783 protein-coding genes, 22 tRNA genes, 12 rRNA genes, 1 other RNA gene, 8 pseudogenes, 3 riboswitches and 1 other annotated feature (1 of these 830 running past the window's edge) are annotated in these 922746 nt (G+C 57.5%); of the genes and pseudogenes, 510 read left to right on the forward strand and 316 right to left on the reverse strand.

Going from position 1 to position 922746, the window contains the following annotated elements; genetic code table 11:
- The 3 genes from metF to metB form a co-directional block, all read right to left on the reverse strand.
- Window positions 1–900, reverse strand: coding sequence for a methylenetetrahydrofolate reductase (gene metF / locus AB1748_RS01405; protein WP_111140422.1), 900 nt, complete (start codon window positions 898–900; stop codon window positions 1–3).
- 199 nt (window positions 901–1099) lie between these two features.
- Window positions 1100–3535 (reverse strand): bifunctional aspartate kinase/homoserine dehydrogenase II, encoded by a 2436-nt coding sequence (locus tag AB1748_RS01410; RefSeq protein WP_111140421.1) that lies wholly within the window; start codon window positions 3533–3535, stop codon window positions 1100–1102.
- Between the two features lie 2 nt (window positions 3536–3537).
- Complete coding sequence (gene metB / locus AB1748_RS01415; protein ID WP_111140420.1) at window positions 3538–4698, reverse strand: cystathionine gamma-synthase; 1161 nt, start codon at window positions 4696–4698, stop codon at window positions 3538–3540.
- 273 nt (window positions 4699–4971) lie between these two features.
- On the opposite strand from metB, the gene metJ reads away from it, so the two are divergent.
- Complete coding sequence (metJ, locus tag AB1748_RS01420; RefSeq protein WP_009088019.1) at window positions 4972–5289, forward strand: met regulon transcriptional regulator MetJ; 318 nt, start codon at window positions 4972–4974, stop codon at window positions 5287–5289.
- Between the two features lie 241 nt (window positions 5290–5530).
- On the opposite strand, the gene rpmE is transcribed toward metJ, so the two are convergent.
- Window positions 5531–5746 carry a 50S ribosomal protein L31 gene (rpmE, locus tag AB1748_RS01425; RefSeq protein WP_003851227.1) on the reverse strand — a complete coding sequence of 72 codons (216 nt, stop codon included), beginning with the start codon at window positions 5744–5746 and terminating at the stop codon, window positions 5531–5533.
- Window positions 5747–5972: 226 nt separating this feature from the next.
- Between rpmE and priA the strand changes: the two genes are divergently transcribed.
- The 6 genes from priA (at window position 5973) to rraA (ending at window position 13135) form a co-directional block, all read left to right on the forward strand.
- A complete protein-coding gene (gene priA / locus AB1748_RS01430) occupies window positions 5973–8168 on the forward strand; it encodes a primosomal protein N' (protein ID WP_111140419.1) in 2196 nt (731 codons plus the stop codon).
- Between the two features lie 164 nt (window positions 8169–8332).
- Window positions 8333–9370: a DNA-binding transcriptional regulator CytR gene (gene cytR / locus AB1748_RS01435; RefSeq protein ID WP_111140418.1), complete on the forward strand. Its 1038-nt coding sequence runs from the start codon at window positions 8333–8335 to the stop codon at window positions 9368–9370.
- Between the two features lie 153 nt (window positions 9371–9523).
- Window positions 9524–10525 (forward strand): cell division protein FtsN, encoded by a 1002-nt coding sequence (gene ftsN / locus AB1748_RS01440; protein ID WP_367395923.1) that lies wholly within the window; start codon window positions 9524–9526, stop codon window positions 10523–10525.
- Window positions 10526–10613: 88 nt separating this feature from the next.
- Window positions 10614–11144 carry an ATP-dependent protease subunit HslV gene (hslV, locus tag AB1748_RS01445; RefSeq protein ID WP_111140416.1) on the forward strand — a complete coding sequence of 177 codons (531 nt, stop codon included), beginning with the start codon at window positions 10614–10616 and terminating at the stop codon, window positions 11142–11144.
- A 10-nt stretch (window positions 11145–11154) separates the two neighbouring features.
- Window positions 11155–12492: an HslU--HslV peptidase ATPase subunit gene (gene hslU / locus AB1748_RS01450; protein WP_111140415.1), complete on the forward strand. Its 1338-nt coding sequence runs from the start codon at window positions 11155–11157 to the stop codon at window positions 12490–12492.
- Window positions 12493–12649: 157 nt separating this feature from the next.
- Complete coding sequence (rraA, locus tag AB1748_RS01455) at window positions 12650–13135, forward strand: ribonuclease E activity regulator RraA (RefSeq protein WP_111140414.1); 486 nt, start codon at window positions 12650–12652, stop codon at window positions 13133–13135.
- Window positions 13136–13189: 54 nt separating this feature from the next.
- On the opposite strand, the gene zapB is transcribed toward rraA, so the two are convergent.
- On the reverse strand, window positions 13190–13429 hold the full coding sequence (zapB, locus tag AB1748_RS01460; protein ID WP_003851242.1) for a cell division protein ZapB: 240 nt from the start codon (window positions 13427–13429) through the stop codon (window positions 13190–13192).
- Between the two features lie 393 nt (window positions 13430–13822).
- Between zapB and AB1748_RS01465 the strand changes: the two genes are divergently transcribed.
- From AB1748_RS01465 to glpX, 3 genes are all read left to right on the forward strand, one after another.
- Window positions 13823–14677 carry an MIP/aquaporin family protein gene (locus AB1748_RS01465; protein WP_367395924.1) on the forward strand — a complete coding sequence of 285 codons (855 nt, stop codon included), beginning with the start codon at window positions 13823–13825 and terminating at the stop codon, window positions 14675–14677.
- Between the two features lie 30 nt (window positions 14678–14707).
- A complete protein-coding gene (gene glpK, locus AB1748_RS01470; RefSeq protein WP_367395925.1) occupies window positions 14708–16222 on the forward strand; it encodes a glycerol kinase GlpK in 1515 nt (504 codons plus the stop codon).
- A gap of 95 nt (window positions 16223–16317) precedes the next feature.
- Entirely contained in the window at window positions 16318–17328 is a 1011-nt protein-coding gene (gene glpX / locus AB1748_RS01475; RefSeq protein ID WP_367395926.1) for a class II fructose-bisphosphatase, read from the forward strand.
- Here the strand turns inward: glpX and emrD are convergent.
- The gene (gene emrD / locus AB1748_RS01480; protein ID WP_111140700.1) at window positions 17318–18511 is read right to left on the reverse strand and encodes a multidrug efflux MFS transporter EmrD; all 1194 of its coding nucleotides are present in this window, start codon (window positions 18509–18511) and stop codon (window positions 17318–17320) included. The genes glpX and emrD overlap by 11 nt on opposite strands.
- Window positions 18512–18784: 273 nt before the next feature.
- Between emrD and fpr the strand changes: the two genes are divergently transcribed.
- A complete protein-coding gene (gene fpr, locus AB1748_RS01485; protein WP_367395927.1) occupies window positions 18785–19531 on the forward strand; it encodes a ferredoxin--NADP(+) reductase in 747 nt (248 codons plus the stop codon).
- Here fpr and AB1748_RS01490 read toward each other — a convergent pair.
- The gene (locus AB1748_RS01490) at window positions 19522–19956 is read right to left on the reverse strand and encodes a DUF805 domain-containing protein (RefSeq protein WP_293770509.1); all 435 of its coding nucleotides are present in this window, start codon (window positions 19954–19956) and stop codon (window positions 19522–19524) included. The genes fpr and AB1748_RS01490 overlap by 10 nt on opposite strands.
- Window positions 19957–20053: 97 nt before the next feature.
- Between AB1748_RS01490 and AB1748_RS01495 the strand changes: the two genes are divergently transcribed.
- Window positions 20054–20644 (forward strand): DUF1454 family protein, encoded by a 591-nt coding sequence (locus tag AB1748_RS01495; protein WP_111140728.1) that lies wholly within the window; start codon window positions 20054–20056, stop codon window positions 20642–20644.
- 120 nt (window positions 20645–20764) lie between these two features.
- Window positions 20765–21532, forward strand: a complete 768-nt coding sequence (gene tpiA, locus AB1748_RS01500) for a triose-phosphate isomerase (RefSeq protein WP_111140703.1) — start codon at window positions 20765–20767, stop codon at window positions 21530–21532.
- A gap of 26 nt (window positions 21533–21558) precedes the next feature.
- On the opposite strand, the gene AB1748_RS01505 is transcribed toward tpiA, so the two are convergent.
- The 6 genes from AB1748_RS01505 to cpxP all read right to left on the reverse strand — a co-directional run bounded on the left by AB1748_RS01505 (window position 21559) and on the right by cpxP (window position 27039).
- A complete protein-coding gene (locus AB1748_RS01505; protein WP_111140704.1) occupies window positions 21559–22332 on the reverse strand; it encodes a CDP-diacylglycerol diphosphatase in 774 nt (257 codons plus the stop codon).
- A 142-nt stretch (window positions 22333–22474) separates the two neighbouring features.
- Complete coding sequence (locus tag AB1748_RS01510) at window positions 22475–23464, reverse strand: sulfate ABC transporter substrate-binding protein (protein WP_111140705.1); 990 nt, start codon at window positions 23462–23464, stop codon at window positions 22475–22477.
- Window positions 23465–23607: 143 nt separating this feature from the next.
- Window positions 23608–24570, reverse strand: coding sequence for a 6-phosphofructokinase (gene pfkA, locus AB1748_RS01515; protein WP_111140706.1), 963 nt, complete (start codon window positions 24568–24570; stop codon window positions 23608–23610).
- A 205-nt stretch (window positions 24571–24775) separates the two neighbouring features.
- A complete protein-coding gene (gene fieF, locus AB1748_RS01520; protein WP_111140707.1) occupies window positions 24776–25678 on the reverse strand; it encodes a CDF family cation-efflux transporter FieF in 903 nt (300 codons plus the stop codon).
- 242 nt (window positions 25679–25920) lie between these two features.
- Window positions 25921–26076 (reverse strand): general stress protein, encoded by a 156-nt coding sequence (locus AB1748_RS01525; protein ID WP_003851267.1) that lies wholly within the window; start codon window positions 26074–26076, stop codon window positions 25921–25923.
- Window positions 26077–26529: 453 nt separating this feature from the next.
- The gene (cpxP, locus tag AB1748_RS01530) at window positions 26530–27039 is read right to left on the reverse strand and encodes a cell-envelope stress modulator CpxP (RefSeq protein WP_367395928.1); all 510 of its coding nucleotides are present in this window, start codon (window positions 27037–27039) and stop codon (window positions 26530–26532) included.
- 148 nt (window positions 27040–27187) lie between these two features.
- Here cpxP and cpxR point away from each other — a divergent pair, with 148 nt between their 5' ends.
- The 3 genes from cpxR to trmL are packed head-to-tail and all read left to right on the forward strand — an operon-like array spanning window position 27188 to window position 29771.
- Window positions 27188–27886, forward strand: coding sequence for an envelope stress response regulator transcription factor CpxR (gene cpxR / locus AB1748_RS01535; protein WP_111140709.1), 699 nt, complete (start codon window positions 27188–27190; stop codon window positions 27884–27886).
- Window positions 27883–29262, forward strand: coding sequence for an envelope stress sensor histidine kinase CpxA (gene cpxA / locus AB1748_RS01540; protein WP_111140710.1), 1380 nt, complete (start codon window positions 27883–27885; stop codon window positions 29260–29262). The genes cpxR and cpxA overlap by 4 nt, the downstream gene beginning before the upstream one ends.
- Window positions 29263–29297: 35 nt before the next feature.
- Window positions 29298–29771, forward strand: coding sequence for a tRNA (uridine(34)/cytosine(34)/5-carboxymethylaminomethyluridine(34)-2'-O)-methyltransferase TrmL (trmL, locus tag AB1748_RS01545; protein ID WP_111140711.1), 474 nt, complete (start codon window positions 29298–29300; stop codon window positions 29769–29771).
- On the opposite strand, the gene cysE is transcribed toward trmL, so the two are convergent.
- From cysE to AB1748_RS01570, 5 genes are all read right to left on the reverse strand, one after another.
- A complete protein-coding gene (gene cysE / locus AB1748_RS01550) occupies window positions 29768–30589 on the reverse strand; it encodes a serine O-acetyltransferase (protein WP_111140712.1) in 822 nt (273 codons plus the stop codon). The genes trmL and cysE overlap by 4 nt on opposite strands.
- 67 nt (window positions 30590–30656) lie before the next feature.
- A complete protein-coding gene (gpsA, locus tag AB1748_RS01555; RefSeq protein ID WP_199560018.1) occupies window positions 30657–31673 on the reverse strand; it encodes an NAD(P)H-dependent glycerol-3-phosphate dehydrogenase in 1017 nt (338 codons plus the stop codon).
- A complete protein-coding gene (secB, locus tag AB1748_RS01560) occupies window positions 31673–32143 on the reverse strand; it encodes a protein-export chaperone SecB (protein WP_111140714.1) in 471 nt (156 codons plus the stop codon). The genes gpsA and secB overlap by 1 nt, the downstream gene beginning before the upstream one ends.
- A 38-nt stretch (window positions 32144–32181) precedes the next feature.
- A complete protein-coding gene (gene grxC, locus AB1748_RS01565) occupies window positions 32182–32436 on the reverse strand; it encodes a glutaredoxin 3 (RefSeq protein WP_111140715.1) in 255 nt (84 codons plus the stop codon).
- A 19-nt stretch (window positions 32437–32455) separates the two neighbouring features.
- Window positions 32456–32887, reverse strand: a complete 432-nt coding sequence (locus AB1748_RS01570) for a rhodanese-like domain-containing protein (protein ID WP_111140716.1) — start codon at window positions 32885–32887, stop codon at window positions 32456–32458.
- Between the two features lie 252 nt (window positions 32888–33139).
- Between AB1748_RS01570 and envC the strand changes: the two genes are divergently transcribed.
- From envC to AB1748_RS01590, 4 genes are all read left to right on the forward strand, one after another.
- Entirely contained in the window at window positions 33140–34441 is a 1302-nt protein-coding gene (gene envC, locus AB1748_RS01575; protein WP_111140717.1) for a murein hydrolase activator EnvC, read from the forward strand.
- A 3-nt stretch (window positions 34442–34444) separates the two neighbouring features.
- Window positions 34445–35347 (forward strand): divergent polysaccharide deacetylase family protein, encoded by a 903-nt coding sequence (locus tag AB1748_RS01580; RefSeq protein ID WP_367395929.1) that lies wholly within the window; start codon window positions 34445–34447, stop codon window positions 35345–35347.
- Window positions 35348–35451: 104 nt separating this feature from the next.
- Window positions 35452–36681: a glycosyltransferase gene (locus tag AB1748_RS01585; protein WP_111140719.1), complete on the forward strand. Its 1230-nt coding sequence runs from the start codon at window positions 35452–35454 to the stop codon at window positions 36679–36681.
- Window positions 36674–37585, forward strand: a complete 912-nt coding sequence (locus AB1748_RS01590; protein WP_111140720.1) for a hypothetical protein — start codon at window positions 36674–36676, stop codon at window positions 37583–37585. Before AB1748_RS01585 ends, AB1748_RS01590 begins: the two co-directional genes overlap by 8 nt.
- Window positions 37586–37613: 28 nt before the next feature.
- Here AB1748_RS01590 and tdh read toward each other — a convergent pair whose 3' ends face one another.
- Both tdh and AB1748_RS01600 read right to left on the reverse strand, forming a co-directional pair.
- Window positions 37614–38642, reverse strand: coding sequence for an L-threonine 3-dehydrogenase (gene tdh / locus AB1748_RS01595; protein ID WP_367395930.1), 1029 nt, complete (start codon window positions 38640–38642; stop codon window positions 37614–37616).
- Window positions 38643–38652: 10 nt separating this feature from the next.
- Entirely contained in the window at window positions 38653–39849 is a 1197-nt protein-coding gene (locus AB1748_RS01600; RefSeq protein WP_293770612.1) for a glycine C-acetyltransferase, read from the reverse strand.
- A gap of 230 nt (window positions 39850–40079) precedes the next feature.
- Here AB1748_RS01600 and rfaD point away from each other — a divergent pair, with 230 nt between their 5' ends.
- The 11 genes from rfaD to coaD all read left to right on the forward strand — a co-directional run bounded on the left by rfaD (window position 40080) and on the right by coaD (window position 51305).
- A complete protein-coding gene (gene rfaD, locus AB1748_RS01605) occupies window positions 40080–41012 on the forward strand; it encodes an ADP-glyceromanno-heptose 6-epimerase (protein WP_367395931.1) in 933 nt (310 codons plus the stop codon).
- Between the two features lie 17 nt (window positions 41013–41029).
- Complete coding sequence (rfaF, locus tag AB1748_RS01610; protein ID WP_111140724.1) at window positions 41030–42085, forward strand: ADP-heptose--LPS heptosyltransferase RfaF; 1056 nt, start codon at window positions 41030–41032, stop codon at window positions 42083–42085.
- Window positions 42073–43050 carry a lipopolysaccharide heptosyltransferase RfaC gene (gene rfaC / locus AB1748_RS01615; protein WP_367395932.1) on the forward strand — a complete coding sequence of 326 codons (978 nt, stop codon included), beginning with the start codon at window positions 42073–42075 and terminating at the stop codon, window positions 43048–43050. The genes rfaF and rfaC overlap by 13 nt, the downstream gene beginning before the upstream one ends.
- Window positions 43047–44123 (forward strand): glycosyltransferase family 9 protein, encoded by a 1077-nt coding sequence (locus AB1748_RS01620; protein WP_293770524.1) that lies wholly within the window; start codon window positions 43047–43049, stop codon window positions 44121–44123. Before rfaC ends, AB1748_RS01620 begins: the two co-directional genes overlap by 4 nt.
- 9 nt (window positions 44124–44132) lie before the next feature.
- Window positions 44133–45137 carry a glycosyltransferase family 8 protein gene (locus tag AB1748_RS01625; RefSeq protein WP_367395933.1) on the forward strand — a complete coding sequence of 335 codons (1005 nt, stop codon included), beginning with the start codon at window positions 44133–44135 and terminating at the stop codon, window positions 45135–45137.
- A gap of 286 nt (window positions 45138–45423) precedes the next feature.
- On the forward strand, window positions 45424–46410 hold the full coding sequence (locus tag AB1748_RS01630) for a glycosyltransferase (protein WP_233499017.1): 987 nt from the start codon (window positions 45424–45426) through the stop codon (window positions 46408–46410).
- Between the two features lie 73 nt (window positions 46411–46483).
- Window positions 46484–47560 (forward strand): putative lipopolysaccharide heptosyltransferase III, encoded by a 1077-nt coding sequence (gene rfaQ / locus AB1748_RS01635; protein ID WP_111142155.1) that lies wholly within the window; start codon window positions 46484–46486, stop codon window positions 47558–47560.
- Complete coding sequence (locus AB1748_RS01640) at window positions 47553–48686, forward strand: glycosyltransferase family 4 protein (protein WP_288477685.1); 1134 nt, start codon at window positions 47553–47555, stop codon at window positions 48684–48686. Before rfaQ ends, AB1748_RS01640 begins: the two co-directional genes overlap by 8 nt.
- A gap of 92 nt (window positions 48687–48778) precedes the next feature.
- Window positions 48779–50053, forward strand: coding sequence for a lipid IV(A) 3-deoxy-D-manno-octulosonic acid transferase (waaA, locus tag AB1748_RS01645; RefSeq protein WP_111142157.1), 1275 nt, complete (start codon window positions 48779–48781; stop codon window positions 50051–50053).
- The gene (locus AB1748_RS01650) at window positions 50053–50829 is read left to right on the forward strand and encodes a glycosyltransferase family 2 protein (protein WP_111142158.1); all 777 of its coding nucleotides are present in this window, start codon (window positions 50053–50055) and stop codon (window positions 50827–50829) included. The genes waaA and AB1748_RS01650 overlap by 1 nt, the downstream gene beginning before the upstream one ends.
- Window positions 50826–51305, forward strand: a complete 480-nt coding sequence (gene coaD, locus AB1748_RS01655) for a pantetheine-phosphate adenylyltransferase (protein ID WP_111142159.1) — start codon at window positions 50826–50828, stop codon at window positions 51303–51305. The genes AB1748_RS01650 and coaD overlap by 4 nt, the downstream gene beginning before the upstream one ends.
- Here the strand turns inward: coaD and mutM are convergent.
- The 4 genes from mutM to radC form a co-directional block, all read right to left on the reverse strand.
- Complete coding sequence (mutM, locus tag AB1748_RS01660) at window positions 51302–52111, reverse strand: bifunctional DNA-formamidopyrimidine glycosylase/DNA-(apurinic or apyrimidinic site) lyase (protein ID WP_293770545.1); 810 nt, start codon at window positions 52109–52111, stop codon at window positions 51302–51304. The genes coaD and mutM overlap by 4 nt on opposite strands.
- A 69-nt stretch (window positions 52112–52180) precedes the next feature.
- On the reverse strand, window positions 52181–52348 hold the full coding sequence (gene rpmG, locus AB1748_RS01665) for a 50S ribosomal protein L33 (RefSeq protein ID WP_001051798.1): 168 nt from the start codon (window positions 52346–52348) through the stop codon (window positions 52181–52183).
- A gap of 11 nt (window positions 52349–52359) precedes the next feature.
- The gene (rpmB, locus tag AB1748_RS01670; protein WP_111141478.1) at window positions 52360–52596 is read right to left on the reverse strand and encodes a 50S ribosomal protein L28; all 237 of its coding nucleotides are present in this window, start codon (window positions 52594–52596) and stop codon (window positions 52360–52362) included.
- 240 nt (window positions 52597–52836) lie between these two features.
- On the reverse strand, window positions 52837–53493 hold the full coding sequence (radC, locus tag AB1748_RS01675; RefSeq protein ID WP_111141477.1) for a DNA repair protein RadC: 657 nt from the start codon (window positions 53491–53493) through the stop codon (window positions 52837–52839).
- A gap of 180 nt (window positions 53494–53673) precedes the next feature.
- Between radC and coaBC the strand changes: the two genes are divergently transcribed.
- From coaBC to slmA, 3 genes are all read left to right on the forward strand, one after another.
- Complete coding sequence (gene coaBC / locus AB1748_RS01680; RefSeq protein ID WP_293770548.1) at window positions 53674–54894, forward strand: bifunctional phosphopantothenoylcysteine decarboxylase/phosphopantothenate--cysteine ligase CoaBC; 1221 nt, start codon at window positions 53674–53676, stop codon at window positions 54892–54894.
- A complete protein-coding gene (gene dut / locus AB1748_RS01685; protein ID WP_293770550.1) occupies window positions 54872–55330 on the forward strand; it encodes a dUTP diphosphatase in 459 nt (152 codons plus the stop codon). Before coaBC ends, dut begins: the two co-directional genes overlap by 23 nt.
- Window positions 55331–55449: 119 nt before the next feature.
- On the forward strand, window positions 55450–56046 hold the full coding sequence (gene slmA, locus AB1748_RS01690; RefSeq protein ID WP_313655808.1) for a nucleoid occlusion factor SlmA: 597 nt from the start codon (window positions 55450–55452) through the stop codon (window positions 56044–56046).
- A 33-nt stretch (window positions 56047–56079) separates the two neighbouring features.
- Here the strand turns inward: slmA and pyrE are convergent, their stop codons facing one another.
- Both pyrE and rph read right to left on the reverse strand, forming a co-directional pair.
- On the reverse strand, window positions 56080–56721 hold the full coding sequence (gene pyrE, locus AB1748_RS01695; protein WP_111141473.1) for an orotate phosphoribosyltransferase: 642 nt from the start codon (window positions 56719–56721) through the stop codon (window positions 56080–56082).
- Window positions 56722–56770: 49 nt separating this feature from the next.
- A complete protein-coding gene (gene rph / locus AB1748_RS01700) occupies window positions 56771–57487 on the reverse strand; it encodes a ribonuclease PH (RefSeq protein WP_111141472.1) in 717 nt (238 codons plus the stop codon).
- Between the two features lie 150 nt (window positions 57488–57637).
- Between rph and AB1748_RS01705 the strand changes: the two genes are divergently transcribed.
- The gene (locus tag AB1748_RS01705) at window positions 57638–58822 is read left to right on the forward strand and encodes a NupC/NupG family nucleoside CNT transporter (RefSeq protein ID WP_111141471.1); all 1185 of its coding nucleotides are present in this window, start codon (window positions 57638–57640) and stop codon (window positions 58820–58822) included.
- A gap of 37 nt (window positions 58823–58859) precedes the next feature.
- On the opposite strand, the gene AB1748_RS01710 is transcribed toward AB1748_RS01705, so the two are convergent.
- Complete coding sequence (locus tag AB1748_RS01710; RefSeq protein ID WP_293770553.1) at window positions 58860–59288, reverse strand: DUF3574 domain-containing protein; 429 nt, start codon at window positions 59286–59288, stop codon at window positions 58860–58862.
- Between the two features lie 155 nt (window positions 59289–59443).
- Here AB1748_RS01710 and AB1748_RS01715 point away from each other — a divergent pair, with 155 nt between their 5' ends.
- From AB1748_RS01715 to AB1748_RS01740, 6 genes are all read left to right on the forward strand, one after another.
- Window positions 59444–60307, forward strand: a complete 864-nt coding sequence (locus AB1748_RS01715; RefSeq protein ID WP_111141469.1) for a YicC/YloC family endoribonuclease — start codon at window positions 59444–59446, stop codon at window positions 60305–60307.
- Window positions 60308–60730: 423 nt separating this feature from the next.
- Window positions 60731–61654 carry a kdo(2)-lipid IV(A) palmitoleoyltransferase gene (lpxP, locus tag AB1748_RS01720; protein ID WP_111141256.1) on the forward strand — a complete coding sequence of 308 codons (924 nt, stop codon included), beginning with the start codon at window positions 60731–60733 and terminating at the stop codon, window positions 61652–61654.
- Between the two features lie 190 nt (window positions 61655–61844).
- Window positions 61845–62987, forward strand: coding sequence for an alanine racemase (locus AB1748_RS01725; protein ID WP_367395934.1), 1143 nt, complete (start codon window positions 61845–61847; stop codon window positions 62985–62987).
- Between the two features lie 137 nt (window positions 62988–63124).
- Window positions 63125–63520: a polyketide cyclase gene (locus tag AB1748_RS01730; RefSeq protein WP_111141258.1), complete on the forward strand. Its 396-nt coding sequence runs from the start codon at window positions 63125–63127 to the stop codon at window positions 63518–63520.
- A gap of 773 nt (window positions 63521–64293) precedes the next feature.
- A complete protein-coding gene (locus AB1748_RS01735) occupies window positions 64294–64938 on the forward strand; it encodes an oligosaccharide flippase family protein (protein ID WP_111141269.1) in 645 nt (214 codons plus the stop codon).
- A gap of 409 nt (window positions 64939–65347) precedes the next feature.
- Window positions 65348–65965 (forward strand): trimeric intracellular cation channel family protein, encoded by a 618-nt coding sequence (locus tag AB1748_RS01740; protein ID WP_111141260.1) that lies wholly within the window; start codon window positions 65348–65350, stop codon window positions 65963–65965.
- Here AB1748_RS01740 and ligB read toward each other — a convergent pair.
- The gene (gene ligB, locus AB1748_RS01745) at window positions 65903–67654 is read right to left on the reverse strand and encodes an NAD-dependent DNA ligase LigB (RefSeq protein WP_367395935.1); all 1752 of its coding nucleotides are present in this window, start codon (window positions 67652–67654) and stop codon (window positions 65903–65905) included. The genes AB1748_RS01740 and ligB overlap by 63 nt on opposite strands.
- Before the next feature lie 239 nt (window positions 67655–67893).
- On the opposite strand from ligB, the gene gmk reads away from it, so the two are divergent.
- From gmk to AB1748_RS01780, 7 genes are all read left to right on the forward strand, one after another.
- Entirely contained in the window at window positions 67894–68517 is a 624-nt protein-coding gene (gene gmk, locus AB1748_RS01750; RefSeq protein WP_111141262.1) for a guanylate kinase, read from the forward strand.
- A 54-nt stretch (window positions 68518–68571) separates the two neighbouring features.
- Window positions 68572–68847: a DNA-directed RNA polymerase subunit omega gene (rpoZ, locus tag AB1748_RS01755; RefSeq protein ID WP_003851346.1), complete on the forward strand. Its 276-nt coding sequence runs from the start codon at window positions 68572–68574 to the stop codon at window positions 68845–68847.
- A 20-nt stretch (window positions 68848–68867) separates the two neighbouring features.
- A complete protein-coding gene (gene spoT, locus AB1748_RS01760) occupies window positions 68868–70973 on the forward strand; it encodes a bifunctional GTP diphosphokinase/guanosine-3',5'-bis pyrophosphate 3'-pyrophosphohydrolase (RefSeq protein WP_111141263.1) in 2106 nt (701 codons plus the stop codon).
- A gap of 3 nt (window positions 70974–70976) precedes the next feature.
- The gene (gene trmH / locus AB1748_RS01765; protein ID WP_367395936.1) at window positions 70977–71675 is read left to right on the forward strand and encodes a tRNA (guanosine(18)-2'-O)-methyltransferase TrmH; all 699 of its coding nucleotides are present in this window, start codon (window positions 70977–70979) and stop codon (window positions 71673–71675) included.
- Window positions 71672–73750: an ATP-dependent DNA helicase RecG gene (recG, locus tag AB1748_RS01770; RefSeq protein ID WP_293770565.1), complete on the forward strand. Its 2079-nt coding sequence runs from the start codon at window positions 71672–71674 to the stop codon at window positions 73748–73750. Before trmH ends, recG begins: the two co-directional genes overlap by 4 nt.
- A 103-nt stretch (window positions 73751–73853) precedes the next feature.
- Window positions 73854–75227, forward strand: a complete 1374-nt coding sequence (locus AB1748_RS01775) for an NCS2 family protein (RefSeq protein ID WP_293770567.1) — start codon at window positions 73854–73856, stop codon at window positions 75225–75227.
- A gap of 118 nt (window positions 75228–75345) precedes the next feature.
- Entirely contained in the window at window positions 75346–77025 is a 1680-nt protein-coding gene (locus AB1748_RS01780; protein WP_367395937.1) for an AsmA family protein, read from the forward strand.
- Window positions 77026–77056: 31 nt separating this feature from the next.
- On the opposite strand, the gene fabY is transcribed toward AB1748_RS01780, so the two are convergent.
- From fabY to typA, 5 genes are all read right to left on the reverse strand, one after another.
- On the reverse strand, window positions 77057–78004 hold the full coding sequence (gene fabY, locus AB1748_RS01785; protein WP_293770573.1) for a fatty acid biosynthesis protein FabY: 948 nt from the start codon (window positions 78002–78004) through the stop codon (window positions 77057–77059).
- Between the two features lie 59 nt (window positions 78005–78063).
- On the reverse strand, window positions 78064–78501 hold the full coding sequence (gene dtd, locus AB1748_RS01790) for a D-aminoacyl-tRNA deacylase (protein WP_367395938.1): 438 nt from the start codon (window positions 78499–78501) through the stop codon (window positions 78064–78066).
- Window positions 78498–79367 (reverse strand): virulence factor BrkB family protein, encoded by an 870-nt coding sequence (locus AB1748_RS01795; RefSeq protein ID WP_111142113.1) that lies wholly within the window; start codon window positions 79365–79367, stop codon window positions 78498–78500. The genes dtd and AB1748_RS01795 overlap by 4 nt, the downstream gene beginning before the upstream one ends.
- Window positions 79368–79376: 9 nt before the next feature.
- Window positions 79377–79967 (reverse strand): glucose-1-phosphatase, encoded by a 591-nt coding sequence (gene yihX / locus AB1748_RS01800; RefSeq protein ID WP_111142114.1) that lies wholly within the window; start codon window positions 79965–79967, stop codon window positions 79377–79379.
- Between the two features lie 210 nt (window positions 79968–80177).
- On the reverse strand, window positions 80178–82001 hold the full coding sequence (gene typA, locus AB1748_RS01805) for a ribosome-dependent GTPase TypA (RefSeq protein ID WP_111142115.1): 1824 nt from the start codon (window positions 81999–82001) through the stop codon (window positions 80178–80180).
- 437 nt (window positions 82002–82438) lie between these two features.
- Here typA and glnA point away from each other — a divergent pair, with 437 nt between their 5' ends.
- From glnA to glnG, 3 genes are all read left to right on the forward strand, one after another.
- Complete coding sequence (gene glnA, locus AB1748_RS01810) at window positions 82439–83848, forward strand: glutamate--ammonia ligase (protein ID WP_009088151.1); 1410 nt, start codon at window positions 82439–82441, stop codon at window positions 83846–83848.
- Between the two features lie 138 nt (window positions 83849–83986).
- Entirely contained in the window at window positions 83987–85036 is a 1050-nt protein-coding gene (gene glnL, locus AB1748_RS01815; protein ID WP_111142116.1) for a nitrogen regulation protein NR(II), read from the forward strand.
- Window positions 85037–85043: 7 nt separating this feature from the next.
- Window positions 85044–86453, forward strand: a complete 1410-nt coding sequence (gene glnG, locus AB1748_RS01820; RefSeq protein ID WP_128085010.1) for a nitrogen regulation protein NR(I) — start codon at window positions 85044–85046, stop codon at window positions 86451–86453.
- A gap of 40 nt (window positions 86454–86493) precedes the next feature.
- Here the strand turns inward: glnG and hemN are convergent, their stop codons facing one another.
- Both hemN and yihI read right to left on the reverse strand, forming a co-directional pair.
- Window positions 86494–87867, reverse strand: coding sequence for an oxygen-independent coproporphyrinogen III oxidase (gene hemN / locus AB1748_RS01825; protein ID WP_293770584.1), 1374 nt, complete (start codon window positions 87865–87867; stop codon window positions 86494–86496).
- Window positions 87868–88100: 233 nt separating this feature from the next.
- Entirely contained in the window at window positions 88101–88622 is a 522-nt protein-coding gene (gene yihI, locus AB1748_RS01830; RefSeq protein ID WP_367395939.1) for a Der GTPase-activating protein YihI, read from the reverse strand.
- A gap of 549 nt (window positions 88623–89171) precedes the next feature.
- Between yihI and yihA the strand changes: the two genes are divergently transcribed.
- Window positions 89172–89807 carry a ribosome biogenesis GTP-binding protein YihA/YsxC gene (gene yihA, locus AB1748_RS01835; RefSeq protein WP_111141987.1) on the forward strand — a complete coding sequence of 212 codons (636 nt, stop codon included), beginning with the start codon at window positions 89172–89174 and terminating at the stop codon, window positions 89805–89807.
- Between the two features lie 416 nt (window positions 89808–90223).
- On the opposite strand, the gene polA is transcribed toward yihA, so the two are convergent.
- The 4 genes from polA to AB1748_RS01855 all read right to left on the reverse strand — a co-directional run bounded on the left by polA (window position 90224) and on the right by AB1748_RS01855 (window position 95352).
- Window positions 90224–93010 carry a DNA polymerase I gene (polA, locus tag AB1748_RS01840; RefSeq protein ID WP_293770602.1) on the reverse strand — a complete coding sequence of 929 codons (2787 nt, stop codon included), beginning with the start codon at window positions 93008–93010 and terminating at the stop codon, window positions 90224–90226.
- 378 nt (window positions 93011–93388) lie between these two features.
- Window positions 93389–94018 (reverse strand): thiol:disulfide interchange protein DsbA, encoded by a 630-nt coding sequence (dsbA, locus tag AB1748_RS01845; protein WP_293770604.1) that lies wholly within the window; start codon window positions 94016–94018, stop codon window positions 93389–93391.
- Between the two features lie 26 nt (window positions 94019–94044).
- The gene (locus AB1748_RS01850) at window positions 94045–95031 is read right to left on the reverse strand and encodes a serine/threonine protein kinase (protein WP_367395940.1); all 987 of its coding nucleotides are present in this window, start codon (window positions 95029–95031) and stop codon (window positions 94045–94047) included.
- Between the two features lie 45 nt (window positions 95032–95076).
- Window positions 95077–95352 (reverse strand): YihD family protein, encoded by a 276-nt coding sequence (locus tag AB1748_RS01855; protein WP_111141983.1) that lies wholly within the window; start codon window positions 95350–95352, stop codon window positions 95077–95079.
- A 44-nt stretch (window positions 95353–95396) separates the two neighbouring features.
- On the opposite strand from AB1748_RS01855, the gene mobA reads away from it, so the two are divergent.
- Both mobA and mobB read left to right on the forward strand, forming a co-directional pair.
- Window positions 95397–95963: a molybdenum cofactor guanylyltransferase MobA gene (gene mobA / locus AB1748_RS01860; protein WP_293770608.1), complete on the forward strand. Its 567-nt coding sequence runs from the start codon at window positions 95397–95399 to the stop codon at window positions 95961–95963.
- 1 nt (window position 95964) lies between these two features.
- Complete coding sequence (mobB, locus tag AB1748_RS01865; RefSeq protein WP_293770610.1) at window positions 95965–96471, forward strand: molybdopterin-guanine dinucleotide biosynthesis protein MobB; 507 nt, start codon at window positions 95965–95967, stop codon at window positions 96469–96471.
- An 85-nt stretch (window positions 96472–96556) separates the two neighbouring features.
- On the opposite strand, the gene rrf (AB1748_RS01870) is transcribed toward mobB, so the two are convergent.
- From rrf (AB1748_RS01870) to AB1748_RS01885, 4 genes are all read right to left on the reverse strand, one after another.
- Window positions 96557–96672 (reverse strand): 5S ribosomal RNA (gene rrf, locus AB1748_RS01870).
- An 89-nt stretch (window positions 96673–96761) separates the two neighbouring features.
- Window positions 96762–99666, reverse strand: a 23S ribosomal RNA gene (locus tag AB1748_RS01875).
- A gap of 228 nt (window positions 99667–99894) precedes the next feature.
- A tRNA-Glu gene (locus tag AB1748_RS01880) sits at window positions 99895–99969 on the reverse strand.
- Between the two features lie 88 nt (window positions 99970–100057).
- Window positions 100058–101597 (reverse strand): 16S ribosomal RNA (locus tag AB1748_RS01885).
- Window positions 101598–102068: 471 nt separating this feature from the next.
- Between AB1748_RS01885 and mdtD the strand changes: the two genes are divergently transcribed.
- Window positions 102069–103532 (forward strand): multidrug transporter subunit MdtD, encoded by a 1464-nt coding sequence (gene mdtD / locus AB1748_RS01890; protein ID WP_255562777.1) that lies wholly within the window; start codon window positions 102069–102071, stop codon window positions 103530–103532.
- On the opposite strand, the gene rbsR is transcribed toward mdtD, so the two are convergent.
- The 7 genes from rbsR to AB1748_RS01925 form a co-directional block, all read right to left on the reverse strand.
- Window positions 103529–104512: a ribose operon transcriptional repressor RbsR gene (rbsR, locus tag AB1748_RS01895; RefSeq protein ID WP_367396310.1), complete on the reverse strand. Its 984-nt coding sequence runs from the start codon at window positions 104510–104512 to the stop codon at window positions 103529–103531. The two genes, mdtD and rbsR, sit on opposite strands and share 4 nt — an antisense overlap.
- A gap of 13 nt (window positions 104513–104525) precedes the next feature.
- Window positions 104526–105455 carry a ribokinase gene (gene rbsK, locus AB1748_RS01900; protein ID WP_111140933.1) on the reverse strand — a complete coding sequence of 310 codons (930 nt, stop codon included), beginning with the start codon at window positions 105453–105455 and terminating at the stop codon, window positions 104526–104528.
- A 61-nt stretch (window positions 105456–105516) separates the two neighbouring features.
- Window positions 105517–106392, reverse strand: a complete 876-nt coding sequence (rbsB, locus tag AB1748_RS01905; protein ID WP_111140934.1) for a ribose ABC transporter substrate-binding protein RbsB — start codon at window positions 106390–106392, stop codon at window positions 105517–105519.
- Window positions 106393–106417: 25 nt separating this feature from the next.
- Window positions 106418–107389, reverse strand: coding sequence for a ribose ABC transporter permease (rbsC, locus tag AB1748_RS01910; RefSeq protein ID WP_111140935.1), 972 nt, complete (start codon window positions 107387–107389; stop codon window positions 106418–106420).
- Window positions 107386–108894 carry a ribose ABC transporter ATP-binding protein RbsA gene (gene rbsA / locus AB1748_RS01915; protein WP_111140936.1) on the reverse strand — a complete coding sequence of 503 codons (1509 nt, stop codon included), beginning with the start codon at window positions 108892–108894 and terminating at the stop codon, window positions 107386–107388. The genes rbsC and rbsA overlap by 4 nt, the downstream gene beginning before the upstream one ends.
- Before the next feature lie 7 nt (window positions 108895–108901).
- Window positions 108902–109321, reverse strand: coding sequence for a D-ribose pyranase (rbsD, locus tag AB1748_RS01920; protein ID WP_111140937.1), 420 nt, complete (start codon window positions 109319–109321; stop codon window positions 108902–108904).
- 226 nt (window positions 109322–109547) lie between these two features.
- Entirely contained in the window at window positions 109548–109955 is a 408-nt protein-coding gene (locus AB1748_RS01925; RefSeq protein ID WP_111140938.1) for a YgiW/YdeI family stress tolerance OB fold protein, read from the reverse strand.
- A gap of 164 nt (window positions 109956–110119) precedes the next feature.
- Between AB1748_RS01925 and qseB the strand changes: the two genes are divergently transcribed.
- Window positions 110120–110791, forward strand: a complete 672-nt coding sequence (gene qseB, locus AB1748_RS01930; protein WP_111140939.1) for a quorum sensing response regulator transcription factor QseB — start codon at window positions 110120–110122, stop codon at window positions 110789–110791.
- Entirely contained in the window at window positions 110779–112119 is a 1341-nt protein-coding gene (gene qseC / locus AB1748_RS01935) for a quorum sensing histidine kinase QseC (RefSeq protein ID WP_367395941.1), read from the forward strand. The genes qseB and qseC overlap by 13 nt, the downstream gene beginning before the upstream one ends.
- A gap of 30 nt (window positions 112120–112149) precedes the next feature.
- Here the strand turns inward: qseC and kup are convergent, their stop codons facing one another.
- The gene (kup, locus tag AB1748_RS01940; RefSeq protein WP_111140941.1) at window positions 112150–114018 is read right to left on the reverse strand and encodes a low affinity potassium transporter Kup; all 1869 of its coding nucleotides are present in this window, start codon (window positions 114016–114018) and stop codon (window positions 112150–112152) included.
- Window positions 114019–114307: 289 nt separating this feature from the next.
- Here kup and ravA point away from each other — a divergent pair, with 289 nt between their 5' ends.
- From ravA to AB1748_RS02060, 24 genes are all read left to right on the forward strand, one after another.
- Complete coding sequence (ravA, locus tag AB1748_RS01945; RefSeq protein ID WP_111140952.1) at window positions 114308–115804, forward strand: ATPase RavA; 1497 nt, start codon at window positions 114308–114310, stop codon at window positions 115802–115804.
- Complete coding sequence (gene viaA, locus AB1748_RS01950; RefSeq protein ID WP_111140942.1) at window positions 115801–117261, forward strand: ATPase RavA stimulator ViaA; 1461 nt, start codon at window positions 115801–115803, stop codon at window positions 117259–117261. The genes ravA and viaA overlap by 4 nt, the downstream gene beginning before the upstream one ends.
- 71 nt (window positions 117262–117332) lie before the next feature.
- On the forward strand, window positions 117333–119471 hold the full coding sequence (ovoA, locus tag AB1748_RS01955) for a 5-histidylcysteine sulfoxide synthase (protein WP_111140943.1): 2139 nt from the start codon (window positions 117333–117335) through the stop codon (window positions 119469–119471).
- A 102-nt stretch (window positions 119472–119573) separates the two neighbouring features.
- Window positions 119574–120035: a transcriptional regulator AsnC gene (asnC, locus tag AB1748_RS01960; RefSeq protein ID WP_111140944.1), complete on the forward strand. Its 462-nt coding sequence runs from the start codon at window positions 119574–119576 to the stop codon at window positions 120033–120035.
- A gap of 153 nt (window positions 120036–120188) precedes the next feature.
- Entirely contained in the window at window positions 120189–120629 is a 441-nt protein-coding gene (gene mioC, locus AB1748_RS01965; RefSeq protein ID WP_111140945.1) for an FMN-binding protein MioC, read from the forward strand.
- Between the two features lie 432 nt (window positions 120630–121061).
- Window positions 121062–122951 (forward strand): tRNA uridine-5-carboxymethylaminomethyl(34) synthesis enzyme MnmG, encoded by a 1890-nt coding sequence (mnmG, locus tag AB1748_RS01970; RefSeq protein WP_111140946.1) that lies wholly within the window; start codon window positions 121062–121064, stop codon window positions 122949–122951.
- 47 nt (window positions 122952–122998) lie between these two features.
- Window positions 122999–123616, forward strand: a complete 618-nt coding sequence (gene rsmG, locus AB1748_RS01975; RefSeq protein ID WP_293773565.1) for a 16S rRNA (guanine(527)-N(7))-methyltransferase RsmG — start codon at window positions 122999–123001, stop codon at window positions 123614–123616.
- 709 nt (window positions 123617–124325) lie between these two features.
- Entirely contained in the window at window positions 124326–124706 is a 381-nt protein-coding gene (gene atpI, locus AB1748_RS01980) for a F0F1 ATP synthase subunit I (protein WP_111140948.1), read from the forward strand.
- An 8-nt stretch (window positions 124707–124714) separates the two neighbouring features.
- Window positions 124715–125533, forward strand: coding sequence for a F0F1 ATP synthase subunit A (gene atpB, locus AB1748_RS01985; protein WP_111140949.1), 819 nt, complete (start codon window positions 124715–124717; stop codon window positions 125531–125533).
- Between the two features lie 105 nt (window positions 125534–125638).
- Complete coding sequence (gene atpE, locus AB1748_RS01990; protein WP_003849523.1) at window positions 125639–125878, forward strand: F0F1 ATP synthase subunit C; 240 nt, start codon at window positions 125639–125641, stop codon at window positions 125876–125878.
- Between the two features lie 108 nt (window positions 125879–125986).
- Entirely contained in the window at window positions 125987–126457 is a 471-nt protein-coding gene (atpF, locus tag AB1748_RS01995; RefSeq protein ID WP_111140950.1) for a F0F1 ATP synthase subunit B, read from the forward strand.
- Between the two features lie 14 nt (window positions 126458–126471).
- Window positions 126472–127005, forward strand: coding sequence for a F0F1 ATP synthase subunit delta (gene atpH, locus AB1748_RS02000; RefSeq protein WP_111140951.1), 534 nt, complete (start codon window positions 126472–126474; stop codon window positions 127003–127005).
- Window positions 127006–127019: 14 nt separating this feature from the next.
- A complete protein-coding gene (gene atpA / locus AB1748_RS02005; RefSeq protein WP_003849532.1) occupies window positions 127020–128561 on the forward strand; it encodes a F0F1 ATP synthase subunit alpha in 1542 nt (513 codons plus the stop codon).
- Window positions 128562–128613: 52 nt separating this feature from the next.
- Window positions 128614–129480, forward strand: coding sequence for a F0F1 ATP synthase subunit gamma (gene atpG, locus AB1748_RS02010; protein WP_128084224.1), 867 nt, complete (start codon window positions 128614–128616; stop codon window positions 129478–129480).
- Between the two features lie 30 nt (window positions 129481–129510).
- A complete protein-coding gene (gene atpD / locus AB1748_RS02015; RefSeq protein WP_111141395.1) occupies window positions 129511–130908 on the forward strand; it encodes a F0F1 ATP synthase subunit beta in 1398 nt (465 codons plus the stop codon).
- Window positions 130909–130932: 24 nt separating this feature from the next.
- Window positions 130933–131352: a F0F1 ATP synthase subunit epsilon gene (locus AB1748_RS02020; protein ID WP_008926374.1), complete on the forward strand. Its 420-nt coding sequence runs from the start codon at window positions 130933–130935 to the stop codon at window positions 131350–131352.
- 160 nt (window positions 131353–131512) lie between these two features.
- Entirely contained in the window at window positions 131513–132883 is a 1371-nt protein-coding gene (glmU, locus tag AB1748_RS02025; protein WP_367395942.1) for a bifunctional UDP-N-acetylglucosamine diphosphorylase/glucosamine-1-phosphate N-acetyltransferase GlmU, read from the forward strand.
- A gap of 153 nt (window positions 132884–133036) precedes the next feature.
- The gene (gene glmS, locus AB1748_RS02030) at window positions 133037–134866 is read left to right on the forward strand and encodes a glutamine--fructose-6-phosphate transaminase (isomerizing) (protein ID WP_111141397.1); all 1830 of its coding nucleotides are present in this window, start codon (window positions 133037–133039) and stop codon (window positions 134864–134866) included.
- A 166-nt stretch (window positions 134867–135032) separates the two neighbouring features.
- Window positions 135033–136076 (forward strand): phosphate ABC transporter substrate-binding protein PstS, encoded by a 1044-nt coding sequence (gene pstS, locus AB1748_RS02035; RefSeq protein WP_111141398.1) that lies wholly within the window; start codon window positions 135033–135035, stop codon window positions 136074–136076.
- An 87-nt stretch (window positions 136077–136163) separates the two neighbouring features.
- Complete coding sequence (pstC, locus tag AB1748_RS02040) at window positions 136164–137126, forward strand: phosphate ABC transporter permease PstC (protein ID WP_013359566.1); 963 nt, start codon at window positions 136164–136166, stop codon at window positions 137124–137126.
- Window positions 137123–138013: a phosphate ABC transporter permease PstA gene (pstA, locus tag AB1748_RS02045; protein ID WP_111141399.1), complete on the forward strand. Its 891-nt coding sequence runs from the start codon at window positions 137123–137125 to the stop codon at window positions 138011–138013. The genes pstC and pstA overlap by 4 nt, the downstream gene beginning before the upstream one ends.
- Before the next feature lie 44 nt (window positions 138014–138057).
- A complete protein-coding gene (pstB, locus tag AB1748_RS02050; RefSeq protein WP_111141400.1) occupies window positions 138058–138831 on the forward strand; it encodes a phosphate ABC transporter ATP-binding protein PstB in 774 nt (257 codons plus the stop codon).
- A gap of 17 nt (window positions 138832–138848) precedes the next feature.
- A complete protein-coding gene (gene phoU, locus AB1748_RS02055) occupies window positions 138849–139583 on the forward strand; it encodes a phosphate signaling complex protein PhoU (RefSeq protein ID WP_009088225.1) in 735 nt (244 codons plus the stop codon).
- Between the two features lie 104 nt (window positions 139584–139687).
- Entirely contained in the window at window positions 139688–140929 is a 1242-nt protein-coding gene (locus AB1748_RS02060) for an MFS transporter (protein ID WP_111141401.1), read from the forward strand.
- Between the two features lie 116 nt (window positions 140930–141045).
- Here the strand turns inward: AB1748_RS02060 and xylB are convergent, their stop codons facing one another.
- Both xylB and xylA read right to left on the reverse strand, forming a co-directional pair.
- A complete protein-coding gene (gene xylB, locus AB1748_RS02065; RefSeq protein WP_293773548.1) occupies window positions 141046–142488 on the reverse strand; it encodes a xylulokinase in 1443 nt (480 codons plus the stop codon).
- Window positions 142489–142505: 17 nt separating this feature from the next.
- A complete protein-coding gene (gene xylA / locus AB1748_RS02070) occupies window positions 142506–143828 on the reverse strand; it encodes a xylose isomerase (RefSeq protein WP_293773545.1) in 1323 nt (440 codons plus the stop codon).
- A 343-nt stretch (window positions 143829–144171) separates the two neighbouring features.
- Here xylA and xylF point away from each other — a divergent pair, with 343 nt between their 5' ends.
- From xylF to xylR, 4 genes are all read left to right on the forward strand, one after another.
- Window positions 144172–145164, forward strand: coding sequence for a D-xylose ABC transporter substrate-binding protein (gene xylF / locus AB1748_RS02075; protein ID WP_111141404.1), 993 nt, complete (start codon window positions 144172–144174; stop codon window positions 145162–145164).
- Window positions 145165–145192: 28 nt separating this feature from the next.
- Window positions 145193–146713 (forward strand): xylose ABC transporter ATP-binding protein, encoded by a 1521-nt coding sequence (locus AB1748_RS02080; protein ID WP_367395943.1) that lies wholly within the window; start codon window positions 145193–145195, stop codon window positions 146711–146713.
- The gene (gene xylH / locus AB1748_RS02085) at window positions 146706–147890 is read left to right on the forward strand and encodes a xylose ABC transporter permease XylH (protein WP_111141088.1); all 1185 of its coding nucleotides are present in this window, start codon (window positions 146706–146708) and stop codon (window positions 147888–147890) included. The genes AB1748_RS02080 and xylH overlap by 8 nt, the downstream gene beginning before the upstream one ends.
- A gap of 93 nt (window positions 147891–147983) precedes the next feature.
- On the forward strand, window positions 147984–149162 hold the full coding sequence (gene xylR, locus AB1748_RS02090; protein WP_367395944.1) for a D-xylose utilization transcriptional activator XylR: 1179 nt from the start codon (window positions 147984–147986) through the stop codon (window positions 149160–149162).
- A gap of 52 nt (window positions 149163–149214) precedes the next feature.
- Here the strand turns inward: xylR and AB1748_RS02095 are convergent, their stop codons facing one another.
- From AB1748_RS02095 to AB1748_RS02115, 5 genes are all read right to left on the reverse strand, one after another.
- Window positions 149215–150348, reverse strand: a complete 1134-nt coding sequence (locus AB1748_RS02095) for an ROK family protein (protein ID WP_367396311.1) — start codon at window positions 150346–150348, stop codon at window positions 149215–149217.
- A gap of 201 nt (window positions 150349–150549) precedes the next feature.
- Window positions 150550–151290: a DNA replication protein DnaC gene (gene dnaC, locus AB1748_RS02100; RefSeq protein WP_111141084.1), complete on the reverse strand. Its 741-nt coding sequence runs from the start codon at window positions 151288–151290 to the stop codon at window positions 150550–150552.
- Window positions 151290–151826 carry a primosomal protein DnaT gene (gene dnaT, locus AB1748_RS02105; RefSeq protein WP_111141082.1) on the reverse strand — a complete coding sequence of 179 codons (537 nt, stop codon included), beginning with the start codon at window positions 151824–151826 and terminating at the stop codon, window positions 151290–151292. The genes dnaC and dnaT overlap by 1 nt, the downstream gene beginning before the upstream one ends.
- A gap of 107 nt (window positions 151827–151933) precedes the next feature.
- Entirely contained in the window at window positions 151934–152614 is a 681-nt protein-coding gene (locus AB1748_RS02110; RefSeq protein WP_293773530.1) for a hypothetical protein, read from the reverse strand.
- Window positions 152615–152689: 75 nt separating this feature from the next.
- Entirely contained in the window at window positions 152690–153376 is a 687-nt protein-coding gene (locus AB1748_RS02115) for an autotransporter domain-containing protein (RefSeq protein WP_293773527.1), read from the reverse strand.
- A 153-nt stretch (window positions 153377–153529) separates the two neighbouring features.
- Between AB1748_RS02115 and AB1748_RS02120 the strand changes: the two genes are divergently transcribed.
- The 8 genes from AB1748_RS02120 to AB1748_RS02155 all read left to right on the forward strand — a co-directional run bounded on the left by AB1748_RS02120 (window position 153530) and on the right by AB1748_RS02155 (window position 161847).
- Window positions 153530–154096, forward strand: coding sequence for a DNA-3-methyladenine glycosylase I (locus AB1748_RS02120; protein WP_367395945.1), 567 nt, complete (start codon window positions 153530–153532; stop codon window positions 154094–154096).
- Window positions 154097–154206: 110 nt separating this feature from the next.
- Window positions 154207–154869, forward strand: coding sequence for an OmpA family lipoprotein (locus AB1748_RS02125; protein WP_111141074.1), 663 nt, complete (start codon window positions 154207–154209; stop codon window positions 154867–154869).
- Between the two features lie 361 nt (window positions 154870–155230).
- On the forward strand, window positions 155231–156256 hold the full coding sequence (locus AB1748_RS02130) for a LacI family DNA-binding transcriptional regulator (RefSeq protein ID WP_293773519.1): 1026 nt from the start codon (window positions 155231–155233) through the stop codon (window positions 156254–156256).
- Between the two features lie 139 nt (window positions 156257–156395).
- Window positions 156396–157136, forward strand: a complete 741-nt coding sequence (locus AB1748_RS02135; protein WP_367395946.1) for a sugar phosphate isomerase/epimerase — start codon at window positions 156396–156398, stop codon at window positions 157134–157136.
- Window positions 157137–157148: 12 nt separating this feature from the next.
- Window positions 157149–158111: a sugar kinase gene (locus AB1748_RS02140; protein WP_367395947.1), complete on the forward strand. Its 963-nt coding sequence runs from the start codon at window positions 157149–157151 to the stop codon at window positions 158109–158111.
- Between the two features lie 33 nt (window positions 158112–158144).
- Window positions 158145–159425, forward strand: a complete 1281-nt coding sequence (locus AB1748_RS02145) for an MFS transporter (RefSeq protein ID WP_111141066.1) — start codon at window positions 158145–158147, stop codon at window positions 159423–159425.
- A gap of 115 nt (window positions 159426–159540) precedes the next feature.
- Complete coding sequence (gene ghrB, locus AB1748_RS02150; RefSeq protein ID WP_367395948.1) at window positions 159541–160515, forward strand: glyoxylate/hydroxypyruvate reductase GhrB; 975 nt, start codon at window positions 159541–159543, stop codon at window positions 160513–160515.
- Between the two features lie 81 nt (window positions 160516–160596).
- Window positions 160597–161847, forward strand: a complete 1251-nt coding sequence (locus AB1748_RS02155) for a valine--pyruvate transaminase (protein ID WP_367395949.1) — start codon at window positions 160597–160599, stop codon at window positions 161845–161847.
- Here AB1748_RS02155 and AB1748_RS02160 read toward each other — a convergent pair.
- Window positions 161844–163295 (reverse strand): PLP-dependent aminotransferase family protein, encoded by a 1452-nt coding sequence (locus tag AB1748_RS02160; protein ID WP_111141061.1) that lies wholly within the window; start codon window positions 163293–163295, stop codon window positions 161844–161846. The two genes, AB1748_RS02155 and AB1748_RS02160, sit on opposite strands and share 4 nt — an antisense overlap.
- A gap of 157 nt (window positions 163296–163452) precedes the next feature.
- On the opposite strand from AB1748_RS02160, the gene AB1748_RS02165 reads away from it, so the two are divergent.
- From AB1748_RS02165 to AB1748_RS02190, 6 genes are read left to right on the forward strand one after another with little or no spacing between them, the layout of a single operon-like run.
- Entirely contained in the window at window positions 163453–164919 is a 1467-nt protein-coding gene (locus AB1748_RS02165) for a hypothetical protein (RefSeq protein ID WP_367395950.1), read from the forward strand.
- Window positions 164920–164936: 17 nt separating this feature from the next.
- Entirely contained in the window at window positions 164937–166211 is a 1275-nt protein-coding gene (locus tag AB1748_RS02170) for an acetyl-CoA carboxylase biotin carboxylase subunit family protein (RefSeq protein WP_367395951.1), read from the forward strand.
- Window positions 166199–166906, forward strand: a complete 708-nt coding sequence (locus AB1748_RS02175) for a class II glutamine amidotransferase (protein WP_128086284.1) — start codon at window positions 166199–166201, stop codon at window positions 166904–166906. The genes AB1748_RS02170 and AB1748_RS02175 overlap by 13 nt, the downstream gene beginning before the upstream one ends.
- 5 nt (window positions 166907–166911) lie before the next feature.
- A complete protein-coding gene (locus tag AB1748_RS02180) occupies window positions 166912–167712 on the forward strand; it encodes a hypothetical protein (RefSeq protein WP_288477292.1) in 801 nt (266 codons plus the stop codon).
- 29 nt (window positions 167713–167741) lie between these two features.
- On the forward strand, window positions 167742–168242 hold the full coding sequence (locus AB1748_RS02185) for a YbaK/EbsC family protein (protein ID WP_111141053.1): 501 nt from the start codon (window positions 167742–167744) through the stop codon (window positions 168240–168242).
- 21 nt (window positions 168243–168263) lie between these two features.
- The gene (locus tag AB1748_RS02190) at window positions 168264–169172 is read left to right on the forward strand and encodes an EamA family transporter (protein ID WP_111141051.1); all 909 of its coding nucleotides are present in this window, start codon (window positions 168264–168266) and stop codon (window positions 169170–169172) included.
- 120 nt (window positions 169173–169292) lie between these two features.
- Here AB1748_RS02190 and ibpA read toward each other — a convergent pair whose 3' ends face one another.
- Window positions 169293–169709 (reverse strand): small heat shock chaperone IbpA, encoded by a 417-nt coding sequence (gene ibpA / locus AB1748_RS02195; RefSeq protein WP_009088277.1) that lies wholly within the window; start codon window positions 169707–169709, stop codon window positions 169293–169295.
- A gap of 290 nt (window positions 169710–169999) precedes the next feature.
- Here ibpA and AB1748_RS02200 point away from each other — a divergent pair, with 290 nt between their 5' ends.
- A complete protein-coding gene (locus tag AB1748_RS02200) occupies window positions 170000–170368 on the forward strand; it encodes a YceK/YidQ family lipoprotein (protein WP_293773496.1) in 369 nt (122 codons plus the stop codon).
- On the opposite strand, the gene AB1748_RS02205 is transcribed toward AB1748_RS02200, so the two are convergent.
- From AB1748_RS02205 to dnaA, 7 genes are all read right to left on the reverse strand, one after another.
- The gene (locus AB1748_RS02205) at window positions 170343–171602 is read right to left on the reverse strand and encodes a DUF3748 domain-containing protein (RefSeq protein ID WP_111141089.1); all 1260 of its coding nucleotides are present in this window, start codon (window positions 171600–171602) and stop codon (window positions 170343–170345) included. The genes AB1748_RS02200 and AB1748_RS02205 overlap by 26 nt on opposite strands.
- A gap of 116 nt (window positions 171603–171718) precedes the next feature.
- Window positions 171719–172528 carry a sugar-phosphatase gene (yidA, locus tag AB1748_RS02210; protein ID WP_367395952.1) on the reverse strand — a complete coding sequence of 270 codons (810 nt, stop codon included), beginning with the start codon at window positions 172526–172528 and terminating at the stop codon, window positions 171719–171721.
- A 99-nt stretch (window positions 172529–172627) separates the two neighbouring features.
- Window positions 172628–173107, reverse strand: a complete 480-nt coding sequence (locus AB1748_RS02215) for a YhcH/YjgK/YiaL family protein (RefSeq protein ID WP_128086289.1) — start codon at window positions 173105–173107, stop codon at window positions 172628–172630.
- A gap of 193 nt (window positions 173108–173300) precedes the next feature.
- Window positions 173301–175709 (reverse strand): DNA topoisomerase (ATP-hydrolyzing) subunit B, encoded by a 2409-nt coding sequence (gene gyrB / locus AB1748_RS02220; RefSeq protein ID WP_111141690.1) that lies wholly within the window; start codon window positions 175707–175709, stop codon window positions 173301–173303.
- 18 nt (window positions 175710–175727) lie between these two features.
- Window positions 175728–176813: a DNA replication/repair protein RecF gene (gene recF / locus AB1748_RS02225; protein WP_111141692.1), complete on the reverse strand. Its 1086-nt coding sequence runs from the start codon at window positions 176811–176813 to the stop codon at window positions 175728–175730.
- A gap of 234 nt (window positions 176814–177047) precedes the next feature.
- Window positions 177048–178148: a DNA polymerase III subunit beta gene (gene dnaN / locus AB1748_RS02230; RefSeq protein WP_111141694.1), complete on the reverse strand. Its 1101-nt coding sequence runs from the start codon at window positions 178146–178148 to the stop codon at window positions 177048–177050.
- 4 nt (window positions 178149–178152) lie between these two features.
- Window positions 178153–179568 (reverse strand): chromosomal replication initiator protein DnaA, encoded by a 1416-nt coding sequence (dnaA, locus tag AB1748_RS02235; protein WP_293773483.1) that lies wholly within the window; start codon window positions 179566–179568, stop codon window positions 178153–178155.
- Window positions 179569–180165: 597 nt separating this feature from the next.
- Here dnaA and rpmH point away from each other — a divergent pair.
- From rpmH to AB1748_RS02265, 6 genes are all read left to right on the forward strand, one after another.
- Window positions 180166–180306, forward strand: coding sequence for a 50S ribosomal protein L34 (gene rpmH, locus AB1748_RS02240; RefSeq protein WP_003849659.1), 141 nt, complete (start codon window positions 180166–180168; stop codon window positions 180304–180306).
- A gap of 14 nt (window positions 180307–180320) precedes the next feature.
- A complete protein-coding gene (rnpA, locus tag AB1748_RS02245; protein WP_111141698.1) occupies window positions 180321–180680 on the forward strand; it encodes a ribonuclease P protein component in 360 nt (119 codons plus the stop codon).
- The gene (gene yidD, locus AB1748_RS02250; RefSeq protein ID WP_008926397.1) at window positions 180644–180901 is read left to right on the forward strand and encodes a membrane protein insertion efficiency factor YidD; all 258 of its coding nucleotides are present in this window, start codon (window positions 180644–180646) and stop codon (window positions 180899–180901) included. The genes rnpA and yidD overlap by 37 nt, the downstream gene beginning before the upstream one ends.
- 2 nt (window positions 180902–180903) lie before the next feature.
- Entirely contained in the window at window positions 180904–182550 is a 1647-nt protein-coding gene (gene yidC, locus AB1748_RS02255; protein WP_111141700.1) for a membrane protein insertase YidC, read from the forward strand.
- An 88-nt stretch (window positions 182551–182638) separates the two neighbouring features.
- Window positions 182639–184003, forward strand: a complete 1365-nt coding sequence (gene mnmE, locus AB1748_RS02260) for a tRNA uridine-5-carboxymethylaminomethyl(34) synthesis GTPase MnmE (RefSeq protein ID WP_367395953.1) — start codon at window positions 182639–182641, stop codon at window positions 184001–184003.
- Window positions 184004–184244: 241 nt separating this feature from the next.
- On the forward strand, window positions 184245–184835 hold the full coding sequence (locus AB1748_RS02265) for a malonic semialdehyde reductase (RefSeq protein ID WP_293773476.1): 591 nt from the start codon (window positions 184245–184247) through the stop codon (window positions 184833–184835).
- Window positions 184836–184895: 60 nt separating this feature from the next.
- On the opposite strand, the gene AB1748_RS02270 is transcribed toward AB1748_RS02265, so the two are convergent.
- Window positions 184896–185363 (reverse strand): helix-turn-helix domain-containing protein, encoded by a 468-nt coding sequence (locus AB1748_RS02270; protein ID WP_293773473.1) that lies wholly within the window; start codon window positions 185361–185363, stop codon window positions 184896–184898.
- 310 nt (window positions 185364–185673) lie between these two features.
- Here AB1748_RS02270 and AB1748_RS02275 point away from each other — a divergent pair, with 310 nt between their 5' ends.
- Complete coding sequence (locus AB1748_RS02275; protein WP_367395954.1) at window positions 185674–186423, forward strand: 4'-phosphopantetheinyl transferase superfamily protein; 750 nt, start codon at window positions 185674–185676, stop codon at window positions 186421–186423.
- A 37-nt stretch (window positions 186424–186460) separates the two neighbouring features.
- On the opposite strand, the gene AB1748_RS02280 is transcribed toward AB1748_RS02275, so the two are convergent.
- Entirely contained in the window at window positions 186461–187774 is a 1314-nt protein-coding gene (locus AB1748_RS02280; protein WP_367395955.1) for an NCS2 family permease, read from the reverse strand.
- A gap of 152 nt (window positions 187775–187926) precedes the next feature.
- Here AB1748_RS02280 and yieH point away from each other — a divergent pair, with 152 nt between their 5' ends.
- Window positions 187927–188604 (forward strand): 6-phosphogluconate phosphatase, encoded by a 678-nt coding sequence (yieH, locus tag AB1748_RS02285; protein ID WP_111141591.1) that lies wholly within the window; start codon window positions 187927–187929, stop codon window positions 188602–188604.
- On the opposite strand, the gene AB1748_RS02290 is transcribed toward yieH, so the two are convergent.
- Window positions 188597–189592 (reverse strand): acyltransferase, encoded by a 996-nt coding sequence (locus AB1748_RS02290; RefSeq protein ID WP_367395956.1) that lies wholly within the window; start codon window positions 189590–189592, stop codon window positions 188597–188599. The two genes, yieH and AB1748_RS02290, sit on opposite strands and share 8 nt — an antisense overlap.
- 218 nt (window positions 189593–189810) lie before the next feature.
- Between AB1748_RS02290 and glyQ the strand changes: the two genes are divergently transcribed.
- The 5 genes and pseudogenes from glyQ to AB1748_RS02315 all read left to right on the forward strand — a co-directional run bounded on the left by glyQ (window position 189811) and on the right by AB1748_RS02315 (window position 205303).
- Window positions 189811–190722 carry a glycine--tRNA ligase subunit alpha gene (gene glyQ / locus AB1748_RS02295; RefSeq protein ID WP_003849680.1) on the forward strand — a complete coding sequence of 304 codons (912 nt, stop codon included), beginning with the start codon at window positions 189811–189813 and terminating at the stop codon, window positions 190720–190722.
- Between the two features lie 9 nt (window positions 190723–190731).
- Window positions 190732–192801: a glycine--tRNA ligase subunit beta gene (gene glyS, locus AB1748_RS02300; protein WP_367395957.1), complete on the forward strand. Its 2070-nt coding sequence runs from the start codon at window positions 190732–190734 to the stop codon at window positions 192799–192801.
- 455 nt (window positions 192802–193256) lie between these two features.
- Window positions 193257–194896: pseudogene (locus AB1748_RS02305) on the forward strand (ShlB/FhaC/HecB family hemolysin secretion/activation protein).
- A 58-nt stretch (window positions 194897–194954) separates the two neighbouring features.
- A complete protein-coding gene (locus AB1748_RS02310) occupies window positions 194955–205058 on the forward strand; it encodes a hemagglutinin repeat-containing protein (RefSeq protein ID WP_367395958.1) in 10104 nt (3367 codons plus the stop codon).
- Window positions 205055–205303 carry a hypothetical protein gene (locus tag AB1748_RS02315; RefSeq protein ID WP_288477248.1) on the forward strand — a complete coding sequence of 83 codons (249 nt, stop codon included), beginning with the start codon at window positions 205055–205057 and terminating at the stop codon, window positions 205301–205303. The genes AB1748_RS02310 and AB1748_RS02315 overlap by 4 nt, the downstream gene beginning before the upstream one ends.
- Window positions 205304–205362: 59 nt before the next feature.
- On the opposite strand, the gene AB1748_RS02320 is transcribed toward AB1748_RS02315, so the two are convergent.
- The 3 genes from AB1748_RS02320 to AB1748_RS02330 are packed head-to-tail and all read right to left on the reverse strand — an operon-like array spanning window position 205363 to window position 206174.
- Window positions 205363–205686 carry a hypothetical protein gene (locus tag AB1748_RS02320; RefSeq protein WP_367395959.1) on the reverse strand — a complete coding sequence of 108 codons (324 nt, stop codon included), beginning with the start codon at window positions 205684–205686 and terminating at the stop codon, window positions 205363–205365.
- Entirely contained in the window at window positions 205683–205907 is a 225-nt protein-coding gene (locus AB1748_RS02325; protein WP_293770711.1) for a SymE family type I addiction module toxin, read from the reverse strand. The genes AB1748_RS02320 and AB1748_RS02325 overlap by 4 nt, the downstream gene beginning before the upstream one ends.
- Window positions 205908–205934: 27 nt before the next feature.
- Window positions 205935–206174, reverse strand: a complete 240-nt coding sequence (locus AB1748_RS02330; RefSeq protein ID WP_293770709.1) for a hypothetical protein — start codon at window positions 206172–206174, stop codon at window positions 205935–205937.
- Between the two features lie 355 nt (window positions 206175–206529).
- Between AB1748_RS02330 and AB1748_RS02335 the strand changes: the two genes are divergently transcribed.
- The 3 genes from AB1748_RS02335 (at window position 206530) to AB1748_RS02345 (ending at window position 208508) form a co-directional block, all read left to right on the forward strand.
- A complete protein-coding gene (locus AB1748_RS02335) occupies window positions 206530–207231 on the forward strand; it encodes a glycosyltransferase family 9 protein (protein WP_367395960.1) in 702 nt (233 codons plus the stop codon).
- 18 nt (window positions 207232–207249) lie between these two features.
- On the forward strand, window positions 207250–207792 hold the full coding sequence (locus AB1748_RS02340) for a glycosyltransferase family 9 protein (RefSeq protein ID WP_367396312.1): 543 nt from the start codon (window positions 207250–207252) through the stop codon (window positions 207790–207792).
- Window positions 207793–207926: 134 nt separating this feature from the next.
- Complete coding sequence (locus tag AB1748_RS02345) at window positions 207927–208508, forward strand: hypothetical protein (protein ID WP_367395961.1); 582 nt, start codon at window positions 207927–207929, stop codon at window positions 208506–208508.
- Window positions 208509–208739: 231 nt separating this feature from the next.
- Here AB1748_RS02345 and AB1748_RS02350 read toward each other — a convergent pair whose 3' ends face one another.
- The 5 genes from AB1748_RS02350 to fdnG are packed head-to-tail and all read right to left on the reverse strand — an operon-like array spanning window position 208740 to window position 214896.
- Window positions 208740–209351 carry a glutathione S-transferase gene (locus AB1748_RS02350; protein WP_111141321.1) on the reverse strand — a complete coding sequence of 204 codons (612 nt, stop codon included), beginning with the start codon at window positions 209349–209351 and terminating at the stop codon, window positions 208740–208742.
- A 21-nt stretch (window positions 209352–209372) separates the two neighbouring features.
- Complete coding sequence (gene fdhE, locus AB1748_RS02355) at window positions 209373–210296, reverse strand: formate dehydrogenase accessory protein FdhE (RefSeq protein ID WP_111141320.1); 924 nt, start codon at window positions 210294–210296, stop codon at window positions 209373–209375.
- The gene (fdoI, locus tag AB1748_RS02360; protein ID WP_111141319.1) at window positions 210296–210937 is read right to left on the reverse strand and encodes a formate dehydrogenase cytochrome b556 subunit; all 642 of its coding nucleotides are present in this window, start codon (window positions 210935–210937) and stop codon (window positions 210296–210298) included. The genes fdhE and fdoI overlap by 1 nt, the downstream gene beginning before the upstream one ends.
- On the reverse strand, window positions 210937–211833 hold the full coding sequence (fdxH, locus tag AB1748_RS02365; RefSeq protein WP_111141318.1) for a formate dehydrogenase subunit beta: 897 nt from the start codon (window positions 211831–211833) through the stop codon (window positions 210937–210939). The genes fdoI and fdxH overlap by 1 nt, the downstream gene beginning before the upstream one ends.
- Window positions 211834–211845: 12 nt before the next feature.
- The gene (gene fdnG, locus AB1748_RS02370; protein ID WP_367395962.1) at window positions 211846–214896 is read right to left on the reverse strand and encodes a formate dehydrogenase-N subunit alpha; all 3051 of its coding nucleotides are present in this window, start codon (window positions 214894–214896) and stop codon (window positions 211846–211848) included.
- 438 nt (window positions 214897–215334) lie between these two features.
- Here fdnG and fdhD point away from each other — a divergent pair, with 438 nt between their 5' ends.
- Complete coding sequence (gene fdhD / locus AB1748_RS02375) at window positions 215335–216102, forward strand: formate dehydrogenase accessory sulfurtransferase FdhD (RefSeq protein WP_233499006.1); 768 nt, start codon at window positions 215335–215337, stop codon at window positions 216100–216102.
- Here the strand turns inward: fdhD and AB1748_RS02380 are convergent.
- Window positions 216099–216875 carry a DeoR/GlpR family DNA-binding transcription regulator gene (locus AB1748_RS02380; protein ID WP_367395963.1) on the reverse strand — a complete coding sequence of 259 codons (777 nt, stop codon included), beginning with the start codon at window positions 216873–216875 and terminating at the stop codon, window positions 216099–216101. The genes fdhD and AB1748_RS02380 overlap by 4 nt on opposite strands.
- Before the next feature lie 206 nt (window positions 216876–217081).
- Here AB1748_RS02380 and AB1748_RS02385 point away from each other — a divergent pair, with 206 nt between their 5' ends.
- The 3 genes from AB1748_RS02385 to AB1748_RS02395 all read left to right on the forward strand — a co-directional run bounded on the left by AB1748_RS02385 (window position 217082) and on the right by AB1748_RS02395 (window position 220464).
- Window positions 217082–218422 (forward strand): aspartate aminotransferase family protein, encoded by a 1341-nt coding sequence (locus tag AB1748_RS02385; RefSeq protein ID WP_111141314.1) that lies wholly within the window; start codon window positions 217082–217084, stop codon window positions 218420–218422.
- A gap of 261 nt (window positions 218423–218683) precedes the next feature.
- A complete protein-coding gene (gene sodA, locus AB1748_RS02390; protein ID WP_111141313.1) occupies window positions 218684–219301 on the forward strand; it encodes a superoxide dismutase [Mn] in 618 nt (205 codons plus the stop codon).
- Window positions 219302–219495: 194 nt separating this feature from the next.
- Window positions 219496–220464, forward strand: a complete 969-nt coding sequence (locus AB1748_RS02395) for a VirK/YbjX family protein (protein WP_111141312.1) — start codon at window positions 219496–219498, stop codon at window positions 220462–220464.
- 8 nt (window positions 220465–220472) lie between these two features.
- On the opposite strand, the gene AB1748_RS02400 is transcribed toward AB1748_RS02395, so the two are convergent.
- The 6 genes from AB1748_RS02400 to AB1748_RS02425 all read right to left on the reverse strand — a co-directional run bounded on the left by AB1748_RS02400 (window position 220473) and on the right by AB1748_RS02425 (window position 227688).
- The gene (locus AB1748_RS02400; protein ID WP_111141311.1) at window positions 220473–220835 is read right to left on the reverse strand and encodes a YibL family ribosome-associated protein; all 363 of its coding nucleotides are present in this window, start codon (window positions 220833–220835) and stop codon (window positions 220473–220475) included.
- 104 nt (window positions 220836–220939) lie between these two features.
- Complete coding sequence (gene mtlR, locus AB1748_RS02405) at window positions 220940–221485, reverse strand: mannitol operon repressor MtlR (protein WP_199560031.1); 546 nt, start codon at window positions 221483–221485, stop codon at window positions 220940–220942.
- Window positions 221486–221549: 64 nt separating this feature from the next.
- Window positions 221550–222698: a mannitol-1-phosphate 5-dehydrogenase gene (gene mtlD / locus AB1748_RS02410; RefSeq protein WP_293770690.1), complete on the reverse strand. Its 1149-nt coding sequence runs from the start codon at window positions 222696–222698 to the stop codon at window positions 221550–221552.
- A 93-nt stretch (window positions 222699–222791) separates the two neighbouring features.
- On the reverse strand, window positions 222792–224726 hold the full coding sequence (locus AB1748_RS02415) for a PTS mannitol transporter subunit IICBA (RefSeq protein WP_111141308.1): 1935 nt from the start codon (window positions 224724–224726) through the stop codon (window positions 222792–222794).
- Between the two features lie 430 nt (window positions 224727–225156).
- Entirely contained in the window at window positions 225157–225876 is a 720-nt protein-coding gene (locus AB1748_RS02420) for a DUF3053 domain-containing protein (protein WP_111141307.1), read from the reverse strand.
- A gap of 213 nt (window positions 225877–226089) precedes the next feature.
- The gene (locus AB1748_RS02425; protein WP_367395964.1) at window positions 226090–227688 is read right to left on the reverse strand and encodes a gamma-glutamyltransferase family protein; all 1599 of its coding nucleotides are present in this window, start codon (window positions 227686–227688) and stop codon (window positions 226090–226092) included.
- A 730-nt stretch (window positions 227689–228418) separates the two neighbouring features.
- Between AB1748_RS02425 and AB1748_RS02430 the strand changes: the two genes are divergently transcribed.
- Window positions 228419–228715: an HTH-type transcriptional regulator gene (locus AB1748_RS02430; protein ID WP_010257438.1), complete on the forward strand. Its 297-nt coding sequence runs from the start codon at window positions 228419–228421 to the stop codon at window positions 228713–228715.
- A gap of 47 nt (window positions 228716–228762) precedes the next feature.
- Here AB1748_RS02430 and AB1748_RS02435 read toward each other — a convergent pair whose 3' ends face one another.
- Window positions 228763–229350 carry an HD domain-containing protein gene (locus tag AB1748_RS02435; protein WP_293770683.1) on the reverse strand — a complete coding sequence of 196 codons (588 nt, stop codon included), beginning with the start codon at window positions 229348–229350 and terminating at the stop codon, window positions 228763–228765.
- A 62-nt stretch (window positions 229351–229412) separates the two neighbouring features.
- Between AB1748_RS02435 and AB1748_RS02440 the strand changes: the two genes are divergently transcribed.
- From AB1748_RS02440 to AB1748_RS02515, 16 genes are all read left to right on the forward strand, one after another.
- Window positions 229413–229877 (forward strand): MarR family winged helix-turn-helix transcriptional regulator, encoded by a 465-nt coding sequence (locus AB1748_RS02440; protein ID WP_111141304.1) that lies wholly within the window; start codon window positions 229413–229415, stop codon window positions 229875–229877.
- A gap of 95 nt (window positions 229878–229972) precedes the next feature.
- Entirely contained in the window at window positions 229973–230401 is a 429-nt protein-coding gene (locus AB1748_RS02445; RefSeq protein ID WP_111141303.1) for an organic hydroperoxide resistance protein, read from the forward strand.
- 298 nt (window positions 230402–230699) lie between these two features.
- On the forward strand, window positions 230700–232391 hold the full coding sequence (gene eptB / locus AB1748_RS02450) for a kdo(2)-lipid A phosphoethanolamine 7''-transferase (protein WP_111141302.1): 1692 nt from the start codon (window positions 230700–230702) through the stop codon (window positions 232389–232391).
- A gap of 125 nt (window positions 232392–232516) precedes the next feature.
- A tRNA-Pro gene (locus AB1748_RS02455) sits at window positions 232517–232593 on the forward strand.
- A 1261-nt stretch (window positions 232594–233854) separates the two neighbouring features.
- The gene (gene dppA / locus AB1748_RS02460; protein WP_111141301.1) at window positions 233855–235465 is read left to right on the forward strand and encodes a dipeptide ABC transporter periplasmic-binding protein DppA; all 1611 of its coding nucleotides are present in this window, start codon (window positions 233855–233857) and stop codon (window positions 235463–235465) included.
- Window positions 235466–235635: 170 nt separating this feature from the next.
- Window positions 235636–236655, forward strand: coding sequence for a dipeptide ABC transporter permease DppB (gene dppB, locus AB1748_RS02465; protein WP_111141300.1), 1020 nt, complete (start codon window positions 235636–235638; stop codon window positions 236653–236655).
- A gap of 9 nt (window positions 236656–236664) precedes the next feature.
- Window positions 236665–237567, forward strand: coding sequence for a dipeptide ABC transporter permease DppC (gene dppC, locus AB1748_RS02470; protein ID WP_293770676.1), 903 nt, complete (start codon window positions 236665–236667; stop codon window positions 237565–237567).
- 12 nt (window positions 237568–237579) lie between these two features.
- Entirely contained in the window at window positions 237580–238566 is a 987-nt protein-coding gene (dppD, locus tag AB1748_RS02475) for a dipeptide ABC transporter ATP-binding protein (protein ID WP_111142070.1), read from the forward strand.
- Window positions 238556–239578: a dipeptide ABC transporter ATP-binding subunit DppF gene (dppF, locus tag AB1748_RS02480; protein WP_111142069.1), complete on the forward strand. Its 1023-nt coding sequence runs from the start codon at window positions 238556–238558 to the stop codon at window positions 239576–239578. The genes dppD and dppF overlap by 11 nt, the downstream gene beginning before the upstream one ends.
- Before the next feature lie 573 nt (window positions 239579–240151).
- Window positions 240152–240760 (forward strand): cellulose biosynthesis protein BcsO, encoded by a 609-nt coding sequence (gene bcsO, locus AB1748_RS02485; protein ID WP_111142068.1) that lies wholly within the window; start codon window positions 240152–240154, stop codon window positions 240758–240760.
- Window positions 240751–241554 (forward strand): cellulose biosynthesis protein BcsQ, encoded by an 804-nt coding sequence (bcsQ, locus tag AB1748_RS02490; protein ID WP_111142067.1) that lies wholly within the window; start codon window positions 240751–240753, stop codon window positions 241552–241554. Before bcsO ends, bcsQ (AB1748_RS02490) begins: the two co-directional genes overlap by 10 nt.
- A 49-nt stretch (window positions 241555–241603) precedes the next feature.
- Window positions 241604–243715, forward strand: coding sequence for a UDP-forming cellulose synthase catalytic subunit (gene bcsA / locus AB1748_RS02495; RefSeq protein WP_111142066.1), 2112 nt, complete (start codon window positions 241604–241606; stop codon window positions 243713–243715).
- Complete coding sequence (gene bcsB / locus AB1748_RS02500; RefSeq protein ID WP_367395965.1) at window positions 243712–246609, forward strand: cellulose biosynthesis cyclic di-GMP-binding regulatory protein BcsB; 2898 nt, start codon at window positions 243712–243714, stop codon at window positions 246607–246609. Before bcsA (AB1748_RS02495) ends, bcsB (AB1748_RS02500) begins: the two co-directional genes overlap by 4 nt.
- Window positions 246610–246620: 11 nt before the next feature.
- A complete protein-coding gene (locus AB1748_RS02505) occupies window positions 246621–250424 on the forward strand; it encodes a cellulose synthase subunit BcsC-related outer membrane protein (RefSeq protein ID WP_367395966.1) in 3804 nt (1267 codons plus the stop codon).
- A complete protein-coding gene (gene bcsD / locus AB1748_RS02510; RefSeq protein WP_111139433.1) occupies window positions 250424–250867 on the forward strand; it encodes a cellulose biosynthesis protein BcsD in 444 nt (147 codons plus the stop codon). The genes AB1748_RS02505 and bcsD overlap by 1 nt, the downstream gene beginning before the upstream one ends.
- A gap of 8 nt (window positions 250868–250875) precedes the next feature.
- On the forward strand, window positions 250876–251883 hold the full coding sequence (locus AB1748_RS02515; protein ID WP_111139434.1) for a glycosyl hydrolase family 8: 1008 nt from the start codon (window positions 250876–250878) through the stop codon (window positions 251881–251883).
- Between the two features lie 47 nt (window positions 251884–251930).
- Here AB1748_RS02515 and bcsG read toward each other — a convergent pair whose 3' ends face one another.
- Genes bcsG through bcsE form a run of 3 tightly spaced genes read right to left on the reverse strand, consistent with a single transcriptional unit; the run spans window position 251931 to window position 255314 of the window.
- Window positions 251931–253592 carry a cellulose biosynthesis protein BcsG gene (gene bcsG / locus AB1748_RS02520; RefSeq protein ID WP_111139435.1) on the reverse strand — a complete coding sequence of 554 codons (1662 nt, stop codon included), beginning with the start codon at window positions 253590–253592 and terminating at the stop codon, window positions 251931–251933.
- Window positions 253582–253779 (reverse strand): cellulose biosynthesis protein BcsF, encoded by a 198-nt coding sequence (locus AB1748_RS02525; protein WP_111139436.1) that lies wholly within the window; start codon window positions 253777–253779, stop codon window positions 253582–253584. Before AB1748_RS02525 ends, bcsG begins: the two co-directional genes overlap by 11 nt.
- Window positions 253776–255314, reverse strand: a complete 1539-nt coding sequence (gene bcsE, locus AB1748_RS02530) for a cellulose biosynthesis protein BcsE (protein WP_111139437.1) — start codon at window positions 255312–255314, stop codon at window positions 253776–253778. The genes AB1748_RS02525 and bcsE overlap by 4 nt, the downstream gene beginning before the upstream one ends.
- A 192-nt stretch (window positions 255315–255506) precedes the next feature.
- Here bcsE and bcsR point away from each other — a divergent pair, with 192 nt between their 5' ends.
- The 8 genes from bcsR to AB1748_RS02570 all read left to right on the forward strand — a co-directional run bounded on the left by bcsR (window position 255507) and on the right by AB1748_RS02570 (window position 270152).
- Entirely contained in the window at window positions 255507–255704 is a 198-nt protein-coding gene (bcsR, locus tag AB1748_RS02535; protein ID WP_111139438.1) for a cellulose biosynthesis protein BcsR, read from the forward strand.
- Entirely contained in the window at window positions 255704–256423 is a 720-nt protein-coding gene (gene bcsQ / locus AB1748_RS02540; protein WP_111139439.1) for a cellulose biosynthesis protein BcsQ, read from the forward strand. Before bcsR ends, bcsQ (AB1748_RS02540) begins: the two co-directional genes overlap by 1 nt.
- Window positions 256420–259002: a UDP-forming cellulose synthase catalytic subunit gene (gene bcsA / locus AB1748_RS02545; protein WP_367395967.1), complete on the forward strand. Its 2583-nt coding sequence runs from the start codon at window positions 256420–256422 to the stop codon at window positions 259000–259002. The genes bcsQ (AB1748_RS02540) and bcsA (AB1748_RS02545) overlap by 4 nt, the downstream gene beginning before the upstream one ends.
- Before the next feature lie 22 nt (window positions 259003–259024).
- Window positions 259025–261316: a cellulose biosynthesis cyclic di-GMP-binding regulatory protein BcsB gene (bcsB, locus tag AB1748_RS02550; protein ID WP_367395968.1), complete on the forward strand. Its 2292-nt coding sequence runs from the start codon at window positions 259025–259027 to the stop codon at window positions 261314–261316.
- Window positions 261309–264776, forward strand: coding sequence for a cellulose synthase complex outer membrane protein BcsC (gene bcsC, locus AB1748_RS02555; protein ID WP_367395969.1), 3468 nt, complete (start codon window positions 261309–261311; stop codon window positions 264774–264776). Before bcsB (AB1748_RS02550) ends, bcsC begins: the two co-directional genes overlap by 8 nt.
- Window positions 264777–264891: 115 nt before the next feature.
- On the forward strand, window positions 264892–266898 hold the full coding sequence (hmsP, locus tag AB1748_RS02560) for a biofilm formation regulator HmsP (protein ID WP_111139443.1): 2007 nt from the start codon (window positions 264892–264894) through the stop codon (window positions 266896–266898).
- Between the two features lie 225 nt (window positions 266899–267123).
- Window positions 267124–268413, forward strand: coding sequence for a dicarboxylate/amino acid:cation symporter (locus AB1748_RS02565; RefSeq protein ID WP_128086317.1), 1290 nt, complete (start codon window positions 267124–267126; stop codon window positions 268411–268413).
- Window positions 268414–268658: 245 nt separating this feature from the next.
- The gene (locus tag AB1748_RS02570; RefSeq protein ID WP_111139445.1) at window positions 268659–270152 is read left to right on the forward strand and encodes a pitrilysin family protein; all 1494 of its coding nucleotides are present in this window, start codon (window positions 268659–268661) and stop codon (window positions 270150–270152) included.
- Window positions 270153–270154: 2 nt separating this feature from the next.
- Here AB1748_RS02570 and AB1748_RS02575 read toward each other — a convergent pair whose 3' ends face one another.
- Window positions 270155–271027, reverse strand: a complete 873-nt coding sequence (locus tag AB1748_RS02575) for an alpha/beta hydrolase (RefSeq protein ID WP_111139446.1) — start codon at window positions 271025–271027, stop codon at window positions 270155–270157.
- Window positions 271028–271515: 488 nt separating this feature from the next.
- Between AB1748_RS02575 and msbA the strand changes: the two genes are divergently transcribed.
- On the forward strand, window positions 271516–273276 hold the full coding sequence (msbA, locus tag AB1748_RS02580) for a lipid A ABC transporter ATP-binding protein/permease MsbA (RefSeq protein ID WP_111139447.1): 1761 nt from the start codon (window positions 271516–271518) through the stop codon (window positions 273274–273276).
- 123 nt (window positions 273277–273399) lie between these two features.
- On the opposite strand, the gene AB1748_RS02585 is transcribed toward msbA, so the two are convergent.
- On the reverse strand, window positions 273400–274332 hold the full coding sequence (locus AB1748_RS02585; protein ID WP_111139448.1) for a sugar kinase: 933 nt from the start codon (window positions 274330–274332) through the stop codon (window positions 273400–273402).
- A 281-nt stretch (window positions 274333–274613) separates the two neighbouring features.
- Here AB1748_RS02585 and pdeH point away from each other — a divergent pair, with 281 nt between their 5' ends.
- Both pdeH and AB1748_RS02595 read left to right on the forward strand, forming a co-directional pair.
- Window positions 274614–275387 carry a cyclic-guanylate-specific phosphodiesterase gene (gene pdeH / locus AB1748_RS02590; protein ID WP_111139449.1) on the forward strand — a complete coding sequence of 258 codons (774 nt, stop codon included), beginning with the start codon at window positions 274614–274616 and terminating at the stop codon, window positions 275385–275387.
- 63 nt (window positions 275388–275450) lie between these two features.
- Window positions 275451–277511, forward strand: coding sequence for an AsmA family protein (locus AB1748_RS02595; RefSeq protein ID WP_367395970.1), 2061 nt, complete (start codon window positions 275451–275453; stop codon window positions 277509–277511).
- Here the strand turns inward: AB1748_RS02595 and ppiC are convergent, their stop codons facing one another.
- Complete coding sequence (gene ppiC, locus AB1748_RS02600) at window positions 277512–277793, reverse strand: peptidylprolyl isomerase PpiC (RefSeq protein ID WP_111139451.1); 282 nt, start codon at window positions 277791–277793, stop codon at window positions 277512–277514.
- A 75-nt stretch (window positions 277794–277868) separates the two neighbouring features.
- Between ppiC and rep the strand changes: the two genes are divergently transcribed.
- Window positions 277869–279890: a DNA helicase Rep gene (gene rep, locus AB1748_RS02605; protein ID WP_293770635.1), complete on the forward strand. Its 2022-nt coding sequence runs from the start codon at window positions 277869–277871 to the stop codon at window positions 279888–279890.
- A 47-nt stretch (window positions 279891–279937) separates the two neighbouring features.
- Here rep and ppx read toward each other — a convergent pair whose 3' ends face one another.
- Complete coding sequence (gene ppx, locus AB1748_RS02610) at window positions 279938–281422, reverse strand: exopolyphosphatase (protein ID WP_111139453.1); 1485 nt, start codon at window positions 281420–281422, stop codon at window positions 279938–279940.
- A gap of 6 nt (window positions 281423–281428) precedes the next feature.
- Window positions 281429–282721: an ATP-dependent RNA helicase RhlB gene (gene rhlB, locus AB1748_RS02615; protein ID WP_293770634.1), complete on the reverse strand. Its 1293-nt coding sequence runs from the start codon at window positions 282719–282721 to the stop codon at window positions 281429–281431.
- Between the two features lie 117 nt (window positions 282722–282838).
- Here rhlB and trxA point away from each other — a divergent pair, with 117 nt between their 5' ends.
- The 19 genes from trxA (at window position 282839) to AB1748_RS02710 (ending at window position 298581) form a co-directional block, all read left to right on the forward strand.
- Window positions 282839–283171, forward strand: coding sequence for a thioredoxin TrxA (gene trxA / locus AB1748_RS02620; protein ID WP_003851963.1), 333 nt, complete (start codon window positions 282839–282841; stop codon window positions 283169–283171).
- A gap of 352 nt (window positions 283172–283523) precedes the next feature.
- Window positions 283524–284783 carry a transcription termination factor Rho gene (rho, locus tag AB1748_RS02625; protein WP_003851960.1) on the forward strand — a complete coding sequence of 420 codons (1260 nt, stop codon included), beginning with the start codon at window positions 283524–283526 and terminating at the stop codon, window positions 284781–284783.
- Window positions 284784–285063: 280 nt separating this feature from the next.
- Window positions 285064–286143: a UDP-N-acetylglucosamine--undecaprenyl-phosphate N-acetylglucosaminephosphotransferase gene (gene wecA / locus AB1748_RS02630; RefSeq protein WP_111139455.1), complete on the forward strand. Its 1080-nt coding sequence runs from the start codon at window positions 285064–285066 to the stop codon at window positions 286141–286143.
- 29 nt (window positions 286144–286172) lie between these two features.
- Window positions 286173–287222 carry an ECA polysaccharide chain length modulation protein gene (wzzE, locus tag AB1748_RS02635; RefSeq protein ID WP_293770630.1) on the forward strand — a complete coding sequence of 350 codons (1050 nt, stop codon included), beginning with the start codon at window positions 286173–286175 and terminating at the stop codon, window positions 287220–287222.
- Between the two features lie 10 nt (window positions 287223–287232).
- Complete coding sequence (gene wecB / locus AB1748_RS02640) at window positions 287233–288363, forward strand: non-hydrolyzing UDP-N-acetylglucosamine 2-epimerase (RefSeq protein WP_111139463.1); 1131 nt, start codon at window positions 287233–287235, stop codon at window positions 288361–288363.
- A complete protein-coding gene (gene wecC, locus AB1748_RS02645) occupies window positions 288360–289619 on the forward strand; it encodes a UDP-N-acetyl-D-mannosamine dehydrogenase (protein ID WP_367395971.1) in 1260 nt (419 codons plus the stop codon). Before wecB ends, wecC begins: the two co-directional genes overlap by 4 nt.
- Entirely contained in the window at window positions 289616–290686 is a 1071-nt protein-coding gene (gene rfbB / locus AB1748_RS02650) for a dTDP-glucose 4,6-dehydratase (RefSeq protein ID WP_367395972.1), read from the forward strand. The genes wecC and rfbB overlap by 4 nt, the downstream gene beginning before the upstream one ends.
- A 19-nt stretch (window positions 290687–290705) precedes the next feature.
- Window positions 290706–291596, forward strand: coding sequence for a glucose-1-phosphate thymidylyltransferase RfbA (gene rfbA / locus AB1748_RS02655; protein ID WP_293770623.1), 891 nt, complete (start codon window positions 290706–290708; stop codon window positions 291594–291596).
- A complete protein-coding gene (gene rffC / locus AB1748_RS02660) occupies window positions 291565–292272 on the forward strand; it encodes a dTDP-4-amino-4,6-dideoxy-D-galactose acyltransferase (protein ID WP_111139457.1) in 708 nt (235 codons plus the stop codon). The genes rfbA and rffC overlap by 32 nt, the downstream gene beginning before the upstream one ends.
- Window positions 292259–293389, forward strand: coding sequence for a dTDP-4-amino-4,6-dideoxygalactose transaminase (rffA, locus tag AB1748_RS02665; protein ID WP_367395973.1), 1131 nt, complete (start codon window positions 292259–292261; stop codon window positions 293387–293389). The genes rffC and rffA overlap by 14 nt, the downstream gene beginning before the upstream one ends.
- On the forward strand, window positions 293389–294639 hold the full coding sequence (wzxE, locus tag AB1748_RS02670; RefSeq protein WP_111139459.1) for a lipid III flippase WzxE: 1251 nt from the start codon (window positions 293389–293391) through the stop codon (window positions 294637–294639). Before rffA ends, wzxE begins: the two co-directional genes overlap by 1 nt.
- Complete coding sequence (locus AB1748_RS02675; protein WP_111139460.1) at window positions 294636–295703, forward strand: TDP-N-acetylfucosamine:lipid II N-acetylfucosaminyltransferase; 1068 nt, start codon at window positions 294636–294638, stop codon at window positions 295701–295703. Before wzxE ends, AB1748_RS02675 begins: the two co-directional genes overlap by 4 nt.
- Window positions 295700–297043, forward strand: coding sequence for an ECA oligosaccharide polymerase (gene wzyE, locus AB1748_RS02680; protein WP_111139461.1), 1344 nt, complete (start codon window positions 295700–295702; stop codon window positions 297041–297043). Before AB1748_RS02675 ends, wzyE begins: the two co-directional genes overlap by 4 nt.
- 25 nt (window positions 297044–297068) lie before the next feature.
- Window positions 297069–297809, forward strand: coding sequence for a lipopolysaccharide N-acetylmannosaminouronosyltransferase (wecG, locus tag AB1748_RS02685; RefSeq protein WP_111139462.1), 741 nt, complete (start codon window positions 297069–297071; stop codon window positions 297807–297809).
- A 158-nt stretch (window positions 297810–297967) separates the two neighbouring features.
- A tRNA-Arg gene (locus tag AB1748_RS02690) sits at window positions 297968–298044 on the forward strand.
- 98 nt (window positions 298045–298142) lie between these two features.
- Window positions 298143–298218, forward strand: a tRNA-His gene (locus AB1748_RS02695).
- A 16-nt stretch (window positions 298219–298234) separates the two neighbouring features.
- Window positions 298235–298321: transfer RNA gene (locus AB1748_RS02700), tRNA-Leu, on the forward strand.
- 21 nt (window positions 298322–298342) lie between these two features.
- Window positions 298343–298419, forward strand: a tRNA-Pro gene (locus AB1748_RS02705).
- 32 nt (window positions 298420–298451) lie between these two features.
- A non-coding RNA gene (locus tag AB1748_RS02710) (RtT sRNA) lies at window positions 298452–298581 on the forward strand.
- A gap of 736 nt (window positions 298582–299317) precedes the next feature.
- Here AB1748_RS02710 and hemY read toward each other — a convergent pair.
- From hemY to hemC, 4 genes are read right to left on the reverse strand one after another with little or no spacing between them, the layout of a single operon-like run.
- A complete protein-coding gene (gene hemY, locus AB1748_RS02715) occupies window positions 299318–300514 on the reverse strand; it encodes a protoheme IX biogenesis protein HemY (RefSeq protein ID WP_111141998.1) in 1197 nt (398 codons plus the stop codon).
- Between the two features lie 2 nt (window positions 300515–300516).
- A complete protein-coding gene (gene hemX, locus AB1748_RS02720; RefSeq protein WP_111141999.1) occupies window positions 300517–301650 on the reverse strand; it encodes a uroporphyrinogen-III C-methyltransferase in 1134 nt (377 codons plus the stop codon).
- Between the two features lie 25 nt (window positions 301651–301675).
- Window positions 301676–302404 (reverse strand): uroporphyrinogen-III synthase, encoded by a 729-nt coding sequence (gene hemD / locus AB1748_RS02725; RefSeq protein WP_111142000.1) that lies wholly within the window; start codon window positions 302402–302404, stop codon window positions 301676–301678.
- Window positions 302401–303342, reverse strand: a complete 942-nt coding sequence (hemC, locus tag AB1748_RS02730; protein WP_111142005.1) for a hydroxymethylbilane synthase — start codon at window positions 303340–303342, stop codon at window positions 302401–302403. Before hemC ends, hemD begins: the two co-directional genes overlap by 4 nt.
- Window positions 303343–303658: 316 nt before the next feature.
- Between hemC and AB1748_RS02735 the strand changes: the two genes are divergently transcribed.
- The 10 genes from AB1748_RS02735 to AB1748_RS02780 all read left to right on the forward strand — a co-directional run bounded on the left by AB1748_RS02735 (window position 303659) and on the right by AB1748_RS02780 (window position 314453).
- Window positions 303659–306217, forward strand: coding sequence for a class I adenylate cyclase (locus AB1748_RS02735; RefSeq protein WP_293774076.1), 2559 nt, complete (start codon window positions 303659–303661; stop codon window positions 306215–306217).
- 147 nt (window positions 306218–306364) lie between these two features.
- Window positions 306365–306565, forward strand: coding sequence for a lipoprotein (locus AB1748_RS02740; protein ID WP_111142002.1), 201 nt, complete (start codon window positions 306365–306367; stop codon window positions 306563–306565).
- Window positions 306566–306593: 28 nt separating this feature from the next.
- Window positions 306594–307418, forward strand: a complete 825-nt coding sequence (gene dapF, locus AB1748_RS02745) for a diaminopimelate epimerase (protein ID WP_111142006.1) — start codon at window positions 306594–306596, stop codon at window positions 307416–307418.
- On the forward strand, window positions 307415–308119 hold the full coding sequence (locus AB1748_RS02750) for a DUF484 domain-containing protein (RefSeq protein ID WP_111142003.1): 705 nt from the start codon (window positions 307415–307417) through the stop codon (window positions 308117–308119). The genes dapF and AB1748_RS02750 overlap by 4 nt, the downstream gene beginning before the upstream one ends.
- A complete protein-coding gene (gene xerC / locus AB1748_RS02755) occupies window positions 308116–309021 on the forward strand; it encodes a tyrosine recombinase XerC (RefSeq protein WP_293774081.1) in 906 nt (301 codons plus the stop codon). Before AB1748_RS02750 ends, xerC begins: the two co-directional genes overlap by 4 nt.
- Window positions 309018–309734 carry a 5-amino-6-(5-phospho-D-ribitylamino)uracil phosphatase YigB gene (gene yigB / locus AB1748_RS02760; protein ID WP_111139768.1) on the forward strand — a complete coding sequence of 239 codons (717 nt, stop codon included), beginning with the start codon at window positions 309018–309020 and terminating at the stop codon, window positions 309732–309734. The genes xerC and yigB overlap by 4 nt, the downstream gene beginning before the upstream one ends.
- A 152-nt stretch (window positions 309735–309886) precedes the next feature.
- Window positions 309887–312049 carry a DNA helicase II gene (gene uvrD, locus AB1748_RS02765; RefSeq protein ID WP_128085406.1) on the forward strand — a complete coding sequence of 721 codons (2163 nt, stop codon included), beginning with the start codon at window positions 309887–309889 and terminating at the stop codon, window positions 312047–312049.
- 67 nt (window positions 312050–312116) lie between these two features.
- On the forward strand, window positions 312117–312173 hold the full coding sequence (ysgD, locus tag AB1748_RS02770) for a YsgD/CorL family protein (RefSeq protein WP_353887304.1): 57 nt from the start codon (window positions 312117–312119) through the stop codon (window positions 312171–312173).
- A gap of 176 nt (window positions 312174–312349) precedes the next feature.
- On the forward strand, window positions 312350–313303 hold the full coding sequence (gene corA / locus AB1748_RS02775) for a magnesium/cobalt transporter CorA (RefSeq protein WP_111139770.1): 954 nt from the start codon (window positions 312350–312352) through the stop codon (window positions 313301–313303).
- 97 nt (window positions 313304–313400) lie between these two features.
- Window positions 313401–314453 carry an AbrB family transcriptional regulator gene (locus AB1748_RS02780; protein WP_367395974.1) on the forward strand — a complete coding sequence of 351 codons (1053 nt, stop codon included), beginning with the start codon at window positions 313401–313403 and terminating at the stop codon, window positions 314451–314453.
- Here the strand turns inward: AB1748_RS02780 and rarD are convergent.
- Together rarD and AB1748_RS02790 are read right to left on the reverse strand one after the other, a co-directional pair.
- A complete protein-coding gene (gene rarD, locus AB1748_RS02785) occupies window positions 314424–315323 on the reverse strand; it encodes an EamA family transporter RarD (RefSeq protein WP_367395975.1) in 900 nt (299 codons plus the stop codon). The two genes, AB1748_RS02780 and rarD, sit on opposite strands and share 30 nt — an antisense overlap.
- 17 nt (window positions 315324–315340) lie before the next feature.
- Window positions 315341–315811 carry a thioesterase family protein gene (locus AB1748_RS02790; protein WP_111139764.1) on the reverse strand — a complete coding sequence of 157 codons (471 nt, stop codon included), beginning with the start codon at window positions 315809–315811 and terminating at the stop codon, window positions 315341–315343.
- 193 nt (window positions 315812–316004) lie between these two features.
- Between AB1748_RS02790 and pldA the strand changes: the two genes are divergently transcribed.
- From pldA to AB1748_RS02810, 4 genes are all read left to right on the forward strand, one after another.
- Window positions 316005–316883, forward strand: coding sequence for a phospholipase A (gene pldA / locus AB1748_RS02795; RefSeq protein WP_111139763.1), 879 nt, complete (start codon window positions 316005–316007; stop codon window positions 316881–316883).
- A 24-nt stretch (window positions 316884–316907) separates the two neighbouring features.
- Window positions 316908–318734 (forward strand): ATP-dependent DNA helicase RecQ, encoded by a 1827-nt coding sequence (recQ, locus tag AB1748_RS02800; protein ID WP_111139762.1) that lies wholly within the window; start codon window positions 316908–316910, stop codon window positions 318732–318734.
- A 12-nt stretch (window positions 318735–318746) separates the two neighbouring features.
- The gene (rhtC, locus tag AB1748_RS02805; protein ID WP_111139761.1) at window positions 318747–319370 is read left to right on the forward strand and encodes a threonine export protein RhtC; all 624 of its coding nucleotides are present in this window, start codon (window positions 318747–318749) and stop codon (window positions 319368–319370) included.
- A gap of 190 nt (window positions 319371–319560) precedes the next feature.
- Window positions 319561–320379: a DUF1460 domain-containing protein gene (locus AB1748_RS02810; RefSeq protein ID WP_367395976.1), complete on the forward strand. Its 819-nt coding sequence runs from the start codon at window positions 319561–319563 to the stop codon at window positions 320377–320379.
- Between the two features lie 58 nt (window positions 320380–320437).
- Here the strand turns inward: AB1748_RS02810 and rhtB are convergent, their stop codons facing one another.
- Window positions 320438–321061 carry a homoserine/homoserine lactone efflux protein gene (rhtB, locus tag AB1748_RS02815; protein WP_111139759.1) on the reverse strand — a complete coding sequence of 208 codons (624 nt, stop codon included), beginning with the start codon at window positions 321059–321061 and terminating at the stop codon, window positions 320438–320440.
- 112 nt (window positions 321062–321173) lie between these two features.
- On the opposite strand from rhtB, the gene pldB reads away from it, so the two are divergent.
- Together pldB and yigL are read left to right on the forward strand one after the other, a co-directional pair.
- Window positions 321174–322166, forward strand: a complete 993-nt coding sequence (gene pldB / locus AB1748_RS02820; protein WP_367395977.1) for a lysophospholipase L2 — start codon at window positions 321174–321176, stop codon at window positions 322164–322166.
- 52 nt (window positions 322167–322218) lie between these two features.
- Entirely contained in the window at window positions 322219–323019 is an 801-nt protein-coding gene (gene yigL / locus AB1748_RS02825) for a sugar/pyridoxal phosphate phosphatase YigL (protein WP_111139757.1), read from the forward strand.
- A gap of 49 nt (window positions 323020–323068) precedes the next feature.
- On the opposite strand, the gene glpT is transcribed toward yigL, so the two are convergent.
- The gene (glpT, locus tag AB1748_RS02830) at window positions 323069–324409 is read right to left on the reverse strand and encodes a glycerol-3-phosphate transporter (RefSeq protein ID WP_111139756.1); all 1341 of its coding nucleotides are present in this window, start codon (window positions 324407–324409) and stop codon (window positions 323069–323071) included.
- 374 nt (window positions 324410–324783) lie between these two features.
- Between glpT and AB1748_RS02835 the strand changes: the two genes are divergently transcribed.
- Window positions 324784–325644, forward strand: coding sequence for a carboxylate/amino acid/amine transporter (locus AB1748_RS02835; RefSeq protein ID WP_111139755.1), 861 nt, complete (start codon window positions 324784–324786; stop codon window positions 325642–325644).
- 615 nt (window positions 325645–326259) lie between these two features.
- On the opposite strand, the gene AB1748_RS02840 is transcribed toward AB1748_RS02835, so the two are convergent.
- Together AB1748_RS02840 and metR are read right to left on the reverse strand one after the other, a co-directional pair.
- Window positions 326260–326739 (reverse strand): DUF1456 family protein, encoded by a 480-nt coding sequence (locus AB1748_RS02840; RefSeq protein ID WP_111139754.1) that lies wholly within the window; start codon window positions 326737–326739, stop codon window positions 326260–326262.
- Window positions 326740–326822: 83 nt separating this feature from the next.
- The gene (gene metR / locus AB1748_RS02845; RefSeq protein ID WP_140917365.1) at window positions 326823–327749 is read right to left on the reverse strand and encodes an HTH-type transcriptional regulator MetR; all 927 of its coding nucleotides are present in this window, start codon (window positions 327747–327749) and stop codon (window positions 326823–326825) included.
- 144 nt (window positions 327750–327893) lie between these two features.
- Here metR and metE point away from each other — a divergent pair, with 144 nt between their 5' ends.
- On the forward strand, window positions 327894–330164 hold the full coding sequence (metE, locus tag AB1748_RS02850; RefSeq protein ID WP_367395978.1) for a 5-methyltetrahydropteroyltriglutamate--homocysteine S-methyltransferase: 2271 nt from the start codon (window positions 327894–327896) through the stop codon (window positions 330162–330164).
- 52 nt (window positions 330165–330216) lie between these two features.
- Here the strand turns inward: metE and AB1748_RS02855 are convergent, their stop codons facing one another.
- Window positions 330217–331050, reverse strand: coding sequence for a dienelactone hydrolase family protein (locus tag AB1748_RS02855; RefSeq protein WP_111139751.1), 834 nt, complete (start codon window positions 331048–331050; stop codon window positions 330217–330219).
- Between the two features lie 303 nt (window positions 331051–331353).
- Here AB1748_RS02855 and udp point away from each other — a divergent pair, with 303 nt between their 5' ends.
- The 10 genes from udp to tatD all read left to right on the forward strand — a co-directional run bounded on the left by udp (window position 331354) and on the right by tatD (window position 340805).
- A complete protein-coding gene (gene udp / locus AB1748_RS02860; RefSeq protein ID WP_111139750.1) occupies window positions 331354–332115 on the forward strand; it encodes a uridine phosphorylase in 762 nt (253 codons plus the stop codon).
- 88 nt (window positions 332116–332203) lie between these two features.
- On the forward strand, window positions 332204–333472 hold the full coding sequence (locus AB1748_RS02865; protein ID WP_111139749.1) for a tetratricopeptide repeat protein: 1269 nt from the start codon (window positions 332204–332206) through the stop codon (window positions 333470–333472).
- A gap of 84 nt (window positions 333473–333556) precedes the next feature.
- Window positions 333557–335056, forward strand: coding sequence for a DNA recombination protein RmuC (rmuC, locus tag AB1748_RS02870; RefSeq protein WP_367395979.1), 1500 nt, complete (start codon window positions 333557–333559; stop codon window positions 335054–335056).
- 75 nt (window positions 335057–335131) lie between these two features.
- Window positions 335132–335890: a bifunctional demethylmenaquinone methyltransferase/2-methoxy-6-polyprenyl-1,4-benzoquinol methylase UbiE gene (gene ubiE / locus AB1748_RS02875; protein WP_008926452.1), complete on the forward strand. Its 759-nt coding sequence runs from the start codon at window positions 335132–335134 to the stop codon at window positions 335888–335890.
- Between the two features lie 11 nt (window positions 335891–335901).
- Entirely contained in the window at window positions 335902–336507 is a 606-nt protein-coding gene (locus AB1748_RS02880) for an SCP2 domain-containing protein (RefSeq protein ID WP_111139769.1), read from the forward strand.
- Entirely contained in the window at window positions 336504–338141 is a 1638-nt protein-coding gene (gene ubiB / locus AB1748_RS02885; protein WP_111139747.1) for a ubiquinone biosynthesis regulatory protein kinase UbiB, read from the forward strand. Before AB1748_RS02880 ends, ubiB begins: the two co-directional genes overlap by 4 nt.
- A 109-nt stretch (window positions 338142–338250) precedes the next feature.
- Entirely contained in the window at window positions 338251–338505 is a 255-nt protein-coding gene (gene tatA, locus AB1748_RS02890) for a Sec-independent protein translocase subunit TatA (RefSeq protein WP_111139746.1), read from the forward strand.
- A gap of 3 nt (window positions 338506–338508) precedes the next feature.
- Window positions 338509–339174, forward strand: coding sequence for a Sec-independent protein translocase protein TatB (gene tatB / locus AB1748_RS02895; protein ID WP_367395980.1), 666 nt, complete (start codon window positions 338509–338511; stop codon window positions 339172–339174).
- The gene (gene tatC / locus AB1748_RS02900; RefSeq protein WP_111139744.1) at window positions 339174–339932 is read left to right on the forward strand and encodes a Sec-independent protein translocase subunit TatC; all 759 of its coding nucleotides are present in this window, start codon (window positions 339174–339176) and stop codon (window positions 339930–339932) included. Before tatB ends, tatC begins: the two co-directional genes overlap by 1 nt.
- 90 nt (window positions 339933–340022) lie before the next feature.
- The gene (tatD, locus tag AB1748_RS02905; protein ID WP_367395981.1) at window positions 340023–340805 is read left to right on the forward strand and encodes a 3'-5' ssDNA/RNA exonuclease TatD; all 783 of its coding nucleotides are present in this window, start codon (window positions 340023–340025) and stop codon (window positions 340803–340805) included.
- Here tatD and rfaH read toward each other — a convergent pair.
- Window positions 340802–341290: a transcription/translation regulatory transformer protein RfaH gene (gene rfaH / locus AB1748_RS02910; RefSeq protein ID WP_111139742.1), complete on the reverse strand. Its 489-nt coding sequence runs from the start codon at window positions 341288–341290 to the stop codon at window positions 340802–340804. The genes tatD and rfaH overlap by 4 nt on opposite strands.
- 269 nt (window positions 341291–341559) lie before the next feature.
- Between rfaH and ubiD the strand changes: the two genes are divergently transcribed.
- The gene (gene ubiD / locus AB1748_RS02915; protein ID WP_367395982.1) at window positions 341560–343044 is read left to right on the forward strand and encodes a 4-hydroxy-3-polyprenylbenzoate decarboxylase; all 1485 of its coding nucleotides are present in this window, start codon (window positions 341560–341562) and stop codon (window positions 343042–343044) included.
- Window positions 343045–343085: 41 nt separating this feature from the next.
- Window positions 343086–343787 carry an NAD(P)H-flavin reductase gene (fre, locus tag AB1748_RS02920; RefSeq protein ID WP_367395983.1) on the forward strand — a complete coding sequence of 234 codons (702 nt, stop codon included), beginning with the start codon at window positions 343086–343088 and terminating at the stop codon, window positions 343785–343787.
- 79 nt (window positions 343788–343866) lie between these two features.
- Here fre and fadA read toward each other — a convergent pair whose 3' ends face one another.
- Both fadA and fadB read right to left on the reverse strand, forming a co-directional pair.
- On the reverse strand, window positions 343867–345030 hold the full coding sequence (gene fadA / locus AB1748_RS02925; protein ID WP_367395984.1) for an acetyl-CoA C-acyltransferase FadA: 1164 nt from the start codon (window positions 345028–345030) through the stop codon (window positions 343867–343869).
- Window positions 345031–345040: 10 nt separating this feature from the next.
- A complete protein-coding gene (gene fadB / locus AB1748_RS02930; RefSeq protein WP_367395985.1) occupies window positions 345041–347224 on the reverse strand; it encodes a fatty acid oxidation complex subunit alpha FadB in 2184 nt (727 codons plus the stop codon).
- A 186-nt stretch (window positions 347225–347410) separates the two neighbouring features.
- On the opposite strand from fadB, the gene pepQ reads away from it, so the two are divergent.
- The 10 genes from pepQ (at window position 347411) to birA (ending at window position 358973) form a co-directional block, all read left to right on the forward strand.
- On the forward strand, window positions 347411–348742 hold the full coding sequence (gene pepQ, locus AB1748_RS02935) for a Xaa-Pro dipeptidase (protein WP_111139737.1): 1332 nt from the start codon (window positions 347411–347413) through the stop codon (window positions 348740–348742).
- A gap of 1 nt (window position 348743) precedes the next feature.
- Window positions 348744–349361 (forward strand): IMPACT family protein, encoded by a 618-nt coding sequence (locus AB1748_RS02940; RefSeq protein ID WP_367395986.1) that lies wholly within the window; start codon window positions 348744–348746, stop codon window positions 349359–349361.
- Between the two features lie 32 nt (window positions 349362–349393).
- Window positions 349394–350845, forward strand: coding sequence for a Trk system potassium transporter TrkH (trkH, locus tag AB1748_RS02945; protein WP_111139735.1), 1452 nt, complete (start codon window positions 349394–349396; stop codon window positions 350843–350845).
- A 17-nt stretch (window positions 350846–350862) separates the two neighbouring features.
- On the forward strand, window positions 350863–351396 hold the full coding sequence (hemG, locus tag AB1748_RS02950; protein ID WP_367395987.1) for a menaquinone-dependent protoporphyrinogen IX dehydrogenase: 534 nt from the start codon (window positions 350863–350865) through the stop codon (window positions 351394–351396).
- Between the two features lie 409 nt (window positions 351397–351805).
- A 16S ribosomal RNA gene (locus tag AB1748_RS02955) occupies window positions 351806–353345 on the forward strand.
- Window positions 353346–353431: 86 nt separating this feature from the next.
- Window positions 353432–353507: transfer RNA gene (locus tag AB1748_RS02960), tRNA-Glu, on the forward strand.
- A 211-nt stretch (window positions 353508–353718) separates the two neighbouring features.
- A 23S ribosomal RNA gene (locus AB1748_RS02965) occupies window positions 353719–356623 on the forward strand.
- A 90-nt stretch (window positions 356624–356713) separates the two neighbouring features.
- Window positions 356714–356829 (forward strand): 5S ribosomal RNA (gene rrf, locus AB1748_RS02970).
- 150 nt (window positions 356830–356979) lie between these two features.
- On the forward strand, window positions 356980–358017 hold the full coding sequence (gene murB / locus AB1748_RS02975; protein WP_367395988.1) for a UDP-N-acetylmuramate dehydrogenase: 1038 nt from the start codon (window positions 356980–356982) through the stop codon (window positions 358015–358017).
- Window positions 358014–358973: a bifunctional biotin--[acetyl-CoA-carboxylase] ligase/biotin operon repressor BirA gene (gene birA / locus AB1748_RS02980; protein WP_367395989.1), complete on the forward strand. Its 960-nt coding sequence runs from the start codon at window positions 358014–358016 to the stop codon at window positions 358971–358973. Before murB ends, birA begins: the two co-directional genes overlap by 4 nt.
- 42 nt (window positions 358974–359015) lie before the next feature.
- On the opposite strand, the gene coaA is transcribed toward birA, so the two are convergent.
- Window positions 359016–359963 carry a type I pantothenate kinase gene (gene coaA / locus AB1748_RS02985; protein ID WP_111142217.1) on the reverse strand — a complete coding sequence of 316 codons (948 nt, stop codon included), beginning with the start codon at window positions 359961–359963 and terminating at the stop codon, window positions 359016–359018.
- 744 nt (window positions 359964–360707) lie between these two features.
- Between coaA and AB1748_RS02990 the strand changes: the two genes are divergently transcribed.
- From AB1748_RS02990 to rpoC, 13 genes are all read left to right on the forward strand, one after another.
- Window positions 360708–360783, forward strand: a tRNA-Thr gene (locus tag AB1748_RS02990).
- 7 nt (window positions 360784–360790) lie between these two features.
- Window positions 360791–360875: transfer RNA gene (locus AB1748_RS02995), tRNA-Tyr, on the forward strand.
- A 190-nt stretch (window positions 360876–361065) separates the two neighbouring features.
- A tRNA-Gly gene (locus AB1748_RS03000) sits at window positions 361066–361140 on the forward strand.
- A gap of 5 nt (window positions 361141–361145) precedes the next feature.
- A tRNA-Thr gene (locus tag AB1748_RS03005) sits at window positions 361146–361221 on the forward strand.
- 108 nt (window positions 361222–361329) lie between these two features.
- Window positions 361330–362514, forward strand: coding sequence for an elongation factor Tu (tuf, locus tag AB1748_RS03010; RefSeq protein WP_367395990.1), 1185 nt, complete (start codon window positions 361330–361332; stop codon window positions 362512–362514).
- Window positions 362515–362745: 231 nt separating this feature from the next.
- Window positions 362746–363129 carry a preprotein translocase subunit SecE gene (secE, locus tag AB1748_RS03015; protein ID WP_111142233.1) on the forward strand — a complete coding sequence of 128 codons (384 nt, stop codon included), beginning with the start codon at window positions 362746–362748 and terminating at the stop codon, window positions 363127–363129.
- A 1-nt stretch (window position 363130) separates the two neighbouring features.
- Window positions 363131–363676, forward strand: coding sequence for a transcription termination/antitermination protein NusG (nusG, locus tag AB1748_RS03020; protein ID WP_003848088.1), 546 nt, complete (start codon window positions 363131–363133; stop codon window positions 363674–363676).
- A gap of 149 nt (window positions 363677–363825) precedes the next feature.
- Window positions 363826–364254 (forward strand): 50S ribosomal protein L11, encoded by a 429-nt coding sequence (gene rplK, locus AB1748_RS03025; protein WP_006121495.1) that lies wholly within the window; start codon window positions 363826–363828, stop codon window positions 364252–364254.
- Window positions 364255–364257: 3 nt separating this feature from the next.
- Window positions 364258–364962 carry a 50S ribosomal protein L1 gene (gene rplA, locus AB1748_RS03030; protein WP_009092662.1) on the forward strand — a complete coding sequence of 235 codons (705 nt, stop codon included), beginning with the start codon at window positions 364258–364260 and terminating at the stop codon, window positions 364960–364962.
- A gap of 357 nt (window positions 364963–365319) precedes the next feature.
- Entirely contained in the window at window positions 365320–365817 is a 498-nt protein-coding gene (gene rplJ, locus AB1748_RS03035) for a 50S ribosomal protein L10 (protein ID WP_028722878.1), read from the forward strand.
- A 66-nt stretch (window positions 365818–365883) separates the two neighbouring features.
- The gene (rplL, locus tag AB1748_RS03040) at window positions 365884–366246 is read left to right on the forward strand and encodes a 50S ribosomal protein L7/L12 (RefSeq protein ID WP_009092660.1); all 363 of its coding nucleotides are present in this window, start codon (window positions 365884–365886) and stop codon (window positions 366244–366246) included.
- 329 nt (window positions 366247–366575) lie between these two features.
- Window positions 366576–370604, forward strand: coding sequence for a DNA-directed RNA polymerase subunit beta (gene rpoB, locus AB1748_RS03045; RefSeq protein WP_111141251.1), 4029 nt, complete (start codon window positions 366576–366578; stop codon window positions 370602–370604).
- 129 nt (window positions 370605–370733) lie between these two features.
- Window positions 370734–374957 carry a DNA-directed RNA polymerase subunit beta' gene (gene rpoC, locus AB1748_RS03050; protein WP_111141250.1) on the forward strand — a complete coding sequence of 1408 codons (4224 nt, stop codon included), beginning with the start codon at window positions 370734–370736 and terminating at the stop codon, window positions 374955–374957.
- Window positions 374958–375011: 54 nt separating this feature from the next.
- Here rpoC and AB1748_RS03055 read toward each other — a convergent pair whose 3' ends face one another.
- On the reverse strand, window positions 375012–375194 hold the full coding sequence (locus tag AB1748_RS03055; protein ID WP_111141249.1) for a DUF1127 domain-containing protein: 183 nt from the start codon (window positions 375192–375194) through the stop codon (window positions 375012–375014).
- 171 nt (window positions 375195–375365) lie between these two features.
- Between AB1748_RS03055 and AB1748_RS03060 the strand changes: the two genes are divergently transcribed.
- Window positions 375366–376823 (forward strand): PLP-dependent aminotransferase family protein, encoded by a 1458-nt coding sequence (locus AB1748_RS03060; protein ID WP_367395991.1) that lies wholly within the window; start codon window positions 375366–375368, stop codon window positions 376821–376823.
- A 179-nt stretch (window positions 376824–377002) separates the two neighbouring features.
- On the opposite strand, the gene thiE is transcribed toward AB1748_RS03060, so the two are convergent.
- The 3 genes from thiE to rsd all read right to left on the reverse strand — a co-directional run bounded on the left by thiE (window position 377003) and on the right by rsd (window position 380409).
- A complete protein-coding gene (gene thiE / locus AB1748_RS03065; RefSeq protein WP_111141247.1) occupies window positions 377003–377638 on the reverse strand; it encodes a thiamine phosphate synthase in 636 nt (211 codons plus the stop codon).
- Between the two features lie 2 nt (window positions 377639–377640).
- Window positions 377641–379563 carry a phosphomethylpyrimidine synthase ThiC gene (thiC, locus tag AB1748_RS03070; RefSeq protein ID WP_367395992.1) on the reverse strand — a complete coding sequence of 641 codons (1923 nt, stop codon included), beginning with the start codon at window positions 379561–379563 and terminating at the stop codon, window positions 377641–377643.
- Between the two features lie 87 nt (window positions 379564–379650).
- Window positions 379651–379751, reverse strand: a riboswitch (TPP riboswitch).
- Window positions 379752–379902: 151 nt separating this feature from the next.
- Window positions 379903–380409: a sigma D regulator gene (gene rsd, locus AB1748_RS03075; RefSeq protein ID WP_111141245.1), complete on the reverse strand. Its 507-nt coding sequence runs from the start codon at window positions 380407–380409 to the stop codon at window positions 379903–379905.
- An 89-nt stretch (window positions 380410–380498) separates the two neighbouring features.
- Between rsd and nudC the strand changes: the two genes are divergently transcribed.
- From nudC to AB1748_RS03105, 6 genes are all read left to right on the forward strand, one after another.
- Window positions 380499–381269, forward strand: a complete 771-nt coding sequence (gene nudC / locus AB1748_RS03080) for an NAD(+) diphosphatase (RefSeq protein WP_111141244.1) — start codon at window positions 380499–380501, stop codon at window positions 381267–381269.
- Window positions 381270–381309: 40 nt separating this feature from the next.
- Window positions 381310–382377 (forward strand): uroporphyrinogen decarboxylase, encoded by a 1068-nt coding sequence (gene hemE, locus AB1748_RS03085; protein ID WP_111141243.1) that lies wholly within the window; start codon window positions 381310–381312, stop codon window positions 382375–382377.
- A 2-nt stretch (window positions 382378–382379) separates the two neighbouring features.
- Window positions 382380–383048, forward strand: coding sequence for a deoxyribonuclease V (gene nfi / locus AB1748_RS03090; RefSeq protein ID WP_111141242.1), 669 nt, complete (start codon window positions 382380–382382; stop codon window positions 383046–383048).
- A gap of 63 nt (window positions 383049–383111) precedes the next feature.
- Window positions 383112–383702 carry a YjaG family protein gene (locus AB1748_RS03095; RefSeq protein ID WP_111141241.1) on the forward strand — a complete coding sequence of 197 codons (591 nt, stop codon included), beginning with the start codon at window positions 383112–383114 and terminating at the stop codon, window positions 383700–383702.
- Window positions 383703–383890: 188 nt separating this feature from the next.
- The gene (gene hupA, locus AB1748_RS03100; protein WP_003850136.1) at window positions 383891–384163 is read left to right on the forward strand and encodes a nucleoid-associated protein HU-alpha; all 273 of its coding nucleotides are present in this window, start codon (window positions 383891–383893) and stop codon (window positions 384161–384163) included.
- A 69-nt stretch (window positions 384164–384232) separates the two neighbouring features.
- Window positions 384233–384895, forward strand: coding sequence for a DUF1481 domain-containing protein (locus AB1748_RS03105; RefSeq protein WP_367395993.1), 663 nt, complete (start codon window positions 384233–384235; stop codon window positions 384893–384895).
- A 31-nt stretch (window positions 384896–384926) separates the two neighbouring features.
- Here AB1748_RS03105 and purD read toward each other — a convergent pair whose 3' ends face one another.
- Window positions 384927–386207: a phosphoribosylamine--glycine ligase gene (gene purD, locus AB1748_RS03110; protein WP_367395994.1), complete on the reverse strand. Its 1281-nt coding sequence runs from the start codon at window positions 386205–386207 to the stop codon at window positions 384927–384929.
- Between the two features lie 19 nt (window positions 386208–386226).
- Window positions 386227–387816: a bifunctional phosphoribosylaminoimidazolecarboxamide formyltransferase/IMP cyclohydrolase gene (gene purH / locus AB1748_RS03115; RefSeq protein ID WP_367395995.1), complete on the reverse strand. Its 1590-nt coding sequence runs from the start codon at window positions 387814–387816 to the stop codon at window positions 386227–386229.
- 633 nt (window positions 387817–388449) lie between these two features.
- Here purH and AB1748_RS03120 point away from each other — a divergent pair.
- The 9 genes from AB1748_RS03120 (at window position 388450) to aceK (ending at window position 399781) form a co-directional block, all read left to right on the forward strand.
- A 16S ribosomal RNA gene (locus tag AB1748_RS03120) occupies window positions 388450–389991 on the forward strand.
- Window positions 389992–390064: 73 nt separating this feature from the next.
- A tRNA-Ile gene (locus AB1748_RS03125) sits at window positions 390065–390141 on the forward strand.
- 146 nt (window positions 390142–390287) lie between these two features.
- Window positions 390288–390363: transfer RNA gene (locus AB1748_RS03130), tRNA-Ala, on the forward strand.
- A gap of 208 nt (window positions 390364–390571) precedes the next feature.
- Window positions 390572–393477, forward strand: a 23S ribosomal RNA gene (locus tag AB1748_RS03135).
- Window positions 393478–393566: 89 nt separating this feature from the next.
- Window positions 393567–393682: ribosomal RNA gene (gene rrf, locus AB1748_RS03140) — 5S ribosomal RNA — on the forward strand.
- 179 nt (window positions 393683–393861) lie between these two features.
- Entirely contained in the window at window positions 393862–394791 is a 930-nt protein-coding gene (gene metA / locus AB1748_RS03145) for a homoserine O-succinyltransferase (protein WP_293774322.1), read from the forward strand.
- 262 nt (window positions 394792–395053) lie between these two features.
- Complete coding sequence (gene aceB / locus AB1748_RS03150; protein ID WP_293774320.1) at window positions 395054–396652, forward strand: malate synthase A; 1599 nt, start codon at window positions 395054–395056, stop codon at window positions 396650–396652.
- A 17-nt stretch (window positions 396653–396669) separates the two neighbouring features.
- The gene (gene aceA, locus AB1748_RS03155; RefSeq protein ID WP_367395996.1) at window positions 396670–397971 is read left to right on the forward strand and encodes an isocitrate lyase; all 1302 of its coding nucleotides are present in this window, start codon (window positions 396670–396672) and stop codon (window positions 397969–397971) included.
- A gap of 61 nt (window positions 397972–398032) precedes the next feature.
- The gene (gene aceK, locus AB1748_RS03160; protein WP_367395997.1) at window positions 398033–399781 is read left to right on the forward strand and encodes a bifunctional isocitrate dehydrogenase kinase/phosphatase; all 1749 of its coding nucleotides are present in this window, start codon (window positions 398033–398035) and stop codon (window positions 399779–399781) included.
- On the opposite strand, the gene iclR is transcribed toward aceK, so the two are convergent.
- Entirely contained in the window at window positions 399756–400583 is an 828-nt protein-coding gene (gene iclR / locus AB1748_RS03165) for a glyoxylate bypass operon transcriptional repressor IclR (protein WP_111142050.1), read from the reverse strand. The two genes, aceK and iclR, sit on opposite strands and share 26 nt — an antisense overlap.
- Before the next feature lie 190 nt (window positions 400584–400773).
- On the opposite strand from iclR, the gene metH reads away from it, so the two are divergent.
- The gene (gene metH / locus AB1748_RS03170) at window positions 400774–404457 is read left to right on the forward strand and encodes a methionine synthase (protein WP_367395998.1); all 3684 of its coding nucleotides are present in this window, start codon (window positions 400774–400776) and stop codon (window positions 404455–404457) included.
- Between the two features lie 135 nt (window positions 404458–404592).
- Here the strand turns inward: metH and AB1748_RS03175 are convergent, their stop codons facing one another.
- The 5 genes from AB1748_RS03175 to pgi form a co-directional block, all read right to left on the reverse strand.
- On the reverse strand, window positions 404593–406683 hold the full coding sequence (locus AB1748_RS03175; RefSeq protein WP_367395999.1) for a YjbH domain-containing protein: 2091 nt from the start codon (window positions 406681–406683) through the stop codon (window positions 404593–404595).
- Complete coding sequence (locus AB1748_RS03180) at window positions 406683–407426, reverse strand: capsule biosynthesis GfcC family protein (protein ID WP_293774310.1); 744 nt, start codon at window positions 407424–407426, stop codon at window positions 406683–406685. Before AB1748_RS03180 ends, AB1748_RS03175 begins: the two co-directional genes overlap by 1 nt.
- Window positions 407423–408070 (reverse strand): YjbF family lipoprotein, encoded by a 648-nt coding sequence (locus tag AB1748_RS03185; protein WP_367396000.1) that lies wholly within the window; start codon window positions 408068–408070, stop codon window positions 407423–407425. The genes AB1748_RS03180 and AB1748_RS03185 overlap by 4 nt, the downstream gene beginning before the upstream one ends.
- 187 nt (window positions 408071–408257) lie before the next feature.
- On the reverse strand, window positions 408258–408515 hold the full coding sequence (yjbE, locus tag AB1748_RS03190) for an exopolysaccharide production protein YjbE (RefSeq protein WP_111142061.1): 258 nt from the start codon (window positions 408513–408515) through the stop codon (window positions 408258–408260).
- A 566-nt stretch (window positions 408516–409081) separates the two neighbouring features.
- On the reverse strand, window positions 409082–410728 hold the full coding sequence (gene pgi, locus AB1748_RS03195; RefSeq protein WP_367396001.1) for a glucose-6-phosphate isomerase: 1647 nt from the start codon (window positions 410726–410728) through the stop codon (window positions 409082–409084).
- Window positions 410729–411108: 380 nt separating this feature from the next.
- Window positions 411109–411301: riboswitch (Lysine riboswitch) on the forward strand.
- Window positions 411302–411414: 113 nt separating this feature from the next.
- On the opposite strand from pgi, the gene lysC reads away from it, so the two are divergent.
- The 3 genes from lysC to panS all read left to right on the forward strand — a co-directional run bounded on the left by lysC (window position 411415) and on the right by panS (window position 414804).
- A complete protein-coding gene (lysC, locus tag AB1748_RS03200; protein ID WP_367396002.1) occupies window positions 411415–412767 on the forward strand; it encodes a lysine-sensitive aspartokinase 3 in 1353 nt (450 codons plus the stop codon).
- 234 nt (window positions 412768–413001) lie between these two features.
- Window positions 413002–413688, forward strand: coding sequence for an aquaporin Z (gene aqpZ, locus AB1748_RS03205; protein ID WP_304598438.1), 687 nt, complete (start codon window positions 413002–413004; stop codon window positions 413686–413688).
- A gap of 192 nt (window positions 413689–413880) precedes the next feature.
- Complete coding sequence (gene panS, locus AB1748_RS03210; RefSeq protein WP_367396003.1) at window positions 413881–414804, forward strand: ketopantoate/pantoate/pantothenate transporter PanS; 924 nt, start codon at window positions 413881–413883, stop codon at window positions 414802–414804.
- A 72-nt stretch (window positions 414805–414876) separates the two neighbouring features.
- Here the strand turns inward: panS and AB1748_RS03215 are convergent, their stop codons facing one another.
- The 6 genes from AB1748_RS03215 to AB1748_RS03240 all read right to left on the reverse strand — a co-directional run bounded on the left by AB1748_RS03215 (window position 414877) and on the right by AB1748_RS03240 (window position 421139).
- Complete coding sequence (locus tag AB1748_RS03215; RefSeq protein ID WP_111141931.1) at window positions 414877–416502, reverse strand: Na/Pi cotransporter family protein; 1626 nt, start codon at window positions 416500–416502, stop codon at window positions 414877–414879.
- A gap of 108 nt (window positions 416503–416610) precedes the next feature.
- The gene (locus AB1748_RS03220; RefSeq protein WP_111141933.1) at window positions 416611–417603 is read right to left on the reverse strand and encodes an ABC transporter ATP-binding protein; all 993 of its coding nucleotides are present in this window, start codon (window positions 417601–417603) and stop codon (window positions 416611–416613) included.
- Window positions 417604–417605: 2 nt separating this feature from the next.
- Window positions 417606–418391: an ABC transporter permease gene (locus AB1748_RS03225; protein WP_111141935.1), complete on the reverse strand. Its 786-nt coding sequence runs from the start codon at window positions 418389–418391 to the stop codon at window positions 417606–417608.
- An 11-nt stretch (window positions 418392–418402) separates the two neighbouring features.
- A complete protein-coding gene (locus tag AB1748_RS03230) occupies window positions 418403–419248 on the reverse strand; it encodes an ABC transporter permease subunit (RefSeq protein ID WP_111141937.1) in 846 nt (281 codons plus the stop codon).
- Window positions 419245–420057: an alkaline phosphatase family protein gene (locus tag AB1748_RS03235; RefSeq protein WP_111141939.1), complete on the reverse strand. Its 813-nt coding sequence runs from the start codon at window positions 420055–420057 to the stop codon at window positions 419245–419247. Before AB1748_RS03235 ends, AB1748_RS03230 begins: the two co-directional genes overlap by 4 nt.
- A 20-nt stretch (window positions 420058–420077) precedes the next feature.
- Complete coding sequence (locus AB1748_RS03240; protein WP_111141941.1) at window positions 420078–421139, reverse strand: ABC transporter substrate-binding protein; 1062 nt, start codon at window positions 421137–421139, stop codon at window positions 420078–420080.
- A 206-nt stretch (window positions 421140–421345) separates the two neighbouring features.
- Here AB1748_RS03240 and AB1748_RS03245 point away from each other — a divergent pair, with 206 nt between their 5' ends.
- The 4 genes from AB1748_RS03245 (at window position 421346) to ubiA (ending at window position 424026) form a co-directional block, all read left to right on the forward strand.
- A complete protein-coding gene (locus AB1748_RS03245; RefSeq protein WP_111141943.1) occupies window positions 421346–422053 on the forward strand; it encodes a UTRA domain-containing protein in 708 nt (235 codons plus the stop codon).
- Between the two features lie 71 nt (window positions 422054–422124).
- Window positions 422125–422535 carry a phosphate-starvation-inducible protein PsiE gene (gene psiE, locus AB1748_RS03250; RefSeq protein ID WP_111141944.1) on the forward strand — a complete coding sequence of 137 codons (411 nt, stop codon included), beginning with the start codon at window positions 422125–422127 and terminating at the stop codon, window positions 422533–422535.
- Between the two features lie 86 nt (window positions 422536–422621).
- Window positions 422622–423134 carry a chorismate lyase gene (gene ubiC / locus AB1748_RS03255; RefSeq protein WP_111141945.1) on the forward strand — a complete coding sequence of 171 codons (513 nt, stop codon included), beginning with the start codon at window positions 422622–422624 and terminating at the stop codon, window positions 423132–423134.
- Between the two features lie 10 nt (window positions 423135–423144).
- The gene (gene ubiA, locus AB1748_RS03260) at window positions 423145–424026 is read left to right on the forward strand and encodes a 4-hydroxybenzoate octaprenyltransferase (protein ID WP_111141946.1); all 882 of its coding nucleotides are present in this window, start codon (window positions 423145–423147) and stop codon (window positions 424024–424026) included.
- Between the two features lie 112 nt (window positions 424027–424138).
- On the opposite strand, the gene plsB is transcribed toward ubiA, so the two are convergent.
- Entirely contained in the window at window positions 424139–426562 is a 2424-nt protein-coding gene (plsB, locus tag AB1748_RS03265) for a glycerol-3-phosphate 1-O-acyltransferase PlsB (protein WP_293774337.1), read from the reverse strand.
- A gap of 128 nt (window positions 426563–426690) precedes the next feature.
- Here plsB and AB1748_RS03270 point away from each other — a divergent pair, with 128 nt between their 5' ends.
- From AB1748_RS03270 to AB1748_RS03285, 4 genes are all read left to right on the forward strand, one after another.
- Window positions 426691–427059, forward strand: a complete 369-nt coding sequence (locus AB1748_RS03270; RefSeq protein ID WP_013359773.1) for a diacylglycerol kinase — start codon at window positions 426691–426693, stop codon at window positions 427057–427059.
- A 105-nt stretch (window positions 427060–427164) separates the two neighbouring features.
- Window positions 427165–427779, forward strand: coding sequence for a transcriptional repressor LexA (gene lexA / locus AB1748_RS03275; protein WP_111140194.1), 615 nt, complete (start codon window positions 427165–427167; stop codon window positions 427777–427779).
- A gap of 100 nt (window positions 427780–427879) precedes the next feature.
- Window positions 427880–429202 (forward strand): MATE family efflux transporter DinF, encoded by a 1323-nt coding sequence (dinF, locus tag AB1748_RS03280; protein ID WP_111140195.1) that lies wholly within the window; start codon window positions 427880–427882, stop codon window positions 429200–429202.
- A 160-nt stretch (window positions 429203–429362) separates the two neighbouring features.
- Window positions 429363–429575, forward strand: a complete 213-nt coding sequence (locus AB1748_RS03285; RefSeq protein ID WP_111140196.1) for a CsbD family protein — start codon at window positions 429363–429365, stop codon at window positions 429573–429575.
- A 53-nt stretch (window positions 429576–429628) separates the two neighbouring features.
- On the opposite strand, the gene zur is transcribed toward AB1748_RS03285, so the two are convergent.
- Window positions 429629–430150: a zinc uptake transcriptional repressor Zur gene (gene zur / locus AB1748_RS03290; protein ID WP_111140197.1), complete on the reverse strand. Its 522-nt coding sequence runs from the start codon at window positions 430148–430150 to the stop codon at window positions 429629–429631.
- Window positions 430151–430598: 448 nt separating this feature from the next.
- On the opposite strand from zur, the gene AB1748_RS03295 reads away from it, so the two are divergent.
- The 3 genes from AB1748_RS03295 (at window position 430599) to pspG (ending at window position 433392) form a co-directional block, all read left to right on the forward strand.
- The gene (locus tag AB1748_RS03295; protein WP_111140198.1) at window positions 430599–431849 is read left to right on the forward strand and encodes a conjugal transfer protein TraF; all 1251 of its coding nucleotides are present in this window, start codon (window positions 430599–430601) and stop codon (window positions 431847–431849) included.
- Window positions 431850–431954: 105 nt separating this feature from the next.
- Window positions 431955–432947 (forward strand): tRNA dihydrouridine(20/20a) synthase DusA, encoded by a 993-nt coding sequence (gene dusA, locus AB1748_RS03300; protein ID WP_111140199.1) that lies wholly within the window; start codon window positions 431955–431957, stop codon window positions 432945–432947.
- Between the two features lie 178 nt (window positions 432948–433125).
- Window positions 433126–433392: an envelope stress response protein PspG gene (gene pspG / locus AB1748_RS03305; protein WP_111140200.1), complete on the forward strand. Its 267-nt coding sequence runs from the start codon at window positions 433126–433128 to the stop codon at window positions 433390–433392.
- 209 nt (window positions 433393–433601) lie between these two features.
- Here pspG and AB1748_RS03310 read toward each other — a convergent pair whose 3' ends face one another.
- Window positions 433602–434585: a quinone oxidoreductase gene (locus AB1748_RS03310; RefSeq protein ID WP_111140201.1), complete on the reverse strand. Its 984-nt coding sequence runs from the start codon at window positions 434583–434585 to the stop codon at window positions 433602–433604.
- 96 nt (window positions 434586–434681) lie between these two features.
- Between AB1748_RS03310 and dnaB the strand changes: the two genes are divergently transcribed.
- The 6 genes from dnaB to AB1748_RS03340 all read left to right on the forward strand — a co-directional run bounded on the left by dnaB (window position 434682) and on the right by AB1748_RS03340 (window position 439650).
- Entirely contained in the window at window positions 434682–436088 is a 1407-nt protein-coding gene (gene dnaB / locus AB1748_RS03315; RefSeq protein ID WP_111140202.1) for a replicative DNA helicase, read from the forward strand.
- Between the two features lie 129 nt (window positions 436089–436217).
- Window positions 436218–436697 (forward strand): Lrp/AsnC family transcriptional regulator, encoded by a 480-nt coding sequence (locus tag AB1748_RS03320; protein ID WP_128084961.1) that lies wholly within the window; start codon window positions 436218–436220, stop codon window positions 436695–436697.
- A 242-nt stretch (window positions 436698–436939) separates the two neighbouring features.
- On the forward strand, window positions 436940–437554 hold the full coding sequence (locus AB1748_RS03325; RefSeq protein ID WP_111140204.1) for a YitT family protein: 615 nt from the start codon (window positions 436940–436942) through the stop codon (window positions 437552–437554).
- A 40-nt stretch (window positions 437555–437594) separates the two neighbouring features.
- Window positions 437595–438788, forward strand: a complete 1194-nt coding sequence (locus AB1748_RS03330) for an amino acid aminotransferase (protein WP_111140227.1) — start codon at window positions 437595–437597, stop codon at window positions 438786–438788.
- 119 nt (window positions 438789–438907) lie between these two features.
- Window positions 438908–439327: a secondary thiamine-phosphate synthase enzyme YjbQ gene (locus tag AB1748_RS03335; protein ID WP_111140205.1), complete on the forward strand. Its 420-nt coding sequence runs from the start codon at window positions 438908–438910 to the stop codon at window positions 439325–439327.
- Window positions 439327–439650, forward strand: coding sequence for an MmcQ/YjbR family DNA-binding protein (locus tag AB1748_RS03340; protein ID WP_111140206.1), 324 nt, complete (start codon window positions 439327–439329; stop codon window positions 439648–439650). The genes AB1748_RS03335 and AB1748_RS03340 overlap by 1 nt, the downstream gene beginning before the upstream one ends.
- 48 nt (window positions 439651–439698) lie before the next feature.
- Here the strand turns inward: AB1748_RS03340 and AB1748_RS03345 are convergent, their stop codons facing one another.
- Window positions 439699–440763, reverse strand: a complete 1065-nt coding sequence (locus AB1748_RS03345) for an NAD(P)-dependent alcohol dehydrogenase (RefSeq protein ID WP_293774286.1) — start codon at window positions 440761–440763, stop codon at window positions 439699–439701.
- A 231-nt stretch (window positions 440764–440994) separates the two neighbouring features.
- Window positions 440995–443823: an excinuclease ABC subunit UvrA gene (uvrA, locus tag AB1748_RS03350; RefSeq protein ID WP_111140208.1), complete on the reverse strand. Its 2829-nt coding sequence runs from the start codon at window positions 443821–443823 to the stop codon at window positions 440995–440997.
- Window positions 443824–444046: 223 nt separating this feature from the next.
- Here uvrA and ssb1 point away from each other — a divergent pair, with 223 nt between their 5' ends.
- The 3 genes from ssb1 to AB1748_RS03365 all read left to right on the forward strand — a co-directional run bounded on the left by ssb1 (window position 444047) and on the right by AB1748_RS03365 (window position 446708).
- Window positions 444047–444586, forward strand: coding sequence for a single-stranded DNA-binding protein SSB1 (gene ssb1 / locus AB1748_RS03355; protein WP_111140209.1), 540 nt, complete (start codon window positions 444047–444049; stop codon window positions 444584–444586).
- A gap of 258 nt (window positions 444587–444844) precedes the next feature.
- The gene (locus AB1748_RS03360; protein WP_367396004.1) at window positions 444845–445672 is read left to right on the forward strand and encodes an AraC family ligand binding domain-containing protein; all 828 of its coding nucleotides are present in this window, start codon (window positions 444845–444847) and stop codon (window positions 445670–445672) included.
- A 76-nt stretch (window positions 445673–445748) separates the two neighbouring features.
- A complete protein-coding gene (locus tag AB1748_RS03365) occupies window positions 445749–446708 on the forward strand; it encodes a DMT family transporter (protein ID WP_367396005.1) in 960 nt (319 codons plus the stop codon).
- Window positions 446709–447633: 925 nt separating this feature from the next.
- Here AB1748_RS03365 and AB1748_RS03370 read toward each other — a convergent pair.
- Window positions 447634–448029 (reverse strand): transposase, encoded by a 396-nt coding sequence (locus AB1748_RS03370; protein WP_111140212.1) that lies wholly within the window; start codon window positions 448027–448029, stop codon window positions 447634–447636.
- 524 nt (window positions 448030–448553) lie between these two features.
- On the opposite strand from AB1748_RS03370, the gene AB1748_RS03375 reads away from it, so the two are divergent.
- Together AB1748_RS03375 and AB1748_RS03380 are read left to right on the forward strand one after the other, a co-directional pair.
- Window positions 448554–449810, forward strand: coding sequence for an oligosaccharide flippase family protein (locus tag AB1748_RS03375; protein WP_111140213.1), 1257 nt, complete (start codon window positions 448554–448556; stop codon window positions 449808–449810).
- Window positions 449811–449818: 8 nt separating this feature from the next.
- Window positions 449819–450769: an ATP-grasp fold amidoligase family protein gene (locus tag AB1748_RS03380; RefSeq protein ID WP_111140214.1), complete on the forward strand. Its 951-nt coding sequence runs from the start codon at window positions 449819–449821 to the stop codon at window positions 450767–450769.
- A 54-nt stretch (window positions 450770–450823) separates the two neighbouring features.
- On the opposite strand, the gene AB1748_RS03385 is transcribed toward AB1748_RS03380, so the two are convergent.
- On the reverse strand, window positions 450824–451105 hold the full coding sequence (locus AB1748_RS03385) for a YjcB family protein (RefSeq protein WP_111140215.1): 282 nt from the start codon (window positions 451103–451105) through the stop codon (window positions 450824–450826).
- Window positions 451106–451348: 243 nt separating this feature from the next.
- Complete coding sequence (soxS, locus tag AB1748_RS03390) at window positions 451349–451774, reverse strand: superoxide response transcriptional regulator SoxS (RefSeq protein ID WP_199560009.1); 426 nt, start codon at window positions 451772–451774, stop codon at window positions 451349–451351.
- Between the two features lie 101 nt (window positions 451775–451875).
- On the opposite strand from soxS, the gene soxR reads away from it, so the two are divergent.
- From soxR to AB1748_RS03410, 4 genes are all read left to right on the forward strand, one after another.
- A complete protein-coding gene (soxR, locus tag AB1748_RS03395; protein ID WP_111140217.1) occupies window positions 451876–452361 on the forward strand; it encodes a redox-sensitive transcriptional activator SoxR in 486 nt (161 codons plus the stop codon).
- 39 nt (window positions 452362–452400) lie between these two features.
- A complete protein-coding gene (locus AB1748_RS03400; RefSeq protein ID WP_111140218.1) occupies window positions 452401–453066 on the forward strand; it encodes a glutathione S-transferase family protein in 666 nt (221 codons plus the stop codon).
- Between the two features lie 336 nt (window positions 453067–453402).
- Window positions 453403–454752: an NCS2 family permease gene (locus AB1748_RS03405; protein ID WP_293774280.1), complete on the forward strand. Its 1350-nt coding sequence runs from the start codon at window positions 453403–453405 to the stop codon at window positions 454750–454752.
- A gap of 145 nt (window positions 454753–454897) precedes the next feature.
- Window positions 454898–456547, forward strand: coding sequence for a Na+/H+ antiporter (locus AB1748_RS03410; protein WP_111140220.1), 1650 nt, complete (start codon window positions 454898–454900; stop codon window positions 456545–456547).
- Window positions 456548–456589: 42 nt separating this feature from the next.
- On the opposite strand, the gene AB1748_RS03415 is transcribed toward AB1748_RS03410, so the two are convergent.
- A complete protein-coding gene (locus AB1748_RS03415; protein ID WP_111140221.1) occupies window positions 456590–457492 on the reverse strand; it encodes a LysR family transcriptional regulator in 903 nt (300 codons plus the stop codon).
- 103 nt (window positions 457493–457595) lie between these two features.
- Here AB1748_RS03415 and AB1748_RS03420 point away from each other — a divergent pair, with 103 nt between their 5' ends.
- The 3 genes from AB1748_RS03420 to AB1748_RS03430 all read left to right on the forward strand — a co-directional run bounded on the left by AB1748_RS03420 (window position 457596) and on the right by AB1748_RS03430 (window position 459392).
- Complete coding sequence (locus AB1748_RS03420) at window positions 457596–458021, forward strand: CidA/LrgA family protein (protein WP_111140222.1); 426 nt, start codon at window positions 457596–457598, stop codon at window positions 458019–458021.
- Window positions 458014–458709: an LrgB family protein gene (locus AB1748_RS03425; protein WP_111140223.1), complete on the forward strand. Its 696-nt coding sequence runs from the start codon at window positions 458014–458016 to the stop codon at window positions 458707–458709. Before AB1748_RS03420 ends, AB1748_RS03425 begins: the two co-directional genes overlap by 8 nt.
- A gap of 137 nt (window positions 458710–458846) precedes the next feature.
- Window positions 458847–459392, forward strand: a complete 546-nt coding sequence (locus AB1748_RS03430) for a YfaZ family outer membrane protein (protein ID WP_293774277.1) — start codon at window positions 458847–458849, stop codon at window positions 459390–459392.
- A gap of 64 nt (window positions 459393–459456) precedes the next feature.
- Here the strand turns inward: AB1748_RS03430 and AB1748_RS03435 are convergent, their stop codons facing one another.
- The 3 genes from AB1748_RS03435 to acs form a co-directional block, all read right to left on the reverse strand.
- A complete protein-coding gene (locus tag AB1748_RS03435; RefSeq protein ID WP_367396006.1) occupies window positions 459457–461112 on the reverse strand; it encodes a cation acetate symporter in 1656 nt (551 codons plus the stop codon).
- Window positions 461109–461438, reverse strand: coding sequence for a DUF485 domain-containing protein (locus AB1748_RS03440; RefSeq protein WP_111140226.1), 330 nt, complete (start codon window positions 461436–461438; stop codon window positions 461109–461111). Before AB1748_RS03440 ends, AB1748_RS03435 begins: the two co-directional genes overlap by 4 nt.
- A 139-nt stretch (window positions 461439–461577) precedes the next feature.
- Window positions 461578–463533, reverse strand: a complete 1956-nt coding sequence (gene acs, locus AB1748_RS03445; RefSeq protein WP_293774275.1) for an acetate--CoA ligase — start codon at window positions 463531–463533, stop codon at window positions 461578–461580.
- Window positions 463534–464118: 585 nt separating this feature from the next.
- Between acs and gltP the strand changes: the two genes are divergently transcribed.
- The 4 genes from gltP to AB1748_RS03465 all read left to right on the forward strand — a co-directional run bounded on the left by gltP (window position 464119) and on the right by AB1748_RS03465 (window position 469983).
- Window positions 464119–465420: a glutamate/aspartate:proton symporter GltP gene (gltP, locus tag AB1748_RS03450; protein WP_111141280.1), complete on the forward strand. Its 1302-nt coding sequence runs from the start codon at window positions 464119–464121 to the stop codon at window positions 465418–465420.
- Between the two features lie 426 nt (window positions 465421–465846).
- Complete coding sequence (gene murQ / locus AB1748_RS03455) at window positions 465847–466758, forward strand: N-acetylmuramic acid 6-phosphate etherase (protein ID WP_111141279.1); 912 nt, start codon at window positions 465847–465849, stop codon at window positions 466756–466758.
- On the forward strand, window positions 466758–468212 hold the full coding sequence (murP, locus tag AB1748_RS03460) for a PTS N-acetylmuramic acid transporter subunit IIBC (RefSeq protein WP_111141278.1): 1455 nt from the start codon (window positions 466758–466760) through the stop codon (window positions 468210–468212). The genes murQ and murP overlap by 1 nt, the downstream gene beginning before the upstream one ends.
- Window positions 468213–468438: 226 nt before the next feature.
- Entirely contained in the window at window positions 468439–469983 is a 1545-nt protein-coding gene (locus AB1748_RS03465; RefSeq protein WP_367396007.1) for a methyl-accepting chemotaxis protein, read from the forward strand.
- A 22-nt stretch (window positions 469984–470005) separates the two neighbouring features.
- Here AB1748_RS03465 and AB1748_RS03470 read toward each other — a convergent pair whose 3' ends face one another.
- A complete protein-coding gene (locus AB1748_RS03470; protein WP_111141276.1) occupies window positions 470006–470971 on the reverse strand; it encodes an AraC family transcriptional regulator in 966 nt (321 codons plus the stop codon).
- Window positions 470972–471075: 104 nt separating this feature from the next.
- On the opposite strand from AB1748_RS03470, the gene AB1748_RS03475 reads away from it, so the two are divergent.
- Window positions 471076–472263: an MFS transporter gene (locus AB1748_RS03475; RefSeq protein WP_367396008.1), complete on the forward strand. Its 1188-nt coding sequence runs from the start codon at window positions 471076–471078 to the stop codon at window positions 472261–472263.
- A 212-nt stretch (window positions 472264–472475) separates the two neighbouring features.
- Window positions 472476–472685, forward strand: a complete 210-nt coding sequence (locus AB1748_RS03480; RefSeq protein WP_003855705.1) for a DUF1471 domain-containing protein — start codon at window positions 472476–472478, stop codon at window positions 472683–472685.
- Window positions 472686–472972: 287 nt separating this feature from the next.
- On the opposite strand, the gene sbmA is transcribed toward AB1748_RS03480, so the two are convergent.
- Window positions 472973–474214 carry a peptide antibiotic transporter SbmA gene (gene sbmA, locus AB1748_RS03485; protein ID WP_288360250.1) on the reverse strand — a complete coding sequence of 414 codons (1242 nt, stop codon included), beginning with the start codon at window positions 474212–474214 and terminating at the stop codon, window positions 472973–472975.
- Window positions 474215–474490: 276 nt separating this feature from the next.
- Here sbmA and AB1748_RS03490 point away from each other — a divergent pair, with 276 nt between their 5' ends.
- From AB1748_RS03490 to AB1748_RS03500, 3 genes are read left to right on the forward strand one after another with little or no spacing between them, the layout of a single operon-like run.
- The gene (locus AB1748_RS03490; RefSeq protein WP_111141273.1) at window positions 474491–475225 is read left to right on the forward strand and encodes a gluconate 2-dehydrogenase subunit 3 family protein; all 735 of its coding nucleotides are present in this window, start codon (window positions 474491–474493) and stop codon (window positions 475223–475225) included.
- 2 nt (window positions 475226–475227) lie between these two features.
- Window positions 475228–477012, forward strand: a complete 1785-nt coding sequence (locus AB1748_RS03495; RefSeq protein WP_288360254.1) for a GMC family oxidoreductase — start codon at window positions 475228–475230, stop codon at window positions 477010–477012.
- Between the two features lie 10 nt (window positions 477013–477022).
- A complete protein-coding gene (locus AB1748_RS03500) occupies window positions 477023–478333 on the forward strand; it encodes a cytochrome c (protein WP_111141282.1) in 1311 nt (436 codons plus the stop codon).
- A gap of 87 nt (window positions 478334–478420) precedes the next feature.
- On the opposite strand, the pseudogene AB1748_RS03505 reads toward AB1748_RS03500, so the two are convergent.
- The 4 genes and pseudogenes from AB1748_RS03505 to AB1748_RS03520 form a co-directional block, all read right to left on the reverse strand.
- Window positions 478421–478619: pseudogene (locus AB1748_RS03505) on the reverse strand (MFS transporter); the annotation flags it as partial.
- Between the two features lie 186 nt (window positions 478620–478805).
- The gene (gene abgT, locus AB1748_RS03510; protein WP_367396009.1) at window positions 478806–480323 is read right to left on the reverse strand and encodes a p-aminobenzoyl-glutamate transporter; all 1518 of its coding nucleotides are present in this window, start codon (window positions 480321–480323) and stop codon (window positions 478806–478808) included.
- 160 nt (window positions 480324–480483) lie between these two features.
- Window positions 480484–481926, reverse strand: coding sequence for a M20 family metallopeptidase (locus AB1748_RS03515; RefSeq protein ID WP_111141270.1), 1443 nt, complete (start codon window positions 481924–481926; stop codon window positions 480484–480486).
- Window positions 481923–483236 (reverse strand): amidohydrolase, encoded by a 1314-nt coding sequence (locus AB1748_RS03520; RefSeq protein WP_288360259.1) that lies wholly within the window; start codon window positions 483234–483236, stop codon window positions 481923–481925. The genes AB1748_RS03515 and AB1748_RS03520 overlap by 4 nt, the downstream gene beginning before the upstream one ends.
- Before the next feature lie 113 nt (window positions 483237–483349).
- On the opposite strand from AB1748_RS03520, the gene AB1748_RS03525 reads away from it, so the two are divergent.
- Both AB1748_RS03525 and yjdN read left to right on the forward strand, forming a co-directional pair.
- Window positions 483350–484246 carry a LysR family transcriptional regulator gene (locus AB1748_RS03525; protein ID WP_111141867.1) on the forward strand — a complete coding sequence of 299 codons (897 nt, stop codon included), beginning with the start codon at window positions 483350–483352 and terminating at the stop codon, window positions 484244–484246.
- Window positions 484247–484318: 72 nt separating this feature from the next.
- On the forward strand, window positions 484319–484756 hold the full coding sequence (gene yjdN, locus AB1748_RS03530; protein WP_111141869.1) for a VOC family metalloprotein YjdN: 438 nt from the start codon (window positions 484319–484321) through the stop codon (window positions 484754–484756).
- A gap of 118 nt (window positions 484757–484874) precedes the next feature.
- Here yjdN and AB1748_RS03535 read toward each other — a convergent pair whose 3' ends face one another.
- The 3 genes from AB1748_RS03535 to AB1748_RS03545 form a co-directional block, all read right to left on the reverse strand.
- Window positions 484875–485741, reverse strand: a complete 867-nt coding sequence (locus tag AB1748_RS03535; protein ID WP_111141881.1) for a nucleoside-specific channel-forming protein Tsx — start codon at window positions 485739–485741, stop codon at window positions 484875–484877.
- Between the two features lie 275 nt (window positions 485742–486016).
- The gene (locus tag AB1748_RS03540) at window positions 486017–487372 is read right to left on the reverse strand and encodes a HAMP domain-containing sensor histidine kinase (RefSeq protein ID WP_111141871.1); all 1356 of its coding nucleotides are present in this window, start codon (window positions 487370–487372) and stop codon (window positions 486017–486019) included.
- Window positions 487369–488028, reverse strand: a complete 660-nt coding sequence (locus AB1748_RS03545; protein ID WP_111141873.1) for a response regulator — start codon at window positions 488026–488028, stop codon at window positions 487369–487371. The genes AB1748_RS03540 and AB1748_RS03545 overlap by 4 nt, the downstream gene beginning before the upstream one ends.
- A gap of 300 nt (window positions 488029–488328) precedes the next feature.
- On the opposite strand from AB1748_RS03545, the gene AB1748_RS03550 reads away from it, so the two are divergent.
- The 3 genes from AB1748_RS03550 to AB1748_RS03560 all read left to right on the forward strand — a co-directional run bounded on the left by AB1748_RS03550 (window position 488329) and on the right by AB1748_RS03560 (window position 491071).
- Entirely contained in the window at window positions 488329–488697 is a 369-nt protein-coding gene (locus AB1748_RS03550) for a helix-turn-helix domain-containing protein (protein WP_003855685.1), read from the forward strand.
- Between the two features lie 161 nt (window positions 488698–488858).
- A complete protein-coding gene (locus AB1748_RS03555) occupies window positions 488859–489755 on the forward strand; it encodes a LysR family transcriptional regulator (RefSeq protein WP_111141875.1) in 897 nt (298 codons plus the stop codon).
- Window positions 489756–489865: 110 nt separating this feature from the next.
- Window positions 489866–491071: an MFS transporter gene (locus AB1748_RS03560; RefSeq protein ID WP_111141883.1), complete on the forward strand. Its 1206-nt coding sequence runs from the start codon at window positions 489866–489868 to the stop codon at window positions 491069–491071.
- 55 nt (window positions 491072–491126) lie between these two features.
- Here AB1748_RS03560 and AB1748_RS03565 read toward each other — a convergent pair whose 3' ends face one another.
- Both AB1748_RS03565 and AB1748_RS03570 read right to left on the reverse strand, forming a co-directional pair.
- Window positions 491127–493514, reverse strand: coding sequence for a glucose/quinate/shikimate family membrane-bound PQQ-dependent dehydrogenase (locus AB1748_RS03565; RefSeq protein WP_111141877.1), 2388 nt, complete (start codon window positions 493512–493514; stop codon window positions 491127–491129).
- Window positions 493515–493790: 276 nt separating this feature from the next.
- Window positions 493791–494390: a hypothetical protein gene (locus AB1748_RS03570; RefSeq protein ID WP_233499015.1), complete on the reverse strand. Its 600-nt coding sequence runs from the start codon at window positions 494388–494390 to the stop codon at window positions 493791–493793.
- A gap of 391 nt (window positions 494391–494781) precedes the next feature.
- Between AB1748_RS03570 and AB1748_RS03575 the strand changes: the two genes are divergently transcribed.
- Window positions 494782–496023 carry an MFS transporter gene (locus tag AB1748_RS03575; RefSeq protein ID WP_288360264.1) on the forward strand — a complete coding sequence of 414 codons (1242 nt, stop codon included), beginning with the start codon at window positions 494782–494784 and terminating at the stop codon, window positions 496021–496023.
- A gap of 151 nt (window positions 496024–496174) precedes the next feature.
- On the opposite strand, the gene AB1748_RS03580 is transcribed toward AB1748_RS03575, so the two are convergent.
- Window positions 496175–497332 carry a Gfo/Idh/MocA family protein gene (locus tag AB1748_RS03580; protein WP_111141328.1) on the reverse strand — a complete coding sequence of 386 codons (1158 nt, stop codon included), beginning with the start codon at window positions 497330–497332 and terminating at the stop codon, window positions 496175–496177.
- A gap of 270 nt (window positions 497333–497602) precedes the next feature.
- On the opposite strand from AB1748_RS03580, the gene AB1748_RS03585 reads away from it, so the two are divergent.
- Together AB1748_RS03585 and AB1748_RS03590 are read left to right on the forward strand one after the other, a co-directional pair.
- Window positions 497603–498487 (forward strand): BadF/BadG/BcrA/BcrD ATPase family protein, encoded by an 885-nt coding sequence (locus AB1748_RS03585; RefSeq protein ID WP_288360268.1) that lies wholly within the window; start codon window positions 497603–497605, stop codon window positions 498485–498487.
- Between the two features lie 40 nt (window positions 498488–498527).
- Window positions 498528–499646, forward strand: a complete 1119-nt coding sequence (locus AB1748_RS03590; RefSeq protein WP_111141330.1) for an ROK family transcriptional regulator — start codon at window positions 498528–498530, stop codon at window positions 499644–499646.
- A 57-nt stretch (window positions 499647–499703) separates the two neighbouring features.
- Here the strand turns inward: AB1748_RS03590 and AB1748_RS03595 are convergent, their stop codons facing one another.
- Both AB1748_RS03595 and AB1748_RS03600 read right to left on the reverse strand, forming a co-directional pair.
- Window positions 499704–500795: an ABC transporter ATP-binding protein gene (locus tag AB1748_RS03595; protein ID WP_367396010.1), complete on the reverse strand. Its 1092-nt coding sequence runs from the start codon at window positions 500793–500795 to the stop codon at window positions 499704–499706.
- A 12-nt stretch (window positions 500796–500807) separates the two neighbouring features.
- Entirely contained in the window at window positions 500808–501407 is a 600-nt protein-coding gene (locus tag AB1748_RS03600; RefSeq protein WP_111141332.1) for a GNAT family N-acetyltransferase, read from the reverse strand.
- 550 nt (window positions 501408–501957) lie between these two features.
- On the opposite strand from AB1748_RS03600, the gene AB1748_RS03605 reads away from it, so the two are divergent.
- From AB1748_RS03605 to AB1748_RS03620, 4 genes are all read left to right on the forward strand, one after another.
- Complete coding sequence (locus AB1748_RS03605; protein ID WP_367396011.1) at window positions 501958–503289, forward strand: extracellular solute-binding protein; 1332 nt, start codon at window positions 501958–501960, stop codon at window positions 503287–503289.
- Window positions 503290–503346: 57 nt separating this feature from the next.
- A complete protein-coding gene (locus AB1748_RS03610) occupies window positions 503347–504219 on the forward strand; it encodes a carbohydrate ABC transporter permease (RefSeq protein WP_111141334.1) in 873 nt (290 codons plus the stop codon).
- The gene (locus AB1748_RS03615) at window positions 504219–505034 is read left to right on the forward strand and encodes a carbohydrate ABC transporter permease (protein WP_367396012.1); all 816 of its coding nucleotides are present in this window, start codon (window positions 504219–504221) and stop codon (window positions 505032–505034) included. The genes AB1748_RS03610 and AB1748_RS03615 overlap by 1 nt, the downstream gene beginning before the upstream one ends.
- 102 nt (window positions 505035–505136) lie before the next feature.
- Window positions 505137–506468, forward strand: a complete 1332-nt coding sequence (locus tag AB1748_RS03620) for a glycoside hydrolase family 28 protein (protein ID WP_367396313.1) — start codon at window positions 505137–505139, stop codon at window positions 506466–506468.
- A 1-nt stretch (window position 506469) separates the two neighbouring features.
- Here the strand turns inward: AB1748_RS03620 and AB1748_RS03625 are convergent, their stop codons facing one another.
- On the reverse strand, window positions 506470–507540 hold the full coding sequence (locus AB1748_RS03625; RefSeq protein WP_293774249.1) for a tartrate dehydrogenase: 1071 nt from the start codon (window positions 507538–507540) through the stop codon (window positions 506470–506472).
- A 64-nt stretch (window positions 507541–507604) separates the two neighbouring features.
- Between AB1748_RS03625 and AB1748_RS03630 the strand changes: the two genes are divergently transcribed.
- The gene (locus AB1748_RS03630; RefSeq protein ID WP_111141337.1) at window positions 507605–508543 is read left to right on the forward strand and encodes a LysR family transcriptional regulator; all 939 of its coding nucleotides are present in this window, start codon (window positions 507605–507607) and stop codon (window positions 508541–508543) included.
- 198 nt (window positions 508544–508741) lie between these two features.
- Complete coding sequence (locus AB1748_RS03635; protein ID WP_367396013.1) at window positions 508742–509836, forward strand: YncE family protein; 1095 nt, start codon at window positions 508742–508744, stop codon at window positions 509834–509836.
- A gap of 30 nt (window positions 509837–509866) precedes the next feature.
- Here AB1748_RS03635 and AB1748_RS03640 read toward each other — a convergent pair whose 3' ends face one another.
- The 3 genes from AB1748_RS03640 to AB1748_RS03650 all read right to left on the reverse strand — a co-directional run bounded on the left by AB1748_RS03640 (window position 509867) and on the right by AB1748_RS03650 (window position 512121).
- On the reverse strand, window positions 509867–510160 hold the full coding sequence (locus AB1748_RS03640; protein ID WP_111141339.1) for a DUF1330 domain-containing protein: 294 nt from the start codon (window positions 510158–510160) through the stop codon (window positions 509867–509869).
- Between the two features lie 10 nt (window positions 510161–510170).
- Window positions 510171–511034, reverse strand: a complete 864-nt coding sequence (gene yghU / locus AB1748_RS03645; protein WP_111141340.1) for a glutathione-dependent disulfide-bond oxidoreductase — start codon at window positions 511032–511034, stop codon at window positions 510171–510173.
- A gap of 208 nt (window positions 511035–511242) precedes the next feature.
- A complete protein-coding gene (locus AB1748_RS03650; RefSeq protein WP_293774244.1) occupies window positions 511243–512121 on the reverse strand; it encodes a sugar phosphate isomerase/epimerase family protein in 879 nt (292 codons plus the stop codon).
- A 340-nt stretch (window positions 512122–512461) separates the two neighbouring features.
- On the opposite strand from AB1748_RS03650, the gene AB1748_RS03655 reads away from it, so the two are divergent.
- Entirely contained in the window at window positions 512462–513487 is a 1026-nt protein-coding gene (locus tag AB1748_RS03655; protein ID WP_111141342.1) for a LacI family DNA-binding transcriptional regulator, read from the forward strand.
- A 295-nt stretch (window positions 513488–513782) separates the two neighbouring features.
- On the opposite strand, the gene AB1748_RS03660 is transcribed toward AB1748_RS03655, so the two are convergent.
- The 6 genes from AB1748_RS03660 to aspA all read right to left on the reverse strand — a co-directional run bounded on the left by AB1748_RS03660 (window position 513783) and on the right by aspA (window position 519534).
- Window positions 513783–513858: transfer RNA gene (locus tag AB1748_RS03660), tRNA-Phe, on the reverse strand.
- A gap of 107 nt (window positions 513859–513965) precedes the next feature.
- Complete coding sequence (locus AB1748_RS03665; protein WP_111141343.1) at window positions 513966–514541, reverse strand: transcriptional regulator; 576 nt, start codon at window positions 514539–514541, stop codon at window positions 513966–513968.
- 63 nt (window positions 514542–514604) lie between these two features.
- Window positions 514605–516332, reverse strand: coding sequence for a protein-disulfide reductase DsbD (locus AB1748_RS03670; protein ID WP_367396014.1), 1728 nt, complete (start codon window positions 516330–516332; stop codon window positions 514605–514607).
- Window positions 516308–516622: a divalent cation tolerance protein CutA gene (gene cutA / locus AB1748_RS03675; RefSeq protein ID WP_293774240.1), complete on the reverse strand. Its 315-nt coding sequence runs from the start codon at window positions 516620–516622 to the stop codon at window positions 516308–516310. The genes AB1748_RS03670 and cutA overlap by 25 nt, the downstream gene beginning before the upstream one ends.
- A 64-nt stretch (window positions 516623–516686) precedes the next feature.
- Window positions 516687–517988, reverse strand: a complete 1302-nt coding sequence (locus AB1748_RS03680) for an anaerobic C4-dicarboxylate transporter (RefSeq protein ID WP_111142143.1) — start codon at window positions 517986–517988, stop codon at window positions 516687–516689.
- A 109-nt stretch (window positions 517989–518097) separates the two neighbouring features.
- Window positions 518098–519534: an aspartate ammonia-lyase gene (gene aspA, locus AB1748_RS03685; protein WP_293774236.1), complete on the reverse strand. Its 1437-nt coding sequence runs from the start codon at window positions 519532–519534 to the stop codon at window positions 518098–518100.
- Window positions 519535–519862: 328 nt separating this feature from the next.
- Here aspA and AB1748_RS03690 point away from each other — a divergent pair, with 328 nt between their 5' ends.
- The 4 genes from AB1748_RS03690 to AB1748_RS03705 all read left to right on the forward strand — a co-directional run bounded on the left by AB1748_RS03690 (window position 519863) and on the right by AB1748_RS03705 (window position 523213).
- On the forward strand, window positions 519863–520324 hold the full coding sequence (locus AB1748_RS03690) for an FxsA family protein (protein WP_111142142.1): 462 nt from the start codon (window positions 519863–519865) through the stop codon (window positions 520322–520324).
- Window positions 520325–520550: 226 nt separating this feature from the next.
- On the forward strand, window positions 520551–520844 hold the full coding sequence (locus tag AB1748_RS03695) for a co-chaperone GroES (protein ID WP_009092502.1): 294 nt from the start codon (window positions 520551–520553) through the stop codon (window positions 520842–520844).
- Between the two features lie 49 nt (window positions 520845–520893).
- Complete coding sequence (gene groL, locus AB1748_RS03700) at window positions 520894–522543, forward strand: chaperonin GroEL (RefSeq protein WP_293774233.1); 1650 nt, start codon at window positions 520894–520896, stop codon at window positions 522541–522543.
- Window positions 522544–522865: 322 nt separating this feature from the next.
- The gene (locus AB1748_RS03705; RefSeq protein WP_111142265.1) at window positions 522866–523213 is read left to right on the forward strand and encodes a DUF4156 domain-containing protein; all 348 of its coding nucleotides are present in this window, start codon (window positions 522866–522868) and stop codon (window positions 523211–523213) included.
- Window positions 523214–523261: 48 nt separating this feature from the next.
- Here the strand turns inward: AB1748_RS03705 and epmB are convergent, their stop codons facing one another.
- Window positions 523262–524290, reverse strand: a complete 1029-nt coding sequence (epmB, locus tag AB1748_RS03710) for an EF-P beta-lysylation protein EpmB (protein WP_111142264.1) — start codon at window positions 524288–524290, stop codon at window positions 523262–523264.
- 43 nt (window positions 524291–524333) lie between these two features.
- Here epmB and efp point away from each other — a divergent pair, with 43 nt between their 5' ends.
- From efp to AB1748_RS03725, 3 genes are all read left to right on the forward strand, one after another.
- Window positions 524334–524900, forward strand: coding sequence for an elongation factor P (efp, locus tag AB1748_RS03715; protein ID WP_111142263.1), 567 nt, complete (start codon window positions 524334–524336; stop codon window positions 524898–524900).
- Window positions 524901–524951: 51 nt separating this feature from the next.
- Window positions 524952–525083, forward strand: coding sequence for an entericidin A/B family lipoprotein (locus tag AB1748_RS03720; protein WP_111142262.1), 132 nt, complete (start codon window positions 524952–524954; stop codon window positions 525081–525083).
- A gap of 102 nt (window positions 525084–525185) precedes the next feature.
- The gene (locus AB1748_RS03725; protein ID WP_003848302.1) at window positions 525186–525320 is read left to right on the forward strand and encodes an entericidin A/B family lipoprotein; all 135 of its coding nucleotides are present in this window, start codon (window positions 525186–525188) and stop codon (window positions 525318–525320) included.
- 52 nt (window positions 525321–525372) lie between these two features.
- On the opposite strand, the gene AB1748_RS03730 is transcribed toward AB1748_RS03725, so the two are convergent.
- Complete coding sequence (locus AB1748_RS03730) at window positions 525373–525900, reverse strand: lipocalin family protein (RefSeq protein WP_111142161.1); 528 nt, start codon at window positions 525898–525900, stop codon at window positions 525373–525375.
- Window positions 525901–526035: 135 nt separating this feature from the next.
- Between AB1748_RS03730 and epmA the strand changes: the two genes are divergently transcribed.
- Window positions 526036–527013: an elongation factor P--(R)-beta-lysine ligase gene (epmA, locus tag AB1748_RS03735; RefSeq protein ID WP_111142162.1), complete on the forward strand. Its 978-nt coding sequence runs from the start codon at window positions 526036–526038 to the stop codon at window positions 527011–527013.
- Window positions 527014–527165: 152 nt separating this feature from the next.
- On the opposite strand, the gene degS is transcribed toward epmA, so the two are convergent.
- The 3 genes from degS to zapG all read right to left on the reverse strand — a co-directional run bounded on the left by degS (window position 527166) and on the right by zapG (window position 530202).
- A complete protein-coding gene (degS, locus tag AB1748_RS03740) occupies window positions 527166–528227 on the reverse strand; it encodes an outer membrane-stress sensor serine endopeptidase DegS (RefSeq protein ID WP_111142163.1) in 1062 nt (353 codons plus the stop codon).
- A gap of 89 nt (window positions 528228–528316) precedes the next feature.
- Entirely contained in the window at window positions 528317–529690 is a 1374-nt protein-coding gene (gene degQ, locus AB1748_RS03745) for a serine endoprotease DegQ (RefSeq protein ID WP_111142164.1), read from the reverse strand.
- A 110-nt stretch (window positions 529691–529800) separates the two neighbouring features.
- Window positions 529801–530202 (reverse strand): Z-ring associated protein ZapG, encoded by a 402-nt coding sequence (gene zapG / locus AB1748_RS03750; RefSeq protein ID WP_111142165.1) that lies wholly within the window; start codon window positions 530200–530202, stop codon window positions 529801–529803.
- Between the two features lie 178 nt (window positions 530203–530380).
- Here zapG and zapE point away from each other — a divergent pair, with 178 nt between their 5' ends.
- The 5 genes from zapE to sspB all read left to right on the forward strand — a co-directional run bounded on the left by zapE (window position 530381) and on the right by sspB (window position 534034).
- The gene (zapE, locus tag AB1748_RS03755) at window positions 530381–531508 is read left to right on the forward strand and encodes a cell division protein ZapE (RefSeq protein WP_367396015.1); all 1128 of its coding nucleotides are present in this window, start codon (window positions 530381–530383) and stop codon (window positions 531506–531508) included.
- Window positions 531509–531735: 227 nt separating this feature from the next.
- Window positions 531736–532164, forward strand: a complete 429-nt coding sequence (gene rplM / locus AB1748_RS03760) for a 50S ribosomal protein L13 (RefSeq protein ID WP_111142167.1) — start codon at window positions 531736–531738, stop codon at window positions 532162–532164.
- Window positions 532165–532179: 15 nt separating this feature from the next.
- Window positions 532180–532572 (forward strand): 30S ribosomal protein S9, encoded by a 393-nt coding sequence (gene rpsI / locus AB1748_RS03765; protein WP_008925401.1) that lies wholly within the window; start codon window positions 532180–532182, stop codon window positions 532570–532572.
- A gap of 331 nt (window positions 532573–532903) precedes the next feature.
- A complete protein-coding gene (gene sspA / locus AB1748_RS03770) occupies window positions 532904–533545 on the forward strand; it encodes a stringent starvation protein SspA (protein WP_009092481.1) in 642 nt (213 codons plus the stop codon).
- 3 nt (window positions 533546–533548) lie between these two features.
- Window positions 533549–534034: a ClpXP protease specificity-enhancing factor gene (gene sspB / locus AB1748_RS03775; protein ID WP_293774222.1), complete on the forward strand. Its 486-nt coding sequence runs from the start codon at window positions 533549–533551 to the stop codon at window positions 534032–534034.
- Window positions 534035–534144: 110 nt separating this feature from the next.
- On the opposite strand, the gene AB1748_RS03780 is transcribed toward sspB, so the two are convergent.
- On the reverse strand, window positions 534145–535902 hold the full coding sequence (locus tag AB1748_RS03780) for a sulfite reductase subunit alpha (RefSeq protein ID WP_367396016.1): 1758 nt from the start codon (window positions 535900–535902) through the stop codon (window positions 534145–534147).
- A 184-nt stretch (window positions 535903–536086) separates the two neighbouring features.
- Window positions 536087–541618: a glutamate synthase-related protein gene (locus AB1748_RS03785; RefSeq protein ID WP_367396017.1), complete on the reverse strand. Its 5532-nt coding sequence runs from the start codon at window positions 541616–541618 to the stop codon at window positions 536087–536089.
- Window positions 541619–542508: 890 nt separating this feature from the next.
- Here AB1748_RS03785 and arcB point away from each other — a divergent pair.
- Window positions 542509–544842 carry an aerobic respiration two-component sensor histidine kinase ArcB gene (gene arcB / locus AB1748_RS03790; RefSeq protein ID WP_367396018.1) on the forward strand — a complete coding sequence of 778 codons (2334 nt, stop codon included), beginning with the start codon at window positions 542509–542511 and terminating at the stop codon, window positions 544840–544842.
- A gap of 887 nt (window positions 544843–545729) precedes the next feature.
- The gene (gene mtgA, locus AB1748_RS03795) at window positions 545730–546449 is read left to right on the forward strand and encodes a monofunctional biosynthetic peptidoglycan transglycosylase (RefSeq protein WP_111142245.1); all 720 of its coding nucleotides are present in this window, start codon (window positions 545730–545732) and stop codon (window positions 546447–546449) included.
- A gap of 3 nt (window positions 546450–546452) precedes the next feature.
- Here the strand turns inward: mtgA and npr are convergent, their stop codons facing one another.
- From npr to AB1748_RS03850, 11 genes are all read right to left on the reverse strand, one after another.
- Window positions 546453–546725: a PTS phosphocarrier protein NPr gene (gene npr, locus AB1748_RS03800; protein WP_003851116.1), complete on the reverse strand. Its 273-nt coding sequence runs from the start codon at window positions 546723–546725 to the stop codon at window positions 546453–546455.
- Entirely contained in the window at window positions 546722–547576 is an 855-nt protein-coding gene (rapZ, locus tag AB1748_RS03805; protein WP_111142246.1) for an RNase adapter RapZ, read from the reverse strand. The genes npr and rapZ overlap by 4 nt, the downstream gene beginning before the upstream one ends.
- Before the next feature lie 47 nt (window positions 547577–547623).
- Window positions 547624–548103, reverse strand: a complete 480-nt coding sequence (gene ptsN, locus AB1748_RS03810; protein ID WP_008925405.1) for a PTS IIA-like nitrogen regulatory protein PtsN — start codon at window positions 548101–548103, stop codon at window positions 547624–547626.
- Between the two features lie 154 nt (window positions 548104–548257).
- Window positions 548258–548545 carry a ribosome hibernation promoting factor gene (gene hpf, locus AB1748_RS03815; RefSeq protein WP_013359877.1) on the reverse strand — a complete coding sequence of 96 codons (288 nt, stop codon included), beginning with the start codon at window positions 548543–548545 and terminating at the stop codon, window positions 548258–548260.
- A gap of 21 nt (window positions 548546–548566) precedes the next feature.
- A complete protein-coding gene (gene rpoN / locus AB1748_RS03820; RefSeq protein WP_111139602.1) occupies window positions 548567–550000 on the reverse strand; it encodes an RNA polymerase factor sigma-54 in 1434 nt (477 codons plus the stop codon).
- 48 nt (window positions 550001–550048) lie between these two features.
- Window positions 550049–550774, reverse strand: a complete 726-nt coding sequence (lptB, locus tag AB1748_RS03825; protein ID WP_009092467.1) for an LPS export ABC transporter ATP-binding protein — start codon at window positions 550772–550774, stop codon at window positions 550049–550051.
- Window positions 550775–550779: 5 nt separating this feature from the next.
- Window positions 550780–551331: a lipopolysaccharide ABC transporter substrate-binding protein LptA gene (lptA, locus tag AB1748_RS03830; RefSeq protein WP_367396019.1), complete on the reverse strand. Its 552-nt coding sequence runs from the start codon at window positions 551329–551331 to the stop codon at window positions 550780–550782.
- Entirely contained in the window at window positions 551306–551878 is a 573-nt protein-coding gene (lptC, locus tag AB1748_RS03835) for an LPS export ABC transporter periplasmic protein LptC (protein ID WP_111139600.1), read from the reverse strand. Before lptC ends, lptA begins: the two co-directional genes overlap by 26 nt.
- On the reverse strand, window positions 551875–552441 hold the full coding sequence (kdsC, locus tag AB1748_RS03840) for a 3-deoxy-manno-octulosonate-8-phosphatase KdsC (RefSeq protein ID WP_367396020.1): 567 nt from the start codon (window positions 552439–552441) through the stop codon (window positions 551875–551877). Before kdsC ends, lptC begins: the two co-directional genes overlap by 4 nt.
- A gap of 13 nt (window positions 552442–552454) precedes the next feature.
- On the reverse strand, window positions 552455–553438 hold the full coding sequence (gene kdsD / locus AB1748_RS03845) for an arabinose-5-phosphate isomerase KdsD (protein WP_111139598.1): 984 nt from the start codon (window positions 553436–553438) through the stop codon (window positions 552455–552457).
- 16 nt (window positions 553439–553454) lie between these two features.
- On the reverse strand, window positions 553455–554435 hold the full coding sequence (locus tag AB1748_RS03850; RefSeq protein WP_293774208.1) for a calcium/sodium antiporter: 981 nt from the start codon (window positions 554433–554435) through the stop codon (window positions 553455–553457).
- A gap of 226 nt (window positions 554436–554661) precedes the next feature.
- Between AB1748_RS03850 and mlaF the strand changes: the two genes are divergently transcribed.
- The 7 genes from mlaF (at window position 554662) to murA (ending at window position 559467) form a co-directional block, all read left to right on the forward strand.
- Window positions 554662–555477, forward strand: coding sequence for a phospholipid ABC transporter ATP-binding protein MlaF (gene mlaF, locus AB1748_RS03855; protein ID WP_111139597.1), 816 nt, complete (start codon window positions 554662–554664; stop codon window positions 555475–555477).
- 4 nt (window positions 555478–555481) lie between these two features.
- Window positions 555482–556264 (forward strand): lipid asymmetry maintenance ABC transporter permease subunit MlaE, encoded by a 783-nt coding sequence (gene mlaE / locus AB1748_RS03860; RefSeq protein ID WP_111139596.1) that lies wholly within the window; start codon window positions 555482–555484, stop codon window positions 556262–556264.
- Between the two features lie 4 nt (window positions 556265–556268).
- Window positions 556269–556814, forward strand: coding sequence for an outer membrane lipid asymmetry maintenance protein MlaD (mlaD, locus tag AB1748_RS03865; RefSeq protein WP_367396021.1), 546 nt, complete (start codon window positions 556269–556271; stop codon window positions 556812–556814).
- 15 nt (window positions 556815–556829) lie between these two features.
- Entirely contained in the window at window positions 556830–557465 is a 636-nt protein-coding gene (gene mlaC / locus AB1748_RS03870; RefSeq protein WP_111139594.1) for a phospholipid-binding protein MlaC, read from the forward strand.
- A complete protein-coding gene (mlaB, locus tag AB1748_RS03875) occupies window positions 557465–557770 on the forward strand; it encodes a lipid asymmetry maintenance protein MlaB (RefSeq protein WP_111139593.1) in 306 nt (101 codons plus the stop codon). Before mlaC ends, mlaB begins: the two co-directional genes overlap by 1 nt.
- Window positions 557771–557883: 113 nt before the next feature.
- Window positions 557884–558141 (forward strand): BolA family iron metabolism protein IbaG, encoded by a 258-nt coding sequence (gene ibaG / locus AB1748_RS03880; RefSeq protein WP_003851098.1) that lies wholly within the window; start codon window positions 557884–557886, stop codon window positions 558139–558141.
- Between the two features lie 66 nt (window positions 558142–558207).
- On the forward strand, window positions 558208–559467 hold the full coding sequence (murA, locus tag AB1748_RS03885) for a UDP-N-acetylglucosamine 1-carboxyvinyltransferase (RefSeq protein ID WP_111139592.1): 1260 nt from the start codon (window positions 558208–558210) through the stop codon (window positions 559465–559467).
- 67 nt (window positions 559468–559534) lie between these two features.
- Here murA and AB1748_RS03890 read toward each other — a convergent pair whose 3' ends face one another.
- Both AB1748_RS03890 and ispB read right to left on the reverse strand, forming a co-directional pair.
- The gene (locus AB1748_RS03890; RefSeq protein ID WP_367396022.1) at window positions 559535–559819 is read right to left on the reverse strand and encodes a helix-turn-helix domain-containing protein; all 285 of its coding nucleotides are present in this window, start codon (window positions 559817–559819) and stop codon (window positions 559535–559537) included.
- A 235-nt stretch (window positions 559820–560054) separates the two neighbouring features.
- Entirely contained in the window at window positions 560055–561026 is a 972-nt protein-coding gene (gene ispB, locus AB1748_RS03895) for an octaprenyl diphosphate synthase (protein ID WP_293774202.1), read from the reverse strand.
- Between the two features lie 258 nt (window positions 561027–561284).
- Between ispB and rplU the strand changes: the two genes are divergently transcribed.
- The 3 genes from rplU (at window position 561285) to cgtA (ending at window position 563283) form a co-directional block, all read left to right on the forward strand.
- Complete coding sequence (rplU, locus tag AB1748_RS03900; protein WP_008925416.1) at window positions 561285–561596, forward strand: 50S ribosomal protein L21; 312 nt, start codon at window positions 561285–561287, stop codon at window positions 561594–561596.
- Between the two features lie 15 nt (window positions 561597–561611).
- The gene (gene rpmA / locus AB1748_RS03905) at window positions 561612–561869 is read left to right on the forward strand and encodes a 50S ribosomal protein L27 (protein ID WP_111139589.1); all 258 of its coding nucleotides are present in this window, start codon (window positions 561612–561614) and stop codon (window positions 561867–561869) included.
- Between the two features lie 241 nt (window positions 561870–562110).
- Window positions 562111–563283: an Obg family GTPase CgtA gene (gene cgtA, locus AB1748_RS03910; RefSeq protein ID WP_111139588.1), complete on the forward strand. Its 1173-nt coding sequence runs from the start codon at window positions 562111–562113 to the stop codon at window positions 563281–563283.
- A gap of 179 nt (window positions 563284–563462) precedes the next feature.
- On the opposite strand, the gene dacB is transcribed toward cgtA, so the two are convergent.
- Entirely contained in the window at window positions 563463–564896 is a 1434-nt protein-coding gene (gene dacB, locus AB1748_RS03915) for a serine-type D-Ala-D-Ala carboxypeptidase (protein WP_111139607.1), read from the reverse strand.
- A gap of 246 nt (window positions 564897–565142) precedes the next feature.
- On the opposite strand from dacB, the gene greA reads away from it, so the two are divergent.
- Window positions 565143–565619, forward strand: coding sequence for a transcription elongation factor GreA (gene greA, locus AB1748_RS03920; RefSeq protein WP_111139587.1), 477 nt, complete (start codon window positions 565143–565145; stop codon window positions 565617–565619).
- Window positions 565620–565725: 106 nt separating this feature from the next.
- Here greA and yhbY read toward each other — a convergent pair whose 3' ends face one another.
- The gene (gene yhbY, locus AB1748_RS03925) at window positions 565726–566019 is read right to left on the reverse strand and encodes a ribosome assembly RNA-binding protein YhbY (RefSeq protein ID WP_367396023.1); all 294 of its coding nucleotides are present in this window, start codon (window positions 566017–566019) and stop codon (window positions 565726–565728) included.
- Between the two features lie 127 nt (window positions 566020–566146).
- Between yhbY and rlmE the strand changes: the two genes are divergently transcribed.
- The 17 genes from rlmE (at window position 566147) to AB1748_RS04010 (ending at window position 584104) form a co-directional block, all read left to right on the forward strand.
- Window positions 566147–566776, forward strand: coding sequence for a 23S rRNA (uridine(2552)-2'-O)-methyltransferase RlmE (gene rlmE, locus AB1748_RS03930; protein WP_111139606.1), 630 nt, complete (start codon window positions 566147–566149; stop codon window positions 566774–566776).
- A 113-nt stretch (window positions 566777–566889) separates the two neighbouring features.
- On the forward strand, window positions 566890–568815 hold the full coding sequence (ftsH, locus tag AB1748_RS03935; protein ID WP_111139586.1) for an ATP-dependent zinc metalloprotease FtsH: 1926 nt from the start codon (window positions 566890–566892) through the stop codon (window positions 568813–568815).
- 78 nt (window positions 568816–568893) lie between these two features.
- Window positions 568894–569727, forward strand: a complete 834-nt coding sequence (gene folP / locus AB1748_RS03940; RefSeq protein ID WP_293774196.1) for a dihydropteroate synthase — start codon at window positions 568894–568896, stop codon at window positions 569725–569727.
- 2 nt (window positions 569728–569729) lie between these two features.
- Window positions 569730–571064: a phosphoglucosamine mutase gene (gene glmM, locus AB1748_RS03945; RefSeq protein WP_367396024.1), complete on the forward strand. Its 1335-nt coding sequence runs from the start codon at window positions 569730–569732 to the stop codon at window positions 571062–571064.
- A 217-nt stretch (window positions 571065–571281) separates the two neighbouring features.
- Window positions 571282–571620, forward strand: coding sequence for a preprotein translocase subunit SecG (secG, locus tag AB1748_RS03950; RefSeq protein ID WP_128083998.1), 339 nt, complete (start codon window positions 571282–571284; stop codon window positions 571618–571620).
- A gap of 37 nt (window positions 571621–571657) precedes the next feature.
- Window positions 571658–571744 (forward strand) — tRNA-Leu (locus tag AB1748_RS03955).
- 59 nt (window positions 571745–571803) lie between these two features.
- Window positions 571804–571880 (forward strand) — tRNA-Met (locus tag AB1748_RS03960).
- 211 nt (window positions 571881–572091) lie between these two features.
- On the forward strand, window positions 572092–572544 hold the full coding sequence (rimP, locus tag AB1748_RS03965; RefSeq protein WP_146240840.1) for a ribosome maturation factor RimP: 453 nt from the start codon (window positions 572092–572094) through the stop codon (window positions 572542–572544).
- Window positions 572545–572568: 24 nt separating this feature from the next.
- Complete coding sequence (gene nusA / locus AB1748_RS03970; protein ID WP_111139581.1) at window positions 572569–574056, forward strand: transcription termination factor NusA; 1488 nt, start codon at window positions 572569–572571, stop codon at window positions 574054–574056.
- Window positions 574057–574073: 17 nt separating this feature from the next.
- Entirely contained in the window at window positions 574074–576767 is a 2694-nt protein-coding gene (gene infB / locus AB1748_RS03975) for a translation initiation factor IF-2 (protein WP_111139580.1), read from the forward strand.
- Between the two features lie 65 nt (window positions 576768–576832).
- Window positions 576833–577240, forward strand: a complete 408-nt coding sequence (gene rbfA, locus AB1748_RS03980) for a 30S ribosome-binding factor RbfA (protein WP_367396314.1) — start codon at window positions 576833–576835, stop codon at window positions 577238–577240.
- Complete coding sequence (gene truB / locus AB1748_RS03985; RefSeq protein ID WP_111139578.1) at window positions 577240–578184, forward strand: tRNA pseudouridine(55) synthase TruB; 945 nt, start codon at window positions 577240–577242, stop codon at window positions 578182–578184. The genes rbfA and truB overlap by 1 nt, the downstream gene beginning before the upstream one ends.
- Before the next feature lie 131 nt (window positions 578185–578315).
- Window positions 578316–578585, forward strand: coding sequence for a 30S ribosomal protein S15 (gene rpsO / locus AB1748_RS03990; protein ID WP_003851063.1), 270 nt, complete (start codon window positions 578316–578318; stop codon window positions 578583–578585).
- 310 nt (window positions 578586–578895) lie between these two features.
- Window positions 578896–581031, forward strand: a complete 2136-nt coding sequence (pnp, locus tag AB1748_RS03995) for a polyribonucleotide nucleotidyltransferase (RefSeq protein WP_367396025.1) — start codon at window positions 578896–578898, stop codon at window positions 581029–581031.
- A gap of 129 nt (window positions 581032–581160) precedes the next feature.
- Window positions 581161–582045, forward strand: a complete 885-nt coding sequence (gene nlpI / locus AB1748_RS04000) for a lipoprotein NlpI (RefSeq protein WP_111139576.1) — start codon at window positions 581161–581163, stop codon at window positions 582043–582045.
- A 105-nt stretch (window positions 582046–582150) separates the two neighbouring features.
- Complete coding sequence (gene yrbN / locus AB1748_RS04005; protein ID WP_111139605.1) at window positions 582151–582207, forward strand: protein YrbN; 57 nt, start codon at window positions 582151–582153, stop codon at window positions 582205–582207.
- 16 nt (window positions 582208–582223) lie between these two features.
- Window positions 582224–584104: a DEAD/DEAH family ATP-dependent RNA helicase gene (locus AB1748_RS04010; protein ID WP_367396026.1), complete on the forward strand. Its 1881-nt coding sequence runs from the start codon at window positions 582224–582226 to the stop codon at window positions 584102–584104.
- A 55-nt stretch (window positions 584105–584159) separates the two neighbouring features.
- Here AB1748_RS04010 and AB1748_RS04015 read toward each other — a convergent pair whose 3' ends face one another.
- Window positions 584160–584906 carry an SDR family NAD(P)-dependent oxidoreductase gene (locus AB1748_RS04015; protein ID WP_111139574.1) on the reverse strand — a complete coding sequence of 249 codons (747 nt, stop codon included), beginning with the start codon at window positions 584904–584906 and terminating at the stop codon, window positions 584160–584162.
- Between the two features lie 174 nt (window positions 584907–585080).
- On the opposite strand from AB1748_RS04015, the gene AB1748_RS04020 reads away from it, so the two are divergent.
- Complete coding sequence (locus AB1748_RS04020; protein ID WP_367396027.1) at window positions 585081–586001, forward strand: AraC family transcriptional regulator N-terminal domain-containing protein; 921 nt, start codon at window positions 585081–585083, stop codon at window positions 585999–586001.
- On the opposite strand, the gene AB1748_RS04025 is transcribed toward AB1748_RS04020, so the two are convergent.
- The 3 genes from AB1748_RS04025 to AB1748_RS04035 all read right to left on the reverse strand — a co-directional run bounded on the left by AB1748_RS04025 (window position 586002) and on the right by AB1748_RS04035 (window position 589011).
- The gene (locus AB1748_RS04025; protein WP_367396028.1) at window positions 586002–587012 is read right to left on the reverse strand and encodes a luciferase-like monooxygenase; all 1011 of its coding nucleotides are present in this window, start codon (window positions 587010–587012) and stop codon (window positions 586002–586004) included.
- A gap of 115 nt (window positions 587013–587127) precedes the next feature.
- The gene (locus tag AB1748_RS04030; protein ID WP_111139571.1) at window positions 587128–588006 is read right to left on the reverse strand and encodes a U32 family peptidase; all 879 of its coding nucleotides are present in this window, start codon (window positions 588004–588006) and stop codon (window positions 587128–587130) included.
- Window positions 588007–588015: 9 nt separating this feature from the next.
- Window positions 588016–589011 carry a peptidase U32 family protein gene (locus AB1748_RS04035; protein WP_111139570.1) on the reverse strand — a complete coding sequence of 332 codons (996 nt, stop codon included), beginning with the start codon at window positions 589009–589011 and terminating at the stop codon, window positions 588016–588018.
- Between the two features lie 206 nt (window positions 589012–589217).
- On the opposite strand from AB1748_RS04035, the gene AB1748_RS04040 reads away from it, so the two are divergent.
- The gene (locus AB1748_RS04040) at window positions 589218–589742 is read left to right on the forward strand and encodes an SCP2 domain-containing protein (protein ID WP_111139604.1); all 525 of its coding nucleotides are present in this window, start codon (window positions 589218–589220) and stop codon (window positions 589740–589742) included.
- Window positions 589736–590242 (forward strand): GNAT family N-acetyltransferase, encoded by a 507-nt coding sequence (locus AB1748_RS04045; protein WP_111139569.1) that lies wholly within the window; start codon window positions 589736–589738, stop codon window positions 590240–590242. The genes AB1748_RS04040 and AB1748_RS04045 overlap by 7 nt, the downstream gene beginning before the upstream one ends.
- Here the strand turns inward: AB1748_RS04045 and AB1748_RS04050 are convergent.
- Window positions 590226–590519, reverse strand: a complete 294-nt coding sequence (locus tag AB1748_RS04050) for a GIY-YIG nuclease family protein (RefSeq protein WP_199559997.1) — start codon at window positions 590517–590519, stop codon at window positions 590226–590228. The genes AB1748_RS04045 and AB1748_RS04050 overlap by 17 nt on opposite strands.
- 75 nt (window positions 590520–590594) lie before the next feature.
- On the opposite strand from AB1748_RS04050, the gene AB1748_RS04055 reads away from it, so the two are divergent.
- On the forward strand, window positions 590595–591023 hold the full coding sequence (locus AB1748_RS04055) for a YhbP family protein (RefSeq protein ID WP_293774178.1): 429 nt from the start codon (window positions 590595–590597) through the stop codon (window positions 591021–591023).
- Between the two features lie 34 nt (window positions 591024–591057).
- Here the strand turns inward: AB1748_RS04055 and AB1748_RS04060 are convergent, their stop codons facing one another.
- On the reverse strand, window positions 591058–591579 hold the full coding sequence (locus AB1748_RS04060; RefSeq protein ID WP_111139567.1) for a type 1 glutamine amidotransferase domain-containing protein: 522 nt from the start codon (window positions 591577–591579) through the stop codon (window positions 591058–591060).
- A 145-nt stretch (window positions 591580–591724) separates the two neighbouring features.
- Here AB1748_RS04060 and AB1748_RS04065 point away from each other — a divergent pair, with 145 nt between their 5' ends.
- Window positions 591725–592360 carry an NAD-dependent epimerase/dehydratase family protein gene (locus AB1748_RS04065; RefSeq protein ID WP_111139566.1) on the forward strand — a complete coding sequence of 212 codons (636 nt, stop codon included), beginning with the start codon at window positions 591725–591727 and terminating at the stop codon, window positions 592358–592360.
- Here AB1748_RS04065 and nrdG read toward each other — a convergent pair.
- The 3 genes from nrdG to galR all read right to left on the reverse strand — a co-directional run bounded on the left by nrdG (window position 592352) and on the right by galR (window position 596212).
- Window positions 592352–592816, reverse strand: coding sequence for an anaerobic ribonucleoside-triphosphate reductase-activating protein (gene nrdG / locus AB1748_RS04070; RefSeq protein WP_367396315.1), 465 nt, complete (start codon window positions 592814–592816; stop codon window positions 592352–592354). The genes AB1748_RS04065 and nrdG overlap by 9 nt on opposite strands.
- On the reverse strand, window positions 592816–594954 hold the full coding sequence (nrdD, locus tag AB1748_RS04075) for an anaerobic ribonucleoside-triphosphate reductase (protein ID WP_293774175.1): 2139 nt from the start codon (window positions 594952–594954) through the stop codon (window positions 592816–592818). Before nrdD ends, nrdG begins: the two co-directional genes overlap by 1 nt.
- Window positions 594955–595210: 256 nt before the next feature.
- Entirely contained in the window at window positions 595211–596212 is a 1002-nt protein-coding gene (galR, locus tag AB1748_RS04080; RefSeq protein ID WP_111138561.1) for an HTH-type transcriptional regulator GalR, read from the reverse strand.
- A 190-nt stretch (window positions 596213–596402) separates the two neighbouring features.
- Here galR and AB1748_RS04085 point away from each other — a divergent pair, with 190 nt between their 5' ends.
- The 8 genes from AB1748_RS04085 to lplT all read left to right on the forward strand — a co-directional run bounded on the left by AB1748_RS04085 (window position 596403) and on the right by lplT (window position 613445).
- Window positions 596403–598676, forward strand: coding sequence for a molybdopterin guanine dinucleotide-containing S/N-oxide reductase (locus tag AB1748_RS04085; protein ID WP_367396029.1), 2274 nt, complete (start codon window positions 596403–596405; stop codon window positions 598674–598676).
- Window positions 598677–598954: 278 nt separating this feature from the next.
- Window positions 598955–600694, forward strand: coding sequence for a penicillin-binding transpeptidase domain-containing protein (locus AB1748_RS04090; RefSeq protein ID WP_367396030.1), 1740 nt, complete (start codon window positions 598955–598957; stop codon window positions 600692–600694).
- A gap of 425 nt (window positions 600695–601119) precedes the next feature.
- Entirely contained in the window at window positions 601120–602328 is a 1209-nt protein-coding gene (locus tag AB1748_RS04095) for an efflux RND transporter periplasmic adaptor subunit (protein ID WP_367396031.1), read from the forward strand.
- On the forward strand, window positions 602325–605549 hold the full coding sequence (locus tag AB1748_RS04100; protein ID WP_367396032.1) for an efflux RND transporter permease subunit: 3225 nt from the start codon (window positions 602325–602327) through the stop codon (window positions 605547–605549). The genes AB1748_RS04095 and AB1748_RS04100 overlap by 4 nt, the downstream gene beginning before the upstream one ends.
- Window positions 605546–608647: an efflux RND transporter permease subunit gene (locus tag AB1748_RS04105; RefSeq protein WP_367396033.1), complete on the forward strand. Its 3102-nt coding sequence runs from the start codon at window positions 605546–605548 to the stop codon at window positions 608645–608647. Before AB1748_RS04100 ends, AB1748_RS04105 begins: the two co-directional genes overlap by 4 nt.
- 3 nt (window positions 608648–608650) lie before the next feature.
- Window positions 608651–610018: an efflux transporter outer membrane subunit gene (locus AB1748_RS04110; RefSeq protein ID WP_111138549.1), complete on the forward strand. Its 1368-nt coding sequence runs from the start codon at window positions 608651–608653 to the stop codon at window positions 610016–610018.
- Window positions 610019–610107: 89 nt separating this feature from the next.
- A complete protein-coding gene (gene aas / locus AB1748_RS04115; protein ID WP_367396034.1) occupies window positions 610108–612255 on the forward strand; it encodes a bifunctional acyl-ACP--phospholipid O-acyltransferase/long-chain-fatty-acid--ACP ligase in 2148 nt (715 codons plus the stop codon).
- On the forward strand, window positions 612255–613445 hold the full coding sequence (gene lplT / locus AB1748_RS04120; protein WP_111138547.1) for a lysophospholipid transporter LplT: 1191 nt from the start codon (window positions 612255–612257) through the stop codon (window positions 613443–613445). The genes aas and lplT overlap by 1 nt, the downstream gene beginning before the upstream one ends.
- 49 nt (window positions 613446–613494) lie before the next feature.
- Here the strand turns inward: lplT and ridA are convergent, their stop codons facing one another.
- From ridA to argF, 4 genes are all read right to left on the reverse strand, one after another.
- Window positions 613495–613881, reverse strand: coding sequence for a 2-iminobutanoate/2-iminopropanoate deaminase (gene ridA, locus AB1748_RS04125; protein ID WP_111138546.1), 387 nt, complete (start codon window positions 613879–613881; stop codon window positions 613495–613497).
- Window positions 613882–613953: 72 nt separating this feature from the next.
- Complete coding sequence (gene pyrI / locus AB1748_RS04130) at window positions 613954–614418, reverse strand: aspartate carbamoyltransferase regulatory subunit (protein ID WP_010251684.1); 465 nt, start codon at window positions 614416–614418, stop codon at window positions 613954–613956.
- Between the two features lie 11 nt (window positions 614419–614429).
- Entirely contained in the window at window positions 614430–615365 is a 936-nt protein-coding gene (gene pyrB / locus AB1748_RS04135) for an aspartate carbamoyltransferase (protein ID WP_293774162.1), read from the reverse strand.
- A 303-nt stretch (window positions 615366–615668) separates the two neighbouring features.
- Window positions 615669–616676 carry an ornithine carbamoyltransferase gene (argF, locus tag AB1748_RS04140; RefSeq protein WP_111138544.1) on the reverse strand — a complete coding sequence of 336 codons (1008 nt, stop codon included), beginning with the start codon at window positions 616674–616676 and terminating at the stop codon, window positions 615669–615671.
- Window positions 616677–616837: 161 nt separating this feature from the next.
- Here argF and rraB point away from each other — a divergent pair, with 161 nt between their 5' ends.
- Both rraB and AB1748_RS04150 read left to right on the forward strand, forming a co-directional pair.
- A complete protein-coding gene (gene rraB, locus AB1748_RS04145; RefSeq protein WP_293774159.1) occupies window positions 616838–617251 on the forward strand; it encodes a ribonuclease E inhibitor RraB in 414 nt (137 codons plus the stop codon).
- A gap of 54 nt (window positions 617252–617305) precedes the next feature.
- Complete coding sequence (locus AB1748_RS04150; RefSeq protein WP_111138542.1) at window positions 617306–618067, forward strand: tRNA-(ms[2]io[6]A)-hydroxylase; 762 nt, start codon at window positions 617306–617308, stop codon at window positions 618065–618067.
- 34 nt (window positions 618068–618101) lie between these two features.
- Here the strand turns inward: AB1748_RS04150 and AB1748_RS04155 are convergent, their stop codons facing one another.
- The 4 genes from AB1748_RS04155 to pepA all read right to left on the reverse strand — a co-directional run bounded on the left by AB1748_RS04155 (window position 618102) and on the right by pepA (window position 623586).
- A complete protein-coding gene (locus AB1748_RS04155; RefSeq protein WP_111138541.1) occupies window positions 618102–618611 on the reverse strand; it encodes a GNAT family N-acetyltransferase in 510 nt (169 codons plus the stop codon).
- Window positions 618612–618690: 79 nt separating this feature from the next.
- A complete protein-coding gene (locus tag AB1748_RS04160) occupies window positions 618691–621546 on the reverse strand; it encodes a valine--tRNA ligase (protein WP_111138540.1) in 2856 nt (951 codons plus the stop codon).
- Window positions 621530–622009 carry a DNA polymerase III subunit chi gene (locus tag AB1748_RS04165; protein ID WP_367396035.1) on the reverse strand — a complete coding sequence of 160 codons (480 nt, stop codon included), beginning with the start codon at window positions 622007–622009 and terminating at the stop codon, window positions 621530–621532. Before AB1748_RS04165 ends, AB1748_RS04160 begins: the two co-directional genes overlap by 17 nt.
- A 65-nt stretch (window positions 622010–622074) precedes the next feature.
- Window positions 622075–623586, reverse strand: coding sequence for a leucyl aminopeptidase (gene pepA / locus AB1748_RS04170; RefSeq protein ID WP_111138538.1), 1512 nt, complete (start codon window positions 623584–623586; stop codon window positions 622075–622077).
- Window positions 623587–623854: 268 nt separating this feature from the next.
- Between pepA and lptF the strand changes: the two genes are divergently transcribed.
- The gene (gene lptF, locus AB1748_RS04175) at window positions 623855–624955 is read left to right on the forward strand and encodes an LPS export ABC transporter permease LptF (protein WP_111138537.1); all 1101 of its coding nucleotides are present in this window, start codon (window positions 623855–623857) and stop codon (window positions 624953–624955) included.
- The gene (lptG, locus tag AB1748_RS04180) at window positions 624955–626031 is read left to right on the forward strand and encodes an LPS export ABC transporter permease LptG (protein WP_140916847.1); all 1077 of its coding nucleotides are present in this window, start codon (window positions 624955–624957) and stop codon (window positions 626029–626031) included. Before lptF ends, lptG begins: the two co-directional genes overlap by 1 nt.
- Before the next feature lie 95 nt (window positions 626032–626126).
- Here the strand turns inward: lptG and AB1748_RS04185 are convergent, their stop codons facing one another.
- From AB1748_RS04185 to AB1748_RS04210, 6 genes are all read right to left on the reverse strand, one after another.
- Window positions 626127–627236 carry a M20 family metallopeptidase gene (locus tag AB1748_RS04185; RefSeq protein ID WP_367396036.1) on the reverse strand — a complete coding sequence of 370 codons (1110 nt, stop codon included), beginning with the start codon at window positions 627234–627236 and terminating at the stop codon, window positions 626127–626129.
- The gene (locus AB1748_RS04190) at window positions 627233–627991 is read right to left on the reverse strand and encodes a glutamine amidotransferase (RefSeq protein ID WP_367396037.1); all 759 of its coding nucleotides are present in this window, start codon (window positions 627989–627991) and stop codon (window positions 627233–627235) included. Before AB1748_RS04190 ends, AB1748_RS04185 begins: the two co-directional genes overlap by 4 nt.
- Before the next feature lie 12 nt (window positions 627992–628003).
- Window positions 628004–629083, reverse strand: a complete 1080-nt coding sequence (locus tag AB1748_RS04195) for a phosphotriesterase (RefSeq protein WP_111138533.1) — start codon at window positions 629081–629083, stop codon at window positions 628004–628006.
- A gap of 3 nt (window positions 629084–629086) precedes the next feature.
- Entirely contained in the window at window positions 629087–630088 is a 1002-nt protein-coding gene (locus tag AB1748_RS04200; RefSeq protein WP_199559960.1) for an ABC transporter permease, read from the reverse strand.
- A 22-nt stretch (window positions 630089–630110) separates the two neighbouring features.
- Window positions 630111–630857 carry an ATP-binding cassette domain-containing protein gene (locus AB1748_RS04205; protein ID WP_199559961.1) on the reverse strand — a complete coding sequence of 249 codons (747 nt, stop codon included), beginning with the start codon at window positions 630855–630857 and terminating at the stop codon, window positions 630111–630113.
- Window positions 630858–631235: 378 nt separating this feature from the next.
- Complete coding sequence (locus tag AB1748_RS04210; RefSeq protein ID WP_111138530.1) at window positions 631236–632258, reverse strand: LacI family DNA-binding transcriptional regulator; 1023 nt, start codon at window positions 632256–632258, stop codon at window positions 631236–631238.
- 324 nt (window positions 632259–632582) lie between these two features.
- Between AB1748_RS04210 and AB1748_RS04215 the strand changes: the two genes are divergently transcribed.
- Entirely contained in the window at window positions 632583–633533 is a 951-nt protein-coding gene (locus tag AB1748_RS04215; RefSeq protein ID WP_111138529.1) for a substrate-binding domain-containing protein, read from the forward strand.
- Here the strand turns inward: AB1748_RS04215 and AB1748_RS04220 are convergent.
- On the reverse strand, window positions 633526–634407 hold the full coding sequence (locus tag AB1748_RS04220) for a PfkB family carbohydrate kinase (RefSeq protein ID WP_367396038.1): 882 nt from the start codon (window positions 634405–634407) through the stop codon (window positions 633526–633528). The two genes, AB1748_RS04215 and AB1748_RS04220, sit on opposite strands and share 8 nt — an antisense overlap.
- Window positions 634408–634436: 29 nt before the next feature.
- On the opposite strand from AB1748_RS04220, the gene AB1748_RS04225 reads away from it, so the two are divergent.
- On the forward strand, window positions 634437–635282 hold the full coding sequence (locus AB1748_RS04225) for a BtpA/SgcQ family protein (protein ID WP_111138527.1): 846 nt from the start codon (window positions 634437–634439) through the stop codon (window positions 635280–635282).
- Window positions 635283–635374: 92 nt separating this feature from the next.
- Here the strand turns inward: AB1748_RS04225 and AB1748_RS04230 are convergent, their stop codons facing one another.
- The 3 genes from AB1748_RS04230 to AB1748_RS04240 form a co-directional block, all read right to left on the reverse strand.
- A complete protein-coding gene (locus tag AB1748_RS04230) occupies window positions 635375–636664 on the reverse strand; it encodes a DUF445 domain-containing protein (RefSeq protein WP_367396039.1) in 1290 nt (429 codons plus the stop codon).
- Window positions 636665–636690: 26 nt separating this feature from the next.
- The gene (locus tag AB1748_RS04235; RefSeq protein WP_293774143.1) at window positions 636691–638193 is read right to left on the reverse strand and encodes a helicase HerA-like C-terminal domain-containing protein; all 1503 of its coding nucleotides are present in this window, start codon (window positions 638191–638193) and stop codon (window positions 636691–636693) included.
- A gap of 117 nt (window positions 638194–638310) precedes the next feature.
- A complete protein-coding gene (locus AB1748_RS04240; RefSeq protein ID WP_293774141.1) occupies window positions 638311–639882 on the reverse strand; it encodes an ABC transporter substrate-binding protein in 1572 nt (523 codons plus the stop codon).
- A gap of 686 nt (window positions 639883–640568) precedes the next feature.
- Between AB1748_RS04240 and AB1748_RS04245 the strand changes: the two genes are divergently transcribed.
- From AB1748_RS04245 to AB1748_RS04255, 3 genes are read left to right on the forward strand one after another with little or no spacing between them, the layout of a single operon-like run.
- Entirely contained in the window at window positions 640569–641297 is a 729-nt protein-coding gene (locus AB1748_RS04245) for a gluconate 2-dehydrogenase subunit 3 family protein (protein ID WP_111138523.1), read from the forward strand.
- Between the two features lie 31 nt (window positions 641298–641328).
- The gene (locus AB1748_RS04250) at window positions 641329–643098 is read left to right on the forward strand and encodes a GMC family oxidoreductase (protein WP_111138522.1); all 1770 of its coding nucleotides are present in this window, start codon (window positions 641329–641331) and stop codon (window positions 643096–643098) included.
- A gap of 4 nt (window positions 643099–643102) precedes the next feature.
- A complete protein-coding gene (locus tag AB1748_RS04255) occupies window positions 643103–644362 on the forward strand; it encodes a cytochrome c (protein ID WP_293774135.1) in 1260 nt (419 codons plus the stop codon).
- 44 nt (window positions 644363–644406) lie between these two features.
- On the opposite strand, the gene AB1748_RS04260 is transcribed toward AB1748_RS04255, so the two are convergent.
- The 3 genes from AB1748_RS04260 to AB1748_RS04270 form a co-directional block, all read right to left on the reverse strand.
- On the reverse strand, window positions 644407–645075 hold the full coding sequence (locus AB1748_RS04260; RefSeq protein ID WP_367396040.1) for a MarC family NAAT transporter: 669 nt from the start codon (window positions 645073–645075) through the stop codon (window positions 644407–644409).
- A 15-nt stretch (window positions 645076–645090) separates the two neighbouring features.
- Window positions 645091–645726, reverse strand: coding sequence for a hypothetical protein (locus AB1748_RS04265; protein WP_293774133.1), 636 nt, complete (start codon window positions 645724–645726; stop codon window positions 645091–645093).
- Between the two features lie 129 nt (window positions 645727–645855).
- Window positions 645856–646359 (reverse strand): DUF2501 domain-containing protein, encoded by a 504-nt coding sequence (locus AB1748_RS04270; protein ID WP_367396041.1) that lies wholly within the window; start codon window positions 646357–646359, stop codon window positions 645856–645858.
- Window positions 646360–646897: 538 nt separating this feature from the next.
- Here AB1748_RS04270 and AB1748_RS04275 point away from each other — a divergent pair.
- The 17 genes and pseudogenes from AB1748_RS04275 to AB1748_RS04355 all read left to right on the forward strand — a co-directional run bounded on the left by AB1748_RS04275 (window position 646898) and on the right by AB1748_RS04355 (window position 661148).
- On the forward strand, window positions 646898–647299 hold the full coding sequence (locus tag AB1748_RS04275; protein WP_367396042.1) for a DUF2382 domain-containing protein: 402 nt from the start codon (window positions 646898–646900) through the stop codon (window positions 647297–647299).
- A 16-nt stretch (window positions 647300–647315) separates the two neighbouring features.
- Window positions 647316–648311, forward strand: a complete 996-nt coding sequence (locus AB1748_RS04280) for a YsnF/AvaK domain-containing protein (RefSeq protein WP_367396043.1) — start codon at window positions 647316–647318, stop codon at window positions 648309–648311.
- Between the two features lie 209 nt (window positions 648312–648520).
- The gene (locus AB1748_RS04285; protein WP_367396316.1) at window positions 648521–649552 is read left to right on the forward strand and encodes a DUF1176 domain-containing protein; all 1032 of its coding nucleotides are present in this window, start codon (window positions 648521–648523) and stop codon (window positions 649550–649552) included.
- 282 nt (window positions 649553–649834) lie between these two features.
- Window positions 649835–649919, forward strand: a tRNA-Leu gene (locus AB1748_RS04290).
- Window positions 649920–650107: 188 nt separating this feature from the next.
- A pseudogene (locus AB1748_RS04295) lies at window positions 650108–650352 on the forward strand (Arm DNA-binding domain-containing protein); the annotation flags it as partial.
- Window positions 650353–650725: 373 nt separating this feature from the next.
- Entirely contained in the window at window positions 650726–652843 is a 2118-nt protein-coding gene (locus tag AB1748_RS04300; RefSeq protein WP_367396044.1) for a DNA methyltransferase, read from the forward strand.
- A 4-nt stretch (window positions 652844–652847) separates the two neighbouring features.
- Window positions 652848–653810: a hypothetical protein gene (locus tag AB1748_RS04305; RefSeq protein ID WP_367396045.1), complete on the forward strand. Its 963-nt coding sequence runs from the start codon at window positions 652848–652850 to the stop codon at window positions 653808–653810.
- Between the two features lie 310 nt (window positions 653811–654120).
- A protein-coding gene (locus tag AB1748_RS04310) for an IS3 family transposase (protein WP_367396046.1) occupies window positions 654121–655241 on the forward strand; the annotation gives its coding sequence in 2 pieces (ribosomal slippage) (window positions 654121–654379 and window positions 654379–655241; 1122 coding nt in all).
- 76 nt (window positions 655242–655317) lie between these two features.
- Window positions 655318–655759 (forward strand): annotated as a pseudogene (locus AB1748_RS04315) (STM2901 family protein).
- Window positions 655753–656103, forward strand: coding sequence for a DUF1493 family protein (locus tag AB1748_RS04320; RefSeq protein WP_293774625.1), 351 nt, complete (start codon window positions 655753–655755; stop codon window positions 656101–656103). The pseudogene AB1748_RS04315 and the gene AB1748_RS04320 overlap by 7 nt, the downstream one beginning before the upstream one ends.
- 264 nt (window positions 656104–656367) lie before the next feature.
- A pseudogene (locus tag AB1748_RS04325) lies at window positions 656368–656562 on the forward strand (restriction endonuclease subunit S); the annotation flags it as partial.
- 226 nt (window positions 656563–656788) lie between these two features.
- Window positions 656789–657118, forward strand: coding sequence for an endoribonuclease SymE (gene symE, locus AB1748_RS04330; RefSeq protein ID WP_367396047.1), 330 nt, complete (start codon window positions 656789–656791; stop codon window positions 657116–657118).
- Between the two features lie 423 nt (window positions 657119–657541).
- A pseudogene (locus AB1748_RS04335) lies at window positions 657542–658376 on the forward strand (RNase A-like domain-containing protein).
- 2 nt (window positions 658377–658378) lie between these two features.
- Window positions 658379–658687 carry a contact-dependent growth inhibition system immunity protein gene (locus tag AB1748_RS04340; RefSeq protein ID WP_367396048.1) on the forward strand — a complete coding sequence of 103 codons (309 nt, stop codon included), beginning with the start codon at window positions 658379–658381 and terminating at the stop codon, window positions 658685–658687.
- Window positions 658688–658747: 60 nt separating this feature from the next.
- Complete coding sequence (locus AB1748_RS04345; RefSeq protein WP_367396049.1) at window positions 658748–659566, forward strand: CDP-diacylglycerol diphosphatase; 819 nt, start codon at window positions 658748–658750, stop codon at window positions 659564–659566.
- A gap of 412 nt (window positions 659567–659978) precedes the next feature.
- On the forward strand, window positions 659979–660563 hold the full coding sequence (locus AB1748_RS04350; RefSeq protein ID WP_293774635.1) for a DJ-1/PfpI family protein: 585 nt from the start codon (window positions 659979–659981) through the stop codon (window positions 660561–660563).
- 312 nt (window positions 660564–660875) lie between these two features.
- Window positions 660876–661148 carry a hypothetical protein gene (locus AB1748_RS04355; protein WP_367396050.1) on the forward strand — a complete coding sequence of 91 codons (273 nt, stop codon included), beginning with the start codon at window positions 660876–660878 and terminating at the stop codon, window positions 661146–661148.
- A gap of 172 nt (window positions 661149–661320) precedes the next feature.
- Here AB1748_RS04355 and AB1748_RS04360 read toward each other — a convergent pair whose 3' ends face one another.
- A complete protein-coding gene (locus AB1748_RS04360) occupies window positions 661321–661989 on the reverse strand; it encodes a YecA family protein (RefSeq protein WP_367396051.1) in 669 nt (222 codons plus the stop codon).
- A gap of 335 nt (window positions 661990–662324) precedes the next feature.
- Between AB1748_RS04360 and AB1748_RS04365 the strand changes: the two genes are divergently transcribed.
- On the forward strand, window positions 662325–663482 hold the full coding sequence (locus tag AB1748_RS04365) for a serine hydrolase (protein WP_233498958.1): 1158 nt from the start codon (window positions 662325–662327) through the stop codon (window positions 663480–663482).
- Window positions 663483–663613: 131 nt separating this feature from the next.
- Window positions 663614–664120: an RcnB family protein gene (locus AB1748_RS04370; protein WP_293774640.1), complete on the forward strand. Its 507-nt coding sequence runs from the start codon at window positions 663614–663616 to the stop codon at window positions 664118–664120.
- Window positions 664121–664238: 118 nt separating this feature from the next.
- On the opposite strand, the gene AB1748_RS04375 is transcribed toward AB1748_RS04370, so the two are convergent.
- Entirely contained in the window at window positions 664239–665684 is a 1446-nt protein-coding gene (locus tag AB1748_RS04375; RefSeq protein WP_366509753.1) for a PLP-dependent aminotransferase family protein, read from the reverse strand.
- Window positions 665685–665787: 103 nt separating this feature from the next.
- Between AB1748_RS04375 and AB1748_RS04380 the strand changes: the two genes are divergently transcribed.
- A complete protein-coding gene (locus AB1748_RS04380; RefSeq protein WP_367396052.1) occupies window positions 665788–666501 on the forward strand; it encodes a GNAT family N-acetyltransferase in 714 nt (237 codons plus the stop codon).
- 15 nt (window positions 666502–666516) lie between these two features.
- Here the strand turns inward: AB1748_RS04380 and AB1748_RS04385 are convergent, their stop codons facing one another.
- The 3 genes from AB1748_RS04385 to AB1748_RS04395 all read right to left on the reverse strand — a co-directional run bounded on the left by AB1748_RS04385 (window position 666517) and on the right by AB1748_RS04395 (window position 670395).
- Window positions 666517–667272 (reverse strand): hypothetical protein, encoded by a 756-nt coding sequence (locus AB1748_RS04385; protein WP_367396053.1) that lies wholly within the window; start codon window positions 667270–667272, stop codon window positions 666517–666519.
- Window positions 667273–667490: 218 nt separating this feature from the next.
- Complete coding sequence (gene opgB / locus AB1748_RS04390; RefSeq protein ID WP_367396054.1) at window positions 667491–669782, reverse strand: phosphatidylglycerol--membrane-oligosaccharide glycerophosphotransferase; 2292 nt, start codon at window positions 669780–669782, stop codon at window positions 667491–667493.
- A 223-nt stretch (window positions 669783–670005) separates the two neighbouring features.
- Window positions 670006–670395 carry a tautomerase family protein gene (locus tag AB1748_RS04395; RefSeq protein ID WP_111138490.1) on the reverse strand — a complete coding sequence of 130 codons (390 nt, stop codon included), beginning with the start codon at window positions 670393–670395 and terminating at the stop codon, window positions 670006–670008.
- A gap of 99 nt (window positions 670396–670494) precedes the next feature.
- On the opposite strand from AB1748_RS04395, the gene AB1748_RS04400 reads away from it, so the two are divergent.
- The gene (locus AB1748_RS04400) at window positions 670495–671412 is read left to right on the forward strand and encodes a LysR family transcriptional regulator (protein ID WP_111138556.1); all 918 of its coding nucleotides are present in this window, start codon (window positions 670495–670497) and stop codon (window positions 671410–671412) included.
- Here AB1748_RS04400 and AB1748_RS04405 read toward each other — a convergent pair.
- A pseudogene (locus AB1748_RS04405) lies at window positions 671389–672401 on the reverse strand (glycosyltransferase family 32 protein). The gene AB1748_RS04400 and the pseudogene AB1748_RS04405 overlap by 24 nt on opposite strands.
- A 505-nt stretch (window positions 672402–672906) precedes the next feature.
- Between AB1748_RS04405 and AB1748_RS04410 the strand changes: the two are divergent.
- Window positions 672907–673872, forward strand: a complete 966-nt coding sequence (locus tag AB1748_RS04410) for a WD40 repeat domain-containing protein (RefSeq protein ID WP_111138488.1) — start codon at window positions 672907–672909, stop codon at window positions 673870–673872.
- On the opposite strand, the gene AB1748_RS04415 is transcribed toward AB1748_RS04410, so the two are convergent.
- Window positions 673854–674408 carry a histidine phosphatase family protein gene (locus AB1748_RS04415; protein WP_111138487.1) on the reverse strand — a complete coding sequence of 185 codons (555 nt, stop codon included), beginning with the start codon at window positions 674406–674408 and terminating at the stop codon, window positions 673854–673856. The genes AB1748_RS04410 and AB1748_RS04415 overlap by 19 nt on opposite strands.
- Window positions 674409–674991: 583 nt before the next feature.
- On the opposite strand from AB1748_RS04415, the gene AB1748_RS04420 reads away from it, so the two are divergent.
- From AB1748_RS04420 to AB1748_RS04430, 3 genes are all read left to right on the forward strand, one after another.
- On the forward strand, window positions 674992–676380 hold the full coding sequence (locus tag AB1748_RS04420) for an MFS transporter (protein ID WP_111138486.1): 1389 nt from the start codon (window positions 674992–674994) through the stop codon (window positions 676378–676380).
- An 87-nt stretch (window positions 676381–676467) separates the two neighbouring features.
- A complete protein-coding gene (locus tag AB1748_RS04425; protein WP_111138555.1) occupies window positions 676468–677490 on the forward strand; it encodes a LacI family DNA-binding transcriptional regulator in 1023 nt (340 codons plus the stop codon).
- Window positions 677491–677501: 11 nt separating this feature from the next.
- The gene (locus AB1748_RS04430) at window positions 677502–678488 is read left to right on the forward strand and encodes a nucleoside hydrolase (protein ID WP_367396055.1); all 987 of its coding nucleotides are present in this window, start codon (window positions 677502–677504) and stop codon (window positions 678486–678488) included.
- A 139-nt stretch (window positions 678489–678627) separates the two neighbouring features.
- Here AB1748_RS04430 and AB1748_RS04435 read toward each other — a convergent pair whose 3' ends face one another.
- The 3 genes from AB1748_RS04435 to AB1748_RS04445 form a co-directional block, all read right to left on the reverse strand.
- Window positions 678628–679092: a YbaK/EbsC family protein gene (locus AB1748_RS04435; protein WP_111138554.1), complete on the reverse strand. Its 465-nt coding sequence runs from the start codon at window positions 679090–679092 to the stop codon at window positions 678628–678630.
- Window positions 679093–679186: 94 nt separating this feature from the next.
- The gene (fhuF, locus tag AB1748_RS04440; RefSeq protein ID WP_111138484.1) at window positions 679187–679981 is read right to left on the reverse strand and encodes a siderophore-iron reductase FhuF; all 795 of its coding nucleotides are present in this window, start codon (window positions 679979–679981) and stop codon (window positions 679187–679189) included.
- Window positions 679982–680152: 171 nt separating this feature from the next.
- The gene (locus AB1748_RS04445) at window positions 680153–681250 is read right to left on the reverse strand and encodes a GGDEF domain-containing protein (RefSeq protein WP_367396056.1); all 1098 of its coding nucleotides are present in this window, start codon (window positions 681248–681250) and stop codon (window positions 680153–680155) included.
- 219 nt (window positions 681251–681469) lie between these two features.
- Between AB1748_RS04445 and AB1748_RS04450 the strand changes: the two genes are divergently transcribed.
- Window positions 681470–681754, forward strand: coding sequence for a DUF1435 domain-containing protein (locus AB1748_RS04450; protein ID WP_111138482.1), 285 nt, complete (start codon window positions 681470–681472; stop codon window positions 681752–681754).
- Window positions 681755–681875: 121 nt separating this feature from the next.
- On the opposite strand, the gene AB1748_RS04455 is transcribed toward AB1748_RS04450, so the two are convergent.
- The 4 genes from AB1748_RS04455 to rsmC all read right to left on the reverse strand — a co-directional run bounded on the left by AB1748_RS04455 (window position 681876) and on the right by rsmC (window position 683378).
- A tRNA-Leu gene (locus AB1748_RS04455) sits at window positions 681876–681962 on the reverse strand.
- Window positions 681963–681990: 28 nt separating this feature from the next.
- Window positions 681991–682077, reverse strand: a tRNA-Leu gene (locus AB1748_RS04460).
- A 30-nt stretch (window positions 682078–682107) separates the two neighbouring features.
- A tRNA-Leu gene (locus tag AB1748_RS04465) sits at window positions 682108–682194 on the reverse strand.
- Window positions 682195–682346: 152 nt separating this feature from the next.
- Window positions 682347–683378, reverse strand: a complete 1032-nt coding sequence (rsmC, locus tag AB1748_RS04470) for a 16S rRNA (guanine(1207)-N(2))-methyltransferase RsmC (protein ID WP_111138481.1) — start codon at window positions 683376–683378, stop codon at window positions 682347–682349.
- Window positions 683379–683484: 106 nt separating this feature from the next.
- Here rsmC and AB1748_RS04475 point away from each other — a divergent pair, with 106 nt between their 5' ends.
- The 3 genes from AB1748_RS04475 to yjjG are packed head-to-tail and all read left to right on the forward strand — an operon-like array spanning window position 683485 to window position 685006.
- Window positions 683485–683895, forward strand: a complete 411-nt coding sequence (locus AB1748_RS04475) for a DNA polymerase III subunit psi (RefSeq protein WP_111138480.1) — start codon at window positions 683485–683487, stop codon at window positions 683893–683895.
- Complete coding sequence (gene rimI / locus AB1748_RS04480; RefSeq protein ID WP_111138479.1) at window positions 683867–684307, forward strand: ribosomal protein S18-alanine N-acetyltransferase; 441 nt, start codon at window positions 683867–683869, stop codon at window positions 684305–684307. Before AB1748_RS04475 ends, rimI begins: the two co-directional genes overlap by 29 nt.
- 18 nt (window positions 684308–684325) lie before the next feature.
- Window positions 684326–685006 (forward strand): pyrimidine 5'-nucleotidase, encoded by a 681-nt coding sequence (gene yjjG, locus AB1748_RS04485; RefSeq protein ID WP_293774664.1) that lies wholly within the window; start codon window positions 684326–684328, stop codon window positions 685004–685006.
- A gap of 87 nt (window positions 685007–685093) precedes the next feature.
- On the opposite strand, the gene AB1748_RS04490 is transcribed toward yjjG, so the two are convergent.
- Window positions 685094–685744: a YtjB family periplasmic protein gene (locus AB1748_RS04490; RefSeq protein ID WP_111138477.1), complete on the reverse strand. Its 651-nt coding sequence runs from the start codon at window positions 685742–685744 to the stop codon at window positions 685094–685096.
- Between the two features lie 107 nt (window positions 685745–685851).
- Here AB1748_RS04490 and serB point away from each other — a divergent pair, with 107 nt between their 5' ends.
- From serB to nadR, 3 genes are all read left to right on the forward strand, one after another.
- On the forward strand, window positions 685852–686829 hold the full coding sequence (serB, locus tag AB1748_RS04495; protein WP_367396057.1) for a phosphoserine phosphatase: 978 nt from the start codon (window positions 685852–685854) through the stop codon (window positions 686827–686829).
- Window positions 686830–686842: 13 nt separating this feature from the next.
- A complete protein-coding gene (gene radA, locus AB1748_RS04500) occupies window positions 686843–688225 on the forward strand; it encodes a DNA repair protein RadA (protein ID WP_128085969.1) in 1383 nt (460 codons plus the stop codon).
- A 75-nt stretch (window positions 688226–688300) separates the two neighbouring features.
- Complete coding sequence (nadR, locus tag AB1748_RS04505) at window positions 688301–689542, forward strand: multifunctional transcriptional regulator/nicotinamide-nucleotide adenylyltransferase/ribosylnicotinamide kinase NadR (protein ID WP_293774668.1); 1242 nt, start codon at window positions 688301–688303, stop codon at window positions 689540–689542.
- A gap of 45 nt (window positions 689543–689587) precedes the next feature.
- Here the strand turns inward: nadR and AB1748_RS04510 are convergent, their stop codons facing one another.
- Window positions 689588–690589 carry a zinc-binding alcohol dehydrogenase family protein gene (locus tag AB1748_RS04510; RefSeq protein WP_367396058.1) on the reverse strand — a complete coding sequence of 334 codons (1002 nt, stop codon included), beginning with the start codon at window positions 690587–690589 and terminating at the stop codon, window positions 689588–689590.
- Window positions 690590–690778: 189 nt separating this feature from the next.
- Between AB1748_RS04510 and AB1748_RS04515 the strand changes: the two genes are divergently transcribed.
- Entirely contained in the window at window positions 690779–691675 is an 897-nt protein-coding gene (locus AB1748_RS04515) for a LysR family transcriptional regulator (protein WP_367396059.1), read from the forward strand.
- Window positions 691676–691787: 112 nt separating this feature from the next.
- Window positions 691788–692165 carry a type II restriction endonuclease gene (locus tag AB1748_RS04520; RefSeq protein ID WP_111138471.1) on the forward strand — a complete coding sequence of 126 codons (378 nt, stop codon included), beginning with the start codon at window positions 691788–691790 and terminating at the stop codon, window positions 692163–692165.
- Between the two features lie 50 nt (window positions 692166–692215).
- On the opposite strand, the gene ettA is transcribed toward AB1748_RS04520, so the two are convergent.
- Together ettA and deoR are read right to left on the reverse strand one after the other, a co-directional pair.
- Window positions 692216–693883: an energy-dependent translational throttle protein EttA gene (gene ettA, locus AB1748_RS04525; protein WP_111141504.1), complete on the reverse strand. Its 1668-nt coding sequence runs from the start codon at window positions 693881–693883 to the stop codon at window positions 692216–692218.
- A gap of 167 nt (window positions 693884–694050) precedes the next feature.
- Window positions 694051–694815: a DNA-binding transcriptional repressor DeoR gene (gene deoR, locus AB1748_RS04530; RefSeq protein WP_367396317.1), complete on the reverse strand. Its 765-nt coding sequence runs from the start codon at window positions 694813–694815 to the stop codon at window positions 694051–694053.
- Between the two features lie 391 nt (window positions 694816–695206).
- Between deoR and rbsK (AB1748_RS04535) the strand changes: the two genes are divergently transcribed.
- From rbsK (AB1748_RS04535) to AB1748_RS04545, 3 genes are read left to right on the forward strand one after another with little or no spacing between them, the layout of a single operon-like run.
- Entirely contained in the window at window positions 695207–696124 is a 918-nt protein-coding gene (rbsK, locus tag AB1748_RS04535) for a ribokinase (protein ID WP_111141506.1), read from the forward strand.
- Between the two features lie 9 nt (window positions 696125–696133).
- Complete coding sequence (gene fucP, locus AB1748_RS04540; RefSeq protein WP_111141508.1) at window positions 696134–697459, forward strand: L-fucose:H+ symporter permease; 1326 nt, start codon at window positions 696134–696136, stop codon at window positions 697457–697459.
- A complete protein-coding gene (locus AB1748_RS04545) occupies window positions 697456–698469 on the forward strand; it encodes an aldose 1-epimerase family protein (protein ID WP_111141510.1) in 1014 nt (337 codons plus the stop codon). The genes fucP and AB1748_RS04545 overlap by 4 nt, the downstream gene beginning before the upstream one ends.
- A 7-nt stretch (window positions 698470–698476) precedes the next feature.
- Here AB1748_RS04545 and urtE read toward each other — a convergent pair whose 3' ends face one another.
- From urtE to atzF, 8 genes are all read right to left on the reverse strand, one after another.
- On the reverse strand, window positions 698477–699175 hold the full coding sequence (urtE, locus tag AB1748_RS04550) for an urea ABC transporter ATP-binding subunit UrtE (protein WP_111141512.1): 699 nt from the start codon (window positions 699173–699175) through the stop codon (window positions 698477–698479).
- A gap of 1 nt (window position 699176) precedes the next feature.
- Complete coding sequence (gene urtD / locus AB1748_RS04555) at window positions 699177–699968, reverse strand: urea ABC transporter ATP-binding protein UrtD (RefSeq protein WP_111141514.1); 792 nt, start codon at window positions 699966–699968, stop codon at window positions 699177–699179.
- Window positions 699965–701038, reverse strand: a complete 1074-nt coding sequence (gene urtC / locus AB1748_RS04560) for an urea ABC transporter permease subunit UrtC (RefSeq protein WP_111141516.1) — start codon at window positions 701036–701038, stop codon at window positions 699965–699967. The genes urtD and urtC overlap by 4 nt, the downstream gene beginning before the upstream one ends.
- On the reverse strand, window positions 701038–702603 hold the full coding sequence (urtB, locus tag AB1748_RS04565) for an urea ABC transporter permease subunit UrtB (RefSeq protein ID WP_367396060.1): 1566 nt from the start codon (window positions 702601–702603) through the stop codon (window positions 701038–701040). The genes urtC and urtB overlap by 1 nt, the downstream gene beginning before the upstream one ends.
- 77 nt (window positions 702604–702680) lie before the next feature.
- A complete protein-coding gene (urtA, locus tag AB1748_RS04570) occupies window positions 702681–703949 on the reverse strand; it encodes an urea ABC transporter substrate-binding protein (protein ID WP_111141526.1) in 1269 nt (422 codons plus the stop codon).
- 27 nt (window positions 703950–703976) lie between these two features.
- Complete coding sequence (locus tag AB1748_RS04575) at window positions 703977–704672, reverse strand: GntR family transcriptional regulator (protein WP_111141520.1); 696 nt, start codon at window positions 704670–704672, stop codon at window positions 703977–703979.
- Window positions 704669–708298 (reverse strand): urea carboxylase, encoded by a 3630-nt coding sequence (gene uca / locus AB1748_RS04580; protein ID WP_367396061.1) that lies wholly within the window; start codon window positions 708296–708298, stop codon window positions 704669–704671. Before uca ends, AB1748_RS04575 begins: the two co-directional genes overlap by 4 nt.
- A 2-nt stretch (window positions 708299–708300) precedes the next feature.
- Window positions 708301–710088, reverse strand: a complete 1788-nt coding sequence (atzF, locus tag AB1748_RS04585; RefSeq protein WP_293774693.1) for an allophanate hydrolase — start codon at window positions 710086–710088, stop codon at window positions 708301–708303.
- A 269-nt stretch (window positions 710089–710357) separates the two neighbouring features.
- Here atzF and sltY point away from each other — a divergent pair, with 269 nt between their 5' ends.
- Together sltY and trpR are read left to right on the forward strand one after the other, a co-directional pair.
- A complete protein-coding gene (gene sltY, locus AB1748_RS04590; protein ID WP_293774696.1) occupies window positions 710358–712277 on the forward strand; it encodes a murein transglycosylase in 1920 nt (639 codons plus the stop codon).
- 45 nt (window positions 712278–712322) lie between these two features.
- Window positions 712323–712643, forward strand: a complete 321-nt coding sequence (gene trpR / locus AB1748_RS04595; RefSeq protein WP_111141374.1) for a trp operon repressor — start codon at window positions 712323–712325, stop codon at window positions 712641–712643.
- Here trpR and yjjX read toward each other — a convergent pair whose 3' ends face one another.
- The gene (yjjX, locus tag AB1748_RS04600) at window positions 712644–713162 is read right to left on the reverse strand and encodes an inosine/xanthosine triphosphatase (RefSeq protein WP_111141373.1); all 519 of its coding nucleotides are present in this window, start codon (window positions 713160–713162) and stop codon (window positions 712644–712646) included. It lies immediately after the preceding gene.
- Window positions 713163–713365: 203 nt separating this feature from the next.
- Between yjjX and gpmB the strand changes: the two genes are divergently transcribed.
- Window positions 713366–714013: a 2,3-diphosphoglycerate-dependent phosphoglycerate mutase GpmB gene (gene gpmB / locus AB1748_RS04605; RefSeq protein WP_367396062.1), complete on the forward strand. Its 648-nt coding sequence runs from the start codon at window positions 713366–713368 to the stop codon at window positions 714011–714013.
- A 38-nt stretch (window positions 714014–714051) separates the two neighbouring features.
- Here gpmB and robA read toward each other — a convergent pair whose 3' ends face one another.
- Entirely contained in the window at window positions 714052–714933 is an 882-nt protein-coding gene (gene robA / locus AB1748_RS04610; RefSeq protein WP_111141371.1) for an MDR efflux pump AcrAB transcriptional activator RobA, read from the reverse strand.
- A gap of 194 nt (window positions 714934–715127) precedes the next feature.
- Here robA and creA point away from each other — a divergent pair, with 194 nt between their 5' ends.
- A complete protein-coding gene (gene creA, locus AB1748_RS04615) occupies window positions 715128–715601 on the forward strand; it encodes a protein CreA (RefSeq protein ID WP_111141370.1) in 474 nt (157 codons plus the stop codon).
- Between the two features lie 71 nt (window positions 715602–715672).
- On the opposite strand, the gene arcA is transcribed toward creA, so the two are convergent.
- A complete protein-coding gene (arcA, locus tag AB1748_RS04620) occupies window positions 715673–716389 on the reverse strand; it encodes a two-component system response regulator ArcA (RefSeq protein WP_111141369.1) in 717 nt (238 codons plus the stop codon).
- A gap of 609 nt (window positions 716390–716998) precedes the next feature.
- Between arcA and AB1748_RS04625 the strand changes: the two genes are divergently transcribed.
- The 5 genes from AB1748_RS04625 to thrC all read left to right on the forward strand — a co-directional run bounded on the left by AB1748_RS04625 (window position 716999) and on the right by thrC (window position 722724).
- Window positions 716999–717703 carry a tRNA/rRNA methyltransferase gene (locus tag AB1748_RS04625; RefSeq protein WP_111141368.1) on the forward strand — a complete coding sequence of 235 codons (705 nt, stop codon included), beginning with the start codon at window positions 716999–717001 and terminating at the stop codon, window positions 717701–717703.
- A gap of 187 nt (window positions 717704–717890) precedes the next feature.
- The gene (thrL, locus tag AB1748_RS04630) at window positions 717891–717959 is read left to right on the forward strand and encodes a thr operon leader peptide (protein ID WP_090964490.1); all 69 of its coding nucleotides are present in this window, start codon (window positions 717891–717893) and stop codon (window positions 717957–717959) included.
- Window positions 717898–718016, forward strand: a sequence feature (Thr leader region). (Overlaps the previous gene by 62 nt.)
- 26 nt (window positions 718017–718042) lie before the next feature.
- The gene (thrA, locus tag AB1748_RS04635; protein WP_367396063.1) at window positions 718043–720505 is read left to right on the forward strand and encodes a bifunctional aspartate kinase/homoserine dehydrogenase I; all 2463 of its coding nucleotides are present in this window, start codon (window positions 718043–718045) and stop codon (window positions 720503–720505) included.
- Window positions 720506–720507: 2 nt separating this feature from the next.
- Entirely contained in the window at window positions 720508–721437 is a 930-nt protein-coding gene (gene thrB, locus AB1748_RS04640; RefSeq protein WP_367396064.1) for a homoserine kinase, read from the forward strand.
- A gap of 3 nt (window positions 721438–721440) precedes the next feature.
- The gene (thrC, locus tag AB1748_RS04645; RefSeq protein ID WP_111141365.1) at window positions 721441–722724 is read left to right on the forward strand and encodes a threonine synthase; all 1284 of its coding nucleotides are present in this window, start codon (window positions 721441–721443) and stop codon (window positions 722722–722724) included.
- Between the two features lie 47 nt (window positions 722725–722771).
- Here thrC and yaaA read toward each other — a convergent pair.
- A pseudogene (yaaA, locus tag AB1748_RS04650) lies at window positions 722772–723544 on the reverse strand (peroxide stress protein YaaA).
- 209 nt (window positions 723545–723753) lie between these two features.
- Here yaaA and tal point away from each other — a divergent pair.
- From tal to AB1748_RS04665, 3 genes are all read left to right on the forward strand, one after another.
- Entirely contained in the window at window positions 723754–724707 is a 954-nt protein-coding gene (gene tal / locus AB1748_RS04655; RefSeq protein WP_111141363.1) for a transaldolase, read from the forward strand.
- A 125-nt stretch (window positions 724708–724832) separates the two neighbouring features.
- Complete coding sequence (gene mog, locus AB1748_RS04660) at window positions 724833–725420, forward strand: molybdopterin adenylyltransferase (protein WP_111141362.1); 588 nt, start codon at window positions 724833–724835, stop codon at window positions 725418–725420.
- Window positions 725421–725526: 106 nt separating this feature from the next.
- On the forward strand, window positions 725527–726837 hold the full coding sequence (locus tag AB1748_RS04665) for an MFS transporter (RefSeq protein ID WP_367396065.1): 1311 nt from the start codon (window positions 725527–725529) through the stop codon (window positions 726835–726837).
- A 28-nt stretch (window positions 726838–726865) separates the two neighbouring features.
- Here AB1748_RS04665 and satP read toward each other — a convergent pair whose 3' ends face one another.
- A complete protein-coding gene (satP, locus tag AB1748_RS04670; protein WP_367396066.1) occupies window positions 726866–727441 on the reverse strand; it encodes an acetate uptake transporter in 576 nt (191 codons plus the stop codon).
- A gap of 304 nt (window positions 727442–727745) precedes the next feature.
- On the opposite strand from satP, the gene dnaK reads away from it, so the two are divergent.
- The 4 genes from dnaK (at window position 727746) to nhaR (ending at window position 733227) form a co-directional block, all read left to right on the forward strand.
- Window positions 727746–729656, forward strand: coding sequence for a molecular chaperone DnaK (gene dnaK, locus AB1748_RS04675; protein ID WP_111142259.1), 1911 nt, complete (start codon window positions 727746–727748; stop codon window positions 729654–729656).
- A gap of 104 nt (window positions 729657–729760) precedes the next feature.
- On the forward strand, window positions 729761–730906 hold the full coding sequence (gene dnaJ, locus AB1748_RS04680) for a molecular chaperone DnaJ (protein ID WP_293774716.1): 1146 nt from the start codon (window positions 729761–729763) through the stop codon (window positions 730904–730906).
- A 203-nt stretch (window positions 730907–731109) separates the two neighbouring features.
- Window positions 731110–732288 carry a Na+/H+ antiporter NhaA gene (nhaA, locus tag AB1748_RS04685; RefSeq protein ID WP_111139365.1) on the forward strand — a complete coding sequence of 393 codons (1179 nt, stop codon included), beginning with the start codon at window positions 731110–731112 and terminating at the stop codon, window positions 732286–732288.
- A 30-nt stretch (window positions 732289–732318) separates the two neighbouring features.
- Complete coding sequence (gene nhaR / locus AB1748_RS04690; RefSeq protein ID WP_293774720.1) at window positions 732319–733227, forward strand: transcriptional activator NhaR; 909 nt, start codon at window positions 732319–732321, stop codon at window positions 733225–733227.
- A 38-nt stretch (window positions 733228–733265) separates the two neighbouring features.
- Here the strand turns inward: nhaR and rpsT are convergent, their stop codons facing one another.
- Entirely contained in the window at window positions 733266–733529 is a 264-nt protein-coding gene (gene rpsT / locus AB1748_RS04695; protein ID WP_006117633.1) for a 30S ribosomal protein S20, read from the reverse strand.
- A gap of 306 nt (window positions 733530–733835) precedes the next feature.
- Between rpsT and ribF the strand changes: the two genes are divergently transcribed.
- From ribF to dapB, 6 genes are all read left to right on the forward strand, one after another.
- Complete coding sequence (gene ribF / locus AB1748_RS04700; protein ID WP_111139367.1) at window positions 733836–734765, forward strand: bifunctional riboflavin kinase/FAD synthetase; 930 nt, start codon at window positions 733836–733838, stop codon at window positions 734763–734765.
- Window positions 734766–734794: 29 nt separating this feature from the next.
- Window positions 734795–737611, forward strand: a complete 2817-nt coding sequence (gene ileS, locus AB1748_RS04705; protein ID WP_367396067.1) for an isoleucine--tRNA ligase — start codon at window positions 734795–734797, stop codon at window positions 737609–737611.
- Window positions 737611–738117, forward strand: coding sequence for a signal peptidase II (lspA, locus tag AB1748_RS04710; RefSeq protein ID WP_111139369.1), 507 nt, complete (start codon window positions 737611–737613; stop codon window positions 738115–738117). The genes ileS and lspA overlap by 1 nt, the downstream gene beginning before the upstream one ends.
- A gap of 3 nt (window positions 738118–738120) precedes the next feature.
- Window positions 738121–738591: an FKBP-type peptidyl-prolyl cis-trans isomerase gene (gene fkpB / locus AB1748_RS04715; protein ID WP_111139430.1), complete on the forward strand. Its 471-nt coding sequence runs from the start codon at window positions 738121–738123 to the stop codon at window positions 738589–738591.
- The gene (gene ispH / locus AB1748_RS04720; RefSeq protein ID WP_111139370.1) at window positions 738572–739525 is read left to right on the forward strand and encodes a 4-hydroxy-3-methylbut-2-enyl diphosphate reductase; all 954 of its coding nucleotides are present in this window, start codon (window positions 738572–738574) and stop codon (window positions 739523–739525) included. The genes fkpB and ispH overlap by 20 nt, the downstream gene beginning before the upstream one ends.
- A 223-nt stretch (window positions 739526–739748) precedes the next feature.
- Window positions 739749–740561, forward strand: coding sequence for a 4-hydroxy-tetrahydrodipicolinate reductase (gene dapB, locus AB1748_RS04725; protein ID WP_111139371.1), 813 nt, complete (start codon window positions 739749–739751; stop codon window positions 740559–740561).
- Window positions 740562–740600: 39 nt separating this feature from the next.
- Here the strand turns inward: dapB and AB1748_RS04730 are convergent, their stop codons facing one another.
- Complete coding sequence (locus AB1748_RS04730; protein WP_367396068.1) at window positions 740601–740753, reverse strand: hypothetical protein; 153 nt, start codon at window positions 740751–740753, stop codon at window positions 740601–740603.
- A gap of 279 nt (window positions 740754–741032) precedes the next feature.
- Here AB1748_RS04730 and carA point away from each other — a divergent pair, with 279 nt between their 5' ends.
- The 5 genes from carA to AB1748_RS04755 all read left to right on the forward strand — a co-directional run bounded on the left by carA (window position 741033) and on the right by AB1748_RS04755 (window position 749495).
- Window positions 741033–742181, forward strand: a complete 1149-nt coding sequence (gene carA, locus AB1748_RS04735; protein WP_111139372.1) for a glutamine-hydrolyzing carbamoyl-phosphate synthase small subunit — start codon at window positions 741033–741035, stop codon at window positions 742179–742181.
- 14 nt (window positions 742182–742195) lie between these two features.
- On the forward strand, window positions 742196–745423 hold the full coding sequence (gene carB, locus AB1748_RS04740) for a carbamoyl-phosphate synthase large subunit (RefSeq protein ID WP_111139373.1): 3228 nt from the start codon (window positions 742196–742198) through the stop codon (window positions 745421–745423).
- A 241-nt stretch (window positions 745424–745664) separates the two neighbouring features.
- On the forward strand, window positions 745665–746804 hold the full coding sequence (locus AB1748_RS04745) for a porin (protein ID WP_111139374.1): 1140 nt from the start codon (window positions 745665–745667) through the stop codon (window positions 746802–746804).
- A 234-nt stretch (window positions 746805–747038) separates the two neighbouring features.
- Window positions 747039–747521, forward strand: a complete 483-nt coding sequence (folA, locus tag AB1748_RS04750; protein ID WP_367396069.1) for a type 3 dihydrofolate reductase — start codon at window positions 747039–747041, stop codon at window positions 747519–747521.
- Between the two features lie 90 nt (window positions 747522–747611).
- Window positions 747612–749495 (forward strand): PhoX family phosphatase, encoded by a 1884-nt coding sequence (locus tag AB1748_RS04755; protein ID WP_367396070.1) that lies wholly within the window; start codon window positions 747612–747614, stop codon window positions 749493–749495.
- A gap of 33 nt (window positions 749496–749528) precedes the next feature.
- Here the strand turns inward: AB1748_RS04755 and apaH are convergent, their stop codons facing one another.
- The 6 genes from apaH to lptD are packed head-to-tail and all read right to left on the reverse strand — an operon-like array spanning window position 749529 to window position 756332.
- Window positions 749529–750386, reverse strand: a complete 858-nt coding sequence (gene apaH, locus AB1748_RS04760; RefSeq protein WP_367396071.1) for a bis(5'-nucleosyl)-tetraphosphatase (symmetrical) ApaH — start codon at window positions 750384–750386, stop codon at window positions 749529–749531.
- A gap of 52 nt (window positions 750387–750438) precedes the next feature.
- On the reverse strand, window positions 750439–750816 hold the full coding sequence (gene apaG, locus AB1748_RS04765; RefSeq protein WP_111139378.1) for a Co2+/Mg2+ efflux protein ApaG: 378 nt from the start codon (window positions 750814–750816) through the stop codon (window positions 750439–750441).
- 3 nt (window positions 750817–750819) lie between these two features.
- On the reverse strand, window positions 750820–751641 hold the full coding sequence (gene rsmA, locus AB1748_RS04770; RefSeq protein WP_111139379.1) for a 16S rRNA (adenine(1518)-N(6)/adenine(1519)-N(6))-dimethyltransferase RsmA: 822 nt from the start codon (window positions 751639–751641) through the stop codon (window positions 750820–750822).
- Entirely contained in the window at window positions 751634–752626 is a 993-nt protein-coding gene (gene pdxA / locus AB1748_RS04775; protein WP_367396072.1) for a 4-hydroxythreonine-4-phosphate dehydrogenase PdxA, read from the reverse strand. Before pdxA ends, rsmA begins: the two co-directional genes overlap by 8 nt.
- Window positions 752616–753911, reverse strand: a complete 1296-nt coding sequence (gene surA / locus AB1748_RS04780) for a peptidylprolyl isomerase SurA (protein WP_111139380.1) — start codon at window positions 753909–753911, stop codon at window positions 752616–752618. Before surA ends, pdxA begins: the two co-directional genes overlap by 11 nt.
- Window positions 753912–753965: 54 nt before the next feature.
- Entirely contained in the window at window positions 753966–756332 is a 2367-nt protein-coding gene (lptD, locus tag AB1748_RS04785) for an LPS assembly protein LptD (protein ID WP_111139381.1), read from the reverse strand.
- 182 nt (window positions 756333–756514) lie between these two features.
- On the opposite strand from lptD, the gene djlA reads away from it, so the two are divergent.
- The gene (gene djlA, locus AB1748_RS04790) at window positions 756515–757324 is read left to right on the forward strand and encodes a co-chaperone DjlA (protein ID WP_111139382.1); all 810 of its coding nucleotides are present in this window, start codon (window positions 756515–756517) and stop codon (window positions 757322–757324) included.
- A gap of 58 nt (window positions 757325–757382) precedes the next feature.
- Here djlA and rluA read toward each other — a convergent pair whose 3' ends face one another.
- The 3 genes from rluA to polB form a co-directional block, all read right to left on the reverse strand.
- Window positions 757383–758036 carry a bifunctional tRNA pseudouridine(32) synthase/23S rRNA pseudouridine(746) synthase RluA gene (gene rluA, locus AB1748_RS04795; protein WP_293774744.1) on the reverse strand — a complete coding sequence of 218 codons (654 nt, stop codon included), beginning with the start codon at window positions 758034–758036 and terminating at the stop codon, window positions 757383–757385.
- A 41-nt stretch (window positions 758037–758077) separates the two neighbouring features.
- Window positions 758078–760984, reverse strand: coding sequence for an RNA polymerase-associated protein RapA (rapA, locus tag AB1748_RS04800; RefSeq protein ID WP_367396073.1), 2907 nt, complete (start codon window positions 760982–760984; stop codon window positions 758078–758080).
- A 153-nt stretch (window positions 760985–761137) separates the two neighbouring features.
- On the reverse strand, window positions 761138–763498 hold the full coding sequence (gene polB / locus AB1748_RS04805; protein WP_367396318.1) for a DNA polymerase II: 2361 nt from the start codon (window positions 763496–763498) through the stop codon (window positions 761138–761140).
- Window positions 763499–763667: 169 nt separating this feature from the next.
- On the opposite strand from polB, the gene AB1748_RS04810 reads away from it, so the two are divergent.
- Window positions 763668–764432 carry a DedA family protein gene (locus tag AB1748_RS04810; protein WP_111139386.1) on the forward strand — a complete coding sequence of 255 codons (765 nt, stop codon included), beginning with the start codon at window positions 763668–763670 and terminating at the stop codon, window positions 764430–764432.
- 5 nt (window positions 764433–764437) lie between these two features.
- Here AB1748_RS04810 and thiQ read toward each other — a convergent pair whose 3' ends face one another.
- The 4 genes from thiQ to sgrR form a co-directional block, all read right to left on the reverse strand.
- Window positions 764438–765139 (reverse strand): thiamine ABC transporter ATP-binding protein ThiQ, encoded by a 702-nt coding sequence (gene thiQ / locus AB1748_RS04815; RefSeq protein WP_367396074.1) that lies wholly within the window; start codon window positions 765137–765139, stop codon window positions 764438–764440.
- Window positions 765123–766733 carry a thiamine/thiamine pyrophosphate ABC transporter permease ThiP gene (gene thiP / locus AB1748_RS04820; RefSeq protein ID WP_111139388.1) on the reverse strand — a complete coding sequence of 537 codons (1611 nt, stop codon included), beginning with the start codon at window positions 766731–766733 and terminating at the stop codon, window positions 765123–765125. Before thiP ends, thiQ begins: the two co-directional genes overlap by 17 nt.
- Window positions 766709–767695: a thiamine ABC transporter substrate binding subunit gene (gene thiB / locus AB1748_RS04825; protein ID WP_367396075.1), complete on the reverse strand. Its 987-nt coding sequence runs from the start codon at window positions 767693–767695 to the stop codon at window positions 766709–766711. The genes thiP and thiB overlap by 25 nt, the downstream gene beginning before the upstream one ends.
- Before the next feature lie 46 nt (window positions 767696–767741).
- Window positions 767742–767844, reverse strand: a riboswitch (TPP riboswitch).
- A 35-nt stretch (window positions 767845–767879) separates the two neighbouring features.
- Window positions 767880–769547, reverse strand: coding sequence for an HTH-type transcriptional regulator SgrR (sgrR, locus tag AB1748_RS04830; RefSeq protein WP_367396076.1), 1668 nt, complete (start codon window positions 769545–769547; stop codon window positions 767880–767882).
- 252 nt (window positions 769548–769799) lie between these two features.
- On the opposite strand from sgrR, the gene AB1748_RS04835 reads away from it, so the two are divergent.
- A complete protein-coding gene (locus tag AB1748_RS04835; RefSeq protein ID WP_111139391.1) occupies window positions 769800–770978 on the forward strand; it encodes an MFS transporter in 1179 nt (392 codons plus the stop codon).
- Window positions 770979–771017: 39 nt separating this feature from the next.
- Here the strand turns inward: AB1748_RS04835 and leuD are convergent, their stop codons facing one another.
- From leuD to leuL, 5 genes are all read right to left on the reverse strand, one after another.
- Window positions 771018–771623, reverse strand: coding sequence for a 3-isopropylmalate dehydratase small subunit (gene leuD, locus AB1748_RS04840; protein ID WP_111139392.1), 606 nt, complete (start codon window positions 771621–771623; stop codon window positions 771018–771020).
- 3 nt (window positions 771624–771626) lie between these two features.
- On the reverse strand, window positions 771627–773033 hold the full coding sequence (gene leuC, locus AB1748_RS04845) for a 3-isopropylmalate dehydratase large subunit (RefSeq protein WP_293774757.1): 1407 nt from the start codon (window positions 773031–773033) through the stop codon (window positions 771627–771629).
- 4 nt (window positions 773034–773037) lie between these two features.
- Window positions 773038–774129, reverse strand: a complete 1092-nt coding sequence (leuB, locus tag AB1748_RS04850) for a 3-isopropylmalate dehydrogenase (protein WP_111139394.1) — start codon at window positions 774127–774129, stop codon at window positions 773038–773040.
- A gap of 2 nt (window positions 774130–774131) precedes the next feature.
- Window positions 774132–775694 carry a 2-isopropylmalate synthase gene (leuA, locus tag AB1748_RS04855; protein WP_111139395.1) on the reverse strand — a complete coding sequence of 521 codons (1563 nt, stop codon included), beginning with the start codon at window positions 775692–775694 and terminating at the stop codon, window positions 774132–774134.
- Between the two features lie 89 nt (window positions 775695–775783).
- The gene (leuL, locus tag AB1748_RS04860) at window positions 775784–775867 is read right to left on the reverse strand and encodes a leu operon leader peptide (RefSeq protein WP_111139396.1); all 84 of its coding nucleotides are present in this window, start codon (window positions 775865–775867) and stop codon (window positions 775784–775786) included.
- Between the two features lie 729 nt (window positions 775868–776596).
- Between leuL and ilvI the strand changes: the two genes are divergently transcribed.
- From ilvI to mutT, 22 genes are all read left to right on the forward strand, one after another.
- A complete protein-coding gene (gene ilvI, locus AB1748_RS04865) occupies window positions 776597–778321 on the forward strand; it encodes an acetolactate synthase 3 large subunit (RefSeq protein ID WP_111139397.1) in 1725 nt (574 codons plus the stop codon).
- A 2-nt stretch (window positions 778322–778323) separates the two neighbouring features.
- Window positions 778324–778815 carry an acetolactate synthase small subunit gene (ilvN, locus tag AB1748_RS04870; protein WP_009092152.1) on the forward strand — a complete coding sequence of 164 codons (492 nt, stop codon included), beginning with the start codon at window positions 778324–778326 and terminating at the stop codon, window positions 778813–778815.
- A 194-nt stretch (window positions 778816–779009) separates the two neighbouring features.
- Window positions 779010–780020, forward strand: a complete 1011-nt coding sequence (gene cra, locus AB1748_RS04875; protein ID WP_111139398.1) for a catabolite repressor/activator — start codon at window positions 779010–779012, stop codon at window positions 780018–780020.
- 496 nt (window positions 780021–780516) lie between these two features.
- Window positions 780517–780975 (forward strand): division/cell wall cluster transcriptional repressor MraZ, encoded by a 459-nt coding sequence (gene mraZ / locus AB1748_RS04880; RefSeq protein ID WP_111139399.1) that lies wholly within the window; start codon window positions 780517–780519, stop codon window positions 780973–780975.
- 2 nt (window positions 780976–780977) lie between these two features.
- Window positions 780978–781919: a 16S rRNA (cytosine(1402)-N(4))-methyltransferase RsmH gene (gene rsmH, locus AB1748_RS04885; protein ID WP_111139400.1), complete on the forward strand. Its 942-nt coding sequence runs from the start codon at window positions 780978–780980 to the stop codon at window positions 781917–781919.
- Window positions 781916–782236, forward strand: coding sequence for a cell division protein FtsL (gene ftsL / locus AB1748_RS04890; protein WP_003854764.1), 321 nt, complete (start codon window positions 781916–781918; stop codon window positions 782234–782236). The genes rsmH and ftsL overlap by 4 nt, the downstream gene beginning before the upstream one ends.
- 16 nt (window positions 782237–782252) lie before the next feature.
- Window positions 782253–784019 carry a peptidoglycan glycosyltransferase FtsI gene (locus tag AB1748_RS04895; protein WP_111139401.1) on the forward strand — a complete coding sequence of 589 codons (1767 nt, stop codon included), beginning with the start codon at window positions 782253–782255 and terminating at the stop codon, window positions 784017–784019.
- On the forward strand, window positions 784006–785493 hold the full coding sequence (murE, locus tag AB1748_RS04900) for a UDP-N-acetylmuramoyl-L-alanyl-D-glutamate--2,6-diaminopimelate ligase (RefSeq protein ID WP_367396077.1): 1488 nt from the start codon (window positions 784006–784008) through the stop codon (window positions 785491–785493). The genes AB1748_RS04895 and murE overlap by 14 nt, the downstream gene beginning before the upstream one ends.
- Window positions 785490–786848, forward strand: a complete 1359-nt coding sequence (murF, locus tag AB1748_RS04905; protein ID WP_111139403.1) for a UDP-N-acetylmuramoyl-tripeptide--D-alanyl-D-alanine ligase — start codon at window positions 785490–785492, stop codon at window positions 786846–786848. The genes murE and murF overlap by 4 nt, the downstream gene beginning before the upstream one ends.
- On the forward strand, window positions 786842–787924 hold the full coding sequence (gene mraY / locus AB1748_RS04910) for a phospho-N-acetylmuramoyl-pentapeptide-transferase (RefSeq protein WP_111139404.1): 1083 nt from the start codon (window positions 786842–786844) through the stop codon (window positions 787922–787924). Before murF ends, mraY begins: the two co-directional genes overlap by 7 nt.
- Before the next feature lie 2 nt (window positions 787925–787926).
- Window positions 787927–789243, forward strand: a complete 1317-nt coding sequence (murD, locus tag AB1748_RS04915; RefSeq protein ID WP_367396078.1) for a UDP-N-acetylmuramoyl-L-alanine--D-glutamate ligase — start codon at window positions 787927–787929, stop codon at window positions 789241–789243.
- Window positions 789243–790457 carry a cell division protein FtsW gene (gene ftsW, locus AB1748_RS04920; RefSeq protein ID WP_111139406.1) on the forward strand — a complete coding sequence of 405 codons (1215 nt, stop codon included), beginning with the start codon at window positions 789243–789245 and terminating at the stop codon, window positions 790455–790457. Before murD ends, ftsW begins: the two co-directional genes overlap by 1 nt.
- Complete coding sequence (gene murG, locus AB1748_RS04925; protein ID WP_367396079.1) at window positions 790454–791512, forward strand: undecaprenyldiphospho-muramoylpentapeptide beta-N-acetylglucosaminyltransferase; 1059 nt, start codon at window positions 790454–790456, stop codon at window positions 791510–791512. Before ftsW ends, murG begins: the two co-directional genes overlap by 4 nt.
- A gap of 70 nt (window positions 791513–791582) precedes the next feature.
- Window positions 791583–793058, forward strand: a complete 1476-nt coding sequence (gene murC / locus AB1748_RS04930) for a UDP-N-acetylmuramate--L-alanine ligase (RefSeq protein WP_111139408.1) — start codon at window positions 791583–791585, stop codon at window positions 793056–793058.
- The gene (locus AB1748_RS04935; protein ID WP_111139409.1) at window positions 793051–793971 is read left to right on the forward strand and encodes a D-alanine--D-alanine ligase; all 921 of its coding nucleotides are present in this window, start codon (window positions 793051–793053) and stop codon (window positions 793969–793971) included. Before murC ends, AB1748_RS04935 begins: the two co-directional genes overlap by 8 nt.
- 1 nt (window position 793972) lies before the next feature.
- Entirely contained in the window at window positions 793973–794812 is an 840-nt protein-coding gene (gene ftsQ / locus AB1748_RS04940; RefSeq protein WP_111139410.1) for a cell division protein FtsQ, read from the forward strand.
- Window positions 794809–796065: a cell division protein FtsA gene (ftsA, locus tag AB1748_RS04945; protein WP_003854739.1), complete on the forward strand. Its 1257-nt coding sequence runs from the start codon at window positions 794809–794811 to the stop codon at window positions 796063–796065. Before ftsQ ends, ftsA begins: the two co-directional genes overlap by 4 nt.
- A 71-nt stretch (window positions 796066–796136) precedes the next feature.
- Complete coding sequence (gene ftsZ / locus AB1748_RS04950; RefSeq protein ID WP_111139411.1) at window positions 796137–797291, forward strand: cell division protein FtsZ; 1155 nt, start codon at window positions 796137–796139, stop codon at window positions 797289–797291.
- Between the two features lie 101 nt (window positions 797292–797392).
- A complete protein-coding gene (gene lpxC, locus AB1748_RS04955; protein WP_111139412.1) occupies window positions 797393–798310 on the forward strand; it encodes a UDP-3-O-acyl-N-acetylglucosamine deacetylase in 918 nt (305 codons plus the stop codon).
- A gap of 299 nt (window positions 798311–798609) precedes the next feature.
- Complete coding sequence (secM, locus tag AB1748_RS04960; RefSeq protein ID WP_233498976.1) at window positions 798610–799116, forward strand: secA translation cis-regulator SecM; 507 nt, start codon at window positions 798610–798612, stop codon at window positions 799114–799116.
- A gap of 74 nt (window positions 799117–799190) precedes the next feature.
- Entirely contained in the window at window positions 799191–801893 is a 2703-nt protein-coding gene (secA, locus tag AB1748_RS04965) for a preprotein translocase subunit SecA (RefSeq protein WP_293774781.1), read from the forward strand.
- A gap of 165 nt (window positions 801894–802058) precedes the next feature.
- Entirely contained in the window at window positions 802059–802454 is a 396-nt protein-coding gene (gene mutT / locus AB1748_RS04970; protein ID WP_367396080.1) for an 8-oxo-dGTP diphosphatase MutT, read from the forward strand.
- A 30-nt stretch (window positions 802455–802484) separates the two neighbouring features.
- Here the strand turns inward: mutT and yacG are convergent, their stop codons facing one another.
- Genes yacG through coaE form a run of 3 tightly spaced genes read right to left on the reverse strand, consistent with a single transcriptional unit; the run spans window position 802485 to window position 804047 of the window.
- On the reverse strand, window positions 802485–802682 hold the full coding sequence (gene yacG, locus AB1748_RS04975) for a DNA gyrase inhibitor YacG (RefSeq protein ID WP_111139416.1): 198 nt from the start codon (window positions 802680–802682) through the stop codon (window positions 802485–802487).
- An 8-nt stretch (window positions 802683–802690) separates the two neighbouring features.
- A complete protein-coding gene (zapD, locus tag AB1748_RS04980) occupies window positions 802691–803434 on the reverse strand; it encodes a cell division protein ZapD (RefSeq protein ID WP_111139417.1) in 744 nt (247 codons plus the stop codon).
- Window positions 803435–803438: 4 nt separating this feature from the next.
- Window positions 803439–804047 carry a dephospho-CoA kinase gene (gene coaE / locus AB1748_RS04985; protein WP_111139418.1) on the reverse strand — a complete coding sequence of 203 codons (609 nt, stop codon included), beginning with the start codon at window positions 804045–804047 and terminating at the stop codon, window positions 803439–803441.
- Between the two features lie 234 nt (window positions 804048–804281).
- Here coaE and AB1748_RS04990 point away from each other — a divergent pair, with 234 nt between their 5' ends.
- Window positions 804282–805322, forward strand: coding sequence for a GMP reductase (locus AB1748_RS04990; RefSeq protein ID WP_293774786.1), 1041 nt, complete (start codon window positions 804282–804284; stop codon window positions 805320–805322).
- 26 nt (window positions 805323–805348) lie between these two features.
- Here the strand turns inward: AB1748_RS04990 and hofC are convergent, their stop codons facing one another.
- The 4 genes from hofC to nadC all read right to left on the reverse strand — a co-directional run bounded on the left by hofC (window position 805349) and on the right by nadC (window position 809439).
- On the reverse strand, window positions 805349–806548 hold the full coding sequence (gene hofC / locus AB1748_RS04995) for a protein transport protein HofC (RefSeq protein ID WP_367396319.1): 1200 nt from the start codon (window positions 806546–806548) through the stop codon (window positions 805349–805351).
- Window positions 806541–807926: a type II secretion system protein GspE gene (gspE, locus tag AB1748_RS05000; protein WP_111139421.1), complete on the reverse strand. Its 1386-nt coding sequence runs from the start codon at window positions 807924–807926 to the stop codon at window positions 806541–806543. Before gspE ends, hofC begins: the two co-directional genes overlap by 8 nt.
- Window positions 807913–808368 carry a prepilin peptidase-dependent pilin gene (gene ppdD / locus AB1748_RS05005; protein WP_111139422.1) on the reverse strand — a complete coding sequence of 152 codons (456 nt, stop codon included), beginning with the start codon at window positions 808366–808368 and terminating at the stop codon, window positions 807913–807915. The genes gspE and ppdD overlap by 14 nt, the downstream gene beginning before the upstream one ends.
- Window positions 808369–808542: 174 nt before the next feature.
- Window positions 808543–809439, reverse strand: coding sequence for a carboxylating nicotinate-nucleotide diphosphorylase (gene nadC, locus AB1748_RS05010; RefSeq protein ID WP_367396081.1), 897 nt, complete (start codon window positions 809437–809439; stop codon window positions 808543–808545).
- Window positions 809440–809636: 197 nt separating this feature from the next.
- Between nadC and ampD the strand changes: the two genes are divergently transcribed.
- The gene (gene ampD, locus AB1748_RS05015) at window positions 809637–810188 is read left to right on the forward strand and encodes a 1,6-anhydro-N-acetylmuramyl-L-alanine amidase AmpD (RefSeq protein WP_111139424.1); all 552 of its coding nucleotides are present in this window, start codon (window positions 809637–809639) and stop codon (window positions 810186–810188) included.
- Between the two features lie 16 nt (window positions 810189–810204).
- The gene (gene ampE, locus AB1748_RS05020; protein WP_111139425.1) at window positions 810205–811059 is read left to right on the forward strand and encodes a beta-lactamase regulator AmpE; all 855 of its coding nucleotides are present in this window, start codon (window positions 810205–810207) and stop codon (window positions 811057–811059) included.
- On the opposite strand, the gene AB1748_RS05025 is transcribed toward ampE, so the two are convergent.
- From AB1748_RS05025 to aroP, 3 genes are all read right to left on the reverse strand, one after another.
- Window positions 811041–812000 (reverse strand): family 43 glycosylhydrolase, encoded by a 960-nt coding sequence (locus AB1748_RS05025; RefSeq protein ID WP_293774792.1) that lies wholly within the window; start codon window positions 811998–812000, stop codon window positions 811041–811043. The two genes, ampE and AB1748_RS05025, sit on opposite strands and share 19 nt — an antisense overlap.
- Window positions 811997–813409 (reverse strand): glycoside-pentoside-hexuronide (GPH):cation symporter, encoded by a 1413-nt coding sequence (locus AB1748_RS05030; protein WP_111139427.1) that lies wholly within the window; start codon window positions 813407–813409, stop codon window positions 811997–811999. The genes AB1748_RS05025 and AB1748_RS05030 overlap by 4 nt, the downstream gene beginning before the upstream one ends.
- A gap of 196 nt (window positions 813410–813605) precedes the next feature.
- On the reverse strand, window positions 813606–814961 hold the full coding sequence (aroP, locus tag AB1748_RS05035) for an aromatic amino acid transporter AroP (RefSeq protein WP_111139428.1): 1356 nt from the start codon (window positions 814959–814961) through the stop codon (window positions 813606–813608).
- Between the two features lie 515 nt (window positions 814962–815476).
- Between aroP and pdhR the strand changes: the two genes are divergently transcribed.
- The 6 genes from pdhR (at window position 815477) to AB1748_RS05065 (ending at window position 823318) form a co-directional block, all read left to right on the forward strand.
- Window positions 815477–816241 carry a pyruvate dehydrogenase complex transcriptional repressor PdhR gene (pdhR, locus tag AB1748_RS05040; protein WP_111139429.1) on the forward strand — a complete coding sequence of 255 codons (765 nt, stop codon included), beginning with the start codon at window positions 815477–815479 and terminating at the stop codon, window positions 816239–816241.
- 101 nt (window positions 816242–816342) lie between these two features.
- Window positions 816343–819009, forward strand: coding sequence for a pyruvate dehydrogenase (acetyl-transferring), homodimeric type (gene aceE / locus AB1748_RS05045; protein WP_293774796.1), 2667 nt, complete (start codon window positions 816343–816345; stop codon window positions 819007–819009).
- A 14-nt stretch (window positions 819010–819023) separates the two neighbouring features.
- Window positions 819024–820931: a pyruvate dehydrogenase complex dihydrolipoyllysine-residue acetyltransferase gene (gene aceF, locus AB1748_RS05050; RefSeq protein WP_367396082.1), complete on the forward strand. Its 1908-nt coding sequence runs from the start codon at window positions 819024–819026 to the stop codon at window positions 820929–820931.
- A 160-nt stretch (window positions 820932–821091) separates the two neighbouring features.
- Complete coding sequence (lpdA, locus tag AB1748_RS05055) at window positions 821092–822516, forward strand: dihydrolipoyl dehydrogenase (protein ID WP_111140842.1); 1425 nt, start codon at window positions 821092–821094, stop codon at window positions 822514–822516.
- Window positions 822517–822715: 199 nt separating this feature from the next.
- A complete protein-coding gene (locus AB1748_RS05060; protein WP_233498998.1) occupies window positions 822716–822868 on the forward strand; it encodes a type II toxin-antitoxin system HicA family toxin in 153 nt (50 codons plus the stop codon).
- A 24-nt stretch (window positions 822869–822892) separates the two neighbouring features.
- Window positions 822893–823318 (forward strand): type II toxin-antitoxin system HicB family antitoxin, encoded by a 426-nt coding sequence (locus AB1748_RS05065; protein WP_111140843.1) that lies wholly within the window; start codon window positions 822893–822895, stop codon window positions 823316–823318.
- 178 nt (window positions 823319–823496) lie between these two features.
- Here the strand turns inward: AB1748_RS05065 and AB1748_RS05070 are convergent, their stop codons facing one another.
- A complete protein-coding gene (locus AB1748_RS05070) occupies window positions 823497–824402 on the reverse strand; it encodes a LysR family transcriptional regulator (RefSeq protein ID WP_367396083.1) in 906 nt (301 codons plus the stop codon).
- Window positions 824403–824507: 105 nt separating this feature from the next.
- Here AB1748_RS05070 and AB1748_RS05075 point away from each other — a divergent pair, with 105 nt between their 5' ends.
- The 3 genes from AB1748_RS05075 (at window position 824508) to yacL (ending at window position 828740) form a co-directional block, all read left to right on the forward strand.
- The gene (locus AB1748_RS05075; protein WP_111140845.1) at window positions 824508–825017 is read left to right on the forward strand and encodes a phenolic acid decarboxylase; all 510 of its coding nucleotides are present in this window, start codon (window positions 824508–824510) and stop codon (window positions 825015–825017) included.
- A 557-nt stretch (window positions 825018–825574) separates the two neighbouring features.
- Entirely contained in the window at window positions 825575–828172 is a 2598-nt protein-coding gene (gene acnB / locus AB1748_RS05080; protein ID WP_367396084.1) for a bifunctional aconitate hydratase 2/2-methylisocitrate dehydratase, read from the forward strand.
- Between the two features lie 190 nt (window positions 828173–828362).
- Complete coding sequence (gene yacL / locus AB1748_RS05085; protein WP_061061620.1) at window positions 828363–828740, forward strand: protein YacL; 378 nt, start codon at window positions 828363–828365, stop codon at window positions 828738–828740.
- 36 nt (window positions 828741–828776) lie between these two features.
- Here yacL and AB1748_RS05090 read toward each other — a convergent pair whose 3' ends face one another.
- The 5 genes from AB1748_RS05090 to AB1748_RS05110 all read right to left on the reverse strand — a co-directional run bounded on the left by AB1748_RS05090 (window position 828777) and on the right by AB1748_RS05110 (window position 834200).
- Entirely contained in the window at window positions 828777–829460 is a 684-nt protein-coding gene (locus AB1748_RS05090) for an SDR family NAD(P)-dependent oxidoreductase (RefSeq protein WP_111140847.1), read from the reverse strand.
- Entirely contained in the window at window positions 829457–830659 is a 1203-nt protein-coding gene (locus AB1748_RS05095) for an exo-alpha-sialidase (RefSeq protein ID WP_293774810.1), read from the reverse strand. Before AB1748_RS05095 ends, AB1748_RS05090 begins: the two co-directional genes overlap by 4 nt.
- 1 nt (window position 830660) lies before the next feature.
- Entirely contained in the window at window positions 830661–832076 is a 1416-nt protein-coding gene (locus AB1748_RS05100; protein WP_111140861.1) for a sodium:solute symporter family protein, read from the reverse strand.
- A 79-nt stretch (window positions 832077–832155) separates the two neighbouring features.
- Window positions 832156–833040 (reverse strand): dihydrodipicolinate synthase family protein, encoded by an 885-nt coding sequence (locus AB1748_RS05105; protein ID WP_367396085.1) that lies wholly within the window; start codon window positions 833038–833040, stop codon window positions 832156–832158.
- Between the two features lie 11 nt (window positions 833041–833051).
- Window positions 833052–834200, reverse strand: a complete 1149-nt coding sequence (locus AB1748_RS05110; protein WP_111140850.1) for an iron-containing alcohol dehydrogenase — start codon at window positions 834198–834200, stop codon at window positions 833052–833054.
- Between the two features lie 187 nt (window positions 834201–834387).
- Here AB1748_RS05110 and AB1748_RS05115 point away from each other — a divergent pair, with 187 nt between their 5' ends.
- Genes AB1748_RS05115 through AB1748_RS05125 form a run of 3 tightly spaced genes read left to right on the forward strand, consistent with a single transcriptional unit; the run spans window position 834388 to window position 837385 of the window.
- Window positions 834388–835644, forward strand: coding sequence for a four-carbon acid sugar kinase family protein (locus AB1748_RS05115; protein WP_111140851.1), 1257 nt, complete (start codon window positions 834388–834390; stop codon window positions 835642–835644).
- Window positions 835637–836617 (forward strand): D-threonate 4-phosphate dehydrogenase, encoded by a 981-nt coding sequence (locus tag AB1748_RS05120; protein ID WP_111140852.1) that lies wholly within the window; start codon window positions 835637–835639, stop codon window positions 836615–836617. The genes AB1748_RS05115 and AB1748_RS05120 overlap by 8 nt, the downstream gene beginning before the upstream one ends.
- 6 nt (window positions 836618–836623) lie before the next feature.
- Window positions 836624–837385 carry a DeoR/GlpR family DNA-binding transcription regulator gene (locus AB1748_RS05125; RefSeq protein WP_367396086.1) on the forward strand — a complete coding sequence of 254 codons (762 nt, stop codon included), beginning with the start codon at window positions 836624–836626 and terminating at the stop codon, window positions 837383–837385.
- Between the two features lie 46 nt (window positions 837386–837431).
- Here the strand turns inward: AB1748_RS05125 and speD are convergent, their stop codons facing one another.
- From speD to AB1748_RS05140, 3 genes are all read right to left on the reverse strand, one after another.
- The gene (gene speD / locus AB1748_RS05130; protein WP_111140854.1) at window positions 837432–838241 is read right to left on the reverse strand and encodes an adenosylmethionine decarboxylase; all 810 of its coding nucleotides are present in this window, start codon (window positions 838239–838241) and stop codon (window positions 837432–837434) included.
- Between the two features lie 28 nt (window positions 838242–838269).
- A complete protein-coding gene (speE, locus tag AB1748_RS05135; RefSeq protein ID WP_367396087.1) occupies window positions 838270–839133 on the reverse strand; it encodes a polyamine aminopropyltransferase in 864 nt (287 codons plus the stop codon).
- Between the two features lie 102 nt (window positions 839134–839235).
- Window positions 839236–839583, reverse strand: a complete 348-nt coding sequence (locus tag AB1748_RS05140; RefSeq protein WP_111140856.1) for a YacC family pilotin-like protein — start codon at window positions 839581–839583, stop codon at window positions 839236–839238.
- A 182-nt stretch (window positions 839584–839765) separates the two neighbouring features.
- Between AB1748_RS05140 and cueO the strand changes: the two genes are divergently transcribed.
- Window positions 839766–841376 (forward strand): multicopper oxidase CueO, encoded by a 1611-nt coding sequence (gene cueO, locus AB1748_RS05145; RefSeq protein WP_111140857.1) that lies wholly within the window; start codon window positions 839766–839768, stop codon window positions 841374–841376.
- On the opposite strand, the gene AB1748_RS05150 is transcribed toward cueO, so the two are convergent.
- Window positions 841377–842660: a cystathionine gamma-synthase family protein gene (locus AB1748_RS05150; protein WP_111140858.1), complete on the reverse strand. Its 1284-nt coding sequence runs from the start codon at window positions 842658–842660 to the stop codon at window positions 841377–841379.
- 234 nt (window positions 842661–842894) lie between these two features.
- Here AB1748_RS05150 and hpt point away from each other — a divergent pair, with 234 nt between their 5' ends.
- A complete protein-coding gene (gene hpt / locus AB1748_RS05155; protein ID WP_367396088.1) occupies window positions 842895–843431 on the forward strand; it encodes a hypoxanthine phosphoribosyltransferase in 537 nt (178 codons plus the stop codon).
- An 82-nt stretch (window positions 843432–843513) separates the two neighbouring features.
- On the opposite strand, the gene can is transcribed toward hpt, so the two are convergent.
- The gene (can, locus tag AB1748_RS05160; protein WP_111140860.1) at window positions 843514–844170 is read right to left on the reverse strand and encodes a carbonate dehydratase; all 657 of its coding nucleotides are present in this window, start codon (window positions 844168–844170) and stop codon (window positions 843514–843516) included.
- Window positions 844171–844278: 108 nt separating this feature from the next.
- Between can and AB1748_RS05165 the strand changes: the two genes are divergently transcribed.
- The 4 genes from AB1748_RS05165 to AB1748_RS05180 all read left to right on the forward strand — a co-directional run bounded on the left by AB1748_RS05165 (window position 844279) and on the right by AB1748_RS05180 (window position 847410).
- Entirely contained in the window at window positions 844279–845208 is a 930-nt protein-coding gene (locus AB1748_RS05165) for an ABC transporter ATP-binding protein (RefSeq protein WP_111140290.1), read from the forward strand.
- Complete coding sequence (locus AB1748_RS05170; protein WP_111140289.1) at window positions 845205–845975, forward strand: ABC transporter permease; 771 nt, start codon at window positions 845205–845207, stop codon at window positions 845973–845975. The genes AB1748_RS05165 and AB1748_RS05170 overlap by 4 nt, the downstream gene beginning before the upstream one ends.
- A gap of 11 nt (window positions 845976–845986) precedes the next feature.
- Window positions 845987–846157 (forward strand): hypothetical protein, encoded by a 171-nt coding sequence (locus AB1748_RS05175; protein WP_367396089.1) that lies wholly within the window; start codon window positions 845987–845989, stop codon window positions 846155–846157.
- A gap of 239 nt (window positions 846158–846396) precedes the next feature.
- Complete coding sequence (locus AB1748_RS05180) at window positions 846397–847410, forward strand: acyltransferase family protein (protein ID WP_367396090.1); 1014 nt, start codon at window positions 846397–846399, stop codon at window positions 847408–847410.
- Window positions 847411–847459: 49 nt separating this feature from the next.
- Here AB1748_RS05180 and panD read toward each other — a convergent pair whose 3' ends face one another.
- From panD to thpR, 9 genes are all read right to left on the reverse strand, one after another.
- Window positions 847460–847840, reverse strand: coding sequence for an aspartate 1-decarboxylase (panD, locus tag AB1748_RS05185; RefSeq protein ID WP_111140287.1), 381 nt, complete (start codon window positions 847838–847840; stop codon window positions 847460–847462).
- Window positions 847841–847887: 47 nt separating this feature from the next.
- Entirely contained in the window at window positions 847888–848742 is an 855-nt protein-coding gene (gene panC, locus AB1748_RS05190; protein WP_293774833.1) for a pantoate--beta-alanine ligase, read from the reverse strand.
- A 15-nt stretch (window positions 848743–848757) separates the two neighbouring features.
- Window positions 848758–849552, reverse strand: coding sequence for a 3-methyl-2-oxobutanoate hydroxymethyltransferase (gene panB, locus AB1748_RS05195; RefSeq protein ID WP_111140285.1), 795 nt, complete (start codon window positions 849550–849552; stop codon window positions 848758–848760).
- 83 nt (window positions 849553–849635) lie between these two features.
- A complete protein-coding gene (gene folK, locus AB1748_RS05200) occupies window positions 849636–850121 on the reverse strand; it encodes a 2-amino-4-hydroxy-6-hydroxymethyldihydropteridine diphosphokinase (RefSeq protein WP_367396091.1) in 486 nt (161 codons plus the stop codon).
- Complete coding sequence (gene pcnB, locus AB1748_RS05205; protein WP_293774913.1) at window positions 850118–851536, reverse strand: polynucleotide adenylyltransferase PcnB; 1419 nt, start codon at window positions 851534–851536, stop codon at window positions 850118–850120. Before pcnB ends, folK begins: the two co-directional genes overlap by 4 nt.
- A gap of 38 nt (window positions 851537–851574) precedes the next feature.
- Window positions 851575–852501 (reverse strand): tRNA glutamyl-Q(34) synthetase GluQRS, encoded by a 927-nt coding sequence (gene gluQRS / locus AB1748_RS05210; protein ID WP_111140282.1) that lies wholly within the window; start codon window positions 852499–852501, stop codon window positions 851575–851577.
- A gap of 73 nt (window positions 852502–852574) precedes the next feature.
- The gene (gene dksA / locus AB1748_RS05215; protein WP_111140281.1) at window positions 852575–853030 is read right to left on the reverse strand and encodes an RNA polymerase-binding protein DksA; all 456 of its coding nucleotides are present in this window, start codon (window positions 853028–853030) and stop codon (window positions 852575–852577) included.
- 247 nt (window positions 853031–853277) lie between these two features.
- Window positions 853278–853982 carry a DNA/RNA nuclease SfsA gene (gene sfsA / locus AB1748_RS05220; protein WP_111140280.1) on the reverse strand — a complete coding sequence of 235 codons (705 nt, stop codon included), beginning with the start codon at window positions 853980–853982 and terminating at the stop codon, window positions 853278–853280.
- A complete protein-coding gene (gene thpR / locus AB1748_RS05225) occupies window positions 853960–854517 on the reverse strand; it encodes an RNA 2',3'-cyclic phosphodiesterase (RefSeq protein ID WP_111140279.1) in 558 nt (185 codons plus the stop codon). The genes sfsA and thpR overlap by 23 nt, the downstream gene beginning before the upstream one ends.
- Window positions 854518–854547: 30 nt before the next feature.
- Here thpR and hrpB point away from each other — a divergent pair, with 30 nt between their 5' ends.
- The 6 genes from hrpB (at window position 854548) to fhuB (ending at window position 865760) form a co-directional block, all read left to right on the forward strand.
- A complete protein-coding gene (gene hrpB, locus AB1748_RS05230; protein ID WP_367396092.1) occupies window positions 854548–857031 on the forward strand; it encodes an ATP-dependent helicase HrpB in 2484 nt (827 codons plus the stop codon).
- Between the two features lie 98 nt (window positions 857032–857129).
- Complete coding sequence (mrcB, locus tag AB1748_RS05235; protein ID WP_367396093.1) at window positions 857130–859658, forward strand: bifunctional glycosyl transferase/transpeptidase; 2529 nt, start codon at window positions 857130–857132, stop codon at window positions 859656–859658.
- A gap of 199 nt (window positions 859659–859857) precedes the next feature.
- Window positions 859858–862056: a ferrichrome porin FhuA gene (gene fhuA / locus AB1748_RS05240; RefSeq protein ID WP_367396094.1), complete on the forward strand. Its 2199-nt coding sequence runs from the start codon at window positions 859858–859860 to the stop codon at window positions 862054–862056.
- Window positions 862057–862098: 42 nt separating this feature from the next.
- Window positions 862099–862893, forward strand: a complete 795-nt coding sequence (fhuC, locus tag AB1748_RS05245; RefSeq protein ID WP_367396095.1) for a Fe3+-hydroxamate ABC transporter ATP-binding protein FhuC — start codon at window positions 862099–862101, stop codon at window positions 862891–862893.
- A gap of 9 nt (window positions 862894–862902) precedes the next feature.
- Window positions 862903–863781, forward strand: coding sequence for a Fe(3+)-hydroxamate ABC transporter substrate-binding protein FhuD (fhuD, locus tag AB1748_RS05250; protein ID WP_111140274.1), 879 nt, complete (start codon window positions 862903–862905; stop codon window positions 863779–863781).
- Complete coding sequence (gene fhuB, locus AB1748_RS05255) at window positions 863781–865760, forward strand: Fe(3+)-hydroxamate ABC transporter permease FhuB (RefSeq protein WP_367396320.1); 1980 nt, start codon at window positions 863781–863783, stop codon at window positions 865758–865760. Before fhuD ends, fhuB begins: the two co-directional genes overlap by 1 nt.
- A gap of 240 nt (window positions 865761–866000) precedes the next feature.
- Here fhuB and hemL read toward each other — a convergent pair whose 3' ends face one another.
- Window positions 866001–867281: a glutamate-1-semialdehyde 2,1-aminomutase gene (gene hemL, locus AB1748_RS05260; protein WP_293774851.1), complete on the reverse strand. Its 1281-nt coding sequence runs from the start codon at window positions 867279–867281 to the stop codon at window positions 866001–866003.
- Window positions 867282–867484: 203 nt separating this feature from the next.
- Between hemL and erpA the strand changes: the two genes are divergently transcribed.
- Window positions 867485–867832, forward strand: a complete 348-nt coding sequence (gene erpA, locus AB1748_RS05265) for an iron-sulfur cluster insertion protein ErpA (protein ID WP_111140272.1) — start codon at window positions 867485–867487, stop codon at window positions 867830–867832.
- A gap of 30 nt (window positions 867833–867862) precedes the next feature.
- Here erpA and AB1748_RS05270 read toward each other — a convergent pair whose 3' ends face one another.
- The 3 genes from AB1748_RS05270 to mtnN form a co-directional block, all read right to left on the reverse strand.
- Window positions 867863–868114, reverse strand: coding sequence for a hypothetical protein (locus tag AB1748_RS05270; protein WP_111140271.1), 252 nt, complete (start codon window positions 868112–868114; stop codon window positions 867863–867865).
- Window positions 868115–868235: 121 nt separating this feature from the next.
- Window positions 868236–869030, reverse strand: coding sequence for a vitamin B12 ABC transporter substrate-binding protein BtuF (gene btuF, locus AB1748_RS05275; protein WP_111140270.1), 795 nt, complete (start codon window positions 869028–869030; stop codon window positions 868236–868238).
- Entirely contained in the window at window positions 869023–869721 is a 699-nt protein-coding gene (gene mtnN, locus AB1748_RS05280) for a 5'-methylthioadenosine/S-adenosylhomocysteine nucleosidase (RefSeq protein ID WP_111140269.1), read from the reverse strand. Before mtnN ends, btuF begins: the two co-directional genes overlap by 8 nt.
- Before the next feature lie 92 nt (window positions 869722–869813).
- Here mtnN and dgt point away from each other — a divergent pair, with 92 nt between their 5' ends.
- The 3 genes from dgt to AB1748_RS05295 all read left to right on the forward strand — a co-directional run bounded on the left by dgt (window position 869814) and on the right by AB1748_RS05295 (window position 874213).
- Entirely contained in the window at window positions 869814–871304 is a 1491-nt protein-coding gene (gene dgt / locus AB1748_RS05285) for a dGTPase (protein WP_111140268.1), read from the forward strand.
- A gap of 134 nt (window positions 871305–871438) precedes the next feature.
- The gene (gene degP, locus AB1748_RS05290; RefSeq protein ID WP_111140267.1) at window positions 871439–872872 is read left to right on the forward strand and encodes a serine endoprotease DegP; all 1434 of its coding nucleotides are present in this window, start codon (window positions 871439–871441) and stop codon (window positions 872870–872872) included.
- A gap of 183 nt (window positions 872873–873055) precedes the next feature.
- Complete coding sequence (locus AB1748_RS05295) at window positions 873056–874213, forward strand: CdaR family transcriptional regulator (protein WP_111140266.1); 1158 nt, start codon at window positions 873056–873058, stop codon at window positions 874211–874213.
- A 60-nt stretch (window positions 874214–874273) separates the two neighbouring features.
- Here the strand turns inward: AB1748_RS05295 and AB1748_RS05300 are convergent, their stop codons facing one another.
- The 4 genes from AB1748_RS05300 to map all read right to left on the reverse strand — a co-directional run bounded on the left by AB1748_RS05300 (window position 874274) and on the right by map (window position 879314).
- The gene (locus AB1748_RS05300) at window positions 874274–874666 is read right to left on the reverse strand and encodes a DUF3461 family protein (RefSeq protein WP_010254085.1); all 393 of its coding nucleotides are present in this window, start codon (window positions 874664–874666) and stop codon (window positions 874274–874276) included.
- 224 nt (window positions 874667–874890) lie between these two features.
- On the reverse strand, window positions 874891–875715 hold the full coding sequence (gene dapD, locus AB1748_RS05305; protein WP_111140291.1) for a 2,3,4,5-tetrahydropyridine-2,6-dicarboxylate N-succinyltransferase: 825 nt from the start codon (window positions 875713–875715) through the stop codon (window positions 874891–874893).
- A gap of 83 nt (window positions 875716–875798) precedes the next feature.
- Complete coding sequence (gene glnD, locus AB1748_RS05310; RefSeq protein WP_367396096.1) at window positions 875799–878453, reverse strand: bifunctional uridylyltransferase/uridylyl-removing protein GlnD; 2655 nt, start codon at window positions 878451–878453, stop codon at window positions 875799–875801.
- A 66-nt stretch (window positions 878454–878519) separates the two neighbouring features.
- Complete coding sequence (map, locus tag AB1748_RS05315) at window positions 878520–879314, reverse strand: type I methionyl aminopeptidase (RefSeq protein ID WP_111140264.1); 795 nt, start codon at window positions 879312–879314, stop codon at window positions 878520–878522.
- A 316-nt stretch (window positions 879315–879630) separates the two neighbouring features.
- Between map and rpsB the strand changes: the two genes are divergently transcribed.
- From rpsB to AB1748_RS05420, 21 genes are all read left to right on the forward strand, one after another.
- Window positions 879631–880356: a 30S ribosomal protein S2 gene (rpsB, locus tag AB1748_RS05320; RefSeq protein ID WP_139805878.1), complete on the forward strand. Its 726-nt coding sequence runs from the start codon at window positions 879631–879633 to the stop codon at window positions 880354–880356.
- 180 nt (window positions 880357–880536) lie between these two features.
- Window positions 880537–881388, forward strand: coding sequence for a translation elongation factor Ts (tsf, locus tag AB1748_RS05325; RefSeq protein WP_111142279.1), 852 nt, complete (start codon window positions 880537–880539; stop codon window positions 881386–881388).
- Window positions 881389–881545: 157 nt separating this feature from the next.
- Window positions 881546–882271 carry a UMP kinase gene (gene pyrH / locus AB1748_RS05330; RefSeq protein WP_128084920.1) on the forward strand — a complete coding sequence of 242 codons (726 nt, stop codon included), beginning with the start codon at window positions 881546–881548 and terminating at the stop codon, window positions 882269–882271.
- Between the two features lie 143 nt (window positions 882272–882414).
- A complete protein-coding gene (gene frr, locus AB1748_RS05335) occupies window positions 882415–882972 on the forward strand; it encodes a ribosome recycling factor (protein WP_111140582.1) in 558 nt (185 codons plus the stop codon).
- Window positions 882973–883083: 111 nt separating this feature from the next.
- Complete coding sequence (gene ispC / locus AB1748_RS05340) at window positions 883084–884280, forward strand: 1-deoxy-D-xylulose-5-phosphate reductoisomerase (RefSeq protein ID WP_367396097.1); 1197 nt, start codon at window positions 883084–883086, stop codon at window positions 884278–884280.
- A 181-nt stretch (window positions 884281–884461) separates the two neighbouring features.
- Window positions 884462–885214, forward strand: a complete 753-nt coding sequence (gene ispU / locus AB1748_RS05345) for a (2E,6E)-farnesyl-diphosphate-specific ditrans,polycis-undecaprenyl-diphosphate synthase (RefSeq protein ID WP_009091989.1) — start codon at window positions 884462–884464, stop codon at window positions 885212–885214.
- Between the two features lie 18 nt (window positions 885215–885232).
- Complete coding sequence (cdsA, locus tag AB1748_RS05350; RefSeq protein WP_128084921.1) at window positions 885233–886090, forward strand: phosphatidate cytidylyltransferase; 858 nt, start codon at window positions 885233–885235, stop codon at window positions 886088–886090.
- 12 nt (window positions 886091–886102) lie between these two features.
- Window positions 886103–887449 (forward strand): sigma E protease regulator RseP, encoded by a 1347-nt coding sequence (gene rseP / locus AB1748_RS05355; RefSeq protein WP_111140585.1) that lies wholly within the window; start codon window positions 886103–886105, stop codon window positions 887447–887449.
- A gap of 51 nt (window positions 887450–887500) precedes the next feature.
- The gene (bamA, locus tag AB1748_RS05360) at window positions 887501–889912 is read left to right on the forward strand and encodes an outer membrane protein assembly factor BamA (RefSeq protein ID WP_111140586.1); all 2412 of its coding nucleotides are present in this window, start codon (window positions 887501–887503) and stop codon (window positions 889910–889912) included.
- Window positions 889913–890021: 109 nt separating this feature from the next.
- A complete protein-coding gene (skp, locus tag AB1748_RS05365) occupies window positions 890022–890519 on the forward strand; it encodes a molecular chaperone Skp (RefSeq protein ID WP_003852644.1) in 498 nt (165 codons plus the stop codon).
- Between the two features lie 3 nt (window positions 890520–890522).
- Window positions 890523–891548, forward strand: coding sequence for a UDP-3-O-(3-hydroxymyristoyl)glucosamine N-acyltransferase (gene lpxD / locus AB1748_RS05370; RefSeq protein ID WP_111140587.1), 1026 nt, complete (start codon window positions 890523–890525; stop codon window positions 891546–891548).
- Window positions 891549–891699: 151 nt separating this feature from the next.
- Window positions 891700–892155 (forward strand): 3-hydroxyacyl-ACP dehydratase FabZ, encoded by a 456-nt coding sequence (gene fabZ / locus AB1748_RS05375; protein WP_003852639.1) that lies wholly within the window; start codon window positions 891700–891702, stop codon window positions 892153–892155.
- A 3-nt stretch (window positions 892156–892158) separates the two neighbouring features.
- Window positions 892159–892947 (forward strand): acyl-ACP--UDP-N-acetylglucosamine O-acyltransferase, encoded by a 789-nt coding sequence (gene lpxA / locus AB1748_RS05380; protein ID WP_111140588.1) that lies wholly within the window; start codon window positions 892159–892161, stop codon window positions 892945–892947.
- A 3-nt stretch (window positions 892948–892950) separates the two neighbouring features.
- Window positions 892951–894099, forward strand: a complete 1149-nt coding sequence (lpxB, locus tag AB1748_RS05385) for a lipid-A-disaccharide synthase (protein WP_111140589.1) — start codon at window positions 892951–892953, stop codon at window positions 894097–894099.
- On the forward strand, window positions 894092–894721 hold the full coding sequence (gene rnhB, locus AB1748_RS05390; RefSeq protein ID WP_367396098.1) for a ribonuclease HII: 630 nt from the start codon (window positions 894092–894094) through the stop codon (window positions 894719–894721). Before lpxB ends, rnhB begins: the two co-directional genes overlap by 8 nt.
- Before the next feature lie 28 nt (window positions 894722–894749).
- Entirely contained in the window at window positions 894750–898232 is a 3483-nt protein-coding gene (gene dnaE, locus AB1748_RS05395) for a DNA polymerase III subunit alpha (RefSeq protein ID WP_293774880.1), read from the forward strand.
- A 12-nt stretch (window positions 898233–898244) separates the two neighbouring features.
- Window positions 898245–899201 (forward strand): acetyl-CoA carboxylase carboxyl transferase subunit alpha, encoded by a 957-nt coding sequence (gene accA / locus AB1748_RS05400; protein WP_111140592.1) that lies wholly within the window; start codon window positions 898245–898247, stop codon window positions 899199–899201.
- A gap of 166 nt (window positions 899202–899367) precedes the next feature.
- Window positions 899368–901518 (forward strand): lysine decarboxylase LdcC, encoded by a 2151-nt coding sequence (locus AB1748_RS05405; RefSeq protein WP_111140593.1) that lies wholly within the window; start codon window positions 899368–899370, stop codon window positions 901516–901518.
- A gap of 63 nt (window positions 901519–901581) precedes the next feature.
- On the forward strand, window positions 901582–901971 hold the full coding sequence (locus tag AB1748_RS05410) for a VOC family protein (RefSeq protein ID WP_367396099.1): 390 nt from the start codon (window positions 901582–901584) through the stop codon (window positions 901969–901971).
- 52 nt (window positions 901972–902023) lie between these two features.
- Complete coding sequence (tilS, locus tag AB1748_RS05415) at window positions 902024–903340, forward strand: tRNA lysidine(34) synthetase TilS (RefSeq protein WP_367396100.1); 1317 nt, start codon at window positions 902024–902026, stop codon at window positions 903338–903340.
- Window positions 903340–903654: a cytochrome c gene (locus tag AB1748_RS05420; protein ID WP_111140596.1), complete on the forward strand. Its 315-nt coding sequence runs from the start codon at window positions 903340–903342 to the stop codon at window positions 903652–903654. Before tilS ends, AB1748_RS05420 begins: the two co-directional genes overlap by 1 nt.
- Window positions 903655–903687: 33 nt before the next feature.
- Here AB1748_RS05420 and rof read toward each other — a convergent pair whose 3' ends face one another.
- Together rof and AB1748_RS05430 are read right to left on the reverse strand one after the other, a co-directional pair.
- Window positions 903688–903948: a Rho-binding antiterminator gene (gene rof, locus AB1748_RS05425; protein WP_111140597.1), complete on the reverse strand. Its 261-nt coding sequence runs from the start codon at window positions 903946–903948 to the stop codon at window positions 903688–903690.
- Entirely contained in the window at window positions 903935–904135 is a 201-nt protein-coding gene (locus tag AB1748_RS05430) for a YaeP family protein (protein WP_111140598.1), read from the reverse strand. The genes rof and AB1748_RS05430 overlap by 14 nt, the downstream gene beginning before the upstream one ends.
- A 217-nt stretch (window positions 904136–904352) precedes the next feature.
- Here AB1748_RS05430 and arfB point away from each other — a divergent pair, with 217 nt between their 5' ends.
- A complete protein-coding gene (arfB, locus tag AB1748_RS05435) occupies window positions 904353–904763 on the forward strand; it encodes an alternative ribosome rescue aminoacyl-tRNA hydrolase ArfB (protein ID WP_111140599.1) in 411 nt (136 codons plus the stop codon).
- A gap of 41 nt (window positions 904764–904804) precedes the next feature.
- Here arfB and proS read toward each other — a convergent pair whose 3' ends face one another.
- From proS to metN, 6 genes are all read right to left on the reverse strand, one after another.
- The gene (gene proS / locus AB1748_RS05440) at window positions 904805–906523 is read right to left on the reverse strand and encodes a proline--tRNA ligase (RefSeq protein ID WP_111140600.1); all 1719 of its coding nucleotides are present in this window, start codon (window positions 906521–906523) and stop codon (window positions 904805–904807) included.
- 89 nt (window positions 906524–906612) lie between these two features.
- Entirely contained in the window at window positions 906613–907317 is a 705-nt protein-coding gene (tsaA, locus tag AB1748_RS05445) for a tRNA (N6-threonylcarbamoyladenosine(37)-N6)-methyltransferase TrmO (protein ID WP_111140601.1), read from the reverse strand.
- Entirely contained in the window at window positions 907314–907712 is a 399-nt protein-coding gene (gene rcsF / locus AB1748_RS05450) for an Rcs stress response system protein RcsF (protein ID WP_111140602.1), read from the reverse strand. The genes tsaA and rcsF overlap by 4 nt, the downstream gene beginning before the upstream one ends.
- A gap of 128 nt (window positions 907713–907840) precedes the next feature.
- Window positions 907841–908656 (reverse strand): MetQ/NlpA family lipoprotein, encoded by an 816-nt coding sequence (locus AB1748_RS05455; protein WP_111140603.1) that lies wholly within the window; start codon window positions 908654–908656, stop codon window positions 907841–907843.
- Window positions 908657–908687: 31 nt separating this feature from the next.
- On the reverse strand, window positions 908688–909341 hold the full coding sequence (locus tag AB1748_RS05460) for a methionine ABC transporter permease MetI (RefSeq protein WP_111140604.1): 654 nt from the start codon (window positions 909339–909341) through the stop codon (window positions 908688–908690).
- A complete protein-coding gene (gene metN / locus AB1748_RS05465; protein ID WP_111140605.1) occupies window positions 909334–910365 on the reverse strand; it encodes a methionine ABC transporter ATP-binding protein MetN in 1032 nt (343 codons plus the stop codon). Before metN ends, AB1748_RS05460 begins: the two co-directional genes overlap by 8 nt.
- A 188-nt stretch (window positions 910366–910553) precedes the next feature.
- Here metN and gmhB point away from each other — a divergent pair, with 188 nt between their 5' ends.
- The 6 genes from gmhB to AB1748_RS05495 all read left to right on the forward strand — a co-directional run bounded on the left by gmhB (window position 910554) and on the right by AB1748_RS05495 (window position 916726).
- Window positions 910554–911114 carry a D-glycero-beta-D-manno-heptose 1,7-bisphosphate 7-phosphatase gene (gmhB, locus tag AB1748_RS05470; RefSeq protein WP_111140606.1) on the forward strand — a complete coding sequence of 187 codons (561 nt, stop codon included), beginning with the start codon at window positions 910554–910556 and terminating at the stop codon, window positions 911112–911114.
- Between the two features lie 406 nt (window positions 911115–911520).
- A 16S ribosomal RNA gene (locus AB1748_RS05475) occupies window positions 911521–913060 on the forward strand.
- 88 nt (window positions 913061–913148) lie between these two features.
- Window positions 913149–913223 (forward strand) — tRNA-Glu (locus tag AB1748_RS05480).
- 228 nt (window positions 913224–913451) lie between these two features.
- Window positions 913452–916356: ribosomal RNA gene (locus tag AB1748_RS05485) — 23S ribosomal RNA — on the forward strand.
- An 89-nt stretch (window positions 916357–916445) separates the two neighbouring features.
- Window positions 916446–916561, forward strand: a 5S ribosomal RNA gene (rrf, locus tag AB1748_RS05490).
- Window positions 916562–916649: 88 nt separating this feature from the next.
- A tRNA-Asp gene (locus AB1748_RS05495) sits at window positions 916650–916726 on the forward strand.
- Window positions 916727–916909: 183 nt separating this feature from the next.
- Here AB1748_RS05495 and yafC read toward each other — a convergent pair.
- Entirely contained in the window at window positions 916910–917812 is a 903-nt protein-coding gene (yafC, locus tag AB1748_RS05500) for a DNA-binding transcriptional regulator YafC (RefSeq protein WP_111140116.1), read from the reverse strand.
- Window positions 917813–918060: 248 nt separating this feature from the next.
- Here yafC and AB1748_RS05505 point away from each other — a divergent pair, with 248 nt between their 5' ends.
- Window positions 918061–918852 carry an endonuclease/exonuclease/phosphatase family protein gene (locus tag AB1748_RS05505; protein WP_367396101.1) on the forward strand — a complete coding sequence of 264 codons (792 nt, stop codon included), beginning with the start codon at window positions 918061–918063 and terminating at the stop codon, window positions 918850–918852.
- A 94-nt stretch (window positions 918853–918946) separates the two neighbouring features.
- On the opposite strand, the gene mltD is transcribed toward AB1748_RS05505, so the two are convergent.
- Both mltD and gloB read right to left on the reverse strand, forming a co-directional pair.
- A complete protein-coding gene (mltD, locus tag AB1748_RS05510) occupies window positions 918947–920323 on the reverse strand; it encodes a murein transglycosylase D (protein WP_111140118.1) in 1377 nt (458 codons plus the stop codon).
- Window positions 920324–920394: 71 nt separating this feature from the next.
- A complete protein-coding gene (gene gloB / locus AB1748_RS05515; RefSeq protein ID WP_367396321.1) occupies window positions 920395–921150 on the reverse strand; it encodes a hydroxyacylglutathione hydrolase in 756 nt (251 codons plus the stop codon).
- Window positions 921151–921192: 42 nt separating this feature from the next.
- Here gloB and AB1748_RS05520 point away from each other — a divergent pair, with 42 nt between their 5' ends.
- Window positions 921193–921930: a class I SAM-dependent methyltransferase gene (locus tag AB1748_RS05520; protein ID WP_111140119.1), complete on the forward strand. Its 738-nt coding sequence runs from the start codon at window positions 921193–921195 to the stop codon at window positions 921928–921930.
- Here the strand turns inward: AB1748_RS05520 and rnhA are convergent.
- Entirely contained in the window at window positions 921912–922379 is a 468-nt protein-coding gene (gene rnhA / locus AB1748_RS05525) for a ribonuclease HI (protein ID WP_111140120.1), read from the reverse strand. The two genes, AB1748_RS05520 and rnhA, sit on opposite strands and share 19 nt — an antisense overlap.
- Window positions 922380–922433: 54 nt before the next feature.
- On the opposite strand from rnhA, the gene dnaQ reads away from it, so the two are divergent.
- Window positions 922434–922746, forward strand: the 5' end (the start) of a protein-coding gene (gene dnaQ, locus AB1748_RS05530) for a DNA polymerase III subunit epsilon (RefSeq protein WP_293770993.1). Its footprint extends 419 nt past the window's final position; the window shows 313 of its 732 coding nt (coding positions 1–313); it begins with the start codon at window positions 922434–922436; the stop codon falls past the right edge of the window.

Raw genomic sequence — 922746 nt, forward strand, 5'->3', positions numbered from 1 at the left:
TTATGCCGCCGCAGCAGCAGGCCGTACGCCCAGGGTGTGGCAGATGGCGTAACTCATTTCAGCCCGGTTCAGCGTATAGAAATGAAAATCTTTCACCCCCTCGCGCGACAGAATTTTCACCATATCCATGGCGATATTGGCCCCCACCATTTTGCGCGTCTCCGGATCGTTATCCAGCCCGGCAAACATTGCATGCATCCAGCCCGGCACACGCACATTAGTCAGTGTGGCAAAGCGTTGCAGCTGTCTGAAATTGGAGACCGGCAGGATGCCCGGCACGATTTCCACATCAATACCGGTCGCCACACAGCGATCGCGAAAACGTAAGTAGCTTTCCACGTCGAAGAAGAACTGGGTGATCGCCCGGCTGGCGCCCGCATCAATTTTGCGCTTCAGGTTAATCAGGTCAGCCTGGGCGCTTTTTGCTTCGGGATGCACTTCCGGATAGGCGGCGACGGAGATATCAAACTCGCCGACTTCTTTCAGCAGCGACACCAGATCGCTGCCATACATCTCCGGTTTGCCACTGCCGGGCGGCAGATCGCCGCGCAGCGCCACAATATGACGAATGCCATTGTTCCAGTAATCCTGTGCGATAGCGCGCAGCTCGTCACGCGTGGCATCGACACAGGTCAGATGGGGCGCTGCCTCCAGACCGGTACGATCTTTAATGCCTTTGATGATGCTGTGGGTGCGGTCGCGTTCCCCGGAGTTCGCGCCGTAGGTCACAGAAACGAATTTCGGCTTCAGGCTGCTCAGGCGATCGATTGAGCTCCACAGGGTCTCTTCCATTTCGTGGGTACGAGGCGGAAAGAACTCAAAGGAAACATTAATTTGCCCGTTCAGCTCTGCCAGGCTCTGGTTTAGCGCTTCGCGCTGATTAGCATGAAAGAAACTCATCCTGCACCCTCATCGATTAATAACCGGCCTGTAAACATCTACACGTTTAGACGTCCAGAAGTTCAAAATGACGCAATCTGCGTCTGCCGTCAACTTAAAAATAATCAACAGACGTGCGTCATTGTCAGCCAGCGTGAAGGTGGCTGCGCAGGGCAGAGGTAACACATTGAAAACAGGCGCCGAAGCGCCTGAGGAGGCGTTAAAGCAGTTGGGCGAGGCGATTAATGTCTGACTGAATAGCGCCTGCGGTGACATCCCGGCCCGCGCCAGGCCCGCGGATCACCAGCGGGTTATCCCGATACCAGCGACTCTCAATTGCGAAGACGTTATCACACGGCAGCAGCGAGGCCAGCGGATGCTCCGGACGGACCGCTTCGATGCCCACGCGCGCCTTGCCGTTCGCGTCAAAGCGGGCGACGTAACGCAGCACCAGATCCATCTCCTGCGCGGCTTCCAGTCGCTGCAGCATCTGTTCGTTCAGCTCTTCGCCGTTTTCAAAGAAGTGGTCAACCGAACCCTGCTGACAGTTGTCAGGCACCAGCGACTCCACCCGCACCTGATCCGGCTCGATGTTATAGCCCGCCTCACGCGCCAGGATCACCAGCTTACGCATCACATCCTGACCTGAGAGGTCAGCGCGCGGATCAGGCTCGGTTAATCCCTGCTGCCACGCCTGATCCACCAGCTCGGTAAAGGGCACGGTGCCGTCAAACTGCAGGAACAGCCAGGAGAGCGTCCCGGAGAAAATTCCGCTGATGGCCAGAATGGTATCGCCGCTGTCGCGCAGATCGCGCACGGTATAGTTGATAGGCAGACCCGCGCCCACCGTTGCGTTATAGAGCCAGTGACGTCCGGTTTTGGTAAAGGCATCCCGGATCTGCCGCCATGTCTGACTGTCGGAGGCCCCCGCGACCTTGTTGGCACTGATCACATGGAAACCGTGGCTGGCGAAGTCGAGATATTGCTGCGCCAGCGGGGTGCTGGCGGTGACATCCAGCACCACCAGATCATCAAACGGATGGGCGCGCATCCAGAGGAACAGCGACTCCTCATCGCGCTCCACGGCCTCGTCATCAAAGAAGGCGAGCGCCCGGCTGGCATCCAGCCCCTCATAGCTCAGCAGGCTGCGACGGCTGTCCGCCACGCCCGCCAGCAAAAATTCAAAGCCGGTACGCGCTGACAGTGTCTCCTGCTCACGGGCAAACAGCTCCAGCCAGCGCGAACCGATATTGCCTTTGCCAAACAGCATCAGGCCGATGCGCTTTTCAGCACGGAACAGCGACTGATGCAGCCCCTGGATCAGATGCCGGGTCGGCCCGACGCGCAGCACTGCCACCACGCTGATGTGCTCTTCTGACTGCCAGATGAACTCGATCGGCTGATCTTTTAACTGCTGCCAGAAGCGATGGGTATGCAGCGGGTTGCGGGTGACGCCTGCGCCAACCAGCGCCACCAGCGCCAGCCCGTCGCGCAGCTGCAGATGACCCGGTAAACCCGCGTCCTGCAGCAGCGCAAAGGCGCTGTTGACCACTTCGGAGGTATAGCAGAGTTGCAGAAGCTGGCGATCCGGATGCACACCAAATGCCAGCGGACGCAGCTGCGCTCGCTTCAGCAGCAGGTCGATCTCTTTATGCAGGATCGCGAAGTCATGCTGCTCCGGGAGCTGAATCTCGATCAGGCAGACATCGTCATGGCTGGTGACGATCCGCGCACCGGTACCGGAAGCCAGGACGCGTTCAATACGGGTAGACCCCTGCTCCGGCTGATAACTGCAACGCAGCTGCAGATCGATATCGCTGCCGGAGACCGGCTGCAGGGTGCGGGTGTGCAGCACCGGGGCCGCCAGGCGCGCCAGCTCGCTGGCTTCATCCAGCCTTAACAGCGGCAGCAGACAGGCGTCCGAAACTTTACGGGGATCGGCGCTGTAGACGCCCGCCACGTCGCTCCAGATGGTGACACGGCCGACACCCGCCAGCGCACCAATCTGTGTGGCGGAGTAGTCGGAGCCGTTGCGGCCCAGCAGCACCGTTTCACCGGCGTCGTTGCGGCTGATAAATCCGGTGACCACGATGCGCTTGTGAGGATGCTGCGCCAGCAAGGTCTGCAGCAGCGGCCAGGATTTGCCCTCATCCACCTGCGGCTGAGCTGCACGTTCAGCCCGCAGAAACTCGCGTGCATCCAGCCAGCAGGCCTGCAGATCGCGCTGGCTCAGCACCGCAGACATCAGGCGCGCCGACCAGATTTCACCATGTCCGACCACTTCGGCGTAGACCGCATCGGTGATCGGCGCATCCAGCAGGGCAGCCAGCTTCTCCAGATCGCGAATAAACGCGCCGATCAGCGGTTCCGCAACTTCAGCAGGCAGGAGCGCACTAATCAGCTCGCTCTGGTAGCGCCGTAACGCCTGTTGCACCTGGTGCGCAGAGAGGCGATCGCTCTGGCTCAGCGTCAGCCAGCTTATCAGCTGGTTGGTGGTTGAGCCGGCGGCAGAGACCACCATCAGGTCGCCCGGCTGGCTGTAGTCCGCCATAATGCTGGCAACGCGCTGGTAGCAGCGTGCATCGGCCAGGCTGCTGCCGCCAAACTTGTGCAACTGCCGGATATCTGGCGTTCCTGCGCCTGCTGAAATCATCATGCTTAACCCTCGGCTGCGACCCGGAATGCATTATCCAGATCGGCTATTAAATCTTCGTGATCTTCGATGCCGACAGAAACCCGCAGCAGCGTATCGGAAATGCCCGCTGCCGCGCGTGCTTCTGCTGACATCCCCGCGTGCGTCATGGTGGCGGTATGGGAGATCAGACTCTCCACACCGCCCAGCGATTCGGCCAGCGTAAACAGCCGCAACGCTTTCAGGAAGCGACGCAGCAGCGCCTCATCACCCTCGACCTCAAAACTCAGCATGGCACCAAAGCCGCGCTGCTGACGTACGGCATATTCGTGTCCGGCGTTCTCCGGCAGCGAAGGATGATACAACTTTTTCACCAGCTTCTGCTGCTGCAGATATGCCACAATCGCCAGGGCATTACGTTGCGCCGCCGCAATACGTGGTGCGAGAGTACGAATCCCGCGCAGCAGCAGATAACTGTCAAACGCCGCGCCGGTCACGCCGATATTGTTCGCCCACCAGGCCAGATCGGTCGCGTGCTGCGGATCGCGGGCAATCACCGCACCCGCAACCACGTCGGAGTGACCATTCAGGTATTTGGTGCAGGAGTGAATAACCAGGTCGGCGCCCAGCGCCAGCGGGTTCTGCAGGGCCGGACTCATAAAGGTATTGTCGACAACGCTGACGGCACCCGCCGCGCGTGCCGCCGCGCAAATCCCGCTGATATCGACCACGCGCAGCAGCGGATTGCTGGGGCTTTCAATCAGCACCAGCTTAGGTTTTTCATCCAGCGCCGCCTGCAGCGCCACCGGATCACCCTGATCGACAAATTTCACCCGATACGCGCCGCGTTTGCTCAGGCTGTCAAACAGCCGATAGCTGCCGCCGTAGCAGTCGTGTGGCGCAACCAGCAGATCGCCAGGCTTCAGGAACAGCGTACTCACCAGATGAATCGCCGACATGCCGGTATTGGTTAATACCGCACCCGCTCCCCCTTCCAGTTCCGCCAGCGTACGCTGAACAACATCACGCGTCGGGTTACCACGACGGGAGTAGTCATGCGCGCGCGGCTCATTGAAATCCAGGAAGTTATAGGTCGTCGAGAGGTGAATGGGCGGGACAACGCAGCCATACTGTTCGTCATCATTCAGACCGCTGCGCACTGCGATAGTTGCCGGTTTACGCGTCATGAGCGAATTGTTCCTGAAGAGTGAAGAAAATGTAGCACACAGGATATCACCCCTTAATTAGACGTCAATACATCTGGACATCTAAATGTCTTTGCGTATAGATTGAGCAAACCCGCAATAACCGCTAAAATTATGCGTCATCGCCTGGCGTTCCCCTCTGTGCAGCAGAGGTTGTGAGCGAAGAAAACCCGCCATATCAGGGGTCAGGCAGGAAAAAATCAGGCATAATCCGCTGATTTCCTCACATTTAACGTTTATTAATTAAGGTAACCCATGGCTGAATGGAACGGCGAATATATCAGCCCGTACGCTGAGCACGGTAAGAAGAGCGAGCAGGTCAAGAAGATAACGGTTTCTATCCCCTTGAGTGTGCTGAAGATTTTAACGGATGAGCGTACCCGTCGTCAGGTGAACAATCTGCGCCACGCGACCAACAGCGAACTGCTTTGCGAAGCTTTTTTACATGCTTTCACGGGCCAGCCGCTGCCGGATGACGTTGACCTGCGCAAAGAGCGCAGCGATGAGATCCCGGAAGAGGCAAAAGCGATCATGCGCCAGATGGGCGTCGATCCGGACACCTGGGAATATTAATCCGTCAGGCTCCTTCGCTTTACCCGTTTCAGAGAAGCAGGCTCCGCTCAGGGAGCCGCTTTCCTGACCCGCCCTGCTCCGCTTATGCCCGCTTCAGTTCACAATATTCAGACGTTCACGCTGTCGCCGGCCTGGTCAGGCTGCCGGGAGAGGGTTTTCGCCATCACGCAGACATAAAAAAACCCAGCCGAAGCTGGGTCTTTTCTGCCGCCGAACCCGCAGGTTCAGGTGCCTTTTAATCTTATTTTTTAGCGCCTGGCACGCTGAAACGCTTGTTAAAGCGGTCAACACGGCCACCAGTTGCCACTTCACGCTGCTTACCGGTATAGAACGGGTGGCATTTGCCACAAACGTCCAGGTTCAGTTCGTGAGTCAGAGTAGAACGGGTGTGAATCTCGTTGCCGCAGGTACATTTGATAGTAACTGCTTCGTATTTCGGGTGAATACCTTGTTTCATGGGAAACCTCATAAAAGGCCGTGTCGCTCTCCGTGCCAGGCGTTAACCTGCACAGCACCACACGCGGTTGAACGTAAAAGTGTATACTCCGGCCAGATCTTTCTCACCGAAGGCCGCATATTATACAGATAACTTTTGATTGCTGCAAATCTATCCTGAGATACCCGCCAGCCGGGTACAGCGTGTACACTAGCTTCCCCGATGATTGAGCCGGAAAGAGAGAGTTATGCCCGTCGTTCAGGTTGCCCTGCCCGTCCCGTTGCCCCGCCTGTTTGATTATCTGCCGCCGCAGGGCGCGCAGCCGGTCATTGGCGGCCGCGTGAGTGTGCCCTTTGGCAATCGAAAAATGATCGGCATCGTGGTCGCCTTCCGCGACAGCAGCGACCTGCCGGAAGCGCAGCTCAGGCGGGTCGGCGAGGTGCTGGATAGCGAGTCACTCTTTCCGCCCTCGCTCTGGCGCATTTTGAACTGGGCCGCGCACTACTATCACTCGCCGCAGGGCGAAGTCCTGAGCCACGCAATTCCGGTGCTGCTGCGTCAGGGGAAAGCGGCGCAGGATACTCCGCTATGGCGCTGGGAAATCACCGAGCTGGGCCGGGCGACCGCGCCAGAGAGCCTGAAGCGGGCGCCTAAGCAGCAGCAGGCGCTGGCGGCACTGCGTCAGCAGCCGCTCTATCGTCATCAGACTGGCGATCACGATCTCACCGACGCGACCCTGCAGGCTCTGCGCGCCAAAGGGCTGTGCGAACTGCATGCGCATCAGCCGGACCGGCATGACTGGCGGTCAACCTATGCCGTCAAAGGCGAGCGTCTGCGCCTGAATACCGACCAGGCGATGGCCGTCGGCGCCATTCGGGCCGATGATGAGAACTATGCGGCCTGGCTGCTGGCGGGGATTACCGGTTCCGGCAAAACCGAGGTTTACCTCAGCGTACTGGAGAATGTGCTGGCGCGCGGTAAACAGGCGCTGGTGCTGGTGCCTGAGATTGGCCTGACCCCGCAGACTATCGCACGCTTTCGTGAACGTTTTGATGCCCCCATTGATGTGCTGCATTCCGCCCTGAACGACAGCGAGCGGCTGGCCGTCTGGTTGCGTGCGCGACGCGGCGAAACGGCGATTGTCATTGGAACCCGCTCGGCGCTGTTTACCCCGCTGGCGCGTCCTGGCGTCATTATTATTGATGAGGAGCATGACAGCTCCTACAAACAGCAGGAGGGCTGGCGCTATCAGGCGCGCGACCTGGCTGTCTTCCGCGCGCATGAAGAGAACATCCCGATTGTGATGGGCTCCGCGACACCGGCGCTGGAGACGCTGCACAACGTGCGCAGCGGCAAATATCGCCAGCTCGACCTGACAAAACGTGCCGGTAACGCCAGACCGGCGCTGCAACAGCTTATCGATTTAAAGGGCGTGCAGCTGATCGGCGGCCTGGCTCCAGGCCTGATCGCGAAAATGCGCCAGCACCTGCAGGCCGACAACCAGGTGCTGCTGTTTCTCAACCGCCGGGGGTTTTCGCCCGCCCTGCTCTGTCACGACTGCGGCTGGATTGCCGAGTGTACCCGCTGTGACCGCTACTACACGCTGCATCAGCATCATCGCCAGCTGCGCTGCCATCATTGCGACAGCCAGCGTCCGCTGCCCAATCAATGCCCGCAGTGCGGTTCGACCCATCTGCTGCCGGTCGGTGTGGGCACGGAGCAGCTTGAGCAGCAACTCGGCACCCTCTTCCCCGGCGTGCCGGTGTCGCGTATCGATCGCGACACCACCAGTCGCAAAGGGGCGCTGGAGCAGCATCTGGCCGACGTTCACCGCGGTGGCGCACGCATCCTGGTCGGCACTCAGATGCTGGCCAAGGGCCACCACTTCCCTGACGTCACGCTGGTGTCGCTGCTGGATGTCGACGGTGCGCTGTTCTCCGCGGACTTTCGTGCGGCGGAGCGCTTTGCCCAGCTCTACACTCAGGTCGCCGGGCGGGCTGGCCGGGCGGGCAAACAGGGCGAAGTTCTGCTGCAGACGCATCATCCGGAGCATCCGTTACTGCAGACGCTGCTGCATCAGGGCTATCCGGCGTTCGCCCAACAGGCGTTACTGGAGCGACAGGCGGTTCACCTGCCGCCCTGGAGCCGCCATGCGCTGTTCCGCGCCGAAGATATGGATAACCAGCAGGCAGCAGAGTTTCTGCAACAGCTTCGCAACCTGCTGGAGGCGAGTCCGCTGAATGATCAGGCGATGTGGTTTATGGGGCCTCTGCCCGCGCTGCAGCCCAAACGCAGCGGGCGCTGGCGCTGGCAGCTGCTCTTACAGCACCCCTCCCGCCAGCGTCTGCAGCAGTTGCTGAGCAGCTCGTTACCGCTGGTTTCAACCCTGCCCGCCGCCCGTAAGGTTAAATGGACGCTGGATATCGACCCGACGGAAAGCTGATTTTTTCTGACACTGCGAGCGGGATCGAAAATTGTCGCTTAAGTCACAATTTTTATGCAAATTAAGTAACAACCGGCCGGGCAATCGTTAACAATGTTGCCCGGTTTGCTTTTATGTCAGGCAAAAACAGAATCGAACGCGCCATAACGCGTCAGGAGCATGTGTTGGAGCAGAATCAACAACCGCCCGCCGCCACGATGAAGGATGTCGCGGAACACGCGGGTGTCTCAACCGCCACCGTATCGCGTGCGCTGATGAACCCGGAGAAAGTCTCTGCGGCCACCCGCCAGAAAGTCGAGCAAGCGGTTGCCGCCGTTGGCTATTCGGCTCACGGTCCCGCGCGCAACGCACGGCGTAACGAGACGCGAACTATCCTGGTTATTGTCCCTGACATCTGCGATCCCTTTTTCAGCGAAATTATTCGTGGCGTTGAAGTCGCCGCTGCCGAAGAGGGCTATCTGGTCCTGATTGGCGACTGCGCCCATCAGAATCAGCAGGAGAGAACCTTTCTTAACCTGATGGTTACGCGGCAGATAGATGGCATGGTGCTGCTCGGTTCCCAGCTGCCCTTTGACGCCAGCATTGATGAGCAGCGCAATCTGCCGCCGATGGTGATGGCGAATGAGTTCGCGCCGGAGATGTCCCTGCCCTCGGTTCACATCGATAATCTGACCGCCGCCTTCGAAGCGGTGAATCATCTGCTACAGTTGGGCCACACGCAGATCGCCTGTATCGCCGGGCCGCAGGAGATGCCGCTCTGCCAGTATCGCCTGCAGGGCTACGTACAGGCGATGCGTCGCAGCGGGCTGACGGTCGATCCTGCCTATATCGTGCGTGGCGATTTTACGTTTGAAGCGGGTGTGGCTGCCATGAACCAGCTGATGACGCTGCCGCAGCCTCCGCGCGCACTGTTCTGCCACAGCGATATTATGGCGCTGGGCGCGATGAATCAGGCCAGACGCTGCGGCGTGCGGATACCGGAGGATCTCTCTGTGGTTGGCTTCGATGATATTGAGCTCTCCCGTTACTGCGAGCCGCCGCTCACAACGGTCACGCAGCCGCGTTACCAGATAGGCCGCGAAGCGATGCTGTTGCTGCTGGATGAGCTGAATGGCAAACGGGTGATCAGTGGCTCGCGGCTGCTGGATGCCGGTTTAACCATTCGGGGCAGCACAGCGCGCGCAAAAAAGCGTGAAAAATAAGCCTTTTCGTCTGATTCTTTTCAGTAGATTCTTAAGGCGAACACTGCTGGTCAAAGTTCCGACCCTTAAGTAACATGACGGACTCCTTGCCGGGCGCGTAAGCATCACTATTTCGCCCATCAGGCACTATTTTTGAAGGGTATAAGAACGAGAGTGGCACAAAAAGATTATGTAGGCCGCGGGCGTTCAACAGGGACGCGTCGCAAAAAAAGCCCCAGCCGTGGCAAAAAGAGCAAAGGCGGCTCGGGCATTTCTAAGTTGATGATTGTACTGGCGGTCGCAGTGCTGGTGACCTTTGCCGGTGGTTTATGGTTCCTGGCGCATCATAAAAAAGAGGACGTGCCGGTCATTACGGATCATAAAGCCAACGGCAATGGCTTACCGCCGAAGCCAGAAGAGCGCTGGAAATATATTAAAGAGCTGGAAAATCGTCAGATTACCGTGCCGACCCCTATCGAGCCTTCATCGGGTGGCGAAGTGAAGTCGCAGACACAGCTGACCGATGAGCAGCGTCAGCTGCTGGAGCAGATGCAGGCTGATATGCGTCAGCAGCCGACTCAGCTCAACGAAGTGCCGTGGAACGAACAGACGCCGGCGCAACGCCAGCAGACGCTGCAGCATCAGCAGCAGCTGCAACAACTGCAACGTCAGCAGCAACAGGTTCAGCAGCAACAGCAACGCCAGCAGCAGCAGGTTCAGCAGCAGCAACGTCAGCAGTTGCAGGCTCAGCAACAGCAGCAGCGTCAGCAGCAGTTACAGCAACAACAACTGCGTCAGCAACAGCAGCAGGCACAGCAACGCCAGCAGCAGCAGCAGCAGCAAAATGTACAGCGCCAGACGCAGCAGGCCGCGCCGATTACGCGTGAACCAGAGGCGCAGTCAAAACCGCAGGAAACGGCAAAAGTGAAACCGGCTGAAAAGGCCTCTTCACAGCGCTGGATGGTGCAGTGTGGTTCGTTTAAAGGCACCGACCAGGCTGAATCGGTCCGAGCCGGCTTAGCCTTTGAAGGTTTTGAAAGCCGGATTACTACTGGCGGCGGCTGGAATCGTGTGGTTATCGGTCCTTATAAAGATCGCGCCTCGGCCGACAGCACCCTGAAGCGCCTGCGCAGTTCCGGACACAGCGGCTGCATTCCACTCTCCATCGGGGGTTGAAACCCGTCAAACCCGCCCCATATCTGTTGCATGATACTCCGCGCCCGGTGCGCGGAGTCCTTTTCCGACTGCAACAAGGGGTCTGCCCGTGACAACAATAGTAAGTGTACGACGCAACGGCCAGGTAGTGATTGGCGGTGATGGCCAGGCTACGCTCGGCAATACCGTGATGAAAGGCAACGTCAAAAAAGTGCGTCGTTTATACAACGATAAGGTGATTGCCGGTTTTGCTGGCGGCACCGCAGACGCCTTCACCCTGTTTGAACTGTTCGAACGTAAGCTGGAAATGCATCAGGGCCATCTGGTCAAAGCGGCGGTGGAACTGGCCAAAGACTGGCGTACCGACCGTATGCTGCGTCGTCTGGAGGCCTTACTGGCCGTTGCGGATGAGTCCGCATCGCTGATCATCAGCGGTAACGGTGACGTCATCCAGCCTGAAAACGATCTGATCGCTATCGGCTCCGGTGGGCCTTTCGCTCAGGCAGCGGCACGCGCGCTGCTGGAGAATACCGAACTGGGCGCACGCGACATCGTTGAGAAGTCGCTGAACATCGCGGGTGATATCTGCATCTACACAAACCACAACGTTAATTTCGAAGAATTAACGTCTAAGGCGTAAGGGTATAAATATGTCTGAGATGACTCCACGCGAAATCGTCAGCGAACTGAACCGTTTTATTATCGGCCAGGACAGCGCCAAGCGCGCCGTGGCTATCGCACTGCGTAACCGCTGGCGCCGCATGCAGCTCGACGAAGAGCTGCGCCACGAAGTGACCCCTAAAAACATCCTGATGATCGGTCCGACCGGTGTCGGTAAAACCGAGATTGCCCGTCGTCTGGCGAAGCTGGCCAATGCGCCGTTCATCAAGGTTGAGGCCACCAAGTTTACCGAGGTCGGTTATGTCGGTAAGGAAGTGGACTCTATCATTCGCGATCTGACCGATTCGGCCATTAAGATGGTGCGCAGTCAGGCGATTGAGAAGAATAAATATCGCGCCGAAGAGATGGCTGAAGAGCGCATTCTGGACGTGCTGATCCCACCGGCTAAAAACAACTGGGGTCAGTCAGAACAGAGTGCTGAACCCTCTGCGGCGCGTCAGTCATTCCGTAAGAAGCTGCGCGAAGGCCAGCTGGATGACAAAGAGATTGAGATCGATCTGGCGGCCAGCGGGCCGGGTGTTGAAATCATGGCCCCTCCGGGCATGGAAGAGATGACCAGCCAGCTGCAGTCGATGTTCCAGAACCTGGGCGGCCAGAAGCAGAAAGCCCGCAAGCTGAAGATCAAAGAAGCGATGAAGCTGCTGATCGAAGAAGAAGCGGCAAAACTGGTCAATCCGGATGAGCTTAAACAGGACGCCATCGACGCCGTTGAGCAGCACGGTATCGTATTCATCGATGAGATCGACAAAATCTGTAAGCGCGGCGGCCAGAATTCAGGCGGCCCGGATGTGTCACGCGAAGGCGTGCAGCGCGACCTGCTGCCGCTGGTTGAAGGCTGCACCGTCTCCACCAAGCATGGCATGGTGAAAACGGACCACATCCTGTTTATCGCCTCCGGTGCGTTCCAGGTAGCCAGCCCTTCCGATCTGATCCCGGAACTGCAGGGTCGTCTGCCGATTCGTGTTGAGCTGCAGGCGCTGACCGTGAACGATTTCCAGCGCATTCTGACCGAGCCGAATGCCTCGATTACCGTGCAGTACAAGGCGCTGATGAACACCGAAGGGGTAAACATTGAGTTTACCGAAGAGGGGATTCGTCGCATCGCAGAAGCCGCGTGGCAGGTCAACGAAACCACCGAAAACATCGGTGCGCGTCGTCTGCATACCGTGCTGGAGCGTCTGATGGAAGATATCTCCTATGACGCCAGCGATCGCTCCGGTGAGTCTGTGACCATCGATGCGGAGTATGTCGGCAAGCATCTGGATGTGCTGGTGGCAGACGAAGACCTGAGCCGCTTCATTCTCTGATTCACCGCTTTATGCTTTTCAGAAGCCCAGCCCACCCGGCTGGGCTTTTTTGTGCATGTTCTTGATCGAACGATGCTTTTTTCATACTGATGATTTTGCCAACAATCTGCATATAGCGATATACTTACCTCTCCTGTGGCAAACAGACGAAACCCTTATGAAATACGATACATCTGAACTCTGCGATATCTACCATGAAGAAGTGAATGTTGTTGAACCGCTTTTTTCAAACTTCGGTGGGCGCACTTCATTCGGTGGTCAGATTACCACAGTGAAATGCTTTGAAGACAACGGCTTACTTTACGATCTGCTGGAAGAAAATGGCCGGGGTCGGGTACTGGTCATCGATGGCGGCGGCTCTGTCCGTCGGGCGCTGGTGGATGCGCAGCTGGCGCAGCTGGCGGCGGCCAACGAGTGGGAAGGGCTGGTCGTGTACGGTTCGGTGCGGCAGGTGGATGAGCTGGAAGAGCTGGAAATTGGCATTCAGGCCATTGCGGCGATCCCGGCTGGCGCAGCGGGTGAAGGGATTGGCGAAAGCGATGTGCGCGTCAATTTCGGCGGCGTCACCTTCTTCTCCGGCGACCATCTCTACGCTGACAATACCGGTATCATTCTGTCAGAAGACGCGCTGGACATCGAATAGCGCAGACATGAAAACGGGTGCCAGAGCACCCGTTTTTTCACGTCAGCTGAGGCTTCAAACCTCTTCCATTTTTCCCAGCAGCGCACGCAGACGTTCCTGCCACACATGCTGCTCTTCTTTCAGGTGCTGATTTTCACGCATCAGTGCATCGTGGTTGCCCGCAACCTGTTGCGCATCGTTACGCAGTGAGTTGTTCTGCTCTTTCAGCTCTTCGATTTCCATCTGCAACAGGGTGATGGTATCAATCGCCTGCTGTACTTTCGCTTCCAGTTTCTCAAACACTTCAAATGACATCTTTCTGACCTCTCCTAAATTCTGCAAGGCGTTGATGATGCCAGCTTAAGCCAGCAACGTTGTCCCGATTGTATGTAGCCTCACCCCGCAAGTCCAGCAACGTGGCCGCCGCGCGCGCAGTCTGTAACACTTTTCAGTCAATCCCTGAAACCGGGCGTCGCAGAAAACAGCCGTGGTCCGATCCCACGGCAACAGGGCGCGAATTGTGGTTAAAGAAAGCCGGAATACGCGAAATCGCGCATTTTTATGACACAGTACACAAAAAATGATTTCGCTATTTCTCGTTTATGTTCGTTAACGATAAATTCACATCAGCCCTACATCAAAGCTGGGTGACTCATGGACTGAGAACAAAAACTGATAAAATTTAACCTCGCTTCAGGAACCACTATTATGAGTCAGACAACTAACACGCTCAAAGGTCAGTGTATTGCCGAATTTCTGGGGACAGGCTTGATAATCTTCTTTGGCGCAGGCTGTGTGGCTGCTCTGAAACTCGCCGGTGCCGCATTCGGTCAGTGGGAAATCTGCATTATCTGGGGCTTAGCCGTCTCAATGGCGGTGTATCTGACCGCAGGCGTTTCAGGCGCACACCTGAACCCTGCCGTGACGGTCGCGCTCTGCCTGTTCGCCAGCTTCGACGGTCGTAAAGTACTGCCCTACATTCTGGCGCAGGTCGCCGGCGCATTCTGCGCGGCCGCGCTGGTTTATGGTCTTTACTACAGCCTCTTTTTCGATTACGAGCAGAGTCATCAGATGGTGCGTGGCACCGTTCAGAGTCTGGATCTGGCGGGCATCTTCTCTACCTATCCTAACCCGCACATCAGCGTCGGTCAGGCGTTCCTGGTCGAGATGGTCATTACCGCTGTACTGATGGCAGTGATTATGGCGCTGACCGACGATGGCAACGGCGTTCCGCGTGGCCCGATGGCACCGCTGCTGATTGGCCTGCTGGTTGCCGTTATCGGCGGCTCGATGGGTCCACTGACCGGCTTCGCCCTGAACCCGGCGCGTGATTTCGGACCGAAGCTGTTCGCCTTCATCGCAGGCTGGGGTAACGTGGCGTTTAGCGGTGGTAAAGATATTCCTTACTTCCTGGTCCCTGTTTTTGGCCCGCTGGTCGGTGCCTGCCTGGGCGCAGTAGGATATCGCACTCTGATTGGTCGCTACCTGCCAGGTATCGCGCAGGCACCTGCAGATGCCCCGGCAGACAAACCCGTTGCACGCGCTCAGCAGCGTAAAGCGTAAGTTTCACCTTTTATCATCAGGACTGAATTTATGACTACCACAACAGATAAAAAGTATATTGTCGCGCTCGATCAGGGCACAACCAGTTCGCGTGCCGTGGTCCTCGATCACGACTCAAATATCGTCGCGGTATCGCAGCGCGAATTTACCCAGATCTACCCGAAAGCGGGCTGGGTTGAGCATGATCCAATGGATATCTGGGCGTCGCAAAGCTCGACACTGGTAGAAGTGCTGGCGCACGCCGACATCCGCTCTGATGAGATTGCGGCAATCGGTATCACCAACCAGCGTGAAACCGCGATTGTCTGGGAAAAAGAGAGCGGCAAGCCGATCTACAACGCCATCGTCTGGCAGGATCCGCGCACTGCGGACTACTGTAACAAACTGAAGAAAGAGGGTCTGGAAGAGTACATCCAGCACACCACCGGCCTGGTGATTAACCCCTACTTCTCCGGCACCAAAGTGAAGTGGATTCTGGATCACGTTGAGGGTGCGCGTGAGCGTGCAAAACGTGGCGAGCTGCTGTTCGGCACCGTGGATACCTGGCTGGTCTGGAAAATGACGCAGGGTCGTGTGCATATCACTGACTACACCAACGCCTCCCGTACCATGATGTTCAACATTCACAAGCTGGAGTGGGATCAGCGCATGCTGGATATCCTGGATATCCCGCGTGAAATGCTGCCGGAAGTGAAGTCCTCCTCAGAGGTCTACGGCCAGACCAACATCGGCGGTAAGGGCGGCACCCGTATTCCAATCGCCGGTATCGCCGGTGACCAGCAGGCCGCGCTGTATGGCCAGCTCTGTGTTCAGCCTGGCATGGCGAAAAATACCTACGGCACCGGCTGCTTTATGCTGATGAACACCGGGACTGAAGCGGTAACCTCCACGCACGGCCTGCTGACCACCATTGCCTGTGGTCCGCGCGGTGAAGTGAACTATGCGCTGGAAGGTGCAGTGTTTATTGGCGGTGCCTCTATTCAGTGGCTGCGCGATGAGATGAAGCTGATCAGCGAAGCCGCTGACTCTGAATACTTCGCGATGAAAGTCAAAGATACCAACGGCGTCTACATGGTGCCGGCGTTCACCGGCCTGGGCGCGCCTTACTGGGACCCGTATGCCCGTGGCGCGATCTTCGGTCTGACCCGTGGTGCTAACTCCAACCACATCATCCGCGCGACGCTGGAGTCTATCGCTTATCAGACGCGCGACGTGCTGGAGGCGATGCAGAACGATGCCAACACCCGCCTGCAGGCGCTGCGTGTGGATGGCGGTGCGGTCTCCAACAATTTCCTGATGCAGTTCCAGGCTGACATTCTGGGCACCCGCGTTGAGCGCCCGGAAGTCCGCGAAGTGACCGCGCTGGGTTCTGCTTATCTGGCCGGTCTGGCCGTGGGCTTCTGGCAGGATCTGGACGAAGTGCGTGCGAAAGCCGTTATCGAACGTGAGTTCCGCCCGAGCCTGGAAACCACCGAGCGTAACTTCCGTTATGCCGGCTGGAAAAAAGCGGTTGCCCGCGCTCAGGCCTGGGAAGAACAGGAGTAATATCGGGGCCCGCGGCGACGATCGTCGCGGGCCTTTCCCCGCCCCACTGCCCCGCTGTGTTACACTGCCTGCCTGTTTTTTGTCAGGTAGATGCCATGAAACGAGAACTTGCCATTGAATTTTCCCGCGTAACCGAAGCTGCCGCCCTGGCGGGCTACCACTGGTTAGGACGCGGCGACAAAAATGCGGCCGATGGCGCGGCTGTCCATGCCATGCGTCATGTCCTGAACTCCATTGAAATAGACGGTCAGATTGTGATCGGTGAAGGCGAGATCGACGAAGCGCCGATGCTTTACATCGGTGAAAGCGTCGGTACGGGTCGCGGTGACGCGGTCGATATCGCGGTCGATCCAATCGAGGGCACCCGCATGACGGCGCTGGGTCAGGCGAATGCACTGGCCGTGATGGCCGTGGGCGACAAGGGAAGCTTCCTGCACGCCCCCGATATGTACATGGAAAAACTGATTGTCGGCCCGGCGGCGCGCGGCGCGATTGACCTCGATCAGCCTCTGGAAACCAACCTGCGCAATATTGCGATCGCGATGAACAAGCCGCTGTCGCAGCTTACCGTCTCCATTCTGGCAAAGCCCCGCCATGACGCGTTGATCGGCCAGCTCCAGCAGCTGGGGGTGCGGGTGTTTACTTTCCCGGATGGCGATGTCGCGGCCTCGATTCTGACCTGCATGCCGGACAGCGAAGTGGATGTGATGTATGGCATCGGTGGCGCGCCGGAAGGGGTGGTCTCTGCGGCGGTGATCCGCGCGCTGGACGGCGATATGCAGGGCCGGTTGCTGGCGCGGCATCATGTGAAGGGCGACAGCGCCGAAAACCGCCGGCTCGGTGAGCAGGAACTACAGCGCTGTGCAGAGATGGGCATCGAAGCGGGTAAAAAACTGACGCTGAGTGAGATGGCGCGCAACGACAATGTGGTGTTTGCTGCCACCGGCATCACCAGTGGCGAGCTGCTGAAAGGCATCACGCGTCAGGGCAATATCGCCACCAGCGAAACCCTGCTGATCCGCGGTAAATCACGCACCATCCGCCGTATCCAGTCGATTCACTACCTCGACCGTAAAGATCCGGCGCTCCATCCGTTTATCCTGTAACCGGCTGGTTGCCGCGCTCCGGCTGACGAGAAAGCGGCAACCAGCAGAGCAGCATCACCAGCGCGGTGAAGAACATCAGCATCCCCAGGCTGAACTGATCGCGCTGCGGCATCAGGGCAGAGAGCCAGGCCACCAGGCCCGATCCCAGGTTCTGCATCCCGCCAATCAGCGCGCCTGCACTCCCCGCCAGCCAGGCATAAGGCTCCATCGCACCGGAGGTCGCCAGCGGGAACAGCATCCCGGCCCCGAAGAAGAACAGCGCCGCAGGCACCAGCAGCGTCCAGATATTCATGATGCCAAACCATGCCGGGATCCACATCAGGATGCCCGCCAGCAGGCAGCTGTTCACACCCCACCACATCAGGCTGTGCCAGGAGCCCTGCTCGCGCCCGGCGAACCAGGCACCAAAGAACGCCGCCGGAATCGGCAGAATGAACAGGATGCTGACGGTCAGGCTGGGCAGGCCAAGCACGCCGCCGAGCAGTACCCCACAGCTCGACTCAAAGACGGCGATCCCGGCCAGTGCGCCAATCAGCAGCACAATGTAGCGGACGAAATTGACGTCACTCAGCAGGCGAACGTAGCGCCTGAAGAAAGGCGTGACTTCCCCGCTCTGAGGCCGGGTTTCCGGCAGCCAGCGCGCCATCGCGCCGGTGACGGACAGACAGAGCAGCAGCAGGAAGGCAAAGCAGGCGTGCCAGCCAAAGAGCTGGGTCAGCAGCGCGCCAATAACCGGCGCCAGCAGCGGGCTGACCAGAATCCCCATGTTAAGCAGGCTGTTGGCGCGGCGCAGCGCGTGCCCCTCATAGAGATCGCGCGGCATCGTGCGCGCCATCACGCCCGCCACGCCGGTTCCCAGCCCCTGAATCGCGCTGCCCAACACCAGCATGTCGAGCGATGTCGACATCAGCGCAGTGACCGCGCCGATCATAAAGATCAGCATGCCCGTCAGGATCACCGGACGCCGCCCGACGCTGTCCGACAGCGGGCCGTAGATCAGCTGGGATCCGCCATAGGTCATCAGATAGGCAGCCATCACACGCTGCAGCGCACCATCCCGCACATTCAGGGCATCCGCCATTACCGACATCGCCGGGACATAGATCGTCTGAGCCATCTGCCCGACGGCCACCAGCACAATGAGCATCACCAGCAGCGGGCGATTTTCCAGTTTACTAATCATGATTCTGCAAAATATCTTTCTGTGAAAGGAGGTTTAAGCAGCGGTTCACCCGCTGGTCACCAGATTATGGCGGGCAAAATATCAGGATTGCGTGACAAAGCGAGAGGCGGGCAAAAAGGGCCGGGGTTGCGGCTGTCAATTTTATGGGCCAGCCTGTAAAGACAATAGAACAGTTTGACGATTAGAGCCTTTGCCGCTCCGCAGACTGGCATTCTCAGCGGGCAGTCGCGAAAATAATGACCTGCCTGAATAATCAACAATCCGGGAGTGATTATGGCTGAATGGGTCAATGCGGAAGTAAAGGAAGTGAAAAACTGGACGGATGCGCTGTTCAGTCTCCGGGTCAACGCGCTCATCGATCCCTTTGTCGCCGGGCAGTTTGCCAAGCTCGCGCTGGAAATCGACGGTGAACGGGTTCAGCGCGCCTACTCCTACGTCAACGCCCCCAGCGATGATCTGCTGGAGTTCTATCTGGTTACCGTGCCGGACGGCAAGCTGAGTCCGCATCTTCAGGCGCTCCGGCCGGGCGACCCGGTGATGATTACCAAAGAAGCGGCAGGATTTTTTGTGCTGGATGAAGTGCCGGATTGCAAAACCTTGTGGATGCTGGCCACCGGCACCGCGATTGGTCCCTATCTGTCGATGCTGCAGCAGGGCGAGGGTCTGGAACGCTTTGAAAACATCGTGCTGGTCCATGCCGCGCGCTACGCCGCCGACCTGAGCTTTTTGCCGCTGATGCAGCAACTGCAGCAGCGTTATCCCGGCCGGTTGCGTATTCAGACAGTGGTAAGCCGCGAAGCGATCGCCGGATCGCTGACGGGCCGGGTGCCGGCGCTGATCGAAAACGGTGAGCTGGAGCGGGCGACCGGACTCACCCTGGATGCCGACAGCAGTCATGTGATGCTGTGCGGTAATCCGCAGATGGTGCGCGATACCCAACAGTTACTGAAAGAGACGCGCGGAATGCGCAAGCATCTGAAGCGTAAACCGGGTCATATCACCAGCGAACATTACTGGTGAGGCGCTGGCCGGTATCGCACCGGCTGGGTCGCGGCACCAAACCGGTTAGCGCCGGGGGTGCCGCGAAAGACGCCGAGATCGAGCAGCAGACCCGCCAGTAAGACAAACGGAATCGCGCGCCCCAGCAGCCAGGGCAGAATTCCAGGCAGCATGCTCCAGTTCCCCGCGACCAGCAACCAGGCCACGATCACCAGAAAGCCCCAGTAGCCGCGACGGTTACGGTCGTGCAGTCGTTTGACGATGACTGCGCTGGCGGGCCACAGCAGACAGACCACGCCGAAGGCCGCCATCTGGGTATCAAGCCAGTCGTTAGCGGCAAAGACAAACAGAAGCGTGGTGGCCAGCAACCAGACCGCCTGCCAGATCCAGAAATCCCGGCGCCCCAGTCGGCCACGCCAGGAAAAACACCATTGTTGTAACGTCATGCATTATTATCCAGAGAAAGAGAACCGCCGCGCTTTTGACCTCGCGGATAAAAACCGTTTTAATTTGCGCCTGAGTTTACGGGTTAGGATCGACAAAATGAAGAATTTGCCTGGCGCACTGCTGTTATCCTTTGCGCTGACGGTTCCGGTATTTGCCGCCGACCCGCCACCACAGGAGCGGGCCGATACGCTGCCTGCTGCCCCCTATCTGCTGGCGGGCGCACCCACTTTTGATATGACTATCGGCCAGTTTCGCGAAAAGTATAATCAGGCCAACGGGACGCTGATGCTGCCGGAGTATCGTGCCATCGATAATCGTGGGGATAAAAGCAACCTGACGCGTGCCGCCAGCAAAATCAATGAAACCCTGTACGCCTCGACGGCGCTGGAGCCGGGTACCGGCAAAATCAAGACGCTGCAGATTACCTGGCTGCCCCTGCCCGGCCCGGATCAGAACGCCTCACAGCAAAAGGCGCTGACCTACATGACCGCCATGCTGCGCTTCTTTGTACCGGGATTAAGTGCCGATGAGGGGCGGAAAAAGCTGGAGGCACTGCTGAAGGAGGGGAAAGATCTTCCCTACTTTGCCCGGGTGGAAGGCGCACTCCGTTTTGTGGTGGCGGACCACGGCGACAAAGGGCTGACCTTTGCCGTTGAGCCGGTCAAACTGGCGCTCGCCAGCCCCTGAGGAAGTGGCTGAAAATGACGAAAAGCAAAGCCATCGCAACATTTGATCTCTATACTGTCTGGCAGTCAACGCTGCCAGCTGGCAGCGATTTTTCATGTATCGCGTTATGCGGAGGATAGAATGCGACATCCACTGGTTATGGGTAACTGGAAGTTGAATGGCAGCAAGCAGATGACAGCTGAACTGATCGCCGGTCTGCGCAAGGAACTCTCTGGCGTTGAAGGTTGTGGCGTCGCGATTGCACCACCAGCGCTCTATCTCGAGCAGGCAAAACACGCTATCTCCGGCAGCCACATCGCCCTGGGTGCGCAGAATGTGGACGTTAACCTGTCTGGCGCCTTCACCGGTGAAGTCTCCGCAGAGATGCTGAAAGACATCGGTGCGAAATATATCATTATCGGTCACTCAGAACGCCGCACCTACCACAAAGAGAGCGACGAATTCATCGCGAAGAAATTCGCCGTGCTGAAAGCTGCGGGTCTGGTACCGGTGCTGTGCATCGGCGAAACCGAAGCGGAAAACGAAGCGGGTAAAACCGAAGAAGTCTGCGCGCGTCAGCTGGATGCTGTGCTGGAATCCCAGGGCGCAGAAGCCTTTAAAGATGCGGTCATCGCGTATGAGCCGGTCTGGGCTATCGGCACCGGCAAATCTGCCACCCCAGCGCAGGCACAGGCTGTCCACAAATTCATTCGTGATCATATCGCGAAGAAAGATGCGGCCATCGCAGAGCAGGTCATCATTCAGTATGGCGGCTCAGTGAACGACAAAAATGCGGCTGAGCTCTTCACCCAGCCTGACATCGATGGTGCGCTGGTTGGCGGTGCGTCACTGAAAGCGGACGCTTTCGCTGTCATCGTAAAAGCGGCAGCGGCGGCCAAAAACGCCTGAGTCTGAGGCGCTGAAGCAGAGGCGGCTCAGGCCGCCTTTTTTGTCGGCGCAATCAGCTGACAGCTGTGGTCCTGTAACTCCTCCGCCGATCCCCTGTTCAGCAGCAGCCAGTTCTGCTCAATCGTCATCAGCACCAGTCGCCCATCCCGTAATTCCGCCAGAGCCAGCCCATATTTTCCCATCTCTGCCCGCGCGGCAGGTTGTTCGTCTGCCAGCCGGATAAACGCACTCTGCTGCGCCAGCGCCTCCGGCGTCAGGGTACGCAGCCAGTAGCGGTGACTGCGCAGCGTGACGCGCTGCCACTGATCGCTGCGCGGCGGTGTCAGCCGGTCGAGCTGCTGACGCACATCGGCCCGCAGGCAGGAGAGATGAATGTGCAGCTGATTCTGCGTGCGCCCATAGTGGGCATTAATCGCCAGTGAGAGCACCCGGTCATCGACAGGCGAACCGTGACGCTGCGCCAGCAGGGAGCGTTCATGCCAGGCAAGGGCAAAATAATTGGGCGTGCCGGGATGGAGTAAGGTCGGGCTTTCGATGCCGCTGATCCTGTTGGTCGGGATCAGCAGATACTGCAGCGGCCCGTTGCGGTCTTTCAGCATCGCATAGTGCTGGCTGAGATCGACGCGCTGACAGGGTGCGGGATCGCCATGACGCTGCTGACCGGGCAGACATTGTTCGCTGACAATCTGCCACAGCGCATCGCTGTTCTTTTTGAAATGCATGGCAGCCGCCAGCATTCCCGCAATGACCAGCACCAGCAGACCGGCAGCCAGACGGGCTGCACGACGTTTTATCGGCATGATGACGCTTCCTGAATGGCTAAGCAGCCTGCATCCTCGCCTGGCAGGAAAAGAATGTCACGGGGTATTCGAATCAGAAGGGATCATCGGGGCGAAGAGGAAAGATCAGCGGTCAGCGCCAATCGGCGCTGACCACCAGAGATCAGGGTTTCATGACCTTGTCGTAGCTGCCGCCATCGGCAAAGTGCGCTTTCTGTGCCTGCGCCCAGCCGCCAAACTTATCCTGAACGGTAAACAGCTTCACCGGCGCAAAGGTGCTGGAGAATTTCTTCGCGATTTCAGCATCACGCGGGCGATAGTAGTTCTGTGCTGCAATCGTCTGACCTTCCGGCGAGTAGAGATACTTCAGGTAGGCATCGGCGACTTTGCGCGTCTCTTTTTCGTCCACCACTTTATCGACCACTGACACCGTCGGTTCCGCCAGAATGGATTCGCTCGGGGTGACAATCTCAAACTTATCTTTGCCCAGCTTATTCACCGCCAGGTAGGCTTCATTTTCCCAGGCGATCAGCACATCACCAATCCCGCGCTCCACGAAGGTATTAGTTGCGCCGCGTGCCCCGGAATCCTGCACCTCAACGTTTTTAAACAGCGCTCTGACGTACGCCAGGGCTTTTGCCTGATCGCCATTGTTGTGGTCCAGCGCCCAGCCCCAGGCTGCCAGGTAGTTCCAGCGTGCACCGCCGGAGGTTTTCGGGTTGGGGGTAATCACGGAGACGCCGGGTTTCGTCAGGTCGCTCCAGTCATGGATCCCTTTCGGGTTCCCTTTACGCACCAGGAAGACAATGGTCGAGGTATAAGGCGCAGAGTTGTCCGGCAGACGCTGTTGCCAGTTTTTATCGATACGTCCCCGCTCGGCAATGGCATCGACATCCGATTGCAACGCCAGCGTGACCACATCGGCACGAATGCCGTTGATGACGGAGGTCGCCTGCTTACCGGAGCCGCCATGTGACTGACGTACGACAACATTATCGCCGGTTTCCTGTTTATAGTGCGCACTGAACGCTTTGTTGTACTGTTCGTACAGCTCACGCGTTGGGTCGTAGGAAACGTTTAACAGCTGAATGTCTTTCGCCAGAACGCTGGTCGAGGCCAGCAACAGGGTAACGCCAATACTCCACTTGTTCATTACGCACTCTCCCAATGTCGTTATGGGCTAAGCGTGACATAAACCAATTGAGAGATTAAAGAATTAAAAATAAGCGGTTATAACTGCGAGGAATATAGAGCCAGACTGCCGGAGCGTGCTGTGCAGCACGCTCCGCCGTATGATCAGTAGAGTTTTTTCGCGGTGTCGAGCCAGTCACGCTTGAACGGACGCTTCATGTTTTCAATCGCGTCAATGATGTCGTGATGGACCATCTTCTCGTTCTGAATACCGACGCAGCGGCCGCCATAACCCTGCATCAGCAGTTCAATGGAGTAGGCACCCATCCGCGACGCCAGAATGCGGTCATAGGCGCAGGGCGCACCGCCACGCTGAATGTGACCCAGTACGGTCGAACGGGTTTCACGTTTGGTTTCTGTTTCGATGTAACGCGCCAGATCGTCGATATCGCAGATGTGCTCGGTAATCGCCACGATGGCATGTTTCTTCCCTTTGGCGATGCCCGCTTTGATCTCCGCCACCAGCTCTTCGCGGGTGTAGGGGAACTCTGGCAGCACGATGAACTCACAGCCACCGGCAATCGCTGCCGCCAGCGTCAGATCGCCACAGTAGCGGCCCATCACTTCAACGATAGAGATGCGCTGGTGCGAAGAAGAGGTATCACGCAGGCGGTCAATCGCTTCCACCACCGTTTCCAGCGCAGTGAAGTAACCGATGGTGTAATCTGTTCCGGCAACGTCGTTATCGATGGTGCCGGGCAGACCGATGCAGGGGAAGCCCATCTCAGTCAGTCGCTTGGCACCCATATAGGAACCATCACCGCCAATCACCACCAGCGCATCGATGCCGCGCTTTTTCATGTTCTCAATGGCGACCTGACGGATATCTTCGTTACGGAACTCAGGAAAACGCGCCGAGCCCAGGAACGTGCCGCCGCGATTGATCATGTCAGAGACGCTGTAGCGATCGAGGTTGATCATGCGATCTTCGTACAGTCCCAGATAGCCGTCATAGATCCCAAAAACTTCCAGTCCTTCACTCAGCGCGGAACGTACCACTCCGCGAATAGCTGCGTTCATGCCTGGGGCGTCACCGCCGCTGGTTAATACACCAATTTTCTTGATCATGACAACCTCTGGATTGTTCAAACTAAGGGTTAATCCTGCCTGTCGATCGCGGCAGACGGCCATTTATGACTCGCGCGACATGTGATGGCAGATAGTATATCAAAGGCTTGCTGCTGAATTGATTCAGGTCAGACAACTTTTCACTAATTTTTGCAGCAATGTTAACGCCAGGTCATACCTTGCGTATCAAATTGATTCAGTTGGGTTAAAAACCGGCAGAATCCTGTTTCTCGAACGGTACCACAGAACAGGGATCCTGATGGATAATTACGTCCGATCCGGGAAATTCTTTACGTAGCGCCTTCTCAACCTGATCGGCAACCCGATGCGCCTGTACCAGCGGCAGCTGATCCTCCAGCTCCAGATGAAGCTGAATAAATTTAGTCGGCCCGGACTGACGGGTGCGCAAATCGTGAACGCCCTGCACCTGCGGCCAGGTGGTGGCGAGGGTCAGGATCTGCTGCCGCTCCTCTTCCGGCAACGCGCGGTCCAGCAGCGACTGCACCGCCTCGTAGCCCATACGCAGCGCGCTGTAGAGAATAAACAGGCCAATCCCCAGCGCGAACAGGGCGTCTGCGCGCGCAAAGCCATAGCTGCTCAGCACCAGCGCAATCAGAATGGCACCGTTCATGATGACGTCCGACTGGTAGTGCAGCATATCGGCCCGGATTGCCTGACTGCGGGTTTTGCGTACCACCCAGCGCTGAAAGGCGACCAGGATCAGCGTCGAACTCAGTGCCACCACGGTCACCGCAATCCCGACGTCCGGTGCGCGCAGCACATTGGGGGAGGCCAGATGCTGCAGGCCGGTCAGAAACAGGAACAGGGCCGAACCGGAAATAAACATACTCTGGGCCAGCGCGGCCAGTGACTCCGCTTTGCCATGGCCGAAGGTATGATCTTCATCAGCCGGCTGCAGGGCATAGCGTACGACCAGCAGATTAGTGAGCGAGGCGGCGATATCGACCAACGAGTCCACCAGAGAGGCCAGCAGACTCACCGATCCGGTGTACCACCAGGCAAAGATTTTCACGAGTAACAACACAGAAGCAAGAATGGTAGCGGCAAGCGCAGCGCGCTTTACCAGTCGGCCATAAGAGGGTTGCATGCCAGTTTTCCTGTAGCGCATCGATGACGATGCGCACTCAGATGAAAGAGTGGCTGCAGTTTAACACCGGGAAGCGGAGCGTGCTCAGCAGGTCGCTCAGCCGGTCAGTTTCTTTTGACAGTGACAGGGTTTGAAAGGGAGAAAAAAACAAGCCCCGACCTCACAGAGGACGGGGCAGAGTGTCATACACATCAGGATCAGGCCATGCTCAGAGGCAGGCCCGCCCTAAGGAAGAGAGGCGATTACTTCTTGCCGCCTTTTTTCCCGGCTTCTGATGCTTTTTCACGATCGTTTTTAAAATTTCCGCCGCCGCTGTTCTGGCCGCCTTTTTTACCGGCTTCAGACGCTTTTTGCGGATTATCTGCGAAATTACCTGAACCACCACGATGCTCTGCCATAACTTACTCCGTTAATAGATTCATTCAGGACTACATAATGTGGTTGCTGCTCCCTGAGACTTCGCAAAGACACTGCATTTCCCTGCAGTGACAGAACTAAGTGTAGAGGGTGCGCCTGAACCGGCAAGCGTAACGCGGGATAAGCAACCCATTGATTAGTTGAATGAAAATCAAGAGGCGGGTCAGTAACTTATTGTCTTTCAGCAGGTTAGCCGGTTTCATCCGTCTGAAAAACCTACCGGTACGCTTAACGCGAAAGAGTGGCCCGTAAAGTCATAAATCGGCAGGACTGGCAAACAAACGTTAAACAGGCGCTAATAAAAAGCGGCTTTTGTTACAGAGTGATGATTCCTGTCAAAATAAAAAAAGTGAAAAAAAGATAAAAAAAACCCCCACCATCATGGCGGGGGAAGACAGGGATGTGTCTATGGCAAGGAAAACAGGGATACTATGTTACTGGTTACTGCTGGTACGACTCACTGCCTGCAGCGATGACGCTGGCTGCAATTTCGAAATATGGCGCAGCTCGTTAAGCCGCTGCTGATAATTCTGCTGAACCCTGGCCTGCTGGGCCGGCGTCAGCAGCTGAAACATCTGATTCTGTACGCGGGCCAGCTCAACCTGCTGTTTAACCTGAACACGGGCGATAACTTCCGCCTTTTCGCGGATGGCCGCTTCGTTAAACTGGTCTGCAGTGACTAATTCATGCAGTGCTGCAATATCGTCAATGTGAACGACCGGGCGCTCATGCCGGGCCTGTTGCATCAGGTCACGCATCTGCTGACGCTGCTCTTCCGTCAACTCGATGCCATCGAACATGTGGCTTTGCGGATTTTGCGTCATACTGCCTGTCGGCAATCCGCCATGATGCATTTCGTCAATCGTCGTCGCCTCCCGGGCACCTGCGCTGGCACCACTCAGCGCCACCGCTGAGGCAAGGACGACGGCGGTTAATGTGCGCATCGTGTACTCCAGTTCGTTCCGTTTTGCGATTCAACGAGAGCCAGTGTACGGCGACAGCTGCAAACATCCGTCAGGGGGTGTAAAACTACGTAAAGCGATGGATAGGTGCGCCAGGAACACGGTATTTTGCCTGCGGAGGGCTACAAAAATGAATAAAATCCTGTTGGTAGATGACGACCGCGAATTAACTTCGCTTTTAAAAGAATTGTTAGAAATGGAAGGGTTTGAAGTGGTGGTCGCCAGCGATGGCGAACAGGCACTGAACCTGCTCGATAACTCTATTGATCTGCTTTTACTGGATGTCATGATGCCGAAGAAAAACGGTATCGACACCCTGAAAGAACTGCGTCAGCAACATCAGACCCCCGTCATCATGCTAACCGCGCGCGGCAGCGAGCTGGATCGCGTACTGGGCCTCGAACTGGGTGCAGATGACTATCTGCCTAAACCCTTTAACGATCGCGAACTGGTGGCGCGTATCCGCGCTATTCTGCGCCGCTCGAACTGGAGTGAGCAGCAGCAGCAGCACGACAACAGCTCTCCTACGCTGGAAGTCGACTGCCTGCGCCTCAATCCGGGTCGCCAGGAGGCCAGCTTTAACGATGTGACGCTGGAGCTTACCGGTACGGAGTTCACCCTGCTCTACCTGCTGGCACAGCATCTGGGCCAGGTGGTATCGCGTGAGCACCTGAGTCAGGAAGTGCTGGGCAAGCGCCTGACCCCTTTTGACCGCGCCATCGATATGCACATCTCCAATCTGCGTCGCAAACTGCCTGAGCGTCACGATGGTCATCCCTGGTTTAAAACCTTGCGGGGCCGCGGCTATCTGATGGTTTCAGCGTCATGATAGGAAGTCTGACCACCCGTATCTTCGCCATCTTCTGGTTAACCCTGGCGCTGGTGCTGATGCTGGTGCTCATGGTGCCCAAGCTCGATTCACGACAGATGACCTCGCTGCTGGAGAGTGAACAGCGGCAGGGCATCATGATCGAGCAGCATGTCGAAGCTGAGCTGTCGCAGGATCCCCCTAACGATCTGATGTGGTGGCGTCGTCTGTTTCGGGCCGTGGAAAAGTGGGCACCGCCAGGTCAGCGGCTGCTGTTAGTGACCAGCGAAGGTCGGGTGATCGGTGCGCAGCATAATGAAATGCAGGTGATCCGTAACTTTATCGGCCAGTCTGACAATGCCGATCATCCGCAGAAAAAGAAGTATGGCCGTGTTGAGCTGGTAGGGCCTTTCGCCGTCCGGGATGGCGAAGATAACTACCAGCTTTATATGATCCGCCCGGCCAACAGTTCTCAGCTCGATTTCGTCAATCTGCTGTTTGACCGTCCCCTTCTGCTGCTGATCGTTACCATGCTGATCAGCTCGCCGCTGCTGCTGTGGCTCGCCTGGAGCCTGGCGCGTCCGGCACGTAAGTTAAAATATGCGGCCGATGAGGTGGCCAGCGGGAATCTGCGCCAGCATCCAGAGCTGGAGTCGGGGCCTCAGGAGTTTCTGGCTGCGGGGTCGAGCTTTAACCAGATGGTGAGCGCGCTGGAGCGGATGATGACCGGTCAGCAACGGCTGTTATCCGACATCAGCCATGAACTTCGTACCCCGCTGACCCGCCTGCAGCTGGCGACCGCACTGCTGCGCCGGCGTCAGGGCGAAAGTAAAGAGCTGGGCCGCATCGAAATGGAAGCGCAGCGTCTCGATGGCATGATCAACGACCTGCTGGTGCTGTCGCGCACCCAGCATAAAAATGCGCTGGTCAGCGAGGCGATGAAGGCGAATCAGCTGTGGAATGGGGTGCTGGAAGATGCGCGCTTTGAAGCTGAGCAGATGGGTAAGAAGATGGATATCCCCTATCCGCCTGGCCCGTGGCCGCTTTATGGCAACCCGCATGCGCTGGAGAGTGCGCTGGAAAATATCGTGCGCAACGCGCTGCGTTATTCCCACTCGCACATCAGCGTCAGCTTCTCGGTCGATATTTCCGGCATCACGGTGCATGTGGATGATGACGGTCCTGGCGTCAGCCCGGAAGATCGTGAACAGATTTTCCGTCCCTTCTACCGGACCGATGAAGCGCGCGACCGCGAGTCAGGCGGCACCGGTCTCGGCCTGGCGATCGTCGACACGGCCGTACAGCAGCATCGGGGCTGGGTAAAAGCCGATGACAGCCCGCTGGGCGGCCTGCGTCTCACCCTCTGGCTGCCGCTCTACTCCTCCGGCCGCCAATAATTTGCTAAGCTTCGGCCCCTGTCATCGGGGGCCTTATGCTTAACATTGTCTTGTTTGAACCAGAAATTCCGCCGAATACCGGCAATATCATTCGTCTTTGCGCCAATACGGGCTTTCAGCTTCATCTGATCCAGCCGCTTGGCTTTGCGTGGGATGATAAACGCCTGCGCCGTGCGGGACTGGATTACCACGAATTTACCGCAATTAAATTTCACGCTGACTATCCGGCGTTTATCGCCTCCGAGTCACCGAAACGCCTGTTTGCGCTGACGACCAAAGGGACGCCTGCACACAGCGCTGTCGCGTATCAGGCGGGAGATTATCTGCTGTTCGGACCGGAGAGCCGCGGGCTTCCGGCGGCGATCCTGGCGGCGTTACCGGCAGAGCAGAAAATCCGGATCCCGATGAGAGCCGAAAGCCGCAGTATGAACCTGTCGAACGCCGTTTCGGTGGTGGTTTATGAAGCGTGGCGCCAGCTGGATTATGCGGGCGCGCTGATTAAAGACTAGATGCCGTCGCCAAACTGAAAACCCGCCAGGCTGCCGTTGAAGTGCTGATCCATATCCATCGACGGCTTGTCGCTGCCGGGCTTGCCGACGATGCGTGCGGGCACGCCTGCTGCCGTGGTGTGCGGCGGTACAGGCTGTAGCACCACCGAACCGGCACCGATTTTTGCTCCTTTACCCACTTCAATATTCCCCAGAACTTTTGCACCGGCACCAATCATCACCCCCTCACGGATCTTCGGATGACGGTCGCCACTGGTTTTGCCGGTTCCGCCCAGCGTCACCGATTGCAGGATCGAAACGTCGTTCTCCACCACGGCCGTTTCACCAATGACGATGCCGGTGGCATGGTCGAGCATGATGCCATGACCAATGCTGGCCGCCGGATGGATATCAACGGCAAAGGAGACAGAGATTTCATTCTGCAGATAGACCGCCAGGGCGCGGCGGCCTTCATTCCACAGCCAGTGACCAATGCGGTAGGCCTGCAGGGCGTGAAAACCTTTGAGATAGAGCAGAGGCGTAGAGTATTTATCCACCGCCGGGTCGCGCTGACGCACGGCCTGAATATCGTATGCTGCAGACAGGATCATTGATGGATCTTCGCGGTAAGCCTCTTCGACGATCTCACGAATAGCGATGGCGGGCATTATCGGATTCGCCAGCTTATTGGCCAGCATATAACTCAGTGCACTGCCGAGATTTTCATGCTTAAGCAATGTCGCGTGAAAGAAGCTGGCCAGCATCGGCTCACAATCAGCCAGGGCGCGTGCTTCTGCTTTGATATTATTCCAGACCAGTTCTAACTCATCAGACGACATTGCTGTTTTCTCCCGATAAAAAAAGCGCCTGAATGGCGCTGCAGGTGATGATGCTACGCGTCCTGCGTTAGCCTGTGCTGTTTTCGTCCTTCCTTGTTCGTCCCAGCAGGCTCAATGCTGCATCTCTCGCCGGTTTTTCGCAATACAGTACCTGATAAATCTGCTCAGTAATCGGCATTTCCACGCCCATACGCGCAGCCAACGCTTTGACTTCTTTCGTGTTTCTGTAGCCTTCTACAACTTGTCCGATAATGCGTTGTGCGCTATCGACATCCTCACCCTGGCCCAGCATCATGCCAAAACGACGGTTGCGCGACTGGTTATCGGTGCAGGTCAGCACCAGATCGCCCAGGCCCGCCATCCCCATAAAGGTGGTGGGATCGGCACCTAACGCAGCGCCCAGACGGCTCATTTCGGCCAGCCCACGGGTGATCAGTGCGGTACGCGCATTCGCGCCAAATCCAATCCCGTCGGACATCCCGGCGCCAATGGCAATCACGTTTTTTACCGCGCCGCCCAGCTGTACGCCGATGAAGTCGGGATTATTGTAGACGCGGAAACTTTTTCCGCAGTGCAGCTTCTGCTGCAGGTCGTCGGCAAACTGCGCATCTGTTGCCGCCAGCGCAATCGCGGTAGGCAGGCCAGCAGCCAGCTCTCTGGCAAAGGTGGGGCCAGAGATCACAGCCAGCGGGATGGCATCGCCCACAATGTCGCGTGCCACATCCTGCAGCAGTCGTCCGGTCTCTTTTTCCAGCCCCTTGGTCGCCCAGACGATACGGGAGTCTGGTCGCAGATGCGGCTTGATCTGCTGCAGCACATCGCCAAACACATGACTTGGCACCACGATCAACAGGTCGCGGCTGGCGGCAATGGCGCGGGTCAGGTCAGGTTCAGGGGAGAGATTGTCGGGGAAAGGAACATCGGGCAAAAAGGCCGTGTTGCAGCGGTCTGTCTGGAGTTGCGCAAGGTGCGAAGGATTATGTCCCCACAACTGTACCGGATTGCCGTTACGGGCCAGCGTAATCGCCAGAGCGGTGCCGTAGGAGCCGGCACCGATGACGCTAATCGAAGCGTGTGTGGTCATCAGGCATCCTGATGGTGTTCAGCACCTTCTTCACCTTGCTGCTGCTGCAGGTAGTTCATGAACAGCGCATCAAAGTTAACCGGTGCCAGGTTCAGCTGCGGGAAGGTACCTCGTGATACCAGGCTGGTAATACATTCGCGGGCATACGGGAACAGGATGTTCGGGCAGTAAGCGCCCAGGCAATGTGCCATCTGCGTTCCTTCAATACCGCTGATGGTGAAAATACCCGCCTGCTGTACTTCACACAGGAAAGCGGTCTCTTCGCCCACGTTAGCGGTTACAGTCACACGAAGGACGACTTCGTACACTTCGTCAGCCAGCTGAGAAGATGCAGTGTCCAGATCCAGTTTAACGTCCGGTTCCCACTCTTTCTGGAAAACCTGCGGGGCATTAGGCGCTTCAAAAGAGATATCTTTGGTGAAGACGCGCTGAATCTGGAATTGCATTTCGTTGGTGTTATGTTCTGACATGTGACCAAATCCTATGTATGAGATTATCCGGCGTAAAATTACGCCTGCAGTAGGGGATCTAAACCTTCGCGATTATCGAGCGCGAATAAGTCGTCGCAGCCGCCGATGTGCTGCGCATCAATAAAAATCTGAGGTACGGTGGTACGGCCGCTACGCTTAATCATCTCTTCGCGTTTCGCCATGTCGCCATCGATAGGGATCTCCTGAAACGCGACGCCTTTTTGCGTCAGCAGCGCCTTCGCCCGATGGCAGTAAGGACAGGTGGCCTTGGTATACATTTCAACGTTTGCCATGCTCAGCACCTCTGTAGGATTATTTGCCGCGAACCAGTGGCAGGTTTTCGCCGCTCCAGCCGCTGATACCATCTTTCAGCACTGAAACCTGGGTGAAGCCTGCCGCGCTCAGGTGGGCAGCAGGATCGGCAGCGCTCTGTCCGGTTGCACACACCACAATTATGGGCTGTGCTTTGTGCTTTTCCAGTTCGCCCAGGTTGCCTTTTTTAATCTCAGCGGCAGCAATGTTCTGCGCGCCTGAAATATGCCCTCTGCGGAAATCGTCACGCGAACGCACGTCTACCACTACCGCGTCCTCTTTGTTAATCAGGCGGGTGGCTTCACCGCGGCTGATCGTTTTTACTTTAGAGAACATCCCTTTAACGGTAGTGACAATCACCATAACGAGTAAAACGACCCATGCGAGACTCAGGATGGGGTGATTGCTTGCAAACTGCATAATTTCTTGCATGAGGGGTAACGACTCCAGACCGGGCTAATAAGCTAAAACAAGGGTTCTGAGTATACCTGCGCCACTTCGCATGTACAGATGCTATGCGGCCAGAGTATCGATTTGTGCTCCATTTTCCAAAAAAAGTGGCTGAATAGCAAAAATGGCGTAAGGCTTAATCCATGTCGTTGTGAATGTGGACATAACCGGAAAAGCAAATGCCCGTGGGGAGCACTGGTAAGCGGCGGTTCATCGTGGAATAATCATTGGCCTATGAAGGGAAAAACAACCGTTTCGCACACAAGGACCCGTTCCAACGGCGATAACCTGCCGTTGTTCAGCCACCTGTCCAGCCTCTCCCTTAGCCTGCTTTGTGCGGGCGCACTGTTATTGCCTGCCGCAGCCCAAAGTGCGGAAGACAGCAAATCTCAGCTGCAATCCATCCAGCAAAACATTGCTGAGAAAGAGAAAAGCGTTAAAGCGCAGAAGGTGCAGCGCAGTAAACTGCTGGATCAGCTTCAGAGCCAGGAAAAAATCATCGCGCAGGCGAGTCGCCAGTTGCGTGACACCCGCAACAGCCTCTCCGCCCTGAATGACGAAATAAAGCAGCTTACCGCCTCTATTGCCCGCCTTGAGAAACAGCAAAGCCAGCAGGAAAACCTGCTGTCTGAGCAGCTTGATGCGGCTTTCCGTCAGGGCCAGCACAGCGGCGTGCAGCTTTTGCTGGGTGGCGAAGAGAGCCAGCGCAGCGAGCGCATTCTGGCTTATTTCGGCTATCTGAACGCGGCCCGTCAGAAAAGTATCGAATCGCTGCAAAAGACGCGTCAGGATTTAGATCAGCAACGCGCCGCGCTGGAGCAGAAGCAACAGCAGCAGAAAACCCTACTCGCCCAGCAGCAGAGTCAGCAACAGAAGCTGCAGCAGGCGAGCGACGCCCGTAAAAAGACCCTGACGTCGCTGGAAAGCGCGCTGGAAAAAGATCAGGCCGATCTGGTCGAGATGCGGCAGAACGAAAGCCGCCTGCAGGACAAGATCGCGCGGGCGGAACGCGAGGCACGCGAACGTGCCGCCCGTGAAGCGCGTGAGGCGGAAAAAGTACGTCAGCGTCAGGCGCAGGCGAAAGCCAAAGGCTCCAGTTATCAGCCGACCCAGAGCGAACGCGAACTGGTGGCCCGCACCGGTGGACTGGGTCGCGCAGGCGGACAGGCGATGTGGCCTGTACGCGGTCGCATCGAACATCGCTTTGGCGAACAGCTGCAGGGTGAATTACGCTGGAAAGGTCTGGTGATCGATGCGCGCGAAGGCACCGAGGTCAGGGCGATTGCCGACGGTCGTGTGCTGATGGCTGACTGGCTGCAGGGCTACGGTCTGGTCGTGGTGCTGGAGCACGGTAAAGGCGATATGAGTCTCTATGGCTACAACCAGAGTGCGCTGGTGAGCGTGGGTACGCAGGTGAAGGCAGGACAGCCTATCGCACTGGTGGGCACCAGTGGTGGCCGCGGTACCCCGTCGCTCTATTTTGAAATCCGACGTCAGGGACAGGCCGTCAATCCACTGCCGTGGTTAGGAAAATAGGTTTTGCTGCAACGTCGAAAGATCTCCCTTCTGTTAAGTGCCCTGCTGTTCAGCTTCGCTGCGCAGGCGGGTAAACTGGCCATTGTCATCGATGATTTCGGCTATCGCCCTGCCGAAGAGAACAAAGTCCTGCAGATGCCGCAGGCCATTTCGGTGGCCGTGTTGCCCAACGCGCCTCATGCCCATGAGATGGCGACCCGCGCGCATCAGGGAGGGCATGAGGTCCTGATCCATCTGCCGATGGCGCCCCTGAGCAAACAGCCGCTGGAAAAAGATACGCTGATGCCGGAGATGAGCAGCGACGAGGTGGCCCGCATCATGCGTAATGCGGTGAACAACGTGCCTTATGCGGTCGGTCTGAACAACCATATGGGCAGCAGGATGACATCAAGCCTGTCCGGTATGCAGAAGGTGATGCAGGCGCTGAACCACTACAACCTCTACTTTCTGGACAGCATGACCATTGCCAACAGCCAGGCCGTGCCGGCGGCTCAGGGCACCCAGGTCAGCGTGTTAAAACGCCGGGTCTTTCTTGATGACAGCCAGGACAGCAATGCCATCCGCCAGCAGTTCAGCCGGGCGGTGAAGCTGGCGCAGCGCGACGGATACGCCATTGCCATTGGGCATCCTCACCCTGCCACCGTGCGGGTCCTGCAGCAGATGCTGCCCACCCTGCCAGCCGATATTACGCTGGTTCGCCCCAGCCAGCTGCTGAACGAGCCGCTTCACAGCGCGTCCCGGACACCGGTGGCACTGGCCAAACCGGCGACACCTCGCTTCCAGCCTGCGGCGCTGTGTAAGCCGAAGCAGCCGCTGGCCCCAGTTCCGGCGACCCGCGCTCTGGCGGTCATCGGTGAGAGCCTGAACACCAGTCCGCTGTTTAAAACGCTGAAAAACCTGTTCTGAATGTACTATGAATGCTAAGTCTCAGGCTTAGCGTTCAATTATGCGCAGAAATTACTATAATCCTGGGTCGGGCAATAACGGGCTGTGCGGGAACAGTGATAGGGATGACGATTACTAAACAAAAAATCCTGCTGCTGGACAACGGCAGAGAGTGGGGCGGCGGCACCAACAGTATGCTGGAGCTGCTGAAACGTATCGATCGTCAGAAATTTGATATCACCTGCTGTTTTTATCATAACTACAGCCGTGGCAACGATGAAACCATTGAGGCCACCCTCAATGCACTGGCTATTCCGGTCTTTTTTATTCCGCAAATCAGACAGCCGCGCTGGGCAAAGTTTGTGAAAGAAGCCGCGCGTGCGCTGCTGTTTTTCAATAAAAAACTCAAAAAGCGCGCCATCGATGAGATCGATACGCGCTGGCGGGTCATTCCCAACGCCAGCAAGATCCATTCCCTGCTGCAGCTGGGGAAGTTTGACACCCTCTATATGAATAACCAGCCCAGCACCAATATAGAGGGCTACCTGGCGGCGCGCAGCCTGGACGTCGCGGTAGTGCAGCACTGCCGTATCGATCCGGTCCTGGAGCCACGGCTGGTCAGTATGGTGAATCAGAATTGTCAGGCGGTGATCGCCGTCTCGCAGGGCGTCAGTAAGACCCTGCGCAGCCACGGTGTTGATGCTGAACGCTGTTTCACCGTCAGTAATGCTATCGATATCCACCAGCCTCTGCCTGATCGCCTTGAGGTACGCCAGCGTTTTAAGCTATCCCCGTCGACGTTTGTCTTTGGCTCGATCGGCTCTCTGATATTACGTAAATCTAACCACCATATTCTGCAGGCGCTGGGCCGCTTTAAACGTGCTAATCCTCAGGCCGACTGGAAAATGGTGATCGTCGGGGCGGGTCCGGAACTGCAGCATCTGCTGCAACTGGCAACCGCCGAGAATATTCAGCATCACGTGGTCTTTACGGGCTTCCAGAACAATGCGCTGGATTACCTGACCGCCTTTGATACCTTTATTCTTGCCTCGCGCAGCGAGGGCTTACCGCGGGTGGTGCTGGAAGCGATGCTGGTAAATACCGCCGTCGTCGGCTCCCGGGTCGTCGGCACTGCCGAATTGATCAGTCATGACGAAACCGGGTTGCTGTTTGATTATGGCAACGTGGTGCAGCTGACCCAGCAGCTTACTGCGCTGTGGGAAGATGCGCATTTGCGTCAGCGCCTGATCAATGCGGCAGCAAAACGTGTCCGTGAACAGTACGCCATTGAAACCTATATCAGCGGTGTCGAGAATATCTTACAGAGCGTCACCAGAAAGAAACCTCATGCTTAACTTTTTGAATCCCCGATACCGTCACATCAGAGCGCGCCATAATCTGCCCTATTCGCATAAAGAGGTGCAGGGTTCGGTGCCGGTCACCTCTGTGGTGATCCCCTGTACCGGCGCGGACTATATCGAAGAAGCGCGGCTCAGCACCGATTTTGCGGCACGCTTTGCCACTCAGGTAAAAGAGATTGTAATTGTCAGCGATCAGCCCGCTCATGCCTTTGGCAGCCTGCCGGCGAAAACCCGCGTGGCAACGCTGGATGTGCCACATCGGGAAGCCTCCTATCGCTACAAGCAGATCTACCGCAGCCGTTTGATTAAGCTGCAGGCTCCCCTGCAGGCTGAGGGCGACGGCATTCTGATGATCGATTCCGACCTCAATCTGCTTAAAATGCCAGAGATCATGATGAAGCCGGGCCATCTCTACTCCAGCTTCCGTCAGGGAAAGATGATTGCCAAGCTGGCTGAAGCGCCCCAGGAGGCGATTCCCGCCTACTATCCGCACAGCGTCCGGCCTTATCTGGTGGATCACGTTAACGGAGCTTACCTGGCGGCCACCCGCGACGTCTGGCAGCGCATTTCACCGCTGTGGCTGACGCTATTTAATGATACCTGGAATTTGATGAACGACAGCCAGCCGCCGACCGATCAGCTGCCGCTCGCGGTGTTGCTGGACATGCTGGATATTAAAACCGTCAATCTGGGAGAATGGGCCAACTGGCCGGTCTCGAAAAAAATTGGCGGCCAGTCGGCGGTGATCCCCTCTGAAGTGGTAGGCGCGCATGGCGGATTCCCGTTGTCAGAGTGGCAGAAATACCTTGCCGATCCGCAGCAGCCGCTGAACTTCAAAGGCCAGGATTATACGCGCAAAGTGCGCTACCTGACCGACGAAGAGAAGAAGCGAAGCTGAGCAGGCGGCCGTCCCGGCGGCCGCTGCGTTAATCCCAGTTCAGTATCACTTTTCCCGAGCGCCCTGAGCGCATCTCATCAAAGCCCTGCTGGAAATCGTCGATGCCGAAACGATGGGTAATGATCGGGGTTAAATCGAGGCCGGACTGGATCAGCGCCGCCATTTTGTACCAGGTTTCAAACATCTCCCGGCCATAAATCCCTTTGATAAAGAGACCCTTGAAGATCACCTGATTCCAGTCGATCGCCATTTCACCCGGTGGAATGCCGAGCAGGGCAATCCGTCCGCCGTGATTCATCACCTCCAGCAGTGCGCGGAAAGCGGGCGGCGCGCCGGACATCTCCAGCCCGACATCAAAGCCTTCGGTCATGCCCAGCGCGTGCATCACATCACGGAGATCTTCATGCGCGACATTAACCGCGCGGGTGACCCCCATTTTTCGCGCCAGATCCAGACGATATTCGTTGATATCCGTGATCACCACGTTGCGTGCGCCAACGTGGCGACAGATAGCGGCGGCCATGATCCCGATCGGCCCTGCGCCGGAGATCAGCACATCCTCACCAACCAGATCGAAGGAGAGTGCGGTATGCACCGCGTTGCCAAAGGGGTCAAAAATAGCCGCCAGCTCGTCGGAAATGTTGTCGGGAATTTTAAACGCGTTAAACGCCGGGATGACCAGATATTCCGCAAAGCAGCCCTGGCGGTTTACCCCGACCCCCACACTGTTCCGACACAGGTGCGTGCGTCCGGCACGGCAGTTGCGGCAATGCCCACAGGTGATATGCCCCTCGCCCGAGACCCGATCGCCAATGGTGAAGCCTTTCACCTCCTGCCCGATAGCAACCACCTCACCCACATATTCATGGCCGACAATCATGGGCACCGGAATGGTTTTACGCGACCAGTCATCCCAGTTGTAGATATGTATATCGGTTCCACAGATAGCGGTTTTACGGATTTTAATCAGCAGATCGTTATGCCCCGGCTCAGGCACTGGCGCATCGTCCACCATCCAGATGCCCGGTTTCTTCTTCAGTTTGGCGAGTGCTTTCATAACCGACTCCTCAGGCGATGACGCCAAGTTGTTTGCCGATGCGGGTAAAGGCGGTTACCGCACGCTCCAGCTGTTGCTGAGTGTGCGCCGCCGAGATTTGGGTGCGAATACGAGCCTGCCCCTTCGGCACCACCGGATAGAAGAAACCGGTCACGTAGATGCCTTCCTGTTGCAGCAGGCGGGCAAACGCCTGGGCGACACGCGCTTCCCCGAGCATCACCGGGATAATCGCGTGATCGGCACCGGCCAGGGTAAAGCCTGCTGCCGTCATCTGCTCGCGAAAGAAGCGGGCGTTATCCCACAGACGCTGGCGCAGCCCGTCGCCTTCGCTGAGCAGATCCAGCACCCGCAGCGAGGCGGCAACGATGGCTGGCGCGAGGGAATTGGAGAACAGATAGGGACGGGAGCGCTGGCGCAGCCACTCCACCACTTCGGCTTTCGCGGCGGTGTAGCCGCCGGATGCGCCGCCCAGCGCTTTACCCAGCGTTCCGGTAATAATGTCGACCCGGCCCATTACGTCACAATATTCATGGGTGCCGCGTCCACTGTTCCCGACAAAGCCCACCGCATGGGAATCATCCACCATAACCAGCGCAGAGAACTCATCGGCCAGATCGCAGATTGCAGGCAGATTGGCGATCACCCCATCCATAGAGAAGACGCCATCGGTGGCGATCAGAATATGCCGCGCGCCGTTGTCACGCGCCGTCTGAAGCGCCGTGCGCAGCCCGTCCATGTCGTTGTTGGCATAACGGTAACGCTGCGCTTTGCACAGCCGGACGCCGTCGATGATAGAGGCGTGATTCAGCGCGTCAGAGATCACTGCATCCTGCGCATCCAGCAGCGTTTCAAACAGGCCACCATTGGCGTCAAAGCAGGAGGAGTAGAGAATCGCATCCTCCATCCCGAGAAACTCCGCCAGCCGCTTCTCCAGCGCCTTATGGTTGTCCTGAGTGCCGCAGATAAAGCGCACCGAGGCCATGCCAAACCCATGCGAATCCATTCCCTCTTTTGCCGCCTGAATCAGCGCCGGATGGTTTGCCAGCCCTAAGTAGTTATTGGCGCAGAAGTTAATCACTGCCGGGTCGTCGCCAACCGCAATCGCCGTCTGCTGGGCAGAGGTGATGATCCGCTCCTGTTTAAACAGTCCTTCCTGACGTGCGTCATCAAGCTGCTGACGAAGTTGTTGGTAAAATTGCGCAGGCATCATTGCTCTCCTCAGATGGCAAAAATCTGGCATATCTTACTGAACAGGCCGCATCTTCACGACAAATCGCCCAACAGAATGTCATTTTTGCAGCATAGTTCACGCCGCGAGGAGAGACGGACAAAGCGTTAAAGAGTCATCTGGCTGTCTGCACTCGGATGAAATGTTATGATGTGAGGTATTCGTGCGTGAAACCTCCTGTTTCACCCTACAACATTGAAGGTAATAACATGATTATCGTAACTGGCGGCGCGGGCATGATTGGCAGCAACATCGTCAAAGCGCTGAACAAACGCGGTCACACCGATATTCTGGTGGTGGATAATCTGAAGGATGGCACCAAATTTGCCAATTTAGTCGACCTCGACATCGTCGATTACATGGACAAAGAAGAGTTTCTGATCAGCGTGATTGCGGGTGACGACTTAGGCCCGATCGAAGCGGTATTCCACGAGGGTGCCTGCTCCGCCACCACCGAGTGGGATGGCAAGTACATGATGGAGAATAACTATCAGTACTCCAAAGAGCTGCTGCACTTCTGCCTTGAACGCGAGATCCCCTTCCTCTACGCCTCCTCCGCGGCCACCTACGGCGGACGCAACGACCATTTCATCGAAGAGCGCCAGTATGAGCAGCCGCTGAATGTTTACGGCTACTCCAAAATGCTGTTCGACCACTATGTCCGCCAGATGCTGCCGGAGGCGAACTCGCCGGTGTGCGGCTTCCGCTACTTCAACGTCTATGGCCCGCGTGAAGGTCATAAAGGCAGCATGGCAAGCGTAGCCTTCCATCTGAACACGCAGATCAGCAACGGTGAGAATCCAAAACTGTTTGAAGGCAGCGATGGCTTTAAGCGCGACTTCATCCACGTTGACGATGTGGCCGAAGTCAACCTGTGGTGCTGGGAGAATAATATTTCCGGCATCTACAACTGCGGCACTGGCCGCGCCGAGTCCTTCCAGGAAGTGGCTGACGCGGTGCTGAATTTCCATCAGAAAGGTCAGATCGAATACATCCCGTTCCCGGAAAAACTCAAAGGCCGTTATCAGGCTTATACCCAGGCCGATCTCACAAAACTGCGTGCCGCCGGCTACGACAAGCCGTTTAAAACGGTGGCGCAGGGCGTCGCTGAATATATGGTCTGGCTGAATCGCAACGCATAAAGGAAGCTGCTCCGGCGATGAAAATTCTGGTAATCGGCCCGTCGTGGGTCGGCGATATGATGATGTCGCAAAGTCTCTATCGCACCCTCAAAGCCGAACATCCCGATGCGGTGATTGACGTGATGGCACCGGCCTGGTGCCGTCCATTACTGTCACGCATGCCGGAGGTGAATCAGGCGCTGGCGATGCCACTCGGGCATGGCGCGCTGGAAATCGGCGAACGTCGCCGGCTGGGAAAAGTGCTGCGCGCCAGCCATTACGACCGGGCCTATGTCCTGCCTAACTCCTTCAAATCGGCGCTGGTGCCCTTTTTTGCCGGCATCAGACGGCGTGTGGGCTGGCGTGGCGAGATGCGTTACGGCCTGCTGAACGATTTGCGGGTGCTGGACAAAGCGGCTTTTCCGCTGATGGTTGAGCGCTATGTTGCGCTGGGCTACGACACCCCCGTTGCCTCGGCGGCGCAGCTGCCACAGCCGCTGCTGTGGCCCAGACTGCAGGTCGATGAGCAGGAGATGCGTGAAACGGCCGCCCAGTTCCGGCTTACCGCGACCCGCCCGATCATCGGTTTTTGCCCCGGTGCTGAATTTGGCCCGGCCAAACGCTGGCCACACTATCACTACGCCTCGCTGGCCCGTCAGCTGATTGCAGAAGGCTTCCAGATCGTGCTGTTTGGATCCGCCAAAGATCGTCCGACCGGCGAAGAGATTATCGCGGCGCTGCCTGAAGAGGCGCGCGGACACTGCCGGAATCTGGCGGGTGAAACCCAACTGGAGCAGGCGGTGATCCTGCTGGCGCAGTGTCGTGCCGTGGTCAGTAACGACTCCGGCCTGATGCACATTGCCGCCGCGCTGGACCGCCCGCTGGTGGCGCTCTATGGACCCAGCAGCCCGGACTTTACGCCGCCGCTGGCGCGTCAGGCGCGCATTATCCGCCTGATCACCGGCTACCACAAAGTGCGCAAAGGCGATGCTGAACAGGGTTATCATCAGAGCCTGATCGATATTCAGCCAGAGCGCGTCCACCAGACATTGCGTGAGCTGCTCGCGCCTCAGGAGGTGCCATGCACGTCCTGATCGTAAAAACGTCGTCGATGGGCGATGTGCTGCACTCCCTTCCGGCTCTCACCGATGCGATGCTTGCCATTCCCGGCATCCGTTTTGACTGGGTGGTGGAAGAGAATTTTGCTCAGATCCCTGGCTGGCATCCCGCGGTCGACAGGGTGTTGCCAGTCGCCATCCGGCGCTGGCGTAAACACTGGTTTGGCAGCCAGCAGCGTGAAGAGCGCGTGCTGTTTAAGCGTGCGTTACAGTCACGCCAGTACGATATCGTGATTGATGCGCAGGGGCTGATTAAAAGCGCCGCGCTGGTGACGCGCTTAGCCAAAGGGGTGAAGCATGGACAGGACAGCCGCAGCGCGCGTGAGCCGTTTGCCAGCTGGTGGTTTGACGTCCGCCATGAGGTGAGCAAGCAGCAGCACGCGGTAGAGCGGACGCGCGAACTGTTTGCCAAAAGCCTCGGTTATGAAAAGCCGCAGCATCAGGGCGACTATGCGATCGCCGGGCACTTCCTGCATCATCTGCCCGCCGACGCGCACCATTATCTGGTCTTTCTGCATGCCACGACGCGCGACAATAAGCACTGGCCGGAATCACACTGGCGGCAGCTGATTGCCCTGATGCAGCCCAGTGGACTGCGGGTGAAACTGCCGTGGGGTGCCGAGCATGAGCATCAGCGTGCGCTGCGTCTGGCGGAAGGGTTTGCGCATGTGGAGGTGTTGCCAAAACTGACGCTGGAAGCGGTCGCCCGACAGCTGGCGGGTGCCCGGGCGGTGGTGTCCGTCGATACCGGTCTGAGCCATCTGACCGCGGCGCTGGATCGTCCCAATCTCACACTGTATGGCCCGACCGATCCCGGACTGATTGGCGGTTACGGGCAGAATCAGCAGGCACTGAGTGCTCCGAATCATCATCTGGCGGAGCTGACGGCTGACACGGTGGCAGAGAGACTGCAGGCCGTTATTACGGAAAACACACCATGAACTATGTGCTGATCTATCTGTTGCTGCTGCCTTTCCGGGCGCTGATGCGGCTCTTTTACCGCCCGACCGGACGCAGCTTAATTATCCAGACGGCGAAGATTGGGGACTTTATTAATATCACCCCGATGCTGCGCGCGCTGGGTCAGTCTGAGCTGCTGATCAGCAAAGCGGTGGAGCCGCTGGCACGTCACGACGACACGGTCAGCCGCTATTTTCTGATCGAAGAGGCGAAGCGCAGCTTTTTGGCCAAACTGAAGCTGGCGTTCACCCTGATGAACCGCTATGACAACGTCTATCTGGTACAGCCAAACAGCGTGAACCTGTTTTTTGCGGCATTATGCAATGCGCCCAACCGGCAGTTTCTGCGCACTTACGTGCGCAAATCCTACCACTCAACCTTCTATCGCCGGGCCAGCGGCATTGTCGAACATACGAAAACGGACTTAACGCTCGACAGTTACCTGAAGCTCATCAACCGCGACTATCGCCACACCGATTTCCCCAAGCATGCGACCTCGCCGCTCTGGCAGCCGCCTGCGCCGCCTGCCGCGTTGCTGAACCCGCGCAGCGGCATTAAAATCGGCATCAGCATCTCTGCCGGTAACCGGGCTAAAACCATTCCGGCCACCGTCTGGCAGCAGCTGATGGCCTCGCTGTCTGACCTGCCCTGCACCTTTTATGTCTTTGGCCCGCCCGCTGAACAGCCCTGGCTGGATGAGTTACTGAGCCTGACCGGGCCGAAAGAGAATATTGTCAGCCTGATTGGTGAGCTAAAGCTGGAAGAGGTTCCGTGGGCCATCGCGCAGATGGATTTCTACATCTCCTCAGACTCTGGCAATGCCTATATCGCCGACGCGCAGCAGGTTCCGGTGATCATGCTTTACGGGCCGTGTGAAATCAGAGAACAGCGTCCGGTTAACAACGTGTTATTTATCGGACCCGATAATATTGCTGCCTCGACGTTCGTTTTTGCTACGCGTTTTAAGTTTGATCAGCCCGCTGAAAAATTATTCGGGTTGGATGACGATAAACTGACTAGAATACAAACGTTTATTACTCATAATCTGGAATAGTGAAGCGTAATGGCCATTACCCCTCTTGCTGACGCCGTTCAGCAAAGTCAGCTGCTGGTGAACACGCTCGCTGACATGGATGATAATCCGGTCCATGTTGCGTTTGGCATCAACCATGCCTACGCGCGTGGTCTGGGCATTACGCTGTTTTCACTTCTTTGCCATCATCCCGATACCGCTTTCCACGCCCACATTTTTTCCGATTCGCTGCGTGAAGAGGATGTGGAAAAGCTGCGTACGCTGGCGACCGGTCATCGGCTGGCAATTACGCTGCATATCTTCAACAGCGCCTGGGTTGATCAACTGCCTGCGGTGGGACGCTACCCCAAAAGTATTCACTACCGCTTCCTGATCCCTGAAACCGTGGCGCGCTACAGCGATCGGGTGATCTACCTCGACGCCGACACCCTGGTCGTCGGGGATTACTCGCCCCTGTTTACGCTGGATATCACGGACTACACGCTGGCGGCCTGCAATGACACGCCGCGGGCGCGGCAGAACCAGTGCGCGCGGCTGGGGCTGACGCACCATCACTATTTCAATTCCGGCTTTATGCTGATCAATATTCCACGCTGGCTCGACAGGCAGACCACGGCGCGCATTACTGACGTGCTGGTGACCCGCGGCGCCGGGTTTGGTTTCCCCGACCAGGATGCGCTGAATATTGTGCTGGAGGAGGAGATCCTGATCCTGCCGGATCGTTACAACCATATTTATGACATCATTGCCAACAAAGTCTGGGACCACTCCGGCGTACCCGACGACACCGTGATGATTCACTACACCGGCAAATGCAAACCCTGGCACGCCTGGGGGGGCAGCGATCTCTCCCGTCTTTACTACCGTTATTACCAGCGTTCGCCATGGGCCACGCAGCCGCTTGATGCGCCAAAGCATTACAAAGAGATCAAGCGCTTTGCCCGCATAAAGTGGCATCAGAAAGAGTACGCTGAAAGCATGAGCTGGATGATGAAATATGTCAGGCTGAAGTTTTTTAATCCGCGCCAGCCGTAGTGAGCCCCGGCGTGCAGGCGCGAAAGGAGGCCGGTTCTGTCAGCTATCACGCCTGCGAGCCCGACACAGAGATCGCTGGCTGATGCGTCCGCGCCTGCATCAGCCGGATGCGTAAAAAAAACGCACATAACACACTCCAGAGGTCGTGCGTGGCTTTTTAGTAAAGCAGGCTGGTCAGCCCGTTCTATAATCGCGACACTCCTGTTTTCATTCTGCTGATTTGGACATGATTTATGACGAGGCAACGCCCTTTCGCAGTGAATATCACGCTGGCGCAGAGAGTGTCATGAGTACTTCTCCTCTGCTGAGTATCATTACCCCGATGTATAACGCGGGCAGCATGTTTGATGAGTTCATGCGGTCACTGCTGGCGCAGACACTGACCTCGCTGGAAATTATTATCGTCGACGATGGTTCCACCGACGGCTCAGGCGAACGCGCCGACCACTATGCGCAGCATCACGCTCACATTCGTGTCATTCATCAGGAGAACGGCGGTGTCTCGCGGGCGCGCAATGCGGGACTGGCTATCGCGCGCGGAAAATATGTCACCTTCCCTGACGCCGATGATACCCAGCAGCCCGAGATGTACCAGACGCTGGTGACGATGGCAGAGGCGGACGATCTGGATGCGGCGCAGTGCAACGCCGAGTGGTTTTTCAAACACAGCCAGCGGGTAAAGCCGCTGATCCCGCTGGATCGCCTGCGCAGCACGCCGGTGCTGAGCGGTGCCGCCTGGCTCAACACTGCCCTGAAAACCCATCGCTATATGCATGTGGTCTGGCTGGGCATCTATCGCCGGGCGCTGATTGAGCAGCATCAGTTGCAGTTTGAACCCGGTCTGCATCATCAGGATATTCCCTGGACCACCGAATTTATGCTGCTGGCCAGTCGGGTGCGTTATACCGACGCGGTGCTCTATCGCTACTATATGCACGACGCCTCGATCAGCAATCGCAAACGGACAGGGGCGCGCAACGTTGAATATCAGCGTCACTACCTGAAAATCGCGCGGCTGCTGGAAGAGCTGAATATCCGCTATCGGGACCGCGTAAAAATCTACCCATCGTTTCACTATCAGGTGACCCATGAGGCGCTGAGCGTCTGCCACAGCGTGAGACGGGAACCCGACGAACAGGCCCGCCAGGCCATTATCGCAGATCTCTTTGCCAGCCGGACGCATCTGCGCATGCTGCGCAATGCCCGGGGCATCAAGCAGTGGTATCAGTTACTGCTGTGGCTGGGCCGGCTCTATCGCTGGCGGGCTAAATAACCGCTGAGGCTGGCTTTATCCTAAAAAGCGTTTGCCCTACAATCGGTTCACTGAATTCTGAGAACTCTTGTTTATGGCCAGCCTGACTCCAGCAAACATCTCACCCCAAAATATATTACTGATTAAGCTGCGCCATCATGGTGACATGCTGCTCACCACACCCGCGATTAATGCGCTGCGGGCGCGGTATCCGCAGGCCAGCATCGATGTGCTGCTCTATCAGGAAACCCGCCCGATGCTGGAAGCGCATCCGGCTATCCGCCATTTGCACGTTATCGATCGTAAATGGAAGCAGGAAGGCACCTGGCGCAAGCTGGGCCATGAGCGAGCCCTGATCCGCGCCATTCGTGATGCACAGTATGATCTGGTGATTAATCTGGCCGATCAGTGGCGCGCAGCCCTGATTACCCGGCTTTCCGGGGCGCCCGTTCGCATCGGGTTCGCCTTTAAAAAGCGGGATAACGCCCTGTGGCGATGGTGCCATAACCGCCTGGTGCCCACGCACAATCACAGCAAACTGCACACCGTTGAGCAGAATATGTCGGCGCTGGCGCCCCTGGGCATCAGCAGCGATGGCGCACGCGTGTCGATGCACTACAGCGAGGCAGACCGGCAGATCGTACAGGCCCGCCTGGCGGAACACCGGGTGACCGGCTCCTATATCGTGGTGCAGCCAACCTCGCGCTGGGGCTTCAAATGCTGGGAAGAAGAGAGCGTGGCCGCCACGATCGAACAACTGGCGCAGCCCGGCCGTAAGGTCGTGCTGACCGCCGGACCGGACAAGCAGGAGCTGGCCATGATTAACCGCATCCGGGCGCTCTGTGCGTCGCCGGACGTGGTGTCGCTGGCCGGCCAGTTCACGCTGCCGCAGCTGGCCGCGCTGATTGAGCACGCCCGGCTGTTTATTGGTGTCGACTCCGCTCCGATGCACATGGCCGCCGCGCTGAAAACGCCCTGCATTGCGTTGTTTGGCCCGACCAAACTGCAGCACTGGCGGCCCTGGGGCGACAACAATCACGTCATCTGGGCGGGCGATTATGGCCCGCTGCCCTCACCCGATTCTATCGACACCCGCACTGACCAGCGCTATCTGTCGGCGATCCCGGTGAAGGATGTGGTCGCGGCCGCAAGGAGTTACCTGAATGAGTAAGTTACGGCTGGCGATCGTCCGGCAGAAATACCGGCCGGATGGCGGCGCCGAGCGGTTTATCTCACGCGCGCTGGAGGCGCTGGGTAGCGAACAGCTCGACCTCAACATCATTACCCGCAGCTGGCAGGGCACGCCAAACCCTGACTGGCATCTGCATATCTGCAACCCGGCAAAGCTGGGCCGCATCTCCCGAGAACGCGGTTTTGCCCGCGCGGCCCGCGCCTGCTGGGAGCGGGAGCAGTTCGATATTGTGCAGAGCCATGAGCGCATCGCGGGCTGTGACATTTTCCGCGCCGGGGATGGCGTTCATCGCGTCTGGCTGGAACAGCGCGCCCGCATCGTCTCGCCCTGGCAGCGGCTGAGTGCGGCACTCAGTCCCTATCACCGCTACGTTCTGCAGGCGGAAGCGGAGATGTTTAACTCGCCGACGCTGAAAGCGGTGATCTGCAATTCGGAGATGGTGAAGCGCGATATCCTGCGCTGTTTCTCGCTTGATGCCGGCAGGATCCATGTGATTCACAACGCCATCGACGCCAGCCGTTTTCAGCCCGCTACGGAAGCGGCGCGTCAGGCGAGCCGCCAGCAGCTGGCGCTGCCCGCTGACGCCACCGTACTGATTTATGTCGGCTCCGGCTTTGAACGTAAAGGGCTGAAAGCGGCGATTCAGGCGCTGGCCGCCAGCGATCGCTATCTGATTGTGGTGGGTCAGGACAAGCAACAGTCACGCTATCAGCAGCTGGCCAGGCAGCTGAACTGCCTGGATCGGCTGCGCTTTGTCGGCGTCCGGCAGGATGTGCAGCCGTTTTATCACGCAGCGGATGGCCTGCTGCTGCCCACGCTCTACGATCCTTTCCCGAATGTGGTGCTGGAGGCGATGGCCTGCGGCTTGCCGGTCATTACCAGCACCGGCTGCGGTGGCGCCGAATTCATTACCGCCGGTCAGGAAGGCTTCGTCTGTGATGCGTTGGATATCAACGGGTTAAATCAGGCGGTGAACGCCATACCGGCACTTTCCCGCGATTCACGCATGGGCGACGCCGCACGGCGCAAAATTGAACCTTACGGCCCGTCGCGACTGGCGCAGGCGCTGACGTCGCTTTATCAGCAGGTACTGAGCGGCAACTGACAATCCGGGATGAGTGCATGCAGGGTTTCTGATAACATGCCGCCATCCGATTTTAATCTTTTTTCAGACGCGAACCTGCTGTAACGGTAACTATGACGACCATTTACACCGCACTGCTCTACTTAATTCAGCCACTGATCTGGCTGCGCCTGTGGCTGCGCGGTCGTAAAGCGCCGGCCTATCGCAAACGCTGGGCAGAACGCTATGGCTATTGCACCGGCAAAGTCGCGCCCGACGGCATCGTGCTGCACTCGGTCTCTGTGGGGGAAACCCTGGCCGCGATTCCGCTGGTGCGCGCGCTGCGTCATCGTTATCCGACCCTGCCGATTACCGTCACCACCATGACGCCGACCGGCTCCGAGCGGGCACAATCCGCGTTTGGCAAAGATGTTCACCATGTTTATCTGCCCTACGATCTGCCGGGGTCGATCAATCGTTTTCTGGATACGGTCAACCCCAGGCTGGTGATCATCATGGAAACCGAGCTGTGGCCGAACATCATCCGCATACTGCACCAGCGTAATATTCCGCTGGTGATCGCCAACGCCCGCCTCTCCGCCCGCTCGGCCAAAGGCTATCGCAAACTGGGCAAATTTATGCGCCGGCTGCTGCAGAGCATCACGCTGATCGCCGCACAGAACGCCGAAGATGGCGACCGCTTCCTGGGGCTGGGGCTGAAACGGTCCCAGCTGGCGATTACCGGCAGCCTGAAGTTTGATATTTCCGTCACGCCAGAGCTGGCCGCCCGCGCCGTAACGCTGCGCCGTCAGTGGGCGCCGCGCCGTCCGGTCTGGATTGCCACCAGCACGCACGAAGGCGAAGAAGCCATCGTGCTGGATGCGCATCGTCGCCTGCTGCAGACCTTCCCGGATCTGCTGCTGATCCTGGTTCCCCGTCATCCTGAGCGCTTTAACGATGCACGCGAACTGACGCAGGAACGTGGCTTCAGTTTTATCCTGCGCAGCAGCGGCGAGATCCCGTCCGGTGCGACCCAGGTGGTTATCGGCGACTCGATGGGTGAACTGATGCTGCTGTACGGCATTGCAGATCTGGCCTTTGTCGGCGGCAGCCTGGTCGAACGGGGCGGCCACAACCCGCTGGAACCGGCCGCACATGCCCTTCCGGTGCTGATGGGCCCGCACATCTGGAACTTCAAAGACATCTGCGGCAAGCTGCAGGAGGGCCAGGGGCTGATCACCGTTACCGACGTGGTGTCGCTGGAAAAAGAGGTCACTAATCTGTTGCAGGATGACGATTATCGCCGCTATTACGGACGTCACGCGGTAGAGGTGCTGCATCAGAATCAGGGCGCGCTTCAGCGCCTGCTACAGTTACTCGAACCCCATCTGCCACCGCGAGCCCACTAATGTCCGTACGCCAGCGTCTCTCCGTGGTGATGATCACCAAAAATGAAGCCGGGCTGCTGCCTGATTGCCTGGCCTCGGTCAGCTGGGCCGATGAAATTATCGTGCTGGACTCCGGCAGTGATGACGGCAGCACTGATATCGCGGCCCGGGCAGGCGCACAGGTCTACCGGAATGATGACTGGCAGGGCTACGGCATCCAGCGCCAGCGCGCGCAGCACTATGCCACCGGCGATATGATTCTGATGATCGATGCGGATGAGCGCGTCTCACCGGAACTGCGTGCTGCGATTGAGCAGGTGCTGGCTGCGCCGCCCGGCCGGACGATTTACAGCCTGGGCCGCAGCAATCTGTTTCTCGGACGCTTTATGCGGCACAGCGGCTGGTATCCTGACCGCGTGCTGCGGCTCTATCCGCGTACCTTCCGCTACAATGACAATCTGGTGCATGAATCGCTGCAGAGCGAGGGCGCACCGGTCGTGGCGTTGCCCGGTGACCTGCAGCATCTGACCTGCCGCGATCTGGTCGCTTTCCAGCGCAAGCAGCTGGCCTATGCCGAAGCCTGGGCAACGGAACGCCATCAGCGCGGTAAAGGATGCAGCCTCTTTTCCGTGTTCAGCCATACGCTGGGTGCCTTTGTGAAAACGCTGGTATTACGTGCCGGTTTTCTCGACGGAAAGCAGGGCTGGATTCTGGCGGTGGTTAATGCGCAGTATACCTTCAATAAATATTCAGCCCTCTGGGCGCTGAATCATGCTTCGGCAAAAGGGCGAGTATGACCACAAAAGCCATCTATCCCGGTACCTTTGATCCCGTTACGCTCGGGCACCTCGATATCGTGACGCGCGCCGCGCTGATGTTTGATCAGGTGATTCTGGCCGTTGCTGCCAGTCCCGGTAAAAAACCGATGTTCAGTCTGGATGAGCGCGTGGCGCTGGCCAGCGAGGTCGTGCGTCATCTGCCCAACGTCAATGTCGTCGGCTTCAGCGATCTGATGGCGAATTTTGCCCGTGAACAGCAGGCTAATGTGCTGGTGCGGGGGCTGCGTGCGGTGTCAGACTTTGAATATGAAATGCAGCTGGCGCAGATGAATCGTCATCTGCTGCCGACGCTGGAGAGTGTTTTCCTGATGCCGTCCGAAGGCTTCTCGTTTGTCTCATCGTCGCTGGTCAAAGAGGTGGCACGTCACGGCGGCGATGTCACCGCCTTCCTGCCCGCCTCTGTCCATCAGGCCCTGCTGGCTAAACTGGCTTAATGCTGACAGCGGGGGCACCAGTAAGTGCTGCGCTGCCCGTGCCTGCCGCTGATAATGGGTGTGCCACAGACGCGGCAGGGTTCACCGGCCCGATCATAGACCTGCAGCTGCTGCGCAAAATAGCCCGGCTTGCCATCGCTCTGTAAGAAGTCACGCAGCGTGGTGCCGCCCTGTTCGATGGAGCGTAACAGCACCGCTTTAATGGTATTGACCAGCAACTCCGCTTCGGCCTGCGACAGGCTGCCGGCGGCACGATCGGGAAGGATCCCGGCGGTAAACAGCGACTCGCTGGCGTAAATGTTGCCCACGCCCACCACCACTTTGTTGTCCATCAGCCACGGCTTGATCAGCGTTCGCTTGCCGCGCGACTTCTCAAACAGGTAATTCCCGTCAAACTGGCTGCTCAGTGGCTCAGGGCCGAGATGTGCCAGCACGCTGCTGCCCGCCAGATCGCTGCTCCAGAGCCAGGCCCCGAAGCGGCGCGGATCGGTGTAGCGCAGCACTTTGCCGTTGCTCATAACCAGATCAACATGGTCATGCTTTGCGGCAGGCAACTCTTCAGACAGCACGCGCAGGCTGCCTGACATGCCAAGGTGGATGATAATCCAGCCATGCGGCAGCTCCAGCAGCAGATATTTTGCGCGGCGCTGCACGCTGAGCACCGGCTGATCGCTCAGCGCCAGAATTTCCTGCGAAACAGGCCAGCGCAGACGTGAATTACGCACCACGGCGTGAAGGATAGTTTCACCGACCAAATGCGGCTCGATACCGCGGCGGCTGGTTTCAACCTCTGGCAACTCTGGCATATCCTCTCCTCAGCGTTTTACACAAACAAAAAACCCGGCCGGAGCCGGGTTTTTAGCAGAACACTAAAATTACTTAATTTTAGCTTCTTTGTAGATCACATGCTGACGTACAACCGGATCGAACTTTTTCAGTTCCAGCTTCTCTGGTTTAGTACGCTTGTTCTTCGTGGTGGTATAGAAGTGACCTGTACCAGCAGAGGAAACCAGCTTGATCTTCTCACGAATACCTTTAGCCATGATTCAGTTCCTTAGTACTTCTCACCACGGGCACGCATGTCGGCTAATACCGTATCAATGCCCTTTTTATCAATAATACGCATACCTTTAACAGATACACGCAGACTAACGAAGCGCTTCTCGCTCTCAACCCAAAAACGGTGTGAGTGCAGGTTCGGAAGGAAACGGCGTTTCGTCGCGTTCATTGCGTGGGAACGGTTGTTACCGGTCACCGGACGCTTTCCAGTTACCTGGCAGACTCGTGACATGTCTATTCTCCAAAAATCAAATCAGCTCGAGCTTTAAAAATTAGGTTTTGGCCGCCTCGTCAGGCTTGCAGCCCGCCAGGCGAGTTCCATGGAACCCGCTAAGCTGGCCTAACCGCCAAACCCGAGATTCTCAAAGGTGGCGTAGTATACGCCGCTCAGCCCAAGTGCTCAAGTCCCGAACAGATAAAGATCCCGAATGATCGGGCAAAAAGCCGCCACCTGGCGCGAAAATTCCCGCTATCAGAGCCATCCGCGCTCGGCGAAAGAGACATATTCGCCATGACCTATCACCAGATGATCCAGCAGACGGATATCAAGGAGCTGACAGGCTTCGCTGATTTTATGGGTCACCTCACGGTCTGCCCGGCTCGGTTCGGCTACGCCCGACGGATGATTATGCGCCAGGATCAGGGCGGCGGCATTAAGCTTCAGGGCTTCGCGGACGATCTCGCGCGGGTGAACTTCGACGCTGTTGATGGAGCCCGAGAACATATTCTGTGCCCGCAGCACCCGGTGCTGATTATCCAGGAACAGCGTCATAAAGATCTCGCGTTCCTGATCGGCTAACAAACTTTGCAGGTACTGCCGCGTAATCTGCGGATTTTCCATCACGCTTTCACGGGCAAGTTTGCTGGCGAAGAAGCGCTTCGCCAGTTCGGCGATCGCATGCAGCTGCGCCAGTTTGGCATCGCCGACACCTTTAATGCCGCTGAAGGCCGTTTTGCCTGACGTCATAAGCTGATAAAGCGAGCCAAAATCCTGCAACATCTGGTCAGCCAGCGCAATGACGTTCTGCCCTGGCGATCCGGTACGGAGAAAAATAGCCAGGAGTTCGGTATCGCTGAGCGAATGCGCGCCCAGCTTCTGAAGTTTTTCCCGTGGTCCGCTTATTTTCATATCTGCTCTCCCTGAGATACGCATCATCATGACCCATCCGAATGCGAACCGCTATGCGTGGCGATACGATCTACGAGGCGGCTCGCAAACGCAGCCTGTGAAAAGGCGTATCCGCGCTTTTGTGATAAAGTCCGTGCATTCGCCGCCACGAGCGGCTGAGAGCTTAGTGAGGCCAACATCATGATGGGATTAGCCGGCAAAAAAATTCTTCTTGGCGTCAGCGGCGGGATCGCTGCTTACAAAGCACCTGAACTGGTGCGCCGTCTGCGCGACCGCGGCGCGGATGTTCGCGTGATGATGACAGAGGGCGCGAAAGCCTTTATTACGCCGCTCAGCCTGCAGGCCGTGTCCGGCTATCCGGTCTTTGACGATCTGCTTGATCCTGCTGCGGAAGCGGCGATGGGTCATATCGAACTGGCCAAATGGGCCGACCTGATTGTGCTGGCACCAGCCACTGCCGATCTGATTGCCCGGGTCACTGCCGGTATGGCAAACGACCTGGTGACGACTGCCGTCCTGGCGACGGCCTCCCCCGTCGCGGTGGTGCCTGCGATGAATCAGCAGATGTATCGTGCGGCGGTTACACAGCAGAATCTGCAGAGTCTTGCGGTGCGCGGCGTGCTGATCTGGGGACCGGACAGCGGCAGCCAGGCCTGCGGCGACGTCGGGCCGGGCCGGATGCTTGATCCGCTGGCGATTGTTGACCATGCGGTGCAGTGGGCCGCACCCGTCAACGATCTGCAACATCTCAACATTATGATCACCGCCGGTCCGACCCGCGAGGCGCTGGATCCGGTGCGCTACATCAGCAATCACAGCTCAGGCAAAATGGGCTTTGCGATAGCCGCCGCCGCCGCCAGACGCGGCGCGCAGGTGACGCTGGTCAGCGGCCCGGTTACCCTGCCTGCGCCAGCGGGCGTGCGCCGCATTGATGTCACCAGCGCGCTGGAGATGCAGGCCGCCGTGATGGGCGAGATAGACAAACAACATATTTTCATTGCAAGCGCAGCCGTGGCAGACTACCGGGCGGCCGATATAGCGACCGATAAAATCAAGAAACAGGGCGGCGATGATACCGTCACGCTGAACCTGATAAAGAATCCCGATATTGTTGCCGGCGTCGCCGCCCTTCAGGAAAAGCGGCCATTCGTTGTCGGATTTGCGGCTGAAACACAGAATGTGGAAGAATACGCCCGGCAAAAACGGGTGCGCAAGAATCTGGATCTGATCTGCGCTAACGACGTCGCTAAAACCGGACAGGGGTTTAATAGCGATACCAATGCTCTTCACCTTTTTTGGCAGGATGGAGAAAAACGCTTACCGCTCAGCGATAAGTCGCTCCTTGGCCAACAATTAATAGACGAGATTGTCAGCCGTTATGATGAAAAAAATAGACGTTAAAATCCTGGATCCGCGTGTCGGCAAAGCGTTTCCCCTGCCGACCTACGCCACCTCAGGTTCTGCCGGGTTAGATTTACGCGCATGCATTGATGAGGTTCTCACTATCGCGCCAGGCACCACGACGCTGGTGCCGACCGGCCTGGCGATTCATATCGCCGATCCTGAACTGGCTGCGGTGATCCTGCCGCGCTCAGGTCTGGGCCACAAACATGGGATTGTGCTAGGCAATCTGGTGGGCCTGATCGACTCCGATTATCAGGGACAGCTGATGGTCTCGGTCTGGAATCGCGGTCAGGAGAGCTTCTCGCTGCAGCCTGGCGACCGCATGGCACAACTGGTCTTCGTGCCCGTGGTGCAGGCGGAATTTAACCTGGTAGACGATTTCGACGCCAGCCTGCGCGGTGAAGGCGGCTTTGGCCACTCAGGTCGCCAGTAACCCGCAATACCGACTTTCACTTACGCCCGTTATTTTTCCTCATCGCCATGGGACGCGTTCCTGTGGCAGATGCGTAGGTGTTGCCTGTTTTTAGGTAAATTTCAGGGGTTTTTAAGGTCATGGCAGAAAAAAAAGTCGCGAAACGGAATCGTCGCGAAGAGATTTTGCAGGCACTGGCGCAGATGCTGGAGTCCGGTGATGGCAGTCAGCGCATTACCACCGCTAAACTGGCGGCTACGGTAGGCGTATCCGAAGCGGCGCTCTATCGTCACTTCCCCAGCAAGACCCGGATGTTCGATAGCCTGATTGAGTTTATTGAAGACAGTCTGATTACCCGCATCAATCTGATCCTCAAGGATGAAAAAGAGACCATGACGCGCCTGCGTCTGATCGTCCAGTTGATACTGGGATTTGGTGAGCGTAATCCAGGACTGACCCGCATTCTGACCGGCCATGCGCTGATGTTTGAGCAGGACCGCCTGCAGGGCCGCATCAATCAGCTGTTTGAGCGCATTGAAGTGCAGCTTCGGCAGGTCATGCGTGAACGGAAGATGCGTGAAGGTGAAGCTTTTCAGGCTGATGAGGCGCTGCTGGCCAGTCAGCTGCTGGCTTTCTGTGAAGGTTTACTGTCGCGCTATGTCCGTTCTGAGTTTCGCTTCAGCCCTACCGCAGACTTTGAGGCACGCTGGCCGCTGATCGCCGTTCAGCTGGCCTGAGAGTAAAAAAGGCGGGCATCGCGCCCGCCTCGATTAAATCCCGTACGCCTTCTGATAAGCCCGCACCTGCGCCAGGTGATCGGCCATCTCCGGCTTCTCTTCCAGCCAGGTAATCAGATCGGCCAGCGTGATAATCGCGGTCACTTTGCAGCCGTAATCGCGTTCCACTTCCTGAATCGCCGACATCTCTCCGCGTCCGCGCTCCTGACGATCCAGCGACACCAGCACACCAGCCAGCGTGGCGTTGTGCGCGCCGATAATGTCCATCGACTCACGGATCGCCGTACCGGCGGTGATGACGTCATCCACCAGCATCACTTTGCCCTGCAGCGGGCTGCCCACCAGCAGACCGCCTTCGCCGTGATCTTTGGCTTCTTTGCGGTTGAAGCAGTAAGGCACGTCGCGGTCATGATGATCCGCCAGCGCCACCGCCGTGGTGGTCGCAATCGGAATGCCTTTGTAAGCCGGACCGAACAGCAGATCGAAATCGACCGCGCCATCGACCAGCGCCTGCGCGTAGAAGCGTCCCAGCAGCGCTAAATCCCGCCCGCTGTTAAACAGACCGGCATTAAAGAAATAGGGGCTTTTACGCCCGGACTTCAAAGTGAACTCACCGAACTTCAGCACCTGCTTGTTCAGGGCGAATTCAATAAACTGACGCTGCCAGGCTTTCATTTCTCACTCCTCAAATAAAGAAAAGGCGACTCTGTGGTCGCCTGTTACATCAATTTTCCAGCGCCGCTTTCTGCGCCTGAATCAACTCTTCAATGCCGCCGCGCGCCAGTGCCAGCAGCGTCAGCAGTTCGTCGTGGCTGAAGGGTTCACCTTCTGCGGTGCCCTGCACCTCGATCATGCGGCCATCTTCCATCATCACAACGTTCATGTCGGTTTCAGCGGCAGAATCTTCAACGTATTCCAGATCGCACAGAGCTTCGCCCCTGACGATGCCCACGGAAATGGCCGCAACCATCCCCTTCATCGGGTTCGCTTTCAGCTTGCCGCTGGCAACCAGCTTATTCAGCGCATCGGCCAGCGCCACACAGGCACCGGTGATGGAGGCGGTGCGGGTGCCGCCATCGGCCTGGATCACGTCGCAGTCGAGCGTAATGGTGAACTCACCCAGCGCCTTCAGATCGACGGCGGCGCGCAGTGAACGGGCGATCAGACGCTGGATCTCCAGCGTGCGGCCACCCTGCTTACCTTTTGCCGCTTCACGCGCCATACGGCTGTGGGTCGAGCGCGGCAGCATGCCATATTCGGCCGTGACCCAACCCTGGCCCTGGCCTTTCAGGAAACGCGGAACCCCTTCGTCTACGGAGGCAGTGCAAAGCACTTTCGTTTCGCCGAACTCCACCAGAACGGAACCCTCTGCGTGTTTGGTGTAATTGCGGGTCAATGTGACTGGACGCACCTGTTGTGCGCTACGGCCTGCTGGACGCATGGGTAATCTCCGGCTTGCTAATGATTGGCTGCGCATTATACGGACTTCCTTGCCCGCTGTCTCTTGCGCCGGTCCGGAGCAGCCATCAGATGAAATTCCCCGCCAGCTGTGGCTAAATGCGCGTTCCTTTCTCTCTGATAAAAAACACATATGGCCGCCATTCTTCATTTTCTGCTGGCGCTGGTGGTGATTTTCGCCCTTGCGCTGCTGGTCAGTCATGACCGTAAACAGATTCGCCTGCGCTTTATTATTCAACTGATTGTGGTGGAAGCCGTCCTGGGCTGGTTCTTCCTCCACTCCGCCGGGGGTCTGGCGCTGGTCGGCTCATTCGCCGGTTTCTTTGAAACGCTGCTGGGCTTTGCCGCACAGGGCACTGAGTTTGTGTTTGGCGGCATGAGCAAACAGGGGCTGGCCTTTATTTTCCTCGGCGTGCTCTGCCCGATTGTCTTTATTTCGGCGCTGATCGGTATCCTGCAGCACTGGCGTATCCTGCCACTGCTGATCCGTCTTTTCGGGACCCTGCTGTCGAAAATTAACGGCATGGGCAGGCTGGAGTCGTTTAACGCCGTCAGTACGCTGATTCTGGGTCAGTCAGAGAACTTCATCGCCTACAAAGGGATTCTGGGTGACATTCCGCCACGCCGCCTCTACACCATGGCGGCCACCGCGATGTCGACCGTGTCGCTGTCGATTGTCGGTGCGTATATGTCGATGATTGAACCGAAATATGTGGTTGCGGCGCTGCTGCTTAACATGTTCAGCACCTTTATTATCCTGTCGATCATCAACCCGATGACCCGCCAGGATGAGCAGCCTATCGCGCTGGAAAAACTGCATGAAGATCAGAGTTTCTTTGAGATGCTGGGTGAGTACATCCTGGCCGGTTTCAAAGTGGCGATGATCATTCTGGCTATGCTGATTGGTTTTATTGCCCTGATCGCCGCCGTTAACGCGCTGTTCGCCGCCCTGTTCGGCTACAGTTTCCAGCAGCTGCTCGGCTACCTGTTCTATCCACTGGCCTGGCTGGTTGGGATCCCTAAAGCCGATGCCCTGCAGGCGGCCAGCATTATGGCGACCAAGCTGGTGGCCAATGAGTTTGTGGCGATGATTGAGCTGCAGAAAGTGGCGGCAGGCATGAGCGCGCGCGGGCTGGGCATCCTGTCGGTCTTCCTGGTCTCCTTTGCTAACTTTGCCTCCATCGGCATCGTTGCGGGCGCCATCAAAGGCCTGAATGAGAAACAGGGCAATGTGGTGTCCCGTTTTGGCTGGAAGCTGGTGTATGGCTCTACGCTGGTCAGCCTGCTCTCTGCCGCGTTTGCCGGTCTGTTTATCTGACCACTCAACGGGCGGCGACGCTGCCGCCCTTTTCCCCTCAGAAACTGACACACACGGGCGCATCGACCCGCATCACCGACTCCTGACCAAACCGTTTCTTATAGAGGCTGCGTATTGCCTCGATAGCCTGGCTGGTGGCAGGATCGATCCCGTGGATAAGCATTAACGCTTTGCTGTTTTCGCGTGCCAGCTGGCCGTTTTCGCCCAGCCACTGCCCTCTGGCGTCATAGACCGACAGCCCCGATCTGAAGCGCGGCGTGACCTCGTTATCGACAAAGTTCATCCAGTCGAGCGAACTTACCCTGCCACCATCCGGTTTACTCAGTCCAAACCACAGCGTGGTCTGCATCATCATGTCGCCTCCCGCACAGATAGGTTGCGGTTTCGTAGGCGACGAGTGGTGGCGCGCCTGGCAGCCCGCCAGCAACAGAGCCATCACAACAGGAAGGGCAATAACGCGAGACATAGATCAGTTATCCTCACAAGGGGTCAGCGGTCATCATAAGTGGCTGCCGCGGAAAGCGGAAATGGTTCGTTATTTTCCTGTGAGGCGCTTATGCCTGTTATGCCGTGGCTCGCCTCGCTATACTTCACCTATCTTTCCGCAAATGAGTACCGCTTATGATCCGCAGTATGACCGCTTATGCCCGCAGCGAAGCCAAAGGCGAATGGGGCAGCGCCGCCTGGGAGCTGCGCTCTGTTAACCAGCGTTATCTGGAAACCTATATCCGTCTGCCGGAACAGTTTCGCGGGCTGGAACCGGTTATCCGTGAGCGCATACGTCAGCGCCTGACGCGCGGTAAAATCGAGTGCAACCTGCGCTATGACGCCGATCCCAGCGCGCAGGGCGAACTGATGCTGAACGAGACTCTGGCTAAACAGCTGGTGCAGGCGGCCAACTGGGTGAAAATGCAGAGCGACGAAGGCGCCATCAATCCGCTGGATATTCTGCGCTGGCCGGGTGTGATGTCCGCGCAGGAGCAGGATCTGGACGCCATCAATACGCAGCTGCTGCAGGCGCTGGATAACGCGCTGAATGATTTCATTGCGGCGCGCGAAAGCGAAGGCAGCGCACTGAAAGCGATGATCGAGCAGCGTCTGGAAGGCGTGTCGCAGGAAGTCAGCAAAGTGCGTGCGCAGATGCCTGACGTGATCAAATGGCAGCGTGAGCGCCTGGTCACCAGACTGGAAGAGGCGGACGTTCAGCTGGAAAACAATCGCCTTGAGCAGGAACTGGTGATGATGGCGCAGCGTGTTGACGTCGCCGAAGAGCTGGATCGTCTGGACGCGCATGTGAAAGAGACCTACAACATCCTGAAGAAGAAAGAGGCCGTTGGCCGTCGTCTCGACTTCATGATGCAGGAGTTCAATCGCGAGTCGAACACCCTGGCCTCGAAATCGATCAACGCCGATATCACTGCCTCAGCGATCGAACTGAAAGTGCTGATTGAGCAGATGCGCGAGCAGATTCAGAATATCGAGTAACTCCCTGCCTCACGTCCTGAACGAAGCGTCAGCAATGACGCTTCGTTCATCGCTCCCGCATCGGCTTTTAACATTCATTCGCAAATCGCAGCCCGCCCACGCCTGACGGGCCGCATTTTTACGTAAAGATAGATAAATAATCATTTCCGGACTCTTCCTGGCGTCTCATCTGACACGCTTTATCTTCCGGATAATCCTGCTTCAATCTGCTGAAATTTATCTGCTTTTTCTGGTCTGCATCCTTGTGATGCCTTCTGGCGACATCGCTCCATGAAACTGGTCAATCCTGTAGATTCCAGAGTTTCCCTTTCTTTGAAGGCACTTTTTGATAAAGTGCCGGTCGAAATCAGTACAGCTGTACCGCCTGGAGACTATGGAAGTGCTCTTTATGCGTTACGTCCATTTCTCTCATGAAGGTAGTTAATGAAAAACACCGGAAAATTTAGCAGTTCGCTGCTGCATCCGCGTTACTGGTTTACCTGGTTTGGCCTGAGCGTGCTCTGGCTTCTGGTCCAGCTTCCCTATCCTGTTCTTATGCGTCTCGGTGCCGGGGCGGGTAAGATCTCCCGTCATTTTATGCAGCGCCGCGAACGTATCACCCGTCGCAACATTGAACTCTGTTTTCCCGGTATCAGCGAAGAGAAAACGGAAGCGATGATTGCCGGTAACTTTGCGTCGTTAGGCATGGCGCTGGCTGAAACCGGTATCGCCTGGTTCTGGTCTGACCGTGCGGTCAGGCGTCTGTTTAACGTTACCGGCATGGACAATCTCTATGCGGCGCAGAACGAAAAACGCGGCGTGATGCTGATTGGTGTGCATTTTATGTCGCTGGAGCTGGGCGGGCGCATCAGCGGCCTCTGCCAGCCCATGATGGCAATGTATCGTCCGCACAACAATCAGGCGATGGAGTACGTGCAGACCAAGGGCCGGATGCGGTCGAACAAAGCGATGATCGACCGTCGCGACCTGCGCGGCATGGTCAATGCGCTGAAGCAGGGCGAGTCGGTCTGGTTTGCGCCGGACCAGGATTACGGCCCGAAAGGCAGCACCTTTGCGCCGCTGTTTGCAGTGGAGAAAGCCGCTACCACCAACGGAACATTTGTCCTGTCGCGCCTGGCGAAGCCTGCGATGGTGCCGATTATGCTGATCCGCAATCCGGACAATCATGGCTACCACCTGATCATCGAAGCGATGCTGGAAAATTACCCTCATACTGATGAGGTCGCAGCGGCAGCTTATATGAATAAGGTGATTGAAAATCAGATCCTGCGCGCGCCCGAACAGTATCTCTGGCTGCATCGCCGTTTCAAAACCCGGCCACCGGGTGAACAATCGCTCTACGTCTGAGTGAACGCATAAAGCAGGCCCCGCGCCTGCTTTTTTGTTTTTGTCCGCCGCCCTTTCCTCCGGCCACCCTTTTTTTCTGTTGGTATCGCCACTCGTGAACGCTTCGCTTCTCTGCCCGTTACCCGGCTGGCATCAGCACGCAAATTAGGGAATGATGGTGTCTCTTACCTCGTCATTGCCGGACAATCTTATGGATATCAACGATACACAGCAGTGGCAGCGTCCACTGATTGATGATCGCCTTACGCCCTATATTGAAGTGGATACCGCGCGGCTGGATCAGAACCTGCAGCAGATGCAGCGCAGGGCGAATGAGGCCGGTTTGGCGTTGCGGCCGCATATCAAAACGCATAAAAGCGTCTGGATTGCGCAGCGCCAGCTTGCACTGGGTGCCCGGGGCGTTACGGTTTCTAAGCCCAGCGAAGGCGTGACGTTTATTCTGGGTGGCGTGCGCGATCTGCTGCTGGCCTACCCGATTGTGCAGCCGCAGAGCGTGGCCGATTTGCTGCGCCAGGCAGTGCTGCATCAGGTCAGGCTCACCCTGATCGCGGACAGCGTTCAAGGTGTGGCGGCGATTGCTGAGGCCCGCCAGCAGCAACCGGCGTGCGAACTGGCGGTCGCGATTAAGGTGGATGTCGGATTGCATCGGATTGGTGTCAACCCGGACACCGATGAGGCGATAGTGATTGCTCAGGCGCTGAAGGATCACGGGTTACGCTTTGCCGGACTCCTTTCCCATGCCGGTCACGCTTATGGTGCCGGTCATGCCGCGGCGATTGCGGATATCGCCCGTCAGGAGGCCCACCTGATGCAGCGGCTTCAGGCAAAACTGCAGGCGGCAGGATTTACCGATTGCCCCCTCTCCGTGGGCTCAACACCCACCGCGCTGGCGGCAGAGATTGCGCCCTGCCTGGATGAAATCCGGCCCGGCAACTATGCACTCCTGGATCTCACCGCCTGCCGACTCGGTTTAAGCCGTGTCGACCAGCTGGCTATGAGCGTCATCACCCGCGTCGTAGCGGTGAACGACCACTTCGCGATTGTGGATGCGGGATCGAAGATGCTGAGTTCCGACAAAGGCCCACACGGCACCAATGCCAGCGGTTTTGGTATTGCCGTGGATGAAGCCGGCCACACGTATGAGGTGACGAAGCTCTCGGAGGAGCACGGTTTCCTGCTTTATCAGGATCGCCGCCCGGACGTCGGTTCGCTGCTGCGCATCTTTCCCAATCACAGTTGTGCCGTGATGGCGCAGTCGGACGGCTTTGTTCTGCGTCATTCAGACGGTCAGAGCGAAGCGCAGCCGGTTTCTGCGCGCGGCAATTTCATCTGAATCAGCGGCAGACAGCCTTATTCTGCTGTCTGCCGTTTGTACAGAACTCTGCTGACCCCACAGTTCTGCTGTTACAACGTTTTAACAAACCTGCCGCCATGCTTTAATGCCTTTTTCGCTTATCCTCCGGAGGTTATATGCTCTCCTCGCGTACGCTGAGTCTGACAATCCCCCGTCACTGGTTAGATCTGTATGAAACCATCTGGAAGCCGGATTTTTTTCCAAAGTGGGCGTCAGGGCTGACGCAGAGTGCTCTGGAGCCGGAGGGAAATCGCTGGCGTGCTAAGGGCCCGCTCGGCAGTGTGAAGCTGCGGTTCTCGCCCCACAATCCATTTGGTGTAATGGATCACTGGATTGATGGCGGTTCAGGAAAGGAGATCTACGTGCCGATGCGCGTAATCGCTAACGAACAGGGTGCTGAGGTGCTGGTGACGATTTATCGCCAGCCATTTACGTCCGATGAGAAATTTAAGCAGGATATTGAATGGGTTAGCAAGGATCTCGAAAAACTCAATCAACTGCTGACCCAATAAATCAATCACTTAGAACGGAGTTTTTCCTGTATTTATCACTGGTCGTTTATGAAAAAAACAGAAAAATTTCTGCAGATAAAGCATTACGCCCTCATCTGATTGTTGCTCCCTGTTAAGCATTGACCACCACTGCGGCTTAAGCATTGTTACCAGGGAAATTCCTGGTAATCTCTTCCGCCAGCAGGGTGATCCCCCGTGATTACAGGCCTCTTTACCTGTCGCGCCCGCTTTTCGCCTGTTGCGCATTCATTAATCATTAATCGTTGTTTATTTCCGCAGTGCTGAGGATTTAATATTTATCATGCATAAAGTGAAACCATTTATTTCTGCGGTAGCGTAATCAGACTTTTCTTATGGTGTTAAATTAAATAAAACAATGTATAAATCATTCCACACACAGCAATACCCATAATGATAAAGCACGAAAACGTCATGGACCGCTCAGCTTCTCTTTTGTTATCTGAATAAAAGGATGCTGAGAATGCCGCAGGGATGCGGGCAGGAGAATATAAAACGACAAAAGGATTTATTCGTGATCTGGCGGCATGCTCATCAGTAAAGGAGAATGCCGCCATGACACGACACAGACGCTTAACCGGGGAACCTTTTTATCCGGGTACTATTTTCAAACCGATAATAACACGGCAGGTCTGAAATAATTTTCAGAACGCAGGCCGGAAAATTGCACTAAAGAACGGTGTCACAGCAACTTCTGCTTGCCGTAACACAACTATTTAATTCTCACAGAGTCGCTGGGCTCTATCGAGTATATGATGGCAATACGTGAAAGCAGTCTTAATAGCGCAAAATGGTCTCTGCTCTCTTCAATCAAAATTATTGGCATCGGCGTCCTGCAACTCTCCTTGCTGGCGCAGATTCTGCAGGCGAATGAACTGAATCTGCTGGCAGTTGCCGTCATCGCCCTGCTGGCTGTGGATGCGCTGGCCGATCGCGGCTTCTGTAACAAGCTCATCCGCCGCTGTATGCTCTCGATCAACGACCTCTCTATAATCTACTGGGGTAATATGTTGATGGGGGTTGCGGTTTTTGGACTCTTATTTACCGGCAGTCATCTGCTGACTGCGCTATTTCATCAGCCTGAACTGGCCTTAATGCTGCAGATGGTCTCCGTGGTGTTTATTATCATTCCCCAGGGCCAGCATTATCGTGCGATATTACAGCGTGAGAAACAATATACGCGTATCGCGTTTGCCGAAACCTCTTCGGTATTAGCCGGGCTTGCGGTGACCTTATTTACCGTCTGGCTGACACCCTCCGTATTATGTGCGATCTGGGGTTACCTGGCGATGGCCTCTATTCGTATGCTGATTTACTGCTACTATGGTCGTTCCTGGTTCCAGCCGGAATATCATTTCAGCCTGAACGCATTTTTGAAAATTCGTGCACGAAACAAATAATAAAATAAGTCTGTATGGTGGGCTCTGAGCGTCGGAAACGATGCGTTGGCGTGCTGTTAACCAGCACGCCTTTTCTTTTTTATCGGCTGCATCATCTCTCTTTTCGATTCTGACTCTTCTCCGCTGTCCCGCTTTCTCTCTTTTGTCCGAATGAGTGCCTGCCTGAAGGCGAACCTGTTGTCGCTGTGTCCTGCTTCCAGCCCCGTCACTGAAACGTCAGGCATGCGTCTGCCCGGCATCACCGTTCTCTCCTGTCCCTGCCGCAGATGTTCTGCAAAACTCTTTCTATGCTGACGCCGGGGCGGGCTGGTATAAACTGCGCTCATCCCGGACGCCGGACGCCAGAAAGTCCCCGTCGCCGTCTCTCGGGCAATGCCGTCGCGTTGCCGCCGTTTTACCGGAGTCTGCTATGTTACTGACCGTTCTCTACATTATTGGTATTACCGCCGAGGCCATGACCGGCGCGCTGGCCGCAGGTCGCCGCAAAATGGATCTGTTCGGCGTCATTATCATTGCGTCAGTCACCGCTATTGGTGGCGGTTCGGTGCGCGATATCCTGCTGGGCCACTATCCGCTGGGCTGGGTGAAGCATCCCGAATACATCATGATTGTGGCGGCTGCCGCCGTTGTGACTACCTTTCTGGCACCGCTGATGACACATCTGCGTAAAGTCTTTCTGGTGCTGGATGCGCTGGGTCTGGTGGTCTTTTCCATCATCGGCGCGCAGGTTGCGCTGGATTCCGGCCACGCCATGATTATTGCCGCCATAAGCGCAGTGATCACCGGCGTCTTTGGTGGCGTACTGCGGGATATGTTCTGCAACCGTATTCCGCTGGTGTTTCAGAAGGAAATCTACGCGGGTATCGCTTTTGCCTCAGGCTGGATCTACATCCTGCTGCTGAAAACCTCGCTGGCGCATGAAGCGGTGATCATCATTACCCTGCTGTTCGGCTTTTTCGCCCGTTTACTGGCGCTGCGCTTCCGTCTGGGTCTGCCGATTTTCAACTATCCCCATCCCGAGCACTGAGCTGGCGGGAATGTCCTGCTGCTGCAGGAATGTTATCAGCGTCTGCAGCCGGGCATCATGAAACTGCTCCACCAGGCGATTTGCCAGCGCCGCGCCGACACCCGGTAATGTCTGCCAGGCCATCACATCCCGCGCTATCAGGCTCTCCCACTGCTGGTCAGGCAGGGCATTCAGGGCCTTGCGCGGCAGTGAAACGCCTGACGCCTCCACCCAGCGACGAAACGGCTGCTGCCGGGTGAGATTAAAACGGTGCCAGAGCTGTCCGGCACGTTCCGGCGACAATCCGGTTGCTGCGGCAATCTGCTGCGGGGTTAATACCAGCCAGCCGAACAGGTGAGTCATGCTGCCGCTTTCCAGCAGGCGCAGCCAGGTCCCGCGCTCAACGCCCGGAATATTCAGTACGCCTTTCTGGCTGAGCCAGCGTAGTTTCGCCAGCAGCTGCTTCTGACAGGTCGCACTGAAGGTAAAACAGCTCAGCGGGCTGTAACGTGATGCCTCAGGAGGGTGAGGAGGGTGTCGCTCTGCTACACGCCAGATTACCCGTTCCAGCCGGGGAATGCCCTGACCCGCCAGGCTCAGCGTGATCACATCCCCCGCGACGATATCGCTCTCCTGCCAGCGCCGCAGCGATCCGATGTTTACCCGCCTGACCGTCCGGTCATCCAGCTGTACCGGCTGCAGATTCAGCACCGCCGCGATTTTTCCGGTCCGGCCCACCGGAAAATCGACGGAGAGCACTTCCGTGCTGACTTCGGGCGGCTGATACTTCCAGGCAACGGCCCAGCTTCCCTCGCCCGGCAGCCAGCGTTGCCCCGCAGGGCGCTGGCTCTGATGGACCACGACACCATCAGTGACAAAGGGGAGCGCAGCATGAAACCAGCGTTCCCGCCAGGCGGCAACCTCCTCTTCATCCTTCACGCGGTGACTCCATCGGGCCGCCAGGCCAAATCCCCAGCGGCTGAGCTGCTGAAGGCGTTCTGCCATCGTCTCCGGGCCATCCGGCCAGGCCCAGATAAAAATGCCGAGCGACTTCAGCAGGGGAACACGCTGTTTACTCATCATGGCTCCGGCCACCTGTGAGCGCGCATTCTTACCGCCATCGACCGCCTGCCGATGATCGGTCATCAGCAGGAAGAGCTCACCCTGAAGGACCACATTCTCAAGATCGGTGTCGATTTGCAGCGGAATAGCCGGGATGGCGGCGGCTTTAGAGAGCCACTCTTCACCGCGCAACCCATCGCCACGACTCAGCAGCGATACCAGCCTGCCGTGACGATAGACCAGTGATACTGCGATGCCGTCGATCTTCGGCTGCACCCAGAGGTCGTGCCGACCCTGCATCCAGTAAGCCAGTGCCAGTTGGTCGCGCACCTTTTTAACGCCCGTATGCGCCACCGGATGCAGGTGCTCGCCCTGGTCCGGCAACTGCGGCGCATAAGCGGGCTGCTGCGGACTAAAGCAGTGCTGCCAGTGATTGAGTCGCTGCTGCAGCGCATCATAATCCGCGTCCACAACCGGACTCTGGCCCTGCCGATAGTAGGCATCATCCCAGTGTTGCAGTTGCTGCTGCAGTCGGCGCATCTCTTCTGTCGCCCGTATGGGGGTCCAGACCGGACACAGGGCGCTCTGCACAGGCCCTGTGACAATCCACAAAAGCGTTGCCAGCAGCACTCCGCTAACTCTTTTCATGCTCGCTCTCCTGAGGTTTTGGGGTATTCCACACCCCGGCCTCATGACCTGCCAGCGACCATATTCGGTTTCGCGAAGGCTACCGACGCAAACCGGTAAGATTTTCAGCGTGGCGACAGCGGATTGCGCGAAGATGCGCAAAAGTTGGCTGTTACCGCTGCGCAAACGCTGCGTGGCAGCGGGAAGCTGTGTATACTGGGCAGGAAATCGACTCCGCTTTTAATCAATTCAAGAAAACCATGGCTCAAGGCACGCTCTATATTGTTTCTGCACCCAGCGGCGCAGGTAAATCCAGCCTGATTCAGGCACTGTTAAAGACCCAGCCGTTGTATGACACGCAGGTCTCTGTTTCGCACACGACGCGCGGTATGCGTCCGGGTGAAGTCCATGGCGAACATTACTTTTTTGTTGAGAAACATGAATTCGAGCAGATGATCGCGGAAGATGCCTTCCTCGAACATGCCCGGGTTTTCGACAACTATTATGGAACCTCGCGCCATGCGATTGAGCAGGTGCTGGCAACCGGCGTTGACGTATTTCTGGATATCGACTGGCAGGGCGCGCAGCAGATTCGCGCCAGAATGCCGGGCGCACGCAGCATCTTCGTTCTGCCGCCTTCGAAAGAAGAGCTCGACCGCCGTCTGCGCGGTCGTGGCCAGGACAGCGAAGAGGTGATCACGCGTCGTATGGCTCAGGCCGTAGCGGAAATGAGTCACTACGCCGAATATGACTATTTAATTGTGAATGATGATTTCGATCTGGCGCTGTCCGATCTGAAAACCATTATTCGCGCAGAACGTCTGCGTATGGCGCGCCAGAAGGCGCGTCACGATGCTTTAATCAGCAAACTGTTGGCAGTCTGAATACAGTTTCAGTATGATGCGCAGTCATTTCTTCATCTGTGGAGTAGCACACCTATGGCACGCGTAACCGTTCAGGACGCAGTAGAAAAAGTTGGTAATCGTTTTGACCTGGTGTTGGTCGCTGCACGTCGTGCACGTCAGATGCAGGTAGGCGGCAAAGATCCGCTGGTTCCGGAAGAGAACGATAAGCCGACCGTTATCGCCCTGCGCGAAATCGAAGAAGGTCTGGTCACCAATCAGATTTTAGATGTGCGTGATCGTCAGGAACAGCAAGAGCAGGAAGCCGCTGAGTTACAGGCCGTTACCGCTATCGCTGAAGGTCGTCGTTAACAGCCACCTGCAGGTCGCCCTTGTATCTGTTTGAAAGTCTCAATCAGCTGATTGAAAAATACTTGCCAGAGGAGCAGATCAAGCGCCTCCAGCAAGCCTATCTTGTCGCACGTGATGCCCACGAGGGACAGACACGCTCCAGCGGTGAGCCCTATATCACCCATCCGGTTGCCGTAGCCTGTATTCTGGCGGAAATGAAGCTCGACCATGAAACCCTCATGGCCGCGCTGCTGCATGACGTGATCGAAGACACGCCTGCCACTTATCAGGACATGGAACAGCTGTTCGGTAAAAGCGTGGCGGAGCTGGTCGAAGGCGTTTCCAAGCTGGATAAGCTGAAATTCCGCGACAAGAAAGAGGCGCAGGCAGAGAACTTCCGCAAGATGATTATGGCGATGGTGCAGGATATCCGCGTCATTCTCATCAAGCTGGCTGACCGCACCCACAACATGCGCACCCTGGGTTCGTTACGCCCGGACAAACGTCGCCGCATCGCGCTGGAAACGTTAGAGATTTACAGTCCGCTGGCGCATCGCCTGGGTATTCACCATCTTAAAACGGAGCTGGAAGAGCTCGGTTTCGAAGCCCTTTATCCCAACCGGTATCGGGTGATTAAAGAGGTGGTGAAAGCCGCACGCGGTAATCGTAAAGAGATGATCCAGAAGATTCTTTCTGAGATCGATGGCCGCCTGCAGGAAGCGGGCATCCCCTGCCGCGTCAGCGGTCGTGAGAAGCATCTTTACTCGATCTACCGCAAAATGACGCTGAAAGAGCAGCGTTTTCACTCGATCATGGATATCTATGCCTTTCGCGTTATCGTGAAAGACCTGGATACCTGCTATCGCGTTCTGGGCCAGATGCACAGCCTCTACAAGCCGCGTCCGGGCCGCGTTAAAGATTACATCGCCATCCCCAAAGCCAACGGCTATCAATCGCTCCATACCTCCATGATCGGCCCGCACGGCGTGCCGGTGGAAGTGCAGATCCGCACCGAGGATATGGATCAGATGGCGGAAATGGGGGTCGCCGCGCACTGGGCATACAAACAGGCGGGCGAAAGTGGCACCACCGCACAGATTCGCGCTCAGCGCTGGCTGCAGAGCCTGCTGGAGCTGCAGCAGAGTGCGGGCAGTTCGTTTGAATTTATCGAAAGCGTAAAGTCCGATCTCTTCCCGGATGAGATCTACGTCTTTACGCCTGAAGGCCGCATCGTGGAGCTGCCCACCGGCGCCACGCCGGTGGACTTCGCCTATGCGGTGCACACCGATATCGGCCATGCCTGTGTCGGCGCTCGCGTTGACCGTCAGCCCTATCCGCTGTCGCAACCCCTGACCAGCGGTCAGACGATTGAGATTATCACCGCGCCAGGCGCCCGTCCTAACGCCGCCTGGCTTAACTTCGTCGTCAGCTCGAAAGCCCGCGCCAAGATCCGCCAGTTGCTGAAAAACCTCAAACGCGAAGACTCCGTGAATCTGGGTCGTCGCCTGCTCAGCCACGCGCTGGGCGGCAGCCGCAAACTGGCGGAGATCCCGGCTGAAAATATCCGGCAGGAGCTGGATCGCATGAAGCTGACCTCGCTTGACGACCTGCTGGCGGAAATCGGTCTGGGCAATGCGATGAGCGTGGTGGTGGCGAAGAATCTGTTGCAGGCTGACAGCAAGGCGATCAGCAGCAGCAAGCGCGGTAAGCTGCCGATTAAAGGTGCAGATGGCGTACTGATTACCTTTGCCAAATGCTGCCGACCCATTCCCGGTGACCCGATTGTCGCCCATGTCAGCCCCGGTAAAGGGCTGGTGGTGCACCATGAGTCGTGCCGGAACATTCGCGGCTACCAGAAAGAGCCCGAAAAATTCATGCCGGTCGAGTGGGATAAGGTCACCGAGCAGGAGTTCGTGGCGGAAATCAAGGTCGACATGTTTAACCATCAGGGCGCGCTGGCTAACCTGACGGCCGCCATTAATACGGCCGGTTCCAATATTCAGAGCCTGAATACCGAAGAGCGTGATGGCCGCGTTTACAGCGCCTTTATCCGCCTGACCGCACGCGACCGCGTCCATCTGGCGAATATCATGCGCAAAATCCGCGTGATGCCGGATGTGATCAAAGTCCACCGCAACCGTAATTAGTGCATGAACGATCAACGTTTTGCCCGGATACAGACGATGCTGGCCCTGCGCCAGCACGATCTCACGGTCTGTATGGAGAAGGTGCATAAGCCGCATAACGTTTCCGCTGTGATCCGCACCGCCGATGCCGTCGGCATCCATGAGGTGCATGCGGTCTGGCCCAGCGAGCGGATGCGCACCCAGGCTTCTGCATCCGCTGGCAGCAACAGCTGGGTCAAGGTCGTTACCCACCCCACTATCGGCGATGCCGTTAATCAGCTCCGTCAGCAGAAGATGCAGGTGTTAGCTACCCATCTCTCCGCTGATGCCGTAGATTTCCGCGAGATCGACTATACCCTGCCGACCTGCATCCTGATGGGTCAGGAAAAAACCGGTATCACCGAAGAAGCCCTGGCGCTGGCCGATCGGCAAATCGTGATTCCGATGGTGGGCATGGTGCAGTCGCTGAATGTCTCCGTCGCCTGCGCGCTTATCCTCTATGAAGCTCAGCGGCAGCGGCAGAATGCAGGACTCTACCTGCGCGACCACAGCCTGCTGGATGACGGAGAGCAGCAGCGCCTGCTGTTTGAAGGCGGCTTCCCGGTGCTGGCAAGAGTCGCAAAACAGAAAGGCTTACCCTATCCGCGCATCAATGCGCAGGGGGAAATCGACGCCGATCCCAGCTGGTGGGCGACCATGCAGTCAACCGGTAAACAAAGATGAAAGGCCGTCTGCTGGATGCCATCCCGCTCAGTACCCTGACTGGCGTCGGTGCCAGCCAGGCGGCAAAGCTGGCCAGGATTGGCCTGCACACCATTCAGGACCTTCTGCTTCACCTCCCGCTGCGTTACGAAGATCGTACCCAACTCTATGCGATTGACGATCTGCTGCCCGGCATCTGGGCCACCGTAGAGGGCGAGGTGCTGCACACCGACATCACCTTTGGCCGCCGCCGGATGATGGTCTGTCAGATCAGCGATGGCAGCGGCGTTCTGACGATGCGCTTCTTCAATTTCAACGCGGGCATGAAGAATAATCTCTCGCCAGGCCGTCGCGTCACCGCCTATGGCGAAATTAAACGCGGCCAGCGTGGCGCGGAGATTATCCACCCCGAATACCGCATTCAGGGCGAACAGAGCAATGTGACGCTGGAAGAGACCCTGACGCCGGTCTATCCCACCACCGAAGGGATTCGTCAGGCCACGCTGCGTAATCTCACCGATCAGGCGCTGACGCTGCTGGAGAGCTGCCCGATTGCCGAACTGCTGCCGCAGGAGCTGAGCAGCGGGCTGATCAGCCTGCCTGATGCGCTCCGCACGCTGCATCGTCCACCGCCCGATCTCAGGCTCAGTGAGCTGGAGAGTGGCCGTCATCCGGCACAGCGCCGGTTGATTCTGGAAGAGCTGCTGGCGCACAACCTCAGTATGCTGGCGGTGCGCGCCGGTGCGCAGCGTTACTATGCGCTGCCGATGCCGCCACGGCACACTCTCAGCGACCAGCTGCTGGCCGCGCTGCCCTTTTCACCCACCCGCGCCCAGGCGCGCGTGGTGACGGAGATAGAACAGGATCTGGCCAACGATTTTCCGATGATGCGGCTGGTGCAGGGCGATGTCGGCTCCGGCAAGACTCTGGTCGCCGCACTCGCGGCGCTGAATGTGATCGCGCACGGCAGGCAGGTCGCGCTGATGGCGCCGACCGAGCTGCTGGCTGAACAGCACGCCAGCAACTTCCGTCAGTGGTTTGCGCCGCTGGGAATTGAAGTCGGCTGGCTGGCCGGTAAACAGAAAGGCAAAGCCCGTCAGGCGCAGCAGGAGGCGATAGCCAGCGGTCAGGTGGCGATGGTAGTCGGCACCCATGCGCTGTTCCAGGAGCAGGTCCGGTTCAGCGGGCTGGCGCTGGTTATTATTGATGAGCAGCACCGGTTTGGCGTCCACCAGCGACTGGCGCTGTGGGAAAAGGGCGAAGAGCAGGGTTTTCATCCGCATCAGCTGATCATGACCGCCACGCCGATCCCGCGCACCCTGGCGATGACCGCCTATGCCGACCTGGATACCTCCACCATCGACGAGCTGCCGCCGGGACGTACGCCGGTGACCACGGTGGCTATCCCGGACTCCCGGCGTGATGAGATCGTGGCCCGGGTTGAGCACGCCTGTCGCGAAGGACGCCAGGCCTATTGGGTCTGCACCCTGATCGAAGAGTCAGACCTGCTGGAAGCCCAGGCGGCGGAGGCGAGCTGGGAATCGCTGAAAACCGCGCTGCCCGGCCTGAACATCGGGCTGGTGCATGGCCGGATGAAACCGGCAGAGAAACAGGCCGTCATGCAGGCGTTCAAGGCCAATGAGCTACAGCTTCTGGTCGCGACCACCGTTATTGAGGTAGGCGTGGATGTGCCTAATGCCAGCCTGATGATCATCGAAAACCCGGAGCGGTTGGGGCTGGCACAGCTGCATCAGCTGCGCGGACGCGTAGGCCGCGGTGCCGTGGCTTCTCACTGCGTGCTGCTCTACAAAGCGCCCCTGAGCAAGACGGCGCAGAAGCGTCTGCAGGTGCTGCGCGACAGCAATGACGGCTTTGTCATTGCCCAGTTCGATCTGGAGATCCGCGGCCCCGGTGAGCTGCTGGGCACGCGCCAGACCGGAAACGCCGAATTTAAAGTCGCTGACCTGCTACGCGATCAGGCGATGGTGCCGGAAGTGCAGCGCGTGGCGCGCCATATCCATCAACACTATCCCGAACAGGCCAGCGCCCTGATTGAACGCTGGCTGCCAGAGAACACCCGCTACACCAACGTCTGAATAAAATCCCGCTAATAGAGCCCTGTTATCCTCACGGGCAAACGATTGCTTTTAGCCTGCGGATGATTACAATCGCCACACACTTTTTCGGGAAGAACAGAAGATGTCCATCACTCCACAATCAGACCAGCCCTCCGCCAGGCACAGCGAACTGATTTACCGTCTTGAAGATCGTCCACCACTGCCGCAGACGCTGTTTGCCGCCGGTCAGCACCTGCTGGCGATGTTCGTTGCGGTGATTACCCCCGCGATTCTGATTTGTCAGGCGCTGGGCCTGCCCGCAGAGGATACCCGGCACGTTATCAGCATGTCGCTGTTTGCCTCGGGCGTCGCCTCGCTGCTGCAAATCAAAACCTGGGGACCGGTGGGATCGGGCCTGCTGTCGATTCAGGGCACCAGCTTTAACTTCGTCACGCCGCTAATCATGGGCGGGATGGCGCTGAAAAATGGCGGGGCTGACGTTCCCGCCATGATGGCCGCCCTGTTTGGCACGCTGATGGTCGCCTCCTGTACCGAAATGGTGTTGTCGCGCGTCCTGCATCTGGCGCGCCGGATTATTACACCGCTGGTTTCCGGTATCGTGGTGATGATTATCGGCCTGTCGCTGATTCAGGTAGGACTGACCTCGATTGGCGGTGGCTTCAGTGCCATCAGCGACCACACCTTCGGCGCGCCAAAGAATCTGATGCTGGCGGGGGCCGTGCTGCTGGTGATTGTGCTGCTTAACCGGCAGAAAAATCCCTACCTGCGCGTGGCCTCGCTGGTGATTGCGATGGCGGTGGGTTATCTGCTGGCCTGGGCGATGGGCATGCTGCCTGCTGCGGGCTTACCGGCCGATCAGCCGCTGATTGTGGTGCCTGCCCCGCTCTACTATGGTCTGGGCTTTGACTGGAATCTGCTTATCCCGCTGATGCTGGTGTTTATGGTGACCTCCCTGGAGACCATCGGCGATATCACCGCGACGTCCGATGTCTCCGAGCAGCCGGTCAGCGGCCCGCTCTATATGAAACGCCTGAAAGGGGGCGTGCTGGCGAATGGCCTTAACTCTTTTGTTTCCGCGCTGTTCAATACTTTCCCGAACTCCTGCTTCGGCCAGAACAACGGGGTGATTCAGCTGACCGGTGTGGCCAGCCGCTACGTCGGCTTTGTGGTGGCGCTGATGCTGATTGTACTGGGGCTGTTCCCGGCGGTCAGCGGTCTGGTGCAGCTGATCCCTGAACCGGTGCTCGGCGGTGCCACCATCGTGATGTTCGGCACCATTGCCGCGTCGGGCGTCCGCATCGTGTCACGCGAGCCGCTTAACCGTCGCGCCATCATGATTATCGCCCTGTCGCTGGCGGTGGGCCTGGGCGTTTCGCAGCAGCCGCTGATCCTACAGTTTGCGCCGGACTGGCTGAAAACCCTGCTCTCTTCCGGTATTGCGGCGGGCGGTATCACCGCGATCGTCCTCAACCTGATTTTCCCGCAGGAGAAGTAAGGCCACGGGCAGGCTCCGGCCTGCCTGCTAATTATTCGGATTTACATCCAGGCTGTTGAGCTGTAACGGGAATTCAGGCATAACAACCTCTCACCGGATTCAACTCGGGAAGGATGCAATGAAATTTCTTGGAAAGTTTTTCCTCACCCTGCTTTTGCTGCTGCTGTTCACCCTGGTGGTGATCTATGTTCTGCTGCAGACACACTGGGGTGCAGGCTGGTTCAGCCGTTGGGTGAGCGACAAAACCGAATGGCATCTCTCCCTGAGTAAAATTGAACACAATTTCTCTTCCCCCTCTCACATCATTCTGGATGACTTCAGCTTTGGTCACGACGGGCAGCCTGCGGTACTGGTCGCCAGACGGGTCGATCTCGGCCTGGCGCTGATCCAGTTCAGCGATCCGCTGCACTTCAGCAGCCTGGAACTGCGCGATGGCGAGGTGAATCTGGCCAATCTGACGCAGGGCAGCGCACTGCCGATTCAGGCCGACCGCCTGCAACTCAATAATATGCGTGTCGACAGCCCCAACACCGCGCTGCCGCTGCTCGCCCGCCAGGTGAATGGCGGCATCATGCCGTGGAAACCCGTTGCCCTAGATATGCTGGGCCGCGATGCCCGCTTCCAGATGAGCGCGGGCAGCATGACGCTGAATGAAGTACCGGCTGAAAACGTCCTGATCCAGGGCAGCGTTTCCCAGGGCCGGATGCGCATCGACAATATGGGGGCCGACCTGGCGCGCGGTTCCATGACCGGTAACGGTGAACGCGATGCCCGGGGCAACTGGAAGGTGAATCAGCTGCGCCTGAACGACATTCGTCTGCAGACCGCCAGCAGCCTGAAAGATTTTCTGCATAAGTTACAGGTGGTGCCCTCCCTTGCCATTACCCGGCTGGATCTGACCGATGCCCGCCTGCAGGGGCCGGACTGGGCGGTGACGGATCTTGATCTGACGCTGAGAAACGTGAACTGGCAGAACGATGACTGGCAGAGTAACGACGGTTCGCTGGCGCTGAATGCCAGCAACTTCATTAACGGCGGATTTGAACTCAACGATCCCATTATCAACCTGGATTTCTCCCCGCAGGGTGTGGCGCTGACCCAGTTCAGTTCACGCTGGGCGAATGGGGTGATCCGGGCTGACGGTGAATGGTCACGCAGCGACAAACGTCTGACGCTGAAAAACCTGGCGGTGGCCGGGCTGGAATATACCCTGCCACAGGACTGGCGCGACCGCTGGCAGGCCACGCTGCCCGCCTGGCTGGAGAGTGTCGAGGTGACGCGCTTCACCTCGAACCGTAACCTGATCATTGATATCAATCCGGCGTTTCCTTTCCAGCTGACCTCTCTGGATGGCACCGGCGAAAACCTGCGGCTGGCGCAGCAGCATCAGTGGGGGATCTGGTCAGGTAAGCTCAGCCTGAATGCGGCCGAGTCGACCTTTAACCGCACCGATCTGCGTCATCCGTCGATTACGCTGAGTGCCGATGCGCAGCAGATTCAGGTGACGGAACTGAGTGCGTTCAGCAATAAAGGCCTGCTGGAAGGCACAGCCACCCTGGGTCAGCAGCCTGCCCGGCCGCTGACGCTGCAGCTGACAGGTCGTGCCGTGCCGGTCAATGTGTTGCAGAACTGGGGATGGCCGGCGTTGCCGTTATCCGGTGACAGCAATATGCAGCTGCAGCTGCGCGCGGCGCTCGCCGCCGGTCAGCCGCTGCGTCCATCGGTTAATGGCACGTTATCTGTGGTAACTGACAGTCAGCAGGTGCAGCAGACGATGCAGGCGGGCGAGGTCCGATAATCCCATCGGGGCCGCATGGCGGCCCCGAACCTCAGTTGATTCGTGCGCCGGAACCGCCCTCCTCCAGCGGCCCGTCGGGATCGGCAGGCAGAACGATATAGACCCCTTCAAACACCGCGCCACGCTCATCATCTCCAAACAGCTCGACTTCAAGCTGCACGCGCGCTTTACGTCCGCGCGCCAGCCGGTCGAGATCGCCGCTTAAGGAGCCCAGGTCGGCAATGGCGCCCGGCCGTCCGCTGATGGGCTGGCTGTAGCGGATGTGCGCATCCGCCAGAATAATGGTGCCGCCAAGGTGACGCTCGCGCAGCAGCAGCCAGATTAATCCCCAGCCGGTCAGCGTAGCCAGTGAGAAGAGGCTCCCGGCGAACAGGGTATGATGGGGATTCTGGTTGCCCGCTTCCGGCATGGTGGTGATAAATTTCTGCCCGGTAAACTGCAGGATGCGCACCCCCATCTTCTCGCTGAGGGGGATGTGATCGTACCAGGCCTGTTGCAGCTGACCGCACCAGTCGGCGCGATGCAGGATATCGTCAAGGGTGACGACCGGTTTAATCATCAGGAAGTGACGTACCGGCGTAGTCTGCGGCGCGGTGATCTCGCCCTGATTGATGTAGCCCAGTTTGGCGAAGAAGGCGACAGCATCCTCACGGGCACTGCAGGTGACCCGCTTGACCCCCTCCTGACGCGCCACCGACTCCAGCGTCATCGCCACCAGCGTACCCAGGCCTTTGCCCTGCACCGAGGGGTGAACGGCCATAAAGCGGATTGCGGCCTCGTTGTCGGCATTGATATAGAGACGGCCAATGGCGACCGGGTTTCCCTGCTCATCAACCACCATCTGATGATGCGCCAGGGCATCCCACGCGTCACGTTCCGACCCCGGCGGCTGGCGCAGAGGTTTACGCAACATCTCCCAGCGGAACTGATAATAGATATCCAGCTCTTCCGCCGTCTGTGGCACACGAAGGTGATACATGTAATGTTTCTCCCGTTCGGAGCTTGCGTGGCCTGATCCCTGCCGCTCAGCTGACGATCTCACACCTGCAACCAGAACGTTACAGGACCATCATTCACCAGCGAAACCTGCATATCCGCGGCAAAACGACCGTTCGCCGTGGTGATGGCCTGCTGGCGACAGCAGTGGCTGAAGTATTCATACAGACGTTCCGCTTCAGTCGGCTCGGCTCCCCCTGAAAAAGAGGGGCGCATCCCTTTTTGCGTGTCTGCGGCCAGTGTGAACTGCGACACCACCAGCACGCTTCCGCCCGTCTGGCGGAGGCTCAGGTTCATTTTGCCCTGTTCGTCACTGAAGATGCGATAGCCCAGTACACGTTCTGCAAGACGCTCCGCACGCGCGTTGTCGTCGCCTTTTTCCACGCCCAGCAAAACCAGTAATCCGGCACCAATTTCGCCAACCACCTGCTGGTCGACGCTGACGCTGGCTCGCTGCACGCGCTGAATCAATGCAATCATGTTTCCTCGCGTTGTTCTTCTTTTTGCTGCTGTTTCAGCTGCCGGTAGTCGGCTAAGGTGACAGTTATCTCCGCACCCAGCAACACAATACACCAGGTCCAGTAGACCCAGAGAAAGAGAATCGGGATCACGGCCAGTACACCGTAGATCAGCTGATAAGAGGGGAACATCGTAACATAGAGCGCGAAGCCCTTTTTTCCCAGCTCAAACAGCGCACCCGCCACCAGCGCACCAATCAACGCATCGCGCGGCGGTACACGCTGGGTCGGAACGATGCTGTAGAGCAGCCAGAAGGCGAACCACGACAGCAGCAGTGGAAAAATACGCAGCATCTGATCGACCAGGCTGGTGACGCCGGTGGCGTTAATCCAGCGCAGCGACAGCAGATAAGAGCTGATCGCCAGGCTGGCACCGGCCAGCAGCGGACCCAGCGTCAGGATCATCCAGTAGACCGCGAAGGAGTAAACCATCGGCCGCTTCTTGTCGCTACGCCAGATGGTGTTTAACGCAGTATCGACCGAATGCATCAACAGCAGGGCGGTCACGATCAGGCCGATCGCCCCGACCGCCGTCATCCGGTTTACGTTGGCAACAAACTGCTCCAGATAACGCTGCAGCGTGTTGCCTGCGGCGGGCATTAAGTTGTTAAAGACGAACTGCTTCAGCTGTACGCTGATATCAGAGAAGACCGGAAACGCGGCAAACAGGGCAAACACCACCGCGATCAGCGGCACCAGCGCCAGCAGTGAGACATACGCCAGATTACCCGCCTGGGTCGTCATACCGTCTTCATCAATGCGTTTCCACAACAGCCGGAGCCACAGCCAGAAGGCATGCAGCCCGGGATGAAATTTATGTGACATCATGAGTAACTGTTAACCTGCAAACCAGTTGGGGACTGTCGAACTGTCAGTCACCAGTACACTTTCAATTCCCAGGGCGCGGGCCGCCTCTATATTGTCGGGATTATCATCAAAGAAGACCGCCTGATCGGCCGTCACCCCTTCCGCCGCCAGAACGTGCTGGTAAATCCGGGCTTCCGGTTTACGCATGCCCAGATCCTGCGACAGATAGAGCCTGTCAGCGGCCTGCTGCACATCCGGGTACTGCGTTGGCCAGAATTCACAATGCAGTCGGTTGGTGTTTGAGAGGATCACCACCCGATGGCCCTCTAGCCGCAGCCGGTTCATCAGCGCCAGGGTTTCCGGACGCACATCCACGAACACCGCCTGCCAGCCCGCAGCGAACTGCTCATAGCTCAGCGCGATCTCCAGTTTTTCACACAGCGCCAGTGCGAAATCTTCATCGCTGATCTCGCCGCGCTCATGCTGTTCAAATGCCTCATCCATCCGGAAATGGCTTTGCAGCGACGCCAGCGGCACACGACTCAGATCACTCCAGACACCCAGCACGCGGTTAAAGTCGATATCGATAATCACATTGCCTAAATCAAAGATATACAGCATGGTGTCTCTCCCTCGGTTCCCTGGACTATTCACTCTAGCGGCAAAAGTGCAGGCTGAACAGGCATCCGCGGAGAGAAAAGCGTAAACGCCGGAAGGCGAGCAAAACGCGCGGGAGTACAGATGAGCCGGGCGGGGTCCGGCTGAAAAAAGCGGGGCTTCAGGCAAAAAAAAAGCCCCGCATGGCGGAGCTTTTCTCAGTTAAAGGCGCAATTATGCGTCTTTAGAACCACGCGAAGCACGTTTACGGTCGTTTTCTGTCAGATGACGTTTACGGATACGCACTGACAGCGGCGTCACTTCTACCAGTTCGTCATCATCGATGAACTCGATAGCCTGTTCCAGCGTCATTTTCTGCGGTGGAACCAGGGTCGTGGCTTCATCCGTACCGGAAGCACGCATGTTGGTCAGCTTCTTACCGGTCAGACAGTTAACGGTCAGGTCGTTAGAACGGCTGTGAATACCGATGATCTGGCCTTCATAGACTTCTGCACCGTGACCCAGGAACAGCTTACCGCGATCCTGCAGACCGAACAGGGCGAACGCAACAGCTTTACCCTGACCGTTAGAGATCAGTACGCCGTTCTGACGCTGGCCGACTTCGCCCTGACGGATGTCATCGTAGTGGCTGAAGGTCGAATAGAGCAGACCGGTACCGGAAGTCATGGTCATGAATTCGTTACGGAAGCCAATCAGACCACGGCTTGGGATCACGTAGTCAAGACGTACGCGGCCTTTGCCATCCGGATCCATGTTTTTCAGGTCGCCTTTACGCTCGCCCATGGCTTGCATAACGGAACCCTGATGCGTCTCTTCGATATCCAGCGTAACGTTTTCGAATGGCTCCTGCTTACGGCCTTCGAACTCACGGAAGATGACTTTCGGACGGGATACCGCCAGCTCGAAACCTTCACGACGCATGTTTTCGATCAGAACAGAGAGGTGAAGCTCACCACGACCTGATACGCGGAACGCGTCAGCATCTTCGGTTTCTTCAACACGCAGTGCCACGTTGTGAACCAGTTCTTTGTTCAGACGCTCAAGGATCTGACGTGAAGTCACGTACTTACCTTCTTTACCGCAGAACGGTGAGGTGTTGACGTTGAAGAACATGGTAACGGTTGGCTCATCGACGCTCAGTGCCGGCAGCGCCTGCACGTTCTGTGGATCACAGATAGTGTCAGAGATGTTCAGCTCGCCCAGACCGGTAATCGCGATGATATCGCCCGCTTCGGCCAGATCGCTGTCGATACGCTCAAGACCCAGGTGAGTCAGGACTTTGCCGACTTTACCGTTACGGGTTTTGCCTTCGCTATCGATGATAGTGACCTGCTGGTTAGGCTTCACTTTACCGCGTTTGATACGGCCGATACCGATCACGCCCAGGTAGTTGTTGTAGTCCAGCTGAGAGATTTGCATCTGCAGTGGCGCTTCAACCTCAACCTGAGGCGGAGAAACGTGGTCGACGATCGCCTGATACAGCGGGGTCATATCGTCAGCCATGTCGGTGTGCTCCAGACCCGCAATACCATTCAGCGCAGAGGCGAAAATGATAGGGAAGTCGAGCTGCTCATCGGTCGCATCCAGGTTAACGAACAGATCGAAGACCTGATCCACAACCCAGTCCGGACGCGCGCCAGGGCGGTCTACTTTGTTGATAACCACAATCGGCTTCAGACCATGCGCGAACGCTTTTTTGGTCACGAAGCGGGTTTGCGGCATAGGGCCATCCATCGCATCTACAACCAGCAGCACCGAGTCCACCATGGACATAACGCGCTCAACTTCACCACCGAAGTCGGCGTGTCCTGGGGTATCAACGATGTTGATACGGTAGTCATTCCACTTAATGGCGGTGTTTTTTGCGAGGATGGTAATCCCACGCTCTTTCTCCAAATCATTGGAGTCCATCACACGCTCGGTTGCTTCGGTACGGGCATCAAAAGTACCGGATTGTTGCAGCAGTTTGTCAACCAGGGTGGTCTTTCCATGGTCAACGTGCGCGATGATGGCGATGTTACGCAAATTTTCGATCACAGCTTTGCCTCAGGCATTAGAAATAGCGCGCTATTGTACACGGATTAAGCGGAAGACTGAACACGATCACACTTTTCACTGAAAGTTTATTGCATTGGCGCAAATTCGCACTGTTCCCGGTGCAGAAAATGCACTAAGTTGGTCCTGCGCACCAAAATGGTGCTCAAAGTGCACTCATCAGCACCATCATGGTGCACTAAAACCATCGTGGTGCAGCGTCTTAATGACAAAAAGGTGCAGCACAAGGCGATTTAAGCAACATCAAAAAAGTTGGCACAGAATTCGCTTTAGTCTGTTTAAGCGTAAACGCCAGTCAGATGTCGGTTGAAGAGCGTGCCGGAAGAGGTGGAGCAGGAAGCAGTTTCCCGCCACGCCTTTCGGAAACGACGTTTCCTCGCCATGTAGATAATGAAAGACCATTTCCAGGAGAGTTGAGTATGTCCGCTGAACACGTTCTCTCGATGATGAACGAGCATGAAGTTAAGTTTGTTGACCTGCGTTTTACCGATACCAAAGGTAAAGAACAGCACGTTACGATCCCTGCTCACCAGGTTAACGCTGACTTCTTCGAAGAAGGCAAAATGTTCGATGGTTCCTCTATCGGCGGCTGGAAAGGCATCAACGAATCAGACATGGTGCTGATGCCTGACGCGACCACCGCGGTCATGGATCCTTTCTTCGAAGATTCTACGCTGATCATCCGTTGTGACATTCTTGAGCCAGGCACCATGCAGGGCTACGATCGCGACCCGCGCTCCATCGCCAAGCGTGCAGAAGATTTCCTGCGCTCTTCAGGCATCGCGGATACCGTGCTGTTTGGACCAGAACCTGAATTCTTCCTGTTTGATGATATCCGTTTTGGTTCATCAACCTCCGGTTCACATGTCGCTATCGACGATATCGAAGCCGCATGGAACACCGGTAAAGAGTACGAAGGCGGTAACAAAGGCCACCGTCCAGGTCTGAAAGGCGGTTACTTCCCGGTGCCACCGGTTGACTCATCACAGGACATCCGTTCTGCCATGTGTCTGACCATGGAGCAGATGGGCCTGGTCGTTGAAGCGCATCACCACGAAGTGGCAACCGCAGGTCAGAACGAAGTGGCAACCCGCTTCAACACCATGACCAAGAAAGCGGACGAAATTCAGATCTACAAATATGTCGTTCACAACGTCGCGCACGCTTACGGCAAAACCGCGACCTTTATGCCGAAGCCTATGTTTGGCGACAACGGTTCAGGCATGCACTGCCACATGTCCCTCTCTAAAGGCGGCCAGAACCTGTTTGCCGGCGATAAGTACGGCGGCCTGTCTGAAATGGCACTGTTCTACATCGGCGGTATCATCAAACACGCTAAAGCGATCAACGCCCTGGCGAACCCGACCACCAACTCCTACAAGCGTCTGGTTCCGGGTTACGAAGCACCGGTCATGCTGGCTTACTCAGCCCGTAACCGTTCCGCCTCTATCCGTATTCCGGTTGTTGCCAGCCCGAAAGCCCGCCGTATCGAAGCGCGCTTCCCGGATCCAGCGGCTAACCCATACCTGGCGTTCACCGCGCTGCTGATGGCTGGCCTGGATGGCATCATCAACAAGATCCATCCTGGCGATGCGATGGATAAGAACCTGTATGACCTGCCACCGGAAGAAGAAGCTGAGATTCCAAAAGTTGCAGGCTCTCTGGAAGAAGCTCTGAATGCACTGAACGAAGACCGCGAGTTCCTGACCCGTGGCGGTGTGTTCACTGACGAATCAATCGACGCTTACATCGAACTGCGTAAAACAGAGATGGACCGCGTTCGCATGACGCCACACCCGGTTGAGTTCGAGCTTTACTACAGCGTTTAACTGGTCAGACATTTTTGTTGCCGTGGAAACTTTTAGCCCATCTTCGGATGGGCTTTTTTCTCCGCGAATTCACCGTTCATTCGCGCCCTTTCAGGCTTAAAGAGTAAAATGCACCTATTTAGTGCAGAGGAACGTGGTATGGCAACTGGCTCTCTGCCCGATGCAGGGCAGATTCTCAACGCGTTGATCAACAGTATTCTGCTGGTGGATAACGATCTGGTTATTCATTACGCCAACCCGGCCGCGCAGCAGCTACTGGCGCAAAGCTCGCGCAAACTGTTCGGCACGCCGTTACCGGAACTGACCGGCTACTTCTCGCTGAATATTGAGGTGATGCGTGAGAGTCTTGAGGCTGGCCAGGGTTTTACGGACAGTGAAGTGACGCTGGTGGTTGATGGGCGGGCGCACATTATGTCGCTGACCGCCCAGCGGTTACCCGACGGCTTAATTCTGATGGAAATGGCGCCGATGGATAATCAGCGTCGTCTCAGTCAGGAGCAGTTACAGCACGCCCAGCAGGTGGCCGCCCGCGATCTGGTTCGCGGCCTGGCCCATGAGATTAAAAACCCGCTGGGTGGATTGCGCGGCGCGGCACAGCTCTTATCCCGTGCCCTGCCCGATCCCTCGCTGAACGAATATACCAAAGTGATTATTGAACAGGCTGACCGGCTGCGGAATCTGGTTGATCGTCTGTTAGGGCCGCAGCAGCCGGGTATGCACATTACCCAGAGCATTCATCAGGTGGCCGAACGCGTGGTCAATCTGGTGTCGATGGAGCTGCCGGAGAATGTCTCGCTGGTGCGGGATTATGATCCCAGCCTGCCCGAACTGCCGCACGACCCCGACCAGATCGAGCAGGTGCTGCTTAACGTGGTCCGCAACGCCCTGCAGGCGCTGGGTGATGAGGGCGGCACGATTATTATCCGCACCCGTACGGCTTTCCAGCTGACGCTGCACGGCACCCGTTATCGCCTGGTGGCACGTATTGATATTGAAGATGATGGCCCCGGCATTCCGGCCCAGCTGCAGGATACGCTGTTCTATCCGATGGTCAGCGGACGTGAAGGCGGAACCGGTTTAGGCCTCTCTATTGCCCGTAGCCTGATTGATCAGCATTCAGGAAAAATAGAATTTAACAGTTGGCCAGGACATACCGAGTTTTCGGTTTACCTGCCTATTCGCCAGTGAGGTTTCTATGCAACGAGGGATAGTCTGGATCGTCGATGACGATAGCTCCATCCGCTGGGTGCTTGAACGCGCGCTCACTGGAGCCGGTTTAAGCTGTGCGACCTTTGACAGCGCAGGCGAGGTGCTGGATGCCCTCTCAACCAAAACCCCGGACGTTTTACTGTCAGATATCCGCATGCCGGGCATGGATGGCCTGGCGCTGCTGAAACAGATTAAACAGCGTCATCCGATGCTTCCGGTCATCATTATGACGGCGCATTCGGATCTCGATGCCGCCGTCAGCGCCTATCAGCAGGGGGCGTTTGATTATCTGCCTAAACCTTTTGATATTGATGAAGCCGTGGCGCTGGTAGAGCGTGCGATCAGCCACTATCAGGAGCAGCAGCAGCCGCGTAATCAGCCGGTCAGCGGACCGACGACCGATATCATCGGTGAGGCCCCGGCGATGCAGGATGTCTTCCGCATTATCGGACGGCTGTCGCGCTCGTCGATCAGCGTTCTGATTAATGGTGAGTCGGGAACCGGTAAAGAGCTGGTGGCGCATGCGCTGCATCGCCATAGCCCGCGCGCCAAAGCGCCGTTTATCGCGCTGAATATGGCCGCGATCCCCAAAGATTTGATCGAATCTGAGCTGTTTGGTCACGAGAAAGGTGCCTTTACCGGCGCGAATCAGATCCGTCAGGGCCGTTTTGAACAGGCTGATGGCGGCACGCTGTTCCTGGATGAAATCGGTGATATGCCGCTGGATGTGCAGACCCGCCTGCTGCGCGTGCTGGCCGATGGCCAGTTCTATCGTGTCGGGGGCTATGCGCCGGTTAAAGTGGATGTGCGTATTATCGCCGCGACGCACCAGAACCTGGAACTGCGCGTGCAGGAAGGCAAGTTCCGCGAAGACCTGTTCCACCGCCTTAACGTGATCCGCGTGCATCTGCCTCCTCTGCGTGAGCGTCGTGAGGATATTCCGCGTCTGGCGCGCTATTTCCTGCAGGTCGCCGCCCGTGAGCTGGGTGTGGAAGCGAAGATTCTGCACCCGGAAACGGAAACGGCCTTAACCCGGCTGCACTGGTCGGGTAACGTGCGCCAGCTGGAGAACACCTGTCGCTGGCTGACGGTAATGGCAGCCGGTCAGGAAGTGCTGATTCAGGATCTGCCCGGGGAGCTGTTCGAATCGAGCACGCCGGAGAATCCGGTGCAGTCACTGCCAGACAGCTGGGCCACGCTGCTGGCGCAGTGGGCCGACCGCGCCCTGCGTTCCGGTCATCAGAATCTGCTGTCGGAAGCGCAGCCGGAGATGGAGCGTACGCTGCTGACCACCGCCCTGCGCCATACGCAGGGCCACAAGCAGGAAGCAGCCCGTTTACTGGGCTGGGGACGCAACACACTGACGCGCAAGCTGAAAGAGCTTGGCATGGAGTAAGCGGTTCAGGACGGGCTGGCAGGATTGCCGGCCCGTTTTTTCAGATCACGCGGGAGAACTGCTGCTGACGCGCTTTCTGACGCAGATAGCGATCAAAGCACATGCAGATATTACGAATCAGTAACCGGCCAATTCCCGTCACCTTCAGCCCTGTTGCGGTACATTCCACCAGCCCGTCAGCAATCAGCGGTTCCAGCAGCGCCAGATCCTCAGCAAAGTAATCCCTGAAGTCGATCCCCCACTGCGCTTCTGTGGCAGCAAAATCCAGCGAGAAGTGACAAATCAGCGTTTTAATCACATCACGCCGCAGGCAATCATCCTCGCTTAAGGTGAGACCGCGCCACAGGCCATTTCCCTGCCGTTCCACACAATCATACCAGGTATTGAGCTCTTTCTGATTCTGGGCATAACTGTCGCCAATCATACTGATGGCGGAGACGCCCAGCCCCAGCAAATCGCTGTCGCCCTGGGTGGTGTAGCCCTGAAAATTACGGTGCAGCTGCCCGCTGCGCTGCGCAATAGCCAGTTCATCCTGCGGCTTCGCAAAGTGGTCCATGCCGATAAACTGGTAACCCTGCTGCGTCAGGGTCGCGATGGTCTGCTGCAGAATATCCAGCTTCTGCTGCGCGGAGGGCAGTTCATCCTCTTTGATTTTGCGCTGCGCCGCGAACATCGCAGGCAAATGCGCATAGTTAAACACACTCAGGCGATCCGGGCTCAGCGCCAGCACCCGCTCCAGCGTCCAGGCGAAGCTGGCGGGCGTCTGCAGGGGCAGACCATAGATCAGGTCGATGCTGGTGGAGCTGAAGCCCTGTTCGCGGGCCCGCGCCACCAGGCCGAAAATCACCGCCTCGTCCTGCACCCGATTGACGCGCTCCTGCACCGCTTTATTGAAATCCTGCACGCCCATGCTCAGACGATTGAATCCCAGCGATCGCAGGTGATCGATCATATCCAGCTCAATTTCCCGCGGATCGACCTCGATCGACATCTCAGCCTCGTCGGTCAGCGTGAAGTGCTGTTTCAGCAGCGCCATCAGCCGCGAAACCTGGGCTTTGTCGAGAAAGGTAGGCGTCCCCCCGCCCCAGTGAAGCTGCGTAACCTGACGCTGACGAAACAGCGGCGCGCGCTGAATAATCTCCTGCTCAAGCACATCCAGATAGCGGTCAGCCTTATGGCGCTGACGCGTCACAAGCTTGTTGCAGCCACAGAAGTAGCAGAGACGATGGCAGAAAGGAATATGGACGTAGAGTGACAGCGGGCGATCCGGATAGCGTGCCACGGCGCGCCGGAAATCGGCTTCCGCGAACTGTTCGCTGAACTCCAGCGCGGTGGGATAAGAGGTGTAGCGCGGACCGGCGTAATTGTACTTTTCAATTAGCGCCCGATCCCAGTCAGTCTGCAGCGATGGCATGCTCACTCCTTCCGGTGACGTCGTCTGAGAGAAGGTCGCGAAGAAGAAGGGATGAAAGGTGAGCGGGATGAGACCCGACGTAAACGTTGCTTCAGACGCGACAGGCGTCGTAGTTTAAACAATAACCACAGCAGATAACATGTCGCCAGCAGCGCGAAAATTGATCCAGGCCAAAACATTGTCGTTTACCTGAAATGTGCGGCATGCGGGAACCACATGCCGATCAAATTGGCTTAATTGCCCTTCAGCAGGCGATACATATCTTCTTCTGCCTTGTCATCTTCGTCATCATCCATCACGATGCCCAGCTGCTCCATCAGTTCATCGATGCGATCCAGCGAGGCATCCAGCCAGCCCTGATCTTCAGCTGACAGCGTTTCGCCATTTTCCAGTCGATCCAGCAGCGCATCCAGACGCTCATCATTTTCCAGCTTCGCCAGCTCTTCCTCAGGCGTCAGACGTACTTTTTTCGCGGCGGGCTTTTCGACGCTTCTCTTTGGCTTAGTGGCCGTGGTCTTTCCGTCTGCAATCAGGGCGACCGGTTTTTTACTCCCGATGCGTGGGTCTTTCGCGCTGTCCGACTGACGCCCGCTGCTATTGGCAGGCGCTGCCGGATTCGCACGGCTGCCAGATGCGTGCCCGCGATGCTTTTTATCACGTTTGCGATCGCGCGCTTCGTTGTTGATTTCGTCACGCGATTTGCGTTTGGCTTTGCCGGCAGGTTTGCCGTGCGCAGCTCGTGCAGGTTGCTTCATAGTGTTCGGTCCCGGCTTTTTTATTCAGTATAGAATTGCGGCGAAATCTAGCAGAAACCAGACAAAGAAAAAAGGCGACAGCTCAAGCTGTCGCCTTATTTCATACCTTCATAAGAAGGAATCATGTTTTAAATCCTTTTTGGCTCGTAACATCCCGGTCAATCCCGCGCCTGCTCAACTCCTGAGCTATTCCTTATCCCTGTCCGGTCCTCTCCTCTGACCGCTTCCATTCCCTCGCTCATTGCCATCCTGACATCCCTGAGGCATCTTCCTGATGGGTGCTGCCGTGCACTGCACACTAATGTAGACCAACTGGTAAAACCCTCAAGTCGCCATCGAAAATAGTTCGTTCAAAAAAGAAACGAAAATATGTAATCAATTGAATTTTATATTTTTTTATTTTAAGTAATTAAAGTAAAAAGCGAAATAACCCGCAGCAGCTATGGCAAATATCTTACACAGTTTGTTAAAGAGATGTGATTGAGCACTTTCGCGCCATAACGCGTATAATCGCCGGCATTGCCTTAATGCGTTTTTTGGAGTGTCACCTTGTCTGAACTGAATTATCACGTTACCCACTTTGTCATGAGCGCGCCGGATATCCGTCATCTGCCTGCCGATACCGGAATTGAAGTGGCTTTCGCTGGCCGCTCAAACGCGGGAAAATCGAGTGCGCTGAATACGTTAACCAATCAGAAAGGTCTGGCGCGTACCAGTAAAACGCCGGGACGTACGCAGCTGATTAACCTGTTTGAAGTCAAAGAGGGCAAGCGTCTGGTCGACCTGCCTGGCTACGGCTATGCCGAAGTCCCGGAAGAGATGAAGCTGAAGTGGCAACGTGCGCTAGGGGAATACCTGCAAAAACGTCAGGCACTGAAAGGACTGGTCGTGCTGATGGATATCCGCCACCCACTCAAGGATCTCGACCGCCAGATGATTCAGTGGTCAGTGGAAAGCGGCATACCGGTACTGGTGCTGCTCACCAAAGCCGATAAACTCGCCTCGGGTGCCCGTAAAGCCCAGCTGAATGTTGTGCGTGAAGCGGCGCTCGGCTTTGCCGGAGATGTACAGGTCGAGCTCTTCTCATCGCTGAAGAAAATTGGCGTGGATAAAGTGCGTCAGAAGCTGGACAGCTGGTTTAACACGCTTGAACCGGCTTATGAGGATCAGGACGCCGAAGAGTAAGGCACTGCCCCGCGCTGCTGAAGCGACGCGGTGAAAAGCCCAATAAAAAACGCCCCAGTCACAGAATGACTGGGGCGGCTAAATTCAGCCAAATCCGATTACGTGAAGTAAAAGGTCTGAAAGATAGAACATCTTACCTCTGTACCCTACGCGACGAACTTTACCTGATTTTCTGTGCGTGACAAAGGCTTTTTTGTTGCTTACTTACATCAAAAAGGACTTTTTTTACCATGCTCGTCACAGAATTAGCGTTGCGATGTAGTTAAATGACGAGAAAAATGTTTAGCCGATAGGCAGTTAGAAAACCACTCGTGTGTCATACCAGCCTTCGCTCAGCTAAACCGGTTAACCCAACGATTTTCTTATACCTGAGTCCGGGTCGATCCCTCTCATCTGAACCGACCCGCAGCAGGCAATCAGTGGGCTTCGTCCCAGTTATCGCCCACGCCGACTTCCACCAGCAGCGGCACGTCGAGCCGCACGCTGCCTTCCATCAGCGCCTGGATTTTCTGGCTGGCCTCTTCAACCGCTTCCGCTTTGACCTCGAAGACCAGTTCATCATGAACCTGCATGATCATTCTGACGGTGTCATCGTTTTGCTGCTCAAGCCACGCATCAACAGCAATCATTGCCCGTTTGATGATATCTGCTGCCGTTCCCTGCATCGGCGCATTGATCGCGGCACGTTCGGCGGCTTTACGGCGAATGGCGTTGCCCGATTTAATATCGGGCAGCCAGAGCCGGCGGCCTTCCAGTGTTTCGACATAGCCTTTACTCGCCGCCAGCTGACGGGTGTTCTCCATATAGCGCAGTACGCCAGGATAACGTTCGAAGTAGAGATCCATATACTTCTTCGCTTCGCCCGCCCCGATATTCAGCTGACGTGACAGGCCAAAGGCGCTCATCCCATAGATCAGACCAAAGTTGATCGCCTTGGCACTGCGACGCTGTTCACCGCTGACCTTCTCCAGCGGCACCCCGAACACTTCCGATGCTGTGGCGCGGTGAATATCTTCGCCCTGAGCAAACGCGTCCAGTAACCCTTTGTCCTGGGAAAGGTGCGCCATAATACGCAGTTCGATCTGCGAATAGTCCGCAGCCACGATGCGATAACCTTTCGCCGCCACAAAGGCCTGACGAATCCGCCGCCCTTCATCATTGCGAACCGGAATGTTCTGCAGGTTTGGATCGGCTGAAGAGAGACGCCCGGTCGCGGTCACGGCCTGATGATACGAGGTGTGCACGCGCCCGCTTATCGGATTGATCATCTGCGGCAACTTATCCGTATAGGTCGATTTCAGCTTGGATAAACCGCGATGCTCCAGGATCACTTTTGGCAGCGGATAATCGAGTGCCAGCTCAGCCAGCACCTCTTCACTGGTGGAAGGCGCACCACCCGGGGTTTTCTTAGTCGGTTTGATGCCCTGTTTTTCAAACAGGATCACCTGGAGCTGTTTGGTGGAGGAGAGATTGAAGGGTTCGCCCGCCAGCTCATGCGCTTTTAACTCCAGTTCTGCCAGGCGTGCCGTCAGCTCTTTCGAGTGTTGCGCCAGTATGCCCTGATCGATCAATACGCCATTACGCTCTATCCGGGAGATCACGGTCAGCAGCGGCATCTCGATCTGCTCGAAAACGTTCTTCGGCCCCGCTTCTTTCTCCAGCTCTGGCCACATCTTCAGATGCAGCTGCAGGGTGACATCGGCATCTTCAGCCGCATAGTGCGAAGCCTGTTCCAGTGCAATCTGGTTGAAGGTCAGCTGATTTTTGCCTTTGCCGGCGATCTCCTGGAAGGTGATCGTCTTGTGGTGAAGCCAGCGTGCGGCCAGGCTGTCCATATCATGCTTGCCCACCACGCTGTTCAGAATGTAGGACTCAAGCATGGTGTCGAATCTGATGCCCGCCAGTTCGATGTCGTAGTTCTTCAGCACGCCACGGTCATACTTCAGGTTCTGACCCACTTTCCAGACGCTGTCATCTTCCAGCAGAGGTTTAAGCTGCGCCAGCACGGCCGCGCGATCCAGTTGATCAGGCGCATCGAGATAGTCATGGGCAACCGGCAGATAGGCGGCTTCCCCGGGGGCAATGGCGAAACTGATGCCAACGATGCTGGCGCTCAGGGTGTCCAGCGCATCGGTTTCCAGGTCAAAGGCAAAGACGTCGCTGTTTTTCAGCTTCTCCAGCCAGGTTTCAAACAGCGCCTGGTCCAGGATAGTGACATATCCTTCTGATGAGAGAACGCTGCGGGTTTCGACCGCAGGGGCTGGCTCATCGGCCAGGGCTTTCTGCGCCTGGGTGTTGCTCTTTTTGCCCTGCAGCCATTTGCCCTCCTGCAGATCGCTCAGCCAGCGTTTAAACTCATAACGGCTGAACAGAGCCTGCAGTGCCTCCACATCCGGTTCAGTGACCGTGAGCGCCTCGCACGGCTGCTCCAGCTCAACATCGGTCTTAATGGTCGCCAGCTGGTAGGAGAGAAAGGCCACATCGCGATTCTGTTCGAGTTTCGTCGCCATGGTTTTCGCACCACGGAACGAAAGATCGGCAACCTTATCCAGATTGTCATAGATCGTCTTCATGCTGCCCAGCCCCTGCAGCAGCGCCTGCGCGGTTTTCTCACCCACGCCCGGTACACCGGGAATGTTGTCCGAGCTGTCGCCCATCATGGCGAGGAAATCGATGATCAGCGCAGGGGGAACACCATATTTGTTCTCTACCTCTTCCGGCCCGAGAATGGTGTTTGTCATGGTGTTGATCAGCGTAATGCCTGGCGTGACCAGCTGGGCCATATCTTTGTCGCCCGTACTGATCAGCACCGGGAGACCTTTTTTCTCCGCTTCCAGCGCCAGCGTACCGATTACATCATCAGCCTCAACGCCGCTCACCGCCAGCAGCGGCAGCCCCATCGCCCGCACCATCTCATGGAGCGGCTCGATCTGCGCACGCAGATCGTCAGGCATCGGGGGACGGTGAGATTTGTAATGCTCAAACAGCTCGTCCCGGAAGGTTTTGCCTTTGGCATCGAACACCACAGCAACGTGACTCGGATTATATTGCGCCAGCAGGCTTTTCAGCATGTTGAGCACGCCGTACATGGCGCCAGTGGGTTCACCTGCACTATTGGTCAGCGGCGGAAACGCGTGATACGCGCGATAAAGATAGGATGAGCCATCAACCAGAATCAGGGGATTTTCTGCAATTTGCGCCATAAGTCTGTGTCGTCTTCGTTGCGATGAGTTGGGTTATAAGGATGCCACAACCTGGCAGAAATGGTGAACTAAGGCGTACCGCGCCAGGTTTTTTTCATGCTTCCGGAAGCCGGATCGCAACGATCGTTCTGTGGATAACTTTGTGCGTAAAAATTATAACGGCCTGCTTTTCAGGGATCCGTACAATTCAGCATCAAATAAAAACCAATACTTTCAATTGTTTATTTTATTTCCGTGACCCGATCGCTATTTTTAATAGCGCGATCCCTTGTGTGGATATTAAATTTATGCCCTGGAAATGGACAAAAAGCAGACGGATGTTCAAAAGCCCAAAAAAAACGCCAGCAGCGCTGACGTTTAATGGAAGGGTGAAGCCGATTACTTCTGGCTTACAAGGAATTTAACCACGTTCGCATAGTCCGCGACGAAATTATCCATAGAGCTGGTATCCAGACCGCCGTTGTTCACCATGTATTTGCCGTTGACGAACATGGCAGGCACACCGCGAAGATCCACATCCGCAGCGGCTTTCTGCTGCTGCGCTACCAGGGCTTTAACCGCAAAGCTGTTCCAGGCCGCATCATAATCCGCAGCAGAGATACCGGCCGCCTGGACAAAGGTCGCTTTCAGGCTGGCAGGATCGGTAATGGTCTGGGTTTTCTGGATGCCATCGAAAATAGGTGCCGTGACTTTATCTTCCACGCCCAGCGCCATCGCGACAGCCCAGGCCTGAGTTACGACCGGACCCAGATCGCCGCCAAGGAAATCAACATGATATTTCACCAGTTTAACGTCAGCAGGCAGATTCTTTTTCACCGCGTCATTGACGTGATAAATGCGTTCAAACTGATAGCAGTGCGGGCAGAAGAAGGAGAAGAACTCCATCACCTGAGGTTCGCCAGCTACCGGCTTCTGCAGATTCACATATTGTTTACCTTCAGTGAACTGGGCAGCAGACGCGCTGAATGCCAGCACTAAACCCATCAGTGCAAACCAAATTTTCTTCATCGTGAAAAAATCTCCTGACTACGTCATTAATATTGCGGTGTCAGCTGCAGAGGAGGTTCCTGCAACAGCTTCTCCTGCTCGGTAAAGAGTGAAATCTGCCTGCGCCAGAAATCTTCATCTGTCATCCAGGGAAACGCGCGCGGAAAAGCGGGATCCTCCCAGCGTCGGACAACCCAGGCCAGATAATAAACCATGCGCATGGCGCGTAAAGGCTCAATCAGTGACAATTCATTAATATCGAAGTCACTGAATTCGCTGTACGCCTCCAGCAGGATATCCCACTGAATACGCTGTTCCTGCCGGTCGCCGTTAACCAGCATCCAGAGATCCTGCACAGCGGGGCCGTTACGAGCGTCATCCAGATCGACGAATAACGGCCCGTCACGCCACAGGATATTACCCGGATGGCAGTCCCCATGTAATCGTAGCGGCTGCCACGCAGTGTGCCACTGTTGCTGCAGCGTGTTTCCCAGCTTATCGACAGCCTGTAGCAGGGGGGCTTTGAGCGATTCAGGAACGAGCAGAGCGCGCTCCAGCACCTGCCGGGGTTCATGCAGATATTCTTCCAGCCCTATAGCTGGCCGATGGCTGAAAAGGGCTTTACGCCCGGTCTGATGAATGCGCCCCAGAAAACGGCCAACCCACTCCATCTGATCTTCGTTGTCTGTCTCATACTGCCGCCCGCCGAGACTGGGAAAGACAGCAAAAAAGAAGCCCGCGTGACTGTGCAATGACTCGCCCTGCAATCGTAGCGGCGCGGCAACCGGCACTTCGTCAGCCAGCAGGTCATGCGCAAACTGATGCTCTTCCGCGATCTGTTCCGCACGCCAGCGCTGCGGACGGTAAAACTTTGCGACGTAGCGGCGTTTTTCATCATCGCTGAACTGGTAAACCCTGTTTTCATAACTGTTCAGGGCTGTCAGGCCTGATTCGACGCGGATCCCGGTCTCCCACAGCGCATCCAGAAGCACGTCAGGATTCAGAGTCTGGAAGTTAAAAGCAGCGTCGCTCATGATGTTACCTGTAGTTGCCCTTGCATTTAGCTGCCAAGGATAACATTACTCGTCCGGTTTAATGACCCCCCGTGCGCGCAGCAGGGCGGTTTTGAAATCAACTTCATAATCTTTTTTCAGGCCCGGAATCGCATCATCGCGGGCGGAGTCACGCATTTTGAGATGGTAAATTAATACATCGTCCGTTAATTCACTTAACGGGCCACGGAAACCAGATTCCTGAGCCAGTTTCTGCAAAAATGTGACCAGATTGAGGTCTGGCTCTTTTTGCCAGGCGGGTTGCAGCAGCGCAAGCAGTTCATTTAAACGATGACATTTCATTTCGTTTTCTCCTTTCACAACGACTTATCAGCGAGGGCAGACGCATGACGACAGTAACCGGCATCATTCTGGCCGGTGGTCAGGGCCGCCGTATGGGTGGTCAGGACAAGGGATTAGTGCAACTCAATGGCAGGCCGCTTTATGAGCATGTTCTTGAACGGTTCAGGCCACAGGTCAACATTGTCATGATTAATGCGAATCGTAATATTGATCGCTATCAGTTAAGCGGGTGTCGGGTGATTCAGGATCTCGTCGGGGATTATCCTGGCCCGCTGGCTGGCATCTATAGTGCATTGCGCGCTATTGATGATGAATGGGCAGCGTTCTGTTCCTGCGATACGCCAGCCATTCCGCTTAACTTTGTTGAAAAGCTGGCCGGACAGCGCGGAGCAGCACCGGCGGTCTGGGTTCGTTCGGCGTCGCGCGACCACCCGACGCTGGCCCTGGTTCACCGGAAACTGGCGGCACCGCTTCAGGCATATCTGGAGGCGGGTGAACGGCGTCTTATGCACTTCCTGCGCGACCATGGCGGTCATGCTGTTCAGCTGGATGATGATGAGTCGGCTTTCCGCAATATCAATACACCTGAGGATCTGAAGGAGAGACGCTGAGATGGCATTACCCCTGCTTGCTATTACAGGCTGGAGCGGAACCGGAAAAACGACGCTGCTACAGCAGGTGATCCCCCTGCTGGCCAGTAAAGGGATTCGCGCCGGGCTGATTAAGCATACCCATCATCAGATGGATATTGATACACCCGGCAAAGATAGCTATCTGCTCAGAAAGGCGGGAGCCCGTCAGGTCATCGTGGCAAGCGCGCAGCGGTGGGCATTGATGTGTGAGACGCCGGAAGAGCCCTCTGTTAATCTGCCTTATCTGCTGAGCCGCATGGATCCCTCTGTGCTGGAGATTGTGCTGGTCGAAGGCTTCAAAGATGAACCCGTGCCTAAAATTGTGCTCTGGCGCGCCGGGATTAAAGGAGGCGTCGGTGAACTGCTTGATGAGCATGTTATCGCGGTGGCCAGCGATCAGAAACTGGATCTGGCGCTACCCGTTCTGGATCTGAACAGCCCGGAAAACGTGGCAGATTTTATTGCTGAGTGGCTGAAAAAACGTTGAAGAAGGCGAGACTGATACGTTTTTCACGATCGACGGACGTAAAAAAGCCCCGCACTCGCGTGCGGGGCTTCTTCACTTGTACAGTGCCTGGCAGTTCCCTACTCTCGCATGGGGAGGCCCCACACTACCATCGGCGCTACGGCGTTTCACTTCTGAGTTCGGCATGGGGTCAGGTGGGACCACCGCGCTAAAGCCGCCAGGCAGATTCTGTCTTCCGCGCCGCCACAGGGCCGCGCAGATTATCCGGTTCAGGCTGAAAATCGTCTCTCAAAAAACGCCTCTGGCGTTGTAAGGTTAAGCCTCACGGGTCATTAGTACCGGTTAGCTCAACGCATCGCTGCGCTTACACACCCGGCCTATCAACGTCGTCGTCTTCAACGTCCCTTCAGGACCCTCAAGGGGTCAGGGAGAACTCATCTCGGGGCAAGTTTCGTGCTTAGATGCTTTCAGCACTTATCTTTTCCGCACTTAGCTACCGGGCAGTGCCATTGGCATGACAACCCGAACACCAGTGGTGCGTTCACTCCGGTCCTCTCGTACTAGGAGCAACCCCCCTCAATTCTCCAGCGCCCACGGCAGATAGGGACCGAACTGTCTCACGACGTTCTAAACCCAGCTCGCGTACCACTTTAAACGGCGAACAGCCGTACCCTTGGGACCTACTTCAGCCCCAGGATGTGATGAGCCGACATCGAGGTGCCAAACACCGCCGTCGATATGAACTCTTGGGCGGTATCAGCCTGTTATCCCCGGAGTACCTTTTATCCGTTGAGCGATGGCCCTTCCATTCAGAACCACCGGATCACTATGACCTGCTTTCGCACCTGCTCGAGCCGTCACTCTCGCAGTCAAGCCAGCTTATGCCATTGCACTAACCTCACGATGTCCGACCGTGATTAGCTGACCTTCGTGCTCCTCCGTTACTCTTTAGGAGGAGACCGCCCCAGTCAAACTACCCACCAGACACTGTCCGCACCCCGGATCACGGGGCCACGTTAGAACATCAAACATTAAAGGGTGGTATTTCAAGGATGGCTCCACGCAGACTGGCGTCCGCGCTTCAAAGCCTCCCACCTATCCTACACATCAAGGCTCAATGTTCAGTGTCAAGCTGTAGTAAAGGTTCACGGGGTCTTTCCGTCTTGCCGCGGGTACACTGCATCTTCACAGCGAGTTCAATTTCACTGAGTCTCGGGTGGAGACAGCCTGGCCATCATTACGCCATTCGTGCAGGTCGGAACTTACCCGACAAGGAATTTCGCTACCTTAGGACCGTTATAGTTACGGCCGCCGTTTACCGGGGCTTCGATCAAGAGCTTCTCCTTACGGATAACCCCATCAATTAACCTTCCGGCACCGGGCAGGCGTCACACCGTATACGTCCACTTTCGTGTTTGCACAGTGCTGTGTTTTTAATAAACAGTTGCAGCCAGCTGGTATCTTCGACTGGCTTCAGCTCCGGGAGCAAGTCCCTTCACCTACGCGCCAGCGTGCCTTCTCCCGAAGTTACGGCACCATTTTGCCTAGTTCCTTCACCCGAGTTCTCTCAAGCGCCTTGGTATTCTCTACCTGACCACCTGTGTCGGTTTGGGGTACGATTCTGTGTTACCTGATGCTTAGAGGCTTTTCCTGGAAGCAGGGCATTTATCACTTCAGCACCGTAGTGCCTCGTCGTCACGCCTCAGTGTAAAGTGAACCGGATTTGCCTGGAACACACACCTACACGCTTAAACCGGGACAACCGTCGCCCGGCTGATATAGCCTTCTCCGTCCCCCCTTCGCAGTAACACCGAGTACAGGAATATTAACCTGTTTCCCATCGACTACGCCTTTCGGCCTCGCCTTAGGGGTCGACTCACCCTGCTCCGATTAACGTTGAACAGGAACCCTTGGTCTTCCGGCGAGCGGGCTTTTCACCCGCTTTATCGTTACTTATGTCAGCATTCGCACTTCTGATACCTCCAGCATACCTCACAGCACACCTTCGACGGCTTACAGAACGCTCCCCTACCCAACAGCGCATACGCGCCGCTGCCGCAGCTTCGGTGCATGGTTTAGCCCCGTTACATCTTCCGCGCAGGCCGACTCGACCAGTGAGCTATTACGCTTTCTTTAAATGATGGCTGCTTCTAAGCCAACATCCTGGCTGTCTGTGCCTTCCCACATCGTTTCCCACTTAACCATGACTTTGGGACCTTAGCTGGCGGTCTGGGTTGTTTCCCTCTTCACGACGGACGTTAGCACCCGCCGTGTGTCTCCCGTGATAACATTCTCCGGTATTCGCAGTTTGCATCGGGTTGGTAAGCCGGGATGGCCCCCTAGCCGAAACAGTGCTCTACCCCCGGAGATGAGTTCACGAGGCGCTACCTAAATAGCTTTCGGGGAGAACCAGCTATCTCCCGGTTTGATTGGCCTTTCACCCCCAGCCACAGGTCATCCGCTAATTTTTCAACATTAGTCGGTTCGGTCCTCCAGTTAGTGTTACCCAACCTTCAACCTGCCCATGGCTAGATCACCGGGTTTCGGGTCTATACCCTGCAACTTAACGCCCAGTTAAGACTCGGTTTCCCTGCGGCTCCCCTATACGGTTAACCTTGCTACAGAATATAAGTCGCTGACCCATTATACAAAAGGTACGCAGTCACCCCATAAAGAGGCTCCCACTGCTTGTACGTACACGGTTTCAGGTTCTGTTTCACTCCCCTCGCCGGGGTTCTTTTCGCCTTTCCCTCACGGTACTGGTTCACTATCGGTCAGTCAGGAGTATTTAGCCTTGGAGGATGGTCCCCCCATATTCAGACAGGATACCACGTGTCCCGCCTTACTCATCGAGCTCACAGCCTGTGTGTTTTTGTGTACGGGAGTATCACCCTGTACCCTGCGACTTTCCAGACGCTTCCACTAACACACAAGCTGATTCAGGCTCTGGGCTGCTCCCCGTTCGCTCGCCGCTACTGGGGGAATCTCGGTTGATTTCTTTTCCTCGGGGTACTTAGATGTTTCAGTTCCCCCGGTTCGCCTTGCAGCACTATGTATTCATGCTGCAATGATGCACTGAGTGCACCGGGTTTCCCCATTCGGACATCGACGGCTGTAGCGGTTCATATCACCTTACCGTCGCTTTACGCAGATTAGCACGTCCTTCATCGCCTCTGACTGCCAGGGCATCCACCGTGTACGCTTGGTCGCTTAACCTCACAACCCACAGGCGTTTTTCAACGCTGCAGACTGCAAGCATTTGAGAGACCCGACCGTATCGCCTTGTCACCCCTTATTACGGAGGGATGACGCGCTACGTCGTTTCAATTTTCAGCTTGTTCCGGATTGTTAAAGAGCAAATATCTCAAACGCGCCTCCGCCGCTTACGCAGCCGAACCGGTTTTGAGATACTGTGGAGACACCTTTCACCTGTCACCAAGCAGGTGGCGTCCCCTAGGGGATTCGAACCCCTGTTGCCGCCGTGAAAGGGCGGAGTCCTAACCGCTAGACGAAGGGGACACGATAGTGTCACGACTTCGCAGCCGTCCTGCTCATTACTTTTTATCAGACAATCTGTGTGAGCACTGCGCGGAGAGGTATCTTAAGGTAAGGAGGTGATCCAACCGCAGGTTCCCCTACGGTTACCTTGTTACGACTTCACCCCAGTCATGAATCACAAAGTGGTAAGCGCCCTCCCGAAGGTTAAGCTACCTACTTCTTTTGCAACCCACTCCCATGGTGTGACGGGCGGTGTGTACAAGGCCCGGGAACGTATTCACCGTGGCATTCTGATCCACGATTACTAGCGATTCCGACTTCACGGAGTCGAGTTGCAGACTCCGATCCGGACTACGACGCACTTTGTGAGGTCCGCTTGCTCTCGCGAGGTCGCTTCTCTTTGTATGCGCCATTGTAGCACGTGTGTAGCCCTACTCGTAAGGGCCATGATGACTTGACGTCATCCCCACCTTCCTCCGGTTTATCACCGGCAGTCTCCTTTGAGTTCCCGACCGAATCGCTGGCAACAAAGGATAAGGGTTGCGCTCGTTGCGGGACTTAACCCAACATTTCACAACACGAGCTGACGACAGCCATGCAGCACCTGTCTCAGCGTTCCCGAAGGCACCAATCCATCTCTGGAAAGTTCGCTGGATGTCAAGAGTAGGTAAGGTTCTTCGCGTTGCATCGAATTAAACCACATGCTCCACCGCTTGTGCGGGCCCCCGTCAATTCATTTGAGTTTTAACCTTGCGGCCGTACTCCCCAGGCGGTCGACTTAACGCGTTAGCTCCGGAAGCCACTCCTCAAGGGAACAACCTCCAAGTCGACATCGTTTACGGCGTGGACTACCAGGGTATCTAATCCTGTTTGCTCCCCACGCTTTCGCACCTGAGCGTCAGTCTTCGTCCAGGGGGCCGCCTTCGCCACCGGTATTCCTCCAGATCTCTACGCATTTCACCGCTACACCTGGAATTCTACCCCCCTCTACGAGACTCAAGCCTGCCAGTTTCAAATGCAGTTCCCAGGTTAAGCCCGGGGATTTCACATCTGACTTAACAGACCGCCTGCGTGCGCTTTACGCCCAGTAATTCCGATTAACGCTTGCACCCTCCGTATTACCGCGGCTGCTGGCACGGAGTTAGCCGGTGCTTCTTCTGCGGGTAACGTCAATCGGCGCGGTTATTAACCGCACCGCCTTCCTCCCCGCTGAAAGTACTTTACAACCCGAAGGCCTTCTTCATACACGCGGCATGGCTGCATCAGGCTTGCGCCCATTGTGCAATATTCCCCACTGCTGCCTCCCGTAGGAGTCTGGACCGTGTCTCAGTTCCAGTGTGGCTGGTCATCCTCTCAGACCAGCTAGGGATCGTCGCCTAGGTGGGCCATTACCCCGCCTACTAGCTAATCCCATCTGGGTTCATCCGATAGTGAGAGGCCCGAAGGTCCCCCTCTTTGGTCTTGCGACGTTATGCGGTATTAGCCACCGTTTCCAGTGGTTATCCCCCTCTATCGGGCAGATCCCCAGACATTACTCACCCGTCCGCCACTCGTCACCCGAGAGCAAGCTCTCTGTGCTACCGTCCGACTTGCATGTGTTAGGCCTGCCGCCAGCGTTCAATCTGAGCCATGATCAAACTCTTCAATTTAAAGTTTGATTTGCTGGAACCAGTCCAGCGGTGCTCATCTGTAAAACGTCATAATGAATTTCATTATGTGTTCACTCGTGAGGCTTTGATATTTTTTTGCGTCCGGAGACGCTGATATCAATCCTGCGAGTGCCCACACAGATTGTCTGATAAATTGTTAAAGAGCAGTGCGAACAGTGCGTTAGCGTCCTGTCGCGAGGTGGCGTATATTACGCTTTCCTCCTTCAGAGTCAACCTCTTTTTTTCAGAAGTTTTCTCCGGCGGCGCAGTTTCCTGTGCCTTCAACGCGCTTCCCGTTGCCGGTGTGCCGTGTTGATGGAGGCGCATTATAGGGAGTTTCGCCGGGCTGACAAGCGTTTCTTTAAATTAATTTACTGAGCGCCTCTTTTTTAAACGAACGGCTTAAAAAGCGACATTTAATGGCCGAATAGCGCACAAATATCGCCATGAAACGTTGTAAAGAGACCTGATGTGGCTGAAGGCTGGTGCTATTATTTTGCTTCTTCTCGCAGGAAACCCCAGGAAGGATACTCAATGATCAGATCTGCGCGCAGCATGGCTGGTTTGCCATGGATAGCGGCGATGGCCTTTTTTATGCAGTCGCTTGATGCCACCATACTGAATACTGCCCTGCCCGCTATCGCCACCAGCCTCGACCGTTCTCCCCTCGCTATGCAATCTGCTGTTATCAGCTACACCCTGACCGTTGCGATGCTGATCCCGGTCAGCGGCTGGCTGGCCGATCGCTTCGGCACCCGCCGGGTGTTTATCATTGCGGTTTCCCTTTTTACCTTCGGATCACTGGCCTGCGCGCTGTCGCCAACGCTCCAGGTGCTGGTCATATCACGCGTCGTGCAGGGCATAGGGGGCGCCATGATGATGCCGGTCGCACGACTCGCGCTGCTGCGCGCCTACCCGCGCAGTGAACTGCTGCCGGTGCTCAACTTTGTGACCATGCCCGGATTAGTCGGTCCGATCCTGGGTCCGCTGCTGGGCGGCGTGCTGGTAACCTATGCGACGTGGCACTGGATCTTCCTGATTAATATTCCGATAGGCATCATGGGCATTGTCTACGCCCGTAAATATATGCCGGACTTCACTACCCCTAAACGCCGCTTCGACTTTTTCGGCTTTCTGCTGTTCGGAGCCGGACTGGTGATGATCTCGATCGGGATTGAGCTGTTTGGCGAACGCGTGGTTTCTGCCTGGCTGGCGGGCGGAATATTATTCAGCGGCATTGTGCTGTTGCTTCTTTATATCGTGCATGCCCGGCGTCACCCTTCGCCGCTGATTAATCTGCCGATGTTTAAAACCCGCACCTTCTCCGTCGGCATCGGCGGCAACATAGCATCCCGTCTCGGAACCGGCTGCGTGCCATTTTTAATGCCGCTCATGTTACAGGTGGGTTTTGGCTACTCTGCGATTATTGCCGGCTGCATGATGGCGCCTGTCGCCATCGGTTCAATACTGGCGAAATCGACGGTGACCCAGCTGCTGCGCTGGCTGGGCTATCGTCGCCTGCTGGTCGGCATCACAACGATTATTGGTATTCTGATCGCCAGCTTCTCTCTGCAGTCTCCGGCAGAAAGCATCATCGTGCTGCTACTTCCGCTGTTTATTCTCGGCATGGCCATGTCAACGCAGTTCACCGCCATGAATACCATTACGCTGGCCGATCTGGATGACGATAACGCCAGTGGCGGTAACAGCGTGCTGGCCGTGACGCAGCAGCTGGCCATCAGTTTTGGTGTGGCGGTCAGTGCAGCCGTGCTCCGCTTCTATCAGGAGTTTGAAACGAGCACCATTTCCCAGTTTCACGCCACGTTCCTGACGATGGGGGTAGTGACGGTGCTGTCGGCGCTGACCTTTATGCTGCTGAAAAACGGAGATGGACGAAATCTGATTAGCGATCGCGATAAGAAGAAAAAGCGTTAGACGGAGCCTCGCATGACCAGTTCCGGCGTCAGCACCAGCGTCTGCTGGCTGGCGTCGGGATGGCTGAGCCGGTAAAGCAGGGTATCAATCGCCAGTTCACCCAGCGCATCTTTGGGCTGATGAATGGTGCTGAGGGGCGGAGTGAGATAGCGCGCCAGTTCGATATCATCATATCCCATCACCGCCATCTGCTGCGGAACCTGTATGTCAGCCTGATAAAGTGCATGATAGACACCAACCGCCATCGCGTCGTTGCTGGTAAACACCGCCTGCGGTGGCGTTTCCAGCGACAGCAGTTCAACCATGCCGTTGTAGCCGCCCTGAAATTCAAAGTCGCCACTTACCACATAGCCAGGCAAAATCTCCAGGCCACTCTTTGTCATGGCGTTGCGATAGCCCTCCAGCCGCATACGCGCCGGGGTTTTATCCTGCGGCCCGGCGATACAGGCGATGCGGGTATAACCGCTGTCGATAAGGTGCTGCGTCGCCAGCTCGCCACCCAGCAGCGCGTTATCCTGAATGATGTCACCCCGCCCTTCAAAGGGTGCCCAGTCCATCATGACGGCCGGAATGGCGGGATAGCGGTTCAGGATGTCGGCCGACGGCAGATGACTTTCGGTGCACATGATCAGCAGGCCATCCACGCGCTTCTGCATCAGCGTTTCCAGGCTGCGGTTCATCCGCTCCTCGTCGCCCGCCGTGTTGCAGAGGACCAGGCTGTAGCCACGCTGGTAGCAGCTCTCCTCCACGCCCCGCACCACTTCAGCATAAAACGGGTTGCTGCTGGTCGTCAGCAGCATACCGATCGTGTGCGTCTGATTGATTTTCAGACTGCGCGCCAGGGCGGAAGGGGCATAATTGAGATGGCGTATCGCCTGCTCAACCTTCTCCCGTACACCGTCACTCACAAAGCGGTTGTTATTAATAACGTGCGAGACGGTGGAGGTGGAGACGCCCGCCAGCCGGGCGACATCTTTCATGGTGCTCAAGCGCTTAGCCCTGCTGCTGCAAAAATTCATCGATCTCCGCGCGCCACGGCACGGAGGGCTGCGCACCCGGTCGGGTGACGGCGATCGCGGCGGCGGCATGAGCAAATCGCACCGCGTCATACATCGGTTTCTGCTCCAGTCGCGCCGTAATAAAGGCACCGTTAAAGGTATCGCCCGCCGCAATAGTGTCGATGGCCTTTACGCTGAAGCCGGCAATACGCTGGCCCTCTCCCTGCTCGCTCAGCCAGACGCCGCGACGTCCCAGGGTAATCAGGACCGTATGGATGCCTTTGGCATGCAGCACTGCCGCCGCGCGCGCCGCATCGTCGTCGCTGTTGACCGCAATACCGGTCAGACTCTCCGCTTCGGTTTCATTCGGTGTGATGATATCGATTAACGCCAGCAGCTCATCGGAGAGCGGGGTGGCGGGCGCCGGATTCAGGATCACCTGGGTCTGATGCTGTCGGGCGAGTCTGGCAGCAGCCAGTACGCTCTCCAGCGGGGACTCCAGCTGCATTAATAGCGCATCAGCATCGGCGATCACCTGCTGATGACGCGTGACGTACGCGGGTGTCAGCGCCGCATTCGCGCCGGAGTAGATGCCGATATTGTTCTCACCTTCGCCGTTGACGAAGATCATCGCCACGCCTGTCGACTCACCCTCAACGATCCCGACCGGCGTGGTATCAATGTTGTCCTGCGCCAGCTGCTGACGGATACGTTCGCCGATGTCGTCAGCGCCCACACAGGCGATAAAGGCGATATCGGCACCCGCACGTCCGGCTGCGACGGCCTGATTGGCACCTTTACCGCCAAACGCAATCTGATAACCCTGCCCGATCACCGTTTCACCGGGACGAGGGAAGTGCGCCAGATTAAGGATGTGGTCAGCATTAATGCTGCCAAGAACGGCCAGTTTTGCGTTTTTGCTCATAGGGGAGTCCGGAATAAGTGCGCCACCGGAAGGGTGGCGCGGTGCCCTGCTTTTCTTTGAGTTATTGAGTGACCAGCTTCAGGTCGACCGGGTTGATCGCCTTCACCTTTTCACCCTTCAGCACTTTATCAGCGGTATCCACGCCGATCATGCCAATTTTGTCTGGCATCTGTGCCACGGTCGCAGACAGTTTGCCACCTTCGACGGCTTTCACGCCATCCGCGGTGCCGTCAAAACCTACCACGATCACACCGGTTTTACCGGCGGTCTGCAGCGCACGCAGTGCACCCAGCGCCATTTCATCGTTCTGAGCGAAGACAGCCTGCACATCCGGATGGGCCTGCAGCAGGTTCTGCATGACGTTCAGACCCTTGGTGCGGTCGAAATCAGCAGGCTGGCTGGCGAGGATCTGGAATTTGTGTGCATCTGCGGCTTGTTTGAAGCCTTCGCCACGTTCGCGGGCGGCAGACGTTCCGGCAATGCCCTGCAGCTCAATAATTTTGGCGTTTTCGCCCACTTTCTTCGCGATGTAGTCACCCGCCATTTTACCGCCGAAACGGTTATCCGAGGCGACGTGGCTGACAACGGTGCCCTGTGCGGCCACGCGGTCCAGCGTAATCACCGGGATCTTCGCCTGGTTCGCCATCTTCACGGCATTGCCTACAGCATCAGAATCGGTAGGGTTGATCAGCAGCAGTTTGGTGCCGCGCACCGTCAGATCCTGCACGTTCGCCAGCTCTTTCGCCGGGTTGTTCTGAGAGTCCAGCACCACCAGGTTGTAGCCCAGCTTGTCCGCCTCTTTCTGAGCACCCTCTTTCAGCGAAACAAAGAACGGGTTGTTCAGGGTTGAGACCACCAGTGCGATGGTATCTTTTGCCATCGCGCCGGTGCTGAGCGTTGCGCCAAGGATCGCAGCCAGTATGGTTAACTTTTTCATCTTGTTATCCTGTGTAAGGTCAGAGTTATTTACTGCTTTTATTATCCACCAGCACCGCCAGCAGGATGACTACCGCTTTAACGATCATCTGGTAGTACGAAGAAACACCCATCAGGTTCAGGCCGTTATTCAGAAAGCCGAGGATCAGCGCGCCAATCAGGGTGCCGAAAATACGCCCTTTACCGCCCGCCAGGCTGGTTCCGCCCAGCACGACCGCCGCAATCGCATCCAGCTCATAGCCGGTGCCTGCCGTAGGCTGTGCCGAGGAGAGACGTGCTACTTCGATCGTGCCCGCCAGCGCCGCCAGCATGCCACTCAGTGAGTAGACGATGATTTTGACGCGATTGACGTTAATGCCGGAAAGACGCGTTGCCGCCTCATTTCCGCCAAGGGCATAGATGTAGCGGCCCAGACGGGTGTGCTGCAGCATGTACCAGGCGGCGATGAAGACCAGCGCCATCAGCCAGACCGGCGCAGGAACGCCTAGCGGACGACCGATACCAAACCAGCCCAGCAGATCGGCATTGGCGCTGAAACCGGTGTTAATCGGGCTGCCATCGGTGTAGACCATGGTGACACCGCGCAGCAGCAGCATCATAACCAGGGTGGCGATAAACGCCTGTACCTTGCCGCGTGCCACAATCGTGCCGGTCACGCCGCCGATAGCCGCCCCCAGCGCCAGCGATGCCGCCACCGCGACGAGGGCATTCACTTCCATACCGACCAGCGAGGCGCCCACCGCACCGGTCAGGGCCAGCAACGACCCCACAGAAAGGTCGATACCGGAGGTCAGGATCACCAGCGTCATTCCCACCGCCATAATGGCGTTAACCGAGGTCTGCTGCAGGATGTTGAACAGGTTCGCTACGGTAAAGAAGTTCGGGCTCTGGCTGGCCACCACGGCGATCAGCACCAGCAGCGCAATCAGCGACTTCTGTTCAAGCAGCCAGCTTTTGCTAAACCAGCGACGGCTGGCAGGTAAAGTTTGGGTCGTCATACCACTAAATCCTCGCTGTGTTGCTTGCCTACGGCGGCGGCCATCAGGCTCTCCTGAGTGGCCTCTTCCCGGGTAAATTCGCCGCTGATACGGCCTTCATGCATCACCAGAATCCGGTCGCTCATGCCCAGCACTTCCGGCATCTCCGAGGAGACCAGGATGATGCTCAGCCCTTCGGCTTTAAACTGGTTAATCAGTTGATAGATCTCTTTCTTTGCGCCGACATCCACACCGCGCGTCGGCTCATCCAGAATCAGCACGTCCGGACGGGTCATCAGACCGCGGGCTATCGCCACTTTCTGCTGGTTTCCCCCCGACAGCAGGCCGATCGGCTGCTCCATAGAGGGGGTTTTGACGTTAAACAGCCGGATGAAGTCGCCCACCGCCAGCTGCTCCGCCGCATGTTTCAGGGTGCCGCCACCGTGACTGAAATAGCGAAGCGCCGTCAGCGACATGTTCTCTTTTACTGACATCCCCAGCACCAGACCATCGCGCTTACGATCTTCAGAGATGTAGACGATGCCGTTAGCCAGCCCATCCTGCGGTGAACGCGTGACCACATCCCGGCCATTGAGCCACAGGGATCCGGCCCGACGCGGCAGCGCGCCATAGAGGACTTTCATCAGTTCGGTCCGGCCCGCGCCCATCAGGCCAGAGATGCCCAGAATTTCACCTTTGCGCAGGCTGAAGCTGACATCCTCCACGCCCGGGCCGCTGACGTTCTCCACCCGGAGACGCACCTCGCCGGGTGCCTGGTCGATATGGGGGTATTGATCTTCCAGTTTGCGGCCGACCATCATCTCGATCAGGCTCTCTTCGGTCAGCGCGCTGACCGGACGTTCAGCGATAAACTGACCATCGCGGAACACCGTGACGTCATCGCAGATCTCAAAAATCTCTTTCATACGATGCGAGATATAGACGATGCCGCAGCCCTGCGCTTTCAGCTCGTTGATCACCCGAAAAAGCGACAGCGTTTCGGTATCGGTGAGCGCATCGGTCGGCTCATCCATGATGATCACTTTTGACTCAAAGCTCAGCACCTTGGCGATCTCAACCATTTGCTGATCGCCAATCGACAAATCGCCCACCAGCTTATGGCTGCTGAAGCGCAGATTGAGTCGCTTCAGCAGTGCATCGGCTTCGGCATACATCCGTGACCACTGGATACGGCCAAACGTCGTGACATATTCGCGACCGAGGAAAATATTCTCCGCCACGGTTAACTGCGGGATCAGGTTCAGTTCCTGATGGATAATGCCAATACCCGCTTCCTGCGAGGCCTTTGGCCCACTGAAACGGGTCTCTTTGCCCAGCCAGCGCAGCGTACCGGCATCATACTGATAGATCCCGGTCAGCACTTTCATCATGGTGGACTTGCCTGCGCCGTTTTCGCCCACCAGCGCCATGACGCGTCCGGCCCGGACATTCAGCGACGCGCCTTTCAGGGCTTTTACACCCGGAAAGGATTTTTCAATGCCGTCGAGTTGCAGTAAAGGTTGCATAGCCGCCTCAGAAGGTCACACCGGCGCTGAGGATGACATTCGCAAACGGAGAGCACTCTCCGCTGCGAATGACCGCCTGACTACGCTGCGTTTGTTGTTTGAATGTCTCATGACTGATGTAGCGGATGGTGATGGTATTTCCCTGGTGCTGTTGCAAGGCTTCGAGCACGGCGATCAGCGCGCCATGAAGTGACGGATTGTGCTGCTTAATCTCCTCGGCGATCAGGGCGCCCTCGACCTGCATCTCCAGTGCAACGGCATTCACCACCTGCATAAAATCGGGCGTACCCGGCGTGAGCGCCAGATCGATGCGCTGCGGTCCTGCCGGGATCGGCAAGCCTGCATCGGCAATCGTCAGCGTATCCGTGTGTCCCAGGCGGGCAATCACATGAGAGAGTTCAGCGTTTAACAGGCGACCTTTTTTCATCTTTTCACTCCACAGCGAAACGTTTCGCTTCCGGGAGTGTATGAAAAGCCGTCAACAACTCAATCAGCAGATCAAAAATCTGTGATCGCTATCGAAACGTTTCGCTTACGCGGAAGACAATTTGCGTTAAGGTGGGAAGGAGCCGGAAAAAAGGGGCCGCAGAGGCGGCCCGGCATGAACGGAGACTGTCGGTTGCGGTCGGTGAAATGAACCTGTACCGCGAGGGTTAAGGCAGCTTCTTAACCTGCTTTACATCCAGCTCAACGCTGTTGAAATCTTTATCCAGTTCACCCGTCAGCTCAACGTTGTCCTGCGGCGAAATGGTCTGCCCGTTCCAGTGCTTACGATCGATCTCCACCTTCATCGTCCCGGTCTGGTCACGGAACAGATAATCTTCATGGCCGATCTGCTTTTCCAGCTTGCCACGCACGGTGATCCAGCTGTCATCCTTCATCTCTTCCGCCTGCTTCACGGTCACGACGCTGGTGTGGTCGGCTTTGAATCCGCCCTGACCCTCTGCGGTCTGCGTCTGCGCGGCAGGTGCGCTGGGATCAACAAATCCGCCCTGCTGGGCAGCAAAAACCGGTGCGGAAGCCAGCATTACGACGGCCAGAATTGCAGCGTGCTTTTTCATGGTGTACCCCTTTTTTTAAGTCATGTTGCCGGTGTGAATGAGCCCAGTAGACCACAGGGTTCTTAACAGCTTCTTAAGCGTTAAAAATAAGCGCGCTGCGCCGGAATCCGCTGTACAAGCCGGGAGGGGCTTCGTATAAAACGCTATCAGCAGAGGGAGACGGGATGCGTATTTTACTGATTGAGGACGATCGCCTGATTGGCGACGGCATTAAGGCGGGGCTGAGTAAGCTGGGTTTCAGCGTGGACTGGTTCACGTCGGGTGAGGCGGGCTTTAACGCCCTGGCGGCAGCGCCCTGGGATGCGGTGATCCTGGATCTCTCGCTGCCTGAGCGTGACGGCCTTGATATCCTGCGGCAGTGGCGACAGCAGGGCAACGATGTGCCGGTGCTGATCCTCACCGCCCGCGATGCGCTCGACCAGCGGATCGAAGGGCTGCAGCAGGGCGCTGACGACTATCTGTGCAAACCCTTCGCCCTGACCGAAGTGGCCGCTCGCTTGCAGGCGCTGATCCGTCGCCGTCACGGCCAGCTGCAGCCTGAACTGCGTCACGGCAATGTGGTGCTGATCCCGGGCAGCCACAGTGTGATGTGCGATGGCGAGCCGGTTGCGCTGAAAAGCCGCGAACTGGCGCTGCTGGAACTCTTTCTGCGCAACTCCGGCCGGGTGCTGACGCGCAGCCAGCTGGAAGAGAAGCTCTACAGCTGGGATGCCGATGTCTCCAGCAACGCCGTGGAAGTGCATATCCATCATCTGCGTAAGAAGCTGGGCAGCCACTTTATCCGAACGCTGCATGGCGTCGGTTACACCCTGGGAGCCACCGGATGCGATCAATGAGCCTGTTTCTGCGGCTCGGCCTCGGTTTTGTGCTGCTGCTGGCGATCTGCTGGGGCAGTGCCAGCCTCAGCGCCTGGCATCAGACCCGCGAAACCCTGGATGAGCTCTTTGATACCCAGCAGATGCTGCTGGCCAAGCGCCTGCTGACGCTGGATTTCGCCTCGCTCGACAACGTTACACTGCCCACCACCAAAGCGATGCTGCGCCACCATCGCGGCGATCAGGATGACGACGCCCTGGCGTTTGCGGTCTTTACGCGCGACGGCAGGCAGGTGCTGAACGATGGTGATAATGGCCGCTATCTGCCGTTTGAGGCGGAGTATCAGGGATTTCACGAGGGGCAGCTCACCAACGATGACGATCGCTGGCGATTCGTCTGGCTGACCACCCCCGACAGGCAGTTCCGCGTGGTGGTGGGCCAGGAGGTGGAGTACCGGGATGACATGGCGCAGGATCTGATGCGCGCCAGCGTTCTGCCGTGGCTGATCGCACTGCCGTTTATGCTGCTGTTGCTGATCGCGCTGGTCTGGTCTGAACTGCGGCCACTGAAGACGCTGGCGCGACAGCTGGCGCAGCGCGCGCCGGATGACGACACGCCGCTGCAGGCTGACCGCGTGCCGAAAGAGGTTCAGCCGCTGATGGTCGCGCTTAACGGGCTGTTCAGCCGCATCAGCGCCATGGTGCAGCGTGAACGGCGCTTTACCTCCGATGCCGCTCATGAACTGCGCACTCCGCTGGCGGCGCTGCAGGTGCAAAGCGAGGTGATCCAGCTGACGGCAGATGATGAAGTGATGCGCACCCATGCGCTGCAGCAGCTGGATACCGGCATCATCCGTGCGACCCGGCTGGTGGATCAGCTGCTGACGCTCTCGCGGGTGGAAGCGGAGGATGCCCGCAGCGCCTTCGAACCGGTGGCGCTGAAACGCACGGTGCAGGAGACGCTGGCTGCCCAGCTGCCGCTGGCGCATAAAACGGGTGTCACCCTGCGGCTGCATGCGGAGGCCGATCCGCAGCTTCAGGGAAATCCGCTACTGCTGTCGCTGCTGGTGCGCAATCTGCTGGATAACGCCATTCGTTATACGCCCGCGGGCAGTGAAGTCGATGTGCGGTTAGGGGCAAACAGCCTGTCGGTGGAGGATAATGGCGAGGGGCTGAGCGACGCCGATCGGCAACGGCTCGGTGAGCGTTTCTGGCGACCGCCGGGTCAGGCAAAGAGTGGCAGCGGACTGGGATTATCGATCGTCCGCCAGATTGCGCAGCTGCATGGGATGCATGTCGCCTTCAGCCAGCGACCCGGCAGCGGACTCTGCGTCACGCTGCGCTGGTGAGCGCCCACCCCGTAAGGCGGGCGCGGCCGATCAAATCTCGACCTGGGTTCCCAGCTCGATCACCCGATTTGGCGGGATCTCAAACTGGTCCGGCGCACGGAGCGCGTTGCGCTGCAGTGCCAGGAAGAGTTTGCCGCGCAGGCGCAGATACCACGGACGTTTGCCGATGATCAGCGACTCGTGCGACATAAAGAAGGAGGTCTCCATCATGCGACAGTTCAGCCCTTCCAGCCCGCACCGATGGAAAATCTCCTCGACGTTAGGCGTTTCGCGCCAGCCGTAGCTCGCCACCACCCGCCAGAAGGTGGGCGACAGCTGCTCAATGGTGACGCGCCGCACGTTGTGAACGTAAGGGGCATCTTCTGTCCGCAACGTCAGCAACACGACCCGCTCATGCAACACCTTGTTGTGCTTGAGATTGTGCAGCATGGCAAACGGAATCACATTCAGGGCGCGCGACATATAGACCGCCGTGCCAGGCACCCGAACCGGCGGCGACTTCTCCAGTGAGGCGATCATCGCCTCCAGGGAGTTGCCGTGCTCATGCATACGGCGCAGCAGGCGGAAACGTTCGCTTTTCCACGTCGTCATAATGATAAACATCACCATGCCGAGACAGAGCGGCAGCCAGCCACCCGAAAAGATTTTCACCAGGTTCGCCGTAAACAGCGGCACGTCGATACAGAGCATCAGCACCAGGATGACGCCGACCGCCAGCTTATGCCAGTGCCAGTTTTTCACGGCCACGGTGCAGGAGAGGATCGCGGTCAGCACCATCGTGCCGGTTACGGCGATACCATAGGCCGCAGCCAGGTTGCTGGAGTGCTCGAAGCTGATGATCACAATCAGCACCGCAAAATAGAGCACCCAGTTGATGACCGGAATATAGATCTGGCCCGATTCCCGCTCAGAGGTGTGAATGATGCGCATCCCCGGCAGATACCCCAGGCGCACCGCCTGACGGGTCAGTGAGAAGACCCCGGAGATGACCGCCTGTGACGCGATAACCGTCGCCAGCGTTGCCAGAATCAGCATCGGGATCAGCGCCCAGTCCGGCGCCAGCAGAAAGAAGGGGTTCTTAATCGCTTTGGGATCGCTGAGTAACAGCGCACCCTGACCAAAGTAGTTCAGCACCAGCGAAGGCAGCACTACCGAGAACCATGCCAGCCGGATCGGCACTTTACCGAAGTGCCCCATATCGGCGTAGAGTGCTTCAACCCCGGTTATCGCCAGCACCACCGCGCCCAGGGCGAAGAAGGAGACCGATTTATAGTGCAGGAAGAACTCCACGGCATACGCGGGATTCAGCGCGTGCAGCACCTCCGGATTCTTCATGATGCCAAGACCGCCAAGCACGGCCAGCACCAGGAACCACACCAGCATCACCGGAGCAAAGAGTTTTCCCACCATGCCGGTGCCATGTTTCTGGATCACGAACAGCAGCGTCAGGACCGCAATCGACATCGGCACAATAAAGGGATCCAGCGACGGTGCGGCAATCTCCAGGCCTTCAATAGCTGACATCACCGAAATAGCCGGCGTGATCACCACCTCGCCATAGAAGAAGCTGCCGCCAATCAGGCCCATGATCACCAGTATCGCCGTGGCGCGCCCCCCGGTATGCCGGCCCGCCAGCGACATCAGTGTCAGAATGCCGCCTTCACCGGCGTTGTCGGCGCGCATCACATAACTGATATATTTCAGTGAGACCACCAGCACCAGCAGCCAGAAAATCAGCGACAGAAAGCCAAATACCGCTTCCCGTTCAACACCGAAGCCAAACTGTCCGGAGAGACATTCACGCAGGGTGTACAGCGGACTGGTGCCGATATCCCCGTAAACAACACCAATCGCGGCCAGCGTTAATCCACGAAGTGACTGCTTATTATCCGAGCTCATAGAGTTATCTTTTGTTGGAGTCTAAGAGGCGCAACACCCCTCGCTCAGGCCATCAAAAAGCGCACAGTATGCACGTATTGCCGAAAATTCCTATACCCGCTTCGCCTCTCAGTCCGGCTCACAGGGCCGTTTCAGGCGGTAAAGTCTCATTTAACGCCACTTTTAACCACGCAAACCTTCTGAAACAAAAAAGCTGACAGCTATCAACGCTTTCGCGCATGATGATCTATAGAGTAAGGCGCTTGCTTAAGCGCGGCGGCCCGACGATCGTAAGGATATTGATGTGATTATGGCTCAACCCCACCTTTTGGCAGAAAGAATTTCTCGCCTCAGCAATGCGTTAGAAAAAGGATTGTATGAGCGTCATCACGCCATTCGCCTCTGCCTGCTGGCGGCGCTGAGCGGTGAGAGCGTATTCCTGCTGGGACCGCCCGGTATCGCCAAGAGTCTGATTGCCCGCCGCCTTAAATATGCCTTTCAGCACGCCCGCGCCTTTGAATATCTGATGACCCGCTTTTCCACGCCGGAAGAGGTGTTTGGCCCGCTCTCCATTCAGGCGCTCAAGGATGAAGGACGCTATCAGCGTCTGACAAAAGGCTATCTGCCCGACGCGGAAATTGTCTTTCTGGATGAGATCTGGAAAGCCGGTCCGGCGATCCTGAATACCCTGCTGACCGCCATTAACGAACGCCGCTTCCGCAATGGTGACAGCGAAGAGAAAATCCCGATGCGGCTGCTGGTTACCGCCTCCAACGAGCTACCGGAAGCCGACAGCGGCCTTGAGGCGCTCTATGACCGGATGCTGATCCGTCTGTGGCTGGATAACGTGCATGAGAAGCAGAACTTCCGCAGCCTGCTGACCCACCAGCAGGATGAGCACGCCAATCCGGTGGCGGAATCGCTGCGCATCAGCGATGAAGAGTATGCGCAGTGGCAGCTTGGCATCAGCCAGGTCTCTCTGCCCGATGCGGTGTTTGAGCTGATTTATCAGCTGCGCCAGCAGCTGGAGAGCCAGCCCGCCGCACCCTACATTTCCGACCGTCGCTGGAAGAAGGCCATTCATCTGCTGCAGGCGAGTGCCTTTTACAGCGGGCGCAACGCCATTGCCCCTGTCGACCTAATCCTGCTGAAGGATTGTCTCTGGCACGACGTCGCCTCCATGCAGCTGCTGGAACGCGAAATCGATCAGCTGATGACGTTACACGCCTGGCAGCAGCAGTCGATGCTGCTTAAACTGCAGCAGATCAACGCGCGCCGCCTGGCGCTGCAGCAACAGCAGAGTATCGCCCAGGCGATCACCCTGGAGAAGCACAGCGGTATGTTCAGCCGCAAACCCCATTACGATATGCCGGAAAATCTCACCGATGAGCAGCTGACGCTGATGCTGCAGAAGCCGCTGACGCTGCACGATATGCAGGTGACGCATCTGGTGATCGCCCGTGACGCCCTGAATCAGTGGCTGCAGAAAGGGGGCGAGGTACGCGGCAAGCTGAACGGCATTGGCTTTGCCCAGAGTCTGGATTTACAGGTGGATGCGCAGCACTGTCTGGCGGTCCGGGATGTCAGCCTGCAGTCGTCGCGTCTCACCCTGCCTGGCGTCAACACCCGCGAGCCGCTGCCGGGTGAGATCAGTGAGGCACTGGATGCGCTGGAGAGCGAGCTGCGTTCCCAGCGCCATCTCTTCAGTCAGCATCAGCGCTGCCTCTTTATCAGCGATGACTGGCTGGCGCGGGTGGAAACCAGCCTGCAGGATGTGGCGGAACAGCTGAAACAGGCGCGTAAATGATCTCCGTGGAGACGCTCAGCACCCTGCTCTCGGTGGGGGAGACTGAACTGATTGAAGAGCTGATTATTGCTCTGCTGGCGTCTCCCCAGCTGGCGCTGTTTTTTGAAAAATTTCCCGGACTGAAAAAAGCGCTGCTGCGCGACGTGCCGCGCTGGCGCGCAGAGATCAATGCAGAACTCAAAGCTACGCCCGTTCCGGCGACGCTGGCGGAGGAGTTTCAGCTGTTTCAGCGGGTACAGCTGTTCAGCGATCGTGAATTCAGCCACCAGCTGGATACCACCCTTCAGGCGCTTGAAAGCCTGCCATCCCCTTTCCTTGATGAAGCACACCGGCTGCTGCAGCACGCGGAGACCCGTCAGCTCAGCAGCGCACAGCATCAGCTTTTTTTGCAGCGCTGGCGACTGAGCCTGACCTTACAGACCCTGACGCTGAATCAGGATTTGCTGGAGCAGCAGCGCGAGCGCCTGATGGCGGAACTGCAGCAGCGCATGGCGCTGAGCGGCCAGCTGGCACCGGTTCTCGGTGACGATGATGAAGCAGCCGCTGGCCGGTTGTGGGACATGAGCAAAGCGTCACTGCAGCCCGGCGACTATCAGCTGATGCTGCAGTATGGCGATTTTCTGGCGCAGCAACCGGAGCTGATGACGCTGGCCCGGCAGCTGGGACGCAGCCGGGAGGCCAAATCGGTGCCGTCACAGGAGGCCCCTCTGGAGGCCTTCCACCAGCTGGTGCAGGAGCCTGACGCCGTGCCGGAGGAGGTCAGCGGCATTCATCAAAGCGATGATGTGCTGCGTCTGCTGCCACCGGAACTCGCGGCGCTGAGCATCAGCGAACTGGAGCTGGAGTTTTACCGGCGGCTGGTTGAGAAACGGCTGCTGACTTACAGGCTGCAGGGTGACGCCTGGCATGAGAAGGTGACGATGCGTCCGGCCAGCCATCAGCAGCATGAAGAGCAGCCGCGCGGTCCTTTTATCGTCTGCGTCGATACCTCCGGTTCGATGGGCGGCTTTAACGAGCGCTGCGCCAAAGCCTTCTGTCTGGCGCTGCTGAAGGTCGCGCTGGCCGATCGTCGTCGCTGCTACATCATGCTGTTCGCGCATGAGGTGATTGGCTATGAGCTGACCGGCGATGACGGGCTGGAACAGGCGATCCGCTTCCTGAGCCAGCGTTTTCGCGGCGGCACCGACCTGGCCGCCTGCCTCTCCTCGGTGGTAACCCGAATGGAGGGCAGCCTGTGGCAGGAAGCGGATGCGGTGATCGTCTCTGATTTTATCGCTCAGCGCCTGCCGGAAGAGGTGATCGGCGCAATTAAAAAACGCCAGCGACATAATCAGCAACGTTTTCACGCCGTGGCGATGTCGGCCCACGGAAAACCCGGCATTCTGCGCATCTTCGACCATATCTGGCGCTTCGATACCGGCATGAAAAGCCGTCTGCTGCGCCACTGGCGCCGTTAAGTCATCTGACCGAAAAGCTTCTTTGCTATAGTAAATTACCGTTTCACTTACTCAGCAATCTGGAGCTTCCTGTGACGCTTGCTCAACCCCACCGCGATTTGCCAGCCCCGACGCGGACGTTATTGCTCTCCGGCCAGAACATTGAACAAAAACGTGCCGAATTGCTGGCCTATTTTCTTCAGACCTGGGAACAGTATGAAAGCCTGTTCACCTGTCTGGCCGATTCAAAGGCCTGGTTCAACAAAGCCATTCCGCTGCGCCATCCGTTGATCTTCTATTTTGGTCATACCGCGACGTTCTACATTAATAAGCTGATGGCCGGACGCCTGATCGACGCCCGCCTGGACGATCGCATCGAAGCGATGATGGCGATCGGCGTGGATGAGATGAGCTGGGACGATCTCAACGACAGCCACTATGACTGGCCGACCATTGACGCCGTGCGCGAATACCGCGGGCGCGTGAAGGCGCTGGTCAGCGATCTGATCCAGACCATGCCTGTTACGCTGCCAATCACCTGGGAAAGCCCGGCCTGGGTGATCCTGATGGGTATCGAGCATGAACGTATTCATCTGGAAACCTCCAGCGTGCTGATACGCCAGTTACCGCTTGAGTGGGTCCGGCCGCAGGCCGCCTGGCCGGTCTGTCCGATGGCGCGCCACCAGCGCGAAACCGTGCCCGCTAACAGCCTGCTGCCGATGCCCGGCGGCACCGTCACCCTGGGAAAAACCGACGATACCTATGGCTGGGATAACGAATATGGCCGTCAGCAGATCACGCTGCAGCCGTTCCAGGCGAGCAGGATGCTGGTCAGCAACGCGGAATATTTTGCGTTCGTCGAGGCTGGCGGCTATCAGGATCGCCGCTGGTGGGATGACGAAGGCTGGGGCTGGTGTCAGTTTGCCGGTGCGGTAATGCCGACCTTCTGGGTGGGCACGCCTGAGATGCCCGATCAGCTAAAACTGCGCCTGATGTGCGAAGAAGTCGCCATGCCGTGGGACTGGCCTGCCGAGGTCAATCAGCTGGAGGCGGCCGCGTTCTGTCGCTGGAAAGCGGCGCAGACCGGTATGGCCATTCAGCTGCCCTGCGAAGCCGAATGGGCGCAGCTGCGTGAGCAGGTGGCTGGCGATCAGCCGGACTGGGAGCGGGCGCCGGGCAATATCAATCTGGCGTACTGGGCTTCCTCATCTCCGGTCGATCTGTTCGCGCAGGGCAGTTTCTTCGATATCGTCGGGAACGTCTGGCAGTGGACAACCACGCCGACCAACGGCTTCGAAGGCTTTAAAGTCCATCCGCTTTACGACGATTTCTCTACCCCAACCTTTGATGGCAAACATTCGCTGATCAAAGGCGGCAGCTGGATCTCGACCGGCAACGAAGCACTGAAATCGGCTCGCTATGCGTTCCGTCGCCACTTCTTCCAGCATGCCGGTTTCCGCTATGTCGTCTCCACGCATCAGGAGACCATGGCGCTGAACCCCTATGAGTCGGATGCGATGGTGTCGCAGTATCTCGATTTCCAGTATGGTCCGCGCTATTTCGGTGTCGATAACTACGCCGAAAGCCTGGTCAGGCTGGCGCTGGAGCACACCCACGCGCGCGGCGAGGCGCTGGACATCGGCTGCGCCACCGGCCGCGCCAGCTTCGAACTGGCCCGCCATTTCGACCGGGTGACCGGCATGGACTATTCGGCACGCTTTATCGATGTGGCGCTGCAGCTGGCCAGCGGCGAAGATTTCCGTTATCTGCTGCCCCAGGAGGGCGATCTGGTCGAATATCGCCAGGTTCGCCTGAAAGATTTCGTCCCGGAGAGCGCACTGGCGCAGCGGATCCAGTTTGTGCAGGGTGACGCCTGCAACCTCAAGCCACAGCCCGATCGTTACGATCTGGTGCTCGCCTCTAACCTGATCGACCGTCTGCGACAGCCTGCGCGTTTCCTGCGCGACGTGACGCCGATGCTGCGGCAGGGCGGCATTCTGCTGCTTTCATCGCCCTATACCTGGCTGGAGGCGTTCACGCCGAAGGAGAACTGGCTGGGCGGCGTGCGCGAAAACGGCGAAGCGCTGACGACGCTACAGGCGCTGCAACGTCTGCTGGCGGCCGACTTCGAGCAGGTCGGCGAACCGCAGGATGTGCCCTTTGTGATCCGCGAAACGGCCCGCAAGTTCCAGCACACGCTGGCGCAGGTCACGCTCTGGCGTAAACGTTAAGTGAACCGGCAGCGGCGCCCGTCGCTGCCGGGAGTTGCCTGAATCGCTATTTTGCTGCACATTCACCCCTGTTACTCAAGCAGACCTATAACGAGGATGGCCATGGCCGAACACCTGCAGCTCGATAATCTGGATCGCGGCATTCTGAATGCCCTGCTGGAGAATGCGCGCACCGCTTACGCCGAGCTGGCAAAACAGTTTAACGTCAGCCCCGGCACCATTCATGTGCGCGTAGAGAAGATGAAACAGGCGGGGATTATTCTGGGCACCCGCGTGGATATCGATCCCCGCCAGCTGGGGTTCGATGTCTGCTGCTTTATCGGTATCATCCTGAAAAGCGCCCGCGACTATCCGGCGGCGCTGAGCAAGCTGAACGCGCTGGATGAGGTGGTTGAAGCCTGGTACACCACCGGCCACTACAGCATCTTTATTAAAGTGATGTGCCGCTCGATCGACGCTCTGCAACAGGTGTTGATCAACAAGATCCAGACCATCGATGAAATCCAGTCCACGGAAACCCTGATCTCGCTGCAAAACCCGATCATGCGCACCATCAAACCCTGATCCCTCTCGCCTGTGCATAATCTTATCCCTGACGAATGTGGCGGCTGACAACGGCTGCGTTCGCCTCTCCTGATCTATTAACCCTGTTGTCCACAGGTGGATCACCGCTTGATCACAGCGTACAATGCTCGCCTTAATGTCCGGGAGAGCAAGATGGCCGATATTACCTTAATCAGTGGCAGTACCCTGGGTAGCGCAGAGTACGTGGCTGAACATCTGGAAGAAAAATTACAGGATGCGGGCTTCTCAACGCAGATGCTGCACGGCCCGACGCTGGATGAGCTACCGGCCAAGGGGATCTGGCTGGTGGTCAGCTCCACCCACGGTGCAGGCGATATTCCTGATAATCTGCTGCCGCTCTTTGAAGCCATTCGTGACACGCAGCCCGACCTCTCTCAGGTGCGGTTCGGTGCCGTCGGACTCGGCAACCATGAATATGATCTCTTTTGTGGTGCGATCCGCCAGATTGAAGCACAGCTGATTGCCCAGGGTGCGCACCGGATCGGCGATCGTCTGGAGATTGACGTGCTGGAGCATGAGATCCCCGAAGATCCGGCGGAGGCCTGGCTGGAAAGCTGGAAAAGCGCGATCTGAAGGCGGTCGGGGATCGCGAAATCGTCACGATCCCCAGTGGAAGATGCTGAATTTATCCTTTTTCACTCTTTTGTTTTGTGGATAACTACCCCTCAATCGTGCGTATAACCGGTAGTTATCCAAAGAACAACCCGAGAACGTTTTTTGAGCTGTGGATAAGCGGGCTTTTTGATCCCAGCTTATACGGATCAGGATCACCGATCATTCACAGCTAACGATCCTCTTTATCCTGTTGTTTCTGCTCCTATTCTGACAGATATCCACAGGGGGACGGGATCCTAATAAGAGATCTAACAGAAAGATCATATACAGATCTAAGATCCTTTCTTTTAAAACCTGACGATCCCGCGACTTTCACCCCAGCCGGAATTTGAGTAGAATCCACGCCCCAGGACGACGATCCTGCACGTTAATTAACCGAGGTACCACTTCATGTTTTATCAGGATCCTTTTGACGTCATCGTAATTGGTGGTGGTCATGCGGGCACCGAAGCCGCAATGGCGGCCGCCCGAATGGGTCAGCAAACCCTGTTACTCACCCATAACATTGATACGCTTGGACAAATGTCCTGTAACCCGGCGATCGGTGGCATTGGCAAAGGACATCTGGTGAAGGAAGTGGATGCCTTAGGGGGTCTGATGGCCCGTGCGATCGACCAGGCGGGTATCCAGTTCAGGATACTAAACGCGAGCAAAGGGCCGGCCGTCCGGGCGACCCGTGCGCAGGCGGATCGCGTGCTCTATCGCCAGGCCGTGCGCACGGCACTGGAGAATCAGCCTAACCTGATGATCTTCCAGCAGGCGGTCGACGATCTTATCGTGGAAAACGATCGCGTCGTGGGCGCGGTCACCCAGATGGGCCTGAAGTTCCGCGCAAAAACCGTAGTTCTGACCGTCGGCACCTTCCTTGATGGCAAAATTCATATCGGTCTGGACAACTACAGTGGTGGTCGCGCTGGCGATCCGCCGTCCATTCCGCTGGCAAAACGCCTGCGTGCGCTGCCGCTGCGGGTGAACCGCCTTAAGACAGGTACGCCGCCGCGCATCGATGCGCGCTCCATCGATTTTTCGGTGCTGACGCCGCAGCACGGTGACAACCCGATGCCGGTCTTCTCCTTCATGGGCAGTGCTGCTGAACATCCGCAGCAGGTGCCGTGCTGGATCACCCATACCAACGAGAAAACCCATGAGGTGATCCGCAGCAACCTGGATCGCAGCCCGATGTACGCCGGGATTATCGAAGGGATCGGCCCGCGCTATTGCCCGTCGATCGAAGATAAGGTGATGCGCTTTGCCGATCGCAACTCGCATCAGATCTTCCTGGAGCCGGAAGGGCTGACCAGCAACGAGATCTATCCGAACGGTATCTCTACCAGCCTGCCGTTTGACGTACAGATTCAGATCGTCCGCTCGATGCAGGGCATGGAGAACGCGAAGATCGTGCGCCCTGGCTATGCCATTGAGTATGACTTCTTCGATCCGCGCGATCTGAAACCGACGCTGGAGAGCAAATTTATTCACGGCCTGTTCTTCGCCGGCCAGATCAACGGCACCACCGGTTATGAAGAGGCGGCTGCGCAGGGGATGCTGGCCGGTCTGAATGCGGCCCGTCAGTCTGCTGACAAAGAGGGCTGGGCGCCGCGTCGTGACCAGGCTTATCTGGGCGTGCTGGTTGATGACCTCTGCACACTCGGCACCAAAGAGCCGTACCGCATGTTTACCTCGCGTGCTGAGTACCGTCTGATGCTGCGCGAAGATAATGCCGATCTGCGCCTGACCGAAACCGGTCGTGAGCTTGGCCTGGTGGATGATGCGCGCTGGGCACGTTTCAATCAGAAGCTGGAAGCGATCGAACAGGAGCGTCAGCGTCTGCGTGATATCTGGGTTCATCCGAAGTCCGATCATGTGACAGATGTGAACAGGGTGCTCAGTGCGCCGCTGACCAAAGAGGCCAGTGGTGAAGATCTGCTGCGCCGCCCGGAAATGACCTATCTGAAGCTGATGACCCTGGAGAGCTATGGTCCGGCACTGGCAGACGAGCAGGCCGCAGAGCAGGTTGAGATCCAGGTCAAATATGAAGGCTATATCGCGCGTCAGCAGGAAGAGATCGATCGCCAGTTGCGTAACGAGAATACGCTGCTGCCGGTGGAGCTCGACTATCGTCAGGTCAGTGGCCTCTCAAACGAGGTGATCGCCAAGCTGAACGATCATAAGCCGACGTCGATTGGTCAGGCGACCCGCATCTCGGGCATTACGCCGGCGGCCATCTCAATTCTGCTGATCTACTTGAAAAAACAGGGTCTGCTGCGCAAAAGCGCCTGATCTGAAACGGGGCGAGGTAACTCGCCCCCGCTGAATGGACTTATGCTGTGATCAACACACTCACATCGCTGCTGAAAGCAGCCGGTATTTCCCTCTCCGATCAACAAAAACAGCAGCTGGTTGCCTATGTCGGCCTGCTGGATAAGTGGAACAAAGCCTATAACCTGACCTCGGTGCGCGACCCGCAGCAGATGCTGGTCCGTCATATCCTCGACAGCATCGTAGTGGCGCCGCATCTCAGCGGGTCACGCTTTATCGATGTCGGTACCGGCCCGGGTCTGCCTGGCATTCCGCTGGCTATCGTGATGCCGGATGCGCACTTCACGCTGCTCGACAGCCTGGGCAAACGGGTCCGCTTCCTGCGCCAGGTTCAGCATGAGTTAGGACTTACTAACATTGCTCCGGTTCAGAGCCGGGTTGAAGCGTTCCCCCCTGAGCCCCCTTTTGATGGCGTCATCAGCCGGGCGTTCGCCTCGCTGACCGACATGGTGAACTGGTGTCATCATCTGCCGGGTGGGGAAGGGCGCTTTTTCGCGCTTAAAGGCGTGCGTCCGGATGATGAAATTGCTGAGTTACCGGCGGGCTACGTTGCTGATGCGGTTATTAAGCTGCAGGTTCCGCAGCTGGAAGGCGATCGTCATCTGGTGATCCTTCGTCGGCAGTAAGAGCCTGCTGGTCAGGAACTGCACACTTTTCTGCCACTTCCGCGATCGGCTTTGTGGCAAAAAAGGGCAGATGATGCGCCATCAATAAAAGATTTTGATTAAGACGTAACGGTGTGAGGGTTAAAAGGGTGACGGAAATTATCCGAAAAGCTCTGTTACATTTAACGATTAATTCACATTTAGTTATCAGAAATATCACCTGTATAGCGGTGTGACGGAATAGAGGTAGTCACGGATGAAAATATATCGAGGTAATAACTTCGCGTACGTAATATGAATTTCACGTTTATCAGGCAACGTTCGATGTCAATAGCGTATTTTCTGTGAAAATTGTTCCGGAAAGGCTTTTTTAAAATCCTAAGCCAATGATTTAAAAGGGTTAAAACTTTTTGCGGATTGTTCTTAAATAGCGTGAAGATAAAACTCTGGCTGGCACAAGTGCTTATTATGTGATCTAAAGCACGCTTTAAAAGCCCGACAGACGAGAATTTTTGGCCAGATGAGGGTGAATCGCCGCAGGGTGATCTTTGGAAAAATAGCCCTCCGGAAAGAAATTTAAATAATTGTTCACCTTTTCGCTACTTACCGATTGAAATCGCAGGTGCGGCCCGTATAATTTGCACGGCTTTTGCTGCTTGACTCAACTGCGCAAAGGCAGTCTTATACGACACGCGACATACCCCTAACGGGGCAGGAGAGTATCAGCGTCATGTCAGTGTCTCTTTACAGTGTAAAATTCGCCCGAACGGTGCTGATGATTCAGCTGGTGACAATAGTCATCATCGGCGCACTCTTTGCTGTGAAAGATGTCATCTGGGGTGTCTCTGCTCTGGCTGGCGGTGCGGCAGCCTGGCTGCCAAACGTATTGTTTTTGTTTTTAGCCTGGCGCCTGCAGGGGCAACCCCCCGCTTCGGGGCGAGTCGCGTGGAGCTTCGCTTTGGGTGAAATAGCCAAAGTGTTTGCGACCATCATTTTGCTCATTGTGGCGTTGGGTCTATTCGGAGCGGCTTTCTGGCCGGTCGGGATAACCTGGTTATCGGTGCTGGTGGTACAAATGCTGGCACCGGCGGTAATTAACAACAAAGGGTAAGAGGCATCATGGCTGCAGGAGAAATCTCTACTCCGCAAGAGTACATTGGTCACCACCTGACACATCTTCAGTTGGACCTGCGTACCTTCGAGTTAGTGAATCCGCACGACGCTCCCGCGACGTTCTGGGTATTAAATATCGATTCCATGTTTTTCTCTCTGGTGCTGGGAGTTATCTTCCTGGTGTTGTTCCGTAGCGTGGCGAAGTCTGTCACCAGCGGTGTGCCAGGGAAAATGCAGGCGGCTATCGAACTGGTTGTCGGTTTCGTTGATAGTAACGTGCGCGACATGTATCACGGTAAGAGCAAACTTATCGCCCCGCTGGCTCTGACAATTTTTGTCTGGGTCTTCCTGATGAACTTCATGGATCTGCTGCCAATCGACCTGCTGCCATATATTGGTGAGCATCTGTTGGGGTTACCGGCGCTGCGCGTCGTACCGTCTGCAGACGTGAACATCACGCTGTCTATGGCGTTGGGCGTATTTATTTTGATTCTGTTCTACAGCATCAAAATGAAAGGCATTGGCGGCTTCACGAAAGAGCTGACGCTGCAGCCTTTTAACCACCCGATCTTCATCCCGATCAACCTGATTCTGGAAGGTGTGAGCCTGCTGTCTAAGCCTGTGTCACTGGGTTTACGACTGTTCGGTAACATGTATGCGGGTGAACTGATCTTTATCCTTATTGCCGGTCTGTTGCCGTGGTGGTCGCAGTGGGTGCTGAATGTGCCGTGGGCCATTTTCCACATCCTGATCATTTCGCTACAGGCTTTCATTTTCATGGTCCTCACGATTGTCTATCTGTCGATGGCATCTGAAGAACATTGATTTTTTTCTCAACACTACTTTCCCTCTTGATTTCGGGCGGCAGCGCACGTCGCTGAAGCCCGGAAGATGAAGGGAGCATTTAACTGAAACAAACTGGAGACTGTCATGGAAAACCTGAATATGGATCTGCTGTACATGGCTGCCGCTGTGATGATGGGCCTGGCGGCAATCGGTGCTGCGATCGGTATCGGCATCCTCGGAGGAAAATTCCTGGAAGGCGCTGCTCGTCAGCCTGACCTGATTCCTCTGCTGCGTACGCAGTTCTTTGTTGTAATGGGTCTGGTGGATGCAATCCCGATGATCGCTGTTGGTCTGGGTCTGTACGTGATGTTTGCTGTCGCCTAAAGCCCTTGTGTTCACTCAACGCACAATGTGCAGGGGTGAACGGATTCTGCCGCTTATCACAGCGATAACGGCAGAAAAGTTAAATACTCAATCTAGAGGCATTGTGCTGTGAACATTAATGCAACAATCCTCGGCCAGGCTATCGCGTTCATCCTGTTTGTCGCGTTCTGCATGAAGTACGTATGGCCGCCGATTATGGCTGCCATCGAAAAGCGCCAGAAAGAAATTGCTGAAGGCCTTGCTTCTGCTGAACGTGCAAAGAAAGATTTGGATCTCGCGCAGGCTAATGCGACCGACCAGCTGAAAAAAGCCAAAGAAGACGCTCAGGTCATTATCGAGCAAGCGAACAAGCGTCGCGCGCAGATTCTGGACGAAGCCAAAACCGAAGCTGAAAACGAACGTAATCGCATCGTGACACAAGCGCAGGCTGAAATTGACGCCGAACGCAAACGTGCGCGTGAAGAACTGCGTAAGCAGGTTGCGTTGCTGGCTATGGCTGGTGCCGAGAAGATCATCGAACGTTCCGTGGATGAAGCTGCTAACAGCGACATCGTTGATAAACTGGTCGCTGAACTGTAAGGAGGGAGGGGCTGATGTCTGATCTGATTACTGTAGCTCGCCCCTACGCCAAAGCAGCTTTTGACTTTGCTGTTGAGCATCAAAGTATAGAACGCTGGCAACAGATGCTGGCGTTTGCCGCAGAAGTGGCTCGCAATGAACAGATGGCTGATCTTCTTTCCGGTGCATTAGCACCTGAAGCGTTGGCAGCGTCGTTTAACGCAGTATGTGGTGATCAACTGGATGAACCCGCGCAGAACCTGATTAAGGTGATGGCGGAAAACGGACGTTTGACAGCGCTTCCGGCTGTACTGGCTCTTTACATCGAACTGCGTGACGCTCACGAAGCTACCGCTGAAGTCGATGTTATCTCCGCCAGTACGCTGAGTGACGACCAGCTGAATAAAATCAGCGCCGCGATGGAAAAACGTCTGTCACGCAAAGTTAAGCTGAATTGCAAAATTGATAAGTCTGTGATGGCAGGCGTGATCATCCGTGCGGGTGATCTGGTTATTGATGGCAGCGTACGCGGCCGTCTTGACCGTCTGGCTGACGTCTTGCAGTCTTAAGGGGACTGGAGCATATGCAACTGAATTCCACCGAAATCAGCGAACTGATCAAGCAGCGCATTGCTCAGTTCAATGTCGTGAGTGAAGCTCACAACGAAGGTACGATTGTTTCTGTAAGTGACGGTATCATCCGCGTACACGGCCTGGCCGATGTAATGCAGGGTGAGATGATTGCCCTGCCGGGTAACCGTTACGCTATCGCCCTGAACCTCGAGCGTGACTCGGTTGGTGCAGTGGTGATGGGTCCTTACGCTGACCTCGCCGAAGGCATGAAGGTTAAGTGTACTGGCCGAATTCTTGAAGTACCGGTAGGCCGTGGCCTGCTGGGCCGCGTCGTGAACACCCTGGGTGCGCCTATCGACGGTAAAGGCGCCATCGACAACGATGGTTTCTCACCGGTTGAAGTGATCGCGCCAGGCGTTATCGATCGTCAGTCAGTCGACCAGCCGGTTCAGACCGGTTATAAGTCCGTCGATGCGATGATTCCAATCGGCCGTGGCCAGCGTGAGCTGATCATCGGTGACCGTCAGACCGGTAAAACCGCGATGGCAATCGATGCGATCATCAACCAGCGCGATTCAGGCATCAAGTGTGTCTACGTTGCGATTGGTCAGAAAGCCTCAACCATCTCCAACGTGGTTCGTAAGCTGGAAGAGCATGGCGCACTGCAGAACACCATCGTTGTTGTGGCGTCTGCGTCTGAATCTGCTGCGCTGCAGTATCTCTCTCCATACGCCGGCTGTGCGATGGGTGAATACTTCCGTGACCGCGGTGAAGATGCGCTAATCGTTTATGATGACCTCTCCAAGCAGGCTATCGCTTACCGTCAGATCTCGCTGCTGCTGCGTCGTCCACCAGGTCGTGAAGCTTTCCCTGGCGACGTGTTCTATCTCCACTCCCGTCTGCTGGAACGTGCATCACGCGTAAGCGCTGATTATGTAGAACGTTTCACCAATGGCGCTGTGACAGGTAAAACCGGTTCACTGACCGCGCTGCCGATCATCGAAACCCAGGCGGGCGACGTTTCTGCGTTCGTTCCGACCAACGTAATCTCGATTACCGATGGTCAGATCTTCCTGGAATCGAACCTGTTCAACTCCGGTATTCGTCCGGCGGTTAACCCAGGTATTTCGGTATCCCGTGTGGGTGGTGCTGCTCAGACCAAGATCATCAAAAAACTGTCCGGTGGTATCCGTACCGCGCTGGCACAGTATCGTGAACTGGCGGCGTTCTCGCAGTTCGCTTCCGATCTGGATGATGCAACCCGCAAACAGCTGAGCCACGGTCAGAAAGTGACCGAGCTGCTGAAGCAGAAACAGTATGCGCCGATGTCTGTCGCGCAGCAGGGTCTGGTTCTGTTCGCTGCAGAGCGTGGCTACCTGAACGACGTTGAACTGGCAAAAATTGGCAGCTTCGAAGCTGCGCTGCTGGCCTTCGCCGATCGCGACCACGCTGAGCTGATGGCTGAAATCAACCAGTCTGGCAACTTTAACAACGATATCGAAGCGAAGCTGAAAGGCCTCATCGATACGTTTAAAGCAACCCAGTCCTGGTAATGTCTGGCGGCTTGTCTGAAAAGGCAGGCCGCAAGGCTTTGAGGAGAAGCTAATGGCCGGCGCAAAAGAGATACGAAGCAAGATCGGAAGCGTGAAAAACACGCAGAAGATCACCAAAGCGATGGAAATGGTCGCCGCCTCCAAAATGCGTAAAACGCAGGAACGCATGGCGGCCAGCCGTCCGTATGCAGACACCATGCGCAAAGTGATTGGTCACCTTGCGTTGGGTAATCTGGAATACAAGCACCCTTACCTGGAAGAGCGCGACGTGAAGCGCGTCGGCTACCTGGTCGTTTCAACAGACCGCGGGCTTTGTGGTGGTTTGAACATTAACCTGTTCAAAAAATTACTGGCGGATATGAAGTCCTGGTCCGATAAAGGCGTGCAGAGCGATCTGTCGATTATCGGTTCGAAAGGGGCGTCATTCTTCAGTGCTGTCGGTGGCAATATTGTGGCACAGGTCAGCGGCATGGGCGATAAACCTGCCCTGTCAGATCTGATCGGCCCGGTAAAAGTGATGTTGCAGGCCTATGATGAAGGCCGCATCGACAAGCTGATGATCGTCAGTAACAAGTTCAATAACACCATGTCTCAGACTCCGACCATCACCCAACTGCTGCCGTTAGCGCCAGCGGAAGGTGAAGAAGAGATGAAGGCGAAGACCTGGGATTACCTGTACGAACCCGATCCGAAAGCGCTGCTGGATACCCTGCTGCGTCGTTATGTCGAATCGCAGGTTTATCAGGGTGTGGTGGAAAATCTGGCCAGTGAGCAGGCCGCACGTATGGTGGCGATGAAAGCCGCAACCGACAACGGCGGAAATCTGATCAAAGAGCTGCAGTTGATTTACAACAAAGCTCGTCAGGCCAGCATCACCCAGGAACTTACCGAGATCGTCTCGGGGGCCTCCGCGGTTTAACCAGGTTTGGAATTAGGTAGAGGATTCAAGATGGCAACTGGAAAGATTGTCCAGATTATCGGCGCCGTTGTTGACGTCGAATTCCCTCAGGACGCGGTACCGCAAGTGTACAGCGCCCTTGAGGTGATGAATGGTGATGCGCGTCTGGTGCTGGAAGTTCAGCAGCAGCTGGGCGGCGGCGTAGTACGTACCATTGCAATGGGTACGTCTGACGGCCTGAAGCGTGGTCTGAGCGTCAACGACCTGCAGAAACCGATTCAGGTACCCGTCGGTAAAGCGACACTGGGCCGTATCATGAACGTTCTCGGCGAGCCAATCGATATGAAAGGCGACCTGAAAGAAGAAGATGGCAGCGCAGTAGAGATCGCCTCTATTCACCGCGCAGCGCCTTCTTATGAAGAACAGTCTAACTCGCAGGAACTGCTGGAAACCGGCATCAAGGTTATCGACCTGATGTGTCCGTTTGCCAAAGGCGGTAAAGTGGGTCTGTTCGGTGGTGCGGGTGTAGGTAAAACCGTCAACATGATGGAACTGATCCGTAACATCGCGGCTGAGCACTCAGGTTACTCTGTGTTTGCCGGTGTGGGTGAGCGTACTCGTGAGGGTAACGACTTCTACCACGAAATGACCGACTCAAACGTTATCGATAAAGTTGCCCTGGTCTATGGCCAGATGAACGAGCCGCCGGGTAACCGTCTGCGCGTGGCACTGACCGGTCTGACCATGGCGGAAAAATTCCGTGATGAAGGCCGCGACGTTCTGCTGTTCATCGATAACATCTACCGTTACACCCTGGCCGGTACAGAAGTTTCTGCACTGCTGGGTCGTATGCCATCTGCGGTAGGTTACCAGCCAACGCTGGCCGAAGAGATGGGTGTGTTGCAGGAGCGTATTACCTCCACCAAGACCGGTTCAATCACCTCCGTACAGGCCGTTTACGTTCCTGCGGATGACCTGACTGACCCGTCACCAGCGACCACCTTTGCGCACTTAGACTCAACGGTAACGCTGAGCCGTCAGATCGCCTCTCTGGGTATCTACCCGGCCGTTGACCCGCTGGATTCCACCAGCCGTCAGCTGGATCCGCTGGTTGTGGGTCAGGAGCACTATGATGTTGCGCGTGGCGTTCAGTCACTGCTGCAGCGTTATCAGGAGCTGAAAGACATCATCGCCATCCTCGGTATGGATGAGCTGTCTGAAGAAGACAAACTGCTGGTGGCACGCGCGCGTAAGATCCAGCGTTTCCTGTCTCAGCCGTTCTTCGTTGCGGAAGTATTCACCGGTTCACCGGGCAAATACGTTACGCTGAAAGACACTATCCGTGGCTTTAAAGGCATCATGGAAGGTGAGTTTGACCACCTGCCAGAGCAGGCCTTCTACATGGTTGGTGCCATCGAAGAAGCCGTGGAAAAAGCGAAGAAACTGTAATAACGGTTTCCCGGGAGGAAGATTATGGCTATGACTTATCACCTGGATGTGGTCAGCGCAGAAGAACAGCTGTTCTCTGGTCTGGTACAGAAAATTCAGGTGTCAGGTAGCGAAGGTGAACTGGGGATTTTCCCTGGCCATGCGCCGCTGCTGACTGCCATTAAGCCTGGAATGATCCGTATCGTGAAACAGCACGGCGAAGAGGAGTATATCTACCTCTCTGGCGGCGTGCTGGAAGTGCAACCGGGCAGCAGCACCGTCCTGGCCGATACCGCGATTCGCGGTACCGATCTGGATGAAGCGCGTGCTCTGGAAGCAAAACGCAAAGCAGAAGAGCACATGAACAGCAGCCACGGCGACGTGGACTATGCTCAGGCTTCTGCCGAGCTGGCGAAAGCCATTGCTAAACTGCGCGTGATCGAACTGACCAAAAAAGCGATGTAATCCAGCTTTATGCGTCACGAAATGCCAGCCCTCGGGCTGGCATTTTTTTTGTCTGACGGGCACGATCGGCCTGTTCGCCTAATTTCGGCCTGAGAAAAATGTAGTAATCTCAACCCCAAACCGCTTTACTTTCACCCGTAAAAATTCACTCAGGATGGTTATGTCTAACAGTGCGATGAGTGTGGTGATCCTGGCCGCTGGCAAGGGCACCCGTATGTATTCCGATCTGCCTAAAGTGCTGCACACGCTGGCAGGCAAACCGATGGTTCAGCATGTGATTGATGCCGCTAAAGGGCTGGGTGCGCAGCAGGTGCATCTGGTTTATGGTCACGGCGGCGATCTTCTTAAAGCGACGCTGACCGACAGCACACTCAACTGGGTGCTGCAGGCGGAGCAGCTCGGCACCGGCCATGCCATGCAGCAGGTGGCACCCGCGTTTGCCGATGATGAAGATATCATGATGCTCTACGGCGACGTGCCGCTGATTGCCGAGGCCACGCTGAAGCGTCTGCGTGAAGCAAAACCCGCGGGCGGCATCGGCTTACTCACCGTCGTGCTGGACGATCCCACCGGCTATGGCCGCATTGTGCGCGAAAACGACACTATCGTCGGCATTATCGAACAGAAAGATGCCAGCCCGGCGCAGCTCCGCATTAATGAGATCAATACCGGCATCCTGATCGCCAACGGCGGCGATCTCAAACGCTGGCTGGCGCAGCTCACCAACAACAATGCGCAGGGCGAATATTACATCACCGACATCATCGCGCTGGCGCATCAGGAGGGGCGGGTGATTAACGCCGTCCATCCGACACGCATCAGCGAAACCGACGGCGTGAATAACCGGCTTCAGCTGGCGACATTAGAGCGCACCTTCCAGGCGGAACAGGCGGAAAAACTGCTGCTGGCGGGCGTGATGCTGCGCGACCCGGCGCGGTTCGATCTGCGCGGCACGCTGACGCATGGCCGGGATGTGGAGATCGATACTAACGTCATTATTGAAGGCCAGGTCACGCTGGGCGCGCGCGTAAAAATCGGCGCGGGCTGCATCATCAGAAACAGCGTGATCGGTGATGACTGCGAAATCAGTCCCTATTCGGTGATCGAGGATGCCAATCTCGCGACCGCCTGTACCGTTGGCCCCTTTGCCCGTCTGCGTCCCGGCAGCGAGCTGGCGGCCGCCGCCCACGTAGGCAACTTCGTTGAAATGAAGAAAGCGCGCCTGGGCAGGGGATCAAAAGCCGGTCACCTCTCCTATCTCGGTGATGCCGAGATTGGCGACAACGTGAACATCGGCGCGGGCACCATTACCTGTAACTATGATGGCGCCAATAAATCGAAAACCGTGATTGGCGATGATGTCTTTGTGGGATCCGACACGCAGCTGGTGGCACCGGTCAGCGTGGCGGCAGGCACCACCATTGCGGCAGGCACCACCATCATGAAGGATGTGACTGAGGCGGGTCTGGTCTATAACCGCAAAGCGCAGAACCACAAAGCGGACTGGCAGCGTCCGGTGAAGAAAAAATAAAATTTTAACGGCCCGCTTTACGCGGGCCGGTGCAGTGCAGTGCCAGAACTATAATCCCCACTCTCTACAAGGCTCGGGGAACCGGCAACGCCGGATATCAGGTCGCATGACAACAGAAGTGGCGAAAAGCCATGTAGTCAGGAAAACATCATTATGTGTGGAATTGTTGGTGCAGTAGCACAGCGCGATATCGCAGAGATTCTGCTGGAAGGTCTGCGTCGTCTTGAGTATCGCGGATATGATTCGGCCGGGCTGGCCGTGGTCGATCGTCAGGGGCACGTGACGCGCCTGCGTCGTTTGGGAAAAGTGCAGAAACTGGCGGAAGCGGCCGAACAGCAGCCGCTGATTGGGGGCACCGGTATCGCGCATACGCGCTGGGCCACCCACGGTGAGCCGTCTGAGGCGAACGCGCATCCGCACGTCTCAGAGCACATCATCATCGTGCATAACGGCATCATTGAGAACCATGAGCCGCTGCGCGCAGAGCTGATCGCACGCGGCTACGTCTTTGCCTCCGAAACCGACACCGAAGTGGTGGCGCATCTGATCCACTGGGAGCAGAAGCAGGGCGGTTCGCTGCGCGAAGTAGTATTGCGTGTGATCCCGCAGCTGCGCGGTGCCTACGGTATGGTGATCATGGACAGCCGCGATCCGTCACTGCTGGTGGCCGCCCGTTCAGGCAGTCCGCTGGTTATCGGCCGTGGCGTTGGCGAAAACTTTATCGCCTCGGATCAGCTGGCCCTGCTGCCGGTCACCCGCCGGTTCATCTATCTGGAAGAGGGCGACATCGCGGAGATCAGCCGTCGTGATGTCACCATCGTCGATCGTGACGGCAGCATCGTGACGCGCGCGGAGATCGAATCGAACCTGCAGTATGACGCCGGTGACAAGGGCATCTACCGTCACTATATGCAGAAAGAGATCTACGAACAGCCGATGGCGCTGAAAAGCACCCTGAGCGGCCGGTTCAGCCACGGGCAGGTTGACCTCAGCGAACTGGGCGCGGGCGCAGAGGCGCTGCTGAGCCAGGTCGAGCATATCCAGATTATCGCCTGCGGCACCTCCTACAACTCCGGCATGGTGTCCCGCTACTGGTTTGAGTCGCTGGCAAACATTCCCTGCGATGTTGAGATCGCCTCGGAGTTCCGCTACCGCAAATCCGCGGTGCGCAGGAACAGCCTGCTGATTACCCTGTCGCAGTCCGGTGAAACGGCCGATACGCTGGCGGCGCTGCGCCTCTCGAAAGAGCTGGGCTACCTGGGGTCGCTGGCGGTCTGCAACGTGGCCGGTTCATCCCTGGTGCGGGAATCGGACCTGGCGCTGATGACCAAAGCGGGCACCGAAATCGGCGTTGCCTCCACCAAAGCCTTTACCACTCAGCTCGCGGTGCTGCTGATGCTGGTGGCCAAACTGGGCCGTCTGAAAGGGATGTCTGCCGACACCGAGCATGAGATCGTGCATGCGCTGCAGGCGTTGCCGAGCCGCATCGAGCAGATGCTGGCGCAGGATAAGCTGATCGAAAATCTGGCCGAAGGCTTCTCCGACAAGCATCATGCGCTGTTCCTGGGCCGTGGCGATCAATATCCGATCGCGATGGAAGGGGCGCTGAAGCTCAAGGAGATCTCCTACATTCATGCGGAAGCCTATGCGGCCGGCGAGCTGAAACATGGCCCGCTGGCGCTGATCGATGCCGATATGCCGGTGATCGTGGTGGCGCCTAACAATGAACTGCTGGAGAAGCTCAAGTCCAACATCGAAGAGGTGCGCGCGCGTGGCGGCCTGCTCTACGTCTTTGCCGACCAGGATGCAGGCTTCAGCGACAGCGACGGAATGAAGATTATCCCGCTGCCGCACGTCGAAGAGGTGATAGCACCGATCTTCTACACCGTGCCGCTGCAGTTGCTCTCCTATCACGTCGCCCTGATCAAAGGCACCGACGTCGATCAGCCACGTAACCTGGCGAAATCCGTTACCGTGGAATAAAAAAAGTGGGCCCCGTCGCGGGCCCGCTTCATTTCAGCGCACTGTCATATAACTGTCACATTTCGTACATTTCACTGTCATCAAACTGTCCTATTTTCCCTCCTGCAGCAATCACTGACTCTTACTAAAACGGCCCCGAGCCTGACTTTTCTCCCCTGGAGGGAACATGACACTGATGCGTAGCACCGTAGCCCGACTCCTCGCCACCACTTTCGCTGTAAGCGCGGTATCTGCTTTTGCGGCAACCGATCTCACCGGCGCAGGCGGGACGTTCCCGGCGCCGGTTTATGCCAAGTGGGCAGCAGAATATCAGCAAGCCACCGGTAGCAAGATTAACTACCAGGGTATCGGTTCATCTGGCGGCGTGAAGCAGATCATCGCCAAAACCGTGGATTTCGGTGCGTCCGATGCGCCGATGAAAGAGGAAGACCTGCAGAAAAACGGCCTGTTCCAGTTCCCGACCGTGATCGGTGGCGTGGTGCTGGCGGTGAACCTGCCAGGGATCAAGTCAGGTCAGCTGACGCTGGATGGCAAAACCGTGGGTGACATCTACCTCGGCACCATCAAAAAGTGGAACGACCCGGCGATCGCTAAACTCAACCCGGGCGTGAAACTGCCGGAAACCAACATCAACGTGGTACGCCGCGCTGACGGTTCAGGCACCTCTTTCGTCTTCACCAGCTATCTGGCGAAAGTGAACGAAGAGTGGAACAGCAAAATTGGTAAAGGCAACACCGTTAACTGGCCGGTGGGTCTGGGTGGTAAGGGCAATGACGGCGTCGCTGCCTTTGTTCAGCGTCTGCCGGGCTCAATCGGCTATGTGGAATACGCCTACGCCAAACAGAATAACCTGACCTACACCAAACTGGTGGATGCCGATGGCAAAGCGGTCGCGCCGAGCGAAACCAGCTTCAGCAATGCGGCGAAAGGCGCAGACTGGAGCAAATCGTTCGCCCAGGATCTGACCTTCCAGAAGGGGGCGGATGCCTGGCCGATCTCCTCAACCACGTTCATCCTGATCTACAAAGACCAGGCGAATGCGGCCAAGGGTGCAGAAGTGCTGAAGTTCTTTGACTGGGCGTTCAAAAGCGGCAGTAAAACGGCCACCGCGCTGGATTACGCTGCGCTGCCGGATAGCGTGACCGAACAGATTCGCGCGGCCTGGAAAGCCAACATCAAAGACAGCTCTGGTAAGGCGCTTTATCAGTAATGGACCGATCCTGACCGGACACTGCGCCGGTCAGACCCAACGGGCGGCGTGATGCCGCCCTGATAACTTCTGAAGACCGAGACTTTTATGGCTGCAACGAAGCCGGCATTCAAAGCCCCAGGCAAACAGGGTGACAGAATTTTTGGCGCGCTGGTCAGGCTGGCGGCGCTGATTGTCCTGTTACTGATGGGCGGCATTATCGTCTCCCTGATCATCTCCTCGTGGCCCAGCATCCAGAAATTTGGTTTCGCCTTTTTGTGGACCAAAACCTGGGATGCGCCCAACGAACAGTTTGGCGCACTGGTACCGATTTACGGCACCCTTGTGACCTCCATTATCGCGCTGATCATCGCCGTGCCGGTGAGCTTTGGCATCGCGCTGTTCCTGACTGAACTCGCGCCAGGCTGGCTGCGTCGCCCGCTGGGCACCGCCATCGAACTGCTGGCAGCAATTCCGAGTATTGTTTACGGCATGTGGGGCCTGTTTGTCTTTGCGCCGCTGTTTGCCGAATATTTTCAGACGCCGGTCAACGACGTGATGTCGGGCATTCCGATTGTCGGCGAGCTCTTCTCCGGCCCCGCGTTCGGGATCGGGATCCTGGCGGCGGGCGTGATTCTGGCGATCATGATCATCCCCTATATCGCCTCGGTGATGCGTGACGTTTTCGAGCAGACTCCGGTGATGATGAAAGAGTCCGCCTACGGCATCGGCTGTACCACCTGGGAAGTGATCTGGCGCATCGTGCTGCCGTTTACCAAAAACGGCGTGATTGGCGGTGTGATGCTGGGGCTGGGACGTGCGCTGGGTGAGACGATGGCGGTGACCTTTATTATCGGCAACACCTACCAGCTCGACAGCCCGTCGCTGTTTATGCCGGGCAACAGCATCACCTCGGCGCTGGCTAATGAGTTCGCGGAAGCGGAGTCGGGCGTGCACGTTGCGGCGCTGATGGAGCTGGGTCTGATCCTGTTTGTGATTACCTTTATCGTACTGGCGATTTCAAAACTGATGATTATGCGCCTGGCGAAAAGTGAAGGAGCGCGCTCATGACCACTATTGAAATTCAGGCGCGCGCCGAACTGGAAGCGTCACGCCGCAAAATGCAGGCCTGGCGCAGCACCAAAAATAAAATTGCGCTGACGCTGTCGATGCTGACGATGGCATTCGGGCTGTTCTGGCTGGTGTGGATCCTGTTCACCACCGTCACGCGCGGCGTGGATGGCCTCTCCTGGTCGCTGTTTACCGAATCGACTCCGCCGCCGAACACGGCAGGTGGCGGTCTGGCCAACGCCCTGGCGGGCAGTGGCTTACTGATTTTCTGGTCGACCTTCTTCGGTACGCCGCTGGGCATCATGGCCGGGATCTATCTGGCGGAATATGGGCGTAAATCCGCCCTGTCAGAGGTGATCCGCTTTATTAACGACATTCTGCTGTCGGCGCCTTCGATTGTGGTCGGCCTGTTCGTCTACACCCTCGTAGTGTCGCAGATGCAGCACTTCTCCGGCTGGGCCGGGGTGATTGCGCTGGCGCTGCTGCAGGTGCCGATTGTGATCCGCACCACTGAAAACATGCTGCGTCTGGTGCCGGACAGCATGCGTGAAGCGGCTTATGCGCTCGGCACGCCGAAGTGGAAGATGATCTCGGCCATCACCCTGAAAGCGTCGGTCTCCGGCATTATTACCGGCGTGCTGCTGGCGATCGCCCGCATCGCGGGTGAAACCGCCCCGCTGCTGTTCACGGCGCTGTCGAACCAGTTCTGGAGCACCGACATGATGCAGCCGCTGGCAAACCTGCCCGTCACCATCTTTAAGTTCGCCATGAGCCCCTTCGCCGAATGGCAGAGCCTGGCCTGGGCAGGCGTGCTGATTATTACCTTCTGCGTGCTGCTGCTGAATATTCTGGCGCGGGTCATTTTCGCCAAAGGTAAACACGGTTAATTTCCGGCGCGGCCCTGTGCGGCGCCGTATAAGAGAGATGAATTATGAGTATCGCGACAGCATCAGCCGGTAAGATCCAGGTCCGTAATCTGAACTTCTATTACGGCAGGTTTCATGCGCTGAAGAACATCAACCTGGATATCGCTAAGAATCAGGTAACTGCGTTTATCGGGCCCTCGGGCTGCGGTAAGTCGACCCTGCTGCGTACCTTCAATAAAATGTACTCACTCTATCCGGAGCAGCGGGCAGAAGGGGACATTCTGCTGGATGGCGAAAACATTCTGGCCACCCAGCAGGATATCGCGCTGCTGCGCGCCCGTGTGGGCATGGTCTTCCAGAAACCGACGCCGTTCCCGATGTCGATTTATGACAACATCGCCTTTGGCGTTCGCCTGTTTGAAAAGCTCTCGCGTGCCGATATGGATGAGCGCGTACAGTGGGCGCTGACCAAGGCAGCCCTGTGGAACGAAACCAAAGACAAGCTGCATCAGAGCGGTTACAGTCTCTCCGGCGGCCAGCAGCAGCGTCTCTGTATCGCCCGCGGCATCGCGATTCGGCCGGAAGTGTTGCTGCTGGATGAACCCTGCTCCGCGCTGGACCCCATCTCCACAGGCCGTATCGAGGAGCTGATCACCGAGCTGAAACAGGACTACACCGTGGTGATCGTGACGCACAACATGCAGCAGGCGGCCCGCTGCTCTGACCATACGGCTTTCATGTATCTGGGCGAACTGATTGAGTTCAGCGACACCGACACGCTGTTCACCAAGCCCGCACAGAAGCAAACCGAAGATTACATTACCGGCCGCTACGGCTGATCTGACAGGAGATCAACATGGATAATCTGAATCTGAATAAACACATCTCCGGTCAGTTTAATGCCGAGCTGGAGCATATCCGTACCCAGGTGATGATCATGGGCGGCATGGTTGAGCAGCAGCTGACCGATGCCATTACCGCGATGCATAACCTGGACGGCGAACTGGCGCAGCGGGTGATCGACGGCGACCAGAAGGTCAACATGATGGAGGTGGAGATTGATGAGGCGTGCGTGCGCATCATCGCCAAGCGTCAGCCCACCGCGATCGATTTGCGCCTGGTGATGGCGATCATCAAAACCATCTCCGAGCTGGAGCGCATCGGCGACGTGGCAGAAAAGATCAGCCGCACGGCGCTGGAGAAGTTTGGTCAGCAGCACCTGCCGCTGCTGGTGAGCCTGGAGTCGCTGGGGCGTCACACCGTGCAGATGCTGCATGACGTGCTGGATGCCTTTGCGCGCATGGATCTCAATGAGGCGATCACCATCTACCGCGAAGACAAGAAGGTAGATAAAGAGTACGAAGGGATTGTGCGCCAGCTCATGACCTACATGATGGAAGATCCACGCACCATTCCCAGCGTGCTGACGGCGCTGTTCTGTGCCCGTGCCATTGAGCGCATCGGCGATCGCTGCCAGAACATCTGTGAAATTATCTTCTATTTTGTCAAAGGTCAGGATTTCCGTCATGTCGGCGGCGACCGGCTCGACGAGCTGCTGTCGGGTGACGATGGCAGCAACCGCCCCTCCTGATAAAATCGATCCCTGCGCCTGAACGGCGCAGGGATAACCCTTTTCGATTGGTCACATCCTGAACTCTCTTTATAATTGCGACACTTTTCTTTCAGAGGTGCGCAATGATCTCCCCTTCTCCCCAATCTAAGCCGGGCGTGACGCCTGGCAAAGCGATGCTGGCTGCGGTCAGTGGTTATGCCATGGATGGATTTGACCTGCTGATACTCGGCTTTATGCTGCCGGCTATCAGCGTTTCGCTGGCGCTCAATCCATCACAGGCGGGATCGCTGGTGACCTGGACGCTGATTGGCGCGGTTATCGGTGGCATCGTCTTTGGCCATCTCAGCGATCGTTTTGGTCGCATCCGTATGCTGACCGTCACGATCCTGGTTTTCTCGATCTTTACCGGCCTGTGCGCAGTCGCGCAGGGCTACTGGGATCTGCTCGCCTGGCGGACGCTGGCAGGGGTCGGTCTGGGCGGCGAGTTTGGTATCGGCATGGCGCTGATTGCCGAAGCCTGGCCCGTGGAGAAGCGCAATCGCGCCTCAGCATGGGTCGGCATGGGCTGGCAGCTGGGCGTGCTGATGGCGGCCTTTATCACGCCCCCGCTGCTGGCGCTGATCGGCTGGCGCGGCATGTTCCTGGTGGGCGTTTTGCCTGCGCTGGTCTCCTTTGCCATCCGCCGTGGCATGGGTGAACCGGAAGCGTATCAGAAGCAGGTTAAGCATGTGCCGTCGCTCTCGTTTCCGGCGCGCCTGAAGCTGCTGGTGCGTGACCGCGCCACCGCCAAAGCCAGCCTCGGCATTTTTATCCTCTGCTCCGTGCAGAACTTTGGCTATTACGGACTGATGATCTGGATGCCGAGCTACCTCTCTTCCAGCTTTGGCTTCAGCCTGACAAAGTCGGGCCTCTGGACCGCCGTGACCGTCGTCGGCATGACCTTTGGCATCTGGCTGTTTGGCGTGCTGGCCGATCGCTTTGCGCGCTGGAAAATTTTCCTGCTCTATCAGTTTGGCGCGGTAGCGATGGTGGTGATTTATGCACAGCTCCGTGACCCGACCATGATGCTCTTTACCGGCGCCATCATGGGGATGTTCGTTAACGGCATGATTGGCGGCTACGGTGCGCTGATTTCCGATACCTTCCCGCCTCAGGTGCGCGCCACCGCGCAAAACGTTCTGTTTAATCTGGGGCGTGGCGTGGGCGGCTTTGGCCCGGTGGTGATCGGTCTGCTGGCGAGTCAGTTCTCGTTCACCGCAGCCATCACCCTGCTGGCGCTGATTTACCTGCTGGATATTGTGGCGACCCTGTTCCTGCTGCCGAAGAAGCAGGGGCAGGAAGACACGCTGGGCGCGATTGGCTGATGCAGTGATGAGAACGCGCCGGAAAACCGCTTTCCGGCGCTGCCATCCAGTCGGGCGCTGACAGAGAGAGCAGACTGCCAGGCTACCGTGCAGGCGGGCCTGGCAGCCCTGTGAGGTTAATGCATCAGCGGCAGGAGCTGCTGATAAAGGGCGGCAAAAGTCGCCCGGCGTGATGCGTAACCGGCCATCCTGGCCGGATCCGGCTGATGGCGCTGCACCCGCGCCGGTGTCGGCACGGTCACGCCGGGATCCAGCGCCTGCTGCGCCAGCCGTGCCGCACCCAGTGCGGGGCCAACTTCCCCGCCATGACAATAATCGAGCGTCTGACCGCTGATATCCGCCAGCATCTGACGCCACAGCGCACTGCGCGCGCCGCCGCCGATCAGCATAATGCTCTCAGGCTTAACGCCACACTCATGCACCACGTCGATCCCCTCCGCCAGCGCAAACCCGACTCCTTCCAGCACCGCACGAGCCAGCTCCGGCCGCCCGTGCTGGTGGGTGAAGCCGAAGAACGCGCCCCGGGCATTGGGGTTGTTATGCGGGGTACGTTCGCCGGAAAGATAGGGCAGAAACCACAGCGACGGCACATCATTGCGCGCGCGCTCAGCTTCAGCCAGCAGTTCAGGCACATCCCGGCAGCCGGTCAGCGTGGCTGCCCAGTCGAGGCAGGACGCCGCGCTGAGCATTACCGACATCAGGTGCCAGCGCTGCGGTAAGGCGTGACAGAAGCTGTGGACCGCACGCTGTGGGTTACTCAGGTAGCCGTCACTCACCACGAAATAGACGCCCGAGGTGCCCAGCGACAGCATCGCCTGACCCGGCTCCGTCATGCCGACGCCCACCGCGCCCGCCGCGTTGTCGCCGCCGCCCGCCGCCAGCGGCACCACCTTCATCTTCCAGCGGGTCGCCAGGTCCGCGTGCAGCGTGCCGGTCTGCGCATTGCCTTCACAGAGCTTCGGCATCTGATCGCGGCTGAGATCGCAGGCGCGCAGCATCACGTCGCTCCAGTCACGCTGAGCCACATCCAGCCACATCGTGCCGGCAGCATCGGACATATCGGTAGCAAAGTCGCCACTCATTCGCCAGCGCAGATAATCTTTGGGCAGCAGGACATGCGCAATCTGACTGAAAATAGCCGGTTCGTTCTGTTGTACCCACAGCAGCTTGGGCGCCGTGAAGCCGGGCATCATCAGGTTACCGGTGATCGTCCGCGAATCCGGCACTTTCTGCTCCAGCTCACGACACTGCGCCTCACTGCGTCCATCATTCCAGAGCATGGCGGGACGCAATACCCGGTTTGCGCTGTCGAGCAGCGTCGCCCCGTGCATCTGCCCGCTCAGCCCAATGGCCTGCACGGCCTGCAGATCCTGCTGCGCACTCAGCGCCTGCATCGCCACATCCAGCGCCTGCCACCAGCTCTCGGGATCCTGTTCGCTCCACAAGGGCTGCGGACGTGAAACCTGCAGTGCCGCCGTTTCCGTGGCCACCACGTTGCCCTGTGCATCCATCAGCACCACTTTGACGCCGGAGGTGCCTAAATCGATCCCGATAAACATGCTCTGCTCCTGAAGGTTTAGAAATCAAACAGATAGTGATTCACCAGATTTTCCAGCTGCTCCTGGCGTCCGCTCTGATGCTGCGGATTAAGCTGCTGCTGCTGAGCATGCGCCGCCAGCGTCGCCAGTGAAAACTCCCCTTTCAGAATTTGCTGGCCGAACTCACCATTCCAGCCGCTGTAACGCTGCGCCACACGCTTATCCAGTTCGCCATCGCTGATCATGCGAGCCGCGACCTTCAGCGCCAGCGCCATGGTATCCATCGCGCCAATATGGCCGTAGAAGAGGTCATATTTGTCCGTGCTCTGACGGCGCACTTTGGCATCAAAGTTTAAGCCACCGGTGGTAAAGCCGCCCGCCTTGAGGATTTCGTACATCACCAGCGCATTCTCTTCCACGCTGACCGGGAACTGGTCGGTATCCCAGCCGCACTGCGCGTCGCCACGGTTGGCATCCACCGAACCAAAAATACCCAGCGCAATCGCAGTCGCAATTTCATGATGGAAAGAGTGACCGGCCAGGGTGGCATGATTCGCCTCAACGTTGACCTTGATCTCTTTCTCCAGCCCGAACTGTTTCAGGAAGCCATAGACGGTAGCGACATCGTAGTCATACTGATGCTTGGTCGGCTCCTGCGGTTTTGGCTCAATCAGCAGCGTTCCCTGGAAGCCCGTTTTATGTTTGTGCTCCACCACCATCTGCATAAAGCGGCCAATCTGCTCACGCTCCTGACGCAGATCGGTATTCAGCAGGGTTTCATACCCTTCACGACCGCCCCACAACACATAGTTTTCGCCACCCAGCGTTTTGGTGGCCTGCATGGCGCTGCAGACCTGGGTGGCGGCCCAGGCAAAGACCTCTGGATCGGGATTGGTGGCGGCCCCGGCGCCGTAGCGCGGATGGGTAAAGCAGTTTGCCGTACCCCACAGCAGTTTCACGCCGGTCTCCTGCTGTTTTTCCAGCAGTTTATCGGTCATCGCGGCCAGGTTCTCTTTGTAGCTGCGCAGCGAATCCCCTTCCGGCGAAACGTCAACATCGTGGAAGCAGTACCAGGGGACATTCAGCTTATAAAAAAACTCAAAAGCGACATCGGCTTTGAGTTTTGCCTGCTGCAGTGCATCGCCGCTTTTGTGCCAGGGGCGATCAAAGGCACCGACGCCAAACATATCCGCGCCGTTCCAGCAGAAGGTGTGCCAGTAACAGGCGGCAAAGCGCAGGTGCTCCGCCATGGTCTTACCGAGGATCAGCTCGTCGGGATTGTAGTGACGGAAAGCGAGAGGATGAGTCGACTGGGTGCCTTCATAACGAACCCGATCGATCTGATCGAAATAAGCGTGCATGGTTTGCTCCTTAGCATCAGTACCCGAATGGTCTGCGTTGAAGCCCTATTTGACAGAGGCGACTGTCCCGGCTCAATTACGATATTTCACTCCGGGTTTCAGATAATTATTATTTGTGCGCTGAGTCGCAAATTATCCTTCTCTGATAACCGGGTTTTTAGATTTCTCACCTGTCCGAAAAAGGTGAAACCTCGATCGCGCTCATAAAAAAAGAAATAAACCAAAAAACGTAATAGCCGGATAAAAATCAGTAATTGCTGTAACCGGAAAAGAAGGGCAACAATTCATCCGCCTGGTTTATCGGCCTGAAACGACAATAGCCTCAACCTACAGGATAACCCTAATGAAGATGAAACATGCACTGTTAGCCGCCTGCGCGGCGCTGGCGCTGTTCAGCCAGACCAGCGTGGCAAAAGAAGTGAAGATCGGCATGGCGATTGATGATTTGCGACTCGAACGCTGGCAGAAGGATCGTGACATTTTCGTGAAACAGGCTGAAACGCTGGGCGCTAAAGTGTTTGTTCAGTCAGCCAACGGTAATGAAGAGACCCAGATGTCGCAGATTGAAAATATGATCAACCGCGGTGTCGATGTGCTGGTCATTATTCCCTATAACGGTCAGGTATTGAGTAACGTTGTCGCCGAAGCGAAACGGGAAGGCATTAAAGTTCTGGCCTATGACCGGATGATAAATAACGCCGATATCGACTTCTATATCTCTTTCGATAATGAAAAAGTGGGTGAGCTGCAGGCTGAAAGCATTGTGAAACAGGTGCCTCAGGGCAACTATTTTCTGATGGGTGGTTCACCGGTGGATAATAACGCCCGTCTGTTTCGTGCCGGACAGATGAAAGTGTTAAAACCTTATATTGATAAAGGCGCAATTAAAATTGTCGGCGATCAGTGGGTCGATGCCTGGCTGCCGGAAAATGCCCTGAAAATCATGGAAAACGCCCTGACCGCTAACGGAAACCATATCGATGCGGTGGTGGCTTCTAACGATGCCACCGCTGGCGGTGCAATTCAGGCGCTGAGTGCGCAGGGGCTGGCAGGAAAAGTGGCGATTTCCGGTCAGGATGCGGATCTTGCGGCGATTAAGCGCATCAAAGCGGGCACTCAGACCATGACGGTTTACAAACCGATTACCGAGCTGGCTACCGAAGCGGCGAAAATCGCCGTCGAGCTGGGCGACGGTAAAACACCTGCCAGCAACAGCAAGCTGAATAATGGCCTCAAAGATGTGCCGTCACGGCTGCTGAAGCCGATCCCGGTTAATAAAGACAATATCGAAAGCACCGTGGTGAAAGACGGCTTCCACAAACAGAGCGAACTCTGACCGCGCAGAGCGTGAGGGAGGACCATCTATGCTGCTGGAAATGAAAAACATCACCAAGCGTTTCGGGGCCGTAAAGGCGCTGAATGACATCAGCCTGCAGCTGGAGGCGGGCGAGGTGATGTCGCTGTGCGGGGAGAATGGTTCAGGAAAATCGACGCTGATGAAGATCCTGTGCGGACTCTATCCGCACGGCGATTTTGAGGGGCAGATTCACTTCTCTGGCGACGAAATTCAGGCGCAGACCATTCGCGATACCGAGCGTAAGGGCATCGTGATTATTCATCAGGAGCTGGCGCTGGTGCGGCAGCTGACGGTGATGGAGAACATCTTCCTGGGGGCCGAACTCAGTCGTTTCGGCATGGTGGATGACGAAACCATGACGCTGCGCTGTCAGCAACTACTGGCGCGGGTCGGGCTGAATGTCTCACCCGCCACCCGGGTCGGTGAGTTAGGCCTGGGCCAGCAGCAACTGGTGGAGATCGCCCGCGCGCTGAACAAGCAGGTCCGGCTGCTGATTCTCGATGAGCCGACCTCCTCCCTGACGGAGCAGGAGACGGATGTGCTGCTCGGCATCATCCGTAACCTGCGCGAACACGGCATCGCCTGCATCTACATCTCCCACAAGCTGAATGAGGTAAAGGCGATCTCCGACGTCATCTGCGTGATCCGCGACGGCCAGCATATCGCCACCCGACCGGCGGCGGGCCTGAGCGAAGATGACATCATCACGATGATGGTCGGCCGTGAGCTGACCACCCTCTATCCCCATTCGCCGCATCAGATTGGCGAACAGATACTGAAAGTCGAAAACCTCACCGCCTGGCATCCGGTCAATCGCCATATCCGGCGCGTCAACAATGTCTCGTTCACGCTCAGGCGCGGTGAAATCCTCGGCCTCGCCGGGCTGATGGGCGCGGGCAGGACCGAAACGGTGCAGTGTCTGTCTGGCGTCTGGCCAGGGCGCTGGCAGGGCGATATCTGGATCAATGGCCGTCAGGTGAACATCACTGATTGCCGCGCCGCCATTGTGCACGGCATCGCGATGGTGCCGGAAGATCGCAAAAAAGATGGCATCGTGCCACTGATGGCGGTGGGCAAAAATATCACCCTGGCGGCGCTGGATCAGTTCAGTCACCGGCTCTCCACGCTGAATGAAGCGCAGGAGCAGCAGGCGATTAACGAGGCCATCAGGCGGCTGCGGGTAAAAACCTCCTCTTCAGAACTGCCGATTGGCCGGCTAAGCGGAGGCAATCAGCAGAAAGCGATTCTGGCGAAGTGTCTGCTGCTGAATCCGCAAATCCTGATCCTCGATGAACCTACACGCGGCATTGACGTGGGCGCGCGTCAGGAGATCTATCTGCTGATTAATGCGCTGGTTCAGCAGGGTATCGCGGTGATTGTGATTTCTTCTGAACTGCCGGAAGTGCTGGGTCTGAGCGACCGGATTCTGGTGATGCATGAAGGGCAGATCAAAGCCGATCTGATTAACGACAATCTGACTCAGGAGCAGGTGATGGAAGCCGCCCTGCGGAGTGAACATTATGCTTAAAAGTGAAAGTACCCCAGGTCGCCTCTCCGGTACGCCGGGCAAGCCGTCACCGGGCCGATTCACGCTGCCCAATCTGCAGGTTCTGGTGATGCTGGGCGCGATCGTGCTGATTGCGCTGTTCTTTACCTGGACCACCGATGGCGCCTGGCTCAGCGCGCGTAACGTCTCTAACCTGCTGCGTCAGACCGCCATCACCGGCATTCTGGCGGTCGGCATGGTCTTTGTGATTATCTCAGCCGAGATCGATCTCTCCGTGGGTTCGATGATGGGGCTGCTGGGCGGCGCGGCGGCCATTTTTGACGTCTGGCTCGGCTGGCCGCTGCCCCTGACCATCGTGGTGACGCTGGTGATGGGGCTGCTGCTGGGCACCTGGAATGGCTGGTGGGTGGCCTACCGCAAGGTGCCCTCGTTTATCGTGACGCTGGCGGGGATGCTCGCCTTCCGTGGTGTGCTGGTCGGCATCACCGATGGCACCACCGTGGCGCCCATCACGCCGGGCATGTCGCAGATCGGTCAGAGCTATCTGCCAGGCGGCGTCGGTTTCGGCTTTGGCATCGCCGGTCTGGCGCTGTTTATGCTCTGGCAGTGGCGGCTGCGGCTGCGTCGTCAGCAGCTCGGGCTGCCACAGGGTGCAGCCAGCGGCACCGTGGGACGTCAGGCGATCACCGCCATCCTGGTGCTGGGTGCTATCTGGCTGCTCAATGACTATCGCGGCGTGCCTACGCCGGTGTTACTGCTGGCCGTGCTGCTGCTGGCGGGCATGTTTATGGCAACCCGTACCGCCTTTGGCCGTCGCATCTACGCCATCGGCGGCAACATCGACGCCGCGCGCCTGTCGGGCATTAACGTCGCGCGTACCAAGCTGGCGGTGTTTGCCATTAATGGGGTGATGGTGGCGATTGCCGGGCTGATCCTCAGTTCGCGACTGGGCGCTGGCTCACCCTCGGCGGGGAACATCGCCGAACTGGATGCTATCGCCGCCTGCGTCATCGGCGGCACCAGCCTGGCGGGTGGGGTCGGATCGGTGGCGGGGGCCGTTATGGGGGCTTTTATTATGGCCTCGCTCGACAATGGCATGAGCATGATGGATGTGCCGACCTTCTGGCAGTACATCGTAAAGGGCGCGATCCTGCTGCTGGCGGTGTGGATGGATACCGCCACGCGACGTCGGGTGTAATCGCGCGGGCGATCACATTGTGGCGCAAACAATTTTTTTGCCCCTTTCAGGCGTGTTATGCAATGCGCTGAGGATTTAAGGGAACGCGCCACCATGCATGATAAACGTTATCGCATTACGCTGCTGTTTAATGCCAACAAGGTGTATGACCGTCAGGTTGTTGAGGGCGTCGGGGAGTATCTGCAGGCGTCTCAGACTGACTGGGATATCTTCATCGAAGAAGATTTTCGCTGTCGCATCGACAACATCCGCGAGTGGCTGGGCGATGGGGTGATCGCTGACTATGACGATCGCTCCATCGAAACCCTGCTGTCGAACGTCTCTGTTCCGATCGTCGGCGTCGGCGGCTCTTACCATCGCCAGGAAGATTATCCGCCGGTGCACTATATCGCCACAGACAACGCCGCGCTGGTCGAAAAAGCCTTTCTGCATCTGAAAGAGAAGGGGATTAACCGCTTCGCCTTCTACGGTTTGCCCGTCTCCAGCGGCAAGCGCTGGGCGCAGGAGCGGGAACAGGCGTTCCGTAAACTGGTGGGACGCGAGCGCTATCAGGGTGTGGTTTATCAGGGGATGGAAACCGCGCCGGATAACTGGCAGCACGCCCAGAACCGGCTGGCAGACTGGCTGCAGACGCTGCCGCCGCAGACCGGCATCATCGCCGTGACGGACGCGCGGGCGCGTCATCTGCTGCAGGCGTGTGAGCATCTGAAGATTCCGGTGCCGGAGAAGCTTACGGTGATCGGGATCGATAATGAGGAGCTGACCCGCTATCTGTCGCGGGTGGCGCTCTCTTCGGTCGCGCAGGGCTCGCGACAGATGGGCTATCAGGCGGCCAAACTGCTGCACCGGCTGCTGGATAAACAGCCGCTGCCGCTTCAGCGCATTCTGGTGCCGCCGGTGAAGGTCATCGCCCGGCGCTCAACGGACTTCCGCTCGCTGCGCGATCCGGCGGTGATTCAGGCGATGCACTATATCCGCTTCAACGCCTGCAAGGGGATTAAAGTGGAGCAGGTGCTGGATGCCGTCGGGCTGTCGCGTTCCAACCTGGAGAAGCGTTTTCGGGATGAAACCGGCGACACCATTCATGCGATGATCCACCGCGAAAAACTGGAAAAAGCGCGCGAACTGCTGGCTTCTTCCTCACTCAATATCAATGAGATCTCGCAGATGTGCGGCTATCCTTCACTGCAGTATTTCTACTCGGTGTTCCGCAAAAGCTACGACACCACGCCGAAAGAGTACCGCCAGCATCACGGGGAGAATGTGCTGTAGCAGAGCGCGCCGGGTGTGAAGCGAGGCCTGTAAATCGGTGCGGCCCGCGCCACTAGATCAGCCGCTGCTCACTCTCCTCGATCACCGCCAGCGCCAGGCCGTTGGCCGGATCTATCCGGTTTTCGGGAAAGTGCAGCTGCGTGTGGGAAGCGGTAAAGGCCAGCGTGTTGCTCTGGGCCGTTTTGCGCACCGCCTGACAGAATGTCTCACTGACGTTCCACGGGCAATCGATGATGATGGTGGCCGGGTTGAGCAGCAGCATGATCTGACCCAGCGCGGCACCCAGAAAGCCGCCAGCCTGCGTCATCACCTCATCCACTACCCGCGTCGCACTGTCCCGGCTCTGCCAGCTCAGGCCTGGCTGGCGCTGCGCCAGCTGCTGATTGACGGCAGGTTTGCTGATCAGCGTTTCCAGACAGCCGCGGCGACCGCAGCTGCAACGCGGTCCGCCGGGCTGAACGATCAGATGTCCCGCCTCTCCGGCGGTCCAGCTGTGCCCGGTAAAGACGTCCCCGTGCTGGATCAGTGCACCGCCAATCCCTTCAGACACGCGCAGATAGAAGTGGCCGCTCTCTGTGGGTAATCCACACTGCTCCACCGCCAGCAGCGCCGCCGCTTTGACATTGTTCATAATGCGAATGGGCAGCTGAATCTGCCTGCGCAGCGAGGTCAGCAGGTCAACATCCTGCCATTCCAGCGGCAACGAGATATGCATCCAGCCGCGCCGGGGATCGACGATGCCCGGAAAGCCCAGGCCAATGCCGAGCAGATGGGGGTAACGCTCGGTGAGCTGGCGGCAGAGCGTGGCCAGCTCGGCCAGTAACCGGTTCGGGTTACTGGTGTCGGTTCGCAGCGTCTGTTCAGCCAGTACCTGAGAAAAGTAGTCACAGACCCGCCAGTGGATGACGTTGCGTTCCACCATCACGCCTGCGCTCTGCAGTTTTTCCGGCCGCAGCCGGATGCCGATCTTGGGCCGCCCGGCGGCCGCCACGCTGACCGGCCCCAGCTCCTCTATCAGCGCCTGCTCCAGCAGATCGTCAATGATTAACGACACGGTATTCTTGCTGAGCGCCAGCGCCTCCGCCAGCTCCTGACGCGACGTGACTCGCTGTTTACGCAACCGGGCCATCACGCGTTTCTGATTATTCAGTCGCAGTAGTGCAGGGCCTTTGCCGTTCGTTTTCATCACGGGTTCACCCAACAGAGGAGTAAACATTGAGTTTATCAGCCCCTGCGCGTTCTATACCCCACACTTTTGCGGCCTGTTTCACACAACAGAAGCGCCCCTGGCCGGGAGCGTGACCGCGATCGGATTGCCGGGTCAGCCTGCGGTTCCGGCAGATCCGGCACGCGGTCGCCGCAAGCCAGCCGCGTTATCCGGCGGGGATTAATATTCGTCGCCGCGCACCCGACTGCGATAGCTTTCCCAGTCAAAGCGAACCCACAGGCTGTTGCCCAGGCGCATACGGTCCATCACGCGTTCACCCAGCAGGGCATTCATGCCCGCATGATCGAGGTTGGAGAGCATACCGGTCGGCCGTTTCGACGAGGAGCGGCGGTCGACGATCTGGTTGATAATCACCTTCTCGTAGCGCGATTCGCTCTGCATACCAATCTCATCGATGACCAGCAGATCAACACTGCTGAGATCCTGAATCAGACGCTCTTCGGTGATGCCGCTGCTGCCGCTAAAGGTGCCCTTCATGCTCGACATCAGGTCGGCGACCGTCACGATCAGCACACTTTTTCCGCGCAGGATCAGGTCGTTGCCGATCGCGGCGGCCAGATGGTTTTTACCCGTACCCGGGCGGCCTGAAAAGACAAAGCTGGCGATGCTGCCATCAAATTCAGCGGCGTACTGACGCGCCAGCTCCAGGGCTTTGCGCTGTCCCTCGTTTTCGACCCGGTAATTGTCGAAGGAGCAGTTGATATGCAGTTCCCGAATGCCGGAACGGCCCATCACGCGCTGCATTTTCATTGCGCGGTTCTCACGCACAATCGCCTCTGAACGCAGGCGACCCTGCTCCTGGTTCCACGCCAGCAGCTCTTCACCATTGGCGAATTTCGGCCGGGTACCGGCGGGCATCATTTTTTTCAGACGGTTAAAGAGATCGTCGGGCGTTTTCATTATTCACCTCGGAAACCATCGGGAATAGTACGGTCAGGATCGGGCAACTGCGTGATATCACGCTTCGGCTGCCCGCCGCTGGCGACGCGATTCATCTGGATGCTGCGTGCCAGCTTCTGCTGCCACTGCACATGGTGGAACATCCGGCCTTCCGCCTGCCAGTAGGCGACAAAGGCCGCCAGCTCGGCGGGCGTCACCGGTTCACTCAGCGCCACGCCCCAGATGGCGGCCTGACGCGTAAAGTCGGCATCTGGCTGCCAGCCCGGATACATGGCGAACTTCCCGGCCGGTGTGTGGAGTGGGGCGGGCGTATCGTCATACAGGCTGTCATCCAGCGCCACATCGTTTGGCTGCCGGGCGGCGGCTTCCAGCGCCAGCAGCTCCGCCAGACGCGCCGGGGTGATGGCATACATCACCGGCGCGTAGTTATCTAACACCGCCAGCGTGCCCTTTTCCGCCTGCTGGAGGGCAGTCAGCGGATCCTGTCGGAAGGCATCCAGGCCAATGAGCGTTGAAGTTAAGATTTTAGCTGACATGAAAAGACCTGAGGTTAACAAACACCTTGCGCCGGGAAACGGTCGCCAGCGCAGAAGGGGATATTGTACCTTTTTTAACGAGGGGGATCGCTTAAAAAGGGCCGTGATCAGTGCGAGGTGGCCGGAGGCGCAGCGTGGCGGGCCGGTGCGGATTCAGCGGCATGCAGGCTGACGGCTGTGGCGGCGGGACGGGTTTGCCATAAATAGCGAACCGAAGCGAGCCAGCAGAGGCTGTATCCCAGCAGTTCGGTGCCCTCTTCGGCCATGTTTTTCACTGCGCGGTTGTAATCGCCCGGCATCAGGTGCTGCCACAGCGCATGAATCCCAAACAGCCGTGAGAAGACCAGGACCACCAGAAAGCCGGAGGCCATCACCGGCCAGCTGCGATGCTGCACCAGCGCCGCCAGCCCCTTTATGGTCTGTTTCGGCGTGCGCAGCGCCACGGCCAGTGAACCTGCCGTCATGGCCAGCGCAAACCAGACCCAGCTGCCGTGCTGAATAGTGTCAAAGACGAAATCGAGTTCGCGGATCAGCATGCAGCTGTAAAAGCCAGCCACTAAGGTCAGCCCCCCACGCTGGCCAGCGCGGCCGCGGGCCGCAATGAAAAACAGCGCGGCGATGATCGCCAGCATCAGTTCCTGCGTGGTTTCGGTAAAAGAGGTTTCGTGCAGGGCATCGTTCATCCAGGCGACATCAACGTAGACAGGAATGATAGTCAGGGCGAGAACCAGAGCGGCCAGCAGGAAGACCACAATTTCGCGGCCAATAATTGTCAAATCGTTGCGCATAATGTTACCGGTATAATGATTAGCAGCCTCATTATATTTTAATCATCCGGTCGCCTTTCTCTTTTTATGCCCTGCTCAGAAGCTGGCACTGAAGCCAAAGCTGTAGAGTTGCTGCTCCTCGTTATTCAGCGCTTCGCTCTGTGAAAAGGAGGCAAATGCCGCCAGATTATCATTCAGAGGCAGCTGCGCCCCGATACTCAGGTCGATGCCATTGCTCTGATCTGAGCCGCTGGTGATGTCGCGCCCGACACTCTGCGGCGTATCGGCCAGAAAATAGTGATAACTTACCTGCGCCCAGGGCGCTATCCATCCCTGCTGCGAATCGATGCGCCAGCCAACGCTGGCGCTCTGCTCACGGCTCTGCGGATCGCTGTAGTCGCATTGCAGGCAGTTCGTCTGCTGCGGGTCAACTGCATACTGCGCCACCGGCCCGGTGGTGAAGGAGGAGGAAAGGGGCAGATCAATGCCAGCCCGGTAGCGTTTTCCCAGAGGTGTGGTGCCTGCGCTGCCGGTTTCGCTGTGCAACGCGATCGGTGAAGCCGTGGGGGAGTTGATGGCGGCCTCAAACAGGGCGCGGCTGTCATCGCTGAAGGCGAGGGGCGTCAGGGCAATTTTTTCGGCCAGAATCGTGTCGTAGTCGGGCAGCAGATCGGGGTGCTGAGGCGCGGGAGCGCCTCCGCGGGCAAACGTCGGTTGCGATAAGATTAATAGCCCTACAGCACAGCAGGTCCGCAGACCTTTTCCACCGCTTTCTGGCAACATCTTTTCTCCAGGCAGAGCTGAAGTGGTTATCCAACGTTCTGATCAAATTCCGAGCTGTCTCTGTTATTTACCCGGTGTTCGTTTAACTATCAACCGATTAATTCTAAGATCAAGCGGACCGCTAAAATATTCTCGTCATAAAGGAAAAAAGCGATGCAACGATGTGGTTGGGTAACGCAGGATCCCCTCTATCTGGCTTATCACGACAGGGAATGGGGTGTGGCACAGAGAGACAAACATGCGCTGTTTGAGATGCTCTGTCTGGAGGGACAGCAGGCGGGATTATCCTGGATTACTGTGCTGAAAAAGCGCGAAAACTACCGGATGGCGTTTCATCAGTTTGATCCCGCGGCCATCGCGCAGATGGATGCCGCAGCGATCGACGCGCTGATGCATAACAGCGGCATTATTCGCCATGCGGGTAAAATTGCGGCCATTATTGCCAACGCCCGGGCTTTTCTTGAGATGGAAGCCAAAGGCGAGGATTTCGGCCACTTCGTGTGGCAATTTGTCGATAACGTGCAAATCGTTCACCATCATCCCGATTACCGCCAGGCGCCCGCGACCTCAGAGCAGGCCATAGCGCTCTCGAAAGCGCTGAAGCAGCGTGGTTTTAAATTCATCGGCCCGACAATTTGCTACTCCTTTATGCAGGCCTGCGGGCTGATAAACGATCATCAGAGCAACTGTTTCCGCCATCCTGACAACCAGAAAGGCTGATTCCTGACAAATCAGGATTTTTCCGCACTACATTGCCTGGTCACAGGCGGCATAATCGTGCCACTTATGGGAAAGGTTTTTCCCGGTTTCTCGAATGTAAGGGAACAGAAATGCAGAAGAAATTAATCGCCATCACCTTGTTATTAAGCGGCAGTCTGGCCCTGCCAGGTTGTACTACTAATCCCTACACCGGCGAATCTCAGGCGGGCAAGTCAGGCGTGGGCGCAGGTCTGGGGGCGTTAGTGGGTGCCGGTGTCGGCGTGCTCTCTTCGTCGAAAAAAGATCGCGGTAAGGGTGCTCTGATCGGTGCCGCAAGTGGTGCCGCGCTGGGCGGTGGCGTCGGTTACTACATGGATGTGCAGGAAGCCAAACTGCGCGACAAGATGCGTGGCACCGGCGTCAGCGTGACCCGTAACGGCGATAACATCATCCTGAATATGCCAAACAATGTGACGTTCGACTCCAGCAGCAGCAACCTGAAACCGGCTGGCGCGAACACGCTGACCGGTGTGGCGTTAGTGCTGAAAGAGTATCCGAAAACCGCGGTAAACGTCGTGGGTTACACCGACAGCACCGGCAGCCGTGCACTGAACATGCGCCTGTCACAGCAGCGTGCTGAAAGCGTGGCCAGCTCACTGATCACGCAGGGCGTTGCCAGCGACCGCCTGCGCACTCAGGGTGCAGGCCCGGATAATCCGGTTGCCACCAACAGCACCGAAGCCGGTAAAGCGCAAAACCGTCGCGTTGAGATCACCCTCAGCCCGCTGGGCTAATCGCGGTCGCCCCCGTCCGGGGGCGCTCGCTGTTCTGCGAAACTCACTCTCAGCGTCTGTCTCGTTTCTGTAAACAGGGCCAGCTGAAACCTGAGCGTAAACCGTTCTGAACGACACAGCCCTTTTTACCGCCTTTCTGCACTTCCCCTTTCGCGATCAAAGCCAGCCACGCACGGCTATCCCCCATCCTCTCCTGCCTCTTCATCTGGCTGAACAGGTGCTGGAAAATCTGCGGCGGCTGATGACCGGCCTGCCGTCGAAAAAGTAAACACGCCGGGCAGCAATTTCCGGCGCAGCACTTTTTGCACCGGGCCTGGCTTGTGCTAGTCTCTGCCTGGTTTCTTATTTCGCAGGATATCTCATGAAAATCAGGCCGCCTCGCGCCACCATCAGCGATGTTGCTCGCGCGGCACGAACCGGAAAAACCAGCGTTTCGCGCTATCTGAATGGCGAACTGCATCTGCTCTCTGCGGATTTAAAAGCGCGGATCGAGCAGGCTATTGCCGATCTCAGCTATCGCCCCAGTCAGATGGCACGCGGCCTGAAGCGCGGTCGTACCCGGCTGATCGGTCTGATTATTGCCGATATTACCAACCCCTATTCTGTGGATGTGATGAGCGGGATTGAAGCCGCCTGCCGCGAGCAGGGCTTCACGCTGCTGATGTGTAACACCAACAATGAAGTGGATCTGGAACAGCACTATCTGCAACTGCTGAGCAGCTATCAGGTGGAGGGCATTGTGGTCAACGCGGTCGGCATGCGCGAAGAGGTGCTCAATCACCTGCAACAGTCGCTGCTGCCGATGGTCCTGATTGACCGCAAAATCCCCGATTTTCCCTGCGATGTGGTGGGCCTGAATAATGCCGAAGCCGCCAAAACCGCCACGCGCCATCTGGTGGAGAATGGCTACGAGGCGCTGCTGTTTCTCAGTGAGCCGCTGGGCAGCGTCAACACCCGCCGCGAGCGCCTGCAGGCTTTTCGTCAGCTGCTGGGCTCGCATCCACAGGTTGCGCATGAAAATGCGGAGGTCCCGCTGCATCAGCCTGCCGCGCTGGACCAGGCGCTGCTGACATTCCGGCAGCGTCACGCCGGCAAACGCTGTGCTGTGATGGTCGCCAACGGCGCACTGACGCTGCAGGTAGCGCGATCGCTGCAACGGCTCAATCTGCACTGGGGTCGCGATATCGGGCTCCTCGGGTTCGACGAACTGGAGTGGGCGGCACTGGCGGGTGTCGGGATCACCACGCTGAAACAGCCTACCTGGCAGATTGGCTTCAGTGCGCTGGAACGGCTGATAGCGCGCATAGAGGGCAGCGATTTGCCGGTTGCCGAACAGGTTTTCTCTGGCGAACTGATCGTTCGCGGCTCCAGCCAGCCTCTGGGCTGAAATTCAGATTTAACCTTTCCTTTACGTGCTCGCTTCGTGAGCACGATCATAATTTCACAGTTTGCTCCTTTGCTTTGGAACCGGTTCCATTTAGGGTTTTTCTATTCGTTATGGGCAGCCATCTGCCATGGAGTAGAACATGAAACCTGACATCATCGTGGTGACCGCCGCCTATGGCCATGCTCAGATCGCCGCGCTCGGCGGTCAGCATGCGCTGCTGCCGATTATTCAGCAGGCGGGCGCTGACGGCGTCGAAATTCGCCGCGAGTTGCTTGATGACGCGGCACTGGCGACGCTGCCGTCGCTGGCCCAGGCGGTGGCGCAGCATCAGCTCCACGCCAGCTATTCGGTGCCCGATACCCTGTTTTGTGACGGCGGCGAAATCAATCCGCGCATAACTCACTACGTTGAAGAAGCGCGCCAGTTAAACGCGCAGCGACTGAAGCTGGCGCTGGGCGACTTTACCGGTGCGCTGCCACGCGACACGCTGCTGGCCTCGCTGCCGTTTCAGCTGACGATAGAAAACGATCAGACCGAACAGGGCCGGCTGGCCCCGACGGTGGCGTTTTTTACGGCGGTCAGGGAAGCCGGGCTGGCCATTAACATGACCTTTGATATGGGCAACTGGTGCTGGACCGGTGAGGATGCCGGTCAGGCGGCAGCATTGCTGGCCGCGCAGGTGGGCTATGTGCATGTCAAAGCCGCAGTGCCGCATCAGGAGAGCTTCCGGGCGATTGCGCTGGATGATGCTGACGACTGCTGGCTCGCCCTGCTGCAACAGCTACCGGCTACCGCGCCGCGCGGCATTGAATTTCCGCTCGAAGGCGACGATCTGACTGCGGTGACACGCCACTATGTGTCGCTGCTGCGTAACGTGTAAGGAGTAAAGATAATGACGCATCACACTATGCATCATAACGGTCCGCTTGATGTTGTCACGATTGGTGAGGCGATGGCGATGTTCGTCGCCCGTGAAACCGGCGACCTGGCCGCAGCAGAGACCTTTGTGAAACGTGCCGCGGGCGCAGAGCTGAATGTCGCAACCGGCCTTGCCCGTCTTGGTCTGAAAGTGGGCTGGGTCAGCCGCATCGGCGATGACGCCTTTGGCCGGTTTATCTGTCAGCAGCTGGAAAAAGAGGGGATCGACCACGCCCGGGTGACGGTCGATTCGCGCTATCCCACAGGTTTTCAGCTGAAGTCCAAAGTCGATGATGGTTCCGACCCGCTGGTGGAGTATTTCCGTAAAGGTTCGGCGGCCAGCCATCTGTCGGTTGACGATTTCGACGCGGACTATTTCGGCTCGGCGCGTCATCTGCACCTGAGCGGTGTCGCGGCGGCGCTGTCAGAGAGCTCGCTGGAACTGCTGAAACACACTGCGAAAGAGATGCGGTCGCGCGGTAAAACGATTTCGTTTGATCCTAACCTGCGGCCGGTGCTGTGGCGCAGCGAAGAGGAGATGCGTAAGCAGCTCAACCTGCTGGCAGAGTACGCCGACTGGGTGCTGCCAGGCGAAAAAGAGGGACTGATCCTCACCGGCTATCGTCAGCCGGAGGCGATCGCGGATTTCTATCTCGACAAGGGCGTGAAAGCCGTCGTGATAAAAACCGGGTGTGACGGTGCCTGGTATAAAACGGCCCAGGGTGAACAGGGCCAGGTGGCGGCGGTCAGGGTTGAAAACGTGGTGGATACCGTCGGGGCGGGTGATGGCTTTGCGGTAGGGGTGATCAGCGCCCTGCTGGAAGGTCAGTCGCTGCCGCAGGCGATCCGTCGCGGAAACAAAATTGGTTCGATGGCGATTCAGGTTATTGGTGACAGCGAAGGTCTGCCGACGCGTCAGCAACTGGGCGATGTGTAGTCAACGCCCCCTCTACAGACACAGGAGTTCCCGATGAAAAAGCAGACAATCGCGCCAAAACGGTGGTGGTTCATCATGCCCATCGTGTTTATCACCTACAGCCTGGCCTATCTCGACCGGGCCAACTTCAGCTTCGCTTCTGCTGCCGGGATTAATGATGATCTTGGCATCACCAAAGGCATGTCCTCGCTGCTGGGGGCGCTGTTCTTCCTGGGATACTTCTTCTTCCAGATCCCGGGGGCGATTTATGCCGAACGCCGCAGCGTGAAGAAACTGATTTTCTGGTGCCTGATCCTGTGGGGCGGCTGTGCCTCCCTGACCGGGGTGGTCAGCAACATTCCGATGCTGGCGGCAATCCGCTTTATCCTGGGCGTGGTCGAAGCGGCCGTAATGCCGGCAATGCTGATCTACATCAGCAACTGGTTTACCAAATCGGAACGCTCCCGCGCCAACACCTTTCTGATCCTGGGGAACCCGGTGACGGTGCTGTGGATGTCTGTGGTTTCCGGCTATCTGATCGAATCTTTTGGCTGGCGCGAGATGTTCATCATCGAAGGGATTCCGGCGGTGATCTGGGCGGTGGCCTGGTGGTTCCTGGTGCAGGATAAACCTTCGCAGGCACGCTGGATGAGCGATGCCGAGAAAGCGGCGCTGCAGGCTGAACTGCAGAAAGAGCAGGAGAACATCAAAGCGGTGCGCAACTACGGCGAAGCGTTCCGCAACCGCAACGTGATCATTCTCTGCCTGCAATACTTTGCCTGGAGCATCGGCGTCTATGGCTTCGTACTGTGGCTGCCGTCGATTCTGCGTAACGGGACCCAGATGGGTATGGTGGAAGCGGGCTGGCTCTCTGCGGTGCCTTATCTGGCCGCGACTATCGCGATGGTGGTGGTCTCCTGGGCGTCAGACAAAACCCAGAACCGTAAGCTGTTTGTCTGGCCGCTGCTGCTGGTCGGGGCGCTGGCGTTCCTCGGCTCCTGGCTGGTGGGATCGAACAATTTCTGGATGTCCTACACCCTGTTAGTGATCGCCGGTGCCGCGATGTATGCGCCTTACGGCCCGTTCTTCGCCATTATTCCTGAGATGCTGCCGCGCAACGTCTCCGGTGGCGCGATGGCGCTGATCAACAGCATGGGTGCGCTGGGGTCGTTTATCGGTTCGTGGATTGTCGGCTATCTTAATGGGGCTACCGGCAGCCCGGCGGCCTCCTACATCTTTATGGGATCAGCCCTGCTGGTGGCGGTGTGGCTGACGCTGATTGTGAAACCGGCGCAGAACACAGCGCCGCCGCTGCAGAGTGCAAAACCGGCCTGAAAGCGTAAGCGCTGAAGGGGGCTGACCCGGCGTCAGCCCACCGGCGCAACAATGCGTCTCTGTTTCTCCGGGCGGCCTGCAGGCCGCCCGCTACTTATTGATCGGGAGCGACCGAATGAAACCCGCTGTAATTCTCTACAAAAAACTGCCTGACGATCTCTATGCCCGCCTGGCTGAACAGTGTGACGTGACGGAAATCAGTGACCTCTCGCCAGAAAATCAGCAGCAACACGCTGAGGCGTTCCGGCAGGCCGAGGGGCTGCTGGGATCGGGCGGTAAAGTGAACGGGGACCTGCTGGCAAAAATGCCGAATCTGCGCGTCTGCTCCAGCGTCTCGGTAGGCTATGACAATTTTGATGTCGAGGCGCTCAACCAGCGTAACGTGGTGCTGATGCACACCCCGACCGTTCTGACCGAAACCGTTGCGGATACCATGATGGCGCTGGTGCTGAGCACGGCGCGCCGCGTGCCGGAGCTGGATGCCTGGGTCAAAGCGGGCCACTGGCAGAAGAGCATCGGCCCGGCGCAGTTCGGCATCGACGTGCATCATAAAACCCTGGGTATTCTCGGCATGGGCCGTATCGGCATGGCGCTGGCGCAGCGCGCCCACTTTGGCTTCGGCATGAACATCCTCTACAACGCACGCCGTGAACATGAAGAGGCGCAGACGCGCTTTGGCGCACGGCGCTGTGACCTGGAGACGCTGCTGAAAGAGAGTGATTTCGTCTGCATCAGCCTGCCGCTGACGCGCGAAACGCACCATCTGATCGGTGCCGCTGAACTGGCGCTGATGAAGCCGGATGCGGTGCTGATTAACGCCGGTCGCGGGCCGGTGGTGGATGAACAGGCGCTGATCGCCGCGCTGCAGGCGGGCAAGCTGCACGCCGCCGGACTGGATGTGTTTGAGCAGGAGCCGGTCGCTGCCGACTCTCCGCTGCTGTCGCTGCCCAACGTGGTCACCCTGCCGCACATCGGTTCTGCCACGCATGAAACCCGTTACGGCATGATGCAGGATGCAGTGGAAAACCTCATCGCTGCGCTCGGCGGAAGCGTCGATAAAAACTGCGTTAACCCGCAGGCGCTGAAGTAATCCTCACGCCTTTCCATTGCGCCCGCCGATGGCGGGCGTTATGGTGGACCCCCGATTCGCTATCACAAATATTTAACCGCTATGTCCTTTTCTCAGTTCGGCGACAAATTTACTCAACATTCCGGCATCTCACGTCTGATGGAAGATATGGGCGCGGGCCTGCGTACGCCTGACACTATCATGCTGGGCGGCGGTAATCCGGCGCAGATCCCGGCCATGAACGACTACTTTCAGCAGCTGCTGCTGCAGATGCATGAGGAAGGCAAACTCAGCGAGGCGCTCTGTAACTATGACGGCCCGCGTGGTAAGGCGACGCTGCTGGCGTCGCTGGCAGCACTGCTGAGCGAGCAGCTTGGCTGGCCGATCACTGCGCAGAACATCGCCCTGACCAACGGCAGCCAGAGCGCCTTCTTCTATCTGTTTAATCTGTTTGCCGGTCGCCGGGCCGATGGCAGCAAAAAGCGGGTGCTGTTCCCGCTGGCGCCGGAATATCTGGGCTATGCGGATGCCGGTCTGGAAGAGGGGCTGTTTGTCTCGGCGAAGCCGAACATTGAGCTGCTGCCGGAAGGGCAGTTTAAATATCATGTCGATTTCGAACATCTGCCGATGAACGATGAGGTCGGGCTGATCTGCGTCTCGCGTCCCACGAACCCCACCGGCAACGTCATCACTGACGATGAGCTGATGCAGCTCGATGCGCTGGCGCAGCAGCATGATGTGCCGCTGCTGATCGACAACGCCTACGGCGTGCCGTTCCCCGGCATTATCTTCAGCGAGGTCCGTCCGCTGTGGAATCCCAATATCATCCTCTGCATGAGCCTGTCAAAACTCGGCCTGCCGGGCGCGCGCTGCGGCATCATCATCGCTGACGAGAAGACCATCTCGGCGCTGAGTAACATGAACGGCATCATCAGCCTGGCGCCAGGCAGTATCGGCCCGGCTATCGCCCACGAGATGATCGGTCGCGGCGATCTGCTGCGTCTCTCTGAAGAGGTGATTAAGCCGTTTTATCAGCAGAAGGTGCAGCAGACCCTTGCAATCCTGCGACGCTATCTGCCGGAAGATCGCTGCCTGATCCACAAGCCGGAAGGGGCGATTTTCCTCTGGCTCTGGTTCCGCGATCTGCCGATCACGACAGAACTGCTTTATCAGCGCCTTAAGGCGCGTGGCGTGCTGATGGTGCCGGGCCACTTCTTCTTCCCCGGCCTGGAGCAGGCGTGGCCGCACACCCATCAGTGTATGCGGATGAATTATGTGCCGGACGCGGAGAACATTGAGCGGGCGGTGCAGATTCTGGCGGAAGAGGTCGAAATCGCCTGGCGCGACAGCTAATCCAGCGGCGTGCTTAACGACAGCTGGCACCACTGTGCCAGCTGCTGAATCGCCTGTTCCACCTCCCGGTTCCAGCCGAACCCGGCATTGAGCCGGAAGCAGTGATCGTAACGCGGGTCGGTGGCGAAAATGTGTCCCGGCGCAATGCCGATCCCCGCGTTGCGCGCTTTCAGAAACAGCTCGCGGACGTTCAGCGCCTGCCGGGGCATCTCCACCCACAGCACGTATCCCCCTTCCGGATCGGACACCCGGGTTCCCGCCGGAAACTCCCGCAGCACCGACTGGCGCATTTCATGGATCTGCCGCGCCAGCTCGCGCCGCAGCTTGCGCAGGTGAGCGTCATAGCCGCCGCTGCGCAGCAGCTCCGCCACCGCCGCCTGCGACAGCACCGAGGTGCCCATGGTCGAGGTATATTTCAGCGAGGCGATTTTACGCATGTAGTTGACGCTGTGAACCCAGCCGATACGGATGCCGGGCGCCACGGTTTTCGAGAAGCCGCTGCAGAGAATGGCGTTGGGGCTGAAGGCGCGCATCGGAAAGGGACGCCGCTCGCCAAAGGCGGTATCGCCGAAGATATCATCCTCAATGATCACCACATCGTTTTCATCGGCCTGGCGGGCAATATAGGCTTTCTGCTCGTTGGGAATGCTCTTGCCCAGCGGGTTGTTGACGTTACAGAGGGTAAGAAAGACCCGCACCGCCCGGCGCTGAAACAGCCCGGTCAGCTTCGCGACATTGATATATCCCTCCGGGCCGGCTTCCACCTCGATCACCCGCAGATTGAGGTTATGCAGCATCTGCAGCAGCACGAAATAGCAGGGTGACTCCACCGCCACCACATCTCCCGGCTGGGTGGTGGCCCGCAGCGACAGGGAGATTGCCTCAATGCAGCCGTTGGTGATCAGGATATCGTCGGCGCTGATATTGCAGCCGTAATCGACCGCGCGGCGGGCAATTTCCGTTTTCAGCGGCGCATAGCCGGTGCCCTTGACCGTATTGCCGAGCAGGGCCGGTTTGCTGTAGCCCATCTGACGCATCAGCAGGCCGAGGCGCCTGACCGGATAGAGCGCGCTGTCGCCGTTAGCCAGGTCGAGCCGCACCCGGCAGTCTGAGCCGAGCATCGCCAGGTGCAGTTCGGTCTGCTCATCGAGCGGGGCGATGGCGCGCGGCTGTTCGCTGACGGCCGGCAGCTGGCGCGCCAGGGGCCGCTCCGGCGCAACGAAAAAGCCCGATTTCGGGCGGGCAACGGCGTAGCGTTCATCCTCCAGCGTGCGCAGGGTTTTCAGCGCCGTGGTCAGGCTGACATTGTACTGGGTCGCCAGCGTGCGCACCGACGGCAGACGGCTGTCGGGCGCCAGCGAACCGGCATGAATGGCCTGCTTGATCTGTTCGGCTATCTGGCGGTAACGACTGCGCTGACTCTCCTGCTCACCGACAACATCGGCCATCTGTTCCACCCCATATCGCGCTGATCTGTGCATATTCAACAGAGTACATTCAAAGTACTTTAGGCTGCATCTCTTAATTATTCATGACGCTAAACAGCCCGGCGGTGCCGGGTTCAGGCCACCGCGTGGTGCCGTTCACCTGAAGGAAATGTGAGAAATGAATAATCTGCCCGCCATGATGAAAGAGATTGAGACGTATCTGTCACCCGCCATTATTGCGTCGGCGCAGCGTTGTGCGGCCCGTCTGCTGGCGGTGTTACCCCGGACGCGGCAGCCTGAGGAGAACCGGGTGCTACTCGCCTATGGCGGGGGAAAAGACAGCAGCTATATGGTGGCCTGGGTGCGTTACATCCAGGGGCTGATCTGGCAGCAGCAGGGCCGCACCTTCTCGCTGCGGGTCAGCACCAACCGCCATGCGGGGATGAATCAGAGCGTGATGGAGAATATCGACCGCGTTTATCAGGCGCTGGCCATGCACGACGATGAGCGGGTGGAGTGTCTGGTGGTGGATGGCCTGCTGATCCGGCCTTTCAGCCGGGACCTGCCGATGCCGGAGAGCGTGCGGCAGCAGAATCGCAACGATGTGCTGATGAATGGCCACCGGTTTCGTGCCGATGCCCGCTCGACCTTCTGCAACGCCTGCAACCTCAGCATGGTGAACTCCTTTGGCCTGGCGGCGGACTACAACGGCGGCGTGGATCTGATTATCACCGGTGACTCGCCGCAGGAGCAGGCCGCCTATCTGGCCTGGGCGCGCCATCTTTCACGCCTGTTTGATGCGCCGGTGGCGGACAAAAGCCGGGGCTTCAGCGGGTTTCTGCAGACGCTGGACGGCGTGGCCGGCCGCTACTTCAGCGAGGTGTATGGTGCCGATCAGCTGACGCCTGCGCACCGCATTACCCATCAGCTGGCGCGCGATCCGCTGTTTTTCAATATCTATCAGGACACCGCCTATGAGGCGGGCGCGCACTGGGCGCTGCTCAGCGATTTTATGGGCTTCCGGTTTGATGCGCTGATGTTCAGTTTTTCTGAATCCGACTGCGGTAATCCGACGCTGATGGCGCACCTGCGCGGTCTGCGGGCCGAAACGCTGCTGCAGCGCAGCTATGGTGAAGGGATCCGGGAATATGTGCGTTTTGCGCTGGCGCTGATGGTGAAGAAAGAGTTTCCACCCGTGCTCATCGACGAGATGGCGGCGCGCTATCAGGATGAGGCCGCCATCCAGCGGCAGCGGCAGCGCGCTAGCGCGTTTGCGCGGGAGGCGTTTGATCTGCGCGACGAACAGCTGATCTGCCTGATCTACTCCCCCTTCCTGGGACAGGGCGCGCAGCTCGGTCAGTGGCTGGCGCAGCAGCAGATTCCGCTCGATGAGGCGGCTATCCGCGACCTGCTCGATCAGCGCAGCGACGATCTGGCGCTGGCCCGGCAGCTGATGCAGCGCTCCGGCATGACGCTGTCGCAGATGCGGCACTGCTGGCAGAGCAGGCCGGTCAACTCGCTGCTGGAGGGAAAAAGTGACGATCCGCTGTCGCGCGTCCTGCGCTTTGATCCCCACAAGGCGGTGATTCAGGTCAGTAACGGTGTGCTGAACGACATCGTGACGGAAATCATTTCCGGGCGTTAACCCGGTAAGGCAAGGCGATGAAGAAGATTTTCCTGCAAATTGGCGCCACCCGCGACGGACTTAACCCCTGGTGTGCGGTGGCGAAGCGCGACGGGTACGTTACCGTGCTGGCGGAGATGGGCGACTTTATTGATTACCAGTCGATTAGCCTGGCGCTGCCGTTTGATCTGATCATTCGCCTCGACCGCCCTGAAAACCCGTGGGAGGTGATGCAGGCCTGTCTGCACGCCGGTTTACTGGTGCATCCGACGGTGGTGCTGGCGGGCTTTGAAGCCTATAACACCAGTGCCGGACGGCTGCGTGAGATGCTGGCCGGGCCGGACGCGCCCGCCGCCTTTATCCCGCTGGATAAATATGCGCAGCGCATGGCGCTGAAAAAAGCCTGGCCGCGCTTTCCGCAGCCGGAGTTCCGCTTTTTCGCCTCGCCGCTCAGCATTCTGGAGGCCGGGCAGGCGCTGATCTATCCCTGCGTGGTGAAACCGGTGGATGGCGGCGGCGGGCTGGGTATCTGGCTGGTCGAGCACGCGGGCCAGCTGCACAGCGTGGTGCAGAAGCTGGTGCAGACCATGAACTACGGCGGGCGCGGCTTCAGCGGCTTTATCGTGGAAAGCGCGCTGACGGGCACGGAATTTTCGCTGCAGGGCGTGGTGCATCAGGGCGCGCCTCAGGCGCTGACCTGCTGTCAGAAAGTGATTGAACAGCCGCGGGATGCGGAGGGCTGCGTCAGCTTCTGCGAGTCGGGGCATGTGGCGATGGCGGCGACGGCCCTGCCTGCGTCGTTCATCAGCCTGATGCGCTTCTGCTGTGAAACCTTTGGCTACCGTCAGGGCGCGTTTCACATCGATTTTATCGTGGTCAACGGCGTACCCCATTTTCTGGAGATGGGGTTCCGGCTCTCTGGCATGGGGGTGGCCGCGCTGGTGCAGGCGGTGACGGGCGTCAACTGGGCGGAGATCGCTTTCCGGCTGGAGGCGGGCGGCACGTTGCCCCGCTTTGCGTTTGCCGGCTCCGGCGCGGTCGGTCAGCTGCGGTTACGGCAACCGGCGCAGCTGCAGGCGGCCGAACGCTGGATCGACGACCATCAGCAGGGCGCGCTGCTGCCCGTCCTCAGATTGCCTGCGTTGCAGGTTTCGCCCCGTTCATCGCTCTATGCCGATCTGACCCGCCATGCGGGCATTCTGGCAACGTTCAGCCTCTCCGCAACCTCGCGGGAACCCATTATGACCACGTTTCAGCAGATCGTTGACGCTCAGCCCGTCAGCGCAGGGAGAGACAAAGTATGTGCAGGATGATTATGGCGCACGGCCGGTTCGACAGCGCGCAGATTCTGGAGGCAGCGCGCGCCATGAGCTGTGGCGAAAGTGCCGATCACGATGGCCCGATAAAGTCGCACCCCAACGGCTGGGGCTGTCTGTGGCTCGACGCGGGGGAGATCCGCACCCTGCACGGCACCGGCCCGTTCGCCGACGCGCTGCCGGGGATTGATGTGGATCGCCTGCGCAGCCGGTTTCTGGCGGTGCATGTCCGCCACGCCACGCTGAGTAAAAATCAGGGAATGGCGTTTTCTCATCCGCTGTGGCGCAACAGCGGCGGACATCAGTGGTACATGATGCATAACGGTTTTCTGCCGACGATCTATCGCCACCTCGGCCTGGCGGCGTCGCGCTTCGATTCAGAAGAGTATCTGCATTATCTGGTGGACGCGATCACGCCCGCCGATTTCACCCGCGACTATCTGCGCGCAAAAATGGCGCAGGTTGAGCCGGGCGGCAGCGCGGGCAATGCCATTTTCGTTACCCGCGACAAAGCCTGGGCGTGGCAGTGGTATCCGCACGACACGCCCTGGCCCGACTATTTTACGATGCACTTTCAGCAGCAGGAGGATTGCACGCTGATCGCCTCTGAACCCGTAGTGATACCTGGCAGCGCCGGTAACTGGCGGCGAATGAACAATCATGAACTCTATGAGATACCGTTTAGGGAGTGATAAAGATGGCAATTTTCAATCAGTTCCGCGTGATTAATCCCAACATGTTTGTGGAATCGACCTGGCTGGATGACATCGTGACCGCCAGGGTGCCGCTGCTGGTGCTGCGCAATTTTCTGACCCCTGCGGTGCGTGAGGCGGTGGTGGCTGACCTGCAGCAGTGCCGGGAGAAGATCCGGGTTTCCCACTATCCCAACGGCGCGCTGACCACGCTTGGCCCCTTTCTGGCACGCCACACCGCCGCCCCCGATAACTACTTTACCGAACTGCGCGATATCCAGCCGTCACTGCCCGCCTCGCTGGAGACGCTGCGTGAGCAGATCTACCGCTGGGTTGAGCATGCGCTGCGGCTGGAAAGCCTGCGCGTCGCCCATGAGCCGGGGAAAGGTGACTACGCCGGTTCTATCGTCCGTTTTCACGCCGATGGCGTCGCGAACCCGCTGCATAACGACAATATCGTGCGCGATGCGGCCGCCACCTCGCTGGCGGTGACGAACATCCTGCATCAGCTCAGCTGCGTGGTCTGCCTGCAGGAATGCAGTGCGGGCGGAGCGCTGCGCATCTTCAACAAAAAGTGGGCGCCGGAGGATGAGCAGTTCAAGACGGCCGGTGAGCTGGGGTATCGCCGCGGGGTGATCGAAAACAGCGAAATTTGCGAATTTTCGCCGCGCAGTGGCGATATTTATCTGTTTAATCCCGCTTTTTATCATGAGATCGATCGGGTCGACGGGGACACCCGCATCACGATGGGGTTCTTTTTCGGGCTGACCGACAAAAAGATGAAACACGCTATCGCCTGGAGCTAAGCCGGGCTGTGCCAGAAGAGGAGAAGGGAATGACGACGTTTGAAAAAATTACTGCGCTGCTGGATCAGCATCAGGCCAGCTACCGGGTGGTAGAACATGCGGCGGTCGGGCAGACCGACCAGATCAGCGCGATACGCGGCAATGCGCTGAGCCAGGCGGCCAAGGCGATGGTGCTGGAGGTCGTGATGCCCGACGGTGCGCCATCGCGTCCGTTGCTGGCGATTGTGCCGGGCGACTGCCGGATCAATTTTAAAAGCGCGGCGCGCGCCATCGGCGGTAAAAAATCCTCTTTTGCCGATCCGGCAGAGGCGCAGGCGCTGACCGGCTGTGTGATGGGGGCGGTGCCGCCCTTTAGTTTTGATGACCGGCTGGCGCTGCGGGTGGATACGCGGCTGCAGCAGGCCGGCACGCTGTGGTTTAACGCGGGCGAGCTGGAGAGATCGATCGCGCTGGCGGTGGATGACTATTTTCGCATCGTGGGGGAGGCGTGCTGCGCTGATATCGCCACCCCGATCGCGATTACTGCCTGAGGGCGGAACAAGGAGTTTCTGATGTCGGTTAAAGATATGTTGTTAGCGTTGTGCGTCGTGGTGGCATGGGGCGTAAATTTTGTGGTGATCAAACTGGGGCTGCAGGGCATGCCACCTTTCCTGCTGGCCGGATTGCGTTTCACTCTGGTCGCGTTTCCCGCCATTTTCTTTGTGCGCCGTCCGCCGATCCCGCTGCGCTGGCTGGTGGTTTACGGGATGACCATCAGTTTTGGTCAGTTTGCCTTTCTGTTTCTGGCGATTCAGCTCGGTATGCCCGCCGGGCTGGCCTCGCTGGTGCTGCAGGCGCAGGCCTTTTTTACGCTGCTGCTGGGGGCGCTGCTGCTGGCGGAGAAACTGCGCTGGAATCACATCACCGGCATTATCATCGCCACGCTGGGGATGTTTATGCTGGCAACGTCGGGAATGGCCGGGCGGGTCAGCGCCGGGATTACGCTGACCACGATGATGCTGACGCTGTCGGCGGCGCTCTCCTGGGGGCTGGGCAACATCACCAATAAGATCATTATGCGGAACCGCAGCGTGCCGATCATGTCGCTGGTGGTCTGGAGCGCGCTGGTGCCGATCCTGCCTTTCTTTGCCTGCTCGCTGCTGTTTGATGGTCAGGCCGCGATCGTGGATAGCCTGCTGCATATCGACCTGCAGACCGTGCTGGCGCTCTGCTATCTGGCGTTTATTGCGACCGTGGTGGGCTACGCCATCTGGGGAAACCTACTGAGTCGCTACGAAACCTGGCGCGTTGCGCCGCTGTCGCTACTGGTGCCGGTGGTGGGGATCGTTACCGCGGCGCTGGTGCTGGATGAGCACCTCTCCGGGCAGCAGATGCTGGGGGCGCTGGTGATTATTCTGGGGCTGCTGATCAACGTGTTTGGTGGCGTGCTGGGGCAGCGTCTGGCGATGCGAACGCAGTAGCCAGTTAACTATCGCCGCGGCGTCAACCCTCTGGGGCATGGCGTACAGGCCCCGCGCCCGCTGACATAAAAAAAACGCCGCTAACGCGGCGTTTTTCATCGTGCTCTCTGACTCACACGATTACTTCAGAATCTCAATACGGCGTGGTTTCGCCTCTTCCGGCACCAGACGTTCAAGGTCGATGCTCAGCAGACCATTTTCGAGACGGGCGTCGCGGACCACGATGTGGTCGGCGAGCTGGAATTTGCGCTCGAAGTTGCGTTCGGCAATGCCCTGATACAGGTATTTGCGCTCGGCCTGCTCTTCAGGATGAGCACCCCGCACCGTCAGCACGTTATCGTGCGCCGTGATATCCAGTTCGCTCTGAGAAAAACCGGCCACCGCAATCGTGATGCGATAGTGGTTTTCATCGACCAGTTCTACGTTATAAGGAGGATAGCCGCCGTTGCTCTGATTCTGGTTAGATTCGAGCAGGTTAAACAGGCGATCAAAACCGATAGCAGAGCGATAAAGTGGGGTGAGATCAAAATTACGCATATTAAGACTCCTGAAATTCAGCAAGTTTTGGCAACCTTCCACTATTGGACAGGCTGGATACGGCACCTCATCCTCCCTTACGGCAACGATGAGTGCGTCCGTACACTAAAAATGGGTATCAGAAGGGGATTTTCAAGAGGGCAAAACGCAATTTTTTTCGCCAATCTGAGGAAATGACATACACTCAGGATTACTTTTGCCAGACCCGAACGGACTTCGCCCCAGAGTGTTGACGTTGTCTGGCAGGCCAACTCAGCCAGGCTTCTGCCATGACTGAAGGGATGATGATAATGAAATTGTTGAAGACCTTACCTCTGGCTGGAATGATTTGCTGCACAATGGCGACAACCGGCTGCTCCAGCATGATGTCTCACACCGGTGCCAGTCAGGGCTACTATCCGGGCACCCGCGCCAGCGCCGGTATGCTGACTGACGATCAGACCAGCTGGGCGCTGAAGCCGCTGGCGTTAATCGATCTGCCTTTCTCTGCCGTGCTGGATACGCTGCTGCTGCCGTGGGACTACTATCGCAGCGACAGAGATAAAACGCTCGACTCGCCGCGGGAACGCATCCTGCAGAGTGAAAGGCTGGCGCACACTCAGGAGAGCCTGGCGCAGGCGCAGCCGATGCCCGCTATGGCGTCTCAGCCGCAACCGTAAAGAGCTGACGCCAGCCCGCAACCTCGCGCATAAAGGCAATCTGACAGCCGTCCGGTGACCAGACCACCGCGTCCCCTGACGGCGCATCCTCCGTGCGGGGTGTCAGCCGCTGACACGCGCCGCTCTCCACATCACATCGCATGACACTGTTATCACAGATAAAGGCGATCGCCTCTCCGTCTGGATGCCAGCTGAAAGCGGACTGGATGCTGTGGCTGAGACGGGTGATCTGTCGCGGCTCGCCGCCCTGGGGTGACACCGTCCAGAGCTGAATAGTCTGCCCGGCATCCGCCATCAGAAACGCAATCTGGCGACCATCGGGCGCAGAACGCAGCCAGTGGCGCGGCTGCAACGCGACGCCTCTGCTGTGCGTCAGACGGCGCTGCTGAACACCGGCCGGTGGCGCAGGCAACTGCTGGCTGCTGCCCTCCAGCGGCTGCTCGCCGGGACGGGCGTAATCCTCCAGCGCCTCAGGCAGATCGACAATAAAGATTTCAGGGCACTTTTCGCCCTGCGCCGTCAGCGTGTCGCCAATAAAGGCGATGGCCCAGCGCTGCCAGCTGCCATCCGCTTTCTGATAGCCCCGTTCGCCGATCCAGCACTCTTCATAGGCCCGGTTAATCTGATCGCTGCCGGGTTCCGGGTCCGCCTGCGTCTGGCTGACCAGCAGGCAGAAATAGCTGCCGTCATATTCGCGCGGATGCTGTTTTTCGGGCCTCACGGCGCGCAGCGGCACGGCGATGCCAACGTTGCGCAGATCGAGACGACGGTCCCGCTCATGCATCACATGGTCATTGTAGGTAAAGCTCAGGCGCGAACCGTCCGGGCTGAAGACGTGGACATGCGAGCCGCCGCGCAAGGCGCCGGGCGTGAAGGGTGGCGTGATATCGCAGGCATCCAGATTGATCGCCGCGCCGTTCTGCACGATGACGCCACGCCGGTGGTGGAAGTCATACTGCCAGCTGGCATCGGGATGTTCGGGGCCGTGAATGCAGACGTAGCGCGGCGGCAGATCCGGGCTGACGGTCACCACCCCGACGTGGGCTCCGTGCTGCGCCCGATAGAGCACCTCCACCTCCCCGGTCATCACATTGACGCGCTCGATGGTCTGGCTGGTAAATGACGCGCCAGAGGGACGCACGTCAAAGGCCAGCCACTGGCTGTCGGCTGTCCAGACATTGATATTGGTGAGCTGGTGCTGACGGGCAGCAAAGGTGATCTGTTTTTCTGACATGATGAAACCCGCGGAGAAAGAGTTGCCCGACAAATTACGCGATTCTGTTTTGCGGTGCAGCTTTTTTACCGGATTAAAAAGGCCGGGCGCGCGTGGCCCGGCAGAGCGCAGGGGCGTTACAGCACCAGCTCTTCAATGGCATGCGCAACGCCATCTTCCATATTGGTTCGGGTAATAAACTGGGCGATCTGTTTGACCGAATCGATGGCATTGCCCATTGCGACGCCCGTTCCGGCGTACTCGATCATCGCCAGGTCATTCTCCTGATCGCCAATCGCCATCACCTCTTCCTGCTTCAGGCCGAGTTTTTCTGCCAGCATTCTGACGCCCTGACCTTTGTTCACCCGACGGTCGAGGATTTCGAGGTAATAGGGGGCGCTCTTCAGGATGGTGTAGGTCTGCTTAGCCTGTTCAGGCAGGCGGGCAATCGCCGCATCGAGCAGGGCAGGTCGATCGATCATCATTAATTTCGGGAAGCGCATGGCCCGATCCATCTCCTCCACGGCGCGATAGCGCACCGGAATACCGGTCAGGCTCGCCTCGTGGATGGTGAATTCACTGATGTCTTTGTTGGGGGTGTAGAGATGGGATTTATCGAACGCCTGAAAATGGACGCCAAGTTCACGCGCCAGCTTCTCAACGTAGAGATAGTCGTCAAAGGTCAGGGTCACTTCCGCCACGCAGTCGCCATTTTCAGCCTGATGAACCAGCGCACCGTTGTTGCTGATCGCGTACTGGCCGGGCACCTGCATATCCAGCTCCATCAGATAGCGCTGGATGCCGACAAACGGCCGGCCCGTGGTCAGCACAATCGCCACCCCCTTCTCACGGGCGCGATCCAGGGCAGATTTCACCCCTGGCGTGATCTCATGTTGCGGATTGAGCAGGGTGCCATCCATGTCGATAGCGATCAATTTAATAGCCATAGAGTCCTCGTTGCGTCTGGGTTTTACTCAATGCTAGCGCGATTCAGCGCACATTGACCAGTTTCATGGCAGGCGGGAACGGCACCCTGGTCGCCAGGGTCAGGCGGTAAAGAGATCGCGATGGATTTTAATCACCGCTTTTCGGATAGTTGCCGGTTCGCCAGGCGCGCAGCAGGGGCGGTGAATGTCGTGCGGGAAGAAGAGGGCGAACATGCCGGGCATCAGCGTAATCACCGACTCGTTCAGCGTCTTCTGGTAAAACACCACGTCGCGCTGCCGGGCAAAATCTTCGGTGATCTGTTGATCGGGGTGGGCGCGGGCTACCCCGATGTTCTCGGTGCCTGCCAGCAGATACTGGATATCGATGTAGTTAAAGTGCGACTCCGCACGGCGCGCGCTGGCCGGTTCGGTCATCATCTCCTGCACCAGACAGAACATTTTGTCGTCGGGCAGGATCGCATATTTCCCGGTTTCCAGCTGGCTGAAATCTGTGCCGGCAATCCAGCTTATCGCCTGATCAACGACCGGATGAAAGGCGTGACGTTCTCTGTCCCAGTCGTGACGATCGCAAACAATCATGGTGTAACTCCCTGTTATGAAGTGTGCGCCGGAAGAGCGCAAAGAGAGGCAAGAGTAAGGGAGCTGACCAGGTTAAAACGTGATCGGGATCGCAGCGCGCAGGCGGCGGGGCGGGCGCATCCGGGTTTCCGCCCGTATGGCACAAAAAAAAGGCCATCACCAAAGTGATGGCCTGTGCGACAGGGGCTGTCGGTTAAATGTCGATGTTGGCCGCTTTCAGCGCATTCTCTTCGATGAAGGCGCGGCGCGGTTCAACCGCATCGCCCATCAGGGTCGTGAAGAGCTGGTCGGCACCGATCGCATCTTTAATGGTGACGCGCAGCATACGGCGGCTGTCGGGATCCATGGTGGTTTCCCACAGCTGATCCGGGTTCATCTCGCCCAGACCTTTATAGCGCTGAACGGAGAGACCGCGACGCGACTCTTTAACCAGCCACTCGATCGCCTGTTCGAAGCTCGCCACCGGCTGACGACGTTCGCCACGCTCAATGTACGCATCTTCTTCCAGCAGACCGCGCAGTTTGCTGCCCAGAGCGCAGATTTTGCGGTATTCCGGGCCCTGGATGAACTCGGCGTCCAGCGGATAGTCGGTATCCACGCCGTGAGTACGCACGCGCAGTACCGGCTCAAACAGGTTCTGTTCGCGGTTTTCACGCACCTGGGCCAGCCAGGTGCTGCCGTGGGCTTCGCGCTCGGTCAGATAGCTCACCAGACCGTTCAGCCAGGTGGTGACTTCCGCTTCGTTGCCCAGATCGCCCAGCGTGTCGTGATAAATCAGCGCACGCAGCATCGCTACCGGATAACGGCGTTCCATCCGCTTGATCATCTTCTGGGTGCTGTTGAATTCAGACACCAGCGACTCCAGCGGCTCGCCGCCCAGGGCTGGCGCGCTGGCATTGGTGTGCAGCGTCGCCCCATCCAGCGCGATAGCGATCTGATACTGATCCATCGCCTCATCATCTTTGATGTACTGCTCCTGCTTGCCTTTCTTCACTTTGTAGAGCGGCGGCTGAGCGATATAGACGTGGCCACGCTCGATGATCTCCGGCATCTGACGATAGAAGAAGGTCAGCAGCAGGGTACGGATGTGTGAACCATCGACGTCGGCATCGGTCATGATGATGATGCTGTGATAGCGCAGCTTGTCCGGGTTGTACTCGTCGCGACCGATGCCGCAACCCAGTGCGGTGATCAGCGTAGCGACTTCCTGTGACGCGAGCATCTTGTCGAAACGCGCTTTCTCGACGTTCAGGATCTTACCTTTCAGCGGCAGAATCGCCTGGTTCTTACGGTTACGGCCCTGTTTGGCCGAGCCGCCTGCGGAGTCACCCTCCACCAGGTAGATTTCAGAGAGCGCCGGGTCGCGCTCCTGGCAATCCGCCAGCTTGCCTGGCAGACCGGCCAGATCCAGCGCGCCCTTACGGCGGGTCATTTCACGGGCGCGACGCGCCGCTTCACGGGCACGGGCGGCGTCGATGATTTTGCCGACCACAATCTTGGCGTCTGCCGGATTTTCCAGCAGGTATTCGGCCAGCAGTTCGTTCATCTGCTGTTCAACGGCCGATTTCACCTCGGACGAGACCAGCTTATCTTTGGTCTGTGAGGAGAATTTCGGATCCGGCACTTTCACCGAAACCACGGCGATCAGACCTTCACGGGCGTCGTCGCCGGTGGCGCTGACTTTGGCTTTCTTGCTGTATCCCTCTTTATCCATGTAGGCATTCAGGGTACGGGTCATCGCCGCACGGAAACCGGCCAGGTGCGTACCGCCGTCGCGCTGTGGAATGTTGTTGGTGAAGCAGTAGATATTTTCCTGGAAGCCGTCGTTCCACTGCAGCGCCACTTCCACGCCGATGCCATCTTTCTCGTTAGAGAAATAGAACACGGTCGGGTGGATCGGGGTTTTGTTCTTGTTGAGATACTCAACGAACGCCTTGATGCCGCCTTCGTAGTGGAAGTGATCGCTTTTGCCATCACGCTTATCTTCCAGACGGATCGACACGCCCGAGTTCAGGAACGAGAGTTCACGCAGGCGTTTTGCCAGAATGTCATACTCGAAGTCGCGGACGTTGGTAAAGGTTTCGTAGCTTGGCCAGAAACGCACGCGGGTACCGGTTAAATCGGTATCACCGGTGATCGCCAGCGGGGCCTCAGGGACGCCGTGGACGTAGATCTGCTGGTGCACTTTGCCTTCGCGACGGATAGTCAGCTCCAGCTTCTGCGACAGGGCGTTAACGACGGAGACACCCACGCCGTGCAGGCCGCCGGACACTTTATAGGAGTTGTCGTCGAACTTACCGCCCGCATGCAGCACGGTCATGATCACTTCCGCGGCGGAAACGCCCTCTTCTTCGTGAATGCCGGTAGGAATGCCGCGTCCATCATCCTGCACCGAAACGGAGTTATCCGCATGGATGGTGACCACAATGTCACTACAGTGACCAGCGAGCGCTTCGTCGATTGCGTTATCCACGACCTCGAATACCATGTGATGCAGACCGGTACCGTCATCGGTATCGCCGATATACATGCCCGGGCGTTTGCGTACCGCATCAAGCCCTTTCAGGACTTTAATACTTGAGGAGTCATAAGAATTCGACATCAACGTTTCTCGCTCATTTTAATCTTCAGGTTGAACCGCTATTTTACCCTGTTCCACGCGGAACATCTTGCCCTTTTCGTCGCTCATGTCGATTACATGTCCGGCCGAAATGGCGCTGACAAAGACCTGAGCCCGGGTGGCTTTTAACCGCTCCGCCAGCAGGCGTCGGCGGCTTTCATCCAGCTCAGAAGCAAAGTCATCAATGAGGTAAATACAGCGGCGTCCGCTCTGGCTTGTCAGGAACTCGCCCTGTGCCAGACGCAATGCACACATGAGCAGTTTTAACTGCCCGCGTGAGAGTAAATCTTCTACCGGCGTCCCTTCAGCCCGGATACGGAAATCGGCCTTATGCGGGCCGCTGGCGGTATAGGTCAGCGCGCGATCGCGCTCGAAGTTACGTTCCAGCAGTTCGCCATAGTCGCTCTCCTTATCCCAGCCGCGCTGGAAAGAGAAGCGCAGCTCAAATTCCGGCAGGAACTGGCTGCAGGTGGCGGTGATCTCCGCCGAAATGGCCGCGCTGTATTCTGCGCGCCACTGGCTGATCTGTTCCGCCAGCGGAACCAGCTCCTGATCCCAGGGGCGGATCTGACTGTAGCGTGAGACCTGGCGCAGCGCGGCGTTTCGCTGCTTGAGCAGACGACGCAGATTGTTCCAGGCGTTAAAAAAACCGGGCGTGTTGTGAAAACAGCCCCAGTCGACATAGGCTCTGCGGTATTTGGGGCCGCCATTGAGCAGACTGAAGCCTTCCGGCGTAATCAGCTGCATCGGCAGCAGCTGCGCCAGCTCCGCGACCTTGTGACCATCGCTGCCGTCAATGCGCACCTTGCTGTCACCGGCGCGGTTTTTGGTCAGCCCGACTGAAATCTCCCGCTCTTTGCTCTCCAGCCGTCCGTGCAGCACGAACGCCGCCTCGTCGTGACGAATGACGCGGCCCGCCTGCAGGCTGCGAAACGACCGGCCATGCCCCAGCGTATGAATGGCTTCTAACACACTGGTTTTACCGCTGCCGTTGACCCCAACCAGAAAGTTAAAGCCCGGCGCCAGCTGCAGGTCAGCCTGCTCGATATTACGAAAATCTTTGATAAGAAGGCGGGTTAAAGCCATGAATCAGTCCAGCGTGAAGGGCAGTGATCGGGATGAAATGAGCTTTGCCTTGTCACATTCCAGGACGTCGATGCCGGGGCAGGGTTTGCCCGGTATCGACGTCACCAGGTCGACAGCGTCGCCGTGATGTTGCGCCCCGCCAGCACACCGCCACCGGCGCGTACTGACGTACGTGAGGATGACGAACACTGCCGGGGCACAACACAGGAAGTAAGCCAGGCCGACAGATACCACCTACAGGCGCATGGGCATCACGACATAGGCTGCGGCGGGACTCGCCACATCCTCAATCTGCACGCTCGACACGGAGTCGGTCAGCAGCAGACGGACGTTTTCGCACTTCAGCGCGTTCAGCACATCCAGCACGTAACTGACGTTAAAGCCGATTTCCAGTTCGGTGCCGTTGTAGCTGACATCCAGCATCTCTTCCGCTTCTTCCTGTTCAGGGTTATTTGCGGTGATCTTCAGCTGATTTTCGGTGATATAGAGGCGAACACCGCGGAACTTCTCGTTAGAGAGGATCGCAGCACGCGCAAAGGCCTGCTTAAGCAGATCGCAGCCCGCTTCCAGCGCTTTGTCCGGGTTTTTCGGCAATACGCGGCGATAATCAGGGAAACGACCATCCACCAGCTTGGAGGTAAAGATATAGTCGCCGACGTGCGCCCGGATATTGCTGCCGCCAATCTGCACCTGCAGCGGCGTCTCGCCGCCATCCAGCAGTCGCAGCAGCTCAATCACCCCTTTGCGCGGCACAATGACAGAATGGCTCGGCAGCGCCTGACCAATCGGCATCGAGCAGACGGCCAGACGGTGACCATCGGTCGCCACGGTACGCAGCTCTTCCCCTTCGGTTTCAAACATCATGCCGTTGAGGTAGTAACGCACATCCTGATGCGCCATTGAGAACTGGGTCGCTTCGATCAGCCGTTTCAGCGTTGCCTGTGGCAGGGTAAATTCCACCTCGCTCTGCCAGTCGTCCAGATTCGGGAAGTCACTGGCGGGCAGCGTCGACAGGGAAAAACGGCTGCGGCCAGAACGCACCAGCATACGATCGCCTTCCAGCGCCAGCGTAATTTCTGCGCCATCCGGCAATCCGCGACAGATATCCAGGAATTTCCGGGCCGGAACGGTGGTGGCACCCGGTTCGTGCGCCTGGGTCAGCGCCACGCGCGCGACCATTTCCATTTCCAGATCGGTACCGGTCAGCAACAGCGAACCTTCAGTGACCTGCAGCAGCAGGTTGCCGAGGATTGGCAGCGTCGGTCGACCACCCAGTGGGCCACTTACTTGTTGCAGCGGCTTCAGCAGCTGCTCACGTTCAACAATAAATTTCATAGCGTCAGGAAGATAATGTTCTGATGAGATTAGAGAAATCTTCTTTGATATCGTGGCTCTCTTCACGCAGCTGCTCAATTTTGCGGCAGGCATGAAGCACCGTTGTGTGGTCGCGACCCCCAAAAGCATCGCCAATTTCTGGCAGGCTGTGGTTCGTCAACTCTTTCGCCATCGCCATCGCCATCTGGCGCGGACGTGCTACCGAGCGCGAACGGCGCTTGGAGAGCAGATCCGCCACCTTGATTTTGTAATACTCGGCGACCGTCTTCTGAATATTATCAATGGTGACCAGCTTTTCCTGCAGCGCCAGCAGATCGCGCAGCGCCTCACGCACGAAGTCGATGGTGATTGCCCGGCCGGTAAAGTTGGCATTGGCAATCACGCGATTCAGCGCCCCTTCCAGTTCACGCACGTTAGAGCGCAGACGTTTGGCAATAAAGAAGGCGACTTCGCCCGGCAGACGGATGTCATTCTCATCCGCTTTTTTCATCAGGATTGCGACACGGGTTTCCAGCTCAGGCGGCTCAATCGCCACCGTTAATCCCCAGCCGAAACGCGATTTAAGGCGATCTTCGACGCCGTTGATCTCTTTAGGATAGCGATCCGATGTCAGGATGATCTGCTGGTTGCCCTCTAATAAGGCATTAAAGGTGTGGAAGAACTCTTCCTGCGAACGCTCTTTATTCGCAAAGAACTGAATATCATCGATCAGCAGCGCATCCACAGAGCGGTAGTAGCGTTTAAACTCTTCGATCGCATTGTTCTGCAGGGCTTTGACCATATCCTGCACAAAACGCTCGGAGTGCATATACACCACTTTGGCGTTGGGTTTGCGGGCAATAATGCCGTTGCCCACTGCATGGAGCAGGTGCGTTTTACCGAGACCGGTGCCGCCATAAAGGAACAGCGGGTTGTAAGCGCCGCCGGGATTATCCGCCACCTGACGTGCCGCCGCGCGCGCCAGCTGGTTGGATTTACCCTCGACGAAGTTATCGAAGTTATGACGGTTATTCACATTTGAGCGATACGTGACGTCGGCCGGAGCCGGAACGTTATCCCAGCTGGGACGCACGATCTGCGCCGGAGCCGGACGAACGTGGCTCTGCACCGGCATGACGGGCGTGCTGACGTTCGCCATGACCGGCTGGCTCACCGCAGCCGCAGGTTGCTGAACCGGACGTGTGCCGACTTCAAAACGCAGCGTCGGCACATTAGGCCCACAGAATTCATTCAGCAGGGCATTGATGCTGTTAAGGTATTTGTCCCGAACCCAGTCGAGTACGAAGCGATTTGGAGCATACAAGGCAAGCGTATTGTCGTTTAACTCAGCCTGGAGTGGACGGATCCACATGCTGAATTCGGTGGCAGGAAGCTCATCCTGCAAACGGGCAAGACACTGTTGCCAAAGCGTAAGTGACACGGCGGACTCCACTCGTACAAATTCGAAAAGAATAGTAGGCGTTACTCTAAGAAACGTTCATTTTTGACACAGACACTAAGAAAGCGCCTGCGACCGCTATCAGCGGTTTTCCATCCTGCAATCTCGGGAGGATCGTCAGCGGAAGGGCGGATCATAGCGCAAAGCGAGGCAGAGATCTTCCCTTTCTACACAGTTTTGATCGTTTTTATCCACAGGCCGGAAGCACGCAGGGAAGTTTACGCCAGTTGCGGGAAAAACCCCCAGGGATCTGGCGCAATCCGTGAAAAATTCGGGCGGCGTCTCATTTTATCCCCAGGATCCCCGCAGACGATCGCAATAAGATCCCGTGCGATCCTTGCGCTTTAGTGCGGACCCCGTATAATTCTCCACCCGACATTGCGCCCTGCGGTGAAATGTTGGAACTCAGCGGGCTGTAAGCGGGTTTTCAGGTACCGTTGCACGCGAAGTAAATTGACTCGGGACTGTACAATTATTACAATCCCGCCTCTTTATTAAAGACACATTGAGGCGTCGGTCGATTTACTGGCCCGAAACGCGTCACCCAGTGAAAATTTTCAAGTTTAGGTAGAAACCGCCATGAAACGCACTTTTCAACCGTCCGTACTGAAGCGCAACCGTTCACACGGTTTCCGTGCTCGTATGGCAACAAAAAATGGTCGTCAGGTTCTGGCACGTCGTCGTGCTAAAGGCCGCTCTCGTCTGACCGTTTCTAAGTAATAAAGCAAGCCCTGATGGGTAAGCTCGCATTTCCCAGGGAGTTACGTTTGTTAACTCCCACTCATTTCACTTTCGTCTTCCAGCAGCCACAACGGGCTGGCACGCCGCAAATCACTATTCTCGGCCGCCTTAACGCGCTGGGGCATCCCCGCATCGGTCTCACCGTCGCTAAAAAACATGTTAAACGCGCGCATGAACGCAACCGGATCAAGCGATTGACCCGCGAAAGCTTTCGCCTGCGTCAGCATGAACTGCCGTCGATGGACTTCGTGGTCGTCGCGAAGAAGGGGGTTGCCGATCTGGATAACCGTATGCTGACGGAAGCGTTGGAGAAATTATGGCGTCGTCACTGTCGCCTGGCGCGCGGCTCCTGATCGTCCTGATACGCGTCTATCAACGCGGTATCAGTCCATTACTGGGACCACACTGTCGGTTTCATCCTACCTGCTCTCATTATGGAATTGAGGCGTTACGCAGGTTTGGCCTGATAAAAGGCAGTTGGTTGACATTAAAACGCGTATTAAAATGCCACCCCTTGAACCCGGGTGGTGACGATCCTGTGCCGCCAAAAACCTTTGATACCAGAGAACATTAACGATGGATTCGCAACGCAATCTCTTTCTCATCGCTTTTCTGTTCGTGTCCTTTATGATCTGGCAAGCCTGGCAGACGGACCACGCTCCGCAGCCACAGCAGACGCAGACCACACAAGGCACCAACAGCGTAGCGGGTGATACCGCCAGTCAGGGTGTACCGGCCAGCGGTCAGGGCCAGACGATCACCGTTAAGACTGATGTCCTGTCATTGAATATCAACACCCGCGGCGGTGATGTTGAGCAGGCTCAACTGCTGACGTTCCCGGACAAACTGGGTTCTGATCAGCCGTTCCAGCTGCTTGAAACGACGCCAGCGTTTGTTTACCAGGCACAGAGCGGATTAACCGGTCGTAACGGCCCGGATAACCCGAACAACGGCGCGCGTCCGCTGTTCACTGCCGCGCAGGATCATTTCGAGATGGCCGATGGCCAGTCCGAACTGCGTGTGCCGATGACCTTTACCGCTGAAAATGGCGTGGTTTACACCAAAACCTTCATCTTCAAGCGTGGCGAATATGCCGTTAATGTCGATTATCATGTCAACAACACCACTCAGCAGCCGCTGGAAGTGTCCCTGTTTGGCCAGCTGAAGCAGACCATCGATCTGCCTAAGCATCGCGATACCGGCAGCAACAACTTTGCTCTGCACACCTTCCGTGGCGCGGCTTACTCCACCAGCGATTCGAAATATGAGAAGTACAAATTCGACACCATCGCGGATAACGAGAACCTGAGCGCGACGACCAGCAATGGCTGGGTAGCGATGCTGCAGCAGTACTTTGCCACGGCCTGGGTGCCGCGTACCGACGGCACTAACACGCTTTACACCAGCAACCTGGGTAATGGCGTTGCGGCGATTGGCTACAAATCTGCACCGGTCACCATTGCCGCAGGCGCACAGCAGAATCTGGGTGCAACGCTGTGGGTCGGCCCGGAAATTCAGGATAAGATGGCCGCGATTGCGCCACACCTTGACCTGACCGTCGATTACGGCTGGTTGTGGTTTATCTCTCAGCCGCTGTTCAAGCTGCTGAAATTTATCCACAGCTTCATCGGTAACTGGGGCTTCTCCATTATCGTCATCACCTTCATCGTGCGTGGCATCATGTACCCGCTGACCAAAGCGCAGTACACCTCGATGGCCAAGATGCGTATGCTGCAGCCAAAAATTCAGGCTATGCGTGAGCGTCTGGGGGATGACAAGCAGAAGCAGAGCCAGGAAATGATGGCCCTGTATAAAGCAGAGAAAGTGAATCCGCTGGGTGGCTGTCTGCCGCTGGTGATTCAGATGCCCATCTTCCTGGCGCTCTACTATATGCTGTCAGGCTCGGTTGAACTGCGTCATGCGCCATTTGTTCTCTGGATCCATGACCTGTCAGCGCAGGACCCGTACTACATCCTGCCGATTCTGATGGGTATCACCATGTTCTTCATTCAGAAGATGTCACCGACCACCGTGACCGATCCGATGCAGCAGAAGATCATGACCTACATGCCGGTGATCTTTACCGTCTTCTTCCTGTGGTTCCCGTCAGGTCTGGTGCTGTACTACATCGTCAGCAACCTGGTGACCATTCTCCAGCAGCAGCTGATCTACCGCGGCCTGGAAAAACGTGGTCTGCACAGCCGCGACAAGAAGAAAGCGTAAGCCCTCGCGGGCACTGTCCCGCGCGGAAAAAGTCTAATCTCAGGCGGTCAAAGCGACCGCCTGTGTTTTTTGTAGCGAGAGAAAATTTATGAGCCACAGCGATACTATTGTTGCCCAGGCAACGCCGCCCGGACGTGGCGGCGTAGGCATTCTGCGCGTTTCCGGCGCGCAGGCGGCAGAGGTCGCCCGTCAGCTGCTGGGCAAGCTGCCGAAGCCGCGATATGCCGACTATCTGCCTTTTACTGACAGCGACGGCAGCGTGCTGGATCAGGGCATCGCGCTGTGGTTCCCCGGTCCGAACTCCTTTACCGGCGAAGATGTGCTGGAGCTGCAGGGCCACGGCGGCCCGGTGATCCTCGATCTGCTGCTGAAGCGCATCGTGGCGCTGCCGGGCGTACGTATCGCCCAGCCGGGTGAGTTTTCGGAGCGGGCGTTTCTGAATGACAAGCTCGACCTGGCGCAGGCCGAGGCGATTGCCGATCTGATCGATGCCAGTTCTGAGCAGGCGGCCCGTTCGGCGGTGAACTCGCTGCAGGGCGTCTTCTCCACGCGGGTTAACGCTCTCGTGGAGGCGCTGACTCATCTGCGGATCTATGTCGAAGCGGCCATCGACTTCCCCGATGAGGAGATCGACTTCCTCTCTGACGGCAAAATCGAAGCGCAGCTGAACAGCGTAATCGACGACCTGGATGCCGTCCGTGCCGAAGCGCGTCAGGGCAGCCTGCTGCGTGAAGGGATGAAGGTGGTGATAGCGGGGCGGCCTAACGCGGGCAAATCGAGCCTGCTGAATGCGCTGGCAGGCCGTGACGCCGCGATCGTCACAGACATTGCGGGCACCACCCGTGACGTCCTGCGCGAGCATATTCATATCGACGGTATGCCGCTGCACATCATCGACACCGCCGGTCTGCGCGAAGCCAGCGACGAAGTGGAGCGTATCGGGATTGAGCGCGCCTGGCAGGAGATCGAACAGGCGGACCGCGTGCTGTTTATGGTGGACGGCACGACGACCGACGCCACCGAAGCGGCGGCTATCTGGCCCGATTTCATCTCCCGCCTGCCGCCGGCACTGCCGGTGACCGTGGTTCGCAACAAGGCGGATGTCACCGGTGAGCCTCTCGGCCTGACCGAAATCAACGGCCACGCGCTGATTCGCCTCTCGGCGCGCACCAGCGAGGGTGTTGAGGCGTTGCGTGATCACCTCAAGCAGAGCATGGGCTTCGCCGATAACATGGAAGGGGGCTTCCTGGCGCGCCGTCGTCATCTGCAGGCACTGGAACTGGCGGCGACGCACCTGGATCAGGGCAGAGCGCAGCTGCTGGGTGCCCGGGCCGGTGAGCTGCTGGCGGAAGAGCTGCGCGTGGCGCAGCAGGCGCTGAGCGAGATCACCGGCGAGTTCACCTCCGACGATCTGCTGGGCCGCATCTTCTCCAGCTTCTGTATCGGTAAATAATCCCCAGGCCTGACGGCGTCCGCCGTCAGGCCCGTTGCTGTCCCGGTTATTCCCGCTTCTGCCCCATTCTTGCTGATATGTTATTTGGCGGCGGCACCGCGTTGTCGTATAACGGTAGAGGCGCCGATCTGCGGGGCGGCCAGCGCGCGCCGCGCATTGCCCCGTTCCGCATCCGGCCGGAAGCAGACCCACTACGTGAACATTCCTGGCCGACCCTTTTGCCAGAAGAAAGGAGAGTTGCATGAGTACACCGCTCGACAATGCCGCACTGGATACCCTGTTCCACGACGCCCGCACCCACAGTTACTGGCAGGATAAGCCGGTCGACCACGCGCTGCTGGAACAGCTCTACGAGCTGACGGTGCTGGGCCCGACCTCGGCAAACTGCCTGCCCGCGCGTTTTGTTTTCGTCACCTCGGCGGAGGGCAAAGAGAAGCTGAAACCGGCCCTCTCTTCCGGCAATCTGGATAAGACCCTGAGCGCGCCCGTGACGGTGATTGTGGCCTGGGACCGCGAATTCTATGAGCAGCTGCCCGCGCTCTTCCCGCATGCGGATGCGCGTAGCTGGTTTACCGGCAGCCCGGAAGCGGCGAAAGAGACCGCCTTCCGTAACAGCAGCCTGCAGGCGGGTTACCTGATCCTCGCAGCCCGTTCGCTGGGTCTGGATGCCGGTCCGATGTCCGGTTTCAACCCGGAAAAAATCAACGAGGCGTTTTTCCCTGACGGCCAGTATCAGGTTAACCTGCTGATTAACCTAGGCTATGGCGAAGCGTCGAAACTGCATCCGCGCCTGCCGCGCCTGCGCTTTGAACAGGCAAGCCGCTTCGCCTGATGCTGATCGCGTCGCGATTCAGTCGCGACGCAAATGGCCTGCCTGAACCGATCGTGGTGCTCAGCGGCGCAGCATCTTCTGCAGGCGTTTTTGCTGCCAGCGCTGCATCGCGTCATGAAAAACAAAGGTCCGCATCGCCCGAACGACCAGCAGCGCCCCCCAGATCGCCGCCACCCAGAGTGACCAGTGCGTTGCCGGTGCTGTCATCCGGTTCAGAACGAACAGCAGCCCGCACACCACTACCGCCACGATCAGCGAACGGTAAAAGCGCGCTTCATCGGCGATCCTGCTGCGAGCTTCAGTAATCCGCTGGTCCAGCGCCTGATCCTCGCCGTTCTGTGGCCCGGTCAGATCACCGGCGCTCACCTCAAAGACGGCCGCCAGTGCACTCAGCGTTTCCAGACCTGGCTTTTCGCCATTCTCTATCCGCTGGACGGTGCGGGTACTCAGCCCCGCCATTTCTGCCAGCTGTTCCTGCGACCATGCCCGGGCCAGACGGTGTGCTTTAAATCTGTTGATGCTGCTCATGCGCGTTCTCCGTAATAACAGACAGGCAGAAAGTGTGCGGCAAAGTGCCCGGCAGCAACACGACCCGCACCCGACAGCGACCCGACAGCCGCATGACAGCAGGGCCCGCTGGCGGTCGGGCAGGTCAGTCTGGAAGAGGCAGCAATCCCGATTCTGCGGGCAGGTTGAATAAATGTACGCTCATGACCCCTTTCTGTCCCGCTCATCCTATTCCGAATTTATGCTTATCTGTATGTTGCCGGGTGCAATGCGTTAAGAAAATTCTTACAATGTCGCTGATGATTATCTGACCATTTTCACGGAGCGACAGATGGCTGGTCATTTTGTACGCTGGACGGGCGACCCCGCTTTTCCGGCTCATGATTTACGCATCCCCCAGGCAGTTACGGACACGGCTCAGCAGTTTGCTGACAAGCGGCGTGGGCGGTTTCTTGCCGCGCGAACCCTGCTGGCACAGCTGATGCTGCGGGTGTATGGCATCCAGGAGCTGCCGCGCCTGATTATCCAGAGCAACGGACGCCCGGTGTTTGCCGACAGCGATCTGCCCGATTTCAGCATCGCCTATACCGGTAATACGGTGGGGGTGCTGCTGGCGGAAGAGGGCGGACGGGCCGGTCTGGATATGGAGATTGTGCATGCGCGAAGCCGGCAGACGCAGGCGCAGCTGATTCAGGCATTAACCTCGGGCGAACTTGCCTGGATCAACGCCCAGCAGGATGTCATGGAAGCGGTGACGCAGATCTGGACATTACGCCAGAGCATTCTCAAGCTGACGGGTGAGGTGGATCGGGGGCTGGATTCGCTGCGCCTGCTGCCGGGTGCGGGGCGGCTGCGTTCGTCGCTCTATCCCGATATTCAGGTGGTATGTGATGCGGAGCCGATGCTGGTCTGGTCCTGTGCCCTCTCATCGGCGACCCAGCGTCTGCATCTGTGGGAGATGGAGAGTGACTTTCAGTGGCGCGCCTTACGCGAAATTGAGATGGGGAAACCCAATATCGGGCCACATGCCCTGCGGCTGACCAGCCTGCCTGGTGAACGTAAGCTGCATCCTGAAATCTGAGCAGGCCGCCACCCGCAGGTGGCGGCCATCCACAGCCTTAGTGCGCGTCGATAAAGACAATCTTCAGCACAAACAGCAGGGCGACGATCACCACGCAGGGGCTGATTTCACGCCAGCGCCCGGTGCCGACCTTCATGACACAGTAAGCGATAAATCCCAGCGCGATGCCTTCGGTGATCGAAAAACTGAACGGCATCATGGCGGCGGTCACAAAGGCCGGAACGGCTTCCGTTAAGTCATCCCAGCGCACGCGCGACAGGCTGGCCGTCATCAATACCCCAACGTAAATCAGCGCGCCCGCCGCGGCGTAGCCCGGCACCATCGCGGCCAGTGGTGACAGGAAGGTCACCAGCAGAAACAGCAGACCGGTCACTACCGCCATCAGGCCGGTTCGTCCGCCAATTGCCACTCCCGAGGAGCTCTCAATGTAGGCGGTCACGGAGGAGGTGCCTGCCAGCGCGCCACTGACCGAGCTGATGCTGTCGACATAAAGCGCCTGCTGCATCCGTGGAAAGGTGCCGCTTTCGTTGGTCAGACCCGCTTTGTCGGTGACGCCAATCAGCGTGCCGGAGGAGTCGAACAGGTTAACCAGCATAAAGGAGAAGATGACGCCCGCCATGCCGATATTAAACGCGCCTTTGATATCCACCTGGCCGACCACGGAGGAGACAGAGGGTGGCGCGGAGAAGAGGCCAGCGAACTTCACGTCGCCCAGCATCCAGCCAATCGCGGTGGTGATCACCATGGAGATCAGCACCGCCGCGTGGATATTGCGCGACGCCAGAATAGCGATAATAAAGAAGCCCAGCGCACCCAGCAGCACGCTGTGGGAGGTCAGATTCCCCACCGCCACCAGAGTATCGGGGTTCGGGACGATGATACCGGCATTCTTCAGCCCCATCATGGCGATAAACAGGCCAATACCGGCGGTAATGCCGACGCGCAGGCTCAGCGGAATATTGGCGATCATCCAGTAGCGGATCCGCAGCAGCGTCAGGATCAGCAGGCCAACCGCACCCCAGAAGATCGCGCCCATGCCGACCTGCCACGAATAGCCCATCGCCCCGACCACCACAAAGGCGAAAAAGGCGTTCAGCCCCATCGCAGGTGCCAGCGCCACCGGCAGATTGGCAAATAGTCCCATCAGGATGCTGCCGAAGGCGGCAATCAGACAGGTGGTCACAAACACGGCCTGCGTATCCATACCGGCGACGCCGAGGATCTGCGGATTGACGAAGACGATATAGACCATCGTCAGAAAGGTGGTGATACCCGCGATCACTTCGGTACGCACCGTGGTGCCATGTTCCTGCAGCCTGAAGATGCGCTGCAAAACGCCTTGCTTGCTCATGCCATTCATCCGGAAGAAAAATTCATCGGCGCGTATCCTGGCGATTTTACCGGGGCAATACAATGATTTTTCGCAACCGATTGCCAGTCTCGCAATCTGCGCTGAGTGCGGTAGAGTGTGGAGCACACCCCTGAATCAAAGGATAGAGTCTGATGTCAGTAGAATGCGTCTTTTTCGATTGCGATGGCACGCTGGTGGACAGTGAGTTGCTCTGCACCCAGGCCTACGTCAACACCTTTGCCCGTTACGGTCTGGCGCTGTCGCTGCAGCAGATGTTTGAAAAGTACAAAGGCGTCAAACTCTACGACATCATTCGTGACGTCGGCGACGCGCATCAGATCACGCTGCCGATGGAGGAGGTGGAAACCGCCTACCGGGCGGAAGTGGCGCGGCTCTTCGATCAGCATCTGCAACCGATCGCTGGCGCGAAGGCGCTGGTTGAGCAGATTACCGTGCCGATGTGCGTGGTCTCAAATGGAACCGTCAAAAAGATGCAGCATTCGCTGGGCTTAACCGGGATGCTGTCGCTGTTTGAGGATCGGCTTTATAGCGGCTATGACATTCTGCACTGGAAACCCGATCCGGAACTGATGTACCACGCCGCGGAGCAGATGCAGGTGCCGATCGAGCGCTGCATCCTGGTGGATGACTCCGAAGCGGGCGCCCGCGCCGGTATCGCCGCCGGGATCCCGGTCTACTACTACTGTGCCGATCCGCACAATCCTGATCTGGACCATCCGCTGGTCACGCGCTTTGACGATATGGCGCAGCTGCCTGCGCTGTGGCGTGCCCGCGGCTGGGATCTGGTGTCACGCGGCGCGGTCAGCTGACCAGGTGACGGGTATCGAGGCGTTTCAGTGCCATCCCCAGCAGCAGGCTGCCGCCCAGCGTCAGCCCGAACACCCACGGCAGGTCGAGCCACGGCCGCGACATATCGTCGTAGTGATGCGTGCGCAGATAGTGAATAAACAGTGCATGAAAGCCGTAGATCGGCAGTGAATAGCGCGCAATCACGGTAAATCCGGGCAGCGTGCGCTGATTCTGGCTGTTTTTGAAGACGACCAGCAGGCTGATGGCGGCAATAAACACCAGCGGACCACAGTAGAGATACCACGTATCGTTAAAGGCGCCGTTCACGATCAGCGCCTTTTTCGTGCCCAGCGTAATGCCAGTCACACAGGCGATAAACAGCCCGGCCGCCAGCGGCGTCAGGCCGCGCCGCTGTGTCTCCATGCTGCCGATAGCCCGTCCCAGCAGCGCATAAAGCAGGTAGTAAATGCTGTCGCCGCTGACATAGAGGTTGACCGGCAGGAAATGGAACGGCCCCAGCGACTGGCTGACCGTATTAGGGTTGGCGAGCACCGCCAGCACCAGCACCAGCAGCGCCACGTAACGCGCCTGCACGTTTTTGACCTGAATCAGCGGCGACAGCAGATAGATGCCGATCAGCGCAAAGAAAAACCACAGGTGATAAAAGACCGGTTTCTGCAGCATCTTCAGGATCGACCGTCCCTCGCTGATGGGCGTCAGCCAGGTGATATAGGCCAGGGAGACCGCGCTGTAGAAGAGCAGGCAGAGCACCAGCCGCAGCATATGGCGCGGCTGGGCGCTGCGTTCGCCGAAGAACAGGTAGCCGGAGATCATAAAGAACAGCGGCACACAGACGCGCGAGGCGGAATTGAGCAGGTTTGCCACATCCCAGGTCGTGCCGGTTACCGCCATCGGCCCGGTGATATACCAGGTGGTGGTGTGAATCACGATCACCATCAGGCAGGCGACCGCGCGTAAATTGTCGATCCAGTATATCTTCTGCGGCATGGCGTCCTCTTGCGCATAGCGTCCGTGCGGAAAAGGGTAGCCAAATGCGACCCGGTCAACAACTGCCGTCAGCACGATTCGGAGCCCTCTGTATGGCCGCCCACCCGCCTGTCTGCACGGCCCGGCAGCGGCAGGGATTTACGGCTGCACATCGCGCGGTCAAAGGGTATACTGTCGGCCTCTTTTTTTAATCTAACCGAAGCGCGTGCACACTCAACATGCAAAAGTTTGATACCAAAACCTTTCAGGGGCTGATCCTGACCTTGCAGGATTACTGGGCGCGTCAGGGCTGCACCATTGTCCAACCGCTGGACATGGAAGTGGGCGCTGGCACTTCACATCCTATGACCTGCCTGCGCGCACTCGGCCCGGAGCCGATCGCCGCCGCTTACGTGCAGCCATCGCGCCGTCCGACCGATGGCCGTTACGGTGAAAACCCGAACCGTCTGCAGCACTATTACCAGTTCCAGGTGATCATCAAACCTTCACCGGACAACATTCAGGAGCTCTACCTGGGCTCGCTGAAAGAGCTGGGTATGGATCCGACGGTGCATGACATTCGCTTCGTGGAAGATAACTGGGAAAACCCGACGCTGGGTGCCTGGGGACTCGGCTGGGAAGTCTGGCTCAACGGCATGGAAGTGACGCAGTTCACCTACTTCCAGCAGGTGGGTGGCCTGGAGTGTAAGCCGGTGACCGGTGAGATCACCTACGGCCTGGAGCGTCTGGCGATGTACATCCAGGGCGTCGACAGCGTGTACGATCTGGTCTGGAGCGACGGCCCGCTGGGGAAAACCACCTACGGCGACGTGTTCCATCAGAACGAAGTGGAGCAGTCCACCTATAACTTCGAATACGCCGATGTTGATTTCCTCTTTACCTGCTTCGAGCAGTACGAGAAAGAGGCGCAGCATCTGCTGGCGCTGGAAAAACCGCTGCCACTGCCCGCTTATGAACGCATTCTGAAAGCGGCGCACAGCTTCAACCTGCTGGATGCCCGTAAAGCGATCTCGGTGACGGAGCGTCAGCGCTACATTCTGCGCATTCGTACCCTGACTAAAGCCGTGGCTGAAGCTTACTACGCCTCTCGCGAGGCGATGGGCTTCCCGATGTGCAATAACAAAAAGTAAGAGGCAGCCATGACTGAACAAACCTTCCTGGTGGAGATCGGCACCGAAGAGCTGCCACCAAAAGCCCTGCGCAGCCTGGCAGAAGCCTTTGCCGCACAGGTGACCGCTGAACTGGATGCAGCCAACCTGAGCCACGGCGAGGTCAGCTGGTTTGCTGCACCGCGTCGTCTGGCGCTGAAAGTCGCAAACCTGAGCGCCGCACAGCCCGATCGGGAAGTGGAGAAGCGCGGCCCGGCCGTCGCGGCTGCCTTTGACGCCGACGGTAACGCTACCAAAGCGGCCGAAGGCTGGGCACGCGGAAACGGCATCACTGTTGACCAGGCCGAACGCCTCGCCACCGATAAAGGCGAATGGCTGGTTTATCGCGCTCAGGTCAAAGGCGAAGCGGCCCAGGCGCTGCTGCCGTCAATGATCGCGACCGCACTCAGCAAGCTGCCGGTGCCAAAACTGATGCGCTGGGGCGACAGCGATGTGCAGTTTGTCCGTCCGGTGCATACCGTCGTGATGCTGCTGGGTGATGCGCTGATCCCGGGCACCATTCTGGGCATTGAGTCCGGACGTCACATTCGCGGTCACCGCTTTATGGGCGAAAACGACATCATCCTTGAACACGCCGATCACTATCCTGACGTGCTGGAAAAACGCGGTAAAGTGATCGCCGATTATCAGACCCGTAAAGCGATGATCAAAGCCGATGCTGAAGCTGCGGCGCGTCGTCTGGGTGGCAACGCCGACATCAGCGACAGCCTGCTGGAAGAGGTGACATCGCTGGTGGAGTGGCCGGTCGTCCTGACCGCGACCTTTGAAGAGAAATTCCTCAAGGTGCCTGCGGAAGCGTTGGTCTACACCATGAAAGGCGACCAGAAATATTTCCCGGTGTATGACAATGACGGCAACCTGCTGCCGAATTTCATTTTCGTCACCAATATCGAGTCCAGCGATCCGCGCCAGATTATTTCTGGCAACGAGAAAGTGGTGCGTCCCCGCCTGGCCGATGCCGAGTTCTTCTTTAATACCGACCGCAAAAAGCGCCTGGAAGATCATCTGCCCCGTCTGGAGACGGTGCTGTTCCAGAAAGAGCTGGGCACGCTGCGCGATAAAACCGATCGCATTCAGGCTCTGGCGGGCTGGATTGCCGGTGAGATTGGCGCAGATGTGAATCACGCTACCCGCGCGGGCCTGCTGTCGAAGTGTGACCTGATGACCAACATGGTCTTCGAGTTCACCGACACCCAGGGTGTGATGGGCATGCACTACGCGCGCCACGACGGCGAAGCCGAAGACGTGGCGGTGGCGCTGAATGAGCAGTATCAGCCGCGCTTTGCGGGTGACGATCTGCCCTCCAGCCCGGTCGCCTGTGCGCTGGCGATTGCCGATAAAATGGATACGCTCGCCGGTATTTTCGGCATCGGCCAGCATCCAAAAGGCGATAAAGATCCGTTTGCACTGCGTCGTGCGGCGCTGGGCGTCCTGCGCATCATCGTTGAGAAGAACCTGCCGCTCGACCTGCAGACGCTGACCGAACAGGCGGTGCGTCTCTATGGCAGCAAGCTGAGCAATGCCCGCGTCGTCGACGATGTGATCGACTTTATGCTGGGCCGCTTCCGCGCCTGGTATCAGGAAGAGGGGCACAGCATCGATACGCTGCAGGCCGTGCTGGCGCGTCGTCCGACTCGTCCGGCGGACTTTGATGCCCGTATGAAAGCGGTGTCACACTTCCGTACGCTGGAGGCTGCGGCCGCACTGGCGGCAGCGAACAAGCGCGTCTCTAACATCCTGGCGAAATCGACCGAAACGCTGAACGACAGCGTGCAGGCGTCGCTGCTGAAAGAGAACGAAGAGATCCAGCTGGCGACCTTTGTGACCGCGCTGAGCAGCAAGCTGCAGCCCTACTTCGCGGAAGGCCGCTATCAGGATGCGCTGGTCGAACTGGCCCAGTTGCGGACTGCGGTAGACAACTTCTTCGATAAGGTGATGGTCAACGCCGACGATCAGGCGGTGCGGGTCAATCGCCTGACGCTGCTGTCTAAACTGCGTGAACTGTTCCTGCAGGTCGCGGATATCTCGCTGCTGCAGTAATGTGATTAGCCGTGCGAAAAAGGGACGAGAAATCGTCCCTTTTTTGTGGGTTTCAATCACATGTTTCAATCCGGGCGATAAACATTCTCGCCAGCCTCTCTGCGTTCAGGGCAAAAATCCGCTCAGTCGCTTTGCGGACGGCTGAAAATTCATAAATCAGCAACTTAACTGAATCTTATGGCGCATTTAGCCTGAAAATTCAGTTTGCTGCTTCATCTCCTTTGCCCGTCTTCATGCCATTTTTACCCGCTATCCGCAGGTTAAGAAACCGCCTGAAAAGTAGTCTTACCCCTTGTTTTTCCTCTCTCCAGAGCGATAATCCGCCAAAAGTTACACCCGGTTACATTTAGTGAAATGGAATTTTCATGAAAAGGATTTTTTTACTGCGCAGGCCTGCGTCACTACGTTTGCCCGGCATGATGGCAGGGGCGATATCCTGCGCTGCTTTACCGCTGATGGCTGCGCCACCTGTTAATCTCCCCCCTGAAGAAAGTCTGACGATTGATAGCCGCGAGCAACTGCGCCAGCAGCTGCGCGAGCGCCTGCTGCAACAGCAGAATGCACCGCAGGTGGATGAACATCTTTCGCGTCCGGATCGTCCTCTGCCAGGTTATCCGGTCAGTGAACATCCCTGCTTTGCCATTAATCAGATCGCCCTGACGGGCGAAGCAGCCAGCCGTTTTCAGTGGGCACTTGATGCTGCCGCCGACGCTAAAGGCCGCTGTCTGGGCGGGCAGGGCATCACGCTGATCATCAACAAAGTGCAGAATGCGATTCTTGCCAGAGGCTATGTCACGACCCGTGTAATGGCGCAGGAACAGGATCTGACCAAAGGAGTTTTAACGCTGACGCTGCAGCCTGGCCGCATCGGACAGATTCGCTTCGAAGAACCTGTTTCCTGGCGCGGACGGCTGTGGAATGCCGTTCCGGCGTCATCGGGCGATATTTTGAATCTGCGTGATATTGAGCAGGGTCTGGAGAACTTTAAGCGGGTGCCCAGCGCCAGTGCCGACATTAAGATCGTGCCGGGCGAGCAGGAAGCGACCAGCGATCTGCAGGTCAACTGGCATGAAGGCAGACCGGTGCGGCTCAATCTGGGGCTGGATGATAGCGGCTCTGAAAGTACCGGACGCTACCTCGGTTCCGCCACGCTGGCGGTGGATGCGCCTTTTGCGCAAAACGACCTTTTTTACGCCAGCATCGGCAAAAATCTGTTTGAGCATGGGCCGTTCGGCAACCGCTCGCACACCCTGAATTACGTTTTCCCGATCGGGTACTGGGCCGTCTCCGGCAACTATAACGACTACACCTATCACCAGAACATCCCCAATGCCAATGAGGTGCTGCGCTACAGCGGTAAGAGCGACAACGCCCAGCTCACGGTCTCCCGCTTGCTCTATCGCGACCAGTCCAACAAAACCACGCTGAATATGCGCGGCTACCGCAAACACTCCACCAACGCCGTCAACAATATCGACATAGAGCAGCAAAAGCGGCGCACCGCGGGCTGGGAGTTGGGCCTGAATCAGCACAGCTATTTTGGCAGCAGCACGCTGGACGCGAATATCGCCTGGCGGCGTGGCACCGGAGCGTTTAATGCACTGCCTGCGCCGGAAGAGTCGCGTCATCAGGGCAGCGCGCGTACCGGCATACTGCTGGGCGACCTCGGCATCAACCATCCTTTCGCCCTGGGCGAGCAGCCCTGGCGGATTTACAGCAGCGTGCGTGGCCAGTGGAGTCCGAATGCCCTGACGCCACAGGAGCGCATGGCGATTGCCGGGCGTTATACGGTGCGCGGCTTCGACGGTGAACAGATGCTGTCAGGCGAAAAGGGTCTGCTGTGGCGCAACGAAATGGGCTGGAATCTTTTCTCACGCGGACATGAGCTCTATCTGGCGGCTGATTATGGCCGGGTAAGCGGGCCTGGAGCCGGGATCTGGTCGGGCATCAGCTGGCAGGCAGTGCCATTGGCGTACGCGGCTCGCTCTGGGGCCGGTTCAGCTACGACCTGTTTGCGGGCGTGCCGCTCTATAAACCGGCGGGTTTTCATACATCAGGCGCGACGGCGGGTTTCAGCGTTAACCTGGAAATCTGACCAATAAAGCGGGCGATCCCGCTGGCTGAACTTCTGACTTTCACACGGATGTGACCCCATGAATAAACATTGCTATCGCATTATCTTCAGCCGGACCCATGGTGAGCTCCGGGTGGTGTCAGAACTTGCCCGCAGTTGCAGCACGGAACCCGGCCAGAGCCGTGGCAACGGCGCGCCGCGTCTTTGGGTCACGTTACGCCGCACGACGTGGCTGCTTGGACTGGCGCTGTGTGCCGGGCCAGCACTGGCAAACGGCATTGTGGCGGACAATAGTGCGATGCCCGGTCAGCGACCAGACGTCATCGCTACGCAGAACGGGCTGCCGCAGGTCAATATTACTGCGCCTAATCAGGCAGGTATCTCGCATAACCAGTATCAGCAGTTCGATGTCGCGCAGAACGGTGCCATCCTGAATAACTCCGCAGTGATGACCTCCACGCAACTGGCCGGAATGATTCAGGGCAACCCCAACCTCAAGCCCGGCGCAGCACCGGCGCGGGTGATCCTCAACGAAGTGAACAGCAATAATCCCAGCCAGCTTCGCGGTTATATGGAAGTGGCGGGCGGACGGGCGCAGGTGATTGTCGCTAACCCGGCGGGGATCGTCTGCAACGGATGCGGCACGATCAATGCCGGGCGCATGACGCTGACCACCGGCAAACCGCAGCTCAACGCTGACGGCAGCCTGGCGGGTTATCAGGTTGAACGTGGTGTGGTGCGCATTGAAGGCGGCGGACTCAACGGCGATCCCCGCCATGATACTGAGTATGTTGACGTCCTGGCCCGCGCGGTGGAGATCAATGCGGGCGTCTGGGCCAAAAAGGAGCTGGCGGTGGTGGCCGGTCGCAACCGCGTAAGCGCAGACGCGCAGACGGTCACACCGCTGGCTGACGACGGCAGCGCCAGACCTGAACTGGCGATCGACATGGGCCAGATGGGCGGCATGTACAGCGGCCAGATCCGCATGATTGGCACCGAAGCGGGCGTCGGCGTGCGGAATCAGAACGCTCAGGTGCAGGCGGGTAAAACGCTGGTAGTGAGCAGCGAAGGCAAACTCGTCTGGCAATCAGCGGCACAGGATGGCGTTACCCAGGCCGGTGGTAACATCAGCCTGGCGGCCAGAGATAGCGTTGATTATCAGGGCAAACTCCACAGTGGCGGTCAGCTGACGGTTCAGAGTCGGGAAGGCGGGATTACCCAGTCCGGCACCCTGGCGGCGGCAGGTGATGTGCAACTGAAGGCGGCCCGCAGCATTCAGAGCAGTGGACACCTGCTGGCAGGCAGCGACGCCAGCAGCCAGATTGTGCAGGAAGCCAGTCTGCAACTGGAGAGCCAGGATACTATTCGCGCCAGCGGCAGCCTGTTGAGCAAAAAAGAGGTCAGCGCGCGCGGACGCCGGGTCGATCTCAGTGGCGCTCAGGTTGCCGCCAGCCGCGCCTCTCTGATTGCTCAGGAAGAGGGTGTTGCTGTACGGCAGTCGGTCATCAACAGTGATGAACTGACGATTAATACCGCAGGTGATATCGACGCGCAGCAGGCACAAATCAGCGCCGGACGCTGGCAGATCGATGGACGCAGCCTGTTCAGCCAGCAGGCGGGATGGTCGCAGACCGGAAGTGGCGAAAGCCGCTTTACGTTGTCTGGCGGGCTCGACAACAGCGACGGCTCGATTGAGAGCCAGCAGCTCAATCTGCAGAGCATCTCGCTGAACAACCAGCGTGGCCGGATGGTTGCACTGGATAACGCGGCGCAGCACTGGCGGGTTGAAGGACTGCTCGACAACACCTCGGGTGAACTGGGCAGCAACGGCGATTTGGCGCTTGAGGCAGGCAGCCTGAATAACCAGAGCGGCACCGTCAAAACACAGGCGTCGCTGGCGATCACTGCCCGTGACGCGGTTAATAACAGTCAGGGTAATCTGCTGGCCGGTAATGTGCTGACGCTCAGCGCAGGCGGCGATCTGGATAATCACGCGGGTACCCTGAACGGCGGCCAGCTGTCGCTGAACGCGCAGCATCTGAACAATGTGCAGGGCGAGATCATCAGCCAGCGCGATCTGAGCCTGACAGCAAGCGGACTGGACAACACAGAGGGCAAACTGATTGCGCTGCAGGATCTGAGCCTGACGACGACACAGGGCCTGGACAACCGCGGCGGCTGGGTCGAAGCGGGTCATTATCTTTTGCTCAACAGCGGCGGATTCTGGCAAAACAGCGGTGGGACGGCGCAGGGTGGTGAGCGGGTCACGGCAACGGCAGATCAACTCAATAACGCCAGCGGCCGTTTGCAGTCTGGCGGCGATCTGGTCCTGACCAGCCGCGGCGATATCCTCAACCAGGGTGGCAAACTCACGGCGCAAAACGCCCTCGCGGTCCATGGCTCCTCCGCGACACTGTTTGATAACGATGGCGGGTCGCTGCAAAGTGGCGGCGATCTGCTGCTTCAGGGTGGTGCGCTGAGCAATCGCCAGTCAGGACAGGTGCTTAGCCAGCAGGCGCTGACGCTCAACCTGGCGGGTGACTGGGACAATCAGGGCGGCACCCTGACCGGTAATGGCCGCACGCAGGCAAGCGCTGTGAATCTGTTTAATGCTCAGGGTGCCATCAATGCGCTGGACACCCTGGATATGCAGTTCACCGGTCATCTGGATAACAGCAACGGCCGCATCTTCAGCCGCTTAAGCCAGACGCTTCAGGCGCAGGAGATCGGGAATGCGCAGGGATGGATGGGCAGCCAGGCGCGCTGGACTGCCACGACTGCTGGTTTCGATAACACGGCCGGCAGCGTGCAAAGTCAGCAGCAGACTGAACTCTCAGCAAACTGGCTCAGTAACGCCAGCGGTGTATTGCAGTCGGCTTCTGGCATGGCGTTACGCGTTGCGCAGACTATCAACAACCTGGCGGGTAAAGTTTCTGCTCAGCAGCAACTAACCGTTCAGGGTCAGACCGAAGGCAGCCGTACCGGTAACATAAACAATGCGGGCGGCCAGTGGCTGGCCGGTGAGGGGCTGGCCATCACCGCTGCGCGTCTCGATAACACCCAGGGCGGTCTGCTCTACAGTCAGCGGCAGTCGCGGCTGAATCTGGCCGGGGATCTGGATAACCGGGCCGGTAAAGTGCAGAGCGGCAATGCGCTTCAGCTGGATGCGCAGACGCTGAACAATGCAGGCGGCAGCATCGACAGCCAGCAACAGCTCACGCTAAACCTGCAGGGTTCGTTAGATAACAGCGGCGGCGCGGTACGCAGCAATGGCGGACAGCAGGTTAATGCCGCGACAATCGATAACCGTCAGGGCGTGTTCAGCAGCCGCGAGACGCTAAACCTGACCAGCGGACAGCTGGACAATACCGGCGGCACGCTGATCAGCCAGGGCGCGGGTCTCTACACCATCAATCTGCTCAACAACCAGCAGGGCAAAGTCCACAGCGGCGCTGCGCTGACGCTGGCGGCCGCGCAGCTGAATAACCAGGGCGGACAGCTGGTTGCCACCCAGGATTTAGTGCTGAACGCGACGACGATCGATAACAGCGCGCAGGGGGTGATGAGCAGCCAGGCGGCGGTGTCCTTGCAGGCAGATCGGCTGAGCAACCGCGACGCGGGTCTGATCCTCGGTACTACTCACACCGCCCTGACTGCCCGTGACATTGATAACAGCACCGGACGATTGCAAAGCGCCGGAACGCTTCTGCTGCGGGGCATTGCCCGGCTGGATAACCGACAGGGGCAGATGCTGGCCAATGGCGATCTCGACATCAATGGTGATCTGCCGGCCACCGATTCCCCGCTTGTCCTGCTGAATCAGGGTGGACGGCTGGAGAGTGCGGGCGCATTAAACATCCATGCACAGACCCTCGACAATCGGGGCGGTACGCTGCTGGGCCTGCAGGCTCTGACGCTGACCGCGCAACAGGACTATACCCACCAGGCAGGCGAAACCCTCAGCAGTAATGGCACGGTGACCTTCTCGCTGAGCGGAGCGTTCACGAACCTGGCCGACTGGCTGCTGCCAGGTAATCTGATACTGAATGCCACGGCTATCACTAACCCAGCAATGCTGGTAGGCAAAACGGTGCAGCTCACGGCCGGTGCGCTGCTGAACAGCGGGCGTCTTGAAGCGGACGCCCTGACGCTGAATGTCGACTCGCTGGATAACAGCGCGACCGTGATGGGCGATGAGGTCACCGTGCTGGGTCGGGTTATCGATAACCATGGCCAGCCGGCAGTCATCGCGGCCACCGAAAGCCTGACGCTGGAAGCCCGCGAGCGGCTGAGCAACAAAGATGGCGCCTTGCTTTACAGCGGCGATCGTCTGTCGCTACTCAGCAATGACCTGATTGAGAACCGGGCGAGTTTTATCGAAGCCGACGGTGATATGACACTGGAGGCGCGACGGCTCGATAATCTGCGCGAAAAACTGGTGATTGAGCGCGACGCTGAGACTAATGACTACAAGTGGCATCGATATAACTATTACTGGCGCTCTTACGGCGGAGAGACCAATACGGAACTCAGCACCATGGCGTCAACCACTCAGCAGCTGACCTTCCAGGATGAGGCGGCCGCGCAGAGTAATCCTTACGGCACGCTGCTGGCGATTGACGCTGCAGGCAAACGCGCCCAGGTCCGTGTCATGAACAATCAGGGCGTGTTGACCGATCTGTGGGTTAACTATCTGGCGCTCAACCCCAATGCCGACGGCACCTATGCCATGACGTTCTATGAAACCCGTGGGTTGCGGCAAAAGCACGTCCCAACCCCTTACCAGAACACGGTTTGGCGCGAAGCAAACAGTGGACGTATTGAGCAGTGGGATCCTGAAAAGCATATCGACATCGACAATGCGCCGTTCGTCACTGATTACAACAATTTTCGTGAACGAACTGTAACCGGCACTGTAACGCGTGATCGGCTGGTCAGTGAAGGCATCGGCGCCCGTATCCTGGCGGGTGGCAACATGATCCTGCGCATCACCGGCGCGTTACTCAATGATGCCAGCGTGATCACGGCCAACGGCAATCTGACCGTGGATGGCGGTGGCAGCGTTGATAACCGGGGCTACTCGGTCAATGAGCGCCGTCAGGAACTAATTGTCGATCATTATGACCAGAATACCCATCACTGGTATCCGACCTTCCATTCTGACCAGACCACTGCCCTGGCTACCGTTGACGGCATCATCACCGGCAACGGTAACGTCAGTATCAGCGGAGCGAACATCAGTAACACCACCGTTAATCAGGCGCAGGTTAGCCAGCTTGAGGCAGCGCTGCAGGCGGTCGACGCCGAGCGCGCGGAGTATGAACGCAACCCGCTGGCTTTCACTATGGACGGTGTCGCTCACCATGACGGCGATACAGAGCTTGAGGCGGGTGACGATGCTCGCCCGCTGTTACCGGCTGAGCTGGCGCTGACGGCGCTGCAACAGCTGGAGAAAGTCGCCACAACTATCCCCAATAACGGCCTGTTCAGCCAGCATACCGCGGCGGGCAGTCCGTTCCTGGTGGTCACTGATGAGCGCTTTACGCGTCGGGATAAATTCATCAGCAGTGATTATCTGCTCGAACGGGTGGGCTATGACCCGTCGCAGGTGCATAAACGACTGGGCGATGGTTTTTATGAGCAGCGGCTGGTGCGTGAGCAGGTCCTGAAACTGACCGGCAGGGCCTCTGTTAACGGCTTTGATGCGATGGCGCAGTACCAGGCGTTGATGAACAACGGCTCAAAAGTGGCGCAGGATTTCCATCTGGTGCCGGGCGTGGCGCTGACGCCGCAACAGATTGCAGCACTGCAGCAGGATATCGTCTGGCTGGTCAGCGAAACGGTTGATACGGCGAACGGCCCGCAGACCGTGTGGGTGCCAAAAGTTTATCTGGCACCGGCCACACTGCGCGTGACGGGCGCGGGCGCAGTAATTGGCGGCGGTAATCTGCAGCTCTCAGCGGGCAGCGTGACCAACGCAGGGAATCTCTTTGCGGACAAGGCGCTTTCCGTTGACAGCGGGCAGTTCCTGCACCTGGGCGGCGACATCAAAGCGGGCAGCATTGATGTGAAAGCGGAGACGCTGACGATCAGCACCGATCTGCAGAATGCCCTGCGGCAGGCGACGATGAGCGCTGACGATATCAGCCTCAGCGGCACCGATATCCGGCTACAGGGTGCGAAGCTCAATGCGACCGATAATCTTAGCCTGAGCGCACGCAACAACCTTGAGATCGGTACCGCGAAAAGCAGCCATAGCGGCAGCCTGAACGTTATCGCCGGGGCGATGGGCAATCGTACCAGCCGCGGCATGGAAGAGGCGGGCAAGCGCATGGCGCAGGTCAGCGGCGAGTGGCAGCAGGCGCAGGGCAGTGAGCTTAGCGCCGGTGGTAACATCCTGCTCTCTGCCGGGCGTGATCTGACGCTGACCGGCAGCCAGGCCAGCGCCTCCGGCTCAGCCCGGGTTGAGGCTGGCGGCGACATTCGCATCGGCGCTGAAACCACCACCAACACCACCCATCTTGAGGCCAATAGCCGGACTTCATCGGTCAGCAACAGCCGTCAGGAAGATCGTCTGCTGCTCAGCACCCTGAGCGGTGACCAGGGCGTGGCGGTGGTGGCGGGCAATAACCTGCAGGCCGAAGGCGCGCAGGTTGACAGTTCACAGGGCCAAATTGGCGTCAGTGCGAAGAACGTGACCATTAAGGATGCGCGTGCCAGCGTGCTTGATCAGGACAGCGAGAATAAGCGCGAGGGCAAGACCCGCAGCCATCGCGAGGAGGAAAACTCTCGTGAGAGCAGCACCGGCAGTACCTTCAGCGGGCAGCAGGGCGTAACGGTGATCGGGCGCGAGGGCGACGTTACGGTGACCGGCAGTACACTGCACAGTGAACAGGGCGCGGTCGGGCTGCAGGCGAAGCAGGACATTGTGCTGAATACTGCCACCGAACGGGAGTCGTTCTACAGCGAGGAGCGCTCAGAGAATAAAGGTCTGCTGAACAAAAGCAGCGGCCACAGCGTAACGCAGGACATTACTACCCGTGAGAACGGCAGCCTGCTGAGCGGTGAAAGCGTCACGGTCATCGCCGGGCGCGACCTGACGGTGACCGGCTCGGCGGTTGCCGCCGAGCGGGACGTGAACCTGCGTGCCGGGCGCGACGTGGAGATCGGCGCAGCCACCGAGACCGACAGCCACTATCAGCTGGAGGAAAAGAAAAAGAGCGGTCTGCTGAGCAGCGGCGGCATCGGCTTTACAGTCGGGAAGCAGTCGACCCGCCATGAAATCGATGAGAAAGGTACCACCCAGAGCCAGAGCGTCAGCACCGTCGGCAGCAGCCAGGGCAGCGTAAACATCACGGCGGGCAACCGGCTCCACGTCGGCGGCGCGGACCTGGTGGCGGGGAAAGACCTGAACCTGACGGGCGACAGCGTGAGCATCGACCCGGGCTATGACCAGCGGACGCGCACCGAGAAGACCGAGACGAAGCAGAGCGGACTGACGCTTGCCCTGTCGGGTGCGGCGGGCAGTGCGCTCAACACGGCGGTGAGTACTGCGCAGCAGGCCAGGAAGTCGGGTGACGGGCGGGTCAGCGCGCTGCAGAATACCCAGGCGGCGCTGAACGGGGTGCAGGCGGCGCAGGCGGTTCAGATGGACGGGCTGAACACGGCCTCGGCGGATGCACACAATGCCGCCGCAGGCCGGAGTCCGGGCGATAAAGACTATGAGACGGGCGCGACCAATACCATCGGCGTCAGCGCCTCATACGGCAGCCAGTCGTCGAAAAGCGAGACGCGAACTGAGAGCAGCCGGTCGCAGGGCAGCACGCTGACGGCGGGCCGGAACCTTAACGTCACGGCAACCGGCAAAAACGGCACGGCGCAGAGCGGCGATATCAGCATTACCGGCAGCCAGCTGAAGGCGGGCGGTGATATGAGCCTGGCGGCGTCGCGGGACATCCTGCTGCAGTCGGCGCAGAACACGCAGAGCACCGACAGCAAAAACAGCAGCAGGGGCGGCAGCGTCGGGGTCGGCATCGGCGTGGGTTCAGGCGGCTACGGCATCAGCGTGTCGGCGAGCGTCAATGCGGCAAAGGGCAGCGAAAAGGGCAACGGGCTGACGCACAGCGAAACCACGCTGGACGCGGGCAGCCAGCTCAGCCTGACCAGCGGGCGCGACACCACGCTCACGGGCGCGCAGGCAAATGGTGAAAGTGTGAAGGTGGACGCGGGCCGCAACCTGACGCTGACCTCAGAGCAGGACAGCGACCGCTACGACAGTAAGCAGCAGAGCGCCAGCGCGGGCGGCAGCTTCACGTTCGGCTCGATGACCGGGTCGGCGAACGTGAACGTGAGCCGGGATAAGATGCACAGCAACTGGCAGAGCGTGGCGGAGCAGACCGGGATTTTTGCGGGCAGGGGCGGCTTTGACGTGACGGCTGGTGAACACACGCAGCTGAACGGTGCGGTTATCGCGAGTACGGCAGATGCCAGCCTGAACAGGCTCGACACCGGCACGCTGGGCTTTGGCGACATAGAGAACCACGCGGACTACAAAACCGAACACCAGAGCGCGGGGATGAGCACCGGCGGCAGCATCGGCAGCCAGTTTGAGGGCAACATGGCGAACGGGATGCTGGCGGGGCTGAACGACAGCGGCAGCGCGGAAAGCACCACGAGGTCGGCGGTGAGCGAGGGCACTATTGTTATCCGCGACTCATCGAAGCAGAAGCAGGACGTGGCAGAGCTCAGCCATGACGTGGCGAACGCGAACCCGGGTCTGGAGGTTATCTTTGATAAAGAGAAGGAGCAGAACCGGCTGAAGGCGGCGCAGCTCATCGGGAAAATCGGCGCGCAGGCGGGGGATATCGCCCGGACGCAGGGCGAGATAATCGCGACGAAGGCCGCAAACGATAAGATGTCCGGGACCACGCAGGCCGACCGCGACAGGGCGCTGGCAGAGCTGAAAGCGAAGGATCCGACGAAGCAGTACAGCGAAAGTGACGTTAATAACCAGGTATACAGCAACCTTTATAAGCAGGCGTTTGCGGAGACCGGGTTCGGAACGGGCGGTAAGGTGCAGCGTGCCATCAGCGCGGTGACGGCGGCGGTACAGGGGCTGTCGGGCGGTAGCGTGGCGCAGGCCATAAGCGGCGCGGCCGCGCCATACCTGGCGACGGAGATACACAGGCTGACGGAAGGCAACCCGGAAGCAAACCTGATGGCCCATGCGGTTGTTGGTGCAGTAGTGGCGCAGGCATCAGGTAACTCAGCACTAACCGGAGCGGCAGGTGCAGCAACCGCGTCCGTCGCAACTTCCGTAATAGCGAAAACGTTGTATGGCACGGATGATTACAGCAGACTGAATGAAACGCAGAAGCAGACCATATCAGCTCTGAGCACGCTGGCAGGCGGGCTGGCAGTCGGACTTACCGCAGATAGTGCGGCTTCAGCCGTGGCAGGTGCGCAGGCAGGAAAGAACACGTCCGAGAATAACGACATGTTCAGTCTGCCGTCAGGGCTGAACAGCTACGGTGGCGCAGCCTCAACGCTGGGAATGTCAATGGCAGAAGCAGGAGCGATAACAGAAGAGATCAACGCTGCACTGAGTAAGAATGCGAAAGGTGATCTGCCAGAAGGCGCAAATATCACCAAAGTCATCGTTGACGGTTATAAAGATGGTGTGTTGATTGCCGGTGCAGGTTATATAGGGCCAGCAGCGAGCATTGGGAAGGTTGTGGCGGGCGCAACGATAGCGGAAATAGCAAATGGCACCTATCAGTGGATTGATATAAACAGTGAAAAGAATCAGAGCCTGCCTGAAAATCAGCAAAAGACATGGGATTACTGGGGAAGTGCTTCTGCGGCTGTAACTGGTGCGTTAGCACCAGGCCGTAACGTCTGGCAGAATGTTGGGATAGCGGCAGGTGGTGCAGTGTTTACTGATGGAGCTGATACTGGATCGATTGGTATCGCAGCAGGTGGCGCTGGACTGGGCTGGGGATTTGGTGAATATGCACCAGGGGTAGTTAGTTCAATAACAGGAAAGGAAGCTCCTGGATTCATATTTGATGCTATCGGCTCACTTGGGACAGAATTTTTAGGTGGATATACAAAAGATCTCTTGAATACACCGGCTCCGCAAAAGTCCTCTGAATCTGAAAAAGGAAATGAGGGTGGAAAATGATCGCCTATATCAAGCTTGTAATTTATTCTTGTGTTTTTTGTATACTGGTCTGTTTTATTTTAGGAGCTGGTGCATCGTTCATTGTATATATTAAGAATGGATATTTCTTGATACCTGATGGACAGATTAAGAGAGCTATTATTTTTGGTTGTATTGCAGGAACAGCGATTACATTAGCCTCAATAGTTTTTAATCTGATCGATAAGTACAAATCGCGTAAAACTCCCCCATCAGATCCTGAATAATCTTCTGAAGTCCCGGCCGTTGCGCCGGGATTTTTGCTTTAAGCCCTGAATCCTCTCGCTTACCTCCGCTGCAACCGAATCACGCCGGGCGCAGCGGTAATCTCGAGCTGTCCCGCCTCAGTAATACCGAAACCGGTCAGCCAGCTGCCGCCGATAATCACCCCGCCGTTCTCCCGCACCCAGTCCGCGCCCAAATCCTGCCACTGCTGGCTGGCTTCGCAGAGTTCTTTCCACTCCGCTTCATCGGTCACGGTGGTCACTGTCAGCGCGTTATCCCGCAGCATCAGCCGGATTGGTGTGTCGGTGGTAAATCCGGGTGCCGCCAGCTTGCCGCCAGCGATAGTCAGTTCCGGGATGGGTTCCTGAATAAAAGTGATGTTCATACGTTCTCCTCCATGATGTGCATGATGCGGATAATCAGCTGACCCTGTTTGGCAATGATGCTGACCGGCTGTCCTTTAATAAATCCCCACTGTTCCAGCCATCGCCCTTTGATGGTCAGTTGAGGCAAGGGATTTGGTCTGCCGCCGTTGGGGCGATATCCGACGATGCTTTTGCGTGCTTGGGATGTGACGGGTTCTGACGTAGAATCTGTTCCAGCCATAATTAACTCCTATCCAGTTAGTCGTGGTCAGCGGGCTGCTGGTGTTCCACCACCTTCAGCCCGCGCTAATAATCTCTCGTTACGCGCTTCCTTTACTGTTTTCTCCTGTTCAAATATACACCGTCTGCTTTGTAAACTCGCTGAAAGCTTCGGAATAGATTGCGAGGCATCTCTGAAAAACGGATTTTTTTCGATGGATAATACTATCTCCAAAAGCGTTTTTCCCGCTGCTATGAACGAAATAAGCATGCAGTTAATAAAGATCATGGTTTCCCAATTTTTTAATTAATTCTCTTTAATTAAATAATTAATCACAATTCAGCATTGGTTATCTGTAAGTGAAATTCTTATATATGGCAACCTGAATTGCCATATCGTAACGTATGATGCAGTAAAGTGTATTTGGTTAAAAGTTGATAGGTATCTATATCAAAATCCCAACCAGCGATGTTAGATGAATGATAATTCTATGAAATAAAAAAGGGTTATTATATGGTCTAAGCGTTTTCGGGTGTTGTAGAATTACACGCTTATTGGAAATTTTATATATACATAAATAGCTGCTCATTTATGATGTTTGGGTATCATGAAAATGATGTACTCAGGAAGCAGGAGGGGCGAAATGAATAAGGATGTGAGGATCACGGTATCAACGGGATCATTCAAAAAAATACGCGAGTGGAACCGAAGAAAAAATTACTATCTCAAAAAGGTGAAGCTCGAAGCAAGAATCTCAATTGCAAAGCTTCTGTGGGATAAACGTGCAAAAGTATCCTTTAATCCTGACTCTGTGAAAACCATATTGCTTGTTCGCAATGAAGGCAAAGTGGGTGATATCATCGTTTCGACCCCACTCATCAGGTCGCTTCATCAGGCTGGCTATGCAGTTGATTTGCTGGTAACTGAAGCCTGTTACGACGTAATAAAATACAACCCTTTTATCAGGCATATTTATAAAGCGAGAAATTGCACTTATAACCATTACCTGAAGTCTTTGAATCATACCGTTTCAAAGGCAACGATAAAGATGCTAAATAGAAATAAATATGATCTGATTATCGACCCTTCTTTATCCGAAATGCCGGTGCATCGGATGAAACTGTTTAATGATATCAATGCGAGGTTCGTTATTGGGTTAAATAAAAAACCTGATATCGGCCATTACACCGTTTCAGTTCGTTTTAAAAATAAAAAGCAGCACGTTACAGAATTACTGTCTTTGTTCAGCAAAATTGTTGGTGTTAAAGATAAAGGCAGCGCCGATTATAGTTTGTATTTTCCTGATGGTGTGCTTGATGAGGTAAAATTTTTTCTTGATCCCTGAAAAAACAAAAAAAAGATTATTGTTAATGCCTTTGCAGGTACGCCAGAAAGGAATTTCTCACAACAGCAATTGCTGGAGCTTGTTCATCTCGTTAATAATAAAGGCAAACAAATAAAGTTAATTATTCTGGATCATCGTAACGAATTACTGGTACCGCTTCCTGATGGTGTTGTAAAAAACCCCTTTTGTACGTTGCATCATGTGATGGCATTAATTAAAGAATCGGATGTGGTCATAACACCTGATACTTCGATAGTACATATCTCTGCTGCGTGGAAAAAACCACTCATCGCCGTTTATAAAAATTTACCTGATAATAATATGTGGGCACCAGGGTATGAAAACGCAAGCCGCATTATTGTTCATGATGATAAAACATGCGAGGCTGATAATGTTCCTGAGCGTATTGTTAACGAGATTGTCCGCAGGAATTTATTAAGCAGGCATGAGATGAAATCACCGGAATCCGTATCGGTGATCGCGTTGAAAGAACCTGTTTGTTCGCACGGTTATCAGGCTCCCGACCACTGTATCGGTTCCTGCGATCAGCTCTGTTGCTGACCAGCAGATAAAGCGTCCTACTGTGCCAGACACCATTACCCCATTATAAAAGTTAGTTGCTTAAAATAAATTTTATTTAAAAATTTTTAACTAAAAAATAATTTAACAGTCCGATTGTCAAAGGAAGGATCAAAATGCATGGAAGCGGTTTTGTTTCAGCTTATGAAAAGGGAAAGATTAAGCGCTATTTATTCCTCGCCGTTTTTTTTACCATATTTGCAGCATGGCTATGGTATCTGATGTGGGCAGATGGCGTCGCAAGACGTGTTGTATTAATGAAAAGTGTTCCTGAGTGGACAACATATGTTACTGTTGCATCAATTTTGGGTCTTATCTTTTCGGGGCTGGCTGTTTATTTCAGACCAGTTGGTGAATCAGCGACCTATGTACTGAAAGCTTTTGGGTGTGGGTTTTCTGTTGGTTTTATTTGCATTCTGAATTGTTACAGTGTCTATGTTTATATCGCGCCTGGTAAGATTATTCAGTACGAGTCTGAATATGAGGTTACGTTTCCAGGTCCGGCAGTTGGTAAATATAGCCATTGTGAGGCTGGCTTGTGGATTGAAGATGCTCATACGAAAAGATGGCTTCAACTTTGTACAAATCGTACAAATTTATACAATGACAGGAAGCAAGGTATGACTAAAGTGTGGGTGACTGCTCATACTAATAAATTAGGGTCTTATATTATAAATTATCAATTTACTTATGATTAGTTTTTAATAAAATTTATACATATTAATTATTTTTTATAATTCCGGGTGGCCGGAGGGATAGTTGAAATTTTTGAGGGGAAATCCAGGTGCAGGAATGAATGTAATCAATTAAATATAATTTTTACTTATCTATAACCTGGCACTAGACCTCCGCTGACCTTAATTAACACATGACCCTAACATGCAGCCAGACACCATTGTCCCTTTTAATGGTTCTGGCTCTGGACACCCTCACGCCGCAGGCGGCGTCGTCATTGCAAAGCTCTCGCGCTGGAACAGCGTTTCCGCCAGTTTCACCAGCGCCGGACGTTCAACACACCAGTTGGGCACCACGCGGCGGAAATTGAGGTAGCCGATCATGCAGCCGGTAGCGATATCCGCCAGATTGAGCTGGCCGTTATTGAGCCATTTTCCCTCTGCCACCTTCGCCTCCAGCATGTCCAGACTGCGCTGAATCTTTTCCCGATGACGCAGCAGCACCTCTTCTGACTGACGATCGCCCGGACGCAACTGCTCGCGGACGATTACCAGCGCGGCATCGCAGATGCCATCCGCCAGCTTCTCCATCTGGCGGATGTTAAGTGACGCCAGCGGATCGGCTGGCAGCAGGTGCGGTTCCGCGCCGCGCTGCTCCAGAAATTCCGCGATGATGCCGGAATCGAACCAGATTTGCTTATCATCAGCGACCAGCGCCGGGACTTTGCCCAGCGGATTGTAGTGCGGCACATGGCTGTCATCGCTGTAAGGCGATGCGTTAACGAATTCAAACGTAATGCCTTTTTCCAGCATGATGACTGAAATCTTTCGCACAAACGGACTGGTGTAGCTGCCAATAAGTTTCATCGGGTTCTCCGGAGTCAGTGACTATTCGCCAGGAAACATAAAGGGATTGAGACTACTGCGCGCGAAGCCTTCCTGCTCCATTCTGGCATCCAGTATCAGCGACGCCAGGTCATCCGCCACCGGTTCAATGGCCGGATCTTTCTCCTGATAGAGCATCTTCAGATAGGTGCCACAGTCGCCGCAGCTCTCGGCCTTCACGGCCGCCTGTTCGCTTTCGAGCGACCAGTAGTGCAGATCCCGGGACTGTTCGCACTGGGTGCATTTGCTGCGTACCACATGCCACTCACTCTCGCACAGATTGCAGTGCAGATAGCGCGCGCCTTCGTGGCTGCCCATGTGCACCACGCTGGCGACCGGCATACTGGCGCAGACCGGGCAGAACTGGCGCTGCTCGCCCATCTCCGCCCGCGCTTTGCCGGGGATCAGCGCGGCCATCTGTGCCCAGTAGAGCGAGAGGGCTGCCCAGATAAAGGGCGCTTTATCGCTGCTGACCTGCGCATACTCGCCGGTAAACAGGGCGCTGGCCAGCGTCTCCAGCTCCGTGGCAGAGGCCTTTTCCAGATTCTCCAGCACCGCCAGCGCCTGGCCGCTCATCTCCGGCTTCAGCTCGGCAATCAGCGAATGGAGCAGCCGCTGCCAGTGCGGATCACGCGGCAGGGTGTGAATATTGAGCGGCGGCTTGCCCTCGCGGGCGCTCTGCGTCAGCCGGGCATGAAGATCCATGTGCAGCGGATGGTCATACAGCACAATCTCCTGCGCTTCCGCGATCGTCGCCGCGAAGCGCAGATAGTCGCCGAGTGGATTTTTCGCCGCCAGGTCGCGCAATCGCGCGGCACGGCGGCTGTATAAATTTTTCAGCCGGGGAAAAAGTAACGGCGGAATCATCTCCGCCGTTGTTTTTTCGCCTTTCTCCAGCTGGTCCTGCGGGATTATGCGAATACTCATCAGGGGCGTTTTTCCTGTTTTATTGGCCGGTTACGCTGCTCACGGTACCACCGGGGATGATGCTGTCTGGCCCATTCGGCGCTGACCCAGCCTTCCACCATCGCGGTCAGGGTCCCTTTGACCCACAATGCAGCATAAATGTGCACCATAATGACGATGATCAGCGCCACCGCAGAGACCGAATGCACAATCAGCGCCAGACGAATCAGGGGAATGGCAAAGGCATCCGCAAAGTAAGGCCGCCAGATCACAATACCGCTTACAAGCAGCAACACTAAGCTGATGATAGCAGCCCAGAACACACACTTCTGACCAAAGTTATATTTACCGGTATCGCCCACCTCTTCATTCAGCGCAATCCGATGAATGTTTCTGGCCCAGTAAAGGTCATCGCGGGTGATCAGATTATGTTTCCAGTAACGCAAAAACATCAGCATAAACGCCGCAAACATCACTACGCCGGTGAAAGGATGCAGGATACGCGCCAGTTGTGGCGTGCCGAATATCTGCATCAGCCAGTTAAAAGAGGGGAAGAAAAACCCTAACCCGCTTAACGCGGCCATGACAAAGCAAATCGCGACAATCCAGTGATTGATGCGTTCGGGTGCGCGGTAACGCACCAGATGATCGGGCTTTTTCATTATTGATGCTCCTCAGGCTGATCGCTGTTGTCGTCATGCTCCGTGACGCGATTCGGGCCCACGCCAACATAGTGGAAAATTGATGCGGCAAACGTCGCGGCAAAACCCACTGCCGCCAGCGGTTTCCAGATCCCTTTCCAGAAGGTCACGGTCGGGCTGATGCCCGGATTCGCCGGCAGCCCGTGATAGAGCTGTGGCCTGTCAGCGTGATGCAGCACATACATGACGTGGGTGCCGCCCACGCCTTCCGGGTTATAGAGACCGGCATTTTTAAATCCGCGTGACTTCAGCTCCGTGATGCGCGCTTCCGCCAGCGTCAGCATGTCGCTTTTGCTGCCGAAATGAATGGCTCCGGTCGGACAGGTTTTCACGCAGGCGGGTTCCTGGCCGACGCTGACGCGATCCACGCACAGGGTGCACTTATAGGCGCGGTTATCCTCTTTGTTGAGCCGTGGCACGTTGAACGGACAGCCCGCGATGCAGTAGCCGCAGCCGATGCACTGCTCAGACTGGAAGTCGACGATGCCGTTGGCGTACTGGATGATGGCGCCTGCCGACGGGCAGGCTTTCAGGCAGCCGGGATCGGCGCAGTGCATGCAGCCCTCTTTGCGGATCAGCCAGGCCAGCCGGCCATCCTCCTCAACTTCCGAGAAGCGCATCACCGTCCAGGATTTGGCGCTGAGGTCGACAGGATTGTCATAGACCCCGATGTTATGCCCGACCTCATCGCGGATGTCGTTCCACTCCGAGCAGGCCACCTGGCAGCCTTTGCAGCCGATACAGGTGGTGACGTCGATCAGTTTTGCCACCTGACGCTGGTGATCGCGCGCCTGCGGCGGTGGGGTAAAGCCATTGGTCGCCGAGCGACGGATAATATCTTGTGATTGATAAGCCATTGTCATCCACCGTTACGCTTTTTCGACTTTTACTAAGAATCCCTTGTACTCCGGGGTCTGCGAGTTGGCATCGCCGACCGACGGCGTCAGCGTATTGGCCAGGAAGCCCTTCCGCGTGGTGCCTTCAAAGCCCCAGTGACAGGGAATGCCCACGGTGTCGACCGGTCTGCCATCAATCGTCAGACGCTGCAGACGACGGGTGACCACCGCTTTAGCGTTGATATAGCCACGCTGCGACGTGACTTTGACGCTGTCACCGGCGCGGATCCCTTTCTCCTCGGCCAGTTCGGTGCCGATCTCAACAAACTGCTCCGGCTGCGCAATCGCATTCAGCAGGGCATGTTTGGTCCAGTGACGGAACAGTTCGGTGATGGAGTAGGTGGTGGCGACACAGGGGTAGTCAGCGGCCTTGCCCAGCCGGGCGGCGTCGCTGCTGAACAGCCGGACGACCGGACTGTGGCGCTGCTGCGGATGCAGAGGGTTATCGGCGAGCGGGCTTTCCATCGGCTCATAATGTTCCGGGAACGGGCCGTCGGCCATTTTATCGAGCGCAAACAGATGACCCAGGCCATCGGGCTGCATAATAAAGGGACCGGCCTGCTTCTGTGGCGACAGGGTGACCGGATAATCTGGCACGTCGATACCCTGCCAGCGCGCGCCATCCCACTCGATCAGGCGACGGGCGGGATCCCAGGCTTTGCCCTGCGCATCCGCAGAGGCGCGGTTGTAGAGAATGCGGCGGTTAGCAGGCCAGGCCCAGGCCCAGCCGGAGACCGCACCCAGCCCCGACGGATCGGCGTTGTCGCGCCGTGCCATCTGATTGCCCTCCTGCGTCCAGCTGCCACTGTAAATCCAGCAGGCGCTGGCGGTGGTGCCGTCGTTACGCAGTTCAGCGAACCCGTTGAGCTGCTGGCCTTTTTTCAGCAGCAGCTTGCCGCTGGCGTCATAAATATCGGTCAGCGCCTGGCCGTTGCTCTCCTGCGCGACCTCTTCCGGCTCAGGATTGTAGGGATCGCGGTAATCCCAGCGCATTGCCATCAGCGGTTCCGGCGCGGCGCCGCCCTCCAGACGATAGAGCGCGCGCAGCCGCATAAAGAGGTTGCCGAGAATTTTACCGTCGTGCAGCGCCTCCGCCGGTGGCTCGGCGGCCGCCCAGTGCCACTGCAGCCAGCGCGATGAGTTCGCCACCGATCCCGACTCTTCCGCGAAGCAGGAGGAGGGCAGGCGGAACACTTCGGTCTGAATGGTCGACGGGTCGACATCGTTAAACGCGTCGTGATGCTGCCAGAAGCTGGCCGTCTCCGTGCGCAGCGGATCGATCACCACCATATATTTCAGGCGAGAAAGTGCGCGGACCGCTTTGTTTTTATCCGGGAAGGCCGCCAGCATGTTGAAGCCCTGAATCAGACAGCCGTTCAGCGCCCCCTGCTCCATCATCTCCGCCTGCGCCATGCAGTCGTAGCTTTTATCCCACTTCGGCAGCCAGTCGTAGCCCCACTGATTCTCTGCCGTGGCCTTATCGCCATAGAAGCTCTTCATCAGGCTGACGAAGAATTTATCGGTGTTCTGCCAGTAGTTGACCTGTTCCGGCAGGGCCGCAGCCGGTGTGGCCTGCTGCAGGTAGGTCGTCAGGGTGGTCATCTTCTCGGAGGGCAGTGGCAGATAACCCGGCAGACTCTGCGTCAGCAGACCGAGATCGGTAAAGCCCTGCACGTTGGAGTGCCCGCGCAGTGCATTGATCCCGCCGCCTGGCATCCCGATGTTGCCCAGCAGCAGCTGGATCATCGCCGCCGTGCGGATAATCTGTGAGCCATTAGTATGATGGGTCCAGCCCAGCGCATAAAGAATCGTCGCAGTGCGATTAGGAACGGAGGTGGAGGCAAGCTGTTCACACACCGTCATAAAGGCATCCTGCGAGGTCCCGCACAGGCGCGTCACCATGTCCGGGGTGTAACGGCTGGCATGGGCTTTCAGCAGGTTCAGGACGCAGCGCGGATGCGTGAGGCTCTCATCGCGGCGGGCAAAGCCCTTTTCATCCAGCTCATAGTGCCAGCTCTGGCGGTCGTACTGACGGGACGCGGCATCGTAGCCGCTGAACAGGCCGTCGCTGAAGCTGAAGTCCTCTTTGACAATCAGGGCGGCATTGGTAAAGGCGCGCACATACTCCTGCTGGATCTGATTGTGCTGCAGGAGATAGTTGACGATGCCCATCAGGAAAACCACGTCGCTGCCCGCCCGCAGTGGCGCATAGTGATCGGCTACCGCCGCTGAACGGTTAAAGCGCGGATCGACCACGATAACCTGGGCGTTGTTATGGATTTTCGCTTCGATGACCCACTTAAACCCCACCGGATGTGCTTCGGCGGGGTTGCCGCCCATAATCATCACTACGTTGGCATTTTTAATGTCATTCCAGTTGTTGGTCATCGCTCCGCGACCAAAGCTCGGCGCGAGTGCGGCGACAGTCGGGCCGTGACAGAGGCGCGCCTGATTTTCCAGCGCCAGAATCCCCAGCGCCCGGGCAAATTTCTGATCGAGCAGGCCGGTTTCATTGCTGGCGGCGGAAGAGCAGAGCATAGAGGTGGTCGGCCAGCGGTTGACCGTCACGCCCGCCGCATTGGTGGTCTGGAAATGGGCATCGCGGTCCTGCTTCATCAGCCGGGCGATGCGATCAAAGGCTTCTTCCCAGCTGATGCGCTGCCATTTATCGGAACCGGGCGCACGATATTCCGGATATTTCAGTCGCTGCTCGCTGTGAATAAAGTCGAGCACGCCCGCCCCTTTCGGGCAGAGCGATCCCCGGCTGACCGGATGATCAGGATCGCCTTCGATGTGATAAATCGAGGCGCTGGCATTCTTCGCCCCATCGCCCAGGCTGTAAATCAGCATGCCGCAGCCGACCGAGCAGTAGGTACAGTTATTGCGGGTTTCTCTGGCGCGGATGAGTTTGAATTCTCTGACGCTGGCTAAGGCTGTGGTGGGGGCAAAACCGAGTAGCGCAGCACTGGTTCCCGCCAGGCCGCCTGCACAGATTTTAAAAAAACTCCGTCTGTTTATTTGCATTTTCGTTCTTCTGTATCGGCTCCATTGCGAAGCCCTGCAAAATAACAGTCTTATCTGCGTCTAAGTTGACCAGGGTCAACAGGTTAGTCATTAGTAATTCATTTCCTACATTTTGTTAAAAACCCTCGACAGTGAAGGGAAGTTGCAAGCAGATTTTCAGCGGCCGCCACGGATTACTGTTGTTATATGCTTACTGATGTTATGCCTGAAAAATGACCCTTCTCATTTTCTGCACCAGCGGGCGCGCCAGCCCGCTGCGACGGTAAAACCGCATGAATTGCCCCGCGGTTTATTTGCGCAACCCGGGGCTTAGAGGCAGAATCAGGACGCGGCGGAATACGACGCTGAATTTCATCATTTATTAACAACAGGTCATATTTTTTGAAAGCTATCCAGCCTGACTCAGGCGAAGATTTAACAACTCAGGCCGGTGTCAGCATGACGCAGGTGTGGCAGCGTGACGATCTGACGGCCGCCCGTTCAGACTGGCTGGCGGACGAAGTGCCGGTGGCGCTGGTCTATAACGGCATCTCTCACGTCGTGATGATGACCACGCCAAAAGATCTGGAGGCGTTTGCGCTGGGCTTTTCGCTCTCGGAGGGCATTATCGATGCGCCCGGCGACATTTTTGGTATGGATATCGTGCCGGGCTGCGACGGTATAGAGGTGCAGATTGAGCTTTCCAGCCGCCGTTTTATGGCCCTCAAAGCGCAGCGCCGCGCCCTGGCAGGGCGGACGGGCTGTGGCGTCTGTGGCGTTGAACAGCTGGAACAGATCGGCAAGCCGCTCTCGCCGCTGCCCTTTACCCAGACTTTTGCGCTGGACAGGCTGGATCGGGCGCTGGGCGAGCTGAAAGCGTATCAGCCGGTCGGCCAGCTTACCGGCTGTACCCATGCGGCCGCATGGATCCAGCCCGACGGTCAGCTGGCCGGGGGCTGCGAAGATGTGGGGCGCCATGTGGCGCTGGACAAGCTGCTGGGCTATCGCAGCCAGGCCGACTGGGGGCCGGGCGCGGTTCTTGTCTCCAGCCGCGCCAGCTATGAAATGGTGCAGAAGTCCGCCATGTGCGGCGTGGAAATCCTGTTTGCCGTCTCGGCGGCGACCCGCCTGGCGGTGGAGGTCGCTGAGCGCTGCAACCTGACGCTGGCCGGCTTCAGCAAACCGGGCCGGGCCACCATCTACAGCCACCCTCAGCGGCTGCGTTAAACCACCATTACCTCCGGCAGTTGCTGCTGCAACGCCGCAAGGGCGGCACCGTCGCCGCCGCCACCGTCGGTAATCAGCAGAGAGATCGCCTGCGGTGGCGCATAGACCGTGCGGCTGACCACGCCCAGCTTGCTGTGATCGGCCAGCAGATAGCAGGATGCAGACTGCTGCACCATCGCACGCGCAATCGCCGCTTCGTGCGGATGAAAGCTGGTGGCCCCGCTATCCGCCTCCACGCCCACCGGCGACAGCAGCGCAATATCGGCACGGTAGCGCATAATTTCGCCGACGGTGATTTCGCCGCGCGTCTGCTGTGCGCCCGCAGACATGCTCCCGCCCAGCAAAATAATCTGATTGTTCAGCGTCTGATCTTCCTCTCCGGCGCTCAGGGCCAGCGCCGCCTGCAGGCTGTTGGTGAGGATCGTCAGGCCGGAAAGGGCGTGCAGCTCCTCTGCCAGAAACGTGGTGGTGCTGCCCGCGTCCAGGAACAGCGTCTGTCCGGGCTGCAGCAGCTGCGCAGCTGCGCGGGCGATAGCGCGCTTCTCACGGGTCTGCTGGCTGCGGCGCTCAGTAAGTGGCGGTTCGGCTGGGGTTTCCAGCGCCACCAGCCCGCCATGCACCCGGCGCGCCAGCCCCAGCGCTTCCAGCTCAATCATGTCCCGGCGCGCGGTTTCGCGAGACACCTCCAGCTCCCTGATAATGCGTTCGGTACTCACCTGGTTAAGCCGGGTCAGTAAGGCACAGATACGGTGAAGACGCATTTCCTGCAGCATAGTGGTTTCCTTATAAAGCGCGAAGAGCACGGATAATACGCCAGTCGGGCGCTGGCGTCCGTCTGAATCGGGGGCCAGCTTAGCGCGACTCCTTGCCGCCGTCATGTGTATTTTATTGCATTTGTGTATTTTGTTGCATTTTTGGCGCAGGCAGGCATGATAAGGGCATCCGCTCTTCCCCTTTATCCCTGAAACCGGAGTCAATTATGGCCACGCGTTCCACCATTATGGATACCAACAGTTTTCGTGCCGAACATGCCGCTGCGCTGGACAGCGAGACGCGCAAGCTGACCGATAAACGCAGCAAGGTGCTTGGTGAATCCTATCGCCTGTTCTATCGCAAGCCGGTTCATCTGGTGCGGGGAGAGGGGCAGTATCTGTGGGATGCGGCGGGCGATAAATATCTCGACGTCTACAACAATGTGGCCAGCATTGGTCACTGTCATCCGGCCGTGACTGACGCGGTGACGCAGCAGATGAAAAGGCTGAACACCCACACCCGTTATCTGCATGAAAATATTCTCGACTACAGCGAAGCACTGCTGGCGACGACACCTGCGGCGATCGATCGCGCCATGTATATGTGTACCGGCTCGGAAGCCAACGATCTGGCGATCCGCGTAGCGCGCGCCTTCAGCGGCGGCACCGGGATTATCGTCACCAAAGAGGCCTATCACGGCACCAGCGAGCTGACCTCCGGGGCCTCTCCGGCGCTGGGCAGCGGGCAACCGCTGGCGCCGACCACCCGGCTGGTGATGCCGCCGGATGCTTATCGCGTGGATGCCCCGGATCTGGGCGACTGGTTCGCCAGCCAGATTCAGCAGCAGATTGATGATATGGCCGCGCACGGCATTAAGTTTGCCGGATTCCTGGCGGATTCGATCTTCTCGTCGGACGGCGTCCTGCCCGACCCGCGCGGCTTCCTGAAAAAAGCCGTCGAGGTGGTGCATGCCAACGGCGGTATCTTTATTGCCGATGAAGTTCAGCCAGGCTTTGGCCGCACCGGCGACGCGTTCTGGGGCTTTGGCCGTCACGATGTGGTGCCCGATCTGATCACCACCGGCAAGCCGATGGGCAACGGCATCCCGGTCTCCGGACTGCTGGCAAAAAGCGAGGTGCTGGCCGCCTTCAGCGACTCGATTCCTTACTTCAATACCTTTGGCGGCAACCCGGTCGCGATGGCGGCGGCGCAGGCGGTGCTGAAAGTGATCACCGAAGAGGGATTACAGGAACACAGCCGCGTGGTCGGTGCGAAGCTGCTGGCTGAGCTGCGTACGCTGATGGATCGCTTTGAGTGCGTGGGGGATGTGCGCGGTGCCGGGCTGTTTATCGGCTTTGAACTGGTCACCGATCGTCACAGCAAAACGCCGGATAAGACGCTGGCGCTGGATCTGATTGAGAAGCTGCGTGAACATCGCGTGCTGACCTCGGTCGCCGGCCCCTATGGGAATGTACTGAAACTGCGCCCGCCTCTGGCTTTCCAGGAAAGCGACATCGACTGGCTGGTGGGGGCGCTCGACAGCGCACTGCGCGAGCTGGGTCGCTAAGGCAAAGGGCAGGGCAGGCGCGGCATCCGGGCAGATGGCGCGCCTGCATAACCGTGGGCGCGATCCGATCTCTGTAAGCAGAGCGTGCAGCTGCCCGCTGTAAAAACAACGGGTTGCTTTTGCCGGGTTTCGCAAATCCTTATGGTTATTAGGGCATTGATTACCCTTTTACGCTACATGAATTTAACTATAATGATTCGACTGCTTACGCGGCACGTCCCGAATCTGTCGTGCTGCTCATATTAAATGGAGAGGAAGAACATGAGTTATTCACTGCCATCCCTGCCTTACGCATACGACGCACTGGAACCGCATTTCGACAAGCAGACGATGGAAATCCATCACACTAAACATCACCAGACCTATGTGAACAACGCCAACGCGGCGCTGGAAGGCACTGAATTTGCCGATCTGCCGGTCGACGAGCTGATCACCAAACTGGATCAGCTGCCAGCAGACAAAAAAGGTCCGCTGCGCAACAACGCAGGCGGTCACGCGAACCACAGCCTGTTCTGGAAAGGCCTGAAAACCGGCACCACCCTGCAGGGCGACCTGAAAGCGGCTATCGAGAAAGATTTCGGCAGCGTGGAAAAATTCCAGGAAGAGTTCGAGAAAGCCGCAGCGACCCGTTTCGGTTCAGGCTGGGCGTGGCTGGTTAAGAAAGGCGACAAGCTGGCCGTGGTCTCAACCGCAAACCAGGATAACCCGCTGATGGGTGAAGCGGTTGCCGGCGTATCTGGCTTCCCGATCATCGGTCTGGATGTGTGGGAACACGCTTACTACCTGAAGTATCAGAACAAGCGTCCTGACTACATCAAAGCGTTCTGGAACGTGGTTAACTGGGACGAAGCGGCAGCCCGCTTCGCTGCAGCGCAGTAAGTTAATCCGGCGTTAACCGCTCAACCGGTGAAATCTATTTCGCCGGTTTTTTTTTGCTTTATATTGCGCATTCTCAGATGGAACCAGAAATCGTCATAAATCAGTTTTAATGTTATTCCGCATTAACCTGCCGTTGATATTGGCTATGTTATTTTCAGTGACAATCCTGCTTAACCCACTGTGTGTCGCTGACTATGTCCATTATAACTACTCACGAAACTACGACAGATTCCTCTGCTTCGCTTTTTTTTCAGTTAATTAGTGGTAAATATGTTCCGGATAAACTCTGGATAAGTAAACGGTTCCGGATGAAATTTGTCTTAAGGACCTTAATATCACCACTGACGACGCTGCATTATCTGGATGCCCTGTCGCGTCTGCCGCAATTGCCTCTGCTGATGAGCACCCAGGGTCTGCTGCCCGCCAAGCTGCACCGGCCTTATCTGCGTTCAGGACTGAGTATTGCTGCGCGTGCGCAGGCGATTCTCGATCATTATACCCTGATGAATAACCTGGAAAATCCTGCGCTGCGTCAGCTGCTGCAGAGCGCCACCGATAATCCGCTGGCGGCGCTGACCGGTAAAAACGGCGAAGCCTTCTTACTCTCCTGCAGTTCAGGCTATTTTGACCGCGAAGGCGAAGTAACGCTGGTGTTGCGTTATAACGACGAAATTATCGCGTCGCTTTCATTTTCTATTCTTAATGAGAATAACCAGCGCACCTTATTAATTGGCGGATTACAGGGGCCGCGGAAACATATCAATAATGAGGTCATCCGTGAAGCGACAAAAGCCGCGCAGGGTCTCTTCCCGAAACGCTTGTTAATGGAAGCGGTGTTTATTGTTGCGAAACAGTGTGGCGTTGAGAAGATTCTGGCGGTGGGTGATGAGACACACGTCTTCCGCAGTCTGCGCTATCGCCACAGCAAAGGGGATAAGTTCTTTGCCAGCTACAGTGAATTCTGGCTGTCGCTGAGTGGAGAGGCACGCAGTGACGGGATGTTTACCCTGCCGCTGAGCCTGCCGCGTAAAACGCTGGAGGAGATCGCCAGCAAGAAGCGCGCAGAGTACCGCCGTCGCTATGAACTGCTGGATGCGCTGGCAGAACAGGTCTGTGCCGCCGCTGGCGAACGCAAAGCCGATGTCGATCAGGCTGCGGCCTGATCGACGCTTCAGAAGGCGGTTCTGGCGAAGCCGGTCATCACTTTCAGGCCCATTTCACGTCCCAGCGCGGTCATTGGATGCACCACTACCAGGCCGCGCACGCTTTTCTTCAGCGCACCCAGATTAGCCTGCTCTTTTTTGGTAATTTCGCGGCTGAAGCCCATTTTCTGCAACTTCTGCGCTTCGGCACTCAGCTTTTCAACCCGCTGATTGCGCAGACGCTCGATCTCCGTGACCAGCGTTTCTTTCTCTTTCAGCAGTGCGCCCAGTTTCTCGGTGTCACCCGACTCCAGTAACTGCGGCTCTTTGCGGTTCAGTGCGTCCAGCTTATCGCTGAGAAGTTTGATTTCGTTCTTTTCTTGCTCTTTCATGACAACAACTCGTTGAGGAAAACAGGCTAAGGATACACCAAATCGGATGCGGGTTCCCGCTCAGCGTAAGACAAAAAAGGCGCCGCAGAGGGCGCCTGACGGGATTAGCTGCCGGGCTTTTTAAACGCCTGCCTGGTGCTGATGCGGGCGATCAGTTCGGTGAGTGACAGGACCATGGTGGATCGCACCATCTGCAGATAGCGCTGCTGCTGCATACTGCGCAGCTCCGCATCGTCGGTGTGAAACACCGGGGCAGGCGGCCAGGCGGTGACACAGTGCAGCTCACCAAACGGGCCGAGGATTTCATCGTCGGTGAAACGGTAGTCGGCGGTATCGTGGTTCAGCTCTTCGCGCAGCGCCAGCAGCAGTTCGCCATCTTCATATTCGTGCCGGCTGATAACGCCCAGGCCATAAATCAGTTTCAGGCGAACCGAGAGTTCGCCCAGCGGACCATCGCCCAGCAGCAGTGGCTCCACGGCATACTTCACCGCATAGTCATCTTTGCGGAACACCTGCAGCACCAGCAGATTGACTGCTTCAGCCAATAGCTCAACGGCGGCGATAAGAAAGCTTCTCACCGAACGACCGGCGTTCAGGCGCTCAAGCACCCGGTTCTCAAAAGCTTGCTTCTCTTCCATTATTGCCTGCATGGGTTCAATACCGCCGTTGGGCGCAGGCGAACTGCGCCCGGCTTGCGTCACTAACACGCGCGCATTATGCCATAGCGTGCCAGGCGCTCACCACAGCAGCCACCACTTCGCTGTCGGCATCCAGGCCGGAAATCTCAGCCAGGGTCGCCTGTGGACCTTTTTCTGCCAGCAGCGCGGCCAGCTCCTGCGCCTGCGGGTCCTGATCGCTGTGATAGTGCATTGCAGCAGCAATACCCTGCACCAGGCTGGCGTGTGGCAGACCATACTCCAGCGTCCCCAGAGTTGGCTTAATCAGGCGATCGCCCGCACTCAGTTTACGCAGCGGCTGACGGCCTACGCGCTCAACATCATCTTTCAGATAAGGGTTTTCAAAACGGCCCAGGATTTTGCGGATGTAGGCCGCATGTTTCTCCGCGTCGAAACCGTAACGCTGGATCAGCACCGCGCCGCTCTCCTCCATCGCACCTTTCACCACGGCCCGGATTTTTTCGTCCAGAATGGCGTCACGAATGGTCTGGTGACCGGCCAGCTGGCCAAGATAGGCGGTAATCGCGTGGCCGGTGTTCAGGGTGAAGAGTTTGCGCTCAACAAAGGCCATCAGGTTGTCGGTCAGCTCCATGCCCGGAATGGTGGGCAGGTCGCCTTTAAACTGGGTTTTGTCGACGATCCACTCGCTGAAGGTTTCAACGGTCACTTCCAGCGGATCGCTGCTGCCCGCTTCCGTGGGCGGCACGATGCGGTCGACGGCGGAATCAACAAAGCCGACATGCTGCTCCAGCCAGGCGTGATACTGCTCAGGCAGCGCCTTCAGAACATGCTGTTTCAGCTGACTGGTGCCGCGCACCATATTCTCACAGGCGATGATATTCAGCGGACGGGTCGTGCCGTCATCGCTGCGTTTAGCCAGCCCTTTCGCCACGCTGCCGGCAATGCGCTCCAGGATCTGCGGACCTACGGCGGTGGTCACCAGGTCGACCTCAGACACCAGGGTGACGATCGCCTCGCTGGTGCTGTTAACGGCGCTGACGCCGGTCACGATTTCTGTTCTGGCCTGTTCGCCAACCACATGAACGGGGTACTCATGACGCGCGTTCAGTGCATCCAGCACCGTCTGATTCACATCAGCAAAAACCAGTTCGATACCGGCATCAGCCAGTAATTTGCCGATAAAGCCGCGACCGATGTTTCCTGCTCCGAAATGTAACGCTTTCATAATTTTTGACCCATATTAAATGACGATGGGGCGGGCAAACCCGCCCCGGAAAATCGGGACGGGCATGACCGCCCCAGGGAAAATATCACCACATTATGCGATGGCAGGCTTGCCTGACAGCAGATCCAGCACTTCCTGCACGCTGCTGGTGTTGGCCAGCTTCTCGATCACGCTGTCATCATCCAGCGCATTGGTCAGGCTGGTGATCACCTGGATGTGCTCGTTATTGCGGGCCGCAATCCCGATCACCAGACGCGCCACATCCTCCGGCTCTTCGCCGAACAGGACGCCTGCCGGATACTGGCAGAACACCACGCCGGTTTTCAGCACGCGATCTTTGGCTTCCACCGTGCCGTGCGGCACCGCGATTGACTCACCGAGATAGGTCGGGGTCAGTTTTTCACGCGCCAGCATCGCTTCCACATACTCCGGCTCGACGTAGCCGCCTTTCACCAGCTGTTCACCGGCAAAGCGAATCGCCTGCTCTTTGTTGCTGGCGGTCAGGCCAAGGAAGACGTTATCCGCGCCCAGCTTAAACAGATGCGCGTTACCTTCATCGTAGCTATCGGCCAGCGTCGTCTTCACGGTTTCGCGATGCGCGTCACTGCGGTTAGCCGCCACCAGACGTTCGGTCAGAGTGCTGTAGAGCGCGCTGTCGAGGAAGTTATTCAGCGAGATATGCTGCGCGTGCGGCGCCTGACGGATTGCGCGTTCGGTCAGGTCACGATGCGTAATCACCAGATCGACATCACCCGGCAGGGCGTTAATCGCGGTATTGGTCACCGAGACATTGCGCAGACCGGCATCCTGCACTTTCTTACGCAGCACGCCTGCGCCCATGGCGCTGGAGCCCATACCGGCATCACAGGCAACGATGATTTTACGCACATGATGCAGGTCCACGCTCATGGCGTCGCTGGCAATGGCGGCACCGGGTGCGCTCTGGCCTTTGGACTGCGCTTTCATCTCATGCATGCGCTGGGTCGCGGCTTCGATGTCGTCATCTTCTTTCACTTTGCTGGTTTTCAGCAGGATAGCGGAAACCACAAAGGAGACAGCAAAGGCGGCCGCGATAGCAGCGACGTTAGCGAAGTAGGCGCCTTTTGGCGTCATCGCCAGCACCGCCAGGATAGAACCCGGTGAAGCAGGAGAGACCAGGCCGCCATTCAGGACGGTCAGCGTGAAGACGCCGGTCATCCCGCCCAGGATCACGGCCAGCAGCAGACGAGGCGCCATCAGCACGTAAGGGAAGTAGATCTCATGGATGCCGCCCAGGAAGTGGATAATGGCGGCACCGCCCGCAGACTGTTTTGCACTGCCACGACCAAAGAACATGTAGGCCATCAGCACGCCCATCCCCGGACCCGGGTTCGCTTCGATCAGGAAGAAGATCGATTTACCCGCTTCACTCGCCTGCTGGATGCCGAGCGGTGAGAAGATACCGTGGTTGATGGCGTTGTTCAGGAACAGGATTTTCGCCGGTTCTACGAAGATGGAGGTCAGCGGCAGCAGGTTGTTCTGCACCATCAGGTTCACGCCCGCCGCGAGAATATGCGACAGACCTTCTACCAGCGGGCCAATGGCCAGGAATGCCAGCAGGGCCAGCACCATCCCGATAATACCGGCCGAGAAGTTGTTGACCAGCATCTCGAAGCCGCTTTTGATTTTGCCGTCAATGGCCCGGTCAAACGACTTAATGGCCCAGCCACCCAGCGGACCGGCAATCATCGCCCCCAGGAACATCGGCATATCTGCACCGACAATCACACCCATGGTGGTGATGGCACCGACTACGCCGCCGCGATCTCCGCCCACCAGACGTCCGCCGGTGAAACCGATCAGCAGCGGCAGCAGGTAAGTAATCATCGGGCCGACCAGTTTGGCCAGCGTTTCGTTAGGGATCCAGCCAGTTGGAATAAACAGCGCGGTGATGATACCCCAGGCGATAAACGCCCCGATGTTTGGCATCACCATATTACTCAGAAAGCGACCAAAGCTCTGTACTTTGACCTTCACTGATGAGGACATAAACCCACCCCTTATTGAGACGCGCTGCAATAGGAGAGCGCGTTTGTTTTTGTTTAGCCACCCCGACCTGAAGCCGGTGGTATTACTGTATGCACGCGGACTCTATCACGCGAATCTGGCACTGCGTAGGGCATGACATTAGTGTGATCTGTGTCACTGATTAAGGGGGGCTGCAGGGGTCATTAGCGTGACTCTGATCACAATTAGTGGCGTGAATGCCTCTGTATTGGGCGATTTTTAGTCAGATTTGCCGGTTATCTGTGAGCTGTATCACATCCTGAGAAAGGCGCTTTGTTATAAATATGTGATGAAAGTCACAAAATATTTTTGGTCGAAAATGCGCCAGATCACACTTCATTTTGCGGGTCCTGGCGGCAAAGAGAAAGAGTGGGGAGAGGGGCAGAGAGATCACCTCTGCCCGGAAAGCGGTTTACTGCTGAATGCCACCCTGAACGGCCGCCTGGGCCTGAGGCAGGGCCTGAGCGTTGGCAGAGAGCGTGCTCATCAGCGCATTATATTGCGTAGCCTGATCCTGGGTCGGGAACTGTACGCCGCCATCATTGAAGCTGACCCGGGAGCCCTGCAGTTGCAGGAAGTCGCCGGTCTGTACCGCACCCTGGCTCAGCGCCTGCAGTTTAGGCAGCAGCGGGATCAGCTGATTGGCGGGCACCGTTACCACTTTGTTGTAGGCGGTGTCGTAGACCTTTTTCAGATCATCCGACTGCTTCAGGGCCGCTTTGCTGCTGTCCGCCTGCATTTTGGCGCTTTCAATCTGCTGGGTGACAATCACAAGGGCGCTGTTGGCCTGACGCAGTGAGTCGCGACGGCTGAGATAATCCTGCGGAACGCGAATCGCGGAAAGCTCATCCACCACCGGACGCATTCCCTGTTCGACCGCTTTGTTCGCCTGCTGCGAGAAGCCATACAGAATGGCGTAATCGCTGGCGAAGTTGCCAAAGCTCTGCTTCTGGTTTTCGCTGAGGCTGGGAAGATGCTCGCCGCTGCGCATCACGGTATTCTGGAGAAAGTCGATAAATGCTTTACGCTGCTCGCCCTCTTTGTCACCACATGCGGTGAGCTGCAGCACGATCAGCGCGCCAGCGAGCATAATGCCGCCGCGTGCCATGAGGCGTGTAAATCCTGAAGCCATAGGGTCAACTCCTGTCGGTGATACTGTCTGATGTCCAGGTAGGAATGGCCTAAAGAATAGAACAAACCCGCGCCACGGCACAATGTGAAACCGCCGCTAAAACAGGTGCTTTCTGAAATGGCGGTAACAGAGCAGGATCTGCGGCGCGCCCTGCGCGCCCTGCGCGGCTTGCAGGCGTCCCGCTCTCCGGGCGGCGTTTTTCTGGCGGCGGCCCTAAAAGACCACGGCCTGACCATCTTTCCGGCTTTCACTGGCTGCAATATAGAACCCCTGAGGATCGCGCACTATCGCCTGTGCGCCGCCGAAGTTGTAGTTGCTCAGCGGATCTTCCAGCAGCACGTTGTGGCCCATGCGGCGCAGGGTACTCAGAGTATTGCGATCGAGGGTGGATTCGAAGACCACCTCGCGCCCCTGAACCACCCGCCAGCGCGGCGCATCAATCGCGGCCTGGGGATTCTGCCGGTGCAGCATGATGCGCAGCGCCAGCTGAACGTGCCCCTGGGCCTGCATCGGGCCACCCATCACGCCAAACGCCATCAGCGGCTGGCCCTGCTGATCCCGCGCAAAGGCGGGGATGATGGTGTGGAAAGGGCGCTTACCGCCCGCCACGACGTTGGGATGGGCCGGGTCGCATGAGAAGCCCGCGCCGCGATTCTGCAGGCTGATGCCGGTGCCGGGGACGACCACGCCGGAGCCAAAACCCATATAGTTGGACTGAATGAACGAAACCATCATGCCCTGGCTGTCACCGGCGGCCACATAGACAGTGCCGCTTTGCTGCGGCGAGCCGAAGCGGAAATCGCCTGCTCTGTCAGGATCGATTAGTGCGGCCCGCTGGCGAAGATAGTCCCGGCTCAGCAGCAGCGCCGCCGGAAATTCCAGGTGATCTTCATCGGTGACATAGCGTTCGAGATCGACCAGTGCCAGTTTCATCGCCTCAATCGAGAGGTGAAGCCACTGCGGCGAATCGGGTGCGTGACGGTTGATCTCCCACTCTTCCAGAATCCCCAGCGCGATCAGCGTCGCGATGCCCTGACCGTTAGGCGGCAGCTCCTGGACCGATCCACCGGCAAACGGATGCGACAGCAGCGTAACCCAGTCAGCCCGATGGTTTTTCAGATCCTCCAGCGTCAGGGCGGCGCCATGCTCACGGGCGAAGGCCGCTATCTTCTGCGCCAGCGCGCCACGATAGAAGCTCTCGCCCTGGGTTTCGGCGATCTCCTGCAGGGTGGCGGCCTGCGCCGGATTGCGGAACAGTTCCCCAGCCTGCGGCGGGCGGCCCTGGGGCGCAAAGCAGTCGCTGAAGCCCGGCTGATCCCGTAGTTTGTCGTAGCCGCGCTGCCACAGCTGGCTAATCAGCGGTGAGACCGGAAAACCATCGCGCGCATAATCGATCGCCGGTTGCGCCAGGGTGGTCAGCGGCAGGGTGCCGAAGCGCTGCGCCAGTGAGACCCATGCCGACACCGCGCCAGGAATGGTGACTGACTCCCAGCCGGTTTCCGGCATGGCGTCAAAGGCGGCAAAACGTCCGGGGTGCCAGGCGGCCGGAGCACGGCCTGACGCGTTGAGCCCATGCAGCTCACTGCCATCCCAGACGATCGCAAATGCATCGCTGCCAATGCCGTTTCCGGTCGGCTCCAGTACGGTTAAGGCGATAGCCGTGGCGATCGCCGCATCCACCGCGTTGCCCCCCTGCTGCAGCATACGCAAGCCTGCCTGCGCCGCCAGCGGTTGTGATGTCGCCACCGCATTACGCCCCATCATCGGGACGCGATGAGAGGGGTAAGCGACATTAAAATCTGTTTCACGCATCGCTCTTCCTTGCCGGGATCGGGAGTGTGGGCCGCCGTCTGCGCAACAGTCAGGGAGCGCACTTTTGTCGCGCATAACGCCAGGCGCAGACGGCATAAACGCACCGGAATGGGGCGTCCGCCGTTTCTTCAGGTCCACTGTTGATTAATCTGCTAAAAAAACAGCGTTCAGATTAGCGGATTTTCCTGTCCGGCACCGTGAGCCGACGCGCGGCAACGCTGAAGGGTATGCCAGGATTATTCTTATTTTCATTAGAGTGATGAATATATGTGTTCAGGAAGTAAACCATTGGCGTATATTTTGCACTCATCACTGCAGAGGTGCAGCGCCTCACAGAAGTGAGAAGATGCCAGTAAAAAGCATGATGGCTTCCACATAAATCGCAAACACCGATTGATTTTTTTGCCCGCTATGGAGGCGCAAAAATCAACTGCCTCAGCACGTTAGAGGCGCTGGAATTTTTCCGGCAAACCATAGTTAAAAAAATAATTACAAATTGCGCGGCAAATCGTCAGGTCTCTATCCATACTTAGTCTCCCGGCATTTGTTGCATTGACCTGACAACTTTTAAAGCAGTGCACCGCAGGCTGTGTCCCGTAATGGTTTCTCTCATAACAAAAACAAACCCTTGCGGGATCCAGCCTGGAACAGGCCCGGTTTCAGAGTCCTGACTTCAGGCTCGTACCTCTCTACTTTCACGTGCTTCATAGTGAGTTTTAAGGAGTTCTCTATGGAATTAAAAGACCCGATGTTTGAATTGCTCAGCAGCCTTGAGCAGATTGTTTTGACACGTGATGATCGCGCCGCCGAGTTACTTATTCAGCGTCAGCAACCCGCCCAGCCAGAGCCGCAGCGTCTGCGTGAAATGACCGGCATGCAGGTTGATGAGTTTGCGAAAGTAATGGGCGTGAGCGTTTCTTCCGTGAAAAGCTGGGAAGCCCGCCGTACCCGTCCATCTGCGACGGCGCAGAAACTGATGAAGTTATTACATGCCAACCCCTATCTGGGGCGGCAGTTGCTTGAGTGATCAGGCAGCACGAAGGAACCCGCCGCTGGCGGGTTTTTTTATGGATGTCAGAGGCTGTATTTCGCCGCCTGCTTTGCAAACCAGCTCTCCGGCACGCTATAGGGCGGCTCCCGCAGCTGAGCCAGTCCGCTTTCGATGATCGTCGAAGCCTGCTGCCATAGCTGCGCATCGCCCTGTTTCAGCAAGGCGATCTGGATCTGTTTTTCTACCAGGTAAATCCGTGCAAAATCGGGATCAAATCGGACGATCGCGCGGGTATTGTCGATGATGTCTGCCAGTTTGATGGTCTGCGCTTCAGGACTGGCACTGGCCGTGTGGCGGAAGTGCGCTACTTTGCGGGCGGCGCGATTCTTTGCCGTGGCGGGGGCGCTGTCGGTCAGCATCTCCACCAGGCTGGCCACACGCTGACCAAAATGCGCTTCGATATCCTGTTGCGTCGTGGCGGTATCTTCCACCGTGTCGTGCAGCCAGGCCGCCGCTAAGAGCGCCTCGTCGTGACTGACGCTGCGCACCAGCTCTGCGACCGCAGCCGGATGAACGATGTATGGCTCATCGGTATATTTGCGGCGCTGACCGGCCCCGGCATGTGCCTCGGTGGCAAAGCGACGAGCCTGTTCTTCCAGTGAATCCTGCATGCTTTTCCCCCTGGCCAAAAGTTTGCTTGCAATTATCTAGCGCACTATCTATATTCATCAGTATGAACAGTGATCAAGATGACAAAAAAGTGAAACCGATGCCACTGTTGGTCGATCAGCAGCTCTGCTTTGCGCTTTATTCTGCCAACCTGGCGATGAGCAAAGTCTATCGCCAGCTGCTGAGCCAGCTCGATATTACCTATCCGCAATATCTGGTGATGCTGGTGCTGTGGCAAAAAGATGATGTCACGGTCTCGGAGATTGGCGAGCAGCTCTTTTTAGACTCGGCCACCTTAACGCCTTTGCTGAAGCGGCTGGAGAGCGCAGGTCTGATTAACCGGCAGCGCACCCGTCAGGATGAGCGGCAGGTTGCGGTGACGCTGACGGAGACTGGCCGGGCGCTGCGCGCCAGGGCTGAGACCATCCCTGACGCCGTTAAATGTGCCACGGCCTGTGAAGATGAGGCCCTGCTGGCCCTGAAATTACAGCTGGATGGGTTGCGCGACAACCTGAACCAGTCCCGATAAAGATTGCGGTTGGGTGCGCCGCACCCACTGAACCTCACCGCCCGGTTACGGTTAAATAAGTAGCGGGCGATTAAATAGCGTAACGGAGAAATGTCATGTCTTTAGAACAAGTGGTTTACCGCGCCAAAGCCAAAGCAACCGGTGGTCGCGATGGTCGTGCAACCTCTTCTGACGGTGTGCTGGACGTGAAACTGGGCGTGCCAAAAGAGATGGGTGGTGCAGGCGGTGAAGTCACCAACCCTGAGCAGCTGTTTGCTGCGGGTTACTCTGCCTGCTTCATCGGCGCGATGAAGTTTGTTGCTGGCCGTGACAAAATCGCTATGCCAAAAGATGCATGGATCGAAGGTGAAGTGGGCATCGGTCCTATTCCCAACGGTTTTGGTATTGAAGCGACGCTGAACATTCATCTGCCTGGCATGGATGAAGCAGAAGCGCAGAAGCTGGTGGATGCGGCACATATCGTCTGCCCTTACTCAAACGCGACCCGCAACAACATCGACGTCACGCTGAATATCCTCTGCTAAGCGTGCTGCGGGCCTGATACGCAGGCCCGCTTCTTTTCTGCTGCGCACTGCGGCAATGTCCTCCCACGAATCCTCTCATTGTGTAAAAAAAGGCGCTAATCGGGTCATCAGTGATTATTTTCTGGCCTGACAAGAGCGGCCATGCTTTACTGAGCCACCTCGCGTTACAGCCTGTTAGCCCGTTCAGAATTTTCCTTCATCTTTGTCCGGTCCGCTTATTCGGCGAACTCTGTCGCGTTTCGGTAGTCACATAACAAGATTTGGTCAAGCGCTTCACTCCGGAGAAACACCTTTTTTCATGAATTATATTAAAACCCTGTCTCAGCAAAAGTTATCGCTCTTGCTGGCGCTCTATCTCGGTATCTTACTGAATTTACCGATTTTCTATCGCCGTTTTGATGGTTTTCTCAGGCATTCTACGATAACGAACTGGCTGACTGCCGTCACCGAGGTGGTCGCCATTGTGCTGCTGACGTTCTTCCTGATGCGCCTGCTGTCGCTGGGAGGAAAGTGGTTTTATCGCGTGCTGGCCACGCTGATCGTGCTGATTTCTGTCGCCGCGGCCTATTACATGGCGTTTTTTAACGTTGTGATTGGTTACGGTATTGTGGCGTCAGTGATGACGACCGACACCGATCTCTCTAAAGAGGTCGTGGGTTATCATTTCATCCTGTGGATGGTGCTGGTCAGCGCGTTGCCGCTGCTGATGATCTGGCGCAACCGGCTGAGCATGACGCTGAATGAGCAGTTGCGGACGCCGGGGCAGCGCCTGAAACCGACCCTGGTTATGCTGCTCTGTGTCGCGCTGGTCTGGCTGCCCATCCGCTTTTTCGACAAGCTGCAGAAGCACAACGAAGAGATCACCAATATCGATCTGCCGAGCTACGGCGGGGTGGTAGCGCACTCCTATCTGCCGTCTAACTGGCTGGCGGCGGTCGGACTGTTTGCGTGGACCCGCGTGGATGAGTCTCTGAAAAACGAGGAGCTGCTTGATCCGGCGAAGAAGTTTACCTATGTTGCGCCTGCCGGGCTGGACGATACCTATGTGGTGTTTGTGATTGGCGAGACCACGCGCTGGGATCACATGGGGATGCTGGGCTATGAGCGTGATACCACGCCGAAGCTGTCCAAAGAGAAGAACCTGGTGGCCTTCCGGGGTGAGTCCTGTGATACCGCGACCAAACTGTCGCTGCGCTGCATGTTCGTGCGCGAGGGCGGCACCATGGATAATCCGGGGCGTACGCTGAAAGAGCAGAACGTGTTTGCGGTGATGAAAGAGCTGGGCTTTACCTCGGAACTGTTTGCGATGCAGAGCGAGGTCTGGTTCTACGATAACGTAAATGCCAATAACTTTGCTTTCCGCGAGCAGATTGGTTCAGAGAAGCGCAATCAGGGTAAAGCGGTCGATGACATGCTGCTGGTGCCGGAGATGAAAGCGTCACTGGATCGTTTCCCGAAAGGCAAGCATCTGGTGGTGCTGCACACCAAAGGGTCGCACTATCTCTATTCACAGCGTTATCCGCGCAGCTTCGCGAAATATCAGCCGGAGTGCATGGGCGTGGATGAGACCTGTAGTAAAGCGCAGTTGATTAATGCTTATGATAACTCGGTGCTCTATGTCGATAGCATGCTGGACAGCGTGCTGGACCAGCTGCGCGACAAGAAGGCGATCGTCTTCTATGCAGCCGATCACGGTGAGTCGATCAGCGAGAATATGCATCTGCATGGCACGCCGCGTGAGATGGCCCCCCCTGAGCAGTTCCGGGTGCCCATGATGGTCTGGGCGTCTGATAAATACCTGGAAGACAGCCAGAACCGCAGCAACTTTGAGCGTCTGCAGGCGCAGCAGCGTGTAGGGCGTACTCATCGGCATGTTGAGCTGTTCGATACCATTCTGGGTTGTCTGGGGTATACCTCGCCAGATGGAGGCATTAATCCGGCCAATAACTGGTGCCAGGCACCGGATAAGAGTCAGGCTAAGTCGCTGTAGCAGAGGATGAAAAGGCAGCGGCAGGCGGCTGAAGCCCGTTAACCGTGTGCTTTCCAGGCGATCGGCGGCAAAAGCTCAAAAAGCGGTTGACGCTGTTCGGGGGTAGCAGTAACATGCGCCCCCATCGGCGAGTAGCGCAGCTTGGTAGCGCAACTGGTTTGGGACCAGTGGGTCGGAGGTTCGAATCCTCTCTCGCCGACCATATTTAAGAAACCTGTCTGAAAAGACAGGTTTTTTTTCGTCTGCAGAAAAGAGGATTACGGGCAGGCGCCTGGTACTGAGCGGGCTTCAGGAAGCCTGCGCCTTCCGCAAAGACGCAAAACCGCCATCCCTGGCGGGCTCAGCGCGGGCCATCCCTGGCCCGCTATGCTTTGCTACAGGCGCGGGCTCCCTTCGCTTTACGTCCGGCAGAGGCATCAGGTGCCAATACAGACACTTCAGACTAAATCCGTGAGCCTCTTACCGCAGCGCATAATCTAAGGCGCAGGGAACAGGGGCAGAAGAGAAAAGCGTCCAGGGAAGGTTTAAGCGCCTTTCCGATCTGACCGTGTTTCCGGCGCATTCCCGATCCGACAGCCATGCAGGCTCCCTTCGCTTTACATCCGGCAGAGGTTTCAGGTGCCAATACGGACACTTCAGACTAAATCCGTGAGCCGCTTACCGCAGTGCATTCCCGATCTGGCAGCTAGGCAGGATCCCCTGGTGTTATAGTTGACAGAGGTGGCAGGCAATGAAAAAAAGATAACATAATCAATCTTTTATCATCCCGCAGCTCACAGGTGTCGTCGGACAAAGGGTCCCGGATTTTCCTGCGTTATCAGGCGGCGGATGTCAACCCCACAACGCCTCTGCCTTTTCCTGAAAGTTCCAGTAAAACCCGTTCGTCACCCGTTTCGCTGATTGACCGCTGTTATGGCCGTTTTCGCGCTGACAGCCCTTGCCACATCAGAGATGCCAGCATAATTCGCGACACGTTCTTCTTATGACCGAAAGCGTCAACATGCTGATTTCTTATACTTACTTACCAGCATATTCCGCTGGATGAACGTCATAACGCACGGTGAATCGTTCAGTTATTCAGCATTTATCGGTGAAATTTTTAAGTTTTTTAGCGGTGAGAATCACTAGCGACAGAGTCGCCGTCCAGCACAATGCACGGAAACCAGGCCTTCTGCGCTGTGCATTGTATGGCTTTCAAGGCAAAACGGTTTTTATTACCGTTGCATGCTATTCCTCACACTCTGTGTAAATAAGTAACCGTTGTATTGACGTTCTTTGCAACTGTTGACAAATTGATGCGTCAATAAACGTGCAGTTACGGAATTTTCTGAATGCCCGGTCGGCATAAGAAAAACAAACAGTATCGTGCGTTTACGCCACCCGTTCGGTGGTCCGCCTGAACCGCATAAAAAAATCAGAGGTCGGGCAATACACACAACATCACATCACAATGGAGCAAAAGCATGATCAACTCCCTGGCTAAATCCGGGATGCTGAAGGTCGGTCTGAGCCTGATTGCTATGACTGTCGCCGCCGGTGTTCAGGCAAAAACCCTGGTTTACTGTTCTGAAGGTTCGCCGGAAGGCTTTAACCCGCAGTTGTTCACCTCGGGCACCACCTACGATGCCAGCTCACGTCAGATCTACAACCGACTGGTTGAGTTCACTATCGGCACCACCGAACTGCACGCGGCGCTGGCAGAGAAATGGGATGTCAGCGAAGACGGTAAAACCTACACCTTCCACCTGCGTAAAGGCGTGAAGTGGCAGACCACCAAAGATTTTAAACCGACGCGCGAATTTAACGCGGATGATGTGGTGTTCACCTTCGAGCGCCAGCTGGACAAAAATAACGCCTACCACGGCGTTTCCGGCGGCAGCTACGAATATTTCGAAGGCATGGATATGCCGAAGCTGATCAGCAAAGTCGAAAAAGTGGACGACCACACCGTACGCTTCGTGCTGACGCGTCCTGAAGCGCCGTTCCTGGCCGATCTCGGTATGGACTTCGCCTCAATTCTGTCGAAAGAGTACGCCGACAACATGCTGAAAGCGGGCACTCCGCAGAACGTCGACCTGAATCCGGTGGGTACAGGGCCGTTCCAGCTGCTGCAGTACCAGAAAGATTCCCGCATCCTGTATAAAGCGAACCCGGATTACTGGGGCACCAAGCCTAAAATCGATCGCCTGGTCTTCTCAATCACGCCAGACGCGTCCGTGCGTTACGCCAAGCTGCAGAAAGGCGAATGCCAGGTGATGCCGTACCCGAACCCGGCTGACATCGCCCGTATGAAGCAGGACAAAAACATCAATCTGTATGAGCAGGCTGGCCTGAACGTCGGTTATCTGTCGTACAACGTTGAGAAAAAACCGCTGGATAACCTGAAAGTGCGCCAGGCACTGACCATGGCGGTCAACAAAAAGGCAATCATCGACGCCGTTTATCAGGGTGCAGGCCAGCCGGCTAAAAACCTGATCCCACCAACAATGTGGGGCTACAACGATGCGGTGAAAGATTACGCGTACGATCCTGAGAAAGCCAAAGCGCTGCTGAAAGAAGCGGGCATGGCGGACGGTTTCTCCATCGACCTGTGGGCGATGCCGGTTCAGCGTCCTTACAACCCGAACGCACGCCGCATGGCGGAGATGATCCAGAGCGACTGGGCGAAGATTGGCGTGAAAGCCAAAATCGTCACCTACGAGTGGGGCGAATATCTGAAGCGTGCTAAAGCGGGCGAGCACCAGACCGTCATGATGGGCTGGACCGGCGACAACGGTGACCCGGATAACTTCCTGGCAACGCTGTTCAGCTGTTCAGCGGCCAAAGATGGCTCTAACTACTCGCGCTGGTGTGATAAATCCTTCGAGGATCAGATCCAGCCAGCCCGCGCCACCGCCGATCAGGCGAAGCGCATCGAGTACTACAAGCAGGCTCAGGTTGTAATGCATGACCAGGCACCGGCGCTGATGATCGCGCACTCAACGGTCTATGAACCGGTCAGCAAGAAAGTCTCCGGCTACAAAGTCGATCCGCTGGGCGGACACTACTTTGCTCAGGTAGACATTAAAGAATAATTGTCGCATTTCCGGGGCGGCTGCGCGTCGCCCCGGCTCTATCTCCCTGTTTTACTGGAAACGGTAGAGGCGCAGCCTGTCTGCGTCGCGGTCGGGCCTACCCGATCGTCAGATGTAAGCAATAACCCCCCTCGCGGCGACGGTCGCGCGGACAAGAGAGAAACCGGATTATGCTGCAGTTCATACTCCGACGTCTGGGCCTTGTCATCCCAACGTTTATTGGCATTACACTACTTACTTTCGCGTTTGTTCATATGATCCCCGGCGATCCGGTGCTGATCATGGCGGGTGAACGCGGTATTTCACCTGAACGTCATGCACAGTTAATGGCGCTGCTGGGTCTGGATCAGCCACTGTGGAAACAGTATCTGAACTACATCAACGGCGTGTTACATGGCGACCTCGGCATTTCACTCAAGAGCCGTATCCCGGTCTGGGATGAGTTCGTGCCGCGCTTCAAAGCGACGCTGGAACTCGGCATCTGCGCCATGATCTTCGCCGTCGCTATCGGCATCCCAGTGGGGGTTCTGGCGGCCGTGAAACGTGGCTCGATTTTCGACCATACGGCGGTAGGCATCTCACTGACCGGCTACTCCATGCCGATTTTCTGGTGGGGCATCATGCTGATCATGCTGGTCTCGGTGCAGTTCAACCTGACGCCGGTGTCCGGGCGGGTGGGCGACAGCGTCTTCCTGGACGACACCCTGCCGCTGACCGGCTTCATGCTGATCGATACCTTCTTCTGGGGCGAGCCGGGTGATTTCCACGATGCGGTCATGCACATGATTCTGCCCGCCATCGTCCTTGGCACCATCCCGCTGGCAGTGATTGTGCGTATGACGCGCTCGGCCATGCTCGAAGTCCTGGGTGAAGATTACATCCGTACGGCGCGCGCCAAGGGCCTGACGCGGATGCGCGTTATCGTGGTGCATGCGCTGCGCAACGCCATGCTGCCGGTGGTGACGGTGATTGGTCTGCAGGTCGGCACGCTGCTGGCCGGGGCGATTCTGACCGAAACCATCTTCTCCTGGCCGGGTCTGGGCCGCTGGCTGATTGAAGCGTTGCAGCGCCGCGACTACCCGGTGGTGCAGGGCGGGGTGCTGCTGACCGCCGTTCTGATTATTCTGGTCAACCTGCTGGTTGATCTGCTGTATGGCGTGGTGAACCCGCGCATACGTCACAAGAAATAAGGGGGCATCATGTCTGTTGTTGAACCCGGCAGCGTTAACGTTGCACCCAAGCCGATGACCCCATTTCAGGAATTCTGGCACTACTTTAAACGTAACAAAGGCGCGGTCATCGGCCTGGTGTACATCATCATTGTGCTGCTGTGCGCCATCTTTGCCGATGTGCTGGCCCCGCACTCTCCTGCGGAGCAGTTCCGCGATGCGCTGCTGCATCCGCCGGTCTGGCAGGAGGGTGGAAGCTGGAGCTACATTCTGGGCACCGACGATGTGGGCCGTGACGTGCTGTCGCGCCTGATGTTTGGTGCGCGCCTGTCGCTGCTGGTGGGCTGTCTGGTGGTGGTGCTGTCGCTGATTTTCGGCGTGATATTCGGCCTGCTGGCGGGCTATCTCGGCGGCGTGGTCGATGCCACCATCATGCGTCTGGTCGATATCATGCTGGCGCTGCCCAGCCTGCTGCTGGCCCTGGTGCTGGTCGCTATTTTCGGCCCGTCCATCGTTAACGCTTCGATTGCACTGACCTTTGTGGCGCTGCCGCACTATATCCGTCTGACGCGCGCGGCGGTGCTGGTGGAAGTCAACCGCGACTACGTGACCGCCTCCGGCGTCGCGGGCGCCGGTATGCTGCGCCAGATGTTCGTGAATATTCTGCCTAACTGCCTGGCACCGCTGATCGTGCAGGCTTCATTAGGCTTCTCCAACGCCATTCTCGACATGGCGGCGTTGGGCTTTCTCGGTATGGGTGCGCAACCGCCAACGCCGGAGTGGGGCACCATGCTCTCCGACGTTCTGCAGTATGCGCAAAGTGCCTGGTGGGTGGTGACCTTCCCCGGACTGGTCATTCTGCTGACCGTGCTGGCATTTAACCTGATGGGCGATGGTTTGCGTGATGCACTCGACCCGAAACTCAAGCAGTAAAGAGGCACCGAGATGGCGTTATTAAATGTAGACAAACTGTCGGTGCATTTCGGTGACGAAAAAGCACCTTTCCGCGCGGTTGACCGCATCAGTTATCAGGTTGAGCAGGGCCAGGTCGTGGGCATTGTGGGCGAGTCCGGCTCCGGCAAATCGGTCAGCTCACTGGCGATCATGGGGCTGATCGATTTCCCTGGCAAGGTGATGGCGGAGAAGCTGGAGTTCAACCAGCGCGACCTGAAACGCATCTCCGAAAAAGAGCGCCGCCAGTTAGTGGGCGCAGAAGTGGCGATGATTTTCCAGGACCCGATGACCAGCCTCAACCCCTGCTACACCGTGGGCTACCAGATTATGGAAGCGATCAAGGTGCATCAGGGCGGCAACAAACGCACCCGCCGTCAGCGGGCGATCGACCTGCTCAATCAGGTCGGTATTCCCGATCCGGCGTCGCGGCTTGATGTCTACCCGCATCAGCTGTCGGGCGGGATGAGTCAGCGTGTGATGATCGCCATGGCAATCGCCTGTCGGCCTAAGCTGTTAATCGCCGATGAGCCGACCACGGCGCTCGACGTGACTATTCAGGCGCAGATCATTGAGCTGCTGCTGGAGTTACAGCGTCAGGAGAACATGGCGCTGATCCTGATTACGCACGATCTGGCGCTGGTGGCCGAAGCGGCGCACCACATTATCGTGATGTATGCCGGTCAGGTGGTGGAGAGCGGCAAAGCCGGCGATATCTTTAAAGCACCGCGCCATCCCTATACGCAGGCGCTGCTGCGTGCGCTGCCGGAGTTTGCGGCAGACAAAGCGCGTCTGGCCTCACTGCCGGGCGTGGTGCCGGGCAAGTATGATCGCCCGATTGGCTGTCTGCTGAATCCACGCTGCCCCTATGCGACTGACCGCTGTCGTCAGGAAGAACCCGAACTGCGCACCATTCCAGGACGCCAGTCCAAGTGTCACTATCCGCTGGACGATGCCGGGAGACCAACCTATGAGTCATGAAACCAATAAAGATCAGTTCCTGCTGCAGGCCATCGATCTGAAGAAACACTACCCGGTGAAGAAGGGGCTGTTTGGTCAGGAGCGCCTGGTTAAAGCACTGGATGGCGTCTCATTTAATCTGGAGCGGGGCAAAACCCTGGCGGTGGTAGGGGAGTCCGGCTGTGGCAAATCAACCCTGGGCCGCCTGCTGACCATGATCGAAACGCCAACCGAAGGGCAGCTCTACTGGCACGGTCAGGATCTGCTGAAGCACGATCCGCAGGCGCAGAAGCTGCGTCGACAGAAAATCCAGATCGTGTTCCAGAACCCGTACGGCTCGCTCAATCCGCGTAAGAAAGTAAGCCAGATTCTGGAAGAGCCGCTGGTGATCAACACGCAGCTGACCAAAGCGGAACGCCGCGAGAAGACGCTGGAGATGATGGCGAAAGTGGGCCTGAAGACCGAGCATTACGATCGCTATCCGCACATGTTCTCCGGCGGTCAGCGTCAGCGTATTGCTATCGCGCGCGGGCTGATGCTTGACCCGGATGTCCTGATCGCCGATGAGCCGGTTTCCGCGCTTGATGTCTCGGTACGTGCTCAGGTGCTTAACCTGATGATGGATCTGCAACAGGATATGGGGCTCTCTTACGTCTTCATTTCGCACGATCTGTCGGTGGTGGAGCACATTGCCGATGAGGTGATGGTGATGTATCTCGGCCGCTGCGTCGAGAAGGGGAGTAAAGAGGCGATCTTCTCTAATCCCCGCCATCCTTACACCCAGGCCCTGCTCTCCGCGACACCGCGCCTGAACCCGGACGACCGCCGTGAGCGTATCAAGCTGACCGGCGAACTGCCCAGCCCGCTCAATCCGCCGCCGGGCTGCGCCTTCAATGCGCGCTGTCATCGTCGTTTTGGCACCTGCGTCCAGCTGCAGCCGAAGCTGAAAAACTATGGCGGACAGGAGATTGCCTGCTTTGCTGTGGATCAGGATGAGAATCAGCCAGTGGGTGTGGCAGAGAAGGTCAGCTAAAGGTGTGCGGCCTGTGCGCAGAACGCTTTTAGCGCACAGGCCAGCGGCGATACTGACGCGGTTCCCCCGGCCTGAGGCTCCATTCTGGAGCCTTTTTTTATCTCAACTCAGCGGCAGGCCGCATCACAGGCGGATCGGCGGTGGCGCTGTAACGATGCCGCTCACTCTTTTCTTTAACACGGCTCACCTGATTTTTTTTCGGCTGAGGCTTAACCAGAAAAAAGATAAATACTTTCAATCCCTCAGCAACATGCTTCGCTTTAATTGCGGCCTGCCGCAGGCTTATTTCTTTTTCTGAAGAGATTTCTGTCGGTCTGTCTGGCTGTGCCAGCCGTTAACAGAACAGACAATTCTTAAAAATTATTAAAATAGTACTGACAGATTTAACTTAAGAAATAATTATTAATTGTCAGGATTAATATGCCGATAATGGCTATGTCTGGTTGAATAAGAATCTTTATGATTAAACAATTTTATTGAATTTGCTTTTTTTGTAATCAGATTTTTCTGACCATTATTAAACGGATATGCTATATTCCGGGAAAATTTCCCCTTTGTGGCAGGCCATGACTCATGAAGAATAATTACGATGATTTGCAGCGTTTTAAAGAGAAAACGCAGACGCTCGACATCGATTTTAAAGATATGTCTGGCCAGGCGCAGGAAGCGGCAGAACACAGCAAGTGGGCGCTGATTCGTCAGCTGGCGAAAGAGGAAAATCAGACCCCTTTTAGCGGCGGCCAGCGTATTGACCTGCCGCAACCTCAACCGCTGCGCGGTGATGAGTTTACGGCACCGCCACCGGAGGCGCCGCCTCGCCACGCCTCGCTCAGCGCGCAACCGGCCCTGGCGGCTGGCACGTCGATCCTTGAGAGCCTTTCAGGCAGCGCGATGCCCGCGCCCGCCAGAGCGGAAAATCACGCGGCGTCGCTCTTTCCGCCGCCGCCGCCGTCACACCCTGTGGCTCCGCCGCAGGAGGCAGCGCGCGTTGCGCCGGTCCGTGCCGCCACGCTCATCGCGCCTCAGCCCGCGACGGTCGCTGCAGCGCAGCCCGCACTGCCACCGGCCGCATCCGCTTCTGAACCGGGGCGCTTTGGTGCGCTGTTCCGCCCGCGTGAGACTCAGTTGCCAAAAGAAACCTTACTCAAACCGCTACTGGAGAAGATTGCGCTATGCCGTTAGTTTGTGTGTGCTCGCCGAAGGGAGGCGTGGGAAAAACGACGCTGGCGGCGAATCTGGCCTGGAGCCTGGCGCGATCCGGTAGCAAAGTGCTGGCCATCGATTTTGATGTGCAGAATGCACTGCGTCTTCACTTTGGTGTGCCGCTTAATGATGGCCGCGGCTTTGTGGCGCGTTCAGAAGAGCAGGCGGACTGGAGTCAGTCGATTCTCACCACCGGCGGCAATATCTTTGTTCTGCCTTATGGCGACGTCACGGAGCCGCAGCGCGAACGGTTTGAAGAGAACCTGATGAAAGATCCCCACTTCATTAAGCGCGGCCTGGACACGGTGCTGAACTATCCGGGTCTGGTGATTGTGGCCGATTTTCCGCCTGGCCCGGGTCCCGCCCTTAAAGCGATGACGGCGCTTGCCGATATGCATTTAGTGGTGATGTTAGCGGATACCGCCTCTGTGTCGTTATTACCGCAGATTGAAGAGAACCGGATGATTGGTAAACCGCTTAATAATAAGCAGGGGCACCACTTTATTCTGAATCAGTGCGATAACCGGCGGAATATTAACCGCGATGTCACCGCATTTATGCAGCAGCGGCTGGGCGATAATTTACTGGGCGTGGTTCACCGTGATGAAAGTGTGGGTGAAGCCAATGCCTCTCAGCAGTCGGTTTATGATTTCAGCCCCGCGTCGGCGGCCGCATTTGATATTGAACTGATCGCCAGACGCGTCAGCAGCATTCTGAATATCACCGTCGGTAATGGTGAAGTGCAGGCCTCTATCCGCACCAGCCACTATTAACCGGCTTCGGCCAGGTGGCTGACTTACACAGCTCTTCTCAGGGTGACTCATGAGTAAAATCGGGTTTTACCTGCTGCTGCTGGTGCTTGCACCTGTCGCTGCGGTGATCATCATTACGCCAATGGATAGCCAGAAACAGTATATTTTTGGCCTGATCAGTATTGGCATGATGTTTTTATTGGGCTTCAGCAAGAGCCGAAAAATAACGGTGGTGATGGTTATTCTCTCCGCCTTAATGTCCAGCCGCTATATCTGGTGGCGGACAACGGAGACGCTGCATTTTAATTCCGAGGTCGAAGCACTCCTGGGAATCGGCTTATATCTGGCGGAACTTTACGTCTGGCTGATCTTAATTCTCGGCTTCCTGCAGACCACCTGGCCATTAAAACGCACCATCGAACCCTTACCCGATGACATCACGCTGTGGCCGACGGTCGATATTTATGTGCCCTCTTATAACGAAAGTCTGGATGTGGTACGCGACACCGTGCTGGCGGCGCAGTGTATTGATTATCCGCGTGACAAACTGAAAGTCTATCTGCTGGATGATGGCAAGCGCAGCGAATTTGCCCGCTTCGCGGCGGATGTCGGGGTCGGCTACATCACCCGCGACGATAATAAACACGCCAAGGCCGGCAACCTCAACCATGCGATGAAGATCACCAAAGGTGAGCTGATCTGCATCTTTGACTGCGACCACGTCGCGACCCGTACTTTCCTGCAGGCGACGGTCGGGCCGTTCCTGAAAGATCCGAAGCTGGCGCTGCTGCAGACGCCGCACTACTTCTATTCGCCCGATCCCTTTGAGCGCAACCTGCGCGCGGCGCGCAGCATTCCGAATGAGGGCGCGCTGTTCTATGGTCCGGTGCAGCAGGGCAATGATAACTGGAACGCCACCTTCTTCTGCGGCTCCTGTGCGGTCATCCGCCGTTCAGCACTGGAGGAGATTGGCGGCTTTGCGGTCGAAACCGTCACCGAAGATGCGCACACCGCCCTGAAAATGCAGCGCCTGGGCTGGGGCTCCGCCTTTTTATCGATCCCACTGGCGGCCGGTCTGGCGACCGAGCGTCTCGGCCTGCATATCATCCAGCGTACCCGCTGGGCGCGCGGCATGACGCAGATTTTCCGCGTCGATAACCCGCTGTTTGGCCGGGGTCTGAAGTGGCAGCAGCGTCTCTGCTATCTCAACGCCATGCTGCACTTCCAGTTCGGCCTGCCGCGCGTCGCCTTCCTGACGGCGCCGCTGGCTTACCTGCTGTTTAACCTGAATATTATTCACTCCTCGGCGTCGCTGATCTTTGCCTATGTGCTGCCGCACCTGGTGATGTCGCTCTACGTGAACTCCCGTATGAATGGCCGTTTCCGTTACACCTTCTGGGGGGAGATCTATGAGACGGTGATGTGCTTCCATCTGGTGATCCCGACTCTGCTGACCCTGCTGTCGCCGAAACATGGCAAGTTCAACGTGACGGACAAAGGCGGCGTGCTGGACCAGGGCTTCTTCGATTTCCACATCGTGCGTCCGCACGTCATTGTGGCGCTGCTGCTGAGCATCGGGATCGTGGCGGGCATCGTCCGTGCCACGATGCATGACTATTTTGGCGTCGATCCTTATGTTATTGCGCTCAACGTCGGCTGGGCGATCTTCAGCCTGATTATCCTGATGGCGGCCATTGCCGTGGCCCGCGAAACCAAGCAGGTGCGTAAAACCATCCGCGTAGAGGTGCAGATCCCGGCGATTATCCATTACGCCAGCGGCATCTCATCACGCACCCTGACCAGCAACCTTTCGATGGGGGGCGCGCAGCTCGATGCACCGGACAGCCGCCATGAGTCGGACGAGATTGAAGAGATTGATCTGCTGCTGAAATCTGGCGCGATCACCATTCCGGTCAGCAAGATCTCCGGCGATCGCGAGAGCATCCGCCTGCGCTTCGAGGCGATGCCGCTGGCGCGCCGTCGTGAGCTGGTGCGGGTGGTGCTGGCGCGCGCCGATGCCTGGATCCAGCCGGAGTATAAGCAGGATAACCCGCTGATTTCGCTGGGCACCATTATCCGTACCGTATTTGAGCTGTTCTGGCTGACCTGGAAGGGCCGCCACGATAAACGTAAAAAAGTCGACCCGGTTGCCGCGGCGGCGAAAGAGGATGGCGCGGCATGAAGATCCTGACGCAAACTTTACTGGCGAGTTCGCTGAGCGCCGCGCTGTGGCTGACGCCTGCGGTCGCGGAGACGCCGGTTGCCGGTGAGAGCAGCAGCGCCGCACCGGTAAACAGCCCGGCCCCGATGCCCCCGGATAGCACCGCCACAGCGCACGCTGACAGTGCAGCCGCCCGCGAGCCGGTCAACAGCCCGGCACCGCTGCCGTCCGGGGCCGCGGCCACCACGCCGCCAGCCGATACCGCCGTCAGTGCGCCCGCAGAAAATCAGGCACCGGCCAGTGCGACGCCTGCGTTGACGCCGGTTAACAGTGCGGCCACATTGGCCGCAGATCCAGCGCAGGCCGCGCCGACGGTCAGCGGTGGCGGGACGGCCGCGCCGTCACTCTCTTCAGCAGCCCCGGCTGCGCAGGCTGCAGAATCTGCACCAGCTTCAGCGCCACAGCGTGCCGCGGCGGAAACCACGCCGGCATCGGCAAATCCAGCTTATGCCCCGGCGGGTGAGGCGACCTCCACGCCGCAGGTCAGCGGTGAGGCGGCGTCTGTCGCTGCGCCGGAGGAGAGCAGCGGATCCGTCACTCAGGATAGCAGTGCGCTGTCCGACGTACCGCCGCCGCAGGGACTGAGCGGTGCCGATCCGGCGCTGGCGGCTGCCGCCAGCGCGGTGCCCTATGCGCCTGGCCAGACAACCGCTCCGGTAGCGGTGCCGCAGCCGGTGATCGCAGCGGCGATCAATCAGCCCATCAGCAGCACCCTCTCGGTGGCCCAGATGGGCCAGACGCGCGGCATCACGCTGACCGGAGGGCAGTTACAGTCGGGGATCACCTTTACTCTGCCCAGCGATGAGGTGATCACCAATGCGCGGCTGAATCTGACGCTGCGCGTGTCCGCCGCGCTGGCCGCCCGTAATACGTCACTGCAGCTGATGCTGAATGGTCAGCCGCTGGGGACGCTGCCGCTGGGCGCCACGGACAGCGACGTCAGTGACTATGAGCTGGATATTCCGGCAGCGATGGTGGTGTCGTCCAATAACCTCAGTTTTAAGATCAACGATGCGGACAAACTGCTGTGCGAAAAAGAGAGCGCGCAGCAGTATCAGGTCACGATTCTGCCGAAGACCGCGCTGCACCTTGAGGGACAGCAGCTCAATATCGGTACCAGCCTGCGCAATTTCCCGCGTCCCTTCCTGGATCCGCAGCGGATGACGGCCTCCGTAGTGACGATGGGCTTCGCCCGTCAGGTCTCGCCGGATGCCGTCAGCGCAGCGGCGCTGGTGGCCTCCTGGCTCGGCATTCAGAGTGACTATCGCGGCATCCGTTTCCCAGTGGTGCGCGGCGAACTGCCGGAAAATAACGGCATCCTGTTTGGTCATCCCGGCGATCGCATCGGCACTCTGACGCTTCCGGCCAGTAACGGCCCGATGCTGCAGCTGGTCGATAACCCCAACAATCCGGTTTACAAGTTACTGCTGGTCGTGGGCAATAACGACGATCAGTTGCGTCAGGCGGCCAACCGGCTGACGACGCAGTCGCTGAATACCGATGAGAACCATCTGCTGGTTTCCCCGCAGACCCTCGGAAACCGCAAGCCGTACGATGCGCCGCGCTGGATCAACACCGACCGCCCGGTGCGCCTGAGCGAGCTGCTGCGCAAAGATCAGAACCTGACCAGCAGCGGCATCTGGCATGATGCGCTGCGCGTGAACTTCCGCGCCGCGCCGGATCTGTTTCTGTGGGATGGCAACACGGTGCCGGTTAATCTGCACTATCGCTTCCCCTCCGAAAGCTGGATCGACGAGGACAATTCGTTCCTGAACGTCATGCTGAATGGCACCTTCCTGCGCAACCTGACGGTGAACAAGGTCGGCCTGCTGGAGAGCGCCTGGCATCGCCTGGGCGGAGATGCGCGTCAGGAGCAGTATCAGCTTAACCTCGAACCCTATCTGATCTATGGCGACAACCAGCTGGCGCTCTACTTCAATATTAAACCGCGGGCGGATGCGCCCTGCGGCGTGCTGCTGAACAACAATATCAAGAGCCGGATTGAAGAGGATTCGTGGATCGATCTGAGCCATACGCGTCACTTCAGCATGCTGCCAAACCTCTCCTACTTTGTGGGGGCGTCATTCCCGTTCTCGCGGCTGGCTGACTTTGGCCAGACCACGCTGCTGCTGCCGGAAACGCCCAGCGATGCGGAGCTGTCCACCCTGCTGGACCTGGCCGCGCGGGCGGGTAACGCCACCGGCGTTGCGCTGACGCAGAATCAGGTGCTGTTCGGTCTGCCCGCTGGCGGCACCCATCTGGCGCGCCTGGCGCAGAGCGATCTGCTGGCGGTCAGCACCACCGGCAACAGCGCCTTTAATCAGGCGATGCTGGCGGCCTCACCTTACGACGCCACGGGCAACACCTTCGGTGTGAAAGAGCCGGACGCGCTGGAAAAAGTGCGTGGCTGGCTGACCGGCGACTGGAGTCGTCAGCAACTGGATGCCGATCGTTACTTCTCCTCCAACGAGGCGTGGCGCGGCTTCCTTAGCTATCGCTCGCCGTGGAATCGCGATCGGCTGGTGGTGATGACGGTGGCGACCAGCGACGAACAGCTGCTGCGTCTGCACAACGATTTGAGTTCCGCGCAGATCAACGCCGCGGTGCGGGGCGATACGGCGATTATCACCGATGAAAACGGCATCCGCAGTTTCCGTGTCGGCGCGCAGTTCCCCAGCGGGGAGATGCCCTGGTACATGATGGTGGTGTGGTATGCCAACCAGCACTCGGTGCTGCTGGCGCTGGCGGCGCTGCTGGTTTCCGCTCTGGTGGGCAGTGGTGCCTGGGTGATGCTGAAGCGACATGCGTCGCGGCGTCTGAACCCCGGTCAGAACCGTGATTCCGGCAGGAAGTAAGGATAATAACAATGAAAAAAAATCTGTTAAGTGCCGGTATCCGCCATGCGCTGCTACTCGGCAGCTCGCTGGCCCTGTCGCAGCCGCTGCTGGCAGCGGAGAGCACCAACCCGGCGTTGCAGGCGCTGTTTGATCAGGCTTCCTACTGGCATCAGAAAGCGCACGACGATCTGGCGAAAGCCTCGCTGCAGAAAGTGCTGATGGTGGAGCCAGGCAACACCCAGGCGCTCTACCTGCTGGCGCTCTATTCACAGCAGGGCGGCGACAATGCGGCGGCGGCGCAGTATCGCGCCCGTCTGAGCCAGGTTTCCCCCAACGATCCGCATCTCAGCGAGCTGGATAACGCGCGTCAGCTGCAGACCATTCCGCAGGCGCAGCTTTCGCTGGCGCGTCAGCAGGCGCGCAGCGGCAACATTCCGGCGGCGTTGCAGACCTGGCGCAACACCTTCAGCGGCAATGAGCCGCCCGCCAGCGTCGCGGCGGAATATTATCTGACCATGGCGGGCGATCGCACGCTGCTGCCGCAGGCGGTTGAGGCGCTGCGCCAGTTCGCGGCCCAGCATCCGCAGGATACCGGCGCGCAGCTGGCGCTGGGTAAGGCGTTGACCTATCAGGAGTCGACCCGCCGCCAGGGCATTGAGGTACTGAGTTCGCTGGCGAGTGGCAATCAGGATGCCGATCGCTCGCTGCGGCAGGCGCTGCTGTGGCTCGGCCCGCAGCCGTCCGATGCGGCGCTCTACCAGACCTGGCAGCAGCGTCACCCGCAGGATTCCGCCGTTATCGACTACTACCGTAAAAACGTTGGCGGCGCAGAGAAAGGCGCGGGCTTCAGCGCACTGAACAGCGGTGATGTCGGTGGAGCGCAGGCCAGTTTTGAAAAAGTACTGGGGGCCAACCCTCAGGATGCGGATGCCCTAGCGGGCATGGGCTATGTGGCTCAGCGCGCCGGACGCTATCAGGAGGCGGCGGACTATCTGCAGCGTGCGGCTCAGCTCGGCGGCGACCAGGGGTCATCACGTCAGCAGCAGGCGGACGATGCCCGCTTCTATGCGCGGCTGGCGAGTGCCCAGCAGGCGCTGAAGAGCGGTGACAGCGCCCAGGCGCTGACGTTAAGCGAACCGCTGATCCAGGCGGAAGGCGAAAAGGGGCTGGCCGCCAGGCTGTTCCGCGCTGACGTGCTGCGTCGCACTAATCAGCCAGAGCAGGCGGAGCAGCTCTATCGCACCATTCTGCAAAGTGATGCGGATAACCGCAGCGCAAAAGAGGGACTGTTCTACGTGCTGCGTCAGCAGAACCGCACGGCAGAGGCCAATAGCCTGCTGGGCGCCCTGCCGGAGAGCGTGCGGCAGAGCGTCACGCCGCGTGCTAACGAAGCCGATGTTCTGCGTCAGCAGGCGAAACGTCAGCTGGCGGCCGGTAACAGCGCGGCGGCCATCACAACGCTGCAGCAGGGCGTGCAGCGCTATCCCACCGATGGCTGGCTGCGGCTCGATCTGGCGCGGCTCTATCGTCAGCAGGGCGACACGCTGCTGGCCGCCAACGTGATGCAGCCGGTGATGCGCAACGGAGCCAGCATCAGCGAACGCTACGCGGGCGCGCTTAACGCCAGTGAAAGCGGCGGCTGGCAGCAGGCCAGCGTGCTGCTGGCGCGGATCCCTGCGCAGTCGCAGACGGCGGCGATGCGTGAGCTGGCGCAGCGGGTGAATTTCAATCTGCAGATGAGCAGCGCCGATCACTATCTGGCGCAGGGCGCCACGACGGCGGCGGCCAACACCCTGAAAGCACTGGTGACCAGCCCACCGGCTAACCCGGTGGATGCCGGTAATCTGGCGCAGAAACTGGCACAGGCGGGCGATCTCACCAGCGCCGTGTCGGTGGTACGTACCAACCTGCAGCGTGGCGTGCAGGGCAATGCGGGTGACTATGCTGCGCAGATGGCGGTGCTGAATCAGGCCGGGCTCGGCAGCGAGGCGCAGCGTTTCCTCAGCAATCCGGAGCTGCAGGCCCGCAGCACCCCGACGCAGCTGGCGGGTATCCGCAACGGCTATCTGATCAATGAGGTGGATCGCCTGCGGCAGCAGCGGCAGTACGCCGCAGCCTACGATAAGCTGATTGGTGCGCTGCAGCAGGATCCGCAGAACCGCGACCTGATGTTCGCCATGGCGCGACTCTATCAGGACGGCAAAATGAACCGCGACGCGGGCGTGGTGTATGACTACCTGATGACGCAGGATACGCCGACCCAGGATGCGCGCGTCGGCGCCATTAACGTCGCGCTGGCGCAGAACAATGTGCCACGCGCCAATGAGCTGACCCGTGGCCTGAACAGTACGACCCGGTCGCCGGATCGTCTGCTGCTGCTGGCGCGGGTGGCGGAAGCCAACGGCGAACATTCGCAGGCGATGGCCTATCTGCGTTCGGCTCGCGGACAGCTGATTGGCCTGCAGGGTGCGCAGCCCGGCAGCGTGCCGACGGTCGGCGGACTGGCGCTGGCGGATAATCCGTTTATCAACCGCAACACCTCGCCGGTGGGACGTTCACCTTCGGCGTACGGCACCGTCCTGCCGTGGCAGGCGGCACCGGCGGAGGCGGCACCCCAGGGCGAACCGGCCGCAGGCAGCGAAATCGTGGCCCAGCGCGCGCAGACTCTGCACGATGTCGACACCATGATGGATTCTCTGCAGGAGAAAACCGGCACCTGGAGTCAGGGCATGGTGCAGGTGCGCGGACGCGATGGCGAGTCGGGCCTGAGCAAGCTGACGGAAGCCAAAGCGCCGCTGACCTTCTCGACCGTGCCATTTGAAAAGGCCCGCCTGGACTTTACCGCCACGCCGGTCTCCCTGACGGCTGGCAGTGGCGCGGCAGATGCCTGGCGTCGTTTCGGCACCAATGCCCTGAGTCAGGGCAACGTGGTGGCTGCAGGCGGTGCGACGGTGAATGACCTGCCGAACGCCACCACCGATTCGCAGACCGCCTCTGGCGTCGAGCTGAATCTGGCGCTGAAGGGCGACAGCTACAAGGTGGATCTCGGCAGTACGCCGCTGGGCCAGGATCTCAGCACTCTGGTGGGCGGTGTGCAGTGGTCACCGAAACTCACTGACTTCCTGACGCTGATCCTGACCGGTGAGCGCCGCGCGATTACCGACAGCCTGCTCTCTTACGTCGGCGCAGAGGATAAAACCAGCGGTAAACGCTGGGGCCGCGTGACTAAAAACGGGGCCAATGCGCTGCTGAGCTACGACAATGGCGATGCCGGATTCTATGCCGGTGCAGGCGCTTACAGCTACCTGGGTGAGAATGTCGCCAGCAACAATAACCTGCAGGCGACGGCCGGGGCCTATGTCCGTCCGTTCCACACCGACGATCGCGAGCTGAAGGTGGGCATGAGCCTGTCGTGGATGGACTTCTCTAAAAACCTCAGCTATTTCAGCTACGGACAGGGGGGCTACTTCAGTCCGCAGAACTACGCGTCGGTTTCGTTCCCGATCGAGTTCTCCCGCAAGTTTGACGATCTGAAAGTGAACATCGGCGGGTCCGCTGGTTATCAGTCCTACAGTCAGGATAAGAGCGCTTACTTCCCGGCCGATGGCCGTCTGCAGTCAGAACTGGAATCCCTTGCCGCCCGCGGCAGCGTGAAAGAGGCTTACTACTCCGGCAACAGCAAAAACGGGATCGGCTACAATCTGCACGCCGGGGCGGACTACAAACTCAACAAAGATGTGACGATTGGCGGCCAGCTGGGCTATGACACCTTTGGTGACTATAACGAAAGCAGTGCGCAGCTCTATGTCCGCTATCTGTTCGGAGAGAAGTAATGAGTGAACATGCAGGGGTATCGCACCCTTATCAGCCGGGCTGGTTTGACCTGGTCAGCGTGCTGATCGACGGGATGATGGCCAATGGCGGTCAGCAGGAGGCGGAAGCCTTTCTTTATCAGATGGGTGAATCGCTGGCGACCCGCTATCCTTTGCCACAGGCGCGCACCGTGCAGGATCTGGAGCGCGAGTGTAATCTGCAGCTGGCACGGTTTAACTGGGGCTTTGTGCAGTTGCAGCCGGAAGAGACGGCGCTGCAGATTGCGTATCATGCTTTACCGGCAGGCGACAGCCTCCATTCAGCGGCGGAGTGGCAGGCCGCCTTTGGGGCGGTGATGGCCGGCCTTCTTTCGGGCTGGTTGCAGGGGCAGGGCGGCAGTAAGCGCGTGCCGGTGACACCTGAACGCAACGACGGCACGACGCTGCACTACCGATATCAATAGGACGGGATATGAAACGTAAGCCATTCTGGCTGGGCTGGATTTGCTCTGTATTACTGCTGGCCTGTAGCGCACAGGCAAGTGCCAGCGGCTGGGAGACCTTTAAAAGTCGCTTTGTCACGGCTGAAGGGCGGATCACTGATACCGCCAATAACAATGTCAGTCACACCGAAGGGCAGGGCTACGGCATGCTGCTGGCGGTAGCTAATGACGACCGCGCCACCTTTGATCGACTGTGGCAGTGGACCCGCAGCCAGCTGCGTAACCCGCAGACCGAACTGTTCTACTGGCGCTATGTGCCGGGCAGTGACGATCCGGTTGCCGACAAAAACAACGCCGCAGATGGCGATGTGCTGCTGGCCTGGGCCCTGCAGCGGGCCGCACAGAAATGGCAGGTGCCGGACTATCAGCAGGCGTCTGACCGGATCCAGCGCGCCATCATTAAACTCGATGTGATCCGTTTTGGCGGCCACACCGTGTTACTGCCGGGCGCGCAGGGTTTTAATAAGACCAGCTATGTGGTGCTCAATCCCTCCTATTTCCTGTTTCAGGCCTGGCGGGAGTTTGGCGAGCACAGCCATCTTCAGGTCTGGGATGCGCTGATCAATGATGGCTTTGACCTGCTGGGTAAGCTGAGCTTTGGCAAAACCGGTCTGCCACTGGACTGGGTCGCGCTGAATGCCGATGGCTCGGTGGCCCCGGCGGTCGGCTACTCTAACCGTTTCAGTTATGATGCGATTCGCGTGCCGCTGAACATCTGGTGGTACGACCCGCACAGCCTGGCGCTGGTGCCGTTCCAGCGAGTCTGGCAGGGTTACAGCCGGATGCTGACTCCCGCCTGGTTCGACGTGCTGGCCAATACTCCGGCGCCTTATCATCTGGAGGGAGGACTGCTGGCGGTTCGTGATCTGACCCTGAATGAGACCGGCTATCTCAGCGATCGGCTGGCGCCGGATCAGAACTACTTTTCGGCCAGTCTGCAGCTGCTGACCTGGCAGGCGTTTCAGGAGAAACGCTGACAGCAGGGCGGGTCAGGGCTTAACAGCGCTGACCCGCCGCTGACGGCTTACTCCGGATAGGGCACCCAGTCGCCACCGTTAAGCCGGATCCAGGGCTTACCCTGATACATCATCACCACCGCACCGTCGTTTTCCGACACCACCGGCGTCTGTGGCAGCTTATCCGCCAGCACTGACATATTCACATTTGGCGCATTAAAGACCTGCCCATCTACCACGCGCGACACCAGTTCCGAGATCGCCAGCAGGCTGGTCGGGGTATCAATGTTGAGCGGCTGTCCCTGATGAGGCGCCTTCATACCGACAAACTTAATCCCCACCGGCACATGCGTAATGCCAGGGCTGGGAATATCGCGCAGGCCTGACATCTGCATTTTATCGCCCTGCAGTGCTGCGCCATGCTCCGGCACCACCAGAACCATCACCCGACGGCCGGACTTCTCCAGCTGGGTGAGGAAGGTATCGATCTGATCAAACAGCTGTTGCGCACGCGGCTTCCACGGAGCGGTTTTGGTGCTGCCGAGGTCGCGGGTGCCGTCATGCAACGGGATCAGGTTGTAGAAGGTGGCGCTGCGCGCATCGCTGCTCTTATTACGATCGTCGAGCCAGCGCTGCATCAGCTGAGCATCATTAAACACCGGTGAGCTGTCGAAGGAGGTCAGCTCTGGCGCGATGCCCGCCTGCGACATTAGCGGAGCCTGAATGTCGCCCGATTCGCGCAGCTCCTTGAGATAGTTACCAAACACGCCGGTGTGGTCCATCATCAGCTGCTCTTTGAAGCCCAGCTTCGCCAGGTTGTCGAACAGATAGCAGCGCGCATCGGCCGGTTTGTAGAGATCGCTGTGCGAGGTCTGACCGCAGCTGGCGCGCAGCAGGCGAATCCCCGCCGGGCCGCTGTAGCTGGTAGCCGAGTTGTAGTTGGTCAGCATGATGTCGAAGTGCTGCCACAGTGGATGATTGCGCAGCTGGACCGCATCCATATCGGACCAGGCGAGCGAACAGATGTTGATCACCAGGATGTCGAACGGCTGTGAATCCGCTGGCAGGCTCTCCGGGAAGTGGGTGACGCGCTTGCGCTCACTCTCATAAAAACGGCTGAGCCAGGCGGTCAGGCTGGCGCTGGTGGGTGCGGCCGACTGATCGAGCCCATCCGGTACGGCTGCTGCCGGGGTTGCGGCGGGCGTCTGATTCAGGACAACCTGCGGCGTGGCAGCGCGTGTCGGCAGCAGCGACATCGCCGGACCCGCGATAGTCAGCACGTTGAGCCAGATCAGCATCAGTGACACCAGCACGGTAAGGCGGATCCACGGAGAGATAAACAGGTAGAGCACCAGCAGCACAAACAGCGCCCCCAGCATCTGCCAGTTAATGAAACGGTCAGCCAGATCGAGCAGATAATCAACGGAGAATCCCATCAGTTGATCGCCCTGACTGAGAATGCTGTTGATGCCGGGCAGCCAGGTATCATGCCAGAACAGCCCGAAACCCATCGGAATGGAAACCCAGTGACGCAGGCGATGCAGACGCACCGACGGCAGCGGGAAAAGCAGCCAGGCCAGAAACACGAGGTTGCTCAGGGCGTGAAAATTGAGATAGCCGTACCACAGCAGAGCGAACTTGACTAAAAAGTAGAAGTTCCAGCCGCCTAATCCACGCCAGCCGGACCACAGCCGGGCGGCATGACCCGCAGTGGGTTGATCATTTTTCATTAACTTTTGCATCCGTTTTTGAAGAGTGACGCTGCCAGTGCCCTTCAGACTTCAGCGCACGAGCAGGTAACAGGCGATTCAGCAGACCATACCAGCGACGCGGCAGCCACTGCTGCCACACCGGTTTCAGAAGCAACACGATCCCTGTCGCCAGCAGGGCAATCTGTACCCAGTCCATCAGGTTCATCGGGGCTCATTCTCCGGCAGTAAAGTAATGGGCTGCGGTGTCGCGCGTTCAGGCTTTTCTGCGGGCCGTGGGAGGGCGTCGCGCGCCGGCCCGGTCTCCGCTGACAGCGCCTGCAGCGCCACCGGTCTCCTTTTTTTGATATTGCCGATCTCGGCCTGAATCTGGTTATCCTCAAACCAGATAATCCGGTTGGCAAAGAGTTCGTCGTGCGGCAGTGAAAAGATAAATGTCAGGGCTTTATCCAGGTCGTTATAGCGGCAGGAGGAGAGAAACAGGATAACGCGATCCTCCAGCACCGTGACCAGGTCCCCAAAGCGACGCGGCTTGCAGAGCGTCAGGATTTGCTGCGGGCTAAGCTGCGGCACCGGGCGCAGGGCGACCAGCAGACCTTTGTCATTTTCCGGCAGCAGCGGATTACTGATAAGCTGGCCGACCGCCTGACAGAATGCCTCAGGAGGCAGATAGCCCTTTTCATGCAGCGGCTGCAGCGAGGCGATCAGCGCGTCCAGACTGGCGGGCACCAGACGGCTGAACCGCTGCCCCTGAATCCCTTCCAGCAGAGTAAGGAACTGCGACATCGCGGCCGTTGTAGGCACGATGCTGTTCACACCGCACGCCTGCAGCAGACGCTCATCGCTGTAACGCAGGCTGACGCCCATCTCACGCACCACGATCTTCAGCCCGTTGCCCCGGGCGCGGCGCAGACTGTGCACCATTTTTGCCAGTTCGCGGATCTGTTCGCTGTGCGTCAGACTGAAAATAACGGTGGCGGCATTAGCCTGCTGTGCCTCTTCCCATACCTGCTGATTATCTTCAAACAGCCGCCACTGACGTGAAAGCGGTGGTGCGCCTTCAAGCACGCTTTTATCGGCCAGATAATGCTGTTCATCATTCAGGCTCAGTGGTTCCAGCGTTTCTTTTAACGCAAAGAAATGTTCATCTTCACAGCCCAGACGCAGCGTGCGATCGGCCAGCAGTCGTTCACCGGCGTACCACCAGCTTATTTGATATTGCCAGCCACCCTGCTGAAAGGTTAAATAAGCCAAGCCGTCCATATAACGAAAATAACGCTGCAGATTGTTACTCTGATTAAATTGCGTGATTCCGGACGTGACAATGAGAAGCGTCATTTTTCTTTTATGCAGCAGCCTGCGCATGCGCATTATCCAGTCGCTTAATTCCGCTGCATTTAACTTATCCCACTGCGCAGCCGAGCTGCTAAAGATTATCAGCCCATTTTTACTGCCCAGCGTGCGGGCAAAATCCCGCTCCAGCTGCAGCAGGCTTTTTTTATTTTCGGGTAATGAAAACAGCGGGATACGATCGGGACCACCCACAGGATCCGGCGTCAGCAGCGCCTGAGGCGGCTGGCCGGCACTAATGAGTGTGACAGACTGCTGATGCGATATAACCTGACGAATAAAAGTATGGGCGTCCTGCGGGCGTGTGCAGCTTACCCAGTAACAGCCAGGCGTTTGCAATGCCGACACTTCGGGCTGAACCTGTTGCAGCCCCAGCGAAAAAGAATTTTTCATATTGAATTCGTTATTTTTCCAGCCCCGGCTAGTTTATTATAGACAGCATAGGTTGTAACCTGACTAATTAAAAATAACTGATTACCGATCATTTACCCTTTCCGGCCATCGTACCGATTCTGGAAACCACTTTCCAGATTGAGGGCAAATGTAACTGTCCTGTTGCAGACATTTTATTCGTGGCGAGAAATAATGAAAAACCCAAATGTTTATACGCTGGCCGCCGCTCAGCATGAACCTCAGGATGATATCAGCGCGCTGCGCGACGCTTTTTCTCTGCATGCGTTTCGTTATGTCGATATTGCGCGTGAAGAGCGGCTGAAAGAGATTGTGGCTCGCTGGCCGCTTTTATCGGAAACCCTGTCTGCGCTGCCGGGGGCCACCCGCTGATGCCGCAGATTGCGCTTCAGGGCATCCGGGGCGGCGTCGGCACCACCTCGCTCTGCGCGGCTCTCGGCTGGGCGCTGACCGCGCTGGGCGAGCGGGTTCTGCTGATTGATGGTTCGCCGGTCAGTCAGCTGGGTGCGCACTTTAATCTGCCCGTACAGGTTACGCAGGGCTGGATGCAGGCGCTGTGTGACGGCGGTGACTGGCAGCAGTGTGCGCAGCGCTACCCGCAGGGACCAGACCTGCTGCCGTATGGTCTGCTTTCCTCCTCTGACCCGGCACAGGACAGGGCTGTCGCCGCGCCGCTTCTCGACGCGCTCCCGGCGCTGCGCAGGCGTTACGGCTGGATTCTTTTCGACCTGCCTGCCGACAGCGCGCCGTGGCACGAGGGACTTCTCCCGCAGCTGGATGGTCTGCTCTGCATTACCACGCCGGACGCCAACTGCCATCTGCGTCTGAGCCAGCGACGGTTTCCTGCAATGACCCGGTTTCTGATTAATCAGTTTAATGCCAACAGCCGCCTGCAGCAGGATCTGCATCAGCTCTGGATGGCATCGCTGAATCCGCTGATCCCGCTGCTGATCCACCGCGATGAGGCGCTGGCCGAAGCCCTGATGATGAAGCAGCCGGTCGGGGAATATCGGCCACATGCGCTGGTCAGCGAAGAGATCTCCACCCTGGCTAACTGGCTGCTGCTGCATCTGAAGGGGAACCACGCGTGAACCCGTTACGCTGGCTGCTGACCGCCCCGGCCTGGCAGGGGGTACAACGGCGCTATGCGGACGCACGTCGTCATGGCGCCTCGCGCTTCGCCAGCGCCTTTAATCTGTTCTGGTGCGGGCTGGTGGTGATGCTGTTCCGCGTCGAAACACCCGGCTGGCAGCGCATTCTCCGGCAGCGCCGCCGTCTCTATCCGCATATTTCGCCAGAGCGCCCCCGGCCGCTCGATTTTCTGCGCTATCTGATTCAGACGCTCTGGCTGGTGATTGTCCTGCCAGCAGAGGCGCCCCGCCGCCGGGCAAATGGCTTCGCTGCGCTGATTCGCTGGCGGCAGCAGGTCTACCGCTGGCTGGAACGGCGCGCAAAACGAGCCGAATCGAACCCGCTCGGTGCGCGCGCCGAACAGCGGCTGAAGCGTCTGCCGCCGCTGCTGCGTTATGCGCTTTTTATCGGGATGGGGCTCTTCGCCTCGCTGCTGGCGCTGCTCTGCATCAGCCAGCCCTTCGATCTGACGACGCAGTTTATCTTTGTGCTGCTGCTCTGGGCGCTGGCGATGGGCATAAGGCGGGTACCCGGCCGTTTATCCACCATGATGCTGATTGTGCTGTCGCTGACCGTATCCTGCCGTTATCTCTGGTGGCGCTATACCTCGACGCTGAACTGGGACGATCCGGTGAGCCTGGTACTGGGCCTGCTGCTGATTGCCGCAGAAACCTACGCCTGGGTGGTGCTGGTGCTGGGCTATTTCCAGACCCTGTGGCCGCTTAACCGGCAGCCGGTGTCGATGCCAGACGACCGCGCGACATGGCCCTCGGTGGACCTGCTGGTGCCCACCTACAACGAACCGCTGAGCGTGGTCAGGCCGACGCTCTACGCCGCGCTGGGTGTCGACTGGCCGAAAGATCGCCTGAACATCTATCTGCTCGACGACGGTAAGCGCCCGGAATTTCGTGAGTTTGCCGAAAGCATTGGCATTCACTATGTGGTCCGGCCGGATAATGCACACGCCAAGGCGGGCAACATCAATCACGCGCTGAAAACGCACTGCCGCAGCGACTTCGTGGCGATCTTTGACTGCGACCATGTGCCGACGCGCGCCTTTCTGCAGATGACGATGGGCTGGTTTATCAAAGATCCCCGACTGGCGATGCTGCAGACGCCGCATCACTTTTTCTCACCCGATCCGTTTGAGCGCAACCTGGGGCGTTTTCGCCGCACGCCAAATGAGGGCTCGCTGTTTTACGGGCTGGTTCAGGATGGCAACGACACCTGGGATGCCACCTTTTTCTGCGGCTCCTGCGCCATTCTGCGCCGTGACGCGCTGGAGAAGATTGGCGGTATCGCCGTTGAGACCGTGACAGAAGATGCGCATACCTCGCTGCGCCTGCATCGCCTCGGTTACACCTCCGCCTACATCCGCATTCCCCAGGCGGCCGGGCTGGCGACAGAGAGCCTGTCAGCCCATATCGGCCAGCGTATCCGCTGGGCGCGCGGCATGGTGCAGATTTTCCGTCTTGATAATCCACTGTTCGGCAAAGGGCTGAAGTGGGTGCAGCGCCTCTGTTATGCCAATGCCATGCTCCACTTTCTTTCCGGGATCCCGCGGCTGGTGTTCCTGCTGGCGCCGCTGGCATTTCTGCTCTGTCATGCCTACATCATCTATGCGCCCGCGCTGGCGATCGCCGTCTATGTGCTGCCGCATATGCTGCACACCAGCCTGACCAACTCGCGCATTCAGGGACGCTGGCGACACTCGTTCTGGAGCGAAGTCTACGAGACGGTGCTGGCGTGGTATATCGCCCTGCCGACAACCGTCGCGCTGATTAACCCGCACAAGGGCAAATTCAACGTGACCGCCAAGGGCGGACTGGTCGAGAAGCGGCATCTGGACTGGGTGATCACCCGCCCTTATATGATGCTGGTTCTGCTCAATCTGGCGGGCGTGGTGATGGCCTTCTGGCGGCTGCAGCACGGCCCGGTCAATGAAGTGTTAACGGTGTGGGTCAGCCTGGTCTGGGTGATCTACAACATGGTGATTCTGGGGGGCGCGGTGGCGGTGTCGGTAGAAGCCCGGCAGATCCGCGAAGCGCATCGGGTAGAGATTGCAATGCCTGCGGCGATTTCGCGCGAAAACGGCCACATGCTGCCCTGCACGCTGCGTGACTATTCGGATGGCGGGGTCGGCCTGGAACTGCGTGAGCCGGATGCGCTGCTGGAGGATGAGAAGGTCTGGCTGCTGCTGCGTCGCGGGCAGCAGGAGTTCAGTTTCCCCTGCAGAGTGCAGCGCGTCTTTGGCCTGCGGGCAGGCGTGCGTCTCGACGCCCTGACTACCCGCCAGCATATCGATTTTATCCAGTGCACCTTCGCCCGCGCCGATACCTGGGCGCTGTGGCAGGACGGTTTTCCTGAGGATAAACCGGTGCAGAGCCTGGCCGATATTACGATTCTCGGCTTCAAAGGGTATCTGCGCCTGGCGGAATATGGTCCGCCGCAGTTACGTCGGTTGTTTAACCTGCTTACCGCTGGGGTAAGCTGGCTGGCTTCGCTGTTGCCGCAGGGCATCGGTCGCGCGCCTGCTTAAAATTCTGCATTGAGTTGATGATATGACGACAACGAAAGTAAACAGGTGGGTCGCTGCGCTGCTGCTGGGCTCCGCAACACTAAGCTGCGCACTGGCGCAGGAGACGGCGCCGGTCACTGCCGCTGCGGAACCCGCGCAGCAAACGATGCCGCCGGAGGCGGGTGCGCCGCTGCGCAGCAGTCAGCTGAATTTTGTGACGCTGGCGCCGCCGCCAGGCAGCATGACGCTGAGCGGGACGCGCAGCACTGGCCAGATCGAATTCGGGGTGCGCAGTGATGAGGTGGTGACGCGTGCGCTGCTCAACCTCAGCTTCCGCCCGTCGCCCGCGCTGCTGCCCACGCTGTCGCAGCTGAAAGTCTACCTCAATGATGAGCTGGTGAGCCTGATTACCCTGACGCCGGAGCAGATGGGCAAAGAGAATCAGATGCAGCTGGCGATCGATCCCCGGTTTATCAGCGACTTTAACCGCCTGCGCTTTGAGCTGGTGGGGCACTACGCAAACATCTGCGAAAATCCGGCTAACAGCACCATCTGGCTCGATATCGGCAAAGAGAGCGGGCTGGATCTGACGCTGCAGAAGCTGCCGCTGAAAAACGATCTCTCCCACTTCCCCGAGCCTTTCTTTGACGCGCGTGATAAGCGGCCATTGATGCTGCCGATGGTGTTTGCCGCCGAACCGGACATTAAGCAGCAGCGTGCCGCCGCCATCCTTGCCTCCTGGTTCGGCAGCAAGGCCGCCTGGCGCGGACAGCGTTTTCCGGTGCTCTACGATCAGTTGCCTCAGCAGCAACATGCGGTGGTCTTTGCCACCAACGATGCCCGCCCGACGTTCCTGAAAGATCTGCCTCCGGTGATGAAACCGACCGTAGAGATAATCAGTCAGCCTGACAATCCCTATGAGAAGATGCTGCTGATCCTGGGACGCAATGACGATGACCTGCTGACGGCGGTGCAGGGGATTGCACAGGGTGAGTTGCTGTTGCGCGGTGATACCTCCACCATCGATCAGGTTACGCAACTGGCCCCGCGTCAGCCCTACGATGCGCCCAACTGGGTGCGCACCGATCGCCGCACTACCTTTGCCGAGCTGTCGCAGTATGAGAACCAGCTGCAGTCTGACGGTCTGCAGCCCAATCCGATCAGCCTGACGCTGAATCTGCCGCCCGATCTCTTCCTGGTGCGGGCGCGCGGAATTGATATGGATCTGAGCTATCGCTACACCTCGCCGCCCCAGCAGGATGGTTCGCGGCTGGCCGTGAACCTGAATAACCAGTTTATTCAGGACTACCCGCTGATGCCTAAAAATACTGCCGGGCAGCAGCTGCTGCATATTCCGCTGATTCAGGGCATGCTGGATAAGAATCGTGAACTGCGCATCCCCGCGTTACGTCTGGGGGTGGTCAATCAGCTGCGCTTCGATTTTGACTATGCCAACACCTTTGTCGGCGGCACGGCTGACGGCCGCTGTGAAACCGTCACACCGGTCGGCCATCATGTGGTGCTGGATGAGAGTTCCAGCATCGACTTCTCCGGCTATCGCCACTACATCGAAATGCCGTCGCTGCAGACCTGGGCCAATGCCGGTTTCCCCTTCAGCCGCCTGGCCGATCTCTCTCAGACGCTGGTGCTGGTTCAGCCCGATCCGGATGCACAGCAGGTCAGCACGCTGCTGAACGCGCTGGGTAATATCGGCGCGCAGACCGGCTATCCGGCGCTGCGCGTGCAGCTCACCGATGACTGGATCAGCGCGAAAAAACAGGATGCGGATCTGCTGATGATCGGCGGCATCCCTGCCGATCTTCAGGATGACCAGCGGATCAGCGCGCTGGTGAAGGCTACCGCCAGCTGGCTGAAAAAACCGGTGCGCCAGACCGCTCAGCAGACGCAGCCGCTCAGCGCGGCGGAACGAACGGCAGAAAGCCGTACCGCGATAGGTTCCCGAGGGCCGCTGGCGACCGTAATCGGTTTCCAGTCTCCTTTCTACGATCAGCGCAGTGTGGTGGCGCTGCTGGCCGATGGCAGTCCGCGAAGCTGGCAGCTGCTGGATGAAGCTCTGGAAGACAGCGGCAAGCGCAGCGCGATCTCCGGCTCCACCGCAATTATCCGCGAATCGGGCGTCAACAGCCTTCGCGTGGGAGAGACCTACTTTGTGGGCCATCTGCCGTGGTGGGAACGGCTCTGGGCCACGCTTGCGAACCATCCGTTCTGGCTGGCGCTGTGCGCCGTGCTGGTTGTGGTGCTGTTCGCCCTGCTGGTCTGGCGTCTGATGCGTCTTGTCGCGCACCGCCGCCTGCTTGACGATGAAGATGAATAAGGCGCCTCTGCTGCGGGCAGGTGTCCTGATCGGCGTGCTGGGTGCGCTGTCGGGACAGGCTGCGCCGGTCGCCGGGCCGCAGGTTTCACCGGTCGACTGGCTGCTGACCCAGGTACGTATTGGTGAATCAACCAATAAATATGAGCTGGTGCAGCAGTCGCTCTACCGTCTGGAGAAGATAGACCCGGATAACCCTCAGGTGCTGGCGGCGCGTCTGCGGCTGGCGCTGCATCAGGGCGATCTCACGGCGGCGCAGACGCTGCTGGATCAGCTCAACCGGCAGGCGCCCGGCTCGGCGGCAGCGCGTGAGTCGGCAGCAGGACTGCGCATGATGTCTCCTGACGGACGGCAGCAGTTGCAGCAGGCACGACTGCTGGCCACCTCGGGCCGTCTGGCGGAGGCGAAAGATGCCTATGATGCGCTGTTCAGCGGGGTATTCCCCGACCCGAACATCGCGCTGGAGTACTGGCGGCTGCTGGCGCGACTGCCCGGACAGCAGGATCGGGCCTGGCAGCAGCTGCAGCAGCTGGAGCAGCGTTATCCCGGCAATGTCGGGGTCGGATTGCAGATTGCCCGCATGGCATTTGATCGCCAGCAGCCGGAGCTGGCTACCGCGCAGCTGAAGCGGCTGGCGGAGAGCAGCGGCGGCCGCGATGCCGCGGCTGACCTCTGGCTGCAGCACATCAACGATCAGACGATCAGTGACAGCAGCGTGGCGCAGCTGAAAGCGTATCTGGCGGTGTTCACCGATGGCGATGCGCATCAGCAGGGCATGGAGGCGCTGAGCAGGCAGCAGAAGACCCTGGCCGATCCCGCCTACCGTGAACGGATGCGGGCGCTGGCGCTGGTGGAAGCAGGCAACGTGAATCAGGCGATGAGCACCCTGAATCGCGCGCTGAAGGCAAATCCTGATGATGCCGAACTGATGGGCGCGATGGGGCAGACGCAGGCCCGCGCGGGCCATCGCGCTGTCGCCATTCTGTGGCTGGAGCGTGCCATTAAAGCGGGTCAGCAGAGTACGCTGGTCGGCAAATGGCAGTCGCTGCTGCAGACCAACCGCTACTGGCTGGCGATAGAGCAGGGCGATAAGGCGCTGGCGCAGCACGATATTAAGAGTGCCGAGCAGCACTATCGCACGGCTCAGACGTTCGACAGCAGCGACAGCTATGCCCTGATTGGGCTGGGTGATGTGGCGATGGCGCGCAACAACAGCGCCGGTGCTGAGCAGCTCTGGCAGCGTGCGCGCCAGCTGGACGGCTCGAACATTACCGCGGTACGTCGGCTGGCGGCACTCTATCAGGCCGTTTCACCCGCCCGCGAAATGGCGTTTATCAATTCACTACCGGCCGCGCAGCAGCGGGCTCTGGCCGACACGCTGCGCGCACTGCGCAGCGACAGCCTGCGCGCGGAGGCCGACACCCTGGCGCAGCAGGCCCGCTGGCCGCAGGCGGCGGAAAAATATCGCGAGGCGCTGGCGCTGGCGCCGGATGATGTCTGGCTCAGCTATCGGCTGGCTGGCGCGCTGCGCAATCGCGGTGACGTGCAGCAGGCAAATGCGGTCATGCGCGCCGTGGCACAGCAGCATCCGCAGGATCCCACTGCGCTTTACGCCACCGCACTCTGGTTCTCAGGCAACGACGATGAGCGCACGGCACTGGCTACGCTCCAGCGCCTGCCCGGGTCGCAGTGGAGCGGTGATATGCGCCAGCTCGCTGAACGCCTGAAGCAGAACCAGATCTTTGCCCAGGCCGACAGGCTGCGGGCCGCAGGCAATGAACAGGCGGCCATCGCGCTGCTTGAACAGCAGCCGGTTTCCGGCCGACGCGATCTGACGCTGGCCGACTGGGCGCTGGCGCGCGGTGACGCACAACAGGCGCTGACGGGCTATCAGCAGGTGCTGTCGCGCCAGCCGGAGGATGGTGATGCGGCGCTGGGACGCATCGAGGCGCTGGTTGCCCTGCAGCGCAACGCTGAGGCACGCCAGGCGCTGGCGCAGCTGCGGCCGGCAGCGCCGGGGCTGAATGTGGCGCGCCGCGTTGCGCTGGCGTGGCAGGCAGTGGGCGAGACCGCGCGGGCCGCTGAGCTGTTCGCCGGGCTGAAACAGCGTGCCGCGTCGCTGCCACCTTCCCAGGCTAAGGCGCTGCTGTTCCGGGATGCGGCCCGGCTGGAACGCGCTCAGCAGCAGCCCGAACAGGCGCTGGCAGATTATCGTGAGGCGATGACGGCCAGCGGTATTAATAGTGGGGGCAACCTCAGTCGCGCCACGCGCAACGATCCCCGGGATACGTGGCTGGAGCGCGGCCTTCGCAGCGACACCGCCGATCTCTATCGTCAGCAGCAGACCACGCTGACGCTGCAGCAGGACTACTCACGCAACAGCGGCACCGGCGGCATCTCAGATTTCACGGCACACACCACGATGCTGCAGGCAGAGCGCCCGCTGGCCGACGGGCGCGGCTTTCTGCGCGTGGATCGGGTGGACCTCTCTGCCGGCACTTTTGCCACCCGCAACGGCAGCATCGATGAACGCTTTGGCAGCTGCGACGACGCCAGTTCGGGTGGATGTCGTGGTCCGACGCACCAGCGCGACAGCGGCACGGCGCTGGGCGCAGGCTGGCACAATGGTGTCTGGTCGGCCGACCTGGGCACCACGCCGCTGGGTTTTGAGGTCACGAACTGGACCGGCGGCCTGAGCTGGAAAACGGATATCCGCGATCTCGGTGTGACGATGACTGCCTCACGCCGGCCCATCACCAGCTCACTGCTGGCCTATGCCGGCACGCGCGATCTGGCCGCCAGCGGCGGCAAACGCTGGGGCGGCGTGGTGGCCACCGGCGGCAGTATCGGACTGAGTTACGATCAGGGCGGCGCGCACGGCGTCTGGGGTGACATCAGCGCGCATCAGATCAGCGGCAAAAACGTCGCCGATAACAGCCGCGAGCGCCTGATGGGGGGCTACTACTACAAACTGATCAACAGCGATAACCGCCGCGCCACCGTCGGACTGAACACGATGCTCTGGCACTATCAGAAGGATCTCAGCGACTACACGTTCGGTCAGGGCGGCTACTACAGCCCGCAGCAGTATCTCTCGTTTTCTGTGCCGGTGACCTGGCGGCAGCGAACGGAGAACTGGTCGTTTGATCTTGGCGGCTCACTCTCCTGGTCGCATTCCGCCACCCATGCGCAGCAGCGTTATCCGGTCAATCCGGGCTTCGCTCTGGCCAGCAATCCCTCGTCCGCCAGCAGCACCGGCGGCGGTGTGGGCTACACGCTGCAGGCGGTCGTGGAGCGGCGGCTGACGTCAGACTGGTTTATCGGCGCGGGTGTCGACATCCAGCAGGCGAAGGATTACACGCCGAGCCACGGCCTGATCTATGTGCGCTACGCGGCTGGAGGCTGGGAAGGGGATCTTGATATGCCGCCGCAGCCCCTGATCCCTTACGCGGATTTTAAATAATCCCGGCCGGGAAAAAGCCGGACTTTTCAGACGGTAAAAAAGTCAGTTTATGGGATATACTGACCCGCATTCACCTGTCTGCTATCTGGGCTTTTTCATCCTCGGGAGAGAATTTTTGCGCGTAAGCCGGTCACTTACGATAAAGCAGATGGCGACAGTTTCGCTGGTTGCGGTTATTGCCATCAGTATTTTTATCGTCATCCAACTGTTTCATTTTGTGCAGCAGCGCAGGATTGACTACGCCCAGCAGATGGAGAACATCGCCCATACTGTTCGTCAGCCGCTGTCGGAAGCGGTGCTGCGCGCGGATATCCCGCAGGCCGAACGCATTCTTCACTCCCTGAAACCGGCCGGGATTTTATCGCGTGCCGATGTGGTGCTGCCGAATGCGTTTCAGGCGCTGCACGCCGACTTCGAGACGGAAAAACCGGTGCCGCGGCTGGTGGCCCGGCTGTTTGAACTGCCGGTGCAGATCACCCTGCCGCTCTACTCGGTAGAGAATACCGGCATGCCGAAACCGCTGGCTTACCTGGTGCTGCAGGCGAACTCCACGCGCGTCTACCAGTTTATCCTCAGTACGCTCTCGACCATGATTATCACCTATCTGCTGCTGGCGCTGATCCTGTCGGTGTCGATCAGCTGGTGTATCAATCGCCTGGTGGTGCATCCGCTGCGTAATCTCGCGCGCGAGCTGCAGGAGCTGCCCCCGCAGTCGATTCTGACGCATAAACTCGCCCTGCCGCCGAGCCACCGCGATGACGAAATCGGCATGCTGATCCGCAGTTACAACCGCAATCAGCAGGTGCTGGAGTCGATACACGATGAGATGAGCCGGCTGACCACCCATTTTGCCGTCACCGATCTGCCCAACCGCACGCTGTTTCTGGCGCTGGTCGAGCAGTTTATGTGCAATCCTGAACGGTCGCTGGGCCTGATGGTGATCCGCATCGAAACCCTGCAGGAAGCCAACGGCGTCCTGAGCGACGAGCAGCGCGATACCCTGATGCTGACGCTGGTGGAGAAGATCCGCCATACGCTGGATGACCATACCCTGCTGGCGCAGACCGGCGTCAGCGATTTTGTCCTGTTGATGAAGCGCGCCAGTAATCCGTTCCGTGCGCTGCGTCTGGCCCGCAATCTGATGATCCGCCTGAATCAGCCGGTCAATCTGCATCAGCTGCAGCTGCGTCCCAACGTCAGCATCGGCCTGGCGCTGCGCGACGATCAGCCGCTGAGCGCGAATGAGCTGCTCGATCGCGCCACCTCGGCGATGATGTCGGCCCGCCATCAGGGCAAAAATCAGATCCTGTTCTTCGACGCTGCGCTGACCGAACGCGCGCAGAAGCGCCTGACCCAGGAGCATGACATTCTGCAGGGGCTGCACGATGAGCAGTTCGCCCTCTATCTGCAGCCTCAGGTTGATATGCGTACCGGCACCTTAACCGGCGCGGAGGCGCTGCTGCGGATGCGCCAGCCGGATGGCAGCTACGGCCTGAGCGAAGAGTTTATCGCCAGCGCCGAAGAGATTGGGGTGATCAGCGCGATTGGCCGCTGGGTGTTTGAAGAGGCGTGCCGCATTCTGGCGGGCTGGCAGCGACAGGGCATCATGCTGCCGCTGAGCGTCAATATCTCTGCGGTGCAGCTGCGGGATACCGCTGTGGTCTCTCATCTGCAGTCGCTGCTGGCGCGCCACCGTATTGCTCCCGGCACGCTGGTCCTGGAAGTGACAGAAACGGCGCAGCTGGAAGATGCGCAGCAGTCGATGTCGATGCTGCGTATGCTGCAGCAGACCGGGGTGGCGGTAGCCCTGGACGATTTCGGTATGGGCTATTCCAACCTTAACTATCTGCATCAGCTGAAAGCGTTGCCTGTTAATAAGCTGAAGATGGACCGCAGCTTCGTGGCGGCGCTGCCGGATGATGACACGATGGTCTGCATCGTAGCGGCCATTGCCGAGATTATTCATCTTGAGGTCATTGCCGAAGGCGTGGAAACCGCCGAGCAGCGTGACTGGCTGCTGGCACGCGGTATCGCCATCGGACAGGGCTATTTTTATGCGGAAGCCCTGCCGGTCAGCCGCTTTAACGCGCTCTGGATTGAAAAATCCTCACCGGCGCAATAACGGCCTGATTCATTGATTTTGCGAGAATTTTAGTTACAAAACCCCTTGCTGAAGCGTTTCAGTTCAGAAATACGACCCCAGGGTTTCCTGGGGCTTTGTCACCCTGTATTAATCACGTAAACAGAGTGTTATTTTCGGGTTACTGTCAGGCGCTACCTCTGTTGCCCGGCAGTCACAATAACAAATCCGACAACATCACCTCATGGCGTTAGTGGACACCTGTTTATGAAAACCTCACTTTTTAAAAGCCTTTATTTCCAGGTGCTGATGGCGATTGGCATCGGCGTTTTGTTAGGCCATTTTTACCCGGAGTTAGGGACCCAGATGAAGCCTCTGGGAGATGGCTTTGTTAAATTAATCAAGATGATTATCGCCCCGGTTATTTTCTGTACCGTGGTGACCGGCATCGCGGGCATGGAAAGCATGAAAGCGGTTGGCCGGACCGGCGCGGTTGCGCTGCTCTATTTTGAAATCGTCAGTACCATTGCGCTGATTATCGGCCTGATTGTGGTTAACGTGGTGCAGCCGGGTGCCGGGATGAACGTCGATCCGGCCACGCTGGATGCCAAAGCCGTGGCGGTTTACGCGCAGCAGGCCGAGCAGCAGGGCATCGTCGCTTTCCTGCTGGATGTGATCCCTAACAGCGTGATTGGTGCCTTTGCCAGCGGCAACATTCTGCAGGTATTGCTGTTCGCCATTCTGTTTGGTTTTGCCCTGCATCGTCTGGGTAACACCGGCACGCTGATTTTCAACGTGATCGAAAGCTTCTCTAAGGTGATTTTCGGCATCATCAACATGATCATGCGTCTGGCACCGATAGGGGCATTCGGTGCGATGGCCTTTACCATCGGCAAATATGGCGTGGGATCGCTGGTGCAGCTCGGTCAGCTGATTATCTGCTTCTATATCACCTGTGTGCTGTTTGTCGTGATTGTGCTGGGGCTGATTGCCCGCCTGTTCGCCGGCTTCAGCATCTTTAAGTTCATCGCCTATATCAAAGAAGAGCTGCTGATCGTGCTGGGCACCTCCTCGTCGGAGTCTGCGCTGCCGCGCATGCTGGATAAGATGGAAAGGCTGGGCTGTAAGAAGTCGGTGGTGGGGCTGGTTATTCCTACGGGTTACTCTTTTAACCTGGATGGCACCTCAATCTACCTGACCATGGCCGCAGTGTTTATCGCGCAGGCCACCAACGCGCACATGGACATCTTCCATCAGATTACGCTGCTGGTGGTGCTGCTGCTCTCCTCCAAAGGGGCAGCCGGGGTGACCGGAAGCGGCTTTATCGTGCTGGCGGCGACGCTCTCGGCGGTAGGCCATCTGCCGGTGGCGGGTCTGGCGCTGATCCTGGGGATTGACCGCTTTATGTCGGAAGCGCGTGCCCTGACGAACCTGATCGGTAACGGTGTGGCGACAGTGGTAGTGGCGAAGTGGGTCGATCAGCTGGACCACAAACAGCTCGACGACACCCTGGCAGGGCGGAATAAGGAGAATAAAGCGTCTGAATCTTCAATTTAATCATTGAATTTCATTTAAATCTCCACAAATGCCCGCTGTCGCTTGCCCTGACAGCGGGCATTTGCATAATGAACCCCACTTGTTTTTTTGACGTTTTTCACTTCGCTGCGCGACATCCTGAATTTCCTGTGGTCAAACACATTGTTATTGGATAACAGCGCGATTCGGCGCCCGCCGATTCGTTAATAACAGCGGCACTACGCGCCAGTGATAACAATATTTGAATTATTTGAGTAGGGGTTCACATGCAGGGCACCAGAATTCGGCTTTTGGTTGGTGGATTAATGCTGGCTGCGACCAGCTATGGTCTCCAGGCAGAAACGCTGCAACCGGATCCGGCCTGGCAGGAAGGCAAGCTGGATAATGGATTTAACTGGCAGTTACTGGCCACACCGCAACGCCCCAGCGATCGCATCGAACTGCGGCTGGTGGTGAACACCGGGTCGCTGGTGGAAAGTGCGCAACAGACCGGCTTCAGCCATCTGCTGCCGCGTCTGGCGATGGTGCACAACACCGCGCTCGATACGCAGCAGCAGCGCGCGCTATGGCAACAGGCGATGGATCCTCAGCATCCGCTGCCACCCGCGATCGCCTCCTATGATTACACGCAATATAACCTGAGCCTGCCCAACAACCGTCCCGAACTGCTGAAAGAGGCCCTCAACTGGCTGGCGGCCACGGCGGGCAATATGGCTATCACTGATGCCGTCGTTAACACCGCGCTCAGCGCCTCCGATCCGGTCGTCACCTGGCCGAAAGATCCGCAGGATGTCTGGTGGCGTTATCGCCTGAAAGGCTCTGCGCTGCTGGCCCACGATCCCGCCGCACAACCGCGTGCGCCGGTGGATTTAACGCAGCTCAACGAATTTTATCATCAGTGGTACACCCCGGATGCGATGACGCTCTATGTGGTTGGCAATGTTGACAGCCGTAGCCTCTCTGAGCAGATCAATAAAACCTTCTCGCCATTAACCGGCAAACGTGAAACGCCTGCGCCTCTGCCCACCCTGTCGCCGCTGCCGCACGAGCCAGTGAATCTGGTCAGCGGCAACATGACGCAGGATCGCCTCTCGCTGGTATGGGATACGCCGTGGCAGCCGATCCGCGACTCCCAGAATCTGCAGCGTTACTGGCAGGGCGATCTGGCCCGTGAAGCCCTGTTCTGGCACGTCCAGCGTGCTCTCAGTGACAGCAAGGCCCAGGGCATTCAGGTAGGCTTCGACTGTCGCGTGCTGTATCAGCGTGCGCAGTGCTCTATCAACATGGATGGTCGCAACGAGAGTCTGGCGCAGAATATGAGTCTGGTGGCGCGTGAGCTGGCAAACGTGCGCGATAAGGGCTTACCGCAGGAGGAGTTTGATGCGCTGATGGCGCAGAAGCTGCTGGAGCTGAACAAGCTGTTTACCACCTACGCCCGCACCGACACCGATGTGCTGATGAGCCAGCGCCTGCGTTCCCAGCAGAACGCCGTGGTCGATATCGCCCCTGAGCAGTATCAGAAGCTGCGTCAGACGTTCCTGGCCGGCCTGACCCGCGAGCAGTTAAACCAGGAGCTGCGCCAGCAGCTGACGCAGGAACTGATGATGGTGCTGATCCAGCCGGAAGGCGAAGCGGAAACTAACGTGAAGAGCCTGCAGAACAGCTGGGATAAAGTGATGGCGCCGTCAGCAGCACCGGCGACCGGCAATGAAGCCAGTTCGCCGGATAGTAACGTCAAAGACGTTCCGCCTGCCGCGTAACGTCAGGTCTTAGCCCTGAGCCACTCGGTCACTAACATTGGCCAGCTGGCGAGGGGCAAATCGGCCACGCCACGGATTCCGAAGCCGTGTCCGCCTTTCTGATAAAAATGCACCTCTGCCGGCACCTTGTGTTCACGCAGTGCGCCAAAAAACGCCATGCTGTGGTTCACCGACACGGCTTCATCGTCGGCAGCGTGAATAAGCAGCGTCGGCGGCACCAGTGGATGAACGCGGGTTTCCAGTGAGTAGGCTTCAATCGTCTTCTGATCGGGCCACGCACCCAGCAGACGGGTTCGCGCACCTTCATGCGCGATGCCGTCACGCATACTGATCACCGGATAGACCAGGATCATGGCATCCGGGCGCGGCGAGAAGTTTTCTGCCCCATCCTGTACCGGATAGAGTTTCTCCGCAAAGCGCGTACCCAGACTGGCGGCTACATGCCCGCCCGCTGAAAAGCCCATCATAACGATATATTTGCCATTAAGACCGCGCTGCGCCCGTTCACGCAGGACGCGCACGGCGCGCTGCGCATCCGCCAGCGGCGCATCCGGGCCTTCATGATGACCATCGTAGGGCAGGCGATAGGTCATGACCGCCAGGGTGTAACCCATCGAAGTAAAGAAGGTTGCCAGGGCGCTGCCTTCACGATCGATCATTACCCGCTGATAGCCCCCGCCCGGTGCGACCAGCAGGGTGATACCATTGGATTCGACCGGATGCCAGAGTGCGATCTCGGGGCAGCGCACGCCAGTGGCCGCGCGATCGTAAGGTTCATACTCTTTTGCCATATCGACAATCTGCGGCTGTGCGCGTGAATCGCTGGCGCCAGGTGCATCACCGTGTGGCCAGATATTAATGATTTCTGTGTGCATAAATAGATCCTGATGCGGAGAGTCTTTTAATTGTTGTTCGCGGCCGGAGAGAACAGCGTCCTGCTGTCTTTTGATTAAAAGATGGTCTTTTTTCAGGCAGTCGTCCATCCGAAAAGGGCGAAACGGACCAGATTCGGACTATGCCTGGTGGCGGATTTATTCGGTTAACTGATTAATATTAATGGATAAATTATAAGAGGGGTTTAAGCAGTTGTGCGCACAGAAGCCGATTTAAATCACAATTTTTCTGCCTAATCTAAATGGCTGGCAGAGGTTGCTTTATTAGCCGAAATTAACCAGATATCACACTGCCAGCGATGAAGGCGAGGTTATGATTCCGGCAGCAGCGTCATCTGGATCACGCTGCAGAGGCTAACGTACCAGTCTCATTTGGGACTGATTGGCCTCATTTACCCCCCGTGCAGTTTCCTGTTGGTTGATACGGTTTAACATAAGATCGTCCGTTCATTCACAACGGTAAGATACATATCATGTCTGATAGCGATCTCTCTACCCGACAAACCTTTTGTCGCCTGTGGCCGACGATTTCTCCTTTCAAAGCCGGACTGCTGGTCGCGGGTGTTGCCCTGATTATCAACGCCGCCATCGATCCGTTTATGCTGACTTTACTGAAGACGCTGCTGGACGACGTGATTGGCAAAAATAACCACACCGTTCTGCTCTGGATGCCGCTGGTGATTATCGGGCTTATCCTGATCCGCGGTGTCAGCGGTTATATCTCCAGTTACTGTATTGCCTGGGTGTCGGGCAAAGTGGTGATGACGCTGCGTCGCCGCCTCTTCAGCCATATGATGGGAATGCCGGTCTCCTTTTTTGATCAGCAGTCGACCGGTACGCTGCTTTCCCGCATCAGCTACGATTGCGAACAGGTTGCCTCTTCATCGTCCAGCTCGCTGGTGACGGTGGTGCGTGAAGGCGCTTCAATCATCGGCCTGTTTGTGATGATGTTCTACTATAGCTGGCAGCTTTCACTGATCCTGCTGGTGCTGGCACCTGTCGTGTCGCTGGCGATCCGCATCGTCTCCAGGCGTTTTCGTCGCATCAGCAAAAATATGCAGAACACGATGGGGCAGGTGACCACCCATGCCGAGCAGATGCTGAAAGGGCATAAAGAGGTGCTGATGTTTGGCGGTCAGCAGGCTGAAACCGCCCGCTTCGAACAGGTCAGCAACACCATGCGTCGTCAGGGAATGAAGATGGTGTCAGCGACTTCGCTCTCCGATCCCATTATTCAGCTGCTCGCCTCGTCGGCGCTCGCCTTTGTGCTCTATGCAGCCAGTTTTCCGTCGGTGATGGCTACGCTGACGGCGGGCACCATCAGCGCAGTCTTTTCCGCCATGCTGATGCTGATGCGGCCGTTAAAGTCGCTGACCAACGTTAACGCTCAGTTTCAGCGTGGCATGGCCGCCTGTCAGACCCTGTTCACCATTCTGGATACTGAACAGGAGAAAGATGAGGGCCGCCGGGTCGTTAAACGCGCCAGCGGCTCGATTGAATTCAGGGATGTCACCTTTACCTACCCAGGCGCGGAAAGAGCGGCGCTGCGGCATATTAATCTGACGCTGCCTGCCGGTAAAACCGTGGCGCTGGTGGGGCGATCCGGTTCGGGTAAATCCACGCTTGCCAGCCTGCTGACGCGGTTTTACGACATCGACAGCGGCGCGATTCTACTGGATGGCCACGATCTGCGTGAGTACACTCTGGCTTCACTGCGTGAGCAGGTGGCGCTGGTCTCTCAGCATGTTCACCTGTTTAATGACACCGTCGCCAACAATATCGCCTACGCCCGCACGGACGTCTTCAGCCGTGAGGCGATTGAGAAAGCGGCGCAGATGGCACATGCTCTTGAGTTCATCAATAAAATGGAGAACGGACTGGATACCGTGATCGGGGAAAATGGTGTCCTGCTGTCGGGTGGGCAGCGTCAGCGTATTGCCATTGCCCGTGCGCTGCTGCGCGACAGTCCGATTCTGATCCTCGATGAGGCGACCTCCGCTCTGGATACCGAATCTGAACGCGCGATCCAGTCAGCACTGGAGACGCTGCAGCAGAACCGGACCACGCTGATTATCGCTCACCGGCTTTCCACCATCGAAAAGGCCGACGAGATCCTGCTGGTTGAAGAGGGCGAGATCGTTGAGCGTGGCTCGCATCAGCAGCTACTGCAGAAGAACGGCGCGTATGCGCGGCTCTATCAGATGCAGTTCAGTCAGCCGCGCTGTGCGTAAAACCTCTCTGTGCCTTAACCGATTCTGACAGCCCGTCAGTCAGCCCGAAAATGCGCCCGGAGGCGCATCTTTCTGGCATAGCGGCTGTCCCAGCCTCGTGCAACAACGCTGGCTGCCCGCCTGTCAGTCAGGCATCGCCTCCGCCGGGATAATCGCCCCGCGATGCTGGATCACGGTGCTGGCAAGCTGGTGTCCGCGCTGCGCGGCGGCGTCTGCGGCGGCACCGGTCAGACGGCGCGCCAGATAACCGGCGCTGAACGAATCACCGGCTGCGGTGGTGTCGATTACCTTCTCCTTCGCCAGGCGGAGCGCAGGAACTTCGATCAGCGGCGCATCATCAAGCGCCACCAGGCAGGCGTCTGCGCCCCGCTTAATCACGATCTCGCGGACACCCGCCTGGCGCGTCCGGGCGATAACCTCATCCAGCGGCTGTTCGCCCCACAGCAGATGTTCATCATCCAGCGTCAGGAAGGCGATATCGGTGTGACTGAGCATTGCGCGATAGGCGGCCTGTGCGCTAAGCCGATCGGTCCAGAGCCGCGGGCGGTAGTTGTTATCGAAAATCACCTGACCGCCGTTTGCCCGGCAGCGCGCCAGCAGCGCCATCAGCCGGTCACGACTCGCTGACGGTAGAATCGCCAGGCTGATGCCGCTGAGATAGAGGTAATCGTAGTGGGTAAGCTGTTCGGCGATCGCCGCCGACTGCGGGCTGTCGAGCCAGTAACGCGCTGCCGCATCGCTGCGCCAGTACCAAAATGTGCGTTCACCGTCGGCATCCGTTTCAATGACATAGAGTCCCGGCATTTTGTTGCTGAGACGCTGGATCAGGTCGGTGTTGATCTGCTCCTGCTGCCAGGCGGCGATCATCTGGTCGCTGAACGAATCGGTTCCCAGTGCGGTAACATAATCGACCCGCAACTGCCGTTCATCAACCTGGCGGGCGAGGTAGACGGCGGTGTTAAGCGTATCGCCGCCGAAACCGCGTTTAATGTTCTCACCCTTTTCAGACAACTCAATCATGCATTCGCCGATGATGGCGATTTTCTTTTGCGTCATGGCTCGGAACCCCCAGTGAAATATCACGCTAGTCTCGCGTCTGGTATGGCAGACGTCAACGTTTTTAAAACAGCGTTTTAATTTAGCTTAAGATGCTGAATAGTGCCGATCTGGCAGATAAGCGCGGCTAATTCCGGCCTGTTTTGCCGATTATCTTAACGAAATGGCTGATAAACTCCCGGTTTAATGTGGCCGGGCTGTTCATCGCATTATCACAGGCAACCCCGATAATCGCGGCAGCGTCACCCGTTTTGGGGACCAGTTACCCACCAGGAAAAAAAATGGTAATGGAGAGTATTCTTCAGAGGCTGCCGTCTTCAACTGACCTCAATCACTGCCCCGGAAGCCCGCTCTTCTGGCAACAATGTCAGCGGCACTATCGCTTTCAGCCTATCTACCGGGTAAGCGGCCGGTTGCTCGCCATTGAGCTGCTGACCGCCGTGGCTCATCCCGCCGCGCCGGACCAGCCGCTCTCTCCCGAAGCCTGGTTTGCCGGGCTCGATGTCGCGCAGCGCCTGAACGTGGTGCATGAGCAGCTGGATCTGCTCACGCAGTGGTCATCCTTTTTTGAGCGCCATGCGGTGATGGCTTCGGTCAACATCGACGGGCCTTCTCTGCTCGCCATTCAGCACCGACCCGCGATTCGCCGCCTGATCGCCCGCCTGCCCTGGCTCCGTTTTGAGCTGACCGAGCATCAGGCGCTGCCGCAGCCGGAGAAAGTCGCAAAGATAACGGAACTGGGCCCTCTGTGGCTGGATGATTTTGGCTCGGGGATGGCCAATTTTTCGGCGCTGACGGAGCTGCAGTATGATTACATTAAGTTATCGCGCGACCTGTTTATGCTGCTGGACAGCAGTGATGAAGGGCGGGGCATGTATCCGATGCTGCTGGCGCTGATCAATCGCTACTGCAATGGTGTCATCGTGGAGGGTGTCGAAACTGAAGCGCAGTGGCAGCAGGTTAAAGCCTCGTCAGCGATTGCGGCGCAGGGCTACTACTTTTCGCGGCCGGTTCCGTTTCCCGAACTGAATCACCTTACTCTCCAGCTTCCCTGATGCCGTTAGCCGTGGTCTCGACTATCTTTAACCCAGACCGTGAATGTGCAAGGAGAAAGCGTAATGTCGCGTACCGGGAAAATAGTCAGCTGGGTTGTGGGAATTCTGGTGCTGTTGATTGTGGTGATCATCGTCATCATCGCCACCTTTGACTGGAATCGCCTGAAACCCACCATCAACCAGAAAGTCTCGACCGAGTTAAACCGGCCCTTTGCGATTCGGGGGGATCTGGGTGTCGACTGGGTGCGTCATCGTGACGAGTCAGGCTGGCGGCGTTGGGTGCCGTGGCCGCAGCTGCATGCGGAAGATATCATGCTGGGCAATCCGCCCGGCATTCCTGACGTGACCATGGTGCATCTGCAGCGGGCCGATGCGACGCTCTCCCCGCTCTCGCTGCTGCATAAAGAGCTGTTTATCCCCTGGATTAAACTGCAGCGGCCTGATGCCCGGCTGATCCAGACGGCCGATAAGAAGAACAACTGGACGTTCGACCTCGCCAGCAGTGACAGCGATGAGAAGGCGAAAACGCCCTCCGCCTGGTCATTCCGCCTGGATAACATTCTGTTTGACCAGGGGCAGATTCGCTATCGCGATGCAGTTAACCGCGCGGACGTCACCGTTCAGATCAATCCGCTGGGTAAACCGGTGCCTTACGCGCAGATCGCCGGCGGCGACGACCAGCAGAAGGGCGCGGGCGACTTCGTCTTTGGCTGGAAGGCTAATGGCCGCTACAACAACGAGAAGCTCAGTGGCGAAGGGAAGATCGGCGGCATGCTGTCGCTGCGCAGCCAGAACACCCCGTTCCCGATTCAGGCCGATGTCCGCAATGGCACCACCCGCGTTCAGGTGACCGGTGGCCTGCAGGATCCGATGAACCTCGGCGGCCTGAACGTGCGGCTGCGTTTCTCTGGCGATACGCTGGCGAACCTGTACGGTCTGACCGGCGTGCTGTTGCCGGACACCCCGCCGTATGAAACCGATGGTCATCTGATCGCAAAATTCAACGGCAAAAAGGGCGCGGTCTACCGTTATGAAAAATTCAACGGCCACATTGGTGACAGCGATATTCACGGTTCGCTGGTCTACAGTCAGGTCAAACCCCGCCCGACCCTCAGTGGCGAGCTGACCTCTGAGCAGCTGCGGATAGCCGATCTGGGGCCGTTGATTGGTGTGGACTCTGGCAAAGGCAGCGAGAAAACGGCGCAGGCGAAGGCCCGGCGCGGTGAGAAATCGAATCAGCCTGCCGACCGCGTACTGCCGCACGATAAGTTTGAGACCAAAAGCTGGGACGTGATGGATGCCGACGTGAAGTTCAGCGGCAAACGTATCGAACACAGCAATTCGCTGCCGTTAAGCGATCTTTATACCCATCTGCAGATGAAAAACGGTGACCTGCTGCTGGATCCGCTGCGCTTTGGTGTAGCAGGCGGCAACCTGAACAGCACTATCCGTCTTGAGGGCAGTCGCTCACCGATGCGCGGGCGCGTGGATCTGCATGCGCGTAAGCTGCGCCTGCGTCAGATGTTCCCGGATGTGCAGGCGATGCAGAACAGCCTCGGCCAGCTTAATGGCGACGCCAGCTTCACCGGCACAGGGAACTCGGTAGCCGACCTGCTGGCGACCAGCAACGGCCAGCTTAAGCTGCTGATGAACGATGGCCTGATCAGCCGCAGCCTGATGGAGATCGCTGGCCTGAACGTCGGTAACTATCTGGTGGGCAAACTGTTTGGCGATGATCAGGTGCGGATCAACTGCGCCGCCACGGATATCCGGCTGCAGAACGGTCTGGCGACGCCCAGCCTGTTTGTGTTCGATACCGAGAACGCGATCATCAACGTGTCAGGCAACGCGAACTTTGCCAGTGAGCGGCTGGATCTCTCGGTCAATCCCGAGAGTAAAGGCATCCGTATCGTGACGCTGCGTTCGCCGCTCTATGTGCGCGGCACGTTTAAAAATCCTGACGCGGGCGTTAAAACGGGGCCGCTGCTGGCGCGCGGTGCCGCAGCCGTGGCGCTGGGCGCGGTAGTCGGCCCGGCCGCCGCGCTGCTGGCACTGATCTCCCCCAGCGACAATGAAGATAACCAGTGCAGCACCGTACTGCAGCAGATGAAGCAGAAGAAGTGATCAGTTGCGGTAGAGCACTTTGATAATGTGGTAACCAAAGCTGGTTTTTACCGGCCCGTAAGGCGTCAGCAGCGGGCAGGTAAAGACCGCTTTATCAAAGGCCGGTACCATCTGTCCCTGACGGAACTCCCCCAGATCCCCCCCCTTCCGGCCGGAAGGGCAGGTTGAGTGTTTCTTTGCCAGCTGCTGGAAATTGCCGCCTTTCGCCAGTTTCGCCAGAATCTCTTTTGCCAGCGCTTCCTCTTTGACCAGGATGTGTAAAGCCGCCGCGGTTTTCGCCATGTTGGTATCTCGGTTGTGTATAATTGCCGCCCAGTATAAACCCCTTTCTTTTGATTCAATCAGGCGATTTCTTCTATGCGTTTAAACCCCAGCCAACAACGTGCCGTCGAATTTGTTACCGGTCCCTGTCTGGTGCTGGCGGGCGCGGGGTCAGGTAAAACCCGCGTGATTACCAATAAAATTGCCCATCTGATTCGTGAGTGCGGCTATCAGGCGCGCCATATCGCGGCGGTGACCTTTACCAACAAGGCGTCGCGCGAAATGAAAGAGCGTGTGGCGCAGACCCTGGGCCGCAAAGAGGCGCGCGGCCTGCTGATCTCGACGTTCCATACGCTGGGTCTTGAGATCATCAAGCGCGAAACGGCGGCGCTGGGCATGAAGTCCAACTTCTCGCTGTTCGACGATCAGGATCAGCTCGCGCTGCTGAAAGAGCTGACGAAAGAGTGGCTGGAAGAGGATAAGACGCTGTTGCAGCAGCTGATCTCTACCATCTCAAACTGGAAGAACGATCTGGTCGATCCGCCAACCGCCACCGCGCAGGCGCGATCGCAGCAGGATCATATCTTTGCCCACTGTTACGCCCTCTACAGCCAGCATCTCAAATCGTGCAACGTGCTGGACTTTGACGACCTGATTCTGCTGCCAACGCTGCTGCTGCAGCGTAATCCGGAGGTGCGTGAACGCTGGCAGCAGCGTATCCGTTACCTGCTGGTGGATGAGTATCAGGATACCAACACCAGCCAGTATGAGCTGGTAAAGCTGCTGGTCGGCGCGCGGGCCCGCTTCACGGTGGTGGGCGACGATGACCAGTCGATCTACTCCTGGCGCGGCGCACGGCCGCAGAATCTGGTGCTGCTGAGTCAGGATTTCCCGGCGCTGGAGGTGGTGAAGCTGGAGCAGAACTACCGCTCATCGCAGCGCATTCTGAAAGCGGCAAACATCCTGATCGCCAATAATCCGCACGTCTTTGAAAAGCGTCTCTTTTCGGAGCTGGGGCAGGGCAGCGAACTCAAGGTGCTGACCGCCAACAGCGAGGAGCACGAAGCCGAACGGGTGACCGGCGAACTGATCGCGCACCACTTTATCAACCGGACGCAGTATAAAGATTACGCGATCCTTTACCGGGGCAATCATCAGTCGCGAACCTTTGAAAAGTTCCTGATGCAGAACCGCATCCCCTATCGCATCTCGGGCGGTACCTCGTTCTTCTCACGACCGGAGATCAAAGATCTGCTCGCCTATCTGCGCGTGCTGACCAATCCCGAGGATGACAGCGCGTTTCTGCGCATCGTGAACACGCCGCGCCGCGAGATTGGCCCGGCCACGCTGCAGAAGCTCGGTGAGTGGGCCAGCCTGCGCAGTAAAAGCCTGTTTAACGCCAGCTTTGATGTCGGGCTGGGGCAGACGCTTACCGGGCGCGGCCTGGAGCACCTGCAGCGGTTTACCCACTGGCTGAATGAGATTATCCAGCTGGCCGAACGTGAACCGGTCAACGCCGTCCGCGATCTGATCCGCGGCATCGACTATGAGAGCTGGCTGTTCGAAACCTCTGGCAGCCCGAAAGCCGCCGAGATGCGGATGAAGAACGTCAATACGCTGTTTCAGTGGATGACCGAAATGCTTGAAGGCAGCGATATCGACGAGCCGATGACCCTGGCGCAGGTTGTCACCCGCTTTACCCTGCGCGACATGATGGAGCGCGGCGAAAGCGATGAGGAGCTGGATCAGGTGCAGCTGATGACGCTGCACGCCTCAAAAGGGCTGGAGTTCCCCTATGTCTTCCTCGTCGGGATGGAAGAGGGGCTGCTGCCGCATCAGAGCAGCATCGATGAGCACAATATCGAAGAGGAGCGCCGTCTGGCTTACGTCGGTATCACCCGGGCGCAGAAAGAGCTGACCTTTACCCTGTGCCGCGAACGCCGGCAGTATGGCGAGCTGGTCCGGCCTGAACCGAGTCGTTTTCTGCTGGAGCTGCCGCAGGACGATCTGCAGTGGGAGACCGAGCGCAAGGTGGTCAGTGCCGAGGAGCGGATGAAAACCGGTCAGAGCCGGGTTGCCGGGCTGAGAGCGATGCTGGATAAGGCGAAGAAGGGTTAAGACAGGAAAACGGAGAGGCGATGGACATTCGCCTCACCGGGCCGGGCTTACGACAGCGTTAACAGCCAGTGGACGTAAGACTGATAATGGCTTTCCTGCTCAAGCAGTTCATTGCGCAGCGGATGCGCCTCCAGCCAGCCCGCGGGCAGGGTCAGATGCAGGGCATCATCGTCCGCCTGAAGCCGGACCGCAGGCAGGGTGTCATCGCGACGACGGGTGGAGAAGATGATCGCCAGCCGCAGCAGACGGCACATCCGTTCCGCCAGGCGCGGCGGCAGGGCATTCTGCTGGGCCAGCAGCGCCAGATCGATGCTGCCGCTCTGATTCTGCAGTAAACAGGCCAGCAGCTTCTTCTGCGCCGGGGTGAAGCCGGGCAGGTCGAGATGACGCACCAGGTAGGCCGCATGCTGTGGTGCATGGCGGAAATCGACGCTCAGGCCGATTTCGTGGATCGTGCAGGCGCTGATCAGCAGCTCACGACAGCGTTGATCCAGCTTCCACGGCGTGGAAACCTGGCGGAAAAAGCTCTCTGCCAGCTGACGCACGCGATCGGCCTGTTCAACATCAATGCTGAAACGGCGCTGGACGTTGTGCAGGGTGCGGGTGCGAATATCGCGATCGATGGGCAGATGCAGCATGCCGTAGACCAGCCCTTCGCGCAGGGCGCCGCCCGCCAGCGTCATGCTGTCGATACTCAGCTCCTGGAAGATGGCGATCAGAATCGACAGACCGCTGGGGAAGACCAGTGCCCGCTCCAGCGTCAGCCCTTCGATTTCCAGCTCTTCCAGTTTGCCGCACTGAATGGCGCGCTGTTTCAGCTGCTGAAGTTTATTCAGCGTGATGCGCTCATCCATGCCCTGAGCGACCATGATCTCCTGCAGCGCCTGAACCGTGCCGGAGGCACCGACGCACGCCTGCCAGCCCTGCTCACGCAATTGGGCGGCAATGGGCTGAATCATCGCCCGTGCGGCGCGCTCTGCCTGATCAAAGTTCTCTTTTGCCAGATGGCGGTCGCTGAAGAAGCGTTCCAGCCAGGTGACGCAGCCCATCGGCAGACTGAACAGCACCGAAGCATGGGAGCCGTCGCCGGTCGCCAGCTCGGTGCTGCCGCCGCCGATGTCGACCACTAAACGCTGATCGGAACCGCCAGTGGTGTGGGCCACACCCTGATAAATCAGGCGCGCCTCTTCCTCACCGCTGATGACGTTGATGGGGCAGCCGAGGATCTGCTGAGCCGTGTCGAGGAACGTCTGCGCGTTGGCCGCCAGACGCAGCGTGGCGGTCGCCACCACGCGAATCTGATCGAGGGGAATATCCTGCAGTTGTTCAGAGAAGAGTCTCAGGCACTGCCAGCCGCGCGACATCGCCTCGGCTGACAACAGGTTATTTTTATCCAGTCCGGCTGCAAGGCGAACCTTGCGCTTAATTTTCGCAACGGTCTGGATACTGCCAGAGACCTCGCGCACCACCAACATATGAAAGCTGTTAGATCCTAAATCAATCGCTGCATAGAGTGACGACGCGCTTAGCATGATGGCCTAACCTGAACGTTTACGGTTGTTGTTGCGTGGTGCACCGCGACGATTGCCGTTGTTGCCCCCGCGACGCGGGCCATTACCGGAACGGCTGCGTTGCAGACGTTTAGGCGGCGGTAAATCGGTTAACAGCGCTTCGCTGCTGTACTTGCTGACCGGAATACTGTGACCGATATACTCTTCGATCGACGGCAGATTCAGCGCGTACTCTTCACAGGCCAGGCTAATTGAGTGTCCGCTGGCACCGGCACGACCCGTACGGCCAATGCGGTGAACGTAATCTTCACAGTCGTCAGGCAGGTCGTAGTTAAAGACGTGCGTCACCGCCGGAATGTGCAGACCACGGGCAGCCACGTCGGTAGCAACCAGAATATCCACATCACCTTTGGTGAAGTCATCCAGAATGCGCAGACGCTTCTTCTGAGCCACGTCGCCGGTCAGCAGGCCAACACGATGTCCATCGGCGGCCAGATGGCCCCAGATATCTTCACAGCGGTGTTTGGTGTTAGCAAAAACAATGGCACGGTCGGGCCACTCTTCTTCGAGCAGCGTCTGCAGCAGGCGCATTTTCTCTTCGTTAGACGGATAGAAAAGCTCTTCCTGAATGCGATGACCGGTTTTTTGCTCCGGTTCCACTTCCACATATTCCGCACTGTTCATGTGCTCGAATGCCAGCTCACGGACGCGATAAGAGAGCGTAGCTGAGAAGAGCATGCTCAGACGCTGAGTGGCCGGCGGCATGCGACGGAACAGCCAGCGGATATCTTTGATAAAGCCGAGATCGAACATGCGGTCGGCTTCATCCAGCACCATGACCTGAATGGCGCTGAGATTGACGTGATTCTGCTTCGCATAATCGATCAGGCGACCGGTGGTGGCGACCAGAATATCAACGCCCTGTTCCAGCACTTTCAGCTGTTTGTCGTAACCGTCTCCGCCATAGGCGAGACCCAGTTTCAGGCCGGTTGAGGCGGTGAGGGGTTCGGCATCCGCATGAATCTGCACAGCAAGTTCACGCGTCGGCGCAAGAATTAATGCCCGTGGCTGGTTTACCTGCCGGCCTTCAGCCGCAGGATGAGAAAGAAGATGATGAAACGTTGACGTCAGAAACGCCATCGTTTTGCCGGTACCGGTTTGCGCCTGGCCTGCGACATCACGCCCTGAAAGCGTAAAAGGCAGAGCTAACGCCTGAATCGGCGTGCAGTACTGAAAGCCTTTACTATCAAGGGCTTCCACCACTTTCGGGTGCAGGGCGAAGTCGGAAAACTTCTGTTCAGTTAAGTGTGTTTTGCTCATAGTGTGGTAGAATATCAGCTTACTATCGCTTTACGAAAGCGTATCCGATGAAATAAAGTCAACCTACATTGGTATATATTACGCCAATTCGCCAGGCATAATCTTGTGGAGTAAAACATGAGCAGCGATAAAATCGTTCATCTGACCGATGACAGTTTCGACACCGACGTGCTGAAAGCCGACGGCGTTACACTGGTAGATTTCTGGGCTGAATGGTGTGGTCCTTGCAAAATGATCGCGCCAATCCTTGATGAAGTTGCAGAAGAGTATGATGGCAAGCTGACCATCGCTAAGCTGAATATTGACGATAACCCAGGCACGGCACCGAAGTATGGCATTCGTGGTATCCCGACGCTGCTGCTGTTCAAAAATGGCGAAGTTGCCGCGACCAAAGTGGGCGCGCTGTCTAAAGGCCAGCTGAAAGAGTTCCTGAACGCTAATCTGGCGTAATTCAGGGCTGAACGTCTGGCAGTGGTGAATTTATCTCCTGCTGCTGGACGTTCGCTTTCAGGCGTGCTAATTTACCCATACTGCATTACGCACTTACCCTGTAGTTAGCATCTAAAAGTTTTCCCTTGTTGAACCCTGTCGCACTGTACCTTTTAAAGAGAGAACGGTTCAGCAATCTTACGGTTAGCTCCAACTCTGGCATCACATTCGGACATCTTTCTGCATACCGATCGCCATTCCATACGATGATCGTCGGGAAGCGCCGAAAAGAGCCATTAACGGCATGGATTAATTGCCATACCATTCACGACAAACATTCCGAGTATTACCCCGAGTTTAAGAACCCATCACTATGAATCTTACCGAATTAAAGAATACGCCGGTTGCTGAGCTGATTACTCTCGGCGAAAATATGGGGCTGGAAAATCAGGCTCGCATGCGCAAGCAGGACATTATCTTTTCAATCCTGAAGCAGCACGCGAAAAGCGGCGAAGACATCTTCGGTGATGGCGTGCTGGAGATCCTTCAGGATGGATTTGGATTCCTCCGTTCAGGAGACAGCTCCTACCTCGCCGGCCCTGATGATATCTACGTTTCCCCCAGCCAAATCCGCCGCTTCAACCTCCGCACTGGTGACACCATCTCTGGCAAAATCCGTCCACCGAAAGAAGGTGAGCGTTATTTTGCACTGCTGAAAGTTAACGAAGTTAACTATGACAAGCCGGAGAATGCGCGTAATAAGATTCTGTTCGAAAACCTCACACCGCTGCACGCCAACAAGCGTCTGCGTATGGAGCGGGGTAATGGCTCAACGGAAGATTTAACCGCCCGCGTACTGGATCTGGCTTCGCCAATCGGTCGTGGTCAGCGCGGTCTGATCGTGGCACCGCCGAAAGCCGGTAAAACCATGCTGCTGCAGAACATTGCGCAGAGCCTGGCGTACAACTACCCGGACTGCGTGCTGATGGTGCTGCTGATTGACGAACGTCCGGAAGAAGTGACCGAGATGCAGCGTCTGGTTAAAGGCGAAGTCATCGCCTCGACCTTTGATGAGCCTGCATCACGCCACGTTCAGGTTGCTGAAATGGTGATCGAGAAGGCCAAGCGTCTGGTTGAGCACAAGAAAGACGTTATCATCCTGCTTGACTCCATTACCCGTCTGGCGCGCGCCTACAACACCGTCGTACCGGCTTCAGGTAAAGTTCTGACAGGTGGTGTGGATGCCAACGCCCTGCATCGTCCAAAGCGCTTCTTTGGTGCGGCACGTAACGTGGAAGAGGGCGGCAGCCTGACCATCATTGCAACGGCGCTGGTTGATACCGGTTCGAAGATGGATGAAGTGATTTACGAAGAGTTTAAAGGTACAGGTAACATGGAACTGCACCTTGCGCGTAAAATTGCTGAAAAACGTGTCTTCCCGGCGATCGATTACAACCGTTCCGGTACCCGTAAAGAAGAGCTGCTGACTTCTCAGGAAGAGCTGCAGAAGATGTGGATCCTGCGCAAGATTATTCACCCGATGGGCGAAATCGACGCGATGGAGTTCCTCATCAACAAGCTGGCGATGACCAAAACCAACGATGAATTCTTCGACATGATGAAGCGTTCTTAATCCGAAACTGCCAGGCCGAACCTTTGATTCGGCTTTTTTAGTCCGGATGCGCAGAAAATCGACCTGACGCCACGTCTCAACGTGGCGTTTTTCATTTATGAGCTATAGGATTGAACACTGGCAGGAGCATTTATAATGACTGTGGTAGCGATGGCGAAGGTTTAATCGTTCGTCTGTCTCTTTACGCAGAATTCGGAATCCGACACAGCGACAGGCGAGCTTTTTCGCGTATTGTTGTGCGGGATGTTAGCTGAGAGCGTTTAACGTGAATTTACTCACTATGAGTACTGAGCTTGGATTAATTTTTCTCTTTTCTTTGGCTTTCCTCTTTTTTGCTCGAAAAGCAGCTAAAAAAATTGGTTTAGTGGATAAGCCTAACTCACGTAAACGCCACCATGGCGCGATTCCGTTGGTCGGCGGCATTTCTGTGTTCGCAGGTATCTGCTTCACGTTCGCCATTACCAACTACTATCTGCCCCACGCGCTGCTCTATCTGGGCTGTGCCGGTGTGCTGGTGCTGGTCGGGGCGCTGGATGACCGTTTCGACATCAGCGTTAAAATCCGTGCGGTCGTGCAGGCCATTGTCGCGCTGGTGATGATGTTTGGTGCCAAGCTCTACCTGCTCAGCCTGGGATTTATCGTTGGGCCAATCGAGCTGATCGTCGGGCCCTTCGGCTATGTGCTGACGCTGTTTGCCGTCTGGGCCGCAATTAACGCCTTTAACATGGTAGACGGCATTGACGGTCTGCTGGGCGGACTCTCGTCGGTGACATTTGCCGCGATGGGGATCATCCTCTACTTCGACGGCCAGACCAGCCTCGCGATGTGGTGTTTTGCGATGATCGCCGCCACGCTGCCCTATATCCTGCTGAATCTCGGCTTCCTGGGACGCCGCTTCAAGGTCTTTATGGGCGATGCCGGCAGCACCATGATCGGTTTCACCATTATCTGGATTCTGCTGGAAACCACCCAGGGTCTGAGCCATCCCATTACCCCTGTGACCGCGCTGTGGCTGATTGCCATTCCCCTGATGGACATGGTGGCGATTATGTATCGTCGCCTGCGTAAAGGCATGAGTCCGTTTTCGGCTGACCGCCAGCACATCCACCATCTGATTATGCGAGCCGGTTTCAGCTCGCGTCAGGCCTTTGTATTGATTACCGTGGCAGCGGCGATCCTGGCCGGTATCGGTGTGCTGGGTGAATATCTGGCGTTCATCCCGGAATGGGTAATGCTGCTGCTGTTCCTGGGCGCTTTTATGGTTTACGGCTACTGCCTGAAACATGCGTGGCGTGTGGCGCGACGTGTGCGGCGCATCAAGCGTCGTCTGAGCCATTATCGCGAAGCTAAAAACAAATGAACCCGATGCTGATAAAGGATAATGCTGGCATGCCTTCTGACGTTGTGGACAACGAACTGGATATACGCAGCTTTGGCTGCCGTTTATGGCGCGGTAAGCGCTGGATTGTCGGGCTGGCGCTGCTGTTTGCGCTGGTCGCCTGGCTCGCCACGCTGCTGATGAGACAGGTCTGGAGCACCACGGCGATCACCGATCGACCCACGGTCAACATGCTGGGATCGTACTATGCGCAACAGCAGTTCCTGACCAACCTGGATGCGCGCAACAACGCATTGACCCTGGCGGCGCCGTCACCGACCGTGATGGATGAGGTCTATCAGGAGTTCACGATGCAGCTCGCCTCCTGGGATACGCGTCGTGAGTTCTGGCAGCAGACCGACTACTACAAAAGCCGGAAAACGGGCAATGCGCACAACGATGCCGCCCTGCTCGACGATATGATCGGCAATATTCTCTTCACCCCCGCCGACGCGGCGCATAATCTGCCCGACAACGTCAGACTTAAAGCCGAAACTGCGGGCGACGCCAATAATCTGCTGCGTCAGTACATCGCCTACGCCAGTGAGCGCGCCGCGCGTCACCTGAACGATGAGCTGAAAGGGGCCTGGCAGGCACGCACGAATCAGCTGCAGGCGCAGGTAAAACGTCAGGAAGATGTGGCGAATGCCGTCTTCCAGCGCCAGCAGCATCGGCTTGAGCAGGCGCTGAAGATCGCCAGCCAGCAGGGCATCAGTCAGAAACAGACGCGCGAAGCGGGTGAAAACCTGGCGGACAGCGATCTCTTCCTGCTGGGGCAGCCGGTTTTACAGGGGCAACTGGATACCCTGCGCGCGACCGGCCCGGCGTTTGATATCAGCTATGATCAAAACAGGGCAATGCTGGCAACGCTGCAGGCGGGGCCAAAACTGAACAGCCAGTTCCAGACCTATCGTTATCTGCGTACGCCGGAAGAGCCGGTTTCCCGTGACAGCCCGCGACGTCTGTTCATGATGATTCTGTGGGGTGCGGTTGGCGCATTAACAGGCGCCGGTGTGGCGCTGGCACGTCGTCCGCGTCTGATGTCAGACACGCATGATTGAGAGAAACAGTGTGAAAGTTCTGACCGTATTTGGTACTCGTCCGGAAGCCATTAAAATGGCCCCGCTGGTTCAGGCGCTGGCGCAGGATCCTGCGTTTGAGTCGCGGCTCTGCGTCACGGCGCAGCATCGCGAAATGCTTGACCAGGTGCTGCGCCTGTTCAGGCTGCAGCCGGACTACGACCTCAATATCATGCGTCCCGAGCAGGGACTGACCGAGATCACCTGCCGTATTCTGGAGGGGATGAAAACCGTCCTGCTCGACTTTAAGCCGGACATCGTGCTGGTACATGGTGATACCACCACCACGCTGGCGGCGAGCCTGGCGGCTTTTTACCAGCAGATCCCTGTCGGCCATGTGGAGGCGGGGCTGCGCACCGGCGATCTCGCGTCGCCGTGGCCGGAAGAGGGGAACCGCAAACTCACCGGCCATCTTGCCCGTCTGCACTTCACGCCTACTGCCCGATCGCGTCAGAATCTGCTGCAGGAGAATCTGCCGGATGCGCGAATTATCGTGACCGGCAACACGGTCATTGATGCGCTGCTGTGGGTGCGCGATCGGGTGCTGGATGACACCAGCCTGAATGCGGAGCTGGCAGCGCGCTATCCGTTCCTCGATCCCGCTAAGAAACTGGTGCTGGTCACGGGCCATCGGCGTGAAAGTTTTGGCGGCGGTTTTGAACGTATCTGCAGCGCGCTGGCGCAGATCGCCCGTCAGCATCCGCAGGCGCAGATCGTCTATCCGGTGCATCTCAATCCCAATGTCAGCGAGCCGGTGAACCGCATCCTCAGCGGCATTGAGAATATCATCCTGATCGAACCCCAGGAGTATCTGCCGTTTGTCTGGCTGATGAACCGTGCCTGGCTGATCCTCACTGACTCCGGCGGTATCCAGGAGGAGGCGCCTTCGCTGGGTAAACCGGTCCTGGTGATGCGTGATACCACCGAACGCCCCGAAGCGGTCGACGCGGGGACGGTCAGACTGGTGGGAACCGATATCGCCAGAATCGTGGCGAGTGTCGGTGAATTACTGCGCGACGACGAGGCCTGGCAGGCGATGAGCCACGCTCATAATCCCTATGGCGATGGCAAAGCCTGTGGTCGTATTTTACAAGCCTTAAAAGATAACCGAGCCGAATTATGAGTTTTGAAACCATCTCCGTGATTGGACTGGGATACATTGGGCTGCCGACGGCAGCCGTTTTTGCTTCAAAGGGAAAAAAAGTGGTGGGGGTGGATATCAACGCCCGTGCCGTAGAAACCATCAACCGTGGCGCGATCCACATCGTGGAGCCCGATCTGGATCAGGTCGTCCATGCCGCCGTCACACGCGGCGATCTGCGTGCCACCACTCAGCCGGAAGCCGCCGACGCCTTTCTGATTGCCGTACCGACACCCTTTAAAGATGGATATCAGCCCGACCTGCGCTTTGTGAAAGCGGCGGCAGAGTCGATTGCGCCGGTACTGAAAAAAGGCGATCTGGTGATTCTGGAATCGACGTCGCCGGTTGGCAGTACCGAACAGATGGCCGACTGGCTGGCTGCGGCACGGCCCGATCTGTGCTTTCCTCAACAGGACGAAGCGCCTGACGTATTTGTTGCCTACTGCCCGGAGCGGGTGCTGCCGGGTCAGGTTATGGTTGAGCTGATTAACAACGACCGGGTTATCGGCGGCATGACGCCCGCCTGTTCCGCCCGTGCCAGCGAACTCTACCGGCTGTTTTTAAAAGGCGAATGCGTGGAGACCAACGCCCGCACCGCCGAGATGTGCAAACTGACTGAAAACAGCTTCCGTGACGTGAATATCGCCTTTGCCAATGAGCTATCGCTGATTTGCGCCGATCAGGGCATTAACGTCTGGGAGCTGATTGCGCTGGCGAATCGCCATCCGCGCGTTAACATTCTGCAGCCGGGGCCGGGCGTTGGCGGCCACTGTATCGCGGTCGATCCCTGGTTTATCGTGGCGCAGAATCCTGAACTGGCCCGTCTGATCCGCACCGCGCGTGAGGTCAATGACGCCAAGCCGCAGTGGGTGCTGGACCAGGTAAAAACGGCGCTGGCAGACTGCCTGACGCAGACCGGCAAGCGCGCCAGCGATATCACCATCGCCTGTTTTGGCCTGGCCTTTAAACCCAATATTGACGACCTGCGCGAAAGCCCGGCTATTGGCGTGGCGCAGAACATCGCCGAGTGGCACAGTGGCACAACCTGGGTGGTTGAACCCCACATTGCGCAGCTGACAGACGCACTCGCCGGTCATGCGGAACTGGTGTCGGCTGAGCAGGCGCTGGCGCAGGCCGATATTCTGGTGATGCTGGTCGACCATCGCGCCTTCCGCGCCATCGACGCCGCCCGCGTGCAGCAGAACTGGATTGTCGACACCAAAGGTGTCTGGCGATGAAGTGCTTTCTGATCACCGGCGGTGCCGGTTTTATCGGTTCGGCGCTGGTGCGCTTTTTGATCGCAGAAACCGAACATCAGGTCGTCGTCGTCGATAAACTCAGCTATGCCGGCAATCTGGCCTCCCTCGCCAGTGTTGCCGACTCGTCACGTCTGCATTTTGAACGGATCGACATCTGTGATCGCCCGGCGATCGATCAGGTTTTTGCCCGCTATCAGCCCGATTGTGTGATGCATCTCGCCGCTGAAAGTCATGTGGATCGTTCAATTGACGGACCCGCGGCTTTTATCGAGACCAATATTGTCGGTACCTATCAGCTGCTGGAATCAGCGCGCTTTTACTGGCAAAAGCTGCAGGATGCGCGCAAATCCGCTTTCCTTTTCCACCATATCTCAACCGATGAAGTCTTTGGCGATCTGCATGACAGCAATGCTTACTTCACAGAGACAACCCCTTATGCGCCAAGTAGCCCCTATGCGGCCAGTAAAGCCAGCAGCGACCATCTGGTGCGTGCCTGGCTGCGCACCTACGGGCTACCCACGCTGGTCACCAACTGTTCAAACAATTATGGCCCATGCCACTTTCCGGAAAAGTTAATCCCGCTGACCATCATCAACGCGCTGGCTGGCAGAGCCTTACCGGTATATGGCAACGGTCAGCAGATTCGTGACTGGCTTTACGTTGAAGATCATGCCCGCGCGCTTTATCAGGTGGTCAGCCATGGCCGAGCGGGTGAAACCTATAATATTGGCGGTCATAACGAGCGCCGTAATATTGAGGTGGTCGAAACTATCTGTACTCTGCTTGAGGAGCTGGCATCAGAGCAGAAACCTGCCGGGCTGGCACATTATCGCGACCTGATTACCTATGTCACGGACCGCCCCGGTCACGATCAGCGCTATGCCATTGATGCCAGTAAAATTGCGCAGGAACTGGGTTGGGTGCCGCAGGAAACCTTTGAAAGTGGCCTGCGGAAAACGGTGGCATGGTATCTGGCCAATCCTGCCTGGTGGCAGGCCATTCTGGATGGTCGCTATCAGGGCGAACGCCTCGGCTTATCGCAATAACCCTGCGTAAGGAACAGCGATGAAAGGCATTATTTTAGCGGGCGGCTCGGGTACGCGGTTACACCCGATAACCCGTGCAGTCTCGAAGCAGCTTCTGCCTGTCTACGACAAACCGATGATCTACTATCCGCTCTCAGTACTCATGCTGGCGGGTATTCGAGACATTCTGTTGATCACCACGCCGGAAGATCAGGCACAGTTCGAACGTCTCTTAGGCGATGGCCGTGAATTTGGAATACGCCTGAGCTACGCGACGCAGCCCAGTCCCGATGGACTGGCGCAGGCCTTTATCATCGGTGAGTCGTTTATCGGTGATGACAGCTGCTGCCTGGTGCTGGGTGACAATCTCTACTTTGGCCAGGGCTTCAGCCCTAAGCTGCGTAAAGTGGTCGAGCAGCATCGCGGCGCAACAGTATTCGGCTATCAGGTCATGGATCCTGAGCGTTTTGGCGTGGTGGAGTTTGACGACAACTTCAGAGCGATCTCAATTGAAGAGAAGCCACAGCAGCCGAAATCGCGCTGGGCAGTAACCGGTCTCTATTTTTATGACAATCAGGTTATCGAATTCGCGAAACAGGTAAAGCCTTCGTCGCGTGGCGAACTGGAAATCACCGCTATCAACCAGATGTATCTTGACCGTGGTGAGCTGACGGTTGAACTGCTGGGTCGTGGCTTTGCCTGGCTGGATACCGGCACCCATGACAGTCTTGTCGAAGCCAGCATGTTTGTGCAGACGGTAGAAAAGCGGCAGGGTTTTAAAATTGCCTGCCTGGAAGAGATCGCCTGGCGTAATCACTGGCTGAGCGACGAGCAGCTACGCGCCGCAGGCGAAGCGCTGACAAAAACCGGCTACGGCCAATATCTGCTGGATTTATTACATGCCCGTCCACGTCAATATTCATCCCCTTAGCTGGGAGAGCGCGTTCTTCGGTGTTGAGACCGTGCGGCTGGAAGCGGAAGGTGAGATCCCACTGGAAGAGGCGCTGCGTCATCCCTGTGCGCTGATGCAGATGAAAGTGGCGGCCAGCGAAACCGCGCTGATCGACACGCTGCAGCAGCATCAGTTTCAGCTGGCAGAAGGGGAGGCGGATCTGACGCTGGCGGTCACGCAGACGGAACGACAGCCGGGCATTCGTATTGCCCGCGAGTCGCAGATCCCGCTGTTGCGTGAGGCGGCGTCTGCGCTGTTCAGCCAGAGCCGTTTCCGTGCGCCCTGGTACGCGCCGGACGCCAGCGGTCGCTTTTACGCGCAGTGGATTGAAAATGCGGTGCGCGGCTCGTTTGACGATCAGTGCCTGGTGGCGAGCGATGCCGCAGGGCAGCTTCAGGGCTTTGTTTCGCTCCGCGCGGTCGACGGCGATGCCCGAGTGGGCCTGCTGGGCGTGCTGCCTGCTGCGCAGGGCCAGGGGCTGGGTCAGCGGCTGCTGCTGGCGGCGGCTGACTGGGCGCGGGTACGGCAGCTGAATCAGCTGCGGATTGCCACCCAGCTCAGCAATCTCACGGCAATGCGCCTCTATTTACGCAGCGGTGCCCGGCTCGACAGCACCGCCTACTGGTTTTACAGGAAAGGTCATGATTCCATTTAATGCGCCTCCGGTTGTGGGCACCGAAATCGAGTATATGCAGTCGGCAATAAACAGCGGCAAGCTCTGCGGCGACGGCGGATTTACCCGTCGCTGTCAGCAGTGGATGGAGCAGCGTTTTGACAGCAAAAAAGTGCTGCTGACGCCTTCCTGCACCGCATCACTGGAGATGGCGGCGCTGCTGATCGATGTGCAGCCTGGCGATGAAGTGATCATGCCGAGCTACACCTTCGTCTCTACCGCCAACGCGTTTGTGCTGCGCGGTGCGCGGATTGTGTTTGTCGATGTGCGCCCGGACACCATGAACATCGATGAAACGCTGATCGAAGCGGCCATCACGGAAAAAACCCGCGCCATTGTGCCGGTGCATTATGCGGGCGTGGCCTGTGAGATGGACACCATCATGGCGCTGGCGGCAAAACATAAGCTGTTTGTGATTGAAGATGCGGCGCAGGGCGTGATGTCACGCTACAAAGGCCGCGCGCTGGGCACCATCGGCCATATCGGCTGCTTCAGCTTCCATGAAACGAAAAATTACACCGCCGGTGGCGAGGGTGGGGCGACGCTGATCAACGACGCCAGCCTGATTGAGCGCGCCGAAATCGTGCGCGAAAAAGGCACCAACCGCAGCCAGTTCTTTCGCGGACAGGTCGATAAATATACCTGGCGCGATATGGGCTCAAGCTATCTGATGTCCGACCTGCAGGCCGCCTGGCTCTGGGCGCAGCTGGAGGCCGCTGAGCGAATTAATCAGCAGCGGTTGCGTGTCTGGCAGCGCTATTACGACGCCCTCCAGCCGCTGGCGGCTCAGGGCCGCATCAGCCTGCCGGTGATCCCGGCCAGCTGTGAGCACAATGCGCATATGTTCTATATCAAACTGCGCGATCAGGACGATCGTCAGGCGCTGATCAACTGGATGAAAGAGGCCGAGATTCTGACGGTATTCCACTATATTCCGCTGCACAGTTCGCCTGCCGGTGCGCGATTCTCGCACTTTGCCGGCGACGATCGCTTCACCACCCGCGAAAGTGAACGCCTGCTGCGCCTGCCGCTGTTCTATAACCTGTCAGATAACAACCAGAGCACTGTCATCAGCTCGCTGCTGAGCTTCTTCTCCTGATGTCACTTGCCAGAGCCTCAGTGTGGACCGCGTCGTCCACGCTGGTAAAAATTGTGGCCGGTCTGCTGGTCGTTAAACTGCTGGCGGTCAGCTTCGGACCGGAGGGCGTCGGCCAGGCGGGGAATTTCCGTCAGCTGATTACCGTACTGGGCGTGCTGGCGGGCGCGGGTATCTTCAACGGCGTCACCACCTATGTCGCGCAGTATCAGCAGCAGCCCGACCGGCTGCGGGCGATGGTGGGAACGGCATCGACCCTGGTGATGGGCTTTTCCGGGGTGCTGGCGCTGCTGTTTCTGCTGGCGGCGGGCCCCATCAGCACCGCGCTGTTTGGTCACGACCGCTATCAGGGGGTCATCCGCGTGGTGGCCTTTCTGCAGCTCGGCATCGCCTGGGCCAACTTTACCCTGGCGCTGCTGAAGGGGTATCGCGATGCGCGCGGCAATGCGCTGGCGCTGATCTTCGGCAGTCTGATCGGTGTGGCAGGCTATCTGGTCTGCTGGTGGGCCGGTGGCTATCAGGGCGCACTGATCGGGCTGGCGCTGGTTCCGGCCTTACTGCTGCTGCCGGCGCTGATGATGCTGAAACGCCGCGTGCCGCTGCCGCTGAGCTGGCTGCGTCCGCAATGGCATCCTGAACTGGCGGGGAATCTGGCAAAATATACGCTGATGGCGCTGATCACGGCCGTCACCCTGCCTGTCGCCTGGGTGTTGATGCGTAATCTGCTGGCGCAGCAGCAGGGCTGGGCGCAGGTCGGATTATGGCAGGGCGTCACCAGCATTTCCGATGCCTATCTGCAGTTTATCACCGCCACCTTCAGCGTCTGGCTGCTGCCGACGCTGGCGCGGCTCGACAACAAACGCGATATCGCACGTGAGATTGGTCGTGCGCTGCGCTTTGTCCTGCCTGCCGTCGCGGTTGCCAGCTTTGGCGTCTGGGTGCTGCGCGATTTTGCTATCAGCCTGCTGTTCTCTGAGGCGTTTCGCGGGATGCGCGATCTTTTTGTCTGGCAACTGTGCGGCGATGTTTTTAAAGTTGGCGCCTATGTTTTCGGATATCTGGTGATCGCCAAAGCCTCGCTGCGCTTTTATGTTCTGACTGAGATCAGTCAGTTCCTGCTGCTGACCCTGTTATCGCGCTGGCTGATCCCGCTCTATGGCGCAACGGGGGCAGCACAGGCTTATATGCTGACCTATATGATTTACTTTGCCCTGTGCTGTGGCGCTTTTATTGTTTACTGCCGGAAAAAATGACTTTAATTCACGTTTTGGGATCGGACATTCCCCACCACAATCAGACGGTGCTGCGCTTTTTCAACGACGTCCTCAGCGTTGAGCAGCCTGTGGCTTCGCCACGCCATTTTATGGTGGTGACGCAGCAGCCCGAAAGCCTGGCCCCCTTCAGCGCGTTGCAGATCGAATGTTTTGCCAGCAAGAAAGCGCTGGCGCAGGCGGTCGTGGCGCGGGCCAGACATCGTCAGCAGCGCTTTTTCTGTCACGGACAGTTTAACCCGTGGATCTGGCTGGCGCTGCTCATCGGGAAACTGCACCGCTCACAGATCTACTGGCACGTCTGGGGAGCCGATCTCTATGAAGATTCGCGCAGCCTGAAGTTTCGTCTGTTCTATCAAATTCGCCGGATCGCCCAGGGCCGCGTGGCTCAGGTTTTTGCGACCCGTGGCGACCTGCATCACTATCAGCAGCGCCATCGCCGTGTACCCGGTTCACTGCTCTATTTCCCGACCCGCATGCCCGCCGCCGCCATCGCGTCTGCGCCTTCCGAGCCATTTACGCTGCTGCTGGGTAACTCCGGCGATCCGAGTAACCGGCATATTGAAGGGCTGAAGGCGATTCGCGCGCAGTTTGGCGGGCAGGTGCGCATCGAGGTTCCGCTGGGCTATCCACCGGGCAACCAGGCCTATATCAGCCAGATTCAGGCCGCTGCAGAGACGCTGTTCCCGAACGGGCAGGTCAATCTGATCCGTGAAAATCTGCCATTTGAGCACTATCTGGCCCTGCTGGCGCGCTGCCATGTCGGTTATTTTATGTTTGAACGTCAGCAGGGTGTGGGAACGCTCTGCCTGCTGATTCAGGCCGGAGTGCCATTTGTCCTGACCCGTAAGAATCCATTCTGGCGTGATGTGGCTGAGCAGCAGCTGCCGGTCCTGTTCAGCGAAGATGCGCTGACGCCTGCAGTGATTGCTGAGGCGCGGCGTCAGCTGGCGAGTTGTGATAAGCAGGCTATCGCCTTTTTTGCGCCGGGCTATCTGGCCGGATGGCGGGCGGCGTTACAGCTCAGCGAAGGGGAGTTGTCATGAGTCTGATGCAGTTTGGCGGCCTGCTGGTGGTCTATCTGCTGTCGCTGGTTTTTATCCTGACCCTGACCTGGCGGGAGTTTAAGCGTGTCCGTTTTAACTTCCATCTCTTCTTCACGCTGCTGTTTCTGCTGACTTTCTATTTCGGCTTCCCGCTGACCTCGGTGCTGGTGTTCCGTTTTAATGTCGATGTTGTGCCGGTTGAAAATCTGCTGGAGGCGCTGCTGTCGGCCACGGCGTTTTATGCCATCTATTACGTCAGCTATAAAATACGGCTGAAGCCCGCCAGCCCTACGCCGGCCAGACCCTGGCTGCAGATGAATCGCGTCGAAACCCATCTGACCTGCGTGATTCTGGCGCTGGTGGCGCTGGGCACCGTCACGGTGTTCTTTATTCACAACGGCTTTCTGCTGTTCCGCCTGACCGCCTACAACCAGATCTTCTCCAGCGAAGTCTCGGGCGTGGCGCTTAAGCGATTTTTCTACTTCTTTATTCCGGCGATGCTGATCCCCTACTTTTTACGCCCGACGCGCCGCAACTGGCTGCTGTTCCTGCTGGTCACCGTGACCTTTGGTTTAGTGACCTATGCGCTGGTCGGGGGGACCCGCGCCAATATCATTATCGCGTTCGCCCTGTTCCTGTTTATCGGGATTACCCGCGGCTGGATCACGCTGTGGATGCTGGCGAGCGCCGGTGTGATGGCGATTGCCGGGATGTTCTGGCTGGCGCTGCGCCGCTATAACCTGGACGTCATGGGCGATGAAGCGTTCTATACCTTCCTCTATCTGACGCGTGATACGTTCTCGCCGTGGGAAAACCTCGCCCTGCTGCTGGATAACTACGCCAGAATCGAATTCCAGGGACTGGCCCCGCTATGGCGCGATTTTTATGTGTTTATTCCGACCTGGCTCTGGCCGGATCGGCCGCTGGCGGTGCTGAACAGCGCGAACTACTTTACCTGGGAAGTGCTGAACAACCACTCCGGCCTGGCGATTTCACCCACGCTGATAGGCTCGCTGGTGGTGATGGGCGGCGTCTGGGCGATTCCTCCCGGCGCGGTCGCGGTCGGGATGATTATTAAGGCCTTTGATGCGATCTATCAGCGCGGCTGCCTTGAGACCAATCGCTACAGCGGCGCCATCCTGCAAAGCTTCTGTTTTGGCGCGGTCTTTAACATGATCGTGCTGGCACGCGAAGGGCTCGATGCGTTCGGCTCTCGCGTGGTGTTTTTCTGTATTATTTTTGCTGCCTGCCTGGGCATGGCTAAATTACTTTTCTGGTTACTGGATCGCGCAGGTTTGATTCGCGACCGCAGCAGGCGGGTCGTGCACAGCCCGCTCTGATTAACCTCTGGGATTAACGGAAGATATGACAAAGTTAACGGAAACGCCGCAGTACCGGATTCGTGGCGTTGAGCTGTATGGCTTCGAGAACATGCCGTCGGCGGTGAGTTTTCTGATGCCGCCGCAGCAGGTACGCAGCGGCATTCTGGTGGCGATCAATGCGGAGAAGATCCTGACCGCTGAGCGGGATGAGGGACTACGCACGCTGCTGACCCAGGCGGAATATGCCTACGCGGATGGCATCAGCATTGTGCGTTCAATTCGCAAGAAGTATCCCCGGGCGCGGGTGCAGCGCATTGCGGGTGCGGATTTGTGGGAGGCACTGATGGAGCGTGCCGGGCGGGAAGGGACGCCGGTATTTCTGATCGGCGGTCGTCAGCAGGTGCTGGATGAAACCTGCGATAAGCTGCGCCGCCAGTGGAATGTCAATATTGTCGGGGCGCAGGATGGCTATTTTGCGCCAGCCGAACAGGATGCACTCTTTGCCCGGATTGCGGCCAGCGGCGCAAAGCTGGTGACTGTGGCGCTGGGATCGCCGCGTCAGGAGCTGCTGATGCTGGCGTGCCGCGCGCACTGGCCTGATGCCCTCTATATGGGCGTAGGTGGCACCTATGATGTTTTCACCGGTCATGTGAAGCGTGCGCCTCTGATCTGGCAGCGGCTGGGGCTGGAATGGCTTTATCGCCTTATTCGTCAGCCCTCCCGCCTGCGGCGGCAGCTAAAACTGCTGAAATATTTGCGCTACCACTGGCGAGGCGATCTCTGATATTGCTGATATATGCCGCATTTTTAGTCTCTGCCCGCGCATGAATGCGCTATTTCTCGACAAAATGCACAAAGCGTAATCAAACGCGTCTTTTTATTTAAAAAGCACTAGACACGATGGGCGCTTATCTCTAGTATGCACATCCGCAACGGCGCTACGCGCCCGTAGCTCAGCTGGATAGAGCGCTGCCCTCCGGAGGCAGAGGTCTCAGGTTCGAATCCTGTCGGGCGCGCCATATCGTTTGTGCGCATGAGCTTCGGTGGTTGATTTACCGCGGTTGGCAGTAAAGATTTAAATGCTGCAGGTTTGTAATCTGTATCATGAAGAATTGTGGTGGCTATAGCTCAGTTGGTAGAGCCCTGGATTGTGATTCCAGTTGTCGTGGGTTCGAGTCCCATTAGCCACCCCAGATTTTGCTGGGATACGCGAAGGTGGCGGAATTGGTAGACGCGCTAGCTTCAGGTGTTAGTGTCTTAACGGACGTGAGGGTTCAAGTCCCTCTCTTCGCACCAGGCAAAACAGTTTAAAAAAATCGGCGAGTAGCGCAGCTTGGTAGCGCAACTGGTTTGGGACCAGTGGGTCGGAGGTTCGAATCCTCTCTCGCCGACCATTTTTAGAAACCTGTCTGAAAAGACAGGTTTTTTTTCGTCTGTTGAAAAGAGGATGAGAACCTCCGGAGGAGGTTTGCGCCGAGCGCAGCGAGACAACGTTGCGTCAGCAACGGCCCGAAGGGCGCAGCTCGAAGAGCGGCGTTATCCTCTCTCGCCGACCATTTTTAGAAACCTGTCTGAAAAGACAGGTTTTTTTTCGTCTGAGGAAAAGAGGATGAGGACCTCCGAAGGAGGTTTGAGCCGGGCGCCGGGCGTTTTCCTCTTCTGACCCTGTTCCCTGCGCGTCCGGCTGGCGATGTATCGAAGTCAGATCTGACCGCCCTCTGACATCTTTCTGTCAGCATTCATGCCTCTGTCAGCCTTAACAGACACTGTCTTCTGAACATAAACGCAGCGTCGTGAATCGCCGACAGATAACGCCTTGTTATTGCTGGATTCACGGAGATTCGCGGCTGGCTGTCTCCATTCAGAGACAGCGAAAGCCACCGCTGTCGCCGGATGCCGACAGTTCCTGCCTGACACCCCCGCAGCGCAGATGACTGATGCGCCTAACTAGCTGAATTTTAATTATTTAAAAAATAGTCATCAACCTGGCATGGCTTGTGCAATACTTCTGATGTAGATGCTCATTCCACCTCTTATGTCTGCTGATGCTACATAAACCTGGGAATGATGCAGAGCCAATTTTCAGATACCTGTTGTCTGCCTGCCTGTATCGCGCAAGCCTTACAGGGTTAACAGACACTACGTTGAGTCAGGTATCTCCCGGTTGTCTTACCGACCTGATCTTGCACCTGCCCCTGGCAGGTGTTTTTTTTTGCCTGCGTCAGGGCGGGATGAGAGAAGAGGGGCATAAAAAAGCCGGGCAAGCCCGGCTTTTAATGTCTCCAGACGGCATCAGCCGTTGGGATTGCTCTTCAGCGTCAGCAGCAGACCTTCGCGGCGCATTTTCGCTGCCTCTTCGGGACGATGCAGGCGATCGTAAACATCCGCGAGCCACGCATAATCGAACGCATCAGGACGCTGTTCCAGCGCCTGCTGCAGAGCTTCAGCCGCCTGCTGCCATTCGCCATGACGCATCAGCAGCTGTCCCAGCGTACTGTGCAGCAGCGGCGTAGCGCCATGCTGTTTAATCTGCTGGCGGAGCGCCTTCTCCAGCGCTTCGGGATTGCCGCTTTTAATACGAGGCATCAGCAGAACCAGACGATCGTCATAATGACGCTTGAGGCCCTCCAGCACGATCGCCTGCGCGGTGTCGTGATCGTTGCATTCGATCAGATGATCCGCCATTGCCACCTGCAGCGTCGTATCCTGACGGGTTTTACGGCTCAGGGTGTTCCACCAGCGCTTCAGTCCATCGCTGCCCTGATCGGCCATTGCCTGATTCATCAGACCCAGCCAGGCCTGCTGCTGCAGGGCTTCGCGATGCAGATCGTCACCGACCTGCGCTTTCTGCATGGCAGGCAGAATATCCAGCAGGGCACTCCAGGCTCCGGTTCGGATATAGGCCTGTTCAGCCAGACGCAGCACTTCCGGATGACGCGGGGCCACTTCCAGCAGACGATCGATGCTGTGACGCGCCGCGTGATCTTCGTTACGTGCCAGCTGAATGCGCGCGCGCGCGATCTCAACCGGGATGGTATTGCTTTCAGAAAGCTCCGCAGCGCGCTCCAGATGCTGATTTGCACGGACTTCGTCGCCACGCTGCTGCGCAGCTTCTGCGGCCAGCAGATAGTTCGCGACCGGCACATCGGCGTGGTCGGCATCTTTAGACAGCAGTTTTTCTGCCTGACGATGATCGCCCTCTGCCAGCTTCATCAGTGCCGACTGCGTATGACGCTGAGCGCGACGGCGCTTACGTCCGGTAAACCAGCCACGGGTACGTGCCCCGGTGCGCAGCACGCGGCGCAGCAACCACTCGACGGCCAGAATCACCAGCAGGCTGATGATCAGGATAATGGCCAGGCCGGTGACGCTGGTTTCGATGTTCCAGTTATCGGTCTGAATCAGTACATAGCCCTGATGACCGGCGATCATCGGTCCCAGCACCACGCCCGCAATCAGCAGGATAAAGAGGATAAATACCTTAAGCATCCTTAGCCTCCCTGCTGATTAGCAGCGGCAGAAGGTTGCGCTAACAGGTTCCGCACGCGGGTCTGCATCAGCTGCTCCAGCAGCGGCTGACTTTCCAGGTTATCCGGCAGATCCATATTGATGTTCTGCTGGCTCAGCTCATCCAGCTGGGCAAGAAACGCTTTGGTGGCGGCATCGTTGGTGTCGTACCAGGCGCGAACCCAGGCCGAAACGGTATCGATAGACTGTTTGTAGATCTCATCCTGATGACGCGGTACAGCCTGCGCCGCAATCAGCAGGCGTGAACGGATATTCTCACGCAGGTAAACGTCCTGATTAGGGGCCAGCAGGGGCTGAGCGGTGTTGTCACGGCGGCGGATGGTAATAAAATCATCCATAAAGTTATGCCAGCTTTTCACCAGGTTCTGCCGCCATTCGCGCACGGAACCTGATAGTTCGCCGCCATCGCTGTCCATCGGCGCATCATCACTGTCGTTATCCGCCAGACGCAGATTATCAACGTTGTTCGACAGCTGATTGAGCTTGAGGATCACGCCATCATAGTCGACCTGAGTCACAGCGGAGAGGTTACTGATATCCTGGGTCAGGGCGCGACGCACGTTCATGACGCTGGGATCGTTCATGTCGGCCAGGCTGGCATCGGCGCTTTTCAGCAGTGCCGCCGCGGTGGTGACATCCTGATCGCTCCAGAGTTTACGGCCGGCCAGCTTCACCAGATAGTCCGCCTGCGCCAGCAGCCAGCTGCGCACATCGTTGCCGGAGATAACAGCCATTTTTTCCCGCAGCGTTTCCAGCTCTTTTGCAGAGGCGGTCTGCTGGGCCTGCGCCGTCTGCAGGGCGCTTTCTGCGCCACTCAGTTGCTGTGTCAGCTGCTGTTTATCGCTGCTGGCCTGCTGCTGCAACGCGCTTAACTGATCGCTCAGCTTCTGATTGGTTTGTGCCTGCAAATCGGCCTGATGTTTCCCGTTAAGGTATAAACCCGCACCTATTGCCAGCGCGATGACAATCGCCACTGCTCCCAGCACCATGCCACCATTTTTCGCCTGACGCGGTGGTGTGCTGTTGCTGGAAGGAGAGCGGTCGACCGCTGGGGTGGTTTCTTCAACCATGGCGGAGGAGTCTTTTTGTTCCGTCATATGTGGCACATCCCATTATTAAAGTTCAGCGTAACGCGCGCAGCAGCGCATCGTTATCGGCACCATCGGCTACCTGAATATCCTGCCAACCCAATCCTGCGGCCAGAGTAGCCAAACGTTCACTGACGACGATCAGTCGGCAGTTGAGCAGCCATTCCTCGCGATCAACTGCGGGGAACAGCGAAAAAAGCTGTTGTAACATTTCACCGCTGGTCACCACCAGCACAGAGACGCCGCGATCGCGCCAGCGACGCCCCTCAACCGGGCCATCGTAGTGCTTCTGACAGCGCTGATAGCAGGCAGCAAACGTCACCTCGGCACCGCGCCGGGTTAACGTCTCTGCCAGCAGTTCGCGTCCGGGATCGCCACGCAGTATCAGCGCACGTTTACCGGCCACCTGCTGAAGCGTATTCAGCCGGATCAGCTCTTCGCTGGTTTCCTGCGCATGAGGCCAGGTCACCTGCTGACCGCTGACGGTATGAAACGCCAGTGCGGTGCTGCGACCAATTGCATAATAGTCCAGCTCAGGGGGCCACGCTTTGATCCGGTGCTGTGCGTAGTGAATAACCTGCTGTGAAAGGATAAAAACGAGGTCACCGGCGCGCAGGCCGGCGAGCGTCTGAGGCAGAGAGGGGAGGTCAGCGCCCGGCGCAAATTCGATCAGCGGCAGGCTCCACGCCTGTTTACCAATGGCATGCAGGCGTGACACCAGCTCTGCCGCTGCGGGTTCCGGGCGCGTCACCAGGATGGTCATGCCGGCGGCTGCCCCTGATAGACCTCTTGCAGGATTTCACGCGCGCCGCCGTTCAGCAGTTCATCGGCGAGTGAAATGCCCATCTGCTCCGCCTGCGCGCGCGGGCCGCGGCGTTCGCCGCTGACCATGACCCGGCCATCCGGTGCGCCGACCATGCCGCGCAGCCAGAGATCGTCACCTTCCAGCACGGCGAAACTGCCAATCGGCACCTGACAGCCGCCCTCCAGGCGGGTATTCATGGCACGCTCCGCTCTGACACAGACTTCGGTGTCGGCGTGGTTCAGCGCCTGTAACAGGCCGATCAAGGTCGTGTCGTCGAGACGGCATTCGATGCCGACCGCCCCCTGGCCCACGGCGGGCAGTGAAACGTCGGCAGGCAGCGCCTGACGAATGCGATCTTCCAGTCCCAGTCGCTTCAGCCCGGCAACGGCCAGGATAATGGCATCATATTCACCGGCATCGAGTTTACCGAGGCGGGTGCCGACGTTGCCACGCAGTGAGCGGATAACCAGATCCGGACGACGCGCGCTGATCTGGCACTGACGACGCAGGCTCGACGTTCCGACGATGGCGCCCTGAGGCAGCGCATCGATAGAGTCATAATGATGAGAAACGAACGCATCGCGCGGATCGTCGCGCTCACAGATGGTCACCAGGCCCAGCCCGTCGGGAAAACTGACCGGCACATCCTTCATGGAATGTACCGCCATATCGGCACGGCCTTCCAGCATCGCCAGCTCAAGCTCTTTGACAAACAGCCCTTTGCCACCGACTTTCGCCAGCGGCGTGTCGAGGATAATGTCACCTTTGGTGACCATAGGCACCAGCTCAACGCGCAGGCCCGGATGGGCGCTCATGAGGCGTTGCTGAACATAATGTGCCTGCCACAGTGCGAGCGGACTTTGTCTTGTAGCAATTCTGAAAATTTTGTCTAACATGCTGTTAACCATTTTTATCGTTCACTGAATATCCTATCATCTCTGGGCGAATACTGTCAGTTTCAACGGATTGAAAAGGGTCGGCGCGCGGCTGACGGCCCGGTTTCTCAAGCCGTCGCGTGCGATCCGGTGCTGAAAATGCAGGAAGCGGGTCAGAACGTGCTAAACTGTTAAGTAGCGCAACTTTCTTTACGGTCAATCTGCCGGGTGTTAGATTGATCACGTTTCCAGCAATTATCTGCCCACTTTTTTACGCCAGCAGAGGCAGAGCGCGGAAACAGGGTGCTTAAACACTGGGACAATCAGGCGAAACGTCTTGTACCTCTATATTGAGACACTGAAACAGAGACTGGATGCAATCAACCAGCTGCGCGTTGATCGTGCGCTGGCTGCCATGGGGCCCGCTTTTCAGCGTGTCTACAGTCTGCTGCCAACCTTATTACATTATCAACATCCGCAGATGCCAGGTTACCTTGAAGGTAACGTTCCACATGGCATCAGCTTTTTCACGCCTGATGAAAACCAATGCCAGCTGCTGGCTGACCTGACCGGCGACAGTGACCTGCGCCATGCCGATGCGCCGAAGGGCGAAAGGCCGATCACGGCTATCTACTCCATGGGCAGCACCTCCTCTGTCGGCCAGAACAGCGTGTCGGATCTCGATATCTGGGTCTGCCATCAATCCTGGCTGGATAATGAAGAGCGCCTGAACCTGCAGCGCAAATGCACGCTGCTGCAGAAGTGGTGCGTCTCTATGGGCGTGGAAGTCAGTTTCTTCCTGATCGATGAGAACCGTTTCCGCCACAACGAAAGTGGCAGCCTGGGCGGAGAAGATTGCGGTTCGACCCAACACATTTTACTGCTGGATGAGTTCTACCGTACGGCGGTTCGCATGGCCGGTAAACGCATCCTGTGGAACATGGTGCCGGGCGAAGAAGAGCATCACTACGACGACTATGTGATGTCGCTGTATGCCAAAGGCGTACTGACCCCGAATGAGTGGCTCGACCTGGGTGGCCTTGGCACGCTCTCGGCCGAAGAGTATTTCGGTGCCAGCCTGTGGCAGCTCTATAAGAGCATCGACTCCCCCTATAAAGCGGTGCTGAAAACGCTGCTGCTGGAAGCCTACAGCTGGGAATATCCCAATACACAGCTGCTGGCGATGGATATCAAACAGCGGTTGCATGACGGCGAAATTATCTGTTTCGGGCTCGATCCCTACTGCATGATGCTGGAGCGGGTCACCGATTATCTGACCAGCATCGACGATCAGCCGCGTCTTGATCTGGTGCGCCGCTGCTTCTACCTGAAAGTGTGCGAAAAACTCAGCACTGATGATCATCAGCAACGCACCGGCTGGCGCCGCGAAATTTTATCGCAGCTGGTGAAAGCCTGGGGCTGGAACGAAGAGAAGATTGCCATTCTGGACAACCGTGCAGAGTGGAAAATCGAGCGGGTGCGCGAAGCGCATAACGAACTGCTGGATGCGATGATGCAGAGCTATCGCAACCTGATCCGCTTTGCCCGTCGCAACAATTTAAGCGTCAGCGCCAGCCCGCAGGATATCGGCGTGCTGACCCGTAAACTCTATGCGGCTTTCGAGGCGCTGCCGGGAAAGGTCACGCTGGTTAACCCTCAGATCTCGCCCGATCTCTCCGAGCCTAATCTGACCTTTATTCATGTGCCGCCTGGCCGCGCCAACCGTCCCGGCTGGTATCTCTATAACCAGGCGCCGGACATGGATTCGATCATCAGCCATCAGCCCCTGGAATATAACCGCTACCTGAACAAGCTGGTGGCGTGGGCGTGGTTCAACGGTCTGCTGACCCGTAAAACCCGGCTGCATATTAAAGGCAACGAGATCTGTGATCTGGCGCGGCTGCAGGAGCTGGTGAACGATGTCTCCAGCCACTTCCCGCTGCGTCTGCCTGCGCCGACGCCAAAAGCGCTCTACAGCCCGTGCGAAATCCGCCACCTTGCGATTATCGTCAACCTTGAGCACGATCCGACGGCGGCCTTCCGCAATCAGGTGGTGCACTTCGACTTCCGCAAGCTGGACGTCTTCAGCTTTGGTCAGCAGCAGCAGTGCCTGATTGGCAGTATCGATCTGCTCTATCGCAACTCTTGGAATGAGGTGCGTACGCTGCACTTCAGCGGCGAACAGGCGATGATCGAAGGGCTGAAAACCATTCTGGGCAAGATGCATCAGGATGCGTCGCCGCCCGATACGGTGGAAGTGTTCTGTTACAGCCAGCATCTGCGCGGGCTGATCCGTACGCGCGTCCAGCAGCTGGTGTCAGAATGTATCGAGCTGCGTCTTTCCAGCACACGTCAGGAGCCGGGCCGCTTCAAAGCCCTGCGTATGGCGGGCCAGACGTGGGGGCTCTTCTTCGAACGCATGAGCGTTTCGGTGCAGAAGCTGGAAAACGCGGTGGAGTTTTATGGCGCGATCTCCAACAACAAGCTGCATGGCCTGTCGATCAAAGTCGAAACCAATCAGACGCCGCTGCCGCCGGTGGTCAACGGCTACGCCAGCGAAGGGATCATTCAGTTCTTCTTTGAGAACACGACCGATGAGCGTGGCTTCAACATCTATATCCTCGATGAGACCAACCGGGTTGAGGTTTATCATCACTGCGAAGGCAGCAAAGAGGAGCTGGTGCGCGACGTCAGCCGGTTCTACTCTTCGTCGCACGACCGTTTTACCTATGGGTCGAGCTTTATCAACTTCAACCTGCCGCAGTTCTACCAGATTGTAAATACCGGGGAGCGATTCCAGGTGATTCCGTTCCGCAGTCAGACGCTGACGCAGCTCTGCACGTCGCAGCCTGACAACGACAACGGCGACTATCAACCGCGCTATCAGGTGCATTGATGCTGACGGGCTGCCTGCGCTCCGCAGGTGGCCGCTCTCTTTCTGGCCTGTCACCCGGTTCACGCTATTTGCGGGGATTTCCTGTTGCTTTTCCACCTTCAACTGCGATGATAAGCATCCAGGTAAAGGACATGAAGAGCATAAAGAATGAAGAAAGTAATAAGCCTGTTGGCCATGACAGTGGCAGTAATCAGCCTTGCAGGTTGTGGCCTGAAAGGACCGCTCTACTTCCCGCCGAAGGATCAGCCGAAGAAACAGCAGGCACCGACCGAACGTCAGAAAGCCGATGCCACTAAAGCCGATGTGGGCGGACTGGTAACCGGCAATGCAGGCGTAAAAGCGAACTAATCTGATGGCTTATCCGGCGGAGCAAAAAATGCAGTTCTCCAAAATGCACGGTCTCGGCAACGATTTTATGGTTGTGGATGCGGTGACACAAAATATCTTTTTTTCGCCGGAATTGATCCGCCGGCTGGCCGACCGCCATCTGGGGATCGGTTTTGATCAGCTGCTGATTGTTGAACCGCCTTACGATCCCGACCTCGATTTCCACTATCGTATTTTCAACGCCGACGGCAGTGAAGTGGCACAGTGTGGCAACGGTGCGCGCTGCTTTGCCCGCTTTGTGCAGCTGAAAGGATTGACCAACAAAAGTGACATCCGGGTCAGTACCCAGAATGGTCGCATGGTCCTGACCGTCACGCCTGATGACCAGGTGCGTGTGAACATGGGCGAGCCCAACTTTGAGCCGCAGCAGGTGCCTTTCCGCGCCAATAAAGCGGAAAATCTCTATCTGCTGCGGGTGGCAGAACAGACCGTAATGCTGGGTGCGGTGTCGATGGGCAATCCACACTGCGTCATTCAGGTCGACAGCGTTAAAACCGCGCAGGTCGCGCTGCTGGGGCCGATTCTGGAGAGCCATGAACGCTTCCCGGAGCGCGTCAACGTCGGGTTTATGGAGATCGTCAATCCCGAGCATATCCGCCTGCGCGTCTATGAACGCGGCGCGGGTGAAACGCAGGCGTGCGGCAGCGGCGCCTGTGCTGCCGTTGCGTGCGGCATTCAGCAGGGCATTCTGGCACCGAAAGTCCGTGTGGATCTGCCTGGCGGAACGCTGCATATCACCTGGAAAGGGGCCGGTCAGCCGCTCTATATGACCGGGCCTGCCACACACGTCTATGATGGGTTTATTCATCTATGAAAAATATCGAAGAGCAGGCTGACAGTTCGGTTCTGCTGGACGATCAGGCCGTCAGTGATTACCTGCGGCAGAATCCCGAATTCTTTATCCGCAATGCCCGCGAAGTTGAACAAATGACCGTGCCACACCCGGTGCGCGGCAGCGTGTCGCTTGTCGAGTGGCATATGGCACGGCAACGTAACCATATCCAGCGGCTGGAAGAAGAGATCACGCTGCTGATGGAACAGGCCAGCGCCAACCACGAACTCTTTGATCGTCTGCTGTCGCTGGAGAGCCATCTGGCCGCGGCGGACTCCCTGCAGGATATGCTCAACCGTCTGCATCGCTGGGCGCGTGAGCTGGGCCTGGCGGGCGCGAATGTGCGGCTGTTCAGCGACAAATGGCTGCTGGGCGCACCCTCCGATTTCTTCCAGCTGAGCCTGTCGCGTCAGGCATTTGAGCCGCTGCGCATTCAGCGCTTCGGTAATCAGCATCACTATCTCGGCAGCCTCAACGGGCCGGAACTGCTGCTGCTGCTGCCGCAGGCCAAAGCGATTGGCTCGGTGGCGATGTCGCTGATGGGCGAAGAGGGCGAACTCGGCGTGCTGGTATTTAGCAGCCGTGACAGCCAGCACTATCAATCGGGTATGGGCACGCTGCTGTTGCAGCATCTGTCACAGATGATGCCGGGCCTGCTCGCCCGCTGGGTTGAGCGCGTATGAGTCAGGCGCTGCAGGAGGCCATCGACGGATTTCTGCGCTACCTGAAGGTGGAGCGCCAGCTCAGCCCTCTGACCCAGAGCAGCTATGCGCGACAGCTTGCCGCGCTGGTGGCCATTGCTGATGAGATGAAGCTCAGCAGCTGGGCTGCACTGGAGCCTGCGCAGGTGCGCAGCATGGCGGCGCGCAGCCGTCGTGCCGGACTTTCCGCCAGCAGCCTCGCGCTGCGTCTTTCAGCCCTGCGCAGTTTTCTCGACTGGCAGGTGAGCCAGGGTCTGCTTGCCGCTAATCCGGCCAAAGGGGTGATGACCCCGCGCAAAGCGCGTCATCTGCCGAAGAACATCGATGTTGATGAGGTCAATCAGCTGCTGGAGATCGACTTAGGCGATCCGCTGGCCGTGCGCGACCGGGCGATGCTCGAAGTGATGTATGGCGGCGGGCTGCGCCTTTCTGAGCTGGTGAACATGGATTGCCGCCACGTCGATCTCGATTCCGGCGAAGTGTGGGTGGTGGGAAAGGGCAGCAAAGAGCGTCGGGTGCCGATTGGCCGCACGGCGATCACCTGGATCCAGCACTGGCTGCCGCTGCGTGAAGCCTTTGGCGGTCAGGATGATGCGCTGTTTCTTTCGACGCGCGGCAACCGCATCTCGCCCCGCAATGTGCAGAAGCGCTTTGCAGAGTGGGGTATCCGGCAGGGTGTCGCCAGCCATATTCATCCGCATAAGCTGCGTCACTCTTTTGCCACGCACCTGCTGGAGTCCAGCGGCGATCTGCGCGCCGTGCAGGAGCTGCTAGGGCATGCGAACCTGTCAACGACGCAGATCTATACCCATCTCGACTTCCAGCATCTGGCATCGGTGTATGACGCTGCGCATCCCCGCGCCAAACGAGGAAAGAACGAATGAAGTTTTATCGTCCGCTGTCGGCCATTAAGGCCCTGACTTTCGACCTTGATGACACGCTCTACGATAACCATCCGGTGATCCGTCGCACGACCCTGGCGTCCCACGCGGCGCTGCAGGCGTATCATCCGGCGCTGCGTAGCTTCACGCCGCAGGATTATCAGCGTCTGCGTGACGAGCTGCTGCTGCGTGAGCCTGAGATCTATCACGATGTGTCGGAGTGGCGACGCCGCTCGGTCGAGCTGGCGATGCTGAATGCCGGCCTCTCTGCCGCTGACGCCAGCGCGGGTGCGACAGAGGTGATGGATGTGTTCCACCACTGGCGCAGTCAGGTTGAGATGCCGGATGAGACGCACCAGACGCTGAAAGCGCTGGCGGAAAAAGTGCCGCTGGTGGCGATCACCAACGGCAACGCCAGCCCGGAAAAAATGGGGATCGCCGGGTACTTCCGGTTTACCCTGCGCGCCGGACCGGACGGACGCGCCAAGCCGTGGCAGGATATGTATCAGCTTGCTGCGCAGCGGCTGGCTATCGCGCCACAGCACATTCTGCATGTGGGCGACGACCTCACCACTGACGTGGCGGGTGCGCTGCGCTGTGGGCTGCAGGCGTGCTGGATTAATCTGCGGCAGGGCAATCTGATGCACATCCCGGATGCGCGTCTGTTACCGCATGTTGAAATTTCGCGGTTGGCATCACTCACCTCACTGCTATAATGGCTGTAAATTTATCCAGTCGTCATCTCTTTTCTGCGCTGTCGCCGTCTCCGATCCGGCGTCTGTGTCGCGGTGTTTGCTGCGTCGACAACCCTGCGGCAGGCGAACGCAACAGCGCGACGACGGCGTTTTTTCTCTGGTAAACGGTGCTTATGGACGTTTCTGAACTGCTCGATGGTTTGAATGACAATCAGCGCGCTGCCGTTGCGGCTCCGCGCAGTAACCTGCTGGTGCTGGCAGGCGCGGGCAGTGGCAAAACGCGGGTGCTGGTGCATCGCATTGCGTGGCTGATGTCGGTCGAGAACTGCTCACCCTATTCCATTATGGCGGTGACCTTTACCAACAAAGCGGCGGCGGAAATGCGTCACCGTATCGAGCAGCTGATTGGCACCAGCCAGGGCGGCATGTGGATCGGGACGTTTCACGGTCTGGCGCATCGTCTGCTGCGCGCCCACCATCTTGATGCCGGTCTGCCACAGGACTTTCAGATCCTCGACAGCGAAGATCAGCTGCGCCTGCTCAAGCGTCTGATCAAATCGATGAACCTTGATGAGAAGCAGTGGCCTGCGCGTCAGGGCATGTGGTACATCAACGGTAAAAAAGATGAAGGCCTGCGGCCGAAGCATATCGAAAGCTACGGCAACCCGATCGAGCAGACCTGGCTGCGCATCTATCAGGCTTATCAGGAAGCGTGCGATCGCGCCGGATTAGTCGATTTTGCTGAGCTGCTGCTACGCGCCCATGAGCTGTGGCTTAACAAGCCGCACATCCTTAATCACTACCGCGAACGCTTTACCAACGTGCTGGTGGATGAGTTTCAGGACACCAACAACATTCAGTACGCCTGGATCAGGATGCTGGCGGGCGACAGCGGCCGGGTGATTATCGTGGGCGACGATGACCAGTCGATCTACGGCTGGCGCGGCGCGCAGGTCGAGAATATCCAGCGCTTTCTGCAGGATTTCCCCGCAGCAGAAACGATCCGACTGGAGCAGAACTACCGCTCGACCAACAATATCCTCAAAGCCGCCAACGCCCTGATCGCCAACAATAATGGCCGTCTGGGCAAAGAGCTCTGGACTGAAGGCAGCGACGGCGAACCGATCTCCATCTACTGTGCCTTTAATGAGCTGGATGAAGCGCGCTTTGTGGTAAATCGTATCAAGGTCTGGATGGAGAACGGCGGCGCACTCAACGACTGCGCGATCCTCTATCGCAGCAACGCCCAGTCGCGCGTGCTGGAAGAGGCGCTGCTGCAGAGCAGCCTGCCGTACCGCATCTATGGCGGTATGCGCTTCTTCGAACGTCAGGAGATCAAAGATGCGCTCTCCTATCTGCGTCTGATGGCGAACCGCAATGATGACGCCGCCTTTGAACGTGTGGTTAACACCCCGACACGCGGCGTGGGCGATCGTACGCTGGATGTGGTGCGTCAGACGGCCCGTGAACGCCAGATGACGCTGTGGCAGGCAACCCGCGAACTGCTGCAGAGCCGTGCGCTGGCGGGTCGCGCCGCCTCCGCCCTGCAACGCTTCTGTGAGCTGGTCGATTCACTGGCCACCGAAACCGCCGATTTACCGCTGCATGTTCAGACCGACCGGGTTATCAAAGACTCCGGCCTGTGGCTGATGTATGAGCAGGAGAAAGGTGAGAAGGGCCAGGCGCGCATCGAAAACCTTGAGGAGCTGGTGACCGCCACACGTCAGTTCAGCTATCAGGATGAAGATGAGGATCTGATGCCGCTGCAGGCCTTCTTATCCCATGCGGCGCTGGAGGCAGGCGAAGGTCAGGCCGACAAATGGCAGGATGCGGTTCAGCTGATGACGCTGCACTCGGCGAAAGGGCTGGAGTTCAGCCAGGTGTTCATCGTCGGCATGGAAGAGGGCATGTTCCCGAGCCAGATGTCGCTGGACGAAGGCGGGCGGCTGGAAGAGGAGCGTCGTCTGGCCTACGTCGGCGTGACCCGGGCCATGCTCAAACTGACGCTGACCTACGCCGAAACCCGCCGACTCTATGGTAAGGAAGTGTATCACCGGCCTTCCCGTTTTATCGGTGAGCTGCCGGAAACCTGCATCGAAGAGGTGCGTCTGCGCGCCAGCGTCAGCCGTCCGGTGAACCATCAGCGGATGGGCGCCCCGGTGACCAAAAATGACAGCGGATTCGCGCTGGGCCAGCGTGTTCACCACGCTAAATTTGGTGAAGGCACCATCATCAATCTGGAAGGCAGCGGCGAGCACAGCCGTCTGCAGGTGGCGTTTCAGGGGCAGGGAATCAAGTGGCTGGTGGCGGCCTACGCGAAGCTGGAAACGCTTTAGCGTGCGGTTGACGGCTTTTTCGTCTCAGCGTAACATGCGCCCACTATTATCATGAGAGGACAATGCCTTGGACACGCCCAGTCGATGCTGGCTCAATGACCTGTTTAGCAGGCATAACATCTAAGGCTACCTCTTTACGCGGGTAGCCTTAGCGGTTATCAGCGACCTCCCTTTTGATTCCGTCGCACGAGTCAGCACTGATTTACCTTTGAAACTCTGTTTCCGTGTTCAGGTTGCCGGTTCCTGTTGAGGAACGGCGGACAGCCTTGTCCCATTTAGTCTGCAATGGGGAGTATTGCTATGCTAAGCGCATTTAAACTGGATCGCAGCCGCCTGACGCGACTGGAGCTGGAAGACGAAAACGACAAACTGACCACCTCGGTCTGGGTCGATCTGATCGAGCCGGAAGAGGGCGAACGTGACCGGGTGCAGTCCGAACTGGGCCAGAGCCTGGCGACACGGCCTGAGCTGGAAGATATTGAGGCCTCGGCGCGTTTCTTCGAAGATGAAGATGGTCTGCATATCCACTCCTTCTTCTTCTATGAAGATGCTGACGATCATGCCGGTAACTCCACCGTGGCATTCACCATCCGTGAAGGCCGGCTCTATACGCTGCGCGAACGTGAACTGCCCGCGTTTCGTCTTTACCGCATGCGCGCCCGCAACCAGACCCTGATCGACGGCAACGCCTTTGAGCTGCTGCTCGATCTGTTTGAGACCAAAATCGAGCAGCTGGCGGACGAGATCGAGAACATCTACAGCGCGCTGGAGAAACTCAGCCGGGTGATCATGGAAGGTCAGCAGGGCGAAGAGTACGATCAGGCGCTGTCACGGCTGGCTGAGCTGGAAGATATCGGCTGGAAGGTGCGCCTCTGTCTGATGGATACCCAGCGCGCCCTGAACTTCCTGGTGCGTAAAGCGCGGCTGCCGGGCAACCAGCTGGAGCAGGCGCGCGAAATCCTGCGCGATATCGAATCGCTGCTGCCGCATAACGAGTCGCTGTTCCAGAAGGTGAACTTCCTGATGCAGGCGGCGATGGGCTTTATCAACATCGAGCAGAACCGCATCATCAAGATCTTCTCGGTGGTTTCCGTGGTCTTCCTGCCGCCGACCCTGGTGGCTTCCAGCTACGGAATGAACTTCGAATTTATGCCGGAACTGAAGTGGAGCTTTGGCTATCCCGGCGCGATTGGCCTGATGATTCTGGCCGGCCTCGCGCCCTATCTCTACTTCAAGCGTAAAAACTGGCTGTAATAACGTAGCGGGCCATCTGAGATGGCCCGTTTTACTGGCTCCCGTCCCCTTTTCTGCGTAATCTCACCCTTCTGTTTTTACAAATAATTAACTTCTTATGGATGCTTTGTCGTTGCCTGTGCAGTGGACGCTGCTGCTACTGATCTCGGTGCTGCTCGGCGCGGTGCTGCACGTTTTCCATGTGCCAGCCGCGCTGCTGCTGGGGCCGATGGTTGTCGGTGTCGTAATGGGGCTGTCGGGCGCTACGCTGCGGATTTATAAACGGCTGTTCCTGCTGGCTCAGGCCGTGCTGGGCTGTATGATCGCCCGGAGCCTGTCGCCGTCGATCCTGACGCCGCTGATTCAGGAGTGGCCGATTATTGTGATGGTGCTGCTGCTGACGCTGGCGGCCAGCGGCCTCTCCGGCTTTCTGCTGGTGCGCTTCAGCCATCTGCCCGGTCCGACCGGCGCCTGGGGATCGTCGCCGGGTGGCGCGTCGGCGATGGTGGCGATGGCGGGTGACTTCGGTGCGGACGTGCGGCTGGTGGCGTTTATGCAGTATCTGCGGGTGCTGTTTGTCGCGTCAGCGGCGGCGCTGGTGGCGCGCATCGGGCTGGGCGATCAGGCGCACAGCGTGTCGTTAGCCTGGTTTCCCGCCCTGAATTACGGTTTTGCGCTGACCCTGGTGATAATGCTGACGGGCGCGTGGCTGGGCACCCGTCTGCGCATCCCCTCTGGCGCGCTGCTGCTGCCTGCGCTGGCTGGCGCGCTGCTGAACGGCAGCGATCTTGTGGCGTTGCAGGTGCCGGAATGGCTGCTGGCGGTGGCTTACGCGCTGATTGGCTGGAGCGTGGGGCTGCGCTTTACCCGACCGATTTTCCTGCTGGCCCTGCGCACGCTGCCACAGATGCTGGCCTCGATCTTCGGGCTGATGCTGTTATGTGGCGGGCTGGCGTGGATGCTGACGCAGATGCTGGATATCGATCTGATGACCGCCTATCTCGCCACCAGCCCTGGCGGACTGGACACGGTGGCGATTATTGCGGCAGGCACCCAGGTCAACATGGCGTTTGTGATGGCGTTACAGACGCTGCGTCTTTTTACCATCCTGCTGACCGGGCCAGCGTTAGCCCGCTTTATTTCACGCTATGCGCGGACGGGCACGGAGTGAAAACGCCACCGCGTCGCAGATAAACACCAGCAGCGCCAGCCAGATGAAGCCGAACGTGACCATCTTGTCCGGCGTGATCGTTTCACCGTAAAACGCGACGGCCAGGATGAACATCAGCGTCGGGCCAAGATACTGAAAGAAGCCGACGGTCGAGAGCCGCAGTCGGGTACAGGCTGCGGCAAACAGCATCAGCGGGATGGTGGTGACAATGCCCGCTGCGATCAGCATCAGGTTGAGACTGAGCGGATTCGCGGAGAGATGGCTGGTGCTGCTGTCGGCAAAGCCAAACAGATAGAGCGTCGCCAGTGGAAACAGCCACAGGGTTTCAATCAGCATACCGCTCTGCGCATCGACCTGAATCTTCTTACGCATCAGCCCATACACGGCAAAACTCAGCGCCAGACCGAGCGCAATGATCGGCAGCGAGCCAAACTGCCACAGCTGCACCAGCACGCCGACGGCAGCCAGCAGCACCGCCAGCCATTGCAGGCGTCGAAAACGCTCACGCAGAAACAGCATACCGAACACCACATTGATCAGTGGGTTAATAAAGTAGCCCAGGCTGGCTTCCAGCATATGCTGATTGTTGACCGCCCAGATAAACAGCAGCCAGTTGCCACCAATCGTCAGTGCGGTGACCGCCAGCAGCAGCATTTTTCTGGGTTGCCGCACTACCGAGCGGACTGTCGGCCAGCTGCGGCTTGCGGTGATCAGCAGCAGCATAAAGAGTGCAGACCAGATCACCCGATGTGTCATGATCTCCGTTGCCGGAACCTGTTTTACCAGCTTGAAATAGGCGGGCGCGATGCCCCAGATAAAATAAGCGCCCAGGGCAAAAAAGATGCCCTGGCGGGTCTGTTGCGTATCCATGTGAAATCCAGAAATGATTAGCCGATCAGATAGGTGGCGGTAGCGGTGGCGATATAGTCACCCTGTTGATTGTGCAGCTCTACGCGCGCCACGGCGACTTTGTTTCCGGCGCGCAGCAGGCTGCTGGTGGCGGTAAAACGCTCGCCGCGTCCGGGGCGCAGATAGTCGACGCGCATATCGATGGTGCCCATGCGCGACAGCCGGTGACGCAGATCCGCTTCGCTGATGCTCTCCTGACGGGTTAAGGCATTGCTGACGCAGACCATGCCCGCCGCCACGTCCAGCACGGCTGCGATCACGCCGCCGTGCAGGATCTGCTGCACCTGGTTGCCTACCAGCATGCTTTTGTTACTGAAGCTGATCTCGGCGTAGTCGGCGTCAAGGCGCATCAGCTCCAGGCCCAGCGCCTGATTAAACGGCATGTGATAAACGAAAATTTCGCCGACCAGCTGGCGAGCGTCCTGCGGTGTCAGCACGGGTGATGACATGATGATGTGTCCTGAAAAAATCGGGCCAGAGGGGCGCGGAACGTTAATGAGTTGTGTATTCTATGCCGCCTGCGGGGGTGTTTCCAGTTTAAGAAATCAGCACTCATGCTCACTGCCATTTGCGTGTAGAATGGCCTCCTTTTTACGACACCCTTTCAGTTATTTTGATACGCAGCGCTCACCGGAGAATTTTATGCGTAAGCATCGCGCCTTGCTGGCGGCTATGTTGATCTTCCCTGCGCTGGCGCAGGCGGATGAAGCCCAGATTAAAGAGGTTCATGACGCGCCAGAGGTTCAGGGAAGCATTATTGCTAACCTGCTGGAGAAGCACGATAACCCCTTTGTTCTCTACCCGTATGAGAACAACTATCTGCTTTATACCTACACCAGCGATATGAACAAAGAGGCGATCTCCTCTTATAACTGGGGAGAAAATGCCCGCAAGGATGAGGTGAAATTCCAGCTCAGCCTGGCGTTTCCGCTGTGGCGCGGCATTCTGGGCGACAACTCGGTGCTGGCCGCGTCCTATACCCAGCGCTCCTGGTGGCAGCTGTCGAATCGCGGCGAGTCATCGCCTTTCCGTGAAACCAACTATGAGCCGCAGATTTTTCTGGGCTGGGCCACGGACTATTCGCTGGCAGGCTGGACACTGCGTGATGTGGAAGTGGGTCTGAATCATGAATCCAACGGACGCAGCGACCCGACCTCACGAAGCTGGAACCGCGTTTATGCGCGTCTGATGGCCGAGAACGGAAACTTCCTGGTGGAGATCAAGCCCTGGTATCGTATCCCTGACGGGGCCAACAACGATGACAATCCCGATATCACCAAATATATGGGCTATTACCGCACCCGTCTGGGCTATAAACTGGGCGACAACATCTTCAGCGTAGAGGGCAACTATAACTGGAACAGCGGTTATGGCGGCGCCACCCTGGGCTGGAGCTACCCTATCAGCGAGCACGTTCGCTTCTATACTCAGGTATTCAGCGGCTACGGTGAATCACTGATCGATTACAACCATCGCCAGACGCGTCTGGGTGTGGGTGTAACGCTTAACGACTTGTTCTAATCCCTAACGTAAGACAGGAATCGCGTGGCAACCTCGGCAGTTCTCAATCAGGAAGCGCTGGCGCAGCAGGTATTACAGGATACCTTCGGCTACCAGCAGTTTCGTCCCGGTCAGCAGACGATCATTAATGAGGCGCTGAACGGGCGCGATTGTCTGGTGGTTATGCCCACCGGCGGCGGTAAATCGCTCTGTTATCAGATCCCGGCGCTGGTGCGCGAGGGGCTGACGCTGGTGGTTTCCCCGCTGATCTCACTGATGAAAGACCAGGTCGATCAGCTGCTGGCGAATGGCGTGGCGGCTGCCTGTCTTAATTCCACTATGACGCGCGAGCAGCAGCAGGCCGTGATGGCGGACTGCCGCACGGGTCGGGTTAAGCTGCTCTATATCGCTCCTGAGCGTCTGATGATGGATAACTTCCTGGAGAATCTGGCGCACTGGCAACCCGCGATGCTGGCGGTGGATGAAGCGCACTGTATCTCTCAGTGGGGCCACGATTTCCGGCCGGAATATGGCGCACTCGGCAGGATGCGTCAGCGTTTCCCGGCGTTACCGGTGATGGCGCTGACCGCCACCGCAGACGAAACCACCCGCAACGATATCGTTAACCTGCTGCATATGCAGGACCCGCTGATCCAGATCAGCAGTTTTGACCGCCCCAACATTCGCTACACCCTGGTGGAGAAGTTCAAGCCCACCGATCAGCTGCTGCGCTACGTGCAGGATCAGCGTGGCAAATGCGGCATTATCTACTGCAACAGCCGGGCGAAGGTGGAGGACACCGCCGCGCGTCTGCAAAGCCGGGGATTCAGCGTCGGGGCATACCACGCCGGGATCGACAGCGAACAGCGTAGCCGGGTGCAGGAAGCGTTTCAGCGTGACGATCTGCAGATCGTGGTGGCGACGGTCGCCTTCGGAATGGGCATCAACAAGCCTAACGTCCGGTTTGTGGTGCACTTCGACATCCCCCGCAACATCGAGTCCTACTATCAGGAAACCGGGCGCGCCGGTCGGGATGGCCTGCCGGCAGAAGCGATGATGCTTTACGATCCGGCGGATATGGCCTGGCTGCGTAAATGCCTGGAAGAGAAAGTGCCCGGGCCGCTGCAGGATATCGAACGCCACAAGCTCAATGCCATGGGCGCGTTCGCTGAGGCGCAGACCTGCCGTCGTCTGGTGCTGCTGAACTATTTCGGTGAGGGTCGCCAGCAGCCGTGCGGTAACTGCGATATCTGTCTCGATCCGCCCAAGCGTTATGACGGTCTGGTCGAGGCGCAAAAAGCGCTCTCCGGCATCTATCGCGTCGGTCAGCGATTCGGGATGGGCTACATCGTCGAGGTGCTGCGCGGGTCGAACAACCAGCGTATCCGCGAACAGGGCCACGACAAACTGCCGGTCTACGGGCTGGGTAAAGATCAGAGCCACGAACACTGGGTCAGCGTGTTGCGTCAGCTCATCCACCTGGGGCTGGTGACGCAGAACATCGCCATGCATTCCGCCCTGCAGCTCACTGAAGCGGCGCGTCCGGTACTGCGGGGCGAAGTGCCCCTGATGCTGGCGGTGCCGCGTCTGATTACCGCGAAAACCAAAAGCAGCGGCCCGGCGAAGTTTCAGGGTGGCAACTACGATCGCAAACTGTTCGCCAAGCTGCGTAAGCTGCGAAAAGCGATTGCGGATGAAGAGAATATTCCGCCTTATGTGGTGTTTAACGACGCCACGCTGATAGAGATGGCAGAGCAGATGCCGGTCAGCGCCTCAGAGATGCTGAGCGTTAACGGCGTCGGGCATCGCAAACTGGAGCGCTTTGGTAAACCTTTCCTGGTGATGATCAAAGAGCATCTCGATGAAGAGTAAAGGATACTGATTATGCTGATGTTATTTGCAACGGTCGCGCTGGTGCATCTGGTGGCGCTGATGAGCCCCGGCCCCGATTTCTTTTTCGTGTCGCAAACTGCCGCCAGCCGCTCCCGTAAAGAGGCGATGATGGGAGTGCTGGGCATCACGCTGGGGATTGTGGTCTGGGCGGGCGTGGCGCTGATGGGCCTTCATCTGATCCTGGAAAAAATGGCCTGGCTGCATCAGATCATCATGGTCGGTGGCGGACTCTATCTGCTGTGGATGGGCTGGCAGCTGATGTGCTCGGCCCGCCAGCGTCACAAACAGCCGCAGCAGGATGAGCCGGTGGTGGAACTGCCAAAACGCGGCATGAGCTTTCTTAAGGGGCTGCTGACCAACCTGTCGAACCCGAAAGCCATTATCTATTTCGGCAGCGTTTTCTCGCTGTTCGTCGGTGATGATGTCGGTGCAGCGGAGCGCTGGGGCCTGTTCCTGCTGATTATCGGCGAAACCTTTGCCTGGTTTGCGCTGGTGGCGGCTATCTTTGCGCTGCCGTGGATGCGGGCGAAGTATCAGCGTCTGGCCAAGTGGGTCGATGGCATGGCCGGCGTGCTGTTTGCTGGTTTCGGTATCCACCTTATTATCTCGCGTTAAGCCCGGACCCTGATCTTTCTGCCGGAATGCGCCTGGCGCGACCGGCAGAAAGCTCATCCTCTGCCGTTTCTCTCTGATTTGCCGCCCGCGATTTTGTCCTTTCTCTGCCACAGCCGCAGATAAATCCTCATCATTTGTTAAATAGTGAAACGCGTGCCTCTGGTAGGGTCGGTGCGTATGGCCTGTTGATATGAAGAGGATAACCAGAATCAAAACCCTGTTACTGCTGCTCATCGCAGCCGCGCTCAGCGCCTGTGCCTCGCCGGAGGCCACGCCTCCACCGGCACCAGAACCGGCCAGAAAAGAGAGGGTGTCGGCGATCCTGGCGCAGGCACCACCGCTGTCAGCGCCGCAGGGCGAGAGAATCGCGCAGATCTCCGCCGCCTTTCTCGGGACGCCTTATCAGGCGCATACGCTTAAGGGTTCACCGGATATCCCCGAAATGCTGGTAGTGAATTTTCACGGCGTGGACTGCTTCACGCTGCTGGATTACGTTCAGGCACTGAGTCACAGCCGCGACCGCGCCAGCTTTGAGGCGAACCTGATCCGCACCCGCTATGCGGGCGGCGAGGTGCGTTACCTGAACCGCCGCCACTTCTTCTCTGACTGGTTCGCGGAAACGCCGCGTAATGCCGATGATATGACGCGCAGCCTCAGCCCGCAGGCGGTGACGGTCGTGAAGTTGCTGAATCGCGAGGTGCGCGGAAAACCGCAGGTGCCCGGCCTCGGCGTGATCTCCGGCCGCATTACCTATCTGCCCGCGAAAGCCATCACGCCCCAGGTGCTGGCGCAGATCCGCACCGGCGATTACGTGGGGGTTTACGCCACCGCGCCGGGGCTGGATGTCACCCATGCCGGCATCGCGGTGCGGCATGATGGCCGGTTATGGTTCAGAAATGCCTCTTCGCTCGCCGCCACGCGCAAAGTGGTTGATATGCCTTTCCGGGAATATATGCGGTCTAAGCCGGGGATCATTGTCCTGCGCGCGCTGCCGGTGAGTGCGCCTTAACGGCGAGGCAGGAAGAGGGGAAGAGCGGCGCCGACCCGGGCAGGTCGGCGCGCAGGACTCAGGCGATCTTTCTGGCACTGGCGAGCAGGGCGCCCACCGCCATAAAGAGTCCGCCAAAAATACGGTTCATTAACTTCATCTGGCGGGGACCTTTAATCCAGCCGGCAATCCGGGTCGCCAGCGTGGCGTAGCCAATCATCACGATGATATCCACCACCACGGTCGTTACGCCCAGCACCAGATACTGCATAAAGAGCGGCTGATGCGGCTGGATAAACTGCGGAAACAGGGCGGCGAGAAAGACGATACTTTTCGGGTTAGTCAGGTTAACCAGCACGGCGCGTTTGAACAGACGACGACGTGGCATCGCTCTGGCAACGGCATCCAGATCGATCCCGCCAGCGGAGCGCCACTGCTGAATACCCAGCCAGACCAGATAGGCCGCACCGGCCCACTTCAGGATTTCGAACGCCAGCAGTGACTGAGAAAACAGCGCGCCCAGCCCGATACCCACCAGCACAATATGCAGCGCCAGTCCGACCTGCAGGCCAGAGATCGACGCCACCGTGCCACGGTAGCCGTGGCTGATCCCCGTACTCATGGTGTTAATGGCACCGGAACCCGGCGACAGGCTGAGAATTGTTGTGGTAAGCAGATAGGTCAGCCACCATTCGATGGTCATGGGTCAGGCTCTCATTAGTAGCGGAATTGTGACACAATACGCCAGAATTAAGCGCGGCGCTACGGCCTGCACAGGGCATTCAGGACCCGGTATCCGGTCAACAGGAGGGCGAATGGATCAACATAAAGCCAGCTGGCTGAGACGGGAAAAAGCCTTTGCGGCCTTCGCCACCGGGCCGCTGCTCGACTTCTGGCACCGCCGCGAAGAGTGTGAATTCACCGGCGTCGGCAATCTGACGCTGCGCTACGTGCGTTTCGCATCACCGCAACATCAGCGTGTGATCCTGATTGTGCCGGGACGCATCGAGAGCTACATAAAATATCCTGAGCTGGCCTACGATCTGTTCCACTGCGGGTTTGATGTGATCATTCTGGATCATCGCGGTCAGGGACGATCCGATCGCCTGCTGGAAGATACCCATCGCGGCCATGTGGCAGAATTTACCCACTATGTGGACGATCTGGAAACGCTCTATCTGAAAGAGATCGTCAGCGGTCACTATCAGCAGCGCTACGCGCTGGCGCACTCCATGGGAGGGGCGATCTTAACGCTGTTTCTGGCGCGTCAGCCGCAGGCTTTTCATGCGGCGGCGCTGGTGGCGCCGATGTTTGGCATCGCGTTACCGTTGCCCTCATTTCTGGCCCACCGGATCCTGGACTGGGCGGAGAAGCGACCGGCCGTGCGTGATGGCTATGCGCTGGGCACCGGACGCTGGCGCGCCCACCCGTTTGGCATTAACCGGCTGACACACAGTGCCGAGCGTTACCGGCGCAATCTGCGGTTTTATGCGGACGACCCGGCGCTTCGCATGGGCGGGCCGACCTACCATTGGGTGCGTGAAGGCATCCATGCGGGTCGCAACATTCTCAGCCAGGTTGATAAGATCACCACGCCGCTGCTGCTGCTGCAGGCCAGCGATGATCGGGTGGTCGACAATCGCTCGCAGGATCTGTTCTGTGCCGCGATGGCCGCGGCGGGTCATCCGTGTGAAGGCAACACGCCACGGGTGATCGACGGTGCGCGTCACGAGATCCTGTTTGAAAAAGATGAGATGCGTGCCGAGGCACTCAATGCAGTGGTCGACTTTTTTTCATCGCATCACTGACGTTATTTATCCGACCGGTTAACACCGGCTGAACCAGCTATCCGAGGTTTTCATGTATCACATCGTTGCATCCGATCTGGATGGCACGCTGCTCTCTCCCGAACATCGCCTGACCCCTTTTGCGCGTGAAACGCTGCAGCAGCTGGTCGCGAAACAGATTCACTTTATTTTCGCCACCGGTCGTCACCATATCGATGTGGGCCAGATGCGCGACAGCCTGGCGATTCCGGCCTATATGATCACCTCAAACGGCGCACGCGTACACAACGCCCGCGGTGAGCTGGTGTTCAGCCACAATCTGGATGAGGATATCGCCAGCGATCTGTTCGGCCTGCAATATCATCACAGCGATATCCTGACGCACGTTTATCGCGACGATGAGTGGTTTGTCAGCCGTTCCAGCCCGGCTGAGCAGGACTATTTCCGCGAGTCGGTGTTTAATTATCAGGTCTATGAGCCGGGTCTGCTGCCCACCGATAACATCAGCAAGGTCTTTTTCACCTGTGAAAATCCTGAGCATCTGATCCCGATGGAGCAGGCTATTGAAGCGCGCTGGGGCGACCGGGTGAATGTCAGCTTCTCGCTGCCGACCTGTCTGGAAGTGATGGCGGGCGGCGTGTCGAAAGGCCATGCGCTGGAAGCGGTCGCGAAACAGCTGGGCCACTCGCTGGAAAATTGCATCGCCTTTGGCGATGGCATGAATGACGTGGAAATGCTGAGCATGGCCGGAAAGGGCTATATCATGCAGAACGCGCATCAGCGGCTGAAAGATACGTTGCCGGAGCTGGATGTGATTGGTTCCAATGCCGATGACGCGGTGCCGCAGACGCTGCGCACGCTCTATCTGGCTTAAGTTTTCTGCATAAAAAAGGGCCGGTTATCCGACCCTTTTTTTATTGCCTTCAGGCAGGGTGCTTTTTGTGTTTGTGCTCGCTGACCATGGTCAGCAGCAGCAGGACAACCGCCAGCACGCAGCCAGCAATCATCACCATAAAGCCGCCGTCCCAGCCGAAGTAGTCGACGGTATAGCCCACGATGGCGCTGGCGGCGACAGAGCCGCCCAGATAACCGAACAGGCCGGTGAAGCCTGCCGCCGTCCCTGCGGCTTTTTTCGGTGCCAGCTCCAGCGCATGCAGGCCGATCAGCATTACCGGGCCGTAGATCAGGAAGCCAATCACGATCATGCAGGTCATATCGACCCCGGGATTGCCCGCCGGATTGAGCCAGTAGATCACGGTCGCGATGGTCACCAGCGTCATAAAGAAGACCCCGGTCGCGCCACGGTTGCCGCGAAAGACTTTATCTGACATCCAGCCGCAGAGCAGCGTCCCCGGAATCCCCGCATATTCATACAGGAAGTAGGCCCACGAGGACTTATCCAGCGTGAAGTGTTTCACCTCGCGCAGGTAGGTCGGCGACCAGTCGAGGATGCCGTAACGCAGCAGATAGACAAACACGTTGGCCAGCGCGATGTACCACAGCAGCTTATTCGGCAGCACATATTTCATGAAGATCTGTTTGGCCGTCAGCTCCTCTTCGTGGCTGGCGTCATAGTCGGGTGGATAGTCGTTTTTGTACGCCTCAATCGGGGGCAGACCGCAGGATTGCGGGGTATCGCGCATCAGCGCAAAGGCCAGAATCGCAATCGCAATGGCACCGAAGGCAGGCATATAGAGTGCCGCTTTCCAGTCGTTGAACCACGCCATCCCGAGCAGGAACAGCAGCGGCGGAATACCGCCGCCCACGTTATGCGCACAGTTCCAGACCGAGACGATTCTGCCGCGCTCCTTCTGCGACCACCAGTGCACCATGGTGCGTCCGCAGGGCGGCCAGCCCATGCCCTGGAACCAGCCACAGATAAACAGCAGCACGAACATCACCATGATGCTGGAGGTGGCCCAGGGAACGAACCCCATGATCAGCATCACGGCGGCGGCCAGAATCAGACCGGCCGGTAAAAAGACGCGCGGATTCGAGCGGTCAGAGACGGATCCCATGATGAACTTAGAGAAGCCGTAGGCAATGGAAATGCCCGACAGGGCAAAGCCCAGGTCGCCGCGTGAAAAACCCTGCTCGACCAGATAGGGCATGGCGAGCGCAAAGTTTTTCCTGACCAGATAGTAGGCCGCATAACCAAAAAAAATCCCGATGAAAATTTGCCAGCGCAGACGACGGTAGAGAGGATCGATGCGATCCTCCGCCACCTGCGGCTGACGTGGTGCAGGTTTAAAAATACTCAGCATTAGTGAGGCCCTCCAGGGCACATTATGGTTTTAATTCCCAGCAGGTTGGGGCAGGACGTGGACAGAATAAAATGGACAAAAGATGTTCCATTTCGCGCAAAGAATAGTGTCAGTTGCACAACGTTACTGTGATGAATGACACATTTGTTACAGTTTTATTACAGGTGAGAGCGAAAATGATCACGAGATGGATCATTTCGCGCATTTTGTCTGGCTGAAAACCGATTCCGGCGACAGTTATGTCAGGACGTGTAAATAGCCGCAGAAACGGCTGTTCCGGTCGCCTGGTTTATAACCGGATGTCAACCAGATTTTGCAGCCTCGCGGCGACACATTGTTTACACTGACGGCCTGTTCATTTCGGGATTGTTACCGTGTTCTTACTGATCATTACCACTATTCTGTGGGCCTTTTCGTTCAGCCTGATTGGCGAATACCTCGCCGGTCAGGTGGACAGCTGGTTCTCTGTGCTGATGCGACTGGCGCTCGCTGCGCTGGTGTTTTTACCCTTTCTGCGCTGGCGCGGCTATCGGCCGTCAACGCTGCTGCTTTACATGCTGGTGGGGATGCTGCAGCTGGGCGTGATGTACCTGCTGAGTTTCGAAGCCTATCTCTACCTCAGCGTGTCGGAGTTCCTGCTGTTTACGGTGATGACGCCGCTCTATGTGACGCTGATTTATGACCTGATTAGTCGTCGTCCATTGCGCATCGGCTACATCTTCAGTGCGCTGCTGGCGGTGGCCGGGGCGGCGATTATCCGCTATGACAAAGTCAGCGATCATTTCTGGTTTGGTCTGCTGCTCGTGCAGCTCGCCAACATCTGCTTCGCGGCGGGAATGGTGGGGTATAAGCGTCTGCAGGAGACCCGGCCTATGCCGCAGCACACCGCCTTCTCCTGGTTTTATCTGGGCGCGGTCGCGATCGCGGTGCTCGCCTGGTCCGCCTGGGGTAATCCACAGAAATTGCCGACTACCTCGCTGCAGTGGGGCATTCTGGTCTGGCTGGGCGTGGCGGCGTCCGGGCTTGGCTATTTTATGTGGAACTACGGGGCGACGCAGGTCGATGCCGGCACGCTGGGCATCATGAACAATATGCACGTTCCCGCCGGACTGCTGGTCAATCTGGCTATCTGGCAGGAGAAACCGCACTGGCCGAGCTTTATTGCAGGCGCGCTGGTGATCGTCGCCTCGCTGTGGGTGCATAAGCGCTGGGTGGTGGGGCGGCGCGATCGATAACCCGCTGATAGCAATGCTGAACCGGCGGGCTGATGCCGGTTCAGCCCGCCGGACTGACGTAGTTGCATCGTAAAGTACCGCCATCTTTTTTCGTCGTCCGGGCTATCCTGGCCCGGACACTTCGCCGTTCAGGCGCGTCACCCCTGAAGCGTTAACGACTTCTTCGTGCTTATTGGTTCAGGCAGAGGAATGGGCGATAGCCATGAAGTTAATAGGGTTAATTGCCTGTAGAACTAGTCTGGCTGGCTGCAAGGGATTCGTGTCTTGCTTAATCCCCCATCAGAAACTGAATACTATCTGCCAGCCCAGGCTCACACGACAGGTTAGTCATCGATCGATAGCATACCAACAGGAACCAGAACCGTTTTACGCCAGGCTCCTGATGAGTATTGCGTCAGACAATCAGAGTGCATACCGGGTGTGCTGATCAACAAAGGCTAAGCAGAAAAACGTTTGCCACCGTGTTCAAACCTGAATGTTTGAACACGGTAACGTGCTGGCCCGCGAGGGAGAAAACCTCGCGAATAAGGTAAATAAACCGACGGTGAAGGCATTGGAATGGATGGATGTCCAGCTCAGGACATCGCCCGCTCTTTCCGACCGTATGGCACGTGATCAGGCAGGCTTCTCGCTCTTAGGGCGCTGAATCATCGTCAGCCCTTTCAGGAAGTTACGCAGAATCTGATCGCCGCATTCGCGGTAGTTTTTATGGTCAGGCTTGCGGAAAATCGCGCCGACTTCGGCCTGCGAAACCGTAAAGTTCGCGCGCTTCAGCACCTCAGGAATGTCGGTGGTTTTCAGATCGAAAGCGATGCGCAGCTTCTTCATGAAGATGTTGTTGGTCATTTTGCGCTCAATCGATGGCGCAGGCGCATCTTCACTTTTACCGCGACGGTAGAAGATCAGGCCATTCAGGAAATACCCCATCAGCACGTCGGGGCAGGGGCGAAACGCGGCGTCGTCCTCTTTTTTCAGCCATGCCTGAATATCTGTCTGCGGCACGTCGCACTCTGCCAGCGCAAAAATTTCCACCATTTTCGCATCGCTCAGGTTAAGCATGTAGCGCACGCTGCGCAGAATATCGTTGTTAGTCATGGTGAAATCTTCTCATGGTCGGTCGACAGGCTGCGCATTATAGGGGATTTTGTCCGCGCCCGCGCAGGTTTGTGCCGATCGGCTTAACGCTGCAGCACGGCGCCCGGTCGCGCGGCATCGCGCACAAAGGGCAGATGCTCACAGGCGTGCTGGCGGGCAAAGCGGATAAAGGCTTCCAGCACCGGCTGGCGCTGTTCGCCGTCGCGCACTGCGGCATAGAGGCGGCTCCAGAGACCCTCGCCCAGCGTGCGGGTCACGACCAGCCCCTGCTTCTCAAAGCTCTCGACCACCCAGTGCGGCAGCGCGGCAATGCCCATACGCGCGGAAACCATCTGAATCATCAGCAGCGTGTTATCCACATTTTTCAGCGCCGGGCTGACGCCAGCAGGCTGCAGGAAGTGACGCCAGATATCCAGACGCTGACGCTGGACCGGGTAGATCATCAGGACCTCATCGGCCAGATCTTCCGGTGAGATCTGCTCCAGCTGCGCCAGCGGATGATCCGTTGCCAGCACCAGCCGCACCTCAAAATCAAACATCGGCGAGTAGAACAGACCCGAGCGTGCCAGGATATCGGAGGTCAGTACCACATCCAGCTCACCCTGTTGCAGCGCGGGCTGAGGATCAAAGGTCACGCCCGATTTGAAATCCATCACCACCTGCGGCCAGCTCTGACGGAATTTATCCAGCGCCGGGGTCAGCCACTGAATGCAGCTGTGGCACTCGATAGCGACCCGCAGCGTGGTCTGATGCGGCTCGTCGCAGGCCTGGAGTGCCTGCTGGATCTGTGGCAGCACCTGCTCCGCCAGTTGCAGCAGAATATCCCCCTGCGGGGTAAAACGCAGGGGCTGACTTTTACGCACAAACAGGCGGAATCCCAGACGCTGCTCCAGATCGCTGAACTGGTGAGACAACGCCGATTGCGTCTGATGGAGCTGGGCCGCTGCCGCAGCCAGCGATCCCGTATTGCGCAGAGCCTGAAGCGTCCGCAGGTGCTTGAGTTCGATCATGAGTGTCCTTCACATCGAAAATGAACATATTGCGCTTGAGCAACATACAGTACCCGCAGAGTATAGCAGTGTAAACATCTGGACGGCTAAACATCGTTGACTGCCCGGTTAAAGCAACGTGAACCTTTCTCTGGAGACTGGCACATGACTATCCTCAATCATACCCTCGGTTTTCCCCGTATTGGCCTGCATCGTGAACTGAAAAAAGCCCTGGAGCGTTACTGGGCGGGCGACAGCACCCAGGCGGCGCTTCTGGCGACGGGACGCGAGCTGCGCGCTCGTCACTGGCAGCAACAGAAAGAAGCTGGCGTCGATCTGCTGCCGGTGGGGGATTTCGCCTGGTATGATCATGTGCTGACCACCAGCCTGATGCTGGGCAATGTGCCTGAACGCCATCAGAACCCGGCGGGCACGATTGACCTCGACACGCTGTTCCGCCTCGGCCGGGGACGCGCCCCCTCCGGCGAACCCGTCGCGGCGGCCGAGATGACCAAATGGTTTAACACCAACTATCACTATCTGGTGCCGGAATTCAGCCGGGATCAGACCTTTAAGCTGAGCTGGACGCAGCTGCTGGATGAGGTGGATGAGGCACTGGCGCTGGGGCATAACATCAAGCCGGTGCTGCTGGGCCCGGTGACCTATCTGTGGCTGGGCAAGGTCAAAGGCGCGCCGTTTGAGCGTCTGTCGCTGCTGACGGCGATCCTGCCCGTCTATCAGCAGCTGCTGGCGGAACTGGCTAAGCGTGGCATTGAGTGGGTCCAGATTGATGAACCGGCACTGGCCCTTGAGCTGCCGCAGGCGTGGCGCGACGCTTTTCAACCGGCCTATGACGCCCTGCAGGGTCACTGCAGGCTGCTGCTGACCACCTATTTTGACAGCATCGGGCAGAACCTTGAGGTGATCCGCAGGCTGCCGGTGCAGGGGCTGCATGTGGATCTGGTGCATGGGGATGACGATATTGAGCAGCTGCATCAGCAGTTGCCCGCCAGCTGGCTGCTGTCGCTGGGCGTCATCAACGGACGCAACGTCTGGCGCACCGATCTGCGCCACTGGTTTGATCGCCTGCAACCGCTGGTCGCCCGGCGTCAGTTACTCTGGATCGGCTCCTCCTGCTCTCTGCTGCACAGCCCGATCGACCTCAGCACTGAAACGCATCTGGATGAGGAGGTCAGAAGCTGGCTGGCTTTTGCGCTGCAGAAGTGTGCTGAGCTGTCGCTGCTGAGCCAGGCGCTGAACCGCAACGAGGCAGCGTCGCTGGACGCCTGGAGCGCGCCGGTTCGCGCCCGCGCCCACTCCCGCCGGGTGCACAATGCGGCAGTGACGCAGCGTCTGCAGGCCATTACGCCCGAACAGAGCACACGCCAGAGCGCCTGGCCGGTGCGGAGTCGCCTGCAGCATCAGCGACTGCGCCTGCCCGCCTGGCCTGCCACTACCATCGGCTCTTTTCCACAGACCACGGAGATTCGCCGCCTGCGCCTCGACTTTAAGCAGGGGCGGCTCGACAGCAGCCATTATCGCACCGGCATCGCGGAGCATATCAGGCAGGCGATCCGCGAACAGGAGCGGCTGGGGCTGGACGTACTGGTTCACGGTGAAGCGGAACGTAACGATATGGTGGAGTATTTTGGCGAGCATCTGGAGGGATTTGCCTTTACCCGCAATGGCTGGGTGCAGAGCTACGGTTCGCGCTGCGTGAAGCCGCCCGTCATCATCGGCGATGTCAGCCGTCCGGCACCGATCACCGTCGAATGGGCCCGTTATGCGCAGTCGCTGACGGACAGACCGGTCAAAGGCATGCTGACCGGTCCGGTAACGATCCTCTGCTGGTCATTTCCGCGTGAAGATGTGCCACGGGAAACCCTCGCGAAACAGATCGCGCTGGCGCTGCGGGATGAGGTCGCCGATCTGCAGGAGGCGGGTATCGGGATCATTCAGATTGATGAGCCCGCCCTGCGGGAAGGTCTGCCGCTGCATCACTCGGCCTGGGCCGGTTATCTGAACTGGGCGGTGGAGGCTTTCCGGCTGACGGCGGGCGTGGCGCGGGATGAGACCCAGATTCACACCCATATGTGTTACTGCGAGTTCAGCGACATCATGGCGGCAATCGCGGCGCTGGATGCGGATGTGATCACCATTGAAACCGCGCGCTCTGACATGGATCTGCTGGCGTCGTTTGAACACTTCGACTATCCCAATGAGATCGGCCCCGGCGTCTATGATATTCACTCGCCCAATATTCCCAGCGTCGGGGAGATCGAAGCGTTGCTGCTGAAGGCAGCGAAACGCATCCCGGAAGCGCGGCTGTGGGTGAACCCGGACTGTGGTCTGAAAACGCGTGGCTGGACGGAAACGCGCCAGGCGCTGGCGAATATGGTACAGGCGGCGAAAAACCTGCGCGGGGAGAGGGTGTAGCCGACGGCCTGACAGTCAAAAACAGGAGCGCAGAAGCGCCCCTGTTTTTCATCTATCGTGAGGTAACACCATACTGCCTGAACCAGGCCAGCATCCGCTGCCAGCCATCCTGGGCGGATTCTGCATGGTAGCTCGGCCGGTAATCAGCATTAAACGCGTGTCCCGCCTCGGGATAAACGATGATCTCGGCGGTGGCATTGGCGGCGTGCAGCGCCTGACGCATCTGCTCGACGCTCTCCAGCGGGATCCCCTCATCCTGACCGCCATACAATCCCAGCACCGGCGCATTGAGATCGACAGCAATATCAATCGGGTGTTTCTGCTGCTTCAGGGTGCGCTCACCCACCAGTCGGCCATACCAGGCGACTGCGGCCCGCAGCTGGGGATTATGCGCGGCATAGAGCCAGCTGATGCGGCCCCCCCAGCAGAAACCGGTGATGCCCATGCGGCGGATGTCGCCGCCGTTACGTGCGGCCCAGTTGGCGGCGTGATCGAGATCGGAGAGCACCTGGCTGTCCGGCACTTTGCTGACCAGTTCGCTGAACAGCGTCGGGATATCGTGATATTCCGACGGATCGCCCTCGCGGAAGTAGAGTTCAGGCGCGATAGCCAGATAACCCTCCAGCGCCAGGCGGCGGCAGATATCCCGGATGTGTTCATGCACACCAAAGATCTCCTGCACCACCAGCACAACAGGCAGTGGGCCGTCTGCGCCCTGCGGCTTAGCGAAGTAAGCTGGCATGTTTTCGCCCTGGCTGGGCACTGAGGTTTCACCCGCATGAATAGCCGGGCTATCGGTCATAATGGTGGTGGCGGCGGTGGGCTGCACGGCAGCGGCAAAGCCGTCCGTCGCCGGTTTTTGTGCCATATTATCACTGGGTTTCATGAGTCTCTCCGTGCAAGCAATTGCGCAATCAGGTAACTATAGCCTGGCTGTAAACCGCGCGCGCCAGGTACCGGGCCACAGGGTCAGCAGCGAATACAATCCTCCCACTCTTTAACATTGCGCTAACGCTGGCACAGCCTCGCTGCGCACAGTCCCGGTAAAGAAGATGTATTTATGTGATGGTTATCTCAATTTGAATTCTGAAAAATGTAACTTTCATTTTCTTAAGTGAAAGCTGTCACATATTTATCGGGCGTGCTGACGTAAAGTGGCGCAATACTTTCCCTTAACAGGAGTCTGAAAATGACACAGTCTGACGTTTTCCATCTGGGCCTGACTAAAGCCGACCTGCAGGGCGCTACCCTGGCGATTGTGCCCGGCGATCCGGAGCGCGTGAAGAAAATTGCCGGACTGATGGAAGATGCCACGCATCTCGCCTCACACCGTGAATTTACCTCCTGGCTGGCAAAACTGGATGGCAAGCCCGTTGTCGTCTGCTCCACCGGCATCGGTGGTCCTTCCACCTCCATTGCGGTTGAAGAGCTGGCGCAGCTTGGTGTGCGGACCTTCCTGCGCGTCGGCACCACGGGCGCGATCCAGCCTCATATCAACGTCGGCGATGTACTGGTGACAACGGCGTCGGTTCGCCTGGACGGTGCCAGCCTGCACTTCGCACCGATGGAGTTCCCGGCAGTGGCCGATTTCAGTTGCACCACGGCCCTGGTCGCGGCCGCAGAAGCCTGTGGCGCGAAGACCCATATTGGCATCACCGCTTCCTCTGACACTTTCTATCCGGGCCAGGAGCGTTACGACACCGTTTCAGGACGGGTAGTCAGTCGCTTCAAAGGATCGATGAAGGAGTGGCAGGAGATGGGCGTCCTCAACTATGAGATGGAATCCGCTACACTGTTAACCATGTGCGCCAGCCAGGGTCTGCGAGCCGGCATGGTGGCGGGCGTGATTGTGAACCGTACTCAGAAAGAGATCCCGGATGCGGTCACGATGAAACAGACAGAAAGTGACGCAGTGAAGATTGTGGTCGAAGCGGCGCGTCGCTTGCTGTAACGGTCGCGTCAGGCAGCAGGTTTTCCGGGCCCGGAACCTGCTGCTGGTCGTTAACGGCGCGTAGCATCAGTAGAACCTGAGGATGTTTATGCGCCCTACCTTTCCTGCCCGACGTCCTGCCCCTGGCCTCAATCCCGCCGCACTTCATGCGCGGCTGGAACGCAGTGCCGAACGTTTCCGCGCCGCCATGCAACAGGGCGACTATGCGCTGGCCGCCCGCTGCTGTGAAGAGGTGCTGCGGTCAATGCCGAATCAGATGCAGGTTCTGAGCGACTATGCTCTCTGCCTGCTGCGTCTGGGCCAGCATGCCAAAGCGTACAAAACCTATCAGAAGATCCTTCAGTCGCCACCTGCGGTGCAGGCCACCGCCTCCGAAACCTGGCTGGATGGCTTAACCGAAGTGTGCGGCTGGCTGAATAAACGCGAGGAGGTAGCGCAGTATGGGCTGGCCTCGCTGATGCGCTCGGATGCGCGTTTCAGTCAGGGGCAGCGCGCAGCGTTTCCGGCCCCGCAGCCCGAACCCGCCGATCTCAGCCAGCCAGAGCAGAACGTTATCGCCTTCTCTCTGTATGGCGATCAGCCTCGCTACTGTGAAACCTTAATTAAAAACGTGGAAGTGGCACCGGCGCTCTATCCCGGCTGGAGCTGTCTTATCTATCTCGACGACAGCGTGCCGCAGCATGTCTGGCAGCGTCTGGATCAGCCACACGTCAGGCTGATCGATATGTCGCACGAGAAAACGCTCTATCCAACCCTGTGGCGTTTTCTGGTGCTCGACGATCCGCAGGTGAAACGCTTTATCGTGCGCGATGCCGACTCGCTGCTCTCGGAGCGGGAAGCCGCAGCGGTTAACGCCTGGCTCGCCTCGCCTTACTGGTTCCACCATATGCGTGATTACTTCTCGCATACCGAACTGCTGCTGGCGGGCATGTGGGGCGGCTGTCACGGCGTCTTCCGGGACGTGGAGCAGGCGATGCGCGATTTCATTGCGCAGTATCAGGGGAGCCAGCGCTTCACCGACCAGTATTTCCTGAAGGTGGCGCTATGGCCGACGGTGCGTGAAAGTCTTCTGAGCCACGATGAAATTTTCCATTTTCATCAGGCCCGTCCCTGGCCTGACCATGCCCCCGTACGCTGGCAGACGCCCCATTTCCATGTGGGCAGCAATGCCGGGTTTGCCAGTATGACCGGTAAATCGGCGGCGGCGGATGGCAGCCGCCAGCGCGTTGCAATCACCGCCGGAGAGAGAACCTGGCACTATCTGGCGCAGGTCAGCAAGGGCGAGTGGCAGCTGCCCATGCCGTTCTTTCTCATCGACGAGTGGCAGGCGGGAAGGCTACTGGTAGCGGCTCTCTAAGGCGCTGAATCCCGGTAAAATTATCTGGACATTCATACAGTGCGACTCTACCTTTTCCCTCAGCAGCCTGAGTCGGGGGAAATCATGGATCAGCATATTATCATCAGCGCCTGTCTGGCGCTTGCCGGGGCGGGGATTGGCTGGATGCTGGCACAGTTACGTGCCGGTCATCTGGTTGCCCGTTTTCAGACCGAGCGTCGTCTGCTGGAGGAGGCGCAACAGCGTCAGCAGCAGCAGATCGATCAGCTTCAGCAGCAGGCGCAGCAGCGCGAGCAGGAGCTGCGTCAGCTTCACGGCGCGCTGAGCGGGGCCACCGAGCGGCTGCAGCAGCTCGATTACTGGCGTAACGAAAGCGAACAGCTTAATCGCGAACTGCGCAATCAGCTGGAGGTGAACAGCGCGCAGGAAGCGGAGCTGCGCGAAGTGACCATTCGTCTGGAAGAGACCCGCTACGCCGCAGAAGAGAAACAGCGCCTGCTGACCAACAGCGAACAGCGTCTCAGCGCCCAGTTTGAAAACCTTGCCAACCGTATTTTCGAAAACAGCGGCCGTCGCGTTGATGAACAGAACCGTCAGAGCCTGAACGGGCTGATCGGCCCGCTGCGTGAGCAGCTGGATGGCTTCCGTCGACAGGTGCATGAAAGCTTTGGCGCAGAGGCGCGCGAGCGCCATACCCTGACCCACGAAATCCGCCAGCTGCAGCAGCTGAATGCGCAGATGGCGCAGGAGGCGCTTAACCTGACGAAGGCGCTGAAGGGCGACAACAAAATCCAGGGTAACTGGGGGGAAGTGGTACTGAGCCGGGTGCTGGAAGCCTCCGGGCTGCGGGAAGGTTACGAATATGAAACGCAGGTCAGCATCCAGTCAGAACAGCAGGGCAGGATGCAGCCGGATGTGATTGTGCGTCTGCCGCAGGGCAAGGATGTGGTGGTGGACGCCAAGATGACGCTGGTGGCCTATGAGCGTTATTTCAATGCAGAGGATGAAATCGCCCGTGAGCAGGCGATTCAGGAGCATGTCAGCGCCATGCGCGCGCACATCCGCCTGCTGAGCCGAAAAGATTATCAGCAGCTTCCCGGCTTGCGGTCGCTGGATTATGTGCTGATGTTTATTCCGGTGGAGCCCGCCTTTCTGCTGGCGATTGACCGGCAGCCTGAACTGATTAGCGAGGCGCTGCAGCAGAATATTATGCTGGTCAGCCCCACCACGCTGCTGGTGGCGCTGCGCACCATTAACAATCTGTGGCGCTATGAGCACCAGAGCCGCAATGCCCAGCGGATAGCCGATCGGGCGGCGCGGCTCTACGACAAGATGCGGCTCTTCGTGGATGATATGAGCGGGATCGGCCATAGCCTGGATAAGGCTCAGAACAGCTACCGCGAGGCGATGAAAAAGCTGGCAGAAGGGCGCGGTAACCTGATTGCCCAGAGCGAGGGATTCCGGGCGCTGGGCGTGGAGATCAAACGCCCCATCAACCCGCAATTAGCCGAACGCGCCATGCCGGAAAACCGGCTGGAAGAGGAGGCCGATGAGGAGAGGGAGGGGGAGGAGCGTGAGCCGCGTGTGAGACGCCTCCACGAATAGTATGGGCGCAACGTGCCTGACTTCCGTGACTCTGATACACTTCGGGAAGTATTGTTTGTGGAGCAGGTAAAACCGATGGCAGATGAATCACAGCAGGAAACCACCCATTTTGGCTTTCAGACGGTCGCCAAAAGCGAAAAAGCGGACAAAGTTGCGGACGTATTTCACTCCGTAGCCGCAAAATATGACCTGATGAACGATTTGATGTCGTTTGGCGTCCATCGTATCTGGAAGCGTTTTACCATTGACAGCAGCGGCGTACGTCGCGGTCAGCGCGTGCTGGACCTGGCGGGCGGAACGGGCGATCTGACGGCGAAATTCTCGCGTCTGGTCGGCGAAACGGGTCAGGTTGTTCTGGCCGATATCAACAGCTCCATGCTGAAGATGGGCCGCGAAAAGCTGCGCAATCAGGGCGTGGTTGGCAATGTCAGTTACGTGCAGGCCAACGCAGAAGCGCTGCCATTCCCCGATAACTATTTCGACTGCATCACCATCTCCTTTGGCCTGCGCAACGTCACGGAAAAAGAGAAGGCGCTGGCTTCTATGTTCCGCGTCCTTAAGCCAGGCGGACGTCTGCTGGTGCTGGAGTTCTCTAAGCCCGTGCTGGATCCGCTGAGCAAGGCGTATGACGCCTACTCGTTCCATATTCTGCCGCGCATCGGACAGCTGGTGGCGCAGGATGCAGAGAGCTATCGCTATCTGGCCGAATCGATCCGCATGCATCCCGATCAGGAGACCCTGAAAGCGATGATGAACGATGTTGGCTTTGAAAATACCACTTACTCCAATATGACCGGCGGCATCGTGGCGCTGCATCGTGGATTTAAGTTCTGAGTGAGATGGTCATGAACCTGACGCCCTTGATTACCGCAGGCCTGGAAACGGCGCTGAACCGTATTCTTTATCGCGATCGCGGCCTGAAATCAGCGCGGCAACGCCTGAATGGCAGAGTACTGACGCTGCGCCTGAAAGAGTTCTCTCATCCGCTGGTGCTGGTGTTCAGTGAACAGCAGCTCGATGTGCTGGCTGACTGGCAGGATCGCAGCGACTGCACGGTGATCACGTCGCTAAAAACCCTGCCGAAGCTGCGCGATCGCCAGCAGCTGACGCCGCTGATCCGCAGCGGTGAGCTGCAGGTCGACGGCGACCTGCAGGTCGTGCAGCAGTTCTCTGCGCTGATGGATCTGGCGGAGCTGGATCCGGCAGAATATCTGGCGCCCTGGGTCGGCGATATCGCTGCGCAGGGCATCAGTCAGCGCTCACAACAGGCTTTGCGCTTTTTCAGAGGTGAAGTGCAGCGTCGCCAGGATTATCTCGGACAGGCCATCACGGAAGAGTGGCGTGTTGCGCCTGGCTCGCTGGAGTTAGCCTGGTTTTCTGAGGAGGTCGATGCGATGGAACGTTCGCTTGAGGCGCTTGATGCGCGTCTGGCGCAGCTGGAGGCAAAATGAGTTTTGGAGAGATCCGCCGCTTATATCTGATCATGAAGGTGTTTCTGACCTATGGCCTTGATGAACTGATCCCTCAGACACGCCTTACTTTCCTGTTCCGCCTGTGGCGTCGCTCTGTTTTCTGGATCCCTAACCTGCATCAGCATGAACCGGTCGGTGCCCGTATGCGCATGGCAATGGAGCAACTGGGTCCGGTCTGGATCAAGTTTGGCCAGATGCTGTCAACCCGCCGGGATCTCTTCCCGCCGCTGATCGCCGATCAGCTTGCCATCCTGCAGGACCGTGTCGCGCCCTTTGATGGCGTCAAAGCCAAAGCACAGATTGAAGCCTCTATGGGCGCGCCGATTGAAACCTGGTTTGACGATTTTGACATCAAACCGCTGGCGTCAGCCTCTATCGCGCAGGTGCACACCGCCACGCTCAAATCGAACGGTAAGGCCGTGGTGATCAAAGTGATCCGCCCAGACATTCTGCCGGTGATCAAAGCGGACATGAAGCTGATCTATCGTCTGGCTCGCTGGGTGCCGCGTCTGCTGCCGGATGGCCGTCGTCTGCGTCCGGTCGAGGTGGTGCGCGACTATGAGAAAACCCTGCTGGATGAGCTGAACCTGCTGCGTGAAGCCGCCAACGCGATTCAGCTGCGCCGGAACTTCGAAGACAGCCGCATGCTCTATGTGCCGGAAGTCTATTCCGACTACTGCAGCGAAACCATGATGGTCATGGAGCGCATCTACGGGATCCCGATTTCTGATGTGGCGACGCTGGAGCGACATGGCGTCAACATGAAGCTGCTGGCGGAACGTGGCGTGCAGGTCTTCTTCACCCAGGTTTTCCGCGACAGTTTCTTCCATGCCGACATGCATCCGGGCAACATTTTTGTCAGCTATGAACATCCTGAAGACCCGCAATATATCGGTATCGACTGCGGGATTGTGGGGTCGCTGAACAAGGAAGATAAGCGCTATCTGGCGGAAAACTTTATCGCCTTCTTCAACCGCGACTATCGCAAGGTAGCGGAGCTGCATGTGGATTCCGGCTGGGTGCCGCCTGATACCAACGTGGAAGATTTCGAATTTGCGATTCGCACCGTCTGTGAACCGATTTTTGAAAAGCCGCTGGCTGAAATCTCCTTCGGGCATGTGCTGCTGAACCTGTTTAACACGGCCCGTCGCTTTAATATGGAAGTGCAGCCGCAGCTGGTGCTGCTGCAGAAAACGCTGCTCTACGTGGAAGGCATTGGCCGTCAGCTCTATCCCCAGCTTGACCTGTGGAAGACGGCGAAGCCATTCCTGGAGGAGTGGATCAAGGATCAGGTGGGACTCTCCGCGCTGGTGCGGGCGGTTAAAGAGAAAGCGCCATTCTGGGCTGAAAAGTTACCCGAGCTGCCCGAACTCTTTTACGACAGCATGCGTCAGCACAAACTTCTGCGCCACAGCGTCGATAAATTAGTGGGCGATCTGAATGTGCAGCGCGTCCGTCATCATCAGGCGCGTTACCTGTTTGGTGTCGGAGCCACACTGCTGTTAAGCGGAACAGCGGTTCTGCTCGCCAGGCCGGACTGGGACTTCTTTCCGGCGGTGCTGATGGCGGCGGGAATCGTCTCCTGGGTTATCGGCTGGCGTAAGACAAACTGATTGTCACGTCTGGCTAAAAAAAGGTAATGTCGCTGGTTCAGGCCCGGCTAAGAAGGGCTCGCTGTGGTGCATTACCTCATCATTTTCATAGAACATCAGAGGCTATCTCATGGGCGGTATCAGTATCTGGCAATTGTTAATCATTGCCGTGATTGTTGTACTTCTGTTCGGTACCAACAAGTTACGTAATCTGGGGTCAGATTTAGGTTCGTCGATTCGTGGTTTCAAAAAAGCCATGAGCGATGAAGATGACAAAAAGGATCAACCGAAAGATCAGGACGCTGACTTCGCGGCGAAAACGCTGGCGGACAAACAGCCCACGTCGGCTAACAAAGAAGAAGCCAAGAACGACAAGCAGGTGTAAACCGTGTTCGATATTGGTTTTAGTGAACTGGTTTTGGTGTTCGTTATCGGGCTGATTGTTCTCGGCCCGCAACGTTTACCGGTTGCGGTGAAAACCGTGGTCGGCTGGATCCGGGCGATTCGTTCGCTGGCAGCCAATGTACAACATGAACTGGCGCAGGAGCTGAAGCTGCAGGAGCTGCAGGACAGCCTGAAAAAGGTGGAAGAGGCGAGCCGCGGCACTCTCTCCCCTGAGCTGAAAGAGTCGATGGAAGAGCTGCGTAAAACCGCGGATTCAATGAAGCGCTCGGTCAGTCAGAGCATCGACATTGAAAAAGAGGAAGACGAGGCTAACACCATCCATTCTGCCCGGCACAACGCCACGCCACCGCCGGCCGCTGAGCCTGCGGCAACTCCGGCGACGGCAGAACAGCAGGCCAGCGCACCCGCGCAGGCACCCGCTGCGGTGTCCGCCGATCCGGCTGTGCACGGCTCTGCTGCCCCTTCCGGTGCAGCCAGCGCACCCGCGCAGGCACCGGCTGCGGCGTCCTCCGATCCGGCTGCGCACGGCTCTGCTGCCCCTTCCGGTGCAGCCAGCGCACCCGCGCAGGCGCCCGCTGGCGATGTGGTCAGAACGGCTGATGCCGGGCGTCCTGCCGCACCCTCCTCTTCTGCAGGTGATGAACGATAATGGCCGTTGAAGATACCCAACCGCTCATCAGTCATCTGATTGAGCTGCGTAAGCGATTACTGAACTGCATCATCGCCGTATTAGCCATTTTTCTGGTGCTGGTTTTCTTCGCCAACGACATCTATCAGCTGATTGCGGCCCCGTTAATCAGCCAGATGCCGGTCGGCTCCAGCATGATTGCGACCGATGTGGCTTCGCCTTTTTTCACCCCGATTAAGCTGACCATCATTGTGTCGGTGTTTCTTGCGGTGCCGGTGATCCTCTATCAGGTCTGGGCCTTTGTCGCCCCGGCGCTATACCGGCATGAACGCCGGCTGGTGATGCCGCTGCTGTTTTCCAGCACCTTTCTGTTCTACTTCGGTGTGGCCTTTGCCTATTTCGTGGTCTTCCCGCTGGCATTTGGCTTCTTCACCAAGACCGCGCCGATTGGCGTCACCGTCGCGACAGATATCGCCAAGTATCTCGATTTTGTCATGACGCTGTTTATGGCCTTTGGTGTGGCGTTTGAGGTGCCGGTGGCGATCGTGCTGCTCTGCTGGACCGGCATTACCAGCCCGGAAGATTTGAAAAAGAAACGTCCCTATATTCTGGTGGGCGCGTTTGTGGTTGGGATGTTGCTCACACCGCCGGACGTTTTTTCCCAAACTTTGCTCGCTATTCCGATGTACTGCCTGTTTGAAGTCGGCGTATTCTTTTCCCGTTACTACGTGGGTAAAGGCCGCCGCTTGCAGGATGAGGAAGAGAACACCGACTCCTGACGCTGACACTCTTACCCGCCCTGGCGGGAAGCGATCGCTGCAAACCGCCCTGATGGGCGGTTTTTTGTTTTATAAACTGTGGGAAAAATTATGTTTGATATCGGTGTAAACCTGACCAGCACGCAATTCGCCGCCGATCGGCAAAAGGTGGTTAAACGCGCGCGTGATGCGGGCGTCACCGGGATGCTGATTACCGGCACCAACGCGCTGGAGAGCCAGCAGGCGCAGCGGCTGGCTGAAGATCAACCGGGTTTCTGCTGGTCCACCGCGGGCGTTCACCCGCATCACGCCAGCGAGTGGTCTGCGGAAATCGCCAATACCCTGCGTCGTCTGGCGGAAAAACCGGAAGTAGTGGCTATCGGTGAGTGCGGACTCGATTTCAACCGCAACCTCTCCGCGCATGAGCAGCAGGAGTATGCGTTTGACGCGCAGCTGGCGCTGGCGGCCGAACTCAATATGCCGGTGTTTCTGCACTGCCGCGAAGCCCATGCGCGTTTTGCCGCAGTCCTGGCCCCCTGGCTGCCAAAACTGCCTGGCGCGGTGATCCACTGCTTTACCGGCACGCGCGATGAGCTGGAAGCCTGTCTGGCGATGGGCTTATCGGTAGGGATTACGGGCTGGGTATGCGACGAACGACGGGGGCTGGAACTGCGTGAGCTGCTGCCGCTGATCCCGGCCGACCGTCTGCTGCTGGAGACGGATGCGCCCTATCTGCTGCCGCGCGATATGCGTCCGCGTCCGACCTCGCGCCGCAACGAGCCCTGCTTTTTACCGCATATTGTGAATCAGGTAGCAACCTGGCGTGGCGAGAGTGCTGAGGCGCTGGCGGTCCGTGTCGATCAGAATGCGCGGACGCTGTTCAGACTGGCTTAAACTTTACGGAACTGCTTGTTATCGACGCTGCGCATCACCTGCTTGTTCAGCAGATTGAGCAGCAGAATTGAGCGCGTTTCACCATCCGGTTCAGCAAAGATGGCGCGCAGCCCCTCAAACGTACCTTCTGTGATCACCACTTCATCGCCGCTTTGAGGGGTTTCCGGGTCGAGCAGGATTTGCGGGACGTCGGTTTCCAGCGCTTCGATCACGGCCGTCGGCACCGTGGCAGGCGTGGTGCCGAAGCGCACAAAGTGGCTGACGCCGCGCGTGCTGCTGATCGTCGTCGTGTGAATCGCTTCGGGATCGAACTCGATAAACAGGTAATTAGGAAACAGAGGCTCACTCACGGTGGTGCGTTTACCGCGCACGATCTTTTCCAGAGCGATCATCGGACTCAGGCAATGCACTTCCTGCCGCTCCAGATGCTCCTTCGCGCGTAATAGCTGTCCACGTTTGCAATAGAGTAAGTACCAGGATTCCATAACTGCTCCCATCGAATGGACGCTAAGAATAGCAAACCTGCTGCCAGAGTTATAGCGCAGGGGCAGCGTAAAGCGTCCCCTGGTGAAAATAAACTGAGACTTTTCTTAACCTGCCGGATCATGGCAGAAACCGCGACGGAAAATTGACGTCTGCTACCGCTCTGTATCAGACTCGATAACCATCACGGCGGCTGTCGTATAAACCTCAGCATATCCGCCTAATCAGACCTATAATGGCCGATTCACTCTGGCCGGAAAGTTAAAGCCGCATGAAATATCACGATTTAAGAGACTTTCTCGCGCTGCTCGAACAGCGTGGTGAGCTAAAGCGCATTACCCAGTCGATCGATCCCGAACTGGAGATGACTGAAATTGCTGACCGCACCCTGCGTGCCGGTGGCCCCGCTCTGCTGTTTGAAAACCCGAAAGGGTATGACATGCCGGTGCTGTGCAACCTGTTTGGCACGCCAAAGCGCGTGGCCATGGGCATGGGCCAGGAGGATGTCAGCGCCCTGCGCGAAGTGGGTAAGCTGCTGGCCTTTCTGAAAGAGCCGGAACCGCCAAGAGGTTTCCGCGATCTGTTCGACAAGATGCCGCAGTTTAAGCAGGTGCTGAATATGCCGACCAAACGGCTGCGTAATGCCCCCTGTCAGGAGGTGGTGTTCAGCGGCGATGAGGTCGATCTGACGCGTATCCCGGTGATGCGGTGCTGGCCGGGCGATGCGGCTCCGCTGATTACCTGGGGTCTGACCGTGACGCGCGGACCGCACAAAGAGCGGCAGAATCTCGGCATCTATCGCCAGCAGGTGATAGGCAAAAACCGGCTGATTATGCGCTGGCTGTCGCACCGTGGCGGCGCGCTGGATTATCTGGAGTGGACAAAAGCGCATCCGGGCGAGCGTTTTCCGGTGTCTGTGGCGCTGGGTGCTGATCCCGCCACTATCCTTGGTGCCGTGACGCCGGTACCGGATACCCTGTCGGAATATGCCTTTGCCGGTCTGCTGCGCGGTAACAAAACCGAAGTGGTGAAGTGTCTGTCGAACAACCTCGAAGTGCCCGCCAGCGCGGAGATTGTGCTCGAAGGGTATATCGAAGCGGGGGATATGGCCCCTGAAGGCCCTTACGGCGACCACACTGGCTACTACAATGAAGTGGATAGCTTCCCGGTCTTTACCGTCACGCATATTACTCAGCGTCATCAGGCTATCTATCACTCCACCTACACCGGCCGGCCGCCGGATGAGCCTGCGGTGCTGGGTGTGGCGCTGAATGAAGTGCTGGTGCCGATTCTGGTGAAGCAGTTCCCGGAGATCGTGGACTTCTATCTGCCGCCGGAAGGATGCTCATACCGGCTGGCCGTCGTCACCATTAAAAAGCAGTACGCCGGACACGCCAAACGTGTCATGTTTGGCGTCTGGTCATTTTTACGGCAGTTCATGTACACCAAATTTGTTATTGTGTGTGACGATGATGTTAATGCGCGTGACTGGAACGATGTGATCTGGGCGATTACGACGCGAATGGATCCGGCCCGCGATACGGTATTAGTGGAAAATACCCCGATCGATTATCTCGATTTCGCTTCACCCGTCTCCGGACTGGGGTCGAAGATGGGAATGGATGCAACCAATAAGTGGCCGGGTGAAACGCAGCGCGAATGGGGCACACCCATCGTCAAGGATCCTGCGGTGACCGCGCGCATTGATGCTATCTGGGATGAGCTAGGTATTTTTGATCAGCCGCCACAGCGTTGATGGCGAGCACAACCATAAAGACGACCCGACAGAGGGAACGCATGACAACGTTAAGCTGTAAAGTAACTTCGGTTGAGGCGATTACCGACACGGTCTATCGCGTTCGCCTGGTCCCGGAAGCGGAATTCACCTTTCGCGCGGGGCAGTATCTGATGGTAGTGATGGATGAGCGTGACAAGCGTCCCTTCTCACTGGCCTCCACGCCGATGGAAAAAGAGATCATTGAGCTGCACATCGGTGCCTCCGATCTCAATCTCTACGCCATGGCCGTAATGGATCGGATCCGCAACGATCGACAGATCACGGTAGATATCCCGCACGGCGATGCCTGGCTGCGTGAAGAGAGCCGCAAGCCGCTTATTCTGATCGCCGGTGGCACCGGTTTCTCCTATGCCCGCTCGATTCTGCTGACGGCGCTGGCGGAACAGCCTGAACGCGATATCGCCATTTACTGGGGCGGACGTGAGCTTAAGCATCTGTACGATCTGGAAGAGCTGGACGCGCTGGCGGTGAAGCATCCTAACCTGAAGGTGATTCCGGTGGTCGAGCAGCCGGAAGCGGGCTGGCAGGGTCGTTCAGGTACGGTCCTGACGGCAGTGATGCAGGACTTCAGCACGCTGAGTGAGCATGAGATCTACATTGCCGGCCGCTTTGAGATGGCGAAGATTGCCCGCGATCGCTTCTGTGCCGAACGTGGTGCCGTGGAGTCACAGATGTATGGCGATGCGTTTGCCTTTATCTGATGGCCGGTAGCGGCCTGCCGCAGCGAGAAAAAACCCGCCGGTAACGGCGGGTAAATCTGACAAAGTAAGACTCAACGTATTACAGACGTTCGAACACGGTGGCGATCCCCTGACCCAGCCCGATACACATCGTGGCCAGACCAAAGCGGGCATCCCGTCGTTCCATAATATTCAGCAGCGTCGTACTGATACGTGCGCCGGAGCAGCCGAGCGGATGGCCCAGCGCGATCGCGCCGCCGTTCAGATTGACCTTCTCATCCATCATCTCCAGCAAACCCAGATCTTTGATGCAGGGCAGTGTCTGCGCGGCAAAAGCTTCGTTCAGCTCAAAGATATCAATATCGCTGATGCTCAGTCCTGCCCGTTTCAGTGCCAGCTTGCTTGCCGGTACCGGTCCGTAGCCCATGATCGACGGATCGCAGCCTGTCACCGCCATGCTGCGAATGCGGGCGCGTGGCGTCAGCCCCCATTCCCGGGCGCGTGATTCGCTCATCACCAGCATCGCGGCCGCGCCATCTGACAGCGCGGACGAGGTGCCGGCCGTGACGGTGCCATTGACCGGATCAAATGCCGGTTTCAGTGCGGCAAGGCCTTCGGCACTGGTCTCCTCGCGGATCACCTCATCGAACGTATAGCGTTTAAGGATGCCGTCGCTGTCATGGCCATAGGTCGCGACAATCTCGTTTGCAAAGTCCCCGCGCTGTGTCGCCTGCCAGGCTCGCTGATGGGAGCGCAGGGCAAACGCATCCTGCTGCTCACGACTGATGTGATGCATACGCGCCAGCATTTCGGCGGTTAAGCCCATCATGCCCGCCGCTTTCGCCACGGTGCGACCCAGGCCAGGATGAAAATCGACGCCGTGATTCATCGGCACATGCCCCATATGCTCCACGCCACCAATCAGGCAGCACTGCGCATCACCGACCATAATGGCGCGGGCCGCATCGTGCAGCGCCTGCATGGAGGAGCCACATAAGCGGTTAACGGTCGTAGCGGGCACCGAATGGGGTATTTCGGCCAGCAGCGCGGCATTACGCGCGATATTAAATCCCTGTTCCAGCGTCTGCTGAACGCAGCCCCAGACGATATCGTCCAGCGATGCCGGATCCACCGCCGGGTTGCGGCTCAGGATTTCGCGCATCAGATGCGCAGAGAGATCTTCAGCACGCACATGACGAAAGGCGCCGCCTTTTGAGCGGCCCATCGGGGTGCGTACCGCATCAACAATCACCACATTTTCCATTTTTATGCCCTCAGGCGCTTTTCAGCGCAGCTTCGTCAATCGGTTTGGCAGCGGGATACCAGCTTTGATGCTGATGGGCTTTCTGGACCAGGAGCGCGGGCAGGGTGTACAGGCCACCGAGCGCGCTGTAGCGCCGTGCCTGATCGACGACGTTACTGTTGCCCAGCGTGTCGAGGTAGCGGAAAGCTCCGCCACGGAAAGGCGGGAAGCCGAGACCGTAAACCAGCGCCATATCGGCTTCAGCAGGCGAAGCGATAATCTTCTCTTCCAGGCAGCGCACGACCTCATTCAGCATCGGCAGCATCATGCGGTTCAGGATCTCTTCATCGCTGAAGACCCGTGCGGGCTGGCAGACCTGCAGCAGCAGCGTATCCACCTCTGCATCCGGCACTTTCTTCAGCTTGCCCTTTTTGTCATCTTCCCAGCGCCAGAAGCCTTTGCCATTTTTCTGGCCAAAGCGCCCGGCTTCAAACAGCAGGTCGATCGCATCGCGGTAGTCATGCTTCATACGATCCGGGAAACCCTCTGCCATCACGATTTGCGCGTGATGCGCGGTATCAATACCGACCACATCCAGCAGCCAGGAGGGGCCCATCGGCCAGCCAAACTGTTTTTCCATCACCTTATCGATCTGGCGGAAGTCGGCGCCGTCGCGCAGCAGCAGGCTGAACGCGGCGAAGTAGGGGAACAGCACGCGGTTAACGAAGAAGCCGGGGCAGTCATTGACCACAATCGGGGTTTTCCCCATCTTACTGGCCCAGGCCACCACTTTACTCAGGGTCGCTTCACTGGTTTTCTCGCCGCGCACCACTTCAACCAGCGGCATACGCGGCACCGGATTAAAGAAGTGCATGCCACAGAAATTTTCCGGGCGCTGCAGCGCCTGAGCCAGCTGGCTGATCGGAATCGTCGAAGTATTGGAGGCGAGAATCGCATCCTCGCGCAGATGCTGTTCGGTTTCAGCCAGCACCCTGGCTTTGACCTGCGGGTTCTCTACCACCGCCTCAACCACCACGTCGGCCTGTTCAAAACCGGCGTAGCTCAGGGTGGGCTGGATGGTGGCGATCACGCTGGCGAGTTTATTACCATCGATTTTACCGCGCGCCAGCAGCTTATTGAGCAACTTGCTGGCTTCGTTCATCCCCAGGGTCAACGCCTGCGGATTAATGTCTTTCATTCTGACCGGCACGCCTTTCCACGCAGACTGGTAGCTGATGCCGCCCCCCATGATGCCTGCGCCCAGTACCGCCGCCTGAGCAGGCGCACCGCTTTCGGCGGCACGCTTTTTCGCCAGGCCTTTAACGTATTGATCGTTGAGAAAGATGCCGACCAGAGCACGCGCCTCATCAGACTGCGCCAGCGGCACAAACGCGGCGTTTTCAAGCTTCAGTGCATCATCGCGGCCCAGCGTGGCCGCCGCTTCGATGGTTTTGACTGCCATCAGCGGAGCGGGATAGTGCTTACCGGCAGTCTGCATCACCATGGCTTTGGCAATCGTAAAACTCATGGCCGCCTCGATCGGGCTGAGTTTTAACGGGGCCAGTTTTGGCGCACGGCGCGCCCGCCAGCTGCCATCGCTGGCCGCGGCTTTGAGCATGGTGATGCCCGCCTCGCGCAGTTTGTCGCGGGCAACCACCGCATCGACCAGACCGAGCTTAAGGGCTGCGGCCCCGTCGACATCTTTGCCGGCGGCGATGATCTCCAGTGCGCTGTCAGCCCCCAGCAGGCGCGGCAACCTGACGCTGCCGCCAAAGCCGGGCATGATGCCGAGTTTTGTCTCCGGCAGACCGATGCGGGCGTCCTCAGTAGCGATACGCAGATCGGTGGCCAGCACGCATTCACAGCCACCGCCCAGCGCATAGCCGTCAATGGCACACAGGGTCGGCACCGGAAGATCTTCCAGACGATTGAAGATGCTGTTGGCGTAGCTCAGCCACTGGCTCAGCTTTTCGGTCGGGGCATCAAACAGCGAGAGAAACTCGGTGATGTCCGCGCCGACAATAAAGGCGGGTTTAGCGGAGCTCAGCAGCAGGCCGCGCAGATCGGGCTGCTGTTCCAGCACGGCGATCGCCTCGCCCAGACTGGCGACAGTCTGCGTATCAAGCTTGTTGACCGAGCCGGTAGCGTCAAAAACCAGCTCGGCGATGCCATCGTCCAGCCAGTGAAGAGTAAGGTTAGCGCCTTGGTAGAGCATGTGCGTCTCCTGAAACCGCGAAAGGTGATCTGGTCATACCAGATGATCGTGAGTGTGGGAGTGATGTTAATTTTTTGCAAACCGCTCTTTGCTTATTTGCTAACAAGATCACAGCTGCGTCGACTTCGTCATCTGTGCAAGGGGTATGCTAAACTGCGGCCATTTCGCGACACTGGAGAGACGTCAATGGATTCACTGAAGACCTTGTATCACGCGCATATCGCCACGTTGCAACAACGGGCGCAGCAGGTGCTGGCACGCAATAAACTGGATGCCATGTTGATCCATTCCGGTGAATTGTTGACGGTGTTTCTGGATGATCACACCTATCCCTTTAAGGTGAATCCCCAGTTTAAAGCCTGGGTTCCGGTGACGCAGGTTCCCAACTGCTGGTTATGGATCGACGGCGTAAACAAACCGAAACTCTGGTTCTACTCGCCGGTGGATTACTGGCATAACGTGGAGCCGCTGCCGGATAGCTTCTGGACGAAAGATGTTGACGTTGTCGGTCTGAAAAATGCAGAGGAGATTGGGCAGCTGCTGCCTGCTAAGCGCGATAACGTCGCCTATATCGGGCCGGTCAGCGCGCGTGCCACCCAGCTCGGCATCGCCTCAGACAATATCAACCCCAAAGCGGTTATCGACTTCCTGCACTTCCACCGCAGCATCAAAACAGATTATGAGCTGGCCTGTATGCGCCAGGCGCAGAAGCTGGCGGTTGCGGGTCATCGTGCAGCGAAAGAGGCCTTTTCGGCGGGCTTAAGCGAGTTCGACATCAATCAGGCCTATCTGACCGCGACCGGGCACCGCGACACCGATGTGCCCTACGGCAATATCATTGCGCTGAATGAACACGCCGCAGTGCTGCACTACACCCGACTGGACCATCAGCCGCCTGCGAAGCGCCACAGCTTCCTGATTGATGCCGGTGCCGAGTATCTGGGCTATGCCGCCGATCTGACCCGCAGCTATGCTGCGCAGAGCAGTTCGCTCTATGCCAGAATGGTGGAGGCGATGAATGCTGAAGAGCTGGCCCTGATCGCCACGCTGAAACCGGGCGTACGTTACACCGATTATCACCTCCAGATGCACCATCGTATTGCGAAGATGTTGCTGAAGTTCGAGCTGGTCCGGGGAATAAGTGAAGAGGCGCTGGTGGCTGAGGATCTGACCGGGCCGTTTATGCCGCACGGTCTGGGGCATCCTCTGGGTCTGCAGGTACACGATGTGGCCGGTTTCATGCAGGATGAGCAGGGCACTCACCTGGCGGCGCCCGCGCAGTATCCTTATCTTCGCTGCACGCGTGTGCTGCAGCCGGGCATGGTCTTAACCATCGAGCCGGGCTTCTATATTATTGACTCGCTACTGGCACCGCTGCGCGAAGGACGTTTCAGTCAGCACTTCAACTGGCAGGCGATCGATGCGCTGCGGCCTTATGGCGGCATTCGTATCGAGGATAACGTGGTGATCCATGCGCATCGCGTTGAGAACATGACCCGCGATCTGCATCTGGCCTGATATGGAGGCTTTTGATATTCCCGCTGTGCCCGTGAGCAGCAGTGAAGAGACGATCAAGAAGAGTCGCTTCATTACGCTGCTGGCGCACACCGAGGGAGCAGAGGCGGCGCGTGCTTTTGTTCAGCAGGTGAAAAGCGAGCATCCTGCCGCCCGGCATCACTGCTGGGCCTGGGTGGCGGGCGCGCCGGATGATTCTCAGCAGCTCGGCTTTTCCGATGATGGTGAGCCGTCGGGCACGGCGGGAAAACCGATGCTGGCGCAACTGATGGGCGCCGGTATTGGCGAGATTACCGCTGTGGTGGTGCGCTATTACGGCGGCGTTATGCTGGGAACCGGCGGCCTGGTGAAAGCGTATGGCGGCGGCGTCCAGCAGGGCCTTAAGCAGCTGCCCCGGCAGCGTAAAGTGCCGATGAAATACTTCACTCTGCAATGTGACTATCCGCAGCTGAGTGATATCGAACGGCTGGTACAGCGTTTCGACGCGAAGGTGACGGAGAGCGACTATCAGGATCGTATCGCGTTGACGCTGGCCGTGCCTTACGGACAGATCGACGGTTTCAAACAAAATCTGTCAGACTTTAGTCGGGGAGCGTTATCGCTTATCCCGCTCACACCCTGATCTTCATCTCTTTTATTTAAAGGAACGGCTGAATGCACTTTCGCGCCATTACCCGCATAGTCGGTCTGCTGGTGATCCTCTTTTCAGTGACGATGATTTTGCCTGGCCTGGTCGCCTTGATTTATCGCGATGGTGCAGGACGGGCGTTTAGCCAGACCTTTATGATGGCGCTGGTGATTGGCTCGCTGCTGTGGTGGCCGAACCGCAAAAAGAAAACCGAGCTCAAGCCGCGGGAAGGGTTTCTGATCGTCGTGCTGTTCTGGACGGTGCTGGGCAGCGTGGGAGCGATGCCCTTTATCTTTGCCGAGCAGCCGCACCTTTCGGTGACGGACGCCTTCTTTGAATCTTTCTCCGGTCTGACGACCACCGGTGCCACGACGCTGGTGGGGCTGGACTCGCTGCCTAAAGCGATCCTCTTCTATCGGCAGATGCTGCAGTGGCTGGGCGGGATGGGGATCATCGTGTTAGCCGTGGCGATCCTGCCAATTCTGGGGGTCGGCGGCATGCAGCTCTATCGTGCTGAGATGCCGGGGCCATTAAAAGATAACAAGATGCGGCCACGTATTGCCGAGACAGCCAAAACACTCTGGCTGATCTACGTCCTGCTGACCGTAGCCTGTGCGCTGGCGTTGTGGCTGGCGGGCATGCCAGCGTTCGATGCCATCGGTCACAGTTTCTCGACCATCGCTATCGGCGGTTTCTCAACCCACGATGCCAGCATCGGCTATTTTAACAGTGGCACCATCAACACTATCGTGGCGGTGTTTCTGCTGATCTCCGGCTGTAACTACGGCCTGCACTTTGCCATGTTCAGCGGACGCAATCCGCGCGTCTACTGGCGCGACCCTGAGTTCCGCATGTTCATTGGCGTGCAGCTGACGCTGGTGCTGATCTGCACGCTGGTGCTCTGGTTCCATCATGTTTACTCGGATGGCTGGCAAACGCTGAACCAGGCCTTTTTCCAGGTGGTTTCGATGGCCACGACGGCGGGGTTCACTACCGACAGCATCTCACGCTGGCCGCTGTTCCTGCCGGTTCTGCTGTTGTGCTCTGCCTTTATCGGCGGATGTGCCGGCTCTACCGGCGGTGGCCTGAAGGTGATCCGCATCCTGCTGCTGTGCAAGCAGGGCAACCGTGAGCTTAAACGTCTGGTTCACCCGAATGCGGTTTACACCATTAAGCTGGGCAATCGTGCGCTGCCGGAACGCATCCTTGAAGCCGTGTGGGGATTCTTCTCGGCGTATGCGCTGGTGTTCCTGGTCAGTATGCTGGCGATCATCGCCACGGGCGTAGATGACTTCTCGGCTTTCGCCGCTGTTGCCGCCACCCTGAACAACCTTGGGCCAGGCTTAGGCGTGGTCGCCGATAACTTCACTTCAATGAATGACGTAGCGAAATGGATATTGATCTCGACTATGTTATTCGGACGCCTCGAGGTATTCACCTTGCTGGTGCTGTTCACGCCGACATTCTGGCGTGAATAATTAATAAGGATGCTGATATGAAAGCGCTGATTCTCTATTCGACCCGTGACGGACAAACGCAGAAGATTGCCGCTTCGCTTGCTGAAGCGATCCGTCCGCAGCAACCCTGTGACCTGATGAACATTCAGGATGCACCTCAGCCTGTATGGGCAGACTACGATCGCGTGCTGATCGGCGCCTCCATCCGCTACGGTCATTTTCAGCCGGTCGTCGACACATTTGTGAAGCAACATATTCAGGCGCTTCAGCAGCGTACCAGCGGATTCTTCTCGGTGAACCTGACGGCGCGTAAACCGGAGAAACGTTCTCCCGAGACGAATGCCTATACCCGGAAGTTTCTGGCGGCTTCACCGTGGCAGCCCGATTGCTGCGCCGTGTTCGCAGGGGCGCTCTACTATCCGCGTTATCGCTGGTTTGATCGGGTTATGATTCAATTAATTATGCGGATGACCGGTGGAGAAACCGATTCAACGAAAGAAGTCGAGTACACAGACTGGGCGCAGGTCCGTGCTTTTGCTCAGGAATTTGCACAGTTACCAGGCAAATCGTAGCGAAATAACGCGATTTGATGAAAATTACCTCGAACGGTAATCTTTTTGCAATAAACGCTTGTCAGGCCGCGCGAACTCCCTATAATGCGCCTCCATCAACACGGCATACCGGCAACGGGAAACGCGTTGAAGGCACAGGAGACTGCGCCGCCGGAGAAAACTTCTGAAAAAAGAGGTTGACTCTGAAGGAGGAAAGCGTAATATACGCCACCTCGCGACAGGACGCTAACGCACTGTTCGCACTGCTCTTTAACAATTTATCAGACAATCTGTGTGGGCACTCGCAGGATTGATATCAGCGTCTTTGGACGCAAAAAATATCAAAGCCTCACGAGTGAACACATAATGAAATTCATTATGACGTTTTACAGATGAGCATCGCTGCACTCGTTGCAGCAAATCAAACTTTAAATTGAAGAGTTTGATCATGGCTCAGATTGAACGCTGGCGGCAGGCCTAACACATGCAAGTCGGACGGTAGCACAGAGAGCTTGCTCTCGGGTGACGAGTGGCGGACGGGTGAGTAATGTCTGGGGATCTGCCCGATAGAGGGGGATAACCACTGGAAACGGTGGCTAATACCGCATAACGTCGCAAGACCAAAGAGGGGGACCTTCGGGCCTCTCACTATCGGATGAACCCAGATGGGATTAGCTAGTAGGCGGGGTAATGGCCCACCTAGGCGACGATCCCTAGCTGGTCTGAGAGGATGACCAGCCACACTGGAACTGAGACACGGTCCAGACTCCTACGGGAGGCAGCAGTGGGGAATATTGCACAATGGGCGCAAGCCTGATGCAGCCATGCCGCGTGTATGAAGAAGGCCTTCGGGTTGTAAAGTACTTTCAGCGGGGAGGAAGGCGGTGCGGTTAATAACCGTGCCGATTGACGTTACCCGCAGAAGAAGCACCGGCTAACTCCGTGCCAGCAGCCGCGGTAATACGGAGGGTGCAAGCGTTAATCGGAATTACTGGGCGTAAAGCGCACGCAGGCGGTCTGTTAAGTCAGATGTGAAATCCCCGGGCTTAACCTGGGAACTGCATTTGAAACTGGCAGGCTTGAGTCTCGTAGAGGGGGGTAGAATTCCAGGTGTAGCGGTGAAATGCGTAGAGATCTGGAGGAATACCGGTGGCGAAGGCGGCCCCCTGGACGAAGACTGACGCTCAGGTGCGAAAGCGTGGGGAGCAAACAGGATTAGATACCCTGGTAGTCCACGCCGTAAACGATGTCGACTTGGAGGTTGTTCCCTTGAGGAGTGGCTTCCGGAGCTAACGCGTTAAGTCGACCGCCTGGGGAGTACGGCCGCAAGGTTAAAACTCAAATGAATTGACGGGGGCCCGCACAAGCGGTGGAGCATGTGGTTTAATTCGATGCAACGCGAAGAACCTTACCTACTCTTGACATCCAGCGAACTTGGCAGAGATGCCTTGGTGCCTTCGGGAACGCTGAGACAGGTGCTGCATGGCTGTCGTCAGCTCGTGTTGTGAAATGTTGGGTTAAGTCCCGCAACGAGCGCAACCCTTATCCTTTGTTGCCAGCGATTCGGTCGGGAACTCAAAGGAGACTGCCGGTGATAAACCGGAGGAAGGTGGGGATGACGTCAAGTCATCATGGCCCTTACGAGTAGGGCTACACACGTGCTACAATGGCGCATACAAAGAGAAGCGACCTCGCGAGAGCAAGCGGACCTCACAAAGTGCGTCGTAGTCCGGATCGGAGTCTGCAACTCGACTCCGTGAAGTCGGAATCGCTAGTAATCGTGGATCAGAATGCCACGGTGAATACGTTCCCGGGCCTTGTACACACCGCCCGTCACACCATGGGAGTGGGTTGCAAAAGAAGTAGGTAGCTTAACCTTCGGGAGGGCGCTTACCACTTTGTGATTCATGACTGGGGTGAAGTCGTAACAAGGTAACCGTAGGGGAACCTGCGGTTGGATCACCTCCTTACCTTAAGATACCTTCCGGCGAAGTGCTCACACAGATTGTCTGATAGAAAATAACGAGCAAAGTGTCTTGCGAAGACAGACTTAAATGTCCCCTTCGTCTAGAGGCCCAGGACACCGCCCTTTCACGGCGGTAACAGGGGTTCGAATCCCCTAGGGGACGCCAAGCTTGGTGACAGGTGAAAGATGTTGCCCACATATCTTAAAGATGACTTACGAGTCATGTTTAAGATATTGCTCTTTAACAATCCGGAACAAGCTGAAAATTGAAACGACGTAGCGCGTCATCCCTCCGTAATAAGGGATGACAACGCGATACGGTCGGGTCTCTCAAATGCTTGCAGTCTGCAGCGTTGAAAAACGCCTGTGGGTTGTGAGGTTAAGCGACCAAGCGTACACGGTGGATGCCCTGGCAGTCAGAGGCGATGAAGGACGTGCTAATCTGCGTAAAGCGACGGTAAGGTGATATGAACCGCTACAGCCGTCGATGTCCGAATGGGGAAACCCGGTGCACTCAGTGCATCATTGCAGCATGAATACATAGTGCTGCAAGGCGAACCGGGGGAACTGAAACATCTAAGTACCCCGAGGAAAAGAAATCAACCGAGATTCCCCCAGTAGCGGCGAGCGAACGGGGAGCAGCCCAGAGCCTGAATCAGCTTGTGTGTTAGTGGAAGCGTCTGGAAAGTCGCAGGGTACAGGGTGATACTCCCGTACACAAAAACACACAGGCTGTGAGCTCGATGAGTAAGGCGGGACACGTGGTATCCTGTCTGAATATGGGGGGACCATCCTCCAAGGCTAAATACTCCTGACTGACCGATAGTGAACCAGTACCGTGAGGGAAAGGCGAAAAGAACCCCGGCGAGGGGAGTGAAACAGAACCTGAAACCGTGTACGTACAAGCAGTGGGAGCCTCTTTATGGGGTGACTGCGTACCTTTTGTATAATGGGTCAGCGACTTATATTCTGTAGCAAGGTTAACCGTATAGGGGAGCCGCAGGGAAACCGAGTCTTAACTGGGCGTTAAGTTGCAGGGTATAGACCCGAAACCCGGTGATCTAGCCATGGGCAGGTTGAAGGTTGGGTAACACTAACTGGAGGACCGAACCGACTAATGTTGAAAAATTAGCGGATGACCTGTGGCTGGGGGTGAAAGGCCAATCAAACCGGGAGATAGCTGGTTCTCCCCGAAAGCTATTTAGGTAGCGCCTCGTGAACTCATCTCCGGGGGTAGAGCACTGTTTCGGCTAGGGGGCCATCCCGGCTTACCAACCCGATGCAAACTGCGAATACCGGAGAATGTTATCACGGGAGACACACGGCGGGTGCTAACGTCCGTCGTGAAGAGGGAAACAACCCAGACCGCCAGCTAAGGTCCCAAAGTCATGGTTAAGTGGGAAACGATGTGGGAAGGCACAGACAGCCAGGATGTTGGCTTAGAAGCAGCCATCATTTAAAGAAAGCGTAATAGCTCACTGGTCGAGTCGGCCTGCGCGGAAGATGTAACGGGGCTAAACCATGCACCGAAGCTGCGGCAGCGGCGCGTATGCGCTGTTGGGTAGGGGAGCGTTCTGTAAGCCGTCGAAGGTGTGCTGTGAGGTATGCTGGAGGTATCAGAAGTGCGAATGCTGACATAAGTAACGATAAAGCGGGTGAAAAGCCCGCTCGCCGGAAGACCAAGGGTTCCTGTTCAACGTTAATCGGAGCAGGGTGAGTCGACCCCTAAGGCGAGGCCGAAAGGCGTAGTCGATGGGAAACAGGTTAATATTCCTGTACTCGGTGTTACTGCGAAGGGGGGACGGAGAAGGCTATATCAGCCGGGCGACGGTTGTCCCGGTTTAAGCGTGTAGGTGTGTGTTCCAGGCAAATCCGGTTCACTTTACACTGAGGCGTGACGACGAGGCACTACGGTGCTGAAGTGATAAATGCCCTGCTTCCAGGAAAAGCCTCTAAGCATCAGGTAACACAGAATCGTACCCCAAACCGACACAGGTGGTCAGGTAGAGAATACCAAGGCGCTTGAGAGAACTCGGGTGAAGGAACTAGGCAAAATGGTGCCGTAACTTCGGGAGAAGGCACGCTGGCGCGTAGGTGAAGGGACTTGCTCCCGGAGCTGAAGCCAGTCGAAGATACCAGCTGGCTGCAACTGTTTATTAAAAACACAGCACTGTGCAAACACGAAAGTGGACGTATACGGTGTGACGCCTGCCCGGTGCCGGAAGGTTAATTGATGGGGTTATCCGTAAGGAGAAGCTCTTGATCGAAGCCCCGGTAAACGGCGGCCGTAACTATAACGGTCCTAAGGTAGCGAAATTCCTTGTCGGGTAAGTTCCGACCTGCACGAATGGCGTAATGATGGCCAGGCTGTCTCCACCCGAGACTCAGTGAAATTGAACTCGCTGTGAAGATGCAGTGTACCCGCGGCAAGACGGAAAGACCCCGTGAACCTTTACTACAGCTTGACACTGAACATTGAGCCTTGATGTGTAGGATAGGTGGGAGGCTTTGAAGCGCGGACGCCAGTCTGCGTGGAGCCATCCTTGAAATACCACCCTTTAATGTTTGATGTTCTAACGTGGCCCCGTGATCCGGGGTGCGGACAGTGTCTGGTGGGTAGTTTGACTGGGGCGGTCTCCTCCTAAAGAGTAACGGAGGAGCACGAAGGTCAGCTAATCACGGTCGGACATCGTGAGGTTAGTGCAATGGCATAAGCTGGCTTGACTGCGAGAGTGACGGCTCGAGCAGGTGCGAAAGCAGGTCATAGTGATCCGGTGGTTCTGAATGGAAGGGCCATCGCTCAACGGATAAAAGGTACTCCGGGGATAACAGGCTGATACCGCCCAAGAGTTCATATCGACGGCGGTGTTTGGCACCTCGATGTCGGCTCATCACATCCTGGGGCTGAAGTAGGTCCCAAGGGTACGGCTGTTCGCCGTTTAAAGTGGTACGCGAGCTGGGTTTAGAACGTCGTGAGACAGTTCGGTCCCTATCTGCCGTGGGCGCTGGAGAATTGAGGGGGGTTGCTCCTAGTACGAGAGGACCGGAGTGAACGCACCACTGGTGTTCGGGTTGTCATGCCAATGGCACTGCCCGGTAGCTAAGTGCGGAAAAGATAAGTGCTGAAAGCATCTAAGCACGAAACTTGCCCCGAGATGAGTTCTCCCTGACCCCTTGAGGGTCCTGAAGGGACGTTGAAGACGACGACGTTGATAGGCCGGGTGTGTAAGCGCAGCGATGCGTTGAGCTAACCGGTACTAATGACCCGTGAGGCTTAACCTTACAACGCCAGAGGCGTTTTTTGAGAGACGATTTTCAGCCTGAACCGGATAATCTGCGCGGCCCCTGTGGCGGCGCGGAAGACAGAATCTGCCTGGCGGCTTTAGCGCGGTGGTCCCACCTGACCCCATGCCGAACTCAGAAGTGAAACGCCGTAGCGCCGATGGTAGTGTGGGGCCTCCCCATGCGAGAGTAGGGAACTGCCAGGCATTGTACAAGTGAAGAAGCCCCGCACGCGAGTGCGGGGCTTTTTTACGTCCGTCGATCGTGAAAAACCTCAGCCTGATCCCCGAAAACAGCCTGAGAACCCCTCTCTGATACGGTAAACTACGGCCAGATAACTCAGTAAAGGCCGTCAAATGTCCAGCCAGAATCCTTCCTTAAAAGCCGACAATACACTCGGGCTTGAAGTACATACACAAAAACGTATCGTCGCTGAGACGCCAGCGGCCATTCTGGCGGCCTGGCAGGCCAGTCAGCAGGATCAGACACCCTTCCTGGTGCTGGGCGAGGGTAGCAATGTCCTCTTCCTGGAGGATTTTGCCGGCACCGTCGTACTAAACCGTATTCAGGGCATCCACATTCAGGATGACGATAAACACTGGCGATTGCATGTCGGTGCCGGTGAGAACTGGCACCAGCTGGTTAAAAGTACGCTGGAAAAAGGGATCACTGGTCTGGAAAACCTGGCGCTGATCCCGGGAATGACGGGCTCTGCACCCATTCAGAATATCGGCGCTTACGGAGTGGAATTAAAAGATGTCTGCGAGTATGTCGATGTTCTGAATCTGCACAGTGGCCAGACAGAACGTCTCGATTGCAAGGCGTGTGAGTTTGGCTATCGCGACAGTATTTTTAAGCATCGCTATCAGTCAGGCTACGTGATCGTCGCAGTAGGGTTCATATTGCCTAAGCAGTGGCAGCCGGTACTGACCTACGGCGATTTGAAGACGCTCGATCCGCTGACTGCCAGTGCCTGGGATGTCTATCATGCGGTGTGTCAGATGCGCCAGAGCAAGTTACCTGACCCAAAAGTCACCGGCAACGTCGGCAGTTTCTTCAAAAATCCGGTCATCTCCGGGGCGCAGTGCCGCTCACTGCTGGCGCAGTTTCCGACGATGCCACACTATCAGATGCCGGATGGCGAAACCAAGCTGGCCGCAGGGTGGCTTATCGACCAGTGCCAGCTGAAAGGTTATCGCATCGGCGGTGCGGCCGTTCATCAGCAACAGGCGCTGGTTCTGATTAACGCCGATAACGCCACCTCAGAGGACATCGTGGCGCTGGCTAAAGCCGTACGCGCCCGGGTAGGTGAAAAGTTTGATGTCTGGCTGGAGCCTGAAGTGCGCTTCATCGAGGCTCAGGGCGAGTGTAATGCCGTCGGAGTGATCGCATGAAAGACCACAGTGTCCCGCTGAAGCTGGTCGATATTTTATCTGATGGTGAGTTTCATTCCGGCGAGCAGCTTGGCGAAACGCTGGGGATGAGCCGGGCCGCCATTAATAAGCATATCCAGACGCTGAAAAGCTGGGGACTTGACGTTTTTACCGTAACAGGAAAGGGCTACAGCTTCTCTGCACCGATCCAGTTGCTGGATGAGACGCTGATCCTCTCACAGGTTAAGCAGGGCAACGTCTCGGTGATCCCGGTCATTGATTCGACGAATCAGTATCTGCTGGAGCGGATGCATGAACTGGCGTCCGGTGCTGCCTGTATTGCTGAATATCAGCAGGCCGGTCGCGGACGTCGTGGCCGTCACTGGTTTTCTCCCTTTGGTGCCAATCTCTATATGTCGATGTACTGGCGTCTGGAGCAGGGGCCAGCTGCGGCGATGGGGCTGAGCCTGGTGATTGGAATTATCATGGCGGAGACATTGCGTTCATTAGGTGCCGATGACGTCCGCGTTAAGTGGCCCAATGACATCTACCTGAAAGATCGCAAACTGGCAGGGATCCTGGTTGAATTGACAGGTAAAACCGGCGATGCTGCACAGATTGTCATGGGTGCCGGAATTAATCTGGCGATGCGTTCAGCCGATGCATCCCAGATAAATCAGGGCTGGATCAATCTGCAGGAAGCCGGGGTCAGCGTGAATCGTAATGAACTGGCGGCCCGACTGATCAACAGTCTGCGTGACGCCCTGCCGCTCTTCGAACAGGAAGGATTAACGCCCTTTATCGCCCGCTGGGCCGCGCTGGATAATTTTATCAACCGGCCGGTTAAGCTGCTTATCGGCGAACGGGAAGTGCATGGTATTGCGCGTGGCGTGGACAGTCAGGGTGGCCTGCTGCTGGAACAGGAGGGTGAAATCAAATCCTGGGTTGGCGGTGAAATATCGCTGCGGCCGGTCTGAATTAACGAGCCTGCATTACTGCAGGCTTTCTTAGGGTAGCGGCTATTTACGCAAACGAACCCTGTCGACTGCATGATCACCGCTTTTGGTCATAATCAGGCTGGCCCGTTCGCGGGTCGGCAGGATATTTTCCTGCAGGTTAAGCCAGTTAATTTCTTTCCATAAATTTCCTGCAACTTCGATCGCTTCCGCTTCTGAAAGCCGGGCATAGTGATGGAAGTAGGAGTCGGGATCGGTAAAGGCGCCCTGACGGAATTTCAGGAATCGATTGATATACCAGCTTTGCAGGAGATCTTCTTCCGCGTCCACATAGATAGAGAAATCGACAAAGTCTGACACAAAGACATGGTGGGGATCGTGCGGATAATCCATCCCGCTCTGTAATACATTCAGGCCTTCAAGAATAAGAATGTCAGGCTGCTGAATCACTTTATCCCCGTCGGGGATGACATCATAAATCAGATGCGAATAGACCGGAGCGGTGACCTGGCTGGCACCCGACTTTAAGTCAGACACGAAATTAACCAGCCGGTGCATATCATAGGATTGCGGAAACCCTTTCTTCTTCATCAGGCCGCGCTCTTTCAGCACGGCATTAGGATGAAGGAAGCCATCCGTGGTGATTAATTCCACCTTACGGTGTTCAGGCCAGCGGCTCAGCAACGCCTGCAATACACGCGCCGTGGTGCTTTTCCCGACGGCTACGCTGCCCGCAATGCTGATAATGTAGGGTATCTTCTGGCCATTCGTGCCGAGGAACTGCTCCAGTACCGCCTGCCGGCGAACATTCGAACTGATATAAAAGTTAAGCAGACGCGAAAGCGGCAGATAAATCTCTGCGACCTCTTCCAGTGAGAGATCCTCATTAATACCTTTCAGCTGCGCGATCTCATCTTCTGACAGTGTCATAGGAACAGAATCACGTAATGCAGCCCACTGCTCGCGAGTGAACTCCAGATAAGGCGTTGTCAGGGGTGTCGTTTTATCCATAAGCATGCATCTGACCGCAAATTCAATGCAATCAACCGCGTGTTATCCGATAAGCAGGACAGCACAGGTGAATTGAATCACGAATCGCTGGTTTATCAGTGAGAACAATGGGCTGGAGGGTATCACCAGTATGGCTTTCAACAGAAGTAAAAAGATAGAGGCGATCTCGCTTTCGTCGGCATAACCACAAAACGTGACGATAGTCGCTGTTTTCACTCGTCCGGGCTTGTTTATTCCGTTGCAGCGCCTCACAGCGGCAGTGTGACGTTATTCCCTTTTATCTGACTTCGGGCCTCTCCTGAGGACGTGAACGCGGGAGAGGGGGGCACAGAAGGGCAGGGGGAAGACAAAACCCGATGCCGGACGACATTCCCGGCAAAACCCTCTGTCTTTCTGAGACTGCCCGTAACAGTGGCATCAAAAAAGCGGCTCCATTTTCTGCTGAAGCGCGACGGTGAATAAAAAAATGAGGCAAATTGGTTTAAAAAAGCATCACTCAGTTCAAACAGGCAAAATAAAAGCGCGAGCGGTGGATCATTTCTCTGCCAGAAAGGGCGTTTTTGCGCGGAATGCCTCGCTGGCCATAACCGGCTGAACCCGGAAAAACAGGGCCGGATTGCACAAATATTCTGCAGGAAATCGCGAAAATGCGACGATTTGCACAAATAGTAAGCGATAGAAAAAAATATGCGATTTTTTAGTTGCATCCGACGCCCGACCTTCCTAGAATGCGCACCACTTGATGCCGGCTTAGCTCAGTTGGTAGAGCAACTGACTTGTAATCAGTAGGTCACCAGTTCGATTCCGGTAGCCGGCACCATCAAGTAGGTGGGATTCCCGAGCGGCCAAAGGGAGCAGACTGTAAATCTGCCGTCACAGACTTCGAAGGTTCGAATCCTTCTCCCACCACCATCTCAGCCTCACGGTTGAGTACAGATAGACAGCCTGTTTATCTGTCAGGTGAGTCATATATCACCCTGAATTCAGACTGAGCGTTAGCGAAGTCAAAGCCGGTCAGCTTCGCTGGCAGGCAGTAGATAACAGAGAGTCATTCTCTGTTTTCTGCAAGCTACAGAAAGAACAGGTAGCCGAGTTCCAGGATGCGGGCATCGTATAATGGCTATTACCTCAGCCTTCCAAGCTGATGATGCGGGTTCGATTCCCGCTGCCCGCTCCAGATGTGCTGATATGGCTCAGTTGGTAGAGCGCACCCTTGGTAAGGGTGAGGTCCCCAGTTCGACTCTGGGTATCAGCACCACTTCCTTTAATCTCCCTCCTGATTTTCTCTGTAACTTCCTTGCAGTCAGGCGTTGCCTGGTTAATGTGATGATATCATTGATATATCCGTGTCTTAGAGGGACTAGCGATGGCTAAAGAGCAATTTCAACGTAACAAACTGCACGTAAACGTGGGCACCATCGGTCACGTTGACCACGGTAAAACCACCCTGACTGCAGCTATCACTACCGTACTGGCTAAAACCAACGGCGGCCAGGCGCGTGCATTCGACCAGATCGACAGCACCCCTGAAGAAAAAGCCCGCGGTATTACCATCAACACCGCTCACGTTGAGTATGAGACTGCTTCACGTCACTACGCTCACGTTGACTGCCCAGGCCACGCCGACTATGTGAAAAACATGATCACCGGTGCTGCGCAGATGGACGGCGCGATCCTGGTTGTTGCTGCGACTGATGGCCCGATGCCACAGACCCGTGAGCACATCCTGCTGGGTCGTCAGGTTGGCGTTCCTTACATCATCGTGTTCCTGAACAAGTGTGACATGGTTGATGATGAAGAGCTGCTGGAACTGGTTGAGATGGAAGTACGTGACCTGCTGTCACAGTACGACTTCCCAGGCGACGACACCCCAATCGTTCGTGGTTCTGCGCTGAAAGCGCTGGAAGGCGACGCTGCGTGGGAAGCAAAAATCATCGAGCTGGCTGAACACCTGGACAACTACATCCCGGATCCAGTCCGTGCGATCGACATGCCGTTCCTGCTGCCAATCGAAGACGTATTCTCAATCTCTGGCCGTGGTACCGTTGTTACCGGTCGTGTTGAGCGCGGCATCGTTAAAGTCGGCGACGAAGTTGAAATCGTTGGTATCAAAGATACTGCGAAATCAACCTGTACCGGTGTTGAGATGTTCCGTAAGCTGCTGGACCAGGGTCAGGCAGGCGAAAACTGTGGTGTTCTGCTGCGCGGTATCAAGCGTGAAGACATCCAGCGTGGTCAGGTTCTGGCTAAGCCAGGCACCATCAAGCCACACACCCAGTTCGAGTCAGAAGTTTACGTTCTGTCTAAAGACGAAGGTGGCCGCCATACTCCGTTCTTCAAGGGCTATCGTCCACAGTTCTACTTCCGTACCACTGACGTGACCGGTTCAGTAGAGCTGCCAGAAGGCGTTGAAATGGTTATGCCAGGCGACAACATCAAAATGGTTGTTACCCTGATCCACCCAATCGCAATGGACGAAGGTCTGCGCTTCGCAATCCGCGAAGGTGGCCGTACCGTTGGCGCGGGTGTTGTTGCTAAAGTTATCGCATAATTACCGATAACGTTTGACGCAATGCACACGGAAAGGGCATCATTTGATGCCCTTTTTGCACGCTGTTTTATAGAACCTGGCTCATCAGTGATTTTTTCGATCATAATCATTGCTGAGACAGGCTCTGTCATGCGGCGTTAGATACCGAGTTACGCCTCAAAAGCTCATTCGGTTTGGACGCCTCGCACTGCGGGGCAGAATAGTTTCTGAATTATTGTGGCAGGTTGGTTTATGAGTGCGAATACCGAAGCTCAAGGGAGCGGGCGTGGCCTGGAAGCGGTAAAGTGGGTAGCAGTCGTGGTACTGCTGCTTGCGGCGATTGTAGGTAACTACCTCTATCGTGATGTATCACTGCCACTGCGCGCGTTAGCCGTAGTTGTACTGATTGCAGCGGCTGGCGGCATTGCGCTTTTAACGACCAAAGGCAAAGCGACCGTGGCTTTTGCTCGTGAAGCAAGAACAGAAATGCGTAAGGTTATCTGGCCAACCCGCCAGGAAACGCTGCACACCACGTTAATCGTTGCCGCGGTGACTGCCGTGATGTCACTGATTTTGTGGGGGCTGGATGGTATTCTGGTCCGTCTGGTATCGTTTATCACTGGCCTGAGGTTCTGAGATGTCTGAAGCTCCAAAGAAACGCTGGTACGTCGTACAGGCGTTTTCCGGTTTTGAAGGCCGCGTAGCTCAATCGCTGCGCGAGCATATCAAATTGCATAACATGGAAGAGCTGTTTGGCGACGTCATGGTTCCGACTGAAGAAGTCGTTGAGATTCGTGGTGGCCAGCGTCGTAAGAGCGAGCGCAAGTTTTTCCCGGGATATGTACTGGTTCAGATGGTGATGAATGACGCCAGCTGGCACCTGGTGCGCAGTGTCCCGCGCGTGATGGGTTTCATCGGCGGAACATCTGACCGTCCGGCACCGATCAGCGACAAAGAAGTTGATGCGATCATGAACCGTCTGCAGCAGGTCGGTGACAAGCCCCGTCCGAAAACGCTGTTTGAGCCAGGTGAAATGGTTCGTGTTAACGACGGTCCTTTTGCCGACTTTAACGGTGTCGTCGAAGATGTGGATTACGAGAAGAGCCGCCTGACGGTTTCCGTTTCCATCTTCGGACGTGCAACGCCGGTCGAACTCGACTTCGGTCAGGTGGAGAAAGGTTAACCTCTTTCCGCTCACAAATTAGCTGTTGCAGCAGGCGCGAAATTTAACTACAATTTCGCGCCTTTTGTTTTTATGCGCTGGCAACAGCGTATAAATCGTTATCACGGGGAGCCTTTTTACAGGCGCTATAACCCAATTGAGGAAATATCATGGCTAAGAAAGTCCAAGCCTACGTCAAGCTGCAGGTTGCAGCTGGTATGGCGAACCCAAGTCCACCGGTTGGTCCAGCTCTGGGTCAGCAGGGTGTTAACATCATGGAATTCTGTAAAGCGTTCAACGCCAAGACCGAATCTCTGGAAAAAGGTCTGCCGACTCCTGTTGTTATCACCGTATACAGCGACCGCTCTTTCACTTTCATTACCAAAACGCCTCCGGCTGCCGTACTGCTGAAAAAAGCAGCGGGCATCAAGTCTGGTTCTGGTAAGCCGAACAAAGATAAAGTCGGTAAAGTGACTCGTGCTCAGGTACGTGAAATCGCAGAAACCAAAGCTGCGGACATGACTGGTTCTGACGTTGAAGCGATGACTCGCTCAATCGAAGGTACTGCTCGTTCCATGGGCCTGGTAGTAGAGGACTAAGAAATGGCTAAGCTGACCAAGCGCATGACCGTAATTCGCGACAAAGTTGACGCGACCAAGCAGTATGACATTGCTGAAGCTGTTGCTCTGCTGAAAGAACTGGCTACTGCCAAGTTCGTTGAAAGCGTTGACGTTGCTGTCAACCTCGGCATTGATGCACGTAAATCTGATCAGAACGTACGCGGCGCGACCGTTCTGCCACACGGTACTGGTCGTTCAGTACGTGTTGCTGTCTTCACCCAGGGTGCTAACGCTGAAGCTGCTAAAGCAGCAGGCGCGGAGCTGGTTGGTATGGAAGACCTGGCTGAGCAGATCAAGAAAGGCGAAATGAATTTTGACGTTGTTATTGCTTCTCCGGATGCAATGCGCGTTGTTGGCCAGCTGGGCCAGATTCTGGGTCCACGCGGCCTGATGCCAAACCCGAAAGTTGGTACTGTAACGCCTAACGTTGCTGAAGCGGTTAAGAACGCTAAAGCGGGTCAGGTTCGTTATCGTAACGACAAAAACGGCATCATCCACACGACCATCGGTAAAGTGGACTTTGACGCTGACAAACTGAAAGAAAACCTGGAATCTCTGCTGGTTGCGCTGAAAAAAGCAAAACCCTCTCAGGCGAAAGGCGTGTACATCAAGAAAGTCAGCCTTTCAACCACCATGGGCGCCGGCGTTGCCGTTGACCAGGCGGGTCTGAACGCAACAGCAAACTAATTGCTGCTTGAAACGGGCGAAAAATTCACCTAGAATCTTACGCCCGTTGTTCTGTTATTAACAGAACAGGACACCAGAGAGCCGGAACGGAGCGTTATCGCTTTTCTTCTGCCTCTGCTGCGTCGCACAGAATTTAGGTTGGAGCTAGGCCTTATCCTGGCCTCCGTCCAAGACCGCAGGAGCGGCTTATCTCCGGATAAACTGCTTAATATCCTGCGTAGACGGTGACAGAACCAAAAGAATTTTTTCTTAGCTGGATTCTGCTCACCGTGTTCGAGCGCTTATTTCCCCTCGGGTGAATGAGTGAAGTGAGTTCCGGGGAAATCCTTTCCCGGTCAAATCCAGGAGCAAAAGCTAATGGCATTAAATCTTCAAGACAAACAAGCGATTGTTGCTGAAGTCAGCGAAGTAGCCAAAGGTGCGCTTTCAGCGGTTGTTGCGGATTCCCGTGGCGTTACCGTTGATAAAATGACCGAACTGCGTAAAGCAGGTCGTGAAGCTGGCGTTTACATGCGTGTTGTTCGTAACACCCTGCTGCGCCGCGTCGTTGAAGGTACTCAGTTTGAGTGCCTGAAAGACACGTTTGTTGGTCCGACCCTGATTGCATATTCTTTGGAACACCCGGGCGCTGCTGCTCGTCTGTTCAAAGATTTCGCGAAAGCGAATGCAAAATTTGAGGTCAAAGCTGCAGCCTTTGAAGGTGAGCTGATCACGGCGGCCAATATTGACCGTCTGGCAACGCTGCCGACCTACGAAGAAGCACTGGCACGTCTGATGTCGACCATGAAAGAAGCCGCTGCTGGCAAACTGGTCCGCACTCTGGCTGCTGTACGCGACGCAAAAGAAGCGGCTTAAGGCCAGACTCTTTTTCTTCGTGTTTGCTAACGTATAAACTTTTTCTGATTCTTAGGAACAATTGTTATGTCTATCACTAAAGACCAAATTCTGGAAGCTGTTGCAGCTATGTCCGTAATGGAAGTAGTTGAGCTGGTTTCTGCTATGGAAGAAAAATTCGGCGTTTCTGCTGCTGCTGCTGTAGCTGTTGCTGCGGGCCCGGCTGAAGCTGTTGAAGAAAAAACTGAATTCGACGTCGTACTGAAAGCTGTTGGCGCGAACAAAGTAGCAGTAATCAAAGCCGTACGTACTGCAACTGGTCTGGGCCTGAAAGAAGCCAAAGATCTGGTTGAAGCAACTGGCGTGATCAAAGAAGGCATCAGCAAAGACGACGCAGCTGCACTTGAAGCTGCTCTGAAAGAAGCTGGCGCTGAAGTTGAAGTTAAGTAAGACAACCCTCGGGTTGCAGTCTGAGTAGTTTCAGACTGATGGCTGGTGACTTTTTGGTCACCAGCCTTTTTGCGCTACAGGGTTTCAATGGGGTTTCACACTGTTTGTCCATTGCTACTCTTCAATATCTTTCTCTATCGACGACTTAATATACCGCTTTCCTGAGTGGGTTCCCTGCCTTCGCAAAAGCGATGAAATGATTTAAGCGTGATAGAAAGAGGTATTGCACTGCTGCCCCGCAGCCAGTGAATCAAACAAAATCGTGTTGCATGAACTGTCCTGTCAGGACGGACAGCGTGGGTCGACTTGTCAGCTAGCTGAGGAACCCTATGGTTTACTCCTATACCGAGAAAAAACGTATTCGTAAGGATTTTGGTAAACGTCCACAAGTACTGGACATACCTTATCTCCTTTCCATCCAGCTCGACTCGTTCCAGAAGTTTATCGAGCAAGATCCAGAAGGTCAGTACGGGCTGGAAGCTGCATTCCGCTCTGTATTCCCTATTGCGAGCTACAGCGGCAACTCTGAGCTGCAGTATGTCAGCTATCGCCTGGGCGAACCTGTCTTTGACGTGAAAGAGTGTCAGATCCGTGGCGTGACCTATTCGGCACCGCTGCGCGTGAAACTGCGTCTGGTGATCTATGAGCGCGAAGCGCCAGAAGGCACCGTAAAAGATATTAAAGAACAAGAAGTCTACATGGGCGAAATTCCGCTCATGACCGACAACGGTACCTTTGTCATCAACGGTACCGAGCGCGTTATCGTTTCTCAGCTGCACCGTAGTCCTGGCGTGTTCTTTGACAGCGATAAGGGTAAAACCCACTCTTCGGGTAAAGTGCTTTATAACGCACGTATCATCCCTTACCGCGGTTCATGGCTCGACTTTGAGTTTGACCCGAAAGATAACCTGTTTGTCCGTATTGACCGTCGTCGTAAGCTGCCGGCCACTATCATCCTGCGTGCGTTACAGTTCACGACGCCTCAGATCCTCGATCTCTTCTTTGAGAAAGTGGTCTTTGAAATCCGTGACAACAAGCTGCAGATGGAGCTGGTACCTGAGCGCCTGCGCGGTGAAACTGCGACCTTCGATATCGAAGCGAACGGCACCGTCTACGTCGAAAAAGGTCGCCGCATCACTGCGCGCCATATCCGTCAGCTGGAAAAAGATGGCATTCAGCACATCGAAGTTCCGGTTGAATATATTGCGGGCAAAGTGGTCGCGAAAGATTACATCGATGAGAGCACCGGTGAGCTGATTGTTGCAGCGAACATGGAGCTGTCGCTGGATCTGCTGGCTAAACTGAGCCAGTCCGGTCACAAGCGCATCGAAACGCTGTTCACCAACGATCTGGACCACGGTCCATATATGTCTGAGACCCTGCGTGTTGACCCAACCAGCGATCGCCTGAGCGCCCTGGTTGAGATCTACCGCATGATGCGTCCTGGTGAGCCGCCAACGCGTGAAGCCGCAGAGAACCTGTTCGAAAACCTCTTCTTCTCTGAAGATCGTTACGACCTGTCTGCTGTCGGCCGTATGAAATTCAACCGCTCATTGCTGCGTGATGAAATCGAAGGTTCGGGTATCCTGAGCAAAGAAGACATCATCGAAGTGATGAAGAAGCTGATCGACATCCGTAACGGTAAAGGCGAAGTGGACGATATCGACCACCTCGGCAACCGTCGTATTCGTTCAGTCGGCGAAATGGCTGAGAACCAGTTCCGCGTGGGTCTGGTCCGTGTTGAGCGTGCGGTTAAAGAGCGTCTGTCACTGGGCGATCTGGATACCCTGATGCCACAGGACATGATCAACGCTAAGCCGATTTCGGCTGCGGTCAAAGAGTTCTTTGGTTCAAGCCAGCTTTCTCAGTTTATGGACCAGAACAACCCGCTGTCAGAGATCACGCACAAACGTCGTATCTCTGCTCTCGGCCCGGGTGGTCTGACGCGTGAGCGTGCCGGCTTCGAAGTGCGTGACGTACACCCAACGCACTACGGTCGTGTCTGCCCAATCGAGACCCCGGAAGGTCCGAACATCGGTCTGATCAACTCCTTGTCTGTTTATGCGCAGACCAATGAGTACGGTTTCCTTGAAACCCCGTATCGCCGTGTGATCGATGGCCTGGTCTCTGACGAGATTCATTACCTCTCTGCTATCGAAGAGGGTAACTACGTTATCGCACAGGCGAACGCCCCGCTGGATGACAACGGCGCGTTTGTGGATGACCTGGTCACCTGCCGTAGCAAAGGCGAATCGAGCCTGTTCAGCCGCGATCAGGTTGACTACATGGACGTTTCCACCCAGCAGGTGGTTTCTGTCGGTGCATCCCTGATCCCGTTCCTGGAACACGATGACGCCAACCGTGCTCTGATGGGTGCGAACATGCAACGTCAGGCCGTTCCGACTCTGCGTGCTGATAAGCCGCTGGTGGGTACCGGTATGGAACGTGCTGTTGCCGTTGACTCCGGTGTTACCGCCGTTGCTAAACGTGGCGGTACCGTTCAGTACGTTGACGCATCACGTATCGTGATCAAGGTGAACGAAGATGAGATGTATGCTGGCGAAGCCGGTATCGACATCTATAACCTGACCAAATACACCCGTTCTAACCAGAACACCTGTATCAACCAGATGCCATGTGTCTCTCTGGGTGAGCCGGTTGAACGTGGTGATGTGCTGGCTGATGGCCCGTCCACCGATCTGGGTGAACTGGCGCTGGGTCAGAACATGCGCGTCGCGTTCATGCCGTGGAACGGTTACAACTTCGAAGACTCCATCCTGGTCTCCGAGCGCGTGGTGCAGGAAGATCGCTTTACCACCATCCACATTCAGGAACTGGCTTGCGTGTCGCGTGACACCAAACTGGGGCCGGAAGAGATCACCGCTGACATCCCGAACGTGGGTGAAGCCGCACTCTCTAAACTGGATGAGTCAGGCATCGTCTACATCGGTGCTGAAGTGACCGGTGGTGACATTCTGGTTGGTAAGGTAACGCCGAAAGGTGAAACCCAGCTGACGCCAGAAGAGAAACTGCTGCGCGCGATCTTCGGTGAAAAAGCCTCTGACGTGAAAGATTCGTCACTGCGCGTACCGAATGGCGTGTCAGGTACCGTGATCGACGTTCAGGTCTTTACCCGCGATGGCGTGGAAAAAGACAAACGTGCGCTGGAAATCGAAGAGATGCAGCTGAAGCAGGCGAAGAAAGACCTGTCTGAAGAGCTGCAGATTCTGGAAGCGGGCCTGTTCAGCCGTATTCAGAACGTCCTGATCTCCGGTGGCGTTGAAGCAGACAAACTGGACAAGCTGCCGCGTGAGCGCTGGCTGGAGCTGGGTCTGAACGACGAAGCTAAGCAAAACCAGCTGGAACAGCTGGCCGAGCAGTACGACGAACTGAAGCACGAGTTTGAGAAGAAACTCGAAGGTAAGCGTCGTAAGATCACCCAGGGCGATGATCTGGCACCAGGCGTGCTGAAAATCGTTAAGGTTTATCTGGCCGTTAAGCGTCAGATTCAGCCGGGTGACAAGATGGCAGGTCGTCACGGTAACAAAGGTGTTATCTCCAAGATCAACCCGATCGAAGATATGCCTTACGATGAAAACGGCACGCCGGTCGACATCGTTCTGAACCCGCTGGGCGTACCATCGCGTATGAACATCGGTCAGATTCTGGAAACCCACCTGGGTATGGCGGCGAAAGGCATCGGCGAGAAGATCAACGCCATGCTGAAGAAGCAGGAAGAAGTCGCGAAACTGCGTGAATTCATCCAGCGCGCCTATGACCTGGGTACTGACCTGCGTCAGAGAGTTGACCTGAACACCTTCTCCGATGACGAAGTTCTGCGTCTGGCTGAGAACCTGAAGAAAGGTATGCCTATCGCCACTCCGGTGTTTGATGGCGCGAAAGAGAGCGAAATCAAAGAGCTGTTACAGCTCGGCGGCCTGCCTTCTTCCGGTCAGATTACCCTGTTTGACGGCCGTACCGGTGAGCAGTTCGAACGTCAGGTTACCGTTGGCTACATGTACATGCTGAAACTTAACCACCTGGTTGATGACAAGATGCATGCACGTTCTACCGGTTCCTACAGCCTGGTTACTCAGCAGCCGCTGGGTGGTAAGGCGCAGTTCGGTGGTCAGCGCTTTGGTGAGATGGAAGTATGGGCACTGGAAGCTTACGGTGCCGCCTATACCCTGCAGGAAATGCTTACCGTTAAGTCTGATGACGTCAACGGCCGTACCAAGATGTATAAAAACATCGTTGACGGCAACCATCAGATGGAACCGGGCATGCCGGAATCCTTCAACGTACTGTTGAAAGAGATTCGCTCGCTGGGTATCAACATCGAGCTGGAAGACGAGTAACCCCATTTCAGGCAGCGGTTCGCCGTTGCCTGAAAGCGCCGGGTTTAAAGCGCTCGCAATTGTACTGGTTACGGGGCGTTCAATTTCGGTTGGACGCCCCCTGAGTCTCACTCCGACGGGAGCTAATCCGTGAAAGACTTACTTAAGTTTCTGAAAGCGCAAACTAAGACCGAAGAGTTTGATGCGATCAAAATTGCGCTGGCTTCGCCAGACATGATCCGTTCCTGGTCTTTTGGTGAAGTGAAAAAGCCAGAAACCATTAACTACCGTACTTTCAAGCCAGAGCGCGATGGTCTGTTCTGTGCCCGTATCTTCGGGCCGGTAAAAGACTATGAGTGCCTGTGCGGTAAGTACAAGCGCCTGAAACACCGTGGTGTGATTTGTGAGAAGTGCGGCGTTGAAGTGACCCAGACTAAAGTACGCCGTGAGCGTATGGGCCACATCGAACTGGCGTCGCCGACCGCGCACATCTGGTTCCTGAAGTCACTGCCATCGCGTATCGGCTTACTGCTGGATATGCCGCTGCGTGACATCGAGCGTGTGCTCTACTTTGAATCTTACGTGGTAATCGAAGGTGGCATGACCAACCTCGAGAAGCGTCAGATCCTGACCGAAGAGCAGTACCTTGACGCACTGGAAGAGTTCGGTGACGAATTCGACGCCAAAATGGGCGCCGAAGCGATCCAGGCCCTGTTGAAAAACATGGATCTGGAGCAGGAGTGCGATCAGCTGCGTGAAGAGCTGAACGAAACGAACTCCGAAACCAAACGTAAAAAACTGACCAAGCGTATCAAGCTGCTGGAAGCGTTCGTACAGTCTGGTAACAAGCCAGAGTGGATGATCCTGACCGTGCTGCCTGTTCTGCCACCGGATCTGCGTCCGCTGGTACCGCTGGACGGTGGCCGTTTCGCAACGTCGGATCTGAACGATCTCTATCGTCGCGTGATCAACCGTAACAACCGTCTGAAGCGCCTGCTGGATCTGGCTGCGCCAGACATCATCGTGCGCAACGAAAAGCGTATGCTGCAGGAAGCGGTCGATGCTCTGCTGGATAACGGTCGTCGCGGTCGTGCGATCACCGGTTCCAACAAGCGTCCGCTGAAATCGCTGGCAGACATGATCAAAGGTAAGCAGGGTCGTTTCCGTCAGAACCTGCTGGGTAAACGTGTCGACTACTCTGGTCGTTCGGTTATCACCGTTGGTCCATACCTGCGTCTGCATCAGTGCGGCCTGCCGAAGAAAATGGCACTCGAGCTGTTCAAACCGTTCATTTACGGCAAGCTGGAACTGCGTGGCCTGGCCACCACCATCAAAGCCGCAAAGAAAATGGTTGAGCGCGAAGAAGCGGTTGTCTGGGATATCCTCGACGAAGTGATCCGTGAGCACCCGGTTCTGCTGAACCGTGCGCCTACGCTGCACCGTCTGGGTATTCAGGCTTTTGAACCGGTTCTGATCGAAGGTAAAGCGATTCAGCTTCACCCGCTGGTCTGTGCGGCCTATAACGCCGACTTCGATGGTGACCAGATGGCTGTCCACGTACCGCTGACGCTGGAAGCCCAGCTGGAAGCGCGTGCGCTGATGATGTCGACCAACAACATCCTGTCACCTGCGAACGGCGAGCCAATCATCGTTCCTTCTCAGGACGTTGTACTGGGTCTGTACTACATGACCCGTGACTGTGTTAACGCCAAAGGCGAAGGCATGGTGCTGACTGGCCCGAAAGAAGCTGAGCGTATTTATCGCGCTGGCCTCGCGTCTCTGCATGCTCGCGTGAAGGTGCGTATCACCGAACACGAGAAAAACGAGCAGGATGAGTGGGTCGCAAAAACCAGCCTGATCGACACGACTATCGGTCGCGCCATCCTGTGGATGATCGTGCCAAAAGGTCTGCCTTACTCCATCGTTAACCAGGCGCTGGGTAAAAAAGCTATCTCCAAAATGCTGAACACCTGTTACCGCATTCTGGGCCTTAAGCCGACCGTTATCTTCGCTGACCAGACCATGTACACCGGTTTCGCCTACGCTGCCCGTTCAGGCGCGTCAGTCGGTATCGACGACATGGTGATCCCAGAGAAGAAAGTGGAAATCATCACCGAAGCGGAAGCGGAAGTGGCTGAGATCCAGGAGCAGTTCCAGTCGGGTCTGGTTACTGCCGGCGAACGTTATAACAAAGTCATCGATATCTGGGCCGCCGCCAACGAACGTGTTGCCAAGGCGATGATGGAAAACCTCTCAACCGAAACCGTGATTAACCGTGACGGCGAAGAAGAGAAACAGGTTTCCTTTAACAGCATCTTTATGATGGCCGACTCCGGTGCGCGTGGTTCTGCTGCACAGATTCGTCAGCTGGCCGGTATGCGTGGTCTGATGGCGAAGCCGGATGGCTCGATCATTGAAACACCAATTACGGCGAACTTCCGTGAAGGGCTGAACGTACTCCAGTACTTCATCTCAACCCACGGTGCGCGTAAAGGTCTTGCGGATACCGCACTGAAAACAGCGAACTCCGGTTATCTGACGCGTCGTCTGGTTGACGTTGCTCAGGACCTGGTTGTGACTGAAGATGACTGTGGTACACACGAAGGCATCATGATGACGCCAGTCATCGAAGGTGGCGACGTGAAAGAGCCGCTGCGTGAACGTGTACTGGGTCGTGTGACCGCTGAAGACGTTCTGAAGCCTGGTACTGCGGACATTCTGGTTCCACGCAACACCCTGCTCGATGAGCACTGGTGTGACGTGCTGGAACTGAACTCCGTCGACAGCCTGAAAGTCCGCTCTGTTGTAGGTTGTGAAACCGACTTTGGTGTGTGTGCGCATTGCTACGGTCGCGACCTGGCACGTGGTCACATCATCAACAAAGGTGAAGCGATCGGTGTTATCGCGGCACAGTCCATCGGTGAGCCGGGTACACAGCTGACGATGCGTACGTTCCACATCGGTGGTGCGGCATCGCGTGCGGCTGCTGAATCCAGCATTCAGGTGAAGAACAAAGGTACCATCAAGCTGACCAACGCCAAGTCGGTAACGAACTCGGCCGGTAAGCTGGTGATCACCTCGCGTAACGTCGAACTGAAAATGATCGATGAATTTGGTCGTACCAAAGAGAGCTATAAAGTTCCTTACGGTTCTACCATGGCGAAAGGTGATGGTGAGCAGGTTGCTGCGGGCGAGACCGTGGCGAACTGGGATCCGCATACCATGCCAGTTATCACCGAAGTGGGCGGTTTCATTCGCTTCACGGACATGATCGATGGCCAGACCATTACCCGTCAGACAGATGACTTAACCGGTCTGTCTTCGCTGGTGGTTCTGGACAGTGCTGAGCGTACGTCAGGCGGTAAAGATCTGCGTCCTGCGCTGAAAATTGTTGATGCCAGCGGCAACGACGTTCTGATCCCGGGCACCGACATGCCGGCTCAGTACTTCCTGCCAGGTAAAGCGATTGTTCAGCTGGAAGATGGCGTGAAAATCAGTGCCGGTGACACCCTGGCGCGTGTACCGCAGGAATCTGGCGGTACCAAGGATATTACCGGTGGTCTGCCACGCGTTGCTGACCTGTTCGAAGCGCGTCGTCCGAAAGAGCCAGCAATCCTGGCGGAGATCAGCGGCATCATCTCCTTCGGTAAAGAGACCAAAGGTAAACGTCGTCTGGTGATCACTCCGCTGGATGGCAGCGAGCCATACGAAGAGATGATTCCGAAATGGCGTCAGCTGAACGTGTTCGAAGGTGAACGTGTTGAGCGCGGTGACGTGGTTTCCGATGGCCCAGAGTCTCCACATGACATCCTGCGTCTGCGTGGCGTGCATGCGGTGACCCGTTACATCACTAACGAAGTGCAGGAAGTTTACCGCCTGCAGGGCGTTAAGATTAACGATAAGCACATCGAAGTCATCGTTCGTCAGATGCTGCGTAAAGCCACCATCGTGAGCGCAGGCGGTGCAGACTTCCTGGAAGGTGAGCAGGCTGAGTACTCTCGCATCAAGATCTCTAACCGTGATCTGGAAGCGAACGGAAAAGTGGGCGCAACCTACGTGCGTGACCTGCTGGGTATTACCAAAGCGTCACTGGCTACCGAATCGTTCATCTCTGCTGCATCGTTCCAGGAGACCACCCGTGTCCTGACCGAAGCCGCAGTAGCAGGCAAGCGCGACGAACTGCGCGGCCTGAAAGAGAACGTGATCGTGGGTCGTCTGATCCCGGCCGGTACCGGTTATGCGTACCATCAGGATCGTATGCGTCGCAAAGCGGCAGGCGAAGTACCCGTTGTACCGCAGGTGACTGCGGATGAAGCATCAGCCAGCCTGGCTGAACTGCTGAACGCCGGTCTCGGCGGCAACAAAGACGATTAATCGTCCCCGCCTGATAAAAAACCCTGCTCCGGCAGGGTTTTTTTTATCTCTTTTTCAGGCTTTCCACTCATTACGGCGGATGCCAATATCCCTGAGCTGCTGGTCACTCAGCTTCGACAGAATGGCAGTGGTCTCCCGCCGCAGCTGCCAGCGTCTGAAACAGCGCCACAGATAACGAACCAGGTGGTAAGGCGTACCGGTAAATGGCTTAGCTGCGCGATTCTCATCGTATCCCATGATAGTGCCCTCAGTGATGTGAGAGGCTATTTTCCGCAAAGCGGTCTGTATGATACAGATTCAAAAATCACCTTTTTTTAACATACAGATTGCGGTAAACACGATCTGAATGGTAAAAACGGAGCTCAACTGTACTGGTTACTGCTCAGCATCTGAGCCGGAGTAAATACAATGACCCGTTATGAACATCTGGCTTCGCTGCTGGCTCAGCGCATCGAACAGGGACTGTACCGCTGTGGGGAACGTCTGCCTTCGGTGCGTACCCTCAGTGCTGAACATGGCGTCAGTATCAGTACGGTACAGCAGGCTTATCATCTGCTGGAAGAGAAGCAGATGATCACGCCGCAGTCACGCTCCGGCTACTTTGTCGCCGCCTGTAAATCGACACCGCCGATCCCGGCGCTGACGCGCCCCGTGCAGCGGCCGGTGGAGGTCACACAGTGGGATGCGGTGCTGGAGCTGATTAACGGTCGGCTGGAAGAGGATGTCCTGCAGCTGGGCAGCGGGATGCCCGATCTGACGCAGCCGACGCTTAAGCCGCTCTGGAAAGCGTTCGGCCGCCAGGCGCAGAAGCAGGAAACCGCGCTGCTCAACTATGACAATCTTTATGGCGTACTCGCGCTGCGACAGCAGATAGCACGGCTGGCGATCGATAGCGGCTGCCAGCTCACGGCCGGGGAGATTGTGATTACCACCGGCTGTCACGAAGCGTTATCCGTTAGCGTCCGGGCGGTCTGCGAGCCGGGTGATATTATTGCCGTTGAGTCACCGTCGTTTCACGGCATTATGCAGACGCTGCGCGGCTTTGGCATCCGCGCCATCGAGATCCCGACCGATGCGGCGACCGGCATCAGTCTGGAGGCGCTGGAACTGGCCTTCGACCAGTGGCCGATCAAAGCTGTTGTGGTTGTGCCGAACTGTAATAATCCGCTGGGATTTATCATGCCGGAGTCGCGTAAGCGGGCGTTGCTGGCGCTGGCGCAGCGGTTTGACGCCGCGATTATCGAAGATGATGTGTATGGTGAACTGGCCTGGGACTATCCGCGGCCTCCGGCTATCAAAGCGTTTGATCTGGACGGCCGGGTTCTGCTCTGCAGCTCCTTTTCAAAAACGCTGGCGCCGGGTTTGCGTGTCGGCTGGGTGGTACCCGGCCGCTATCGTGACCGCGTACTGCATATGAAATATATCGTTACCGGCTCCACCGCCACGCAGCCTCAGCATGCGGTCTCCGAATTTATCCGTCAGGGCCATTATCAGCCCCATCTGCGCCGGATGCGGCAGATCTATCACCGCAACTATGAACGCTTCAGCTGCTGGGTGCGCCACTACTTTCCCTGCGGTATCTGCGTGTCACGTCCTCAGGGCGGCTTTCTGATGTGGATCGAACTCCCCGAGGCCTTCGACGCGGTCCGGCTTAACCGTGAACTGCGCGAGTCGAAAATACAGATCGCCGTAGGTTCACTGTTTTCGGCCTCAGGTAAATACCGTAACTGCCTGCGTCTGAACTACGGCCTGCCTGTTAACGAACAGACTGAACAGGCACTGGCACAGGTCGGGGCGGCCGTTGAACGCGCGATGATCTCATGTCAGCATGAGACGCCAGGCCCGGCCTCCGCGCTGACATCGTGAACAAGGAGGCAGGGCCGGCAAGAGGAGTGAACCGGCCCTGGTCAGATAACCTTAACCTGACGACGCCCACGTTAAGGCTCTGCACCCCAGCGCGCCAGCGGCAACTTTCTCTTCTGCGACAGGCTTTCCGCAGAGCATACCGGTGTTACCCGTTTTGCCGTCGCGCTGCGGAACAGATCTCAGCATCCCTGCCCATCGCCTTCGGTCAGCGCCAGCAGCGTCGCGGTGGCGGCACGCCAGTCCTCCGCCTGGGTAATCGCACTCACCACCGCAATGCTGCCCACGCCGGTAGCCAGCACCCCGGGCGCACGGGCTATCGAGATCCCGCCAATCGCCACGGTAGGGATGTCGGTCAGACGGGCCAGATGCTGTTTCAGCTGCTCAAGGCCCTGCGGCGCAGACGGCATCGCTTTGGTCTGAGTCGGGAATATATGGCCCAGCGCGATGTAAGAGGGCTGGATCGCCAGGGCGCGATCCAGTTCCGCATCATCATGGGTCGAGATCCCCAGCCGTAAGCCGGCCTGCCGAATGCGGTCAAGATCGGCGACATCCAGATCCTCCTGCCCCAGATGCACGCCATAAGCCTGATGCTTTATCGCCAGCGCCCAGTAATCATTGATAAACAGGCGCGCATCGTAACGTTTCCCCAGCGCAATCGCCTGCGCAATGGCAGGCTCAGCGATCGCCTCGGGCTGATCTTTGATGCGCAGCTGGATCGTGCGGACGCCCGCCTCCAGCAGGCGGGCGATCCAGTCGGGGCTGTCAACCACCGGATAAAGCCCCAGGCGCGGGGCGGTAGCAGGAAATGCGGGCATCGTTAATCCTCCTTCAGGGTGTCGGCGGGGTGATAGAGTTCACCGCCGTGGCGACGAAAACGGTCTGACATCTGCGCCATGCCTACGGTGACAGGCTCGGCGCGCGTATCCTGGCGGGCGGCGAACGCGCGCACCTCCTGGGAAATTTTCATCGAGCAGAATTTCGGGCCGCACATTGAGCAGAAGTGCGCCACCTTGCCCGACGCCTGCGGCAGGGTTTCGTCATGCATCGCCCGGGCGGTGTGGGGATCGAGGGCCAGATTGAACTGATCTTCCCAGCGGAATTCAAAGCGTGCTTTGGACATCGCGTTATCGCGGATCTGCGCGCCCGGATGGCCTTTCGCCAGATCGGCGGCGTGCGCCGCGATTTTGTAGGTGATCAATCCCTGTTTCACATCCTCCTTGTTCGGCAGGCCCAGATGCTCTTTAGGGGTGACGTAACAGAGCATGGCGCAGCCAAACCAGCCGATCATGGCGGCGCCGATACCGGAGGTGAAATGGTCATAGCCGGGCGCGATATCGGTGGTCAGTGGGCCAAGCGTGTAGAAGGGCGCTTCATCGCACAGGTCGAGCTGTTCGGTCATGTTGCGGCGGATCATGTGCATCGGCACATGGCCCGGCCCTTCAATCATCACCTGAACGTCATACTCCCAGGCGATGCGGGTCAGTTCGCCCAGGGTGCGCAGCTCGGCAAACTGCGCCTCATCGTTGGCATCCTGAATCGAACCCGGACGTAAACCGTCACCCAGTGACAGGGCGACATCATAAGCGGCGCAGATTTCACAGATTTCCCGGAAATGCTGATAGAGAAAGTTCTCCTGATGGTGCGACAGACACCATTTCGCCATGATCGACCCGCCGCGTGACACAATGCCGGTCAGCCGCTTCGCCGTCATCGGCACATAGCGCAGCAGCACGCCCGCGTGGATGGTGAAGTAATCCACCCCCTGTTCCGCCTGCTCAAGCAGCGTATCCCGGAAGATCGTCCAGTTCAGCGACTCGGCCACGCCATTCACTTTTTCCAGCGCCTGATAGATCGGGACGGTGCCGATGGGCACCGGGCTGTTGCGCAGGATCCATTCGCGCGTTTCATGGATATAGCGTCCGGTGGAGAGATCCATCACCGTATCGGCGCCCCAGCGGGTGGACCAGACCAGCTTCTCCACTTCCTCTTCAATGGAAGAGGTCACCGCGGAATTGCCGATATTGGCGTTGACCTTCACCAGAAAGTTGCGGCCGATGATCATCGGTTCCGATTCAGGGTGGTTGATATTGGCCGGGATGATGGCGCGACCGGCCGCTACCTCCTGACGCACGAACTCGGGCGTTATCGCGGCGGGCAGATGTGCGCCAAAACTGTGGCCCGGATGCTGTTGCAGCAGCACCTCCGCGCGGATGCGTTCCCGGCCCATATTTTCCCGCAGAGCGATGAACTCCATCTCCGGGGTAACGATCCCCTGACGGGCGTAGTGCAGCTGCGTAACGCGGCGGCCTGCGCGGGCGCGTCGCGGGATCGGCAGCTGGTCGAAACGCAGGTGGTCCAGCCCCTCATCGGCCAGCCGCTGCTGGGTATAGCCGGAGCTGTTCTGGCTCAGTGGTTCACTGTCGTCGCGTTCTGCAATCCAGCCGGCGCGCAGCTTCGCCAGACCACGATGCACATCGATCTCTGCGGCGGGATCGCCATAGGCACCCGCCGTGTCATAAACCGGCACGGCTTCATTCTGCTCATAAAGTGGCGCTTCTTTACTGCCGCCGGTATGGGTCGGCGTCATTTCGATTTCCCGCATCGGCACGCGGATATCGTCCCGGCTGCCGGTTATCCAGATGCGACTAGAGCGGGGAAACGCACTGCCACCCCGCAGGGAGTGGATAAACGCCTGCGCCTGGGCGCGTTGTTCACGACGGGTCATTTTAGGGTCAGACATAGCAATCTTCCTGTTAAAGGGAAACGATGCTTGTCCGGAGTCCGGAAGGAGTAAGCGTACAGACAGCGCACAACGGCTGGCAGACAGCGACTGATTACTCTTGTTCCCTTCGCAGGTTCTAACCTGATCAGGTTCCGCGGATCCCGAATTAACGGTCTCAGCCCGGATGGGCACTCCGACAAGAAGCGGTTTTTACGCAGGCGCTTAGCGCAGCCTCAGCGGTAAAAACGTGATATTTCAACACACAAATAAAAAAGGTTCTTTGGCGTCTCTGCCTCAGAACCTGTTCAGCATAAAAGGGCTATCGGATAATCTCAATACCCCTGTTACGAATCGGCATTATGCCGGACGGGCGATCTGGCTGTCGTTGGCCACGGGCGGCGCGGCCAGCTGATTATCCCACGCGAGCTGGATCAGCTTATCTTCCAGCGTAAAGCGCGCTTCCAGCACCTCGCCCACTTCGGACAGTGCCTGCTGGAAGGTCATGCAGTTCTCATCGTCAATCGCCTGCTGCAGGTGACCATCATACAGCTGCATCAGACGCTCCGTATTCGCTTCCAGCGGCGGGTAGATCTGCGCAGCGGCAATCATCGGGCTGTCACCACTCATCTCATTGATGACGCGCTCATAGATGCTGAAGTGACCTGCAGAAAGGTAATCGACCAGGCTGTGACAGAAGTTGTCCAGCGCCTGCTCATCCAGACGCGTCAGCGCCTCTTTGTTGGGTTTAAGACCGACGAGGTGATAATAGTTCACCAGCAGCTGACGACGGGCTTCAAGCCATGAATCGACCAGTTCATTACTGCCACCTACGCGTTCAGCCAGGACTTCTAACTGGTTAAGCATATCTAACTCCATGTGAGTTATAGTTGTTTATCTACACACTTAACATCAGGGCTTCAGCGTGCGATTTGACGCTAAGGATGACGAAATAAATGCAATGCGAAATCTCAAGCGTAGACGCTGGATGGTGGATTGTCAGCCATGAACAGAAACTTTGGTTGCCACAAGGTGATTTACCCCACGGAAACGCCGAAAAATTCGGTTTAACGGGCAGTAAAGCCCGGACGATTGGGGAGTGGCAGGGTGAAAAAGTCTGGCTGATTTGCGAGCCGCGCTCAGCAGAGATGTTTTCGGTGCGGCAGCTGATCGATCAGGATGTGGAACTGTTTCAGCTGGCCGGACGCGGCGTGCAGCTGGCAGAGTTCTACCGCTCTCATCGCTGGTGCGGCTACTGCGGGCATGAAATGCATCACAGCAAACATGAGTTTGCCTGTCTGTGCAGCCATTGTCGCGAACGCTACTATCCGCAGATCGCACCCTGCATCATTGTGGCTATCCGTCGCGGCGATGAGATCCTGCTGGCGAATCATGCCCGGCATCGCAACAAGGTTTACACCGTACTGGCGGGGTTTGTCGAGGTCGGCGAAACCCTGGAGCAGGCCGTCGCCCGCGAGGTCATGGAAGAGAGCAATATCCGCATCAAAAACGTCCGTTATGTCACCTCCCAGCCGTGGCCCTTCCCGCAATCTCTGATGACGGCGTTTATGGCGGAGTATGAAAGTGGCGATCTGCAGCACGATGGCAAAGAGCTGCTGGATGCGGCCTGGTTCCGTTTCGATGATCTGCCGCTGCTGCCTCCGCCGGGCACCGTGGCGCGCCGCCTGATTGAAGATACCGTCGCCCTGTGCCGCGCGGAAGCGTGAAAGTGCTACACTACACGCCTGTTATTGAGAGAGTGTTGAGATGAGTGAACTGAAGAACGATCGTTATTTGCGTGCCCTGTTACGTCAGCCGGTCGATGTCACGCCGGTATGGATGATGCGACAAGCCGGGCGCTATTTGCCGGAGTACAAAGCGACGCGCGCCCAGGCGGGTGACTTTATGTCGCTGTGTAAAAACGCCGAGCTGGCCTGCGAAGTGACTCTGCAGCCGCTGCGCCGTTATCCGCTGGATGCCGCCATCCTCTTCAGTGACATCCTGACTATTCCGGATGCGATGGGACTGGGACTCTATTTTGAAGCGGGTGAAGGTCCGCGTTTCGCTAACCCTGTGACCTGCCGTGCAGACGTTGAGCGTTTACCGGTGCCCGATCCGGAAATGGAGCTGGGCTATGTGATGAATGCCGTCCGCACCATCCGTAAAAATCTCAACGGCGAACTGCCGCTGATTGGCTTCTCGGGCAGCCCCTGGACGCTGGCGACCTATATGGTCGAAGGCGGCAGCAGCAAGGCCTTTACCCGCATCAAAAAGATGATGTATGCCGAGCCCGCGACGCTGCACGCAATGCTGGACAAGCTGGCCGACAGCGTCATTCTCTATCTCAACGCGCAGATCCGCGCCGGTGCGCAGTCCGTGATGGTGTTTGACACCTGGGGCGGCGTGCTGACCGGTCGTGATTACCGCGAGTTTTCACTCCACTACATGCACAAAATTGTCGATGGCCTGCTGCGTGAAAACGACGGCCGCCGGGTGCCGGTGACGCTGTTCACCAAAGGGGGCGGACAGTGGCTGGAAGCGATGGCGGCCACCGGCTGTGATGCGCTGGGTCTCGACTGGACCACCGATATCGATGACGCACGCCGTCGCGTAGGCGACAAAGTGGCGCTGCAGGGCAATATGGACCCCTCTATGCTCTATGCGGCCCCTGAGCGTATCGAACAGGAAGTGGCGGGTATCCTTGAGCGCTTTGGCGCGGGCACCGGCCACGTCTTCAATCTGGGGCACGGTATTCATCAGGATGTCCCGCCAGAAAATGCCGGCGTCTTTGTGGAGGCGGTGCACCGTCTGTCACGTCCCTGGCATCAGGAGTAATCATGGATATTGCCGCACTTCGCGCTGAGCAGCTTCAACGCGCCGCTGACGTGGTGCGTGAAGATGACTTTGACGTACTGCCGCCCCGCTTTATTGGCGGAGCGGACGTAGGATTCGAACAGGAGGGCGCGATCACGCGGGCGGCGATGGTCGTGCTGGAATATCCCTCGCTGAAGCTGGTGGAGCACCGCATCGCCCGTATTGAAACCACCATGCCCTATATTCCGGGCTTCCTCTCGTTCCGGGAATATCCGGCGCTGATGGCGGCGTGGGAGATGCTGGAGCAGAAGCCTGACCTGCTGTTTGTGGATGGACACGGTATCTCCCATCCCAGACGGCTCGGCGTCGCGTCACATTTTGGCCTGCTGGTGGATGTCCCGACGATTGGGGTCGCCAAGCGCCGCCTGTGTGGCCGTTTTGAAGAGCCTGACGCGCAGCCTGGCAGTCGTCAGCCGCTGATGGACAAAGGCGAACAGATAGGCTGGGTCTGGCGCAGCAAGCAGCGCTGCAATCCGCTGTTTGTCGCCACGGGGCATCGGGTCAGCCTGGATACCGCGCTACAGTGGGTTGAAAATTGTACGCGCGGTTACCGTCTGCCGGAACCGACACGCTGGGCGGATGCGGTCGCCTCCAACCGAACCGCTTTCCAGCGCTGGCAAAACGCGCTTTAACACTGTTTGTGCTGCGCTTTTGCAGTTACACTGCGGCCAGCGAAACGAATAAGAGCCACCTTTATGTTACAAAATCCCGTTCATCTGCGTCTGGCGAAGCTGCAAAGCTGGCAGCACCTGACTTTTATGGCCTGCCTCTGCGAACGCATGTATCCCAACTATCACGCATTCTGCGAGCAGACTGAATTTGCCGAACCGGCACTCTATCGTCGTATTCTTGATCTGATCTGGGAAAGCCTGACGGTCAAAGATGCGAAGATTAACTTCGACAGCCAGCTGGAAAAGCTCGAAGCCGCCATTCCTGATGGCGATGCGTTTGAGGTTTACGGCGTCTATCCGGCTATCGATGCCTGCGTGGCATTGAGCGAAGTCGTTCATGCGCAGCTGAGCGGGGAAACGCTTGAGCATGCCATTGAAGTCAGCAGGACCTCAATTACGACGGTGGCTATGCTGGAAATGACCCAGGCAGGGCGCGAGATGACCGACGAAGAGCTGCGTGAAAACCCGGCTGTCATTGATGAGTGGGACCTTCAGTGGGAGATTTTCCGCCTGCTGGCGGAGTGTGAAGAGCGCGACCTGGAATTGATTAAGGGTCTGCGATCTGACCTGCGTGAAGCGGGAATTAGCAACATCGGTATAAATTTCCAGCAGTAAGGCGATAAAACGTGACTTCAGGCCCGAATTAGCGCGCCTGGAGGCTTCACATCGGCCCCCTCTCTGGTCTACATTTGGGGGGCTGAAAATTGTGGCTATCGGTGCGTGCAGGCAGAAGAGTGCCAGAATATGGCTTTTCCCTCGCACTCGTTGCTTAGCAAGCGATAAATACACTTTAAGGATAACTTATGAACAAGACTCAACTGATTGATGTGATCGCAGAAAAAGCTGACCTGTCTAAAACCCAGGCAAAGGCAGCGCTGGAATCAACTCTGGCTGCGATCACTGAGTCTCTGAAAGATGGTGATGCTGTACAACTGGTTGGTTTTGGTACTTTTAAAGTGAACCACCGCGCTGAGCGTACCGGTCGTAACCCGCAGACTGGCAAAGAGATCAAAATCGCTGCAGCAAACGTACCGGCATTCGTGTCTGGTAAAGCGCTGAAAGACGCCGTTAAGTAAGACGTCGCACTGCGGTTAAGCTTTAAAACAGGGGGCGTTTCGCCCCTTTTGTTTAAGAGGCCTGCCATCATGACCCCGCTGTTTCAGCGTTTATCTGTTCTCTCTCTCTCCCTGTTTCTTTTTGGCTGTAGCACCACCCCGGATATTCCTCCCTTTTCTGCCAGCGGCTATCTTGCCGATCGCGGCGTCGTGCGTATCTGGCGCAAAAACAACGATCATCAGTCAGTACATATCCGTACTCTCTATACGCCGTTCAGCGGCGGTGAGGGGGAGGTAACGGACTATGTCTGGCTGGAGGATGCCCTGACCAGCATTCAGCGGCAGGTAAAGGGGAATGCGCCCGATGATGTGACCCTGCGCTTTGACCAGGCGGGCGGCCTTACCTTTATGCAGCGTCAGCTTGCAGGACGCCGAGAAGCGGTCAGCCCCGATGCAGTTGAGCTCTATAAGTTTGATGCGCAGCGGATGCGTAACCTCAGCGATGCGCTGCTGAGCGGCCGTGTGTTTCTCCGGCAGGGACACTGGCAGGGAAACGGGAGAGTGACCCTTTGTGAAGGCCAGCAGGTCAGACCGGCATTTGACGCTGATGCGGTGCAGATGCTGATACAGCAGCAGAGTAATGCGCCGGCACCGCTGATGGTGTCATGGCTTGAAGCGCCGGAAGGCGTCCAGCTGTTGCGGATGAGCCAGCAGGATGCGTGCTCACAGCAGCCGACAGAAGACGATATGTGAAGGGAAAGGGGGCACCGGGTGCCCCCTGAACTTATTTGCGATTAATCGCGCGGTAGCCGATATCGTGACGGCAGAAGCTGCCCTGCCACGAGATAGGCTTTGTCAGCTCATAGGCGCGCTGCTGGGCGGCGGCCACATCCTCACCCAGCGCAGTGACACAGAGCACGCGGCCGCCGTTGGTCAGTACCCGATCCTCTTCCAGACGGGTTCCGGCATGGAAGACCTTACCATCCGCAACTTCTTCCAGTGGCAGACCATGGATCTGATCGCCCTGCGCGTAGTCACCCGGATAACCGCCTGCCGCCAGCACCACGCCCAGCGCAGGACGGGGATCCCACTCTGACGTTTTTTGATCCAGCTTACCGTCGCAGGCGGCCAGGCAAAGATCGACCAGATCCGACTGCAGGCGCAGCATGATCGGCTGCGTTTCCGGATCGCCAAAGCGGCAGTTGAATTCGATCACTTTCGGCTGACCGGTGTGATCGATCATCAGTCCGGCATAGAGAAAACCGGTGTAGACGTTGCCTTCAGCGGCCATGCCACGCACGGTCGGCCAGATAACCTGATCCATGACACGCTGGTGGATCTCATCCGTCACAACCGGAGCCGGTGAATAAGCCCCCATTCCGCCGGTATTCGGTCCGGTGTCGCCGTCGCCGACACGTTTATGATCCTGGCTGGTGGCCATCGGCAGCACATGTTCGCCATCGACCATAACGATAAAGCTGGCTTCTTCACCCTCAAGAAACTCTTCAATCACGATGCGGTGTCCGGCATCGCCAAAAGCGTTACCGGCCAGCATATCCTGCACCGCCTCTTCGGCTTCCTGCAGCGTCATCGCGACAATCACGCCTTTACCCGCCGCCAGGCCATCGGCCTTAATGACGATAGGCGCGCCTTTCTCGCGCAGCCAGGCCAGAGCCGGCTCAACTTCGGTGAAGTTCTGGTAAGCGGCGCTGGGGATCTGATGACGCGCCAGGAAATCCTTGGTAAACGCTTTCGATCCTTCCAGCTGTGCAGCGGCCTGGGTCGGGCCAAAGATTTTAAGCCCGGCCTCACGGAAAGCATCGACCACGCCAATCACCAGCGGGGCTTCCGGCCCGACAATCGTCAGATCGATCTTTTCACGCCGGGCAAACTCAAGCAGGGCAGGGATATCGGTCGCGCTGATGGCGACATTCTGCAATGCTGGCTCCAGTGCCGTTCCGGCGTTACCCGGCGCAACGAACACGGTTTCCGCCAGCGGCGACTGAGCGGCTTTCCAGGCCAGCGCATGTTCACGTCCGCCGTTGCCGATTACTAAAATTTTCATCTGTTACTCTCCGGAGTGATTAATGGCGGAAGTGGCGCATGTCGGTGAAGATCATGGCAATGCCGTGCTCATCCGCAGCCGCGATCACTTCTTCATCGCGGATAGAGCCGCCAGGCTGGATCACACAGCTCACACCCACTGCGGCTGCGGCATCAATACCGTCGCGGAAGGGGAAGAACGCATCCGACGCCATCGCCGAGCCTTTAACTTCCAGACCTTCATCACCTGCTTTAATACCCGCAATCTTCGCGGAATAGACGCGGCTCATCTGCCCGGCGCCGATACCGATCGTCATACCGTCGCGTGCATAAACGATGGCGTTCGATTTCACAAATTTGGCCACCTTCCAGCAGAACAGCGCATCACGCAGCTCCTGTTCTGACGGCTGACGCTTGCTGACCACGCGCAGCTGGCTGGCGTCGACCATGCCGAGATCGCGATCCTGAACCAGCAGGCCGCCGTTCACACGTTTGAAATCCAGCGCCGCCGTGCGGGTCTGCCACTGACCGCAAATCAGCACACGAACGTTCTGCTTAGTTGCGGTGATTTTCAGGGCCGCATCGGAAACGGCCGGAGCGATGATCACCTCGACGAACTGACGGCTGATAATCGCCTGCGCCGTTGCTTCATCCAGCTCGCGGTTAAAGGCGATGATGCCACCGAATGCGGAGGTCGGGTCGGTCTGATAAGCGCGGTCATAGGCTGACAGCAGGCTGTCACCGGTTGCCACGCCGCAGGGGTTGGCATGCTTGACGATAACGCAGGCGGGCTCGCTGAACTCTTTCACACACTCCAGCGCCGCGTCTGTGTCGGCAATGTTGTTATAAGAGAGTGCCTTGCCCTGAACCTGTTGCGCCGTCGCTACCGAGGCTTCAGCAATGTTCTCTTCTATATAGAAGGCGGCATCCTGATGGCTGTTTTCACCGTAGCGCATATCCTGCTTCTTAATGAAGTTCAGATTCAGGGTACGAGGGAAGCGGCCGGCAGGCTGATTACGTTCGCCGTGATAGGCGGGCACAAGACTGCCGAAGTAGTTAGCGATCATGCTGTCGTACGAGGCAGTGTGTTCAAACGCCTTAATCGCCAGATCGAATCGGGTCTCAAGCGTCAGGCCATTCTCATGGGCATCCATCTCAGCGATGATCGCCTCGTAGTCGCCACTGCTGACCACGATAGCCACATCCTTATGGTTCTTGGCAGCCGAGCGCACCATGGTCGGGCCGCCGATATCAATGTTCTCTACGGCATCTTCCAGTGAGCATCCTTCACGGGCAACCGTCTGTGCAAAGGGATAAAGATTAACGACCACCATGTCGATTGGGCTGATGTCATGCTGCGCCATGATGGCATCATCCTGGCCGCGACGACCTAAAATGCCGCCATGCACTTTCGGATGCAGGGTTTTGACACGTCCATCCATCATTTCCGGGAAGCCGGTGTAGTCAGAGACTTCGGTGACAGCCAGACCCGCCTCTGCCAGCAGGCGAGCGGTTCCACCTGTAGAGAGCAGTTCAACACCGCGATGGGAGAGCGCCTGAGCAAATTCGAGGATACCGGCTTTGTCAGAGACACTGAGCAAGGCGCGGCGTACAGGACGAGGTTGTTGCATGGTGGTTTATCCCTTGGCTTTGTTTCGCGTATATAAGAGCGTTACATCAGGTTTTAGCGCACTTTTCTCTTCTCTATAAGAAGTAAAAAATCAAAAACCTCAGGTAACGCCCCGAAAAGGGGTAGCCGTAACGCTGTCCGGCATTGTAGCGAAAACGTTTGCGTGATGCTCGTCTAAATTCATCTCACCCATGCAGTGTGGATAACATTGTGCGTAACTGCGTATAACAGCGGCTTTTGCTGTGGAATGCAGCGAACACGCTTTTTTATGCAATTTATGGGTTGCGCCGCCTGAACAACTCCCTATAATGCGCCTCCATCAACACGGCACACCGGCAACGGGAAGCGCGTTGAAGGCACAGGAGACTGCGCCGCCGGAGAAAACTTCTGAAAAAAAGAGGTTGACTCTGAAGGAGGAAAGCGTAATATACGCCACCTCGCGACAGGACGCTAACGCACTGTTCGCACTGCTCTTTAACAATTTATCAGACAATCTGTGTGGGCACTCGCAGGATTGATATCAGCGTCTCCGGACGCAAAAAATATCAAAGCCTCACGAGTGAACACATAATGAAATTCATTATGACGTTTTACAGATGAGCATCGCTGCACTCGTTGCAGCAAATCAAACTTTAAATTGAAGAGTTTGATCATGGCTCAGATTGAACGCTGGCGGCAGGCCTAACACATGCAAGTCGGACGGTAGCACAGAGGAGCTTGCTCCTCGGGTGACGAGTGGCGGACGGGTGAGTAATGTCTGGGGATCTGCCCGATAGAGGGGGATAACCACTGGAAACGGTGGCTAATACCGCATAACGTCGCAAGACCAAAGAGGGGGACCTTCGGGCCTCTCACTATCGGATGAACCCAGATGGGATTAGCTAGTAGGCGGGGTAATGGCCCACCTAGGCGACGATCCCTAGCTGGTCTGAGAGGATGACCAGCCACACTGGAACTGAGACACGGTCCAGACTCCTACGGGAGGCAGCAGTGGGGAATATTGCACAATGGGCGCAAGCCTGATGCAGCCATGCCGCGTGTATGAAGAAGGCCTTCGGGTTGTAAAGTACTTTCAGCGGGGAGGAAGGCGGTGCGGTTAATAACCGTGCCGATTGACGTTACCCGCAGAAGAAGCACCGGCTAACTCCGTGCCAGCAGCCGCGGTAATACGGAGGGTGCAAGCGTTAATCGGAATTACTGGGCGTAAAGCGCACGCAGGCGGTCTGTTAAGTCAGATGTGAAATCCCCGGGCTTAACCTGGGAACTGCATTTGAAACTGGCAGGCTTGAGTCTCGTAGAGGGGGGTAGAATTCCAGGTGTAGCGGTGAAATGCGTAGAGATCTGGAGGAATACCGGTGGCGAAGGCGGCCCCCTGGACGAAGACTGACGCTCAGGTGCGAAAGCGTGGGGAGCAAACAGGATTAGATACCCTGGTAGTCCACGCCGTAAACGATGTCGACTTGGAGGTTGTTCCCTTGAGGAGTGGCTTCCGGAGCTAACGCGTTAAGTCGACCGCCTGGGGAGTACGGCCGCAAGGTTAAAACTCAAATGAATTGACGGGGGCCCGCACAAGCGGTGGAGCATGTGGTTTAATTCGATGCAACGCGAAGAACCTTACCTACTCTTGACATCCAGCGAACTTTCCAGAGATGGATTGGTGCCTTCGGGAACGCTGAGACAGGTGCTGCATGGCTGTCGTCAGCTCGTGTTGTGAAATGTTGGGTTAAGTCCCGCAACGAGCGCAACCCTTATCCTTTGTTGCCAGCGATTCGGTCGGGAACTCAAAGGAGACTGCCGGTGATAAACCGGAGGAAGGTGGGGATGACGTCAAGTCATCATGGCCCTTACGAGTAGGGCTACACACGTGCTACAATGGCGCATACAAAGAGAAGCGACCTCGCGAGAGCAAGCGGACCTCACAAAGTGCGTCGTAGTCCGGATCGGAGTCTGCAACTCGACTCCGTGAAGTCGGAATCGCTAGTAATCGTGGATCAGAATGCCACGGTGAATACGTTCCCGGGCCTTGTACACACCGCCCGTCACACCATGGGAGTGGGTTGCAAAAGAAGTAGGTAGCTTAACCTTCGGGAGGGCGCTTACCACTTTGTGATTCATGACTGGGGTGAAGTCGTAACAAGGTAACCGTAGGGGAACCTGCGGTTGGATCACCTCCTTACCTTAAGATACCTTCCGGCGCAGTGCTCACACAGATTGTCTGATAAAAAGTAACGAGCAGAAAAAACCTCTACAGGCTTGTAGCTCAGGTGGTTAGAGCGCACCCCTGATAAGGGTGAGGTCGGTGGTTCAAGTCCACTCAGGCCTACCAAATTTCTTCTCATGCTGCGTTATGCGCGCGGTCGTTTACCCCGGTAAACTTCCCTTCCGCATGCCTTGCCTGAAAAGAAATTGCATCCTTTTCAGGAAGGATGTAACTCGGTTGAGTGGTAGTAGTGGTCTCTGCAGTAACTGTATGGGGCTATAGCTCAGCTGGGAGAGCGCCTGCCTTGCACGCAGGAGGTCAGCGGTTCGATCCCGCTTAGCTCCACCATACCGTTTTAACTGTTTTTTCTGAATACCTCAGAGCGTACCGGCGACGGTGTGCTGTGAAGTATTATGCTCTTTAACAATCCGGAACAAGCTGAAAATTGAAACGACGTAGCGCGTCATCCCTCCGTAATAAGGGATGACAACGCGATACGGTCGGGTCTCTCAAATGCTTGCAGTCTGCAGCGTTGAAAAACGCCTGTGGGTTGTGAGGTTAAGCGACCAAGCGTACACGGTGGATGCCCTGGCAGTCAGAGGCGATGAAGGACGTGCTAATCTGCGTAAAGCGACGGTAAGGTGATATGAACCGCTACAGCCGTCGATGTCCGAATGGGGAAACCCGGTGCACTCAGTGCATCATTGCAGCATGAATACATAGTGCTGCAAGGCGAACCGGGGGAACTGAAACATCTAAGTACCCCGAGGAAAAGAAATCAACCGAGATTCCCCCAGTAGCGGCGAGCGAACGGGGAGCAGCCCAGAGCCTGAATCAGCTTGTGTGTTAGTGGAAGCGTCTGGAAAGTCGCAGGGTACAGGGTGATACTCCCGTACACAAAAACACACAGGCTGTGAGCTCGATGAGTAAGGCGGGACACGTGGTATCCTGTCTGAATATGGGGGGACCATCCTCCAAGGCTAAATACTCCTGACTGACCGATAGTGAACCAGTACCGTGAGGGAAAGGCGAAAAGAACCCCGGCGAGGGGAGTGAAACAGAACCTGAAACCGTGTACGTACAAGCAGTGGGAGCCTCTTTAATGGGGTGACTGCGTACCTTTTGTATAATGGGTCAGCGACTTATATTCTGTAGCAAGGTTAACCGTATAGGGGAGCCGCAGGGAAACCGAGTCTTAACTGGGCGTTAAGTTGCAGGGTATAGACCCGAAACCCGGTGATCTAGCCATGGGCAGGTTGAAGGTTGGGTAACACTAACTGGAGGACCGAACCGACTAATGTTGAAAAATTAGCGGATGACCTGTGGCTGGGGGTGAAAGGCCAATCAAACCGGGAGATAGCTGGTTCTCCCCGAAAGCTATTTAGGTAGCGCCTCGTGAACTCATCTCCGGGGGTAGAGCACTGTTTCGGCTAGGGGGCCATCCCGGCTTACCAACCCGATGCAAACTGCGAATACCGGAGAATGTTATCACGGGAGACACACGGCGGGTGCTAACGTCCGTCGTGAAGAGGGAAACAACCCAGACCGCCAGCTAAGGTCCCAAAGTCATGGTTAAGTGGGAAACGATGTGGGAAGGCACAGACAGCCAGGATGTTGGCTTAGAAGCAGCCATCATTTAAAGAAAGCGTAATAGCTCACTGGTCGAGTCGGCCTGCGCGGAAGATGTAACGGGGCTAAACCATGCACCGAAGCTGCGGCAGCGGCGCGCAAGCGCTGTTGGGTAGGGGAGCGTTCTGTAAGCCGTCGAAGGTGTGCTGTGAGGCATGCTGGAGGTATCAGAAGTGCGAATGCTGACATAAGTAACGATAAAGCGGGTGAAAAGCCCGCTCGCCGGAAGACCAAGGGTTCCTGTTCAACGTTAATCGGAGCAGGGTGAGTCGACCCCTAAGGCGAGGCCGAAAGGCGTAGTCGATGGGAAACAGGTTAATATTCCTGTACTCGGTGTTACTGCGAAGGGGGGACGGAGAAGGCTATATCGGCCGGGCGACGGTTGTCCCGGTTTAAGCGTGTAGGTGTGTGTTCCAGGCAAATCCGGTTCACTTTACACTGAGGCGTGACGACGAGGCACTACGGTGCTGAAGTGATAAATGCCCTGCTTCCAGGAAAAGCCTCTAAGCATCAGGTAACACAGAATCGTACCCCAAACCGACACAGGTGGTCAGGTAGAGAATACCAAGGCGCTTGAGAGAACTCGGGTGAAGGAACTAGGCAAAATGGTGCCGTAACTTCGGGAGAAGGCACGCTGGCACGTAGGTGAAGGGACTTGCTCCCGGAGCTGAAGCCAGTCGAAGATACCAGCTGGCTGCAACTGTTTATTAAAAACACAGCACTGTGCAAACACGAAAGTGGACGTATACGGTGTGACGCCTGCCCGGTGCCGGAAGGTTAATTGATGGGGTTATCCGTAAGGAGAAGCTCTTGATCGAAGCCCCGGTAAACGGCGGCCGTAACTATAACGGTCCTAAGGTAGCGAAATTCCTTGTCGGGTAAGTTCCGACCTGCACGAATGGCGTAATGATGGCCAGGCTGTCTCCACCCGAGACTCAGTGAAATTGAACTCGCTGTGAAGATGCAGTGTACCCGCGGCAAGACGGAAAGACCCCGTGAACCTTTACTACAGCTTGACACTGAACATTGAGCCTTGATGTGTAGGATAGGTGGGAGGCTTTGAAGCGCGGACGCCAGTCTGCGTGGAGCCATCCTTGAAATACCACCCTTTAATGTTTGATGTTCTAACGTGGCCCCGTGATCCGGGGTGCGGACAGTGTCTGGTGGGTAGTTTGACTGGGGCGGTCTCCTCCTAAAGAGTAACGGAGGAGCACGAAGGTCAGCTAATCACGGTCGGACATCGTGAGGTTAGTGCAATGGCATAAGCTGGCTTGACTGCGAGAGTGACGGCTCGAGCAGGTGCGAAAGCAGGTCATAGTGATCCGGTGGTTCTGAATGGAAGGGCCATCGCTCAACGGATAAAAGGTACTCCGGGGATAACAGGCTGATACCGCCCAAGAGTTCATATCGACGGCGGTGTTTGGCACCTCGATGTCGGCTCATCACATCCTGGGGCTGAAGTAGGTCCCAAGGGTACGGCTGTTCGCCGTTTAAAGTGGTACGCGAGCTGGGTTTAGAACGTCGTGAGACAGTTCGGTCCCTATCTGCCGTGGGCGCTGGAGAATTGAGGGGGGTTGCTCCTAGTACGAGAGGACCGGAGTGAACGCACCACTGGTGTTCGGGTTGTCATGCCAATGGCACTGCCCGGTAGCTAAGTGCGGAAAAGATAAGTGCTGAAAGCATCTAAGCACGAAACTTGCCCCGAGATGAGTTCTCCCTGACCCCTTGAGGGTCCTGAAGGGACGTTGAAGACGACGACGTTGATAGGCCGGGTGTGTAAGCGCAGCGATGCGTTGAGCTAACCGGTACTAATGACCCGTGAGGCTTAACCTTACAACGCCAGAGGCGTTTTTTGAGAGACGATTTTCAGCCTGAACCGGATAATCTGCGCGGCCCTGTGGCGGCGCGGAAGACAGAATCTGCCTGGCGGCTTTAGCGCGGTGGTCCCACCTGACCCCATGCCGAACTCAGAAGTGAAACGCCGTAGCGCCGATGGTAGTGTGGGGCCTCCCCATGCGAGAGTAGGGAACTGCCAGGCACTGTACAAGTGAAGAAGCCCCGCACGGAAGTGCGGGGCTTTTTTACGTCCGTACTCTGCCAGTCTAAGCTGAAACATTTTCATTTTCTGCATCAAGCCTCGACAATTTCGACCGATCAGGCTAATGTTGGGCATCCAGATGTCTAAACGTTTATATGGTTGCAAGAGGTGAGCAGGCTATGCCAATCAGGATCCCCGACGAATTACCGGCAGTGAATTTTTTACGCGACGAAAACGTCTTTGTGATGACCTCGTCGCGCGCCAGTGTTCAGGAGATCCGCCCGCTTAAAGTACTCATACTGAATCTGATGCCGAAGAAGATCGAAACGGAGAATCAGTTTCTGCGCCTGCTGTCCAACTCGCCACTGCAGATCGATATTCAGCTGCTGCGTATCGACAGCCGCGAGTCGCGTAACACCCCCTCTGAGCACCTCAATAACTTCTACTGCAATTTTGAAGATATCCAGCATGACAACTATGACGGCTTAATCGTTACAGGTGCGCCACTCGGGCTGGTCGATTTTAATGATGTTGCCTACTGGCCGCAGATCCAGCGCGTGCTGCACTGGGCAAATGAGCATGTCACCTCTACCCTGTTTGTCTGCTGGGCAGTGCAGGCCGCACTCAATATTCTGTATGGCATCCCCAAGCAAACCCGGCATAACAAACTGTCGGGCGTCTACGAGCATCAGATACTGCATCCCCATGCGTTACTGACGCGGGGATTTGACGATAATTTTCTGGCGCCCCACTCGCGCTATGCGGATTTTCCTTCTCAGCTGATCAGGGATTACACCGATCTTGAGCTGTTTGCTGAATCGGAACAGACGGGCGCCTATCTGATGGCGAGCAAGGACAAACGACTGGTGTTTGTAACCGGCCATCCGGAGTATGACGCCCTGACGCTGTCGGGTGAATATCATCGCGATTATGAAGCTGGCGTGAATCCGGACATTCCCCATAACTACTTTCCGCAGGATAACCCGGCCCTGCCACCGCGCGCGACCTGGCGTAGTCATGGCAACCTGCTGTTCTCCAACTGGCTCAACTACTACGTTTACCAGATTACGCCATTCGATCTGCGCCGCATGAATCCGACGCTGGAATAGTTCCGATCCGGGATCAGCTGAACCGTGTTAGCCACTGGCAGCACGGTTTTTTATCGCCTCTATAACGCCAATGAAAAGCTTTCCTTTATCTTTATGAACTTTAATATCATTAAATTCATGCAGATAAGAATCATTCACTTATAAAATGGAAATAGTTTTTGATTTAAGAAAATAAATGCTTATGCTCTGATCCTGTAGCTCATAAAACCAGCACCCTATGGATCCGCTGAATTCGATCCTTTGAATACAGGAGAGCGCCAGCATGACAGACTCAGTGATCAGCCATTCCCTGATTTTCAGCCAGCCCTTTAACCACGCCGAACAGGAGGTGTTAACACCCGAAGCGATCGCCTTCCTTGAGAAGCTGGTCGCGCGATTTGCACCACAACGTGAGGCCCTGCTATTGGCCCGCCAGCAGCGGCAGCACCGTTACGATCAGGGCTATCTCCCGGACTTCGATATGGAAACGGCTTCCATAAGAGAGAGTGAGTGGCGCATCCAATCCATCCCGGCCGATTTAGCCGATCGCCGGGTTGAAATTACCGGGCCGCCCGATCGCAAAATGGTGATTAATGCGCTGAACGCCAACGTAAAAGTCTTTATGGCTGACTTTGAAGATTCGCTGTCACCGGAATGGAAGAAACTGATTGAAGGGCAACGGACACTGCAGGAGGCGGTGCGGGGCACCCTGAGTTACACCAGCGAGAATGGCAAAGTTTATCAGTTAGCTGCTAATCCTGCGGTTCTGATGTGCCGGGTTCGTGGCCTGCATCTGTCTGAAAAGCATGTCAGCTGGCAGGGTGAGGCGATTCCCGGCGGGCTGTTTGATTTTGCGCTCTACTTCTTCCACAACGTTCGTCCCCTGCTGGCTAAAGGCAGCGGGCCTTACTTCTATCTGCCAAAAACCGAGAGCTGGCAGGAGATCGCCTGGTGGCGTGAGATCTTCAGTTTCAGTGAGGATCACTTTGATCTTCCTCGCGGGACGATCAAGGCCACGGTGCTGATCGAAACGTTACCCGCCGTCTTCCAGATGGATGAGATCCTGTGGAATCTGCGCGATCACATCACCGGTCTCAACTGCGGCCGCTGGGATTACATCTTCAGCTACATCAAGACCCTGAAACAGCATGCCGATCGCGTGCTGCCTGACCGCCAGTCCGTCACCATGGATCAGCCGTTCCTGAATGCCTATTCGCGATTGCTGATCAAAACCTGCCATCGGCGGGGCGCGTATGCGATGGGCGGCATGTCGGCGCTGATCCCCGCGAAAGATCCTTCGCGCAACGCCTGGGTACTGCAGCGCGTGAAGGAAGATAAGCAGCGGGAAGCCGGTAACGGACATGACGGCACCTGGATTGCGCACCCTGGCCTGGCCGATACCGCGATGGCGGTGTTCGATGCCGCACTGGGAGAGCGATCGAACCAGCTGCACATTCTGCGTGAAGAGGATGCGCCCATCACCGCAGAACAGTTGCTCGCGCCCTGCCAGGGTGAGCGGACTGAAGCCGGTATGCGCGCCAGCATCCGTGTCGCGCTGCACTATCTGGAAGCCTGGATCAGCGGCAACGGCTGTGTGCCGATTGACGGGCTGATGGAAGATGCGGCGACTGCGGAGATTGCGCGCACCTCTATCTGGCAGTGGATTCATCATCAGCAGCGCCTCAGCAATGGTCAGCCGGTTACCGCTGAACTGTTTCTGCGCTGGCTGAATGAGGAGCTGCACCTGCTGCAGAGCGCGCTGGGCGAAACGCACTTCAGCGCCGGTCGCTATAACGATGCGGCGCAGCTGATGGCGCAGATCACCACGGAGCGCGAGCTGGTTTCCTTTCTTACCCTGCCAGGCTATCGCCTGATCCCCTGAACAGAGGAGCTATTGCCATGACACGTACTCAACAGACAGAACAACTCGAACAACTCTGGCAGACCGCACGCTGGCAGGGAATTACCCGTCCCTACAGCGCGGCAGAGGTGGTTAATCTGCGGGGATCGGTTCTGCCCGCCTGTACGCTGGCCACGCGCGGTGCGGAGAAGCTCTGGGCGCTGCTGAACGGCGGGGCGAAGAAGGGGTATATCAACAGCCTGGGGGCGCTGACGGGCGGGCAGGCTCTGCAGCAGGCGAAAGCGGGCATCGAGGCGATCTACCTCTCTGGCTGGCAGGTGGCGGCGGATGCCAACGTAGCGGGGCAGATGTACCCGGATCAGTCGCTTTATCCGGTGAACTCCGTTCCTGAAGTTGTCACGCGCATTAACCAGACCTTCCAGCGCGCCGATCAGATTCAGTGGTCCAGCGGTATCGAAGCCGATGACAGCCGCCACACTGATTTCTTTCTGCCAATCGTCGCGGACGCGGAAGCCGGATTTGGTGGCGTGCTGAATGCGTTTGAGCTGATGAAGGCGATGATTCAGGCGGGCGCGGCGGCGGTTCACTTTGAAGATCAGCTGGCGGCGGTGAAAAAATGTGGCCACATGGGCGGCAAAGTGCTGGTACCGACGCAGGAAGCGATCCAGAAACTGGTCGCGGCACGGCTGGCGGCGGATGTCATGGGCGTGCCAACCCTGCTGCTGGCCCGGACCGATGCCGATGCGGCGGATCTGCTGACCTCTGATTGCGACGAGTATGATCGGCCCTTTATCCGCGGCGACCGCACGGCAGAAGGTTTCTTCCGCACCCACGCCGGGATTGAGCAGGCGATCAGCCGCGGGCTGGCCTATGCGCCTTACGCTGACATCCTGTGGTGCGAAACCTCCACGCCCGATCTGGCGATGGCGCAGCGCTTTGCCGATGCCATTCATGAACGCTTTCCGGGCAAGCTGCTGGCCTATAACTGTTCACCTTCGTTCAACTGGAAAAAGAACCTCGACGATCGCACCATCGCGAAGTTTCAGCAGTCGCTCAGCGACATGGGCTATCGCTTTCAGTTCATTACGCTGGCGGGCATCCACAGCCTGTGGTTCAACATGTTCGATCTGGCTCACGCCTACGCGCAGGGTGAAGGCATGCGTCACTACGTTGAGAAGGTTCAGGAGCCTGAGTTCGCCGCCCGCGATCGCGGTTACAGCTTCTCCTCGCACCAGCAGGAGGTGGGCACCGGCTATTTCGATCAGGTCACCAACATCATCCAGGGCGGAAAATCGTCGGTGACGGCGCTGACCGGTTCCACCGAAGAGCATCAATTCTGACCTGTTCTGCTGACTGATTTCCCGCCCGCCTCGTGCGGGCGGGCACTGACCGGAGCCGATTATGCCGCCACGCGAATCGCTGATCGCCCACACCATTCTGCAGGGATTCGATGCGCAGTATGGCCGCTTCCTCGACATTACGGCTGGCGCGCAGCAGCGCTTTGAACAGGCGGAGTGGCAGGCGGTGCAGCATGCCATGAAGGCCCGTATTCATCTCTATGATCATCATGTCAGACTGGTTGCTGACCAGCTGCGGGTGCTGAACGGCGCGGCAGACTGGGATGTGACGTTCTGGCTGCGGGTTAAGGATCACTATCAGAGCCTGCTGCCCGGCTATCCGCGACATGAAATTGCGGAAAGTTTTTTTAATTCCGTCTACTGCCGCTTACACGGACATGCCGATCTGCAGCCGGATCGGCTGTTTATCTTCACCTCTCAGTCCGGGGCTGCGCCCGTCACTCCTCTGCGTCCGCTGTCGCGCACGTATCAGCCGCAGCGGGGCTGGCTGGCGCTGGTGGATCAGATGCTGGACGATCTGCCGTTAACCCTGCCGTGGCAGCAGCGTGCGCGCGATGTCGGCTGGATTGTCCGCCACCTGCAGTCGCACTTTCCCCGCCTGAACCAGGGCTGGCTTGAGGTCAACAGCGAGCTTTTCTACCGCAATAAAACCGCCTGGCTGGTGGCGCGTCTGCATCTGCCGGAGGGGATCTTTCCCTGCCTGCTGCCCGTCCAGCGCAGTGAGGCGGGCGAACTCTGGATCGACACCTGTCTGACCGATGTGAACGACGCCAGCATCGTTTTCGGCTTTGCCCGCGCCTGTTTCATGGTGTATGCCCCGGTGCCGGCGGCGCTGGTCGCCTGGCTGCAGCCGATTCTGCCCGGTAAAACGCTGGCGGAGCGCTATATGGCGATCGGCTGCCAGAAGCACGGCAAGACTGAATGCTATCGCGAATATCTGCAGGCGCTGGCCGAGAACAGGGCGGCGTTTGAGGTCGCGCCCGGCGTGCGTGGCATGGTGATGCTGGTCTTTACGCTGCCAGGCTTTGACTGGGTGTTCAAAGTCATCCGGGATCGCTTTGCACCGCAAAAAGAGGTAACGGAAGCGCAGGTCCGTGCCTGTTATCAGCAGGTCAAAGAGCACGATCGCGTGGGGCGAATGGCGGACACCCAGGAGTTCGAGCAGTTTGCGCTACCGCTGGCGCGTCTTTCACCGGCGCTGCTGGCGGAACTTTACGCCTGCTGTGCGGAGAAACTGCATGTCGAAGGCGATCGCCTGATCATCCGTCATCTGTGGCTGGAACGGCGTATGCAACCGCTCAATCTCTATCTGGCGCAGGCCAGCGCCGCCGAACGGCATCACGCCATCGAAGAGTATGGCAATGCCATTAAACAGCTGGCGGCGGCCAATATTTTTCCGGGTGACATGCTGTTTAAAAACTTCGGCATCACCCGTCATGGCCGGGTGATCTTCTACGACTACGATGAGATTCGCCCGATGCAGGATCTGAACTTTCGTGAGGTGCCGGCGGCGCGCTATGAGGAGGATGAGCTGAGCGCCGAGCCGTGGTACAGCGTCGGGCCGGACGATGTTTTTCCGGAAACCTTCTGCTATGCGTTATGCAGCGAAGCCGTGACCGGCGCGTTGCTGCTGACGCTGCACCCGGAGATATTCGACGCCAGCTGGTGGCGCACGCAGCAGCAGCGCATTGCCCGGGGCCATGTGGAAGAGGTGATCGCCTGGCGGCAGACGCAGTGTTTCAGCGTCTGCTACGCCGCTGAAGCGGTTAACGACCGCTGTACGCCAGCGTGACCTGACGCGCTTCCCGGATGACCAGCGCCCCCAGTTCCGTAATCCGATCGTCTGTCATGCGGGCAATGGGGCCGGAGATAGAGAGCGCAGCAAACGCCTCGCCATGCTCATCATAGATAGGTGCGGCCACGCAGCGCAGCCCCAGCGCATGCTCCTCATCATCCAGCGAAAAGCCCGCTTTGCGCACCTGCGCCAGATTCTCTTTCAGGCTCTGCGGTGACATCAGGGTTTTTGGCGTGTAGTAATGCAGACCCTTCTGATGCAGCAGGGCGGTGACCTGATCGTCTCCCAGATGCGCCAGAAACGCTTTGCCCGCGCCTGACGCATGCATCGGCAGCTTGCCGCCAATCGGTGCTGACATCCGCATCAGCTGAGTACACTGCACCTGATCGATGATCACCGCCTGGTGATCGCTGAGATCCAGCACCGCCAGATTCACCGTTTCGCCGGACTGCTCCATCAGGCTGCGCAGTACCGGATGAACCAGCGCCAGCAGATTGCGACTCTGCAGAAAACTGCTGCCGACCACAAAGGCGTGCGCGCCCATCGTCCAGAGACCCAGATCGCCGACCTGGCGGACAAAGCCCTGCTGCTGCATGGTGCTGAGCAGGCGATGTGTGGTGGAGTTCGGCAGGCCCGCCTGCTGCGCCAGTTCGGTCAGGGCGACGCTGCCATGTGAATCGGCAATCAGCTCCAGCAGCGTCAGGCCACGGGTCAGCGACTGCACCTGTCCACCCGCAGACGCGGCGGCAGGGGAGCTTCGGGGTTTCTTGCCACGCTTTACAGGAACCGGCGTTGCCATCGTGTTTCTCCTTTTGCATTGTGGAAATCATTTTCGTTTTAATCCGCCGGTTTGCAAACGCTGGTTTTCTGGTCAGACCTGTCACGTCGTGCTGAAAATGTCTTAACTGTGGTCACTTTGTCGCCTGACCAGCTTGTGCCAGAATGAAAACCGGGGTTTTCGCTGGCAGACTGACGTGAATGGGGCCACAGTGAGCAGAAAAATCGACGCGTTACATCAGCAGCTCGCCCAACGCATTATGGTGCTGGATGGCGGCATGGGCACCATGATCCAGCGCTGCGGGCTGGAAGAGCAAGCGTTTCGCGGCAGCCGGTTCGCTGACTGGCCCTGCGATCTGAAAGGCAATAACGATCTGCTGGTGCTGAGCCAGCCGCAGGTGATCCGCGAGATCCACGACGCCTATCTGGCAGCGGGCGCGGATATCCTTGAAACCAACACCTTTAACGCCACCTCGATCGCGATGGCGGATTACCGGATGGAGAGCCTGGCGGCGGAGATCAATCTTGAAGCCGCCCGGCTGGCGCGCGCCTGCGCCGACGCCTGGACGGCAAAAACACCGGATCGGCCGCGCTATGTGGCGGGGGTGCTGGGGCCGACCAACCGCACCTGCTCGATCTCGCCTGATGTTAACGATCCCGCTTTCCGCAATATTACCTTCACCCAGCTGGTGGCGGCGTATCGCGAAGCGACCCGTGCGCTGGTGGCGGGCGGGGCCGATCTCATCATGATCGAAACCGTGTTCGATACGCTGAATGCCAAGGCGGCGGTCTATGCGGTGCAGACGGAGATGGAGGCGCTGGGCGTTGCGCTGCCGCTGATGATCTCCGGCACCATTACCGACGCCTCCGGCCGCACGCTCTCCGGCCAGACCACCGAAGCCTTTTACAACGCCCTGCGTCACGCGGAACCGCTCTCCTTTGGACTGAACTGTGCGCTGGGACCGGATGAGCTGCGTCAGTATGTGGCGGAGCTGTCGCGGATTGCGGAAGGCTACGTGTCCGCGCACCCCAACGCCGGACTGCCTGATGCGTTCGGGGAGTACAATCTGGATGCGGCGCGGATGGCAGAGCAGATTGGTGAGTGGGCGAAGGCGGGGTTCCTGAATATCGTTGGCGGCTGCTGCGGCACCACGCCGGAGCATATCGCGGCCATGGCCGCCGCAGTGGAAGGGGTCGCACCGCGCCCGCTGCCGACTCTCCCGGTCGCCTGTCGCCTTTCCGGCCTGGAGCCGCTGAACATCACCGCAGAGTCGCTGTTTGTGAACGTCGGTGAGCGCACCAACGTCACCGGCTCAGCGAAATTCAAACGGTTGATCAAAGAGGAGAAATATAGCGAGGCGCTGGAGGTGGCGCTGCAGCAGGTGCAGAACGGCGCGCAGATCATCGACATCAATATGGATGAAGGGATGCTCGATGCTGAAGCCGCGATGGTGCGCTTTCTGAATCTGATCGCGGGCGAACCCGATATCGCCCGTGTGCCAATCATGATCGACTCCTCGAAATGGGCGGTGATTGAAAAGGGGCTGCAGTGCATTCAGGGCAAAGGGATCGTGAACTCGGTGTCGATGAAAGAGGGCGAAGCGGCATTCATTCAACAGGCGCGTCAGGTGCGGCGTTACGGCGCGGCGATGGTGGTGATGGCGTTTGATGAAGTGGGCCAGGCGGATACCCGCGCCCGTAAAATTGAGATCTGCCGCCGGGCCTACCGGATCCTGACGGAGCAGGTCGGTTTCCCGCCGGAAGACATTATCTTCGACCCCAACATCTTTGCAGTCGCCACCGGTATCGACGAGCACAATAACTACGCCGCGGATTTCATCGGCGCCTGTGAAGATATCCGGCGGGAGCTGCCCCACGCGATGATCTCCGGCGGCGTCTCCAACGTATCATTTTCCTTCCGAGGCAACGATCCGGTGCGTGAAGCGATACACGCGGTCTTCCTCTATCACGCTATCCGCAACGGCATGGATATGGGCATCGTCAACGCAGGTCAGCTGGCCATCTATGACGATCTGCCCGCGGAACTGCGCGATGCCGTGGAGGATGTGATTCTGAACCGGCGCGATGATGGCACCGAGCGACTGCTGGCGCTGGCGGAGAAATACCGCGGCGGTAAAGGCGATGCGTCCCAGGAGCAGCAGCTGGCGGAGTGGCGCAGCTGGGCGGTGGCGAAGCGGCTGGAGTATGCGCTGGTTAAAGGCATTACAACGTTTATTGAACAGGATACCGAGGAGGCGCGCCAGCAGATGCTGCGTCCGATTGAGGTGATCGAAGGCCCCCTGATGGCCGGCATGAACGTAGTGGGTGATCTGTTCGGTGAAGGCAAAATGTTTCTGCCGCAGGTGGTGAAGTCGGCGCGCGTAATGAAGCAGGCGGTGGCCTGGCTGGAACCCTTCATCGAAGCCAGCAAAGAGGCGGGGCGCAGCAACGGTAAAATCGTGCTGGCTACGGTGAAAGGCGATGTGCATGACATCGGCAAGAATATTGTCGGCGTGGTGCTGCAGTGCAATAACTACGAGATTGTGGATCTCGGCGTGATGGTGCCGGGCGAGAAAATCCTTAAAACCGCGCGGGAAGTGAATGCCGATATTATCGGCTTATCGGGCCTGATCACGCCATCGCTGGATGAGATGGTCAATATCGCGAAAGAGATGGAGCGACAGGGCTTTACGCTGCCGCTGCTGATTGGCGGCGCGACCACCTCGAAGGCGCACACCGCCGTCAAAATTGAGCAGCACTACAGCGGCCCGACCGTCTATGTGCAGAACGCCTCACGCACCGTGGGCGTGGTGTCGTCGCTGCTCTCTCCGACCTTAAGAGAGGATTTCATCGCACGTACCCGCAAGGAGTACGAAACCGTGCGCATCCAGCACGCGCGCAAAAAGCCCCGCACGCCGCCAGTCCCGCTGCAGGCAGCGCGCGACAACGCCACCCTCATCGACTGGCAGAGCTATACGCCGCCGGTGCCGCATCGGCCAGGCGTCAGTCAGGTGGAGGTGAGCATTGAGACGCTGCGCAACTACATCGACTGGACGCCCTTCTTTATGACCTGGTCGCTGGCGGGCAAATATCCCCGCATCCTGGAAGATGAGGTGGTAGGCGAAGAGGCGCAGCGTCTGTTTGCCGATGCCCGTGCGATGCTCGACAGACTGAGCGAGCACTCCCTGCTCGCGCCGCGTGGCGTGGTCGGTATTTTTCCGGCGAACCGGGTCGGCGATGATATCCATATTTACCGGGATGAGCGGCGCGAGGAGATTTTGTGTGTAAGTCATCACTTACGTCAGCAGACTGAGAAAACGGACTTCGCGAACTACTGCCTGGCCGATTTTGTGGCCCCGAAATCCTCAGGAAAGGCGGATTACCTGGGGGCGTTCGCGGTAACGGGCGGACTGGAGGAGGATGCGCTGGCGGAGGCTTATGATCGCCAGCATGATGATTACAACAAGATCATGGTGAAGGCGCTGGCGGACCGTCTGGCCGAAGCCTTTGCCGAATATCTGCATGAGCGGGTGCGAAAAGTGATCTGGGGCTTTGCGCCTAACGAAAATCTCAGCAACGAAGAGCTGATCCGGGAAAATTATCAGGGAATACGTCCGGCACCCGGCTATCCGGCCTGCCCGGAGCACACCGAAAAAGCTGCCATCTGGCGTCTGCTGGCGGTGGAGGAGCAGACTGGCATGAAACTCACTGAATCCTTTGCGATGTGGCCCGGTGCGTCCGTGTCGGGCTGGTATTTCAGTCATCCCGAGAGTCGCTATTTCGCCGTCGCGCAGATCCAGCGTGACCAGGTGGAGGATTATGCCGCTCGCAAAGGGATGCCGGTGAGTGAGGTGGAGCGCTGGCTGGCACCCAATCTCGGCTACGATGCGGAGTGAATAAAAAAGCGGCCAGCGGGCCGCTTTTCTCTTCTGGCGGGGTTCCCTGCGCATTGCGCTCAGGTGTGGCGGCCAGATCCACCCTGAGCCTTGTTCCACTCAGAAGCAGGAAGCGGCCCGAAGGCCGCTCTCTGCTTAGTTGAAGCGCGCGTCGCGATCGGAGGTCAGGTCATAGAGCTGGTACTTACGACCCAGCATCTGACCGCCATCACGCGTCAGCGGCACCCAGTTCACCTGCGCACGGCCACGGGTCGGCGTCACGGTGAAGAGGTCCATCGGGATGGAGATGTAGAAGCCTTTGGTGAAGTCGCCTTCACCATACTCTTCAGACGAGACGTTGGTTTTGGTGGCATACACGCCGACCATCACGCCGCTGTCGAAGCGCTTCGACACATCGACCGTCACGCCTTTATCTTTCGCCAGATACTGACCGACGCTGGTCTTCACCAGCACATCCTGCATGAACCACGGACGCCAGTAAGCGGTCAGGTTGCCGGTGGCCGCTTTGTAGCGGTTAAACTGCATCATATTGTCCCAGTCACGCTGACGGACGTAGTTGGCATCAACGCCCACCGCCCAGTTAGCATCGACCGGACGATAGAGCAGCTCGCCGCCCACGCCACCATACATCGTCTCCAGATATCCGCCGTAAAGCTGACCATAGAAGCCGTTACCGAGGTGGCCCATATAGTTTGCCTGCAGATCGTTGACGTAGACGTTGTTCTCAACGTAGTCGCGGATGTGGGTACGCACGCGAGGCAGCGTGGAGTCCGCCGGCGCGCCGTTGTAGTTGAACTTATCGTAGTTGTTGGCGAGGTTGCCAAACAGGCTACCGCCCACCAGCAGGTGATCCGTCAGCCAGTAATCGACGTTGCCCATGACGCCGACCTGATACATGTAGAAGCTTTCCGGTCCGCCTACCGACTGATTCAGCACCGGCGACAGGCTGTAGTTCAGGCGATCTTTGCGGATGAACATGCCCTGTTCTGTGTTACCCGGATCGACCGGCTCTTTGCGAACCTGCTGCAGCGGCTGCTCATGACCCAGCGGATAGCCTTCCAGCTCTTTACGCAGGCTGGCGACATTCGTCTCCGTGGTCACCTGCGGCATGTTAAAGCGCGACTCGGTGACATTGATGGTGTCGATGCCGTCAGGCAGGTGGTTCATGATGATGCGGTTAGCGCGATCGACGCCTTCGCGGGTGTCACGATACTTTGTCTGCTCGCCTGACACATAGAGCGTGTGGCCCTGCGTCTGAATACGCGGGCCATCCAGCCCGGCATTCTCTTTCAGCGCGACCAGCTGATCGCCCACTACGGTTGTCTCCAGCAGGGCCGGTTGCGGCTGCGGCTGATAAGCAGGCTTCGCCCTGTCGATATGCGACTGGCGCAGGTCGTTAAAGTTGGTGCGGAAGGTCACGCCGAACATAAAGGTGTTGCCGCGTTCGTAGCTGGCGTTGATGTCCGCCCAGTCAGTTACGCGGTAGATCGCGCCGACGTTGAGCTTACTCCGCTGATCCAGTCGTCCCGCGAAGTCATTCTGGTAGTCGTTGCCTTCATACTCCATTTTAAGGCGCAGCGGCTGCCACGGCGTCTGATACTCCACGCCGCCAAAAAAGGCCGTCGGACCGTGGAACATCTGCGAACCGTTGATGGAACCGGCTTCGCCCACCCGTGGCCGCTGGCAGTAGCTGTCGCTGTAGGAACAGAAGGGGTTCTTCACGGTGCCGCTGTTGCCGAGATAGCCCCAGCCCAGCCCCAGAGTAAAGTCGAACGGCCCCCAGGCTTTGGTCGCGACCAGATATTCGCTGTCGAACAGGCCGGTGCCGCCGAGATCGCGGGTACCCACCGCCACTTCCGGCAGCCAGAACCCCTCCTGCCACAGGCGGAGTTTCAGGTCGAACGCTTTGTCTTTATAGCTCTGGGTGCCGCTGAACTCTGACACCGCACTGTACTGACGGGTCCGCACGTCGGTATACCGCACGGTCGTCTCCAGCCACGGAAAGAGCTGCAGCGAGGCGGAGTAGTAGCGGTACTGGTCGTTGTCGCGCGCATTGAGGCTGAACTCGCCCTCTCTGGCCATGCGTGCCGTCGGCACCTGCATCAGGCCCACACCGCCAAAATCGGATTGTGACGGGCCCACCGGTGCGGGCCAGGTGTCCGCCTGCGCCTGACAGGCCGCCGCCACAGAAACAGCCAGCAGGCTGAAGAGATAACGTTTTTTCATCAGTCTGGTATCCGGTGAGTCAGTACGGAGAGGATGCGGTCATTGAGATCGTTGTTGCTGCCTGGCAGGCTCCATGAGGAGAAGCCGAGCCAGATCACGCTGCCGGGTTCCACTTCCGCGTGACGATGATTCCAGTACGCGACGGGCACCTGCTGTGTGGCTCCCGATGGCGCAATCACCGTAACAAAATTGCGTTCTGCCCCGGAGAGTGCCTCATGCCCCTCCAGATAGTCGCGTACCGACTTGCCTGGCTGCCAGCTTACTTTGCCTGCGCCGCGCAGTGCGCCGAGCAGCAGCACGGCGTCGGACGGAGCCTGCAGCCAGAGGTCGTAGCTGCCCTCGAGCCGCCGGTTGTCTGCCGGATGCAGACGGATCCAGTCCGGGTCGAGCGAGGTGAACTGACGCCCTGTCACCCTGATGGCGCTGAGCTGGCGGATCACCTCATCGATGGCCGCGGCCCGCTCACCACTGCTGTCACTGCGCCAGGCACGTAACGCGCCCAGTGTCTGCTGATAGTGCTGCCGGGCGACGGCGGTGGCACCGCGCTCGGCAATAAAGGTGCTGCGCCAGTCCGTATTCACCTGCAGCGGAGGCAGTGTCACCAGCTGGGCGAGATCGGCGATCTGGCTCAGTTCAGCCTGTCCACCTTTGTGCGGCGCATGGACAGTAACCTGCGCAGCGGCCTGCGCGCCTGCGGTGCTGAACAGGCTCAGCCCGGCCAGCAAAAAAGTAATTTTTTTCATGATTTCGCCGGCTTCAGAATGGTGGTTTCAACAGGAAAGGCATCGGCCGCCAGCATCTGCTGGGCCTGCACCACATCGCCGCTGCTGTTATCGATCCAGAAGGTGTTTTCCCACTCACGGTGCAGGCTGTCGATGCTCACCTGCTCATGCCAGACGCGGCAGGGAATGCGGTTGCCCGCGACCGTCAGCACCGCGTCGGTGCCGCGCTGGAAGGTTGAACGCACGGTTGCGCCGCGCACCTTGCCCTGTTCAGTCCACTGCACGATGCGGGTCCAGCCTGCGCCGTTGCTGAGGTGCAGGGCGTTGGCGAGCGGATCCTGTTGCAGATTGCTGACGCTCAGCAGGTTATCGGTCAGGCCAAGGGTCTTCACCAGACGGCCGTGCTGTGTCACCAGCATCGCCTGATCCTGCGTCACCCATTTCTGCTGACCCTGCTCGTTGTAACCCAGCACCACAAAAATGCGCGGGCCGTTGTTCAGACGAGCGTAGAGACTGGCATAGGGGAGATTACTGACCTGTTGATCGGTGACGGTGACGTCGTCCGGACCGTTAACCGCCAGCAGCAACGTCTGTTCAAGACCTTTTTGCGTTTGTGTACAGGCCTGCAGCAGCAGGCAAGCGAGCAGCAGAGGAAGTTGGCGCACTGTGTGTCCCTGATAAGTCATGCCAAAGTAAAAATAACCACACAAACGTGTGGTTATGTTTAAAAGTGCTCTGCCCGTCAGCGCTGACAGCAACACGAAAAACTACGCTGCGCCGCTGAATCACCGTTGAGTGTTCAGCCTTGCCCGTGGGTCATCGGACTGCCATCAGACATCTGTCGGGCAGCCATCAACGAGTGGTGCTCGTCGTGGTTGTGGTTGTTGTACCGGTATTCGCACCGTCACCACCGCCAGAAGCGGCGATGCCGAGCCCGACCAGCGCGCCCAGTGCACCGATACCCACAGCGGTGGACGTGCCGGACGAGATGGCTCCCGCCTGCGCGCCTGCAGCAGTACCTGCTTCACCCGCTTCCTGTGGCGCAGCATAAGCGCCGGAAGAGACAGCAACGAGGATCAGGGCTGCACCGGCAACCATAGTTTTTTTCATAACAACGTTTCCTGCATTGAGTGAATGAAGGATCTCTGACCGGCAACCCGGATGATGCAGATAACCTGCGATCCGCGTGACGGACAGGCCCATTGCGGGCGCGTTCATTATAGGGCAACAAAATATCAGAGTTCAGTGCCATAAAAACCAGGGCAAATAGCGGGGCGCGAACGTGATTTAATGAGCAATATTGGCGATAACTGCTCTTTATATGGGAGGGTTTCGGGCGGATACCAGATATTTCGCTGTCTGCGAATCTGTTGCAAAGCGTAATGTTCTTTTTTATTTATATCTGGTACGGAATAAGAATAATCAGAATTTACTCAAAACGGCCTGAATTAAATAAGCTTATTAATCAAAGGATAACAGGCCGGTCCGCCACTTTTCAGGGCCATTTTAAACTGGGTATACGCCAGTTTCATCTGATCAGGTTCAGAATTATCTCAGGCTGTTTTAAGACTTTTCCCGCCTCGGACAGCGGCCGGAAAAGAATAAATGGCGTGTTCAGCGATAAAAACGGACAAAAAAAGGGCAGCGCGATGGCTGCCCTGTTCATTTAACGCCGATTAACGCCAGGACTTATAGCGGTTAATTAAGGCATTGGTGGAACTGTCGTGCGAAGTAACCTCGTCGTCGTTTTCCAGTTCCGGCAGAATGCGGTTCGCCAGCTGCTTACCTAATTCCACACCCCACTGATCGAAGGTGAAGATATTCAGGATAGCGCCCTGAGTGAAGATCTTATGCTCATACAGGGCAATCAGCGCGCCCAGGCTGTAAGGCGTAATCTCACGCAGCAGAATGGAGTTGGTCGGGCGGTTACCCTCAAATACCTTGAACGGCACGATATGGGCCACGGACTCAGCAGACTTACCGGCATCGGTAAACTCTTTCTCGACCACGTCGCGTGACTTACCAAACGCCAGCGCCTCGGTCTGGGCAAAGAAGTTTGAGAGCAGCTTCGGATGGTGATCTGCGAGCGCATTGTGGGTGATGGCGGGCGCGATAAAGTCACATGGGACCAGCTTGGTGCCCTGATGGATCAGCTGATAGAAGGCGTGCTGACCATTGGTGCCTGGTTCACCCCAGATGATAGGGCCGGTCTGGTAATCCACCGGATGACCGTCGCGATCCACATACTTACCGTTCGACTCCATATTGCCCTGCTGGAAGTAGGCAGCAAAGCGGTGCATGTACTGGTCGTAAGGCAGAATAGCTTCAGTTTCGGCACCGAAGAAATTGTTGTACCAGATGCCAATCAGCGCCAGCAGGATCGGCAGGTTCTGTTCCGCCGGGGCAGAGGCGAAGTGCTGGTCCATAGCGTGTGCGCCGCTCAGCAGCTGCTCAAAGTTGTCGAAGCCGATGGAGAGGATGATCGACAGGCCGATGGCTGACCAGAGTGAATAGCGGCCGCCCACCCAGTCCCAGAATTCAAACATGTTGTTCGTGTCGATACCAAATTCACCCACCGCTTTGGCGTTGGTTGACAGTGCCGCGAAGTGTTTAGCAACATGCTGCTGGTCACCGGCTGTCTTCAGGAACCAGTCGCGCGCGCTGTGGGCGTTGGTCATGGTTTCCAGGGTAGTGAAGGTCTTCGAGGCGACCAGGAACAGCGTGGTTTCCGGGCTGAGATCTTTCAGCGTTTCGGCGATGTGGGTGCCGTCAACGTTGGAGACAAAATGCATGTTCAGATGGTTTTTGTACGGGCGCAGCGCCTCGGTCACCATAAACGGACCCAGATCGGAGCCGCCGATGCCGATATTCACCACATCGGTGATCGGCTTACCGGTATAGCCTTTCCACTCGCCGCTGATGATACGTTCGGAGAAGGCTTTCATCTTCTCCAGCACCGCATTGACTTCCGGCATCACATCTTTGCCATCTACCAGAATCGGCGTATTGCTCCGGTTGCGCAGGGCGACGTGCAGCACCGCGCGATCTTCGGTACGGTTAATCTTCTCGCCGGAAAACATCGCGTGAATGGCACTGCTCAGATCGGTCTCTCTGGCCAGCGCCTGTAACTTATCGAGGGTGTCCTGGGTGATGCGGTTTTTGGAGAAATCCACCAGCATCTGATCATCAAAGGTGGCAGAGAATTTGGCAAAACGATCGGCATCCTGGGCGAACAGATCGGCGATTTCTACCGATTTCATCTGCTCAAAATGCTGTTGCAGCGCTTTCCAGGCTGCGGTTTGTGTCGGATTGATATTTTTCATGGCAACACTCTTGTTGATATTAAGAACCGTCATTCCATCGGAGGCAGATCCTGCCCATTTAGCGTTTCAGTATGACCACAGTTGTAACTGAAAGGAAAAATTTTGTCAGTGCCCGGCGGGCGGGCGCACGGAACAGCGGACGCTTATCGCCAGCATTAAGTGGTGCGAAGCGCCCAGCCCGACGCGGCAAAGTGTGCCGCGAAAGCGGGCATAAAACGTTGTGCATTATCAGGGATTACTGCACAGGCTGAACCCATTAAGCACTGTAGCCGCTGCGACAGAGGGTAATTTGTTTTCTGATGCGACATTCCGGGCCTCACTGGCGTTGACAGCAGGGCCAGAAAAGGCTAAATCTATGCGCCTACTTGCGCACCTGTGCGCAAGCCAGAAGAGGCGCGTCGCCCAGGCAGTGTGTTGGAGGAGCCGTATCCGGTGAAAACACATAATGGGGAGCGACGCCGAGGCGGTTCAGCACGCGGTGTGTTGTCTGTCGGCTACAGGGGCTGAATCCTCTGGGTTGTCACCAGAAACGTCTGCAGTCGACGTTTCGCAAGGTGGGGCGCTTCTGGGTGACTCGTCTACCCGATCTGGTCTGCCCGTTTCTGCTCTTTCCTTGTGCCTGGCTGAAAGAATGTTTCTCGACCCTTTCTGCGGCGAGAACAAGATAACCTGACACGAGGTCCTACATGTCTCAAACTCTGATTGTGGCAAAATTCGGCGGCACCAGCGTGGCCGATTTTGAAGCGATGAACCGCAGCGCCGATGTGGTTCTGCAGGACGCCAGCACGCGCCTGGTGGTGCTTTCCGCCTCGGCGGGCATTACCAATCTGCTGGTGGCGCTGGCCGAAGGCCAGCCGGCTGCCCAGCGCGCAACGCTGCTGGACGATATCCGCCGCATCCAGTACGCCATCGTTGATCGTCTGCAGCGTCCGGCGGTGATCCGCGAGGAAATCGATCGGATGATCGACAATATCAGCATGCTCTCCGAAGCCGCTTCGCTGGCCAACTCACACGCCCTGACCGATGAACTGGTCAGCCACGGCGAGCTGATGTCTACGCTGCTGTTTGTGGAAATTCTGCGTGAACGTCAGGTTAACGCCGAATGGTTTGATGTCCGCAAGGTGATGCGCACAGACGATCGCTTTGGCCGGGCCGCACCGGACGTCGCAGTGCTGGCGGAGCAGGCGACGACACAGCTGCAGCCGCGCATTGCACAGGCGCTGGTGGTGACACAGGGCTTTATTGGCAGCGAAAGTGAAGGGCGCACGACGACCCTGGGCCGTGGCGGCAGTGATTACACCGCCGCGCTGCTGGGCGAAGCCCTCCACGCCGCGCGGGTGGATATCTGGACCGATGTGCCGGGCATCTACACGACCGACCCACGCGTGGTGCCAACGGCAAAACGCATTGATGAGATTACGTTCGAAGAAGCCGCCGAAATGGCGACCTTCGGGGCGAAAGTGCTGCATCCGGCGACGCTGCTGCCTGCTGTCCGCCGCGGCATTCCGGTCTTCGTCGGCTCCAGCAAGGACCCGGCGGCGGGCGGCACCCGCGTCTGCAATGAAACCCGTAACCCGCCGCTGTTCCGTGCGCTGGCGCTGCGTCGCAAGCAGACGCTGCTCACGCTGCACAGTCTGAACATGCTGCACACCTTTGGGTTCCTCGCCGAACTCTTCGCGATTCTGGCGCGTCACAACGTCTCTGTTGATCTCATTACCACCTCCGAAGTGAGCGTGGCGCTGACGCTGGACACCACCGGCTCCACCTCAACCAGTGGCAGCCTGCTGACCCAGGCGCTGCTGACGGAACTCTCGTCGCTGTGCCGGGTTGAGGTGGAAGAAGATCTGGCGCTGGTGGCGATTATTGGTAACCAGCTGTCAAAAGCCTGCGGCGTTGGCAAAGAGGTGTTTGGTGTGCTGGATCCCTTCAACCTGCGGATGATCTGCTACGGTGCCAGCAGCTACAACCTCTGCTTCCTGGTGCCGGGCGATGACGCTGAAAGCGTGGTGCGGACGTTGCATCACAACCTGTTCGAGTAAAACGCCTTGCCCTCAGGCCGCGTTCGCGCGGCCTGAACCATGCCTGAGTGCCCGATTTTTGTCCGGTCCTTCCTCGTTGCAATAGTCTTAATAAAATAAGCAAAAACAATTTCTTAGATTACTCGTTGTCAAATGGCAACCCATTTCTTTGCGCATTTCGTGCACCTCCGTTGCGCTCCCCTTGCGCAGATTTATAATCCCGCCGCTGAATCAATTCACCCAAATTTAGGAAATATCATGAAAAGGTTAGTCGCAGAGGCGCTGGGTACGTTCGTACTGGTGGCGGGCGGTTGTGGGAGCGCCATTCTGGACGCGGCGTTCCCTGAGCTGGGCATCGGCTTCACGGGCGTGGCGCTGGCTTTCGGGCTGAGCGTGCTGGTCATGGCGTACGCGGTGGGGCATATCTCCGGCGGTCACTTTAATCCGGCGGTCACCCTGGGATTAGTGGCGGGCGGCCGTTTTCCGGCGTCACAGGCCATCCCCTATATTCTTGCGCAACTGGCGGGCGGCATCGCTGCGGGCGCAGTGCTCTATCTGATCGCCAGCGGCAAAGGTGACTTCAATGCCACGGTGAGTGGCTTCGCGGCAAATGGTTATGGCGAACATTCGCCAGGCGGCTTCAGCCTGCAGGCGGGCATGATCACTGAAGGGGTAATGACCGCTATCTTCCTGATTGTCATCATGGGCGCTACCAGCGAACGCGCGCCGAAAGGCTTCGCGCCTGTGGCGATTGGCCTGGCGTTAACCCTGATCCATCTGGTCAGCATTCCGGTAACCAACACCTCGGTGAATCCGGCCCGCAGCACCGCGGCCGCGCTGTTCCAGGGCGGCTGGGCGCTCTCTCAGCTCTGGATGTTCTGGTTGATGCCGGTTATCGGTGCAGTGATCGGTGGTTTGATCTACCGCGGTTTACAGGAATAAGCAGCGTAATTTCGTCGATATCCTGCGGATCGGCAGCAGTCGATCCGCATTTTCCCGCCTCGCCCGATCTTCGCCTTACGTCCCGATCCTGAGATGTTATGATCCCGCCCTCGTCACGGCAGTCGTTCCTGTCTGACGCTCCGACAGGGAAATCCTGCATAAAACATCACATTCTTATAAGGAAGTCTGGCTATGCTCGCCACCCTGACCCGCCTGTTCCCGCTCTGGGCCGTGTTGTTATCCGCCGCGGCGTATTACTCGCCAGTCACCTTTCTCGGCATCGGCCCCTGGGTCACCTATCTGCTGATGCTGATTATGTTCGGTATGGGGGTGACCCTGAATATCGATGATTTTAAACGGGTATTGATCCGGCCTGCGCCGGTGATCGCCGGCACCTTTCTGCACTATCTGGTCATGCCGCTCGCGGCCTGGGGACTGGCAAAACTATTCCATATGCCGCCCGATCTGGCCGCCGGCATGATCCTGGTGGGCAGCGTGGCCAGCGGCACCGCCAGCAACGTGATGATCTATCTGGCGAAAGGGGATGTGGCGCTGTCGGTGACCATCTCCTCGGTTTCGGCGCTGGTGGGGGTGTTCGCTACGCCGCTGCTGACCCGCTTCTACGTGGATACTCACATTCAGGTGGATGTGGCGGGTATGCTGCTGAGCATCGTGAAGATCGTCGTGATCCCGATTACCCTGGGATTGATCATTCATCACAGCATGAACAGCGTGGTTCGCCGGGTAGAGCCGTGGCTGCCTGCGTTTTCGATGATCTGTATTCTGCTGATCATCAGCGCGGTCGTTGCGGGCAGTCAGGGTTTTATCGGATCGGTAGGCCTGATGGTGATCGCGGCGGTGATCCTGCATAACGCGATCGGCCTGCTGGGCGGCTACTGGGGCGGTAAGCTGTTTGGCTTCGATGAATCCACCTGCCGCACCCTGGCGCTGGAAGTGGGTATGCAGAACTCCGGTCTGGCGGCAACGCTGGGCAAGCTCTACTTCTCGCCGCTGGCCGCTCTGCCGGGCGCGCTGTTCTCGGTGTGGCACAACCTCTCTGGCTCACTGCTGGCGGGCTACTGGTCGGGAAAAGCGATTAAGAAAAAGGCACCCTGACGTCGCAGGATAGCGGGGCGATCCCGGTTGCGCCAGACTCCGGCGCAACCGGCGGTTCAGGCTGCTCGCGGCCTATTCATAATCACGTTCATCGTCGGGCTGCTCCAGCACGGTGTAGGCCACGCTGCAGAACAGGGAGTTAAGACGCTTCATGTCGCCGAGCAGACCGAGATGCAGCGAACTGGTTTCGATGCTCTGCACGTTCTGCTGATGCAGCCGATCGACGTGCGCGTGCGAGTAGCGGCGGATCATCAGGCGGAAGCGGTGTTTTGCGCGGCGCAGACGTCTGGCGCTGGTGACATCGTGCGACAGAAACACCGACAGACTCATTCTGAGGTTAGCGAGTAACTGCTCCAGTAACCCCTCCAGCTCTTTTAATCCCTCGGCAGAGAAGGCACGGCCTGCCGCCAGTGATTTATCGGCAACATCGCCACTCATCCGTTCGATGATGTCCCCGGCCTGCTCCAGGTTCAGTGACATCTCGATAATCTCTCCCCAGCGGCGCGAATCCTCTTCGGGCAGATCCTCTTTCGGCATCCGTGCCAGATAGAGTTTGATGGCGGTATAGAGCACATCCACATCATCATCCAGCCGCCGGACCGTGCGCTCCTCGCGGGATTCGCCGTGCACCACCTTGCTGAAAGCCTCCAGCATCTGCTCCAGCACATCTCCGATGCGCAGCGCCTCGCGGGCAGCGTTCACCAGGGCCAGTGCGGGCGTGTCCAGCGCGCTGCGATCGAGGTGTCTGGGTTTGAGATGCAGCGTGGTGTCGATATCGTCGGCGATCAGGCGACGACAGAGACGCGCCATCTGGTCAGTCAGGGGCACCATCGCCACACAGCGGATCAGGTTGTAAAACACATGGAAGAAGATCACTAACTCTTCATCGTTAACCGGCAGCTTATCGAGCCAGTGCGCCACAATATCGACAAACGGCAGGACCAGGATGCAGCCGATGAATTTAAACAGCAGACTGCCAAGCGCCACGCGTTTGCCCGCCGCATTGGATCCGCTGGCGTTGATCATCGCCAGCAGGCCGCTGCCCAGATTGGCACCGATGACCAGACAGAGCGCCACCTTAAACGAGATCACGCCGGTGGCGGTCAGCGTAGCGGTGATCAGCACGGCGGCCAGGCTGGAGTAGCTGATGATGGCGAAGACCGCACCCAGCAGCGCATCAAGCATCACGTCACCGGTCAGGCTGGAGAAGAGGACCTGAACACCGGAAGCCTGGGTTATCGGACGCGCCGCCGCGACGATCAGCTGCAGCGCCAGCAGGATCAGACCCAGTCCGATGCTGGCGCGGCCCAGCTGACCAGCGCGCGTCTGCTTGCGGCTGAGGAAAAAGACCACGCCAAAAAAGATAAACAGCGGTGAGAGCCAGGAGAGATCAAACGTCAGGATACGCGCCATGATCGCGGTGCCAACGTCGGCGCCCAGAATCACCACCAGCGCGGGCGTCAGGCTGACCAGATTCTGCGCCACAAAGGAGGTGACCAGTAAGGTAGTGGCATTGCTGCTCTGCACCAGTGTGGTCACGCCAATGCCCGCCAGAAAAGCCATGGGTTTTTTTTCGATGCTGCGGCTCAGGACCCGCCGCAGATCCGCGCCGTAGACCCGCATGATACCGGTTCGTACAATGTGGGTGCCCCAGACCAGCAGGGCTACGGCAGAGAGCAGATTAAGCAGAGTTAACACGGGGCATCGCTCCTCGTTCGTCAGGCGCAAAGCACAGACTGCCAGCCTGACGGGAAGCGCAATCTGCGAAGGGGGATTGCCGCGCTGTGCGTGATTTTTTCCTGTGTTTTAAGCCACCTGGCGCAAAGTCGACATCTCCAATTGTAGACCAATCTGACTGCCCGCGGGATGCAAATCGGCCGCCGAGCGGTTCAGCACATCCACCGAAAGTTCGACCCCGTTTGCCCGGATACGGTAGCGGATGACGTTGCCCAGCAGGCTGTGGCTGAGGATTTCAGCCGCTATTCCCTCGCCCGGTGCGGTAAACCGCATCGACTCAGGGCGGATGGCAACCTGGCTGCTGAAAGGCTGGCCGGTCAGCCGCGTTGCCTCTCCGGCGCTCAGCAGGTTGTAGTTGCCGATAAACCCGGCGGCAAAAAGATCGACCGGCTGAGTGTAAAGCGCCTCCGCATCGCCGTTCTGCACGATTTTTCCGCGATTCATCAGCACGATGCGGTCGGAGAGCGTCAGCGCCTCCTCCTGATCGTGCGTGACGAAGAGGGTAGTCAGTTTCAGCTCGCGCTGAATACGCCGGATCTGATCGCGCAGGTGGCGTCGAATGCGCGCGTCCAGCGCCGACAGCGGCTCATCCAGCAGCAGCAGACGCGGGCGCGTCACCAGCGACCGCGCCAGCGCCACGCGCTGACACTGCCCGCCCGAAAGCTGATGCGGATAGCGGCGTGCATAGTCGCTGAGTTCTGCCAGCTCCAGCACCTCCATCACCCGCTGGCGGATCTGCGCCCCGGGCAGTTTCTGCATCTTCAGGCCGAACGCGACGTTCTTCTCCACCGTCATGTTAGGAAACAGCGCATAGCTCTGAAACACCATGCCGATCGCCCGCTTCTGCGGAGCCAGCGGCACGATATCTTTGCCCTCCAGCCGGATCTCGCCGCTGTCGACGCCGGTCAGGCCCGCCAGGCAGCGCAGCAGCGTCGATTTGCCGCAGCCGCTCGGGCCCAGCAGGGTAACAAATTCCCCTTCTGCGGCACTGAAATCGATCTGCTCAAAAATGGGTGTGGGACCATAGGACTTATTCAGCTCTCTGACTTCCAGATAACTCATATTCAGCCTCGCTCAGGATTCAGGGCGTTAGCCAGCCAGGTGACCAGCAGCACCACGACGAAATAGGAGATCACCAGCGCGCTGGTGAAGTGGCCGCTGCCGTTGCGCATGTTGAAGAGGTAAACCTGCAGGGTTTCATAGCGGTTGCCGACCAGAATATTGGCGAAGACAAACTCGCCGATCAGAAAGGAGAACGAGAGCAGTACGGCAATCAGCATCCCTTTGCGCAGATTGGGCAGCACGACCCACAGCGCCGCCTGCCAGGTGCTGGCCCCCAGCAGCTGTGCGGCATCGATCAGCTCTTTGAGGTTGATCGTCTGCATATTATTTGCCAGCGCCCGATAGATAAAGGGCAGCGCGATAGTGAAATAGCAGCCGATTAAGATCCAGGGTGTGCCGGTCAGCATCAGCGGGGAGGCGGAGTAAAGTTGCAGCAGTCCTACAGAGGAGACGACGGGGGGCACGGCGAAGGGCATCAGGATCAGCACATTCATCACCGCATCCAGCCGGGGATAATAGTAAGCGATCACAAACATGGCAGGCAGCATCAGCACCAGCGAGAAGAGCAGCGCGCCGAAACAGATCAGCAGAGAGTGCCCCAGCGCCGTCAGAAAGCGCGGGTCGCTCCAGAGCTGGATGAACCACTTCAGGCTATAGCCCTGCGGCAGAATGGTGTTGCTCCAGTCGGATGAGAGCGCATAGAGCAGCGTTGCCAGCAGCGGCAGCGCCAGCAGGGTAAAAAGCAGCCCGACCATGATGCGGTGATAGAGGTGTTCGGCGCGTGACATGGCGGCTCCTTTCATGGCTGCTTCGCATTGAGATAGCTGCGGCGCACCAGATATTGCTGCACCAGGGTGATCAGCGCCATGATCGCCACCAGCAGCATGGCCAGCGCGCTGCCGGTGTCAGGGTCCAGCGAAATATCGCCGGAGACCAGCGCGGCAATGCGCACCGGCACCACGTTAAAGTTGCCGGTGGTCAGGGCGTATATCGTGGCATAGGCGCCCAGCGCATTCGCCAGCAGGATGACAAACGTCCCGATCAGCGCCGGAAAGAGAATCGGCAGGCCGATGTGCCACCCGTAGCGCCAGCGGCTGGCACCCAGCAGCGCCGCCGATTCCTGCCACTCCTTCTTCAGTCCGTCGAACGCCGGATAGAGCAGCAGTACGCCAAGCGGGATCTGGAACCAGGTGTAAACCAGCACCATGCCGTTGCGCGAAAAGAGCCGGAAGCTCTCAATCACACCATAGTGGCGCAGCAGCAGCGTCAGGCAGCCGTTCAGCCCCAGCAGGATCACAAAGGCGAAGGCGAGTGGCACCCCGGCAAAGTTGCTGGTCATGTTGGTAAAGGAGAGCAGAAAACGCTGCAGCCGCCCGCCGCCGAGCTGATGCAGTGAATAGCCGGTCACCAGCGCAATCAGTAATCCATACAGGCTTGACCAGAACGAGATATCCAGCGAAAAGCGGAACGCCTGCTGATAGAAGGGCGAGGTCAGGATATCCCGATAGTTATCCCAGCCCCACTGGCTGTTCATCTCACTCCAGAAGCTGTTGATGGCGATCCACAGCAGCGGGGCCAGCTGAAAGGCGACCCAGAACAGGGTGAAAGGCAGCAGCAGCAATAGCGCGATCCCTTTGCCTTTCATCGTGGCCACTCCGCCAGCAGTCCGCGACAGACCGGCTTATCATGCGCGACCGCCAGCAGCTCGCACAGGGTGCCGCAGAGGTCGGTCTGCTGCGGCGCAAGGTCCGGCTGTAGCGAGAACGCGCGGCCAAAGACAAACAGCGGCACGGTGGTCTCCTCCGGCAGGATCCCGCCGTGGGAGCGGTCGTCGTTCATGCCGTGATCAGCCGTGACCATCACCTGATAGCCTTCCGCCAGCCACGAAGGCATCCACTGCGACAGCAGGCCGTCGGCGATGCGCGCCCGGTTGCGATACTGGGGCGAGCAGAGCCCCGACTTATGCCCGGCATCGTCGATGTTCATCGGGTGGATCAGCAGAAAATCGGGATCGTGACGCAGCCGCAGACTCTCTGCATCTTCAAACAGATGCGAGTCGGGATAGCTGTCGTCAGAGTAAAAATGGCCATACTGAATGGGCAGGTCCGGCGCGTCGGTGTGACGGTCGCGCGCCGGAACGAACGGGGTCCGGTTATAGAGCTCACTTACCCAGTGGTAGGCGGCCGCCGCCGTCGTCAGTCCGGCGGCCCGCGCAAAGTGAAATACGCTGCGTTCGCGACTCAACCGGCTGACGCCATTATGAATAATGCCGCTTCTGACCGGCGGAACACCAGTCAGAATGCACTCATAAAGCGGGCGCGACAGTGACGGCAGCTCACAGGTCATACGGTAATAGAAGCCGTTGCCCTGCGAACATTCGGCATGCAGATAACCCATTGCATGTTGCGCCACCTGATTGCTCAGGCCGTCCAGCACCACCAGGATCGTTTTCATTCCGTTCTCCCCGCCAGCGGCTACTGCTGCATGTTGATGATGACGTTTTCCTGCCACAGGCGCGGCAGCATTTTCGACGATTTATCCCATGCAGTCTGGTCCTTAACCGGACGGGCGTTTTTATATTCCGATTGCGGTAGCAGGCGAGCCTGAACGTCCGCCGGCAGCGTCAGATGCTCAGCACGGATCGGGCGGGCATAGCCCTTCGCCAGGTTGATCTGCCCCTGATCGGAGAAGATATATTCGCGGGTCAGTTTCGCGGCGTTTGGGTGTTTTGCATATTTGTTGATAAGGGTGGTGTAGCCGGAGGTCACTGAACCGTCAGAGGGGATCACCACTTCATAGCGATTTTTGTCGATCTGGTCACGGTAGTTCAGGGCGTTGAAGTCCCATACGACCGCCATCTGCACTTCACCCTTTTCGATGTTAGCGATCACCGGATCGGTCACGCCAAGACGTCCCTGTTTTGCCAAATCCGCAAAGAAGGCCAGCGCCGGTTTCAGGTTCTTCTCATCGCCGCCCAGCGCGTAGTTTGCCGCCAGTACGCCGTTAGCCGCCTGAGCTGCCACGCCGACGTCGCCGATAGTAACCACATACTTACCTTTCTTCAGATCGGCCCAGCTGTGGGGAATATCTTTGACCTGCTGCTTGTCGATCAGAAAGGCAATGGTGCCGGTATAGGCCAGCGCCCAGTGTCCCTCTTTATCTTTGGCCCAGTCCGGGATCTGATCCCAGTGGGTGGGTTTGTAGGGCTGGGTCACGCCTTTAGCCACGGCAATGGGACCAAAGGCGGCACCGACGTCACCGATATCAGCACTGGCGTTCTCTTTCTCCGCCTCGAACTTGGCCAGCTCCTGAGCCGACGACATATCCGTGTCGCTGTGCTTCAGGCCATATTTGCTGCTGATGTCCTGCCAGGTCTCTTTCCAGTTGGCCCAGCTGTCCGGCATCCCGACGCTGTTGACCTGACCTTCACTGCGTGCGGCTTTTTCCAGCGCGGCAGGGTCGTTATCGGCGGCCTGCGCAACGGGCAGGGTAAGCACAACAGCACTGGCTACTACAGAGGCGATAAACGCTTTCATCTCAGTTGCTCCGGGTGTAAGTTGATGGGCCTGACTGGTCTAGTCCAGCAAGAACCGAGCCAATGTAGCCCCTGTATATGAACGATTTATGACAAGGCGGCGCGGGGCGGGGAATGGGGAGAGAAAGCGGCGGCCGGTCAGCCGGTCGATGGCATGTTTACCTGAACAGTAAGTGTGCGGGGTCGCACTAAAATGAGGCTACTGTTGTGGAGTCACCAGCACTCAAATCGGCGGACGCGATCGCCAGCGCCCTGCTGACGCGCATCCACTCTGGCGAGTTCAGCGGCGGACGGCTGCCCGCCGAGCGTGCCCTGAGCGAGGCGTTCAGCACTACCCGCATCACTCTGCGGGAAGCACTGGGCAAGCTGGAAGCGCAGGGGGTGATCTACCGGGAACTGCGGCGCGGCTGGTTTATTGCACCGCCGCGGCTGATCTATAACCCGCTGCATCACAGCCATTTTCATGCCATGGCGCTCGCGCAGGGACGGCAGGCGACCACCGAAGTGATCGCCGCTGAAGAGGTCGCGGCGCACGAGAGCGTGGCGACCGCGTTGCAGCTGACGCCGGGTTCGGCGGTTTACTGCATCCGCCGCCTGCGGCGTATCGATGGACGCGCGGTGCTCTATGTCGAACACTACCTCAATCCCCGTTTTTTCCCGGATTTGCTCGGCGAAGACCTGACGCGTTCACTGACCGATCTCTACGACCAGCGTTACGGCATCCGTTACGGCGGGGCGCGCTTCACCATCCTGCCCGGTCCGTTACCGGAGATCGCCGCACCGACGCTGAATGTGGCATCCGGCAGTCCCGGACTGCTGATCACCCGCATCAATCGCAACCAGCATCGGGAAGTGATTGACTGCGACTGCGAATACTGGCGTTACGATGCGCTCTGCGTGGATGTGGAAGCCTGAGTCAATATTGTGATTTGCGTCACACTCGCGCATGATAGCGCGCGCTGATAACCTCTTTTTTAAGGCGCAACATGAGTGACAAAAATCCGTTTGCCCGCCACCTTGCCACGCTGCTGCAGTGGGTGCTGAATCTGGGCCTGCTGAGTCTGGCGATTATCCTTATCGTCTTCCTGGGCAAAGAGACGATCCACCTGGCAAACGTGCTGTTTAATACCGGCGAGCAGGCCTCTTCCTACCTGCTGATTGAGGGAATCGTCATCTATTTCCTCTATTTCGAGTTTATTGCGCTGATTGTGAAGTACTTTCAGTCAGGCTATCACTTTCCGCTGCGCTACTTTGTCTATATCGGCATCACGGCCATTATCCGGCTGATCATCGTCGACCATAAAAATCCCTTCGATACGCTCTGCTACTCGGCCGCGATACTGATTCTGGTAATCACGCTGTGGCTGGCAAACAGTAACCGGCTGAAACGCGAGTAATCTCTCTGCCGTCTGACACGACGGCAGGTGTTCGCATCGCCGCTCTGCGCTAAACTACCGACCTGAAAATTACCGGGAGTGGTGCTATGTCGCAAGACGCGCTCAGCTTATTACGTGCGCTCAACTGGCTTTCGCCGTCGCAGGCTGCCCCTGCGCCATCTTTGCTCGACTGGCTGATGGAGGAGGATTCGATGACGCGCCGTTTTGAACAGCATTGTCAGCGGGTCACGGTTCAGCCGCTGCGAGAAGGCTTTATCAACGCCAGCGAACTGGCTGAGGAGAGGGCGCTGTTGCCAGATGATGAACGCTTCTGGCTGCGTGAAGTGCTGCTGTTCGGCGACGATCAGCCCTGGCTGGCGGGCCGCACGCTGGTGCCGGAAAGCACCCTCAACGGGCCGGAGGCGATGCTGCAACAGCTCGGCACCCGTCCTCTGGGCCGCTATCTTTTCTCCTCATCGACGCTGACCCGCGATTTTATAGAGCCGGGGCAGGTGGAGGGATTGTGGGGGCGGCGTTCGCGCCTGCGTCTCTCCGGCAAACCGCTGTTGCTGACTGAACTATTTTTACCCGCATCGCCATTCTATCGTGATCGGGACTGAGGGCTCTGTAGTGCAAAATAGTATGACCATGAAATGGCGGGCTTACGCCCGCCTGATGCGTATCGACAAACCGATCGGGACGCTGCTGCTGATGTGGCCAACGCTCTGGGCGTTGTGGCTGGCGGATATGGCCGTGCCGCCGCTGCCGGTGCTGGCGGTTTTTGTCGCCGGTGTGTTCGTAATGCGTGCGGCCGGTTGCGTGATCAATGACTATGCCGACCGTAAGGTGGATGGGCACGTTGAGCGCACAAAGCATCGGCCTCTGGCCAGCGGGGCGGTGAGCGCCAGAGAGGCGAAGCTGCTGTTTGTCATCCTGGCGCTGGTGGCTTTTGCGCTGGTGCTGACCATGAACCTGATGACAATTCTGCTCTCCGTCGTCGGGCTGGCGCTGGCCTGGGTTTACCCCTTTATGAAGCGTTATACCCATCTGCCGCAGGTGGTGCTGGGTGCTGCCTTTGGCTGGGCAATTCCCATGGCGTGGTCAGCAGTTAGTGAGTCCTTACCTCTCGTCTGCTGGCTGGTGTTTATCGCCAATATCTGCTGGACGGTCGCCTATGATACGCAGTATGCGATGGTGGACAGGGATGACGATCTGAAGATTGGCGTGAAGTCGACCGCGATTCTGTTTGGCCGTTTTGACAAGCTGATCATCGGTCTGCTGCAGCTGGCGACCCTGGTGCTGATGGCGCTGGTGGGGATGATGCTGCATCTGAATGGTGCCTTCTACTGGACGCTGCTGCTGGCGGCGGCGCTGTTTGTTTATCAGCAGAAGCTGATCGCCGGGCGCGAACGGCAGCCCTGTTTTCAGGCGTTCCTGAATAATAACTATGTCGGGATGGTGCTGTTCCTTGGCGTGCTGATGAATACGCCGCCGTTCAGCCAGCTATTCTGACAGCGTTCCGGGTATAAAAGGCCGGTTCATTGCTGCCGTGCGCCTTCCGGGCTGAATTTCAGGCATAAAAAAGGCGACCTCATGAGGTCGCCTTTTTATCTGCAGGCAGATGTCAGTCGTGCGCCACGGCGGTTTCAATCGTCAGGCGAACGTCATTGGTCACCAGGTCTGCCAGAATGTGCCAGGTGGCCTGGGTCTGCGCGACATCGGCATCGCCGCGATCACTGATATACCCTTCGTCGCGCAGCGTCAGTACCAGCGAGGTGAAGACGGCTTTGTCGAAGAACTCCGGTGCGTTGATGCCGTGCAGTACCGACAGTCGCTGTGCCAGCGTCCGGCTCTCTTTTTCCAGCGTGCCACGGTTAATCGTTGGCTTGGCACTGAGAATGGAGAAGGTAATAGCGTAACGCTGCAGCGTTTCACGCACCCCGGCGGCCAGCAGTTGCAGCGTGCGGTAGCGCGCCGCAGTGAAGCGCAGCTCACCGGCTTCGCGCGTGATCAGGCCCTGACGCGCCAGCTCCTGACACAGGTCAGCCAGCAGTTGCGGCAGTTCATCGGTCTGCCAGCGCAGGAACAGCTCACTCTTCAGCATCGGGTAGATCAGGCTCACCTGACGCAGCAGTTCGGCTTCGCTCAGCGTCTGATGCTGCTGAACAATGGCGGCAATCAGCGACGGCATCACCAGCATGTGATGAATGTTGTTGCGATAGTAGGTCATCAGCACCGCCTGCTCGCGCGGCAGAATGATGATGTCACCGATACTGTCCTTTTCACTCTCAAACTTGTTCATGCCCATGGCGTGATCCAGCAGTGCTTCCGCTGAGAGATCGGGCACCGTCGCGTTGGGTGAGTAAGGCACATTGCGCAGAAGCTGGGTGTAGCACGCCAGCTGCTCAATCAGCTGTTCGCGCGTTAGTGAGCGCTGACGTGACGCCAGCAGGGCGGTGACACAGAGGTTCATGGCATTGGCTGCGCCCGCTTCATTGATCCGCACCATCAGGCTGGCAGCGATATCGTTGACGGTCGGCGTTAACCAGCTCGGACGCTGCGGCTCGATCGGATCGATGTCGTCGCGCCATTCCGGCACGCGCTTGTTGAGATAGTTAACCAGCGGCATCGGCTCGCCAAAGTTAACGTAGCCCTGGCCGAGATTACGCAGCTTGCGTAAGCCCCGTACCATCTGCATGAAGCCCTCTTTCTCTTTCGCCGCGCCGCGCAGCTCTTTGGCGTAAGTCCCCACTTCCATCACATGCTCATAGCCGATGTAGATCGGCACCAGCGTAATCGGGCGATTTCCGCCGCGCAGCATCGCCTGTAGCGTCATTGCCAGGGTGCCGGTTTTCGGGTCCAGCAGGCGACCGGTGCGTGAACGGCCCCCTTCGACAAAGTACTCAACCGAATAGCCACGGGTAAACAGCTCGCCGAGGTATTCGCGGAACACCGTGGCATAGAGCTTATTACCCTTAAAGGTACGACGGATAAAGAACGCGCCCAGACGACGGAAAATCGGGCCAGCCGGCCAGAAGTTGAGGTTGATACCGGCTGCGATATGCGGCGGCACCAGACCCTGATGGTAGAGCACATAGGAGAGCAGCAGATAATCCATGTGGCTGCGATGACAGGGCACATAGACGATCTCATGGCCATCCTGCGCCAGCTGACGCACTTTTTCGCCGCCGTTGACGTTGATGCCCTGATAGAGACGGCTCCAGAGCCAGCCCATGACACGGTCAGTGACACGAATTGCTTCATAGGAGAAGTTGGCCGCAATCTCTTCCATCATCTCGATGGCATTCTGCTGCGCTTTCTCGTGGGAGATCTTTTTGCTGCGTGCTTCATCTTCTACCGCTTTTTCAATCGCTTTGGATTGCAGCAGACGATTAAAGAGATCCTGACGCGCCGGTAAACGCGGGCCAATCGCGGCCAGCCGCTGACGGGCAAAATGAATACGGGCCACGCGGGCCAGCTTCTGGGCGATCGACTTGTCCGTTCCGTGTTCGGTTGCCATACGGCGCAGCGAAACGGTCGGCGAGAAGCGGACAAAACTGTCGCGTCCGTGCCAGATGACGGCAAAGAATTTCTGTACCCCGTTCAGGACCCGCAGATGGGGCGTTGGCTCGCCCTGAACTTCACGTCCCGGCGCGCGGCCAAACATCACGGTGACTGGCAGCATCTGAATATCCAGCGTGGGATTGTTTCGATGCAGATCGAGGTAGTCGTGAAAGATTTTCACGGATTCGACGCTGGGCACAAAATAGGGGAAAACGCGCGGACCATCGTGAATAAAGACGTGACGCGGCAGCAGCGCGCCGTCAATCTCCAGCGGAGAGAGCGGATCGGGCAGATGATGCCGCAGACACTGGGCGCGCAAAGTCAGTAAGTCGGCCTTCGAATCGTAAGGCAAAACATACATAATAGGCCGGGTCGGATCCAGACCATGTTCTGACACGGGATCGGCCGGAATGGCCTTACTTTTTACCAAAAACGACAGTGGTAAGTTAAGCAGTTTGTAATAGAGTTTACGCCAACCTGACATAGACAACATGAAGCCTCTTGTTAGCAAAGCGCCGCAAGCATACCAGAAAGTGCAGCGAAGATCTGTGGTGGTGCGAATTGCACGCAGCCCAGACATTGACGTCAATACGATGAAAGGGTTCCCCCATCATGGCAAATAACGCCACCGGACTTATCAGAATAGTTAAAGCCGCAGGTTACTCATGGCAGGGGCTGCGTGCCGCCTGGCAGCATGAAGCGGCATTTCGCCAGGAGGCGCTGGCCGCGCTGGTTGCCATTATTATCGCCTGCTGGCTGGATGTGGATGTAGTCTCACGTATCCTCATGATTGGGTCCGTGGTGCTGGTGGTCATTGTCGAAATCCTTAACAGTGCCATTGAAGCGGTAGTCGATCGCATCGGTCAGGAGCATCATCCGCTGGCTGGTCGGGCAAAAGATATGGGATCGGCCGCGGTGCTGATCAGCATTCTACTGGCTCTGTTTGTCTGGATCGCGCTGCTCTGGACACATTTGCGATAAGCGTTCCATATCGCGTCGGAAGCCGCGTTTTGCGGGACAATCGGTTTCCATTTCACCAATACCTGTATATACTCACAGCGACTGTATAAACAACCAGGGGGCGGGATGAAAGCATTAACCAGCAGGCAGCAGCAGGTCTATGACCTGATTCGCGACCATATTACTTCAACGGGCATGCCGCCTACGCGTGCCGAGATTGCCGCGCAGCTGGGATTCCGTTCGCCGAATGCGGCAGAAGAGCATCTGAAAGCGCTGGCGCGTAAAGGCGTCATCGAGATCGTGTCCGGTGCTTCGCGCGGCATCCGTCTGTTGATGGAAGAAGAAGCCTCAGAAGGCTTACCGCTGATTGGCCGGGTTGCTGCCGGTGAACCGATCATGGCGCAGGAACATATCGAAACCCACTACAAGGTGGATCCGGGCCTGTTTAAGCCGTCGGCTGACTTCCTGCTGCGCGTCAGCGGAATGTCGATGAAAGATATCGGGATTATGGATGGCGATCTGCTCGCGGTGCATAAGACCCAGGATGTGCGTAATGGTCAGGTCGTCGTGGCGCGCATCGATGATGAAGTCACGGTGAAGCGCTGGAAAAAGCAGGGCGCTATCGTGCATCTGCTGCCTGAAAACAGTGAATTTGACCCGATCGTGGTTGATACCCGTGCGCAGTCGCTGACTATTGAAGGTCTGGCCGTGGGCGTGGTTCGCAACGGCGAATGGCTCTGATTTTTCTGCCCGCGTGCATTCGCCCGCTCTGATGCTATTCTGTCTGCCCTAATTTTGTCGCTGCCCTGTCTGCGCAGCGACACTGAGCACGGAACGGCGAATGCGCTTTATCACGGCAACCGATAAAAATCTCTGGCGGCTTGCGCTGCCGATGATCCTTTCAAATATCACCGTGCCCCTGCTGGGCGTGGTCGATACCGCAGTTATTGGTCATCTCGACAGCCCTGTCTATCTTGGCGGGGTCGCGGTCGGGACCACCGTCACCAGTTTCCTCTTTATGCTGCTGCTTTTTTTGCGGATGAGTACCACCGGTCTCACGGCGCAGGCGCTGGGTGCGGGCGACAAAACGGCGCTGGCGCGGGCGCTGGTCCAGCCGCTGATCATTGCGCTGCTGGCCGGTGTGCTGTTTATCGTCTTACGCTATCCGATTATTCAGCTGGCAACGCAGCTGATCGGTGGCAGTCCCGAGGTCCTGGCGCAGGCTGCGCGGTTTATCCAAATCCGCTGGCTCAGCGCACCTGCCACGCTGGCAAATCTGGTGATCCTGGGCTGGCTGCTGGGCGTACAGTATGCGCGTGCGCCGGTGATCCTGCTGGTGGTGGGAAATCTGGTGAATATCGTGCTCGATCTCTGGCTGGTCATGGGTCTGCACTGGGGTGTCGCGGGGGCGGCCACCGCCACGGCGCTGGCTGAGTACATCACGCTGGGCGTTGGCAGCATCATGGTCTGGCGGGTGCTGAAACTGCACGGCATCACGCCAGCCCTGCTGAAACAGAGCTGGCGCGGTGACAGTGCCCGGCTGCTGCGCCTCAACCGGGATATCATGCTACGATCCCTGATGCTGCAGCTCTGTTTCGCCTCGCTGACCGTACTGGGCGCACGGCTCGGCCCCGATGTGGTCGCTGTTAACGCCGTCTTACTGATGTTCATTACCTTCACCGCCTACGCACTCGATGGCTTCGCCTATGCGGTAGAGGCATTTGCGGGAGAGGCGCATGGCGCTAAAGATGGCCGTAAACTGCTGCGTGTCTGGCACTCCGCCTGTCGTCAGGCGGTGGCCGTCGCGCTGTTCTTCTCGCTGGTCTATGCGATCGCCGGTCCGCAGATCGTGACGCTGTTGACCTCGCTGACGTCGCTGCAACAGACCGCCGATCGCTACCTGGTCTGGCAGGTCATCATGCCGCTGGCGGGCGTCTGGTGTTACCTGCTGGATGGCATGTTTATCGGTGCCACACGCGGTCGCGAGATGCGTAACAGCATGGTAATGGCCGCCGCAGGCTACTTCCTGACGCTGCTGAGCGTTCCGCTGCTGGGTAATCATGGACTGTGGCTGGCGGTAACCGTTTTTCTGGCGCTGCGTGGCCTGACGCTCTGGCTCATCTGGCGCAGGCACTGGCGTCAGAACAGCTGGTTTGAAGCCTGATTCAGCCAGGCTGGCAGAAGGGTACAGATTATTCTGTATTATTCTTCATTCTTGAATATGGCGACTACAATTAACTCTATACGGCGCTGTTAAGCAGCGATTTGTATCGAAGTTATGGCGAGTAGCCAGATAATTAAACCCCGAGGATTGGAGGTCTGCCATGAATAAAGACGAAGCGAGCGGCAACTGGAAGCAGTTCAAAGGCAAGATGAAAGAGAAATGGGGCAAGCTGACCGACGACGATATGCAGGTGATCGAAGGCAAACGCGACCAGCTGGTGGGCAAAATTCAGGAGCGTTACGGCTATGCGAAAGATGAAGCAGAGCGCGAAGTAACAGACTGGGAAACCCACAACAAAGATCATCGCTGGTAATCGAGCCCCTGTTCCGGTGAGCCTTCACCGGAACCGCTTTCAGGCGTTACAGCCTATCCCCGTTTTCCCCGTTTTTTTCCCTCCTCCTGATGATCATGTTCGCAGCTATCATGATGCGTACAGGCCGCCACTTCCGCACAGTTTTCACATAACCCATGCGCCTCGATCACGCTATGGCGCAGAGCAAACTGCGCTTCGCCCGCCAGCGTCGCAATTATGGTCTCCACGCCCTGCGCCTGTTTTTCCGAGACGGCAGCACAGCGATCGCAGACCAGCATCACCGAGGTATGCGCCGGGGCTTCAAAATGGTGGCACATAACATAGCTATTGTTGGACTCCACCCGATGGATGAAGCCCTGCTCCAGCAGGAAATCGAGCGCCCGATAGACCGTGGGCGGTTTGGCCTGAGGTTCACTGACCCGCAACTGGTCCAGCAGATCGTAGGCGCTGATAGAGCCAGGCTGTTCGGCCATCAGGCGCAGCACTTCAGCGCGCTGCGACGTCAGACGCACACCGCGTTGCAGGCACATTTTTTCGGCCTGGGTCAAAATTTGCTGCGACGTCATGGTTGTCATGAAAATTCTCCGCTGGATGAGTGATGTTATTTTATCACAATTGGCGGCGGGGTGCTGAAGTGGCTTCTGGCTTAAAAAAACAGCATTAATTGCCTGTTAAAACAGCATATTCAGCGTTTCAGCCCGCTTTTTTAACCTTAGTGAGGACAAATCAGATCCATTCCGAATCGACCGTCAGAGGATTTCAGGGGCAATTTGCTTTGCATCTCACGGAGTTAAGAAGTAATGTTCAGAAAGACTTAAGCAACGGCTGGTATTTTTGGTAATTCCCCGGCTCGGTCTGAACAATCACAACAAATTTTTGGTTGGAAAACGTCCAATCACTTGAATTAAGGCACTGTTTCCTTTGAATTCACAGCAACGACGCGTTAGCCAGCATTCACAATACGGCTAACAAATTATTCAGTCATTGAATGTGTTAATGACAATTTCAGGTGATGGCAGGCAAATGGTGAAAAAATCCGCTCAACGTCCGGCGCTGAAGTACTCCGCTGCGGCGACCGCGCTTTTCCTTTCTTCTTCCGCCATGGCGGCAGGGACCTGGTACGATGCACGTAATGACGCCATGGGTGGCACCGGCGTCGCTTCTTCTCTGTATGGATCTGCGGTGCTGGCAAACCCGGCATTGATGACGCGTGCTAAAACCGACGATAACGTCAGCATTATTTTTCCGTCAGCCGGTGTTCAGGTCACTGACAAAGATGACCTGATTAACAAGGTCGATGATATTACCGCGACCGTGGATCGTTACCGCTCAGTGCTGGGTAACTTTACGCCGGCAGACTATTTCCGTGGCTATCCTGAACTGCGTGCTGCCTCTGGTGATGTGGCCAACAGGCTGAGCGATTTGCGCGGTGATAAAGCCAATGGCTCGGCGGGTGTTGCCGTCGCCGTGACGGTGCCGAATGAGACGCTGCCTTTCGCGTTTATCACCAAAGCCTACGGTACGGCGCACGTTCGCGCTAATGTCGAGCAGGGTGATATCGACTATCTGCGCGGCGTGGCTAACGGCACGATACTGCCGCGTCAGGGCGACCAGAACAACCTTCGCTCCAGCGCCAATGGTTTAGCGGCCCTCGTCACCGATTATGGTGTGGCGGTCGCGCATGAGTTCACCATCGCCGGTCAGCCGGTGTCGGTGGGCGTTACGCCGAAAGTGCAGAAAACCTGGCTCTATAACTACACCGCCAGCATCTATAACTACGACAAGAACGACATCAACAACAGCCAGTATCGCAGCACGGATACCGGGTTTAACGTCGATGCCGGTCTGGCGACGACCTTTGCGGAGAACTGGACGCTGGGCGTCACCGGTCAGAACCTGGTGTCGCGCGATCTGCAGACCCGCGAGGTCAACGGTTATCGCGACACCTATCAGATTCGCCCGCTGGTCACTACCGGCCTGGCCTGGGATAAGGGGCCGTTTACCGTGACGGGCGATGTGGATCTGACGGAGACGAAACGCTTTAAAAGCCAGGGCAGCAGCCAGTATGCGGCTGTGGGTGCGGAGTACCGCGTTCTCGACTGGCTGCAGCTGCGTGCCGGTTATCGTGCGGATATGCGGTCCAACGATGAGAATGTCGCTACCGCCGGTTTTGGTCTCTCGCCGTTTAACAAAGCCGTCCATCTGGATCTGGCCGGATCGGTGGGCGCGAACAACACCTGGGGCGCAATGGTACAGCTGGGCTTCAACTTCTAAGCGCGTTATTCAGGCGGTCCGGGGCGGGGCGATGCACTATCGCCCCGCCTTGTGTTATCCTTGCACAGAATTCCATCACCTTAATTACCGGATTGCCTGTACTTCATGCCTGAATTTTCTTCGCAACGCTTCTCTGTCGCGCCGATGCTCGACTGGACCGATCGCCACTGTCGCTATTTCCATCGTCAGCTGACGGCTGATACGCTGCTCTACACCGAAATGGTGACCACCGGCGCCATCATTCATGGCAAAGGGGATTACCTGGCTTACAGCGAGGCCGAACATCCGGTTGCGTTGCAGCTGGGCGGCAGCGATCCGGCGGCGCTGGCGCACTGTGCGAAGCTGGCAGAACAGCGCGGCTACGATGAAGTGAACCTGAATGTCGGTTGTCCCTCTGATCGGGTACAGAATGGCCGTTTCGGTGCCTGTCTGATGGCCGAGGCAAATCTGGTCGCCGATGCGGTCAAAGCAATGCGCGACGTAGTATCGATTCCGGTCACCGTCAAAACCCGCATTGGTATTGATGAGCTAGACAGCTATGCGTTCCTGACCGATTTCATCGGCACGGTCGCGGGGCGCGGCGAGTGCGACACCTTTATTATTCATGCGCGTAAAGCCTGGCTCTCCGGTCTCAGCCCCAAAGAGAACCGCGAGATCCCGCCGCTGGATTATCCGCGCGTCTGGCAGCTGAAACGCGATTTCCCGCATCTGACCATCGCCCTGAATGGCGGCGTGAAAACGCTGGAAGAGGCGCAGAACCATCTGCAGCACCTCGACGGCGTAATGATGGGCCGCGAAGCCTATCAGAACCCCGGTATTCTGGCGCAGGTCGATCGGACCTTATTTGGTCGTCAGCAGCCGGCGGTAAATCCGGTTGAGGTGGTGCGTGCCATGTACCCTTATATTGAAGCGGAGCTGGCGAAGGGCACCTATCTCGGCCACATTACGCGCCATATGCTGGGCCTGTTCCAGGGCATTCCGGGCGCGCGCCAGTGGCGTCGCCATCTGAGCGAAAATGCCCATAAGCCGGGCGCGGACGTGCGTGTGCTGGATGCGGCGCTGTCGCTGGTCGCTGATAAAATCCCGCAGGAAGCCTGATTTTCTTTTTTAACGTTAAAAACCAGCCGTGAGGCTGGTTTTTTTTACGCCATAATCTGGTTTTTCTCACCAGGTCACAGGCACGAACCGGCCGTTTAATGTTGTAAAAACAGCAGGTTATCTGTTGGCACGCTTTTTGTAATATCTATAACAATGAATATCAAAAAGGAGTGCTGACGTGGAAATTTTATTCGTATTGGGTTTTTTCCTGATGCTGTTGCTGACCGGCGTTTCGCTGGTGGGCGTGCTGGCGGCACTGGGGGTAGCGACCATCGTAATGTTTGTCGGTGGACTGCTCGCACTTGTTATTAAAGTGTTACCGTGGCTGGTGCTGGCGGTGATAGCCGTCTGGCTGCATCGGACTTTTTTTGGCGACAGCGATGCACGAGCGCGTCGCAACCTGCGGCGCAAGATCAACAGGTTAGACCGAAAAAGCTGGCGCTAAATGCGGTAAAGATCACAGAGTGAAAGATTGATTAGCGCGGATCTGCAATTAAACATATTTTTTACTTATGTTTTCTGGCAGGATGCTGTCGTCAGTTCGATGTGCCATCGACCCGACACGAATTCATCGCCGCTGTCCCTACACCAGCGCGAACTAAAAAGAAAAAAAGAAGAGGGCTTCCTGCGGGAAGCCCTTTTTGTTGCTGACGCTTACGGAATTAACAGGCAGGAGCCCTGCGTGGCACGGCTCTCCAGCATCTGATGCGCCCTGCTGGCCTCTTTAAGCGCAAACTTCTGCTGCGCGGGAACGTCCACCTGAATCGCGCCGCTGGCCAGCAGCGAGAACAGCTCGGCGCTGGCGGTTTCCAGCTCCTGACGGTTGGTGATGTAGCCAAACAGCGAAGGACGGGTCACAAACAGCGATCCTTTCTTATTCAGGATGCCAAGATCAATGCCGGTCACGGGCCCGGAGGCGTTACCAAAGCTGACCAGCAGGCCATGACGACGCAGCGAGTCCAGCGACGCTTCCCATGTATCTTTACCGACGGAGTCATAGACCACCGCCACTTTTTTTCCCTCTGTCAGTTCGCTGACGCGCTGCGCAATGTCCTCTTCGCGGTAGTTAATGGTCGCCCAGGCACCGGCCTGTTTCGCCAGTGCGGCTTTCTCCGCAGAACCCACCGTGCCGATCAGGTGCGCGCCCAGTGCTTTGGCCCACTGGCAGGCGATCAGTCCGACGCCGCCTGCCGCAGCGTGAAACAGAAAGGTTTCTCCGGCGCTGATTTTATGGGTCTGGCGAAGCAGATATTGCGTGGTCAGCCCTTTCAGATAGCTGGCTGCGCCCTGTTCAAAGCTGATCGCCTCCGGGAGATGCATCAGGCGATCTTCTGCCACATTGTGTACTTCGCTGTAGGCGCCCAGGGATGCCAGGCAGTAGACCACGCGGTCGCCGGGCTTAAACAGCGTAACGCCCCGGCCGACCCGGGAAACCACGCCTGCGGCTTCCGTCCCCAGGCCAGAAGGAAAGGCGGCCACCGGATAGAGGCCGCTGCGCACATAGGTATCGATGTAGTTGATGCCGATAGCGCGATGCTCTACCTGAACTTCCTGTTCCGCAGGCTCAGCAGGTTCAAAATCTGTCCACTCTAAAACGTCCGGTCCGCCGTGCGCACTGAACTGAATACGCTTTGCCATTCTGACTCCTGTGATTGTTTCATCATGAGGGTGAGGCACGCCCCTCAACTAAGGTATACTTGCGCGTCCCCACAGAAGATCGGTAATGCATTCACTATGGCAGGAAATAAACCCACCAACAAATCGAACGAAACGCAGGATCGCCAGCTCGCAGGCGTGAAAATGCCCCCGCATTCGCTGGAAGCGGAGCAGTCTGTGCTGGGTGGGTTGATGCTGGATAACGAGCGCTGGGATAACGTCTCTGAGCGCGTCGTCGCGAATGATTTTTTCAACCGTTCGCATCGGCTGATTTTTTCAGAGATGCAGCGGCTGCTGGAAAACAGCAAACCCATTGACCTGATTACACTCTCTGAATCGCTGGAAACCCGTGGCGAACTGGAGATGGCGGGCGGCTTCGCCTATCTGGCTGAACTGGCTAAAAATACGCCGAGCGCAGCCAACATTGGCGCCTATGCCGATATCGTGCGCGAACGTGCGGTGGTGCGCGAGATGATCTCCGTTGCCAATCAGATCGCCGATGCCGGTTACGATCCACAGGGACGCAACAGTGAGGAGCTGCTCGACTTTGCGGAGTCGAACGTCTTTAAGATTGCGGAAGCGCGCGCAGATAAAGACGCGGGCCCGAAAAATATCGAGCAGATTCTGGAATCAACCGTTACCCGAATCGAATCGCTTTATCAGACGCCGCACGACGGCGTCACCGGTGTCGATACGGGTTATCAGGATCTGAATAAAAAGACGGCGGGCCTGCAGGGTTCTGACCTGATTATTATCGCTGCCCGTCCGTCGATGGGCAAAACCACCTTTGCGATGAACCTGTGCGAAAACGCCGCCATGCTGCAGGATAAGCCGGTGCTGATCTTCAGCCTGGAGATGCCCAGCGAACAGATCATGATGCGTATGCTGGCGTCACTCTCCCGCGTCGATCAGACCCGCATCCGAACCGGCCAGCTCGATGACGAGGACTGGGCACGTATCTCCGGCACCATGGGCATCCTGCTGGAGAAGAAGAATATGTACATCGACGACTCTTCCGGCCTGACGCCTACCGAAGTGCGCTCCCGTGCCCGGCGCATCTACCGTGAAAACGGCGGTTTAAGCCTGATCATGATCGACTACCTGCAGCTGATGCGCGTGCCTTCGCTGTCGGACAACCGAACGCTGGAAATTGCGGAGATCTCCCGCTCGCTGAAGGCGCTGGCGAAAGAGCTGAACGTGCCGGTTGTGGCGCTGTCGCAGCTTAACCGCTCCCTTGAGCAGCGAGCCGACAAGCGTCCGGTCAACTCGGATCTGCGTGAATCGGGCTCGATCGAACAGGATGCGGATTTGATCATGTTTATCTATCGCGATGAGGTTTATCACGAAAACAGCGATCTTAAAGGGATCGCCGAGATTATCCTGGGTAAACAGCGTAACGGCCCGATCGGCACGGTGCGGCTGACCTTTAACGGCCAGTGGTCGCGCTTTGATAACTATGCAGGCCCGCAGTACGACGACGAATAATCTCCGCACCGGGCTGTCATGCACGATCTGTGCATGACAGCTCCCATCATCAGAAAATAGTGTTGGACAACCTCTCGGGTTATCGGGTTATCTGTAACAAAGCGACGACCATTACGCTGTGGAAACGGAATGACTCACGTAGACGATTACGACCTTAAAATCCTGACTTTATTACAATCCAACGGCCGTCTGACCAATCAGGAACTGAGCGATCTGGTCGGGCTTTCGGCCTCACAATGCTCCCGCCGCCGTATTAATCTGGAACAGGCGAATCTGATCCTGGGCTATCACGCCCGGCTCTCACCCGATGCGATTGGGCTGGGCATGGTAGGACTGATAGAGGTGCGCCTGATTAACCATACTGCAGAGTATGTCGAGAGTTTTCACCGCATGGTGGAGCAGGAGCAGGCAATCGTCGATGCTTACAAAACTACCGGGGATGCAGACTATCTGCTTAAAGTGGCTGTGGCCGATCTCAACGCCCTGAGTGCCTTAATCAGTCAGTTAGTGGCCGGTCATCAGAGCGTATCTCATGTGAAAACGTCAGTGGTGCTGGGCCGCATGAAAGAGAACGGGCTGATGATGATGCCTGAGAGCAGAACGCGCTAAAAAGGTGCGCGCTGTGCGCTTTTGGTGCACACTGGCGGTAAAGCATGCAAACAATGCGCATCGTAACGGGGTTTTACGCAAGATATGACGGAAGCAGGCGTCATTCATGCAAAAATTTCTGTCCTGAAGTATCAGCGATATCAATGAGATATCGCGCGCTTCCGTGCAGCCGCCGGTGAGCGCGGTGACGATGGTGCGTTTTTTGCATTTGAACCGCATCCTTTGCACTGAGAAACCCCCCCATGGATAACATCGCAGAACCCGCCCGCGTCCCCCATTCGCGCATTGAAGATGCGCTGGCGATGGTGCTGGGCACCCTGATGGTCTCGTTCGGCGTCATCATGCTGAAACAGGCAGGCGCCCTGACCGGCAGCACCGCCGGTATCGCCTTTCTGATCAGTTACCTCTCGCCGCTGTCGTTTGGCGGCGCCTTCTTCCTGATCAACATTCCCTTTTACTGGCTGGCGGTAAAACGCATGGGCTGGGAATTTACCCTGAAAACCTTCTGCGCCGTCGGTCTGGTGTCGCTGTTTACCCAGCTGCATCCGCTGTTCGTCCACTTTTCCGATCTCAACCCCTTCTATGCGACACTGTTCGGTAACGTCATCATGGGAATCGGGTTTATAGTGTTGTTTCGTCATAAAGCGAGCCTGGGCGGCATCAACATTCTGGCGCTGTGGCTTCAGGATCGCTTTGGGATCCGCGCAGGAAAACTGCAAATGGCGGTGGACACCTGCGTCGTGCTGGCCTCCCTGTTTGTGGTGAGTGGCCCGATCCTGCTCGCTTCGATTGCGGGGGCGGTGATCCTGAATCTGATTATTGCAATGAACCACCGTCCGGGACGCTACCGGGTTTAACCCGTTTTTTACCTCTGGACCAATCTTGGAGACCTATACCGTGTTTCAAAACGTTGATGCCTATGCTGGCGATCCGATTCTGTCGTTGATGGAAGCCTTCAAACAAGACCCGCGCGAACACAAAGTTAACCTGAGTATCGGGCTCTATTATGACGAACAGAACATCATCCCACAGCTGAAGGCCGTGGCGGCTGCCGAAGAGCAGATCTATGCTGAGCCGCATCAGGCATCGCTCTATCTGCCAATGGAAGGGCTGAACAGCTACCGGAGTGCGATTGCACCGCTGCTGTTCGGGGCAGATCATCCGATGTTGCAGGCGGGCCGTATCGCTTCGATTCAGACGCTGGGCGGCTCGGGCGCGCTGAAAGTGGGCGCCGATTTCCTGAAACGCTATTTCCCGCAGTCCGCTGTCTGGGTCAGCGATCCGACCTGGGAAAACCATATCGCGATCTTCAACGGTGCCGGTTTTGAGGTGAACACTTACCCCTGGTATGACGCAGACACTCACGGTGTGCGCTTTGATGCCTTTATCAGCACCCTGAAAACCCTGCCGGCCCGGAGCATCGTTCTGCTGCACCCCTGCTGCCATAACCCGACCGGTGCCGACCTGACGGACGCGCAGTGGGATGAAACCATTGAGGTGCTGAAAGCGCAGCAGCTGATTCCTTTCCTGGATATCGCCTATCAGGGCTTTGGTGCCGGTATGCAGCAGGATGCTTATGCGCTGCGCGCCGTCGCAGCCGCCGGTCTGCCCGCGCTGGTGAGCAACTCCTTCTCCAAAATCTTCTCGCTCTACGGTGAGCGCGTGGGGGGGCTCTCTATCGTCTGCGACAGCGCCGAAGAGTCAGCGCGCGTGCTGGGCCAGCTTAAAGCGACCGTTCGTCGTAACTACTCCAGCCCGCCGAACTTTGGTGCGCAGGTCGTGGCGCGGGTCCTCAACGATGAGGCGCTGAAAGCGAGCTGGCTGGCAGAAGTGGAGGCGATGCGTCTGCGTATCCTCGCGATGCGTGAGTCATTAGTCGAAGTGTTGCGCACCGCGCTGCCGGGCAAAAACTTTGACTACCTGCTGAAACAGCGCGGCATGTTCAGCTATACCGGACTGAGCGCGCAGCAGGTCGATCGTCTGCGCAACGAGTTTGGCATCTACCTGGTGGGCAGTGGCCGTATGTGCGTCGCCGGTCTGAACAGCAAAAACGTGCATCAGGTGGCTGAAGCCTTTGCCGCCGTGATGTAACGGTTGCCACGCTGTGAAAAAACCGCCGGGTTCGATCCGGCGGTTTTTTTATGGGTCAGGGTTTACCTTTGGGCGACATGCTGCACACTTAAACGGGACAACCGTTCAAGGAAAACGTTATGTGGCATCAACAGACCCTCACGCTGAGCGCGAAGTCGCGCGGCTTTCATCTGGTGACCGATGAGATTGTCGGATCGCTCTCCGGCCTGCGGGATATCAAAACCGGCCTGCTGCATCTGCTGTTACAGCATACGTCGGCGTCGTTAACCTTAAATGAGAACTGTGATCCGACGGTGCGCAGCGATATGGAGCAGCATTTCATGCGGCATGTGCCGGAAAATGCACCTTATCAGCACGACTACGAAGGACGCGATGATATGCCCGCACACATCAAATCATCGATCTTAGGCGTGTCGTTACTTTTACCGGTTCAGCGCGGACGTCTGGTGCTGGGCACCTGGCAGGGTATCTGGCTGGGCGAGCATCGCATTGATGGCGGTGCCAGGCGAATTGTCGCGACGTTACAGGGGGAAGCGTAATGAATAACTCAGACTTACTGACCTATTGTATGAGCAAGCCGGGCGCGGAGCAGAGCGTCCACAGTGACTGGAAAGCCACGCAGATTAAGAGCAATGGCGTGCTGTTTGCGATGGTGCACGAGGCCAAAGGGCGGCCCGCGATATCGCTGAAATCGACGCCCGCGCTGGCCGAGTTACTGCGCGAAGAGCATAGCGACATTATTCCCAGCGAACATCTGAATAAGTCCCACTGGAGCACACTGTTTCTCGACGGTTCGCTCAAAGATTCGCAGATCTACTATCTGATCGACGCCTCCTGGCAGCAGGTGGCGGCGGGGCGGTAGACAGCAAAAAACCCTCTTACCTGAGCAAGAGGGTTAAGCGCAGGACGGTTACGCGGCAGACTGCTCGCGCAGCGTGTTGATGTCGATAACAAAGCGGTACTTCACGTCGCTTTTCAGCATACGTTCATAGGCGTCGTTAATCTGGTCCATCGCAATCAGTTCAATGTCTGAGGTGATGTTGTGCTTGCCACAGAAATCGAGCATCTCCTGCGTTTCCGCGATACCGCCGATCAGTGAACCGGCGATGCTGCGGCGCTTAAAGATCAGGTTAAACACCTGAGGTGCCGGGTGATCGTGCTCCGGCGCACCGACCAGCGTCATGTTGCCATCGAGCTTCAGCAGAGTAATGAACGGGTTGAGATCGTGCTGCGCCGCCACGGTGTTGAGGATAAAGTCGAAGCTGTTTGCGTGCTGCGCCATCTGCGCCGGATCTTTAGAGATAACCACCTCATCGGCGCCCAGACGCTTGCCATCTTCGATCTTAGAGGCCGAGGTGGTGAACAGCACTACATGCGCACCCATCGCGTGGGCGATCTTCACACCCATGTGGCCCAGACCGCCTAAACCGACGATGCCCACTTTTTTACCCGGGCCGACATTCCAGTGACGCAGCGGGGAGTAGGTGGTAATCCCGGCGCACAGCAGCGGTGCCACGCCCGCCAGCTCCAGGTTTTCGGGAATGCGCAGCACAAAGCTCTCATCCACCACCATTGATGTGGAGTAGCCGCCGTAGGTAATCGCGCCGGTTTCGCGATCTTCACCGTTGTAGGTGCCGACAAACCCGTTTTCGCAGTACTGCTCCAGACCCTGCTGACAGCTCGGACAGCTGCGGCAGGAGTCGACCATGCAGCCCACGCCAACCAGATCGCCGACTTTATATTTCTGCGTCTGCGGCCCAACGGCGGTTACGCGACCGACAATTTCATGACCCGGCACAACAGGGAAAATCGTGTTTTTCCACTCATTACGGGCCTGATGCAGATCGGAATGGCAAACGCCGCAGAACAGCACTTCAAGCTGGACGTCATGGGCGCGCAGCTCACGCGGCTTGAAATCGAACGGTGCCAGTTTGGATTTTGCATCCTGAGCAGCATACGCATGCGTAATATTCATGGTGTCTCCAGTTTCGATGTGTCGTGAGTTTTTCTGATGAAGTGCAGCCGTCTGAACGGGCTGCAAAAACAGGGCGACGCAGGGCGTGCCAAAGAGGAACCGCTTAAGGATAGTCAGCGTGGTGAAAAGCGTATATGCCTATACATGTCTGAATCTTGCCTGATCCTGCATTTTTCTGGCTGAATCGGCAGGGGCAATAAAAAAGGCCCGCACGCGGCGGGCCTGAGGGAATTACTTCTGTAACAGCGGCTTCAGGAAGCGCGCCGTGTGGGATTTCTCACACTCCGCCACGGTTTCTGGCGTGCCCGCCACCAGGATTTCACCGCCGCCACTGCCCCCTTCCGGGCCGAGATCGACAATCCAGTCGGCGGTTTTCACCACGTCGAGGTTGTGCTCAATCACCACGATGGTATTGCCCTGATCGCGCAGCTGATGCAGTACTTCCAGCAGTTGCTGGATATCGGCAAAGTGCAGGCCGGTGGTCGGCTCATCCAGAATGTAGAGCGTCTGGCCGGTGCCGCGTTTGGAAAGCTCACGCGCCAGTTTCACGCGCTGCGCTTCACCGCCGGAGAGCGTCGTCGCAGACTGACCGAGGCGGATGTAGGAGAGACCCACATCCATCAGCGTCTGCAGCTTACGCGCCAGTGCCGGCACCGCATCGAAGAACTCACGGGCTTCTTCGATGGTCATCTCCAGCACTTCATGAATGCTCTTGCCTTTGTACTTCACTTCCAGCGTTTCGCGGTTATAGCGTTTGCCTTTGCACTGGTCGCACGGCACGTAGATGTCCGGCAGGAAGTGCATCTCGACTTTCAGCACGCCATCGCCCTGACAGGCTTCACAGCGTCCGCCGCGCACGTTAAAGCTGAAACGGCCCGGGTTATAACCACGCGAACGCGCTTCCGGCACGCCGGCAAAGAGTTCACGTACCGGGGTGAAGATGCCGGTGTAGGTCGCCGGGTTAGAACGCGGAGTACGACCAATCGGGCTCTGATCGATATCGATCACCTTGTCGAAGTGCTCCAGACCCGCCACATCGCGGTAGGGGGCCGGTTCGGCGATGGTCGCCCCGTTCAGCGCCCGCTGTGCAATCGGGAACAGCGTATCGTTGATCAGCGTCGATTTACCCGAGCCGGAGACGCCGGTGATGCAGGTGAAGAGTCCGACCGGCAGCGTCAGCGTAACATCCTTGAGGTTGTTGCCGCGCGCGCCGGTAATCTTCAGCACCTTCGCCGGATCGCCTTTGACACGGGCTTCCGGCACCTTAATCTCACGCTTGCCGCTCAGGAACTGGCCGGTCAGCGACGCCTCCTGCGCCATGATCTCATCCACGGTGCCTTCTGCGACGACCTGGCCCCCATGCACACCGGCACCCGGGCCGATGTCGATCACATGGTCAGCGGCACGGATCGCATCTTCGTCGTGTTCAACCACGATCACCGTGTTACCGAGATCGCGCAGGTGAATCAGGGTGCCGAGCAGGCGCTCGTTGTCGCGCTGGTGCAGGCCGATAGAGGGCTCATCCAGCACATACATCACGCCGACCAGCCCGGCACCGATCTGGCTGGCCAGACGGATACGCTGCGCTTCACCGCCGGAAAGGGTCTCGGCAGAACGCGACATTGAGAGATAGTTCAGGCCGACGTTCACCAGGAAGCTCAGGCGATCGCCAATCTCTTTCAGAACCTTCTCGGCGATCTGCGCACGCTGGCCGCTGAGTTTCAGGTTTTCAAAGAAGGACATCGCATGACCGATGCTCATCTCCGAGATGGTCGGCAGCGTGGTGTTCTCGACATAAACGTGACGTGCTTCGCGACGCAGACGGGTACCTTCACAGCTGGCACAGGCGCGGTTGCTGATAAATTTTGCCAGCTCTTCGCGCACCGCAGAGGATTCGGTCTCTTTGTAGCGACGCTCCATGTTATTGAGCACGCCCTCGAACGGATGACGGCGTACCGAAGTGTCACCGCGATCGTTAATGTACTTAAATTCGATATTCTCTTTGCCGGATCCATACAGAATTACCTTCTGTACGTTGTCGGGCAGGCTGCCGAATGCGGCTTCAATGTCGAAGCTGAGGTGATCCGCCAGCGAACGCAGCATCTGGAAGTAGTAGAAGTTGCGGCGATCCCAGCCGCGGATAGCGCCGCCCGCCAGCGAGAGCTCCGGATTCTGTACCACGCGATCGGGGTCGAAATATTGCTGCACGCCGAGGCCGTCGCAGGTCGGACAGGCACCGGCCGGGTTGTTGAACGAGAAGAGGCGCGGCTCCAGTTCGCTCATGCTGTAACCACAGACCGGACAGGCGAAGTTAGCCGAGAAGAGCAGCTCTTCGGCGTCGGCATCATCCATATCCGCAACAATTGCCGTGCCGCCCGAAAGCTCCAGCGTGGTTTCAAACGATTCCGCCAGGCGGGTCGACAGGTCATCGCGCACTTTAAAGCGGTCAATTACCACTTCGATGGTGTGTTTCTTCTGCAGTTCCAGCTTAGGCGGATCGGAGAGGTCACACACTTCGCCATCGATGCGTGCGCGGATATAGCCCTGCGCCGCCAGGTTCTCCAGCGTCTTCGTGTGTTCGCCCTTGCGATCTTTAATCACCGGCGCCAGCAGCATCAGGCGACGGCCTTCCGGCTGCGACAGCACCTGATCAACCATCTGGCTGACGGTCTGCGCCGCCAGCGGCACATCATGATCCGGGCAGCGCGGTTCGCCCACGCGGGCAAACAGCAGGCGCAGATAATCATGGATCTCGGTGATGGTTCCCACCGTAGAACGCGGGTTGTGCGACGTGGATTTCTGTTCGATAGAGATGGCGGGCGACAAACCTTCGATGTGATCGACGTCTGGCTTCTCCATTAACGAAAGAAACTGGCGCGCATACGCAGAGAGCGACTCTACATAGCGGCGCTGACCTTCCGCATACAGCGTATCAAACGCCAGTGAGGATTTACCGGAGCCTGACAGGCCGGTCACCACAATGAGTTTGTCGCGTGGGATGGTCAGGTTAATGTTTTTCAAATTATGGGTGCGGGCACCACGAACTTCGATCTTATCCATTCACCTTTCCCGGTTAGCAGCACTCACCGCGCCTTGCCGACACGGCCAGAATAAACGTGTCATTATGGCACAAAAAATAGACTGAATAAATATCCAGTACTCTGTGGTCCGGGCGGCGGGCAGATTAAAACTGGAACCCCGCTCTAAAGTGGGAAACAGTGCGCAGGACGTGTTAGAATTGATGGATTAGACTGTATGCATTAACTCATCGGGAGACAGCAACATGGCCAGTCGTGGCGTTAACAAAGTGATTCTTGTCGGGAATCTGGGTCAGGATCCGGAAGTACGTTATATGCCCAATGGCGGCGCGGTTGCGAACATTACGCTGGCGACGTCTGAGAGCTGGCGTGACAAGCAGACCGGTGAAAACAAAGAGATCACCGAGTGGCACCGCGTGGTGCTGTTTGGCAAACTGGCTGAAGTCGCGGGCGAATACCTGAAAAAAGGATCGCAGGTCTACATCGAAGGCCAGCTGCGTACCCGTAAATGGCAGGATCAGGGTGGCCAGGAGCGTTACACCACAGAAGTGGTCGTGAACGTCGGTGGCACCATGCAGATGCTGGGTGGCCGTCAGCAGGGCGGTAACGCCGGTGCGCAGGGCGGTGGCAACAACAACGGCTGGGGTCAGCCGCAGCAGCCGCAGGGCAACAACAACCAGTTCAGCGGCGGCGCGCAGTCCCGTCCGCAGCAGCAGCCACAGAGCGCACCTGCCAGCAACAACAACGAACCGCCAATGGATTTCGACGACGATATTCCGTTCTGATTCCACTGGCAGAAAGAGTGCCGAAAAGCCCGCGATGCGGGCTTTTTTTATGCGCTGTGTCCATGTTCCCGCGCCGATCGCGCTGCCGGTGTCGCGTTCCTGCGCGGCACGTCGCCGGATAGCCGCAGCGGCGAGCACACCTCATACCATGAATACGTCTGCTGTGCCGTCGTGCACACAGTGAATCGCAATTTTTTGCATTTTGCCCCCGGTCGCAGGCATTCTGAAGGTCACATCGGTTCAGAAGAGGAGTCAATCGTGGAAGGTGTTCCGGCGAGTTTCCCGTATGAGAAAGATCGCGCCTGTTTCCGGCAACCTGCCGGACTGCCCGGTGTGGAACTCTATCAGGCCCACATCTCCCGTTACGCCTTTGAGCCCCACACCCATGAAGCCTTTGGGATTGGCACTATCGAAGCGGGCGCGCAGCGTTTCCGCTATCGCGGCACCCAGTATACGGCACCGGTCAACTCGCTGGTCACGATGAACCCGGATGAGCTGCACACCGGCGAGTCGGCGTGCGAGGAGGGGTGGCGCTATCAGATGATCTATATCCAGCCGCAGCGGATGGAGGAGCTGACCGGCGACCGCGGCTGGTGGTTTAACGAGGCGCTGCTGACCGATCCGCGCGTGGCACAGCCGCTTTCCCGCACGCTGGCCGGGCTCTGGCAGGCGGAGTCTGAGCTGGCACGTCATGGCCTGCTCGCGGAACTGCTGCTGCAGATCCGGCCGCTGGCACGCATGGCCTCGCCGGGCCGGATCGAAACCGGTCATCGTTTTGACCTGGTGCGTGATTATCTGCGTGCGAACCTGGCCGAGCCGGTACGGCTGGATGAGCTGGCGGCGCTGGCTTCGCTGTCGCCGTGGCACTTCTTACGCGCCTTTCGTCAGCACTATCACGTCACGCCACATCAGATGCTGATGGCCTTCCGGCTTTACGAGGCGAAACAGCGGCTGGTGCGGGGTGAACCGGCCGCCAGCGTCGCGGCGGCGGTGGGCTTAACCGATCAGGCTCATCTGACCCGCGCCTTTGCCCACCGGTATGGCATCACGCCGGGACGCTATCAGAAACAGGTGCGCCAGCCCTGACGCGATCGCAATCTGCTACAAGCATTGCCCGCCCGAATCCGCCACACTGCCCGAAAACGTCATACGGGAAAAAATCATGTTTGCTGGCGTCATCTTTGCCATCACTGCCGGGCTGATGTGGGGGCTGATCTTTGTCGGGCCGCTGCTGGTGCCCGATTACCCCGGCGCGCTGCAATCGGCGGGGCGTTATGTCGCCTTTGGCGTGATCGCCCTGCCGCTGGCCTGGCACGATCGTCGCCGTCTGCGTCAGCTGGTGCGAGCAGACTGGCGCGAAGCCATTAAGCTCTCGCTGGTGGGAAACCTCTTCTATTATGCTTTTCTGGCGAACGCCATTCAGCGGACCGGCGGACCGGTTTCGACCATGATTATCGGCACGCTGCCGGTCGTGATCGCCGTGACGGCCAATCTCTGTTACGGCCATCTCGAAGGGCGGCTGTCGTGGCGGCGGCTGTTTCCGGCGCTGATCATGATGGCCGCCGGGCTGCTCTGCGTCAACGCGGCGGAGCTGCAGAATCAGGGCGCGATGCTGGATCCTGGCCGTTACCTGACCGGGCTTGTGCTGGCGCTGCTGGCCGTGATCTGCTGGACCTGGTATCCGCTGCGCAACGCCCGCTGGCTGCGGACGCATCCCGGACTGCGGCCCTCGACCTGGGCCACCGCGCAGGGGCTGGTGACACTGCCGATGGCGCTGGTGATGTATCTGCTGGTCAGCGTGCAGATCGCCTGGCAGCAGCCCGCATTTTCACTGCCGTTCGGGCCACGGCCCGCCGTGTTTGTCACTCTGATGCTGACGATTGGCCTGCTCTGTTCCTGGCTCGGCACCCTGTGCTGGAACGCAGCCAGCCAGCGTCTGCCTACCGTGCTGATGGGGCCGCTGATCGTTTTTGAGATCCTGTTCGGCCTGTTATGGACTTTTCTCTGGTATCAACGCTGGCCGCCGCAGCTCACCGTCACGGGGATTCTCTGTCTGATGGCGGGCGTAATCTGGGCCATGCGTATCAAACCTCAGCCGCGGGTGGTGTCGGTGAACGACTAACCCCCCACGCGAAACAGCAGGTGATTGCCGCGCAGAGACGACGCTGCGCGGCTTTTTAAGATTAAGCCCTATGCCGATTTGCTCGCTCTCCGGCAGATTTATGCCGCGAAATCGTTTTCATAGGGCGCTGCACCCAGGCGATTCCCCGTGCTTCCCCTGGTTATCCCCCCTTAACCCGTGAAAAAAAGCCTCTTACACCCGTCTCTCCCCCGATCTTTTCGCACCGAAAAGGGATTCACTGTTCAGATATCGGTCATTAATCAGGGAAAAAGGGACAACATTATGGACGTTACGCTTTTATCCACGGCTTTTTATTGTGGTCTGGCCCTGAGAAAAGCGGGTTAAAAACCACGATTAACTTCACTCAGTGATAAAGGAGTAAGACAATTCCGCCGCTGCGTTAATAAATAAATATTAATCTCTGGCATCAATGATGCGCAATGAAGAGAAGCAGGCGTAAGACAGATAACGTTAGTGTTAAGGAGCAATAAACTATTTATCCTGGATTATTCCTGGTCCCGGCAGAGGCAATTAACGCACTGCACGACAATTAAAGCGAAGCCGAAAGATTTTCGTCAGGACCATTGTTAACTTAAAAAAGACGTGACGATTTTTTGGCCGATGTTTAAAGCGGCTTAATCATATTCAGCGTGTTTAGTTCCGGGGATTAGCAGGGCTTATCAGATAACGAGAGGGCCCGGCCCCGCTGTTAACGGGGCCGGGAGGAGGAGAAAAGGCGTGGAATGCGAGACTTTTGCTGTTGTGAATCAATTTTACCGCAAAAAAAGAAGCTTAGCCGTGAAGCCATTCATTAGTTATAAATGGAGCGGAAAAGGGTGCCGCAATTGTCCTGTTAAATGATCTTCATCTCTTCTGGTAAGAACAAATCTCAGCGTTAAGTCTAAAAAGCGCGGTAGCATTAGGTTCAGCGGTTCTCCGTACCTGACGGATAGTGGTAGACGCTGCGGCTGATATCCAATAAGCGGCAGCTGCGGCGGGTGCCGATGTCAAAAGTACTCTGCAGAAAATCCACAGCCTGACGTTTTTCATTCGTCGTAAAGAAGTGCTTCAGCACGCTCTGCAGCATCTCTTTGTCAGAGTTGAGGATCTGCAGTTCGCGTGTGATGTTCTGCAGTTTTTCTTCCAGATCCTTGATTTTTCTGCCTTCTTCCGAAGACAACCCAGAAAACTTCTTCTTCCAGCTGTAGAACGTGGCTTCAGAGATGCCTAACTCTTCACAGATTTCCCTGACTTTCACGCCCGATTCAGAAGCTTTAATGGCATTTGTGATTTGATCTTCGCTGTATCGTGACTTTCTCATAAATGCTCTTACCTTTCTTATCGATTAATGGATGAGAATGACTTTAATAATTTCTGGCACTGTAAGATTCTATTAAGGCAGTATTAAAGTGCGCGAGTTGAATTGCGAAGCCTAAATTAAGATATTTGGAATAAATATCATCATGGGATAAATCTTATTTTATTCTTATCGGCCAGGCGTGCCTTCCTGGAGGCGGGTTTTTGTTATAAATTCATCGCATCCAAATTACGAAAAAATTCTACGTACATTGGATATTTAGCCTTATCGACCTGATTAATTTGCCGATAAGGCGCTTTAAGGTTGTTTTATTTTCAGCCTGAAATCGTTTCCATTTGAAGTGATTCGCGCCATTTATAATAAGAATTATCCTGAATTCACTCTCCGGAATATGATTTACTTCTCACTTTTCGGACCAGTTTGGTCTGAAGTCTTACATTTCCGCCAGGCCCACTGAGCGCTTATTAATTCGTTACAGGGATGTTGTACCGAAGCGGTTGTAGTTGAGTAATACTAAGGAAGAGTCGATGAAATTGAGCGTAATGTCGAATGCCGCCTGGATGATGTCTGAAAAGATCATCTCCGTTTTTGGCGTCATTTTTGTGACGTCTTACGTGGCGAAATCCTTTGGTCCGACGGTGTTCGGCCAGATGGCGTTTTCTACTTCACTGTTTGCAATGGTGCAGACCGTTGCAATCTTTGGCACCGAAACCATTCTGTTCAAGCGCGTCAGCAAAAATGCGGCCAAAGGGCTGCGTCTGATGACGATCGCCCGCACGCTGCGGATGGTGCTGCTGCTGGCGACATCGGTGCCAGTCTTAATCTGGGTCTGGTACAACATGCAGGAAAACTTCCTGGCATTTGCACTGGCCTCATTTGTGGCTTCGGTGTTTGTCACTCAGGACACCTTCAGCGTCTATAACAACGCCCGGCTTGCCTCGCGGCTGAACACGATCGCCAACGCGGTGGGAATGCTGCTGAGTTTCGCCATCAGCTTCACCATCGCCTGGCTGCGTCTGAATCCGCTCTGGCTGACGCTGTCGATCGTGGCCGTGACGCTGGTGCCTTACCTGATTAAACGCCGCAATTTCTATCAGGAGCATCAGGATCAGATGCCGCCGCGCGAGAAGCGCACCGCCTATCTGCGTTATCTGATGTATGCCGGTCTGCCGCTGGCGATCTCCAGCATCTTTATCTCTGTGCAGGTTAAAGCCGCACAGATGTTTCTGGCGGGCACCGCGCCCGCGCGCGATCTTGGCCTGTTTGCGGCGGCTAACACCATTTCCGCCTCCTGGATTTTTATCCCGGTGGCGCTTATCACCTCCTGCTTCACTGAAATTTTCAGAGAGCGCGGCGAGGTAGCCATTAAGCTGGCTGCCCGGCTCAATGGCTATGTTATGGCTGTCTCCCTGTTGATGTTGCTGGTTATTTCGCTTTACGGCGAGCGGATCATCATTGCGTTGTACGGGCCGGAATACACACAGTCAGGAAGTCTCATTACGTTGCTGTCGATAGCGACCAGCTTTTCGGCAATGGGGACGGTAGCGTATCGCTACATGGTTAAAGAGGGAGGATTCAACTACCTGCTGCGGAAAATCATCTGCCTGATGGTCATCAGTCTGCCGCTCTCCTGGTGGTTGATTCAGGGGCACGGCATCATGGGGGCCGCGTGGAGCGTTTTCCTTTCAGAGCTCTTGTCCCTGACCGTAATGAATTACTTCTTTAAAAACGGCGTCATTCAAAAGATTCAGGTTTCCTCACTCAACTACAAAACCTACAAATGAGGTCAGATATGCTCAAGTTGAAAGAAGAACTCAGAAGAAGTGTGCAGTACTTTATCAAGAAGATGCCCTGGGCTTATCAGGACCGCATCTACTACTTCCATAAGTTCAGAAAGCTGCCCAATCTGCGTCAGCCAAAAGTGTTCAACGAGAAGGTGTTGTACCGTAAGTTTATCTTCGGCGATTACCAGAACTATGGTCGCCTGTCAGATAAATACTCGGTGCGCGAATTTATTGCTGAGAAAATCGGTAATGAGTACCTGATCCCGCTGGTTCACGAAACCACTGACCCGACCACGCTGAACAGCTTACCCTGCTGGAAAGGCACGGTGATCAAGCCGAACCACGCCTCCAACATGGTGGAGATTCTGCTGGAAGAGCCGGATGCGCTGCGCAAGCAGCAGATCATTCACGACTGCTATCGCTGGCTGAAGACCGACTTCGCCAACGAAGCGCGTGAGATCCACTACCGCTACATCAAACCACGCATTCTGGTAGAGAAGTACATTGGTGATGGCAAAAGCGCGCCGATCGATTACAAGTTCCATATGTTCAACAAGCGTGATGGCAAGTTCGAATATGTGTTGCAGGTGATCTACAACCGCTGCCAGCCGCTGCTGTCGATGAATTTCTATGTGAACAACCTCAGCGAGGCCTATCACAAGATTCGCGACACCGGTCTGGATGTCTCGCCGATCCTGCCTTCGCTGGAGCATGCGCTGGAACTGAGCAAGAAGCTGGCCAGTGATTTCGACTATGTGCGTGTGGACTGGTATATCCATGACGAACAGATCTACTTTGGCGAACTGACCTTCACCCCAGGTGCAGGGCTGGTAACCGGATTGGATCGCGGTTTAAATCAGATGATGGGAGATATGTGGATTCAGGACCGTCGCGGAACGCAGAGCCCGGGCGTGACAGTGCAGGATGTGAATATCCCTGCCATGTTGAAGAAAATTTAAGCACACACAGCAATATAAAAAACCCCGCTTCGCGGGGTTTTTTATGCGCAGAAATCAGGGCATCGGCCAGTCAGCAGGCGCCTGGCTCATCGCCTCAATAAAGGCATGCTTTGAGATAGCCAGGAAGTTATGCACGTTGTCCATGCTCAGGGTAATGCCCATCAGCCCGGTCACAAACCAGCAGGTCATGCCTAAACCGATCCCGCCACACATAAAAGCCATGACGTGACGGCTATCCTGACGAAGTTTAGTTTTCAGGGTGCTGGCAAAAAACATCATTACTGCGCTCAGCAACTCCCAACGCATAACAAGAAAACTGGCGGTTAACGTAGCCATCGGCCGGACCTCAATATCAGTAAGTATCCCTGACAATCTGCGGACATCACCGGCGGCGGAAAAGCGTGTCAGGAAAGACTTTTGCGCCGTCAAATCAGGTTCAAAGTGTGACGTGGGTCACATTATATCACCCGATTTTAAATTTTGAACAAAATCTGACTCATGGTGCGGGCATGAAATGAACAGCGGCGGAATAAACGGCGGGAAATCAGAGGGATGCGCCCGGGCAGGCGCATCGGTCAATCAGCGAACCGGGCAGCACTCGCCTGTGGTGCGCTGGGTAAAGCTGTTCAGCGTGTCGTTGCAGCCAAAACTCAGGAGGCGAGGGCGCTGGATGGCCTGACGACGCATGGTGTGACGATAAGCCGTCGGCGTCTGTGAAAACTGACGACGAAACACCCGGGAGAAGGTCTGCTGCGAGTCATAACCATACTGCATCGCGATATCGAAAACCGGGCGCTGCGTCTGCGACAGCGCTTCTGCCGCCAGCGTCAGACGGCGTTCACGAATATAACCACCCAGCGTCTGTTTCGTCACCGAACGGAACATACGCTGCAGGTGCCATTTCGAATAGCCCGACTTTGCGGCCACTTCGTCAATCGACAGGCTCTTATCAAGGTTCTGGTCAATCCAGTGCGTCAGGGAATGAATGATCTCTTCTTGCATGATGGCCTCATCCTTCTGGTGTGTAATAAAGAGGTAACAGGAGTTTAGTCGTTCCGATGGAGAAGAAGTATAATTCCTCAAGTTAACTTGAGGTAAAGGCTGAGATGAAAAAAGAACGTAACTATCCAAAACCGGTCTTAACGCCGGGTGAAGTGGCGCGCCGCAGCGGCGTCGCGGTCTCTGCGCTGCACTTCTACGAATCGAAAGGATTGATCTTCAGTACCCGTAACAGTGGCAATCAGCGGCGATACAGCCGTGACGTCCTGCGCCGCGTCGCGATTATCAAGATTGCACAGCGCATCGGTATTCCGCTGGCGACGGTCAGCGAGAGTCTGGACCACATTCCGGCCAACAAGCGCATGTCGACGCCGGAGTGGGATGCGCTGACGCAGCACTGGCGCGAAGAGCTGGACAAGCGGATCGAAACGCTGACCCGCCTGCGCAATGACCTGGATGGCTGCATCGGCTGCGGCTGTCTGTCGATGCGCGACTGTCCGCTGCGCAACCCTGGCGATCGGCTGGGTCAGCAGGGTTCCGGAGCCGTGCTGCTTGATCCCGAACAGGATGACAGACATGCGGAAGGTGAGTGACGTCTATACTGAGGGGAGGTCAACACACAGGGAACCACGATGATCACCGTTCACCATCTTGAGAAATCGCGCTCGCATCGGGTGCTGTGGCTGCTGGAAGAGCTGGAAGTGCCTTATCAGATCAAACGCTATCAGCGCGAGCCGACCATGCTGGCCCCGGCGGCGCTGAAAAAAGTGCATCCGCTGGGGAAATCGCCGGTCATCACCGACGGCAACCAGGTGGTCGCTGAATCCGGGGCCATTCTTGAGTACCTTGAAGAGAAATATGACCAGACGTTCAGGCTGAAGGTGAATGATGAGGCGTCGCGGTTGCAGTGCCGCTACTGGCTGCACTATGCCGAAGGCTCCCTGATGCCGCTGCTGGTAATGAAATTAATCTTCGGGCAGATGGGGAAAAAGCCGGTGCCCTGGCTGCTAAGGCCGGTAGGCGCAGCCTTTGGTAAAGGGGTGCAGAAGGCGTTTCTGGATAAACAGCTTAAGCCGCACATGGCGATGATTGAACAGCATCTGACCGCCCACGACTGGTTTGCCGGCCCGCATCTCACGATTGCGGATATCCAGATGAGCTTCCCGCTGCTCGCCCTGGCGCAGCGCGCCGGACTTGATCAGATGCCCGCCACGCAGAAATGGCTGAACACCGTGCAGCAGCGTGCCGCCTGGCAGCGGGCGATTGCGCAGGGCGGCGAACTTTCACTGCCCGGCTGACCGGGCGTCCAGGCCGCCTGGCCGGGTCCGGCCCCGGACAGGCGACTCATAACGCCCTGAAATCCCGTTAACGGCGGCGTTTCCGTCGCCCTCTCTCAGCCCGGCCATGCGCTCCTGATCCTGAAGAATCTCCCTCTGACAGTTGAAAATGGACGGCTAAACGCCGGATAATCGCCTGCCTTTTTTATCTGGCCGCGTCTGACGGGCCACTATCTGCGGCAAGGTAAACGTTTGCCTGCCGGGTTACGCCGGGCAGTGACGCCGTCTACCCGCTTATTCCAGGGACAGCGATGGTCGCAGAGCGATCCACACAACAAAAATTTTTGAGGCTCAACTATGTCAACTGAATCACGCCCGGCCAGTGGAAAACTGGACGCCTGGTTCTCGATCTCGGCGCGCGGCAGCAGCGTGCGTCAGGAAATTCTGGCCGGACTCACCACCTTCCTGGCGATGGTCTACTCCGTGATTGTGGTGCCGGGGATGCTGGGAAAAGCCGGTTTTTCTCCCTCTGCGGTCTTCGTTGCCACCTGCCTGGTCGCCAGCTTTGGCTCCATCGTCATGGGGCTGTGGGCCAATATGCCGATGGTGGTGGGCTGCGCCATCTCCTTAACCGCCTTCACCGCCTTCAGCCTGGTGCTGGGGCAGCACATCAGCGTGCCGGTCGCGCTGGGCGCTGTCTTCCTGATGGGCCTGCTGTTTACCCTGATCTCGGCGACCGGCATTCGCGCCTGGATCCTGCGTAACCTGCCGATGGGCGTCGCGCACGGCACCGGCATCGGGATCGGCCTGTTTCTGCTGCTGATTGCGGCTGACGGCGTGGGTCTGGTCATGAAAAATCCGGGACCGGGCCTGCCGGTGACCCTGGGCCACTTCACCACCTTTCCAGTGATGATGACGCTGCTGGGGCTGTCCGCGATTATCGGCCTGGAGAAGCGTCGGGTGCCGGGTGGCATTCTGCTGACGATCGTCGCCATTTCGCTGCTGGGGCTGATATTTGACCCGGCGGTCAGCTATCAGGGGCTGTTTGCGCTGCCCGCACTGCGCGACGCCAGTGGTCAGTCGCTGCTGTTCAGCCTGGACATTATGGGCGCAATGCAGCCTGTGGTGCTGCCCAGCGTCCTGGCGCTGGTGATGACGGCTGTGTTTGATGCTACCGGCACCATCCGCGCGGTGGCGGGCCAGGCCGGTCTGCTGGATAAACAGGGGCAGATCATTAACGGTGGCCGCGCGCTGACCACCGATTCCGTCAGCAGCCTGTTTGCCGGTCTGGTGGGGGCGTCTCCGGCGGCGGTCTACATTGAGTCGGCGGCCGGTACGGCGGCGGGGGGCAAAACCGGCCTGACCGCGATTGTGGTCGGTCTGCTGTTCCTTGTGATCCTGTTTATGTCACCGCTGGCGTATCTGGTGCCTGCTTACGCTACCGCCCCGGCCCTGATGTATGTCGGCCTGCTGATGCTCAGCAACGTGTCGAAGATCGACTTCAATGATTTTGTCGATGCGATGTCGGGCCTGCTCACGGCGGTAATCATCGTTCTGACCTGTAACATCGTGACCGGCATCATGATCGGCTTCGCCAGTCTGGTGGTCGGCCGTCTCTTCGCCGGTGAATGGCGTAAGCTCAACATCGGCACCGTCGTCATCGCTGTGGCGTTGGTGGCCTTTTACGCCGGAGGCTGGGCGATCTGACTGTACAACCGGACGTGCGGCTGCGCGTCCGGGATTTTTCACTGTTTTCCCGCCCGTCGCACGCGTAGCTGACAACCTTCACCGCACTTTGTTTTACACTTTAGCGCTTAACCAATGATTGAAAGAAACGACGCCTAAGGAAAGCATGGAAATCTTTTTTACTATTCTCATCATGACGCTGGTCGTGTCGCTCTCTGGCGTCGCGGCCCGTATCCTCCCTTTTCAGATCCCGTTGCCGCTGGTCCAGATCGCCGCCGGTGCGCTGCTGGCCTGGCCCACATTTGGTCTGCATGTGGACTTCGATCCGGAGCTGTTTCTGGTGCTGTTTATCCCGCCGCTGCTGTTCGCGGATGGCTGGAAAACGCCGATCAGCGAGTTCCTGCATCATGGCCGTGAGATCATCGGCTTAGCCCTGGCGCTGGTGCTGATTACCGTGATCGGTATCGGCTATCTGATCTACTGGATGGTACCCGGCATTCCGCTGATCCCGGCCTTTGCGCTGGCTGCGGTACTCTCGCCGACCGATGCCGTGGCGCTCTCCGGCATCGTCGGGGAAGGCCGCATTCCCAAGAAGATCATGTCGATTGTTCAGGGTGAAGCCCTGATGAATGACGCATCGGGCCTGGTCTCCCTGAAGTTTGCCGTCGCCGTCGCGATGGGCACCATGGTGTTTACCTGGAGCGGTGCCAGCATTGAGTTTCTCAAAGTGGCGATTGGCGGGCTGATTGCCGGTGTGGCCGTCTGCTGGCTCTACGGGAAATCGCTGCGCCTGCTCAGCCGCTGGAGCGGTGACGATCCGGCGACGCAGACCGTCCTGCTGCTGCTGCTGCCGTTTGCCTCTTACCTGATTGCCGAACATCTGGGCGTGTCAGGCATTCTGGCGGCCGTGGCGGCCGGGATGACCATCACCCGCTCCGGCATTATCCGTCAGGCGCCACTGGCGATGCGTCTGCGTGCCAACAGCGTCTGGCAGATGCTGGAGTTCGTGTTTAACGGCATGGTCTTCCTGATGCTGGGCCTGCAGCTGCCGGACATCCTGCAGACTTCTGTCGATCAGGCGCAGGCCGATCCTAATGTCGAACTCTGGATGCTGTTTGCCGACATCGGGCTGGTCTATCTGGCGCTGATGGTGGTGCGTTTCGGCTGGCTGTGGATTATGCAGCGCTTCAGCAAACGCCTGCTGAAGAAGAAGCCGCTGGAGTTCTCTAACTACTCGCTGCGTGAACTGCTGATCGCCTCCTTTGCCGGCGTGCGCGGTGCGATTACCCTGGCGGGTGTGCTGTCGATTCCCCTGTTCCTGAGCAACGGGGATCCCTTCCCGGCGCGCTATGAGCTGGTCTTCATCGCCACCGGCGTGATTCTCTTCTCGCTGCTGGTGGGTGTTGTGATCCTGCCGGTGCTGCTGCGCGGCATCGACAGCATCGACAAAGGCGCACATCGTCGCGAACTGCAGAGCGCCCGCGCGGTGATGGCCGGGGCGGCGATTGAGAGCCTGCACAAGATGGAAGAGCGGCTGGAAAATGAGTCGGAGGAGAACATCGATCCAGAGCTGCTGAAAGAGGTGAGCCTGCGGGTGATTGGTAACCTGCGTCGCCGCGCCGAAGGGAAGAATGATCTCGAACATGCGCTCTACGCCGAGAACCTGGAGCGCCGCTTCCGCCTGACCGGACTGCGCGCCGAGCGTGCCGAGGTCTACCATCTGCGCGCCACCCAGCAGATCTCCAACGAGACTATGCAGAAGTTACTGCACGATCTGGATCTGCTGGAAATCCTGCTGATCGAAAAAGAGGAGTAAGGTCAGGCTGGCACGCCTGCGCGGAGGCAGCGTGCCAGCCTTTTACACCGACAGGCGCGGCGGTTCATCCGGCCAGTGCTCGCGGCAGCAGGCAATCCACGCCTGCGCACTGCGCGACAGATAGCTCCCCTCCCGCCAGATCAATCCCAGGCTCCACTTCAGTTCCGATTCCAGCGGCAGCCACAGCAGAGACTGTTTGTCCAGGCGCTGACAGATCGGCTCCGGCAGAATCGCCAGCCCCATCCCGGCCTGCACCATCGCCGCCAGAAAATCCCACTGTCCGCTGCGCACCGCCACCGTCGGCGTCAGGCTGAGCCGCTGAAAGGCCTGCATCAGCTGACGGTTCAGCGAGAACTCTTCGTTGAAAATCAGCAGCGGATGCTGTGCGAGTTCGGTCAGACTCATCTGCTGACGGCCGAGCCACCCGGGATGGCGCGGCAGCAGCACACAGAGCGGATGATGCATCAGCGGCAGGGTGTTCAGCGGCAGCCCGGCGTCCACCGGCAGGGCGGTCAGGGCGATATCGAGGCTGCCCGCCAGCACTGCCTGCTGTACCGTCAGACCGCCAAACTCAGAGATCTTCAGCTTCACGCCGGGATAACGGCGGCGAAAGGCGGATATCGAACCGGCTATCTGCATACCGACCATCGGCGGAATACCGAGCCGCAGCTCGCCGGTTTTGAGCTGGTTGATGTCACCGATCTCCGCCTCCAGCTGATGAAACTCCTGCAGGATCGCCAGACCACGCTGATAGACCGCCTCGCCGCTGTCGGTGAGGTGCAGACGGCGGCCATCGCGCAGGATCAGCGTGCAGCCCAGCTCCTCCTCCAGCTGACGCAGCATCTTGCTGATGGTCGGCTGGGTCACGAACAGTTTCTGCGCCGCCCGGGTAAAGCTCTGCTGGCGGACGACCTCAGTAAAGTAACGCAGGGCGCGGACATCCATAACTATTCCTTTCAGGCATGATTGCGATAATTTTAATTCATTTTTTTCACCTTCTGTGGGCGTTTTATACTGGTGCAGTCAATTTATTCGGGGAGAGAGGAAGATGGCGTCCGTGCTGGTTTCACGCAGTCACCGCGCAGCGCAGTGGTTCAGTCTGCCGCTGCAGCTGGGGTTCTATATCGGCCTCTATATCGCCTGCGACCGGCTGGTAAGCTGGCTGCATCTGCCGCTGCCCGCCAACATTGTCGGGATGCTGCTGATGCTGGCGTTAATCGTAACGCGGATTGTGCCGCTGAACTGGGTAAAAGCGGGATCGCGCTGGCTGCTGGCAGAGATGCTGCTGTTCTTTGTTCCGGCGGTGGTGGCCGTGGTCAACTATGGCGATCTGTTGCGGGTGGATGGCTGGCGCATCTGCGTGGTAATTGGTGTCAGTACGCTGCTGGTGCTGGCCTCGACGGCCTGGGTCGTGGAGAGGCTTTATCAGTATGAAGTCGCGCGTGCCGCGCGTAAGCAGGCACCCGATGCGTGATCTCCTGCTCAGCCTGCTGTGTGTGGCGGTCACGCTGCTGGTTTATGCGCTGAATAAACGGCTCTATCGACGCTGGCGGACAATGCTGCTGATGCCGCTGGTGATGACGCCCCTGGTGCTGGTGGCGCTGCTGCTGCTGACGCACATCAGCTGGCAGGATTACATCGCAGAAAACCACTGGCTGCTCTGGCTGCTCGGCCCGGCCACGCTGGCCTTTGCGGTGCCGGTCTATGAGAACGTGGCGATCATCCGACGCCACTGGCTGTCGCTGAGCGCGGGGGTCATCACCGCCACGCTGGTCGCCGTCTGCAGTTCCGTCTGGCTGGCGCGGCTGCTCACCCTGCCGGAGTCGATCCAGCGCAGTCTGGCCGTGCGCTCTATTACCACCCCCTTTGCGCTGGCGGCGGCAGGCCCGATTGGCGGTCAGCCCGATCTGGTGGCGCTGTTTGTGGTGATCACCGGCGTGTTTGGTATGGCGGTGGGGGATGTGCTGTTTCTGCGGATCGCGATTAAACAGGGGGTCGCGAAAGGCGCCGGATTCGGCGCGGCGTCGCACGGAGCCGGAACCGCACGCGCCTGGCAGCTGGGCCAGCAGGAGGGCGTCGTCGCCAGCCTGGTGATGATGCTGTCGGGCGTATTCACCGTGGTGATGGCACCCCTGATTGGCCACCTGATGTGGGCAATATAGTCTACACTCCGTTGCGCGGGTGATGACATGCAGGCAGAAAGGGACACGGTTTTTTACGTAAAGTTTTCGCTATTTTGTTGTCACCCCATTTCAGGCTGTTAACCTTGCGGCCGAATTAATTGTCATGGAGTGGAATCATGTTTAAGCAATTTGTTGCCGGGAGCGCCTTCGGGCTGGTTTTACTGAGCGGTGCAGCTCAGGCGATTGAAGGCAGTGTGGACGTCAGCGAACACAACACCAATCTGAATCTGGGTCTGGGCACCACGACCCCTGGCCTGTTTCTGAAGGGTAACTGGCTGCGCAGCGACCATGACGGCAGCACCTACGGCGCCGGTCTGGGCTACAACGTTGACTTCGGACCTCTGCGTCTGGCGCCGACCGCAAAAGCGATCTTCACCCATCCTGAAGATGGAAAAGATGGATTTGCGGTGGCGCTGGGTGGCGCTGCGAACTACAGCTTCAACAGCATGTGGGGCTTGTATGGCGAATATTATTACGCACCGGAGTCGCTTACCGATCACCTCGACAGCTATCAGGAAGCCGCTGGCGGCCTGAGCTTTACGCCGGTTTCTCTGCTGAACCTGCGCGTGGGTTATCAGTACATCGAACTGAACAACAAAGGCGGACGCAAAGATAACGTGCTGGTCGATGGCCCGTACGTGGGTGCCTCACTGCGCTTCTGATCCCGTGGCATGAAAAGAAAAGGGCGGCTGTTATCAGCCGCCCTTTTTTTGTGCCACCACAAAATCAGTGGGCTTTACCCTGCTGAATGCCGGTGCCGGTCTGTGAACGAATAAACTGCGCCCGGAAACGGGAACGCTCCTCTGCGCCCTGCGGCGTATGGTCGGTAACAGAGAAGATCCAGATGCCGATAAACGCCACGGCCATGGAGAAGAGCGCCGGATACTCATACGGGAAAACCGGCGTGGCGTTACCCAGTACCTGCACCCATACGGTCGGGCCAAGGATCATCAGGATCACGGCAGTCAGCAGGCCCAGCCAGCCGCCCACCATCGCACCGCGCGTGGTGAGTTTCGACCAGTACATCGACAGCAGAATGATCGGGAAGTTACAGCTGGCCGCAATCGAGAAGGCCAGCCCGACCATAAAGGCGATGTTCTGCTTCTCAAACAGGATACCCAGGGCAATCGCCACCACGCCCAGCGCCAGCACGGTGATTTTGGAGACCCGCAGCTCATCTTTCTCGCTGGCCTGGCCTTTACGATAGACGCTGGCGTAGAGATCGTGCGACACCGCTGAGGCACCCGCCAGGGTCAGGCCCGCCACCACCGCCAGGATCGTGGCGAAGGCAACCGCAGAGATAAAGCCCAGGAAGGTGCTGCCCCCCACGGCATTAGCCAGGTGCACCGCCGCCATGTTGGTGCCGCCAATCAGCGCGCCGCTGGCATCTTTAAAGATCGGATTCGCGCCGACCAGCAGAATGGCACCAAAGCCGATGATAAAGGTGAGGAAGTAGAAATACCCCATAAAGCCGGTGGCCCAGAAGACGCTTTTACGCGCCTCTTTGGCATCCGCCACGGTGAAGAAACGCATCAGGATATGCGGTAATCCGGCCGTACCGAACATCAGCCCCAGCCCCAGCGACAGCGCCGAAATCGGATCTTTCACCAGCCCGCCCGGCTGCATAATGGCGCTGCCTTTAGGATGAACCGCCATCGCCTCGGTGAACAGCGTATTGAAGCTGAAACCGGTCGCCTTCATTACCATCACCGCCATAAAGGTGGCACCAAACAGCAGCAGCACCGCCTTGATGATCTGCACCCAGGTGGTGGCGAGCATGCCGCCAAACAGGACATACATCACCATCAGAATGCCGACCAGCACTACCGCCACATGGTAGTTAAGGCCAAACAGCAGCTGGATAAGTTTACCGGCACCCACCATCTGCGCAATCAGGTAGAGCGCCACCACCACCAGCGATCCGCAGGCCGACAGGATACGGATCGGCATCTGCTTCAGGCGGTAGGAGGCGACGTCGGCAAAGGTATAGCGACCCAGGTTGCGCAGCCGCTCGGCGATTAAAAACAGAATCATCGGCCAGCCGACCAGGAAGCCGAGCGAGTAGATGAGGCCGTCATAGCCGGAGGTGTAGACCAGCGCCGAAATGCCCAGGAACGAGGCAGCGGACATAAAGTCACCCGCCATCGCCAGGCCATTCTGAAAGCCGGTGATATTGCCGCCTGCGGTGTAGTAGTCGTTACGCGATCGGGTGCGCCGGGAGGCCCAGTAGGTAATGCCCAGCGTGGCACCGACGAAAACCATAAACATGATGATCGCCTGATAGTTGGTCGCCTGACGCTGCACCGCGCCGGTGATCGCATCGGCCGCCAGGGCAGAAAACGTCAGCAGCATGGCCAGCAGCCATAAGGTGAGACGGGTCATGATTTCACCTCGCTGAGGATCGCTTTGGTTAAACGGTCAAACTCACCGTTGGCGCGCCAGACATAGACGCCGGTCAGGACAAACGACATCACGATCAGCCCGACACCAATCGGGATACCGCGCGTGACGCTGGTGCCGGCGTGCAGTGGCGTACCCAGCCAGCCGGGTGCAAAGGCAATCAGCAGGATAAAGCCGACATACAGTACCAGCATAATCAGCGACAGCAGCGTGGCGAACGCCTGACGTTTACGGACTAACTCATGAAAACGGGGATTGCGTTCAATCTGCTGATTGATGGCATCCTGATTCGAAAGGGCGTCATTCATCACATTTTCTCCAGAGGGCTTGCAGGCAGGAACCTCGCGCAGGGCGCGGATTCAGCTGGTTATAGTAGTTGTGACTCGCGAAACAGACTGCGTGGGGCGGGGGTGGCGGGAAGCGATCTTCCCGCCGGATTGCGTGCGCTTAAGGCATTTTAATCGACTGCTTCTCCTCAAGCAGTTTCTCCACCACGCCAGGGTCGGCGAGGGTCGAGGTATCACCCAGATTACTGGTGTCGCCGGTGGCGATCTTGCGCAGAATACGGCGCATGATTTTGCCCGAGCGGGTCTTCGGCAGAGAGTCGGTCCAGTGCAGCACGTCCGGTGTGGCGATGGGGCCGATCTCTTTGCGCACCCACTGCCGCACGTCGCTGTAGAGCTCCGGCGACGGCTCTTCACCGTGGTTCAGGGTAATGTAGGCATAGATCGCCTGGCCTTTGATGCTGTGCGGGATCCCGACGACCGCCGCTTCGGCAATTTTCGGATGGGAAACCAGCGCCGACTCGATCTCGGCGGTGCCAAGCCGGTGACCCGAGACGTTGAGTACGTCATCGACGCGTCCGGTGATCCAGTAGTAGCCATCTTCATCGCGACGGGCGCCGTCACCACTGAAGTAGACGTTTTTAAAGGTGGAGAAGTAGGTCTGCTCGAAGCGGTCGTGATCGCCATAGAGCGTACGCGCCTGGCCGGGCCAGGAGTCCGTGATCACCAGATTGCCCTCGCAGGCACCCTCCTGCGGCTGGCCTTCGTTGTCCACCAGTGCCGGTTGCACGCCAAAGAAAGGACGGGTAGCGGAACCGGCTTTCAGCTCGGTTGCCCCTGGCAGCGGCGTGATCATGAAACCGCCGGTTTCGGTCTGCCACCACGTATCCACGATCGGGCAGCGGCTGTTGCCGATTTTCTTGTAGTACCACTCCCAGGCTTCCGGGTTAATCGGCTCGCCGACCGATCCCATAATGCGCAGGCTGCTGCGGTCGGTGCCTTCAATCGCCTTGTCACCCTCGGCCATCAGCGCACGGATTGCCGTCGGCGCAGTGTAGAGCAGGGTAACTTTATGCTTGTCGACCACCTCGGCCATGCGGCTTGGCGCTGGCCAGTTCGGCACCCCTTCAAACATCAGCGTGGTCGCCCCGCAGGCCAGCGGGCCATAGACCAGATAGCTGTGGCCCGTGACCCAGCCTACATCGGCGGTGCACCAGTAGATATCATCCTGATGGTAGTCAAAGACGAACTTGAAGGTGGTCGCGGCGTAGACCAGATAGCCGCCCGTGGTGTGCAGCACCCCTTTGGGCTTGCCGGTGGAGCCTGACGTATAAAGGATAAAGAGAGGATCTTCCGCGCCGACTTCGGCGGCAGAATGGTTGGTGCTGGCGTTCTGCATCAGGTCGTGCCACCAGCGATCGCGGCCTTCCACCCAACCGATATCTTTACCGGTGCGCTGGAACACCACAACGTTTTTCACGCTGGTAACGTGAGGATTTTTTAAGGCGTCATCGACATTTTTCTTCAGCGGAATGCTGCGTCCGGCGCGGATCCCTTCGTCGGCGGTGATGACCAGCGACGCACTGGAGTCGACGATACGCCCGGCAACCGCCTCCGGTGAAAAGCCGCCGAAGATGACCGAATGAACGGCACCGATACGCGCACAGGCGAGCATGGCGACAGCCGCTTCGGGCACCATCGGCATATAGATCGCCACCACATCGCCTTTTTTCACCTCCAGCAGCTCCAGCACATTGGCGAAGCGACAGACTTCGGCGTGTAGCTGGCGGAAGGTCAGGGTTTTGCTTTCGCTGGCGTCGTCACCTTCCCAGATAATGGCGGGATGATCGCCGCGTGTGGCGAGATGACGGTCAAGGCAGTTTGCCGCCAGGTTGAGCGTGCCATCTTCGTACCAGCGAATATCAATGTTACCTGGCGCAAACGAGCAATTTTTCACCTTGCTGTAAGGCTTAATCCAGTCGAGGATTTTGCCCTGTTCACCCCAGAAACTGTCTGGATCATCGACAGATTGCTGATACATCGCCTGATACTGCTCTGCGGTAATCAGGGTGTTTGCTGCAATATTCTCTGGAACGGGATGTTTGTGTATTTGGCTCATGGCGGATCTCCTTGAAGATGTTAATGATATGTCAATCAATGGTTAATTAAAGCCCGCCCATAAGCTTTGTTTCTTTTTTGCGCCACAGATCACGGGATAAACCGTCTGCCAGGAAGTGTGAAGCCATTCTGATATTTCCGGTTAACTCTCTGGCGGCGATAGGGAATTAAGAAAGGGTGTCAGACGGGAATGCACTGGATAAAAAGCAAGCAAACGCGCCAGCCGCGTTTTTAATCCACTCTGCATAGCTATGCGGAAATTCATCTAAGTATTACTTTTCATAACAGCAGGTTAGGGATTTTTACTTCTGGCAGCACTTTATGCTACTTAGGTGGCTAACTTTTAATCGGATCCGCCAGGGGTTGCATTTACCACAGTGAAAATGGTACTTATCTCGCCCCTGTTCTGCAGGTATCAACTCAGACAGCGTCTGAATATGGGTATGAGAATCATCAGATTTTCATACGGGGCGCTGTTTCAAGACACCCTCTAATTTACCGGGCTTTTTGCTCACTCCCTGTGTGTATTGTCTTCTGCACCTTCGCAGTAGAGAAAAACGGGTTTTGACTGAGGAAATTACGCGTTATGAAAGGTTTTAAAATCAGCCTGGCCTGGCAGATTCTGACAGCCCTGGTGCTTGGCATCATCGTGGGTGCTGTGTTGCATAATCAGCCAGACAATCGTGAATGGTTAGTCACCAACATTCTCAGTCCTGCGGGCGATATCTTTATTCATCTTATCAAGATGATTGTGGTACCGATTGTGATCTCATCCCTGATTGTCGGCATCGCTGGCGTCGGTGATGCAAAGAAGCTGGGACGCATCGGCGTCAAAACGATTCTCTACTTTGAAGTGATCACCACCATTGCCATTGTGGTCGGTATTACGCTGGCCAACGTATTTCAACCCGGCACCGGCATCGATATGTCAACGCTGGCAACGGTGGACATCTCTAAATATGAAGCGACAACGGCAGAAGTCCAGGGTGGCCCGCACAGCCTGGTGACCACGATTCTGTCGCTGATCCCGCAGAACATCTTCGCTTCCATGGCGAAGGGCGACATGCTGCCGATTATCTTTTTCTCGGTGCTGTTTGGCTTAGGCCTGTCGTCACTGCCGTCAGCGCAGCGCGATCCGCTGGTGAACCTGTTCCGTGGCGTTTCTGAAGCGATGTTTAAAGTGACCCACATGATCATGCGTTATGCGCCGGTAGGGGTATTTGCGCTGATTGCGGTGACCATTGCGAACTTCGGCTTCGCTTCACTGTGGCCACTGGCGAAGCTGGTGCTGCTGGTTTACGCGGCGATCCTCTTCTTCGCCTTTGTGGTGCTGGGTGGGGTTGCGCGCTTCTGTAAGCTGCGGATCACCACGCTGATGCGTATCCTGAAAGATGAGCTGATCCTCTCTTACTCGACCTCCAGCTCAGAAACCGTGTTACCGCGTATTATGGAGAAGATGGAAGCCTACGGCGCGCCGAAAGCGATTACCAGCTTCGTGGTGCCGACCGGTTACTCGTTTAACCTGGATGGTTCGACGCTCTATCAGAGTATCGCGGCGATCTTTATTGCGCAGCTCTATGGCATCGACCTGTCGCTGACCGACGAGATCGTGCTGGTACTGACGCTGATGGTGACCTCAAAAGGGATCGCTGGCGTGCCGGGCGTCTCGTTCGTGGTGCTGCTGGCGACGCTGGGCAGCGTCGGCATTCCGCTGGAAGGCCTGGCGTTTATCGCCGGTGTTGACCGTATCATGGATATGGCGCGTACCGCGCTGAACGTGGTCGGTAACGCGCTGGCGGTGCTGGTGATTGCCCGCTGGGAAAACCAGTTCGACGCTGAACAGGCGAAACAGTATGAGCTGCAGTTGCGGACACAGACCGCAGACTGATCAGGGTTCTGACAAAGACAAGGGCTCAACGAAAGTTGGGCCCTTTTGTTTTGCGGGCTTTTGCGGGCGCCTGGGTCATCCCTGCCAGAGACCCTGTCAGCAGCCACAGAGCAACCTGCAGCCAGAGAAGGGCCATCTGAAAAGGAAAGCGTCCCACGCAGGCCTGGCATCATGGATGACGTATTCAGCCTGACGATCGGGTGAACCATTTCTGACCGGTTCCGAATGTCCGGCCACGCCACTGCCCGGCAAATCACAGCCTCCAGTCCCGCGTGTCGGGCAGCCTGCGTAAACGCACCACTGGTCAGCCCGGCCTCTGCAACATGACTTACCCCGCATCCATTAAAAAAAGATCTCACCCAATGAATTAATCATTCGCTATGATAGCTTTTATATCGAATAATTTATTCCTTAGCGGAGCCCGCCATGAAACTCGACCTCAGCCAGATGATCACCGAAGGCCGCAATCCGGCCAGCCAGAACATTGATGAACTCTCTACGGAAGCGATGCTGCGCGTCATTAATGACGAGGACAAAAAGGTGGCACTGGCGGTTGAGGCCATTGTGCCGCAGATCGCGGCAGCCGTTGACGCCATCTGCGCGGCGTTTCAGGCCGGTGGACGCCTGATCTACGCTGGCGCGGGCACCTCCGGGCGACTGGGCATACTGGATGCAAGCGAATGCCCGCCCACTTTTGGCACCCCGCGCGAACAGGTGATCGGCCTGATTGCGGGAGGGCACACTGCCATCCTGCAGGCGGTCGAAAACGCCGAGGATAACCGGGAGCAGGGCGCACAGGACCTGAAAGATATTCACTTCAGCCGCGACGATGTGCTGGTGGGGATCGCCGCCAGCGGCCGTACCCCTTACGTGCTGGGGGCGCTGGCCTGGGCGAACGAACTCGGTGCCACCACCGTGGCGCTCACCTGCAATCCGGGCAGCGCGATGTCACAGGTTGCCGCGATTGCGCTTACGCCGGTCGTCGGCCCGGAAGTGGTCACCGGCTCGTCACGCATGAAAGCGGGCACGGCGCAGAAACTGGTGCTCAACATGCTCACCACCGGATCGATGATCCGCAGCGGAAAAGTGTATGGCAACCTGATGGTGGATGTGGAGGCGACTAACCAGAAGCTGGTGCAGCGCCAGGTCAATATCGTCATGCAGGCGACAGACTGCGATGACGCCACCGCCCGCACCGCGCTCTCCGCCTGCGGCGGTCACTGCAAAACCGCCATTCTGATGGTGCTGGCCGATCTGGATGCCGATACCGCGAAAACGCTGCTGAGCCAGCATCAGGGCTTTATCCGTCAGGCGCTGCAGGCGGCGGGAGCACGCTGATGGCCACAATCACCGAAGCACTGTTGCGTGAGATCCTGCAGGCGGTCGGTGGCGCGCAGAATATCGCGGCCTGTGGTCACTGCATGACGCGGCTCCGGCTCACGCTTAACCAGCCGGAGCAGGCGGATGTGAAGCGGTTAAAAAGCCTGCCCGGCGTGCTGGGCGTTATCGACAGCGATGCCCAGTTACAGATCGTTGTCGGCCCCGGTAAGGCGCAGACCGCCGCTGAGGGAATGCAGAGTCTGCTGGCGCAGGATGACACCGCCCGGCCACCGCAGGATGATGCGATGGAACTCAGCCAGCTGGCGGCGCAGAAAAAGCAGCAGATGAAGGCGAAGCAGACCCGCGGCGTGCATCAGTTTCTGTCACGTTTTGCGACCATCTTCACGCCGCTGATCCCCGGCTTTATTGGTGCCGGACTGCTGCTGGGTTTTGCCACGCTGATTGAACAGAGTCTCCATCTTAATGCGCCCGGCGATCATGCGCCCTGGCTGCTGCACACCGTGGCCTACATGAAGGTCTTTGGCAAAGGGCTGTTCACCTTTCTCAGCATCCTGATTGGCTACAACGCACAGAAGGCGTTTGGCGGCAGCGGTGTGAATGGCGCCATTATCGCCTCGCTGTTTGTGCTCGGCTATGTACCAACCGCCACGACCGGCTACTACAGCGGCATGGAGAGCTTTTTCGGCCTGACCATCGACCCGCGCGGCAACATTATCGGCGTGCTGATGGCGGCGATTATCGGTGCGTGGATTGAGAAACAGCTGCGCAGAATCATTCCCGACAACCTCGATATGATCCTCACCTCGCTGTTTACCCTGCTGATCACGGGTGCCATCACCTATCTGCTGATCATGCCGCTGGGTGGCGAACTGTTTAAAGGGATGTCGTGGCTGTTTATCCATCTCAACAGCAACCCCTTTGGCTGTGCGGTGCTGGCCGGGCTGTTCCTGATCGCGGTGATGTTCGGCATCCATCAGGGCTTTATTCCGGTCTACTTTGCGCTGATGGAGACGCAGGGCTTCAACTCACTGTTCCCGATTCTGGCGATGGCCGGTGCAGGGCAGGTCGGCGCCTCGCTGGCCCTGTGGTGCAAAGCCGAAAAGGGGGCGCTGCTGCGGGCGCAGATTAAAGGGGCGATTGTGCCGGGTCTGCTGGGCGTCGGTGAACCGCTGATTTACGGGGTGACGCTGCCGCGCCTTAAGCCCTTTATCACCGCCTGTGGCGGCGGGGCACTGGGCGGTTTCTTCATCGGCCTGGTGGCGTGGCTGGGCCTGCCGGTCGGGATGAACACCGTCTTCGGGCCGTCCGGGCTGGTGACGCTGCCGCTGATGACCTCCAGCCAGGGGATCTTCGCCGGTATGGCGGTTTACCTGGCCGGGCTGATCGTGGCGTGGACCGGCGGATTCCTGCTGACCTGGTGGTTTGGCAGCCGGGGTGTCGATCTGAGCTGACTGACGGCCCGAACCCTCCAGCCGGGCTAACCGATAACCTGTCAGTAAAAGTGTGAAAGCCGCTGCAAAGCGGCTTTTTTCGCGGCGGAAATTTAACAAAAACACTAAAGAGAGTCTCAAATGATGCCGAAAACATAAAAAATGGTAATCGTTATCTCTCAGCCCGCCGTTTACACGCAGGCTCTCCGGCTGTCGCGTGCAAACGCCGGGTTTTTAAGGACCCGTAATGCGTAACAATCAACCTGTCTCTCAGCATGAATATCTGTTCGACGATCATGCGACCCTGATGTCGACCACCGATCTCAATAGCTATATCACCTACGCAAATGATGCCTTTATCGACGTGAGTGGATTCACTGCCGACGAGATCAATGGCCAGCCGCATAACCTCGTCCGTCATCCCGATATGCCGCCAGAAGCCTTTGCCGACATGTGGGCGACGTTAAAACAGGGCGAACCCTGGACCGCGCTGGTCAAAAACCGCCGTAAAAATGGCGATCACTACTGGGTAAGAGCGAACGCCATTCCGGTGGTGCGTGACGGCAAAGTGCAGGGCTACATGTCAGTGCGGACCAAACCGACGGCAGAAGAGGTGCGGCAGAGCGAAGCGCTCTATCAGGATTTCCGCGAGGGGCGTGCCAGAGGACGACGTTTTTACAAGGGTCTGCTGGTTCACAGCGGCTGGCGTCGTCCCTTCTCGCTTCTGAAGACGCTGCCCCTGCGCTGGCGGATCCGCAGCACCCTGCTGATGATGCTCCCGCTCTCCATCGCCGGCGTCTGGGCGCTGAGTGTCTCCTCTGGGGCGCTGGCTGGCTTTAGCGCGGGCATGGCGGGTCTGCTTCTGCTCAGTAGCCTGTGGCTGGAACAGCAGATTTCGCGCCCTGTCGAACGGATGTGTCAGCAGGCGCTGAGCGTTGCGACCGGGGCGAATCACAAAGTAGAACAGATGGATCGGGTGGATGAGATCGGTGTGACGCTGCGCGCTATCGGCCAGCTCGGTCTGATGTTCCGCTGGCTGGTGGATGATGTCAGCGGTCAGGCGATCACAGTATTAAGCGCCAGCGACGCCATCGCCCGCAGCAACAGCGAGCTGAGCCGCCGGACCGAGCAGGCCGCTGCCAATGTGCAGCAGACGGCAGCCACCATGAACGAAATGACCGCCACGGTGAAGAGCAACACCGAAACGGCCAACGAAGTGAATATGCTCTCGGCTGATACCAGCAATGCCGCCATCAAAGGCGGCAGCGTGATGAACGAGATGATGGGCATCATGGGCGAAATCGCGGACAGTTCAAAGCGGATCGCCAACATTACCAGCGTGATCGACGGCATCGCTTTCCAGACCAACATTCTGGCGCTGAATGCCGCTGTCGAAGCCGCCCGGGCAGGCGAGCAGGGCAAAGGGTTTGCGGTGGTGGCGGGTGAAGTGCGCAGCCTTGCACAGCGCAGTGCCAAAGCCGCCAGCGAAATTAAAACGCTGGTGGAAACCAGCGCCAGCCGCGTTCAGTCAGGTAATAACCACGCCAGCACGGCGGGTATGACGATGCAGGATATTGTCTCGCAGGTGCAGAATGTGACCGCGCTGATTGCCCAGATCAGCGCCGCGACGGCGGAACAGGCGACGGCGCTCAGCGAGGTCAGCACCGCAGTAGAAGATCTGGATGACATCACGCATCAGAACGCAGCCCGCGTCGCTGAAAGCGCCGAGGCGTCAGATCGCATGACCCATCAGGCTAACCGTCTGGTGGAAGCGATCAGCGTCTTCCGTTAACTGCGAAGCGTAAGCTGCCTGGTTAAGACGCCAGCGCCTGCGGGCCTTCACGCCCGGCCCGCAGCGCCCCCGGCGACTGGCCAACAATCCGCTTAAAGGCGCGGCTGAACGCCGCAATCGAGCCGTAGCCGAGATGAAACGCGACGGCCTCCACGGCTTCACCGTTATTCACAATCCGCTGGACCGCCAGCCGCATCCGCAGTTCCGTCAGATAACGCAACGGCGTCATGCCGGTGGCGTTGAGAAACCGCCCGGCAAACACCGAACGCGAACAGCCCGCCACGCTGGCCAGCCGCGCGACCGTCCAGTTTTCGCCGGGATCGCGATGCATGGCGGCTATCGCCTGGCTGAGGCGGGGATCGCGCATCGCCTGCACCAGCCCGGTGGATTCTCCACAGCCGTTCTCCACCCAGCCGCGCACGATCAGGGCGGCGACCACATCGGCCAGACGCGACAGAATACCGGCGAATCCGGCCTGACGGGTGCGGGATTCCCGCTCCATTGCCGCCAGAATCGGCTGAATTTCCGGGTACTGTGACAGCAGGGTGCTCACCAGCATCACATCCGGCATGGTGTTGATCAGCGGCTGCATCCCGCCCAGTTCAAATGCCATGCAGGCGCTGAACAGCAGTACGCTGTGCTCGTCATCGCAGGCCCCTTCCGGCGCGGCGATCGTGCAGACGCTGTCGCAGAGCGGCTTGCTCGCCATGTTCTTAATACACTGGCAGGTTGCCTCTTCGCTGGAGATCAGGCTGTGCGGCTTACCGTGCGGCACCAGCAGCGCATCGCCACTGTTGAGCTGAATCAGCTCGCCAGAGGCACTGCGCACCAGCAGCGAACCGCGTCCGACAAAGTGAAACTGCGCCCGGCCCGGTGCGTAGTCGTAATGCAAACCGAAAGGCGCACTTACCGCGATACGCTGGTAGTTGACGCCATACAGGCGCATGCCCATCAGCAGCTCGCTGGTCAGATCTCCATAGTGGCTCATAGTATTCCAGACGAATTATCAAAAATGAAGGTGTAAGCATCATAGATCGTCCTGGTCCGACACTCTATGCTCACACTCACTTTTTTATCTTCCGGAGAAGCAGCATGAGTCTGACAACCGAAGTGGCTGATGAGGTTTCCTCGCCCGCCCGTCCCGCGTGGGGCGCGGTCTTTGCTATGGCGTTTGGGGTGTTCAGCCTGATTACCGCCGAATTTTTACCCGTCAGCCTGCTGACGCCGATGGCCCATAGCCTGGGCGTCTCAGAAGGGCAGGCGGGGCAGACCGTGACCGTGACTGCGCTGGTGGCGCTGTTTACCAGTCTGGTCATCGGCAGCGTCACGCGGCGTATCGATCGCCGCATCGTAATGCTGGTTTTTTCGCTGCTGCTGATCGCCTCGGCGCTGATGGTGGCCTTTGCGGCTGACCTGACCGTGATCCTGCTGGCGCGGGTGCTGCTCGGGATGGCCATCGGGGGATTCTGGACGCTCTCTACCGCCATCACCATGCGTCTGGTGCCCGGCGACCAGGTGCCGCGTGCGCTCTCGATCGTCTTCAGCGGTATCTCGCTGGCGACGATTATCGCCACCCCGCTGGGCAGCTATCTGGGCGGGCTGGTGGGCTGGCGCAACATCTTTATGCTGACCGCCGGACTGGGCAGCGTGGCGCTGCTGTGGCAGTTCTTTACGCTGCCCGACATGCCTGCGGAGGACAAAGATCGCAACGGCGGGGTGCTGGCGCTGCTGCGGATGGGCGTCATGCGCTGGGGGATGCTTGCGGTCATTATGATGTTTACCGGCCACTTCGCCTTCTTTACCTACCTGCGTCCGTTCCTGGAAGGCGTGGCGCAGTTCAACCTCAATCAGCTGTCACTGGCGCTGCTGGCCTTTGGTGTGGCGAACTTCTTTGGCACCTCGCTGGCCGGTTTCCTGGTCACCCGCAGCGTGTCGCTGACGCTGAGCGGGATGGCGCTGCTGATGAGCGTCACCGCGCTGCTGCTGGTCACGTCTGGCGAGGTCAGCTGGATGGTCGGTGCGGGCGTGGCACTCTGGGGAATGGCGTTTGGTTCGATGCCAACCGGCTGGTCAACCTGGATTTCGCGCGCGGTGCCGGACGATGCGGAATCGGGTGGCGGATTACTGGTCGCGACTATTCAGCTGGCGATTACCGCCGGCGCGGCGGCGGGCGGCTGGATGTTCGACCTGCGCGGCGCAGGGGGCGTCTTTGTCGCCAGCGGGGTGCTGATGCTGCTGGCCGCGCTGACCATCTTCACCCGCGTCAGACACCACGGCTGATGCCATAAAGGCAGCGGGAAATGCTGCCTTTTTTATTGTACCTGGATTATTAACCTTCTGAGCGAAAACTGTGCGAAATGTGCTTTTTATGTTCAGTTTTACTGAATGAGTTAAGCAAATCACTCCGCTTTTTACTGACTGACTTCGGGACTATTATATCTATCAACAAGGCAGCACGCCTTACCTGATAAAAATTAACCGAGGAATTGACCATGAAATCTATCAAAACTTTTGCAGCTGTTATCGCGCTCTCTGTCCTGCCATTCGCCAGCTTCGCGCAATCTGTGACCGCCGTCGACTCTACACTGGATGGTGCTGAAGCGAAAATCGCTGCCCAGGCTCAGGATGCTGGTGCTTCATATAAAATCACCGAAGCTTACACCAACAACGGCGTTCACATGACCGCTGAGCTGCTGAAATAAGTTGAGCTTTACCCTCTATGCTGACAGGACGCCTTCGGGCGTCCTGGCTGCGTTGTTCTGCAGCGCGCCCCGCCTCCTTTTCCCACGATAAACGCATTTCTCAGAAATTTTGTGTCAGGCTGCGGATAAACGATGACCGCATCTGACGCTGTATCCGCAGTTGACTGAGGCTTACGCGGCAGCGATCGCCTATGCCGCCATCATATGGAACGCTGGGCTATTTACGTGTTGCCTGATCACTGACGAAAAAAAAGCCACGCTAACGTGGCTTCTTTTTTCACACCCTTCTACAGCTCTTCCGACGCTTCGCGCATCATCTCATCATGCGGTACATCATCCAGGATCTGCTCAAAGCTGCGCAGACGTTTATAGATCGACATCAGCTCAATCAGCGTTGACCAGGAGGTGATCAGATACTGGAATGAGCCGCGCACCTGATCGAAGACGTTAGTGATCTGGTTGAGCAAGCCCAGCGTGATAGTGCCTGCGACAATCGACGGAAACAGCAGGAACAGACCAAACACGTTATCAACCTGCAGATAGAGAATGCGGGTGATATTAAAATAGAGATAGTGGAAGTAGAGGCGGAAGTAGTTTACCCGCACGCGGCTGAACAGCGCCTGCACCGTCGGTGGTCTGGCGCGATCGGCATGATCTTCGCCGTAGACCAGCTCTTTACGGTAAGCCGCTTCCACCCGCTGATTGCGGAACTCCAGCCCCGGCAGTTTGATCCCCACCAGCGCCAGTAGCCCGGTGCCAAATACCGACCAGAGCACCGCAGCGATCACCAGCGCATAAGGAATATTGCCCAGAATCGGGATATCTTTGACGTGACGAGAGAGTGCCACCAGCACCGGTAAAAACGCTACCAGTGTCATTATCGCCTGAATAAACCTGACGCCCCAGTCTTCCAGCGTAGTGGCAAACCGCATGGTGTCTTCCTGCACACGCTGTGCGGCCCCTTCGACATGACGCAGGCGCTGCCAGTTGTGCATATAGTAGTTATTCATGGCGGTACGCCAGCGGAAAACCCAGTGACTGATAAAGAAAGAGTTGAGTACGCCAATCACCACGGCGATTAATGCGATACCAAGAAACGCGATAACCTCACGATAAAAATCAGAAATATTAACCGAGCCCGCTTTGGTCAATGCTTTCTGAATCAGATCATAGAATGGGCCATACCAGGCATTAATCGCCACCCCGACCTGCACACCAAACCAGGTGACAAAGATAATCAGCGCGGAACCCCATACTGACCAGCGCTGCCACGGATGCGGATCGATAATCCGCCAGGCCACGGCGAATAGCGTGACCATAATCCAGTAGTAGAGATAGAACCAGAGCTGGCTGGCGGCGATAAAACGTGCGGCCGTGGTCGGCAGCGGCGTTTTGATCGCGGCTTCAAATGTGGGCCAGTTGCCGGGCAAATCGCTGGCAAAGCCAAACCAGGCAAAAATCGCAATTAAGCTCCAGACAGCCGCAGAGCTGAAAAACAGCGCTGGCCGCGGAAAAAAAGACTTAAACATAGGGACTCCGCTGTTGTGTGTTGCCTGTTATAACGTTTTTGACCTGTCGCTGTCTGTAGTCTGTTGTTTCTGCTCGTGACAGGACGAGGAGAGATGTTAATGAAATTGTGCGATTTTGTTTCCTGGAACTAAATCTTTGTGAATGGCAGTGTTACAATATGGAGGTTTGTTACCGGTAACAAACCGGCTCCGGGCCGGTATCTGCGGATTAAAACCATTACAACGCAACCACCACTTTTTTCATACCGCCAGTCAGCGCGGGAATGAGGCAATGTCATGTCAGAACAAAAAAAGGGTCATTCACGCAGGGATTTTTTGCTGAAGACAATTACCCTGGCGCCAGCAATGGCGGTAGGGTCCACTGCGATGGGCGCGCTCTCCCTGACGCAGGCCGCGCAGGCGGCTGAGACGCCTGCGGCACCACAACAGGCGCGCGATTACCAGCCCGCCTGGTTTACACCGGAAGAGTATGCCTTTATCACCGCCGCCGTCGCACGGCTCATTCCCAGCGACGAACGTGGCCCGGGCGCGCTGGAAGCGGGCGTGCCGGAGTTTATCGACCGTCAGATGAATACCCCCTACGCCACGGGTTCGAACTGGTATATGCAGGGGCCATTTAATCCTGACCTGCCAAAAGAGCTGGGCTACCAGCTCCCGCTGGTGCCGCAGCAGATCTATCGTCTGGGACTGGCCGATGCCGATCGCTACAGCAAACAGCAGCACGGCAAGGTCTTCGCGCAGCTCAGCGGCGATCAGCAGGATGCCCTGCTGCAGGCGATGGAGAGCGGCAGCGCCGAATTCAGCCAGCTGCCGGCAAAAGTCTTCTTTAGTTTTCTGCTGCAGAACACCCGCGAAGGCTTCTTCAGCGATCCTATCCACGGCGGGAATCAGGGCATGGTGGGCTGGCGGCTGATCAACTTCCCTGGCGCACGCGCCGACTTTATGGACTGGGTAGAGCGCGGCGAACGGTATCCGTTCCCCTCAGTGTCGATTCGCGGAGAGAGAAGTTAAGCATGGCAAACGAAATGAAAAAAGTGGATGCGGTCATTGTCGGTTTTGGCTGGGCGGGCGCCATTATGGCGAAAGAGCTGACCGAAGCGGGCCTGAACGTCGTGGCGCTGGAGCGCGGACCGCATCGCGATACCTATCCCGATGGGGCCTATCCGCAGTCGATTGACGAACTGACCTATAACGTCCGCAAAAAGCTGTTCCAGGATCTCTCCAAAAGCACCGTCACCATTCGTCACGACGCGTCACAGACGGCGGTGCCTTATCGTCAGCTGGCCGCCTTCTTACCCGGCACCGGCACCGGCGGCGCGGGTCTGCACTGGTCCGGCGTCCATTTCCGTGTCGATCCGATTGAGCTGCGGATGCGCAGCCACTACGAAGAGCGTTACGGCAAGCACTTCATCCCGGAAGGCATGACGATTCAGGACTTTGGCGTCACCTATGATGAGCTGGAGCCCTTTTTCGACAAAGCGGAAAAAGTTTTTGGCACCTCCGGCAGCGCCTGGAGCATCAGGGGCAAGGTGGTTGGCAAAGAGAAGGGCGGCAACCCGTTCGCGCCCGATCGTTCAGATAACTTCCCGCTGCCCGCGCAGAAGCGCACCTACTCGGCGCAGCTGTTTGCCCAGGCTGCCGAATCGGTCGGCTATCACCCTTACGATCTGCCGTCCGCCAATACCTCCGGTCCCTACACCAATACCTATGGCGCGCAGATGGGGCCGTGTAACTTCTGTGGTTTCTGCAGCGGCTACGCCTGCTACATGTATTCCAAGGCGTCGCCAAACGTCAACATCCTGCCCGCCCTGCGTCAGGAACCGAAGTTTGAGCTGCGTAACAACGCCTATGTATTGCGGGTGAATCTCAGCGACGACAAAAAACGCGCTACCGGCGTAACCTATGTGGATGGTCAGGGACGCGAGCAGGTTCAGCCCGCCGATCTGGTGATCCTCTCCGCCTTCCAGTTCCACAACGTGCATCTGATGCTGCTCTCCGGCATCGGTAAGCCTTACAACCCCATCACCAATGAAGGCACGGTGGGACGTAACTTCGCCTATCAGAACCTCTCGACGCTGAAGGCGCTGTTCGACAAAAACACCACCACTAACCCGTTTATCGGCGCGGGGGGCGCGGGTGTTGGCGTGGATGATTTCAACGCGGATAACTTTGACCACGGGCCGCTGGGCTTTGTCGGCGGCTCACCATTCTGGGTCAACCAGGCGGGCACCAAACCGATCTCCGGCCTGCCGGTGCCAGCGGGTACGCCAAACTGGGGCAGCAAATGGAAGGCGGCGGTGGCGGATACCTACACCCATCATCTGTCGATGGACGCGCACGGTGCGCATCAGTCCTATCGCGCTAACTATCTCGATCTCGACCCCAACTATAAAGATGCCTACGGACAGCCTCTGCTGCGTATGACTTTTGACTGGCAGGAGAACGACATCAAAATGGCGCAGTTCATGGTCGGTAAGATGCACAAAATCGCGGAAGCGATGAATCCGAAGATGATCATCGGCGGTGCGAAAAAGCCGGGCACGCATTTTGACTCTACGGTCTATCAGACCACCCACATCAGTGGCGGCGCGATCATGGGCGACGATCCCAAAACCAGTGCGGTTAACCGTTATCTGCAGAGCTGGGATGTCCCGAATGTGTTTGTACCGGGCGCGTCCGCCTTCCCGCAGGGTCTGGGCTATAACCCGACCGGCATGGTAGCGGCGCTGACCTACTGGTCAGCCAAAGCGATTCGCGAACACTACCTGAAAAACCCCGGCCCGCTGGTACAGGCATAAGGAGATGGCGATGAAAAATGGCATTCTGGCTCTGATTCTGGGCGCGCTGTCGTTCTCTGCACTGGCGGAAAGCGGTCAGGACGATCTGCTTAAACGGGGTGAGTATCTGGCGCGCGCCGGTGACTGCGTGGCCTGCCACACCAGCAAAGGCGGCGCACCCTTTGCCGGCGGGCTGCCGATGGCAACACCGATTGGCACCCTCTACTCCACCAACATCACGCCCGATCCTGAGACCGGTATTGGTGACTACAGCTATGACGACTTCCAGAAAGCGGTGCGTCACGGCGTGGCAAAAAATGGCGATACGCTCTATCCGGCGATGCCTTACCCCTCTTACGCGGTGGTCAGCGACGAGGATATGAAGGCGCTCTACGCCTGGTTCATGCAGGGTGTCGCCCCGGTTAAGCAGGCGAATCGGGAGAGCGATATTCCGTGGCCGCTGTCGATGCGCTGGCCGCTGGCGATCTGGCGCGGAATTTTTGCGCCCGATGTGAAAGCCTTCCAGCCCGCCCCGCAGGAAGATCCGGTGCTGGCGCGCGGTCGCTATCTGGTTGAGGGCCTCGGCCACTGCGGCGCCTGCCACACGCCTCGCAGCATCACCATGCAGGAGAAGGCGCTGACCAACGAAGAGGGAAGTGACTATCTGGCAGGCAGCAGCGCACCGGTTGATGGCTGGACCGCCAGCAATCTGCGTGGCGACAACCGGGATGGACTGGGACGCTGGAGCGAAGAGGATCTGCGTCAGTTCCTGCGTTATGGCCGCAACGATCAGACCGCCGCGTTCGGTGGCATGACCGATGTGGTGGAACACAGCCTGCAACACCTGAGCGAGGCCGATATCACAGCCATTGCGCGCTACCTGAAATCCCTGGGTGCAAAAGATCCGCATCAGGCGGCATTCAGCGTGGATGATGCGACCGCAAAAGCACTGTGGAAGGGCGACGACAGCCAGACAGGGGCGGCAACCTATGTCGATAGCTGTGCCGCCTGCCACAAAACCGATGGCAGCGGCTACAAACGCTTCTATCCGGCGCTGCGCGGCAATCCGGTGGTGCTGGCGGACGATCCGACCTCACTGATCCACATCGTGCTGGTGGGCGGTCAGTTGCCTGGCGTCAATGGAGCACCCTCAACCATTACCATGCCGGCATTTGGCTGGCGTCTTAGCGACCAGCAGGTCGCGGACGTGGTGAACTTCGTGCGCAACAGCTGGGGCAATACGGCGTCGGAGCCGGTCAGCGCGAAGCAGGTCGCCGCGCTGCGGAAAGATGAGAAAGATCGGCTGGGCAGTGCCGATATCCGGGTACTGGAAGGCAGGTAAACGGCAATCAACGCGGCCGTCACCCTCAGGGTGACGGCCTTTTTTTCAGATGTTTTCCGGATCGCGTCCCCGCGTCTTCGGCCCGTTAATCCCCGCCGACAGCAGCCCGCTGCTGATGTAGCCGGTCTCCAGCAGATCATAAAGCTCAAAAAAACCATCCGGCGCCAGCAGGGTAATGAATCGCCACAATCCGGCGGCGGAGGGCAGCGCATCAATACGCGCGGCTAAGCGGTTGCAGATCGCGGGTGAAGTGTCCCCAGGCGAGCCTGGTGGCGAGCGTGGTCATTTCAGCGTGAACCTCAGGCAGTTCAGGGGCGACTTGCAGCCGGTCAGCGGCTTCGTAAACGCGTTAACCGTTAGCAAGCAGAGAATAAGCAGAACAGGCAATTCATCCGCGGTTGCCGGGAGGGGCGTTGCTGACGATTCAGCAACGCACATTGCAGGTTCTGCCATCCGTGGCAGGCACCGTGCATTATGGCAGATGCGGCCAGACGCCCGGTCCAATCGGCAGGCCCAGCAGATACCACACCAGCAGCAGAGCTATCCAGCTGATAAAGAACACCAGCGGATAGGGGAAGATCAGCACGTAATAGGTGCCGAGCTGCGCATCCTTCTGGTAACGCTGTAAAAAGGCCAGGAAGAGCGGCAGGAAAGGCGACATCGGAGCCAGGGGCAGGACGGCAGAGTCGGCGATGCGAAAAATCATCTGGGCAAAGGCGGGATGAAAGCCGAGCAGCATAAACATGGGGACAAAGACCGGGGCCAGAATCGACCAGATCGCAGATCCGCTGGCGATAAACATGCAGAGAAACGCGGACAGGAACATCAGGCCGAGAAAGGCGGGTGCGCCACTGACGCCTGCGCTCTCCAGTACGTCGGTCAGCCCGATCGCCATGAATTTGCCCATATTGCTCCAGTTAAAGAACGCCACGAACTGCGACAGCGGAAACACCATCACGATAAAACCCGCCATGCCTTTCATCGGATCAACCAGCAGCTGCGGAATATCATCCGGACGGCGGATCTGCCGGGTCACCACGCCGTAAGCAATCGCGACCACAAAGAAGAACAGGATGATGATTGGCACAATACCCTGAATAAAGGGTGAGGGAATGATGGCGCCGGTGGTGGGATGGCGAAGCGGCGCCTGTTCCGGCACGACCAGCAGCGCCATCAGCGCAATAAACAGCAGGGCGGCGATGCCGGCGGCACACAGACCGCGGTTCTCCAGCGGCGTCAGTGCCGCCAGCTTCTCACCGTTGCCCTGCCACGCTGGCAGACGCGGCTCAACAAATTTGTCGGTCAGCAGCGCACCCGCAATCGTCAGTACAATTACCGACGTAGCCATAAAAAACCAGTTGTCGATGACGCTGACGTGTACCGTGTCGCTGACCGCTTTGGCCGCTTCGGTACTGATGCCGGAGAGCAGCACATCGGTGGTGACGATCAGCAGGTTAGCGGTAAAGCCTGAGGCGACGCCAGCGATCGCGGCCAGCAAACCTGCGACCGGATGTCGTCCCACCGCCAGAAAAATCAGCGCGCCCAGCGGCGGCATGACGACCAGCGCGGCATCCGAGGAGATATGGCTGAAAAAGGCGATAAACAGCACCATATAGCTGGCGTAACGACGGCTGACGCGTGACGCCATTTTCACCATCAGCGACTGCAGCAGGCCCACTTTTTCGGCCAGTCCGGCCCCAATCACCAGTGCCAGAATCGATCCCAGCGGGGTAAAGCTGCTGAAGTTTTTGATGATATTGGGCAGGATCCACTGCAGGCCTGCGACGCTCAGCAGGTTGTTTACCCGTACAACTTCGCCGTTACTGGGGTTGGTCACCGCCAGATCCAGCGCGCTGATAATGGCGGTAGCTACCATCAGCACCACGATCAGATAAACAAACAGTAAAAACGGGTTGGGGACTTTGTTGCCTATACGCTCTATCCAACAGAAGAGCCGGCCAGGAGTGCGGTTCGCGGATGTTGCTTCCATGGTATTGATTCTCGTCTTGGGTTCCCTTTATCGGCGGAGGCCCGGTCTGACGCCGGTCCGGGAAGGCGACAGGCGGTGAGTTCAGAAACGGCTCCGCTGAGTCAGGGAAGTGTTTGCAATCATTTTTATAAGGGGCCGCGTCAGAGACACGGCCATTGGCTCATCCGGCCAGTTTTGTTGGGGTGATCCCTGCCGGGATCGGACACTGATAAGGCTGCGCGGCGCGTGTATGTTCAAACTCGGCCCGACAGTCAGCCAGCGTCTGCGGATCCGTCAACAGGGTTAACACCGTGGCTGCCATCACTTTGCCTGCCAGAAACATCCCTTTATGCCCGATGCTGGTGCGGCCCTGCGCCACCAGTTGCCAGGTGTGCAGCGGCGTGCCAAACGTAAAACAGGGCGCAAAGCACTGTGCGGTGGGTGTCACCCAGCTGACATCGCCGACATCGGTGGAGCCATAAAGCAGTTCACGCGTGACGGCATAGGGCGCAACCTCGTCCATAAAGAGCTTATCGCCCAGCCGCTCAGCCCAGGCATAACCGGCTTCGCCACCGATACGGGCCGCATTCAGCCGGGCATTGCGCAGATCGTCATCGGTCAGAGTGGCACGGAGTTCGGCCGCCAACGCGCGCTCTTCGTCGCTGTAGTCGGGCAGACCAAACTGATGCAAATTGCGCTCCATGACCGCTTCCAGCGCACGATTAGGCACGTAGTCTGAGCAGGCTTTGTCAAAACGCACCGTCAGGGTCGTGTCAGTCATCAGTGCGGCACCCCTGGCGATGTTAATCACCCGTTCATAAATCGCCTGGGCCTGCGGCAGTTCCGGGGCGCGGATCAGGTAGAGCACCTCCGCGTCGGCCTGCACCACATTCGGTGAAACGCCGCCGCTGTTGGTGATGGCGTAGTGCACGCGCGCCTCCTGTACGATGTGCTCGCGCAGAAAGTTGGCACCGGTATTCATCAGCGTGACGGCATCCAGCGCGCTGCGGCCCAGATGGGGAGAGTTGGCGGCATGGGCGGCAACGCCTTTGAAGCTGAACGCCGCCTGAATATTGGCCAGCGTGCGCAGATTGAACATGCCGCTGAAACCTTCGGGGTGCCAGGTGACGGCGGCATCCACGTCATCAAACAGCCCTTCACGCACCATAAAGGTTTTGCCCGACCCCCCCTCTTCGCCGGGGCAGCCATAGAAGCGTACCGTGCCGCCGGTGTGATGCTGCGCCATCCAGGCTTTCACGGCGCAGGCCGCCGCGACGCCCGCCGTGCCGAGCAGGTTATGCCCGCAGCCATGTCCGTTTCCGTTGGCCTCCAGCGGCTGTGGCCGGGCGCAGCCCGACTGCTGGCTCAGTCCGGCCAGCGCATCGAACTCACCGAGAATGGCAATCACCGGCTTGCCGCTGCCCGCGCTGGCGATAAATGCTGTGTCGATACCGCCCACGCCCCGCTCCACAACAAACCCCTCCTGTTCCAGCGCATCGGCCAGCAGGGCGGAAGAGCGGGTTTCGGCGAAGCGGGTTTCGGGTGTGTCCCAGATCGCGTCGCTCAGCGTGCTGAAGCGGAGCTGATGGCGATCGATATAATCGGCAATAAAGGCTTCCATCATCCTGCGCCCCCGAACGCTGCCTGATTCAGGGCGAGGGTGGCCAGCAGCGTGATGGCATCCGGCATCACCCGCTCGTCAAAGTCGAATTTCGCATTGTGATGACCCGCTGCCAGCGCACAGCCGAAAATAACGTAGGAGGCCTGACCGCCACGCGCGATGACGCGCTCCATCATGCAGGTTGCATCTTCCGAACCTGCCGCCTGCGCTTTACGATCGACCACCGAGCTGAAGAGGCCGAGGGCGTCCGCCTGCTGGTGGATGAAGTCGACCCACGGCTGCGTCGGGGTACAGCTGCGTGCCGCGCCCATCAGCGAAACCTCCTGCTCAACGCCATACATCGCCGCTGCGCCCGCAATCACCCGCAGCGCCTGCTGATAAATATCGTCGTTGACCTCATTGGTCACACCGCGGGTTTCGACTTTCAGCAGGGCGCAGTCGGCCACCACGTTACGACCGGTTCCCGCCTGCAGCACGCCGACGTTAACCCGTGCCACGCCGCCGCTGTGCTGGGTCAAACCATGCAGCGCCAGCGTCGCCTGAGCTGCGGCCAGCAGGGCATTGCGACCCTCTTCAGGGCGGCCGCCCGCATGGGCACCGACGCCGGTGAAGCGGACATCCAGCTTGGTGGTGGCAAGGAAGCTGTCGCTGCCGCACACCACTTCACCTGCCGGAACGCCGGTGCCGATGTGAATCGCGGTGAAGCGCTCAACATCATCGACCACGCCCCGGGTGACCATCGCTTTCGCCCCGCGCACCCCCTCTTCGGCGGGCTGGAAGATCAGTTTAATGGTGCCGCTGAGCTGATCCTTCATCGCCATCAGCACCGTCGCGAGACCCAGCCCGATGGTGGTGTGACCATCATGCGCGCAGGCGTGCATCATGCCAGGGTTGCAGGAGGCGAACCCTTCGCGCTGCGGCAGGTGATCGTCGGCCTGGCTTTCGTTGAGATCCAGTGCATCCATATCGACGCGAAAGCCCATCACCGGGCCGGGACGCCCGGTTTCCAGCGTTGCCACAATGCCGCAGAATCCGCCGGAAAAGTGGCTGATCCACTGCGGCAGTGCGCCCTGCTGCAACGCCCGCGCCTCCTGCTGCTTCAGCGTCGCGTCGTCCGGCAAGCCCATCCGCGCATCGGCGTCGATGACGTCACGACCCAGCTTCAGCTGATAACCGAGCCTGTGCAGCGCTTCCGCCACGAAGGTGGCAGTACGGAACTCCAGCCAGCCCGATTCGGCATAGTGATGGAAGTCGCGTCGCCACTGTTGCAGCGTTGGCAGCAGGGCGCTGACGTGCTCTGAAAGGATTTTCATCGGCTTTTCCTCGTTGTTGATTTTTTATGCACTGTGTCGAATCTACACAATGGTGCTGGCGGGCATAAGATGCGAATATCTTGCGAATGATAAACAATGGTTATCGGGGAACTATGTCTGCCAACATCAAACTTCATCAGCTGCGCGCTTTCGTTGACGTGGCGCGACAGGGCAGTATCCGGGCCGCGAGCCGTCTGTCCGGGCTGTCGCAGCCGGCGTTAACCAAAGCCATTCAGGAGCTGGAGCGAGAGCTGGGGGCAAAGCTGTTTAACCGCCGTCAGCAGGGCGTCGTGTTAACCGATATCGGTGATAACTTTTTTCGTCATGCCAGCCTGGTGCTGGCAGAGCTGCGGGTCGCGGAAGAGGATATCCAGCAGCGTCTGGGGCTGGGTGGCGGCCAGGTGAACATCGGGGTGGGCGGCAGCGTGGCGCGCACCATCATGCCGCAGGTGATAAACCAGTTTCATCGTGAATATCCGCTGGTGAAGGTGCGCATCGTCGAAGGCCAGCTGGTGTCGATGGTGCATGAGCTGCGTCAGGGCGCGCTTGATTTCACGATCAATACCTACGATCAGAGCCATCTCGATCAGGAGCTGATGTATGAGCGGCTCATGGAACGCGAATACAGAGTGGTGGTTCGCAAGGGCCATCCGCTGGAAAAGGCCCGTTCGCTGGCGGCGTTGCAGCAGGCGGACTGGACGATGCCCACGCCGAAAGGCAGTTATTACCGCCTGCTGCACGATCTGTTTGGCGAGCGCGGCATGGCGCCCAAAATCGTGGTGACCTGTGAAACCTTTATGGCCTGCACCAGCCTGGTCGCGCAAAGCGATTTCATCAGCATCCTCTCAGTTGACGTCATTGACGATCCGATTCTGGGCCAGTCACTGGTGGCGCTGACGCTCGACGATCCCCTGCCGAAAGCGATCTTCTATCTGATTCAGCGGAAAGAGACGACGCTGACCCCGATGAGCAGTTACATGGCGCAACTCTTCCGCCGGTATTGTCAGTAAAATCAGCGGGTAAAGGTGATCGTCTACACTCTTAAGGTACTGTAAAAATCCAACCGATAAATAGAGGTGAAGATGCAAGTCAGTCCTTATCTGTTTCTCTATGGCCGTTGCGAAGAGGCTATCGACTTTTACCTGCAGGCAACCGGGGGTGAGCTGCTCGGCAAAATGACGTTCGGAGATATGCCGGACCAGGGTGAGCAGGTCGGTGACCAGTCTGCCGCGCCACAGCCGCCAGAAAAGATCATGCATGCGCAGCTGCGCATTGGTGATGGTGAGCTGATGCTGAGCGATGGCGACACCGCGAAGCCGCCCGCGTCTGAACATGCCGGTTATGCGGTCAGCCTTTCCACCGATGATGTCGAAGAGGGTAAAGCCTGGTTTGAAAAACTGTCAGCAGGCGGCAAAGTAACGACGCCGTGGCAGGAGACCTTCTGGTCAGACGGCTTCGCCATGTTTATCGACAAGTTCAACATTCCCTGGCGTATCAACGTCGAGAAGTCGCAGGACTGATTGCCGTAAACGGGTGGCGCTTATCTGCAAGGCCTGAAAACAGACGCGCTGACCGGGAAGCTCAATTCCCGGTCAGCGCGTCGGTATGTCGGACGGCACACTGCGCCGCCCGCGCTTATCAGAAGTTGTAACCCGCCACCAGGTAGTAACCCCAGCCGGTTGATTTCACTTCAAACGGGCCCTTGCCGAAGTTCAGCTCCTGACCATCAGCCCACTGGCCGCCGTTGTGGAAATAACGAGCCACCGCAGAGATATGCCAGTGATCGTAACCCAGTGACAGAATGTGGCTGGAGGCGATGGAGTTGCTGGTACGTGATGCACCCCCTTTCTCATTCAGATCAGAGCCCCAGTCGAAGTTGGTGAAGCCGACATAGCCCAGGTTACCGCCCCACAGCGTGGTGATAGGCACGAAGTATTTCACCTTGAAGCGATAGCCATCCCAGCTGTTTTCGTTCGCCGCACCGTAGTTTTCCCACTGGTATTTCGCGTAAACGTTCAGCGACAGGCCGACATCGCTGTGCGTATCAATATCGGTGCCCAGGCCCATGTACCAGGTATTCTGGCGATTATCGCTGTTGCGGCCCATGTCGTAGATGTAGTTGTTCGCGAAGTACCACTCTTTGAACGGGCCAAAGGCCAGGCTGGTGCCGGTCAGCTTATCGATAGAGAAGCGCGGTTCGATTTCCATAAACATCGGTGAACCGTGGTCGAACACGCCGTTGGCGTTGCTGTTGCCCACGCCAAAGAAGTTAGGCACGTCGAGGTAGCCGTAAAAATCGAACCACTCTTTCTTCGCAAACGCTTCATATTCCAGATAAACGTCGTTATTGAACTGCGGTCCGAAGCGGGTGTGGTAACTGCCTACCACGTTAACGCTCTGATGCCACCAGTCTGAAACATACTGCGGATCGCTTTCAGCGGCCTGCGCAGCACCGGTCAGTGAACATGCCAGCGCGGCACCCGCTATCAACGTTTTAAATTTCATTATCATCAGCCACATGCTTTTGACCGCCGCCCAGCAGAGGCAGTCAGAGAGATATCGGTCCCCTGGAGGGGAATAAGAGGTTCAGCAAAAACAGCCGTTTTCAGCCCGCGTAGCGTGCCTGTAACAGTTCGATAGAAAATAGATTTTGCTCACGTTTGTCAAAAAGTGTTGCATTACAATTCAGCTAAATTGTGATTTGCTTCACAATAATGACCAGGATCGAACGGAACCAGGCAACCGTTTACGTTGTCTGGTTCGTGATCAAACGGGCGGGATCAGGGAAGGGTGACGCGAACCTGCAAACCACAAACGGTACCCTGTGGCGACAGGCAGTTGGAAAGGGCGACCTGCATCTGGTACTTCTGCGCGACGTTGCGCACGATCGATAATCCCAGACCGCTGCCCTGCGCTTTAACGTCAGGCGAACGGGTAAAACGATCGAATGCGCGGTCGATGAAAGCGTCCGGCATCCCCATGCCGTTATCGACGATATCGACCACCGTTCTGCCCGCGACCCGATGCAGCAGAACATCCACCAGGCTGCCTTCCGGGGTATGCAGCATGGCGTTGCCAATCAGGTTGTCGAACAGGCTGCGCAGCTCGGAGCGGCTGGCCTGCAGGCGATACTGTGTGGAGCCGTTAAAGCCAATATCGATGCCACGTTTATCCGCCACCACCATCAGCTGCTCGATGCTCTCCTTCAGCAGTTCGTCCAGTTCGATATGTTCAACGCTGGCGATGACACTCTGGTCATCCTGGCGGGAGACGTTAAGCAACTGCGTAACCAGATGACGGGTGCGCGTAACGCCCGCTTCCAGCTGACTGAACTGCCGGCTCGCCTCGCCGGGCTGAATATGCTGGCGCAGGTTCTCCAGCTGCAGCGTCACGGCGGTCACCGGCGTGCGCAGCTCATGGGCGGCATCCTCCAGAAACTGACGCTGGGACGACCAGGCGTCGCGCAGCTTGCTCAGCAGCGAGTTATAGGCTGCCACCAGCGGCAGGATCTCATCCGGTAAGCCTTCCGGTGAGACGATATGCGGATGATGGGTCTCCTGTGCCGCGATCTGCCGCGACGCGACCTGCAGATCCCGCGTGATCTTCCTGACTACCAGCCAGATCACCAGCAGCGAAAGCGGCATCATCAGGATCATCGGCACGATCGCCGACAGCGCGCGCTTAACCATCGAGGCCTTCATGTAGCTGAGGTTGTGCATAACCTGAATGGTCCTGATCTCACTGCCTGGCATCCCCGGCCGGGTGTAGATGCGCCATTCGCAGTCGTCGCAATGGCCCACATAGACATCGCGATAGCCGCGCTGATTCTGCAGCGGCGCCGCCAGTTCCGGCCATGAGCTGGCCCGCAGCTGGCCCCGATCGTCCCACAACTGGACGACAAAGGCGCTTTTCGCCTTATCCGGCGCGATAAGCATCGGCATCAGGGCGGGCATCTGTTTATTGGTGGACCAGGCATCGGCGATTTTCGCCAGCTGATCGTCCTTCATGGTGCCGACCATATCGCCGTAGCAGCTGAAGAAATACCAGGTCACGCCGCCGATCATCAGCAGATGAATCATCAGCAGCGTAGAGAGTAATTTATTGCGCAGAGAGCGCATAAACGCGAAGGGTTTCATATTGCCGGTACCCGCCAGCCCAGCCCGCGCACGTTGCGGATCACATCATTGTCGAGCTTGCGCCGCATGCCGTGAATCAGCACATCCACGGCGTTGCTGCTGACCTCATCGCCCCAGCCGTAGATGCGGTTTTCCAGCTGCTCTCGCGACAGGATCGCGCCCGGCCGTTCCAGCAGTGCGTAGAGCAGGGCATATTCCCGCGCGGTAAGCTGTTCGCGCTGGCCTTTGTAGAGCACCTCGCGGGTCATCATATCCAGCTGGACATCGCCGCTGCCCAGTACCGAGTCCGCAGCGCCGTGGCTGCGTCGGGTAATGGCACGCATCCGGGCCATCACTTCCTGTAAATCGAAGGGTTTGAGCAGGTAGTCATCAGCGCCGCTGTCGAGCCCCTGTATCCGCTGCGCCACCGTGTCGCGTGCGGTCAGGATCAGCACCGGCGTGGCATCGCCGCGTCCGCGCGCCCGGCGCAGCACCTGCAGGCCATCATCGCGGGGTAAGCCGAGATCCAGCAGCACACAGCTGTAGCCGCCTTCGCTCCACGCATTCTGGGCGTAGACGCCATCACGCACCCAGTCCACCGACCAGCCTGCGCCCTCCAGTGCCTGCTGAAGGTTCGCGCCGATCATTTCATCATCTTCAACCAGTAATACGCGCATGGCTGATCTCCTCTGCAAAGATGGAAGAGAGTGTACTCATCAATTGTTAGGTCAGAATTATCCGCCGTCGACATCCTTTGTGCTATCAACGCATTCCCGGATTCAGCCGTTATCTGATCGATAACGCTGGCCGCTTGCGTCACCGGCCAGACGGTGATGTACGGGAGGCTCATCCTCCTGCTGCCCCTTTTCCTGTGCGCTTCTGCCGTTGCTAATTCTGCGCTAATTTTCTGCTAATTAAGGGATAAATTTTAGCGGGTAGAGTGGTTCCACTGCACATCAGCATCAACGGGAGGAACCATGAATCAGCGCGAGTTTATTCGGAGTCTGCTGGACTGGATTGAAAACAACTTAGGACACGATCTGCATCTGGATGAGGTGGCGCGCCGCTCAGGCTATTCGCGCTGGCATCTGCAACGCCTGTTCCGCCAGCATACCGGCTTTTCACTGGCAGAATATATCCGTCAGCGCCGTCTGACCGAGTCTGCACTTACGCTGCTGAGCAGCAACGAAGCGATACTGCAGGTGGCGATGAACTACGGCTTCGATACCCAGCAGGCCTACACCCGCACTTTTAAAAACTACTTTATGATGACGCCGGGTCAGTTGCGTCGTCAGCGTCGCGTTGAGCCTGATCGGCTGCTGTTTCCTCTGGCGATGGCCAGTTGAGGCCCATCAGACCTTCCCGTCACCCTCTTCAGACGGGAAGGCCGGCCCGCCTTCTCCACGCCTTTCGCTGCCTCCCGCCTTTTTTACCCTTCAGCCGCCGTGACGCCATACGGACGTGATAGCTTGTTGCCAGTATCTCATTCCGACTGGAGTCAGGAAATATGGAAAACGGCGCGAATTTAACCGCCATGCTGGTTTTTGCTCGTGTTGTGGAATTACAGAGCTTCAGTGAGGCTGCTCGCGCGCTGGGCTGGTCCAAATCCCATGTCAGCCGGGAGATTGCCCGGCTGGAACTGCGGCTCGGTATCCGGCTGCTGCAGCGTACGACCCGGCGGCTGGCGCTGACCGAGCTGGGTCAGGCGTACTATCCCTACTGTGTGCGGATGCTGGCCGAAGTTCAGCGCGCCGAAACCTTTGTCCAGCAGCTGCATCAGCAGCCCGCGGGTCATCTCCGGCTACAGGCACCCGTGACCTTCGGCTGCCAGTGTGTGGTGCCGGTGCTTAATCGCTTTCTGCGCCGCCATCTGCATATCAACGTCGATCTCGATCTGACCGATCGCAATCACGATCGGCTCGACGATCAGACCGATCTGGCGATTGTGATCCGATCCCGATCGCCACAGCAGGGCCATTTCCGGGTGCTGAGCGAGATCGAGTGGGGACTCTATGCCGCGCCCGCTTACCTGTCGCAGCGACCCGCCATCACGCACCCGGAGATGCTGCCGCGCCACGACCTGCTGCTGTTTCATGGCCCGGCGCACACTGCGGCGTTGCCGTTCCGCCGCGATAAGCAGCGGCTGGCGCTGGATGTACGCAGCCGGTTTCGGGCCAACAACAGCATGGCACTGCTGAATGCGGCGCTGGCGGGCAGCGGCATTGCTTATCTGCCTTCCTACATGGCGCAGGAGGCGGTCGCGCGCGGCGAGATCCAGCAACTGCTGCCGGCGTGGCAGATGGACCGGCTGCAGAGTTATCTGCTGCTGCACGATGCCTGTGAAACGGCGTCGCCGGTCACGCTGCTGTGCGATGCTCTGATCGCGGCGCTGAATCCGCGCTGATTGTTGCCTGCTGACAACAATCAGCGCCACAGAGTAACTATCCCGCTATGACTGTTGTTATCCGTTGCGCCTGGTTAGCCTGTCTTCCTGATCACTCAATGGACATTATTATGCACCCGTCACCCGAAGCGGCAGAGTCTGAGCACTGGAGACGTAACCTCGCGGTCTGCGTCGTTGGCTCGTTTACCACCATTGTGGCGATGACGCTGCTGCTGCCTTTTCTGCCGCTCTATGTGCAGCAACTGGGGGTAGAGCAGCCTGCCGCTATCGCTCGCTGGTCCGGTCTTGCCTATGGCGCGACGTTTTTCAGCGCGGCCCTGACCGCGCCGCTGTGGGGCAGGCTGGCCGATCGGTATGGTCGTAAGCTGATGCTGATCCGGGCCAGTCTCGGGATGGCGATTGCCATGTCGCTGACAGGCATGGCGACGGCGCCGTGGCAGCTGGTGGCGCTGCGCCTGCTGGCAGGATTACTGGGCGGTTATGCCTCGGGATCGACCATTCTGGTGGCGGCTCAGACGCCGAAAGCGCACACCGGCTGGGCGCTGGGTATGCTCGCGTCCGGCATCATGGCCGGTAACGTGGCCGGGCCGCTGCTGGGCGGCGTGTTACCGCCGTTTATCGGTATCCGTCAGACGTTCTGGCTGACCGGCGCGGTGATTTTTCTGGCCTTCCTCGCCACCACCTTTTTACTGAAAGAGCAGCCGCGGTCTGCGGCGGCGGCGCGCGCCGGTCAGCCAGCATCGCCTGATGAGCGGCCGGTAAATCGTCGCCTGGTCCGGCTGATGTGGCTCTCCGGCATGCTGCTGATTTTCGCCAGCATGTCGATTGAGCCAATTATTACGCTCTACGTAGGGGAATTTGTACAGGGTGACCATCAGATTACGCTGACCGCCGGACTGGTGATGTCCGCGGCGGCGCTGGGGACAGTCCTGGCGGCTCCCCGGCTGGGAAGGCTGGCAGACCGGGTGGGCCACTGGCGGGTGCTGACCGGCGGACTGCTGGTGAGCGGATTGCTGCTGATCCCGCAGGCGTTTATTAGCGCGGCCTGGCAACTGGTGCTGCTGCGTTTTCTGATGGGGATGGCGCTGGGCGGGCTGATGCCCTGTATCACCGCGATCATTCGTCACAATGTACCGGGTTCTCAGGTCGGACGGATGCTGGGCTACTCCACATCGGCGCAGTATATCGGCCAGGTCAGCGGTCCGCTGTTCGGCGGGCTGGTGGGTGGGGCGTTCGGGATGCGACCGGTGTTTCTGGCCACCTGCGTGGTGATGCTGTTCTGTGGCTGGCTCAACTGGCGCGCAATGCGTCACTAGCGCGATCAAAAAAGGCGGACCGGAGTCCGCCTGAATTTATTCACCGTCTGATGAGTTACTTCTGGTCTGGCAGCGCGTAGGCAATCACATAGTCGCCCAGTTTGGTACCAAACGAGCCGTGACCGCCTGCCGCGATGACAACGTACTGCTTGCCATTCGCTTCATAGGTCATCGGTGTCGCCTGGCCGCCCGCTGGCAGACGTGCCTGCCATAACAGTTCGCCGGTATCGGTGCTGAACGCACGCAGGTAGTTGTCTGCGGTCGCGCCGATGAAGAAGACCTTACCGGCCGTGGTAATAGGACCACCCAGCATTGGCATCCCCATTTTGAACGGCAGCGGAACCGGTGCGCTGTCGCGAACGGTACCGATACGCTGTTTCCACACCACGTCGTTGGTCTTCAGATCCACCGCAGAGATGTAACCCCACGAAGGCTGTTTACATGGCAGACCAAACGGTGACAGGAACGGATTCAGCTCGACGCCATAAGGCACGCCATACTGCGGCTGAATACCGGTTTCGGTGCCTGAACCGCCTTCAGCGCCTTTCGGCGGCTCAATCGGGTTGCCCGGACCGCGTGGAACCAGTTTAGAGACAAACGGCAGCGCCATTGGGTTAGCAATCGCGATCTGACGGTGAGGATCGACAGCAATGCCGCCCCATTCGAACATACCAAGGTTGCCCGGGAAGACCAGGGTGCCCTGCTCAGATGGCGGGGTGAACGGACCTTCATAGCGCAGGCGCTTGAAGATCACGCGGCACACCAGCTGGTCAAACATCGTCGCGCCCCACATGTCCTTGTCCGTCAGATTCTGCTTCGGACGGAAGGTCAGCTCAGAGTAGGGCTGAGTGGCGGCAACATGATCGCCTTTCGCCGCACCCTGCGGCACGGGTGTTTCTGGTGCCGGGACGACGGGCTTACCGGTGCGACGGTCCAGCACGAAGATGTTACCGGTTTTCGCTGGTGCATAAACCACCGGCACGGTGTTGCCATCTTTGTCCGTGATATCGGCCAGCGTCGGCTGCGACGGCAGGTCCATATCCCACAGGTCGTGATGGACGGTCTGATAAGACCAGACCAGCTTACCGGTGGTAGCGTTCAGTGCCAGCACGCTGCTCGCGTAACGCTCCTGCTCTGGTGTGCGGTTACCGCCCCAGATATCTGGCGTGGTCACACCCATTGGCAGGTAAACGGTATCCAGTTTCGGATCGTACACCGCCGGAGCCCATGAGTTCGGTGAGTTCATGGTGAAGGTGTGTTCATCCGCCGGAATCGCGTTGGGATCTTTCGCGCCTGGATCGAACACCCACAGCAGTTTACCGGTGTTGACATCAAAGCCACGAATGACGCCTGACGGCTCGCGTGTGGAGTAGTTATCGGTCACTGCGCCTGCCATCACGATAGTCGTGTTGGTGATGACGGGCGGTGAGGTCGGCTCATACATACCTGCGGTGGTCACAGGCTGTTTGTGCTGCAGATCCAGCTCGCCATTAATACCGAATGCCGGGCAGCGTTCGCCGGTTTCAGCGTCCAGGGCAAACAGACGGCCATCGTTGACAGGCAGGTAGATACGACGTGAGCAGAGCGCAGGCTGGCTGTTTGCGGCATCAGCAGCCGGCACTTCGTGATAAGAGACACCACGGCAGGTCACATGCTGGAAGGTGGGGTTCACCTTCATGCCCGGATCAAATTTCCACTTCTGCTTACCGGTTGCCGCGTCCAGTGCAAACAGGATCTGGTGTGGCGAGCAGAGGTAGAGCGTGTCGCGGATTTTAATCGGCGTCACTTCGTCGGTGATTTCACCCGGATCGTTAGGCGTTTTCATGTCGCCGGTCTGGAACTGCCAGGCAACCTGCAACTCTTTCACGTTCTCGTGGTTAATCTGCTTCAGCGGAGAGAAACGGGTTCCCTGCTGGTCGCGCGCGTAAGCGGGCCAGTCAGCATCCGGGATGGTGCTCAGTGGCGTAGCCTGTGGGGCGTTATCGGCCGTTTCCGGCACTGAACCGTTGATAACCTGCGGGTCGTTGAAGACGGCATAGGCCAGAACGATGGCGCTGGCAATCAGCGCAACGGCCATGGTGCCCAGCGCAGCTTTGCTGCCTGCGTTGAAGCTGCGATAAACAAACGGCAGGATCAGCCAGACACCGAAAATCACCAGCACATCGGTGCGCGGTGCCAGTGCCCAGAAGTCAGTGCCCACTTCCCAGACGCCCCAGATCAGGGTACCGATCAGCAGCAGCGCGTAGAGAACCAGTGCGGTGCTTTTACGACGGGAAAGCAGATAAGCGGTGATAAGCATAACCACACCGCCGAAAACGTAATACCAGGAACCACCAATGGCGGCTAACCAGCCACCGCCAATCAGCATAAACGCACCCGTCAGCACTGCGAACAGCACGGTCAGGAAACGAACTACGCCAAAAGATGAGGAGTTTTTCCCCATAATATCGACCTCGTTTTGTTGCCATAAAACACGCGAAAACAACCAGATAGGCTGTTTCCAGTTATCAAGTACAAATGATTAAGGGTGTTCTTGAGTATCTCTTCCGATAAGACAGCTGATCCTTTTGTGTTAAATGTTATAGCAAAATTAGATCGAGGTTTGATTTTTTTAGCTCAAAACGCTTAACAAATAGAGTAGTACGACATTTTATGAGGGATTGGAGGACGTTAAGCGCACCGCCGTGTGCCCTTAACGCCGGAAGGCAGGATTTGTGAATCAGCTGCTAATAAGATCGCCGTCCGAACGTTGCTGTTGCCAGCCGCTGATATTTATCTCAGCAAACTGCTCAGCGGTTAATGGGGGAGTCTGACTCCGCACGATGACCTCTGCCCCTTTATCCCGGAATGTCGCCATAAAAAAGGGAAAGGTAAATTTTTCATAATTGTCTTTAAAGAACGCTTCGGTTAAAACAATCCCTGAAAAAGGAAAGGATTCCAGCAGTCGCCAGTCTGCGCCCGGTGGCGCAAAATCATAAAGCCAGAAATCAAATTTATCCGTTAATTCAAGCAGTGACGCACTATGTGCGGCCAGGCTGGAATAATTGATGCCTATCCGGACGCGTCCATTCTGTAAATGTGACCAGGCGTCCGGCACCGCAATAATTCCCCGCAGCCGAAGATCTTCAACCGGAATAATCATTAAGGCTGCTTCAGTAGCAATTTGGTTGTGAAGTGAAATAATGTTGTTTGTATTAAGTATATTGCGGCTGTCCTGGTTTTGCTGAAGATAAGGCACGCTATAGCAAATGCCGGTAACATTACGCTTAACATGGTGAATAGGTTCAGTAACATAAGGGTTATATAGACTGTTTCTCATTATCTCTATAAATGTAATAAAAAAGAAGGTGTTGATAATCAGGCATATAAAAAGTCGCATTTTTCTGAATGCGTGAATAAATATAGATCAACTCCTTAATCTAAATCACCTCTTTGTTGCGTGAAAAAGTAAATTAATCCATTAATAGGGCGAGGATAATTCCTTTGGCATCTGATGATGTACTGGAATATATTCATAAGTCGGGACCAGTAGGCTGGTAATAATCAGCGGTGGACCGCCTGGTGCTGCCCGGGAACGGGGCCGTTAGCGGCGCAGCGGGCTCATGCCGTCGTGGCAGACCGTCTGGCCGCCGCGCGTATTAACACCTCCATCCTCACACCAATAACACCGCGCTAAGAGGCGGCTTTCCTCACCTGATTTGGGATAAGAGATGAAATTTAAGGCATCGGCGGCGGAAGCGTCGCTGTGGCAACATCGGGCATTTGTCGCTTTCTGGACAGCGCGGACCTGCTCCTCTTTTGGATTCCAGATGTTTTCGGTCGCGATTAGCTGGCAGATCTATGCGCTGACCAACAGCGCCATGGCGCTGGGGATGATTGGTTTAATGCAGTTTCTGCCGTCGGTGTTGCTGGCGCTTCCTGCGGGCCACCTGGCGGACCAGTATGACCGGCGGCGTATCGTCCTGCTGGGACAGCTGGTGGAATTTGCTGCGCTGGTGGCATTAGTGGTGCTTACCTTATTCCAGACGGCTGACCGCAGCGAATTATGGGGGCTGGTATTTATGATCGCGGTGGCGAAGGCGCTGGAGTGGCCTGCGATGTCTTCAATGCTGCCGTCGCTGGTGCCGCCTTCGATTCTGACGCGGGCGATGGCGATGAACTCCGTAGGCGGGCAGGCGGCGGTTATTGTCGGGCCGACGATCGGCGGTCTGCTCTATGTCGCGGGACCGCAGGTGGTGTATGGCGTTTCCGGGCTGTTTTATCTGATTTCGCTGATTCTGGTGAGCCTGCTGCGTTACGAGCGCCCGGCGCAGAGCCGCCTGCCGATGAATATGAAAAATCTGTTCGCCGGAATTCATTTCATCCGTGAGCGCAAAGATGTACTGGGCGTGATTTCGCTCGATCTGTTTGCGGTGTTGCTGGGTGGCGCAACGGCGCTGCTGCCGATTTTTGCCAAAGATATTCTGCATACCGGACCCTGGGGGCTGGGGATGTTACGCGGCGCGCCATCGGTGGGTGCGCTGCTGGTCGGCATCTGGCTGAGCCGCCACAAGCTGGAAAAGCATGTCGGGATGATCATGTTCGGATCGGTGGCGGGGTTTGGCCTTGCCACGCTGGTGTTCGCGCTCTCCACGCAGTTGTGGCTTTCGCTGCTGGCGCTCTGTGCGCTGGGCGGTTTTGATATGGTGAGTATGGTGATCCGGGGCGCGCTGGTGCAGCTTGATACGCCGGACACGATGCGCGGGCGGGTGAATGCGGTTAACGCCATCTTTATCAACACGTCGAATCAGCTGGGCGAGTTCGAGTCAGGCCTGCTGGCGGCCTGGATGGGTGCGGCCCCGGCGGCGGCGCTGGGCGGCATCGGAACGCTGATTGTGGTGGCGCTCTGGATGAAGCTGTTCCCGCATCTGCGGCGGCGTCAGAGGCTGGAGAATGAGGCGGGTCTGGTTTAGGGCGGCGGTACGGGTATTGACCCGGCAGGCTCAGTTTCCGGGGGAGAAAAAAGAGATAACTGGCCCGAAGGCCAGTTCAGTAGGGGGACCAGTCACACTGCCAGTTCAGGCCGGGGGCAGAGGGGGAGTCTGACCCGCAGGCGGGAGGCCGTCAGGCCCCGGTTTTTCCCAGGTTGGCGTCAAATGTTTGCCAGCTTTCACGCATGTCCACAACGCTGCGGGTTTTGCGTGCCTCATCGATTTTGATGGCAGTGAGGCCCGCTTCCAGCGCGTCCACCACTGACACTTTCAGCGGTGTTCCCTGTTTAATATGTTTGACAATTTCTGCGGCCATCAGCGCATCCGCGCCGTAATGGCCATCATAGGCGTTGCCGCTGTAGGCGGTATCCACCTCTTTTGCGCCGGTGCGGGCATTGTGTACGCGGAAGTAGTTGCGGACAAAGTCGCCCTCCGCCATGCCGCTGGTGCCCATCACACAAAAACGGCGGAACTCATCCGGCACGTTCAGGTTGGCGTGGAAGGCAAGCGTCGCACCGCCTTCGTATTCGATCAGGGCGGTCTGGTAATCCACAATGTCGGCATCGCTGTCGAACACCGCATCGGTACTGGACCAGCCGCTGGGCTTCTCATGATAGATGGCGGAATCAGGCGTGACAGCGCCCTGCGGAGCATGAGCGGGCGTAAAGGATTTGCGACCGCCAAAGCTGGCGACGCGGGTCGGACGCTGCTGCAGCAGGCCCTGATAGAGATCGATGTCGTGGCAGCACTTTTCCAGAATATAGGGGCCGGCATACTTCTCCAGGCGCCGCCAGTCGCGCTGGAAGAAGGCACCGTGATAAGGCTTGATGTGCTCTGTCGCCTCAATAGAGGTGATCTCGCCCAGTTGTCCGGCGTCGCGCGCCGCCAGCAGGTCGTGATAGAGCGGTGAATAGCGCAGCACCAGACCGACCAGGATGCGAGCCTCGCCATACTCGCGCACCAGCTTCGCCATCGCCATCGTCTGCTCTTCATTGATCACCACCGGCTTTTCGGTAAAGACCGTATAACCCGCCGCCAGCGCCTGACCCACATGCTCCAGATGCAGAAAGTTGGGTGAACCTACCAGCACCACATCCATTCCACCCTGTTTCAGCAGATCATCAATGGAGTCAAAGGCCTGACCGGGTGCGATACCAAAACTGTGCAGATTAGGCAGTCCGGCGGGAGCCGGATCGTAATACCCCACCACCGAGAAGGCGTCGTCGGCCCTGCTGAACTCTTTGATTACGTGGGACAGACGAAAGCCAAGACCGATAATGCCTACTTTCATGATAAACCCCTGCTTCTGAAATCGGATGATGTCTGGCCTGCCGGTAAGCGGCGTGGCTGTTGATAATCTGACCATCAACTTATTACGACAGAAAAAGTAATGTCAATAACGCGCTGCGCGTTTTGCGAGAGGGTTTTTTGTTATAGCGATGTAAAATAAGGGAAAGTTGACAATATCTTTTTGCCATATTTATTTGTGATTGCGATTTAAGTTTTTTTATCCTATCGTTCGCTCACTATGGCTATAACCCTTACTCCGGGAAGGAATCGCGTGCAACCACACTATCTTCTTGGCATTGATGGCGGCGGTACACAGTGTCGCGCGCGGTTAACCGATCGGCAGGGGCGTCTGCTGGCCGAAGCCACGGGCGGTCCTGCCAACGTCTGGTCAGCCTATGACGCGGCGCTGAGCTGCGTTGATCAGCTGATCGACCTCGTTTTCTTACAGGCGGGATTAACCGCAGAGGCGCTGGCGCAGACCGCGCTGGTCGCCGGCTTAGCCGGAGCCAACGTCGCCTCGGTGCAGGCACGGCTTGCCAGCTGGCAGCCCGCCTGCGCGGCGTTACAGGTTGTCAGCGATGTGGAGATCGCCTGTGCAGGCGCCCACGCGGGCGCGCCTGGCGCCGTCTTTATCATCGGCACCGGCAGCCAGGGGGCCGCCTGGGATGGCGAACGCTTTACGCTGCTTGGCGGCTGGGGCTTTGCCCTGTCGGATCAGGGGTCGGGCGCGGAGCTGGGCCGTCGTGCGCTGCGTCTGGCGCTGCTAGCCCACGAGTCCATTGTTCCGCCTGGCGCACTGACCCGGCAACTGATGGCGCAGTTTGACCACAGCCCGGAAACCATGCTGCTCTGGACGCGCTCCGCCACGCCTGCGGACTGGGCGCGCGTGGTGCCGCAGATCTTTGCGGCCGCCGACGCGGGCGATCGCCATGCCCAGGAGCTGCTGCAGCAGACCGCCGCCGATATCGGCCTGATGGTTCGCCGTCTGACCGCCCTGAGCAGCGGACCAGTGGCCCTGATGGGCGGGCTCGCCACCCCGATCCAGCCCTGGCTGGATGAGGCCGTTCAGGCCCGGCTGGTGACGCCTCAGGGTGATGCCCTGAGCGGCGCGCTGATCCTGGCCCGGCAGCTGACACCTGCCCGATTAACGATCTGACGCTGGCTTACTCCGTTCAGCCCGCTAACCCGAGGAATTTATGACCGCTCCCAACGTAACCGCGCGCATTCTGCGGTTGATTGTTGAAAATGCGCCGATCAGCCAGTCGGACCTGAAAGTTCGCAGCGGACTGAGCATGTCAACCGTGTCTCAGGCGACGAATCGCCTGCTGGCGCAGGAGATTGTGCAGGAGCTGGGGTTACGCCGCGTCTCGATGGGACGGCCAAAGACGCTGCTGGGGCTCAATGCCGATCGCGCCAGCGTGATTGGTATTCAGCTCAATGCCGAACGTAACCTGATCGTGATGACCGACCTCAGCGGCAACCTGCTGGGCGAGCAGCAGATGCCAAAAGGAACGCTGACGCCACGTCAGCTTGGCGATGCACTGGCAAAGTTTCTGCGCGGTGTGGAGGAGAAGCGGGTTGGTGCAATCGGCCTCGCCCTGTCGGGCCTGGTCGACGCCGACAATGGCTACTGCATCCGTTCCAAGGTGCTCGGCTGGGACAACGTGCCGATTGCGCGCCTGCTGGAAGCGCGTTTCTCTCTGCCGGTCTTTATCGAAAACGATGCCAACGCGATGGCGATGGCGGCGATGGTTTTTGGTCAGCTCGGCAACGCGCAGTCGGCGGTGATCGCCACCTACGGCAAAGGTATCGGGGCAGGGATCATTCTTAACCGTCAGCTCTATCGCGGGCGTCACGGCAAGGCGGGGGAGATTGGCAACGGGCTGGTGGCGGACGGTTCGCTGCGGCTGCTGGAGGATGTCGCCTCGTCGCGGGCTATTCTGCAACGCCTTGCGGAGCAGGAGCCGGATGAGGGCGTCACGCTACAGGCGCTGGACCAGCGGCCCACACCCGCAGTGCTGGCGGCGCTGGAAGAGGCCGGGCGCGAGCTGGGGATTTCGCTGGCGAACCTCTCTGTGGCCTACGATCCGGATGTGGTTTATCTGGCGATGGAGCCGCACATGGCGTCGCGCATCCTGCTCGATCACATCACCCAGAGTTTCCAGGCCTACCGGCTGAAACTGACGCCGCACATGACGCCGTTGCAGTTCCTGACAGAATCGAACCGGATGTGGGCGCTGGGCGCGGCAGGCTTTGCCGTTAACCGGCTGCTGGATCTGCTGGCGGCGCAGGCCGATGAAGAACCCGTCACCTGAATCCCCCTCCCAATAAAAACGGGCGCCGCGGCGCCCGTTTTTGTTTCCGCGTTGTCCTTAACGCAGGCGCATTCCCTGCTCATCAAACAGCAGGCAGTGCGCGGCGGAAAAGCCCAGTTCAACCTGAGTGCCCAGATCGCGCGCTGTCGCCTCGCGCTCCTCCACCACCAGCATCTGCTCACGTCCGATATCCAGATAGAGATAGTTGGTGTGGCCCAGCATCTCGCCATAGGCCAGCTCACCGCAGAAGTGCACGGCATCCGGCGTGCGGGCGGCAGGCTGGAAGTGCTCGGGACGAATGCCCAGCGTCACGGTCTGCCCTTCGTGGCAAGCGGCGGCGATGTTCAGGGTCAGCGCCTCAATTTTCAGCGCCGGCACCCGCAGCTGCACCTTACCCGCGCCCGTGGCGCTGATCTCTGCCCGCAGGAAGTTCATCTTAGGCGAGCCGATAAAACCGGCGACAAACAGGTTATCCGGGTCGTGATAGAGCGCCAGCGGCGCGCCAACCTGCTCGATGCGGCCCTGGCGCAGCACCACGATGCGGTCAGCCAGCGTCATCGCCTCCAGCTGATCGTGCGTCACATAGATCATGGTGTTGCCGAGCGAGGCGTGCAGGCGGGCGATCTCAATCCGCATCTGCAAACGCAGTTCGGCATCCAGGTTAGAGAGCGGTTCATCGAACAGGAAAATCCGGGGGTGACGGATGATCGCCCGGCCAATCGCCACACGCTGCCGCTGTCCGCCTGACAGCGCGCGCGGCAGACGATCAAGCAGTTCGGTGAGGTGCAGGCGGGCGGCGGTCTGCTCAATCGCGCGGTTGATCTCCGCTTTCGGCTTCTTCATCACCTCCAGCGGATAGGCCAGGTTGCCGCGCACCGTCATGTTGGGGTAGAGCGCATAGGACTGGAACACCATGGCGATGCCACGTTCGGTGGCGGGCTGCTGCGTCATATCCTGTTCATCAATCAGCAACTGCCCGCTGCTGATCTCCTCCAGCCCGGCGATCATCCGCAGCAGCGTGGATTTGCCACAGCCGGATGGCCCGACAAACACCACAAATTCGCCGCTGTTAATCGTCAGATCGATGCCATGAATGACATTCACATGTTCATAGGACTTCTTCACATTCTGCAGGCGCAGGCTGGTCATCGGCTACCTCACTCAGAGTAACTGGCCCATGTAGATGGCATTGCTGCGCAGGATCGGGGTGAACCCCATGCGCTGATAAAAGGCACAGACCTGCTCATTCTGCAGGCTGACCCCCAGATGAACGCCGGTCACACCGGCGGCACGCAGCGCCGCCAGTTCATGCTCAATCATCCGTCGCCCCCATCCCCCTTTCTGAGCCGCGGGCAGCAGGTTGATATGCAGATGAGCCGGCCACTGCGTCACCAGATTGTCTGCGGCCTGGTCGGGATGGCGGATGGCGTCAAGAATTTTGCCGTCGAGCGGGGCGCTGGCGTGGCGGTCGCGATATTTCGCCTGCAGCGCCGGCCACCATTCGGCCGCCAGCCGGGCTTCAAACGCGCGGGTATCGGGCACCGCGACCACATAACCCTGCACCTCACCCTCCCGCTCCAGCACAAAGGCAAAGTCCGGCGCAAATCGTGCGTAGGGCACGGCAAAACGCTGGCCGGGGTAGTCGGGATCGGAGTAGAGCGCACGGGCATCGCCGCCCGCATCGGCTGTTTCCAGGCAGATGCGGTAGAGCGCCGGAAAGTCCGCCGGTGTGGCCGGACGGATGACACCTTGATTCGCCATGGTGAATTCTCGTGAGTGAGTGAACCGGTCAGAGCGTGAACCGCTTCGCAGGTGAAAGTTACGTTAATAAAAGCGGACTTAGTTTTCAAGATAGAATAATTACCTTATCGCACTAACCCGGCCGGTTCGGCAATATTTACCGGCATCAGGATGCACAACTGTGATCGCCAGCACGCCCGTAACAGGGCGTCTGGCAGCCGTTTCACAGCCAGCGAAAAGAGAAAAGTGTGAGCGTGATAGGATTTTCATATGTTTTATCAGGATGTTATTTTGCGATTATCGCGCAGGCATCTTCTGTGGGATAAGCGGCAGGTGGCGGAATACCGCACCGGCTGATGCGCGCAGACGCAGCGCGGCGTGCTGAATTTTCTGCTCTTTTGTTGTTTATTTGCGCGTGCTCACAGCGTTGCAATTCCCCGCGCGGGCTGTTTGACTTTATTTTTTTATTAAAGTAAGTATGAGTGAGTGCGTTTGTGTGCGGCTGCAGCCTGCAGGATGTCAGGCGGTGAGATGAAGGGATGCCGATCCTGGTCTGAAGAAGGTGAGCATAATGTCTGTTTCCTCCGTTCGTTCGTTCCGAATTCGCAATGTGGGTCGGCTGCTGGCAGCGAGCCTGCTGGCGGGCAGCGTCTCGCATGTCGCCCACGCCGCCGTAACCCTGAATGAGTGGGATATCTATAACTATCCGCAGCAGACGGCCGCAGTGGATGAAGGGATTAAGGAATTTTCGCAGCAGAATCCTGGCATCGTGATTAATCGCTCGGTTCACTCTTTCGAAGATACCCGTATTCCGCTCAAACTGGCGCTGACCGCCGGTGATGGCCCGCAGATCGCTCAGGTTAACCAGGGCGGTGGCGATATGGGCTCGCTGGTGAAAGATAAGCTGCTGCTGCCGCTGGACAGTTACGCCACCAGCAACGGCTGGACCCACCGTTTCCCGGACTCGATTCTGAAGCGTAACCGCTGGTCAGACAGCGGCGAGTTTGGCAGCGGTAAGCTTTACGGCATCGCCAGCCTGGGCGAAATGGTGGGGCTCTATTACAACAAAGCATTGCTGGACAAGGCGGGTATCGCGGTGCCGAAAACGCTGGCCGAGCTGGAGAGCGCCATGGCGAAGCTGAAACAGCAGGGCACCGCCCCGATGATGCTGGGCCTGCTCGATGGCAATATGGGCCAGCAGCTGCTCAGTACGCTGTGGCAGGCGCAGATTGAGAGCCGCGACCGCAAGACGCTGGACAACCTGATTTACGATGTGGGTGGCACCTTCAAAGAGAGCAAACTGGTGAATGCCGCCACCATGATGAAGAGCTGGACCGACAAAGGCTACTTCTTCCCGGGCTTCCAGGGCATCGGCCACGACGATGCGGCAACCCTGTTCCAGAACGGCCAGGCGGCCTTCCTGGTCAGCGGCACCTGGTATCTTGGCCAGTTTAAAGACAACAAAGATATTCACTTCGCCGCGATGCCTGCCGGTGAGGGTGTGAAACAACCGCTGATGGTGGGCGGAACCGATCTGGCGTTCTCTATTACCAGCACCGCCAAAAGCAGGGATCAGCAGGATGGCGCGGCGAAGTTCATCAACTATATGGTTTCCGATGCGATGGCGGATCGCTGGCTGAAGGTCGGTTTCCTGCCCGCCAGCACCAACAAAGCGGCCAGAATGCCTGCGGATAATCCGCTGCTGGCGGAGGCGTATCAGGTCTGGCTGACGCTGAACGACTACGACGGTTTAGGCCACTATGTAGACTGGGCGACACCGACCATGAACGCCGAACTGAACCAGAATGTCCAGCTGCTGCTGGCAGGCCGTCTGACCGCCGATCAGATGGTCGTCAACTTTGATAACAACTATCAGCGTTACCTGAAAACCCTGAAGCATTAAGCCGGAGGCCCGGCAGACCGCCGGGCCTGAGCATCGTTCCGAACCACGGGTAAGGTTATGTTGAATTTAAGCGGCTGGCGTAATTTTCTCTATGTTCTGCCTGCGGTGCTGGTGTATGCGGTGTTTCTGCTGTTCCCGCTGCTGGCCTCGCTGGGCATCAGTTTTACTGAATGGGATGGCACCTCGCTGCCGGTGTTCAGCGGCCTCAGCAACTATCTGCGGATGTTCAGCGATCCGGTGTTCTGGATCGCGCTGGGTAACAACGCCCTCCTGATGCTGTTCTACACCCTGCTGCCGATTGGCGTCGGCCTGCTGCTCTGCAGCTTTCTGTATGAGACGCGCAACAACAGCGAACGCAGCGTGCTGCGCATTCTCTTTTTCCTGCCCTATATCATGCCGATGGCGGTGCTGGGCGTGGTGTGGCGCTGGCTTTATAACCCCGCGTTCGGGCCGATCGATCAGATCCTCCGCGCAATAGGATTGCCGCAGCTGGCGCTCTCCTGGCTGGGCGATTTTACCTGGGCGCTGCCTGCGGTGGGGCTGGTCGCGACCTGGTACTTCTTCGGCTTCTGTCTGGTGCTGTTTATGGCGGGCCTGCAGCGCATGGATCCCTCGCTGCTGGAAGCCGCCGACCTGGATGGCTCATCGCGTCGCCAGAAGTTTATGCGGATTACGCTGCCCGGCCTGCGGCCTGAACTGCGGATTGCGCTGCTGCTGACGGTGATCGCCAGCCTGAAAGCCTTCGACCTGGTCTATGTGATGACGCAGGGTGGGCCGGGCACCTCGACCATGGTGACCAATATCTTTATGTATAAGCAGGGTTTTGACCTGCACTACTTTGGCTACGCCTCGTCGGTGGCGGTGTTCAGCATGGTCATTGTTTTAGGCATTAACTATCTGATCCATCTGGCCTTAAAGGAGCGTTACTGATGCGAAGCACGCCGATCATTTCACGCGCGCTGATCTGGATTGTGGCGCTGATGACGATTCTGCCGTTTCTGATGGCGCTGATGACCTCGTTTAAAACCCAGATGGAGCTGTTTCAGGGGGTCTTCACGCTGCCCGCCTCGCTGAATTTTAAAAACTATCTGACCGCGTGGCAGCAGGGACATTTTAACGTCTACTTCCTCAACTCGGTGCTGGTGGTGATCCCGGTGGTGCTGTTCAGCGTGCTGCTGGGGATCCTGGCCGGATTCGGTTTTGCCTGGCTGAAGATCCCGGGGAAAAAAGTGATTGCTGCGATGCTGGCGCTGGGGATGGTGCTGCCGAGTGAAGCCTTTATCATTCCGCTCTATCACGAACTGCGCTGGATGGGGCTGACCAACACCTATCTGGCGCTGATCCTGCCGCAGATTGCGCTGTCGCTGCCCTTTACCACGCTGATGATCGCCAGTGCGTTTCAGCAGGTGCCCAAAGAGTTGGTGGAAGCGGCGGTCATGGATGGGGCATCGCGGGTCAAAATCCTGTGGGGCATTCTGGTGCCTGCCATCTGGCCGACCCTGTCGACCCTGGGACTGCTGCTGTTTATCTGGACCTGGAACGAGTTCCTGATCCCGCTGATTCTGGTCAATAAAGATGAGCTGCGCACGCTGCCGATTGGCATGATGTTTTTCCAGAACAAAAACACCATCGACATTCCGGTGCTGATGGCGGGCGCGATGATTGTGATTATGCCGCTGATCGCGGTGTTCCTGATTTTCCAGCGCAAATTTATCAGCGGCGTCACCGAAGGTGCCGTGAAGTAATCTGTGACAGCCCGCACAAAACGGCGCACTGGCGGCCAGACAAAGGTTTGCTGCGCCGCTGTGTGCTGCAATTTCTCCTCCTCAACCTGCGGGAGACGCATGATGCACCTTTCCCTTGCTGATTTTCATCCGGCCGCCGATGGCGAAACTGCCGACACCGACGTGCTGCAGCGCGCCCTGGATCAGATTGCTGCTGCGGGTGGCGGGCGTCTGGCCGTGCCAGCCGGTCGCTATCGCACCGGTTGCCTGACGCTGCCCTCTGATTTTGAGCTGCACCTGGAAGCCGGAGCAGAGCTGATCGCCAGTCACCGGCTGTCGGACTATCAGGCCGTGCAGACGCTAAGCTATGCGGAGAAGTCCCACAACGTGCTGCTCTATGCGCTGGGCCAGCGCAATATCACCATCAGCGGCACCGGACGCATTGATGGTGATGGTGAAGCCTGGTTCGCCGCTGAGCGTGATGAGCAGGGCTATCGCCTGCCGCGCGTCGACCGGCCACGAATGATCGTGTTTGAGGATTGCGAACAGGTGACGCTGACGGCTTTTACCATCGTGCAGGCGCCGATGTGGACGGTGCATCTGGTGAGCTGCCGCCATGTGCATATCGACCATCTCACGATCGACAACAGCATGACCATGCCCAACACCGATGCGCTGGATATCGATAGCTGCGAGGCAGTGTTTGTGAGTAACAGCTACTTTAGCGCCGCCGATGACGCGATCTGCATTAAAACCACCTGTAAACCCGCAGCCCTGCGGCGTCCGGCCCGGCAGATTATGATCACCAACTGCCTGCTGCGCAGCTACAGCTGTGCATTTAAAATCGGCACGGAGACCTGGGACGATGTCGAAGATGTCACCGTGACCGGCTGTACGCTGTTTGATTCCAACCGTGGCATCGGCATTCTGTCGCGCGACGGCGGGGCGATGCGACGTCTGCTGTTCAGCAATCTGACCTTTGCCTGTCACCATGCGCCGCCCTGTCACTGGGGCAAAGCCGACCCACTGCATATCTCCGTTCGCAGCCGTGATCCCGCCATCCCGCCCGGCATCGTCGAACTGGTGCAGTTCAGTAATCTGACAGGCGTCGCGGAAGGTGCAATTAACCTGCATGCGGCACAACCGGGCTGGATACGCGATGTGGTGATTAGCCAGCTTCAGATGCGGCAGACGGTGTCGCCGATGACTCAGGGGCAGTATGACATTCGCCCGCCCTGTAACCCGGATGCCCCGACCGGCATGGGTCTGGACAACGCCTATAAACTGGATCCGACAACCGGCGAAGCCTTTGGCGTGGAACCCTATCCCGGCGGGTTGCCTGGCCTGTTCGCGCGTGGCGTGGAGAATCTGCAACTGCACCACCTGACGATCAACAGGCCAGCGCCGTTACCGGCAGGCTGGCATCCCGATCCGGTGGTGCAGCTACCGGCGTGAATTACAGCGCGGCGGCGATGGCGGCCCCCAGCTCTTCCGTGGTGGCGCTGCCGCCGAGGTCGCGTGTGAGATGCTGACCCGCCGCCAGCGTGCGTTCGATCGCATTCAGCACGGCATCGCCCGCCGCTTTGTAGCCGAGGTGCTCCAGCATCATCGCGCCACACCAGATCTGCCCGACAGGATTGGCGATGCCTTTACCGGCGATATCGGGCGCCGAGCCGTGCACCGGTTCAAACAGGCTGGGAAACAGACCTTCCGGGTTGATGTTAGCGGAAGGCGCAATGCCGATGGTGCCGGTGCAGGCCGGGCCGAGATCGGAAAGGATATCGCCAAACAGGTTGCTGGCGACCACCACATCGAACCAGTCCGGGTGCAGTACGAAGTTGGCGGTGAGAATATCGATGTGATACTTATCGACGCGAACCGCCGGGAACTGGCTGGCCATCGCCTCAACGCGGCTGTCCCACCAGGGCATGGTGATGGCGATGCCGTTGGATTTGGTGGCGGAAGTGAGATGTTTTTTCGGCCGGCTCTGCGCCAGCTGATAAGCAAACTTCAGGATGCGATCGACGCCGGTGCGCGTCATCACCGTCTCCTGAATGACCACTTCGCGATCGGTGCCAGGAAACATCGTGCCGCCGACGCTGGAGTATTCCCCCTCGGTGTTTTCGCGCACTACATAAAAGTCGATATCGCCAGGCTGGCGATTCGCCAGTGGCGCTTTCACGCCGGGCATCAGCCGGACCGGGCGCAGATTGACATACTGATCGAATTCACGCCGGAACTGCAGCAGCGAACCCCACAGTGATACATGGTCGGGCACCACCTCAGGCCAGCCGACCGCGCCAAAATAGATCGCATCAAAGGCTTTCAGCTGCGTAAACCAGTCGTCAGGCAGCATTTTGCCGTGCTGCTGCCAGTAGTCGGCGCTGGCATAATCGAACCACTCCCAGCGCAGCGGAATGTTGAATTTCTCTGCGGCAGCATTCATCACGCGGACGCCTTCCGGCATCACCTCTTTGCCAATGCCGTCGCCAGGGATGACGGCAATACGGTGGATTTTATCAGTCACAGGGCACCTTTCCGGTTGATGTTCGAATTGTGTACGCAGTATAACTGTCGGTTCCGGGAAGATAATGAGTCTGAAACGCAATCCAGTGTTGAATAAAAGTAGAGAATCCCGCACATCCACAGATGACCTGGCTTTCTTTGTTCGCCTGGCCGGGCTGGAGAGTCTGACGGCGGCGGCGCATGAACTGGGCCTGTCGCTGGCGGCGGTCAGCAAACGTCTGAGCCAGCTTGAGCAGCGCCTCGGCGTGCAGCTGCTGCGCCGCACCACCCGACGGCTGGAGCTGACGGCAGAAGGGCGTCGCTATCTGGCGGGTGCCCGACCGCTGCTGGATCAGCTGGCGGCGCTGGAGGAGGCGGTGAGCGGGGAAACCGCTCAGCTACGCGGCACACTGAACATCAACGCCTCATTCGGCTTTGGCCGTCGCCATATCGCGCCCTGCGTGTCGGCCTTTGCTGCCCTGCATCCGCAGCTCTCGCTGTCGCTGCAGCTCAGCAGCCAGTCACTCAATTTTCCGGATGCGCATATGGATATCGATATTCGGGTCGGTGAACCACCTGACTCGCGGCTGGTGGCGCGCAAACTGCGCACCAATCCGCGTATTCTCTGCTGCTCGCCTGCCTACGCTGCCCGGCATGGTCTGCCTGCCACCGTGCGCGATCTGGCGCAGCACAACTGCATTTTACTGCGCCAGCATGACAGCGATTTTACCCTGTGGCGGCTGATCCGTGGCGAACAGAGCATCACGCAGAAAGTGCGCGGCAGCCTGATCACCAATGATGGCGAAGTGGCGATGCGCCTGGCGATGGACGGGCATGGCATCCTGCTGCGTTCCTGGTGGGACGCGCAGCACAGTCTGGCGTCGGGTGAACTGCTGCCGGTGTTACCTGACTGGCAGGCACCCGATGGGGATATTTTTGCGGTCTGGCAGGCGCAGCGTCAGCTTCCGGCGCGAATTTCCGCCTTTGTCGCGTTTCTGCAGCAGCATCTTCAGTCGATTGATTAATCTGTTATTGATCTGTTTTCCTGCCCCTTCTGACGGGGCTGAACACTTTATATACCGTATAATGCTGATTTACGCCGCTGAACGAGCCGCTGCGTTTACACTATTTTCACTGATGCGTATGATTCTCATTCTTTTTATCCCAGCCTGCCGGGTCTGCCGCGGCCCGCCGGGAACGGCAGATCGATAAGGGAGTTAAGCATGAAAGCGTTGTTCAGCCCGCGTAAAATGGCACTTGCCCTGGCGATGGTCAGCGCCTTCGGCCTGACCGCGTGTCAGACCACAACCAGGAAAGTGGATGGCAGCGGGGCGGTGGTGATGCAGCCCTCCAGCCCGGACAATCTGATCCAGCGTGAGCTGGAAGGGGGCGTGCAGCAGATGGTCTATCTGTCCGCAACCAATACGCTCTATATCGCCCGTGCGCAGGCGGCAGAGACGGTAAGCGGCGGCATGATCTATCGGCTTGATGCCACCACGCTGCAGAGCCGTGGGGCCGGGCATTTCGATCTGAAAAACGTGGGTCTGATCGGTGAGCCGGACGGCAGCGCGCTCTACGCTACCAACGCCTTCGATGGTGCAATCACTGAGATCGATCCGGAAAACGGCAGGGTGCTGAAACGGCTGATCCTGAATGAGAAAGATCAGAGTGGCCAGCCCGCTCATCCGCATGAAATCCTGCTGCATGACGGCCTGCTCTATGTGGGCGATGCCGGTGATTCGGGTGTGATCTGGGTCGTGCAGGCGAAAACCCTGAAGCTGAAAGCCCGGATGACCGGAGCCGGAAAAGCGATCGGCGGCCTGCTTTTCTCACCGGTCAGCGATCGGATTTATGCAACGAATGGCAGTGGCGAGATCCTGGTCATCAATCCGCGTAATCACAGGATCGAGCAGCGTCTGACCGCGGGAGACGGACAGAGCGATCCGTTGCTGAACATGGCGGAAGATCCGGCGACGGGTCGGTTGTTTGTCACGGCGCGTTCCCGGACGGGGCAGGCGTGGGTGTTTGATGAGCGGAGCGGCCGGGTGATCCAGAGTCTGGTGCCGGGCGATTCGCAGGGCATTAAATTCAATGGCAAGCGTAATGAAATCTACCTCAGCCAGCGCGAGTCAAAGGAGGTGCTGCAGCTGGATGGCACGACTTATGACGTTAAAAACAGCTGGTCATTTGGGGGGCATCCCGAAAATCTGCTGGTGACGCCGGATGGGCAGACGCTGTTTGTCACCCTGAAGCAGGGGAGCAAAGAGGATAGCAGCGGACAGTCGCAGGATGGCGTGGCGCGCATCAATCTGCAGTAAAAAAAGGCGGCACGGCTGCCGCCCCGGGACTTATTTGCTGACACCCTCAACCAGCACCACGCGGTAGCTGGCACCTTTCAGGCGGTGCGCTTTGGCCGCCTGATATTCCGGGCTGTCATACCAGGCATGAGCGGCTTCGCGGCTCGCGAACTCCAGAATTACCACTCCTTCCGCTTCCTGACCTTCCAGCGTTTCCAGCTCACCATAAAAGGCGAGCGGGTTGATCTGATGATCGCCGCGTGCCTGGCCCGCTTTCTCGGCGTAGATCGCCATTTCATCCTGATTCAGGGTGTTATCACGAATAAAAACAACGTATGCACTCACAGGTTTCTCCTTAAGCTTTTTTATCCTGAGTCTGGGTATCGAAGTCAGCGGCATCATGACGCTCATGCAGCTGATCGGCCGGGTCACCCATTACGCGGTTGACCTTGCGACCACGAATCACGGCCGGCCGCTGCGCGATCTCTTTCGCCCAGCGCACCACATTTTTATAGGACTGCACATCCAGGAATTCCGCCGCGCCATACTGATCGTTCAGCACCATATTGCCGTACCACGGCCAGGTGGCGATGTCGGCGATGGTGTAATCGTCACCGGCCAGATAGCGGTTATCGGCCAGCTGGCGATCCAGCACGTCGAGCTGACGCTTCGCTTCCAGCGTGAAGCGGTTGATGGCGTACTCAATTTTTTCCGGCGCATAGTGATAGAAATGGCCGAAACCGCCGCCCAGATAAGGCGCGGAGCCCTGCAGCCAGAACAGCCAGTTCAGGGTTTCGGTGCGGGTGGCGATATCTTTTGGCAGGAAGTAGCCATATTTTTCTGCCAGATAGAGCAGGATATTGCCCGACTCAAACACCCGGATCGGCGGCGTGGCCGAGTGGTCGCTCAGCGCCGGAATTTTCGAATTCGGATTCACGTCAACAAATCCGCTGGAGAACTGATCGCCGTCGCCGATACGAATCAGCCAGGCATCATATTCCGCATCCTGAACGTTCAGCGCCAGCAGCTCTTCCAGCAGGATGGTCACTTTCTGGCCGTTAGGCGTGCCCAGGGAGTAGAGCTGCAGAGGGTGTTTGCCGACCGGCAGCGCTTTTTCATGGGTAGGACCCGCAAATGGACGGTTCGTCTTCGCACCGTTGCCTTTGGCTTCAGGATCCCAGGTCCAGACTTTTGCAGGCTGATATGCATTTTCCGACATAATAAACGTTCGCCTTGTGATGTGATGTTCGTCAGGAGTGTAGCAGGTGCTGCGAAGGCGGTTTAACTCTGCTGGCTGCGCAAAGGTGTGCTGCCCCGCGCGGAGGTCAGGCGGGCTGCGGCGTCGGAGAAAAGTGCATAAAAGTGTGTCAGGCGGGGCGTTGGTGGTTTATACCGTGCAGCAGGCGACCACTGCACGGCAGGCAGGTTTACAGCAGTTCGCGCTCAATCCGTTCGCGGGTTTCGATAGCCTGAACCTTCATTTTTTCCGGGTAGCCAAACAGAGAGGTGGCGATAATCGATTCACCGCCCACTTTATGTGTCCGGGTGGCAAAGCCGGTGTCGCGCAGCGTTTTAAACAGGGTGTCGAAGTCCACTTCGCCTTCACCGACGCCAACGTGCTGGTGAATGGTGGCATCCACTCCCGGCGGGTTAACGATGTAGCGACAGTGTCTGGTGTGATTCATGGTGTCGGCGATCAGTACGTGGGAGAGATCGTCTCCGGCATACTCCAGCATCGGCTTCACATCGCCTTTACCTTTGTCATAAAAGAAGGTGTGAGGGGTGCTGTAAACATATTTGACGTTGTCGCTGCGGAACGATTTGACGATATCGACCGTTTCGTTGTTCTCTTCGCAAAAATCCCAGGGGTGAGCCTGGATTTCGACGCGGATGCCTTCACGTTCGATGATTGGCAGCAGCTCCTCCATCGAGCGATAGAACATCTCTTCGCAGATTTCCGGCTCGTTTGGCGTGCCGGAGAGTTCGGTGTTGATCACTGGCACCCCCATCTCAACCGCGATCTCAATCATCCGCTTCCAGTTTTTTACCGCCGCCTGACGGCGCAGCTCATCCGGGCCGGACCAGCGATAGACGACGATAAACGAAGAGACCGCCAGCCCGGTGGCGCGCAGGGCATTTTTATACTCAGTGATGATTTCACGGCTGGCTTTAGGGTGCTTATAAAAGGGGTTGATCTGTGGATGCGGTGACTGTTCGATATATTTGTATCCCCACTCCGCCACCTGATGAACCATTCGGGTGATGCCCATATCTTTAATCACATCCACATCAAAAGCGATTTTCATCTTTCTGCTCCGGCGTTACTAAAGGGCTGTTGTTCATGGCCGACCGCATCAGGCTGCTGCGAGCTTAACGGCGCGGCGGACGGAGCGGGTCAGCAAGCCGGCCCGCTTCTGCCGCCGGACACGCTCTGGAATCGGGCCGGCAGCAGGATTTTCCCCTGTTTTATCAAATGAACGTTTTAAAAGGAATGAAGATAGAAATGAATGTTTCATTCTGAGAGGAGCGTCAAGGTTGTCGCATTTTTTCTATCAAAAAAATGAGAGGATTTTCCGGGCCACGTTAGAGTGAGAGGCGCAAAACCCGCAGAACAGGTCGTTTTCAATCCGAAAGAAGAGGGGCAGGATGGCAAAAGTAACGATGATCGCCATAGCACAGGCGGCGGGTGTAGGCGTAGCCACCGTAGACCGGGTGCTTAACCGTCGTGCGCCGGTGCGTAGCGTGACCACGCAGAAGGTGCTGAGTGCGGCCCGTGAGCTGGGCTACCGTCTGCCGGATGCGCATAGCCAGGCAATGGCATCGTTCGCTGCGGCCCCGATTCGCGTGAGTTTCATCCTGCTGCCTGCCCGTTACTCCTGTTACCAGCAACTGGGCGAGGCACTGAAACAGCAGCTTAAGATGCAGCAGCCCGCAGGCAATGAACCCGAATTCTGCTGGCATGATATTCATGAGGTGGAGGCAGTGGCGCGATCGTTACGTCAGCTGGCACAACGCAGCGAGGTGATTGCGCTGGTGGCACTGGATCATCCGCTGATTCGGCACGCTGTCCGCGACGTGTCGCGGCTGGGCGTGCGGGTCTACGCGCTGTTCTCCGACTTCTCGCCCTGTGAACATGCCGGTTTTATCGGCATCGATAACCAGAAAGCGGGCCGGACGGCGGCCTGGATGGCGCAGCATCTGCTTCGACAGCCGGGATCGGTCGGCGTGCTGCTCGGCGATCATCGCTTTACCTGTCAGGAGCGCAGCGAAATCAGTTTTCGATCCTGCCTGCGTGAAGCGGGCGTCAGCCAGCGGGTGCTGGAGCCGCTGAAAACGCATGAGTCCGCAGAAGGGGGCTATCAGGCGGCCCGGCAGTTGCTGGAGACACATAGGGATCTGGTGATGATTTATGCGCCCTGCGGCGGTATTGAAGGCGTGGTGCAGGCGCTGCGCGAGAGTGGCCGCCCCCGGATTGATCTGCTGTGCCACGGTCCGCTGCCGGGCGATGACCTGGCGCTGATTGACGGCACCATTACGCTGATGCTGCGCAACCGAATTGATGCGCTGGCCGCGGCTGCGATCGCAACATGCCTCAGCAGTCCGGCAGATCAGCATGATCATTTTGCTCAGGTCACGGTGCCGTTCGATATCGTCACGCGTGAAAACCTGTAGAGAGATCCGCTTAGTTATTTTTGACAGGAATCTCTCATTTACAGCGAGGTGCTGACAGGATCGCCTGGATAAAATTGAAAGTTTTCACGATTGTCCGGGATGAAACATATCGTTTGATATCACCCTTCAGAAACGGGCTACTGCCAGAAGGCAAAAACCCCCGCCGAAGCGAGGGTTTCAAATTCTGATGCGCGACCCAGAGGGCAAGCCACAGGACGTGGCGAGTGAATCGAACCTGTCGATAACGGGTTTGCTCAGAACGCAAAAACCCGCCAGAGGCGGGTTCTTTAAATTTTGGTGCCCGAACCCGGAATCGAACCAGGGACACGGGGATTTTCAATCCCCTGCTCTACCGACTGAGCTATTCGGGCAACGGGGCGCATTAAACCGTAAAGGCCGCGGGTCGTCAACGGCTTTCACTAAAAAACCCCTGAAAACGTGACTGATTGCCTGATTTTCAGTCAGGATCGATAAAACCTCAGGCCAGGGCACCCTGTTTGCGGCACAGCGCGATGCTGTAAACATCTTCCGCCAGGCGCTGAGCGGTGGCGACATCCTGTACATTACGTTTCACCAGCAGCTTACTGAGACAGCCCTCCAGAATCAGCTCCATCTGATCGGCTACCATGGAGGGGTTATCCAGCGCCTGATCCAGCAGAATGTCATGCGTGAACTGCCAGGAGCCACGTTTCTGTTGCTCGGCCAGTTGATGAATGGGCTGGTCAGGCTGCGGATAGAAGCTGCAGGCGGCAATAAACAGGCAGCCAGGGAAGCGGCCTTTACTGACCTGCTCAGCCAGGACGTCATAGCGTGCCATCAGCTTCTGCGCCGCTGACAGCGTTTCATCGAGCAGGATCTGACGTCGCCAGGTTTCAATCTGCTGCCCGTGATAGCGCAGCGCATCGTAGAGCAGGGCGTCACGGTCGGGCCAGAACAGCTGAAGCTGTTCTGAGGGTAATCCGGAACCCGCCAGGGTCTCCAGTGAGAGGGTGGCGGCGAGGCCGTTCTGTTCAAGCACATTCAAGGCATGCTCGAGTATCTGTTCACGCTGCAAGTGACTCTCCTCTGGTCTTCAGGCCCGGCTGATTACCGGGCAACAATCTGACTCCAGTGTTGTTTATGGGGTAAGTTTCTGCAAATGCGCCCGGAAGTCGGCGGCATTGAGAAACCCGGTGATACGCGATCCGGGGATTTCGCGGCCCTGCGCATCAAAGAACAATATGGTCGGTAATCCCAGCACCCGAAGATGTTGCAACAGCGCATTGTCGCTGGCGCTGTTGGCCGTGACATTGGCCTGCAGCAACTGAACCCGACTCAGGCTATCGCGCACGGTGCTATCGCTAAAGGTGTATTTTTCAAACTCCTTGCAGGCCACGCACCAGTCAGCATAGAGATCGACCAGGGTAATGCGGCCGTCGGCCTTCTGCAGCGCGCTGTCGAGCTGTTGCGGCGTCTGCACAGGCTGAAACGGCAGCGCGGCTACGGCCTGCTGCTCGGCAGAATGCCCGAAAGCCCACTCCTGCAACGGGCGGGCGCTGATCAGCGCGGCGGCCAGCATGACGATCTGCACCACCCGCCACCCGCCGCTGCGGGTATGCAGGCTGACACAGAACGCCCAGCCGAAAAAGGCCACACCCAGCAGGCTCCAGAGGCGTAATCCCCAGAGATCGCCGGTTATCCGCTCCAGCAGAAACACCGGCAGCGCCAGAATGACAAACCCAAAGCCCTCTTTAACGGTCTGCATCCACGGGCCGCTTTTCGGCAGCAGGCGATTCCCAAAGAGCGTCACGGCGATCAGAGGTAATCCCATGCCGACGGCATAAAGCCACAGCGTGCCCGCGCCAGCCCACAGATTTCCGCTCTGCGCGATATAAAGCAGAATGGCGCTGAGCGGGGCAGTGGTGCAGGGCGAGCAGATTAATCCGGCCAGTGCCCCCATCAGGAAGACACCAGGCAGCGATCCGCCCTGCTGGCGATTGCTCCACAGGGTCAGGCGCGTTTGCAGGCTGGCGGGCAGCTGCAGCGTAAAGAGGCCAAACATCGACAGGGCCAGCACGATAAACAGCACGGAGAGCGTCACCAGCACATAAGGGTGCTGGAGCGCGGCCTGGAAACGCAGACCGGCGGCCGCGACGATCAGCCCCAGCAGCGTGTAGGTGAGCGCCATCCCCTGCACATAGACCATCGCCAGCGCAAACAGCCGGCCCAGCGAAGAGTGGCGCTGTCCGCCAAGAATAATGCCGGAGATCAGCGGATACATCGGCAGCACGCAGGGCGTAAACGCCACACCGATGCCGATCAGCAGCGCCCAGAGCGGGGAAAAGGGCAGCGGGCTGGCGGGGGCAGGCTGAGCGTCAGATCTGTTGGTGGCCGTCGCCGCCTGTGCGGGCGCGGACGCACTGCTGGCGGCCACCGCGTTCAGCGGAACGGTGCGGGTTTCCGGCGGATAACAGAACCCGGCGGCGGCACAGCCCTGATAGGTGACGCTGAGCGAGGCGCCGCGGGCGGCCTGCTGCAGCGTCACCGGCAGCGTCAGATTTTCAGGATAGATCTCACTTTTGCCAAAGAACTCATCTTCATGCGGCTGACCCGCAGGCAGCGTCAGCGGCGCAATCGTCGCGTTCTGGGGCGTGATGTGGATCTGCTGGCGATAGAGGTAATAACCCGATTTCACCTTCCAGTGCAGGTTGAGTTGCGCGCCCTGCTGGTCGAAGTCAAACGTAAACGCCTGGTCGACCGGCACGAAGCGGCGGGTCGATGGGTCTGAGAAAAGGGATGCGTGCGCCTGCAGGCAGATAAACAGCGCCAGCAGGATCGTTATTAAGCGAGAGATGCGTGCAGCCATGACAAGTATTCACTGTCTCCATATTGAACCGGCAGAGCCAGCAGTTCGGGTACGTCGTAAGGATGAGCCGCTTTGAGCAGGTCACACAGCGCCTGCTGGCGATCGCTGTCGCACTTCAGCAGCATCTGCACTTCACTACTCTGCTCGATTTTCCCCTGCCAGCGATACCAGGAGGTCGCCCCCGGCAGCAGAGTCACGCAGGCCGCCAGTCTGGCTTCCAGCGCCAGGGCAGCGAGCTGCTGCGCTGTAGTCTGATCGGGCGCCGTACAGAGAATAACAACAGCCTTCATCCTGACACTCCTGTTTAAAAGAGCGCCGATGATAGCACGCTCCCCCGGTAAGATGATGCGGGCGCTACAGCAGCAGCCCGCCAAAGAGAAAGCCCGCCAGCACCGACAGCGCAATGGCGATCACGCCTGGAATAATAAAGGCGTGGTTGAAGACAAACTTGCCAATCCGGGTGGAGCCGGTGTCATCCATCTCCACCGCGGCCAGCAGAGTCGGGTAGGTGGGCAGGACGAACAGCGCCGACACGGCGGCGAAGGAGGCAATCGCCGTCAGCGGGCTGACGCCCAGCAGCAGCGCGGCGGGCATGAGTGCTTTGGTGGTGGCAGCCTGCGAGTAGAGCAGCATGGAGGCGAAAAACAGAATCAGCGCCAGCATCCACGGGTAGGTTTTCAGCGTGTCGCCAGCCAGGGTCTGAATATCGGCCAGATGCGCTTTTACAAAGGTATCGCCCAGCCAGGCAACGCCCATTACGCAGATACAGGCACTCATACCCGATTTAAAGGTACTGGCACTGAGGATGTCGCCGGTGTCGAGTCTGCAGGTCAGGCTGATCAGCGTGGCGATGGTCAGCATAAACACGACAATAGCCTCATTGCGCGGCAGAGGTGGATTGACGATCAGGCCAACGCTGGCGCTGGTCGCGGTGGCATAGAGCACCACGGCCACAATCCCCGCCAGGAACAGCAGCACCGATCTTTTCGCGCCCGGTTTTGCCTGGTAGTGTGTGGCACCGCGCAGGGTGGTTTCCCCTTTGGCAAGACGGGCCTGATAAACCTCATCATCTTTTAACTCTTTGCCAAGAAAGTTCGTTACCAGCGCCGCCAGGAACAGGCCTGCCATCGTGGCGGGGATGGTGATCGCCAGCAGGGTGATGTAGCTGACGCCGCGCGGTTCAAGCAGCGTCGCGAAGAAGACCACTGCCGCAGAAATCGGTGAGGCGGTAATCGCAATCTGTGATGCCACGACCGCAATCGACAGCGGCCGGGAGGGGCGGACGCCTTGCTCTTTTGCCACTTCAGCAATCACCGGCAGCGTCGAAAATGCAGTGTGTCCGGTGCCGGCCAGCAGCGTCATCAGGTAGGTCACCAGTGGGGCCAGCAGGGTGACGTGACGCGGATGGCGACGCAGCAGGCGTTCCGCCAGGCTCACCAGATAATCCATTCCGCCCGCCACCTGCATGGCCGCTATCGCCGCGATCACCGCCATGATGATTTCGATAACGTCAAAGGGGATCGCGCCAGGTGCCATGCCAAATCCCAGCGTCAGGATCAGCACGCCCATTCCGCCTGCGAATCCGATCCCTATACCGCCAAGGCGGGCACCCAACCAGATCGCCATGAAGACGATCAGCAGCTCAACCACAAACATGAATCACTCCTGAAAAGTAAACCGGCCATTACTGAGACGCTGTGTATCAAAAAAAAGGCACACCGTGTTGATCGCGGTGTGCCTTTTGTTAACCAGCGCAGGTCAGACCCTACTGCTCGTTTTCATCGGTATACCGTTTCGCTTTATAGACCGGATACATCAGGTTCTGCACTGAGAAGATATCGTCCAGCTCACTCTCCGTCAGCAGGCCACGCTCCAGCACCACTTCGCGCACGCTCTTGCCGGTTTCGGCACAGATTTTACCGACGATGTCGCCGTTGTGATGGCCGATGTAGGGGTTGAGGTAAGTCACGATACCAATGGAGTTGAAGACGTAGGCTTCGCACACTGCGCGGTTAGCGGTGATGCCGTTGACACACTTCTCCAGCAGGTTGTAGCAGGCGTTGGTCAGGATGCTGATCGACTCAAACAGCGCCTGGCCAATGACCGGCTCCATCACGTTAAGCTGCAACTGACCGGCTTCAGAGGCCATGGTGACCGTGATGTCGTTGCCAATAACTTTAAAGCAGACCTGGTTGACCACCTCCGGCACCACCGGATTGACCTTGGCGGGCATGATGGAGGAACCCGCCTGCAGCTCTGGCAGGTTGATTTCGTTCAGACCCGCGCGCGGACCGGAGGAGAGCAGCCGCAGATCGTTACAGATTTTAGAGAGCTTCACCGCCAGGCGTTTCAGCGAGGAGTGAACCATCACGTAGGCACCGCAGTCAGAGGTCGCTTCGATCAGATCTTCTGCTGGCACCACCGGCAGGTTACTCACTTCCGCCAGACGCTGAACCGCCAGGTGCTGGTAGCCTTCCGGCGTATTGAGGCGGGTGCCGATGGCGGTCGCCCCCAGGTTCACTTCCAGCAGCAGTTCGGCGGTGCGCAGAATGCTTTTCGTCTCTTCATTCAGCAGCACGCTGAAGGCGTGAAACTCCTGGCCGAGCGTCATCGGCACGGCATCCTGCAGCTGGGTGCGGCCCATCTTCAGGATGGTCTGAAACTCATCGGCCTTGTTCTGGAACCCTTCAGAGAGCTGGCTGATGCCATCCAGCAGCTTCAGCAGTGAGCTGTAGACCGCGATGCGGAAACCGGTCGGGTAGGCATCATTGGTGGACTGGCACTTATTCACATGATCGTTGGGATTGAGGTACTGATATTCCCCTTTCTGGTGGCCCATCAGCTCCAGGCCGATGTTCGCCAGCACCTCATTGGTGTTCATGTTGACCGAGGTTCCCGCACCGCCCTGATAGACATCCACGGGGAACTGGTCCATACAGCGGCCCTTGTTCAGCACTTCATCGCAGGCCTTAATGATGGTATCGGCAATGTTGCGCGGGATGGTCTGCAGCTCTTTGTTGGCCATCGCGGCCGCTTTTTTCACCATCACCATACCGCGGACAAACTCAGGTATGTCGCTGATTTTACTGTTGCTGATATAGAAATTCTCAATCGCACGCAGAGTATGAACGCCATAATAGGCATCCGCCGGAACTTCGCGCATACCTAACAGGTCTTCTTCGATACGAATGTTGTTCGCCATGATAACCTTCTTGTTGTTGCCGCTAACCATCACAAAGGATGTGTTTATTTTGTCGTGGTGTACCCGTGCCGACATATTATCCGTCTTCACAGGGGCGTGTGCGATCATATTCTGATGCCAGTGAAAATCATGCATGCAGATCACTTAATGCTGCAGCCTGGTTAACGATATGTGAAGTAGGTTACAAAATTAACCCCGCAGGATAAATTTGACAGAATCGGTTGAAAATGGCGGCGCGGGTGCCCATCTCTTTTCTTATCATCTGTAGGATGAACGCTTTCTGCTGAGCGGCACGCTGCCGTTCAGCCCCTAAATACAGGAGAGTTCGGTGCGCTGGATACCGTTATTAGTCTTTTTTGTTCTGGCCTGGATTGAGATTTCCCTCTTCATTCAGGTTGCACACGTCATGGGCGTGCTGCTGACCATGCTGCTGGTGATCTTCACCTCCTGCATCGGGGTCTCGCTGGTGAAAAACCAGGGCATGAAAAACTTTATGCTGATGCAGGAGAAGCTGGCGCGTAACGAAAGCCCGGCCAGCGAGATGATCAAAAGCGTGTCGCTGATCATCGCGGGCTTTCTGCTGTTGCTGCCGGGCTTCTTTACCGACCTGCTCGGCCTGCTGCTGCTGCTCCCCCCCGTTCAGAAGCATCTGACGCTGAAACTGATGCCTCACCTGCGCGTCTGGCGCGGGCCCGGAGCCGGGCCAGACAGCGGTTACACCGTGGATGGTGAGTTCGAGCGCAAAAACAGCGATCGCCTTGAGCACCATGACGATCACCAGGATCGTTAATCGCAATGCCTGCCTCTGAAGCGCAACCTCCGGGTTGCGTTTTTATTTGCCCCTGCTCCTGTTTAAAAAGTCGTCAGTTGTCCTGGCCGGATAAAAAATTTGTTGTTCACCCCCTTGAAAGTGGATGGGCGTGGCCCTATCTCTCAGGTCACGAGGCCGGAAGCCATGCAGCCCGGTGTTCAACCCCAAAACTGAATGATTGGACTTCTCAAAGGAGAGCTATCAAATGAAAATTCGTCCATTGCACGATCGCGTTATCGTCAAGCGTAAAGAAGTTGAAGCTAAATCAGCTGGCGGCATCGTACTGACCGGTTCCGCAGCTGGTAAATCCACTCGTGGTGAAGTACTGGCTGTCGGCAATGGCCGCATCCTTGAGAGTGGCGACGTTAAGCCGCTGGACGTGAAGGTTGGTGACGTCGTGATCTTCAATGAAGGTTATGGTGCTAAAACCGAAAAGATCGACAACGAAGAAGTGCTGATCATCTCTGAAAGCGACATTCTGGCGATTGTTGAAGCGTAATTTTTTTCGCGTAACTCACTGAACGAAACGAATTTAAGGGACAATTGAAATGGCAGCTAAAGACGTAAAATTCGGTAATGACGCTCGCGTAAAAATGCTGCGTGGCGTGAACGTACTGGCAGATGCAGTAAAAGTTACCCTGGGCCCGAAAGGCCGTAATGTGGTTCTGGATAAATCTTTTGGTGCACCGACCATCACTAAAGATGGTGTTTCAGTCGCGCGTGAAATCGAGCTGGAAGACAAGTTCGAGAACATGGGCGCGCAGATGGTTAAAGAAGTAGCCTCTAAAGCGAATGACGCAGCAGGCGACGGTACCACCACTGCCACTGTCCTGGCACAATCTATCATCACCGAAGGCCTTAAAGCGGTTGCAGCGGGCATGAACCCGATGGACCTGAAGCGCGGTATCGACCAGGCTGTTCTCTCTGCCGTTGAGAAACTGAAAGCGCTGTCTGTGCCATGCTCAGACTCTAAAGCGATCGCGCAGGTAGGTACTATCTCCGCTAACTCCGACGAAACCGTGGGCCAGCTGATTGCTCAGGCGATGGAGAAAGTGGGCAAAGAGGGCGTGATCACCGTTGAAGAAGGCACCGGCCTGCAGGACGAGCTGGATGTGGTTGAAGGTATGCAGTTCGATCGCGGCTACCTGTCACCTTACTTCATCAACAAGCCAGAAACCGGCGCTGTTGAACTGGAATCTCCGTTCATCCTGCTGGCTGACAAGAAAATTTCTAACATCCGCGAAATGCTGCCAGTACTGGAAGCCGTTGCGAAAGCAGGCAAACCACTGCTGATCATCGCAGAAGATGTGGAAGGCGAAGCGCTGGCGACGCTGGTGGTCAACACCATGCGCGGCATCGTTAAAGTGGCTGCGGTTAAAGCACCAGGCTTCGGCGACCGTCGTAAAGCGATGCTGCAGGATATCGCTATCCTGACCGGCGGTACCGTGATCTCTGAAGAGATCGGTATGGAGCTGGAAAAAGCCGCGCTGGAAGATCTGGGTCAGGCAAAACGCGTTGTGATCAACAAAGACACCACCACCATCATTGACGGTGTGGGTGAAGAGGCGACCATTCAGGGCCGTGTGACCCAGATTCGTCAGCAGATCGAAGAAGCAACCTCTGACTACGACAAAGAAAAACTGCAGGAGCGCGTAGCGAAACTGGCAGGCGGCGTGGCCGTTCTGAAAGTGGGCGCAGCGACTGAAGTTGAAATGAAAGAGAAGAAAGCCCGCGTTGAAGATGCGCTGCACGCAACCCGTGCTGCCGTCGAAGAAGGCGTCGTTGCAGGTGGTGGTGTGGCGCTGGTTCGCGTTGCTGCTCAGCTGTCCGAACTGCGTGGTCAGAACGAAGATCAGAACGTCGGTATCAAAGTTGCGCTGCGCGCAATGGAAGCACCACTGCGTCAGATCGTCTCTAACGCCGGTGAAGAGCCATCTGTTGTCGCTAACAACGTGAAAGCGGGCGACGGTAACTACGGTTACAACGCACAGACTGAAGAGTACGGCAACATGATCGACTTCGGTATCCTGGACCCAACCAAAGTGACCCGTTCTGCACTGCAGTACGCGGCCTCTGTTGCGGGTCTGATGATCACCACCGAATGTATGGTCACTGACCTGCCAAAAGGCGATGCACCTGATTTAGGCGCAGGCGCTGGCGGTATGGGTGGCATGGGCGGTATGGGCGGCATGATGTAATTGCCGTTGACGCCTTAGTCACGATAAAACCCCCGACCGGAAACGGTCGGGGGTTTTTCTTTTGGGCAGGAAAATAGTATAAGTAGTGGCGCAATCGCTCGTCTTTTCTCTTGATATCTCCCGCTGTCTGCACGCTGGCTGTTGCGGCCTCACCAGATGACCTGCTGTGGTAAGTTCATCGGAATGCGCAAACCTGCCAGACTGAGCACCGCAGGAGATATCAAGGTGATATAACGGGATTAAGGCAATGAATGTGCAGAAAAAAACGATCTTTTTTTGCTACGCTGCCACCCGACTCTGATGATAATAAATGGGGATTACAATGCGGATTAACCTCTTGCCTGGACTGATCGCTGGCGCGTTATTGCTGGCAGGCTGCAGCAGCTCTACGCAACTCTCTTCAGCCGGACAGCGCGTGACCTTTACCGATCAGCAGCCTGCCAGCACCTGTCAGCTTCTGGGTAACATCACTGGCTCACAGAGCAACTGGCTGAGCGGTGCAGGCGGCGAAACCAGCGCTCTGCGCGGTGCGGCCAATGACCTGCGCAATCGCGCAGCGGAAATGGGTGGCAACGTGATTTACGGCGCGACCAGCCCGACGCAGAATCTGCTGTCCGCGTTTGCGCCACTCGACAGTAAAATGAGCGGCCAGGTCTATAAGTGCCCGTAATCTGAACCGGACGTCCTGTCCCATCGGCCAGCCTGTTGCTGGCCGTTTTTACTCCTGACGCAACTGCAAATCCAGCGGCGTTTTGCTGGGCTCCCCGCCAATCTCACGCGCCAGCTTCGGCACCAGATAGCCGGACACCTGCGCCAGAAGGGTCCGCACCAGCTGGCGAGCCTCGTCATCGGAGACAAAGAAGTGCGCGGCGCCCTGAACCTTATCCAGCACATGCAGATAGTAGGGCAGAATGCCGGCATCAAATAAGGCGTTACTGAGCGTGGCCAGCGTCTGCGCATTATCATTAATGCCACGCAGCAACACGCTCTGATTCAGCAGGGTGACACCCGCCCGCTTCAGGCTGCGCATCGCCGCACGCAACTCTTCATCGATTTCCTGCGCATGGTTGATGTGCGTCACCATCACGACCTGAAGACGCGTCTCGCCCAGCATCTGACAGAGCGGGTCGGTGATACGTGCCGGAATCACCACCGGTAAGCGGCTGTGAATACGCAGGCGTTTCAGATGCGGGATCTGCTCCAGCGCGGCGATAAGCCAGGCCAGCTCATGATCTTTCGCCATCAGCGGATCGCCGCCGGAAAAGATGATCTCATCCAGCTCAGGATGGGCGGCGATATAGTCCAGCGCCGCCTGCCAGCTGCGCTTATTGCCGGGGTTATCCTGATAGGGAAAATGGCGGCGGAAGCAGTAGCGGCAGTTGACGGCGCAGCCGCCTTTGACAAGCAACAGAGCCCGGTTCCGGTATTTATGTAGCAGTCCAGGCACAACGTTGCTTTGTTCATCGAGCGGATCGGTGCTATAACCGGGCGCATCGATGAATTCCTGGCGTCGGGTTAACACCTGAAGCAGCAGCGGATCGTGCGCATCGCCCTTTTTCATCCGGCGGATGAAGGCATGCGGAACACGCAGGGCGAAAAGCCGCCGCGCATCCGCGCCCTCAGCCAGCTCTGTGTGCTGATCGAGGGCTAAAATTCGCAGTAATTCATCAGGTTCGGTAACAACATCCGCAAGTTGCTGCAACCAATCTTCTCTGGAAGGTGTTTTTAGGGTTACAATGTGTGCCATTTTTTTGGCTTAGTACCAGTGTCAATTTTCGTAGAGGGCCTTCATGGCGACTTATTCTAGCAACGATTTCCGTCCCGGTCTTAAAATCATGTTCGAAGGCGAACCTTATGCCATCGAATCCAGTGAGTTCGTTAAACCGGGTAAAGGCCAGGCATTTGCGCGTGTTAAAATGCGTCGCCTGCTGACGGGTTCTCGCGTTGAGAAAACCTTTAAATCTACCGACTCCGCCGAAGGCGCAGACGTGGTCGATACCAACCTGAACTACCTGTACAACGACGGTGAGTTCTACCACTTCATGCACCCGGAGAGCTTTGAGCAGTTCCCGGTTGAAGAGAAGACCGTAAGCGATGCAGCAAAATGGCTGCAGGATAACGCGGAGTGTATCGTTACGCTGTGGAACGGTCGTCCAATCGCCGTTCAGCCGCCAAACTTTATCGAAGCTGAAGTGGTTGAAACCGATCCAGGCCTGAAAGGTGATACCGCTGGTACCGGCGGCAAGCCCGCTAAACTCTCTACCGGCGCGGTCGTGAAAGTGCCACTGTTCGTACAAGAGGGCGAAGTGGTGAAAGTTGACACCCGCTCTGGTGAATACGTGTCACGCGTAAAATAAGTTTCGCAGGCGCATCTTCGGGTGCGCCTTTTTCTTGTCTGAGAGAAAAAAATGTTCAAGCTGGCAAAATTAATCGCGTTCGCGTTGCTGGTCTCCTCTGCATTAAGTGCCTGCAACACATTCCACGGTTTTGGCGAAGATGTCTCCCACCTGGGCGGTGCCATTTCGCGCGCGGCAAAATGACCTTAACGGATTGTCCTTTTTAGTGTTCTGACGGCAGCAACCGGTGGAAATCCGGCTATGCTTAAAACGCTGTACTTTACATCCATCAAAAAGGACATTGTCATGTTAAAGAAAAGTATCGCCGCAATCTTCTCTGTACTGGTGCTCTCTTCTCTGCTGACGGCGTGTAACACCACGCGTGGCGTTGGTGAAGATGTTGAAGCGGGCGGCCAGGCCATTCAGAACAGCACGAAGTAACCTGTTATCCCAACCGGTACGAAAGGCTTTTCGTACCGGCTTGTCAGCTCGCTTACTCTTTCTGTTTTACCCAGATCAGCTCTTCTACCGGGAAGCCATCCCGACGCGCCTGTTCAACCAGCTTCTCTTTGACGCCCGGTGCCAGCTGAGGTGTGCGTGACAGTATCCAGAGATAGTGGCGGTTCGGGCCGCACACCATCGCGTAGCGATAGTCGGGATCGAGGGCGATAACGTTATAGCCACCGTAGAAGGGGCCAAAGAACGAGACTTTCAGCGAGGCGCGTTGTGGCTCACCGGTAAAGTAGGCTTTACCCACGCTCTCCTGCCAGCGCTGCTTTTTGACGTTAAACCCGCGATTGATGACTTTCAGACCGCCATCCTCGCGCGGGCTGTAGTTTGCTGTGACCTGTTCCAGGCCGCGCTCAAAAGGGTGATTGAGGCGGGCAATCTCATACCACTGACCGAGGTAACGCTGGCTGTCAAAGTTATCCACCACCGTCACGTTCTTAGGGGGTGTGGTGCTACAGGCGACAGAAAGAAAAGCACTCAGGCTGGCAACAACGGTTTTCCATGGAGACATAGCAGGATTCCTTTGTGATTTAACCGCTTAAGTATAGAAGCCGACACGCGGTTTTTGGCTGTGCAGGCACGAGATTGTTTGCCGCAGACATTGCAGGTAGACTGCCTCCCCTCATTTGCATCAGGAGTCATCACCATGAGCGAAACGGCAAGCTGGCAACCAAGCGCATCCATCGCCAATTTGTTAAAACGCGCCGCTATTTTAGCAGAAGTGCGTCGTTTCTTTGCCGATCGCGGCGTGCTGGAAGTGGACACGCCGGCGATGAGCCAGGCCACCATTACCGATATCCATCTGGTGCCTTTTCAGACACGATTTGTCGGGCCTGGCGCGGCGCAGGGGCGCGATCTCTGGCTGATGACCAGCCCCGAATACCATATGAAACGACTGCTGGCGGCGGGCAGTGGCCCGATCTATCAGATGGGGCGCAGCTTCCGTAATGAAGAGGCGGGACGTCACCACAATCCGGAATTCACTATGCTGGAGTGGTATCGGCCGCACTACGACATGTATCGTCTGATGAATGAAGTCGACGACCTGATGCAGCAGGTGCTGGAGTGCGACAGCGCAGAGTCGCTCTCCTATCAGCAGGCGTTTATCCGCCATCTGGAGCTGGATCCTCTCTCTGCGGATAAAGCGCAGCTGCGTGAAGCAGCAGAGAAGCTGGGCGAAGGTGAGCTGGCGCGTACAGAAGAGGATCGCGATACGCTGCTGATGCTGCTGTTTATGCTGGGCGTCGAACCGAAGATTGGTCAGGATAAGCCGTGCTTTGTTTACCATTTCCCGGCCAGTCAGGCCGCTCTGGCCGAGATCAGCACCGAGGATCATCGGGTGGCCGAGCGATTTGAGGTGTATTACAAGGGCATCGAGCTGGCCAACGGTTTCCGTGAACTGACCGATAGCCGCGAGCAGCGGCAGCGCTTTGAACAGGATAACCGTCGCCGTGCGGCGCGGGGTCTGCCTGTCCATCCTATCGATACCTATCTGCTGGATGCGCTGGCGCACGGGATGCCCGCCTGTTCCGGCGTGGCGCTGGGCGTTGACCGCCTGATTATGCTGGCGCTGAAAGCGGAGTCATTGAGTGAGGTAATCGCGTTTCCGGTGGATCGCTGCTAATCCGTTATCTGCAGACGATGACGGATGACGGGGGAAGGGATGACCCGGCTGAAGAGCAAAGTATCCGAGCCAGGATGGCGAGGCCGAACGCCAGGGATCGCGGCTTTCTTTGCGACCGGCCGGGTCATCCCTGACCTGGCACAGATGTTCAGCTAGCTGCTGCTATCCGGAAACTCCTGAATGGTCACCGGCAGCGTCAGCTTCTGGTCGTTGCGCAGCACCTGCACATCAATCACCGAACCCGGGCGAATCTCTGCCACCTGGTCCATTGTCTCCTGTGCGGAGATGGCCGGTTTGCCGTTCACGCTGAGCAGAACATCGTTGGTCTGGATCCCGGCTTTGTCCGCAGGCCCGTCAGGCGTCACCCCACTGACAATAATGCCCTGAACCCGGTCCAGATTGCTGCCCTGTCCATGCAGCGGCGGCAGTTCGCGTCCGGTAATGCCGATATAGCCACGGATCACCCGGCCATCGCGGATCAGCTTATCCATGATTTTCGAGGCCAGTACGGTAGGAATGGCGAAACCTATCCCTTCCGGCGTTTCGCCGTCGTTACTTTTATCGAAGGTCAGGGTGTTGATGCCCATCAGCTCGCCCAGCGAGTTAATCAGCGCGCCGCCGGAGTTACCCTGATTGATTGACGCATCCGTCTGCAGGAAATTCTGCCGGCCTGAAGAACTGAGTCCCACCCGGCCCGTCGCACTGATAATGCCCTGCGTCACCGTCTGACCGAGGTTGTAGGGGTTGCCAATCGCCATCACCACATCCCCGATATGCGCCTGGCGGTTTGGATTGATGGGAATCACGGGCAGGCCGGAAGCGGTAATTTTCAGCACCGCCAGATCGGTCATGCCATCGGAACCGACCAGCGTCGCCTCAAAGAAACGGCCATCCTGCAGCGCCACGATAATCTGGTCGGCATTATTGATGACGTGCTTATTGGTCAGGATGTAGCCTTTTGCATTCATGATCACCCCGGAACCCAGGGTGGTGATGCCACGATTGTTGTTGCCGTGCGCGCTGCGATTGTAGACGTTGACAACGGCGGGCACGGCGCGGCGCACCCCCTGATTGAAGCTAAAGGGTGTTTCGTCGTTGATGTTATCGTGGTTATAGAGGGCGTCGCTGCCCATACGCAGTGCAGGCAGTGCTGCGAGTAAGATACCCGCCACAATCAGGCCCAGCACCACGGAACGCAAAAGTTTAAGAAACATGGTGTTAAATCACGCCAGGGGAGATCGCAGGGGAGAATAGCATGAGAGCGGCGGACACACACGCGCTTGTGTCCGCCGTAATGCGAGGTTTATCTCAACAACAGATAGATACTTTCATCGCCGCGCACTACATTGAGTGCCAGGACCGGTGGTTTACCTTCCAGTATTTTGCGCATTTCAGCAATTGTCTGCACCCGGGTGCGGTTAACGCCGATGATCACATCATCTTTCTGCAGGCCAACCTGTTCCGCCGGCGTGCCTTTTTCGATGGTGTCGACCTTCACGCCTTTATCGCCGGTTTTGGTCTGTCCGTCACTCAGCGTGGCGCCCTGAAGGGCCGGTGACATCAGCTGTGCGCTGGCGGTGGTCTGCGCGCTCTGCTCCAGCGTCACGGTCACGGTTAAGGGTTTGCCTTCACGCAGCAGGCCGAGCTTCACCTGTTCGCCTGGCGGCGTAGTGCCCACTTTGACGCGCAGTTCCGCAAAGCTGGTGATCGGCTTGTCGTTGATCGAGGTAATGATATCGCCAGACTTCACGCCCGCTTTCTGTGCGGCAGACTGCGGCAACACTTCCGAGACGAACGCGCCGCGCTGTGCATCGACATTGAACGCTTTGGCCATGTCCGCCGTCATTTCTGTGCCTTTGATGCCCAGCTGACCGCGCTTCACTTCACCAAATTTGATCAGCTGCTGCGCGAGGTTCATCGCCATATCGCTCGGAATCGCAAAGCCGATGCCGATGTTACCGCCGCTGGAGGCGAGAATAGCCGTGTTGATGCCGATCAGTTCGCCGTTAAGGTTCACCAGCGCACCGCCTGAGTTACCGCGGTTAATCGCAGCATCGGTCTGGATAAAGTTTTCCAGGCCTTCCAGGTTGAGGCCGCTGCGACCCAGCGCCGAGATAATCCCGGAGGTCGCCGTCTGACCCAGCCCAAACGGGTTGCCGATCGCCACCGCGAAATCGCCGACTTTCAGCTGGTCAGAGTCCGCGACTTTCACCTGCGTGAGGTTTTTCGCGCCCTGAATCTGGATCAGTGCAATGTCGGTCTGCTCGTCATGCCCGATGAGTCTGGCTTCATATTCACTGCCGTCGCCCAACTGGACGTTGATCTTATCTGCGCCATTCACCACATGGTTATTGGTCAGCACATAGCCTTTGGCGGCATCAATGATCACGCCAGAACCCAGCCCCTCGAAAGGCTGTGGCTGGCTGTTGCCGCCAGGCATCTGACCAAAGAAACGTTTCAGCGGCTCAGGAATATCCTGCGCCTGCGCACCTGCATCGGTGCCTTCAACGTGAACGCTGACCACGGCAGGTAACACTTTTTCCAGCATCGGTGCCAGACTCGGCAGCGGCTGATCCGCGACCTGTGCCGGCAGCGTGGCCATCGCGCCCGGCGCGGCGGCAAGGCTCATCCCGATACTCAAGGCTAATGCGCTAAACAGGCGTGCTTGTTTTTTCATTGCTACAACGCTCTCGCTGTAAAATGTGGGAGGAAGTAATGAGTGTGACAGTCGTTTGTGGTCAGGGTTCGCAAACAGAGCGGGCGCAGACAGGCTGCGCCCCAAAAAGATTAATCGCGGGCAGGACGTTCGCCACGCAGTAAACCGGATGCGCCTTCAGAGTAGTCACGCGGCATCTGCACTGGTGCCTGATCGTTGTCCGCCTCGGCCTCAGTGAGCTGATAGGCAAACGGATTTTTCTCGCCAGGCAGATTCGGCAGCAGGTCATTTGAGCCTTTTGCCATGTGCTGATAGAGCTGACGATAGTCACGCGCCATGTTATCCAGCAGCTCTGCGCTCTGCGCAAAGTGGTTGGTCAGCTCTTCGCGATAATCGGCCAGCTCTGCCTTCGATTTTTCCAGTTCGTACTGCATGCTGCGCTGCTCACGCAGCTTTCTGTTGCCAAAACGCATGGCGACTGCGCCGACAATAATACCTACCACTAAACCAATTAGCCCGTATTCCCAGGTCATAATGACTCCCGTGTTATTTCCATTGTTCCGTAGGGCGTTGCACCATTTCAATAATAGTCACTATACCCGTTAATCTTATGGTTGTGGAACTCCGGAGCAGCATGGCTTAGTGTAGAACGGCCTTTTTTTCAGCAACTGTAGTATGAACCAGACACCATTCAGGGACTTTGAAACAACAATGCAAACCTCAACTCCGCTTGCACGCTATGAGCAGGCGCTGTCGCAGGGCGAATTCAGGCCCGATGACGTACAACGCGAAGCCATTACCCGTTTAGACGCGCTGCAGCAGGCGCTGGTCGCCCGACAGCAATCTGCCGCGCCAGCCGCCTCCGGTCTGCTGGGTCGTCTGTCAAAATTGATCGGCAAAGAGAAAAACGAGACGCCAGAGCCGGTGCGTGGACTCTATATGTGGGGCGGTGTCGGCCGCGGAAAAACCTGGGTCATGGATCTCTTTTTTCAGTCTATTCCTGGCGATCGCAAACTGCGCCTGCACTTCCACCGCTTTATGCTGCGGGTGCATGAAGAGCTGACCCAGCTTCAGGGGCAGAGTGACCCGTTACTGATCATCGCGGACAGGTTCAAAGCCGAAACGGACATCCTCTGTTTTGATGAATTTTTTGTCTCGGATATCACCGATGCAATGCTGCTCGGCACGCTGATGGAAGCCCTGTTCGAACGTGGCATCGCCCTGGTCGCGACGTCGAATATCCCGCCTGACGATCTCTATCGCAATGGCCTGCAGCGCGCGCGCTTTCTGCCAGCGATTGAACAGATCAAACGGCACTGTGATGTGATGAATGTCGATGCCGGAATCGACTACCGTCTGCGCACGCTGACCTCCGCGCATCTCTGGAACTATCCGCTGAACAGTGAAACCCACGCCGAAATGACCCGGATGTTTAACGCGCTGTCCGGCAGTGAGCCTGAGGCGGCACCGGTGCTGGAAATCAATCACCGCCAGATGCCAACCCTGGGCGTCAGCGACGGCGTGCTGGCGATTAAATTCACAACCTTGTGCGGGGAAGGGCGCAGCCAGCATGACTACATCGCATTGTCGCGCCGTTTTCACAGCGTGCTGCTCTATGATGTCCCGGTGATGATTTACAAAACAGAGGATCAGGCGCGCCGCTTCCTGGCGCTGGTCGATGAGTTCTATGAGCGGCATGTGAAGCTGGTCGTGGCGGCAGAGACCTCCATCACCGAGATCTATCAGGGGACGCGGCTGAAGTTTGAGTACCAGCGCTGCCTGTCCCGGCTTCAGGAGATGCAGAGCGAAGAGTATCTGCGTTTACCGCACCTGCCGTGAGAATAATCAGGATAAATACCGAAATAGGGTTCGATTTTTGTAATCGACTTCTCTATAATCTTGCGACCCCACGTTACAGCAAAGGATTTTTTTCCCAAATCCTCTGTGTTCCAGTAACTCTATCCGAAGGGGTGGCTTGCTGGTCAAAATGGTCGTGTGAGCCTCATTCGTTTACTTAAGCGTTTGGGATTTCACCAACGTGTAACTTAATTTGGGTAAGCTTTTCGATGAAAACTTTTACAGCTAAACCAGAAACCGTCCAACGTGACTGGTTTGTAGTTGACGCAACAGGCAAAACTTTGGGTCGCCTGGCGACTGAACTGGCGCGCCGTCTGCGTGGTAAGCATAAAGCGGAGTACACTCCGCATGTTGATACCGGTGATTACATCATCGTCCTGAACGCAGACAAAGTTGCTGTTACCGGCAACAAGCGTACTGACAAGATCTACTATCACCACACCGGCCACATCGGTGGTATCAAACAGGCGACCTTTGAAGAGATGATTGCTCGCCGTCCTGAGCGTGTGATTGAGATCGCGGTTAAAGGCATGCTGCCGAAGGGCCCGCTGGGTCGTGCTATGTACCGTAAACTGAAAGTTTACGCAGGCAACGAGCACAACCATGCGGCACAGCAACCGCAAGTTCTTGACATTTAATCGGGATTAAAGGCAATGGCTGAAACTCAAAACTACGGCACTGGTCGCCGCAAAAGCTCTACCGCTCGCGTATTCATTAAGCCGGGTAGCGGTAACATCGTAATTAACCAACGTTCTCTGGAACAGTACTTCGGCCGCGAAACTGCCCGCATGGTAGTTCGTCAGCCGCTTGAGCTGCTGGACCTGGTTGGTAAATTCGATCTGTATGTCACTGTTAAAGGTGGCGGTATTTCTGGTCAGGCTGGTGCGATCCGTCACGGTATCACCCGCGCTCTGATGGAATACGACGAATCACTGCGTGGCGAGCTGCGTAAAGCTGGCTTCGTAACGCGTGATGCGCGTCAGGTTGAACGTAAGAAAGTCGGCCTGCGTAAAGCACGTCGTCGTCCTCAGTTCTCCAAGCGTTAATTGTTTGCAGCTCCGGCTGCATCAGTTGGCACAAAAAACCCGCTTCGGCGGGTTTTTTATTTTCTGTTCTCCGCCTGCGTTACCGCAAAAACCGTAACCCCACGCTCAATTTACCTGCAAAGATTCATTCCACGCCCACAAGCAGCCTAAAATCTGGTAGACTCTGTGTCACTTTGCGCCCGCAGGCCGGTGCGTTATGCGCCTCCCCACTGTCGGGGCATCAGTATCTGTGGCGCAGCTAACCAGGTTGCGTGCGAGTTCGATGGGCAAGTGAGTCGCCGTGTGGTTGGCTATTCGCAGTATCTTTTTGTGAACAAACTTGGAGGTTTTCATGGCTGTCGCTGCCAACAAACGTTCGGTAATGACGCTGTTTTCTGGTCCTACTGACATTTTCAGCCACCAGGTTCGTATCGTCCTGGCGGAAAAGGGTGTCAGCGTAGAGATCGAGCAGGTCGAAATGGATAACCTGCCGCAGGATCTGATTGACCTCAATCCGTATCGCACGGTACCAACGCTGGTAGATCGTGAGCTGACGCTGTATGAATCACGCATCATCATGGAATATCTGGACGAGCGTTTTCCGCATCCACCTCTGATGCCGGTTTATCCGGTTGCCCGTGGTGACAGCCGCCTGATGATGCACCGCATCGAGCAGGACTGGTACAGCCTGATGCGTAAAGTTGAGAACAGCAGCGGTCAGGAAGCGGAAGCCGCACGCAAGCAACTGCGTGAAGAGCTGCTGGCCATCGCGCCCCTGTTTGGTCGTACGCCTTACTTCATGAGCGAAGAGTTCAGCCTGGTGGATTGCTACCTGGCTCCGCTGTTATGGCGTCTGCCTTCGATGGGCATCGATCTGATCGGCTCCGGTTCGAAAGAGCTGAAAGGTTACATGAACCGCGTATTTGAGCGTGACTCTTTCCTCGCTTCACTGACTGAAGCTGAACGTGAAATGCGCCTGCAAGCCCGGGCTTAACGTATGGAAATGTCGCAACTTACTGCACGTCGTCCCTATCTGCTGCGCGCCTTCTATGACTGGCTGCTCGACAACCAGCTGACGCCGCATCTGGTGGTCGACATCAATCTGCCGGGTGTGCAGGTGCCGCTGGAGTATGCGCGTGATGGACAGATCGTTCTGAACATCGCGCCACGCGCCGTGGGCAACCTCGACCTGGCCAACGATCAGGTGTCGTTTAACGCCCGCTTCGGCGGCGTTCCGCGCCAGGTTAATGTGCCGATGGCGGCGATTCTGGCTATCTATGCGCGTGAAAACGGCGCCGGAACGATGTTTGAACCGGAACCGGCTTACGAGCTGGGTACGCAGGAGACGTCAGAAGGGCAGGAAGAGACCATGATGTCCGTGATTGATGGCGATCGTCCTGACGATGCCAGCGATGACGAGACACCGCCTGATGACGATCCACCGCCGCGTGGCGGACGACCTTCACTGCGCGTCGTGAAATAGTCATATTCGCATCGTGAATACCCGCTGACCGGCGGGTATTTTTTTGCCTGCCAGCCATAAAAAAATCCGGCTGCCTGCGCAAGCCGGATTTTCTCCACAAACCGCTGCGATTAATAGACGTCGCGCAGGTAGCGTTTTTCCTTTTTCAGCTGATCGACATAGTCCGCCGCACGCTCGGTAGAGAGCCCGCCAAACTGCCGGACCACTTCATACAGTGCGTTATCCACATCCTTCGCCATGCGCGAGGCATCGCCACAGACATAGAAGTATGCCCCTTCCTGCAGCCAGGCGTAGAGCTCGGCACCCTGCTCCAGCATCCGGCTCTGCACATAGATCTTCTTCTCCTGATCGCGTGAGAACGCCAGGTCCAGACGGGTCAGCAGGCCGCTGTCGCGCCAGGCCAGTAACTCATCCTGATAGATAAAGTCATGTTCCTGATGCTGATCGCCGAAGAACAGCCAGTTTTTGCCCTGTGCGCCGGTGGCCTGGCGCTCCTGCAGGAAGGCGCGGAATGGCGCGATGCCGGTGCCCGGTCCCACCATGATCAGCGGCGCGCTGTTGTTAGCCGGTACGCGGAAGGCTTTGTTAGGTGAGATAAAGATGGCAGGCTTCTCGCCGCGACGCACGCGCTCGGCCAGATAGGTCGAGCAGACGCCACCGCGATTACGGCCACCGCTGTGATAACGCACGGAAGCCACGGTCAGGTGAACCTGATCAGGATGCGCTTTCGAGCTGGAGGAGATTGAATAGGCGCGATGCTGCAGCGGACGCAGCAGGGCCACAAACTCAGGCACCGACAGCGTGCGTGTCAGCTCCAGCTGCAGCAGATCCAGGGTATCTTTGCCCCACAGCCAGACGCCCAGCGCATCTTTATCATCATGCTGCAACACATGGCGCAGCTCCTGGTTTGTGGTGTTCTGACCGACCCATTCGATTAACTTGCGCGACGGCTCGGAGATCTCGAACTGATAGGTCAGCAGGTCACCCAGGCTGCGGTCAAAGCCCGGCACCGGCGTCTGGTAGTCAGCGTTAAGCTGCGTCAGCAGCAGGCTGACCAGCGACGGCTCGTTGACCGGGATGACACCCAGCGCATCACCCGCTTCATATTTCAGGCCGCTGCCAGCGAGGTCAAACTCGAAATGACGGATATCTTTGGCCGACTGCTCACCTGACAGGCGTTTATTGGTGATCAGCGCCGCGGCATACGGATTCGATTTGTTGCTGCCCGGGATCACCGGCGCTTCCGGCGCGCTTTCCAGCACGGTGCCGCTGCTGCCCGCGCTGGCGGCGAACTGTGGCATGGAGCTGTTCAGCCACTTGCTGGAAGGCTCTTCGTAGTCGATGTCGCAGTCGATACGATCGACCACGCGTTTCGCGCCCAGCTGCTCCAGGCGCATATCGATAAACTTACCCGCCTGGCAGAAGCCGTCGTAGCCGGTGTCACCAATCGCCAGCACGGCGAAGTGCATCTGCTCCAGACGCGGTGCGGTACTGGCCGAGATCGCGTCCCAGAACAGCTGCGCGTTGTCCGGCATTTCGCCCTCGCCATAGGTTGAGGTAACGATCAGGACGTGACGCATGGTGGCGAACACGTCGAGGTCGACATCGCCCAGCGCCTGAACCACCGGCACCAGACCTTTCGCGCGAGCAGATTTCGCTGCGGTCTGCGCCAGCGCCTCAGCGTTACCGGTCTGTGAACCGTAAAGGATATGCAGTTGCGTGGTGGCAGCGGCGCCCGTTCCTGCGGCAGGTTGCTGTTTGTCTTCTAACACCAGCAGACGGGAGTGAAGGCCGGCAAGAAAGCCAGCCAGCCAGTACTTCTGATCGCCATTGAAAGGTGCATCTTCTGGAATATAAGGAATTTTCATGGGTACTTTTACTCAATCCCGTTCTCGCCCGTTATCAGTGGCGTTATCCGGTGTGAAAGCGGTTCCGCTTTCCCGCGCTGCAGCATTTACAGCAGGGGAGAGCGGTTCTGCTTCTGTCCGGTACAACGATTAACCCGGGCAATGACCATTAATAATATTCAGTTCCGCCTGAACCCTGTCAGGGTCAGGAGAGTTTACCCACTGCCGCTGCGATTTCCGGCAGTGCCGCACGCGCAAACAGCTCTTCAAAGTCCGGCAGGTGGCCCAGCACCTCCCGGTTACAGGCATCCTGATACATGATCCAGCCATAGGTCGCCAGGCTGTCCATCGAACGGATGTTACGCTGTGTCAGGGCTGCTTTGTAATCTGACATACGCTTGGAGCCGATCAGGCTGGCCAGTTCATCATCGCTGTAACTTTCGATGGCGGAACGGGCATGACGCTGCAGCTTGCTGACCAGCGCAAAGTCTTCAGTCATCAGCAGATTGCGCACCGCCTTTTCGACCGCGGGATCTTCAACCGGCGTGCCTTTTGGCAGCTTCGCCAGGGCCAGCTGCTGGGCAAAGCTCAGCACGGTATAGTTATTCAGCAGGACAAACATCTCCAGCGTGTCGGTCGCGCCATAGGCTGGCACGGCGCCGTTAGCGATGGTTTTACCCTGACGCCAGGCCGCTTTGAATTTCGCAACCTGATGAGCCGCCAGCGCCGTTGACAGCTCTTCGAGCAGGTCTTTGCGGCTTTTGGCCTTCAGGATCTCGCCGCCATCCTGGTAGAGCAGCAGTGAGCGCGGCATCACGTAAACAAAGTGGTGACATTCGGTTTCCCAGTTTTCCAGCAGCCAGGCGGCCCGTGGTGAGCCGGTAGCCGCCAGATGCCAGTTCAGCATGGTCAGCACCGCCTGCTTGTGTACCTGGGCCATCTCGTCCTGATCGGCAATTGAGCCGAACTGCACGGAATCACCGGCTGCATGGCTGGCCAGCGTGCCGTAGGGATCGTACTGGTAGGCAAAGCCACCGCTCATGCCGTTACCAAATCCTTTACCGAAGGTTCCCAGGTTGAGGATGGCACCGTTGGTCATATATTCGCAGCAGAAGTCACCGACGCCTTCAACAACCGCCGTGGCACCAGAGTTACGCACCGCGAAACGGTCTCCCGCCTGGCCCTGCACGAACAGACGTCCGCCGGTCGCGCCGAACAGCGCAAAGTTACCGATCAGCACGTTGCCATCGCTATCCTGTGCGCCGCCGCCAGGTGACATCACGATCAGCTCACCGCCACACTGTCCTTTGCCGACGCCATCGTTACAGGTGCCATAATGCGTCATCTGCATGCCATCGTTGCAGAAGGCGCCAAATGACTGACCGGCAGATCCGGTGGTCGCGATTTTCACGCTCTCAGGCGCCAGATAGCGGCGGCCGCGATCGTCGGTGAGAACGGCAGGCATCGCCTGCAACTGCGCCGGTGTCAGCTGATGATTCAGCATGCGTTCGATATCGATCGCCAGCTGACCACCCACGCTTTTGTTACGGTTATTCAGCACGATGTTGTCACCCAGGGCGACGTCAGGATTACCCTGTTCCACCAGCGACAGCTTCAGCTGCTCAATCCAGCCATCATCCAGCTCAAAATCTTTTTCCAGGTAGACCGGCTTGTCGATTTTCAGCTCTGGTACCACAGTGAGCATGGCGCGCAGGTCGAGTTTACCCACCTCCAGCGGGTGATCCATCAGGTGCAGCAGGTCGGCGCGGCCGCGTGCTTCACGCAGCGAACGCAGGCCCATGCGCGCCAGGATCTCACGCACTTCATGCGCCACGTTGAGGAAATATTGCGCCAGCTGACGGGGATCGCCATCAAAGGCTTCGGCATTGGTGGTTAACCCGGCCGGGCATTTCACGTTGCAGTTTTTTGCCATCACGCATTTCAGCATCATCAGCGCGGTGGTGCCGAACTCGAAGCTGTCGCCGCCCAGCAGCGCCGATTTCACTACGTCGCTGCCGGTCTGTTGCGCGCCTGAGCAGCGCAGCTGTACTTTCTCGCGCAGCCCGTTTGCACATAGCGCCTGGTGGACTTCGGCGATGCCGATTTCCGCCACACGTCCGGTATATTTCAGGCTGGTCACCGAGGCAGCGCCGGTGCCGCCGGTGTTACCCGCGACGTTGATTACGTCAGCGCCCGCTTTCGCCACGCCGACCGCGATGGTGCCGATCCCTTCTGACGAAACCAGCTTCACGATCACGCGCACCCGCGCGGCCTTGCAGTCGTGGATCAGCTGCGCCAGATCTTCGATCGAATAGGTATCGTGATGCGGCGGCGGCGAGACCAGCTCGACGCCAGGCGTGCCGCCACGCGCCGCTGCAATCTCGACGGTGACTTTGGCGGCCGGTAACTGGCCGCCTTCGCCAGGCTTCGCGCCCTGACCGATTTTGATCTCCAGCTCTTCCAGCATCGGATCGGCCAGATAGGCGGCCCAGACGCCGAAACGGCCCGACGCCAGCTGCTTGATGCGTGAGGCGCGGATGGTGCCGTGACGCGAGTAGTGTTCACCCCCTTCACCGCAGTTACTCATGCCACCAACCATGTTGGTGCCGTGGGCGACTGCTTCATGCGCCGGTGCGACCAGCGCGCCGTGGCTCATTGCCCCGGAAGCAAAGGTACGGGTAATTTCACAGGCTGGCTGCACTTCGCTCAGCTGCAGTGAGGGCAGGGTCGTGAAAATACGGGACAGATAATCTGCTGCTTTGCCATAGGCGGTGACTTTCAGACCGCCGCTGACCACCTCGCTGCTCTCGATGTCGTCGCCGAAGCGCGATTTCAGGGCGCGGGAGAGATTCTGCAGACGTTCGCTTTCAGGTTTCAGCCCCTCAATGGCGTCGGTCAGACGCAGCATAAAGTGGTTCAGGCTGCCATCCACCGCCTCACACTCCATGCCACGAATGGCAAAGCCATTATTCGTCAGTGAGTAGCGACCCAGCTTGCGGCGGAACTCCGCTTCGCTGTCGATATGGGTCAGGTCAGCCGGGAAGGTCAGGATGTCGCGCAGCGCCGCCGGGCGACGTTTACGCTCTTCATACATCAGGCTTGAGAACTGACGGTAATCGGCCGTGATGGCAAAATTGTTGATGACCTCATCCGGGATGCGCTCGAAGCTGCTGTCTTTAAACGTCTCTGGCTTGATGCCAAATGCGTTATCGAGTTTGGCCAGCGTCATCAGACGGATGAAGTTATCCTCTTCGCGGGCTTTGTCGGCAAAGCGAATCGGCTCTTCGGTCATGTCGATAAAGGTCCGCACGGCGATGGTGCCGTAAGAGTGACCGGCTCCCTCCGCGCGCTCTTTAAACAGGCCCAGCAGCGGCACATCTGATTCACCCTGAATTCTGAGTGCGCTCTGATGCCAGTCAACCGCCATCTGGGCGATGGTGGCGAAACCTGCGCCGCCCACCGGGGTTTTAATGTTCGGGAAATACTTTTTCAGCACCGGATCGTCGGTGTTGAGGAAGTTAGGCTCAAAGAATTCGCCGCAGCTGTAGCTCTCCACGGTGCAGAGCCCCACTTTGCCCATGGTTTTCATCAGCGCTTTTTCGGCGGCTTTGGCATAGCGTTTAAAGGCTTTGTTGCCTTCCTCGCCTTCACCATATTTCTCCTCTGCGCGCATCTGAACGCCCAGCGGATAGATCGCGGAGGCACCGAAGCCAAGGGTCGCGGCGATATGGTGCGAGGAGATGCTCTGACCGCTTTCTACTACCAGCGAGACATCCAGACGCAGCCCTTCCTGTACCAGACGCTGGTTGATGGCAGAGACCACCAGCAGCATCGGAATGGCGGCCTGTTTCGAGGAGATGTGGCGGTCGGTCAGTACGGCGATGCCGCCCTGGGAACGGGCAAAATCCACCACCTGCTGCGCCAGGTCATCGATCGCTTTTTCCAGCGCGTTGGCGTTCGCCGTCATGCTCAGCAGATCTTTGCCGACCACCGGCTCATAAAGCATCTCAAAGCGGGCATAAGGCGCAATGGTCTGCTCGCGTAAGCGCAGCATATCCAGGTGGCTGAGGATCGGCGTTGGCACCACAATCTGACGGCCTTTGCTGCGACCCAGATGCGGTTTCGCGCCCAGCGCCACCCGCAGGGTCATACCGTCCGCTTCGCGGATGGAGTCCAGCGGCGGGTTGGTGACCTGTGCAAAACGCTGCGAGAAGTAGTGCGCCATGCCGCCTTCGTGGTCGGATAAGCCATTGATGGCGTTGCCGTAACCCATTGCAGAGATCTTCTCTGCACCGGTATTCAGCATCGGGTCCATCATGAACTTGAAGCTTTCCTGGTTGTAGTAATAGGCCACAAAACGCTGATAGGTTTTCAGATCGCCACGATAGCGCAGCGGTGAGCCCTGCTGCTCCGCCGGGATCTCGGGCAGGTCATCCAGCCCGACGCGGGCTTCACGCAGCAGCGCCAGATAATCTTTTTCCGCAGCCAGTTTTTCCAGCGCCTGCAGCGTGGTGTAGCTGCGTTTTTCACGATGATCGAAATAGAGCATCCCGCCCGCTTCAATACGGCCACGACGCAGTACGCTTTCCGGTGGAAAGGCGATCTGGCCCGCTTCCGACATCGCACCAATATACTCAGCCGTTTCGACGGAACGCAGAGGACGCAGACCCAGGCGGTCAAGGCGTGCGCCAATCACTTCGCCGTTGCCGAAGATTAATGCAGCAGGGCCGTCGTTCTTCTCTTCGTACAGAGAGAAATACTCCAGCATGGCGCGCACTTCCGGCGACAGCTCGCTGTCATTCTCCCAGGCGGGCGGCATCATGGAGACCACGGCGGTGATCAGATCGAGGTTGTCCTCCATCAGGCGGCTGTGGATGCTCTGATCCAGCCGTGAGCTGTCGGACTGGCCTTTTGGTCGCACGATTTTTTTACCACGGGCCAGCGCCAGCGCGGCTTCCGCGATGCGGTTTTTACGGTCCGTGTTCAGCTCGCCGTTGTGCGCCATCAGACGGAAGGGCTGTGCCATCGTGGTGTGGGGGTCGGTGTTGGTGGAGAAGCGGGTATGGAAAAACAGTCCGCGCACCTGATGATCGGGATCGGTCAGATCTTTGAAGTAAGGGATGACTTCATTGGAATTCAGACGCGCCTTAAACACCTGCGTGCGTGAGGAGAGCGACAGCGGGTAGAGTCCGCCAAATTCGCTTTCGGTAAATGCACGGGCCTCAATCGTTAACAGGGCGCGATAGATGCGTTGTTCGAAGTCATTCTGATCGACCACGTCCTGCGGGGCAGTGAAGATCCACTGCAGAATCGGTAACTGGAACTGCACGGCGGCCGGGCGCGTCACGCTGCTGTCCAGCGGCATATCACGCTTCATGATGACCGGCAGGCCAAAGCTGCTCAGCGTCTCATCTACCAGGCGCTCGGCATTTGCCCGCAGCTCTGCATCTTTCGGCACAAAGAAGTTGCCGACGCCAAAGCGACCCGCTTCCAGCGGCTCTCCGGTAATTTTGCGGAAGAAATGCAGCGACAGGTCGACGTTGACCCCCGCGCCGTCACCCACGCCTTCTGCTGACATTCCGCCGCGGTGAGGCACCGTACACAGGGCGCTGTGCGCCATCTGCAGGATCTCGTGGGTCTGCTCGCCGTCCTTACGCGTAATGAAACCTACACCACAGCTGTCACTGCCTGCTGTCGGATCATACAAGCCATAGGATTGAGGTTTTTTAGTGGACATTGAGGGTCTCCTTAAACTGCTTTGACATTACCTGCACTGTTTCAGGGTCTGAGCGCAACCAGGGCGCAGCTTCTTTTTTCTCGCCATGATCTGTCGAGCACGCGTCATAGCCCTGAGCATTTCTCTCCAGACATCGGTAAAACGTCTTTTAATGAGCTGCTCTGATTTCCGGTCTCGTAAAGGAGATGACTTAAACCACGCGGGAGTCTTCTTGTTGCATAGATATGCCGAGACAATGACCCGTCTGGAAAGCTTTCAGCGGATTTCCAACTTATCGGGAAAGCGTAATCAGGTCAAATAGGGCGGTCAGGCGGGCTAATCAGACGTTTTATGGGTTTAAGTTAATGAATAATATGATTTTTAAGGTTTAAAATGTGTCACTCTGGCACCCGGCGATCGGCCGATAAATGTGAACTGACTCACTGTAGGGCAGGCATCAGATCTCTGCACAATGCTGGTGAGAGTGGGATAAACAGCATTAAATGCTGTTCAGCACAGATGATACATAGCATGTATCTGTTTTTCTTATGTCCGCCTTTTTGAATGAAACTGCGCCGGGTTATAAGAAAAATTAATCAGCATAGATGTGCTTAAAACATCACTAAAGATGAATGGGTATTCATATAAACGGGATGGGCCTGCGCAACAGAACGTTGCCAGGATATTGAAAAAAGGCCGTACAGAGAAATCTGAGATTCGCTGGCGGCTTTACAGATTATTCATTTGGCACAATCAGTCAAGGGTTTTAACCGTTTTGTCCTTAACGTCGCCGAACGGTCGTGCGGATGCACCATAATGGCGCATCTGCGTCCGGATCTTCGCGTGACGGGCTGCGACGTTGTCGGGCCATCTGCGTTATAGTGAGGCGGTTTCTCTTTCAGGGAGTGGGTATGAAGCAAATTCGTCTGTTGGCGCAGTACTACGTTGATTTGATGGTCAAGCTGGGACTGGTGCGGTTCTCGCTGCTGCTGGCGTCGGCGCTGGTGGTGCTGGCGATGATTGTCCAGATGGCGGTCACGATGGTACTGCGGGGTCATGTTGAGAGCATCGACGTGGTGCGTTCGGTCTTCTTCGGGCTGCTGATCACGCCCTGGGCGGTCTATTTCCTGTCAGTGGTGGTCGACCAGCTGGAGGAGTCGCGGCAGCGGCTGGCCCGGCTGGTGGATAAGCTGGAGGAGATGCGTACCCGCGATCTGGAACTCAACCAGCAGATGAAAGAGACCATCACGCAGCTGAATCAGGAGATCAGCGACCGTAAAAAAGCGGAGCTGGCGCGCGAACAGGTGATGGATAAGCTGCGTGAGGAGGTGACGCGCCGTGAACAGGCGCAGATCGAGCTGGAACAGCAATCCTCTTTTCTGCGCTCCTTCCTGGATGCCTCGCCAGACCTGGTGTTCTATCGCAACATCGATAAACAGTTCTCTGGCTGTAATCGGGCGATGGAGCTGCTGACCGGCAAAAGCGAAAAACAGCTGATTGGCCTGACGCCGCGTGACATCTACGATGATGAAGCGGCGACCAAGGTCCTGGAGACGGATGAGAAAGTGTTCCGCCACAACGTCTCGCTGACCTATGAACAGTGGCTGCAATATCCCGACGGCCGCAAAGCCTGTTTTGAGATCCGTAAAGTGCCCTATTATGACCGCGTCGGTAAGCGCAGCGGGCTGATGGGCTTTGGTCGCGATATAACCGAGCGTAAGCGCTATCAGGACGCGTTAGAGAACGCCAGCCGGGAAAAGACCACCTTTATCTCAACGATCAGCCACGAGCTTCGTACGCCGCTTAATGGCATTGTCGGCCTGAGCCGGATTCTGCTGGACACCGATCTGAATCAGGAGCAGCTGAAATACCTGAAAACCATCCATGTCTCGGCCATCACGCTGGGCAACATCTTCAACGATGTGATTGAGGTGGACAAGATCGAACGGCGTAAGGTGCAGCTGGATAATCAGCCGCTCGATTTTACCGGCTTCCTCGCCGATTTAGAGAATCTCTCCGGCCTGCTGGCACAGCCTAAAGGGCTGAAGTTTGTGCTCGCGCCGCAGCTGCCGCTGCCACACATGATCGCTACCGACGGCACCCGTCTTCGTCAGATTCTGTGGAACCTGATTGGCAACGCGGTGAAGTTTACCCAGCAGGGGGAGATCCTTGTGCGGGTCACCTATGAGCAGGATGAGACGCTGCGCTTCGAGGTTCAGGACTCCGGCATGGGGATCCCGCAGGATGAGCAGGACAAGATCTTTGCAATGTACTATCAGGTTAAAGATCAGCATGGCGGTAAACCGGCGACCGGCACCGGCATCGGGCTGGCGGTGTCCCGCCGCCTGGCGCAGGCGATGGGCGGCGATATCCGTGTTCACAGCGCGCCAGGGCAGGGCTCCTGCTTTACCGTCGAGATCCACGCGCCGCGCATTGCGGAAGAGGTGGAAAACGAAGGCGTGGAGGACAGCCTGCCGCTACCGGCCCTGCACGTCCTGCTGGTTGAAGATATTGAGCTGAATGTGATTGTGGCACGTTCGGTTCTGGAGAAGCTGGGCTGCAGCGTCGAGGTCGCCATGACCGGCCAGGCGGCGCTGGCGATGTTTGACCCGCTGGAGTTTGATCTGGTGCTGCTGGACATTCAGCTGCCGGATATGACCGGGCTGGATGTCTCGCGGGCCATTCGCCAGCAGTATCAGGGAACCCATCTGCCTCCGCTGGTGGCGCTCACCGCAAACGTCCTCAAAGACAAAAAAGAGTATTTCGACGCGGGCATGGATGATGTGCTCAGCAAGCCTCTGGCGGTTCCGGCACTGACGGCGATGATCAAAAAGTACTGGGATTATCAGTCTGAACCGGAAGAGGAGACCTCTGCCGGGCGCGATGATAAAACCCTGATGCTGCTGGATGTCGCGATGCTTGAACAGTATATCGAGCTGGTTGGCCCTGGCCTGATCACCCAGAGCCTGACGATGTTCGAAAAAATGATGCCGGATTACCTGGCCGTGCTGGAATCCAACCTGATGGCGCGGGATCAGAAGGGGATTGCTGAAGAGGGGCATAAAATCAAAGGCGCGGCGGGTTCAGTCGGGCTGCAGCGTTTACAGATGCTGGCGAAACAGATTCAGAGTCCGGAGCTGCCGGCGTGGTGGGACAACGTGACGGAGTGGATTGATGAGCTGAAGCACGAGTGGCGACACGATGTGCAGGTATTGCGCGACTGGGTGGCAGAACAGGAACGCTGATACGCCAGAAAAAAATGACCCCAGCCGAGGCCGGGGTGCGCGAATACTGCGCCAACACCATGGAAATCATTGCGGCCGCTATGATCTGAATAATTAATGCAGCCGCAGGGTATTGGTTAACACTGTCATCACCTTAGCAAATCCCTCTTCACATGCGACAAGATTCATTAAAAATTGTGATATTGAGCAGCGTTTAAATACAGAAAACATTAATTTGGCAACACAGTCAAGTAAGGAATCAATTTACGTGCTGCATTGCTGAAAAAATAGCCATTTCTGCCCTTTTTCGGGTAGTTTTAACGCGCCTGTGAGAGGGGAGTGGGGCGCGGATGCTGCCGGTGACGTCGCCGTTAACAGCGATGCCACCGGTACGGCTAAGACGCTGATATTGCAAGCAAGCACCCTGAAATGACACGAATAATCCAAAACAATCCGGAATGGTAAATATGAATCTGCCGCTTTCTCTTTTTATCCGCATGGCTTAAGTACAATTACTGAGCGAAACCAGGGCCAGCGCAAAGATGACTCCTTCCGTTTAGCGCTGTTTATTTAAACGTTATAACGATAATTCTGATTAATATATAGACCGTGATGGAATCGGAAAAAAATAAAAGTTAAGAGGATTGAATGATTTTAACCGGCGCTTATTACCCATTATTAACTGTTTATCTGGAAAGCAGGTGCCGGGTCAGGATGAATGGAACCGATTCCTTTTTGCCGGAAGTCCTTGAACTATTTCGAACTGTTGCAGCATTTTGATGCAAAATGACTGAATAAAGTCTGGAAACTGTCGGCTGAATTCTAACAAAATTCGTAAAAAGCCCGTCTCCGGGGTAGTGATTACATGTGTGATTGATTAACGTCTGAAACAGGTATGGGAAGATTGCATGAAGAAGCATAAAGGAAGCGTCGGGCAGCGTATCAGGCGGATCGCGGGCCGAATTGCGCTGGTCTGGCTGGGGCTCTGGCTGGCGGGAATATTACTCTTTGCCTTCCTGCCGGTTCCGTTCTCCGCAGTGATGGCGGAACGGCAGATCGGGGCCTGGCTGCGCGGTGATTTTAGCTATGTCGCTCATTCAGACTGGGTCGGCCATGATGAGATCTCGCCCTGGATGGGGCTGGCCGTCATCGCCTCTGAAGATCAGAAGTTCCCCACTCACTGGGGTTTTGATGTGGCAGCGATTGAGTCGGTGCTGGATAAGAAGGAGAGCCAGATGCGCGGTGCCTCCACGCTGTCACAACAGACGGCGAAAAACCTCTTCCTGTGGGATGGACGCAGCTGGATACGAAAAGGTCTGGAAGCGGGTCTGACGGTGGGGCTGGAAACGGTCTGGACGAAACGGCGCATTCTGACCGTCTATCTCAACATTGCCGAGTTCGGGCCAGGGATTTTTGGCGTTGAGGCGGCGGCGCAGCGCTACTTCCACAAGCCAGCCAGCCGGCTGACTGCGGCAGACGCAGCGTTACTGGCGGCGGTGTTGCCTAATCCGATTCGCTATCGTGCGGCGGCCCCCTCCGGCTATATCAGAGAGCGCCAGCAGTGGATCCTGCGCCAGATGCGCCAGCTGGGCGGAGAGGGCTTTTTACAGCGTAATCAGCTCAACTGAGCCTTAATCTTCATCGAAGCCCGCTTCGAACAGTTCGATGACCGCCGCCAGCGCCGGAACCTCTTCCGGGCCGCTGGCTTCGATCTCAATGTGCCCGCCTTTTGCTGAATCGAGCATCAGCAGCGCGATCACGCTGCTGGCTTCGGCTTCGGTGCCCGCTTCGTTGCGCAGCAGGACTTCGGCGTCAAAGCTCTGCACCAGCTCAAAGAGCTTCATTGCCGGACGGGCGTGCATACCCAGCTTATTTTTGATTTCTACAGTTTGTCTGACGGTCATGATTTGCGCTTTTCCAGCGTGCGATGGCGTGACTGTACATTCTTACCGCGTGAACGGAAGTAATCGGCCAGCTGCTCGGCGATATAGACGGAGCGATGTTTGCCGCCGGTACAGCCAATCGCCACGGTAAGATAGCTACGGTTATTGGTTTCCAGCATCGGCAGCCAGAGTTCTAAATAGCTGCGCGTCTGGTAGATAAAATTGTGCACTTCGGTATGGCGATCGAGGAAGGCCGCCACCGGACGGTCGAGGCCCGTCATTGGCCGCAGCTTGGGATCCCAGTGGGGATTGGGCAGAAAGCGCACGTCAAACACGTAGTCCGCATCAATAGGGATGCCATGTTTGAAGCCAAAGGATTCGAACACCATGGTCAGCTCACGTTCACGCTTGCCCAGCAGACGGGTACGCAGCATCTCGGCCAGCTCATGCACCGACATCTCAGAGGTGTCGATAATCAGATCAGCCCGGGAACGCAGCGGCTCCAGCAGATCGCTCTCTTCGTCAATCGCGCTCTCCAGCGACAGGTTCTTGCTGGAGAGCGGGTGCAGACGGCGTGTATCGCTGTAACGACGAATCAGGGTATTGCGATCGGCGTCGAGAAACAGCAGCTGCGGTGAAAAGGAGTCAGGCAGATTATTCAGCGCGGTTTCGAAAATTTCAGGGGATTCAGGCATGTTGCGGACATCGATACTGACCGCCGCCGAAATATTGCGATCGGCCAGCGAGTTCGCTAACTCCGGCAGCAGCACGACCGGCAGGTTATCGACGCAGTAGAATCCCATATCTTCCAGCGCACGGAGCGCCACTGACTTCCCCGAGCCTGAACGACCGCTAACGATCATCAGCACCATGACCTTCTCTCCCGTTTTAAAACCGGCAACCGGCCGGTAAAGACGCGTTACTGCTCTGTCTGGATTTCCGTAATAATGGCATAGAGCTCTTCATCACTCTGCGCCGCGCGCAGACGGCGGCAGACCGTTTTATCTGCCAGACGTTTTGCCACCAGTGAAAGGGTGTGCAGATGCGTTTTGCACTGGTCAGCCGGCACCAGCAGGGCAAACAGCAGATCGACCGGCTGGTTATCGACAGCATCAAACGCAATCGGCTGTTCGAGGCTGATAAAGACCCCGACCGCGCGCAGCGTATCCTCTTCCAGCTTGCCGTGAGGAATAGCGATGCCGTTGCCGATACCGGTACTGCCCATGCGTTCACGGGTCAGGATCGCTTCGAAAAGCGTCTGGTGCGGCAGGTTGAGCTGCTTAGCGGCCAGTTCGCTGATGATTTCCAGCGCACGTTTTTTGCTCTGGCAGTGTACGCCGCTGCGGGTGCAGTCTGGCGAAAGCACCGTGCTCAATTCCAGTGTAAGATCGTTGTTCATTAGCGTTTCACTTGCGAGTTCACCAGGCCATTCACCGCCAGCGCGTCCTGACGCGGGAGACAAACGGCGCCTCTGCTCAGATGACAAAACGGGGCGGATTATCCGCCCCATCCTGTCGGCTCTGCGCGGCAGGCGCGCGTAGCTGGCGTGAAGGTTAGTGTTTTTTCAGTTTATCTTTGTGTTTGGTCAGCTGACGGGCGAGCTTATCGATAAGCCCGTCAATGGCCGCATACATATCTTCTGCTTCCGAAGTGGCGTGCAGCTCGCCACCATTTACGTGAAGTGTTGCGTCAGCCACCTGAGTGACTTTCTCAACTTTCAGGACAATATAGACCTGATTGATATGTTCAAAATAGTGTTCCAGTTTGGCAAATTTACCGCTGACAAACTCACGCAGAGGCGGAGTGATTTCAACGTGTTGCCCGGTCAGGTTCAGCTGCATAGGTCTTCCTTCTCATGTCTTTCAAACCAGCTGTTTACGCTGGTTCGATGGCGGGATGGATAAAGACTCACGATATTTGGCGACGGTTCGCCGTGCCACCATAATCCCCTGATCAGATAACATGGAGGTCAGTTTACTGTCGCTCAAGGGTTTGGCTGGATTTTCCGCCGAAATTAATTTTTTCACCAGCGCGCGGATCGCCGTCGAAGAGGCTTCACCGCCACCCTCGGTATTCACATGGCTGGAGAAAAAGTACTTCAGTTCGAAAATGCCCCGCGGGCTGTGCAGATACTTCTGCGTTGTCACGCGGGAAATGGTCGACTCGTGCATCTCAACAGCCTGGGCGATATCGGCCAGTACCATCGGACGCATAAACTCTTCACCCTGCTCGAAAAACGCCTGCTGCTGTTCAACAATACAGCGCGTCACTTTCAGCAGCGTATCGTTACGGCTTTCCAGACTCTTAATCAGCCAGCGCGCCTCCTGCAGATTACTGCGAATAAACTGGCTGTCGCTCTCATTGCGCGTGGTGCCGCCCATTGCGGCGTAGTGCTGGTTGATCCTGAGGCGCGGCACACTGTCGGCGTTAAGTTCAACCGTCCAGCGGCTGCCGACCTTGCGCACCAGTACATCGGGAATCACATATTCCGGTTCGCCGGTATTGATCGACTGGCCCGGGCGCGGGTCCAGCGACTGAATCAGCAGCATCGCCTCTTTCAGCACCTCTTCTTTAAGGCGCGTGACCCGCATCAGGCTGCGGAAATCGTGATTAGCCAGCAGGTCGAGATGTTCGCTGACGATCAGACGCGCCTCTGCCAGCATCGGGGTTTCGGGCGCATACTGCGAAAGCTGTACCAGCAGGCAGTCACGCAGGTCGCGCGCGCCGACGCCGATCGGATCGAAGCGCTGGATGCGTTTCAGCACCGCTTCCACTTCGTCCACTTCCAGTTCGTCGTTACCGATGCCGTCGAGGATCTCCTCAAGCGAAACGGTAAGATACCCGGTGTCATCGATAGCGTCGACGATAGAGGTCGCAATCGCGCGATCGGTGTCACTGAATGGCGTCAGTCCGACCTGCCACATCAGATAATCCTGCAGAGACTGAGTGGTTTCGCCCTGATAAACCGGTAACTCATCATCCTGATAATCGGTGCCGGTACCAGACGGCGTGCCAGCCGTGTAGATCTCATCCCAGGTGGCATCCAGCGGCAGCTCATCGGGCATCTCTTTCTGCTCAAGGGCTTCGCGGGTGTCCAGCGCCTCGGCCTCAGACGATTCCCGGGCGTCGATCTCTTCGTGCAGTTCGGTCTGCTCAAGCAGCGGGTTGCTTTCCAGTGCAAGCTGTAACTCCTGCTGGAGTTCAAGCGTAGAGAGCTGCAGCAGACGAATGGCCTGCTGCAGTTGTGGCGTCATTGCCAGCTGTTGGCTGAACCTGAGTTGTAAACCTTGCTTCATAGACAGGATGATAGTTCCCAGGTAAACATCACAATTAACGACACCTTATCAGAGTCTGAACTCTTCACCCAAATAAACCCGCTTCACCTGCTCATCGGCCAGGATCTCGTTCGGCGTGCCGTGCGCAATCAGGTGACCCTGGCTGACGATGTAAGCCCGCTCACAGACCGCTAAGGTTTCACGCACGTTGTGGTCGGTGATCAGCACGCCCAGGCCACTGTCACGCAGATGCTCGATGATCTTTTTGATGTCGATAACGGAGATCGGGTCAACACCGGCAAAAGGCTCATCCAGCAGGATAAACTTAGGATTGGCCGCCAGCGCACGCGCGATCTCGACACGACGGCGTTCACCGCCCGACAGTGCCTGACCCATGCTGTCGCGCAGGTGTTCGATGTGGAACTCTTCCATCAGTTCGCGGGCGCGATCCTGACGCTGCTCTTCCGTCAGATCGTCGCGGATCTGCAGGACGGCCATCAGGTTATCGTAGACGCTGAGGCGACGGAAAATAGAGGCTTCCTGCGGCAGATAGCCGATGCCGCGACGTGCGCGGGCATGCAGTGGCAGGATGCTGATATCTTCATCATCAATGACAATGCGACCCGCGTCGCGGGGCACGATCCCCACCACCATGTAAAAAGTGGTGGTCTTACCGGCACCGTTCGGGCCCAGCAGGCCGACAATCTCGCCGGACTTGACCTGCAGACTGACATCTTCTACCACGCGACGGCCCTTATATGCCTTCGCCAGGTTTTCTGCGATTAATGTGGCCATAGCTATCAGTTACTCTTCTTTCCGCTGGTGGACGAACCTTTATCCTGAAGCTGCGACGGCACCAGAACGGTGGTCACGCGCTTGTTCTGGCCCTGGCTGTAAGCCTGCATTTTCTGCTCTTTCACCAGGTAGGTAATACGGTCGCCTTTGATGTTGCTGTCCTGCTGCTCGATAAACGCATTGCCGGTCAGTTCAACGAAATCGTTCGCCAGTTCGTAGTGCAGTTTAGCGGCGTGGCCCTGCACCGGCTTGCCGCTGTCCTGCATCTGATAAAAGGTGGCGGGGTTGCCGTAGGCGTCAACGATGGTTTTCTTGCTGTCGCCGCCCGGACGGGTCACCACGACTTTATCAGCCGTGATTTTGATTGATCCCTGGGTCACGATGACATTGCCGGTAAAGGTCGCAACGTTGCCCTGCAAATCCAGCGCCTGATTCTGCGAGTCAATGTTTACGGGCTTGTCCGAGTCACCGGTCAGGGCCAGCGCCGGCACGCTGGTTGCCAGCAGTACCGAGGCCAGCAGGATCTTCAAACTATTTTTGTTCATTTTGAATTTCATAAGAGGTTTTGACCTTCTCGATTAACTCGGCGTTTTTCGTCCGTAAATTGCCGCGCATTTTCATGCCAGTGGAGTTAAAGCTGCGGCCATACAATGTCACCTGATCATCAGAGGTAACATCCTGAGTGACAAGATTGATCTGCGCATTATCGGTTTTGATGCGCTCAAGCTGAGAGTCCTGCGTCAGGGTATTCAGCTCAACATGGCCATAAAGATAAAGCATACGATCTTTGGTGAGCTTTGCTTTATCTGCCCGTAGCGACCAGGTCGGAATTTTGTTCTCATCAAAGGTGGTCATCACCGGGTTCTCGAACCAGCTCAGTTCGTCGTCCGAAAAATAGGTCACTTTGTCCGAGGTCAGTTTATAGGAGAGCGCGCCCTGCGGGTTATAAACCACAGTGTGCGAATCGGCACTGGTATAGGTCGGCGACTGTGTGCCATTGCCGACAGGCGTGCCATCGTCATCCTGGTTAGTAAGATTCCAGCCGATCAAAACCAGTGCAATCAAGGTCAGAATCAGCGTTATCCAACGCCTGCTTTTACTCATACTGATTGCCCTTTGGCATCCTCAAATTTGTTCTGCGCCATTAAGATCAGATCACATACTTCACGCACCGCGCCGCGTCCGCCAGCGATCCGCGTGACATAGTGCGCGCGCGGCAGCAGAATCGGATGAGCATCCGCGACTGCCACGCTTAATCCCACTTTCGCCATAACCGGCCAGTCAATCAGATCGTCACCTATGTAGGCGACCTGGTCGTCGGAAAGGGACAGTTTATCCAGAAGTTCACGATAGGCCAAAAGCTTATCCGATTGTCCCTGATAAAGATGGCGAATGCCGAGCGTTTTACAGCGATCTTCCATCAGTCGGGCATTGCGGCCGGTAATAATAGCCACTTCCACATCGGAGGTCAGCAGGCAGCGGACGCCGTAACCATCCCGCACGTTGAATGCCTTCAGCTCTTCGCCATTGTTCCCCATGTAGATCACGCCGTCGGACATCACGCCATCGACGTCGCAGATCAGCAGACGGATCCGGCTGGCGCGCGCCATCACGTTGGCGCTGACCGGGCCATAGCAGGTCTCTATCGGGGGAGTTGCCAGTTGCATTTTCTCTTCCTGTTCAGACTACGCCAGCGCGCAGCATGTCATGCATATGTACCACGCCGAGCAGATGGTCGTCATCGGCCACCAGAATCGAAGTGATGTTTTTCGTCTGCATCAGATTCAGGGCTTCAACCGCCAGCATGTTCGGCCGGACGCGGATGCCGCCTGGCGTCATCACTTCGCCGATTGTGGCGCGCTGAAAGTCGATGCCCATGTCAAAGATGCGGCGCAGGTCACCATCGGTAAAGATCCCCTCAATTTTCATCAGGTCGTCGACGATAACCGTCAGACCCAGATTCTTGCGGGTGATCTCCAGCAGCGCATCGCGCAGGGAGGCGTCACGGGTGACGTGCGGCAGTTCATCGCCGCTGTGCATGATATCCGCCACATGCAGCAGCAGCTTGCGGCCCAGCGCGCCGCCGGGGTGGGAGAGGGCAAAATCTTCTGCCGTGAATCCGCGCGCTTCCAGCAGCGACACGGCCAGCGCGTCGCCCATCACCAGGGTCGCCGTGGTGCTGGTGGTCGGGGCCAGACCCAGCGGACAGGCTTCCTGGGGGACGTGCACGCAAAGATGCACATCCGCCACGCGGCCCATGGCGCTTTCGGGACGTCCGGTTATGCAGATCAGCGCGATGTGCTGACGCTTTAAGACCGGGATCAGCGCGAGGATCTCGTTCGACTCTCCGCTGTTGGAGATGGCGATCACCACATCATTTCTGCTCACCATGCCCAGATCGCCGTGGCTGGCTTCGGCAGGATGGACAAAGAAGGCGGGCGTGCCGGTGCTGGCGAAGGTCGCCGCCATTTTTTTACCGATATGGCCAGACTTCCCCATGCCCATCACCACCACTTTACCCTGGCAGCCGTAGATCAGGGCGCAGGCGCGGGCGAAATCGTCATTGATATATTGATCGAGCTGTTCCAGTCCTTCACGCTCAATGCGGAGCACGGTCTTGCCCGCTTGCTGAAAATCAAAGGCAGTTGGTTGCTGATATGACATAGTGAGTCTGTCCTTGTTAACCGTTCATGAATGCCGGCTGTAACCACAGCAGCGTCACCCAGACGAAGAAACCACAGAGTAAAATCAGGCCCGCCGTACGGCCAACACGTCGGCGACGAAGCAGGCAGAGCAGGGCAAACAGGGCGCTGACGCCCAGCATGACCCAGTAATCACGGGCAAAGGCATGATAATCGACGCTGCCCGGATGAATCAGTGCCGGAAGTCCCAGCACGATGGCAATATTATAAATGTTGGCGCCGATGAGATTGCCGATCGCAATATCATCTTCGCCTTTCAGTGCCCCGGCAAGCACCGTTGCCAGCTCGGGCAGGCTGGTGCCAACGGCGATCAGGGTCAGACCCATCACCAGTTCGCTGACGCCAAAGTAGTCGGCAAAGGCGGTGGCATTGTCGATCACCATCCGTGTCGACATCGGCAGAATAATCAGCGCGACAGCCAGCCAGAGAAAGGCCACCGTATTTCCACTCTCTTCACGCGGCAGTTCAGCCAGCTGCTCGCGGGTCAGGGTGTCATTGTTGTCCTGTTCCGCCTTACGCGCGATGCGAATCACCACCATCAGATAAATAGCGGCAATGGCAATCAGGCCAATGCCATCAAGTCGGCTAAGCTGATTATCAAACAGCATGAAACCGCTGAGCAGGGTGACCAGTAACATCAACGGGAGCTCACGCCGAATCAGATTGGAGTGAACAGTTAACGGATGTATTAGCGCAGCGGCACCCAGAATCAGTAGAATGTTGGTAATGTTCGAGCCCAGGGCGGTGCCCACAGCCAGATCCATCTGGCCATGCTGCGCCGCAGAAAAGGAGAGGATCATCTCTGGCAGCGAGGTGCCGATGCTGACAACGGTCATGCCGATAATCAGTGGCGGAATGCCAAATGATCGACACAATATAGAGGCGCTAAACACCAGACGATCGGCACCATAAGCCAGTAAAAGCAAACCGATAATCAGCAGTGCAGAAGCTACGAACATGAAAAATCCTTGCATAAAAACCCGGGCGGCTATGCCTTTCCCGACCGGTTTACGGTTCTGTTTGGCGAGACAGGCGCTGATTTTGACCGTCTGAACGGCAAAAGTAAATTTAATGACCATTTTCGGCAAATCTTAGCGGTAAGTTTCTGTAAAGCTATCGTGAATCATGACCGAACAGGCTACCATCGTACCCCATGTTTACGCCCGATCCTGACAAGAGGTGACAATGATCCAGCAGCAAACGAATCTGGTTGAGGTTCGTGGCGTGAGTTTTTCGCGCGGAGATCGCACAATCTTCGATGACATTTCGCTGACCGTGCCAAAAGGCAAAGTGACGGCGATAATGGGACCGTCGGGGATAGGAAAAACCACTCTGCTACGCTTGATTGGGGGGCAGCTTCAGCCGACCCAGGGTGAAATCCTGTTTCGCGGCGAAAACATTCCGTCATTATCCCGCGCTAAATTGTACGAAGCGCGTAAAAAAATGAGCATGCTGTTCCAGTCTGGCGCGCTGTTCACTGACTTAACGGTCTATGAAAATGTGGCCTGGCCACTGCGGGAGCATACGCAGCTGCCTGCGCCGCTGCTGCACAGCACCGTGCTGATGAAGCTGGAGGCGGTGGGCCTGCGTGGCGCCGCGCAGCTGAAACCGGCTGAGCTGTCGGGCGGGATGGCGCGTCGCGTGGCTCTGGCGCGCGCTATCGCGCTTGAACCCGAACTGATCATGTTTGACGAGCCTTTCGTCGGCCAGGATCCGATCACCATGGGGGTGCTGGTTAAGCTTATTGACGAACTGAACCATGCCCTGGGCCTGACCTGTATTGTGGTCTCGCACGACGTACCGGAAGTACTGAGTATCGCGGACTACGCCTATATCGTGGCCGGACAAAAAATTATCGCACAGGGCACCACCCCCGCACTGCGAGAGAATAACGACCCGCGTGTTCGCCAGTTTATCGATGGCGATGCGGATGGTCCGGTTCCTTTCCGTTTTCCTGCCGGCGACTATCTCGCAGATTTAACCGGCTCAGGGAGTAATTAAACCGATGGTCTTGAAGGCGCTGGCGTCATTTGGTCGTCAGGGAATTGAAACGTGCGCCAGTTTTGGACGCGCAGGCTTAATGCTGTTTCACGCGCTGGTCGGCAAACCAGCATTTCGCAAACATGCGCCGCTGCTGGTTAAGCAGCTCTATAGCGTGGGTGTATTGTCATTACTGATTATTGTCGTGTCGGGCCTGTTTATTGGCATGGTGCTGGGACTGCAGGGGTATCTGGTACTGACCACTTACGGGGCCGAAACCAGTCTGGGTATGCTGGTGGCGCTGTCGCTGCTGCGCGAGCTGGGGCCGGTGGTGACCGCGCTGCTGTTTGCCGGACGGGCAGGATCGGCGCTGACGGCCGAAATCGGCCTGATGAAAGCGACCGAGCAGCTCTCCAGTATGGAGATGATGGCGGTCGATCCGTTGCGCCGCGTCGTTTCGCCACGCTTCTGGGCGGGATTTATCAGCATGCCGCTGCTGGCACTGATCTTTACTGCAGTCGGCATCGCCGGTGGGGCGCTGGTTGGCGTGAGCTGGAAGGGGATCGATCCTGGCTTCTTCTGGTCTGCCATGCAGAACGCGGTCGATTTCCGGGCTGATGTGGTGAACTGTCTTATCAAAAGTGCCGTATTTGCCGTTACGGTGACCTGGATTGCCCTCTTTAATGGCTATGACGCGATTCCCACTTCTGAAGGGATCAGTCGCGCGACGACGCGTACCGTAGTACATGCTTCACTGGCGGTGCTCGGATTGGATTTTGTGCTGACAGCACTGATGTTTGGGAATTGATGCAATGCAAAGCAAAAAAAGCGAAATCTGGGTTGGCATTTTTATGATCATGGCGTTGATCGCCGCATTGTTTCTCTGTCTGCGCGTCGCCGATCTGAAGTCGATGGGCACCGAGCCGACATGGAAACTCTACGCCACCTTCGACAACATCGGCGGCCTGAAAGTCAGTTCGCCGGTTAAAATTGGTGGCGTCGTGATTGGCCGGGTGACAGAGATCGAACTGGAGCCGAAAACGCTGCTGCCACGGGTCACGATGAACATCAGCGATCAGTATGCCAATAAAATTTCCGACACCAGCTCGCTGGCGATCCGTACTCAGGGCCTGCTGGGTGAGCAGTTCCTGTCGCTCAACTTAGGATTTGACGATCCTGAGCTGGGTTCGGCGATGCTGAAAGATGGCGATACGCTGCGCGATACGAAATCAGCCATGGTGCTTGAAGATTTGATCGGCCAGTTCCTTTATAAGAGCGGCGATAACAAGCAAAACAGCGATAACAAGGATGCGCAGGAAGGCAGCAGTGCTGCACCTGCGGCACCCACCCAACCTTAAAGAAGAGGGTATACCATGTTTAAACGTTTACTGATGATTGCCATGCTGGTGGTGGCCGTGCCGCTGACGGCAACCGCCGCCGACCAGAGCAATCCTTACAAACTGATGAACCAGGCGGCGGAGAAGACGTTTACCCGCCTGAAAAACGAGCAGCCAAAGATTAAGCAGAATCCTGACTATCTGCGTGAGATTGTGCGTCAGGAACTGCTGCCTTATGTGCAGATCAAATATGCCGGCGCGTTAGTGCTGGGTCGCTACTATCGCGATTCGACGCCGGCTCAGCGCGAAGCCTACTTCAGCGCCTTTGCTGATTATCTGGCACAGGCTTATGGCCAGGCCCTGGCTCTTTATAACGGTCAGAGCTACCAGGTGCAGCCTGAACAGCCGCTGGGCGATGCTAACATTGTCGCCATCCGCGTCTCCATCATCGATCCTAATGGCCGTCCACCGGTTCGTCTCGACTTCCAGTGGCGTAAAAACAGCCAGAGCGGCAACTGGCAGGCTTATGACATGATCGCCGAAGGTGTCAGCATGATCACCACCAAGCAGAATGAGTGGAGCGACCTGCTACGCACCAAAGGTATCGATGGTCTGACGGCGCAGCTGAAATCCTCCGCCGCTCAGCACATTACGCTGGATAAACAACAATAATGCACGAATCGTTACGCTGGGAGCGGCAAGCCAGCACGCTATTGCTGAAAGGCGAACTGGATCGCGACACGCTGATGAGCCTCTGGCAGCAGCGTGAAACGTTAATCAGGGATGTCGATACCATTGACGTTGCGGCGCTGGAGCGTGTTGACTCTTCCGGGCTGGCTCTGCTGGTGCACCTGCGGGAAATTGCGCGTGCACAGGGAATGACCCCGAGCTTTACGGGCATCAGCGACAAACTGCAGTCGCTGATTACGCTTTACAATCTGCAACAGATTATTGTTTCTGCGGATAAAAGCGCCTGATTTCCGCCTGTTATGCTAAGCCCCTGTTTTTGACAGGGGCTTTTGCGTATTTAAGAGTCAGCCGCTTTCCTCTACTATGTCAGCCTTATTATTATTAAGCGAAGTTAAGACCAATGGAAAACAGTGAAATTCAGGCCGTGCTGATGGCAGCACTGCCTTTAGACGAAGTGCATGTGATGAGCAATGACGGCAGCCACTTTCAGGTCATCGCCGTTGGCGAACTGTTTGGCGAGCTGAGCCGCGTGAAAAAGCAGCAGGCTGTCTATGCGCCGCTGATGGAATTCATCGCAGATAACCGCATGCATGCTGTCTCTATCAAAACCTATACTCCCGCTGAATGGGCGCGTGACCGTAAACTTAACGGTTTCTGATCCCCGGCGTGGTGAACTCGCGGTGAGCGAGTCTAATCTTTAGCTAGTTAATTGAGAGCCGTGTTAATGGACAAATTTCGTGTGCAAGGCCCCACCCGCTTAAGTGGTGAAGTAACCATTTCCGGGGCGAAGAACGCCGCGCTTCCTATTCTGTTTGCTGCCCTGCTGGCCGAAGAGCCGGTAGAGATTCAGAATGTACCAAAACTGCGCGACATCGATACCACCATGAAGCTGCTGAGCCAGCTGGGTGCAAAGGTGGAACGCAACGGTTCTGTGCACGTTGACGCCAGCGCGGTAGATGTTTTCTGTGCGCCGTACGATCTGGTTAAAACAATGCGTGCCTCTATCTGGGCGCTGGGGCCGCTGGTGGCACGTTTTGGTCAGGGTCAGGTTTCCCTGCCGGGGGGCTGTGCTATTGGCGCGCGTCCGGTTGACCTGCACATTACCGGTCTTGAACAACTGGGTGCAGAGATCAAGCTGGAAGAGGGCTACGTTAAAGCTTCCGTCAATGGTCGCCTGAAGGGCGCGCTGATCGTCATGGATAAGATCAGCGTTGGCGCCACCGTCACTATCATGAGTGCGGCAACACTGGCGACCGGCACGACCGTGATTGAGAATGCGGCACGCGAGCCGGAAATTGTTGATACGGCGAATTTCCTGAATACCCTGGGTGCGAAAATTAGTGGCGCAGGCAGCGACAAAATCACCATCGAAGGGGTAGAGCGTCTGGGCGGCGGGGTCTATCGCGTACTGCCCGATCGTATCGAAACCGGCACCTTCCTGATTGCGGCGGCCATCTCAGGCGGCAAAGTAGTGTGTCACAAGACCCAGCCGGATACGCTGGATGCAGTGCTGGCTAAGCTGCGTGATGCCGGTGCCGACATTGAAACCGGTGAAGACTGGATCAGTCTGGATATGCACGGTAAGCGGCCAAAAGCGGTCAACGTGCGCACTGCGCCGCATCCAGGTTTCCCGACCGACATGCAGGCGCAGTTCACCCTGCTGAACATGGTGGCGGAAGGCACAGGTGTCATCACTGAAACCATCTTCGAAAACCGTTTCATGCATATCCCGGAACTGATTCGTATGGGCGGACATGCTGAGATCGAGAGCAACACGGCGATCTGCCACGGCGTTGAAACGCTGTCGGGTGCGCAGGTGATGGCGACCGATCTGCGTGCATCAGCCAGCCTGGTCCTGGCGGGCTGTATTGCAGAAGGCACGACGTTTGTTGACCGCATTTATCATATCGATCGCGGCTATGAGCACATCGAAGATAAACTGAAAGCGATGGGTGCGAACATCGAGCGCGTCAGCGAAGAGTAACTCCGCCGAAACGCGCAAGAGCCAGCCTTCGGGCTGGTTTTTTTTCGTCTGAGGATCGCCTGCGATCTCAGGCGCTGTCGGCACGATCGACAGGGGCCCGGATACGCTTTTTGCGATCCAGCAGGCAGTGGGTCACGGGATCGTAATAGCGGCTGGGCCAGATCTCGCCGGGATGGACGTTGAGGGCGTCGGCGATCAACCATTCCCCCTTGGGCCAGGGGCGCGTGAGCGCATTAGCCAGCGTGGATGAACTCAGACCCGCTGAGCGTGACAGCGCCGCCAGCGTCATTCCCCGCTTATGCAGTGCCGCGATAACGTCTGCCGAATGCCAGTCTTCCTTCCTTTTTTGCATAACCTGTTCTCCTTTTCCCTGTTATGACGTTATCCCGCAACGCGCAGGATAACCTTTTCCTGTTATCTGGAAAGATGACATTTATATAGCAGATAGTTTCCGGTTGTTTCCAGTAATATTTGCCTCTGTTGTCCGGTCTGTATGACCGTACGCAAAAGACGTGCAACCGCAGAAGGGCGACAGAAAAAAGTGAGAGAAGGGATGTAAAAACGGAGCCGGGCGGCTCCGTAGAGGATTAAAAGTCGCGCTGAACGGACATGTGCGCCAGCGACTCCAGCGCACTGCGCCAGGGCGACTCAGGCAGGATGCGCAACGCCGCAATCGCTTTATCCGCCTCCTGTTCCGCGCGGCTGCGGGTCCACTCCAGCGAACCGCACTGATGCATCGCTTCCAGTACCGGCTCCAGCAGATGACGACCATTCCCCTGTTCGATGGCCTCACGAATCATCTTCGCCTGCTCAGGCGTACCGTGCTGCATCGCGTGCAGCAAAGGCAGCGTCGGTTTACCTTCGCTCAGGTCGTCGCCGGTGTTTTTACCGAGCGTCTCACCGTCTGCGCTGTAATCCAGTAAATCGTCGATTAACTGGAAAGCCGTACCCAGATAGCGCCCATAATCCTGCAGCGCCTTCTCCTCTTCCGGAGTGGCATCAGCCAGGATCGCAGAGGCCTGAGAGGCCGCTTCAAACAGACGCGCCGTCTTGCTGTAGATGACGCGCATGTAGCTCTCTTCGGTGATATCGGGGTCGTTCACGTTCATTAGCTGCAGAACTTCGCCCTCAGCGATCACATTCACCGCTTCTGACATCAGCGCCAGGATACGCAGCGAACCCATGCTGGTCATCATCTGGAAGGCGCGGGTGTAAATAAAGTCACCGACCAGCACGCTTGCCGCATTGCCAAACGCCGCGTTCGCGGTCGCTTTGCCACGACGCATATCGGATTCATCCACGACATCGTCATGCAGCAGCGTGGCGGTGTGGATAAATTCGATCAGCGCCGCATTGGTTACGTGCAGATCGCCCTTGTAGCCCATGGCGCGTGCAGATAGCACGGCAATCATGGGACGGATACGCTTGCCTCCACCACTGATGATGTAGTAGCCCAACTGGTTGATGAGCGAGACATCTGAATTCAGCTGGTCGAGGATGGTCTGGTTAACGGCAGCCATATCCTGTGCGGTTAATTCATTAATCTGTTCTAAGTTCATTCGTCTTTTCAGCTATGACTCGTTATCTCTGCCATGGTAAGTGGTTTACCCAGCCAGCGTTCAGGTAATCTGTTACTGATTGTACTTGAATTTTGAGGCTGAGAAACGGTTGCATTTACCCTGTGTTTTTTTTCTGCAAGAGTGTGCAAAGTGCTCTTGTCTTCTTCTGGAGTTTTGCGTAGAATTCGCGCCCTATTGTGAATATTTAGCGCGCCGCCTGATGAACTAAAAAAGGCAAGCGCAGAAGCGGAGTTTTATATGTACGCGGTTTTCCAAAGTGGTGGTAAACAACACCGAGTAAGCGAAGGTCAGACCGTTCGCCTGGAAAAGCTGGACATCGCAACCGGTGAAACCATCGAGTTCGACCAGGTTCTGATGATTGCTAATGGCGAAGACGTGAAAATCGGCGCGCCACTGGTTTCAGGCGGTATGATCAAGGCAGAAGTTGTTGCTCACGGTCGTGGCGAGAAAATTAAGATCGTTAAGTTTCGTCGTCGTAAGCACTACCGTAAGCAGGCTGGCCATCGCCAGTGGTTCACTGATGTGAAAATCACTGGCATCACGGCTTAAGAGGAGATCTGACAAATGGCACATAAAAAGGCTGGTGGTTCGACTCGAAATGGTCGTGACTCCAATGCAAAACGTCTGGGTGTGAAGCGTTTCGGTGGTGAATCTGTCCTGGCAGGTAGCATCATCGTTCGTCAGCGTGGCACCAAATTCCACGCAGGTAACAACGTAGGCTGTGGTCGCGACCACACTCTGTTTGCTACCATCGACGGTAAAGTAAAATTCGAAGTTAAAGGTCCGAACAACCGTAAATACATCAGCATCGTTGCTGAGTAAGGTTGTCGTGACGCAGACGTTTAACGTCTGAACGCACGAATTGAAGGCCCCGCAGCTCCTGCGGGGCTTTTTACATTCTGCGCTCTGTTGCGGTTACGCAACGCATCACAAAAGATTGCTGTACACTTTGTGTACGCAGTGGCGAAAGCCAGTTCTGATTTATCCGCCGCTGGTCAGCGCAGAAGACCCTGGCGGACCCGTCTGCAGAGTGCTGCAGGCGATTGTGTGACGGAGAGTTAAAATGAAGTTTGTTGATGAAGCGACAATTCTGGTCGTCGCCGGCGATGGCGGTAATGGTTGCGTCAGCTTCCGCCGCGAGAAATATATCCCGAAAGGCGGCCCTGACGGGGGTGATGGTGGTGACGGCGGTGACGTTTATCTGGTCGCCGACGAAAACCTCAATACCCTTATCGATTATCGTTTCGAAAAATCTTTCCGCGCCGAGCGTGGGCAGAACGGCCAGAGCCGTGACTGTACCGGCAAACGCGGTAAAGATATCGAAGTTAAAGTGCCGGTCGGCACCCGTGTTATCGATCAGGGAACCGGCGAAACACTGGGCGACATGACCCGCCACGGCCAGAAACTGATGGTCGGCAAAGGCGGCTGGCATGGCCTGGGCAACACCCGTTTTAAATCGTCAGTAAACCGCAGCCCGCGTCAGAAAACGATGGGTACGCCGGGTGAGAAGCGCGATCTGCAGCTGGAGCTGATGCTGCTGGCGGATGTCGGTATGCTGGGTCTGCCGAATGCCGGTAAATCGACCTTTATCCGTGCCGTTTCGGCCGCCAAACCCAAAGTGGCGGACTATCCCTTTACGACGCTGGTGCCAAGCCTCGGCGTGGTGCGTATGGACAGCGAGCAGAGCTTTGTCGTGGCCGATATCCCCGGCCTGATCGAAGGCGCTGCAGAGGGCGCTGGCCTGGGCATTCGCTTCCTGAAACATCTGGAACGCTGCCGCGTGTTACTGCACCTGATCGATATCGATCCTGTCGATGAGAGCGATCCGGTTGAAAATGCCCGCATCATTCTTGGTGAGCTGGAAAAGTACAGCGAGAAGTTGTTCAACAAACCACGCTGGCTGGTCTTCAATAAAGTAGACCTGATCGGTGAAGAAGAGGCGCAGGCACGGGCGAAAGCGGTGGCTGAAGCGCTGGGCTGGGAAGATAAGTATTACCTGATCTCTGCCGCAAGCCGCACCGGTGTCAACGAACTCTGCTGGGACGTGATGAGCTTTATCAACGCTAACCCGAAAGAAGCGGAGCTTGAAGAGAAGCAGCCGGAGAAAGTGGAATTCATGTGGGATGATTACCACAAGGAGACCCTTGAAAACGCGGTGGAAGCTGAAGACGAAGAGTGGGATGACGACTGGGATGATGAAGACGACGAAGGCGTTGAAATTATCTATCAGCGTTAATCTGACCGCGGTGATAACGTGATATCCGAAGCCCCCTTTCAGCCTGAAAGGGGGCTTCGTTGTTTCCGGGGCCGCTCATCAGCGCGCAGAGAACAGGTTTCCGGCTGACCGGCGTGCGCTGCTACAGGAGCGCGCTTAAAACGCAGCAGGGCACTCGCCCGCTGCGTAGGTCAGCGCCATCAGTTGTTCTGATTGATATCGCGATAGAGCCGGCTCTCGAATCGTACCAGCGGAATGCGACGGGTCCGTTGATCTTCCGGTGGAACCGCATAGCCGGAGAGGAACTGGACAAAGGCGACCCGGGCACCACTGGAGGTCGTGATAAAGCCTGCCAGGTTATAGACGCCCTGCAGCGAACCGGTTTTTGCCGAGACTTTGCCATCCAGTCCCGCCTCGTGCAGTCCGCCACGGTACTGCAGCGTGCCGTTATAGCCCGCCAGCGGCAGCATCGAAATGTAATCCAGCGTATTGTCATTCTTCGCAATAAACTGCAAAACCTGCATCATCGTCTGCGGCGAAATCAGATCGTGGCGCGACAGACCGGATCCATCCACCTGAATGCTGTTGCCCATGTCGATATTGGCTTTGGTTTTCAGGATGCGACGAACGGCATCCTGCCCGGCGCGGAACGTACCTGGCACGTTGAAGTAGTGATGGCCGATAGTGCGAAACACGGTATCGGCAATCATGTTGTCTGACTTCTTCAGCATGGTATGCAGCAGCGCATGCAGCGGCGCAGACTGCGTCGAGGCCAGTACGGTGCCCGGTTCGGTCACCTGGGTCTGGCGGACCAGATGGCCGCTGTAGTCGATCTCAGACGAGCGCAGTTCTGCTTTGAGTATCTCGCCCGCCCAGGCGGCGCCATCCTGCACGGCAAAGGCCAGCGGCAGTGGTTCGGCACGCTGGCGCATACAGCCGGTCAGGGTGTAGCGGTTCAGTTCGCCTGGTACCACATCCAGCTCACAATATTGCCCTTCACCACTGTTGCGCCCGATAGTGCGCACCTGGCTGTACATGTGGGCCGGATAATAGGAGGCGATGCGCACAAAGGCATTTTCGCCCGGGGTATTCGCGCTGTAGAGCGACACCGAAAAGCAGTTTTTATCCACGATAGCTGCGCCCGGTGGGGCGCTGAAGCACTGGGTCATATCATTCCACGGCCAGCCTGGTGCCATGTCGTGACTGGCAAAGACCGAGGTATCAACAACCAGATTGCCTTTGATATGGTTGATGCCCTGCTTTTTAAGTGCTGCCACCATATTGCGCAGATCCTGACGGCTCAGGGTGGGATCGCCGCCAAAGCGCGCCACTAAATCGCCATTCAGAGTGCCATCAATAATCGCACCACGGGTCTCAAACGTGGTCTGAAAACGGTAGTCGCCACCCAGTTCCAGCAGCGCCGCCAGCGCCGTGACCACTTTCATCGTGCTGGCGGGCAGGGCCATCTGTTTGCCGTGATAATCAATGATCGGTGTGGAAGCCCCCACTTTCTGCACCATCAACGCCAGATTGGCGCCGTCTGGCAGGTACTGCATGTATTCATCAACTGGCGCTGCGTGCGCCTGCAGCATAAATGCGCAGCTTAATCCGGTAACAAGTCGTGAAAATCGCATAATCTCGCGGTAACTGGCAGGTGAGGGCGTCAATACTACGTTGCCGGACGGGTCAAAGTAAACGATGACCCGCAGGGAACTCTGGGGTAAAATACGTATCAAATTGCAAAACTCTTTTCTGGCCTGGAAGCATCTCCGGGTCAGGTTTCTTTTATTTGCAAAACGGGCTAATGCGCTGCAGAAGGCTTTTCTGCAGTCACCGGTCAGGATGACATCGTAAAACAGGAAAGATGGCGAGGAGCTTAAATGAATCAGATTCCGATGACGTTAAGAGGCGCTGAAAGATTGCGCGAAGAGCTGAACGAGCTGAAAACCGTGAAGCGCCCGCGCATTATCGCCTCTATCGCTGAAGCACGCGAACATGGCGATTTGAAAGAGAATGCGGAATATCACGCAGCACGCGAAGAACAGGGCTTTTGTGAAGGCCGTATTCAGGAGATCGAAGCCAAACTCTCCAATGCGCAGGTCATTGACGTGACGCAGATGCCGAAAACCGGCCGGGTGATCTTCGGTGCCACGGTCACGGTGCTGAACGTCGAAACCGACGAAGAGGCGACCTATCGTATTGTGGGCGACGACGAAGCGGACTTTAAGCAAAATCTGATTTCGGTCAATTCGCCAATGGCGCGTGGCCTGGTGGGTAAAGAAGTTGACGATGTGACCGTCGTGAAAACCCCGGGCGGCGACGTGGAGTATGAGATCCTGAAGGTGGAATACATTTAAGATGTTGCTACGCTTTGAAAAGCGTTAAAGCACAATGTAAAGAAAGGAAAAAGGCCGCATTGCGGCCTTTTATCTGAGGTAAGAGCATGTCACTTTCTTTGCCCGCCTAGCGTGGCAGAGAAATCTTGCTCTCTTTAGACGGGCGATACAGCACCAGCGTTTTGCCGATCACCTGTACGTTGCTGGCACCGGTCTCACGCACGATAGCCTCAACGATCAGCTGCTTCGTTTCACGATCTTCTGAGGAGATTTTTACCTTGATCAGTTCGTGATGTGACAGAGCCTGCTCGATTTCGGCCAGCACGCCTTCAGTCAGGCCATTACCGCCCAGCATAACGACAGGTTTGAGCGGATGGGCGAGGCCCTTGAGGTGCTGTTTTTGTTTGGTACTTAGATTCATCGTAGTTTTTTACTTACTCAGGGATTGAAAACGGTTCATTCTACCGCCATCTCGGGTATATCACCAAATCGACGCAACCCATTGCGTGCAGGTTTATCGCTACGATGACGATTTAGTTGGAAATATTATGACGGGTAAAAAGCGTTCGGCCAGCTCCAGCCGCTGGCTTCAGGAACACTTTAGCGATAAATATGTGCTTCAGGCGCAGAAAAAAGGGTTGCGTTCGCGCGCCTGGTTTAAACTTGATGAAATACAACAGGGTGACAAGCTTTTCAAACCCGGTATGACCGTGGTAGATCTGGGTGCTGCGCCCGGTGGCTGGTCGCAATATGTGGTACAGCAAATCGGGAACAAAGGGCGCGTCATTGCCTGTGATATCCTGCCAATGGATCCGATTGTCGGTGTCGATTTCCTTCAGGGCGATTTTCGTGAAGAATCGGTGATCAATGCGCTGCTTGAGCGTGTTGGTGATCAACAGGTTCAGGTTGTCATGTCTGACATGGCACCGAATATGAGTGGTACACCTGCCGTAGATATTCCCCGGTCGATGTATTTGGTCGAACTGGCGCTGGATATGTGTCGGGATATTCTGGCACCCGGCGGTAGTTTTGTAGTGAAAGTGTTTCAGGGAGATGGCTTCGATGAATACCTGCGGGAAATTCGCTCCCTGTTTACGAAAGTGAAAATTCGTAAGCCGGACGCTTCACGTTCACGTTCACGTGAAGTGTACATTGTGGCGACTGGGCGCAAACTATAACCAAATTGCTGGAGAGGTCCGCAGCGTTGCTGCGATTCCATGTATGCAGGATCTATAGTACCCTACGCTATCTGTTAACACCGTTGTAATATGAGGTTAATCCCTTGAGTGACATGGCGAAAAACCTGATTCTCTGGTTAGTCATCGCGGTCGTGCTGATGTCAGTATTCCAGAGCTTTGGGCCCAGCGAGTCGAATGGCCGTCGGGTTGATTATTCAACCTTCCTGTCGGAAGTGAACCAGGATCAGGTCCGCGAGGCACGTATTAACGGGCGTGAAATTAACGTTATTAAAAAAGACAGCAATAAATACACCACCTACATTCCTGTCAACGATCCTAAGTTGCTCGATAACCTCTTGACCAAAAACGTCAAAGTGGTGGGCGAACCGCCTGAAGAACCAAGCCTGCTGGCCTCCATCTTCATTTCGTGGTTCCCGATGCTGCTGCTGATTGGCGTGTGGATCTTCTTTATGCGTCAGATGCAGGGCGGCGGCGGCAAGGGCGCGATGTCCTTCGGCAAAAGCAAAGCCCGCATGCTGACGGAAGATCAGATCAAAACCACCTTTGCTGACGTAGCTGGCTGTGACGAAGCGAAAGAAGAAGTCGGCGAGCTGGTTGAATATCTGCGTGAGCCGAGCCGTTTCCAGAAGCTGGGCGGCAAGATTCCAAAAGGCGTGCTGATGGTGGGGCCGCCGGGTACCGGTAAAACCCTGCTGGCAAAAGCGATTGCCGGTGAAGCAAAGGTGCCGTTCTTTACCATCTCCGGTTCTGACTTCGTGGAAATGTTTGTGGGTGTCGGTGCATCCCGTGTGCGTGACATGTTCGAACAGGCGAAAAAAGCCGCGCCCTGCATCATCTTTATCGATGAGATCGACGCCGTCGGTCGTCAGCGTGGTGCCGGTTTAGGCGGTGGTCACGATGAGCGTGAGCAGACCCTGAACCAGATGCTGGTTGAGATGGACGGTTTCGAAGGCAACGAAGGCATTATCGTTATCGCCGCCACCAACCGTCCTGACGTACTGGACCCTGCGCTGCTGCGTCCGGGCCGCTTTGACCGTCAGGTCGTGGTCGGCCTGCCAGATGTTCGCGGTCGTGAGCAGATCCTGAAAGTCCATATGCGCCGTGTGCCGCTGGCCACCGATATCGATGCTGCAATCATTGCGCGCGGTACGCCGGGCTTCTCTGGTGCAGACCTGGCTAACCTGGTCAACGAAGCTGCACTGTTCGCCGCCCGCTCGAACAAGCGTGTGGTTTCTATGGTGGAGTTCGAGAAAGCGAAAGACAAAATCATGATGGGTGCGGAACGTCGCTCCATGGTGATGACGGAAGCGCAGAAAGAGTCCACCGCCTATCATGAAGCAGGCCACGCCATTATCGGTCGTCTGGTTCCTGAGCATGATCCGGTGCATAAAGTGACCATTATTCCGCGCGGTCGTGCGCTGGGTGTGACCTTCTTCCTGCCTGAAGGCGACGCGATCAGCGCCAGCCGTCAGAAACTGGAAAGCCAGATCTCTACCCTCTACGGCGGTCGTCTGGCGGAAGAGATCATCTACGGTGCTGAACATGTTTCTACCGGCGCGTCGAACGACATCAAAGTCGCGACCAACCTGGCACGTAACATGGTGACGCAGTGGGGCTTCTCTGAAAAACTGGGTCCGTTGCTCTATGCAGAAGAAGAGGGTGAAGTCTTCCTCGGCCGTTCTGTCGCGAAAGCGAAACATATGTCTGATGAAACGGCCCGCATCATCGACCAGGAAGTTAAACACCTGATCGACAGCAACTACCAGCGCGCACGTCGCATTCTGGGTGAGAACATGGACATCCTTCACGCGATGAAAGACGCGCTGATGAAGTATGAAACCATCGATGCTCCGCAGATCGATGACCTGATGGCCCGTCGCGAAGTGCGTCCGCCAGCAGGCTGGGAAGACCCAGGCAGCAACTCAGACAACAACGGCACGCCAAAGGCGCCACGTCCGGTCGATGAACCGCGTACGCCAAACCCAGGCAACACCATGTCTGAGCAGTACAACAAATAAGACGCAACATCGTCAGACAAAACCCCGGCTGGTCCGGGGTTTTTTACATCCGGATAGTGACCCAAAGGAGTTTTCGCCATGAAGTTGTTCGCCCGTGATTCCCATCTCGATCTATCGTTTCCGCATGTGATGGGCATTCTGAATGTCACGCCGGACTCCTTCTCAGATGGCGGGAGGCATAACGCGCTGGTCGATGCGCTGACGCACACCAACGAGATGGTTAATGCCGGTGCCACCATCATCGACGTGGGCGGTGAATCGACCCGTCCTGGCGCGGATGAGGTGAGCGAGGAAGAGGAGCTGGAGCGGGTCATCCCGGTGATCGACGCCATTGCCCAGCGTTTTGAAGTCTGGATTTCAGTCGATACCTCCAAGGCGGCGGTGATCCGGGAAGCGGCGCGAGTGGGCGCTCACATTATTAACGACGTCCGGTCACTCTCTGAGCCGGGTGCACTGGAAGCCGCGGCCGCAACCGACCTGCCCGTCTGTCTGATGCACATGCAGGGCGAACCGCGCACCATGCAGCAGGCTCCGCATTATGAAAATATCCTGACCGAAGTGGACACTTACTTCGCTCAGCAGATCGCGCGCTGCGAGGCGGCAGGGATCAAAAAAGCGCGACTGATACTCGACCCGGGCTTCGGTTTCGGTAAAAATCTCAGCCACAACTATGAACTGCTGGCGCATCTCGGCGATTTTCATCACTTTGGCCTGCCACTTCTGGTAGGAATGTCGCGAAAATCGATGATTGGCCAGCTGTTAAATGTCGGTCCGTCGCAGCGTTTAACCGGCAGCCTGAGTTGCGCGGTGATTGCTGCCATGCAGGGCGCACAGATTATTCGCGCGCATGATGTTAAAGAGACGGCCGAAGCGATGCGCGTGGTCGAAGCGACCCGAAGAGCAAAAGGATAATCATGAGTAATCGTAAATATTTTGGTACAGACGGTATTCGCGGCAAAGTCGGTGAAGCCCCTATCACGCCCGACTTCGTCCTGAAACTGGGCTGGGCCGCAGGTAAAGTGCTGGCGCGTCACGGTTCGAAAAAGATCATCATCGGCAAAGATACACGTATCTCTGGCTATATGCTGGAGTCTGCGCTGGAAGCGGGCCTTGCCGCCGCAGGCCTGACCGCCGCGTTTACCGGCCCGATGCCGACGCCTGCCATCGCTTATCTGACCCGCACCTTCCGTGCAGAGGCGGGAATTGTTATCTCAGCCTCACACAACCCGTTCGATGACAACGGCATTAAGTTCTTCTCATCCGAGGGCACCAAACTGCCTGATGATGTTGAGGAAGCGATTGAGCTGGAGATGGAGAAGCCGATTACCTGCGTTGAATCCGCGCAGCTCGGTCGTGCCAGCCGCATCGTGGATGCTGCGGGACGCTATATCGAATTCTGTAAAGGCACCTTTCCCAGCGAACTGAGCCTGAATGGGCTGAAGATAGTGGTGGACTGCGCCAATGGTGCCACCTACCACATCGCCCCGAATGTCCTGCGTGAACTGGGCGCGACCGTGATTGCTATCGGCGTTCAGCCGGATGGCATGAACATCAACAAGGCGTGCGGTGCCACCGATCTGGAACTGCTGCAGCAGCGTGTTCTGGCTGAGAAGGCCGATATCGGTCTGGCCTATGACGGCGACGGCGACCGCATCATGATGATTGATCATCTGGGCGAAAAAGTGGATGGCGACCAGATCCTCTACATCATTGCACGCGAAGCACTGCGCCAGGGGCAGCTGCGGGGCGGGGTAGTCGGAACGCTGATGAGCAATATGGGTCTGGAGCTTGCGCTGAAACAGCTCGGCATTCCGTTCACCCGCGCCAAAGTGGGCGACCGCTATGTGCTGGAGAAGATGCAGGAGAAGGGCTGGCGCCTCGGCGCGGAGAACTCCGGTCATGTCATCCTGCTGGATAAAACCACCACGGGCGACGGCATCGTCGCAAGTCTGCAGGTACTCACTGCCATGGTTCGTAACCACATGAGCCTGCACGATCTCTGCAGCGGCATGAAGATGCTGCCTCAGGTACTGGTCAACGTGCGCTTTGCGGGTGAACACGATCCCCTGCAGAGTGATGCCGTAAAAAGTGTCACGGCCGAGGTCGAAAAAGCGCTGGCGGGACGCGGACGTGTGCTGCTGCGCAAATCGGGCACGGAGCCGTTGATTCGCGTGATGGTTGAGGGCGAAAATGAGGCGCAGGTGACCGAACTGGCCAATCGCATCGCCGATCTGGTCAAAGCGGTTTAATGCGCTAACGGGCAGTTCGCTGCGTGCAGAACTGCCTGTAAAATCACCGGGATGGCGCTTTTTTCTGCAATCAGTACAGGCAGTGAAAATTGCACTTGCAGAGATATGCGCCTTTGGTTAGTATTCACACCCGCTTCTGATGGGTGATGACGAGACTCCCCATCAATACTGGCTGAAGCTTTAACTGTACGATTATCGTGCAAGGAACAGGTTGAATATGTACGAAGCTCTTTTAGTTGTTTTCCTTATTGTAGCGATCGCCCTCGTGGCCATGATCATGCTGCAGCAAGGCAAAGGCGCTGATATGGGAGCCTCATTCGGTGCAGGCGCATCCGGTACAGTGTTTGGTTCTTCGGGTTCAGGTAACTTCCTGACACGTACAACCGGCATTTTAGCGGCACTGTTCTTCATCATCAGCCTGGTCCTCGGTAACCTGAACAGCAATAAGTCTTCGAAAGGAAGCGAGTGGGAAAATCTTTCTGCGCCGGCGCAGTCTTCTCAACAGACTGAAAAGCCAGCTCAACCGGTTACGCCGGGCAGCGATATTCCTAAGTAAGGTCGTCAGCACAACGCATCGTTGTGGTCAGTGTAGTGCCGTGGTGGTGGAATTGGTAGACACGCTACCTTGAGGTGGTAGTGCCCGATTGGGCTTACGGGTTCAAGTCCCGTCCTCGGTACCAAATCGTAGTATCCCTTGCATTTTATGCAGGTCTGGCGTATTATTCGCCACGTTTTCGGACGCGGGGTGGAGCAGCCTGGTAGCTCGTCGGGCTCATAACCCGAAGGTCGTCGGTTCAAATCCGGCCCCCGCAACCACTTTCCCTTTGAGTTCTTTTTCAAATATACTGTATGCATCGACGGACGCATTCACGGCTATTTTTTGAAAGAAAATTCTTTGGATGGAGTCCGGGCCGCTTAGCGGCATACAGGGTCCAGTGATTAAAAGCCCCGACTATTCGGGGTTTTTTGTTATTAGCGAATCGTAATACTGGGCTATAGGCCCTTTTTTTATGTCTTGGGGGTGGGCTTGTCCACATTAGAGCAAAAATTGACAGAGTTGGTATCGGCTCCCGTAGAAGCGCTGGGTTACGAACTGGTTGGAATTGAATTCGTTCGTAGTCGCACATCTATCCTGCGCATCTATATTGATAGTGAAGATGGCATCAATGTCGATGATTGCGCCGATGTCAGCCACCAGGTAAGCGCCGTAATGGATGTAGAAGATCCTATTACCGTGCCTTACAACCTTGAAGTCTCTTCACCGGGACTCGATCGTCCTCTGTTCACTGCAGAACACTACACCCGTTTCATGGGAGAAGAAGTGAGTCTGGTGTTGCGTATGGCCGTTCAGAACCGCCGCAAATGGCAGGGAATCATCAAGTCAGTTGATGGCGAGATGATCACGGTGCACGTAGAGGGTAACGATGAAGTGTTCGCGCTGAGTAATATTCAGAAAGCGAACCTGGTCCCCCACTTTTAAAAGTCCGGATTGAGGCTAACCAGGATGAACAAAGAGATCTTAGCTGTTGTAGAAGCCGTTTCTAACGAAAAAGCCCTGCCGCGTGAGAAAATCTTCGAAGCGCTGGAGAGCGCGCTGGCGACTGCGACCAAGAAAAAGTATGAGCAGGAAATTGAGGTACGCGTCAGCATTGATCGCCGCAGTGGCGACTTCGATACTTTCCGCCGCTGGGAAATCGTTGAAGAGGTAACTCAGCCGACTCGCGAGATCACGCTGGATGCGGCCCGTTACGAAGATGAAGCACTCAATCTGGGCGATTTCGTTGAAGATCAGATTGAATCGGTCACCTTTGACCGTATCACCACTCAGACCGCGAAACAGGTTATCGTGCAGAAAGTGCGTGAAGCCGAGCGCGCGATGGTGGTTGATCAGTTCCGTGAGCAGGAAGGCGAAATTATCACGGGCGTGGTGAAGAAAGTTAACCGCGACAACATTTCTCTCGACTTAGGCAACAACGCTGAAGCGGTGATTCTGCGCGAAGATATGCTGCCGCGCGAAAACTTCCGCCCGGGCGACCGTATCCGCGGCGTTCTCTACTCTGTCCGCCCGGAAGCCCGTGGCGCGCAGCTGTTTGTGACGCGTTCCAAACCCGAAATGCTGGTTGAACTGTTCCGCATTGAGGTGCCGGAAATCGGTGAAGAACTGATTGAAATTAAAGCCGCCGCTCGTGATCCGGGCTCGCGCGCTAAGATTGCAGTCAAAACCAACGACAAACGTATCGATCCGGTCGGTGCCTGTGTGGGCATGCGCGGCGCGCGTGTTCAGGCTGTTTCCAGCGAACTGGGCGGCGAGCGTATCGATATCGTGCTGTGGGACGATAACCCGGCGCAGTTTGTTATTAACGCCATGGCGCCGGCTGATGTGGCGTCAATCGTGGTTGATGAAGATAACCACACGATGGATATCGCCGTAGAAGCTGGCAATCTGGCTCAGGCGATCGGCCGTAACGGCCAAAACGTGCGTCTCGCTTCGCAGCTCAGCGGCTGGGAGCTGAACGTGATGACCGTCGATGATCTGCAGGCTAAGCATCAGGCTGAAGCGCATGCGGCGATCGATATGTTCACTAAACATCTCGACATCGACGAAGAGTTCGCCACCGTACTGGTGGAAGAGGGCTTCTCCTCGCTGGAAGAGCTGGCATACGTGCCAATCAACGAGCTGCTGGAAGTCGACGGCCTCGACGAAGAGACCATTGAAGCCCTGCGTGAACGAGCAAAAAATGCGTTAACCACCCTGGCACTGGCGAAAGAAGAGAGCTTTGGAAATCAGGAGCCCGCTCCGGATCTTCTGAATCTTGAAGGCCTCGATCGTGCGCTGGCGTTCCGCCTGGCGTCGAAAGGCGTCTGCACGCTGGAAGATCTCGCTGAGCAAGGTGTTGACGATCTGACGGATATTGAAGGCCTGTCTGATGAACAAGCCGGCGCGCTGATTATGGCCGCACGTAATATCTGCTGGTTCGGCGATGACGCGTAATAACAGGAAGGAACAGCATGACAGATGTAACCGTAAAATCGCTGGCCGCAGAAATTCAGACTCCGGTCGATCGCCTGGTACAGCAATTTGCTGATGCGGGGATCCCGAAGTCTGAAAATGACGCCGTGACCCAGCAAGAGAAAGAAACCTTACTATCTCACCTGAACCGTGAACACGGTCAGGTCGGTTCAGCTAAGCTGACGCTGCAGCGTAAAACGCGCAGCACCTTGAATATTCCAGGCACCGGGGGTAAAAGTAAGTCGGTGCAAATTGAAGTCCGCAAAAAGCGTACCTATGTGAAGGGTGATGCAGAGGCTGAGCAAGCTCAGGCAGAAGCTGAAGCCGAGGCGCAGCGTGAAGCGGAAGAGCAGGCGCAACGCGAGGCTGAAGAAAAAGCCCGTCGCGAAGCTGAACAGAAAGCGCAACGTGAAGCCGAAGACAAAGCCAGGCGCGAAGCCGCTGATAAGGCCAAACGTGCAGCAGCGGAAAATGACAAAGTGACAAATCAACCTACCGACGAAGTGACCAGGGCTGCGCAGTCAGACAAAGCCCGTCGCGAAGCTGAAGCCGCTGAACTGAAGCGTAAAGCTGAAGAAGAAGCCCGCCGTAAGCTCGAAGAGGCTGCCCGCCTTGTGGCAGAAGAAGCCCGCCGTCTGGCTGAAGAGAAATCAGCTGAGTGGGAAAAACCGGAAGAAGAGGATAAAGGCGACTATCACGTCACCACTTCGACCCACGCCCGTCAGGCAGAAGACGAAAACGATCGTCAGGTTGAAGCCGGTCGTGCGCGTGCGCGTACCTCCGCCAAAGCCACCCGTCCGGCGAAAAAAGGTAACAAGCATTCTGAAGCCAAAACTGACCGTGAAGAAGCGCGTGCGCAGGTTCGTGGCGGTAAAGGCGGCAAGCATCGCAAACCAAGCGCACTGCAGCAGGGCTTTAACAAGCCCGCGCAGGCCGTTAACCGCGATGTGGTGATTGGTGAAACCATCACTGTTGCTGAACTGGCAAACAAAATGGCCGTGAAAGGGTCTCTGGTCATCAAAGCGATGATGAAGATGGGCGCAATGGCGACTATCAACCAGGTCATCGATCAGGAAACTGCACAGCTCGTCGCCGAAGAGATGGGCCACAAAGTGACCCTGCGTCGTGAAAACGAGCTGGAAGAGGCGGTAATGGACGATCGTGACACCGACGCTGCGCAGGAATCCCGCGCGCCGGTTGTGACTATCATGGGCCACGTCGACCACGGTAAAACTTCTCTGCTGGATTATATCCGCTCCACCAAAATCGCCTCGGGCGAAGCGGGCGGGATTACACAGCACATCGGTGCTTACCACGTTGAAACCGACAACGGTATGATCACCTTCCTGGATACCCCGGGCCACGCCGCGTTTACCGCGATGCGTGCGCGTGGTGCACAGGCGACGGATATCGTTATCCTGGTGGTTGCGGCGGATGATGGCGTGATGCCACAGACCATCGAAGCTATTCAGCATGCCAAAGCGGCGAAAGTGCCGGTTGTGGTTGCAGTGAACAAGTGTGACAAGCCAGAAGCGGATCCGGATCGTGTTAAAAACGAACTGACTCAGTACGGTATCATTCCGGAAGAGTGGGGCGGCGAAAACATGTTCGTCAGCGTCTCTGCGAAAGCAGGTACCGGCATTGATGACCTGTTAAACGCTATCCTGCTGCAGGCAGAAGTCCTGGAGCTGACCGCTATCCGTGCAGGTATGGCGAGCGGCGTGGTTATCGAATCGTTCCTCGACAAAGGTCGTGGTCCGGTTGCAACCGTGCTGGTACGCGAAGGTACGCTGAACAAGGGCGACATCGTTCTTTGTGGCTTCGAATATGGCCGCGTTCGTGCAATGCGCGACGAGCTGGGCCGTGAAGTCATGGAAGCGGGTCCTTCCATCCCGGTTGAGATTCTGGGCCTGTCCGGTGTGCCGGCTGCGGGTGATGAAGCAACCGTGGTGCGTGACGAGAAGAAAGCCCGTGAAGTGGCGCTCTATCGTCAGGGCAAATTCCGTGAAGTGAAACTGGCTCGCCAGCAGAAATCTAAGCTTGAGAACATGTTTGCTAACATGACCGAAGGCGAAGTGTCTGAACTGAACATCGTTCTGAAAGCGGATGTTCAGGGTTCTGTGGAAGCGATCTCTGACTCCCTGCAGAAACTCTCCACCGACGAAGTGAAGGTGAAGATTGTCGGTTCAGGCGTGGGCGGTATCACCGAAACCGACGCAACCCTGGCTGCAGCATCCAACGCCATCCTGATTGGCTTCAACGTGCGTGCCGATGCCTCTGCGCGTCGCGTCATCGACTCAGAAAGCCTGGATCTGCGCTACTACTCCGTCATCTATAACCTGATTGACGAAGTGAAAGCGGCAATGAGCGGTATGCTGGCACCAGAGTACAAACAGCAGATCATCGGTCTGGCTGCGGTGCGTGACGTGTTCAAATCACCGAAGTTTGGCGCGATTGCCGGTTGTATGGTGACGGAAGGTAACATCAAACGTCACAATCCAATCCGCGTTCTGCGTGACAACGTGGTGATTTACGAAGGCGAGCTGGAATCTCTGCGTCGCTTTAAAGATGACGTCAACGAAGTGCGTAACGGCATGGAGTGCGGTATCGGCGTGAAGAACTACAACGACGTTCGCGTTGGCGATATGATCGAAGTGTTTGAAATCATCGAAATTAAACGCACCATCGAGTAATAGACTGCTGATGTGTTGCAATTTGGGAGGCCTCTGGCCTCCCGAATTATTTGGGAGAAATAATGATGGCGAAAGAATTTGGTCGCCCGCAGCGCGTGTCACAAGAGCTGCAGAAAGAGATTGCGATGATCCTGCAGCGTGAGATCAAAGATCCCCGCCTGGGCATGATGGTCACCGTGTCAGGCGTAGAAGTGTCGCGCGATCTCGCCTATGCAAAAGTGTTTGTCACTTTCCTCAACGATCAGGATGAAGACGCGGTTAAGCAGGGTCTGAAAGCCCTGAAAGAGGCGTCCGGCTATATCCGCATTCTGCTGGGCAAAGCGATGCGTCTGCGTATCGTGCCTGAGCTGACCTTCTTCTACGACAACTCACTGGTTGAAGGGATGCGCATGTCCAATCTCGTGACCAGCGTCGTGAAGAACGATGAAGAGCGCCGTGGCCCGGACGCCACTGGCGATGACAAGGAGGCGTAATGAGTCGTCCGCGTCGTCGCGGCCGCGACGTCCATGGCGTGTTGTTGCTGGATAAGCCACAAGGCGTCTCGTCGAATGATGTCCTGCAGAAAGTGAAGCGTATCTTCAATGCGAATCGCGCAGGACACACCGGCGCGCTGGATCCGCTGGCGACCGGCATGCTGCCGATCTGCCTGGGTGAAGCGACCAAGTTTTCGCAGTATCTGCTCGACTCCGACAAACGCTACCGCGTGATCGCCCGGTTGGGTGAGCGGACCGATACCTCTGATGCCGATGGCAACATTGTGCAGACGCGTCCGGTCAGCTTCACGCAGGCCGAACTGGACAACGCGCTGGAGAGCTTCCGCGGCGATACGCTGCAGGTGCCTTCCATGTTTTCAGCGCTGAAGCATCAGGGGCGTCCGCTGTATGAGTATGCACGTCAGGGCATTGAGATTACCCGCGAGCCACGTCCGATCACGGTCTATGAATTGCAGTTTATTCGCTGGCAGGATAACGAGCTGGAGCTGGAGATTCACTGCTCCAAAGGCACCTATATCCGTACCATCATCGATGATCTGGGCGAAAAGCTGGGATGTGGCGCGCATGTCATTATGCTGCGTCGCGTTCAGGTCGCGCGTTATCCCTTTGAACGGATGGTGACGCTGGAGCAGCTCAATAGGCTGCTGACAGAAGCAACCGAAGCCGGTATCCCGCTGGAGACGCAGCTCGATCCGCTGCTGCTGCCGATGGACAGTCCCGCTTCTGATTTTCCTGAAGTGAACATCCCTTCGGCGGTGGCAGACTTCTTCCGTCAGGGGCAGCCGGTGCAGGCCACTAATGCGCCTGCGCAGGGGCTGGTCAGAGTATCAGAAGGCGAAGCGCGCAGGTTTATCGGTATGGCAGAAATTGCGGCCGATGGCCGGCTGGCACCACGCCGTTTAGTGGTCGAATATCAGGATTAAGCGGCGCCTTCACTTTTCGCTGATGGGGCATTTGCGTTGCTATCAGGCGCAGAGTAGAATAGCGCGGCTTTAAAGCGGGATGCTGAATTAGAGATCGGCACCCATACATTCATTTATTACTGGAGTTTATTATGTCTCTAAGCGTAGAAGCTAAAGCAGAGATCGTTGCTAAATATGGTCGTGGTGCTAACGACAGCGGTTCAACCGAAGTTCAGGTTGCCCTGCTGACCGCGCAGATCACCCATCTGCAGGGTCACTTCTCTGAGCACAAAAAAGACCACCACAGCCGCCGCGGTCTGCTGCGCATGGTATCTCAGCGTCGTAAGCTGCTGGACTACCTGAAGCGTAAAGACGTTGCACGCTACAGCAGCCTGATCGAGAGCCTCGGTCTGCGTCGCTAAGTCTGAAAAATCTGATCGTCGGGGCGTTATGCGGGCATTTGCACGGTGTGCAGCTTACGATCAGATTTGTGCGAGTTTCGTGAAGAGGGGGCCTTTATGGCCCCTTTTTTCGAGCAAGCGGCAGCAATCCGGGCCAAACTGATGTATTGTTGCTTAGTGTGATCTTGAGTTTGCAGAATTTCGCGCGGCTAATGAGAGGCTTTACCGCAGGGGCGGTCGAGGGTTGTCATTAGTCGCGAGGATGCAACTGAAGATTGGTAATCAATGGCGGGCTACAGATAGCCCTGCCCCGAAGTTAAGGACTTTGATTTTGCTGAATCCGATCGTACGCAAATTCCAATATGGTCAACATACCGTCACGCTGGAAACTGGCGTGATGGCTCGCCAGGCGACTGCCGCTGTGATGGTGAGCATGGACGATACTGCCGTGTTCGTCACCGTAGTCGGCCAGAAAAAAACCAAACCAGGTCAGGATTTCTTCCCGCTGACCGTAAACTATCAGGAGCGTACCTACGCTGCTGGTCGTATCCCGGGCAGCTTCTTCCGTCGTGAAGGCCGTCCAAGCGAAGGCGAAACCCTGATTGCGCGTCTGATTGACCGCCCGATTCGCCCGCTGTTCCCGGAAGGTTTCATCAATGAAGTGCAGGTTATTGCCACCGTTGTGTCGGTGAACCCACAGGTTCATCCGGACATCGTTGCGATGATCGGTGCTTCAGCTGCGCTGTCTCTGTCTGGTCTGCCTTTCAACGGCCCAATTGGTTCTGCACGCGTCGGTTATATCAATGACCAGTACGTCCTGAACCCGACTGCCGATGAGCTGAAACAGTCTCGTCTGGATCTGGTTGTTGCCGGTACACAGAATGCCGTTCTGATGGTGGAATCTGAAGCTGAGATCCTGTCAGAAGAGCAGATGCTGGGCGCCGTGGTATTTGGTCACGAGCAGCAGCAGGTTGTTATCGAAAACATCAATGCTCTGGTTGCAGAAGCGGGTAAACCGCGCTGGGACTGGCAGCCAGAAGCCGCCAACACGCCACTGATCTCGCGCGTTGCTGCCCTGGCCGAAGCGCGCATCAGCGACGCTTACCGCATCACGGATAAGCAGGAGCGTTACACCCAGGTTGGCGTCATCAAAGACGAAACCATTGCTGCGCTGCTGGCTGAAGACGAAACGCTGGATAGCGCTGAAATCAGCGATATCGTTCACAGCCTTGAGAAGAACGTCGTTCGTACCCGTATCCTGAACGGCGAGCCACGTATCGATGGCCGCGAAAAAGATATGATCCGCGGTCTGGACGTGCGCACTGGCGTTCTGCCACGTACCCACGGTTCATCACTGTTCACCCGTGGTGAAACCCAGGCACTGGTTACCGCAACGCTGGGTACAACCCGCGATGCGCAGAACCTGGATGAGCTGATGGGCGAACGTACCGACAGCTTCCTGTTCCATTACAACTTCCCTCCATACTCTGTCGGTGAAACCGGCATGGTAGGTTCGCCGAAGCGTCGTGAGATTGGTCACGGTCGTCTGGCGAAGCGCGGTGTGTTAGCGGTAATGCCAAAAGCGGAAGATTTCCCTTACACCGTGCGTGTGGTTTCTGAAATCACCGAGTCGAACGGCTCCTCTTCAATGGCTTCTGTCTGCGGTGCCTCTCTGGCGCTGATGGATGCAGGTGTGCCGATCAAAGCCGCCGTTGCGGGTATCGCAATGGGCCTGGTGAAAGAAGATGAGAAGTTTGTTGTTCTGTCAGACATTCTGGGTGACGAAGATCACCTGGGCGACATGGACTTCAAAGTAGCCGGTAGCCGTGAAGGTATCACCGCGCTGCAGATGGACATCAAAATCGAAGGCATTACGCGTGAAATTATGCAGGAAGCGCTGAACCAGGCCAAGGGTGCGCGTCTGCACATCCTGGGCGTGATGGAACAGGCTATCAGCACACCACGCACTGAGATTTCTGAATTTGCGCCACGCATTTACACCATCAAAATCAGCTCAGACAAGATCAAAGATGTGATCGGTAAAGGCGGCTCAGTGATTCGTGCGCTGACCGAAGAGACCGGCACAACGATCGAAATCGAAGATGACGGCACCGTGAAAATCGCTGCGACCGACGGTCTGAAAGCGAAAGAAGCGATTCGTCGTATTGAAGAGATTACGGCTGAGATCGAAGTTGGCCGCATCTACAGCGGTAAAGTGACCCGTATCGTTGACTTCGGTGCCTTCGTGGCCATCGGTGGCGGTAAAGAAGGTCTGGTTCACATTTCACAAATCGCAGATAAGCGCGTTGAGAAAGTGACTGACTACCTGCAGATGGGTCAGGAAGTACCGGTTAAGGTGATGGAAGTTGACCGTCAGGGCCGTGTACGTCTGAGCATCAAAGAAGCGACAGAATCTAAGCCGCAGACTGAAGAAGCTGCAGCGGTGACAACGCCTGACGCGGAATAAATCGTTGCTGATTTGCCCCTCTTTGCCTGGCAGAGAGGGGCGTTTGTATCATCGCGAGGGCGGGAATCCTTGTGCAGGGCAGGCGGATGACAGGATGGTTATCCCAATGTTTGTATTCGGGAGTGGGAAATGAAGCCTTTTCTGCGCTGGTGTTTTGTTGCGACAGCTCTGACGCTGGCAGGATGCAGCAACTCCAATTGGCGTAAGAACGAAGTTCTTGCAGTGCCTTTACAGCCCACACTGCAGCAGGAAGTAATACTGGCGCGCATGGAACAAATTCTTGCCAGTCGCGCTCTCACCGATGATGAACGCGCACAGCTGTTATATGAGCGCGGAGTGTTGTATGATAGTTTAGGTCTGCGGGCATTAGCGCGGAACGATTTTTCGCAAGCGCTGTCTATAAGACCAGATATGCCCGAAGTGTTTAACTACTTAGGCATATACTTAACGCAGGCGGGCAACTTTGATGCCGCCTATGAAGCGTTTGATTCTGTACTTGAGCTTGAACCAACTTACAACTATGCGCATTTAAATCGTGGTATCGCCCTCTATTACGGCGGTCGATACAAGTTAGCGCAAGATGATCTGCTGGCGTTTTATCAAGACGATCCTAACGATCCTTTCCGCAGTCTGTGGCTCTATCTCGTTGAACGTGAGATGGATGCTGATAAGGCAAAAGTCGCGCTTCAACAGCGTCACGACAAAGCGGTCAGAGACCAATGGGGATGGAATATTGTCGAGTTCTACCTTGGAGATATCAACGAAAAAGCGTTGATGGAAAGTCTCAAGGCGGACGCAACGGATAACACCTCGCTCGCTGAACATCTCAGTGAAACCAACTTCTATTTAGGTAAGTATTACCTAAGTCTGGGGGAGAAGGACGACGCGAAAGCGTTGTTCAAACTGGCGGTGGCCAACAACGTCAATAACTTTGTTGAACACCGATACGCATTGTTGGAACTGGCGCAACTCGGCCAGGCACAAGACGATTTATCAGAATCTGACCAGCAATAGCTGACGAACTTAATTTGCCTGTAAAACCTGTTAAGTCATCATCTTAAAGGATGAGGGCTTTTCTGTTCGTCAAAACTTCTAATTTGAGCCGGTTCACACTTTTTGATGAAAATGACTGAAAGTTTTCACGACGAGTTATGTAGACTGGCCGCCGAAATCTAAGAGGCACGTGTACTACATGACTGATATTCAAACCACTTTTGCTGACCTTGGCCTGAACGCCGACATCCTTGAATCACTGAATGGCATGGGCTACGTTAAGCCATCCCCAATCCAGGCTGAGTGTATTCCTCACCTGCTGGCGGGCCGTGACGTGTTAGGCATGGCGCAGACCGGGAGTGGTAAAACTGCGGCGTTCTCTCTGCCGCTGTTAAACAACATCGACCCTGCTGTTAAAGCACCTCAGATCCTGGTGCTGGCACCGACCCGCGAACTGGCGGTACAGGTAGCTGAAGCAGTGACTGAATTCTCCAAACATATGCGCGGCCTGAACGTGGTTGCCCTGTACGGCGGCCAGCGTTATGACGTGCAGCTGCGCGCACTGCGTCAGGGACCACAGGTTGTTGTGGGTACGCCTGGCCGTCTGCTTGACCACCTGAAACGCGGCACGTTAGATCTCTCTAACCTGCGCGGCCTGGTGCTTGACGAAGCGGACGAAATGCTGCGTATGGGCTTCATCGAAGACGTTGAAACCATCATGGCGCAGATCCCGGAAGGTCATCAGACCGCACTGTTCTCTGCAACTATGCCGGAAGCGATTCGTCGCATCACTAAGCGCTTCATGAAAGATCCACAGGAAGTGCGTATTCAGTCAAGCCTGACCACGCGTCCTGACATCAGCCAGAGCTACTGGACCGCTTACGGTCGTAAAACAGATGCACTGGTTCGCTTCCTGGAAGCGGAAGACTTCGATGCTGCCATCATCTTCGTGCGTACTAAAAACGCCACGCTGGAAGTAGCCGAAGCCCTGGAGCGTAGCGGCTACAACAGCGCGGCTCTGAACGGTGACATGAACCAGGCACTGCGTGAGCAGACGCTGGAGCGCCTGAAAGATGGTCGTCTGGACATCCTGATTGCAACCGACGTTGCGGCCCGTGGCCTGGACGTTGAGCGCATCAGCCTGGTGGTGAACTACGATATCCCGATGGATGCAGAGTCTTACGTTCACCGTATCGGCCGTACCGGTCGTGCGGGTCGTGCCGGCCGCGCGCTGCTGTTCGTTGAGAACCGTGAGCGTCGCCTGCTGCGCAACATCGAACGTACGATGAAGCTGACGATCCCTGAAGTAGAACTGCCTAACGCAGAACTGCTGGGTCAGCGTCGTCTGGCTAAGTTTGCGGCTAAAGTCCAGCAGCAGCTGGAGAGCAGCGATCTGGATCAGTACCGTGCTCTGCTGACCAAAATGCAGCCAGAAGATGAGCTGGATCTGGAAACACTGGCAGCCGCACTGCTGAAGATGGCACAGGGCGAACGTCCTCTGATTCTGCCACCAGAAGCACCACGTCCGCCACGTCGCGAATACCGCGATCGTGATGACCGTGATGGCCGTCGTGACAGCCGTGAAGCTCGTGGTCCGCGTGACAGCCGTGATGGCGATCGTCCTCGTCGCGAACGTCGTGACGTTGGCGAGATGCAGCTCTACCGCATCGAAGTCGGTCGCGATGATGGTGTTGAAGTGCGTCACATCGTTGGCGCTATCGCTAACGAAGGCGACATCAGCAGCCGTTACATCGGTAACATCAAGCTGTTCGGCAACCACTCGACTATCGAGCTGCCGAAAGGCATGCCAGGCGATGTGCTGCAGCACTTCACCCGTACGCGTATTCTGAACAAGCCGATGAATATGCAGCTGCTGGGTGATGCACAGCCAAACGAAGGCCGTGGTGATCGTCGTCCTGCGGGCGGTGATCGTCGCAATGGTCCTGGCGCGGGCAACCGTGAAGGCGGTCGTCGTTTCTCTTCTGAGCGCCGTGAAGGCGGACGCAGCTTCAACCGTGAAGGTGGCCGCGGTCCGCGTCGTGAAGATGGCGCAGCCGCTCCGCGTCGTCGCGATGCATAACGACATTCTGTTGTAACAAAAAGGGAAGCCACTGGCTTCCCTTTTTTTATGCCTGTCAGGCTCCGCCGCTGATCATCACGCGCTCGCCGCTGACCCAGGCGGACTCTTCCGAGGCCAGAAACAGCGCCACCTGCGCCACATCCTCCGGCAGGCCAAAACGCCCCAGCGGCGTCGCAGCCAGCAGCTGCGCCTTGAGCTGCGGGCTCATTCTCTTCGCAGCCAGTAATCCCTCTGTGAGTATCATTCCCGGCGCCAGCGCGTTGACCCGGATATGCCTGGGGCCCAGTTCGCGCGCCAGTCCCTGAGTCAGCGTATCCACCGCACCTTTGGTCGCCGCCCAGAGGACGGAGCCGGGCGTGCTGTTTTTACTGTTCAGAGCGCTGAGGTTAATAATGGTGCCGCCGTGGGCGGGAAAGTGATGGATCGCCTGCTGACAGACCAGCAGCGTGCCCAGCAGGTTAACGTTGATTTGCTGCTGCATCTCCTCCTGCGTCAGCGCCTCAAACTCGCCATGATGAAAGCAGCCCGCGTTGTTCACGACAATATCGGGTGCGCCAAAACAGGAGAGGGTGGTGGCGAAGAGCTGTTCCACCTCCCGATGCTGAGTGACATCCGCCCGAACCGCCACGGCGTCACTGCCCAGATCCAGGATATCGCTGACCACATCCGCAGCGCCAGCCTCATCCTGACGATAGTTCACCACGACCCGGGCGCCAGCCGTGGCAAAGGCGATGGCGATCGCCGCGCCAATGCCTTTCGATGCACCGGTTACCAGTGCGACTTTATTCTGCAGTGCCTTCATTATGTTGTTCTCCGCCGTAATGATTGCGTCGACAGACTATGCGCGCTGGCGCAGAAAACCAGGTAACGCAATCCTGCAAGCTTTTTGCACGATCCTGCAAATCTGTTCCTGCGGGACAGGTATTCTGCCCGGCGTCAGGTACTATCAGCACAGGGTGCGTCAGAGGAGAGCGGAATGAGTGAGAGTGATAAGTGGCAGGTGCTGGCTGAGTTGATCGCCCGTCATGCACCGGAAGATGGCCGGCACGCCAGTGCTATAGATTGCCTGTTCTTTGGCCGGGTTTCCGCACCGACCGAGCCGATGCACTTTGCCCAATGGGCCAGTTTTGCACTGGTGGCGCAGGGCGGCAAAGCCCTGCATATCGGGGATGAGGTGCTGCATTACGGCCCGGGCGATCTGCTGCTGGTAACGCTGGATATGCCGGTGCGCGCCTGTGTCACCCGCGCCACGCCGGACAAGCCGAATCTGGGAATTGGCATCGCGATTAATGAGTCGCGACTGATGCGCTACCTTGAACAGTTCCCACCGACGCTGCCGCTGGCGACCACGGACAATGAGCGTGGCGTCACCGTGCATAAAGTGTCGCCATTACTGGTGGATGCGGTGATCCGGCTGGTGCGCCTGCTGGATCATCCCGGCGATGTTGAGGCGCTGGCCCCGCTCATCGAGCAGGAGATCTTTTACCGGTTGCTGACGGGACCGGAAGGATCGCGAATTCTGAATATGGCGCTGGCCGAACGGCCCGGCAACCGGGTGGCGCAGGCGGCCCGCTGGCTGCGGGAAAATTTTCATCAGCCGCTGAGAATCGATCGGCTCGCCAGTCGCGTCGGGATGAGTATCTCTTCGCTGCATCATCACTTCAAAGCCGTTACGGCGATGACGCCGATGCAGTATCAGAAACAGCTGCGGCTGAACGAGGCGCGGCGTCTGATGCTGGTGGAAAAGCTGGATGCCGGCACGGCAGGCTATCGGGTGGGATATCAGAGCGCGTCACAGTTCAGCCGGGAGTATCGCCGCCTGTATGGGCAATCCCCGGCCAGAGACAGTCGTCAGCAGGCGGTGAGTCAGGAGAGCCTGCGCCCACCGCAAAACTGATTACAGGCTGTTCGCCGCCTCCATCGCAATGGCAAAGGAGCGCAGACGGGCCTCCGTGTCAAAGATCTGTCCATTGACCATGATTTCATCCGCCTGAGTTTCACGCATCAGAGAGGCCAGACCGTGGCGCACCTTGTCCATATCGCCGACCAGCGACATGCTCAGCGCCTGCTGAACACCATACTGCTCGGACGGTGACCAGAGGTTATCCATGTTTTCAACAGGTGCCGGTAGCGGACCCGGTTTGCCGCGACGCAGATTGATAAACTGCTGCTGCTGGGAGGTAAACAGGAAGCGCGCATCACGCTCGCTGTCAGCCGCGATCACGTTAATGCAGACGGTGGCATAAGGTTTGTCGAGGCGCGCCGACGGCTGGAAATTCTCGCGGTAAACGTGCAGCGCCTGGAACAGCTGATCGGGCGCAAAATGGGAGGCAAACGCGAACGGCAGGCCCATTTTTGCCGACAGCTGCGCGCTGTAGAGGCTGGAACCGAGCAGCCAGACCGGGATCTTCAGACCCAGCCCAGGTACGGGCTGAACGGGTAGCTGCGCACCCGGTTCGGCATCAAACCAGCTGATCAGTTCGGCCACATCTTCGGGAAAGGTGTCGGCGTGCAGATTGGCCTGATGACGACGCAGCGCCATCATCGTGCGCTGGTCAGAGCCTGGCGCTCTGCCCAGACCGAGGTCGATACGGCCAGGATAGAGAGAGGCCAGCGTGCCAAACTGCTCGGCGACCACCAGCGGGGCGTGGTTCGGCAGCATGATCCCGCCCGACCCCAGCTTCAGCGTTTCGGTGTTGGCCGCCAGATAGCCAATCAGCACCGCCGTTGCGGCGCTGGCGATCCCTGTCATGTTGTGATGTTCAGCCAGCCAGTAGCGTTGGTAGCCCAGTTTTTCGGCCTGACGCGCCAGCGCCAGCGAATTGTGGAACGCATCGCGTGCGGTTGCGCCCTGAGGGATCGGGGCAAGATCCAGCACGGACAGGCGAAGAGGTTTTTTATCAGACATGACTACTCCCGTTGTATGGCACAGGCGTTAAAACCTGCACCATTTAGTATTACGCATCATGCCTTATATTAAAACTGCTAACCTCAGCAGGAATATAGCCGGTATGTGCTTTTACTCAGGATAGCAGCGTCATGCCTGCCAGTTTGCGCCAGTAACCGTTACAATCGCTACCTTTCGCCACCATTAACGGCGCCTCGCCGTTTTCATTGGCGCGGAAACGATCGATTTCGGCCAGCGTCGACGTATCCTGCGGAGAGAGCCGCACACAATCGACATGGCTGCGCATACCGGCCAGATCGTTGCCCAGGTTATAGCAGTAGCCACTCATGGTCTGGATGCCATTGAGGACAAACACCTGCTGCCCCTCCTGAGAGTTGACGCGGCGGCCTGTGGGATAGCGGATGCAGCAGGTTTCGCACTCATCCCTGGCGAGATTTTCCGAGCGGGCGGTGAAGCAGCGCGCGGAGAGTGCCAGAGGCAGATGACCGTAGCCCAGCACCTCGACGTCGAACTGCTGGCGGATTCCCCGCGCCTCACACTGCGCCAGCAGCTGCAGCAGCCAGTCACGCGACATCTCAACCGGCATGCACCAGCGCGTCATTCCCTCTTTGACCAGCAGTTGCAGCGTGTCGGCGTTATAGACATTCAGCGTCGGCCCCGCGACAAACGGCAGATGGCGCTCAGCGGCCATGTTGACCGTGCCGATATCATTGGCCTCAATCAGAAATTCGCCGTTTTCCACGTAGCGCTGCAGCTCTTTCAGCTCGGAGGGTGACTGCAGCAGCGCCAGCGTGCTCAGCACCACCTGTTTGCCGCTGGCCGCGACCGCGCGCGCCAGTTCCATCCAGCGTGCATAGGATGTGGCACGGCGTTTACTGCACACTGCTTCGCCAAGGTAGATAATATCCGCGCTGCTTCGGGCGGCCTGTTGATAAAAGTCGTCCAGCGTATCGGTTGGCCAGTACCAGAGCACCGGCCCAAGGGCATATTGCATCATCATTCCTTATTGCCATTCACGGTGATAAGCACCCAGCGTGGTTTGCGTGCCTTCGGAGAGATCGCCCAGCGTCTGCATCCACTGCGGCGCGATTGCAAACTGGTCCGGCTGCGCCTTGCAGCGATCGATCGCCTGACGCCAGACGCGCGCCACATCCGCGACATAGGCGGGGCTGCGCTGACGGCCTTCGATCTTCACCGAGGCGATGCCCGCCCGCAGCAGCTCCGGCAGCAGCTCCAGCGTGTTCAGGCTGGTGGGCTCCTCCAGGACGTGATAGCGCTGGTCGTTAACCTCATACCGTCCTTTGCACAGCGTCGGATACCCGGCGCTTTCATCCGGGGCGTAGCGGTCGATTAAGACCTCATTCAGACGCGACTCCATACCCTGCGGCGTCTGCTGCCAGCGCACAAACTTCGCCGGTGAGCAGGCGCCTGCGCTGTTAGGGGATTCGCCGGTGAGCCAGGAAGAGAGAAAGCAGCGGCCTTCCGCCATGATGCACAGGCTGCCAAAGGCGAACACCTCCAGCGGCACCGGCGTACTGCGCGCCAGCTGTTTCACCTGATGAATCGACAGCACGCGCGGCAGCACCACGCGCTGCAGGTTAAAGTGGCGATGATAGAAGCGAATCGCCTCCAGATTGGTGGCGGACGCCTGCACTGACAGATGGCGTTCAACCTCCGGATAACGCGTTGCGGCGTACTCCAGCGTGGCGATATCCGCCAGGATCAGTGCATCGGCTCCGTTCTGCACGGCGACATCAATCGCCCGTTGCCAGCGTCCCATGCCATCCGGGTGGGCAAAGGTATTGATTGCAACGTGCAGTTTGCGGCGATGCTGATGCAGATAGCGCGCCGCTTCCGCCAGCTTTTTGTCGGTAAAATTCAGGCCCGCAAAGTGGCGGGCGTTGGTGTCATCTTTCAGCCCCACATACACCGCATCCGCGCCATTCTCTACGGCGGTGCGTACTGCGGGTAAGTTTCCTGCCGGGCAGAGCAGTTCCATAGGTGTTCCTCTCAACATGCAGACGGGCGTCGAGTCTAGGCATCCGGCCTGATGCGCATGTTGATTTAAGGCAGTGAAATGCCAGTTCATCCCCCCGGATGGCGCTTTTTTTTCCCCTGATGACGGCGGTTTTTATTGATCCCGGCCGAGGCGCGCAGAAAAGGATATGGCAATATACGTAAAATTTTCTGAAGGGAGTGATGAAAGTGTTAGAGCGGTTACATGCCCATTTTGTGAAAAACGGTCCTAAAATCTTAGGCTTACCCGCAGCGCTTACCCCCTTTCCGCTCAGGAAGCGGCTTCTGCAACAACTCTTAAACTGGCAATTTCGTCATGCTTTGGCTGAAGGTGAGTTAGACTTTCTGAACGGTCGCCTGCTGGGTATCGGGATTGCCGATCTTAATCTGCAATGGATAACCACGCTGGAGGATGGCCGACTGGCGGTATTGCAACAGTCCGAAGCGGATGTCTGGTTTCGGGGCAATGCCAATGATCTGTTGCTTGTGGCAGCACGTAAAGCAGATCCCGATATGCTGTTCTTTCAACGCCGGCTGGTGATTGAAGGGGACACTGAACTGGGACTTGAGGTGAAAAACGTAATGGATGCTATTGAACCCGAGGCTATGCCCACCGCGTTACGCACGGCGATTCAGCAGATGGCGGCGTTTGTTGAAGCCGGGATGAAACAGGACGCGAAGGCCATTCAGGCGCGCGCAGGTGCCGCATGTTGATCCGTAGCGAAATTGGTATGGATGCGGCTGGTATCGATGCGCTGCTGAAGCGCTGCTTCGCCACGTCCGCCGAGGCGGAACTGACGCAGGCGCTGCGTGAAGATGGCCTGCTGACCTTAGGCGTGGTCGCCACGGATGATGAAGGGCAGGTGCTGGGCTACGCCGCCTTCAGCCCGGTCAGCGTTCAGGGTGACGATCGCGGCTGGGTCGGACTGGCTCCGCTGGCCGTCGACGAGACGCTGCGCGGTCAGGGTATCGCCAGCAAACTCATTTATGAGGGGCTGGACACGCTCAACGAGTTTGGCTACAGCGCCGTTGTCGTGCTGGGCGATCCGGCGCTGTTCGGCCGTTTTGGCTTTGAACCGGCGGCCCGTCACGGTCTGCACAGCCGCTGGCCTGGCACGGAGGCGGCGTTCCAGGTTTACCGTCTGGCGGATAACGCCTTCGATGGGGCAGAAGGGCAGATCGACTACGCCGAACCCTTTAATCGTCTGCCGTAAGCCCCAGCCAGTGCGCCAGATGAGCAGGCTGACCCGCAACCAGCTGTAATTTCTGCTGACGGGTCAGCTGCTTAACCTGATACTCCAGTCGGGAGGCGCTGGCACGATCGCCTGCCTCGCAGTGAAACATCAGCTCCAGCGGACCTTTGCCGCGCAGCGCACGGGCACCGCGCCCGCTCTGATGCTGAGCGACCCGGCGTGCCACATCGGTGGTGATGCCGGTATAGAGACTCCCTTTCGCCGTCCGGACGATGTAGAGTTGCCACTGCTGACTCATCGTAATTACGTTCCCAGAAAAGATGCCGGCCAGTGTAACGCGCTTGACGCGGCTGTGCCCAGCCAGGAGTTTATCTTGTCCGATCATGCCCATCTGGTTCGCTACCTCAGAAAGCAGCATGTGCTGTCACTCTGCTGCACCGCTGACAATCAGCTATGGTGCGCGAACTGCTACTACGTTTTTGATGAAACACGCATGGCCTTCTGGATCATGACGGAACCCGATACCCGCCACGGTGTGTTAATGGCGCAGAATCCGCAGGTGGCGGGCACCGTTAACGGCCAGCCCAGAAGTGTGCTGCTGATCAAAGGCGTACAGTATCGCGGCCGGGTCGTCCGGCTGGAAGAGGAGGCGGAGAGGGTCGCCAGAACCGCGTATCAGAAACGTTTTCCGGTCGCGCGAAAAGTGTCGGCACCGCTGTGGGAGATCACACTGGATGAGGTGAAGATGACCGATAACGCACTGGGATTTGGCAGGAAAATCGGCTGGCAGAGAGAGGGATAAAACGCCCTTTTCAGCGGAAAAGGGCGTCGCAGGCTTACAGCGCTTCGAGGATCCGCAGGGATTCGCGATTAAAGGCTGGCAGATCGGCCGGGGTGCGGCTGGTGACCAGCTTATCGCCATCGACGACCACTTCTTTGTCGTGGAAGTCAGCGCCTGCGTTGATCAGGTCAATGGCAACGGCCTTGACCGTCGTCATCTTGCGACCGCGCACGCCATTGGCGCTGATCAGCAGCTGTGGGCCGTGGCAGATAGCAAAGATAGGCTTACCGCTGGCAACAAACTCTTTGGTAAAGGCGACGAAACGATCGTCACCGCGCAGGGCATCGGGCGAATGGCCGCCTGGCAGTAACAAGGCATCGAACTCCGCCGGGCTGACATCATCAATGCTGCGATCGATGGTCACTTCCGCTTCGCCTTTTTTGCCCTTCACCACATTACCCGCTTGTTTCTCAATGGTAACCACGTCGAAACCGGCGCGTTTGTACACCTCAGCGGGTGAGGTAAACTCTGAGTCTTCAAATTCATCGGTAATCAAAACCGCAACTTTCTTGCTCATTTTTTTCCTCCTAAGACATGCAGAGCGCAGGGCGCGCTTTCCGTTAACGCTTGTAAGCCTGGTCGCTGAGCGTGAGAACGCAAGCCAGCCCGTTAAGATCAGCTATCTTTTAACCTGTGAGCAGCGAAATAAGGACGAATCTGAGATGAATCGCGTATTACTGACCGGTGCCACCGGTTTAGTCGGGTCGCATCTGCTGCGCTTACTGATTGAGGATCCGCGTGTCGATGAGATCATCGCACCTACCCGCCGGCCACTGCCCGCGATGCGCAAAGTGGTGAATCTGGTTGAGGCCGATCTGACCGATGTCCTGGGGCCGCTGCAGGGAGCACTGGATACGGTATTCTGCTGTCTCGGCACCACCCGTAAAGCGGCGGGCAGCAAACAGGCCTTCATTCACGTTGATTACACCCTGGTGGTGGATACCGGCTTAAGTGGATTACGCCTGGGGGCGAAGCAGATGCTGGTGGTCAGCGCACATGGCGCTAACCGGCACTCGCCGTTTTTATACAATCGCGTCAAAGGCGAGATGGAGAATGCGCTGCGTCATCAGGGCTGGCCGCGCCTGACGCTGGTACGGCCCTCTCTGCTGCTGGGCGATCGCGCGCAGAAGCGCGGCGGCGAGAGCCTGATGGCACCGATCTTTTCGCTGCTGCCAGGGAACTGGCAGGCGGTGCAGGCGCGCGACGTGGCGCGCTGTCTGCACCAGCAGGCTTTTGCGCCAGGTGAAGAGCGCGTCACAATCATTGAATCGGGCGCGATCCCGCGTCACTCAGCGTAGCTGCCAGATAATCTGATTACGGCTGCCGCGCCATTGCAGCGTGGCATCCTTCTCCTCCTCAATAAAACGGCCATCAATCAGCACGTCCAGAAAGTCCAGCACTGCGCGCTGCGCCGCGTCCAGCTCCTGCATCCGGTAACCGGTCCAGAGCCAGATATCTTTATCCGGACAGGTCTGCCGCACCCGTTTAACCAGACGACGAATGTGCGGGACGTTGTGCGGATGCAGCGGATCGCCACCGCTCAGCGACAATCCCTGGCGCGGAATGCGCATGTCCTGCAGATCGGCCAGCAGCTGCTCCTCCATCGCCAGCGTAAAGGGAATACCGGAGTCGATGCGCCAGGTGCTCCGGTTGTAGCAGCCACGGCATTGATGTTCGCAGCCGGCGACAAACAGCGTGCAGCGGGTGCCGGGGCCGTTCACGATATCCACATCATAGTAGCGGTGGATATGCATCATCCCAGCGGCCCCTCTGCCATATGTTTCACCCGACGCTGAACCTCCTGCTGTTTGCCGGCGTTGAAAGGCCGCGCATCCGGGCTGCCCAGATAGCCGCAGACCCGCCGGGTCACCGAGACGCGCGCCGGATCGTGGTTGCCGCAGTTGGGGCAGGTAAAGCCGCGACTGGTGCAGGCGAACTCGCCGTGGAAGCCGCAGTCGTAGCACTCATCGATGGGCGTATTGGTGCCGTAGTAGGGCACGCGGTCATAGCTGTAATCCCAGACATCCTCCAGCGCCCGGAGGTTGTGCTGCACGTTCGGATATTCGCCGTAACAGATGAACCCGCCGTTCGCCAGCGGTGGATAGGGCGCTTCAAAGTCGATTTTGTCGTAGGGATTGACCTTTTTCCCGACGTCGAGATGGAAGCTGTTGGTGTAGTAGCCTTTGTCGGTCACGCCCGGCACTACGCCGAACTGCGCAGCATCAAGACGGCAGAAGCGGTCGCACAGGTTCTCGCTCGGGGTACTGTAGAGGCTGAAGCCGTAGCCGGTCTCCGCTTTCCAGCGGTCGGCCGCCTCACGCATCCGGGCGATGATCTCCACCCCTTTGGCGCGCAATGCCACATCATCATAGGGGTGTCGCTGACCGCCGCTGAGCGCATTCAGGGTTTCATGCAGGCCGATAAAGCCCAGCGACAGTGACGCGCGGCCATTGCGGAAGATCGGACCGACCTCATCATCGGCGTTCAGCCGGACGCCGCAGGCGCCCTCCATGTAGAGGATCGGGGCGACGCGCGCTTTGGTTTTCTCCAGCCGCGCCACCCGGGTCATCAGCGCCCGCTTAGCCAGCAGCAGCCGCGCATCGAGCAGCGCCCAGAAACGCGCCTCGTCACCCTCCGCTTCCAGCGCGATACGCGGCAGATTCACGCTGATGACGCCAATATTGTTGCGGCCCTCATGAATCTGCTCGCCATTCTCTTCATATACGCCCAGGAAGCTGCGGCAGCCCATCGGCGTTTTAAAAGAGCCGGTCACTTTAACCACCTGATCGTAATTGAGGATGTCGGGATACATCCGCTTGCTGGCGCACTCCAGCGCCAGCTGCTTAATGTCGTAATTCACGTCGCCCGCCCGGCGGTTCACGCCTTCACGAATCGTGAACACCAGTTTGGGGAACACGGCGGTTTTATGATTTTTACCCAGTCCGGCCAGCCGGTTGCGCAGAATGGACTGCTGAATCAGCCGGGCTGGCCAGCTGGTGCCCAGGCCGAAACCAAAGGTGACAAACGGCGTCTGCCCGTTGGCGGTGTGCAGTGTATTGACCTCATACTCCAGGGACTGGAAAGCGTCGTAGCACTCTTTCTCTGTCCGCTGGCGCGCATACTGTTCAGCCTGCGGGATCTGCCACTCTTCGGCGATCGCCAGATGGCGGGCATAGCTCAGCTCAACAAAAGGGGCGAGCACTTCATCGATGCGGTTGATGGTGGTGCCGCCATAGATGTGGCTGGCGACCTGGGCGATGATCTGCGCCGTCACCGCAGTGGCGGTGGCGATCGATTTCGGCGGCTCGATCCCGGCGTTGCCCATTTTGAAGCCGTTGGTCAGCATACCTTTCAGATCGATCAGCATACAGTTGAACATCGGGAAGAAAGGAGCGTAATCCAGATCGTGATAGTGGATCTCGCCGCGTTCATGCGCCAGCACCAGATCGCGGGGCAGCATCTGCTGCTGCGCATAGTGCTTCGCGACGATCCCGGCCAGCAGATCGCGCTGAGTCGGGATCACTTTGCTGTCTTTGTTGGCATTCTCATTCAGCAGCGCCGGATTGGTCTGATCGACCAGGCCGCGAATGGCGTGATGTAACCGGCTCTGACGATCGCGGGCGACATCGCGATCGTGGCGATATTCAATCCAGATGCGGGCCAGCTGCGGATAAGGGCCGGCCATCAGTGTCTCTTCGACCGCGCACTGAATCTCATGGATAGCCACTTCCGGGCGATCGGCCAGCTGCCGGGCCACATGCTCTGCGACCTGAGCGCACCAGGCCTTGTCACTGACCTCTGCTGCCCGCGCCGCGGCCGCCACGGCCTGTTCGATACGCTGTGCATCAAAGGCCGTCCGGCATCCATCACGCTTGATTACCACCGTTGCCATTTTTCTCTCCGTAAACTACATATGGGGTTTGCAGAGATTCTATTATCTACATGTAGTGATTGCTGCGAATTAATACGCGCTGATTTGACCTGAAACAAGGAAGCCGCAACCGGGCAGAAAAGGGCGACTGAGGCCAGAACCGGTGCCTGGTTGTGGTGACGGGCGGGCGTCAGGGCGCTGCGGCAGGGGAGGCTGCCGCAGGGAAAAAGGGGATGACGTGCTTACACGAAGGCCGACAGAACCGGTCCCGGCCGCATCAGGCCGGACCGCTGACGGAGTGGCGACGAACCAGCGTCGGGCTGAACATGTGGGTCACTTCCGGCAGCGGCAGATCGTTGGCCAGCGCCAGTGCCAGCTGGGCCGCCTGCTGCGCCATCGTGACAATCGGATAGCGGACGGTGGTCAGGCGCGGTCGCACATAGCGGGAGACCAGCACATCATCGAAGCCAATCAGCGACATCTCCTCCGGCACGCGGACGCCGTTATCGCTCAGCACCGCCAGCGCACCCGCCGCCATTGAGTCGTTGTAGCAGGCGACGGCGGTAAAATTCCTGCCGCGTCCCAGCAGTTCGGTCATCGCCTGCTCACCGCCTACCTCATCCGGTTCGCCCCAGGTGACCAGCCGGTCGCTGCACGGCAGACCATGCTCTTTCAGCGCGTCGTAATAGCCCTGCAGGCGATCTTCGGCGTCGGAGATGGTGTGGGTCGAGCAGATAAAGGCGATATTCTGATGGCCGAGCTGGATCAGGTGGCGGGTTGCGAGCCAGGCACCGTAGCGGTCGTCGAGGGCGATGCAGCGCTTTTCAAAGCCTTTGATCAGCCGGTTCAGCAGCACCATACCCGGCACCTGCTTCATCAGCACTTCCAGTTCGGCGTCGGGGATTTTCTTGGCGTGAACCACCAGCGCCGCGCAGCGATGCCGCATCAGCTGTTCAATCGCCTGCCGCTCTTTTTGCTCATTATGGTAACCGTTACCAATCAGCAGGAAGTTACCGGTGTCGCCGGCGACCTCATCCACGGCTTTTACCATGGCACCAAAAAAGGGATCGGAAACGTCACCGACAATCAGGCCGAGCGTTTCGGTCGATTGCTGCGCCAGCGCGCGTGCGTTGGCGTTCGGGTGGTACTGAAGCTGCTCCATCGCCTCACCTACGGCCTGTCGGGAGCTGTCGCTGGCTTTGGGAGAATTATTGATTACACGGGAGACTGTGGCGACAGAAACGCCAGCCAGTCGCGCAACATCCTTTATGGTAGCCATGCGTTGACCTGCTTTGGGGAAAACGTTTACACATCGCATCAGTGTTACGGAAAAGGGCGGACACATCAACCCGACAGAATGCCAGCGTCGTCGCAAAAAGGGGCAAAAACGGCCGCGCCCGCGCATCTTCTGTTGAGGCGCTGCGCCATGTTATGCTCAATCTCTCACCTGGCAACCGTGAAAAATCATAATGAAAACCAAAGTGCCACATCTGGCGCACTGGGGCGCGTTTACCGCCGTCACTGAAAACGATCGCCTGACGGGCTGTGAACCCTTCTTTGCCGATGCCGATCCATCACCGATGATCCATACCCTTCCTGAGCTGGTCTATTCCGACCGTCGTATCCGCCAGCCGATGGTGCGGCGCTCGTGGCTGAAGTCACGCGAGAAGAGTGAACGCTCGCTGCGTGGCCGGGAAGATTTTGTCGCCGTCGACTGGGAAACTGCGCTGGATCTGGTGGCGGAGGAGAATCGCCGCGTGCGCGATCGCTACGGCGCGTCGGGCATCTTTAACGGCTCCTACGGCTGGTCATCAGCCGGTCGCGTCAACCACGCCCGCACACTCGTGCGCCGCTTCTACTTCCAGGGCGGCGGCGGCGTCGATCAGCAGGGTAACTACAGCTGGGGCGCCGCGCAGTTCTTCCTGCCCTATGTGATCGGCACCTATATGCCGCTGACCGGGCGCGTCACGGAATGGCCGCAGGTGGTGGAGCATGCCGAAATTTTTGTCGCCTTCGGCGGACTGGCGCTGAAAAACGCCCAGGTCGCGTCGGGTGGGGCCGGGCAGCACAGCCTGAAACCGGCGCTGATGCAGCTGGCCGCCAAAGGCACACCGGTGATCAACATCAGCCCGATGCGGGATGACTGCCCGGAATTTGTTAACGCTGAATGGATCCCGATTCGCCCGAATACCGATGTGGCGCTGATGCTGGCGCTGGGGCATGAGATCACCCGGTGCGGCGCAGTGGACGAGGCGTTTCTCGCCAGCCACTGCACCGGCTGGCCGCAGCTGCGCGCCTATCTGCTGGGCGAGAGCGATGGGGTGGCCAAAACCGCAGGCTGGGCCAGCCGCATCACCGGCATTCCGGCCGACCGCATTGTCCGGCTGGCGCAGCAGCTTACCGGCAGGCGCAGCTTTATCACCTGCTCCTATTCGGTTCAGCGCGCTCATCGCGGCGAACAGCCTTACTGGATGATGATCGCGCTGTCGTCGATGCTTGGTCAGCCGGGGCTGCCGGGCGCGGGATTTTCGTTCGGACACGGCTCGATGAACAGCGTCGGCAACCCGCGTCAGGAGGGACCTGCGCCGATGATGAGCACCGGCCCGAACCCCAGCGGGCTGTCGATTCCGGTCGCACGCATCAGCGATATGCTGCTTAATCCCGGTCAGCCTTACCGGTTCCAGGGGGAAACGCTGCACTATCCCGACATTCACCTGGTCCACTGGGCAGGCGGCAATCCGTTCCACCATCACCAGCAGCTGAACCGGCTGGTGGAGGGCTGGCAGCGGCCCGACACGGTGGTGGTGCAGGATATCGTCTGGACGCCTGCGGCGCAGATGGCTGACATTGTGCTGCCGGCCACGACCACGCTGGAGCGTAACGACATCGGCGGCTCCTCCCGTGACCGCTTTGTGCTGGCTATGCATCAGGCGATTAAACCGCAGCATCAGGCGCGCAACGACTTCGATATTTTTGCCGATCTGGCCGAGCGCCTGGGCTATCGCGACACCTTCACCGAAGGGCGCAACGAGATGCAGTGGATTGAACATCTCTATCAGCAGTGCGCCACGGCGCATCAGCGTAAAGGCATCGATTTCCCGGAATTTGACGCGTTCTGGCAGCGCGGCTTCGTGGAAATCCCGGAAGGCGGCAAGCCCTATCAGTTTATGGATGCATTCCGGGCCGATCCGCAGGCGCATCCGATCAAGACCGCCAGCGGCAAAATCGAGCTTTTCAGCCAGACCATCGCGGACTATCAGCTGGACGACTTCGCCGGCCATCCGGAATGGCGTGAGCCGCAGGAGTGGCTGGGATCGCCGGTCAGCCGCGACTATCCGCTGCACATGATCTCGATTCAGCCCGCCGACCGGCTGCACAGCCAGCTGGATGCCACCGACACCGTGCAGGGCAATAAAACCGCCGGCCACGAGACGCTCTATATGCATCCAGAGGATGCGGCAGCGCGCGGGCTGGCAGAGGGCGATGAGATTGAGGTGAGTAACGCCCGTGGCGTGATGCTGGCAGGCGTGCGGATCACCGACGGCGTCACACAGGGCGTAGTGATTATCGCGACCGGGGCCTGGTTCGATCCGGGATTCGGCAAAGCCTGGCAACCCTGGGACCGGGCGGGTAACCCGAATGTGCTGACGCTCGACATTGGCACCTCGTCGCTGACGCAGGGACCCAACGCCATGAGCTGCCTGGTGGAAATCAAAAAACATCAGGATTGCACAATAGCGTAAGGATCTCATGGCTGGTTACATTTTGCGGGTAACTGTTGCGTTTGAGTGATGGCAGCCGATCAATCGCCCTTGCTACATTCAGGGTCCCAGAGGTATTGATGGGTGAACATCAATAGATTTTCTTGATTACACCAACCTGCGCAGATGCGCAGGTTTTTTTTGCCCGTCATCTGGCTGCCGATAACGAACTGATACACAGTTTTCCTGTTATACGGCCAGCGCTTTCTTTATAACTGCTGGCACCAGCCCCTTTCTCTTTTTTTGCGCAGCGGAATGCCATGCCCCGGATTAAAAAACTACTGGGAAAAGACCAGATAAAAGCTCCGTTTAACCCTTTTCGTTTTCGGCTGATCTGCCTGGGTGTAATGACCTGCCTGGTGGTACTGCTGGCGCGCGTCGCGGACCTGCAGTTCCTGAATCAGCCGATGCTGGAGCACGAAGCGGATCAGCGTTCACTGCGAACCGTGACGCTGCCCACCAGCCGCGGTACGCTGCTGGATCGCAACGGTGAAGCGCTGGCACTCAGCGTGCCATCGCGCGATATCATCGCCGATCCGCAGCGCGTGCTGGAGAGCAAACCCGATTTTACCAGTGCCAAATGGGCCTATCTGGCTGCCGCACTGAACACCCGTCCTGAAGAGCTGGCGGCGCAGATCACCGCCAACCCGAAACGTCGCTTCCTCTATCTGGGGCGCAAAGTCGAACTGGGCATCGCCAAAGATATTAAAGAGCTGAAGCTGAAAGGCATCAGCGAAGTCTATGACGACAGCCGCTTCTATCCGATGAGCGAAGCCTCTGCGCCGCTGATTGGCATCGTTGGCGCGGACAATGTGGGCCTGAACGGACTGGAAAAAGGGTTCGATAAGGTACTGCAGGGGGAGCCGGGCAAAGAGGTCTATCGTCAGGATGCGGCAGGCAACATCATCGCGATGATTAACTATCAGCCGCCAACGCAGCCGCCCACTGTTCAGCTCAGCATCGACAAATATGATCAGTACACGCTCTACAGCAAACTGCGCGACGGCGTGCTGCTCAACAAGGCGGACTCCGGTGCCGCGGTGCTGGTGAAAATCGACACCGGTGAGATTCTGGCGATGGCCTCCTATCCGTCGTTCAACCCCAACAACTATGAAGGGGCCACCCCGGCGCAGATGCGTAACTCCGCCATCAACGACAGCTATGAACCGGGTTCGACCGTTAAGCCGCTGGTGGTGATGGAGGCGCTGGAGCGTCACCTGGTGCGGCCGGATTCAGTGATCGACACCACGCCCTACAGCGTCAACGGCCATCTGATCCGTGACGTCGGCCACTGGCCGCGTCTGACCATGACCGGGATCCTGCAGAAGTCGAGTGACATCGGCGTTTCGCACATGGCGCTGGCGATGCCTGCTGAAGCGCTGGTGAATACTTACCACGCCTTTGGGCTGGGCAAGCCGACCGGCCTGGGACTGACCGGTGAAAGCGTCGGTTACTTTCCGCTGCATCGCGCCCGCTGGGCGGATATCGAACGGGCCACCTTCTCGTTTGGCTATGGTCTGCGCGTAACGCCGCTGCAGATCGCCCGTGAATACGCCACGCTCGGTTCGTATGGCATCTACCGTCCGCTGTCGATCACCCGCGTAACGCCACCGGTGCTGGGCAAGCAGGTTGCTAACCCGGAGACGGTGAAAGAGGTGGTGCACATGCTGGAGAGCGACGTGCTGCCGGGCGGAACCGGGCTGAAAGCCGCTGTACCGGGCTACCGTCTGGCGACCAAAACCGGTACGGCCGAAAAGATGGGCGCCAGCGGCAAATATGATGGCGGCTACGTCAACTACACGGCGGGCCTTGCGCCAGCCAGCCACCCGGAAGTGGCGCTGGTGGTCATGATTAACCATCCGACCGCGGGCGACCACTTCGGTGGCTCGGTTGCAGCCCCGGTGTTCGGGAATATCATGGGGCCAGTGCTGAAGCATATGAATATTGCACCGGATGCCATCTACACCAAACCGGCGGCCAGTCCTTCGGATAAATCTTAGTTAAATCAGAGTGTAAGCGGGGTGTGAAAGATATACACACCTCGTTGCACTTCCCCGAATTCGGTTGCGTTTTCCCGCTGTCTCTGCGCGGTCGATCAGTGCGAAGATAGCGGTCCCAGAGGTATTGATGGGTGTGAAAACAACACTGCTTCGGCAGTGAGATCCCTGTTATTACACCAACCCACGCAGAAGCGTGGGTTCTTTTTTATCTCTCTGCCTGCCCCGCCTTCTACGCTGCTTCAGCTGCCGTTAAATCATCATCGTTCTTAACAAAACCCTGACTATTTGCCGATAGAAAGGCGCGTCGCCTTTCACTGATAATGGCCGCCGTGAAGCCTGGCGCTTTTGCGCACCACAGCCGGTTTTCACTGCCGCATTCCGCACGTTCCGGGATTTCTTTTTCTGCTTATCTGAAGAGTTCGACGATGACTCACCTTTCTCGCCCCGCGCGTTCCACCGGGCTTAAATGGCTGCTTCTGTTGCTGGTGATCGCGATTGTCGCTGGCGTTATCTGGCGTCTGCTGTCGGCAGGGCACGGGCCGGATGAGAGAATGCCGTCGGGCAGACCGGGTGCGGCTGGCATGATGGGCGGCGGTGCCACGCTGGTTCACAGCGGTGTCGCCAGCACGGCGGATGTGCCGGTGTGGCTGAATGCGCTCGGCACGGTGATCCCCAACGCCAGCGTGACGGTGACCAGCCGCGTTGACGGTCAGCTGGAACAGGTGTTCTTTACCGAAGGGCAGAAGGTCAGCGCCGGGCAGCTGCTGGCACAGATCGATCCGCGCAGCTATCAGGCGACGCTGAACCAGTATCAGGCTGAACTCAGCGAAAACCAGGCGCTGCTGAAAAGTGCCGAGCTGACGCTGGCGCGCTACCGCAAACTGGCGGCACAGGATGCGCTCGCGCGGCAGGATCTGGATAGCCAGATTGCCACCGTCGGGCAATATCGTGGCGCTGTTGCCGCCGATCAGGCGCAGATCGCCAGTGCGAAGCTGAGCATAGAGTATGCCCGCATCACCGCTCCGGTCAGCGGGCGCGTCGGTCTGCGTCAGGTCGATCCCGGCAACATGGTGCAGAGCGCCAGCAGCACCGGCCTGGTGACCATCACCCAGATGCAGCCCGCCGCCGTGACGTTCAGCGTGCCGCAGAGTGACATTCCGGCGCTGGTCAACGCACTGCATCAGGGGCAGAGCCTGCCCGCCACGCTGTTCGATCAGGACAACCAGCATCAGCTCGCCCAGGGAGAAGTGAAGTTCATCAGTAACCAGATCGATACCGCTACCGGCACCGTGGCGCTAAAAGCGGTGTTCGCCAACCGGGATGAGTCACTGTTTGCTAACCAGTTTGTGAATATCAGGCTGCAGACCCGGATACTGAAAGGCGCAACGGTGATCCCGGCGCAGGCGCTGCAGCTCAGCAGCGACGGTAGCTTTGTCTTTGTGATCAATCAGGACAACCGCGTGACGCGCAAAGTGGTCACCACCGGCCCGGCGTTCGGAGACGATCAGCAGGCGATCCTCAGCGGCGTTTCACCGGGGGATCGGCTGGTGACCGAAGGGATCGATCGTCTGACCAGCGGCAGTAAGGTGTCACTGGCCGATGAGGCTCCCGCTGCCGGTACTGAGCCGAAATGAATCCGTCACGCCTGTTTATTCTGCGTCCGGTCGCGACCATTCTGCTGATGGTCGGCGTGCTGATCGCGGGCATCTTTGCCTGTAAATTCCTCTCGACCTCGGCGCTGCCGCAGGTGGACTATCCCACGATTCAGGTCACCACACTCTATCCGGGTGCCAGCCCGGATGTGATGGCGTCGTCGGTCACATCACCGCTGGAGCGCCAGTTAGGGCAGATGGCGGGGCTGAGCCAGATGAGCTCGACCAGCGCCAGCGGCGCGTCGATCATTACCCTGAAATTCAGCCTGGAGCTGTCGCTGGATGTCGCCGAGCAGGAGGTGCAGGCGGCGATCAATGCGGCAAATAACCTGCTGCCTGACGATCTGCCCAATCCGCCGACCTACAAAAAGGTCAATCCGGCGGACAGCGCGGTCGTGACGCTGGCAGCCAGCTCCGGCACGCTGCCGCTGACCGAGGTGCAGGACCTGGTGAATACCCGGGTGGCGCTGAAGCTGTCGCAGATTTCCGGTGTCGGGATGGTGACACTGGCGGGCGGCCATCAGCCTGCGATTCGGGTGCAGATGAACCCGCAGGCGCTGGCGGCGCATCATCTGACGCTGGAGGCGGTGAATACGCTGATCGGCAACAGCAACGTCAATGGCTCCAAAGGCGGCTTTGACGGCAAATATCATTCGGTCACTATCGACGCCAACGATCAGCTGCGTACCGCCGACGCGTACGGCAACCTGATCCTGACTTACGAAAATGGTGCGGCGCTGCGCCTGAAAGATATCGCCCATATCGAACAGGGGCCGGAGAACAGCTTCCAGTCGGCATGGGCTGATAACCAGCCTGCGATTGTGATCGGTGTACAGCGTCAACCCGGCGCGAACGTGATTCAGGTGGTAGACAACATCAGGGCGCAGCTTCCTGCACTGCAGGCAGCGCTGCCGGATGGGGTTAAGATGACCATTCTCTCCGACCGCACCCAGACCATTCGCGCCTCAATCAGCGACGTGCAGTTTGAGCTGATGCTGTCGATTGCGCTGGTAGTGATGGTGACCTTCCTGTTCCTGCGGAACGTTGCCGCCACGCTGATCCCCAGCGTTGCGGTGCCGCTGTCGCTGGTCGGCACCTTTGGCGTGATGTATCTGGCGGGCTTCAGCCTGAATAATCTGTCGCTGATGGCGCTGACTATCGCCATCGGTTTTGTCATTGATGACGCCATTGTGGTGGTGGAGAACATCTCCCGGCGTCTGGAGCTGGGCGAGTCACCGATGGAGGCGGCGCTGAAAGGCTCACAGCAGATTGGCTTCACCATTATCTCGCTGACCTTTTCACTGATTGCCGTGCTGATCCCGCTGCTGTTTATGGGCGATGTGGTGGGGCGACTGTTCAGAGAGTTCGCGATTACGCTGGCGGTGGCGATTCTGGTATCGATGGGGGTCTCGCTGACGCTGACCCCGATGCTGTGCGCGTATCTGCTGCGCCACATTCCGCCTGAGCAGCAGTCCGGATTTTCCCGTAAGGGCGGCGCGTTGTTTGACCGCCTGGTGCGCGGTTATGACCGTCTGCTGACCGTGGTGCTGAATCATCAGAAACTGACGCTGCTAGTGGCGCTGGCGACCTTCGGGCTGACGGCACTGCTCTATCTGATAGTGCCGAAAGGCTTCTTTCCGACTCAGGATACCGGGCTGATTCAGGGTGTCACCGTTGCCTCACAGGATGTCTCGTTTAACGCGATGGCGACGCGACAGCAGGCGGTCTCGGCACTGATCCTGAAGAATCCGGCGGTGGAGAGTGTTTCATCGACCATCGGGATCGACGGCACCAACACCAGCCTTAACAGCGGACGGTTACAGATCAACCTGAAGCCGTTTGGTGACCGCGACCTCAGCGCCAGTGACGTCATCAGCCAGCTGAACCAGGCGAGCGCTGATGTGCCGGGTATCCGGCTCTATCTGCAGCCCGCGCAGGATCTCACGGTCAACGATCAGGTCTCGCCGAGTCGGTATCAGTTCACCCTCGACGACGCTGACAGTGAAAATCTGGTCCGCGAGTCGCCTAAACTGATGGCGGCACTGCAGCAGCGGCCCGAGTTTAATGGCGTGGTGAGTAACCTGCAGGATCAGGGGCGCATCGCTTACGTGGCGCTGAACCGGGACAAAGCGGCGCGTTTCGGCATCACGGCGTCGGACGTGGACACCGCGCTCTATAACGCATTTGGTCAGCGCCTGGTTTCGACCATTTTTACCCAGTCGAATCAGTATCGGGTTGTGCTGGAAGTGGCACCGGCCTGGCAGCAGGGGCCGGCGTCATTTGATAATGTCTGGCTGCAGCCCTCCACCAGCAGTAGCAGCATGACGTCATCCAGCAGCACCGCTTCGTCATCAACATCTTCATCTTCATCAACGTCGACGTCGACGTCGACGTCCGCTTCGGCTTCTGACACGACATCCGCCCGTAGCGGCATGGTGAAGCTCACCGCCATCGCCACGATTCATCAGCGCACGGGCTCGCTGATGCACATGCGCCTGAATCAGTTTCCAGCGGTGATGATCTCCTTCAACCTCAATCCGGGCTATTCGCTGGAGGATGCGCAGCGGGCAATCGCCGACGTGCGGCAGCAGCTTCAGCTCCCGGAGAGCACCACGCTGCGCTATCAGGGTGAAACCTCGGCATTTCAGAACGCGACCGGCAACACGCTGTGGCTGATTCTGGCCGCGCTGATCACCATGTATGTGGTGCTCGGCATCCTCTACGAAAGTTTTATTCACCCGGTCACGATTCTCTCAACGCTGCCCTCAGCCGCAGTAGGGGCGCTGCTGACGCTGTTGCTGGCGGGCAGCGAGTTCAGCCTGATTGCGCTGATTGGCGTCATCCTGCTGATAGGTATCGTGAAAAAGAACGCCATCATGATGATTGACTTCGCGCTGGAGGCGGAGCAAAAGCAGCACCTCAGCGCGCGTGAGGCCATTCACCAGGCCTGTCTGCTGCGTTTCCGTCCCATCCTGATGACGACGATGGCGGCGATGCTCGGCGCGCTACCGCTGATGCTCGCCTCCGGCTCGGGTGCCGAACTGCGGCAGCCGCTGGGGCTGGTGATCGTCGGCGGGCTGATTGTCAGTCAGGTGCTGACACTCTTCTCCACGCCGGTGATCTACCTCTGGTTTGACGGACTGGCGCAGCGCGGAAATGCCTGGGTGAAACGCCGTCAGCAGCAGGCACGGAGCGGGCAATGAATCTGACCCGGTTGTTTATCTTTCGCCCGGTAGCGACGCTGCTGCTGACGCTGGCGATCCTGCTGGCCGGCGCGCTGGGCTACCGGCTGCTGCCGGTGGCACCGCTGCCACAGGTCGATTTCCCGACTATCATGGTCAGCGCCAGCCTGGCGGGGGCCAGTCCGGAAACCATGGCGGCAACGGTCGCTACGCCACTGGAACGTGCGCTGGGGCAGATTGCCGGTATCAGCGAGATGACCTCCAGCAGCTCGCAGGGTTCCAGCAGCATCATCCTGCAGTTTGAGCTGGACCGCGACATCAATGGCGCGGCGCGCGACGTGCAGGCCGCGATCAACGCGGCACGCAGCCTGCTGCCGAGCGCGATGGCCTCGCTGCCGACCTATCGCAAGGCAAACCCCTCGGACGCGCCGATCGTCATGCTGGCGCTGACCTCCGCCACCCGCACGCCTGGCGAGCTTTACGATCTGGCAGAGAGCAAGATCGAACAGGCGATGGGGCAGGTGCAGGGCGTTGGCGAAGTGTCGCTGATGGGCAGCGCCTTACCGGCGGTGCGGATTGATCTGCAGCCGCGGAAGCTGATCCATTACGGCATCTCGCTGGAGACGGTGCGTACTGCCGTCGCCAGCAGCACCACTAATCTGCCCAAAGGGATCTTACAGGGCAGTGGTCAGTCGTGGCTGGTGGACAGCAATGGTCAGCTGGAGAAGGCGGCCAGCTATCGCGATCTGATCGTTACCTGGCAGCAGGGCAAGGCGGTGCGGCTTCGCGATGTCGCGACCGTCTACGATTCGGTAGAAGATCGCTATCAGGCGGGATTTCTGAATGCCACGCCTGCCGTGATGATCGGCATCAAACGTCAGGCGGGCGCTAACATGCTCGAAACCATCGACGCGATCAAAGCGCAGTTGCCGCTGCTGGAGAATAGCCTGCCTGCGGACAGCCAGCTGAAGGTGGTGATTGACCGCTCGCCTGGCGTGCGCGCCTCGCTCTATGACACCGAAGAGACGCTGCTGATTGCGGTGCTGCTGGTCATCGCGGTGGTGTTTATCTTCCTGCGCAACATGCAGGCGGTGATCGTTCCGGCACTGGCGTTGCCGGTGTCGCTGATCGGCACCTGTGCGGTGATGTATCTGCTGGGGTACAGCCTGGATAATCTGTCGCTGATGGCGCTGATTATCTCTACCGGCTTCGTGGTGGATGATGCGATCGTGGTGCTGGAGAACATCACCCGTCACATTGAACGCGGGCTAAGCCCGCTGCGGGCGGCGCTGCGTGGGGCGCAGGAGGTGAGTTTCACCGTGCTGTCGATGACCGTGTCGCTGATCGCAGTGTTCATCCCGATCCTGCTGATGGGCAGCCTTGTCGGGCGGCTGTTCCGTGAGTTTGCCGTCACGCTCACGGTGTCGCTGCTGATCTCGCTGTTTGTCTCGCTCAGCCTGACGCCGATGCTTTGCGCGCGCCTGCTTAAACCCAGGCCGCCTGTCAGCCAGCGGCCGCATCCACTCTGGCAGTTTATTGAAAACTCGCTGAGTCGCCTGCTGGCCGCCTACGGGCGCGGGCTGGCCTGGGTGATGCGCCATCAGAAACTGACGCTGCTCAGTCTGCTGCTGACAGTGCTGCTGAATGTTTTTCTGTTTACCGTGGTGCAGAAGGGCTTTTTCCCGAACCAGGACACCGGGCTGCTGATGGGCGCGTTGCGTGCCGATCAGAACATTTCGTTTCAGGCGATGAAGCCAAAAATGCTGATGTTTACCCGAATCATTCAGGCGGATCCGGCGGTCCAGAGCGTGATGTCGTCAATGGGCAGCGGGATGTTCGGCTCCCGCAACAGCGCCAACTTCTTTGTGCGGCTGAAGGACTTTGATCAGCGCGACGCCACGGCCAGCGACGTGGCAAATCGGCTGACGCGCAAAACCAGCCATATCGCCGGGGCACAGATGTTCCTGATGGCGGCACAGGATCTGCACATTGGCGGGCGCAGCGCTAATGCAACCTATCAGTACAGCCTGCAGGCTGACGATCTTGATCTGCTGCGGGTCTGGACGCCGAAGGTGCAGACGGCGCTGGCGGCCATCCCTCAGCTCAACAGCGTGGACTCTGATTCCCAGACCGGCGGGCAGGAGGTGGTGCTGATAATTGACCGTGACCGCGCCACCCGGCTGGGCGTCAACGTGAAAATGCTCGATACGCTGCTGAACAATGCCTTCAGCCAGCGACAGATCGCGACGCTTTACCACACGCTGAATCAGTATCATGTCGTGATGTCACTGCAGGACAGCGACACCGCAAATCCGGAGACGCTGCAGCAGCTCTATGTGATTAACGACAGCGGTGACCGGGTGCCGCTCGCCGCGTTTGCCCGCTTTAGCGGCGGCAATGCGCCGCTGTCGGTGGCGCATCAGGGCCAGTCTGCCACCAGCACGGTAGCGTTCAATCTCAACGAGGGCGTCTCGCTGGAACAGGCGCAGGAACGGATTAAACAGGCAATGGCGAAGCTGGGCCTGCCATCGACCATTCATGCCGGTTTCGCCGGTACCGCCGCCGCGTTTTCACAGCTGACTGCCACCATGCCGTGGCTGATTCTGGCGGCGCTGGCGGCGGTCTATATCGTGCTCGGCGTCCTCTATGAGAGCTATATCCACCCGCTGACCATTCTCTCAACCCTGCCATCAGCGGGCGTCGGGGCGCTGTTACTCCTGCTGCTGACCAACACACAACTCACGCTGATTGCGCTGATTGGCATCATCCTGCTGATCGGCATCGTGAAAAAGAACGCCATCATGATGATCGATTTTGCCATCGACGCAGAACGGCGGCAGGGGCTGTCGCCGCAGCAGGCGATCACGCAGGCGTGTCTGATGCGCTTCCGGCCCATCATGATGACCACGCTGGCCGCCTTTTTCGGTGCCTTGCCGCTGGCGCTGGGCAGCGGCGGTGACGCCGATCTGCGCAGTCCGCTGGGAATCGCTATCGCGGGCGGACTGGCGCTCAGCCAGCTGCTGACGCTGTTTACCACGCCGGTTGTTTATCTGTGGCTCGATCGTCTGGGTCGCGCCACTCAACGTCAATGGCGTCGTCTGCGCCATGCGGAATCCTGAACCATGAAACCTTATCTCCCGTTTATTGTGCTGCTGCTGGCTGGCTGCAGCGTTGGCCCCGACTATCAGCGCCCATCGATGGCGATGCCGGTTCACTATAAAGAGGCACGGGGCTGGCAGCCGGCGACGCCGCGTGATGCGCAAAGCAAAGGCGAATGGTGGTTGGTGTACCATGACGCCACGCTGAGCGGGCTGCTGAGTCAGGTCAGTGTGTCGAATCAGAACGTAGCGACCTACAGTGCGCAGTACCGGCAGGCGCAGGCGCTGGCGGCAGAGTCACGCGCGGCGCTGTTTCCCTCGCTGGGCTATGACGGCAGCGTAACGCGCAGCGGCAGTCAAATCACTACCAGCAGCAGCCATCAGGCGGCGCTGAGCGCCAGCTGGGAGCTGGATCTGTGGGGCAAACTGCGGCGTACGCTGGAGGAGGATCGCGCCAGCGCCTCGGCCAGCGCGGCGGAACTGGCTAATATCACCCTGAGCGCCCAGTCAGAGCTGGCGCAGGACTATTTCCAGCTGCGGATCATGGATCAGAAAATCGCACGCTATCAGCAGAGCGTTGACGCCTATCAGCGCTACCTGAACGTGATCGGCCGCCAGTATCAGGCGGGCACCGCATCGCGTGCCACTCTGGCACAGGCGCAGCTGCAACTGGAGAGTGCCCGCGCCTCGGCGCAGGATGAGCAGTGGCAGCGTGCGCAGATGGAGCATGCCATTGCGCTGCTGGTCGGCAAAGCCCCCGCCGACTTCAGTCTGGCCGCCGCGCCGCTGACCGCTACGCCGCCCGCGATTCCGGCCGCCCTGCCGGGCGAGCTGTTGCAGCGCCGTCCTGACATTGCGTACGCTGAACGCAATATGGCCGCCGCCAATGCGGCCGTGGGTGTGGCGGTGGCCGGGTACTATCCCGATCTTACCCTGAGCGCCAGCGCGGGTGTCAGTTCGTCGGTGCTGCACTCGCTGTTCTCGCTGCCGAGCCGCGTCTGGTCGCTGGGGCCGGAACTCAGCGGCACGCTGTTCGACGCGGGCGCGACCTCAGCGAAGGTCGATCAGGCGCGGGCGGGCTGGGAGGCCAGCGTCGCAACCTATCGTCAGACGGTGCTGACGGCCATGCAGGAGGTGGAGGACAAGCTGGTAGAGCTGAATACGCTGCAGGGCGAGATCGCAGCACAGCAGCGCGCCACCGACGCGGCGCAGACCTCGGCGCGGGTGACGCGTCTGCAGTATGACGCGGGCATGATTAACTACCTGGATGTGGCAACCACGGAGAACAGTAGCCTGAGTGCGCAGCAGAGTTTGCTGACGCTGCAGAGCACGCAGTGGGTCAGCAGCGTGGCGCTGATTGCCGCGCTGGGCGGCAGCTGGCAGGCGCCCTGAGGTCGCGCCGTAACGCCGATAATTCTGTTGTCGAACCGCGTTAAATCCTGCATCGTGAGGGGCTATTTTCATGATGCTAAGGAGCCGGCATGGTTTTCACACTTTTGCGCCTGATATTTCGCCTGTTGTGGCGGGTCGAACTGCGGGGCGATGTCACCGAACTGAACAAACAGAAGGTATTGATCACGCCGAACCATATGTCGTTTCTCGACGGCATATTGCTGGCGCTATTTTTGCCGATCAAGCCGGTCTTCGCTATCTATAGCACCATCAGCGAAAGCTGGTTTATGCGTCTGGTGAAACCCTTTATCGACTTTGTGCCGCTGGACCCGACCCGCCCGATGGCGCTGAAGCAGCTGGTCCGGCTGATCGACACCGGCCGTCCGGTGGTGATCTTCCCCGAAGGCCGGATTACCGTGACCGGATCGCTGATGAAGATCTACAGCGGCGCAGGCTTTGTCGCGGCGCGTTCCGGCGCCAGCGTGGTGCCTGTGCGCATCGAAGGCGCGGAGTTTACGCCCTTTGGTCGTCTGGCGGGGGTGTTTAAGCGTCGTCTCTTCCCGCGCATCACCCTGAGCATTCTGCCCGCCACCCGCATTCCGATGCCGGAGGCGAAACGGGCGCGCGATCGGCGCGTGCTGGCCGGTGAGCACCTGCACCATGTGATGATGGAAGCGCGCATGGCGGTGCGTCCGCGTGAAACGCTGTTCGAGGCGTTTCTGGCGGCACGAACGCGTTACGGCGCGTTTAAGCGCTGCATCGAAGATGTCAATTTCAAACCCGACAGCTACAACGGCCTGCTGAAGAAGTCGCTGGGCGTGGGGCGCATTCTGGAGCGCTACAGTCAGCCGCGTGAGGTGGTGGGGCTGCTGCTGCCCAATACCACCGTCACGGCGGCGGCGATTTTCGGTGCCACGCTGCGCGGGCGCGTGCCAGCGATGCTCAACTACACCGCGGGCGTTAACGGCATGCGGGCGGCGCTGACCGCCGCGCAGATCAAAACGATCTTTACCTCGCGTCAGTTCCTGGAGAAGGGCAATCTGTGGCATCTGCCGCAGGGGCTGGATGAGGTGCAGTGGATCTATCTGGAAGATCTGAAAGAGACCGTTACCGGCAAGGACAAGCTGTGGATCCTCGCCCATCTGCTGATGCCGCGCCGTGCGCAGCTGCCCCAGCAGCCGGAAGACGCGGCGATGGTGCTCTTCACTTCCGGTTCGGAAGGGCACCCTAAAGGGGTGGTGCATTCGCATAAAAGCCTGCTGGCCAACGTCGAACAGATCCGAACCGTGGCAGACTTCACGCCGCGTGACCGTTTTATGTCGGCGCTGCCGCTGTTTCATGCGTTTGGCCTGACCGTGGGGCTATTCACGCCGCTGATGACCGGCGCGCAGGTCTTTCTCTATCCCAGCCCGCTGCACTACCGCATCGTGCCGGAGCTGGTGTATGACCGTAACTGCACCGTGCTGTTTGGCACCTCCACCTTCCTGGGTAACTACGCACGCTTTGCCGCGCCCTACGATTTTGCCCGTCTGCGCTACGTGGTTGCGGGTGCGGAGAAACTGCAGGAGCAGACCCGCCAGACTTATATGGAGAAGTATGGCATTCGCATCCTCGAAGGCTACGGCGTCACCGAGTGCGCGCCGGTGGTGGCGATCAACGTGCCGATGGCGACAAAAGCGCACACCGTGGGACGGATTCTGCCGGGCATGGATTCACGCCTGATGTCGGTGCCGGGCATTGAGCAGGGCGGACGACTGCAACTGCGCGGACCAAACGTGATGAAGGGCTACCTGCGGGTAGAAAACCCTGGCGTGCTGGAGACGCCGGTTGCCGACGATGGCGAAGGCAATATGGAAGCGGGCTGGTATGACACCGGCGATATCGTCAGCTTCGACGAGGGCGGTTTCTGCCAGATTCAGGGGCGGGCCAAACGCTTTGCCAAGATCGCCGGGGAGATGGTATCGCTGGAGATCGTGGAACAGATCGCCCTTAAAGCGTCGCCGGACCGACAGCATGCCGCCTCGCTGCGCCCGGATGGTCAGCGTGGTGAGGCGCTGGTGCTGTTCACCACCGATGCTGAGCTGGCGCGCGACAGCCTGCAGAAAGCGGCGCGTGAGCTGGGCGCGCCGGAGCTGGCGCTGCCGCGCGATATCCGGGTCGTGAAACAGTTACCGCTGCTCGGCAGCGGCAAACCCGATTACGTGACGCTGAAGAAAATGGCGGAAGAGGAGAAGTAATGCGCCTGGATCCCAATGCGCCGCTGATGTCGCGCGGCATGATCGCCGTGATTATCGCCCAGTTCTTTTCGGCCTTTGGCGACAACGCGCTGCTGTTTGCCACGCTGGCGGTACTGAAAAGTCAGTTCTATCCCGACTGGAGCCAGCCGGTATTACAGATGCTGTTTGTTGCCGCCTATATTCTGCTGGCGCCGTTTGTTGGTCAGGTGGCGGACAGCATGGCAAAAGGGCGTGTGATGATGCTCGCCAACAGCCTGAAACTGCTGGGTGCGCTGGTGATCTGTTTCGGCTTCAATCCCTTCGTCGGCTATACCCTGGTGGGCGCGGGTGCCGCAGCCTACTCACCGGCCAAATATGGCATCCTGGGGGAGATCACGCACGGCGATAAGCTGGTAAAAGCCAACGGGCTGATGGAGGCGTCTACCATCGCCGCCATCCTGCTCGGCTCGGTAGCGGGCGGGATGCTGGCCGACTGGCATATCCTGGCGGCACTGGGGATCTGTGCGCTGACCTACGGCATCGCTGTCATCGCGAACCTGTTTATCCCGAAGCTGCAGGCTGCCCGTCCCGGTCAGAACTGGCAGCCTGGCATGATGGTGCGCCGCTTCTTCGCTGCCGTCATGCTGTTGTGGCGTGACGCGGAGACGCGCTTCTCGCTGCTCGGCACCAGTCTGTTCTGGGGCGCAGGCGTGACGCTGCGTTTCCTGCTGGTGCTCTGGGTGCCGGTGGCGCTGGGCATCAATGACAACACCACGCCAACCACCCTGAATGCCATGGTCGCGATCGGGATTGTGATTGGCGCGGCGGCGGCGGCGAAGCTGGTGACGCTGGAGACCGTGCGTCGCTGTATGCCGGCCGGGGTGCTGATTGGCGTCATGGTCGTGCTCTTCTCGCTCCAGCACGCTCTGCTGAATGCTTATCTGATACTGATGCTGGTTGGTGCGCTGGGCGGGTTCTTTGTGGTGCCGCTGAATGCGCTGCTGCAGGCGCGGGGCAAAGAGAGCGTCGGCTCCGGTAATGCCATTGCGGTGCAGAATCTGGGTGAGAACAGCGCCATGCTGATCATGCTGGGACTCTATACGCTGGCGATCAGGGCGGGTGCGCCTGCGGTGGCGACGGGCATCGGCTTCGGTGTGCTGTTTGCGCTGGCGATAGCGCTGCTGTGGCTGTGGCGTCCGGCTAAGCGGTAAAACGGCTTCGCCGCCTGCCAGCGTTCGCGGCAGGCGGCGGCATACGCGCTTAGCGGCGGACGGCAATCGCTTCGATTTCGATCTTCACATCTTTTGGCAGACGCGCCACTTCAACGCAGGAACGCGCCGGGAAGTGAGCCTGATGTTCGGTGAAAAACGCTTCATAGGTCGCATTGACCGTAGCGAAATCATTTAAATCCTTGACGAAAACCGTGGTCTTCACGATATCGCCCACCTTCAGACCCGCTGCTTCTACAATCGCCTTCACGTTTTCCAGCGACTGACGCGCCTGTGCGGCAACGTCATCGGCAACCTGGCCGGTCGCCGGATCCACCGGGATCTGCCCGGACGTGATGATCATGCTGCCCAGATCGACACCCTGAACATAGGGACCGATAGCGGCAGGGGCTTTTTCAGTACTGATTTCACGAGACATCATGGCTCCTTTGATTATGTCGTCAGGCGGCGATGCCGCCGCTCAGGCCCATTATAAGGTCGGGCAGGACGATTACCAGTGACCCAGCACCACATGGCGGGCGAACTCTTTCTCGCAATATTTGCACTTCAGGTGCACATCATCGGCGCGCTGCTTGACGGCAAAGCTGGAGAAGACCGGCTCGCTGCGGCTGATACAGTTGCTGTTGGGGCAGGTCAGCACGCGCTCAACGTGATCCGGCAGCGTCGGGGCGATCTTCGCCACCACTTCGTAGTCATCGATGCGGTTGACCGTGGCATGAGGGGCATAGACCGCCAGCTGATTGACCTGATCGTCAGTGAGAAAGGTGTTCTCAATCTTGATCAGATCCTTGCGGCCCATCTCACCGGATGGCAGGTTCAGGCCGATGGTAATGCGCTGATCCGTTTCGGTCAGCCGGAACAGAGAGAGCAGTTTAAAGCCGATCTGCGCCGGGATATGGTCGATAACCGTGCCGCGCTTGATCGCTTCGACCTGCAATTTGTTGTCCTGAGTCATGGGGTCTCTCCTTACAGGGCGGGTTCGCTGTTTAAAACCAGTGCCAGCAGAGCCTGGCGCGCATAGATGCCGTTACCCGCCTGCTGGAAATACCAGGCGTAGGGGGTCTTATCGACATCGGTGGTGATCTCATCGATACGCGGCAGCGGGTGCAGCACTTTCATGTTGTCGCGCGCCGTCCCGAGATCGGTCGCCCGCAGGATGAACTGCGCTTTGACGTTGGCATACTCTGAGGGGTCGAGCCGCTCTTTCTGTACCCGCGTCATGTAGAGGATGTCGAGCTGCGGCATCACCTCTTCGAAGCTGTCGTGGCGTGACCAGGGGATCTGCTTCTCATCCAGCATATCGGTAATGTAGGCGGGCATCGCCAGCGCATCGGGCGCAATAAAGAAGAAGCGGTTGCCTTCAAACTTCGCCAGCGCCTGGGTCAGGGAGTGGACAGTACGGCCATATTTCAGGTCGCCGACCATCGCCACATTCAGCTGATTCAGACGGCCCTGGGTCTCCTGGATAGTGAAGAGATCCAGCAGCGTCTGGGTCGGATGCTGGTTCGCACCGTCACCGGCGTTGAGGATCGGGATGCCGCCAGAAAACTCGGTCGCCAGCCGGGCCGCGCCTTCCTGCGGATGACGCATTACAATCGCATCCACATAGGTGCTGATGACCGAAATGGTGTCGGCCAGGGTTTCCCCTTTCTTGCCCAGCGAGGTATTGCTGCCGTCAGCAAAGCCGACCGCCGACGCGCCGAGCCGATGGATCGCGGTTTCAAACGACAGGCGGGTGCGGGTGGACGCCTCAAAGAAGCAGCTGGCGATCACCTTGTGCTTCAGCAGTTCCGGCTGCGGATGGGCCTTGAGCTGCGCCGCCGTCTGCAGCGCCAGTTCCAGCTCTTCGCGACTGAGGTCGTTAATTGAAATAATGTGCTTGCGATATAGCGGGTTAGCCATAGCTCTCTCCTCTGCGCGGCCGGATTGCGGACAAAAAAAAGCCCCTGCTTAAGGGGCTTTTTAAGATCGGGTCGATGACCGAAAGAAACAGCAGCACCGCCTGCGGTCAGGCGTGATTGAGCATCAAATTGTCCGCTGTGCTGTCGCATATTTCCTCCGGCAAATTGGGCCGCATTATACCCGTTCGTCGCAGGGCAGCAAGAGGAAAACGTTTGCGGGGCGGTTGCCGGCGCGTGTCCGGCAGCGGGGCATGGCGAGTGTGGCGGACGCTGTCCGGTGGAGACAGCGCCCTGCGGCGTCCTGTCAGCGCTGGCCCAGCGTTGCCACCATCACCGCTTTGATGGTGTGCATGCGGTTTTCGGCCTGATCGAAGACGATGCTGTGCGGCGACTCAAAGACCTCGTCGCTGACTTCCATGCCGTTGGGCAGATCGTACTGTTCCGCCATCTGCTGGCCCAGCGTGGTCTGATCGTCATGGAAAGCGGGCAGGCAGTGCAGGAATTTCACCTGCGGGTTGCCGGTCAGGTCGAGCATCGCCCGGTTGACCTGATAGTCACGCAGGAGGGCAATCCGCCCGGCCCAGACCTCTTTAGCTTCGCCCATCGACACCCAGACATCGGTGTAGATGAAATCCGCGCCTTTCACGCCACTGGCAATGTCGTCGGTGAGGGTAATCTTTCCGCCGGTCTGCTGTGCCACTTCGCGGCACTGCGCCACCAGTTCATCCTCCGGCCAGCAGCTCTTCGGGGCCACCAGACGCAGATCAAGACCAACCAGAGCGGCGGCTTCCAGCATGGTATTTCCCATGTTGTTGCGCGCATCACCGACATAAACCAGCGTCATCTCGCTGAGTTTTTTACCCGGCAGATGTTCCTGCATCGTCAGCAGGTCGGCCAGCAGCTGGGTCGGATGAAACTCGGTAGTCAGACCGTTCCACACCGGCACGCCGGCATGTTCAGCCAGCGTTTCCACCAGTGCCTGACCGTAGCCGCGATACTGGATGCCATCGTACATCCGGCCCAGGACGCGGGCGGTGTCGCGCATCGACTCTTTATGGCCGATCTGACTGCCGCTCGGGCCAAGATAGGTGACGTTAGCACCCTGATCGTAAGCGGCAACTTCGAAAGAGCAACGGGTACGGGTCGAGTCTTTTTCGAAGATGAGCGCGATGTTTTTGCCTTTCAGATACTGCACTTCGCTGGCGCTTTTTTTCGCCTGTTTTAATTCAGCGGAAAGAGAGAGCAGGTGATCGATTTCGGCGGGGGTAAAATCCAGAAGTCTGAGAAAATGACGCTGATACAGCTGACTCATACAACGCTCCGGTAAGCATTAAAGTGAATTAAAATTCAATCTAACCGTATGAATATTCATTTTCAAGTGCGGGGGCGAATAAACTTTTCGTTTTGTGTAGTGGCGCGACAGGCAGTGTGGGAAAATAATTGTTTATTGCCGAACTCAGAGAGGACATCGTCATGGCATATGAAGCATTACTGGAAGAGCAGCAGGAAGAGACACGGCAGATCATCGAAGAGCTGCTGGAGGATGGCAGCGATCCTGATGCGCTCTATACCATCGAGCATCATCTCTCCTGCAATAACTTTGACTCACTGGAAAAAGCCGCCGTCGACGCGTTCAAGCTGGGTTATGAAGTGACCGAGCCGGAAGAGCTGGAGCTGGAAGATGGCACCACGGTAATGTGCGTGGACATCATCAGCGAATCCGCGCTGAATCCGGAACTGATCGATGCGCAGGTTGAGCAGCTGGTCAACCTGATCGGCAAGTACAACGTCGATTATGACGGCTGGGGCACCTATTTCGAAGATCCCGATGCCGAAGATGAAGATGACGCCATTGAAGATGAAGATGATAATGGTGTTCGCCACTAAGTAGCCGGGGCGGAGATTTCTCCGCCTGTCACCTCTGCCACGCCATTTAACATCATGAACTACGCACCTTTATTAGAACCTATCTATCAGTTTCTGCACTGCCGCACGCCCCAGGCCTGGATTGATGAGGCGCGCAAGCCGGAAAATCTGACCCTGCTGTTAACTGATCATCTGGTCTGCGAGCTGAAAGCCGCCCAGACCGCGGTCTGGCTGATCCGCAAATATGTGGCTGACAAACCCAGCGGCGACGCGATTCTGGCGTGGCTGAAGCCCTATGAAGATTTTATCTTTCGCGAAGATGGCGACAGCGACTTTATCAACGCCCACAGAAACCTGACCAAACGCATCATCGTGCGTAACGCGCTGCCGTGGGCGGATGATCTGGTTGAGAAGATGGTGCTGCTGATTAAAGAGGAGCTGCATCACTTCTATCAGGTGTGGGAAATTATGCAGTCGCGCGGGCTGGTCTATCAGAAGATCACCTCCAGCCGCTACGCCAAATCGCTGCTGCGTGAAGTCACCACCCATGAGCCGGAAACGCTGGTGGATAAACTGATTTGTGGCGCCTATATCGAGGCGCGCTCCTGCGAGCGTTTCGCCAGTCTGGCTCCTTATCTTGATGATGAGCTGGCGAAATTCTATCTGTCGCTGCTGCGCTCTGAGGCGCGGCACTATCAGGACTATCTGACCCTGGCGGCGCAGATCGCGGCGAAAGATATCACGCCACGGGTGCAGGCGATTGGCATCACAGAAGGGCGGTTAATCAGCGAGCCGGACAACGAACTGCGCTTTCACAGCGGCGTACCGGCATTCTGACTCTGCGACATCAGCGGGGCGTTCAGCCCCTGTTTCACAACACTTTCAGCATCCGCACTTCGCAGTCGACATGGCCGGTGCAGCCCATCGCGCCGTCGATATGCTCAAAGCCCAGCGACTCATAAAGTTTAATCGCCCGCGTCAGGCTGGCGGTGGTTTCCAGATAGCAGCGGCGGAAGCCGTGACGGCGTGCATGTTCCATCGCCCGCAGCGCCAGCTCGCGCGCCAGACCCTGACCGCGCACGGCAGGCAGAAAATACATCTTCTGCAGTTCGCAGATGTCGGGCGCGCTGCAGGCGAGAGGCGCCACGCCACCGCCGCCAACGACGTTACCCTGATACTCAATAATCCAGTAGGCGCTCTGTTCGGCACTGTAAAGCTCGAACAGCTGGTCGAGCTGGGGATCGGAGACGGTATAGCCTTTGTCCGCCGTCAGGCCGAACTCGGCGGACACATCGCGGATCACCTGAGCAATATGCGGATTATCGGCGGCAGTAATCGGCCGCACCTGGAGGTCAGAAAGCGGGTTGGCGCTGGTCGTCATCATCTCTTCCGGATTTGTACGAGGTCAATAAAAAAGCCGGGCAAGCCCGGCTTTATGAATAAGCTGTCAGCTAAGACGCTTACAATGCCGCAATGACCGCCTGCTGTTCAATCAGTTTTGCTTTTGACTGCTGCAGTTCGGCTACGCGCTCGCGCTCTTTCGCGACCACCGCTTCCGGGGCGCGCGAAACAAAGCCTTCGTTCGCCAGCTTGGTCTCGATCTTCTCAATCTCCACCTCCAGCTTGACCAGCTCTTTCGCCAGACGCTCCAGCTCGGCGGTTTTATCCACCAGATCCGCCATCGGGATCAGCAGTTCTGCGCCTTCGACCAGCTTGGTCACCGACACCGGGCCTTTCTCGCCCGCAGGCAGAATGGTCAGGCTTTCCAGACGCGCCAGGCGCGACAGGAAGTTGCGGTTCGCTTCGACGCGACGCAGCGCGGCAGGGGAGCAGTCACGCAGCAGCACATCCAGCGGTTTGCTCAGCGCGATGTTCATTTCAGCACGGATATTACGCACCGCCACGATCGCCTGCTTCATCCACTCGATATCCGCTTTCGCTTCGGCATCCTCTTTCGCCGCATCGTACTGCGGGAACGGCTGCAGCATGATGGTGTCGTCGCTGATGTTTTTCAGCACTTTCACACGCTGCCAGATGGTTTCGGTGATAAACGGAATGATCGGGTGCGCCAGGCGCAGCAGCGCTTCCAGCACATGCACCAGCGTATGACGGGTGCCGCGCAGTTCCGCTTCGCTGCCGCTGTTCATCACCGGCTTGGTCAGCTCCAGATACCAGTCACAGAACTGGTTCCAGGTGAAGTCATACAGGATGTTGGCGGCGATATCGAAGCGATAGCTGTCCAGCGCTTCGCGGTACGCTTTAACCGTGTTGTTGAACTCGGTCAGGATCCAGCGATCGGCCAGCGACAGCGTCATCTCACCGCCATTCTGTCCGCAATCCTGATCTTCGGTGTTCATCAGCACAAAGCGGCTGGCGTTCCACAGCTTGTTACAGAAGTTGCGATACCCTTCCAGGCGCTTCATGTCCCAGTTGATGTCGCGGCCGGTAGAGGCCAGCGCCGCCAGGGTGAAACGCAGCGCATCGGTGCCTGATGGCTCGATGCCGTCCGGGAACTGCTTCTCGGTACGTTTGCGGATCTTCTCAGCCAGCTGCGGCTGCATCATGTTGCCGGTGCGTTTTTCCAGCAGCGCCTCCAGCGAGATGCCGTCAACCATATCCAGCGGGTCAATCACATTGCCCTTGGATTTCGACATCTTCTGACCCTCTTCATCACGGATCAGACCGGTCATGTAGACGGTTTTGAAAGGCACCTGCGGTTTGCCGTTTTCATCTTTGATGAAGTGCATGGTCAGCATGATCATGCGGGCAATCCAGAAGAAGATGATGTCGAAGCCGCTGACCAGCACGCTGGTCGGGTGGAAGGTGCGCAGCGCTTCGGTGTTTTCCGGCCAGCCCAGGGTGGAGAAGGTCCACAGGCCTGAGGAGAACCAGGTATCCAGCACGTCATCATCCTGACGCAGCGCCACATCGGCGGCCAGGTTGTTCTCTGCACGGACTTCCTCTTCGGTGCGGCCAACATAGACGTTGCCGTTCTCGTCATACCACGCCGGGATGCGATGACCCCACCAGAGCTGACGGGAGATACACCAGTCCTGAATATCGCGCATCCAGGAGAAGTACATGTTTTCATACTGCTTCGGCACGAACTGGATGTCGCCGTTCTCAACCGCTTCAACCGCGACTTTCGCCAGCGGGGCAGTGCGCACATACCACTGGTCGGTCAGCATCGGTTCGATGACCACGCCGCCACGATCGCCGTAAGGCACGGTCAGGTCGTGAGGCTTGATCTCATCCAGCAGGCCCAGCGCATCGACGGCGGCGACAATCGCTTTCCGCGCGGCGAAGCGTTCCATTTTCTGGAAGGCGGCCGGGATCTCGTCAGAGCAGGCGTCGCTTGCTTCACCGTTGGTGTCATAGACCTGCGCGCGTTCGCGGATATCACCGTCGAACGTCAGGATGTTGATCATCGGTAAGCGATGACGACGGCCTACTTCGTAGTCGTTGAAGTCATGCGCCGGGGTGATCTTGACGCAGCCGGTGCCTTTTTCCATGTCGGCGTGTTCGTCACCGACGATCGGGATCAGACGGCCCACCAGCGGCAGCATCACAAATTTACCAATCAGATCTTTGTAGCGCGGATCTTCCGGGTTAACGGCCACGCCGGTATCGCCCAGCAGGGTTTCCGGGCGAGTCGTGGCGACGACCAGATAATCTTTGCCATCGGCCGTTTTTGCGCCGTCAGCCAGCGGGTAGCGGATGTGCCACATTGAGCCTTTGCTCTCGCGGTTTTCCACTTCCAGATCGGAGATCGCCGTGCGCAGTTTCGGATCCCAGTTCACCAGGCGTTTGCCACGGTAGATCAGGTTCTCTTTATAGAGGCGAACAAACACCTCTTTAACCGCATTGGAGAGCCCTTCGTCCATTGTGAAGCGTTCGCGCTCCCAGTCGACGGAGTTACCCAGACGGCGCATCTGACGGGTGATGGTGCCGCCAGACTCGGCTTTCCACTGCCAGATTTTGTCGATGAAGGCGTCGCGGCCATAATCCTGGCGCGTTTTACCCTCTTCAGCCGCAATTTTGCGCTCAACCACCATCTGCGTGGCGATGCCCGCGTGGTCGGTACCCGCCTGCCACAGGGTGTTTTTCCCCTGCATGCGCTGGTAACGGATCATGGTGTCCATGATGGTTTGCTGGAAGGCGTGACCCATGTGCAAGCTACCGGTGACGTTCGGCGGCGGGATCATGATGCAAAAGCTTTCCTGGCTGGTATCGCCATTCGGTTTGAAGTAGCCCTGCTTTTCCCAATGCTCGTAAAGCGGCTGCTCGATATCTTGCGGGTTATATGTCTTTTCCATTTCTGCTATGTCTTTGCGGCTGTGGTGGCGCTGCCGTATTCAATTGGAATCCAACGCTGCGATACGCTTTGTAGCGGTCGCGCGCCAGTTGTTTGAGAGCGTCCTCGTGAGGAACGAAGTCTATCACTTCATGGAAAGCAGTAGCAAAATCTGCGAAGTGGGGCAGCAGGCTAATCAGCAGGTCGCGCGGGGAACTGCCACGACGCTGAGGCCAGGCCAGTTCGACGGGCGCGCCATAGCGCGGGCCTTCACCCGCCAGGTTGTGTGGCACGAAGGCGTTCGCCGGTCGTTGCCACAGCGCTTCATCCAGACGAATGGCCTGCTGCTCATCTTCGCAGGCGATCAACACCCGCTTTCCGGCCCGCCAGCGTGTTTCCGCCAGATCGCACACCAGGGCTTCAACGGCGCTCAGGCCATCACTGGGGGCATCGGTTTCCAGCACGTAGAAGGTTGCGTTTTTCATCGGTTAGCTCATCAGAAGATCAGGGGCGGAATCAGATCCGCCCCTGCGGTCAGGAAAGAGGGCGCTTAGTCGTCGCCGTTCAATCCTGCCCGATTCAACAGGAACTGCGACAGCATCGGAACCGGGCGTCCGGTCGCGCCTTTGGCCTTGCCGGAGCGCCAGGCGGTGCCGGCGATATCCAGGTGCGCCCAGTTATATTTACGGGCAAAGCGGGCCAGGAAGCAGGCTGCGGTAATCGCGCCGCCAGGACGGCCGCCAATGTTACCCATATCGGCGAAGTTGGACTCCAGCTGCTCCTGGAACTCATCCGCCATCGGCAGACGCCAGGCGCGGTCGCCCGACTGCTCCGAGGCGCTGATCAGCTCATGCGCCAGCGGATTGTGGTTCGACAGCAGGCCGCTGATGTGATGACCCAGCGCGATTACGCAGGCACCGGTCAGCGTTGCCACGTCGATCACCACTTCCGGATCGAAACGTTCGACATAGGTCAGCGCGTCACACAGCACCAGACGGCCTTCGGCATCGGTGTTGAGCACTTCGACCGTCTGGCCCGACATGGTGGTCAGCACATCGCCCGGACGCATTGAGCGGCCATCCGGCATGTTTTCACATCCGGCCAGCACACCCACCACGTTCAGCGGCAGGTTCAGCTCTGCCACCATCCGCATCACGCCATAGACGGCCGCCGCGCCGCACATGTCATACTTCATTTCGTCCATGCTGTCGGCAGGCTTGATGGAGATGCCGCCCGAGTCAAAGGTCAGCCCTTTACCCACCAGCACAATCGGGCGCGCATCAGCGTCCGGATGGCCTTTGTATTCGATCACCGACATCAGGGACTCATTCTGCGAACCGGCACCGACGGCGAGATAGGCGTTCATGCCCAGCTCTTTCATCTGCTGTTCGCCAATCACCCGGGTCGTGACATTTTTGCTGAAGGCATCGGCCAGCTGACGCGCCTGCGACGCCAGATAGGCGGCGTTGCAGATATTGGGTGGCATATTGCCGAGATCTTTCGCGGCTTTCATACCGGCTGCGACGGCCAGACCATGCTGAATTGCCCGTTCACCGCTGGTCAGTTCACGGCGGGTCGGCACGTTGAAGACCAGTTTGCGCAGCGGACGACGCGGCTCTGCTTTGTTGCTCTTAAGCTGATCAAAGTTGTAGAGCGCCTCTTTTGAGGTCTCCACCGCCTGACGCACTTTCCAGTACGTATTACGGCCTTTAACGTGCAGCTCGGTCAGGAAGCAGACCGCCTCCATCGAACCGGTGTCGTTGAGCGTATTAATGGTTTTCTGGATCACCTGCTTGTACTGACGCTCATCCAGCTCGCGCTCTTTACCGCAGCCAATCAGCAGAATACGCTCAGACAGGATATTTGGCACATGATGCAGCAGCAGTGTCTGGCCCACTTTTCCTTCCAGCTCGCCGCGGCGCAGCAGGGCGCTGATGTAGCCGTCGCTGATTTTATCCAGCTGCTCGGCAATCGGTGACAGACGACGCGGTTCGAAAACGCCAACGACAATGCAGGCACTGCGCTGTTTTTCCGGGCTTCCGCTTTTTACACTGAACTCCATGCACTCTCCTGAATCTTAAAGACAACGGCCGCTGCTGCCGCTAGAATGTAGCGCGCTCATGACCCATTTATTCATTGTCGCAGCATGACATTCTGCCGCTGGAGGTCATAATGAATCAGGGTGACAAGATGTTGTTTTTTCACCACCCGAACGCGTTTTTCATACAATTTTAGCTACGACGACGGCCATTGATGAAGAAAAATGGCTGATAAGCGTTGAAACTAGCGATTTTCCTGCAAAAAGACAAGTTTTCACAGGCGTACTAAGCGTGATCATCATTAGATATCTGGTTCGGGAAACGCTCAAAAGCCAGCTGGCTATCCTGTTTATCCTGCTGCTCATCTTCTTTTGTCAGAAGTTAGTCAGGATCCTGGGTGCCGCGGTGGATGGCGAAGTGCCGACAAACCTCGTTCTGACCTTGTTGGGACTGGGTGTGCCTCAAATGGCACAACTTATTCTGCCCTTAAGTCTGTTTCTGGCGATCCTGATGACGCTGGGGCGACTTTACACGGAAAGTGAAATTACCGTGATGCACGCCTGCGGCCTGAGTAAGGCCGTGCTGGTGAAAGCCGCGATGGTGCTGATGCTGTTTACCTCGCTGGTGGCGGCCGTCAACGTTATCTGGCTGGGCCCCTGGTCATCCCGCTATCAGAGCGAAGTGACACAGAACGCCAAGGCGAACCCGGGCGCGGCGGCGATGGTAGCCGGGCAGTTTCAGGCCTCCAGCGACGGCAGCGCCGTGCTGTTTGTTGAGGATGTGAAGGGTAACCAGTTTGGTAACGTCTTCCTGGCGCAGCTGCGGCCAAAAGGCAACGCGCGACCTTCTGTGGTGCTGGCCGACAGCGGTCACATGGAGCAGCATAAAGATGGCTCGCAGGTCGTGACGCTGGATAAAGGCACTCGCTTTGAGGGCACTGCGCTGCTGCGCGATTTCCGCATCACTGACTTTACCGATTATCAGGCAGTGATTGGGTATAAAGCGGCCACGCTCGATCCCAACGATTCCGAACAGGCGAGTATGGCTGACCTGCTCGCGAATAAAACACCTGATTTTAAGGCCGAGCTGCACTGGCGTCTGACGCTGGTCTTCGCGGTACTGGTGATGGCGCTGATGGTGGTGCCGCTCAGCGTGGTGAATCCGCGTCAGGGCCGTGTACTGTCGATGCTGCCTGCCATGCTGCTCTATCTGATCTTCTTCCTGCTGCAAAGCTCGCTGAAGTCGAGCGGCGCGAAAGGGCGGCTGGATCCGGCGCTCTGGATGTGGGTGGTGAATATCAGCTATCTGGTGCTGGCGATACTTCTTAACCTGTGGGATACGGTGCCGATGCGTCGGATTCGCGCCCGCTTCACACGCGGAGGGTCGGTCTGATGTTTCGCGTTCTTGACCGCTATATCGGTAAAACCATCTTTAATACCATCATGCTGACGCTGTTCATGCTGGTGTCGCTCTCCGGCATCATCAAGTTCGTCGATCAGCTGCGCAAGACCGGCCAGGGCAGCTACAGCGCCCTGAGCGCCGGTTATTACACCCTGCTCAGCGTGCCCAAAGATATTGAGATTTTCTTCCCGATGGCAGCCCTGCTGGGTGCGCTGCTGGGACTGGGCGCGCTGGCGCAGCGCAGCGAGCTGGTGGTGATGCAGGCGGCGGGCTTTACCCGCATGCAGGTTGCGCTCTCCGTCATGAAGACGGCGATCCCACTGGTGCTGCTGACGATGGCGATTGGTGAGTTTGTGGCACCGTCGGGCGAACAGATGGCGCGTAACTACCGGGCTCAGCAACTTTACGGCGGCGCACTGGTTTCGACGCAGAACGGTCTGTGGGCCAAAGATGGCAACAACTTCATCTACATTGAGCGCATCAAAGGCGACAATCAGATTGATGGCGTCAGCATCTATAACTTCAACGATCAGCGTCGTCTGCAGAGCGTGCGCTATGCGGCGACGGCGACCTGGGATGCGGATAAAAAGCGCTGGCTGCTGTCGCAGGTGGATGAGTCAAACCTGACCGATCCTAAGCAGATCACCGGTTCCCAGAGCCTGAGCGGCGAATGGAAAACCAACCTGACGCCAGACAAGCTGGGTGTGGTGGCACTGGATCCGGATGCGTTGTCGATTCGCGGTCTGCACAGCTACAGCAAATATCTCAAGCAGAGTGGTCAGGAAGCGGGACGTTATCAGCTGAATATGTGGAGCAAGATCTTCCAGCCACTGTCGGTGGCGGTGATGATGCTGATGGCGCTGTCGTTTATCTTTGGTCCGCTGCGTAGCGTGTCGATGGGTGTGCGGGTGGTGACGGGGATTAGCTTCGGTTTCCTGTTCTACGTGCTGGATCAGATTTTCGGTCCGCTGAGCCTGGTTTATGGGCTGCCGCCGGTTCTGGGGGCGATACTGCCAAGCTTCGCGTTCTTTGCGATCAGCATGTTTATGCTGATTAAGCGGCGCTAAGCGTCAGTGTGAAAAGGCCGCCTCTCAGGGCGGCCTTTTTCATGGCAGGCAGCGAGCGCCCGTTTCTTCGTCCGGCCGTCTGATGCCGCCCGCCATTACCTCATCCAGTCGTTAATCAACACCCCATACAACGCTTCCGCTTCTGCTAACCGGCTCAGCAGGCAGTATTCATCCGTCTGATGCGCCATTGATGGCTCACCGGGTCCGAGGATAATGCAGGGCGGCGAACCCAGTGCAGGCAGCAACAGTGACGCATCTGTAAAGTAGGGCACAATTCGCGGCGTCAGCGGGGCATCGTGTAACGCCTGACAATGCTGATAAACAGAATGAATCCAGGCGTGACTCTCTTCGCTCAGCACCGCCGGCAGATCCACCAGCGTCGTCACCGCTACGCTGCCTCCCAGCAGGGTGATCAGTTGCTGACGAATGGTGGCGTGCTGCAGGTTGGGTGCGCTACGGATATCCACATCAAACTGCGTGCGATCGGGCACAGAGTTAATGTTCAGACCGCCTGTAATGCGTCCGACGTTAATGGTCGGCTGTTTCATCAGCGGATGCGGTGCGCCAGGTGAGAAGTGCTGAATCTTGCCCAGCGCCTCCGCCGCCAGATAAATGGCATTAATGCCCAGCTCCGGCATGGCGCCATGGGCTGTTTTCCCGCGCGTTTCACAGCGTAACCATAACGCCCCTTTATGCCCGATAACCGGATAGTTGGCAGTGGGCTCGCCGACAATCAATGCGCCCACAGCGGGCAGGTCAGCGGTATCAATCAGCGCCCGCGCGCCGTCACAGCCCGTCTCCTCTCCGCCGGTGATTAACATCACGACGCCGGAACCCTGCCGAATCGCCTGCTGATTCGTCACGCAGGCAACCGCAAACGCCGCCACAGCGGCCTTCATGTCACTCGAACCGCGCCCGTAGAGGCGATCACCCACGATTTCACCGAAAGGATGGTACTGCCAGTCAGCATTGCCGAGCGGAACGGTATCCAGATGGCCGGTAAACGCCAGCTGCGGTCCGGACTGGCTGCCAGCCAGGCTGGCAATCAGGTTAAGGCGATTTTTACCGAAGGAGGACAAGGTGACATCAAAGCCCTGTTCCATCAGCCAGTTCGCCAGAAAGTGCATGCAGGCGGCTTCATTGCCCGGTGGATTAATCGTGTCAAAACTCAGCAGCTGTTGCGCCAGCATCTGGCTCTGGCTCATGCACCGCGCTCCGTTAACCAGTGCAGACAGTTGATCCAGAGCTGGCGATAACCCTGCCACCGGGCAAATTCCTGCGGCAGCCAGTGCGCAGACATATCGCTGGTCCAGACCAGTGAGCGACCCTGCTGATACTCACGCACCGCCAGCAGCGGATGTGACGTACCCTCAATGGTCGCCAGCAGTTTACCTTCAGGGTGCATTTCCACTTCGTTATAGCCCAGCAGCCACGGCCACTCGTCTGGCATGTCGGTGAACAGCGCGTGGGATTCCGTTACGCTGGGGTAAACGCCTTCGGGCGTTTCGATACGATCATCCCATGCCAGGCAGCGCACCGGCAGGACTTTCTCAACGGCCGTGTTGCGATAGCGTGCGCCGCCATTAATACCCTGAAAACTAAAGTAGCCGCCTACCATCATCAGCGCGCCGCCTGCGGCCACGTAGTCGTGAATAAGCGTCAGGCGGTTCGCCGTGCGCTCGCTCTTCAGCCAGGTATCCGGGTGCAGCAGCAATGTATTCGCACCGATGTCCGACAGAATGATGGCATCCCATTCACTGAGCCCGGCAGGCGTCAGGGGGAATTCGGTGGCGGCAGCGTGGGCGGGCATGTAGGTGATGGCATAATCACTGTCGGCCAGCGCCGCCATAAAGTCGGTTGCGCCATTATGCCAGGTCGCGGTGGCAAACTGATCGAAGCCTTTGACGTGAACAGACGTGCTGGTCCAGGACTCGCCAACCAGTAAAATTTTCTTCTGCATTACGGTTCTCCCTTACCCACCAAAAACGCGCTGTGGGTTAGCAATCAGTAAGTTTTCAAGTTGTTCGCCGCTTACGCCGTGGCGTTTCAGGCGCGGAACAAAATGTTTAAGGATGTAGCCATAGCCGTGACCGCCGTAACGGGTCAGCATGGTTTTCAGAAACACGTCCTGGGACAATAAAATCTGGTCAATAAAGCCGTCATCGATCAGCTCGCAAATGGCACGGGCATTCTCTTCGTCGGAGGGCGACTGTGCGGACTCATCGGCGTAGTAATAGCTCATGCCGATCATGTCGTACTCCAGAAAGGCCCCGCGCTGCGCGAGTTCACGCTGGTAGCGTTTGTCGGCAAAGCTGGGGTTCATGTGGCATAGCACCACATGGCGCAGGTCTGCCCCTTCATTTTCCAGGATATCCAGCACCTGATGCCCTAATCGTTCCCAGCCGGGCAGGTGCACCTCGATCGGCACTCGTGTCGCGGCACTGGCACGGCCTGCCGCCCGCAGGGATTTCTCCTCGCCGGGCGTAAAGCGGCTGGATACGCCAATCTCGCCGATCAGGCCAGCCAGCACCTCGGGTTTTTCGTCCCTGCCGCCGAGGTCATAAATCAGCTTCTCCGTCAGGGCTTCGAGGCTGATGGTTTTCACCCAATCAGGATGCGAGGGTTCCAGATATAACCCGGTGCTCATGATGATATTAAGCCCGGTCAGGCGCGCGATGCGTTGCAGTGCTTTGGGATCGCGGCCAATGCCGATATTCGTGGGATCCACCACGGTATCGCCGCCCAGCGCCCGGAACTTCATGAGCTCCTCAATCGCTAAATCCACATCAAACAGCTGACAGTTATCGCGGCTGATGAGCGGATTAAGCGACAGCTCGCCCAGGTTTTCGATGCTTACCGGCATTTCCGCCAGATGACGATCGCCACAGCAGCAGGGCGGCACCCATTTGCCGGACGCATCCAGCAAAATATGTTCGTGCATCAGCGTCACGCCCATCTCACTCACCGGCAGCGGGCCGAGTACGGTCATGACATAGCCACTGCTGATGCCCAGCGGCAGGGGATCGGGATGGCGGAAGATTGAATGTTTCATGGGCTACCCTTTCGCCGCCGATCGCGTCGGGTTGAGAATGCGGGTGTTCAGCCAGATGGCCAGCAGAATAATCGTACCGGTGGCGATCTGCGTGTAAAACGGAGAGATATGCGACAGAATCAGGCCGTTCTGGATGATGGCAATCGACAGCGCACCTAACAGCGTGCCAATAACGGTGCCAAAGCCGCCGAACAGGCTGGTACTGCCCAGCACCACCGCCGCGATCACCTGCAACTCAAAGCCTTCACCCTGATTGGAGGAACCGCTGCCGAGACGGGCGGTGATGATCATACCCGCCAGTGCTGCCGCCATGCCGCTGAGAATGTAGACCTTCATGGTCACGGCTTTGGTGTTAATCCCGCTACGGCGTGCGCCTTCCGCATTTGCGCCAATCGCCGTGACATAACGACCAAAACGCATGTAGTTAAGCACGATGTGGCCGGCTACCAGTACCACGATGCCAATCAGTGCGGGCATCGGAATGCCCAGCACCCAGGCGCGTCCCATAAAGGCGAACAGGCTGTCGGCAGGGATGGGAATGGAGTAACCCTGAGTGATCAGCAGTGCCACGCCGCGCACCACCGCCAGCGTAGCCAGCGTGACGATAAAGGCCGGGATGCCTTCATAAGCAATAAAGAAGCCGTTGATGGCACCGACCAGTGCGCCCAGCAGCAAGCCGCCCAGCAACACCACCGGCCAGGGCAGGCCCCAGTTATTCAGGGCGATAGCAGACAGGGCGCCGACCAGCGCCAGCGTCGATCCCACGGAAAGATCAATTCCACCGGTGGTGATCACCAGCGTCATCGCCGTGGCGACGATCAGCAGCGGCGCACTCTGGCGAATAATATTCAGCCAGTTGGTGCTGCTGAGAAAGTTGCCGGTGATCAGGGAGAACACCACGCAGCAGAACACGAAAAACAGTGCGATGCTGACGACACCAGAGTGGTTGTGCAGAAGGCGACGCGGCAGCGAGTGCTGCGCCATACGGGAACTGCTCAGATTCATAATAGTCATCCTGTTTCCTCGCTCAGTGCGCTGCGGCCGAGCGGGCGACAAATTTCTCACCCACGATCAGATTGACGATCTCGGTCAGATCCGTTTCGGCCACCCTGCGCTCCGCCACATTGGTGCCTTCGTACATCACCATGATGCGGTCACAGACCAGGAAGAGATCCTGAAGGCGATGCGTAATCAGGATGACACTCACACCGCGTGCCGAGACACGACGAATCAGCTCCAGCACCGCCTCCACTTCGGCGACAGCCAGTGCGGCGGTGGGTTCATCCATGATCAGCACTTTAGGATCGAAAGCGGCTGCGCGCGCAATGGCAATCGCCTGGCGTTGCCCGCCGGATAAATTGCGCACCAGCAACCGGGTGTCCGGGATAGAAATCCCCAGTCCTTTCAGCATCTCCCGTGCATCCGCGTGCATTTTCACTTCATCCAGAAACGGAATGCCGAGAATGGATTTCATCGGCTCACGGCCCATAAACAGATTGCCTGCGACATCGACGGTGTCGCACAGCGACAGGTCCTGATAAACCATCTCGATATGGCAGCGGCGCGAATCCGCCGGGGTCGTGAAATGCTGATCCTCGCCATCAATGCGAATCGTGCCACTGGTAGGCACAACAGCACCTGACAGCACTTTGGTCAGAGTAGATTTCCCCGCGCCGTTGTCACCCACCAGACCCAGAACTTCACCCGGTGCCAGTTGCAGATTGACGCCGCGCAGAGACCGTATCGCGCCGTAGGTTTTAGTAATATTTACCATCTCTACCCGTGTCAGGGCAGTTTGTGCTTGCTGCATGTGATCACTCCCATCACCACTAACGGGACCGTTACTCTGCATGTGAAAAAAGCGTTATCCGGCCCGGTTTACAGTCTAGTAAACCGGTTTACCAGCAGGATAAACCCTTTGTAATCAGATGCAGAACAACACGCTTCAACGATATTTGTTTGCCGGGTAAAACATTGCAGCTTCCGTGCCAGACTACTAACAGGGGGAGAGACTTCCGGTCTAACTCACTGTAATAAAACGCGTTTAAGGTTTTACTTCAGGTAAACCGGTTTACTTAAAGTAACACTAAGAAATTAAAATGCTCGTTATTTGCGCCATCATTGTGCACTTTTGCGCCATTCTGGGACGTTGTTAACATTTCTGTATCGAATCACGCGCCACCCACTCTACCGGCAGGCGGGTTTCAGCGGGGACAGGGCGGTCATCATTCAGAATACGCAGCATGATCGCTACCGCGGTGCGACCCAGTTCCCGAGCGGGCTGGCGGATGGTGGAAATACGGGGCTGGGTAAAGTCAGCGTAGGTCGCGTCATCAAAGCCAACCAGCGACAGCGCCTCGGGCGCGTTAAGCCCGCGCGCGCGCAGGCCATCCATCAATCCCAGCACGAGAAAATCGCTGGCGGCAAAGACGGCGGTAGGGCGCTCAGCGTGGCTGAAGAGCTGTTCCAGCGCCTGTTCACCAGACTTGCGCTGGTATTCCCCATACATTACCCATTCGGGCGGGACATGCAGGCCAGCCTGCTCCATGGCGGTGCAGAACCCCTGGTAACGTTCGCGTACACTCATCAGTTCGTCCGGGCCGCCGACAAAGGCGATCTGCCGATGACCCGCAGCGATCAGCTTTTCGGTTGCAATCCGGCCACCCTGAACGTTGTCGACAAACACCTTAGGCACCGCGCTACCGGGAATGTCCTCATCCAGCAGCACGATGCGCTGGTGGCGGTTAATCTCTTTGCGCAACAGACCGTTATCAGGATGGTTGGTGATAAACAGCAGGCCGTCTACCTGGCAGGTGTCCAGCCAGCGGATAAACTGACTCTCTTTGTCCGGATGGTTGCGGGTAATACAGAGCACCAGGCTGTAGCCGTGGGCAGAGGCGGCTTCTTCGGCGGCATCGGCCAGTTCGGCAAAGAAGGGGTTAGTAATATCTGGCAGCACCAGCCCCAGGGTTTCGCTGCCGCCCTTGCTCAGACGGCGAGCCAGGCTGTTACCGCGATAATCCAGTTGACGAATTGCCGCTTCGATACGGTCAATTGTCTCCTGAGGCAGCATAATGCTTTGATTCATATAGCGGGATACGGTCGTTTTTGACAGTCCGGCCAGCGCTGCGACATCGGATAACAGCACCCGTTTTTTACTCATATCACCTGCCATTTTGCCCGGAATCGGCTCTCAGTTAACACAGTCGCGCGCAGCGAAAACCGTTTTTCAGTAACCGCTGGCGATAAAATAATCGCTTGACAAAATTTAGCCAGAAGCGAATGTTAAAGGCAGTTTACCGCATTACCCGGGAGTCACTCCCAAACCCGATTTATCCCTTTCACACGTGCACCATAATGGACGGTGTGCAGAAAGTCGATGAGTCAGGTCCTGGCTGAAGCAGCCATTCAGACGATATTTGCCCGCCAATACTATTCCCTCTGCATTTCGATGTGGAGATCGACTGGTTATCGCTCATTCCCGACGAGGAATTTTAAGATGATGGCATTTAACACCAGAAAACTGCGTGCTGTTGCGCTGGCAACCGGCTTACTGTCTGCGGGTTCTTTATTCTCTCTGGCGCAAGCCGCTCCGGCTTATGCGCTGGTCCAGATTAATCAGCAGGCCCTGTTTTTTAATCAGATGAACAAAGGCGCTCAGGAAGCAGCGAAAGCCAGCGGTAAAGATTTAGTGATCTTTAACGCCAACGATAATCCTGTGTCGCAAAACGATGCGATAGAAAATTATATTCAACAGGGCGTGAAGGGCATTATGGTGGATGCGATTGATGTCAACGGTATTATGCCCGCGATCAAAGAAGCGGCCGCCGCTAAAATACCGGTGATTGCGATTGATGCCGTATTACCGGCAGGCCCGCAGGCCGCACAGGTAGGCGTGGATAACCTGGAGGGCGGCAAAATTATTGGTAAATATTTTGTCGACTACGTGGCTAAAAACAGCGGCGGCAAAGCGCGACTGGGCATTGTGGGCGCACTGAATTCAGCGGTACAGAACCAGCGTCAGAAAGGGTTTGAAGAGACGATTAAGAGCAATCCGGGCATCACCGTGGCGGACGTGGTTGATGGCCAGAACGTGCAGGACACTGCGATGACGGCGGCAGAAAACCTGATTACCGGTAACCCGGATTTAACCGCGATTTACGCGACCGGTGAACCGGCACTGCTGGGGGCGATTGCTGCCGTTGAAAACCAGGGACGTCAGAAGGATATCAAAGTCTTTGGCTGGGATCTGACGTCAAAAGCGATTAGCGGCATTGATGGCGGGTATGTCACAGCCGTGCTGCAGCAGGATCCCAAAAAGATGGGGGAAGAAGCGGTAAACGCCCTGAATGCGCTGACGTCGGGCAAAACCGTGTCAAAAACCATTCTGGTGCCGGCCACGGTGGTAACCAAAGCCAACGTGGACAGCTACCGGGCGATGTTTAAGTAAGTGCTGACTCGCCGCCTGTCTGGAGCAGCGCGGCGAGTTCCTGCGCGGTGGGAAAGGCCTGACGTGTCCCGGGACGGCTGACGGTCAGCGCAGCAGCCTGACTGGCATGCGACAGTGCTAGTGTATCAATTTCGCCCCCACGCAGGAGCGCGGACGCCAGCATCACGGCCAGAAAAGTATCGCCTGCGCCGGTGGTATCTACGGCATGGGCGGCTTGCGCCGGGGAAAATGTCCGGTGATCGCCCTGAATCAGCCAGGCACCGGCGCTGCCGTGCGTGATCACCAACGTTCTCACCGCGCCGGGCTGCAGCTGTTGGGCTTCGTGCTGATTGACCACCGCAATATCCACCAGCGGCCAGCATGTGCTGAACCCCGCGTGCACCGGGGAGGGGTTAAAAACGGTGATCAGGCCACGGGATTTCGCCTGGTGAAACAGCGCATGGGTTTTCTCAGGCGAGAAATTACCCTGCTGCACCAGCAGATCGCCCGGACGCGCGCTGGCAAGATGGTGGTTAAGCGTATCAATATCCAGCGAATCTGCCGCCGCTGTAGTGGTAATGATGGCGTTATCGCCATCGGCACTGTGCAGAATCAGCGAGGTATCGCTCAATGCGGTCATGGGCTGCGCGGGCAGTAACGTGACAGGCTCGTTCATGAGCTGCTGGCGGATCCATTCTCCATTACTGTCATAACCGGTTGCGGCAATTAAACAGGTTTCAATGCCGCAACGGGATAAAAGTATCGCCTGATTCGCGCCTTTACCGCCGATATCCTGCGAACGCGGATAACCGTGAACAGAGGCACCCTTAACCGGAATATCTGTAACAGACCAGGTTTCATCGACAGTAATATTACCAGCCACATAAACACGCATAGTGTTTTCCTGAACAGGATAAAGAAGCAATGGTTGCTATATCAGCAGAAAAAATTGATGCAATACAAGCGATATTTTCACGACCTAAAGCTGTTATTGGCGTTATTCACTGCGATCCTTTTCCGGGTTCGCCTAAATATCGCGGTAAACCCGTCAGCGCGATAATTGATCGGGCATTACGTGATGCGGAAAATTATATTCTTGGCGGTGTTCACGGTCTGATTGTGGAAAATCATGGCGATATTCCTTTTTCAAAACCTGAGGATATTGGCCCTGAAACGCCGGCACTGATGGCGGTGATCACGGAAAAAGTGCGGGAACGTTTCGGCGTGCCGCTGGGGATTAACGTACTGGCGAACGCGGCATTACCTGCTTTTGCCACGGCGCTGGCGGGCGGGGCGGATTTTATTCGCGTCAATCAGTGGGCCAATGCCTATATCGCCAACGAAGGCTTTATTGAAGGGGCTGCCGCGAAGGCGCTGCGCTACCGAAGCCAGCTTCGCGCTGAGCATATCCGGGTGTTCGCCGACAGCCACGTTAAACATGGCAGCCATGCGATAGTGGCCGATCGCTCCATTAAGGAACTGACCCGCGATGTTGACTTCTTTGAAGCGGATGCGGTTATCGCCACCGGACAACGAACCGGTGACAGCGCCACGCTGGATGAAATCGACGAAATCCGTGCCGCCACCGCTTTACCGCTGCTGGTGGGGTCGGGCGTGACGCCCGCTAACGTCTGTCAGATTCTGTCACGCACGCAGGCCGTCATTGTGGCCAGCGCGCTCAAAGTCGATGGTGTCTGGTGGAACGATGTGGACCGGGACAGAGTAAAACATTTCATGGCGGTGGCGCAGGCCGCGCTGGAGCAGGCTTAGCCGCCTTTACCACCCGACGCAGGCAGGCAAATTCCGCGGGTGAGGTTACGGGGTAGCACGGTGAAGGGCAATGTACACCGTGCTGTCCCGATTCAGAACAGCCAGCTTTTCACCATCGGCAGCGCCGCGGGCAGCTGCGACAGCAGATAGAGGATCAGCCCGATAGTGCCGCCGACCAGCGTGCCGTTGATGCGGATAAACTGCAGGTCTTTGCCGATATTGAGTTCGATCTGCTGCGACATGTCGCGCGCGTCCCAGCTCTTTACGGTGTCGCTGATATGTCGCGTCAGGAAGCTGGCGAACTCCGGCGCCACGCTGCGTGCCGCCTGCTCCAGATGCTGGTTCATGGAGTCACGCAGCGCCGGATCCGCCGCCAGCGTTTCCCCCAGCCACAGGGCTGCATCACGCACTTTTTCCTGCACCCGCGAATCTTCGCTGCTGAGATCGGCTTTGAGCCAGTTGCGCATATCATTCCACAGTTCGCCGATGTAGCGATTGAAGGTGGCATCCTCTTTCAGCCAGCCTTTGATCTCCTCTGCGCGCGCGGCCATTTCCGGGTCGTTCTGCAGTCTGACAATCAGCTTCTCTACCGCCCGGTTAAAGCCCAGGCGCAGCTCATGCCCCTGATCCATCGCCACATCATCCAGCAGAGAATCGACCGCATTCGCCACCAGCTCGGCGCTGTGTTCGCCCAGCCATTCGGTCGGCAACATTTTGGCTTTGATGGGATGTTCGCGTTTCAGCCAGCGCACCAGCTGCAGAGCAATAAATTCCCAGGTCGCAGGCTTGTGCAGCAGTTTCAGCAGCTGGTCGATGGCCGCGTCCAGCAGCGCCTGATGACGGTTATTCCGGGTCAGGCTCTCCAGCACCATGGCGCTGGTCTGGCTGAGGTCCACCCTGTCGATAGCGCGATGCACGGCGCGGCGCATAAAGGTCTGGATGCGCGCGTCGTCGGTCAGATCCAGGAAGCCGCGCATCACCTGCAGCAGGTGGCGGCCGATACGATCGGCATTCCCGGGCGTATTCAGCCACTGCGCCAGCAGCTGTGAGGGATCGTGACGGCGGATCAGATTCAGCAGTGAATCGGTATCCAGAAACTTCTCCTGGACAAAGCGGCCCAGGTTTTCACCAATGCGATCTTTGTTGCGTGGAATAATCGCGGTGTGGCGGGAGATAAAGGGCACCGGCACCCGCCGGAACAGCGCCACGACGGCGAACCAGTCCGCCAGAGCGCCGACCATTGCAGCCTCGGCAATTGCTTTAACGCCGCTGACCCAGAAGCCGGGCGGCAGAAAAAGGGTGATGATAAAGGTGGCGGCGGCCAGCAGCAGCAATAGCAGCGCCAGGCGCTTCATCCGTTTCAGTTCGTGTTGTTTATCCATAACCTGATCTTAGCAGAGAGCCGGGTCTACCGGCGGCGACCACCCAGCAGGCTGCCGAGTACGCCACGGATGATCTGAGTGGTGATCTGGCGGGTGGCGCTTTTCGCCATCGTCTGCACCACGCCGTCGTGTCTGCCGCCGCGCGGGCCGGTATGACCAAAGAGGATCTCTTTCAGTCCGCCGAGGATCCCGTTGTCGACCGCGACATCACCACCCTTGGCCGGCGGTGCGCTGGCCTGATCGCTGGCGGCCTGGAAACCCTGTTGCAGCTTTTCAAAGGCCGATTCACGATCGACTTCGGTCTCATATTTGCCGTAGAGCGGGGAGTGATTGATCAGACCGTTACGTTCATCGCCGGTGACCGGCCCCATGCGCGAGCCGGGCGCAATCACCATCGCGCGCTCCACCACCGACGGGCTGCCTTTCTCATCCAGGAAGGAGATCAGCGCTTCGCCGGTGCCCAGCGCCTGAATCGCCTCTACGCTGTCAAAGGCCGGATTGGTGCGCAGGGTTTCGGCCGCCGTTCTGACCGCTTTCTGATCCCGCGGCGTAAAGGCGCGCAGGGCGTGCTGGACGCGGTTACCAAGCTGGCCCAGCACCCGATCGGGGATGTCGGCCGGGTTCTGCGTCACAAACCAGACGCCGACGCCTTTCGAGCGGATCAGCCGCATTACCTGTTCGATCTTCTCCAGCAGCACCGGCGGCGCGTCGGTGAACAGCAGATGCGCCTCATCAAAGAAGAAGACCAGTTTCGGCTTGTCGGGGTCGCCCGCTTCCGGCAGGTGTTCATACAGCTCCGACAGCAGCCACAGCAGGCTGGTGGCGTAGAGTTTTGGCATCTGGTAAAGCTTTTCGGCGGAGAGGATGTTGATGACTCCTTTGCCGTTGCTGTCGACGCGCATCCAGTCAGCGATATCCAGCATCGGTTCACCAAAGAAGTGTTCCGCACCCTGCTGCTCCAGCGTCAGCAGTCCGCGCTGAATAGCGCCGACCGAGGCGCTGTTGATGTTGCCATAGTGGCTCTGGAAGCTTCTGGCGTTGTCACCGATATACTGCGTCATGGCGCGCAGATCCTTAAAGTCCAGCAGCAGCAGACCCTGGTCATCGGCGATGCGGAAAATAATCTGCAGCACACCGCTCTGCACCTCATTCAGGTTCAGCAGTCGCGCCAGCAGCAGCGGCCCGAGATCGGAAACGGTGGCACGCACCGGATGACCTTTCTCGCCGAAGATATCCCACAGCACCACCGGATTGCTCTGCGGCTGCCAGTCGGTCACGCCGATTTTTGCCAGCCGCGCCTGCAGCTTTTCACTGGACTGGCCCGCCATCGCCACGCCGGTCAGATCCCCTTTAACGTCGGCCATAAAGACCGGCACGCCGCTGGCGGAGAAGGATTCGGCCAGCTTCTGCAGCGTGACGGTTTTACCGGTGCCGGTCGCGCCGGTGATCAGGCCGTGGCGGTTGGCCATCTGCGGTAACAGGTGAAGTTCGGTGTCGGGGGTACGCGCAATCAGTAGCGGGGCAGTCATGCTTTTCACTCCTGGCTAAAGGGTATGCCTGAAGGATAGCAAGCCGGACGTCTACAGGAGGAGAACAATCTGCCAGAAAAGATGCCGCTGCCCGTAGCACAGCGGCCGGAGACGGATTTACTTCTCTACCTCTTCGAAGTTAAGCAGGCTGACACCGATGCCCTGCTGCAGATGGCTGAGATTGCTGCGCACCGCTACCTGAACCGCGCCCTGTAACAGCACGACAAACGGCGAATCCTGCTGGATGCGGGTCTGCAGCCCGGTGTAGAGGCTGCGGCGTTTCACCGCGTCGCTCTCTCCGGCGGCGGCGCGGGTCTGCGCGCTTAATTCCGGGATGGACCAGCCGACGCGCCACGCCAGGGTTTTGCCGCCGCCCGGCACGTTACTGGCAAAGGTGCTGGCGTTGGTATTGGGATCGATGTAATCCGCGCCCCAGTAGGTGAAGATCGCCTGGAAGTCACGGCTGCGCATTTTGCTCCAGAGCTCTGATTCCGCCACCGGCTGGAGATCGATCTGCACATCTGCTTTGGCAAAGCTCGCCTGCAGCGCCTGTGCCACGTCGATGTAAGGAGGCTGGTTTACCACCGTCAGCGCGATGCGGGTGCCCGGTTTAATGCCGCCTTTCTGCAGGATCGCCTGCGCCTTTTTCAGATCGTAATGGAACGGCGTACTGTTCAGCGCGCCGTCGAACCCGTCCGGCAGGAAGCTCTGATGAATGCGGTACTGCCCTTTCAGCAGCTGGTTTGCCAGGCTCTGATAGTCAACCAGCCAGCGAGCCGCCTGCCACAGGGCCGGGTTGCTCAGCGCCGGCTGCTGCGGGCTTTGAGTGTTAAAGCCGAGGTAGTAGATCAGGCTGGACGGGAAGGCGTCGACGCGCACATCCGGCACGCTTTTCAGCGCCGCAATCTGGTCCGGGCCGAGCTGATAAGCCACATCCACGTCGCCCTGCTGGAGAAGCAGGCGGCGGCTGCCGGGATCGGCGACCCCTTTCAGCAGCACCCGTTTCAGATGGGGCTTCTGCGTGCTGTAGGGGTTCGCCTCCAGCACCAGCGCCTGCAGCGGCACAAATTGTCTGATGGTATACGCCGCGCTGCCGGCGGAATGGGACTTCAGCCAGCCGTTGCCGTAGTCATTATTGCTGGCGTGTTCCTGCGCCACTTTGCTGTCGACAATCGAGGCGACCGGCGCGGTCAGCAGGCGCAGCGCCAGATCGCTGCCGATCTCCGCAGGCCAGCGTAGCTCAAGCTGGTGGTCGTTAATCACCGTGAACTGCTGGTCGATGTTTTCCGGCGTCCAGCCAAACTCGCCCAGGATAAAAGAGGGCGCTTTGTTAAGTTTTACCGCCCGGGTCAGGGAGAAGACCACATCCCGGGCGGTCAGCGGATTGCCGCTGGTGAAGCGGGCCTGCGGATTAAGGTCAAACACCAGGCTGTGAGGCGTTTTCCCCGGCTGCCAGCGCGTGGCCGCCAGCGGTGAGAGCCGCTGCGGATCCTGATGATCCGGCTCCAGCAGCATCTGATAGATATTGCGCAGGCTGCTGTTGCTGACCGTTTCAAAACTTTCGGCCGGGTCAAAACTGATAATGCCATCCAGCGGAACAGCGACCACCAGCGTATCGGCAGGCGTCGCGGCGTGAGCGGCGTGAGACAGCGCCAGAGCGGTAAAGAGGGATAAGAGCGTTTTGCGCATCGGAAAAGGTCCTGAGTCGTCGATGTGCTCTACACTACCGGGCGGCGCATCATCTCGAAATGCCGGTTTGTTCTGAGCTTTGCACAATTTTTCGCGTCGACGATCGGGCAAAAAGATAAAACGGAATAGTGGCAGTGCGTTATTATCTCGCGACGGATGGAACAGGATAAAATAAAAAGGCTGACCGCAGACGATCACAGATTGCGCATTGTCTGATGGTGTCGTCGCCGTTATTACGCCAGGATAAGCAACTGCTGAAATTATCCTGTATGGAAGTATGATATTTTTTTATTGGTTATTCAGCGTGATGATGACCGGTCGAAAATAATAATGCTCACTCCTGCGTCAGAATGGCTAAATTACCGATGTTTATAGGGTTTTATTAGCAATTTTCCTGCTGTAAATCTGATAGCCCTTTGTTACCCCTCCGCAACAGCATGATAAACTTTCACTCTGAAATAGTTTAAATTCAATTTTTACATTCAGAAATAGTTATATCCCTAAGATTGCCAGGTTATTAACCGATATGTTCCGTTAGTCACCGAACCATAATTTTACCCGCCTTTATCTGTTCTGCCGTCGTCTGTCTTGTGTGCATTCCTCTCTGCGGAGCCTTTTTCGTCTGCACGCACTTTTCGCGCCAGAACGGATAAGCCGGGTATTCAGCAGATGAGAGTCGTGCGGATATGCTGTTAGAAAAACCCACCACCAGGCGTAAATTTTTGCTCGGTTCACTGCTGGCGCTGCCGCTCAGTGAACTGGTTTTCAAAGGCCTGACTGCGGCGCAGGCTGCGGAGATGGCCGCTCCCGAGTTAGCCGATTACAAACCGATCTTTTTCAGTGCGGATGAGTGGCAGTTCATCCTGGCTGCAACCGACCGTCTGATCCCGGCAGGCGGCAACGGCAAAGCGCCTGGCGCGCTGGAAACCAACGTCCCGATCTTTATCGATCAGCAGCTGCACAGTGAAGCCTTTGGCAGCGAGATCTATCTGCAGGGGCCCTTCAATACCCAGGCACCAGCGACGCTGGGCTATCAGATCCCGTTCCGTCCCCAGCAGATCTATCAGACCGGGATCCGGCTGATCGAACAGTGGTCGCAGAACACCCACCAGAAAGCGTTTCATGCGCTGACGCTGGAGGAGAAAGATGCGGTGCTGACCCAGGTAAACAAAAACCAGATCGATTTTGCCGCGCTGGGCGAAGCCGATCTCAAACCGGCGCACTTCTTCAGCCAGCTGCTCTCCGATACCAAACATGGTTACCTGGCCGACCCGATGTATGGCGGTAATAAAGGCATGAAAGCCTGGATCGCCATCGGCTTCCCGGGTGCGCGTGCCAGCTTCACCGAATGGGTGAAACAGCACAACGTGCCTTATCCACTGGGCCCGGTCAGCATCAAGGGTGAACGCGCATAAGGCGCTTCGACATCAGGTAAACAGGATTATCATGGCACAGGTTACTAAGAAAGAAGTCGACGTCGTGGTCTGCGGCCTCGGCTGGGCAGGCTCGCTGATGAGCATCGAGCTGGCGCTGGCAGGTCTGGAAGTGCGCGCGCTGGAGCGCGGCGGCGATCGCGATTATGACGAATTCGCCTACCCGAAACCGGCGGATGAATATGCCTATGCGGTGCGCAACAAGGTGTTTGCGACCCCCGCCGAAGTGGCGGTCACCGTGCGTTACAACAGCAGCCAGACGGCGCTGCCGACCCGTAAGTGGGGCGCCTTTGCGCCGGGAACGGGCGTGGGTGGTGCCGGGATGCACTGGACGGCGGTACTGATCCGTCCGACCCCGACCGATCTTAAACTCAAGACCTACGTGGATCAGGCTTACAGGCCGGGCATCCTGCAGGAAGATATGCGGGTGATGGACTTCCCGTTCAGCTGGGAAGAGATTGAGCCCTACTACTATAAATTCGAACTGATCTGCGGCCAGTCGGGCAACACCGGCAATCTGCGCGGCAAAATTCTGGAAGGCGGCGATCCGTTTGAAGGCCCGCGCTCCGAGCCTTACCCGCTGCCTGCGCTGGAAGATACGCTGAACAACGTGATGTTCAAAGAGGCGGCCACGAAACTGGGTTATCACCCGTTCCCGAACCCGTCCGCCTGCGTTTCGCGCGCGTGGAAGAACCCCTACGGCAACCAGATCGCGCCGTGCAACTACTGCGGCTACTGCAGCAAATATCCCTGCCTGAACTACTCCAAAGCGTCGCCGCAGACGGCGGTGATGGATTCGCTGAAGCGTATGCCGAACTTCTCCTATGAAGTGAATGCGGAAGTGATCAGGGTCGTGCTGAACGACGATAAGAAAACCGCGAAAGGGGTGATCTATATTGATGCGCAGGGCAACGAGTGTTTCCAGCCTGCAAAAATCGTGGTGCTGAGCAGCTTCCAGCTCTACAACGTGCGGCTGATGCTGCTCTCCGGGATCGGCAAGCCTTACAACCCGATCACTGAAGAGGGTGTGGTCGGCCGTAACTACGCGTTCCTGTCGAACGGCGGCGCGACCCTGTTCTTCAAAGACAAGAACTTCAATCCGTATGCCACGGCGGGCGCGACCGGCCAGATGTTCAACGATATTTCGCCAGGCAACTTCGACGGTCCGTCGCTGGGCTTCCTCGGCGGCGCGAAGATCCACAGCTCCCAGGCGACCGGTACGCCGATCAGCACCGCGCTGCCAAAAGGCACGCCGACATGGGGCATGGGCTACAAAGAGGGTCTGGAGGAGTGGTACGGCCATTCGATGAAGATCAGCATCACCACCACCTGCCAGTCTTATCGCGACATCTATCTGGATCTCGATCCGAACTACAACGATCACCGTGGCCTGCCGCTGCTGCGCATGACCTTTAACTGGAAAGAGAACGAGCTGAAGCTGCAGCAGCATCTGAAGGGCATCGTCGGCAACATCGCCAAAGAGCTGAACCCGGACAGCATGAGCATGAGCTTCCTGCCGATGGGTGCGGATTTCGATATCACCAAATATGTCTCTACCCACAACGTGGGCGGCGCGATAATGGGCGATAACCCGAAAACCTCGGCGCTCAATAAATATCTGCAGAGCTGGGATGTGCATAACGTCTTTGTGCCGGGCGGCAACGCCTTCCCGCAGAACTTCCAGGCGAACCCGACCGATACCATCGGTGCGATTACCCTGATGGCGGCACAGGCGATCAAAGATCACTACCTGAAAAATCCCGGCCCACTGGTACAGGCATAAGCGCATGAACAAGCTGAAACTGAAATCTTTTATTCTGGCGAATGCGCTGCTGCTGAGCGGCATGGCGCTGCCGGCTCACGCCGAAGATGAGGCGCAACTGATTAAGCAGGGCGAATATCTCTCCCGGCTGGGCGACTGCATGGCGTGTCACTCGCTGCCCGGCAAGCCGGCCTATTCCGGTGGCCTAGCGATTGAGTCGAACCTCGGCACTATCTTCTCCACCAACATCACACCGGATACGCAGCACGGCATCGGCAACTACAGCGAGCAGCAGTTCTCGGATGCGGTGCGCAAAGGCGTCCTGCCGGACGGCTCCCGCCTCTATCCGGCGATGCCCTACCCGGACTACGCGAAAATCAGCGATGCTGATATCCACGCGCTCTACGTCTACTTTATGAAGGGCGTGCAGCCGAGCGCGGCGCAGCCGCCGGAGACCGATCTGCGCTTCCCGTTCAGTCAGCGCTGGGGGATGCGGTTCTGGAACTGGGCGTTCACCTCCGACAAGCCTTTCCAGCCGATTGGTGGTGCGTCCGCAGAGATCAATCGCGGGGCCTATATCGTCGAGAGTCTGGGCCACTGCGGCAGTTGCCATACGCCGCGCGGGCTGGGCATGAACGAAAAGGCGCTGGACAGCGGTGACGATCAGTTCCTGGCAGGCGGCAGCCTGAACCACTGGGAGGTGCCATCACTGCGCGGACTACCGCACTGGAGCCAGCAGGAGGTGGTGGATTACCTGCAGACCGGGCGCAACGATAAAGCGGCGGTCGGCGGGGAGATGACCTCAGTGGTCGAGCACAGCAGCTCACACATGACCGACGCCGATCTCAACGCCATCGCGGCGTACCTGAAGTTCCTGGGCGGTAACCCGCCGCTGCAGGCGGTTAACGTGCAGGCGCAGCAGGCGACGGAAGCGGAACTCACCGCCGCGAAGAACCTCAGCGAAGGCGAGCGTCTCTATCTGGATAACTGTGGTGCCTGTCACTTCGTTACCGGCAAAGGCGCCCCGGGCGTCTTCCCGGAGCTGGATCAGGCGACCATCGTGAATGCTAAAGATCCCACGGGTCTGATCCACACCATTCTGGCTGGCGCGCAGCAGCCCTCGACGGAGAAAGCCCCGTCGAAACTGGCGATGCCGGGCTTTGCCGGGCGGCTGAGTGATGATGAAGTCGCGCAGCTGGCGACCTTTATTCGTCAGGGCTGGAGCAACACCGCGCCTGCGGTGAGCGACGATCAGGTTGCTGAGGTGCGTAAAACGCTGAAGTAATGAGTCAGATGGCCCCCCGGTTGAGATGAGAGGGGGGCCATCTCTCAGTGAAAGGTGTGCGCCACTTCCAGCACGCCGTTGATGACAAACTGCACGCCCATACAGACCAGCAAAAATCCCATCAGGCGCGAGATCGCCTCAATGCCACTCTTACCGACCAGCTTCATGATGGCCCCTGAGCTGCGCAGCGAGATCCAGAGGATCAGGCTGACCAGCAGGAAGGTCAGCACCGGCGCAACGCTGATCACCCAGGCGGGAAAATCGACGCCACTTTTGACTGTTGACGCGGACGAGATGATCATCGCGATCGTACCCGGCCCGGCGGTGCTCGGCATCGCCAGCGGCACAAACGCGATATTCACCGGCTCTTTGGCCTCATCCAGCTCATCCAGCTTCTGCTTCGCCTCCACCGAATGACCCACTGGCTTCGCCGGGAACAGCATCCGGAAACCGATAAAGGCGACGATCAGGCCGCCTGCGATGCGCAGGCCCGGAATGGAGATGCCAAAGGTATGGAGCACCGCGTTGCCCGCGTACCAGGCCACCATCATGATGGCGAAGACATAGACGGACGCCTGGCGCGCCTGACGGTTGCGCTCCTGGAAGTTCATCTCGCCCGCCAGCCCTAAAAACAGGGCTACGGTGGTAAGCGGGTTAGCCAGCGGCAGGATGACGACCAGCCCCAGGCTGACCGCTTTAATCAGTTCCAGCATCGGTGATCTCCCCGGTTAGTGTTTCGGCCGCTCCAGCGCCTCAAGCAGTTCCGGGAAGAAGTCCTGCAGGATTTCTGGCGTCATCAGTTCGGGATACTGCATCAGATGTTCGCGGATACGTTCGTTCACCTCCGGCAGCAGACGCTGGGCTGCGGCGCTGGCGGTGATCCGGTGCTTCTTCATGGCGCGCAGCAGATCGGCAGGCAGCGCATCTTCGTCGGCGTCGTCTTCAACCATCTCCAGCGCATCCAGCTCATCGAACATCTCCATCAACGCTTCGGTCTGCGGGGTTCGCGACTCATATTCACGCGGATGTTCATCTTCCAGGAAGCGCAGCATCGCGCGCATTGGCGTACCATCAGGCGTCGACGGCGGCTCTGCGGCGAACCAGCTCAGCAGCTGGTGCATGGTGACCTGATGGACGCGATAACCGCTGTCGACCAGTTCGTCGGCCAGCAGCTCGGCGGTTTCGTTCTCAATCAGGCAGATGTGGGTACGGTTGGGTTCGTACTGCTCCAGCCACTGGTAGATCTCTTCAATCACGCCATCGTCATACTCGAATTTTTTACTGAGATAGCTGCCATCCTGTTGGTGAACGCAGGCCTGAATCTGATCGGGGTCGAAGTAAAGTGCGATGTTGATGCCTTTCATGCGTGCTGTCCTGTAGAAATCAAAACAACACTATAGCGCCCAACCCCAGGTTTAGGGAATGTCAGGCGTCACAGCATCGGGGCGTTTGATACTCCCCTCACGGCAGAGAGGGGAGCAGAGAGAAGGGGATCAGGAGATAAAGTTTTTACCCTGCTTCAGGACGACGTCACAGGCTTTGGTCTTCAGCTTCTCACCCATCGGCGAGTTGCTCAGGCTCTGCAGGTTAAGCTGCTGACCGTTGCCGGTATTCAGCAGACCAGCCACACCCTGGGTGTAATCCGTTTTCTGCGCCTGCGCGGTGGTGGTGTTCAGGCCGAGCTTACTCAGCACCTGATCTTTCACCGACTGCACATTATTTTTCACCACGTTGTGTTCGACGCAGTACTGCATCACACCGGCAGCGTTGGTCATGCTATTGGCGCTGACCGCTTTGTCGCCGCCGCCCAGCAGGCTGGTTATGGAGGAGAGCGACAGTCCGCCGTTCTGCTGGGTAGTGCTGGTGGTGTTCGCGTTGTTCTGCTGGCTGAGCTGTGACGCCGCGCTGCTCAGCTGATCCTGCCAGCTTGCCGCCGAGGCACTGCCTGCCACCAGAAGCGCCGCCACGCCCCATGCACTGCGCTGTACCTGTTTCATTTTAACCTCTGCATATACGTATTCAGTTTTGCTAAGAGAGGCTGAACAGCAGAAAGTTCCTGAGTTTTCTGCTAAACGGGCGCTTTGAGAATCTTCTGTAATACGGGGAATGAGTAAATCGGGGAAAGGGGAAAATTGTTATTTCATGAGGCTGTTCACTGCCGGTTCGAATAATTTCCCTGAGCTGAAACATTATTTAATATTTGTTCATCGCTGCATTCAATTTATCAGGATTCGTCCTGGTTTATTGCTTTTTACCGCTTTGGTTAAAAAATTTTTTATTCCAGTTTATGTCTTTAGTGTTAATATTTACCTGTGAAATTAAATTATTTTAACGGCATGTTTTAACGTGTCTTTTTTATCTCATTCGTTGCCGGTTTAAGCCGGTTTTAACTGATTCAGGCATATTTTTCTGCGCTGTTTTCAAAATTAACTGCCGAGGTTTTTTAATATTCCGCCTTGCGAAATCCACGAGGGTATTCATGCTTAATCACTGTGTCAGGCAGTTGTGGCCGACTTATTCAACGGGAGAGAAAATATGGACGGGCAGCCCGATCACAATAACGATGCAGAGGTCACGCTTAAACTCGCTGAAGAGCAAATAGCCCTGACGAAGCAGAAGATTGTGGATGGACATGTTCGCGTCACCCGTTCCACAACCGAGCATGACGAGGTCATCAGTACACTGCTTAACCGGGATAAGGTTGAGGTTGAGCATGTAGCGAAAGCAGAGCCCATTGAGGATATACCCGACATCAGGGAAGAAAACGGCGTACTGATTGTCCCGGTAGTTGAAGAAGAAATCCAGATCGTCAGAAAGCTGGTGCTTAAAGAGGAGATCCACATCCGAAAAGTGCAGGAAAGTGTTCCTTTTCAGGAAGTGGTGACCCGACGTGAGCAGCAGGTAAAGGTTGAAAGAGATGACGATCAAAACCGCTAACAGAGAGGAACCTATCATGGCACAGGAAAAAATCGTAACACTGTTCGATTCTGCACAGCAGGCAGAGGCCGCGAAAAGAAATCTCGTGAAAGCAGGCTTTTCTGATCGGGACATCAGTCTTATCAGTGGAGAACGTTTAGAGCAGGAAGGGCACTCTGTCCGCCATCCGAGCCTGTGGCAGCGTCTGTTCGGTCACACCGTCGATCAGGATCAGGCGGATGTCTATACCCGGGCGATGGACAAAGGCGGCGTGGTGCTTACGATCCGAACCGAAGAGGAGAAGCTGGCACGCGCCATGACGATTCTCCATTCGCATGACTCGGTCGATGTACCGTCGCGGATGCAGAGTTCAGTTGAGAACGGCACCCGCGCGCCGGGCATCGATCCCACAGCTGGTAAGCAGTTTGCCGGAGAGACCAGCGACCGCCAGGCGGAACCACGACGCGCCTCGCTGACCGGCGATGAGAGTGAAGCCGATATTCTGCGTCTGGCCGAAGAGCAGGTGGACGTGGGTAAACGTCTGGTCAGCGAAGGCTCGACCCGCGTGCGCCGCTATACCGTGACCGATACCGTCTCTGAAGATATTTCGCTGCATGAGCAGCACGCCGATATCTTCCGCCGCTCGGTGAATGAACCCGCGCTGGCCGGAGAAGTGGACTGGTCGGAGAAAACCGTCGAGGTCGCCGAGACTCATGAGCAGCCGGTGATTAACAAGACGACGCATGTGAAAGAAGAGGTGGTCGTGCGCACCGACGGCAGCGACCGCACCGAGACCATTAATGACACGGTGCGTCGTCAGAAAGTGGATATCGACCGCGCGCGCAGCGGGCTGGAGCGTGAACTGCCCGGAACAACGGCAGCAGCGAACCCTGCCGCCGGTTCGCCGTCACCTGCGGCGCATCACCGCGACCACAAAGAGGGCCTCGCGGAGAAGGTGAGCGAGAAAGCCAGCGAAGTGAAAGATAAGGTGGAGAACAAGCTGCATCACCGCGATTATGACCACTCGCACTGAGGCGCCGATCCTGACAACCGGCGCTGACGGATATTGCTGATGCCCGATGCTGAAGATGCGATATGCCGAAAAGAGCCAACCGCGAGGTTGGCTTTTTTGCGTCTGGGGAAGGAAGTAAAACGGATAACGGCGCACTCTCTTCTTCGATATAATCAGGGGCTATACGCGCAGGTCGGGCAGACTGAGGGAATAAAGTGAACTGTAAACCGATGCTTTTCGTGCTGGCGGCGTTCTCCCTGTCGGCACAGGCCGCCCAGAGCGGAACAACGCTTCAGCATAAAGACTGGGAAGTCGTCTGTGATAATACGCTGACCTGCCGCATGGCCGGTTATGGTAAAGAAGAGGATCCCTCCGGCTCTATCCTGCTCACCCGTGCCGCTGGCCCCGCAACGGAGACCGTGGGAGAAGTGACGCTGGGCGACACCGAAGATGACAGCGAGCCAGCGGAGAAGCTGACGCTGTGGATCAACGGAAAGCCAGCGGGCGATCTGACGGCGGCGGATGATAACTGGCGGCTGTCGGCCAGCCAGACCGCTGCGATAATCAGCGCCGTGAAAGGCAACGGTAAGGTCGAATTTGAAGGCGGCTCAAAGCCGTTCCAGCTTTCCGGCGAAGGTGCGTATGCCGCGCTGCTGAAAGCTGACGACGTGCAGGGCCGGGTCGGCACGCCAGGCGCGCTCACCAAAAAGGGCAATAAACCGGAAAGCAGCGTGGCTAAGGCCGTGCCCGCACCGGTTATTCAGGCAGCTAAAACCCTCAGCGGCGAACCTCGCTTGCTGACCGCACAAGAAGCCGATGCGCTGAAAAACCGATTACTGGCCTCAGTCAATCACAATGACGATGACACCTGCGACAGCCTGTTTTCACCGACAGAGAACAGCGATCCGGAGACGGATGGACTCTCTCTGACACCGCTGGATGACAACCACGCTTTGCTGTCGGCGCTCTGCTGGCGAGCCGCTTATAACGAGGGGTATGGCTACTGGGTCATCGATAAGCAGCTAAAAGGCAAGCCAGAGCTGGTGACCGTTTCCGGGTCGGATTACGACAAGGGCGAGATTACTAGTGTGCAGAAAGGCCGGGGCATCGGGGACTGCATGAGCCAGGAGAGCTGGGTCTGGGATGGTCAGGCGTTCTGTAAAAGTTATGATGGCGGAACTGGCATGTGTCGTTATATCCATGCTGGCGGCACCTGGGATCTGCCGACGCTGGTCACTGACGTGAAGTCTGTTGCGGAGTAAATCTTGTGGTTTACGGGATCTTAGCGTTTACCTGAACGGCTGTAGGGCCATCCGTTTCACTGCGCACAGGCTTTCTCGTCACTCTGTGCCGGTGAAACCGGCGTGATGAAGCAACTATTCAGCGCAGGCAGGGGAGGGCAGGATTTTAGCCAGAGAGGCTACGCGGTGTAGTGAAGAACCCGGAAGACGTTTTTTTCAGCAGTTGCATCGGCGTCGGCGGATAAGGGTTGCGGAAACAGGGGGCAACGGTATAATCCACAACGTTTTCCGCATCCCTTCAGTGCCGAAGTGGCGAAATCGGTAGACGCAGTTGATTCAAAATCAACCATCGAAAGGTGTGCCGGTTCGAGTCCGGCCTTCGGCACCATCGGAACATCAATAGACGTCAACGGACTTATTTTTTTTGTGCCTGAAATCCAGTATCCGCAAGGCTTTGCCCCGCTTTCTCTCTCAACCTAAGTCAACCTGATTCAATCTACATCAACTAACTGATGCGGGTATATCGCGGTTCGATAATGTTTGTACCCACACAGAACCCTTGAAAGCATACTCATCATGGCTCTGAGTGATGTAAAGGTCCGTTCGGCTAAGCCTGCAGAAAATGTCTATAAACTGACTGACGGTGAAGGCATGGTTTTGCTGGTTCACCCTAACGGCTCCAAATACTGGCGGCGGCATTATCGAGTTGGTGGTAAGGAGAAGATGCTGGCGCTAGGAGAATATCTTGAAGTATCACTGGCAAATGCAAGGGGCTGCGGGATGAAGCCTATAAGCTAATAACTAATAGCGTCGACCCCAACAATTCTTATTCTTATTTTTATTTTTATTTTTATTTTTATTTTTATTTTTAGTTGTTATTTCTTTATTCGTATGATGAGTTATTGCTTGAAAATAATTATTGAAAATTAGTACCTTCGTATATAATGATGTGTTTAAACATAATAAGTCTTTTATTTTTTTAATTAATTCCCGGTGGGGTGGGTTGTGAATTAATTTCCATATATAGAGGTTTTTTTATTTTTTAGTTTATTTACATTTATATTTTTTAGTCATCAATTATGTAGAACAATGTTAAGTTAATTAATTTTTTTTGGTTGTATATTCCTGGGGGATTAAATGTTATAATCGTACCCTGCGATTATGTTAATTTTTAATTAATAAAGAGGATTATTAATGAGAGAAAACATGGCAAAAAAAATAATCGAAGAGATAATATTAATTACTGGCATGGACCAAAAAAAGTTAGCTAATTATCTTGGGACATCATATTTTTTCTTGATGAGAGTTTCGAGAGGAGATATTCACCCAAGCCTGGATTTTTCTCTACAATTAGAGTCAGTATTAGAAAGTATCAAAAATAACGGCGGTAATATCAATATGAACGACTCGAAAGGGACGTTTGCATCTAAAGGTATAAGGAACAGCTCTTCATATGAGAAATATGAAGAAGAAATAACGTTTTCTGCTGCTTTGCATCCACCGTTAATTAAAAGATTAAAAAAAAATACACTATGGAGTGGAGGATCTGAGCTTCTTTCAGAAATTTTGAGTGATCATAGTGATAAAGCAAAAACTGTAACTGAAGCTGTTGCCAATGGAGTTTCGGCAGGGAAAAACACATATACATATGATGCCCATACTTACCATACAAAAGTACCTCCTCAGGGAATTGCGCAAGTAATAAATAAGTATTTACCATCCGGAGGACTTGTTTTTGACCCGTTCTCAGGAAGTGGGATGACGGGGGTTGCTGCATTAGCTACAGGTAATGACGTTATACTCAATGAGATATCGCCCGCTGCAAGCTTTATATCCGATCGTTTCACATCAAGATGTGAGGCTGCTATATTGGATGCTGCCGTAAAGAAAGTTTTATCTAATCTTAAGGCATTAAGAAATAGTCTATATACAACTAAGTGCAGATGCTGCCAAAAAGATACTGAAATACTGTATACAATTTGGTCATATAAAGTTAAATGTTATTGCTGTTCTCATGAGTTTATTTTATGGGATGAAAGCAGAAGCTATGGTAACAATGTCAAGGAACATAAGTTTCTTAAAGAGTTCCCGTGCCCAAAATGTAAGGAAACTGTAAAGAAATCAAAGCTTGAAAGGACCTCAGCAGTTCCTGTTATTCTAGGCTACAAATGTTGTTCTAAAAAAATCTCTGAGGTTGAACTGACTGAAAATGATTTAAATTTGATCAAAAGCATAAATAAAAATTTAGATGAATGCCAGTTCATCCCTGACTATGATCTTCCTGATGGTGTCAATTTGTCGCAGCCGAAAAGAAGGGGGCTTACAAACGTTAAAGATTTTTATACTAACAGAAACTTATTAGCCATGAGTAAAATATGGGAAGAAATTAATAAAGTTGACGATGATAATTTGTCGGCATTCCTTGGTTTTATTTTTACCTCACTTTATAAAAGGGTCACAAAATTATCAGAATATAGATTTTGGGGGGGGAGTGGCAATACTGCAAATTTTAACGTCCCATATATATTTAATGAGGCGAACGTTTTCACTACTTTTGAAAGAAAGGCTAGGTCTGTAATTGACCATTTAGAGTCTACTGTAAAAAGCTATTCTGGAAGATGTGTAGTGAATACTGGTTCTGCAACCGAATTGAACATACTTCCCGATAATAGTGTAGATCTTATTTTTACAGACCCTCCTTTTGGCGCGAATATTAACTATAGCGAGATGAATATCATTTGGGAGTCTTGGTTGGGAGAGTTTACGCAAATTGAAAATGAAGCTATCGTTAATAAATCGCAAAACAAAAATGCTGATACATATCAAAAGCTTATAACGGAAAGTTTATCAGAGTGTTATCGTGTTTTACGTGATGATCACTGGATGATTTTAGTCTTCATGAACTCATCAAAAGATATTTGGGATAGAATTAGGAATTCAATATTAGATGCTGGGTTCAAAATAGAACGTGTTGATATATTTGATAAACAACATGGAACGTTTAAACAATTTGTGAGCGATAATACAGCTGGTTCTGACCTGATGCTCCACTGTCGAAAAGTACCAAAGATGTTTACACCTATATCAAAAGGTATACATAAAGAAACTCTTTCTGTAACTGATTTTCTTTCTGAAAGGAATGACCATATTCCAATGCTACCTTACCTGCATGTTAAAAGGAAAACCGACATAGATTATCGAACTTTATATAGTGAGTATCTTTCACATGCGATTCCTAAAAATTGGAAAATGTTAGATTTTGCTACATTCAGGTCAGAAGTTCTAAGTTACGTTAAGAAGTTAGAGGGTTAATTATATGTATTTGAAGGCATTTTCTGAAGATGAGTTTTCCTTAGCAAAAAAACTTCTTTCAACTCAAGTAGCATCAATGATGGGACGCAAACTTGAAGAAGGTGATTGGAGCAGCGTTTATTGCTTAGCAAAGGGAATCCCGGACGGAAAATGGAGCAACTTAAATATTGATGTAAATCATGGTGGTTTAGGCTTAGAGCTTAAATCACTTAGAGTTACAGGAAGCAAAAGCAAGTCACTAAAGTCTGTTTGCGGAACAACTTTAATGCATCCTGCAGCAACTCGGTCGATTAGGATAAATAATGATTCATTGCCAGCAAATGAAGTTATGGTTGATGTTTTTAATCAGTATGCTGAGCTTATCAAAAGCAGAACTCAAAAAGTAAAAGACCTATGTCCTGATGTTGAACCAGATATGCGTATTGGATGGTTGATTTGGGAGGATAATCTAGAAGAGTTTTTGTATTTTGAAGAAAAAATGGAAATTCCTAACGCAGAAGATTATATTGCTGAATGGAATATGACTCCAGCCAAAGGAGCTAGGAAGGCCAGCAAGAGTTTGTGGATATACGATAAAAAAGATCGAAAAAAAAGATATTCTGTTACTACGAGCGCAGGAGTAAAAATCCAGCCCTATTTTGATGTTCCGTTACCCTCTGATGAAAATCTATACTACTTCAGAGCGCAGAGTGAGCCAATAGGTTTTGATACAGTAAGACTATGGATTTCAGCTAGTACAGCCAAAGCATTGCGAGAAAAATTAGGCTCTCTTGATAAGTCAATTGTAAGCGGTGCATTCCTCAAGGCTATTGAAGAACATAAATATGAAACTAAAGGACCTGAGTTGGAAGATGGTCTAGCTATACCTGTTGATATCAGCAAAGAATCACATGAAAAATTGCGTGCCGCTTGGGATACTGTAAGTGACGAGCATCGAGCACAGCTTCTTTTAAAAACGCTTAGTTGATTAGTTCTTCTTATGTAGTATTAATTGTTTATTTTTAAGTGAGGAATAAAATTTTAGCTAAGAGATATCAGTAAAACCGCTTTTTTAACGGCTGATGATGCTGTTAATTTTTCTCAAAGCATTGAAAATTATTCTACCCAAGAGGATCAGCTTAAGATCCTCTTACATTTTTTATTATTCATATTCTTTTAGGCCAAAATGGGAAAAATCTTATTTTTTGAATATTCAACGAGACGGCTTGACCTGCTCCCCGTTGATTAATACACCGTAATGTTAGTAATGTCTTCATAAGTCACGTGAGGACGTCCCCATGAAGAAGCGTTTTTCCGACGAACAGATCATCAGTATTCTCCGTGAGGCAGAGGCCGGGGTTTCTGCCCGTGAACTCTGCCGCAAGCACGCCATTTCCGACGCCACCTTTTATACCTGGCGTAAGAAGTATGGTGGCATGGAGGTGCCCGAGGTTAAGCGCCTGAAGTCGCCTGAAGAAGAGAACGCCAGACTCAAGAAATTGCCTGCCGAAGCCATGCTGGATAAGGAGGCACTCCAGGTGGCTCTGGGGCGAAAGTACTGACGACAGACCAGAAGCGGGAAGCCGTTGAGTTTATGTGTGATGCGACCGGTCTGTCACAACGTCGTGCCTGCAGGCTTACAGGTTTGTCCCTGTCGACCTGCCGCTATGAGGCTCAGCGCCCGGCGGCTGATGCGCATTTATCAGAGCGCATCACTGAGCTGGCACTGGAGCGCAGGCGTTTTGGCTACCGCCGCATCTGGCAGTTACTGCGCCGCGAAGGCCTTCATGTTAATCACAAGCGCGTGTACCGCCTTTATCATCTGAAAGGGCTGGGCGTAAAACGCAGGCGGCGTCGTAAAGGGCTGGCAACAGAACGTCTGCCGCTGCTCCGCCCGGCGGCGCCCAACCTGACCTGGTCGATGGATTTTGTCATGGACGCGCTCGCCACCGGTCGCAGGATCAAGTGCCTGACCTGTGTGGACGACTTCACGAAGGAATGCCTGACGGTCACTGCTGCTTTTGGGATTTCAGGCGTGCAGGTGACACACATTCTGGACAGCATTGCGCTGTTTCGAGGCTATCCGGCGACGATAAGAACTGACCAGGGGCCGGAGTTCACCTGCCGCGCACTGGATCAATGGGCTTTTGAGCATGGTGTTGAGTTGCGCTTAATCCATCCGGGCAAGCCAACGCAGAACGGATTTATTGAGAGCTTTAACGGACGATTTCGCGATGAATGTCTGAATGAGCACTGGTTCAGCGATATCGTTCACGCCAGGAAAGTCATTAATGACTGGCGGCAGGATTATAACGAGTGTCGTCCGCATTCAGCACTCAATTATCAGACGCCATCAGAGTTTGCAGCACGGTGGCGGAATGTAAAATGTGAGGGTAAACAAACCGACATTACTAACTGATGGTTGTATCTAATACTGGGGGCAGGTCACAAATTCGGCAGATAAGGTACTGAGACAGTCATAAAGGAGATGCGCAATGGATACTGTTGAAGAGCTGAAAGGGACGTATTTTTACAAAGGAATGTTCAATCTTTCCGCTGGCGTTTTTTTTCTTCGTGTTTCTGGATGAGGCGCAGAAACAGCTTGGTGTGGAAGATGTAGCCACTTTAGCACTAATAATTTTAGGTCAACCAACCCAGACCACGCGCGCAAAACCAGCCGGAACAACTAAGGGAACTTCAATTTTGAGTGCCAATCTTCGTGTCTGGTTAAAGATTAGAGTACACCGCTGGCCAACACTCACTACCGAAAGCATTAAAGGATTGAGATTCAGCTACGTTAATAACCTGGGGGCTTTCGCTGGGCGTTGGATACCCATATTGGGTATAGGATTTATCATGGATGACGTGGCTCAGATTGCATGGAAAACGACCCACACTTACAACCTGATTGCAAAAGAAGGTGACAAGTTATGGTAAAAAACACAATCGAAAGCGCTGTGCTGGAATGGTATGACAGAAATTATAATTCTAAGCCTCTTTTTTCAAAAGATAAGCCTGAGCTAACGCTTGAGACCAGCCTATCGACAGGTAAATATCCCTGGGCCAGAGAAACGGGTGACGAAATAATGAATGACTATTTCGAGCGATTTAACGTCGATAGCAGCGAATTTGATTTTCTTGCATACTGGCCTTATGAAAAAGGGTTTCTACCTAACTTCTTAAGGCCTAAATCCCAAAAGCTTCCCGACGTTAAGCCGAAACCCCTGACGATTCATATGCTTGTCGAATCAGCGAAAGCAGGACGGTGGCTTTTCAGGTAGTTCATGCAAGTTGCTATCTCATCCAGAAAGGACCAGTACGGTTAGGTTCCGTCTTTCGGAGCCTGACTCATCGGTCGGAAATCTGCTAGTTGATTATTCTTCAAGCTAAGTGACTGTCGACCCCCGGAGAATTGAAAAAAACAGGGGGTACAAAAGAGTGTATTCTGAGTTTTTTACTATTTTATTTCAATTTAGAACATATGGTTGAAGACTTTTTTGTGTCCAGCTTCCGCAACAATCACTCAAAGTCCATACAAATCACTAAGCGCACTTGCCCGCGTCATCAACCTGACGCAGTCCATCCTGGCAAAAGTCTTCCGGGGTGAACTCACAGCCCAATGGCGTGCAGGAAACCTTGAGTTAATCAGCGGAGAAAACAGCGCCGCCGTGCTACTGGAAAAGATCAAAGCCGAACGCGCCGCCAGTACAGGTAAAAATACCTCACGCAAAAAATCCTGATTCTTATTTCATTGCGCACCTTGCTGGTGCGCTTCTTATTATTCCCTGCCAGCTAAATCTTAATTTTTATATTCAAATGATTTTATAAATAGTTTATTTTCCACTGTTTTAAGCTGGACTTCCCATCTCTTTCCTGATGATATGTACAGGTATTTAGCGCGGCACGGATGTGCTGCAACACACCCGCGCCGCTAATCACAATCACTATTTATAGGGAATAGTAATCATGACTGACGCTCATTCTATTGCACAACCGTCTGAACCAGAAGTCTCTCCGGCAAATAACCGTCAATTGACTGTTGGCTACGCGAGTCGCTATCCGGATTACAGCCGGATCCCTGCAATTACCATGAAAGGACAATGGCTGGAAGCTGCCGGTTTTGCCACGGGCACAGTAGTAGATGTAAAGGTAATGGAAGGCTGTATTGTGCTCACCGCCCGGCAGGAGAGCGAACTGATGCAGTCGCTGCGCCAGGTGTGCAAACTGTCGGCGCGGAAACAAAAGCAGGTGCAGGAGTTTATTAAGGTCATTACCTCTAAACAGAAAGTAGCCTGAATGTGAAACCGCTCCCGATATTGCATCGGGAGCGATTAACTATCAGGAAGCCACTACCTCCATCAGTTCATTAGTCCTTCGTATCATTTAATAGCTTTACTTCGCTTTCAAATTTTGAATAGAAGAAACTGATGCTTAAATTGCCTTTTAAAAAATAAAAGGCTGTTTGAACAGTATTATCGAAAATAATATGCAAATCTTAGAGGAGGAAATTGCAAAAGCAGCTTACATCGACTGACCTCCCTGATGAAATCGTCAACAATAGTAATACACTCAAATGCGACAACCTGTGGCACGCAAATCTACGACATAATACTGCTTTGATTTTAAATCACACTTTAGGGCCAGTCTTCTTTAAAGTGGCTGATGATTATAGCTACAATATTGCGCAGGACTATTGATACCTCAAGGAGGATTTGAGCTATGGATAATGAAGACGGAGTGAGAGTTATTCTTTCCCCGGTGCAGCTTGCGGCTTTACTATCAGATAAAAGCGTTAGCGAAGGCGAAACTCTGAGTAATCGCTTGTATGGCGGTTTAGGCCTTGCGGGTGGTATCGTTGAGCTATTTGGTGCCCGGTGCCATGTGCGTAGTACCTGAACCCACGATGCTGACTAAAGCGGGATGTGTTGTCGTTGGCACGCATGGACTGGATACTGTGCAGGCATCTCTGCGGCAGATCTGGACAGGCAAAGGTACTGAGACCGATACCTGCAATTCTGCTGTCTCACTGGCACAGGCGCTGGGGGCTGATAAAAATACGGCAATGAAAGTGGGATTCACAGTCGATCTGGCAGTTCCACTGGCATTTTCTTTTGCTACAGGCACCCAGCGTGTTATTGCGATACGCAGTGGTCGCATCAAGCTTGCTGAACATGAATCTCTTCCTGGTACTAATGCGGCTGGACATGCTATTGAAAGACACGCAGGCAAAACTGCGGAAGAGTTATTTGAACGGCTTGAAAAATCCCCAAGATTGAAGTCATCGAGCAGCTTTAAAAGTACCCGGGATGCTGAAATACTTATCTCTAAGATTTTAAGAGACAATAAGAATAGCATCACACTGTGGGTGAAGAATGTTCCCGAAGGTCTCAAAGCTAAAACAGTGTTAGATGGTAGCTTTGCCCGCCAGACAGGTATTTCAGTTTCCAGAGGAATAATGGAAGTGAAAGCCTGCTATAAGGTCCGTATAATACTCAAATTCGAGTATTGGAACGGTAAGCCCTTTTTCATCCTGACTGCTTATCCGATAGTATAACTATGAAAAACATTAACATAGCCGGACTTGATAGCCTTATTGCCATCTATTTCGGACAAGACTATGACCTGTTCGGTAGTGGTGAAAGTGTAGATGCCCAAATCAACGCATGGATTGCAGACTCCACTGCTGCTTCACGACATGGCTTGATGGGTGATATTGAGCAATTTATGAGGGAGTGTGACAACCTGGAGGAGGACTTCAGAAGCCGCTATGGCTCGGAATTTTCTACAGAATTATGGGAAACGACGCCTGCCGAATTCCTCAACCTTTTAAAGCAAAAGGTTAGTGCACCTCTTTCTCAAGGCTGATTTGCCATTACAATAAGTGCTCCCCCAAGATGAATTCTTGCTGATGAGGTTGTACCTGCATTGAGTCGCCTGATCGGATGCAATCCACTTAACGGGAAATGGTTATGGCGATGCCGCTCGCTGCCGCTTTTCATCGCGCTGCTGCTGGTGGGATGCGCCCGCTCTGACGCGCTGTGGACGGTCACGCATGACCTCTGCATGACTAACCATCACTACCGGCGCGATCCTGCTCCCTGCCAGCAGGTCTATCAGTCACAGGACAGTAACCAGGGCTTCAGCGTCATCCAGAATCCTCGTTACAGGCTGCATTTTCTTCTGGTCCCCACCATAGCGATCTCCGGCATTGAGAGCATCACGCTATCGCGCCCCGGGCGTCCCGACTATTTCGGTTACGCCTGGCTTATGCGTTATCCGCTGATGGCTGCCTATGGGGCCACGGTGCCGGAGGATCGACTTGGCATGGCGCTGAATTCCGCTTATGGCCGCAGCCAGAATCAGCTGCATATTCATCTGACCTGCCTGCGGAAGGATGTTTATCGGCAGCTTCAGGCCGAGCGTCCTTATATTCAGGATGAGTGGCAACCCTTGCCTGATCGCCTGCTGAAACATACTTACTATGCCCGTCGCGTTATACAGCCGACGGCGATGGGGATCTATCCTGTCAGCTCTGTGGCACGTCATCTCCGGCTGTCGCCGCCGCAGCTGGCGGAATGGGGCGTAGCGCTCATCCCGGCGACGTTCTCAGGCGAAAAAGGGTTTATTCTGCTGGCTACCCGACGCGGTCTGGATAAGGGCAATCGGGCCTCCGTTGAGTCGTTACTGGATAAGCGCTGCGCGATCCTGTCAACGCCGCCAGCAGAGGTTTCAGTCGGCGATTAGCCATGCACCATTGCCCCGAACTTTCAGCAGGCTGATGGCGGGAGTGACAATAACGATCGCCAGCGCAGAAAAGATCAGCTCATGCCGTAACGCAGGGCCAGTCCGTCAGGGGATCGCCACGAAAGAGCCCACCGCATCACAGGCACAGACCCGCGCCAGCGTCTCTGGCGGGATGTGCCTCTGTAACGCATTGTCTAAGCTCACGCCGGACAGCCCGGACATCATCCAGGCCCTTATGAACCCGGAAATCAGACAGCCTGGCCCTGCGGACTGGCTCAGCACCAACGCAGAAAGGGCACATCCTTCATAAACATCCTCGCCTGAACCGATCCATCGACAACGTGAAACTTCTGGCAGAATGCTGTAAAAATGAAACAGTGTTTTATTTTGATGAAAACGTATCGGAGGCGACATGTCTGAAAATGCAGCACTACTGCTGGCCACAGGATTTGAAGAAGCAGAAGCGTTTATTACTCTCGATATTCTCAGTCGACTGGGGATCGAAGTCACCACCGTTGCCTGCCAGCCTCAGCGCGAGATTGTCAGTTACCACGGTGTCGTCGTTAAAGCCGATAAGCAAATCGAAGAACTGCAGGACGCACATCTCTTTGATGCGCTGATCCTGCCTGGCGGGCCGGAGGGGTCTGAGAATCTTGCCGCCAGCCCGGCGGTCACCGCCTTAATCCAGCGACATGATGAAGCCGGGATGCTGATTGCGCCCATCTGCTCTGCCGCCGCCCGGGTGCTGGGGGGAAATAACCTGCTGAAAGGCCGTCGCTATACCTGCTCGGGTGAGCTGGGGCTGGCGGTGAAAGATGGCGAGTATCTGATGGAGGATGTGGTGGAAGATGGCAATCTGCTCAGCGGCCGGGGTCTGGGTGTCGCCTTCGATTTTGCTTTCACCCTTGCTCTGCGCCTGACCGGGAACAAGGGCGCGGTCGACTTTCAGGCTGAACATATCTATTACCGTCCGTGGCTGAACAGGGAGCCTCGCTAAACGCCCGGATTGCAGCCATAAGAGAGACTGAATCTTCAGCGTCTCTCTACCGCGCGGCCGGGTCTTATCCGGGGTCGGCTTACCGGCACAGCGCCGCTTTCCTCACTGAACAGAACCATCTTCGCGGTGAGCATTTCGCTCGCCGCCGGTATCGGATTAACGATGGGTGCGTCAGGCGCTTGCCCACCCAGCCCCAGCGCAACAGAGAAGGCTTTCTTTATCGCGGGATATTAAAGTCGTTACCAATGATGGGACATCACTCTCATTTATGGGGAAGAAGCAATGAAGAACCTGATTAAGTGATCTGCCGCTATGGCTGCCACCGTGCTGATCTGTAGTGGTTTATTTATCGGGTTTGTCGCGTCGGGCTCAAATAACGTGACCGTTTACACGCAACGCGATTTTTTTAAATACCACACACTGACAGATACGGATATTGAAAACGCCCCGTGTATCACGGCGCTCTACTATTTTGAAGCCCATCCGGGAGACGGTTATTTCCGTTCAAATAGCATCGTATTTAAGGGGGCGGCAGAGACCGCATCGCTGCGTGCTTATCTCGAAAAACCGGGATACGCGAAGTAAAAACGCAGTCCGGGTGAGAAGGAGATATGATCAGCTGGATGGGGCTCTGTTCTGTCTCTGTTTCAATCCCCTGACCCGGGAAACTGAACTGACTAACGTGCTGAATAATTAACGCACTCGTATAAAACGTAACTGCCAGGCACTCATCCGCCCGGCAGCTCAGAACGTTTAATCAGTGCAGGCAGCACTGCTTATATTTTTTACCGCTGCCGCACGGGCAGGGATCGTTGCGGCCCGGCATTTTCTCTGCCGACACGGGCTTCTGCGGAACAGGAATGGCTTCAGGCTGAGAGATCCAGTGGTCGTGCAGCGCCAGGGCCGCCGGACGGATCGCCTCGATGCTGGCTTCCATCTCTTCCGGTGTCAGGGCGTCGATCTTCTCCAGGTTCTCTTCCGTGCCGTGCAGGGCGATGGCGTCCAGCGCAGGCTGCAGCTCTGGCGGCAGACCAGACCAGTCGCTCAGCGAGACACCGCGCATGTAGCCAAAGCACCACTCTTCAACCACAGTAAACTCCAGCCCCTCCATCTCGCGGATGCCAAACAGCGGTTCGAACTGCTCCGGGAATTCCGACAAGCGGTCAGCCACGTCATTCATATGCTGGAAGCAGAGCGACATAAAGCGGGTCATTTCACGCTCATTGCTCCATTTAGGAATATGTTTCTCGCCACCCCAGAGCGCGACCAGCCACTGGCTGGGTTCGATGGTCACGGGGCCAGAGAGGACGGCAGTCAGCAGGCCATCCAGCTCGGAGACATCCATAATTGACGCTTCGCTGCCATATTTTTCCAGCATATCTTCCAGCCATTGCAGCTCTTTTTCGGACAGTGGGCCTTCTTTCATGCGGTTGCCTCCCGGGCGTATCAGATTTCAGCGTGGCGTTAAGCCTTAAAACCGCAGCAGTGTACACCCTTGCGGGCCACAAGACAGCTAACCCCGTTGTGGTGTCTCTGGCGGTTAAACCGCGTTTAGCCCCTGTTTCCGGTCGTTAAGCAGGCGATAGCCCACTGCACTTTGTGATACATTTTTGCGCTACCGCCCGCCCGTGACATGCTTTAAAGCGTTAAGTTAATGATTAAAAAATGAATAATGGATTTACTCTCTGCCAGGCGGATGCCGGGTTACTCGCGGGGGCTGCCTCTCCCCGCCAGCGGGCCAGCAGAGCGATCAGGCTTTTCATGCCTGTTATCCTCTTCCTGCTGGCAGGCTGCGGCACCCTGTCGCAGACCTCCGCGCCGGTAAGCGATCGTGTTTATCTTACGCATGCCACCTTTGACGAAAATGTCGAAGATATCGTGCAGCACTACATGCAGCAGAAGCAGGTTCCTGGCATCAGCATTGCGGTCATCCATCATAATGGTCCGACGCGCTTTTATCCCTTTGGCGTCACCGACCGCGTGCATCGCCATCCGATCACGCCGGATACCCTGTTTGCGCTGGGATCACTGAGTAAAGGCGTAACGGCAGAGGTGATTATCCAGCTGGTGGAGCAGGGCCGGCTGCGCTGGAGCGATACCCTGGCCGATCTGTTGCCTGAAAAAGTCACGCTCAGCGCGGACGCGCGGCGCATCACCTTGCTGCAACTGGTGACGCATACTTCCGGCCTGCCGCGTCAGGATATGGATCTGCCGATGCTGGCGCAGTTCATCGGTTATCTGGGCACGGGCGAGAACTTCTATGGCAATCTCGACAGCGACACACTGCTGAGTTATCTGGCAGATTTCACCGCGCCGTCCGTACGCGTACCGCACTACTCTAACCTCGGCTATGCGCTGCTCGGTTATATCCTGCGCACCCGTTTTCATCAGGACATCCAGACGCAGGCGTCAGCACTGATCTTCGCGCCGCTGAAGATGAATCAGAGCAGTTTTATGCCGGAAACGCTGCCGGGTTATCCGCTGCGCGCGCTGGGGCATGCCGGCGATCAGCCGAAATTCATCCGTCGCGGCGCACTGACGCCCGACTGGCATTTTCACGGCAATATGGTGGCCGCGGCCAGTCTCTACAGTAATGCACGCGATCTCAGCGCCTATCTGCGCGCGCATCTGCGTGCGACCGGGGACAGGGCGCGGGATCGTGCCTTTGCCGCGGTCGGGCGGGCGTGGTATCAGCAGGGTTCACAGGCGCAGAACATTGCCTGGGTGACGGACAGGGTCGACGGGCAGCAGATCACCTATCAGGTAGGCTACATCGGCGGTTACGCCAGTTTTATCGGCTACGATAAACGAAACGGTAATGCGATTGTGGTGCTGCAGAACGGCTTTAACTGGAGCAACTATTTAGGCATTGCGCTGTTGGTCGATCTGGCAACTCAGGATAAAGTGGTTTTACAGTAATCGGTCAGCTGGCCTGTGTGCAGTGAAATGAATCGCGCTGTTTTCCCTGCAAAGCGCGTCAGCGCGCCGGAACTGAAGTGCGATAAAAATTGTCTTTAGCCTGACTGTCAAAATTTAACGTGGAAATCATTATGCGCAGGACTCAACGTGTACTTTTATCAATGGGATTACTGGTTGGCTCGCTGAGCCTGATCCCCGCTGTTCAGGCCGCTGGCGAAGCAACGGATAACGTTCCGCCACCGCCACAGGTTCAGCCCGCGAATCCTGGCACACAGCCTGCTGCACCGGCTGCGGGTACTGCTCAGCCGGATACCCCTGCGCCGCAGGGCCAGGCACCGGCCAGCTCACAATCCAATGATGGCATCACGCCAACCACACCCGCTCCGTCCAACGGCGCGCGTCCGAATTACGAACTGAGCACCATCATCATCGATTACAAAGAGTATAAAATCGGTGATACCGTGCCAGAGAAGTACACCGGCAAAACCTACACTATCGGCGAGTGGCAGAAGCGTAACCTGCCTGCGCCACAGGAAAATACCCACTGGGCCTATATCAACGCCAACTACATTCTGATTACCAATGACACCGGCAAGATCGTCATGGGTAAATCAGGTGATATCTTCTTCCGTGGCTGAGTGAAAAAGCCGGTCGTGATGACCGGCTTTTTTTGCGGAAACGCCTGGCACCCCCGGCTTCGGTTATGCGGCGGCGTCAGCCGGGCTGTGTGATCCCTCTCAATTCACGCCGTGGGGGTTAATCCGGCCAGTCCAGTAACCGGCTCAGCAGGCGCGTGGCCGCTGTGATTTGCGTGTCGCTGCTGTTGCCATAGCCCATCACCAGCCCGGACTGCGCCGGTTCAGTCAGACAGAAGGCAGAGAGCGCCGCAGGCGCAAAACCCGCCTGATGCAATCTTCGGGCGATGGCCCTGTCATCCCGCTGCGAATCGAGCGGCAGCACCAGATGCATACCGCTTTCACCGCCCAGCAACGGCACGGCCCGACCCGCCGCGCGCTGCAGTTCGCTGCGCAGCCAGGTCTGACGTTGCCGGTAGAGACGACGCATTTTGCCGAGATGACGGCGATAATCCCCATTGAGAATAAAGCGTGTCAGCGCCAGCTGCTCCAGACGATTACCGCCCCGCAGCAGCTGATCGAGTGCCGGACGCAGACGGCTGACCAGTGACGCGGGCAGCACCATGAAACCAATTCGCAGCGCAGGAAACAGTGTTTTACTGAAGGATCCAAGATAGATAACCGGCGCATTCACGCTCATGCCCTGCATCGCCGTGATGGGTTCGCCGTGATAATGGAAGTCGCCATCGTAATCATCTTCAATAATCCAGGCCTGCTGCTGGCGCGCAGCCGCAATCAGCGCCAGACGCCGGGCGGCGCTCATGACTGCGCCGGTAGGATACTGATGCGTGGGCGTGGTGTAGATAAGACGCGGTGGCGTCACTGCCCAGTCTGCTGACCGGGGAGCCATTCCCTGATGATCGGTCGGGATTGGCACCACGTTCAGTTCACCCGTCCGGAACGCCGCTCTGGCGCCGCGATAGCCCGGCTCTTCGAGCCAGCCATAGTCGCCCGGATTGGTCAGCAGGGCGACACACAGCATCAGCGCCTGCTGCGTTCCTTCGGTAATGACAATCTGTGCGGCATCACAGCGCACACCGCGTGTGATGCGCAGCTGCTGCGCCAGCACGGCCCGCAGTTCGGGCTCACCGAGCGGATCGCCATAACCGAGCCGCTGCGGGGACGTCTGGCTCATGACCTGACTCATCGCCCCTCGCCAGGCCGCCATCGGAAAGTGGTTAAGGGCCGGGATGCCGGGACGCAGCGGCAGCGCGCCAGTGTCGATCCACGGGCTGTGTTGAAAGGCGTCAATCCGGTTTGCCAGGGGCCAGCTGTCGGGCATCGTCTCCTCCGCCTGCCTGACAGGCAGAGCCAGTGGAGTGACGCGGCTGCCCTGTCTGTCGCTGGTGAGATAGCCCTCTGCCTGCAACTGAGCCCAGACGTTGAGCACGGTATTGCGCGACACCCCCAGATCCAGGGCCAGCTGCCGGGTGGCAGGCAACCGCGATCCGGCAGCAAGCTGCCCCTGCAAAATAGCCTCTTTTATTCGCTGATAAAGCTGCTGCTGCAGCGTCATTCCGGCAGTGGTCATTAAGGGGGCCATCAGCAGGGCGGTGATCTCTGACATCATGGTCTGCTCGCGTGGATCTATCATTTCTCCTGATTGTGGTACTTTTTAACCTGCCAGGATAGTGGCAACCTGCTGACATCATCCACAGCCGGGAGGCGATATGTCACAGCAGATCAATCAATATGGACAACCGGTCGGAGCGCCTTTACCCGACTGGCAACCCCGTCCTGTACCGGAGCATCAGGTTTTCACCGGCGAGACGTGCAGGCTGGAGCCGTTCAGTCTGGCACGGCATAGCGACGCACTGTTCGCGTGCTGGTCCCTGGCAGAAGATGGCCGTGACTGGACGTATATGTTTATGGGGCCGTTCAACGATCGACAGGCGTGGCTGGATTATGCCGGTCAGCTCGAAACCAGCCGCGATCCGCTGCATTTCGCCGTCATCGATCTGGCAACGGAGCAGGCGACAGGCACGCTGTCATTAATGCGCATTCAGCCTGAACATGGGGTGATGGAGGTCGGCCATGTCGCCTTCTCACCCAGGCTGAAGCAGACCCGGATGGCAACGGAGGCCCATTTTCTGCTGATGCGTTACGCATTTGAAACGCTGGGCTACCGTCGATATGAGTGGAAATGTGACAGCTGCAATGCCCCCTCCCGCAAAGCGGCAACACGCCTCGGTTTTCGCTATGAAGGCGATTTTCGTCAGACCATTGTCTATAAAGGGCGCTCGCGTGACACCAGCTGGTTCTCCATTATCGACAGTGAATGGCCGCAGGTGAAAACCGGTCTGCAGTGCTGGCTGGCGGATGATAACTTCACGGCAGAGGGTCAGCAGCGCGAAAAGCTGGAGACGTTGCGCAATCGGGCCTGATCGGTCGCAGGCCGATCACAGCAGGATATCTTTCAGGACCGCCGCCAGCAGGGTGGTGGTCATCAGAACAGATAACCGCTTGATCCAGCGCATATCGGTGCTGAGGCCGACCACGTCATTTCTCAGGTTGTCCACCGCCGACGTTAAGCGGACATTCATATCACTGAGTAGCACTTCCAGCTTGTCCATTCGGATTTCCAGATGATTAAACCGGATGGCCAGCTTATCGGTTTTTCTTTCAACATGGCCCAGCCGCTCGTCCATATGCAGTACTTTGGTCGTAAGCTGGCCAAGGTGATTATCCATCCGGTCAACTTTTGCTGTGAGTTTGCCAAGGTGATTATCCATCCGGTCAACTTTAGCTGTGAGCTGGCCGAGGTGATTATCCATCTGGCCGACTTTTGCTGTGAGTTTGCCAAGGTGATTATCCATCCGGTCAACTTTTGCTGTGAGTTTGCCAAGGTGACTATCCATCCGGTCGACCTTAGCTGTCAGTTTGCCGAGGTGAGTATCTATCTGACCGACTTTAGTCGTAAGCTGGCCGACCCGGTTATCAGTCTGATCAACTTTTACCGTTAGCCTGTCGAACCGGTTATCGGTCTGATCGACTTTGGCCCGAATCTTATCGAGTTGTCTGCTGATCTGTTCGCCAGGCTGACTCTGTTGCATATGGGTAAACACCTTAACCATCGCCTCCGCCTGCTGATCGGCAATCCCGGCCTGTTGTAGCGTTTTAAACGCTTTGTGAGTACGGATTACTGTGCCTGTCATTACGACACCTCCCTGTGAATGCTGGCGATAGCGGCATCATGACAGGCAAACAGCATATCGCCCTATAGGATGGTTGTATTTTGCGCAAATTGCAGAAAAATATCAATTAGTACAACAGGTAACGTGCATTGTCGTGCGGCGCGCTTCGCAATATTTTGCGGCAGGAAAAGGATGACGCCTCTGCGATCTTTCGCAGAGGCGTGAAGCGGAAAAAGGGGTTAAGGCTGGGGTACGATTTTAATTTCGACCATACCAATGCCGAGTTTGCGGGGATCCTGACCCGTGATATTACCGGTATTACTCAGTTGCGGTTCCGGCGGAGCAATCACCAGGCGATGACTGGCACCGGGATTGTCAAAATGCAGGGTATGGGTGGATATCTCTTCGCCCAGCGACAGCAGCTGCTCCTGATCGCCGACCCGAACCGGAATCGCCCGATGCGCGTTAGCGCCCCAGGCGCGTGCGGTGATCACCAGATCGAACTTCGCTGGCAGCGCATCGACATAGTCGATCCGTACCTCTGGCGCGAGATTGGCATTGGACCAGCGACCCCAGCTCTCAGGCCGGGAGATGCCGCTGAAGCTTTTCACACTCTCCGGTGCGCCCGGCACGTTGAGCCTGAAGCTGTCGGCGCTGTAACGAATATTGTTATCTTCCACCCTGATCTGCGCCAGATTCTGCTGGTAGCGCGCTTCGGTGACGGGTCCTTCAGGGAACTGCACTTTTCCTTTCCACTGCGGTTTATCGACGAGCGTCACCGATGGCGTACCGCCGGTCTGCCCCATCGCTATACAGAGATCGCTGGAGAGCGCCAGCGAAGGCTGCCAGAGGCGCGCCATCTTAAAGCAGCGATCCACCCAGACGAATTTATCATCGAGAGCAAAATCGGCGAGCTGATAGCGCAGTGGGGCGGAGTATTCGCCCTCTGGCATCGGCTCAACGTGTTTATCACTGATGCGGAACAGGATCGGCAATTTAAAGGTGGTCCCGGAAAAGCTGAAGACATTCTTCGCCTTATCTATCGTGAAGGTGTCCATCTTCTTCGGGAAGTTCCACAGCTGAATAATATCGGGCTTCCAGCTCAACACCTTGCTCTTCATGTCATCAAACTGGGTTGAGAGCGAAAGCGAAGAGAGGCTGCTGCGACCCAGGCCAATCGCATTGTCGCCGCCCAGAATATCCAGCAGCGTAGCGCCGTTATCCAGCGTGCTGCGCTTTGCCTCCATCAGTTCCGCCTGCGGCTTGTCACCCCGGATCACCATAAACAGGTTGCGGCGCGGCTGCTTAATCAGCCAGGGATGCGCCGTATTGTTCATGGCCAGATGGTCCGAGCTCACCACAATCACGGTATTGCGGAACCACGGCGACGCTTTGATGCGCGAAATCAGACGCGCCACATGTTCCTGTGAGCAGGTGACGGCACTAAAGGACTGATTGGGTTTGCCCTCCATGCTGTAGCTCCTGCGCTCACAACTGCGCGAGATAAATCCATCGGGATGGTGGGTATCGACGGTCAGCGTAAACAGGGCGAAAGGTTTGCCCGCCTGAGAAAGTTCCTGATACTTCTCAAAGACTTCGTCCAGCACCGTATCGTCGTAATAGCCCCAGTTATTGCGGTAGGTCGGATCGGCGACGCGACTTTTCAGCTCCTGCGAACCATAGAGGTTTTTGGGATCAAAGCCGTGAGATTTCAGAAAAACATCCTTACCGGCAAAGCGCAGATCGGCCCCCTGAATAAACCAGTTTTCGTAACCTGACTTTTTCAGGATGTCGCCCAGGCAGACATTTTGCGGGTAGAAGCTGGACAGCGAGGCCGACGCGTTGCCGTCAAACGGCGCAAAGAGCGGGATACCGCACTGCGAGGCGACCATGCCCGCAATCGTGTAATCGGTGCCCGGCAGCTGTTCGGTCTGGCTGAAGTCGATGCTCTGCTCTTTCTGACGGCTCAGTTCCGGCGCTAAACCCGGGAAAGCGGTGGCGTCGAAATAGGTGCGCTCCAGGCTCTCACCGTAGATGTAAACCACATTGAGATGCGGATTTTCAATGTGATTGCGCGGCACTTTATAGAAGTTATCGAAGTCAGAATCGGCCAGCTGAGTGTGCGACACCACCAGTGTCGCGACCTGACGAAAGGCCGGCGTCGTCTGAACTGAACCCAGCGCGCAGGCCGCTGCCAGCAGCGACCAGCCTAAATGATGCGGACGCCTGCGCCGCCGCAGGATCCACGACAGCAGGCAGAATAGCAGGAAAAGCACGATGATCAGGCCAATCGCCGGCACCACATATTTACTGACGCCCGCGCCGGTCAGACTGTTGGTAAGGGTATAGAGCACCGCATCGTTAATGCCGTCACCGGTGAAATAGTTGCTGGCATACAGCGTGGCATTCAGCACCACGAAAAGCACCAGCAGAATCAGAACAAGCACAAACCAGAATTTGTTACGCCCGGCTTTACAGGAATAGATTGCAATAGCGGCCAGAAATAACGCCACGGACACCAATTCGGACAACGGCAAATCCTCTCTCTACAAGGGCACGCGAGGCGTCGCGCAACCGACCATCTTCGTGGGATGGTTTTTCGACAATCTATATTGGCTGTCATCGGGCTGCAACATATCCGGTCCGATTTGTGCGGTGATGAACAGATTAACTGAGGGTCATATCAGAAGAGAGGTTATCAGGCGTGACGGTGGCTGGCGCGCACCGTCAGACTCGCCGCGACCGGGATGCTTTTCAGAGTTTACCGGTGAGATACTGCGCTTCGCCATCGGCAAAACTCCAGTCACCTTTGTCATTGGTAATAAAGCTGATCATCAGGTCATTGCCCTGAACACCACAATGCTCACGCAGCTCCCGCGCCAGTTCGGCCATAAAGTGCTGTTTCTGTTCGGTGCTGCGCGGGCTGGTGTAGACCCGGACCATGACCAGATTGTCGCTGCGGCTGAATCCCAGACCGGTATCCTGAAAAACCATCTGATACCGCTTGTTTTCCTGAACAATCTGGTAGCGATCGCGTGCCGGCACGTTAAAGGCGGTGAGGACGGCGCGGTGTGCCGCATCCAGCAGCGTTCGCAGTTCTGATTCCGAACGACCTTCAATCACATCAAATTGCAGCAGTGGCATGGCAGATTCCTCATAGGGGTTAAGCACCCTATGATGAACACTTTATGCGGCGGGAAAAAGCGCGTAGCCTGAATTGATTATTCATTATAGTGAACAATGATGAAAGAGATGAAAACCGATACGCTGTGGGAGCACCTGCACTGGCTGACCGTGCTGGCGGACCAGGGCAGTTTTACCCGGGCGGCTGAGCGGCTTGGCGTCAGTAAAGCGGCGATGAGTCAGAAAATCAAAGAGCTGGAGGCGCAGGCCGGTGTGCTGCTGGTGCAACGCACCACGCGCAGCGTACGGCTGACGTCGGCGGGCGAGAAGCTGGTGGAGGAGTTACGCGATCCCTTTACCCGCATCGAACAGAGCTTTTTCAGCGTGCGTGACGAGGCGGGGCCGGTGCGTGGCCTGGTGCGTATGACCGCGCCGGTGGCCTTTGCCCGTCAGCAGCTGGTGCCGCTTATCGGTGAGTTTCTGCGGGACTATCCGCAGGTCCGTCTGCAGCTGGATGTGACAGACCGTCTTGTGTCGCTGAGTCATGAGGGATTTGACCTGGCGATCCGGCACAGCGACACGCTGCCGGAAACCCATGTGGCGCTGCCGCTGTGTGATACGCAGACGCTGCTGGTGGCGTCTCCCGCCTATCTCAGGGCACAGGGCGAACCGCAGCGCCCACAGGATCTGGTACAGCATAACTGCCTTTACTATCCGCGAGGCGTGGAGTCACCGCGCTGGCGGTTTATCACGCCTGCGGAGAGCGAGCCGATGCAGGTGCAGATCGAGGGCAGCTTCGCCACCAACAATAGTGAGTCGATCCGCGATGCCGCACTACAAGGGCTGGGGATCGCCATGCTGCCCGATTTCAGCGCCCGTGAGGCGCTGGCGGCGGGAAGCCTGCGACGGGTGCTGCCCGAATGGCAGCCAGTGGAGGCCTTTGCGACCCGTCTGTGGATTGTGCGGCCCTGGGCGGCGCAGGTGCCGCGTGCAGTCACCACCCTGACGCACTGGCTACGCGCGCGCTTTGGTCATTGACGGCAATGCCAGCGCAGAGGGGGTGGTCTGCATCATCTCCCCAATCAGGCTGCTGCGGTTATACAGGCCGAGGCGCAGATTGAAGTCGAGATGCAGCCGCTCGTTGCCGGTTAATTTGATAATCGGGGGGGCGTCTGCGGCCGCTGGTGAAACATCACCGACCGGGCAAAGGCGCTGCTGTTGTCGCCATGCAGACGCTGATAATACCAGGCGCTGGCTTCTCCTTTCCGCAGATAGAGGTTGGCCCGCCGCTCTTCCCGCATCGCGACCTGCTGCGCCAGTGCCAGCAGCTGGCGGGATGGGTTATCCATATTCTGCACAATCAGTGGAAAGTCGTCGCGCTTCTTCAGCTCATGAAGATAGTTACGGATACCGATGTTTTTGACCGGTGCCAGCTGCTTCAGCCATTCACGAATAAAAGGATTCTGCGCGGGTGCGGCAATAAACCAGCTCTCGATAACGGGTGCCAGCAGGTTCATCGTGGATTGCTCGCGGTAGTAGCCGATCAGATCCATCGGACGCGCTTCGTGCGCGCGATGTACCCAGGCGAGATCCTCAAACAGCAGGGTGCTGCAATCAATGCCGATGCCACCGTAGCGATGGATCAGCTCCAGCCGGATGATGTCACTTTTATGGGCCAGCGTCAGATCGGAAGAGATCAGGTTAAAGTCGGGCAACCATTGCGACAGGGTACGCGGAGTCACCAGATAGACCTGGTGGTCCGGGTTGTCCCGCCGGATATTACGGATGTTCAGTGCCATTGAGGCAGGCAGGCGATCGTGATGCCATACCATCCAGACAATTCTGGAGATTGCCGGCAATGCTTTCTGCTGAGTGACTAATATCACATTATTTTCCTGCCCCGGATCATATTCCGGAGCCTGAAGGCGGCTCTGCTGTTTTTTATTCCATAGCATCTGGCTACTGAACGATATTCTTTTCCAGTTGCGCCAGATTTTATGTGCCGGACGCTGACGATGTGAAGTCATGGTACACCTGTTATTTTTATTTTCCCGTTATCGTGCAGGCTCTGTCTGTTCCGCCAGAGGCGCAGACGTGCGGGGTTGCAGACCGGCTGCAAGCCCGTTGAGTACGGGAAGTGTTGAAGAGTTTTCCCTGGTGGCGACGCAGTGCGGAAGCGCGCGATAGTTTCCTCACGGCGGATTAATTGCACTGCATCTTTTTAATAAAACATTATTTACGCATTAGCTATCTCTTTTTTTGACTTTAGGATAATACGGAATTAATCCGGTCACCATTTGCGAATAATAATATCGACAGAATTAATCGTTTATTAAAATGGCGCGGGCATCGGGTTTAAGGAATATCTGAAGATTATGCGATGCGTGCGGGATAAATAGCGGGCAGGCGTGCGACTCAGGTCACTATTGGCCTTAAAACGGGGCGTAAGCCTGGCTCATCAGTAGGCAGAACCGGACAGCACCGGAGAGGATTGTCTACGCTTAAGAAGAACTTACTGAGAAAGGAGCACGCATGCAGAGTGAATCCTATGGTTTACTGGCGGTTGATAAGCAGGGCAATCGCGTCCTGTTCCTGAATCCGGAGACGTTCGCTGTCGAGCGGGAACTGAACGCGTTTCCGCCACGCCCCCATGAACTGCTGATGCTGGCGCCGTGGGGAAAAGCCTATGTGCCGATCTATGGTGACGGCGTTCACGGCAATAATCCGCATCCGGGGCATAAGATCGCGATTATCGATTTACAGCATCGGGCGATCAGTGGCTTTATCGATCTGTCGCCGCTGCGGGCCCCGCACAGCGGACAGCTGGGACGGGATGGCAAAGTCTATCTCTGCTGTGAGCAGAGCGCCGCCGTCGCGGTGATCGATCCGCTGACCGACAGCGTGGAAAAAGTGATTCCCATCCCTTCGCACAACGCCCATCGTCTGACGCTGTCACCCAGCGGGCGCAAACTGTTCACCGATAACGAAGAGGATGCGACCATCACCGTGGTGGATCTCTGTGAAGCAGAGGGGCGGGTCATCGATACCATCCTGCTGCCCGGCCCGATCGCGGGCATCGCCGCCTCGCCAAAACACCCCTATCTGGTTGCCAGCGCGGCCGATGCGCCACTGCTCTACGTGATTGACCGGCAAAGCCACCGTATCCGCCAGCGCCTGACGCTGCCGGGCCATCAGCAGCCCTGCCAGGTGGTGCGCTTCAGTGCAGACGGGGAGCAGCTGGTGGCGATAGGCGACCAGGAGCCGCTGGTGACGCTGTTTGACGATCTGCTGAATCCACTCGGTGATATCAGCACGGGCCGCATGCCGATGGATGGATGCTTCACTCCCGACAGGCAGCAGCTGCTGATTGCCAATCAGGGCGATGGCACGCTGAGCGTGATCGATCTGGCGCAGCGTAAAGTGATTGCCACGCCGCGTGTCGGCACCGGCTGTGAGGTACTGGGCTATTTTCCGCGCGGTCAGATAAACGGCCGATGATAGATGGCGGAGCTCCAGTGACGACTGCTGGCATGCTTCTCTGCCTGCCAGCCGCGCTTGCGTAATTCACGCGCGATCATCTTGTTCATGATGCCGTGGCCCAGCAGCAATACCGTGCCCCGCTGCGAGTGCGCAATCAGCTTCTCGGCCGCTGCCGAGGCCCGGCTGCGGGCATGTTGCAGTGACTCCGCTTCACCCGCATAGCCGCAGAGCCATAACAGGCGCAGCAGGGCCAGCCAGCATACCGTGGGCAGTTCCAGCGCGCCGCTTCGCAGCAGAGGGACAGCGACTTCGCTGAACAGCGCATCAATCTCATGCGGCTGCAGCCCGAGCTGTCTCAGGGAAGACTGCGCGCGGGGCAGGGGACTACAGACTACCACCGTAGCCTGACGTGCAATGGCCAGGCTACGCGGTGGCGGGCCATCCGTAACCTGTGACTGATCATAGGCTTCGCACCAGTCTGCCAGCGCCTGTACACTCTGGCGGCCCGTTGCCTGGTGATCGGGTTTACCGTGTCGCATCAGAATAATTGTCATCGCATCTCTGTCCGGCTTTTTGCTCAGGGTAACGCATTGTCCCTCCTTACACCGACTTTTCAGAATAAACGTGATGTGTCATCTCAGGGTCACAAACCTGTGCGACAACAGAACGCGATGAAAGGCGCCTCGCCTGCCTTCTGCCGCTTAATGATTAGCGAAAATGGTAACTTGCTGCCGGGAGTGATCTTTTTTTATGCGATTCGGCGTAGTTAACTGGCTGAATTTGCGATAAAAATATGTGGTGACGGAAAGTGATAGTGAAATTTTACTAACAATTTTCGACCAAATCTCTTGATTTATCTACGCGCGTAGATACACTGGCTCCCCAGTGATTGCTCACGGTGCATGATGCACAGTCGGCGCCATTGATTGTTAAGTTACATTCGTTCAGTTTAAGCGACCGGTCAAAAATAGATCGGCGGGGCAGAACGATGAATACGATTCCAACACCAGGGGATCCTTTAACCTTTCATCATGGTTAGTCAACTGAACGTCACTGCCGGGGGAATTCCGCTTTGATAAGGGAATCGACCCAGGGAGGGGCGTTTATCGATCTGCATACGCATTCAGGGATAGGATTATGACGGCACACGACTCCGTTAAGCAGCAGACATCACTGTCATCACCTTCAGCCGCCGATGAGCGGTTTAATACCTCTTCTGGCCGCAAAGATTTCTGGCGTGCCACATTCTCATGCTGGCTGGGCACGGCGATGGAGTACGCAGATTTTGCGCTCTATGGGCTGGCTGCCGGTATTATCTTTGGCGATGTTTTCTTTCCGGAATCGACACCCGCGATGGCGCTGCTCTCGAGCTTTGCCACCTGGTCAGTGGGATTTGTGGCCCGGCCCATCGGCGCCCTCTTTTTCGGCTGGCTCGGTGACCGCAAGGGACGCAAGGTGGTGATGATCACGACCATCATTCTGATGGGCGCTTCCACCACCTTTATCGGCTTAATCCCGGGTTATGCCACCATCGGCGTCTGGGCGCCCGCCTGTCTGGTGCTGCTGCGCTTTACACAGGGGTTCGGCGCGGGCGCAGAGCTCTCCGGCGGAACGGTGATGCTGGGCGAATATGCGCCGACCGCGCGCCGCGGGCTGGTCTCATCCGTGATTGCGCTGGGTTCCAACAGCGGCACGCTGCTGGCTTCTCTGGTCTGGCTGCTGGTGGTACAGATGGATCAGCAGAGCCTGCTGGAGTGGGGCTGGCGTATTCCTTTCCTCAGCAGCGCCCTGATTGCGCTGGTTGCGTTGTGGATCCGGCGTCATCTGCGCGAAACGCCCGTGTTTGAGCGCAGAAAAGCGGAGATGGAAGCGGAACGTGCGGGCGTACTGGCCGCGCCGCTGATCGATGAGCGGCCCTTCTTTCAGCGCACCCGTGCGTTCTGGACCATGGTTGGACTGCGCATCGGAGAAAACGGCCCCTCTTATCTGGCGCAGGGCTTTATTGTGGGTTACGTCGCGAAGGTGCTGCTGGTCGATAAGTCTGTGCCGACTACCGCTGTGTTTCTGGCGTCCCTGCTGGGCTTCCTGATCATTCCTTTTGCGGGCTGGCTCTCGGATCGCTTTGGTCGCCGGATCGTCTATCGGGTGTTCTGTCTGTTACTGATGGCCTACGCCTGGCCCGCCTTTACGTTGCTGGACACGCGTGAGCCGATGCTGGTGATCCCGGTGATTGTGGTCGGCATGGCGCTGGCGTCGCTGGGCATTTTTGGTGTACAGGCGGCCTGGGGTGTTGAGATGTTCGGCGTGCACCATCGCTATACCAAAATGGCGGTGGCCAAAGAGCTGGGCTCAATTTTATCGGGTGGCACAGCACCGCTGATTGCCGCTGCTATGCTCTCTTATACCGGCCACTGGTGGCCTGTCGCGGTCTATTTCTCGGGAATGGCCGCCATAGGATTCTTCACCACCTTTGTGGCGCCTGAGACCCGAGGGCGAAATCTCAATTTGCCTGAAGATGCCATCTAGATTCGTCTGTGCAGGCTATCTGTCAGGATCGGGTGAAAAGCAGCAGGCCGTGTAATGCGGCCTGTTTTTTTTATGGAGGAATATGATGTGCCTAAGTCGTTAACGGGAAAAGTGACCCGCAGTGAAGTGGCGAAAGCGGCAGGCACGTCAGTGGCAGTCGTCAGTTATGTCATTAATAACGGACCCCGCCCGGTGGCCGAAGCGACCCGTCAGCGCGTGCTGGACGCGATAAAAGCGACCGGTTACCGGCCCAATGCGGCTGCCCGCGCACTGGCCTCCGGCAACACCAAAACCTTTGGTCTGGTGGTGCCTAACATCGGTAATCCTTTTGTGGCTTCCATGGCGCACATGCTGCTGCAGGAGTCGATGAATCACGGTCACGTCATGCTACTGGGTGATGCCGGGGACGATCGCAAGCGCGAACTGGAATTGATTCAGGGGCTGCTGAATCGGCAGGTCGATGGACTGTTTTACAACAGCGTGGATCGCCACCCTTATATCGATCTGATTAAAGCCAGCGGAACGCCACTGGTCATGCTGGAGCGGGTTGAGCCTCAGCCCGGCGTCAATATGCTGCGGGTTAATGAGCGTCAGGCTGCCTGGCAGGTAACGGCACATCTGCTGAGCCACGGTTATCAGCAGGTCGGCATCATCAGTGGTCCGGTAGAGATGCTTAACGCGCAGGATCGTATTCAGGGCTGGCGCGATGCCATGGCGGATCGCGGTCTGCCCGTCGATGAGTCGCTGATGTTTCCGGCCAGCTATACCCCACAGGGCGGATATGGCGCGGCTCAGACCATGATCGCCCGACGCTGCGTGCCCCGGGCGCTGTTTGCCAGCAATGAGGGGCAGGCGATTGGCGCGCTGCGCGCCTTTTCCGAACATCAGATCCGGGTGCCGCAGGATGTGGCGCTGGTATGCTTCAACGGCACTAATCACTCATCATTTCACGTTCCGACATTAACCACTGTACGCCAGCCTCTGCGTGAGATGGCCCGCTCCGCTATTCATATGCTGAAAGAGGGGCAGAGTGAAGCCCAGCTAAAGGAGTTTCCACACTATCTTGAAATCGGTGAATCCTGCGGCTGTCAGCCGCAAAGTCAGAGTTAAATTATAAAAACATGAAAAGAATCATTATTGACTGCGATCCCGGTAATGGGATTGCAGGTGCCAACACCGACGATGGGCTGGCGATTGCGCTGGCCTTAGCTTCACCCGGACTATCGCTGGAATTGATCACCACCGTGGCCGGTAATACGCCCTGTGACGTGGGTGCGCGCGTTGCCAAAGATCTGATTGTCCGGCTGGGATTAACCATTCCGGTCGTTCAGGGAGCGCCCCGAGCCCTGCAGGAAGATCCTGCGCCGTGGCGGGAAACGCTGGATAACCGGGTGAATCAGCTTGCGCTCAATTCACTCTGGCAGGATGTGCCGCAACCAGCGGCGCTCACGGCCGATGCCTTCGATGCCGCCGACGCGATCGGCAGACTGATTTGTGATAATCCGGGTGAGATTACCCTGGTCGCGATTGGCCCGCTGACGAACGTGGCGCTGGCGATGCAGCGTTATCCTGCGATGGCCGAATCGGTCGCCGAGATTGTGATTATGGGCGGCGTATTTGCGCTGGATGATTACATCAAAGACACCAACTTTGGTCTGGACCCGGAGGCGGCGCATCAGGTACTGCACAGCGGGGCGGCCGTCACGCTGGTGCCGATGGACGCCACAACACAGACGCTGCTCACTCAGCAGGATCTGACTCGTCTGACCGCAGTGGACCATCCGCTGACCGCTTTTGTGCGCGATACGTTGCGGCCCTGGATCGACTATTCGATAGCGACCCGGCAGCTTGCGGGATGCTGGATCCACGATGCGCTGGTGATCGCCTGGCTGCTGAATCAGCGCGTCGCGTCAGGCATTGATTACCAGGTCGATATCGAACTGCGGCCGGGTGCAACGCGCGGTAAAAGCTGGCGTTACCGGCAGCCGCTCCGGCTGAAGGTGGGCGTGCCTGAACAGTGTGGCGCATCGGTGCATGTGCTGCATCGGGTGGATAACGCGCTGCTGCTGTCGATCATCGAAGAGGCATTCAGACGCCTGAAAGCCTGATCCGCCAGGGCGCGCTTACCCGACAGCGGGCTGCGCCGGATTGGGCTTCGGCCCACGGCGCGGTTCCGCTGGTCCGTTCAGGTTAACTGGCGGTCAGCGGCATGATTTCGCAGGCAGAAAGGGCAGGCGAGATCCGGGGTCAGATCACTTCGCAGACGTCGATCCAGCGGGCGTTTGTCAGTTCAGCCATCTGCTGGGGCGAGATGCGCACGGCGCTGTGGATTGCACCCGCAGCGGGCAGAACTTCGTCGAAACTGCGCAGTGAAACATCACAGTAGACGGTCAGCGGATTCTCCAGACCAAATGGACAGACGCCGCCCACCGGATGGCCGGTCCAGTTAATCACCTCATCGACGCTCAGCATTCGTGCCTTCGCCCCGAGTGCTGCTTTCAGCTTGCGATTATCCAGTCGGGCATCGCCTCGCGTCACAATCAGTACCACATCGTTTTTCACTTTCAGCGACAGCGTTTTGGCAATCTCTCCCGGTGTCACGCCGTGGGCGCGGGCAGCCATGCTGACCGTTGCGGTGCTCCCGGCCAGTTCAATAATTTCAATTTCAGGGGCGTGTTCGGCGAAGAACTGGCGCACGGACTCCAGACTCATCTTTTTCTCCAGGCTGATCGAAGGCGTAAAAATTGCCACAAGCCTCAGTGCCTGTAAACGAGATAAACGGAGAATTCGCGGGAATTAACCCTGTTTAGTTACCGCTCAGCGTGCAGTTGCCGCATTGTTCGACATCAGGGATACGATAACGCTGGCAGCAGCTGCGACGAACCAGTTCACCGTTGCGCGGGATCATGGTGCGGTAGAGCGGGTTCTCGCTGCCATCCAGCAGCCGCTGACTGAAGAACAGCGCCTGCTCCAGCTGCAGTACCTGCGCCTCATCGATCTGGCTTTTCAGCTCGCCCAGGAACCACTGGAATGAGTAGCCCATGTTATTCCAGATCAGACGGGCGTTGATGTCGCCATGCTGCGTGATCCCGTTCACCGCCGGAATAAGATGCTGCTGAATCAGCCGGTCAATGCGCTGATGAGGGTTCAGATAGCGCGCTTCCTCATCCTCCTGCACATCGATCCAGAACGTCGCCGGATGGCCATGCTGATGGAAGCCGACGCGGATATGCTCTGGCGAGCAGTCCAGTGCGCGCGACTCCTGCAGCAGCGCCATCATCAGCGGCGGCAGCAGCAGACCAAAATACCATTGCGCCCAGAGTGACAGCACCGGCTTCGCTTCCCGTACCGCATCGGGATGATCGCGATAAAGATAATCGCTGTAGCGCTGGATAAGCGGGGTAAAGCGGGCGGCCTGGGACCACGCGGCGAGGGTCAGCGTGTCATGCGGCGCAGGCTGACTGAACTTTGTTGATTCAAGCAGATAGCTACGCTGCTGTTGCAGTTGCTCATGCAGACTTTCCGCCAGTGGACGGTCGTTCTGCCGGAAGATCATCGACTGAGCGCGAAAACGCGGTTCCTGAACTGAAGCGGTTGCCATGACGACTCGCGAAACGTGTAGATAAGAAAGCAAATGATAATCGTTATTGATTAACTCTACAAGTCGCGCAAAAAATCTTCTGCTGGCGGAGAGAGGCGCAGGCGAAGTCGGGGGGATCAGCACGGACAGGGCAGGGCCTGTCGCGGCGTCACCTCTTTATAATCAGCGTAATCAGGTCGGTTCGCTGGCGGTCTGTTGCGGTTGCCGTGGGAGATCTTCCCAGGCGAGGATAGTATTCCGCCCCTGATTTTTAGCCAGGTAGAGCGCGCTGTCAGCATTGGCGACGGCCTGATCAAATTCATCATCATAAACGGGCGCGATGCCGGCGCTGATGGTGACGTGGGTCGAAACGGTTTCGTTGAAAAGATGGGGAATTTCTAAATCCACCACGTACTGGCGGATGCGCTCAGCCAGTTTCAGGGCAATCGAGCTGTTGACGTTGGTCATCAGCACCAGAAACTCTTCGCCGCCATAGCGGGTGACGACATCGCGTGAGCGCACCGCATCACGAATCGCGACAGAGACGCGCGCCAGCGCCTGGTCACCCATCGCATGCCCGTAGTTATCGTTGTAGGCTTTGAAGTGATCGATATCCAGCAGCAGCACATAGTGGCTGCCCGCGTGATTCTTCAGAATATTATCGAGCCGGTTCTTCAGGCCACGACGATTATAGAGCCCGGTCAGCGGGTCGAGCATACTGAGATCGCTGAAGGTCTCTTTCTCTTCATAGAGCTGATGCATCAGGCGCAGGGTAAAATTGTCGGCGCGTCGGCGCATCAGATGCTGAAGCGAAAAACCGATTAACGGCAGGGCAATGGTCAGCAGAATCAGCGGCAGATGTTGCGCATTGTCGAGCAGCACCACAGTCAGCACCGGCGGGGTAACGTGCAGCCAGAATGCCGCCAGATAATCACTCAGGGCGATGGCACTGATAAATAACAGACTGATTAAGCTGATAATAAGAAAGCCCCCATCAAAATAGAATATCTGATGAAAGCGATAATTAATGTACCAGGCCCAGAGCACGCCGAGCAGTAACGCGGCGGGATTTAACAGGGGAAGTTTTGCTTTTGGCCAGATTAAATAGGTTATTAGCATGATGCCGCTGAATGCCATGATACAAATGAGCGGCAGCGTCGTATCACTCTTTCCGACGTTAATTACGGGCAGAAGAAAAAAGAGTGAAATGGCGATATTAAGAAACAGAAAAAGCATAACCGACAGCCGGTATTTGCTCTGTTTAAGCTCTTCATATGATTGTAATTTCATTATAAATACTCGCGGCGACCCTGAAATATCAAAGCGCAAGCCGGCAGAATAGCTTCTGCCAGTCAGATAATTATTGCTGTTATTAAAAATGTTATCGGCCGCAATCTAGCATTTTCCAACTGGTCTGTCATCTTCGGTGCGGCGCCAACAAAAACAGGCTGCACAGTGGCGAAAACTGCTCTATGATAATGGGAATGCTTATCATTTGAGGTTTCTGTCATGGGAGTAGCGATTGTTGCGGCCTGCAGTCTGTGGGGCATCAGCCTGGCGCTGGGAAAGAAACTGGATAGTGCATGGGGCGTGTTGCTGCCCTGCATCGCGCTGCCGCTGTTTGCATTATGGGAACCCGGCTTCAGTCAGTGGCGGATGGTGATGACCGTGGCGCTGCTGCTGACCGTCGTGATGCTGTTTAATCAGCGTCTGCGTCATTACCTGCTGCTGCCGTCGTGTCTGGTGTTAGCAGGGGGACTCGCGGCCGTCTCTGCAAATTTCCAGCTGCATTAATGCTGTGGCGCGATTGAAAACCGTAACAGGGCGATGAATAACAAACTAAGCGGAGAGAGTGAAACAGAAATACAGGGGAGAAGAGGAGTGGCCGGGAAACGACCTGAAGATTAGACAACGTTGGTGCGAAGAGAGGGACTTGAACCCTCACGTCCGTTAAGACACTAACACCTGAAGCTAGCGCGTCTACCAATTCCGCCACCTTCGCATCGAGTTGTCTTTTCATATCACCGCATTGGTGCGAAGAGAGGGACTTGAACCCTCACGTCCGTTAAGACACTAACACCTGAAGCTAGCGCGTCTACCAATTCCGCCACCTTCGCGCAGTGCTCGCGATATGAAACATGTGATTTTGGTGCGAAGAGAGGGACTTGAACCCTCACGTCCGTTAAGACACTAACACCTGAAGCTAGCGCGTCTACCAATTCCGCCACCTTCGCATACCCGTAACACTCTGAGAATGTTACAACCACGGAGGCGCATTCTAGAGATTTTACTCTTTGCGTCAACAACTATTTCGTCGGGCTGAAACGATCGCTGCAAAAAGCAACGTTTTCAGCCCGCCAGCACGGTGAGTGGCGATAAAAAGCGCTTAGCGTGCCTTCGCACCACGACCATAAACAGCACGATAGACTTTAAAGCGACCGGTCTGTGCAAGCACTTCGTGGCTGCCGAAGGTTTCATCCAGCACCTGCGGATAGGGCAGGAAGCTATTTGCCACGATACGCAGCTCACCGCCGGTGTTCAGATGCTTCACCGCGCCCCGGATCAGCGCCTGAGCCGCATCGAGGCTGGTCTGTGTCCCTTCATGGAAAGGCGGGTTGGAGATAATCATATCGAAACGGCCCGTGACGTCAGAGAAGACGTTGCTGGCGAAGACCTCGCCCTCAATGCCGTTGGCGGCCAGCGTCGCTTTACTCGCTTCGATCGCCGCTGCGTGCACATCGCACAGCCACAGACGGACCTTAGGCGAAACGGCAGAGAGCGAAGCGGCCATCACGCCCGCGCCACAGCCCATATCCAGCACCTTACCTTTGGTGTGCGGAGCAAACGTTGAAAGCAGCAGGGCGCTGCCGCTGTCCAGGCCATCACGGCTGAAGACGCCCGGCAGGGTGTGGATGGTCAGATTATCCAGCTGATAGTGATCGCCAAAGGCGCTGACATCAAACGCAGGCTGGGTATCGAGGCGGCCATGATAGAGCCCACAGCGGCGGGCGCTGTCGATCTTCTCCAGCTGCACCCACGACGCCAGCATACCTTCTGCGCTGCGCACACCGCTGCGGTTTTCACCGACCACGAACACGTCGCAGCCCACCGGCAGCAGGGACAGCAGGTTCTGCAGCTGGAACTGCACTTCCGGCTTATTTTTCGTCCAGAAGTAGATCAGCGTATCGCAGCCCTGCACATCTTCCGCCTGCGCCACCATGCCGTAACGGGCCTGCTCGCCCATGCGGCGGCTCAGGTTTTGCCAGTGATGATATTGCTGGGTGTGAACGCGCGACGAGGCGGTTTCCAGCTGAGCGGGCAGGTCATCCTGCAGATCGCCAGCAAATAAGACATGGCGGGCGGTAAATTCATCACTGTGGCGCAGAATAACTTCACTGGCCGGGGAAAAAGCAGACATGTAGGGCTCCTGTAAGATCTGAGCGGGGATTATAGTGCTTTGTTGGCGCATGTTCGATGGGTTTGCTAGCATAGCGTCGCAATCAGGCAGCAGAACAGGTAACACCATGACGTCCAGGCGCGACTGGCTTTTACAGCAAATGGGAATTACGCAGTATCAACTGCGCCGCCCGCGCGTGCTTCAGGGCGAAATTGCCGTCACGCTGGCCCCGGACACGCAGTTAATCATTGTCGCTGAAGTGCCCCCCGGTCTGGATGAGCCGCTGATGCGCGACGTGCTGCATGCCCTCCATCTGCAACCTGCACAGGTCATGACCGTTACGCCGGATCAGCTGCAGATGCTGCCGGAAACGCTGAACTGCGCAGGCTGGCTGCTGGGTGTTGAAAGCGAACAGACCTTCAATGGCGTGGCACTAAGCAGCGCCTCTTTTAATGAACTGATCAGCAGCGGCGTCGCCAGACGCGCGCTCTGGCAACAGATGTGTAACCATGACAGCCATCTCTTTCCTCACCCCTGACGATCTGGCGGAAGCCTTTGCGATTGAGTGCCGCAGCCACGCGTTTCCCTGGCGTGAGCAGACTTTTGCCAGCAATCAGGGTGATCGCTTCCTCAATCTGCGACTCGACGTCGGGGACAAAATGGCCGCCTTTGCCATTACCCAGGTCGTCCTCGACGAAGCCTCCCTGTTCAATATTGCGGTCGATCCCGCTTTTCAGCGTCGGGGATTAGGCCGTCAGCTGTTGCAGCATTTGATCGAGGCGTTGATCAAACGCGATGTGCTGACGCTGTGGCTGGAAGTGCGGGCCTCAAACCTGCCCGCTATCGCGCTCTATGAGCAGCTTGGCTTCAATCAGGTCAGTCGTCGCCCTGACTACTATCCCACTGCCAGCGGCCGTGAAGATGCCATTCTTATGGCGCTGACGCTGTAGCCGCATAAAGGAGCTTTCATGTCAGAACACTGGGATTGCATCCTGTTTGATGCAGACGATACCCTTTTTCATTTCGACGCTTTCGCCGGGCTGCAGCGCCTGTTCGCGGGTTACGATGTGCAGTTTACCGACCAGGATTACAGCGATTATCAGGCGATAAACAAACCGCTCTGGGTCGATTACCAGAACGGCACGATTTCGGCGCTACAGCTGCAGACGCAGCGGTTTAACCACTGGAGCGAAAAGCTCAGCGTTGCCCCCGAGATCCTCAACAGCGGTTTTCTCAGCGCCATGGGCGAGATCTGCACGCCGCTGCCGGGCGCGGTCAGCCTGATGAATCGGCTGCACGGGCGGGTGAAAATGGGCATCATCACCAATGGCTTTACCGCGCTGCAGCAGATCCGCCTGGAGCGCACCGGCTTCCGCGACTACTTCTCGGCGCTGGTGATCTCTGAGCAGGTCGGGGTGCCCAAACCGGCGGCAGCAATTTTTGATTATGCGCTGGAACAGCTGGGCAATCCGGATCGTCAGCGGGTGCTGATGGTGGGCGATACCCCGGAATCGGACATTCTGGGCGGCATGAACGCGGGCCTGAAAACCTGCTGGCTCGATCATGGCACCCGACCGCTGCCGGACCATATCAAACCGACCTGGCAGGTCAAATCGCTGGCCGAACTGGAAGCGCTGCTGGTCGGCTGACTGACGCCGCACACCGCGATCGCCTGCCGATCAAAAAAGGCCCGCAGCGCGGGCCTTTTTGTTTAATGCATTCGCGGCGCCAGCGCGCTACGCTTTCTTCTCTTCATCGTCATCACGATCCTCTTGCACCGGCGTACTGGCGGTCAGCAGAAACGGCGACTGCTGCCAGCGGGTGCGGCGATGACGCAGCAGGGTGCGGGAGAGGATAATGCCGATGGCCAGCGCCAGCAGCATCATCAGGCGCAGAATATTGGTGGTGTTATCGACCTGATGCGAATCGGTGACCAGCACATGGGTGTCGAGCGTTACGCGCAGAAAGCCCAGCGGACCATCGTTCCCGGCCAGCGGCTGCACAATCTGATGGTTGAAATAGCTGCCCGCACGCTGCCCGTCGAGCGCCAGCCGGTCGCGGACATTGATATTCTCACCGCTGTGGGCCACCAGGCTGCCGTCGCCGTCGTAGACCGACGCATCCAGAATACGGCTGTTCGCCGTCATCTGGTTCAGGATCGCTTCGATCTGATTACGGTTATTCTCGCTGTTATCCATCAACGGCTTAAGGCTGAACGCCACCTGACTGGTGAGGGTATGCGCCAGCTCCTCGACCTGTTCAGACCGCGCCATCTGATGACCCAGACTGAACCAGGATGCGCCCTGCATCAGGACGACCAGCAGCGCCATCGAGATGAGCACGATCACGGTTCGATGCAAGCGAAATTTCAGTGCGGTTTTAGCCATTAATCATCCGGGTCATATCACAACAGAAAGCCTGGAGATTATGTTGCCAGAAGCGGCGCAGACAAGGTAGCCTCTTGCGTGGTTTTGTTGTCCCTACAGGAGCTGTGATGCCAAATCGTTTAACCTGGTGCGATCTTCCCGCCGATGTCTCTCTCTGGCCGGGTTTGCCCCTTTCTCTTAGCGGTGATGAAGTGATGCCGCTGGATTATCGCGCTGGCCGCACCGGCTGGCTGCTGTATGGCCGCGGGCTGGATAAACAGCGCCTGACCGATTATCAGCATCAGCTGGGTGCCGCGATGGTGATCGTCAGCGCCTGGAACGTCGATGAGTATCAGGTGATTCGCCTGGCAGGATCGCTGACGCCCTTTGCCAGCAAGCTGGCGCACGACGCCGGGCTGGACGTGGCGCCGCTGGGTAAAATTCCGTGGCTGAAAGCGCCAGGGCTGCTGGTAATGGATATGGACTCTACCGCGATTCAGATCGAATGCATCGACGAGATCGCAAAACTGGCGGGCTGCGGCGAGCAGGTGGCGGACGTGACGGAGCGCGCGATGCGTGGTGAACTCGACTTCGCCGCCAGCCTGCGCGAGCGCGTGGCGGCCCTGCAGGGTGCAGACGCCAATATCCTGAAGCAGGTGCGTGATGCCCTGCCGCTGATGCCAGGCCTGACGACGCTGACGCAGAAACTGCAGGCGCTGGGCTGGCAGGTCGCTATCGCGTCCGGCGGCTTTACCTACTATGCCGAATACCTGCGCGACAGGCTGCACCTGTCAGCGGTGGCGGCCAATGAGCTTGAAATTCGCGACGGCAAGCTGACCGGCAAGGTGCTGGGCCCGATTGTCGACGCACAATACAAAGCCGATACCCTGAAAAAGCTGGCGCAGCGTTTTAACATCGCGCCGGAGCAGACGGTGGCGATCGGCGATGGTGCCAATGACCTGCTGATGATCAAAGCCGCAGCACTGGGCATTGCGTTCCATGCTAAACCTAAGGTGAATGAGCAGACTGCAGTCACCATTCGCCATGCCGATCTTATGGGGGTGTTCTGCATCCTGACCGGCAGCCTGATCCACGAAGAGCGTTAACTGAGGTATTGATTTGGCCAAAGCGGCAAAACGCGCATTTGTCTGTAACGAATGTGGCGCAGATTACCCACGCTGGCAGGGGCAATGCAGCGCCTGTCACGCCTGGAACACCATCACCGAGGTGCGCATCGCCGCCTCGCCTGCGGCTGCGCGTAACGAGCGCCTGAGCGGTTACGCCGGCAGTGCCGGCACCAGCCGGGTGCAGAAACTCTCTGAAATCAGTCTGGAGGCGCTGCCGCGTTTCTCCTCCACCTTCAAAGAGTTTGACCGGGTGCTGGGCGGCGGCGTCGTGCCGGGCAGCGCGATCCTGATCGGCGGCAACCCCGGCGCCGGGAAATCGACGCTGCTGCTGCAGGTGATGTGCCGGCTGTCAGAGGGGATGAAAACCCTCTACGTGACCGGTGAAGAGTCGCTGCAACAGGTCGCGATGCGCGCCCATCGTCTGGGATTGCCCACCGAAAATGTGAATATGCTGTCGGAAACCAGCATTGAGCAGATCTGCCTGATCGCCGAGCAGGAGCAGCCGCAACTGATGGTGATCGACTCGATCCAGGTGATGCACATGGCGGAGATCCAGTCGTCACCCGGCAGCGTCGCCCAGGTGCGCGAAACCGCCGCCTATCTGACGCGCTTTGCCAAAACGCGCGGCGTCGCGATCATTATGGTCGGCCACGTTACCAAAGATGGTTCGCTGGCGGGGCCGAAAGTGCTGGAGCACTGCATCGACTGTTCGGTGCTGCTGGATGGCGATGCTGACTCCCGCTTCCGCACGCTGCGCAGCCATAAAAACCGCTTCGGCGCGGTCAACGAACTGGGCGTGTTTGCCATGACCGAACAGGGCATGCGTGAAGTCAGTAACCCGTCAGCGATCTTTCTGTCGCGCGGCGAAGAGGTGACGTCCGGCAGCTCCGTGATGGTGCTGTGGGAGGGAACGCGGCCGCTGCTGGTGGAGATTCAGGCGCTGGTCGATCACTCAATGATGGGCAATCCGCGCCGTGTGGCGGTGGGGCTGGAGCAGAACCGTCTGGCGATTCTGCTGGCGGTGCTGCATCGTCACGGTGGACTGCAGATGGCGGACCAGGATGTGTTCGTCAACGTCGTCGGCGGCGTGAAGGTCACCGAAACCGGTGCGGACCTGGCGCTGATGCTGTCGATGGTATCGAGTCTGCGTGACCGTCCGCTGCCGCAGGATCTGGTGATTTTCGGCGAAGTCGGCCTGGCCGGTGAAATCCGTCCGGTGCCCAGCGGCCAGGAACGCATCTCCGAAGCGGCGAAGCACGGCTTCAGACGCGCGATTGTGCCCGCCGGCAACGCACCGAAAAAACCGATTGCCGGGATGCAGGTGTTCAGCGTGAAGAAGCTGGCCGATGCGCTGGCCATTCTGGACGAACTGTAACGCGCCTGCGGCCTGTCAGCCGGAGTGCAGGGCAGGCCGGACGCACCTTAACCGCATTGATGCAGGAGGCACGACATGTCGTCGTTTGAATATCTGAAAACGGCCATCCGCCAGCAGGGTCACACGCTGCAACAGGTCGCTGATGCCAGCGGCATGACGAAAGGCTATCTGAGCCAGTTGCTCAATGCCAAAATTAAAAGCCCCAGCGCGCAGAAGCTGGAGGCGCTGCACCGCTTTCTGGGCCTGGAGTTTCCGCGCCGGGACAAACGGATAGGGGTGATATTCGGTAAGTTCTATCCCCTGCATACCGGCCATATCTATTTGATCCAGCGCGCCTGCAGCCAGGTGGATGAGCTGCATATCATCATGGGCTACGACGAGCCGCGCGACCGGGAGCTGTTTGAGAACAGCGCGATGTCTCAGCAGCCGACGGTCAGCGATCGTCTGCGCTGGCTGCTGCAGACCTTTAAGTATCAGAAAAATATCCGCATTCACGCCTTCAATGAAGAGGGGATCGAGCCTTATCCGCACGGCTGGGATGTCTGGAGCAGAGGCGTTAGTGCTTTCCTCAGCGAACAGGGAATTACGGCGGACTGTATCTACACCAGCGAAGCGCCCGATGCCGAGATGTATCAGCAGCATCTGGGGATTCAGACCGTGCTGGTCGATCCCAGCCGATCCTTTATGAGCATCAGCGGTGCGCAGATCCGTCAGGATCCGTTCCGCTTCTGGGACTACATTCCCACCGAAGTGAAACCGTTCTTTGTCCGCACCGTGGCGATCCTCGGCGGAGAATCCAGCGGCAAATCGACGCTGGTCAATAAACTCGCCAACATCTTCAACACCACCAGCGCCTGGGAGTATGGCCGGGACTACGTCTTCTCCCATCTGGGCGGCGATGAGATGGCGCTGCAATATTCCGATTACGACAAAATCGCGCTGGGGCAGGCGCAGTACATCGATTTCGCCGTTAAATATGCCAACAAGGTGGCATTCATCGACACCGATTTCGTGACCACGCAGGCGTTCTGTCTGAAGTATGAGGGGCGTGAACATCCCTTTGTGCAGGCGCTGATCGACGAATATCGCTTTGATCTGGTGATCCTGCTGGAAAATAACGTGCCCTGGGTGGCCGATGGATTGCGCAGTCTGGGCAGTTCGGTGGATCGTCGGGAGTTTCAGTCGATGCTGGTGACGATGCTGCGGGAAAATAACATCGATTTTCTGCACGTTCAGGAAGATGATTATGACACCCGCTTCCTGCGCTGCATTGAGCTGGTGAAGGCGATGCTGGGCGAGAAAAACGCCCAGCCATAACGCCTGTGGCGATCCGGTCTGCCGTCCGGCAGCCGGATCGACGCATCAGTAGACCATCACCACTTTACCGCGCATGTGGCCTTCCAGCACCCGCTGATGGGCGGCTTTCAGCGTCTCCACGCTCAGGCCGTGCAGCGTCTCGCTCAGCGTCGTCTGCAGTTTCCCCTCATCCAGCAGCGCCGACACCGCATCCAGAATCTCACCCTGGCGCGCCATGTCCGGCGTATTGAACATGCTGCGGGTATACATCAGCTCGAAGTGCAGCGCGGCGCTCTTCAGTTTCAGCTGATCCATCGACAGCGGATGCTCGTTTTCGACAATGGTGCAGATGTGGCCCTGCGGGGCGATCAGTCTGGCCATAGTGTCCCAGTGACCGTCGGTGTCATTCAGGCAGAAGATGTAATCAACCTGCTTAATCCCCTGTTTCTCCAGCTCGCCGACCATATCTTTGTAGTTGATCACCCGATCGGCACCGCGATCGCGACACCACTGCGCGGAATCTTCCCGTGAGGCGGTGGCGATGATCTGCACCTTGCTGCGCAGCTTCGCCAGCGGGATCGCCAGCGATCCCACCCCGCCCGCGCCGCCGACGATCAGCAGCGTCTGATCGGCCGTAGCGTTCTCCAGGTTCAGTCGCTCAAACAGCCCTTCCCAGGCGGTCAGGGCGGTCAGCGGGATCGCCGCCGACTGCGCCCAGTCCAGGCTCTCCGGCTTGTGGCCGGTAATACGTGAATCCACCAGCTGCTCGGTGCTGTTACTGCCGGGCCGGGTCAGATCGCCTGCGTAAAAAACTTCGTCGCCGGGTTTAAAGTTGCTGACTTTGCTGCCGACTTCCAGCACCACGCCGCTGGCGTCCCAGCCGAGAATGCGCGGCTGCTCAAGGCCATTCTTCATCGCCCCTTTGTGGACTTTGGTGTCGACCGGGTTGACCGACGCCGCTTTCACTTCGACACGCAGGTCATACTCACCGGGCGTCAGGGATTCAGGGAAAATCTCAGTGAAGGTTGCAGGATTTTCCGGATTAACTGCGATAGCGCGAATAGACATAGCATTTTCCTGTTTAATCAGGCTCTCAGCCTGGAGCGTATCTCTGCCATTCCGGCCGTGATGCGTGGGCTGTGCCACGCTTTACGGAGCGGGATGGCGAATCATTCAGAACCGGCTTTAAGTGTAGAACCTGAATTTAGCGGTGATAAGATGGACAATCTTTCATAGAGTGTTCGTCTGAGGTGAACAATGGCGTTTCGGCAGTGGCAGGATATGGCGCTTTTCGCGCTGGTGGCGGAGTGCGGCAGCTTTACCGGTGCGGCAGAACGGGCCGGTCTGCCGAAATCGAGCGTCAGCCAGCGCATCAGCCAGCTGGAGCAGCGGCTGGGGATCCGGCTGCTGAACCGTACCACCCGCCAGCTCAATCTGACCTTTGCCGGTGAACGCTATCTGCTGCACTGCCAGGAGATGATGCAGGCCAGTGAACGCGCCGATCAGGCAATTGCCAGCCTGCGTGATAACCCCAGCGGACGCCTGCGCATCACCAGCCCGGCGGGGATCGGCGCTACGCTGCTGGCGCGCTGCAACGCGGCATTTTTACGCCTTTACCCTGATGTGACGCTGGATGTGTCGATATCGGATGAGATGCGCGACCTGGTGCAGGAGGGGTTTGATGTGGCGCTCCGCACCGGTCAGCCGCAGGAGTCATCGCTGATTGGCCGCCGGATAGGCAACTGCCCGCGACGGCTGGTCGCCTCTCAGCACTATCTCGACCAGCATCCGCCGCTGGTCCACCCCCAGCAGCTGTCGGCCCATCGCTGCATTGCGCACCGCGCCTGGAATGAATGGGTGCTGCAGCGCGACGAAGACTTCTACCGCTGGCTGCTGCCGCCAGGCCACCTCACGGACAATCTGCTCTACGCGCGCGAATCGGCGCTGGGCGATGCGGGCATCACGCTGCTGCCGCAATTTCTGATCGACGGGCCGATGGCCGATCCCCGGCTGGTGCCGGTGTTGCCGGAATGGGAGGTCGAAGGCAATGAGCTGTGGCTGGTCTATCCGGGCCGCAAACTGCAGTCACCCGCGCTGGCACGCTTTATTGAGTTTGCGCTGCAGTCACCGGTATTCAGGGCGTTTTATCGCTGAGCATGAAATAAAGATTCCTGGCGTTTCCTCTAACTTTGATACCGGCAGCAGAAAATGATATTGCATTAATTATGATGGTCTTTCCTGTTCTTCTCAAAGGATGAGAAATGTTATGAAAGCTCAAAATTTAAAAAGTGCATGTATTAAAACTTTATCAAAAAGTGAAATTTACGATCAAAAAGAGTTTAACGGTGTAACAGCCCTTAAAACTATTCTGGGTCATGAAAATAAAGAGTTTGAAGCAGACTTTGTACTCAGAGGCAGTGATGTCAGCTGTAGTGCATCAGTTACCTGGTATGATGCCAGAGAGTCACACGAGAGCCGATCTGAATTCCGGCTTTATTATGAAGGCAATCCGGTGATGGAACTGGCAGAGCCCGGTGATAATATCGTTATTGGTTTTGATAGAAAAAAGACCTTAACCTGCATTCTGTTTAAAACACATGATGATGAGCATCAGGGACATATTGAGCAGTGGACGCCGCTGTAACAAAATAAAAAAGGGAAGCATCCGCTTCCCTTTTAATATTCATCCGACGCTTACTTCGTCATACGCTTGTACTTGATGCGCTTCGGCTCCAGCGCGTCTGCGCCGAGGGTACGCTTCTTGTACTCTTCATATTCGGTAAAGTTACCTTCGAAGAATTCGATTTTACCCTCATCCTGATAATCCAGAATGTGAGTCGCGATACGGTCCAGGAACCAGCGGTCATGCGAGATGACCATGGCACAGCCCGGGAACTCCAGCAGGGCGTTTTCCAGCGCGCGCAGGGTTTCGATGTCCAGGTCGTTGGTTGGCTCATCGAGCAGCAGCATGTTGCCGCCTACCTGCAGCAGTTTCGCCAGGTGCAGACGACCGCGTTCACCGCCCGACAGTTCACCGACGCGTTTACCCTGATCGACGCCTTTGAAGTTAAAGCGGCCGACATAGGCGCGGCTTGGCATCTCGGTGTTACCGATACGCATAATGTCCTGACCGCCGGAAACCTCTTCCCATACGGTTTTGGAATTGTCCATGCTGTCGCGGAACTGATCGACGGAGGCCAGCTTCACGGTTTCACCCAGCACGATGCTGCCGGAATCGGGCTGCTCCTGACCGGACATCATACGGAACAGCGTCGATTTACCCGCGCCGTTCGGACCGATTATCCCGACAATCGCGCCTTTTGGCACAGAGAACGAGAGATCATCAATCAGCACACGATCGCCGTATGATTTACGCAGGTTGCTGACTTCCAGCACTTTGTCACCCAGACGGGCACCTGGCGGAATGAACAGTTCGTTGGTTTCGTTACGCTTCTGGTAGTCGGTGTTATTCAGCTCTTCAAAGCGTGCCAGACGGGCTTTGCCTTTAGACTGCTGGCCTTTTGGTCCTTTACGAACCCACTCCAGCTCTTTCTCGATCGACTTGCGGCGAGCGGCTTCGGTAGAGGCTTCCTGTGCCAGACGTGCATCTTTCTGCTCCAGCCAGGAGGAGTAGTTGCCTTCCCACGGAATGCCTTCGCCGCGGTCCAGCTCCAGAATCCAGCCCGCCACGTTATCCAGGAAGTAACGGTCGTGCGTAATCGCCACGACGGTGCCTTCGAAGTCATGCAGGAAGCGCTCCAGCCAGGCGACAGATTCGGCGTCCAGGTGGTTGGTCGGTTCGTCCAGCAGCAGCATGTCTGGTTTTTCCAGCAGCAGGCGGCAGAGGGCGACGCGGCGACGTTCACCACCGGAGAGGTTCGCGATTTTCGCATCCCAGTCTGGCAGGCGCAGCGCATCGGCCGCACGTTCCAGCTGCGTATTCAGGTTGTGACCGTCGTGCGCCTGGATAATCTCTTCCAGACGACCCTGTTCAGCGGCCAGCTTGTCGAAGTCTGCATCCTCTTCGGCGTACAGGGCATAGACTTCGTCGAGGCGCTTCAGCGCGCCAACCACTTCGGACATCGCCTCTTCCACCGACTCACGCACGGTGTGTTCAAGATTCAGCTGCGGCTCCTGCGGCAGGTAGCCAATCTTGATGCCGGGCTGTGGACGCGCTTCCCCTTCGATATCTTTATCGATGCCGGCCATGATGCGCAGCAGGGTAGATTTACCCGCACCGTTCAGACCGAGGACGCCGATTTTTGCGCCAGGGAAGAAGCTGAGCGAGATGTTTTTCAGGATATGACGCTTCGGCGGAACCACTTTGCCGACGCGATGCATGCTATAGACGAATTGAGCCACGTTGGTTTGAGCCTCTGGGTCTTGGTCGTTGGAATGATGTCGAAGTTTAGCCTTTTTCACCGTCTAATCCCAGCCGGGGGGCGGCGAATATTACCCAGGCCGGGGAATCGCGGACGGTGCAGAGCGTCACCGTCTGATTTCAGTGCCGCCAGGCGGACAGGCAGGGATCAGGGCAGGCGCAGCGGTATCGCCTGCTGGGCCAGCCAGTGTTGCAACGCCTGATCGGGCGCGCTGTCGCTGACCAGCAGATCAAAGCGCTGCAGTTCGGCGATACGGGCGGGCAGCACCTTGCCATATTTGCTGCTGTCGGCCACCAGCACCGACTTGCGGGCGCGCAGCATGGCGTGATGTTTCATCATCAGCTCATTGGTGTTGTAGCAGGTCGCACCCTGATCTTTATCGATGCCAGCGGCAGAGATAAAGGCCAGCGTCGGACAGAGATCATCCAGGATGGTGTGCACGCCAATCGGCGTAAACAGGGCATTGTCAGCGTGAAATTCACCGCCGCTCAGGATCACGTTGCAGGCCGGTTTCTCCTTCAGCGTCAGAAAGGTGTTCATGGCGCAGCAGATGGCGGTAAACGCGAGGGTATCGGGGATCGCATCCACGATGTAGGGGAGGGTGGTGCCGCAGTCAAAAAAGACCGTATCGTTCTCCGCGATCAGGCTGGCTGCGGCCTGAGCCAGCCGCTGTTTTCGGGCGGCATTCTGCCCATGCTGATCGCTGACAAAATAGTGGCTGGCGTGACTTTTCGGATCGCTGACGATGTAGCCGCCCAGCAGAACGATGCTGGAAGCGGGCTCGGTTAAGTCGCGCCGCACCGTCATCTCTGAGACGCCCAGAAGCTGAGCCGCATCTTTCAGATGCAGTTTATCGGTGCGTTTCAGCGCCTGCGTCAGCTTGTGAATGCGTTCGTCGCGCCGGGTTTCCATGGTCATCTCTCTGTTACCTATCCTGCAGTGCGGAACAAGGACGCCGTAACCGGCGTTATATCGCGACAAACCTCACAGATTTGAATGAGTTGCGTCTCATCCGCCAGGCTGGCAATCAATCTTACCCGCAATCCTTAAGGGCCGCAAACCTGCGCTGCGCGGTCAGCGCCGTGTCACATCCCTGGCGCAGGCGGGCGGGGAGAGGCGCGTCTCCCGCGTAGCCGGTGATGTTATCTTGTTATAATAATAACATTAACCTTTCCTTTCAGCGCCGCATTTTCCCGCCGGCTGCCGCTTCAGGATGTGGTTTTTGTCACATATTTAACCTTTAAGAAAGGTTATTGTTAATTTATTAACATTCAGGTTTGCAACACATCCGGGAGAAACCGTTATGACAATCGCGGTGATCGGCTCAAATATGGTCGATCTGATTACGTATACCAACAGTCTGCCAAAAGCGGGCGAAACCCTCGAAGCTCCCGATTTTGCCATCGGCTGCGGCGGCAAAGGTGCCAACCAGGCGGTCGCGGCGGCAAAAATGGGCGGCCGCGTGATGATGGTCAGCAAGGTCGGCGACGATCTCTTCGCGCCCAACACCGTGGCCAATCTGCAACAGCAGGGTGTCGACACGCGCTATGTGACGACCGCCACAGGCACCTCCAGCGGCGTGGCCCCTATCTTTGTCGATGACCAGTCGCAGAACCGCATTCTGATTATCAAGGGCGCCAACCAGCAGCTGAAACCGGCGGATATCGACGACGCGGCAGAGGCTCTGAAAGCCTGTGCGCTGATCATTCTGCAGCTGGAGATCCCACTGGAAACGGTCTACTACGCCATTGATTTTGCCCGCCGGCATCAGATCCGGGTGATCCTCAATCCGGCGCCGGCCGTCGCCACGCTGGACATCGACTATGCCTGCAAATGTGATTTCTTTATGCCCAATGAAACCGAGCTGGAGATCCTGACCGGCCTGCCGGTCAGCAGCGATGAAGAGGTGATGCTTGCCGGGCAGTCGCTGCTGAAGCGCGGCCTCAAAAATCTGATCATCACTCTGGGCAGCCGGGGATCGATCTGGATGAGCGGCGATCGGGTTCATCGTGTGGCCGCTACGCCGGTTCAGGCGGTGGACACCAGCGGCGCAGGCGATGCCTTTATCGGCTGCTTTGCATATCTGCTGACCGAAACCGGTGATGTGGCCGCCGCCATGGCGCAGGCGTCTGCTTATGCCGCCTGCAGCGTTACCGGGCGTGGCACCCAGCGTGCTTACCCCACCGCCGAGTGTTTTCAGCGTTTTCTTAACCTTAACTGAGGTTCTGCTATGCAACAGAAAATAGTGCAGCAATCTGATGGCTATCTGAATAAAACGCCGCTGTTCCAGTTCATTCTGCTGTCATGCCTCTTTCCGCTATGGGGCTGTGCGGCGAGTCTCAACGATATTCTGATCACCCAGTTTAAAAGCGTCTTTGCCCTCAGCGACTTCGCCAGTGCGCTGGTGCAGAGCGCCTTTTATGGCGGCTATTTTCTGATTGCGATCCCGGCTTCGCTGGTGATCCGCAGAACCAGCTACAAAATGGCGATCATGATCGGCCTGGCGCTCTACATCGCAGGCTGCATCGTCTTTTACCCGGCGTCACACATGGCGACCTACACCATGTTCCTGGCGGCAATTTTTGCTATCGCCATTGGCCTGAGTTTCCTGGAAACCGCGGCCAATACCTACAGTTCGATGATTGGCCACCGTGATCACGCCACGCTGCGCCTCAACGTCAGCCAGACCTTCTATCCGATTGGTGCACTGATGGGGATTGTGCTGGGCAAATATCTGGTGTTTCAGGAAGGAGGCAGCCTGGAGAGCCAGATGGCGGGCATGACGGCGGAGCAGGTGCATGCTTTCCGGCTGACCATGCTGGAACATACGCTGGAGCCCTACAAATATCTGGTGATGGTGCTGGTGGTCGTGATGTTGCTGTTTATGTTCACCCGCTATCCGCACTGCAAGCCGGAAAGCCATGCGAAATCGCGCCCGTCACTGGGTGAGACCTTTCGCTATCTGGCCACTAACCGCCACTTTAAACGCGGGATCGTGACCCAGTTCCTCTATGTTGGCATGCAGGTGGCGGTCTGGTCGTTTACGATTCGTCTGGCGCTGACGCTGGGCGCAGCCAACGAGCGTCACGCCTCTGACTTTATGATCTACAGCTTCATCGGCTTCTTTATCGGTAAGTTCGTAGCGAATTTCCTGATGGCCCGTTTCCGTGCCGAAAAGGTGCTGATCGCCTATTCCGTGCTGGGCGTGCTGACGCTGGCCTATGTGATGCTGGTGCCGGACTTCACCGCCGTCTACGCCGCCGTTTTTGTCAGCGTGCTGTTTGGTCCCTGCTGGGCCACCATCTACGCAGGCACCCTGGCGACGGTAGACAACAAATATACCGAGGTGGCGGGCGCGTTTATCGTAATGGCGATTGTGGGCGCCGCCTTCGTTCCGGCGCTGCAGGGGCTGGTCTCTGACACACTGGGATCGATGCAGCTGGCGTTTGGCGTCTCGCTGCTCTGCTTCGCCTGGGTCGGCTTCTATTTCTATGGCGAGCTGCGTCATAAAAAGCAGCCGGTTGCGAGCGGGCGTCTGGTGGAGGAGTTGCCATGAAAACCCGTTTGCCCCTGGCGCGTGACCAGTTTCACCCCACGCCGTCGACGCTGCTGGAGAGCGAGGCGTTCCGGGTTGAACTGTTTCGCTACCCGTCAGGCATTGAGGCGGTACGCCTTCATAACCGTCGCGGCAGCGTAACCGTGCTGCCGTTTCTTGGGCAGATGATCTGGGAAGTGCAGTTCGACGGACATAACCTGACGATGGGCCACAGTTTCAGGCAGCCGCTGCCAGCCCGTTCGATCATTGATACCTATGGCTGTTTTGCGTTTCATTCGGGGCTGCTGGCTAACGGCTGTCCTGCGCCAGAGGACGATCATCCGCTGCATGGCGAGATGGCCTGCGCCCGTATGGACAGCGCCTGGCTGGTGCTGGAGGATCAGACGCTGTCGCTGGAAGGGGAGTATGACTATGTAAAAGGCTTTGGTCATCACTATCTGGCTGCACCGGCCGTGCGTCTTCAGGCCGATCGCCCGCGGCTGACGATCGACATGACTGTTACCAATCTGGCCGGTGCGCCGATGCCGCTGCAGTACATGTGTCACATCAACAGCGCGTGGATCGATCAGGGGCGCTTCCGGCAGTCGATCCCCGATCGGGCCTTTCAGCTGCGGCAGTCGATCCCTGCGCATCTGCGGCCGACGCCCGCCTGGCGCGACTATACGGATCGGCTGGCGCGCGATCCGCTGGCTCTGCAGCAGCTTGATCAGCCGCAGCTCTGCGACCCGGAGATCGTCTTTTTCGCGGACGATCTGCCGCAGTATGGCGATGAGGTGCAGTTTGAGCTGCATGCGCCGCAGGGCTACGCGCTGATGACGCGCTTCTCCACCGCGCAGTTCCCGCACGCCACCCGCTGGCTGCTGCATAATCCCGACCAGCAGGTAGCGGCCTATATCCTGCCCGCCACCTGCCGGCCGGAAGGCTTTCTGGCGGCACAGCAGGCAGGTACGCTGATCACCCTGAAACCGGGCGAACAGCGCCACTTCTCCGTCGAAACGGGCCTGCTCTGATCGCCGGTTAAATCGCCACGAGGCCGCGCACACCCTCTGCTTCCATGGTGTCGCCGCGGCCACGCTGCACGATCTCCCCGCGCGACATCACCAGATAGCTGTCCGCCAGCTCGGCGGCGAAATCGTAAAACTGCTCGACCAGCAGGATCGCCATATCCCCGCGCTGCGCCAGCTGGCGGATCACTGCGCCGATCTCTTTGATCACGGAGGGCTGGATCCCCTCTGTGGGTTCATCCAGGATCAGTAGCTGAGGGCGACAGGCCAGCGCCCGGCCGATCGCCAGTTGCTGCTGCTGACCGCCCGAAAGATCGCCGCCGCGACGTGACTTCATCGCCAGCAGCACCGGAAAGAGCTGATAGATCTCCTCCGGCACCTCGCGCGCCTGCGCCGCCGGAAAACGGGAGAGCCCCATCAGCAGATTCTCCTCCACCGTCAGACGCGGAAAAATTTCGCGGCCCTGTGGCACATAGGCGATGCCCGCCTGCACGCGCTGATGAGGTTTACGGCCAGTGATCCGCTGCTGCTGCCAGTGGATATCCCCTGACTTCGCCGGGATCAGCCCCATCAGGCACCTGAGCAGCGTGGTTTTCCCCACGCCGTTGCGTCCCAGCAGGCAGGTGATCTCACCAATCTTCACCTCAAACGACAGGCCGCGCAGAATATGACTGCCGCCATAATATTGATTCAGTTCAGTAACCTGTAACATCTCAGCGCCCCAGATAAACGTCGATAACCTGCTCGTTGGCCTGCACCTCGCGCAACGACCCTTCGGCCAGCACCTGACCCTGATGCAGCACCGTGACATGGTCGGCGATGGTCTCCACAAAACCCATGTCATGCTCCACCACCATCAGCGAGTGTTTGCCTGCCAGGCTGCGGAACAGCTCGGCGGTGTAGTCCGTCTCGGCGTCGGTCATGCCCGCCGCAGGCTCATCCAGCAGCAGCAGGTGCGGCTCCTGCACCAGCAGCATCCCGATCTCCAGAAACTGCTTCTGGCCGTGCGACAGCAGGCCCGCCCGGCGCTGGCGTTCAGCGCCCAGCCGCAGCATCTTCAGCACTTCATCAATGCGATCGCGCTGTTCGCTGTTGAGGCGGGCACGCAGGCTGGCCCAGACCGATTTATCGGTTTTAAGCGCGATCTCCAGATTCTCAGCGACCGTTAATGCCTCAAACACCGTGGGCTTCTGAAACTTGCGGCCGATACCGGCGCGGGCGATCTCCACCGGCGAAAGACGGGTCAGATCGCTGTCCTGGTCATAGATCACCCGGCCCGAATCGGGTCGGGTTTTGCCGGTGATCACATCCATCAGCGTGGTTTTGCCCGCGCCGTTAGGGCCGATCACGCAGCGGAGTTCACCGATGCCGATCTGCAGCGACAGATCGGTGAGCGCGCGAAAGCCCTCGAACGAGACGTTGATCTTCTCCAGCTGCAGCACCGGATCGCGCTGCAGCCGGTGACGATCCGCCCGCTGGGGCTGGGTAAACAGGGCATCACTCATGGTTTCCTCCGGCGCAGCAGGCCAATGACGCCAGAGGGCAGAAACAGCGTCACCAGAATGAACATCAGACCCAGAAAGAACAGCCAGTACTCCGGGAAGGCCACAGTGAAGATGCTGCGTGCGCCGTTGACAATCGCCGCCCCCAGCAGCGGGCCAATCAGCGTGCCGCGTCCGCCCAGCGCCACCCAGATGGCGGCTTCGATCGAGTTGGCCGGTGACATTTCTCCCGGATTAATAATGCCGACCTGCGGCACATAGAGCGCCCCGGCCAGGCCGCACAGCACAGCGGAGAGCGTCCAGACAAACAGCTTAAAGCCGCGCGGATCGTATCCGCAGAACATCAGACGATTCTCCGCATCCCGCACCGCGGTCAGCACCCGGCCAAACTTGCTGCGCGCCAGGGCAAAGCCGATCGCCAGGCTCAGCAGCAGCAGCAGCACCGTGGCAACGAACAGCCCGATACGGGTGCCCGTCGCCGTGACGGAAAAGCCGAGCAGGGTGGTAAAGCCGGTAAACCCGTTGTTGCCGCCAAACCCGGTTTCGTTGCGGAAGAACAGCAGCATACCGGCGTAGGTCAGCGCCTGGGTGATGATGGAGAAGTAGACGCCTTTGATTTTTGAGCGAAAAGCGAAGAAGCCAAACAGCCAGGCCAGCAGGCCCGGCACCAGCATGCTCAGGCAGAGCGCCCAGGCGAAGTACTGGGTGCCGGTCCAGAACCAGGGCAGCTCATGCCAGGAGAGAAAGGACATAAAGGCGGGTAAACCCTCGCCCGCGGCCTGGCGCATCAGGTACATGCCCATGGCATAGCCGCCCAGGGCGAAAAACAGGCCGTGCCCCAGCGACAGCAGACCGGCGTATCCCCACACCAGATCCAGCGCCACCGCGACCACCGCATAGCAGAGGATTTTGCCGACCAGCGTCAGGGTATAGGTCGAGAGGGCCAGCGGATGCGTGGCGGGCAGCAGCGCCAGAAACGGCATCAGCAGCAGCGCCAGCGCGACCAGCAGGCCGAGGCTGAGTGTCAGGCGCGGCGCGGTACGCGCCACGCGAAGCGTCATGGGTTGCGTCATCAGTCAGTCACCCTTCCTTTAACCGCAAACAGGCCCTGCGGGCGTTTCTGAATAAACAGCACGATGATCATCAGAATCAGGATCTTGCCCAGCACGGCGCCCATCTGCGGCTCCAGCACTTTGTTGAGAATGCCCAGGCTGAACGCCGCGACCACGGTGCCCGCCAGCTGGCCAACGCCACCCAGCACCACCACCAGAAACGAGTCGATGATGTAGCCCTGGCCCAGCTCCGGCCCGACATTGCCGAGCTGGGACAGCGCCACGCCACCCAGCCCGGCGATACCGGAGCCGAGGCCAAACGCCAGCATATCGACGCGGCCGGTTGGTACGCCGCAGCACTCCGCCATTGCACGATTCTGGGTTACGGCCCGGACGTTCATGCCCAGGCGGGTGCGGTTCAGCAGCAGCCAGGTGAGCGCCAGCACAAACACCACAAACAGGATCACCGCGATACGGTTCCACGGCAGTACCAGGTTAGGCAGCAGCGTCAGGCCGCCCGAGAGCCACACCGGATTCGCCACCTCCAGGTTCTGTGCGCCGAACAGCACCCGGACCAGCTGGGTCAGCATCAGGCTGATCCCCCAGGTGGCGAGCAGCGTCTCCAGCGGACGGCCATAGAGATGACGGATCACCGTGCGCTCCAGCGCCATGCCGATGGCGGCGGTGACCAGAAAGGCAACCGGCAGCGCCAGCAGCGGATACCAGGCTAAATAGTGCGGCGCGAACTGCTGAAACAGGCCCTGCACCCACCAGGTGGCATACGCGCCGAGCATCAGCATTTCACCGTGCGCCATGTTAATCACCCCGAGCAGACCGTAGGTGATCGCCAGGCCCAGCGCGGCCAGCAGCAGAATCGATCCGAGCGACAGGCCGCTGAAGGCCTGTCCCAGCAGATCGCCCCACATCAGCCGCTTCTGAATCTGTTGCAGGCTCTGCGCCGCCGCCGCCCGCACCGTGGGATCCGGCTCGTTCGCGGCCTGAGTCAGACGCTGCAGGCTGGACTGAGTATTGGGATCGCCGGACTCACCCAGCTGCTGAACCGCCCGCAGACGCACCATCGGCTCGCGATCGGCCAGCTGCAGATTCGCCAGCGCCAGCGCTAACGCGGTGTGGACCCGACTGTCCGGCTCGGCGGCCAGCCGCTGTTCCAGCAGGGGAAGCTGGTCCGCCATCCCCTCATTTTGCAACTGCCGGGCCGCGCGCAGGCGCAGAGCGACATCCGGGCTGACCAGCTGGTGGGCGGCCAGCGCAGTGTTGACCAGTACACGCAGCCGGTTGTTCATAAACAGTTTTTTCAGGCTGCCGGCAGGCTGCGCCACCGTGTCCAGCGGCTGCAGCGTTGCACCCTGCTGGCTGAACGGCTGCCTGTTCTGGTCGGTAACCACAGTTTCAGCATGCAGCGCCTCCAGCAGCGGCAGGCGCTGACTGTCGGGCGCCGCGGCCCACTGCTGCAGCAGCGCCGCCTGCTGACTGCGGCTGGCGGCCGCAAAGTCCGCAGCCGGTCCGGCGCTGGCCATCAGCGGCATCAGCAGCAGCAGGCTGAGAAAGCAGCGACATAGATTCATAAAGAGAGCCTCGTCAGGGGAGAGCATCGCAGCCGCATCACAGCAGGTGACGCGGCCGGGTTATCCGCCGCGCACCATTACTGCGCGGTTTTGACCGGGTGGTCGGGCTTTTTGTCGTTACCGGCGATATAGGGGCTCCACGGCTGCGCACGAACCGGCTGATCGGTCTGCCATACCACGCTGAACTGGCCGTTCTCTTCCACCTCGCCAATCATGACCGGCTTATGCAGATGGTGGTTGGTCTGATCCATCGTCAGGGTAAAGCCATCCGGGGCCTTAAAGGTCTGGCCGGCCATGGCCGCCCGCACTTTGTCGACGTCCGTGGTGCCCGCTTTTTCCACCGCCTGCGCCCACATATGGATCCCTACATAGGTTGCCTCCATCGGATCGTTGGTGACGACGGTGGCGGCGTTCGGCAGGTTGTGCGCTTTGGCGTAAGCGCGGTAATCGGCGACGAATCTGGCATTAACCGGATTATCAATCGACTCGAAATAGTTCCAGGCCGCTAACTGACCCACCAGCGGTCGGGTGTCGATGCCGCGCAGCTCCTCTTCGCCCACCGAGAAGGCGACGACCGGAATGTCAGTGGCCTTAATGCCCTGGTTGGCCAGCTCTTTGTAGAACGGCACGTTGGAGTCGCCATTGATGGTGGAGACCACGGCCGTTTTGCCGCCCGCCGCAAACTTTTTAATGTCCGCGACGATGGTCTGATAATCGCTGTAACCGAAAGGCGTATAGACCTCTTTGATATCGCTGTCCGCCACGCCTTTACTGTGCAGGAAGGCGCGCAGGATCTTGTTGGTGGTACGCGGATAGACGTAGTCGGTGCCCAGCAGGAAGAAGCGTTTCGCGCTGCCGCCATCTTCGCTCATCAGGTACTCCACGGCCGGGATCGCCTGCTGATTCGGCGCGGCACCGGTGTAGAAGACGTTGGGCGACATCTCTTCCCCTTCATACTGCACCGGGTAGAAGAGCAGGCCGTTCAGCTCTTCAAACACCGGCAACACCGACTTACGTGAAACCGAGGTCCAGCAGCCAAACACCACCGCCGCCTTGTCCTGCGTCAGCAGCTGGCGCGCTTTTTCGGCAAACAGCGGCCAGTTGGAGGCGGGATCCACCACCACCGGCTCCAGCTTTTTCCCCAGCACGCCCCCTCTGGCGTTGATCTCATCGATCGTCATCAGCGCCACATCTTTCAGCGGCGTTTCAGAAATCGCCATGGTGCCGGAGAGGGAATGCATGATCCCCACTTTGATGGTATCCGCAGCCTGGGCACTCCAGGTGAAACCCAGACTGACAACGGTGGCGGAGAGCGCAAAAGCCTTGATCAACGAACGTCTTTTCATCATCTGAACCCCTGAGTGGTAGTGGTATTATTCGGTGAGCTGAAGCCGGGCCTGCTGGAGGCGGTGCAGCGTGATCTTGCGGACTTCCGCCTTACTGACGGCGATGTGATCGGTCAGAATCTGTTGTGCCGTGGCACGCTGCTGCTGAAAAATTGCCTGTAAAATCTGCGCATGTTCCTGATAGGTGGCGCAGATGCGATCGTCGCGGGTGAAGTCGAGGCGACGGATGATGCGGATCTTCTCCGTGAGCTCGGCGTGGATGCGCGCCATCTCCGGATTACCGGCGGCGGCGACCAGCGTCATGTGAAACGCCTCATCATGCTGCGACACCACCAGTCCGTCGGCGAGCGCCTCCGACTCACACCAGAACTGGTTGAGTGCTTCGAGCAGCGCGGCGCACTGCGGCGCGGGCAGGGCGCAGAGGCGTTTTACCGCCTCGCACTCCAGCACGGTGCGCAGATCATAGAGCGATTCGAACCAGGCGAAATCGAAGGTTTTAATCTGCCAGCCGCTGCGAAACCAGACGTCCACAAAGCCTTCACGCTCCAGCCGGAACAGCGCCTGGCGCACCGGCGTGCGGCTGACCGCCATGCGCGCGGCGATTTCGCTTTCGCTGAAGCGATCGCCCGGCATCAGGCGAAAGGCAAAAATATCGTCCTTCAGGGCCTGATAGACCCGTTCGGCCAGCGCTTCGGGGCGCGCTTTCGGAGGATGTGCTCTCATTCTGCCTCCGGTTCAAGCCATAACAGGGTGTCGCCGGGCGTGACCGGCCGCCCCGCCTGACAGAGGATCCGCGTCACGCGGCCCGCCTGAGGCGCGACAATCGCCAGCTCCATCTTCATCGCCTCCACGATGATCAGCGTCTGACCGGCGCTGACCGCCTCGCCCGGCTGCACCAGCACTTTCCAGATGTTGCCATTGAGGTCAGCCTGCACGGCCAGGCCGCTGTGATCCTCGTCACTGACGCCGGTGGCGGCCTCCTGCACAGGCGGGGCGTTCTCCTCTTCCCGCGCCCAGTGCTGCACTTCCTGTTCAAAGGCGGCAGCCTGACGCTGGCGAAAGGCGGCGATCTCAGCGGCGTGATCGGCAAGGAACTGCTGATGAGTGGCGAAATCAAACTCGGTCTCTTCAATACGCAGGCTGGTGCGGCCTTCACGGAAATCTTCGCGCAGCCGATTCAGTTCGCTCTCACTCACCGGATAGAAGCGCACCTGGTCGAAGAAGCGCAGCAGCCATGGCGCATCGGCCGCGAACTGCGGATTTTTCAGGAAGGTGTTCCAGATCGGCAGCGTGCGGCCCACCAGCTGATAGCCGCCGGGCGAATCCATGCCGTAGATGCACATATACATGCCGCCGATGCCGACGGTACCTTCGGCGGTAAAGGTGCGCGCCGGACTGTATTTGGAACTCAGCAGGCGATGACGCGGATCGATCGGCACGGCGCAGGGGGCGCCGAGATAGACGTCGCCCAGTCCCAGCACCAGATAGCTGGCGTCGAACAGGGTATCGCGCACCGCTTCGCGGCTGCTCAGGCCGTTAATGCGCTGAATGAAATCGACGTTATTCGGCAGCCAGGGAGCCGTGGCGCGCACCGTCTCCTGATAGCGGCTGACGGCGCCCAGCGTGGCGCTGTCTTCAAACGCCATCGGCATCCACACGACGCGCGACGGCACTTTAAGGGTGCTGACATCGCCCAGCGTGGCCTCCAGCGCCAGCAGCAGCGACATCAGCCGCGCCTGGCTGATAACCAGGCTGTCGTAGCGCACCTGTAGCGACCGCACACCCGGCGACAGCTCCTCAATGCCTGGTTCAGCCTCTGCTTTCAGCGCATTCATCAGCAGATGCACGCGCAGGCGCAGCGCCAGATCCAGTACGTTATCGCCATACTCAATCAGCACATATTTGTCGCCCGCCTGGCGGTAGACCACGGCCGGTGTGCTGCCGGTCGCGTCCCGCGCGGCCAGGATCGTCGCGGAGCCGTGGGCAGTTTCGGCCAGCGACGGCACGGCAAACGCTGGCGGATGCTCCGGCCGCAGGGTCTCGATCAGATGCGTCTGCGCTTTTTCCCGCGCCAGCGCATCGTCTGCGGAAATCGGGTGGAAGCGGATGGTGTCGCCAGGTTTGACCTGACCCACCTTCCACAGCTCCGCTCTGGCGATGGTCACCGGACAGACAAAGCCGCCCAGACTGGGGCCGTCATGCGTCAGGATCACCGGAAAGTCGCCGGTAAAGTTGACCGCGCCGATGGCATATTCGCAGTCGTGTACGTTTGAGGGGTGCAGGCCCGCTTCACCGCCGTTGGCGCGGGTCCAGGTGGGTTTCGGGCCGACCAGCCGCACGCCGAGGCGGTTGGAGTTGTAGTGCACCTGCCAGTCACTGGCAAAGAACTCATCAATCGCGGCCTGGGTGAAGAAGTCTGGCGCGCCGTGCGGCCCGTAGAGGACGCCGATACGCCATTCGCTGCCGTAGTGCGGGATCAGCGCCGCGTCGAGCGGCTGCGGTGCGCTGATCGGGGCAGGGGTGGTGCAGGCCGCCTGTTCAGGCCGGGAGATCGGCAGCATATCGGCCACGCGCAGGGTGCGCCCGGCATGACCGCCGAACTGGCCCAGCGAGAAGGTGCTGCGGCTGCCGAGATAGACTGGCACGTCGAAGCCGTTGCGCACCGCCAGATAGCTGCGGCAGCCCTCTCGGGCGCGGCCCAGCGCCAGCGTCTGTCCCGCTTTTACCGTCAGCGGCTGCCAGTAGCTCACCGGCTCGCCATCCAGCGTGGCGTCACACGCCGCGCCGGTCAGCGCCAGCGTGGCATCGCAGTGGAAGCGCAGGGTCGGCCCCTGCAGCGTAAACTCCAGGCCCGCTGCCGATGCATGGTTCCCGACGATGCGGTTAGCCAGCCGGAAGGCGAAATCGTCCATCGGGCCGGAAGGCGGCACGCCGATGTCCCAGTAGCCGAGGCGGCCGGGATAGTCCTGAACCGAACTGAAGGTGCCGGGCTGCAGCACCTCCACCACCGGGGCGGCGGGCACCACGCTGTCGAGATAGCGGGTCCAGACGCTGCCGCTGCGAAACGTGTCGCTGGTGGTGATCTGCCGCAGGTAATCCAGGTTGGTGGCGATGCCGTGCAGCTGGGTGGCATTCAGCGCCTGCTGCAGTTTTTCCAGGGCCGCATCGCGGCTGTCGGCGTGCACAATCAGCTTGGCGATCATCGGATCGTAGAACCCGGAGACCTCGCTGCCGGTTTCGACACCCGTGTCGACCCGCACGCCCTCGGGAAAGACCACGCCCGTTAACAGGCCTGGGCTGGGCTGAAAGTTTTTCAGGGGATCTTCGGCATAGAGACGGACTTCAATCGCCGCCCCCTGCGGTGCCTGCTGCAGACGCGCCCAGTCCACCGCATCGCCCGCCGCCACCTGTAACATGCACGCCACCAGGTCCAGCCCGGTGACGCACTCCGTAACCGGATGTTCCACCTGCAGGCGGGTGTTGACCTCCAGGAAGTAGAATGTCTGCTGGCTGACGTCGTAGATATACTCCACGGTGCCCGCGCTGCGGTAGTTCACCAGCTCACCGAGCCGCACCGCCGACGCGAGCAGTGCCTCGCGCGTGGCGGGCGACAGGCCCGGCGCAGGCGTCTCCTCCACCACCTTCTGATTACGGCGCTGCAGCGAGCAGTCGCGTTCGCCCAGCGCCACCACGGTGCCGTTGCCGTCGCCAAAAATCTGGACTTCGATGTGACGGGCGCGATCGATACAGCGCTCCAGAAACACCCCGGCATCACTGAAAAACTGTTCGCCGAGGCGGCGCACGCTCTCCCAGGCGCTGGCCAGAGCCTGCGCATCGGCGCAGCGTGTCAGGCCAATGCCGCCGCCGCCTGCGGTGCTTTTCAGCATCACCGGATAGCCAATCTCATCGGCGGCCTGCAGCGCCGCCTCAAGCGACGCCAGCAGCGGCGTGCCCGGTGTCATCGGCACGCCCGCACGGGCCGCCAGTTCGCGCGCGCGGTGCTTCAGTCCGAACTCGCCAATCTGCTGCGCGGTCGGGCCAACAAAGGCGATGCCTGCCGCTTCGCAGGCTTCGGCAAACGGCTGGCTTTCGGAGAGAAAACCGTAGCCAGGCCAGATCGCCTGCGCGCCGCTCTGCTGCGCCGCCGCCAGAATTTTGTCGATGCGCAGATAGCTGTCGCTGGCTTTGTCGCCGCCCAGGGCGATAGCCACATCCGCCTGCCTGACGTGCCGGGCGTTGCGGTCGGCGTCAGAGTAGACCGCGACGCTTTTCACGCCGAGGCGCTTCAGGGTGCGGATGGCGCGACAGGCAATCTCGCCGCGGTTGGCAATCAGTACGGTGGTGAACATGATCAGTGACTCCCCTGTGATGCCAGCCAGTTGCGCCAGCCGCCCGTTTCAGTGATCTCCAGCGCGCCGTTCAGCGCCGCGCCTTCGCAGATAAAGCCTTTGACGACCCGGCCATCGGCCAGCGTCAGGTTGCCGATCCCCAGCGGCGCCGGGATCTCTGCCACAAACTCGCCGAAGCGCGCCAGCGGGATGTCCCACAGCTCCACGGCGATTGCGGCACCCTGTTCATCACGCATCAGGCCCGGCTTTTTGATCGCCCCCTCCAGCAGGGCAAACAGGCGGTAATGGGGCGCGGTCTGCGTCTCCCCGGCCCACACCGCCTGGCGTTCGGTAAGCTGGAAATTGAGCGGCATACCGGTGAGATGGGCGCCCACCACCGCCAGCCGGACGTGATCGGCTGAAGGGGGCAGCGTGGCGCGTCGGGTCGGAAAGGGCTGGCCGGTGGCGCCCAGCGGCAGCGCCAGTTGCTGCTGCCAGCGCAGACCAAACTCAGCCAGCGCCCGATCGTGCCAGGCCGGCGCGATCAGCGTGATACCGGCTGGCAGGTCGTCGTTGCGGAACGGCGCGGGCAGCGCCAGCGCCGCGAGGTCAGCAAGGTTGGTAAAGTTGGTGTAGGTGCCAAACTGCGAGTTGTAGTGGACGGGCTCCTGCTTCATCTCTTCCAGGGTGTGGATGGTGGGCGAGGTCGGCACTACCAGCGCGTCGAAAGGGGCCATCGCCTGCTGGATCTGGCGCGTCAGGTCGGCGCGCAGATACTCCGCTTTATATGCCTCCACCGCGCTGTAGTTCAGCCCGCTGGCGATGATGTTCTGCACGACCGGCTCCATCTGGTCGAGCATTTCGCCCACCGCCGCCGTGCGTTCGGCAACCCAGGGGCCGTAATAGAGCTGTTCAGCCAGCTGGCGGAACGGGGTGAAGTCGATGGGATGCAGCGTCGCGCCGCCTGCCTGCAGGGCCTCCAGCGCCCGATCCCAGGCGGCTTCGGCAGCAGCATCATCAAAAAAAGCTGGATCGGCCGGGATAGCAAAGTGAGGACGGGCGGGCAGGCTGGCCGGGGCGGTGCGCGGGTTGACGCGCGAATAGGCGTCGCCGCTGTCATAGCCGCCCATGAGCGTGGCGACGGTAAAGGCATCTTCGGTCGTCAGCGCAAAGATTGAGATGGTGTCGTTAAGCCGACAGGCGGGCACCACGCCGCGCGCAGAGAACCAGCCTTTGGTCGGTTTCAGGCCGACGATGTTGTTGAAACCTGCCGGGACGCGACCCGATCCGGCCGTATCGGTGCCGAGTGAAAAGGCGACCAGTCCGCGCGCCAGCACCGACGCCGAGCCAGAGCTGGAGCCGCCGCTGACATAGCCGGCGTCGAAGGTATTGCAGACCGCGCCGTAAGGCGAGCGGGTGCCCACCAGACCGGTCGCGAACTGATCGAGGTTGGTTTTGCCGATGACCACCGCGCCAGCGGCTTTCAGCCGGGCGACAGCCACCGCATCCTCACGGGCGGTGTAGGTAAAGGCGGGGCAGGCGGCGCTGGTGGGCCAGCCCATCACATCAATGTTGTCCTTGACCGCGAACGGTATCCCAAACAGCGGCAGCGCCGCAGGATCGCGCTGATAGTCCGCCAGCAGCGGCGCAATCTGTGCCGCTAACTGATCCGGTGTCGCCAGGGTGATCCAGGCGTTATCCTGCGGATCGATCTCCGCCAGGTGTGCGTTGAGCAGGGCGCTAATCTGCTGCGGTGCCTGCTGAATGCGCTGCTGCCAGGCGTGAAGCGTCAGGCCAATGGTCGATGTCATAAGAAGAATTCCAGCTGGTATACAAGATGGCATTCAACAGAGCAAAGGGTGTGCCAGTTTTTTAACGCGCTGATTCAACGGGTTAATGACGGTGGTGATAAGATTTTCTGATGATAATTTGCACAATCGCGGCGCGCAGCCTGAGCGATAGCGGTGCGCCGGGGGTCATGGTGCGTAAATTTTGTGAAGAACATGGCAAGAGTCCGGTGGCCTGGTTAGCATGAAGACTGTCTGGCAGTTCGCCGGGCCCAGCAACAGAGGAGATTTACGTGGTGAAGTGGCGTAACTGGATGATAGGGATCTGCCTGGCCGGCACGGCCAGCAGCGCATGGGCCGATTCGCTTGATCAACAACGGCAACGTTATCAACAAATTAAACAGGCCTGGGACAGCAACCAGATGGCCACCGTGGATCAGCTCCTGCCGACGCTGCAGGATTATCCGCTTTACCCTTATCTGCAGTATCGCCTGCTGGCGCAGGATCTCGATCAGGAGACCGCGCTGGCCGTGCAGAACTTTATTCGCCAGTATCCGACGCTGCCGCCTGCGCGATCGCTCAGCACCCGCTTTATCAACGTGCTGGCTTACCGCCAGGACTGGCAGGGCGTGCTGAACTTCAGCCCGACTGAACCTAAGCCGGTGCAGGCGCGCTGCAACTGGTACTACGCGAAATGGGCCACCGGCCAGCAGCAGGCCGCGTTCGACGGTGCGAAGCAGATCTGGCTGCGCGGCACGGCGCTGCCTGCGGACTGCGATAAGCTCTTCTCAGTCTGGCAGTCTTCCGGTCAGCTCTCACCGATTACCATCCTGGAGCGCATCCGGCTGGCGATGAAGGCTGGCAATGACAGCCTGGTAAGTTATCTGGCGAAAACGCTGCCAGCCGATTATCAGACCATGTCTGACGCAGTGCAGGCGCTGCAGCAGGATCCGCTGACGGTCAGCACCTTCGCCAGCAGCGTCGGTCCCACCGACTTCACCCGCCAGGCGACGATCTACGCCTTTACCCGTGTGGCGCGGCAGGATATGGAAAATGCCCGCAGCCTGATCCCGATTCTGGTCCGGGCGCAGAAGATGGGGCCGGAGGATGAGCAGGCGCTGAAGGAGATTGTCGTCTGGCGCATGATGGGCAGCGATCTCACCTCTGAGCAGGCGCGCTGGCGTGATGCGGTGGTGATGAACAGCGAGTCGACCGCGCTGCTGGAACGCCGGATTCGCCTGGCGCTCACGCAGCACGATCGGCGCGGTCTGAACACCTGGATCGCCCGTCTGCCGCTGGAAGCCAAAGAGAAAGATGAGTGGCAATACTGGCAGGCCGATCTGCTGTTTGAGAAAGGACGTAAAGAGGAAGCGGAAGAGATCCTGCGTAAGCTGATGCAGGCGCGCGGCTTCTATCCGATGGTAGCCGCTCAGCGTCTGGGCGTGGATTATCCGCTGCAGGTGGATGAAGCGCCGAAGCCAGACAGCGCCACGGTGCAGGGCCCCGAACTGGCCCGTGTTCGCGAGCTGATGTACTGGGGGCTGGATAACCTGGCACGCAGCGAGTGGAGCAATCTGATCGGCAGCCGCACGCATACCCAGCAGCAGATGCTGGCGCGATACGCGAATGAACAGGACTGGTGGGATCTCAGCGTGCAGGCGACCATCACGGCCAAAATGTGGGACAGCCTGAAGGAGCGTTTCCCGCTGGCATGGCGGAGCGTCTATGAGCGCAATACTGAAGTGAAGCAGATCCCGCCGAGCTATGCGATGGCGATCTCGCGTCAGGAGAGCGCCTGGAATCCCAAAGCCCGTTCCCCGGTCGGAGCCAGCGGTCTGATGCAGATCATGCCCGCAACCGCAGCGCATACCGTGAAGATGTATAACATTCCGGGCTACAGTAACGTCAGCCAGCTGCTGGATCCGGAAACCAATATCCAGATCGGCACCCAGTATCTGGAGTATGTCTATCAGCAGTTCAGCCAGAACCGGATCTTCGCTTCAGCGGCCTACAATGCCGGGCCTGGCCGGGTGCGCAGCTGGCAGAAAATCAGTGGCGGCAACCTTGATGCTGTGGCGTTTATCGAGACAATCCCCTTCTCCGAAACGCGCGGCTATGTGAAGAACGTTCTGGCGTATGACGCCTACTATCGTCACTTCATGGGCAAGCCTGACCAGATCCTGTCAGATGCTGAGTGGAATCGCCGTTACTAGCTGTGTTAAGCTTCCGTACTCTTTAGCGAGTACGGAAGCCTCTCCATGACCCATTCTGATTCCCCCTCTGCCGATGCGCATCCGACAGACGATAGCTGGCAGCGCGTTGTCCTGCTGATGCAGCAGGCCTTTGCGGATGGCCATGCGTTGCCTCTGCTGCAACTGATGATGACGCCCGACGAGCGCGAAGCGTTCGGCACCCGTCTGCGGATCATTGAAGAGTTAATGAACGGCGAAATGAGCCAGCGCGAGCTGAAAAATGAGCTTGGCGTCGGCATCGCGACCATTACCCGGGGATCAAACAGCCTGAAAGAGGCGCCGCCGGAGCTGAAACGCTGGCTGGAAGCGCGCCTGGGCCGCGCCTGATTACTGCTGATAGAGCGGATGGACGAACGGGCAGAGCGCCAGGATCAGCGCCTGATGATAGACGCTGGAGCGGCTGAGCAGGCCGTGCGTAAACGCGCCAATCGCGCCGCCCTTCTGTTTGATATTCTCAATACCGGTCAGGCGCGCCATCTCTTCGCCCAGCTCGCGGCCTTCACGCAGACCCGCCAGCACGGCCGGTGGCAGGGTAAAACTGGCTGAACGCGATTCGCCACGCTGCTTCTGATTTTCCACCACCATCCAGGCAAACGCACAATCCTCTTCAATCCCTGCCTCAATCGCGACCCAGAACGCCGCCTCCGGGCGAACCTGGCGGGCATTCATTACGCGCTGGCGTGCGCCGGTTCGCGTTTCGAGATGGGTTAACGGCTGTGCGGCAACGCCACTATCGACCTCGACCCCTTCGATATGGCAGGATCCTTCGCCGAAAACGTCGCTGAATGCCTGCGCAATCGCGTGAATCTTCGCTGGGTTGGTTGTGGCTGCGACAACATGGTACATAATTGATTGAACCCTCAGGTGATTAAGCGCCTGGCCCTCAGGCCATTTTATCTGTCAGTCTGAGCCGGAGCAGTGCCCACACGCCGCACGTACCCGCTGTACGTCGGGTGATTACGCACTGTCTGCGCCCGGACTGCCTGCAACAATGACGCCTGTCGGAACAGGCTCTAAAGCGATTTTGTCGCAGTATAACGGAAACTAACATGCTACAGGTCTATCTTGTTCGTCACGGTGAAACGGTATGGAATGCGGAACGCCGCATTCAGGGCCAGTCTGACAGTCCATTGACGGAAAAAGGTGAGCAGCAAGCCCGACAGGTGGGTGAGCGCGTAAAACAGCTGGGGATCACCCATGTGATCGCCAGCGATCTGGGACGGACGCGCCGCACCGCGGAGATTATTGCGGATGCCTGTGGCTGCACCGTGACGCTGGATGCGCGGCTGCGCGAGCTGAATATGGGGGTGCTGGAGAAACGTCCGCTGGATGGTCTGACCGCCGAAGAGGAGCAGTGGCGCGCCACGCTGGTCAACGGCACGGAAAGCGGCCGCATTCCGCAGGGCGAGTCGATGACGGAGATGGCGACGCGTATGCACGCCGCACTCAATGCCTGCCTCGACCTGCCTGCCGGCAGCCGTCCGCTGCTGGTCAGCCACGGTATGGCGCTGGGGTCACTGGTCAGTACGATTCTGGGGCTGCCCGCCTATGCGGAGCGTCGTCTGCGCCTGCGTAACTGCTCACTGTCGCGGGTGGATTACCAGCAGAGCGCCTGGCTGGCGGAGGGCTGGATTGTCGAGACGGCGGGAGATGTGTCTCATCTGGATGCGCCTGCGCTCGACGAACTGCAACGCTGATTCTGCAGGCTGCCGTCATGATAACGGCAGCCCGGCACTTAGCTGTCGGCCGCCTGACGGCGGATAGGGATCAGATAGTCGCAGCGGATCTCCGTCGGCGGCTCGGCGCGCTTTTTACCGCCGTGGGTATAAAAGCGTTCGATATCCTGTCCCTGACGGCGGGTCAGTCCCAGCGTTGGCATGCAGGTGCCGTAGAGTAACAGGATAAACTCCTGCAGGCTGGCGCGGGGGCCGCTGTAGCTGAACTGCACATAATCTCCGGCTTCCAGAATGACGTTATGGCCGGAGAAGAGGCTGGCCGCGCTGTCCGCTGGCACCGCTGTAGTGTAGAGGATCTCCTGCTCGTCATCTTTCTCCTGGCTGGCGCGCACCTGATGCAGGCCATACAGCACCGGCGGCACGGTGTCGGTTTCCAGCAGGAACTGCTTCCAGAAGTGAATACGCATCTCGTCGCGGTAGCTGGAAATCTGCTCCAGCGTACAGGTGTAGTTCTGGGTCTGTCCCACCAGCACCGTTTCCGGCAGCGTAACGAACGTGGACTCCGGCTGCGGCTCATTATCCAGGCGGATAGGGGGGCGAATACCGAATGAGTTCCAGTCAGACGCGCGACGATACCAGGCGGGCGTCTGAGCAAACTGCTTTTTGAAGGCGCGAGTAAAAGTCTGTTGTGAATCAAAACGATACTGAAGCGCGATATCCAGAATCGGCCGGCTGGTCAGGCGCAGCGCCACAGCGGCTTTTGACAGGCGACGGGCGCGGATATAGGCACCGATGGCGTGTCCGGTCACGTCTTTGAACATCCTTTGCAGGTGCCACTTAGAGTAACCCGCTTTCTGGGCAACGTTGTCCAGCGAAAGGGGTTGATCCAGATGGCTCTCCAGCCAGACAAGCAAATCGCGAATGATACCGGCTTGGTCCATAAAACATCCTCATACTCTGGTGGGGCAGCTAAACGCATTCGAAAAATATTAGCACTCATTGCTCAAAAGACGGGGGCCGTTTTCCGGGGAAGGTTGTGCTAAAACATGACGGGTTAAAACCCGTTTTGGTTTGGTCATTATATCGATTAACAGTACATTACATTTTCATCTATTCCATTTGCAATGGTAACTCCATGACAATATCGCGTCTTATAATTGCTGCGTTCACTACGCTGACTTTCTCCAGCCCGCTGTTCGCCGAGCAGATCGGCTCGGTCGATACCGTGTTCAAGATTTTTGGTCCTGACCATAAGATTGTTGTCGAAGCTTTCGATGATCCGGACGTGAAAAATGTAACCTGTTATATCAGCCGGGCAAAAACCGGCGGGATCAAAGGCGGGCTGGGGCTGGCAGAAGATACGTCTGATGCCGCGATTTCCTGCCAGCAGATTGGGCCGGTTGAGCTGAGCGAGAAAATTGCACAGGGCAAAGCGCAGGGTGAAGTGGTCTTCCGCCAGCGCACCTCGCTGATCTTCAAAAAGCTGCAGGTCGTGCGCTTTTTCGACCAGAAGCGTAATGCGCTGGTCTATCTGACCTACTCCGATAAGGTGGTCGATGGCTCACCGAAAAATGCGCTCAGCGCCGTGCCGATTATGCCGTGGCACTGATATAACAATCCTCGCCGGAATAAAAAAACGCCCGCAGGGGCGTTTTTTTACTGGTCTGCTCTGACAGGCGATTACTCCTGCAGGTCGCCGCAGAAGCGATAACCTTCACCATGAATGGTGGCGATGATCTCTGGCGTGTCCGGCGTGGATTCGAAATGCTTACGGATACGACGGATCGTGACATCGACGGTGCGGTCGTGCGGCTTGAGATCGCGGCCGGTCATTTTTTTCAGCAAATCGGCACGGGTCTGGATCTTGCCCGGGTTTTCGCAGAAGTGCAGCATGGCGCGGAACTCGCTGCGCGGCAGTTTGTAGTGCTCGCCGTTCGGGTTGATCAGTGAGCGGCTGTTGATATCCAGCTCCCAGCCGTTGAATTTATAACTCTCGACCTGACGGCGCTCTTCACCCGGCATCGCCAGGTTCATAGTGCGCGACAGCAGGTTGCGGGCACGAATCGTCAGCTCACGCGGATTGAACGGTTTGGTGATGTAGTCGTCAGCGCCAATTTCCAGACCAAGAATTTTATCGACTTCGTTGTCACGGCCGGTCAGGAACATCAGTGCGACATTGGCCTGCTCGCGCAGTTCACGGGCCAGCAACAGGCCATTTTTACCCGGCAGGTTGATGTCCATGATCACCAGGTTAACGTCATTGTCAGTCAGCACCTGATGCATTTCAGCACCGTCCGTCGCCTCATACACCACATAACCTTCCGCCTCAAAAATACTCTTGAGGGTATTACGCGTGACCAGTTCGTCTTCAACGATAAGAATGTGCGGGGTCTGCATGTTTAGCTACCTAAAATTTGCCAACAAATTGAAAACAGGGCGTACAGCGGTATGGCGTTCTCCATCATCGAGAGCGGCGGGCCGCGCGGAACCGTTGTACGAAATCATCTTTTGATAAGCCATCTATCAACGTCAACAACAGTATTAGCTCAGCCAGTCAGGATGAAAATTGCATGCCCCAGGCGTTAATGATAATGGCGCATATCCTAACTGTATTAACAGCAACCTAACAGCACCAACTACAACCGATAAGCATAAAAAAAACGCTTCGTTGACTTATATCAAATGCAATTGTAGCACGTTAACACTTTTGTGAAAAACTTCTCGCATATTGCCTGTTTAGCTCACAAAAAGCATCATTTTCATTACATTTTCCAGGCATGCGAGCCAAAATGAATCCCGAGCATCATCACATTCTATCCTGTTGAAGTTAAATGAATTAATAATCCTTTCTTTAATAATGGCCACTTCGGTGATAAAACGTTCCCGGTCACGATTTTTAATGGGTTTTAACATCCTTAACACTCTATTTTCTTATTACCTCCTGACGACTGAATCATTAACAGCCATGTTAATATGGCGTTATGTAAATGGACCAATGGAATAAATATGCTTTTTCCTCTGATTCTCGTCTCGCCTGCGCGGCCAGAAAATATCGGCGCTGCGGCGCGTGCCATGAAAACGATGGGCTTCACCCAGCTGCGTATCGTGGCCAGTGACGCCTGGCAGGATCCCGCTGCACGCCGGGTCGCCCACGGGGCAGGTGAGATCCTCGATAATGTGCAGACCTTTGCTACCCTTGCTGACGCCCTGGCGGATATCGATTTTTCGGTCGCCACCACGGCGCGCAGCCGGGCAAAGTTTCGCTACTACGCCACGCCGGAACAGGTCGAAGCGCAGTTGCAGGAAAAACGTCAGTGGGTTAACAGTATGGCGCTGGTGTTTGGCCGCGAGGATAGCGGGCTGACCAATGAGGAGCTGGAGCAGGTCGATCTGCTGACCGGCATCCCGATGGCGAATGACTATCCGTCACTCAATCTCGGGCAGGCGGTGATGGTCTACTGCTATCAGCTGTCGAAGCTCAATCAGGTTGAGGCGCCGGTCGCGGCGGCCGCCGACGGGCAGCAGTTGCAGGCGCTGCGTCAGCGTTTCCATCAGCTGCTGGCACACCTTGAGGTGAGCGATGATGAAAAACTGTCAGACTGGATCGATCAGCGGGTCGGACTGCTGGAGCAGCGCGACAGTGCGATGCTGCATCGTCTGCTGCACGATATTGAAAAAAAACTGACAGATAAATCCTCGGCAAAAAGCTGATTTTATAGCACCAGATCGCACCTGAATTCCTCATGGCAAACGATCAAACACCGTTTCCGGCTTTCCCCGGAGGCTGTGCGCAGTGGTGAAGATCTGTCCGGCGGACAAATCGTGTTGACTTAATGTGCGCTTTGCTTTACTTCTGGGAGCCAGACGGACAGAAAAGACAGACAGAAAATAAATCTTAATGCGTAAAATCAGCCTGAACACCACAATTATTACCACCACCATTACCCCAGGTAACGGTGCGGGCTGACGCATACAGGAAAAACAGAAAAAAAGCCCGCACCTGAACAGTGCGGGCTTTTTTTTCGGCTTAAATTCAGGAGAGTGAATATCATGCGAGTGCTGAAATTCGGCGGGACATCGGTAGCGAATGCGGAGCGGTTTCTTCGCGTCGCGGACATTCTGGAAAGTAATGCGCAACAAGGACAGGTTGCAACCGTGCTCTCTGCGCCAGCAAAGATTACTAACCATCTGGTGGCGATGATTGAAAAAACTATCAGTGGTCAGGATGCTTTGCCGAATATCAGCGACGCCGAACGCATTTTCAGCGAGCTGCTGCAGGGACTGGCGGAGGCTCAGCCCGGCTTTGAATACGATCAGCTGAAAACCCGTGTCGATCTGGAGTTTGCCCAGCTGAAGCAGGTGCTGCACGGCATCAGCCTGCTGGGGCAGTGCCCGGACAGCGTGAACGCGGCGATTATCTGTCGCGGCGAAAAGCTCTCGATTGCGATCATGGAAGCCCTGCTGCAGGCGCGCGGCTATGGCGTCAGCGTGATCGACCCGGTGGAAAAACTGCTGGCGGTCGGTCACTACCTTGAGTCCACCGTCGATATTGCCGAATCAACCCGTCGCATTGAGGCGAGCCAGATCCCTCCGCAGAACATGATCCTGATGGCGGGCTTTACGGCCGGTAATGAACGCGGCGAGCTGGTGGTGCTGGGCCGTAACGGCTCTGACTACTCCGCCGCGGTGCTGGCGGCCTGTCTGCGCGCCGACTGCTGTGAAATCTGGACGGACGTGGATGGCGTCTACACCTGCGATCCGCGTCAGGTGCCGGATGCGCGCCTGCTGAAGTCGATGTCCTATCAGGAGGCGATGGAGCTCTCCTATTTCGGCGCGAAAGTCTTACATCCCCGCACCATTGCGCCGATTGCCCAGTTTCAGATCCCCTGCCTGATCAAAAACACCGCCAATCCGCAGGCACCTGGCACCCTCATCGGCGCAGAGGCCGATCAGGATGAGATCCCGGTGAAAGGCATCACTAACCTGAATAATATGGCGATGGTCAATGTCTCCGGCCCGGGCATGAAAGGGATGGTGGGCATGGCGGCCAGAGTCTTTGCGGCGATGTCCCGCACCGGGATCTCCGTGGTGCTGATCACGCAGTCCTCTTCGGAATACAGCATCAGTTTCTGCGTGCCGCAGAGCGAGCTGGCGCGTGCGCGTCAGGTGCTGGAAGAGGAGTTCTATCTGGAGCTGAAAGATGGCCTGCTGGACCCGCTGGATATTATCGAAAACCTGGCGGTGATTTCGGTCGTAGGCGATGGCATGCGCACCCTGCGCGGCATCTCAGCCAAATTCTTCTCGGCGCTGGCGCGCGCCAATATCAACATCGTGGCGATTGCCCAGGGCTCCTCTGAACGCTCTATCTCGGTCGTGGTCAACAATGACGAGGTGATCACCGGCGTTCGCGTGGTGCACCAGATGCTGTTTGCCACCGATCAGGTGATTGAGGTGTTCGTGGTCGGCGTAGGCGGCGTGGGCGGCGCACTGCTGGATCAGCTGCATCGCCAGCAGGCGTGGCTGAAGCAGAAGCATATCGATCTGCGGGTCTGCGGCATCGCCAACTCGCGTGCGCTGTTAACGAACGTCCACGGCATCGATCTGAGTCACTGGCAGGCGGCGCTGGCCGAGGCGAAAGAGCCGTTCAATCTGGGCCGCATGGCGCGTCTGGTGAAAGAGTACCATCTGCTTAATCCGGTGATTGTGGACTGTACCTCCAGCCAGGCAGTTGCCGATCAGTACGCCGATTTTCTCAGTGAAGGCTTCCATGTGGTGACGCCGAATAAAAAGGCCAATACCTCCTCATGGCAGTACTATCAGCAGATGCGCGCCGCCGCCGCCAAATCGCGGCGTAAGTTCCTGTATGACACCAACGTGGGTGCCGGACTACCGGTGATCGAAAACCTGCAGAACCTCATGAACGCGGGTGATGAGCTGCTGCGTTTCTCCGGTATCCTCTCCGGTTCGCTCTCCTTTATCTTCGGCAAGCTGGATGAAGGGGTGTCCCTCTCCCAGGCGACCCGGATGGCGCGTGAGATGGGCTTCACCGAACCCGATCCACGCGACGATCTCGCCGGAACCGATGTGGCGCGCAAGCTGCTGATTCTGGCGCGTGAGGCGGGTCATCAGCTGGAGCTGAGTGACATTGAGATCGAGCCGCTGCTGCCCGCCAGCCTGACCGGGATTCAGGATGTTGAGCAATTTATGCAGCGTCTGCCGGAACTGGATGACGCCTTTGCCAGCCGGGTCGCGCAGGCGCAGGAGGCGGGTAAAGTCCTGCGCTATGTGGGCGTGATCGAAGAGGGCGGTATCTGCAAAGTGAAGATCGAGGCCGTTGACGGCAACGATCCGCTCTATAAAGTGAAAAATGGCGAGAACGCGCTGGCGTTTTACAGCCGCTACTATCAACCGATTCCGCTGGTGCTGCGTGGATACGGTGCAGGAAATGATGTCACAGCGGCCGGTGTCTTTGCCGACCTGCTGCGCACGCTGTCATGGAAGTTGGGAGTTTAATCATGGTAAAAATTTACGCACCGGCCTCGATTGGTAACGTCAGCGTCGGCTTCGATGTGCTGGGCGCGGCCGTTTCGCCGGTAGATGGCTCCCTGCTGGGCGACTGCGTTTCAGTTGAGGCGGCCGATCAGTTTTCACTGACCAACGCCGGCCGTTTCGTCAGTAAACTGCCCGCCGATCCCCGGGAGAATATCGTCTATCAGTGCTGGCAGCGGTTCTGCGAGGCGGTGGGCAAAGAGATCCCGGTGGCGATGACGCTGGAGAAGAATATGCCTATCGGCTCCGGGCTGGGCTCCAGCGCCTGCTCGGTGGTGGCCGGTTTAATGGCGATGAACGAATTCTGCGGCAAGCCGCTCAGCGACGGCGCCCTGCTGACGCTGATGGGCGAGCTGGAAGGGCGGATCTCCGGCAGCGTGCATTATGATAATGTCGCCCCCTGCTTCCTGGGTGGCATTCAGCTGATGCTGGAGGAGAATGACATTATCAGCCAGGCGGTGCCGGGCTTCGATGACTGGCTGTGGGTGATGGCCTATCCGGGCATCAAGGTTTCGACCGCTGAAGCGCGCGCCATTCTACCTGCGCAGTATCGCAAAGAGGATTGCATCAAGCATGGCCGCCTGCTGGCGGGCTTCATTCACGCCTGCCATACGCGTCAGCCTGAGCTGGCCGCTAAACTGATGCAGGATGTGATCGCCGAACCCTATCGCACCCGGCTGCTGCCCGGCTTTGCCGCCGCGCGTCAGGCCGCTAAAGACACAGGCGCGCTGGCGTGCGGGATTTCAGGTTCCGGTCCGACACTTTTCGCCGTTTGCAATCAGATGGAAACGGCACAGCGGATGGCTGACTGGCTGAGCCAGCACTATCTGCAGAACGATGAAGGCTTCGTCCATATCTGCCGTCTTGACACGGCTGGCGCACGACAATTGGGATAACGCATGAAACTCTACAATCTTAAGGATCACAACGAGCAGGTCAGCTTCGCCCAGGCGGTGAAACAGGGGCTGGGCTCACAGCAGGGTCTCTTCTTTCCGCTGGAACTGCCAGAGTTTGAACTGACCGACATCGACGCGATGCTGGAGATGAATTTTGTCGACCGCAGCAGCAAAATCCTCTCGGCGTTTATTGGTGACGAGATCCCGGCCCAGCAGCTGCATGAGCGCGTGAAAGCCGCGTTTGCCTTTCCGGCACCGGTCAAAGCGGTCAGCGAGGATATTGCCTGTCTGGAGCTGTTCCACGGCCCGACGCTGGCGTTTAAAGATTTCGGCGGCCGCTTTATGGCGCAGATGCTGTCATATGTTTCTGGCTCCGATGAGCAGATCACGATCCTGACCGCCACCTCCGGCGACACCGGTGCCGCCGTGGCGCATGCCTTCTACGGCATGAAAAACGTGCGCGTGGTGATCCTCTATCCGCAGGGCAAAATCAGTCCGCTGCAGGAGAAACTCTTCTGCACCCTGGGCGGCAACATTGAAACCATCGCGATCGACGGCGATTTTGATGCCTGCCAGGCGCTGGTGAAACAGGCGTTTGATGATGAAGCACTGAAGAAGGCGATTGGCCTTAACTCGGCAAACTCCATCAACATCAGCCGTCTGCTGGCGCAGATCTGCTACTACTTTGAAGCGGTCGCCCAGCTGCCCCAGGAAAAACGTAATCAGCTGGTGGTCTCTGTGCCAAGCGGTAACTTTGGCGATCTGACTGCCGGTCTGCTGGCTAAATCGCTGGGCCTGCCGATCAAACGTTTTATTGCGGCCACCAACGCCAACGACACGGTGCCGCGCTTCCTGGGCAACGGCGAATGGCAGCCTAATCAGACGGTCGCCACGCTGTCGAATGCGATGGACGTCAGCCAGCCGAACAACTGGCCGCGTGTGGAAGAGCTGTTCCGCCGTAAAACCTGGCGCCTGACCGATCTGGCCTGTGGTGCCGTCTCTGATGAGACCACCCGCGCCGCGATGCGTGAACTGGCTGAGATTGGCTATGTGTCCGAACCGCATGCCGCTATCGCCTGGCGTCTGCTGCGCGATCAGCTGCAGGAAGGGGAGTATGGTCTGTTCCTGGGAACGGCTCATCCGGCGAAGTTCCGCGAGAGCGTGGAGGCGATCCTGGAGCAGACGCTGACGCTGCCGCCGGAGTTAGCGGAGCGCGCCGATCTGCCACTGCTGTCGCATCAGATGAAGGCGGATTTCACCGCGCTGCGGGCGTTCCTGCTGAAGTAAGAGTACCCAGGGCTTCTCCGATGGGGGAAGCCCGGCGCGCGGCGGCGTTACTGCTCCGCGCGCTTAAACACCAGCTCGCTGTCGCTGCTGCTGGCGGCATCAAAACGATACCCCTCCAGATCAAACGCTTTAAGCTGCTCCGGCTTCGTCAGCTGCTGCTGAATCACAAAGCGACTCATTAATCCGCGCGCCTTTTTGGCATAGAAACTGATGACCTTGTAGCTGCCGTTCTTCTCGTCCAGGAACACTGGCTTGATCAGCTGCGCCTGCAGTTTCTTCGGCTTGACTGCCCTGAAATATTCGTCCGAGGCGAGGTTGATCAGCACCTCATCGCCCTGTTCGGCCAGCGCGGCATTCAGCGTTTCGGTGATGAGATCGCCCCAGAAGGTATAGAGATCTTTGCCGGCCGGGTTCGCCAGGCGAATCCCCATCTCCAGACGGTAAGGCTGCATTAAGTCGAGCGGACGCAGTACGCCATAGAGGCCAGACAGCATGCGCAGATGCTGCTGAGCAAAATCGAAATCGCGATCGCTGAAGGTCTCAGCCTGCAGGCCGGTGTAGACATCGCCTTTGAACGCCAGAATCGCCTGCCGGGCGTTCCGGGGGAGAAGTCGGGCTGCCAGCTGTTAAACCGCTCGGCATTCAGGTGCGCCAGTTTGTCGCTGATGCTCATTAACGAGGCGATGCTGGCCGGGGACAGGTCGCGGGCAATCTCAATCAGCTGTTGTGATTTTTCTAACAGCGCAGGCTGGGTGTAGCGCGTCGTCGCCAGCGGGCTTTCATAATCCAGCGTCTTGGCCGGAGAGATCACCATCAACATAGTCGTTTCCTCGATTAATAGCTGGTTTTACAGGGCATTGGCTGCTCATCAGGGCTGGCAGTGTAGCAAAAAAGCTGCAAAGAATGACGAATCACACCTATTTGTCCGCACTATCGCAAACGGCATTCCCTGACCTTGCGCCACCGTTGCTGCGTGATATTATCGCCACAGCCTTTTTTCACACTGACAGTTAACTAAGAGAAAAGAACATGACGGACAAACTTACCTCCCTGCGTCAGCTCACCACCGTCGTCGCCGACACCGGTGATATCGCAGCCATGAAGCTGTACCAGCCTCAGGATGCGACTACCAACCCTTCTCTGATCCTCAACGCCGCACAAATCCCTGAATACCGTAAACTGATCGATGAAGCGATCGGCTGGGCGCGTGAGCAGAGCAGCAACAAAGAAGAGCAGCTGCAGCTGGTTTCTGACAAGCTGGCCGTAAACATTGGTCTGGAAATTCTTAAGCTGGTGCCGGGCCGCATCTCGACAGAAGTCGATGCGCGTCTCTCTTACGACACTGAAGGCAGCATCGCCAAAGCCCGCAGCCTGATCAAACTCTACAACGATGCCGGCATCAGCAATGACCGCATCCTGATCAAACTGGCCTCGACCTGGCAGGGTATCCGCGCGGCGGAGCAGCTGGAAAAAGAGGGCATCAACTGTAACCTGACGCTGCTGTTCTCCTTTGCCCAGGCGCGTGCCTGTGCCGAAGCGGGCGTGTTCCTGATTTCGCCGTTTGTTGGCCGTATCCTCGACTGGTACAAAGCGAACACCGACAAAAAAGAGTATGCCGCGCACGAAGATCCAGGCGTGATTTCCGTTTCTGAAATCTACAACTACTACAAGCAGCATGGCTATGAAACCGTGGTCATGGGTGCAAGCTTCCGTAACGTGGGCGAAATTATCGAGCTGGCAGGCTGCGACCGTCTGACCATCTCTCCTGCGCTGCTGAAAGAGCTGGCAGAAAGCGAAGGTACGCTGGAACGTAAACTGAGCTACAGCGGCGAAGTGAAAGCGCGTCCGGCCCGTATGACCGAGTCTGAGTTCCTGTGGCAGCACAACCAGGATCCGATGGCCGTCGCGAAGCTGGCTGAAGGTATCCGCAACTTTGCCATCGACCAGGGCAAACTTGAGAAGATGCTGGCAGAACTGCTGTAATCTGCTGACCGTGGCGGCACAGGCCGTCACGGGTTTCCCTTTTGCGACCCTTTCACTTTATATTATCCTCTCTGCCAGTCCTCTTTTACTCCACCGCACCGCGGTAAAGCACAGCGAAATACATCATGAATACATTACGCATTGGCCTGATCTCGGTTTCCGATCGCGCCGCCAACGGCATCTACCAGGATCAGGGGATCCCCGCGCTGGAGAGCTGGCTCAGCAGCGCCATCAGCAGCCCGTTTGAGATGGAGTCCCGTCTGGTGCCCGATGAGCAGGTGATGATTGAACAGGCGATTTGTGAACTGGTCGATGAACGCTTCTGCCATCTGGTGCTGACTACCGGCGGCACTGGCCCGGCCCGCCGCGATGTCACCCCTGACGCCACGCTGGCCGTCGCCGATCGCGAGATGCCAGGTTTTGGTGAGCAGATGCGCCAGATCAGCCTGCAGTTTGTGCCGACCGCGATTCTGTCGCGCCAGGTGGGGGTGATCCGCAAACAGTCGCTGATCCTGAATCTGCCAGGCCAGCCAAAATCGATCAAAGAGACGCTGGAAGGGCTGAAGGATGCGCAGGGCAAGGTTCAGGTGCACGGCATTTTCGCCTCTGTACCTTATTGTTTACAGCTTCTGGACGGGCCGTATGTCGAAACGCATCCGGAGGTAGTAGCAGCATTTCGGCCGAAAAGCGCCATCCGTGAGATAAATAACTAAATATTCCCCATTTCAGGCATAAGCTATAGCCCTGCTGGTGTGGCAAAAGATTGACGGTATAGTAATCAGATCGTTACAACCTTATCTCTTTTGCCTCGGGAATATTATGAATCCGACTCCTACTCAGCGTCTGACCGGTAAGGATTACCGGACGCTGGCGCTGGCCGCCCTGGGCGGCGCCCTCGAATTTTACGACTTCATCATTTTTGTCTTCTTCGCCACCGTCATCGGCGAGCTTTTCTTTCCTGCGGATATACCGGAATGGCTGCGTCAGTTACAGACGTTCGCCATTTTTGCCGCTGGCTATCTGGCCCGGCCGCTGGGCGGCATTGTGATGGCGCATTTCGGCGATAAGCTCGGCCGCAAAAAGATGTTCAGCCTGAGCATTCTGCTGATGGCGCTGCCGACCCTGATGATGGGCGCATTACCCACCTGGCAGACGATCGGGATCGCGGCACCGCTGCTGATGCTGCTGATGCGGATGTTGCAGGGGGCGGCGATCGGCGGCGAAGTGCCGGGTGCCTGGGTGTTCGTCGCGGAGCATGTGCCTTATAAGCGTATCGGCATCGCCTGCGGCACGCTGACTGCCGGGCTGACCGTTGGCATTTTACTGGGGTCGCTGGTAGCAACGCTGATCAATACCTCAATGTCACAGCAGGCGATTCATGATGGCGGCTGGCGCATCCCGTTCTTTTTAGGCGGGCTGTTTGGTCTGGTCGCGATGTATCTGCGGCGCTGGCTGCATGAGACGCCGGTGTTTGTGGAGATGCAGCAGCGCAAAGCACTGGCGGAAACCCTCCCGCTGAAAACGGTGCTGGCGGAGCATAAAAAATCTGTGGTCATCTCCATGCTGCTTACCTGGCTGCTCTCCGCCTGCATCGTGGTGGTGATCCTGATGTCACCGGTCTGGCTGCAGAAGCAGCAGGGCATTGCCCCCGCGCTGACCCTGCAGGCCAACAGCATTGCCACCCTGATGCTCTGTGTGGGCTGTATCCTTGCCGGGCTGGCTGCCGACCGCTTTGGTGCCAGCCGCACCCTGTGTGTCGGCAGCCTGCTGCTGGCAATCTGCAGCTGGCAGTTTTATCACCTGACGGCCTTCTATCCGCAGCAGATCTTCCTGCTTTATGGGCTGGCGGGGCTGAGCGTCGGTATCGTCGGCGTTGTGCCGTTCGTGATGGTACGCGCCTTTCCGGCAGAGGTCCGTTTTACCGGGCTCTCATTTTCCTACAACGTCGCCTATGCGATCTTCGGCGGGCTCACACCTGTCTGTGTTTCGCTGCTGATGGGTGTCTCGGTGATGGCGCCGTGCTGGTATGTGATGGCGCTGGCGCTGGTGGGCTTTGTGACCGGGATCTGGCTGCGGCGCGATGTCAGCCACGAACCGGCGAGGGCGCAGGAGATTAAGCCACTGTCATAAGCGACGCGGAGCCAGGCTCCGCGTGCTCTCAGGCTTCAGGTGATTTACTGCCCGTCGGCAGAAGGGTGCGGCCAAACGTTTCATTCAGCACTTCACCCACCGCCAGATAGCAGGCACTGGCCCCACAGATCATGCCAGTCCAGCCGGCGTACACGATCAGCGCAGGCTGGCGCAGCAGATGGCCAGCGGCCAGCAGCAGAAACAGCAGTGCAAGCGAGCCAAAGACAAACTGCAGCATCCGCGCCCCTTTCAGCGTGCCAATAAACATAAACAGGGTGAAGAGACCCCACAGCGCCAGCCAGACCCCCAGAAAGCGTTCGTCTGGTGCTTTCGCCAGACCCATTTCCGGTAGCAGCAGGATCGCCACAAAGCTCAGCCAGAACATGCCATATGAAGTAAAGGCCGTCAGCCCAAAGGTGTTGTTCTTTTTAAACTCCAGCAGGCCAGCCAGCAACTGGGCTATTCCGCCATAAAAAATACCCATCGCTAAAATGGTGACATCCATGTCAAACAAGCCCGCGTTGTGCAGATTCAGCAGAACGGTAGTCATGCCAAATCCCATTAAGCCCAGTGGGGCAGGGTTAGCCAGTGTTGAATTTGCCATAGTTCCCCGGCAGTAAAATGATGATTGATGAAATAAAAAGATCCGCGCCTGCTCTCTTAAGGAGCAAGGCGTCGCATGATATTCAGCGTGGTGAAGGCATTCTTTGATCCCGACAGGAGCAGCGGCGAAAAATTTTTTTTTGATTTAACCCTTGATGCGCTTCGAAGCGGCCCCATTTACTTCTCATCGAGCGTTGTGAACGCTGGAAAAAAAGCATGTGCTGGCAGGTTGAATGCAAACAACCCGCCCACATAAAAGGTTCACAACCCAAACTTGGCAACGAATTTAAGTGGGAGATGTTTAGATGGGTAAGATTATTGGTATTGACCTGGGTACAACCAACTCTTGTGTTGCGATCATGGATGGCACCAAAGCACGCGTGCTGGAAAATGCCGAGGGCGATCGCACCACGCCTTCAATCATTGCTTACACACAGGATGGCGAAATTCTGGTCGGTCAACCGGCTAAACGTCAGGCAGTGACTAACCCGCAGAATACCCTGTTCGCGATTAAGCGTCTGATCGGTCGTCGCTTCCAGGATGAAGAAGTACAGCGTGATATCAAAATCATGCCTTACAAAATCGCCAGCGCCGACAACGGTGACGCCTGGCTGGAAGTGAAAGGTCAGAAAATGGCACCGCCGCAGATCTCTGCTGAAGTGCTGAAAAAAATGAAAAAGACCGCCGAAGATTACCTCGGTGAGCCAGTGACTGAAGCGGTTATTACCGTTCCGGCCTACTTCAACGATGCGCAGCGTCAGGCGACCAAAGATGCCGGCCGTATCGCAGGTCTGGAAGTCAAACGTATCATTAACGAACCAACGGCGGCTGCGCTGGCATACGGTCTGGACAAAGGCCAGGGCAACCGCACCATCGCGGTCTATGACCTGGGTGGCGGTACTTTCGATATCTCCATCATCGAGATCGACGACGTTGACGGCGAAAAAACCTTTGAAGTTCTGGCGACCAACGGTGACACCCACCTGGGTGGTGAAGACTTCGACAGCCGCCTGATCAACTATCTGGTTGCAGAATTTAAGAAAGATCAGGGCATCGATCTGCACAACGATCCTCTGGCGATGCAGCGTCTGAAAGAAGCGGCAGAGAAAGCGAAAATCGAACTCTCTTCTGCGCAGCAGACCGACGTTAACCTGCCTTACATCACGGCAGATGCGACCGGTCCTAAGCACCTGAACATCAAAGTGACCCGCTCTAAACTGGAGTCACTGGTTGAAGATCTGGTTGCACGCTCAATCGCGCCGCTGAAAGTTGCGCTGCAGGATGCGGGCCTGTCTGTTTCAGACATCAACGACGTCATCCTGGTGGGTGGTCAGACCCGTATGCCACTGGTTCAGGCGAAAGTAACCGAGTTCTTCGGCAAAGAGCCACGTAAAGATGTGAACCCGGATGAAGCGGTTGCGGTCGGTGCGGCAGTTCAGGGTGGTGTACTGGGCGGCGACGTGAAAGACGTACTGCTGCTGGACGTTACCCCGCTGTCACTGGGTATCGAAACCATGGGTGGCGTGATGACTTCGCTGATCAGCAAGAACACCACCATCCCGACCAAGCACAGCCAGGTCTTCTCAACAGCAGAAGATAACCAGTCAGCCGTGACCATTCATGTGCTGCAGGGTGAGCGCAAGCGCGCCAATGACAACAAGTCACTGGGCCAGTTCAACCTCGACGGTATCCAGGCTGCGCCACGCGGTATGCCGCAGATCGAAGTGACCTTCGACATCGATGCGGACGGTATCCTGCATGTGTCAGCGAAAGATAAGAACAGCGGTAAAGAGCAGAAGATCACCATCAAAGCCTCTTCAGGTCTGAACGACGAAGAGATCGAAAAAATGGTGCGCGATGCAGAAGCGAATGCTGAAGCTGACCGTAAGTTCGAAGAGCTGGTACAGACGCGCAACCAAGGCGATCAGATTGCCCATAGCACCCGTAAGCAGCTGGAAGAAGCAGGCGACAAACTCTCTGCTGATGATAAAGCGCCAATCGAAGCTGCGCTGGCTGCACTGGAAACTGCGCTGAAAGGCGAAGATAAAGCGGAAATCGACGCCAAAATGCAGGCGCTGATGGAAGTTTCTGGCAAGCTGATGGAAGCAGCACAGCAGTCTCAGGCAGGTGCGGCGGATGCCGGCGATGCGTCAGCGAAGAAAGACGATGACGTTGTCGATGCTGAATTCGAAGAAGTGAAAGACAACAAGAAATAATTGCCCCTGACCGGGCGCGACGGCTGGCCTGACAGCCGTTGAAACCAGCACGGGCGTAGGAGATCTCTCCACGCCCGTGCGATCATGTTAAGGGCTAAATAAACATGGCGAAGAGTGATTACTACGAGATTTTAGGCGTCGCCAAATCCGCGGACGAGCGTGAAATCAAAAAGGCTTACAAACGCCTGGCGATGAAATTTCACCCGGATCGTAATCCCGGTGATAAAGAGGCCGAAGCCAAATTTAAAGAGGTCAAGGAAGCGTATGAAATCCTGACCGATGCGCAGAAGCGCGCAGCCTACGATCAGTATGGTCATGCAGCCTTCGAACAGGGCGGCATGGGTGGCGGTGGATTCGGCGGCGGCGGCTTTGGCGGCGGCGGTGCAGACTTCAGCGATATCTTTGGCGACGTATTCGGTGACATCTTCGGTGGTGGACGCCGTCAGCGCGCATCCCGTGGCGCCGATTTACGCTATAACATGGAGCTGTCGCTGGAAGAAGCGGTACGCGGCGTGACCAAAGAGATCCGCATTCCAACGCTGGAAGAGTGTGACGTCTGCCACGGCAGCGGTGCGAAAGCGGGTACCAAGCCACAAACCTGTTCAACCTGTCACGGTGCAGGCCAGGTGCAAATGCGCCAGGGCTTCTTTACCGTTCAGCAGGCGTGTCCGACCTGTCACGGTCGCGGCTCGGTGATTAAAGATCCGTGCAACGCCTGTCATGGTCATGGCCGCGTTGAGAAGTCGAAAACGCTGTCCGTGAAGATCCCGGCAGGGGTGGACAACGGCGACCGCATTCGTCTGAGTGGTGAAGGCGAAGCGGGCGAGCAGGGTGCACCGGCTGGCGATCTCTACGTCCAGGTTTCCGTGAAAAAACACCCGATCTTCGAACGTGAAGAGAACAACCTCTACTGTGAAGTGCCGATCAACTTTGCGATGGCGGCACTGGGCGGCGAGATCGAAGTGCCGACGCTGGATGGTCGCGTGAAGCTGAAAGTGCCGTCAGAAACCCAGACCGGCAAGCTGTTCCGCATGCGCGGACGTGGCGTGAAGTCGGTCCGTGGTGGTGCGGTCGGCGACCTGTTATGCCGCGTGGTGGTGGAAACACCGGTCAGCCTGAACGAGAAACAGAAAACGCTGCTGCGTGAACTGGAAGAGAGTTTCGGCGGCCCGAGTGGTGAGCATAACAGCCCACGCTCAAAGAGCTTTTTCGACGGCGTGAAGAAATTCTTTGACGATCTGACCCGCTAAGTGGTGACAGAGAAAACGGAGCCTCAGGCTCCGTTTTTTTGCCCCCGGGGCCGCAGCTTCCTCTCCCTGAACCTCGCCTCTTTTCAGACCACTCTTTCCCGACTCAGTTAAACCGAGCTAACAGCGTGGTATAAGCTGCTTTTAACGAACTATATGAGTCGTTACACTCATTATCTTTCTATCGCTGATCAGGAAGATAAACGTTGAATAAGCCTCGCAGACTCAAAAACCTCCTAAAAAGCTTCATTGAGAGTGACGCCAGCAATGGCATGATATTAATTCTGGCGGCCGTGGCAGCCATGATTCTGGCCAATACGGCGTCGACCGCCGAAGGCTATCAGGCGTTTCTCAATGAACCCGTCCAGATCCGCTTTGGCGCGCTCGATATCAGCAAAAATCTGCTGTTGTGGATTAACGATGCGATGATGGCGCTGTTCTTCCTGCTGATTGGCCTGGAAGTCAAACGCGAGCTGATGGTGGGCGAACTGGCAAGTCGCGACAAAGCGATCTTCCCGGTTATCGCCGCCCTCGGCGGTATGGCGCTGCCAGCCCTGATCTTTCTCGGCTTCAACCACGGCGATGAGATTGCCCGCAACGGCTGGGCGATTCCCACGGCGACCGATATCGCTTTTGCGCTGGGCGTGCTGGCCCTGCTGGGCAGCCGTGTTCCTGCGGCGCTGAAAGTGTTCCTGATGGCGCTGGCGATCATCGATGACCTGGGGGCGATTGTGATTATTGCCCTGTTTTACACCAGCGGCCTCTCGGTGCTCTCTCTGGGTGTGGCGGCAGGGGCGATCGTGGTGCTGGCGCTGCTGAACTACTTCAACGTCCGTAAGATCTCTATCTATATCCTGGTCGGGATCGTACTCTGGACCGCCGTACTGAAGTCGGGCGTTCACGCCACGCTGGCGGGCGTTATCGTGGGCTTCTTTGTGCCGCTGGAGAAGAGAGAGGGGCACTCGCCTGCGGAGCATCTGGCGCACGGTCTGATGCCGTGGGTTAACTGGCTGATCCTGCCGCTGTTCGCCTTTGCCAATGCCGGTATTTCACTGGCGGGAATTACAATCGGCGACGTTCTCTCGCCTGAGCCATCGGGCATCATCCTTGGCCTGTTAATCGGTAAGCCACTGGGCATTACGCTGTTCTGCTGGCTGGCCGTCCGGCTCCGTCTGGCGGTACTGCCCGACGGCACGACCCTGCGTGACATCATGGCGATTGGGGTGCTGTGCGGCATCGGCTTTACGATGTCGATATTCATCAGTTCGCTGGCCTTTGACGCGGCCCACGAGCAGCTGGTGACCTTCTCTAAACTCGGGATCCTCACCGGCTCTCTGCTTTCCGCCGTGATCGGATACTGCCTGTTGCGGGTCAAACTGCGTTAATGGAGAGGAGGCGAAAGCCTCCTTTTTTCGATGAATCATATCAACTACAACCATCTCTACTACTTCTGGCACGCCTGCCGTGCAGGCTCGATAGCAGGTGCCGCAGAGGCGCTCTCCCTGACGCCGCAGACCATTACCGGACAGATTAAAACGCTGGAGGATCGCCTGCAGGGCAAGCTGTTCCGGCGTCAGGGCCGGGGGCTGGTGCCGACTGAGCTGGGGCAGCTGGTCTTTCGCTATGCGGATCGCATGTTCATGCTGGGTCAGGAGATGCTGGACATCGTTAACTATCGCAAAGAGTCGCATCTGCTGCTGGATGTGGGCGTGGCGGATGCGCTCTCCAAACAGCTGGTCAGCAAGGTGCTGGAGACGGCGGTGGTTGCCGAGGAGAAAATCCATCTGCGCTGCTTTGAATCGACCCATGAGATGCTGCTGGAGCAGCTCAGTCAGCACAAGCTGGATATGATTATCTCTGACTGCGCCATCGACTCCACCCGCCAGGAGGGGCTGTTTTCGGTCCGGCTGGGCGAGTGCCCCGTCAGCTTCTGGTCAACCGAGCCGCTCTCCGGCCTCACTTTTCCGGCCTGCCTGGAGTCACGTCCGCTGCTGATCCCCGGCCGTCGCTCCATGCTGGGACGCAAGATCCTGAACTGGATCAGCACGCAGGGGCTGCAGGTGGAGATTCTGGGGGAGTTCGATGATGCGGCATTGATGAAGGCGTTTGGTGCGCGGCAGAATGCGCTGTTTGTCGCGCCTTTGCTGGATATCGGTCAGCGGGAGGGGATCCATGAAGCCGGACAGCTCAGTACGGTGTCAGAGGAGTATCACATTATCTTTGCGGAGCGGATGATTCAGCACCCGGCGGTGCAGCGGATCTGCCATGCGGACTTCAGCGGTCTCTTCCCCCGCCAGCATCCGGACGAAAAAAAACCGGCGTAAGCGCCGGTTCTTTCAACAAAGCGATAAACAACGGGCAATTAAGCCAGTTTGTTGATCTGTGCAGTCAGGTTTGCTTTATAACGTGCAGCTTTGTTTTTGTGGATCAGACCTTTAGCAGCCTGACGATCCACGATTGGTTGCATTTCATTGAATGCGTTCTGCGCAGCAGCTTTGTCGCCTGAAGCGATCGCCGCGTATACTTTCTTAACGAAGGTACGCATCATAGAGCGGCGGCTAGCGTTATGCTTACGGCGTTTCTCAGATGTTACGGCGCGTTTCTTAGCTGATTTGATATTAGCCAAGGTCCAACTCCCAAATGTGTTCTATAGAGACAAATCAAAGGCCGAGGACTATGCCCTTCTAACCTGATTTTGTCAATGGATTTGTGCAAATAAGCGTCGCTCTATGAGCAGCACTCGGTTACGTATTTGATGGCGCAAGATTCTACCAGCTTCCCCTTCCTGAATATAGTATTTAGCGACAAAATTCTTAACATGCGCCTCTGTGACAGGAAATGCAGCCCGTAAAGCATGAAAGGCGTGCTGACGGGTTAACCTGAGTCACTTTCAAGGGTATAATCCGCCGATTTCCACCGGTTTGGGCCAGCCATGAAGTTTATCCGCGGTATTCATAATCTTAACGAGCAGCATCGCGGCTGCGTTCTGACCATTGGTAATTTCGATGGCGTTCACCGTGGGCATCAGGCGCTGATTTCCCGGCTGTGTGAAGAGGGGCGCAGGCTGAATCTGCCGGTGGTGGTGATGGTTTTTGAGCCACAGCCGCTGGAGCTGTTCGCCGGTGATAAAGCCCCGGCTCGCCTGACCCGCCTGCGTGACAAACTGCGATACATGGCGGAAGCGGGCGTCGACAGCGTGCTGTGCGTGCGCTTTGACCGTCGCTTTGCGGCGTTGTCTGCCCAGCGCTTTATCAGCGACCTGTTAGTTGAAAAGCTGGACGTTAAGTACCTTGCGGTGGGCGATGACTTCCGCTTTGGTGCGGGCCGTCAGGGCGATTTCCCGCTGCTGCAAAAAGCCGGTGCGGAGTATGGCTTCGACGTCGTCAGCACCGAAACCTTCTGCGACGGCGGCAAGCGTATCAGCAGCACCGCCGTCCGTCAGGCGCTGGCCGCAGACGATCTGGCGCTGGCGCAGTCGCTGCTGGGTCATCCTTTCACGATTTCCGGCCGCGTGGTGCACGGGGATGCGCTGGGACGCACGCTGGGCTTCCCGACGGCGAACCTGCCTCTGCGCCGCAGCGTTTCGCCGGTGAAAGGGGTCTACGCGGTTGAAGTGCGGGGCCTCACGCCCGAGCCGCTGCCAGGGGTCGCCAACATCGGCACCCGCCCGACGGTAAAAGGTTTGCGCCAGCAGCTTGAAGTTCACCTGCTCGACATCAATATGGATCTCTATGGCCGTCACATTGATGTGGTGCTGAAACAGAAAATACGAAACGAGCAGCGCTTTGCCTCACTGGAGGCGTTGAAAGAACAAATTGCAGACGATGTGGTAACGGCCCGACACTATTTCGGGCTGCTTTAACCTGAGCGAAAAACGGAATCGAGAATCTGATGAGTGACTATAAATCTACCCTGAATTTGCCGGAAACGGGATTCCCGATGCGTGGCGATCTGGCCAAACGCGAACCGGGAATGTTGCAACGCTGGTATGCCGACAACCTCTACAGCATTATCCGCGAAGCCAAAAAAGGGAAAAAAACCTTTATCCTGCATGATGGCCCTCCGTATGCGAACGGCAGCATTCATATTGGTCACTCCGTTAACAAGATTCTGAAAGACGTTATCGTTAAGTCGAAAGGCATGGCGGGTTATGACGCGCCCTATGTGCCGGGCTGGGACTGTCACGGTCTGCCTATTGAGCACAAAGTGGAGCAGATGATCGGCAAGCCAGGCGAAAAGGTCACCGCAGCCGAATTCCGCGAAGCGTGCCGCAAATATGCCGCTGAACAGGTGGAAGGCCAGAAAGCGGACTTTATCCGTCTGGGCGTGCTGGGCGACTGGGATCGTCCTTACCTGACCATGGATTTCGGCACCGAAGCCAACATCATTCGCGCACTGGGCAAAATCATCGGCAATGGCCATCTGCACAAAGGCGCGAAGCCGGTGCACTGGTGCCTGGACTGCCGTTCAGCCTTAGCTGAAGCCGAAGTCGAATATTACGACAAAACGTCACCGTCGATTGACGTGATGTTCAACGCGCTGGATACCGAGGCGGTGCGTCAGGCCTTTGGTGTGGCAGAGGTCAGCGGCCCGATTTCGCTGGTGATCTGGACCACCACGCCGTGGACGCTGCCGGCTAACCGCGCGATCTCCCTGCACCCTGAATTTGAGTATCAGCTGATCCAGATCGAGGGCCGTGCCCTGATCCTGGCGAAAGAGCTGGTGGACAGCGTCATGAAGCGCGCCGGTGTCAGCGAATGGCAGGTGCTGGGCGAATGCAAAGGCGCGGCGCTGGAGCTGCAGAAATTCCAGCATCCGTTCCTGGCGATCGCGTCGCTGGTCGTGCTGGGCGAGCACGTCACCCTGGACGCCGGTACCGGTGCGGTGCACACGGCACCAGGCCACGGCCCGGATGACTATGTCATCGGTCAGAAATATGGCATCGAAACCGCCAATCCGGTCGGTCCGGATGGCACCTATCTGCCAGGCACCTTCCCGACGCTGGATGGCGTAAACGTCTTTAAAGCCAACGACATGATCGTTGAGCTGCTGAAAGAGAAGGGCGCGCTGCTGCACGTCGAAAAACTGCTGCACAGCTACCCGCACTGCTGGCGTCATAAAACGCCGATCATCTTCCGGGCGACCCCGCAGTGGTTCATCAGCATGGATCAGAAAGGTCTGCGTGCGCAGTCGCTGAAAGAGATCAAAGGCGTGCAGTGGATCCCGGACTGGGGCCAGGCGCGTATCGAATCGATGGTCGCGAACCGTCCTGACTGGTGCATCTCCCGTCAGCGTACCTGGGGCGTGCCGATGGCGCTGTTCGTCCATAAAGAGAGCGAAGAGCTGCACCCGGACACCCTGGCGCTGATGGAGAAAGTTGCGCAGCGCGTCGAGCAGGATGGGATTCAGGCCTGGTGGGATCTTGATCCGCGCGAGCTGATGGGCGACGACGCCGATCACTACGTAAAAGTGCCGGATACCCTGGATGTCTGGTTTGACTCCGGTTCAACCAGCTACTCAGTAGTTGATGCACGTCCTGAGTTTGACGGCCATTCGCCGGATCTCTATCTGGAAGGCTCCGACCAGCATCGCGGCTGGTTTATGTCCTCGCTGATGATCTCCACGGCGATGAAAGGCAAAGCGCCTTACCGTCAGGTTCTGACACACGGCTTCACCGTCGACGGCCAGGGCCGCAAGATGTCGAAATCGATCGGCAACACGGTGTCGCCGCAGGATGTGATGAACAAGCTGGGGGCCGATATTCTGCGTCTGTGGGTCGCCTCAACCGACTACTCTGGCGAGATGGCGGTGTCAGACGAGATCCTCAAACGCTCTGCCGACGCCTACCGTCGTATCCGCAACACCGCACGTTTCCTGCTGGCGAACCTCAGCGGCTTTAATCCGGCTACCGATCTGGTGAAACCGGAAGAGATGGTGGTGGTGGATCGCTGGGCGGTAGGCCGTGCGCAGGCGGCGCAGGCCGATATCGTTGCCTCCTACGAAAACTATGATTTCCATGAAGTGATCCAGCGTCTGATGCAGTTCTGCTCCATCGAGATGGGCAGCTTCTATCTGGACATCATCAAGGATCGTCAGTACACCGCGAAAGGCGATGGCCTGGCACGTCGCAGCTGCCAGACCGCGCTGTGGCATATCGTTGAGGCGCTGGTTCGCTGGATGGCACCCATCATGTCCTTTACGGCGGATGAAATCTGGGGCTACCTGCCGGGCGAGCGTGCGCAGTATGTCTTCACGGAAGAGTGGTATCAGGGTCTGTTCGGCCTGGCCGCAGACGAAGCACTGAATGACGCCTACTGGGCCGAGCTGCTGAAAGTGCGCGGCGAAGTGAATAAGGTGATCGAACAGGCGCGTGCAGACAAACGTATCGGTGGCGCACTGGAAGCGACCGTCACGCTGTATGCCGATCCGGAGCTGGCCGCTAAGCTGCAGGCGCTGGGCAACGAACTGCGCTTTGTGCTGCTGACCTCGGGCGCACAGGTGGCGGATTACGCGCTGGCCAGCGATGAGGCGCAGCAGAGTGAACTGCTGAAAGGTCTGAAAATCGCCCTGCACAAGGCGGAAGGCGAGAAATGTCAGCGCTGCTGGCATTACACTACTGACGTCGGGCAGAATCCGGAGCACGCTGAGGTGTGTGGTCGTTGTTATACTAACGTAGCCGGTGACGGTGAACAGCGTGAATTTGCCTGATGCGTAAACCTATTTTATCAACCGGATTGCGCTGGCTCTGGCTGGTGCTGGTGGTGATTGTTGTCGATTTCGCCAGTAAGCAGTGGGTGATGAACAACATGATGCTGCATGAAACCCAGCCGCTGATTCCGTTCCTGAATCTGTTCTACGCGCACAACTACGGCGCAGCGTTCAGTTTCCTGGCGGACAAGGGCGGCTGGCAGCGCTGGTTCTTTGCCGGTATTGCGCTGGCCATTGTGGTCTCACTGATGGTGATGATGTACCGCAATCGTGCCAGCCAGAAGATCGCCAACATCGCGTATGCCCTGATCATCGGCGGCGCGATAGGCAATCTGTTTGATCGTTCCTATCATGGCTTTGTGGTCGACTTTATCGATTTTTACGTCGGTAACTGGCACTTCGCTACATTTAATATCGCCGACTGCGGCATCTGTATTGGTGCGGCGCTGGTGGTGCTGGAGGGGTTTTTAAGCCCCAACAGCAAACAGGCTAAACAGAAAGGGTAAGTGATGACTGAGTGCGTACAGCGTGAAAGCGCGGTGTTGGTGCATTTTACGCTGAAGCTGGAAGATGGCTCGACGGCGGAATCGACCCGTGCAAACGGTAAGCCCGCGCTGTTCCGTCTCGGTGATGGCAGCCTCTCTGCGGCACTTGAGCAGGCACTGCTGGGGCTGAAAGCAGGTGACACAAAGCAGTTCACCCTGGCACCGGAAGAGGCCTTTGGCGGCGTCAGTCCTGACCTGATCCAGTATTTTTCGCGTCGCGACTTTATCGATGCAGGGGAACCGGAAGTGGGTGCCATCATGCTGTTCAGCGGCATGGGCGGCAGTGAAATGCCCGGCGTGATCCGCGAAGTCTCCGGTGATTCCATTACTGTAGACTTCAACCATCCGCTGGCGGGTCATCGTATTCAGTTTGATGTAGAGGTGCTGGAGATCGATCCGGTACTGGAGGCCAACGATGCAAATCCTGTTAGCTAATCCGCGCGGTTTCTGCGCGGGCGTCGATCGCGCCATCAGCATTGTTGAGCGCGCGCTGGAGATGTATGGCGCACCGATCTACGTCCGTCATGAAGTGGTGCATAACCGCTACGTGGTGAACAGCCTGCGCGAACGTGGCGCCATCTTCATCGAAGAGATCAGCGAAGTGCCGGATGAGGCGATCCTGATCTTCTCTGCGCACGGCGTGTCGCAGGCGGTGCGTGCGGAAGCGAAAGCACGCAACCTGACGATGCTGTTCGACGCCACCTGTCCGCTGGTGACGAAGGTGCATATGGAAGTTGCCCGCGCCAGCCGTAAAGGCGTTGAGGCGATCCTGATCGGCCACGCGGGCCACCCGGAAGTCGAAGGCACCATGGGGCAGTACAACAACCCCAACGGCGGCATGTATCTGGTCGAGTCACCGGAAGATGTCTTCAGGCTGACGGTTAAAGATGAAAATAATCTGAGCTTTATGACGCAGACGACGCTGTCGGTGGATGATACCTCAGACATCATTGATGCCCTGCGTCAGCGTTTCCCGGCAATCGTCGGGCCGCGCAAAGATGATATCTGCTACGCCACCACTAATCGGCAGGAAGCGGTGCGGACGCTGGCACAGGATGCTGACGTGGTGCTGGTGGTGGGGTCGAAGAACTCCTCTAACTCAAACCGTCTGGCGGAGCTGGCGCAGCGTGCCGGTAAACTGGCGAAGCTGATCGACTCTGCGGATGATATTCAGGAAGAGTGGGTAAAAGGCGTCGGCTGCATTGGTGTGACGGCGGGCGCGTCTGCCCCCGATATTCTGGTGCAGCAGGTTATCCAGCGGCTGCGTGAGCTGGGGGGTGAAGCCGCGATTGAACTGATTGGCCGCGAAGAGAACATCGTCTTCGAAGTGCCGAAAGAGCTGCGCGTCGAGGTGCGAAACGTCCAGTAACTCCCGGAAATCTCTGATAAAAAAGGCCGACTCTGTTCGGCCTTTTCTGTTTTTTCAACCTGGTCTCCGGGCCGGAACTGGCGGTGGTAATTGCTTTTACTGATAATCAGCGTCGGCTGGCATAAAATTCTTATTATCACGGATTAATAGTGGCGTGACGGTTAACTCATCGTTAACCTGATAACGCTTTGGATGCATAGTTTTGTTTTAGGAATGAATAAATATGAACACTATCCGCATTGCTGTGGTGGGCGCACCGGGCCGTATGGGCCGTAATCTGATTGAAGCGACGCAGCAGGCAGAAGGCGTGGTGCTGGGGGCCGCTCTGGTTCGTCCCGGTTCATCGCTGACCGGCAGCGACGCCGGTGAATTAGCCGGTATCGGCAGAAACGGCATCCTGATCGCCGATGATTTACGCGCGGTGATCAACGACTTTGATGTGCTGATCGACTTTACCCGTCCGGAAGGAACGCTGGAGTATATGGCGATCTGCCGTGAGCACGGCAAAGCGATGGTAATTGGCACCACCGGTTTTGATGACGCCGGCAAAGCCGCGATTCGTGCGGCGGCTGAAGAGATCGCCATCGTGTTCGCCGCGAACTTCAGCGTCGGGGTTAACCTGGTGCTGAAGCTGCTGGAGCAGGCTGCAAAAGTCATGGGGGAGTACGCGGATATTGAGATCGTCGAAGCGCACCATCGCCACAAAGTGGATGCGCCGTCTGGCACCGCGCTGGCAATGGGCGAGGCGATCGCCGATGCGATGCAGTGGAAGCTGGATGAACATGCGGTCTATGCCCGTGAAGGCCATACCGGCGAACGTCAGCCGCAGACTATCGGCTTCGCTACCGTGCGTGCGGGCGACATCGTCGGTGAGCATACCGCCATGTTTGCCGATATCGGCGAGCGGATAGAGATAACCCACAAGGCCTCAAGCCGCATGACCTTTGCAAAAGGCGCCGTTAAGTCGGCTGTGTGGCTGAAAGGGAAAGAAAATGGTCTTTTTGATATGCGGGATGTCCTTGGTTTATCTGTCTGATGTGTGTTGTGAACCATCGTGATGTGGTTATTTCAATCGTTAATTCATTGATTGAGAAGGGGCAATGTTTTCATTGCCCTTAATTTTATCATTTATCTCTGTTATTCCCTCTTTTTCGCCTGTAACGTTTTTTTTGTTATTTTTTCTCTGATTTTTTATCTTCCCGAATGCTAATTTTGACCATTTGGTCAAAAAAATAGTCTCCCTGTCGCCTGTTTCGCTTTTAGGCGGCGTGGCAAACGATTATTTCAATGGGTTTCCTCCTCTTTTTGTCCTTTATATCGCGTATTTCCTCCAGAAGCCGGATAAAGATGAAAAAAAGTGGCCTCAGGGTAGACAATGCCCAGGGGGATCATTAGAATGCGCGCAATTTGCCAAAAATCGACAATTCAGGCGGTTTTTGCATTGATTCAACCGGCTATTTTGAATTAATATGCAGATATTATGACTGTTTATTCCCTGGAGGATGTTTTGATTAAGTCAGCAATCCTGGTTCTGGAAGACGGAACCCAATTCCACGGTCGGGCCATCGGGGCAACGGGGTCGGCAGTGGGGGAAGTCGTTTTCAATACCTCAATGACCGGTTATCAAGAAATCCTCACTGATCCTTCCTATTCCCGCCAAATCGTTACTCTCACTTATCCCCATATCGGTAATGTCGGTGCCAACGCCGCCGATGAAGAATCCAGCCAGATTCATGCGCAGGGCCTGGTCATCCGTGACCTGCCGCTGATTGCCAGCAACTTCCGCAGTGAAGAGAGCTTATCCGCTTATCTGCAGCGCAATAACATCGTGGCCATCGCCGATATCGATACCCGCAAGCTGACACGTCTGCTGCGTGAGAAAGGGGCGCAGAACGGTTGCATCATTGCTGGCGACGCGCCGGATGCGGCACTGGCGCTGCAGAAAGCCCAGGCGTTCCCCGGCCTGAAAGGGATGGATCTGGCGAAAGAGGTCTGCACCACCGAGACGTACAGCTGGCAGCAGGGCAGCTGGACGCTGAAAGCCGGTCTGCCAGAGCAGTCATCGGCAGAGTCGCTGCCTTATCATGTTGTGGCGTACGATTATGGCGCCAAGCGCAATATTCTGCGCATGCTGGTCGATCGTGGCTGTCGCCTGACGGTCGTTCCGGCGCAGACGCCTGCGGAAGAGGTGCTGAAGCTGAACCCGGATGGCATTTTCCTCTCCAACGGTCCGGGCGACCCGGAGCCGTGTGACTATGCGATCAGCGCCATTCAGTCGTTCCTGAAAACAGAGATTCCGGTGTTCGGTATCTGCCTGGGTCATCAGCTGCTGGCGCTGGCCAGCGGTGCAAAAACCGTGAAGATGAAGCTCGGCCATCACGGCGGCAACCATCCGGTGAAAGATCTCGACAGCAACCGCGTGATGATCACCGCCCAGAACCACGGTTTTGCGGTTGATGAGAAGGATCTGCCCGCGAATCTGCGTGTGACCCACATTTCGTTGTTTGATAAGACCGTGCAGGGCATTCACCGCACCGACAAGCCTGCTTTCAGCTTCCAGGGACACCCGGAAGCCAGCCCGGGACCGGGTGATGCAGCGCCGCTGTTTGACCACTTTATCGAATTGATTGACGCATTTCGTCTGCAAGCGAAGTAATCAGGAGCTAATTCATGCCAAAACGTACAGACCTGAAATCCATCCTGATTCTTGGGGCCGGTCCGATTGTGATTGGACAGGCCTGCGAATTCGACTACTCCGGTGCGCAGGCGTGTAAGGCGCTGCGTGAAGAGGGTTATCGCGTTATTCTGGTTAACTCTAACCCGGCGACCATCATGACCGACCCGGAAATGGCCGATGCAACCTATATCGAGCCGATCAACTGGGAAGTGGTGCGTAAGATCATCGAAAAAGAGCGCCCGGATGCCGTTCTGCCAACCATGGGCGGCCAGACCGCGCTGAACTGTGCGCTGGAGCTGGAACGTCACGGCGTGCTGGAAGAGTTTGGCGTCACCATGATCGGTGCGACCGCTGATGCGATCGACAAAGCGGAAGATCGTCGCCGCTTCGATGTAGCGATGAAGAGCATCGGTCTGGACACTGCGCGTTCCGGTATTGCCCATACCATGGAAGAGGCGCTGGCCGTGGCCGAAGATGTGGGCTTCCCCTGCATTATCCGTCCCTCCTTTACCATGGGCGGCACCGGTGGCGGCATCGCCTATAACCGTGAAGAGTTCGAAGAGATCTGCGAACGCGGCCTCGACCTCTCCCCGACCAATGAGCTGCTGATCGATGAGTCGCTGATTGGCTGGAAAGAGTATGAGATGGAAGTGGTACGTGATAAAAACGACAACTGCATCATCGTCTGCTCCATTGAAAACTTCGACGCCATGGGGATCCACACCGGTGACTCCATCACGGTCGCGCCTGCCCAGACGCTGACTGACAAAGAGTATCAGATCATGCGTAACGCCTCGCTGGCGGTACTGCGTGAAATCGGTGTGGAAACCGGCGGTTCCAACGTTCAGTTCTCGGTAAACCCGAAAGATGGCCGTCTGATTGTCATTGAGATGAACCCGCGTGTTTCACGCTCCTCGGCGCTGGCTTCCAAGGCGACCGGCTTCCCGATTGCAAAAGTGGCCGCCAAACTGGCGGTGGGTTACACCCTTGATGAGCTGATGAATGATATCACCGGCGGATTAACCCCGGCGTCGTTCGAACCGTCCATCGACTATGTGGTCACCAAGATCCCCCGTTTCAACTTCGAAAAATTCGCTGGTGCGAACGATCGCCTGACCACCCAGATGAAGTCGGTCGGTGAAGTCATGGCGATTGGTCGTACATTCCAGGAGTCGATGCAGAAAGCGCTGCGCGGCCTGGAAGTCGGCGCGAACGGCTTCGACCCGAAAGTTCACCTCGACGATCCGGAAGCGTTAACCCGCATCCGCCGCGAGCTGAAAGATGCCGGTTCCGACCGTATCTGGTACATCGCGGATGCGTTCCGGGCGGGCATGTCAGTGGACGGCGTCTTCAACCTGACCAATATTGACCGCTGGTTCCTGGTGCAGATCGAAGAGCTGGTGCGGCTGGAAGATCAGGTCGCGCGTGAAGGCGTTAACAGCCTGGATGCGACCTTCCTGCGCGCGCTGAAACGCAAAGGCTTTGCGGATGCGCGTCTGGCCACGCTGGCCGGTGTGGCTGAAAGCGAAATACGCAAGCTGCGTCAGCAGTTTAACCTGCACCCGGTCTACAAGCGCGTGGACACCTGCGCCGCCGAGTTCGCGACAGACACGGCCTACATGTACTCCACCTATGAAGAGGAGTGCGAGGCCAATCCGAGCCAGGATCGCGAAAAGATCATGATTCTGGGCGGCGGACCGAACCGTATCGGCCAGGGTATCGAGTTTGACTACTGCTGCGTTCACGCTGCCCTGGCACTGCGTGAAGATGGCTATCAGACCATCATGGTCAACTGTAACCCGGAAACGGTCTCGACCGATTACGACACCTCCGATCGCCTCTACTTCGAGCCGGTTACGCTGGAAGATGTGCTGGAAATCGTGCGCATCGAGCAGCCAAAAGGCGTGATCGTGCAGTATGGTGGACAGACGCCGCTGAAACTGGCGCGTGCGCTGGAAGCGGCAGGCGTACCGGTCATCGGCACCAGCCCGGATTCGATTGACCGCGCGGAAGACCGTGAGCGTTTCCAGCAGGCAGTCGATCGTCTGAGCCTGAAGCAGCCGGCTAACGCCACCGTCACCACGCTGGAGCAGGCCGTTGAGAAGGCCGCTGGCCTGGGCTACCCGCTGGTGGTGCGTCCTTCTTATGTACTGGGCGGCCGTGCCATGGAGATTGTCTACGACGAGCTTGACCTTAAACGCTACTTCCAGACGGCGGTATCGGTCTCCAACGATGCGCCGGTTCTGCTGGACCGCTTCCTGGATGATGCGGTCGAAGTGGACGTGGATGCGATCTGCGACGGTGAGCGGGTGCTGATTGGCGGCATCATGGAACATATCGAGCAGGCTGGCGTGCACTCCGGTGACTCCGCCTGTTCACTGCCGGCCTACACCCTGAATCAGGAGATTCAGAACGTGATGCGTCAGCAGGTCGAGAGACTGGCGTTTGAGCTGAACGTGCGCGGCCTGATGAATGTGCAGTTCGCGGTGAAAGAGAATGAAGTCTACCTGATCGAAGTGAACCCACGCGCAGCGCGTACCGTACCGTTCGTCTCTAAAGCGACCGGCGTACCGCTGGCGAAAGTGGCGGCACGCGTGATGGCCGGTAAAACTCTGGCCGAGCAGGGCGTTACCGAAGAGGTAATCCCGCCGTACTACTCCGTCAAAGAAGTGGTGCTGCCGTTCAACAAGTTCCAGGGCGTTGACCCGATTCTTGGCCCGGAAATGCGTTCGACCGGCGAAGTTATGGGGGTGGGCCGCACGTTCGCTGAGGCGTTCTCCAAAGCGATGCTGGGTGCCCAGAGCAACATGAAGAAGTCGGGCCGTGCGCTGCTGTCGGTGCGCGAAGGCGACAAGAAACGGATTGTTGACCTGGCCGCTAAGCTGCAGAAGTTTGGTTTCGAACTGGATGCGACGCACGGCACGGCGGTGGTGCTGGGCGAAGCGGGCATCAACCCGCGCCTGGTCAACAAGGTGCATGAAGGCCGTCCGCATATCCAGGATCGCCTGAAGAACGGCGAATACAGCTACATCGTCAATACCACGGCAGGCCGCCAGGCGATTGAAGATTCGAAGCTTATCCGTCGCAGCGCGCTGCAGTACAAAGTGCATTACGACACCACGCTGAACGGCGGCTTTGCCACCGCGATGGCGCTGAATGCTGACCCGACGGAGCAGGTTATCTCCGTTCAGGAGATGCATGCGCAGATAAAGGCGATGTAATGTAAAAGCGGCTCCTGCGGGAGCCGTTTTTTTTGCCCTTTTTCTGGGGATATTCTTAAAGTCAGGTCCACGAAAAGCAAAGAGTTTGCGTTAAAGTTACTGATTTGACTTATTTTTTTAGCTATAGGTGCGGAACGTGCGGGTTCGCACAGATTTATAAAAGAAACGCTTTCTGCAGGGATTTTTCGCCAGTACTATGCCTGCCGCTCATCACCAGAGCGTATCAGGACATTAATAAAAAATGAAAATGCGTACTTTTTCTCTGAGTGCAGTGGCTGCACTGATGGCTGTTCTTCCTTTCGCCAGCCAGGCGGAAATCACCCTGCTGAAGCAGGATCCGCAGGCGGGCGATCCGCTCAGCCGCCTGAACTTCACGTTTGGCGGCAGCATTCGTGCTCAGGTCAACCATCAGACCGGCGTGGATGACAAATCCTATAAGCGCGATGGTTTTGACGGCGGCACCCGTTTCCGCTTCGGCGCGGACTACTACCTGTTCGATGACGTCAGCTGGGTCAGCTACTACGAACTGGGCGTTAACGTCCCGGCCCTGTTCAGCTGGGACGGTCACTATGCCGACGGGGCGAATAACACCACCCGCCGCCAGCTTTATACCGGCCTGAAAAGCAAAACCTGGGGCCAGCTGACCTTTGGCCAGCAGAACAGCGTCTATTACGACACCGTGGGCGCCAAAACCGATATCTGGGATTACGACATGATCGGCCAGGCACCGGGCAACGGGATCAACGGCGACTACGACGGCTCTTACCGTTCACGCAAGCAGCTGAAATATAAAAACAGCTTCGGCGATGTGGATCTCTTCGCCTCTTACCTGTTTGACGACAATGAGTTCCTGCCGGGCAATGGCCTGCGTTACAAGCGTAAAGGCGGCGGCTCGCTGGGTGTGGACTACCACATCACCGACGATCTGAGCTGGGGCACCGCGTGGAACTACACCCGTGCGGCGATGCGTAACCCGAACAATGGCGACAGCAAAACCTACGACCAGAACATCTTCGGTACTGCGCTGAGCTGGACACCGGGTAACTGGACGCTCTCTGCCGGCGGTGGCTGGTATCAGAACTTCATGACCACCAGACGCAAAGATGTGCATGACTACTTTGCGGGCGATGCGTGGGGCCTGGAATATTTCGCTGGCTACAAAATTCCGGTCGCGCAGTATGGCCTGAAAGCGGTTCAGCCTTACGTGATGGGCGATCGCATCGAGTATGCGAACGGCCGTGACTACCAGCGTATTGACAACGGTCTGGGTGTGACGCTGTTCCTCGACTACGGTTTCCGTGTCGATTACGAACATGTCTTTACCTCCAGCACCGATAACCTGGGTGACATGAACCTGGTGCGTCTGCGCTACGACTTCTGATCATCCTGACGGCTCCTGCGGGAGCCGTTTTCTTTTGCGCCCCCTGTTTGTGCCAGCCTGAGGCCGCTGGCTGGCGAGCTGCAGCAAACTAACGCGATTACGCGGTGAAAAACGCTGCACAGGCCGTGAAAAACGGCGTCATAGAAAGCTTTACGCAAATAGACCGATCCCCCTATCGACGAAACTTTCACCTTTACGTATCATGGCGCCAATTTTTTTCAGTGAGTGGTTAACATGATTAGTCTTATCGCGGCATTAGCAGCAGATCGCATTATTGGAATGGAGAACGCCATGCCGTGGGACCTGCCTGCAGATCTGGCGTGGTTCAAACGTAATACGCTGAAGAAACCGGTGATTATGGGCCGACTGACCTTTGAATCGATTGGTCGTCCTCTGCCTGGTCGCCTGAATATTGTGGTCAGCAGCCAGCCCGGCAGCGCGGAAGGCGTCACCTGGGTGACATCGCTGGATGAGGCTGTTCAGGCCGCCGGTGATGCAGAAGAGATCATGGTGATTGGCGGTGGGCGCGTCTACGAACAGATGCTGGCGCGTGCCGATCGTCTCTACCTGACGCACATCGACGCAGAAGTTGAAGGGGATACCCAGTTCCCGGATTACGAGCCGGACGAGTGGCAATCCACGTTCAGCGAATTTCACGACGCTGACGAGCATAACTCCCACAGCTACTGCTTCGAGATCCTCGACCGTCGTCGCTAATCCCGCCTCCGCCCGGCTGTAACCTGGTTGTCATCATTATTCATTAGCATTGCTTCTTTTCTGGGACCGTGACAAAGGAAGCAATCACCAATGAAAATCGAATTATCCGCATTAAGCACTGACCGCCTGCCTGATCCACTGCGTCGTAAATTTCTTGCCGGTTCCGGTGCGCTCGGCCTGACCGGCTTTCTCAGCGGCGGCCTGACGCTCTCATCCGGCGCGCGGGCCGCAGAGAAACCGGCGGGCAGTGCGCTGCTGGGCTTTCAGGCGATTGCCGCCTCGACCGCCGACGAGGTGGTGGTCGCGCCCGGCTACCGCGCCGAGGTGCTGATCTCCTGGGGCGATCCGCTGGTGAACGGGGCTGCGGCGTTTGATCCGCACGGCAACAACAGCGCGGCGGATCAGGAAAAGCAGTTCGGTGACAACAATGACGGGATGAGCTTCTTTGCCATCGACGATCATCGCGGCGTAATGGCGATCAATAATGAATATGTTAACGAGCCAACGCTGTTTGCCCACGGAGGCAGCAAAGCGACCAGCCTGGAAGACGTGAAAAAGTCACAGGCGGCGCACGGTATTTCCGTGGTGGAAGTGAAACGGGGCGAGGATAACCGCTGGCAGGTGGTGCGTCCGTCTGACTACAACCGCCGCATTACCGCGAACACCCCGATGCGCTTTTCCGGCCCTGCCGCCGGTGACAACGCATTGCAGACCGCAGCCGATCCCGAAGGCATGAACGTCCTCGGCACCTTTGGTAACTGCGCCAACGGTAAAACGCCGTGGGGCACCTATCTGACCTGTGAAGAGAACTACGACACCTATTTTGGCACCCGACAGGCGGACTTCACGCCAACCCCGCAGCAGAAGCGCTATACCCTGAATGCCGCCGAGCCGGAACGGAACTGGGCCGACTTTGATCCCCGCTTTGATGTCGCGAAAAACCCCAACGAATTTAACCGCCACGGCTGGATAGTGGAAATCGATCCCTTTGACCCTCACTCCGTGCCGGTCAAACGCACCGCGCTGGGTCGCTTCAAACATGAGAATGCGGCGGTCACGGTCGCGAAAAACGGTCAGCTGGTGGTGTACATGGGGGATGATGAGCGCGGCGAGTATATCTATAAATATGTCTCCGACGATCGGGTTAACCCGGATGATGCGAAAGCGAATCATGGGCTGCTGGACAAGGGCACGCTCTATGTGGCGCAGTTCAATGGTGACGCGCAGGGCACGCCGCTTAAAGGCACCGGGCGCTGGCTGGCGCTGAAGTGGGGCGAAAATGGCCTCACCGCAGAGAAGGGCTTCAGCAGTCAGGCTGACGTCCTGATCAACGCGCGAGCGGCGGCCGATGTGGTAAACGCCACCCGTATGGATCGGCCGGAATGGATCGCCGTGAATCCGCACGATGGCCGCGCCTACTGCACGCTGACCAACAACAACAAGCGCGGCAACGAGGGGATGCCCGTCAATGCGGCCAACCCGCGGCCAAAAAATATCTACGGCCAGATTATCCGCTGGGATGAGAAGGGCGATGCCACCGCGCTGACGTTTGAGTGGGATATTTATGCGCTGTGCGGCAATCCGATCGCGCACCCTGAGGGGATCTATCGCGGCACGCCCAACATCACCGCTGAGAACACCTTCAACAGCCCGGATGGTCTGGGATTTGATGCCGCGGGGCGCTTATGGATCCTGACCGACGGCAAATACAGTAACAAAGAGGATTATCAGGGGCAGGGGAATAATCAGATGCTGGTGGGCGATCCCGACAGCGGCGAGATCCGCCGCTTTATGGTCGGCCCGAAATCGTGCGAGCTGACCGGCATTACCTTCACGCCCGATTACAGAACGCTGTTTGTCAACGTGCAGCATCCCGGCGAAGAGGGGGACTCCCATTTCCCGCACAACAGCCCGCGTCCGCGCTCATCGGTGATCATGATCACCCGCGAAGATGGTGGTGTTATCGGGGCCTGAAACCATATGCTGGCCTGACGGCCAGCCTGATCGTTACAGTGCAGGCGGCGCCAGGCTGTCGCTGGCAGCCAGCGCTTTTTCGCGGTTGGAGGGCTGCACCACATAGCGTTGCGTCTCCCAGTGCAGCAGGGTCAGCGTTCCGCCCCAGCAGCAGCCGGTATCCAGCCCGATAATCCCCTCAGGCGTGCCCTTGCCTTCCAGCGACGCCCAGTGACCAAAGATGATGGTGTAGTCGCGTGCGACCGGCCCCTCAAGGGTAAACCAGGGTTTCAGCGGTGGAAGCGCCGACTCCGGCGCATCTTTGCAGATCATATCCAGCTGACCGTTCGGGAAGCAGTAACGCATCCGGGTCAGGGCGTTGGTGCTGAAGCGCAGACGGGCCAGCCCGGTCAGGTCTTCACTCCAGTTATTCGGCATGTCGCCATACATGGCATCCAGGAACAGCGGATAGCTGTCGCTGGCCAGCACCGCTTCGACCTCACGCGCGCACTTTTTCGCGGTTTCGATATCCCACTGCGGCGTGACACCGGCATGGCCCATCACCAGTTTCTTCTCTTCATCCACCTGCAGCAGGGGCTGACGACGCAGCCAGTTAATCAGCTCGTCGGCATCCTCCGCTTCCAGCAGCGGCGTCAGGCGATCTTTCGGCTTGTTGCGGCTGATCCCGGCGTAGACCGCCAGCAGATGCAGGTCGTGATTACCCAGCACCAGACGCACCGCGTCGCCCAGCGATTTTACGTAGCGCAGAACCTCCAGCGAGCCGGGGCCGCGTGCCACCAGGTCGCCGGTCAGCCACAGGGTATCCTGCTCAGGATTGAAATCGACCTGTTGCAGCAGTGCACGTAATTCGTCGTAGCAACCATGAACGTCGCCAATCAGGTATGTGCTCATAACGTTTTATCCATCGGGAAGGTGCCCGGCTTAGCGGGCAAAAGCGTGTGAATCAGTGAATGTGGGTCTGAACGGCGAGGCGGAACACCGGGATATCGACGTGAAAGGTTTCACCCTGCTCATCGACCATCACATAGTGCCCCTGCATGGTACCCATCGGGGTTTCGATCACGGCACCGCTGGTGTACTGAAACTCATTGCCTGCGGCGATAAGCGGCTGTTCACCGACCACGCCTTCACCCTGAACTTCCGTTTCGCGGCCATTACCGTTGGTAATCAGCCAGTAGCGCCCCAGCAGTTGCACAGCGGAACGGCCCAGATTGCGTATCGTGATGGTATAGGCGAAGACGTAGCGATCCTCATCCGGCGAGGACTGGGAGGCGACGTACTGGCTCTGCACATGGACGGAGACGCGGGCCGTTTCACTCATGACTTACTCCTGCGATTTTCCCTGATGATTCGCCAGCCAGTTGGCCAGCTGACAATATTGCGCGACTGAGACATTTTCAGCGCGCAGACCGGGATCGATGGACAACTCTTCCAGCGCACCGGCCGTCACCATGTGGTTCAGGCTGTTTCGCAACGTTTTGCGGCGCTGACCAAAGGCTTCGGTGGTAATGCGGCTCAGAATACGCACGTCGCTGACCGGATGAGGCGGTTCGGCAAAAGGTACCAGACGCACCACCGCAGAGTCCACTTTCGGTGGCGGAGTAAAGGCGTGCGGCGGCACTTCCAGCACCGGGATCACCTGGCAGTAATATTGCGCCATCACCGTCAGGCGGCCATAGGCTTTACTGCCCGGACCGGCAACCAGACGGTTAACCACCTCTTTCTGCAGCATGAAGTGCATATCTTTGATCGAACCAGTATAGCTGAAAAGGTGGAACATCAGCGGGGTCGAAATATTGTAGGGCAGGTTACCAAATACCCGCAGCGGCTGGCCTCGCTCCTGCGCCAGGGCGGCGAAGTCGAAGGTCATGGCATCCTGCTGGAAGATAGTCAGTTTCGGGCCAAGGAACGGATGGGTCTGCAGACGCGCGGCGAGATCGCGGTCCAGCTCGACCACCGTTAAGCTATCGAGGCGTTCCCCTACCGGCTCGGTCAGGGCACCCAGGCCAGGACCGATCTCAACCAGCGCTTCATCGCGCTGTGGATGAATAGCGGAGACAATGCTGTCGATAATGTACTGATCGTTCAGGAAGTTCTGCCCGAAACGTTTACGGGCGTAGTGCCCCTGATGGACGCGATTATTCATTACTGCTCTTGATCATAGTGATGGCGAGGTTAAGCGCCGTGATGAAGCTGCCCGGTTCCGCCTGACCCAGCCCGGCGAGTTCAAGCGCGGTGCCGTGGTCAACGGAGGTCCGGATAAAGGGCAGGCCCAGGGTAATATTTACCGCCCGGCCAAACCCCTGAAACTTGAGTACCGGCAGGCCCTGGTCGTGATACATCGCCAGAACCGCATCGGCATGTTGCAGATATTTAGGCTGGAACAGCGTATCGGCAGGCAGCGGGCCGGTCAGTCTGATGCCCTGCTGACGCAGTTCATCCAGTGCCGGTGTGATCGTCTCGATCTCTTCACGGCCCATGTGGCCGCCTTCACCCGCGTGAGGATTGAGACCGCAGACGTAGATGTGTGGCTCGGCGATCGCAAACTTCTGCTGCAGATCGCGATGCAGAATCGTGATCACCTCATGCAGGCAATCACGCGTGACCGCCGCGGCGACATCCTTCAGCGGCAGATGGGTCGTCGCCAGCGCGACACGCAGCGCTTCGGTCGCCAGCATCATCACCACGCGATGTCCGCCTGCGCGATCGGCGAAGAACTCGGTATGGCCGGTGAAGGCGATACCGGCATCGTTGATCACGCCTTTGTGGACCGGGCCGGTGATCAGCGCCGCAAATTCCCCGGACAGGCAGCCGTCACAGGCGCGCGCCAGCGTGGTCAGCACATAGTCGCTGTTGGCGACGCAGAGCGTGCCCGGCGTCACCGGTTCGGCGGTTTCGACGGGCAGGATAGTCAGCGACCCCGCCTGCTGTGGCGCGGCGGCCACGCCAGGCTGGTAAGGGCGCAGGGTCAGTGGCAGACCGAGCTGCGCCGCACGCTGCTGTAGCAGGGCAGGTGAGGCGCACACCACCAGCTCAACCGGCCACGCCTGCTGGGCCAGCTGAACGGTGAGATCGGGACCAATCCCGGCGGGTTCGCCGGGCGTGATCACCACACGGGCATTACTGCGCATTGCCATCCAGAATCTTCACGTAGGCGCTGGCGCGCTGTTCCTGCATCCAGGTCTGTGCTTCTTCCGCAAACTTACGGTTGAACAGCATGCGGTATGCGCGCTCTTTCTGGGCCGCATCGGTCTTATCGACCTGACGGGTATCCAGCAGCTGAATCAGATGCCAGCCGAAAGAGGAGTGAACAGGCTGACTGACCTGGCCTTTCTGCAGACGCAGCAGCGCGTCGCGGAACGCCGGATCGAAGACTTCCGGTGAGGTCCAGCCGAGATCGCCGCCCTGGTTAGCCGAGCCGGGATCGTCAGAGTACTGCTTGGCCGCGGCGGCAAAGGTGGTTTTCCCGCTGCGGATGTCGGCCGCGATCTGCTCCAGCTGCGCGCGCGCCTGGCTGTCAGTGAGGATCGGTGAGGGCTTCAGCAGGATGTGGCGTGAATGCACTTCGGTGACGGAGACATTTTTGCTCTCGCCGCGCAGGTCGTTCACCTTCAGGATGTGGAAGCCCACACCGGAACGGATCGGCCCGACGATATCGCCTTTTTTAGCCGTTGCCAGTGCCTGCGCAAACAGGGTCGGCAACTCTTCGATTTTGCCCCAGCCCATGTTGCCGCCTTTCAGCGCCTGGGAGTCGGCGGAATAGGTCACGGCCATCTTGCCGAAGTCAGCGCCATTTTTCAGTTCGCCCACCAGCTGTTTTGCCAGCGTCTCCTGCTCGTCAACCTGCTGCTGCGTCGGGTTTTCCGGCAGCGGCAGCAGAATGTGGCTGACGTTCAGCTCGGTGCCCTGGCTGTTCTGAGAGCCGATCTGGGCAGCCAGCGTATCCACTTCCTGCGGCAGAATAGTCACGCGACGACGCACTTCGTTGTTGCGGACTTCGGCAATCGTCATCTCTTTACGGATCTGCGCACGATAGACGCTGTAGTTCATGCCGTCATAGGCCAGACGGCTGCGCAGCTGATCGAGGCTCATGCGGTTCTGTGCTGCGATGTTCTGAATAGCCTGGTCCAGCTGCTCGTCGCTGATCTGAACGCCCGCTTTCTCGCCCATCTGCAGGATGATGTTGTCCATGATCTGACGTTCCAGAATCTGATGGCGCAACGTTTTATCATCTGGCAGCTGCTGATTGGCCTGCCGGGCCTGAGATTTGACCGTGCTCATCATGCCGTCCACGTCACTCTCAAGAACCACGCCGTTATTGACTACGGCAGCAACTTTATCAACGACTTGTGGTGCTGCGAACGCGGTGTTGGCACTGATTGCCACACCAAGAATCAGCATTCTCCAGTTCTTCATACTTTATCCATTGTTGGTTCCGCACTGCGGGATTGCCTGTCAAACATCACAACATCAGAAAGCGGGCTGGTAAGGAATAATGCCCTGACGCAGCATATCGTTGGTGCCTAAGCCGTAGTTAGGACTCAGACCACGCAGCTCAATGTTGAATGAGATTTGGTTGTCATATTTACTGTCGTTGTTTTCCCAACCGTTAATTTTGCGCTCGTAACCGACCCGGATCGCGTAACAGCATGAGCTGTACTGCAGGCCCACCAGCTGCGATGCCGGACGCGTGTTGCGGGTATCGTAGTAGTAAGCGCCTACCACAGACCATGCATCCGCAATCGGCCAGCTGGCCGTGGTGCCGACCTGTGAAATCCCATTTTTAAAGATAGGATTGGTCACCAGCGCACTGTTGTTCAGCGCACTGGCCACATATTCCGGGCTGCTGTAACGATAGCTCAGCTGCACCATGCGGTCGGCATCGCGACGGTATTCCAGGACGGTATTGCCCTGAGAGACGTTGTCGAGTTTGGTGTCATACTGCAGACCACCCCGGACGCCCCAGCGATCGCTGATTTTCCAGTATGTATCGCCAGCCCAGATCAGGCTGCCGGTATCATCTTCTTTACTGGTTTGATTCACACCAGTACGAGAAGGGGTAAACGAGTAGATTTGACCCACAGAAACGTTAAAACGTTCAACCAGATCGGTATCATAAATACGGGAGGTGACACCGGTCGCCACTTCATTCGCAGACGCGATGCGATCCAGGCCGCTGTAAGTACGATCGCGGAACAGGCCGGTGTAGTCGGTCTGCAGCAGCGTGGAGTCGTACGGATAGATGTTGCTCTGATTGCGGTACGGGATATAGAGGTACTGTACCCGCGGCTCCAGCGTCTGGGTGTAACCCACCGCAGAGTTCATGTCGCGGTCAAAGACCATCCGGCCATCAACCTTAAACTGCGGCAGCGTACGGTTAACGGACTCTTTAAGCTGGTTGTTGCGATCGGTATCGATGTTGGTGTTGTAGTACTCAACATCATTCTGCTGATAGTGCGTCGCCAGTAATTTTGCTTCGGTATCCAGGCTGGCCCAGCCGTTTGACAGCGGCAGGTTCAGGGTTGGCTCAATATGTAAGCGGGTCGCTTCAGGATAACGGTCGCTGACGTTGGTGAATTTCACCGCCTGCGCATAGATCCGGCCATCGAACGGACCGATGTCGTTCTGATAGAGGTTGACGTCCAGCTGCGGCATGGCGCGATAGACGTTGTTGCTGCTGTTATCGCCGAACACCTGGAAATCTTTGGTGGAAAGCGTGGCGTCCCAGTTGGTGTCCGCATAACCAATGCTGAATTTTTGCGTAGCGTAGTTATCGGTTGAGCTGTAGTACTTCGAGTCGAGATCGTTGAAGTAGTACTTATCGCTGACCTTGGTGTAGTCCGCATTGAAACGCCAGTTCTTGTCATAGACACCGGCATGACGCCAGTAGAAGAGCCAGCGGTTTGAGCTGTCATCTTCGGCGATACCGCGCATCGCTTTGTCGTTATCGTACTGTTTGTCTGAGCCGAGGTAGTCAAATTCCACCAGGCCCGCGCCCAGCGTCGTCAGATAACGGAATTCGTTCTCAAACTGCATGCCGCGCTTACTCATGTAGTGCGGCGTAATGGTGGCATCGGCCTGCGGCGCGATGTTCCAGTAATAGGGCAGCATGAACTCAAAGCCGTTGTTGCTGCCATATTTTGCATTCGGGATCAGGAAACCGGAGCGGCGGCGATCGCCAATCGGTAACTGCAGATAGGGGCTGTAGAACACCGGCACGGAGCCGATCTTAAAGCGGGCGTTCCAGATCTCGGCCACTTCCTCTTCACGATCCTGGATCACTTCGGACCCCACCACGCTCCAGCTGTTTGAGCCAGGCAGACAGGAGGTAAAGGTGCCGTTTTCCAGAATGGTATAGCGGTTGTCCCCGCGCAGCTTCATCTGATCGGCGGTGCCGCGTCCCTGACGATCCACCATCTGATACTGACCGTTCCAGACGTTGGTATCTTTGGTGTTGAGGTTTGACCAGGCTTTCGGACCTTTCAGGATGACCTGATTGTCATCGTAGTGCACATTACCCAGCGCATCGACGGTGCGGACCGGAGCGGTCTGGTCGTTCGGCTGACGCTGATGAAGCTGCACTTCATCGGCCTGCATGCGGCTGTTGCCCTGCTCAATATTCACGTTGCCGGTAAACACCGCATCGTCGGGATAGTTCCCTTTAGCGGCGTCGGAATTGATGGTAACAGGCAGCTGATTCGCATCGCCATTGACCAGCGGGCGGTTGTAACTCGGCACGCCTAACATACACTGCGACATCAAATCGTCGGCAAAGGCTTGCTGGCTAATGGCTGCGCCGATCAGTGTGGCCAGCAGGGTAGGTATATGTTTTTTCATACGCGGTATCGAGAATTCCATGAAAACTGGCATCATGCCGACAATCGGGTCAGAGACTAACTTACTGCCCGGCGTTGCGCCAGTGTTAATCCTGGTCTGTCAGCGTTGCTGTTAGGCGCTGAGGTAAATGACAGGTATGATAATGCAATTTTCAGCCGCAAGCATGGCGAATTGAGGAGTTTATGCGCTACTGGGGAAAAGTTGTGGGTCTGGCGGTGGGATTACTTTCCGGCGCCGGCTTTTGGGGTATTGTGATCGGTTTGATCATTGGCCATATGATTGACAAAGTACGCGGTGCGCAAGGCAAGGCTTACTTCTCAAACAATCAGACCCGACAGACGCTGTTTTTCAGCACCACCTTTCAGGTGATGGGCCATCTGACCAAGTCAAAAGGGCGCGTCACTGAAGCCGATATTCAGATTGCGTCACTGTTAATGGAGCGGATGCAGCTGCATGGTGAGTCGCGCACGGCTGCCCAGCGCGCCTTCCGCGAAGGCAAACAGGCAGATTACCCGTTACGCAGCAAACTGCGTGAACTGCGCAGCGCCTGCTTTGGCCGCTTCGACCTGATTCGGATGTTTCTGGAGATCCAGATCCAGGCCGCCTTTGCCGACGGTTCACTGCATCCCAACGAGCGCCAGGTGCTCTATGTGATCGCCGAGGAGCTGGGGATTTCACGCACGCAGTTCGATCAGTTCCTGCGCATGATGGAAGGCGGCCAGCAGTTTGGCGGCGGCCAGCGCAGCGCCGGCGGTTTCCAGCAGGCGCAACGCGGACCGACGCTGGATGACGCCTGCAGCGTGCTGGGCGTAAAGCGCAGTGACGACGCCACCACCATTAAGCGCGCCTACCGCAAGCTGATGAGTGAGCATCATCCCGATAAGCTGGTGGCGAAAGGCCTACCGCCCGAGATGATGGAGATGGCGAAGCAGAAAGCGCAGGAGATTCAGGCGGCGTACGACCTGATTCGCAAAGAGAAAGGCTTCAAGTAATCCCCGGCTGCCGCGCCTCTTCTGTCACAGAGGAGGCCCGCAGTCGCTGGCGTGACTCTCAGAAGTCAGCAGGCTGACGAAACGTCATCGCATTGCCAAACGCCGGATGGGTGATAGTCAGCGACTCCGCATGCAGCAGCAGGCGGGACGCCATCGCCCTGGCGTCCGGGTGGGCATAGAAGTTGTCCCCCAGAATCGGATGGCCCAGCGCCAGCATATGCACCCGCAGCTGGTGTGAGCGACCGGTAATCGGCTTCAGCGAGACGCGCGCGCTGTTATCATCGCGATATTCCAGCACCTGATACGCCGTCTGCGCGGCTTTCCCGTTCTCGAAACAGACCATCTGCTTCGGACGATTCGGCCAGTCGCAGATCAGCGGCAGATCAACCAGCCCCGCCTCCTTTTCCGGATGTCCCCAGATGCAGGCCACATAGGTTTTAGCGGGCTCGCGCTCGCGGAACTGGCGTTTCAGTTCACGCTCGGCGTCCTTGGTCAGGGCGACAACCAGCACGCCGCTGGTCGCCATATCCAGCCGATGGACCGATTCAGCCTGCGGGAAGTCCCGCTGGATCCGCGTCATCACGCTATCTTTATTCTCGGGTAACCGGCCGGGAACGGAGAGCAGACCGCTGGGTTTATTGACTACCATAATATGCGCATCCTGATAAAGGATGTGCAGCCAGGGTTCGTGCGGCGGATTGTAAGGTTCCATGAGGCTTTCCAAAAAAAAGAGGGGCCCTGCGGCCCCTGAGCTTACTGGTGGGTCACGACAATCAGGCGCAGCGCGTCGAGACGCCAGTTAGCCTGATCGAGACTTTCCAGCACCTGTTCGCGGTTGCTTTCCAGCGCCTCGATTTCATCTTCACGGATGTTCGGGTTCACCGCTTTCAGGGCGTTGAGACGCGAGAGCTCAGCGCCCAGCTTCTCGTTCGCCTCGGCGCGCGCAGCGTCAATCAACGCACGCGCTTCGCTGACGACGCTCTCTTCACCCTGCAGCAGAATCGCATGCACATCCTGCTGGACCGCATTCACCAGTTTGCTGGCGGTATGACGGTTCACCGCGTTGAGCTGACGGTTAAAGCTCTCGAACTCCACTTTATCCGCCAGATTGGTGCCTTTGGTATCCATCAGCAGACGGATCGGCGTTGGCGGCAGGAAGCGCGTCAGTTGCAGATGCTTCGGCGCCTGCGCTTCTACCACATAGATCAGCTCGACCAGCAGCGTGCCGACCGGCAGCGCCTTGTTCTTCAGCAGCGACAGCGCGCTGCTGCCCGTATCGCCCGAGAGAATCAGGTCCAGACCGTTGCGGATCAGCGGGTGCTCCCAGGTAATGAACTGGGTATCCTCGCGTGACAGCGCCTGGTCGCGGTTAAAGGTGATGGTGCAGCCATCTTCCGGCAGACCAGGGAAATCGGGCACCAGCATGTGGTCGGACGGCGTCAGGACGATCAGGTTATCGCTGCGATCTTCCTGATTGATACCGACGATATCAAACAGGTTGAGTGCGAAGTTAACCAGACCGGTGTCGTTATCCTGCTCGCTGATGGCATTTGCCAGCAGCTGCGCCGATTCGCCGCCGTTGGAGTTCAGCTCCAGCAGACGGTCACGACCCTGTTCCAGCTGCGCTTTCAGCGCATCATGCTGTTTACGGCACTCGCTGATAAACGTATCGAAACCTTCGCTGTTTTCCGGTGCGGCCAGATAGCCAATCAGCTCTGAATGCACGCTGTCATAAATGGTGCGGCCGGTCGGGCAGGTGTGTTCAAACGCATCCAGCCCCTCGTGATACCAGCGCAGCAGCACCGCCTGGGCGGTCTGCTCCAGCCACGGCACCAGAATCTGGATGTCGTGCGCCTGGCCGATACGATCCAGACGACCGATACGCTGCTCCAGCAGATCCGGGTTAAACGGCAGGTCAAACATCACCAGACGGCTGGCGAACTGGAAGTTACGGCCTTCGGAGCCGATCTCGGAGCAGAGCAGCACCTGCGCGCCATTCTCTTCGGAGGCGAACCAGGCGGCGGCACGGTCACGTTCGATGATCGACAGACCTTCGTGGAATACGGCGGCCCGGATGCCTTCACGCTCGCGCAGTACCTGCTCCAGCTGCAGCGCCGTGGCCGCTTTGGCACAGATCACCAGCACTTTCTCTTTGCGGTTGCTGGTGAGATAGCCCATCAGCCACTCCACGCGCGGATCGAAGTTCCACCAGGTGCCGCTGTCGCCTTCAAACTCCTGATAAATCTGTTCCGGGTAGAGCAGGTCACGCGCCCGCTCTTCGGCGCTCTTGCGCGCACCCATAATGCCGGAAACTTTGATCGCGGTCTGATACTGCGCGGGCAGGGGCAGACGGATCTGGTGCAGTTCGCGTTTCGGGAAGCCTTTAACGCCGTTACGGGTGTTGCGGAACAGGACGCGGCTGGTGCCGTGGCGGTCCATCAGCATTGAGATCAGCTCCTGACGCGCCTCCTGCTTGCCGTCGCGATCGCTGTTGGCCACCTGCAGCAGCGGCTCGATATCCTGTTCGCCGACCAGATCGTTGATCCGGTTCATCTCCTCCTGAGAGATCGCCTTGTCCGCCAGCAGCGCCGTCACGGCGTCAGCAATCGGGCGGAAATGCTGCTGCTCTTCTACAAAGGCAGCAAAGTCGTGGAAGCGATCCGGATCGAGCAGGCGCAGACGGGCGAAGTGACTCTCCATTCCCAGCTGCTCCGGCGTCGCGGTCAGCAGCAGTACCCCGGCGGTTTTCTCTGCCAGCTGTTCGATCACCTGATATTCACGGCTCGGTTCGCCTTCTGACCAGGCCAGGTGGTGCGCTTCGTCGACCACCAGCAGGTCCCACTCGGCATCAGCCAGCTTCTCAAGGCGCTGACGGTTACGGCGCACAAAGTCGAGCGAGCAGATAATCAGCTGCTCGGTTTCAAACGGGTTGTCGCTGTCGTGCTGCGCTTCGGTGTAGCGATCGTCATCAAACAGCGCAAAGCGCAGGTTGAAGCGACGCAGCATCTCGACCAGCCACTGATGCTGTAAGGTTTCCGGCACTACGATCAGGACGCGTTCGGCACGGCCCGCCAGCAGCTGCTGCTGGATGATCATCCCGGCTTCAATGGTTTTTCCCAGACCCACTTCATCGGCCAGCAGCACGCGCGGCGCATGGCGGCGGCCCACATCATGGGCAATGTGCAGCTGGTGAGGGATCAGGTTGGTGCGCATACCGCGCAAGCCGCTGATCGGCAGGCGGTACTGCTCACTCTGATATTTACGGGCGCGGAAGCGCAGGGCAAAGCGGTCCATCCGGTCGAGCTGGCCGGCAAACAGGCGATCCTGGGGTTTGCTGAACACCAGCTTGCTGTCGAGCATCACCTCGCGCAGCATTACGTTGCTCTCTTCGGTATCCAGACGGGTACCGATGTAGGTCATCAGGTCATTTTCGTTGCGGACGTCATCGACGCGCATCTGCCAGCCTTCGTGGCTGGTGATGGTATCACCCGGATTAAAGATGACGCGGGTAACCGGCGAATCGTTGCGGGCGTAGAGGCGGTTTTCCCCCGTGGCCGGGAACAGCAGGGTGATCATGCGGGTATCGATCGCCACCACGGTGCCCAGTCCCAGTTCACTTTCCGTATCACTAATCCAGCGCTGACCTAATGTAAAAACCATATATTTTTTGCTCGAATTTTAACGTTTTTAGAGGTGTTTCCCCAAACTCAGGCAATAGCGTTACCGCCAGACAGCAGGGTCTGGAGCGTACTTAAGAGCGGTGAGTTTCAGGAAGGGCGCTATGGTACTGGATGGCAGGGCGTTCGTCACCTGTCAAAAAAGACCCAGCTGCCCGGTAATCAGTGTAGCAAAGTCCCCCTCCACAAAGGGCAGGATCCCCTCGGCAACGGGCTGAAGTTGTCGGGTCACGTAGTGATCATAGTCCAGCGGAGTGCTGCGCGCCTCCAGCGGCTCGGGACCCGCCGTCGCCATGACGTAACGGATCCGGCCGCCGTTCTGATACTGCAGCGGACGGTTTAATTTGCGGTTCTGCTCGTCGGCCAGCCGGGCTGCGCGGACGTGCGGCGGCACGTTTCGTTCATATTCCTTTAACGGACGCCGCAGACGCTTTTTATAGATCAGCTGATCGTCGAGTTCCCCCGCCAGCAGCTGCGCCACCGTCTCCCGGATGTAATCCTGCCAGGGTTCCCGGTGGAAGATGCGGTGATAGAGCTGCTGCTGAAAGGTTTTTGCCAGCGGCGTCCAGTCGGTCCGTACCGATTCCAGTCCCTTGAAGACCATGCGCTCACCGCCTGCATCGCGGATCAGGCCCGCGTAGCGTTTTTTACTGCCCTGTTCGGCGCCCCGAATCGTCGGCATCAGAAAGCGGCAGAAGTGGCTTTCATACTCCAGCTCCAGCGCGCTGGTCAGCCCCTGGGTCTGTTGCAGATGGTCGCGCCACCAGGCATTCACTTTCTGCACCAGCTGCTGACCAATCGCGGCCGCCGCCTCCTCGCTATGTGCTGATTTCAGCCAGACAAAGGTAGAGTCGGTGTCGCCGTAGATGACATCGTAGCCTTCCGCCTCAATCAGCGCGCGGGTCTGCTGCATAATGGCGTGACCGCGCAGCGTAATCGAGGAGGCAAGGCGCGGATCGAAGAAGCGACAGGCGCTGGTGCCCAGCACGCCATAAAAGGCGTTCATGATGATCTTCAGCGCCTGCGACAGCGGCTGGTTGTTCTGTTTTTTCGCCGCTTCGCGGCCCAGCCAGATCTGCTCAACAATCGCCGGCAGGCAGTGGGTCTGCCGCGAGAAGCGCGCTTCCCGGAACCCCGCCACCGAATCGGCATCATCGGGATGAGCCAGGCCCTCCACCAGCCCGACCGGATCGATCAGGAAGGTACGGATAATAGAGGGGTAGAGGCTCTTATAGTCCAGCACCAGCACCGAGTCATAGAGGCCGGGGCGCGAATCCATCACATAGCCGCCCGGGCTCGCTTCCGGCGCGATATCTCCCCGGTTCGGCGCGACAAACCCCGCGCGGTGCATCCGGGGAATATAGAGATGACTGAAGGCCGCCACCGAGCCGCCGTGGCGATCCACCGCCAGGCCGTTGACCGCCGCGCGTTCCAGCAGGAACGGCATAATCGCCGTCTTGTGGAAAATGCGCGTGACCAGCTCGCAATCTTTCAGGTTATAGCGCGCCAGCGCCGGTTTATCGTTGGCGAAGCGCCAGTTGATCTCCTCCATGCGCTGCCAGGGGTTATCGATCGCTTTCCCTTCGCCCAGCAGCTGCCGGGAGACCGACTCCAGGCTGAAGGAGGGAAAATCCCAGAACGCCGATTTAAGGGCTTCAATGCCATCGATAATCAGGCGGCCGCTGGCCTGGGCGAAGAAAACGCCAGGCTTAAAGCCATGTTCGCGCCACTCCAGCGCGGCCTGCTGGCGCCCCAGGCGCAGCGGGATGCCGTAACGATCGGCATGTTTCTGCAGCACGCGCAGGTCAAACTGCACCACGTTCCAGCCAATCAGGACATCCGGATCGTGCCCGGCAAACCACTGGTTCAGCGCCTCGATCAGCTGCGGACGGCTGTCGAGATAGATCAGGTCGAAATCGAGGCTGCTGGCGTCGCCGTTGGCCGGGCCGAGCATATAAACCTGACGCTGACCGCAGCCCTCCAGCCCGATGCAGTAGAGCTCGCCATGCTGGGTGGTTTCGATATCCAGCGACACCCACTTCAGCGGCGGGCGATAGTCGGGATGCGGCTTAAGCCGCGTATTGACCACGCTGTCGCCCTGCTGCTCGCCATCAAACCAGACGGGCGCGGTGATAAACCGCTCCATCAGATAGCGCTCCGGCGGGCGGATATCGGCCTCATAGACCGGAATACCCTGTTCGCGCAGCCGTTTTTCAATGCGCTGAAGCTGCCGGTTCTGCGGACAGTAGAGGCCGAAAACCGGGCGACGGCGGAAATCTTTCAGCGCCAGCGACTGAATCCGAAACTGCCGCTCATCCTGGAGCAGCGCGCTGACCTGCGCCTGAAACGCCTCAGGGATAAAGGCCACGGACTCCTGCACCGGCAGCACCACGCGCTGCGGGCCCGCATCGGTGGCGAGCCAGAGGATAATTTCCGTGCCATGCGGGCTGTCGCGCCAGTGGCGGGTGAGCACAAAACCTGCGCGGGGCATCATCAGCGGTTCTCCGGACTCAGCATTTCAGGGATGAGAAAACCCGTTAAGTATACCATGGATATTTATACAGTTCCCGCGGCTGGCTTTTGTCAACATTGCCCTACAATTCTTGCCTTGACGCTGTGTGGCTGGCTCAGGACAATCCAGGCTTCTGCTTTTACTAAGGATGAATATGGAAGCCTGGATTCAACAACTGATTACGCAGTCCCTGGAGTGGGCGCTGTTTGCCGTTGCGCTGGTGACGTTTCTGGAGTCACTGGCGCTGGTCGGGCTGTTGCTGCCAGGTACGGTGATGATGGCCAGCCTGGGCGCGCTGGTCGGCAGCGGTGAGCTGGGCCTCTATCCGGCCTGGGCCGCGGGTTTTGCGGGCTGCCTGATTGGTGACTGGGTCTCCTACGGCATAGGCTGGAAATTCCAGGGGCCGCTGCATCGCTGGAAATATCTGCAAAAGTACAAGGGCCTGCTGGATAAAACGGAACACGCCCTGCATCAGCACAGCATGTTTACCATTCTGGTCGGGCGCTTTGTGGGACCGACGCGGCCGCTGATCCCGCTGGCGGCCGGGATGCTGGAGCTGCCGGTGCGGAAGTTCCTGCCACCGAACATCATCGGCTGCATCCTCTGGCCGCCGCTCTATCTGCTGCCCGGTATTCTGGCGGGCGTGGCGATCGATGTGCCAAAGGCCGCGCAGGGCGGCAGCTTCAAGTGGCTGTTGCTGGGGGCTGCGCTGCTGATCTGGCTGGGCGGCTGGTTATGCTGGCGCTGGTGGCGCAGCGGCAAAAGCCGTGACTGGGCTACCGCCTGGCTGCCGCCGGAACGCCTGCGCTGGGCAGGCCCGCTGGGGCTGATCGTCGCCGTGGCGGCGTTTGTCGGCATTCAGTTTCATCCGATGATGCCGGTTTTCCGTCACCTGCTGTGGCAGGTCTTTATCGCCTGATCCGCTTAACGACGCGGGATACCGAGGACATCGGCTTCCCGCGTCTCGCCCGACAGCAGCTGTCGGGTTTCGCCATCCCAGTAAACCCGGCCATCCACGATCACTACGCTGCGCGCCGCAATCTGCTGCGCATCTTCCAGACTGTGCGACACCATCAGCAGGGTGATCCCGCGCGCCTCGCACACCGAACGCACCAGCTGCAGCATCTCTCCCCGTAATGCCGGATCCAGCGCCGAGAAGGGCTCATCCAGCAGCAGCACCGGCCGATCCCGCAGCAGACAGCGGGCCAGCGCGACGCGCTGTCGCTGGCCGCCCGACAGCTCGCCCGGCAGACGGGTCAGCAGATCGCCCAGCCCCACCTGCGCGGCCAGCGTGACCAGTTCCTGACGCTGCAAAGCCGTAAGCTTTAATCCCGGATGCAGCCCCAGCCCCATGTTCTGCTCCACGCTGAGGTGCGGAAAAAGGTTATTTTCCTGAAACAGCATTGAGACCGGGCGTCTGGCCGGGACGCTGTGGGTATGATCCTGGCCGTCGATGATCAGGGCCCCCTGGTTCACCGGCAGGAAGCCGGCGATCAGGCTCAGCAGGGTACTTTTACCGGCGCCGCTGGGCCCGAGAATGGCGATGCGCTCGCCGCGTGCGGCGGTAAGGCTGAAGCGCATCGGCAGATGCTGATAGAGGTAGGTAAGGTTATCGAGAGTCAGCATGGCGACCTGGTAATTTTTCCATTAGCGTAAACAGCAACAGGCAGAGCAGCAGCAGCAGCAGGGCGGTGACTGCGCCATCCGCGCCGCGATAGGCGCCTATCTGCTGATAAAGATAGAACGGCAGCGTGCGGAAGTCGGCGCTGCCAAACAGCGCGACCACGCCAAAATCGCCCACTGACAGGACGCAGGCAAAGGCCAGCGCCTGCGCCAGCGGACGCTTCAGCGCCCGCAGCTCAATCAGCCGCAGCCGGTTCCAGCCGCGGATATCCAGCGAATCACAGAGTCTGCCGTAACGCTCCGCCACATCCCGCATCGGGTTTTCCAGCACTTTCATGGCATAGGGAATGGCGATCAGCGCATTGGTAAAGATCACCAGGCCCTCTGCCGAATCGGGCAGGCCGATCGTGGCGTTGAACAGCAGGAAAAAACCGGTGGCGAGGACGATGCCGGGCATCGCCAGGATCAGCATCCCGCTGGTGTCGATCAGCTGTGCGGCCACCGGGCGCTGACGCAGCCGCAGCTCACGGCTGCTCCACAGCAGCATCATGGTCAGCGCCACACAGAGCAGACCCGCGCCGGTGGCGATTCGCAGCGAGGTCAATGTCGCCTGCCAGAGGGCCGGCTGCGCCAGTGCTCCCCGCACGCCGCCGTGCAGCCCCTCGACGATCACCGCCGCCAGCGGGGGGAGCAGCAGCAGCAGCGCCAGCAGGATCAGCAGCGCATCGATCAGCTGTGCCGCGCGCGAATCCTGCGGATCGCGCCAGCCGCTGAGCTGGCTGCTTCCGGCGGGGATCGCTTTGCTGAAGCGCTGGCTGAGCAGCACCAGGGTGAGGCAGCAGCCGAGCTGGATCATCGCCAGCAGGGCAGCGCGGCCGGGATCGTAGTCATAACTCAGCGCCTGGAAGATCGCCAGTTCGATGGTGGTCGCCTGCGGACCGCCGCCCAGCGACAGCACGGTGGCAAAGCTGGCAAAGCAGAGCATGAAGATCAGCGCCCCGGCAGGCAGCAGCTGACGCCGCAGCCACGGCCACTCCAGCAGACAAAAGCGATGCCAGCCGCGCACGCCGAGCTGAGCCGCCAGCTGACGCTGCTCTGCCGGGATCTGCTCCAGCGCCTGCAGCAGCAGACGCGTTGCCAGCGGCAGGTTAAAGAAAACGTGCGCCAGCAGAATGCCCGACAGCCCATAGGGGGAGAAGTGATAACCGAGCCCGGCCCACTGGCAGAGCTGCGCCAGCCAGCCGGTACGCCCGTAAACCGTCAGCAGACCAAATATCGCCACCAGCACCGGCAGCACCAGGGTCATAGCACACAGGCGCAGCAGCAGCTGTCGGCCTGGAAAGCGGCGGCGGTAGAGCGCCCGCGCCAGTGGCAGCGCGGGCAGTAGTGACAGCAGCGCAGAGAGCAGCGCCTGACCGAAAGAGAACGCGATGACATGGCGCAGGTAATCATCCTGCAGCACGCTGCGCAGGTCCGTTTCCGGTGCGGCGCGCCAGAGTGCGCCGAAGGCCAGAAACGCCACCAGCGTTAACAGCAGCGTAGCGAACGATCCCGGCAGCAGCCAGCGCGGCATCAGCGACTGACTGCGCGTTGCCACTGACTAATCCAGCCGGAACGCTGACTGGCGACCTCTTCCGGCGAGAACTGCAGCGCGGTGGCGGGCACCGTCAGGGCGTTAAAACCGGCGGGCAGCGGCGTGGCGGTCACCGGGTACATCCAGTTGCCGGTCGGGATGGTGCGCTGGAAGTCGGGGGAGACCATAAACGTCATAAACTGCTGCGCCAGTTCAGGCTGTTTGCTGCTGGCTAACTGCGCGGCAACTTCGACCTGCAGATAGTGGCCTTCGGGAAACGGGGCGGCCGCATAGTTCTCTTTCTTCTCTTCGATGATGTGATAAGCCGGTGACGTGGTGTAGCTCAGTACCAGATCGCTTTCCCCTTTCAGGAACAGACCATACGCCTCACTCCAGCCTTTGGTCACCGTCACGGTTTTCTGCGCCAGCTTCTGCCACGCCTGCGGTGCCTGATCGCCATAGACTTTCTGCATCCAGAGCAGCAGACCTAAGCCGGGGGTGCTGGTGCGGGGATCTTCGTAGATCACCCGCCATTTCTGCGGGCTGTCTACCAGCTCTTTCAGGCTTTTCGGCGGGTTTTTCAGCCGGGTACTGTCGTAGACGAAGGCGAAGTAGCCATAGTCAAAGGGGATGAAGGTCGTGTCATGCCAGCCGCCGGGCAGGGTTAATTTTGTGGTGTCGACCTGACTTCTGGCGAACAGGCCGGTTTTCTGCGCCGCCTGCACCAGATTGTTGTCCAGCCCCAGCACCACATCCGCCTTACTGTTTTTGCCTTCCATCCGCACGCGGTTCAGCAGCGAGACGCCATCTTCCAGCGTGACAAACTTCAGCTCGCAGTTGCAGCGGGCTTCAAAGGCTTTTTTTACCGCCGGGCCGGGGCCCCAGTCGGCAGAGAAGGAGTCGTAGGTGTAGACCGTGAGAACCGGCTTAGCCGCCAGAACGGGGGCAGAGAGTAACAGCAGGACCGGCAGAACTTTGTTTAACACTTTGCGCTCCTTCAGGAGAATAGGGGATGAGTCGCAAAGGATCTGAGCACGGAGGCCTCTCAAATCCCTACGTCGGTATTAACCGAATCAGGTTCGACGGGTCTCTCTCAGCTGCTTGCTGGTGGCAGGCGGCACCCCGTTGAGAACGCCACATTCTAGTCATTTCAGCGGCGTGGCGAAAGCGTTACAGCGCCGGTGGCGCGAACCAATCGGATTTAAAATCGAACCAGCCCAGCGTATTCATCCGCACGCCGCGCATACTGCGCTGGCCTTCGAGCAGCAGCCAGTGGTGAAACAGCGGATGCAGGCCCGCCTCTTCGACTAACTGTTTGCTCCATTCGGCCAGCGGCAGCGTTTTCTCGCGCCAGCGTGCCGCATCGCCCTGCCAGTCGATCGCCAGGCAGTGGTGCAGCAGCGGGATCTCATACAACTGCGCGAACAGCGAATAGTTCAGCGGCAGGGTAAAGTTCACGCTGCCGAGCCAGATGTCACTTTCCGCCTCGCCCTGATACCAGCTCTCGTAGTCGATCTCGCGGGTCACCAGCGTCACACCATGCTGAGCCAGCAGCGGCCGCAGCGCATTGGCGATGCCTTCATGCTCCACATGCTGGCTGTACCAGGTCAGCGTCAGGTGGGTCAGGCCGGGCGGCTTTTCGACCGGCGTCAGGTCGCGGCGGTGATGCCAGCGCGGCAGCAGGCCATAGGCCGGGAACCAGTAACGCTGATACCCGACACCTGCGTGATTAAGCAGGGCGATGGGGTTAAACAGGTAGCTCACCCAGCGCCGGACCGCCGCGTCGCGGCCCTGCGCGGAACGCTGGTCGAACAGCAGGTAGTAGCACCCCTCCTCCAGACGGCTCTCCTCCTGGATCTCATCGCTGCCATCACTCTCGCCCTGCAGTCGGACACCAGCATAGACCAGCTCATCGCTGATGTCGGGCAGCACCCAGATAGAGACATCGTCGATCAGGGCGCGAAAACCAAAGTAGTCATCAAAGGCTTCAATTTTCAGCTGGCTCGCCTGATTGCGGATCACCCGGTAGGGGCCGGTGCCCACCGGCTGGCGGGCAAAATCGGGCAGGGTGGGCCATTCGCGTGGCAGGATCATCGCGCTTACGCTGCCCAGCAACCAGGGCAGACCCTCGTCGGGCTGGCTTAAGTGGATGTCGAGCGTCCAGGGGGCGGGCGAGGCAATCTCTGCAATGTGTGAGAAGAGCGGGTGAGGGCGCTGGCGCGCCAGCGTGGCCAGCACATCCTCCATCTCCAGCTCTCTGCCGTGATGGAAACGAATCGCCGGGCGCAGAAAGAAACGCCAGTGAAGCGGCGAGGTCTGCTGCCAGTGGTGTGCAATGTCCGGTTCGGCTTCCCCGTTTTCCTCATTTATCCGCGTCAGGCCGTTGAAGATCTGGCGGGCAATGTGGGTCTCCGAGCGCCGCAGCGGCGAGCCGGGCAGCAGGTTGAGCAGCGGCCGGTAGTAGAGCACCCGCAGGATATGCTTGCCCTGGCGGAAGCTGCGGCCCAGATGCGCGCCGATCATCTGGCGCACCTGATTTTTATCCCCCACCAGCTGAACGAGCTGATCGATGCGATACTGCTCCAGCAGATCCTCGGCGCGCTCCTGCTGTAAGGCCAGCCCGGTGTAGCAGAAGGTCAGCACCGAGCGTTTGCCGCGACCCGCCTCAGCCTGCCAGATCAGCCAGCCCGCGGCCTGCATCCGGTTGAGCAGGTTGCGCATGTGGCGGCGCGAGCAGTGCAGCCGATCGGCCAGTTCGCTAAGGGTGATCGCCTGCGTCTGCCCCTGACAGCTCTGCCACAGGCGGATGAACTGCTGCTTCAGACGTGATGAGGACATAAAAGGGGAACTCCCGCTGAAAAGCGCTCTGTTTTTCCTGCCCTATTTTAAGAGCAAACTTTGTGCGATGGGAAGAGCGGGAGGCATTCCGCAGGGGATGGCGTTCGACCCTCACGTCGCGCTTCAGCGAGGTGCTTTTCTGAGTAGGGTGCATTTTCACCGCCAGCAGAGGATCTCTGCTGGCTTTTTTCATGCTGCGCGGTATCGTCTACCCTTCTTTTTTTCCCCGTTTGTCCTGTAAGGGATTTCGCTATGAAATCGCTGTTAACGCGGCAGCGCCGCATCAATCCGGTTTACCTCGCTTTTATGGTCGCCTCTTTCATGCTGGGCGTGGCCGGTGCATTGCAGGCACCGACCCTCAGCCTGTTTCTGACGCGCGAGGTGCAGGCGCGACCCTTCTGGGTCGGCCTGTTTTTTACCCTCAATGCGGTAGCCGGGATCGTGGTGAGTATGCTGGTGGCAAAACGCTCTGACAGCGTGGGCGACCGGCGTCATATCATCCTCTTCTGCTGCCTGATGGCGCTGGCCAATGCGCTGCTGTTCGCCTTTACCCGGCACTATCTGACGCTGCTCACTCTGGGCGTGCTGCTGTCGGCGCTGGCCAGTGTGTCCATGCCTCAGCTCTTTGCGCTGGCGCGGGAGTATGCCGACCAGTCGGCACGCGAAGCGGTGATGTTCAGTTCGATCATGCGTGCGCAGCTTTCGCTGGCGTGGGTGATCGGGCCGCCGCTCTCCTTTGCTCTGGCGCTGAACTACGGCTTCGTCACGCTGTTCAGCGTGGCCGCCGCGCTGTTTCTGATCTGTATCCTGCTGGTCTGGTTTACCCTGCCGTCGGTGCCGCGCAGCCAGCCGCTGATGCAGAGCGGCGGGCTGCCGATAAGCGGCTGGCGCGATCGGGATGTGCGCCTGCTGTTCATCGCCTCGGTGGTGATGTGGACCTGCAACACCATGTATATCATCGATATGCCGCTCTATATCAGCACCACGCTGGGCCTGCCGGAGAAGCTGGCCGGTCTGCTGATGGGCACGGCGGCCGGGCTGGAGATCCCGGTGATGCTGCTGGCGGGCCACTATGCGCGTCGTATCGGTAAGCGCCGGTTAATGCTGATCGCGGTGGCGGCCGGCGTGTTGTTCTATCTGGGGCTGGTGCTGTTTAACTCCCGCGCGTCACTGATGGTGCTGCAGCTGTTTAACGCCGTGTTTGTCGGGATTATTGCGGGCATCGGGATGCTGTGGTTTCAGGATCTGATGCCGGGACGGCCAGGCGCAGCGACCACGCTGTTCACCAACTCCATCTCGACCGGCATGATCCTGGCGGGGGTGATTCAGGGGACGCTCAGCGAGCGGCTGGGGCATGAGGCGGTTTACTGGCTGGCGTTCGGACTGGCGGTGGTGGCGCTGGTGATGTCGGCGCGGGTGCGCGACGTATAAAGAACAGGGGCGACCGGGTGTCGCCCCTGCTTACCCTCATCAGCGCAGAAAGGCGGGCTGATTCTGCTCATACTGTGAAATCGACGCTTCGTGCTGCAGCGTCAGGCCGATGCTGTCGAGACCGTTTATCATGCAGTGACGGCGGAAGCTGTCCAGCTCAAACGGATAGACTTTGTCGCCTGCGGTGACCGTCTGCGCTTCCAGATCGACCGTGAAACTGATGCCGGGCTGGGCCGCAACCAGTCTGAACAGCTCATCCACCTGCTCTTCGCTTAACTTCACCGGCAGCAGCTGGTTGTTGAAGCTGTTGCCGTAAAAGATATCTGCAAAGCTCGGCGCGATGACGACGTGAAAACCAAAATCGGTCAGCGCCCATGGCGCGTGCTCGCGTGAGGAGCCACAGCCAAAGTTCTCGCGCGCCAGCAGGATGCTGGTGCCTTTGAATTCGGGTTTGTTCAGCACAAAGCCGGGGGTCGGCACCGTACCGGCGTCATCTTCAAAACGCCAGTCATGGAACAGATGCTGGCCAAAGCCGGTGCGGGTGACCTTCTGCAAAAACTGTTTAGGGATGATCGCGTCGGTGTCCACGTTCGCGGCATCCAGCGGCGCAACAATGCCGGTGTGCTGAGTAAATTTATTCGCCATGACTTAAGCTCCTGTCGTCAGTTCACGGATGTCGGCAAAGTGGCCGGTCACGGCCGCCGCTGCGGCCATCGCCGGGCTGACCAGATGCGTCCGGCCACCGCGGCCCTGACGGCCTTCAAAGTTACGGTTGCTGGTGGAGGCGCAGCGCTCGCCCGGATTCAGACGGTCGTTATTCATCGCCAGACACATCGAGCAGCCCGGCAGACGCCATTCAAAGCCCGCTTCCAGGAAGATTTTATCCAGACCTTCCGCTTCAGCCTGCGCCTTCACCGGACCGGAACCCGGTACCACCATCGCAATCACGCCCGGCGCGACCCTGCGGCCTTTGGCGATCGCGGCCGCCGCACGCAGGTCTTCAATACGGGAGTTGGTGCAGGAGCCGATGAACACCTTATCAATCGCGACGTCGGTCAGACGGATGCCGGGCTGCAGGTTCATGTAGGCCAGCGCTTTTTCCGCAGAGGCGCGCTCCACCGGATCGGCAAACGAGGCCGGATTCGGGATCAGCTGATCGACTGCGATCACCTGGCCCGGGTTGGTGCCCCAGGTCACCTGCGGCGCAATCTCTTCCGCCTGCAGCGTCACCACCGCATCATAGTGCGCGCCCTCGTCAGACTTCAGCGTGCGCCAGTACTCTACGGCCTGATCCCATTTCTCACCCTGCGGCGAGAACTGGCGACCCTTCAGGTAGCTGAAGGTCGTCTCATCCGGTGCGACCAGGCCCGCTTTCGCGCCCATTTCGATCGCCATGTTGCACAGGGTCATACGGCCTTCCATGCTCAGCGCCTGGATCGCCGGGCCGCAGAATTCAACCACATAGCCGGTACCGCCTGCGCTGCCGGTTTTGCCGATGATCGCCAGCACGATATCTTTTGCGGTAATGCCGGTGGAAGCCTGACCCAGCACTTCGATCTTCATGGTTTTAGCCCGACCCTGTTTCAGCGTCTGAGTGGCAAACACATGCTCGACTTCAGAGGTGCCGATACCAAAGGCCAGCGAGCCAAAAGCGCCGTGCGTCGCGGTGTGCGAGTCGCCGCAGACGATGGTCATGCCCGGCAGCGTCATGCCCTGCTCAGGGCCGATAACGTGGACGATGCCCTGGAAAGGGTGGTTCAGGTCATACAGCTGGACGCCAAACTCTGCGCAGTTCTTCATCAGCTCCTGCATCTGAATACGCGCCATCTCGCCGGAGGCATTGATGTCTTTGGTCTGCGTCGAGACGTTGTGATCCATGGTGGCAAAGGTTTTGCCCGGCTGACGGACTTTACGCCCGTGCGCGCGCAGCCCGTCGAAAGCCTGGGGCGAGGTCACTTCATGGATCAGGTGACGATCGATGTAGAGTAACGGCGTTTCATTCGGCGCTTCGTGAACGACATGAGCATCAAATAACTTCTGGTATAAGGTTTTCATTGTTTTATTTTTCCTCGGCGATAAAGCGGGCAATGATGCTGCCCATCTCATCTGTGCTGACCGCAGGGCCATCACCGGCTAAATCTTTGGTGCGGTAGCCCTGTTCCAGCGCACGGCTGATGGCGCGTTCGATACTATCGGCAGCCGCATCAGCATTCAGGCTGTAACGCAGCAGCAGCGACAGCGACAGGATCTGGGCGACCGGGTTAGCAATATTCTGACCCGCGATATCCGGCGCGGAGCCACCGGCCGGTTCGAACAGGCCAAAGCCCGCTTCGTTCAGGCTGGCGGAGGGCAGCATCCCCATCGAGCCGGTGATCATGGCGCATTCGTCAGAGAGAATGTCACCAAACAGGTTGGAGCAGAGCAGCACATCAAACTGCGAAGGATCTTTGATCAGCTGCATGGTGGCGTTGTCGATATAGATGTGGCTCAGCTGTACGTCCGGGTACTCTTTAGCCACCTCGTTGACAATCTCACGCCACATGACCGAGGTCTGCAGCACGTTCGCTTTATCGACCGATGTGACCTTGTTGCGACGCTTGCGGGCGGACTCGAAGGCGATGCGGGCGATGCGCTCGATCTCAAAGCGGTGATAGACCTCAGTATCGAAGGCGCGCTCTTCCGGGCCGCTGCCTTCACGTCCTTTCGGCTGACCAAAGTAGATGCCGCCGGTCAGTTCACGTACGCACAGAATATCGAAGCCCTTCGCGGCGATGTCGCTGCGCAGCGGGCAGAATGCTTCCAGTCCGCTGTAGAGCGCCGCCGGACGCAGGTTACTGAACAGCTTAAAGTGCTTACGCAGCGGCAGCAGGGCACCGCGCTCCGGCTGTGAGGCGGGCGGCAGGTGTTCCCATTTCGGGCCGCCAACAGAGCCAAACAGGATCGCGTCGGCCTGCTCGCAGCCGGCCACGGTCGCGGGTGGCAGAGGTTCGCCATACTGATCGATAGCGATGCCGCCGACCGCATATTCCTGAGTAGTAATCTGCAGATCAAAACGCTGGCGGATGGCATCCAGCACTTTCATCGCCTGCGCCATCACTTCCGGGCCGATGCCGTCACCGGGTAAAACTGCGATATGAGAGGAGCTGGACATGGTTATACGGTTTCCTTCTGATCTTTAAATTTGCGCTGCAATTCCTGTTCGACCTGACGGGCACGCCAGATGTTGTTCAGAGCGTTGACCATTGCTTTGGCGGAGGATTCGACGATATCAGTCGCCAGACCGACGCCGTGGAACTTGCGGCCGTTATAGGCGACCACGATATCGACCTGGCCCAGTGCATTTTCACCATGGCCTTTGGCGGTCAGTTTGTAGTCCACCAGCTCCGCGTCAAACTGGGTGATCCGGTTAATCGCCTGATAAACCGCATCCACCGGACCGTTACCGGTTGCCGCATCGGATTTGGCCTCATCACCGCAGCCCAGATTAACGGAGGCGGTGGCGGTGATGCCGGAGCCGGTCTGGACGTTGAATTCACGCAGCTGGAAATGCTCCGGCTCTTCGTTCTGTTTGTTGATAAAGGCCAGCGCCTCCAGGTCGTAGTCGAAGACCTGACCTTTCTTGTCGGCCAGCTTCAGGAAGGCGTCATACAGGGTATCCAGGTTGTAATCCTGCTCGGCATAGCCCATCTCTTCCATGCGATGTTTTACCGCCGCACGACCGGAACGCGAGGTCAGGTTCAGCTGAATTTTATGTAAGCCGATCGACTCCGGCGTCAGGATCTCGTAGTTTTCGCGATTTTTCAGCACGCCATCCTGATGGATACCGGAGGAGTGAGCGAAGGCGTTGGAACCGACCACCGCTTTATTGGCCGGGATCGGCATGTTGCAGATCTGGCTGACCATCTGGCTGGTGCGATAGATCTCCTGATGATGAATATTGGTGTGGACGTTCATGATCTGCTGACGGGTTTTAATCGCCATGATCACCTCTTCCAGCGCACAGTTACCTGCACGTTCGCCCAGGCCGTTCATCGTCCCCTCAACCTGACGCGCGCCCGCCTGAACCGCCGCCAGGGCGTTGCCGGTTGCCATCCCCAGATCGTCATGGGTATGCACAGAGATGATCGCTTTATCAATGTTCGGTACGCGGTTCATCAGCTCGCTGATGATATGGGCATATTCGCCCGGCAGGGTGTAGCCGACGGTGTCCGGGATATTAATGGTGGTGGCACCGGCGTTAATCGTGGCTTCCACCATCCGGCACAGGTCATCAATCGGGGTACGGCCGCCATCTTCGCAGGAGAACTCTACGTCGCTGGTGTAGTTACGCGCCCGCTTCACCATATGCACCGCGCGCTCAATCACCTCCGGCAGTGTGCTGCGCAGTTTGGTCGCGATATGCATCGGCGAGGTGGCGATAAAGGTATGAATGCGGAAGGCCTCGGCCACGCGCAGCGATTCATACGCGGCATCGATATCTTTCTCGACGCAGCGCGCCAGACCGCAGACCCGGCTGTTTTTAATGGTCCGCGCGATAGTCTGTACGGACTCAAAGTCGCCAGGTGAGGAGACCGGGAAACCGACTTCCATCACATCCACGCCCATGCGCTCCAGCGCTAACGCGATCTGCAATTTTTCTTTCACACTCAGGCTGGCCTGCAAAGCCTGTTCACCGTCGCGCAGAGTGGTATCGAAAATAATGACTTGCTGACTCATCGTAATCATCCTTATGCGTTTTCTGGCCTGGCAACGAGCATAAAAAAACCCGCGACAGGCGCGGGTTTTTAACTTTCAGCAGGTTTGAATCAGTGTCTGATTCCGCCCACAAGTCTACCGCGCAAGCTGTGTGCGTTTAGTAGTAGACCGAGAAGGCGAGCAAAACGAAACATGGATTCAAACCTTATAGAATGTTGTGCTGCACATATTGGTACTGGAATCACCGGGGGATGTCAACCTTCAATGCAGGGTTATTCTGCGCGGTGCGGAAGGAAGATATTCTGTTATTTAACGGTCAGGCAGCGGATTAAACAGCAGGGTAACGGCGGCAGCAGTCACGCCCTTGTGCTGCGCGGCTTATTCAGCTCCTTTATGCGTTTATATTCATGAAATAAAAGGCATTTAATCCTGGCCTGACTCAGGCTAAGCACAGAATTTATCACCTCCGGGTTAGCATAATCGCATGTGCATGACTGATTTAATGGTTAATTACGCCAGAAAAGAAAAATGTCAGACGATTGTGGGCTGGAGCCAGGCGTAATAAGTTTTCGTTATTTCTTAGATCACGCTGAAAATAATTTCTTCCTCAGCATTTTCCGCTGCGGTTCTGCGGCGCAATTAGTTTAATCCGCGCAGCCAATTCTTTTCGGGCAGAGCCTTTACGCCCCCGCCATTTAATTTACGCGGGTTTGCGGTTTGCCTGCCCGGTTAAGTGCGGTTATGGTAATCGACCTACTCTCAGAACAATGAACGCAGCAGATTTCTCTGTAACCGGACCGCGACCGCTGTGTCGCTGTCGTGAATAAACATACGTTTTAGATTGGCAAAGCAGTTACCGGCGCGATGTGACAGGCCCAGCGGGCCTGTCCGCAGCGTCAGGTTCTGCAGCCTGGAGGCAGAAGATGGAGATGTTGTCAGGAGCCGAAATGGTCGTCCGTTCGTTAATCGATCAGGGCGTTAAGCAGGTATTCGGTTATCCGGGTGGCGCAGTGCTGGATATTTACGATGCGCTGCAAACCGTCGGAGGTATCGATCACATTCTGGTACGCCACGAGCAGGGTGCGGTGCATATGGCAGATGGCCTGGCGCGCGCGACCGGCGAAGTCGGCGTGGTGCTGGTCACCTCCGGCCCCGGCGCGACCAATGCGATTACCGGTATCGCCACCGCCTATATGGATTCGATTCCGCTGGTGATTCTGTCGGGCCAGGTTCCTTCGTCCCTGATTGGTTATGACGCCTTTCAGGAGTGCGATATGGTCGGCATCTCCCGCCCGGTGGTGAAGCACAGCTTCCTGGTGAAAAGCACTGAAGAGATCCCCGGCGTCCTGAAGAAGGCGTTCTGGCTGGCCGCCAGCGGACGGCCAGGCCCGGTGGTGATCGACCTGCCAAAAGATATTCTGAACCCGGCGAATAAGCTGCCTTATCACTGGCCTGAGACGGTCAGCATGCGCTCTTACAACCCAACCATTCAGGGGCACAAAGGGCAGATCAAACGCGCCCTGACTACACTGCTGGCCGCGAAGAAGCCGGTGATTTACGCCGGTGGCGGTGCCATTACCGCAGGCTGCGAAGCAGAACTGCTGCAGCTGGCCGAAAGCCTGAACGTGCCGGTGACGACCTCGCTGATGGGACTGGGGGCGTTTCCGGGCACCCACCGTCAGTGTGTCGGTATGCTGGGCATGCACGGCACCTACGAAGCCAATATGACGATGCACAACGCCGATCTGATTTTTGGCGTCGGCGTCCGCTTCGATGACCGCACCACCAACAATCTGGCGAAATATTGCCCCAACGCCACGATAATGCATATCGACATTGACCCGACCTCTATCTCCAAAACGGTGGCGGCCGATATTCCGATTGTGGGTGATGCGAAGCAGGTACTGCAGCAGATGCTGGAGTTGCAGGCGCAGAGCGACAGCCCGTCGGGCAGCGAGAGCCTGCACGACTGGTGGCAGGCGATTGAAGGCTGGCGCAGCCGTCACTGTCTGGAGTTTGATCGCACCAGCGACAAAATCAAGCCGCAGGCCGTGATCGAAACCATCAGCCGCCTGACCAAAGGCGAGGCCTATGTGACCTCGGATGTGGGCCAGCACCAGATGTTTGCGGCGCTCTATTATCCGTTCGATAAACCGCGTCGCTGGATCAACTCCGGCGGTCTCGGCACGATGGGCTTCGGCCTGCCTGCCGCGCTGGGCGTGAAGATGGCGCTGCCGGAAGAGACGGTTATCTGCGTCACGGGCGATGGCAGTATCCAGATGAATATTCAGGAGCTGTCGACCGCGCTGCAGTACGATCTGCCGGTGCTGGTGCTGAACCTGAATAACCGGGTGCTGGGCATGGTGAAGCAGTGGCAGGATATGATCTACTCGGGCCGTCACTCTCAGTCTTATATGGAGTCGCTGCCTGATTTCGTCCGCCTGGCAGAAGCCTATGGCCACATCGGGATCGCCATTGAGCATCCGGCAGAACTGGAAGAGAAGCTGACGCTGGCGCTGGAAACCCTGGCGAAGGGGCGTCTGGTCTTTGTGGATGTCACCGTTGACGGTAGCGAACACGTCTACCCGATGCAGATTCGCGGTGGCAGCATGGATGAGATGTGGTTAAGCAAAACGGAGAGGACATAATTATGCGTCGTATTTTATCAGTTCTGCTGGAGAATGAATCCGGCGCATTATCCCGTGTCGTCGGCCTGTTCTCGCAGCGTGGCTACAACATCGAAAGCCTGACCGTGGCACCGACTGACGATCCGACCCTGTCGCGGATGACTATCCAGACTGTGGGCGATCAGAAGGTGCTGGAGCAGATCGAGAAGCAGCTGCACAAGCTGGTCGATGTCCTGCGCGTTACCGAACTGGGCCAGGGTGCTTACGTTGAGCGCGAAATCATGCTGGTGAAGATTCAGGCCAGCGGTTATGGCCGCGAAGAGGTGAAGCGGAATGCCGAGATCTTCCGCGGTCAGATTATCGACGTGACGCCAACGCTGTACACGGTTCAGCTTGCAGGCACCAGCGACAAACTGGACGCCTTCCTGAACTCCGTGCGCGAGGTGGCTGAAATCGTTGAGGTGGCGCGCTCCGGTATCGTGGGCGTTTCACGCGGCGATCGCATCATGCGTTAATCACGCAGCGTGATCATCGATCCTGACCTAACCCGGCGAAATGCCGGGTTTTTTTATTTTTTATGCGCCAGGCGGATTACATTCAGAAAAGCGGTTGCTCCGCGCACTTTTCTGCTGTTAGATGAGAGTCATAGGTTATCCATAGCGTAACTGCGGCTATTCTGCCGCAACGCGGAGTTGATGGTGGGGTTATCGTGAAGCTGGATGAAATCGCGCGTTTAGCAGGCGTATCGCGCACCACGGCCAGTTATGTCATCAATGGCAAAGCGCGGCAGTATCGTGTCAGCGACAAAACCGTTGAGAAAGTGATGGCGGTGGTTCGTGAGCATAATTATCACCCTAATGCGGTGGCCGCCGGGCTGCGCGCCGGGCGCACGCGCTCGATTGGATTAGTGATTCCCGATCTGGAAAACACCAGTTACACCCGTATTGCCAACTATCTTGAGCGGCAGGCGCGCCAGCGCGGCTACCAGCTGCTGATCGCCTGTTCAGAAGATCAGCCCGATAACGAGATGCGCTGCATCGAGCATCTGCTCCAGCGGCAGGTCGATGCGATCATCGTCTCAACCTCGTTACCGCCGGAACACCCTTTCTATCAGCGCTGGATCAACGATCCGCTGCCGATCATCGCGTTAGACCGGGCGCTGGATCGTGAGCACTTCACCAGCGTCGTCGGTGCCGACCAGGACGATGCGCAGACGCTGGCCGCTGAATTGCGTCAGCTGGATGTCAAAAATGTACTTTTCCTGGGGGCGCTACCTGAGCTCTCCGTGAGTTTCCTGCGCGAAATGGGCTTCCGTGACGCCTGGAAAGGCGATTCCCGCCCGATAGACTACATCTACTGCAACAGTTTTGAGCGGACCGCCGCCGCCGCGCTGTTTGAACGTTATCTTGAAGATCACCCGATGCCGGAGGCGCTGTTTACCACCTCCTTTGGTCTGCTGCAGGGGGTGATGGATGTGACGCTGAAACGAGACGGGCGCCTGCCGACCGAGCTGGCGATTGCCACCTTTGGCGACCACGAACTGCTCGATTTTCTTGAGTGTCCGGTGCTGGCCGTCGGGCAGCGTCATCGCGATGTGGCAGAGCGCGTGCTGGAATTAGTTTTAGCCTCGCTGGATGAGCCCAGAAAACCGAAACCGGGTTTAACCCGCATCCGGCGTAATTTATACCGGCGCGGACAATTAAGCCGAAGAGTGAAATGAATCTCAGGCGGGTATTACCATGCCCGCCCGCTTTATTTCACGATTTAACTGATTAAATAAACAGGTCGGCGTAAAAAAGCGTAAATTCTCCTCATCAAATCTAACAAAGCAGAAAGCACGAATTTTATTATCTGCTTACAACTTCAACAAACTTCCCGGCCCCGTAGCTCCTGAACCCGCTGGGCTTCCTTTCAGAAATCCCCTAAAATGCCGCAGCTTTATGCCGGACTGCGATAAATATTAAGTCGGTCACATTGTTTCATTTTTAAGCGTTTTTTCACAGGTCGTTTTTTTTATTCAGATATTCATTGGCTTAATTTTTACTTTTCTCTTTCATTCGATTATATCGTCGCCAGAGATTAATTTTGCGCTCTGTAAAGAGTGATATTCAGCTACCGCTCCGGCTTGACAACGATTTCCCCGGGTCCTTAAACTCGTTTCGTGGTAAAAAGTGGGATAAAGTGGTGTAAACGGGTGACCAGGAGGAGAGACTGGCATGTTCCGCGGAGCAACGTTAGTCAATCTCGACAGCAAAGGGCGGCTCGCCGTACCGACGCGCTATCGCGATTTGCTGATCGGGGAGTCTCAGGGGCAGATGGTCTGTACCATCGACCTCCACCAGCCATGCCTGTTGCTTTATACCCTGCCCGAATGGGAAATCATTGAAAAAAAGCTGGCACGCCTTTCCAGTATGAATCCACTTGAGCGTCGTGTGCAGCGTTTGCTGCTGGGCCATGCCAGTGAATGTCAGATGGACAGCGCGGGCCGCCTGCTGCTGGCGAACACGCTTCGGCAGCATGCAAAATTAACCAAAGAAGTGATGCTGGTTGGACAGTTCAACAAGTTTGAGCTGTGGGATGAACAGACCTGGTATCAACAAGTCAGGGACGATATTGACGCAGAACAGTCGGCTCAGGAGCCTTTATCTGAGCGGTTGCAGGACTTGTCGCTATAGCTATGCAGGAAAATTTCAAACATACCACCGTACTGTTGGACGAGGCGGTTAACGGCCTCAATATCAGGGAAGACGGTATTTACATCGACGGCACCTTTGGTCGCGGTGGTCATTCACGCCTGATTCTTTCTCAGCTGGGAGAGAAGGGCAGGCTGATCGCTATCGATCGGGACCCGCAGGCGATTGCTGCCGCTGCCGACATCACTGACCCGCGCTTTTCCATTATTCATGGTCCTTTTTCCGCCCTCGCAGAGTATGTGACAGAACGGGATCTGGTCGGGAAAATTGATGGCATCCTGCTGGATCTGGGCGTCTCCTCGCCGCAGCTGGATGATGCGGAACGCGGCTTCTCCTTTATGCGTGACGGGCCGCTGGATATGCGCATGGACCCTTCCCGGGGTCAGTCTGCCGCAGAGTGGCTGCTGAATGCGGAAGAGGCTGACATCGCCTTCGTCCTGAAAACCTACGGTGAAGAGCGATTCGCTAAGCGCATCGCCCGGGCTATCGTCGAACGCAATCGCGAACAGCCGATGACCCGCACCCGGGAACTGGCTGAAGTTATTGCCGTCGCCACACCGGTAAAAGATAAGTTCAAGCATCCGGCCACGCGCAGCTTCCAGGCCATTCGTATCTGGATTAACAGTGAGCTGGAAGAGATCGACACTGCCCTGAAAGGTGCGGTTGAGGTACTGGCTCCGCAGGGGCGTCTCTCGGTGATCAGCTTCCATTCCCTGGAAGATCGGCTGGTTAAACGCTTTATGCGCGACCAGAGTCGCGGGCCGCAGGTGCCTGCCGGGCTGCCGATGACCGAACATCAGCTGCGCGCCCTGGGTGGCCGGGAACTGAAACTGCTCGGCAAAATGTCGCCGGGTGATGCAGAAGTTGCCGAAAACCCACGCGCCCGCAGCTCGGTATTACGTATCGCGGAGAAAACCGACGCATGATCGGTAACGAGCGTCACAGTCTGCCCGCCGTCATCGGCGGGGATCTGCTGCGAAAGGGCAAGATTCCGGTGCTGTTGCTGATCGCCGTAGTGGTGTCGGCTGTGCTGGTGGTGACCACTACCCACAAAACACGCCTGCTTACCGCACAGCGTGAGCAGCTGGTCCTGGAGCGTGACGCGCTGGACATTGAGTGGCGCAACCTGATTCTGGAAGAGAATGCCCTGGGCGACCACAGTCGTGTCGAACGCATTGCCACCGAGAAGCTGCAACTGCAGCACGTTGATCCTTCACAAGAAAATATCGTGGTGCAGAAATAAGGATTTCAGATAGCGAATGAGCGGTACAGGCAGAACGCTGAAGTTAAAGAAACCGGAAGATAAGGCCAGCTTTGTAAGCTGGCGTTTTGCGTTGCTGTGCGGCTGTATTTTGCTGGCGCTGGGAGGCCTGCTGTCGCGGGTGGCCTGGCTGCAGGTGATTAATCCGGGCAAGCTGGTTAAAGAGGGCGATCTGCGCTCACTGCGCGTTCAGGCGGTGCCGACGTCGCGCGGGATGATCAGCGACCGCGCCGGACGCCCGCTGGCGGTGAGTGTGCCGGTGAATGCGATCTGGGCCGATCCCAAAGAGCTGCACGCCGGGGGCGGCGTGACGCTGGACAGCCGCTGGAAGGCGCTCTCCGATGCGCTCTCGATTCCGCTCGATCAGCTGGCAGCCCGCGTTAATGCCAATCCCAAAGGCCGCTTTGTCTATCTGGCGCGCCAGGTCAATCCGGCCATCGGCGACTACGTCAAAAAACTCAAACTGCCGGGTATTCATCTGCGCGAAGAGTCGCGCCGCTACTATCCTGCCGGGCAGGTGACCTCCCATCTGATTGGCTTCACCAACATCGATGGCCAGGGCATTGAAGGCATCGAAAAGAGCTTTGATAAGTGGCTCACCGGCGCGCCGGGCGAAAGAACGGTGCGTAAAGATCGCTATGGCCGGGTCATTGAAGATATCTCTTCCGTGGACAGCCGCGCCGCCCACAACCTGACGCTCAGCATCGATGAGCGGCTCCAGGCGCTGGTCTACCGTGAACTCAACAACGCTGTCGCCTTTAACAAAGCGGAGTCGGGAACAGCGGTGCTGGTGGACGTGAACACCGGCGAAGTGCTGGCGATGGCCAACAGCCCGGCTTACAACCCGAACAACCTCAGCAACACGCCGAAAGATCTGATGCGCAACCGCGCGATCACCGACATCTTTGAGCCAGGCTCGACTGTGAAGCCGATGGTGGTGATGACGGCGCTGCAGCGTGGCGTGGTCAGAGAGAACAGCGTCCTGAATACCGTGCCGTACCGCGTCAATGGTCATGAGATCAAGGATGTGGCGCGCTACAACGAACTGACCCTGACAGGGGTTTTGCAGAAGTCGAGTAACGTCGGTGTTTCACGTCTGGCGTTAGCGATGCCCTCCTCAGCGCTGGTAGAAACTTACGCGCGCTTTGGCCTGGGTAAACCGACCAATTTGGGGTTGGTCGGGGAAAGCAGTGGCTTATACCCTAAAAAACAACGGTGGTCTGACATAGAGAGGGCCACCTTCTCTTTTGGCTACGGGCTAATGGTAACGCCGTTACAGTTAGCGCGGGTCTACGCAACGATTGGCAGCTATGGCATTAACCGTCCGCTGTCGATCACCAAAGTCGATCCCCCCGTCGCGGGTCAGCGCGTCTTCGATGAATCACTGGTTAAAACCGTGATGCATATGATGGAAAGCGTGGCGCTGCCCGGCGGCGGCGGCGTCAAAGCGGCCATCAAGGGCTACCGGATTGCGATAAAAACCGGTACGGCGAAAAAGGTCGGTCCGGACGGACGTTACGTCAATAAATACATTGCTTATACCGCAGGCGTGGCGCCTGCGAGTCATCCCCGATTCGCGCTGGTGGTGGTGATCAACGATCCACAGGCCGGCAAGTATTACGGCGGTGCGGTTTCCGCACCGGTGTTTGGTGCCATCATGGGCGGCGTACTGCGCACCATGAACATTGAGCCGGATGCGTTACCGACAAATGACAAGAACGAGCTGGTGACTAACAGAAGTGAGGAAACAAGTGACAGATCGTAACCTGCGCGACTTACTCGGCCCCTGGGTGCCAGGCGCGCCGGCGCGCCCTTTGCGCGACATGACCCTGGACAGCCGCCTGGCGGCTTCTGGCGATCTGTTTGTCGCGGTTGCAGGCCACCAGGTCGACGGACGCCGTTTTATTCCACAGGCGATCGCGCAGGGCGTGGCGGCGGTGGTGGCGGAAGCCGAGGGTGAAGCGGCTGACGGCGAGATCCGTGAAATGCACGGGGTGCCGGTCATCTATCTGGCCCAGCTGCCTCAGCGTCTGTCGGCGCTGGCAGGCCGCTTTTATCAGCAGCCGGGCGAAAAGCAGACGCTGATTGGTGTCACCGGCACCAACGGTAAAACCACGACCACACAGCTGCTGGCGCAGTGGGCAGCGCTGCTGGGTGAAACCAGCGCGGTCATGGGCACCGTCGGCAATGGGCTGGTCGGTCACTTATCGGCGGCGGAAAACACCACCGGTTCGGCGGTCGATGTTCAGCATCTGCTGCACGATCTGGCCGAAAAAGGGGCGACCCTGACCGCGATGGAAGTCTCGTCGCACGGCCTGGTGCAGCATCGCGTGGCGGCGCTGCCGTTTGCCGCCGCGGTCTTTACCAATCTCAGCCGCGATCATCTCGATTATCACGGCGATATGCAGGGCTACGAGTCAGCCAAGTGGCTGCTGTTTTCTGAACACCAGGTCGGCCAGGCGATCCTGAACGCGGATGATGAGGTCGGCCGTCGCTGGCTGGCGCGCCTGCCTGATGCCGTCGCCGTAACGCTGGAAGATAACCTGCAGCCGGGCTGCCGGGGCCGCTGGCTGAAAGCCGATGCGGTGACCTATCACGACAACGGTGCGCACATCCGCTTCAGCTCCAGCTGGGGCGATGGCGAGATCGACAGCCCGCTGATGGGCGCCTTCAACGTCAGCAACCTGATGCTGGCGCTGGCAACGCTGCTGTCGCTGGATTATCCGCTGACCACGCTGGTCAGTGTGGCTTCGCAGCTGCAGCCGGTCAACGGGCGCATGGAAGTCTTCAGCGCCGCAGGAAAACCCACGGTGGTGGTGGATTATGCCCACACACCGGATGCGCTGGAAAAGGCGCTGGAAGCGGCCCGCCTGCACTGCAAAGGCAAACTCTGGTGCCTGTTTGGCTGTGGCGGCGATCGCGACAAAGGCAAACGTCCTCTGATGGGCGCGATCGCTGAGCAGTATGCGGATGTCGTGGTCATTACGGATGACAACCCGCGCAGCGAAGATCCTCAGGCGATTGTAAACGACATTCTGACCGGATTGCTGGACCCCGGCCGCGCACGCGTGGTCGCCGGCCGTGCGCAGGCGGTCACTAACACCATTATGCAGGCGCAGCCCGACGATATCGTGCTGGTGGCTGGCAAAGGCCATGAAGATTATCAGATCATCGGTAATCACCGTCTCGACTATTCCGATCGTGCCACCGTTGCGGCACTGCTGGGAGGCGTAGCATGATCCCGGTTTCATTACAGACGCTGGCGCAGATCACCGGCGGCACGCTGCACGGCAGCGATCTGACGCTGAATGAGGTGACCACTGACACCCGCCGCGTGACCGCAGGCAGCCTGTTTGTGGCGCTGGTCGGCGAACGCTTTGATGCTCACGACTTCGCCGCCGATGCGATTGCCAGTGGCGCGCAGGCGCTGCTGGTGAGTAAGCATTTACCTGTCGCTGTGCCGCAGGTCGTGGTTGCGGATACCCGCCTCGCCTTTGGCAGACTGGGCGCGTGGGTGCGTCAGCAGTCCACCGCGCGCGTGGTGGCACTGACCGGCTCCTCCGGCAAGACCTCAGTTAAAGAGATGACGGCCGCGATTCTGCGTCAGTGCGGCGAAACGCTCTACACGGCGGGCAACCTGAACAACGATTATGGCGTGCCGATGACGCTGCTGCGGCTGACCGCAGAGCATCAGTATGCGGTGATCGAACTGGGTGCGAATCATCAGGGCGAAATCGCCTACACCACCGATCTGGTGAAGCCGGAAAGCGCGCTGGTAAACAACCTGGCCGCTGCCCATCTGGAAGGTTTTGGTTCACTGGAAGGTGTTGCCAAAGCCAAAGGCGAGATTTTTCAGGGCTTACCGGCTCAGGGGATCGCCATTCTGAATGCCGAAAGCAATGACTGGCCCAACTGGCAGCGCACACTGCAGGATAAAACAGTGTGGCGCTTCTCGCCGCAGGCGGCAGAGTGTGATTTTTCCGCCCACGATATCCGCATCGCGCAGGATGGCACCCATTTCGTGATGAAGACGCCGCGCGGCACGATCGACATCGTGCTGCCGCTGCCGGGACGTCACAACATCGCTAACGCCCTGGCGGCCGCGGCGCTGGCGCTGTCGGTGGACGCTCCGCTCAGCGCCGTTCAGCAGGGACTCAGAAACCTGCAGTCGGTGCCGGGTCGCCTGTTCCCGGTTCGCCTCTCTGCGAATCAGTTGCTGCTGGATGACAGCTACAACGCCAACGTCGGGTCGATGACCGCCGCCGCGCAGGTGCTCTCAGAGATGCCAGGCTACCGGGTGCTGGTCGCGGGTGACATGGCGGAACTGGGCGACGAAACAGAAAAATGTCACCGCGAAGTCGGAGAAGCGGCGCGTGATGCCGGTATCGATCGCGTACTGACCACCGGCAGATTCAGCCATTTTATCGGCGAAAGCAGCGGAGTTGGCGAACATTTCAGCGATAAGACGGCGCTGACTGAACGTTTGCGTCAGTTGTTGTCCGAACACTCAGAAATTACAGTCTTGATAAAAGGTTCACGTAGTGCCGCCATGGAGCAGGTAGTACAGAGCTTAAAGGAGAAAGGAACATGTTAGTCTGGCTGGCCGAGCATCTGGTCGCTTTTTATTCCGGCTTTAACGTCTTTTCGTATCTGACGTTTCGCGCCATCGTCAGCCTGCTGACCGCGTTATTTCTCTCGCTCTGGATGGGACCGCGCCTGATCGCCTGGCTGCAGAAATTACAGATTGGCCAGGTTGTCCGTAACGATGGCCCGGAGTCACACTTCAGCAAGCGCGGCACGCCTACGATGGGCGGCATTATGATCCTGACCTCCATCACCGTCTCCGTGCTGATGTGGGCCTATCCCTCTAATCCGTACGTCTGGTGTGTGCTGTTCGTCCTGATTGGCTTCGGCATCATCGGCTTTGTCGATGACTACCGCAAAGTCGTGCGCAAAGACACCAAAGGCCTGATCGCCCGCTGGAAATATTTCTGGATGTCAGTGATCTCGCTGGGCGTGGCCTTCGGACTCTATGCGGCGGGCAAAGATACACCCGCGACCCAGCTGGTGGTGCCTTTCTTTAAAGACATCATGCCGCAGCTGGGCCTGTTCTATGTGCTGCTGGCCTACTTTGTAATTGTCGGCACCGGTAACGCGGTCAACCTGACCGATGGCCTGGATGGTCTGGCTATCATGCCAACCGTATTTGTCGCGGCGGGCTTTGCGCTGGTCGCCTGGGCCACCGGTAACGTCAAATTTGCGGAGTACCTGCACATCCCTTATCTGCGTCACGCGGGTGAACTGGTGATCGTCTGTACTGCCATCGTTGGGGCAGGGCTGGGCTTCCTCTGGTTTAACACCTATCCGGCTCAGGTCTTTATGGGCGACGTCGGCTCGCTGGCGCTGGGCGGCGCACTGGGCACCATCGCCGTACTGCTGCGTCAGGAATTTTTGCTGGTGATCATGGGCGGCGTGTTTGTGGTTGAAACGCTGTCGGTGATCCTGCAGGTGGGATCGTTCAAGTTACGCGGCCAGCGTATTTTCCGCATGGCGCCGATCCATCACCACTATGAACTCAAGGGCTGGCCGGAACCGCGCGTGATTGTGCGCTTCTGGATCATTTCGCTAATGCTGGTGCTGATTGGCCTGGCCACGCTGAAGGTGCGTTAATCATGGCTGACTATCAGGGTAGAAAAGTCGTCATCATCGGGCTGGGCCTGACCGGGCTCTCCTGTGTTGATTTCTTTTTAGCGCAGGGCGTAACGCCTCGCGTGATGGACACCCGTGTCTCGCCGCCGGGGCTGGAAAAACTGCCCGGCCAGGTTGAACGTCATCTGGGCGGACTCAACGGCGACTGGCTGCTGGCCGCCGACCTGATTGTGGCCAGCCCGGGTATCGCGCTGGCGCACCCGGTGCTCAGTGAAGCGGCAGACGCCGGTATCGAAATCGTCGGTGACATTGAGCTGTTCTGCCGCGAGGCGCAGGCCCCGATCGTGGCGATTACCGGCTCTAACGGCAAAAGCACCGTCACCACGCTGGTCGGCGAGATGGCAAAAGCGGCGGGCTGGCAGGTGGGCGTCGGCGGCAATATCGGCCTGCCTGCGCTGAGCCTGCTGCAGACTCCGGCACAGCTCTATGTGCTGGAACTCTCCAGTTTTCAGCTGGAGACCACCAGCAGCCTCAAAGCGGCGGCGGCCACCGTGCTGAACGTCAGCGAAGATCATATGGATCGTTATCCGCTGGGCATGCAGCAGTATCGCGCGGCCAAACTGCGGATCTACGAGAACGCCCGAACCTGCGTCGTTAACGCCGATGATGCGCTGACGATGCCGGTGCGCGGCGCAGATAACCGCTGCATCAGCTTCGGTATCGACTTTGGCGACTACCACCTTAACAAGCAGCAGGGCAGTATCTGGCTGCGGGTGAAGGGCGAGAAAGTGCTGAACACGGCCGAAATGAAGATGGTGGGACAGCACAACTACGCGAACGCGCTGGCGGCGCTGGCGCTGGCCGATGCGGTCGGTCTGCCTCGCGCCTCCAGTCTGGCTGCCCTGACGCAGTTCAGCGGCCTGGCGCACCGTTTTCAGCTGGTCCATGAACATCAGGGCGTGCGCTGGATTAACGACTCCAAAGCCACCAACGTCGGCAGCACCGAAGCGGCGCTGAACGGCCTGCAGGTAGAGGGAACTCTGTGGCTGCTGATGGGCGGGGACGGAAAGTCTGCCGACTTCTCGCCGCTGCTTCCCTGGCTGCAGGGCGACCATATCCGCCTCTACTGCTTTGGCCGCGATGGTGATGCGCTGGCGGCACTGCGTCCGGAGATTGCTGTGCGCACGGAGACGCTGCGTCAGGCGATGGAGCAGATTGCGCCACAGGTCCGGTCTGGCGACATGGTGCTGCTGTCGCCCGCCTGCGCCAGCCTTGACCAGTTCCGTAACTTTGAGCAGCGCGGTGAGCAGTTCGCGCAACTGGCGAAGGAGCTGAGCTGATGCGTATTCCTGGTGCCGGTGTGGCGCAATTCTTTGGCGGACGCCTGAAAGACTGGGTCATGGGCGCACGCGAGAGCGATGACACGTCGCTGGTGCTCTATGACCGCACGCTGCTATGGCTGACGCTGGGCCTGGCGGTGATCGGTTTTGTGATGGTGACATCGGCCTCAATGCCGGTCGGTCAGCGTCTCAACGATGACCTGTTCTACTTTGCCAAGCGTGATGCGTTCTATATTGCGCTGGCCTTTGGTATGGCGCTGGTCACGCTGCGGGTGCCGATGGATTTCTGGCAACGTTACAGCAACGTGATGCTGATGGTGACGGTAGCGATGCTGCTGATTGTTCTGGTGGTCGGTAGCTCGGTTAACGGGGCCTCGCGCTGGATCGCGCTGGGGCCACTGCGTATTCAGCCTGCCGAGCTGTCGAAGCTCTCCCTGTTCTGCTATCTCGCCAGCTACCTGGTGCGCAAGGTAGAGGAGGTGCGTAACAACTTCTGGGGCTTCTGTAAGCCGATGGGCGTGATGGTGGTACTGGCGGTTTTACTGCTGGCGCAGCCCGACCTCGGAACGGTCGTCGTACTCTTTGTGACCACGCTGGCGATGCTGTTTCTGGCGGGTGCCAAACTGTGGCAGTTCATGGCCATCATCGGCTCCGGTATTTTCGCGGTGATCCTGCTGATTATCGCCGAACCTTACCGTATGCGCCGTGTGACCTCGTTCTGGAATCCGTGGGAAGATCCCTTTGGTAGCGGCTATCAGCTGACGCAGTCGCTGATGGCATTTGGTCGCGGCGAATTCTGGGGCCAGGGGCTGGGTAACTCCGTACAAAAGCTGGAATATCTGCCGGAAGCGCATACCGACTTTATTTTCGCCATCATAGGGGAAGAACTCGGCTACGTCGGTGTGGTATTGGCACTTTTAATGGTATTCTTCGTCGCTTTTCGTGCGATGTCGATTGGTCGCCGTGCACTGGAGCTGGATCAGCGTTTCTCCGGCTTTCTGGCCTGTTCGATCGGGGTCTGGTTCAGCTTCCAGGCGCTGGTTAATGTCGGGGCCGCCGCCGGTATGCTGCCGACCAAAGGTCTGACGTTACCGCTGATCAGCTACGGTGGGTCGAGTCTGATCATTATGTCGACGGCCATCGTCTTTTTATTACGCATAGATTATGAAACGCGCCTGGCGAAAGCGCAGGCGTTTACCCGAGGTGGTCGATGAGCGGTAAGCGATTGATGGTGATGGCAGGCGGAACCGGTGGACATGTCTTTCCCGGTCTGGCTGTCGCCCATCATCTGATGGAGCAGGGCTGGGAGGTGCGCTGGCTGGGTACGGCCGACCGTATGGAAGCCGATCTGGTGCCAAAGCATGGCATCGACATCGACTTTATCCGCATCAGCGGATTACGCGGCAAAGGCCTGAAAGCCCTCCTGCAGGCCCCGCTGCGCATTTTCAACGCATGGCGTCAGGCGCGCCGCATCATGAAAGCCTGGCAGCCGGATGTGGTGCTGGGCATGGGCGGCTACGTTTCGGGCCCCGGCGGTCTGGCGGCCTGGAGTTGTGGCATTCCGGTGGTGCTGCATGAGCAGAATGGCATCGCCGGATTGACTAACAAGTGGCTGTCGAAAATCGCCACCAAAGTGCTGCAGGCTTTCCCGGGCGCCTTCCCCGCCGCTGATGTGGTAGGAAACCCGGTGCGTACCGATGTTCTGGCGCTGCCGCTGCCTGCGCAGCGGATGGCTGGTCGTCACGGCCCCGTGCGGGTGCTGGTGATTGGCGGCAGTCAGGGCGCACGGATACTGAATCAGACCCTGCCGCAGGTCGCGGCGCGGGTGGGTGATGAGATCACCCTGTGGCACCAGACCGGTAAAGGGGCGCTGCCCGAAACCGAGAAAGCCTATCAGCAGGCCGGTCAGAGCCGGCACAAGGTGACCGAGTTTATTGATGATATGGCGGCCGCCTACGCCTGGGCGGACCTGGTGGTGTGTCGCTCTGGTGCGTTAACCGTGAGCGAAGTCGCTGCCGCAGGTTTACCGGCGATTTTTGTGCCGTTTCAGCATAAAGATCGCCAGCAGTACTGGAACGCGCTGCCGCTGGAGAAAGCGGGCGCCGCCAGAATTTTTGAGCAGCCGCAGTTTACGGCGGAGGCCGTCGCGGATCAGCTCCGCCACTGGGATCGCGCAACACTGCTGACGATGGCTGAACAGGCCCGTCAGGTGGCGATCCCCGATGCGACCGAACGGGTCGCTCAGGAAGTGGCTCGCGCCGCAAAGTAATCATTCCGGTCAGCGCGTCTGACCTGTACCCGGAGCGGGTACAAACTGAAAGAGCAGGTAATTGAGAGCGATGAATACACAACAATTGGCAAAACTGCGTTCTATTGTGCCCGAGATGCGTCGCGTCCGGCACATCCACTTTGTCGGCATCGGTGGTGCGGGCATGGGCGGTATTGCCGAAGTGTTAGCAAATGAAGGCTACCATATCAGCGGTTCAGATCTGGCCCCTAACCCGGTGACACAGCATCTGACCGGACTGGGTGCCACCATTTATTTTAACCATCGCCCTGAGAACGTCACCGATGCCAGCGTGGTCGTGGTGTCCAGCGCCGTTTCGCAGGATAACCCTGAACTGGTGGCGGCCCGCGAACAGCGTATCCCGGTGATCCGCCGTGCGGAGATGCTGGCTGAGCTGATGCGCTTCCGTCACGGCATCGCCGTTGCCGGGACGCATGGCAAAACCACCACCACGGCGATGGTTTCAAGTATTTATGCGGAAGCGGGTCTCGATCCGACCTTCGTTAACGGCGGCCTGGTGAAAGCCGCAGGCACCCATGCGCGCCTGGGTCACAGCCGCTATCTGATTGCCGAAGCGGATGAGAGCGATGCGTCGTTCCTGCATCTGCAGCCGATGGTGGCGATTGTGACCAACATCGAAGCCGATCACATGGACACTTATCAGGGCGATTTCGGGAACCTGAAGCAGACGTTTATTAACTTCCTGCACAACCTGCCGTTTTATGGTCGCGCAGTGATGTGCGTGGATGATGCGGTGATCCGTGACCTGATCCCGCGCGTGGGACGCCATATCACCACTTACGGCTTCAGCGACGATGCGGATCTGCGGATCGAGAACTACGAGCAGCTGGGTGCCCAGGGCCATTTCACCCTGATCCGTCAGGATAAAGCGCCGCTGAAGATTACGCTGAACGCGCCGGGCCGTCACAACGCCCTGAACGCGGCCGCCGCCGTCGCCGTCGCCAGCGAAGAGGGCATTGAAGACAATGCAATTCTGGCTGCGCTGGAGAGTTTCCAGGGTACCGGTCGTCGCTTTGATCTGCTGGGTGAGTTCCCGACAGAGCCGGTCAATGGTCAGCCAGGCAGCGCGATGCTGGTGGATGACTACGGCCATCATCCCACCGAAGTGGATGCGACGATCAAAGCCGCACGCGCAGGCTGGCCGGATAAAAAGCTGGTGATGGTGTTTCAGCCGCACCGCTACAGCCGGACCCGCGACCTGTTCGACGATTTTGCCAACGTGTTGTCCCATGTGGATGTGCTGCTGATGCTGGATGTTTACTCGGCCGGTGAAACCGCCATTCCGGGGGCTGACAGCCGTTCGCTGTGCCGGGCGATCCGTAACCGTGGCAAGGTCGATCCGATCCTGGTCACGGAACATGAGGCCCTGCCGGAGATGCTGGCGCCGCTGCTGTCAGGTAACGACCTGATTCTGGTTCAGGGTGCCGGAAACGTCGGCAAAGTGGCGCGTAAACTGGCTGAGATCAAACTCCAGCCAGCGCCTGAAGCGGAGGATCGTCATGGCTGATAAAGTGGCTGTATTAATGGGCGGCACCTCGGCAGAGCGCGAGGTTTCGCTGAATTCAGGTCAGGCCGTTGTCGCCGGATTACGGGAAATGGGGATTGATGCCGAGGGCATCGACACCCGCGACGTCTCTGTGCTGACGCTGAAAGAGCAGGGCTTCACCAAAGCCTTTATCGCGCTGCATGGCCGGGGCGGAGAGGATGGCACGCTGCAGGCCGTCCTGGAGTTTCTGCAACTGCCCTATACCGGCAGCGGCGTGATGGCCTCGGCGGTGACTATGGACAAGCTGCGTACCAAACTGCTGTGGCAGGGGCGTGGCTTACCTTCAGGCCGCTTTGTCTGGCTGACACGTCAGCAGTGTGATGCCGGACTGGATGCCGCGTGTCACGCGGAGATTGCGGCGCTGGGCTTGCCGCTGTTTGTTAAGCCCGCCTGTGAAGGCTCCAGCGTGGGTATCAGCCGGGTCAACGATCTGAGCGCGCTGCCTGCGGCGCTGGAACTGGCGTTTAAGCACGACAACGATGTGCTGGTTGAGGCGTTTCTCAGCGGCGCGGAGTATACCGTGGCGATTGTGGGCGACCGCATCCTGCCGGCCATCGAAATAAAGAGCGCCAGCGAGTTCTATGATTATGAAGCAAAATACATTTCTGACGATACTCAGTACCTCTGTCCGGCAGATTTAAGCCCTGAACGCGAGGCGGAGCTACAGCAGCTGGTGCTGGCCGCCTGGCGTGCGCTGGGATGCAGCGGCTGGGGACGGATAGATGTGATGACCGATGGGGCAGGGCACTTCCAGCTCCTGGAGGCGAACACCTCGCCGGGTATGACCAGTCACAGCCTGGTGCCGATGGCGGCAAAACAGGCGGGCATGAGTTTCCCGCAGCTGGTTGCCCATATTCTGGAGCTGGCCGACTGATATGTCACAGGCGGCGATGAGAGTTCGAAACCGTGAACCGCAGGAGCGTATTCGCACCGGCCGCAGTAACGGAGCCCGACTGTTCGGCATCATTTTTTTGCTGACCGTTATCGGGATTATGGTGGCTGGCGGACTGGCGGTGCTGAAGTGGATGAATGATGCGTCCCGGCTGCCGTTATCGAAACTGGTGGTGACAGGGCAGACGCACTACACCACGCACGATGATATCCGCCAGGCGATTCTGTCGCTGGGTCCGCCCGGCACGTTTATGTCTCAGAATGTGGATATCCTGCAGCAGCAGATTGAGCGGCTGCCCTGGATTAAGCAGGTCAGCGTGCGTAAGCAGTGGCCGGATGAGCTGAAAATCCATCTGGTCGAGTACACGCCGGTGGCGCGCTGGAATGATTTGCATATGGTGGACGCGGAAGGCGTTTCCTTCAGCGTACCCGCCAGTCATGTCGGCAAAGAGGTACTGCCGATGTTGTATGGGCCGGAAGGGAGTGAGAAAGAGGTCCTGGCGGGCTATCACAGCATGGATGATGTGCTGAAAGCCCGGAAGTTTACGCTGAAGGTGGCGTCGATGACGGCCCGGCGTTCATGGCAACTGGTCACCAGCGATGATATCCGCATCGAACTGGGACGCAGCGACACGATGAAACGACTGAATCGCTTTATTGAGCTCTATCCGGTGCTGCAGCAGCAAGGTCAGAACGAGAGCAAACGTATCAGCTACGTGGATTTGCGATACGACTCTGGTGCTTCTGTGGGCTGGACACCGGTCGTGATGGAGCCACAGGACAGTAATCAGCAACAGAACCAGGCACAGGCTAAACAACAATGATCAAGGCAACGGACAGAAAACTGGTAGTTGGACTCGAAATCGGCACTGCGAAGGTTGCCGCCCTGGTTGGGGAAATTCTGCCCGATGGTATGGTCAACATTATTGGGGTGGGCAGCTGCCCGTCCCGTGGTATGGATAAAGGTGGCGTAAACGACCTTGAGTCGGTGGTGAAATGCGTTCAGCGCGCCATCGACCAGGCTGAGCTGATGGCAGACTGCCAGATCTCCTCCGTCTACCTTGCTTTATCGGGCAAACATATCAGTTGTCAGAACGAAATCGGGATGGTTCCGATTTCCGAAGAGGAAGTGACTCAGGATGATGTGGAGAACGTCGTCCATACCGCGAAATCGGTTCGTGTGCGCGACGAGCATCGCATCCTGCATGTCATCCCTCAGGAGTACGCCATCGACTACCAGGAAGGGATCAAAAACCCGGTGGGTCTGTCCGGCGTGCGTATGCAGGCGAAAGTGCACCTGATCACCTGCCACAACGACATGGCGAAGAACATCGTCAAAGCCGTTGAGCGCTGCGGACTGAAGGTCGATCAGCTGATTTTTGCCGGTCTCGCCTCCAGTTTTGCCGTACTGACTGAAGATGAACGTGAGCTGGGCGTATGTGTTGTCGACATTGGTGGCGGTACAATGGACATTGCCGTATATACCGGCGGCGCTTTACGGCACACTAAGGTGATTCCATATGCAGGTAACGTCGTGACCAGTGACATCGCCTATGCGTTTGGTACACCGCCGACGGACGCTGAAGCGATCAAAGTGCGCCATGGCTGCGCACTGGGTTCGATTGTCGGCAAAGATGAGAACGTTGAAGTGCCGAGCGTGGGCGGACGTCCACCGCGCAGCCTGCAGCGTCAGACGCTGGCAGAAGTGATTGAGCCGCGTTACACCGAACTTTTGAATCTGGTCAATGACGAGATTCTGCAGTTACAGGAACAACTGCGTCAGCAGGGCGTGAAGCATCATCTGGCCGCAGGCATTGTCCTGACCGGGGGTGCCGCGCAAATCGAAGGACTGGCGGCCTGTGCGCAACGCGTATTCCATACGCAGGTGCGTATCGGACAGCCGCTGAATATTACCGGCCTGACTGACTATGCGCAGGAGTCGTACTACTCCACCGCAGTGGGACTGTTGCACTACGGCAAAGAGTCGCACATGAACGGTGATGCAGAGACCGAAAAACGTGTCTCAGTAGGCAACTGGTTCAAGCGTATTAACAGTTGGTTAAAAAAAGAGTTTTAATTTTTGTGAAAGGGGATCATGCTGTTTTCTTTTGTGATCTCCAGGCGACAGGCACATAACGGAGAGAAATCATGTTTGAACCTATGGAATTAACCAACGACGCGGTGATTAAAGTCATCGGCGTCGGTGGCGGCGGCGGTAACGCCGTAGAGCACATGGTACGCGAGCGTATCGAAGGTGTGGAATTCTTTGCTGTGAATACCGACGCGCAAGCGCTGCGTAAAACAGCTGTCGGCCAGACCATCCAGATCGGTAATAACATTACCAAGGGTCTGGGTGCGGGTGCGAACCCGGAAGTGGGCCGTAACTCTGCAGAAGAAGATCGCGAAGCACTGCGTTCTGCGCTGGAAGGGGCAGACATGGTGTTCATCGCAGCCGGCATGGGCGGCGGTACCGGAACCGGTGCAGCACCTGTAGTCGCTGAAGTGGCTAAGGATCTGGGTATCCTGACGGTGGCTGTGGTTACCAAGCCGTTCAACTTCGAAGGCAAAAAGCGCATGGCGTTTGCCGAGCAGGGGATCGCTGAACTCTCTAAACATGTGGATTCCCTGATCACCATTCCAAACGACAAGCTGCTGAAAGTGCTGGGTCGTGGCATCTCTCTGCTGGATGCATTTGGTGCGGCGAACGACGTGCTGAAAGGCGCTGTCCAGGGTATCGCCGAGCTGATCACCCGTCCGGGCCTGATGAACGTCGACTTTGCTGACGTGCGCACCGTGATGTCCGAAATGGGCTATGCGATGATGGGTTCCGGCGTTGCGTGCGGTGAAGATCGTGCGGAAGAAGCGGCTGAAATGGCGATCTCAAGCCCACTGCTGGAAGATATCGATCTCTCTGGCGCGCGCGGCGTGCTGGTCAACATCACGGCGGGCTTCGATCTGCGTCTGGATGAGTTCGAAACCGTGGGTAACACCATCCGCGCCTTCGCGTCTGATAACGCGACCGTCGTGATCGGTACCTCACTGGATCCGGAAATGAATGACGAACTGCGCGTCACCGTGGTGGCAACCGGTATCGGCATGGACAAGCGTCCTGAAATCACGCTGGTGACCAACAAGCCAGCCAGCCAGCCAGTGATGGATCATCGCTATCAGCAGCACGGTATGTCACCGCTGCCGCAGGAGCAGAAACCGGCGGCTAAAGTGGTTAACGAGCAGCCTGCACAGTCGAACAAAGAGCCTGATTATCTTGATATTCCGGCCTTTTTACGTAAGCAGGCCGATTAGGATTAACCCGATAATTGGGATTCTCCGCTCTTTGTGCTAAAGTGTCTGCCCGCTGGTAAAGTATACTGGCGGTCGGAAAGGTGATACTGCGAGATAATGCGATGATCAAACAAAGGACATTAAAACGTATTGTTCAGGCGACTGGCGTCGGTTTGCATACCGGCAAGAAAGTCACCCTGACCTTACGCCCTGCGTCGGCTAACACCGGGGTCATCTATCGTCGCACCGACTTGAATCCACCGGTAGATTTTCCGGCTGATGCAAAATACGTGCGCGACACCATGCTGAGCACCTGCCTGGTGAATGATGAAGGCGTACGTATTTCAACGGTTGAACACCTCAATGCCGCCCTTGCGGGTCTGGGTATCGACAACATCATTGTTGAAGTTGATGCGCCAGAGATCCCGATCATGGACGGCAGCGCAGCACCGTTTATCTATCTGCTGATGGATGCGGGTATCGAGCAGCTCAACAGCGCGAAGAAATTTGTGCGCGTTAAGCAGGCCGTGCGTGTGGAAGAGGGTGACAAATGGGCCGAGATCAAACCTTATAACGGTTTCTCGCTCGATTTCACCATCGACTTTAAACACCCGGCGATCGACTCCAGCTCACAGCGCTATGCGATGAACTTCTCTGCTGACGCCTTTGTTCGTCAAATCAGCCGGGCGCGTACATTTGGCTTTATGCGTGAAATCGAATATCTGCAGTCTAAAGGCCTGTGCCTGGGCGGTAGCTTAGATTGTGCGATAGGCCTGGATGATTTCCGCGTACTGAATGAAGAAGGCCTGCGTTTTGAAGACGAGTTTGTCCGTCACAAAATGCTGGACGCCATTGGCGACTTGTTTATGTGTGGCCACAACATCATTGGCGCATTCACTGCGTTCAAATCGGGCCATGCGCTGAACAACAAGCTGCTGCAGGCGGTTCTGGCGAAGCAGGAAGCCTGGGAATGGGCAACCTTCGAAGACGAAGCGGAACTGCCGCTGGCATTCAAAGCACCGAATCTGGTTCTGGCGTAACGCCTCCGGAACGTGAAACGGCTGGTTATGCTGACACCCTCTCCGGTCAGCGGCACCAGCCGTTTTTTTATCCCCTCTTTCTCCCCCCGATCGCTGCGAGCGCACTCGCAAAACGCGATTTCCGCTGCTGAATTGCTGAGCAATCACGCGCGTTTTCTCACACCGCCACTTTAATCTCAGGTGTGGATGCCCCACATTAATGTTACTATCTGTGGCGCTTTTACAGGCCGACATCCGTTGCGCTTCGTGGCGGGTACACAAAAACAAGAGCGCAGCATAGTATGCGCGATGGAAAGGTTGTGATCGGGATTCTTCAGCGCTGGCGACAATTAGGTAGACGCTATTTCTGGCCTCATCTCCTGTTGGGGATGGTTGCGGCCAGCTTTGGCCTGCCAGCCTGCGCGCAAAGCTCCGAACTCAACGCTTCGTCTGAATCGCCTGCCAGCAGCCTGTTTCTGGGCAACGCCACTCGTTTTGACCACCTGATCCGGCTTCAGGAAGCGTCCCGGCGCCCGAGCTTCAGCGTCGACTACTGGCACCAGCACGCAATCCGCACCGTTATCCGTCATCTCTCCTTTACGCTGGCGCCCCAGGCGCAGGCGGAGCAGCAGCCGTTACCGCTGGCAGCACAAAAGCTGGCGCTGATCGACTCCCTGCACAATTTACTGACATCACACTCTGCGCTGCACACTGCATCGCAGCAGCTTGCTGTTCCCCCGCTTTTTATGGCCGTTACCCGCTCCTGGGTCGAGTGGCATGCCAGCGTGCATGGCATTCGCGCCGGGCCTGCCCGATTGTTCTGCTAATCTTTTTGGTTTTATTCACTCTGTTTAGATTTCGCAGCCCGCAATATGCCGGCTGAATTGAGAATATATTTACTATGTTAAGCAAAATATTAACCAAGGTTTTTGGTAGCAGTAACGATCGTACCCTGCGTCGTATGCGCAAAGTGGTGGACGTCATCAACAAAATGGAGCCTGACTTCGAAAAGCTCTCTGATGATGAACTGAAAGCGAAAACTGACGAGTTCCGCGCGCGCCTGAAAAAAGGGGAATCCCTGGAAAGCCTGATTCCGGAAGCATTTGCCACCGTGCGCGAAGCCAGTAAACGTGTGTTCGGGATGCGACACTTCGACGTGCAGCTGATTGGCGGCATGGTGCTGAACGATCGCTGCATCGCAGAGATGCGTACCGGTGAAGGTAAAACCCTGACCGCGACGCTGCCAGCCTATCTGAATGCGCTGTCGGGGAAAGGCGTTCACGTCGTGACCGTCAACGACTATCTGGCACAGCGTGATGCCGAAAACAACCGTCCGCTGTTCGAGTTCCTGGGCCTGAGCATCGGCATCAACATGTCGGGCCTGCCAGCGGTGGCGAAGCGTGAAGCGTACGCGGCAGACATCACCTACGGCACCAACAACGAATATGGCTTCGACTACCTGCGCGACAACATGGCTTTCAGCCCGGAAGAGCGCGTACAGCGTAAACTCCACTATGCGCTGGTGGATGAGGTCGACTCCATCCTGATCGATGAAGCGCGTACGCCGCTGATCATCTCCGGTCCGGCAGAGGACAGCTCTGATCTTTACACCAAAGTGAACAAGATCATCCCGCATCTGGTTCGTCAGGATAAAGAGGACTCCGAAACCCATCAGGGCGAGGGTGACTTCTGGGTCGATGAGAAAGCGCGTCAGGCCCACATGTCTGAGCGTGGTCTGGTGAAAGTGGAAGAGCTGCTGGTCAGCCAGGGGATTATGGAAGCGGGTGAGTCGCTCTACTCGCCGACCAACATCATGCTGATGCACCACGTTACGGCGGCCCTGCGTGCGCACGCGCTCTTTACCCGCGATGTGGATTACATCGTGAAAGATGGCGAAGTGGTGATCGTCGATGAACACACCGGCCGTACCATGCAGGGGCGTCGCTGGTCCGATGGCCTGCATCAGGCGATCGAAGCGAAAGAAGGTGTAGAGATCCAGAACGAGAACCAGACCCTGGCCTCGATCACCTTCCAGAACTATTTCCGTATTTACGAGAAGCTGGCCGGGATGACCGGTACGGCCGATACCGAAGCGTTCGAATTCAGCTCTATCTACAAGCTCGACACCATCGTGGTGCCGACTAACCGTCCGATGGTGCGTAAAGATCTGGCTGACCTGGTCTACATGACCGAGAAAGAGAAGATCGATGCGATTATCGAAGATATCCGCGAGCGCACCGCCAACGGCCAGCCTGTACTGGTGGGGACCATCTCGATTGAGAAATCGGAAGTGGTCTCTAACGAACTGACCCGCGCCGGTATCAAACATAACGTGCTTAACGCCAAATTCCACGCCCGCGAAGCGGATATCGTGGCACAGGCGGGTCGGCCAGGTGCGGTCACTATCGCCACCAACATGGCCGGACGTGGTACCGACATCATGCTGGGCGGAAGCTGGCACGCGGAAGTGGCCGAGCTGGAAGCGCCGACCGATGCGCAGATTGAAGAGATCAAAGCGGCGTGGAAAATCCGTCATGATGCGGTTCTGGCGTCCGGCGGTCTGCACATTGTGGGGACCGAGCGTCACGAATCGCGTCGTATTGATAACCAGCTGCGCGGTCGTGCAGGCCGTCAGGGTGACGCCGGTTCATCACGCTTCTATCTCTCAATGGAAGATGCGCTAATGCGTATTTTTGCCTCGGACCGCGTCTCCAATATGATGCGTAAACTGGGCATGAAACCGGGTGAAGCGATTGAGCATCCGTGGGTCACTAAAGCGATTGCCAACGCACAGCGCAAAGTAGAGAGCCGTAACTTCGATATTCGTAAGCAGCTGCTGGAATATGATGATGTGGCGAATGACCAGCGTCGGGCTATCTACAGTCAGCGTAATGAGCTGCTGGATGTCTCCGACGTGAGCGAAACCATCAACAGCATTCGTCATGATGTCTATAAGGCCACCATCGACACCTACATTCCGCCGCAGTCTCTGGAAGAGATGTGGGATGTGCCTGGCCTGGAAGAGCGTCTGCGCGCGGACTTTGATCTCGATCTGCCGATTGCGGAGTGGCTGGATAAAGAGCCGGATCTGCATGAGGAAGTGCTGCGTGAACGCATCATGGCCCGCGCGATCGAGAGCTATGCCGGGAAAGAGGAGATCGTGGGCGCCGAGATGATGCGCAACTTCGAAAAAGGCGTGATGCTTCAGACGCTGGATTCGCTGTGGAAAGAACATCTCGCTGCAATGGACTATCTGCGTCAGGGTATCCATCTGCGTGGCTATGCGCAGAAAGATCCGAAGCAGGAGTACAAGCGTGAATCCTTCGCCATGTTTGCGGCGATGCTGGAGTCACTGAAGTATGAAGTGATCAGCACGCTGAGCAAGGTTCAGGTGCGTATGCCGGAAGAGGTAGAAGCGATGGAGCAGCAGCGTCGTGAAGAGGCCGAGCGTCTGGCACAGCAGCAGCAGCTGAGCCATGTCGAAGAAGATCTGCTGGCGGAGCCAGAGCCGCAGCAGAGCGGTGAGCGCAAAGTGGGCCGCAACGATCCCTGCCCATGCGGTTCCGGCAAAAAGTACAAGCAGTGTCATGGCCGTATCGCCTGAGACTGACCGCTGAATAAAAAGGAGCCGCTGGCTCCTTTTTTACGCCTTTGCCCTGAACCGGCACTGCCTGAGCAGACAGCGCCGCGCCGGGCTAAAGCGGTTAACTTCCGCAGAGGCATGCTCTAAAATCATCACTCATTCATTGATTACAACCGGATACTCTTCATGAAGCACCTGCAGGTTGCAGTAGGCATCATTCGTAATGCCAATAAACAGATTTTCCTTGCCCAGCGCGCGGCGAGTTCTTACATGGCGAATAAATGGGAGTTTCCTGGCGGTAAGATTGAAGCGGGCGAAAGCGCCGAACAGGGACTGATCAGGGAACTGCATGAAGAGACCGGCATTGAGGTTACCGAGGCGCGTCCGGTGGGTCATGCAGACCACACCTATGAAGACCTGCGTGTGACGCTGCACTTCTTCCTGGTGGAGGGGTGGAAAGGCGAGCCGTGGGGCAAAGAGGGACAGCCGCAGCGCTGGGTCGATCAGCAGGCGCTGGTGGCAGATGAGTTTCCGCCAGCCAATCACCCGCTGATTGCGCGTCTGGTCGCGGGCGAACTCTGAGGGAATGGGGCGGTGCGCCCCATTCTTTAATCAATGATCCTGTTCACTCCAGTTTTCACTGTCATTCATGTCGTCGCTGCTGGGGATCCGCTTCTCTTCAGCGGCCCATTCCCCTAAATCAATAAGCTGGCAGCGCTTACTGCAGAAGGGACGCCACGGGCTCAGCTCATCCCAGATGACATCTTTGCCGCACTGCGGACAGGAAACGGTCATAACATCTTGCTGCATGGTTACCTCTAACAACAGGCCAGTTGAAAATTAAGGCGGGCCGGGACTTCACCCTGCTCGCTGTCAAATGGCATAAAACGGATGGCGTAACGGCTCTTGTGGCCGGAGACCTGGGGATAGAGCGCATCGTCCAGTGACAGCTGCAGCCGCAGCAGATCGGCCCCTTCGGCATTATCCTGATAAAAACCATTAAGGCTGGTCTGCAGATGGAAGGTGCCGGACTGACGGATCAGATCCAGCACCATCGCCAGCGCATGATGCAGCGGCTCCAGCGTCTGCATCCAGGCTTCGACCTGGGCATCGCGCGTCTCCTGGGGCAGATGCAGCCAGATGTGCAGACCTGGTAAATCAAAGCTGCAGCAGCCGCCGGGGATGCTCAGGCGCTGGCGGACGAGGGCAATAAGACGATCCTCGCGCAGCTGCTGGCCCATTCGCGGCGCATTCATCAGCTGGGTTGACTGAATTCTCAGTTTATCACTGAGGGCATTAACCAGTGTCATATCGACACCGGGCACATCAGCCCAGGCACGTAATTTCTGCTGCTGACGCTCAAGCTCTTTCAGCAGCTCGGTACGCATGTCACCCCGCTCGAAAATGTCGAGCAGTTCGGCAATCACACGGAAAAAGGTCAGCGCATTCACCGTCTTATCCAGCGGGGTGGTCTCATCCAACTGGTTAATCAGAAACTCAACCCGTAGCCAGGTGCGCATTTTTTCATTCAGTGGGTGTTCAAACAGAACGGGTGTGCTCATGGTATTAATCCTGTTTCGTTGCCGCCAGCCTGAGGTAGCGCTGATGAAGTCTGGCAACCTGTGGCAAGGCATCATCGGGCTCGCCACTATTATCAATAATGTCATCGGCACAGGCGAGGCGCTGCTGACGCGTGGCCTGTGCGGCAAGAATACGTTGTGCCTGCGCGGCGGTGAGGCCATCACGCTGCTGCGTGCGCGCTAACTGTGTTGCTTCATCGACATCCACGACCAGCACTCTGTCAGCCTGGTGCTGTAACTGGTTTTCCACCAGTAGCGGCACGACCCAGAGCACATAAGGTGAGGTGGCCTGCGCGATCAGCGCGCGTGTCCGGGCATTAATCAACGGATGGAGCAGCGCGTTTAACCAGCTTTTCTCTTCCGGCTGCTGAAAAATAATGTCGCGAAGCCGGGCACGATCAAGCGCCCCCTGTTGCGTGACGATCGATGAACCATAGCGCGCCTGAATGGCCTGCAGAGCCGGGGTACCCGGCTCGACCACCTCACGGGCGATCAAATCCGCATCAATAATCTTCACGCCAGATGCGGCAAATGCCCGGGCAATGGTACTTTTTCCACTGCCGATTCCTCCGGTAAGCGCGACGATATAGGGCATGTTTTTCACCTGACTTCTCATCCGGACCGGGGTTCAGGGTAATGATCTGGCAAAAAAACGCAAAAATGGGCGACAGATCACACCGGGAAAGCACAACTAAATTTAACGGATTGTAGCGTAAATAAAGTGAAATTCGCAGTCTTGTCGCAACGCAGGAGGCGCGTATCATAACGTCACTGGAGCTGTGCTTATTTCGTGAAGAACGATTCATTGCCACTTACCAGGACACTGTTTATGCGTATCGAAGAAGATCTGAAACTGGGCTTTAAAGATGTGTTAATCCGCCCAAAACGCTCCACGCTGAAAAGCCGCTCGCAGGTTGAGCTGGAACGCAGCTTTACCTTCCGTCATTCGGGACTGCGCTGGAGCGGCGTGCCGATCATCGCCGCCAACATGGACACCGTCGGCACCTTTTCGATGGCCGAGGCGCTGTCCAGCTTCAATATCCTCACCGCGGTTCACAAACATTACAGCGTCGATGAGTGGCGCGCTTTTATTCAGCGCGTGCCCGCCGCGGTACTGAAGCAGGTCATGGTATCGACCGGGACCTCAGAGGCCGATCTCAGTAAGCTGGTTGCAATTATGGCGCTGTCTCAGGATTTGCAGTTTATCTGCATCGATGTCGCTAACGGCTACTCGCAGCATTTTGTCGATTTTCTGCAGCGGGCGCGTGAGATGTTTCCGACCAAAACGATTTGTGCCGGTAACGTGGTCACGGGCGAAATGGTGGAAGAGCTGATCCTCTCTGGCGCGGATATCGTGAAGGTTGGCATCGGCCCCGGCTCAGTCTGCACCACCCGGGTAAAAACCGGTGTCGGTTATCCGCAGCTGTCGGCCGTTATTGAGTGTGCTGATGCGGCGCATGGCCTGAGCGGACAGATCGTCAGCGATGGTGGCTGTTCTGTGCCCGGCGACATCGCCAAGGCGTTTGGCGGCGGAGCAGACTTCGTGATGCTGGGCGGAATGCTGGCGGCGCATGATGAATGTGAAGGGCAGATCGTCGAAGAAAATGGCGAAAGTTTTATGCTCTTCTACGGCATGAGCTCTGAGTCAGCGATGAAGCGTCACGTCGGTGGTGTCGCGCAGTACCGCGCAGCGGAAGGTAAGACCGTGAAGCTGCCGTTACGCGGCCCGGTGGATGACACCGCCCGCGACATTCTGGGTGGACTGCGTTCCGCCTGCACGTATGTCGGAGCGGAGCGCCTGAAAGAGCTAACCAAGCGCACCACCTTTATCCGCGTTAACGAGCAGGAAAACCGCGTTTTCAACCGGTAGGATTGGGGGGCGCAGGCTTGCGCCCCTTAATGTATCGCATCGCCCAGCCCGAAGACCGGCAGGTACATCGCAATCACCAGCGTACCGACAATGCCGCCAGTCACTATCATCATCATCGGTTCCAGCGAGGCCGCCAGCGTATCCGCGCGTTCACGGGTTTCCGTTTCATGCCACTCCGCCAGACGGGCCAGCATCAGATCCAGTGCACCCGCCTCTTCGCCGACCCGTATCAGCTGACTGCATAACGGGGTGAACAGGGGATGATGGATGAGCGCCTGATGGAGCGGATTCCCCTGAGCAATGTGCTGCTGCAGGCCGGCGATCGCCTCCTGCCACAGCAGGGAGGAGAGCGTCACTTCTACGGCGGTCAGGCCCTGCAACAGCGTCAGGCCTGCGCGCTGTGTCAGATTGAGAATGGTATAGATCTGCGTCAGTTGTGCGCCCCGCCACAGCCCGGACAGCAGGGGGATACGCAGAAAGATAGCCTGCTCACGGCGTTGCCAGCCCGCAGAGCGCCGTCGCAGCTGATGCCAGGCCACCAGCAGCAGCGAGATGCCGGTGGCTGCCACCGCGCCCCAGGCCTGAAGTCCCGCAGATAACTGCATAACCGCGGCCGTAAAGGCGGGCAGCGGCGCATCGAAAGAGGCATACACGGCGACAAACTCCGGCAGCACAAACAGCAGCATGCCGCAGGTGACGGCCATTGCCACCAGCAGGATAAACAGCGGATAGCGCAGCGCCTTCGTGACCTGATGACGTAACTGCTGCTGCCGGCTCTGCTGCCGGGCCAGTTCGCTGCAACAGACATCCAGCTGACCGGTCAGCTCGCCGACCTCCATCAGGGCCGGATAGAGCGCCGGGAAGATCTGCGGCCATTCCCGCAACGCCTGTGAAAATGGCGCACCGCTGAGCACCCGATGATGCAGCGCACGCATCAGCGCCCGCCAGCCGGGATGCGGATGGCCTTCCGCCAGCAAAGCGAGGCTCTCTGCCAGCGGCAGGCCCGCCTTAAGCAGGGTAGCCAGTTGCCTGATCAGGTCGACCCTGGGCTGCCATTTCCACGCTTTCTGAGGCCAGACTTTCTCTCTCTTCCAGCTCCCCGGCAGAAGATCACGTTGCGCCAGCATCAGCAGCAGATTATCACTGTCGATCGCCAGCAGCTGGCCGCTGCACAACTGACCCTGGCTATCAACCGCCTGCCAGCGATATAAACAGGTATTATCCATCATCCAGTCCAATCACCCGTTGCATCTCTTCCAGCGAGGTATCGCCCCGGCTTACCGCTTCCAGGCCAGACACCAGCAGGGTACGCAGACCCTGCTGTTTTGCCAGCGTGAGCAGATTATCCAGCGGCATATCGGCGGCGATCGCATTTTGTAACCGGGCATTGATCGGCAGCAGTTCAAACAGGGCCAGTCGGCCAAAATAGCCGGAAAAACAGTGGTCGCAGCCGGGCGCGCGCCAGGTCTGCAGTGTGCCGGGCCAGAGGTCGGGAGGATAGTGCGCCACGGCCTGAGCAGGCTGGCGGCAGTGCGGACAGAGCCGCCGCACCAGACGCTGAGCAACGATCAGTTTCAGCGCCGGGCCCAGAAGATAGCCGGGGATGCCCATCTGACGCAGTCGGGTCAGAGTTTCGGCAGTGGAGTTAGTGTGCAGCGTCGACAGCACCAGATGGCCGGTCTGCGCAGCTTTCACTGCAATCTCTGCCGTTTCTGCATCCCGGATTTCGCCCACCATAATCACATCCGGGTCCTGTCTCAGCAGCGCCCGCAGCACGCGGTTAAAATCGAGGCCGTTTTTTGTATGGATCTGCGTCTGGTTAATGCCGGGTAACGGGATCTCAACGGGGTCTTCCACGCTGCACAGGTTCTTCTCCGGGGTATTCAGGGCGCTGAGTCCGCTATAGAGCGTAAACGTCTTGCCGCTGCCGGTCGGGCCGGTCACCAGTATCAGCCCCTGCGGCTGGGCAAGCGCGGCGCAGAACAGCCTGAGCTGGGCCGCGGGGAGGCCAAGCTTATCCAGTGACAGCGCTGCGCCTTCACTCTGCAGCAGCCGGACCACGGCTTTTTCGCCGCCATAGACGGGTAGCGTAGCCAGGCGAAAGGAGGCTGGTTTTCCGGCGATCTCCAGACTGAACTGACCATCCTGCGGCAACCGGCGTTCGGCGATATCCAGCCCGCCGAGGATTTTCAGTCGTGCCAGCAGCGCCGCAGGCGGAATGGCGGGCAGGGCGGAGAGAGGATGCAGAACGCCGTCGATACGCAGTCGCACGCGCAGCCCCTCGCGGCCGGGTTCGATATGAATATCCGAGGCACGACGCTCCAGGGCCTGACGCAGGATCAGCTGCGTCGCCTCAACGGCTGACTCTGCCGGTGGTGCTTCACGCGCGACCAGAGGCGTATCCGCATGCTGGCGCTGGTCGAGCCGGGCCTGCGGCCAGCATTCGATCTCAATCTGGCACTGGCTGGCAAAATGAAGGGCTTCAGCCAGGCCCGGCGGCGCACTCTCCGCCACGGCAACGCGCAGATTGCTGGCGTCATGGTGCAGAACCACGGCGCGATAGCGCTGACACAGAGCCGCAATTGCGGCATCAGGCTTCTCCATCGCTGGCTCCTTTATCCGCGAAGCGGAACTGCGCCAGACAATTGTCACGCAGGCTGCTGTTGCTGCTGGTGCAGCTCCGCTGCCAGCTGATGCCGCCCTCGCTGCTGTCCCAGATCGGCACCATTTCGACACTCAGGCCATTCAGACTCTCCTGACCGGTCAGGGTAATCACCCCGCTTGCCACGCTAAGAGCGGAGACATAGCGTGAGCCGCGGGCGGCGGGAATGCCCGCTTCTCCGGCCTGGCACTGTGCAGGGCCGCCGTGTTCCATTGCACACAGCTCTACTGCCGTTTTGTAGGGCACCATCGTCTGGAGCATATCGGTCAGGGCTGCCCGTTGCAGGTAGTTCTGATACGCGGGCAGGCCGATGGCGCTTAAGATCGCCACAATCCCCACCACAATCATCAGTTCCACCAGGGTAAATCCACGTTGATTCATCATCACATCGTCTCCTGATTAAGAAGACAACAGGGTAAAAATCACGGGTGATGAAAGACAGTGCGCGAGAAGCGAACCGGAAAGCGGGCTGCAGAGAGATTTCAGCATTGCAGCGCAGTCGAAACTGCGCCGGAAGCAGGGTCGCAAAATTGCCGTCCCGGATGACGGCAGGGCAGGTTACTGCTGTCTAAAACGCATAGAGAGATCCAGTGCCCGTACATGCTTGGTCAGCGCACCGACCGACACATAATCCACGCCGGTCAGGGCGATCTGCGGCAGGGTGGTTTCCGTCACGTTACCGGAGACCTCCAGCAGTGTCCGCCCCTGATTGAGCGCGACGGCGGCGCGCATGTCGTCCAGGCTGAAGTTATCCAGCATAACGATATCGGCGCCGGCCTCCAGCGCCTGCCGTAACTCCTCCAGCGACTCCACCTCAACCTCGACCGGCACATCAGGCTGCAGCCATTGCGCGCGTTCCACCGCCTGCTGGATCGAACCACTGGCGATAATATGATTCTCTTTGATCAGATAAGCATCGGAGAGGCCCAGCCGGTGATTCTGACCGCCGCCGCAGAGTACGGCATATTTCAGTGCGGTACGGAGGCCGGGCAGGGTTTTGCGCGTGTCGAGCAACTGCGTCTGGCTGCCCGCCAGCAGAGCTACGTAGCGGCTCACCTCGGTGGCCACGCCTGAAAGCGTCTGCACAAAGTTAAGCGCCGTACGCTCGGCGGTCAGCAGCAGCCGGGCCGGACCGGTGATCTCAAACAGCAGCTGATCGGCTTTCACCGCATCGCCATCTTCAACATGCCAGTTCAGAGTCGCGTGGGAGCCAAGCTGAATAAACACCTCTTCTACCCAGCGTTTACCACAGAAAACACCGTTTTCGCGGGTGATCACCTGGGCGTGAGCCTGGGTATCGGCTGGCAATAGGCGGGCGGTAATATCGCGGTCAGCGTCAATCTCGCCGCCGAGATCCTCTTTTAACGCCAGTGCGACAGCATCCGGGATGTCACTTTTCACGCGTTTAATCAATGCCTGACGGCGGCTGTCCGGATCATAACCACGAGATGACATAGTCGTTTTACCTTATAAAAGTGCAGTAACAGAGGCGGTCACAATAGCCTGAACCGCCACGCTGTACCAGATCTGACGCTGATTTTGTTTAGTATACTTAACTTGATGCGCCCATTCGTAACAACCCGGACACACTAAGAGGCAAGAATCCTTTATTATTCATGCTATTCTCATCCAGGCAGAACAAGGAATCCGGTATGAAAATCAAACAGGGCTGGCTGACCGGGGTGCGTCACGTCCCCTCAACACATTGCAACGAACGCCCTGACGATGAGGCGCCTTCGCTGCTGGTGATCCACAATATCAGCCTGCCACCGGGTGAATTTGGCGGGCCGTGGATCGATCATCTCTTTACCGGCACACTGCCGCCTGATGCCCATCCCTACTTTGCCGATATCGCCGCCCTGAAAGTGGCGGCACACTGCCTGATCCGTCGTGACGGGGAGATCGTGCAGTATGTCTCTTTTGATAAACGCGCCTGGCATGCCGGGGTATCGCAGTTTGAGGGCCGTGAAAACTGCAACGACTTCTCAATAGGCATCGAGCTGGAAGGGACAGACAGTGAGCCTTATACCGGGGCGCAATATCGGGCCCTGCAGCAGGTGACGCAGTTGCTGCTGCAGCACTATCCATTAACGCCTTCACGTATCACGGGGCATAGCGATATCGCACCGGTACGCAAAACCGATCCCGGACCTGCTTTTGACTGGGACTATTACAGACAGCTGTTAACGCAGCCCACATCCTGATTTTTGCGGGGTCAGTATGACGTTGTTTACCTTGTTGTTAGTTTTAGGCTGGGAGCGCCTGTTTAAACTGGGCGAGCACTGGCAGCTCGACCATCGGCTGGAGCCGGTTTTTCGCCATCGCCGTCATTTCTCGCTGGTGCGCACATTGCTGATGACCGTGCTGGCGATGGCGCTGACCGCACTGGTGATCTGGAGCCTGAAAGGGCTGCTGTTCGGCGTGCTGCAGCTGCTGTTCTGGATCGTCACCGGCCTGCTCTGCATCGGTGCCGGTTCGGTTCGTCAGCACTATCACCACTATCTGAAAGCCGCCAGTCATGACGATGAGGCGGCGCATCAGGCGATGGCGGCCGAGCTGACGCTGATCCACGGTGTACCGGTGGAGTGCAGCGAACGCGAATTTCTGCGTGAACTTCAGAACGCCCTGATCTGGATAAACTTCCGCTTCTATCTGGCCCCGATGTTCTGGCTGGTGGTGGGCGGCCCCTGGGGGCCGGTGCTGCTGGTGGGCTACGCATTTCTGCGCGCCTGGCAAAGCTGGCTGGCAAAGCAGGGCACGCCGATGGCGCGTGCGCAATCAGGTGTGGATGCGATTCTGCACCTGCTTGACTGGATCCCGGTGCGGCTGGCGGGCGTAGCTTACGCGCTGCTGGGCCACGGCGAGAAAGCGCTGCCTGCCTGGTTTGCCTCGCTGACCGACCGCCATCGCTCTCAGTATCAGGTGCTGACGACGCTGGCTCAGTTCTCCCTGTCGCGCGACCCGCATACCGACAAAGTTGAAACGCCACGGGTTGCCGTGGCGTTAGCGAAGCGGACCTCACTGGTGCTGGTGGTCGCCGTGGCGTTGCTGACGATTTACGGCACGCTGGTGTGATCAGCGGGGGGCACACCAAAATCGGGTGTGCCATCTTCCCGCCAGTGGAAATATTTCAGACGAGTATGGCGGTTCGGATCCCAGAGCGGATCGCCCTCAATTTCCGTGTAGTTGCGGGCGTGGTACACCAGCACGTCGCGCCCCTCTTCATCGCGGGTAAAACTGTTGTGACCCGGCCCATACTGATGGTTGTCCCAGCTGGACGCAAACACCGGCCGGGCAGATTTCTGCCAGGCAGAAACATCCAGCGGGTCAGCATCAGCGTCAATCGACAGAAGGCCCAGGCAGTAATTCTCATCAGTAGCACTGGCGGAGTAGGTCACAAACAGCCGATCGCCGTGACGGATCGCCGCCGGTCCTTCATTGACGCTAAACCCTGCACACTCCCACTCATATTCCGGCCGGCTCAGCATGACCGGCGTGCCTTTCAGCGTCCAGGGATTCAGTAATTCGGCCAGATAGAGGTTGGAGTTACCGGGAATCAGGGGATCCTTCTGCGCCCAGAGATACCAGTTTTTGCCCTGATGAACGAAGTGGGTGGCATCCAGCGAGAAGCTGTCAAACTGACTGAAGACACGGCGGCAGGGCTGCCATGGCCCCTGCAGGGGATCGTCGGCGTCACAGACCAGCGCGTACATCCGGTGCTGAAACAGTCCCTCTTTGATGTCGCGTGTGGGAGCAGCAGCGAAATAGATCACCCACTGACCTTCAATGTAGTGCAGTTCGGGCGCCCAGATTAATTCGCTGCAGGGGCCGCTCTCTGGCTTGTGCCAGACCACCACCGCTGCGGCACTGCGCAGGCCTGCCAGCGTGGTGGCGCGGCGGATCTCAAGCCGGTCATACTCCGGGACCGAGGCCACGAAATAGTAGTGCTGATCATGGTGCAGGATAAAGGGGTCGGCGCGCTGCGTAATAAAGGGGTTTGGCCAGGCTGTCATCATTTTACCTCTCCGGTTGGGGTGACCGCCTCGTCGCGCAGGCGAACCGAGTGCAACTCACGGAAATTCTGGCGGCGCAGGGCGAGATCCTGCTGAATAGTAAGCATCATTTTGCGGTCAACCTTCAGCAGCCTGACCACGCCAGCGGTAATCAGATAGCCGACGCCCGGAATAACGGTGAACAACAGCATGATGCCGTTAATCGCCTCCGGCGACTGCTGTTTTGCCCCCGCGTTGTAGCCATAGATCGACAGCAGAAAGCCGACCATCGCACCGGCGACGGCCAGTCCCACCTTGAGGAAGAAGAGGTTGCCGGAGAAGCTGATGCCGGTGATGCGTTTACCGGTTTTCCATTCGCCGTAGTCATCCACATCGGCCATCAGTGACCAGTGCAGCGGTGACGGGATCTGATGCAGGATATTCAGCACAAAGTAGGCGACGACCACCATTACCGTGGCGTGAGGATCGATCCAGTAAAAACCACTGGAGAAGAGAGCCAGCGCGATATTGGTCCAGAAGAAGACTTTGAGTTTGCACCAACGATCGGTGAGGAGTTTCGCCAGTGTGCTGCCGACCATCATGCCAATCACTCCCAGGCTGATAAACAGCGTGGCGAAGTGGGTTGACTGACCCATGACCCAGGTCACGTAATACATGGTGGCCGCCATGCGGATAAAGCCGGGGCAGACATTACAGAAGGTCAGCAGCAGAATACGCACCCACTGGTCGTTCTTCCAGACGTCACGCAGATCTTTTTTCAGGTCATCGTTGCTCGGCACGGCAGGGTGGATACGTTCACGAACCGTCGCAAAACAGAAGAGAAACATCGCCAGTCCGATGGTAGCGAGGACTGTCATCGCCATCTGATAACCGCGGGCTTTATCTGCGCCGCCAAACCATTCCGCCATCGGCAGCAGCGACATGGAGAGTATCAGCGTGGCGATACCGACCATCACAAAACGGTACGACTGGCAGGAGACGCGCTCACCGGGATCGTTGGTAATCACGCCGCCCAGCGAGCAGTAGGGGATGTTGATGGCGGTGTAGGTCAGCGACATCAGGAAGTAGGTCACAAAGGCCCAGATGACCTTGTTGTGATACGTCCAGTCGGGGGTGGTAAACATCAGGATGCTGAACAGCACGTAGGGCACGGAAACCCACAGCAGCCAGGGGCGAAAACGTCCCCAGCGACTCTGGGTACGATCGGCGATCGCGCCCATAATCGGGTCGGTGACCGCATCCAGTACCCTGACCGACAGCAGCAGGGTGCCCACCAGCGCCGGAGCAAGGCCAAAAACATCGGTGTAGAAGTAGTTCAGGAACAGCATGATGGCCCCGCCAATCATGTTGCATCCGGCATCGCCCATGCCATATCCCAGTTTTTCCCGAAACGAGAGGGCTCCATCTTTCATGAGATTTTTCCTGCGCATCCAGTGTGAACAGGAATTATTGGCATTATGTCAGCGGGATGAACGGGAGTAATTCGTCGTGAAGATGGATTAAACAGGTGCGGAGAAATAAGTGTGAACTGGATCAGGCCAGAAAAGGCGGGTTGCGCGGCGAGAAAGAGTGCAACCTTCACCGAAGGTTGCACTCCGCATCAGCGCATCAGGCTTGCTGTGTTTTGTTCTTAATGAAGTAGCCGATAGCCAGAATCACCAGCCAGACCGGGATCAGCCAGACGGAGATCGCCATGCCCGGCGTGGTCGCCATCAGCACCAGAATCGCCGCCATGAAGACCAGGCAAATCCAGTTCCCCGCCGGATAGAGCAGCGCTTTAAAGCGGGTCGTGACGCCCTGCTGATCTTTCTTACGACGGAACTTCAGGTGCGCCAGGCTGATCATCGCCCAGTTAATCACCAGCGCAGAGACCACCAGTGACATCAGCAGTCCAAAAGCTTCGCCTGGCATCAGATAGTTGATCAATACGCAGAGCGCAGTAGCGACGGCTGAAACCAGAATGGTTAACACCGGCACGCCGCGGCGATCCACCTTCAGCAGCGCTTTGGGTGCGTTACCCTGCTGTGCCAGACCAAACAGCATACGGCTGTTGCAGTAGACGCAGCTGTTATAGACCGACAGCGCCGCCGTCAGGATCACGACGTTCAGCGCATTCGCCACCATCGCATCGCCCAGCTCATGGAAAATAAAGACGAACGGGCTGACTTCAGAGGTGACGCGATTCCACGGCATCAGAGAAAGCAGCACGGCCAGCGAACCAATGTAGAAAATCAGGATGCGCCACAGCACCTGGTTGGTCGCTTTCGGAATGCTTACTTCCGGATTATCCGCTTCGGCTGCGGTGATACCGACCAGCTCCAGCCCGCCAAATGAGAACATGATAATCGCCATCACGGTTACCAGTCCGCCGATGCCGTGCGGGAAGAATCCGCCCTGTTCCCAGAGGTTGCGCACGGTCGCCTGCGGACCTGCATGACCGCTGAACAGCAGCCAGCCACCAAAGAGGATCATGCCAATCACCGCCAGCACTTTGATGATGGCAAACCAGAACTCCATCTCACCGAACACCTTAACGTTGGTCAGGTTGATGGCGTTGATCATCACGAAGAAGATAGCGGCCGAGGCCCAGGTCGGAAAATCGGGCCACCAGAACTGGATATATTTGCCCACGGCGGTCAGCTCCGCCATCGCAACCAGCACGTAGAGAACCCAGTAGTTCCAGCCAGAAGCGAAGCCGGCAAAGTTGCCCCAGTATTTATACGCAAAGTGGCTGAAGCTGCCTGCGACCGGCTCTTCCACCACCATCTCGCCCAGCTGGCGCATGATTAAAAAGGCAATAAAACCGGCGATCGCATAGCCCAGAATAACGGCCGGTCCGGCGGATTCGATAACCGATGCGCTGCCCAGAAACAGCCCGGTTCCCACTGCACCACCCAGCGCGATGAGCTGAATATGGCGGTTCTTAAGACCACGTTTCAGCGCTTCGCCTTGCTGTTGTTCCATACAAACCTCGTGATGTTTTTATTCTTCGTTCGCAGCGCAGTTCGCTGTAATGAAGTGGTTACAATAACGTATTGATAATTTTACGGTATCTGGCCTGCTGAATGCTGCCATGCGCTACCCTGGCGACAAGAATAGTGATAAGCGAATCGCTTTGCACCTGCTTTCGCCTTTTGTGCTGAGAGTTGACTGAAAAAACGCCGTCCCCGTCACGTCTGATCAGAGAAACTTCTGCCACGAAATGCCGCGCATGACGAATAGTTTTCACTTATGGCTGCCGCTGCACTGGGCCGCTAACCGGGTGTAAGGTTTGGTAAAAGTGCATTTGTTTAACATTTGCCGCAACGCTGAATTTTCATTTTTTTAACCGCAGGTTAGCGGCAGCACAAGGCCTGGGGAGATGTGAATGTGGCCGGTACCATATAGACACAAGGTGAATACTTTGTTACTTTACGGGCGCCCCCTGGCAATTGGTATTACCAATTTACTCCGGACGATTGGTTTAATAAGAAGGGATGATGGCTTACAGTAAGATTCGCCAACCCAAGCTCTCTGACGCTATCGAGCAACAGCTCGAATCCCTGATCATGGAAGGGACCCTGCGTCCGGGAGAGAAGCTGCTCCCTGAGCGCGAACTCGCCAAACAATTCGATGTCTCACGTCCATCCCTCCGTGAAGCGATCCAGCGGCTGGAAGCCAAAGGATTATTGCTACGCCGACAGGGTGGCGGAACGTTTGTGCAGGAGAATCTCTGGCAAAGCATGAGCGATCCACTCGTTGAGCTTCTCGCCGACCATCCGGAATCACAGTTTGACCTGCTGGAAACGCGCCATGCCCTGGAGGGTATCGCCGCCTATTACGCGGCACTGCGCGGCACGGAAGAGGATCTGTTGCGCATTCGCGACTGTCATCTCCACATTCAGCAGGCGCAGGACAGCGGCGATTTAGACGCCGAAGCGGACGCAGTGATGCAGTATCAGATCGCTGTCACAGAAGCGGCCCATAATGTTGTGCTTTTGCATTTGCTACGCTCAATGGGCCCTATGCTGGAACAAAACGTCCGTCAGAATTTCGAATTGCTCTACTCGCGCCGGGAAATGCTGGCAAAAGTGAGCGGTCACCGCGCCAGAATCTTTGAGGCGATTGTGGCCCGTGAGCCAGAAAAAGCGCGCGAGGCTTCACACCGTCACCTGGCGTTCATAGAGGAAATCTTGCTGGACAGAAGTCGGGAGCAGAGCCGTCGTGAACGCTCCCTGCGTCGTTTACAGCAACGTAAGGAATAACGTGCGACACAGATCGTACTGACATCAGACGAGCCTGCCGGCATCTGCTTTAACAGGCTCCCGATTATTCAACGTATTAGACACAGATAAGGAACACACCCATGTCAGAACGTTTACACAATGACGTGGATCCGATCGAAACTCGTGACTGGCTACAGGCGATCGAATCGGTCATCCGTGAAGAAGGTGTTGAACGTGCACAGTATCTGATCGATCAGGTACTGGGTGCAGCCCGCAAAGGCGGCGTCAATGTGGCTGCAGGTTCGTCTGCAATCAGCAACTACATCAACTCTATTGCCGTTGAAGATGAACCCGACTATCCGGGCAACACCTCTCTTGAACGTCGTATCCGTTCCGCAATCCGCTGGAACGCCATCATGTCGGTGCTGCGCGCATCCAAAAAAGATCTGGAACTGGGTGGCCATATGTCCTCCTTCCAGTCTTCTGCCACGATTTATGAAGTGTGCTTTAACCACTTCTTCCGTGCGCGCAGTGACAAGGATGGCGGCGATCTGGTCTATTTCCAGGGCCACATCTCTCCGGGCATCTATGCCCGTGCGTTCCTCGAAGGTCGCCTGACCGAAGAGCAGATGAATAACTTCCGTCAGGAAGTGGATGGCAAAGGCCTCTCTTCTTATCCGCATCCGAAACTGATGCCGGAATTCTGGCAGTTCCCGACCGTTTCTATGGGTCTGGGTCCGCTGTCAGCGATCTACCAGGCGAAGTTCCTGAAATATCTGGAACACCGTGGTCTGAAAGACACCTCGGCCCAGACCGTTTACGCCTTCCTGGGTGACGGCGAGATGGATGAGCCGGAATCAAAAGGTGCGATCACCATCGCGACCCGTGAAAAACTGGACAACCTGGTCTTCATCATCAACTGCAACCTGCAGCGTCTGGATGGCCCGGTCACCGGTAATGGCAAGATCATCAACGAGCTGGAAGGTATCTTTGCCGGTGCTGGCTGGGAAGTGATCAAGGTCATCTGGGGCGGTCGCTGGGATGAGCTGCTGCGCAAAGATACCAGCGGCAAGCTGATTCAGCTGATGAACGAAACCGTCGACGGTGACTACCAGACCTTTAAATCCCGTGATGGTGCCTATGTGCGTGAGCACTTCTTCGGTAAATATCCGGAAACCGCGGCGCTGGTTAAAGATATGTCCGACGATGAGATCTGGTCACTGAACCGTGGCGGTCACGATCCGAAGAAAATCTACGCGGCGCTGAAAAAAGCGCAGGACACCAAAGGCAAGCCCGTCCTGATCCTGGCGCATACCATCAAAGGCTATGGTATGGGCGACACCGCGGAAGGCAAAAACATTGCCCACCAGGTGAAGAAAATGAACATGGATGGCGTGCGCTATATCCGTGATCGTTTCAACGTGCCGGTTGCTGATGACAAAATCGAATCACTGCCATATGTGACCTTCGAAAAAGGCTCAGAAGAGCACACTTACCTGCATGCGCAGCGCGAGAAGTTAGGCGGTTACCTGCCAACGCGTCAGCCGAAGTTCACTGAAAAGCTGGAAATGCCGGCGCTGGAAGAGTTCAGCGCGCTGCTGGAAGAGCAGAACAAAGAGATCTCCACCACCATCGCCTTCGTGCGTGCCCTGAACGTGATGCTGAAGAACAAGTCGATCAAAGATCGTCTGGTTCCGATCCTCGCCGACGAAGCGCGTACCTTTGGTATGGAAGGTCTGTTCCGCCAGATCGGTATCTACAGCCCGAACGGCCAGCAGTATACGCCGCAGGACCGTGAGCAGGTTGCGTACTACAAAGAAGATGAGAAAGGCCAGATTCTGCAGGAAGGGATCAACGAGCTGGGCGCAGGTTCATCCTGGCTGGCGGCGGCGACCTCTTACAGCACCAACAACCTGCCGATGATCCCGTTCTACATCTACTACTCCATGTTCGGCTTCCAGCGTATCGGCGATCTGATGTGGCTGGCAGGCGATCAGCAGGCGCGCGGCTTCCTGGTCGGCGGCACCTCGGGTCGTACGACTCTGAACGGCGAAGGTCTGCAGCATGAAGATGGTCACAGCCACATTCAGTCGCTGACGATCCCGAACTGTATCTCTTACGATCCTTCTTACGCCTATGAAGTCGCTGTCATCATGCACGACGGTCTGGTGCGTATGTATGGCGAAGCGCAGGAGAACATTTACTACTACATCACCACGCTGAACGAAAACTACCACATGCCAGCCATGCCGCAGGGCGCGGAAGAGGGTATCCGTAAGGGTATCTACAAACTGGAAACGGTAGAGGGCAGCAAGGGCAAAGTGCAGCTGCTGGGCTCAGGTTCTATCCTGCGTCATGTGCGTGAAGCGGCGCAGATCCTGGCGAAAGATTACGGTATCGGCTCCGATGTCTACAGCGTGACCTCGTTCACCGAACTGGCGCGTGATGGCCAGGATTGTGAGCGTTGGAACATGCTGCATCCGACAGAAGAAGCGCGCGTGCCTTACATCGCTCAGGTGATGAACGACGCGCCAGCAGTCGCCTCAACCGACTACATGAAACTGTTCGCTGAGCAGGTTCGTAGCTATGTCCCTTCCAGCGATTATCGCGTACTGGGTACAGATGGTTTTGGTCGCTCTGACAGCCGTGAGAATCTGCGTCATCACTTTGAAGTTGATGCATCTTATGTGGTGGTTGCCGCGCTGGGTGAGCTGGCTAAACGCGGCGAGATCGAGAAGAAAGTGGTGGCCGATGCGATCACCAAATTCAATATCGATGCCGATAAAGTTAACCCGCGTCTGGCTTAAGAGGTAAGAGAGTAATGGCTATCGAAATTAAGGTACCGGATATCGGGTCTGACGAAGTTGAAGTCACCGAGATTCTGGTGAAAGTTGGCGACAAGGTGGAAGCCGAGCAGTCGCTGATCACCGTGGAAGGCGACAAAGCCTCAATGGAAGTGCCGTCGCCACAGGCTGGCGTAGTGAAAGAGATTAAGATCTCTACCGGTGACAAAGTTGAAACCGGCTCGCTGATCATGATGTTTGAAGCAGAGGGCGCTGCGGAAGCCGCCCCTGCCGCTGCCCCGGAGAAGAAAGCGGATGCGGCACCTGCGCCAGCCGCGGCTGCGGCCACGGCCAGCAAAGACGTGGCGGTGCCGGATATCGGCGGTGACGAAGTGGAAGTCACAGAGATTCTGGTGAAGGTCGGCGATAAAGTCGAAGCCGAGCAGTCACTGATCGTGGTCGAAGGCGACAAAGCGTCGATGGAAGTCCCGGCACCGTTCGCGGGCGTGGTCAAAGAGATCACCATCTCGACCGGCGACAAAGTCAGCACCGGTTCACCCATCATGGTCTTTGAAGCAGAAGGCGCAGCACCGGCCTCTGACGCGAAGCCAGCGATGAAAGAAGAAGCGGCATCGGCACCTGCCGCCGCCGCAGGCGCGAAAGAGGTTAACGTCCCGGACATCGGCGGTGATGAAGTCGAAGTCACCGAGGTTCTGGTGAAAGTCGGCGACAAAGTCGAGGCCGAACAGTCACTGATCGTCGTGGAAGGCGATAAAGCCTCAATGGAAGTGCCTGCGCCGTTTGCGGGGACGGTCAAAGAGCTGAAAGTCGCGACCGGCGATAAAGTCAGCACCGGCTCCCTGATTATGGTGTTCGAAGTCGAAGGGGCTGCGCCAGCAGCACCTGCGGCGGCGAAGCAGGATGCTGCCCCGGCTCCGGCTGCTAAACCTGAAGCGAAAGCCACAGCGCCTGCACCCGCCGCAGCGAAAACGGACAGCAAAGGTGAGTTCGCAGAGAACGACGCTTACGTTCACGCCACCCCGGTGATCCGTCGCCTGGCGCGTGAGTTCGGTGTAAACCTGGCGAAAGTCAAAGGCACCGGTCGCAAAGGTCGCATTCTGAAAGAAGACGTGCAGACTTACGTGAAAGAGGCGGTGAAGCGCGCTGAAGCGGCACCGGCTGCTGCCAGCGGTGGCGGTCTGCCAGGCATGCTGCCGTGGCCGAAAGTGGACTTCAGCAAGTTTGGCGAAGTCGAAGAAGTCGAACTGGGTCGCATCCAGAAAATCTCTGGCGCGAACCTGAGCCGTAACTGGGTGATGATCCCGCACGTTACGCATTTCGACAAAACCGATATCACCGAGCTGGAAGCTTTCCGTAAGCAGCAGAATGCGGAAGCAGAGAAGCGCAAGCTGGATGTGAAGTACACGCCTGTCGTGTTCATCATGAAGGCCGTGGCGGCTGCGCTGGAGCAGATGCCACGTTTCAACAGCTCACTCTCTGAAGATGCGCAGAAACTGACGCTGAAAAAATATATCAACATCGGTGTGGCGGTTGATACGCCAAACGGCCTGGTAGTTCCGGTCTTTAAAGACGTGAACAAGAAGGGCATCACCGAGCTGTCCCGTGAACTGATGGCGATTTCGAAGAAAGCGCGTGACGGTAAACTGACGGCGGGCGACATGCAGGGCGGATGTTTCACCATCTCCAGCCTGGGTGGCCTGGGCACCACACACTTCGCGCCGATCGTGAACGCGCCGGAAGTGGCTATTCTGGGTGTCTCTAAGTCGGCGATGGAACCGGTATGGAACGGTAAAGAGTTTATGCCGCGTCTGATGATGCCGATTTCTCTCTCCTTCGACCACCGCGTAATCGACGGTGCCGATGGTGCAAGATTCATCACCATTGTTGGCAATATGCTGTCCGACATTCGTCGTTTAGTTATGTAAATGTAAAGAAGGCCGGCGGATGCCGGCCTTCCTTTAACGATTCGTCGCGCCGCGGTTGGCAGTTTGTTAACAATTCTGTAAACTCTTGCGGTGAAAGTCCCGGTGGAACAAGGGCATTATAAGAACGTCTGACCCGCCGGATATCAATTAAGAGGTCATGATGAGTACAGAGATTAAAACCCAGGTCGTGGTACTTGGGGCAGGTCCTGCAGGTTACTCTGCAGCCTTCCGTTGTGCGGATTTAGGTCTGGAAACCGTACTGGTTGAGCGTTACAGCACCCTGGGCGGTGTTTGTCTGAACGTCGGTTGTATCCCCTCTAAGGCGCTGCTGCACGTTGCCAAAGTGATTGAAGAGGCGAAAGCCCTTGAAGAGCACGGCATTGTGTTTGGTCAGCCCTCTACTGATATTAACAAGATTCGCAGCTGGAAAGAGAAGGTTATCAACCAGTTGACTGGCGGCCTGTCAGGAATGGCAAAAGGGCGTAAAGTCACCGTGGTTAACGGCCTGGGCAAATTCACCGGTGCTAACACCCTGGTGGTTGAAGGAGAAGGCGGCGCGACCACCATCAACTTCGATAATGCCATCATCGCTGCGGGTTCACGCCCTATCGAACTGCCATTCATCCCGCATGAAGATCCACGCGTCTGGGACTCTACCGATGCACTGGAACTGAAAGAAGTGCCGAAGCGCCTGCTGGTTATGGGTGGCGGTATCATCGGTCTGGAAATGGCGACCGTGTATCATGCGCTGGGTTCAGAGATCGACGTGGTCGAAATGTTCGACCAGGTTATCCCGGCTGCGGATAAAGACGTTGTTAAAGTCTTTACCAAGAAAATCAGCAAGAAATTTAACCTGATGCTGGAAACCAAAGTGACCGCCGTTGAAGCAAAAGACGATGGCATTTACGTTTCGATGGAAGGGAAAAAAGCACCGGGCGAAGCGCAGCGTTATGATGCCGTGCTGGTGGCGATCGGTCGCGTACCGAACGGTAAAGGTCTGGATGCCGGTAAAGCGGGCGTGGAAGTGGACGACCGTGGCTTCATCCGCGTCGACAAGCAGATGCGTACCAACGTGCCACACATCTACGCTATCGGCGACATCGTCGGTCAGCCAATGCTGGCGCACAAAGGTGTGCATGAAGGCCATGTGGCAGCCGAAGTGATCTCCGGTCTGAAGCACTACTTCGATCCGAAAGTAATCCCTTCTATTGCCTACACCGAGCCAGAAGTTGCCTGGGTCGGTCTGACCGAGAAAGAAGCGAAAGAGAAGGGTATCAGCTATGAGACAGCGACCTTCCCTTGGGCGGCCTCTGGCCGTGCGATCGCCTCCGATTGTGCAGAAGGCATGACCAAACTGATCTTCGACAAAGAGACTCACCGTGTCATCGGTGGTGCGATTGTCGGCACCAACGGCGGCGAGCTGTTAGGTGAGATCGGTCTGGCGATTGAGATGGGTTGTGATGCGGAAGATATCGCGCTGACTATCCACGCTCACCCGACCCTGCATGAGTCAGTCGGTCTGGCTGCAGAGATCTTCGAAGGCAGCATCACCGATCTGCCTAACGCGAAAGCGAAGAAGAAGTAAGTTTCTGCCGCAGTGAAAAAAAGCTCCCGTTACGGGAGCTTTTTTTTGCGCCGGATGCCGGGCGGGATGTCTGAAATTTTTCAGGTCACACAGGAGGCAGTGCTGCTAAGGGGTTGTCCGGAGGAGTTATTGGGGTTATTTTATCCTGACGGGCAACGGACAGGACGTCGCAATGGACAGCAGCAGATTAATTGCATAAATCAGAGCTGATGGCTGGGTGCTGATAAGGATAAACGGTAGCCATTACCATTTTACTCATCCTGCTAAACCGGGGCTGGTTACGGTGCCTCACCCCAAAAAGGACTTACCCATCGGTACGGTAAAAAGCATAAGAAAGCAGGCGAAGATTTAATCCCGCCTGCGCGAAGAGGTTGATATGTTTTATCCCATTGCAATAGAAGCCGGTGATGATGAACACGCCTATGGCGTCATCGTGCCTGATTTACCCGGATGTTTCTCTGCCGGAGAGACGCTGGATGAAGCGATAAAAAATGCAAAAGAGGCGATAACCGGGCATATCGAATTATGCGTCGAGCTTGGACATGCGATCCCTGCTGTCTCGACGATTGAGGCGCTGGCAACCCATCCCGACTATCAGGGTTATATCTGGGCCCTGGTCGATGTTGATGTGATTCGTTTGCTGGGTGGCTCAGAAAAAATCAATGTTACCCTGCCTAAGTCCCTGATTGATCGCATCGATCGTTGCGTAGCTTCACAGCCTGAATATAAAAGTCGTTCGGGCTTTTTAGCGCAGGTTGCGCTTGAGCGGATCACGGCTCAGTCCGGCAGGACTGAAAAGTAATTCCGCACTGCGGCTGAAAAAGACAGAGAAAGCGAATGGCTATCTGAGGGTGAGTCACGCAGCTACTGCCCGGCAAGATATTGCGCTGAAAAGGACATTCTCCTCACCGCGTTAGCGGCTGTAGCCGAACAATCGCAACCGTGGCGTCTCTCTTTTGCGCACCCCGAAATAGGGCGATTTAAGGCTTACCCTTTTGCTTCTCCTGCGCCACCCGTTCAACAAACATCTGCGCCAGTTCAGCAATGGCGCTGTTGCCGGGCAGCCTCTCTTCATTCATATGCATCACCAGCGTACTGCTGCGCCGGCGGCCCTGGCGCAGCGGCAGAGGGCGGAGTTCACCGCTCTCCAGCAGGGCGGCGATATTCTGTTCCGGCAGCCAGCCATAACCTAACTGATGCTGAACCGCTTCAATCGCAGCCGACAGCGTGGTAAATGACCAGTTCTCCGCCTGCTCGCCATTAACCTCTGACTGCTGCTGTTGCTGGCGATCCAGAATGGTGACGCAGGGCCAGCGGGCCAGCGTGGCCGCATCCAGCGGGGCCGGTTCGCGGTGCAGCGGATGGTCGCGATGGGCGACGGCGACGAAATCGACGCTCATCAGGCTTTCGCCCGCTAACGGCTCTGCGCCATACTGCGCGACCAGCCAGAGATCGGCCTGATACTCTGCCAGTCTGTCCGGCGTCTCACTGCGGACGATTTCGCTTAACCAGATGCGGACATGCGGATAGCGCTGCTGAAAGGTCTGGAGCACATCAAACAGCAGGGGCTTGGGCAGGGTGGCGTCAACCATCAGATCGATGCGCGAACGTTCGCCGCGTTGCAGCGCATTCGCCCTGGCCTCCAGCGCACTGAATCCCACCAGTAGCGGACGAACCTGAGCAAGCAGCTGATGTCCCTCCGCGTTCAGGACGGCGCGACGGCCCTCCTGCTCCAGCAGCGTCATCCCCAGTCGCTGCTGGAGCAGGCCCAGCTGGTAGCTCAGCGAGGACTGGCTGCGATGATTCTTCTCTGCAGCCAGCGCGAAGCTGCCCGTATTCACCACCTCATCGAGCAGATACCACTGCTCAAGCGTCGTTTTATACATGCTGACTCATCTAAAAATTGAATAATTTAGTGCTAAAAATAGCGTTATTAATCGCTTTTGTAACGCGCAATAATCTTCTCAACGAAAACAGATGAGGAATAAATCATGAGCACTTTTGATAAACATGACCTGTCAGGCATCGTCGGCAAACATCTGGTTTATACCTATGACAACGGCTGGAACTACGAGCTTTATATTAAAAACGCCAGCACCATCGACTATCGGATTCACAGCGGCATGGTCGGTAACCGCTGGGTTAAAAATCAGCACGTTTATGTCGTTCGTCTGGCGCAGGACGTCTACAAAGTCTCCTGGACTGAGCCAACCGGTACGGATGTCAGCCTGGCCGTTAACCTGACCGACAAAATTTTCCACGGCACCATCTTCTTCCCGCGCTGGGTAATGAATAATCCTGAAAAAACAGTCTGCTTCCAGAACGATCATCTGGAAGAGATGGCAGCATTACGCGAAGCGGGCCCGGCTTATCCCACCGAAATCATTGATGAGTTTGCGACGCTGACCCTGATTCGTGATGTGGGTGAAAACAATGAAAGCGTGGTGGACTGCCCGCCTGACCAGCTGCCAGCCGACTGGCCAGCCAGCCTGAAAAACTAATCATCATTCAGAAGAGGCCCGGGCGGCCTCTTCTGTTATCTGTTTCAGACGACCCCTTCGCGCTGCCCGCAAAAAACGGTCGGCGCACTGCCCGGATTCTGAAAGTCTGCTGCCGCAGGCCGGGAAGCATGGCATGAAACCAAACTGACGCCGTCGTTCTCCTGATATATCCGCGGTTCGAATCTTTCTGCGCTCACCGCTGCGATAAGCGCCGCGCGGGCGAGCTTCCATTCCGGCAGGTTATCTATTCCTCTGAATCCGTTCACTAAAATTGCGTCATCGCGGACAGGCCTGCCCGGGAATTTCCGGTCGGTGCATCGGTAGGTGTCGGGTTGGTTCCGGCAGGCTGATCGGGCGGATGCATCGAGAGAGTAGGGCAGAATGAGCACAGGAGATTATGTTGTATTTTTGTAAACAGATTAACAAACATCCGGAATCCTGCTATTCTGCCCTCCGCGAAACCGGGCACCTCAACCTGGACGAGAAAGGGAAGTGTGTTCTCCATAAGTGAGCAAGGTGGTCGGAAAGCCCTACATAATGAGAGCGAGGATAACGTCGTGCTAGAAGAATACCGTAAGCACGTTGCCGAGCGTGCTGCCCAGGGAATTGTACCTAAGCCTTTAGAGGCTTCCCAGATGGCCGCGCTGGTTGAACTGCTGAAAAATCCACCTGCGGGTGAAGAAGAATTTTTGACCGATCTGTTGGTCAACCGCGTCCCACCTGGCGTCGATGAAGCGGCGTATGTCAAAGCCGGTTTCCTGGCGGCTGTCGCCAAAGGCGAAGCAACCTCTCCTCTGATTACTCCTGAAAAAGCGGTTGAACTGCTCGGCACCATGCAGGGCGGTTACAACATTCATCCGCTGATCGAGGCGCTGGATGACAGCCGACTGGCTCCAGGCGCGGCGAAAGCCCTTTCCCACACGCTGCTGATGTTCGACAACTTCTATGATGTCGAAGAGAAAGCGAAAGCGGGTAATGAATACGCGAAGCAGGTGATGCAGTCATGGGCAGACGCCGAATGGTATCTGTCACGCCCTGAGCTGGCGGAAAAGATCACCGTTACGGTGTTCAAGGTCACCGGCGAAACCAACACCGATGACCTCTCTCCGGCACCGGATGCCTGGTCACGTCCCGATATCCCTCTGCACGCCCTGGCGATGCTGAAGAATGCCCGCGATGGCATCGAACCGGATGAAGCTGGCAACATCGGCCCGATTAAACAGATCGAAGCACTGAAGACCAAAGGCTTCCCGCTGGCTTACGTCGGTGACGTGGTCGGAACCGGTTCTTCACGTAAATCCGCCACCAACTCGGTGCTGTGGTTTATGGGCGACGACATCCCGAACGTGCCAAATAAAAAAGGCGGCGGCGTGGTGCTGGGCAGCAAAATTGCACCGATCTTCTTCAACACGATGGAAGATGCGGGCGCTCTGCCGATTGAAGTGGAAGTGAACAACCTGAACATGGGTGATGTCATCGACATCTATCCGTTCAAAGGTGAAGTCCGCAACCACGAAACCAATGAGCTGCTGGCAAACTTCGAACTCAAAACCGAAGTGCTGATCGACGAAGTGCGTGCCGGTGGCCGTATTCCGCTGATCATCGGCCGTGGCCTGACCAGCAAAGCGCGCGAGTCGCTGGGTCTGCCGCACAGCACCGTATTCCGTCAGGCGAAAGATGTGGCAGAGAGCAGCCGTGGCTTCTCGCTGGCGCAGAAAATGGTTGGCCGCGCCTGTGGCGTAACCGGCGTGCGTCCGGGTGCCTATTGCGAACCGAAGATGACCTCGGTCGGCTCGCAGGATACCACCGGCCCGATGACCCGTGACGAGCTGAAAGATCTGGCTTGCCTGGGCTTCTCGACCGACCTGGTTATGCAGTCCTTCTGTCACACCGCGGCCTATCCGAAGCCGGTCGATGTGAACACGCATCACACCCTGCCAGACTTCATCATGAACCGTGGCGGTGTCTCACTGCGTCCGGGCGACGGCATTATCCACAGCTGGCTGAACCGTATGCTGCTGCCGGATACCGTGGGCACCGGCGGTGACTCCCATACCCGTTTCCCTATCGGTATCTCTTTCCCGGCGGGTTCAGGCCTGGTGGCGTTTGCTGCCGCGACGGGCGTAATGCCGCTCGACATGCCGGAATCGGTGCTGGTGCGCTTCAAAGGTAAGATGCAGCCAGGCATCACCCTGCGCGATCTGGTTCACGCCATTCCGCTGTATGCCATCAAACAGGGTCTGCTGACCGTTGAGAAGAAAGGGAAGAAAAACATCTTCTCTGGCCGCATCCTGGAAATCGAAGGTCTGCCGGATCTCAAAGTCGAGCAGGCGTTTGAGCTGTCCGATGCGTCAGCGGAACGCTCCGCTGCGGGCTGCACCATCAAGCTGGATAAAGCGCCGATTATCGAATACCTCAACTCCAACATCGTGCTGCTGAAGTGGATGATCGCAGAAGGTTACGGCGACCGCCGTACGCTGGAGCGTCGTGTTGAGAGCATGGAGAAATGGCTGGCCGATCCTCAGCTGCTGGAAGCCGATGCGGACGCGGAATATGCGGCCGTGATCGAAATCGATCTGGCCGACATCAAAGAGCCGATCCTCTGTGCGCCAAACGATCCGGACGATGCCCGTCTGCTCTCTGACGTTCAGGGTGAGAAGATCGACGAAGTGTTTATCGGCTCCTGCATGACCAACATTGGTCACTTCCGTGCCGCCGGTAAGCTGCTGGACAGCCACAAAGGCCAGCTGCCAACCCGTCTGTGGGTGGCACCGCCAACCAAGATGGATGCGGCTCAGCTGACCGAAGAGGGCTACTACAGTGTCTTCGGCAAAAGCGGTGCGCGTATTGAGATCCCGGGCTGTTCACTCTGCATGGGTAACCAGGCGCGTGTGGCAGATGGTTCGACGGTCGTCTCTACCTCGACCCGTAACTTCCCGAACCGTCTGGGAACAGGCGCGAACGTCTATCTGGCGTCAGCAGAGCTGGCCGCGGTCGCGTCTCTGCTGGGCAAACTGCCTACGCCGGACGAGTATCAGCAATTTATGGCGCAGGTCGATAAAACGGCCAGCGACACTTATCGCTATCTCAACTTCGACCAGCTGGCGCAGTACACCGAGAAAGCTGACGGCGTGATTTTCCAGACTGCGGTCTGATTCTTCACCCGACAGCGTGAGAGAAGGGGCGATGATTCGCCCCTTTTTTACGTCTGACGATCGGGCAGCAGGACAATCAAAAGCTGGATTTCGCCAGACAGCCTGTAATAATGCGCGACGTGTCACACTTTGCTGCACAGGCAGCACGGACACTTATCAGGTGACGCGACGACGTTGAGAGGAACGGGCGATGGAATATGAATTTTTACGCGATGTGACCGGACAGATTAAGGTCCGCATGTCGATGGATCATGAAGCGGTCGGCCACTGGTTCAACGAAGAGGTCAAAAACGATCCGGGTCTGCTGGATGAAGTGGAAGCGGCCATCGAAGATGTTAAAGGCAGCGTGCGTCAGTGGCAGCGCATCGGCAGCGAATACACCATTCTGCTGGATGAGGAGGAGGTGATGATTCGCGCCAATCTGCTGGCGCTGGAAGATGATGGCATGGAGGAGGGGATGAACTACTACGACGAAGAGAGCCTCTCGTTCTGCGGTATCGAAGACTTCCTGCTGGTGATCGCCGCCTATCGCCAGTTCGTTAATCAGTATGGTAAACCTGTCCGGTAATCACAGCCGGGCGACCAGCGTCACCCGGCCTGTGCGCTAACTCAGCGACGCGCCGCCGCACATCACCAGCTGCTGACCGGTGATCGCCGCCGCCGCCGGAGAGAGCAGGAAATCGACCAGTCCCGCGACCTCCTCCGGCTGAATGTAACGGCCAATCGGCGGCAGGCGGGGCGGTGAACTGGCCCGGCCTGGCTGCTGCAGCATCGGCGTTTCGGTGGCACCGGGCGCCACGATGTTTGCCGTGATGCCACGCGGGGCCAGCTCTGCGGCCCAGCTGCGGACCATGCCGATCATCGCCGACTTGGTCGCCACATACTGACTGCGGCCCGCCGCGCCGCCTGAGGTACGGCTCCCCAGCAGCACGATCCTGCCGCCCGCCTGCATCCGCGGCGCAAAGTGATTCGCCAGCTGTTCAGCAGCGGCAACATGCAGCTGCCACAGGCGTGCGCTGGCCTCGCCGTCCAGCTCTCCCAGCGGCGCGGCCTGCATCATGCCTGCTGCGTGGACCACCGCCTGCGGCACCGGCAGTCTCTCCAGTAACGCCTGCAATGCCTTGCTGTCGCTGATATCGATCTGATGACTCTGCCAGCCGCTTTCCGCCCGGCTGATGGCTGAGCGGCTCAGGCCCACTACCTGCCAGCCTGCTGTGAGCAGACGCTCCGCGATCGCCTGGCCGATGCCGGAGCTGGCCCCGGTCACCAGCGCCATCCGCGCGATCACGCGTCACCGCCCTGCACCCAGGACTCCTCAACGCGCACATACTTAATCGCCTGACGATACCAGGTGTAGGCGATATGCAGTTCGCCATTTATCCCCTGTTTGATGCTGGGGTAGGAGAATTCACGGTTCAGCTTCTGCCGGGAGTTATTGGTCATGCAGTAACCGTCGCCCTCATCCAGATTGCGCTGCAGCGGCCAGCTTTTTCCGCCATCCGTGGAGATTGCCAGCGTCATCGGTGCGCGTGGCGCGCCCCAGAAGGCGGTACGACCGCTCTGCACCACCGGCTCGGCGGCGACCGCCACGTCACCTTCTCCCGCCTCTTCATCATCTTCGATCTCGTCATACAGCGACTGCCGCCGTTCGCTGGCCCCTTCTGCGCTCATGGCGTTGAACACCAGCGCCAGATGACCGTTGCGCAGCGTGGTGACCTGAAGGGAGGAGTTATTGTTGGGCAGCGACAGCGGCTCAGGCGCGCTCCAGCTCTCACCCTGATCAAAGGAGCGGCTCTGATAGATATGGTCGGCCCAGCGGCTGCGGTAGAGCGCCAGCAGGGAGCCATCCTCCAGCAGCGTGACGTTCATGTGCACGCAGCCGGTGCTGTCAGGCACGCTGACGTCGCGCCAGCTGCGGCCCTTATCTTCCGAGATTTTCACCGCGCTGACATCATAGCTGCCGACCCATTTCTCTCCGGGCCGCGTCAGGCAGTAAAAGACCGGCAGCAGCCAGTTGCCGTTAGGCAGTACCACGATCGGCTGACGAATAAAGGTGCCGGGCTTATCGAGCAGGGTGCGGATTTCGCCCCAGCTCTGGCCCAGATCGTGAGACTGGCGATAGCGGACGATCGCGGTGTCCTGATTGCCCGACTTCTGCGCCGTCCAGAGCAGCCACAGCACCTGGTCAGGATCAAGGAACAGCACCGGGTTCTGTTCTGAACGCCCCGGATCCTCAGAGAGTTTCTCTGCGTCACTCCAGCGATCGCTGCCTTTTTTCAGTCGTGAGCACCAGACAGAGATATCGGCGATCCCCTCCTGAGTGCCGCCAAACCAGACGCAGAGCAGATCGCCATCGGGCAGCGGCAGCAGGTTGGCGGCATGGTTCTGCGGGCAGGAGGAGGGCAGCATCGCAACCTGCTGCGCGCTATCCTGCGGGTGCGGCGCAAGCTGGCCGGTACGTTCTGCGGTGACGGTTTCCTGAGTCATATTAGGCTCCACTTTTTTGTGCGTTGTGTTGCGGTTGAGGCTGAGACTGACGTGACGGGATGCAGCGGTCAATCACCATAATGATGGCCGGCGTAATCAGCGCCACATACATATTGTCGATACCAAAGGGATTGCCCATCAGGAACCAGACGGAGGTAACCAGACAGGCGCCAATCAGACCCGCATTTGCGCCGCGCGTGCTCTTAAACCATGGCAGATAGAACGCCATGATGGCGACCACGGTGATCGACAGACGGATCGCGCGGGTAAAGAAGGAGAGCTTCAACACTTCCGGGAAGAACAGGACAAACAGCAGCGGGAAGAAGCCGATAGCGATCGAGATCCAGCGCGTGACCTTAAATTCGCGCTCCGGGGTCGGCTTACGATAGGGCACATAGAAATCTTTCACGACCAGCGAGGCGATAGCCAGGGCAACCGTGCCGACGCTGACGAAGATCGAGGCCACCAGCGAGGTGGTGACAATCCCGGCCAGCCACGGTGACATATCCTGCAGAAACACCGGCAGCGCATAGAGGCTTTTAATATCGGGATGAGCAAACTTCGCCGCCACGCCAATCAGCGCCATCGCCAGGCCGATAGGCAGACAGAAAACAAAGGCGACCCAGGTGGCGCGTTTCGCAGACTTCACATCTTTGGTGGAGGAGATCGCCTGGATCACAAACTGGGTACAGAAGATCGATCCCACGGTGCCAATCAGCCAGGCCACAATGGTGCTGGCCCCGACATGCCCATCCCATGTCCAGTAGAACGCGGGCATTTTCTCAATCATCGGCGCAACGCCACCGGTCATTTTCAGCGCCACATAGAGAATAATCAGGATCCCGGCGTACTTGATGGCGCTGTGCAGCAGCGTCACCCAGGCGACGCCCTTCATGCCGCCAAACGCGAAGTAGAAAGTACTGACCACCGCCGTGATAAAGGCCGCCTGGGTCAGATCGATTTTTAACACGGTGGAGATTGCCGCCGCGCCGCTGATGTAGTTACCGACGTTCACCAGCAGCAGCGCATAGATCATGATCAGCGAGATAATATTTTTGGTCGAGCTGCCATATTTCTCGGCGATCGCGCCGGAGATCGTGATCTTCCCGGTGTTATAAATGCGTTTGACCAGAATCAGGCCAAACAGCGGAAAACCTATCGCCGCGCCAATGACCGACCAGGAGGCGGCGAAGCCATCCTCAAAGGCCGCCTGTGCAGTCCCGATGGTCGATTTTGCCCCGATATACTCGGACATCAGCATGATGCCGACAATAAAGGCCGGCATCGCGCGCGAGCCTTCCATAAAGTCGCCGCTGGTTTTACTGCGCAGCCGCCAGGTCAGCCAGGTGGTAAACAGGATATAGGCGACCACCATGCCGACGATGAGCAAGGTGCTTTCAGTTGAAAATGCTTTCATCATGACCTCGATTGTTCTGGCAGATGGCGGCCCTCAGGCTCGTTCTCATCTGACCGATAGGGTACAAAGGCGATGGACGTTATTGCAGGTAGTGGTTCACGATTTGACGAATCTGCTGCTGCTCTTCGGCGCTGAACTGCACCGCATAGCGACTTTCACCAACCTCAAAGCCCTGCAGGCTGACCGCTTTTTTCACGGCGGCCGGTGAAAAACCGATGCTGTAGAGCGCGGTACGCAGGCCGGTGACGCTCTCCTGCGCCTGCTGCGAACCGGCGATATCTCCGGCCCTGAAGCGCGCCCAGATCGCGTTAATGGCCGCCGGGGCCACGTTCGCCAGCCCGGAAATGGAGGCCGGGCAGCCCTCAACGAATCCCTGATGGATCAGTGAATCCGGGCCGTTCAGGACATCGAAGCCTTCGCAGTCGGCGGTGGCCTGCAGAAATCCGCGCAGGCTCTCATAGCTGCCGGCGGAATCTTTGATGCCGATGATGTTCGGGTGCGCCGCCAGCGTACGCACTGTGTCGGGCTGCAGGGTGTTGCCGGTGCGCGCCGGGATGTTGTAGAGGAACAGCGGCACCGTCAGTGCATCCGCCACGCGCTGATAGTGGTCAATCAGCTCCTGCTGTTTCAGCGGAACAAACCACGGCGTGATCGCGGACACCGCATCCACGCCCAGGCGGCCAATCTGCTGGCCGAGCCGGACGGTTTCGCGGGTCGAAATCTCCCCGATGTGCGCCACCACCGGCACCCGGCCGTTGGCCTCATCGACGCAGGTTGTGGTGACGGCAATTTTCTCCTGCTCGTTCAGGACAAAGAATTCGCCGTTGGTGCCGCCGCAGAAGATCCCGTTACCGGCGTTGATCTGCCGTCTGACCTGCTCGCGCTGCGTCACCGGGTCAAAGGCGCCGTCACGGTCAAAGGTGGTGACGATGGCCGTCAGAATGCCCTCTATTTTCTTTTTCATAACACACCTCATTACGCCTGGCAGGAAGGAAACAGGGTCAGATAGATGGCACGCACATCGTCGGCGTTGACCCTCATCGGCACATTTTTCATCAGACGCTGAACGTCGAGTGCTGCTTCCACCAGGAAGGGCAGGTGATCCGGGCTGATGCCCAGAGCTTCGAGACTGGCGGGCAGCTGCAGCCGCTCAACCAGCGCGGTGAAGTAGTCCACCAGCGCATGGGATTTCTCATCGTCGCTTAAACGGCTGTCGGCATCGGGCAGCAGATCATAGGCCTGCGCAAACTTACTCACCGCGGCCGGGCGGACGAAACGCATGCAGGGCGCCAGCAGAATGGCGTTGGCGACCCCGTGTGGCAGATGATATTTGCCGCCGAGCGGATAGGAGAGGGCGTGCACCAGATGCGTACCGGCATGGGCGATGGCGGCGCCGCCGTAGTAAGAGGCCCAGAGCATCTCCAGACGCGCCTGTAAATTGTCTGGTTCACGCAGGGTGGTTTCGAGACTGGCGAACAGCTTCTTCATGCCGGTCAGTGCGTAGTTGTCGCTGACCGGATTGGCGACGTTGGCCGTGAAGCACTCAATCAGATGGCAGAGCGCATCAATCCCGGTTGAAGAGGCGATGTGGGCGGGCATGCTGGTGGTGAGTTCCGGTACCAGCGCCACCACATCCGGCAGCATCACCGGAGAGATAATGCCGACTTTGGTCTCCTTCTCCGGGATAGCCAGAATCGCATTGGGCGTGGCTTCAGAACCGGTTCCGGCAGTGGTCGGGATCAGTATTGAGCGGGTGCGGCGCTGCGGTTTTTCACCTGCCAGCAGGGCGTCGAGCGACGGCGCGGCCTCGAGGCAGAGCACAGAGAGCAGCTTCGCCACATCCAGCACGCTGCCTCCGCCGATGCCGATTACCATATCGGCCTGCCGATGAGGAAGCGCGGCCATGATCGCGGCGACATCGTGCTGGCTCGGCTCGGGCGGGACGCTGTTGACCACGCTTAACTGCGGAATCCGATCCCGCAGTTGCCCCATTAATGTTTGCACCGCCGGAATCGCCTCAATGTTTCGATCCGTGACCACCACCGCTGCCGACACCCCCTGCAGCAAATAGCGCATGTCGTTCAGCGCCTGATAACCGCTGATCACCGTGCTGTTAATGTTCATTTCATCCCCTCTTTGCGGTTGCGGCGGAGCAAATGATTAATTTTGCTCAGCGCACTGCGAATTAAATCACTCTGTGTGGCTAAATTTATAAGGCATATCGATTTCGATTAATTTGAACTTGCTCACATATAATCAATCATGATTGATTATAATCAAATGCAGCCACAGTGGCCTGACAGGAGTGAGGATGGACGCATCAATGTGGAAAACAGCGGTGCTGGTTATTGCCGATGACTTTACCGGTGCTAACGATGCAGGCAGCGGACTGGCCCAGGCGGGTGCCCGCGTGCAGGTGCTGTTTGGCCTGGGGACGTCGGTGCCGGATGCGGCGGATGTGCTGGTGATCAGCACCGACAGCCGGGCCGTCAGTGCCGGGCAGGCGGCTGAGCGCGTCACGCAGGTGGTGCAGCACCATGCGGCTCAGTTTCAGACGGGCTGGCTGTTTAAAAAGATCGACTCCACGCTGCGCGGCAACGTCGGGGCAGAAACGGCGGCGGCGCTGCGCGCCAGCGGCAAAACCCTGGCGCTGGTGGCTCCGGCCGTGCCGCGCCTGGGCCGCACTACGCGGCAGGGCAGCGTGTGGGTCGATCAGCGTCTGCTGACGCAGACCGAATTTGCCAGCGATCCCAAAACCCCGATCCAGAGCGCCCGCGTCCTCGATCAGATGCAGATCGAGGGCGCGGAGATCGATCTCGCCACGCTGCGCAGCGATCGGCTCGATGCCGTACTGGCCGCGGCGCAGGGCGTGGTGGTGGTGGATGCCGAAAATGAGGCCGATCTGGCGCGGCTGATCGCGGCGGCGGCGCAACTGCGCGAGAAGCCGCTGCTGGTCGGGGCCGCCGGATTAAGCGATGCGCTGGGCGCTGCACTTTCGCTTCGCCCGGCCCGGCCGGTGCTGGCGGTGGTGGGGTCGATGAGCGACAGCGCCCAGCAGCAGATCGCCGCCCTGCAGCAGCAGCGGACCGTTGAGATCGTGGAGGTGGACATCGCCGAGCTGTTTCAGCAGCCCGCCTGGCCGGAACGGGCGCACTGGATCGCGCAGGCGGCCGACGCACTGCGGGCCGGTCGCCATACGGTGATCCGCACCTGCCAGCATCGCGATCAGCGCCACGCGATCGATGCGCTCTGCCAGCAGCACAGCCTGACGCGTCAGCAACTGGGCGAGGCGATCTGCCGCTTACTGGGTGAGATGACCTTAAGTCTCTGCCGCGCCGCGCTGCCGCATGCGCTCTATCTGTCAGGCGGCGACGTGGCAATTGCTGTCGCACAGGCGCTGGGAGCCAGCGGCTTCAACATTCAGGGTCTGGTGGCGGGCTGTGTGCCGCACGGGGTTCTGCTTAACAGTGAATTTACTCTGCCGGTGATGACCAAAGCGGGTGGCTTTGGTGATGCAAATACGCTGGTAGCAGCCATTGGTTTTATTGAGGAGAAGTCGAGTGAATAAAATTATTGCGATCACCATGGGCGATCCGGCGGGCATCAGTCCGGAAATCATTATCAAATCACTCTCTGAAGGTGAGCTGAATGGCATTCCTGCCGTGGTGATTGGCTGTGCCAGCACGCTGCGCCGCATTATGGCGATGAACATCACGCCTCAGGCCGAATTACGGGTGCTGGATCGGGTGCAGGATGCACGCTTCGCACCGGGCATTATCAACGTCATCGATGAACCGCTGGCTGATCCCGCCGCCCTGAAACCTGGCGTAGTACAGAAAGAGGCGGGAGATCTGGCGTGGCGCTGCGTGAAGCGGGCCACCGAACTGGCGCTGGCGGGTGAGGTTCACGCCATTGCCACCGCACCGCTGAACAAAGAGGCGATGCATGCCGCCGGACATCTCTATCCCGGACATACCGAATTGCTGGCGCACCTGACCGACACCCGAGATTACGCGATGGTGCTCTACACCGATAAGCTGAAAGTTATTCATGTCACGACCCACATCGCGCTGCGCAAATTCCTCGATACGCTGAACCAGACGCGCATCAAAACGGTGATTGGCATGGCGGATACCTTCCTGCGCCGTGTCGGTTACAGCGCCCCGCGCATCGCGGTCGCGGGGGTGAATCCTCACGCCGGGGAAAACGGGCTGTTTGGCGATGAGGAGATCACCACGGTCGCGCCCGCGATTCAGGCGATGAAAGCGCAGGGCGTGGACGTTTACGGCCCCTGCCCGCCGGACACGGTGTTCCTGCAGTGCCAGGAGGGGCTGTATGACATGGTGGTGGCGATGTACCACGATCAGGGGCACATTCCGCTTAAGCTGCTGGGCTTCTATGATGGCGTCAATATCACCGCAGGCCTGCCCTTTATCCGCACCTCTGCGGACCACGGCACGGCGTTTGATATCGCCTGGACAGGTAAAGCGAAGTCTGACAGCATGGCGATCTCGATTAAACTCGCGATGCAGCTCGCTTAGGGAACTATGAACGGACAGAGCCGTCTTGACCAGATTATGGATTATCTGAAAAGCCATAATCTGGTGACTGTTGAGCAACTGGTCAGTGCCATCTCCGCCTCACCCGCCACGATTCGGCGCGATCTCATTAAGCTGGATAAAGAGGGCGTGATTAGCCGCAGTCATGGCGGCGTCACGCTGAATCGTTTTATTCCCGCTCAGCCCACCACGCTGGAGAAGATGCAGCGTAATCTGGCTGAAAAACAGGCGATCGCGACCTGCGCCGCCAGTTTCGTGCGGGCAGGGGATGCCGTTGTACTGGATGCGGGGACGACCATGCTGGAGCTGGCGCGACAGCTTACTCATCTGCCGCTGCGGGTGATCACTGCGGATCTGCACATTGCGCTGTTTCTGTCTGAGTTCAGGCAGATTGAAGTCACCATTATTGGCGGCCGGATCGACGATTCCAGTCAGTCCTGTGTAGGTGAGCATGGCCGCCGGTTGCTGCGCAGTATCTATCCCGATATCGCCTTTGTCAGCTGTAACTCCTGGAGCCTGGAGCGCGGGATTACCACGCCCACCGAGGAGAAAGCGGGGCTGAAACACGATCTGCTGGCCAATGCGGCCCGGCGGGTCTTGCTGGCGGACAGCAGCAAATATGGCTCCTGGTCGCTGTTCTGCGTGTCACCGGTGGACGATCTGACCGATGTTGTGACCGACCCCCGGTTAGATGAGACGGTCTGCCAGACGCTGCGCGAACGCGGGATTACGCTGACACTGAGCTCCTGATAAACAGCACGCGCAGGTTACAGACGGTAACGCTGCGCGCCTGCTATTACAGGGTCTTCAGCCCCACGGAGGGGATGTTTCTGCCGTAATAGATCTCACGCATCTCTTTCCACAGCAGGTCGGTAATGCGCTTATGCTCCTGCGGCGTAAGATCTTCCGGGCGGGTGTTAAACAGATAGTGTTTGAGGTCGAACTCTTTCAGCAACATCTTGGTATGAAAGATGTTTTCCTGGTAAACGTTCACATCCACCATGTCATACATCGCTTTCATATCCTCTGACATGAAGTTCTGAATCGAGTTGATCTCGTGATCGATAAAGTGCTTCATCCCCTTCACGTCGCGGGTGAAACCGCGCACCCGGTAATCGACGGTGACGATATCGGACTCCAGCTGATGGATCAGGTAGTTCAGCGCCTTAAGCGGTGAGATCACGCCACAGGTCGAGACTTCAATGTCTGCGCGGAAGGTGCACAGTCCGCCTTCCGGATGGCTTTCCGGGTAGGTGTGAACGCAGATGTGACTTTTATCGAGATGGGCCACGACCGAGTTGGGCAGTGGGCCAGGATGCTCCGAGTTGTCGATATCCCGGGGATCGATAGGCTCTTCGCTGACCAGGATCGTGACGCTGGCACCCTGCGGCTCATAATCCTGGCGTGCGATGTTCAGAACGTTAGCGCCGATGATGGAGCAGGTCTCCGTCAGGATTTCCGTCAGACGGTTAGCGTTATATTGTTCATCGATATAGGCGATGTAACCATCGCGTTCAGCTTCAGTATTCGCATAGCAGATATCGTAAATACAAAAACTCAGGCTTTTTGTCAGGTTGTTGAAGCCATGTAGTTTTAGCTTTTGCAATTTCGTTCACCTCCTTAGAGATGCACTATCAGCACGCGGCAGATAACGCATCCAACAGATATTGCGGCAGAGCAAAGCTGCCGGTATGGATCGCTGGCGTATAGTAGCGGCAGCGCAGGCCAGCGTGTGCAAAGCGCGCCTGCAGCGTGGCGATATCAGGCTGGCGCAGCGCCGGGTTATCACTCGCCCAGGCAAAGGTCATGATACCGCCATAATAGGTCGGGATCGCCGCCTGATAGAAGCTGACATCCGCAAAGTAGTGACCCAGTTTACGATGACTGTTCACGGCTTCATCCTGCTGCAGGAAGCAGACGCCATTCTGCGCCACGAAGATGCCATTTTCATTAAGCGCCGCTTTGCAACCCGCATAAAATTCCGAGGTGAACAGGCTCTCGCCCGGCCCAATCGGGTCGGTGCAGTCAGAGATGATCACATCGAACTTCTCCTGCGTCTGATTAACGAAATTGACCCCGTCATCAATCACCAGCGTAAAGCGCGGATCGTCATAGGCACCGGCGCTGTGGTTCGGCAGATACTGGCGGCAGAAGGTCACCACGCCCGCGTCGATCTCGACCATAGTGATCTTTTCGACTCCGGGATGACGCGAGACTTCTCGCAGCATGGCGCCGTCGCCGCCGCCGATGATCAGCACATGCTTCGCCGCGCCATGAGCCAGCAGCGGAACGTGGGTCATCATCTCATGATAGATAAATTCGTCGCGTTCGGTGGTCTGCACGACGCCATCCAGCGCCATGACCCGGCCCATTGCCGCATTTTCGAAAATGATTAAATCCTGATGCGCAGTCTTCTCACGGTACAGCTCTTTATCCACCGTGAAATACTGGCCAAAACCGGCATGAAGGGTTTCATACCACGTCTCATTGTGGGCCATAGTGCTCTCCTCTGATGACATCGCCATGAAGATGGGCGGCACATGATAGCTAACAGTGACCGTGGTTGCACGGTCAATGTCCGGCTGCAGAGGGCGGGCGTGTTACCTGACGTAGGCCAGCAGGCTCAGTGAGTCCCGGGCCAGAGACTTGCACTTTTTGTCGTTGGTAATGGCGATGCCGCTGAGATCGCGATAGCTCTCTTCGCCCAGCGCCTTCATGTTGTAGTTGCTGTAGTTACTTAAATCCCAGCGGTTCTGCTGAGCGAAAAAGACCAGTGCTTTGCGGATCTGCGCGTCCGGGAGATCCTGGTAGCCGCAGTCATTCTTCAGATAGACGAAAACCGCCGTCAGATCGGCCAGATCTTCCGCTTCGGATTCGCTCAGGGCAAAGCTGGTGGAGGAGAAGCCAAGAAGTCCCGTCAACAGCAGGACCTTGATGCTTTGCTTCATAGTCATTCTCTTCAAGGGATATTGCTCATGACGTTAGCACAGTTGCTGTCAGGTTTTCGATTAATTTGCCGCGGCAGACCGGGTTGGCGCCCTTTTTTTCGTCAGATTCACACGGTGAGACTTGACCTTCCCATTAGGTCAGGGTTTAGGCTATCTGTTCCGATGCCACAAGGATGACTCCCATGCAACGTCGCCACTTCCTGAAACTCACCGCCGCACTGAGTGCAGCCGGAGCTTTACCGCTCTGGAGCCGTTCGCTGATGGCGGCCAGCCGCCCGCTGTTACCGATCCCCTCGCTGCTGGAACCCGATGCCCGCGGCAGCTACAGCCTGACGGCGATGCAGGGCACGACCCAATGGAATGGCAAAGCGGTGCCGACCTGGGGCTACAACGGCAGCCTGCTGGGGCCGGTGCTGAAGCTGCAGAGTGGCAAACCGGTAACGGTGAACATTCACAACCGGCTGCGTGAAGCGACGACGCTGCACTGGCACGGTCTGGAAATTCCGGGCGCAGTGGATGGCGGCCCGCAGGCGATAATTGCACCGGGTGGCTCACGGCAGGTCTCCTTTACCCCCGATCAGCCTGCGGCAACCTGCTGGTATCACCCGCATCTGCATGGCAAAACCGGGCATCAGGTGGCTCAGGGGCTGGCGGGCCTGATTCTGCTGGAGGACAAAGAGAGCGGCACGCTGCGGCTGCCCTCGCAGTGGGGCGTGGACGATGTGCCGCTGATCTTTCAGGATAAGCAGCTCACCCGGGAGGGTGACCGAATCGACTATCAGCTCGACGTGATGCGCGCCGCAGTTGGCTGGTTCGGCGACATGATGCTGACCAACGGCGTGCAGTATCCGCAGCATGCGGTGCCGCGCGGCTGGCTCAGGCTGCGCCTGCTCAACGGCTGTAACGCCCGTTCCCTGCAGATCGCCGCCAGCGATCGCCGTCCTCTCTATGTGATTGCCAGCGACGGCGGCCTGCTGGCCGAGCCGGTAAAGCTTGACGCGCTGCCGATGCTGCCGGGCGAACGCTTTGAGGTGATGATCGATACCTCGGACGGGCAGGCCTTCGACCTGGTGACGCTGCCCACAGAGCAGATGGGCATGACGCTGCCGCCGTTTGATCAGCCGCTGCCGCTGGTGCAGATCCTGCCGCTGCGGGTGATGGCGAGCGCCACGCTGCCGGATCGGCTGGCGACGCTGCCCGCGCTGCCGTCCACCGATGGCCTGACCACGCGCTGGCTGCAGCTGATGATGGACCCGCAGCTGGACCAGCAGGGTATGCAGGCGCTGATGCAGCGCTACGGTGAGAAAGCGATGGGCAAGGGCGGGCACGGGCATCACGCGATGCCGCAGAAGCAGGCGAAAGCCGCAGAGGAGCCGATGCCGGCGATGGATCACGGGGATCACAGCATGCATGACATGCCGGGTATGGCGCAGCCCGCCGGATACGATTTCCGCAACGGCAATAAGATCAACGGCAAAGCCTTCGATATGACCAAACCCTCGTTCGCCGTGAAGCTGGGTGAGAGTGAGAAGTGGACGATTTCAGGCGAAGGCGACGCGATGCTGCATCCGTTCCACATTCACGGCACGCAGTTCCGCATCCTCTCCGAGAACGGGAAACCGCCCGCCGCGCACCGGCAGGGCTGGAAAGATATGGTCAACGTGGACGGCGGGCGCAGCGAAGTGCTGGTTCGCTTCAACTATGTCGCCGCCGCCGAACACGCCTACATGGCCCACTGCCATCTGCTGGAGCATGAAGACACCGGCATGATGCTGGGCTTTACCGTGAGCTGATTACGCCTGTTCCAGCGCCAGCTTCACATCCTCGATCAGGTCGCTGGCGTTCTCGATGCCAATCGACAGCCGCACTGTGGCATCCGTGATGCCAATGCGCTGGCGCGCCGCCTGCGGCACACCGGAGTGAGTGGTGCTGCCAGGGTGGCTGGCCAGGGACTCCGTACCGCCCAGGCTGACCGCCTGTTTAAACAGCGTCAGGGCATTGAGAAAACGGAACGCAGCGGGCTGACCGCCGTTGATATCAAACGAGAAGGTTGAACCGGCGCCGCTGCACTGCTCACGCCAGGTTTTTCCTTCGGCGCTTTCCGCATCCAGATAGGGCAGCCAGTGCAGCTTCGCCACCTTCGGGTGATCGCGCAGAAACGCCGCGACCGCCTCCGCATTGTGAAAGGCTTTCTCCATCCGCAGCGACAGGGTTTCCAGTGAGCGGCTGAGCATCCAGCTGGAGTGGGGATCGAGCTGGGTGCCGATGGCGCTGCGCAGTGCACGCACTTTTGCCATCAGCGTTTTGCTGCCCATCGCCGCACCGGCAATCAGGTCAGAGTGGCCGCCCACATACTTTGTCAGCGAGTAGAGCGACAGATCCGCGCCCAGCGTCAGCGGCTGCTGGAACAGCGGACCGAGCAGGGTGTTATCGCAGGCGATAACGGGACGCGAACCCTGCCGCTGCTCAATTTCATCGGCAATCCGCGCGATCAGGCGGATATTGACCAGGCTGTTAGTCGGGTTCGCCGGGGTTTCAATCAGGATCACCGCCACCCGGCCCCGGCTTATGGCCTGCTGCGCCGCCTCACGCACCTTCCCCTCATCGTTACCGTCGCTGAAGCCGACCGCTTTAATATCCAGGTTGTGCAGCGTTTTGCTAATCAGGGTTTCGGTGCCGCCATAGAGCGGCTGGGAGTGCAGGATCACCTCACCCGGCCGGGCAAACGCCAGCAGGGTGGTGGAGATCGCGGCCATACCGGATGAGAAGAGCGAACAGCTCTCAGCCTGCTCATAGACCGCCAGACGATCTTCAACGATCTCGCTGTTGGGGTGGTTAAAGCGGGAGTAGACCAGGCCACCCGATTTACCCTCCGGCGGTTCACGACGCCCGGAGACGTAATCAAAAAAATCCCGCCCCTCTTCGGCGCTGTTGAAAACAAAAGTCGAGGTCAGAAAGACCGGCGGCTTCACTGCGCCCTCGGAAAGACGCGGATCATAGCCATAATTCAGCATCTGAGTTTCCGGGTGCAGCGGTCTGTCGCCGATATGCGTTTTTTTGTCTGAAGATGAAGTCATTGTGATCTCCGGCCAGCGGGACGAGTAGGGTAACAATCAGTCGGAAGAAGGCTACCACGCAGCGAAACATGCCGCTAAATGCCGGAATGTTCTAAGGTCATGCGCATTCCTGCCAGACGCGCAAAACGGGCGAGAATTTTTTTAACGTAATCGTTTGCTTCGGGCGTCGCCGCGCCGACGCGGCGGCGTCTGTGGTAGACTTCGGGGCTTTCTGACGTAACCGGGCTGAACGCAATGAAACACACTGTTGAAGTGATGATCCCTGAACAGGCAATCGCCACGCGCATCGCTGAACTGGGCAAAGAGATTAACGACCACTACCGCGACAGCGGCAGCGACATGGTGCTGGTGGGGCTGCTGCGCGGCTCCTTTATGTTCATGGCGGATCTCTGCCGCGCCATCGACGTGCCGCATGAGGTCGATTTTATGACTGCTTCCAGTTACGGCAGCGGCATGTCCAGCTCACGCGATGTGAAAATCCTGAAAGATCTGGATGAAGACATTCGTGGCAAAGATGTGCTTATCGTCGAAGATATCATCGACTCCGGCAACACCCTGAGCAAAGTGCGTGAGATCCTGAAGCTGCGTCAGCCAAAGTCACTGGCGATCTGTACCCTGCTGGATAAGCCAGAGCGCCGTGAAGTTGAGGTCAATGTCGAGTATGTCGGCTTTGCCATTCCCGACGAGTTCGTGGTCGGCTTCGGTATCGACTATGCACAGCACTATCGCCACCTGCCTTACATCGGCAAAGTGGTCCCGCTGGAATCCTGACAGGGCCTTAACCGCACATTCTTCCAAGGCCTGCAGCCGTTGCCTGGTGTAGGCTATGTCGCGCTTTTATGCCGCGATCGACTCAGGCGTCGCTGTTCATCTGCAGGTTAGCCATGCCGTGACGGTAACGCTGTTCGAGGATCTCCCGGCTGTTGGCCGTGACATCAAGGTTACGCAGACAGCCATCCTGAATACCGTATACCCAGCCGTGCAGGGAGACAGACTGTCCGCGTTTCCAGGCCGACTGGAGCACGGTTGAGTGCCCCAGGTTGTAGACTTGTTCAATAACGTTGATTTCGCACAGTTTGTCCAGGCGCTTATCCGGCGGGAGTTCCCCCAGCAACACGCTATGCTTGTACCAGAGGTCGCGGATGTGCAGCAGCCAGTTGTCGATTAACCCCAGCTCCGGGTTATCCATCGCCGCCTGCACGCCACCGCAGCCGTAGTGGCCGCACACAATAACGTGTTCCACTTCCAGCACTTCGATGGCGTATTGCACCACCGAGAGACAGTTCAGATCGGTGTGGATCACCAGGTTGGCCACGTTGCGGTGAACAAAAAGTTCGCCCGGCTCCAGTCCGGTCAGACGTTCGGCGGGAACGCGGCTGTCTGAGCAGCCAATCCACAGGAAGCGCGGTTTTTGTGCCTGGGCGAGCCGCTCAAAAAAGCCGGGATCTTCTTCAATCAGTAATTTTGACCATTCACGGTTGTTACTGATCAGGGTGTTGATATCTGTCATGGCGTTGAGCGACCGGTTACTGCGCAGAGTGCGCGCGCGTACTATAGGCCAGGGCCTGATAAATTTAAACGGCATTGTAATGCCATCAAAACAGGGTATGGATGCAGAATGACATATGCACTGGAACTTTCCGGGCTGACCAAGACCTATGCCGGCGGCGTACAGGCGCTGAAGGGCATCGATCTTAACGTCGAAGCCGGTGATTTTTATGCGCTGCTGGGGCCAAACGGTGCCGGTAAATCGACCACCATCGGGATTATCAGTTCGCTGGTGAACAAATCCGGCGGCAGCGTGCGGGTGTTTGGCTACGATCTGGAAAAAGATGTGGTCAACGCCAAACGCCAGCTTGGCCTGGTGCCCCAGGAGTTTAACTTCAACCCGTTTGAGACGGTGATGCAGATCGTCGTCAATCAGGCGGGCTACTACGGCGTCGAGCGTCGTGAGGCCAACCAGCGGGCGGAAAAATACCTGAAGCAGCTCGATCTGTGGGGCAAACGCGGTGAACGTGCGCGGATGCTCTCCGGCGGGATGAAACGCCGCCTGATGATCGCCCGTGCGCTGATGCATGAGCCGAAGGTGCTGATTCTGGATGAGCCGACGGCCGGGGTCGATATCGAACTGCGGCGTTCCATGTGGGTCTTCCTGAAAGATCTCAACGCCAAAGGCACGACGATTATCCTCACCACCCACTATCTGGAAGAGGCGGAGATGCTCTGCCGCAATATCGGCATCATCCAGAGCGGCGAGCTGGTGGAGAACACCTCCATGAAAGCGCTGCTCTCCAAGCTTAAATCAGAAACTTTTATCCTCGATCTGGCTCCGCGCAGTCCGCTGCCGACGCTGGAAGGATTCCAGTATCGTCTGACCGATACCTCCACGCTGGAAGTGGAAGTGCTGCGGGAGCAGGGGCTGAACAGCGTCTTCAGCCAGCTCAGCGCGCAGGGCGTGCAGGTATTGAGTATGCGCAACAAAGCTAACCGTCTGGAAGAGCTGTTTGTGGGTCTGACGACGCAGGGAAAAACAGGAGTTAAAGCATGACACATCTCTACTGGGTGGCGCTGAAAAGCATCTGGGCCAAAGAGGTTAACCGTTTTGCCCGCATCTGGATCCAGACGCTGGTGCCGCCGGTCATCACCATGACGCTCTATTTCATCATCTTTGGCAACCTGATCGGGTCGCGCATCGGTGAGATGCACGGCTTCAGCTATATGCAGTTCATCGTGCCGGGACTGATCATGATGGCGGTCATCACCAATGCCTATGCTAACGTGGCATCGTCGTTCTTCAGCGCCAAATTCCAGCGCAATATTGAAGAGCTGCTGGTCGCGCCGGTTCCCACTCACATCATCATCGCGGGCTATGTCGGTGGCGGCGTGGCGCGGGGTGTCTGCGTGGGGATTCTGGTCACGGCAATCTCGCTGTTCTTTGTGCCGTTCCATGTTCACTCCTGGGCGATGGTGGCGGTGACTCTGCTGCTGACCGCCATTCTGTTCTCTCTGGCAGGGCTGCTGAATGCCGTCTTTGCGCGCACCTTCGACGATATCAGCCTGATCCCGACCTTTGTGCTGACCCCGCTGACCTATCTGGGCGGTGTTTTCTACTCGCTGAGCCTGCTGCCCCCGATCTGGCAGGCTATCTCGAAGCTCAACCCGATCGTTTATATGATTAGCGGGTTCCGTTACGGCTTTCTCGGCATTAATGATGTGCCGCTGGCCTTTACCCTCTCGGTACTGGTGGCCTTTATTGTGGTCTTTTACGGGCTGGTCTATGCACTGATTCAGCGCGGTCGCGGATTACGCACCTGACGACAAAGAAAATGAAAAAGCCACGCAGCAATAAGCGCGTGGCTTTTTTTTTGTCTGTTAAAGCAGCAATCGTTGCGGTTGCGACTGGTCTTAAAAAAGAGCTCCGCGCCAGGGCCATCTGTTTATTTTTTCCTCTGCAGTCGCGTGCTGCCTCGCTTTGCTGCCCGCTGGCAATGAAATAACCCTAAGTTTTATCTGATATTACAAAGGGGGATATCGCTATCTTAATGATTCTCAAATGATAAATATTTTTTAAGATTAGCCCTAATGTCAGGCTGTTGTTTATTTTTAGTTGAGTTATCAGAATACGACGCGAATAAGCTTATTCCTCCGCTCAGGGAAAAAGAGTGGGACCGGGGTGTTTTCAATAATAAAAATGGCTTGCGAATCACGGCCAGTTTTTAATCAAAGGCAGGATAAGATGAATCGTATAACGTGGATCGATAATCTGCGGGGATTGAGTATTCTCGCAATCATTTTTTTGCACAGTACTATCGCCGTACATAATAACGCCGGACATTTTACCGCCTTCAGCAGCCTCTTAAATGAGATGCTGGCGCCGGTCAGACTGGGACTGATGTTCTTTGTGTCAGGGTTATTTGTCGATGCGGGATTAAAAAAAGGTCTGGGTCCTTTTTTTAATAATAAAGTGCGCAGTATTCTCTATCCATTTGTGGTCTGGGTTGCGGTTTATGGCGGGTTAAAAATCCTGTTCAGCTCCATGGCAAATACCCCGCAATCGCCGATGAATATTATTCTCTCGCACCTCACCGGTGGCGGTGATATGACCTGGTTCCTGCATTCGCTGTTTATCTTCTTTATTGTGATTATCTTCGCGCGTCATCTGCCGTTTCTGCTGGTATTTGCCATCTGTATGGCACTGAGCTGGGCGCTGCCGGCGATTGATTCTGATGGTGTGTTTGCCAGCTTCGATAATACTCATATCAACAAATCGCTCTATCTGTTTGTTTTCTTCTATCTTGGTGATTATGTAGTGAGAAAGCAGGTCGATATTGCGGAAAAAGTTCAGCACGGCCCGACGCTGCTTATTTCGCTGGTCAGTTTTGTCGTGCTCTCCTGTCTGAATATCTTTGTACTGGATCGTCACGCCCAGGCGTTACTCTCACCGCTGGCGCTGCTGTCGGTGCCGCTGTTTGTCTGGATTGCGCTGAAGCTGAAGTCGGAACTGGTCTACTACATTGGCGTGAATTCGATTGTCTTTTACCTGTCGCATTATCTGGCGATTCAGTTCTTCAGTAAGATTGTGAAATTTGAAAGCCCGTCAGCCTGGGTGAACGATGTGAAGTTTATTTCGGCGTTTCTGGTGGCGCTGGCGTTACCGTGGACGTTGTGTCTGATGAGAAAACGTGGCTGGTTTAATTTCCTCTTTACGATGAAGAAATCATCGAAGCCGATGACAAGCAAGGCGGCTTAATCCGTCGCCATGAAAAAGGCCGGCCGTTTAACGGGCCGGCCTTTTTTTATCAGGCGATCTGCACTGGCACTGCTTTTGCCAGACGCTTCATCTGATTATCACCTTCGAAGTAGGCGACTTTGGGCTGCCACTGACGCGCTTCGGCATCGTCGACCTGCACGTAAGAGCAGATAATTAAAATATCGCCTTCACAGGCGCAGCGGGCGGCGGCGCCGTTGACCGAGATAATTTTAGAGCCGCGTTCAGCCGCGATAGCGTAGGTAGAAAAACGCTGACCGTTGGTGACGTTATAAATATCAATCGCTTCATATTGCAGAATGCCGGAAGCGTCCAGGAAATCCTGATCGATAGCGCAGGAACCTTCATAGTTGAGGTCCGCCTGTGTCACCTTGACGCGATGCAATTTGCCTTGCAGAACTGTGCGAATCATAGCCAGAAACCTTGTCAGAGAAAGAAAATAACCTGTCGCGGGGGGAATTACTGCGTCAGGTCAACGATTTGATTATCGATCAGGCGAGCGTTGCCCAGCCAGGCGGCCATCAGCACCACCGCGCGCTGGCTGTCCACCGTCAGGGGTTGCAGCGTGTCCGCATCGCAGATCGCCAGGCCATCCGGACGCAAGCCCTGCGCCAGCAGCGCGTCACTGGCCGCCTCAACGATCTCTTCAATGTGACGCTCGCCGTTCTCCAGCCGCGTCGCCATCTGTTTCATCACCTGGCTCAGCACCGGCGCCAGCCTGCGCTCTTCGGCCGTCAGGTAGCCGTTGCGTGAACTCAGCGCCAGGCCATCCTTCGCCCGCACGGTTGGCACGCCAACAATCTCAATGTCGAAGCCCATATCGGCCACCATCTTACGAATGATAGCCAGCTGCTGAAAATCCTTTTCGCCGAAACAGGCAATATCGGGCTGGACCAGATTAAAGAGTTTGCTGACGATGGTGGCGACGCCGCGGAAATGGCCGGGACGGCTGGCCCCTTCCAGCAGGGAAGAGAGCACCGGCACCTCAACGAAGGTCTGATTCTGTGCGCCCTGCGGATAGACTTCGGCAGGCGAGGGGGCAAAGACCACGTCTACCTGATGACGGTTCAGCTTTTCGCAATCCTCCTGCAGCGTGCGCGGGTAGCGCGCCAGATCGTCGGCACGATCGAACTGCATCGGGTTCACAAAGATCGAGACGATGACGATGTCGCCACGCGCGCGCGCTTCATCCACCAGCGTCAGATGCCCTTCATGCAGATTACCCATAGTGGGCACCAGCGCAATGCGTTTACCCTGCTGACGCCAGCGACGGACTTCCTGGCGCAGCATCAGCAGCGTTTCAATGATCAACACGATGACTCTCCCGGATTACTGGAAACTGTGCTCTGCCGCCGGATAGGTTCCGGCCTCGACATCGGCGATATAGCGGCGAATGGCGGCGCGCACGTCGCCGGTCTCCGCCAGGAAATTTTTAGCAAACTTAGGGATATGGCCGCCGGTCACGCCCAGCGCGTCATGCATCACCAGAATCTGCCCGTCAGTGACGTTACCGGCGCCGATGCCGATCACCGGAATGGTGAGCGCGTCGGTAATGCGCTGCGCCACGGAGACCGGAACGCACTCCAGCACCATCAGCTGCGCGCCTGCGGCTTCCAGCGCCAGTGCATCCGCCAGCAGCTGCTCGGCGCCCGCGTCGTCGCGGCCCTGCACTTTATAGCCGCCAAAGATATTCACAGACTGAGGGGTCAGGCCGAGATGGCCGCACACCGGCACCGCCCGCTCGGTCAGCATCTGCACGCTTTCCGCCAGCCAGCTGCCGCCTTCCAGCTTCACCATGTTGGCCCCGGCCCGCATCAGCTGTGCGGCGCTGTTGAAGGTCTGCTCTGGCGTGGCGTAACTCATGAACGGCAGATCGGCGAGCAGCAGGGCCTGCGGCGCGCCACGGCGAACCGCTGCGGTATGGTAAGCGATGTCGCTGACCGTCACCGGCAGGGTGGAATCATGCCCCTGTACCGTCATCCCTAACGAATCACCGACCAGCAGAACCTGAATGCCTTCCTCGGCAAACAGACGGGCAAAACTGAAATCGTAGGCGGTCAGCGTGGCAAACTTTTTACCGCTGGCCTTGGCCTGACGCAGATGGGAAATCGTGGTGGGCTTCATGGCGCTCTCAACTCAGGAATTCTGATGCGCGCAGTTTACTGGATAGCGTGAAAGAGCGGAATCACAGATGTGCGTTTGTCGCGTCAGCCGTGCCAAAGCACGATGCTGCGGGTATCAAGAGCGGTCAGAAAGGGGCGAAGCGGGCGGCCATCCGGCAGAGAGGCATCCGGTGCAATCGCCAGCAGCGGCACCAGCATAAAGGCGCGGTTCAGCAGGTCATAGTGCGGCACAGTCAGCCGCGGCGTGTTGATGTGCGCCTCGCCGAACAGCATCAGATCGATATCCAGCGTGCGCGGTCCCCAGCGTTCCGCTTTGCGTACCCGGCCATGCTTATGTTCGATGCGCTGGGTATGGTCCAGCAGCGCCTCTGCACTGAGATCGGTCTCCAGCGCCACGGCGGCGTTGAGAAAGTCGGGCTGATCGGGCGGGCCATAGGGCGGTGTGCGATAAAACGGAGAGGTCGCGATGCGCTGCGTCTGCGGCAGCGCATCGAGTGCGGTCAGCGCTGCATCAACCTGATGCAGCGGATCGGCGAGATTGCTGCCTAACGCGAGGTAAACCCGGGTCATGAGACGTTGTGGTTGTCGCGACGGGGGGCGGAAGAGCGGCGGCGCGGACGGCGCGAGCGGTTGCGTGGCACCGGATCGTCGCCCAGGTTATTTAGCATGTTCTTCTGCTGTGGCGGAGCCGCCACCTGGAACTCGCCCCACCACTGGCTCAGACGCAGCAGTTCCGGGTTATTCTCCACCTCTGCACGCAGCGCCAGCAGATCGTAAGCCGCGCGGAACTTCGGATGCTCCATCAGTTTCCAGGCACGTTTACCGTGACGACGCGACATGCGCAGCTGCAACAGCCAGATATCGCGGATCAGCGAGGTGATACGTTTCGGAATCGCCAGCGCGCGGCACGCTTCATCCAGCGTGTCGTTCATCGCCATCGCAAAGGCTTCGAAGTAGGTCAGGCCGCTCTCCTGCGCAATGCGTTCTGCCGCTTCGAGCTGCGGATACCAGAACATGGCAGCAAACAGGAACGCCGGGTTAACGCGCATCTCATTGTGAATGCGGTTATCGGTGTTTTTCAGCACCTGCGCCACCATCCGCTCCATATGGCTGTCGCTGTTTTCCGTGAAGTTGCGCGCCAGCGTCGGGAACAGCGGCTGGAACAGCTGATATTCACAGAGTTTGAGATAGGTGCTGTAGCCGTAACCCGCCTGCAGCAGTTTCAGGGACTCTTCAAACAGGCGTGCGGGCGGAATGTCACGCAGCAGCGAGGCCAGACGCGGAATCGGCTCAGCGGTTTCCGGCGCGATGCGCATATTGAGTTTGGCGGCAAAGCGCGCAACGCGCAGCATACGGACCGGATCTTCGCGATAGCGGGTTTCCGGATCGCCAATCAGACGGATAATGCCTGCTTCCAGATCGCTGATGCCGCCCACATAGTCGCGGACGGTGAAATCGGCCACACTGTAGTAGAGGCTGTTGATCGTCAGATCGCGGCGCTGGGCGTCATCTTCGATAGAGCCGAAAATGTTATCGCGCAGCAGCATACCGCTCTGGGCGCGCTGCGAACTGTTGCGATCCTCATCGGGCTCTTCCGCCTGATGGTGACCACGGAAGGTAGCGACTTCGATCACCTCCGGGCCGAACATGACGTGCGCCAGACGGAAACGGCGGCCTACCAGGCGACAGTTGCGGAACAGCTTGCGCATCTGCTCAGGCGTGGCATTGGTCGTGACGTCGAAATCCTTGGGTTTTTGCCCCAGTAGCAAATCGCGCACGCCACCGCCTACCAGATAGGCTTCATAACCGGCTTTATTCAGGCGATAGAGCACTTTGAGGGCATTTTCGCTGATGTCTTTACGTGAGATGGTATGGCTTTCACGAGGAATGATGGTCATAAGACGCTCTGGTTCAACCTCTGCTGGGGCTTCCTCTTCATCTCGCTTCAGGACTTTCCGGCAAAAATTAGCTACTCGGGTAAAAATGGGACACCTCGACAGTGGCAATAAGGGTGTAGGTAAAATCAGCGGCTAATCATAGCCTGTTGAGAACCGTTTGAGAATGCTGTTGTCTGTGCATCCGGTTTCAGGGCGTTCTCCTGCGGCATCAAAGCGATATTCCACTGTGCCACCGCATCAGACAGCAGTTTCTCCTGCGTTAAGTCCTGCCAGCCGCTGGAAACCGGCTGCCCGAGGAAGCGTAACGCTGCAACCAGCAGCGGTCGGGCATCGCCCTCCGGCAGGGCGGGAGCGTGATTCTGCTTCGATAACTTATTGCCATCGTGATTCAGCGCCAGTGGCAGATGCATCCAGTCGGGCACCGGCCAGCCAAATTGCTGATAGAGCGCAATCTGGCGTACCGTCGGCTCAATCAAATCTGCGCCGCGCACCACCTCAGTGATGCCCTGAAAGTGATCGTCGACGACAACCGCCAGGTTATAGGCAAACAGGCCATCCCGGCGGTGAATGATAAAATCTTCCTGCGCCAGCGCGGGCTCCGCCTCTATCCGACCGCGCAGGCGATCCTCAAAGGCCAGAACCGGCGTATGCTGGCGTAAACGCAGTGCGGCATTCTCCGGTCCGCGCTGCCGATCGCGACAGTAGCCATCATAGAAGCCACCCATCTGCTGGATGCGGCGTCGGGTACAGGTGCAGTAATAGCTCTGACGATGCGTCCGGAGCCAGTCCAGCGCCTCACGATAGGCCTCATGACGCTGAGACTGCCAGAGCACCTCACCATCCCACGTTAAGCCATAGTGTTCCAGCTGTTGCAGAATGCGGCTGGCGGCACCCGGTACCTCGCGGGGGGGATCGATATCTTCAATCCTTACCCGCCAGAGGCCATTCTGCGCGCGCGCACTCAGGTAACTGCCCAGCGCAGCAATCAGCGAGCCAAAGTGAAGTTCACCAGACGGAGAGGGGGCGAAACGGCCGATACAGGAGGATGACATAGGGGTCAGAAGTGACCACGCAGGGAACGAAACAGCAGGTGCTCCACTGCGTGGTAACAGGCTGGACGCGGCATCAGCCGGCCATTTGTTTCTCACGAATTTCTGCTAACGTCTTGCAGTCGATGCAGAGATCGGCTGTCGGACGTGCTTCGAGACGGCGGATGCCAATCTCAACGCCACAGGAATCGCAGTAACCGAAGTCGTCATCTTCGACTTTCTTCAGCGTCTTCTCGATCTTTTTAATCAGTTTACGTTCGCGATCGCGGTTGCGCAGTTCCAGGCTGAACTCCTCTTCCTGTGCGGCACGGTCAACCGGGTCCGGGAAGTTGGCAGCTTCATCCTGCATGTGCGATACGGTACGATCGACTTCGTCCCGCAATTGATTACGCCAGGCTTCCAGAATCTTACGAAAATGAGTCAGCTGTGCGTCGTTCATATACTCTTCGCCAGCCTTCACCTGATAAGGTTCGACTCCGGCGATAGCGAGAATACTCAGGGACGATGTTTTACGGTTTTGACCTTCTTGCATGTTGCTTCTCCTGGATAACACGCACTATACCCTTTCACTGACGTCTCGCAGGGGCGGGACTGCCAGCCTGCATTTGACCTCTGCGGGGTACATCGATCCCCCATTGGGGAAAAAAACAGGCCGCTATAAATAACAGAAGCAGTCAGGGTTGGCAATTCTTCATGAACACACCTTGACAAGCCTGTGAGGAACAGCGTATTCGGCGTTTAGCACAGAACATTCTTAGCACATAAAATTGCAAAAGATATTACAAGGTTACGCTGATCGGCGATTTAAGAAACATCCCCTGCGCCGACAGTGCTGCCTGGTACGCTAAAACCTCTACACCCTCCTGCTGCGCCTGAGCCAGTTGTTCTGCATACGCCGCATCGATGTGGCGTGCCGGGGAAACGTCCTCAATCCCCGAGTGCAGAACGGCAAACAACAAAACGGCCCGATGGCCCTCTGCCGCCACTGTCGCCAGTTCACGCAGATGCTTTTGGCCTCGAATCGTCACCGCATCCGGAAAATACCCTTTGCCTTCATGTAAAAGAGTGACGGATTTGACCTCAATATAGCAGTTGCGCCGGGCCTCTGCTTTGAGCAGGAAATCAATTCTGCTTTTTTCAGTACCATATTTAACTTCGGCCTGACGCTGGCTGTAACCGGCCAGTGCGGGCAGCCAGTTCTGATCCAGCGCTTCGGCCACCAGCTGGTTGGCACGCAGAGTATTGACACCGATCCAGTGACCCTGCTGCGTTTCGGTCAGCTCCCAGCTATGGGGGTATTTGCGCGTCAGGCTGTCGGAGGTGGAGTACCAGACCCGATCGCCCGGCGTGGCGCAGCCGGTCATGGCACCGGTGTTGGCGCAGTGGATCGTCAGCACCTCACCGTCGGGCGTCACAACATCGGCCAGAAAGCGTTTATAGCGGGCGATCAGACGGGCGGGTTTAAGGGGCGGAGAGAAGTGCATGCGGATCCTGAGAAGAGAGTGGCCAGCTGGCCAGTGCGCGATAGCGGGTCCGGCCCCGGCTGAACTCAGAGGCGAACAGTGAAAAACGGGAGACGCGAAAACGCCAGTGAAAGCCGCGCGGCGGCAACGCTACCGGCTGCGTAGCGTGACGTAGCAGCGTAATGTGCGGATGAAACGGCTGCGGGCTCTGGTGACAGCCATGCCGGGCGGCCTGCGCCCGCAGCAGGCTGGCGAGCTGCAGCAGACCGCGCGGCGCGCGCTGGCAGCCGAGCCAGACCACGCCGGGGCGCGGCCAGTGTCCGGCGTCATCCAGATCGAGATCAAAGCCGGGCTGAACGATGCGTGACGCCAGGGTCTGCAGGCGCTGTGAGGTGTCCGGCGTCACCTCACCCAGAAACGCCAGCGTCAGGTGCAGATTCGCCGCGGCGACCGGCACGCCCGCCTCCGCCGGAAAGGTGTCGGCTCGCCAGCGCACCAGCGCCTGCTGCATATCGTCAGGCAGGCTGAGGGCAAAAAATAAGCGTTGTGTCGCCATGGCGCTCTCCGGCAAATATCACATGCTACAATGCGCGTCATCTTAGCACAGGCAGAAGCGGAGTTTGCTGTGAGCGATTTACCGGTTAGCGCGGTGCTGCCTGACCTTCTGGCGGCGCTGAAAGAGGCCTCTCAAATCCTGCTGGCCGCCCCTACGGGCGCGGGCAAATCGACCTGGCTGCCGCTGCAGCTGTTACAGCAGGCGGGGCTGCCGGGACGGATCATCATGCTGGAGCCACGGCGGCTGGCGGCACGTAACGTGGCGCAGCGTCTGGCAGAGCAGCTGGGCGAGCAGCCGGGGGCCACGATCGGGTTCCGGATGCGCGGCGAAAGCTGCGTCGGCCCTCAGACCCGGCTGGAAGTGGTCACGGAAGGGATGCTCACGCGGATGCTGCAGCAGGATCCGATGCTGGAGGGCGTGTCACTGGTGATCCTCGACGAATTTCATGAACGCAGCCTGCAGGCGGATCTGGCGCTGGCGCTGCTGCTCGATGTGCAGCAGGGGCTGCGCGACGATCTGAAGATTCTGCTGATGTCCGCCACGCTGGATAATGCCCGGCTGGCGGCACGGCTGCCTGATGCGCCGCTGATTGTCTCAGAGGGGCGCAGCTTTCCGGTCGAACGGCGTTATGCGTCACTGAATCAGACGGTGCGGTTCGAAGAGGCGGTCGCCCGGGAGGTCGCCCAGCTGCTGCGGGACGAGAGCGGCTCGCTGCTGCTGTTTCTGCCTGGCGTGGCGGAGATCGAGCGGGTGAAGCGCGAGCTGGAATCCCGGATCGGTGACGATGTGGATCTGACCCCGCTGTATGGCGCGCTGCCGCTGGCGGCGCAGCGACAGGCGATTCTGCCCGCCGCCGCCGGACGCCGTAAAGTGGTGCTCGCCACCAATATTGCCGAGACCAGCCTGACCATTGAGGGGATCCGGCTGGTGGTCGACAGCGCCCTGGAGCGCAGCGCCCTGTTTGACGCCCGCAGCGGGGTCACGCGCCTGCAGACCCAGCGGATCAGTCAGGCCTCAATGATCCAGCGTGCGGGCCGTGCGGGGCGACTGATGCCAGGGATCTGTCTGCATTTACTGCCTCAGGAGCAGGCCGCGCGTGCGGCGGCGCAGAGTGAACCGGAGATCCTCAGCAGCGATCTCTCCTCGCTGTGGCTGGATCTCCTGCAGTGGGGCTGTACACAGCCCGGGCAACTGCAGTGGCTGGATGAACCGCCCGCCCGCCACCTCGACGCGGCAAAACAGCAACTGACCCGGCTGGGGGCACTGGACAGCCACGGCCTGCTGAATCCGCTGGGACGGCGCATGGCGCAGCTGGGCTGCGATCCCCGCCTTGCGGCGCTGCTCTGTGCCGCAGGAGACGATCCGGATGCGGTCGCCAGCGCCGCGCTGCTGGTGGCGATTCTGGAAGATCCGCCGCGCAGCGGCAGCGCCGATCTGCGCGATGCGCTGCACCGGCCTCAGCCTCAGTGGCTGCGGCGGGCGCAGCAGTGGCAGCAGCGGCTCCGGATCCGGGGCGGCCGGGTCGATGATGACCGTTTTGCCGGACTGCTGGCGGCCGGATTTGGCGATCGGCTGGCGCGGCGGCGCGACCAGAGCGGACGCTATCAGCTGGCTAACGGGCTGGGTGCCAGGCTTGATGAGCAGGATGGCCTGACGCGCAGTGAATGGCTGATCGCTCCCGCCCTGTTGCAGACCAGCGCCACGCCGGATGCCCGTATGTTGCTGGCCCTGCCGGTCGATATTGAATCCCTGTGCCAGCAGCAGCCGGCACTGGTGGAGCGCCGGACTGAAGTGGAGTGGGATGAAGAGAAAGGCACACTGCGGGCGTTAAGGCGTGAGCAGATCGGCGCGCTGGTGCTGAAAACCCAGCCGATGGCGCGCCCGGAGCCGGAGGTGCTGCATACCGCCATGCTGCGCTGGATCGGCGAAAAGGGGCTGTCGGTGCTGGGCTGGACCACAGAGGCTGAGCAGCTACGTCTGCGCATCCAGTGTGCGGCGCAGTGGCTGCCGGAAGAGCACTGGCCCGCTACCGATGACAGCACGCTGCTTGAGAGCCTGTCACAGTGGCTGCTGCCGCAGATGTCAGCCGTGCGCGATCTCCGCAGCCTGCAGGCGGTGAACCTGACGACCGCACTCTTACATTTACTCACATGGTCACAACGCCAGCGGCTGGATAGTGCGCTGCCAACTCATTACACTGTGCCGACCGGAAGCCGGCTGCCCATTCGCTACGATGCAGATAAGCCGCCCGTACTGGCGGTGCGGATTCAGGAGATGTTTGGGGAAGCGCGTAATCCGGCGGTCGCCGACGGGCGCGTCCCGCTGGTGCTGGAGCTGTTATCGCCCGCCCGGCGCCCGCTGCAGATCACCCGCGATCTGGCGGCGTTCTGGCGGGGAGCCTGGCCGGAGGTCAGGAAAGAGATGAAAGGGCGCTATCCTAAACATCTCTGGCCAGAGGATCCGGCCACCGCCTTACCCACAAGGCGGACCAAAAAAATGTCCCCGCAGGGTTGAGTCCACTGGATCGAATTCAGAGGGTTCTGCCATGCGGCACGCGAGAAAGCAGTTAGAGTAGCGGCGCTGCCGTAAGCACTGCCTGGAGAAGAAAAGTAATGTCTGGGAACGATCGCGAACCAATTGGGCGCAAAGGTAAAACGTTGCCGCCGCGCAGCAGTACGGGCCGGGAACGACGCAGGGATATCGAACAGGATATCGGTCAGGACGATTTTAATGATGACGAGGAGGAAGCGCCGGTGCCACGTAAAGGTAAAGGTGGAAAACCGCCGCGCGGCAAACGCCGTTGGCTGGGATGGATAATCAAACTGTTCCTGGTGTTTGTGGTGGTGATGGCCGCGTGGGGCATCTACCTCGACTCGGAAATTCGCAGCCGCATCGACGGTAAAGTGTGGCAACTGCCCGCTACCGTCTATGGCCGCATGGTCAGCCTGGAACCGGGCATGGCTTATAACAAAAGTGAAATGGTGGCGCTGCTGGAAGGTACCCAGTATCGCGAAGTCTCCCGGATTACCCGCCCTGGCGAGTTCTCGGTGAAGGGCAACACGATTGAACTGCTGCGTCGCCCGTTTGATTTCCCCGACAGTAAAGAGGGGCAGATCCACGCACGCATGAGCTTCACGAAGGATGAGCTGAGCGAGATTAAAAACCTCGAAACCGGCCGCGATTTTGGCTTTTTCCGCCTCGATCCGCGCCTGATCACCATGCTGCAGTCGCCGAACGGTGAACAGCGGCTCTTCGTTCCGCGTACCGGCTTCCCGGATCTGCTGGTCGATACGCTGATCGCCACCGAAGACCGTCACTTCTATGAGCATGATGGCATCAGCCCCTACTCGATTGGTCGCGCCTTCCTGGCGAACATCACGGCCGGTAAAGCGGTGCAGGGCGGCAGTACCCTGACACAGCAGCTGGTGAAGAACCTGTTCCTCACCAACGAGCGTTCGCTGTGGCGTAAAGCGCGTGAAGCCTATATGGCGGTGATCATGGATGCGCGCTACAGCAAAGATCGCATTCTGGAACTCTACCTGAACGAGGTCTATCTCGGTCAGGCGGGCAGCGATCAGATCCGTGGTTTCCCGCTGGCGAGCCTCTACTACTTTGGCCGTCCGGTTGATGAACTGAGTCTGGATCAGCAGGCGATGCTGGTCGGCATGGTGAAAGGTGCGTCACTCTACAATCCGTGGCGTAACCCGAAACTGGCGCTGGAGCGTCGCAACCTGGTGCTGCGTCTGCTGCAGCAGCAGAAAGTGATCGACCAGGAGCTGTATGACATGCTGTCGGCGCGTCCGCTGGGCGTCCAGCCGAAAGGCGGCGTTATCACGCCACAGCCTGCCTTTATGCAGATGGTGCGCAACGAGCTGCAGGCGAAGCTGGGCGATAAGATCAAGGATCTCTCCGGCGTGAAAATCTTCACCACGCTGGATCCGGTCTCCCAGGATGCGGCTGAAAAAGCGGTGATTGATGGCATTCCGACGCTGAAAAAACAGCGTGGCCTGAAAGATCTGGAAACGGCGATGGTGGTGGTCGACCGCTTCAGCGGCGAAGTGCGTGCGATGGTCGGCGGGGCAGATCCGCAGTATGCCGGTTATAACCGTGCGCTGCAGGCGCGCCGCTCAATCGGTTCACTGGCGAAACCGGCGACCTACCTTACCGCGCTGAGCCAGCCGAACAGTTACCGGCTGAACAGCTGGATTGCGGATGAGCCGATTGCGCTGAAGCAGCCTAACGGCAGCATCTGGAAGCCGATGAACGACGACCGTCGCTTCAGCGGTAAAGTCATGCTGGTGGATGCACTGACCAACTCCATGAACGTGCCGACGGTTAACCTCGGGATGACGCTGGGTCTGGATGCGGTGGTGGAGACATGGAACAAACTGGGCGTACCGAAAGATCAGCTGCATCCGGTTCCGGCGATGCTGCTGGGTGCCCTGAACCTGACGCCGGTTGAAGTGGCGCAGGCGTTCCAGTCGATCGCCAGCGGCGGCAACCGCGCGTCGCTGTCCGCCGTGCGTTCGGTGATTGCGGAAGATGGCAGCGTGCTCTATCAGAGCTATCCGCAGGCGCAGCGTGTTGAACCGGCGCAGGCCGCTTATCTGACGCTTTACACCATGCAGCAGGTCGCCGATCACGGCACCGCCCGTGCGCTGGGCGCGCGTTTCCCGAATGCGCATCTGGCCGGTAAAACCGGGACCACTAACGACCTGGTCGACAGCTGGTTTGCCGGTATTGATGGCAAAGAAGTGGCGATCACCTGGGTGGGACGCGACAACAACCAGCCGACTAAACTCTACGGTGCCAGCGGGGCGATGCAGCTCTATCGTCGCTACCTGGATATCCAGGCACCGATGCCGCTGCAGCTGACGCCGCCGGAAGATGTGTCGATGATGAATGTGGACTCTGCCGGGAACTTTGTCTGCGGCACGGGCAGCAGCACCTGGCGTTCGCTGCCGGTGTGGGCGCTGGATCCGAATGCGCTGTGTCAGCAGCAGCAGCAACAGATTCAGCAGCAGCAACAGCTGTTCGATCAGCAGCAGCAGCAACAGCAACAGCAGCCGGCTCAGCAGCCGCAGGAGCAGAAGGATAGCGACGGCGTAGCGGGCTGGATAAAAGATATGTTTGGCAAATAAACCGGTCTGACCGGTTAAAAAGGGCGCTTCGGCGCCCTTTTTTTATCCCTGACGATCCGGCGCGTGCTGGCCTGCGCAGGCTGTCACAGCGGGGATTTCCGCTTGCAGTGCCGGAGGCCTTTCGCATATTATCGAAACGTTATAATAATCATTATCGTTTCGATTCGCTTGACTGCGCCTACTGTCCAGAGACACTTTTATGAACGTGCGAACGACTTTTTCTGACAACACCCAAAAAACCTTTTCCCGTCCTCTTCTGGGCATCCTGATCACCCTTAGTCTCAGCGCCAGCCTTCACGCGGCGCAGCCGGAAACCCTGGTCGTCTCGGCCGAGGGCGGCAGCGGCGTCGAAGCGGAAAACCCCTGGGGCCCGACACCGACGGTCGCGGCCAAGCGCAGCGCCACCGGTACCAAAACTGATACGCCGATTGAAAAAAACCCGCAGTCTGTCTCCGTGGTGACCCGCGAAGAGATGGCGATGCGCAACGTCACCAGCGTCAAAGGGGCGTTTAACTACACCCCTGGCGTGCTGACCGGAAACCGCGGCAGCTCAGACGTTTATGATGCCCTGTCGATTCGTGGCTTCAGCGAAACCAATACCAATCAGTATCTCGATGGCCTGAAACTGCAGGGGGATAACTACTCTGAGTTTGCCATCGATCCCTACTTCCTGGAGCGCGCCGAACTGCTGCGCGGCCCGGTTTCCGTACTGTATGGCAAAAGCAATCCCGGCGGTGTGGTTGCGCTGGTGAGCAAGCGGCCGACGCAGGAAACCCTGCGTGAAGTGCAGTTCCAGATGGGCAACGATAATCTCTTCTCGACCGGCTTTGATTTCGGCGGGGCGCTGGATGATGACGGCGTCTACAGCTATCGACTGACCGGCCAGGCGCGCAGTCAGGATGCGCAGCAGGCGATGAACAAAGAGAAGCGCTACACCATCGCTCCCTCATTCAGCTGGCGTCCCGACGATCGCACCCGCATCGATCTGCTGACCTATTTCCAGAACGAGCCGGAAACCGGCTATTACGGCTGGCTGCCGCGGCAGGGCACTGTCGTACCCATTACCCGCGCCGACGGCAGCCAGTACAAACTGCCGACTGACTTCGATGAAGGTGAGCAGAGCAACAAAATTTCGCGCACCACCAAAATGGTGGGTTATAACGCTGAGCACAGCCTCAACGACACCTGGACGCTGCGTCAGAATCTGCGTTACGCCGATCTGCGCACCGACTATCGCAGCATCTACGGCAACGGTTTTATCCCGGCCACGCAGGCGATCACCCGTGGCTCCGCGACCTCGCACGAGAAGCTGAACCAGTTCGCGGTGGATAACCAGGCGCAGGCAAAATTTGCGACCGGCCAGGTGGATCATACGCTGCTGCTGGGCGTGGATTATCAGCGGACGCGTAACGATATTGATGCCGCCTTCGGGAGTGCAGCCTCTCTGAATGCCATTCATCCGCAGTATGGCAATGACGCAAATGTCGGGGCCCCTTTCCCCTATCAGTATCTGAATAAGCAGGAGCAGACTGGCCTGTATACGCAGGATCAGATGGAGTGGAACCGCTGGGTGCTGACGTTGGGTGGCCGCTACGATTATGCAATGACCTCCGCGCTGAACCGTAATGGTGATTCCGAAATTAAAAACCACGATCAGGCGTTTACCTGGCGCGGTGGTCTTAACTACGTTTTCGACAATGGGATCGCGCCCTATTTCAGCTACAGCGAATCCTTCATTCCTACGGCAGGTACAACATCTGGCGGGCAACCTTTTGATCCGTCCCGTGCGAAACAGTATGAAGCGGGGGTGAAGTATGTGCCGAAAGATCGTCCGGTGGTGCTTACTGCCGCGCTTTATCAGCTGACGAAAACCAAAAACCTGACTGCGGATCCGAACAATGTGCTTTTCAGCGTGCAGAGCGGTGAGATCCGGTCACGCGGCGTGGAGCTGGAAGCGAAAGCGGCGCTGAATGCCAACGTTAACCTGACGGCTTCTTACACCTACACCGATGCGGAATATACTGAAGACACGTTGCTGAAAGGCAAAACGCCGGTGCAGGTGCCGAAAAATATGGCCTCACTCTGGAGCGACTACACCTTCCACGAGACCGCCTTATCGGGCGTGACGGTGGGTGCGGGTGTACGTTATGTCGGCGAGAGTCAGGGGCTTTACAGCACTGGCGCACAGCAGAACCAGAACTTTAAGGTGGCCGGTTACACTACGGTTGATGCGGCGCTGAAATATGACCTGGGCCGTTTCGGCCTGCCGGGATCAACCGTGGGCGTCAACGTCAACAATCTGTTCAACCGTGACTACGTCGCCAGCTGCTACCGTGAATACGCCTGCTACTGGGGCGCGGAGCGTAAGATTGTCGGCACCGCGACCTTCAGGTTCTGATTTAACCGGGCGCGCCAGCGCCCGTTCGCTACAGGGATAACCATGCCGCATCCTCACCCAGAAGAGTCGACCTTTACACTGGACAACGCCGGTTTTGAGGTGCCAGGTCGCACGCTGCTTCAGCCGCTGTCGCTGACCTTTCCGCCGGGCAAAATGACCGCACTGATTGGTCATAACGGCTCCGGCAAGTCGACGCTGCTGAAGATGCTGGGTCGTCATCATGCGGCCAGCCACGGCGAGGTGCGGCTGAATCAGCAGCCGGTCGGGCAGTGGAACAGCAAAGCCTTTGCCCGCGAAGTCGCCTTTCTGCCGCAGCAGTTACCGGCGGCAGAAGGAATGACGGTTCGCGAACTGGTGGCGATTGGCCGCTACCCCTGGCACGGCGCACTGGGGCGCTTTGGTCAGGAGGATCGCGACAGAGTCGACGAGGCGATTGCTCAGGTCGGGCTGAAGCCCTTTGCCGGACGGCTGGTCGACAGCCTGTCGGGCGGCGAACGTCAGCGCGCCTGGCTGGCGATGGTGGTGGCGCAGAACAGCCGCTGTCTGCTGCTGGACGAACCGACGTCGGCGCTGGATATCGCCCATCAGGTCGAGGTGCTGGCGCTGATAAAAACGCTGAGCCAGCAGCGAGGATTAACGGTGATTGCGGTACTGCACGATATTAATATGGCTGCGCGCTACTGCGACCATCTGGTGGCGCTGCGTCAGGGCGCGATGATTGCCGACGGGGACGCCGACGCCCTTATGCAGGCTGACGTGCTGGCGGCGATTTATGGCATCCCGATGGGCATCCTGCCACATCCGCAGGGCGGCGCGCCGGTCAGTTTTGTCTGTTAAGGAAGTATGATGCCCGATCTTGAACGCCGCAGGCTGATGCTGGCGCTGGCGGCCTCACCGCTGTTTTGTGTCATCCCCCTGCGTGCCGCCACACCCCGGACCGGCCGTATTATCGCGCTGGAGTGGTTACCCACCGAGCTTCTGCTGGCACTGGGCATCACGCCTTATGGGGTGGCCGATCTGCACAACTACAACATCTGGGTCGGACAGCCGTCGCTTCCCGCTGGCGTGATCGACGTGGGTCTGCGCACCGAACCGAACCTTGAGCTGATGGCGCAGATGCAGCCGTCGCTGATCCTCTGCTCCAATGGCTACGGCCCCGCAAAAGATAAACTGCAACGCATTGCGCCAGCCATGGGGTTTGACCTCCACAGTGGTGACGGTAAGCCCTTTACCGCCGCGCGGGCATCGCTGCGTCAGCTGGCGGCGCGCCTGGGAATAAGCGACCGCGCGGAGCAGCATCTGCGTGAGGTCGATGCGGAACTGGCGGCGGCACGTCAGCGTCTGGCGCCCTATGCCGGACGTACGATCCTGCTGATGTCGCTGCTCGACAGCCGTCACGCCATCACCTTTGGTAAAAACAGCCTGTTTCTGGAGGTGATGACCCTGCTGGGCCTGAAAAATGGCTGGCACGGCGAAACCAATTTCTGGGGCAGTGCGGTGATCGGCATCGAACAGCTGGCGCAGGCGGGCGACGTCGAGACCCTCTGTTTCGATCACGACAACGATGCGGAGATGCAGCAACTGATGCGCAGCCCGCTGTGGCAGGCGCTGCCGTTTGTGCGCAGCGGACGCTTTCAGCGTGTGCCCGCCGTCTGGTATTACGGTGCCACGCTCTCGGCGCTGCACTTTGTTCGCGTGCTGGAACGCGCGCTGGAGAAACAATGATGCGTCACGCTCTGCTTCCTGCGGGCCTCCTCAGCCTGCTGTTTCTGCTGGCGCTGAGCCTCACGCTGACGAATCTGCATCAGGCGCTGCCGCAGGCTGAGTGGTGGCAGGCGGTCTGGTCTCCGGCCGTCGATAATCTGCCGCAGATGGTGTTTCACTACAGCCTGCTGCCGCGCACGGTGCTGGCGCTGCTGGTGGGGGCGGGGCTGGGTCTGGCGGGTCTGCTGTTTCAGCAGATCCTGCGCAATCCGCTGGCGGAACCGACCACACTGGGCGTCTCATCCGGCGCCCAGCTGGGGATTACCGTCGCCACGCTATGGCATCTGCCGGGCGGGGTGCTGGCGCAGCAGTTTGCGGCGCTGAGCGGTGCGCTGCTGGTGGGTGCGCTGGTCTTTGGCGTCGCCTGGGGCAGACGGCTGTCGCCGGTCACGCTGATCCTGGCCGGGCTGGTGCTGAGCCTCTACAGCGGCGCGGTTAATCAGATCTTTGCAATCTTCAATCACGATCAGCTGCAGAACATGTTTCTCTGGAGCACCGGTGCGCTCAATCAGATGGGCTGGGAGAATGTGCAGCAGCTCTGGCCGCGCCTGCTGCTGGCGTTTGTGGTGGCGCTGGCGCTGCTGCGTCCGCTGACGCTGATGGGGCTGGATGACAACGTGGCGAAAAATCTGGGGCTTTCGCTGTCGGTCGCCCGGATCGGCGGGCTGGGACTGGCGATCCTGCTCAGCGCCCAGCTGGTGAATGTCGCCGGGATTATTGGCTTTATCGGGCTGTTTGCGCCGCTGCTGGCGAAGCTGCTGGGGGGACGGCGGCTCATCAGCCGCATGATACTGGCCCCGCTGACGGGCGCGCTGCTGCTCTGGCTGGCGGACAGCTGCGTGATGTGGGTAAGCCAGCACTGGCGCGACATCCCGACAGGCACGGCCACGGCTCTGCTCGGCGTGCCGATCCTTCTGTGGCTGCTGCCGCGCCTCCGCACCGGTTCTGTGCCACCGGCGCTGAATCAGGGCGACAGGGTGCCCGCCGAGCGCCAGAACCTGCTGCGCTGGCTGCTGATCGGCCTGATTATCCTTGGGCTGCTGGTGTGGGGCGGGCTGGCGTTCGGACGTGATGCGCAGGGCTGGCGTATCTCAGCCGGTGAGATGCTGCACGCTCTGCTTCCGTGGCGTGCGCCACGGCTGCTGGCCGCGCTGGTAACCGGTCTGATGCTGGGCGTGGCCGGGAGCCTGATCCAGCGGCTGACCGGTAATCCTATGGCCAGCCCGGAAGTGCTGGGCATCAGTTCGGGCGCAGCCTGCGGCGTGGTCGTCATGATGTTCTTTGTCTCCGGCGATGCCCTGGTCTGGCTGCTGCCCGCGGGTGCGCTGGGCGCGGCGCTGACGCTGCTGGTGATCATGGCAGTCGCCAGTCGCGGTGGTTTCTCGCCGGAGCGGATGCTGCTGGCGGGCATGGCGCTCAACAGCGCCTTTGTCACCCTGCTGATGCTGCTGCTGGCCAGCGGCGATCCGCGTATGGGCGGGCTGCTGACCTGGATCTCAGGTTCGACCTATAACATCAGCGGGACGCAGGCGATCCAGAGCGCCCTCTGCGCCCTGCTGCTGGTGGGGCTGGCACCACTGGCCACGCGCTGGCTGACGCTGCTGCCGCTGGGCAGCGCGACCGCACGGTCGGCAGGTATGGCGTTAACGCCAGCGCGGCTGAGCCTGCTGCTGCTGGCCGCGGCGCTGACCGCCAGCGCGACCCTGACTATCGGCCCGCTGAGTTTCGTCGGCCTGATGGCCCCGCACATGGCGCGGATGCTGGGCTTCCGGCGAGCGTTGCCGCAGCTGCTGCTGTCGGGGCTGCTGGGGGCAGGATTGATGGTGCTGGCGGACTGGTGCGGACGGATGCTGGCGTTCCCGGATCAGATCCCGGCCGGACTGATGGCGACCTTTTTAGGTGCGCCTTACTTTATCTGGCTGCTCAGGCGGTCAGTTTAAAAGGAAAATGCAGGCTGGTTTCGGACGGTGGCTCGTGACTGGAATAAAAAGGCCAGGTACGTTTCTGAACAACGCAACGCGCGGGCCCGTTCAGGATCGCATCTCAGGGATGACGGCTTTCGCGCCTTTCCGAACGGCCCCGGGTTGCTGCTCATGAATCCTCACACACCTGAGCGGGGCAAGCCTTATCAACAACAAAAGACCGGCTGCTGCCGGTCTTTGTCTTTAACGCTGTCGGAATTACAGTTTCGCGAAACAACGACGCGCGGCATCGATGGTGTGCTGAATATCCGCTTCGCTGTGGGCCAGCGACATAAAGCCCGCTTCATAGGCTGAGGGTGCAAAGTAAACGCCTTCTTCCAGCATCAGATGGAAGAAGGTTTTAAAACGCTCTACGTCGCAGCGTGTCACATCGGCGTAAGAGGTCACGCTGTCAGCGTCGGTGAAGAACAGGCCGAACATGCCGCCAACGTGGTTAATCACCAGCGGGATGTTCTGCTGCCGGGCGGCCTCGCGCAGACCTTCCGCCAGCTGGCGGGTCAGGGCATCCAGTTTCTCATGGGTGCCCGGCTGCGCGATCTGCGACAGGCAGGCGTAGCCTGCGGCCATCGCGATCGGGTTGCCGGAAAGCGTGCCTGCCTGATAAACCGGCCCGGTCGGGGCCAGGGCGGCCATCACGTCGCGACGGCCACCGAAGGCACCGACCGGCATCCCGCCACCGATGATTTTTCCAAGGCAGGTCAGATCGGGACGCACGTTGTAATGCGCCTGGGCACCGCCCAGCGCAACGCGGAAACCGGTCATCACTTCGTCGATAATCAGCAGCGCACCGAACTCGTCGCAGATCGCGCGCAGGCCCGGCAGGAAGTCCGGCTGTGGCGGAATGCAGTTCATGTTGCCGGCGACCGGCTCCACGATAATGGCCGCGATATCTTCAGGATATTGCGCAAAGGCGCTGCGTACCGAATCGAGGTCGTTAAAGGTGCAGGTCAGGGTATGCTTAGCGAAATCGGCCGGAACGCCCGGCGAGTTTGGCTGACCCAGCGTCAGCGCACCGGAGCCCGCCTTCACCAGCAGATGATCGGCGTGGCCGTGGTAGCAGCCCTCAAACTTGATGATTTTATCGCGGCCGGTAAAGCCACGCGCCAGGCGGATGGCGCTCATGGTCGCTTCGGTGCCGGAGTTCACCATCCGCACCATCTCCATGCCCGGCATCAGCTCGCACACCAGCTGCGCCATCGTCACTTCCATTTCGGTCGGTGCGCCAAAGCTCAGCCCGCGCTGGGCGGCTTCAATCACCGCATCGCGGATTACGCTGTTGTTATGGCCCAGCACCATGGGACCCCAGGATCCGACATAGTCGATATAGGCTTTGCCATCGGCGTCATAGAGGTAAGCGCCATCGGCATGTTCAATAAACAGCGGAACGCCGCCCACACCGGTAAATGCGCGTACTGGCGAGTTTACCCCACCCGGGATCAGGCGTTGTGCCTCGGCAAACAGTTGTTCGGACTTACTCATTTTCGGCTCCAGCGGTTCAGAAAAATATCGCCCCATTCTACGGAAGAGGGGCAGCAGACGAAAGGCGGATTCACCCGCAGCGCCCTTAAGCGCGCGGAAAGCGGCACAGAGTGCGAAGGGCAGAGCTTGATTGCGCTGAGGTGCTGACTGATAATAGCGTAATTGAGGTCGTTTTCTGACCTGGGCGTTTACCGGAGTAAAACATGAGTGATGAAGTAGCAGCACTGCCGTTGCAGTTTACCGACGCCGCAGCCACCAAGGTGAAGAACCTGATTGCCGACGAAGAGAACCCGGCGCTGAAACTGCGCGTCTATATCACCGGTGGCGGTTGCAGTGGTTTCCAGTATGGTTTTACCTTTGATGACCAGCTGAACGATGGCGATATGACGATTGAAAAGCAGGGCGTCTCCCTGGTCGTTGACCCGATGAGCCTGCAGTATCTGGTAGGCGGTTCGGTGGATTATACGGAAGGCCTGGAAGGTTCGCGCTTTATCGTGACCAACCCGAATGCCAAAACCACCTGCGGGTGTGGTTCCTCCTTCAGTATCTGATGATGCAGGCCGTCATCCTGACGGCCTCGCTTACCACTCGACCGTAATCAGCCGATGACGCTGCTTCACGCTTCCCTGCCTCTGAATCTGACTCTCTGTCACGCGCGGCTGCGCCTCCGGCTGTCCGCCACAGGCTATCTGCGGCGTGGGCTGACGCTGAGCCGTGCTGATTTCACAGCGTGAATAGATAACAAGTCTGGCAGCGATAGAGCCATTGATCGATCCCGCAATCGCCGTTCCGGCGAACGATAGCCCTATGGCCAGCAGCAGTGCTCTGGTCATAATCAGTTCCTGGTGTCGTAAAGGCGCATAAGCGCTGAAAGGACGGCGAGCTTACGTGGCGCGTCCGTCTCTGCTAGTGTTTAACGGCAAAAATTGTAGGGACTTTAGTCAATTCGCTGATTTACTGATCAGGGTGCAGGGCTGCACAGAGCTGTCGGGCCGCCAGCAGCAGTCGCGGGCCTGGTCGGCTGAGCCAGTCTTCGTTGATGGCGATCACCGGCACGCTGAGCTGTGGCCGCCAGAATGCGCGGATGTTCTCCGCCTGTCGGGCGCTGCCCGCGATCACAATGGCCTGCGGATGGCGCATCAGCACCTGCTCACGGCTGACTTGCGGCCAGCTGACGCGGCTCTCTGCAAAGATGTTGCTGCCGCCACATAACCGGATCACCGCATCCTGCAGCGTGGCGCCGGAGGCGGTAAACAGCGGCTGCTGACCAAACTGCAGAAAAAGCGGAACGGCAGGGAGGTGGCTGTAGTGCTCACGCAGCGCGGCGGCCTGTGCGCGCAGCTGCTGTGCGGCCTGCGTGGCCTGTGCCGGGGTGGGGCTCCAGCGGCCCAGATCGGCCAGCGCCGTGAACATCTCATCCAGCGTCTGCGGATCGATCCATTTCACGGTCACTCCGAGCTGCTGCAGCTGCGCAATCTGACGCTGCGGATTGCCGCCACGCCAGGCCAGCACCAGATCTGGCTTCAGCTGCAGAATACGTTCGGCCCGGATGCCCTGCCAGTTAGCGACCTGTTCAATCTGTTTCGCCTGTGGCGGATAGTCGGACCAGGCGCTGACCGCAACCGGCGTGATCCCGGCGGCAAAGGCGAGTTCGGTCAGATGGGGAGCGAGGGTGATCACACGGGGCGGGGAAGCGAACAGGCTGCCGCTGAACAGCAGCAGCCAGCAGAAGAGCCGCGTTTTAGCCACGCGCCAGATGCGCCAGCAGGTTCTCCACCATCAGCGAAGATTGCTTCGCCGCAACGCTTAAGAACTCATCAAAGCTGAGGTGAGATTCCTGATCGGCGACGTCGGAGATCGCGCGCACCACCACGAAAGGCACCTGGAACTGATGGCAGACGTGGCCGATCGCGGTCGCTTCCATCTCAACGGCAATCGCCTGCGGGAACTGATGACGGATACGCGCCAGCGGCGCCGCACCATTGATAAAGGCATCACCACTGACCACCAGACCGCGCACGGCATTCAGGTTCAGCTGTTTAATGCAGGCTTCCGCCGCCGCGACGAGCGTGCTGTCGGCCACAAATGCGGCCGGACAACCCGCCATCTGACCTGGCTCATACCCAAATGCGGTGACGTCCGCATCGTGATAGCGCACCTCTTCGGAGACCACGATATCGCCGACGCTGAGTGTGGAGGCTAAGCCGCCCGCCGAACCGGTGTTGATCACCAGGTCAGGCTTACAGAGCTGCAGCAGCAGTGTGGTACCCAGCGCGGCAGAGGTTTTACCAATGCCCGATTTCAGCAGTGCCACCTCAACGCCCTGCAGGGTGCCGGTATAAATTTCACAACCCGCCAGCGACAGCGTCTGACGGTTTTCAATTTTGTCGCGCAGCAGGGTAACTTCCTGCTCCATCGCGCCAATGATGCCTGCTTTCATAATGCGTTCCGCTAATGTAAAGAATCAAAATTTAGGGCATAGTCTAACATGGCAATCCGGGGATTAATTCACGAAAAAGTCAGGGGTAATTCATGTCGGCGATTAATTTCAGGAAGAAGATCAGCTTCTCGCGCCCTTATACCAGTCGAAAAGATCCGGAAGGCGAATATTACATTACGCGTCATTTTGAGAGCGACCGCGGACGGATTATCAACTCCGCCGCCATCCGCCGCCTGCAGCAGAAAACCCAGGTTTTTCCACTGGAGCGTAACGCCGCCGTCCGCTCCCGCCTGACGCACTCGCTGGAGGTGCAGCAGACCGGGCGCTATATCACCAAAGAGATCCTGCAAACCCTGAAGATGCAGGGCGGGCTGGCGCAGTATGGCCTGGACGAGCTGGAAGGGGCATTTGAGAGCCTGATTGAGATGGCCTGTCTGCTGCACGACGTGGGTAATCCGCCATTTGGCCATTTTGGCGAGGCGGCCATTAACGACTGGTTTGAAGAGCATCTCGCCGCCGAGCTGGTGGATCCGCTGGTGGCGGGCGTGGAAGGGGAGGCGCAGCGCAGGGCGTTCGATCAACTCAACGCGATGATTCGCCAGGATCTCTGTCACTTTGAGGGCAACGCGCAGGCTATCCGCATGGTGCACACGCTGCTGCAGCTCAATCTCAGCTATTCGCAGGTCGCCTGCATCCTGAAATATACCGCCCCCGCCTGGTGGCAGGGAGAAAAGCCCGCCGAATTTAGCGTATTAATGAAAAAGCCGGGCTTTTATCTCTCCGAACGGGATTATATTGCTGACCTGCGCGCCGCCACCAATATGGAAGAACATCACCGCTTTCCGCTCACCTATATAATGGAAGCGGCCGATGATATCTCCTACTGTATTGCAGATTTGGATGACGCTGTAGAAAAAGATATCTTTAATGTTGAAAGTTTGTATGAGTTTCTGAATAAAGCCTGGGGGCCGGTTAAAAATAATGATGCGTTCAGCCGGACGATTGGCGAAGCCTGGCGTGAAGCCTGCAGTAAAAAACGCCGCAGCCGCAGCGATCAATTTTTTATGTCATTACGCGTAAATGTTCAGAGCGTACTGGTCAGCTACGCCGTGAAACGTTTTGTTGATAATCTGCCGGCGATATTCGAGGGAAGTTTTAATCATGCGCTGCTGGAGGATGAGGGAGAAGAGGGGCGTCTGTTGCAACTGTTTAAGACCGTTGCGCGCCAGCAGGTGTTTAACCATTCCGAAGTGGAGCAGCTGGAGCTGCAGGGCTACCGGGTGATCAAAGGCTTACTGGAGATCTATGCGCCGCTGATGCGCCTGAATTATGAAGCCTTTACCACGCTGATAAATGAAGATTTTCTGCGTCAGCACCCCATCGAAACCCGGCTTTTCCACAAGCTCTCCGGCAAACATCGTAAAGCCTATCTGCATAAGATGCGTAATCTGGTGGTGGAGCATAAATATCAACGGCTGTTGTGGGAACGTTATTATCGTTTCCGGCTTATTCAGGATTATATCAGCGGGATGACCGATCTCTATGCATGGGATGAGTACCGGCGACTGATGGCCGTAGAATAAGCCGCCGATTGTAAAGAGCGCGAATAAATTTTTACCTTTAGCTTAAACTTTTAAAGGAACTTCGCGCTAAAACACTTATCTCACCTTTCGACCACAGCAATGGTCTGAACAGTAATCTTATTGAGAAACGAAAAATGAAAACAAAGACCTTGATGTTAAGTGCGCTGGCATTGAGCCTGAGCATGGCCCTCGCCCCTGTTACTGTTTCTGCTGCACAAACGGCCTCATCCGACAGTCTGCAACAGCCAAGTCTGGCGCCCATGCTGGAGAAGGTGATGCCCTCTGTGGTCAGTATCAGTGTCGAGGGGACCACCACGGTGAAAACCCCGCGTATGCCGCAACAGTTCCAGCAATTCTTTGGCGATAACTCGCCTTTCTGCCAGGACGGTTCTCCGTTCCAGAGCTCACCGATGTGCCAGAGCGGTGAGGGCGGCGGCGCGCCTGCGCCCGATACACAGCAGGAAAAATTCCGGGCGCTGGGTTCGGGCGTCATCATTAATGCCGAAAAAGGCTATGTGGTCACCAATAACCATGTGGTCAACAATGCGACCAAAATTCAGGTACAGCTCAGCGACGGTCGTCGCTACGACGCCAAAGTGATCGGGAAAGATCCCAGCTCAGACATCGCGCTGGTTCAGCTGAAGGATGCTAAAAATCTTACGGCGGTGAAAATCGCGGACTCCGACAATCTGCGCGTGGGCGACTACACCGTGGCGATCGGCAACCCTTACGGCCTGGGCGAAACCGTGACGTCCGGTATCGTTTCGGCGCTGGGCCGCAGCGGCCTGAACGTGGAAAACTACGAAAACTTCATCCAGACGGATGCGGCGATCAACCGGGGTAACTCCGGTGGTGCACTGGTCAACCTCAACGGTGAGCTGATCGGGATTAACACCGCCATTCTGGCACCGGACGGCGGCAATATCGGTATCGGCTTTGCGATCCCGAGTAACATGGTGAAAAACCTGACGGCTCAGATGGTTGAGTTTGGTCAGGTGAAACGCGGCGAACTGGGCGTGCAGGGTACGGAGCTGAACTCCGAGCTGGCAAAAGCGATGAAGGTCGATGCACAGCGCGGCGCCTTTGTCAGCCAGGTGCTGCCAGGTTCGGCGGCGGCCAAAGCGGGCATCAAAGCGGGTGACGTCATCGTCTCGATGAACGGCAAACCGCTTAGCAGCTTCGCGTCGCTGCGCGCCGAAGTGGGTTCACTGCCGGTGGGCACCACGCTGAAACTGGGGCTGCTGCGCGACGGCAAGCCGGTTGACGTCTCCGTGCAGCTGCAGCAGAGCAGCCAGGCGAAAGTGCAGTCCGCCACCATCTATAACGGCATTGAAGGGGCGGATCTCAGCAATGTCGACACCGGTGACAAGGGCGTCCGCGTGGATAACGTGAAACCGGGCAGCGCCGCAGCACGCATCGGCCTGAAAAAGGGCGATGTGATCCAGGGCGTTAACCAGCAGGTGGTGACCAACCTGGGTGAACTGCGCAAAGTGCTGGATACCAAACCTTCCGTGCTGGCGCTGAATGTGAAACGCGGTGACAGCAGCATCTATCTGCTGATGCAGTAAGGGTTTATCCCTCACACAGAGGCGGACTGCGGTCCGCCTTTTTTATGTCCGCCGTTCACCCCGTCAGAGTGTGATGCTGACCGCAGATTCGGTAAATGCCTCCCCGGCTCTGTGCAATTGCACAATGCTCTGCGCAGAGCGCATGCGTATTCTGTTTCTCCCTCTCTTTATCAGGAGTAACGGATGGCAACCTATCACCTTGATGCCCGGCTGGCGCAGGATATTGTGGCACGCACCATGAAGATTATTGACAGCAACGTCAATGTGATGGATGCGCGCGGCCGCATCATCGGCAGCGGTGACCGGGAGCGCATTGGAGAGTTGCACGAAGGCGCGCTGCTGGTGCTCTCTCAGGCGCGGGTGGTCGATATCGATGAGGCGGTGGCTAAACATCTTCATGGCGTGCGGCCCGGCATTAACCTGCCGCTGCGGATTGATGGCGACATCGTCGGCGTGATTGGCCTGACGGGGGAACCGGTCGCCTTACGTCACTATGGCGAGCTGGTCTGTATGACGGCGGAGATGATGCTGGAACAGGCGCGACTGCTGCATATGCTGGCGCAGGATAGCCGTTTGCGTGAGGAGCTGGTACTGAACCTGATCCGCAGCGATACCCTGTCGCCGCAGCTGACCGAATGGGCGCAGCGGCTTGGGATCGATCTCAATCAGCCGCGCGTGGTGGCGGTACTGGAGATCGACAGCGGTCAGCTCGGCGTTGACAGTGCGATGTCGGAGTTACAGCAGTTGCAGACCCTGCTGACGACCCCTGAACGCGATAACCTGATCGCCATCGTGTCGCTGACGGAGATGGTGGTGCTGAAGCCCGCCCTGAATGCGCACGGACGCTACGACCAGGAGGATCACCGCCGTCGCGTCGAGCAGCTGTTGCAGCGGATGAAAGAGAGTGGCCACCTGCGGATGCGCATCGCGCTGGGCAACTTTTTCAGCGGGCCGGGCAGCATAGCCCGCTCTTACCGGACGGCGCGCACGACGATGATGGTCGGTAAGCAGCGGATGCCCGACGTGCGCAGCTATTTTTATCAGGATCTGGTGCTGCCGGTTCTGCTCGACAGCCTGCGTGGTGGCTGGCAGGCCAATGAACTCGCCCGGCCTCTGGCGAAACTCAGGAGCATGGATAACAACGGTCTGCTGCGCCGGACGCTGATCGCCTGGTTCACCCACAACGTTCAGCCGGGTGCCACGGCGCGCGCGCTGTTTATTCATCGCAATACGCTGGAATACCGGCTGAACCGGATTTCAGAGCTGACCGGGCTCAATCTGGGCCAGTTTGACGATCGGCTGCTGCTCTATGTGGCGTTGCAGCTGGATGAGCAGGGATGAGGCGAGGAGAGGGGAGATAAAAAAGGCCAGCAACGCTGGCCCCATCTGTCGGCGGGAAAATTAACGACCGTTACGGGTTAATTTTTCCAGATCCGATTCGATTTCAGTAATCTTGTGCGAGACCACGCTCTCCAGATGACGCAGATCATCCAGGATCTTACGTTTCAGATCCACTTCAACCTGGTCGCGCTGGCAAATCTGGTCCAGCTCATCGATCACATAACGCAGATTCGGGCTGATTTCCTGCACTTCTTTGTAGCCCTGAGTTGCGTGATCGGCCACGACCGTTTTGCGCTGGCGCGGATATTTGAATTTCACGCTCTTCGCGAAAAACTCGCCTTTATCTTTGCGGAAGTAAATTTTCAGAATGTCGTTGTTGGCTTCCTGACGCAGGCTGTAGCGGTCGATATCGTCCGGATTACTGATTCCTAAGCTTTTCAGATTGTCATACATAGCGTTGTTTCCATCAAAAGTGAGAAGCGCGCAGGTTTGTTCATGACGTCAGACAACTGTAGACATAAAGCAGCGGGATGAACATTGCGCGACAGGATTTAACTGGCGCGGATTATGACCTGGATGAAAACTAAACGCACCCGATCCTTCGCGGCGCGAAGCAGGCTGATTGAGAATGGCTGTAAAGAAAAGATGACGGGCTGGTTTCCAGCCCGTCACTGAAATCAGTCGATGGTGCGCAGCAGTTCGTTGATGCCGGTTTTGCTGAGGGTTTTTGCATCCACCTTTTTCACGATCACGGCACAGTAGAGGCTGTAGCTGCCATCTTTGGACGGCAGATTACCGGAAACCACCACCGAACCGGCAGGAACGCGACCATAATGCACTTCGCCGGTTTCACGGTCATAGATTTTAGTGCTCTGACCGATATAGACACCCATTGAGATCACTGAGCCTTCTTCAACAATCACGCCTTCAACGATTTCAGAGCGTGCGCCGATGAAGCAGTTGTCTTCGATGATAGTCGGGTTAGCCTGCAGCGGCTCCAGCACGCCGCCAATACCAACGCCGCCAGAGAGGTGAACGTTTTTACCGATCTGTGCACAGGAGCCCACTGTCGCCCAGGTGTCTACCATAGTGCCTTCATCCACGAAAGCGCCGATGTTGACGTAAGAAGGCATCAGCACCGTGTTGCGGGCGATGAATGCACCCTGACGCACCGCCGCAGGCGGCACCACGCGGAAACCGGCCTCTTTGAAGCGCGCCTCATCCCAGCCCGCAAATTTCATCGGCACTTTGTCGTAAAAACGGGTTTCAGCGCCTTCCATCACCTGGTTGTCATTGATGCGGAAAGAGAGCAGCACGGCTTTCTTCAGCCACTGATGCGTTACCCACTCGCCGTCGATCTTCTCTGAAACACGCAGTGCGCCGCTGTCCAGCAGCGCGATCACCCGGTTGATGGCATCACGGGTTTCGCTGTCGACGCTGGTCGGGGTAATGTCAGCGCGACGTTCGAAGGCGGATTCAATAACGCTCTGTAACTGTTGCATATTTTTTTCCTGATCTGTCATGTGCGGTGCCGGGCACTATCCCGGCACAAGTAAAGAAATGAATGTTTACCAGTCGGGTCGGGTCACACTTTATCGTTTGGATTAAGGGCCTCTGTCAACCGTTGTTGCAACGCTGTGCGCATTTCTTCGTTCAGCGCCTGCCGTTCACTGTTGGCCAGAATAAACAGATCCTCGACCCGCTCGCCAATGGTGCTGATGCGGGCGCCGTGCAGTGAAACCCCCAGATCGGCGAAGACTTCCCCGACCCGCGCCAGCAGACCGGGCTGATCCAGCGCCACCAGCTCCAGATAGCTGCGACGGTCGGTGTGCGTCGGCAGGAAGTTGACCTCGGTATCCACGCTGAAATGTTTAAGCCGGGCCGACGGGCGACGGGTGCGCGGCGGCACCCACTCGGACTGAGTGATCGCCTGCTCCAGCGCCTGAATGATCATCGGGTGACGATCCGGCGAAAGCGGGCTGCCATCCGGCTCCAGCACGATAAAGGTATCCATCGCCATGCCATCGCGGCTGGTGAAGATTTGTGCGTCGTGCACGCTGAGATTGCGGCGATCCAGCTCACCGGCCACGGCAGCAAACAGATGTGGCCGATCGGGACTCCAGATGAAAATTTCGGTGCCGCCGCGCGTGGCGTGCGGGCTGACCAGCACCAGCGGTTTTTTCAGGTCGTGAGCCAGCAGGTGGCGGGCGTGCCAGGCGATCTGATTTGGCGTATGGCGCAGAAAATAGTCGGCGCGGCAGCGATTCCAGATCTGGTGCAGCCGCTCTTCATCGATGTTATCCATCCGCAGCAGCGCCAGCGCCTGCAGGCGATGATGGCGTACCCGCTCGCGCAGATCCGGGCTGTTCTCCATGCCGCGTCGCAGCTGCTTCTCGGTGGCGAAAAAGAGCTCGCGCAGCAGGCTCTGCTTCCAGCTGTTCCAGAGGCTTTCGTTGGTGGCGCAGATGTCGGCCACGGTCAGACAGACCAGATAGCGCAGCCGGTTCTCATTCTGCATCACCTCGGCAAACTGCTGGATCACCGTCGGGTCCTGAATATCGCGCCGCTGCGCCGTCACCGACATCAGCAGATGATGGCGGACCAGCCAGGCCACCAGCTGCGTCTCCCGTGAGTTCAGACCATGCATCTCCGCGAAGTCGAGCGCATCCTGCGCGCCGAGAACCGAGTGATCGCCGTTGCGACCTTTGGCTATGTCGTGCAGCAGGGCGGCCATCAGCAGCAGCTCCTGCTGCGGCAGACGCGGCCATAACTCCACGCAGAGCGGATGCTGTGGCCGCGTCGCTTCGCTGGCAAAGCTCTCCAGCTTCTGCAGAACCCGGATGGTATGCTCATCGACGGTGTAGGCGTGAAACAGGTCAAACTGCATCTGTCCGACGATTTGGCCCCACAGCGGCGTGTACGCCCACAACACGCTGTGGCGATGCATCGGCACCAGCGCCCGGCTGACCGCGCCGGGATGGCGCAGGATCGACATAAAGGTTCGCCGCGCCTCGGGGATCTGGCACAGCGGCTGACTGAGATGCCGACGCGCATGGCGCAGCTGGCGCAGGGTCGTGGAGTAGATGCCTTTGATATTGTCGTTGCGCACCATGACGTAGAACATGCGCAGAATGGCCTGCGGCTCGCGTCTGAACAGCGTTTCGTCGCGCAGGTCGATCAGGTCGCCACGCAGCTGGAAATCGTCATCGACAGGGCGGGGTTTTTCGCTGGTGGAGAGTGCCAGAATCGCCTCATCAAACAGCTGCAACAGCATCTGATTCAGTTCGTTGATGCGCCGGGTGACCCGATAAAAATCCTTCATCATCTGCTCAACCGGCGCATTGCCTTCGCCCTGATAGTTCAGGCGCTGTGCCACGCTGAGCTGGCGATCAAACAGCAGGCGGTTGTCGTAGCGCGGCAGCGAGAGATGCAGAGCAAAGCGGATGCGCCAGAGAAATTCCTGACATTCGTTGAGTTCGCTGCGCTCCGCGTCAGTGAGAAAGCCAAAGCCGACCATCTCATCCAGCGTGGTGGCCCCGAAGTGGCGTCGGGCGACCCACTGCAGCGTATGGATATCCCGCAGGCCGCCGGGGCTGCTCTTGATGTCCGGCTCCAGGTTGTAGCTGGTGCCGTGATAACGCTTATGGCGCTCCTGCTGCTCCTCAATCTTGGCCGCAAAAAAGGTGGAGGAGGGCCAGAAGCCGTCGCTGAAGATATTCTTCTGTAACGCCAGAAACAGCGCCACGTCGCCGGTGAGCATCCTGGATTCAATCAGGTTGGTGGCCACGGTGAGATCCGAGAGCCCCTCCAGCAGGCACTCCTCCAGCGTACGGACGCTGTGGCCCACTTCCAGCCGGAGATCCCACATCAGCGTCAGCAGTTCGCTGGTGCGCTGCGCGGCCTGTTCGTCCAGCGGCTGACGGCTAAGGATCAGGACATCAATATCTGAGAGCGGATGCAGTTCGGCCCGACCATAGCCGCCCACGGCAACCAGCGCAATCGCCGGCATCTCCGCAAAACCAAAAAAGCGCCACAGGCGACACAGGAGCCGATCGATAAACAGCGTGCGCGCATCAATCAGCGACTCCACCGCTTCGCCCGCATCAAACGCGGCAGCCAGATGCTGCTGAAACTGTTCCAGCCGCAGCTTCAGGCTGTCGCGGGTCAGCTGGTCGTCACTCCATCCGGCCGGGGAATCGGCCAGACCGCTCTTCACATCTTCCGACAGACTCACGCTCATGCAGCTCTTCTCTTTTTTAGCCAAAAAAAAGCCGGCTCAGCGCCGGCTTGATCTGTAATCGGGGAATTACCCTTCGGCGACGAGCACAGCAGGCAGCGTGTCATCTTTACGCAGGGTTAAAATCTCACAGCCGTTTTCCGTCACCACAATAGTATGCTCATACTGCGCGGACAAGCTGCGATCTTTGGTTTTTACCGTCCAGCCATCTTTCATGGTGCGGATGCGGTAATCGCCGGCGTTGACCATCGGCTCAACCGTAAAGGTCATGCCCGCCTGCAGCACCACGCCGCCGTCATCGGCATCGTAGTGCAGTACCTGAGGCTCTTCGTGGAATCCTTTGCCAATGCCATGCCCGCAATATTCCCGCACCACGGAGAAGTCGTTCGCTTCCACATATTTCTGAATCGCGCGGCCCAGCTCGCGCAGACGGATGCCGGGCTTAATCAGACGCAGGGAAAGATAGAGGCTCTCCTGGGTGATGCGGCACAGGCGCTCGCCCTGGATCGTCGGTTTGCCGACGATAAACATCTTAGAGGTATCGCCGTGATACTCATCTTTGATGACGGTGACATCGATATTGACGATATCGCCATCTTTTAACGGGCGATCGTCGCTGGGGATGCCGTGGCAGACCACTTCATTCACCGAAATGCAGACCGACTTTGGAAAGCCGTGATAGCCCAGACAGGCAGAAACCGCCTGCTGCTTTTGCGTGATGTGCTCGTGGCAGATGCGATCCAGCTCACCGGTCGTCACACCCGGCTGAACATAGGGTTCGATCATCTCCAGCACTTCAGCGGCCAGGCGGCCCGCAACGCGCATTTTTTCGATTTCTTCAGGGGTTTTGATTGAAATTGCCATTAAATTAATCCGCATTTGTCGAAAATTTCGACAATAATGAACTCTGTGCTGTCATGTTAGCAGCCCGTAAATGGGCTGCCAAATAGAGAACGCACTGGCCCCGGGCCGTGATCATTTATTGGCGTCCCCTGGCTGGTTGTGGTATAAAGCGCGCCGACGATTCTCTGTATGGCCGTTTCGGTCAGCAGGAAACGCATAACTCTCATTATGTGTAATAAAACACACATGTATCGACACATACGCCGGGGTGCCTTGAAAGAGGTCGGTCGTATGGGATACATGGAGGCCCAACCCCAATCAAAATTCAGAGGTAATCATGGCAACTGTTTCCATGCGCGACATGCTCCAGGCGGGTGTTCACTTCGGTCACCAGACCCGTTACTGGAACCCAAAAATGAAGCCATTCATCTTTGGTGCGCGCAACAAGGTTCACATCATCAACCTTGAGAAAACTGTCCCTATGTTCAACGAAGCGCTGGCTGAACTGAACAAGATCGCTTCCCGTAAAGGTAAGATCCTGATCGTAGGTACCAAACGCGCTGCTGCTGAAGCGGTAAAAGAGTCTGCACTGAGCTGCGACCAGTTCTTCGTCAACCACCGCTGGTTAGGTGGCATGCTGACTAACTGGAAAACTGTTCGTCAGTCAATCAAGCGTCTGAAAGATCTGGAGACTCAGTCTCAGGATGGTACTTTCGACAAACTGACCAAGAAAGAAGCACTGATGCGTGCGCGTGAACTGGCCAAGCTGGAAAACAGCCTGGGCGGTATCAAAGACATGGGCGGCCTGCCAGACGCGCTGTTCGTTGTTGATGCCGATCACGAACATATCGCAATCAAAGAAGCAAACAACCTGGGTATCCCGGTATTTGCTATCGTTGATACCAACTCTGATCCAGATGGCGTTGATTTCGTTATCCCAGGTAACGACGATGCGATCCGTGCTGTAAGCCTGTACCTGACTGCCGTTGCGACTACCGTTCGCGAAGGCCGCTCTCAGGACCTGGCTGAGCAAGCTGAAGAAGCGTCTTTAGAAAACGCTTAATAAGGTTTGCTCTGCATAAGAGCCCTTAGCATTCAGATGTGATCTGTAAGGGGCCTGTACTGGCCCCTTTATTTTATCTAAGTCTGTCACGCTCCCAACCGGACGGCGGGACAGAAAAATTTTCCGCAAATAAGTGTCTGCTGGTGCAAACGTACACAGGCACGAACCGAGGATTCTGGAATGGCTGACATTACCGCTGCATTGGTAAAAGAACTGCGTGAGCGTACTGGCGCTGGCATGATGGACTGCAAAAAAGCGCTGACTGAAGCGAACGGCGACATTGAGCTGGCGATTGAGAACATGCGTAAGTCTGGCGCAATCAAAGCAGCGAAAAAAGCAGGCAACGTTGCTGCTGATGGCGTAATCAAAACCAAGATCGTTGGCGACTACGGCGTGATTCTGGAAGTTAACTGCCAGACTGACTTCGTGGCAAAAGATGGCGGTTTCCAGGCATTCGCAGACAAAGTTCTGGAAGCAGCTGCTGCCGGTCGCGTTACCGACGTTGAAGTTCTGAAAGCGCAGTTCGAAGAAGAGCGCGTTGCACTGGTTGCTAAAATCGGTGAGAACATCAACATCCGTCGCGTTGCAATTCTGGAAGGCGCAGAGCTGGGCAGCTACCTGCACGGCGCACGTATCGGCGTTCTGGTTTCCGCTACCGGCGCGAACGAAGATCTGATCAAACAGATCGCGATGCACGTTGCTGCAAGCAAGCCTGAGTTCGTTAAGCCAGAAGACGTTTCTGCTGACGTGGTTGAGAAAGAGTACCAGGTTCAGCTGGACATCGCGATGCAGTCTGGCAAGCCAAAAGAGATCGCAGAGAAGATGGTTGAAGGCCGCATGAAGAAATTCACCGGCGAAGTCTCTCTGACCGGTCAGGCTTTCGTTATCGACCCAAGCAAAACCGTTGGCCAGGCTCTGAAAGAGCAGGGCGCTGACGTCATCAACTTCATCCGCTTCGAAGTGGGTGAAGGCATCGAGAAAGTTGAGTCTGACTTTGCTGCAGAAGTTGCAGCCATGTCCAAACAGTCTTAATGCTCTGAAAGAACCGCCATCTGGCGGTTCTTTTTTGTCTGTGCACCGCAACAGGCACGTTTTCAGTTTCATCCCAATAGCAATTTCATCGCGGTAAGCGGATGATCGATCAGAATTTACTTCTCTTTTACACCCAATCTTCCAGGAAGAACTGACCATGGCGACCAACGCAAAACCTGTTTATCAACGTATCCTGCTTAAACTCAGCGGTGAAGCCCTGCAAGGCGCTGAAGGTTTTGGTATCGACGCGAGTGTGCTTGACCGTATGGCACAAGAGGTAAAAGAGCTGGTTGAACTGGGCATCCAGGTTGGCGTGGTGATTGGCGGTGGTAACCTGTTCCGTGGCGCAGGCCTGGCACAGGCGGGGATGAACCGTGTGGTGGGCGACCACATGGGTATGCTGGCAACCGTCATGAACGGTCTGGCGATGCGTGATGCGCTGCACCGCGCCTATGTGAACGCACGGCTGATGTCAGCGATTCCACTGAATGGCGTCTGTGACAACTACAGCTGGGCAGAGGCGATCAGCCTGCTGCGCAATAACCGCGTGGTGATCTTCTCCGCCGGTACCGGCAACCCGTTCTTCACCACAGACTCTGCGGCGTGTCTGCGCGGCATTGAGATTGAGGCGGACGTGGTGCTGAAGGCGACCAAGGTCGATGGCGTCTACTCTGCTGACCCGGTGAAAAACCCGGACGCTACCCTCTATGAGCAGCTGACCTATGCCGAAGTGCTGGATCAGGAGCTGAAAGTGATGGATCTCGCGGCCTTTACCCTGGCGCGTGACCACAAATTACCTATCCGTGTTTTCAACATGAATAAGCCTGGCGCGCTGCGTCGCGTAGTGATGGGTGAAAAAGAAGGCACCCTGATTACGCATTAATACCCGAGGCGAGATAAAATAAGGTATATTCTGTCAGCGCGATGATAATGCATCGCGCACCAGTCAGGATTATCGATGATTATCGATCCCGCTTCCGGTTACGCCGGAACTGGCCAGGTCAAACCGAATCCAAGGGTTTCAACGTGATTAACGACATCAAAAAAGATGCTGATACGCGCATGGAAAAATGCGTGGAAGCATTCAAAACCACCATCGGCAAAGTGCGCACCGGTCGTGCTTCACCTTCGCTGCTCGACGGCATCGTCGTCGAATATTACGGCACGCCGACGCCACTGCGTCAGCTGGCTTCCGTTACCGTGGAAGATTCACGCACGCTGAAAATCAACGTGTTTGATCGTTCACTGAGTGCGGCAGTCGAAAAAGCGATCATGAAGTCTGATCTCGGCCTGAACCCAAGTTCAGCCGGCACCGACATTCGTGTTCCGCTGCCTGCGCTGACAGAAGAGCGTCGTAAAGATCTGATCAAAATCGTGCGCGGCGAAGCCGAGCAGGGCCGTGTGTCGGTACGTAACGTCCGTCGCGATGCCAACGATAAGATCAAAGCGCTGCTGAAAGACAAAGAGATCAGCGAAGACGACGAACGTCGTGCGCAGGATGAAGTACAAAAAATGACTGATGCGTACATCAAGAAAGTCGATGCCGCACTGTCAGAAAAAGAGACGGAGCTGATGGATTTCTGATCCCATCACTGCCCGACAAAACGCCGTACAGAGAGGTATTCGTATGAATGCGACATCTGGCGGCGTTTTACATTGTGCCTGCGGGCACGCTGACTTCACACGGATAGCCTCATGAAGCGATTAACTCTGCTGGGATCTACCGGCTCGATCGGCACCAGTACGCTGGCGGTGGTTCGCGCCAATCCGGCGCTTTATCAGATCACGGCGCTGGTCGCCGGTCACAACGTCTCGCTGATGGCCGAACAGTGTGCGACCTTCAGACCCCGCTACGCCTGTATGGCAGACGACGCCTCTGCGGCGGCATTGCGTGAGCGACTGAGAGCAATCAGCGTCGAAACTGAAGTGCTCTCCGGCGTTCAGGCAGCCTGCGAACTGGCCGCGCTGGACGAGGTGGATCAGGTGATGGCGGCGATTGTGGGCGCCTCGGGTCTGCTGCCGACACTCGCCGCCATTCGCGCGGGCAAAACGGTCCTGCTGGCCAACAAAGAATCGCTTGTCACCTGCGGCCGTTTGTTTATGGAGGCGGTGCGTCATCATCACGCACAGTTACTACCGGTCGACAGCGAGCATAACGCCATTTTTCAGAGTTTACCCGCTACCATCCAGCATCAGTTAGGTTACGCTGACCTGCAGGATAATGGCATTGAGTCGATTATCCTTACGGGATCGGGTGGTCCTTTTCGTGACACAGCGTTAGCGGATCTCAGCACCATGTCGCCGGATCAGGCCTGTGCACATCCGAACTGGTCGATGGGAAGAAAAATCTCTGTCGATTCGGCCACCATGATGAATAAAGGTCTTGAGTACATTGAAGCCCGTTGGTTGTTTAATGCCAGCGCAGCGCAGATGGAAGTGATCCTTCACCCTCAGTCGGTGATCCACTCCATGGTGCGATACTGCGATGGCAGCGTGCTGGCTCAGTTAGGTTCTCCCGATATGCGTACGCCGATTGCTCACAGCATGGCCTGGCCTTCGCGTATTCATGCAGGCGTGACACCGCTGGATTTTACCCGCATGTCGGCGCTGACCTTTGCAGAACCTGACTTCAGCCGCTACCCCTGTCTGAAACTGGCGATTGATGCCTGTGACGCAGGGCAGGCGGCGACCACCACGCTTAATGCCGCCAACGAGGTTGCCGTCGCGGCTTTCCTGAATCACCAAATCCGCTTCACCGACATTGCCGCCCTGAACAGCGCGGTGATGGCGGCACAGGTGTGTCCGGAACCGGATTCGGTGGACGCTGTCCTTGAAATCGATCGCATCGCACGCGCGCTGGCGACAGAAATGTTGCCGCGCTTCACGTCGTGAGGGCGATCGTTATGAGGCCATTTGTTCGCTTCAGGTGAAAATGGTATAGTCGCTGGCTCGCGTTTCACGGTCTGTCACCGGATTCGGTGTGACCCGGCACTCAGAGGGTGTCGGGATTTGAATCGGGCGCAATGTATTCAGAAACCACAGCATTTCTGATGAAAGGAATTGGTTAAGCGTTATGTCGTCTAACAATCACAACAACACTGATGACCAGCAGGGAAACGGTCCGCGTCACGTCGCTATCATCATGGATGGCAATGGTCGCTGGGCTAAAAATCAGGGAAAATTGCGGATTTCCGGCCACAAAGCGGGCGTTAAATCGGTACGTCGTGCCGTCAGCTTTGCGGTCAGCAACAATCTTGAAGCCCTGACGCTTTACGCCTTCAGCAGTGAAAACTGGAGTCGGCCGGCGCAGGAAGTCACTGCGTTGATGGAACTGTTTGTCTGGGCGCTGGATAGCGAAGTTAAAAGCCTGCACAAACACAACGTTCGTCTGCGCGTCATTGGCGATACCAGCCGTTTTAGCCCGCGTATTCAGGAACGTATTCGCCGTTCTGAGACGCTGACTGCAAATAATAGTGGCCTGACGCTCAACATTGCTGCCAACTATGGCGGCCGTTGGGATATTATCGAAGGCGTGAAAAAACTGGCTGAACAGGTTCAGGAAGGATTACTGCGACCTGACCAGATTACCGAAGAGAGCCTGACGTCGCAGCTCTGCATGCAGGAGCTGGCGCCAGTGGATTTAGTGATAAGGACCGGGGGAGAGCATCGGATTAGCAACTTCCTGCTGTGGCAGATTGCCTATGCTGAATTCTATTTTACCGATGTGCTCTGGCCGGATTTCGATGAACACGTTTTTGAAGGTGCACTGAATGCATTCTCTCTGCGGGAGCGTCGTTTTGGCGGCGCTGCACCAGGCGGCGCCTGAGCAATCTGGGGGTAACCTTTGCTGAAGTCTCGTCTGATTACCGCGTTGATATTAATTCCGCTGGTAATAGCTGCACTGTTCTGGTTACCGCCCGTAGGTTTCGCACTGACAACGATTGTTATCTGCATGCTGGCCGCCTGGGAATGGGGTCAGTTTGCAGGGATGGCATCACGCCAGCAGCGCGTCTGGCTGGCTGTACTTTGTGGTCTGCTGCTGGCGCTGATGCAGTTTACGCTGCCACCCTATCAGCACTCGGTGCATCTGCCGCAGATCGCGACATCGCTCTGGGCGTCGCTGGTGTGGTGGGTCGTTGCCCTGCTGCTGGTGCTCTCCTATCCCGCTTCTGCGGCCTTCTGGCGTCATTCGCGTCCGCTCCGTTTACTCTTTGGCGTCCTAACGCTGGTGCCCTTTTTCTGGGGCATGGTGGCGCTGCGTCAGTATCACTATGAAACCGATCACTTTGCCGGCGCCTGGTGGCTGCTGTTTGTGCTGCTGCTGGTATGGGGCGCGGATTCAGGTGCCTACATGTTTGGCAAGATGTTCGGCAAACACAAGCTGGCCCCAAAGGTCTCACCGGGGAAAACCTGGGAAGGGTTTCTGGGCGGCCTCGCCTCTTCTGCGCTGATTGCGCTGCTGTTTGCCTCCCTGGCACCGCTTACGGTCTCGGTGGGCACGCTGGTCATCTGCGCGGTCATTTCGACACTGGCCTCGGTGCTGGGCGACCTCACGGAGAGCATGTTCAAACGTGAAGCGGGCATTAAGGACAGCGGCAATCTGATCCCGGGTCACGGTGGCATTCTTGATCGCATCGATAGTCTGACTGCGGCGGTGCCGGTGTTTGCCTGTTTACTGCTGCTGGTGTTCCGCACCCTCTGAGGACAGGCAAAGATGTTGAGCATACTCTGGAGTTTTGTCGCCTTTATCGTTGCGCTGGGCGTACTGATTACGGTTCATGAGTTTGGCCACTTCTGGGTCGCTCGTCGCTGTGGCGTGAAAGTTGAACGTTTTTCTATCGGCTTCGGCAAGGCGCTCTGGCAGCGCCGTGACCGTCACGGCACCGACTATGTCATCGCGCTGATTCCACTTGGCGGCTATGTCAAAATGCTCGACGAACGCGTCGAAAGCGTGCCGGCCGAGCTGCGTCATCAGGCTTTTAACAACAAAGCCGTCTGGCAACGCGCCTCCATCATTGCGGCAGGTCCTGTCGCTAACTTCATCTTCGCCATCTTCGCCTACTGGGTTGTGTTTATTCACGGCGTCCCTGGCGTGCGCCCGGTAATCGGTGAAATTTTAAACGGTTCGGTGGCGGCGGAAGCTCAAATTACACCCGGCATGGAACTTAAGGCGGTTGACGGTATCGAAACGCCTGACTGGGATGCTGTGCGTATGGCGCTGGTTGGTAAAATCGGCGACAGCACTACCACGCTGACCGTGGCCCGATTTGGCGAAGAGGCGACGCAGCGGAAGCAGCTGGATTTGCGTAACTGGCAGTTTGAGCCGGATAAGCAGGATCCGGTTGCTGCGCTGGGGATTCAGCCGCGCGGTCCGCAGATTGAGACCACGCTGGCAGAAGTCCAGGCCAACTCGCCAGCCAGTGAAGCCGGTTTGCAAGCGGGCGACAGGATCGTTAAAGTCGATGGTCAGCCATTATCGCAGTGGCAGTCCTTTGTCACCCAGGTCCGGGATAATCCGGGCAAAAGCATGGCGCTTGAGGTGGATCGCGGTGGTGACTCCATTGCGCTGACGATGACGCCGGAAGCGAAGGCGGGCAGTAAAGCGGGATTTGCCGGTGTCATTCCGCGCATTATTCCGCTGCCTGAAGAGTACAAAACGGTAAGACAGTATGGTGCGTTTGCCGCTATCGGTGAGGCCAGTGTAAAAACCTGGCAGCTGATGAAGCTCACGGTGTCCATGCTGGGCAAATTAATAACCGGTGATGTGAAGCTGAACAACCTGAGCGGGCCGATTTCGATTGCGCAGGGTGCAGGGTTGTCAGCAGAGTACGGGTTGATTTACTACCTGATGTTCCTGGCGCTGATTAGCGTCAACCTGGGCATCATCAATCTGTTCCCTCTGCCGGTTTTAGATGGTGGGCATCTGCTCTTCCTGGCGATCGAAAAGATCAAAGGCGGACCGGTGTCCGAGCGAGTTCAGGACTTTAGTTATCGCATCGGCTCAATTCTGCTGGTGCTGTTAATGGGGCTTGCACTTTTCAATGATTTCTCACGTTTGTAACCGCTGGAACGCGAACATTCGGGGGATGTGTTAGGAAAACGCATAACAACGATGGCGATGAAAAAGTTGCTCATAGCGTCGCTGCTGTTTAGCAGCGCCACCGTTTACGGTGCAGACGATTTCGTGGTGAAGGATATTCATTTCGAAGGGCTGCAGCGAGTCGCCGTCGGCGCGGCTCTGCTGAGCATGCCAGTACGGGTTGGTGATACGGTGAATGACGATGATGTCAGAAACACCATTCGCTCGCTGTTCGCTACTGGCAACTTTGAGGATGTTCAGGTCCTGCGAGACGGTACAACACTGATTGTCCAGGTCAAAGAACGTCCTACCATTGCCAGCATTACCTTCACCGGTAACAAAGCGGTGAAAGAGGAGCAGCTCAAACAGAATCTGGAAGCCTCAGGCGTGCGTGTCGGCGAAGCGCTGGACCGTACCACCATCTCCTCTATCGAGAAGGGCCTTGAGGATTTCTACTACAGCGTCGGGAAATATACCGCTAACGTGAAAGCCGTGGTTACGCCGCTGCCGCGTAACCGTGTGGACCTGAAGCTGGTCTTTACCGAAGGTGTCTCTGCCAAAATTCAGCAGATCAACATCGTCGGTAACAAAGCCTTTAGCTCGGACGAGCTGATCTCCCGTTTCCAGCTGCGCGATGAAGTGCCGTGGTGGAACGTGGTGGGCGACCGTAAATATCAGAAGCAGAAACTGGCGGGCGACCTCGAAACCCTGCGCAGCTTCTATCTGGATCGCGGTTATGCACGCTTCAACATCGATTCCACGCAGGTCAGCCTGACGCCCGATAAAAAAGGTATCTACATCACGGTGAACATCACCGAAGGCGACCAGTACAAAATCGCGGGTGTGATCGTCAATGGCAGCATGGCTGGCCACTCGGCAGAAATTGAACATCTGACCAAAATTCCGTCCGGCGAACTTTATAACGGCGCCAAAGTGACGAAGATGGAAGATGACATCAAGAAACTGCTGGGCCGCTACGGCTATGCCTATCCGCGCGTGGCGACACAGCCGGAAATCAACGACGCCGATAAGACCGTAAAACTGCATATCAACGTGGATGCGGGTAACCGCTACTACGTGCGCAATGTCCGCTTCGAAGGCAACGACACCTCGAAAGATTCGGTGTTACGTCGCGAAATGCGTCAGATGGAAGGCGCATGGCTGGGCAGCGACCTGGTTGAGCAGGGCAAAGAGCGTCTGAACCGCACCGGTTACTTCGAAACCGTGGATGTGGACACCCAGCGCGTGCCAGGTTCGCCGGACCAGGTGGATGTGGTTTACAAGGTCAAAGAGCGTAACACCGGGACCTTTAACTTCGGCGTCGGTTACGGCACCGAAAGTGGCGTGAGCTTCCAGGTCGGGGTAACGCAGGATAACTGGCTGGGCACCGGTAATACCGTCGGCATCAGCGGCACCAAGAACGACTACCAGACCTACGCGGAATTCTCACTGACCGACCCGTACTTCACCGTTGACGGTGTCAGTCTGGGTGGCCGTCTGTTCTATAACGACTTTAAAGCGGACAACGCGGACCTCTCTGACTATACCAACAAAAGTTATGGTCTGGATGGCACGCTCGGCTTCCCGGTTAACGAAAACAACACTCTGCGTGTTGGTCTGGGCTATGTCCACAATGACCTCTCTAACATGCAGCCGCAGGTGGCGATGTGGCGTTATCTCGACTCGGTTGGCAAACCGCAGCAGCTTAACGACAAGGGTGAGTTCTCCGCAGATGACTTCACCTTTAACTACGGCTGGACGTACAACACCCTGGACCGCGGCTTCTTCCCGACGTCGGGTAACCGCACCAACCTGAACGGTAAGGTGACGATTCCGGGCTCAGATAACAGCTTCTATAAGGCCACGCTGGATACCCAGCAATATGTGCCGATTAACCAGGATCGTACCTGGGTGCTGCTGGGTCGTGGCCGCGTGGGCTATGGCGATGGACTTGGCGGCAAAGAGATGCCGTTCTATGAGAACTTCTACGCCGGTGGTTCAAGCACCGTGCGTGGCTTCCAGTCCAACACCATTGGTCCTAAAGCCGCTTACTACAATAACAATTCGTCAAACTGCCGGATTGCCGATCCAAATGGCGTCTGTAAGTCTGACGATGCGGTCGGGGGTAACGCGATGGCAATCGCCAGCCTTGAGCTGATTACGCCAACGCCGTTCCTGAGCGAGAAGTATGCTAACTCGGTGCGTACGTCGGTGTTTGTCGACGCCGGTACCGCGTGGGATACCCATTGGGAAAATACCGCTGAAACGCGTGCTGCGGGCATTCCTGACTACAGCGATCCAAACAACATCCGTGTTTCAAGCGGTGTTGCGCTGCAGTGGATGTCACCGCTTGGCCCGCTGGTGTTCTCATACGCCCAGCCGCTGAAGAAAGTCGAGGGAGACAAGTCAGAGCAGTTCCAGTTTAACATTGGTAAAACCTGGTAATGTTCTGAGCATGGATGCAAGCTGAAGTCTTGCTGCCGGACAGCACACGCTGCTGTTCCGGTGCAAACACTGTGTCGCTGACACAAACGTTGATGGTAAGGAGTTTATAGTGAAAAAGTTGTTGTGTGCCGCAGGTCTGGGTCTTGCTTTAGCGGTTTCCGCTGGTGTTCAGGCTGCTGACAAAATTGCAGTGGTAAACGTGTCCAGCATTTTCCAACAGTTACCGCAACGTGCGACTGTTGCTAAACAGCTGGAAAACGAGTTCAAAGGCCGTGCAACTGAGCTGCAGAGCCAGGAGCGCGATCTGCAAACCAAAATGCAGCGTCTGCAGCGTGATGGTTCGACCATGAAGGCCAGCGAGCGCAGCCGCATGGAGAAAGATGTCATGTCACAGCGTGAAGCTTTCTCTTCAAAAGCACAGGCGTTTGAGCAGGATAACCGCCGTCGTCAGATGGAAGAGCGTAACAAGCTGCTGAGCCGCATTCAGGATGCCGTGAAGAAAGTCGCTGACAGCGATGGCTATGACGTGGTAATCGACGCGAACGCGGTGGCTTATGCATCAAACGCAAAAGACATCACGGCTGACGTGCTGAAACAGGTTAAATAATTCATGTCATCTATTCGACTGGCTGATTTAGCCCAGCAGTTGGATGCAGAATTGCACGGAGATGGCGATATCGTCATCTCTGGCATTGCTTCTATGCAATCCGCCACAACTGGCCAAATCACTTTTCTTGCAAACAGCCGTTACCGCGAGCAACTCGCCCTGATTAAGGCCTCAGCCGTGGTGCTGACGGAAGCGGATCTGGAGTGGTGCAACACCGCGGCGCTGGTAGTGAAAAATCCCTACCTGACTTACGCGCGTATGGCACAGATACTCGATACTACCCCTCAGCCGGCGCAGAACATTGCGCCCAGCGCGGTGATCGACCCCTCGGCCCGTCTCGGCAGCAATGTTGCGATCGGCGCAAACGCCGTGATCGAAGCGGACGTTGAACTGGGCGATAACGTAGTGATAGGGGCGGGATGCTTTGTCGGCAAAAAAACCCGTATCGGCAGCGGAACCCGTCTCTGGGCCAACGTTTCCATCTATCACGAGATCGTCATCGGCCAGGATTGTCTGATTCAGTCAGGCGCGGTCATCGGTTCTGATGGGTTCGGTTATGCCAACGATCGCGGTAACTGGGTGAAAATCCCGCAGTTAGGCGCGGTGATTATTGGCGATCGTGTGGAAATAGGTGCCTGCACAACCATCGATCGCGGTGCGCTGGATAACACTCTGATCGGCAATGGTGTTATCATAGACAACCAGTGCCAGATCGCCCACAACGTAGTTATTGGCGACAATACTGCGGTTGCAGGCGGTGTGATCATGGCGGGTAGTCTGAAGATTGGGCGTTACTGTATGATTGGCGGTGCCAGCGTCATTAACGGCCATATGGAAATCTGTGACAAAGTAACGGTGACCGGTATGGGTATGGTCATGCGTCCTATCACAGAGCCGGGTGTTTACTCATCCGGTATTCCGCTGCAACCCAACAAAACCTGGCGCAAAACTGCAGCGCTGGTGATGAACATCGATGACATGAGCAAACGCTTAAAAGCCATCGAGCGCAAGGTCGGCAAAGACGACTAACCGCCATCCCCAAACTGACCGGCTTTCATAATAAAAATGTTAAGCAGGGAAGCCCGGCGCCACAGAACCTATTTGCGGCCTGCGGAAGATCATTTGATCTGTGCAGGCCGTGTTATTGTTGTCATCAGATTTTTAGGACAGGAAGAGTATTTTGACTACTGAAACTCATACTCTGAAAATTGAAGAGATTTTAGAGCTGCTGCCGCACCGCTATCCGTTTCTGCTGGTAGACCGTGTGCTTGAATTTGAAGAGCACAAATACCTGCGTGCAGTGAAGAACGTTTCTGTTAATGAACCGTTTTTCCAGGGGCACTTCCCTGGTAAACCGATTTTTCCTGGCGTTCTGATCCTGGAAGCGATGGCGCAGGCCACCGGTATTCTGGCGTTTAAAAGCGTAGGTAAACTGGAGCCAGGCGAACTCTATTACTTTGCCGGTATCGACAGTGCCCGTTTCAAACGTCCTGTCGTACCAGGCGACCAAATGATCATGGAAGTGACTTTCGAGAAAACCCGCCGTGGTCTGACCCGCTTTAAAGGCGTGGCGACTGTTGACGGTAAAATCGTTTGTGAAGCGACCATGATGTGTGCCCGCAGCCGGGAGGCATAATTCGTGATTGATCCAACCGCCACTATCCATCCCAGTTCTGTCATCGAAGAGGGCGCTGTCATTGGCGCCCGTGTTCACATAGGCCCGTTTTGCTTTATTGGCGCGAATGTTGAGATCGGTGAAGGAACGGTACTGAAGTCACACGTTGTGGTGAACGGCCACACGCGTATCGGCAAAGATAACCAGATCTATCAGTTCGCCTCGATCGGTGAAGTGAATCAGGATCTGAAATATGCCGGTGAGCCAACACGGGTTGAGATCGGCGATCGCAACCGCATCCGTGAAAGCGTGACGATTCATCGTGGCACGACCCAGGGTGGCCATGTCACTACGGTGGGCAGCGATAATCTGCTGATGGTAAACGTCCATATCGCGCATGACTGCGTGATAGGCAACCGCTGCATCTTCGCGAACAACGCCACCCTGGGTGGTCACGTCACGGTCGATGATTTTGCCATTATTGGCGGCATGACAGCGGTCCATCAGTGGTGCACCATCGGTGCGCATGTGATGGTTGGCGGCTGTTCCGGCGTGGCACAGGATGTCCCTCCTTACGTGATTGCGCAGGGCAACCACGCGACGCCGTTCGGGATCAATATCGAAGGTCTCAAGCGCCGTGGCTTCAGCAAAGAGTCGTTGCACGCGATCCGCAACGCCTACAAGCTGCTCTACCGCAGCGGCAGAACGCTGGAGGAAGTAAAACCAGAGATCGAAGCCATCGCGCAGCAGCACAGCGAAGTGCAGCCTTTCTACGACTTCTTCAGCCGTTCTACCCGTGGTTTAATCCGTTAATCCATGTCAGCGCGTCCTTTAACGATTGCCCTGGTCGCCGGAGAAACCTCCGGCGATATTCTTGGTGCCGGTCTGATTCGTGCTCTGAAAGCCCGCCATCCTGACGCACGCTTTGTCGGTGTAGCGGGCCCGCTGATGCAGGCGGAAGGGTGCGAAGCCTGGTATGAGATGGAAGAGCTGGCGGTGATGGGGATCGTCGAGGTGCTGGGCCGCCTGCGACGCCTGCTGAAAATCCGCCGCGATCTGACGCAGCGTTTCACCGCGCTCCGGCCCGACGTCTTTGTCGGGATTGATGCGCCCGATTTTAATATCACGCTGGAAGGCAATCTCAAACGCACAGGCATCCGCACTATCCACTATGTCAGCCCCTCGGTGTGGGCATGGCGGCAAAAGCGCGTCTTCAAGATCGGTCGTAATACCGATCTGGTACTGGCGTTCCTGCCGTTTGAAAAAGCCTTCTACGATCGTTTTAACGTTCCCTGCCGCTTTATCGGCCATACGATGGCGGATGCGATGCCGCTGCAGCCCGATAAGCTGGCCGCACGGCGTCATCTGGGGATCGCCGACGATGCGCTCTGTCTGGCCCTGCTGCCGGGCAGTCGCGGCGCGGAAGTAGAAATGCTCAGCGCGGACTTTCTGAAAACGGCCCGCCTGCTGCGACGCCACTATCCGGCGCTGGAGATTGTGGTGCCGCTGGTGAATGCCCGTCGCCGCGAACAGTTTGAGAAGATTAAGGCCGAAACGGCCCCGGAGCTGCCGATGCATCTGCTGGATGGGCAGGGCCGGGAGGCGATGATCGCGAGCGATGCCGCACTGCTGGCATCCGGCACTGCCGCTCTGGAGTGCATGCTGGCAAAATGTCCGATGGTGGTGGGGTATCGCATGAAGCCTGCCACTTTCTGGCTGGCGAAACGGCTGGTTAAAACGCCTTACGTCTCGCTGCCGAATCTGCTGGCCGGGCGTGAGCTGGTTAAAGAGCTACTGCAGGATGCGTGTCAGCCTGAAGCCCTGTCGGCAGCCTTAGATCCGCTGCTGCATGCCGGACCTGAACGCGAAACGCTGCTGCAGACGTTTCATGAATTACATCAACAGATCCGCTGGAACGCTGATGAGCAGGCAGCGGATGCGGTACTGGAGCTGGTGAATGCCTGATTTTATCTACCCTGTTGCCAGCCTGATTGCGGGTGTGGACGAAGTGGGGCGCGGGCCGCTGGTCGGTGCGGTCGTCACCGCGGCCGTGATCCTCGATCCGGCGAATCCGATTACCGGCCTGGCCGACTCAAAGAAACTGTCGGAAAAGCGCCGCCTGGCGCTGTATGACGAGATCAAAGAGAAGGCGCTGGCCTGGTGTCTGGGACGGGCAGAGCCTGAAGAGATCGACCAGCTCAACATTCTCCACGCCACCATGCTGGCGATGCAGCGCGCCGTAGCGGGTCTGCCGATCCAGCCTGACTATGTGCTGATCGATGGTAATCGCTGCCCGGCGCTGCCGATGCCTTCCCAGGCGGTAGTGAAAGGGGATAGTCTGGTTGCCGAAATCAGCGCGGCGTCGATCATCGCCAAAGTGTCGCGCGATCGCGAAATGGCCGAGCTGGATCGGCTGTTCCCGGCGTATGGTTTTGCGCAGCACAAAGGTTACCCGACCGCGCTGCATATGGAAAAACTGACGCAACATGGCGCCACGCCGCATCACCGTCGCAGTTTTGCGCCCGTTCGCAATGCGCTGCTCGATGCTGAAGTTCTGGCTGCGCGCCAGCCTCTGACGCTGAAATAGCCTGACACTGTTTTAACCGGAAACTGATATGGCTGAACCCCGTTTTATACATCTGCGTGTCCACAGTGACTATTCGATGGTCGATGGCCTGGCGAAGACCGGGCCGCTGATCAAGAAGGCGGCTGCACTTGGCATGCCCGCTATCGCCATTACCGACTTCACTAACCTCTGTGGGCTGGTCAAATTTTACGGTGGCGCACATAGCGCAGGGATAAAACCGGTCATCGGTGCTGACTTCAACGTGGCCAGCGAGCTGATGGGAGATGAACTCACCCAGCTCACCGTGCTGGCGGCGAACAATACCGGCTATCAGAATCTGACGCTGCTGATCTCCCGCGCCTACCAGCGCGGCTACGGCGTGGACGGGCCGATCATCGATCGCGACTGGCTGATTGAGCTACAGGAAGGGCTGATTCTGCTGTCGGGTGGCCGGCGTGGCGACGTGGGTCGCAGCCTGCTGCGCGGCAACAGTGCGCTGGTTTCACAATGCCTGGCGTTTTATCAGCAGCACTTTCCCGATCGCTACTATCTGGAACTGATCCGCACCGGCCGTCAGGATGAAGAAAGTTACCTGCATGCGGCCGTCGAACTGGCGATTGCCGAAGGCATTCCGGTGGTCGCCACCAACGAAGTCTGCTTTATCAACGCCGAAGACTTTGATGCGCATGAGATCCGCGTCGCCATTCACGACGGCTATACGCTGGACGACCCTAAACGTCCGCGCAACTACAGTCCTCAGCAATATATGCGCAGCGAAGCGGAGATGTGCGAGCTTTTCTCGGACATCCCGGAAGCGCTGGAAAACAGCGTAGAGATTGCTAAGCGTTGTAACGTCACGGTCCGGCTGGGCGAGTACTTCCTGCCGCAGTTCCCGACCGGTGACATGACCACCGAAGATTATCTGGTGGTGAAATCCCGTGAGGGGCTGGAAGAGCGTCTGGTGTTCCTGTTCCCGGATGAAGCCGAGCGGGCGGCAAAACGGCCGGAGTATGATGAACGTCTGGAGGTTGAGCTTAACGTTATCAACCAGATGGGATTCCCGGGCTACTTCCTGATCGTGATGGAGTTTATCCAGTGGTCGAAGGATAACGGCGTGCCGGTCGGCCCGGGCCGTGGTTCCGGTGCCGGTTCGCTGGTGGCCTATGCGCTGAAAATTACCGATATCGATCCGCTGGAATTTGACCTGCTGTTTGAACGTTTCCTGAACCCGGAACGTGTGTCGATGCCCGACTTCGACGTCGACTTCTGTATGGAGAAGCGCGATCAGGTCATTGAGCACGTCGCCGATATGTACGGACGTGAAGCGGTTTCTCAGATCATCACCTTCGGCACCATGGCGGCGAAAGCGGTTATCCGCGACGTCGGCCGCGTGCTGGGTCATCCCTACGGCTTTGTGGATCGCATCTCAAAGCTGATCCCGCCCGATCCCGGCATGACGCTGGAAAAAGCCTTTATTGCGGAACCACAGCTGCCTGCGATGTATGACGCAGACGAAGAGGTGAAGGCGCTGATCGACATGGCGCGCAAGCTGGAAGGGGTCACGCGCAACGCCGGTAAACATGCGGGCGGCGTGGTGATTGCGCCCACAAAGATTACCGATTTTGCGCCGCTCTACTGCGATGAGCACGGCCAGTTCCCGGTCACCCAGTTCGATAAAAACGATGTGGAATATGCCGGCCTCGTGAAGTTCGACTTCCTGGGGCTGCGTACGCTGACCATCATCGACTGGGCGCTGAAGATGATCAACCCGCGCCGGGAAAAGCAGGGGCTGGAGCCGATCGATATCGCCTCTATCCCACTGGATGATAAGAAAAGTTTCGATATGCTGCAGCGCTCGGAAACCACGGCGGTATTCCAGCTTGAATCGCGCGGCATGAAAGATCTGATCAAGCGTCTGAAGCCCGACTGCTTCGAAGATATGATCGCACTGGTGGCGCTCTTCCGTCCTGGGCCGCTGCAGTCCGGCATGGTAGATAACTTTATCGACCGTAAGCATGGCCGGGAAGCGATCTCCTATCCCGATATCCAGTGGCAGCATGAAAGCCTGAAACCGGTTCTGGAACCGACCTACGGCATCATCCTCTATCAGGAACAGGTGATGCAGATCGCGCAGGTGCTCTCCGGCTATACCCTGGGCGGCGCAGATATGCTGCGTCGCGCTATGGGTAAAAAGAAACCCGAAGAGATGGCCAAGCAGCGATCGGTGTTCCGCGACGGTGCCGAACGTATGGGCATCGACGGCGAACTGTCGATGAAGATCTTCGATCTGGTAGAAAAATTTGCAGGCTATGGCTTTAACAAGTCACACTCTGCAGCTTACGCCCTGGTCTCCTATCAGACGCTGTGGCTGAAAGCGCACTATCCGGCCGAGTTCATGGCTGCCGTGATGACCGCCGATATGGACAACACCGAGAAAGTGGTCGGGCTGGTGGATGAGTGCTGGCGCATGGGGCTGAAGGTCCTGCCGCCCGATATCAACTCCGGTCTTTACCCTTTCCATGTCAATGACGCGGGCGAAATCGTTTACGGCATCGGCGCGATTAAAGGCGTGGGTGAGGGGCCGATTGAAGCGATCATCGACGCACGAAACGAAGGCGGCTACTTCCGGGAGCTGTTTGATCTCTGCGCCCGCACCGACACCAAAAAGATTAACCGCCGGGTGATGGAAAAACTGATTATGTCCGGGGCCTTTGACCGCCTCGGACCGCACCGCGCGGCGCTGATGAGTTCACTCGGTGACGCGCTGAAAGCGGCCGATCAGCACGCGAAAGCGGAAGCGATTGGTCAGGCGGACATGTTTGGCGTGCTGGCCGAAGAGCCGGAGCAGATCGAGAAATCCTACGCCAGCGTGACGCCGTGGCCCGAACAGGTGCAGCTGGATGGTGAACGGGAAACGCTGGGGCTCTATCTTACCGGCCACCCGATCAACCAGTATCTGAAAGAAATTGAGCGTTACGTTGGCGGGGTGCGGCTGAAAGATATGCATCCTACCGATCGGGGTAAAATTACCGTGGCGGCCGGTCTGGTGATCGCGGCGCGGGTAATGGTGACCAAACGCGGCAACCGAATTGGTATCTGTACTCTGGACGATCGTTCCGGTCGTCTTGAGGTGATGTTATTTACCGATGCGTTAGATAAATACCAGCAGCTGCTGGAGAAAGACCGAATCCTGATCGTCAGCGGACAGGTCAGCTTTGATGACTTCAGTGGTGGCCTTAAAATGACCGCCCGGGAAGTCATGGACATCGACGAAGCGCGCGAAAAATACGCGCGCGGACTTGCTATCTCGCTGACGGACAGGCAAATTGATGACCAGCTATTAAACCGACTCCGTCAGTCCCTGGAACCTCATCGATCAGGGACTATTCCGGTGCATCTCTATTATCAGAGAGCCGACGCGCGAGCGAAGCTGCGCTTTGGTGCAGCGTGGCGAATTTCGCCCAGCGATCGTTTACTTAACGATTTGCGCTCGCTGATTGGATCGGAGCAGGTGGAACTGGAGTTTGACTAGAACAGGAACATTATGAGTCTTAATTACCTGGATTTTGAACAGCCAATTGCAGAACTGGAAGCGAAGATCGATTCGCTGACGTCGATTGGTCGTCAGGATGATAAACACGTTAATCTGGATGAAGAAGTTCAGCGTCTGCGCGAGAAAAGCGTTGAGCTGACCCGTAAAATCTTCGCCGATTTAGGCGCATGGCAGATCGCTCAACTGGCGCGCCACCCTCTGCGTCCTTATACCTTTGACTACGTCCGCAATGCGTTTGACGATTTCGATGAGCTGGCGGGCGACCGCGCTTATGCGGATGACAAAGCGATTGTGGGCGGCATTGCGCGTCTTGATGGCCGTCCGGTGATGATCATCGGCCACCAGAAAGGGCGCGAAACCAAAGAGAAAATTCGCCGCAACTTCGGCATGCCGGCACCGGAAGGCTATCGCAAAGCGCTGCGCCTGATGGAGATGGCTGAGCGTTTTAAAATGCCGGTGATCACCTTTATCGACACCCCAGGCGCCTATCCGGGCGTGGGTGCGGAAGAGCGTGGACAGTCTGAAGCGATTGCCCGCAACCTGCGTGAAATGTCTGGCCTGAAAGTGCCGGTGATCTGTACGGTCATCGGTGAGGGCGGTTCAGGCGGTGCGCTGGCGATCGGCGTGGGCGATAAAGTGAATATGCTGCAGTACAGCACCTATTCCGTTATCTCGCCGGAGGGCTGTGCCTCAATTCTGTGGAAGAGCGCGGATAAAGCGCCGCTGGCCGCTGAAGCGATGGGCATCACCGCTAACCGTCTGAAAGAGCTGAAGCTGATTGACGCCGTGATCCCTGAGCCTCTGGGTGGCGCGCACCGTCGTCCGGTCGATATGGCGCAGTCGCTGAAACAGCAGCTGCTGGCCGATCTGGCCGAACTCGACGAACTCAGCACGGAAGAGCTGCTGGATCGTCGTTATCAGCGCCTGATGAGCTACGGCTACGCCTGATTCATCCTCCTCGATAAAAGCGGACTCCGGTCCGCTTTTTTTATGCCCCTGGTTTAGCACCAGACTCAGCCCCGCTTTTTCAGCGCCATCCGATCGCCCTCTGGCTACACCTTCCGCGGGTTAGCGGTTATGCTTGATCGGTTCCATCACAATCAGGGAGAGGGTTTTGAATATTCTGGCGATCATGGGCGCGCACGGCGTGTTTTATAAAGATGAACCGTTACGCGAACTCGACGCGGCGTTAAATCTGCAAGGCTTCCAGCTGCTTTATCCAAAGAACAGTGACGACCTGCTGAAACTGATCGAGCACAATCCGCGTATCAATGGCGTTATCTTCGACTGGGATGCGCACAACAGCCCGGAACTGTGCGGCGAGATCAATCAGCTCAACGAATACCTGCCACTTTATGCATTTATCAACACCCACTCGCAGATGGATATCAGTATCAATGAGATCCGTATGCCGCTGCACTTCTTCGAATATGCGCTGAATGCCGCCGACGATATCGCGCTGCATATCCGGCAATATACGGATGATTACATCGAACACATTACGCCACCGCTGACCCGGGCGCTGTTCACCTACGTGAAAGAGGGGAAGTATACCTTCTGCACGCCGGGGCATATGGCGGGCACCGCCTTTCAGAAGAGCCCGGTTGGCTGTCTGTTCTACGATTTCTTCGGGGCGAACACCCTGAAGTCGGACATCTCCATTTCCGTCACCGAGCTCGGTTCGCTGCTGGATCACACCGGCCCGCATCTGGAAGCCGAAGAGTATATCGCCCGCACCTTTGGTGCGGAGCAGAGCTACATGGTGACCAACGGCACCTCCACGTCGAACAAGATCGTCGGGATGTATGCCGCCTCTGCCGGCAGCACGGTGCTGATCGACCGCAACTGCCACAAGTCGCTGACCCACTTGCTGATGATGAGCGATCTGATTCCCATCTGGCTGAAACCGACCCGTAATGCGCTGGGGATCCTGGGTGGCATTCCGAAGCAGGAGTTCACCCGTGAGAGCATCGCCGGAAAAGTGGCCGTCACCGATCGCGCCAGCTGGCCGGTGCATGCGGTAATCACTAACTCGACCTATGACGGGCTGCTCTATAACACGCAGTACATCAAAGAGACGCTGGATGTGCCGTCGATTCATTTCGATTCGGCCTGGGTGCCTTACACCAATTTTCATCCGATCTATGCCGGTAAAAGCGGCATGAGCGGCGAGCGTATTCCGGGCAAAGTGGTCTATGAAACGCAGTCCACCCATAAACTGCTGGCTGCGTTTTCACAGGCTTCACTGATTCACATTAAAGGCGACTACGACGAACAGACCTTTAACGAAGCCTATATGATGCACACCACCACCTCGCCCAATTACGCCATCGTCTCGTCGATTGAAACGGCCGCCGCGATGCTGCGTGGCAATCCCGGCAGGCGGCTGATCAATCGCTCAGTGGAGCGCGCGCTGCACTTCCGTCGTGAGATCCAGCGTCTGCGCGAAGAGTCCGACAGCTGGTTCTTCGATATCTGGCAACCGGAAGAGATCGATGAAGCACAGTGCTGGCCGATCCAGCCGGGCGACGAAGCGTGGCACGGCTTCACACAGGCCGATCGCGATCATATGTACCTCGATCCGATCAAGGTGACGATCCTGACACCGGGCATGAGCGAGCTGGGAGAGATGGCGGAAGAGGGGATCCCGGCGGCGCTGGTGGCGAAGTTCCTCGACGAGCGCGGCATCGTGGTGGAGAAGACCGGCCCCTATAACCTGCTGTTCCTGTTCAGCATCGGCATTGATAAAACCAAGGCGATGAGCGTGCTGCGTGGCCTGACCGAGTTCAAACGTGCCTACGATCTCAATCTGCGGGTCAAAAACATGCTGCCGGATCTCTACGCGGAAGATCCCGATTTCTATCGCAACATGCGGATTCAGACGCTGGCGCAGGGGATCCATCAGCTGATCCGCCATCACGATCTGCCACGGCTGATGCTGCAGGCGTTTGATGTACTGCCTGAAATGAAGATGACGCCTCACCAGGCCTTCCAGCAGCAGGTCAGAGGCAATATTGAAACGGTGGATCTCAGCGAGCTGGTGGGCCGGGTGTCCGCCAACATGATTCTGCCTTACCCGCCGGGCGTGCCGCTGGTGATGCCGGGAGAGATGATCACCGAAAAAAGCCGCGCGGTGCTCGATTTTCTGCTGATGCTGTGCAGCATCGGCCGACATTATCCCGGCTTCGAAACCGATATTCATGGCGCGACCCTGACAGAAGAGGGCGAATATCGCGTCCGTGTGCTGAAAAACATTCCCGAATAACCCTCAGATGACCTTCAGCGGCAGGCGGTCTGCGGACCGCCTGCCCGTATCAGGATATTAATCATGTTGCAGTTAACCGCTATTCACCACATCGCCATCATCGCCTCCGACTACGCGCGCAGCAAAGCCTTCTATTGTGACGTGCTGGGATTTCGTCTGATGGGCGAACATTACCGCGAAGCGCGCGACTCCTGGAAGGGCGATCTGGCCCTGCAGGAACGCTATACCATTGAGCTGTTCTCGTTTCCTGAGCCCCCGGCCCGCGTCTCGCATCCTGAAGCGTGCGGGCTGCGGCACCTGGCCTTTACCGTGCCGGATGTCGCCGCCGCCGTTGCAGCCTTGGCCGATAAAGGGGTGATCTGCGAACCGATCCGCATCGACGAACTGACGGGAAAACCCTGCACATTCTTCGCCGATCCGGACGGTTTGCCGCTGGAGCTTTATCAGGCGTAAAATAGCGCGCTCAGCGGGCCACATCCGGTGGCCCGATCGTCTGGATTCTGTTATGTCTGCTCCCGCTTTTGACGCCCTGTTGCCATCCGATGCCGCACTGGTGGTCGCGTTCAGCGGTGGACTCGACTCCACCGTGCTGCTGCACCAGCTGCGCGCCTGGCAGCAGCAGCATCCTCAGTCGTCTCTGCGGGCACTGCATGTGCATCATGGGTTAAGCCCGAATGCCGATCGCTGGGCGGCCCACTGTCAGGCGCGATGTGCGGAGTGGCAGCTAACGTGTGAGATCCTGCGCGTCAGCGTGGATGGCCGCGAGAATGGCATCGAAGCGGCGGCCCGCACTGCACGCTATCAGGCGCTGAGTGCGGCGCTGCAGCCGGGCGAGATATTACTCACCGCCCAGCATCTTGATGACCAGTGTGAAACCTTTCTGCTGGCGCTGAAACGTGGCAGCGGACCGGCGGGGCTGGCGGCCATGCCTGCGGTGCGCATGCTGGGTGCCCATCCGCTGGTGCGTCCGCTGCTCAATCAGTCGCGACAGGCGCTTGAAGCCTACGCCGACCGGCATCAGCTGGTCTGGATCGAGGATGAGAGCAATCAGGATCTCCGCTACGACCGTAACTTCCTGCGCCAGCAACTGCTGCCTGCACTTTATCAGCGCTGGCCGCATTTTGCTGAAGCCACGGCCCGCAGTGCGGCGTTGTGCAGTGAGCAGGAGCAGTTACTGGATGAGCTGCTGGCCGACGCGCTTTCCGGGCTAATCCAGCCAGACGGCAGTCTCTGTTTTACGCCGCTGCTGCGCATGAGTGAGCCGCGGGCGAATGCGCTATTACGCCGCTGGATCGCCGGGCAGGGCGGGGTGATGCCGTCCCGCGCTGCGCTGAAACGTATTCATGAGGAAGTGATGGCGAGCCGGGAAGATGCCCAGCCGCGGCTGCGACTGGGTCAGGCTGAAGTGCGGCGTTATCGCCAGCAGCTTTACTGGCTGCCGCTGCAGGCGTCACTGCGCGACCGCGTGCTGGCATGGCCCGATCTCAGCCAGCCGCTGACGTTACCGCAGCACCTCGGTTCGCTGCGCGCAAGCCAGGGAGCGGGCCAGTTGCGCCTTCCCCGGCCGGATGAGCAGGTCAGCGTGCGGTTTCATGCCCGCGGCCACATCCATCTGGCGGGACGCCAGGGCGGCAGGGAGATGAAAAAGGTGTGGCAGGCGTTACAGGTACCGCCGTGGCAGCGCGACCGGTTGCCATTAATTTTTTACAATCAGACGCTGGTCGCTGCCCCGGGCCTGTTCGTTACCCGGGATGGCGCGGCCACCGATGCGCCGGGCTGGCAGGTCGTGTGGAATCGGTCATCCGGTTCAGGAGAAGCGTAATGAAACAGTGGCTTATTGTCTCTCTGGTCGCCATCACCCTGCCGGTGTGGGCGGCGGGTGACGCTCAACGCGGCGCAGAGAAAGCGGGCAGTTGCCTGGCCTGTCATGGCGCACAAGGAAAAGCCGCAGCGCCGATCTATCCGAATCTGGCCGGGCAGAATGTTGCCTATCTGGAGCTGGCGCTGCAGGCCTACAAAAAGGGCGAACGCAGTGGCGGCCAGGCGGAGGTGATGAAAGCGTTTGTGGCGGGATTAAGCGACAGCGATATGGCGGATCTGGCGGCGTACTACGGTTCGTTACAGCCCGGGGATTAACCGGGCGGGAAGGTCCCGCCCGAGGTGCATGGATTACTCGGCGCTGACAACCACCGTACCCAGCTCGGGGTGGGTGAAGCTGGCGATATGGTCGAGACGTAAATCACGATGCTCACTGGCCAGGTCGATAGAGAGATATTCGACGTTCTTGCGCGAGAAGATCTCTCTGGCCTTCGCCTTCAGCTGCTCGCCATCTTTCATTTCCAGCGACAGCATCCAGTTGTTCTGGCAGGCGAGCTCCAGATTATCGTAATCATCGCAATTGATGGGTTGGTACGCTTCATTTATCAACATAGTCGCTCACCAATAAGTTAGCAGCGGCCCAGGCCGCCTGTTCCCTGACAGAAGAGTTTAGCTCACTATTTGCGGCAATATCATTAAGCGCCTTCAATGCGCAGCCAATCGCATCCGGTATGTAACCTAAATCCCCGCTGCCGATTTCGGCATATTTCCGGCGAACTAACTCACAATAATTTTGCACATGGCCCTCCTCATCAGAGCGTAAATACCCTGGTTAACTGGCGACTATATCATAGCCATTCGAAGGAAATCAGCCTGTGTAAAGCAGGAAGCGTGCGCGAATCACTGATAAAGTGACGGATTCCGCAGGCTGAGGTGGAAAGCAGCGAAGCACAAAAGGTTAAGTTGATGAACAGGTTATCAGAGGTCGATGTTATGAAGCAGTGGGGAGGAGAGCGATGATTATGCTGTCCCGTCTGGTTGAAATCCCGGACAGTGAGATTGAGCTGACGGCGATACGCGCGCAGGGTGCGGGCGGACAACATGTTAACAAAGCCAGCACGGCTATCCATCTGCGTTTTGACATTGCTGCCTCTTCGTTGCCCGCCTTCTATAAAGAGCGGCTGCTCTCCGCGAGCCATCATCTGATTACCGGTGAGGGCGTCGTGGTGATCAAGGCGCAGGAGTATCGCAGTCAGGAGATGAATCGCGAAGCGGCGCTGCAGCGTCTGGTTAATCTGATCCGCGAGCTCAGTACTGTCGAAAAAGCACGTCGGGCCACGCGGCCGACCCGCGCGTCGAAAGAGCGTCGTCTGGAAGGCAAAGCGCGTCGCAGCACGACCAAAGCGATGCGCGGCAAAGTGCAATAAAAAAGGCCCCGCTGGCGGGGCCTCTGATTAACGCGAACCTCTTACTTATTCAGCGCCTTCAGCAGGAACGTAACGATTTCATCCTGTTTGATCATCTGCTTCTCGCCGCCACGACGGGATTTATATTCAATCTCCTGGTTGTCGAGATTGCGATCGCCGATGACGATGGTGTGCGGCACACCAATCAGTTCCATATCTGCGAACATCACGCCCGGACGCTCTTTACGGTCATCCAGGATCACCTCAACGCCTTTAGCGCGCAGGGTGGCGTACAGCTCTTCCGCCAGCTCTTTCACACGGAACGATTTCTGCATATTCATCGGCAGGATAGCCACCTCGAAAGGCGCCAGCGCATCTGGCCAGATGATGCCGCGCTCGTCGTGGTTCTGCTCAATCGCGGCTGCGACCACGCGGGTGATGCCGATGCCGTAGCAACCCATGCTCATCACCTGGTTACGACCATCTTCGCCCTGTACAGAGGCTTTCAGCGCGTCAGAATATTTGGTGCCGAGCTGGAAAATATGACCCACTTCAATGCCGCGTTTAATCTGCAGCGTGCCTTTGCCATCCGGGCTTAAATCGCCTTCAACCACGTTGCGGATATCGGCAACGCTGGCCATCGGCAGATCGCGCTCCCAGTTAATGCCGAAGTAGTGCTTACCGTCGATGTTAGCCCCGGCGCTGAAATCGCTCATCTTCGCCACGGTACGGTCGGCAATAACTGGCATCTGCAGACCTACCGGGCCGATTGAGCCTGGTCCGGCACCCACGGCGGCGCGGATCTCTTCTTCTGTGGCGAACACCAGCGGTGACGCGACGATAGCCGATTTTTCCGCTTTGATTTCGTTAAGCTGATGATCGCCGCGAACCAGCAGGGCAACCAGCGCATGACCGCTCTCTTCAGCACCTTTGACAATCAGCGTCTTCACGGTCTTTTCTACCGGCACACTGAACTGCTCAACCAGCTCTGCGATAGTTTTTGCATCTGGCGTCTCAACCAGCTGCATCGCCTGCGAAGGGGCGGCACGCTCACCGGCGGGTGCGACGGCTTCGGCCAGCTCAATATTGGCGGCGTAATCCGACTCGGTAGAGAAGATCACATCATCTTCACCGCTCTGGGCCAGAACCTGGAACTCATGCGAGGCGCTGCCGCCGATTGAGCCGGTGTCGGCCTGCACGGCGCGGAAATCCAGACCCATACGGCTGAAGATCTGGCTGTAGGCGCGGTACATCGCATCGTAGGTTTCCTGCAGCGATTCCTGCGAAACGTGGAAGGAGTAAGCGTCTTTCATCGTAAATTCGCGTGAGCGCATCACACCAAAACGCGGACGCACTTCGTCGCGGAATTTGGTCTGGATCTGATACAGATTGAGCGGCAGCTGCTTGTAAGAGCTCAGCTCATTGCGGATCAGGTCAGTGACCACCTCTTCATGCGTCGGACCCAGCACGAACGGACGCTCATGACGATCTGCGATACGCAACAGTTCCGGGCCATACTCCTCCCAGCGACCGCTCTCCTGCCACAGGTCGGCGGGCTGCACAACCGGCATTAAAATCTCAACCGCGCCCGCGTTGTTCATCTCTTCGCGAACGATGTTTTCAACTTTTTTCAGCACACGAACCCCGGTCGGTAACCAGGTGTAGAGGCCGGAAGCCAGTTTGCGGATCATACCGGCGCGCAGCATCAGCTGGTGGCTAATCACTTCAGCGTCGGAAGGCGTCTCTTTCTGAGTAGAGAGCAGATATTGAGTAGTGCGCATTGATTACGGTTCCAGTTAATCGGAAAGTCACAGACAGAATTTTGCTGGCGGCTAGTGTACCAGTGAGATCACCGGCTCAAAAGCGGGTTTTAACGCGGGTCGATAGCGATCACTTCCGTACCGGCATCATCAACACGCCAGCGGACATTAAAATCCATCAGCCAGGCCGCATATTCCCGATCCAGGGTTTCGCCCTGACGATAAGCGGGACGGGGATCCTGGGCCAGCACCTCACGAATAAAACGGGCGAGATGGGGATAGCGCGACTGCTGCTGGAGCTGCTCCTGCGCCCGGGCAGAAAAGCGAACCGGCATGTCAGCCGCCGGGGCGTTCGGGGCAAAACCCGCACGGGCATCGGGCACGGCTTCGGCAAACGGCAGATAAGGCTTGATATCCACGACCGGGGTGCCGTCGACCAGATCCAGACTGCCCAGCTGCAGGATCACCTGCTGTTTTTCCATCCTGATCCCTTTCAGCTCGACCAGCGACATGCCAATAGGGTTGGGACGGAACGTTGAGCGGGTGGCAAACACGCCCATGCGCGCATTACCGCCCAGCCGGGGAGGGCGAACGGTCGGCCGCCAGCCGCCTGCCATCGTCTGATGGAAGACAAACAGCAGCCAGAGATGGCTGAAATCTTCCAGCCCGCGCACCGCCTCCGGCTGATTGTAGGGGGCCTGCAGATGGAGTTCGCCGACGCCATCCTGCACAAGACCGGGCTGGCGCGGAACGGCAAACTTCTCTTTCCAGGGGGAACGGATCACCCCGATCTGCGCGAAGGCAAATTCACTCATTGATTGCTGACTTTGAGTGCAGATCCCTGACATACCGCCTGACGATAGCAGCCAGGTGTGCCGGTCACGATTTCACACTTATGGAGCAGCACCGCATTCGCTTTCATCTGTGATGCTTTGATCTGCAGGCGTTTACGGGCGGTGGCAATATTGGCTGGCGAGTTCTGGTTGCTGAGCTGGCAATCTTCAGCGGAGACTTCACCGAGATCGCGGAAGGGTTTGCTGACCAGATCGGTGGCGTCGGTATAGAGCTTAACCGGAGCCGGACGTGCCGCAGGTTTGCGGGCCGGTTCACTGGACTGCTGCGGCCGGGACGGTGCGCTGCTTATCGGGTGATACTCATGAACACACCCTGTCAGCATCAATGCTAACAAGCAGAGCGGTAAAAAACGCATGGCAACATCCTCAGGTTTCAAAAAGTGGCGTTATTGAAACAAGGACACGAATAAATAACAAGTCGGGGAGGGGGGCCAGTAACAGAAAGGGCGGCATAGCGCCGCCCTCAGGGAGATGAATCGCTGAATTACCAGCCTTTTACGGCGCCGCCGTTGAAGACTTTGTTAGCGGCTTCGTTGACTTCGTCAGACTGGTAAGCCTGAACGAATTTCTTCACGTTTTCCGCATCTTTGTTATCTTCGCGCGCCACAATCAGGTTCACGTAAGGGGAATCTTTATCTTCGACGAAGATGCCATCTTTCGCAGGCGTCAGGCCAATCTGGCTGGCGTACGTAGTGTTGATCACCGCCAGGGCGATTTGCTGATCGTCCAGTGAACGTGGCAGCTGCGGTGCTTCCAGCTCAACAATTTTCAGATGCTTTGGATTCTCAGTGATGTCCAGCGCGGTGGGCAGCAGGCCTGTGCCCTCTTTCAGTTTGATCAGACCCACTTTCTGCAGCAGCAGCAGGGTACGGCCCAGGTTGGTAGGATCGTTGGGAATCGCGATCTGTGCGCCATCCTGCAGTTCATCCAGGGATTTGATCTTCTTCGAGTAGCCGGCGATGGGGTAAACGAAGGAGTTACCCACTGAAACCAGCTTATAGCCTCGATCCTTGATCTGCTGATCCAGATAAGGCTTATGCTGGAAGGCATTGACGTCGATGTCGCCTTTGCTCAGCGCTTCGTTCGGCAATACATAGTCGTTGAAGGTCACCAGCTCAACGTCCAGACCATATTTATCTTTGGCGACTTTCTGCGCCGCTTCAGCAACCTGCTGCTCAGCGCCGACAATTACGCCGACTTTAATATGGTTAGGATCTTTCTCTTTTTGATCGCATCCTGCCAGCGCAATCGCGCCAATCAGGGCACCCACAGCGGCAATTTTTTTAAATCTGAAAGACATATCCTTTCCTTAATAATGTGATATTGCTGGCTTACTTATGGGACACAGCACGCACGATGCGGTCGCCACAGAACTGAATGAGATACACCAAAACCACTAACAACACCAATACTGTATTCATCACGGTCGCGTTATATCCGATATAACCATACTGATAACCGATCTGGCCCAGACCACCGGCTCCGACCGCGCCACCCATGGCGGAGTAACCAACCAGGGTAATCAGGGTAATGGTCGCCGCATTCACCAGGCCCGGCATCGCTTCCGGCAGCAGGACTTTGCGGATGATCTGAATCGGCGTAGCGCCCATGGCGCGTGACGCCTCAATCAGTCCGGTAGGCAGTTCCAGCAGGGCATTTTCCACCATACGCGCGATAAAGGGCGCGGCACCGACGGTCAAGGGCACGATGGCCGCCTGCAGTCCGATTGAGGTGCCCACAATGACGCGCGTAAAGGGGATCATCCAGACCAGTAAGATAATGAAAGGAATGGAGCGGAAGATGTTCACCAGCGCGGAGAGCACGCGGTAAAGCCCCTGATTCTGCAGAATCTGTCCCGGACGGGTAACATAGAGCAGAACGCCGACCGGCAGACCCAGAACAAAACCGAAAAAGCCTGAGACGAAGGTCATCATCAGCGTTTCCCACACGCCCCGTCCCAGCAACCACATCATCGCTTCAGACATAACCTAACACCTCTACTTTCACATGATTCTCCTGCAGCCAGGCGATGGCCTCGCTGATATCGCTTTCTGTACCGTGCATCTCGGCCAGCATAATGCCGAACTTCACGCCACCGGCGTAATCCATCTGGGCACTGATAATGTTGTTGTTAACGTTATAACGGCGGGCCGCTTCGGAAAGCAGGGGAGCATCGACCGATTTACCGGTGAACTCCAGTCGCAGCAACGGCACGGTGCCGTCAGCGGCGGTGGCCGACAAACGCTGCTGATAATCGTCCGGGATATCCAGATGCAGCGTGGACTGAATAAACTGCTGCGCCAGCGGCGTTTTAGGGTGAGAGAAGACCTCGCTGACGCTGTCTTTCTCAATCAGTTCACCCTGGCTGATGACCGCAACCTGATCGCAGATGCGTTTCACCACATCCATCTCATGGGTGATCAGCAGAATGGTCAGCCCCAGACGACGGTTAATGTCTTTCAGTAACTCCAGGATAGAGCGGGTGGTTGCCGGGTCCAGCGCGCTGGTGGCTTCATCACACAGCAGGACTTTAGGGTTGCTCGCCAGCGCACGGGCAATGGCAACACGCTGCTTCTGTCCGCCCGACAGGTTGGCGGGCCAGGCATCATGCTTATCTGACAATCCCACCAGTTCCAGCAGCTCAGCAACGCGGGCGTTGATCTGCGCGCGGGAGAGATTGCCGAGCTCCAGGGGCAGAGAGACGTTACCCGCAACGGTACGGGAGTTCATCAGGTTGAAGTGCTGAAAGATCATGCCAATCTGACGACGCGCCTGGGTGAGCTGACGCTCATTCAGCGCCGTGAGATCGGTGCCGTCAACCAGTACACGGCCCGAGGTCGGGCGCTCCAGCAGGTTAACGCAGCGGATCAGCGTACTTTTACCGGCACCGGAAGCCCCGATGACGCCATAAATTTGTCCGGCAGGCACATGCAGGCTGACATCATTTAATGCCGCTATGGTTCGCGTGCCCTGCTGGAAGACCTTGGTGATATTTTCTAGTTTAATCATTGTGTTATTTATTATCGTGTTGCGTGGTCCGTGGTGTGGGAAACCTCGTCGCTTTTAGTCGATATAAAGCTGAATGGATGTTAAGGCATCCAGACGTCTAAATCAATCGAAGTGATACAATCTGGCATTCTCCCTTTTATCGCAATCATGCGATACTGATCGGCATTATCTACAGCAGGAGTTTCTACGTGGCGAATAAAGTCCCCGCTATTTTTCTTGATCGTGATGGCACCCTTAATGTCGACAATGGCTACGTCCATGAGATCGACAACTTTCAGTTTATTGATGGCACGATTGAAGCGCTGCAACAGCTGAAAGCCATGGGCTATGCGCTGGTGGTGGTCACCAACCAGTCTGGCATTGCCCGCGGTATGTTTACCGAAGATACCTTTATGCAGCTGACGGAATGGATGGACTGGTCGCTGGCCGATCGCGACGTGGATCTCGATGGCATCTATTTCTGTCCCCATCATCCCGACGCAACAGTTGAAGAGTTTCGTCAGGCGTGTGACTGCCGCAAACCTCAGCCGGGCATGCTGCTGATGGCACAGGAAGAGCTGAACATTGATATGGCTGCTTCTTATATGGTGGGCGACAAGCTGGAAGATATGCTGGCAGGGCAGGCCGCTGGTGTCGGAACAAAAGTGCTGGTGCGCAGTGGGAAGCCGGTGACGGCCCAAGGAGAAGCTGCAGCAGATTGGGTGTTAAACAGTCTGGCAGAGCTGCCGGCGCGCATTAAAAAGGGGTAAAACGGCGCTTTTGTGCAAATTTCAGGCGAACAGAAAAAAAGTCTCAATTTGCACTTGCGCTATCTGAACCGTTCCCTATAATGCGCCTCCATCAACACGGCACACCGGCAACGGGAAACGCGTTGAAGGCACAGGAGACTGCACCGCCGGAGAAAACTTCTGAAAAAAGAGGTTGACTCTGAAGGAGGAAAGCGTAATATACGCCACCTCGCGACAGGACGCTAACGCACTGTTCGCACTGCTCTTTAACAATTTATCAGACAATCTGTGTGGGCACTCGCAGGATTGATATCAGCGTCTCCGGACGCAAAAAAATATCAAAGCCTCACGAGTGAACACATAATGAAATTCATTATGACGTTTTACAGATGAGCATCGCTGCACTCGTTGCAGCAAATCAAACTTTAAATTGAAGAGTTTGATCATGGCTCAGATTGAACGCTGGCGGCAGGCCTAACACATGCAAGTCGGACGGTAGCACAGAGAGCTTGCTCTCGGGTGACGAGTGGCGGACGGGTGAGTAATGTCTGGGGATCTGCCCGATAGAGGGGGATAACCACTGGAAACGGTGGCTAATACCGCATAACGTCGCAAGACCAAAGAGGGGGACCTTCGGGCCTCTCACTATCGGATGAACCCAGATGGGATTAGCTAGTAGGCGGGGTAATGGCCCACCTAGGCGACGATCCCTAGCTGGTCTGAGAGGATGACCAGCCACACTGGAACTGAGACACGGTCCAGACTCCTACGGGAGGCAGCAGTGGGGAATATTGCACAATGGGCGCAAGCCTGATGCAGCCATGCCGCGTGTATGAAGAAGGCCTTCGGGTTGTAAAGTACTTTCAGCGGGGAGGAAGGCGGTGCGGTTAATAACCGCGCCGATTGACGTTACCCGCAGAAGAAGCACCGGCTAACTCCGTGCCAGCAGCCGCGGTAATACGGAGGGTGCAAGCGTTAATCGGAATTACTGGGCGTAAAGCGCACGCAGGCGGTCTGTTAAGTCAGATGTGAAATCCCCGGGCTTAACCTGGGAACTGCATTTGAAACTGGCAGGCTTGAGTCTCGTAGAGGGGGGTAGAATTCCAGGTGTAGCGGTGAAATGCGTAGAGATCTGGAGGAATACCGGTGGCGAAGGCGGCCCCCTGGACGAAGACTGACGCTCAGGTGCGAAAGCGTGGGGAGCAAACAGGATTAGATACCCTGGTAGTCCACGCCGTAAACGATGTCGACTTGGAGGTTGTTCCCTTGAGGAGTGGCTTCCGGAGCTAACGCGTTAAGTCGACCGCCTGGGGAGTACGGCCGCAAGGTTAAAACTCAAATGAATTGACGGGGGCCCGCACAAGCGGTGGAGCATGTGGTTTAATTCGATGCAACGCGAAGAACCTTACCTACTCTTGACATCCAGCGAACTTTCCAGAGATGGATTGGTGCCTTCGGGAACGCTGAGACAGGTGCTGCATGGCTGTCGTCAGCTCGTGTTGTGAAATGTTGGGTTAAGTCCCGCAACGAGCGCAACCCTTATCCTTTGTTGCCAGCGATTCGGTCGGGAACTCAAAGGAGACTGCCGGTGATAAACCGGAGGAAGGTGGGGATGACGTCAAGTCATCATGGCCCTTACGAGTAGGGCTACACACGTGCTACAATGGCGCATACAAAGAGAAGCGACCTCGCGAGAGCAAGCGGACCTCACAAAGTGCGTCGTAGTCCGGATCGGAGTCTGCAACTCGACTCCGTGAAGTCGGAATCGCTAGTAATCGTGGATCAGAATGCCACGGTGAATACGTTCCCGGGCCTTGTACACACCGCCCGTCACACCATGGGAGTGGGTTGCAAAAGAAGTAGGTAGCTTAACCTTCGGGAGGGCGCTTACCACTTTGTGATTCATGACTGGGGTGAAGTCGTAACAAGGTAACCGTAGGGGAACCTGCGGTTGGATCACCTCCTTACCTTAAGATACCTCTCCGCGAAGTGCTCACACAGATTGTCTGATAGAAAGTAATGAGCAGGACGGCTGCGAAGTCGTGACACTATCGTGTCCCCTTCGTCTAGCGGTTAGGACTCCGCCCTTTCACGGCGGCAACAGGGGTTCGAATCCCCTAGGGGACGCCACCTGCTTGGTGACAGGTGAAAGGTGTCTCCACAGTATCTCAAAACCGGTTCGGCTGCGTAAGCGGCGGAGGCGCGTTTGAGATATTTGCTCTTTAACAATCCGGAACAAGCTGAAAATTGAAACGACGTAGCGCGTCATCCCTCCGTAATAAGGGATGACAAGGCGATACGGTCGGGTCTCTCAAATGCTTGCAGTCTGCAGCGTTGAAAAACGCCTGTGGGTTGTGAGGTTAAGCGACCAAGCGTACACGGTGGATGCCCTGGCAGTCAGAGGCGATGAAGGACGTGCTAATCTGCGTAAAGCGACGGTAAGGTGATATGAACCGCTACAGCCGTCGATGTCCGAATGGGGAAACCCGGTGCACTCAGTGCATCATTGCAGCATGAATACATAGTGCTGCAAGGCGAACCGGGGGAACTGAAACATCTAAGTACCCCGAGGAAAAGAAATCAACCGAGATTCCCCCAGTAGCGGCGAGCGAACGGGGAGCAGCCCAGAGCCTGAATCAGCTTGTGTGTTAGTGGAAGCGTCTGGAAAGTCGCAGGGTACAGGGTGATACTCCCGTACACAAAAACACACAGGCTGTGAGCTCGATGAGTAAGGCGGGACACGTGGTATCCTGTCTGAATATGGGGGGACCATCCTCCAAGGCTAAATACTCCTGACTGACCGATAGTGAACCAGTACCGTGAGGGAAAGGCGAAAAGAACCCCGGCGAGGGGAGTGAAACAGAACCTGAAACCGTGTACGTACAAGCAGTGGGAGCCTCTTTATGGGGTGACTGCGTACCTTTTGTATAATGGGTCAGCGACTTATATTCTGTAGCAAGGTTAACCGTATAGGGGAGCCGCAGGGAAACCGAGTCTTAACTGGGCGTTAAGTTGCAGGGTATAGACCCGAAACCCGGTGATCTAGCCATGGGCAGGTTGAAGGTTGGGTAACACTAACTGGAGGACCGAACCGACTAATGTTGAAAAATTAGCGGATGACCTGTGGCTGGGGGTGAAAGGCCAATCAAACCGGGAGATAGCTGGTTCTCCCCGAAAGCTATTTAGGTAGCGCCTCGTGAACTCATCTCCGGGGGTAGAGCACTGTTTCGGCTAGGGGGCCATCCCGGCTTACCAACCCGATGCAAACTGCGAATACCGGAGAATGTTATCACGGGAGACACACGGCGGGTGCTAACGTCCGTCGTGAAGAGGGAAACAACCCAGACCGCCAGCTAAGGTCCCAAAGTCATGGTTAAGTGGGAAACGATGTGGGAAGGCACAGACAGCCAGGATGTTGGCTTAGAAGCAGCCATCATTTAAAGAAAGCGTAATAGCTCACTGGTCGAGTCGGCCTGCGCGGAAGATGTAACGGGGCTAAACCATGCACCGAAGCTGCGGCAGCGGCGCGTATGCGCTGTTGGGTAGGGGAGCGTTCTGTAAGCCGTCGAAGGTGTGCTGTGAGGCATGCTGGAGGTATCAGAAGTGCGAATGCTGACATAAGTAACGATAAAGCGGGTGAAAAGCCCGCTCGCCGGAAGACCAAGGGTTCCTGTTCAACGTTAATCGGAGCAGGGTGAGTCGACCCCTAAGGCGAGGCCGAAAGGCGTAGTCGATGGGAAACAGGTTAATATTCCTGTACTCGGTGTTACTGCGAAGGGGGGACGGAGAAGGCTATATCAGCCGGGCGACGGTTGTCCCGGTTTAAGCGTGTAGGTGTGTGTTCCAGGCAAATCCGGTTCACTTTACACTGAGGCGTGACGACGAGGCACTACGGTGCTGAAGTGATAAATGCCCTGCTTCCAGGAAAAGCCTCTAAGCATCAGGTAACACAGAATCGTACCCCAAACCGACACAGGTGGTCAGGTAGAGAATACCAAGGCGCTTGAGAGAACTCGGGTGAAGGAACTAGGCAAAATGGTGCCGTAACTTCGGGAGAAGGCACGCTGGCGCGTAGGTGAAGGGACTTGCTCCCGGAGCTGAAGCCAGTCGAAGATACCAGCTGGCTGCAACTGTTTATTAAAAACACAGCACTGTGCAAACACGAAAGTGGACGTATACGGTGTGACGCCTGCCCGGTGCCGGAAGGTTAATTGATGGGGTTATCCGCAAGGAGAAGCTCTTGATCGAAGCCCCGGTAAACGGCGGCCGTAACTATAACGGTCCTAAGGTAGCGAAATTCCTTGTCGGGTAAGTTCCGACCTGCACGAATGGCGTAATGATGGCCAGGCTGTCTCCACCCGAGACTCAGTGAAATTGAACTCGCTGTGAAGATGCAGTGTACCCGCGGCAAGACGGAAAGACCCCGTGAACCTTTACTACAGCTTGACACTGAACATTGAGCCTTGATGTGTAGGATAGGTGGGAGGCTTTGAAGCGCGGACGCCAGTCTGCGTGGAGCCATCCTTGAAATACCACCCTTTAATGTTTGATGTTCTAACGTGGCCCCGTGATCCGGGGTGCGGACAGTGTCTGGTGGGTAGTTTGACTGGGGCGGTCTCCTCCTAAAGAGTAACGGAGGAGCACGAAGGTCAGCTAATCACGGTCGGACATCGTGAGGTTAGTGCAATGGCATAAGCTGGCTTGACTGCGAGAGTGACGGCTCGAGCAGGTGCGAAAGCAGGTCATAGTGATCCGGTGGTTCTGAATGGAAGGGCCATCGCTCAACGGATAAAAGGTACTCCGGGGATAACAGGCTGATACCGCCCAAGAGTTCATATCGACGGCGGTGTTTGGCACCTCGATGTCGGCTCATCACATCCTGGGGCTGAAGTAGGTCCCAAGGGTACGGCTGTTCGCCGTTTAAAGTGGTACGCGAGCTGGGTTTAGAACGTCGTGAGACAGTTCGGTCCCTATCTGCCGTGGGCGCTGGAGAATTGAGGGGGGTTGCTCCTAGTACGAGAGGACCGGAGTGAACGCACCACTGGTGTTCGGGTTGTCATGCCAATGGCACTGCCCGGTAGCTAAGTGCGGAAAAGATAAGTGCTGAAAGCATCTAAGCACGAAACTTGCCCCGAGATGAGTTCTCCCTGACCCCTTGAGGGTCCTGAAGGGACGTTGAAGACGACGACGTTGATAGGCCGGGTGTGTAAGCGCAGCGATGCGTTGAGCTAACCGGTACTAATGACCCGTGAGGCTTAACCTTACAACGCCAGAGGCGTTTTTGAGAGACGATTTTCAGCCTGAACCGGATAAGTCTGCGCGGCCCTGTGGCGGCGCGGAAGACAGAATCTGCCTGGCGGCTTTAGCGCGGTGGTCCCACCTGACCCCATGCCGAACTCAGAAGTGAAACGCCGTAGCGCCGATGGTAGTGTGGGGCCTCCCCATGCGAGAGTAGGGAACTGCCAGGCATCAAACACGTTCCTTTTCCTCTGACAGGGAAAACAAGAAGGAACAGACAGGCATCAGCGAGGCGCTGATGGCTGTGAAAGAACCGGTGGAGCGGTAGTTCAGTTGGTTAGAATACCTGCCTGTCACGCAGGGGGTCGCGGGTTCGAGCCCCGTCCGTTCCGCCACTTAATTGGAAAGCCCTGACTTAACGGTCAGGGCTTTTTCCATTGGATCGCATTCTGCCAGACAGACCCGCTGATTGATCCTGCCGGAAATCACGTAGTCAGCCACCCAGAGGCACAAAGCCCGCGCGATCCTCTCATCACTCCAGCACTCTCTGCCAGCAGACACTGCGAAGATCATCGATCTCAGCTGCGCCACGTCTGCTCTGCTGTCCACTCACTGAGAAAGTCGATAAAGGCACGCACACGCTGGCTTACGCCGGTATCACTGTAGTAGACCGCATTGAACGGCATCTCGACCGGCAGACGCTGATCGGCGAGTACTTCCACCAGTTCTCCCGCTGCGAGCTCACGATCGATCATATAATCCGACAGACAGGCGAGACCATTGCCGGTCAGGCAGAGCTGCTTGATCGTCTCTCCACTGTTTGAAGAGACAGCCCAGTTTATATCGTAGAGTTCGCCATCCGCGCGGCTGACCGGCCAGCGATTAAGGCGCGGTGAGTCATCGAAGGCCAGACAGTGATGATTGTCCAGATCCGCGACCTGTTGTGGTGTCCCATGCTCACGCAGGTAGGCGGGCGAAGCCACGATCCTGCGAAAACTGTTAAACAGCAGCCGGGCCCGCAGGGTAGAGTCGGTCAGATTACCCGCGCGGATCGCGACATCCACTTTTCGCTCGATCAGATTGATAAAACTCTCTGAGGAGATCAGCGAAAGGGTGACCCCGGGATAGCGTAGCCGGAAGGGTTTAATCATCGGCATCAGCAGATGAAGAATGACCGGTGTCGCGGCATCCACCCGCAGCAATCCTTTTGGCTCCTGCAGACTTTCGATTAAGTCGTTCTCTGCCGTCGCCATCTCCTGCAAAAAACGCTGAACGTGCCGGAAGTAGCGCTCGCCCTCCTGCGTCAGCGCCAGCTGGCGTGTCGTGCGGGTCAGCAGGGCGATACCCAGCTTGTTTTCCAGCTTTTTGATGGTCCTGCTGACGGCTGAGTTGGCCATCTGCAGTTGCTCCGCAGCACGGCTGAAACTCCCGCTTTCGACTACGCTGACAAACACCTGTAGTTCGTCAGAAGATGCCTTCATCCTTCCTCCCTGCAGTGACGTGGCCTGCACGTCCGTTTATGACCGACAATAAGATCGTAACCAGTATAGGCGTCCGTAGCACTTGCCCCCGATCTGCCCCGATTTGCTTAGCAAACCTCACGAGACGGTTTTATGCTGGAAAAGGGTGATGAATTCTGACATTCACCTGCATCCATTGAAACCCCGGTCTAAAATCCCTATAACAGACAGGTGTTAACTGTAATCTGAATCCTCAGCCAGGCGGGAAAGTGCGCAAAAAAACTTATGCAATGCGATATGTAGCAGGACAACCAGTGGAGCAGATCTTTCCACCTGGCGCGATGCTTCATCTCGGTCAGGCACTGCCTCCCGGCGCGCCATTGCCTGCGCATCCCACTCTCAAGGTTCTGGTATGGAATATTTTCAAGCAGCAGCGTGCAGACTGGATGTCGGTTCTGGAAGGGTTTGGTAAGGACGCTCACCTGGTGTTACTGCAGGAAGCCCAGACCACACCTGAACTGGTGCAGTTTGCGACCACCAATTATCTGGCTGCCGATCAGGTACCCGCCTTTGTGCTGCCTCAGCATCCCTCTGGGGTGATGACGCTGGCCTCAGCCCATCCGGTCTACTGCTGTCCGTTACGCGAGCGTGAGCCGCTGCTGAGGCTCGCTAAGTCGGCCCTGGTCACAGCCTACCCTTTGCCAGCCGGTGAAATGCTGATGGTGGTTAACATCCACGCGGTCAACTTCAGTCTGGGCGTTGACGTCTACAGCAAACAGCTGGGGCCGATCGGCGAACAGATTATGCATCATCAGGGGCCAGTGATTATGGCCGGGGATTTCAACGCCTGGAGCCGTCAGCGCATCAACGCCCTCTACCGTTTTGCCCAGCGAATGAAGCTGAAAGAGGTGATGTTTACGGCTGACCATCGGCGTAAAGCCTTTGGCCGCCCGCTGGACTTCGTCTTCTATCGCGATCTCAGCGTCAGTGAGGCTTCTGTACTGGTGACGCGCGCATCCGACCATAATCCCTTACTGGTGGAGTTCAGTTCAGGACGCTAGCGCGGCACTGGCCCTCTGTCTGCCAGAGAAGGGAGGGGGGCTGGCGGAGGGATAAAAACAAAAAAGGCTGACATTTGTCAGCCTTTTCAACGTATCAGGTATCGGGTGTTGCGTTATTATTCACAAACAGCGTTAAGTTATCGCCGGGTTGAATATCTTTCGCACTGTCGAGCACACTGTTCCAGCGCATCACGTCTTTGATATTGACGCCGTGATGACGGGCAATACTGTCAAGAGAATCACCCTTACGAACACGGTAGGTGATGCTGTTGCCGTTATCAGCCAGTCGGGTGCCGTTCGAACCGATGGTCAGCGTCTGACCCGGTCGGATATCAGCACCGCGCAGGTTGTTATCCTGCTTCAGTGTCGAGACACTCACGCCCAGTTTTGAGGCGATGCCCGAAAGCGTATCACCCCGTCGCACCTTGTAACCGCCGCCTGCACTGGCCTTCGCCAGCTGGGTCGGCTGTACCGCTGCGATATCACCGGATGCCAGTGAGTTGCGCAGTTTCGCGACATTCGACTTCGGCACCATAATATAGTGCGGGCCGTTTGGCGCGGTGGCACCGCCTTTGTAGCCGGTATTGAAGCTCTTGAGTTTCGTGAGCGACATACCTGCCATTTCGGCAGCCTGCGTCAACTGTATCTGCTGACCCACTTCCACGCGTGCCAGCGCACGGCTTTCGTTAGGTGTCGGCAGTTTGATACCGTAACGCTTGTTGTTTTTCAGCAGTTCACTCAGCGCTAACATTTTGGGTACATACACAGTCGTTTCGCGTGGCAGCGACAGATGCCAGAAGTCAGTCGGCTTACCGCGCGCCTTATTCTGCTTAATCGCTTTGAGTACCCGTCCCTCACCACTGTTGTACGCTGCGATGGTTAATAACCAGTCACCGTCAAACATGGTGTTGAGACGCTGCATCATATCCAGCGCAACTTTTGTGGATGCCACCACATCACGTCGCCCATCGTAATACTGATTCTGTTTGAGACCATAGTTCCGACCCGTTGCAGCAACGATTTGCCAGATGCCAGCGGCATTGGCAGATGAGGTTGCCCGAGGGTCAAAAGCGCTCTCCACTATGGGTAGCAGTACCAGTTCCATCGGCATTTTACGTTTCTGTATCTGCTCGACTATCCAGTACATGTACGGCTCTGCCCGTAATGTTACATCGTGGAGATAGCTCTTATTTTTTAAAAATTTACTTTTTTGTTCGCGGATTGCCGGGTTTTCCGGAATCCCCATCTTCAACTCGTCACTAATGAAACTCCAGAGATCTGCGTCTGCTGCGAGGCCAGTTCCATCTTCCTGCCATCGCGGCGACAAAAACTTGTCTCCGTACTTTCCATTTTCACCTTGACCAGCTGAAGACAGACTCTGTGCATGCTGTTCGGGGATATTGGCATCGTTCCTGGACGCCTGACATCCCACCAGCAAGACTGAGGCGAGTAAGATCGCTTTAGCCTTCATGTGTGTGTCAATAGTTCGCTTAAAAGACGAGCAACTATACGTGACGGCTTTTCACAACACAACCCGAAAAATCAAAAAGCGTCTTTCTTCTCGCGTAGAACAGCAAATGTCTTCCATACGGGTTCATCAGTAACGTTAACGTTTAATGCCCTTTGTAAATCAACATCTTGCGTGCGGAGAAATAAATTTATTGACCGTTCATGCGCCAGTTTTGTTGGCAGAGTGATGCCATTTTCAGCGCGTAAGTCCTTAATTTTCTGATATTCGGCCATTATCTGCGGGTCATGGGGCAGAATAGCCGCAGCAAACTTCAGGTTAGATAAAGTATATTCATGCGCGCAGCAGACTAATGTCTCACCGGGAAGCTGATTAAGCTTTTGAAATGAATCATACATCTGCTCTGCAGTACCTTCAAAAAGGCGCCCACAGCCGCCGGAAAAGAGCGTGTCGCCACAGAAAAGATAAGGTGCACTGTAATATGAGATATGTCCTAAAGTGTGTCCGGGAGTATGGATGACGTCGAACGTCAGGCCCATGACGTTAACTTTATCGCCTTCGCTGACCACCCTCGTCGTGCCTTTCTCTACCGTCTCCGGGGGACCGTAGACCTCCAGCTGGGGGAAATGCTCACGCAGCGTTTTGACACCACCCGTATGGTCGTTGTGGTGGTGAGTCAGCAGGATCGCCACCGGCTGCCAGCCATTGGAGGCCAGTTTTTCTAACACCGGCTGCGCTTCGCCAGGGTCTGTAATCAGGCACTTACCTTCATCATCAGTCAGTGTCCAGATGTAGTTGTCCTGCAACGCAGGAATACTGTTAAGATTCATCATCACCTCTCGCAGGTCGCAGGAAAAGGAAGAGCGTAAAGCATGAAGCCCGCTAAATCACGCCAGGTTCTGAACGCACCGCTGTCGTGGCGCGATATGCCGTGGGGAGATTATTTCCGCGATGCGCTGACGCAGCAGCTTCAGCCTTACCTCGGAAAGCTCTATGGCTTTCATATGCTTAAGCTTGGCAACCTCAGCGCAGAAATCAATACGGAAAATTGCGCTATTTCACATCAGGTCAATGCAGGCCGTGAAGGTGAACTGCTTCAGGTGCTCGCCGACCCGATGCAGCTGCCGTTCGAATCGAAGTCGATCGACGCCTGCCTGATGGCTCATACCCTGGCCTGGAGCCAGGACCCGCACCGGGTATTACGCGAAGTTGACCGGGTGCTGATTGACGATGGCTGGATGATCATCAGCGGGTTTAATCCCTTCAGCCTGCTTGGCGTAAGTAAAATGGTGCCGGGATTAACGCGCAAAGCGCCCTGGAGCGGGCGAATGTTCAGCCAGATGCGGTTACTCGACTGGCTGGGACTGCTGAACTATGAGGTAGTTTACCGCACCCGGTTTCAGGTACTGCCCTGGCATCGGCAGGGTGGGAAAGTGATCAGCACCCACTTACCGGCGCTGGGCTGTCTGAACATTGTGGTGGCACGTAAACGTACTTTCCCGCTGCTGCCGACCCGGACAAAGAAGAGCCTCAGCACCAGCAAAATCCGTCAGACGGTCAACGCCACCCGCCAGTTCCGGCAGGCGGACGATCAGGATTCGGTTTTATAGCCGATATCCTCAAAGGCGGGATGCTCCGCCGCGCTGCGGGCCAGGACGTCGCAGCGCTCATTCTCCGGATGACCGGCGTGGCCTTTGACCCACTCCCACTGAATCTTGTGCGTACTGAGCGCGGCGTCGAGACGCTGCCAGAGATCGACATTCTTCACCGGTTTTTTGTCGGCCGTTTTCCAGCCGCGCTTTTTCCAGTTATGGATCCAGCTGGTGATCCCCTGACGCACATACTGACTGTCGGTACTGAGTACCACGTCGCACGGCTGGGTGAGCGCCTCCAGCGAGACGATGGCCGCCATCAGCTCCATCCGGTTATTAGTCGTGAGACGATAGCCCGCACTGAAGGTTTTTTCATGCTGGCCGTAGCGTAAAATCGCCCCATAACCGCCGGGGCCGGGATTACCCAGGCAGGATCCATCGGTGAATATTTCTACCTGTTTGCGCATCTCTGGTAGACTTCCTTCTGACAAAAACGCCAAGTCTGACATAAAACGGGTCTTATGAGCACTGCAAATAACCGCCAGATCGTTCTCGATACTGAAACCACCGGCATGAACATGATCGGGGCACATTATGAGGGGCACCGCATCATCGAAATTGGTGCGGTGGAGGTGATCAACCGTCGCCTGACCGGTAACAATTTCCATATGTACCTCAAGCCCGATCGGCTGGTGGATCCTGAAGCCTTTGGCGTTCACGGCATTGCAGATGAGTTCCTGGCCGACAAGCCCGCCTTCAGCGAGATTGCGGATGAGTTCCTGGACTATATCCGGGGGGCGGAATTGGTGATCCACAATGCCCCGTTTGATATCG

It is taken from the genome of Pantoea sp. Ep11b (genome assembly GCF_040783975.1).
Taxonomy (GTDB): Bacteria; Pseudomonadota; Gammaproteobacteria; order Enterobacterales; family Enterobacteriaceae; genus Pantoea.

Bases quoted from the DNA above. Each gene is read 5' to 3' on its own strand.
- ilvI (WP_111139397.1), top strand. From the start codon at position 776,597: ATGGAGATGTTGTCAGGAGCCGAAATGGTCGTCCGTTCGTTAATCGAT.
- leuB (WP_111139394.1), bottom strand. From the start codon at position 774,129: ATGTCCAGCTCCTCTCATATCGCAGTTTTACCCGGTGACGGCATCGGC.
- greA (WP_111139587.1), top strand. From the start codon at position 565,143: ATGAATCAGATTCCGATGACGTTAAGAGGCGCTGAAAGATTGCGCGAA.
- AB1748_RS03240 (WP_111141941.1), bottom strand. From the start codon at position 421,139: ATGAAAGCGTTTATCGCCTCTGTAGTAGCCAGTGCTGTTGTGCTTACC.
- nfi (WP_111141242.1), top strand. From the start codon at position 382,380: ATGGATATTGCCGCACTTCGCGCTGAGCAGCTTCAACGCGCCGCTGAC.
- thiE (WP_111141247.1), bottom strand. From the start codon at position 377,638: ATGCCCGCATTTCCTGCTACCGCCCCGCGCCTGGGGCTTTATCCGGTG.
- aceA (WP_367395996.1), top strand. From the start codon at position 396,670: ATGACACGTACTCAACAGACAGAACAACTCGAACAACTCTGGCAGACC.
- AB1748_RS04270 (WP_367396041.1), bottom strand. From the start codon at position 646,359: ATGAAACAGGTACAGCGCAGTGCATGGGGCGTGGCGGCGCTTCTGGTG.
- thrA (WP_367396063.1), top strand. From the start codon at position 718,043: ATGCGAGTGCTGAAATTCGGCGGGACATCGGTAGCGAATGCGGAGCGG.
- xylA (WP_293773545.1), bottom strand. From the start codon at position 143,828: ATGCACGCTTATTTCGATCAGATCGATCGGGTTCGTTATGAAGGCACC.
- AB1748_RS02020 (WP_008926374.1), top strand. From the start codon at position 130,933: ATGGCTATGACTTATCACCTGGATGTGGTCAGCGCAGAAGAACAGCTG.
- fpr (WP_367395927.1), top strand. From the start codon at position 18,785: ATGGCTGAATGGGTCAATGCGGAAGTAAAGGAAGTGAAAAACTGGACG.
- rsmH (WP_111139400.1), top strand. From the start codon at position 780,978: ATGCAGGAAAATTTCAAACATACCACCGTACTGTTGGACGAGGCGGTT.
- glmU (WP_367395942.1), top strand. From the start codon at position 131,513: ATGTCTAACAGTGCGATGAGTGTGGTGATCCTGGCCGCTGGCAAGGGC.
- mioC (WP_111140945.1), top strand. From the start codon at position 120,189: ATGGCCGATATTACCTTAATCAGTGGCAGTACCCTGGGTAGCGCAGAG.
- AB1748_RS03730 (WP_111142161.1), bottom strand. From the start codon at position 525,900: ATGTCTCCATGGAAAACCGTTGTTGCCAGCCTGAGTGCTTTTCTTTCT.
- tatD (WP_367395981.1), top strand. From the start codon at position 340,023: ATGTTTGATATCGGTGTAAACCTGACCAGCACGCAATTCGCCGCCGAT.
- AB1748_RS03295 (WP_111140198.1), top strand. From the start codon at position 430,599: ATGGTGAAAAAATCCGCTCAACGTCCGGCGCTGAAGTACTCCGCTGCG.
- ppx (WP_111139453.1), bottom strand. From the start codon at position 281,422: ATGCTAAGCGCGTCGTCACTCTATGCAGCGATTGATTTAGGATCTAAC.
- fieF (WP_111140707.1), bottom strand. From the start codon at position 25,678: ATGCAACCCTCTTATGGCCGACTGGTAAAGCGCGCTGCGCTTGCCGCT.
- AB1748_RS03370 (WP_111140212.1), bottom strand. From the start codon at position 448,029: ATGAGAAAGTCACGATACAGCGAAGATCAAATCACAAATGCCATTAAA.
- dppD (WP_111142070.1), top strand. From the start codon at position 237,580: ATGGCGTTATTAAATGTAGACAAACTGTCGGTGCATTTCGGTGACGAA.
- ubiB (WP_111139747.1), top strand. From the start codon at position 336,504: ATGAGTTTTGGAGAGATCCGCCGCTTATATCTGATCATGAAGGTGTTT.
- pdeH (WP_111139449.1), top strand. From the start codon at position 274,614: ATGGTAATGGAGAGTATTCTTCAGAGGCTGCCGTCTTCAACTGACCTC.
- dppA (WP_111141301.1), top strand. From the start codon at position 233,855: ATGATCAACTCCCTGGCTAAATCCGGGATGCTGAAGGTCGGTCTGAGC.
- degQ (WP_111142164.1), bottom strand. From the start codon at position 529,690: ATGAAAAAACAAGCACGCCTGTTTAGCGCATTAGCCTTGAGTATCGGG.
- xylB (WP_293773548.1), bottom strand. From the start codon at position 142,488: ATGTTTATCGGGATCGATTTAGGCACCTCCGGCGTCAAAGTGGTGCTG.
- rhlB (WP_293770634.1), bottom strand. From the start codon at position 282,721: ATGAGCAAAACACACTTAACTGAACAGAAGTTTTCCGACTTCGCCCTG.
- atpI (WP_111140948.1), top strand. From the start codon at position 124,326: ATGTCAGTGTCTCTTTACAGTGTAAAATTCGCCCGAACGGTGCTGATG.
- AB1748_RS05460 (WP_111140604.1), bottom strand. From the start codon at position 909,341: ATGTCTGAAGCGATGATGTGGTTGCTGGGACGGGGCGTGTGGGAAACG.
- atpE (WP_003849523.1), top strand. From the start codon at position 125,639: ATGGAAAACCTGAATATGGATCTGCTGTACATGGCTGCCGCTGTGATG.
- aroP (WP_111139428.1), bottom strand. From the start codon at position 814,961: ATGGAACAACAGCAAGGCGAAGCGCTGAAACGTGGTCTTAAGAACCGC.
- waaA (WP_111142157.1), top strand. From the start codon at position 48,779: ATGACGACCATTTACACCGCACTGCTCTACTTAATTCAGCCACTGATC.
- symE (WP_367396047.1), top strand. From the start codon at position 656,789: ATGACTGACGCTCATTCTATTGCACAACCGTCTGAACCAGAAGTCTCT.
- mtlR (WP_199560031.1), bottom strand. From the start codon at position 221,485: ATGCAGGCAATAATGGAAGAGAAGCAAGCTTTTGAGAACCGGGTGCTT.
- AB1748_RS04150 (WP_111138542.1), top strand. From the start codon at position 617,306: ATGAACTACGCACCTTTATTAGAACCTATCTATCAGTTTCTGCACTGC.
- arcB (WP_367396018.1), top strand. From the start codon at position 542,509: ATGAAGCAAATTCGTCTGTTGGCGCAGTACTACGTTGATTTGATGGTC.
- AB1748_RS02570 (WP_111139445.1), top strand. From the start codon at position 268,659: ATGCAGGGCACCAGAATTCGGCTTTTGGTTGGTGGATTAATGCTGGCT.
- AB1748_RS04190 (WP_367396037.1), bottom strand. From the start codon at position 627,991: ATGCAGAAGAAAATTTTACTGGTTGGCGAGTCCTGGACCAGCACGTCT.
- AB1748_RS02430 (WP_010257438.1), top strand. From the start codon at position 228,419: ATGGAATTAAAAGACCCGATGTTTGAATTGCTCAGCAGCCTTGAGCAG.
- dppB (WP_111141300.1), top strand. From the start codon at position 235,636: ATGCTGCAGTTCATACTCCGACGTCTGGGCCTTGTCATCCCAACGTTT.
- dapD (WP_111140291.1), bottom strand. From the start codon at position 875,715: ATGCAACAGTTACAGAGCGTTATTGAATCCGCCTTCGAACGTCGCGCT.
- AB1748_RS02585 (WP_111139448.1), bottom strand. From the start codon at position 274,332: ATGACGCAAAAGAAAATCGCCATCATCGGCGAATGCATGATTGAGTTG.
- hslU (WP_111140415.1), top strand. From the start codon at position 11,155: ATGTCTGAGATGACTCCACGCGAAATCGTCAGCGAACTGAACCGTTTT.
- AB1748_RS02350 (WP_111141321.1), bottom strand. From the start codon at position 209,351: ATGAAACTTATTGGCAGCTACACCAGTCCGTTTGTGCGAAAGATTTCA.
- coaE (WP_111139418.1), bottom strand. From the start codon at position 804,047: ATGCCCTATATCGTCGCGCTTACCGGAGGAATCGGCAGTGGAAAAAGT.
- thrC (WP_111141365.1), top strand. From the start codon at position 721,441: ATGAAACTCTACAATCTTAAGGATCACAACGAGCAGGTCAGCTTCGCC.
- mtlD (WP_293770690.1), bottom strand. From the start codon at position 222,698: ATGAAAGCGTTACATTTCGGAGCAGGAAACATCGGTCGCGGCTTTATC.
- murD (WP_367396078.1), top strand. From the start codon at position 787,927: ATGGCTGACTATCAGGGTAGAAAAGTCGTCATCATCGGGCTGGGCCTG.
- fucP (WP_111141508.1), top strand. From the start codon at position 696,134: ATGCAACAGAAAATAGTGCAGCAATCTGATGGCTATCTGAATAAAACG.
- AB1748_RS03565 (WP_111141877.1), bottom strand. From the start codon at position 493,514: ATGGGGAAAAACTCCTCATCTTTTGGCGTAGTTCGTTTCCTGACCGTG.
- mlaB (WP_111139593.1), top strand. From the start codon at position 557,465: ATGCACGAATCGTTACGCTGGGAGCGGCAAGCCAGCACGCTATTGCTG.
- cueO (WP_111140857.1), top strand. From the start codon at position 839,766: ATGCAACGTCGCCACTTCCTGAAACTCACCGCCGCACTGAGTGCAGCC.
- kdsD (WP_111139598.1), bottom strand. From the start codon at position 553,438: ATGTCATATCAGCAACCAACTGCCTTTGATTTTCAGCAAGCGGGCAAG.
- dnaK (WP_111142259.1), top strand. From the start codon at position 727,746: ATGGGTAAGATTATTGGTATTGACCTGGGTACAACCAACTCTTGTGTT.
- rhtB (WP_111139759.1), bottom strand. From the start codon at position 321,061: ATGACCATCGAATGGTGGCTGACCTATCTGCTTACCACAACAATTCTC.
- AB1748_RS01625 (WP_367395933.1), top strand. From the start codon at position 44,133: ATGGCCATTACCCCTCTTGCTGACGCCGTTCAGCAAAGTCAGCTGCTG.
- viaA (WP_111140942.1), top strand. From the start codon at position 115,801: ATGATCTCCGTGGAGACGCTCAGCACCCTGCTCTCGGTGGGGGAGACT.
- AB1748_RS02395 (WP_111141312.1), top strand. From the start codon at position 219,496: ATGTCCATTATAACTACTCACGAAACTACGACAGATTCCTCTGCTTCG.
- fhuC (WP_367396095.1), top strand. From the start codon at position 862,099: ATGCCGCATCCTCACCCAGAAGAGTCGACCTTTACACTGGACAACGCC.
- ispH (WP_111139370.1), top strand. From the start codon at position 738,572: ATGCAAATCCTGTTAGCTAATCCGCGCGGTTTCTGCGCGGGCGTCGAT.
- fdhD (WP_233499006.1), top strand. From the start codon at position 215,335: ATGACGCAGGTGTGGCAGCGTGACGATCTGACGGCCGCCCGTTCAGAC.
- aspA (WP_293774236.1), bottom strand. From the start codon at position 519,534: ATGGCGAACAACATTCGTATCGAAGAAGACCTGTTAGGTATGCGCGAA.
- sspA (WP_009092481.1), top strand. From the start codon at position 532,904: ATGGCTGTCGCTGCCAACAAACGTTCGGTAATGACGCTGTTTTCTGGT.
- rcsF (WP_111140602.1), bottom strand. From the start codon at position 907,712: ATGCGTTTTTTACCGCTCTGCTTGTTAGCATTGATGCTGACAGGGTGT.
- mobB (WP_293770610.1), top strand. From the start codon at position 95,965: ATGGCATTACCCCTGCTTGCTATTACAGGCTGGAGCGGAACCGGAAAA.
- AB1748_RS02120 (WP_367395945.1), top strand. From the start codon at position 153,530: ATGCAACGATGTGGTTGGGTAACGCAGGATCCCCTCTATCTGGCTTAT.
- thiQ (WP_367396074.1), bottom strand. From the start codon at position 765,139: ATGCTGACTCTCGATAACCTTACCTACCTCTATCAGCATCTGCCGATG.
- AB1748_RS02840 (WP_111139754.1), bottom strand. From the start codon at position 326,739: ATGACTAACAACGATATTCTGCGCAGCGTGCGCTACATGCTTAACCTG.
- AB1748_RS02515 (WP_111139434.1), top strand. From the start codon at position 250,876: ATGAAACGTAAGCCATTCTGGCTGGGCTGGATTTGCTCTGTATTACTG.
- rpmB (WP_111141478.1), bottom strand. From the start codon at position 52,596: ATGTCACGAGTCTGCCAGGTAACTGGAAAGCGTCCGGTGACCGGTAAC.
- AB1748_RS04370 (WP_293774640.1), top strand. From the start codon at position 663,614: ATGCGCAGGACTCAACGTGTACTTTTATCAATGGGATTACTGGTTGGC.
- coaA (WP_111142217.1), bottom strand. From the start codon at position 359,963: ATGGATAAAACGACACCCCTGACAACGCCTTATCTGGAGTTCACTCGC.
- wzyE (WP_111139461.1), top strand. From the start codon at position 295,700: ATGAGTCTGATGCAGTTTGGCGGCCTGCTGGTGGTCTATCTGCTGTCG.
- AB1748_RS03595 (WP_367396010.1), bottom strand. From the start codon at position 500,795: ATGACCAGCCTGCGCCTGCAGAATGTGAAGAAGTCCTATGAACATGTG.
- AB1748_RS03785 (WP_367396017.1), bottom strand. From the start codon at position 541,618: ATGTCCACTAAAAAACCTCAATCCTATGGCTTGTATGATCCGACAGCA.
- lpxP (WP_111141256.1), top strand. From the start codon at position 60,731: ATGAAAAACACCGGAAAATTTAGCAGTTCGCTGCTGCATCCGCGTTAC.
- efp (WP_111142263.1), top strand. From the start codon at position 524,334: ATGGCGACTTATTCTAGCAACGATTTCCGTCCCGGTCTTAAAATCATG.
- hpt (WP_367396088.1), top strand. From the start codon at position 842,895: ATGAAACACACTGTTGAAGTGATGATCCCTGAACAGGCAATCGCCACG.
- AB1748_RS04745 (WP_111139374.1), top strand. From the start codon at position 745,665: ATGAAAATGCGTACTTTTTCTCTGAGTGCAGTGGCTGCACTGATGGCT.
- AB1748_RS02190 (WP_111141051.1), top strand. From the start codon at position 168,264: ATGTCGGTTAAAGATATGTTGTTAGCGTTGTGCGTCGTGGTGGCATGG.
- epmA (WP_111142162.1), top strand. From the start codon at position 526,036: ATGAGCGAAACGGCAAGCTGGCAACCAAGCGCATCCATCGCCAATTTG.
- AB1748_RS05180 (WP_367396090.1), top strand. From the start codon at position 846,397: ATGAATCGTATAACGTGGATCGATAATCTGCGGGGATTGAGTATTCTC.
- dnaE (WP_293774880.1), top strand. From the start codon at position 894,750: ATGGCTGAACCCCGTTTTATACATCTGCGTGTCCACAGTGACTATTCG.
- fdxH (WP_111141318.1), bottom strand. From the start codon at position 211,833: ATGGCTTATCAATCACAAGATATTATCCGTCGCTCGGCGACCAATGGC.
- urtD (WP_111141514.1), bottom strand. From the start codon at position 699,968: ATGAGTGATGCCCTGTTTACCCAGCCCCAGCGGGCGGATCGTCACCGG.
- bcsC (WP_367395969.1), top strand. From the start codon at position 261,309: ATGAATAAGGCGCCTCTGCTGCGGGCAGGTGTCCTGATCGGCGTGCTG.
- speE (WP_367396087.1), bottom strand. From the start codon at position 839,133: ATGGCCCACAATGAGACGTGGTATGAAACCCTTCATGCCGGTTTTGGC.
- AB1748_RS03375 (WP_111140213.1), top strand. From the start codon at position 448,554: ATGAAATTGAGCGTAATGTCGAATGCCGCCTGGATGATGTCTGAAAAG.
- AB1748_RS03380 (WP_111140214.1), top strand. From the start codon at position 449,819: ATGCTCAAGTTGAAAGAAGAACTCAGAAGAAGTGTGCAGTACTTTATC.
- AB1748_RS03235 (WP_111141939.1), bottom strand. From the start codon at position 420,057: ATGAAAACGATCCTGGTGGTGCTGGACGGCCTGAGCAATCAGGTGGCG.
- nadR (WP_293774668.1), top strand. From the start codon at position 688,301: ATGTCGTCGTTTGAATATCTGAAAACGGCCATCCGCCAGCAGGGTCAC.
- AB1748_RS05065 (WP_111140843.1), top strand. From the start codon at position 822,893: ATGTTTTATCCCATTGCAATAGAAGCCGGTGATGATGAACACGCCTAT.
- lpxD (WP_111140587.1), top strand. From the start codon at position 890,523: ATGTCATCTATTCGACTGGCTGATTTAGCCCAGCAGTTGGATGCAGAA.
- AB1748_RS03105 (WP_367395993.1), top strand. From the start codon at position 384,233: ATGACCCCGCTGTTTCAGCGTTTATCTGTTCTCTCTCTCTCCCTGTTT.
- AB1748_RS03780 (WP_367396016.1), bottom strand. From the start codon at position 535,902: ATGAAAATTCCTTATATTCCAGAAGATGCACCTTTCAATGGCGATCAG.
- fhuB (WP_367396320.1), top strand. From the start codon at position 863,781: ATGCGTCACGCTCTGCTTCCTGCGGGCCTCCTCAGCCTGCTGTTTCTG.
- xylR (WP_367395944.1), top strand. From the start codon at position 147,984: ATGCATGATAAACGTTATCGCATTACGCTGCTGTTTAATGCCAACAAG.
- cpxA (WP_111140710.1), top strand. From the start codon at position 27,883: ATGATAGGAAGTCTGACCACCCGTATCTTCGCCATCTTCTGGTTAACC.
- wecG (WP_111139462.1), top strand. From the start codon at position 297,069: ATGACAAAGTTAACGGAAACGCCGCAGTACCGGATTCGTGGCGTTGAG.
- bcsR (WP_111139438.1), top strand. From the start codon at position 255,507: ATGAAAAACCCAAATGTTTATACGCTGGCCGCCGCTCAGCATGAACCT.
- glpT (WP_111139756.1), bottom strand. From the start codon at position 324,409: ATGCTGAGTATTTTTAAACCTGCACCACGTCAGCCGCAGGTGGCGGAG.
- rffC (WP_111139457.1), top strand. From the start codon at position 291,565: ATGCCCGTCCACGTCAATATTCATCCCCTTAGCTGGGAGAGCGCGTTC.
- pyrI (WP_010251684.1), bottom strand. From the start codon at position 614,418: ATGACTCAGGACAACAAATTGCAGGTCGAAGCGATCAAGCGCGGCACG.
- AB1748_RS03470 (WP_111141276.1), bottom strand. From the start codon at position 470,971: ATGAGCCACTATGGAGATCTGACCAGCGAGCTGCTGATGGGCATGCGC.
- sgrR (WP_367396076.1), bottom strand. From the start codon at position 769,547: ATGTCCTCATCACGTCTGAAGCAGCAGTTCATCCGCCTGTGGCAGAGC.
- AB1748_RS05455 (WP_111140603.1), bottom strand. From the start codon at position 908,656: ATGTCTTTCAGATTTAAAAAAATTGCCGCTGTGGGTGCCCTGATTGGC.
- fhuA (WP_367396094.1), top strand. From the start codon at position 859,858: ATGAACGTGCGAACGACTTTTTCTGACAACACCCAAAAAACCTTTTCC.
- AB1748_RS02060 (WP_111141401.1), top strand. From the start codon at position 139,688: ATGATCTCCCCTTCTCCCCAATCTAAGCCGGGCGTGACGCCTGGCAAA.
- AB1748_RS02780 (WP_367395974.1), top strand. From the start codon at position 313,401: ATGGATGCTTTGTCGTTGCCTGTGCAGTGGACGCTGCTGCTACTGATC.
- ftsA (WP_003854739.1), top strand. From the start codon at position 794,809: ATGATCAAGGCAACGGACAGAAAACTGGTAGTTGGACTCGAAATCGGC.
- folK (WP_367396091.1), bottom strand. From the start codon at position 850,121: ATGACCCGGGTTTACCTCGCGTTAGGCAGCAATCTCGCCGATCCGCTG.
- nusG (WP_003848088.1), top strand. From the start codon at position 363,131: ATGTCTGAAGCTCCAAAGAAACGCTGGTACGTCGTACAGGCGTTTTCC.
- rbsD (WP_111140937.1), bottom strand. From the start codon at position 109,321: ATGAAAAAAGGTCGCCTGTTAAACGCTGAACTCTCTCATGTGATTGCC.
- cysE (WP_111140712.1), bottom strand. From the start codon at position 30,589: ATGTCGTCTGATGAGTTAGAACTGGTCTGGAATAATATCAAAGCAGAA.
- surA (WP_111139380.1), bottom strand. From the start codon at position 753,911: ATGAAGAACTGGAGAATGCTGATTCTTGGTGTGGCAATCAGTGCCAAC.
- mltD (WP_111140118.1), bottom strand. From the start codon at position 920,323: ATGAAGGCTAAAGCGATCTTACTCGCCTCAGTCTTGCTGGTGGGATGT.
- pepQ (WP_111139737.1), top strand. From the start codon at position 347,411: ATGGATTCACTGAAGACCTTGTATCACGCGCATATCGCCACGTTGCAA.
- rnhA (WP_111140120.1), bottom strand. From the start codon at position 922,379: ATGCGCAAACAGGTAGAAATATTCACCGATGGATCCTGCCTGGGTAAT.
- fhuD (WP_111140274.1), top strand. From the start codon at position 862,903: ATGCCCGATCTTGAACGCCGCAGGCTGATGCTGGCGCTGGCGGCCTCA.
- AB1748_RS04380 (WP_367396052.1), top strand. From the start codon at position 665,788: ATGTCACAGCAGATCAATCAATATGGACAACCGGTCGGAGCGCCTTTA.
- uca (WP_367396061.1), bottom strand. From the start codon at position 708,298: ATGTTCACCACCGTACTGATTGCCAACCGCGGCGAGATTGCCTGTCGC.
- rapA (WP_367396073.1), bottom strand. From the start codon at position 760,984: ATGGTTTTTACATTAGGTCAGCGCTGGATTAGTGATACGGAAAGTGAA.
- mnmG (WP_111140946.1), top strand. From the start codon at position 121,062: ATGTTTTATCAGGATCCTTTTGACGTCATCGTAATTGGTGGTGGTCAT.
- AB1748_RS03435 (WP_367396006.1), bottom strand. From the start codon at position 461,112: ATGACCCGTCTCACCTTATGGCTGCTGGCCATGCTGCTGACGTTTTCT.
- rbfA (WP_367396314.1), top strand. From the start codon at position 576,833: ATGGCGAAAGAATTTGGTCGCCCGCAGCGCGTGTCACAAGAGCTGCAG.
- AB1748_RS02420 (WP_111141307.1), bottom strand. From the start codon at position 225,876: ATGGCTTCAGGATTTACACGCCTCATGGCACGCGGCGGCATTATGCTC.
- AB1748_RS01495 (WP_111140728.1), top strand. From the start codon at position 20,054: ATGAAGAATTTGCCTGGCGCACTGCTGTTATCCTTTGCGCTGACGGTT.
- cpxR (WP_111140709.1), top strand. From the start codon at position 27,188: ATGAATAAAATCCTGTTGGTAGATGACGACCGCGAATTAACTTCGCTT.
- truB (WP_111139578.1), top strand. From the start codon at position 577,240: ATGAGTCGTCCGCGTCGTCGCGGCCGCGACGTCCATGGCGTGTTGTTG.
- AB1748_RS02330 (WP_293770709.1), bottom strand. From the start codon at position 206,174: ATGATCTTTATTAACTGCATGCTTATTTCGTTCATAGCAGCGGGAAAA.
- AB1748_RS01740 (WP_111141260.1), top strand. From the start codon at position 65,348: ATGTTACTGACCGTTCTCTACATTATTGGTATTACCGCCGAGGCCATG.
- AB1748_RS01640 (WP_288477685.1), top strand. From the start codon at position 47,553: ATGAGTAAGTTACGGCTGGCGATCGTCCGGCAGAAATACCGGCCGGAT.
- gloB (WP_367396321.1), bottom strand. From the start codon at position 921,150: ATGAATCTTAACAGTATTCCTGCGTTGCAGGACAACTACATCTGGACA.
- dinF (WP_111140195.1), top strand. From the start codon at position 427,880: ATGCGCTTTATCACGGCAACCGATAAAAATCTCTGGCGGCTTGCGCTG.
- metN (WP_111140605.1), bottom strand. From the start codon at position 910,365: ATGATTAAACTAGAAAATATCACCAAGGTCTTCCAGCAGGGCACGCGA.
- AB1748_RS01850 (WP_367395940.1), bottom strand. From the start codon at position 95,031: ATGAGCGACGCTGCTTTTAACTTCCAGACTCTGAATCCTGACGTGCTT.
- AB1748_RS03650 (WP_293774244.1), bottom strand. From the start codon at position 512,121: ATGAAAATCGCTTTTGATGTGGATGTGATTAAAGATATGGGCATCACC.
- AB1748_RS02345 (WP_367395961.1), top strand. From the start codon at position 207,927: ATGCATGGAAGCGGTTTTGTTTCAGCTTATGAAAAGGGAAAGATTAAG.
- rpmH (WP_003849659.1), top strand. From the start codon at position 180,166: ATGAAACGCACTTTTCAACCGTCCGTACTGAAGCGCAACCGTTCACAC.
- cpxP (WP_367395928.1), bottom strand. From the start codon at position 27,039: ATGCGCACATTAACCGCCGTCGTCCTTGCCTCAGCGGTGGCGCTGAGT.
- AB1748_RS04095 (WP_367396031.1), top strand. From the start codon at position 601,120: ATGACTCACCTTTCTCGCCCCGCGCGTTCCACCGGGCTTAAATGGCTG.
- urtA (WP_111141526.1), bottom strand. From the start codon at position 703,949: ATGAAAAGACGTTCGTTGATCAAGGCTTTTGCGCTCTCCGCCACCGTT.
- mtnN (WP_111140269.1), bottom strand. From the start codon at position 869,721: ATGAAAGCAGGCATCATTGGCGCGATGGAGCAGGAAGTTACCCTGCTG.
- zapE (WP_367396015.1), top strand. From the start codon at position 530,381: ATGCAAACCTCAACTCCGCTTGCACGCTATGAGCAGGCGCTGTCGCAG.
- sfsA (WP_111140280.1), bottom strand. From the start codon at position 853,982: ATGCACTTCTCTCCGCCCCTTAAACCCGCCCGTCTGATCGCCCGCTAT.
- AB1748_RS03425 (WP_111140223.1), top strand. From the start codon at position 458,014: ATGCGTGATCTCCTGCTCAGCCTGCTGTGTGTGGCGGTCACGCTGCTG.
- AB1748_RS03570 (WP_233499015.1), bottom strand. From the start codon at position 494,390: ATGAGAAACAGTCTATATAACCCTTATGTTACTGAACCTATTCACCAT.
- AB1748_RS01795 (WP_111142113.1), bottom strand. From the start codon at position 79,367: ATGATGTCACATAAATTTCATCCCGGGCTGCATGCCTTCTGGCTGTGG.
- AB1748_RS03480 (WP_003855705.1), top strand. From the start codon at position 472,476: ATGAAATCTATCAAAACTTTTGCAGCTGTTATCGCGCTCTCTGTCCTG.
- rfaF (WP_111140724.1), top strand. From the start codon at position 41,030: ATGAAAATTCTGGTAATCGGCCCGTCGTGGGTCGGCGATATGATGATG.
- AB1748_RS02505 (WP_367395966.1), top strand. From the start codon at position 246,621: ATGAAAAAAAATCTGTTAAGTGCCGGTATCCGCCATGCGCTGCTACTC.
- hemY (WP_111141998.1), bottom strand. From the start codon at position 300,514: ATGCTTAAGGTATTTATCCTCTTTATCCTGCTGATTGCGGGCGTGGTG.
- AB1748_RS04030 (WP_111139571.1), bottom strand. From the start codon at position 588,006: ATGCAATATGCCCTTGGGCCGGTGCTCTGGTACTGGCCAACCGATACG.
- AB1748_RS02290 (WP_367395956.1), bottom strand. From the start codon at position 189,592: ATGCCGCAGAAGATATACTGGATCGACAATTTACGCGCGGTCGCCTGC.
- AB1748_RS04430 (WP_367396055.1), top strand. From the start codon at position 677,502: ATGAAAAGAATCATTATTGACTGCGATCCCGGTAATGGGATTGCAGGT.
- AB1748_RS03725 (WP_003848302.1), top strand. From the start codon at position 525,186: ATGTTAAAGAAAAGTATCGCCGCAATCTTCTCTGTACTGGTGCTCTCT.
- fdhE (WP_111141320.1), bottom strand. From the start codon at position 210,296: ATGAGTATTCGCATAATCCCGCAGGACCAGCTGGAGAAAGGCGAAAAA.
- yidC (WP_111141700.1), top strand. From the start codon at position 180,904: ATGGATTCGCAACGCAATCTCTTTCTCATCGCTTTTCTGTTCGTGTCC.
- AB1748_RS05110 (WP_111140850.1), bottom strand. From the start codon at position 834,200: ATGAACATTAACAGCACGGTGATCAGCGGTTATCAGGCGCTGAACGAC.
- bamA (WP_111140586.1), top strand. From the start codon at position 887,501: ATGGCGATGAAAAAGTTGCTCATAGCGTCGCTGCTGTTTAGCAGCGCC.
- mlaC (WP_111139594.1), top strand. From the start codon at position 556,830: ATGTTTAAACGTTTACTGATGATTGCCATGCTGGTGGTGGCCGTGCCG.
- nudC (WP_111141244.1), top strand. From the start codon at position 380,499: ATGCAATGCGAAATCTCAAGCGTAGACGCTGGATGGTGGATTGTCAGC.
- AB1748_RS02865 (WP_111139749.1), top strand. From the start codon at position 332,204: ATGCGCCCTACCTTTCCTGCCCGACGTCCTGCCCCTGGCCTCAATCCC.
- ileS (WP_367396067.1), top strand. From the start codon at position 734,795: ATGAGTGACTATAAATCTACCCTGAATTTGCCGGAAACGGGATTCCCG.
- bcsQ (WP_111142067.1), top strand. From the start codon at position 240,751: ATGCCGTTAGTTTGTGTGTGCTCGCCGAAGGGAGGCGTGGGAAAAACG.
- mraY (WP_111139404.1), top strand. From the start codon at position 786,842: ATGTTAGTCTGGCTGGCCGAGCATCTGGTCGCTTTTTATTCCGGCTTT.
- AB1748_RS03655 (WP_111141342.1), top strand. From the start codon at position 512,462: ATGGCAAAAGTAACGATGATCGCCATAGCACAGGCGGCGGGTGTAGGC.
- AB1748_RS03720 (WP_111142262.1), top strand. From the start codon at position 524,952: ATGTTCAAGCTGGCAAAATTAATCGCGTTCGCGTTGCTGGTCTCCTCT.
- AB1748_RS03525 (WP_111141867.1), top strand. From the start codon at position 483,350: ATGTCTGCCAACATCAAACTTCATCAGCTGCGCGCTTTCGTTGACGTG.
- dsbA (WP_293770604.1), bottom strand. From the start codon at position 94,018: ATGAAGAAAATTTGGTTTGCACTGATGGGTTTAGTGCTGGCATTCAGC.
- murP (WP_111141278.1), top strand. From the start codon at position 466,758: ATGGCCACAATCACCGAAGCACTGTTGCGTGAGATCCTGCAGGCGGTC.
- AB1748_RS04935 (WP_111139409.1), top strand. From the start codon at position 793,051: ATGGCTGATAAAGTGGCTGTATTAATGGGCGGCACCTCGGCAGAGCGC.
- rfbB (WP_367395972.1), top strand. From the start codon at position 289,616: ATGAAGTGCTTTCTGATCACCGGCGGTGCCGGTTTTATCGGTTCGGCG.
- AB1748_RS03545 (WP_111141873.1), bottom strand. From the start codon at position 488,028: ATGCGCGTATTACTGGTTGAAGATGATGAAATGATCGGCGCGAACCTT.
- thiC (WP_367395992.1), bottom strand. From the start codon at position 379,563: ATGTCTGACCCTAAAATGACCCGTCGTGAACAACGCGCCCAGGCGCAG.
- glnA (WP_009088151.1), top strand. From the start codon at position 82,439: ATGTCCGCTGAACACGTTCTCTCGATGATGAACGAGCATGAAGTTAAG.
- ftsW (WP_111139406.1), top strand. From the start codon at position 789,243: ATGCGTATTCCTGGTGCCGGTGTGGCGCAATTCTTTGGCGGACGCCTG.
- murF (WP_111139403.1), top strand. From the start codon at position 785,490: ATGATCCCGGTTTCATTACAGACGCTGGCGCAGATCACCGGCGGCACG.
- AB1748_RS04035 (WP_111139570.1), bottom strand. From the start codon at position 589,011: ATGGAACTGCTCTGCCCGGCAGGAAACTTACCCGCAGTACGCACCGCC.
- AB1748_RS03285 (WP_111140196.1), top strand. From the start codon at position 429,363: ATGAATAAAGACGAAGCGAGCGGCAACTGGAAGCAGTTCAAAGGCAAG.
- AB1748_RS01630 (WP_233499017.1), top strand. From the start codon at position 45,424: ATGAGTACTTCTCCTCTGCTGAGTATCATTACCCCGATGTATAACGCG.
- pstC (WP_013359566.1), top strand. From the start codon at position 136,164: ATGGCTGCAACGAAGCCGGCATTCAAAGCCCCAGGCAAACAGGGTGAC.
- fhuF (WP_111138484.1), bottom strand. From the start codon at position 679,981: ATGGCAACCGCTTCAGTTCAGGAACCGCGTTTTCGCGCTCAGTCGATG.
- AB1748_RS04155 (WP_111138541.1), bottom strand. From the start codon at position 618,611: ATGACGACCAGCGCCAACCCGCTTTCTGACCTCCAGGTGCGGCCGATT.
- plsB (WP_293774337.1), bottom strand. From the start codon at position 426,562: ATGTCAGGTTGGCGTAAACTCTATTACAAACTGCTTAACTTACCACTG.
- atpD (WP_111141395.1), top strand. From the start codon at position 129,511: ATGGCAACTGGAAAGATTGTCCAGATTATCGGCGCCGTTGTTGACGTC.
- thrB (WP_367396064.1), top strand. From the start codon at position 720,508: ATGGTAAAAATTTACGCACCGGCCTCGATTGGTAACGTCAGCGTCGGC.
- AB1748_RS05095 (WP_293774810.1), bottom strand. From the start codon at position 830,659: ATGACTCAGGAAACCGTCACCGCAGAACGTACCGGCCAGCTTGCGCCG.
- xerC (WP_293774081.1), top strand. From the start codon at position 308,116: ATGAGTCAGGCGCTGCAGGAGGCCATCGACGGATTTCTGCGCTACCTG.
- lptG (WP_140916847.1), top strand. From the start codon at position 624,955: ATGTTTCGCGTTCTTGACCGCTATATCGGTAAAACCATCTTTAATACC.
- rapZ (WP_111142246.1), bottom strand. From the start codon at position 547,576: ATGGTGCTGATGATCGTTAGCGGTCGTTCAGGCTCGGGGAAGTCAGTG.
- AB1748_RS04340 (WP_367396048.1), top strand. From the start codon at position 658,379: ATGAAAAACATTAACATAGCCGGACTTGATAGCCTTATTGCCATCTAT.
- AB1748_RS03320 (WP_128084961.1), top strand. From the start codon at position 436,218: ATGACTCACGTAGACGATTACGACCTTAAAATCCTGACTTTATTACAA.
- erpA (WP_111140272.1), top strand. From the start codon at position 867,485: ATGAGTGATGAAGTAGCAGCACTGCCGTTGCAGTTTACCGACGCCGCA.
- AB1748_RS01730 (WP_111141258.1), top strand. From the start codon at position 63,125: ATGCTCTCCTCGCGTACGCTGAGTCTGACAATCCCCCGTCACTGGTTA.
- AB1748_RS05150 (WP_111140858.1), bottom strand. From the start codon at position 842,660: ATGACTTCATCTTCAGACAAAAAAACGCATATCGGCGACAGACCGCTG.
- aceF (WP_367396082.1), top strand. From the start codon at position 819,024: ATGGCTATCGAAATTAAGGTACCGGATATCGGGTCTGACGAAGTTGAA.
- AB1748_RS01715 (WP_111141469.1), top strand. From the start codon at position 59,444: ATGATCCGCAGTATGACCGCTTATGCCCGCAGCGAAGCCAAAGGCGAA.
- bcsB (WP_367395968.1), top strand. From the start codon at position 259,025: ATGACGACAACGAAAGTAAACAGGTGGGTCGCTGCGCTGCTGCTGGGC.
- thpR (WP_111140279.1), bottom strand. From the start codon at position 854,517: ATGGCGACACAACGCTTATTTTTTGCCCTCAGCCTGCCTGACGATATG.
- AB1748_RS02750 (WP_111142003.1), top strand. From the start codon at position 307,415: ATGAAAAATATCGAAGAGCAGGCTGACAGTTCGGTTCTGCTGGACGAT.
- AB1748_RS04255 (WP_293774135.1), top strand. From the start codon at position 643,103: ATGAACAAGCTGAAACTGAAATCTTTTATTCTGGCGAATGCGCTGCTG.
- fdnG (WP_367395962.1), bottom strand. From the start codon at position 214,896: ATGCAAATAAACAGACGGAGTTTTTTTAAAATCTGTGCAGGCGGCCTG.
- priA (WP_111140419.1), top strand. From the start codon at position 5,973: ATGCCCGTCGTTCAGGTTGCCCTGCCCGTCCCGTTGCCCCGCCTGTTT.
- galR (WP_111138561.1), bottom strand. From the start codon at position 596,212: ATGGCTACCATAAAGGATGTTGCGCGACTGGCTGGCGTTTCTGTCGCC.
- deoR (WP_367396317.1), bottom strand. From the start codon at position 694,815: ATGGAAACCCGGCGCGACGAACGCATTCACAAGCTGACGCAGGCGCTG.
- murA (WP_111139592.1), top strand. From the start codon at position 558,208: ATGGACAAATTTCGTGTGCAAGGCCCCACCCGCTTAAGTGGTGAAGTA.
- coaD (WP_111142159.1), top strand. From the start codon at position 50,826: ATGACCACAAAAGCCATCTATCCCGGTACCTTTGATCCCGTTACGCTC.
- panS (WP_367396003.1), top strand. From the start codon at position 413,881: ATGCTCGCCACCCTGACCCGCCTGTTCCCGCTCTGGGCCGTGTTGTTA.
- nadC (WP_367396081.1), bottom strand. From the start codon at position 809,439: ATGTCATCTCGTGGTTATGATCCGGACAGCCGCCGTCAGGCATTGATT.
- pdxA (WP_367396072.1), bottom strand. From the start codon at position 752,626: ATGCGCAGTAATGCCCGTGTGGTGATCACGCCCGGCGAACCCGCCGGG.
- yidD (WP_008926397.1), top strand. From the start codon at position 180,644: ATGGCGTCGTCACTGTCGCCTGGCGCGCGGCTCCTGATCGTCCTGATA.
- AB1748_RS02130 (WP_293773519.1), top strand. From the start codon at position 155,231: ATGAAAATCAGGCCGCCTCGCGCCACCATCAGCGATGTTGCTCGCGCG.
- AB1748_RS04755 (WP_367396070.1), top strand. From the start codon at position 747,612: ATGAAAATCGAATTATCCGCATTAAGCACTGACCGCCTGCCTGATCCA.
- aceK (WP_367395997.1), top strand. From the start codon at position 398,033: ATGCCGCCACGCGAATCGCTGATCGCCCACACCATTCTGCAGGGATTC.
- AB1748_RS03560 (WP_111141883.1), top strand. From the start codon at position 489,866: ATGCACCCGTCACCCGAAGCGGCAGAGTCTGAGCACTGGAGACGTAAC.
- coaBC (WP_293770548.1), top strand. From the start codon at position 53,674: ATGATGGGATTAGCCGGCAAAAAAATTCTTCTTGGCGTCAGCGGCGGG.
- rfbA (WP_293770623.1), top strand. From the start codon at position 290,706: ATGAAAGGCATTATTTTAGCGGGCGGCTCGGGTACGCGGTTACACCCG.
- AB1748_RS03705 (WP_111142265.1), top strand. From the start codon at position 522,866: ATGCGGATTAACCTCTTGCCTGGACTGATCGCTGGCGCGTTATTGCTG.
- atpA (WP_003849532.1), top strand. From the start codon at position 127,020: ATGCAACTGAATTCCACCGAAATCAGCGAACTGATCAAGCAGCGCATT.
- groL (WP_293774233.1), top strand. From the start codon at position 520,894: ATGGCAGCTAAAGACGTAAAATTCGGTAATGACGCTCGCGTAAAAATG.
- AB1748_RS02170 (WP_367395951.1), top strand. From the start codon at position 164,937: ATGAAGAAGATTTTCCTGCAAATTGGCGCCACCCGCGACGGACTTAAC.
- AB1748_RS01490 (WP_293770509.1), bottom strand. From the start codon at position 19,956: ATGACGTTACAACAATGGTGTTTTTCCTGGCGTGGCCGACTGGGGCGC.
- AB1748_RS05075 (WP_111140845.1), top strand. From the start codon at position 824,508: ATGAGCACTTTTGATAAACATGACCTGTCAGGCATCGTCGGCAAACAT.
- AB1748_RS03405 (WP_293774280.1), top strand. From the start codon at position 453,403: ATGTCAACTGAATCACGCCCGGCCAGTGGAAAACTGGACGCCTGGTTC.
- ftsQ (WP_111139410.1), top strand. From the start codon at position 793,973: ATGTCACAGGCGGCGATGAGAGTTCGAAACCGTGAACCGCAGGAGCGT.
- trmH (WP_367395936.1), top strand. From the start codon at position 70,977: ATGAACGATCAACGTTTTGCCCGGATACAGACGATGCTGGCCCTGCGC.
- envC (WP_111140717.1), top strand. From the start codon at position 33,140: ATGAAGGGAAAAACAACCGTTTCGCACACAAGGACCCGTTCCAACGGC.
- AB1748_RS03310 (WP_111140201.1), bottom strand. From the start codon at position 434,585: ATGGCAAAGCGTATTCAGTTCAGTGCGCACGGCGGACCGGACGTTTTA.
- AB1748_RS04230 (WP_367396039.1), bottom strand. From the start codon at position 636,664: ATGGATAAACAACACGAACTGAAACGGATGAAGCGCCTGGCGCTGCTA.
- AB1748_RS04895 (WP_111139401.1), top strand. From the start codon at position 782,253: ATGAGCGGTACAGGCAGAACGCTGAAGTTAAAGAAACCGGAAGATAAG.
- rsd (WP_111141245.1), bottom strand. From the start codon at position 380,409: ATGCTTAACCAGTTAGAAGTCCTGGCTGAACGCGTAGGTGGCAGTAAT.
- AB1748_RS04360 (WP_367396051.1), bottom strand. From the start codon at position 661,989: ATGAAAGAAGGCCCACTGTCCGAAAAAGAGCTGCAATGGCTGGAAGAT.
- atpB (WP_111140949.1), top strand. From the start codon at position 124,715: ATGGCTGCAGGAGAAATCTCTACTCCGCAAGAGTACATTGGTCACCAC.
- secB (WP_111140714.1), bottom strand. From the start codon at position 32,143: ATGTCAGAACATAACACCAACGAAATGCAATTCCAGATTCAGCGCGTC.
- AB1748_RS04415 (WP_111138487.1), bottom strand. From the start codon at position 674,408: ATGACAATTATTCTGATGCGACACGGTAAACCCGATCACCAGGCAACG.
- AB1748_RS04105 (WP_367396033.1), top strand. From the start codon at position 605,546: ATGAATCTGACCCGGTTGTTTATCTTTCGCCCGGTAGCGACGCTGCTG.
- AB1748_RS03220 (WP_111141933.1), bottom strand. From the start codon at position 417,603: ATGAGTTATCTGGAAGTCAGAGAGCTGAATAAGTCCTATGGTCCCACA.
- mtgA (WP_111142245.1), top strand. From the start codon at position 545,730: ATGAAGAAGCATAAAGGAAGCGTCGGGCAGCGTATCAGGCGGATCGCG.
- hupA (WP_003850136.1), top strand. From the start codon at position 383,891: ATGAACAAGACTCAACTGATTGATGTGATCGCAGAAAAAGCTGACCTG.
- rplA (WP_009092662.1), top strand. From the start codon at position 364,258: ATGGCTAAGCTGACCAAGCGCATGACCGTAATTCGCGACAAAGTTGAC.
- cutA (WP_293774240.1), bottom strand. From the start codon at position 516,622: ATGAAGGCTGTTGTTATTCTCTGTACGGCGCCCGATCAGACTACAGCG.
- AB1748_RS02280 (WP_367395955.1), bottom strand. From the start codon at position 187,774: ATGAGCAAGCAAGGCGTTTTGCAGCGCATCTTCAGGCTGCAGGAACAT.
- folA (WP_367396069.1), top strand. From the start codon at position 747,039: ATGATTAGTCTTATCGCGGCATTAGCAGCAGATCGCATTATTGGAATG.
- slmA (WP_313655808.1), top strand. From the start codon at position 55,450: ATGGCAGAAAAAAAAGTCGCGAAACGGAATCGTCGCGAAGAGATTTTG.
- rpmG (WP_001051798.1), bottom strand. From the start codon at position 52,348: ATGGCTAAAGGTATTCGTGAGAAGATCAAGCTGGTTTCCTCTGCTGGT.
- satP (WP_367396066.1), bottom strand. From the start codon at position 727,441: ATGGCAAATTCAACACTGGCTAACCCTGCCCCACTGGGCTTAATGGGA.
- AB1748_RS02440 (WP_111141304.1), top strand. From the start codon at position 229,413: ATGAACAGTGATCAAGATGACAAAAAAGTGAAACCGATGCCACTGTTG.
- pstB (WP_111141400.1), top strand. From the start codon at position 138,058: ATGAGTATCGCGACAGCATCAGCCGGTAAGATCCAGGTCCGTAATCTG.
- rarD (WP_367395975.1), bottom strand. From the start codon at position 315,323: ATGGATACGCAACAGACCCGCCAGGGCATCTTTTTTGCCCTGGGCGCT.
- AB1748_RS03695 (WP_009092502.1), top strand. From the start codon at position 520,551: ATGAAAATTCGTCCATTGCACGATCGCGTTATCGTCAAGCGTAAAGAA.
- tsaA (WP_111140601.1), bottom strand. From the start codon at position 907,317: ATGAGTGAATTTGCCTTCGCGCAGATCGGGGTGATCCGTTCCCCCTGG.
- yihX (WP_111142114.1), bottom strand. From the start codon at position 79,967: ATGCTGTATATCTTTGATTTAGGCAATGTGATTATCGATATCGACTTT.
- AB1748_RS03430 (WP_293774277.1), top strand. From the start codon at position 458,847: ATGTTTAAGCAATTTGTTGCCGGGAGCGCCTTCGGGCTGGTTTTACTG.
- AB1748_RS02810 (WP_367395976.1), top strand. From the start codon at position 319,561: ATGAAGAGGATAACCAGAATCAAAACCCTGTTACTGCTGCTCATCGCA.
- rpoN (WP_111139602.1), bottom strand. From the start codon at position 550,000: ATGAAGCAAGGTTTACAACTCAGGTTCAGCCAACAGCTGGCAATGACG.
- AB1748_RS04205 (WP_199559961.1), bottom strand. From the start codon at position 630,857: ATGGTAAATATTACTAAAACCTACGGCGCGATACGGTCTCTGCGCGGC.
- AB1748_RS05300 (WP_010254085.1), bottom strand. From the start codon at position 874,666: ATGTATGACAATCTGAAAAGCTTAGGAATCAGTAATCCGGACGATATC.
- can (WP_111140860.1), bottom strand. From the start codon at position 844,170: ATGACAGATATCAACACCCTGATCAGTAACAACCGTGAATGGTCAAAA.
- AB1748_RS04355 (WP_367396050.1), top strand. From the start codon at position 660,876: ATGGCTGCCACCGTGCTGATCTGTAGTGGTTTATTTATCGGGTTTGTC.
- secA (WP_293774781.1), top strand. From the start codon at position 799,191: ATGTTAAGCAAAATATTAACCAAGGTTTTTGGTAGCAGTAACGATCGT.
- fkpB (WP_111139430.1), top strand. From the start codon at position 738,121: ATGACTGAGTGCGTACAGCGTGAAAGCGCGGTGTTGGTGCATTTTACG.
- AB1748_RS02385 (WP_111141314.1), top strand. From the start codon at position 217,082: ATGGCCACGCGTTCCACCATTATGGATACCAACAGTTTTCGTGCCGAA.
- rnhB (WP_367396098.1), top strand. From the start codon at position 894,092: ATGCCTGATTTTATCTACCCTGTTGCCAGCCTGATTGCGGGTGTGGAC.
- psiE (WP_111141944.1), top strand. From the start codon at position 422,125: ATGAGTGACAAAAATCCGTTTGCCCGCCACCTTGCCACGCTGCTGCAG.
- corA (WP_111139770.1), top strand. From the start codon at position 312,350: ATGCTAAGCGCATTTAAACTGGATCGCAGCCGCCTGACGCGACTGGAG.
- tsf (WP_111142279.1), top strand. From the start codon at position 880,537: ATGGCTGACATTACCGCTGCATTGGTAAAAGAACTGCGTGAGCGTACT.
- ispU (WP_009091989.1), top strand. From the start codon at position 884,462: ATGTCGTCTAACAATCACAACAACACTGATGACCAGCAGGGAAACGGT.
- AB1748_RS04320 (WP_293774625.1), top strand. From the start codon at position 655,753: ATGGTAAAAAACACAATCGAAAGCGCTGTGCTGGAATGGTATGACAGA.
- AB1748_RS04545 (WP_111141510.1), top strand. From the start codon at position 697,456: ATGAAAACCCGTTTGCCCCTGGCGCGTGACCAGTTTCACCCCACGCCG.
- rimI (WP_111138479.1), top strand. From the start codon at position 683,867: ATGACAGCCATCTCTTTCCTCACCCCTGACGATCTGGCGGAAGCCTTT.
- AB1748_RS02435 (WP_293770683.1), bottom strand. From the start codon at position 229,350: ATGCAGGATTCACTGGAAGAACAGGCTCGTCGCTTTGCCACCGAGGCA.
- dksA (WP_111140281.1), bottom strand. From the start codon at position 853,030: ATGCAAGAAGGTCAAAACCGTAAAACATCGTCCCTGAGTATTCTCGCT.
- mnmE (WP_367395953.1), top strand. From the start codon at position 182,639: ATGAGCCACAGCGATACTATTGTTGCCCAGGCAACGCCGCCCGGACGT.
- sbmA (WP_288360250.1), bottom strand. From the start codon at position 474,214: ATGTTTAAGTCTTTTTTTCCGCGGCCAGCGCTGTTTTTCAGCTCTGCG.
- djlA (WP_111139382.1), top strand. From the start codon at position 756,515: ATGCGCTACTGGGGAAAAGTTGTGGGTCTGGCGGTGGGATTACTTTCC.
- rfaD (WP_367395931.1), top strand. From the start codon at position 40,080: ATGATTATCGTAACTGGCGGCGCGGGCATGATTGGCAGCAACATCGTC.
- AB1748_RS04260 (WP_367396040.1), bottom strand. From the start codon at position 645,075: ATGCTGGAACTGATTAAAGCGGTCAGCCTGGGGCTGGTCGTCATCCTG.
- ispC (WP_367396097.1), top strand. From the start codon at position 883,084: ATGAAGCGATTAACTCTGCTGGGATCTACCGGCTCGATCGGCACCAGT.
- AB1748_RS05170 (WP_111140289.1), top strand. From the start codon at position 845,205: ATGACACATCTCTACTGGGTGGCGCTGAAAAGCATCTGGGCCAAAGAG.
- mlaE (WP_111139596.1), top strand. From the start codon at position 555,482: ATGGTCTTGAAGGCGCTGGCGTCATTTGGTCGTCAGGGAATTGAAACG.
- yihI (WP_367395939.1), bottom strand. From the start codon at position 88,622: ATGAAGCAACCTGCACGAGCTGCGCACGGCAAACCTGCCGGCAAAGCC.
- tilS (WP_367396100.1), top strand. From the start codon at position 902,024: ATGTCTGCTCCCGCTTTTGACGCCCTGTTGCCATCCGATGCCGCACTG.
- aceB (WP_293774320.1), top strand. From the start codon at position 395,054: ATGACAGACTCAGTGATCAGCCATTCCCTGATTTTCAGCCAGCCCTTT.
- lpdA (WP_111140842.1), top strand. From the start codon at position 821,092: ATGAGTACAGAGATTAAAACCCAGGTCGTGGTACTTGGGGCAGGTCCT.
- ppiC (WP_111139451.1), bottom strand. From the start codon at position 277,793: ATGGCGAAAACCGCGGCGGCTTTACACATCCTGGTCAAAGAGGAAGCG.
- AB1748_RS04265 (WP_293774133.1), bottom strand. From the start codon at position 645,726: ATGAAAGGCATCAACATCGCACTTTACTTCGACCCCGATCAGATTCAG.
- AB1748_RS03495 (WP_288360254.1), top strand. From the start codon at position 475,228: ATGGCAAACGAAATGAAAAAAGTGGATGCGGTCATTGTCGGTTTTGGC.
- ubiD (WP_367395982.1), top strand. From the start codon at position 341,560: ATGAAATATCACGATTTAAGAGACTTTCTCGCGCTGCTCGAACAGCGT.
- hemX (WP_111141999.1), bottom strand. From the start codon at position 301,650: ATGACGGAACAAAAAGACTCCTCCGCCATGGTTGAAGAAACCACCCCA.
- bcsQ (WP_111139439.1), top strand. From the start codon at position 255,704: ATGCCGCAGATTGCGCTTCAGGGCATCCGGGGCGGCGTCGGCACCACC.
- AB1748_RS02790 (WP_111139764.1), bottom strand. From the start codon at position 315,811: ATGTCATCACCCGTGCTGACACCGCAGGACGCTCGCCAGCTGGTCGGC.
- yidA (WP_367395952.1), bottom strand. From the start codon at position 172,528: ATGGCTATTAAATTGATCGCTATCGACATGGATGGCACCCTGCTCAAT.
- metJ (WP_009088019.1), top strand. From the start codon at position 4,972: ATGGCTGAATGGAACGGCGAATATATCAGCCCGTACGCTGAGCACGGT.
- AB1748_RS01465 (WP_367395924.1), top strand. From the start codon at position 13,823: ATGAGTCAGACAACTAACACGCTCAAAGGTCAGTGTATTGCCGAATTT.
- rpsO (WP_003851063.1), top strand. From the start codon at position 578,316: ATGTCTCTAAGCGTAGAAGCTAAAGCAGAGATCGTTGCTAAATATGGT.
- nrdG (WP_367396315.1), bottom strand. From the start codon at position 592,816: ATGCATATCCACCGCTACTATGATGTGGATATCGTGAACGGCCCCGGC.
- AB1748_RS02155 (WP_367395949.1), top strand. From the start codon at position 160,597: ATGTCCTTTTCTCAGTTCGGCGACAAATTTACTCAACATTCCGGCATC.
- AB1748_RS04420 (WP_111138486.1), top strand. From the start codon at position 674,992: ATGACGGCACACGACTCCGTTAAGCAGCAGACATCACTGTCATCACCT.
- AB1748_RS02675 (WP_111139460.1), top strand. From the start codon at position 294,636: ATGACTTTAATTCACGTTTTGGGATCGGACATTCCCCACCACAATCAG.
- hemG (WP_367395987.1), top strand. From the start codon at position 350,863: ATGAAAGCGCTGATTCTCTATTCGACCCGTGACGGACAAACGCAGAAG.
- AB1748_RS03615 (WP_367396012.1), top strand. From the start codon at position 504,219: ATGCGAAGCACGCCGATCATTTCACGCGCGCTGATCTGGATTGTGGCG.
- sspB (WP_293774222.1), top strand. From the start codon at position 533,549: ATGGAAATGTCGCAACTTACTGCACGTCGTCCCTATCTGCTGCGCGCC.
- atpH (WP_111140951.1), top strand. From the start codon at position 126,472: ATGTCTGATCTGATTACTGTAGCTCGCCCCTACGCCAAAGCAGCTTTT.
- AB1748_RS04510 (WP_367396058.1), bottom strand. From the start codon at position 690,589: ATGTCTATTCGCGCTATCGCAGTTAATCCGGAAAATCCTGCAACCTTC.
- kdsC (WP_367396020.1), bottom strand. From the start codon at position 552,441: ATGCAACTGGCAACTCCCCCGATAGAGACCTGCTATGGCCCGGTCAGC.
- mutT (WP_367396080.1), top strand. From the start codon at position 802,059: ATGAAGCACCTGCAGGTTGCAGTAGGCATCATTCGTAATGCCAATAAA.
- AB1748_RS04235 (WP_293774143.1), bottom strand. From the start codon at position 638,193: ATGACTGCCCCGCTACTGATTGCGCGTACCCCCGACACCGAACTTCAC.
- pyrE (WP_111141473.1), bottom strand. From the start codon at position 56,721: ATGAAAGCCTGGCAGCGTCAGTTTATTGAATTCGCCCTGAACAAGCAG.
- dnaN (WP_111141694.1), bottom strand. From the start codon at position 178,148: ATGAAATTTATTGTTGAACGTGAGCAGCTGCTGAAGCCGCTGCAACAA.
- dnaC (WP_111141084.1), bottom strand. From the start codon at position 151,290: ATGAAAACGCCCGACGATCTCTTTAACCGTCTGAAAAAAATGATGCCC.
- AB1748_RS04110 (WP_111138549.1), top strand. From the start codon at position 608,651: ATGAAACCTTATCTCCCGTTTATTGTGCTGCTGCTGGCTGGCTGCAGC.
- AB1748_RS04200 (WP_199559960.1), bottom strand. From the start codon at position 630,088: ATGAATCTGAGCAGTTCCCGTATGGCGCAGCACTCGCTGCCGCGTCGC.
- AB1748_RS03605 (WP_367396011.1), top strand. From the start codon at position 501,958: ATGTCTGTTTCCTCCGTTCGTTCGTTCCGAATTCGCAATGTGGGTCGG.
- AB1748_RS04280 (WP_367396043.1), top strand. From the start codon at position 647,316: ATGGCACAGGAAAAAATCGTAACACTGTTCGATTCTGCACAGCAGGCA.
- arfB (WP_111140599.1), top strand. From the start codon at position 904,353: ATGATTATGCTGTCCCGTCTGGTTGAAATCCCGGACAGTGAGATTGAG.
- argF (WP_111138544.1), bottom strand. From the start codon at position 616,676: ATGAGTCAGCTGTATCAGCGTCATTTTCTCAGACTTCTGGATTTTACC.
- AB1748_RS04575 (WP_111141520.1), bottom strand. From the start codon at position 704,672: ATGAGAGCACATCCTCCGAAAGCGCGCCCCGAAGCGCTGGCCGAACGG.
- radC (WP_111141477.1), bottom strand. From the start codon at position 53,493: ATGAAAATAAGCGGACCACGGGAAAAACTTCAGAAGCTGGGCGCGCAT.
- murG (WP_367396079.1), top strand. From the start codon at position 790,454: ATGAGCGGTAAGCGATTGATGGTGATGGCAGGCGGAACCGGTGGACAT.
- AB1748_RS04250 (WP_111138522.1), top strand. From the start codon at position 641,329: ATGGCACAGGTTACTAAGAAAGAAGTCGACGTCGTGGTCTGCGGCCTC.
- AB1748_RS03575 (WP_288360264.1), top strand. From the start codon at position 494,782: ATGAAATTTAAGGCATCGGCGGCGGAAGCGTCGCTGTGGCAACATCGG.
- AB1748_RS04835 (WP_111139391.1), top strand. From the start codon at position 769,800: ATGAAATCGCTGTTAACGCGGCAGCGCCGCATCAATCCGGTTTACCTC.
- AB1748_RS01925 (WP_111140938.1), bottom strand. From the start codon at position 109,955: ATGAAAAAGCACGCTGCAATTCTGGCCGTCGTAATGCTGGCTTCCGCA.
- fadB (WP_367395985.1), bottom strand. From the start codon at position 347,224: ATGCTCTACCAAGGCGCTAACCTTACTCTTCACTGGCTGGACGATGGC.
- aas (WP_367396034.1), top strand. From the start codon at position 610,108: ATGGTTTTCACACTTTTGCGCCTGATATTTCGCCTGTTGTGGCGGGTC.
- bcsO (WP_111142068.1), top strand. From the start codon at position 240,152: ATGAAGAATAATTACGATGATTTGCAGCGTTTTAAAGAGAAAACGCAG.
- ppdD (WP_111139422.1), bottom strand. From the start codon at position 808,368: ATGATGAATCAACGTGGATTTACCCTGGTGGAACTGATGATTGTGGTG.
- glpK (WP_367395925.1), top strand. From the start codon at position 14,708: ATGACTACCACAACAGATAAAAAGTATATTGTCGCGCTCGATCAGGGC.
- mutM (WP_293770545.1), bottom strand. From the start codon at position 52,111: ATGCCAGAGTTGCCAGAGGTTGAAACCAGCCGCCGCGGTATCGAGCCG.
- AB1748_RS02400 (WP_111141311.1), bottom strand. From the start codon at position 220,835: ATGAAAGAGCAAGAAAAGAACGAAATCAAACTTCTCAGCGATAAGCTG.
- AB1748_RS03580 (WP_111141328.1), bottom strand. From the start codon at position 497,332: ATGAAAGTAGGCATTATCGGTCTTGGCTTTCGTCTGTCCCACGTAATC.
- ampD (WP_111139424.1), top strand. From the start codon at position 809,637: ATGAAAATCAAACAGGGCTGGCTGACCGGGGTGCGTCACGTCCCCTCA.
- AB1748_RS05105 (WP_367396085.1), bottom strand. From the start codon at position 833,040: ATGAAAAAGAAAATAGAGGGCATTCTGACGGCCATCGTCACCACCTTT.
- AB1748_RS04515 (WP_367396059.1), top strand. From the start codon at position 690,779: ATGGCGTTTCGGCAGTGGCAGGATATGGCGCTTTTCGCGCTGGTGGCG.
- gpsA (WP_199560018.1), bottom strand. From the start codon at position 31,673: ATGACCACACACGCTTCGATTAGCGTCATCGGTGCCGGCTCCTACGGC.
- murB (WP_367395988.1), top strand. From the start codon at position 356,980: ATGTCCAGCCAGAATCCTTCCTTAAAAGCCGACAATACACTCGGGCTT.
- AB1748_RS01735 (WP_111141269.1), top strand. From the start codon at position 64,294: ATGGCAATACGTGAAAGCAGTCTTAATAGCGCAAAATGGTCTCTGCTC.
- AB1748_RS04520 (WP_111138471.1), top strand. From the start codon at position 691,788: ATGAAAGCTCAAAATTTAAAAAGTGCATGTATTAAAACTTTATCAAAA.
- metA (WP_293774322.1), top strand. From the start codon at position 393,862: ATGCCAATCAGGATCCCCGACGAATTACCGGCAGTGAATTTTTTACGC.
- rraB (WP_293774159.1), top strand. From the start codon at position 616,838: ATGGCATATGAAGCATTACTGGAAGAGCAGCAGGAAGAGACACGGCAG.
- AB1748_RS02445 (WP_111141303.1), top strand. From the start codon at position 229,973: ATGTCTTTAGAACAAGTGGTTTACCGCGCCAAAGCCAAAGCAACCGGT.
- pepA (WP_111138538.1), bottom strand. From the start codon at position 623,586: ATGGAGTTCAGTGTAAAAAGCGGAAGCCCGGAAAAACAGCGCAGTGCC.
- panB (WP_111140285.1), bottom strand. From the start codon at position 849,552: ATGAAGCCCACCACGATTTCCCATCTGCGTCAGGCCAAGGCCAGCGGT.
- AB1748_RS03400 (WP_111140218.1), top strand. From the start codon at position 452,401: ATGATCACCGTTCACCATCTTGAGAAATCGCGCTCGCATCGGGTGCTG.
- glnL (WP_111142116.1), top strand. From the start codon at position 83,987: ATGGCAACTGGCTCTCTGCCCGATGCAGGGCAGATTCTCAACGCGTTG.
- rraA (WP_111140414.1), top strand. From the start codon at position 12,650: ATGAAATACGATACATCTGAACTCTGCGATATCTACCATGAAGAAGTG.
- AB1748_RS02145 (WP_111141066.1), top strand. From the start codon at position 158,145: ATGAAAAAGCAGACAATCGCGCCAAAACGGTGGTGGTTCATCATGCCC.
- qseC (WP_367395941.1), top strand. From the start codon at position 110,779: ATGCGATCAATGAGCCTGTTTCTGCGGCTCGGCCTCGGTTTTGTGCTG.
- fdoI (WP_111141319.1), bottom strand. From the start codon at position 210,937: ATGAAAAAGCCCGATCATCTGGTGCGTTACCGCGCACCCGAACGCATC.
- AB1748_RS04195 (WP_111138533.1), bottom strand. From the start codon at position 629,083: ATGAAACATTCAATCTTCCGCCATCCCGATCCCCTGCCGCTGGGCATC.
- AB1748_RS02095 (WP_367396311.1), bottom strand. From the start codon at position 150,348: ATGAAAACGAACGGCAAAGGCCCTGCACTACTGCGACTGAATAATCAG.
- AB1748_RS01525 (WP_003851267.1), bottom strand. From the start codon at position 26,076: ATGGCAGAGCATCGTGGTGGTTCAGGTAATTTCGCAGATAATCCGCAA.
- trpR (WP_111141374.1), top strand. From the start codon at position 712,323: ATGACCCATTCTGATTCCCCCTCTGCCGATGCGCATCCGACAGACGAT.
- AB1748_RS05295 (WP_111140266.1), top strand. From the start codon at position 873,056: ATGGCAACCTATCACCTTGATGCCCGGCTGGCGCAGGATATTGTGGCA.
- AB1748_RS03475 (WP_367396008.1), top strand. From the start codon at position 471,076: ATGAGTCTGACAACCGAAGTGGCTGATGAGGTTTCCTCGCCCGCCCGT.
- AB1748_RS03635 (WP_367396013.1), top strand. From the start codon at position 508,742: ATGAAAGCGTTGTTCAGCCCGCGTAAAATGGCACTTGCCCTGGCGATG.
- AB1748_RS05270 (WP_111140271.1), bottom strand. From the start codon at position 868,114: ATGACCAGAGCACTGCTGCTGGCCATAGGGCTATCGTTCGCCGGAACG.
- AB1748_RS04045 (WP_111139569.1), top strand. From the start codon at position 589,736: ATGTTGATCCGTAGCGAAATTGGTATGGATGCGGCTGGTATCGATGCG.
- AB1748_RS02270 (WP_293773473.1), bottom strand. From the start codon at position 185,363: ATGAGCAGCATCAACAGATTTAAAGCACACCGTCTGGCCCGGGCATGG.
- ftsH (WP_111139586.1), top strand. From the start codon at position 566,890: ATGGCGAAAAACCTGATTCTCTGGTTAGTCATCGCGGTCGTGCTGATG.
- hofC (WP_367396319.1), bottom strand. From the start codon at position 806,548: ATGGATAATACCTGTTTATATCGCTGGCAGGCGGTTGATAGCCAGGGT.
- AB1748_RS04220 (WP_367396038.1), bottom strand. From the start codon at position 634,407: ATGCGTGTTTATGTGGCTGGTAATATTACTGTCGATGAAACCTGGTCT.
- AB1748_RS02080 (WP_367395943.1), top strand. From the start codon at position 145,193: ATGCTGCTGGAAATGAAAAACATCACCAAGCGTTTCGGGGCCGTAAAG.
- abgT (WP_367396009.1), bottom strand. From the start codon at position 480,323: ATGGAAGCAACATCCGCGAACCGCACTCCTGGCCGGCTCTTCTGTTGG.
- pyrH (WP_128084920.1), top strand. From the start codon at position 881,546: ATGGCGACCAACGCAAAACCTGTTTATCAACGTATCCTGCTTAAACTC.
- dtd (WP_367395938.1), bottom strand. From the start codon at position 78,501: ATGATTGCATTGATTCAGCGCGTGCAGCGAGCCAGCGTCAGCGTCGAC.
- atpG (WP_128084224.1), top strand. From the start codon at position 128,614: ATGGCCGGCGCAAAAGAGATACGAAGCAAGATCGGAAGCGTGAAAAAC.
- AB1748_RS03535 (WP_111141881.1), bottom strand. From the start codon at position 485,741: ATGAAATTTAAAACGTTGATAGCGGGTGCCGCGCTGGCATGTTCACTG.
- yjdN (WP_111141869.1), top strand. From the start codon at position 484,319: ATGCAAGTCAGTCCTTATCTGTTTCTCTATGGCCGTTGCGAAGAGGCT.
- AB1748_RS02325 (WP_293770711.1), bottom strand. From the start codon at position 205,907: ATGGCTGGAACAGATTCTACGTCAGAACCCGTCACATCCCAAGCACGC.
- leuL (WP_111139396.1), bottom strand. From the start codon at position 775,867: ATGTTTCGTTTTGCTCGCCTTCTCGGTCTACTACTAAACGCACACAGC.
- gspE (WP_111139421.1), bottom strand. From the start codon at position 807,926: ATGGAGAAGCCTGATGCCGCAATTGCGGCTCTGTGTCAGCGCTATCGC.
- trxA (WP_003851963.1), top strand. From the start codon at position 282,839: ATGAGCAGCGATAAAATCGTTCATCTGACCGATGACAGTTTCGACACC.
- tal (WP_111141363.1), top strand. From the start codon at position 723,754: ATGACGGACAAACTTACCTCCCTGCGTCAGCTCACCACCGTCGTCGCC.
- hemL (WP_293774851.1), bottom strand. From the start codon at position 867,281: ATGAGTAAGTCCGAACAACTGTTTGCCGAGGCACAACGCCTGATCCCG.
- ftsZ (WP_111139411.1), top strand. From the start codon at position 796,137: ATGTTTGAACCTATGGAATTAACCAACGACGCGGTGATTAAAGTCATC.
- AB1748_RS05070 (WP_367396083.1), bottom strand. From the start codon at position 824,402: ATGTATAAAACGACGCTTGAGCAGTGGTATCTGCTCGATGAGGTGGTG.
- dnaJ (WP_293774716.1), top strand. From the start codon at position 729,761: ATGGCGAAGAGTGATTACTACGAGATTTTAGGCGTCGCCAAATCCGCG.
- xylF (WP_111141404.1), top strand. From the start codon at position 144,172: ATGAAGATGAAACATGCACTGTTAGCCGCCTGCGCGGCGCTGGCGCTG.
- AB1748_RS04435 (WP_111138554.1), bottom strand. From the start codon at position 679,092: ATGAGTCTGGAGTCCGTGCGCCAGTTCTTCGCCGAACACGCCCCTGAA.
- aceE (WP_293774796.1), top strand. From the start codon at position 816,343: ATGTCAGAACGTTTACACAATGACGTGGATCCGATCGAAACTCGTGAC.
- AB1748_RS04100 (WP_367396032.1), top strand. From the start codon at position 602,325: ATGAATCCGTCACGCCTGTTTATTCTGCGTCCGGTCGCGACCATTCTG.
- fre (WP_367395983.1), top strand. From the start codon at position 343,086: ATGACAACGTTAAGCTGTAAAGTAACTTCGGTTGAGGCGATTACCGAC.
- yghU (WP_111141340.1), bottom strand. From the start codon at position 511,034: ATGTCGGAAAATGCATATCAGCCTGCAAAAGTCTGGACCTGGGATCCT.
- zapD (WP_111139417.1), bottom strand. From the start codon at position 803,434: ATGAGCACACCCGTTCTGTTTGAACACCCACTGAATGAAAAAATGCGC.
- AB1748_RS04065 (WP_111139566.1), top strand. From the start codon at position 591,725: ATGAATCGCGTATTACTGACCGGTGCCACCGGTTTAGTCGGGTCGCAT.
- rfaQ (WP_111142155.1), top strand. From the start codon at position 46,484: ATGGCCAGCCTGACTCCAGCAAACATCTCACCCCAAAATATATTACTG.
- degS (WP_111142163.1), bottom strand. From the start codon at position 528,227: ATGTTTCTTAAACTTTTGCGTTCCGTGGTGCTGGGCCTGATTGTGGCG.
- AB1748_RS05140 (WP_111140856.1), bottom strand. From the start codon at position 839,583: ATGAAGCAAAGCATCAAGGTCCTGCTGTTGACGGGACTTCTTGGCTTC.
- rbsC (WP_111140935.1), bottom strand. From the start codon at position 107,389: ATGACGACCCAAACTTTACCTGCCAGCCGTCGCTGGTTTAGCAAAAGC.
- rplJ (WP_028722878.1), top strand. From the start codon at position 365,320: ATGGCATTAAATCTTCAAGACAAACAAGCGATTGTTGCTGAAGTCAGC.
- rbsR (WP_367396310.1), bottom strand. From the start codon at position 104,512: ATGAAAGATGTCGCCCGGCTGGCGGGCGTCTCCACCTCCACCGTCTCG.
- AB1748_RS03630 (WP_111141337.1), top strand. From the start codon at position 507,605: ATGAGTCTGAAACGCAATCCAGTGTTGAATAAAAGTAGAGAATCCCGC.
- mraZ (WP_111139399.1), top strand. From the start codon at position 780,517: ATGTTCCGCGGAGCAACGTTAGTCAATCTCGACAGCAAAGGGCGGCTC.
- polA (WP_293770602.1), bottom strand. From the start codon at position 93,010: ATGGCGCAAATTGCAGAAAATCCCCTGATTCTGGTTGATGGCTCATCC.
- AB1748_RS02740 (WP_111142002.1), top strand. From the start codon at position 306,365: ATGAAGAAAGTAATAAGCCTGTTGGCCATGACAGTGGCAGTAATCAGC.
- gltP (WP_111141280.1), top strand. From the start codon at position 464,119: ATGAAAGGTTTTAAAATCAGCCTGGCCTGGCAGATTCTGACAGCCCTG.
- urtE (WP_111141512.1), bottom strand. From the start codon at position 699,175: ATGTTACAGGTTACTGAACTGAATCAATATTATGGCGGCAGTCATATT.
- AB1748_RS04300 (WP_367396044.1), top strand. From the start codon at position 650,726: ATGAGAGAAAACATGGCAAAAAAAATAATCGAAGAGATAATATTAATT.
- AB1748_RS03335 (WP_111140205.1), top strand. From the start codon at position 438,908: ATGTGGCATCAACAGACCCTCACGCTGAGCGCGAAGTCGCGCGGCTTT.
- dnaB (WP_111140202.1), top strand. From the start codon at position 434,682: ATGGCAGGAAATAAACCCACCAACAAATCGAACGAAACGCAGGATCGC.
- AB1748_RS01510 (WP_111140705.1), bottom strand. From the start codon at position 23,464: ATGAACAAGTGGAGTATTGGCGTTACCCTGTTGCTGGCCTCGACCAGC.
- glyQ (WP_003849680.1), top strand. From the start codon at position 189,811: ATGCAAAAGTTTGATACCAAAACCTTTCAGGGGCTGATCCTGACCTTG.
- emrD (WP_111140700.1), bottom strand. From the start codon at position 18,511: ATGATTAGTAAACTGGAAAATCGCCCGCTGCTGGTGATGCTCATTGTG.
- AB1748_RS03600 (WP_111141332.1), bottom strand. From the start codon at position 501,407: ATGGCGAATCAAGGTGTCATCCGTCCGGCCACACCGGCGGACTTTCCG.
- AB1748_RS02175 (WP_128086284.1), top strand. From the start codon at position 166,199: ATGTGCAGGATGATTATGGCGCACGGCCGGTTCGACAGCGCGCAGATT.
- AB1748_RS02575 (WP_111139446.1), bottom strand. From the start codon at position 271,027: ATGCACACAGAAATCATTAATATCTGGCCACACGGTGATGCACCTGGC.
- lpxB (WP_111140589.1), top strand. From the start codon at position 892,951: ATGTCAGCGCGTCCTTTAACGATTGCCCTGGTCGCCGGAGAAACCTCC.
- AB1748_RS02940 (WP_367395986.1), top strand. From the start codon at position 348,744: ATGGAGGCTTTTGATATTCCCGCTGTGCCCGTGAGCAGCAGTGAAGAG.
- AB1748_RS04285 (WP_367396316.1), top strand. From the start codon at position 648,521: ATGCTTTTCGTGCTGGCGGCGTTCTCCCTGTCGGCACAGGCCGCCCAG.
- AB1748_RS02315 (WP_288477248.1), top strand. From the start codon at position 205,055: ATGATCGCCTATATCAAGCTTGTAATTTATTCTTGTGTTTTTTGTATA.
- AB1748_RS01585 (WP_111140719.1), top strand. From the start codon at position 35,452: ATGACGATTACTAAACAAAAAATCCTGCTGCTGGACAACGGCAGAGAG.
- dnaT (WP_111141082.1), bottom strand. From the start codon at position 151,826: ATGTCAGCTAAAATCTTAACTTCAACGCTCATTGGCCTGGATGCCTTC.
- AB1748_RS04240 (WP_293774141.1), bottom strand. From the start codon at position 639,882: ATGCGCAAAACGCTCTTATCCCTCTTTACCGCTCTGGCGCTGTCTCAC.
- rffA (WP_367395973.1), top strand. From the start codon at position 292,259: ATGATTCCATTTAATGCGCCTCCGGTTGTGGGCACCGAAATCGAGTAT.
- AB1748_RS05030 (WP_111139427.1), bottom strand. From the start codon at position 813,409: ATGAAAGATGGAGCCCTCTCGTTTCGGGAAAAACTGGGATATGGCATG.
- lexA (WP_111140194.1), top strand. From the start codon at position 427,165: ATGAAAGCATTAACCAGCAGGCAGCAGCAGGTCTATGACCTGATTCGC.
- rbsB (WP_111140934.1), bottom strand. From the start codon at position 106,392: ATGAAAAAGTTAACCATACTGGCTGCGATCCTTGGCGCAACGCTCAGC.
- rseP (WP_111140585.1), top strand. From the start codon at position 886,103: ATGTTGAGCATACTCTGGAGTTTTGTCGCCTTTATCGTTGCGCTGGGC.
- qseB (WP_111140939.1), top strand. From the start codon at position 110,120: ATGCGTATTTTACTGATTGAGGACGATCGCCTGATTGGCGACGGCATT.
- AB1748_RS02380 (WP_367395963.1), bottom strand. From the start codon at position 216,875: ATGCTGCAGGAAATGCGTCTTCACCGTATCTGTGCCTTACTGACCCGG.
- metR (WP_140917365.1), bottom strand. From the start codon at position 327,749: ATGATCGAACTCAAGCACCTGCGGACGCTTCAGGCTCTGCGCAATACG.
- AB1748_RS04165 (WP_367396035.1), bottom strand. From the start codon at position 622,009: ATGAAAAACGCAACCTTCTACGTGCTGGAAACCGATGCCCCCAGTGAT.
- AB1748_RS03420 (WP_111140222.1), top strand. From the start codon at position 457,596: ATGGCGTCCGTGCTGGTTTCACGCAGTCACCGCGCAGCGCAGTGGTTC.
- AB1748_RS02135 (WP_367395946.1), top strand. From the start codon at position 156,396: ATGAAACCTGACATCATCGTGGTGACCGCCGCCTATGGCCATGCTCAG.
- lysC (WP_367396002.1), top strand. From the start codon at position 411,415: ATGTCTCAAACTCTGATTGTGGCAAAATTCGGCGGCACCAGCGTGGCC.
- lptC (WP_111139600.1), bottom strand. From the start codon at position 551,878: ATGAGTAAAAGCAGGCGTTGGATAACGCTGATTCTGACCTTGATTGCA.
- hrpB (WP_367396092.1), top strand. From the start codon at position 854,548: ATGCGCGTCATCTTAGCACAGGCAGAAGCGGAGTTTGCTGTGAGCGAT.
- ridA (WP_111138546.1), bottom strand. From the start codon at position 613,881: ATGTCTCGTGAAATCAGTACTGAAAAAGCCCCTGCCGCTATCGGTCCC.
- ispB (WP_293774202.1), bottom strand. From the start codon at position 561,026: ATGAACTTAGAACAGATTAATGAATTAACCGCACAGGATATGGCTGCC.
- AB1748_RS04020 (WP_367396027.1), top strand. From the start codon at position 585,081: ATGAGTGAGAGTGATAAGTGGCAGGTGCTGGCTGAGTTGATCGCCCGT.
- lspA (WP_111139369.1), top strand. From the start codon at position 737,611: ATGCGTAAACCTATTTTATCAACCGGATTGCGCTGGCTCTGGCTGGTG.
- AB1748_RS04215 (WP_111138529.1), top strand. From the start codon at position 632,583: ATGATGGCATTTAACACCAGAAAACTGCGTGCTGTTGCGCTGGCAACC.
- AB1748_RS02205 (WP_111141089.1), bottom strand. From the start codon at position 171,602: ATGTCAGAAAAACAGATCACCTTTGCTGCCCGTCAGCACCAGCTCACC.
- AB1748_RS04410 (WP_111138488.1), top strand. From the start codon at position 672,907: ATGCAGAGTGAATCCTATGGTTTACTGGCGGTTGATAAGCAGGGCAAT.
- AB1748_RS02425 (WP_367395964.1), bottom strand. From the start codon at position 227,688: ATGCGTGAAACAGATTTTAATGTCGCTTACCCCTCTCATCGCGTCCCG.
- bcsE (WP_111139437.1), bottom strand. From the start codon at position 255,314: ATGAAAAATTCTTTTTCGCTGGGGCTGCAACAGGTTCAGCCCGAAGTG.
- folP (WP_293774196.1), top strand. From the start codon at position 568,894: ATGAAGTTGTTCGCCCGTGATTCCCATCTCGATCTATCGTTTCCGCAT.
- AB1748_RS01725 (WP_367395934.1), top strand. From the start codon at position 61,845: ATGGATATCAACGATACACAGCAGTGGCAGCGTCCACTGATTGATGAT.
- tatA (WP_111139746.1), top strand. From the start codon at position 338,251: ATGGGCGGTATCAGTATCTGGCAATTGTTAATCATTGCCGTGATTGTT.
- purH (WP_367395995.1), bottom strand. From the start codon at position 387,816: ATGCAACAACCTCGTCCTGTACGCCGCGCCTTGCTCAGTGTCTCTGAC.
- rhtC (WP_111139761.1), top strand. From the start codon at position 318,747: ATGCTGATGTTATTTGCAACGGTCGCGCTGGTGCATCTGGTGGCGCTG.
- glyS (WP_367395957.1), top strand. From the start codon at position 190,732: ATGACTGAACAAACCTTCCTGGTGGAGATCGGCACCGAAGAGCTGCCA.
- npr (WP_003851116.1), bottom strand. From the start codon at position 546,725: ATGACCGTCAGACAAACTGTAGAAATCAAAAATAAGCTGGGTATGCAC.
- acs (WP_293774275.1), bottom strand. From the start codon at position 463,533: ATGAGCCAAATACACAAACATCCCGTTCCAGAGAATATTGCAGCAAAC.
- AB1748_RS01775 (WP_293770567.1), top strand. From the start codon at position 73,854: ATGTCCATCACTCCACAATCAGACCAGCCCTCCGCCAGGCACAGCGAA.
- hemE (WP_111141243.1), top strand. From the start codon at position 381,310: ATGAGTGAACTGAAGAACGATCGTTATTTGCGTGCCCTGTTACGTCAG.
- AB1748_RS05175 (WP_367396089.1), top strand. From the start codon at position 845,987: ATGAAAAAGCCACGCAGCAATAAGCGCGTGGCTTTTTTTTTGTCTGTT.
- mrcB (WP_367396093.1), top strand. From the start codon at position 857,130: ATGTCTGGGAACGATCGCGAACCAATTGGGCGCAAAGGTAAAACGTTG.
- AB1748_RS03095 (WP_111141241.1), top strand. From the start codon at position 383,112: ATGTTACAAAATCCCGTTCATCTGCGTCTGGCGAAGCTGCAAAGCTGG.
- creA (WP_111141370.1), top strand. From the start codon at position 715,128: ATGACAATATCGCGTCTTATAATTGCTGCGTTCACTACGCTGACTTTC.
- ptsN (WP_008925405.1), bottom strand. From the start codon at position 548,103: ATGAACAACGATCTTACACTGGAATTGAGCACGGTGCTTTCGCCAGAC.
- AB1748_RS04275 (WP_367396042.1), top strand. From the start codon at position 646,898: ATGGACGGGCAGCCCGATCACAATAACGATGCAGAGGTCACGCTTAAA.
- AB1748_RS04305 (WP_367396045.1), top strand. From the start codon at position 652,848: ATGTATTTGAAGGCATTTTCTGAAGATGAGTTTTCCTTAGCAAAAAAA.
- secG (WP_128083998.1), top strand. From the start codon at position 571,282: ATGTACGAAGCTCTTTTAGTTGTTTTCCTTATTGTAGCGATCGCCCTC.
- glpX (WP_367395926.1), top strand. From the start codon at position 16,318: ATGAAACGAGAACTTGCCATTGAATTTTCCCGCGTAACCGAAGCTGCC.
- AB1748_RS03440 (WP_111140226.1), bottom strand. From the start codon at position 461,438: ATGAATGACGCCCTTTCGAATCAGGATGCCATCAATCAGCAGATTGAA.
- gluQRS (WP_111140282.1), bottom strand. From the start codon at position 852,501: ATGTCATCCTCCTGTATCGGCCGTTTCGCCCCCTCTCCGTCTGGTGAA.
- AB1748_RS03175 (WP_367395999.1), bottom strand. From the start codon at position 406,683: ATGAAAAAACGTTATCTCTTCAGCCTGCTGGCTGTTTCTGTGGCGGCG.
- rpoZ (WP_003851346.1), top strand. From the start codon at position 68,572: ATGGCACGCGTAACCGTTCAGGACGCAGTAGAAAAAGTTGGTAATCGT.
- hemC (WP_111142005.1), bottom strand. From the start codon at position 303,342: ATGTTAGACAAAATTTTCAGAATTGCTACAAGACAAAGTCCGCTCGCA.
- AB1748_RS02185 (WP_111141053.1), top strand. From the start codon at position 167,742: ATGACGACGTTTGAAAAAATTACTGCGCTGCTGGATCAGCATCAGGCC.
- hemN (WP_293770584.1), bottom strand. From the start codon at position 87,867: ATGCCATCGCTGCAGACTGACTGGGATCGGGCGCTAATTGAAAAGTAC.
- AB1748_RS04185 (WP_367396036.1), bottom strand. From the start codon at position 627,236: ATGAGCCAGAGCCAGATGCTGGCGCAACAGCTGCTGAGTTTTGACACG.
- AB1748_RS05410 (WP_367396099.1), top strand. From the start codon at position 901,582: ATGTTGCAGTTAACCGCTATTCACCACATCGCCATCATCGCCTCCGAC.
- udp (WP_111139750.1), top strand. From the start codon at position 331,354: ATGACACAGTCTGACGTTTTCCATCTGGGCCTGACTAAAGCCGACCTG.
- lptD (WP_111139381.1), bottom strand. From the start codon at position 756,332: ATGAAAAAACATATACCTACCCTGCTGGCCACACTGATCGGCGCAGCC.
- zur (WP_111140197.1), bottom strand. From the start codon at position 430,150: ATGACAACCATGACGTCGCAGCAAATTTTGACCCAGGCCGAAAAAATG.
- AB1748_RS03890 (WP_367396022.1), bottom strand. From the start codon at position 559,819: ATGCAAAAAAGGAAGGAAGACTGGCATTCGGCAGACGTTATCGCGGCA.
- AB1748_RS02180 (WP_288477292.1), top strand. From the start codon at position 166,912: ATGGCAATTTTCAATCAGTTCCGCGTGATTAATCCCAACATGTTTGTG.
- AB1748_RS02160 (WP_111141061.1), bottom strand. From the start codon at position 163,295: ATGGCCGATGTTGTCGGTGAGCAGGAGAGTCAGCGCAGTCGTTACCGC.
- pstS (WP_111141398.1), top strand. From the start codon at position 135,033: ATGACACTGATGCGTAGCACCGTAGCCCGACTCCTCGCCACCACTTTC.
- AB1748_RS04090 (WP_367396030.1), top strand. From the start codon at position 598,955: ATGCCCCGGATTAAAAAACTACTGGGAAAAGACCAGATAAAAGCTCCG.
- ubiC (WP_111141945.1), top strand. From the start codon at position 422,622: ATGTCGCAAGACGCGCTCAGCTTATTACGTGCGCTCAACTGGCTTTCG.
- AB1748_RS01570 (WP_111140716.1), bottom strand. From the start codon at position 32,887: ATGCAAGAAATTATGCAGTTTGCAAGCAATCACCCCATCCTGAGTCTC.
- dppF (WP_111142069.1), top strand. From the start codon at position 238,556: ATGAGTCATGAAACCAATAAAGATCAGTTCCTGCTGCAGGCCATCGAT.
- cgtA (WP_111139588.1), top strand. From the start codon at position 562,111: ATGAAGTTTGTTGATGAAGCGACAATTCTGGTCGTCGCCGGCGATGGC.
- trkH (WP_111139735.1), top strand. From the start codon at position 349,394: ATGCACTTTCGCGCCATTACCCGCATAGTCGGTCTGCTGGTGATCCTC.
- AB1748_RS05125 (WP_367396086.1), top strand. From the start codon at position 836,624: ATGAACGGACAGAGCCGTCTTGACCAGATTATGGATTATCTGAAAAGC.
- proS (WP_111140600.1), bottom strand. From the start codon at position 906,523: ATGCGCACTACTCAATATCTGCTCTCTACTCAGAAAGAGACGCCTTCC.
- glnG (WP_128085010.1), top strand. From the start codon at position 85,044: ATGCAACGAGGGATAGTCTGGATCGTCGATGACGATAGCTCCATCCGC.
- AB1748_RS05520 (WP_111140119.1), top strand. From the start codon at position 921,193: ATGAAGCCCGCTAAATCACGCCAGGTTCTGAACGCACCGCTGTCGTGG.
- mog (WP_111141362.1), top strand. From the start codon at position 724,833: ATGAATACATTACGCATTGGCCTGATCTCGGTTTCCGATCGCGCCGCC.
- uvrA (WP_111140208.1), bottom strand. From the start codon at position 443,823: ATGGATAAGATCGAAGTTCGTGGTGCCCGCACCCATAATTTGAAAAAC.
- tatC (WP_111139744.1), top strand. From the start codon at position 339,174: ATGGCCGTTGAAGATACCCAACCGCTCATCAGTCATCTGATTGAGCTG.
- AB1748_RS01620 (WP_293770524.1), top strand. From the start codon at position 43,047: ATGAACTATGTGCTGATCTATCTGTTGCTGCTGCCTTTCCGGGCGCTG.
- AB1748_RS03055 (WP_111141249.1), bottom strand. From the start codon at position 375,194: ATGGGATACGATGAGAATCGCGCAGCTAAGCCATTTACCGGTACGCCT.
- sodA (WP_111141313.1), top strand. From the start codon at position 218,684: ATGAGTTATTCACTGCCATCCCTGCCTTACGCATACGACGCACTGGAA.
- AB1748_RS03540 (WP_111141871.1), bottom strand. From the start codon at position 487,372: ATGAAACCCTTCGCGTTTATGCGCTCTCTGCGCAATAAATTACTCTCT.
- dusA (WP_111140199.1), top strand. From the start codon at position 431,955: ATGCCTGAATTTTCTTCGCAACGCTTCTCTGTCGCGCCGATGCTCGAC.
- rpmA (WP_111139589.1), top strand. From the start codon at position 561,612: ATGGCACATAAAAAGGCTGGTGGTTCGACTCGAAATGGTCGTGACTCC.
- nusA (WP_111139581.1), top strand. From the start codon at position 572,569: ATGAACAAAGAGATCTTAGCTGTTGTAGAAGCCGTTTCTAACGAAAAA.
- AB1748_RS02565 (WP_128086317.1), top strand. From the start codon at position 267,124: ATGAAAACCTCACTTTTTAAAAGCCTTTATTTCCAGGTGCTGATGGCG.
- atzF (WP_293774693.1), bottom strand. From the start codon at position 710,088: ATGACATCGACCATTGGCCTGACGCTTCACGCCTGGCAGCAGCGCATT.
- lptA (WP_367396019.1), bottom strand. From the start codon at position 551,331: ATGAAATTCAAAATGAACAAAAATAGTTTGAAGATCCTGCTGGCCTCG.
- wecC (WP_367395971.1), top strand. From the start codon at position 288,360: ATGAGTTTTGAAACCATCTCCGTGATTGGACTGGGATACATTGGGCTG.
- rof (WP_111140597.1), bottom strand. From the start codon at position 903,948: ATGTTGATAAATGAAGCGTACCAACCCATCAATTGCGATGATTACGAT.
- AB1748_RS01705 (WP_111141471.1), top strand. From the start codon at position 57,638: ATGGCCGCCATTCTTCATTTTCTGCTGGCGCTGGTGGTGATTTTCGCC.
- AB1748_RS03385 (WP_111140215.1), bottom strand. From the start codon at position 451,105: ATGGCTACGTTAACCGCCAGTTTTCTTGTTATGCGTTGGGAGTTGCTG.
- pgi (WP_367396001.1), bottom strand. From the start codon at position 410,728: ATGAAAAATATCAATCCGACACAAACCGCAGCCTGGAAAGCGCTGCAA.
- pyrB (WP_293774162.1), bottom strand. From the start codon at position 615,365: ATGGCTAACCCGCTATATCGCAAGCACATTATTTCAATTAACGACCTC.
- bcsA (WP_111142066.1), top strand. From the start codon at position 241,604: ATGAGTAAAATCGGGTTTTACCTGCTGCTGCTGGTGCTTGCACCTGTC.
- pldB (WP_367395977.1), top strand. From the start codon at position 321,174: ATGGATCAACATAAAGCCAGCTGGCTGAGACGGGAAAAAGCCTTTGCG.
- AB1748_RS04625 (WP_111141368.1), top strand. From the start codon at position 716,999: ATGCTTTTTCCTCTGATTCTCGTCTCGCCTGCGCGGCCAGAAAATATC.
- bcsG (WP_111139435.1), bottom strand. From the start codon at position 253,592: ATGAAAAATGATCAACCCACTGCGGGTCATGCCGCCCGGCTGTGGTCC.
- AB1748_RS02110 (WP_293773530.1), bottom strand. From the start codon at position 152,614: ATGCGCAACGATTTGACAATTATTGGCCGCGAAATTGTGGTCTTCCTG.
- mobA (WP_293770608.1), top strand. From the start codon at position 95,397: ATGACGACAGTAACCGGCATCATTCTGGCCGGTGGTCAGGGCCGCCGT.
- metB (WP_111140420.1), bottom strand. From the start codon at position 4,698: ATGACGCGTAAACCGGCAACTATCGCAGTGCGCAGCGGTCTGAATGAT.
- AB1748_RS02115 (WP_293773527.1), bottom strand. From the start codon at position 153,376: ATGTTGCCAGAAAGCGGTGGAAAAGGTCTGCGGACCTGCTGTGCTGTA.
- AB1748_RS03670 (WP_367396014.1), bottom strand. From the start codon at position 516,332: ATGGCTGCACGCATCTCTCGCTTAATAACGATCCTGCTGGCGCTGTTT.
- ribF (WP_111139367.1), top strand. From the start codon at position 733,836: ATGAAGTTTATCCGCGGTATTCATAATCTTAACGAGCAGCATCGCGGC.
- yigL (WP_111139757.1), top strand. From the start codon at position 322,219: ATGTATCACATCGTTGCATCCGATCTGGATGGCACGCTGCTCTCTCCC.
- murC (WP_111139408.1), top strand. From the start codon at position 791,583: ATGAATACACAACAATTGGCAAAACTGCGTTCTATTGTGCCCGAGATG.
- mlaF (WP_111139597.1), top strand. From the start codon at position 554,662: ATGATCCAGCAGCAAACGAATCTGGTTGAGGTTCGTGGCGTGAGTTTT.
- xylH (WP_111141088.1), top strand. From the start codon at position 146,706: ATGCTTAAAAGTGAAAGTACCCCAGGTCGCCTCTCCGGTACGCCGGGC.
- ligB (WP_367395935.1), bottom strand. From the start codon at position 67,654: ATGAAAAGAGTTAGCGGAGTGCTGCTGGCAACGCTTTTGTGGATTGTC.
- lptB (WP_009092467.1), bottom strand. From the start codon at position 550,774: ATGGCCACATTAATCGCAGAAAACCTGGCGAAGGCATATAAGGGCCGT.
- dppC (WP_293770676.1), top strand. From the start codon at position 236,665: ATGTCTGTTGTTGAACCCGGCAGCGTTAACGTTGCACCCAAGCCGATG.
- AB1748_RS02310 (WP_367395958.1), top strand. From the start codon at position 194,955: ATGAATAAACATTGCTATCGCATTATCTTCAGCCGGACCCATGGTGAG.
- AB1748_RS03490 (WP_111141273.1), top strand. From the start codon at position 474,491: ATGTCAGAACAAAAAAAGGGTCATTCACGCAGGGATTTTTTGCTGAAG.
- AB1748_RS04210 (WP_111138530.1), bottom strand. From the start codon at position 632,258: ATGGCAGGTGATATGAGTAAAAAACGGGTGCTGTTATCCGATGTCGCA.
- AB1748_RS04490 (WP_111138477.1), bottom strand. From the start codon at position 685,744: ATGGCTAAAACCGCACTGAAATTTCGCTTGCATCGAACCGTGATCGTG.
- yieH (WP_111141591.1), top strand. From the start codon at position 187,927: ATGTCAGTAGAATGCGTCTTTTTCGATTGCGATGGCACGCTGGTGGAC.
- secE (WP_111142233.1), top strand. From the start codon at position 362,746: ATGAGTGCGAATACCGAAGCTCAAGGGAGCGGGCGTGGCCTGGAAGCG.
- rlmE (WP_111139606.1), top strand. From the start codon at position 566,147: ATGACGGGTAAAAAGCGTTCGGCCAGCTCCAGCCGCTGGCTTCAGGAA.
- dut (WP_293770550.1), top strand. From the start codon at position 54,872: ATGATGAAAAAAATAGACGTTAAAATCCTGGATCCGCGTGTCGGCAAA.
- lplT (WP_111138547.1), top strand. From the start codon at position 612,255: ATGCGCCTGGATCCCAATGCGCCGCTGATGTCGCGCGGCATGATCGCC.
- AB1748_RS02595 (WP_367395970.1), top strand. From the start codon at position 275,451: ATGTCGCGTACCGGGAAAATAGTCAGCTGGGTTGTGGGAATTCTGGTG.
- AB1748_RS05115 (WP_111140851.1), top strand. From the start codon at position 834,388: ATGGACGCATCAATGTGGAAAACAGCGGTGCTGGTTATTGCCGATGAC.
- rplU (WP_008925416.1), top strand. From the start codon at position 561,285: ATGTACGCGGTTTTCCAAAGTGGTGGTAAACAACACCGAGTAAGCGAA.
- yjbE (WP_111142061.1), bottom strand. From the start codon at position 408,515: ATGAAAAAAACTATGGTTGCCGGTGCAGCCCTGATCCTCGTTGCTGTC.
- rsmA (WP_111139379.1), bottom strand. From the start codon at position 751,641: ATGAATAATCGCGTCCATCAGGGGCACTACGCCCGTAAACGTTTCGGG.
- rpoB (WP_111141251.1), top strand. From the start codon at position 366,576: ATGGTTTACTCCTATACCGAGAAAAAACGTATTCGTAAGGATTTTGGT.
- epmB (WP_111142264.1), bottom strand. From the start codon at position 524,290: ATGGCACACATTGTAACCCTAAAAACACCTTCCAGAGAAGATTGGTTG.
- AB1748_RS03060 (WP_367395991.1), top strand. From the start codon at position 375,366: ATGACCCGTTATGAACATCTGGCTTCGCTGCTGGCTCAGCGCATCGAA.
- ampE (WP_111139425.1), top strand. From the start codon at position 810,205: ATGACGTTGTTTACCTTGTTGTTAGTTTTAGGCTGGGAGCGCCTGTTT.
- AB1748_RS02265 (WP_293773476.1), top strand. From the start codon at position 184,245: ATGAGTACACCGCTCGACAATGCCGCACTGGATACCCTGTTCCACGAC.
- birA (WP_367395989.1), top strand. From the start codon at position 358,014: ATGAAAGACCACAGTGTCCCGCTGAAGCTGGTCGATATTTTATCTGAT.
- AB1748_RS03410 (WP_111140220.1), top strand. From the start codon at position 454,898: ATGGAAATCTTTTTTACTATTCTCATCATGACGCTGGTCGTGTCGCTC.
- panD (WP_111140287.1), bottom strand. From the start codon at position 847,840: ATGATTCGCACAGTTCTGCAAGGCAAATTGCATCGCGTCAAGGTGACA.
- fabY (WP_293770573.1), bottom strand. From the start codon at position 78,004: ATGTATCACCTTCGTGTGCCACAGACGGCGGAAGAGCTGGATATCTAT.
- AB1748_RS04400 (WP_111138556.1), top strand. From the start codon at position 670,495: ATGAAAGAGATGAAAACCGATACGCTGTGGGAGCACCTGCACTGGCTG.
- AB1748_RS02165 (WP_367395950.1), top strand. From the start codon at position 163,453: ATGAATAATCTGCCCGCCATGATGAAAGAGATTGAGACGTATCTGTCA.
- bcsB (WP_367395965.1), top strand. From the start codon at position 243,712: ATGAAGATCCTGACGCAAACTTTACTGGCGAGTTCGCTGAGCGCCGCG.
- AB1748_RS01410 (WP_111140421.1), bottom strand. From the start codon at position 3,535: ATGATGATTTCAGCAGGCGCAGGAACGCCAGATATCCGGCAGTTGCAC.
- yacL (WP_061061620.1), top strand. From the start codon at position 828,363: ATGGAATATGAATTTTTACGCGATGTGACCGGACAGATTAAGGTCCGC.
- bcsD (WP_111139433.1), top strand. From the start codon at position 250,424: ATGAGTGAACATGCAGGGGTATCGCACCCTTATCAGCCGGGCTGGTTT.
- AB1748_RS03465 (WP_367396007.1), top strand. From the start codon at position 468,439: ATGCGTAACAATCAACCTGTCTCTCAGCATGAATATCTGTTCGACGAT.
- AB1748_RS03515 (WP_111141270.1), bottom strand. From the start codon at position 481,926: ATGATGGAAGCCTTTATTGCCGATTATATCGATCGCCATCAGCTCCGC.
- infB (WP_111139580.1), top strand. From the start codon at position 574,074: ATGACAGATGTAACCGTAAAATCGCTGGCCGCAGAAATTCAGACTCCG.
- AB1748_RS01590 (WP_111140720.1), top strand. From the start codon at position 36,674: ATGCTTAACTTTTTGAATCCCCGATACCGTCACATCAGAGCGCGCCAT.
- recG (WP_293770565.1), top strand. From the start codon at position 71,672: ATGAAAGGCCGTCTGCTGGATGCCATCCCGCTCAGTACCCTGACTGGC.
- pdhR (WP_111139429.1), top strand. From the start codon at position 815,477: ATGGCTTACAGTAAGATTCGCCAACCCAAGCTCTCTGACGCTATCGAG.
- apaH (WP_367396071.1), bottom strand. From the start codon at position 750,386: ATGAGCACATACCTGATTGGCGACGTTCATGGTTGCTACGACGAATTA.
- glmS (WP_111141397.1), top strand. From the start codon at position 133,037: ATGTGTGGAATTGTTGGTGCAGTAGCACAGCGCGATATCGCAGAGATT.
- pfkA (WP_111140706.1), bottom strand. From the start codon at position 24,570: ATGATCAAGAAAATTGGTGTATTAACCAGCGGCGGTGACGCCCCAGGC.
- AB1748_RS05165 (WP_111140290.1), top strand. From the start codon at position 844,279: ATGACATATGCACTGGAACTTTCCGGGCTGACCAAGACCTATGCCGGC.
- degP (WP_111140267.1), top strand. From the start codon at position 871,439: ATGAAAACAAAGACCTTGATGTTAAGTGCGCTGGCATTGAGCCTGAGC.
- AB1748_RS04990 (WP_293774786.1), top strand. From the start codon at position 804,282: ATGCGTATCGAAGAAGATCTGAAACTGGGCTTTAAAGATGTGTTAATC.
- AB1748_RS04395 (WP_111138490.1), bottom strand. From the start codon at position 670,395: ATGCCACTGCTGCAATTTGATGTGATTGAAGGTCGTTCGGAATCAGAA.
- rmuC (WP_367395979.1), top strand. From the start codon at position 333,557: ATGGATCAGCATATTATCATCAGCGCCTGTCTGGCGCTTGCCGGGGCG.
- uvrD (WP_128085406.1), top strand. From the start codon at position 309,887: ATGGACGTTTCTGAACTGCTCGATGGTTTGAATGACAATCAGCGCGCT.
- AB1748_RS03340 (WP_111140206.1), top strand. From the start codon at position 439,327: ATGAATAACTCAGACTTACTGACCTATTGTATGAGCAAGCCGGGCGCG.
- ssb1 (WP_111140209.1), top strand. From the start codon at position 444,047: ATGGCCAGTCGTGGCGTTAACAAAGTGATTCTTGTCGGGAATCTGGGT.
- AB1748_RS04450 (WP_111138482.1), top strand. From the start codon at position 681,470: ATGGGAGTAGCGATTGTTGCGGCCTGCAGTCTGTGGGGCATCAGCCTG.
- AB1748_RS02320 (WP_367395959.1), bottom strand. From the start codon at position 205,686: ATGAACATCACTTTTATTCAGGAACCCATCCCGGAACTGACTATCGCT.
- leuD (WP_111139392.1), bottom strand. From the start codon at position 771,623: ATGGCGAATAAATTTACTCAGCACACCGGCATTGTTGCGCCGCTGGAT.
- tuf (WP_367395990.1), top strand. From the start codon at position 361,330: ATGGCTAAAGAGCAATTTCAACGTAACAAACTGCACGTAAACGTGGGC.
- mlaD (WP_367396021.1), top strand. From the start codon at position 556,269: ATGCAAAGCAAAAAAAGCGAAATCTGGGTTGGCATTTTTATGATCATG.
- ubiE (WP_008926452.1), top strand. From the start codon at position 335,132: ATGGCAGATGAATCACAGCAGGAAACCACCCATTTTGGCTTTCAGACG.
- wzxE (WP_111139459.1), top strand. From the start codon at position 293,389: ATGTCACTTGCCAGAGCCTCAGTGTGGACCGCGTCGTCCACGCTGGTA.
- AB1748_RS02140 (WP_367395947.1), top strand. From the start codon at position 157,149: ATGACGCATCACACTATGCATCATAACGGTCCGCTTGATGTTGTCACG.
- AB1748_RS02215 (WP_128086289.1), bottom strand. From the start codon at position 173,107: ATGATTGTTTGCGATCGTCACGACTGGGACAGAGAACGTCACGCCTTT.
- dapF (WP_111142006.1), top strand. From the start codon at position 306,594: ATGCAGTTCTCCAAAATGCACGGTCTCGGCAACGATTTTATGGTTGTG.
- AB1748_RS04160 (WP_111138540.1), bottom strand. From the start codon at position 621,546: ATGGAAAAGACATATAACCCGCAAGATATCGAGCAGCCGCTTTACGAG.
- AB1748_RS02125 (WP_111141074.1), top strand. From the start codon at position 154,207: ATGCAGAAGAAATTAATCGCCATCACCTTGTTATTAAGCGGCAGTCTG.
- AB1748_RS04245 (WP_111138523.1), top strand. From the start codon at position 640,569: ATGCTGTTAGAAAAACCCACCACCAGGCGTAAATTTTTGCTCGGTTCA.
- hemD (WP_111142000.1), bottom strand. From the start codon at position 302,404: ATGACCATCCTGGTGACGCGCCCGGAACCCGCAGCGGCAGAGCTGGTG.
- rplM (WP_111142167.1), top strand. From the start codon at position 531,736: ATGAAAACTTTTACAGCTAAACCAGAAACCGTCCAACGTGACTGGTTT.
- map (WP_111140264.1), bottom strand. From the start codon at position 879,314: ATGGCAATTTCAATCAAAACCCCTGAAGAAATCGAAAAAATGCGCGTT.
- AB1748_RS05025 (WP_293774792.1), bottom strand. From the start codon at position 812,000: ATGATGACAGCCTGGCCAAACCCCTTTATTACGCAGCGCGCCGACCCC.
- rpsB (WP_139805878.1), top strand. From the start codon at position 879,631: ATGGCAACTGTTTCCATGCGCGACATGCTCCAGGCGGGTGTTCACTTC.
- glnD (WP_367396096.1), bottom strand. From the start codon at position 878,453: ATGAGCGTGAGTCTGTCGGAAGATGTGAAGAGCGGTCTGGCCGATTCC.
- purD (WP_367395994.1), bottom strand. From the start codon at position 386,207: ATGAAAATTTTAGTAATCGGCAACGGCGGACGTGAACATGCGCTGGCC.
- gyrB (WP_111141690.1), bottom strand. From the start codon at position 175,709: ATGTCGAATTCTTATGACTCCTCAAGTATTAAAGTCCTGAAAGGGCTT.
- grxC (WP_111140715.1), bottom strand. From the start codon at position 32,436: ATGGCAAACGTTGAAATGTATACCAAGGCCACCTGTCCTTACTGCCAT.
- leuC (WP_293774757.1), bottom strand. From the start codon at position 773,033: ATGAAAACCTTATACCAGAAGTTATTTGATGCTCATGTCGTTCACGAA.
- AB1748_RS02855 (WP_111139751.1), bottom strand. From the start codon at position 331,050: ATGAAACCCAGTGATAATATGGCACAAAAACCGGCGACGGACGGCTTT.
- nrdD (WP_293774175.1), bottom strand. From the start codon at position 594,954: ATGGCAACGGTGGTAATCAAGCGTGATGGATGCCGGACGGCCTTTGAT.
- AB1748_RS03270 (WP_013359773.1), top strand. From the start codon at position 426,691: ATGGCAAATAACGCCACCGGACTTATCAGAATAGTTAAAGCCGCAGGT.
- dacB (WP_111139607.1), bottom strand. From the start codon at position 564,896: ATGCGATTTTCACGACTTGTTACCGGATTAAGCTGCGCATTTATGCTG.
- wzzE (WP_293770630.1), top strand. From the start codon at position 286,173: ATGCCTTCTGACGTTGTGGACAACGAACTGGATATACGCAGCTTTGGC.
- ghrB (WP_367395948.1), top strand. From the start codon at position 159,541: ATGAAACCCGCTGTAATTCTCTACAAAAAACTGCCTGACGATCTCTAT.
- soxR (WP_111140217.1), top strand. From the start codon at position 451,876: ATGAAAAAAGAACGTAACTATCCAAAACCGGTCTTAACGCCGGGTGAA.
- arcA (WP_111141369.1), bottom strand. From the start codon at position 716,389: ATGCAGACCCCGCACATTCTTATCGTTGAAGACGAACTGGTCACGCGT.
- nlpI (WP_111139576.1), top strand. From the start codon at position 581,161: ATGAAGCCTTTTCTGCGCTGGTGTTTTGTTGCGACAGCTCTGACGCTG.
- AB1748_RS03230 (WP_111141937.1), bottom strand. From the start codon at position 419,248: ATGAAAGGCAAAGGGATCGCGCTATTGCTGCTGCTGCCTTTCACCCTG.
- AB1748_RS03325 (WP_111140204.1), top strand. From the start codon at position 436,940: ATGGATAACATCGCAGAACCCGCCCGCGTCCCCCATTCGCGCATTGAA.
- robA (WP_111141371.1), bottom strand. From the start codon at position 714,933: ATGGACCAAGCCGGTATCATTCGCGATTTGCTTGTCTGGCTGGAGAGC.
- AB1748_RS03610 (WP_111141334.1), top strand. From the start codon at position 503,347: ATGTTGAATTTAAGCGGCTGGCGTAATTTTCTCTATGTTCTGCCTGCG.
- AB1748_RS04445 (WP_367396056.1), bottom strand. From the start codon at position 681,250: ATGAAATTACAATCATATGAAGAGCTTAAACAGAGCAAATACCGGCTG.
- AB1748_RS04365 (WP_233498958.1), top strand. From the start codon at position 662,325: ATGCCTGTTATCCTCTTCCTGCTGGCAGGCTGCGGCACCCTGTCGCAG.
- ibpA (WP_009088277.1), bottom strand. From the start codon at position 169,709: ATGCGTAATTTTGATCTCACCCCACTTTATCGCTCTGCTATCGGTTTT.
- nhaR (WP_293774720.1), top strand. From the start codon at position 732,319: ATGAATCATATCAACTACAACCATCTCTACTACTTCTGGCACGCCTGC.
- apaG (WP_111139378.1), bottom strand. From the start codon at position 750,816: ATGAGTGAAACGGCCCGCGTCTCCGTCCATGTGCAGAGCCAGTACGTC.
- ilvN (WP_009092152.1), top strand. From the start codon at position 778,324: ATGCGTCGTATTTTATCAGTTCTGCTGGAGAATGAATCCGGCGCATTA.
- rplL (WP_009092660.1), top strand. From the start codon at position 365,884: ATGTCTATCACTAAAGACCAAATTCTGGAAGCTGTTGCAGCTATGTCC.
- AB1748_RS03365 (WP_367396005.1), top strand. From the start codon at position 445,749: ATGTTTGCTGGCGTCATCTTTGCCATCACTGCCGGGCTGATGTGGGGG.
- tdh (WP_367395930.1), bottom strand. From the start codon at position 38,642: ATGAAAGCACTCGCCAAACTGAAGAAGAAACCGGGCATCTGGATGGTG.
- AB1748_RS04475 (WP_111138480.1), top strand. From the start codon at position 683,485: ATGACGTCCAGGCGCGACTGGCTTTTACAGCAAATGGGAATTACGCAG.
- AB1748_RS04050 (WP_199559997.1), bottom strand. From the start codon at position 590,519: ATGAGTCAGCAGTGGCAACTCTACATCGTCCGGACGGCGAAAGGGAGT.
- rfaH (WP_111139742.1), bottom strand. From the start codon at position 341,290: ATGGAATCCTGGTACTTACTCTATTGCAAACGTGGACAGCTATTACGC.
- kup (WP_111140941.1), bottom strand. From the start codon at position 114,018: ATGAGCTCGGATAATAAGCAGTCACTTCGTGGATTAACGCTGGCCGCG.
- pldA (WP_111139763.1), top strand. From the start codon at position 316,005: ATGCGTAAGCATCGCGCCTTGCTGGCGGCTATGTTGATCTTCCCTGCG.
- carB (WP_111139373.1), top strand. From the start codon at position 742,196: ATGCCAAAACGTACAGACCTGAAATCCATCCTGATTCTTGGGGCCGGT.
- AB1748_RS04810 (WP_111139386.1), top strand. From the start codon at position 763,668: ATGGAAGCCTGGATTCAACAACTGATTACGCAGTCCCTGGAGTGGGCG.
- AB1748_RS04350 (WP_293774635.1), top strand. From the start codon at position 659,979: ATGTCTGAAAATGCAGCACTACTGCTGGCCACAGGATTTGAAGAAGCA.
- accA (WP_111140592.1), top strand. From the start codon at position 898,245: ATGAGTCTTAATTACCTGGATTTTGAACAGCCAATTGCAGAACTGGAA.
- rpsI (WP_008925401.1), top strand. From the start codon at position 532,180: ATGGCTGAAACTCAAAACTACGGCACTGGTCGCCGCAAAAGCTCTACC.
- lpxC (WP_111139412.1), top strand. From the start codon at position 797,393: ATGATCAAACAAAGGACATTAAAACGTATTGTTCAGGCGACTGGCGTC.
- ravA (WP_111140952.1), top strand. From the start codon at position 114,308: ATGGCTCAACCCCACCTTTTGGCAGAAAGAATTTCTCGCCTCAGCAAT.
- AB1748_RS03555 (WP_111141875.1), top strand. From the start codon at position 488,859: ATGGAAAACGGCGCGAATTTAACCGCCATGCTGGTTTTTGCTCGTGTT.
- leuA (WP_111139395.1), bottom strand. From the start codon at position 775,694: ATGAGTCAGCAAGTCATTATTTTCGATACCACTCTGCGCGACGGTGAA.
- yhbY (WP_367396023.1), bottom strand. From the start codon at position 566,019: ATGAATCTAAGTACCAAACAAAAACAGCACCTCAAGGGCCTCGCCCAT.
- rph (WP_111141472.1), bottom strand. From the start codon at position 57,487: ATGCGTCCAGCAGGCCGTAGCGCACAACAGGTGCGTCCAGTCACATTG.
- rep (WP_293770635.1), top strand. From the start codon at position 277,869: ATGCGTTTAAACCCCAGCCAACAACGTGCCGTCGAATTTGTTACCGGT.
- AB1748_RS02275 (WP_367395954.1), top strand. From the start codon at position 185,674: ATGGCTGGTCATTTTGTACGCTGGACGGGCGACCCCGCTTTTCCGGCT.
- AB1748_RS01710 (WP_293770553.1), bottom strand. From the start codon at position 59,288: ATGTCTCGCGTTATTGCCCTTCCTGTTGTGATGGCTCTGTTGCTGGCG.
- AB1748_RS04375 (WP_366509753.1), bottom strand. From the start codon at position 665,684: ATGTCAGAGATCACCGCCCTGCTGATGGCCCCCTTAATGACCACTGCC.
- AB1748_RS03415 (WP_111140221.1), bottom strand. From the start codon at position 457,492: ATGGATGTCCGCGCCCTGCGTTACTTTACTGAGGTCGTCCGCCAGCAG.
- urtB (WP_367396060.1), bottom strand. From the start codon at position 702,603: ATGAATCTATGTCGCTGCTTTCTCAGCCTGCTGCTGCTGATGCCGCTG.
- asnC (WP_111140944.1), top strand. From the start codon at position 119,574: ATGGCCGAACACCTGCAGCTCGATAATCTGGATCGCGGCATTCTGAAT.
- AB1748_RS02415 (WP_111141308.1), bottom strand. From the start codon at position 224,726: ATGTCCTCATCAGTGAAGGTCAAAGTACAGAGCTTTGGTCGCTTTCTG.
- AB1748_RS03520 (WP_288360259.1), bottom strand. From the start codon at position 483,236: ATGAAAATCCTTTCAGAGCACGTCAGCGCCCTGCTGCCAACGCTGCAA.
- eptB (WP_111141302.1), top strand. From the start codon at position 230,700: ATGAATTATATTAAAACCCTGTCTCAGCAAAAGTTATCGCTCTTGCTG.
- ftsL (WP_003854764.1), top strand. From the start codon at position 781,916: ATGATCGGTAACGAGCGTCACAGTCTGCCCGCCGTCATCGGCGGGGAT.
- AB1748_RS04010 (WP_367396026.1), top strand. From the start codon at position 582,224: ATGACTGATATTCAAACCACTTTTGCTGACCTTGGCCTGAACGCCGAC.
- serB (WP_367396057.1), top strand. From the start codon at position 685,852: ATGCCAAATCGTTTAACCTGGTGCGATCTTCCCGCCGATGTCTCTCTC.
- AB1748_RS03680 (WP_111142143.1), bottom strand. From the start codon at position 517,988: ATGTTTGTGGTTGAGCTGCTGATCGTCTTCATGGCGATCTGGTTGGGT.
- AB1748_RS04085 (WP_367396029.1), top strand. From the start codon at position 596,403: ATGAAAACCAAAGTGCCACATCTGGCGCACTGGGGCGCGTTTACCGCC.
- AB1748_RS04665 (WP_367396065.1), top strand. From the start codon at position 725,527: ATGAATCCGACTCCTACTCAGCGTCTGACCGGTAAGGATTACCGGACG.
- AB1748_RS03225 (WP_111141935.1), bottom strand. From the start codon at position 418,391: ATGTCACGCGCCGAACACCTCTATCACCGCATCATGGTCGGGCTGCTT.
- rbsK (WP_111141506.1), top strand. From the start codon at position 695,207: ATGACAATCGCGGTGATCGGCTCAAATATGGTCGATCTGATTACGTAT.
- rnpA (WP_111141698.1), top strand. From the start codon at position 180,321: ATGGGTAAGCTCGCATTTCCCAGGGAGTTACGTTTGTTAACTCCCACT.
- rpmE (WP_003851227.1), bottom strand. From the start codon at position 5,746: ATGAAACAAGGTATTCACCCGAAATACGAAGCAGTTACTATCAAATGT.
- AB1748_RS02200 (WP_293773496.1), top strand. From the start codon at position 170,000: ATGAAATTGTTGAAGACCTTACCTCTGGCTGGAATGATTTGCTGCACA.
- rbsK (WP_111140933.1), bottom strand. From the start codon at position 105,455: ATGAGCAAAAACGCAAAACTGGCCGTTCTTGGCAGCATTAATGCTGAC.
- AB1748_RS04025 (WP_367396028.1), bottom strand. From the start codon at position 587,012: ATGTCTGATAAAAAACCTCTTCGCCTGTCCGTGCTGGATCTTGCCCCG.
- yjjG (WP_293774664.1), top strand. From the start codon at position 684,326: ATGTCAGAACACTGGGATTGCATCCTGTTTGATGCAGACGATACCCTT.
- metF (WP_111140422.1), bottom strand. From the start codon at position 900: ATGAGTTTCTTTCATGCTAATCAGCGCGAAGCGCTAAACCAGAGCCTG.
- rho (WP_003851960.1), top strand. From the start codon at position 283,524: ATGAATCTTACCGAATTAAAGAATACGCCGGTTGCTGAGCTGATTACT.
- dgt (WP_111140268.1), top strand. From the start codon at position 869,814: ATGTCGGCGATTAATTTCAGGAAGAAGATCAGCTTCTCGCGCCCTTAT.
- metE (WP_367395978.1), top strand. From the start codon at position 327,894: ATGACTATCCTCAATCATACCCTCGGTTTTCCCCGTATTGGCCTGCAT.
- AB1748_RS05420 (WP_111140596.1), top strand. From the start codon at position 903,340: ATGAAACAGTGGCTTATTGTCTCTCTGGTCGCCATCACCCTGCCGGTG.
- yacG (WP_111139416.1), bottom strand. From the start codon at position 802,682: ATGCAGCAAGATGTTATGACCGTTTCCTGTCCGCAGTGCGGCAAAGAT.
- AB1748_RS04015 (WP_111139574.1), bottom strand. From the start codon at position 584,906: ATGAAGGCACTGCAGAATAAAGTCGCACTGGTAACCGGTGCATCGAAA.
- rsmC (WP_111138481.1), bottom strand. From the start codon at position 683,378: ATGTCTGCTTTTTCCCCGGCCAGTGAAGTTATTCTGCGCCACAGTGAT.
- gpmB (WP_367396062.1), top strand. From the start codon at position 713,366: ATGCTACAGGTCTATCTTGTTCGTCACGGTGAAACGGTATGGAATGCG.
- AB1748_RS04225 (WP_111138527.1), top strand. From the start codon at position 634,437: ATGGTTGCTATATCAGCAGAAAAAATTGATGCAATACAAGCGATATTT.
- hpf (WP_013359877.1), bottom strand. From the start codon at position 548,545: ATGCAGCTGAACCTGACCGGGCAACACGTTGAAATCACTCCGCCTCTG.
- AB1748_RS03620 (WP_367396313.1), top strand. From the start codon at position 505,137: ATGCACCTTTCCCTTGCTGATTTTCATCCGGCCGCCGATGGCGAAACT.
- murQ (WP_111141279.1), top strand. From the start codon at position 465,847: ATGAAACTCGACCTCAGCCAGATGATCACCGAAGGCCGCAATCCGGCC.
- ibaG (WP_003851098.1), top strand. From the start codon at position 557,884: ATGGAAAACAGTGAAATTCAGGCCGTGCTGATGGCAGCACTGCCTTTA.
- tpiA (WP_111140703.1), top strand. From the start codon at position 20,765: ATGCGACATCCACTGGTTATGGGTAACTGGAAGTTGAATGGCAGCAAG.
- AB1748_RS03850 (WP_293774208.1), bottom strand. From the start codon at position 554,435: ATGTTCGTAGCTTCTGCACTGCTGATTATCGGTTTGCTTTTACTGGCT.
- gmk (WP_111141262.1), top strand. From the start codon at position 67,894: ATGGCTCAAGGCACGCTCTATATTGTTTCTGCACCCAGCGGCGCAGGT.
- AB1748_RS03500 (WP_111141282.1), top strand. From the start codon at position 477,023: ATGAAAAATGGCATTCTGGCTCTGATTCTGGGCGCGCTGTCGTTCTCT.
- zapB (WP_003851242.1), bottom strand. From the start codon at position 13,429: ATGTCATTTGAAGTGTTTGAGAAACTGGAAGCGAAAGTACAGCAGGCG.
- AB1748_RS01780 (WP_367395937.1), top strand. From the start codon at position 75,346: ATGAAATTTCTTGGAAAGTTTTTCCTCACCCTGCTTTTGCTGCTGCTG.
- yjjX (WP_111141373.1), bottom strand. From the start codon at position 713,162: ATGTACCATGTTGTCGCAGCCACAACCAACCCAGCGAAGATTCACGCG.
- AB1748_RS04385 (WP_367396053.1), bottom strand. From the start codon at position 667,272: ATGACAGGCACAGTAATCCGTACTCACAAAGCGTTTAAAACGCTACAA.
- AB1748_RS01505 (WP_111140704.1), bottom strand. From the start codon at position 22,332: ATGCCGATAAAACGTCGTGCAGCCCGTCTGGCTGCCGGTCTGCTGGTG.
- rfaC (WP_367395932.1), top strand. From the start codon at position 42,073: ATGCACGTCCTGATCGTAAAAACGTCGTCGATGGGCGATGTGCTGCAC.
- urtC (WP_111141516.1), bottom strand. From the start codon at position 701,038: ATGACGCAACCCATGACGCTTCGCGTGGCGCGTACCGCGCCGCGCCTG.
- AB1748_RS03345 (WP_293774286.1), bottom strand. From the start codon at position 440,763: ATGAATATTACGCATGCGTATGCTGCTCAGGATGCAAAATCCAAACTG.
- phoU (WP_009088225.1), top strand. From the start codon at position 138,849: ATGGATAATCTGAATCTGAATAAACACATCTCCGGTCAGTTTAATGCC.
- AB1748_RS01650 (WP_111142158.1), top strand. From the start codon at position 50,053: ATGTCCGTACGCCAGCGTCTCTCCGTGGTGATGATCACCAAAAATGAA.
- AB1748_RS03180 (WP_293774310.1), bottom strand. From the start codon at position 407,426: ATGAAAAAAATTACTTTTTTGCTGGCCGGGCTGAGCCTGTTCAGCACC.
- AB1748_RS04060 (WP_111139567.1), bottom strand. From the start codon at position 591,579: ATGAGCAAGAAAGTTGCGGTTTTGATTACCGATGAATTTGAAGACTCA.
- AB1748_RS02880 (WP_111139769.1), top strand. From the start codon at position 335,902: ATGAACCTGACGCCCTTGATTACCGCAGGCCTGGAAACGGCGCTGAAC.
- glmM (WP_367396024.1), top strand. From the start codon at position 569,730: ATGAGTAATCGTAAATATTTTGGTACAGACGGTATTCGCGGCAAAGTC.
- dapB (WP_111139371.1), top strand. From the start codon at position 739,749: ATGAACACTATCCGCATTGCTGTGGTGGGCGCACCGGGCCGTATGGGC.
- AB1748_RS03550 (WP_003855685.1), top strand. From the start codon at position 488,329: ATGAATCAGCGCGAGTTTATTCGGAGTCTGCTGGACTGGATTGAAAAC.
- AB1748_RS03590 (WP_111141330.1), top strand. From the start codon at position 498,528: ATGACCGCTCCCAACGTAACCGCGCGCATTCTGCGGTTGATTGTTGAA.
- zapG (WP_111142165.1), bottom strand. From the start codon at position 530,202: ATGACCTGGGAATACGGGCTAATTGGTTTAGTGGTAGGTATTATTGTC.
- rluA (WP_293774744.1), bottom strand. From the start codon at position 758,036: ATGGAACCTTACAATCCGCCGCACGAACCCTGGCTGCACATCCTTTAT.
- AB1748_RS05100 (WP_111140861.1), bottom strand. From the start codon at position 832,076: ATGAAAGCATTTTCAACTGAAAGCACCTTGCTCATCGTCGGCATGGTG.
- wecA (WP_111139455.1), top strand. From the start codon at position 285,064: ATGAGTACTGAGCTTGGATTAATTTTTCTCTTTTCTTTGGCTTTCCTC.
- AB1748_RS02525 (WP_111139436.1), bottom strand. From the start codon at position 253,779: ATGAACCTGATGGACTGGGTACAGATTGCCCTGCTGGCGACAGGGATC.
- rplK (WP_006121495.1), top strand. From the start codon at position 363,826: ATGGCTAAGAAAGTCCAAGCCTACGTCAAGCTGCAGGTTGCAGCTGGT.
- yigB (WP_111139768.1), top strand. From the start codon at position 309,018: ATGAAGTTTTATCGTCCGCTGTCGGCCATTAAGGCCCTGACTTTCGAC.
- AB1748_RS01600 (WP_293770612.1), bottom strand. From the start codon at position 39,849: ATGCCTGCGCAATTTTACCAACAACTTCGTCAGCAGCTTGATGACGCA.
- rbsA (WP_111140936.1), bottom strand. From the start codon at position 108,894: ATGCAACCTTTACTGCAACTCGACGGCATTGAAAAATCCTTTCCGGGT.
- AB1748_RS02335 (WP_367395960.1), top strand. From the start codon at position 206,530: ATGAATAAGGATGTGAGGATCACGGTATCAACGGGATCATTCAAAAAA.
- AB1748_RS01855 (WP_111141983.1), bottom strand. From the start codon at position 95,352: ATGAAATGTCATCGTTTAAATGAACTGCTTGCGCTGCTGCAACCCGCC.
- iclR (WP_111142050.1), bottom strand. From the start codon at position 400,583: ATGGCAACGCCGGTTCCTGTAAAGCGTGGCAAGAAACCCCGAAGCTCC.
- pstA (WP_111141399.1), top strand. From the start codon at position 137,123: ATGACCACTATTGAAATTCAGGCGCGCGCCGAACTGGAAGCGTCACGC.
- trmL (WP_111140711.1), top strand. From the start codon at position 29,298: ATGCTTAACATTGTCTTGTTTGAACCAGAAATTCCGCCGAATACCGGC.
- fadA (WP_367395984.1), bottom strand. From the start codon at position 345,030: ATGGAAAATGTGGTGATTGTTGATGCGGTACGCACCCCGATGGGCCGC.
- yafC (WP_111140116.1), bottom strand. From the start codon at position 917,812: ATGAAGGCATCTTCTGACGAACTACAGGTGTTTGTCAGCGTAGTCGAA.
- recF (WP_111141692.1), bottom strand. From the start codon at position 176,813: ATGGCTTTAACCCGCCTTCTTATCAAAGATTTTCGTAATATCGAGCAG.